The organism is Micromonospora sp. CA-244673 (assembly GCF_050948395.1).
In the GTDB taxonomy this organism is placed as follows: Bacteria; Actinomycetota; Actinomycetes; order Mycobacteriales; family Micromonosporaceae; genus Micromonospora.
The window spans coordinates 2148855-3055737 of record NZ_CP192019.1 but is presented as its reverse complement, the minus strand read 5'-3'; the positions used below and the strand labels follow the sequence as shown (position 1 = coordinate 3055737).

The window sequence follows — 906883 nt, the reverse complement described above, 5'->3', positions numbered from 1 at the left end:
CACCGGGCCGCTCCAGCTCATCCGCCAGGCCGTCGAGGCCGCGGTCCCCGGCCGCGGCGCCGAGGGCGCGGCCTTCGAGGAGGGCTGGGCTCGTGTCGGCGCACGCCTGGCCGCGATCCCGGCAGCCCTGAACGGGTACGCCCGCAGCCTCCTACTCGCCGCGGAGCGCGGCAATGTGCCGGCGCGGCGCCAAGTCGAGCTCGTCGCGCAGCGCTGCCGAAACTGGATCGACGACGATGTCGCCCTGGTGGATCGCTACGGCGAAGGATGTCAGCGGGCGTCGTTGCAGGCCGCAGCGGCGGGCTCGCGAGAGGCGTACCAGAAACTGGCCCGGATGCTGACCACCGACCTGGCACCGCGGGCCGTTGACGAGGAAGCGTTCGGCCAGCAGCGGTACGCGCTCTGGGTCCGTACCTTCCTCGCGGCCCAGCCTGACCTGCGCGAGCTGTACGACTGGGGCTGGGACGAGTTCCGCGCGACAGAGGCAGAGCTGATCGCGGAAGCGAAGGCCCTGGGCGGGACCGTGCCAGAGGTGCTTTCCTGGCTCGACAGCCCCGACGCACCCGGCACCCTGAGCAGCAGGGAGGCGTTCGCCGCGTGGCTGCAAGAGCTGTTGGAGGTCACCACCGAGCGGCTGGACGGCGCGCACTTCGACATCCCCGCCCCGCTGCGGCGCATCGAGTCCCGCGTGACCACGTCGTCCGGCATCGCCTACACCGGGCCGTCGCGGGACCTGACGCGACCGGGCCGGGTCTGGTGGTCGCTCCCCGAGGACGCAGCAAGCTTCCCCACCTGGTACGCCCACAGCACCGCCTACCACGAGGGGGTTCCCGGCCACCACCTCCACCTCGGCGCCGAGGCCTGCCGGGGAGGCCTCGGGCAGCGGCTGAACCTGCTCGGCGGCCTCTCCGGCAGCCAGGAGGGCTGGGCACTGTACGCCGAGCGGTTCATGGACGAGCTCGGGCTCTATGAACAGCCGGGTGCTCGACTGGGGTACCTGTTCATGCGGCTCCTGCGGGCGGCACGAGTGGTGCTCGACATCGGCCTGCACCTGCGACTGCCGATGCCGTCTGGTGACAGAGCACCGTGGACGCCGGATGCCGCGCTGCAACTGCTGCGGGACCGCTGTCACCAGGGGCCCTACGCGTCCGCCGAGCTCGCGCGTTACCTGGGCCGGCCAGGGCAGGCGCTGGCCTACAAGGTGGGTGAGCGCGTGTGGCTGACCGGCCGCTCGGCCTTTCCCGGCGACCGGCGCGCATTTCATCGCCGGGCGCTGGAGCTGGGCTCGCTGGGCTTGGATCAGTTGACGGCCGCCCTTGCGGGTGATGGGGCACCACTCGTGCATGGCGGGGACACAGGCCAGGGACCGCGCTCGTAGCCGCACCTCACTGACGTCCGACCAGTCTCAACTAGGGCCAGACTGGCAGCGCGTACCGTCCATCGCCCGGCGGCTCCGCCTCCGTCAGACGCGAGGGCTCGGATCTTCGTCCGGTGACGGGGCTCGGGTGGGTGGTGCCGGAGACAGATCCGGGCGGGCGCCGGTGATCGCAGCCGCCTGTTCGTGTGCCCGGTCCAGAATCGCCTCCGCCTCCCGCCGGGCGGCAATCACGATTCCCTCGGCCTCGAGCCGCGCCTCGGCGCGGTGGTCGTCGGCCTGCTGCTCGGCGAGCTTGAGAATCTGTTCCACCCGGGTGCCGAGGCCGCTGAGGGTTGGCCGCTGCCGGTCCCGCCGTCGTCGTTCCCGAAGGACCGCCGATCCTGTGGTCGTCCCGTCGTCTGTCAACCCAGCGTCGTCGTGGTCGACCACGTCGTCCGCAACGAGATCGGGTTCCGTCGTACCGACCAGGGAGAGCGCGATGCCGAGCGCGGCGATCGCGATGCCGGGCCAGACGGCGGCCGGCCCAAGGGACGAACCGACCAGGGCGCCAACACCCAGACCGAAAAGGGCGGCCGCAGTCCTGGCCGGCTTGCGCATCGGTCCTCCTCACGTGATGCGGGCATGGGGCTTCCGGTTCCAGCATGAAGACCAAGTCAACCCAGCTCGATTGCCGACGGAACGTCCCGAGGCAAAAGGAACGGCTGGATCAGGAGAGCTTGGTAGTCGGACGCCAGTTCGTTCATCGCTTGGCGGGGTGGCGGCCTTGTCGCCCGTGGTTTGCCGGCCGGGTCTAACCAGTTCTGACCCACGTCAGCATTTCCCGCCAGTCGCCAGGAGACGGCGTGTGAGCGGCGTTGTCGCCGATGCGGACCTCGGCGTCGGGCATCCGCGCGGCGATCAGTGGCGCGTCGGCGACAGCTCTGCCGGGATCGCGTCGACCAGCCCAGATGAGGACCCGGCAGGGCACGTCCCGAAGGTGGAATCCCCACGGACGGATGTCTGTGGCCAGCCAGTCGTTGACGAGGCCTGCGACACCTTGCCGGGCGCCTTCGAGGTTGGACTCCTCATCTGGCTGCATCCAGGTGTCCTGGCCAGCCGCCAGCAGCTCCCGGTGCTGTCTGAGGGGGTCTTCGGCGTACCAGGCGGCAGCGCGAGTCACGTAGGGGCGGCCGAGTCCCGGGATGGTGCACACCGCCCACGCCTGGAGGCGCTGCCAGCCGCGTACCGTCCGCAGCTCCCGGTATGGTCCGGTGAACCCGGCGGTGACGACGCCGGTGAGGCGTTGCGGGAACCGGGCACCACAGGCCACAGCGTACGGCGCGCCACCGGAGAAACCGGCCACTCCGAAGCGCTCGATTCCCAGCGATCCCATCAGCGCACCGACGGCATCGGCGACGCCGAGCAGGGTTGGCCGGCGCGCGGGTGTCGACCGACCGTATCCGGGCCGGTCCACGGTGATCAGGCGAACACCCACCAAGGCCGCGTCCTCCGGTCGGCTGAGCCGAGAACCCGGCGTGCCGTGCAGGTACACAACTGGCACACCGGCCGGATCGCCGTACTCCGCCCAACCCAGAACCCGATTGTCGGGTAGTGCGAGATCCATGTCGCTCCTTCGCTTCCCAGAGGAAACCGTGGTCACTTCCACCAGCCCTCGGCGGAGTGTCACGCATCGTGTGACGCCGACCCGTTAGGGATCAAGCGGAGTACGACAGCCTGGCATGCCGGCAGGACTCGAAGTCGACGCACGACAGGAAGTGTGGACACGGCGGGAAGTCTCCTCGCCGTAACCTGTTCGACGGCGCCGCCGTGCCGGGGGGCGACGTCCAGGCGGTGAAGGTTGTTGGCCCTCGGCTTCCGTCCCGACGGGCACGCGCTGCGTCGGCGCTGCCTTGAAGGAGTTTCCGGGATGATTGTCGTACCAAGGCGCAGCCGTTCGTCGTACGAGTGTGCCGCGGCCGGCCGGGCCACCGGACACGAGGCGTCGGGTGAGGCCCTCGTCCGGGGACTGAGAGGAGACGACCATGACGGAGTACCTGATCACCTTCAACGATGAGTGGGTGCCCGACCACACCGCGGAGGAAGTGCGCGAGAAGGGCCGGGCCGCCCGGGCCGTGATTGAGGAGATGCAGGCTGACGGTGTCCTGATCTTCAGCAACGGCGGGCTCGACCGGTCCACTGTGGTGTGCAGTGTCGAGGCGGTTGACGGCAGGCCGGTCTTCACCGACGGCCCGTACGTCGAGTCCAAGGAGCACCTCGGCGGCTTCGCCGTCGTGGACGTGCCCGACGACGCGGCGGCGCGATATTGGGCCGGCAGGCTCGCGACGGTGCTCGACTGGCCGCAGGAGGTGCACCGGTTCCGCGGTGCCGGGGAGGCCCGGCGTAACGCGCAGCAGAAGCGTCCGGCTCAAGGCACTGCTCGGGCCTGACGGCCCTCCCAGCGCGCGCCTTCGCCCCCGCCCTGAAGGGCGGAGCACTGGCCCGCATTCCGGTAGCGGTCGAAGCCGCCGTTGGCGAGCAGTGCGCGGAGTGTCAGGACGGCTTCGGCACCGGGGCTCCGCCCGGCTGTCGACGCGTTCGTCCGACAAATTCGCTACCCGGCGGCCGGAGCGCGGTGATACACAACCGAGGTGCAAAACATTTTGGAGTTCCCCGAGGTCCTGCGGCTGATCGAAGACCGCTCGGCCGCGTTCCGCGCCGCGATCGCGTCCGCCCCCGACCTCGACGTCCAAGTCCCGACCTGCCCGGACTGGACGCTGCGCGAACTGGCGCAGCACCTCGGCGATGGCCGCCGCCGCCAGGCCGCCATCATCGCGGCGGGCCCGGGCGCTGAGCCCCCGGCGAGGACGGACCCGAAGGGCGCCCCGACCGCGCCCCGCGACCGCGAAGCCCTGGACGCCTGGCTCGCCGAGTCGACCGAGCTCATGCTCGACGCGATGCGCGAGGCCGGCCCGGACCGCGGCTGCTGGACCTGGTGGGGCCGCTCGCAGGCCCCGGAGACCAGCGGAGCCGTGGCCCGGCACCAGATCCAGGAGATCGCCGTCCACACCTACGACGCCCAGCTCACCCAGGGGGCCGCACATCCGCTGCCGACGGATGTCGCGGTCGAGGGCGTCGATGAGTTCCTGACGACCGTCGCGGCGACGACCGTCCCCTGGCCGTTCAAGCCGGCGACCATCGACCTGCACACGACCGAGGGTCGCTCCTGGCGCCTGACCCTCAACGCCGACGGCGTCCGCTGCGACGACCTCGCCGCCGACGCGGAGCCGGGCGACATGGCGATGCGAGGCGCAGCGAGCGAACTGGTCCTCTACTTCTACGAGCGCGTCCCGCTCGACGGCCTGGAGAACACCGGCGACACCGAGCCGATGGAACAGCTCGCGGACTGGGACCCGAACGCGTAAAACGCGCACGTCCCTGCCTGCCACCGACCCACACGCCGTGGAGCGGGGCAGGGCCAGGGCGACAAGGTGGAGCGCCCTGCTGGACGTACGATCTTGTCGCCCTGGCCCTGATCTGCTCGGCTTCGCCGTGGTCAGTGGCTGGCGTGCGTGATGGCATCCCCCGAACGCCCCCGCCGGTCACGCCCCTGCTACGGACAGGGTGTGCCCGGGCAGACGTCAACGACCTTGCCGGTGAGTAGGAACACCGCCTTCTGCCTTTGGGCCCCGGCCTGAGCGCGCGGGAACTCGTGCGGATCCTCCCCGTACTCCGGTCCGGCCGGTGCGAGGTTCGTCGGCGGTGGCGCGTACGCCGTGCCGCTGTTCCAGATCACGATCGCCGATCCCCGGTACGGGTATCTGCGGATCGGGGCGATGCCCCAGTACGGCCGCACGTCCGCCGACCAGCCGTCGGCGAGCGCCGGGGTGTGGATGCGGGCGCCGATCGTGCGCGCCTGCACCTCGGCCGCGGCGGGCGAGACCTGGTGGTCGCCGAAGGCCACGTGCATCAGCACCTGGTGCGCCGGGGTGCGCGGCAACGGGCGGTCGGTCATGTGCTGGGCGTACCCGTTGGCCTCGGAGCGGTCCCACAGCATCTGCAGCAGTGCGAGGATCAGCTGATGGTCGACCTTGTCCGGGTAGGAGCCGTCCATGATCTGCTGGAACGGGGCGAAGTCGACGCTGCGTTGCAGCAGCGTCGAGTAGTTCATCGCCGGCACGCCGAGCACCGACCGGGTCCAGTCCTGGGCGATGGCGGTGAGCGCGCCGCCGTTGATGCCGCCCTGGCTGTTGCCGTCGTAGTGCAGCCCGCCGGCCACGTCGATCAGCGGCCGCGCGGCGGCGTCCCGGAACGCCGGGTGGGCGGCGAGTCCGCCCGGGTGGATCATGGCTCGGCCCAGGAAGAGGAAGTTCAGGAAGCTCTGCTGTAACCGGTCCACCACGGCGGGGAAGGCGCTGAGGTCGGTGAAGGCGCCGGCCACGTAGGGGACGTCGGCCGCGGCCATGCCGATCCAACTGGTCGCGCAGAAGGTGAAGTCGTACGTGTTCGACATCGTCTTGACGTTGCCGGCGTTGATCTCGGTGGGCCGGCCGAGCAGGCCGTGGCCGTAGAGCGACAGGTGCGCCGGTTTCGCGGCTGAGGCGCTGCGCGGGATGTTGCAGACGAAGTCCGCCGTCACCGTGCTGCCGGACGGCGTGGGCAGGGCGTTCGCTTCCGGTGGCGTACCGTCGCCGCCGGCCGGTCCGTAGTGCAGCCGCGAGCCGGGCCCGCCGTCGCCGGTCAGATAGGACGGCACGCCGATGGTGCCGGTCACCTGCCGGGCGATCAACGGATCCTGCTCCGGCGAGTAGTCGGTCACCTGGGTGACGGTGAACGACGGTGCGGCCCGGCGGAGCGCGGCGAACGCGGTGTCGCGGATCGCGAGCATCCGCCCGGTCAGCCCGTGCCGGCTGGCCACCGTGAAGTCCCAGGCCAGGTAGAGGCTGTGCCGCTTGACGCCGGCCCGGCCCAGGTCGGCGAGGATCCGTTTCATCTGCGCGGCGCGTGCGTCCCGGTGGCCGAGGCCGGCGCCGGTCACGTACGCGCGGAACGCCTTCGGCGCCGGGACCGTCGCCCCGGTGCCGTCGCGCATGCCGCGCAGGCCCACCACGTACCGGGTGCTCTCGGTCAGCGCGACCGCGGGCCGGATGATCAGCAGTTGCCGGTCGGGCTGGCCGGCGGCGTGCGCGTCCAGCTCGGCCCAGTACGGGGTGCGCTCGCCGGTCCGGGTGTTGAGCAGCACGATCGGCGCGTCCGGTGCCAGCGAGCGGCCGATGTCGGTGACCGGCGCGATGCCGGTCGCCGCGGCGTCGAGGCCGGGCACGCGCACCAGGATCGGCGAGCCGGGGCTGAACCCGTCCTGCCGGTTCCACTCCGTCGGGTCCATCGGCGTCCCCGCCACATTGGCGGGCATCGCCGAGGCCGCGAACCGCACCCGCTTGCCGGTGGGGCTGGTCCGGTCCGGCACCGTGAAGTAGTCGTTCGGGAACGGCAGCAGGCAGGCCGTCGGGTCGATGGGGTCGCACGTCCGGTCGCCGGCCGGCGCCGGAGCAGCGGGCGGCGTCGCGGCGGCGGCGGAGCCGAGCAGCACGGTGCCCGCGGTCACCAGCACGGAGACGGCGAGGCGGAGGCGTCCGGGTGTGGTCACGCGTGTCTCCTTCGACACTGGACGGTGGCCTGACGGTGAATGGTGGGGTTCTTCCTACGCTCGTGAACAGCTGTCGGCAAGGGCCCGGTGACCGGGCACCGCCCGCTCCGGCAGGTCGGTGCCCGGCGCCTTCCGCCGTCCGCCGCCCGAGGAGGGGCGGCGGATGAGCGTTCGCGGTCCAGCGCTCGGTTTTTCTGGGCGGACGCGAGGCATCCCTTTCCCATCCGTCCACATCGGGTGGACGGTCCGGGAAGGCGGTTGCGTGCGCTCAGGCGCGCTCGGCGGCGTACGTCGCGATGATCGCGCCGGTGCTGGTCACCTGGCTGTCGGCCAGCCGCAGCGGACGGTGTGCGCCGTCCGTGCGGAACAGGCGCTTCCCGCCGCCTACGAGCACCGGGTCGATCATCAGCCGGAGTTCGTCCAGCAGGTCCCGGGCCAGCAGCGACTGGACGAGCCCGGGGCTACCGATGACGTGCAGGTCCCGCCCCTCCCGCTGCTTCAGAGCGCGCACGGCCGTGCCGAGGTCGCCGCGCAGCAGCGTCGACCCGGGCCAGTCGAGCGGCCCGGGGAGGGTGGTGGAGGCGACGTACTTCGGCAGCGTGTTGAAGGGCTCGGCGAGCACCTGCTGATCCCGCGGCGCGTTCGGCCAGTGGGCGGCGAAGATCTCGTACGTGCCACGCCCCAGCAGGTAGCCGCCCGCGCCGCGCACGTTCTCGATCACCCAGTTCATCGACAGTTCGTCGAAGTAGCGGGCGTGCCATCCACCGTGCCCGAACCCACCGCTCGCGTCCTCGTCGGGATAGCTGGGTGACTGCACCACCCCGTCCAGCGTCATCCACACGTTCGCGATCACCTTCCGCATGCCGGCCTCCCACCGATCGGTGCCCGCCGTCCCGCGCCCGTGGGGCCGGACGGCTCTGTCAACCCCTGGGACGGAGCCGAGGGCTCCTCTTCGACATGACGGGCCTCCCCTGCGTTCTCGACCCGCCGCCGCGTCGTTGGTGCAGCGGGTGACGGGCCGCGACGGGCCGGCCCCGCGGGCCACGAAGAGTGGAGTGGGCGAGCTGGTCGTGATCGAGAACGTGACGCCGGACAGGGGCCTGCGGGCGTCGGGCGAGGAGGCGTGCTGCCGTTCGGCCGCCGCGATGGTGTCCGGTCTCACCGCGGCCTGGCCCGGCGGGTGCCGCCAACCGGCCGGTACGCTTGATCCAGTACAGACCGTACCCATATGTCCGCCAGCGGAGGGGTGACCATGTCCGATCACATCGACCTCGCTCGCCTGCGGGAGGTGCTCGACGGGCCGTGGGCCGCCGTCCGCAACGCGCACCGGGACCACCTCGACGCGCGCTTCCTCCCGGTCTACGGCGAGACCGGCGACCAGGCCCGCGCGCGGATCACCCGGCTGCTCACCGAACTGCCCACCGAGCTGGGGATCGCCTCGGCCTTCCCGACCGAGTACGGCGGCAGGTGCGACGTGGGGGGCTCGATCGTCGCCACCGAGATGCTGGCGCAGGTCGACCTGTCGCTCATGGTCAAGGCGGGCGTGCAGTGGGGCCTGTTCGGCGGCGCCGTCAGCGCCCTCGGCACGAAACGGCACCACGACGCGTACCTGCGGGACATCATCTCCGGCAAGGTCTTCGGTTGCTTCGCCATGACCGAGACCGGTCACGGCTCCGACGTCCAGCAACTGCGCACCACCTGCACGTACGACCTGCACACGGAGACGTTCGACCTGCACACTCCGCACGAGGCCGCCCGCAAGGACTACATCGGCAACGCGGCACGCGACGGGCGGATGGCGGTGGTCTTCGCACAGCTGGTCACCAACGGGCGGCGGCACGGCGTCCACGCGTGGCTGGTCCCGATCCGCGACGCGCAGGGCAACCCCCTGCCCGGTGTGACCGTCGGCGACGCGGGGGCCAAGGCCGGCCTGCTCGGCGTGGACAACGGGCGGCTCAGCTTCGACCACGTGACGGTGCCGCGGGACATGCTGCTGGACCGGTACGGTCAGGTCGCGCAGGACGGGACGTACACCAGCCCGATCGAGAACGACTCCCGCCGCTTCTTCACCATGCTCGGCACCCTGGTGCGCGGCCGGGTGAGCGTGGGCGGCGCCGCGTCGGCGGCCACCAAATCGGCGCTGACCATCGCCGTGCGCTACGGCGACATCCGCCGGCAGTTCGGCACGCCCGACGCGGATCGGGAGGTGCTGCTCAACGACTACCTGGCCCACCAGCGCAAGCTGCTGCCCGCCCTGGCCACCACGTACGCGTTGCACTTCGCCCAGACCGCGCTGGTCGCCGCGCTGCACGAGGTCCAGGGCGGCGACGGCCCGGTCGACGAGCACCGGCAGCGGGAGCTGGAATCCCGGGCCGCCGGCCTCAAGGCTGCGCAGACCTGGCACGCCACCCGCACCATCCAGATGTGCCGCGAGGCGTGCGGCGGCGCCGGCTACCTGTCCGAGAACCGGCTACCCAGCCTCAAGGCCGACACCGACGTCTTCACCACGTTCGAGGGCGACAACACGGTGCTGCTGCAACTGCTGGCCAAGGGCCTGCTCACCGGCCACCGCGACGAGTTCGGTTCGCTGGACGGCTGGGGGCGCGCCTCCTTCGTCGCCGAACAGGTCCGCGAGATGGTGCTCGAACGCACCGCCGCCCGGTCGCTCATCGAGCGGCTGATCAGCGCCGTGCCCGGCCACGACGAGGAGGTCGCCGTCACCGACCGCGGCTGGCAGCTCAAGGTCTTCGAGGACCGCGAGCGGCACCTTCTCGACGGCGTGGTCCGCCGCCTCCGCAACGGCGCGGCCACGAAGAAGGACCACCCCTTCGACATCTTCAACGACGTCCAGGACCACGTCCTCGCCGTCGCGGCCGCGCACGTCGACCGGATCACCCTGGAGGCGTTCGTCGCCGGCATCGAGGACACCGCCGACCCAGCGGTCCGGGCGCTGCTCTCCCGGGTCTGCGACCTGTACGCGCTCAGCGTCATCGAGGCCAACAAGGGCTGGCTCCTGGAGCACGGCCGGCTCACGCCGGCCCGCTCGAAGGCGGTCACCGGGGTCGTGAACGGCCTGCTCAAGGAGCTGCGCCCGCACATGCGGACGCTGGTGGACGGCTTCGGCATCCCGGACGCGTGGCTGCACTGCGCCATCCTGCGCGAGGAACCCCTCCGGCAGGAGACGATGGCCGCCCACGACGCCGCCGGTGATCCGCAGACCGTCGCGGCGTAGCGGGTTACCGCCGGGAAACGGAAACGGATCTCGCCATGACGGACGACGACTGGCGTGCCAGTTCCGGGTGCCGGCGCCGGGCGTCGTCCGCGGCCGGGTCACGCGGGTCGTCGTCATAGAAATGATCACGAGACACGCGCGGATTGCCGGTTGCTGAGACAAGCTCTCAGCTGATTGTCACCGACTCCCCCACCGGGATGCGCGCGTACTCGGTGCCGCCCTTGAAGTCCAACCAGCCGTCGAAGTACTCCTGGCCGAGCTCGTTGAGCGTGGCGTCGTGGATCGGGAACGCCCGCTTCGGCCGCACCGCCCGCACGAAGTCCAACGCCTCGCAGAGCTTGAGCCAGGGTGCGGCAGCCGGCACGAGCAGCGTCGCCACCGGCGACGGCGGGACGAACAGCGAGTCGCCCGGGTGGTAGACCGTGCCGTCGACGACGAAACCGACGTTGGCGCAGCCGGGCAGACCGTCGTAGATCTCTGCGTGTGCCCCGCCCACGACGTCGACGGCGAACCCGGCCGCCGTGAACCGCTGCCCCGCATCGACGGCGACCGCTGCACCGGTCAGCTCGGGGGCCGATTCGATCGCTGCCGACGGCAGGTACACCCGGAACGCGGAATTGCGCTGACTCGCCGCCACGAGCTTGGCGATGTCGAGGTGGTCGGGGTGCTCGTGCGTCACCAGCACCTCGTCGACCCCGTCGAGCGCTTCGGCCTCCGAGAACGTCCCCGGGTCGATCACCAGCACCCGGTCGTCCGCCTCCAGGCGCACACAGGCGTGGCCAAATTTGATCAAGTGCATGCGCCCACTATGGCAGGGACGGTCGAAGGCGGGGCCTGCCCTCCCCCTCGTCGGCATGAGCACGTACAGGGCGGCAGATGCACGCTCCATTCCTTACCGGCTATGGAGTCCAGCGGGCGCGCAGGACCCCATCGGCATCGGGAAGGACGGCCGTCATGAAGGGCCGGCGTTGCTCGTCGTACACGGGTAAAGCTGTTGCGGCAGCCGCATCTGCTAGTCGCGCGCGTACTGCAGGCTGGTCGGACTCCTCGATAAGACGGCTGGTGATCCGGCCTGCATGGTCCTGCCAGGCCACTTCGACAAGTCCTTCGCCGGGCAGCGAGTCCAGCACACCCGGGACGTCGGCGCTCAGGTCGGGCCAGACGAGCAGTCGCGCGCGAGGTGCCAACCTGTCACGGACCGTGTCGACGGTGCTCGAGGTCAGCCGGTGCCATCGCGAGTCGTTGTGTACGTAGCCCTCCTCGAGCAGCGCGCCGCCGAGCTCGTCAACCAACCCTGCCAGGTCGGCCCAGAAGGCCGCGTCGGCGGAGCGGACGTCGATGTGGTCGTCGTCCAACCCGAAGACGTACGGCGAGTCGGAGATCGGCTCCGCGAACAGACCATGCTTGTGGGCGAAGGTGACCGCCCTGGGGCAGGCAGCGCTGCTGCCGACATAGACGTACTGGTCCCAGCCGACGTGAACGAAGAAGTCGTCCCCCGCTTCCAGCCGGCACCATTCGCCGTCGCCACGAAGCATCAACCGCACCAACTTCACGGCCTGATCCAGCTGAACAGCGGCGCCGTCGTAGTAGCCGTCCATGTCGACGCCGAACAACTCGACGAGCCCACCGAAACGTTCGCGGGAGTCCGATCCGATGCCCATGACGATGGGGACCGACGGCTCCCGGATCTGCAGGACGTCCACGCCGGTGTCCTCGGCGAAGGACGCCACCGTGTCCAGATAGGCTGCCTCGACCGGACCGTAGTCGCTGTCGGTGTCTTCGCGACCAACGTACCGGCCCCGCTCATCTCGATCAGCCGGGTTGTACTTCGTCACCCGCCAGACGCGAAGCGTCCGAGCCTCGCTCCCCATCGTCACCTCACGATCATGGCAAACCGCTGACGCGGACCGACGGCCCGACGCGCGTGGTTCCCGGGACCGAGTGGTTCGAGCGCACACCTCTCGGCAGATCCGGTCGTGGCGTCGCACCCTCCGGACCCGCGGCAGATCCGCGCACCGAACCGAGGCAATCCGGGTGCTGTGCCCGGCCGGCTTCGATGGCAGCTCTCACCCGGATTCGAGATGACCCGCACGTTGCTGGGCGAACGCCGGACGACCGGCAATCCAGATCGTTACGTACGTGGCGATCCTGCTGCGATCATTCGAGACGTACAGCTCGTGCTCACGGGTCTTGGCGTCGCGCAGTTCGATCTCGAACCGTCCGTGTCGATGCTGCTGATGACGACGTACCACTCCTGGCCGTTGCCAGTCGGCTCGATCGTCAGGAACGTGTTGTCGCGGCTGTCAAGGTCGCCCATCGCCTCGAAGATCGCATCTTCCGAGGGCCCGTCGATGACCACACCGGACTCCGGCTCCAGGCGAACGGCACACCCGTCAGTGCCCGTCACAGCCTCTCCCGCCGAAGTTCCTCGCGTCGGGCGCAGCATACCGGCGTGCGGCCCTCCCCGCGCATGCTCATCGGCACGAGTGCGCGCAGTGCGCTCAGCAGGCACGCCGGTCAGGTGCCGGCCATCGTTGGCGGAGCGAACAAGTGCGGCGCCGGATCGGCGGCGCGGATCGCGACGACGACCTGTGTCAGTTGCTGGTAGTCGCCGCCGGACGCCCTCATGAGGGCGTCCGCATCAGCGTGGTTGCCGAGGTAACACTCGGCGATGGCCGACAGGAGAAACGCGACGTTGCACAGGTCCGGCGGGTCGATACCCGGCCGAACGTCGAGAAGCAGCGACCGAGCCTGCTCCGGCCGCTGGTTGAGCAGGTGAGCAAGGCTCATGGCGACACGAGCCGACAACATGTGCGGCTGCACGTGGAAGGCCAGCTCGGCCAGCTCCGAGATCTCCACGACCTCTCGGTGTTCCACCGGTGAGCCGTTCACCACTGCGCCGTACAGGTACCACAACCCGAACTGAACGGTGAGCACCTGCCCGATCGCAGCGGCGGCCATGGGGTCGGTGCGGTCGGCGCGAGCCAGCGCCGCGAGCCGCTTGGCGTCGGCAACGAAATCCGCCGCCGACAGCGTGTGCCCCGTGCTCCAGCGCTCTTGGAAGGCGGCGAGCGCCAGTCGCGGGTCGTTGTCGTCGGGGACAGGATCTCCGAGACGATGGTCGCCGACCTCCTCTCGGATGATCGTGCGCACCGTCCGGCTTATCTCCGCCTGGTAGTGGCCCGCCCGTAGCGCGGCGCGGGTGGCCGTCGGCGCCAGAAGCCAGCGGAGCAGGTTGCGGCCGTCACTGCGGGGCGACGTCCCGGGGATGAGATTGACCACCCCGAGCAGCGCCCCGACAAGCGCTGCGCCGAGCAGTACGACGCGGGTGAACGCTGTGTTCGTCAACGCCGCCGCGGCGCCGAGCACCGCCGCGGTGCACAGGTTCACCATCGGGCCACCGAGGTAGAACAACACCATCCGCAGCGGCAACGCAGCCGCCGCCGGCGCCGGCCGGACCCACACTTCGCTCCGCCAGCCGGTGAAGGGCGCGATACGGACCGCGGTGACCGGCAGACCCAGCAGCTTCGCCACGGCGAGGTGCCCGCACTCGTGCAGGACGATGTGCACCCACAACGACACGCAGGTGAGGCCAACGGCGGCGATCGCACCCGTCACGGACTCGGTGACGATCAGCGCGAACGCCATCGCCTCCAACACCAGGAGCACGCACGCGACGACCAGCCGTCGGCGGGAGGAGATCACCGGCAGATGGTACGGCGGGACAACTGAGGCCGAGGTCCCTGCCGTACACACGCCGCACACCGCGACGCCGATCCGCGTTCGCGATGCCCGCCCGGCTTCGCCATCCTCTTCGGCCGCCGGCCGTGCCCGCCAGCTGCAACCGTCCGGCTCTGCCGATCAGTTCACACAGAGGCAGAAGGGGTGACCTGCCGGGTCGAGGAAGACCCGGAAGGAGCTACCGGGTTGGTGCGGGTGTTTGGTTGCGCCGAGATCGAGCACTGCCGCCTCGGCGACGTCGAGGTCGTCAACGATCACATCGAGGTGCATCTGCTGGGGAAGCTCCTGGGTTGGCCACTCCGGCAGCCTGTACCCATCCACCTGCTGGAAGGAGATGCACTGACCGTACTCCGCGCGGACCTCAGCCCAGTCGGACGAGACGTCAACCTTCCAATCCAACATTGCGCCGTAGAACCTTGCGAGTGCACCAGGATCGGGACAGTCGATGACGATGCTGGGAAAGCGAGCGATGGCCATGCCGGCAATGGTACGAGCGGTCACGGACGATCCACCTCCGGCGCCGCGACGTGCGGCCTTGTCTCCCGCCGCACGTCCGCCCATGGCCGGACATCGATCCTGCGCAAAGTCTCAAAGTAGCCGCGAGGCGCTCGTGACCGAAGATGCCATCGACGCTGATCGCCGGTGTCCGGACGAGCACAGTGCATCCGATCTCGGGGCGATGTCTATTGCCTACGATCGACCGGATGGAGCGAGTCGACCGCTAGCCGATGTTTATCTTGAAGGTTGACGCCTCTCCGTCCTTGGTGGTCAGCGTGACTACTCCGAAGGTGATGATCGGAATCGAGACGGTTCCTGTGCCTCGGTAGAAGCCTGTTGCCCGAGTGATTCTCACGGCGAGGGCGGCAAGGGTGGCGGCCATGTGGTCATCGGCGTCGACCTTCGGCTGGGTGAGACCGTGTTGGCCATGCGCCTCGGCCCAATCGCGAATGGCGCGCGAGTCTCGGCTCACGTCGGGAAGGATGGATTCGTTGGCCCACGCCCAGAGCCAGGAGGCCGCCGAAGGGTTATAGCTGCCGATAATCTGGCCCGGAGCCGTAGCGGTTTTGTCCGGGAAAGTCCACGTGATGATGCCGGTGCGCTGGTCGAGACCCCAACGGTCCGCCGTGCCCAGCCCCCAGGACATGTGCGCCTGAGCGAGTTGGCCGATCATGTCCTCACCCTGCAGTAGCAGCGTTCTCAGGTCTACGTGTCCAGGCTCCGACGAGCTGCTGTCCGAACCACCGTTACGCCTGAGGAATCCCATGGGTGCGCAGTCTTCCACAGGACCCGTGCGTTGCTTCCGACATCCGAATCTGCCGTCGACCGTGCGTCACGTGGACGACTACGCCGTTGTGGCTCCGGCAACGGCGTAGTGCTGCTGGTTTGCTGCGGTGCTCCGGACGACCTGGATACCGGCGGTCGTGGTGGTCACGATTGCCACGGATGCGGCGACCAGCAGCATGGTGGTCTCGGCCAGGACGGTGCGCATGTACTCGCCCCCGTTTGCGGTGGCGGACAGGTACTGCACGGCTGCGATCAGGTTGAGGGGTACGGCGACGATCGCGCTCATCCGCCACCACGCCACTGGCGCTGTGGGTGCGACCGGTGGTTCGGTGCGCCGGGCCCGGATGACCCAGTTGGCGACGCCGGCCCAGGCGGTAAGCAGCGTGAGAAGCAGCAGACAGAACATCGCTGCGGACAGCTCGCGAAGCGGCACGATGCTGTCGAGCATGTCCACCGTGCCGGACCCGTCGTGGGTCACTACGCCGATCCGGTGCTCGTACGCCGCGAGGGCGACGATGGTGTGGAAGATGTCAACGACCGTGAGGGCGACAAGGGCGGTCACCGCGGTGCGGGCACCGGACATCTGACGACGATAGCTGAAGGTGAAACATCGCTTGACCGCTGATCCTTGGTTCACGGGTCGCCTCGTAGATTCCACGCTCGGGTGCACGGATCTGCCGCTGACCGCGCTGCGTCGCTTGACCATGGGCCGAGCGTGAGGGAAGACGGTTAGCTTGCCTCGCGGTCGGGGGACGCCGACACTTGCCGCGTGACGACGGTGTACGCAATCGACGGGAGGCGGGTGCAGACGCTGGAGGACTTCTGGCGAGTGATCGGCGAAGCCGTGAATGGTCCGGGCGGGTACTTCGGCCGGAACCTCGACGCGCTCCACGACTGTCTGCACGGAGGGATGGGCGCCCCCGAGGACGATGACTACGTCTTCGAGTGGCGTCACCACGAGGCTTCCAGGCGCAATCTTGGATACACCGAGACGGCAAGACAGCTGAAATTCCGGCTCGATCGCTGCCACCCGTCGAATCGGCCCTTGGTCAAAGCTGATCTCAGGGCCGCGAGGGCTGGAACAGGTCCGACCGTCTTCGACTGGCTTACTGGCATCCTCGACGAGCACGGCAAACTTCGTCTGGCATAGCGCTAATGCGGCTCAGGATCGGGGTAGGGGTCCTCGACCTGTCTGTTGACCATCTCCTCCTAGCCGACGATGCGCTGGGTCTGTTGACCCGTCGAGAACATCCGCATCTGCCGCTGACCGCGCGCCGGTCAGCGTCCGCTCGTGCCGGTGTGCGTGCACGGGTGCCGCCAGAGCGTGCACGGGTGCCGCCCGATCATGCTCGTAGTTGGAACCGATAGGCCAGGGGCGGCGATACCTCCGGCACCGCCCACGGGCAGCCATCCTTGCCGGATGGTTGCCCCTTCGACTGGCGCTCGGTCCCCGGCTGAGCGGGTGGTCAGGCAGCGTGGCGGGCGCGCCGGCGAGCTCGGATGAAGGCTGCATCCCGCGCACGTCGCCCACCAGGGCCACGGAACGGACCTCGCGTTCCTGCCTCCACAGCGCCCACTCGGCGGCGGCCCGCACCGGCAGCAGATGCAGCGGCGAGCCCGCAGGCGCTGCGGCGGCGACCGACCCTGATCCCGGTCGGTCAGGCGACGCGACCCCAGGCTGCCGGACGTCGACGACGCCTGAGCCCGGCTTCAATGGGCGAGCGAGGTGACGAGACCTGCCGCGAGAGCGGCCCGCTCCAGCATCCCGGAGACCGTGGCGTGCTCGTCGCGGGCGTGCGCGCCCGACCCGACGGCACCCACGCCGTCGAGCACCGGCAACCCCAGGGCCGCGGCGAAGTTCCCGTCGCTGGCGCCGCCGACGGCAATCTCCCCCAGCTCGAAGCCGAGCTGCCGAGCCAGCACACGGGCCTGGGCGAACAGGTCGGCGATGGCCGGGGTCCGGGCCATGACGGGCCGGTTCCACCCGCCATCGACACGGGCCTGGACCAGCGGGTTGCTTGGCCGCCACCCGCGCAGTTGCCGCTCGATCCGCTCCGCTTCGGCCTCGGAGGAGACCCGTACGTCGACGCCGGCGTGCGCCGAGCCGGCGGTGACGTTGCGGCGAGTGCCGCCGTCGACGACACCGACGTTGACGCTCGTGCCGGCCGGCAGATCGGTCAGCGCGGTGGCGTGCAGGACGAATTCGGCCAGCGCGGTGACGGCGCTGGCGCCCGCGGTGGGGTCGAGCCCGGCGTGGGCCTCGACGCCGGTGAGGGTGAGGTCGAACAGCCCGACGCCCTTGCGGGCGGTCTTGACCGCGCCGTCCGCGCTGGCCTCGAACACGAGGACGGCGGCCGCGCCGTGGCAGGCTTCTTCGATCACCGGGCGGGAGGCGGGGCTGCCGAGTTCCTCGTCGCCGTTGAGGATGAGGCGCACCGGCGGACGGGGCAGGCCCAGGGCGTCAAGGGCGCGCAGCGCCCACACCGCCTGCACGAGGCCGGCCTTCATGTCGAAGACCCCCGGCCCGCGGATGATGTCGCCGGTGACATCGAACGGGATGTCCTTGATGGTGCCCAGCGGCCAGACGGTGTCGTAGTGGGCCAGCACGGCGACCGGTGCGGAACCCTGCGAGGTGCCCGGGTAGTCGAGCACGAGGGTGTCGCCGTGGTCGCCGCCCGGCGCGGTGCGCGCCGCGGCCGAGAGGCCGAGACGCTGCTCCACCCAGGCGCGAACCCAGTCGCGGCCGCGGGCGAGGGCGGCGAGGTCGTCGCTGGGCGTTTCCAGCCGGACGTACGCGGCCAGGTCCGCCAGCATGTCGTCGCGGTGTGCGCGCAGGAAGCTGTCGACCGGACCCAGGTCGAGGTGGCTGGCCACGCTCATCGCGCGGCCTCCGGCTCCACCATCCGGTCCAGCACGGTCAGCCGGTCCTCGCTCATGGTCGACGGATCGGCCTCGACCTCGGCGAGCTGACCGAGCATGGCGCGCAACACCGGCACGTCGATGTGGTGACGCTCGGCCGCTTCCAGCACCGGCGCGTACTGGGTGGGCACCTCGGTGGCGCGATGTCGCACGGCGATGTCCCGCCAGATGCCGCTGCGGGTCTTCGTCTGGGTGCCCAGCCACGCGACGAGAGCGTCGGTGGCCGCGTCGGCGTCCGCCGGGCTCGCGTCGGCGGTGTAGGCGGTCGGCCGGAACGCGTCGAAGGGCTCCAGCGTGAGGCTTTCCGCGGCGGCGACCGCGAAGACCTCCCGGGCGAGGGTGTGCGCGGCGGGACGGTGCCGGTCGAGCAGTTGCGCCATGGCGTCGTCGGCCAGGGCCGTCGCGGTGAGCATCGCGCCGAAGCCCAGCTTGGACCACAGGAAGCCGGCCACGTTGTCGCTGGCCACGGCGGGGCCCCAGGCCTGCAGGTCCTGGACCAGGGTGCGTACCCGGTCGGTGACCGCGCCGGTCAGCTCACCGATCGCCATGGCGCCGGCCCCACCGTCGGCGATGACCCCGGGGGCGGTGACGTCGGCGAACAGGTCGACGAAGGCCGCGATGGTGCGCTCGGCGCCGACGTGGCGGGCGATGACGTCCTCGTTGAGCCCGTTCTGCAGGCTGACCACGTACCCGTCGTCGGCGAGGTGCTTGGCGAGCCAGGCGGCGGCCCCGTCGGTGGCGTGGGCCTTGACGGCCAGCAGCACCCGGTCGAGCGGGGCGGTGACCTGGTCGGGCGTCAGGGCCGCGGCCACCCGCTGCGCCTCCCGGGTGCCGGCGCGCTCCAGGACGATCCCGTCCTCGGTGATGGCGGCGACGTGTGCCGGGTCGGCGTCCACCACGGTGACCTGATGTCCGGCCCGGGCGAGGTGCCAGGCCACGGTGCCGCCGATCGCCCCGGCGCCGACGATGGTGTAGCTGCGGACAGTCACAGGGTTGCTCCTTGCGTGGGGTGCGGATCGGGTGCCTGCACGTCGCTGAGGCCGGGCCAGTGCGGCGGCAGGGTGGTGGTGCCGGCGGACGCGCCGCCGTCGACCCGGAGAACGGTGCCGGTGACCCATTCGGCGGCCGGCGACACGAGCCACGCGACCGCGGCGGCGATGTCGTCCGGGCGTCCGCGCCGGCCGAGCGGGTTCACCGACACGGCGGCGGCGTACTCCTCGGTCACCGGGTTGGCCGCGCTGTCTACGGTGACGAACCCCGGGCTGACGGCGTTGACCCGGATGCCGGCGGCGCCCAGCTCGACGGCGGCTGCCCTGGTCAGCATCTCCAGGGCAGCCTTGGAGGTGCTGTAGTGGGCGGCACCGGGGCGGGCCCGCAGCGCCGCGCCGGAGCTGATGTTCACCACGCTGCCGGGCCGTCCGGTCGCGACGGCCAGCTCGGCGAAGGCGCGGGTGGTGAGCATCGGCGCGCGGACGTTGACGGCCTGGACGCGGTCCCACACCGCGGCGTCGAGGTCGAGGAAGCTGCGGGCGGGATAGATGCCGGCCGCGTTGACGACGGCGTCCAGCGGTCCCCCGCGCTCCCAGGCCTTGATGACGACGCGGGTCGGTGCTGCGGGATCGGCGAGGTCGGCGACGTGGGCGTCGGTGTCGGTGCCCAGGGCGTCCAACGTGGCGCGCAGTTCGGGTTCGCGGAGGTCGACACCGGTGACAGCCCAGCCGTCATTGGCGAACTGGGCCGCGATCGCGGCGCCGATTCCACTGGCGGCTCCGGTGACCAGCACGTGCCTGCTCATTCGATCTCCTTGCCCTTGGTCTCCGGCATGGTGGCGTAGACGACGATGCCGATGACGGCGGCCGCGGCGGCGTAGATCCACACCTTGTCGCGGTGGCCGTGGGTGGCCAGCCAGGTGGTGACGTAGGGGGCGGTGCCGCCGAAGATCGCCACGGCGAGGGCGTAGGGCAGGCCGATGCCGGTGGTGCGGACGTCGGCGGGGAACTGCTCGGCCATCACCACGGCGCAGTTGGCGGAGTAGCCGACCAGGAAGAAGACGCCGGCGAGTTCGACGAGGAACAGCGACCAGAAGCCGCCGCCGATGATCTGGAACGCCGGCCAGGCCAGCACGAGGAAGCCGATGGCGAACGCGAGCAGGGTGGGCTTGCGACCGAAGCGGTCCGACAGTTTGCCGCCGAAGGGCAGCAACACCAGGAAGATCGCGATGGCCAGGGTGTTGGCGAGGAACGCGGTGGTCAGCGGGATGCCCTCGGCGGTGTGGGCGTAGCCGGGCATGTAGCTGACCCACATGTAGTAGAGCAGGGTGCCTGCGATGGTGATCCCCACGACGCGCAGCGCGGCGCGGGGGTGCTTGACCAGCATGTCCTTCACCGGCCGCGGCTTGGGCTGCCCGGCCCGCCGCTGGGCGAGCTCGGTAAAGGCGTCGGTCTCCTCGACCGAGACTCGCAGCCACAGCCCGACCAGGCCGAGCAGGCCGCCGATGCCGAACGCGACCCGCCAGCCCCAGGTGGCCAGGGCGTCGTCGCTGAGGGTACGGGTCAGCAGCGTGCCCAGCAGCGAGGCGATCAGCGCGCCGGCGCCGACGGACACCTGCTGCCAGGAGCCGACGAATCCCCGGCGGCCGGGCGACGCGGACTCGATGAGGAAGGCGGAGGACGTGCCGAACTCGCCGCCTGCGGAGAAGCCCTGCACCAGACGGGCGAGCACCAGGACGATCGGGGCGAGGATGCCGATGGCCGAGTACGGCGGGCAGATCGCGATGACCAGCGCGGCGCCGGCCATCATCGCGATGGTCAGCGTCATGCCGGCCTTGCGGCCGTGCCGGTCGGCGTAGCTGCCGAGCAGGGCGCCACCGATCGGACGCATGAGGAACCCGACGGCGAACACGGCCAGCGTGGCCAGCAGGGCGGCGCCCGCATCCCCCTTCGGGAAGAACTGCGCGGAGAAGATGGGCGCGAACGAGGCGTACAGCGCCCAGTCGACCCACTCGACCGTGTTGCCGATCGAACCGGCGATCACGGCACGGCGCTGCTTGTCGGTGAGGGGCACGGCGGGCGCACGGGTGGGTGCGGTCGCGGTGGTCGCGGTCACGGCGAACCTCCGGGGTGGTGGTCAGGGTGAAAGGGGGTGAGGGCGGCCCGCGCTACTCGGCGCGCCTCGGCGGCTCGGACAGCTCCGACCGCACGTGCTCGACGATCTGGGCGTGGGTGGCGAACCAGACGTCGTCGAAGGAGGCCATGTGGTCGAGCAGCTCGGTGAGCACGACCATCCGGGCGCGGTGGCCGATGATGTGCGGGTGCATGGTGAGCTGGAACAGGCCGCCGTCTGCACGGGCCGCGTCGAACTCGTCGCGCCACAGCTGCAGCACGTCGCGCGGCGGCGTGTAGGGCCGCAGGGAGCCGTAACGCTCCATCATGAAGTACGGGGCGTCGTCGCGGATCCACTCCACCGGCAGCTCGACGATGCCGGTGGGCCGGCCGTCGGCGAGCAGCTCATAGCAGTCGTCGTCGGCCATGAGCGACGAGTCGTAGATCAAGCCGAGCTCGGCGATGATCCCCAGGGTGGCGTCGGAGAAGTCCCAGGACGGGGTGCGTACCCCGACGGGGCGCACGCCGGTGAGCTTCTCCAGGGTGTCCAGGGCCCGCGCGGCGAGGTCACGTTCGTCCTGCGGCGGGAGCAGCATGTTGCGCTCGTGGATCCACCCGTGGGCGGCGATCTCGTGCCCGGCCTCGACGTAGCCGCGCGCCTCGTCGGGATGCAGCAGCGCGGACACCGCCGGCATGAAGAAGGTGGCCGGCACCGAGTGCCGCGCCAGCGCGGCGAGGATCCGGGGCGCGCCGACGCGGGAGCCGTACTCGCCCTGGGCGAGCTTGCCGGGGCGGGTCTCCCCCTCGCGCAGTGGGATGGTCTCGTGGTCGGAGTCGAAGGAGATCGCGACCGCGACCTTGGCGCCGCCCGGCCACGGCGGCGCCAGCCGGCGCCCTGCCCGGACCCGGTCGACGTGGCCGCGCCAGGTGGCCTCGTCCCACTGCCACGGCTCGGTGGCACTCATTGGCTGCTCCTCTCGGTGACGGACTCGGCGGACAGGTGCGACACGGTGGGCAGCCAGGCGCGCTTGAGCGTGTCGAGTTGCAATGTCGTGTCCGCGCGGCGGACGCCCGGCAGGGCGCCGACCACGTCGGTGGTGAATCGGTAGAGATCCGCGAAGTGGCGCAGCGACACCTGGGCGCACAGGTTGAAGCGCCCGGCGGTGGCGGACAGGTACTTGGTGCCGGGGTCCTCGGCGAGCCGGCGGCCCGCGGCGTCCAGCTGGGCCGGCTCGACGTCGAGCCAGAGCATGAACTCGACCGCGAAGCCCAGCAGCGTCGGCTCCACCAGGGTGCGGAAACGCAGGCAGCCGCGGGCGACCATCGAGTCGATGCGCCGGGCGACGGTGGACTCGCTGGAGTTGACCTGCGCCGCGATCTCCCGCACCGGCATCCGCCCGTCCTCGCCGAGGGTGGCGAGGATGGCCAGTTCCAGGTCGTCCAGGCGATCCGGTGGGCGCTCCCAGACCTGGTCCTCGAACGGGCGCACCGGCGTGGGGCGCATCAGGGCGGCCGCCTCCTCGTCGAGCAGGCCGGTGTCCCAGTCGTGGGCGGAGGTGAACGTCCGCATCACCGTCAACGTCTCGGTGTCGGTGACCAGGTCGGCGCCGGGCAGGTCATGGACGAGCACCTGGGCCAGATCCCGGTGCGTCCGCACGACGAACTCGGCGACCACGTCGACGCTGCCGGAGACCATGGCCACGAAGCGGGCCTCGGGCCGGGCGGCCAGCCGGGTCACCACCTCCCCCGCGGTGCCGGGCCGGCAGGAGACCCGGACCAGCACCGGAACCCCCAAGCCGCACCGCAGGACGTCGACGACGCCAATGACGCGGGCGGCGCCCCGGTTGCGCAGCGCGGTGAAACGCCGCTGCACCGTCGACTCGCTGGCTCCGACGACGCGGGCGATCAGGCCCCAGGGCGCGCGGCCGTCGAGCTGCAGCGCCGCCAGCAGGCGACGGTCCAGCGCGTCGAGGGTGGGCGTGTCATCCATGCGACCCATCCTGCGTGACGAAAAGCCGCACCGCAAGGGTCAGCCATGGGGATTTCCGGCACGGATAGGCCCGCTGCTGCTGCTTATCGGCACAGATGCGCCTCGGGTCGCTGCTCGTGACGGGAGGGCGTCACCACACTTCCGACAGCCCGTATGACCGATTTCAGGGCAAGAGACGCGCCAGCACGCCGCCCGCAAGCCCACACTCGAGCCGCACCGCGCCAGCCCGGGATGCGCGTGTCGCTGTACGCGGTCTGGTGGCCGCTGTGGCCCTCGGGTGCGGTGTCCGGGTCGGCTGTTCGCATCGCTGGCGACTGAGCCGCGCGGGTTCGTGTCGCAGGATCGACACGAACTGATCCCCAACCTGGGCTGCGCGTTCTCGGCGTCATCCCGATCGGCTGACGATCACCCTACCTGCGCGCTCGGGTAGGCCCCGGGCGGTCAACCGGGTTGACGCCAGCCGGGTGGCGTCGACAATCGGACACCCGGAACTGGGTCATGCCCTGGTCCCCGTCGTCATCGAACCGCGGGCCGATGCCCACGCGACTCAGGGGCAAGCAGGTCTGCTGCGCGGCAGCGATCCCCCACCGAGGGCGATGTCCCTCCCCGCCGGCGATCGTCCGAACTCGGCCACGCTGGTCGCCTTGGCGTAGCTTCCTGGCTGACGACGTGGATGGAGACCGGTGGACAGACTGATCGAACCGCTCGCCTGGTTGGCGGGAGTTTTCGCCTTCTTCCGGCTAAATCAGTGGATGGTCAACCGCAAGGGCCTGGACCACAGGCCGTACTTCGCGCCCAGCTTGTGGGGTCCGCTCGGCACCCTGATCATCGTGCTGGCGAAGCCGCGGGGCTGGAAGCACCTGTAATACCACGTCAGCCCGGCCGGCCGATGCGGGCCGGAGGTCGCCAGCAGGCCGGGGCCGGGACGGCGCTGCCCGCTTGCCGCCTTCGGCATCCGGATCCGGATCCGAGATGAGTGGGTAGCTGCTGTGGAACCTCGACGCCGATTCACAGCTGCGTTAACGCCTGTCGCGGCTCGCCGCTCTGTATCTGAAGGTGCCCTAGCTGCCGTGGTAAGCCGCATCAGTCGTGGCGGTCGACGGGGGGGTCATCCGAGCCACCGGTCGAACCAGGCGCGGGTGCGGCGGAGCACGTCCAGCTGGTGGTTGCGTTCGCGGATCGAGTGGTTCTCCCGGGGATAGACGACGTACTTGTGCTCGACTCCGAACCTGCGTAGCGCGCGGTGGAAGAACTCCGCCTGTGATACCGGCACGTTGGTGTCGTTCTCGCCGTGCAGGATCAGCATCGGCGTGCGGACCTTGGAGGCGTACGAGATCGGGCTGAGCCGGTCGTGGCGGTGTGGACCTGTTCCTTCCCAGCCGCTGCTGCCGGCGAGGGCGGACTCGAACGGCCCCCCTTCTCCGGTTGCGGCGAGCATTCCCCAGTCGGTGATTCCGGCGCCCATCACGGCGGCCTTGAACCGGTCGGTCTGCCCGACCGCCCATGCGGCCATGAACCCGCCGTGGCTCCAGCCGCCGATGCCCAGCCGGTCCGGGTCTGCGATGCCGTCTGCGATGAGCAGGTCGATGCCGGCGCAGATGTCGGTCCACTCGACCAGGCCGACCGCACCGGCGACGCGCACCGCGAATTCGTGGCCGTGCCCTTGGCCGCCGCGCGGGTTCGGCAGAAACACGGCGTAACCCGCGTTCGCCAGCCACTGGCCTGACGGGTGCCAGCCAAGCTGGAGCCGGTCGGCGTGCCGTTCGTACGGGCCGCCGTGAACAAGTGTCACCAGCGGAAACGGGCCGTCCTTGTGGGACCGGCCGGCGGGCAGGATCAGCAGGCCGTCCAGGGACAGCCTGTCGGATGCCTCGTACGACAAGCGTTCCTGGACACCCCACCGAATGTCGCGCAGTTCGGGCCTGAGATCGGTCAGCCTCGTCAGCGGCCCGCAAGTGGGGCCGGCGTGGACGTTCCCAGGCTCGTAGGAGGTGCTCACCACCGCCGCGACGGCGTCACCGTGCCGGCTCGTGGTCAACGACGTCGCGAGGCCGTCGACCCGGGACACCTCGACGAGGTTGGGCCCGGCCGGATCGAGCCGGTGGATCGCGGTATCGAGCCCCTCGGCGACCAGCACCAGCGGCGGACCGGTGTCGACCTGGACCAGGTTGCTCGGGCAGACGGTCATGCCGGCGGTCAGGTTACGGTGCTCGCCCACCGGCCCACTCACCGGCACGGCGACATCGAGAACCGCTTGTCCGCCCACCAGAGCGGGCGGAGTCTTCGCGACATACGCCAAGTGCCAGCCGTCGTCGGCGGACCACCAGACGAGCGAGGACGCGTCCGCCGCGGCCGGGCCGAGGTCCCGCGTCACGCCGCTGTCCGGATCGAGCAGGTGCAGACCGGGCTCCACAAGGCCCGGGTCCACGTCGGGGGTCGACCACGTCAGGACCGCCAGCATTCCATCGTCGGACCGCTGGACCACCTCGACGACATGGCGATCGCCGCACGCACCCGGTGTCCGAACCTCCCGGCTACGTACGTCGAGCAGCCGCAGCCGGTCCGGGCATACGCGTTCACCCCACACCCGAGCGTCGTCGCGCTCCCTGTCCCGACGGTCGTGCTCAGCGGACGGTTCATCGGCTGCGATCACCACGACCAGGTCCGGATCCGCTAGTGGGAGGTGATCTGACACCCCACCGGCCCAGCACGTGACCGCCTGCACAACACCGTCGACCAGCCCCACCCGGTGCAGTTGCGCCGTGCCACGCTCGGCCCGGTCGGAGAGAAAATAGACCAGCAGCGAATCCCTGGCCCACCGCGGCGCTGAATCGTACGCCTCACCCGAAGTCAATCGTCGCGGAGACCGGGTCCCGTCGACGGCGGCGACCCAGAGTTCGCTGACCGGGTGCTCACCAGCCCGCCCGACCGGGGCGACCACGTAGGCGACCCACTTGCCGTCCGGCGACAGCGCCAATGCCTGCGGAACGCGACCGTCAACCACCAACTGGGCGGTGAGCTGTGCACGGGCCACGGAGGCACACTATCGATCAACCACCACGGCGGCCAACCGCTGCCGCAACGCCTCCGCAGCATGGCGGCGGCGCCCTCGCAGGCCGTCCCAATCTCGACACAACGCTAGGAGGAAACGATCTCGCTGCTTGATCGGATGCGCACGTCTGCCGCAGATAGTGAAAGCTGTGACGTGCCCGTGCCCGTGCCCGTGCGCGGTGCTGAGGTGAGGTTGAATGGCCCCCGTGCCAAGCATGAGTCGGTCCCGGTACGCCGGCGTTCTCGCACATCACGACGACAAAGTCGTTCTCGTGTACGAGGAGTACCCACGGTGGGGCGGCCCCTACTGGAACATCCCGAGCGGGCGGATCGAGGACCACGAGACGCCGTTTGAGGGCGCCTGCCGAGAGTTGGCCGAGGAGACAGGTCTGGTCGTCGCAACCGCGGACCTCGTTCTTCATGGCACGACGGCGGTGACTGGAGCAGTCACCGTCAGCCGGGTGTGGAACTTCACCGTCGATGTGGTGGATCCGACCCTGCACGTCCGCGACCCAGATGGTCTGATTCAGCAGGCCCGCTGGTTCCCCGTCGAAGAAGCGAGCCGCTTGCTTCATGAGTTGCCCTACCGGCCGCTGTCGGAGCCGTCAGTTGCGGTCCTCACCCGTCAGGCTCAGCCGGGCGCCCATTGGGCGTATTCCGATCCGGAAGCGGAGCCGGTTGTCACCTACCCCAACGGGTGAAGGACATTTGCCACGTCCCTGTCCTGCTGATGACCAAGATGCCCCGAGACCTTCCTGGACCGCGGCGACGAGCCCCGCGCACGGACTACAGCGTGTTCGCCTCCCGAACCGTTCTCGATCTCTGTCGTTTACCGGATCTGCCGCACTGCGCGCGCTCATGCCGATGACAGTGCGCTTTCCAGTGTTGGCAGAGGATTGGCCGTCAAGCGTGGGTATGGGGCATCGGAAACTGCCGGATGTGTGTCCAGTGCCCAGTCGCTCCCGCCCAAACCAGGTTGGTTGCTCCGTAGCTCGGCGGTTACGGTGCACGCGTGACAATGGTTGACGCGGATTGGTGGTCGATACTCCGGGCGCTGGACGAGCCGGTTGCGCCACCCGAGAGCATTGGGCGGGAGTCGATCCTGCGGGCCATGGTGGCGGGGTCCATGCCGGAGCCGATGCTTGCGGCGTTGAACGACCGGGTGGCGCGACGTGAAGGTGATGGCCTGGAGGTGCCACGCGACTTCGACCACGCTGCGACCCAAGGCCGGTTCGAGCGTCTCGCAGAGCGGTTGAGCGAGGCCTATGGTTGCCCGTGCGACTCGGGGCTGGCCCAGGACTCCGCCTGTTTTGGCAGCGTCTGGATTCCCGCCGAGGCCAGCCGCAGTCACACGAAGCGCACACGCATCCCGCTGTCCTTGGTCGTGAGTGTTAGCAAGTTTGGCGGCGTCGCCACGTACGCGGCGTCCAGTCCGAGCGATCAGAAGCCTTACCTGCACCCCGACGACCGGCAACGGATCGAAGAGGCACTCGCCGGACTCGGTTATCTCATAGTGCCTAAGCACATCCTCGCCACGCCATACGACGGGCCTAACGGCTGGGTCTTCGGCCCGGCGGCCGATGCGACTTGGTTTACTCGATTCTTTGACTACCTGTGAATACGTAGAATCCGGGCCACCCATCGGGACAACTGGGCGCATTCATCTGCCGCGATCCGCGCGGTACGCGTGTCACCACAGCTGGATCGAGCCGGCGCCCGGTCGTGCCGATGAGCGGATACGGACTAGACGATCGTCCAGTGTCGCTCATCGACCGTCTTAGGTACTGTCACTTATTGCTAGGCGATCCATCTGGCGACTTTGCCGCGCCTAGGGAGCCGCTAGGAATAATACGATCGGAGACCGTGACCCCTTCACGCCACGTATTTGTAGTCCATCGAAGGTTTGAGGTTGGCAACTAATGGTTTCCACTGATTTTTATGCAACGGCGGCTCAGGTAATTCCCGTACTCATACTGACTTGGGTTCTTCAGCCACGAATACTTGAGCAGCACATCGAAACATTAATCTTGCTCTCACGGGTGGAGCGTTACCGCACAGACAGTGCTTGGGTCAAGGCTGCGAACATGGGCCGACGGTTGATAGAGGCAACGCTAGCATTGGCTGTCCTGGCAGAGTTGGCTAGCTTCATCGCACTCGCCTCTGGGGGTGCTCCGTGGCCAATTGCCGTACTTGTCTTAATAGGCATCGTGACGATAGGAGCCTCGGTCGCTTCGGGACTCTTCCTCATAATGAACGGGAAGTTCCACAATCTGCTCTGCCGACTCGGAGATGATTGTCCTCGCGAAGAGAGTCGCCAGATCATAGAAAATTATCGCAAGAAATGGGGCAACCAGACTCGGAGTGAGTCGCGAGAACCACCTGTCGCATAGGACGCCGAGACTGCAACTAGTAAGCCGCAACCGCCTGGCCATACTGATGTGGTCACCGCACTCACATATGGCAATCCTCGCGCTACGCAGGCTAGTTCAGAGCTGGCCCGGTTGCCGTCCGGACGTGCCGATGACAATGCAGCGCTGAGTCCAAACAAGGCTTCTGTAGCTACCCGGCTGACGGCTTCCTCCGAGTTCGGAGGGTGGTGTATGTATCTACAATGGGTCCCGGCTCGGCGCAGAGCAGTCATGATCTGACTAGTTCATTATGGAGTATCCCATTCATCCGCGGAGTCCGGAACGCCGTGTTTGTCGGCTTGGGCATCGTTGGAGCGGCAATACTCGCACTCGCCCTTGCGGCTTCGGTTGGTCGGGGCGCACGAGTCCTTTTCGGCCTGCAAGTTGGCGCAATAACAGCTGCTGTAGTGTTCTTTGGTAGCCTTCTCGCGACGGCGGTGATCGCCGTCAGACGCCTCCCTTCAGCCTCCGAACTCGGCGCACACACCGCAAGCGCGAAAGACATCAAGGATCCATTGCTTATCCGCGTAGATGCATTAACGCAGCAGTTGGCTGACGCTGCCGATTTGTTCGCCAAGCTTCAGGCCGAGATGGACGTTCGGGCAGCAGCAATTGAAGCACTGAGGGTCGAAGCTGCTCACTATGAGCAGTTGGCGGCGTTAAATCGCGAACAGGCGGCCGCCGTACAAAGGCCTCGTCGAAGCTACCATCTCGCGAGAAAGTGCCGAAACCGGACGCCGAAACTGGCGCCAGCAATGGGGGTTTTGGCTCGGCGCTGCCGCCATTTCCGTTCCATTGGGAGTTGCCGTAAACATGATCTACTCGCAGATCTTCCAGAAGTAATTCCAACGCGTGCGATGCCATCGATTTGTACTCGCCCACATCCACACTCATCTGCCGCGATCCGCGAGTGGCGGAGCGTGACGGCGGCCGCCACCGCTCGGCATCCTGATCTAGCCGATGTGAGTGCGCGTCATGAGCGGAAATTGCGTACACGGAAGGAATGCTCTCCGTCTGGATGTATGGGCACCCCCGGCGAAGCGGGTCGATAGAAGTAGCGCCGGGCGGAGTTAGCGTTGGTGACGCGGTTGAGCCATTGGAGAGTCGCCCCCGCATTTCGGCGACCAGATCATCCCGCTGGCCCTACTCCCGCGTCGCTGGCCTCCTACCTTGACTACCGGCAGCGCACCTGGCCAACCACGATCAACCCCACCTGTCCGTCCACACCCAACGGCTGAGCAGGACTTTCAACCCAACGATTGACACATCCGGGAACGGCGACTAGCGTCAGTTTCAACCGAGAGGTTGAAACACTGTTCGAAGTGAGGTGCCGATGGCGGCGGACGAGCTGTCCCGGATCTTCGCGGCACTCGCGGATCCGACCAGACGCGACATGGTGACCCGGCTGGCGGCCGGCGACGCGACTGTGAACCAGCTCGCCGAGCCATACCAGATGTCGCTGCAGGCGGTCTACAAGCACCTGAACGTGCTGGAGGACGCCGGGGTGGTGAGCCGGCCGCCGGGGCCCCAGCCTCGGCCGGTGCGGCTGGAAGCGGAGGTCTTCGACCTGATGGACAAGTGGATCGAGCGCTACCGGCGCCAGGCGGAGGAGCGTTACCGCCGCCTGGACGGGGTCCTCGCGCAAGTGAACAAGACCGAGATTGGCAACGACGAGCAGAAGGGAAGCGTGGCATGAGCACCATCGCCGAAACCAAGATCGAGGCCGACCCGAACGTGCCGATCATTCGCATGACCCGCGAGTTCGCGGGCACGCCGGAGCAACTATTCCGGGCGCACACCGATCCCAAGCTGTTCGCGCAGTGGATCGGCCCGAGCTCCCTGGAGACGCGCATCGAGGAGTGGGACGCGCGCTCCGGCGGCAGCTGGCGGTTCGTGTCGACGCGGGACGGGGAGGAACACGCGTTCCGCGGCTGTTTCCACGAGGTCCGGCCGGACCGCATCGTGCAGACGTTCACCTACGAGGGCGACCCCGACGGTGTGGCCCTGGAGACGCTGTGGTTCGAGGACCTCGGCAACGGCCGCACCCGGTTGCGCACGCAGTCCCTTGTAGACAGTTTCGAGGGCCGGGACGCGTGGCTCAAGAGCGGCATGGAGATTGGAGTCAACGAGGGCTACGCGAAGCTCGAGGAGATGCTCGCCGATGGTACTGTCTGACCGGCCCGCCGAGCGGCACCGGGAGATCGGCCGGGTGTTCACGGACCGCGTCCGGGGCACCCGGTCATGGGACGTGTCCTCGCCGGTCGCCGAGTGGACCGCCCGGGACGTGGTGCGCCACCTGACGGAGTGGTTCCCCTCGTTCCTCGCCTCCGGCAGCGGCATCCAGCTGCCGGCCGGCCCGAGCGTCGACGACGACCCGGTCGGCGCGTGGCAGACGCAGTGCGACGCCGTGCAGGCGCTGCTCGACGACCCGGCGACCGCCGACCTGGTCCTGAGCAACCGGCACATCGGCGAGGTGCCGCTGGGCCGCGCGATCGACCAGTTCTACACCGCCGACGTGTTCATGCACACCTGGGACCTCGCCCGGGCCACTGGCCAGGACGACCGGCTCGACTCCGACTTCTGCGCCGAACTGCTGGCCGGGATGGAGCCGATCGAGCAGGTCATGCGGTCGTCCGGGCAATACGGCGCCCGGGTGCCGGTGAAGGACGACGCCGACGCGCAGACCAAGATGCTCGGCTTCATCGGCCGGGACCCGAACTGGACGCCGCGTTGACCCCCGGCCCGCGACCACGTGCTTCAAGGAAGTCGCCATCATTCCCAAAGACCGCCTACCAGGAGCGGCTCGCGTGCCGACCAGCAACCTGAGCAGGACCCCAACGACATCCGGATCTGCCGCGATCCGCGCGTCACGTAACGTGAGCATGGACGGCACGCCAGCAGGCACCCGGATCTGCCGAAACGCGGATGCCCGGCGAAGAGCCTCGCGTGGGCTCGCGAAGGATCAGGATCCCGACGGAAGCCAGTCGTAGCCGTGCCCAGGTACGGCGAACCATGCCGGCGCGGCGTCGTCGAAAGCGGTGTCGATGCGTAGCCGGTCGACCGCATCGAGGTCCGGCAACGCTTTAGGGCTGTACCAGCCTACGGCCAGGGATTCCTCGTCATTGACGCGCGCGTCACCCCCGACCGGCCTGCAGCGAAACCACACCGTGAGGTAATGACAGATGTCGCCATGGGGATAGGTGACCTCGCGAAGCGCCACCCCGGCGAGGCGCTCAACAGTGATGTGGACGCCCGTCTCTTCGTACACTTCGCGTACTGCCGCATCTGCCGGCTGTTCGCCAGGGTCGATCGCTCCCGCCGGCAGGGACCACCTTCCAGTATCGACACGCCGACCCAACAACACGCGTCCGCTGTCGTCAACGACGACGGCACAGGCGCTCGGCAGCATGAGCAGATCCTTGCCCACAAGCTTTCGAAGGCCAGCCACGTACTGCGAGAGCGCCATTCGCAAGATGGTAGCCGCAGGGTCGGGGCGTCGTGAGCGACTCAGCGCCGCCTTCTGCATGATCCCGTGCACTGATAAGTAGCCGCAGGTCGGGCGTTACAGGGTGTGACAGCCTTGCGGTGGCCGCTCGACGTGCGGTCGCGCCGACGATCGGGGTCGTGGTGGCGTTTGCCAGAGGAGGCTGTCCCGGGTGTTACTGCAGGAGCGCGGTAGGCACGGTGAGGTCCTCGGAGGCGTAGAGGTTCGTGACGGCGTCGGGATCGTCGGTGGCGCAAACTGCGGCGATTGTGTCGATGAGTTCGTCGTATTCGGGGCCGGTGTCGCCCTTGTAGGAGGCCGCCATGCGTCCCCACTCGTCCCACGGCAGCATCTCGACCTTGTTCAGTGCGGCGAGATCCCTGATTGCGTTTCCCCGGATCTCGGCCGGCCCCCAGTTCTCGGTGCCGTACACGCCGAAGGTCGCCGCATCGATGTGCCCCTGTCGGAAGGCCGCCCACGCCTCTCCGCCGGTGAGGAACTCGTCGGTGGCGAGGTCTTCGGGTTTCGCAACGAGGGAGCCGCCCAGGATTTCGGAGTCGATCCGCACCCAGCGGCCGTCTTGGCGGTACTCGGTGATCCAGTGGTCCACGCCCTGGCCAGGTTGGAAATACGTGGCGAAACCGCAGCGGGCGCGGGCCGCGATCCCGCGGTAGCGCAGCAAGGCACAGCTGAGCACGGCGAAGTGCCGGCACGTGCCGATCACCCGCCGGGCAGGGTCGCGGGCCACGGTCAGCGGGGCCGCGTCGAGGGTTAGCAGGGCGCCGATCAGACCGTTGACGGGACGGAGTTGGTTCTCGGCGAACCGCTCGTCGGGCAGGCTCAGGCCCTTCGCGTCAGTCGGCTGGACGACGAGATCGTGAACAAGGCGGCAGATCTCCACGGCCTCGCGCGGGAGATCGGTCAGCGCGGGCTCGTGGAGCGTGTCGATCCTCGTCAGTGGACCTGCCACCGCGAAATCGATCGTCCCTGTCATGCCGGGCATCGTAGGCGCCGCCACCCAGATCTGCTGTCCCCCTGACCAACGCGACCGCCTCGCGTGCATCTGCCGGGGACTCGGCGCCATGCCTGGCAAACGAGGGACTGGTTCCAGGACCATCACAAGAGCTGTTCAGGGTTACCGGACCAGCCCGGACGACATCCGCATCTGCCGCTGACGGGACACCACCCTGCGTGACGAGGTGCGGTGGGTTGAACGGTCGGTCATGGCCGATGAGCGGATGCCACACAGTTACAGGTGCCCCGTGTCGTTAAAGCTGACCAAGGTCGGTGGCCGGTCGGAATCCCACTGCACGATGGTGATCGCGCAGTTGGCCTGGTTCAGGCCGATCCACCGCCACTCCGGGGCGTCTAGCATGTGGCGGACGAACCACCCGATGACGAAGTTGTGCGTGATCAGCAGTTCGTGCCGGTCGGTGTCGCCGGCGAGACCGAAGTGTGTGACGGCAGCTTGCAGAGCCGTAGCGTCTTCGTCGCGTTCGTCGTCGGGTACGCCGTCGAGCCAGGCATGCCACCGGTCCGGGTATCGGCCGCGTTGCGCGGCGGAGGGCACCGGGGTTCGGTCTGCTACAAAGTCGCAGTCGTGTCGCGGCACCTGTGGGAGATGGCCGGCGATGATGTCGGCGGTCTGGGCTGCCCGGGCCAACGGGCTGTGGTGGATGGCCGAGAAAGGCACTGTACGCAGCCGCCGGCCCAGCCGGTCCGCCTGCTCGCGACCGAGTTGCGAAAGGCCTCCGTCCGAAGCTGCTGGATCCTGTTCGCCGTGGCGGATGAGGTACAGCTGTGTACGAGCCATCGTGGGCCACCCTCCGGGTCCTTGTGCGACGAAGGGCACGATAGATCACGGAGGCACGGACGATGGGCCCGAGAACACGGCAAGGTGCACTCTTCTGCCGCGATCCGCGCGCCACGCAGTGTCACCACAACAGATCAAGCCAGCGCCCGGTCACAGCCGAAATGAGTGTGTCGAGGTCGACGGATGTCCTTCTTACTCAGCGCGTGTGCCTCACCATCGCACGACGGTCAAGACCGACAGGTCCTCGTCGGCGCCGATCAGCGCGGCGGCGTTCGTCGCCGCGCATAGCCCGGCGCCGCCGATCTCCCGCACGGTCCGGTATTCGGCGACGGTCGACAGCGTCTGCTGGTCGAGGAGCACGAGACCGGTGCGCGTGCCGAGCACGATGCGTCCGTCGGAGTCCCGACCGAGGATCTGCACTGTTCCCGCCGGCGCCGATTCCTCCCGACGCACCCTCAGGTCAATGGCGCCGCACACGACGACCCGACGCGGTAGGACGTTCCAGCCGAGATCGACTGCCACGTCGTCAGCGGCCGGTGGCGCGGTGCTCAGCACGGAGGTGCCCTCGTCGGGCAACTCCCGGACGTCGTAGACCCGCTCGATGTCGCGGCGCTCACCGACTAGGGCGATCACGGCGTCGTCGGCGAGTACGGCGTCGGTGCCGTACGGCACGGCGTGCCGGGCGGTCACCTTGAAGGCCGCTGGGTCGAAGTCGCAGGCCTCAGCGTGGTGCAGGCCGAGGATGCGGACTTGGCCGTTGGGCAACCCATAACCAATGCCACCCCCGGCCGCCCGGAAGCGCTTGACGAATCTGCCGTCGAGCGCGTTTACCAGCGCCATGGAGCGTGTCCGCCGGTGTCCGACACCTAGCAGGTCGGAGCCCAGGTCGACCAGGCTGGTTTGCCACTTGCCTAGGCTCTTGCGGACGACGTCGGTGACCGTCGGGCGAGGTTCGAATTGCAGGCGTCCCAGGCCGTAGGCGCCGAGCACCCACGGTCGGGGATCGTCGGCCACCACCGACGGGAACAGTGCGGCGCGCAGCGGACCGGGCATGCCGGTACCGCGCAGGATCCGGCCGGTCGGCAGGTCTACGGTGCACCACGGGGTGCGGGCGCCGCCGGGCAGCGTAAACAACACCGAGGTGGTACCTGGAAGGCCGATGATCGCGGTGCCGTATCCCCAACCGCCCGGACCGACCTGGACCGGCAACGGCACGCGCATGACTTCGAACTCCAACCCGCTGCCCCCGCTCCCCGGTCGCCCGTACCACCAGGCCGAACCTTAACTGTCACTGGTAGGCGCGCCCAGCCCCCTGGGCCAGGACCCGCACTACCCCCACGGAGTAGCGGATCTTGGGGCTGTATCCCCAAATACCTGCAGCGGCATCCGCATCTGCCGCTGGTCGCGCGGTCATGCCGAGAACAGTGCGCTACCTTCCGGCGGTGAGGTGGCGGTCTTCAGCCGCTGTCCTCCACAGTGATGCGGAAAGACTGGCCTGCCTGCATCGGCGCCGGTGCGGTGCCGGTGCCTGACCGTACGTTTCAGGGCGACCCCGGCGGCGGTGTCGAGGCGGCCGGTGTCGAGGCCTCTCGTGAGGGCCTGATCTGCGGCGCCCACGGGCGCAGGGCGATCTCGGTGGCCTTCTGCAATGACTCGCGGAGCGCAGCCGGGTTGGCTCGGCGCTCCGGGTCCTCCATCAGCGTTGTCAGGGCGCCGGTAGCCGCGCCGAGGAAGGCGCCGACCAGGGCGGCGGCGCTCACCTCGTCCAAGCGGTCGGGGTAGGCCGCGGCCAGGTGCCGGGCAATCTCGCGCTGGCTCTCCCACTGCAGCTGTAGGGCACGGCCGCGGACCGCGGGCACCTCCATGGTCAACCGGATCCTCAGTGCGGCGAGCGGGCCGGTCATGTCCTCGCTGTCGTCGTTCGCCTCACGGAGCGCGCGCAGCAGGACTTCGGCCGGCTCCTCGTCCGGCGACCGGCGGGCGATCGTGTCGACCGCGACGCGCACCCGGCGGTCGGTCTCAGGGAAGAGCAAATCCTCTTTGCTCGGGAAGTAGGCTCCCCTCTGTGTCAAGACACCGCCGGGAGGAGAGTTCTATCCTGGGTGTCGGCGGGTCCGGGAAGTGACTTCTCCGAAGAGCCGGCTTGGGGATGCGAGTTGGTCACGCTGGAGTCAGTTGTCGTTCCCCGGTGTCCTCCCGGGCCCGCCGCCACGGCAGCCGCGTCGTTGATCATGCACCGGTAGACGATGTCGGACAGGCGTCGTTTCAGGGCTCGCATCGCTTCCATTGATGTCTTGCCGCCGGCTTTCTTGCGGTCGAAGTAGGCGCGTCCTTCGGTGGGGTTGCGTAGCTGGACGGTGGCCATGATGTGCAGCACCCGGTTGATCTGGCGGTTGCCGGCGCGGGAGAGCCGGTGTCGTACCTGGTCGCCGGAGGATGCGTCGATGGGGGCGGTGCCGTTCCAGGAGGCGAAGTGGGCCCGGTTGGGGAACCGGGTGATGTCGCCGACCTCGACCAGCAGCCGGGCGGCGCCGGACGGTCCGATGCCGTGCAGGTCCATCAACGTGGTGCCGGTGGAGGCGACCAGCTCCTTCAGTTCCTTGTCGGCTTCCTTGGAGCGTCGGTAGACCCGTTCGAGGTCACTGATCAGCTCCGCGGCGACCCGCCGGCGAGCCTTGCCGACCGCGTCGCGGGGCCGGACCGTGGCCAGCAGCGCCTTGGCCTGGGCGGCGGACAGACTCTTCTTCGCCCCGCCCGGAATCAGGTCCAGCAGCAGTTGGTGCAGCTGGGACACCATCCGGGTGTGGTCCTCGCCGAGGGAGCGGCGCCGGTCGACCAGAATCCGCAGCAGGGCGAGCTGTTCGTCGTTGACGACCGGGCGCAGCCCGGCCATGCGGGTGCCGACCAGCGCGATGGAGTGGGCGTCGGTGGCATCAGTCTTGCGGCCCTGCCCGGTGGCAAACACCCGCGCCCTGGCGGACAGCTTCGGCGGGACGTCGACGACCTGCTCGCCCTCGGCCAGTAGCCGGTTGGCGATGTGCCGGCCGATGCCCTGGCAGCCCTCGATCGCCCAGACCCGGTGCGGCCACTGCTTGGCGTACTTCCTCATCGCCGCGTAACCGTCGCAGTCGGTGTCGAACCGGCCGCCGCCGACGACGGCCTCGTCGCCGGCCATGACCTCGATCGTGGCAGAGCGCTTGTGCGGGTCCATCCCGATGACCACACGATCTGACGTGCCACTCAACGCGTCCTCCGATGCTCGATCCACCTGGGTTGTCGAGCCGGGAGGGCAACGCTACTTCGAGCCGAGCAAACCCCTCTTGAGCCTCTCCCCGCCCTGGGGCGACGCCCGGGCCGCGCAGGCCAAATGAGAGCCACACGACCAACGTGGGCAGCCGAAATGAGAGCGACAGCCCGGGCGCCTCGACCGAAGCCTGGCCGGGCCACGGTCGCAGGTCAATGAAACAAGTAGCCGATGTGCGGATGGCGGGCAGACGCCAGAGCGGCCTCCTCGCAGCCGGAGTCGAGGGCCAACCCTGAAGCAGCGGCGTATCGGTTCCATGCGCCATCGGCATCGACCGCGAAGTCAACTGGCCGTTCGGCCGCCTACCAGCAACAGTGACTTGCCGACCGTAGTGCGCGCGGCTAGTGCGCGGTGGGCGTCAGCGGCCCGTTCCAGTGGATAGGTAGCGCCGATCGCCGGGCGCAGGCGTCCCTCCGCGGCCCGTTCCAGTGCCAGGCCCAACAGTTCGCGCACGGTCTCCTGGTCCGGTGGGCCGTCCAGGAGCGGAGCGAGCACCCGTATGCCACGACGCGCGGCCAACTCGGGGTCCGGGGCGGCGAAGCCATCGGCGGTGCCGTACGTGACGAACCGGCCGCCGTTGGCCACCGCGTCCAAGGCAGCCGTGCCGAGTGGGCCACCCGCCCCGTCGTAGACCAGCGCGGCACCGCCACCGGTTGCTTTACGCACCCGGCTGATCCAGTCCGACTGCGTGTAGTCGATGGCAACCTCCGCGCCCAGCTGGCCGGCCAGTGCCAGTTTGACGTCGCTCGACGCGGCGGCCACCACCCGCGCTCCGGCGTCGACGGCTAGCTGCACAAGCAGTGATCCGGCTCCGCCGGCAGCCGCTGAAACCAGCACCCATTCCCCCTTCTCCGGCCTGCCCAGCCGGTCCAGGCTGAGCGCGGTCACACCGTCATGCACCAGCGCCGCGGCCGCCTCGATGGCTAGGCCGTCAGGCACCGGCATGATCTCCTCGACGTTCGCGACGACCCGTTCGGCGTAACCGGCGCTGGTCCGTACGACCACCCGTCGACCGGTCCATGTCGGGTCCACCCCGTCGCCGGTCTCCACCACCGCGCCCGCTCCGCCACCACCCGGCACGTACGGCAACGTCCGCGGGAACAAGTCCTGCCCCCAACCGCCGCGAAGCAGGGTGTCGAGGAAAATGACGTCCGCTGCGGCCATGCCGACGACAACCTGACCGGGTCCGGGCACCGGGTCAGGCAGTCCCACGGGCGACAGCACATCCGGATCGCCGAACGCAGCCACTTGGATTGCGCGCATGTGTAGTACCCCTTAGGTGAGACAGCATCCTGACCAGTGTTCAAGCTGAACCTTGGATGAGGTCAAGATCGCGCTCAGGTCATGAACAGGTGCACACATTTGCCGCGGAGAGTGCAGTACTCGATCACCGGGAGTGCCAGCTGGTGAGTCGCCATGCCTCGCCGGTGGTGTCTGGCTCCGGTTCGCCTGAGACGACCAGGGTGATCCCGGTGTCTGTCGTCAGGCTCAGTGAACCGTCGTCGTACACCCGCGCAGTGTCGATGGTTCTGCCGTTAAGAGCTATGGCGGCGGTCAGCCACGCGATGTCGTCGTCGGCTGTGCCCCTGGCGGAAGTGGCCACCTCGATAGTCCAAGAAGCGTCGATGTAGAGCCGTGCTTCCTGAGCGGGTGTTGGTCGGTTGTCGCAGAGTCCCAGGAACGGCCATGCCTGGCGGAATCCGATCTCCACCACGAAGGAGCCGACGACCTGTTCCACATCCATGGACATATGGTGCCTGCAGCGGGTGACCCGCGCGCTCATCTGCCGCTGAGCTGTGCGCGGAACTGCCGAATTGCGGACGTTGCTTTGGGCGGCATGGCCAGGTTGTTCGGTTCCGTCGTTGACCGTGTACCGCTGCCGGGTGGCCTGGTGTGGGGTCACCCGGCAGCGGCGGCTACGCCGTTAGCCGTGCGTGGTGCAGGATTGCGGCCAGCTCGACCGGTCGGTTGAGCATCGGCCAATGCCAGGTCGGCAGTTCCTCGTAGCGCCACGCGTCGCCGGCCATGTGGCGGTACAGCGGCATTGTCGCGGCCATCCCCTGCGCCTGCGCGGCGGTGAAACTCGACAGCACGCCGAGTCTGGGCAGTTTCTCCCATGCCCCGGTCAGCCGGACCGGGGCGGTGGCGGTCGCCCACGGCTGGTCGACCGACCGCTCGCGCAGCAGCGTGACGATCGAGTCATCCACGTCGGGCACGCCGGTGGCCAAGTCGGCCCAGGGCGGCGGCGGCAGCCGCCACCCGTCACCGTGGGCGGCCACCAATGCCGCGTTGCGCTCGCGCTCGGCCGGCGGGGTGAACTCGACCTGGGCCACCCCATCGGGCAGCGGGCCGGTGTCGACATAGACCAATTGGGCGACGCGGTCGGTGACGCGGTCGGCGGCCGCGGTGACGACGCTACCGGCGTAGCTGTGCCCGACGAGGACCACGTCGCGAAGGTCCTCGTAGCGCAGGAGGTTGACCACGTCGGTGACGTGGACGTCGAAGTCGGTCTCGGGACGGGCCAGGTGGGCGCGCTCCCCGAGGCCGGTCAGGCTGATCGGGTACACGTCGTGGCCGTGCCGGCGTAGTTCAGCGGCCGTCGAATGCCAGGCCCAGGCGCCGAGCCAGAACCCGGGGACCAGTACGAATGTCGTCATGCCCGGCACGCTACGGTCAATACCGGACAGTTTCCGCCCGGATTAGGAGGACTTCTTTGGCCAGGCCGACAGCGCGAGTACTGGCCCTGCTGGAGATCCTCCAGTCGGGCGGCGCATTCAGCGTCGCCGACCTGGCCCGCCGGCTCGGCGTCGACGAGCGCACCGTCCGCCGCTACGCGTCCCACCTCCTCGACCTGGGCATCCCGGTCGAGGCGCGCCGTGGCCGCTATGGCGGGTACCGGCTCGCGCCCGGATACAAGTTGCCGCCGCTCATGCTCACCGATGAGGAGGCGGTCGCCATTGCCCTCGGCCTTGACGCCGGGTTCCGCGCGGGACTGGTCACATCCGATCACGCGGCCGCCGAGAGCGCCACCGCGAAGCTGCGCCGGGTACTGCCAGCCGCCCTTGCCCGGCGCATCGACGCCCTACTGGTCACCATGGACGTCACCGGGCCGGTCCGGCAGCCCGCCCCGCCCGGCACCGAGGTGCTGCTGGTGCTCGCCGAGGCGGCCCGCCACCGACACCCGGTACAGCTGACCTACACCAACTGGCATGGCCGCTCCAGCGAGGAACGCGGCCTGGACCCGTACGGGCTGGTCTTCCACAACGGCCGCTGGTACGTCACCGGTCGCGACCACACCAGCGGAGCCGTTCGAACATTCCGACTCGACCGCATCAGCGCTATCCGCGCCATCGACGGGGCGTTCGAGGTGCCGGCCGGGTTCGACCCCACCGGACACGTCCTCGCCGGACTGGCCTCGGTGCCCTACGCCCACGACCTCTCGGTCCTGCTGCACACCAGCCTCGCCCAGGCACGGCGGCGGATCCCTCCCTCGCTCGGCACACTCACCGAGGTCGCCAACGGAGTGCGGCTGACCACCCGAGCCGAACACCTCGACGGCGCCGCCCAGATGCTGGCCGGGCTCGGCTGGCCCTTCACCATCGAACGGCCCGCCGAACTCAGAGCCGAGGTGCGCGCCCTGGCCGCCCGCCTACTCACCCACGCAGACGCAGGCGAGTAGGCCGCCACCAGCGCCACCGTCGAAGTTGGTAGGTCGGCCAGCATGAAACATCCGCTCTTGCCGCCACCCGTGCGCGTCCCCTCCATGGCCTGTCTGTGCCGGCTGGAGGCCGTTAGGCTACACATATGGTCCGGGACGAACTGCTGCGGCTGCGGGCGAGGGCGGAGGCTGAGGCGGCGACGCTGGCCCAGGATCTGGAGGCGCTGTTCCTGGCATCGCGGGATTCGAATGCCGACGACGAGCACGACCCGGAGGGCGCGACCATCGGCTTCGAACGCGCCCAGTTGACCGCGCTGCTGGCCGGGGCGCGGAAGCGGATCGCCGACGTTGACGACGCGCTGCGTCGGGTGGACGCGGCGACCTACGGCGTCTGCGAACGATGCGGGCAGCCGATCGGCGATGAACGGCTCGCCGCGCGGCCGTTCGCCCGCCTCTGCATGGCATGCGCATAGGGCATCAAGGAGAGTGAACACCGGGGGCGCCCACTAATTCCAGCGAAGCGTTTACGCGGGCCACGACCAGATGCGCTCAACTGCCGCTGAGCATGCGCGCCGGCTTAGGCCGGGTCCGTCACTGATCATGTACGGGCACCGGTAGGTCCGGCGCCTTCGAGTGCACGACCGGGCCGAGATCAGTGCGTCGGTGTAGTCGCTCAACTCATGGAGTCGGCACGTGTCGCGCGGCCCGGATGTGGACGAGCGAGATATCCAGACGTCTGCGTGGGTGACATCGAGTTCAATAGCGCCGTGATCACGATGCAAGCGGTCGTCGAAGTCCCCGCGCTGGACAACGACCCGGCGCCGCCATGGCCGGCGGCCCAGACCGGACCTTGGTCATGGCTGCCCCTCAACGCCGACTGCACCGATGAAGAGCTCGGGCTGTTCCTGGCCGCTCTGGCTGCTCGGATCGAGGTGCTGCCTCCTCGCGGCCGCCATGAGGTCGTGGACACCCTGCTGGCCGAGGAACTACTAATCATCGCTGGTGGCCTGCAGGTGAGTGACCCCAGCACCGGAAGGGTCGTGGTGCCGGGCTGTTGCGCCGGATTGGAGGACTGGCGGGACTGGGCGCAGGCTCTTGCTGGCGGCTCGCCATGGCTTGGCCACGACCCGGGCCCTGAGATCGGGGCGGTTGGTGAGGACCTGCGGGTGTGGCAGGACGGCGGCCCGGACCGTCATCGCGGCCGCTGGGCCGGGCTTCATGTCGACCTCCCGCGTCATGCGCTGCCGCAGCTGCTGATGGGCGTGCAGCGTGACCTCGTCGGCTTGTTGGACGCCTTGGCCGGATGGGCTGAGCGGGCCGACCTGGGCCGGCAAGGGACCGCCTTGGTGAGGGCGATCGATCACAGCTTCACGATCACTGCACCATGGGACTTCCCGGAGGGTTAGCGGACCGTCCACGGGCCGGGTTTGGCAGGCGCGTTGGACGCGACGGCTTTCACGGGTGGCTTCTCGATCGATTTGTGCGGAACCCGACGAGGGAGCCGGGCTGTGGTAACCCGGCTCCCGTGCTGATCAGTTCGGGCGAAGCGAGGTGAAGAACTGCCTGAGTTCGCCGGCGAGCAGGTCTGGTTCCTCGAGCGGCATGAAATGACCGCCCCTACCTGGTTTGCTCCAGTGCCGGATGTCGGTGCAGGCGCGCTCGGTGATCTCGCGCGGGAAGTTGGCCATCGACGGTTCGGTGCTCACCGTGAACGCGGCCGGCACTCTGATGTCGGGTCGTGGACTGTTGTGGTTGAAGTCGAAGTACTGCCGGAACGAGGAGCCGATCGTGCCGCTCGCCCAGTACAGGGTGATGATCGTGAGCAGGGTGTCCCGGTCGAACCGGCTTTCCAGGTCCCCGTGGTTGTCACTCCAGTCTCGATACTTGTCCACGAGCCAGGCGGCCAGGCCGACCGGCGAGTCGACCAGCGCCGCGGCGATGGTGTCCGGCCGGGTGCCCATGATGGCGCTGTAGCCGCCATCGGTCTGGTCGTACGCCGCCTCGGCGTCGAGAAACGCCTGCTCGGCTGGCGACAACGGGGGGGGAGTCGAAGCTGGCCGGGAACGGTGGATGGATCATGTGAATGCCGACCACCTGCTCGGGATACAGGGCGCCCAGCCAACCGGTGACCACGCCGCCGACATCCCCACCGAAGGCACCGTAATGCTGGTAGCCAAGGACTTCGGTCATCAACAGGTGCAGCGTCTGCGCCATTGAAGCGCGGGTGAGCGGGCCCTTCGGCAGCTGCGAGTACAGGAAGCCTGGCAGCGAGGGAACCACCACGTCGAACGCGTCGGCGGGGTCGTCCCCGTGGCGAGCGGGACTGACAACTGCCCACTCTCCTGTGATCAAACATAGGAATTTGTGAGTGTTAGTATCGTTCTGTGAAGCTTGCCGAATGGGCGCGCCGTAACGGCGTGCACCCGCAGACCGCGTACCGCTGGTTCCGCGAGGGGACCATGCCGGTGCCCGCTCGGCGTCTTCCGTCCGGCACGATCATGGTGGAGGTGACCGACGACCCCGGCAGGGTCAGGTCGTCGTCTACGCCCGGGTGTCGTCGGCCGACCACCGAGCCGACCTGGACCGGCAGGTCGCCCGGGTGACCGCCTGGGTCACCGGGCGGGACATGGCCGTCGCGCGGGTGGTGACCGAGGTCGGGTCCGCGTTGAACGGGCGGCGCAAGAAGTTCCTCGGGCTGCTGCGCGACCCGGCCGTGTCGACGATCGTGGTCGAGCACCGGGATCGGTTCGCGCGGTTCGGTGCCGAGTATGTTGAGGCGGCGCTGGCCGCGCAGGGGCGCCGGCTGATGGTGGTCGATCCAGCCAAGGTGGACGACGACCTCGTGCGGGACGTCACGGAGATCCTCACTAGTCTCTGCGCCCGACTGTACGGCCGCCGCGCAGCGGCGAACCGGGCCAGCCGCGCCGTGGCCGCCGCCACCGGCAAGGACGAGTCGTGAAGCGGTACGAGCCGCCGGCCGGCTGGACCGTGCAGGCGTACCGGTTCGCCCTCGACCCGAGTGACGCCCAGGTTCTCGGTCTGCGCCGCAACACCGGCGCGGCTCGGTTCGCGTACAACCACATGCTGCGGCGGGTCAGCGCGGTGAAGGCGCAGCGCGCTGCCGAGGCCAGCTACGCAGTAGCCGAGGCGGACCTGACGCCATGGCAGGGCTGGTCCCTGCCGGAGCTGCGGCGCACCTGGAACGAGATCAAGCAGTGGGTGGCGCCGTGGTGGGCGCAGTGTTCCAAGGAGGCGTTCAACACCGGCCTGGCGAACCTGTCCGCAGCACTGGGCAACTGGCACGCGTCACGCACCGGCACCCGCAAGGGCCGCCGGATGGGCTGGCCCCGCGCCAAGAAGAAAAACGGCCGTAGGTCGGCCCGGTTCACCACCGGCGCGATCCGGGTCGACCCCAGCTACCGGCATGTGATGCTGCCCCGGCTGGGTCGCATCCGCACCCACGAGTCGACGCGCAAGCTGGCCCGCCGGGTACGGGCGGGCACCGCGACGATCCTGTCCGCCACGGTCACCGAGACCGCCGGCAGGTGGTTCTGCTCGTTCCAGGTCGCCGTTCAGCGCACGGTCGGACGGCGGCCGGCGCACGCGCCGAAAGCGGGCCGGGTCGTCGGCGTGGACGCCGGGGTCAAGCACCTGGCGGTGCTGTCCACCGGCGAGATGGTGCCGAACCCGGCGCCGTTCAAGGCCGCGTTGAGGAAACTCGGCAAGGCCCAACGCCGAGCCGCCCGGCGGATCGGCCCCTACGACCCGCAGGCCAGGCGCAAACGGACTGCGTCGAACCGGTGGCAGCGGGCACAGGACGCGGTGGCTCGACTACACGCCACAGTCTCGGCCGTCCGCGCCGACTCGTGGCACCAACTCACCACCCGCCTGGCGCAGCAGTTCACCACCGTCGTGGTCGAGGACCTCCACGTGGCCGGGATGCTCCGCAACCGCAAGCTGGCCCGGTCCCTGACCGACGCCGCCCCCGCGACGCTGCGCCGGCACCTCGGCTACAAGACCGCCTGGTACGGCAGCACGCTGTACGTCGCCGACCGGTGGTACCCCAGCTCCAAGACGTGCTCCGCCTGCAAGACGGTGAAACCCAAGCTGTCACTGGCCGAGCGCATGTTCCACTGCACCGCCTGCGGACTGTCCCTGGACCGGGACGTCAACGCGGCACGTAATCTCGCCGCGCTCGTGCGGCACGTCGACCTGGAGTTGCCGGGCGACGCAAAAACAGGACGTGGAGCCTACGTAAGACCCGTAAGACCTGCATCCGCAGGCAGGGCGGCGGGCCGTGAAGCGTCAAGACCGGCACATCCGGTCAACGTCGCCCGGCAACGGACGACTACCAATCATGAGTCACGTTTGCTCATTAGGTAACGGTTGGTCAGACGGTCGACCAGGGGCAGCATTTCCACGAAACTGCTGGGCCAGCCGTGACTCAGGACCAGCGGCAGCGGTGCGGGCGCGCCGGCCGGACGAACCGCGGGCACGCGAACGAAGTGCATGCGCTGGCCGCCGATCTGGGCCTGGTAATGCGGCAGCGCGTTGAGTTCGGCCTCGCGAGCTCGCCAGTCGAACCCGTCGACCCAGTAGGACACCAGATCGTGCAGGTAGTCGGGGTCCGCGCCGGCCTGCCACGGCTGATCGCCGCTGCGGTCCGTGAAGCGGGTACGGGCCAGCCGAGCCCGCAGGTCGTCGAGTACCTCGTCGGGTACGGCGATACGGAACGGGGAGTAGGTCATTGTTCCTCCGGTTAGGAGGGCGCTCCCCGACGCGAAGTCAGCGGACAGGGATGGCCGGGTGGAGCGCCCAGACGTGACATTGGGTGTTCACCGGGCTCACCTCCCCTCATCGCTGACAGAGATCACTCTACACATCCTCTTCTGCCGCTGACTGGTCGCTGCAGTGTGACGGACCTGCCCTGGCACTCGACGTGCGGTGGGCGCGCCCGTGATCATGGCGTCGACGCGCGATCGGCGACGCTTCGGCCGAGCTGATCCGCCGACCCCACTCGGGCAAGGATTTTCGCGGCGATCTCGGCGGGGGTGCGGTCGTTCGTGATCGTGAAGTCCTCAACGGCGGTCCTGGTCGGTGAGGGTAAGGGCCGGTCCAGCGCCCTCAGGTGCCGTTCGAGCTTCGGTCCCGTGTCCCGTTGGCGCAGCCGGTCGCGAACGGTGTCGCTGTCGGCGATCAACCTGACCACGGTGAGCTCACAGCCGGCGAGACTCTCCGTATACCGTTGCCGCTGGGTCACGCTCTCGACGGCGGCTGCAACAACGACGAACCGTGCCCCGGCGGCCCTGAAGTTCGCCCACACCGAGGCCAGGTTGACGTACTTGAGCTCGTCATACACTCGTCCGCCCGCCGGGCCCACGGACGGGGGCGGTCCGAACTGCGCCAACAGGTCGATGTCAACGACGGCCGTGACGTGGCCGGCTCCGGTCAGCGCCCGTCCGACCTCGTCCGCCACGGTTGACTTCCCCACCCCGGCGACGCCGGTGAGCAGCAGCGCTCGACAACCAGACCTCTGAACGGCTCCCGCGCCCGGGACAGCAGAGGCTGATGGCGTCACATCCGGCTTCAATACAAACCAGTAGCTGACGGTGGGACCTTGCGCGGCCAGACCACCGCCCAGCGACTCGTACAGCGCCCGGGCGGGGCCGTTGGCCTGGCCGGTCGTCACGAACATCCTGCTGGCACCGGCCTGCGCGCCGGCCGACATGAACGCGCGGAGCAGTGCCTTACCGATCCCCCGCCGGCGGTGCTCCTGCGCCACCTCCAGTCGATGGAGGTAGAGCATCGAGGAGGTGTCCGGTCGGATCAAGTGGTAGCCCCAGCACCATCCGAGGATCTCGTCACCGTCGGAGGCCACGAAGGCCAGAGCACCTGGACTGCTGAGAAACGCCTGGGCACCGCCCGACACCGCCCCGAACCTGCCCATGGCGCGATCGAGGAGCCGAACATCGGCTGCCGCCAGACGACTGATCACACCTCATTCTGACCCTCGGCCCGTCACTATCTCGACACACGGGAGCGCACGGATCTGCCGCCGACCGGGGAGCCGTTGCTCCGACGCGGCGCCGCGCTGGACCTCGACGGCCAACGCCCACTGGGAGAGTTGGCCGACATCATTGAGCGGTTGCTCGGTCGGGCGTCCCGGCCGCCCGGCGGCGGGCGAGCCAGCCGGCCAGGGCCAGCAGCACCAGCGCCTCCGCGACCAGGATCACGATCGCCCACCCGCCGCCGGTCCAGCGGGCCAGCGTGACGTACCAGTAGCGCACGAGCAGCGTGAGCAGCGTGACCGCGAACACCAGCGAGGCCAGCCCGTAGAGGGCGTACGCCGCCCGGTCGCGGGGCCGGTAGCCGCGTACCGCCGCAGGGCCCCGGCGGAGCAGCCGGCCCCAGAAGCGGTAGCTGTCGGTGCGCAGGTCGGCGAGGTTCAAGGCGTGGCTGAGCATGTAGTAGCCGTCGAGCCGCAGGAAGGGCACCAGGTTCAGCGCGGCGGTCGCGGTGCCGAACAGCAGCATGGTGCCGGCCAGGTCGTGCAGCGCCCCGGGTGCGCCCCAGATAAAGAGCGCGGCGAACGGCACGAGGGCCAGCATGCTGACGAACACCCCGGCGAACGCGGTGGCCACCCGCCGGCGCGCGGTGAACAGCACGATGTCGTCGACCTTGCAGTACGGGGCCAGCATCGGGAAGCGCCACATCACGCCGATCTCGGTGCCCCGCCCGCCGAAGTGCCGGCAGGTGAGGCCGTGCGCACACTCGTGCAGGAAGACGATCAGCCAGGTGATCACCACCGACGCCAGGATCGCGGCCAGGGGCCGGTCGCCCCGGGCGACGACGTCGAGCAGCTCGGGCAGGCGCAGGGCCACGTACCCGGCCACGGCCAGCACCACGAGCAGCGCCGGCAGGACGAACCACCAGGTGAACAGCGGGGCCAGTCGGGGCAGCAGCCGGTCGAAGAACCGGTCCGGGTCGTACAGCGGCCACCGGGCCGACAGCGGGCCTCGCTTCGTGCGCGCCGCGCCCTCGGCGGCGGTCTCGGTGAGCCGGGCGAGGGCCGCCGGGTCGGTCGCGCCGTCGAGCAGTTGCCGCTGGTGCAGCATGCCGAAGAGCTGCTGCCAGTTGTCCGGCCCGAGCCGCTTGCCGAAGGTGGTCGCGTAGTCGGTGGCCAGGTCGTCCAGCGTCCGGGTGCCGTCCATCCGGGACAGCAGGAAGTGCTCACGCGGGCCGATCCGGTAGAACCAGCCGGTCTCCGGGTCCTTGACGTGGTGGACCAGCTTCTCCCCCCGCCACTGGCCGGGGCCGAGCACCACCTCGGCCCGCAGCCGGGGCCTCGTCCAGGTGGCGTCCGTCGTGGTCATCGTGGGCCGGCCGGGGCGAGGTCGTCGAGCAGGGCGGTGCGCAGCACGTACGACAGGTAGATCTCGTCGAGGATGCTCACGCCGAGCCGGTTGTTGGTCATGTGCACATACGAGCTGAGCAGGATGGGCAGGGCGGCGTCCAGGTCGCGTACCTCGGTGGGCTCGGCGCCGCCGCGCTGAAACACGAGCTCGCCCCGCTCGGTCGCGGCCACGACCCGGTCGCGCAGTTCCCGGCAGTGCGCCGACCAGCGGCCCTCGACGCCGCCGGGCCGGACGTCGGCGCGCTCCCGCGCACCGTTGCGGATCTGCGCGAGCCGGTCGCGCAACGCCGCGTCCATCCGCCGGTAGCTGTTGTCGAAGCTGGCGTGGTAGTCGTCGCTCGGCTCGGAGTAGGAGACCTCCCAGAACCGGCGGTACTCGTCGAGGAACTCGGCGATCCGCCGGTCGTCGGTGAGGAAGACCGCGCACATCATCATGGTGAGCTGGGCGGACAGCCCGAGCAGCACCGGCCGGACGTGCACGTTGGTGGTGGCCAGCAGGTCCAGCACCACGTCGCTGGAGTGCTCGAAGTGCCACTCGGCCAGCTCCATCCCGGCGGGTCCGCCGTAGCGGCCGTACTCCCGCTCGTAGGGGATGTGGTGCCAGCTGTTGTTGGCCCGCATCGGCATGACGCCGTCGGGGCCGTACTCCTCGTCCCAGCGCTCGCGGCCGTACTCGGCGAGGAACATCTGCTTGTACAGGTCGCCCAGGCCGTCGCTGTCCACCTCGTAGAGCGCGGGGCGGCGGCGCAGGAACGCCGCGATGGCCTCGTCCACCCGCGCCCGGACGACCGCCGGGTCGGCGCCGGGCGCGGGCAGCACCCGCAGCCGCACGTGCGGCCCCTCCATCCAGTACTTGATGAAGAAGTAGCGGCTGATCAGCCCCTCGGCCCGCAGCTCGTCCACCAGCGGCCGGACCCCCTCGACCAGCATGGGGTTGGCGTTGCTGGCGTAGAAGACGTGGACGCTGAGCCAGTCGTGCTCCACCGGGGAGGGGAAGGGTGTCATCGGTCATCCACCTTTCCGGCGCGGACGCCGTTGAGTTCCACCGTCAGTTCGGTCACGTGGGTGCCGCCGGGGCCGCGCAGCACCTGCTCGTCGCGGTCCGGCAGCATCTCGGTGAGCACCAGCCGGCTGCCCGCGCCCCGCCCGGTCGCCTCCAGCAGTTGCAAGCAGAAGTGGCTGTCGAAGTCGACGTACAGCGGCTTGTGGTCGGGCCGGCCGCCCGGCTGCGCGGCGGGCTGGGCGTCGTCGGCGGCCGGGGTGAGCCGGCTGCCCTCGGGGGTGGCGAAGACCCGGCGGGGCAGGTTGTTGTCGCGGCGCCAGCGCTGCCAGCGCAGGAACCAGTCGGCGTCGCTCTGCTCCGGGGTGCGCGGCGGCGGCAGGTGGTCCGGGTGCAGCTTCCACATCCGCCGTTGCAGCACAAGGTCGCCGTGCACGATGCGCGGGTATCCGGCGATGCCGTGTCCGGGCAGCGGCACGGTGGTGCCGGCCCACAGGTCGGGCTGGGCCATGCCCAGGTAGGCGAAGGTGAGCAGCACCTGCTGCACCTCGGGCAGCGCCATGGGCAGCAGGAACCCCAGGTAGACGGGGATGACCTCGGCGTCGAGCCGGCGGGAGCGCAGCAGCAGCCGGTCGGTCACCGGGTCGTGTTCGACGCTGAGGTCGTCCATGTGGATCTGCTCGGCGGCCGGCCGGAAGCTGACCTCACCGGGACAGACCAGCTCGTACGGGGTGACCGCGGGGTGCAGGTTGAGGTTGGTGGCGTCGTACCCGCCCTTGAGCTCGGCGAGCACGGCGCCCGGCGGTGCCAGCCTGGCCAGCTCGGCGCGGAGCGTGCCGGCGAGGTCCTGGTCGGCGAAGAGGTGGGCGAAGCGGGAGAACAGCAGCGTCATGCCGGAGTAGATCCGGTTGACCACCACCCGGTGCCGCTCGCCCTGGTCGGCGATCTGGAGGAAGAACGACCGGGGGTCGAGCGTGCCGAGGGTCTCCGGCACCATGGCGGCCACCTCGGTCATGAACTCGTCGTCCAGGCGCAGTTCCTCGGCGCCGGCCGGCAACCGGTCGTACGCCTCGTTCATCCGCCGGGCGACCTCGACGCGGGCGTCGTCCAGCGCGGTGATCTCCTCCTGCTTGAACCAGTTCTCCTGCCGCACGTAGGTGTTGTCGGCGTCGAACGCCCGGCGGCGCATCATCCGCCCGCTGTAGTGCTCGAAGAAGTCCTGCTGGAACTCGTGGGCGAAGGTGAGCAGGTCGTCGCAGCGCCCGCCGGCGCCGTAGCGGGCCCGGAAGAAGCCCTTGGTGGCCAGCCGGCGCGGCAGGTTGATGTCGAACACCGGCATGATCCGGGCCAGCGCCCGCAGACCGGGTAGGACGTCCCGCTCCCAGCGGACCCGGTCCGCGGTGACCGGCCGCCCGGTGCGCAGCGTCGCGTCCTCGTAGAGCAGGGTCCGCGGGGCCGGGACGTCGGCGCGGCCGAGGTCCTCGTGGGCCGCGACGAGCTCGCGCCGGATGTCGGCGAGCACCCGGCGGCGGCCGGCCACGTCGTGCTCCGGGTAGCCGGTGGCGAGGCGGTTCGCGCTCGCCACCCGCTCGGCGAGCCGGTCGGCCCAGTCGCGGCCGATGCCGCCCAGCGCCCGCCGGTAGCCCTCGACCGGGTCGTCGGCGTGGATGTCCAGGTGCAGGTTCGGCACCACGAGCAGGCCCACCCGCAGCAGGTGGTGCAGGTACTGGGCGATCTCCGCGGCGGGCCGGTCGTCGGTGGCCAGCTCGTCGACCAGGTCGGCGAGGCGCCGGACCCGGCCGCCGTCGAGCGCGGCCAGGATGTCGTGCAGCACCCGGCCGGTGGGCAGCACGAACAGCGACTCGTGGATCGACTCCAGGGTGATGGCGGCCTCGCCGTCCTCGGAGCTGGTGCGGCGGCGGCGCAGGTAGCGCAGCCGGCCGCGCTCGATGCGCCAGCCGGTGGTGAGGGCGACCGGCAGGTCCGCGCGCAGCGTCTCGTCGGCGAGGACGACGGCCGACAGCCGGCCCAGCGCGGCCAGGTTGAGTCGGGCGGCGCCCCGCTTGGCGTCGCCGGTCCGGTCGGTCACCGGCGCCACGTCGAGCAGCGGGCCGTCGCTCGGGGCGAAGGTGCCGACGTTGACGGTGGTGAGGCGGCTGAACGGGCTGGTCTTGCAGGCGGTGCGGAACGCGTATTCGAGCAGGGACCGTTCCACCCGCCGGGCCCGCTTGCCGAGGCGGCCGGGCGTGGCCAGGTAGGTGGGCAGGTACTGGTCGAGCGACGGCGAGGCGAGCAGGATGCCGCCGCGCAGGTCCGGGTCGTCGGCCAGCTCGCGCAGCACGTCCCGGCGCTGCGCCAGCTCCGCGGTCAGCACGGCCGCGCCCTCGGCCAGCTCCCGGCGGTACGCCGCGAACGTGTCCAGCCAGCCGGCCAGCATGCGGTGCGTCTCGGCGCCCAGTTCGGCGGCGGGCCAGGCCGCGGGGTCGGCGGGGTCGGGGCGGCGCAGGTTCCACACGTCCCGGCGGAGCCGGATGAGCCGACGCCGCAGCCGGTCGTCGGCGAGGTTGCGGGCGACCGCCTCCTGGAGCGCGTCGGCCAGCGGCGGGCCGGTCGCCCGGAGCCGGTCCTCCAGGTCGAGGGTGCGGCGGGCCCAGGCGGCGGTGCGGTCGAAGGCGAGCCGGTCGGCGACCTCCAGCGGCAGGCCGGCGGTGCGCAGCATGAACACCTCCGGCATCCGCCAGGACACCTCGGTGGCCGCTGGTGCGGGCAGGGACACCGTCACGGGTCTCTCCTTCGTCGACGTGGTGGGGGTCAGAGCCGGTGGACGAGATCGGCGGTGCCGTCCGGGTGCCGCCCGAGCAGCAGGAACAGCACGGTCCGCTCGTCGGTGCCGGACAGGCCGAGGGCCTCGTCCATGGCGACGTTGTCGAAGCCCAGCACCGCGCCGCAGCCGACCCGCTGGGCGGTGGCCGCGCAGTATCCGCGCTGGGCGACGGCGCCGATCTCGGCGTTGAGCAGCCGGTAGCCGCGCGGGCCGACGGCGTCGAGCACCGCGTCCAGCCGGCCGGAGATGGCCAGCACGGCGCCGACCTGACCCATCGTGTAGTTGGTGAGGAAGTACTGCTGTTGCAGGAAGGCGGACATGCCGCCGTCGGGTTCGGCCGCGGCGGGCAGCAGGGCGTGCCGCCGGGGGCAGTAGCCGTAGGTGCCGGCGGCGAGGCCGTCGACGTGGTTGGCGAACACCCATATGCGGGTCAGCGCCGGCGTGTCCGGGGGCAGCCCGGCGTCGGCCGGGTGGTGCCGCCCGGCGGCGGCGAAGGCGAGGGTGGTGCCCAGTTCGGCGGCGGTCAGGTCGGGCGGCCGGCGGAACCGGCCGAAGCTGCTGGACCGGGTGGCCAGGACCGTCGACAGGGGACTGTCCAGGCGTTCGAGCAGCGGCGCGGGCAGGGCCACGGGGTCGCCGGGCAGGTCCCGGGGCGCGGCCGCGGCCAGGGCCTGCGGCGCGGGGACGGGCGGGGCCGCCGCCGCCCGGTGCACGGCGGTGACCGCGGGGAACTCCCGCAGCCGGCGGGACCGTTCGAACGCCGGGTACCGCACCTGGACGTCCGGGCTCGGCCCGACCGGTCCGGCCGGGTCGGCGCCGGCCCAGGTCAGGGGTACGACGGCGAAGGCGCTCTCCCGGTCGCCGTCGAGGCCGAGCAGCCGGTCCACCGGCGCCGGGTCGAAGCCGAGCAGCCGGGGCAGGGGTACGCCGAGGGCGCGCGCGAGCAGGTCCCAGGAGCCCAGCAGGGCGCCGAGGTCCTGGGTGACCACGTGGTAGCAGAAGCTGTTGTACTTGAAGGAGTTCTTCCAGAACCGGATGGTCGCCACCAGGAAGCTGTCCGCGTCGCCCGCCTGCGGGCCGGCGGCGGCGCGGATCCGGTCGGCGACGTCACCGAGCAGCAGCCGTTCCAGCACGTGCGGGCCGGTGCCGTAGTGGTAGACCCCCGGCAGCAGCGGTGCGGAGCCGCCGGCCACCAGGTAGAGCTCCACCGGGTACATGCCGCCGCCGGAGGCGGTGCCGCGCCCCCAGACGGCGTGCTCGAAGTGCGCCCGCTTGGCCAGGTCCTGGTTCCAGTTCACGGTGAGCCGCCGGTCGAGCACCCCGTACGACAGGCGCAGCAGCGCCGCCAGGGCGGGCAGCGACCAGCCCCCGGGTGGCGGCAGGCCCTCCCCGGTGAACAGGTCGCGCAGGGTGGGCAGGGTCGGCAGGTCGACGGGCAGCGGCACCCGGGGCGCGTCGGGGTAGCTGGTGTGCCGGGACGGCTGGTCGACCCAGTCCACCTCGTAGTTGAGCGGCTCCATCGGGACCCGCGCCCGGCGGAACACCGCCTCGGCGTACTCCCGGACGACCTGGAGGGCCTCCTGCTGCATACCGGTGCTCCTAGGGGAAGGGGTGCGGGTGGGGGTTGCGGCCGGTGGCGCCGAGCCGGTCGGGTCCGTGCGTGCCGCGGGCCAGGTGCCGCTTCAGCCGGTCGCTCCACAGCACCCGCTGGCGCTGCCAGCCGAAGTCGATGGGGACCAGGGCGGGCGCCACCACCGCCATGGTGTGGACGCCGGCGACCTCCTGCTCGGGGCAGGTCTGGTCGACCGCGACCACGTCCCCGCCGAGCCCGGCGATCAGCCCGCACAGGTACTCCATGTCGGCGCGCAGGTCGTCGGAGGTGGGCCGGGTCGCCAGCCAGTCCCCGTACAGCTCGTCCATCGAGCGCAGCGGCGGGTCGTCGAAGAGGAAGGCGGCGTGGCGGGTCATCTCCGGCAGCCCGTACAGCAGGGCGTGGTGGCTCAGCTCGGTGACCAGCGTGTAGTCGCGGATCATCGCGCGCAGCTCCGGCTCGCTGGCGGCGACCCGCTCGTCGAAGCCGGGCACGTAGGACGCGGTCTCGCAGACGGCCGCGCGGACCGCGTCGTCGGGGTCGAGGCTGGCGCCGGCGGCGAAGCAGAGCTGGCCGAGCCCGTCGCCGCGCTTGACCGCGACCGCGGTGACCACCGGCACGGGCAGGTCCGCCCGGGTGTCGAACAGGCGGATGTCGTAGCCGAGCAGGTCGACCCGGTCGAGCATGAAGTGCACCCGCTCGTCGCGGCAGGTCGCCGGGTCGATCTCGGCGAGCCGGGCCGAGCCGTACCAGGCGAGCAGGAACGCGTCCCGCTCGACCAGCTCGAGCATGCCGTGCAGCAGCGCCTCCTCGGGGCAGCTGCCGCTGGCGCAGCCGTTGGAGCACTCCTGGACGAACTTGCGGTGGTCGGTGCGCCGGTCCAGGTAGTAGACGAGCTGCTCGGGCACCAGCCGCGGCACCCGGTCCCGCAACGACCAGCCCCACACCCAGGGCATCGGCCGGTCCGGCGCGTACGGCTCGTAGTAGAGGCCGTGGCCCTGGTAGAACGCCGGGTGATAGCCCAGCCCGGCGGGGTCCAGGGCGTCCGGGGCCAGGTTGGCGTAGCTGTCGAAGACGCTGGTCCGCCGCGTCCGGGGGAACTGGCCGGCGTACCGTTCCAGCCCTTCCAGCAGGGCGTACGTCTCGCTGCCGCCGTAGCTGTTGGCGTGCCCGCTCCACCACATCTCGTGCAGGTCGTAGCGGCTGCGGATGCGGAAGTAGCCGGTCACCGGTGCCGTGGCGGTGGCGTTGTACGCCCGCAGCGCCCCGCCGCCGAGCGCGCCGGCCACCGGGTTCGCCAGGGCCGCGACCGGCAGGTCCAGCTCGCCGGCCGAGCGCAGCCGGTACGCCGACGGGTCCGGCTTGGGCCGGCTGGTGAGCGGGAGGACGGCGGCCGCGGCGGTGTCCGGCGCGGCGGTGGCGCAGGCCGGGCACTCGGAGTCGGCCAGCACCGGCACGGCCGTGGTCTCCAGGGTGTCCATCCGCAGCTGCCACAGCTGTCCGACGCCGGGCTTCCCGGTGCGCGGCCGGGCGGCGTCGAGCAGGAGCTGCCACAGCGCGTCGACCGCGAACGGCGTCAGGTGGGGCAGGGCGGCGACCGTGCCGACCCGGGCCTGGTGCTCCAGGGCGTGCCGCTCGTCGCGTACCCGGATGGCCTGCCACCGGCGCTGCGTGCAGATCGGGCAGGGGCCCGGCCGGCTGCCCGGCGCCGTGCCGGTGTCGGTCCACCGTGGCCCGACCAGCGCGGTCGCGCCGTGCAACCAGATCGGCACCACCGTGCCGGTCATGCCGTCCCCGCCGTCGGCGTAGGCGTCGGTGAGGCCGAGGGCGGCGATGCGGACGGTGACGCCGTCGAGCGGCGTGTCGGGGCCGGCCGGCTGCCGCGCGCGATCCTGGAATCGCTCGTGGAACGCCTCGCCGAGCTGTTTGAGGCTGCTGTCCCACCCGGTGGAGGTGGTCCGGACATCGACGATCATGCGGTTCACCTGTCTGCGGTCGCGGGCTGCGGGAAACCGGTGCCCCGCCGGCGTGGCTCGCCGGCGGGGCGGTACGGCGGTGGGTTCAGATCACCCGCCGCCGCATCCGGTGCTGGTGCTGCTGCTGCAGCAGCTCGACGTGCTGCAACTGCAGCAGCTGGAGCAGGAGCAGCTGGAGCTCGACCAGTCCATGACCATCGCGTCGATGGCGTCGACGTCCTCGATCTCGAACGTCTCCGTCTCCAGCGCGCGCAGTTCCTCAGTCAGTTCCGGCATTTCCGTACACCTCCCCTCTGGCGGTCAGGGCGCGCGGCGCCGGCGGTCGTCCGGAGCGACCGGCGGTTCCGTCGCTCAGCTGGTGCTGCTGCAACTCGACGAGGTGCAGCTGCAACAACTGGACGTGCTGCAACTGGAGCAGCTCGATGTGCTCGTGCTGCTGCTGCAGATGTCCATGAGCTCGGCGGACAGATCAGCGATGTCCTCGATCTCGAACGTCTCGGTCTGCAGGTCGCGCAGCTCGCTGCGGACCGAGTCGGGCAGTACGCCGGATGTCGGGGGTTGTGTGGGCACAGGCCTCTCCTTGAGCCGCGTTCGAGCCGGTCGTCGGTGGTCCGCCCGCACCACCACGGTGGCTGCGGAGGCACGCAGGGGCTACTCGCCGGCGTCGGCCGGCGGCGGATGGTGCGTCATCGATGCGGCGTCCCACCGGGGATCGGATTCGTCAGCGTCGGGGGCAACCCCGTTGGACCGGTCAGCCGCAGCTGGAGGTGCTGGTGCTAGTGCTGCAGCAGCTCGACGTGCTGCAGCTGCAGCAGCTCGAGCAGGAGCAGCTGGAGCTGGTGGCGGCGAGCGCCTCGCCGCCGTCCTCGACCTCCTCGATCTCGAAGGTCTCGGTCTCCAGCTCGCGGAGCTCGTCGTTCAGGGTGATCGGCATGTTGTCACCTCCCTTCCGTGGTGCGTGCCTCGCCGAAACCACTGACGTGGTGGTTCAGTCGGCCGCCGGGGCGTGCCGGCGCAGCAGGACGACGCCGCTGCGGAAGGCCCCGGTGGCCCGGACGTCCCGGGTCGTCGTCTCGACCAGCAGGGCGCTCATCCCCCGCTGCGCCAGCGCGGCCAGCACGGCCGCCCGGTCGGTCGGCGTGGCCGCCGCCGCGGCCGGGGTGGCGCCGACGGTGAGCACGGCCGGGTCGAAGTCCCGCAGCACCGGGTCGCCGAGGTCGGCGACGGCGCTCTCGAAGTGCCGCACCTGCACCCGCCCGACCGCGTCGCGCACGGCCGCCAGCCGGGTGGCGACCGGGTCGTACCCGCCGGCGAGCGCCCAGTCCCGGTCGCCACCGTCGGGCGGCTCGGCGACGGCGAGCACGGCGTGCGCCGGCTCGGCCCCGGTCAGGGTGTAGACCGACAGCCGCCGGCCAAAGCGGTGGGCGGCCTTGACCACGAACGCGGTGTCCTCGTCGCCGACCAGGTCCTCCTCGCTGACCGGGCGCACCTCGGCCCGCCCGCGCAGCGCCTCGATCAGCGCCCGGTAGGCCAGCGCGTCGGCCAACCCCCGGTCGACGACCTCGTCGAGGGAGCCACCGGCGGCGGCGCCGGCCACCGTCGGCTCGGCCCAGCCCTCGGCGTTGAACCCGAAGGTCGGCAACGCCAGCGCGGCCGGCACCCGGACCGACCCGGAGCCGCCCAGGACGGTGGCCGTCAGCCAGCGGGTGCGCCGCCGCTCGTCCGCCGGCGCCCCGGTCGGCGTGAGCTCCGACCAGAGGACCGGCTCCTCGCCCCGCTCGCGCAGCTCGGCGGCCGACGCGGTGACCGCCGCGGCCAGGTCCGCGTGGCCGGCGGCGTGGTCCCGGACCGCCACGCGATACGCGGCGAGCCGGGCGCCCATGACGGTGTGCACGTCGAAGGCCGTCACCTCACGCGGCCCGCGCCGGCCGGGCAGCCGCAGCCGGGCCGTCTTCAACGGCGCCTGCTCCAACGGGTCGTCGACGAACCGGCTGAACACCCCGACGTTCGGCGTCACCAGCGCCTCGGCCCGCTGGTAAATCTCCTCCTCCGCGCCGGCGGACGGCCCCGGGTCGGTCACCTCGACGTCCCGGCAGACCGGGCACGCCGGGTGCGGCAGCACCCGCTCCCGGGTGGACTCCAGGGTGGCCGTGTCGAGCAGCAGCACCCCGCCGCCGGTGTCCGGCGCGAACGCGCCGGTAAGCGCGCGGAACAGCTCGAAGGCGGCGGCGTTGCCGAGCATCCGGGCGGTCACCTCGGGCAGGGCCGCCACGACGTCGCCGCCGACGGCGAGCTGACGCCAGAACTCCGCCGCGGTCGCCGGGTCCGCGGCGGCCGCCAGCCGCAGCTGGGCGCAGTGCCAGCACGGCGTCTGTCCGGCGAGGACGGTCGGGCCCACCACGGCGCGCTCGTCGTCCCAACGCACCGGCACGAGCAGCGGCCCGTCCCGGTGGCAGTCGCGGGCCAGCGCGGCCAGGCGGGCCAGGCCGTCGGGGCCGGTGCAGCAGACGACCGCGTCCACGGCGCGCAGGTCCGGCGCCCCGTCGTGGCACCGCACCTCGGCCGGCAGGCCGTCGGCGCGCAGGTCCGCCAGCTCGGGCCGCAGGGCCTCGGCGTACCACTCGGGGTCGTCGTCGGTGTGCAGGTCGAGGCGGACGCAGCCGTTGCGCAGCAGTCCGGTCGCGGCGGCCAGCAGCGCCTCTCCCCCGCCGCAGAGCGCCACCCGGGCGGAGTGGAAGCGCCGGAACCGGCCGGTGGGGTCGTCCGCGAAGTGGTCGATGAACTCGATCTGGGCGGCGAAGCGGCGGGCCAGCGGCTCGGGAAGGGCGCTGCGCTCCCCGGCGTCCTTGGCGAAGCCGCGGTCGAGCAGGGCGCGGACCAGGGTGAGCACGGTCTGCCGCTGGCCCGGGTCGAGGGCGGCGGTGAGCTGGGCGAGGGTGTGCTCCCCGGTCAGGTACGGGCTGAGCGACGTCAGCCAGCGGAACGCCGACCTGCCCTTGATCAGGAACGCGCTGTCCGGCCCGCGCAGATACGCGCCGGCCGGGGCGTCCAGGAACACGACGTCGTGCCGCAACTTGGGGCGCATTTCCAGGCTGGTTGCACCGTCCGGCGGCTGGCTCATGCGACCCCCCATGACAACGACCACGGTCACTTCTAAAGCGTCTTCATGCTGCCCAAGGTCATGTCTTTCGTCAACAGATTGTTTCGCGGGAGGCAGTGACGTGAGCAGATTTCGGTGGATTGAGCTGCGGCTAAGACAAAAACCTCCGGCGGCCCGGAAGGCGGCCCTACCGGAGCCGATCGATCTTCGGTACTCTGTGCGCGTCGTCACTCCGCCGCAGGTCAGAGGCCCGAAATGCCCGCTGCAGGGCGCCGTCTCCGTGGCCTGGAGCGGGGCGGCGCGAGCGCGGACCGACCAGCTTTCCGGCGCGTCGGACCCGCCTTAACCAGCGCTAAAGTCCAGCCAAGGAAATAAAAACCCCGCAGTGCAGTCGGAAATGGGAAGGAATCCGGGATGAACGCGAAGCAAAACCCGACCGACAGCCCGGCGGCACGGCATCGCACGATTGCGGTGGCACGTTGAGGAATGACCGTTTTGCCATTGAAATTCATCAAGTGACCAAACGTTATCCCGGCGGGATCACCGCCGTGGACGGCCTTGACCTGCGGGTGCACGAGGGCGAGGTGCTCGGCTTCCTCGGGCCCAACGGCGCGGGCAAGACCACCACCATGCGCATGCTGGTCGGGCTGGTCCGGCCGACCAGCGGCCGGATCGAGGTGCTGGGCCGGCCGCCGGGCACCCCCGAGCAGCTCGCCCGGGTGGGCGCCCTGATCGAGTCGCCCGCCTTCTATCCCCACCTGTCGGGCCGCGACAACCTGCGCCTCGCCGCCCGGTACGCGGGCGTGCCCGAGCGGGCCACCGACCGGGTGCTGACCGAGGTGGGCCTGACCGACCGGGCCGGCTCGCCGTTCCGCACGTACTCGCTCGGCATGAAGCAGCGGCTCGGCGTGGCCGCCGCCCTGCTCAAGGAGCCGACCCTGCTGATCCTGGACGAGCCCACCAACGGCCTCGACCCGGCCGGGGTGACCGACATCCGCGAACTGCTCCGCACGCTCGGCCGGCACGGCCGCACCGTGCTGCTGTCCAGTCACGTCCTCGGCGAGGTGGAGCAGATCTGCGACCGGATCGTCGTCATCGACTCCGGGCGGCTGGTCGCCGACGGCACGCCGGACGAGCTGCGCGGGTCGCTCGGCCAGGCGGTGCTGGTGATCGACGCCGACCCGGCGGACCGGGCGGCGGAGTGCCTGCGCGGGCACGACGGGGTCCGGTCGGTGGAGCTGGTCGACGGGCTGCTGCGGGTCACCACCGACCCGGCCCTGGCCGCGGCGCTGAACCGCCGGCTGGTCGAGGCCGGGATCGACGTGCGGGAGCTGCGCCCCGTGCGGCACTCGCTGGAGGAGGCGTTCCTGAGCTTGACCGCGCCCGCGCGGCCGCAGACGGCGGGGTCCGAACGGCAGGACCGGGGACAGGAAGTGGCGACCACGACAGGGGGCGTCCGATGATGACGGCGGTGCGGGCGGCCTGGTTCGCCGACCGGAAACGGCCGGCGGTGTGGACCGTGACGGCGACCTGGCTCGCCCTGGCGCTCGGCTTCGGCATCGGGGTGCCCTACCTCGTGCACCTGGCGCTGGCCGGCGACCCGAAGGAGGCGAAGTCGGCCGAGTCCCTGCTGGCCGCCGTCCTACCCGGCCAGCTGGTGCCCACCGGGATCGGGCTGTTCCCGCTGTTCGGAGGCGCCATCCTGGTGATCCTCGGCGCGCTCGTGGTCGGCAACGAGTACCGCTGGGGGACGTGGAACCTCATCTTCACCCAGCGGCCACGACGGGTGCAGGTGATGGCCGGACAGGCCGTCGTCCTGTGCGGCCTGACCCTGCTGATCGCCGTGCTCACCTTCGGCGTGCTGGCCCTGACCACCGGCGCGCTGGCCGCCGTGGAGGGACGGATCGCCGACTGGCCGTCGGCCGGGCGGCTCCTGGCGGCGGTGGCCGGCGCCTGGCTGATCTGCACCGCACACGCCGCCGTCGGCTGGTTCCTCGCGATCGCGTTCCGCAGCGCCACCACAGCCATCGCGGTCGGTCTGATCTGGACGCTGGTCCTCGAGAACGCGGTCAGCGCGCTCGCCCTCGCACTGAGCCCGCTGGAGGTGGTCCAGAAGGTGCTGCTGGCACCGAGCTCCGGCGCCCTGGCCGGCGCCCTGGGGGCGCGGTCCCAGTTCGACGGGGGCACGCCCGGGGTGCTGGAATCCTCCAGCGCGCTGGTGCCGACCCTCGTCCTGCTGGGCTACGTTCTGGTCATGTTCGGAACGGGCAGCTGGCTGGCCGCGCGGCGCGACGTCGGCTGACGCAGCGGAGGAGATGTCGACATGGACTTCCTGCTCGCCTTCGCGGTGACCGGCCTGGCGGCCTCCGGGGGCTGGATCGCCTGGGCCGCCGTCCGGGGCTGGTCGCGCGCCCGCGACCGGCGCCACGAGCTGCGGCTGGCCCGCGCCCGTGCCGGCGCGGACATCCGGCGCGCCGAACTGGCCGCGCAGGTCCGCGAGATCGAACTCGCCAACGAGACCTACGAGGACTTCGTCCGCCGCCACCCGGAACGCGAGTCTTGATCGCTGCCGACTCTGCTGGTTGGCTGGCCGCCATGACTGATCTCGGGCCCGTCGCCTGGCCGCCCGAGCCGATCCGGACCGAAAGGCTCGTGCTCCGTGAGTCAGGGGCCCGGGACCGTGCGGCGTTCATCGAGCTGCTGTCGTCGTCGGAGGTGCACACCTACCTCGGCGGCCCCCGCCCGCGTGACGAGCTTGAGCGCGAGCTGGCCGAGGTGCCCGCGCGGTGGCCCGGGAGTTTCGTCGTTGATCTCGACGGAGCGATGATCGGCCAGATCCTGCTCAGGAGAGCAACCGAGCATCGTCGCCCGGTCGCCGTGGGGAAGGCCGATCTCGGCTACCTGTTCCTGCCGCAGGCGTGGGGATCCGGGTACGCCGCCGAGGCGTGCACCGCGGCACTCGACTGGTTCGACGGTGTCCTTCCCGGCGAGCCGGTGGTGCTCACCACCCAGACCGCCAACGCCGGCTCGATGCGCCTCGCGGCGAAGCTGGGGTTCACCGAGGTGGAGCGGTTCCACGCCTGGGACGCCGAGCAGTGGCTCGGCCTGCGGTCCCCGGTCACGCCGCCCGCGTGAGGTCGTTCTCGGCAGCACGGCCTCACCCCTGTTCCACGCCTTCGCCTCGGCGGAGCAGACGTCGCGCGCCAACTCGAGTGCCCACAAGGCCGCGCGTTTGCCCAGCTACGCCTCGGGCAATCGCGCCGGGGAGCACTGGGCGTGCAGGACGACAGCCAGGGGGCGTACGGGGGCATGCGGGGCAGCGTCGCGGTGAAGCCGGAGGTGACCGGCGGCGAGTCGGTGGGGCTGGCCGACGTGGTGTGGGACAACGCGCTCCGGAAACCGGACACGGTGCAGTTTCTGCGCCCGAACCCGGACGTCCGGTCGTGGCCCGCGCGCCAGTCCGGCGCCGGCGACGCGGGCGCGGTGACCTGCGGACAGTTCCGCGACGACGTGCTGGCGTTGGCGCGAGGACTCATCGCCGCCGGGGTCGCCCCAGGGGATCGGGTGGCGTTGATGAGCCGCACCCGCTACGAGTGGACCCTGGTCGACTATGCGGTGTGGACGGTCGGCGCGGTGACCGTTCCGGTGTACGACACCTCGAGTGCCGATCAGCTGGCCTGGATCCTGGCCGACTCCGGCGCGGTGGCGTGCGTGGTCGAGACGCCCGAGCACGCGGCGATGCTGACCGGTGTGCGGGACACCCTGCCGAAGCTCGGACAGGTGTGGCAGATCGACGCCGGCGACCTGACACGGGCAGCGAGCCGGGGCCAGAACCTCGACGACGAGCAGGTGGAGGCCCGCCGTCGCGCGGTGTCGGGCCGGGACGTGGCGACGATCGTGTACACCAGCGGGACGACGGGCCGTCCGAAGGGCTGCGTGCTGACGCACCGCAACATCCACCTCGACGTCGGCAACGCCGTCGCGGCGCTGCCGGAGCTGTTCCATGAGAGGGCGTCGACGGTGCTCTTCCTGCCGTTGGCGCACGCGTTCGCCCGGATGATCCAGGTGGGGATGGTGCAGACCCGGGCCACGATGGTGCACAGCGCCGACATGAGCGGCGTGATGGATCAGCTACGCCGATACCGGCCCACGTTCGTCCTCGCGGTGCCACGGGTGTTCGAGAGGATGCACAACCGGGCGCGGCAGAAGGCCATCGAGAGCCACCAGGGTCGCCTCTTCGCCGTCGCGGACCGGGTGGCGGTGCGGTACAGCCAGGCCCTCGACCGCCCGTCCGGCCCTTCTCCGGCGCTCCGGCTGGCGCGGCGGGTCTTCGACCTGCTGGTGTACCGGAAGCTGCGGGCCGCGCTCGGCGGACGGTGCCGCGTCGCGATCGTCGGCGGCGCCCCCCTCGGTGAGCGGCTCGGCCATTTCTTCCGCGGCGCCGGTCTGACGGCGCTGGAGGGGTACGGGTTGACCGAGACCTCCCCGGCGCTGGCGGCGAACCGACCGTCGGCGATGCGGATCGGCACGGTCGGCCGGCCGCTACCGGGCGTGGAGTTGGCGATCGCCGACGACGGGGAGGTCCTCGTCCGCGGCGACGTGGTGTTCCACAGCTACTGGAACAACCCGTCCGCCACCAGCGCGGCGTTCACCGCCGACGGCTGGTTCCGCACCGGCGACCTCGGCAGCCTCGACGACGACGGCTATCTGCGGATCACGGGACGCACCAAGGAGATCCTCGTGACCGCGGCCGGCAAGCACCTCGTCCCCGCACCGATGGAGGATCGGGTACGCGCGGACCCGCTGGTCAGCAACTGCATGCTCGTCGGCGACGCCAAGCCGTACGCCGCCGCGCTGATCACCATCGACCCGCAGGCATGGCAGCGGTGGCGGACCGCTCACGGCCACCCGCGCGCATCGGTGGCGGAACTACGCGACGACCCCGCCCTGCGCGGCGAGATCCAGGCTGTGGTCGACCAGGCGAACAGCTCGGTCTCCAAGGCGGAGGCCATCAAGACCTTCCGCATCCTGCCCGACGACTTCACCGAGGCCAACGGTGAGCTCACCCCCACCTTGAAGATCAAGCGCGAGGTGGTGGCGCGGCGCCGCGCCGCCGACATCGACGCTCTCTACGCCGGCCATTAGGCCGCGTCTCGAAGCGGGCCGCACCTGAGAACGACACCCCCGACGTGACGCCGCAGCGGACGGCCGAGGTCGGCTACCGCTACCTGCGCAAGCTGCGGTACTGAGAATCCGCCTGCAGGAGTGCTGACGGGCACCAGGGCCGACGGCCGGACATGCCGGCCCTGGTGCCCGTGACACCCGTCGTCAGTCGCGCGCCCAGCGGCCGACGACGGCCGCCGCCCCGCAGCCCCGGCGTACGGGCTCGGCCGCGGCGATCAGCCGGCCGTCCGGCAGGAACTCGATTCCGGTTGCCGCGCCGATCTCCGCGGTGGCCGAGAAGGCGTGGCCCGGCGGGAGGCCGGTGGCGTACCCGGTGATGAAGGCCGGCTCCGCCTGGGTGCTGGCGCCGTTGCGCTGCGACGCCCGCGGCGCGGCGAGGGCCTGCGGCAGCGTCATGCCCCGGTCGATCCGGTTGACCAGCATCTGCAGGACGGTGGTGATGATCGTGGCGCCGCCGGGCGAGCCGACGGCCAGGAACGGCCGGCCGTCGGCCAGCACGATGGTGGGTGCCATGGAGCTGCGCGGGCGCTTGCCCGGCCCCGGGAGGTTCGGGTCGGTCGCGGCGCCCTGGGTCGGCGCGAAGTTGAAGTCGGTCAGCTCGTTGTTGAGCAGGAATCCCCGGCCGGGCACGACCATGCCGTTGCCGCCGGTCGCCTCGATGGTCAGCGTGTACTCCACGACGTTGCCCCACCGGTCGGCCACCGTCAGGTTCGTGGTGCCCGTGCGGTCGTCGCGGACGTCGGCGGCGGCCGCCGCCGAGCAGCCGCCGTAGGCGCCGTCGGGTACGCCGGGCGCGACCGGCTTGGGCAGCGCCGCCGACGGGTCGATCAGGCAGGCCCGCTCCTTGGCGTACGCGTCGCTGAGCAGCTCGCGGAGCACGTTCCGCTGGGTACGGTCGCCGACGTACCGGTTGCGGTCGGCGAACGACATCGCGCTGGCCTCCAGGTAGTGGTGCATCGCCTGGGTCGCGGTCATGGACCGCAGGTCGAACTGCTCGAGAATGTTGAGCGCTTCCCCCACGGCGGTGCCGCCGCTGGACGGGGTGGACATGCCGTACACCTCGAGGCCGCGGTAATCCGACCGGGTCGGCTCGGGGAAGCGGGTGCGGTACGCGGCGAGGTCGGCGGCGGTCATGCCGGCGGGGCGGATGGGGTACGGCCACGAGCCGACCGGCTGCGCCGCCACCGGCGGGTGCTGCACGGTCGCGACCACGTCGCGACCGACCTCGCCGCGATAGAGGATGTCGGTGCCCCGCTTGGCGATCAGCCGGTACGTCTCGGCGAGGTCCGGGTTGCGGAAGGTGCTGCCGACCGCCGGCGGCTGCCCGCCGGGCAGGTACAGGGCGCTGGTCGAGCTGAACTGGCCGAACGCCGCCTGGTTCCCGGCGATCTGACCGGCGAAGGTCTCGTCGACGGGGAAGCCGTCCTCGGCGACCCGCGCGGCGGGCGTGAGCACCTGCGCGAGCGACCGGGTGCCCCAGCGGTCCAGCGCGTCCTGCCAGGTGAGCAGGGTGCCCGGGACGCCGACCGACAGCCCGCTGATCCGGGCCTCGTCGAACCGGTACGGCGCTCCGGTGGCCGGGTCGATGAAGGTGGTCTCGCTCATGGAGGCCGGTCCGGCCTCCCGGCCATCGATGGTGTGCACCCGGCGGCTCTTCGCGTCGTAGTAGACGAAGAAGCCGCCGCCGCCGATGCCGGCCGAGAACGGTTCGGTGACGCCGAGCGTCGCGGCGGCGGCGACCGCCGCGTCGACCGCGTTGCCGCCGCGCCGCAGCACCTGCAGGCCGACGGCGGTGGCGGTGGCGTCCACGGTGGAGACCGCTCCGCCGTAGCCGACGGCCACCGGCTCCTTCGGCGGCCCGGACGGCTTCGCGTGGGCGGGCATGGCGGTCCCGGCCATGAGCGTGGCCAGGGCGATGGTCGCGGTGACGAGGGCCCGAGGTCTCATCCGGCCTCCCAGATCGACATGAGTGGACCTCCTGCCTACTCCACCAGCTTGGGGCGGGCAACCCGAGGGTTGACGGATGGCCGGCCTGCTACGTACGGTTCTTTAAACCATCAGGTTGAAAGGGTGGGCGGATGACCACGGATGCGCTGTCCCGGGCCTTCGCCGCCCTCGCGGATCCGACCCGGCGCGACATGGTGGCCCGGCTCTCCGAGAGCGACGCGACGGTGAGCCAGCTGGCCGAGCCGTACCGGATGACGCTGCAGGCGGTCTACAAACACCTGCGGGTCCTCGAGGACGCCGGCCTGGTCAGCCGACCGGCCGGGCCGCAGCCCCGGCCGGCGCGCCTGGAGGCCCAGGCCCTCGACCTGATGGACACCTGGATCGAGCGCCACCGGCGCCGCGTCGAGCAGCGCTATCGCCGCCTCGACGCCCTGCTGACCGAGATGAAAGGAGACGAGCATGGACCGGATCACGGAGACAGTGATCGAAGCCGATCCGACGCTGCCGGTCATCCGGATGAGTCGTGACTTCGCGGCAACACCCGAGCAACTGTTCCGCGCCCACACCGATCCCGAGTTGTTCGCCCGCTGGGTGGGTCCCGACACCATGACCACCCGCATCGAGCACTGGGACGCGTCCACCGGCGGCAGCTGGCGGTACGCCTCGGTGCGCGACGGCACGGAGTACCGGTTCCGCGGCTGCTTCCACGACGTACGGCCGGACCGCATCGTGCAGACCTTCACGTTCGAGGGCGAGCCCGACGGAGTCGCGCTGGAGACGTTGTGGTTCGAGGACCTGGGCGACGGCCGTACGCGGCTGCGGACCCAGTCCCTGGTCGACAGCTTCGAAGGCCGCGACGCGTGGCTGCGCAGCGGCATGGAGGTCGGCGTCAACGAGGGCTACGCGAAGCTGGAAAGGATGATCGTCGATGGCGCTGTCTGACCACCCGGCCGAGCGGCACCGCCAGGTCGCCGGGCTGTTCACCGACCGGGTCCGCGGCACCCGGTCGTGGGACGCGCCGGCCCCGGTCGCCGGCTGGACCGCCCGCGACGTCGTGCGTCACCTGACCGAATGGTTCCCCGGTTTTCTCACCTCCGGCTCCGGCATCGAGTTGCCCAAGGGCCCGTCCGTGGACGAGGACCCGGTCGCCGCCTGGCAGACCCACGGCGATGCCGTGCAGGCGGTGCTCGACGACCCGGAGACGGCACACCGCCACCTCACCAACCCCCACATCGGCAGCCTGCCGCTGGCGGCCGCGATCGACCGGTTCTACACCACCGACGTCTTCATGCACACCTGGGATCTCTCCCGGGCCACCGGCCAGGACGACGCCCTGGACCCCGAGTTCTGCGCCGAACTCCTCGGCGGGATGGAGCAGATGGAGGAGATCATCCGCTCCTCCGGCCAGTACGGCCCGCGAGTGGCGGTCCCCGAGGACGCGGACGCCCAGACCAGGATGCTGGGCTTCATCGGCCGCGACCCGTTCTGGTCGGCGCCCTGAGCCCCGTCGTCAGGACCGCCGCACCGCCGACCGATCCCGCGACCAGTGCGTGAAGTCGGTGGCGACGATGCTCTCGTCATGCACGCCAGACGCGTCGTCCGACGCCAGCCAGACCACGGGCGGGCCCATCACGGCGAGATCCACGAACGCATGTCCCTCGGGCACAGCGTCGAGAGGCAGCATCCCGGTGACAGTCGCGCCCCCCGGGCAGCAGGAGGTTGACGGTGACGCCAGTGTCCCGGCGGCCATGATCCGCGACAGAGCCTCACTCGCGGCGCGCGACGGCCCGTAGGGCACGAGCCCGGCTCGGTGCAGGTTCGACGAGCTCACGGCGATGTTGACGATGCGGCCGCCGCCGGCCGCCAGCATCCGCGGCGTAACCTCCCGCGCCACGAGGAATTGACATCCTCTCCGCCCTGAAGGACGGAGATTCCCTCCACGCTGCGCGTGGAACACGCGGCGTCCGGGTGGGTTCCCGCTTCCCTGCGCGCTGCCGGCACGAGTGCTGGTCTTACGTGCGCTCCACGGGCGTTGAGGTCCGCCTGTCCAGCGGCCCGAATGTTCCTGGCGGCGTTGATGTCCCGGTCGTGGGCTGCTCCGCACGGGCAGTCCCACGATCGGACGTTGAGCGCCATCTTCTCGTTGATCCGGCCACACGCCGAGCACATGCGGGTGGACGGGAAGAACCGGTCCACCCGGGCGAAGGTGCGCCCGTACCGGGCGGCCTTGTACTCCAACATGTCCGTGAACGACGCCCAACCGGCGTCGTGCACCGATCTGGCGAGCCGGGTCCGGCCGAGACCGACGACGCACAGATCCTCGACGTACACCGCTTGGTTCTCACGGATGATCTGCGTCGAGAGCTTGTGCTGCCAGTCGCGCCGGGTGTCGGCCACCCGGGCGTGCGCCCGCGCGACCTTGACCACGGCCGTCTTACGCCTGTTCGAGCCCTTCTGCTTGCGCGAGAGGTCCTGCTGCAACCGCTTGAGCTTGCGGGCGGCGCGGCGCAGGAACTTCGGCGCGGCCACCTTTGTGCCGTCCGACAGCACCGCGAAATGTGTCAGGCCCAAGTCGATGCCAACCTCGGAATCGACCGGCGGCAACGTCTCGTCCGCGCCGAGGGTGACGACGAACGAGGCGAAGTACCGCCCGGCAGCGTCCCGGATGATCGCCACGGACGAAGGGTCCGACGGCAGTGTCCGGGACCAACGGACCGCGAGGTCGCCGATCTTCGGCAGTCGCAGCCGGCCGTTGTCGCAGACCTTGAACCGGCTGTTCTTGGTGAACCGGATGGCCTGCCGGTTGTCCTTGCGGGACCGGAACCGGGGTGGGGCCACCTTGCGGCCCTTGCGCTTGCCCGTGACCGAGGCGAAGAAGTTGCGGTACGCGGTGTTCAGGTCCGCCAGGGCTTGTTGCAGCACGACCGCCGACACCTCACCCAGCCAAGCGCGGGCCTCGGTCTTCTTCGCCTCCGTGATGACCCGTCTGGACAACTCGCCGTCGGAGACGTACGGCAGTCCGGCCTCGCGGGCCTCCTGCCGTACGCGCAGCCCGTCGTTGAACACCACCCGCGCACACCCGAACGCGCGAGCTAGCTCGATCTGCTGGCCCGGCGTTGGATAGACGCGGAACTGGTAGCGGAGCTGCACGAAAAGCATTGTGCCATCTCGGTTTATGGCAGAACTAAAGCATCCACACTGGTAAACAATGTGTTCTTGCCATGCATGTTCACTTGGTCTTCGTGACGAAGTTCCGGCGCAAGGTGTTCGGCGACCGGCACCTGTCCCGGGTGGAACAGATCGTGCGAGACGTGTGCCGCGACTTCGAGGCCGAGCTGGTCGAGTTCAAAGGGCGAGAGCAACCACGTGCACCCTGCTAGTCAACTACCCACCCATAGTGGCCGCGGCCCGGCTGGTCAACAGCCTCAAGGGCGTATCGTCGCGCCGCCTGCGGCAGGTTCCCGACCTCGCACGCCACTACTACCAGGCCAACAAACTCTGGTCGGGCTCGTACTTCGCGGGCTCTGTCGCAGGGGCACCGTTAAGCGAAGCATTACATAGAGCAGCAAAAACGTCCGGCTCAAGGCACTGCTCGGGCCTGACGGCCCAGCCAGCGCGGGCCCTCACCCCCCGCCCTGAAGGGCGGAGCACTGACCCGCATTCCGGTGGCCGGTCAGTTGGCCTCCACCACGGCCCGGAAACCCTCGACCGGCACCTCCCAGAAGCCCCGTGGGTCGGTCATGAAGCGGGGGTTGACGCGGCGCATGCCGATCCCGGCGTTGTTCACCAGCATGTCGATGCCGCCCAGCCGTGACCACGCCTCGTCGACCGCCCTGGTCACCGACGACTCATCCCGTACGTCTAACTCGACGCCGAACGCCGGTCACCAGCACCCGCACACCGAGCCACCCGGGCCGGTGAGGGGACGCTCGCCGCTCTGCTCAGGGAGGGAAGCACTCATGGCGGGGACGCTATGGGTTGGAGCGCGCTCGAAGTCAAGGCGATGTGGGAGCTACCGGGCGAGGACGTCCACGGCGAGTTCCCGCACCACCGACTCGTCCACCTCGACGCCGAGCCCCGGCCCCGTCGGCACCTGAGCGACGCCGCCCTTCACCTCGACCGTCGCCCCGGTGGCGTAGGAGGAGGTGAGGAACTGCCGGCCGTTGAGGTCGACGGGCGTGTCGATGCCGTACGCGGCGAACAGGTGCAGCGAGGCAGCGAGGCCCAGGTCGGAGTCGGTGAGCCCGGAGCCCATGAGCCGCACCCCGGCGTCCTCGGCGAGGGCGCAGAGCCGCCGCGACAGGGTCAGCCCGCCGCTGCGCTGCACCTTGGCGATCGCCACATCGACGGCGTCGAGCTTCACGAACGTCGCCAGGTCACTGGGGTGGCGCAGGCTCTCGTCGAGCGCGACGGGAATCGGTGAGGACTGCCGCAGCCGGCGCTGCCCGGCCACGTCGTTCGCCGGCAGCGGCTGCTCGAACGCGGTGACGTCGTACTCGGCGAGCCGGCGGGCCATCCGCAGTGCGCCGTCGACGGTGTAGCCCTGGTTGGCGTCCACCCAGAGCGCGGCGTCGGGCGCGGCCTCGCGGACGGCCCGCACCACGGCGGCGTCCTCGGCTTCGCTGTGCAGGCCGACCTTCACCTTGAACGCCCGGTAGCCGAGGTCACCGCCCTCCGCGACCGCGGCGGCGACCTCGGCGGCGGTCTGCCCGGAGACGATCCAGCCGAGCTGGATCGTCTCCCGGCGGCGCTGCCCCCACAGCACCCCCACCGGTACGCCGAGAGCGCGGCCGAGCAGGTCGTGCAGGGCGATGTCGACGGCGCTCTTGGCCAGGGGCGAGCCGATGGTGAAGCCGCGGTTGATGGCGCGGTCGAAGGCGGTGGTCACGCCGTCGAGGTCCCAGGCCGGGCGGCCGAGGATGGCCGGGGCGAGGTAGCGGTCGATGGTGGTGACGATGGATTCGGTGGTCTCGTACGTCCAGGCCGGGATCGGGGTGGCCTCGCCCCAGCCGCTGACGCCACCGGCGGTGACCTTGACGAGCACCCGGATGCTGGGCGTGCCGGCGACGGCGACCGAGCCGCCGGAGACGCCGAACGAGCGGATGGTGGGCAGCGCGACGGCGTACGTCTGGACCGCGTCGATGGTCAGGCCAGCGAGCGGGTTCACGAGCCCACCTTGGCGGTGCTGCCGCGCAGGACCACTTCGCCGCCCATCCGCAGGAGCCGGCGCCGTCGCCCGTTGTTCTCGGTGAGCGCCAACTCCATCGCCTTTTCTCCGAGGCGTTGCAGGGGCAGCGCCACCGTGCTCAGCGCCGGGGTGAGGTCGCGGACGATCGGGATGTCGTCGAAGCCGGCGACGGAGATGTCGCCCGGGACGGACAGGCCGTGGTCGCGCAGCGCGGCGCAGGCGCCGATGGCCATCACGTCGGTCAGGGCGAACACGCAGGTGGCCGTCGAGCCTCGGGCGAGCAGCTCGGACATGGCGCCGTATCCGCCGTCTCGGGTGAAGGGGCCCTCGACGATGTCGGTCGGGGCCAGCGCCACGCCGGCCTTGGCCAGCTCGTCGCGGAATCCGCCGAGCCGGTCGGCGACGGTGGTGAGCGCCCGCGGTCCGGAGAGCACGGCGAAGCGGCGGTGGCCGAGGTCGAGCAGGGCGCGGGCCATGGCGGCGGCGCCGGCCCGGTTCTCCGGCAGCACGCTGTCGACCTTCAGGCTGCGGTGCCGGCTGACCACGGCGACCCGGCCGCCACCGTCCAGGTAGGGCTTCAGCTCGGCCTCCAGGGCCCGCTCCCAGCGGGCGTCCTCGAAGCCGGAGCCGATCAGCAGGATGGCCGGGGCGCGCTCGGCGCGCAGCATCGACACGTACGCGATTTCCCGCTCCGGGTCGCGGAAGGTGCTGGCCAGCATGACCAGCAGGTCGTTGTCGCCGGCGACCCGCATGACGCCGCCGGCGATGGCGGCGAAGTAGGGGTCGGTGACGTCGTGGCAGATGACGCCGACGGTGCGGTGGGAGGCGCCGGCGAGGGCGCGGGCGTGCGCGTTGGGGGTGTACGCCAGCTTCTCCGCGGCGGCGAGGACCCGGTCGCGCAGTTGCGGGGTGACGCGCATGCCGTTGAGCGCCCGGGAGGCCGTGGCCAGCGAGACGTCGGCAGCTCTGGCCACGTCTTCCAAGGTCACGTGCGCCCGTGGCTGCATCGAGTTCTCCCTGCGGAAGTTCTTGACCGGATTATTTCGGCGTGGTTACCGTAGCACCCTGAAAGCGCTTACTGAAAGCGCATTCAGGGCCGGTTCCCCGTCCTCACGGGGTCGTCCGGCCCTGCCGACGGCACGCGCCTACCCAGCGGCTGGAGACCCGGAAACCGCCGGCCAGCCAGGGAGAACGGAGGGTCATGGCCGCGCAGAGCACCATCGAGCAACCGGAGCGCACCGCTCCCGCCGGCGCCACCGCGTCGGCCGCCCGCCGCCCGGCCAGGGCGGGCGGCGGCCTGCTCCGGTTCGCCCGCAACACCTGGCGCCCCGCCGCGGTTTTGGTGGCCATCCTCGTCATCTGGTGGGTGGTCACGGCCGCCGACCTGGTGAAGCCCTACCTGGTTCCCTCACCCGGCACGACGCTCGACGTCGTCTCCGCCCAGCCGGGCTACTTCGCCCACCACACCTGGATCACCACCTACGAGACGGTGCTGGGCTTCGCCATCGCCATCGTGGTCGGCGTGCTCTCCGCCGTGGTGATGGTCTACTCCCCCACCGTCGAGAAGAGCCTCTACCCGCTGCTGCTGTTCGCCCAGGTCATCCCGAAGATCGCGATCGCGCCGCTGTTCATCGTGTGGCTCGGCTTCGGGCTCTCGCCCAAGGTCGTCGTCGCGGTCCTCATGGCCTTCTTCCCCATCGTCATCTCCACGGTCACCGGCATGAAGTCGATCGACCCGGAGATGCTGCAACTGTCGGCGACCATGGGCGCGGGCCAGGCCCAGACGTTCCGCAAGATCCGGTTCCCCGCCGCCCTGCCGCACCTGTTCGCCGGCCTGAAGGTCGCCGCCACCATGGCCGTCACGGGCGCCGTCGTCGGCGAGTTCGTCGGCGCCAACGAGGGCCTCGGCTACGTGATCCTGCAGGCCAACGGCAACCTCGACACCCCGACCCTCTTCGCCGGGCTGATCATCATGTCGCTGCTCGGCGTGGTCCTCTTCGTCGTCGTGGAACTGCTGGAGTACCTCGTTCTGCCCTGGCACGCCAGCCGCCGCACCGACGCCGCCACCACCCTGTGAACAGGAGAACCCTCGGATGAAGTTGCGTACTCTCGCCGCCGCGCTCGTGCCGGCACTCCTTCTGGCCACCACCGCCTGCGGCTCTTCCTCCGACGAGCAGGAGAAGAACGCCCAGGGCCTCGACAAGGTCACCCTGACCCTCAACTGGTACCCCTACGGTGAGCACGCGCCGTTCTACTACGGCAAGAAGAAGGAGATCTTCGCCAAGCACGGCATCGACCTGACCATCCAGGCCGGGCAGGGCTCGCAGAAGACCGTGCAGGCCACCGCCGCCGGGCAGACCGACTTCGGCTGGGCCGACACGCCGGCGCTGCTGTCGGCCGTCGGCCAGGGGATGGACGTCAAGAGCGTCGGCGTCTTCCTGCAGACCACCCCGTCGTCGGTGCAGTTCTTCAGCGACAAGAACATCGCCTCCCCCGCCGACCTCAAGGGCAAGACCATCGCCTCCACTGCCGGCGACGCGCTGAGCAAGACCTTCCCGGCGTTCCTCAAGGCCAACGGCCTGGCCGCCGGCGACGTGACCCTGCAGAACACCGACCCGGCCGGCAAGATGGCCGCCGTCATGTCGGGCAAGACCGACGCGCTGCTCGGCTTCGCCACCGACCAGGGCCCGACCATGCAGGAGAAGGCCGGCAAGCAGGTCTCCTACCTGAAGTTCGCCGAGCACGGCCTGAGCTTCTACAGCAACGGCCTGATCGCCTCCAGCGACACCATCAAGAACAAGCAGGACCTGGTCAAGCGCATGGTCGCGGCCAGCAGCGAGGCGTGGTCCGCCGCCGAGAAGGACGCGGCCGGCGCGGTCGCGGCCATGTCCGGCGCCTCCCAGCAGCTGCCGTCGGAGAAGGTGCTGACCGACCAGTTCAACGCCACGGTGCAGCTCCTGCACACCGACGCCACCAAGGGCCAGGCCCCGGGCATCAACGACGAGGCCGACTGGCAGAAGACCATCACCGTCTTCGCCGACGCCGGTGTGATCACCAAGGCGGAGGCGCCGTCGGCCTACTGGGACGCGAGCTTCGCTCCGAAGGGTTGACATCCTCCCGGCCCGGGCCGGGATCCCAGCGGTCACCCGCCAGATTTCCTGCTTCATTGCCGACTGCCCCGAAGGGAGGACTCCCGTGAGGTCTTACGCCAGCTCCACAGGCGGTTTACCTGTCCACCAGCCCGGCGGCCAGGATGTTGCGAGCTGCATTTACGTCCCGGTCGTGCGTCGCAGCACAGCCGGTACAGGTCCAAGACCGCACCGACAGCGGCATGGCCGAGTTGATGCGACCGCAGGCCGAGCAGGTCTTGGACGACGGATGCCACCGGTCGATGGCGATCAAGCTTCTCCCGTACCAGGCGGCTTTGTACTCCAACATACGTCGCAGTTCGGACCAGGCCGCGTCGGAAATCGCGCGAGCGAGGTGGTGATTGCGGAGCATGTGGCGCACGCTGAGGTCCTCGATCACGACCGTTTGGTTCTCGCGGACGAGTCGAGTGGTCAGCTTGTGCAGGTGGTCCCGCCGGCGGTCGGTGAGCCGTGCGTGAATAGCGGCCACCTTCAGCCGGGCCTTCGCCCGGTTGTTGGAGGCCCTGTCCTTGCGGGCCAGTTCCCGCTGCGCCTTGGCGAGCTTGCGCCGGTCGGCGCGCTCATGACGGGGGTTGGTGACTTTCTCCCCGGTGGACAAGGTCACCAAACTGGTGAGGCCAACATCCACACCGACCCTCGCATCAACCGCGGGCAGCGGCTTTACGGTCGGGTCTTCGATCAGCAAGGACACGAACCAGCGACCGGCGGCGTCGCAGGACACCGTGACGGTGGATGGCTCCGCGCCCTCAGGCAGCGTCCGGCACCACACAATATTCAGCGGCTGGTCCATCTTCGCGAGGGTGAGCTGTCCGTCCCGCCAACGGAACGCCGACCGGGTGTACTCGGCCGACGCCCGAGACCTGCGCTTGGACTTGAACCTCGGGTACCGGGCGCGCTTGTCCCAGAACGCCACGAACGCGGCTTGCAGGTGCCGAAGCGCCTGCTGCAACGGCACCGAACTGACCTCGTTGAGAAACGCCAGGTCTTCGCTGCGCTTCCATTCGGTCAGCCACGCGGACGTCTGAACGTAGGTGCTGGCCCGACCTTCATCCGCCCACACACGGGTGCGTGCATCCAGCGCCCGGTTGTAAACCAGGCGGACGCACCCGAAAGTGCGGATCAACTGTTCCGCCTGCCCAGGAGTCGGATAGAAGCGGTACTTGAACGCCCGCTTCACCACCCCACCCACGCCTCACAACCTACATCAGGTCCATACAGGACGATCATTGGAGGGAGGGAGCGGCGTCTCCTCTCGGCCCAAAACGGCCGAGTTGCCCCGCCGCAGCCCGCATGAACCCGATGACGGTGGACAACACCACCAACCAGCGCTCCGCGGACGCCACGGCGACCGGCGCCACGGTCGAGATCGATGAGGTCGCGGTCCGGTTCCGCACCAAGAAGAAGGACGTCACGGCGCTGCGCGACGTCTCGCTGCGGATCGAGCCGGGCGAGTTCGTGGCCATCGTCGGCGCCTCCGGCTGCGGCAAGTCCACGCTGCTCAAGCTGGTGTCCGGCCTGCTGCGGCCCTCGTCCGGCCAGGTCCGCCTGCACGGCGAGGACGTGCGGGGGCCGCGGCGCGACATCGGGTACGTCTTCCAGCGCGCCGCCCTGCTGGAGTGGCGCACGGCCCGGCGCAACATCCTGCTCCAGGCCGAGATGCGGGGCATGCCCAAGGCGCAGGCCCGCCAGCGCGTCGACGAGCTGATCGCCATGACCGGGCTGACCGGCTTTGAGGACGCGTACCCGAACGAGCTCTCCGGTGGCATGCAGCAGCGCGTGGCCCTGTGCCGCGCGCTGCTGCACCGCCCCCCGGTCCTGCTCATGGACGAGCCGTTCGGGGCGCTCGACGCCCTCACCCGCGAGCAGATGAACGTCGAACTGCGGCGGATCTGGCGGGAGACCGGCACCACCGTCCTGCTGGTCACCCACTCCATCGCCGAGGCGGTCTACCTGGCCAACCGGGTGATCGTCATGACCCCTCGACCCGGCACCGTCGCCGAGGTCATCGATGTCGACCTGCCCGTCGAGCGGGACTACGGCCAGACGATGTCGGCACCGGAGTTCGCCCGCGCCACGGGACGCATCCGGGACCTGCTCGGTGCGACGACGACCGCCGAATAACCACTGGAAGGACACACACGTGGAGCGCACGTCAATCGGGATCATCCTCAACGGGGTGACCGGCCGGATGGGGTACCGGCAGCACCTGGTCCGGTCCCTGCTCGCCATCCGCGAGCAGGGCGGCCTGCCCGCCCGCGACGGCAGCCGCATCTGGCCCGAGCTGACCCTGGTCGGCCGCAACGAGGCCAAGCTCGCCGAGATCGCCGCCCGGCACGGGCTGACGTCGTACACGACCGACCTGGACGCCGCGCTCGCCGACGACTCCCACCAGATCTACTTCGACGCGCAGGTCACCGCGCAGCGGGAGAAGGCCATCCGGGCGGCCATCGAGGCCGGCAAGCACATCTACACCGAGAAGCCGCTCGCCGAGGGGCTGACCGGCTCGCTGGAGCTGGCCCGGCTCGCCGTGGCGAAGGGCGTCAAGAACGGTGTCGTGCAGGACAAGCTGTTCCTGCCCGGCCTGCGCAAGCTCAAGCGGCTGGTCGACAGCGGCTTCTTCGGCCGGATCCTGTCCGTGCGCGGCGAGTTCGGCTACTGGGTGTTCGAGGGTGACTGGCAGGACGCGCAGCGGCCGAGCTGGAACTACCGCGCCGAGGACGGCGGCGGCATCACCGTGGACATGTTTCCGCACTGGCACTACGTCCTGGAGCAGATCTTCGCCCCGGTCACCGCGGTGACCGCGCACATCGCCACGCACATCCCCGAGCGGGTGGACGAGACCGGCCAGACCTACCGGGCCACCGCCGACGACGCCGCGTACGGCATCTTCGAACTGGCCGGCGGCATCACCGCGCAGATCAACTCCTCCTGGGCGGTCCGGGTCTACCGCGACGAGCTGGTGGAGTTCCAGGTCGACGGCACGCACGGCAGCGCCGTGGCCGGGCTGCGCGAGTGCCGCATCCAGCACCGCGGCGCCACCCCCATGCCGGTGTGGAACCCGGACCTGCCGGTCACCGAGCCCTTCCGCGCCCAGTGGCAGACCGTCCCCGACAACGAGGACTTCGACAACGGGTTCAAGGTGCAGTGGGAGGCGTTCCTGCGGCACGTCGTCGACGGCGAGCCGTTCCCGTGGGACTTCCTGGCCGGCGCCCGCGGCGTCCAGCTCGCCGAGGCCGGGCTGCTGTCGGCGCGGGAGGGGCGGCGGGTCGAGATCGAGGAGATCGGGCTGTGACCGCCCGGATCACCCTGCCCCGCCCCGACGGCGGCGCCGAGGAGCTGACCCTGCGCGAGCCGGCCGGCTGGCGGCGTCCGGCCACCCCGCCGGCCAGCCGGATCGCGTACGCGGCGGCGCACGTGGTCGCCGACCCGCACGCCGACAACGCCCCCGGCCGGCCCGCCCGGCTGGACTGGGACGCCACCCTGGCCGTCCGGCGCAACCTCTGGTCCTGGGGGCTCGGTGTCGCCGAGGCCATGGACACCGCCCAGCGCGGCATGGGGCTGGACTGGGCGGCCACCCGGGAGCTGATCCGGCGCAGCGCCGCCGAGGCCGCCGCCTGCGGCGGGCGCATCGTGGCCGGCGCGGCCACGGACCAGCTCACCGGCCTGCCCGACACCCTGGACGAGGTCGTCGGCGCGTACGTCGAGCAGGTCGCCTTCGTGCAGGAGTGCGGCGCGATTCCCGTGGTGATGGCCAGCCGGCAGCTCGCCGCGCTGGCCACCGGGCCCGACGACTACCTGAGCGTCTACGAGCAGGTGCTGCGGGAGACGTCCACGCCGGTGGTGCTGCACTGGCTCGGCGACATGTTCGACCCGGCCCTCGCGGGCTACTGGGGCTCGACCGACCTCGACGAGGCGACCAAGACGTTCGTGGCGCTGGTGCAGGCGCACGCCGACCGGATCGACGGCGTGAAGGTGTCGCTGCTCGACGCCGAGCGGGAGGTGCGGCTGCGCGAGCTGCTGCCGCCCACCGTCAAGGTCTACACCGGCGACGACTACCACTACCCGGAGCTGATCGCCGGTGACGGCCGGCGGTCCAGCCACGCGCTGCTCGGCGCGTTCGCGGCCATCGCACCGGCCGCGTCGGCGGCGCTGCAACGCCTCGACGCCGGTGACACGGCGGGCTTCCGGGAGATCCTGGACCCCACCGTGCCGCTGTCCCGGCACGTCTTCGCCCCGCCGACGCAGTACTACAAGACCGGCATCGCCTTCCTGTCCTGGATCAACGGCTTCCAGCCGGGCTTCACCATGGTGGGCGGCCTGCACAGCGGCCGCAGCGTGCCGCACCTCGTGCAGGTGTTCCGGCTGGCCGACGCCGCCGGGCTGCTGCTCGACCCGGACCTGGCCGTCGCCCGGATGCGCCGCTACCTGTCCGTGGCCGGAGTCAGCGCGTGAGCGCGAGGAGCGAGCCGGTCCTGCGAGCCCCGCAGTCGCGAACGAAGGGAAGCACCGTGAGCGCGAGGAGCGAGCCGGCCCTGCGAGCCCCGCAGTCGCGAACGAAGGGAGGCACCGCATGAACGCCGTCGACCCTCGGCTGGCGAAGTTGTCGCTGAACCAGCGCACCACGGAGTCCTGGTCGGTGCGGGAGGCCGTCGAGGGCTGCGTCCGCGCCGGCATCCCGGCGATCGGGCTCTGGCGGGAGCCGGTGGCCGAGATCGGGGTGGCCACCGCCGCGAAGCTGGTCGCCGACGCGGGACTGCGGGTGTCGTCGCTGTGCCGGGGCGGCTTCCTCACCGCCGGTGGCGACGCCGGCCGGGCCGCGCTGGAGGACAACCGGCGCGCCATCGACGAGGCCGCCGGGCTGGGCACGGACTGCCTGGTCATGGTCGTCGGCGGCCTGCCGCCCGGCTCCCGCGACCTGATCGGCGCCCGGCAGCGGGTGGCCGACGCCCTCGCCGAGCTGGCCCCGTACGCGGGCGAGCGGGGCGTGCGGCTGGCCCTGGAGCCGCTGCACCCGATGTACTGCGCGGACCGCGCGGTGCTGTCCACCCTGGGACAGGCGATCGACCTGGCCGAACCGTTCCCGGTCGCGCAGGTGGGGGTCGTCGTGGACACCTTCCACATCTGGTGGGACCCGGAGGTCTGGCGGCAGATCGCGCGGGCCGGCGACCGCGTCGCCAGCTTCCAGGTCTGCGACTTCCTCACCCCGCTCCCCGCCGACGTGCTGCTCGGCCGGGGCATGATGGGCGACGGGCACATCGACTTCCCGCCGTTCCGGCGGGCCGTCGAGGAGGCCGGCTACACCGGCGACACCGAGGTGGAGATCTTCAACGCCGAGGTGTGGGCGACCGACCCCGACCAGGTCCTCGCCACCATGAAGGACCGCTACCTCCAGCTCGTACTCGCCGACTGATGCGGGTCGTCGTCGCGCCCGACTCGTTCAAGGGCTCGGTCGCCGCCGACGACGCGGCCCGGGCCCTGGCCCGCGGCTGGCTGGCCCACCGGCCCAACGACGACGTACGACTGCTCCCCCTCGCGGACGGCGGCGAAGGCACGGTCGACGCCTTCGCCGCGGCGCTGCCGGACGCCGAGCGCCGGACGACGGTCGCGCCGGGGCCGGACGGCCGGCCGGTCGACGCGGCCTGGCTCCTGCTACCGGACCGGACCGCCGTGCTGGAGCTGGCCCAGTCCAGCGGTCTGCCGCTGATGGCCACCCCGGATCCGCTCGGCGCGCACACGTACGGGCTGGGCGTGGTGGCGCGGGCCGCCCTCGACGCCGGGGCCACCCGCCTCGTCATCGGACTCGGCGGGTCCGCCTCCACCGACGGCGGCACCGGCGCGCTGCGCGCCCTCGGCCTGCGGCTGCACGACGACCAGGGCCGGGAACTGCCACTCGGCGGTGCCGCGCTGGCGGGGCTTGCCCGCCTCGACACCACCGATCTGGTGCCCGCGCCGCCCGGTGCCGTGCAACTGCTGGTCGACGTGACCGCGCCGTTGACCGGCGCGGCCGGGGCCGCCGCCGTCTACGGTCCGCAGAAGGGCGCCGGCCCGGCCGAGATAGCGCTGCTGGACGGGGCGCTGCGCCGGTTCGCGGACCTGGCCGGTGGTGACCCGGACCAGCCGGGTGCCGGCGCGGCGGGCGGCACCGCGTACGGTCTGGCTGCTTTGTGGGGCGCCACGATCACGCGGGGTGCGTCGACCATCGCTGCACTGGTCGGGCTGGCGGACGCGCTGGCCGGCGCGGATGTGGTGCTGACCGGCGAGGGGCGGTTCGACGAGACCTCGCTGGCCGGCAAGGTGGTCGGCTCGCTGCTCAAGGCGGCCGACTCCGCCGGCACACCGGTCGGCGTGGTCGCCGGCCAGATCGGCGGACCCGTCCCGGGCTCGGTGTCCGCGGCGGTGTCCCTGGTGGAGCTCGCCGGGTCGGTCGAGGCGGCTCTGGGCGAGCCGGCGAGGTGGCTGGCCGAGGCCGGCGAGCTGCTGTCCCGGCGGCTGACCGGCGGCCAGGGCGACGGCTCCGGTAGGACCGCGGCCGGATCCCGCGAGCCGTCGTAGCCTCGTGGCGGGTCGTGCCGCTCGTGCTCGGTACCACCGCCGCGCCGGGCCCTCCCACCGGGGCCGTTCCCAACAGCACGATTCCGGTATAACGAGCATGCTGTTGCCTCGCCGACATCGCCCTCTCGGAGTGCCCATGACGACGCAGTTGCGTGACCGCCTCGACGAACTACGCCAAGCTGGCCAGGTCGGCGGTCTGCATGCTGTCGTGGCGGTTCGCGGTGGCCAGACCTTGCTGGAGTACTACGGGGCCGGCGAGGATTTCGCGTGGGGCGACTCGCTGGGCTTCGTCGAGTTCGGGCCCGAGACGCTGCACGACATCCGGTCCGTCACCAAGAGCGTGACCGTGCTGTTGTACGGCATCGCGCTCGGCGAAGGGCTGGTCCCGCCGCCGGCGGAGCCGCTCCTGCGGCTGTTCCCGCAGTACCCGGACCTGGCGGTCGACCCCCAGCGTGCCCGGCTCACCGTCGAGCACGCGCTGACGATGTCATTGGGCGTGGAATGGCGCGAAGATCTCCCGTACAACAGCCCGGCCAACGCCGAGATCGCGATGGAGCTGGCGCCGGACCGGTACCGGTACATCCTGGAGCGGCCGATCCTCGACCCGCCGGGCAGCCGATGGACCTACTGCGGCGGTGCCACGGCTCTGCTCGGCCGACTGATCGCCGACGGCACCGGGCAGTCGCTGCCGCAATACGCGCAGGCCGTGCTGTTCGCGCCGCTGGGCCTCGACCGCTTCGAGTGGATGACCGGCGCGGACGCAGTGGCCTCCGCCGCGTCCGGGCTGCGACTCGCGCCCCGCGACCTGGCCAGGCTCGGCGAGCTGGTGCTGGCCGACGGAACCTGGAACGGTCATCCGATCATCCCCGCCGACTGGATCCGTACGATGCTCCAGCCACGCCTGCAGACCACCTGGGGCGCGCAGTACGGCTACCAGTGGTACATCGAATCCATCGAGGGCCACCGGCTGGTGGCCGGCATGGGCAACGGCGGCCAGCGCCTGTTCGTCCTGCCCGACCTGGACCTCACCGTGGCCATCACCGCCGGCAACTACGACGACCCCGACCAGTGGCGGCCTCCGCTCACGGTGCTGGAACGGGCCATCCTTCCGGCACTGTCCTGACGGCACCGCGTCCGCCGGTCGGCCATCGGCAGGGCACTCGGCTGGGCCGGGCGTCGCCGACACGGTGGAAGATGGATGCGTGATCGGCGACCGGTGGGGCGTGACTGACAGCGAGACACTGCGTTCCTATCCGTGCGACGACTTCGTGGTCGCGCCCGCGCTACAGGCGTGGCGGGGGGTGCAGGTGGGAGCGCCCGCCGCAGCGGTGTGGCCGTGGCTGGCCCAGGTGCGGCTGGCGCCGTACTCCTATGACTGGATCGACAACCTCGGCCACCGCTCACCTCGACAGCTGGTGGACCTACCCGAGCCTCGAGTCGGAGAGGCCTTCACCTCTGCTGGCGGACGGAAGTTGGGCCGGATCGTCTCGGTCGACCCCGGCAAACAGCTGACGAGCACCATCATGGGTGCCTTCATGTCCTACGTCCTTGTGCCTCAGGAGCACGACACGACGCGATTGCTGCTCAAGGTCGTCATGCAGACGACCCGCTGGGCCGCCCTCGGGCTGTCCGTCGGCGACCTGGTCATGGCTCGACGGCAACTGCTGAACCTGAAGCAACTCGCCGAACGCCACCAGGGGAAGGCCACGGAATAAGCTCAGCCGCTCCCTCGTCGGCACGTCCGGTCGGCATCCAGGGCAGCTCGCCCACGTCTGCGTAGCACGCGGAGCGCGGCAGTCCTTGATCACCGCCGGCACATGCTCGCCGTTCGCCTTCGCCGGCCGTCGGTTCGCGAGCGGGTGGCCGGACGGCTGTCCCCTCGTTGCGTCGACGGCCTCGTGGCCATCCTGCTGGCCGCCAGCGCCACCACCGCGATCGTCACCGCGGCCAGGAACTGAAGGAGCACGCGTGGCGCCGATTGCGTTTGATGCCGGCAGGATGACGACCTACGGTGCTGCGAATGAGACTGCGTCACGTGACGATCGACTGCACGGACCCGTACGAGTTGGGCACGTTCTGGAGCCGGTTGACCGGCTGGCCGATTTCCGGGATTGATCAGCCCGGCGACGACGAGGTGCTCGTCGAAGCGCCGGAGCCGGTGCCGGGTCTGCTGTTCGTCCGGGTCCCGGAGCCGCGCTCGGCGAAGAACCGGGTCCACTTCGACTGGAAGCCCGACGGGCGGTCCCGCGACGAGGAGGTCGAGCGGGCTGTCAGCCTCGGCGCCACGATCCACGAGGACCATCGCGGTCCCGAGGACCGCGGCTGGGTGACCCTGCGTGACCCCGAGGGCAACGAGTTCTGCATCGAACGGCATTGAACTGAGCGGCGGCACCACCAAGAGTGGCCGCGGCGGGGGCGCGTCGAGAACCGGTCAGGCGTAATGGAAGTCAGCTGGCGCAACTGCTGTGGTGCCGCAGCGGGGTGGAGTTCCGGTGCACTCCACCCAATGGTCCGTCCCGGCCATGACCCGATAGCCGTGCGGGCTGACGAAGCCGGTCGTCCGGAAGGGTTGGCCGTGGTTGGTCACCTCCACGGTCTGCGGCTCGCCGCCCACGACGAGGTCGAGACCGATGACCCACTCCACCGTGCCCTTGGTGGTGGCGGTCAGCTCGAAGACCTCCGTCTCCCCCTTCTCGAGGGTGAACCCGAAGAGCGGCAGCCGGCCGTCCACCTTGGTGGCGTATTCCGCTGACGGTTCCGCTGCGTCCAGATCCATGGCGACCTGCCGCGGCGTGACGGTGCCCTGCCCGCCGCCGCAGGTCAGTGAGGTGCCGCCCGGGTCGGGGTTCGCCGAGCGCCGGATGATGCGCGCGCGCATCCCGTCGATGAGCACGCCCTTGTCGGATGCGCCCTGCACGACCAGCCGCACCCTGGTGGCCTCCTGATCCACCCCGCCGTTGCCGTGCGCCCAGTCCACGATCGAGGGGCAGTCGAGCGGAGGGCGTGTGGCGGGACGCGCGTCCGTGGGCATGACGAACGAGAACACGTCGTTACCCCAGGCCGGCACGGTGGCGGGGTTGCTCACCAGGTTGATGGCGATGGGCCGCTCGTCCTGCGGGTCGAGCATCTTCGGCACATAGATGCCCGCCGCGGCACCGATGACAGCCAGGACGGTGCCGCCGACCACGAACCACCAGCCCTTGCTGATGGATCGCAGCAGCCGCCGCCGCAGGCTCAGTTCCTGCCGCGCGGCAGGATCTTCACGGGGACGCCGTCGGGTATCGACCAGACCTGCCCGCCCTCGCCTCCGTCGAGCAGCAGCCATTTTCCGTCCTCCGTAAAGTGCGGCTCGACACCGAAGTACCGCAGTGGATAGTCCCCGTTGAGCGGCGGCAGCTCGGGCAGTGTCCAGACCCGCTGCTCGCGCCGGCCGGCCACCTCCCACAGCGACAGCTTGTTGTCCGGGATCACCAGGGCCACCAGGCTTCCGGCACGGTTCACCGCGCCCGTGTCGGCTCCGCAGCCGCACGGCACCCAGGTGAGCTTCTGGCTCTCCACCGCCCAGTGCAGGAACCCGTCGCTGCCGGCGGCCACCACCTGCTTCCCGTGATCGAAGACGGCGAACGATCCCGAGTACCAGGACTTGCCCGGATCGTTGGACACTTCGATCTGCGGCGGCACCGGTGAGGCGGTCCATTTCCCCGTCGCCACATCGATAACCACAAGGCGCCCGTTGCGGACCTTCTGATAGTCCTCCCGGCCGACCAGGTAGGCGCTGTCCGCTGAGAAGCGAATGCTCTCCACGGACGGGGTGAACAGCGCCTTCGGCTGCTTCGTCGTCAGGTCATAGGTGATCACCGTATCGGGATGCGCCACGGCGAGATAATGTCCGTCCGGTGAGAAGTCGGCGCCGAGGATGCGCTCCGCGGCGGTGCCGAAACGGCCGAACTCCTTGCCGTCCCGGGTGACCACCATCCATTCGTCGACGTGCCTGGCCTCGAATCGTCCATCCTGGCTGACGTAATGATCGAGCTGACGCCACGACAGGTCGAAGGCCTCGGCCGGCATCGTGATCGACGTCGGTGACGCCTGGGTGGTGACGATCGGGTCGGAGCCGTCGGAGGTCGCCTGTTTTGGAGTCGACTGGCATGCCGCCAGACAGGCCAGCATTGCGACGCCCGCAACCAGTCTCACCGGCGCTCTCCCCCGAAATCGCCACACACCTTCGCCGTACCTTATAGAACCTTGTCAAGGTCGGGATCGTCAGTCGGTCCGGGTGCGGAGACTCCGGGCCAGGATGGGGATCATCACCGCGGCGGGGACGAGGTGTAGCCCGAGGAGGGCGACGGTGGTGGCGGTGTCAGCCCCGGAAAGGAGGGGCGGGACCAACGAGATCGCGGTCAGCGACACCGCCGTCCACACGAATCGCCGGGCGGGGCGAGCGCTCCAACGGAGAAGTGCGACGGCGATGACGATGCCCACGACCGAGAAGAAGCCGGTCACCACGGCGAACCCGGGCAACGGGATCGCCTCGCCACCGTCGGGGATCTCGAAGTCGACGCCGGCGGCCTGGGCGAGCGCGGCGGCGAGGGTGGTGGCCACCATCGCCGCGAGCGTGGCGATGAGGCCGGTGACGGCGAGCCCGCGGAATCGATGGGTGGTGCTGGTCCGGGCCGATGCCGGGTCTGCGACGACCCTGGGTTGCATCCAGCTGTTCATGTCGTTCCTCCATTGATCGGGAGTGGGGGTGAGGATGCGCACCGTCGCCGTGCGACGGCCGGGGTTGCGCAGGGCGCGCACGCCGGTGCCGCGCAGCCAGAACCCGGCGTCGCGTCCGAGGACCGGCCCGGGCTCGCCGTCGCGCAGCTCCAACTGCACCCGCCCGCCGGTGACGACGCCGAACGCGTCGGACCACTGGGCCGCGACCACCGCGACACGCGCGCCACCGCGCAGCGTGAGCGTCCGCACCAGGGCTACTCCGTGCCGTCCGCCGGCAGGCGCTCCGGCAGCCCGAGCCGCGGGAACTGGTCGTCGTGGAAGATGGTGATCTCGGTGATCGCCCCGCCGGTGACGCGCAGGACGTCGATCGTCAGCGGCAGGTACGCGTTCTCCCCCTCACGCCAGTGGTAGAAGGCGACCGCGGGCTGCCGGTTCACGGAGGTGAGGACGCCGCGCAGGCCCGTCATGCGGTCGAAGCCGTCCTCGAGCCAGCTGTTCACCACGCTGTCGCGCCCGACGTGGAGGCCCGGCGTGGGCGGCATCGCGCAGCGGACGTCGTCGCGCAGCATCGTGGCGAGCCGGTCGACGTCCGTGGCCACGCTGGCGTCGGTGAAGCGGCGCACCAGCTCGCGCGTGCCGGCGTCATCCTCGCTCCCGGTCCAGTCCTGCCGCTCGGCGGGCAGGTGCTCCCGCATGCCGGCGCGGGCCCGCTGCAGCGCGCTGTTCACGGAGTTGACGGAGTCCCCGAGGAGCTCCGCGACGTCCCTCGCCGGCCAGCCGAGCACGTCCCGCAGGATCAGCACGGCCCGCGGGCGCGGCGCGAGGTGCTGGACCGCGACCAGGTACGCCAGCTCGATCGTCTCCCGCGCGACGGCGACCGTCTCCGGCTCGTCCGCGTCGCCCGCGGGCAGCTCGTCGAGCAGCCGGTCCGGGTAGGGCTGCAGCCACCGCACCTCACCGCCGGTCGCGGGATCCGGGCGGCGCTTGGCGAGCAGGTCCAGGCAGGCGTTGGTGGCGATCCGGTACAGCCAGGCCCGGAACGTCGACCGCCCCTCGAAGGTTTCCCGCCGCCGCCAGGCACGCAGGAACGTCTCCTGCACGGCGTCCTCGGCGTCCTCGAACGACCCGAGCATCCGGTAGCAGTGCACGTGCAACTCCCGCCGGTGCCGCTCCGCCAGCCCCGAGAACGCCGGCTCGTCGACCTCGCCCAGACCGCTCACGCCCAGCTCCTCCAGCCGCGTGTCCGTACTCATCACGTCATCCTTCCGTCTCGTCGTGTCCCGCCGTAGGTGTGACGGCCGCGGGCGCGACAACTCATCACGGCGGCCGGTCGGCAGGGCTCATCCAGTGACGGATCAGGTGGCGGAGCACGACGCACGGTACGGCGAGGAGGGGGACGCGGGCGCGGCACGATGTCGAGCGGAGGGACGGGCCTGGTCCTGGCACCGAGGCCCGGTTCACCTGGGGGGATGCGCTCCCGGCCGCCCGCCGAACGCCCAGTTGTGCACCTCGATGTCGGCGTACCGGTCCGGTGTCAGGACGGCGCGCGCCCCGTCCGGGTCCGAGGCCTCGACCAGCGCCGCCGTGCCCAACCACGTGGCGCCGTCGTCGGAGAGCAGCGGCCCGTAGGCGATGAGGTCGTGCCGGTCGTGCGGCGCGGCGGGATCGGCGGGCTGACCCGCGCCGAGGCCGAGCACCAGGTAGCGGTGGCCGCCGGTCCGGCCTCCGGGGAAGTCCCACATGGTGCGCCCCAGCAGGTTGCGCCACCGGCGTAGGAGCACGTCCCGGTAGGCGCCCGCCTGGTAGTTGGGCTCGTCGAAGGCGAAGGCCCGGGCGGCGGCGGGACCGGGCAGATCGAGGATGTGCACGCTGCCGGTGGGCGTGTCACCGTCGGCGGCGAAGGTCGGGCCGCGGGCGATCATCTCCGTCGCGTACCGGTCCATGTAGGCCCAGTGTTCCTCCAGCAACTCCCTGCGCAATGCCGTGGAGCCGGGCCGGTCACGGTGGTAGCAGAAGAAGTCCATGCCCCACATCCTGGACGGGGGGCCGCATGCTGCCCGCCCGCAGATCGTCCGGCCGTCAGGCCGGGGAGCCGTCACGGTGACCCGACGGGCATGGTCGATGGTGTCGAAGGATCGGTGCCCGCAGCGGTGTCCCTGGTGCAGCGCGCCGGGTCGGTCGAGGCGGCCCTGAGCGACCCGGCGAGGTAGGTACTCGCGCGGCAGCGATTCGCAGCGCGGCGGGCTGCCTCAGTCCAGGGAGCTACGCTGGCGCAGGGGCGCGAGCTGCACCGTCCAGGTCCGGGCTGTCCCGACGACCGCAATTGCCCGACAGAGGAGGTCGCAGCCCAGCTGCGGACTACCTTCTGCGAAGCCGCGGTTGATGAAGCTGATCGCTCTCGGGTGGTCACCCGCTTCAAGAGCCTTCTCCAGCCCGGCGGCCAGCACCGCGGCGAGCGCCGCGTGAAAACTGTCTGCCCCTTTTTCGCGGAGGGTCTTGGTGGGCTCGCGCAATGGTGACGAGGAGACCATGGGCGGGGATAACACGAAAGTCATGTCCTTCTCCTGTGGTGGCGGTGCTGCTCGGCCAGGCCAGCCGGATCGGCGCTCACGTGCCGCAGCCGTTCCGCGACGGCCTGTCGTACGGGCTGGGCGGGACTGGCTGAGTGCTGCCGCAAGGTAGCGGCCGACGACCGGCGTTGTCCGTCAGCACTGAAATGTCCGTGGCGATCGGATGATCTGCCAACGCTCGGCCCTCAAACCTCGACGTTGTCCTGGGGACACTGCCGAGACCTGGGCAGCACGCCCCGGTAGGCGCCGGCCCGCCAACGATGTTGACGAACTGATCCACTGCCCACTCTACGCGCACGAAGCGCAGCGGTGCCGCTGCCAGCTCAGGGAGCTGACTCCAGCGATGAGTGTGGCTCCCTCTTGGCGAGAACCGACGCGACCTCTGGCATCCCTACTCGACTGGCCCCTTACGACAGGGCAACAACAGTGCTACTCGTCCGGCTCATCGGCGGCGACCGCGAAGTTGCGCCTCGCGGTGCCGTGCTGTGACGCGGCCGCGGGCGTGGGTGGCACCGATCGACGGATTCTGTGTTACGGTTGCCCGGTTGCAGTTTTGATTTCCGTAGACGTTTCGGCGCCTGATGGGTTAACCAAAACCCATCCAGGTGCCTTTTTCGTTTCATGTCGTTTCCGGCGCGGCTGATCAACGCGGCAGCGCGAGTCCGCACAATGCGGTCTTCAACAGCCTGCGAAGGAGCAGACATGGCTACAGGTACCGTGAAGTGGTTCAACGGCGACAAGGGCTTCGGGTTCATCAGCCAGGACGGCGGAGGCGCCGACGTTTTCGCCCACTTCTCGGCGATCTCCGCGAGCGGCTTCCGCAGCCTCGAGGAGAACCAGCGGGTGGAGTTCGACATCACCCAGGGCCCGAAGGGCCCGCAGGCGTCGGATATCCGCCCGCTCTGACCCACGCTTTGCCGAACGGCGGCCCGACTGGTTCAGCGGGCCGTCGTTCGGCATTTCATCCACCATCTTGTTCAGGTTCGTTTTGCGATGTCCCGTGGCCTGCGGCCCGTGCCTTCTCTGCGACGCGCCGTTCGAGGAGGAAGGCACAGCATGACCGTGATCACCACGTCACCGCGCACACCAGACGCCCACCCGGCGACGGTTCCCGGCGGGTTCAGCCGCGACCGGCACCCGGTTGCCGACGCTCCGCGTTTCCGCGGCCCGGCCCCTGCTCCGGCCTGCGGTTCCATCGCACAGTTTCTTTCACCGTCCACCGCGGAAGAAGAGAAGCCCGCGCCTCGTGCGTCCGACTGCGGTGAGGTGGCGATGCATCGATTGCGCCATCCGTTCACCGTCGCAGCCAGCACGATGCCCCACCGAACGACAGCAAAGACGACCGCTCCGGTCGTGTGAGCTCAGACAGCTACGGCCGCTTCCGGCACGAGACCGGTGGGGCCAGCGGTTCACGCAGGCCGGCTGGCACGCGTCCTGCCTGCCGTGGCTGCATGAACGGAAGGTTGCGCTGATCGGCGCTGACACCCCCAGGACGTTCAGCCGTCGGGGTACGCCGGAGGGGACGGCGGCACCGGCCGCCGTCCCCTCCGCTCCTCGAATCAGGCCGGGGAGCCCGTCACGGTGAACTGACGGGTACGGCCGATGTTGTCGAACGAGCCGAAGCCGACCCGACCCGAGCTGAAGGTCGTGTCCTTCGCGGTCAGCAGCGGGTCCTTGTGCCCGTCGACGTAGACGGCGATCTCACCGGTGGCGGGCAGGTGCACGACCCGCACCTTGTGCCAGTCGGCGTCGGTGATCGCCGGGTTGGCGCCCCGCGAGCGACCGTTCCACTGGTGGTCGATCCGCTCCCGGTCGGCGTTGTTGACCTTGAAGATGCCGTTGTGCGGGTAGATCGTGTTGTCGGTGGACAGGTGCGCGTAGTAGTACTGCGTGTCCGACTGCCAGCCGAAGACGATGATCACGTCCCGGTTGGTGACCTCCACCGGCTCGTCGAGGCGCACCCGGGCGTCGATCTGGACCGAGGACCAGGCCGGACCCTTGTCGAGGATGGCGTACTCGAACGGGCGGCGCGGGCCGGGGCGGCTCACGCCGGCCTCGGCGAGGATCACCTGGTCGCCCTCGAACCGCCACTTCGACGGGGTCACCGGCGTCCAGTTCTGCGCGCCCGCGGTGTGGACGACCTTGGTGTGGCCCACCTTGCCCTCCGCCACGGTCTTCGTGTCGACGACCTTCCAGATCTTCCCGTTGGCCTTGGCCACAATGTAGAGCTCACCGGCGGCGTCGGTGCCGAAGCGCAGGTCGACCCGGTTCGGGTCGCCGGGCGCGCCCGGGCTGGACAGGTCCTGCATGCGTACCAGGTCCCCGGCGGTGGTGTACAGCGCGAGCCGGTGGATCGGGGCGAGCCCGGCGCCGCGGCGCATCTCGTTCGCCTCGGTGTAGAGCACCCGGCCGTCGACCAGGTCGCCGAAGACGTACTTGCCCTTCAGGGCGGGCACGTCCTTTCCGCGGTAGACGAAGCCGCCGGCCACGGCGACGCCGACGTCGGAGGTGCAGTTCCAGTTCGCCGCCGGGTCGTGGTCGTACGCGGCGACCGGGTAGGTGTAGCCGTACTTCGCGTCGTCGGAGGGCAGCGGGTAGAGCTTGTCGCACGGGTTCGTCGCGGTCTTGTCGAAGACCCAGTTGCCCTCGCGCTCGCTCCAGCCGAAGTTGTCGCCGGCCCGGACCTCGTAGATGGACTCGATGGCGTGCTCGCCGATGTGGCCCAGGTACATCCGGCCGGTCGCCCGGTCCCAGCTGAACCGGTGCGGGTCGCGGAAGCCGACCGCGTAGATCTCACCGAGCGCGCCGTCGCGCCCGACGAACGGGTTGTCGGCCGGGATCCCGTACCGGCCGTTGGGCGCGTTGGTGCCGCGCGGGTCGATGCGCAGCAGCTTGCCGTGCGGCATGCCCATGTTCTGCGGGTCGCCGTTGCGGTAGCCCTGGCCGCCGTCGCCGACGGCGAGGTAGAGCATCCCGTAGTCGGGGTCGCGCGGCTTCGCGGTCGGGTTGAAGTTGATCTCCTGGACGCCGTGGATCTGGCCGCCGAAGCCGATCCGCAGCACCTCGCGGTGGGTGCCGGCGAAGGTCTCCGCGGCCGGGTCGCTGGCCGTCCACTCGGTGATCACAGCCTGGTAGATGGTGTTCGGCTGGGCGTAGTCGGGCGTCCGGGTGGCCAGCGACGCCTGCTCGGTGTGGATCGTGTAGAAGCGGCCGTTGCGCCCGAACTCGGGGTGGAAGGCGACGTACCCGAAGCCCTGGCCGAGGCCACGGCCGGAGAAGAACTGCGGCGCGAAGGTCGCCGCCACGTCCAGGTAGACGTGCGGCGTGCCGTTCTCCACGAGGTAGAGGTTGCCGTTGAGGTCCGGCACGGCCCGGCGGCCGGAGCCGTCGGGCAGCTCGCTGATCGTGTTGATCCGGGCCTTGCGCACCAGCCGCGCGTCGACCGGCGCCGGGTTCGGAGTGGACTGGGGGAAGCTGGCGTACTCCTGGAGCACCAGCCCCAGCCGCGACTGGATCTGCGACTCGGGGATCGGGTCGTAGACGGCGCCGTCGGCCCGGGCGGGTGCGGCGACCAGGGTGGACAGGACGAGGGTGGCGGCAGTGACCCCGGCGGTGAGGGCGGCTCTGCGGAGCCTGCCGGTGCTGCCAGCGCGAGTGAACACGCGGTTCTCCTTCTCGGTGGGACGATCCGAGGGACGGTCAGCGGGCCATGTAGCGGTACTGCTTGGCGATGTCGCTCGCCGGGATCACGCTGTCGAGGAACATGAGGCCGTCCATGCGGCAGTCGCACGGGTTGCGTTCCAGGTTGTTCTGAGGGAAGCTCCCGCCGATCTTGATGCCGCGCGCGTCGGTGGCGCTGGTGACGTGCGGGCCGGGCCCGTTGAGCTGCCACGGGTCGCCGGCGGTCGTGTAGAAGCCGTCGACCGGCTCGCCGTTGCGGTAGAGCGCCATGGTGCCGCTGGTGAAGTCGTAGGTGGCCGCGAGGTGCACCCACTCCCCCTTCGGCAGCAGGGTCCGCCAGTCCTCGTTGGCGGCGAAGGTCTGCGAGGCGCCGCCGTCGACGCGGCGGCCGAGGGCGACCAGGTGCAGCTCGCCGCCCACGTCGATGAGTTCCAGCAGGGCGCGCACGCCGTGCCCGTCGGAGTCGCCGGTCAGCACGCCGGCCAGGCCGATGGCGTTGTACCGGTCGGTCGGGTTGGCGGTGACGGAGTTCAACGCCGGGCCATCCATGTCCCGCTTGAACCAGCCCATCACCGTGGTCCCCTCGGCGCCGCTGAACGCGCGCAGCGTGCGGACGCCGCTGGAGGACCAGATGCCGGCCTTCCAGTCGTCGTTGCCGGCGGCCTGCGGGTTGACCTGCCGGGTCTGCAGCGCGTCGCCGCTGCCCTTGTACGCCCGGTCGGGCACCCGCATGGCCGCACCGCCGTTGACCAGCTCGATCTCGGTGCCGGACCGGCCCAGGTCGCGCTCGAGCGCGGGGTCGCCGACCACCGGGTGGTCGAAGTCGTAGAAGGCGACCAGGTGCGACCAGAGGGCGGGGTGGACGTCGTGCGGTCCGGGCCGGTCGGCCTGGGCCGGGCTCGCCGCCGCGGTCAGCGCCAGCGCCAGCAGGGCGGTGGCCGCGACGGCGGCGCGTCGGTGTCTTCTCATGGGGAGGTGCTCCCTTCGTCGGTGCGATGTGGCGGTGACGAAAGCGCTTACGTACCGGGCGTGGATCGGTGCCCGGATGTGGAGTCGGGGTGTCGGGACAGGACGGTCCGCCGTGAGGCCGGCCGAACGGCCGAGGCGGCGCCGCGCTTACGAAAGCGCTTACGTAAGCGCTTTCGTACCCTATGCTGTGCCCTACGCCACACGCAAGAGCGCGGTGCGGATCAATGTCTGCCAGGAGTTACCCATGCCCCGACCCGGACCACGGTTGCGTCTCGTCGACGTGGCGGAGCGCGCCGGCGTCTCGCTGGCGACCGCCTCCCGCGCCCTCGCCGGGCGCGAGGGCGTCAGCGAGGAGGTCGCCCGGCACGTCCGCCAGGTCTCCCGGGAACTCGGGTACGTCGCCAACCCGTACGCCCGCACCCTCGCCGGCGGCGCCAGCACCACCGTCGGCCTGATCGTCCACCAGATCGACGACCCGTACTTCTCCGAGATCGCCAGCGGCGTGCTCCAGGTCGCCGCCGAGGAGGGCCTCCTGGTCCAGATCGCCCACTCCGGACGCGACCCGGAGAACGAGCTGCGCCAACTGCGGCACCTCATCAACCAGCAGGTCGGAATCATCCTCATCGCCGGCTCCGGCTACGACGACCCGCGCGTGGAGGCCGAGGCCCGCGCGGAACTCGCCGGCTTCCAGCGGGCCGGCGGACGCGTCGCCGTCATCGGGCGACACGCCCTGGGCGTCGACGCGGTGGTGCCGGACAACGAGGCCGGAGGCCGCGACATCGGCGCCCACCTGCTGGCCCTGGGCCACCGGCGGATCGCCGTGGCCGCCGGCACCCCGGGTCTGACCACCGTGGCCGACCGGCTCGCCGGGGTGACCGCCGCGCTCGCCGCGCACGGGCACTCCCCCGACGACCTCGCCGTCGTCCACTCCGACTTCACCCGCGACGGCGGCCGGGTGGCCGCCGAGCGGATCCTGCACTACCACCCGGACAGTACGGCGATCATCGCGCTCAACGACGCGATGGCGATCGGCGTGCTGTCCGTGCTGCGGTCGCGGCGCATCCCGGTGCCCGAGCGCGTGTCGGTGGTCGGCTTCGACGACGTGTCCGTCGCCGCCGACCTGGCACCCAGCCTCACCACGGTCCGGCTGCCGATGACCGAGATGGGGCGGATGGCGCTGACCCTCGCGCTGAAGCCCAGGTCGACCCGGCCGCGACGACGGTCCACCGGTCACACGCTGATCGTCCGCGACTCCACCGGCCCGGCGCCCGCGCCCGGCGCCTGACCGGGCCGGTGCTGCGACACTTGGTGTCTCGGACGGCAGCAGCAAAGGAGCGCCAGCCATGCCGGCAACCACCGTCGTGAACCTCAAGGGTCACCGCGACGACCCGGCGTACGCCGACGTCGTCTACGTCGGGCGGGCCATGTCCCGCGGCGGCTGGCGGCTCCCGCAGTCCCCGCTGTCCAGCCCGTACCGGCCCGGCCCCGACGGCACCCGAGACGAGGTGATCGAGAAGTACCGGGCGTACCTGCTCGGCCGGCCCGACCTGCTCGCGCTGCTGCCCGACCTGCGCGGGCGCCGGCTCGGCTGCTGGTGCGTGCCGGAGCGCTGCCACGCCGAGGTGATCGCCGAGCTCGCCGACGCGCCGCCGGAGTCGAGGTCCGGACCATGATCCCGAGCCTCATCCTCCTCGGCCTGCTGCTCGGGCGCTGGTGGTGGCTGCCGCTTGCGGTCGCCGCCGCCGGTTGGCCCGCCCTGCTGGTCGCCACCGGGGCGATGGGCATCGGGCCGGGGCTGATCGCCGCGTCCGGGCTGGCGCTGCTGAACACCGGCGTGGGCGTGGCCGTCCACCAGGGCGTTCTCCACCTCGTCCGGCGGCTGCGCCCGGCGACGGACGGCCCGGCACGCGGTCGGTGAACGGCCGCCGACGGTGGTCGGCGACCGTTCGGTCAACCGAGCTTCTTGCGCAGGGTCTCGAAGGCCAGGTCCGGCCGCAGGGGCAGGCCGAACCGCTCGTCGCCGTACGGGAACCGGCTCAGCTCGCCGGTGCGGACATAGCCGCGCCGCTCGTACCAGGCGATCAGGTCCTCCCGCTGCGTGATCACGGTCATCCGCAGCTCGCCGCTGTGCCACTGCTCCCGCGCGTGCCGCTCGGCCTCGGCCAGCAGGTCCCGGCCCAGCCCGCCGCCCTGCCGCCCCGGTGCCACCGCGAACATGCCGAAGTAGACGTGATCGTCGCGGCGCTCCAACTGGCAGCAGGCGACGATCTCCGTGCCGTCCTCGACCACCAGGACCGTCCCGCCCGGGCTCGACACGGCCTCGGCCACCATGTCCGGGTCGGTGCGCTGCCCCGCGAGCAGATCGGCCTCGGTGGTCCAGCCGGCCCGGCTGCGCTCCCCGCGGTACGCCGACTCGACCAGATCGACGAGGGCGGCCACATCGGCGGGACGGGCGGTGCGGACGGTGCGCGGGCTGGTCATCGGCGGTCTCCACGGTCACGACGGGTCACCGGGCCAGGGTACGCAGCCCGGCCGACGAGCGACGATCGGCGGGGCGGCCGGGGCCCCGTGCGGCGTGGTTGACTGCCGGCATGGAGCTGCGCGTCGGTGAGCTCGACCTGCCCGCGACCCTGGACGTCCCGGCCGGGCCGCCGCGCGGCGGCCTGGTGGTGCTGCACGGCTCGCACGCCGACCGGCGGTCGTACTTCCTGTACGAGCACCTGGCCCGGCTGCTCCCACCGGCCGGGATCGCGGTGCTGCGCTACGACCGACGGCCCCGGGTCAACGGGCACGACGTGCCGCTGACGGCGCAGGCCGACGACGCGGAGGCGGCCCTCGACGTGCTGCGCCGACAGGTCGGGGACGTGCCCGTCGGGCTGTGGGGATTCAGCCAGGGCGCGTGGGCGGCGACGCTGACCGCCACCCGGCGCCCGGTGGACTTCCTCGTCCTGCTCGGGTGCAGCGGGGTCAGCCCCGCCGCGCAGATGCGGTACGGCACCGCCGAGCAGTTGCGCCGGCACGGGTACGGCCCGGCCGACCTCGCCGAGCTGGACCGGCTGCGCGGCGTCGCGGAGGGCTTCCTGCGCGGGGACGTGCCCCGGGCGGCCGCCCAGGCGGAGCTGGACGCGGCCGTGCGGCGGCCCTGGTTCCCGCTGGTGTACCTGCCCCGCGAGCTGCCCGACGCTCCGGGCAGCTGGGTCGACATGGACTTCGACCCGGAGCCGGTCCTCGCGAAGCTGTCCGGCCCGGTGCTGCTCTGCTACGGCGAGACCGACGCCTGGACGCCGGTCGAGCAGAGCGTGGCCGTGTGGCGGCGCGCCGCGCGCGACGCGGAGCTGACCGTGGCCCGGCTGGCCGGCTGCGACCACGCTCCCACCCTGGACGGACGCGAGGACCTGGCCGGCGTCAGCCCGGAGTACGAGCGGGTCCTGCTGGACTGGCTCGGGCGCCGGCTGCCGGGGCGCCGGGCCGTACGGTGACGGCCCGGCACCCGCCGGGTCAGCCGTGCTTCTGCTGGCAGGGCACGCAGAAGCGGGCGTGCGGCAGCGCCTCCAGGCGCTCCACCGGGATCGGCGCGGCGCACCGCTCGCAGCGGCCGTAGCCGCCGTCGGCCATCCGGCGCAGCGCGTCGCCGATCTGCCCGAGGCTCTGCCGGGTGGCCACGATCATCGCGGCGCGGGTGTGCGCCTCGCCGGGGTCGCCGGTGTCCGCCGTGAGCTCGGTCAACCGGGCCGTCTGCGCCGCGAAGTCGTCGGTCAGCGTGGCCCGCAACCGGGTGAGTCGGTCGTCGTGCAGGTCGGTGCCCATCTGGATCCCCTTCCAGGAAAAAGAAAAAGGGCCGAAGCCGGATGGCTTCGCCCTGGTGGCCGTACGCGGATCAACGGGATCCGGGTGGGCCACGGTCGGTGGGGACCGGGCTCGGCAGGCCGTGGATGGGCGCGACGGAACGGCTGCCCGCCGGACGGGCGGGCACGGCCTCGGGACGCCGGCCGCGGGCAGCAGCGAACGCCGCCGTGGTGACGGCGGTCGTGGACAGCAGCCCGGCCGGGTACATCCGCCCACCATAGGCCAGCCCACGCGGTTCGCCAACGACTTTGCCCAACCGCCGCTCCCCCGGCACGCACGTTCCCGGAGGCAGCCGTTCGGCCGGTCCCGGCCGCCGATCATGACCGGTCGCCGGGCCGGGTGGACGAACGGGATGTCCGGCCACCGACAGGCCCGTTCCCGGGGACCCGCGACCTGCGGTATTCGAGAAGTGACCCTCCGCCCCAACACCCCGGACAGAGCGGAGCGCCGACGTGTGGATCACCACGGGAACAACGCCGGAGGCCGTACCCCCGCACCGGGCCGGCTGGCGGCTGCGGCTGCTCGGCGGCTTCGCGCTCGACCGCGACGGCGAGCCCGTCGCCCTGCCGGCGACCGCGCAGCGGCTGGTGGCCTTCCTGGCCGTGCGCGGCGCCTCGGACCGGGCCCGCACCGCCTGGTCGATGTGGGCGAGCAAGCCCGAGGAACGGGCCTCGGCCGACCTGCGCACGGCGCTGTGGCGCCTGCGCAAGGCCGCACCCGGCCTGCTCGCCGACTCCACCGGCGCGCTCGCGCTGGCCGCCGGGGTGACGGTGGACACCCGCTGTCTCGCGGGCCGCGGCCCGGTCGACCCGGCGTTCCTGCGCCGGCACGCCGCCGACGGCTGCCCCGACCTGCTCCCCGGCTGGTACGACGACTGGGTGCTCATGCACCGGGAGCTGCTGCGGCACCGGGCCCTGCGGGCACTCGAGGACGCCGCCGGGGCCGCGATCCGCGCCGGTGACCCGGCCGCCGGGCTGGGCTGGGCGCTGGAGGCGGTCGCCGCGGACGCGTTGCGGGAGAGCGGCCACCGGCTGGTGCTCACCGCGATGCTCGCCGACGGGAACGTCAGCGACGCGCTGCGCCACGCCGACCTGGTGGTCCGGCTGCTCGCCGAGCAGCTCGGAGTCCGGCCCTCGCCTCAGCTCATGGCGTTGATCGAGGAGGCGCGCTCGCGGTCGGCGGTGGCCGCCGGCCGGGCGCGCGGGTAGGCGTCGAGCAGTTCGCCCAGCCGCGGATCGGGTTCCATGTCCAGCTCCCGGGCCAGCAGCCGGCGGTAGGTGTCCAGGCCGCGGCGGCCCTCCACCCAGTTCCCCTCGGCCAGGTGCGCCTCCAGCAGCACCCGCTGGGCGCTCTCCCGCAGCGGCTCCGCCCCGGCGGCGGTCAGCGCCACCTCGACGGCCTCGGCGCAGCGGCCCGTCGTGACCAGGTGCCGGCTCATCGCCTCCATCCCGTGCAGCACCCGCTGGCGGACCCGCTCCCGTTCGGTGAGCACCCAGTCGTCGTACCAGCCGGGGAGCAGGTCGAACAGGACCCCGCCGGTCGGCAGCGCGGACAGGTCGGCGCCGGCCGGGCGGCCCGCGATCAACCGGCCGGCCCAGGCCGTGACGAGGTCGATGTCGACCAGCACGCCGGGCCGGAACGCGAGGTGGTGCCGGTCCACCCCGATCAGCCCGACGTGCGCCTGGTTGAGCCGCCACAACGCCGAGCGCAGGTTGCCGGCCGCGCGCGCGTCCGTAGCGTCCGGCCACAGGGTGGCGGCGGCATGACCACGGTCGAGGCGGCGGCGGTGCAGGGCGACGTAGACCAGCAGCCGCTTGCTGCCCTCGGGCACGTCGTACCAGCGGGAACCGTGGCTGACCCGGACGTCGCCGAGCAGCCGCAGCACCGGACCGGACCCGGCCGGCTGGTCGGCCACGAGGGCGTCGACGAAGTCGGCGGTCATCCGGGACCTCCCCTGCGGCGCGGGCCTGGCTCCGGCAGGGTAGAACGCACTGCGTCACCCCGGCGTCACATCGCGGTGGCCCTCACGGGGTGACGTCCCGGCCGACCAGGATGTCCAGCCGGGCCGGCTCGGCGGTGTCGTTGGTGAAGGTCAGGCTCGCCGGGTCCGCGCCGAGCAGCCGGGCCGCCCCGGTGCCGAGGAAGGCGTGCGCGCCGTCGAGCGCGATCGCCGTGCCGTCGATCTCGTACGACAGGTCGGCGCTGGGCGTGGCCGGCACGATCAGCACCATGCCCACCCGCTCGGTGCCGGCGGGCACCAGGTCCACCTGCTGGCTCTCCCCGGCCGCGATCTCGACCGAGACCTTGTCGTACGCCTCGACGTCGACGACGCCGGTCGCCGCGATCTGCGGGCCGTGGGCCACGCGGACCTGGAGGCTCCAGTTGATCTTCTCGGTCATGTGCCTTCCCCTGGGTCGGGCGGTGGGCGTCACCGCGCTCGGTGACCGGCGAGGATCTCCACCAGTCGGCTGCGCACCACCTCGACGACCGCGTCCGGCGAGGTCACCGCCCGGCTCTCCGGCCGGCCCCCGGCCAGGTCGACGCAGCTCGTCACCAGGGCGCGGAAGCCCAGCTCGTCCGGCCGGTCCTCGAACCACACCCGGACGACCACCACCCCACCGCGGTCGGGGTCAGGGGTTGTCACGGGAGCGCCTCCGGAGCGGGAGTCTGGTGCGCGGGCCCGCCCAGCCTGCGGCCCGCCCGTCACCGGCCCGTTGCCCGCCGCGTCACCGGGCTACCTGGCGGCCGTGCCGGGTACCTCGCCGCCAGAGACGTTGTGCCGGTTTGCCGCCGCCCGCAGCGCTGCCATCAAGGAGCGCCCTGGGTAGTCGATGAGCGTGGGGTAGCGCCGCCGGTGATAACAGGCCCAGTAGCTGGCAACCCGCTGTCCGGTGAGCGCCACGAACCCCGGGTTCTCGGCGACGAACCGCCCGTAGACGGCGTCCGTCGGGCTGTGCGGGACGACCAGTTCCGGCCCGAGGACTCTCCGAATGACCAGCAGGATCTCGTCCACGTATTCGCCCACCAACTGCACCACGAACGGGGCCACCCACGGTTGGATCAATCCGACCACCCGCTCCAGCCGCCGCTGCCTCACCCGGCCGTCGTGGTGCCGGGTGTACAGGCAATCCAGCAGCGCACGCTGGGCGGCGGACAGCGCCGCCTCCGCGCCAGCGGGCGGCTCGTCAGCGTAGATCCGATATGGAATCACGACGGGCTCAGCATCGACCAGCACACGGAACGGTGAGGCCGGAGCGTGCGGCGCCGGCGGTAGGACCGCCAGTGCCTGCCGCACGTCATCGCTCATCCGACGTGGGAAGGCAGCGGCCAAGGCTGCGGCCTCACCCGAATCCGAGCTGTCGAACGGCACGGCCGATCGTAGCCCCGGCGGCAGCCGCCGCAGCCATGACGAGACGCCGCTCAGGGGCGGTCGTGCAGGAACCAGGCGTCGCTGTGGGCCACCGCCATGGCCAGCTGCCACTGCTCGTGCGGGAGGCTGCCGCCGAGGGCGAGGAGCTGACCGGCCAGCTCCCAGGCCGGCGGGCCCGGCTGCGGTTGACGGGACACGACGAACTGCAGCGTGGTGCTGAACGCGGCCACCAGCTCGGCGCCCCAGCGCCGGTGCCACTGCCACATCGCCGCTGCCCACGCCTCCGGTCCACCGGGGCGTGCCGCGCCGAAGTAGCCGATCCAGGCCGGCGCGAGCCACGGGGACGTCGTCGGCAGCAGCACCAGTTGCACCGCCCGCATGGGGTGCCAGGTGCGGGTGCCGACCAGGGGCTCGTACCACCGGCGGGCATGGTCGGCGAGGACCGGGTCGGCCAGCAGCGTGTCGTAGAGCCACCGGTCCAGCTCCGGCTCGCTCGTCGGCGCGGGCGGCGGCCCGGCGGCCGAGGACAGCCCTTCGGCGCCCAGGAACGCGCTCACGTAGCTCTCGATCCGCCACGGCTCCATCGGATGGTCGTCCGGGTGCCGCCGGAACACCGCCCACGGGTCGACCTCCCGCGCCGCGTGCGCCAGTTCGTTGATCTCGGCGGGCGTGGGCTCGTGGTGCAGGTCGCCGGGAAGCGTGAAGACCGGCCACCGGCCCGTGGTGGGCGTGACCGCCCGGGCCGCGCGCCACGCCTCGAGCAGGCGGCCCGGGTCCACTTCGTCGACGATGACGGTGCCGCCGATTCCTTCCTCGACGGGATGGTCCTCGAGAACCGTGCCGTGGAACGCCGCCGCTATCGTCCTGACGTCCTCTACCGGCGCTGTCATCACGCGGACCGTACCGGCAGCCACCGACACCGGGTCGACACGGCCGGGTGACGGCGCGGTGACGGGCGGGCGGCACAGTCGCGCCAGCGGCGTACGGCACGCCCGTGGAGTCGAGGAGTCGTCATGGCGGCAACGCTCAGCCATCCCGGGGTCTACATCCAGGAGATACCCGGCGGCAGTCGCACCATCACCGGCGTCGCCACGGCCGTGGCCGCGTTCGTCGGGCGGGCGCTGCGCGGGCCGGTCGACGTGCCGGTGGCCATCTCCTCGTACGCGGAGTTCGAACGCACCTTCGGTGGGCTGTGGCGGGACAGCGGCCTCGGCTACGCGGTGCGCGACTTCTACCTCAACGGCGGCAACCAGGCCGTGATCGTCCGGCTGGCCCGCGACGCCACCAGCGCGCAACTCGACCTCAACGGGGCGCTCACCCTCGACGCGCTCGGGCCGGGCGGCTGGGGCAACGCGTTGCACGCCGAGGTGACCCACGCGACCGGCGAGGAGGCCGCCACCGTCGCCGACCAGCAGGGGGTGGACGCCGACGAGCTGTTCCACCTGACCGTGCGGGAGGGCCCGGCGGAGAACCCGGTGCTGGTCGAGACGTACCCGAACGTGACCCTGGTGGACGGACCGCGCCGGCTGGACACCGTGCTGGCCGCCTCCCGGCTGGTCCGGGTCGGCGCCTCGCCGGCGCTGCCCGGCACCGGCCGTCCCGACGCGGGCGGCTACGACGTGGACACCGCCGACGCGGCCGCCACCGGCACCGACGGCACCCACCTGACCGCCGCCGAGTACACCGACGGCGGCGCGCTGGAGGGCACCAAGCAGGGCATCTACGCGCTGCGCGACGCCGATCTGTTCACCCTGCTCTGCCTGCCGCCGTCCGTGCCCGACCAGGCCCTCGACGACACCGTGTGGGCCGACGCGCTGGACTTCTGCGTACGCCAGCGGGCCTTCCTGCTGGTCGACCCGCCGCCCACCGAGACCGCCGACACCGTGCGGGCCTGGGTCGGCGCGCGCGGGCTGACCGCCAACGGCCGCAACGGCGCGCTCTACTTCCCCCGGGTGCGCCGGCCCGACCCGCTGCGCGACGGCGCGGTGCGCGAGTTCGCGCCGTGCGGCGCGGTCGCCGGGGTGATGGCCCGCACCGACGCGGCGCGCGGGGTGTGGAAGGCGCCCGCCGGGGTGGAGGCGGCCCTCGCCGGGGTGACCGGGCCGGCGCTCGCGCTCACCGACGGCGAGAACGGCAACCTCAACCCGTACGCGGTGAACTGCCTGCGCACCTTCCGGGCCACCGGAACCCTGGTCTGGGGCGCGCGGACCCTGCGCGGCGCGGACGTGCTCGCCGACGAGTACCGGTACGTGCCGGTGCGGCGGCTGGCGCTGTTCCTGGAGGAGACGCTGGTGCGGTCCACCCAGTGGGTGGTGTTCGAGCCCAACGACGAGCCGCTGTGGGCGCAGGTCCGCGCCTCCATCGGCGGGTTCCTCCAGGACCTGTTCCGGCAGGGCGCCTTCCAGGGCCGCACACCGCGGGAGGCGTACTTCGTCAAGTGCGACAGCGAGACCACCACGCAGTACGACATCGACCGGGGGGTGCTGAACATCCTCGTCGGCTTCGCGGCCGTGAAGCCGGCCGAGTTCGTGGTGATCGGCATCCAGCAGCGGACCGCGGCCGCGGCGACCTAGGAGGGGCGGGCATGGCCGAGTTCACGGTCAACGCGCAGCGCTTCGACCCGTACAAGAACTTCAAGTTCCGGGCGAAGTGGGACGGGCGATACGTCGCCGGGATCAGCAAGATCGGCACGCTGAAGCGGAGCACCGAGGTGGTCACCCACCGCCACGGCGGCGACCCCAGCAGCAGCCGCAAGTCGCCGGGGCGCACCGAGTACGACGCGATCATGCTGGAGCGCGGCGTCACCCACGACCCGGACTTCGAGCAGTGGGCCAACAAGGTGTGGAACTACGGCTCCGGGCTGGGCGCCGAGACCTCCCTGGCGGACTTCCGCAAGGACATCATCATCGAGATGTACAACGAGGCCGGGCAGCTGGTCATCGCGTACAAGGTCTACCGGTGCTGGGTGTCCGAATGGGTGGCGCTGCCCGAACTGGACGCCAACGCCAACGCCGTGGCCATCCAGAGCATCAAGCTGGAGAACGAGGGCTGGGAACGCGACTACACGGTGGCCGAGCCCGCCGAACCGTCCTTCGTCGAACCCTGACCGCGATGACCACGCTGGACGACCCCGGCCGGCTCCTGGCGGTCTGGGAGGCCGCCGCGACCGCCCCGCCGGCCGCCCGCGGCCCGGTGCTGCTGCACGCCGCCGGGCTCCTCCCCGACCTCGACGCCGCCCTGGACCTGCCGGTCGGCACGGTGGCCGCGCTCGCCGCCCGGCTGAGCGTCGACAGCTTCGGCGACCCGGTCGACGCCGTGCTCACCTGCGGCTGCGGCGAGGTCCTCGACGTGGCGCTGCCCCTCGACCCGGTCGCCGGGCTCCCGGCCGGCGACGCCGGCGCCGTGGTCGGCGGCACGCTGCGGGTCCGCGCGCCCACCGCCCGGGACCTGCTGGCCGCCGGGCGGTCCGACGACCCGCTCGGCACGCTGCTGGCCCGCTGCGTCCGCGACGCCGACGGCCGGCCCGTCGCACCCGGTGCCCTGACCGCCGAGCAGCGCCGGACCGTCGACGCCGCCGCCGAGGAACTGGCCGGCGCCGCGGCCGTGGTGCTGCGGACCCGCTGCCCCGGTTGCGGGGACACCGTGGTCGCCGCGCTGGACGTGGCCGAGCTGCTGTGGGAGCGGGTGGCCGGCCGCGCCCCGGCGGTGCTGGCCGAGGTGGCCACCCTCGCCGCCGCGTACGGCTGGGCCGAGACCGACATCCTCGCCCTGCCGGCCGGGCGGCGGCGCGCGTACCTGGCCCTCGCGGCGGGGCGGGCGGCGTGAGCGGCGCCGAGGGGTTCTTCGCCCGGATGGCGCAGCGGGCCACCGGCCGGGAACCGCTGGTGCGGCTCCGCGCCCCGCAGCCCTTCGAGGTCCCGATGCCCGACCCGCCGGCCGACGCGCCGGTCGAGGCGCCCGCGTCGTGGTCAGGGTCGACCGCGCGGACGCCGGCGCCGTCCCGCGGGATCTCGGACCGGCCGACCGCGCCACTCGGCCCCGCTGCCCTGCGCACGACACCGGTACCGGCGGTGCCGGCCGGCCCGGACCGGTTCCCGACCGACCGGAAGCCGCCCGTCACGCCACCCGAGGCCGCCCCGGCCGCCGCGGACCGGGCCGCCGCGCGGGCAGCGCCCGCCGGCCCGGCTGGCCCCGAGCCGGATGCCGCCTCCCCGACCACCACCGCTCCCCCGGCGGTCACCCGAGCACGCGACGCCGAGCCGCCACCCGACCCCGGCCGGCCGGCCGCCGCCGTCCCGCCCGCGCCGCCGGCCCCGCCGCCCGCCGCCCGCCGGCCCGCACCCACTCCGGTACGCGCCGCCGCGCCGGACCTGGCCCGGCTGCTCCGCGAACGCCTCGGCCCGGCGCTGATCGCCCGTCGCGCCGTGGAACCCGGGGAGCGTCTCGTCTTCGTCGACCGGCCGGTCCGGGCCGGCGCGCCGCCCCGGCCCGGCACCGCCGAGGTGCGCACCGGCCCGATCCGTCCCGCACCCGGCTCGCCCGGGACGGCCGAGGACGCCCCGCCGGCCGGCGACGTGCACCTGCACATCGACCGGGTGGTGGTCACCAGGGCGCCCGCACCGCCACCACCCGCGCCGCCCACTCCGCCGCCGTCCACGGTGGACCACACCGCGTACCTCGCCCGCCGCCGGGAGGGCCGATGAGCAACGGCCTGGCCATCGCCGCGGTCACCTCGACCCTGCGGTACGTGCTCGAACGCGCCCTCGACGCCACCCACCCGGGGCCCGTCGGCGGCGCCACCGTCACCACCCTGCGCCCCAACCAGCTGTCCGACACCACGCTGGTCTCCACGCCCGGCATCAACATCTACCTGTACGACGTGCGACCCAACCACGCCTGGAACCTCACCGACCTGCCCACCCGCAGCCGCGACGGCGGCTTCACCCGCCGGCCGGTCGCCGCGCTGGACCTGTACTACCTGCTCACCTGCTACGGGGAGGCCGAGTCCCTCGACGCCCAGCGGCTGCTCGGGCGGGCCGTGCTCGCCCTCGCGGTCACCCCGACGCTCACCCGGGACCTGGTCACCGCCGCCATCGACCTGTACGCCGACGACGTGCCGACCGCGTTCCTCGCCGAATCCGACCTGGCCGACCAGGTGGAGCGGGTCAAGGTCGCCCCGTACACGCTGTCGGTGGAGGAGATGTCCAAGCTGTGGGCCACCTTCGCCACCCCGCACCAGCTCTCCCAGACGTACGTGGCGACGGCCGCGCTGGTCGAGGCCGACGTCATCCCGCGCCGGGCCCTGCCGGTGCGGCAGCGCACGGTCACCGTGCTGGCCGGTGGTCCCGCCGTGCTGACCGCCCTGATCACCGACCCGCCCGGCGGGACCGCCGCCACCGGCGACCGGATCGAGCTGCGCGGCGCCGGGCTGCGCGGCCGGCCCGGGCAGACCACCCGGGTCCACGTCGGACCGGCCATCCTCACCCCCGAGGCGGGCGGCACCGACACCACCCTGGCCGTCACCCTCGACGGCACCGTGCCGGCCGGGCTGCACGGCGTACGGATCGCGCACGTCACGGCGGCCGGCGGCGGCGCGCCCGCCCGGGTCACCGCCGGCTCCAACGCGCTGCCGCTGCTGGTGCGCCCCACCGCGTCGGTGGTGGACGGTCCGCCCGACATCGTGCTCGGCGTCGACCCGCCGCTGGTGGCCCGGCAGCGCGCCACGGTCCTGCTCACCCGGCTCACCCCCGGCCCGGCCGGCGAAGCGGACGCGCTGGCCATCCGGCTCGCCCCGCTCGGCCCGGACGCCGCCCCGCAGGACCGGCTCGCCCTCGCCGCCGGGGACGTGCCCACCGGCGACTGGCTGGTCCGGGTGCAGGTCGACGGCGTCGACAGCCTGCCCGACCTGGTCGGAGAGGTTTACGGCGCGCCCGCCCTGACCGTGCCGTGACCGCCGCCGACCGCCGGGCCCGCCCGGCCGACCCGCCCGCGGTGCCGTGGGACGAGGCGAACCGGCTGGTGCTGGTCGCCGAGCTGGATGTGCTGCGGGTGCGGCTGGTCGCGTACCCGGGGGAACCCGACCGGGCGGAACTCGCCGCGGCCGAGGGGCGGCTGGCGGCCGGCCGCGCGCTGCTCGACCGGCCCGCGGCGCTCGACGCGCTCGCCGCCGCGCTGCGCCTCACCGGCTTCGAACGGGCCGTGCTGCTGCTGGCCACCGGACCGGAGCTGGCCGGCGAGGTGGCCGACGAACTCGCCGCCGCGCACGGGCAGCCCCGCCCCACCTTCGGCCTCGCCCTGGCCGCGCTGCCCGGCGCGCACTGGAACGCGCTCACCCCCGACGGGCCGCTGCGCCGCTGGGGCCTCGTGCGCCTGCTCGACCCGGACACCCCCACCGGCAGCCCCCTGGTCACCGAGGAACGGGTGCTGCACCACCTCATGGGCGTCCGCTACCTGGAACCCGACCTCGCCGCCGTGGCCCGGCCCGTACCACCACCCGCCGCGCTGCCGCCCGCCTTCGCCGCCGTCGCCGCGGCCATCCGCACCGTCTGGGAGCACGGCCGCCCCGCCGTGCTCCAGGGACCGCAGCCGGCCAACCTGCCGGTGGTCGCGGCCGCCGCCGCCGACGCCGCCGGCCGCGAGCTGCGGCTGGTCGCCGTGGCCGACCTGCCCTCCGCGGTACGCGACCGCGACCGGCTGCTGCGCCTGATCGGGCGCGAGAGCCTGCTCGCGCCGGCGGCCTGGGCGTTCGACGCCGACGGGGCCCGCCCCGAGGACGCCCGCGCCCTGATCCGCGCCCTGGGCACCCTGCCCGCCCCGGTCGCCGTGCTCGGCGCCGTCGACACCGTGCTGGCCGACGGCGTGCTGGTCGGCGTACCCCGGTTGCCCATCGCGGAACGGGCGGCGGCGCTGGACGCCGCGCTCGACCGGCACCTGGCCGACCGGGCGGCGGGCGAGGCGGCCGCGGTGGCCGGGGTGTTCGACCTGGCCCTGCCCGACCTGGAACTGGCCGCCGGGGACGCCGCCGCCGGCACGCCGCTGTGGCAGGCGTGCCGGGCCCGCTCCCGCAGCCGCTACGGCGGGCAGGCCCGGGTGGTCCGGCCCCGCGCCGGCTGGGCCGACCTGGTGCTGCCCGACACCCACGTGGCGCAGCTGCGCTCGCTGGTCGCCGCCGTGCACCACCGCACCCGGGTGCTGCACGACTGGGGCTTCGCCGAGCGGAGCAGCCGCGGCCTGGGCACCGCCGCGCTGTTCGCCGGCCCCAGCGGCACCGGCAAGACCCTCGCCGCCGAGGTGATCGCCCAGGAGCTGGGCCTGGACCTGGTGGTGGTCGACCTCAGCCAGGTGGTCAGCAAGTTCATCGGCGAGACGGAGAAGAACCTCAGCCGGGTCTTCGACGCCGCCGAGGACGGCGCGGCCGTGCTGCTCTTCGACGAGGCGGACACCCTGTTCGGCAAGCGCACCGAGGTGCGCGACAGCCACGACCGGTACGCGAACCTCGAGGTCGGCTACATGCTCCAGCGGATGGAGTCGTTCACCGGGCTGGCCATCCTCACCACCAACGCCCGGTCCGTGCTTGATCAGGCGTTCCTGCGCCGGCTGCGGCTCGTGGTGACGTTCCCCTACCCGGACCGGGCCGCCCGGGAGACCCTGTGGCGGCGGGCGTTCCCGGCGGGCGTGCCGGCCGACGTCGACCCGCAACGGCTGGCCGCCGTGGACCTGCCCGGGGGCGGGATCGCGGCGGCGGCGCTGACCGCCGCCTACCTGGGGGCGGACGGGGAGCGGATCACCGGGGAGCAGGTGGCCACCGCGACCCGGTGGGAGCTGGCCAAGAACGGGCGCTCCCTGGGCGGCCGCTGACTCCTGGTCCGGAGCCTTCGGGTCAGGTGCGGCCCACCTTGTCTATCGTTCGCGGCTGCGGGCCCAGCCGAGCACGACGGCCGAGTAGCCGTGTGCGGCGTCCTGGGCCACCTGCCGCACCTCGATCGATCCGTTCAGAGGCCCGAATGCGCGCCGGAGCGACGCCCGGAGGTCGTGTTCGTCGACGTTGGCACTGGGAAAGGTCTTTCCGGCCACGGTGTAGCCGCGGCAGCGGCGCAGGGCTGCGGTGACGAACAGGCCTCCCGGTCGGACCAGACCGGTGATGTGGTGCATGAACAGGGCCCAGGTGGCGCGGTCGTCGGTGGCGGAGTCGGCGCAGTAGGCACTGATCACCGTCGCGTAACGCCGGTCCACGGGGCGCGGATGCCGGGCGTCCACCCGGATCAGTCGGGTGATCTTCTCCCGGACGAGGTTCTCGCGAGCGGTCACGTCCTCGTCGGTCGGGCAGCTGAGTCCCTCGCACCGCAGGGTGTAGCGGACGAAGGGTCGCCAGTCGTGGGCATCGGGATCCCGGTCGATCCACCGCTGGATCTCGGCCAGGTTCGCCGGCAGGTAGTCGCCAAGATGGATCTCAGAGGCGATCCGAGCGGCCGCGAACACGTGATGCAGGGTGGGCCCGACCCCGAAGAACAGGACGGCCCGACCTGGTTCCGCCCGGCGCATCGCGGTGACGAGGAACGCGATGGTGGCGATCTCGTCCGGTTCGACCGCGCGGTAGTAGCCGGAGAGGTACTCCGCCGGAACCCACTCCTTGTCGAACGACGCGTATTTGCGGCGGGCCAGGAAGGCCCTGCTGGCGCGGGCCAGCCCGAATTCGTACAGCGCGGCACCGACGTTCGCGCCGCTGAGGAAGACGAGTGCCTCGTTCGAGGTGATCGAGTTGCTGACGATGGCGGCGCCGAAAGCACCCGCGTAGTACGGCAGCTCCTTGGCGACCTCCGTGCCGGCGTAACCGATGGCCGCCGCCAGACGCGGTACGCGGGCATTGCCGGTGGTGCGCCGGGCTACCTCGTAGGCGGCTTTGGACAGCACGTTCGTGCTGGTCCCCGTCGCCGCCAGCAGCGTCCAGTTCGCGCGCAGATTGGCGCGCAGGCCATACCCCCAGATGGCGTAGCTCGCGGCGAGGAGTACCAGCGCCGACTCTCGATCGAGGCCGTCGAGCACCCCGGAGGCGACCAGGCCGACCCCCGCCGTCGCCGCGATCGAGTCCAACGCATAGGCCGACGCCGCGGTGGCAGCGATGCTGACGGCCCAGTTCCTGAGCCCCCGGCGGCCCGTCACGGTGGCCCTGGGGATCCGAATCGCGTTCCGGGCGGCGGTCCCGTTCATGCCGGCGCCCCCGCCCGGGCAGGTCGACGGCCCGGGTTCCAGGCCTCTGCGGTGAACACCGCGACCACCAGCGCGCAGACCGGTTGCCCGGTGCAGCGAACACCCGCTACCTCGACTCCACGAGACGGGAAGCTGACGCCACGATTGCGGGACAGTGCGTCGAGGGAGGAACCGATCAGTCCGCGCAGGCTCAGTTCGTCGTCAGCCTCGTGTTCCACCAGCAGCCCATGGCCACGCGCGTCCTGCACCCAGCCGATGCCGGCCCACACCTGCGCCCCCGGCACCGTGGTGCGGGCTTCCGCCAGCACACAGTAGAGCCGGTCCCCCCACCTGCCGGGCGCGGAGCTGAGCCGGTCGACCTGGTGCACGGAACTGGCGGGCGGCAGTACCGAGCTCAGGCGAATCAGGTTTCGATCGGCGATGCCCGCCGCCACCAGCGCGGCGTCGAAGGCTGCCAGACAGGTCGGACCGCGGCCGACGGCGCCGGTCACCAGGATGATCATCGTGTGCTCCGATCGGGATTCAAGATCAGGATCCACTCGTCCGGCTCGCGGGCGCCGGTTCCGACCGGAGTCGTTCGGCCTCGACCAGCACGCGGCGCAGCAGTTTGCCCGACGGCGCCCTCGGCACCGACGCGGTGAACTCGACGGCGCGGAGCCGCTTGTAGGGAGCGACCCGCTCGGCCACATAGGTGAGCAGTTCCTCGGCCGTTGCCTGCCCCTTCAGGACCACGTGCGCGACCGGCACCTCGCCGGCGTCCGGGTCGGGTCGGGGCACCACGGCGACGTCGGCGACCGCGGGATGAGTGAGAAGCAGGTACTCCAGCTCGGCCGGGGCGACCTGGTAACCCTGATACTTGATGAGCTCCTTCAACCGGTCGACCACGTACAGGTGGCCATCCTCGTCGAAGTAGCAGAGATCGCCCGTGTGCAGCCAACCGTCAGCGTCGATGGTGGCGGCAGTCGCCGCCGGGCGGCCGCGATAACCCCGCATGAGCTGCGGGCCGCGAACCCACAACTCGCCGGCGCGGCCGGCAGGCAGGTCGGCGCCCCGGTCCGGGTCGACGATGCGCGCCTCGGTGTTGGGCACCAGCCTGCCGACCGATCCGCGCCGCACATCGTCCAGCGGCCCGACGGCGATGAGAGCGGAGGCCTCCGTCATGCCGAAGCCCTGGCTGGTCACGCAACCCAGCCGCTCGGCGCAGCGCTGCTCGACGTCGGCGCCCAGCGGCGCCGCACCCACGCCGAGGCTCCGCAACGACGACAGGTCGTACCTGTCGACCAGCGGATCGTTGGCCAGCGCCAGCGCCAGCGGAGGGGACACGATGGTGACCGTCCCCCGGTGATCCTGAATCGCCCGCAGGAAGGCCTCGACGTCGGGGCGAGCCACGGTGACGACGGTGGCACCCACCGCCAGGCTGCACGGCAGGATGATGTTGAGCCCGATGACGTGGAAGAACGGTGCGGCGGCGACGACCACGTCGTCCTCCCGGAACCCCAGCACGGCCTGGCTCTGGCGGACGTTCGTGACCAGGCTGGCGTGGGTGAGTTCCACCGCCTTGGGGAGGCCGCTGGTGCCGCTCGAACAGGGCAGGGCGGCCAGTGCGCCGTCGCAGTCGGTCGCCACCGTCGTCGGCGGATGCCGATGGTCGATCAGTTCGCGGAACGGGGTCGCGCCCGCTGCCTGCCCGAAGACGAACACCTCCTCGACGCCGGCCTGCTCGGCGGCGGCCAGCGCTCGGTCGAGGAACGGCGGCACCGTGACCAGCAGTCGCGCCCTGGCGTCGACGAGCTGGTGGGTCAACTCCTGGACGGTGAGCATCGGGTTGGCCCCGGTGACGACCCCGCCGGCCGCCATCGTTCCGTAGACGGCCAAGGCGTACTCGGGCAGATTGGGACTGTAGAGGGCCAGCACGTCCCCCGGCGCGAAGCCGCGGGCGGCCAGGCCGGCCGCGACCCGCTGCGCCCCCGCAGCGAGGTCGCGGTAGCTGATCGTACGGCCGCTCGCGGCGTCGATCAGGGCTGGTTTGTCACCGAGCCGGGCGGCCTGCCGCAGGGCGAGCGCGTGCACGGTGGTGCCGCCGACCTCCACCTGCGGAAGGTCACTGCGGAACGTGTGGACGACGGGCATGATGACTCCCTCTGCCGCCGGACGCCGACACCGGCGCGAGCGGGCTGTCGCTGGTGGACCGGGGTCTGACTCCGGTGACCGGACCGTAACGAGCCATCGTTTGCCGGCCGTTTGCCCATCGTTTTCGCGGCGTGGATCGCGGTAGGGTTTTTTCCCGAGGGCGGCGGTGGCGATGACGAAGCAGGAGCTGCACGTTCGCGTACTCGGCGGGGCCGAGCTGACGATCGACGGACGTCCACTGGTGGGGTTGGCCTCCGCCAAGGCGGCCGCGCTGCTGTTCTATCTGGCGGTGACCGGCACCGGACACTCGCGCTCGACGCTGGCGGGGATGCTCTGGAGTGACCTCCCCGAGTCGGCGGCCCGGGCCAATCTCAGGCTCGTGCTGATGAAGCTGCGCCGTGTGGTCCCCGAGCACGTCGTGGTGACCCGGCAGACGGTGGCGTTGACCGGTGGACCGCAGGTCTGGGTCGACGCCGCGGAGGTGACCCGGATGGTCGCCTCCGACCAGCACGACGACGACGAGCTGCTGGCGGCCGTCCGGCTCTGCCGCGGCGACCTCCTCGAAGGCTTCGAGGTCGCCGGTGCCCCGGTGTTCGATGAATGGCTGGCCGGGCGGCGAGCCGCTGTCCGCGCCGACATGCTCGCGCTCCTGGACCGTGCCGTGCGACGAGCCAGGGAGCGCAGGGACGTGACGGGCGGGACCGAGGTGGCCCGCCGCCTGCTCGAGTTGGAGCGGCTGCACGAGGAGGCGCACCGCGCGTTGATGTGGTTCCTTGCCGTCGGCGGTCAGCCCAGCGCCGCTCTCGCCCAGTACGAGACCTGCCGCTACCTGCTCAGGGAGGAGTTGGGTATCGAGCCGTCGGCGGCAACCGTCGCTCTGCGCGACGAGATCGTCCGGGCCGGCGGGTTCCGCGAGCTGGGCGTCCCCCCGGCGGCGGCCGGGCGACCCGACCGGGGTGCGACACCCGGGGTCGCCCGGCCCGACCCGCCCCGCCCGCTCACCACGCTGATCGGCCGCGACGGTGAGCTGACCCGCCTGCACGAGCTGCTCGACGACCCCACCTGTCGGCTCGTGACCCTGCTCGGGCCCGGCGGCATCGGCAAGACGCGGCTGGCGGTGGAGGTCGCTGCCACTCGGCACACCCGTCACGGCGACGGGACGGTGTTCGTGTCGTTCGTGGGAACGAACCCGGCCCGTCTCGACGAGGCCGCGGATCTGGTCGTCGCCAACCTCGCCCGCGCGCTGGAGGTGCCGTTGGCGGTGCCCCGCGACCCTCTGGACCTGCTCGCCGAGCACCTGGCCGGCCGCGAAGTGTTGCTGGTGCTCGACAACCTGGAGCACCTCCGGGACGGGGCGGGTGTCATTGCCGAGCTGCTGCGCAGGGCGACGGGCCTGCAGGTGCTGGTGACCTCCAGGCGACCACTGGGACTCGGTGTGGAGTGGCTTGTCGAGGTCCCCGGCCTGCCCTACCCGCCGCTCGCCTGCGACGCGGACGCCGCCGACTACGAGGCGGTGCAGCTCTTCGAAGCGCGGGCCCGGCTGTTGCGTCCGGACTTCCGAGCCGGCGACGACGCGGAGGGCATCGGCCGCGTGTGCCGCCTGGTGGCCGGCGTGCCGCTGGCCATCGAGCTGGCCGCCCGCTGGACGCGGTCCGTCGGCCCCGCCGCCATCGCCGACCGGCTCACCGACGGGCTCGAACTGCTCGAGACCACCTCACCGGACGTCGACGACCGGCACCGCAGCCTCCGCTCGGTGTTCAACTGGTCATGTCAGCTTCTCACCGGGGACGAACTCGACACTCTTCGCCGGCTCTCGGTGCTGCGCGGCGGCTTCGATCTGGAAGCCGCCGCCGCTGTCGCGAACGCCGACCTTCCGTTGCTGGCGGGCCTGGTCGACCAGTCGTTGGTCGCGGTCGGCGCGGACGGCCGCTACGAGATGCACGAGCTACTACGGCAGTATTCCGCCGAGCTCCTGGCCAGGGACCCCGCTGAGGAGTCGCGGACGCGGCGGCGCCATGCCGAGCACTACGCCTCGCTGCTGCCCACACCTGCGGACGCTCTCACCGGTGACGGCGCCAGGCTGGCCGCCGAGGCGGAGAATCTGCGGGCGGCCATCGACTGGCTCGTCCGTCATGCTGATCCGTCCACGCTGGACGGTCACCTCCAGCGCGTCTGGTCGCTGTACCGGCGAACCGGCTGGTTTCGGGAGGCGCGGGCGTACTTCGAGGCGGCACTGGACCGTCCGGAGATCACGCCCCTGCAGCGGGCCCGATGGCACCGCCTGCTCGGCGAAGCACATCAGCAGCTCGGTGAGGCGACCGCGGCGCGGCACCATCTGGAGCGCGCACTACAGGTGCTCGGCAGCAGGGTGCCGGCGGCGACGGCGGGATGGCTCGGGGTACTCGGGCTGCAGCTCGGCCTGCGCGCGCTGCGCGGCCCCCTGCCGGGCGGCACCGTCACACGTAACGCGGACCGGCGGGACGCCGCCCGGGAGCGTGCTGCCACGTGCTTCACCATCGCCGAGGTCTACTGGGTGCTCGAGAAGCAGCTTCCGGTGCTTCCCACCTCGATCTGGGCGTTGAACGACGCCGAACGTGCCGGGGACGTCGACCTCACCGTCCGGGCGCAGGCCGGCGTCGGGATGATGCTCGGCACTCTCGGGTTGCACCGGACCGCGCGTCGCCACCTCAGTGCCGCGAGCGCCGCCGTCGAGCGGACCAGCGACCCGCTCACCGCCTGCTGGGTCGGCATCGTGGGCGGGCTCCACTGGACCGGGGTCGGCAACTGGGCGGCAGTCGACGCCAACGCCGCCCGGGTGCTGAAACTCCGACGCCGGACACCCATGCACCGGTGGGCCGACGAGGCGGTGCTCATCAGCGGGATCGCCCGCTATCTGACCTCGCGCTACGAGGAGGCGGCCGCAGCGGCCGCCGAGAGCATGGCATCCGGTCGCGACCGCCGCGACCCGATCGTGCACCTGTGGGGTCTGCTCCTTCTGATCGAGACGGCTCTTCGGGCCGAACCGGATGCGCCGGCGTTGGCCAACTGGTGCGAGGAGGCCGAACGGCTCCTGCCGAAGGTGGCCACGATCGACGCCGCGCGCTTCCACGCGGCCACGGCCAGGCGGCATCTCGCCGCCGGCAGGTGGACGGACGCCCATCAGGCGATCGGCACCGCCGATCGCCTGATGGGTCCACGCCCGTCCTTCGAGCAGTACGCCCTCGAGGCCCACGCCGGTGTCCCCGAGGTCTACCTGACGCTCCTGGAGCTGGCCGGCCGCGGTGAGACCTCGGGAGAGCTGAGTTCGGGCACCCTGCGCGCGGCCGCGGCCGCCGCCCTGCGCCGGCTGCGTCGCTACGCCCGCACGGTTCCCATGGCCCGCCCGAGGGCGCTCATCTGCGCGGGGTGGTACAGCTGGCTCGATGGCCGCGCCGGGGCCGCCAGGCAGGCGTGGGTCCGAGCCGTCGGCGAGGCAGCGAGGCTTCAGATGCCCTACGAGCTGGCACGCTCGCACTACGAGCTCGGTCGTCACCTCGCTCCGGGTCAGCGGTCACCTCTTTCCCTGAGCGGTTCCGAGCATCTGGAGGAGGCGATGGCCGGTTTCCGCGGCGCCGGCTGCAGCGGGGATCTTCACCGCGTCCAGGTGCTCCTGAGCTGACCATGTCGGCAAGGACGGGAACCGAAGGTCAGGGGTTCCCGTCCCCCCGGCTCCGCTCCATGACGTGATCCTGCTGCTGCCCCGCGCTTTCGCGTGTCGTGGTGGCGAGGGGGACGGTCCGGTTGTCGGCCGTTCGCGGAGCCGGGCCGCCGGTGCGGGAGATGCCCGTGAGTCCGGCGGCGTCGGCCACCCGCTCGGCGATGTTCGTCAAACGGGTCAGGTCGAGCTGGTCGAGCTGGTCGAACAGCACCCGGCGGACCGTCTCGACGTGCCCCGGCGCGGCGGTGGTGATCGCCGTGCGGCCGAGGTCGGTGAGTTGGACCATCGTGCCCCGCCGGTCGGTCGTGCTGCCGGACCGCGCGATGAGGCCGCGCTGTTCCATGCGCCGGAGCTGGTGGGCGATGCGGCTGCGGTCCCAGCCGATGAGCGCGGCCAGGTCCCGCACTCGCAGTGCTTCGCCGCTCTGGGAGAGCGGGACCAGCACGTCGTAGTCGGCGGGCGACAGCCCGGCCTCGGCGAGCTGACCGTCGATCGCCACGTCGAGCGCCCGCCGCATGCGCAGGAAGGCCAACCACAGACGTTCTTCCTCGGGGTTCAGCCACCGGGGTTGGGTCATGCGTCACAGTCTACGACGGGTTGCTGACACATCAGCATCTTGCGGATAGGTTGCTGATACGTCAGCGACTTTCGAGGAAACGAAGCATGCCTACCTTGCAGATCATCATTGCCAGCACCCGGCCGGGCCGGCTCGGCCTGCCGGTCGCCGAGTGGAATCAGGCCGCCGCGGTCAAGCACGGCGGCTTCGATCAGGTGGAGCTCGTCGACCTCGCCGAGTGGAACCTGCCGTTCATGAACGAGCCGAACCACCCGCGCCTGCGCCGCTACGAACACCAGCACACCCGCGACTGGAGCGCCACGATCGACCGCGCCGACGCGTTCCTGATCGTCATGCCGGAGTACAACTACGGCTACACGGCCCCGCTCAAGAACGCGATCGACTACCTCGCGCATGAGTGGGCCTACAAGCCGGTCGGCCTGGTCAGCTACGGAGGCGTCAGCGCCGGCACCCGTGCCGCGCAGATGATCAAGCAGGTGCTGACCACGCTGAAGATGACGCCGATCCCCGAGGCCGTACACATCCCGTTCGTCGCCACGTTCATCGACGACGACGGCGCGCTGCGACCCAACGACACCATGGACGCCAGCGCCGAGGCGATGCTCGACGAACTGGTGCACTGGACCTCCGCCCTTACCCCGCTGCGGGAACGAGCACGGCAGCGCACCGCCGGATGATCTTCCTGGCGTAACGGACGGTCCACACTCATCAGTCCCGGACGTCGGTCCTCCGCCGCATCGCGGCGGAGGACCGACGTCCGGCACGATCGAAACGGCGTCGCCGCGCTGGCAGACTTGCCGACATGGTCGACTGGTACACGCAGACCGACGTGGGTAGCGACGTCATCCGGATCTCGGAACCGCACGCCAACGAACTGGTGTCGGCCAACTTCTGGTGGTTGCGCGGCGACGATCGGGACATCGTGATCGACGCCGGGCTCGGTGTCGTCGCCCTGCGGGAAGCGATTCCGGGCCTGTTCGAGCGCGATCCGATGGTCGTGCTCACCCACGCGCACCTGGATCACGTCGGTGGGGCGCCTGAGTTCGACGACCGGGCCGCCCACCCCGCCGAGGCGGGGGTGCTGGCCGCGGGTGTACCGGCGAGCCTGTACGGCGCGGAGCTCTTCGACAGGCTGGGGATCGACGCAGCGGGAGAACCTGTCCCGGAGCTCATGATCGACGTCCTGCCCGGTCCCGGCTACGACCCGGCCACCTATCGCGTCGAACCCATGGCCCTGAGCCGCAGGCTCGACGACGGCGACCGCATCGACCTGGGCGGGCGGGTACTGACTGTGCTGCACCTTCCCGGCCACACACCGGGAAGCATCGCCCTGTTCGAGGAGCGCACCGGGACCCTGTATTCCGGCGACGTCGTCTACGAGGGTGCCTTGATCGACAACCTGCCGAACTCCGACGTGGCCGCGTACCGGCGAAGCATGGAGTTCCTCGCCGACCTCGACGTGTCCGTCGTCCATCCCGGCCACGGGCACAGCTTCGACAGGACACGCCTTCGCCAGTTGGCCGAGACCTACCTGCGCGGGAGAGCTTAGGTGGAGTCGGTTTCGACGGTCCGCCCGGCGTGGTCGAGGGAGCCGTCGGCCAGGTCGGGTCGGTACTGATTTCGGCCGGCCGTCCGCCGGGTGCTCAGTGTTCCCGGTCGAGCGTCACGTGCCCGGGGCCGGGAGCGCGTGGGCCGGGGTTGCCGCCGGTGCTGTAGTCGCGGCCGCCGTTCCATCTCTCCTCCGGTCTCAGATGGCCGTCCCCGGTGGAGACTTCAGCATCGACGCCGCCTCGGGGAGGTACCCGCCGCGCCCCGCGCGCAGTGCCGCGGCGGCCATGCGGACCAGGTCGATGTTGACGCCGGCCGCGCCGCTCGGGTCGTGCACCTTCAGCTTCACGTCCAGGCTCACCGCCGTGCCGCCCCAGCCCTGCGCCTCGACGTTGAGGTGCGCGATCTTCTGCGACCCCAGGTGCGGAAGGTACCCGAGCGGAGCCATCTCGACCCGGTCCGATCCCACCGCGTTCGCCTTGGACCGCTGCTTGGTGTTCGGGTTCTCGACCAGGTTACGGAAGTCCTCGGTGCCGCCCAGGTTGACCTGGTAGGAGCTGACCAGGGTGAGGCCGCGCTCCTGCAGCAGGCGCAGCAGGGCGTGATGCACCACGGAGGTGCCGAACTGGCTGGCCAGGTCATCGCCGAGCAGCGGCAGGCCGGCCGCCTCGAAACGGTCGACCCAGGAGGGGTCCCGGGCCACGCCGTCGGACGTGGTGTTGACGAACGCCACGCCCGCCCGCAGCGCCGCCTCGGCGTAGGCGCGGACGGTCTCCGGCCGGCCGCTCGGCGCGGAGTAGAGCAGCACCTCGGCGCCCTTCAGCGCCTGTGCCACCCGCGCGATCTCCGTCGCGTCCACGAGACCGCGCTGCACCGTCACGCCCGACGGCGGCAGTTCCGCGTCCAGGCGCGGGAAGTTGTTGGGCGGCTGGAAGATCGCCTCGTGCAGGTCCGTGCCCACCTTGGCGTCGGAGAGGGCGAACGCCGCGACGACATCGACGTCCCCGACGCCCAACCCCGCCACCTCGGCGCGATGGATGCCCACCAGGCTGCCGGTGCGGCGGTAGAAGTGGAGCCCCTGCACCAGCGCCGAGGTGTTGTTGCCGACGCCGACGACGGCGACCTTCGCGCTTTCGATCATGGCAGGAGGCTACCCGGAAGATCCGCTCGTCATGATCCGGTGGCCGCCGGGTCAGAAGTCCACGATCTTCAGCAGGACGATCGCGTCCGGGTCGTTGCTGAGGATCCGCCGCGCGTGCGCCAGGGCCCGGTCGCCGGGCGCCCGGTCGTACTCGATGTGGATCCGCCGGCCGTTCAAGGTCGCCTGCACGTCGGGGCGATTCGTGCCGAGCCGGAAGCTGTCGGTGACGTCGACCTGGGTCTGGTTGATCCGGAAGTCGCTGGCGCCGGCCGCCTCCAGCAACTCGATGTCGTGCCGTACGTCGATGTTCTGCACACTGCTGCGCCCCACCCCACGGCTGGTGAACTGGCCGGACGCGTCGCGGATCGGGATCGCCGCGGGCGCGGCGCGGGTCGGCACCGGCCCGCTGGTGGGCAGCGCGGCCTCGAAGTCGGCCCGGGTCATCGGGGTGGCGTCGCCGAGGATCGCATCCGGCACCCCGACCTCCCGGGCGACGGCCTGGCTCTCCGCCGCGGCGAGTTCCGGACGCGGCCGGCCCGGGCCCTGGTGGCCGGGTCCGAAGTGCTCGCCCGCCTCCGCCAGGTCGGCCTCGGCCTGGGCAGCCAGGCCGGTGCGGCCACCGGCCCGCTCGGCCATCTCCTGCCGCACCCGGGCGGCCAGCTGCGCGAAGCCCTCCGGATCGGCCGCCGCCGCCCGTTCCAGTTCCTCCCGGCTCAGCCGCTGCCCGAGCCCCTCGGCCTCGGCCATCAGCCGGTCGATCTCGGCCGCGTGCGGGCTGCGCGCCCCGGGCAGGCGCGGCGGGCCGCCGGTGGTGTAGCGGCCCAGCGAGGTACGGCTGGCGATCATCTCCACCTCGTAGACCCCGGGGCCGACCGGGGTGGCGGCGAACGTCTCGATCCAGCGGTACCGGCGCTTGAGCACCATGAGCGAGGCCAGCAGCACCGGCACCGGGCTGTCGAGCGCGTCGTTGGTGGCCTCGATGGCCCGGGCCTCGGCCACCGCCTCCGGGTACTGGGCCGCCTTGGCCGCGTCGTCGGCCAGGGTCGGTGCGCCCGCTTCGTCGGTGGCGCGGATTGCTCCCTCGCCCAGCTCGTCGGCCTCCCGGGTGGCCGCTCCCTCGGCGCCCTCCCGGCCGGCCCGCGCCGTACCGGCCTCGGTGGCCTCCCGGGCGGCGCCGGCCTCGACCGCTTCCCGGCCGGTGCGGGACGCGCCGGTCGTCGCGCCCTCCCGGGCCACGCCCGCCTCGACCGCCTCCCGGGCTGTGCGCGACGCGCCGGCCTCGGCGCCCTGGGCGGCCCGGCTGGCGGCGAGGGCCGCCTCGTCGCCCAGGCCGAGCATCCGCCCGGCCAGCCCCTCGACCCGTTCGAGGAGGCCGGCGGCGAAGCGGAACCGGCTGACGAAGCCGCGCGCGGCCCTGATGCCGCGCATGAGCGGTCCGCGCAGCGGGCGCAGCGCCCGGCCCAGCACGCCGAGCAGCTCGCCGCCGAGGTCCAGGAAGCGCAGCAGGTAGACCAGCAGGGTGCGCAGTCCCGGCTCGACGGCCTTGAGGGCGGCGTAGTTGCCCGCGCTGAAGTAGATGATGGCGGCCTGGAGCAGCAGGAACCCGGCCACGAAGCCGATCTTCCGGCCCAGCTCGAAGTCCGGCAGCATGATGAATTCGAGCAGCGCGTCGGCGGCCCGCGCGCCGAGCGACTGGGCGCCGGCGACCATGGCCGCCCAGGCGTCGCCGAGGAGCTGGGCCAGCCCGCCCACGGAGGCGCCCTCGCTCTGCACCTCGCCCCGCATGTCGGTTTCGAGGGTGGCGGGGTCGATGTCGACCTCCACCGCGCCGGCCGCCGCCTCGGCGAGGGCGCCGGCCGGCAGCGCCGCGACGATCTGCGCGTCGGTCGGCGCCCCGGGCACCACCGCCAGCTCGACGGCGCCACCGCCCGCCCCGCCGCCGGCCGCTGCCGGACCGGCGGCGGCCACGCCCGGGGCGGCGGCGGTGGCCGTCGGACCGGTGGTCGTTGCGGTGGGGCCGGGACCGGCCGCCGCGACGGGCGCCGACACCGCCGCAGAGGTCGCCGCCGTGCCGGCGCCGGTCGCCGTGGTGGCCGGCGCGGACTCCGACGGCCCGGCGGTGACCACACCGCCGGTGACAGGCGCGGACGCTGACGGCCCGGCGGTGATCACACCGCCGGTGACGGGAGCGGGGCCCGCCGGGGCGGGCGCCGCCGCCGGCGAGGCCGCGGTGAGGGGCGGCCCGCCACCGCCGATCGGGCCGGCGGGGGCCGGCGGGCCACGGACCAGCGGCAGACCCGGGGCGTACGACTGGACGACCCGGGCCACCGCGCGGGCGGCGGCCACCAGGAGCTGGGCCAGCATGAACAGCAGCCGGAACGGGTCGATGATGCCGTCAACCACGCCCTGCACGATGCCCCACGCCATGCCGGCCACGAAGGACAGTCCCCCGCCGGCGGCCAGGTTGGCGATCTTGTTGCTGGCGTCGATGCGCTGCTGGTCGCCGATCCCCTCGCCGTAGCGCAGCTGGGTGAGGAAGCCGACCACGCCCTCGCGCAGCAGCGCGCCGAGCGGACCGAGGCCGGTGAGCAGGGTGGGCAGCGCGCCGATCGCCACGATGAGCAGGTCGAGCACGAAGTTGATCACCGGTGGCTTGAGGTCGTCCGGGCAGAGCAGCCAGATCACCGCGCCGATGACGACCGGCAGCATGAGCGGGTTGGCCACCACCACGGCCAGCCGGACCAGGAAGTCCATGATGGGCTGGAAGATGGCGACCAGCGCGTCGAAGACGGCGTGCAGGGCCTCGGTGAGCCCGCTGAACCCGCCGCGCGCCCAGGCGGCCATCCGGGTGAACTGGTTGGCCACCCCGGTGAGCAGGGCGGACACCGCCATGAGGCAGGTGCTGGCGCCGAACGCGCCGAGCACGCCACCCATCGCGGTGCCGACCTGCCCAGCCACGTCGGCGAGCCAGGCCGCCGCGGCGGCGAGGGTGTCCGCCGCCCCGGTGACCGCGCCGATCACGGTGGGCAGGATGCGCTCCTGGAGCACCTGCCGGGCGGCGACGAGGATCTCGCGGGTGTTCCAGTTCTCCCAGAGCCAGGTCAGGCCGTCCCACAGCGGCGGGAGGACCTGCGTCAGCACCACCACGGGGCCGAGCGGGGACAGCAGGACGAGGATGCCGCCGACCACCATGAGCGGGGTACGGATCGGTTCGATGGTGGCCCGCAGGGTCTCCCAGGCGGAGTTCGCGAGGTTGCCGAGCCAGCTGCGGGCGCCCTCGGTGCTGTCCCAGGCCAGGCCGAACTGGGTGCTGAGCCAGTCCCAGGCGTACGACGCGCCGGCCCGGATCGGTGCCGTGAGGTCCCAGAGCCAGCCGCCCAGCCGGGTGAACGACTCCCAGACCGCGCCGCCGGCCGCGCCGAGCAGGTCCAGCGCCGGGACGGCGAGGTGGTCCCAGAGGCCGGTGAAGACCTCGTTGACGGTGTCCGCGACGGTCCGCAGGTTGCGGATGATCGGGCCGTCCCACTCCTGGAGGGCGGCCACGACCGGGCGCAGCAGGGCGCCGACGGTCGAGCGGGCGGCACCTCCGAGGCGGGCCTGGACGTCCCGGACGCCCTGGGCGAGCCCCGTGAAGGTGGACTCGATCGCGGACATCGGGTCGAAATCGGCGAGGCCGGCCAGCAGCCGGCCGAGCAGCGCGTTGACGCCGGAGCAGAGCAGCTCACGCAGCCGGACCAGCGCGCCGCCGCGGAGGAACTCCAGCAGGCCGGGCGCGAGCCGGTCGACGACCGCGGAGGCCGCCTCCAGGGCGGTCCCGGCGATCTCCCCGCACACGTCGAGGGCGGTGTCGAGCGCGCCACGGCCCAGGGCGGCGGCGTCGCTCGCGGTGTCGGAGACGAACCGGCCCACGGCGGTGTCGGCGAGCGCGAAGCACTGCACGCCGAGCGGCGCGGACCGGGCCGGGGCGGCCGGCGGGCCGCGACCGGGGTGCTCGGTGGCCGCGCCCGCCGGGGCGGGCGCGGGGCGGGCCTGCTGGCGGACGTGGGCCAGCTCGTGGGCGAGGACGAGCTCCCGGCCGGGTGCGCCGCCCGGCCCGGCCCCGGCCCCGAGAACCACGTGGTTGCCGTACGTGAAGGCGTGCGCCCGCCGCTCCTTGGCGGCCAGCTTCGCGGCGAGGCCGTCGTGCAGGCGTACCCCGGTCAGGTCCATGCCGAGCGCCGGCTCGTAGCGGGCGCGCTCGGCGCCGTTCAGCGGCCGGCCGCCGCCCAGCCGGGGGTCCGGCACGGTGGCGAGCCGGGCGACCGGCCGGGCCGACCGGGCCGGGGCGACCGGCGGCGCTGGCCGCGCGGCGGCGGCGTGGGTGGGCCGGGCGGCGACGAGGCGGGCGGCGGTGGCGTGCGCGTCGTGTTCGGCGGCCGGGTCGGGCGGGGCGTGCACCGGGATGCGGGCCACGCTGTGGGTGCTGCGGGCCGGCGGGCTCGACCGCCGCTCCGGCCGTTCCGCCTCCGGGCGGGCGCGCCCCGGCTCATCCCGGTCGGCCGACCGGGACGGCTGGGCCGCCTCCGTCACCACCACCTCACACGCCCACGTTCCGTTGCAGGAGATTGCGCTCATGCAGTCCTGCCTTTCGGCGGGACGGTCCCGGTCTTACCAACTCAGTAGTGCCGGGTTGACGTTTCTCAGCCACCTGCCCGCTAAGGCGGGTCTTACAGTCGGCTCCACGTCCTGCCACCGGGCCACTCCCGGCGGTGTCGACCTCACCCGCGAGCGCAGCGAGGTTACGTGCGGCGTTGCGGTCCCGATCCAATTCCAGGCCGCAGCATGTGCAGTTGTAGGTGCGCTCGGACAGGGACAGTTTGGCTTTCACCGTGCCGCAGGCCGAGCATCTCTTCGAGGACGGATACCAACGGTCGGCCACAAGGAGCCGGCCGCCGTTCCAGGCTGTCTTGTATTCCAGTTGTCGGCGCAGCTCACCGAACCCCGCGTCGGCAATGTGCCGCGCGAGCCGCCGGTTGCGCAGCATACCGGCCACGTTGAGGTCCTCGACGACTACAGTGCCGTACTCGGAGGCGATGCGGGTGGTGAGCTTGTGCAGGCCGTCGCGGCGCAAGTTCGCCACGCGGGCGTTCGCCCGCATCAGCTGCAACCGTGTGCTTTCCCACCGGTTCGAAGGCCGTTGTCCGGAGCGCCGGTCAGGGCCGACGCGGCGAGACATCCGCCGCGCAAGCCTGCGCAGGCGCCGCGTCGCGTGGTCGAGGTGGCGGGGATTCGGCTCCACACCGCCAGTGGATAGCACCGCAAGGCACCGCACTCCCAGGTCCACGCCGACTACTGCCTGCGGGCGGGCCGGGGTTCGTTCGACACGATCGACCTCGACGCAGAACGCGACATGCCAGCGCCCGCCACACTTGCGCACGGTCGCGGACAGGATCCGCGCCGAGCCAACTTCAAGCCGCCGGGCTAGCTTGCGGGTCGATTCGTGGGTCTTCAGTCGTCCCAACCGCGGCAAAATCACGTGCTTGCGGTCTGGCTCCACGCGGATCGCACCTGTTGTGAATCGCACGCTCGGCGTAGTGCGGCGACGGGACTTGAATCGCGGAAATCCGACGGGCCGTCCCGGGCGCCTGCCGGTCCGCGAGTCGGACCAGTTCTTCAAACCTCGCGCCAGCGCGTCCAGACCTGTGTTGAATGCCTCCTTGGAAACCTGCGGCCACCAAGGCGCGACGTCCGCTTTCGCCGCGTTCCATGCCTTCCGCAGGGCCGGCAGGGTCCATCCGATCGCAGATGTCAGCTCGACGTCAGGTATCCCATAGCTGCGCTCGGCAGCTCGCTGGTTCATCACAGCTTTAACGCGCGTAAGCGCCCAGTCGTGCGCGACCCGCGCTGCGCCTGCAGACGCCAGCAGCATCCGCTCCTGCGACGGCGTGACATCCAGCGCAAATCGGTACGCCTGGACCGTCCTCACGCCACTTACTCCCGCCGTTACACGTCTCTGCGCCGCCGGTGCCGCCTCGGCGTAGTCGACGTCGAGGCGAACAGACCTGTCGTGGGGTTCGACCAGGCTTGATGTTATCCCCCCGGCAGCCATCAGTTCTCGTCCCGCCACAATCCGGTGCCGTCGACCAGCGCCGGGCCGGTGGTGCAGACATTGTCGCGCGCCACCCACAGCGCGGGCGAGCCCGACGAGCCGGGAACCACCCGGATGCCGAGCACCGTGCCGTCGAAGGTGTTCGCCGCGACGACCGCGTGCGGGCCGAGCCGGCCGGCGCAGAGCAGCCCCTGTGCCGGGTACCCGGGCTTGCCGTCGTTCAGGTCGACCACGTTGGACGACACGTCGAGGCGGTGGCAGTCCCCGACGTACACGCCCTGCTGGAGGAAGGCGGTGGCGGCCCGCGCCGGTGGCGCGATGGTGTTGCCGGTGATCCACGCCCGGCGTACCGTCTCGCGCTCTTCGTCGGGGTCGCCCAGGGCGACACTGATGCCGGTGAGCGCGCCGGTGACGGTGTTGTCGCGGATCCGCACGTCGGCGGCGGTGGTCCCGGCCACGGTGATGCCGGCGGTGGCCGTGGCCACGGTGGCGAACTCCTCGGCGACCCGGCGCAGCCAGGCGGCAAACCGGGTTCGCTCGTCGAAGAACCGGGAGTCCGGGTTGTGCCGGACCAGGTCGTCGCGGACCACGTCCTGGAGTTCCTCGACGGTCTTGACCTCCTGGTCGCCGAGGTACGCGGTCCAGCCCTTCGGGTCGTCGATCTCGGAGCCGAACCGCAGGTTGCGGGTCTCCACCTGCGACGACCAGCCGCGCCGTAGGCCGAGCCCGTCCTCCCCGGCGAGCAGCGGGTGCACGGCCCGCCGGGCGATCCGCCGGGCGAGCCGGGGGTCGCCCAGCCAGTCGAGGAACCGCTTCTCCGGGTCGGCGCCCGGGTCGGCGGTGGCCAGCACGTCGCAGCCGGTCACGTCGGTGCGCCGGCTGTCCAGCACCAGCACGCCGGTCTGCGCGTGCCCGGCCTCGACCCGGCAGTCGCGGACCACGGCGCGCTCCACCGGCCGTCCGCCCTCGGTGTCGTCGCCCCGGACGGTGATGCCGCTCGCCACGGCGGCCGGGGCGTCGCCCATCTCGGCGAGGACCCGTTCGACGAGGACCAGGCCGGTGCGCTGGATGTCGAGGGCGCCGTTGCGCTGGTCGCTCTCGGCCGGCACGGCCGACACGGACAGGTCGCGGACCTGCACCTCGCCGCAGTCGGTGAAGCGCAGCGCCGACTCGGCGGCGGAGACGATCCGGGTGGCGGAGCCGACCCCGGTGACCAGCACGCAGGACACCCCGGACAGCACGGCCGGCTCGTCCAGCGTCCACTCCCCCGCGGTCAGGCAGAGCGCCAGCGCCGTGACCCCGGACAGGTCGGCGAACAGCCGCACCAGGTCGGTCTCGGGGCGGACCACCAGGCAGACGGTGCCGCCCTCGTCGCGGCGGCCGGTGACCCGGACCTCGGCGTCGACCGGGGCGTCGGCGTCGTCGAGCCGGACCGCGGTGAGCACCCGGGTGGTCGGGTCGCTGCTGGGCAGCAGCCAGCGCACGTCGATCTGGCCGCGGGCGTCGGTCTCCACGATCACCTGGGCCGGGTCGGCGGCGGTGGGTACGCCGGTGGCCAGGTGCCCGTCGACGGCGGTGAACCGGACCCGGGCGCGGTGCACCGGCCGGCCGCCGTTGCGGACCACCACCCGCACGGGCTCGGGCAGCGGCTGGCCGGGCGGGGCCTGCTGTCCGTCGCCGCCGAGCAGGTCGAGGGTGACCAGGTCGGTCAACGGCGGGGTGAGGCGGCGGCAGTCCTCGTCGAGCGCCCAGCGGCCGGCGCCGCCGACGGTGCTGCGGCGGAGGATGCCGAGCACGGCGACGTGGTGCGCCGGGCCCAGCGGCGGGCGGGCGAGGGCGTTGCCGAGGTCGTCGGTGGGCCAGTCGATGGTGCCGGAGAGGGCGCTGACGCCGTAGACGAGGCGGACCGTGCGGGCGGGGATCAGCCAGTGGTCGCCGACCCGGAAGTCACCGGCGCCGAAGCGGACCTCGATGCCGGCGTCGTCCAGTTCGTCGGGGCTGGCGTTGGCGACCTGGGCCGGGCCGTCCCAGCGGCGGACGATCGGGGTGCGGCCGAGGGCGGCGAGGTTGGCCGGAGCGGCGGTGGCCCACGTCACCGGCAGCGCCGTCCCGTCCGGGGCTCCGGCCGTGGCCAGGTGGCCGGGCCGGCCGTGCAGCTCCCGGTCGGGGCTGGTCACCTCGACCAGGTCACCCTCCCGGAAGGACAGCTCTTCGTCCCGGCCGACCCGGTCCAGGGTCAGCTCGGCGTCCATCCCGGCCGCCGCGGCGGCCGCGGAGGGTGGGCCGATGGCGGTCAGCCGGGCCACCACGCTGCCGTTCTCACGCGAGAAGACGTAGCGGGCGGTGCCGTCGCCGGCCACGTCGTACACCTGGACCCGGTAGAGCTGGTTCTCCAGCCGCCGGTAGCCGCCGGAGCCGCTGAGGCGGCACGGGTCGGCGGTGGGGTCCACCTCGCGCAGCGCGGCCGTCATGGTCGGGGCGGTCCGGTCGCCCCACACCGGGTCGACCACGTCGGCGCAGGCCGTGCCGGCGGCCACCTTGACCAGCCGGACCTGCCAGACCGTCCGGGCCCGGGTGGTGGTGTCCGGGCCGCCGAGGGCGGCCTCCCGCAGCCGGGGCGCCTGGTCGGCGGTGACGTGCTGGTCGGCGACGTCGAGCAGGACGGCGTACCGGCCGTCGGCGGTGGGCTCGGGCAGGCCGGGCAGGTCGCCGACCTTGGGCAGGTAGGGCTGGTCGGCGAGCTTGTGCCCGGCCCCGCCGCCGGCCGGCGCGGCGGCGTCGACCAGCACCCCGTCGACGTAGTAGCGGCCGGCGGTGATCCGCAGGTCGGCCCAGGCGGTCGCGGTGGGGCTGGCGCCGGCGGTGTCCACCACGGCGAAGCCGGCCCCGTCGAGCGGCCCGCCGGCCGCGCCCACGATGTCGCGGGTCCGCTCCTCGTCGTGCCAGGCCGTGATCGTCGTCTGCTCGTTCCACTCGGCGTCGAGCAGCATCCGGCCCTGCTGCAACAGCACCTGGCGGTAGCCGTCGCGCGGATCGAACGTCCAGCGGGTGAAGTCTCCGTGCACGTCAACTCCCGAAGATCCCGAGCTCGATGCCGACCGGCCGGTACGGGTCGAGCTGCCGTTGCGCCGCCCGGAGCCGCAACGGTCGCCTGAGGTGGTGGTGCACGCCCGGCTCGGCCCGGTCCTCGCCGCCCTCCCGGATGGGCAGCGGGCAGGACCCGGCGAGGGCCGGGTACGCGGGCGAGGCCGGGTCGGTGGCCGCGTACACCGGGAGCGGGCCGGGTTCGCCGTCGGCCGGCACGCAGCGGTAGCGCCGCGGGGTGCGCGAGCCGGGGGCGACGTAGCTGAACCGCAGGCAGCCGACCTGCCGGTGGGCCACCTCCACCGGCCCGTCGAGCACGCAGCTGCTCGCGTCGAGGCTGCGGACGCGGACCGCGCCGCGGACGGTGCTGCCCTCCAGGCAGGCGTGCACGCCCTCGCCCGCGAGGGCGATGCCGCCGCCGGCGGTGGCGTCCAGCACGCAGGTGTCCACGGTGGCCATCGGCACGGTGGCGGCGAGCGTGACCGCGCCGGCCACCACCCGGCTGAGCCGCAGCTGCAGCCGGCTGTTGGGCCGGCCGGCGGCCGAGTCGACCCGGACCGCGCCGGTGACGGTGGCGTGCGCGACGGTGAGGTGCCCGAGCTGGCCGGGTGCGACGACCAGGTCGCCCTCGACGAGCAGCCCGTCGACGATGACGCTGCTGCCCGGCTCGCCGGTGATCCGCAGGCTGCCGCGCAGGTGCGGGCGCAGCCCGTCGGGGGCGTAGCGGCCGGGGACGGGGGCGAGCACCTCGCCGTCGGGGAGCCGGCGGGTCGGCCAGCCGGCCGCCACCAGCACGAGGCGGGTGCCGGCGGGCACGGTAACCGCCACGTCCCCGGGGTAGCTGGCGCTGTCGGCGACCGAGACCACGTAGGTGCCGCCGCGGGTGGTGCTGCCGGGGGCCGCCCAGGACGCCTCGGCCGCGGCCAGGCCGGCGGCGAGGGTGGGCACGCTGCCGGCGGGGGCGGGCGCGCCGGAGCACACCTGGGTCTGGCCGGCGGCGGGCGGGGCGTCCGGCCCGTCGGCGGTGACCGGGGCGCCGGGGTCGGTGGCGAGCAGCGCCTCGTGGGCGGCCGTGCGGTCGTAGGTGCCGGCGCCGACGTCGGCGAGACCGCCGTAGGCGTAGCGGACGAAGACCGCGTCGGGGGCGGCCGCCGCGTGGACCCGCAGCCGGCCGGCCACCGGGTCGACCATCACCTGCGGCGCCGCGCCGGGGGCCAGGTCCTCCAGGTGGCAGACCCGGATCCGGTCGGGGGTCAGGTCGGGCTGGTCGACGCCGCCGACCCGCAGCCGTACGCCGAGCGGCAGCGCGGTCGCCGCCAGGGCGCCGGCGCGGGCCTGCCCGAGCAGGTCGAGCAGCCGGCGCGGGCGCAGCGGCACGGGCAGGTCCACTTCGGTGGCGAGCCGCTCGACGGCCTCCTCGCGGCGGGGCGGGGCGTACAGGGGCACGGCCCGGCCGAGCGGGTCGAACGTCCAGTGGTCACCGGCGGCGCGGGCGGCGGACCAGCCGCCGTTCGGGCCGGCCGGCGGGTCGGCCTCGGGTGCGCCCACCTCGTACGCCTGGGTCGGGAACAGGTGCACGGCCACGTGGTCGATGCCGTAGCGGCCGCGGCGGGTGGGGATGCGGCGTACCTCGGCGGTGTGGGTGAGCGGGTCGAGGGCGCCGCGCGGCCCGGGTGGGCTGACCACGGCGGCGGCCTCGATCCGGGCGGCGCCGCGCAGCGAGACGGTGGCCGGCCGGTCGGGGCGGACGTGGTTGACGTGCGTGGCGCCCACCAGCAGCGGGTGGTGCTCGACGGCGCGGGCCGGCCAGCCGGTGACGTCCCGGGCGACCTGTTCCAGCACGGCCACCGTGCCCTTGCGTCGGCGGTAGGCGACGGTGTTGGCGACCAGGGCCCGCCGGCTCACCGTGACCCCGAGGTCGGGCGGCAGTTCGGCGAGGCCGACCAGGTCGGCGAGGTACGGCACCAGCCACTCGGCGCAGGTCTCGACGAAGAACCCGTCGTGCAGCCGGTCGAGGTCGGCCTCCAGCAGGCCCAGTTCGCCGGCCACCGCGGCGAGCAGCGCGGTGAGCGGGCCGGTGCCGCCGTCGGCCTGGGCGTCGCGGGCCAGCAGGTGCACGGGCACCAGGTCGAGCAGGCGGTGCAGGGCGGGTTCGGTCATGACATCACCCCGATCGTCACCTCGGTGAGGGTGAGCACCTGGGCGGGGCGCAGGGTGCCGGCGAACCGGCCGGGCAGCGCGGCCAGCAGGTCGACGGCGGCGCCGCCGGGCGGCGCGGCGAGCCGGGGCAGGGTGCAGGCGCGTACCCCGGGCACCGTGCGGACGGTGACCAGGGCCCGGGAGGCCACCACGCCGGTGGCGAAGCCCAGCGCCGGCGGCGTGTACGCGGCCGCGAGGGCGGCCCGCACGGCGGCCTCGACGTCGGCGCGCGGGTACGCCGGGTCGTGCGCGAGGTCGACGTGCAGTCCGAACGGGACGGTCTCCCCGGCGAGCACGGCGAGCCGGGTGCCAGGGTCCCGGGCGGCCACCAGGGCGGCGCGCAGCGCGGCGAGCAGTTCCGGCCCGGCCGGGGAGGCCCCGCCTCCGGCCGCCGCGCCCAGCGCGGAGACGACCACCACCTGCTCCCGGCCGTCCCAGACGTCGTCGGCGCGGGCCAGGGTGACCCCGGCGAAGCCGGCCGCGAAGTCCTCGTGGTCGGCCACCGAGACCGCCCGGTCCAGGGTGCGGATCCGCAGCGGGGCGTGCGCCCGCGCCGCGTCGAGCTGCTCCGGGTCGGCCCAGTCCCGGGCCGGGGCGGGGTTGCCGGCGGCCCGCACCCCGTACGGGCGGCGGGGCAGGATGCTGAGCTGGCCGGCCCGGACCGCCCCGGCGCCGCCGACCCCGACCCGGTAGGTGGCCACCACGTTCTCCACGCCGCCGGGCAGCCGGGCGCCGTGCCGGCCGTCGCCGGTGGTGACCGTGGCCAGGCCCTCGTCGTCGAGCCGCTCGGTGTGCACCCGGTCGCGCGGACCGGCGGTGTCCAGCGCGGGCACCGGGTCCCAGCGCACGCCGTCGACCCGGACCTCCAGGGTGCTGCGGGCGCCGGCGGGGCTGTCGTCGCGGACGTGGGTGAGCGGGCCGCGCCGGGTGCGCATCCGCTGGAAGGCGAGGGTGGGGTCGCCGCTGCCGAGCGGCTGGACGACGGTCTCGCCGTGGCTGGCCGGCGCGACGTTGCCGCGCACCCGCAGGCCGCGCGGATCGTAGTGAAGGGTGAGGTCGCGGTCCAGGTCGACGGTCATGCTCCGGCCGTCGGCGGCGACCGCGCAGGCCAGCACCACCGCGGTCTCGGCCAGCGGCGGCGCGGTGGCCGCCGCGACGAGCAGGTCGGCGGGCGGGCCGCCGGGCGGGAACCCGGTGACCACCACCCGGCGGCCGGCGGGCAGCGGCGGGTCGGTGGCGACAAGGGTGAGCCGCCGGCCGCCGACCGGCGCCACGAGGGGCCGCTCGGCCGCCGGCAGCGGTCGGGACTCGCCGCGCACCAGGGTGTCCCGGCGGCCGAAGGTGTCCAGGTTCTCGGTGATGTCGACGCGCAGTTGCGTGGTCCGGCCGCTGATCCCGAACCGGGAGTCGCCGGCCGGGTCGGCCGCCTCGACGGCGTACAGCTCGCGGTAGTCGGGGCGTTCGAGCAGCAGCCAGGAGCCGGGCACGATCCGGGGGTGGTCGCCGTCGATCTCGACCACGTCGGTGGGGACCGGGGGGCCGGGCGGGAACGGGTTGTCGATGTCGTCCCACTCGCCGTTGGTGATGCCGGGCGGCGGGGGGTCGTTCCCGGCGAGCAGGCCGGCCATCGGGGCGTTCCAGCCGAACAGGTTGGTCCGGGTGGCGAAGGCGTGCACCTGCACGTCCTCCTCGGCGGTGAGCGGCGTCGACCGCCGCCAGCCGATCCGCTCGGCGAGGGCAAGCCGGGTCCAGCCGGCCAGACCCGGCGGTCCTTCCTCGACGGCGGTGACGACGCGGAAGTCCCAGCGCTCGTCGTCGCGCCGCCGGTCGCCGGCGCCCCGGCTGTGCGCGGGGGTCCGCCCGTAGCGGCGGCGTTCCGCGCCGACCACGAGCACGCCGTCGCCGGCCCGTACGCCGAGGGCGGTGCCGCGCAGCCAGATCTCGTCGGTGGCGAAGTCGATCTCCTGCGGCCCGGCCGTGGCGCCGGGGATCGCGTTCCACGCCGCGTACGCGCGCAGGTCGGCGCCGGTCTCGAAGGTCTGCGGCAGCTCGCCCTGCCCGGGCACCGACTGCACCGGGGTGCCGGCGGGCACGTCCACCTGCGACGGTGCGCCCGGCGCGTCCTCCACGTCGAAGGCGATGTCGACGGCGGCGGCGACGCCGGGGCGCGGCTGGTAGCCGATCATGCCGGCGAGGTGCCGCACCGAGCTCAGCTCGGTGGCCGTGCGCAGGTACGCCTCCTGCGCGATCCGCTCGGTGTAGAAGGAGACCACGTCGGTCATCACGGCCGCGGCGTCGAGCAGCGCCAGCAGCGGGTCGTCGGCGTCCTGCCCGGCCACCGCCCGCACGCCGGCCGGCAGGCCCGGGTCGGCGAGCGCGGCCCGCATCCGCGCGAGGGCGTGGCTGTGCGGGGAGACCCGCCAGGTCAGGGCGGGCTGGCCGGGCGGGTTGGTCACCTCGGGCGCCGGCGGGCGCAGCGGGTCGCACCCGCACCCGCCGCCGCAGCCGCAGCCGCAGCTCACGCGCCACCGCGCAGGTGGAAGGCGACCCGGCCGTACTCCGGGTTGCTCGGGTCGCTGTCGGCGCGCAGCACCTCGCGGGCGGCGGCGTCGATCCGGCCGCGGGCCACCTCCCCGGCGGGTGGCCGGCCGAGCCGGCGGAACCGCAGGCCGGTGGCGTCGTCGTCGGCCACCTCGACGAAGCCGACGCCGGGCACGGCCATCACGGCGGCGACCAGGTCGGAGACGTACAGGGACTGGCCGAAGGTGAGCCGGTCGGGGTGGAAGAAGCCGAGCCGGCCGTCGGGCAGCACCCGGACGGACAGTTCGGCGCGCAGCCGGCGTTCCACGTCGGCGGCGAGGTGGCCGTCGGCGACGCAGATGCCCAGGACGATCTCCAGCGGGACGTGCGCGGGCGGCGCCAGCTCCACGTCGGTGCCGGCCAGCCGGCGTACGTCCAGCAGGGCGGCCACCTCGGCGGCGAGCCCGGGATCCCCGGCCCGGCGGGCCACCGGGTCGAGGGTGACCTCCTGGGCGTACCAGGAACCGGTCCAGCGGCGGCGGGCCACCGCGCGCTGCACGCCCGGGTTCTCCTCGGCTGCGGCGGCGTGGTCGGCGCTGGTGACCGCGCGCAGCTGGGTGCGGAAGGCGTACGGGGCCAGCTCCTTCACCTCGTCGACCGGCTCGGGGTCGACGCCGCCGGTGGCCGGCAGCGGGTTGCTGACGCTCACCCCGGCCGGCACCGACCACGCGGCCGTGGGCAGCGGCAGGGTGAGCACGTCCGCGCCCACGTTGCCGGCGGTGCCGCCGCCGACCCGGGGCCAGGCGGTGAGCGTGGCGCCGGGCGCCGGGCGCCGGCCGTTGATCCCGTCGCCGGTGCGCAGCCGCAGCACGCCGCTGGTTTCGGGCTCGGCCACCACGTGCGGGTCCAGCTGGCCGCTGGCCAGCAGGTCGGGCACCGGCGTCCAGGTGCGGCTGCCGTCGTCGAGCAGCACGGCGGGCAGCGCGCGGCGCGGGTCGGGCCGCAGCGCCGCGGCGGCGCTGCGCCCGTCCACGACCGCGTCCGTCCAGGCCACCGGGTGCCGCCCGGTGGGCAGCCGGGGCCGGTACGGGCCGTCGGCGGGGGCCTGCGGCGGGAGCAGCCCGCGCGGGGGCAGCGCGGCGGCGTGCTCGGCGAGCGCGACGTTGGCGAGCCCGGCGGCGGCCGGGGCGGCGGTGCCGTCGGCGGCCCGGCGGGCCACGGGCAGCGGCACCGCCAGGGCGTCCTCGGCGGCCCAGTGCAGCTCGCGGACGACCGTGCCGGCGGGGGCGAGCGGGTCGGCGCGGGTGACCGGGTCGCGGTCGAGCCGGACGGCCTGCCGGCGCGCCTCGTCGCCCACCACGGCGCCGGTCTCGTCGACCGGCGCGAGGACGAGCACGTCACCGGCGCGCAGCTGCGGGTCGGCGCCGGCCGGGTGGCGCAGCCAGCCGCTGGTCGCGCCGGCCGGCAGGCAGGCGTCCGGGTCGCCCCAGGCGTGCAGGTCGAGCTGGTTGCGGGCCGGGCGCAGCGTCACCGCGGCGACGGTCTCGAAGACGGTGGCGCCGGCGTCCACCGCGATCTCCACCCCGGCGTCGGGCGGCAGCGCGTCCTCGGCCCCGGCGACCGGGGTACGCGCCGGCAGGGTCAGCGGCGCGGCCGTGCGGAACGCCAGCCAGGTCCGGGCGGCGCAGCCGTCGTGCATCCGGTAGTCGAGCAGCCGGGCGTGCCGGCGCACCGAGGGGCGCAGCCGCGCGGTGGCCAGGTGCGCCTCGGCGGCGATCGCGTCCTGCCGGTAGGTGAGCCGGTCCCCCACGTACGCGAACAGCTCGGCGAGGGTGACCAGCGGGTCGGCCGCGTTGCGGTCGGTCCAGCCGGGCAGCAGCACGGCGAGCCGGTCGAGCAGCCGGGTGCGCAGGCCGGCGTAGTCGCGGGCCAGGTAGTCCAGGGCGGGCGTGGTGGCGGGCACCGGCGGGCAGCCGTCGTCGGGCCGGCAGTCCAGCTCGTCGGGGCAGTCGACGGCGAAGGCGAACGGGCAGGTGGACAGCGGCTCGTCGAAGCCGGCCGGGAAGCCGTCGCCGCCCGGGCCGGTGAGGGCGAGCAGGTAGCTGGACCAGTCCCCGCTGGAGGAGGTGCGCACCACCAGCACCCGGCCCCGCGCGGGCGCCGGCACCGCCCCGGTCACCAGGGTCCGGTCGGCCGCGGTCACCCCCGGCGGGGGTCCGGCCGCCACGATGTTCGCCGGGTACGCCCAGAGCACCCGCACCGGGTTGACCCGCGGGTCGACCCGCACCCCGCCGAGGACGCGGACCCGGCCGGCGTCGAGGTCGGCGGGGACCGGGCCGCGCATGAGGTGCACGAGGAGCGTGCGCTGGCGGGGTGCGCCGGGCACGTGCCCCGTGGTGCCGGGCCGGTTCGACAGCACCTCGACGTGGTCGATCCCGTCGAGGGCGCTCTCCCCCTCGACGAGCGCCCGGCGGGCCTCCCGGTCGAGCAGCGGCGCGGTCACGGGGCGCCGCCCACGACGGTGAGGGTGCGCCGCTCGCCGACGGCCGCCCCGGCGACCAGCGGCACGTAGCTGACGGTGACCCGCAACTGGGCGTCGACCGCCTCGACCCGTACGTCGTCGATCTGCACGAGGTCGCCGAGCCAGCGTTGCAGGGCGCCGTGCACCAGCGCCCGGGTGGCGTGCGCCATCTCGTCGCCGGCCGGGGCGAAGACCAGCCGGTCGACGCCGCTGCCGAAGTCGGGCCGGTTGACCCGTTCGCCGGGGCGGGTGAACAGCACCGCCTCGACCAGGCCGCGCAGGTAGTCCTCGTCGCCGACCAGGGCGGTGCGGCCCCGGCCGCCGACGCGCAGCGGGAAGCCGACGTGCCGGCCGGGGATCACGTGGCCACCGCCCGGAACTGGCTGGCGGTGACCGCCAGGGGCACCCCGGTCGGCGCGCAGGTGGCCAGGCCGGAGGCCAGCACGAGGGGCTGGCCCATCGAGCGGACACGGACGCTGCCGAGACTCCACACGCTGGTCACGCAGGGGCCGCCGGAGACCGGCGGGAACGGGCACGCCGCCACCGTCCACGGCGCGGCGAGCAGCACGGTGGCCTGCCCGCCGACGCGTACCCGGGGGTTGGGCACGGTGGGCATGGCCTGGCCGCCGTGCGCGCAGATCACCACGGCGCCCTGGTGGACGAGGGGTGCGGGCATCACATCACCTCCAGCGCGCCGTCGTTGACCGAGACCCGCACGCCGTCGAGGACGACCTTGGTGGCGCCGGTGGACAGTTCGATCCCGCCCGGGCCGAGCACCACCTTGAGCGGGATCAGGACGGCCGGCGGCCCGACCTCGATGGTCAGCCCGCCCACCATGGGCAGGTCGCTGACCGTGACGCTGACCGAGTCGGACTGGAACACCCGCTGCTGCGGCAGCCCGGGCGCGGGCGACTCGCCGACCTGCCAGTAGCAGCCGAGCAGGACCGGATAGTCGGGGTTGCCGCCTTCGAACGCCACCCAGGCGGCGGCGCCCACCGGCGGCAGGTTGAAACCGCCGACGCCGTTGCCGGCGTAGGGCACGCACGGTTCGGCCCAGGCCAGCCGGCCGTCGCCGAGCACCTTCGGGACGGAGACCTGCACCCGCCCGCGCAGCATCGGGTCCAGGTTCTGCTCCACCTTTCCCCGGTAGACGCCGAAGAACTGCCGGGTCATCGCGGCTCCTCCCGGGTGGTCACAGTGGGCTCCGGGGCAGCGCGGGGGTGACCGAGCCGTGGCCGTCCCGGGAGAGGGTGAAGCCGACCCGGTAGCCGCCGTGGGCGAGGTCGTGCTCCACCTGGCGGACGTACCAGAGGCCGTCGTGGCTCCAGCCGGCGCCGCGCATGCCGACCAGGCCGCGGGGGCGCAGCACCGCCCCGTACCGGGCGCCGTCGGCGGTGCCCTCGGCGACCAGCGCGTCGGCGCCGCGGTCCACCTCGCTCTGCGCGCGGGCGAAGGCGGAGACCGCGTCGCTGCTGCCCTCGCGCAGCCGCCGCCGCCGCACGTCCCCGGCGTTCGCGAGGGCGAACGGCACGGCGGCCAGCGGCGGCCGGGTGCTGACCACCGCGGCGACCGGCAGGGTGACGCCGGTCCGCCGGTCGTGCACCGCCCCGGTGACGGTGGCCGGCCGGGTCGCCTCGGTGCGGAAGGAGACCTCCCGCACGTTGCTGTCCGAGCCCAGGTCGACGGCGAGCGCGGGCTGCGGCAGGCCGAGCCGGACCGGCGGTCCCCAGTAGAACGAGCTGATCCCGGGCACCGGGCCGGGGTCGACGTAGGTGACGTAGCCGTGCCGCTCGGCCAGTTCAGCCAGGTGTTCCAGGTCGGTGCCGTGCTGGGTGGGGATGCGGTCGATGGGCAGCGGCGGGTCGGTGACCGGGGCGGGCAGCGCCTTCGGCAGGATGCCGCGCGCCGCGTACGGGGCGAGGATCTTCAGCACGGTCAGGTAGTCGTCGAGGGCGGGATGCTCGACGTCGCGGTCCTCGCGGTCGAGCAGGTTGCCGACGTCCTCCCCGGTGACCGTGAAGGTGGCCCGCCCGGCGCCGGTGCCCGGGTCGAGCCGGGTCTCGGTGACGATCCCGTCGAAGAGCACCACCGGCACCACGCCGAAGGTGAGCACCAGCACCACCCGGGCGAACGGGACCAGCGGCCCGGTGGGCCCGAACGGGCTGTCCACGGCGGCGAGCGGCCCGGCCCGGCCGGCGTCGAAGACCAGCGAGAAGGCGCTGCGCTCGGCGTCGCTCTCGGTGACCCGGGTGGAGCGCCACCGCTGGGCCAGGTCCACCGAAAGCGGCAGCGGCACGGTCCGTCCCGCCAGGACGGTGAGCCGCAGCCCGGACCCGAGCAGCACGTCACACCCCCGGCAGCGGGATGACGATCAGCTCGCCCTCGGCGTCCGGGCCGGTCAGCGCCTCCGGGTCGAGCGCCCCGTTGGCGTCGGCGATCCGCCACCACGCGGTGGCGTCGCCGAGGTACCGGTGGCTGACCAGGTCGAGCCGGTCGGAGGCGGTCACCCGGTGGGTGGCGGCGGCCCGCACGTCGCGCAGCTCCGGCAGCGGCCGCCGCCGCAGGTAGCGCACCTCGCGGAGGCCGCCGGCGCCGTCGGGCACGGTCGTTCCGGCGACGGGTACGGAGTCGTAGCGCCCGGTCATCTCACGCTCCGGCCAGGTCGGTGACGGCGTCGACGGCACCGGAGACCGCGCCCACCACGGCGAGGACCTCCTTGGCGACCAGGTGCGCGAGGTAGAGCCCGTAGCCGACGTCGGTCAGCGACAGGTCGTCGTAGGTGAGCACCTGGGCGGAGACGTCCACGGTGGCCCGGATCGGGCTGAGCGCCGGGTTGAACGCCTGCTCGGTGACGCCGAGCTGGGTGATCCGCACCGGCACCACCCGGGCCGGCCCCCAGACCAGCACCGCCATGGGCAGCTCCACCGGCAGGATCTCGATGGTCCCGGCGGCCAGCAGCACCGAGTTGGCGATCACCCGGACGCTGCCCGGGTGCAGGAGCATCTCCAGCACCGACAGCTGGGGCAGGACGCCCACGGTGGCGGCGACCGGATCGCCGGTCTCCAACTGGTCGGCGGCGTCGACGTCGACCGTCATGGTGATCGTCTCGGTGGGCGCGCCCCAGGCCCGGTGCGCGTCGGCGGCACGCTGCCCGGACTCCCCGCCGGAGCGGGGCGCGATGGTGCGCTGCACCTGGTCCGGGTTGTACTGGAACACCACCACCCGGGACAGCGGCCCCAGCGGGTCCACCGCGATGATGGCGCCGCGGAGGGTACGCGGGCTGCCCGGGAAGCTGCTCACGCCGCCGAGGGTCCCGCGCGGCCGTCGCCCCGCCGTCACGCCCGCGTCACGCCGCAGCCACCCGCCGAGGGTTGTTCGGGAAGCATCCGGACCTCGGGTGTGTCGGCAGAGCCTGAGGGTATGCGGGTGCCGCTTGGTCGCGCGGGAGGGGAATGAGCGATGACGGAAGAGGCGGCAGGCCAGCCAGGACGGGCCCGGGCCACGGCCAGTCCCACTGATCGCCTGGCGGCGGACGTGGCCGACGTGGTCCGCGAGGAGGTGCGGGAGGTTCGCCAACAACTCGCCGATGCCGCCCTGCCCGCAGGAGTCGGCCTCGCGCTGTTGGCTACGGCCGGAGGCTGTCTGGTGCTGGGCGTCGGGGCGGCGTCGACGACTGCGCTGCGCATGCTGGAGTCGTTCCTGCCTCGGCGGCTGGCCGCGTCCGGGCTGACCGCCGGCTACCTCGTCGCTGCCGCAGTCCTCGGCCGGATGGGCCTGGAGCAGCTGCGAGCGGCGGGTGGCAGCTCGGCGCGACTGGCGGACGAGGTGCGTAACGCCGTCTCGGCCACTGCGGGGCGGGTGATGCCCGCCGGTTCCGCCGCCGCCCGGGACGCACTCGGACGGTGATCCACGTCCGCGGGCCGGAGGGCATCATCGTCGCCCGGGCCGAGCAGCTCAGCTAAGGACACCGGGCCCCCAACGCCCACCAACCATGCCCTGAGCAGGCATCGGCGACACGGTGGTCGACCTCGGCTGCGAAACGTGACACGCTGTTCCCCGCCGTCAGGCCGGTGCCGCGTCCCGGCGGCGGCGTCGCCGTCATCCTGACGGTTCTCGGACTACAGGCGATTGAGTTGTTCCGCTACGTTCGGGGCATGACGGACGCGGGGTGGCTTCCCCAGGTCAGCTCCTCTGCATCGCTGTTGATTTCGATCGCCGCTCTGGCGTTCACCGGCCTCTCCTACAAGGACCGCCGGAGACAGGACCGCCGGGACCTGTTTCTCAAGCTGCACGAGCGTCTGGTGGAAGCGGACCTGCAGCGAGGGCGGCGGCTTCTCTTCACTCGCGCCCAGACGGTGGAGTCGGTCCTCCGACTGCGCGACGAGGAGCCGGACAACTTCGACCTCATCAACCGCGCGATCGCGATGTTGGACGTGGCAGGGCTGTACGTCGCCAGGAAGTACGTCGACAAGCAGGACTTCCTGGCCGAGTGGGGTGGCGTCTACGGCCGAGCCTGGCTCTCGGCTGACGCATTCCTCACGGTACGGCTCGGTGATCTTCGCGGCGGCCGACAGGGATGGCCGTACTTTCGGGATCTCGGGATTGAGGCGGCCGCCGCCCTCGGCCCTGAACCGGAGCCCACCCCTGCGAGCGGTTCTCCGGTTGCCGACACCGATGGCGCGGCTTGACGCCGGTTTCGACCGCCCGGTCGACCAGCCCGGATCGAACCTCTCGGGTCGCGCCGGGGTCAGTGGTCGGCGGGGGTCGGGCCGGAGTCGGCCACCCAGGTCGGATGGGCCGCGACGAACGCGGCAACCGTGTCGTCGCGGACCGCGTGCAGCAGTTGCACCCTGGTCGGGCTGAGGATCTCGGCGCTACCGACGCCTGGCACGCTACGGCTGACGCCGAGCTGGCTGATCCGCACCGGCACCACCCGGGCCGGCACCGGTGATTTCGCGGACCTCCGCGACGGCAGCCCGGTCCTGGTCGAGGTGGACGGCGGGAAGGTGCCCGCCGGCCAGCTGACCGACGGGCGGGCGCTGATGGACGGCACTTGCCGGTCGGAAGATCCGGCCGCTGTTGCATTTCGCGCTCCATCCCCGATGCATAGATGAACTGCTGTCCGTCGGGAGGAGAACCTCATGCCGTTCACCCGCTTACTAGCCGCCACCGCGGTCGTCACCGCGCTGGTGGCGGCCACCGCGGCACCCGCCCAGGCGGCCGTCAACGATCCGTTGTACGACAGGCAGTGGGGTCTGCGGCAGATCCATGCCGAGCAGGCCTGGGCGACCAGCACGGGGGCGGGGGTGGTCATCGCGGTGGTGGACACCGGCGTCGACCTCGGCCATCCGGATCTGGTGGCCAAGCTCGTCCCCGGCGCGACCTTCGTCGACTGCGGCACGACCTCCTGCGGCAACGGCGACTGGCGCGGCCCCAACGGCCTGCCCGATGCCGGCGACGAGCACGGCACCCACGTGGCCGGCATCGCCGCCGCGGCCACCGGCAACGGTGTGGGTGTCGCCGGCGTCGCCCGCGACGCGAAGATCATGCCGATCAAGGTGCTGGAGGCGGGCAGCGGCAGCTTCGCCGACATCGCCGCGGGCATCCGCTACGCGGCCGACCGCGGTGCCAAGGTGGTCAACCTCAGCCTCGGCGCACAGCCCGGCACCCAGGCCCTCACCCTCACCGGCCTGGAGTCCGAGGTGACCGCGGCGATCGCATACGCGCAGGCGAAGGGCGTCGCCGTCATCGCGGCCGCCGGCAACGAGACGGCGCCGCTGTGCGACACCCCGGCCTGGGAGGCCGGCGCCCTCTGCGTCACCGCGACCGACCGGAACGAGGTCAAGGCGTGGTACTCGAACCTGGGGGTGAAGGCCGATCTGAAGGCGGTCGCCGCGCCCGGCGGGGCCGGTCTGGTCAACTGCGACGACGACGTCTGGTCCAGCGTCCCGGTAGGCGCCGGTTCGGCCACCTGCGGGCAGGGTGACTACGACGCCTTCGCCGGCACATCGATGGCCACGCCGTACGTGTCCGGGGTGGCGGCGCTTCTCGTCGCCCAGGGGCGCGGCGTGGCCAACGTGTACTCGGTGCTGATGTCGACCGCCCGGACCCCTGTCGTCGGGCTGCGCGGCGTCTACACGCCGCTGTACGGCTGGGGCGTCGTCGACGCCCAGGCCGCCGTGGCCGCGCCGCGCACCTGAGGCCGGCCCCTCACGGCGTGCGAGCCCCGGCCCGGGCACCTGTCCGTGCCGGGGTAAGGCCTCATGGCATCCCTGGTCCACTGGCTCCGCGAGCTCATCGGACGGTCAGCGGACACGGATGATCGAGGCGGGCTCGCGCACCATGAATACGTCCACCGGATCCTCGGTCTCCATCGTGAAACCGTGCCGCTCGTACAGCCGCCGGGCCGGACTGCCCTGCAGCACGTTCAGCCGGACCAGGCTGCCATCGCGGTCGCACTGCTCCAGCAGCCCGCGCAGCACAGCCGCACCGATGCCGCCACCCTGCAGGTGCGGGGCCAGGTAGAAGTGCTCCAGCCAGTGAGCGTCCCCAGCCGGCCGCAGTGACACGCAGCCACCGAACACGCCGCCCACCTCGATCACCCACGTGTGCTCCGGCGCGAACCCGTCGCGCAGTCGCTGCCGCACCCGCTGCTCGTCGTACCGCCCGAGCCGCTCCAGATCCGCCCGCAGCACCACGGCCCGCAACTCGGCCACCGCCTCGACGTCCGCCACCGAAGCCGGACGGATCTCCCAGTCCGCCATGATCGCCAGAGTACCGGCCAGGCTTCCCGCTCCCGCCGGGGTCAGTGGTCGGCGGGGGTCGGGCCGGAGTCGGCCACCCAGGTCGGGTGGGCCGCGACGAACGCGGCAACCGTGTCGTCGCGGACCGCGTGCAGCAGTTGCACGCTGGTCGGGCTGAGGATCTCGGCGCTGCCGACGCCCGGCACGGTACGGCTGTTGAAGGTGCCGCCGTTGGTCTTGAGCGTGGTGATCGCGTCGGGCCGGACGCCGTGCATGGCGAACGCCCAGTCGGCGAGCGGGATGCCGCCGTCGTCCACGGTCATGGTCCGGCCGACCGCCGACAGCAGCCCGGGCAGTTTCGTCGGCGAGTCCAGGCCCTGGCTGACCACCTGCGCGAGCACCGCCTTGACGAACTGCTGCTGGTGGCGCTGCCGGCCGTAGTCGAAGTCGTGGTTGGCCAGCAGGTCCCGCTGCCGGACGAAGTCCAGCGCCTGCGCCGGGTCGAGGCAGTGCTGGCCCTTGGTGTAGACGTTCGGGGTGACGCCGGGGATGCGGTGGTTGACCGTGCCGTCCGGGTTGATCGCGTACGGCGCGGCGGGTTTGCCGGCGGCGTCGTGCCCGACGTGGATCGAGGTGGTGGTCTCGTCGACGTACATGCAGACCTGGCCGAGCACCTGGACGATCTTCTTGAAGCCCTGGAAGTCGATGATCCCGCCGGCGTCGGGGGTGATGCCGGTCAGGTCGCGGACGGTCAGCGCCAGCAGTTCGAAGCCGTGCGAGAGCGCCGCGGAGCCGGTCAGCCCCCGGCTGCCGAACGCGAAGGCGGCGTTGATCTTGTTCTGCCCGCCGCGGAACGGTGTGGCCCCGTTGTCGTACGCGGGGATGGTGACCAGCGAGTCCCGGGGCAGCGAGACCAGGTACGCCTGGGTGTGGTCGGCCGGGATGTGCAGCAGGATGATCGAGTCCGCCCGGGTGAGCTGGCTCGGGTCCTGATGCGGGCGGGTGTCGACCCCGACGAGCAGGATGTTCTTCGCCCCGGTGATCGTCCGGTGCTGCTCGCTCGGCGCGGCCGCGGCGCCGAGGAGGTTCTGCCGGGTGACCTCACCCGTCGCCGCGTGCAGCAGCCAGGCGCTGCCGCCCAGCGCCACCCCGCTGAGCGTCATGAGGGTGGTGCCGACCGCCACGCACCACCGGGCCCACCGCGGCCAGGGCCGCCGCGCGGGTCGGCGCGGCGGGACCGGACCGGCCGGTCCGGCGGCAATGGGGTACGACACCGTGTGATCTCCCAGGTCAGAGGGGCGGCGGGCCGGTCAAGGTTAGCCGGGCCTGGCCGGCCGGACAGGTCGCGCGGCTGTGAAGTGGCTGGGAACGGGCACCGGCCGGGCTGTCGGGGTGGTGGGTCAGAATGGCCGCATGGCACAGCGGATGAGCGACGAACAGTGGCGGGCCTTCGTCACCGCCGGCACCCGGACGGGGAAGCTGGCCACCGTGCGGGCCGACGGCTCTCCGCACGTGGCCCCGATCTGGTTCGTGCTCGACGGCGACGACCTCGTCTTCAACACCGGCGGCGGCAGCGTGAAGGGGCGCAACCTGGCCCGTGACCCGCGCGCGGCGCTGACCGTCGACGAGGAGCACCCGCCCTACGCCTTCGTCACCGTGCGGGGCCCGGTGACGATCAGCGAGGACCCGGCTGAGTCACTTCCCTGGTCCACCCGGATCGCCGCCCGCTACATGGGCGCCGACCGCGCCGAGGAGTACGGCCGGCGCAACGCCGTGCCCGGCGAGCTGCTGGTCCGGCTGCGGGCCGAGCACGTGACCGGCTTCACCGGCATTGCCGACTGACCCGCCCGCACCCGTCCGGTCAGCCCTCGACACGTTTGATGATGGTGGCGTCGGCGTGCCGCCGGCCTCGCTCATGGTCTGCTCGCGCGTGCTTGAAGGCGCCCAGCAGGGCGGTGACGAGGCCAGCCACCAGCAGGATCCTTGTCACGTTGAACACCACCGTGTCGCCCATGGAGTGGGGCGGGAAGATGTCCTTGACGAGCCAGCCGACGCCCATCCCGAGCCCGAGGCAGGCGTGCATCGCGGCCCGCAGGCGTGGGAAGGGCTGCGGGCGGCCGACGATCCGGGGCACCACCGTGCCGCCACGGCTCCTGGCGAGCAGCACGGCGGCGACGGCCAGGTTGGCCGCGGCGACCACGACGGCCAGGACCAGGTCCACGGATCCCATGGGGCCACAAGCTATCGCACGGATGCCCGCGGCCGGGAGCTGAACTCGCGTTGCGACGCCCACCCTCGCGGTGAGCAGGAACGGCGCCTGCCGCATCCGGTCTACTTCGCCTGAGGCCAGCCGTTGGCCGCGGTGAAGAGGTCCTCGGTGAGTTCGTCCCACGGCCGGAGTCGGGGCATCTTCTGCCCGAGGGCCTCCGCGAGGAAGCGGAAGTCCTCCTCCAGCACGTCGATCGTCTTCACGTAGGTGTGCGCGTCCAGCGACTTCAGGGTGAACAGCGTCGCGTCCGCGACCTGTTGCACGGTGAAGAGGCCCTCGGACCCGTGCGGGATGAGGGTCCGCATGAGGTCGGTCTTCGCCTGGTGGACGTAGCGGATCACGTGCGAGGACGGGTCGACGCGGATCATCTCGGCGGCGACGGCGGCGTTCTTGGGCACCAGGAACGCCTGGAAGGCCAGGGATTCCGGCACGGCCTCGGTCCACTCGCGGAGCCGCCGGATGAGGCGCTGCTCGATGATGTGGTCCAGCTCGAAGAGGTACCCGAAGCCGGACACCTTGCGGACCTGGTTCTGCATCTTGTTGTACTGGTTGATGCCCATTCTGGCCACGTTGTCGTAGTGGCGGGTCGACGATCTGCTGGCCGCCGCGACGCCTGACCGCTCACCCGGCCAGCCAGGCGCGCAGCTCGGCGCCGTGCTCGTCCAGCCCCGGTGGCGGCAGGTCGTAGCGGGGCGGGGTGGCCGACAGCCCGATCGGGTGGCGCACCCCCGGCACGCCGCCGACCGTTACCACCGGGTCGAGGCCGAGCCCGTCGGCCAGGGCCAGCCCGTCGGCGACCGGGTTGATCGGGCTGCACGGCACGCCCGCCGCGCGCAGCTCGCGGAACCACTCGGCGCTGGTCCGCCGGGCCAGGGCGGCCACCAGCAACGATCGCAGCGCCTCGCGGTGCGCGGTGCGGTCCTGGTTGCGCCGGAACCGCGGGTCGTCGGGCAGCCCGGGCAGGCCGAGCACCTGGCACAGCGTGCGGAACTGCCCGTCGTTGCCGGCGATCACCACCAGCTCACCGTCGGCCGTGGGCAGCGGCTCGTAGGGCACGATGCTCGGGTGGGCGTTGCCCATCCGATGCGGCACCACTCCCCCGGCAATGTGCGCGCTGGTGTGGTTGACCAGCCCGGACAGGGCCGAGGAGAGCAGGTCGACCTCCACATGCTGCCCGACACCGGTGGCCGCCCGGTGGTGCAGCGCGGCCAGGATCCCGACCGCCGCGTGCAGCCCGGCGATCACGTCGAAGACCGCCACCCCGGCCTTGTACGGCGGGCCGTCCGCCGCCCCGGTCAGGCTCATCAGCCCGGAGGCCGCCTGCACCATGAGGTCGTAGCCGGGCAGGTCCGCGCCGCCGGCCGCGCCGAACCCGCTGATCGAGGCGTACACGAGGCGCGGGTTGGCGGCGGTGACGGTGTCGTGGTCGAGGCCGAAGCGGCGCAGCGCGCCGGGCCGGAAGTTCTGGATCATGACGTCGGCCCGGGCGGCGAGGCGGCGGGCCAGCACCGCGTCGTCGGGGTCGGCGAGGTCGAGCACCAGCGAACGCTTGTTGCGGTTGACCGCGAGGTAGTAGGTCGAGACCCCGTCGCGGACCGGCGGCTGCCAGGTCCGGGTGTCGTCGCCGCCCGGCGCCTCCACCTTGACCACGTCGGCGCCCAGGTCGGCGAGGAGCATGGTCGCGTACGGCCCGGCCAGGATGCGGGAGAAGTCGGCGACAAGGACCCCGTGCAGCGGCCCCGACGAGCCCTCCCCCATGGCCGCTCCCTCCCGGTCGGGGCACACGCCACGGCGGCCCGGAGCGCCCACCATGGCACAGCCGCCCGCCGCCCGGCGTACCCGGTCACGCCCTTCGTCGGCGCGGGCCCACCGGGCCAGGCCGCACGCCCCGCATCCCGCGGACCGGCGTCGGGAACCAGGCGGGCGGTGCGGACGACTACCTGTACATGGCGTGTGAGCAGTGGCGGGAGATCCTGTCGGCGCAGCTGGACGGGGAGGCGACCCGGTCGGAGAGCGCGGCGGCCGAGGCGCACCTGGCGGGCTGCGCCGGCTGCCGGGGCTGGTTCGAGGCGGCCGTCGCGGTGACCCGGCGGGCCCGTACCCAGCTGGCCCCGCCGGTGCCCGATCTGGTCGACGCGGTGCTCGCCGCGGCGCCGCCGGCCCGGCCCGCGTGGCCGGAGCGCGCGGCGCTCGGGCTGCGCGGGGTGCTCGGGCTGCTCGGCGCGGTGCAGCTCGTGCTCGGCCTGGCCCAGGTGGGCCGGGAGGCCGTGATCGACCACGCGCACACCACCGGCCAGCACCTCTGGCACGAGTCGGCCGCCTGGAACGTGGCCGTGGGCGCCGGCTTCCTCTACGTGGCGCTGCGGCGGTCCGCCCCGGCGGGGCTGCTGCCGATGCTCAGCGCGTTCGTCGCCACCCTGGTGCTGCTGTCGGTGAACGACCTGATCACCGGGCAGGTGGCGGTGCAGCGGCTGGTCAGCCACGGCTTCCTGCTGGTCGGTTGGGTGGTGATGGTGCTGCTCGCCCGGCCCAGGTGGCGCCCGGGCGGCACGCCGCCCCGGCAGGGCCGGTCGGCCGGGTCGCGCTGGGCGCTGCGCACCGAGGAGCCGTCCGAGCCCGCCCCGCTGCGGCTGCTGCCCGGCGGGCCGTACGCCGCGCAGGCCCGCGACCGCCGGGCCGCCTGACCGGCCGGGCGCGGTCAGACCACCCGGCTGGGCCGGGCGTCGCCCTGCCAGGCGGCGACGAGGTCCTCGCGGGCCCGGGCGACCCGGGACCGGATGGTGCCGACCGGGCACCCGCACACCTCGGCCGCCTCGGCGTAGGAGAGGCCGAGCACCTGGGTGGCGACGAACGCCTCCCGCCGCTCCGGGGCCAACCCGGCGATGAGCCCGCGCAGGGTCACCGTCTCGTCCCCGCCCGGGGTGACCGCCCCGGCCGCCTCGGCGGCGGCCTGCCAGTCCGGCAGCGCGGCCACCCGGGGGCGTGCCGTCGCGGCCCGGACGTGGTCCACGGCGACCCGGCGGGCGATGGTGAACACCCAGGTGCGGGCCGTGGACCGGCCGGCGAAACCGGGCAGGCCGCGCAGCGCGCGCAGGAACGTCTCCTGGGTCAGGTCGTCGGCCTCGGCGGGGCCGGCCAGGTGCGCGAGGAACCGCCACACCGGGCCCTGGAGGGCCCGGACGAACGCGGCGGCGGCCTGCTGGTCGCCCCGGCCGGCCCGCTGCGCCCACCGGGTCACCTGCTCGTCGTCGGCCTCGGGGCTCATCCGCGACCGGCCCGCCGGTCCACCACCGTCACGATCGACGGTACGGGCGCGAGCCCCGCTCGGTTCATCCCGACGTCCTCCTCGTCACCCCGCCGCCGACCGGAGGGCCGCACGTTGGTCGGCCGGCGGGGCCGGAAAGTTCCCGGGCCCGGTCAGGAGTCGACGGTCACCTCGACCGGCCCGACCCGCAGGACGCCGTCGGTGAGCGGGGCGCAGCGGACGCCGCCCCGGCCGCGCAGCGCCTTCCAGGTGCCCGGCGCGACGGTGACGTCCAGCCAGGCGCAGGGCGGCGCGGCCCGGTGGACCCGCAGGCGGACCGGCCCGTCCCCGGAGTCCAGGGTGAGCACCAGGCCGACCAGCTCGTCCACGGCGATGCCGTGGGTCAGCACGTTGCGCCGGACCTGGGTGAGGTCGGCGCCGGGAGGCAGCGACTCCTGCGCGATCAAGGTCACGCTCGCCTCCCGGTGCGCCGGCCGGCCGAAGTAGCGGTCGCCGACGATGCCCAGGCCGGCCCGGATCCGGACCTCCTCGACCAGTTCGCCCGGCGGCGCCGGGGCCGGGCCGTCGGCCGGCCGGCCCACGTAGCGGTGCACCGCCGAGGCCAGCAACTGGACGATCTGCGCCATGTGCGGATTGTCGCACGGACGTACCGGTGCCAAAGCGGACGATAGCCGCCCTCACGTGTCCACCCTCCGTGGAGGACGTTGTACCGGGCGTGACGACGAAACGGTCCACCCCGGCCGGGCGTCACCCCGAGCTGGGACGGCAGATCGCATGGACGCGGCGCGAGAACGAGCGCCGGCGGCGTGCGTACGAGGCGGCGGCCCGGACGTGGCGCCGGCGCACCGAGCACCTGGAACGGCTCGTGATCGAGGCGACCGGGTTCCACGGGTGCACTCTCCCCGGCACCGACCTGCCGGTCGAGCTCGACGACGGTGAGGTGGTCTACCGCATCGTGCCGGTCGTGGAGCTGGTCGAGGCGGAGGCCCGGCACCTGCCCGGGCTCCCCGCGCCGGATCCGGCGCTGACCGCCGAGCTGCTCGACCCGGCCGACGGCGCGCTCCCGGCCGGGCTGCGGGTGGTCGACACCGGCGCCGCCGTGGTGACCGACCGGCGGGTCGCGTTCACCGGGCCGGCCGGCCGGCGCGAGTGGGCCCACGGTGACCTGCTCGGCCTCGGGCACCACCCCGACCTGCCGGTCACCCTGCTGCACCCCGGTGACGGCCGGCGCCCGGCCGGGCTGCGGGTGCCGGCCACCGGCGCGGCGAACTTCCGCTTCTACCTCACGCTCGCGTACGCCGCCGCCACGGGGGGCCGCGACGCGGTCGTCACGCAGCTCGACGGGCTGCTGGCCGCGCACCGCGCCGCCCGGCCGCGACCGCCGCGACCGCTCGGCGTCGCGGACGCCCCGGCGGAACGGCGGCGTCCGGAGCGCCTGGTCGCGGCCGGCGCCGTGGCGGTCGCGGTGCTCCTCGGGATGGCGGCCGCCGGCACCTGGCCGGCCACGGCCGGTCCGGTGCGCCCGGCGGGGGCGGCCACGGACGGTCCCGCCGCGGGACCCGACGACGACCTCGCACCGGACCCGGTCCTGCGCACACCCGGCCAGCCCGACGACGCCGCGACCCGGCCGCCGGCCGGCCAGCCCACCCGGTTCCCCCGGCCGGCCGACGGCGCCCGGCGCCCGGCTCTCGCCGGAACCCCGGCCCGGGTCGGCACGGCGCCGATCGTGCTGCCGGCGCCCTCGCGCGCCACGACGCCCCCGGCGACCGCGCCGGCGCCCCCTCCCCCGGCGGCGAGCCCGACCGGGAGCCCACCCCCGGCGGTGGCGCCGACCGCGAGCCCCACGGCGACGCCAACCGGCTCGCCGTCCCCGAGCAACCCCACGATGGCGGGCGTCTGCCTGGACCCGCTCCGGCTCCCGGTGCTCGACCCGCTGCTGTGCCGCCGGACCTGAACGGGGGCGGCACCGGCCGTCAGGGGGTCTGCGGGGTGAGCAGGTAGTCCTCGGCCTCCGGGCTCCACCGCAGCGCCACCGCGCCGCTCGTGGCGGCCGCCTTGCAGAACTGGAGGAAGCTGCGGTAGCCGAGCTTCTTCTCGCTGAAGTCCGGCCGCGCCCGGCGGACCTGGTCCTTCAGCCCGGACAGCGCCACCGCGCCGCCCTCGCCGGCCAGGTCCACCACCACCGACCGCAGCAGCGCGAAGGCCACCTCCCGGTCGCCCCGCTCGGGCAGCGACACCTCCGGGTCGCCCTTGGCGGGCCCCGCGGCGAGCTCGATGACGTTGTGCCCGGCCAGGTGGCGCAGCAGCTCCCCGAAGGTACGGAAGCCGTAGTCGGACTCGCTGAACGTCGGGTCCTTGCGCAGCAGGGTGCGCTTCAGCCCGGAGGCGGTCACCTCGCCGCTGGAGCTGCCCTGCATGCCGGCCACGGTCTGCGCCACCAGCACGGCGAGCGTGTCGACGTCCCGCGCGGGCTCCTCCCCGGCCGGCGGCGCCTCGGCCGGCGGCTCCGCCGGCAGCTCGGCCGGCGGCGGCGCCTCGGGCTCGGCCGGGCGGGCCCCCCGACCCCGACGGCCGGCCGCCGGCGGCACGTCAACCCCTTCTAGGCGGTCGTAGAAGAGGAACTCGTCGCAGGCGGGCGGCAGCAGCGCCGAGGTGGAATTCTCCACGCCGACCCCGATCACCCGCTTGTTGAGCTCGCGGAGCTTGTGCACCAGCGGCGTGAAGTCGCTGTCCCCCGTGCAGATCACGAACGTGGAAATGTACCCCCGCTCGAAGGCCAGCTCGACGGCGTCGACGGCCATCTTGATGTCGGCCGCGTTCTTCCGCGACGCGCCCATCCGCTGCGGTATCTCGATGAGCTCGACGTGCGACCGGGTGAGCATCCGCCGGTCCTCGTCGAAGTACGACCAGTCCGCGTAGGCCCGGCGCACCACCACCCGGCCGCGCTCGGCGAGAGCGTCGGCGATCGGGCGGAAATCGAACGCCCGGCCACCGTGATGGTCGCGCACACCCAGCGCCAGGTTCTCGTAGTCGAGGAACAGCGCGATCCGGTCTTCCTGATCCACGCCGGCCAGCCTAGCGGGGTTCCGGCTCCGGCCCGCTCACCGTGGCCGCTCGTCCCGGTAGACGGTGTCGCGGCGGGCCGCGTACTGGATCGCGTAGCTGCCGATCAGGAGCAGCAGGGCCAGCACGACCTCGACGCCGGCGACGGCGCCGTTGGCGACGGTGAGCCCGAGCAGCAGCAGGATCAACCCGACCACCGCGAGCAGGCCGGCCAGGAGCAGGCGCTTCCGCCGCACCGTCGACCGGCCCTGACCGCCAGCACCCACCGCTGCCACCTCCTTCCGTCAGCCTAGGGGCTGCACCGTCCCGTCCTCCCGGGTTCGTCGAAGGCGCGCCGACGGACCGCTCCGGGCGCAGTCGGGACGGACGCCACGTCACGCCCGGCCCTCGATAGGAGACGACGGCGGGCCGGAGCGGGTGTCGACGAGGCCCCGACGCAGGACGCCGATGCCCACGCCGACGAGCCAGACCGCCGCGAGCAGCCGGAACGCCGGCTCCGGCCGGACGAGCGGCGGCAACAGGACGGAGAGGGCGGAGGCCGCCACCAACGGTCCCACGAACCGCCCATAGGCGAACACCCACCGTGGCCGCCGGTGGGAACGCCGCGCGACCGCCGAGGCCGCAGTGATCAGCAGGCCGGAGCCGAGCAGGTGCGCCGCACCGCCGAGCACCAGCGCGGCCCTGCCGAGACCGGCGACGGTCGTGTCGCCGGCCTGCGCCACGACCAGCAGCAGGGCGAGCCCGCACAGCACGGAGGCGAGCAGTGAGCCCGCGGTGATCGCGGTCGCCCAACCCATCACCGCACCGGCACGGGTGCCCTCCGCGCGCAGGGCCGTGCGCAGCCGCCACCCGAACCGGTACAGGGCGACCGCCGCCAGGACTTGCAACGCCGACTGCACGAGCACGGCGGCGCCGCTGTCGGCATAGAAGTCACGCAACTGCGCGACCGACGCGTCGGGCAGGTAGAGGCTATCCCCCACCTTCAGCGCGTTTCCGGCGGCGATGCTGGCGACGAAGGCGACCACGAAAACGATGCCCCACCAGCCCCAACGCCGGCCAGGGGCAGCCACCGCCCGCGGCCCGCGCACCGGCGCCGCGCCGGGCGACGCTGCCATGCCGTTCCCGAGATCCGCGGACGCTCCAGCGCCGGCCTTCCTGATCCGATTCGCTGCCATTCGCTGCCCCCTTGTGGTCGGACGCCGCCAGCGAGCCGGGACGCGCGTCGATCGACCAGTCATGTTTTCAGGGAGCGGGCGGCGTGCCATCCGACGTGGGACGACGGCCGAGATACGGCAGGGCGGGTACGCCCGTACGCTCCACGACGTACGCGGCAACTGGCGGCTCGGGCCTAGCGACCGCCCGGCGGGTGGCCCGTGCCCTGCGCGCGGGGGCGCCGGTGGTCGGTCAGCCGGAGTCCGACGCCGCGCACCGCGACGACGGTGACACCGGTGCCCAGCTGGTCGAGCTTGCGACGCAGTCGCTTGACCAGGGACTGCACGTCCGCCTTGTGTTGCAGCCCCTCGTCGTGCCAGACGGCGCGGTGCAGCTCGGCGTAGCTCCAGACCCGGACCGGCTCGGTGGTCAGGCAGGCCAGCAGGTCACGTTCGAGGCGGGTGAGGACGATCTCCCGGTCGCCCCACCGGGCGGTGGAGCGGGCGGCGTCGATCACCAGCGTGTCGTCCGGCGCCGAGGGCGCCGGGGTGGCCGGTGGCGGGAGGTCGAGGTCCGCCGGCGACCCCGCGGGCGCGAGCAGCTTGCGCAGTTCGTCGAGGTCGGCCACCAGGAGCAGGGGCGCGACGCCGTCGAGGAGTTCGGTGAGGCGGATCCGTTCGGCCGGTGCCGACGTCACCCCGATCACCAGCGGGAACGGATGCTCCACCGGGTCGAGGCCACCGGTCGCCCCGCTCGTTTCCTTCTCGGACACCGTCACCCCCGCCCGGAGCAACCAGCGGCAGAAATCGCCGCTCTCGAGAATCGCCATGACAGTCAATGTCAACCGGGCCGACCAACGGGGGCCTGTTGGTGACATGTTGCTCACGTAGAGTGCTTGATCGCGCTTTCCTGTCGATCATAGTGTCCACTCAGGCAGCCGGCGTAGACCCGCACGGCGCCTAGGGGGCTTGGGGGGCTCGTTCATACCGGTGCGATCCGACGGGAGAGGGGACTCCTGCGCCTTCCGCCATGGCTCGAACATCCGCGGGTCGTTCTGGAGGAGGCAGCACCGATGCTGAGACATCCACACAGGAGGGGCCTGGCCGGTCGGCTGGTGAGCGCGGGCGCGGCCCTGGTCCTCGCCGCGACCACCATGGCCGCCACCGGCACAGGCGCACAGGCTGCGCAGACCGGAACGGGCACCGGCGCATCCGCCGGCGACAAGATCCGCCCCGAGCTCACCCGGCAGCTTCAGGGCAAGACCGAGGGCGACTTCTGGATCCACTTCGGCGCCAAGGCCGACCTGGGCAAGGCCGGTGCCGTCAAGGACTGGGCCAAGCGAGGCACCGCGGTCGCGGACGCGCTGAAGAAGACCGCCGCCGACAGCCAGGCGAAGATCCGCGCCGAGCTCGACCGCTCGGGCGCGAAGTACCAGGCCTTCTGGGCGACCAACGCCATCAAGGTCACCGACGGTTCGCTCACCATGGCACAGAACTTCGCCGCCCACGCCGAGGTGGACGGCCTCTACGCCCCGGTCGAGTACAAGCTCCCCGAGATCACCAAGGGCACCGACGAGAAGTCGGTGAACGCCCTGGAGTGGGGCATCGCGAACATCAACGCCGACGACGTCTGGTCCCAGTACGGGGTCAAGGGCGCCGGCATCACCGTGGCCAGCATCGACAGCGGCGTCCAGTTCGACCACCCGGCGCTGGTCAACTCGTACCGCGGCAACAACGGTGACGGCACCTTCGACCACAACTACAACTGGTTCGACGCCGCCGGCACCTGCGCCACCGCGCCGTGCGACGAGGACGGCCACGGCACGCACACGATGGGCACCATGGCCGGCTCCGACGGCGCCAACCAGATCGGCGTCGCCCCCGAGGTCAAGTGGATCGCCGCCAACGGGTGCTGCCCGACCGACGCCGCCCTGGTCTCCTCCGGGCAGTGGATGCTGGAGCCCACCGACCTCAACGGGCAGAACCCGGACGCCAGCAAGCGGCCGAACATCATCAACAACTCGTGGGGCACCACGCTGCCCTCCACCGAGCCGTTCATGGAGGACGTGACCAACGCCTGGACGGCCTCGGGCATCTTCGGCACCTGGTCCAACGGCAACAACGGCCCGGCCTGCCAGACCAGCGGCTCCCCGGGCAGCCTGGCCAGCAACTACTCGGCCGGCGCCTACGACATCAACAACAACATCGCCAGCTTCTCCTCCCGCGGGGCCGGGCAGAACGGCGAGATCAAGCCGAACCTGTCGGCGCCCGGCGTCAACGTCCGGTCCAGCGTCCCGGACAACTCCTACGCCAGCTACAGCGGCACCTCGATGGCCGCACCGCACCTCGCCGGGACGATCGCGCTGCTCTGGTCGGCGGCGCCCACCCTGGTCGGTGACGTCACGGCGACCCGCGCGCTGCTGAACGACACGGCGGTGGACAAGGCCGACACCCAGTGCGGCGGCACCACCGACGACAACAACGTCTACGGTGAGGGCCGGCTCGACGCGCTCGCCCTGCTCAACGCCGCCCCCATCGGTGACAACGGCACCCTGGCGGGCAAGGTGACCGACTCGGCCACCGGCGCCCCGATCGCCGGCGCCACCATCGCCCTGACCGGTGCGGCCACCCGCTCGCTGACCACCGCCGCCGACGGGACGTACTCGTCGCTGCTGCTGGCCGGCGACTACCAGGTCACCGTCTCGGCGTTCGGCTACCAGACCAGGACGCTCTCGGCGACGGTGACCACGAACGCGACCACGACGCTCAACGTCGCGCTGACCGCGGTGCCGAGCGTGACCGTCAGCGGTCAGGTCACCGACGGCTCCGGACACGGCTGGCCGCTCTACGCGAAGGTGAGCGTCGAGGGTCTCCCCGTCTCCGACTACACCACTCCCGCCAACGGCCGCTACAGCCTGAAGCTGCCGGCCGGGGCGACCTACCGGCTCAAGGTCGAGTCGCAGTACCCGGGCTACCCGGCCGTGACCAAGGAGGTCGTGGTCGGCTCGGGCAACACCACCAGCAACATCGCCGTACCGGCCGACCCGAACGCGTGCACCACGGCGCCGGGCTACACCAACAGCTCCGACGGCGAGTACGAGACCTTCGACGGCACCAGCGTGCCCGACGGCTGGTCCGTCGTGGACAACGCCGGCACCGGCCAGGTCTGGAAGTTCACCGACAGCGGTGACCGGGGCAACCTCACCGGTGGCTCCGGCGGGTTCGCCATCATCGACAGCGACGACTACGGCAGCGGTGGCCGGCAGGACACCTCGCTGGTCAGCCCCGTCGTCAACCTGACCGACGTCGCCGCACCGGTGATCCGGTTCAACCAGGACTTCAACTGGCTGAGCTCCGACCGGGCGGACGTCGACCTCAGCCTCGACGGCGGCACCACCTGGAGCAACGTGCTCCGGCAGGCGGCCGACGTGCGCGGGCCGAGGGTCACCGAGGTGCCCATCCCGCAGGCGGCGGGCCAGGCGCAGGTCCGGGTCCGGTTCCACTACTACGACGCCTCCTGGGAATGGTGGTGGCAGGTCGACAACGTGCTGATCGGCAGCAAGATCGTCTGCAAGCCGGTCGACGGCGGCCTGGTGCTCGGCCACGTCCGGGACAAGAACGACAACGGCTACGTCAACGGCGCCACCGTCACGAGTGACGACCGCCCGGCGGAGAAGGCCACCACGGTGGCGACCCCGGACGACACCGAACTCGCCGACGGCTTCTACTGGATGTTCTCGTCGCTGACCGGCCAGCACCCGTTCACCGCCAAGGCCGGCAACTACGTCAGCCAGACCAAGCAGGTCGACGTCGAGGCCGACTGGGCGACGGCCGCGAACTTCCAGCTCACCGCGGGCCGGCTGTCCGTGCAGCCGACGTCGGTGACCGGCACGGTCCGGATGCCCACCGGCAAGGTCAACAAGACCTTCACGGTGACCAACACCGGCGGGGCCCCGGTCACCGCCGAGTTCAGCGAGCGCGACGGCGGGTTCGTGCTGCAGCGGGCCGACGGGTCCCAGCTGTCCGAGCAGAAGCTGCTCGGCTCGACCGGCGCGCCGGTGCAGCGGCTCAGCACCCCGACGTCGCTCGCCGCCCGCCCGTCCGGCAAGTCGGCCACCGCGGCCGCCGCGCCGGCCGGTCCCCAGGCGGCACCCTGGACAGGCATCGCCAACTACCCGGCCAACGTGATGGACAACCGGGTGGTGAACCTCGACGGCAAGATCTACTCGATCGCCGGCGGTGACGGCACGACGTCCAGCGCCAAGAACTACGTGTACGACCCGATCGCCCAGACCTGGACGGCGATCGCCGACCTCCCCGCCGCCCGCAACGCCATGACGGTCGGGGTCGTCGACGGCAAGATCATCGCCACCGGCGGCTGGGGCGCCGCCGGACCGGACGCCACCACCTGGTCGTACGACCCGGCGGCCAACACCTGGACCCGGAAGGCCGACAACCCGGCGCCGCGAGCCGCCGCCGGTCAGGCCGTCGCGGACGGCAAGCTGTACGCCGTCGGCGGCTGCACCACGGCCAGCTGCCTGCCGATGTCCAACTCGGTGGTCCGCTACGACCCGGGCACCGACGCCTGGGAGACCCTGCCCAACTACCCGAAGTCGGTGGCGTTCGCGTCCTGCGGCGGGATCGGGGGCACCGTCTACTGCACGGGCGGCAACGACGGTTCCGTCGCCCAGAAGTCCAGCTACGCGTTCGACCCGGGCGCCAACGCCTGGACCGCCGTCGCGGACGCTCCGGCCGACAACTGGGCCAGCTCGTTCGCCGTCGCGAACGGCAAGCTCCTGGTCGTCGGTGGCTCGCAGGGCGGCGCCATCACCAACGCCGGCTTCGCGTACGACCCGGCCACCGACTCGTGGGCGAACCTGCCCAACGCCAACACGCCCCGCTACCGCGGTGGCGCGGCGTGCGGCTTCTACAAGGTGGGCGGCTCCTCGGGCAGCTTCAACGCCACGAAGGACAGCGAGGTGCTGCCCGGCCTCGAGGAGTGCGCCGAGGGACCGGCGGACGTGAGCTGGCTGACCATCGACAAGTCGAAGGTCACCCTGGCGCCGGGTGAGAAGGTCACGGTCACCGTCGGCATGACGGCCAACGTGGACCAGCCCGGCACCTACTCGGCGTCGGTCGCGATCAAGGAGAACACGCCGTACACCGTGCCGCCGGTGGCGGTCACGATGATCGCGCAGCCGCCGACCAGCTGGGGCAAGCTGATGGGTACGGTCTCCGGCCGTAGCTGCCAGGGCGCCATCGCGCCGCTTCCCGGCACAGTCGTCCAGGTCGACTCGTGGGCGATGTCCTGGACGTTCGCCACCGACGCCGACGGCAAGTACGCCTACTGGATGGACCGGCGCAACAACCCGCTCAGCATCATCGTCGCCAAGGACGGCTGGAAGCCCCAGACCCGTCAGACGAGGATCAACAACACGACGCCCACCGTGGAGGACTTCACCCTGTCCCCCATCCGCTGCTGACCACTGACCGCCGACCGTGAGGTCCGGCCCGCCCGGTGTCCCCACCGGGCGGGCCGGACCGCGTTCACGGCGTCGAGCAGGGGTCTCGGGCGGCTTCAGCGCCCGCAGGCGTGGGTCAGGAGGAGGCGAGGCGGAAGCCGATGCCGCGCACGGCGTGGATCGTCAGCACCGCGCCCACCCGACCGAGCTTGCGCCGCACCCGGCGCACCACCGAGTGCATGTCGGAGCCGCGCCCCAGGTGGTCGTTGCCCCACACCGCCCGGTGCAACTGCGCGTAGGTCCAGACCTGGCCCGGTGTGCGGGCGAGGCAGATCAGGAGGTCGTGCTCCAGCGGCGTCAAGCCGACCTCACGCTCCCGCCACCGCAGGACGCGCCGGTCCGAGTCGACGTCCAGATCGGACGCCAGCGGACCGGCCGGCGACGGCTCGCCGGCGACCCGGTCATCGGCGACCGGATCGTCGGCGACCGGGGCACGGGCCGGGTCCGGGTCACGGGCGGGGGCCGGGCGCACCACCCCGGGCGCGCGCAGCAGATCGAGGAACCGTCGCGCCTGGTGCGCGCTGGAGACGATCAGGAACGTCTCGGTGCCGCCGAGCAGCTGGGTCAGCTGTCGGCGTTCCGCGGCCGAGGCCGCGATACCGATGACCAAGGACGGCACCCCCGCCATCATCCGCCCTTCCGTTCCACCCTTTTCCTGAGGCCTTTCCGCGACGTCCGGCAATTGCCCGTGCGGGCAACGGCAATCGGCCGCCGGGCGCGGGTGGATTCGGACGCGCGACGGTCGGCAGGCGCGGAAAGTGTGCTGGAGCAGCGTTTTTGTGAGGCGTTACGGACTGCTGACCGGCATCATATAGCCGCCTACCGATGATTGGTATAGCAGTTAACGTCAATGTAACGGCGCGAGCGTCAGCGGCGTGCCGCACGCGTTTCACGCCCGCTGGTACCGCGCGAGGACCGCCGCGCCCGCCTGCTCCGCCGACAGGCACCGCAGGTGTTCGGGCGGGCCTCCCGCCGGGAAGAGCCGCCGACCGTCGCGGAGGACCGTCGGGAAGGTCAGGAGGCGGTACTCGTCGACGAGGTCCTCGGCCACCAGCCGGTGCACCACGCTCAGGCTGCCCGTGACGATGATGTCGCGCCGCTCCTGCTTGACCGCGTCGACCAGGTCGCCGTCGACGATCTCGGAGTTCGCCCAGACCGAGACGTCGGTGAGCGTACGGGTGGCGACAAGCTTGGGCACGGCGTTCATCCGGGCGGCGAACGGGTCGTCGCGCCCCGGCCAGAGCCCGGCGAACAGTTCCCAGGTGGTGCGCCCGAGCAGCAGCACCCCCTCGTCGAGCAGGGCACCGAGGCGGAACTTGTCCCCGGCGACGGTTTCCGGGCCGTGCCGGAAGGCCCAGCCGCCCGTGGGTGTGCCCCCGGACCCGTCCGGGTCCGACACGATCCCGTCCAGGGTCATGAACTGGATGACGACGACGCTCACGATGGTGTCCCTTCGGTAGGTGCTCACCGGTACGTACCGGCGGCGCCGCGCGCACTCATCGCACCCGGTGGAACTCGTCGGGAGAAATCCGCGGGGGCAGGTCGAACGCCTCGAAGACGCGCGGGTCGGCGAACACCACGTTGTGCGTGACGCGCCCACCGGCGACCGTGAGCACCTGCACCGTGTGCAGCCGGTGCGCTCCTCCGGGCTGCGGCGCGTACGCGGCGAGAGCCGGTTGCCCGTTGGCGCGCAGTCGTCGCACCCGCCAGCCGGTGCCCCGGGTCCGGAACACGCGATCCATGAACAGGCCGTAGTCGCGGCTGCCCCGGTACCAGAGCGGCACCGGCGGCATCTCCAGGATCGCCTCGTCGGCGAGCAGCCGCACGAGCCCGGGAACGTCGGCCGCCTCGAACGCCCGCACGTACCGGTCGACCACGGCCCGCACCCGCGGATCGTCCGGCTCGGCGACCTCGCCGACGTCGCCCACGTCCGGCGGCGCCGCCCGGGCGCGCTGCAGCGCGCTGTTCACCGCGGCGACGGTGGTGCCCAGCTGCGCGGCGACCTCGGCGGCGGTGAACCCCAGCACCTCGCGGAGCAGGAGCACGGCCCGCTGCCGGACGGGCAGCACCTGCACGGCCGCGACCAGCGCGAGCCGCATCTCCAGCCGCGTCTCCAGCTCGACCCGGGCGTCGGGAAACGGCTCCAGCCACGGCACGTCCAGCGAGGGTGTCAGCGGCGCTTCCGGATCGACGCTCGGCGCACCCAGCCCGGACGGCAACGGCCTCCGCGCACGCCCCTCCAGCGCGGTCAGGCACGCGTTCGTGGCGATCCGGTACAGCCAGGTTCGCTGCGAGGCGCGCGCGGGGTCGTACCGGTCCCGGGCCCGCCAGGCGCGCAACATCGTCTCCTGCACGACATCCTCGGCCTCGTGGAACGAGCCCAGCATCCGGTAGCAGTACGCCAGCAACTCACCCCGGTGCAGCTCGAAGTCCACGCGTCCATCCTGGCGGTCCCGCCGTCAGCCGGGTGTCGGTGGGGTCTCGCGCTCCGGGTCGAGGGTGAGGTTGAGCAGATCCAGCCCGGTGACGGGCTGGAAGCCGACCACGGTGTAGAGCGTGCGGGCGGCGACGTTGTCGACCTCGGTCTGTAGTGACACGCGCTGCGCGCCGGCGGCCCGGGCTTCGTCGATGACGTGCTGGAGCAGGGCGTTCGCGACGCCGCTACGGCGCTGGCGCGGCGCTACGTAGAGGTCCCGGATCGCCCACGCGGTGCCCAGCATCAGGGACGCCGGCATGATCGCCGTCGTGATGAAACCGCAGACGCGATCGGCGCGGATGGCGGCGGCGACCGCGAGCCGGCGCCGGGCGATCTGGTCGTGCAGCCACGCGCGGGTGCGCTGCGGGGACGGCGGCTGGCCGTAGTGCGCCCGGTAGTCGTCGAAGAGGGCGCCCACCCGCGCGAAGGCCTCGTAGGTGAGAGTTACCGGCACGACCGTCGTCAGCATGCCGCCCAGTCTCGTCCGCCCTACGCCGGTACGTCCTGCCACAGTTCGTTGAAGGCGATGCTGTCGAAGAAGGCGGTCCCCTCGACCACCTTGCCGTCGCGCATCCGCAGGAACCAGGCGACCGTGTCGGTGTACGTCGTGCCGATCGTGGTGGTGCCCGCGCCGTTCCACGCGACGATCACCGTGTCGGTGGTCGGGTCCTCGTGGATGCCCCGGATGAGCACCGGGCGGAAGGGGTCGTCCTTCGTGAAGCGCGCACCGAAGGGCGTCAGCGCCTCCTCGACGAACTGGCGGGCGGGCTGGTACACCCCGCCCGCCACCGACCGGCCGGTGATCTCCCACCGCAGGTCCTCGGCGAAGATGTCGGTGATGTTGCCGGTGCCGGCGGACCAGGCGGCGAAGGCGTCCGCGACGATCTCCCGGTTGGCGGTCATCGGCGGCTCCCCTTCTCCCCGTGGCGGCGCCCGGACGCGCGCCCGCTCCGCCCATCCTCCGCCGACACATCGGCGGCCGGAGGCGGATTCGGCGCACCGTCCCTCCCGGGCGGCGCGGGCGTGCCCCCCGCTACCCCCACGCGCCACCTACCCTGAACGCGTGGACCGGTGTGACGAGTGCCAGTTCGTCTATTCCGCGCTCGACAGCGGCGAGCTGCCGCGGCGGCTGCGCGACCTGGCCGGGCGCTATCCGGCCGCCCTGCACGCGGCGCCGGACGTGCGCCGGCGGCCCGCCCCGGAGGTGTGGTCGCCGCTGGAGTACGCCTGCCACGTCCGGGACGTGTTCCGCGTGCAGGGTGAACGGCTCGCGCTGGCGCTGCGCGTGGCGGAGCCCGAGTTCGCGCCGATGGGCCGCGACGAGCTGGTGGTCACCGAGCGCTACAACGCCCAGGACCCGGAGGTGGTCCTCGCCGGCCTGGCCACGGCCGCCGACGGCTTCGCGGCCGGTTTCGCGGCGCTCGGCGAGGCCGACCTGGCCCGCACCGGCGTCTACCCGTGGCCGCGGCGCGAGATGCGGACCCTGCTCTGGCTCGGCCGGCACACAGTTCACGAGGCCGAGCACCACCTGCTCGACATCCGCCGCGCCACCGGTGCCCGGACGGCCGGCGGGGCCTGACGCCCGTTGGCGTCAGGCCCCGCGACGGCGAGCCGGACCGGGATCCGGGCCGGACGGGGCGCTGCCCCGGCGGCCCGGCCGGCGGGTCAGTGGATCGGCACCGGCGTCCGCTGCTCCTCGCCCGTCCCGCCGTCGAGCAGGTGCGACGGCTCGCGCCGGCGCGGCAGGAGCGCGGCCGGGATGAAGGTGAGCAGCACCAGCCCGAAGGCGACCCAGAAGGTGGTCGCGAAGGAGCCGGCCGCGAAGTCGAGCCCGCGCTCGATCAGCGACGGAGGCACCGGGAACTGCTGGAGCAGCTCCGGGCGCAGCTGCGAAGTGATGGCCAGGCTGGCCTCGGTGACCGGCTTCCCGCTCGGGTCGGTCGCGCCGGGGATCACCTCGGAGCCGTTGAGCCGGCTCGTGAGGATCACCGACATCACCGCGGCGCCGACCGAGCCGCCGATCTGCTGGAGGATGTTCACCAGCGTCGAGCCGCGGGCCACCTCGGCGGCGTGCAGCGTCTTCAGCGCCGAGGTCATGATCGGCATCATGGTGCCGCCCATGCCGAGACCCATCACGAACAGCGAGCCGCACAGCAGCCAGTAGGACGTGTGCGGGTCGACCTGGGTGAAGGTGAAGAACCCGGCGGCGATGAGCACCAGCGCGAACGGCACCGTCCGGCCGACCGGCACCTTGTCGGCCAGCATGCCGGCGATCGGCATGGTCAGCATCGCGCCGAGGCCCTGCGGCGCCATGAGCAGGCCGGCGGTGAGCGTCGACTCGCCACGAATCTGCAGGAAGTAGCTCGGGAAGAGCAGGCCCGCGCCCATGAACGCGATGATGAAGACGAACAGGGTCACCGTGGCGATGCTCAGGTTGCGGTTGCGGAACAGCCGCAGGTCGAGCAGCGGGTGCCGGGGCCGGAACGAGTAGAACACGAAGGCCACCACGAGCACGGCGCCGACCAGCATGGGCAGCCAGACGCTGTTGTCGCGGATGGTGCCGGCCTCCGGCAGGGAGGAGACGCCGTAGAGGAAGAGCGCCAGGCCGGGCGAGAGCATCAGCATGCCGAGGAAGTCGAACGACTCCGACGGCTCCGGGTTGTCCTTCGGCAGCGCGAACTGGGCGTAGATCAGCGCGACGACGCCGATCGGCAGGTTGATGAGGAAGATCCAGTGCCAGCTGGCGGTGTCGATCAGCCAGCCGCCGAGGATCGGGCCACCGATCGGGCCGAGCAGCATCGGGATGCCGAGGACGGCCATGAGCCGGCCGATCCGGTGCGGGCCGGCCGCGCGGGTCATGATCGTCATGCCGAGCGGCATGAGCATGCCGCCGCCGAGGCCCTGGACCACGCGCCAGGCGATGAGCTCACCGATCGAGTCGGCGGTGGCGCACAGCCCGGAGCCGATGGTGAACAGCGCCAGCGCCACCATGTAGAGGCGCTTGGTGCCGAACCGGTCGGCGGCCCAGCCGCTGAGCGGGATCACCGTGGCCAGCGCGAGCGTGTAGCCGGTCATCGTCCACGCCACCCGGGCGTACGAGGCGTCGAACTCATTCTGGAACGTCGGCAGCGCCACGCTGACGACCGTCACGTCGAGGATCGACATGATCGCACCGAGCACGACGACGCCGGCCACCTTGAGGACCGCGGCGTCGAGCTTGTTCGATGTCGCGACAGGTTGCTGGGTCACAAACAGTCTCCTGGTTCAGGTCCGGTCGGGGGCGCTGGCGGCGCCGCGCGCCGGTGAGGGCGCGGGGTGACGTGCGGTGGGGCGGCGTCCGGCAGGAAGCGTAGCCACGGGCTGCGACATCGCGCGGCCGGTTTACCGGGATCGGCGGCGCGCGGGCCGCGCTCAGGCCGTGGCGCGGTGGTCGCGGGGATTGACGCCCCGGACGCGTCTGAAGGCGGCGCTGAGCGCGAAAGGGCTGGTGTAGCCGACTCTGCGGGCGACCGCGGCGAGAGTCAGTTCGGTGTCGCGGAGCAGGTCGGCGGCGAGCGCGAGGCGCCAGTTGGTGACGAAGGTCATGGGTGGCTCGCCGACCAGTTCGGTGAACCGGCGGGCGAACGCGGCCCGGGAGGCGCCGGTGGCGGCGGCGAGCCCGGCCACCGTCCAGGCCCGGGCCGGGTCGTGCTGGACCAGCCGGACCGCGTGGCCGACCACCGGGTCGGTGTAGGCCCGGTACCAGCCGGGCGGCTGTGCGCCGGGTCGGGCCAGCCAGGTGCGCAGCACCCCGATGACGAGCAGGTCGAGCAGCCGGTCCAGCACCGCCTCCTGCCCGGGACCGTCCCGGTCCAGCTCCTCGGCGAGCAGCGCGACGACCGGCAGGTCACCGTCGGCGGCGGTCAGCACGACCAGCGACGGCAGGGCCGCGAGCAGGCCGGCGCCGACCGCGCCGCTGCTGGCGTACGTGCCGGTGAGCAGGGCGGTCGCGCCGTCCGGCCGGGTGCCCCAGGTACGCAGGCCCAGCGCCATGGTCTCGGCCAGCTCCTGCCCGCCGAGGGTGGTGCAGCGCTGCCCGGGATGGATCACCACCTGCGGCGCGGTGTCCGGGTGGTCGGCCACCGTGTAGGGGTCGGGCCCGCGCAGCACGGCCACGTCGCCGGGGCGCAGCAGGGCCGGCGCGCCGCCGTCGGGCACCACCCAGGCGCTGCCCCGGACCACCGTGGTGACGCTCAGCGGAGCGGCGTCGCGGACCCGGATCGACCAGGGCGGGTCCATCACGGTACGGAGCAGGAACGCCTCCCGGGCGCGCAGCCCGCGGAGCACCTCGGCGAGCACGTCCACCCGGTGAGCGTAGACGCTCGCGTATGTTCCGGGGCGTTTCGGCCATGGAGCGTCCACCGGCCGCGGTGTCCAATGGTCCTCATGATCACATCGAACATCCGGGCCGGCGTGCTGCTGCTGGCCACCGTGACCACGGGGTTGACGGCGGGGCTCTTCGCGGCCTTCGCGTACGCGGTGATGCCGGGCCTGGCCCGGGTCGACGACCGGGCGTTCGTCGCCGGCCTGCGCGCGATCAACCAGGCCATCCTCAACGGCTGGTTCGCGCTCTGCTTCGGTGGCGCGCTGGTCTGCACCCTCGCGGCGGTCCTGCTGCACCTGCCCGCGGGGCTGCGCGGGCCGCTGCCCTGGCTGATCGCCGGTCTGGTGCTCTACGTGCTGGTGCTCGCGGTGACCGCCGCGGTGAACGTGCCGCTCAACGACCGGCTGGAGGCGGGGGCCGCCCGGCTGGCCGATCCGGCGGAGCTGCGCGCGACGTTCGAGAGCGCCTGGGTGCGCTGGAACGTGGTCCGGGCGGTGCTGAACACCGCCGCCTTCGGCTGCCTCGGCGTGGCGCTGCTGGTGGCCCGGTCGGTTCCCGCCTGACCGGCGTCCGGGTCACCGGGTGCGCAGCTTCGCCAGCAGCGCGACCTCGGCCGTGCGGGATCGTTCGATGCGGCCGGCGAGGTCGCGTACCCGGGCGCTGGTGCCGGCCTGGACCTGGGCGCGCGCCAGCTCGGCGGCGGTCCGCTGGTGTGCGGCGAGCACGTCGAGCAGCACCCGGTCGGCCTCGCCGGGCGGGGCGGCCCGCAGCCGGGCCAACCCGGCGGCGGCGTCGCTGTGTCCGGAGTGGTCGTGCCGCTCGGCGGCCGCCGCCGCGGACGGGCCGGCCTCGCGCAGCCAGCCGCGCATGGTGGCCAGCTCGTCGGTCTCGGTGGCCCGGACGGCGGCGATCAGCGTGCGGATCTCGGGGTCGGTGGTGCGGTCGAGCCCGAGGCCGACGATCTCCAGGGTCTGCTCGGTGTGCGCCACCATCATGGCCAGGAAGAGCGCGTCGATGCCGCTGGTGGCGGTCTCGGCGGCCGGCCCGGGGCGGGTGGCGGCGTTCGGCACGGGCTGGCCGGTGCAGCCGGCCGCGGCCAGCAGCACGGCCAGCAGCGCGGCGGCGAGCGGCCGGCGCAGGCCGGTCCTGCGGTCGCGGGCACACCGGGTGGGTGCGGCGCACGCGGGGCGTGGCCGCACCCGTCCGCTCAGAGCTGGAGCCACAGCGCCGGCACGTTCGACGGTTCCCAACCGGGGATCGCGGTGTGCGCCTGACGGCAGCGGTAGGTCCGGCCGTTGTAGGTGACCGTGTCCCCCACCTGGTAGGCGCGCCCGGCGGTCCAGGTGCCGCCCGGGGCCGGCGAGCTGGTGGGGGTGGGGGTGGGCCGCGGGGTCGTCGGGGCCGGGGTGGGCGTGGGCGACGGCGTGGGGTTGCCGCCGCCCCCGCCGATCTGGAGGTCGACGCAGGAGTAGAAGGCGTTCGCGGTGTCGGCGATGTTCCAGACGGCGAGGAGCTTCTGCCGGCCGGAGAAGCCACCCAGGTTGACGGTGTGCGACACGGTGGCGTCGGGCTGGCGGCCACCGCCGTCGACGACCGCGACCCGGGTGTTGCCGATCCAGTACTCCCAGTTGGACGTGGCGTGCCGGGCCGTGTTGACCCAGGTGAACGTCACCGTGCTGCCGACCGAGGTGGCCGGCCAGCCGCGGCTGTCGTCGTTGAGCACGGCGAACTGGGCGATGCCGGCGTGGCAGCTCTTGAGGCCCTTGGGGCCCTCGACGCTCTGCGGCTCGTACTTGATCTGGCCGCAGTCAGGCACCCGGTTCTGGGCGCAGAGCGCCTGGCGGCTGGGGGGCGACGAGACGTAGCCGTGGGCCTGGGCGGGGGCGGCGACCGCCAGGGTGGCGGTGACGGCACCCGTGGTGAGCAGCGGCAGGGTGATTCTTCGGCGCATGGCGGCAACTCCTTCGGGGCGGTGGGAGGAGATGTCAATGAACATAAATTAAACCTTGTTAACAGTAAAGACTCCTGTCTATAAATTAAGTCGCGTATCGAAGGGGCTCCTTGAGCGCTCCCGCGTCGACGTGGGATTCTGGTGCGTCGATGGCTCAGCGCGGGGCCGATCCGTCGCTCCCAGGGCACCCGGACACCGGGAGGGGCGACGCAGGACAGACGATCGCCCGACCCTCGAAGGACCCCGCATGAGCAGAACCACCTCCACCCCGCGCCGGGTCACGGCGTACGCGGCGAGCCTGCTGCTCGCCCTCGCCGCGCCGGCCGCCGTCGGACCGCCCGCCGCCGGCGCGGCGGCCGACCCGGTGACGGTCACCGTGAACGCCCGCGCCGGGCTGGCCACCGTGCCGGACACCGCGCTCGGCCTCAACCACGCCATCTGGGACGCGCAACTCGGCAGCACCGAGACGTCGGACCTGCTCCGGGCGGCCGGCGTGAAGATGCTGCGCTACCCGGGTGGCTCGTACGCCGACATCTACCACTGGCGGACCCACACCGGGCCGGGCGGGTACGTCGCCCCGAACACCGACTTCGACACCTTCATGGCCGCGACCCGGCGGGTCGGGGCCGAACCGATGATCATCGCCAACTACGGCACCGGCACACCGGCCGAGGCCGCCGAGTGGGTGCGGTACGCCAACGTCACCAAGGGCTACGGCGCGAGGTGGTGGACGGTCGGCAACGAGAACTACGGCAACGGTCACTACGGCTCGGCCTGGGAGGCCGACGACCACCCGGACAAGAGCGCCACCCAGTACGCCCGGCTGGTCGTCGAGTACGCCGACGCCATGAAGGCGGTCGACCCGGGCATCAAGGTCGGCGCGGTGCTCACCATGCCGGGGAACTGGCCGGACGGGCTGACCGCCGGCGCCGACCCCGGCCCCTGGAACCAGACCGTGCTCTCCCTCGCCGGCCCGAAGATCGATTTCGTCGACGTGCACTGGTACCCGGGCGGCACCGCCGCCGAGTCCCTCGCCCGGACCAGCCATCTCCCCGACGCCGCCTGGCTGCTGCGCCAGCAGATCGCCCGCTACGCCGGCCCGGACGCCGGCCGGATCGGCATCAGCTTCACCGAGCTGAACGTCGGCGCCGGCCAGAACACCCAGCCGGGCGCGCTGTTCCTGGCCGACGCCTACAGCGGGCTGCTGGAGCAGGGCGTCTTCACCGTGCAGTGGTGGAACACGCACAACGGGATCGGCACGGTCTCGCAGGTCGCCGGGCAGACCGACTACGGCGACTTCGGGCTGCTCTCCAGCGGCGGGTGCACCGCGGACGGGTCGGTCTGCGAGCCGCCGTTCAACACGCCGTTCGCGCCGTACCACGGGCTGTCCATGATGAACCTCTTCGCCCGGGCGGGCGACCAGCTCGTCCGCGCCGGCAGCGACGAGCCGCTGGTCGCCGCGCACGCGGCCCGCCGGCCCGACGGCAGCCTGGCGGTCCTGCTGTTGAACAAGGACCCGGACACCGCGCACCCGGTGGTCATCGACTACGCCGGCTTCACCCCGGCCGACGAGGCGCCGACGGTGCACAGCCTGACCAACGGCGCGGGCGGGGTGGCCACCGGCCGGTCCGGCGACGCGACCAGCCGGACGCTGCCGCCGTACTCGCTGACCACGCTCGTGCTGCGCCCGGCCGGTGTGGCCGGCGGCCGCCCCGGGGCGCCGGGCCGGCCCACCGCCGGGGCGGTCACGGACCGGACGGCGACCGTCTCCTGGCCGGCGGCCGCGCCCGGCGCCGCGCCGATCGCCAAGTACGAGGTGTACCGGCAGCACGGGGCGGTCAGCGAGCAGCTCGGCGAGACGGCCCGCACCTCCCTCACGGTCGGCAACCTCGAACCCGGCACCCGGTACACGGTCAACGTGCTCGCCCGGGACACCGCGGGCCGGGTCTCCTGGTCCTCCCCGCCGCTCACCTTCGCCACCGGCAGTCCGGCGGCCAGCGCCTGCGCCGTGCGCTTCCACCCGGACACCGACTGGGGCAACGGCTACGTGGCGACCGTCGACGTCGTGAACACCGGCCCGAGCGCGATCGACGGCTGGACGCTCACCTGGACCTGGCCCACCGCCTGGCAGCAGGTGAGCAGCGGCTGGAGCGCCAACTGGTCGCAGGTGGGCACGGAGGTCAGGGTGACCAGCACCGCCGACAACCGCCGGCTCGCCGCCGGCGGCGGCAGCACCAGCGCCGGTTTCGTCGGCGCGTACAGCGGGCCGAACGTGCCGCCCGGTGCGTTCCGGCTCAACGGGACCGTGTGCACCACCACCGGGTGAGCCGGGGGCGGGTCACCCCCGGCGGGGTGGCCTGAGCCGGCCGTCGGCCGCCGACGGGGTCCGCGAGCCCCGTCGGCGGCCCGCGTCGCCGGGGCGGCGTGGGGCGGGGACCACGTGGGGGCGCAGGCGCGCGGCCGGCACCGGGCCCGGCGGCCGGGGCGGCGCGTCCGGGCGGGGCAGCGCCGCCAGGATCAGCCCGAGGAGCGTCACGGCGACCACCCCGTCGAGCCAGTAGTGGTTGCCGGTGCCGACCACCACCAGCAGGGTGAGCACGGGGTGGGCCAGCCAGAGCCACCGCCACCGCCCGGCGGTGACCGCGACCAGCGCGACGGCGACGGCCAGGGCCCAGCCGACGTGCAGCGAGGGCATGGCCGCGTACTGGTTGCTCAGCGTGTCGGTCTCGGGTGGGCCGTAGACGGCGGGGCCGTAGCGGCTGCCGGTGTCGACCAGGCCGGTGAGCGCGGTCATCCGGGGCGGGGCGAGCGGAACGAGGAGGTGCAGGGCCAGCGCCGCCGCGGTGAGCGCCGCGAGGGCCCGCCGAATCCACCGGTAGTGCACGGGATGACGCAGGTAGAGCCACACCAGGCAGAGCACGGTGGCCGGGAAGTGCACGTACGCGTAGTAGCAGTTGGCCAGCCGCACCGGCAGCTCGTGGACCAGCAACGGGGCCTGCACGGCGGCCTCGTCGGGCAGGTGGAGCAGCCGCTCCAGCCACCAGATCCGCTCCCCGTTGGCCCGCGCGGTGCCGGACCGCCCGGCCACCGCCATCCGGCCCGCCTTGTACGCGAGGAAGAGCACGGCGACGAGAGCCAGCTCGCGGACCGCCCGGCGCACCGCACCGGCCCGCCGCGCATCGACGGTCACCGGCGGTGGCGCGGGCTGCATGGTGTCCACGGCGCCTCGATTCGGTCACGGCCGGCGGCACGCCGGCCCGGGTGGGCACGGACCAGGGCCGCCGCCGGATCGGCGACGGCCCTGGGACGACGGGGCGTCAGCGGCGGGCGCGTTCGCCCGGCCCCGCAACGTCCACGGCCACCTCGTCGAAGGCGGGCGCCCCGTCGACCGCGTCGGCCGCGACGGCGACCGAGCGGGCGGTGTCGGGCAGGTCCAGGCTGGACCGCAGGGTGACCGGCTTGAGAAGCAGCGCGGCCAGGATCCCGACGACCGCGATGGCGGCCGAGATCAGGAAGATGTGCCCGGTCGCGTCACCATACGCGGCCCGCACAATGTGCTGCACCGGCGCGGGCAGCGCGGCGAGGTTGAGCGTGCTGCTGCCGCCGCCGCCCGAGGTGGGGATCCCGGCCGCGGCCAGGTCGTGGGTGATCCGGTCGGTGACCTGGCGGGCCAGGACCGCGCCGAGCACCGACACGCCGATGGTGCCGCCGAGCGAGCGGAAGAACGCCACGCTCGAACTGGCCGCGCCGATGTCCTTGAGCGCCACCGTGTTCTGCACCGCCAGCACGAGGTTCTGCATGGTCATGCCGACGCCCACGCCGACGATGAACATGGCCGCGCCGACCAGGACCAGCGAGGTCTCGTGGTCGATGGTGCCGAGCAGGGCGAAGCCGACGACCAGGATGATCGACCCGGCGACGATGTACGGCTTGATCTTCCCGGAGGACGTGATCAGCCGGCCGGCGACGATCGAGGAGAGCAGCACGCCGGCCATCATCGGGATGGTGAGCAGGCCGGCCTCGGTCGGGCTGTAGCCGCGGCCGATCTGGAAGTACTGGCCGAGGAAGACCGCGCCGCCGAACATCGCCATGCCGACCGCGAGGCTGCCGAGGATCGCCAGCGCCGTGGTGCGCTCCCGGACGATCTCCAGCGGCACGACCGGCTCGGCGGCCCGGGACTCCACGAGGACGGCGAGGGCGAGCAGCAGCACCGAGCCGCCGACCATCGCGCCGGTCTGCCAGGACAGCCAGGCGAACGAGTCGTCGACGAACGAGATCCAGATCAGCAGCAGGCTGACGCCGGCGGCGATCAGCGTCGCGCCCAGGTAGTCGATCTTTACGTTGTCCCGCCGCGCGGTGGGCAGGTGCAGGGTGGCCTGGAGCAGGAGCAGCGCGACGGCCGCGACGGGCACGCCGACGAAGAAGCACCAGCGCCAGCCGAGCCAGGAGGTGTCCACGATGAGGCCGCCGAGCAGCGGGCCGCCGACCGTGGCGAGGGCCATCACGCCGCCCAGGTAGCCGTTGTAGCGACCGCGCTCCCGGGGCGGGATCATCGCCGCGATGGCCACCTGGACCAGGGCCTGGAGACCGCCGACGCCGATGCCCTGGAAGGCGCGGGCGGCGATGAGCTGGCCGGCGGAGTGCGCGAAGCCGGCCGCGACCGAGCCCGCCAGGAAGACCACGATGGCGACCTGGATGAGCAGCTTCTTGTTGAACAGGTCGGCGAGCTTGCCCCAGATCGGGGTGGTCGCCGTGGCGGTGAGCAGGGTGGCGGTGACCACCCAGGTGTACTGGGTCTGCGAGCCGTTGAGGGCTCCGATGATCTTCGGCAGGGCGGTCGAGACGACCGTGCTGCTCAGCATGGCCACGAAGAGCACCAGCAACAGGCCGCTGAGGGCTTCCAGCGTCTTCCGCCGGCTCATGGGCGCGGCGTCCGCCGTCGCGGTGGGTGCGCTCATCGCGCGTCCTCCAGGTTGTCGTGTCGGGTGAGGGCGACCTCGAGGTCGCGGGTGAGGCGGCCGAGCGCGGCGGACAGGGCCGCCACGTCGCCGGGGGTCCAGTCGGCGAGCGCCCGGGAGAGCACGCCGCCGTACCAGTCGTAGGCCTCGGTCATGGCCGCGCGGCCGGCCGGGGTGAGCGTCAGGTGGCTGGCCCGCCGGTCCTGCGGGTCGGTGCGCCGGTCGACCAGGCCGTCGGCGACCAGGGCGGCGACCGCCCGGCTGACCGTCGACGGGTCGAGCCGGCTCCGCTCCGCCAGGTCCCGGGCGTGGCAGCCGGTGGCGCCGTCCCGGTCGATGTGCCGGAGCAGGCCCACGAGGCCGGGCGGCACGGCCGGCCGGTCGTCGGCGCGCCGCTGCTTGAGCACCCGCACCCCGGTCAGCAGGTCCTGCAACCGGGCGACGAGCTCACGGCTGGTCGCGTCCACTCTTCCCCTCCCCTGCCTTGGTTGCCTCAAGCAATCATTCGCGAATCTTGCGCATCAGGCAAGTTTGCTCATTGAGAAACGGATCACGTACGCTGGGGAGCCATGGAGGAGTCCACCGGGCTGCGCGAGCGGAAGAAGGCGGCCACCCGCCTCGCCCTGCACGAGGCGGCCCTGCGTCTCGCCGCCGAGCAGGGGCCGGACCGGGTCACCGTCGAGGCGATCGCCGACGCCGCCAACGTGTCCCGGCGCACCTTCTCGAACTACTTCTCCAGCAAGGAGGAGGCCCTCTTCTACGGCGACACCGTGCGGCTGCGCCGGCTGCTCGACCTGATCGCCGAGCAACCCGCCGACCTGACGCCGTGGGCGGCGCTGAGCGGTGCCGCCCTGCGCCAGGCCGACGAGATGTACGACGAGCCCGCCGAGTCCTGGCTCAACCGGCGCCGCCGGCTGCACGGCAACCCGGGCCTGCTGGCGCACCAGGTGGCCGCGTACACGGCGATCGAGCGGGAACTCGTCGGGGAGATCGCCCGCCGGCTCACCGGCCCCGACGTGCCGCTGCGCGCCCGGATCCTGGCCGCGACCCTCCTGGCCACGCTGCGGGTCGCCGTCCAGCAGTGGATCGAGCAACCGGACCACCCGCTGACCGACACCCTGCGGGCCGCGCTCGCCCACGCCGCCCCGGCGGCCGGCTGACTGTCGCACCGTGGGGCTAGCGTGCTCGGCGTGGTGACCGTCGACGACGTCCGCGCCCTGGCCCGCACGCTGCCCCGCACCAGCGAGCACCTGATCCACGACCGGGTCAAGTTCCGGGTCGGCGCGATCGTCTACGTCGCGTTCAGCCGCGACGAGCGGACCATGGGCTTCGGCTACCCGAAGGAGCAGCGCGACGGGCTGATCGCCGCCGAGCCGGCGCTGTTCTTCCTGCCTCGCCCCTCCGACCTGCGGTTCAACTGGGTCTGCTGCCACCTGGAACGGCTCGACCACGCCCAGATGACCGAGCTGGTGTGCGAGGCGTGGCGGATGGTGGTGCCGAAGTTCCTGGCCCGCCAGCGGCTGGGCGGGTGAGCCACCGGCGGGGCTTCGGTGAGAGCGATACCACGCCGTACGGTCCCGGCATGAGCGGCACCACGACATCCACGGCGGCCGTGCGGCCGTACCGGCCCGCCGACCACGACGCGGTCTACGACATCTGCGTCCGCACCGCCGACGCCGGCGGCGACGCCCGCGGGAGGTACGCCTCCGACGACCTCATGCCCGACCTCTTCGCCGGCCCCTACGTGCACCTCGAGCCGGATCTGGCGTTCGTGCTGGCCGACGCCGGCCGGGTGGTCGGCTACGTGGTCGGCACCGCCGACACCCCCGCCTTCGTCCAGGCCTACCGGCGCGTCTGGATCCCCCGGCTGGCCCACCGCTACCCCGAGCCGTCCGGCACCCCGCGCACGCCGGACGAGGAGATGATCGCCCTGCACCACCGCCCCGAGCGGATGCTCCTGCCGGAGCTGGCCGACTATCCGGCCCACCTGCACATCGACCTGCTCCCCGGCCACCAGGGGCGCGGCCACGGCCGGCGGCTGCTGGAGACGTTCCTGGCCGCCGCCGCCCGGGCCGGCGCGCCCGCGCTGCACGTCGGCATGGTCACCGCCAACGTCCCCGCCCGCGGCTTCTACGACCGGCTGGGCTTCCATGTGATCCCGGTGCCGGACGCGGGCCCGCTCACCTACCTGGGACGGCCCACCACCTGAGCGGCGACGACAGTCCGGGCGGGGCGCAAGGGCGATCGATTCCGCCCCGCCGGCCGGTCCGGCGCTGACAGACTCGTGCGGTGGGCGGCGACCGGTGGCGCAAGGGGCTGGGTCCCGCCATGCCGATCGCCCCGGCCGCCCGGGTGGACAAGTTCGAGATCTTCTTCGACCTCGTCTTCGTGGTGTCGTTCTTCCTCATCACCCGGGCCACCGCGGCGAACGTGACCGGGCGCGAACTGCTGCACGCCATGCTGGTCCTCGCCGTGCTCTGGTGGTGCTGGGTGGTGCACAGCGTGGTGGCCAGCCGGCTCCGGCTGGGTGAGGGTTTCGTCCCCGCGCTCATGGTGATCGGCATGATCGCGCTGTTCACCTTCGCGCTGGCCCTGCCGCAGACCTTCGGCGACCTCCAGCAGGGCACCGCCGGGCCGATGCTGGTCACCGTCAGCTACGTGGTGATCCGCGCCGTGCACCTGTCGCTCTACGTGTCCGCGACCCGGGGCGACCCGGCGGGCCGGCGCAAGCTGTGGCAGTTCGTCCCCGAGGTGCTGATCACCACCTGCCTGCTGCTGGTCGCGGCGCTGCTCCCGCCGAGGGTCGCGGACCCGGAACTCGGGTTGTGGCTGCGCGACGGGCTCTGGATCGGCGTGGTGGTCGTGCAGTACGCCAGCGGCCTGCTCTCCGGCACGAAGGGCTGGCAGATCACCTCCGCCGAGCACTGGACCGAGCGCTACGACCTGATCCTGATCATCGCGCTGGGCGAGTCGGTGATCTCGGTCGGCGTCGGCGGCAACCTGCTCGGCAAGCCGGTCACCTGGCCGGCCATCCCTGCGGCGATCTTCGGCATCCTGTTCACGGCGGCACTCTGGTGGGTGCACTTCGACATGATCGGCCCGGCCGCCCGGATCGCGCTGCACGCCGCCGAGGGCCGGCCGCGCGTGGCGATGGCAAGGGACGCGTACGCCTACCTCTACCTGCCCATGATCGCCGGGGTGATCCTGTTCGCGATCGGCGCGGAGGAGCTGGTGCGGACGATCACCGACCCGGTCGGCGGGGTGGCCGAGCGGGGCCACGGACCGGCCGTGCCGCTGCTCTTCGCCGGGGTGATGATCTATCTCGTCGCCGACATGGCGTTCCAGTGGCGCACCCTGGGGACCCTGTCGTGGAGCCGGCTGGGCACTCTCGCGGCGCTCGCCGTCGGGCTCCCGGTCGCCCGGCACCTGCCCGCGCTCGCCGCGCTCGGGCTGCTCACCGCGATCTGCGTCGCGCTCGTCGCGGTCGAGCTGGCGATGATGGCGGATGCCCGCACCGCGCTGCGCCGGGCGGTCTACGAGGAGAAGGCCAGCCACGAGGCGGGCGAGGCGGCGTTCCGTGCCCGCTGGCACGACGGCGACCCGGACCGGTCCACGGAGTAGCCGGTCGCCCGTTCCCCATGCTGGGACGGGCTGGCCTTAGAGTCTCCGCGTGATCGAGATCGCCACCGAGGTCGACCTGTCCCACCCGCCGGCACGAATCTGGCGGGCGCTGACGGAACGGGCGCTGCTCGCCAAGTGGTTCGCCGGCAGCGAGTCGCTGGGCGACCGGACGCTGCTGCGGACCGGAGGGCTGCCCGGCTACGACGCCGACACCGAGGTGGAGGTGGTCGAGCTGCGCGCGCCGGAGCGGCTGGTGCTGCGCTGCCGCGAGGGCGACCGGAGCACCCGGCTGGCGTGCGACCTGGTCCCCATCGGCCACGGTTCGCGGCTGTCCGTGCGGGAGGTGCTGGAGGAGGGCGACTGGGACGCCGACCGGCGCGCGGAGCAGCACCAGCGGGCGGTGACCGGACGGCTCCCGGCGATCCTCGACTGGGTCGCGTTCCAGGAGATCGACCTGCGCCGGGCCGAGGGCGGGCTGACCGCCGAGCTGCCGGTGGTCCGGCCCGGTGAGGCGCGCAGGCGGGCCGGTCGCCGGCGGGCGCTGCTCGTGGCCGCGGTGCTGGCGGTGCTCGGCGTGGCCGCCGGGGTGACCGTGTGGGCCACCCGACCCGCGCCCACGGCGCCGGCCGCCCAGCCGGCGTCGACACCGTCGGCGTCGCTGACCGCGCCCACGGCGAGCAGCGCGCCGCCCCGGGCCACCCCGTCCCGGCCCACGCCGTCGGCCACCCGCCGCAGCGCCTCGCCGAGCCCGACCCCGTCCGCCTCCCCCACCCGTACGCCCAGCCTCAGCCCGACGCCGGCCGCGCCGCTGGCGGCCAGCTACGAGACCGTCTCCGACCGGGTCTTCGGCTACCGCGGCCAGGTGGTGCTGAGCAATCCCGGTCCGGCTTCGAGGTCCGGCTGGACGGTGACCGTGACGCTCGGCGACGACGCGACGGTCAGCGGCGTCAACGGGGCCGAGGCGAAGCAGGACGGCACCGTGGTCACCTTCACCGGGGCGGCGGTGCCGCCGGGCGGCTCGGCCACCATCCGGTTCGACGTGCGGGATCCGAACCTGGCGGCCACGGAACCGGAGGGCTGCACGGTGAACGGCACGGCCTGCGCCGGGCTGTGAGCGAGCAGCCCGGCGCCGCCGGGAGGACGGGGCCTCCCGGCGGCGCCGCTGACCCGAGGATCAGTTCCGGTTGATGGTGAACGTGCTGGTCGTGTTCCGGATGTCCTGGTAGTTGTCGGTGAGCCGGAGGTTGGTGAAGGTGGCGGAGCCGACCGCCGGGCCCTGCCCGGCCTCGGGCATCTCGTTGACCCAGATGCCGAAGCCCGACTTGGCGTCGAACGCGTCACCGCTGCGCTTCGCCCCGGAGATCGACACGTTGGTCAGGACCGTGTCGGTGACCGGGTTCTCCGGTTGGCTGCCGTTGTACTTGGTCTGGAACATGATCCCGGAGTACGTCGGGTCGACGATGTCCACGTCGGAGATCCGGATGCCGCGGAACTCCTTGGAGGCGGAGAAGAGCCACAGGGCCGGGAAGGTCTGCTGACCCCAGAAGTGCCCACCCGCCCGGATCAGCGAGACGTTCTGGAACTGGGTGGGCGGACTGGCCCCGAAACCGACGAACGGGTAGCCGAAGTCCAGCGAGCTGACGGTGATTCCCGAGTACGTCAGCATGTCGGCGATGTACAGGTTGCGGAAGACGTTGTCGTAGCCGCCGTACACCGCCACCCCGGCCGCCCGCCACGTCAGGGTGGCGGTCAGGTTCTCGAACACGTTGCCGTGGTTGCCGCCCGAGGCGCCCTGGTCGGTCGCGGAGAACAGCGCGAAGGCGTCGTCGCCGTTGGAGCGGCCCTCCGAATTGGTGACCAGGTTGTTCGTGCTGCCGTTGGTCATGTTCACCGCGTCGGCGAAGGTGTCCCGGAAGCGGCTGTCCCGGATGGTCAGGCCGCTCACGCTCACCCCCCAGTACGCGCAGACGGTGTGCTCGACCCAGACGCTGTCCAGCGTCATGTTGTCGACGTCCTTCAGCTCGCCCCACACCTTGCCCGGGCCGTCGATCCGGTTGGTGTAGTTGCCGAAGAAGGCCAGATGGGCGAAGGTCGAGCCGCTCGCCGACGACTCCACCCGGAAACCGGCGTCGGTGTTCTGCTGGTTGGTGGGCGTCTGGAAGCGGGTGTACCACATGCCCGCGCCCAACACCTTGACCGGCTTGCCGTACACCTGGAACTTCTGGGCGGTGTCATAGGTGCCCGGCGGCAGGTAGACGCCGACCAGGTTTCCGGTCGGGTCCATCCGGACGGCGTCCAGCGCGTTCTGCACGTCGGCGTGGCTGAAGCCGTTGGGCACCGCGTACCGGGCCGGGTCCGGGTTGGCCCGGGGCGACACCAGCTCCGTGTTGACGAAGTCGATCGCGTACGTGGTGCTGTTGGCCGGGTCCTTCTGGAGCCGGATGGTGGCGCCGGCCGGGACCGTCGAGTTCAACATCACGTTGGCCTCGTCGTACAGGTGGCGGGGCGCGCCGGCGCTTGGGGAATCGCTGGGGCCGGCCTCGGCTCCGTAGAGCCAGATGTGCTTCGAGGTGAGGTTGATCGGCTTGTGCAGCACCCCGTTGACGTAGATGTTCAACGTCGAGTCGATCCCGCCGCCGCCCGGGGCGTCCGGGATGGAGAAGCGGGTCACCAGGGTGTTGGTGGGCGCCCGGGTGGTCCACTCGACGTACGCGCCGGTGGTGTTCAAGGTGACCGCCCGGCGGCCGGACGCCTCGCCGGCCAGGTCGCCGATGGTCCGGTTCGGCCCGAGCACCTGCGCCCCGCCGCCGACCCGGCCGTCCTCGGCCTCGTACATGTCGTACGGGACGTTCGCGCCCCGCCCGACGAAGAGGGGCCGCTCGCTGGTGTTGTTCTGCTGCTTGACCGGCAGCTCGTTGGCGTCGGCGGCGAGCACGACCCGCACGGTGTACCGCCCGTTCGCCGCCGTCCAGCTGCCCAGGTTGACCGCCGGGCTGGTCGCCCCGGCCGCCAGGGCGCCGCTGTACGAGCCGGTCAGGGTGCGCACCACCGCGCCGGTGTCGCTGAGCACGGTGAGCGTGATGCCGTGCGCCCCGCCGGCCGAGGCGATCGTGCCCTGGTTGCGGATCGACACGGTGAAGCCGACCGTGGCCCCGGCACTCGGCGTGCCGGGTGACCAGGCCACCGACCCGGCGACCAGGTCGGAGCTGGGCACCGCGCTGACCGTCAGCGAGGCCGTCCGGCTGTTGTTCGACTCGTTCTGCTCGATGACCGTGTTCGCCTCGTCGGCCGTGGCGGTCACCTCGTAGGTGCCGGCGTTGCGGGCGCCGATGTTCACCGACACGGTCGCGGACGCCCCGGCCGCGAGCGCGCCGACGGCCGCGGTGCCGACCTTCGTCGTACCCAGGGAGAAGGTGACCGCGGACGCGGCGGCCGGCGCCGTGCCGGCGTTGCGGACGGTGGCGGAGAGGGTGACCGGGTCGGTCTCCACCGGCGCGGACGGCGCCGCGGACAGGGCCGTGACGGTGAGGTCCGGGTTCGGCGCCGGGGTGCCGATCACCTGGAACTCGGCGACCTGCCCGTTGGACGAGCCCGAGTTGGCGGTGAACTGCAGCCGCACGTCCGCGGCGGTGGCGCTGACCGGGATGGTCACCGTGTTGCTGCTGGTCGGGTTGAACGAGTACGTCGCCGAGCCGACCACGGAGGTGAACCCGGAGGCGGACTGCTCCCGGCCGAGCACCTGGAAGGTCTGCGTGCGGGGTCCCCACACCGGGTCGGGGTTGAGCTTGACGACGACCGCGCTGATGCTCGCGTTGGCGCCCAGCGCGACGGTCAGCGTGCTCGGGTACGCCCCCGGCGCCCCCTCCCAGTAGGTCGTCACGTCGCCGTCGTTGGCGTTGACCGCGTTGAACACGTGCACCACCGACGAGGCGGTGATCGGCTTGCCGGCGGCCAGGTTGGTGCCGCCCGGGGTGCTGCCGGTGCGGGTGACCGTGTTGGAGGTCGCCGAGACGTTCCCGGCCGCGTCCCGGGCCCGGACAAAGTACGAGACGGTCGCGGTGTCCGGCTGGGTGTCGGTGTACGTCAGGGTCGTGCCGTTGACGCTGCCGCGCAGCGCGTTGTTGGCGTAGACGTCGTAGCCGGTGACACCGACGTTGTCGGTCGACGCCGTCCAGGCCAGCCGGATCTGACCGGCCGCCGGCTGGGTGTACGCCAGGTTGCCCGGCGCGGTCGGCGCCGTGGTGTCCCCGGTGTTGCCGGTGCGGGTGACGGTGTTGCTGGGCGCCGACTGGTTGCCGGCCGCGTCGCGCGCCCGGACGGTGTAGGAGACGGTCGCGCCGGCCGGCTGGGTGTCGGTGTACGTGAGGGTCGACCCGCCGACGCTGGTGCGCAGCGTGCCGTTGGCGTACACGTCGTAGCCGGTGACACCGACGTTGTCGGTCGACGCCGTCCAGGTGAGCCGGACCTGGTCGGCGGCGGGCTCGGTGAGGGCCAGGTTGCCGGGGGCGCTCGGCGGCTGGGTGTCGCCGGTGGCCGGACCGTAGACCTCCAGCTCGGCGAGCTGGCCGGCGGGCCAGCCGGTGTTGGCGGTGAACAGCAACCGTACGTACCGCGTGGTGGCCGTGCCGAAGGTGACGGTGACCGTGTTGCCGCTGCCGGGGTTGAACGCGTACCCGGCGGAGCCGGCGAGGGTGCCGAAGGTGGACCCGTCGGTGCTGCTCTGCACGGTGAGCGTCTGGGTACGCGCCGGCCAGCCGGTGGGGAGCTTCAGCACCACCTTGTTGACCGCCACGGCGGCGCCGAGGTCGACCCGGATCCACTGCGGGAACGCGTTGTTGGCGCTCTCCCAGTAGGTGGCCGGGTTGCCGTCGTTGGCGTTGCCCGCACCGTAGACGTCGGAGTGGCCGCTCTCCGCCATGGTCCGGCCCAGGGCCAGGTTCGTGGAGGAGTTCGCGGCCCCGTACACCTCCAGCTCGGCGAGCTGCGCGGCGGCCCAGCCGGTGTTGGCGGTGACGGTGATCCGGACGTGGCGGGTGCTGGTGGCCGGGAAGCTCAGCGCGACCGTGTTGCCGTTGGCCGGGCTGAACGTGCGCCCGGCCGAGGCGACCAGGGTGGTGAAGGTGCTGCCGTCGGTGCTGCCCTGCACCGACAGGGTCTCGGTGCGGGACTCCCAGCCGGTGGGGAGCTTCAGCACGACCTGGTCGACCGACTGGGCGGAACCGAGGTCGACCTGGGCCCACTGGGGGAACGTGCCGCCGGCGCTCTCCCAGTAGCTGCCGGCGTTGCCGTCGGTGAGGTTGCCGGCCGCGTACGGGCCGTTGGCGCTGCTGGCCGTGGCGGTGCGGCCGAGCGCGAGGTTGGGGCCGCCGGCCGCGGCGGCCGGAGACGGGGGCGGGGCCGCGACGGCCAGCGCGACCGCGGCGAGCACCGCGACCAGCCGGGTACGGAATCTGGACATGGTGGAGGGACACCTTCTTCCGGGGACGTGGAGAGGTGGGTGTGGTGGGGGGGTGGACGGGGTCCCCGCCGCGCCGCGGGGACCCCGGGGCGGTCAGGTGGCGTACACCTCGAACTCGCCGAGCTGGCCCGCGGGCCAGCCGGTGTTGCCGGTGAAGGTCAGCCGCAGGTGCCGGCGCCCGGCGGACGGGAAGGTGATGGTGGCGGTGTTGCCGGTGGCCGGGTTGAACGTGTAGCCGGCCGACGCCTTCACGGTGGTCCAGGTCGACCCGTCGGTGGAGCCGAGCACCGACAGCGTCTGGGTGCGGGTCTGCCAGGCCGACGAGGGCGGCAGCTTCAGCACCACCCGGGACACCGGGTACGTGGCGCCGAGGTCCACGGTGAGCGACTGCGGGAACGAGTTGTTGGCGCTCTCCCAGTACGTCCCGGCGTTGCCGTCGACCGTGTTCGCCGCGCCGTACACGTCGGCGTGGCTGGTCTCGGTGACCGGCCGCCCGGCGGCCAGGTTGCCGGTGGGCGGCGGCGGGGTGGTGGTCGGGGGCGGCGTGGTGGTCGGCGGCGGGGTGGTGCCGGTGCTTCCGTACACCTCGAACTCGGCGGCCTGGCCGGCCGGCCAGCCGGTGTTGCCGGTGACGCTCAGCCGCAGGTGCCGCCGCTCCCCCGCCGCCAGCGGGATGGACACCGTGTTGCTGGTGGCGGGGTCGAAGGTGTAGCCGGCCGACGCCTTCAGCGTGGTCCAGGTCGACCCGTCGGTGGAGCCGAGGACCGACAGGGTCTGGGTCCGCCGCTCCCAGCCGGGCGGCAGCTTGACCACGACCCGGTCGACGGTGCGCGCCGCGCCGAGGTCCACGGTCAGCGTCTGCGGGAACGCGTTGTTGGCGCTCTCCCAGTACGTCCCGGCGTTGCCGTCCACGGCGTTCGCCGCCGCGTACGTCTGGGTGCTGCTGGACGCGGTGGCCGGCCGGCCGAGCGCCAGGTTGCCGCCCGACGGCGGCGGGGTGGTCGGGGTCGGGCTCGGCGTCGGGGTGGGGCTCGGCGTCGGGGTGGGCGGGGTGGACGGGCCGTTGCCCCACTGCGGCTCGGGCCACGGCCCGCAGTACGGGTTCGCCGAGTACCAGCCGGAGTTGCCGGCGCCCTGGGTGATCTGGAAGCCGCTGCCGACGCAGTTGTACATGGGGTTGGCCTGGGCGATGCCGGTGGCCCGCACGTTCGTGAAGCTGACCTGGCTGGGCGCCTGCACCTGGAGCGCGAAGGTCCCCGCGCCGTCGATGCGCACGTTGTTCAGGTTGATCCCGCTGGTCTGCCCCTCGATCCAGTGCAGCGCCGCGTAGGAGCTGTCCAGGATGTCGGTGTCGGTGACGTTGATGGTGGCGCCCTGGATCGGCTCGTTGAGCGCCGAGAACCAGAGCGCGCCGACACCGAAGCGCCAGTTGTAGTCGGAGTTGCCGTTGCGGATGAGGGTGTTGCGGGCGACGGTCACGGTGCCGGCGACAGCGGTCGGGCCGTTCACGCCGGGATAGCGGTTGGCCACGTGGATGCCGCCGCCGTTGGTGACCGAGTCGGCGGTCACGTTGTCGGTGATCCGGATGTCCCGGCCGCCGTAGGTGACCAGGTTGTTGGCCAGGATCGTCACGCCGACGGTGTTGAAGGTGAAGGCGTTGTTGACGTTCGGGACGCTCTGCGCCCACATGGCCAGGCCGTCGTCGCCGGTGTTGCGGACGAAGGTGTTCGTCACCGTGGAGTTCGTGACACCCCAGTGGAAGTTCACCCCGTCGGCCGTCTGGTCGAGGATCCGGCTGTTGCGGATGGTGAAGTTGTCCATGGGGCCGTCCATCCAGGCGCCGACCTTGGTGTGCTGCAACCAGAGGTTGTCCACCACCGAGTTCGACATGGCCCCGCCCAGGGCGTTGACCTGGTCCTCGTCGACCCGCTCGCGGATGTCGCCGATGATGGCGAAGTCCCGCAGGGTGACGTTGCGGCTGGGCCCGCCGGCCTCGTGCGACCGGATCTCGCCGCCGTAGCCACCGCCGGGCACGTACTTGCCGTAGATGCCGGCGGCCCGCTTGCGGTCGGTGGGGTGCCGGCCGCCGAGCACCGAGTACCAGGGCCCGGCGCCGCGCAGGGTAACCCCGTCGACCACCACGTGGTCCCAGAGCGTGAAGGTGCCGGCGGGGATCCAGACGGTCCTCCCCTGCGCCCGGCCGGCGTCGACCGCGGCCTGGAACTTCGCCGTCGAGTCGGTGGCGCCGGTGGGGTCGGCGCCGAAGTCGGTGACCACGTCCAGCGCGCCGGTGGGCTTGGCGATCTGCCCGCCGACCAGCTCGAAGTCGGCCAGGTCGATGGTGAAGGTGGGCGACTGGGCGGTCGAGGAGACCTGGAGGCGGATCTTCGTGCCGGCCGGGTACGTGGTGCCGAACAGGGTGCGGGTCTCGTCGTAGAAGTGGTGCGGGTTGGTGTCGCCCGGGTTGTTGTTGAACGGGTAGCCGCCGTAGTACCAGCCGTACCGGGAGGTGACCGGGACGGACCTGACCAGGGCGCCGCCGGCGCGCAGGTCGATGCTCGCGTCCCGGCCGGTGCCGGCGGCGTTGTCCGGCAGGCTGTACCGGAAGGTGACCGCGTTGGCCGGCGCCGTGAGGGTGAACTCGACGTACTCGCCGACGGCGTCAAGGGTGACCGCCTCCCGGCCGGACGCCTCCGACGGGAGGGTGCCGTAGCGGCGGTCGGGGCCGATCCGGGTGCCGGTGTGGGCGGCGTTCTCGGCCTCCTGCTCGACGAAGGGAACGGTCGCGCCGCGACCGGCGATGTCGAACGGGGACAGCCCGGCGGCGCGGGCCGGGGTGGCGGTGGTGGTGAGCGCCACGACGGTGACGGAGGTGGCGGCCAGCGCGGCGCCGGCGAGGACGGCGAGCCCCGCGCGGAGCCGGCTGCGGCGGGGGTGGTGCGGGGTGGTGTGATCGGCCATGAGGGGTGCGCTCCCTTTCGTCGGATGGCCAGGTCCCCCGTGCGGTGCGGTGGTTCCTCCCCTCCCTCCTGTTCGGGTGGCGCGGCGGACGGCGCCGGCGGAGGGGCCGCCGGCGCCGGGGACGGGTCAGCCGGTGCGCAGCCAGACCGCGGTGTCCGGCGGCAGCCGGTCGTCGTCGAGCGGACCGCTGGCCAGCAGCAGCCGCTCGTGCCCGGGCAGGGGCACGGCGGCAGCGGAGAGGTTGACCAGGCAGGTGAAGCCGGGCTCCCGGGCGAAGGCGAGCACCCGGTCGGGGGCGGGCAGCCAGGTGAGCGCGCCGTCGCCGAGCGCCGCCTCGGACCGGCGGATCGCGAGGGCCGCCCGGTAGAGCTCCAGCATCGAGTGCGGGTCGCCGGTCTGGGCGCGGACCGTGCGGTCCTTCCAGTCCGCCGGCTGCGGCAGCCAGGGCCCGGCCGCCGCGCCGTCGGGGCTGAACCCGAACGGCGGGGCGTCACCGGCCCAGGGCAGCGGCACCCGGCAGCCGTCCCGGCCGGGGTCGACCCGGCCGGACCGTTCCCACATGGGGTCCTGGCGCAGCTCGTACGGGATGTCCTCGACCTCCCAGAGCCCCAGCTCCTCCCCCTGGTAGACGTACGCGGCGCCGGGCAGCGCCAGGGAGAGCAGCGCGGCGGCGCGGGCGCGGCGGGTGCCCAGTTCCAGGTCGGTGGGGATGCCCTCGCGCTTGGCGGCGAAGCTGAACCGGGTGTCCGCCCGGCCGTAGCGGGTGACGTGCCGGGTGACGTCGTGGTTGGAGAGCACCCAGGTGGCCGGCGCGCCGACCGGCGCGTGCGCGTGCAGCGTCCCGTCGATGCTCTCGCGCAGTGCCGAGGCGTCCCAGGCGCAGCCGAGGAAGTCGAAGTTGAAGGCGGCGTGCAGCTCGTCCGGACGCAGGTAGTTGGCGAACCGCTGCCGGTCCGGCAGCCACACCTCGCCGATCAGCGCCCGGTCGCCGGGGTAGGAGTCGGCGACCCGGCGCCAGCCCCGGTAGATCTCGTGCACCCCGTCCTGGTCGCGGAAGGGGTGCGGCCGGTCGGGCCGGGTCTCGGGCAGCGTGCCGTCCTTCACCAGCAGCCCGGCCGAGTCGATCCGGATGCCGTCCACCCCGCGGTCGAACCAGAACCGCAGGACGTCCTCGAACTCGGCGCGCACCCGCGGGTGGTCCCAGTTGAAGTCCGGCTGCTCGGGGGCGAACAGGTGCAGGTACCAGTCGCCGGGGGTGCCGTCCGGGTTGACGGTCCGGGTCCAGGTGGGGCCGCCGAACTCGCCGACCCAGTCGGTGGGCCGCTCGTCACCGTTCGGGCCGCGACCCGGGCGGAACCAGAACAGCTCCCGCTCGGGCGCGTCCGGCCCGCCGGCGAGGGCCGCCTGGAACCAGGGGTGCGCGTCGGAGCAGTGGTTCGGCACGATGTCGACGATGCTCCGGATGCCCAGCGCGTGTGCCTCGCTGACCAGCGCCTCCGCCTCGGCGAGGGTGCCGAAGACCGGGTCGATGTCGCGGTAGTCGGCCACGTCGTAGCCGGCGTCGGCCATCGGGGAGGGGTACCAGGGGCTGAACCAGATCGCGTCGATGCCGAGCTCGGACAGGTAGCGGAGCCGCGACCGGATGCCGGCGATGTCGCCGACGCCGTCGCCGCCACCGTCGGCGAAGCTCCGCGGGTACACCTGGTAGATCACCGCTCCACGCCACCACGGACCGCTGTCTGCTGTGGACACGAGCACCTGCTTTCTGCGTCGGTACGTCGGCGGGTTCGCCGGACCTGGATGTGTCGGGCGAACGGTCGTCGGTCGCCGCGGGGAGTTTCGCCGGTGGTGTCCGGCGTGGTCAGCCCTTGAGGCTGCCGGTGGTCAGGCCGGACATGATGTTGCGCTGGAAGATCAGGAAGATCACGACGGTCGGGATGGCGGCGATGACCGAGGCGGCGATCACCACGTTCATGGGGGTGCCACCGGAGAAGGCGTAGATGCCGACGCTGACCGTCCGGGTCTCAGGCGACGGCATGACCAGCTTCGGCCAGAGGAAGTCCTTCCAGACCGCCGTCACCGCGAAGATCGAGACCACGCCGAGGATGGGCCGCGACATCGGCAGGATGATCGACCAGAGCGTGCGCAGCGGGGTCGCCCCGTCCACGAAGGCCGCCGCCATGAGGTCCTCGGGGATCGAGTCGAAGAACCGTTTCAGCAGGAAGATGTTGAACGCGTTGGCGACCAGCGGCAGCCAGATGGCGAACGGCGAGTCGAGCAGGTTGACGTGCAGGACCGGCAGGTCGATCACGGTCACGTACTGCGGCACGATGAGGACCATGGCCGGGATCATGAGCGTCGCCAGCATGAGGCCGAGGATCGCGTTGCCGAAGATCGGCCGGAGCTTCGACAGCGAGTACGCCGCCGCCGTGTCCAGGACGAGTTGGAACAGCACCGCGCCGGTCGCGTAGTAGAACGTGTTGAACAGCAGCTTGGCGAGGTCCAGGTTGCGCCACGCGTCGACGTAGTTCTGGGGCTGCGGGTCCTTGGGAAACAGCGACGGCGGCGTCTGCGCGATCTCCTGGCCGGACTTGAGCGCGCCGGTGACCATCCAGTAGAGCGGCCCGATGAAGACGAGCGTGAACCCCACGACGACCACGACGAGCAGCGTCCAGTAGATGATCCGGCCACGCCCCCGTTCGAGCTGGGCCTGGGAGATGAGGGTCCGGGTCCCGGAGTCCTGTGCCATTCCTCGTCCGTCCTAGTCCTGTCTCGCGGTCAGCCGCACGTACACGGCGGAGAAGCCGGCCAGCACGACGAGCATGATCACGCCGAGCGCCGCGGCGCCGTTGAGGTCGTTCTGGAAGAACCCGTGCTGGTAGATGAGGTACGCCACCGACGTCGCCGAGTCCCCGGTGCCCGCGCCGTTGGCGAGGATCAGCGGCTCGATGAAGAGCTGCATGGTGGCGACGATCTGCATCATCGCCAGGAGCGCGAGGATCAGCCGGGTCTGCGGGATGGTGACGTGCCGGATCCGCCGCCAGATGCCGGCGCCGTCGAGTTCGGCCGCCTCGTAGAGTTCGCCGGGGATGTTCTGCAACGCCGCCAGGTAGATGAGCACCGCGCTGCCCATGTTCATCCAGGTCGACGCGAGCACCATGGCCGGCATGGTCATCCCGGGTGACTGCATCCACTCCGAGGTCGGCAGGTGCAGCGCCGCGAGGACCGCGTTGAACAGGCCCGCCTCGCTGGGGTCGTAGGCGTAGAACTTGAAGAGGAACAGCGCCGAGGCGGGCGGCAGCATCACCGGCAGGTAGACCAGGATCCGCAGGTACCCCTTGGCGTGGCGGAACTCGTTGAGCAGGATCGCCACGAAGAACGGCACCGCGTACCCGAGGACCAGCGCGAGGAACGTGAAGTAGAACGTGTTCTTCCAGGCGGTCCAGAAGCTGGGGTCCGCGATGATGCGGGTGTAGTTGTCCCAGCCCACCCAGGTGGTCTCGCCCCGGCGGGTGCGCTGGAAGCTCATCACGATGCCGCGGACCATCGGGTACCAGGAGAAGACGGCGAAGCAGACGAGCGCCCCGATCAGGAACGTGTGCCCGGTGAGGTTGTCCCGGACCTTGCGGCCGAGGCTCGTCGCGCGGCGGCTCGACGGGTACGGCCGCTCGGGGCGGCCCGGTTGCCTGGTGGTACCCGGGACGGTGGTGATCGCCAAGGCTTCTCCTGCGGAAGTCGGTGGCCGGACGGGACGGGGCGGGGCGTGGGGGCCGGTGCGCCGGCCCCCACACCCGTGGGCTCAGCTGGCGGTGGCCAGCAGCTGGTTGACCTTGTCCTCGGCCGTCTTGAGCAGCGCGTCGATGTTCGCGTTCGGGTTCGTCAGGACCCCGGACATCGCGGCGTCGAGCACCGCGTAGATCGCCTGCGCGTTGCGGGGTTCACCCTTGATCGGGACCGGGTTCGCCTCGAAGATCGCGAAGTTCGCCGTGTCGACGTTGGCGTTCGCCTTACGCAGCTCCAGCTCCTTCTTCTGGGCGTCGCTGCCGTTGGCGAACAGCAGCGGCTGGGGCAGACCGACCGGGTAGTTCTGCGGCTTGGCCCGGACGTAGTCGAACTGGCCCTTACCCGGGGTCAACTTCTGGTAGGCGATCCACTTCAGACCGGCCTTGACCTGCTCGGGGGTCAGGCCCTTCTTGAAGAAGTAGCCCTCGCCGCCACCGAGCGTCGCCTTCGCCGCGCCGTCCTGGCCGGGCAGCGGGCCCATGGCCCAGTCCTGGAACTTGCCCTGGAACTGGCTGACGATCGCCTGGGTGGCGTCCGGGGCGCCGATGAACATGCCGACCTTGCCCGCGCCGGCGTTGGTCAGCAGGTCACCCCACTGGAGCAGCTGGCGGCTGCCCATGCTGTTGTCGCCGTACCGCATGTCCTTGAGGTTCTGCAGGACCTGCTTGCCCATCGCGTTGTTGAAGTCGGCCTTCTTGCCGTCCTCGCTCAGCACCTGGCCGCCCTGCGAGTAGAGCAGGGAGGTGAAGTGCCAGCCGCCGGTGTTGCCGGCGCTGTACTCGGAGTAGCCGGCGATGCCGTTGCCCAGCGCGGAGATCTTCTTGGCCGCCTCCCGGACCTCCGCCCACGTCTTGGGCGGGTTGTTCACGTCGAGGCCGGCCCGCTGGAACAGGACCTTGTTGTAGACCAGGCCCATCGAGTAGTTCTTCACCGGGACGGCGTAGAGCTTGCCGCCGTCGGTGAAGACCCCCTTGAGCGCCGGGTCGACGCTGTCCCAGGTCGGGATGCTGTCCTTGTTGGCGTACTCCGTGATGTCCATGGCCTGACCGGAGTCGAGCACCTGCTGGAGATCGGTCATGTACCCGTAGAACACGTCGGTCACCGTGCCGCCGGCGAGGCGGGCCGTGAAGTCCGGCGGGTTGTTGCACTGCTCGCCGACGCTGACGCTCTTGATGACGATGTTCGGGTTCTGCTTCTGGAACTCGACCACGTCGTCGTTCCAGTTCTTCAGCAGCTCTTTCTGGGCGCCGACCGGCTGGCAGTCGACGGTGATGGTGACCTTGCCGCTGGCGTCCTTCGCCGCGTCGTCGCTCTTCGTGGAGCAAGCCGTCAGGCTGAGCCCCAGGCCGGCCACGAGCGCTATCGCCGCAGCCTTCCGGTACTGCGGTACGGACATCTGTCCATCCCTTCGGGGAACGGGGTATCCATGGCCTTCGCTTGATTTGCCGTGATCGCCACCGCCCGGCGTCGAGGCCGGGTGTGAGTGGAGTCACTGTAGCGAGGCCGACTAGTTGCGGCAAGGTTTCGATCGTGATGTGAAAGGACACGACTTTGTGACGACAGATGTCGACAGCTTCCCGCGTGCCGCCTCAGTTCCGGCTCTCGTCCGCTTCGGTCCCAGCTCAGTGGGCCACGACGGGAACGGCCGCCGACCGCGGTGCAGCGGTCGACGGCCGGAAGGTCGCCGGGAGGTCAGGCAGCCGGTCGAGGGCCGGGCGCCCGCCCGGCGCCCGGCGCGGTGGTCAGCGGCCGGGGACGGGCGCGGTGGAGCCCCGCACCACGAGTTCGGGCTCGAACAGCAGCTCGTCGCGCAGCACGCCGGCCCCCTCGATCTGGGTGACCAGCAGGTCCACCGCGGCCTGCCCCATGGTCTCGATCGGCTGCCGGACGGTGGTCAACGGCGGGTCGGTGCAGGTCATGAAGGCGGAGTCGTCGAAGCCCACCACGGACACGTCGGCGGGCACCGCACGGCCCAGCCGCCGCGCGGCGCGGATGGTGCCCAGGGCCAGCACGTCACTGGCGCAGATGACACCGGTGACGCCACGCTCGATCAGCTTCGTCGCCGCGACCCGTGCCCCCTCCATCGAGAAGCTGGAGCGCTCCACGTACGCGGTGTCGTCCGCCCAGCCCGCGGCCTGGATCATCGCGGCCAGCTTCCGCCGGGACGGGACGTGCCCCTCCGGACCGAGCACCATGCCGATGCGTTCGTGCCCGAGCGAGCGCAGGTGCCCGTACGCCTGCTCGACCGCCACCGCGTCGTCGGTGGAGACCCGGGGGAAGCCCAGCTCGTCGACACCCGCGTTGACCAGCACCACGGGCAGGCCCCGGTCGGTCAGCCGGCGGTAGTGCTCGTGCGTGGCGTCGGCCAGGGCGTACGACCCGCCCGCGAAGATCACGCCGGAGACCTGATGGTCGAGGAGCATCTCCACGTAGTCCGACTCGGACACCCCGCCGATCGTGCGGGCACAGAGAGCCGGGGTGAAGCCGCGCTGGGCGAGGGAGCCGGTCACCACCTCGGCGAGCGCCGGGAAGATCGGGTTCTGCAGCTCGGGCAGGACCAGACCGACCAGCCGGGCCCGCTCGCCGCGCAGCTTGGTCGGACGCTCGTAGCCGAGCACGTCCAGCGCGGTCAGCACCGCGGTCCGGGTCGCCTCGGACACGCCCCCGCGCCCGTTGAGCACGCGGCTCACGGTGGCCTCGCTGACGCCCGCCTTGCGGGCCACCTCCGTCAAGCGTTTCGTCACGGCCGCAATCGTACGTCGTGTTCTTGCAAGAAATGAACAAGGGCTGGCGGGTCGTTGCCTGGTCCGGGTCGCCGGGCACCCACCACGCCGGGTCGCCGGGGCCGTTCTCAGCCTCGAAAGATCCTAACAAACAGACGCTTGAATATTGACAAACCCCAGGAATAACATGAGGCACCTTTCCGGCGGGCGCGTCCAAGCCGCGCCGACGCCACCACCGTCTCCCCCGTCCCCCGGCGAAAGTGGGTAGTCCGATGCAGCGGAGCGTGGAAGGCGCGGCGGGCCGTCGCCCGGCCGTGCCGATCGCCAGGATCCTCGGGGCGGCGGCCGTCGCCGTCGCGCTGGCCGTACCGTCCGGGAGCGCCGCCCTGGCCGCCGGCCACGCCGGCCCGACCCCCGTGGTCACCCGGGCCGGGCTCGACCCGGCGCTCGTCACCGGCCGGGGCGCCACCGTGGACTTCGTCGAGCAGGAGGCCGAGCACGGCCGGACCAACGGCACGGTCATCGGCCCGGACCGCGCCGCCTACACCCTCGCGGGCGAGGCCTCCGGGCGGCGGGCGGTCCGCCTCTCCCCCGGCCAGTACGTCGAGTTCACCCTCCCGAGGGCCACGAACGCGCTCACCGTCCGGTACAGCATCCCCGACGCGCCCGGCGGCGGCGGGATCACCGCGCCGCTGCGCGTCGCCGTCGGGCACGGACCGGCCCGCACCATGACGCTCACCTCGCAGTACGCCTGGCTCTACAACCAGTACCCGTTCACCAACGACCCCGACGCCGACCTGCTCCACCCGGACTGGTGGATCACCGAGTGCTCCTGCGTGCCGGCGGCCACCACACCCGCGCCCACCATCACCAAGCCGTTCCGGCCGCACCACTTCTACGGCGAGCAGCGCCTGCTGCTGGGCCGCACCCACCGCGCCGGCGAGGTGGTCCGGCTGACCGCGCCGACGGGCACGGCCGCGGCGTGGACGGTGATCGACCTGCTCGACGCGCACCTCGTCGCCCCGCCCCGGGTGCTGCCCCGCGCGGTGAACGTGCTGGCCTTCGGCGCCGACCCGACCGGCCGCCGCGAGTCCGCCGACGCCTTCGACCGGGCGATCGCGTACGCCCGCCGCGTGGACCGCACGCTCTACCTCCCGCCGGGCACGTACCAGGTGAACCGGCACATCACCGTCGACGACGTGACGATCGCGGGCGCCGGCAGCTGGTACACCGTCGTCAAGGGCCGCGAGGTCGCCCTGGACACCCCCGCCCCCGACGGCTCGGTGCACACCGGCGTCGGCTTCTACGGCCGCGACGCCGCCGACGGCGGCAGCAGCGACGTCCACCTCTCCGGCTTCGCCATCGAGGGCGACGTGCGGGAGCGCATCGACACCGACCAGGTCAACGCCATCGGCGGGGCACTCAACCACTCCAGCGTCGACGGCCTCTACCTGCACCACACCAAGGTCGGCCTGTGGTTCGACGGGCCCATGACCGACCTGCGGGTCACCAACACGGTCATCGCCGATCAGATCGCCGACGGGCTGAACTTCCACACCGGCGTGACCCACTCCTCCATCTCGCACAGCTTCATCCGCAACACCGGCGACGACGCCCTGGCCATGTGGTCGGAGCGGACCGGCAACGCGCACAACACCTTCGACCACAACACCGTGCAGTCCCCGGTCCTGGCCAACGGCATCGCCCTCTACGGCGGCAGCGACCTCACCGTCTCGCACAACCTGATCGCCGACCCGGTCCGCGAGGGCAGCGCCATCCACGTCGGCTCCCGGTTCGGCGCCGAGCCGTTCGCCGGCCGGCTCGGGATCACCGGCAACACCACCGTCCGGGCCGGCACGTACGACCTGAACTGGAACCTCGGCCTCGGCGCCATCTGGTTCTACGCGCTGGACCGCAGCATCGACGCCGACATCCAGGTGACCGGCGACCGCTACCTCGACAACACCTACAACGCCATCATGCTGGTCAGCGACTGGCCGGTGAAGGACGCCGTAGCGATCGACAACGTCCACTTCCGGGACATCAGGGTCGACGGCGCCGGCACCTCGGTGGTGAGCGCCCGCACCGCGGGCTCGGCCTCCTTCGCCAACGTGGACGCGCGCAACGTCGGGGCGGTCGGGGTGAACAACTGCGGATCGTTCCACTTCACGCCGGCCGGTTCGGAGTTCGCGCTCACCGACCTCGGCGGCAACGACGGCGGCTGGCTCGCCCCCTGGCTCCTGCCCAACACCATCACCTGCGACGACCGCCCACCGGTGGTGCCGCCGCCACCCCCGGCACCGTGGTGAACTGAACCACCTCCGGAGCGGCCCGGCCGGCGACCTGCCCGCCGGGCCGCCCCCGGCAAACGCTACTTCGGGTCGGTCCCCGCGCAGCACCTGTTGGAGGGTCCTGACGTGGTGATTCAGGGCAACCGGGTGCTGCACCTGCGCTACCGGGTGCGCCGTTGACCGATCTGAGCGGGACGCGAAGAAGCCCACTGCGAACGGTGCCACAAGATCGCCGGCCGGCCTGGGGACGGCGCAGGTCGGCGGACGTGTCCACGGCGGTGTGACATATTGCCCACACCCAGGGGCCAGCGAATGCGACAGCGGATACCTACAGTCGGGCCATGAGCACCGACGAAGGCGTGCGGGTCTGGCTCCGCCGGCATGGAGCTGAGCAGATCCCGCATCCCGGGGGCAACCTGTACGCCCACCTGTGTCGAGTCAGCGAACGGCTCGCCGTGCTCGGCTGCGGCAGTGACGTGCAGGCCGCGGGCCTCACCCACGCCGTCTACGGCACCGACGGGTTCGACCTCACCCTGCTCGATCGGGCCGATCGCGCCGTGCTGCGGGATCTCGTCGGCGCCGACGCCGAGGAGCTCGTCTATCTGTATGGCGCCTGCGACCGTGGACGCAGCTGGCGGGAGCTGGCACAGACCGGCCAGGTGTTCGACCGCTTCGTACGTCAGGTGAGAACGCCGGACGCGGCTCAACTTCGGTCACTTGTGGACCTGAGCATCGTCAACGAACTGGACGTCATCGAGCACGATCCCGCGGTGGCGGACCGGCACGGCACCTACTTCCGGGAACTGTTCGCCTCGTGGGCCCCGTTGGCCTCGGAGCAGGTCGTCCGCGATGCGCGGCGGGTCCTGCGGCCGTGACACCCGAACCGTCGCCGGGACCGGGTTCGACCGCACGCACCCTTGGGCGCGCACGCGTGCGAGCCGTCTACCCGGGCAGCTTTGATCCCTTCACTCCCGGGCATCTGGATGTGGTGAACCGGGCACGCGACCTCTTCGACGAGGTGGTCGTGCTCGTCGCGGTCAACAGCAGCAAGCAACCGGGCACCGACGAGGAGCAGCGAGCGGCCGCTGTCCGGGCCACTCTGCCGGTCGACTGGACCTCCGTCACCGTTGCGGCCTGGAGCGGGTTGACCTCCACCTACTGCCGTCGCCACGGCATAGGAGTGATCGTCCGCGGCGTGCGTAACACCACCGACCTTCGGACCGAGTACCAGCTCGCCGCGATGAACCAGTCGCTGGGTGTCCCCACCGTGTTCCTGCCCGCGCAGCCCGAGCTGGCCGCGGTGTCCTCGACCGCGGTGCGCACGCTGGGCGGCGGGGTCACCGGCCCACGAACGCCCATGGCATAGGCGGGAGACATCGCGAATACTGACGATGCTCGGCGGGTCGCGGATGGCGGGAGGGGCCCCAATGTGGCAATTGACGTTCGGTGCCCGGAGAGCGGGTCGTCGCCCGAGAGGACGGACACGTCGTCGAGCCGCCGGCTGGCGTCTGGGCCTGGTCCTGCCGCTCGTCGCCACCGCGGTGCTCGCCTGCGACTCGACCGGCGGCGAGCGGGTGACAGCTGAAGTGGTTGACGGCACGCTCGTCCTGCGGTTCGACCGCGCCTGCCCGATCAGCTATCTGCGCCTCACCATGCCACCACGGGAGGGCGAGACCGACACCCGCACGGTGTGGGAGATCGTCGCGGAGGGGGATGCTCCCGTGGTGGAGTCGGTGACCGCCGGTGTGCCCCCCGACGGCTTCCGGGAAAACGTTGACGACACCGCCAACGGCTTCCCGGCTCCCGTCTCCCTGGTCGTCAAGCACGGCCTGATGTTCTCGGCCAGGATCGACACCGCCGAGCTGGCGGACGGTCGCCACGACTATGCGCTGACCCAGCTGATGAACGAGATGGTTCCGCACGAATCCCGCTGTTGAGGCGAGGGTCAGCTGGTCAGCCAGCGGTGGATGCAGGTGAGGAGGTCCTCCGCGTCGACCGGCTTGGTCACGTAGTCGCTGGCGCCGGAGGAGATGCTCTTCTCCCGGTCCCCGCGCATCGCCTTCGCGGTCACCGCGATGATCGGCAGGTCCGCGTAGCGGGGCATGGCCCGGATCGCGGCGGTGGCCGCGTACCCGTCCATCTCGGGCATCATCACGTCCATCAGCACCAGGTCGATGTCGTCGTGCCGCATCAGCGTCTCGACGCCCTTGCGGCCGTTCTCCGCGTAGACCACATCCATGCCGTGCAGTTCGAGGATGTTGGTCAGGGCGAAGACGTTCCGGGCGTCGTCGTCCACCACGAGCACCTTGCGGCCGGACAGCTCCCGGACCACCGGATCACCGACCGGGCTGCGGTCGGTGACCGGCGCCGTGAACGACGGCACCCGTTCCGGGGCGTCCGCCGTCAGGTGCAGCACGATCCGCTCCCGCAGCTCGTCGAGGCTGCCGAGGATCTCCAGCGGGCGGTCCGCGGCCATCCCCTGGAGCAGGGTCTCCTGCCCGGCGGCGAGCGGCTGCCCGTGGTACGCGAGCACCGGCAGGCCGCGCAGGTCGGGGTGTTCGTGCAGCGCCTTGAGCAGCGCGGTGCCGTGCTCGTCGGCCGGGTCGAGCTGCACCACGAGCAGGTGGTGGCGGTGCCGGGCGAGCGTGCCGACCGCCGCCTCGACGTCCACCGCCGTCGACACCTCGACCGGGCCGCCGGTCTCCGCGGCCACCCCGCGGACCAGCAGGGTGAGCAGGCCCTTCTCGTGCGGTTCGAGCACCAGCACCCGCCGCTGCTGCTGCGCCACCCAGCGCTGGGCCTCCGACTCGACCGGAGCCGCCGTCGCCGCGGCCGGGACGCCGAGGCCGGTGTCGGGCAGCGGCGCGGCGACCGTGGCGGGCAGGTAGAGGGTGAAGGTGCTGCCCTGGCCGAGGACGCTCTCCGCGGTGATCTGCCCGCCGAGCAACCGGGCGATCTCCCGGCTGATCGACAGGCCCAGGCCGGTGCCGCCGTAGCGCCGGCTGGTGGTCCCGTCGGCCTGCTGGAACGCGTCGAAGATGGCGGTCAGGTGCTGCTCGGCGATGCCGATGCCGGTGTCGACGACGCGGAACGCGATGACGGTCTCCGCCGGCGGCATCCCGGCCGGCAGCTCGTCCGGGCGGGCCCGCTCGATGCGCAGCTGCACCCGGCCCTTCTCGGTGAACTTGACCGCGTTGGAGACCAGGTTGCGCAGCACCTGCCGCAGCCGCTGCTCGTCGGTGTGCAGCCGGGCCGGCACGTCCGGGCCGGTGACCAGGTCCAGCTCCAGGCCGCGCGGCGTGGTGAGCGGGCGGAACGTGGCGTCGACGTAGTCGCGCAGCGTGGACAGCTCGAACGTCTCCGGGTTGATGTCCATCTTGCCGGCCTCGACCTTGGACAGGTCGAGGATGTCGTTGATGAGCTGGAGCAGGTCGGCGCCGGCCGAGTGGATGACGGTGGCGTACTCGACCTGCTTCGGGGTCAGGTTGCGGTTGGGGTTCTGGGCCAGCAGCTGGGCCAGGATGAGCAGCGAGTTCAGCGGCGTACGCAGCTCGTGGCTCATGTTGGCGAGGAACTCCGACTTGTACTTGGAGGCAAGGGCGAGCTGCTGGGCTCGGGCCTCCAGCTCCTGGCGGGCCTGCTCGATCTCGGAGTTCTTCGTCTCGATGTCGTGGTTCTGCCGGGCTAGCAGGGCGGCCTTCTCCTCCAGCTCGGCGTTGGAGCTCTGGAGTTCCTCGGAACGGGCCTGCAGCTCCTCGGAGCGGGCCCGCAGCTCGGCCGCCAGCCGCTGCGACTCGGTCAGCAGCACGTCGGTGCGGGCGTTGGCGACGATGGTGTTGACGTTGACGCCGATGGTCTCGGTGAGCTGCTCGAGGAAGTCGCGCTGGATCTCGGTGAACCGGCCCATGCTGGCCAGCTCGATGACGCCGAGGACCTGGTCCTCGAACAGGATCGGCAGCACCACCAGGTGCAGCGGCACGGCCGCGCCGAGGCTGGACGAGACGGTGACGTAGTCGGCCGGCACGGCGTCCACCACGATGGCCCGCTTGCTCAGCGCCGCCTGCCCGACCAGCGAGTCGCCGAGGGCGTACCGGCGGCGGGTGGCGTCGTGGCCGTAGCCACCGACCACCCGCAGGCCACGGCCGTCGGTGGTCTCGTCGACCAGCAGGAACGTGCCGAGCTGCGCGGAGACCAGCGGGGCCAGCTCGTTCATCACCAGCCCGGCGACCACCTCCAGGTCCCGGTGGCCCTGCATGAGGCCGGAGATGCGGGCCAGGTTGGTCTTGAGCCAGTCCTGTTCCTGGTTGGTCCGGGTGGTCTCGCGCAGCGACTCCACCATGGAGTTGATGTTGTCCTTGAGCTCGGCGACCTCGCCGGAGGCGTCGACCGTGATCGAGCGGGTCAGGTCGCCGGTGGCGACCGCGCTGGTCACCTCGGCGATGGCGCGCACCTGCCGGGTCAGGTTCCCGGCCAGCTCGTTGACGTTCTCGGTGAGCCGCTTCCAGGTGCCGGAGACGCCCTCGACCTCGGCCTGACCGCCGAGGCGGCCCTCGCTGCCGACTTCCCGGGCCACCCGGGTCACCTCGGCCGCGAAGCTGGAGAGCTGGTCGACCATCGTGTTGATGGTGGTCTTGAGTTCCAGGATCTCGCCGCGGGCGTCCACGTCGATCTTCTTGGTGAGGTCGCCCTGCGCCACCGCGGTGGTCACCTGGGCGATGTTGCGCACCTGGCCGGTGAGGTTGTTCGCCATCGAGTTGACGTTGTCGGTCAGGTCCTTCCAGGTGCCCGCCACGTTCGGCACCCGGGCCTGGCCGCCCAGCTGCCCCTCGGTGCCGACCTCGCGGGCCACCCGGGTCACCTCGTCGGCGAACGCGCTGAGCGTGCCGACCATCGTGTTGATGGTCTGGGCGAGCACGGCGACCTCGCCCTTGGCCTCGACGGTGATCTGCCGGCTCAGGTCGCCCTGGGCCACCGCGGTGGCGACCAGCGCGATGGAGCGCACCTGGTTGGTCAGGTTGTTCGCCATCTCGTTGACGTTGTCGGTCAGGTCCTTCCAGGTGCCTGCCACGTTGGAGACGCGGGCCTGACCGCCGAGCCGACCCTCGGTGCCGACCTCGCGGGCCACCCGGGTGACCTCGTCGGCGAAGGCGGAGAGCTGGTCGACCATCGTGTTGATGGTCTCCTTCAGGGCGAGGATCTCGCCCCGGGCGTCGACGCGGATCTTCTGCGTCAGGTCACCCTTGGCGACCGCCGTGGTGACCTCGGCGATGCTGCGGACCTGGGCGGTGAGGTTGTCCGCCATGACGTTCACCGACTCGGTGAGGTCCTTCCAGGTGCCGGAGACGCCCTTGACGTCGGCCTGGCCGCCGAGGCGGCCCTCGGTGCCGACCTCCCGGGCCACCCGGGTCACCTCGTCGGCGAACGAGGAGAGCTGCTCCACCATCGTGTTGATGGTGTTCTTCAGCTCCAGGATCTCGCCGTGCGCGGTGACGGTGATCTTCTGCGAGAGGTCGCCCCGGGCCACCGCCGTGGCCACCTGGGCGATGCTGCGCACCTGGTCGGTCAGGTTGACCGCCATCGAGTTCACCGAGTCGGTGAGGTCGCGCCAGGTGCCGGCGACGCCGCTGACCTGGGCCTGCCCGCCGAGCCGGCCGTCGGTGCCGACCTCCCGGGCCACCCGGGTCACCTCGTCGGCGAACGAGGAGAGCTGGTCCACCATCGTGTTGATGGTGCTCTTGAGCTCCAGGATCTCGCCCCGGGCGTCGACGGTGATCTTCTGGGACAGGTCGCCCCGGGCCACGGCCGTGGTGACCTGGGCGATGTTGCGCACCTGGCTGGTCAGGTTGCCGGCCATGAAGTTCACCGAGTCCGTCAGGTCGCGCCAGGTGCCGGCGACGCCGGGCACCTCGGCCTGGCCGCCGAGGCGGCCCTCGCTGCCGACCTCCCGGGCCACCCGGGTCACCTCGTCGGCGAACGAGGAGAGCTGGTCCACCATCGTGTTGATGGTGACCTTCAGCTCCAGGATCTCGCCGCGCACGTCGACGGTGATCTTCTGCGAGAGGTCGCCCCGGGCCACCGCCGTGGCCACCTCGGCGATGTCGCGCACCTGGTCGGTCAGGTTGCCGGCCATCGCGTTGACCGAATCGGTCAGGTCCTTCCACGTGCCGGAGACGCCCGGCACGTCGGCCTGGCCGCCGAGCTGCCCCTCGGTGCCGACCTCCCGGGCCACCCGGGTCACCTCGGAGGTGAACAGGGAGAGCTGGTCGACCATCCCGTTGAAGACGGTGGCGATCTCGCCGAGCAGCCCGTCGGCGTCCTCCGGCAGCCGCGTGCCGAAGTCGCCGTCCCGGACCGCGGTGAGGCCGGCCAACAGCTGCCGGAGGCCCGGATCGGCCACCGGGGCACCGGCCGCCGGGGTCGTTTCGCGTCGCCGCGGGATCGTCTGGTCGACCACCACTACCGCCTCTGGGACAGCCGGGTGCCCCCCGGCAACGATTGCAACGGCGCAAGTATGCACAGACCCGCCCCGGCCCGCTGGACGGGCGAGGCGGGGTGGAGAGGAAGACGCACCGCCACCGAGGGGAGTCGGCGGCGGTGCGCGGGTCCGGGCGAGGCGGCAGCGCTCGCGTGAACCGGGTGTGAACGAGCCCGGGCGGCGGGCCGCCCGGACGGATCAGGCCTCGGTGAGCTGGCCGCGCAGCTTGGTCAGCGCGCGGGCGAGCAGCCGGGACACGTGCATCTGGGACACGCCGACCCGGGCGGCGATCTCGCTCTGGGTCAGGTTGCCGTAGAAGCGCAGGGTGAGGATCTTCTGCTCGCGCTCGTCGAGGGTGGCGAGCGCCGGGCCGAGGGAGGCGCGCAGCTCGGCCAGCTCGTACTCGTTGTCCTCGGTGCCGAGGGTGTCGCCCAGCTCGGTGGCGCTGTCGCCGTCACCGATCGGGGTGGAGAGCGAGACGGCGTTGTAGGCGCGGGCGCCTTCCAGGCCCTCGAGCACCTCTTCCTCGGTGACGTCGAGGTGGCTGGCGATGTCGGCGACCGTCGGGGCCCGGTTGAGGGTCTGGGTCAGCGTGCTGTTGGCCTCGGAGATGCGCAGCCGCAGCTCCTGGAGGCGGCGCGGGACCCTGATGTTCCAGGTGCGGTCGCGGAAGTGCCGCTTGATCTCACCGAGGATGGTCGGGATGGCGAAGCCGGCGAAGTCCACGCCCCGGGAGGCGTCGAACCGGTCCACCGCCTTGATCAGACCGAGGGCCGCCGTCTGGGCCAGGTCGCCGGCCGGCTCGCCCCGGCCGCTGTAGCGGGCGGCGAGGTGGTTGGCCAGCGGCAGCCACGCCTCGATGACCTGGTTGCGCAGCGCCGGCCGCCCCGGGTGGCCCTCGGGCAGCTCGGCCAGGGCCGCGATCAGCTCGCTGGCCCGGGTCTCCTCGCCGGTCACCGCCGTGCGGTGCACCTCGGCGGTCGTCGTCGGCGCGATGGTCATCGTGGTCATGCTGCCCTTCCTGTCCTGAGGAGAACGGGTGCCTCCCGAGCACCGGTCGTGCCAGTCACCCTAGACCAAAGTCTGCCGCCTAATCAACCGAACGGACGATGGCGATTTCGCCCGAGAACGGACAAAAGCGCCGTGGCCCGCGCCACTTTGGTCGTCAGCGGCGCACCAGCGGCCGGTAGTCGGCGGCGGTGAGCGGCAGCGAGGACACGTTGCCGTCGGCCCGGGGCACCTCCAGCGGCTGCCCGTCGCGGCGGAACGCCACGCTGTCCACGTCCGGGCGCTGAGTCAGCGTGCAGACGATCTGCCCGAAGGCGAGGACCTCGTCGTTGCGGCCGGTCTCCTCACCGGCCTGCCGCACGTCGACGGTGGCCACGGTGCCGGCCAGGGTGGCCCCGGCCACCGCGACCGTGCCCGGCAGGGCGGTGGCGAGGCCGCGGTTCCGCTCGGCGCCGTCCGGCCCGGCCAGCAGGTGCTGCAGGTGCGCGTCCACACCGGGCAGGCCGTCGACCCGGCGGGTGACCGCCGCCAGCCCGTCGCCCCGGACGAAGCAGAGCGGCTCGTCCACCCGCCCGTCCGGCTCGGCCGTCGCCGTGCCCACGGGGGTCGGGAAGCTGCCCGGGGGCCGCCGCACCGGGCGGGGCTCGTCGTCGACCGGCACCCCGCAGCCGCCGAGCAGCGCGGCGGCGAACAGCGCCGGGAGCAGCCGCCGGGTCATTCGCCCGCCCCCGGCAGCTCGACCCGGAACCGGGCGCCCCGCTCCCGGTCCACCACGCCGGCCTGCCCGCCGTGTGCGGCTGCGTGCTGGGCCACCAGGGCGAGACCGAGGCCCGTGCCGTCGGTGCCGGCCCGGGCGTGCGCCGCCCGACCCCGGACGAAGCGGTCGAAGATGACCTCCCGGTCGGCCGCCGGCACGCCCGGCCCCTCGTCGTCGACCTCCAGGACGCCGATCCCGTCGTGCATGCCGAGGCGTACGGCGACCGGGCCACCGCCGTAGCGCACGGCGTTGTCGAGCAGGTTCAGCAGGATCTGCTCCACCCGGCGCCGGTCGACCCGCCACTGCGCCGGGGTGCCGGCGGTCACCTCGACGAGGCTCTCCGGCAGCTCCCGCTCCCGGCAGGCGGCCCGGGCCAGCTCGGCGACGTCGACCGTGTCGCGGTGCGCGGGCTGCTCGGTGCGGGCCAGCTGGATCAGGTCGTCCACCAGGCGCTGGAACCGGGCCACCTCGTCGGCGACCAGTCCCGCCGCCGTCGCGGTACGCGCGTCCTGGTGCTCCTGGCGGCGGGTCAGCACGCTCGCGGCCGCGGCCAGGGTCTGCAACGGCGAGCGCAGCTCGTGGCTGACGTCGGCGGCGAACCGGCGGTCCCGGTCGATCCGCCGCACCAACTGGTCGACCATGTGGTTGAACGAGGTGGAGAGCCGGGTGAGGTCCGGGTCGGTGGTGGGGTCGAGCCGGGTGGCGAAGTCCCCGGCGGCGACCCGCTCGGCGGCGTCGGCGACCGCGGTGAGCGGCCGGACGCTGTGCCGGGTGGCGTACCAGCCGAGGGCCGCGCCGGCCCCGGCCACCATGATGGCCACCGCGGTCAGCGCCAGCCCGACCACCTGGAAGGTCCCCTCGACCTCGCGCAACGAGGTCAGCTCGTAGTAGCCCAGCTCGCCGGCGAGCGGGACGCCGACCAGCAGCGTCGGCTGCCCGTCGAGGCGGACCCGCTGCACGGCCGGCTGGCCGGCGGCGACCATCCGTTGCAGCTCCACCGGGACCGAGCCGGCACCGACGTCGGCGGTGCGGGCGTACCAGCCGTCGCGCAGGTGCAGCAGCGGGCGGCGGCTGCTGCCGGTGTCCAGCGAGCGCAGCACCGCCACCACGTCGGGGGTCCCGGTGTCCAGCCCCGACCGGACCACCGCGGCGTCGTAGTAGGCGGCCCGGACGGCGGTGCGCTCCCGCTCGTCGAGCAGCGAGCGGCGGGTCAGGTCGTACGAGAAGAGGGCCATCACCGCGGCGAGCAGCAACGCGCCGACGGCGAAGGCGGCGGTGACCCGGGCGCGCAGTCCGAGGCGGGTCATCGCTGGAGCTTGTAGCCGAGGCCGCGGAGGGTGACCAGGTGCCGGGGGTTGGCCGGGTCCGGCTCGATCTTCTGCCGCAGCCGGCCCACGTGCACGTCGACGAGGCGCTCGTCGCCGGTCTCGTACCCCCAGACGCGGCGCAGCAGCTGCTGCCGGGACAGCACCCGGCCGGCGTGCTCGGCCAGCTCGCAGAGCAGCCGGAACTCGGTCCGCGTCACCGGGACGGGACGACCCGCGCGGCGGACCTCGCCGGCCTCGGGGCTGATCTCCAGGTCGCCGAAGACCTGGGCGGGGACGGCGTCCGCCACGACCCGGCCGCGCCGGCGCAGGGCCCGCAGCCGGGCGGACAGCTCCTTGATCGCCACGGGCTTGACCACGTAGTCGTCGGCGCCGGCCTCCAGCGCGGCGACGATGTCGTGGGTGTCGTCGCGGGCGCTGACCACCACGATCGGGACGTCGTCGTCGCGGCGCAGCCGGCGGATGCACTCGAACCCGTCGAGGCCGGGGAGCATGAGGTCGACCAGCACGTTGTCCGCCGGGTCCTCCCGCTGCCGGCGCAGCCCCTCCTCCGCGGTCGCCGCCCCGGACGCGGAATAGCCCTCCTCCTCCAGGGCGAGCAGGAGTGCGAGCCGGATGCGGTCGTCGTCCTCGATCACCAGTACGGCCGTCATATGCGCATCATGACCGCCCGCGCACGGGTCACCCAAATGCGTCAGCCGTTCCCGGCTTTTGTCATGGAAATGACATACAACCGCGCGACGCCCTCCACGATCCCTGCGGAGGGTGGAGCGGACCGGACATGCGGGGCCGCGAGGGAGGAACCGTGAACGGCAGCACGCTGGTCGGGGCGCTCGTCGTCGGGCTGGCGATCGGGGCGGTGGGCCGCCTGGTCGTGCCGGGCCGCACGGCCGCGCCGGTCTGGCTGACCCTCGCGCTCGGGGTCGCCGCCGCGCTGCTCGGCGCGATCGTCGCGGGCCTGGTGGACAGCGGTCCCGGCGGACCCGCGGTGTGGCCGCTGGTCGTGCAGTCCGGCTTCGCCGCCGTCGCGGTCGTCCTCGCGGTCATCGCCGCCGGCCGCCCGGCGACCGGCAAGGAACCGCCGTCCCGGTCGGGCGCGCGGCGGAAGGAGGGATCGTGACGGTCGTACCCTCGGAGCACCTGATGCTGCTCATCTGCGACGGCTGCGGTGACAGCGTCACGGGCACCGGCTGCATCCTGCCGGACGCCGAGGTGGTCTGGACGCTGGTGTTCGAGAACGGCTGGGTCGGCTCACCCTTCGCCTCCGGGCCGCACCACTGCCCGCGGTGCGGCGCGCGGGCCACCGTCGAGGCCGGCGGCCTCGGCGTCGACGACCTGGACGAGGTCGGCGGCGCCCCCGCCGTCCCCGAGACCGACTCCGCCGACCGGATACGCCGGGCGCTGGCGCAGGCCGCCACGGTCGGCGACCGGGTGCTGGTCGACCTCACCGAGGTCGAGGTGATCGACTCGGCCGGGCTGGGGCTGCTGGTCCGGGCCCGGCAGGAGGCCCGGCGGGACGGGCGGCGGCTGTGCCTGGTGGCGCCGTCCCGGTTCGTGCGCACCGTGCTGCACACCATGCGGCTGGACGGGGTCTTCGCGGTCTTCGACAGCCGCGCCCGGGCGCTGGGCGGTCCGGTCGTGGCGGCGGCGCCCCGCCGGCCCGAGGCGCCGGTGGAGAGCCGCGAACGAGTCGAAGGAGCCCGCAGCTCGTGATGTCCTGGCCGTACCCCGACTTCCCGTTCGCCAACGACGGGCCCGCGCCCGACGACGCGGACGTGCGGCTCGCCGCGCTGGTGGCACAGCGGTTGAGCATCGACTGGACCACCCGGCGACAGCAGATCACCGTGACGGCACAGAACCGGGTGGTGATCCTGGCCGGGATGGTGGCCGACCCGGAGACCCGCCGGGTGGCCGGCGAGCTGGCCTGGGACGTGTCCGGCGTGTTCGACGTCTGCAACGCCCTCCGGCTGCGCTCGGGGCAGCGCTGGGGTCGCTGAGGAAGGCTGCACGGATCGGCGTCCGCCTCTCCCCTCGGCGCCTACCTAGATGCGGGTCAGTGCTACTCCCCTGGGGCCGGGGGGCCGCCGTCGGTCAGTCCTCCAGCAGGCCGGAGCGGCGCCAGAGCAGCCGGCCCGGCCCGGCGATCAGGCCCAGCTCGGTGAGGTGCTCGGCGATGCGCTGGGCGGACCAGCGCAGGGTGGCCCGCCAGTGCGGGTTGGCCCGGGCCGCGGCCACCCCGACGGCCGGCGCGATGCCGACGGCCGCGTAGGCCCGCGGATTGACCAGGCGGCGGGTGATCGAGTACGCGGCCCGCCCGATCACCAGCCGCGCGTAGCCCAGCGCGACGGGGCCGGCGGCCTCGACCTGGCGGGCCAGCTCGTCGCGGGCGAACCGCACGTGCCGGGCCTCCTCGACCACGTGGATCCGGGACACCATGCGGATCAGCGGCTGAATCGTCTCGTCGGCCATGGCCTCCCGTTGGAAGGCGTCGAGGATCTCCTCGGCGATGAGGATGGCCGCGTACATCTGCGGGCCGGTGGCGGTGGCCTTGAGCCAGCGCCCGAGCAGGTGGTCGACCGGATCGGCCCGGTAGACCGGGCAGCCGATGGCCTCGATGAGCCGACCGAACATGATGGAGTGCCGGCACTCGTCGGCGACCTCGGTGAGCGCGTACTGGGCGTGCCGGGTGGTCGGGTCGGCGTCGTAGTAGTGCCGGATGAGCATCTGCATGAGGATCGTCTCGAACCAGAGCCCGGCGCTGGCCGCGCTGGCCACCTCGTGCTTGGTCAGCTCGATCCGCTGCTCCTCGCTCATCCCCTCCCACAGCGCCGTGCCGTAGAGGCTGCTGCGCCGCGGCGGCATCCAGTACGCCCCGGGGGTGTGCGGCGCCGACCAGTCGATGTCGACGACGGGGTCGTAGCTCGTGCGCACCGAGGCGGCGAGCAGGCGGGTGGCCACCGCCTCGCGCGGGAATCCGGCCGACGTCCCCTCCATGGCCCCTCCTGGTTGACGTAACTTCAAGTAACTGTTACGAGTGGTAGCATGCGACGCACCTCCACCGATGTCAATGGCTCGGACGCACCGCCGGAGCCGGCCACACCTCCGCGCACCGGCCGGCGCGACCGCTGGGCCGACCACCGCGAGCAGCGACGGCAGGAGCTGATCGGGGCCGCCGTGCAGGCGCTGCTGCGGCACGGGCCGACCGTCGACATGGACCAGGTGGCCGCCACGGCCGGGGTCAGCAAGCCGGTGCTCTACCGCTACTTCGCCGACAAGGCCCAGCTCTGGCTGGCCGTCAGCGAGGTGGTGGCGGCCCGGGTCGTCGACGCCGTGGCACCCGCCGTCGAGCAGGTCCGCGAGGAGCGCGCACTGGTCGAGGCGACCATCGACGCCTACCTGAGCATCATCGAGTCCGAGCCGACGCTCTACCGGTTCCTGCTGCACGAGGCCGGGCATCCCGGCATCCAGCAGGTGGTGGCCGGCACGAGCCGGCAGGTGGCCACCGGCCTGGCCCGGGTCATCGGCGACCGGCTGCGCGCGCTCGGGCTCGACGCCGGCCCCGCCGAACCCTGGGCGTACGGGCTGGTCGGGTTCGTGCAGGCGGTCGGCGACTGGTGGGCCACGCACGGCCAGCCGATCCGCCGGGCCGCACTCACCGACTACCTGACCACCCTGCTCTGGAGCGGCATCGAAGGGGTCCGGCGCGGCGCCGACCTGCCCCACGAGCTCACCCGCGCCCACGAGCGGATCGACCGGTGAGCTGGCAGGGCCCGGCCGAGATCGCCGGCACCGCGGTCCGCCTGCACGCCAGCGGGCGCTGGGAGCCGGTCGACGGGCGCTACCACTGGGCTGGGCGGATCGAGCCGGAGCCCCGCGTGCTGCGACTGCTCCGCTCGGGCCGGCGCGACGTCGAGGTGCGGGTAGGCGAGCGGGTCGCCCGGGGCCGGCTCGCCGAGGCGGACCCGTGGGGTGGGGTGCGGATCACCGGCGTGGGCGAGCCACCGTGGCCACCCGGCGCCGACGAGGACTGACCGCCGCCCGGCGCGGACGGGACTGACCGCCCCGTGCCGGACGGGACTGACCGCCGCCCGGCACGGCCGGGGGCTGACCGCCGGTCGGCGTACCGTGGGTCGGATGACGCCGACCGCCACCGTGCTGCTGGTGTTCGGGCGCGGTGTGGTCGCGGGCGACGACGGCTACCGGCTCAGCGCGGAGAGCACCGCCCGGGCCCGGGCCGCCATCGGGTACGTCCACGAGCACGCTGCGGACTTCCGGCGGGCCGCCGGGGCGCGGTTGGTGTTCACCGGCGGCTGGCCGCACGGTCCCGCCGGGGCGCCCGGCCCCCCGGCCGGGTACCGGGAGGGCGAGCTGATGCTGGCCCTCGCCCGCGCCGCCGGCCTCGACCGGCACGCCCGCCTGCACGCCGAGACCCGGTCCCGGACCACCCTGCAGAACCTGGCGCACACCGTCCAGGACGGACTGCTCGCCGGTGAGGTCTTCACCCCGGCGCGGCCGCTCGGGCTGGTCTCCCACCCGTGGCACCTGCCCCGGATCCGGTTCCTCGCTGGCAAGGTGCTCGGGCTGTCCGGCGCGGCGCTGCTGGACGTGCCCGTGACCGGGCCCGACCCGGTGCCCGCCGGCGGCGAGCGGGTGGCCCGGGCCGCCAGCCGGGTGTGTTACCTCGGCCTGCGTACCCCGGAGGCGCTGCTGCGGCGGGAACGCGACCTGGCCCGCTCGGCGCAGCGTGTCGCGGACCTGTTCCGCCGCTGACCGGGTGGGATTCACCTTCCGGCGCCACGGGTAAGGACGGTCGTCGATCGGCCCCGACGGCGGGGCCGGCGGGCGACGGGTCCACCCGGGAGGTTCCGTGATCGTGCTGGTGCCGGTGTACCGACCCGGGGACCGCCTGCCACGGCTCGTCGACGACCTGGTCGTCGCGCTGCCCGTGGCGCACGTGGTGGTCGTCGACGACGGCAGCGGCCCGACCGCGGCCGGGGTGCTCACGGCGGCCCGCGACCGGGGTGCCACCGTGCTGCGGCGCCGGGTCAACCGGGGCAAGGGCATCGTGCTGAAGACCGGCTTCCGGTACGTCGCCGCACACCACCCCGGTCGCGACGTGGTGTGCGTGGACGCCGACGGGCAGCACCTGATCCCCGACGTCGTCCGCGTCGCCGACCGGATGCGCGAGACCGGCGCGCCGACGCTGGGCGTCCGCCGGTTCGACGGCGAGGTGCCGCTGCGCAGCCGGTTCGGCAACGTGACGACCCGGGCGGCGTTCCGCCTCGCCACCGGCGTCCCGGTGCGGGACACCCAGACCGGGCTGCGGGCGTACCCGGCCGGGCTGCTCGGCTGGCTGCGGGCCGTCCCAGGCGAGCGGTTCGAGTACGAGATGAACGTGCTGCTCCACGCGGCCCGGGCCGGACTGCCGATCGCGCAGGTCCCCATCGCCACCCGCTACCACGCCGGCAACGCCTCGTCGCACTTCTCCTCGCTGACCGACTCGGCCCGGATCTACGGGCCGCTGGCGCGCTTCGGCGCCGCCCGGCTGCTCGCGCCGGGCCGTCGCGCCGGCGACGCGGCCCCGACCGGGGTCACGTCGTCGCGTCCCAGACCTGCGACTCGAACTCCCTGAGCCGTTGCCCCATCTCCTCCGGCCAGGCCGTCCGGAAGGGATGATGGTCGGCCGGGATCACCCGGACCATCTCCTCGACCATCTCCCGCGGGTCGCGCTGGTGCTCCAGGTAGTCGGCGAAGTCGGGCCGGTCCAGCAGGGCGGTCGACGGATCCCACCACTGGGACATCGCCTCCACCCCGGTGTCGTTGTAGCCGGTCCGGTAGGGGCCGGGGTTGACCACGGCGACCCGGACGCCGCGCGGTTCGAGCTCGCCCTTCATGGCCCAGGCCAGCGCCTCGATGGCGTGCTTGGTGGCGGCGTAGACGCCGACGAACGGCCGGGTCCGGATGCCGACCGCGGAGGACACCCAGACGACCTTGCCGGCGCCGCGCTGGAGCATCGGCGGCACGAGGTCCTGCACGAGGTGCAGGTGCGCGAAGACGTTCACCTCGAAGGACCGGCGGACGCGGTCCATCGGGATCTCCACCACCGCCCCCGCCTCCTGGACTCCGGCGTTGAGCACCAGGATGTCCACCCGGTGCCGCCGGGCGGCGGCGCGGTCGGCCGCGTCCGTCACGTCCAGCTTGATCACGTCGAGGGTCACGCCGGTGCGCTCGGCCTCGGCGCGCAGGTCGCGTACCTGCGGCCAGATCTCGGCGCCGGCGACGACGTGGTGGCCGGCCCGGGCCAGGCCGAGCGCGGCGCCTCGGCCGAGGCCGCTGCCGGCCCCGGTGATGAGGATGTCGGCCACGCCGGTCAGCCCTGCCGGGCCTTCTGCCGGGGATCGGCCTTGTTGAGCACGAACACCTTGCCGCGGCGGCGTACCACGATCGAGTTGGCCTTGCGCTTGAGCGCGCGCAGGGAGCTTCGGACCTTCATCCCGTTCCTCCGTTCCCGCTGGTTCCCCGTTCGGGGTCGCGTACCCGCCGGGGCCCCCGTCATGCGCGGGGGCGGCGGGTCTCCCCACCGCCCCCGGCACGGTCACGGGTAGCTGACCACGTTCACGGGAACGGTGTTCGTGCCCTGCGCGGTGCCGCCGGTGTCGTTGATGACGTGGGTGATCGAGCCGTTGCCGCCGAGCGAGACGGTGAGCAGGCTGTGGAACCGTACGCCCGCCCTGGCCGGCGCCTCGAAGCCGTGGTACGCCGCGATGGTCGGGTCGACGTTGAAGTAGCAGTAGCTGCCCATCCCCCAGCCCTCGAACGAGGTGACCGCGTCGGCCACCTTGAACGCGGCGTAGCCGACCCGGGAGCCGTTCATCCAGGCCGACGCGCTCGGCGGGTCGTACGGCAACTCGTTCTGGAAGAAGATGACGCGCCCGTTGTTGCCGTTCCAGATCACCTCGTGCTTCTGGTAGTGCTCGACGAACAGGCCGAGCCCGGTGACGTTGTTCCCGTTGACGATCAGGCCGGTGTCGGCGGTGTTCACGGTCCAACCGATGCCGGTGCCGTGGTCGCCGCGCCACGCCCAGATGTGGTCGATCAGCGCGTCGTTCTGGTTGACCACCAGGCTGGTGGTGGCCTTGCCCGCGCCGGCGCCGCCGATCCGGAAGAACACGTCCTGGATCGAGGTCGGGTTGGCGGCGTGGCTCGCGGTCGAGCCGGCCGCGCCGATCTGGAGCAGCACCGGCGAGTTGACCGGGCCGGCGTCGAAGAGCAGCCCGGCCAGCCGGACCCCGTCGACGTCGGCCACGCTCATGGGAGTCACCCCGTTCTGCGGGATCAGCGTCGGGTAGCCGACGCCGAGCACCACGGTGCCGGGGCGGTTGACCGTGATGGTCTGGTTGACCGGGTAGACACCGGGGGTGAAGAGCAGGTTCAGGCCCTGCGCCAGCGCCGCGTTGATGGTGGCGGCCGAGTCGCCCGGCTTGGCGACGTAGAACTGGCTCAGCGGCACCGAGGTGCCGGGGGTGGCGCCGCCCAGCCAGGACGCGCCGCTGGCGTTGGTCCGGGTGGACGGGACGAACACCTGGTAGTTGCCGCCGCCGTCGAGGTACAGGTATGGGATGTCGCGGCTGACCGGGGTCTGCGCCAGGGTGGTGTACGCCGGGTTGGGGAAGCTGGTGGCCGGCGCACCGGCCACGCCGGAGTTGGTCATGTTCCACACGGCGTTGAGGTAGCCGCCGACGTTGCTGTCCCGGGTATACCACTGCTGCTGCGAGTACGGCTGGACCACGCCGGTGACCCGGCTGTCCGCGATGTAGCCGCCGCTGGCCCAGCCGTAGCCGTTCGGGGCCAGGTTGAGGTCACCCTGGATGTCCATGCGGCGGAACGGCGCGGCCTGCGAGACGGCCCACCGGGTGAACCCGGCCGACGGGAACACCTGCATGTTCGACGCCGACCGCCAGAAGTTCTGGGTGGCGTTGCCGTTGAACCAGCCGGCGTCGACGGTGACGTCGCCGTGGATCCGGACGTCGCCGGGGTTCCGGCCGAGCCCCATGATCGAGGTGTAGAAGCCGATCTGCGCGTTGATGCCGGAGTAGTCGCCCGGCTTGAACATGAGCGCGTACCGCTGGGTGCCGAACTGGTTGGACTCCTGGGTGCGGAAGACCGCGTCGAGCTGGCTCTGGATGCTCGCGCTGGACATCGACGGGTCGAAGGTGATGACGTTCGGGCCGAGCGAGCCGCCGCCCGGGATGGTGCCGCCGCCGGTCGTGTTCACGGTGAGCTCCCAGAGCGAGTATCCCCAGCCGGTGGCCCGGGCGGTGCCGTACATCCGCACGTATCGGCCGGAGCCGCTGACAGTGAGGGTGTCGGTCCCTCCGTCCCCGGTGGTGGTGGCGTACACGGTGGTCCAGGCGGCGCCGTCGGTGGAGGTCTGGATCTGGTACGCCCGCCCGTAGGCGGCCTCCCAGTTCAGAACGACCCGGCACAGGGTCCGGACGCTGCCGAGGTCGACCTGGAGCCACTGGGGATCGCTGGCGGCGCTGGCCCAGCGGGTGGTGGCGCTGCCGTCGACCGCCGCCGTGGCGAGGGTGCCGGCGTTCTCGGTGGACGAGGCGGTGGCGGGCCGGCCCTGCGCCGCGTTGGTCGCGGTGTCGCAGCCGGCGCCGCCGCCGGTGATGCCGTAGACCTGGAACTCCCACAGCGAGTAGCCGTAGGCGGTGGCCCGGGCCGTGCCGGTCATCCGCACGTAGCGGCCGGTGCCGCTGACCGTGAGGTCGTCGGTGCCGCCGTCGCCGGCCGCCGTGCTGAACACGGTGGTCCAGGCGGCGCCGTCGGTCGAGGTCTGGATCTGGTACGCCCGCGCGTACGCGGCCTCCCAGGCCAGGGTGACCCGGGAGACGGTGGCGGTGGCGCCCAGGTCGACCTGGATCCACTGGGGATCGCCGAAGGCGCTGGACCACCGGGTGCCGGTGTTGCCGTCGGTGGCGTTGCCGGCCGGGGTGCCGGCGTTCTCCACCGAGGAGGCGGTGGTGGGCCGCCCCTGGGAGAGCAGCGGGTCGGCCGCCCGGACCGGGGACGGCGGTGCCACCAGTGCCACGGTGGCGAGCAGCGCGGCGAGCACGGCGAGCGGCCGGCGCAGCGGTGGACGGGATGGACGGTGGTGCGGCGGGACGGGTGACATGGGCGTCTCCGTGGCGGGGGTGGTGGGGGCGGAACGACGGACGGGCAGCAACGTGTCGCGGCCGTCGTTCCGCTGGACCCTTCCTCCGGACAGGGATACATGTCAATTCTTCGACGCCGTGTCCGAGACTTTTTTCGCGCCTTGTGAAAAGTCCGGAACTAAGCCCGGGGCGGCCGCCGGGAACGCCCTCCCGGCGGCCGCCGCGCGGAGCTCAGGCGAGCGTGCAGGGGGTGCCGTTGAGGGCGAAGGAGGTGGGCCTGCCCGTGTTGCCCGTGTGGGTGGCCTGGAAGCCGATGCTCACCGAGCCGTTCGGGGCGATGGCGCCGTTGTAGGAGACGTTGCGGGCGGTCACCGCCCCGCTGGCCGGCGCGTACGTGGCGTTCCAGCCGTTGGTGATGCTCTGCCCGGCGGGCAGGGTGAAGGCGAGGCCCCAGCCGTTGACCGCCGTGGCGGCCGTGTTGGTGATCGTCACGGACGCGGTCAGCCCGGTGTTCCACGCGTTCACCGCGTACGCGACCCGGCATCCGCCCGAGGGCGGCGGCGTGCTCGGCGGCGGCGTCGTGGGCGGGGGGCTCGTCGGCGGCGGGCTGGTGGGCGGCGGGCTCGTCGGCGTCGTGGTGTCCAGGCCGAAGAAGCGCACGGCCTGGGCCGCGTCGACCGGCAGGTTGTGCGAGACGCCCTGCATGCTGATCGCCTCGACCGTCGCGGTGCCGCCGGTGCCGCCGTAGCGGGTGCGGGTGTAGCCGGCCTGCGGGCTGTCCGTGTACGCCGGCGTCTGGCCCAGCCCGTTCACGTCGGTCCACTGCTTGATCTCTTCGGTGAAGTTCGGGTAGCGCAGCGTCTCGTCGTTGGTCCCGTGCCAGAGCTGCATCCGGGGCCGCCGCCCGCTGTATCCCGGGTACGCGTTGCGCACCAGGTCACCCCACTGCTGCGGGGTCTTCACGACCTGGCCGTTGGCGCACTCGCTGTTCCACTCGGAGCCGTTGGTGGTGGCGAAGCAGCCGAAGGGCACCCCGGCGAAGGCCGCGCCGGCGCTGAACACGTCCGGGTAGAGCCCGAGCAGCACGTTGGTCATCATCGCGCCGGAGGAGACGCCGGTGGCGAAGATGTGGTTCGGGTCGACGGGGTACCGCTGCCGCACGTGGTCGACCATCGACTTGATGCCGACCGGGTCGCTGCCGCCGTCGCGGCGCAGCGCCTGCGGGGAGGAGACGTCGAAGCACTGGCTGCTCCGGGTCACCGACGGGTAGACGACGAGGTAGCCGTACCGGTCGGCCAGCGCCGCGAACTGGGTGCCGGAGTACATGGCCGGCCCGGTGCCGGTGCAGTAGTGGTTGACCACGAGCAGGCCCGGCCGGGCGGCGACGGTGTCCGGGACGTACAGGTACATCCGCAGGTTGCTCGGGTTGGCGCCGAAGTTCGTCACCTCGGTCAGCGCGGCCGCCGCGGCGGGGCCGGGGGCGGTCACCGCCGCCAGGGCGGCCAGCCCGGCGGCGACCACGGCGGCGCCGAGCAGTCGGAGCCTTCTCCTTCTGGGCAGCATGGCATCTCCTCAGGTGGTGGGGACGCCGCGCAGGGCGGGGTGCGCCCGCGGCGTGCTCGCCGGCGAGGCGCCTTCGACGGCGGCCCGGACCCTCGGAGACGAGATAGACGACCGCGAATCAACGCGGTCCGAGTCGGAGTCTAGGCCCCGGCCACGGGGCCGACAACAAGTTCCGGAAACGCTCGGGCCGCCGGCCCGGATCCGGTCAGGCGGGGAACAGCTCGGCGAGGAAGCGGTCGAGCAGGGCCACCTGCCGGTGGGCCGGAAAGGCCGCCGGGTCGAAGAGCGCCTGGACGACCAGGCCGTGCGCGAAGGCCGCGCAGGTGGCCACCAGGTCGTCGGGGTCGAGCCCCGGCCCGGGCAGCGCGGCATCCACATGGGACCGCAGCCGCGCCCGCCACCGGTCGTAGCGGCGGCGCTGGTCGGCGGCGAACTCCTCGTCGGCCAGCGCGCCGTCCCAGTAGCTGACCCAGACCCGGCTCATCACGGTCGCCTCGTCGGTCAGCGGCAGCACGTCGAGCAGGGCGGCCCGCAGCGCGGACCGGCCCTCCCCCGCCGCGGCGTGGCGGTCGCGCGCGTCGGTGTGCCGCTCCGCCACGTCGACGGCGTGCCGCACCAGGGCCCGCTTGTTCGGGAAGTAGTGGGTCAGCAGCCCGGTGGAGACACCCATCTCGGCGGCGACGGCCCGCAGCGTCAGCCCGCCGAAACCGCGGGCGGCCAGCACCCGCCAGACCGCCGCCGAGACGTCGGCGCGGCGGGCGTCGTGGTCACCTCGGGCCGGCATGGGGCTAGAGTACATAACAAACGTTCGGTACGCACCTTGGAGCGACATGTTCTCCCTTCCCCTCACCGACCGGGCCACCCTGGAGCCGCTCGCCCCGTGGCAGGCGGCGGAGTTCGCCGAGTTCGTCGCGCGCACCCGCCCCCACCTCGCGCCCTGGCTGCCCTGGGCGCACACGATCACCGACGCCGACACCGCCCGCGCCTTCCTCCAGCGCTACGCCGACGCCCAGGCCCGCGACGCCGGCTCCATCCACGGCATCCGGCTGGACGGGAAGCTGGTCGGTGGCACCCTGTTCCGCACCTTCGACGCCGCGGCCGGGGTCTGCGAGATCGGGGTCTGGCTCGCGCCGGAGGCCGAGGGGCACGGGCTGGTGACCCGGGCCGCCCAGCGGATGATCGACTGGGCGCTCGGCGAGCGTGGCCTGGCCCGGGTGGAATGGCGGACGGTGCCGCACAACGCCCGCAGCCGGGCGGTGGCGCGGCGGCTGGGCATGACCCGGGAGGGCGTGCTGCGCGCCGCGTTCCCGTTCCTCGGCGAGCGGCTCGACATCGAGGTCTGGTCGCTGCTGGCGACCGAATGGGGTGCCGCCGCGCCGGCGGGCGGCGCCTAGACGGTGATGACGACCTTCGCCCGCGCGTGCTCGCCTTCGAGGTACCGGATGGCCTCGGGCACCTCGTGCAGCGCATAGGTCCGGTCGATGACCGGGGTGAGGCGGCCGGCCTCGGCGTGGGCGCGGAGCGCGTCGAGGTGCTGCCGGCCGGGCGCGGCCGCCAGCGTGGCGATGCGCTGCCGGACGAAGGGAGCCAGCAGCCGCCCGCGCGCGATGAGCCAGACCGGCCCGACGAGGCTGCCGCCGCGGTACACGCCGCCGCCGGAGAGCACCAGCGTCCCGGTCGGGGTCAGCACCCGCCGGAGCGCGCTGAGTGAGCGGTTGCCGACCAGGTCCAGCACGACGTCGTGGCGGCGGGCGTCGCGGGCGAAGTCCTCGCGGGTGTAGTCGACGACGTGGTCGGCGCCGAGCGAGCGGACCAGGTCCACGTTGCGGGTGCTGCACACCCCGGTCACGGTCGCGCCGAGCGCCTTGGCCAACTGGACCGCCAGGGTGCCGACGCCGCCGGAGGCGCCGTTGATGAGAACGCGGTGGCCGGGCTCCACCTGCCCGACGTCGCGCAGTCCCAGGAGGGCGGTGACGCCGGCCAGCGGCAGGGCGGCCGCCTGCTGCGCCGTCAGGTTCGCCGGCGTCGCCGCGACGAGGGTCTCGGGCACGCACACGTACTCGGCGAAGGCGCCGTTGGCCTCGCCGAGGTCACCGAAGACCGCGTCGCCCGGGCGCACCTGCCGAACGCCGGCGCCGACGGCCTCGACCCGGCCGGCGAAGTCCCGGCCACGGACCCGCGCCCGGGGCGCCGACCGGCCCATCGTCAACCGCGCCAGCCGCGGATCGCCGCGCATGGCGTGCCAGTCGTACGCGTTGAGCGCGGCGGCCTCCACCCGTACGAGCACCTCGTCGGCGGCGGGCACCGGCGTGTCCAGCTCCGCGAGCGTGAGCGTCTCCGGCGGGCCGTATCGGTCCTGGACGATCGCCTTCATGTTGCCCTCCTCGGGTGTACGGCGTACACCTCACGGTAGGTGTACGCCGTACACTCGTCAAGGGCGTTATGGTTCAACCGCCGCCGGAAGACGAGGAACGAGATGGCTGAGCAGGCTGAGACGCTGCGCCGGACCCCGTTGAGCAGGGACCGGATCCTGCACGCCGCCGTCGCGCTCGCCGACCTGGCCGGAATCGAGTCCCTCAGCATGCGCAACCTCGCCCAGGATCTGGGCGTCGTGCCGATGGCCCTCTACAAGCACGTGGCCAACAAGGACGAACTGCTCGACGGCATGATCGACGTGGTCGTCGGCGAGATCGACCCGCCGGTGCGCGACGCCGGCTGGAAGCACACCGTGCGCCGGCGCATCCTCTCGGCGCGGGAGATGCTTCGGCGCCACCCCTGGGCGCCGCTCGCGATCGAGTCGCGGAACATGGCGACGCCGGCCCTCCTGGCCTACCTCGACTCGATGGTCGGGGCGTTGCGGGCCGGCGGGTTCTCCACCGACCTCGCGCACCACGTGATGCACGCGATGGGCAGCCGGATCCTGGGCTTCAGCCAGGAGCTGTTCGACGCCTCCCGGCGCGCCGGCCGGTCCGGCGCGACCGACCCGGAGCCACCGGCGGCCTTCCCGCCGGAGGTCGCGGCCCGGTTCCCGCACCTCGCGGAGATCGCCGTGGCGGCGTCCCACGACGACGCGTCGGTCGTGGGGCAGGGCTGTGACGACCAGTTCGAGTTCGAGTTCGCACTGGACCTGCTGCTGGACGGCATCGAACGGCTGCACCAGGAGGGCTGGACGTCGTCCCGCCCTCCCGGTGAACGGCAGGACGGCTAGGCAGCCTCGGCGGCGGTGCGGCGGCGCACCTCGGCGAGCATCCCGTCCACCGAGCCGGCCGGGTCGGTGACCGGGAACTGCACCGCCCGCACCACCGCCTCCGGATCGAGCAGCAGGGTGAGCCGCTTCAACCGGGTCACGCCACCGGCCCGGAAGGTCGGCAGCAGCAGGCCGGCGGCGAGCCGACCGTCCTCGTCGGACAGCAGCGGGAACGGCAGCCGGGCGTGCGCGGCGAAGGCGGCGAGCTCGTCCGGGCGCTGGGTGCTCACCCCCCGCACCTCGGCCCCGGCCGCGCGGAACAGCGGGTGCCGGTCGGCGTACGTCCGTGACTCCAGGGTGCAGCCGGCGGCGCCGGGGATCTCGCCCCAGCCCGGCGGGAGGGCCGGTGTGCCCGGCGCGAACGCCCCCGGGAAGAGGTAGAGCACGGTCCACCGGCCGGGCGCCGCCGGCGGCTCCGCGCCACCGTCGTGCCGGGGCAGGCTCATCGGGGGTACGCGGCGGCCCACCAGCCGGTGCGCCCGGCGTGCCTCGGCCGAGTCCTCGCCGGCCGTGGCGGTCAGCGCGCCGTCACCCATCACGTGCCGGGTGCCCCAGTCCTGGAGGGCGACCAGCACCGGCAGCAGGGCCTCCCCCTTTGCGGTGAGCAGGTAGTCGTGGCGCGGCGGGTGCGCCGAGTAGGGGTCGCGGCGCAGCACGCCGTGCGCGACCAGCCCGCCGAGCCGCTCGGTGAGGGCCCGCCGGCTGACGCCCAGCTCGCGCTGCAGGCCGTCGAACCGGGTGACGCCGCCGGCGATCTCGCGCACGATCAGCACGGTCCACCAGTCGCCCAGCACACCGAGCGCCTGCGCGATGCCGCAGTCGGCGTCGCCGAGGTCCGCCCGTCTCACATCCCACCTCCCGCTCGGCCCGCACCCCCGACTATAGTCCGTTTCAGATTGGAACTCACTGGCTCGGATCGGGGGTTGACGGCATGTCCGTCGAGCAGGGGGCCGGAGTGTTCTGGCGCTGGTGGACCGCCGGCACCACCAGTTCGGTGGGGTCGGCGGTCGGTGCGGTCGCGTTGCCGCTCACCGCGCTGACCGTGCTGGACGCGTCCGCGTTCGAGATGGGCCTGGTGGCGGCCGCGAGCTATGTCGCCTGGCTGGTGATCGGCCTGCCGGCCGGCGTCATCGTCCAACGGCTGCCGCTGCGCGGGGCGCAGGTCGGCGCCGACCTGGCCCGGGCCGCCGCGGTGGCCTCCGTGCCGCTCGCCTGGTGGTGGGGCCGGCTCACCGTGGCCCAGCTGGTGATCGTGGCGCTGGTGGTCAGCTTCGCCAACGTGCTGTTCGACGTCGCCAACGCCACCTTCCTGCCGGCCATCGTCGGCCGCGACCAGCTGCACGCCCGCAACAGCCTCACCTCGGCCACCCACGCCGCCACCCAGCTCAGCGGCCCCTCCCTGGGCGGCCTCGCGGTGCAGGCCCTCGGCGCGGTGCCGGCCGTGCTTGTCGACACGGTCAGCTACCTGGTCTCCGCGGCGCTGCTCGGGTCGCTGCCCGCCCGCCGGGTCGACGCGCCGGACCGCTGGCCCCCGGTCCGCGCCATGATCGGCGAGGGCTGGCGGTACGTCACCCGCCACCCGGTGATGGGCCCGACCATGTGGACCGCCACCGCGGTCAACTTCGTCTGCGGGGCGCAGCTCGCCGTCTACCCGCTCTACCTGGTCCGGGAGCTGCACGCCCCGGCCGCCCTGGTCGGTGTGCTGCTCGCGGTGGAGGGGGTCGGCTCGCTGGTCGGCGCGACCCTGACTCCCTGGATCACCCGGCGGTGGGGCACCGCCCGGTCGCTGCTGGTCGCCTGCGTGGTGGCCGTCGGCGGCGCGTTCCTGGTGCCGCTGGGCACCGGCTGGCCGGCGTACCTCGCCTTCGCCGCCGGCAACGTGATCTTCGCCGGTGGCGTGGTGGTGCTCAGCGTGACCACCCGCACCTACCGGCAGACCGCCAGCCCACCCGACCTGCTCTCCCGGGTGATGGCCACGGTCCGCTTCGTCTCCTGGGGCGCCATCCCGGTGGGCGGGCTGCTCGCCGGTGCGCTCGCCGGGGTCGCCGGAGGCCGGGTCACCCTGTTCTGCTTCGCCGCGGCCACCGCGCTGGCTCCCCTCGCGCTGCTGCTGTCCCCCGTGCGCCGCCTGCGCGACCTGACCGACCTGCGGATCGAGGAGCCGGCCGACCGGGAGAGCGTCGCGGCCCGCTGAGCCCGGCCAGCTAGCCGGCCTCCGCCGCGCCCCAGTCCCACAGCGCCCGGAGAACCGGCAGCAGGGCCCGGCCACGTTCGGTGAGCGTGTAGGTCACCCGGGGCGGCCAGGACGGGGTTCGGTGGCGGGCGAGCACACCGGCCGCGGTCAGCTGGACCAGGCGATCGGTCAGCACCTTGTCCGACAGGGTCGGCAGCGCGTGTGCGAGGTCGCTGAACGAGTGCGGACCCCGGGCGACCGCGCCGATCACCAGGGCGGTCCACCGGCCGCGCAGCGCGGCCAGGGTGACCTCCACCGGACAGGACGGATCGGGGCGGGCGTCCCTGCCGGCGCAGAGCCGGCGCAGGTCCACCCCGTCGTGGCCAACCGTTTGGTGAGTCACGAGACCGCCTCCTAGCGTTCGGCACGGCCGTTCGTCGCCAGCTCAGGGGGAACCATGCGCATCCACCATCTCAACTGCGGCTCCATGCGGGAGGTCGCCCCGCCGTCTGATCCGGACGGCGTGCTCCGGCCGTTGCCCGCAGTCTGCCACTGCCTGCTCGTCGAGACCGACTCCGCCGGCTTGGTGCTCGTCGAGACCGGTTTCGGCACGCTCGACGTCCAGGACCCGCAGGGGCGGCTCGGCCCCGACTTCCTCGCCTGGGCGCAGCCCGTCCTCGACCCGGAGGAGACCGCCGTCCGCCAGCTTCAGCGGCTCGGGTACGGCCCGGCCGACGTACGCCACGTCGTGGTGACCCACCTGCACCGGGACCACACCGGCGGGCTGGCCGACTTCCCGCACGCGCGGGTGCACCTGCACGAGGCCGAGCACCGCGCCGCCACGGTCGTCGGCCACGACCGCTACCTGCCGGCGCACTGGGCGCACGACCCGAGCTGGGTCACCTACTCCAGCGACGACGGGGAGCGCTGGCTGGGATTCGACGGAGTCCAGCAGCTCGACGGCCTACCGCCGGAAATCCTGCTGGTGCCGCTGGCCGGGCACACCCCGGGACACGTCGCCGTGGCGGTGCGACGCCCCACCGACGGCGGCTCGGCGTGGCTGGTCCACGCCGGCGACGCCTACTTCTACCAGGGGGAGGTCCAGCCGGGGCTGCCGCCAACCCCGTCGATGTTCGACGTCCTGCAGGCGTCCGTCGAGACGGACCGCCCGCTGCGGCTGCGCAACGTGGGACGGCTCCGGACCCTCCTCGCCGAGCAGCCGGATCAGGTCGACGTCGTCTCCGCGCACGACCCATGGGAGTTCGCGCGGCACCGGCAGGAGGCTCCGGCGAACCGGGCCTGACGGCCGGCCGGACCGTCGGCGCTCAGTCCGGCAGGACGGCGTCGGCGACCCGGCGCGCCCGCGCCGGGCGGGTGAGCACGTCGACGTTGTCGAGATACTGGTCCACCGCGCCGACCGGCGGGCGGGCGCGCAGCACCGGGTCCGCGATCGCGGCGCGCAGCGCGGCGGTGAACCGCTCGGCGTGCAGGACCAGGAACGGCCGGTCGTGGAACGGCCGGGCGGCCGGGTCGACCGGCGCGGCCAGCCCGGTGTCGTTGGTCCACGCCGCCACCGTCTCCAGCGCCTGGACCAGCCCGGCCTGCCGCCGGGGCCACCCGCCCGGCCCGAGGGCGACGGTCAGCGCGTCCACCACGGGCGCCGCGGCCGGCAGCGCCGCGAAGACCGTGCCGAGCCATTTCGCGTACGGGGGCCAGCGGCGGTGCAGCAGCAGGCCGAGGCGCATCAGGTCGCGGGCGAGCCCGGCGATCACCACCCGGCTGCCCAGTTCGTCACCGACCTCGGCGCAGCGGCCGGCCAGGTGCTCGGCCTGCCCGACCCGCTGCCACCCGGCCGCCAGCACGTGCCGCCAGACGTCGTCCGGATACCACGCCAGGCGGGCCCGGACGCCGGTGAGCGCCCCGCCCAGCCCGTCGCGGAACACCGCCCCACCGGTCAGCTCGGCGAGCCGCTGGGTGGGCACGGCCAGCCAGTCCGCCACCGTCATGCCGGCCCGCGGGTCCCCGCCCAGCCGGTCCCGCAGCCACGCCCCCAGCTCGTCGACGCTCACCCCGAGCCGCTCGCCGTCGGCGCGGGCCACGCCGAGCCGGACCGTGGGGCCGCCGGTGAACCGGGTCGGCCAGCCGAGGAACTCGGCCGGCAGCCCCGCGTCGAGAACCGCCCGCACCGGCGCCACCTCGGCCGCGTCGGCGACGAAGAGCTGGGTGCGCGGCCCCCAGTCGTGGTCGGTCGACCGGGGCGTGTCCAGGCCGAGCAGCTCCGAGCCGCCGTCGAGCAGCCCGGCCGCGTAGCGCAGGCCGGGCAGCCGGCGGGCCAGCAGCGGGGCGACCACCTCGTCGTGGAACCGGTGCGCCAGGGTCAGCCCGGGTACGAACGTCACCCCGCCAGTCTGCGCACCCGGCGCCGGCCGCGCCGCCCGGTTTCGCCCTCGGGCCCGGCCAGCGGCGGTGGTGGCGGTCCCGCCGCCCGGTTTCGACCTCAGGCCCGGTCGGTGGAGGCGATGGGTCCCGCCGCCCCGGTTTCGACCTCGGCCCGGTCAGCGGAGGTGGTGGCGGTCCGCCCAGGCGGAGATGGCGGCGGCGATCTCGGCGGGGCGGTCCTCCGGCGCGTGGTGCCCGGCCGGCCCGCAGGCGACCGTCTCCAGGGCCGCCATGTTCCGCGCACACCAGTCGGCCAGCTCCGGGGTGATCAGCAGGGTCGGTGAACCCTCGAAGGTCAGCAGCAGCTTGGGCACGTCGTCGCTGGCGGCCAGCCACCGGTCGTAGGCCTCGATCCGGGCGACCAGCTCGGCCGGCTCGCCACCGAGCGGCATCTGGCGCGCCCAGGCCAGCAGCGGCCGCCGGCTCTCCCGGGTCGGGTAGGGCGCCAGGTAGGTCTTCAGGTCCTCCTCGCCGACCGGCCGGAGCACCCCGCCGGTGAAGGCCTGCCGGACCAGCAGGTCCTCATCGAGCACGAGCTGCTCGCCGACGCCCGGTGTGCGGATCGCCTCGGAGCGGGCCCGGGCCTGCGGCGAAAGGTCGCCCCACGCCATCGGCTTGACCATGGTCTCCAGGAACGCCACGCCGCGGACCCGATCGGGGTGCCGGGCCGCCCAGTCGAAGGCGAGCGCGCCGCCCCAGTCGTGCCCGACCAGGACCACCCGGTCCAGGTCGAGCGCGTCGAACCAGGCGTCGAGGTAGCGGGCGTGGTCGGCGAAGAGGTACGGCGAGTCGGGCTTGCCGGAGCGGCCCATGCCGATGAGGTCGGGCGCGAGCAGCCGGCCCGCCCCGAGCCGGGGCAGCACCCCGCGCCAGGTGTGCGACGAGCCGGGGTTGCCGTGCAGGAGGACGAACACCGGCCCGGTGCCGGTCTCCTCGTGGTGGATGGTCGAGTCGAGCACCTGCGTCTCGGGCATGTCCGGCACTCCTTCGTCAGTCGGGTGGGTCGAGCGGGGTGTCCAGCAGCGCGGTCAGGTCCCGGACGAACCCCGCCGTCCGCGGGTCGTCCCGACCGCCGAGGGGGGCGAGCAGCTGGCCGAGCAGCGCCTGGACGGTGTCGATGGCGGGGCGGACCACCTCACGACCCCGGTCGGTCAGGGTGAGCCGGACCGCGCGGCTGTCGGCCGCGTCGCGCTCGCGCCCGACCAGCCCGTCGGCCTCCAGGGCCCGGGCCAGCTTCGACACGTAGAGCGGCTCCAGGCCGGTGTGGTCGGCCAGCTCGCGCTGGCTCGGGTGCAGGCCGGCGCGACGCATCCCGTGCAGCGAGGAGAGCAGCACGTACTGCGCGTGGGTGAGGCCGAGCGGGGCGAGGGCCCGGTCGACCGCCACCCGCCAGCGCATCGCCAGCCGCCAGACCAGATGGCCGGGGCTGGGACCGATCGGGGTTCCCTCCATGGCCGAAACAGTACATGTACATGATGTACATGGCTAGTATTTTCCGGTCGCGTCCCCCACCTCGTCGGTGGGCTGTGCCAGGCTGTCGGCGTGGCACACCGACCCCCGATCCTGCTGATCGACTCCCCGAGCCTCTACTTCCGCGCCTACTTCGGCATCCCCGAGTCGGCGGCGAAGACGGACGACGGCCAGCCGGTCAACGCCGTCCGCGGCTTCCTCGACATGCTGGCCCAGCTGGTCCGCACCCGGCGGCCCGACCGGATGGTCTGCGCGCTCGACCACGACTGGCGGCCGGCGTGGCGGGTGGAGCTGCTGCCGTCGTACAAGGCGCACCGGGTGGCGCCGCAGGGCGGCGAGGTGGTGCCGGACACGCTCTCCCCGCAGGTGCCGATGATCCTGGAGGTCCTCGACGCGCTCGGCATCACCGCGGTCGGCGCCACCGGCTACGAGGCCGACGACGTGCTCGGCACCCTCTCGGTCACCCAGCCCGGCCCGGCCGAGGTGGTCTCCGGCGACCGTGACCTGTTCCAGCTCGTCGACGACGAGCGCCAGGTGCGGCTGCTCTACGTCGGGCGCGGCGTGGCCAAGCTCGACGACTGCGACGACGCCGCGGTGCGCGCCCGCTACGGCGTCCCCGCCGACCGCTACGCCGACTTCGCGGCGCTGCGCGGCGACCCGAGCGACGGCCTGCCCGGCGTGCCCGGGGTGGGCGAGAAGACCGCGGCCCGCCTGATCGAGCGCTACGACGGCCTGCCCGGCATCCTCGCCGCGCTGGACGACCCGGGCTCCGGCTTCGCCCCCGGGCTGCGCACCAAACTCAACGCGGCCCGGGACTACCTGGCCGTCGCGCCGAAGGTGGTCCGGGTCGCCCTCGACGTACCGCTGCCGGACCTGGCCAGCGCGTTGCCGGCGGCGCCGGCGGACCCGGACCGGCTGCTGGAGCTGGCGCAGCGGTGGAACCTCGCCGGCTCGTGCCGGCGCCTCGTGGACGCGCTCGCCATGCCCCGGTCCTGACGGCCCGGCCGGGCCGCGTCGGCCCGGCCGGATCAGGCGGCGGCGTGGTAGGCCAGCACACCCCGGTTGACCGCGGCGATCGCCTGCCGGGCGGTGGAGCGCAGCTCGGTGGAGGCGCCGCCGGAGTCGGCGAGCTGGCCGAGCAGGTCGACCACCTGCCGGGCCCAGCGGACGAAGTCGCCGGCCGGCATCTCGCCGTCGATCTGGTGCCCGCTGGCGAGCACCTTGGCGAGGGCCTCGCCGCGCGCCCAGCGGTAGATCGGCCAGGCGAAGCCGAGGTCCGGCTCGCGGGTGACGGCCAGTTCGCGGGAGGCCTCGTCCGCCTCGATGTCCCCCCACAGCTTCAGCGTCTCGTCGACCGCGTCGACGACCGCGCCGCGCGGCAGCGAGGCCCGCTCGTCGACGTCGCGGCGGGCCTCGAAGACCACCACCGAGACGGCGGCGGCCAGCTCGGCCGGGGAGAGCCCGTCCCACACCTTGCGGCGCAGGCACTCGGCGACCAGCAGGTCGGCCTCGGTCCAGATCCGGCCCAGCATCCGGCCCGCGTCGGTGACCTCGCCGTCGGCGGACAGGTAGCCACGCGAGGTCAGCAGCGCGACGATCCGGTCGAAGGTGCGGGCCAGCGAGCCGGTCCGCCCGGCCACCCGCTGGCGCAGCTCCTCGGTGTCACGCTCCAGGCGGCGTCGCCGCTCGGCCCAGCGGGCGTGCTCCTCCCGGTCGGGGCAGGCGTGGCAGGGGTGCCGGCGCAGCTCGGTGCGGAGCTGGCTCAGGCGGTGGTCCTCGCCGACCGCCTGCCGGGAGCGCCCGCCCCGCCGGCCGCCGTGCCGGTCCAGCCCCGTGCCGCTGACCTCGGCGGCCAGGTCGCGGCGGGCCGCCGGCGAGCGGTGGTTGAAGTGCTTGGGCACCCGGATCCGGGCGAGCACCTCCGCCGGGGTGGTGAAGTCGCCGGGGGTGACCCGCCCGGCCCACCGGTCCTGCGTGAGCACCAGCGGGCGGGGCTCGCCGAAGCCGCCGGTGGCCGGGTCGAGCACCACGGCCAGGCCGGCCCGCCGGCCCGAGGGCACCCGGATCACGTCGCCCACCCGCAGCCGCTCCAGCGAGGCGACGGCCGCCGCCTTGCGCTGGGTCTGGCCCTGCCGGGCGATGGCGCGCTCCCGGTCGGCGATGGCCACCCGCAGGGCGAAATATTCGTCGAAGTCGCCCTGGTGGCAGGACGCGTCGGCGCCGTACGCCTCGATGGTCTCGGTGTTGCGCTGCACCTGCCGGGCCAGGCCGACCACCGACCGGTCGGCCTGGAACTGCGCGAAGGAGGACTCCAGCAGGGCCCGGGCCGGCTCCGCGCCGACGGTGCCGACCAGGTTGACCGCCATGTTGTAGGAGGGCCGGAAGCTGGACCGCAGCGGGTAGGTGCGGGTGGAGGCGAGGCCGGCGACGTGCCGGGGGTCGGTCTCCGGCGACCAGACCACCACGGCGTGGCCCTCGACGTCGATGCCACGCCGGCCGGCCCGCCCGGTGAGCTGCGTGTATTCGCCCGGGGTGAGGTCGACGTGCGCCTCGCCGTTGAACTTGACCAGGCGCTCCAGCACCACGCAGCGGGCCGGCATGTTGATGCCCAGGGCGAGGGTCTCGGTGGCGAAGACCGCCTTGACCAGGCCGCGGACGAACAGCTCCTCGACGACCTCCTTGAACGCGGGCAGCATGCCGGCGTGGTGCGCGGCGAGCCCGCGCTCCAGCCCGTCGAGCCACTCCCAGTAGCCCAGCACGGTCAGGTCCTCGCCGGGGATGGCGGTGATCCGCGACTCGACCACCTGGCGGATCTCGGTGCGCTCCTCGGGCGAGGTGAGCCGCAGCCCGGCGGCGAGACACTGCTGGACGGCCGCCTGGCAGCCGGCCCGGCTGAAGATGAACAGGATCGCCGGGAGCAGGTTCTCCCGGTCCAGCCGCTCGACGATGTCGGGGCGCATCGGGCCGCGCCAGCGGGGTCCGCGCCGGCCCGCGCCGGGGCCGGCGCTGCGCCCCTCCCCCAGCTCCAGCCGGCGCACGGTGTCGCGGGTGTAGCGCAGCAGCTCGGGGTGGACGTCGTGCTTGCGGGCCGCGTCCGCGTCGTGGAACAGGTCGAACATCCGCTTGCCGACCAGCATGTGCTGCCAGAGCGGCACCGGGCGGTGCTCGCTGACCACCACGGCGGTCTCCCCGCGCACGGTGACCAGCCAGTCGGCGAACTCCTCGGCGTTGGAGACGGTTGCGGAGAGCGAGACGAGGGTGACCGAGGCGGGCAGGTGGATGATCACCTCTTCCCAGACGCCGCCGCGGAACCGGTCGGCGAGGTAGTGCACCTCGTCCATCACCACGTAGGCCAGGCCCTCCAGGGTGGCCGAGCCCGCGTAGAGCATGTTGCGCAGCACCTCGGTGGTCATCACCACCACGGGCGCGTCGCCGTTGATCGCGTTGTCGCCGGTGAGCAGGCCGACCTGCTCGGCGCCGTAGCGGTCGACCAGGTCGTGGTACTTCTGGTTGGACAGCGCCTTGATCGGCGTGGTGTAGAAGCACTTGCGCCGGGTGGTCGGCCCGCCGCCGCCATCGGCCGCCGCCGGCTTCCCGGGGGCGCCGCGCAGCGCCAGGTGTACGGCGAACTCGCCCACCACGGTCTTGCCGGCGCCGGTGGGCGCGCAGACCAGCACGCCGCTGCCCCGTTCCAGGGCCTCGCACGCCTCCCGCTGGAAGTCGTCCAGGTCGAACCCCAGATCGAGCGCGAACTCGTCCAGGGCCGGAAAGGCGGAGGCCTGCGCGGCCCGGCGGCGCGCCGCGACGTACCGCTCGGCGGGACTCGACATGTCCCCAAGATTAGTTGGTGCCGACGACGGCCACCGGCCAAGGCCGTCCGGCAGTGGGGTCGGAGCGGGTCGGTAGGGTGCACGACGTGCCGGATCATGCCGAACCGCCCCGAGTCTCGAGCGGCGCCGACGACGCCGTCCGCCCGAGCCCGTCCCGTCGCCCCGTGGAGGCGGTGCTCTTCGACTTCCACGGCACCCTCGCGCAGGTGGAGGAGCCCCGCGAGTGGGTGCTCGCCGCCGCGGCGGCCTGCGGGGTCGAGCTGGACCGGATGCGGGCCACCGCGCTGGCCGACCGGCTGCTCACCGCCGGCCGGGCGGGCGGGCCACTGCCGGCCCGGGTGCCGCCCCGGCTGGCCGAGCTGTGGGCCGACCGCGATCTCTACCCGCACGCCCACCGGGGCGCCTACACCGGGCTGGCCGAGACGGTCGACGCCGGCATCGACGGGTTCGCCGACGCGCTCTACGAGCGGCTGCTGGTGCCCGAGGGCTGGGTGCCGTACCCGGACACCGAGCCGGTGCTGGCCGCACTCCGGGAGGCCGGCGTCAAGGTGGCGCTGGTCAGCAACATCGGCTTCGACCTCCGGCCGCTGTTCGCCGCCTGGAAGCTGGACGGGCTGGTCGACGCCTGGGCCCTGTCGTACGAGGTGGGGCGCTGCAAGCCGGACCCGGGGATCTTCCTGCGAGCCTGCGGGATGCTCGGCGTCGACCCGGAGCGCGCCCTCATGGTGGGCGACAGCCCGGCCGACGCGGGGGCCGTGGCGGCGGGCTGCGAGGTGCTGGTGCTGCCCGGCGCCGACCCGGGCCGGCCGAACGGGCTGGGCGCCGTGCTCGACCTCGCGCTCCGGCACTGACCGCGCGCCCGCCCGCACCGGATGCCGCACCCCGGCCGTCCGGCGGTTGCCCCACGTTCGGCGGCCGGAGGTTGCCGCACATTCGACGGCCGGCGGTTGCCGCACGATCGGCGGGCGGCGGTTGTCGCACGTCGGACGGCCGGCGGCCCGGCGGCACCGGGGCCGGCCAGCGGCGCTAGCGTAACGGGCGTGACGCCCGACCGCTCCTTTCGTGCCCGGGTCACCGGACGGCTCTCCGGCGGCCGGCTCGGCGCCGTCGGACTGGTGCTCGGCGGGGCGCTGTCGGTGCAGTTCGGGTCGGCCGTGGCCGCGCTGCTGTTTCCGCGTACCGGAGTGGCCGGGGCCGTCACCCTGCGGCTGACCGTCGGCGCGCTGCTGATGCTGGCCGTGTGCCGGCCCAGGCTGAGCGGGCACGGCCGGGGCGGCTGGGCGGCCGTGATCGCCTTCGGGCTGGCCCTGGCCGGCATGAACTCGATCTTCTACCAGGCGATCGAGCGGATCCCGCTCGGGCCGGCCGTGACCCTGGAGGTGCTCGGCCCGCTGGCGCTGTCCGTGGTCACCGCCCGGCGGCTGGCCGCCTGGTGCTGGGCCGGGCTCGCGCTGGCCGGGGTGGCCCTGCTCGGGCAGGGCGGGTTCGACCGGCTGGACCGGGTCGGCGCCGCGCTGGCGCTGGTCGCGGGCGCGCTCTGGGCGGCGTACATCGTCTGCTCGGCCCGCGTCGGCGGACGGTTCCCCGGGGCCGACGGGCTGGCGCTGGCGCTCGCGGTGGCCGCGCTCGTGACCCTGCCCGTCGGGCTGGTGGGGTCGGGCGGCCGCCTCTGGCACCCGGCGGTGCTCGGGCTCGGCACCGGGCTGGCCCTGCTCGCCTCGGTGCTCCCGTACACCCTGGAGCTGCTGGCGCTGCGGCGGCTGCCCACGGCGACGTTCGCCGTTCTGATGAGTTTCGGGCCGGCCATCGCCGCGCTCGCCGGGTGGCTGGTGCTCGACCAGGGGCTGCACCCCGTGGAGGTGCTCGCCATCGGCCTGGTGATCGCCGCGAGCATCGGCGCGGTACGCGCCGGCGCCCCGGCCGCCGCGGCGCCGCCCGCCGATCCGGACGCCGAGGGCGGCACGCTGGTCAGCGCAGCAGCCGCACCGCCGCCGGCACCGCGCTGACCCGCACCGGCAGGTCGAACGCCCGCTCGCCGTCGACGTACGTGGTGATGCCCTCGGCGTCCAGCTCCACCGTCCGGGCCCGGTAGCTGCGGACCAGCGGGTGCGTGACGTGGGTGCCCTGGTAGATCCGGGGTTTGACCCGCATGAGGGTGCGCCGGTCGAAGCGACCGCCGACCACCACGTCCAGCAGGCCGTCGTGCGGGTCGGCGTCGGGGCAGATCCGCATGCCGCCGCCGTAGCTGGCCGCGTTGCCGACCGCCACCAGCACCGCGTCCGTCTCGTGCTCCACGCCGTCGAGGCGCAGCCGGTAGCGGCGCGGCCGCAGCCGGGCCAGCTCGACCAGGATGGCCAGGTCGTAGCGGCGGGGGCCGCGCGGCCAGCGCATCCGGTTCGCCCGCTCGTTGACGATCGCGTCGAAGCCGGCGGCCAGCACGGCGCCGTACCAGCGGTCGCCGCCGCCGGGAGTGGTCAGCCGGGCCAGGTCCACCGGGCGGGTGCGGCCGGCGCGCAGCGCGTCGGCGATCACCCCGACGGCGGCGAGGGGGTCCGCCGGGAAGCCGGTGTCCACGGCGAAGTCGTTGCCGGTGCCGGCGGGCACCGGTCCGAACGGGACCGCCGTGCCGGCGACCGCCTGCAACGCCCGGTGCACCGTGCCGTCCCCGCCGACGGCGACCAGCGCCCCGGCGCCGTCCGCGACCGCCGCGTGGCACGCCGCCTCCGCCTCCTCCGGGGTACCCGCCCGCAGCAGCTCGACCGGCCGGCCGGCGCCGCCCAGCCGCTCCAGCACCTGGGGCAGCAGGCCACGGTGCCGTCCCCGGCCGGCGGTCGGGTTGGCGAGCACGGCCACCGGGCCGGGCGGGACAAGATCGTGCGCGGTCACGGCGAGCACCGTACGGCACGAACCACGCCGCTCACCAGGGGCGACACCCCTGTCCGCGATCGACGGGACAGCACGGCGAGCGACCGCCCGGCATACTTCCCGTGATGCGCACCCGCACGCTGCTCGCCGTCGCCGCTCCAATCGCGCTCGCCCCGCTCCTGTTGGCCGCCGGGCTCTGGTGGGCGCAGCGCCCGGTCGAACCGGCCTGGCACGACAACGCGCTCGCCGACGCCACCGATACCGCCGACCGGATCCAGGCGCGCTTCGCACGCGATCACCTCTACAAGGCGGCGGACTACGCGCACACCGCCGGTCAGGAGCCCGGGGTGGCCGTGCTCCAGGTCCACGGCGAGACGCACTGGCAGACCGGGGTCACCCTGGTGCTGCGGGTCACCGGGCACGGGCAGGGGGTCAACGGCAACGGCACGGTCGTCGAGGGGGACGCACAAGTCTGCTTCCGGTTTCGGCTGGGCCCCGAGCGGGACAGCCGCGACGACGGCATCGACTGCCCGGCGGGCGACCCGTTGCCGATCCGCCCGGACCCGACCTTGAGCGGCGTGGACGAGCGACTGAAGCAGGCCCTCGCGGTCGCCGGCCCGGACGAGGCGGCCGTCCGCGTCGCGGTGGAGGGCCTCGGGCTGGACCCCGCCGTGCGGCGGGAGGTCACCGCCGCCCGCGGCATGGTCGGGGTGGCCCTGCGCGCCGCCCAGTACGACTGCCTGCTGGCGCGCGTCGGCCCGAAGGGCGCCCAGACGTGGCGGCCGTCCCACACCCAGCTCGCCCCCGGGGAGCTGCCGTGCACGGCTGGCACAGCGCTGAGCAGCCAGTTCGGCCGCTACCCGCATTAACGGTCAGAAGCTGATGCGCACCTTCAGCGCGGTCCGCTCGTCCATGGCTCGGTAGCCGTCCGGCACCCCGTCGAGGGTCACCGACCGGTCGAAGACCGGGGACGGGTCGATGGTGCCGTCCAGCACATCGGCCAGCAGCTCCGGGATGTACGCGCGGGCCGGCGCGACCCCGCCCGCGAGGGTCACGTTGCGGTCGAACATCTGCTGGATGTCCACCCCGGCGCTGCCGCCGTGCGGCACACCGACGTAGCCCACGGCGCCGCCGTCCCGGGCGATCGAGATAGCGGTCCGCATCGACTCCTCGGTGCCGACCGCCTCCAGCACGGCGTGCGCCCCCTGCCCCTTGGTCAGCTCCCGGACCGCGGCGATCGCCGCCTCGCCCCGCTCGGCCACCACGTCGGTGGCCCCGAAGGAGCGGGCGATGTCGGTGCGCGCCATGTGCCGGCCCAGCGCGATGATCTGCTCGGCGCCGAGCCGCTTCGCGGCGAGCACCCCGCAGAGCCCGACCGCGCCGTCACCGACCACGGCGACGGTGGCCCCGGGGCGGACCCGGGCGGCGCGCGCCGCGTGGTGCCCGGTGGCCAGCACGTCGGAGAGCGCCAGCAGTGCGGTGAGCAGCCGCTGGTCCCCGGCCGCCTCGGCGGGCAGCTTCACGAGGGTGCCGTCGGCGTACGGCACCCGCACGGCCTCGCCCTGGCCGCCGTCGGAGCCGACGGAACCCCAGAAGCCGCCGTGCGGGCAGGAGGTGTGCAGGCCCTCGCGGCAGAAGTCGCAGGTGCCGTCGGACCAGACGAACGGCGCCACCACCAGGTCGCCGACCCGCACCGAGCCGACCTCGGCGCCGACGGCCTCGACCACGCCGAGGAACTCGTGCCCGATGCGCTGCCCCGGCTGCCGCTGGGCCACCCCCCGGTACGCCCACAGGTCACTGCCGCAGATGCAGGCCAGCACGGTGCGGACGACGGCGTCGGTGGGGGTGCGGACGGCGGCGTCCGGCACCTCCTCGACCCGGATGTCGTTCGGGCCGTGGATCACGGTGGCGCGCATGGGCGGGGTCCTCCCGGATGGGCAGGGCGGGCGCCGGGCCGGTGGTGCGGCCGGCGGCGGGGCGGCGGCCCCGGGCGAACCCTAGACCGCCCGGGACGCGCCCCGAACCCGTTCCACCGGCCGCGTGGCGGGGCTCACCGGTCAGCGCACCACGAGCCGGCTGCTCACCGGTGCGGCGCCGTCGCCCTTGACCTTCAGCGTCCAGTTGCCGGCGCCGCCGAGGGTCACGATTGCCTCCGCCGTGCCGTTCGGTTCCGCCTTGACCCGGGCGGCCCGCTTGCCGTCCGGGCCGAGCACGTCCAGCGTCCGGGCGGCGGTGGTCTTGTTGGTCACCCGGAACTGGATCTTCTCGCCGGGCTCGGCGATCAGCCCCTCCGCGCCGGTGATCCCGGCCGCCGTCAGCTCGACGGCGACCGCACGGTCGTACGCCGTCTCGGCCGCGGCGCTGGCCACGGCGCCGTCGTCGGAGACGGTGATCCGGGTCCGCACACCGTCGCCCTGCCGGCCGGGCTTGCAGGCGACCTCGTACAGGCCGGTGGCAAGGGTGGCGGGCAGGTCCCCGGTCTTCCCCGGCGCGACGTCCCCGGCCTCGGCGACCACCTTGGTGAACCCGTCCCCCTCACGGCCGTACAGGTAGACGCCGGTGGCCTGCTGCCCCCGGTTGGTCACCGTGAAGGTGACCGCGCCCGGGTTGAAGAGCGTGGTGGCGACCTCGCAACTGGTGTCGGTGGCGGTCACCGGGACCTCGACACCCTTGGGGGCGGGGTCGTCGTCACCGCAGGCGGTGAGGGCGGCGGTGGCGCAGATCGCGGCCACGACGGCGGCGGTACGGCTCTTCATCGGCTCTCCGGGGCGGAGGTCAGCGCGCTGACCAGGACGGACGCCGACAACCACCCCCGGAACACCGCCCGGGGGGACTTCGGCGGAGTCAGGAGAGTCTAAGCGGGCTGGCCGTCCTGGCAAGGGGACAGGTTGGCGCGACCTCCGGACCCGCCGAGGCGGGTCAGTGGCCGACGTGGGCCAGCCCGCTGCCGATCACGTCCCGCCGCCCCCACCGGCCCGGCACGTCGAGCAGTTCCACCCGGCCGAACCGGGCCGGCACCCGCGGCGCCATGAGCAGGTGCTCGCCGGCCGCCTCCAACCCGAGCAGGGCGCGCAGCAGCAGGAACGGGCTCGCCGTCGCCATCGCCTGAGGGTTGTTCGCGGTCGGGTAGCGCACCGGATACTCGGTCAGCTCGCGCGGATAGCCGGCGAACGCCTCGGGCAGCCGGCCCTGGAAATACCGGGACACGTCCACCATGGCCTCGACGATCCGCCCCGCCTCCTCGGCGAAGCCGTACCGGCGCAGCCCCCAGGTGACCAGCGCGTTGTCGAACGGCCACACCGCACCGACGTGGAAGCCGAGCGGGTTGTACCGTTCCTGCCCGGTGGCCAGGCTGCGGATGCCCCAGCCGGAGAAGAGCCGGGGCCCGACCAGGTGGGCGGCCACCTGCGCGGCCCGCTCCGGCGGAACGATCCCGCTCCACAGCAGATGGCCCATGTTGGACGCGAGGGCGTCGACCTGCTCGCCGTCGCCGTCCAGGGCCAGCGCGTAGTAGCCCCGGTCGGCGATCCAGAAGTCCCGGTCGAAGCGTTCCCGCAGCGCCGCGGCCTCCCGCTCCAACCGGTCGGCGTACGCCGGGTCGCCCCAGAACTCCCGGGCCATCCGCGCGCCCCGCAGCTTCGCGTCGTACGCGTACCCCTGGAGTTCGCAGGTGGCCAGCGGCGGGCCGGGCAGCCGTCCGTCGGCGTAGCAGATCGCCTCCGGCGAGTCCTTCCAGCCCTGGTTCGCCACCCCCGAGCGCTCGTTGCGCCGCAGGTACCGGACGTAGCCGTCGCCCAGCAGGTCGCCGTACTCGTCGATCCAGCGCAGGGCCGCCCGGGCCTCGTCCTCGAACTCCCGCACCAGGTCGACGTCGCCGCTCCACCGCTCGTACTCGTCGAGCAGGATCACGTAGAGCGGGGTGGCGTCGGCGCTGCCGTAGTACGGGGACTCCGGGCGCTCCTCGAAGGCCACCATCTCCCCGTAGCGGAACTCGCGGAGGATCTTGCCGGGCTCCTCGTCGCGGAAGTCGTCGAGCACCGCGCCCTGGTCGATGCCGAGCATCCGCACCGTCGCCGACGCCAGCTCCGGAGCGACCGGCAGCGCCATGAAGCTCGTCAGGATGCTGTCCCGGCCGGTGATGGTGGCCGCCCACGGCAGGCCCGCGGCGGGCATCACCTGGTTGGGCAGCGTCAGCGGCGAGTAGCGCAGCGCCGCCAGGTCCACGAGGCTGCGCTGGTAGGCCTCGGTCAGCGCCTCCCAGTCGCAGCTGAGCTGCGGCGTCCGGGACAGCCACCCGGTCAGGTCGTGCTGCCGTTCCTCGGCGCCGGCCCGGGGCCGCCGCTCCAACCGGTCCCGGACGTCCACCCCGTCCGGACGCAGCACCAACCCTCGCACCCGCAGGGTCGTCGTCCAGGCCTGCTTGGGCGCCAGCCGCACCGCCCAGGTGAAACCCCGCTCGTCCACCCGCACCGGTTCGCTGCTGGTCACCACCGTCTCCCGCTGGAACCTCTCCCGCTGGTAGCCGAGGCACAGTCCGCGCTCCTCGATCCGCTGGTAGAGCCGCCCCGGCGGCGTCCGCTCGGTCGCGACGCCCAGGATCGGCGCGAAATCGCTGCCCACGTCGAGCCGGACGGTGAACTCCACCGGCTCGTGGTGGTGGTTGAACACCGTCAGCCGCTCCTCGAAGGCGCCGCCGGTGATCGCGCGCTCCCGGATGAGCGACGACTTGGCGTCCACGTAGTGCGTCGGGGCGCCCGGGACCAGGAAGAACCGCAGCTGGAGATGGTCCCGCTCGGCCACCGAGAGCGCATTCAACCGCTCCCCGTTCAACGTGAGGCGCCAGAGCGACAGGAACCTGGTGTCGAAGTCAAAGAAGCCGACCGGATTGGCCACGGTCGCCTCGATGTCGCCGTTGTCCTCGCTGAGCACGAAGACGTTGCCGTCCAGCACGCGGACCAGGTTCGGGTTCATCCGGGCTCCCCACGCCCGCCGGCGCGGACCCGAGGATGCCGTGCCCCGACCGGCGCCGGGAAGAGCCGCTCCAGCAGCACCACGAACCGGAAGTGCCCCTCGGCGGTGATGTCGTTGCGCAGCCAGGCGGTGAGCGGCTTCGCCTCCCCCCGGCACATCCGGAGGAAGAAGTCCCGGCGGGTCCTGATCACCGTGTCGGCGTGCCGCGCCCGGCGGTCCACCGCGATCCGGCCCTGGTTGATGGTCAGGTGCCAGACGTCGAGCCCGTCGGCCCCCTCCAGCTCGAACCGGATCGTGCCCGCGGTGCGGCGCAGCAGCCGTTCGGGTGCCTGCCGGGCGAGCTGCGCGAAGAACTCCTCGATCGGATCGGACACCGCACCGCCTCCCGGGAGAGGGCCGTCGCGCCGCCGCCACCGATGCTCCGGCCGGCCGCGACGACGGACGCGTCCGCACCGCCTCGGGCGCCGCCCCAGACTATCGCCGGGCGCCGGCACGGACCCGGGGATCGGGGGAACTGCGGCGGCCGGCAGGATGGCGGGATGCGCCTGGTCTCCCTGCTCCCCTCGGCCACCGAGATCGTCTACGCGCTCGGGCTCGGCGACGACCTGACCGGGGTCACCTTCGAGTGCGAGGTGCCGGCCGCGTACCGGGCCGGCACCACGGTCGTGGTGGGCGGCCGGGACACCCGGGGCATGAGCCCCGGCGAGATCGACGCCTACGTCAAGGGCCAGCTCGCCGCCGGCGCGGACCTCTACACCCTGCACGCCGGCGCGCTGGCCGGGCTGGACCCGGACCTGATCCTCACCCAGGACCTGTGCCGGGTCTGCGCACTGCCCTCGGGCCGGGTGGCGGACGCCGTCGCCCACCTCGGCTGCCGGGCGGAGGTGCTGTCGCTCGACCCGTACACCCTGGCGGACGTGCTGGGCACGATCCTGGCCGTGGGCGCGGCGGCCCGGGTGCCCGACCGCGCGGAGGCCCTGGTGGACGCGCTGCGGGCGCGGCTCGCGGCGGTCCGCACGGCGGTCGCCGGCCGGCCCCGGCGGCGGGTCGCCGTGGTGGAGTGGGTGGACCCGCCGTTCGGCGCCGGGCACTGGATCCCCGACCTGGTCGAGGCCGCCGGTGGCGAGCCGGTGGCCACCCACCCCGGAGCCCGGTCCACGCCGACCACCTGGGCCGCGCTGCGGGCCGCCCGGCCCGAGGTGGTGCTGGTCGCGCCGTGCGGCTTCCACCTGGACGATGCCGCCGCGCAGGCCACCGCGGTGGCCCCGCACTTTCCCGGCGCGGAGGTCTGGGCGCTGGACGCGGACGGGCTGATCGTGCGGGCCGGCCCGCGCCTGGTCGACGGCGCCGAGGCGATCGCGGCGATCCTGCACCCCGGCGCGGTCCCCGCCCCGCCGGAGGGCGCGGCCCGCCGGGTCGCCTGACCGGGACGGCTGCGCCTCCCCCCTCACCGCGCTGGCGGCCTTCCGCGGCCCCGGCCACCACCCTCGATGCGGTGGTGTCGATCAGGCGCCGGCCGGCTGGCCGTCGCGGCCGAGCGGGGCGAGCCGGTGCCAGCGGGGCAGCTCGGTCACCACCGTGGCCGCCACCAGCAGGGTCACCGCGACCGCGACCGGCCGCGGCCATGCCGCCCAGGCCCCGAGCGCCGCGGCGACCAGCTGCAGCAGCACCAGCGCGACGGTGACCAGCCCGGGCACCGGCACGATCGTGTGCCGCTTGTCGCCGGGGGTGGCGAACACGGTGGGCAGGCCGATCAGCAGCACCACCGAGGCGACCGCCAGCACCACGGAATGCCGGGCGAGGGCCCACGGGGCGGCGACCCAGGCGACCAGCTCGGTCAGGAAGCGCAACGCGGAGGGCAGGTCGGCACGCCCGGGGCGGTCGTTGTCGGTCACGGCCGCCAGTATGCCGAGCCACCGAGCCGGACAGCGCCCCGGGAAACCCTCTTGCCGCCCTCCGCCCGGCCCGGCAGGGTGGCGACGTGGACCTGCACACCGCCCTGGCCGACGCGGCGGGCCTGGCCGCCGGCACGGTGGTGCTGGTCGAGGGCGACAGTGACCGCCGCGCCATCGAGGCGGTGGCCCGCCGGCAGGGCCACACCCTGGCCGGGGTGGCCGTGGTCCCGATGGGCGGCGTCACCAACCTCCGGCACTTCCTCGACCTGTTCGCCGGCCGCCGGATCACCGGCCTCTACGACGCCGGCGAGGAGGAATACGTCCGGCGCGTCCTGTCGACCCCCGGCGCCGACCTGTCCCCCGCCGGCATCGCCCGGCTCGGCTTCCACGCCTGCCGCGCCGATCTGGAGGACGAACTGATCCGGGCGCTCGGGACGGCCCGGGTCGAGCAGCTCGTCGAGGCCGCCGGGGACCTGCGGTCACTGCGGCGCTTCCAGCAGCAGCCCGCCCAGCAGGGGCGGCCATTGGCCGGCCAGCTCCACCGGTTCATCGGCACCCGGTCCGGCCGCAAGAGCCAGTACGCGACGCTGCTCGCCGACGCCCTCGACCCGGCCCGCACGCCCGCGCCGCTGGACCGGCTGCTGACCCTGCTCTGACCGCCGTACGCGCGCGAACGCCGCCCCCAGCTGCGGGGACGGCGTTCACGTCGGTGCTCGAGCGGAACCGGTCAGGTCATGTCGTCGTAGCGGCGCTCGATCGGCGCCGGGGCGGCGATCGGCTCAGGCGCCCCGACCGGGGCGGTCGCCTCCACCCCGCCGGCGGCCCCGACCGGCTCGACGGACAGGTCCAGCGGCGACACCTCGTCGTCGGCGACGCCCGAGTAGAGGTCCCGGCCGCGCCCCCGCCGCTTGTCGTTGACGAAGGCCACCCCGACCGCGACGAAGTAGAGCAGCGAGAGCGCGGTGGCGAGCAGCGTCATGCCGAACGGGCCCGGGTCCGGCGTGGCGATCGCGGCGAACGCGAAGGACACGAAGATCACCACGCGCCACCAGCTCAGCAGCCGGCGGGCGCTGGCCACGCCCGTGAAGTTGAGCATGAGCAAGATCAACGGGAACTCGAACGCCACCCCGAACAGCAGGATCATGTTCGTGATGAACCCGATGTACGCGCTGACCTCGAACTGGTTGGACAGCCCGCCCACGCCGGATTCCATCAGGAAGCTGAGGCCCTTGTCGACCACGAAGTAGGCCAGCACCGCGCCGGCGGCGAACAGCGGCGCGGCGATCGCCACGAAGACGTAGGCCCACTTGCGCTCGTGGCGATGCAGGCCCGGAGCGATGAACGCCCAGAGCTGGTAGAGCCAGACCGGCCCACCGATGATCAGGCCGAGCCAGAGCGCGAGTTTCAGCTTCAGCACGAACCCGGTCGTCGGCGCCAACGCCAGCAGGTCCTGGCACTGGCCCAGCGCGTCCGTCGTGTCCGGCAGGCGGCAGTATGGCCGCTTCAGCAGCAGGAAGACCGGGTCTGCCAGCCAGAAGCCGACGATCAGGCCGCCGACTACGGCCAGCGACGCGCGGAACAACCGCGAACGCAGCTCACGGACGTGCTCGATGAGCGTCATCGAGCCGTCGGCGGCCCGCTCGAACGTGCTCGGGCCGCGCTTCTTCAACCCGAAGGCCACGGTGGTGGGGCCCTCTCGGATCAGTTCTCGCGGACGCGCTGCACCGGGTCGACCGGCGGGGCGACCGGCTGCTGCTGCGGCTGCGCGAACTGCTGCTGCTGCGGCGGGAGCGGCTGGTAGCCGGTCTGCGCGTCGGCCTTCTCGGCCAGGTCACGGTCGTCGTCGTGCAGGCTCTTGGTCTCGGCCTTGATGATCCGCAGCGAACGGCCCAGCGAACGGGCCGCGTCGGGGAGCCGCTTCGCGCCGAAGAGCAGGATCAGCACGACCACGAGTACGGCGATGTGCCACGGCTTGAGGGCACCCATGGAAAGCTCCAGTCGCTCTGTGTCGGTGAGGGTGGTCGGAGCCCATCGTACCTGCGTCGAAGGCGGTTGCCACCCTGCCGGGCCCCCGGTTGCGGGCTCGGTCGGTGAAGTCTCGGACAACCCGGAGTGTCCCGTCAACCACCCACGGGGGCGCAATTGTGCGCGGATCCGGCCGCGAACGCGCAGCTATCGAACAGCGGACCGACCGGCGTCGATCACTTCCCGCGCCTGGCCTTGATCAACATCATGTGCTCCTGCGCGACGCCCACCCGCTCCTGGAGGGATTCGGCCCGCGCCTGGAGTTCCTCGGCGGCGGAGCGCAGCGACTCCGCCTCGGCCTGGCGCCGCTGCAGGGCCAGCGCCGTGCGGCGCAGCCGGGGCAGGCGCGCCAGCACCGGCCGGACCGCGAGGGCCAGCACGATCAGCGCGAACAGCACGACCCCGAGCACGATCCACGTCACCACGGCGGTCAGCTTACGCCGGTGGCGCCGGCCACCGCCGGGTCGGCGCGGTCGACCGGGGTGGCGTACGCGTCGAGCGCGGCGGCCGCCTGGGCCCGCACCTGCTCGGCCAGCTCGGTCGGCGCGACCACCGTCACGTCGGACCCGAGCCCGAGCACGAACCGGCGGGCCCAGCCCAGGTCGGTGACCCGCAGCGACACCAGCCACTGCTCGCCGTCGGCCTCGACCCGCTCGCACGGGTAGTACTCGGTGATCCACCGCTCACCCCGGCCGACGCGCAGGGTGATCAGCGGCAGGTCCGGCGAGGGGCGGAACACCCCGTCGCTGAGGTCGTGCGGGCGGGCCTGCGGCGGGACCACCGCCTGCTCGGCCAGCTCGTTGACCGCGTCGATCCGGTCGGCGCGGAACAGCCGGACCGCCTCCGCCCGGCGGCACCACGCCTCCACGTAGGCCCGGCCGCCGACCATCAGCATCCGCAGCGGGTCGATGGTGCGCTCGGTGGTCTCGTCCCGGGCGGCGGTGTAGTAGGTGATCCGCAGCGCCCGGCCGCGCTCGACGGCGGCGCGCAGCTCGCGGACCCGGGCCGTGTCGCCGGGCAGCCGCACCTCGACCGGCGCGCCGGCCAGGTCACCGGCCGCGCTCTCGATCTTGGCGAGGGCCCGCTCGACCGCCTCCCGGTTGGCGACCCCCGGCGTCTCGGCGAGCATCCGCAGGGCCACCACCAGGGCCAGGGCCTCGTCCGGGGTGAGCCGCAGCGGGCGGTCGATGCCGGCGTCGTAGGTGATGGTCACCCGGTCGCCGTCGAACGCCATGTCGATCAGGTCACCGGGGCCGTAACCGGGCAGCCCGCACACCCAGAGCAGCTCCAGGTCCTCGCGGAGCTGCTTCTCGGTCACCCCGAGGTCGTGCGCCGCCTCGGCGATCTCGATGCCGGGGCGGGCCAGCAGGTAGGGCACCAGGTTGAGCAGCCGGGCCAACCGGTCCGCCGAGGTGCGGCCGCCGCGGGCCGCCGGGCGGGTCACCGGGCACCCCCGGTCACGGCCAGGTCCTCGTGTCGGGTCGCGATCTCCTTCAGCCGCTGGATGACCGCCTCGCGGACCTCCGGCGGCTCCAGCACCCGCACGTCCGGGCCGTAGCCGACGATCTGGCCGGCCAGGAAGTCGGCGTCGGCGTAGGGCAGGACGAGGCGGTCGCCCTCCGGCCCGGCGTGGGTCTCCACCGCCCAGCGGCGCAGCCCCGCCGCGCGGCCCGCGGCGACCAGCACCGTGGCCCGGCCGGGGCGCTCCACCGGCCCGGACCAGCGGGCCACGTGGCTGATCAGGTCCACCCCAACGGGCGGCTCGTAGGCCGCGGGCTGCCCGGTCACCCGGACCGTGCCCACCACCCGCGAGAGCCGGAAGCAGCGCGTCGCCGCCCGGTCCAGGTCGTGGCCGACCACGTACCAGCGGCCGCGCCAGCAGACCACGCCCCACGGCTGGACCCGGCGGCGGGTCGGTGCGTCCCGGTCGGGCACCCGGTAGTCGAAGTTGACCTCGCGCCGGTCACGCGCGGCGGCGGTCAGCGGGGCGAACGCCGGGTCGACCGTGACCATCGGCTCCAGGCCCAGCGTGGCCTGCGGGTCCACGTCGATGCCGGCGGCACGCAGCTTCGCCAGCCCGGACGAGGCGGCGGCCGCCAGGCCGGCGTGCTGCCACAGCCGGGCCGCGATGCCCACCGCGGCGGCCTCGTCCGGTTCGAGGGGGATGTCCGGCAGGGCGTATTCCCGGGGCGCGATCCGGTAGCCCGGCTCGGCGTCGAAGACGCTGGCCGTGCCGGTCTCCAGCGGCACCCCGAGTTCCCGCAACTCGGCCTTGTCCCGCTCGAACTTGCGCTGGAACGCCTCGTGGTCCTTGGCGTCGTCCGGATCGTGCTCGTAGCCGGGCACGGTCGCGGCGATCTGCGCGGCGGTCAGGAACCGTCGCGTGGACAGCAGGCAGATCACCAGGTTGACCAGGCGTTCGGTACGGGTCCGCGACACGTGGGAAACGCTAGCAGCCCGCACGTCCGCAGCGCGCACCCGCGCGGGCGCGGCGCGCGGGAGTCCGGCCGCGGAGGCGATCCGCACCACACCGGCCGGGCCCGCGCCGCTCGCCGGGCGGCGGGCCGACGGCGGCCATAGGGTGAGCCCATGGCGGAGGCGCAGATCAAGAACGAGAGCGTCGGCACGGTCGTGGTGGCCGGCGCCGCGAACCTCGCCATCGCGATCGCCAAGCTGATCGCGGGCCTGATCTCCGGCTCCGCGGCCATGCTCTCCGAGGCCGCCCACTCGGTCGCCGACACCACCACCGAGGTCCTGCTCTACATGGCGTTGCGCCGCGGGGCGCGGCCCGCCGACACCCGGCACCCCTTCGGGTACGGCAAGGAAAGCTACGTCTGGGCGTTCCTCGCCGCGCTGTTCACGTTCGTGGTCGGCGCCGGCTTCGCCATCACCCACGGCGTCACCACCATCCTCGTGCACGAGCACACCGGCGACTTCCTGGCCTCGTACATCGTCCTGGCCGTCTCCTTCGCCATCGAGTCGGTCTCGCTGGCGCGGGCCGTGCGGCAGGTCCGCAGGGAATCGCGGCGCTGGCGGGCCAGCCCGCACCGCTACCTGCGGCTGACCGCCGACACCACGGTCAAGGCGGTCTTCCTGGAGGACAGCGCCGCCCTGATCGGCCTGCTGCTCGCGGCCGCCGGGCTCACGCTGTCGCACCTCACCGGCGACGAGCTCTACGACGGTGCCGCCTCGATCCTCATCGGCGTGCTGCTGCTGGTGGTCGCCGGCATCCTGGCGCGCAGCAACATCTCGCTGCTGGTCGGCCGGGCGGTGTCCGACCGGGTGCACCGCCAGATCGAGCACGAGCTGGCCGGGCTGCCGGCGGTGGACCGGATCGACACCCTGATGACCATGTTCCTCGGCCCGGAGGACATCCTGGTCGCCGCCAAGGTCGACTTCCAGGACGAGGCCACGGGCGCCGACATCGAGGCCGCCGCCGACGAGGCCGAGCGGCGGCTCACCGACAAGTTCCCCGAGATCGGGTACGTCTTCCTCGACCCGACCCGGTCGAGGCGCGGCAGCGGCGGGCACCGGGCCCGGACCACCCAGGACGAGGACGAGCGGGCGGTGGACCAGGACCCGGGCGGAGTGCCCTGACCCGGCGCGCCTCCCACCCGGCCGCACCCCGGCCCGGCGCCGGCCGATAGCGTGCCCGGCATGGTGCGATGGCGGTCCGGCACGGTCACGGCGGTACGGCGACGGTGGGCCGGCGCCGCCGAACTCGACGTCGACCTGCCCGACGGCGGCCGGATGCGCGCCCTGGCCTACCCGGCGCTGGTCGGTGACCCGGAGCCCGGCGACCGGGTGCTGCTCAACGCCGGCGCCCTGCTGATGGGCCTCGGCACCGGCGGGTACGCCCTCGTCGTCGCCCTGCCCGACCGGCTCCCCGCCGACCCGCCGCAGGCCGCCGACACCCGCGAGGCGGGGCACCTGGTCAAGGCCCGCTACACCCCGCTGCAGCCGATCCTGCTCGGCGTCGACGAGGAGGCCTCCCCGCACCACGCGCGGCTGGCCGCCGCGGAGTCCGTCGACGGGATGCCGGTGGTCACCGCCGACCTGCACTCCGCGCTGCCGGCGATCCTGGCCGGCGTCCACGCCGACGCCCCGGACGCCCGGGTGGCCTACCTGCTCACCGACGGCGGCGCGCTGCCCGCCTGGTTCTCCCGCACCCTCGCCGGGCTCGCCGACCACCTCGCCGGCACGGTCAGCGTGGGCCAGGCGTTCGGCGCTGACCTGGAGGCGAGCACCCTGCACAGCGGCCTGCTCGCCGCGCGCCACGTGCTCGGCGCCGACGTCGCGATCGTCGCCCAGGGCCCCGGCAACCTCGGCACCGGCACCCGCTGGGGCTTCTCCGGGGTGGCCGTCGGCGAGGCGGTCAACGCGGTCGCCACGCTGGGCGGGCGGCCGGTCGGCTCGCTGCGGATCTCCGCCGCCGACCCCCGCCCCCGGCACCGCGGCGTCTCCCACCACAGCCTCACCGCGTACGGCCGGGTGGCCCTGGCCCCCGCGGAGCTGGTGGTGCCGGACGGCCTGGACCCGGCTCTCGCGGCCGAGGTGACCGCCGCGCTGGCCCCGCTCGCGGCGCGGCACCGGATCGTCACCGTGCCCACCGACGGCCTGGACGCGGCGCTGCGGGCCAGCCCGGTCGGCCTGTCGACGATGGGGCGCGGGCTCGACGGCGACCACGCCTACTTCCTTGCCGCGGCCGCTGCCGGCCGGCACGCCGCCCGCCTGCTCGGCTGAGGCCGGTCAGCGCGCCGCGTAGCCGTGCGCGACGATGTGCTCCGCGGCCCGGGTGTAGCCCGCCGGATCGGCCGGTGCCACCGTGCCCAGGCCGTCGACGTAGCGGTTGAACATGCAGAAGGCGGCGGCGATCAGCACCGTGTCGTGGATCTCCAGGTCGGTGGCGCCGTCGGCGCGGGCGGCCTCGACCAGCTCGGTGGTGACCTCCCGGCCGCTGCGCTGCACCGCGCCGGCGATCCGGAGCAGGGCCCGTAGCTTCGCCTCGACCGGCGCTCCGTCCAGGTCCTCGCGGACCTGCCGCACCAGCGACATCCCCGCCGGCAGCTGGGCGGCCGCGAACGCGGAGTGCGACTCGCAGCAGAACGTACAGGCGTTCAGATCCGACACGTAGGCGGCGATGAGTTCCCGCTCCCCCGGGGTCAGCGTGGGATGCGGGGCGTGCAGCAGCGTGTCGGCGAGGTCCTGCAGCGGCGTGCCGGTCTCCGGCCGGTAGCGGGTCAGCCCGTTGATGCCGGGGTAAGCCTGCTCGTCCAGACCGAGGTCGATGTGTGCGATGCCGGCACGCTCCCTCGTCGTCGGCCGGGAGGACGCGGCGACACCCGCCGGTTTCCCCGTGGGCCATAGACGAGCATGGGGCGCCGCGACGCGTCAAGGCCCCGGCTCGGCGACCCGGACGTCGCGCGCCGGCTGGTCGCCCGGCACCGCCCGCCGAGACAGCAGCAACGCTCCGGACGGTAAGGCGCCTCAGCCGGCCAGGAAGATCAACGCCAGCCAGGCGACCACGATCAGCACCAGCGCCGCCGCCAGCACCCAGGTCGGCACGGCGAACTCGCCGCGGCGGTTGCGCTCGATCTCGGCGCGGATCTTCTCCCGGCGCCGCTCGACCCAGTTGAGCTTCTCGGTGCCGCCGTCGCGGCTGGCGGACGTGTCGCGGCCCGGGCGGCCGGCAGGTTCGGAAGTGTTCATCGCGACGCCAGCGTACCCGTGGGCGCGGCGGCCGGCGCCCCGGCACCGGCCGCCCACCCTCGGGTCACATGCTCGCGATGAGCCGCTCCACCCGCTCGTCGTAGGCCCGGAACGGGTCCTTGCACAGCACCGTGCGCTGCGCCTGGTCGTTCAGCTTCAGGTGCACCCAGTCCACGGTGAAGTCCCGCCGCTTCTCCTGGGCGTGCCGGATGAACTCGCCGCGCAGCCGCGCCCGGGTGGTCTGCGGCGGGGTCTCCTTCGCCTCGAAGATCTCCGGGTCGGTGGCCACCCGGTCCACCTCGCCGCGCCGCTCCAGCAGCCCGTAGAGGCCCCGGCCGCGGCGCAGGTCGTGGTAGGCCAGGTCCATCTGCGCCACCCGCGGGTGCGACAGCGGCAGGTCGTGCTTGCGCTGGTAGCGCTCGATCAGCCGCAGCTTCGTCACCCAGTCGATCTCCCGGGACACCGGGTCCAGGTCACCGGTCTCCACCGCCCGCAGCACCCGCGCCCACAGGTCCACCACCCGCTTCGCGGTCTGGTCGCCGCCGCGGCGCTCCACGAACTCGGTCGCCTTCGCCAGGTATTCCTGCTGGATGTCCAGCGCCGAGACCTCCTTGCCGGAGGCCAGCCGCACCTTGCGCCGGCCGGTGATGTCGTGGGACACCTCCCGGATCGCCCGGATCGGGTTCTCCAGCGTGAGGTCCCGCATCACCACGCCGGCCTCGATCATCCGCAGCACGATGTCGGCGGTGCCGACCTTCAGCAGCGTGGTGACCTCGTTCATGTTCGAGTCGCCGACGATGACGTGCAGCCGCCGGTAGCGCTCGGCGTCGGCGTGCGGCTCGTCCCGGGTGTTGATGATGGGCCGGCTGCGGGTGGTTGCCGAGGAGACGCCCTCCCAGATGTGCTCGGCCCGCTGCGACAGGCAGTAGACCGCGCCGCGCGGCGTCTGGAGCACCTTGCCCGCGCCGCAGATCAACTGCCGGGTGACCAGGAACGGGATCAGCACGTCGGCCAGCCGGCCGAACTCGCCGTGCCGGGACACCAGGTAGTTCTCGTGGCAGCCGTACGAGTTGCCGGCCGAGTCGGTGTTGTTCTTGAACAGGTAGATCTCACCCGCGATGCCCTCGTCGTGCAGCCGCTTCTCCGCGTCGACGAGCAGCCCCTCCAGGATCCGCTCCCCCGCCCGGTCGTGGGCCACCAGGTCGGTGACCGAGTCGCACTCCGGCGTCGCGTACTCCGGGTGCGAGCCCACGTCCAGGTAGAGGCGGGCTCCGTTGCGCAGGAAGACGTTGCTCGACCGGCCCCACGACACCACCCGCCGGAACAGGTACCGCGCGACCTCGTCGGGGGACAGTCGGCGTTGCCCGCGATAGGTGCAGGTGACGCCGTACTCGGTTTCGAGGCCGAAGATTCGCCGCTCCATGATGTGACATTAGCCGCCCGGGGCCCCAGATGGGCAGCGCTCAACCCAGCGGTCTCCTCCGCGCCGGGCCGGGCATTCCCCGCGTACGCACATCCCACCGCCGGGTACGGTCCCAGCCGTGAGACTCCTCGTCACCGGCGGCGCCGGCTTCATCGGCTCGGCGTACGTCCGGCGGCTGCTCACGGGCGCCGAGCCGGACCTCACGGCCGACGCCGTCACCGTGCTCGACGCCTACACCTACGCCGCCACCGAGGGCGCCCTCGACGCCGTCCGCGACGACCCGAGGCTGCGGGTCGTCCGCGGCGACATCCGCGACCCCGCCCTGGTCGACGCCACCGTCGCCGGCCACGACGCCGTCGTGCACTTCGCCGCCGAGTCGCACGTGGACCGCTCCATCGCCGCCGCCGCCGACTTCGTGACCACCAACGTGGTCGGCACCCAGACCCTGCTCGACGCGGCCCTGCGCCACGGGGTGCGCCGCTTCGTCCAGGTCTCCACCGACGAGGTGTACGGCTCCATCGCCACCGGCGCGTGGACCGAACAGGCCCCGCTGGACCCCAGCTCCCCGTACTCGGCCAGCAAGGCCGCCGGCGACCTGCTCGCGCTGGCCTACCACCGCACCCACGGCCTCGACGTCGTGGTCACCCGCGGCGCCAACACCTACGGGCCCTACCAGTACCCCGAGAAGATCGTCCCGCTGTTCGTCACCAACCTGCTCGACGGGCACGACGTGCCCCTCTACGGCGACGGCGGCAACGTCCGGGACTGGCTGCACGTCGACGACCACTGCCACGGCGTCGCGCTCGCGCAGGCGCGCGGCCGGGCCGGCGGCGTCTACCACCTGGGCGGCGGCGCCGAACTCACCAACCGGGAGCTCACCGGCCGGCTGCTCGCCGCCTGCGGCGCCGGCTGGGAGCGGGTCCGGCCGGTCGCCGACCGCAAGGGCCACGACCGCCGGTACGCCCTGGACTGCGCCACCACCCGGCGCGAGCTGGGCTGGACGCCCACCGTCGACCTCGACCGCGGGCTCGCCGCGACCGTCGACTGGTACCGGGACAACCGGGCCTGGTGGACGCCGCTCAAGCCGCACCGCTGACGGGCCCCTCACGCGCCGGCCGCCGGGCGCCGCGCTCGTGGCGGCCCCGGCGCCCGGGCACGGGTCACTCGCCGGGCTGCTCCTCCTGCGGCTGACCCTCCAGGTCCGCCGAGCCCGCCGACGTGGTCGGCTTCTTCGCCTCCTCGGTCGGCACCGTCGGGGTCTTCGCCCGGCCGGGCGCCGGCGCGGCGTCCGCGCCCGCGTCACCGTCCAGCAGCGCGGTCAACGCCGCCCCGGTGATCCGCCGGAACGTCCGCCCCACCCGGCGCCGGTCCAGGACCGCCACCTCCAGCTGGTTCGCCGCGATCGTGCGGGCCGCACCGCCCTCGCCGCCGACGCTGCTCAGCGCCTTCACCGCCGCCCGGACCGCCTCCGACAGCGACATCTCCGGGCGGTGCTCGTCCTTCAGCACCCCGGTGATCGCCTCGGCCTGGCCACCCATCGCCATGCGGCCCGGCTCGTCGTTGACCGACCCGTCGTACGTCAGCCGGTAGAGCGAGTCGTCGTCCGACGTGGCGCCCACCTCGGCGACGCAGATCTCCACCTCGAACGGCTTCGACTGCTCCGTGAAGATCGCGCCCAGCGTCTGCGCGAACGCGTTCGCCAGGCCCAGCCCGGTGACGTCCCGCCGGTCGTAGCTCAGGCCGTTCAAATCGGCCATCCGCACCCCGGCCCGGCGCAGGTTCTCGAACTCGTTGTACCGGCCCACCGCGGCGAAGCCGATCCGGTCGTAGATCTCACTGACCTTGTGCAGGGTGCTGGACAGGTTCTCCGCGACGAAGAGCACCCCGCCCTCATAGCTCAGGACCACCGCGCTGCGGCCCCGGGCGATGCCCTTGCGGGCCAGCTCGGAACGGTCGCGCATGATCTGCTCGGGCGAGGCGTAGAACTGCATGGCCACGGCGGCGGTTCTCCTTCGGGCGCTGTGCTGCGGGACTGCTGACTCAGGTCGGTGGGGAGCGGGGTCAGCCGCCCGGGTTCTCCATCCGGGCGGACACCACGCCCTCCGCGATCGCCGCCGTCTCGGCGTCGGTGAGCCGGTGCGTGCCCTCGGCGGTCGCGGTCATCACCACCGGGTAGATCCGGCGGGTCAGGTCCGGGCCACCGGTCGCGGTGTCGTCGTCGGCGGCGTCGTAGAGCGCCTCCACGGCCAGCCGCGTCGCGTCGTCGATCGACAGGCCCGCCCGGAACCGCTTCTTCAGCGCGGACTTGGCGAACAGCGAGCCGGAGCCGATCGCGTCGTAGCCGGTCTCCTCGTAGGGGCCGCCGGTCACGTCGAAGCTGAAGATCCGCCCGGCGCGCTGCGGGTCGGCCGCGGCCAGGTCGAAGCCGGCGAAGAGCGGGATCACGGCGAGGCCCTGCATGGCCGCGCCCAGGTTGCCCCGGATCATCGAGGCCAGCCGGTTGGCCTTGCCGTCGAGCGAGAGCATCGCGCCCTCGATCTTCTCGTAGTGCTCCAGCTCCACCTGGAACAGTCGCATCAGCTCGATGCCGATGCCCGCGGTGCCCGCGATGCCGACCAGCGAGTAAGCGTCGGCCGGGTGGACCTTCTCGATGTCCCGCTGGGCGATCAGGTTGCCCATCGTGGCGCGCCGGTCGCCGGCCATCACCACGCCACCGCTGGCCGAGATGGCCACGATGGTCGTCGCGTGCGGCGCCATGTCGGCGGCCATGCCGGGCGGCAGCGGCCGACGGCCGGGCAGCATCTCGGGGGCCACCTTGCTCAGGAACGCTGTGAAGGAAGACGTCCCCGCGTTGGTGAACGCATCTGGTAGACGCCCGGATGGATCGAAGCCCGCTGCCACGTGGTTCCTCTCAGGTAATTGATCGCCCTGGCCAGCCTCGGAGCATTGTCGCAGAACTGGCCAAGACCACCGTTGCAGGTCAGCTTCTCAACCCTGAAGGGTCGAGCTTGCGGCTGTGGATTTCGTGCTGGCTGCACGGGTCACGCCGCGTTCGGCAGGCTGGCGGCTGCCCAGTCCGCGACACCGCGAGCAGCGATGTTGCGGGCTGCGTTCACGTCGGCGTGCTCAGCGAAACCGCACGACGTGCACCGGAAGGTGGATTGGTTGGGGCGGTTGGCCTTCGCGATATGCCCGCAGGAGGAGCAGGCCTGCGAGGTGTACGCCGGATCAACGTGGACGACCCCAATCCCGGCCCGCGCCGCCTTGTAGGCGATCAAACGGTCGAGCTGGTTGAACGCCCACGAGTGCAGTGTGACCCGCTGGGGCCGTCGGAGCCGTACCCGGTCGCGGATGCCCGTAAGGTCTTCCAGGGCGATCCCGCAGCCGGTGCGTTCGGCCTCGGTCACGATCTGCTTGGCGATGCAGTGGTTGGTGTCGGCCGCGAACCGTGCCTCCTTCCGTCGGCGAGCCTTCAACAACCGCTTGGCCGACTTGGTACCTGTACGCTGAAGCTTGGTTCGCAGCCGCTGGTTGCGGTGCCTGACCCGGCTCAACTTCTTACCGCAGTGCCGAGTTCCGTCGTTGACGGTGGCGATGTTCGCGATACCCAGGTCCACGCCCAGAAACCCGTCAGGCTCCTTGACTTCGACATCAGCAATGTCGCAGGTGGCGTACAGAAACCACTTGCCGTCACGGTGCACAAGGTCCGACTCGCCCCGTCGGTGGGCCACGAGGGTCATGTATTGCTGCGGGGAGCACTCGAACCGCACTCGCATCAACCGGCCATTTACTGACCAGATCGACACGGTGCGCTCGGCAAGCTGCCACGACAGGCAGCGGTCGTCGAACGGCTGCGCAGCGTCCCGCCGAAACTGGATCGGCTTCGACTCGGCTCTGACGCGACGCTTCGACCCGGGCTTGCCAAGGTTGCCGGCCCGGATGTTGGCCCTCAAGGTGGCGTATGCGCCAGCGACCTTACGAGAAACCTGGATCGCGGGCTGAGCCGACAGACCGAGCGCCTTCAACCGGCCATAAGTGAGTCGCTGGAGCTCCCGCTTCGCGAAAATCCGCCGCTGGAACGCCTCAACCGAGGCGAGGTTCGCGCCGTCGTTACACAACTCCAGCGTCGAGGAAAGCGCCGCCTCCTGGACGGCGTCCGGGTACAGCCGAACCTGGACGACGATCTTCACGTCGACACCTTACCTCGCTGCCCGTCGGCCAACTATGGTCACAGCCGCGCGTCGCCGGGTCGTGCGGCGCAGCGTCCCTCGACGTAATCCAGGACTAGATCGAGACCAGAAACGTCAAGGCTCGTTCGTCGCCGCGGCGCTACAGGCGGGCATAATCAACTCATTACCAAGCCGGATATTCGGCCTATTCGCCCCCTTTCTGTACGTACCCCCTCACGAACTCTTCTGCGTTCTCCTCCAGGACGGAGTCGATCTCGTCGAGCAGGTCGTCGACGTCCTCGGTGATCTCGGCGTGCCGCTCGGCAACCTCGGGGTTGGCCTGCGCGGTGACCTCCTCGACCTCCTCGTGCGACTTGCCGGACTGGGTCTGGCCGCCTTCTTGGGTCGCCATGGTGTGCCTCCTCCACGATCGCCTGCGATCAACTTACCTCGCGCGGACGACGAAAAGCCCGTCGCGCGCCGGGTCCGGCACTCGACGGGCCTTCCGGCATCCGGCTCAGCCGCCGGTGAGCATCTCCAGCAGGTCCTTGGCGCTCTCACAGCGGTCGAACAGCGCCCCGACGTGGGTGCGGGTGCCCCGCTCCGGCTCCATCATCGGCACCCGGACGAGCGACTCCCGGCCGACGTCGAAGATGACCGAGTCCCAGCTCGCGGCGACCACCTCGGAGGCGTACTGGGCGAGGCAGCGGCCACGGAAGTAGGCCCGGGTGTCCTCCGGCGGCTCGGTCATCGCCGAGCGGGTCTGCTCGTCGGTGAGCAGGGTCTTCATCGAGCCCCGCTGCACCAGCCGGTGGTAGAGGCCCTTCTCCGGCCGCACGTCCGAGTACTGGAGGTCGACCAGCTGGAGCTTGTGCGAGCCCCAGCCGAGCTTCTCCCGCTCCCGGTAGCCCTCCAGCAGCCGCAGCTTGGCCACCCAGTCCAGCTCGTCGGCGCATTCGAAGGCGTCCCGGCCGAGCCGGTCCAGCACGCTCTCCCAGCGGTCGAGGACATCGATGGTCTGCGCGTCCGCGTCCGCGCCGTAGCGGTCGTCCACGAAGGACCGCACCCGCTCCAGGTACGCCCACTGCACGTCCAGCGCGGTCAGCTTGCGGCCGTCGCGCAGCCGCATGCGGTGCTTGAGCGACGGGTCGTGGCTGACCGCGCGCAGCTCGCTGACCGGGTCGGCGATGCCCAGGTCGGGGCCGAGCGCCTTCTCCTCGATCATGGTGAGGATCAGCGCCGTGGTGCCGACCTTCAGGTAGGTGGAGATCTCCGAGAGGTTGGCGTCACCGATGATGACGTGCAGCCGGCGGTACTTGTCGGCGTCGGCGTGCGGCTCGTCCCGGGTATTGATGATGGGCCGCTTGAGCGTGGTCTCCAGCCCCACCTCGACCTCAAAGAAGTCGGCGCGCTGGGAGATCTGGAAGCCGCTCTGGCCCCCGTCCTGGCCGATGCCGACCCGGCCGGCGCCGCAGACGATCTGCCGGGTGACGAAGAACGGCGTCAGGTACGCCACGATGTCGGCGAACGGGGTCTGCCGCCGCATCAGGTAGTTCTCGTGGGAGCCGTAGCTGGCGCCCTTGTTGTCGGTGTTGTTCTTGTAGAGGTGGATCGGGTGGGTGCCCGGGATGGTGGCGGCCCGCTTGGACGCCTCGGCCATCACCCGCTCGCCGGCCTTGTCCCAGCGCACCACGTCGAGGGGGTTGGTCACCTCGGGCGTGGAGTATTCCGGGTGCGCGTGGTCGACGTAGAGGCGGGCGCCGTTGGTGAGTATCACGTTGGCCAGCCCGAGATCCTCGTCGGCGAGCGCCTCGGCCGGGTCGTAGGCCGCCCCGGAGTAGGTGAAGCCGCGGGCATCGCGCAGTGGCGACTCCTCCTCGTAGTCCCAGCGGGCCCGGCCGCCCCGGTTGAGTTCCGGCCGCGCCCCGTAGGCGTTGACCACCTGGGAGGAGGTGACCATCGGGTTGGCTCCGGCCTGGCCGGGCACGGAGATGCCGTACTCGACCTCGGTGCCCATGATCCGTCTAACGCTCATCGACCTGCCCGCTCCGCTCGCCCGTCCCGGTCCCCCCGTCACGTCGAGAGTAGTCGCCGCTTCGACGGTAGGTGGCGCGCCGGGCCCCGGCGAACGTCGTTGCCTCGTGAGCCGGCTGGCCGGGGCTGGCGCCGCCGCCCCGGCCACGTCCGCCGGAACGGGTCAGAAGTACCGGTACACCTCGGCCGCCGCGTCCTCGGTCTCCGACGCCGGCGGGACGCTGATGGCGAGCGGCTCACCGAAGCTGTGCAGCTTCAGCTCGTTCCCGAGCGCCCCGGCCGCGGTGTCGAACGTGTACGTGAGCATCGTGAGCCGCCCCTCGGCGTCGAGGGTGACCTCGAACGGCACGGACTTCTGCCTGATCACCTTGAAGGCGTTGCGGAGGGTGGCGCGCTGACTTTCGCTCGTCGCCGCGGCGACGGCCTTCTCCGAATCGGCGACGCCCGTGTAGCGGCCGTCGCCGGTCCGCTCGGCGGAGACGACCCCGCCGAGGATGCCGGCCTGTGCCCGGATCTCAAGTCCCTGGGCCAGTTGTCCTTCCGGCCGGAGGCGGTCCCGGTCGAGCTTCACCCAGGGTTTGCCGTCCGACTCGTCCTGCTGGACGTAGACGGCGTCCTGGGTGACGGCCATGGTGATCGGCTCGGGAGTCTTCATGTGCAGCGTCATCCGGCCGGTGGCCGGCTCGACGGCCGACCGCATCGTGACGGTCTGGCCGGCCGCGCTGATGGTGACGTCCAGCGTGACCGTCCGCTCCAGGCTCCGGTCGAAGGCCTGCCGGATCGCGGCAACCGGGTCGGCCACGACGGTGGTGGCGGTGGAGGCGGGTGCCGAGGCGGCCGGCGCGGGGTGGGCGTCGCCGGCGGTGCCGCAGGCGGTCAGCAGGGCGGTGAGGCCGACGGCCAGGGCCGGGACGAGTGATCTTCGCACGCGAGGGACCTTAGCGGGTGCACCCCGCCTTCGTGGCCCACGAAAACGACGGCCGGGGCGGCACCCGTGTGGCGCCGCCCCGGCCGGTCGATCTCAGAGGTACTGGCCGGTGTTGCTGGCGGTCTCGATGGACCGGCCGGCCTCGGCGCCCTTGCCGCCGGAGACGAGCGTGCGGATGTAGACGATCCGCTCGCCCTTCTTGCCGGAGATGCGCGCCCAGTCGTCGGGGTTGGTGGTGTTGGGCAGGTCCTCGTTCTCGCGGAACTCGTCGACGCAGGCGTCGAGGAGGTGCTGGAGCCGGAGACCCTTGCGCCCGGAGGTGAGGAACTCCTTGATGGCCATCTTCTTGCCCCGGTCGACGATGTTCTGGATCATCGCGCCGGAGTTGAAGTCCTTGAAGTAGAGGACTTCCTTGTCGCCGTTGGCGTAGGTGACCTCGAGGAAGCGGTTCTCCTCGGTCTCCGAGTACATCCGCAGTACGACCGCGTCGATCATCGCCGCCACGGTGGCCTGCGGGTCGCCGCCGTGTTCGGCCAGGTCGTCGGGGTGCAGCGGCAGGCCGGAGAGGATGTACTTGGAGAAGATGTCCTTGGCCGCCTCGGCGTCCGGCCGCTCGATCTTGATCTTCACGTCGAGCCGGCCGGGGCGCAGGATCGCCGGGTCGATCATGTCTTCCCGGTTGGAGGCGCCGATGACGATGACGTTCTCCAGGCCCTCCACGCCGTCGATCTCGCTGAGCAGCTGCGGAACGATGGTGTTCTCCACGTCCGAGGAGACACCGGAGCCGCGGGTGCGGAAGACGGAGTCCATCTCGTCGAAGAACACGATCACCGGCGTGCCCTCACCGGCCTTCTCCCGCGCCCGCTGGAAGATCAGCCGGATGTGCCGCTCGGTCTCGCCGACGTACTTGTTGAGCAGCTCGGGGCCCTTGATGTTGAGGAAGAAGCTGGTGTGCCTCTCCTTGCCCTCCCGCTCGGCGATCTTCTTGGCCAGTGAGTTGGCCACCGCCTTGGCGATCAGCGTCTTGCCGCAGCCGGGCGGCCCGTAGAGCAGGATGCCCTTCGGCGGCCGGAGCTGGTGCTCGCGGAACAGGTCGGCGTGCAGGAAGGGCAGCTCGACCGCGTCGCGGATCTGCTCGATCTGCGAGTGGAGGCCACCGATGTCGGTGTAGCCGACGTCGGGCACCTCCTCCAGGACGAGCTCCTCGACCTCGCTCTTCGGGATCCGCTCGTACGCGTACGCCGAGCGGGGCTCGATCATGAGCGAGTCACCGGCCCGGATCGGCGAACCGATCAGGGTCTCGGCGAGGTGCACGATCCGCTCCTCGTCGGAGTGCGAGACCACCAGCGCCCGGTCGCCCGGCGCGCCGTCGGGACCCGCGAGGATCTCCTTGAGCATCACGACCTCGCCGACCCGCTCGTAGCCGAACGCGTCGACGATGTTGAGCGCGTCGTTGAGCAGGACCTCCTGGCCCCGGCGCAGCTCGTCGACCTCGAGCGAGGGCGAGACGGCCACCCGGAGCTTGCGCCCGCCGGTGAAGACGTCCACCGTGCCGTCGTCGTGCTTGGCCAGGAAGACGCCGTAGCCGCTCGGCGGCTGGGCGAGGCGGTCGATCTCCTCCTTGAGCGTCACGATCTGCGCGCGAGCCTCCTTGAGGGTGCTCACGAGCCGCTCGTTGTTCTCGGTCAGCCGCGCCAACTGCGCCTGGGTGGCCGCCAGCCGCTCCTCGAGCTGCCGGACGTGTCGGGGGCTTTCGGTCAACTTGCGCCGCACCAGGGCGAGTTCCTCTTGAAGGAACGCAACCTGCGTGGAGAGATCGTGGGCCTCCTTCTCCCACCGTGCGGCGCGCGAGTCCGCGTCGTCGCTGCGTGCCACGTCCCACCTCCCCGGGGGGCTTGAACGTTCTGACCTAACACTAGCCGCTATGAGCCCGATTCGGTCCTCCGCAACGCGCTCGTCACCGAAGCTTGATCGCCAAGGGCTGGTCGTCGGGCGGGTACGGGCGTTCGGGTACCGTCGGAGCGTGGGACGGGAGAACATGGGGGGTGCTTCGTGACCGACGTCGCGACGGACCAGCTGCAGGTCTGGGTCGATCAGGACCTGTGCACGGGTGACGGGCTGTGCGTGCAGTACGCGCCGGAGGTGTTCGAGTTCGACGTCGACGGCCTGGCGTACGTCAAGGGGCCGGACGGCGAGCTGCGCCAGGCCCCGGGCGCCCGGGTGGACGTGCCCGAGCACCTGCGCCTCGAGGTGATCGACTCGGCGAAGGAGTGCCCGGGCGAGTGCATCCACGTGGTGCGCGCCGGCGACGGCACGGAGGTGGCCGGCCCGGAGGCCGACGACTGAGCTGACGGATCACACCGCGGGCCGGGGACGACGTCCCCGGCCCGCGGTGTCTCTCAGAGCATCGGGCGGCCGACGACCGAGGCGACCAGCCGGGCGAACTCCTCCAGCCGGGCGATCTGCCCGGCGCCGCCGTCGTCGAGGGTCTTGCCGAAGCGCAGCGCGTCGTGCCGGGGCGCGCCGGTCACCTCGTCGCTGGGCGGCGCCTCGTCCAGCGAGCTGAGCAGCAGGTAGACGTCGATGCTGTCGACCCGGACCTCGCCGGTGTCGGCGCGGGTGAGCCGCCGGCGGCAGCCGACCTCGGTGACCGTGGAGACCGGCACCACCCGAAGCGAAGAGGTCATCGAGCCGGGCGGCCCCTCCCCCGGCGGGACGTCCTCCCCGTGCCAGAGCACCAGCCGGCTGCCGTCGCAGACGACGACCTCCTGCCACACCCCGTTGACCTCGTTGACGAAGCGTTCCAGGGTGAAGCCGAGCACGGAGGCGCCGCGCAGCACCCCGCCGAGGGCGTCCAGGGCGATGTCGGGGTCGCGCAGGTAGGCCCGGGCGGCCGACTCCAGGTCGGTGTAGGGCGACCAGTCGGGGAAGACGGCGGGCAGGTCGCCGTTGCCGTAGCCCGGGTTGCTCATGCCACCGCCTCCCGGCCCGTACGCCGCCGCCGGTCCGGACCGCCGGGGCGGGCGCGGCGCCCGCCGCGTGCCCCGATCCGCTCGCTCATGCCACCGTCTCCACCCGCTCGGTGTCGTCCCCGCCGGCACCCATGATCCGCCCGCTCAAACCCGTCCGCGCCGCGGGGTCACGCCCGGTCCGGCTCCTCGCCCTCGGCGGCCGCCCGCCGGGCCGCCTCGGCGGCGCGCAGCGCGTCGCGGCGCTGGGCGTACGCCTCGGCGCCCTTGCTGGGCTTGCGCCGCCGCGGCGGGGCGGTGACCCCGGGGGCGAGCTTGCGCGCGGAGACCAGGAAGGCGGTGTGCGCGATCATGCGGTGGTCGGGCCGGACCGCCAGCCCCTCGGCGTGCCAGTCCCGGACCAGGGACTCCCAGGCGCGCGGCTCGGTCCAGCCGCCCCGCTCGCGCAGCGCCTCGACCAGCTCGGACAGCTGCGGGGTGGTGGCCACGTAGCCGATCAGCACGCCGCCGGGAACGAGGGCCCGCTCGACCATGTCGAGCATCTCCCACGGGGTGAGCATGTCCAGGATGATCCGGTCGAACCCGGTCTCGGTGCAGTCGGCGACGTCGCCGACGTGCAGCCGCCACGCGGGGTGCGGGCCGTTGAAGAACGCCTCGACGTTGCGCCGGGCGATCTGGGCGAAGTCGTCGCGCACCTCGAACGAGTGCAGCTCCCCGTCGGTGCCGACGGCCCGCAGCAGCGAGCAGGAGAGCGCGCCGGAGCCGGCGCCGGCCTCCAGGACCTTCGCGCCGGGGAAGATGTCGCCCATGGCGACGATCTGCGCCGAGTCCTTCGGGTAGATCACCTGGGCGCCGCGGGGCATGGAGAGCACGTAGTCGGACAGGAGCGGCCGCAGGGCCAGGAACGCGGTGCCGCCGCCGGCGGTGGTGACCACGCTGCCGTCGGGGAGGCCGATCAGCGTGTCGTGGCTGAGGATCCCCCGGTGGGTGTGGAACTCCTTGCCGGGCTCCAGCGTCACGGTGTGCATCCGGCCCTTCGGGTCGGTCAGCTGGACCCGGTCGCCGGGGCGGAACGGCCCCCGGTGGACGGGGGGCAGCGCCGGGACGGTGGAGGTATCTGCGGTCACGTGTTCGTCTTCCGTTTGGGTTCGAGGAGCTGGGCGAGATCCGCGATGTGCAGGACGCCGACCACATCTTCGCCTGCCGTCACGACGTACTGTGCGCCCGGGTGGGTGCGCACGGTCTCCAGCACCCGCTCGCCGTCGGCCTCGACCGGCAGCGCGGGCACGCGGCCCAGGTCACGGGCCACCGCGTCCACCGCGAGCCACGGGCGCCGTTCCGCGGGTACGGCGGCGACGCGGGCCGGGTCGACCAGCGCGACCGGGCGGCCGGCGGAGTCGACCACGGCGAGCGCGGCGTCGGGCGTGGCCCCCTCGGCGCGGCGGCGCTGCGCCTCGGCGAGCGGGGTGCCGGTGGGCACCGGCAGCAGCGGGCGGGCCAGCCGGGCCAGGTCGACCAGCGGCAGGCGGCGGCCGATCCGGGCCATCCGGATGGACTGGCCGGCGCCCCGCCAGAGGGTGAAGGCGACCAGCAGCATCAGTGGCAGGGCGAGCGGGGCGAGCGCCCGGCGCAGGGTGAGCAGCACGACCAGGGCCACGGTGGCGACCGCGACGGCCCGGCCGATCCAGCCGGCCACCTCGGTGCCCCGGTGCCGGTCCCGGGTGATCGCCCAGACCGCGGCGCGCAGCGCCCGGCCGCCGTCCAGGGGCAGCCCGGGCAGGCTGTTGAAGACGGCGACCACGACGTTGCTGACCGCGAGCTGGAAGGCGAGCTGGTGGGCGAGGGTCCCGGCGGGCAGGGCCAGGGTGGCGGCGACGGCGCCGGCGCCGAGCACCGCCGAGACGGCCGGCCCGGCGAGGGAGACCAGCAGGTCGACCTTGGGGCTGGGCGCGTCCCGGTCCATCTCGGTGTAGCCGCCGAGCAGCTCCAGGGTGATCCCCCGCACACCGATGCCGTAGTGCCGGGCGGTCAGCGCGTGCCCCAGCTCGTGCAGCAGCACCGAGCCGAGCAGGGAGACCACGAAGCCGAGGCCGACCAGGTAGCCGCCGAGGTGGCCGAGGTCGAGCTGGCGGCGGGCCAGCGCCGCGTAGAGCACCGTGACGACCACGGTGAGCAGCAGCATCGAGGCGTCGGCGCGCAGCGGCACCCCGAAGACCCGGCCGAGGGTCAGACCGGGCCGGCGTGACGGTCTGGTCCGCTGCTCCACCGGCCCGATGCTACGTGAGCCGGTTCTGCGAGCCCCGCAGTCGCGAACGGAGGACGGCACGGCGGGGCCGATCATGCACCGGTGCGGCGACGGCCGCCCTGTCACACCGGTGCCCTAACCTTCCGGGCATGACGGCGGAACCGGTGATCGACACCCAGCACGGCCCGAGAGCAGAGGCCCCGGCCACCGTCCGGGCGTCGCTGTCGCCGTCGCGGGCGGCCGACTTCAAGACCTGCCCCCTGCTCTACCGCTTCCGCAGCATCGACCGGCTGCCCGAGCGGCCCACCGTGGAGCAGGTCCGGGGCACGCTGGTGCACGCCGTGCTGGAGCGGCTGTTCGACCTGCCGGCGGGGGCCCGCACCCCGGAGTCGGCCGGCGACCTGGTGGCCCCGCAGTGGGACCGGCTGGTCACCGAGCAGCCGGAGCTGGCGACGCTGTTCGCCGAGGGCGACACGGCCGCGGTGGAGGGGTTCCTCCGCTCGGCGGCGGCGCTGCTGGAGGGCTACTTCGCGGTGGAGGACCCGCGCCGGCTGGAGCCGGCCGAGCGGGAGGCGTTGATCTCCGCGGTGGTCGACGACGAGCTGCTCATCCGGGGCTACCTCGACCGGCTCGACGTGGCGCCCGACGGCGCGCTGCGGGTGGTCGACTACAAGACCGGCGGCGCCCCGCGCGAGGCGTTCGAGGCGCGGGCGCTGTTCCAGCTGAAGTTCTACGCCCTGGTGCTCTGGCGGACCCGGGGGGTGGTGCCGCGGGTGCTGCGGCTGCTCTACCTCAAGGACGCCGAGGTGTGCGACTACTCCCCCGACGCCGAGGAGCTGCTGCGCTTCGAGCGCACGGTGGTGGCGCTGTGGCAGGCGATCGAGCAGGCGACCGCCCGGCAGGATTTCCGTCCCCGGCCGAGCCGGCTCTGCGACTGGTGCAGCCACCAGGCGCTGTGCCCGAGCTTCGGCGGCACGCCGCCGCCGTTCCCGGTGGCCGGGGCGGCCGACCCGCTGACCGACGCCCGCTCCCGGCCGGCCGCCCCCGGCGCGGACGAATGACCCTCCTCCTCGGGGAGGAGACCGGATTCGGCATCGGCGACGAGGGCCGGCGCCGGGCGGCGGCTAGCGTCGGAGCATGACGAACCGGCTGCGCGCGTGGGCGCGGGAGCGGCCGCTGGCCGTGGACGCCGCCACGGCCCTCGCGCTGGCGCTGGTGGACGCGGCGTTCCTGCTGCTGACCCCGCGGGAGCTACGGCCGGAGCAGCTCTGGGCGGCGCTGGGCTGGAGCGTGCTGTGCGCCGCCCCGGTGGCGATCCGCCGCCTCGCGCCGTGGCCGGCGGTCGGCGCGGCGGTGGCCACCCTCGCCGTGCCGGTGCTGTTCCACCTCGCGCCCACCACCCAGGGGCTGGCGTTCATCGTTCTCACCTACACCATGGCGGCGCACCGGCCGCTGCGCTCGGCCGCCCTGGCGGCGCTGCTGCTCTGGGTGCCGGTGGTCCTGGCGAACGTGGTCGCGCCGCTGGACGGGGTGCTCGACATGGGCCCCGGCGTGCTGGTGCTCGACAACCTGCTCACCGCGTCGGTGGCGTTCGCGGTGGGCCGGGCGGTGCAGGCCCGCCGGCAGTCCACCCGGATGCTGCGGGAGCGGGCCCGGATCGCCGAGACCACCCAGCGGTCGTTGACCGAGCAGGCCGTCGCCGACGAGCGGCGCCGGATCGCCCGGGAGCTGCACGACGTGGTGGCCCACCACGTCAGCGTGATGGGTGTGCTGGCCACCGGGGCGCGCCGGGTGCTGCGCCGGGACCCGGACGCGGCGGACGAGGCGATGGCCACGGTCGAGGAGACCGGCCGGGCCACCCTGCGGGAGCTGCGCCGGCTGCTCGACGTGCTGCGCACCGACGCCGAGCCGGCCGCCGAGCTGACGCCGCAGCCGGGGCTGACCGGCATCGAGGCCCTGGTCGAGCAGGTCCGCGAGGCCGGGTTGCCGGTGACGCTGCGGGTCGACGGCACGCCCGGGCCGATGGAGGACGGGGTGGCGTTGACCGTCTACCGGATCGTGCAGGAGGCGCTGACCAACGCCCTCAAGCACGCCGGGCGGGCCACCGCGCTGGTCCGGCTGACCGTCACCCCCGGCTTCCTGGCGGTGGAGGTCACCGACACCGGGCGCGGCCCGACGCCGGTGGCCGACCGGATCGGGCACGGTCTGGTCGGGATGCGGGAGCGGGTCGCCCTCTACGGTGGGGTCCTGCGCACCGGCCCGCGGCCGGGCGGCGGCTTCCGGGTGTACGCGCGGATTCCGCTGGAGCCGGCCGGGGCGGTCCCGGCGTGACAGGCACCCAGCCGAACGAGGGAGACCGATGACCGACAGCACCGCGGGCCGACCGGTGCGGATCCTGCTCGCCGACGACCAGCCGCTGCTGCGTACCGGCTTCCGGATGGTGCTGGGCACCGAGGACGACCTGGACATCGTGGCCGAGGCCGGCGACGGGGTGGAGGCGGTGGAGCTGTCCCGGCGGTTGCTGCCGGACGTGGTGCTCATGGACATCCGGATGCCGCGGATGGACGGGGTGGCGGCCACCCGGGCGATCGTGGACGCCCGCCTGCCCGTGCGGGTGCTCATTCTCACCACCTTCGACCTGGACGAGTACGTGGTCGGCGCGCTGCGCGCCGGGGCCAGCGGCTTCCTGGCCAAGGACGTGCCGGCCGAGGACCTGGTGACCGCGATCCGGACGGTGGCGGCCGGGGAGGCGGTGGTGGCCCCGCGGATCCTGCGCCGGCTGCTGGACCGCTTCGCCGACGTGCTGCCCGATCCGGCGGCCACCCCGCCGAAGGCGTTGAACGCGCTGACCGAGCGGGAGCGCGAGGTGCTCGTGCAGGTGGCGCGCGGGTTGTCCAACGCCGAGATCGCCCGGGAGCTGTCGGTGAGCGAGACCACCGTGAAGACCCACGTCGGTCACTTGCTGACCAAGCTGGGGCTGCGCGACCGGGTGCAGGCGGTGGTGCTGGCGTACGAGACCGGGCTGGTCCGGCCCGGCGGGTGAGGTGGCACCGGTCACCTACCGTGACCATCGGCGGCGCGGCGGGGTTGACCATGACGCGACGTGAGGTCCTAGCGTCGGCGGCGCCGTCCAGTCAGGGATCACCCTGAGTGGGCCTCGGGGGTGACCCCAACGGAAATTCCGGCGAGGGTTCCGCCCGGGGGTGGACGGATCCGCGCCTGGCGGCGCCGAGGATGGGACTTGCCGCATCGGCCAGCGGGGGCGATGCGGATCAGCATGCTGACGGAAGAGGTAGATGACGTGACCGCGACGGTAGGGCAGCAGGCGCAGGCCGCGGCCCGGGCCAGCGACGTGTGGAAGGTGTACGGCAGCGGCGAGGCGCAGGTCATCGCGCTGCGGGGGGTGAGCGCCGAGTTCGAGCGGGGCCGGTTCACCGCGATCATGGGCCCGTCCGGCTCGGGCAAGTCGACGCTGATGCACTGCCTGGCGGGCCTGGACTCGGTGACCCGGGGCACCGTCATGATCGGTGACACCACGGTGACCGGGCTGGGCGACGCCGGCCTGACGAAGCTGCGCCGCGACAAGGTGGGCTTCATCTTCCAGCAGTTCAACCTGCTGCCCACGCTCACCGCTCAGGAGAACATCCTGCTGCCGCTGTCGATCGCCGGCCGCAAGCCCGACCCGGCCTGGTACGACACGGTGATCGACACGGTCGGCCTGCGGGAGCGGCTCGGGCACCGCCCGGCGCAGCTGTCCGGCGGCCAGCAGCAGCGGGTGGCGTGTGCCCGGGCCCTGGTCGCCCGCCCCGAGGTGATCTTCGCCGACGAGCCGACCGGCAACCTGGACTCCCGCTCCGGCGCCGAGGTGCTCAACTTCCTGCGCAACTCGGTCCGCGAGCACGGCCAGACCATCGTCATGGTCACCCACGACCCGACCGCCGCCGCGTACGCCGACCGGGTGGTCTTCCTCGCCGACGGCGAGATCGTCTCCGAGCTGATCGAGCCGACCGCCGACACGGTGCTGGACACCATGAAGAAACTCGACGCGCCGGCCGAGGTGGGCAACTGATGTTCCGGGCCACTCTCAAGAGCCTGCTGGCGCGCAAGCTGCGCCTGCTGTTGTCCGGCCTGGCGGTGGTGCTCGGCGTCATGTTCGTCTCCGGCGCGTTCGTGCTCACCGACACCCTCGGCCGTTCCTTCGACGCGGTCTTCTCCGACGCGTTCTCCGACGTCGACGTCAACGTGGCCGCGAAGCCGAAGGTCGCCCTGTCCGAGGTCGAGGGCGAGCAGGTGGCCGCCCCGGTGCCCGCGTCGGTCGTCGAGCGGGTCAGGGCGGTGCCGGGCGTGGCCGACGTGCGCGGCGTGGTCAACGCCGACGGGGCCCGGCTGATCGGCAGCAACGGCAAGGTGGTCACCTCGTTCGGCCCGCCGCAGCTCGGCGAGAACTGGCTCGGCGAGAGCGACCTGGTGAAGCTGCGGGAGGGGCGCGCGCCGCAGGCCGACGACGAGATCGTGGTCAACGTCGCGCTCGCCGACGCGGCCAAGGTCAAGGTCGGCGACCGCGTCGGCGTACTGACCCTGGCGCCGAAGAAGGAGTTCACGCTGGTCGGCGTCTTCGGCTACAGCGGTGGCCGGGACTCGGTCGGCGGGGTCAACGAGGTGGCGTTCACCACCCCGGTCGCCCAGCAGCTGATGCTCGGCAAGCCGGACGTGTTCTCCAACGTGACCGCGCAGGCCGCCGGCGGCACGACGCCCGAGGCGCTGCGCGACGACGTGGCCCGTTCGCTGGGCGGAGACTACGAGGTGCGGACCGGCAAGCAGCTCGCGGACGACGCGGCCGCCAGCCTGAAGGAGGGCCTGTCCTTCTTCAACAAGATCCTCCTCGGCTTCGCCGCGGTGGCGCTGCTGGTCGGCACGTTCCTGATCCTCAACACCTTCTCGATCATCGTGGCCCAGCGCACCCGCGAGCTGGCGCTCATGCGGGCCATCGGCGCGAGCGGCCGGCAGGTCATCGGTTCGGTGGTGCTGGAGGCCGTCGCGGTCGGTCTCATCGCCTCGGTGCTCGGGCTCGCCGCCGGCATCGGGGTCGGCGCGCTGCTGGCGTACCTGTTCGGCAAGCTCGCCGGCGGGCTCACCCTGGCGGGTCTGGGCGTGCCGCCCGCGGCGGTCATCGGCGCCTTCGCGGTGGGCACGCTGATCACGGTGGTGGCGGCCCTGCTGCCCGCCCTGCGGGCCTCGCGCATCCCGCCGATCGCCGCCATGCAGGACGTCGCCACGCCGGACCGGCCGCTGACCAAGGTGACCGTCGGCGGGTCCGTGGTCACCGCGATCGGCGCCGGCCTGCTCTTCCTCGGGCTCGGCGGCCACGCCGGCGACAACACCCTGGCCACCATCCTCGGCGGCGTGCTGTTCGCGTTCATCGGCGTGGCGCTGCTGACCCCGCTGATCAGCCGGCCGGTCGTCGCCCTGCTGGGCGCGATCTTCGCCTGGTCGGTGCCGGGCAAGCTGGGTCGGCTGAACTCCGGGCGCAACCCTCGCCGTACGGCGATCACGGCCGCCGCGCTGATGGTCGGCATCGCGCTGGTGACCGGGGTGACGGTGATCCTCGACTCGGCCAAGGGCAGCATCAGCGCCCTGGCGGAGGACACCATCAAGGCGGAGCTGGTGATCTCCGGCGCCCAGTCCGGCCCCCGGCCGGCGAGCTTCGACCCGGCGGTGCTGGAGAAGGCCGCCGCCATTCCCGGGGTGCGGCTGGTCGACGGCGAGTACGGCGACATGGCCACGCTGAACGGTGAGCGGACCTGGGTGGCCGTGTCCAGCGACGTGACCGCCCTGGAGCGGATCTTCGGGGCGAAGGCGAACGCCGGTGACATCAGCCGGCTGAACCCGGACCAGATGCTGCTCAGCTCGGACACCGCGAAGTCCCGCAACCTGTCGGTCGGCTCGACGGTGAACGTGCAGCTGTCCCGGGGCGACGCGCGCACCTACACGGTCAGCGGCATCTACGAGAGCTCGCAGCTGACCAACCCGGTGGTGCTGCCGCCGCAGGCGGCCGCCGACTTCGCCATCCCGCAGCCCATCCAGGGCTTCGTGCAGCTCGCCCCGGGCACCTCGGTGGCCGCGGTGCAGCCGCAGATCGAGCGGCTGCTCGCGGACAGCCCCGAGGTCGCGGTGGCGGACCGGGCCGCGTTCATCAAGCAGCAGACCAGCCAGCTGGACACCCCGCTGCGGATGATCCAGATCCTGCTGGCGCTGGCCATCGTGATCGCGGTGCTGGGCATCATCAACACCCTCGCCCTGTCGGTGCTGGAGCGCACCCGGGAGCTGGGGCTGCTGCGGGCCATCGGCCTGCGCCGGGCGCAGACTATGCGGATGATCACCGTCGAGGCCGTGGTGATCTCGATCTTCGGCGCGCTGCTCGGCGTCGTGGTCGGCACCGGTCTGGGCGCGGCCGTGGTGCGGGCGCTCAAGGACGAGGGCATCACCGACCTGGTCCTGCCCTGGGGCCAGATGGTGACCTTCCTGGTCCTGGCGGCGATCATCGGCGTGGTGGCCGCCGTGCTGCCCGCGATCCGCGCCGCGCGGATCAACGTGCTGGGCGCCATCGCCCACGACTGATCCGCCGCAACATCGGAAAGGGGCCCCGCCGGCGGCGGGGCCCCTTTTCGCGGGCCGGTCAGGCGGGGCGTTCGCCGAGCAGGGCTGAGAGCAACTCCAGGTCCGCCGCGGTCAGGCTCTCCAGCTGGTGTACGCCGTCGGCCGGCGGCAGCGGCACCTCGGCCGGTACGGCCAGCACGGCGGCCCCGGCCGCGAGGGCGCTGGCGACTCCGGTCGGCGAGTCCTCGATCGCCACGCACCGCTCGATCGGCACACCGAGCAGCCGCGCCGCGGTCAGGTACGGCTCCGGGTGCGGTTTGGCCGCCTCGACCTCGTCGCCGCAGACCACCGCGTCGAAGCTGTCCCGGCCGAGGGTGTCGAGGGCGACCTCGACCAGAGGCCGGGTGCTGGAGGTGACCAGGGCGGTGGGGATGCCCGCGGCCCGGACGGCGCGCAGCAGCGCGAGGGCCCCGGGCCGCCAGCGCAGCCCGTCGCGGAACAGCTCCAGGATGCGGGCGTTGATCCAGTCGGCGCTGGCCTGCGGGTCCCGCTCCGGCTGGCCCAGGTCGTCGTGCACGATCCGCATGGACACGGCCATGCTGGTGCCGATGATCGCCTTGCGCGCGTCCTCGGACAGGGTGCCCCCGTAGACCGCCGCGAGCTCCTGCAACGCGACGTCCCAGAGCTTTTCGCTGTCGACCAGGGTGCCGTCCATGTCGAAGAGCACGGCGGCGGGATGGGTGCTGCTCAGCGGGGGCCTCCCTCGGGTGCGGGTACCCGCCGATCCTCTCAGCCGCGCCCCGCCGGCCGGCCACCGTCCCCGCAGAGGGTGACCTGCGGCATCAGCCGAGGCCGCAGGCGTCCAGCGAGTTCTCGTAGCCGCGGAAGAACGATTCGCTGCGCTGCTCGGCGGTGCCGTGCGAACCCTCGGCGAACCAGGGCTGGTCGGGGTCGTCGCCGACCGCCAGCAGCCCCTCCCGGAACTCGTCCAGGTCGCCGTCGGCGAGGGTCAGCGTCCCCGAGCGCACGTTGTCGCCGATGTACGCCCCGGCCATGCAGTCGGCCTGCAGCTCCTGCTGGATGGTGAAGTTGTAGCGGATGCCGAGGCGGACCTGGACGCCGTGGGCGTACTCGTGGCCGAGCAGGTAGAACAGGAAGGCGTCGCCGACCTGGCGGAACGCCCCCACCGACCAGTTCACGTCGTAGGCGATGAAGTCGCCGGCCGAGCAGTAGACGGCGTTGTTGCGGGGCAGTCCCTCGCCGCCGCACGACACCTCGCCGGACCTGGTGTACGGCACGACCCGCCGGATCGGCTGGAACTGCTTGCCGGAGGCCCGGAACTGGTCCGTCCAGTAGCGCTGGGCGATGCCGACCGCGTCGGAGAAGTCCTGCTTGAACTCGGCCACGCTGGTGGTGCCGTCGGCCCGGGTCGCGTCCGCTCCCGGTGAGGCCGGTTGGCCGCTCTGCCGCGGGCGGGGCTGCTCCGGCTCACCCTGGTCGAGTCCGCCGCCCATGCAGCCGGCCGCCACGACCACGGCGACCAGCAGCCCGGCGAGCGGTCCCGGCCGCCGGCGTCCCGCGTACTCCCCCACCGTTGCCTCCCGGCTGATTCGCTGTGTCAGCGCAGTACCCCGACCGTGCGCCGTTGATGCCCACCGGGGATCACGTGTGCGCGCCGGCCTTCGTTCACCGGTCGGCGGGGCCGGGATGCGCTGACCGCGCCGGACGGCGTCAGCCGGTGAAGCCGTGCCCGCCGTTGTTCCAGCCGTCGTGCTGCGCGTGCGCCTGCTCGGCCGCCCGCCGGTGCTGCTCCCCCCGGGCCGCCCGGACCGCCGCGGGATCCTCGTCGGTGGCACGCCGCCGCCGGTCCCGCCAGGAGACGAACCCCACCACCACGGCCACGAGGGCGGCCATCACCGCCAGCGTCACCAGCACCGTCGTCATGTCGCCACTGTAGGACCGCCGCGCACCCCGCTCACCGCTACGCTGCGGCGATGATCGACACGGACTTCGACGCGCACGAACGGTCCCGGTGGGCGGGCCGCGCCGGGGCGTACGCGCGCAGCTTCGGCCGGCTCTGCGCGTACCCGGCGGAGGCGCTGCTGGACGCCGCGGCGGTGCGGGCCGGGCGGCGGGTGCTCGATGTGGGCACCGGGCCGGGCACCGTCGCGGCGGCGGCGCTGGACCGCGGCGCCGAGGTGGTGGCGGTCGACGCGGAGCCCAGCATGCTCGACGCGGCCCGGCGCGGCGCCCCCGGCGCCGAGGTCCACGCCGCGGCGCTGCCGCGCCTGCCGTTCCCGCCCGGCGGCTTCGACGCGGCGGTGGCGAACTTCGTGCTCAACCACGTCGGTGATCCGGCCGCCGGCGTGGCCGAGCTGCGCCGGGTGGTCCGCCCCGGCGGCCGCGTCGCGGTGACCGTCTGGCCGTCGCCGCCCCCACCGCTGCAACGGCTCTGGGGTGCGGCCCTCACCGCGGCCGGTGTCGCGACACCACCCGACCTGCCCCGGCTCGCGTCCGCACAGGACTTCCCCCGCACCGAGGCGGGCCTCGCCGGGCTGCTGGCCGCGGCCGGGCTGGCCGACGCCCGGTGCGTGACACTGACCTGGGCGCACCGCACCGACCCGGAGGACTGGTGGGCCGGCCCGGCGGCCGGCATCAGCACCATCGGCCTCGTGCTGGAACGGCAGCCGACGGCCGCGCGCCAGCGGGTCCGCCGGGAGTACGACCGGCTCGCCGCCCCCTACCGGCAGGCCGACGGCAGCCTGGCGCTGCCCACCGCCGCGCTGCTCGCCTCCGGCCGGGTCGACTGATCCACCCCTAGGCTGGTGTCCGGGGCGGCTTCGCGGCTCCGACGTCCCGGGTGAGCGGCGCCGCGGGGCGCCGGCCGAGAGGAGACACCGTGAAGTACCTGATCATGCTCTACGGCAGCCAGCGGGACTACGACGTCATGGCCGGGCGGCCCGGCGACCAGCCGCCGATGAGCCCGGAGCAGCTCGCCGCCATGCACGCCCACATGGAGGCGGTCCACAAGGAGCTGACCGAGACCGGCGAACTGGTCGACGCGCAGGGGCTGTCCGCGCCCGTGCACGCCCGCCGGGTCCGGCTGCGCGGCGGCGCGCCCGTGGTCACCGACGGCCCGTACGCCGAGACGCAGGAGGTGCTCGCCGGCTACACGGTGATCGACTGCGCCAGCTTCGACCGGGCCACCGAGATCGCCGCCCGGTTCGTCAACCCGGACGCCGAGGGCGAGTACGTCGACGTGCGGCCGGTCGTGGACGGCATCGAGGAACTCCAGGGCTGACCGGTGCCCACCGCGCGCGTCGAGGACCTGCTGCGCGCCCTGGCGCCGCAGGTCCTCGGCGCGCTCGCCCGCCGCTACGGGCACTTCGACACCGCCGAGGACGCCACCCAGGAGGCACTGCTCACCGCGGCCACCCGCTGGCCCGCCGACGGGCTGCCGGACGACCCGAAGGCGTGGCTGATCACCGTGGCGTCCCGCCGGCTGACCGACCTGCTGCGCGCCGAGCAGGCCCGGCGCCGCCGGGAGGACGGCGTGGCCCGGGAGGCACCCGCGGACCGCTGGCTGGCGCCGCCCGCCGACAGCGCGCCGGACGACTCCGACGACAGCCTGGTCCTGCTGTTCCTGTGCTGCCACCCGTCGCTGCCGCCGGCCGGGCAGATCGCGCTGACCCTGCGCGCGGTCGGCGGGTTGACCACCGCCGAGGTCGCCCGGGCGTTCCTGGTGCCCGAGGCGACCATGACGCGGCGGATCACCCGGGCCAAGCAGCGCATCCGCGACAGCGGGTTGCCGTTCGCCCCGCCGGCCGGCCCGGAGCGGGCCGCCCGGCTCGACGCCGTGCTGCACGTCCTCTACCTGATCTTCAACGAGGGGTACGCGAGCACCGGCGGGGAGCGGCTGCACCGGCCCGACGTGTGCGCCGAGGCGATCCGGCTGGCCCGGCTGCTGCACCGGCTCACCGACGACGCGGAGGTGGCCGGGCTGCTGGCCTTGATGCTGCTCACCGACGCGCGCACGCCGGCGCGTACCGGCCCGGACGGGACGCTGGTGCCGATGGCCGAGCAGGACCGGCGGCGCTGGCGGGCCGACCGGATCGCCGAGGGGACCGCCCTGGTCACCGCCACGCTGCCCCGCGGCGCGGTCGGGCCGTACCAGCTCCAGGCGGCGATCGCCGCGCTGCACGACGAGGCGCCCAGCGTCGAGGCGACGGACTGGCCGCAGATCGTCACGCTCTACGAGATGCTGCTGACCCTGCACGACAACCCGGTGGTCCGGCTGAACCACGCCGTGGCGGTGGCCATGGCGCGCGGGCCGCGGGCCGGCCTGGCGCTGCTCGACGCGCTGGGGACGGACCGCCGGGTCGCCGAGGACCACCGCCGCCACGCGGCCCGGGCGCACCTGCTGGAGCTGGCCGGGGAGCCGGACGCGGCCCGGGCGGCGTACCTGGCGGCGGCTCGCCGGTCGATGAACCTGGCCCAGCAGCGCTACCTGCACGCGCGCGCGGCCCGCCTGAAATCTGACGACTGATCCGGGCCGGATCACACGGAAATCATCGAGGCTCGTGCTCCTCGGCGGCGCCCCGGTGCTCGTCATGGAGCCGGGCCGTGCCCGGCTGCCCCCACGGGAGCGGCCGGCGAGTTTAGAGTCGTCGATCGTGACCAATGCGACGCGACACCTGGGACTGGGGCACGGTAGCGCGTTCGGCGAGCGCGGGGTGGCCAAGCGGTTGGGCACCCTGGGCCGCCACACCCCACTGGCCGGCCGGCGGCTGCTGGAGATCGGCTGCGGAGACGGCACCTACACGATGCGGCTGGTCGACGCCTTCGCGCAGATCGAGGCGATCGACATTCAACAGGATCGGCTGGAGCTGTTCCGGGAACGGCTGGCCGCCGACCCGGCGGCGGCCCAGAAGATCAACGTGCGGGAGCTGTCCGCCACCGAGCTGGACTATCCGGACAAGAGCTTCGACCTGGTTACCGCCATCGAGGTGGTGGAACACATCGACGATCTGGATGCCGCTCTCCGGCAGGTGCACCGGGTGCTCGCCCCCGGGGGCCGGTTCGCGCTGACCACGCCCAACCGGTGGTTCCCCTTCGAGACGCACGGTTTCCTCATCCGCGGGAAGCGTTACCGGCCGGCGCGGGGTCCGTTCCTGCCGTGGATCGTGCCGCTGCACCGGCGGCTGGCCGACGCCCGCGCCTTCACCGCCCGTGGCCTGTCCGCACAGCTACGCCGGGCCGGGCTGGAGCCGGTGGCGTTGGACTACATCATGCCGCCGTTCGACCGGTCAGGCTTCGGGCGTCGCATCCGGCCGGTGACCGACGGGATCGAGCGGTCGCCATTGAAGTTCTTCGGCATGGCCCTGGCGGTGGTCGCCCGCCGACCGGACTGACGGCCCCGCGGCCGGACGAGGGGAGCCCGGCGGGCACGGCCACCTCGGCCGACTCGCCTGCTTGCCCGGCCGGACCGACGTCGAGCACCAGTGATCGACGACGCCCGGATTCCGGCGCCCGCGCGGGGGCGCCTGGGGTGAGGCGGGACCTCAGTCCAGGCCGCGCATGATGTGCGGTTCGCCGTCGTCGTCACCGAAGCAGCGGTGCAGGGTCTGCGCCCGGGCCCACAGGTCCAGGCTGCTCGGCGGCCCGACCGGCGGTGGACCCGCCGGTGCGCTCAGCACGGGGGCCGGGTCCGGCGGAACCTTCGAAGCGATGTCGTCGGTCATCTCCGCCCCTTTCGTCGTACCCCCATGCTCGTCCTCGGACGTCACAGCCGCATCTCCCGGGCCGCGCCGCCGTGGACGGCGGCCGCGGCACGCGCTGCGGGTCGGGGGCGCTTACCCGCCCGGGCCGGGCCGGGCCGGTAACCGTACTCCGGTCACCGTAGCGGGCCGGGCCGTGCCGCACAGCGGTTTCTCCCGCCGGGCGGTCAGCCGCGGGCGTCGAGAAGCCGGTCCAGGTTGGCCGCGGTGCTGATGAGGGAGAGGTGGCTGAACGCCTGCGGGAAGTTGCCGGCCTGCTCCCCGGTCGGGGCGATCTCCTCCGAATAGAGGCCGACCTGGCTGCTGTAGGTGAGCATCTTCTCGAAGGTCAACTGCGCGTCGTCGAGCCGGCCGGACTCCGCGAGGGCCTGGACGTACCAGAAGGTGCACATGGTGAAGGTGCTCTCGCCGCCGGCGAGGCCGTCGACGCTGGCGCCCGGGTCGTACCGGTAGACCAGGCTGTCGGAGACCAGCTCGCCGTCGATGGCCCGCAGCGTCGCCTGCCACATCGGGTCGGTCGGCGCCACGAAGCCGAGCGAGGGCATGGCGAGCAGCGACGCGTCGAGCAGGTCCGTGCCGTAGTGCTGCACGAAGGCCCGGCGTCCCGGATGGAAGCCGCGCGTCATGATCTGCTCGTAGATCCGGTCCCGTGACTGTGTCCACCTGGCGACGTCGGCGGGTCGGCCCTGCCGGTGGGCCAGCCGGATCGCCCGGTCGAGCGCCACCCAGGACATCAGTCGCCCGTAGGTGAAGTCCTGCCGGCCGGAGCGCGTCTCCCAGATTCCGTCCTCGGGCTGATCCCAGTGCGCGCAGAGCCAGTCCATCATCCGGGTCAGGTTCTGCCAGCCCTCGCGGGAGTCCTTCAGGCCGTGGTCGTTGGCGAGGTGGAGGGAGTTGAGCATCTCGCCGTAGATGTCGAGTTGCAGCTGGTTCGCCGCGCCGTTGCCGATGCGCACCGGCGCGGACCCCCGGTAGCCCTCGAAGTGGTCGAGCACCTCCTCGGTGAGGTCCGGTGAGCCGTCGACGCGGTACATGATCTGCAACGGCACGCCGTCCGCCTGGGCAGCCCGGATCCGGTCGTCGACCCAGTGCTGGTACTGCCAGGCCTCGTCGGTGAAGCCGAGGCTGAGCAGGGCGTGCACCGAGAAGGCCGCGTCCCGGATCCAGGTGTAGCGGTAGTCCCAGTTGCGTTGGCCGCCCACCCGTTCGGGCAGCCCGGCGGTGGGTGCGGCGATCAGCGCGCCGGTCGGCGCGTACGTCATGAGCTTGAGCGTCATGGCGGACCGCTCGACCATCTCCCGCCACCGCCCGGTGTAACAGGAGCGGCCGAGCCAGCGCCGCCAGAAGTCCCGCGTCCGTTCGAGCAGCTCGCGGGCCTCCTCCGCCCGGTAAACCCGCGGTGGTCCCAGGGATCCCGTCTCGAGGATGACCCCGCCGGCCTCGCCCTCGTGCAGGGTGGCGACCAGGTGGATGCCCTCCTCGGTCCGTTCGAACTCGTGCTCGTCGGAGAGGCGCTCGGCGTACCGGATGGGGTTCAGGGTGAGGGACTGCCCGGCACTGCGGAAGACCGTGCCGGCCGGGTGCACCTCCAGCTCGTGCCCGTCGCGCCCGTAGTTGAACCGGGGGCGGCACTCGAACCGGAACCGCATGCTGCCGCGGACCATCCGCAGCATCCGGACCAGGCGGTGGTGACCGGTGGCCCGGTCGCCCGCGATCGGCATGAAGTCGACCAGCTCGCCCACCCCGTTTTCGCTGAGGAAGCGGGTGATGAGGATCGGGGTCCCCGGCAGGTAGAGCTGTTTGCTCGTGTAGTCGACACCGTCCGGTGAGACCTGGAAGTGGCCGCCGCGACGCCGGTCGAGCAGGGCGCCGAAGATGCTCGGCGAGTCGAACCGGGGTGCGCAGAACCAGTCCACCGTGCCGTCCTTCGTGATCAGCGCCGCCGTCTGCAGGTCGCCGACCAGGCCGTGGTCCTCCACCGCGGGGTACGAGTCCACCGGACCTCCCACCTCGTCTCGCCGTCGTCCGGCGTCTACCCCGGACCCGTCGGCACATACCTGACGGGCCGCCGGTACGCCCGGTTCCGTGCCCGAAGCGACGTGCGTCCGGTTCCGGTCATCCACTGTTCACGGAATCTGATCTGGACCGTTACTTCCATCTCTGTCTATATGGGTGCCACATGCCAATCCCATCCGGATGGAGTCCCATGACCCGCACGCTGCGCGCCACGGCCATCAGCCTCGCCGCGATCGTGGCCGCCACCCTCGGCCTCACCCAGCCAGCCTCCGCCGCCGGCTACTCCGCAACCTTGACCAGCGCCGTCGCCGGCCTCCCGGTCGCCACCGAGGTCCGCACCGGCTACAACCGCGACCTCTTCCCACACTGGATCGACGCCGACGGCGACGGCTGCAACACCCGCAACGAGGTCCTCCAGGCCGAGGCCACCACCAAACCCACGACCAGCGGCACCTGCACCCTCTCCGGCGGCCGCTGGTACTCCTACTACGACAACGCCTACTGGACGCTCACCGGCGACCTCGACATCGACCACATGGTCCCGCTCGCCGAGGCGTGGGACTCCGGCGCCCGCAACTGGACCACCAGCCGCCGCCAGGCGTACGCCAACGACCTGGGCGACTCCCGGGCGCTGGCCGCGGTCACCGACAACGTCAACCAGGCCAAGGGCGACCAGGACCCGGCCACCTGGCTGCCGTCGTACGCCTCCGCGCGCTGCCGCTACATCGGCGAGTGGGTCGCCGTGAAGCTCCGGTGGCGCCTCAGCGTGGACAGCGCCGAGAAGAGCGCCCTGACCAGCTGGGCGAACAACTGCCCCACCACCACCATCTCCGTCACCTACGCGTACTGACGCTCCTCGTTCCGGATCGTGGAGAGTTGACGTTCGCATCGAACGGCAACTCTCCAACATCCCCGCGTGTGGCGGGCTTCAATGGGAGCATGCGGGCCATGAAGGACGGCCGGGAGTGGCGGATCGGCACCGCCGCCGAGGTGGACTGGATCAGCGGGCACACCACGGCCGGCCTCTCGATCACCACCGCCATCCCGCCGGTCTTCGACGCCTACGCCACCACCTGGCGCAGCGACGACATCCCCGCCGCCGCCTACGAACGCGCCCTCGTCGACGACCTCATCGCGCACACCCCGGAGCAGCCGTGGTGGCTGGGCTACCTCGACACCGGCGCGCACGACATCGTCTTCCCCCGCGCCCGACGGTGTCGCTCTACTGGGACTGGCGGTACGTGCTCATCGAGGCCGGACCGGAGCAGGCCCTCACCTGGCGATCCGGCCACATGCGCGGCGACGGCTCACTGCCCGACCTGTTCTTCCCGGCCGACCGGTCCTGGCTGGTCTCCGCGCTCTGGGACGACGCGTGGACCTGCGTCGGCGGGCCGGAACGGCTGATCGACGCCCTTCAGCACGATCCGCTGGCCAACGGGCGCCGGGTCACACCCGACCAGGACGCGCTGCCACCCGGCCTCACCCGCGAGTGACCCCCGGCCTCATGGACCCGCACTCATCGGCGTCGCCGACGTGGGCACCCGCACGACGGTGTCGCCTGGCGCCGCCTCCGCTCGACGGGTCACGTGATGGCCGGTTCGCTGGCCACCGACCGTGCGACCTCCGGTCGGAGCCCGTCGACCTGACGGCCGACCGCTAACCTCCGAGGCTCTTCGTCATGAGGTGCTCGCGGCGCACACCGTCGGGCATGAGGTCGCCGAGCTCACCCGTGTCACGGAAACCGTTCCGCTGGTAGAGGGTCCAGGCGTTCTTGTTGCCTTCTACTACGGCCAGCCGTAGCGTCCGCGCGCCCACCTGCCGGGCCCACTGCTCGACCGCCCGCACGAGGTGGTCGCCCACGCCCTGGCCACGTCCCATGGGTGCCACGTACATCGAGATCAGCTCGACGATCCCGTCGTGCTCGGTCGGCACCCCGCTGGCCATCCCGACGGCCTGCCCGTCGAGCATCGCCAGGATGTTGTACGAGCCGGGGATGGCCAGCCGACTGCGCCAACGTTCCTCGCGGTCGCCGTCGCCCTGCCAGTCCACCAGCTGGGAACCGAAGGCGTACCCGGCCTCCGCGAGCGCAGCGAGCCGCAGTTCCCGCCACAGCTTCCAATCGCCCTCGCCAAGCACGCGTGTATCGATCATGCGGAGAGGGTTCCGCAAGCGTGGCGAGCAGGCAACCCGGTATCCGGTGACGCGGTGTGACGGCCAGGCGCTTGGGAACGGCGAACTGTCACCTGTCATCCGACACTGATCCGTAACGCATCAACTGGAGCCCGACAGCTCAGCACCGATGACGTCGGGTCTCAGGACTCGCGCGACAGATCAGCTCGGGACATGGGTGACACGTCCGGCCAGATGACGTCTCGCGGGCGGGACCGACAGACGTGCGGGTTCGTGATAGACCGCCATGGTGAGGATGACGTGATGAACCACGGCCTCGGACGGAGCTGAGGATGCCTGACCCCCGCGCCTTCTGGCTCGATGAGCACTTCGACCGTGAGCACGGCGCAGACGGGCGCGGTCGCTTCGAGGCCGAGGTGCTGAGGCGCATCGATGAGTTTGCCGACACGTGGGGCGACATCGCGCCCGTTACCTTCGCTGCCACAGCGTGGCGACTGGCAATCGAGCTGTCACCTGGCTACGTCCGTTGGCATAGACGGATCATCTCCGCGACCTGTACGCCGAGCCGGTGGGACGGGAGTATGACCTGCGCCGTGTCGGTGATCTCGCGGTGGCCCGCGGAACTCACCTGGACCAAGCAGTGGCAGCGTGACCGTGGTTGGCGCGACTGGCCGCAGTTGTTTGGCCAGTACACGACACCCTCGGACCAGGACCTGACGCGCAGCCCACATCTACGCGCGACGCTGCAGGTGGAAGCCCCGGTCCCCCTCGATGATCTACCTCCGGCTCCCGACGGTCCGGACAGTTCCGTAGCGCCCGCAGCGCGTAGAGCGGTAGTCGTGCTCGTTCGGGAACTCAACGAACTCCTGGGCCCGATGATCGGCCAACTGGAAGCCGGTGTACCAGCGGACTCCTGAGCGTCAGGCAGGTCCGGATACCGATCTCTCACGCAGGTCCCGAGACCGGACAGCTCAGCACCGATGATGTCGGGTCTCAGAACCTGCGTGACAGGGCGCTACGCTGCGCAGGATCATGCGTGGTGCGCTCATCGACTCTTCGACGGTGGCTGTCCTCTTGACGAAAGGGTGACGTGGGCACATTCGGAACCGGGCCGTTCAGCAGTGACGGCGCCCTGGACTTCCTTGAAGAACTCGCTGAACGGCCGCCAGAGCAACGCCTCGACGCGCTCCGGAACATGTTCACCTACGTCCTGGCCAACCGGGGTCTGCTCTGGCGAGAGTTTTTCCCTGACGAGGTCGTCGCGGCGGCAGCACTCGTGTCCGCCGCGCTTCCAGGCGGCGAGCACCTACAACACCGCCTGGCGGAACTGTCGGACGAGACAGACATGGCGCTGCTTCCCGCGTCAGCATCAGACCTCGCCCCGCCCGCACTGGGTGCGTTGCTCTTTGTCGCCGGCCCCGACGGGTCATGGCATCACGGGTGGAGCACCGAAGCGGACAGACTCGACGCGCAGAGGACCATCGACGACCTCGTGGCCATCCTTCGGGGGGTGATCCGGCCGGAGGTGTCCCCCACGTCCCGAGACTGATCTGTCACGCAGGCTTGGGACGACACCGGCCGCCCCGACCCTGGCGCACCCAGGTCAGCGGTGCTGTTGCCGTCTGAGGATCGCCGATCTGAGGAAGGGCGCCCGCGCGTAACCAAGGGCACGTATCAGTGCGGAGGCGCCCGCCGCGTCGGCTGTGAAAATCGCTGTCCGGTTGTCGGAGCACAGTGATAGACAGCCGGGGTGCACGAGATCCTCACGTTCTCTGATCATCTGCGGCTGATCGACGAACGATCGACCGCCTTCCGCACCGCGGTCGCTGCGGCGCCCGGTCTCGACGTGCCGGTGCCGACCCATCCCGAGCGGACGCTGTTCGACCTCGTGCAACACGTCGGCATGGGCCGCCGCAAGTCGGCCGCCATCGTCGCCGCTGGGCCGGCCGACGCTCCCCCGGAGAAGTCCGCTTGGGAGGACGGCACGGGTGCGCCTCGGGAACGCGAGGCTCTCCTGGCCTGGTGGACCGAGTCCGTCGAGCGACTGACGAGCGCGCTGCGCGAGGCCGGCCCGGACCGCGGTTGTTGGACGTGGTGGGGTGACTCGCAGTCACCGCAAACCTCTGGTGCATGGGCTCGGCGCCAGGTTCCCGAGATCGCGGTGCACACCCACGATGTCCAGCTCGCCGTAGGGCGCCCGGAGCCGCTACCGGACGAGGTCGCCCTCGACGGTTTCGACGACTGCCAGTTCACCCTCTGCTCGACGGATGTCGCCTGGCCGCACGAACCCGCCGTCGTCGACTACTACGCCACCGAGGGCCGCTCCTGGCGCCTTCGGCTGTCCCGCGACGGCGCATGGGCCGCCCGCCTCGGCGCGCCGGCTGCCAGCGAGGACCCGGGCCCGGACACGGCCGACGCCTCCGCCCGGGGCACGGCCAGTGACCTGGTCCTGTTCTTTTACGGCCGCATACCGCCGGATTCTCCGAAGCTGGAGCTGGACGGCGACCGTCGCATCTTCGACCAGCTCATCGCCTGGGACCCGTCCGTCTGACAATCGACGACACGCCACCTTGTGCACCCGGAGGCCGAGGCCGCAGCAACCTCACAGGGATCCGGTTCGGGTGGCTTCGCTCGTGAACAACGTGGACGTACTCCTCCTGCACGGCGGCCTGGAGACGGCATGATCATGCGGATCAGCGCCGTTCCCGGTGCTGCACCGCAGGTCAGCGTGGACCGGTGATCACTTGGCGTTGAAGTAGCTCGCCTCCGGGTGGTGCACCACGATCGCGTCGGTGGCCTGCTCCGGCATGAGTTGGAACTCCTCCGAGAGCTGGACGTTGATCCGCTCCGCGCCGAGCAGCTCCACGAGCTTCGCCCGGTCCTCCAGGTCCGGGCAGGCCGGGTAGCCGAACGCGTAGCGGCAGCCCCGGTAGTCGGTGCGCAGCAGGCCGGCCACGTCCGCCGGGTCCTCGTCGGCGACCGTGCGCCCGCCCGGCAGGACCAGCTCGGCGCGGATCCGCCGGTGCCAGTACTCGGCCAGCGCCTCGGTGAGCTGCACCGACAGGCCGTGCACCTCCAGGTAGTCGCGGTACTCGTTGCCGGCGAACATCTTCGCCGTGTACTCGCTGATCGGCTGCCCGACGGTGACCAACTGCAACGCCACCACGTCCAGCTGCTCGCCCTTGGGGCGGAAGAAGTCGGCCAGGCAGAGCCGGCGCTCCTGCCGCTGCCGCGGGAACGAGAACCGGGCCCGCTCGGAATGCCCGTTCTCGTCCAGCACCACCAGGTCGTTGCCCTCGGAGTAGGCCGGGAAGTAGCCGTAGACCACGGCCGCCTCGAGGACCTGGTCGGCGATGAGCCGGTCCAGCCAGTAGCGCAGCCGCGGCCGCCCCTCGGTCTCCACCAGCTCCTCGTACGACGGGCCCTTGCCGCCCCGGGCCCCGCGCAGCCCCCACTGGCCCAGGAAGGTGGCCCGCTCGTCGAGCAGCGCCGCGTAGTCGGCCAGCGGCACACCCTTGACCACCCGCGTGCCGAAGAACGGCGGGGTGGGCACCTCCACGTCCGCGGCCACGTCGGAGCGGACCGACGCGTCGTCCAGCTCCGGCAGCGCCTCGCGGACCAAGGCCCGCTGCCGCTCCCGGCGCTCCCGGCGGGCCGCCAGGGCGGCCTCCCGCTCCGGGTCGATCACCGGCGCGCCGCCCCGCTTCGCCGTCATCACCCGGTCCATGAGGGACAGCCCCTCGAACGCGTCCCGGGCGTAGTGCACCTGCCCGGGGAACGCCGAGCGAAGGTCGTCCTCCACGTACGCGCGGGTGAGCGCCGCGCCGCCGAGCAGCACCGGCCAGCGCTCGGCGACGCCGCGCGCGGCCATCTCCGCCAGGTTCTCCTTCATGATGACCGTGCTCTTGACCAGCAGGCCGGACATGCCGATGGCGTCGGCCCGGTGCTCCTCGGCGGCGTCGAGGATCGCGTTGATCGGCTGCTTGATGCCGATGTTGACGACGTCGTAGCCGTTGTTGGACAGGATGATGTCGACCAGGTTCTTGCCGATGTCGTGCACGTCGCCCTTGACGGTGGCGAGGACGATCCGCCCCTTGCCGTCGTCGTCGGTCTTCTCCATGTGCGGCTCCAGGTAGGCCACCGCGGTCTTCATCACCTCGGCGGACTGGAGCACGAACGGCAGTTGCATCTGGCCGGAGCCGAACAGCTCACCGACGACCTTCATGCCGTCCAGCAGCAGGTCGTTGATGATGGACAGTGGCGTGCGCCCCTCGGCCATGGCCGTGTCCAGGTCGGCCTCCAGGCCGTTGCGCTCCCCGTCGATGATCCGCCGCTTGAGCCGCTCGTCCAGCGGCAGCGCGGCCAGCTCCTCGGCCCGGGTGGCCCGCGCGGAGGCGGCGTCGACGCCCTCGAAGACCTCGATGAACCGCTGCACCGGGTCGTAGCCCTCGCGGCGCCGGTCGTAGACCAGGTCGAGCGCGATCTCGCGCTGCTCGTCGGGGATCTTCGACATCGGCAGGATCTTGCTGGCGTGCACGATGGCCGAGGTGAGGCCGGCCTGCGCGCACTCGTGCAGGAACACCGAGTTGAGCACCTGCCGGGCCGCCGGGTTCAGGCCGAAGGAGACGTTCGAGATGCCCAGGGTGAAGTTGACCCCCGGGTAGCGGGCGGCGATCTCCCGGATCGCCTCGATCGTCTCGATGCCGTCGCGGCGGGTCTCCTCCTGCCCGGTGGCGATCGGGAAGGTCAGCGCGTCGATGAGGATGTCCTCCCGGCGCAGCCCCCACCGGCCGGTCAGGTCGTCGATGAGCCGGCACGCGACGCGTACCTTCCAGTCCCGGGTGCGGGCCTGGCCCTCCTCGTCGATGAGCAGCGCCACCACGGCGGCGCCGTGCTCCCGGACCACCGGCATCACCCGGGCGTAGCGGGACTCCGGGCCGTCGCCGTCCTCGAAGTTGACCGAGTTGACCACGCAGCGGCCGCCGAGCATCTCCAGCCCCGCCTCGACCACCGCCGGCTCCGTCGAGTCCAGCATGATCGGCAGCGTCGAGGCGGTGGCGAACCGGCCGGCCAGCTCGCGCATGTCCTGTGTGCCGTCCCGGCCCACGTAGTCGACGCAGAGGTCCAGCAGGTGCGAGCCGTCCCGGGCCTGGCCGCGGGCGATCTCGACGCAGGCCTGCCAGTCGGCCGCGAGCATCGCCTCGCGGAACGCCTTGGAGCCGTTGGCGTTGCTCCGCTCCCCCACCATCAGGATGCTGGCGTCCTGGGCGAACGGCACGTGGTGGTAGATCGACGAGATGCCCGCCTCGGGGCGCGGCTCGCGGGTCACCGGCCGCCGGCCGCGCAGCCGCTCGACCAGCACCCGGATGTGCTCCGGTGTGGTGCCGCAGCAGCCGCCGACCAGGGCCACGCCGTAGTCGGTGACGAACTGGTCGAGGGCGTCGGCCAGCTCAACCGGGCTCAGCGGGAAGTAGGCCCCGTCGGCGGTCAGCACCGGCAGGCCGGCGTTCGGCATCACCGAGACCGGGATGCGGGAGTGCTGGGACAGGTAGCGCAGGTGCTCGCCCATCTCGGCCGGGCCGGTCGAGCAGTTGAGGCCGATCAGGTCGACGCCGAGCGGCTCGATCGCGGTCAGCGCGGCGCCGATCTCGCTGCCCAGCAGCATGGTGCCGGTGGTCTCCACGGCCACCTGGCAGATGATCGGGACGTCCCGCCCCAGCTCGACGCGGGCCCGCTTCGCGCCGACCACCGCGGCCTTGACCTGGAGCAGGTCCTGGCAGGTCTCGATGATCAGCGCGTCCGCCCCGCCGGCGATCAGGCCGGCGGCGTTCTCCTGGTACGCGTCCCGCAGGGTCGCGTACGCCGCGTGCCCGAGGGTGGGCAGCTTCGTGCCGGGCCCCATCGAGCCGAGCACGAACCTCGGCTGCTCCGGCGTCGAGTGCGCGTCGGCGGCCTCCCGGGCGAGCCGCGCGCCCGCCTCGGACAGCTCGCGGATCCGCTCGGCGATGCCGTACTCGGCGAGGTTGGGCAGGTTGGCGCCGAAGGTGTTGGTCTCCACGCAGTCCGCGCCGGCGGCCAGATAGGCCTCGTGCACGCCGCGGACCACGTCCGGCCTGGTGACGTTGAGGATCTCGTTGCAGCCCTCAAGGCCGTCGAAGTCGTCCAGGGTCAGGTCGGCCGCCTGCAGCATCGTCCCCATCGCCCCGTCGGCGATCAGGATCCGGTCCGCCAGCACATCGAGCAACGAAGTCCGCACAGGGCCAGGTTAGTGCGGCGCGGCCTGGACGGGTCACCGCAACCTGGGCTTCCCACATACTGTCAGCGGAATCACCGCGTACCTTTCATCCGGTTCGCCCGAGTGGTCGGCCCGGCCGACCGGCGCGGCCGACGGGCCCTGCCCGGCGGCGGCACGTAGGCTGACGGACGTGAAGGACATCAGCGACGCGACCGTACGACGGCTTCAGGTCGCGACGCGGCGTCAGACGCGCCGAGCTGAAGCGCGATACCCGGGTGCCGCTCGCGACGAGCAGGGTGAGGTGACGGCGTGACCGAGTTCGACGGACTGCCGGTGCTGCGGTCCCCGGTCGCCATCGCGGCCTTCGAGGGGTGGAACGACGCCGCCGACGCCTCGACCGCCGCCGTGGAGCACCTGGAGCAGGTCTGGCAGGCCCGCCAGGTGACCGAGCTGGACCCGGAGGACTTCTACGACTTCCAGGTGAGCCGGCCGACGATCACGATGGCCGACGGGGAGACCCGCCGGGTCGAGTGGCCGACCACCCGCTTCATGGTGGCCAGCCCCGAGGGCACCGAGCGGGACGTGGTGCTGATCCGGGGCATCGAGCCGAGCATGCGCTGGCGCACCTTCTGCGAGCAGGTGCTGGAGATCTGCCACAGCCTGGAGGTCGAGCGGGTGGTGCTGCTCGGCGCGCTGCTGGCCGACGTGCCCTACACCCGGCCGCTGCCGATCAGCGGCAGCGCCTCGGACGCCGACGCCGCGAAGCGCTACCAGCTCACCCCCACCCGCTACGACGGGCCGACCGGCATCGTCGGGGTCCTGCACGACGCCTGCACCCGGGCCGAGGTGGACGCCGTGTCGTTCTGGGTGCACGTGCCGCACTACGCCAACAACCCGCCCTGCCCGAAGGCCACCCTGGCGCTGCTGCACCGGGTCGAGGAGGTGCTCGACCTGCCGGTGCCGATGGCCGACCTGGCCGAGGAGGCCGCCGAGTGGGAGCAGCGGGTGCGCAGCGCCGCCGAACAGGACGCCGAGCTGGGCGAGTACGTCCGTGAGCTGGAGGAGCGGGTCGGCGACGCCGGCATCACCCCGCTGACCGGGGACGAGATCGCCCAGGAGTTCGAGAAGTACCTGCGCCGCCGGGGCGGCTCCGCCGGCCCCACCGCCGGCTCCTGGTAGCCGCTCTTCCCCGAAGGCCGGGTCCTCGCGGGCCCGGCCTTCCGCGTGTCCGGGGTGGCGAGGTCACCCCCTCTAGGGCATCCTAGGAACCTAGCTGTCGTGAGGAGGCGGGCATGCAGATCAACCCCGGCGCGGCCGAGTTCCCGCACCGGCAGATCGCCGCGCAGCTCAAGGCCCAGATCCGCCGCGGCGATTGGGGGCCCGGCGAGCGGCTGCCGTCCATCCCGGCCATCGCCGAGATGTTCGGCGTCGCGAAGCAGACCGTGCAGCGCGCCGTCGACCAGCTGCGGGTCGAGGGCATCCTGATCACCAAGCCCGGCTCCGGTACGTACGTCCGGGGCACCCGGCGCCGCCTCAACCGGCTCTCCCGGGGCCGGTACGGCGGCTTCCGCGGCTACCACACCGACCTGGCCGCCCGGTACCGGCAGCAGCTCGTCTCGGTGGGCCGCGCCGCCGCCCCGCCCGAGGTGGCCGACGCGTTCGGGGTGGCCGACGGCACGGAACTGCTCTGCCGGCGGCACCTGGTCCGCACCGACGACTCACCCGTCGAGGTGGGCGCCTCCTGGTTCCTGCCCGCCGACACCGCCGGCACCTCCCTGGAGCGGGCCGAGGCGTTCGGCCGCCCGCTCTACCAGGAGGCCGAGGAGGCCACCGGCCGCCGGTACGTCACCGCGACGGACACGATCAGCGCCCGCCAGCCCAGCCGGGAGGAGGCGGAGATCCTCCAGATCCGCCCGGACACCCCGGTGCTGCACCTGCTGCACGTCGCCTACGACGCCCAGCGCAAGCCCATCGAGGTCGCCCACGCCACCTGGCCGGGCCCGATGACCACGCTCACCGAGGAGTACCGGATTCCCGCCCCGCAGGCGGAGCCCGACCCGGACCCCGGCCTCGTCCTCGGCTGACCGCGGACGATCTTCTCGCCGTCGGGCTTGACCCTGCCCCAGGGGCAGGGTTCGACGATCGTCGGCATGAACGACAACAACAGCGCCCTGCACACCGTCGGGGCCCAGATCCGTGAGCAGATTGCCGCCTACTGCGAGTCCCAGCACGTCCCCGGGTTCGTCGCCGGCGTCCACCACGCCGGCGAGCAGATCGTCGTCGCCCACGGCACCGCGAACATCGCCACCGGCGCGCCGATGCGCGAGGACACCGGATTTCTCTTCGGCTCGGTCACCAAGGTGCTCACCACCACGCTGGTCCTGCAGCAGGTCGACCGGGGACTGCTGGACCTCGACGCGCCGGTGGCGCACTACCTCCCCGAATTCGCCCTGACCGCACCGGGCGCGGCGGAGAAGATCCTCGTCCGTCACCTGGTCTCGCACACCAACGGCATCGACGCCGACCTGTTCTTCCCGGACGCGCGGGGCCGCGACGCCCTGAAGACCTACGTCGACGGCCTTGCCGGGAGCTGCGGCGCCCTGTTCGAGGCCGGTGAGCGCCTCAGCTACTCCAACGGCGGCATGATCGTCGCGGGCCGGCTGCTGGAGGTGGTGACCGGCCTGTCCTTCCCCGACCTGCTCGCGCGCGACGTCTACGGGCCAGTCGGCATGACGGACTCCGGCACTTCGGCCGAACGGGCCATCCTCCGCAGCACGGCCGTCGGCCACTTCCCCGACCCGGAGACCATGGCGGCCCGGCCCACCGGCATGTTCATGCTGCCCGACACCTGGGGGCCGGCCGGGGGCACGCCGATCGGCACCGTCGCCGACCTGCTCGCCTTCGGGCGCACCCACCTGGCCGGCGGCGTCTCCCCCGCCGGCACGCGGGTGCTGTCGACCGCGTCGACCGCGCTGATGCAGCAGGTCGCGTACGACATGGCGACCCCGAACGTCCCGCCGATGGGCCTGGGCTGGGTGCGGTACCCGTTCGGCGACACCACCGTGCTCGCCATGTCCGGTGCGTCGCCCGGCGGCGTCTCCATCCTCTGCGTCGTCCCCGAGCACGACCTGGTCTTCACCGCCTTCGGCAACACCCCGGGCGCGATCCTCCTGCACGACCAGCTCCTCCAGCGGCTCCTGCGGGAGCTTCTCGGCGTCGAGATCCCCGCTCTGGTCACCGCACCGACGCCAGACGTGGACCTCACCCCGTACGAGGGCACCTACCGCTCTAACCAGCTCCGCATCGACGCCAGCGTCGTCGACGGCCAGCTCGAGGAGCGGATGGCCTACGAGCCGGCGGACGATTCGCAGGAGCGGATCTTCACCGCGTTCGCCGGCGGCGCGACCTCCGCCCCGCCGCAGCGCTACGTGCCGGTCGGGCCGGGTCTCTTCGCGCCGGTCGGGTACCCGTGGGAGACGTTCGACGGGTACCTGCGACTCCTGCTCGTCTCGTACCACGACGTGATCGACGGCCGGGCGCGCTTCCGCAACGGCGGCGGCCGACTGACCCGGCGGGCCTGACCGCCCCGTCCCGACCCGACCCTCGGTGGAAGGATCTCCGCCATGATCACGATTGGCCAGCTAGCGGAGTACGCCGGGGTGACCGTCAAGGCCGTCCGCCACTACCACCAGCGTGGTCTGCTCGCCGAGCCGGAGCGCGACTCGTCCGGCTACCGGCGGTACACCGCGGAGGACGCGATCGCCCTCGTCAAGATCAGAACCTTGGCCGAGGCCGGGGTGCCGCTGGCCCGCGTCGGAGACCTGCTCGACGCCGACCCGGACGCCCTCACGGCGGCCATCGCCGAAATCGATCACGGCCTCCGGGAGCGCATCGCGCAGCTGCAACGGACCCTGGACCAGCTCGCCCAGCTGCGCGGCGGCGACCGGCTCTTCGTCTCCCCGGAGGCCGCCGCCCTCCTCGACGATCTGCGCGAACTCGGCGTCAGCGAACGCCAGATCCGGCTGGAGCGCGACGGCTGGATCCTCATGCGGACCGCCTCGCCCGAGGATGCCTCCCGGTGGACCGCCGAGAAGCGCGAGCTGCTGACCGACCCGGATTTCCGCGCCCTCTACCTCGACCACGACGCCGCCTACGACTGGTCGCCGGACGACCCCCGCCTACCCGCCCTCGCGGAGCGCACCCGGACCTGGTTCGGCGACCGGCACCACCGATCGGAGACGCGCCCCGTCCACAACCCGACCATCGCCCGGCTGGCGGCCCAGTCCCAGCCCGAAGCCTCGTCCCCGGCGTGGGACCGCCTGGCCCGGCTCATGGGCGCCTGAGCGGCCGGGTCGGCCGTGGCCGGCCCTCGCTCGGCCGGCCGCCGGGCTGCGCTGCCGCCAGCCCGACGGTTCGGGACGGAGCCCCCGTCAGAGACGGATGCCCAGGAGCGCGTCCACGGTGTCCGCGAAGAGCTTCGGGGCCTCGGCGTCGTCGGCCACCCCGGCGAGCGCCTGCTCCACCCAGGCGTCCACCAGCGTCAGGGCGCCCGGCGTGTCGAGGTCGTCGGCGAGGCGGGCGCGTACCCCGGCCAGGAGCTCGTCGCCCGACGGACCGGCCGGCGCGGCGGCGGCCCGGCGCCAGCGGGCCAGCCGCTCCTGCGCCTCGGCGAGCAGCTCGTCGGTCCACGAGCGGTCGCTGCGGTAGTGCCCGCTGAGCAGGGCCAGCCGGACCGCCATCGGGTCGACCCGGTCGGCGCGGAGCCGGGAGACGAAGACCAGGTTGCCCCGGGACTTCGACATCTTCTCGCCGTCCAGGCCGATCATGCCGGCGTGCACGTAGTGGTCGGCGAACGGCGCCTGACCGGTCAGCCGCTCGGCGTGCGCCGCCGAACACTCGTGGTGCGGGAAGAGCAGGTCGTTGCCGCCGCCCTGGACGGCGATCCGGTCGCCGAGCAGGTTCAGCGCGATCACCGCGCACTCGATGTGCCAGCCCGGGCGGCCGGCGCCCAGCTCACCGCCCGGCCAGGAGGGCTCGCCCTCGCGGGCGCCGCGCCACAGCAGCGGGTCGAGCGGGTCCCGCTTGCCGGCCCGGTCCGGGTCACCGCCGCGCTCCGGGAAGATCTCCAGCATCTGCTCCCGCGACAGGTTGGACTCGTAGCCGAACGCGGGGGCCGCGGCGACGTCGAAGTAGACGTCGCCGGTGCCGTCGTCGAGCCGGTAGGCCGCGCCGTCCTTGAGCAGCACGAGCACCTTCTCGGCGATGTCCGGGATCGACTCGACCGCGCCCACGTAGTGCTCCGGCGGGATGATCCGCAGCGCCTCCATGTCCTCGCGGAACAGGGCGGTCTCCCGCATGGCCAGGACCTTCCAGTCCTCGCCGTCGCGCTCGGCCCGCTCCAGCAGCGGGTCGTCGATGTCGGTGACGTTCTGCACGTACCGCACGGTCAGGCCCGCGTCCCGCCACATCCGCTGCACCAGGTCAAACGTGATCATGGTGGCGGCGTGGCCGAGGTGGGTCGCGTCGTACGGGGTGATGCCGCAGACGTACATGCTGGCCGCGCCGTCGGGCTGACTGGGGTGGAGACCTTGCCGCGCCGAGTCGTACAACCTCAGTGGTGTGCCCTTGCCCGGCAGCCGTGGCACCTCGTGTCCCGCCCAAGACTCCATGATTGCCAGCCTAACGAGCCGTCAGGCGCTCGGGTGGCGCGCCTCGGGTGATCAACGCGACAACGGCTCACATGGGCGGCCACGGCATGGCCGGCCACTCCTCCGGCGGCAGCGGGAACCGCCCGGTCTCCCGCAGCCGGTCCACCCGGGCCGCCACCTCGGCGACCTCGCTGATGGTGAGGTGCTCGGCAAGCTCGTCGCCGAGCACCCCGGTGAGCTGCCCGGCCAGCCCGTCGAGCATCTCCACCGCGTCCGGCGGGAGCTGCCGGCCGGCCCAGCCCCAGAGCACGGTGCGCAGCTTCTCCTCGACGTGGAAGCAGACCCCGTGGTCGACCCCGTAGACGCGGTCGTCGGGGCCGACGAGCACGTGGCCGCCCTTGCGGTCGGCGTTGTTGATCACGGCGTCGAGGACCGCCAGGCGGGCCAGCCGGGGATCGTCGGCGTGCGCCAGCGCGTACGCGGCGCCGTCGTCGTCGCGCGCCGCGGCGACCGGGAACCAGCGCGGCGGCACCGTCTCGGCCGGCACGAACCCGACCAGCGGCTCGGCGTCCTCCGGCTCGTCGATCCAGAGCTGGCACGAGCCGGGACCGAACGGCCCGTCCCGCAGCACGGTCGGCGGCACCAGATCCCAACCGGTGGCCTGCGAGACCAGGTAGGCCGAGACCTCCCGGCCAGCGAGCGTCCCGTCCGGGAAGTCCCAGAGCGGGCGCTCACCGCGGACCGGCTTGTAGACGCAGCGCGCGGTCACCCCGTCGAGGGTGATGACGCCGCGCAGGGTGGTGTTGGAGGCATCGACCAGCCGCCCCTCCAGGGTGAGCTCACCGTCGCTGAGCAGTCGCAGCGACGCGGCGCCCTCCTGTCGGGGCTGAAGTTCGGACGAGGTCACCGGTGGTAGCCGTTGTGCCGGGGGCAGAGGTGACCGGCCGGGTCGAGCGGCTGGCCGCAGAGCGGGCAGGGCGGACGGCCGGCGTTGACCACCCGCCGGGCCCGCTCGATGAACGCGCGGGTCGCCTCGGGGGTCAGCCGGACCCGGAGCCGGTCGAGGTCGTCGTCCGGTTCGTCCGGGTCCTCGTCGGTGTCGTCGTCAGCGTCGCCCAGCTCGACCTCGGCCTCCGCCTCGCCGGCGGCGATCGCCTCGATCACCACGGTGGCGGAGTCCACGTCGAAGGCCAGGCCCAGGGTGCCGACCCGGAACTCCTCGTCGACCGGGGTGTCGAGCGGGTCGTTGTCGCCCGTCGTCACCGGGGCCGCCTCCGGAAGCTCGACGCCGAACCGGCGCTGCGCCTCGGAGAGCAACTCCTCCAGCTTCTCGGCGAGCAGGGACACCTGGACCTTTTCCAGCGCGACGCTGACCAGCCGGCCTCCGCCGCGCGCCTGGAGGAAGAACGTGCGCTCCCCCGGCGGGCCGACGGTTCCGGCGACGAACCGCTCCGGCGGCTCGAAGGCGTGCACCTGGTGGGTCATACCCACGACCCTATCCGGCGTGTGGAACCGTCGCGCAGCGCACCGACGCCGAATCCGCCCAGGGCGAAACGCCAGGGCCGCCGCCCGCCGTTCCCGGGCGTGGCGGTGCGGCTCACCGGGTCGCCCCCGCGCCGCCACCCACCGCCGCGTCCGAGTCGGTCGCCCGGGTCGCCCGCCGGCGCCGCTTGCGCGGCGGCGGGACCAGCCCGGCGAGGTCGCCGCCCGTGTCGTTGAGCCGGACCAGGAAGGGCCGCAGCGGCGTGTAGCGGATCGCGGTCACCGACGCCGGGTCCGCCACGATCCGCTGGAACAGATCCAGGTGTACGCCCAACGCGTCGGCCACGATCGCCTTGATCACATCGCCGTGGCTGCACGCCAGCCAGACCGCCTCGGGCCCGTGCTCGGCGCTGATCCGAGCGTCCCAGGAGCGCACCGCGGCGACCGCCCTCGCCGACATCGCCGCCATCGACTCCCCCTCCGGGAACACGGCGGCGCTCGGGTGCTGCTGCACCACCGGCCAGAGCGGCTCCTTCGCCAGCTTCTTCAACGGCTGCCCCTCCCAGGCGCCGTAGCCGCACTCGATCAGCCCCTCCTCGACCACCGGCTCCGCCCCGGGCAGGGCCAGCTCCAGGGTCTGCCGGCAGCGGATCAGCGGGCTGGTCACCACCGCCGCGAGGGGCAGCCCCTTGAGCCGGTCGCCCACCGCCGCGGCCTGGGCGCGCCCGGTCTCGTCCAGCTCGACCGGTTGCCGGCCGGCCAGGCCACCGTCGGCGTTCGCGGTGGTCCGGCCGTGTCGCAGAAGCAGAAGGGTCGCCACGCAGACCACCCTAGGCGCTGCCACCCCCTTGATCGACTGCACCACGGGATGTGGCGGTATCGGGGCGGGTCTGTGACCGCGAACACGTCGCCACCCGGAACAGCGGACCCGGTCGGGCCGTTGTGCAGAGCGTCGGTGTGCCCAGTGTCCCCGGGCCTCACCTAAATTGCCTTCGCGGAATACCGTTCGGCTGGAGCCGCGTCGCGCCACTCGCCGAGAGGCGACCTGCACACCGACACCTACAGCGCCGCCCGTCCCTCCGGGGCCGGGCGGCGCTGTCGTTTCCACCCTCTCCCCCGGCGCATCCTCACCGCACGGTTCGGGGTTCGGGGTTCGGCGTCCGGCTCCGGCGTTCGGGGCTCGGGGTTCGAGGTTCGGCGTCCGGCGTTCGGCGTTCGGCGTCCGGCTCCGGCGTGCGGCGTTCGGCGTCCGGCGTCCGGCGTTCGGGGTTCGGCGTCCGGCGTTCGGGGTTCGGCGTCCGGCGTTCGGGGTTCGGCGTTCGGGGTTCGGCGTTCGGGCTTCGGGGTCTGGGGTTCGGCGGTTCGGCGTTCGGCGAGAGGCACCGGCGAGGAGATGCGCGACGGGTACCGCGCCGATCCATCCACGTCATCAAGTTCGTAGCCGCCGACACAGGCAGCGTCAGCCTGGGGTGGATGTCCGGTTCGCACGCGGCCTCGGTCGCTGAGTGGAACCTCATGTATGTCTCTGGTGCCGGGATACCTCCATACCGTTCCACCGACCGTCCGTGTCTGGGTGCGGTGTCCGTTTCGCGGGGTGACCGGCGGCATCGCGGCGGCGGAATGGCGGGCGGGTGGGGGTCGTTGTATCCGGGTGAACGACCGAGGACCGCGCCCCGCCCGACGGGGTGACCGGCCCGCGTGACAGCCCGCCGAGGCGGGACTGCTCGGCCGGGAATGATGGTGGGCTGCCGGTCGTTGTACATGGTCCCGGCGCGACGAAGAGGCTTCGCCCCGCGCGCCGGATGATCCCCCTAAGACTTTCCTTGAGCGCCTGACGGTGCTTGCGCACACCACCCCTTGCCGACCCCCGTCGGTCCGGGTGTGCGCCAACCCCCGAATGGAGCTACCCCCATGAACACGATGCTGCGTAAGAGTGTGCTGGGTATTGCTGGTCTGGCCTTCACCGGTGGGATCTTCGCCGGTCCGGTCGCCGCCCACGCCGACGCCCGTCCGGTCGAGGGCAAGCCGGCCGCCGTGGCGGTGAGCGTGCAGGGCGCCCAGTCGCACATCGAGCTGAACGGTGAGCAGCTGGCCAACGCCAAGGCGATCATCGCGGCGACGAAGAAGGCCGGCCTGCCGGAGCGGGCGGCGGTGATCTCGATCGCCACGAGCCTGCAGGAGTCGAAGCTGGAGAACCTGGGGCACCTCGGCGACGCCAACGATCACGACTCGCTGGGCCTGTTCCAGCAGCGCCCGTCCAGTGGTTGGGGCACGCCGGAGCAGATCACCGACCCCGAGTACTCGACCCTGGCCTTCCTCAAGGGCCTCAAGCAGGTCGACGGCTGGGACAAGATGCCCCTGACCGGCGCCGCGCAGACCGTGCAGGTCTCGGCCTACCCGGACGCGTACGCCCAGTGGGAGCAGCAGGCCACCGACATCGTCGCGCACAACTGGAACAGCTGACAGCCGAACGAACGCTGGCCGGCACCCCCAACAACGGGGTGCCGGCCAGCGGCGTATCCGGATCAGGTCAGGTGGCGTCGATCGTGCCGGTGAGGAGCAGGCAGATGACCAGGGAGCCGAGCGCCACCCGGTAGAGGACGAACAGGTAGAGGGTGTGGTGCGCGACGTAGCGCAGGAGCCAGGCGATGGCCGCGTACCCGATGGCGAAGGCGATCACGGTGGCGACGACCATCTGCGCCACGCTCGGCGCGGCGGTGCCCGGTGCGGACGGCTCGAAGACGTCCGGGATGCTGAACACGCCGGAGATCACCACGGCCGGGATGGCGAGCAGGAACGAGTAGCGGGCCGCCGTCTCGCGGGTGAGGTTGAGCAGCAGGCCGGCGGTGAGCGTGCCGCCCGAGCGGGAGACGCCGGGGACCAGCGCGGCGGCCTGGGCGAAGCCCATGATGACGCCGTCACGCATCCGGAAGTTCTCCAGCGTGCGGGTCTGCCGCCCCCAGTACTCGGCCAGGGCGAGCACGATGGCGCCGAGGATCAGCGTGGTGGAGACCAGTCGCAGGTCCCGGCCGGCGGTGCGGATCTGGTCCTTGAACAGCAGCCCGAAGATGCCGATCGGGATCGTGCCGATGATGACGTACCAGCCCATGCGGTAGTCGAGGCTGGAGCGCACCGAGCGGTCGAACAGGCCGAGGCACCAGGTGCGGACGATCCGCCAGATGTCCTTGAAGAAGTAGATGAGCACCGCCGCCTCGGTGCCCAGCTGGGTCACCGCGGTGAACGACGCTCCGGCGTCCCGGTCGAAGAAGATCGCCGAGGTGATCCGCAGGTGCCCGGAGGACGAGACCGGCAGGAATTCCGTGAGCCCCTGGACGATGCCCAGGACGATGGCCTCGACCCAGGTCACTCGCCGACTCCGGAGAGGTCCAGCGCCTCGGCGACGGTCCGCAGGGTCTGCACGCCGCTGTCCCGGTCCGCCACGAAGAGGGTGACCGAGAGGGTGGTCACGCCGGCGGCGGCGTACTCCCGCATCCGCTCGGCGATGCGCTCCTTCGGGCCGAGCAGCGAGGTGCGGTCGATGAACTCCATGGGCACCGCGGCGGCCGCGTCGCGCTGCCGCTTGGCCAGGTAGAGGTCCTGCACCTCGCGGGCGGCGTCGCCGTAGCCCATCCGGGTGGCGAGCTGGTTGTAGAAGTTCTGCTGCCGGCTGCCCATGCCGCCGACGTAGAGGGCCGCGTACCAGCGGACCAGCTCGGCGCAGGTGGCGATGTCGTCGCCGACCACCACCGGCACGGACGGGACGACGTCGAAGCCGGCCAGCTCCTTGCCGGCCTTGGCCCGGCCGGCCCGCACCGAGGCGAGCTGCTCCTCGGCGAACTCGGGGGCGTAGAAGACGGCGAGCCAGCCGTCGGCGATCTCGCCGGCCAGCTCCAGGTTCTTCGGGCCGACAGCGGCCAGGTAGATCGGGATGTGCTCGCGCGGCGGGTGGAAGCCCAGCCGCAGCGCCTTGCCCGGGCCGTCAGGCAGCGGCAGGGTGTAGTGCTCGCCGTCGTACGCGACCTCCTTGCGGGCCACGGCCAGCTTCACGATGTCGACGTACTCCCGGGTGCGGGCCAGGGGCTTGGCGAAGCGGACGCCGTGCCAGCCCTCGGAGACCTGCGGGCCGGAGACGCCGAGGCCGAGCCGGAACCGGCCGCCGGAGAGCGCGTCGATGGTCGCCGCGGTCATCGCGGTCATCGCGGGGGTCCGCGCGGGGATCTGCATCACCGCGGCGCCCACGTCGATCCGCTCGGTCTGCCCGGCCATCCAGGCCAGCATGCTCGGCGAGTCGGAGCCGTAGGCCTCCGCGGCCCACACCACCGAGTAGCCGAGCCGATCCGCCTCCTGGGCCAGCGCCAGGTGGTCGGCCGGCGTGCTCCACGCCGTCTGGTATCCGAGGCTGAGCCCGAGTCGCACTGGTCCTCCCACCATCCGCACCACAGGTCGCATCAGGTTACGCAATGGAGGTGGTGGCGCGGGCCACGGGCTCACCTCGAACACGTCACATCCGCCGGAGGTCGCGCCGGAAGTTGACTGCGGCGAGGATATCCGTGACGCCGGCTTCGAAATAAGGTTCACCCATGCAACAGCGACCGCTCGGCCGAAGCGGGCTGGCGGTTTCGCGGCTCGCGCTCGGCACCATGACCTGGGGACGGGACACCGATGCCGATGACGCGGCCGCCCAGCTGAAGAGCTACCTCGACGCGGGCGGCAACCTCGTGGACACCGCCGACGTGTACGCCGACGGCGACGCCGAGTCGGTGATCGGCTCCCTGCTGGGCAGCCTGGTGCCCCGCGACGACCTGCTCATCGCCACGAAGGCGGGGCTGCGGCCGGGCAGCGGCCGGCGCCGGGACGGATCCCGGGGGCACCTGCTGCGCACCCTGGAGGCCTCGCTGCGCCGGCTCGGCACCGACCACGTCGACCTCTGGCAGGTGCACGGGTACGACCCGGACACCCCGCTGGAGGAGACGCTCTCCGCGCTCGACCACGCGGTGTCCAGCGGCAAGGCCCGGTACGTCGGGGTGTCGAACTTCTCCGGCTGGCAGACCGCCCGTGCCGCCGCCTGGCAGGCCGCCTGGCCGGGGCGGGCCCCGGTGGTGGCCGCCCAGGTGGAGTATTCGCTGCTGGAGCGGGGTGTGGAGCGCGAGGTGCTGCCCGCCTGCGAGGCCATGGGGCTGGGCGTGCTGCCCTGGTCGCCGCTGGGTCGCGGGGTGCTCACCGGCAAGTACCGCAACGGCCGCCCGGCGGACTCGCGGGCCGTGTCGCCGCACTTCGAGCGCTTCGTCGCCACCTACCTGGAGCCGCGCTGCTCCAGCATCGTGGAGGCGGTCGCCATCGCGGCCGGCGGCCTGGGCGTGTCGCCGCTGGAGGTGGCGCTGGCCTGGGTCCGGGACCGGCCGGGCGTGACCGCGCCGATCCTCGGCGCCCGCACCGTGGGGCAGCTCCTCGGGGCGCTGCAGGTGGAGCGGATGACCCTGCCGGAGGAGATCGTCACCGCGCTGGACGACGTCTCGGCGGTGCCGGTGGGCTACCCGGAACGGGACGGCTGAGCCCGTCCGGCCGAGCCCGCCCGGGCGAAGAGGGCGACGCGGGTCACCCTCAGGGGGTGGCGGCGCGCTGCAGGTCTGGGCAGCATAGAGGCCATGGACTACGAATACGCGCCGCTGCGGTTGCCCTCGAACGTCGATCGGTTGACCGCCGCGGCGCAGCTGGCGATCCAGGCGGAGTTCTCCGGCTGGGAACTGGCCCGGGTGCGGCTGTACCGGGACGGCACGCGGCAGGTCATGCTGCGCCGCCGCCGGGTCAACCAGCCGCAGCCGGGCCTCTCCTACTGACGGCCGCCGGGCGGGAGCGTCCCCGGGGCCCGCACACGGTGGGCCCCGAGGCGTCACTGCCTAGTGGGCGTGGTCGTGCTCCTCGTCGAGCTCCAGGAACGGGTGCTCGTCGAGCCGGCCGACCAGCCGGTCGTCGGCGGCCGGCTGGAACGGGCCGACCGGGTCGTCGTCGTCGAAGGACTCCAGGTCGACCGGGGTGCCGACCTCACTGACCATGACCACACCGTCGAGCGGCTCCAGCTCGGGCACGTCGAGGGCGGAGAGCGAGCCGTCGCCGCTCTGCAGCAGCTCCAGCACGGCCTCGCCGACCCCCTCGACCGCGGCCGGCTCGTCCTCCTCCGGGGTGCCCTCGCGGCGGGCCGCCTCGGCCGCCCGGATCAGCGCGGAGATGCTGGGCACCCGGTAGTCCCGCCGCTGGCGCACCGAGATCACCCGCGGGTGCGGGTCGGTCGCCTCGACGCCCTCGGCCCCGCCGAAGCGCTCGTCGGCCTCGTCCGGGTCGATCGACTCGACGTCCCACGGCGTCACCTCGCCGAACGCGTCGAGCAGCTGCTCGTCGTAGGCGAACGAGGCGTTGTTCAATGTGACGTACGCCTGCCAGACGGCGTCGTCGTCGATCCGGCCCTGGGCGGCGCGGACGGCGGCCAGGTGGGCGCGGGCCGCGTCGATCACCCGCTCGAGGGCGGCGTCCAGCTCACCGTGCTGGTCGGTCATGTGAGGCAGTCCCTTCGCGATGGGGGAGGTCCGGCGCCGGCGGCGGCGCGACGGGCACGGTCAGCAGCTGCGGAGAAAGCGGTCGAGAACCCGCACGCCGAACTGTAGTCCGTCCAGCGGAACGCGCTCGTCGATGCCATGGAACAGGCCGGAGAAATTGAGGTCGGCGGGCAGCCGCAGCGGCGCGAAGCCGAAGCACCGGATGCCGAGCTGGGAGAACGCCTTGGCGTCGGTGCCGCCGGAGAGCATGTACGGCACCGGCCGGGCGCCCGGGTCCTCGGCGAGCAGCGCGGCCGACATCGCCTCGACCAGGTCGCCGTCGAAGGTGGTTTCCAGGGCCGGCTGGCGCTGGATGTACTCGATGGCGATGTCCGGACCGACCAGCTCCCGCAGCTGCCGCTCCAGCAGCTCGCTCTGCCCGGGCAGGCTGCGGCAGTCGATGGTGGCGGTGGCCCGCCCCGGGATGACGTTGTCCTTGTAGCCGGCGGCCAGCCGGGTCGGGTTGGCGGTGTTGCGGATGGTCGCGCCGATGATGTTGGCGATCGGGCCGAGCTTGGCGATCGCGGTCTCCGGGTCGTCCGGGTCGATGTCGATGCCGAGGATGTCGGAGACCTCGGCGAGGAAGGCCCGTACGGTGTCGGTCATCACCACCGGGAAGCGGTGCCCGCCGATCCGGGCGACCGCCTCGGCGAGGGCGGTCACGGCGTTGTCGTCGTGCACCATCGAGCCGTGGCCGGGGCGGCCCTTGGCGTGCAGGCGCAGCCAGTCGATGCCCTTCTCGGCGGTCTCGATGAGGTAGAGCCGCCGGGACTCGTCCACCGAGTAGGAGAAGCCGCCGACCTCGCCGATCGCCTCCGTGCAGCCGTCGAAGAGGTGGCGGTGCCGTTGGGCGAGGAAGTGCGCGCCGTAGTCGCTGCCGGCCTCCTCGTCGGCGGTGAAGGCGAGCACGATGTCGCGGGACGGGCGGATCCCGGCCCGCTGCCAGCCGCGGACCACGGCCAGCACCATCGCGTCGAAGTCCTTCATGTCGATGGCGCCGCGGCCCCACAGGTAGCCGTCGCGGATCTCGCCGGAGAACGGGTGTACCGACCACTCGTCCGGGTCGGCGGGCACCACGTCGAGGTGGCCGTGCACGAGCAGCGCGTCCCGGCCCGGGTCGGTGCCGGGGATCCGGGCGACCAGGTTGGCGCGGCCCGGCGCGGACTCGATCAGTTCCGCGTCGACGCCGACCTCGGCGAGCTTCTCGGCGACGTACTCCGCGGCCTGGCGCTCCCCGACGCTGGTGTCGTTGTCCCCGGTGTTGGTGGTGTCGATGCGCAGCAGGTCGCGGCAGAGGTCCACGACCTCGTCGGTGGGGTCCGGTCGGGCGGAGGCGGGGTCGCTCGTCATCGCTTCTTCATACCAGCAGGGCCGGCCGGGCGGTCGCCCCCGGTCGGGGCGCGGTTTCGCGGATCGCGCGGGCGGGTACCGCCGGACCACCACACCCGTCGATCGGCTGGCCGGTGCTCGTGGCGCGGCGTCCGGCGCGCCGGGCCCGGACGGCCGTGGCCGCCAAGCTCAAGGAGGGCACCATGACCGTCCCCCTGCCGCCGTTGCCGCCCACCGCAGACGACGCGTACCGCCCGGGCGGGCGGAGCCTGGCCGACCTCGTGGACCGGGAGCACCGGGCGCTGCTCGGGCTGGCCGCGCAGGTCACCGACGCGGGCCTGGACCCGGCACGCCGCCGCGAGGTGCTGGACGTGCTGACGGCCGCGGTGTCCCGGCACCTGTCCGCCGAGGAGCAGTACCTCTTCCCGGCCGCCCGGGCCGCCGTGCCGGAGAGCAGCGACCTGGTGGACCGGGAGATCGAGGCGGACGCCGCCCTGCTGACCGCGCTGAAGGGACTGTCCGGGCCGGACGACCCGGCGGTGGCCGACGTCGCCGAGCGGGTACGCCGGCACGTCAGCCGGGTCGCCGCGCTGGTGACGCCGCTGCGCGAGGTGGCCAGCGACGCCGAGTTGATCCGGCTGGGCAACCGCTGGGAGATCGCCGAGGAGGCCGCGCCGACGCGGCCGCATCCGGGCACCCCGGCCACCCCGCCCTGGAACAAGATCGTCGAGCCGGCGGTGGGTGTGCTGGACAAGGTGCGCGACGTGGTCACCGGGCGGCGGACCCGCCTCGCGGACCTGGAGCGTCCCCGCGACCTCTGACCCCTGGCTCATACAGGTATACCGATGCCCGAAGACCCTTCCGCCCGGCCGTAGGGTGGTCCTACCGTCACCGTATGAATCTGGAGCTGCGACACCTGCGGGTGGTGTGCGCGATCGCGGAGACGGGGAGCGTCACCAAGGCGGCCTCCACGCTCGGCCTGGCCCAGCCGGCGCTGACCGCCCAGCTCCAGCGCATCGAACGGGCTCTGGGCGGGCCGCTGTTCGAGCGGGACCGCCGGGGCGCCCGGCCCACCGCGCTGGGCGAGCTGGTGCTGGACCGGGCCCGGGTGCTGCTGCCGGCCATGAAGGGCCTGCAGGACGAGGCGGCCCGCCTGGCCGGGGCGGGCGACCCGCTGAGCCGCTACCGGTTCGGCGGGGTGAACAGCCCCATCCTCGGCCGGCTGGTGCACCGGCTCGCCGCCGAGCGCCCCGACCTGCAGATCACCACGTACGCGTCGTGGTCGGTGGACGAGCTGGCCCAGCTGGTGGCCGGCGGGCGGCTCGACTTCGCGCTCACCGGGGTGTGCGGCGACGCCACCCCGTCGGCGGAGTCCGGGTTGAGCTGGCGGGCGGTGGCCGTCGACCCGGTCTTCGTGCTGCTGCCGCAGACCCACCCGATGGCCGCACGCGAGGAGGTGCGCCTCGTGGACCTGCGCCGCGAGCAGTGGGTGGCCGCGCCCGGGGACGGCTGCTTCGGCGACTGCTTCGCCGCGGCCTGCGCCCGCGCCGGCTTCACACCCCGCAAGGTCTACGAGGCGGACGTGCGGGCCTGCCTCGACCTGGTCGACGCGGGCGAGGCGGTGGCGCTGTGCCAGGCCACCTTCCGCCCGGTGGCCGGCCTGGTGACCCGCCGGCTCGCCGGGGCGCCGCTGCGCTGGCGGCTGCTGCTCGGCTGGCACCCGGACGCCCCGGCGGCGCGGGTCGCCGAGTCGGTGCTGGAGACGGCGGTGGCGGCGTACACCGACGCGCTGGCCAACCACCCGGACTACCTGGCGTGGCTGCTGGCCCACCCGGACTTCGGCGCGCAGCCGACCGCCCCGGGGGTGCGAACCGCCTGAGCGCGGGTATCTGGGCGGCATGACTGATCTGTACCCGGCCGCCGACGAGCGGGAGCTGCTGCGCCAGGCGGCCGCCACGCACACCGCCGCCTCCGCCGACCTGGAGGCGTTCCTGCGCCGGTTGCCGGAGGTGCCCGAGCCGGCCGACATCACCGAGTTCGCCAACCTGCTCAGCCGCGAGGAGCGGGCCCGCGGCGAACGGCAGGACGCGGCCGACGCGGCCGGCCTGCAACTGCCCAGCATGGAATCGGAATAGGGCGACGGCGGCGGCACCCGGGACCGGTGCCCGGGTGCCGCCGCGTCGCCGCGTCAGCGTTCGATGAGGACGTCGTGGCCGAGGTCGAGCAGGGAGTGCCGCCACTCGTCGTCGGCGTTGCCCCGGCTCGGCTTCTCCGCGCTGAGCGCCCGGATCCGCTCGATGGCGTCCCGCATCACCTCGATGTCCTCCGGGGTCAGGTCCACCTTGCGCTTGGTGAGCACCTGGAGGATCCGCCGCCCCGGTTCGGGCAGGTCGAGGTCGGGATTCGGGCCGAACGCCTCCTCCCCCGAGCCGCGGGTGAGCAGCCACTGCCGCAGCTGCTCGGAGGGGACGTTCACCTCGGCGTGGAAGTCGTCCCAGATCACCTCGACCTCCGGATCGAGTCGCGCCTCGCGTACCATCACGCCTCCTCTCCCGACGGCGACCCGGACGGCGTCGGGTCGCCCTCACCCTCTTCGGTCTGCTGCTTCAGGCCCTCCGGCGGCACCTTGACCCGGGCCGGGTTGGCGGTCGGCGGCGCCACGATGGGTTCGCTGCGTTCGGTGTCCTCCCGGGTCTCCTGGGGTTCGGTCACGTCCGCCCTCCGATCCGTCGGGTGTGGGGCGTCTTCCCTCATCGCGGATGGGACGTCGATGCGGTCGTGTAGCCGCGGTCGGAGGCGGCCACGTCGAAGGCGAGCTGGCCATCCCGGGCGTCGACGGTGATCTGCTGGCCGGGCGAGATCTGGTTCTCCAGCAGCATCCGGGAGAGCCGGTTGTCGACCTCGCGCTGGATGACCCGGCGCAGCGGCCGGGCGCCGAACTCGGGCTGGTAGCCGTGCTCGGCCAGCCAGTCCACGCCGGCCGTGGTGAACTCGACCCGGATGTCCTGGGCGTGCAGCCGGCGGCGGGTCTCCTCCAGCATCAGCCCGGTGATCTGGCGCAGCTGCTCGGCCTCCAGCCGCTGGAAGATGATCACCTCGTCGATCCGGTTGATGAACTCGGGCCGGAAGTTCTCCTGGAGGCGGCGCATCAGCCGCTCGCGCAGGTCGTTGGCCTCCTGCTCGCCGGGCTCGCCGGCGCCGAAGCCGACCGTGCGCTGGGTGCCGGTGATCAGCTCGGAGCCGAGGTTGCTCGTCATGATCAGTACGGTGTTCTTGAAGTTGACCGTGCGCCCCTGGCTGTCGGTGAGCCGGCCGTCGTCGAGCACCTGGAGCAGGATGTTGAACACGTCCGGGTGGGCCTTCTCGATCTCGTCGAGCAGCACCACCGCGTACGGGCGGCGACGCACCGCCTCGGTGAGCTGGCCGGCCTCCTCGTAGCCGACGTACCCGGGGGGCGCGCCGACCAGCCGGCTGACCGTGTGCCGCTCCTGGAACTCGCTCATGTCCACCCGGACCATCCGGTCGGCCTCGCCGAACAACGCCTCGGCGAGGGCCCGGCCCAGCTCGGTCTTGCCGACACCGGTGGGGCCGAGGAAGAGGAAGCTGCCCATCGGCCGGTCCGGGTCGGCCAGGCCGGTACGCGAGCGGCGCACCGCCTCGGCCACCGCGCTGACCGCCTCGTCCTGGCCGATCACCTTCTCGTGCAGGTGCCCCTCCAGGCGCAGCAGCCGGTCCCGTTCCTCCTCGGTGAGCTGGTTGACCGGGATGCCGGTGGCCCGGGAGACCACCTCGGCGATCTCCTTCGGCCCGACCTCGGGCACGTGGTTGGGGCCCTCGTCGCCGCGGGCGCGGCGGACCTGGTCCTCCAGTTCGGCGATCCGGTCGCGCAGGGTGGACGCCCGTTCGTACTGTTCGTCGGAGACGGCCTGCTCCTTGTCCCGGCGTACGTCGTCGAGCTGCTGCTCCAGCTCGCGCACGTCGGCGGCCGGGGTGCGGGTGCGCAGCCGCACCCGGGCGCCGGCCTGGTCGATGAGGTCGATCGCCTTGTCCGGCAGGTATCGGTCGGTGACGTACCGGTCGGAAAGTTCGGCGGCGGCGACCAGCGCCTCGTCGGTGAAGCGGACCTGGTGGTGGGCCTCGTACCGGTCGCGCAGCCCGCGCAGGATGGCGACGGTGTCCTCGACGCTGGGCTCGGGAACCAGCACGGGCTGGAACCGGCGGGCCAGGGCCGCGTCCTTCTCGATGCTCTTGCGGTACTCGTCCAGCGTCGTCGCGCCGATCACCCGCAGCTCGCCGCGGGCCAGGGCCGGCTTGAGCATGTTGGACGCGTCCATGCCGCCCTCGCTGCCGGCGCCGCCCGCGCCCACCAGGGTGTGGATCTCGTCCAGGAAGATGATCAGCTCCTCGCGGTGGGCCCGGATCTCGTCGATCACCTTCTTGAGCCGTTCCTCGAAGTCGCCCCGGTAGCGGGTGCCGGCCACGAGGCTGGCCAGGTCGAGCTGGATGACCCGCTTGCCGATCAGCGTCTGCGGGACGTCCCCGTCGCAGATCCGCTCGGCCAGCCCCTCCACGATGGCGGTCTTGCCGACGCCGGCCTCGCCGATCAGCACGGGGTTGTTCTTGGTACGCCGGGACAGGATCTCCACGGCCTGCTCGATCTCGTCGGCCCGGCCGATCACCGGGTCGATCTGGTCCATCCGGGCCAGGTCGGTGAGGTCCTGGCCGTACTGGTCGAGGGTGGGGGTGCCACGGTCCGGCTTCGGGCCGGTCATCGGGCCGCGCTCGGCGCTGGCCGCCTGGAGCGACTCGGGCTGGATCCGCCCGGCGGCGAGCATCCGGCCGGCCGGCGACTCCGGGTTGAGCGGCAGGGCCATGAGGATGTGCTCGGGGCCGATGTAGTTGGCGCCCATGGCCCGGGACAGCTGGTGGGCGTCGAGCAGCGCCCGCTTCGCGGCCGGGGTGAGCGACAGGTTCGGCGGGACCTCGCCCCGGGGCGCCCCGTCACCGCGCCCGCCCAGCGCGTTGACCAGCGCGTCCGGGTCGGCGCCGGCCCGGCGCACCAGGTCGCGCAGCGGCTCGCGCTGCAACGCCGCCCACAACAGGTGGTCGGTGTCCAGGTCGTTGCTGTGCTTCTGGGCCGCGCGGCGCGCGGCGTCGGCCAGCATCTCCCGCGCGTCGGCGGTCATGAGCCGGGTGATGTCGACCCGGTGCGCCGGCCGGCGTCCTCCCTCGCCCCGCCCGAAGTACCGGGCCAGGAACTCGTCCCACGGGTCGTTGCCGAAGTCACCAGGTCCCATAATCTCTGTCCTCCGCAGTCGGTCGGCACGGCCGCCGGGGCGCGACATGGCGCGGCACGGTCGGCGGTGGCTACCCGGCGGTCGGCGCGACAAACGCGGGCGGGTGGCACGCTGGGGGCATGGAGACCCGGCCCCTGCTGATCGTCGACGGCGCGAACGTGGTGGGCTCGCGGCCGGACGGCTGGTGGCGGGACCGGGCCGGGGCGGCCGCCCGGCTGCGCGACGCGCTGGTGCCGGTCGCCGAGGCGGGCGTGCCGCCGGAGCTGCCGCCGCCGGTGGAGGTGGTGCTGGTGGTGGAGGGCGCGGCCCGGGACGTTCCGGCGGTGCCCGGGGTCGCCGTGGTCTCCGCGCCCGGCTCCGGCGACGACACCATCGTCGCGCTGGTCGCGGCCGCCCCGGAGCGCCGCCGGGCGGTGGTCACCGCCGACCGGGAGCTTCGGGCCCGGGTGGCCGCGCTCGGGGCCGAGGTGTACGGCCCGCGCCGGGTGCCCCGCTGACCGTTTTCCGGGACGCCGGCCCGTCCCGCCCACGGGACCCGAGGGTCCGCCGGCGGGACCCGACAGCGCCGCCACACAGCGCCTTTCCGCACGTCAGAGCGACAATCGGACAGCCGGGCAGGAACGCCGCGAGGGTGGATGTTCTCCCGCCCATCGGGATGGGTTGTAATGGAGATCTCCCCCGCCCCCAGGAGGTCCCCCGTGGCGAGCGTCGCCGAGCTGAAGGCAGCCATCGATGTCGCTCTCCAACAGATAGGAGACGGGCAGACAGCGGTGCAGGCGGCCGGGGAGAAACTGGCCGAGGCGCAGCAGACCCTCGCCGGCGCGCTGGAGGGCAGCGGCCACGAGACCGTCGAGGCGGCCCAGGCCTCGCTGACCCAGGCCAGCCAGGAGCTGGAGGAGTGTCTCGCCGCCACGCTGGTGGCGGTCGAGCAGGCGCAGCTCTACGTCGCCACCCTCTGAGGACCGGCCGTGTCCATCATCGAGGACATCGGCGCGCAGGTCCGCGCCGCCGCCGAGGAACTGCCCCTGGCCCAGCTCGCCGCCGCGCTGGAGAAGTTCGGCCAGGCCACCGAGCGGCTGCGCTGGGTACGCCAGGAGTCGGCCAACCCGATGGGGGTGCCGGAGCTCTCCGCCGCCACCGAGCACGCCGAGACCGCCGGGTACGCGCTGCGGGTGGCGCAGGAGCAGCTGTCGGCGTACCTGGCCGCGATCGGGCTGGCCGCCGACGGGGCGCCCGCACCGAAGGCCGCGGACCGCCGGCCGCGGCACGACGCGGCCCGCGGGGAGGTCGCATCCCCCGCCCCTGACGCCGCCCCGGAGCCCGACGAGCAGCCGGCCGTACGGCGCTGGTGGGCGGTGCGGGTCGCGGAGCTGACCGGCGGCCGGGAGGGCGCCCCGGACGACCCGGACGAGCGGGTCGGGGACTCCCGCGAGCTGCTGCGCCGGGTGGTGACCGGCATCCGCGCCGGCGACCGGGACCGGCTGCACCGGGAGCTGCGCCGGGCGCACGCCGACGTCGGGCTGGGGCTGGCCGCGATCGCCCCGCCGATGCTGCGCGGCCTGGCCGGCGAGCTGCTCGGCCACCCGCCGCGCGCCGACGACCTGGGCCGGCTGCGCCGGGAGCTGGACGGGCGGGTCCGCGACCTGCTGCCCGGCCTGCCCCCGCCGGTGCTGGACACCCTGCTCACCCGGGTCTGCCGGATGCCCCCGCCGCGCCGCGCCGACGACCGGGAGCAGCCGCACGCGGCCGACCCGGCCGTCACCGCCGGGGTGGTCACCGGGGTGCTGCTCGACCGGCTCGGCCGCGACCTGCCCAAGGACACCGACGACCGGGAGCCGTCCCGTGGCTGACGTCCGCGCGCAACTGGTGACGCGGGTCCGGGGGCTGCTCTCCGAGGCCCTGGGCACCACCCGGAACCGGCTCGCCGACGCCGACGCCGACCTGGCCGCCGGCCGGGATCGGCTGGCCCGGGTGCGGCGGGCCGCCGCGGCCGTGCCGGAGCGGGTGGGCGCGGCGCGCGACCAGCGACTCGCCGAGATCGACGCCCGGCACGCCGCCCGGATCGCCGAGCTGGCCCGCCGGGCCGCCGCCGCGGCCGGGCGGGAGGCCCCGGGCGCGGCGTCCGCGCCGTGGGACGACTGGCGGGCCACCCCCGCCGGCCGGGCCGAGCCACCCGGCGCGGTCCGGGTCGGCACGGTACGCATCCCCGGCGCCGAGCCGGTGCCGGCGCTGGTTCCGCTGCTCGACGCCGGGCACGTGCACCTCGCCGGCAGCGACCGGGAGGGCGTCGCCGCGGTCGTGCCCGCGCTGCTGCTGCGGTCGGTGGGCCGGGCCGACCCCGGGGCGGTCCGGCTCTTCGGGTACGACCCGGAGCACCTCGGCGGCGGGCTGGCCGGGTTCGCCCCGCTCGGCACCGCCGGGCTGCTCACCTTCGTCGGCCCCGGCGGCCTCGGCCGGCTGCTCGACGACCTGGTGGAGCAGATCCGCCGGATCAACGAGACCGTGCTGGCCGGCGAGTACGCGTCGCTGCGCGAGCTGGCCGCCGCGACCGGCCGGCGCCCCGAGCCGTGGCGGGTGGCGGTGCTGCTCGGCGGCGACGAGCTGTCCCGGCACGAGCGCGGCCAGCTGGACCGGGTGGTGCGTACCGGTGCGGCCTGCGGCGTGCACCTGGTGGTCCGCGGGATCGACCTGCCCGACGGGCCGACCGTCACCCGGGTGGTGGTCGACCCGGACGACGCCCGGATCGGCGGCCTGCCGGTGGCGCTCGACGCCCCGCCGCCGGCCGGGCTGGTCACCGAGACCTGCCGCGACGTGGCCTCCCGGGTCAACGCCGGGCCACCGCCGGCGCCCTTCACCGACCTGCTCCCCCCGGCCGACGAATACTGGCGGGAGGACTCGGCGCACGGGCTGACCGCGCCGATCGGCGAGGGCCCGCACGGGCGGCCCGTGCTGCTCACCCTCGGCGACTACCCGCCGCACGCCCTGATCGGCGGCCCGTCCGGCACCGGCAAGACCAACCTGATCTTCGCGTGGATCGGCGCGCTCGCCGCCCGCTACTCCCCCGCCGAGCTGGAGTTCTACCTGCTCGACTTCAAGGAGGGGGTGTCCTTCGCCCGGTTCGCCCAGGGCCGGCGGGACCCGAGCTGGCTGCCGCACATGCGGCTGGTCGGGATCAACGTCAACACCGACCGGGAGTTCGGGCTGGCGCTGCTGCGGTTCCTCGCCGAGGAACTGCGCCGCCGGGCCGACGCGGCGAAGAAGCACGAGGTCACCAAGCTGGCCGAGCTGCGCGCGGTCGACCCGACCGGGCACTGGCCGCGGATCGTGGCGGTGGTCGACGAGTTCCAGGCGCTGCTCGCCGGCCGGGACGTGGTCGCCCGGGAGGCCGCCGACCTGCTGGAGGACCTGGCCCGGCGGGGCCGGTCGCAGGGCATCCACCTGGTGCTCGCCTCGCAGGACGTGCGCGGCATCGAGGCGCTGTGGGGGCGGCCCGCCCTCGTCGCGCAGTTCACCCTGCGCATCGCCCTGCCCAAGGCGCTGCGGATCCTGGCCGAACGCAACGACGCGGCGCAGTCGCTACCCCGGCACCACGCCGTGGTCAACGCCGAGTCCGGCCTGGCCGAGGGGAACGAGGTGGCCCGCATCCCGTCGGCCGGCGACTGGGAGACGTGGAGCCAGCTCCAGCACCGGCTGTGGCGGATGCGCCCGCAGGACGCCGCCCCGGCCCGCCTTTTCGACGGCGACGCGATCCCGCGGCTGGCCGAGGCGCCCGACTTCCGGGCGCTCACCGCCCCCGAGCAGGGGGTGCCGCGCAGCCCCGTGGCGCTGCTCGGCGAGATCATCGACGTGCAGGCCCGCTCGGCGGCGCTGCGGCTGCCCCGCGCACCCGGCCGGAACCTGGCCGTGCTCGGCACCCGGGTCGACGAGGCCTGCGCGGTGCTGGACGCCGCCGCCCGCTCCCTCGCGCGGCAGTACCGGCCCGGCACCGCCCGGTTCTCCATCGCCTGCCTCGACCCGGACGCCGACCCGGCCGCCCGCGCCCTCTACGAGGACCTGGCCGACGACGCCTCCTGGTACGACGAGGAGACGGTGCCGGAACTGATGGCGGAGGTCGGCGACGCGCTCGGCGCCCCGGGCACCCCGCAGACCCCGCACTTCCTGCTGCTGTACGCGGTCGACGCGGCAGCCGGGCAGCTCGCCGGGAAGGCCGGCCGGCGGACCGGTCTGGAACAGCTGCGCCGGATCCTGCACGACGGGCCGGAACGGCGTACCCACGTGCTGGCCTGGTGGCGCGGCGTGGCCCGGATGCGGGTCGACCTGGGCGGGCCGGCGGCGCGCACCGACCAGATCGGCGCCTGGGTGGCGCTCGACGTGCAGGGCGCCGAGCTGGGCTCCTCGCTCTACCCGGGCACCGGCGGGCCGGACTGGTATCCCCGCCCGTGGCGGGGCCTCTACTTCGACCGGGCGGTGCACCGCACCGGACAGGTGATCATCCCTTATGGTCCCTCCCGATGAACGAACCGGTTGCCAGTGAGACGTACGCCGCCCAGGTCCGCCGGCTCGCCGAGCTGACCGCCCGGGTGGCCGCCCAGCGCGCCGAGGCGCACGGCTGGTACGCGCAGCAGGTCGCCGCCGCCGACCGCGCCGTGGCCGACGCCGCCGAGCAGGTGCGGCGGGCCGAGGCGGAGGTGGCCGAGGCGCGGCGCATGGTGGAGCGGGTGGACACCGAGGCCACCCACCTGTGGGGGCAGCTCCGGGAGCGGATCGGCGCCGGCGGCCGGCGGCTCGGCGACCCGCCCGGTCCGGCCCGCGACGCCACCGGCGACCCGGTGCCGCTGCTGCGCGGGGTACGCGAGCTGCTGGACCGCACCCGGCAGCCGGGCGAGCTGCCGGGCTCGGCCAACCCGCTGCTGGTCGGCTGCGGCGTCGGCGGGGCGCTGGTGGCGTACGCCCTGGGCGAGGGCGCGCGGGCGCTGGGCGCCGGCTCCGGCGGGGACCTTGCCGTCGGCCTGCCCGTGCTGGCCCTGGTGGTGACGCTGCTCGGGCCGCTGGTCGGGTTGGCGCCGGCCCGGCTGCTCGCCGACCGCCGTCACGCCGTGCTGACCCCCCGCCCGATCATGCTGGTCGCCGCCACCGGCCTGGCCACGACCGCCCTCCTACTGACCCTGACCGCAACCCGCTGACCGACCCCCGCCCGGCCCGGCCGGCCCGGTGATCATGAAGTTGTTGCCGCGACACGCCGTCGTGGCGGGCAACAACTTCATGATCGACCGGCCAGGACGGCGGTCGGCGACGCGCTCGGGCGAGGCGGCGAGGGGGCGAGAGGTGCCGGGGGGTCAGGCGGGGGTCAGGACGGCTTCCTTGAGGAGGCGGCGGGTCAGGACCAGGCGGTCGGCGTCGTCGTCCAGGCCGGGCAGGTCGCCGACCCGGGTCACCTCGCCGGCGAGCAGCGCGCGCAGGGCCGGCTCGCAGGTGCCGGGCAGGGTGATGGTGCGGTCGACGAGGCGCAGCGCCACCTTCTCGTCCCCCGTCGGGGTGAGCTGCCAGCGCAGCCCGGCCCGCGGCGCGACCCGGCTGTCCGCGTCGAGCGTGGCCAGGGCGGCGGCCTGGGCGAGGGGCCGGATGGGCGCCGGGCGGGCGGCCGGCCAGGCCCGGGCGCGCAGCCGCGCGGCCACCGCGGCCGGATCGGCCCGCAGGAGCCAGTCGCGCAGCGCCTCGACCGTCTCGGTCAGCTCCGGCTCGATGGCGTCCGGGTCGGCCACGTCGATGCCGAACGGCAGCCCGGCGCGCAGCCGGGCGTCCTCGGCGGACAGCGCCAGCAGCTCCTCGACCAGGGCGTACCGGGTCAGCGCCCGGATGCCGACGGTCAGGTGCAGGGAGCTGGCCTCCTGCGCCTGGGCGCTGTGCAGCCAGCCGCGCGGCAGGTAGAGCGCGTCGCCGGGTTCGAGCACCACGTCCAGCGCGGGCCGGCCCTCGGCGACGGCGGAGACCTCGTCGGCCCGGCCGCCCCAGGGCTGCTTCTCCAGCGGGTCGGGCAGCACCGGCGGGTGGATCCGCCAGTGCTTGCGTCCGTCCACCTGGAGCACGAAGACGTCGTGGGTGTCGTAGTGGGTGGCGAAGCCCTGGTTGCCGGCCGGAGTCAGGTAGGCGTTGACCTGCAACGGCTGGGCCAGCGCGGCGCCCAGGTCGCGGGCGAAGTCGACAAGCGCCGGCCAGGTCCGGTGCAGGCCCTGGAGGACCAGGGTGGCGCCGTCGGCGTACAGGGCGAGGATCTTCTCGTCGAGGACCTGGTCGCCGATCTCGGCGCCCGCGCCGCCGCCGCCGGTGAACCGCGCCGCCGGCACGAGCTGGCCGTCCTTGGCGACCCGCAGGAACGGGGTACGCAGGCCGCGCCGGCTGAGCAGCTCGTCGACGTCGGCGGGGCTGAGCAGGTCGGTGAAGCCGGCCGGGTTGGGCAGCTCGGCCGCCCGGGACAGCAGCGGGCTGCGCCCCCAGTGGTCGGCGGCGAACTTGGCCGGCTCGACCGCCACGCAGCGCGCGAGGGCGTCGGCCGCGGAAGACGGAACCGCCGGGCGGCCGTGGCCGCCCGGCGGGTCGAGGTGCGTCACGGTCATCCGTCAGGCGCTGCCGTCGGCGCCGCCGTCGCGCTGACCGGGGGTCGCGCCGCCGTCGGCCGGGCCCTCGGCGCTGCCGTCCGCCCCGCCGTCATGCTGACCGGGGGTCGCGCCACCGTCGGCCGGGCCCTCCGCGCCCGCGTCGGCACCCTGGTCCCGGCCGCGCTCGGCGCCACGGTCCGCGCCGCCGTCGGCGCCGCCGTCCTGCTGGCCCGGGGTCGCGCCACCGTCGGCCGGGCCCTCGGCACCGCCACCGCCGGTGGTCTGCATGTCGTCGTCGTTGAGTGCCATGGGTGCTCCCTCGGTGTGCCGCCCCGTCGTCGGGGTCCGTGTGCAGCGGGTGGTACCCCACGCCCGATCTTCTCTAACCACACCGTAGACGCCCGGACGCGGCCGCACGGACGGTTCGCCGCGCCCCGGCGCGGGTCACCCGATGCGGCAGGTCACGCCCTTCACAGTGCACGTCGCCGGCGACGACGGGCGCCGCGGGGGCCGGTGTCCGCGGGTTGCCGGGCGGCGGGCGGACGCGTCCGGTGCCAGGATGGCGGAGAGGGAGCACCGGGAAGGGGTGGGCGTGGGACAGCCGGAGCCGTTGACGCCGCTGGCCGAGGACTGGCAGCGGGCACTCGCCGTGGTGGCCCACCCGGACGACCTGGAGTTCGGCGCGGCCGCCGCGGTGGCCCGCTGGACCGGGCAGGGCAAGCAGGTCGTCTACTGCCTGCTCACCAGCGGCGAGGCGGGCATCGACGGCATGCCGCCGGAGCGCAGCCGGGTGCTGCGGGAGGAGGAGCAGCGGGCCTCCGCCGCCGTGGTCGGGGTGGACACCGTGGAGTTCCTCGGCCTCCCCGACGGTCTGCTGGAGTACGGCGTGGCGCTGCGCCGCGCGATCGCCGCCGTGGTGCGCCGGCACCGCCCGGACGTCGTGCTCACCAACAACTTCCGGGAGACCTGGGACGGGGCGTACGCGCTCAACCAGGCCGACCACATCGCCTGCGGCCGGGCCACGCTGGACGCCGTCCGGGACGCCGGCAACCGCTGGATCTTTCCGGAGCAGCTCACCGACGGGGTGGGGCCGTGGTCCCGGGTCCGCGAGGTGTGGGCGGCCGGCTCCCCGCAGGCCCGGCACGGGGTGGACGTGACGGCCAGCTTCGACCGGGGGGTGGCGTCGCTGCGCGCGCACGGGGCGTACCTGAGCGGGCTCGGCGACGGCGGTTTCGACGCCGAGGAGTTCCTCGAGGGGCTGGCCCGGCCGGCCGGCACCCGGCTGGGCGTCCGGTACGGGGCCGCCTTCGAGGTGTTCCGGATCGACCTCGCCTAGGCGGCCGCGATGATCCTGGTGGGCACGTCGGGCTGGCAGTACCGGGACTGGCGGGAGCGCTTCTATCCGGCGAAGCTGCCGCAGCGGCTCTGGCTGGAGCACTTCGCCGCGCGGTTCGCCACGGTCGAGGTCAACAACGCCTTCTACCGGCTGCCCGAGCGGGACACCTTCGTGGCCTGGCGGGACCGCACGCCGGGCGACTTCTGCGTGGCGGTGAAGATGAGCCGCTACCTCACCCACATCAAGCGGCTGCGGGAGCCGGCCGAGCCGGTGGCCCGCTTCCTGGACCGGGCGACCGGGCTGGGCGACCGGCTGGGGCCGGTGCTGGTGCAGCTCCCGCCCACCATGCGGGCCGACCCGGCGGCCCTGGACGCGACGCTGCGGCTGTTTCCCGCCGAGGTGCGGGTGGCCGTGGAGCCCCGCCATCCGTCCTGGTGGACCGACGACACCCAGCGGGTCCTGGAGCGCCACCGGGCGGCGCTGGTCTGGGCGGACCGGCTGAGCCGCCCGGTCACCCCGCTGTGGCGCACCACCGACTTCGGCTACCTGCGGCTGCACGAGGGCCGGGCCCGGCCCTGGCCCCGCTACGGTCGCGCCGCGCTGGCGACCTGGGTGCGCCGGCTCGCCACCGCCTTCCCGGCCGGCGAGCCGGCGTACGTCTACTTCAACAACGACCCGGGCGGGGCGGCCATCGTCGACGCGGTGGCCTTCGCCGGGCTGGCCCGGCGGGCCGGGCTGCCGGTCACCCGGACGCCGCCGGCCCGCCCCGCCGGTGCGGCGGAGCGGGCCGGGGACGGAGCCGGTCAGGGAATCATCTGACCCAGGTCCTTCGGCATGGTGGACTTCACGTCCTCCCACTCGCCCTGCGTCACGTGCCGGCGCAGGGTGTCCAGCACCACCTGCACCACCCGCTGCGGGCCGCCCTCCACGTCGTACGGGAAGCCCTGGCGGACCTCGTAGAGGAAGTCGTCGCGGTTCAGCTTGATCGGCACGTTCTCCGGCTGCCAGCCGTCGAAGTAGATGCCGCGCACCAGCACCGGCAACTGCTGGGCGAACTCGGCGCTCTCCTGCACCGGCATCCGGTCCCGCAACAGGTGCAGCACCGTACGCAACGCCGCGTAGGACTGGTTGCGCTGCGCCTTCGGCCAGCCGTACGCCGACTCGATCTCCTTGAGGATCACGTTCGTCTTGTCCAGCGAGGACTCGAACGCGGAAATCAGCTGCTCAGCCATCTGCCCACCCCCGTGCTTCGCTTTCCCAACGTCGGTCGTCGGTGCGTCGCGGCGGCCCGCTGGGCCCCCGCCAGAGCCGGGTCGGGGTGAACCGCCCGGGCCGCCCGCCCCGCCGGGGCGCGTCGGGATTCCCGACCACGTGCAGCACCCCGCCACGGCGTCGATCCGCTACGACCCGCACCGTCATGACCCCACCTCCTCCTCGGCCGCGCGGTCGCGCCGGTCGACGGACCGCGCACACCGTCCATGCTGCTGGGGCATCGGGTGAGGCGGCCTCACCCGGGCCGGGTGAACTGCTCAGTCGGCGTCGAGCAGACCCGCCAGGGTGGTGGCGTTGCGCTGGGCGTAGTCGCGGTAGCAGTTGTTCATGAGCACGTGGGTGCGCTCGGCGTCGCCGGCCAGCTCGCGCAGTTTCGGCGCCCAGTCGCGCAGCTCCCGCGTGGAGTAGTCGTAGCCGAACTTCTCGTGGATGTCCTTGCTGGTCCACTTGTCGCTGTGCCCGTGGAAGCGCACCACCGCGAGGTCCGCGGTGGCGGCCAGCACCGGGGGTACGGACGACTTGTGTCCCTGCGGCATGTCCACGCAGACGAACGGCAGCTCGTGTTCCCGGAGGAAGCCCAGCGTCTCGTCGGCGTTGTCGCCGTCGAACCAGGAGGCGTGCCGGAACTCGAAGACCGGGCGCAGCGGCGCGCAACGCCGGGCCACCTCGAGCAGGTACTGCTTGTTGTCCCGCCGGATGGTGAACCAGGGCGGGAACTGGAACAGGATCGCTCCCAGCTTGCCGGCCTCGACCAGCGGGTCCAGGGCGGACAGGAACCGGGTCCAGACCTCCTCGTACGCCTGCGGCGGCAGGTCGTCCGGGTAGAGGTTCTTCTTCTCCGTCTCCGGGCGCAGGTCCTTGTAGAGCGCGGAGACCCGGGTCGGGTGCCCGGTGAGCAGGCTGAACGCCTTGATGTTGAAGGTGAAGCCGGGCGGGGTGCGGTCCACCCACAGCTGCGCGGTCCGTTCGGCCGGCGGCGAGTAGTAGGTGGCGTCGACCTCGACCAGCGGGAACTGCCGGGCGTAATAGGACAGCCGCTTCTCCGGGGTGTCGGCGCTCGCCGGGTACCAGCCGGAGTCGAGCAGGGTCCGGTCGGTCCAGGAGGCGGTGCCCACCTTGATGTCACCCATCTGGCGAGTCCACCGCTACTTGGACCGACCGGCAACCCGGGCGGCGCTCAGGCCGCCCGCCGCTCCCGGGTCTGCTTGCAGGACACGCAGGAGGTGGCGGACGGGAAAATCTCCAGGCGCTCCACCGGAATCGGCGCGGAGCAGCCCTCGCAGAAGCCGTAGGTGCCCTCGTCGAGGCGGGTGAGGGCGTGCTCGAACTGGGCGCGCCGGTCGAGGATGGTGCGCAGCAGGGACTGCGCGGTGTCCCGCTCGGCGGTCTTGGTGCCGCTGTCGGCCTGGTCGTCGCCGGCGGTGTCGCCGACCTCGACCAGCCGGAGGACCTGGCTCTGCAGCACGGCCTGGTCGTACTCCGCGGTCAGCTCGTCGTACCGCGACGTGAGGGACTGCCGGATCTGGTCGACCTCCGCCTGGGAGCGGCCCGTGGCTGTCGTGTCGTGGACGAGCATCGCTGCCTGCCTTTCCTGGGGCCTCATAACATTCCGGGGCGCGAGCGCCCCGGAACGTGGTCCGATGGATGCACGGGCGAGATCACCCCTGCCCTGTGAGCCGGGCGATTACCCACCCGGTCCGCGGATCAAACCGGGGATTTCCGCGTTCTTCGTCGCCGTTCGTGCCCGGCTGCGCCGCCCGGACCGTCCCCGTCCCGGCCGCCCCGGACGCGGTCGTCCGGATGCGGGCGGGCCGGTGCGGGTCAGCCGGCCTCGACGAGGGCGGGGTGGCGCGGGTCGTCGGCGCGGACCACCACGTCGGCGAAGGAGGCCGGGTCGACCTCGTCGGCGTATCGGGCGAAGGCCGGCAGGGTCCAGCGCAGCTCGGGGTCGGTCCGCCGCTCCAGCGCCGCCGGGGAGAGCACCAGGTGGACGGCGACGTCGAACGGCAGGCCGCCGCCGAGCAGCAGCGCGCCGCTGACCAGGACCACCCCGCCGGGAGGCAGTTCGAGGTACGCGGCGCGGCTGGCCCGGTCGGCGGTCGCGTCCCAGAGCGACGGGAGCAGCCGGCCGGACCCGTCCGGGCCGGCGGGGTCGAGCACCTCCCGGCGCAGGCCGGCCTCGTCGACCCAGCCCTCGTAGTACGCGTCCGGGTTGGTCCGGCCGTGCTCCAGGCGGATCGAGGCGGGCCGGAGGAAGTCGGCGGACCGGACGTGCAGCACCGGGCGGCCGGCGGCGCGCAGCGGGTCGACCAGGGCGGCGGCGAGGGCGTCCGGCTCGGCTGCCGGCGGCCCGTCGACGGCCACCCGCAGCCGGCCGGGTACGGCGGCGCCGGCGAGCCGGTCGGCCAGTTCGGCGACGAGCAGCTCGGGCGTGATGGGGCGGACGCGCATCCGACCATCCTGCCCGGCGGGACGGGTCACGATCCGATCGGCCGGGCGGGGCTCCGTCCCGCGGCGCGGGTCGCGGTGCGATCGGCCGGGCGGTCGGGGCTCCGTCCGGAGGGCGATCGGCACGTGGCGGCCGGGCCTGGGCGGGGTCAGCCGGTGCGGTCGATGGTGACCCGGGCGTCGTCGGCGAGCCGGTAGCCGACGCCGTAGACGGTGGTGACCAGCGGGACGTCCACCCCGACCTTGCCGCGCAGGCGGCGCACGTGCACGTCGACGGTGCGGACGCCGGCGTGCTCGTAGCCCCAGACGGCGTTGAGAAGTTGCAGGCGGGTGAACACCCGGCGGGGGTGGGCGACGAGGTGCAGCAGCAGGTCGAACTCCAGCCGGGTCAGCGGCAGCGGCTCGCCGTCGCGGAGCACGGACCGGGACGCGGCCAGGATGTGCAGGGTCGGGATGGTCGGTGCGAGCGGGCGCCCCGGGGACCGGCCGGCCGGCACCGGGTCGGGGCGGCGCTCCGCCGGGGCGGCGCCGGTGCTGATCACGGCGTCGCCGCGTTCGAGCAGCTCACGGGCTGCGTCGAGCAGCCGGCGGGCGGCCGGGGTGAGCGACTCCTCGCAGGCCAGCGGGATGTTCAACGTGACCGTGAGCACGGGTGCCGAGGTGTTGGCGGGGCGGCGCTGGCCGCCGGGGGGACGACCCGGAACCGCGGGTTGGGACGTATGCCATCCGGCGCGCGACGAGGCGGGGCTGACCGACATGGTCCTCCTTGGCTGGTCCGGGTATCTCCCCACGGCCCGGGACGCCGCTTCATCGATGCTTCCCGGCGCCTGTGCGAGGGTCAAGGGGCGGCTGCGTTGCATGAATGTGACAATTGACGAACACATCGGAGCCGCATGCTCGCTCTGCGTACGAGCCCGTTGATTACAGCAGAGCGACGAGTTGACCCGGTACGGGGGGTCCCCGCCCGGTTCACAATGGGCGGTGCACCCGCGAACGTGAACGCGGCGTACCCGTGAACCGGGTACGCCGCGCACCGGCCGGCGGCGCCTCAGCGCTCGCGGTCCACCACGATCCGGGCCTCGTCGGCCAGCCGGTAGCCGATGCCGTACACGGTGGTCACCAGGGGCGTGTCGACGCCGAGCTTGGCCCGCAGCCGGCGCACGTGGACGTCGACGGTGCGGGCCACCGCGTGCTCGTAGCCCCAGACGTTGGCGAGAAGTTGCCGCCGGGTGAACACCCGCCGGGGATGTTCGGCGAGGAAGAGCAGCAGGTCGTACTCGATCCGGGTGAGGGTCACCTCGGCGCCGTCGTGGCGGACCCGGCGGGTGCCGGTCAGGACGCGGACCGTGCCGGGTTCCTCGGCTCCGGCGGGCGGCGCGGGCGGCTCCGGCGGCGCGCCGGCGCGGCGCAGGTCGAGCACGGCGCGGGCGGCCTGGTGCTCCTCGGGCGGGAGCAGGCCCTCGCCGGAGGCGGCGAGCTCGTCCAGCAGGTCCACCAGCCGCGCCAGGCCGGGCGTCAGCGCACCGGCACCCAGGTCGAGGGTGATGGTCAGGGTCGGGGCGGTACGCGGCCGGTGCGGCGCGGCGCGGTCGGGGCGGCCCGGTCGGGCCGGACGGGAGGAGATGGCGACGACGGACATGGGAGCCTCCTGTGCGGGCGGTCGCCCCGCCCCACCGGGGGTGCGGCGGGGCGGTCAGCGGGGCGCCCGGCCGGCGGTCACCGGGGGCGCGGCGGGCGAGGGTCGGGGCAGCGGGGTGGGGCCGAGGGTGGGCAGGCCGGCGATGCGCCAGGCGGCGAAGCCGCCCGCCACGTCGGTGGCCCGGTGCAGGCCGAGGTCCTGGAGGGCCGCGGCGGCCAGCGAGGAGGTGTAGCCCTCCTGGCAGAGGACGATCACCGGCACGTCGTAGTCGACGGCCTGCGGCAGCCGGGCCGCGCAGCGCGGGTCGAAGCGCCACTCCAGGACGTTGCGCTCGACGGCGAGGGCGCCCGGCACGGTGCCGTGCGCGGCGCGCTGGCCGGCGGGCCGGATGTCCACGAGCAGGGCCCCGCCCCGGACCGCCAGGTGGGCCTGCTCGGGGTCGAGCCGGCGCAGCCGGGCGCGGGCGGCGGCGAGCATCTCGTCGATGCTCCGGGAGCCGGGCGGTGGGACCGGACAGCTCTCGGTGCGGGTGGGGGTCTGCGCCATCGTGGCGTCCTTTCCAGCGGTGACGGTCGGGGGTCGGAGTGCGGGCCGGCTCACCAGGCGACCCCGGCCTCGGCCACCTCGGCGACCAGGAGCCGGCCGGTGTCGAGGCGGTAGCGGGTCATCCGGCGCAGCGCGGGCCGGTAGACGTGCACGCTGACCGCCGGCTGGTCGCTGCGGTTGCCGACGACGTGGACGTGCCGGGGCCCGAAGCGGCGGCCGGAGCCGGCGGCGAGCTGGTGCGGGCGCAACCGGCCGCCGACGACGGTCTCCTCGGTGAGGGTGCCGGCGACGACCACGAAGGCGCCCGAGGAGCCGCCGTGGTCGTGCAGGTCGGTGCCCTGCCCGGGCAGCCAGCTCAGCGCCCACACCTCGTGCTCGGCGTCGGCGGCGAGCCGCGCGTACCACCGCTCGGCGCGGTCGAAGCACAGCGGCACGGGCCAGCCGGTCGGGTCGGCCCAGCGGGCGGCGACGGCGAGCAGGTCGGACGGGGCGGCGCTGGTCATCGGCGGGGCGTCCTCACGGTGCGGTGGCGGCGTGCTCCCTCAGCATAGTCTTCAAACCCTATGGGTTTAGTAGGTAATACCGCATGCTGGGACGCTGCGAACCGCGTGGCGGCAGGTCAGCGGAGGACGGGCGGGTCCACCCGGTAGCCGGGGACCGACGGCCAGCGCACGGTGAGCACCACCGACTCCCGCTCGGCGTACCAGGAGTGGTCCACGCCCCGGCCCCAGACCACGTAGTCGCCGGGCTCGCGCAGCACCACGGTGCGGTCCGCCAGCTCGATCCGGAAGGCACCGCTGATCAACACCAGCAGGGCGGTACGCCGCTCGCCGGTGGCCCACCGCGAGCGGGTCTCCCCCGCCGGGTGCACGCCCCACTTCACCTCGACCTCGGTGCTGTGCCGGACGTCGCCGGGCGGCTTGAAGTGCCCCAGGAGCCAGCCCGCGTCGGTCGCCCCGTCCACCGCCGCGTTGCCGACGTACACCCGATCGTCCATCCGCGCCTCCCGTGCCGGCTCGGCAAGCTACCAGGCGGGGCCGGCGAGGCGACCACTAACCTGGACGGATGCCCGACGAACTCGACGCCGAGACGCTCGCCTTCGCCCACCGGATGTTCGACCTGGCCCGCGCCGGGACGACCGACGAGCTGGCGGCGAACGTGGACGCGGGGCTGCCGGTCAACCTGACCAACGCCAAGGGCGACACGCTGCTCATCCTGGCCGCGTACCACGCCCACCCGGAGACCGTGGGCGCGTTGCTCTCGCGCGGCGCCGACCCGGCCCGGACGAACGACCGGGGGCAGACCGCGCTCGCCGCGGCGGTGTTCCGCAAGAACGCCGAGGCGGTCCGGGCGCTGCTCGACGCCGGCGCCGACCCCGAGCACGGCGATCCGTCGGCGGTCGAGACCGCCCGCTTCTTCGATCTTCCCGAGATGCTCGCCCTCCTCGGCCGGAGCTGACCGGCCCGGGCGGGCTGCCGACGCGCCCGGCGGCGGGGCGGTATACAGGTGCGGTGGAGGATCCCGTACCCGAGCAGATGCGCGCGGCGGCCGGCGCGCTCCTGACGGCGCTCGACGAGCCGGCCGCGCAGCGGGCCCGGCACGACTTCGACGACGAGCCGGCGCGCCGGTGGCTGGAGTACCGGCCTCGGCCCCGCCCCGGTGTCAGCCTCGCCGACCTGAGCGGCGCCGCCCGCAAGGCCGCCCACCGGCTGCTCGCCACCGCGCTCAGCCCGGCCGCCTACGCCCAGGCCATGGCCGTGGTGGCGCTGGAGGAGGTCCTCGATCGGGCGGAGGGCTGGCAGCGCGGCCGGCACAGCGGCGACTACTGGGTGGCGGTCTTCGGCGACCCGGCGCGCGACGACCGGTGGGCGTGGCGGTTCGAGGGACACCACCTGTCGGTCAGCATGACCGTGGTCGACGACCAGGTCTCCCCCGCCCCGATCTTCCTCGGCGCCAACCCGGCCACCGTCCGGCACGGCGGCCGGCCGGTCTCCCGGCCGCTCGGGCCGGAGGAGGATTTGGCCCGGGAGCTGCTCGACGCGCTCGGGACGGCCGGCCGGGCCGCCGCGATCGTCACCGACGAGGCGCCGGCCGACATCATCAGCGCCACCCGGCCCACGGCGCCGGGGCGGCTCGACCCGCTCGGCGTGCCCCGCGGCCGGCTCGCCCCGTCCGGCCGGGCGCTGCTCGACCGGCTCGTCGCGCTCTACCTGGATCGGCTCCCGCCCGAGCTGGCGACCCGGGAGGCGCGCCGGCTCACCGGGGGCGAGCTGCACTTCGCCTGGGCCGGCCCGGTCGGAGCGGGTCAGCGGCACTACTACCGGATCCAGGGCGACGACCTGCTGATCGAGTACGACAACACCACCGAGGACGGCAACCACGCGCACACCGTGCTGCGCCGCCCGGCCAGCGACTTCGGCGCCGACGTGCTGGCCGCCCACCACGCCTCCGCGCACTGACGGGGGCGGGTCAGGGCAGGCGGGCCTCGATGAGGAAGCGCCGGGCGTGCGCCACGAACGGACCCTCGGCGCGGATGCGCTCGTCCAGGCGGCGCAGCTCGGCGCGGTAACGGTCCACGGTGAAGCCGGGCACCGTCCAGACCACCTTGCGCAGGAACCACACCACCGCGCCGATGTCATGGAAGACGGTCCGCAACGTGGCCGTGCGCAGGTCCACCACGGTCAGTCCGGCGGCCTCGGCCGCAGCGACCGCCTGCTCGGGGTGGCGGTGCTCCGGCGGCGGCAGCGGCCCGAGGATCGCCTCGCTCAGCTCGCGGACCGTGCCGGCGCCGATCTGCTGGGACAGGTAGCTGCCGCCGGGGCGCAGCACCCGGGCGACCTCGTCCCACCAGGTGTCCACCGGGTGGCGGCTGACCACGAGGTCGAACGCGGCGTCGCGGAACGGCAGCGGCGGCCGGCCGGCCACCTGCACCACGGCGCCCCCGACCCGGCGCAGGGTGCGCCGGGCGACCGGCACGTTCGGCGGCCACGCCTCGGTGGCGACCAGCAGCGGCGGCGGGACCGGGACCTCGGCCAGCACCTCTCCCCCGCCGGTGTCGATGTCCAGTGCGGCACGCACGGTGGCCATCCGGGCGCCGACCAGGCGGGCGTACCCCCAGGGCGGGCGTTCCTCGGTGGCCCGCCCGGCGAGCCAGGCGAAGTCCCACCCCTCGACCGGCGCCGCCGCGCCCTCGGCGATCAGCTCGTCGGCGTACCGTTCGGTGTCCATCGGTCGAGCCTGGCGGCCGGGGGCGGCCGGCGGCAAGGCGTTTTCAGGCCTTCGGACGGATGATCTCCACGGTGGCGCCGGGGATGTCCCGCAGCGCCTCGAAGCCGGTCGGCTCCGCGGCCCGGCCGCGGTCGAACTGGCGCATCAGCCGGGCGCCCAGCCGCACCCCCACCGAGCCCACGGCCAGCGCGAGCAGCTCGGTGGCCACCTCGACGCCGTTCGCGCCGCGCTGCGGCGCCTGGGCCCGGATCAGGCAGGTGAGCAGGAACAGCGCCGCCATCGCGGCGTTGACCAGGTTGAACGTGATCGCGGTCCGCCGGGTCCGGTCGGCCCGCACGTCCCAGAGGTCGACCATCCCGGCGACCGTCGTGAGCGCGGCGGCGATCAGGGCGGCGACCGCCGTCCAGTAGCCCACCTCGCCGAGGAAGGCCGGGCCGCCGGCGACGTCGGCGAGGTCGAAGACCGCGGCGCTGACGAAGAGCCCGAACGGGAACGTCACCAGCATCGGTTGGATCGGGTGCCCCTGCACCCGCAGCCGGCTCTCCATCGGTTCCTCCCCAGGTCGGTGCAGCTCACCAGTCCAGGGTGCTACCCGAGGCCCACCGGGGCGAAACGAATGTCGCTCAGTTGTCCCGGGGCCGGGAGACGGTGAGCAGGAGCCGCTCGGCCACCTCGCGCAGCGGTATGTCCAACGAGGAAGCGGCGCTGCGGAGCACGTCGAGGGCCTCCGGGGCGGGGCAGCCGCGCTGCGTCATGATGACGCCGACGGCCTGCCCGACGACCCCGTCGGCCAGCGACGCGGTGTCGAGCTGGCCGGCGAGTGCGGCCTGCCGCTCCCGGTCCCGGGTGGCGGCCAGCAGCAGCCCGGCGTGCTCGGCGAGGAGCATGGCGGTGAGCTGGTGCCGCGGGGAGAGCGCACCGGCCGACTCGGCGTAGAGGTTGATCGCGCCGATCACCTGCTCGTCCACGTCCACCGGCGCGGCGATGACCCCGTGCACGCCCAGCCCGCGGGCCCGCTGCGCCCAGGCCGGCCAGCGCGACTCCCCGGCCAGGTCGCCAGCGGTGATCATCTCGCGCCGCCGGATGGCGGTCAGGGCCGGCGTGTCCGGGCCGTGCCGCAGGTCGTCCAGCTCGGCCCGCTCCGGGTCGGAGGCGGCCACCCCGGCGGGCTCACCGGCGCGCAGCGCGGTGAAGCCGCAGCAGTCCACCCCGGGTACGGCGTCCCGGGCGATCCGGACCAGCCGGTCCAGCGCCTCGTCGAAGTCGGTGACCGAGATCAGGCCGGCGGTCAGCTCCCGCAGCAGCGCGGCGGCCTCCAGCACTCCGAGGGTGTCGGTCATGGGGTCCCGCGTGTCGAGGTTCACCGGGCCACGGCCTCCGTCACCTCCGCGTCCGTCCACGCGGTGTACCCGTCCGGCGCCGTTGCCTGTCCCATGATCGCTCTCTCCCTGACTCGAAGCCCCGGCCTACTACCCTCCCAAACCGGGATCGAAACCGCGCAAAGGGGTCCCTTCCGGCGCGGTACGCGCCGGAAGGGACCCCTTGCGGACGATCAGCGGGAGCCGGAGATGAGCCGCCGGCCCACCGAGGCGATCAGCCGGTCCAGCTCCGAGCCGAACGGGTTGTCGTGCACCAGGTACGTCCAGGTGGCGGTCGGCCGCACCAGCTTGGCGGCGTCCGGCTCCCAGCCGTCGGAGAACTCGGTCTCCTCGAAGGTGGCGATGGTCCGCGTCTCGATCTCGGGGATCAGCGCGTTGAACGCCGGCACGGCGCTGCGGTGGAACTCGTCCAGCGGGTCGAGCCGGCCGAGCGCCCGCAGGTGCACGCCCTCGCGGACCTCGGAGAGCTCGGCCAGGTGCTCGGCCCAGAGCCGGTCCAGGTGGTAGAGGGCGATCTTGCGGGCCACCTCGGCGAGCAGGTCCTCGTCCATCTCGCCGGCCTTCTCCGGCACCCGCTCCAGCAGCATGAGCGCCGCGATGTCGCTGGTCAGCAGCCGCTCCCGGCGCTCGGCCAGCGCCTTGCGCTGCTGCTCGATCACCTGGCTGTACCGCCAGGTGTTGCGGTGGATCTCGTGGTTGACGCCCTCGGCGACCCGCTGGGCGTGCTCCACGGCGTAGTCGACCTGCGGGTCGGTGACCAGGCCGTCGGCGTTCATCCGGGGCGACGCCGGGACGGTGTCGCCGGCGTGCCGCACGACCAGGTCGTCCTCCAGGCTGACGAAGAAGACCGAACCACCCGGGTCGCCCTGGCGGCCGGCCCGGCCACGCAGCTGGTCGTCGACGCGGCGGCTGTCGTGCCGGCCACTGCCGATCACGTAGAGGCCGCCCAGCTCGGCGACCCGCTCCTGGTCGGCCTGGTCGCTGCCGCCCAGCCGGATGTCCACGCCCCGGCCGGCCATCTGCGTGGAGACGGTCACCGCGCCGTACGCGCCGGCCTCGGCGATGATCCCCGCCTCCTCGTCGTCGTTCTTGGCGTTGAGGACCACGCAGGAGACCCCGGCGGCGTGCAGGCCGGCGGCGAGTCCCTCGGACTCCTTCACGTCGAGGGTGCCGACCAGCACCGGACGGCCGGCCTCGTGGCAGCGCCGGATCTCGTCGATCAGCGCCTCCTCCTTCTCGGCCCGGGTGGCGTAGATCCGGTCCGTCTCGTCCTCCCGGACGCACGGGGTGTTCGGCGGGATCACCGCCACCTCGAGGCCGAAGAACTCGCGGAGCTGGTCGCCGACGAGGACCGCGGTCGCGGTCATCCCGCAGACCGTCGGGTAGAGCGCGATGTAGGCCTGCACGGTGATCGTGCCGAGCACCTCGCCCTCGGCCGTGGCGTCCAGGCCCTCCTTGGCCTCGACCGCCGCCTGGAGCCCGTCCGGCCAGCGGCGGCGCTGGGCCACCCGGCCGCGCATCTCGTCGATCAGCTCGACCGACTTGTCGCGGACGATGTAGTCCACGTCGCGGTGCAGCAGGGCGTGCGCGTGCAGCGCCACGTTGACCGCGGAGAGCTGCCCGACGTGCTCCTCGTCGTAGAGGTCGATGCCGCCCAGCTTGGCCTCGACCGTGGCCAGGCCGACCGAGGTGAAGGCGACGCTGCGGCCGTCCTCGGCGATCGTGTAGTGCCGGTCCTTGCGCAGGCCGCGAACCAGCGCGGCGGCGGCGTGCACCGGGTCCTGCTCGCCGGGGACCGCGCCGGCGAGGACCATCGGCACCCGGGCCTCGTCGATGAGGATGGAGTCGGCCTCGTCGACGATCGCGGTCTTCAGGGCCGGCTGGACCCGCTCGGACAGGTCGGTGACGAGCTGGTCGCGGAGGAAGTCGAAGCCGGCCTCGCTGACCGCGATGTAGGTGACGTCGCAGGCGTAGGCGGCGCGCCGCTCCTCGGGGGTGGACGCCTCGTTGACCCAGCCGACGGTGAGCCCGAGCAGGGCGTAGACCGGGCCCATCCACTCGGCGTCGCGGCGGGCCAGGTAGTCGTTGACGGTGAGCACGTGCACCGGGCCGTTGCCCATCCGGACGTGCCCGTAGGCCGCGATGGCCGCGGTCAGCGTCTTGCCCTCACCGGTGGCCATCTCGGCGACCTTGCCGGAGAGCAGCGCCATGGCGCCGAGCAGCTGGACGTCGTACGGCCGCTGGTCGAGGCCCCGGCGGGCCGCCTCGCGGCCGACCGCGCAGAGCTCCTCGTAGCCGGTGGCCTGCCCGGCCGCCTCGGTCAGCTCCGCGTCGGAGAGCTTCTCCAGCTCCGCCTCGCGGGCCTCGATCGCCGGCAGCAGCTTCTCCAGCGGGGCCAGGTCGACGGTCGTTCCCGGGCGCTGGAGGAACCGCCGGAACCTGGTCTTCAGACGTTGCGACACACCCATGAGCGGCAACGGTACGCGAACGGGAGCCGATTGTGACACCCGTGCGGGGCGGCCGCCGGGCCGTGTCCGAGTTTGGGACTGTTTCCCCAGGTCAGGGCATTTTCCGCGCTCAGCCGACGAGGAGCTGGTGGGTGGCCAGCTCGCGGTAGAGCGGGCTGGTCGAGGTCAGCTCGTCGTGGGTGCCGACGGCGACCACCCGGCCGGCGTCCAGCACCACGATCTGGTCGGCGTCCACCACGGTGGAGAGGCGGTGCGCCACGATCAGCAGGGTGCGGCGCACGGCGACGGCGTCGATGGCCCGGCGCAGCGCGGCCTCGTTGCGGGCGTCGAGGTTGCTGGTCGGCTCGTCGAGCAGCAGCACCGGCGGCCCGGCCAGCAGCGCCCGGGCGATCGCCAGCCGCTGCCGCTCCCCGCCGGAGAGCAGCACGCCGCCCTCGCCGACCTGCACGTCCAGCCCGGCGGCGGTCCGCTCGGCCAGGTGCCCGAGGTTGACCTCGTCGAGCACGGCGCGCAGCCGGTCGTCGGTGGCGTCCGGCGCGGTGATCAGCAGGTTGTCCCGGAGCGTGCCGGCGAGCACCGGGGCCTCCTGCTCCACGTAGCCCAGCCGGGCCCGCAGCGCGTCCCGCGGGAGGTCGCGCACGTCCACCCCGTCCAGCCGCAGCGCGCCCCCGGTCACCTCGTAGAAGCGCTCGACCAGGGCGAGCAGCGTGGACTTGCCGGCGCCCGACGGGCCGACCAGGGCGGTGCGGGTCCCGGCGGGGACGGTGAAGCTCACCTCGTGCAGCACCGGCGGGCCGCCCGGGTAGCCGAAGTCGACCCGGTCGAACTCCAGCGCCGCCGGCCCGGACGCGACGGGCCGGGCGCTGACCGGCGCCGGCCGCTCGTCGGCGCCCTCCCCCGGCACGGCGAGGATCTCCTCGATCCGGGCCAGCGCGCCGAGCCCGGTCTGCAACTGGGTGTACGCGTGCACCGCCTGCCCCAACGGCAGCACCAGGAAGAACAGGAACATCACGAAGGCCACCAGGTCACCCACGCCGATCGCGCCGGACGCCACCCGGGCCCCGCCCACGGCCAGCACCAGCAGGAAGGCGCCCTGGACGGTGACCGTGCTGGCCGGGCCCACCACCGCCTGGGCCCGGGCCACCCGCAGCCCGGCCGCGTACGCCTCGGTCGCGCTCGACACCACCGTCGCCGTCTCCCGCCGCTCGGCGCGGCTGGCCCGGATGGTCCGGGCCGCGGAGATGGCCCGCTCGACGGCGGAGGTCATCTCGCCGACCCGTTCCTGGGCCTGGCGGGCCAGCCCGCGCACCCGCCGGGCGACCGTGAGGGCGAAGCCGACGCCGACCGCGACGGCGGCCAGGGTCACCCCGAACAGCAGCGGGTCCAGCAGCAGCATGGCGGTGCCGGCGCCGAGCACCATGACCGCCCCGGTGACGGTCTCGAAGAGGCCGGAGGTGACCACCGCCCGCAGCAGCGTGGTGTCCGCGCCGACCCGGGAGAGCAGGTCGCCGGTGCGGCGCCGGTCGTACTCGGCGATCGGCAGCCGCAGCACGTGCCCGGCGAGCCGCCGCCGGGTGCCCAGCACGAGCCCCTCGGCGGTGCGCTGGAGCAGGAAGTCGCGGAGCCCGCCCAGCAGCGCGCCGACCACCACGAGGGCCACCAGGACGGCGACCAGCCCGGTGGCCGGGCGGCCGGCGGTGATCCGGTCGAGCACACCCCGGGTGAGCAGGGGCTGGGCCAGCGCCGCCCCCGCGCCGGTGAACGACAGCACGCCCACCGCGACGAGAGTGCCGCGGTGGGCGCGCAGGTACGGCAGCAGGGCGGCGAGCCCCGGCGGGCGGGCGGCGTCGGTGGTCATGGCAGCACCGTAACCGGGCCCGCCCAGGCTCAGCCGGTGAGCACCACCTGCAGCTCCGAGCGGCGCCGCTCGGCCAGGTCGGTGAGCAGCACGGGCGCCTCGTCCAGCGGCACCACGGCGGAGACGAGGTGCTTACGGACCAGGTCACCGTGCTGGCGCAGCAGCTCGACGGTCTCCGCGGAGAGCCGCTCCCGGTCCCAGGTGGGGGCCAGCCCACGCGGCACCCGGCCGATCTGGGCGCAGCGCAGCGACAGCCCGTTGTGGTGGAACTCCTCGCCGAACCGGACCGCGTCCGCGCCGCCCTGGTAGAACGCCAGGTCGATCACCGTGCCCTGGGGCCGCAGCAGTCGCAGCGCGAGCTGGAGCGCCCAGTCCTGCCCCCGGCACTGGAAGACCACGTCCGCGCCCCGGTCGCCGGCAGCGTGGTTCCACCGGGTCTTGAGCACCACGGCCGGATCGTCCGCCGCCGGGTCGAGGGTCTCCAGGCCGAGTGCCTCGGCCGCCTCCCGCCGGGCCGGGGTGGGGTCCAGGACCACCACGGAGGCGGCGCCGTGCCGCCGGGCGAACAGCGCGGTGAGCAAACCGACCACTCCGCCGCCGACCACCGCCACCCGCCGCCCGCGTACCCCGTCGCCGAGCGAGCGGACGTCGGTGCCGCACAGGTCGGCGGCGGCGTGCAGCAGACCGTTGGCGCAGATCGGGCCCATGTGCGCGACGTAGACACCGAGCAGCGGGTCGAGGTCGTCGGGCAGCGGCACGAACCGCTCGGCGACCGGGTCGGCGACGTGGCCGCTGCGGTGGCCGTACGTCATGGCGGCGACCGTGCCCACGGCGACGGCCGGGGTGCGGCTCTCCACCACCCGGCCGACCTGCATGTAGCCGAGCCGGGTGACCGGGTACGGCGTGCCGGCGCCGCCGGGCTGGAACAGCCCGAGGTCGGCGTTCCAGGTGACGTGGAGATAGGGGTTGGTGCCCTTGACGTAGCTCAGCTCGGTGCCCGCCGAGACCCCGCTGAACAGGGTCTCCACCCGGAAGGTGCCCTCGCGCAGCTCGGCCGCGTCCTGCTCGACCAGCTCGACCCGGCCCGGAGCGCTGACCACCACCACCCGGTCACGCATCGACGGCCACCCCCGTCGGCCCGGCCGGCGCCGCGTCGGCGACCGCGGCGGTGAGCCGCGCGGCCGGCCCGGTGGGCAGCGCCACCGCCCGCCCGGTACGCGCCGACTCGGCCACCGCCAGGGCCAGCCGCTGGGTGCGCAGCGCCTCGGCGTACGGGACCCGGACGTCGTCGCCGATCCCCCGGACCGCGTCGACGAAGGCCCGGTCGACGGCCACCCGGGCGCCGTCCGGGTCGGCGGGCAGGTGCCGTTCGCCCTCGGCGTCGCAGACGGTCAGGCCGTCCTCGGCCAGCGACAGGGCCAGCCCGTCGGCGAGGATCTCCAGGCCGGCCCGGTGCTTCCAGCCGAGCACGCAGGCGGCGGCCAGAGTGCCGACGGCACCGGAGGCGAAGCGCAGGGTGGCCGCCGTGACGGAGTCGATGTCCGCGCCCTCCACCGGCGGTGGGGTGCCGTCGCCGTACGCGGTCACCTCGGTCGCCTCCCCGACCAGCAGCCGGACCAGGTCCAGGACGTGCGCGGCCTGCTCGACGACCGGCCCGCCGGAGCGGTCCCGGCGCGCCCACCAGGCGACCGGCGGCACCTTGTCCAGCCAGGCGCCGTTGACCATCCGTACCGGACGGTCGGCGAGCAGCTGCCGGGCCTCCTCCACCACGTGCAGGTAGCGCCAGTGGTGGCCGACCCCGGTGAGCAGGCCGCGCCGCTCGACCAGCGTGGCGACCCGCTCCGCGGTCTCCAGGTCGAGCGCCACCGGCTTCTCCACGAACATCGGCACCCCGGCGTCGATCACCGCCTCCTCGACGGGACCGTGCGCGAACGGTGGCACGCAGACGTACACCGCGTCCGGGCCGGCGGCGAGCAGGTCGTCCACGTCGCGGAAGGCCCGGGCGCCGTGCGCGCCGGCGAGCGCCTCCGCCGCCTCCGGGGCGACGTCGGTCACCCCGAGCAGTTCCACGTCCTCGAAGCCGGTCAGCACACGAGCGTGGCGCTGCGCCACCCCGCCGGCCCCGACCAGTCCCACCCGGCACGCGCGCATACTCCCGACCCTTCCACGACGACAGACTGCCGAGAGCACTCCCCGGGCGGCCGCCTCCCCAAACGCGGACGGACGCGCAATCAGACGTTCACCGCGCGGGAACCGGCCCGTACCGGACTGGTGATCAGGTGTTCGGCATGATCCGGTTAGCACGGGCCGCGGACTGGGCAATCCAGGAGCCCGTGGTTCCACCACGATCTGGGAGAGTGCCTGTGCGGGATACAGAGTCGACCGTCTCACCTGTGGTGGAGGCCTGGGCCACGTACCGCACCACGTCCGCCGACGACTGGCCGGCGCGTCGCCTGCTGCGGGCCAAGGGCCCGAGCCGGGTGAGCGTGGTGCTGCCGGCCCACAACGAGGAGGCGACCGTCGGGGCGATCGTCTCGACGATCCGGCAGCACCTGATGGACCGGGTGCCGCTGGTGGACGAGCTGATCGTGGTGGACTCGCGGTCCACCGACCGGACCGCGCAGGTGGCCCGGGCGGCCGGCGCCGAGGTGGTCAGCCAGGACGCCATGACGCGCGGGCTGCCCCGGCTCACCGGCAAGGGCGACGCGCTGTGGGCCGGGCTGGCGGCGGCGGAGGGTGACGTCGTCGCGTTCGTCGACGCCGACCTGCGGGAGTTCCGGCCGCACTTCGTCACCGGCCTGGTCGGGCCGCTGCTCACCGACCCGTCGGTGGACTTCGTGAAGGGCTTCTACCACCGGCCCCTGGTCGGGACCACGGGCGTGGAGGCCGACGGCGGGGGCCGGGTGACCGAGCTGATGGCCCGGCCGCTGCTGAACCTGTTCTGGCCGGAGCTGGCCGGCTTCGTCCAGCCGCTGGCCGGGGAGTACGCGGGCCGCCGCGAGGTGCTGGCGCAGCTGCCGTTCGTCTCCGGCTACGGCGTCGAGACGGCCATGCTCATCGATCTGCTGGAGCTGGTCGGGCTGGACGCGCTGGCCCAGGTGGACCTGGGCGAGCGCAAGCACCGGCACCAGGACACCGCCGCGCTGGGCCGGATGTCGGCGCAGATCCTGCTGACCGTCTGGTCCCGGTTGCAGCGGCGCGGCTGGGCGGTGCCCGGGCTGGAGCCGACCGCCCTGTTGACCCAGTTCCGGCGGGGCGGCTCGGAGGCGCTGCCCAACCTGGACCGCGAGATCGTGGTCAGCGACGTCTCGATCGAGGAACGGCCGCCACTGGCGCAGCTGCAACACCGGGTGCCGCGCCGGCGTGTGGCGGCGTGAACCGGTGAGCGCCGCACGAGGAAGGGACCGCGCACGATGACCCTCACCGTCCTGATGAACGCGGGTCCCTGGCTGTCCGTGCCGCCACCCGGCTACGGCGGGATCGAGAACGTGGTCGCCACGCTGGTGCCGGAGCTGCGCCGGCTCGGCGTGCGGGTGGTGCTCGCCTCGGTGGAGAGCAGCACGCTGCCGGTCGACGAGCGGATCTCGGTCTTCCCGGACGGGCAGTTCCAGAACCTGCAGCGGCCGTACAACCAGGTCTGCGGGGTGGCCCAGGCGCACCTGCACGGCGTGGTGCGCGCGTTGCGCGCCCGCGACGACATCGACCTGGTGCACGATCACGTGGAGGCGGCCGGGTTGGCCACTCTGGCCGCGATGGGCCCGGACGCCCCGCCGGCGCTGCACACCCTGCACTGGGACCTGGCCAAGCACCCGGAGCTGTACGGCAACCTCGACGGCGGCCAGCGGGTGCGGGTCAACGGCGTCTCCGCCGCACAACTGGCCCGCGCGCCGCGGGCCCTCCAGGAGCACTCGGTCGGTCACGTGCACCTGTCCACCCCGCTGGCCGTGGGCGCGGACCGCCGGCCGGCGGTGGCCAAGGGTGAGCACGTGGTCATCCTGGGCCGGATCAACCCGGGCAAGGGGCAGGACCTGGGCGCCCGGCTGGCCCGGCAGGTCGGCTTCCCGTTGGTGCTGGCGGGGCCGGTGGGGCCGTACCACCGGCCCGAGGACCTGGCCGCGGCGGGCGACGAGGCCCGGCAGAACCCGGATGTGCGGTTCTTCTACGACCAGGTCGCCCCGCACGTCGACGGCGACCTGGTGCGCTGGGTTGGCACGGTCGCCGGGCAGGAGCGCGACGACCTGGTGGCGGGGGCGCGGGCCTCGCTGTTCCCGCTGCGCTGGGAGGAGCCCGGCGGCACCGCGGTGGTCGAGTCGCTCGCGCTCGGCACGCCGGTGGTGGCCACCACCCGCGGGTGCCTGCCGGAGCTGATCGAGCACGGCCGCACCGGGCTGCTCACCGCCGACGAGGAGGAGCTGGGCGAGCTGGTGCTGGCCGCCGGGCTGCTCGACGAGGACGAGTGCCGGCGGGAGGCGGCCGTCCGGTTCACCCCGGAGCGGATGGCCCAGCGGTACGTGGAGCTGTACGAGGGGGTCCGCCGGCTCGCCGCCCGGTCGTTGCAGCCGGCCTGACCCGAAGGGTTCGCGCCGGTTGCGCGTTTGCCCCCGGTGTGCCCGGGAAAGCCGCCCGGTCCCTTGTCTGGCGAGGAGGCCGGCATGACGAACTCGATGGCCCACTCCCGTGGGCGACGCAACCCGGCCGACGGCCGCGCGCCGGTACGCCGGGCCGCGGCGACGGTCGGCGTGCTCTTCCTGGTGATCGGCGTGCTGGGCTTCATCCCCGGCATCACCACCCACTACAGCGACCTCAAGTTCGCCGGGCACGACTCGGACGCCAAGCTGCTCGGCCTGTTCCAGACCTCGGTGCTGCACAACATCGTGCACCTGCTGTTCGGGATCGCCGGCCTGCTGCTGGCCCGGTCGGTCTCCGGCGCGCGGGCGTTCCTGGTCGGCGGCGGCGCGATCTATCTCGTGCTCTGGCTCTACGGCCTGGTGGTCGACCACAACAGCGGCGCGAACTTCATCCCGCTCAACGGCGCGGACAACTGGCTGCACTTCCTGCTCGGGGTCGGCATGATCGCCCTCGGGCTGCTCACCACCCGGGGCGCAAAGCGGCGCTGACCAGGCTCACCCGGAGCCGGATGTCCGGTTTCACCCGCCCCGGGCGCGGGTATTTCCAGATCCCCGACGAGATGGAAACGAGGGCCTGGATGTCGACCCGGATCAGGTGCGAGGTCCGCGACGAGACGCCGGTCACCGTCGTACGGCTGGCGGGCGCGCTCGACCTGGGCACGATGCGCTCGGTGCACACGGTGCTGGACCGGTGCCTCGCCGCGCAGCCGGACGCCCTCGTGGTCGACCTGGAGAAGCTGGACGTCACGGACCCGCTCGCCCTGTCCGTCTTCGCGGCCGCCGCCCGCCGGGCCGCGGACTGGCCGGCCGTGCCCATGGTGCTGTCCGCCCCTCCGCCGGAGGCGGCGGCCTGGCTCACCGAGACCACCGCCTGCCGGGTGGTCCCGGTCCGCGGCGACTGCGCGGAGGCGGCGGCGCTGGCCGGGACGGTCGCGGCCCCGCGGCTGCGCGCCCGGCTGGAGCCGGTGGCGGGGGCCTGCCGGCGGGCCCGCGAGCTGGTCACCGACGCGTGCGGCCGGTGGAACATCCCGGAACTGGCCGGCCCCGCCTCCCTGGTCCTCAGTGAGCTGGTCGGCAACGTCGTCCGGCACGCCGGCACCCCGATGCAGGTGACGCTGACCCTGCGCCGGCCGTACCTGCGGGTGGCCGTGATGGACGGCAGCCCGGCCGACCCGCGGGCGGCGACCGACCGCGACCCGCGGGCCGAGGGCGGGCGCGGGCTGATGCTGGTCCGCGAGCTGACCCAGCGCTGGGGCAGCACCCCGGCGGGCGCGGGCAAGGTGGTCTGGGCCATGCTGCCGGCGAACTGACCGAATTCTCCGCTCTCGCCTGGTTTGATGGGCAGAGGGTCGGGTACGCGTGCCCGTCCTGTCTGTCGTCACACGGGGTGAGAAGCCATGCCTAAGCGGGTAGTCACGGAGCCACGAGACCGGGGGCCTGCGATCCTCGCGCCGGCCCGGTTCGGCGGCTTTCCCGGCCCGGTCCGGGGGGCGGTCAAGGGCGACTCGCTGTGGCGGCTGCTGCGCACCACCGACGCGAAGCTCATCGGCCTGCTGTACCTGGGCACAGCCTTCGCGTGGTTCATCATCGGCGGGTTCATGGCGATGCTCATGCGGGCGGAGCTGGGCCAGCCCGGCATGCAGTTCCTGTCCCCGGAGCAGTACAACCAGCTGTTCACCATGCACGGCACGATCATGTTGCTGCTGTTCGCGACGCCCATGGTGTTCGGGTTCGGCAACTACATCGTGCCGTTGCAGATCGGCGCGCCGGACGTGGCCTTTCCCCGACTCAACGCCTTCGCGTACTGGCTCTACTTCTTCGGAGGCCTCATCGTCCTCGGCGGGTTCGTCACCCCGCAGGGCGCGGCGGACTTCGGCTGGACCGCGTACACGCCGTTGAGCGAGTCGCAGCACAGCCCGGGAGTCGGCGGGAACATGTGGGTGGTGGGCCTGGCCGTCTCCGGGCTGGGCACCATCCTCGGCGCGGTCAACCTGATCACCACGATCATCACCCTGCGCGCCCCCGGCATGACGCTGTTCCGGATGCCGATCTTCACTTGGAACCTGCTGCTCACCAGCGTCCTGGTGATCCTGGTCTTCCCGCTGCTGGCCGCCGCGCTGTTCGCACTCGGCGCCGACCGGATCCTGCACTCGCACGTCTTCGACCCGACCACCGGCGGGCCGATGCTCTGGCAGCACCTGTTCTGGTTCTTCGGCCATCCCGAGGTCTACATCGTGGCGCTGCCGTTCTTCGGCATCATCACCGAGATCATCCCGGTCTTCTCCCGCAAGCCGATCTTCGGCTACACCGGTCTGGTGCTCGCCACCATCGCGATCACCGTGCTGTCGATGACCGTCTGGGCGCACCACATGTTCGCCACCGGCCAGGTGCTGCTGCCGTTCTTCAGCATCCTCAGCTACCTCATCGCGGTGCCGACCGGCGTGAAGTTCTTCAACTGGATCGGCACCATGTGGAAGGGGCAGATCACCTTCGAGACGCCGATGCTGTTCGCCATCGGGTTCCTGGTCACGTTCCTGTTCGGTGGACTCACCGGGGTGCTGCTGGCCAGCCCGCCGGCCGACTTCCACCTGCACGACACCTACTTCGTGGTGGCCCACTTCCACTACGTGCTCTTCGGCACCATCGTCTTCGCCGCGTTCGGCGGGCTCTACTTCTGGTTCCCCAAGATGACCGGGCGGCTGCTCGACGAGCGCCTGGGCAAGATGCACTTCTGGACCATGTTCATCGGGTTCCACGCCACCTTCCTGGTCCAGCACTGGCTGGGCGCCGAGGGCATGCCCCGCCGGTACGCCGACTACCTGCCCGGCGACGGCTTCACCACGCTCAACGTGATCTCCACCCTCGGGTCCTTCCTGCTCGGCGCGTCCACCCTCTTCGTCATCTACAACATCTGGAAGTCCTGGCGTTACGGCGCCATGGTGACCGTGGACGACCCGTGGGGCTTCGGCAACTCCCTCGAGTGGGCCACCACCTGCCCGCCGCCCCTGCGCAACTTCGACCGGATGCCGCGGATCCGCTCCGAGCGGCCCGCCTTCGACGCCAAGTACGGCCCACTCGTCTCCGACCTGGGCCGCGACCTGCCGCAGCGCACCACCAAGCCGCCGCAGCACTTCACGGAGGAGTTGCGCCACGTGCCGTACACCCCGGAGTCGCCGGCCGCCGAGGGCGCGCACGGCGCCCGCGAGGCCGTCGAGTACCAGCCCGCGCCGCAGTCCGGCGCGCGGCCGGTCGAGGTGCCGGAGCCGGAGGAGGTGCGCCGGCCCAGCTTCGACGAGACGATCGAGCCGGACGAGACCCAGCTGGGTCCACAGCGCAGCAAGCCGTCGAACCCCCGCTGGGAACACCCCCGCGGGCACGGCGAGAGCACCGAGGACTGACCGGACCGCACCGCGGAGGGGCCGGCGCCGTCGGGCGCCGGCCCCTTTCGCTCGGGTACGCGCGCGCCGCCCGCCCCGGTCCCGTCGGGTACGGCACCGCGCCGGCCCCGGTGGACGGAGCCGGCGCGGTCCGGACGGATCAGTCGGCGGCGGGCAGGCCGGCCGCGGCGAGCGAACGGCGCACCGCGGGCTGCACCCGGGTCAGCCGCAGCGGCACCCCGGTGCGCGCAGCGGCGTCCCGGCCGGCCATCAGCGCGGCGATCCCGCCCGCGTCGAAGCCGCCCGCGCCCACCAGGTCGACCACCACCTCGCGGGGCTGCCCGGTGACCGCCTCCAGCATGGCCTTGCGGAGCCGGTCCGCGCCGTCGCGGTCCACCTCTCCCCCGACCTCGACGACCACCCGGTCGCCGTTCTGCTTCACCGAGATCCTCGCCCTGGCCGGCTCGGACTCGGCCGCGCCGTTCTGCCACGGTGGCGGGGCGTCGGCGAGCATCGCCTGGCGCAGCCAGGTCAGGGCCCGGGAGAGCAGCCGGGACACGTGCATCTGCGAGATGCCGAACCGGGCCGCGATCTCCGCCTGGGTCTGGTTGCCGTAGAAGCGCATGGCGAGGATCCGCCGCTCGCGCCACGGCAGCCGGTGCAGCAGGCCGCTGACCGTGACCCGGTCGTCGACCGACTCCAGGGCGTTGTCCGACTCGCCGACCAGGTCGCCGAACTCGGCGGAGCTCTCCCCGCCGACCGGCGCGTTCAGCGAGGCCGGGCTGTAGCCGGCGGCCGACTCCAACGCGGCGAGGATCTCCTCCTCGGGCGTCTCCAGCCGTTCGGCCAGCTCCGCGACCGTCGGCGCCCGGGACAGCTCGCTGGTCAGCGCCGCCGTCGCCTGCCCGACCTCCAGGATCAGGTCGCGCAGCCGGCGCGGCACGTGCACACCCCAGGTGCGGTCCCGGAAGTGCCGTTTGATCTCGCCGACGATGGTGATGGCCGCGTACGCGGTGAACGAGCCGCGCTCTGGGTCGTACCGGTCGACGGCGTTGACCAGGCCGAGGCGGGCCACCTGCTCCAGGTCCTCCAGCGGTTCCCCGCGGCCCCGGTAGCGGCGGGCCAGCCGCCCGGCGAAGGGCAGCGCGAAGCGCACCAGGTCGTCCCGTGCCTCCTGCCGCCGCTCGGGTGGCAGGCCGGCGATCCGTGCCGCGTACGCCAGCGCCGCCGCGTCGAGGTCCTCCAGGCCCCGCTCGGTCGGTGGTGGTGTGGGTGTGGTGGTCTGTCCGAACATCCGCGCCTCCCTCAGGAAGGTCCCCCGCCCGGATCGGAACCGGTCGTGCGCGTGGTCGAGCCACACACCGGGCCGGAAGTTGGGTTACGTGACGGCACGCCGGAAGCGGCGGCCGCCCGCCGCACGGCGTCGTGGGCCGTTCCGCGGCGAGCGGTGTTCCCGCTCCGTAGGTACTCAATCACGGTCCGCAGGATCGCGAGGATGTTTCGCCAGGTTGGTCGGCGACCCGCCGACGGCCGGCCTCAGGAGACCAGCAACCCCTGGTGGGCGCCCGCGTCGCGCAGCGCGGCGAGGGCCTCGGCCATCCGCAGCGGCGGCGGCACGGGCAGGTCGTAGGCCTGGTTGCGCAACACCTCCGTGGCACGGCGGGTGGGCACCGCGGTGACCGGGTAGCCGCGCGCGGAGCTCCGGTCCAGGGCGCGCCGGCGGCGCCCGAACCCGGCCACCGCGAGCCACTGGGGCAGCCCCGCGAGGGCCGGCGAGCGGATCCCGGGCGGCTCCGGCAGCACGTCCACCGAGCTGAACGGCTCGCTGCCGGCGAGCCACCACTCGGCCCCCTGCACCCGGCGGCGGGTCGCGTTCTCGCACCAGTAGGGCACCAGGCCCGCCCGGAGCACCTGCCACGGGTCGAGCAGCCGGCCGCACTCGACCACCAGGCGGTCGCCGGTCTTGCCGGCCCGGCGCAGCCAGCGCCGGTACAGGTCCGCGGTGGCCGCGCTCAGCGCGTCCGGCTGAGGGACGACAACCCGGTGCAGCGGGTGTCCCTGGCGGCCGCCCCACTCCCGGGCGTCGTGCTCGAAACCGGACTCCACGCCGTTCTCGGCGAACGCCGCCGGGGAGGTGACGTCCGGCGGTGCCCAGCGCGCCCCGTCGCCGCCCGCCGAACGGAGCACCTGGCGCAGCGCGTGCGCGTCCGGGTGGAAGTCGACCGGGTCGAGGCCGCTGGCCGGGCAGCCGACCTGGAAGCTGTGCCCGCTCCCCTCGTCCCGCACCGGCCACGTGCGCGCGTCGTGCAGCAGCAGCACCGGCGCCCCGGGCTCCAGCCCTTCGGCCAGGAACCGGGCGTACGCCACGGGCAGCGCCCGCCAGCGCACCGCGAGAGCCACCGTGGCGCCCGCCGACGCGCCCCGGCTGGCCGGGCAGTGCACCTGCCGGACGTGCACGCGGGCGTTGCCGGCGAGCAGCCGGCCGGCCAGCGCGGCGCCGTGGTCGAGCGCGGCGTCCGGGCGGTCCACCGCGCCCCGCGTCCAGTGCGCGGCCACCTCGAACCCGGCGGGCAGCCAGGGCACCCCGAGCGCCACCGCGAGGTGCGCCGCGGCGCCGTGCGGCGAGCCGAACACCGCACCGGGCCAGCGGCGGGCCGGGTACTGGTCGACGAACCAGCCGGCCACCCGCTCGGCGTCCACGTCGGCGACCTGTGCGGGGCTGAGCGCGGCCCGACCGGCGGCCCGCGCCGCGGCGGCCCGGCGCACCGGCTCCGGGGCCCCGGTGAAGCGCGACAGCGGCCCCGGGTGACCGAGGTCGCCGCAGTCGTCACCGCGCAGCGCCCGGGCCGTCACGGCGACCAGGAGCCGGGCGGCGCTGCCCGCCGCCACGACCCGGTCGCCGGTCAGCCCGGCGCCGGCCGTCGTCGGCCCCACCGGCACCTTCCGCCCCGGCCCCACCTTGCCTCGTTCGCTCACCACGCGGCCCGGCTTCCCGTCCCTCTGGGGTCTAAACGGGGCATCCCCCCACGGGTCGGACCAATCAGCGGGCGGGCGGCGGCACCGCGCGCAGCACGCACCGGAGCAGTTCCGCCGTGCCCCGCCGTCGCGGGCGGAACGGGGGCGAAAGCAGCGCGGCCCGGCGGCACGACAGCGGTCGGCACCGCCCCCGACCGAGGGCGGTGCCGACCTGACGCGTGGCCCGGTCCCGCTACACCAGGTCCTCCGCCTCCACGGCCGTCCCGGTCTCCAGCACCCGCTCCCGCACCCGCCGGGCGGCGTCCCCGTCGGCGAACAGGCCGCGCAGGTCGGCCAGGGCCGGCTCGGGCGGGTCCAGCGCGACCGACGGGTCGACCACGGCCTCCAGCACGCTGGGCCGGTCCGCGGCGAGCACCTCGTCCCAGGCGGGACCAACCAGGTCCGGCCGGTCCACCCGCACCCCGTGCAGGCCGAGCAGCCGGGCCCAGCCGGCGTACGGCACGTCGGGCCGCCGGGCGGCGAACGCCCCGGGCGGGCGTCCGTCACCCATCCCGGACTGGTCGCGGTTGTTCAGCACCAGCACCACCAGCCGGGGATCCCGCCACTCCTGCCAGTGGTGCGCCACGGTGATCAGCTCGGCCAGCCCGTTGAGCTGCATGGCGCCGTCGCCGAGCAGCGCGAGCACCGGCTCGTCGGGGCGGGCCAGCTTGGCGGCGACCGCGTACGGCAGGGCGCAGCCCATCGAGCCGAGCGTCCCGCAGAGCTGCGCCCGAACGCCCGGGGGCAGTTGCAGATGCCGGGCGTACCAGTAGATGACCGAACCGACGTCCACCGCGACGGAGCCGTCGCGCGGCAGCCGGGCGGAGAGCTCGTGCAGCACGAGCTGCGGGTTCACCGGCTCGGCCGGCGCGGCGGCCCGCTCGGCGGCGGCGTCCCGCCACCGGTCGACCGAGCTCTCCACGATGCCCCGCCACTGCGCGTTGGGCCGGTCCGGCAGCCGCGCCAGCAGCGCGCGCAGGGTCTCGGCGGCGTCGCCCACCAGCGGCACGTCCACCGGGTAGCGGGTGCCGACGCGCCGGCCGTCGATGTCGATCTGGATGGTGCGCACCTGGCCCGGCATCGGGAACCAGTCGGTCCACGGGTCGTTGGTGCCGACCATGAGCAGGGTGTCGCAGCCCCCCATGAGCTGCGCCGCGGCGGTCGTGCCGACCTCGCCGAGCACCCCGGTGTGGAAGGGCAGCCGCTCGTCGAGCACCGGCTTGCCCAGCAGCGAGGTGGCCACGCCCGCGCCGAGCCGGTCGGCGAGGGCGACCACCTCGTCGGCCGCCCCGTGCGCGCCCTGCCCGATCAGGATCGCCACCCGCTGCCCGGCGCCGAGCAACGCGGCGGCCGCGTCCAGGTCGGCGTCGTGCGGCAGCACCCGGGCCAGCGGCTCGCCCGGCGTCGCCGACATCACGCCGGCGGCCTGCGGCAGCAGGTCGGGCACGGCGGCGAGCTGCAACGCGTGCGGCAGCACCACGCAGGTCGGGCTGCGGGTGGCCGCCGCGGTGCGGAACGCCTGGTCCAGCAGGACCGGTACCTGGTCCGGGGTGCGGCCGTAGCGGACGAACTGGTTGCAGACGTCGCCGAAGAGGCGGCTCAGCCCGATCTCCTCGTGCGCCCCGCCGAGCGGCCCCGTGACGTCCTCGCCGACGATCGCCACCACCGGCTTGCTGTCCAGCTTGGCGTCGTAGAGGCCGTTGAGCAGGTGGACCGCGGCCGGCCCCTGGGTGGCCAGGCACACCCCGATCTCGCCGGTGAACTTGGCGTGCCCGGTGGCCATGAACGCGGCGGTCTCCTCGTGGCGCGCCGGGATGAACTCCGGGTCCCCGCCCGCCGCGTCGAGCGCGCCGACCAGGGGGGCGATCGCCGCCCCCGGGTAGCCGAACGCCCGAGGCACCCGCCAGGCCCGCAGCCGTTCGACGACCAGGTCCGCCACCGTACGGTCAGCCATTGCCCCGCCCGGGCGTGCTGACGTCGACGTAGCGCAGCACGGCGCCGACCCCGTCGGTGAGTTCCGGCGCCTCCTCCGGCGCGAGCACGGTGAGCTCGGCGTCGGTGCCGATGAGGGCGCGCAGCAGCGCGGCGTCGGCCCGTACCTTCTGCGGGTCGGCCACGGACATGTCCCGCAGCTGTGCCGGGTCCGTGGCGATCTCGGTGGGTTCCGGCCCCACCCACAGCTCGCCGTCGGCGGACGCGTCGTCGACGATCAGCATGGTGTCGACCTGGTCGCGTTGCAGGGCGGAGACCACGGCGTCGAGGCCGGCGCCGACGTCCTCCTGCACGCCGAAGCGGTCCAGCGCGGTGGCGATCCGCTGGTCGGCGACCTCGGCGATGGTCTGCACGGTGATGTCGTCCATCAGGGTGTCGTCGGCGCCGATCCTCTCGCGCGAGCCGGCGTCGGTGCGGACCAGCACGTCCTGCCAGCGCTCGGGCAGCTGGGCGGCGATCATCCCGGTGGCCCGGATGTCCCCGGCCACCACCACCACGTCCGCGCCGACCCGGTCGGCCAGCTCGGCGGTGGCCGCCGCGGCGTCACCGGCGTTGTGGTGCCAGGCCTCCATGGCGGCCCGCTGGTAGCGGGACTGCGACCAGCCGCCCGGCTGCACCCGGCGCAGCTGCCGGCTCTCCCGCCCCTTCACCGTGGCGCGCCGCGGCACCCCGCCGGCGCTGACCGCGACCGCGTCGGCCCCGGTCCGGTCGGCGAGCACCCGCACCCAGGCGATCTGCTCGCCGCGCTGGGCGACCAGGGGCATGGTGTGCGGCAGCGCGGACCAGGTGGCCAGGTCGCGCAGCGGCGGTGCGGAGAGGTATTCGGTGAGCACCACCCGCCCCCGGGTGGCGAAGACGGCGATGCCGTAGTCGCCGGGCATCGGTTGGTGCCGGCGGACCACCTCCTCAACCGCCTCGACGGTCGACTGGTCGGCGCCCTGTCCGATCAGCTCCCCCTTGAGCGCGCGCCAGCGCAGGTCGACCTGCGGACGTGCGTCGTGGGTGTCCCGGGAGGCGTCCAGGTACACCGAGCACCACGGCCCGGGACGGTCGTAGAGCGGGCGCAGGAAGGACAGCTGCATGCTCGACCCCTTTCCAGCTCGGCCGCACGCATACCCGCGCGACCCCGGATGTCACCTTCCGGGGCCGGCCGTGACCGGTGTTCATTCACGTCGTTCAACCCGGGGAATCGATACCATCAGTGAACGCGACGGGACTCTCGGTGGTGAACATGGACACGGAGCTGCACATCCGCCACGCCGTCCATCCGACGGAACGGATCGTCACCGGCCGGTTGGCCCGCCTCCAGGAGGGCTACGCCCGCGAGGTGCGGGTGGGTCAGCCGGTGCTGGTCGGGGTGCTGACCGCGGCGGGCGTGGTGGGGCTGCTGCTGCGGGTGGTCCGGGCGCTGCTCAGCAGCGGCGGCGGGGGCGCGCGGCGCAGCTTCAAGGAGCTGAAGAAGGGGCCCGAGTTCCTGGTCACGCCGGTCCGCGTACGCGACGCCACCGACCGGCTCGTGGAGGTCGAGCTGCACGGCCACCTGCCGCAGAGCGCCCTGCACCCCGGCGACCACCTGCAACTGACCCTGCGCCCGCAGCGCGACCCCGACCTGCCGCCCCGGATCGAGCGCATCGTCAACCTGACCACCGGTCAGCTGCTGACCCCGCGCACCGCCACGGTCTGGTCGCACCTGGGGCCGGCGCTGCTGCTGCAGGCGGCGCTCGGCGTGCTGCTGGTCGCCGGCGTCGCCGCCTGCTCGGCGCTCGGCTGAGGTTTCCGCTGCCGCCCGCCGGGGCACCGGCTCGCCATGTTCCCCGGATTCACCCTGGAGCACATCGACGTCGGCCCGGTGCGCCTGCGGGTCCGGCACGGCGGCTCCGGGCCGCCGGTGGTGCTGCTGCACGGGCACCCGCGCACCCACGCCACCTGGCACCGGGTGGCGCCGCTGCTCGCCGACCGGCACACCGTGATCTGCCCGGACCTGCGGGGGTACGGCGACTCGTCGAAACCGCCAAGCGACCCGGCGCACACCGCCTACTCGAAGCGGGCGATGGCCGGCGACGTCGTGGCGCTGCTCGACGCGCTCGGTCATTCCCGCGCGGCGGTCGTCGGTCACGACCGGGGCTGCTACGTGGCCATGCGGACCGCGCTGGACCACCCGGACCGGGTGACCCGGCTCGGCGTGCTCGACGGCGTGCCGATCGGCGAGGCCCTGGCGCGCTGCGACGCCCGGTTCGCGGCCCGCTGGTGGCACTGGTTCTTCCTGGGCCAGCTCGCGAAGCCGGCCGAGCGCGTGATCAACGCCGACCCGGACGCCTGGTACGGCGGCTCGCCGGAGGCGATGGGCGCGGAGGCGTACGCCGACTACCGCCGGGCCATCCACGACCCGGCCACGGTGCACGCCATGTGCGAGGACTACCGGGCGGGACTCGGCCCGGACCGGGCAGCGGACGACGCGGACCGGGCCGCCGGCAGGCGGATCGGCTGCCCCGTGCTCTTCGCCTGGTCGGAGCGGGACGACATGGTCGACCTGTACGGCGACCCGGCGGCGATCTGGCGGGACTGGGCCGACGACGTGCGGGCGGCGTCGATCCCCTCCGGCCACCACATGGCCGAGGAGGCGCCGGTGGAGCTGGCCGCCCTGCTCGGCGACTTCCTGGCCGGGTGATCCCGGCGGTCAGCCGACCGGCGTGAGGGGGCGCTCGGTGGCGGCCGGCGTGGCGAGGAGGCCGCGGCGGCGGGCCCAGCGCTCGAAGAGCACCGTGGCGAACGGCGGCACGGCGCAGGCCAGCGCGACGGCGGTGTGCCACAGCGACCAGCGCCGCTGCCGGGCCACCACCAGCACGAGCAGCCCGTACGCCACGAAGAGCGCGCCGTGGACCGGGCCGAACACGTGCACGCCGATCTCGTTGCGCGGCGGCCCGTACTTGACGGCCATGCCGGCCAGCAGGGCGGCCCACGAACAGGCCTCGGCGATCGCCGCCGCCACGAACAGCCTGATGGTCATCTCGCGCATCCGGCCATGCTAGCCAGCCGGGCCGGCCGGATCGGCCACGACACTGTGCGACGCGACAGGGATCACCGGCGGGACAGCTGGGTAGTAATGGGTCCCCCGGCTCTTTCCCCGCGCCGCGGTGGCGTGCGAGGTTAGGGGGACCAACGGTGACAGGGTGGTGACCATGGGCGAGGACGTCGGCGTGCGCACCTTCAGCCGCGAGGACCGGGCCCGCTACCGCGACAAGGTGCGGCGTTGCCTGGACGTGTTCGCCGAGATGCTGCGGGAGTCCCGCTTCGACGTGGAGCGGCCGATGACCGGGCTGGAGATCGAGCTGAACCTGGTCGACGAGGACTCCCAGCCGGCCATGCGCAACGCCGACGTGCTGGAGGCGATCGCCGATCCCAGCTTCCAGACCGAGCTGGGCCAGTTCAACGTGGAGATCAACGTCGCGCCGCGCCGGTTGACCGGCACCGGCACGGCCCAGTTCGAGGAGCACGTCCGGGCCAGCCTCAACGCCGCCGAGGAGAAGGCCCGCGCGGTCGGCGCGCACATGGTGATGATCGGCATCCTGCCGACCCTGCGCCCGGAGCACCTGACCGCCGAGACCCTGTCGGCCAACCCGCGCTACGCCCTGCTCAACGAGCAGATCTTCGCCGCCCGGGGCGAGGACCTGCGTATCTCGATCAGCGGGGTCGAGCGGCTGGCCACCACGGCGGACACCATCACCCCCGAGGCCGCCTGCACCAGCACCCAGTTCCACCTCCAGGTCAGCCCGGACCAGTTCGCCGACCACTGGAACGCCGCCCAGGCGATCGCCGGCGTCCAGGTCGCGCTCGGCGCGAACTCGCCGCTGCTGTTCGGCCGGGAGCTGTGGCGGGAGACCCGGGTGCCGCTGTTCCAGCAGGCCACCGACACCCGCGCCGAGGAGATCAAGGCCCAGGGGGTACGCCCCCGCGTGTGGTTCGGGGAACGCTGGATCACCAGCGTGTTCGACCTCTTCGAGGAGAACGTGCGTTACTTCCCCGCGCTGCTGCCAGTCTGCGACCCGGAGGACCCGGCGGAGACCCTGGCCGCCGGGGGCGTGCCGAAACTCGCCGAGCTGCGGCTGCACAACGGCACGATCTACCGGTGGAACCGCCCCGTCTACGACGTGCTGAAGGGCCGCCCGCACCTGCGGGTCGAGAACCGGGTGCTGCCCGCCGGGCCGACCGTGCTGGACACCGTCGCCAACGGCGCCTTCTACTTCGGCCTGGTCCGCGCCCTCGCCGAGTCCGACCGGCCGCTCTGGTCGCAGATGTCGTTCAGCGCGGCCGAGGAGAACTTCACCAACTGCGCCCGGCACGGCATCGACGCCCAGGTGTTCTGGCCGGGGCTGGGCTACCTGCCGGTGACCGAGCTGGTGCTGCGCCGGCTGCTGCCGCTGGCCCACCACGGGCTGGACCGGTGGGGCCTCGACCCGGTCGAGCGGGACCGGCTGCTCGGCATCGTCGAGCAGCGCTGCCTGACCGGCCGCAACGGCGCGACCTGGCAGGTGGAGACGCTGCACCGGCTGGAGTCAGCCGACCACCTGGACCGGCCGGAGGCGCTGCGCGAGGTGGTCCGCCACTACGTCGACCTCATGCACACCAACCGCCCGGTCCACGAGTGGCCGATCCCCTGACCGTTCCGGCTCAGAACGGGGACGGGTCGTCCCGCAGCCGGCTGTAGAGCCAGCCGTCGCGCCAGGCGCCGGCGCGGAACTCGCAGGCCCGGATCACCCCTTCGAGCTGGAAGCCGGCCTTCTCCAGCGACCGCTGCTCGGCGACGTTCTCGGGGTGGGTGCCGGCCTGGATCCGCTGCGCCGGCGTGTGCGCGAACAGATAGTCGCAGAGCAGTGCCTGCGCGCGCCAACCGATACCCCGCCCGCGCCACTCGGGCAGGAGCGCGACACCGATCTCCCAGTACGGCGCGCGTCCGCTGTAGATACCCGACTGGTAGCTCACGAGGCCGGCCGCGGTCTCCTCGGGCTCGACCTGGACGATGAGCCGGCCGTCCCGCTCGCCCAGGTAGCCGTCCTCGGCGTACCGGCGGGCGGGCGCGCCCGCGTCCCGAAAGCCGGCCCAGTCGAGCCCGATCAGGCCCGGCTCGGTGAGGAACCGGCGGAGCATCGCCAGGTCCGGCTCGGCCACCGGACGCAGCCGGACCGTGCCGCCGCCCGCCTCGTGCGCGATGCCGGCGAGCCTCGGCTCGGCCTCGTCCATGTGCGGAACGCTAGCGGCCGTCGTCTCGCGTCGCTGCCCCGTGGCGCACGCCGGGCAGCGCACGGTCGCCGGACCGTCTGGCCGCCTGCCCGGACCGGTGAGCGGTCAGAGCGCCACGATCGCGGCGGACTCCGGCGGCAGCTCGATGCCGTCGCGCATCACGGTGACCCCCTCGGAGGTGGCGAGCAGCACCCGGCGCACCACGCCGGGCAGGTTGATGCGCTGCGGCTTGCCGGCCAGGTTCGCCACCACGAGGCAGCCGCCCCGGCGCATCAGCAGGAACTGGTCGCCGTGGCGGACGTCGACGTGGCCGAGCCGGGGGTCGGACAGGTCGGGACGCTGCTTGCGCAGGGCGATGAGCCGCCGGTAGAAGTCGTACATCTCCCGGTGCTCGGGCTTGTCCAGCTCGGCCCAGTCGAGCCGGGACCGGACGAAGGTCTGCGGGTCCTGCGGGTCGGGCACGTCCCCCGGCGGCCAGCCGTGCGCCGCGAACTCCCGCCGGCGCCCGGTCGCGACCGCGGTGGCCAGCTCGGGCTCGGGGTGGCTGGTGAAGAACTGCCACGGCGTGCTGGCCGCCCACTCCTCCCCCATGAACAGCATCGGAGTGAAGGGCGCGGTCATCAGCAGGGTGGCGCCGACGCGCAGCAGCCCGGCGGAGAGCGTCTGGGAGATCCGGTCCCCGGTGGCCCGGTTGCCGATCTGGTCGTGGTTCTGCAGGTACGCCACGAACCGGTGCCCCGGCGTGCGCTGCCGGTCGACGGGCCGGCCGTGGCTGCGGTTGCGGAAGCTGGACCAGGTGCCGGCGTGGAAGAACGCGCCGGTCAGCACGTCGGTGAGGCATTCGAGGGAGCCGAAGTCGCCGTAGTAGCCCTGCCGTTCCCCGGTGAGCAGGGTGTGCAGCGCGTGGTGGGCGTCGTCGTTCCACTGGGCGTGCAGCCCGTAGCCGCCGGCCTCCCGCGGAGTGATCAGCTTCGGGTCGTTGAGGTCGCTCTCGGCGATCAGCGACAGCGGCCGGGCCAGGTGGGTGGAGAGGGCCTCCACCTCGGCGGCCACCTCCTCCAGGAAGGGGGTGGCCCGGGAGTCCGGCATGGCGTGCACGGCGTCGAGCCGCAGCCCGTCGACGTGGTAGTCGCGCAGCCACATGAGCACGCTGTCGACGATGTAGCGGCGCACCCCGTCGGAGTGCGGCCCGTCCAGGTTGACGGTGCGGCCCCAGGTATTGCTCTGCTCGGTGAGGTACGGCGCGAAACGCGGCGCGTAGGCCCCGGAGGGCCCGAAATGGTTGTAGACGACGTCGAGGATCACCCCCAGCCCCTTGGCGTGCGCCGCGTCGACGAAGCGCTTGAGCCCGTCGGGCCCGCCGTACGGCTCGTGGGGCGCGTACCAGCAGACCCCGTCATAGCCCCAGTTGTGCTCGCCGTTGAAGGCGTTGACCGGGAGCAGCTCGACCAGGTCGACACCGAGGTCGACCAGGTGGTCGAGGCGGCCGATCGCCGCGTCGAAGGTGCCCTCCGGGGTGAACGTGCCGATGTGCAGCTCGTAGAGGACGCTGCCGGGCAGCTGCCGCCCGGTCCAGCCCTGGTCGGTCCAGCCGAACGCGGCGTGGTCGTAGCGCCGGCTCGGCCCGTGCACCCCCTGCGGCTGCCAGGCCGACCGGGGGTCGGGCAGCGCCTGGTCGTCGTCGTCCAGCAGGAACGCGTAGTCGGTGCCGGGCCCGGCGCCGGGCACCTCGGCCCGCCACCAGCCGTCCGGGCCGGGGCGCATGTCGTGGTCGGCGACGCCGGGCAGGCGCAGCCGCACCCGGGCGGCTTCGGGCGCCCACACCGTGAACTCGGTCATGCGGCAGCCTCCACGGAGACGGAGTCGGTGGGAGCGAGGAGGGCGACGGGGTAGGTGCTCAGCAGATCGTGCATCAGCAGCTCAGACCCACTGTAGACCCGACCGGTGAACACGTCGGTAACACTGTTGCCGGAAATCGCGAGGGTCGTGTCGCGCCAGCCGCCGTCGCGGACCAGCCGCAGCGGCAGACGGGTGGCCACCGCGATCGCCCCGCCCCGGTCGAAGGCGACCGCGTGCGCGCCGGCCGGCCCGTGCGCCGGCACCGGCCGGTAGCCGGTGAACAGCTCCGGACGGTCCCGGCGCAGCCGCAGGGTCCGGGAGACCACGAGCAGCTTGGCCGCGCCGTCGGCGGCCACCGCCGGCTGCCAGCCGGCGTCGAGTCGGGCCAGCAGGTCCCGGCGTACGGCGAAGTCGACCGGGCGGCGGTTGTCGGGGTCGACCAGGGAGTTCTCCCACAGCTCGGTGCCCTGGTAGGTGTCCGGCACCCCGGGCATGGCGAGCTGGACCAGCTTCTGCCCGAGCGAGTTGGACCAGCCGGGCGGGGTGATCTCGCCGGCGAACGCGGTGAGCTGGGCGTGCAGCTCCGGGTCGTCGTACAGCCGGTCGACCAGGGCGTGCAGCTCGTGCTCGAACGCGGGGTCGGGGTCGGCCCAGCTGGTCGACACGGACGCCTCCCGGGCGGCCTTCTCGGCGTACCTGTGCAGCCGCTCGCGCTCGATGGGCCAGGCCCCGACGGCGGTCTGCCACAGCAGGTGGGCGAACGCGGGATCGGCCAGCGGGGCGCGGGACATCCAGTCGGCGACCCGCTCGGCCCAGCGGCCGGGCAGCTCGGACAGGACGGCGAGCCGGGCCCGGACGTCCTCGCCGCGCTTGGTGTCGTGGGTGGAGAGCGTGGTCATGCTCGCCGGCCAGCGCACCTGCCGGGCGGTGGCGAAGCGGTGGAACTCGGCCGGCGGCACGCCGAAGTGGGCGGGGCTGCCGCCCACCTCGTTGAGGGCGACGAACCGGCTCCACCGGTAGTAGGCGGTGTCCTCCACCCCCTTGGCCATCACCGCGCCGGAGAGCTGCGGGAAGCGGGCGGCCAGCTCGTGCCCGGGGTCGCGGAGCCGGGCGGTGACCTCGTCCAGCACGGCGGTCAGGTCGGGGCGGCGGCGGCCGGCCTCGGCGCGGGCGGCGGCGAGGTGCCGGGCGCCCTCCGGCGGGTAGCCGCGGTAGACCGGGAAGCAGGCCGCCAGCTCGGCGAGGGCCGCCCGGACCTGCTCGGCGGGCAGCTCGGGGACGAGGGCGGCCAGCCGGCTCAGCTCGGCGGCGAGCAGCCGGGTGGCGGCCGCCAGCTTGGTGTCGTGGGTGAGGTCCTGCCACGAGGTGTGCCGGCCGGTGAGCCGGCCGTCCAGCGCCGTGAAGTCCGCCTCGGCGTCCGGGTCCACGAAGAGCCCGCCCGCCGCGGCCAGGGCGTCGTAGCCGGTGGTGCCGTCGACCGGCCAGTCCGGCAGATCCTCGCCGTACTCCAGGATCTTCTCCACGACCAGCCACGCGCCGGGCGCGGCGGCGCGCAGCCGGGCCAGGTAGCCGGCGGGGTCGCGCAGCCCGTCCGGGTGGTCGACCCGGATGCCGTCGAGGTCACCGGCGGCGGCCCAGCGCAGGATCTCGGTGTGGGTGGCGCGGAAGACCTCCGGGTCCTCCACCCGCAGCCCGGCCAGGTCGGACACGGCGAAGAACCGGCGGTACGTCAGCTCGCTGTCGCCGCGCCGCCAGTCGACCAGCTCGTAGTGCTGCCGGTCGTGCACCTCGCGGGGCGTCCCGTCCCCGGTGCCGTCGGCGATCGGGAAGCGGTGCTCGTGGTAGCGCAGCTCCCCGTCGACCACCTTGAGGTCGTCCAGGGCGGCGGGGGTGTCGGCGAGCACCGGCAGGAGCAGCCGGCCCCGGTCCCAGTCGATGTCGAACCAGTCCGCGTACGCCGAGGCGCGACCCCGGCGCAGCACGTCCCACCAGGCCGGGTTGGCCGCCGGTCGGGCCACCCCGGCGTGGTTGGGCACGATGTCCACGACCAGGCCGAGCCCGGCCGCGCGCAGCGCCCGGACGAGGCGCTGCCGGCCGCCCTCACCGCCGAGCTCCGGGTTGACCGCGCGGTGGTCGACCACGTCGTAGCCGTGCTGCGAGCCGGGGGTGGCGGTGAGCAGGGGCGCGCTGTAGAGGTGGGTGACGCCGAGGTCGGCCAGGTAGCCGGCGAGGCCGGCGGTGGCGTCGAGGTCGAAGCCGGGGCGGACCTGGACGCGGTAGGTCGACCCCACCCGCGCCGTCGTCGCCGTCGTCTCGTCGGGGTGGGGGGTGTCGGGCATGGTCAGGCCGTCCTCTCCAGGACCAGCAGCGAGCGGTCGGGGACGCAGACACTCCCGCCCGCCTCGACCGCCAGTGTCTTCTCCGGATCCGGGTCCGCGGTGCTGATGACCAGCTCCCACCGCTGCCCGAACTCGGCCGGTGGCAGGGTGAAGTCCAGCGGCGCGTCGTGCGCGTTGAACAGCAGCAGGAACGAGTCGTCCCGGTGGCGCTGGCCGTACTGGCCGCGTTCCGGGATGCCGTCGCCGTTGACGAACAGGGCCACCGAGCGGCCGAAGTCGTTGCCCCAGTCCTCGCCGGTCATCTCCCGGCCGTCGGGCGTGTACCAGGCCAGGTCGGGCAGGGCGGTGCCGGCGGCCCGGCCGCCGACCGGCAGGCCGGTGAAGAACCGCCGCCGCTGGAACACCCGGTGCCGCTTGCGGAACTCGGTGAGCCGCTGGACGAACGCCACCAGGTCCTCGTCGGCCCGCGTCCAGTCGACCCACGCCAGCTCGCTGTCCTGGCAGTAGGCGTTGTTGTTGCCGTGCTGGGTGCGGCCCAGCTCGTCGCCGTGGCCCAGCATCGGCACGCCCTGGGAGAGGATGAGGGTGGCCAGGAAGTTGCGCCGCTGCCGGGCGCGCAGGGCGAGCACCGCGCGGTCGTCGGTGTCCCCCTCGACGCCGCAGTTCCAGGATCGGTTGTGGCTCTCCCCGTCGCGGTTCTCCTCGCCGTTGGCCTCGTTGTGCTTGTCGTTGTAGGAGACCAGGTCGTTGAGCGTGAACCCGTCGTGGCAGGTGACGAAGTTGATGCTGTGGAACGGGCGGCGCCCGTCGTCCTGGTAGAGGTCGGCGGAGCCGGAGATCCGGGAGGCGAACTCGGCCAGGGTGTGCGGCTCGCCGCGCCAGAAGTCCCGCACGGTGTCCCGGTACTTGCCGTTCCACTCGGTCCACTGCGGCGGGAAGTTGCCGACCTGGTAGCCGCCCGGGCCGACGTCCCACGGCTCGGCGATCAGCTTGACCCGGCCGACCACCGGGTCCTGCTGCACCACCTCGAAGAAGGTGGAGAGGCGGTCCACCTCGTAGAACTCCCGGGCGAGGGTGGCCGCCAGGTCGAAGCGGAAGCCGTCGACGTGCATCTCGGTGACCCAGTAGCGCAGCGAATCCATGATCAGCTGCAGCGAGTGGGGGCTGCGCACGTTGAGGCTGTTGCCCGTGCCCGTGTAGTCGACGAAGTAGCGACGATCTTCCTCGGAGAGCCGGTAGTAGCTCGGGGTGTCGATGCCCTTGAAGCTCAGCGACGGCCCGAGGTGGTTGCCCTCGGCGGTGTGGTTGTAGACCACGTCGAGGATGACCTCGATGCCGGCCGCGTGCAGCGCCTTGACCATGCCGCGGAACTCCTGCACCTGCTGGCCGAGCCGGCCCAGCGCCGAGTAGCCGTGGTGCGGGGCGAAGAAGCCGATGGTGTTGTAGCCCCAGTAGTTGCGCAGCCCCAGGTCGGCCAGGCGGTGGTCGTGCACGAACTCGTGCACCGGCATGAGCTCGACGGCGGTCACCCCGAGCCGCTGGAAGTAGTCGATCATCACGGGCGAGCCGATCGCCGCGTACGTGCCGCGCAGCTCCTCCGGGATGTCGGGGTGGCGCATGGTCAGGCCGCGCACGTGCGCCTCGTAGATCACCGAGTGGTGGTACGGGGTGCGCGGCGGCCGGTCGTTGCCCCAGTCGAAGTACGGGTTCACCACCACCGACTTCGGCATGAACGGCGCCGAGTCGGTGTCGTTCCGCCGGTCCGGGTCGCCGCCCACCTCGTAGTCGTAGACGGCCGGGTCCCAGCTGACCTCCCCGTCGACCGCCTTCGCGTACGGGTCGAGGAGCAGCTTGTGCGGGTTGCAGCGCAGCCCGTTGGCCGGGTCCCACGGCCCGTGCACCCGGTAGCCGTAGCGCTGGCCGGGCTCGATGCCGGGCAGGTAGGCGTGCCAGACGTAGGCGTCGACCTCGCGCAGCTCGACGCGCCGCTCGGCGCCGGTGTCCCACTCGTCGAACAGGCAGAGCTCGATCTTCTCCGCCACCTCGGAGAAGATCGCGAAGTTGGTTCCCATCCCGTCGTAGGTGGCACCGAGGGGATAGCTCTCGCCCGGCCAGACCTGCATGTCGCTCCTTCGGCCATGATCATGAGCGCACCGGACGGGCGGGCCGCCGGTGCGCACGCCGCTAATGCCCCGCCACACGCTCCGCCAATCCACCCGTTCGGACGGTAACCGAATTCCACCCACCTGAGGCGGGCCGGACCGTCAGGTGTTGTCCGTCACGATCGCCCTTTTCCAGATGCGGGTTCGCGCCGGATGGCTTTTCCTGGGTGGCGGACGCGCGTGCCCGCGCGGGTCCATCCCCGGCCGTTCGGCCACCCCACCACGCTCCCCACGCCGCCAGTGACGTCGGCGCGTACCAGCATGCATGGACGGAGATCGATGTGACCACCCTGCGGGTCGGCGCGCAGCCCGCCACCGCGACGGACCGGACCCACCGGCCCACCCTCACCTCCCGCCCCACCATCCCGCCGCAGCCCGGCGTGCCGCCCCGGACGCGGCGCATCCTCATGCTGTCGTGGGAGTACCCGCCGGTGCTCGTCGGTGGCCTCGGCCGCCACGTGCACGCGCTCTCCGTCGCCCTGGCCGCCGCCGGCCACGAGGTCACCGTCGTCACCCGGCACGCCGACGGCGCGCCGCTGGAGGAGTACGCCGACGGCGTGCGGATCGTCCGCGCCGCCGAGGACCCGGTCACCTTCCCCCTCGCGACCGGCTCGCTGCTGGCCTGGACCATGGCGTTCAACCACACCCTCACCCGGGCCGCCCTGCGCGCCACCGAGTCCGGCGCGTACGACGTCATCCACGCCCACGACTGGCTGGTCGCGCACACCGCCATGACCCTGCGCGAGCACCTGGACGTACCGCTGGTCAGCACCATCCACGCCACCGAGGCCGGCCGGCACCAGGGCTGGCTGCCCGAGGAGATGAACCGCACCATCCACGGCGTCGAACACTGGCTGGCCACCGAGTCGGGCCGGGTGATCGTCTGCTCCGGCTACATGCGCGACGAGGTGGGCGCGCTGTTCGGGGTGGACCCCGCCCGGGTCGACGTGGTGCCCAACGGGGTGGAACCGCACCGCTGGCGGGTGCCCGGCTCGGCCGTCGCCGCGGCCCGGGCCCGGTTCGCCGGGGACGGCCCGCTGGTCACCTTCGCCGGCCGGCTGGTCTACGAGAAGGGCGTGCAGCACCTGCTCGCCGGGCTGCCCCGGCTGCGCGACCGGCACCCCGGGCTGCGCGCGGTGATCGTCGGCGACGGCCCGTACCGGGCGACCCTGGAAGCCGAGGTGCACCGGCTCGGGCTGGGCGGCACGGTCAGCATGCCCGGCTTCCTCGGCGGCACCGACCTGCCCGCCGTGATGGCCGCCTCGGACTGCTTCGCGGTGCCCAGCATCTACGAGCCGTTCGGCATGGTGGCCCTGGAGGGCGCGGCGGCCGGCGCGCCCCTCGCGGTGTCCCGCACCGGCGGGCTGGCCGAGATCGTCGAGCCGGGCGTCACCGGACTGACCTTCGCGCCGCAGGACCCCGACGGGCTCGCCGAGGCGGTCCACGCGCTGCTCTCCGACCGGGACCGGGCCCGGCTGCTGGCCCGGCGCGCCCGCGCCATGGTCCACGACCAGTACGGCTGGTCCGCCATCGCGTCGCGCACGGCCGCCGCGTACGCGTCCGCCATCGCAGGCGATCCCGCGTTCACGGCCGCCCGGGCGGAGCAGCGGATGGCCGCCGGCCGGACCCTGCCCGCCCTGCCCGAGGGCAACCTGCTCGCGGCCGCCGGCCTGCGCTGACCCGAGCCACGACGGCCGCCGCCCCTCCCGTGGGGCGGCGGCCGCAGGCGTACCAGATCACCAGCCGCCGGGACTTCCCCGAGCCCGTTGCCATGCTCCAGATGGGCAACGTCTGGCTCGCCGAGGACGTCGAGAAGTGGATCGCTGAAAAGCGACCCGACATGGACTGAGCCCCGCCCTGCCGGACATGACAGGTCCCCTGAGGCTGCGGCGTCGGCCCTAGGATCGCGAGCATGCGGGAGGTGGGGCTGACGGTGCGGCCGGCGAGCCTGGCGGATGTTGCCTCACTGGTGGGGTTGCGCCTGGCCAACGCCGAGGCGCACCTCGCTCTCGACCCTGACGTCTACCGCCTTCCGCAGCCTGAGGCGGTGGTGCGCCACTTCACGGCCGTGCTGGCCGACGAGGCGGGGCGGGGCGGTGTTCTCGTCGCCGAGGCTCATGACGGCCGGGTGGTCGGAATGATCGAGGTGTTGTCGCAACCCGATCCGCCGGAGCATCAGATCCTGCGTCCCGAACCTTCGGCGCAGGTGCACACGGTGGTGCTGCCCGATGCGAGGGGGCTCGGGGTGGGAGCAGCGTTGCTGGAGGCGGCCGAACGGTGGGCAACCGACCGAGGCATCACCTACCTGTCGGCCGGCATCCACCACCGCAACGTCGGTGCGGTGCGCTTCTACCGTCGGCACGGCTACACCGACGCCGGCTTCTCCCTAGGCAGGCATCTGGGCGTCCGGTGACCAGTGGTACGCCCGGCTGCGCGCCGGCCACGGAGGATCAGCGGGACCGCCGGCCCAACAACAGCGCGGCGTCCCGGAGGAAACGGTCCTCCGCCGCGGCAGCGGCTGGTGACACGTCCCGCAGGGTCGGGAAGTTGTGGATCAGTCCGGGCTCACGTCGGTGCGTCACCGGCACGCCAGCGGCCCGCAGGCGCACGGCGTAGGCCTCACCCTCGTCGCGCAGCGGATCGTGCTCGGCGGTCACGACGACGGCCGGCGGCAGGCCTCGCAGGTCCGCGACGAGCGGATTGGCCAACGGCGAGTCGCGGGTGTCGGGATCGGGCAGCCACATCGCGACCCATCGACGAAGGGTGTCGGCATCGAGCAGCCAGCCGCGCCCCTTGTCCTCGACGCTCGGACACCGGAGCGTGGGATCGGCGTTCGGGCAGACCAGCAGCTGCGCCAGCAGGGAAACCTCGTCGCGCAGCCGCAGCGCCGCCAGGATCGCGATGAGGCCGCCCGCCGAGTCCCCGGCCACCGCAACCGGTGTCCCGTCCCCGGCGACCCGCCTGACCACCCCCACCGCGTCGTCGACCGCCGCGGGCCAGGGATGTTCCGGCGCGCGTCGATAGTCGAGCGCGACCACCGACGCGGCCGTCGCCACGGCGAGCCGCCGCACCTGCGCGTCATGCGTGTCGAGATCTCCCAGGACGAACCCGCCGCCGTGGAGGTAGACGACCACCGGGCCGGCGCCCGGCTCGTAGACCCGTACCGGGACACCCGCCATCGTCGTGTCGGCGGTCGGGACGTCCGGTCCCGGCGTACGCGCCGCGGCCCGGGTGCGGGACGCCTGACGTAACGTCGCCATGTCCGGTTCGCCGACGGTCGGCTGGGCCCGCGCGGTTCGCAGAAATGCGGCCAGGTGGTCGTCAGCGATGAACTCCTCCGGCACCGGACTCATGCTAGTGGGCCGGCTGGCTCCGGCTGACCGGAAGACCCGCGCCGACGGCCCCGCGCCGAGGATGCCGCCGTGGAATGATTCCGCGATGGCCAGCTACGACATAGCGCTCGTCCTGCTCGTCGACCCCTCCGGCGCCGTTCTCCTGCAGCACCGCGACGAGCACGCGCCCGTCTCGCCGAACCAGTGGGGCCTGCCCGGCGGCCACATCGAGCCCGGCGAGACGCCGGAGGAGGCCGCCCGCCGGGAACTGCTGGAGGAGACCGGCCTGACCGCGGGCGAGCTGCATCCCCTCTGGACCGGCCCGCGCCCCTATGAGGAGGGCTTCCCGCACACGGTGACGGTCCACGTCTTCCACGGCACGACCGAGGCGCGTCAGGAGGACGTGGTGCTCGGCGAGGGCCGCGCCATGGTCTTCGTCCCCCGCGACGAGGTGCTCGACCGGGAGCTGGCGGTCACCACCGCGTTCGTCCTCCCGCTCCATCTCCGGGCGGCGGACAACTCCTGAGGCGGGCTCGCGGCGTGTCTCGCGAGGACCCGCGCGATCTTGGCGACCGGGCGTTCGTGGCGAACGGCAACTCGCCAAGATCGCAGGTCGCGGACCGCGATTGACGGCTTCGCGGAATCCGCCCGACGGCTCGACCTGCATGATCTTCCGGTCGTGATCTTCCGTTCGGGCTGGTCGCGGCCGGCTCGGATCGGACAGACTCGCGTGAACCTGTGACAACGAGGTTCGAGGAGACGCGGTGCGGGTGCTTCTGGTGGAGGACGACCTGAGAGTCGCGTCCGCGCTCGCCGCCGCGCTGCGCCGCCGGGGCAACTCGGTCATCACGGCCACGACCGCGTCGGAGGCGGTCGAGGCCGGGCCGGTGGACCTCATGCTGCTCGACCTCAACCTGCCCGACCGGGACGGGCTGGCACCGTGCCGGGAGATCCGCCGGCACAACGAGGACATCGCGATCATCGCGGTGACCGCCCGCGGCGACGAGCGGGATCGGGTGGCGGGGCTGCGGGCCGGCGCCGACGACTACGTGGTGAAGCCGTTCTCGATGGCCGAGCTGCAGGCCCGGATCGAGGCGGTGATGCGCCGCGCGGCGCGCACCGCCCGGATCGAGGCGGCGCTGGAGGTCGGCGACCTGCGGCTGGACCTCAACGCCCGGCGGGTCTGGCTCGGCGACCGGGAGGTCGTCCTGACCCGCAAGGAGTTCGCGCTGCTGATGGCGCTGGCCCGGCAGGCCGGGACGGTGGTGCCCCGGGAACGGCTGCTCATGGACGTCTGGCAGACCACCTGGGGCGCCGGGCACACCCTCGACGTCCACGTCGCGGCCCTGCGGGGCAAGCTCGACGACGCCGGCCTCGTGGAGACCGTGCGCGGGGTGGGCTACCGGCTCCGGCCGGCCTGAGCCGCGGATCCTCAGATCCACCTCAAGAAATCGCTGACCGTCGACCAGGGACGGGTCGGCTCGCGTTGGCTGTGCGGACCGAGTCATCCCACCTGTTCTGGAGCATCCATGAGAGACAGACGGACGACGGCCATCCTCTCCGCCCTGCTCGCCGCCAGCCTGGCGGCTTTCGCGGGACCCCTTCCCGCACAGGCCGACCCGGCCGAGCCGAACCAGGTCCAGGGCCTGACGGTCGTGCAGGGCGACGGCTACGCCACCCTCGCCTGGACGCCGGTCGAGGGCGCCACCGACTACCAGATCGAGCGCACCCCGGTCGCCGCCGACGACACGGCGGCCGGACCGGCGGTCATCACCGGCGTCTGGCGGCCGAACCGCCAGATCAACAACTCCTCGCCCACCTTCGCCGACGCCGGGTTCAACCCGGGCACCCGGTTCCAGTGGCGGGTCCGCGCCCGCGTCGGCACCACGGCCGAGCCGTACTCGGCGCCGGTGGCCGGCACCACCCGGGCCCCCTGGGGCGACCCCGCCGTGCCGGGCCAGAACCTCCGGACCCAGTGGGAGACCACCCTCGCGGCCCAGTACACCAGCGACGTCAACGAGTACGCGTACACCGCGGCGGTCGACGAGGCGAGCGACCGGGTCCGGGTGACCGAGATCGGCCGGACCGCGCTCGGCCGCCCGATCAACATGTTCGTCATCGGCTACCCCACCCCGCCGGCCACCCCGGCGGCGGTGGCCGCGACCTCGCCGCTGATGGTCAACTGCAACGTGCACGGCAACGAGCCCGGTGACCGGGAAGCCTGCCTGATCATGGCGCGCCAGCTGGCCTTCAGCGACGACCCGCGGACGCTCGACCTGCTGTCGCACACCACCGTCCTGATCGTGCCCACCATCAACGGGGACGGCCGGGCGGCCAACACCCGGGGCAACTCCACCGGCCAGGACCTCAACCGGGACTACTCGCTGATCCGCCAGCCGGAGACCTTCGCGCTGATGCGGATGCTGCGCGACTACCGGCCGGTGGCCGGCTACGACGGGCACGAGTTCGGCAACTCCAGCGCCGGCGACCTGCCGATGCTGCCGCCGCGGCACCAGAACGTCGCCCAGCCGATCTTCGACGAGTCGCAGCACATGATCGAGGGTCACATGTACACCCAGGGCGCGAAGGACGGCTGGTGGCCCTGCCCGTACGGCTGCAACGGCGGCGGGAACGTGGGGCTGAGCGAGGAGACCATCCTGCGCAACACCCTGGGGCTCAAGAACGTGGTGAACTCCCTGCTGGAGCTGCGCAGCTCCGGCGGCACGACCCGGCCGGACGAGGGCAACACGGCGAACAACCGGCGGCGCAAGACGTTCTCGGCGCTGTGGACGTTCCAGCAGTTCCTCGACTACCACCGGGCGAACCTCAAGGAGATCACCTCGGCGCGGGCCGACGGGATCACCTTCCAGGTGTCGAACACCGGCCGGATCGTCTTCCGCGGCTCCCGGCCGATCGCGGCGTACCCGTCGCCGCACCCGGGTGAGGCCCCGCCGCCCCTGGACGCCCCGCGCGCCGACCAGATCCTCACCGACGTGCCGTGCGCCTACCGGCTCACCGAGGAGCAGTACCACGGCGAGCGCACCGACGGCCCGGCCGGCCAGCGGACCACCGTCGCGCAGCGGCTCGCCGCGCACGGCTGGAAGGTGGTCAAGGTCGCCGACGGGTACGTGGTGCCCCTCGCCCAGCCCGAGCGGGGTCTGATCCCGCTGCTGCTCGACGGGCAGGCGGTGGAGAAGCTGGTCGACGCCGAGCGGGTGTACCCGACGGTGACCGGCCCGCGGAGCGGTCCGCTGGTGGTTTCCGGCTTCACCTGCCTGCGGGACGCCACGGTGACCGGTCCGGTCCGGGTGCGGGCCGGCGGCACACTGGTCGCCACCGGCTCGTCGATCACCGGCCCGGTGGACGCCGCCGGCGCCGCCGGCGTGTTCCTGACCGACACGAAGGTCACCGGCCCGGTCCGGATCGCGCAGGGCACCGGGCCCGTGGTGGTCGTCGACACCACGGTCGAGGGTCCGGTCGACGTGTCCGGCAACCGGGGCGACGCGCCGCTGCTGGCCGCCAACACGGTCACCGGCCCGCTGCGCTGTGACGGCAACAGCGCGGCCCCGGTCGACCTGGAGCTGGGCAACTCGGCGACGGGCCCGAAGTCGGGCCAGTGCGCGACCCTCTGACCCGCTGACCGTCGTACCGGCAGGTCCGGCCTCCCGGGCCTGCCGGTACGACCCGACCCGAGCGGAGAACGCCGTGGAACGGCCCGTCATCCCCCCGCGATCCCGATCCCTCCCCCGGCTCCGGTGGCCGGCCCGCCGGCGGACCGCTGCGCTCGCCGCGGTCGCGCTGTCCCTGGCGCTCACCGGCACGGGCTGCTCCGGCGCCGGCACCCCTTCGCCGGCCGCGGCCGGCGGCGCCGCTCCGAAGGCGGCACCCGTCGTGAGCGGCCCGCTGTGCGACCTGCTGCCGTCCGGCAGCGAGCCCGGCAATCCGGCGGCGCTGGCCGGTCAGCCGGCCGAGGCGGCTCTGCAGTGGCTGCCCGTCCTCACCACGTTCGAGGCAGCGGTGCGGGCGTCCGGCATGTCCGCCGACCTGCACGGCGGCTCGGGGGTGACCATCCTGGCCCCGAGCGACGACGCGTTCGCGGCCAAGTTCTCCGAGGACAACCTGGACCAACTCCTCGTGGCCGACCGGGACAAGCTCCGCGGTCTGCTCCGCGAACACCTCGTCGCCGGGTCGCTGTCGCTGTCCGACCTGGTGAGTGCCGGCACGGTCACCACGCTCGCCGGCACCACCCTGACCGTCACCGGGGGTGGGGGTAACGCCCGCCTGGCCGACCAGGCCGACACCGTGTGCGCCGACTACCAGGTCGCCGGTGCGCGGATCCACATCATCAACCACGTGCTCGGCAGCCTGCCCACCACCGGTGGCGAGGGCGGGCACCGCGCCCACTGACCGCACGAACCGAGTCTTGCCCCAGGAAACCGCAGGTCGATACGTTTCGATCCAGCTCGCTTGATCTCCCGCCGAGTGAAACGAGGCATTCACCATGCGCCTGTCGAAGCGCCCGCTCAGGGCGGTCCACCCGAGAAGAACGGCCGGTGTCGCCGCGCTGCTGCTGCTCGCCGGTCTGACGCCGTTGCTCGGAGGCGCGCCGGCCGGCGCCGCCCCCACGCCCCCCAGTTGCAGCAACGACCCTGCCGCGCGGCTGTCCACCGTGCCCAGCCCCGAGTCCGCGCTGGGCTTCCCGCTCGGCACGGGCCAGGAGCGGGTCGTCACCAACGACGAGGTCCGTGGCTACCTGAAGGCCGTCGACACGGCCTCCGACCGCGTGGTCACCGGCGTCCTGGCGACGAGCGTGCTCGGCCAGCCGCTGCCGTACGCCATCGTCTCCAACGAGCGGCACGTCCGGCCGGGCGCGCTGCGGCAGATCGCCGACGACATCCGCGACCTGCGGGACCCGCGCCGGACGAAGCCGAGGAAGGCCGCCGAGACCGCGGCCGACCGCCCGGCCATCGTCTGGGTGGCCGGGAACGTGCACGGCGGGGAGAAGAGCGGCACGGACGCCGCGCTCAAGACCCTGTACGAGCTGGCGTCGGGGCTGTCCTGCGCGGTCGCCGAACGGAACGACAACCTGGTCACCGTCATCGTGCCGACTCAGAACCCGGACGGTCGCGACGCCAACCGGCGGCAGAACGAGTACGGCTTCGACATGAACCGGGACTGGTTCGCCCGCACCCAGCAGGAGACCGACGGCAAGATCGAGCTCCTGCGGCAGTACCCGCCGCAGGTCTTCGTCGACGCGCACGAGATGGGCGGCCGGCAGTACTTCTTCCCGCCCAACGCCGACCCGATCCACCACGAGATCGCCGGCGAGAACGTCGACTGGATCAACCGGATCGGCGAGGCCAACAAGGCCGGCTTCGGCTTCAACGGCGCCTGCGGCGGCGCCGTCACCACCGAGTGCTACTTCAACTACGCGACGTACGACCTGTTCTTCATGGGCTACGGCGACACCGTCCCGGCGGCCGGCTTCGGCGCCGCCGGCATGACCTTCGAGAAGGGCAGCGCGTCGGCGGTGGCCGACCGGGTCCAGCAGCAGTTCCACACCCAGTGGTCCACCCTCGGGTGGGCCGCCGCGAACAAGCACGAGGTGCTGACCGGCTACTACAAGATCTGGACGGACGCGCTCGCCGAGGGCCGGGCCGGGGCGCTGGAGCCGAACGAGGTGGTCCAGCCGACCAACAGCGTCCAGTTCCCGGTGCCGGACATCACGATCCGCTCGTACTTCCTGCTCCCCGACCGGCAGCTCGGCGACGTGCGCCAACTGGTCGAGCGGCTGCGCCGGATGGACGTCGAGGTCTACGAGGTGACCAAGCCGACGAAGGTGCCCACCGCCCGGGTCTTCGGCGGACGCACCGCGACCGACGTCACCGTGCCGGTCGGCGCGTACTGGATCCCGATGGACCAGCCGCAGAAGCACTGGATCCAGGCGATCATGGGCGAGGACCCGTACGTGCCGTTCCCCTACTTCTACGACGTGTCGTCCTGGAGCAACCCGCTGCTCATGGGCGTGGACACCATCTACACCGGCGACGACGTCCGGCCGCACGCCAAACTGGTCCGGGAGATCACCGGTGGCAGGGCCTCGGCGGCCGGGGCGAAGGGGTCGTACGCGTACCCGCTGGACTCGGCGGCGGCGGCCGAACTCACCTTCCGGCTGCTCGGCCGGGGCGTGCCGCTCGTCCGTGACCTCGACACCAGCGTGGTGGGCTTCCCCGCCAAGAGCCTGACCCAGGAGGTCGACCGGCTGGCCCGGTCGCTCGGGGTGACCCTGAGCCCGAGCGGCGCGCCGGCCGCCGGGAGCCCGGTGGACCTGCCCGATGTCGGGCTGTTCCAGGGCACCGGCATCTCCACCACCTCCGGCTCGCACGGCGAGGCCCGGTATGTGCTCGGCAAGCGGTGGGGGCTCGACCTCACGCCGGTGACCACCGCCGACATCAACGACAACACCCCGGCGTTCACCGAGCGGACCGTGCTGCTCGTGCCGGACGGCAGCAGCTCGACCGGCGGGCTCACCGCCGCCGGGCAGGCCAACCTGCGGAACTGGATCGCGCAGGGCCACACCTACCTCGGCCTGCGCAACGAGGGCACCCGGATGGCCCGGGCCGCCGGCCTCACGTCGACCACCGAGAAGGCGAAGCCGGCGGACTACCGGATGATCGGCTCGCACCTGCGGGTCGACGTCGACCGCAGCAGCCCGGTCGCGCTGGGCCGGCCGGCGGAGGACTTCGAGTTCAACAACAGCGACTCGATTCTGAACCCGAGCAGCACCGGCACCAACGTCCTCAGCTACCCGTTCGACGACACCTTCTGGGCGAACGGCTACACCACGCGCAGCGAGGTGTTGAAGGGCACGGTCGCCCTGGTGGACGAGCCCACCGGCGCCGGCCGGGCCGTACTGTTCGCGTTCAACCCGCTCTTCCGGGCGTACAACGAGAACGGGCTGCACCTGGTGGCCAACGCCCTGCTCTACCCGTCGGGTGCGGCGGCGGACCGCGGCGCCGCGCGGCGGACGCCCGGTGTCGACCCCGCCCGGGCGGCCGCGGCGGCCCAGCCGGTGGCGGACGACCTGGGCGGCGGGTGGCGCCCGATCACGGTCGAGGTGGCGGCCGGTGACCGGGGTCGCGCCGAAGCGGTCACCGCCCGGTACACCGACACGGCCCGGGTCTCCGTGGTGGACGGGTCGGCCTACCTGGTGATCCCGAATCCGGCCGGCCTGCAGGCCGACGAGCACCCGTTCCTGCGTGACCTGGTGGGCGCCCTCCGGGAGGCGCAGATCCCGCTGCGTTCCCTGGTGGGCTGACGCACCGTCGCGCAAACACGAAGGCCGCCGACCCGCACGGGTCGGCGGCCTTCGCCGTCAGGACCGGGCTCAGCGCTGCGCGGCGGGGACGTAGTCCCGCTCGGCGTAGCCGGTGTAGATCTGCCGCGGGCGGCCGATCTTGGTCTCCGGGTCGTTGATCATCTCGCGCCACTGGGCGATCCAGCCGGGGAGCCGGCCCAGGGCGAACAGCACCGTGAACATCTTCGTCGGGAAGCCCATGGCCTTGTAGATCAGGCCGGTGTAGAAGTCCACGTTCGGGTAGAGCCGGCGCGAGACGAAGAAGTCGTCGGCGAGGGCGATCTCCTCCAGCTGCATGGCGAGGTCCAGCAGCGGGTCCGGCTTGGCCATCCGGCCGAGCACGTCCTGCGCGGCCTTCTTCACGATGGCGGCGCGCGGGTCGTAGTTCTTGTAGACCCGGTGGCCGAAGCCCATCAGCTTCACGCCGTCCTGCTTGTCCTTGACCTTCTGCACGAAGGTACGGACGTCGCCGCCGTCGGCCTGGATCTTCTGGAGCATCTCCAGCACGGCCTGGTTGGCGCCGCCGTGCAGCGGGCCGAACAGCGCGTTCACGCCGGCCGAGACCGAGGCGAACAGGTTGGCGTTGCTGGAGCCGACCAGCCGGACGGTCGAGGTGGAGCAGTTCTGCTCGTGGTCGGCGTGCAGGATGAACAGCATGTCCAGCACGCGGGCCATCACCGGGTCGACCTCGTACGGCTCGGCCGGCACGCCGAAGGTCATCCGCAGGAAGTTCTCGACGTAGCCCAGCGAGTTGTCCGGGTAGAGCAGCGGCTGGCCGATCGACTTCTTGTAGGCGTACGAGGCGATGGTGGGGACCTTCGCCATCAGCCGCACCGTGGACATCTCGACGTGGTCGGAGTCGAACGGGTCCAGGCTGTCCTGGTAGAAGGTCGAGATCGCGCTCACGGCCGAGGAGAGCACGGCCATCGGGTGCGCGTCGCGGGGGAAGCCGTCGAAGAAGCGGCGCATCTCCTCGTGCAGCAGCGAGTGCCGGCGGACCCGCTCGCTGAACTCGGTGAGCTGGGTCTGGGTCGGCAGCTCACCGTAGATCAGCAGGTAGGAGACCTCCAGGAAGGAGGACTTCTCGGCCAGCTGCTCGATCGGGTAGCCGCGGTACCGCAGGATGCCCGCGTCACCGTCGATGTAGGTGATCGCGGACGAGCAGGACGCCGTGTTCACGAAACCGGGGTCGTACGTCGTCATCCCGGTTTCCTTCAGCAGCTTGCCCACCCCGATTCCGGCGGGCCCCTCGACCGCGGACTGCACCGGCATCGACAGCTGCCCACCGGGGTGGTCGAGCTTGACTTCCGTCATCTGTTCCTCGCTTCGCCGGCAAGATCTTCGTTGAGTTGCCTTCGCTTTTACCGTAATCACGGTGGGGAGGACACCGCTCGTCATGGTTCGGTGGTGAGGTATGCGTCACCCGATTCCCGACTTGCCGACTCGGAAACCCGGTGGAAGCGCGACCACCCCGAGCTGGGAAGGCTACCCGGCGATCCTGCGGATGATCACGAGAGGGTGAGCCTGCTCAGCGCCCCGTCGGCGCCCACCCGGTAGAGATCGAGGCGGTTGGCCCCGGCGGCGAAGAGCCGGTCGTCGGGGAGAAGGGCGGCGAACCGCCGGCCGGCGTGATCCGGCGGGACCACCGGGACGACCGCGCCCACGGTGCCGTTCACCGCCACGGCGAGCCGCGTCCCGTCCGGCACCGAGGCGGGCACGGACCCCCAGACCAGCGCGGGCAGCTCGCCGCGCGCCGGGTCGACGTCGCGGAACGCGGCGAGGTTGCCCACCGTCGCCGTACCCCCGGGTGGTTTCTCGCCGACCCGGGTGCCCACCAGCGGGTCGGGGGCGGGTGGCGCGGGCGGGGACGGGACCCCGCCGGGGAACGTGAGCGGCTGGCCGGGCGTGTCGTAGAAGCGCTTGTCGGAGGTGTCGCGCGGGGCCTGGCTCGCCGGCCGGCCCTCCATCCGCCAGGGGATCCGCATGTGGGTCTCGTCGGCGATCGTCGGCAGCAGGTCGACGTGCTGCCAGTTCCGGTCGTCGACCCGACCGGTCCGCTGGCCGGGTTCCTTCAGGAACATCGGCACCCAGGCGACCTGGTCGGGCGCGTGGGTGATGGCGTCCAGCCCCCGGCCCTGCCAGTCCTTGCGGAAGCTCACCCCGTGGTCGGCGGTGACCACCACGAGCGCCTTGTCGTAGAGGCCGGTGGCGCGCAGGGTGCGCAGCGTCTCGCCGATCAGCCGGTCGGTGTAGCCGAGCTGGGCGAGGTGCCGGGCCCGGGCCAGGTCCACCCACCCGGTCCCGTCGCTGGGCAGGTCCTCGGGGGCCGCGTAGTGCGCCCCGGACGGCAGGTAGACCCAGGGCGAGTGCGGCATGAGCAGGTGCAGGAAGTGCAGCGTGGGCCGGTCGGCGGGGCGCAGGCCGGCGAGGAAGGTGGTGAACCGGGCCGGCTGGTTGTCGTCGAGGGTGTCCCAGCGGAACTTCGGGTCGTTCGGCACCGGCTCGGCAGCGTCCAGCCCCGCCTCGGCGCGGGTCTGCTCCCGGTAGGAGTCCTCCGGGTCGATCCGGCTGTCCACCGGGGCGGTGACCTGGCCCAGCAGCTTCCCGCTCTCCCGCACCAGCACCCCGAGCCCCTGCTGCGGGCTGACCGGCTGCTCGCAGCGGCTGGGCGGGCAGAGCCGGGTGATGCTCTCCTCGGCCTTGATGTCGTACAGGCCGCCGAGGGCGGTGAACAGGTTGTCCGGGTACCGCGAGTAGTGCGGGGCGATCGGCTCGGCCGGGTAGCGCCCGCGGAGCATGGCCGGCAGCGCGTAGGGGGTCCAGCCGCTGACGCCGGTGGCGTTGCGGTACCAGGTCGAGCCGGCGGCCAGCTCGGCGAAGTGCGGATAGCGCGCGGCATCGATCCTGCGGTCCGGACCGAGCAGGGAGACCAGCGGCAGCTCGTCCAGGACGATCATGACCACCGGCGGGTGGGCGCCCGCGCCGGCCACCCCGGCGGCGCCGCCGTGCCCCCGGGGCAGCACCACCGCCGAGGCCGGCGAGACGAAGACGAACAGGCCGACGAAGACCAGCGGCCCGACCGCGGCCACCCGCAGCACCCGGGCCAGGGCCCGCCACCGCCGGTGGGCGGCCGCTCCGGCGGCGCCGGCCACCACCGCCGCCACCAGCAGGGGTACGCCCCGCAGGGGCGTGACGTGCCGGCCGACCTGCACCGCGAGCGCGGCCAGCAGCAGCCCCACGACCAGCGTGTGCACGGCCGCCCGGGCGGGCCGTCCGGCGACCAGGCCGACCGCGCCGAGCAGGGCGAACGGCACGGTCGGCGCGATCGCGATCAGCGCCACCAGGAGCAGCACGTCGGCCCGGGAGGCGCGGTGGAACAGGAAGAAGTCCGGGCTGCGGCCGAGCACGTCCAGCAACGGCTGGGTGACCACCAGCCCGACCAGCGCCGCCACCTCCAGCAGCCGGCCCGCCTCGCCGCGCCAGCGCCGCCGGCCCCAGGTCCGGGGCCGGTCCGGGGCCGGCGGCGGGGTCCGTGGCGGCGCGAGCGTGTCCTCAGCCACCCACCACCACCTGATAGAGGGTGCGGGTGCCCGACGGCAGCTCGGCGCGGCCGACGACCCGCCCGCGCGCCGCGAGCAGCGGCTCGAACACCTCCCGCCGGTAGTCGGGGAAGAGCCCGTCCGGCTTGTTGGCCAGCAGGCGGCGGGCCATCGGGTCCTCCGGGTGCACGAACTCGACCACCAGGCTGCCGCCGGTCACGGTCAGCGCGACGAGCTGGTCCAGCACCTCGGGCAGCGGCACGTTCCGGCCGATCGCCAGGTGGTGCACCACGGCCAGGGCGAGCACCACGTCGGCCCGGGCCCGGTCGGCGAAGGCGGCCCGCTCGACGCCCCGCCAGCCACCGCCGGGCGACGGGTCGGCCAGGTCCATCACCAGCGGCAGGATCCGCCCCTCCCCCTCGTCGCGCAGCGCGCGGTAGAGGGCGTCCACCACCGCCGGATCCTGCTCGACGGCGACCACGTGGTCGGCGTGCCGGGCGGCGATCCGGGCGTAGCTGCCGTCGTTGGCGCCCAGGTCGAGCACCCGGCCCGGCCCGGTGGCGGCCACCGCCCGGTCGACGAACTGCTCCTTGGCCTGCCGGTCGGGCACCGAGTACGCGCACGTGCGCTGGTAGTCCGACCAGTGGGTGTCCCCCGGCCGGTGGTCCAGCCTGCGGACCAGCTTCGTCAGCCCGCGTACGGTGGCCAGGGCCAGCTCGCGCGAGTAGCCGGCCGACCGGAGCTGCGCGCGTACCGTGCTGGTGCTGGCCCCGGCGTTGCGGTCCTGCATCGCGCCGTGCAGGTGCACGTGGGTGAGCACCCCGGCCCGCCAGCGCCGGGCCCCGCCGAAGAGCCGGCGCATCTGGTCCGGCTCGACGCCGTCGATCCGGGCCCGCAGGAAGGGCTGGAAGTCCAGCCCGAGGTGGGCCTGGAGCAGCAGCGGGTAGAGCAGCGTCTGACAGAACTGCCGGTAGCCGGCCCAGGGCTCGCCGTCGCGGGCCGCCTCGAACGAGCCGACGTCGATGAAGACCGGCCGGGCGCCCCGCCACTGCACGTTGTAGGCGGAGCCGTCCTTCGTGGTGAAGCCGGCGGCCAGCGCGGCGCCCAGCACCTCCAGGTGCAGCAGGGCGGCGTCGCGGAGCATCCCGTACGACCACTCGTAGGGGTGCGAGACGAACGGGATCCGCTCGTGGCGCAGCACCGCGGCCCAGGGCACGTCGACCGGGGTCGGGAACAGCTCCTCCGTGGCGCAGACCTGCCGGTTGGCGAGCAGGTCGCGGAAGAAGTCGCTGGCGGCCAGGGCGCGCCAGTCGCGCGCGGACCGCTCGTCCAGCCCGCGCAGCACCTCGCCGGCGCGGTGGAAGACCCGGTTGCCGGGGTCGCGGAAGGAGCCGGGCTCGGCGCGCAGGCCGGTGTCGGAGAGCCCCACGCCCGTCAGCCCTGGTCGGTGGGCTGCCGGCGGAACCGGGCCACCAGCCGTCTCCAGTAGAGCTTGGCGGCCACCGCCACGCCGGCCACCCCGCCGACCACCGCCTGCACGATAAGGCTGCCGGATCCCGCGTCCAGGTAGGCCAGGTGCGTCACGGCTGCTTCCTTCCCCTCGCCAGTCATCGGAGTCCGGCCCGATATGAGAGCTTTACTGCTCTAAGCCGGACTTGCCCCACCGTACGCCCCTGGTCCTGATTGTGCCGGCCACACCGGCGACTCGTCCCCCGTCCGATCCGTTCAAGACGGCCAGGCCGGCCGGCCTCTACCGTGGCCGCATGACACCGCAGTTCGATCTCATCGGGATGGTCGTCACCGACATGGGACGCACCCTGGACTTCTACCGCCGGCTCGGGCTGCCGATCCCGCCCGGCGCCGAACGCGAGCCCCACGTGGAGGTGACCCTCGACAACGGCGTCCGGCTGGCCTGGGACACCGTCGAGACGATCCTCAGCTTCGACCCCGACCACGCCCCGGCGACCGGCGGCCCCCGCGCCAGCCTGGCCTTCCGCTGCGCCGACCCGGCCGAGGTGGACCGCTGGTACGCCGAGCTGACCGGCGCCGGCCACCACGGCCACCTGCCACCGTGGGACGCCTTCTGGGGCCAGCGCTACGCGGTCCTGCTCGACCCGGAAGGCAACGGCGTCGACCTGTTCGCCCCGCTCAAGTCCGACTGAGCCACCACCGCCGGGCGCTCGCCTCCGCACCGATCCGCCGATCTTGGACAGTTACCGTTCGAGCGGAACGGCAACTGTCCAAGATCTCGAAGGCCCCCCGCCGCGGGCCTCAGGCGCCGGCGGGCGGCAGCAGGTGGGTCGGTGGGACGCCGGCCAGTTCCTTCACCTCGCGGGTGAGGTGGGCCTGATCCGCGTACCCGGCCAGGGCGGCGACCTCGGCCAGCGGGGTCCCGCCGCCCGCCAGGTCGAGGGCGCGGCGCATCCGCAGGATACGGGCGAGGGTCTTCGGGCCGTACCCGAAGAGGAGCTGGCTGCGCCGGTGCAGGGCCCGCGCGCCCAGGCCGACCTCGGCGGCGGTCGCGGCGACGGTGGCGCCGGCCGCCAGTCGGGCGGCGACCCGCGCCCCGATCGGGTCCGGGCCACCGGCGGCCCGCAACCGGCCCCGCGCGACGTCCTCCAGCACGGCGGCGACGGACGGTCCCGACCATCCGGCGAGCGCCGGAGCGGGTGGGCTGCCACCGGCGGACGCGGCGGCCGGTGGACGTCCGGGAGTTCGGTGCCGGGCACGACCGGCGCCGAAGTGTGGGGCGTCGGCCGCCTCGATGCGGTCGGCCAGGTCGGCGGCGGCCCGTCCCCACAGGTCGGCGAGGGGCACCCGCTGGTCCCGCAACTCGTCGGCGGGCAACCCGAACACGGCGGGTCCGGTGCCCGGTGGCAGCCGCAGCCCGACCCACCGCTCCCCCGGCACGCCCACCGACAGGTGCGCGGTGCGGTCCGGCCCGGCGACCAGCAGGCCGGACCGGCTGGACCAGAGCAGGTCCAGGCACCCGTCCGGCAGCACCCGCACGGGTGCGTCGCCGCGCGAGACGCTCGCCCACCGCACGGCACCCGGGATCCCCGGTGCCGGCCCCTCCCGGTACATGCCCCCACCCTGCCACGCGGCGGCGCGGTTCCCGCTCCGGATCTTGGCGAGTTGCCGTTCCTGCCGGACGGAAACTCGCCAAGATCCCTGCCGTCAGGGGCGGTGGTGCAGGGCGAGGCGGAGCAGGGTGAAACGGAGCGCGGTCGCCGCCAGGTTGGCGGCGACCAGGACGGTCAGCTCCACGGCCCGCGGCGGCGCGCCCGCCGTGGCGTGCAGCACCGCCAGGGAACCGCTGGTCAGGGCCAGGCCGAGGGCGAAGGCGAGCAGGCCCTGGAGGTGGTGCCGGCCGGCGTGCCGGCGGCCGGTGACGCCGAAGGTGAGCCGCCGGTTGGCCGCCGTGTTGGCCACCGCCGTGACCAGCAGCGCCAGCAGATTCGCCGGTTGCGCCCCGAGCGGGCCGCGGGCCAGCACGAACAGCACCAGGTACGCGAGCGTGCTGGCCACCCCGACCATCGCGAAGCGGGCGAGCTGCCGGGGCAGCCCGACGGGCACCTGGGCCGGCGGCGCGTGCAGCGGCGCCCGGCCGAGCTGCGCGCGCAGGTCGGCCAAGGGCAGCGCCCCGGTGACCAGGCCCCGGCCCAGCCGCCAGATGCCGCGCAGGTCGGCCAGGGCGGTGGCCACGATGTCCACCCGGCTGTCCGGGTCGTCCACCCAGTCCACCGGGACCTCGTGGATCCGCAGGCCGGCCCGCTGGGCCAGCACCAGCAGCTCGGTGTCGAAGAACCAGCCGGTGTCCCGCACCAGCGGCAGCAGCCCGGCCGCCACGTCCGCGCGGATCGCCTTGAACCCGCACTGCGCGTCGGAGAAGCGGACCGCGAGGGTGCCGCGCAGCAGCAGGTTGTAGCCGCGCGAGATCACCTCCCGCTTGGCGCCCCGGACCACCCGGCTGGTCCGGGCCAGCCGGGTGCCGATGGCCAGGTCCGAGTGCCCGGAGAGGAGCGGGGCGACCAGCGGCAGCAGCGCCGCCAGATCGGTGGAGAGGTCCACGTCCATGTACGCCAGCACCGGCGCCGGGGAGGCCGACCAGGCGGCCCGGAGCGCCCGGCCCCGCCCCTTGGCGTCCAGGTGCAGCACCCCCACCTCGGGCAGCTCGGCGGCGAGCGCGTCGGCCACCGCGAGCGTGCCGTCGACGCTCGCGTTGTCGGCCACGGTGATCCGGAACGGGTACGGGAAGTGCGCGGTGAGGTGCGCGTGCAGCCTCCGGACGCAGGGGCCGAGGTCGGCCTCCTCGTTGTGCACGGGCACCACCACGTCGAGCACCGCCGTGTGCTCCGTGGGCCGGGCCTGCACGGCGGCCCGGGGTTCGCGGGTGTCGGTCATCGCTCAGCCCTGCTCTCCGCTGCTCAGGTCGTACACGGTCACGCCGTCGACGGTTCGCGCCGTGAAGGTCTCGGCCACCCACGCGGCGATCTCCGCGGACGCGTTGCTGCCGCCGTTGGCCCGGAACCCGCCGCCGCCGACGAAGTAGTGGATCCGCCCGTCGGTGACGTACCGCTGGAACTGGGCGAGGGTCGGGGACGGGTCGCTGCCGTTGAAGCCGCCGATCGGCATCACCGGCTCGCGGGTGGCGAGCTGGTAGCCGGAGGCGTTGTTCGAGCCGACCGTCGCGGCGACCCACGTGTAGTCGTCCGCGTCGGCCTCCAGCAGCGCCTTCAGTTCGGCGCTCGGCTCGCGGGCGTCGAGCAGCCCGCCCATCCCGCCGCCGCGCTGCGACCGCCCGTCACCGGGGAGCTGCCCGCTCGTCCCGTCCTGCCCCGTGCCGGTCTGGCCGGAGCCGGTCTGGCCGCCGGGAAGGCCGGGGAGCTGGCCGGTGCCGCCCGGGAAGGCCGGGAACTGGCCGGTGCCGCCCGGCGCGGCGCCACCGTTCGGCCCGGTGCCGCCCGGCGCGGCGCCGCCGTTCTGCCCGCCTGGCGTGGCACCACCGTTCTGCCCACCCGGGAGGCCGGGGAACTCGCCGCCGGGGAACTGCATGCCGCCCGGCATCCGGCCGCCGCCCGGGAAGCCGCCGCGGCCGCCGGGGCCGAAGCCGCCCTGCACGAACGGGCCGGCACTGGGGATCGAGCCGGTGTGCGGGGTCGCCGCCGTCTGGAGCGAGTAGGCCACCGGGCCGGCGAGCGCGGCCGCCGCACCGAGCGCGAGCAGCACCGGGGCCATCCGCCGGGGCAGCCGGTCGGCGACGACCAGCAGCGCGGCGGCGGCCAGGCCGGCCACGAGCACGGCGGTGCGCAGCCACGGGTACCAGTCGGCGCTGCGGCCGAGCAGTTGCCAGGACCACCAGGCGGTGACCGCGAGCGTGCCGGCCAGGATCACGGTCGCGGCGAACCCACGCCGCCGATCCGGAGCCAACGGCCCACCCGCCGATGCCGGGGCACTCGACGTGCCGCCGACGCCGGTCGCGGGCACCGGCGACGGAGCCGCGACCGGGTGCCCCGGCGTGCCGGCCGGGGCTGCCTCCGGCGCGCCGGGCACGGTCGGCGCGGGGGCGGTCGGCGGCACCGCGCCGTCCGGTGCGGCAGGGTGCGGCGGGACGACGGCGGCCGGCGGGAGGGGGCTGGTGGAGGCTGCCGGGGCGTACCCGGGGGTGGGTGCGGTGGGGACGGCCGGTGTCGTCCGGGCCCGCCAGAGCAGGGTCGCTCCGATGCCGACCAGCGCGCCGACCGCCGGCGCCAGGGCCACCGTGTAGTACGCGTGGAAGATCCCGGACATGAAGCTGAAGATCAGCCCGGTGACCAGCAGCCAGCCGCCCCACAGCAGCAGCCCGGCCCGGGTCCGGTCGGTACGCGCCGCCCGCCCGGCCAGCCACAGCCCGGCGGCGAGCAGGATCAGCGCGGCCGGCAGCAGCCAGGAGATCTGGCCGCCGACCTCGGTGCCGAACATCCGCAGCAGGCCGGACTGCCCGGAGAACGGGCCCCCGCCGCCCGGCCGGCCGGCGCCGCCGACGCTGCCCTCCTCGTCCCCGGTGATCCGGCCGAGGCCGTTGTAGCCGAGGGTCAGCTCCAGGATGCTGTTGTGCTGCGAGCCGCCGATGTACGGGCGGGCGCTCGCCGGGACCAGCTCCACGACGGCCACCCACCAGCCGGCGGCGACCACCACGGCCAGCCCGGAGAGCAGCAGCTGGCGCACCCGCCGCCAGAAGCCGGTCGGCGCGGCCAGCAGGTAGACGCCGGCGAACACCGGGATCACCAGGAACGCCTGGAGCATCTTGGTGAGGAAGCCGAGGCCGACCAGCGCGCCGGTCAGCGTGATCCACCGGGTGCTCGCCGTCTCGACCGCGCGCACCGTGGCGTAGGCGGCGGCGACCAGCAGGAACACCAGCAGGGCGTCGGGGTTGTTGAACCGGAACATCAGCGTGGCCACCGGGGTGACCGCGAGCACCGCGCCGGCCAGCAGGCCGGCGACCGGCCCGTACCAGCGGCGTACGGCGGCGTGCAGGACGCCGACGGAGGCGACGCCGAGCAGGGCCTGCGGCACCAGGATCGACCAGCTGCTCAGCCCGAAGAGGCGGACCGAGAGGGCCATCAGCCAGAGCGAGGCGGGGGTCTTGTCGACGGTGATCGAGTTGGCCGCGTCCGAGGAGCCGTAGAAGAAGGCCGTCCAGCTCTCCGAGCCGGCCTGCACGGCCGCCGAGTAGAACGCGTTGCCCCACCCCGAGGCACCGAGGCCCCAGAGGTAGAGCACCGCGGTGGCCAGGAGCAGGCCGAGCAGGGCCGGTCGCGTCCAGCGCGGGTCGCGACGGGGCGGCCCGGCCGGCGGCTGCGCCGGGGTCCGGACCGGTTCCGGGGCGGGCGCGGGGGCCGGGTCGGTCGCGGGCGACCCGGCCGAGGGCGCGGTCAGCAGGCTCTCTGTTCTGTCCATGCCGGCAAGCCTCGGGCGACCCGCTGACCCGCCACCGTGAGCGGCCTATGCGTCGGCTGTGGATCCGGGCAGCCGCACCGTGAAGGCGGTCCGGCCGGGCCGGCTCGCCACCGCGACCTCGCCGTGGTGGGCCTCGACCACGGCGGCCACGATGGCCAGGCCGAGGCCGGTGCTGCCGTGCGCCCGGGAGCGGGAGCTGTCGCCGCGGGCGAACCGCTCGAAGACCTCCGGTTGCAGCTCCTCGGGAATGCCGGGGCCGTCGTCGGTGACGCTCAGCTCGACGCCGCCGGGCACCGGCGTGAGCCGGGTGGTCACCGTGGTGCCGGGCGGGGTGTGCACGCGGGCGTTGGCGAGCAGGTTGGCCAGCACCTGGTGCAGCCGGTGGGCGTCGCCGGTGACGCTCACCGGCTCGTCGGGCAGGTCGAGCTGCCAGCGGTGCTCGGGGCCGGCCACGTGCGCGTCGCTGACCGCGTTGACCACCATGACGGTGAGGTCGACCGGCTCGGCCGCGAGCGGGCGGCCGGAGTCGAGACGGGCGAGCAGCAGCAGGTCGTCGACGAGGCTGGTCATCCGGGTGCCTTCCGACTCGACCCGGCGCAGGGCGTGTGCCACGTCCGGCGGCACCTCGTCCCGGCCGCGCCGGGCCACCTCGGCGTAGCCGCGGATGGCGGCCAGGGGGGTGCGCAGCTCGTGGCTGGCGTCGGCGACGAACTGGCGTACCCGCGTCTCGCTGGCCTGCCGGGCGGCGAGCGCCGCGGCGACGTGGCCGAGCATCCGGTTGAGGGCGCCGCCCACCTGCCCGACCTCGGTACGCGGGTCGGTGTCGGCCGCCGGGACCCGCACCGACAGGGCCACCTCGCCCCGGTCCAGCGGCAGCTCGGTGACCCGGGCGGCGGTGGCGGCGACCCGGTTCAGCGGGCGCAGCGCGGCCCGGACGATCAGCGCGCCGAGGCCACCGGCGACGACCAGCCCGGCGGTGACCAGCCCAGCCTGGGCGACCAGCACCCACATGACCGTTTCCTCCACCCCGGACAGCGGGACGGCGAACACGAGGACGTCGCCGTCGGCCGCCTGATGGGCGACGGCCCGGTAGTCGCCGTGGCCTCCGATGTCCACGGTGCGGGGCCGCCCGTCGGTGGGTTGCCCGACCACGTCCGAGACCTGCTCGGCCGGCAACGACTCGACCAGGCGCGCGCCGGTCCGGATCTTTCCGCAGACCACCTGACCGTCCCGGACCCGCACGGCGACCGAGTCCACCGGGAAGCCCGGCGGTGGCTGCAGCGCCTCGCACTCCCCGGCGTCGCCGGGTCGCCCGGGCGTCGGCTGGTCCCGGAAGATGTCGGGCACGTTCTCGCGCCGGCGGTCACCGGCGGTGATCTGGTCGTCGACCTGGCCGATGAGGAAGTGCCGCAGGGCGATCGTGGTCAGGCCGCCGATGCCGATGCTGACCAGGGCGAGCAGCCCCACCACGGAGAGCACCAGCCGGCGGCGCAGCGACCACCCGGCCAGCCGTTGCCGCAGCCGCCCGCCCCGGTCACTCCGCGGGCTTGAGGACATAGCCCGCCCCGCGCAGGGTGTGGATCATGGGCTCCCGGCCGGCGTCGATCTTCTTGCGCAGGTACGAGATGTACAGCTCGACCACGTTGGCCTGGCCGCCGAAGTCGTAGTTCCAGACCCGGTCGAGGATCTGCGCCTTGCTCAGCACCCGGCGCGGGTTGCGCATGAGGTAGCGCAGCAGCTCGAACTCGGTGGCGGTGAGGTTGATGAGGTCGCCGCCGCGGCGTACCTCGTGGCTGTCCTCGTCGAGGCTGAGGTCGCCGACGGTCAGCACGGCCTCCTCGCGGGCGGCGACCGCGAACCCGGAGCGGCGCAGCAGGGCGCGCAGCCGGGCGATCACCTCTTCGAGACTGAACGGCTTGGTGACGTAGTCGTCGCCGCCGACGGTGAGCCCGGCGATGCGCTCCTCGACCGCGTCCCGCGCGGTCAGGAAGAGCACCGGCACGGTGGGCGCCTGCTCGCGCAGCCGGCGCAGCACCTGGAAGCCGTCCAGGTCCGGGAGCATCACGTCGAGCACCACGGCGTCGGGCTTGACCTGCCGGGCCGCGCTGATCGCCGCCATCCCGTTGCCGGCGGTGGTGACCTGCCAGCCCTCGTAGCGCAGCGCCATCGAGAGCAGGTCGGTGAGCGTCGGCTCGTCGTCCACCACCAGCACCCGCACCGGTTCGCCGTCCGGTCGGCGCAGTTCGATCCGGCCCTGTGCGGCCTGCCCGTTCATGACCATGCTCCCATCGTGGGCGCACCCGCTGTACCGGGCCTGTCCCGATCCTGTGTACCAGCTGTGCGGGCCGATCGGCGGGATCCGCGCGGATCGGAATGGCTGGCCGGGCGGTGCGTCCGGGCCTGGCGCGGACGCGCCGGCGACCCTTCCCCAGCACGCTACCCGGTGGTAACTTGCCGGCATGTCCATCGATGGTGCCGCGGCCGGACGGCTCGCCGGCAAGGTGGTGCTGGTGACCGGAGCGGCCCGGGGCATCGGCGAGCACACCGCCCGGCTCGCCGCCGCCCGGGGCGCGCGGCTGGCCCTGGTCGGGCTGGAACCCGACCGCCTCGCGGCGCTCGCCACCGAGCTGGGTCCCGGCCACGTCTGGTTCCGCGCCGACGTCACCGACCAGGCCGAGCTGGCCGCCGCTGTCGACGGCACGGTCACGGAGCTGGGCGGCATCGACGCGGTGGTGGCGAACGCCGGGGTCGCCAACCGGGGCACCATCGCCGTCGGCGACGTCGAGGCGCTGGTCCGCACGGTCGAGGTGAACCTGATCGGCGTGATGCGCACCGCGGCGGCGACCGTGCCGGCACTCACCGCCCGCCGGGGCTACCTGCTGATCGTCTCCTCCGCCGCCGCGTTCGCGGCGCTGCCCGGCATGGCCGCCTACTGCGCCTCCAAGGCCGGCGTCGAGCACTTCGGCACGGCCATCCGGTTGGAGCTGGCGCACCGGGGGGTGGCCGTGGGCACGGCGCATCCGTCCTGGGTGGACACCGACCTGGTCCGCGAGGCGCGGGCCGACCTGCCGGCGTTCGAGACGGCGCTCGCGAAGCTGCCCTGGCCGATGCGACGGACCACCACCGTGCAGGAGTGCGCGGAGGCGTTCGTCCGGGCGATCGAGCGCAGGCGGCGCCGTGTCTACGTGCCACGCGCCGTCGGCGGCGTGCAGGCGGTCCGGTCGCTGCTGGTCAGCCCGCTCGCCGACCGGCTGGTCGGGCGGACCGCGAAGGAGACCGTCCCGCTGATCGAGGAGCAGACCCGGGCGCTGGGGCGGGGCTTCGGGCCGAGCACACCGTACGGGGAGACACGGCGATGACCGCCGCCGTGGAGGTCGTCTTCGAGCGGCGCGGGGCCGGCACGCCGCTGGTGCTGCTGCACGGCATCGGTCACCACTGGGCGGCCTGGTCGCCGGTGCTGGACCGGCTCGCCGAGGCGCACGACGTGATCGCCGTCGACCTGCCCGGGTTCGGCCGCTCGCCGGTGCCCGCCGCCGGCCTGCCCGCCGACATGCCCGGCCTGGTGGCCGGGATCGTCGAGCTGTTCGCCGCGCTGGGGCTGGACCGCCCGCACGTGGCCGGCAACAGTCTCGGTGGCGCCATCGCCCTGGAACTCGCCGCCGCCGGAGCGGTCTCCTCCGCCACCGCCCTCTCCCCCGCCGGCTTCTGCACCCCGCGCGAACTGCGCTGGGCGCTCACCGTGCTCACCCTGCACCGCAACGCCGCCCGGCTGCCCGAGCCGGTGCTGCGGTCGCTGTTCGCCAACCCGGCGCTGCGCACCCTCGCGCTGGGCATGATCCTGGCCCGGCCGAACCGGATGGCGCTGGCCGAGGCGCTGGCCGACGCGCGGGCGCTGCGCGAGGCGCGGGCGTTCCGCGCGGTGGCCCGCGCCGGCCGCGGGTACGCGTTCGCCGGCGCGCCGACCGTGCCGGTGACGGTCGCCTGGGGCACCCGGGACCGGATCCTGCCCTACCGGCAGGCCGCGCTGGCGCGGACCAGACTGCCGGCGGCCCGGCACCTGGACCTGGCCGGCTGCGGGCACGTGCCGATGCACGACGACCCGGAGCTGGTCACCTCGGTCATCCTGCACACCACCGGCGCACGGGCGGCCTGACCGGGCTCACTCGGTGGCGCCGAACGGGTCGGTGCGCACGTACCGCATCGTCCAGTCGCCGCCGCCGTGGTGGTGGTCGCGCTCGTAGAGATGGTCGGCCTCGCCGCCGGGCGGCCGGTCCGGGTGGCGCAGGATCCACCGTGGCGGTGGCGCCCCGTCCGGGCCGGCGGGCAGGTCCCGGACCAGGTCGTCGGCGGGTCCGCCGACGAACCGCACGCGCACCATAGCCACCGGTCACCCTCCGCATCGCCGTCGACACACAGTCCCTGCTCGCGAAGCTACCCCGCGCCGGGCCCGCCCGCTGGCGGTAATCCCCGGCGGTTTGCCCTGCTCCGGGCCCGGGTAGCGAAGCGGAGGGGACCGAACAAGGGCGAGGAGTGGTCGATGAGGACGCTGGGCGGGCGGTACGAGCTCGAACGGCGGGTCGGCATCGGCGGGATGTCCGAGGTGTGGCGGGCGCACGACCTCGTGCTCGACCGGACCGTCGCCGTGAAGCTGATCTCGCCCGGGCTGGACGGGGAGGCCACCTCGGTGGACCGGATCCGGCGGGAGGCCCGCTCGGCCGCGCGGCTCGTGCACCCGAACGTGGCCAGCGTCCACGACTTCGGCACCGCCGCCCTGCCGGACGGCCGCGCGGTGCCGTACATCGTGATGGAGCTGGCCGAGGGCGAAACGCTCGCCGCCCACCTGCGCCGCGGCCGGCTCGACTGGCGGATCGCGGTGCGGGTCTGCGCCGAGGTGAGCGCTGCGCTGGCCGCGGCGCACACGCACGGCATCGTGCACCGCGACGTGAAGCCGGCGAACGTGATCCTCACCCCGGCGGGCGTGAAGGTGCTCGACTTCGGGATCGCCAGCCCGGCCGGCGCACCCGACCACACCCCGGACGGGATCGTCGTCGGCACGCCGGCGTACCTGGCGCCGGAACAGCTCGACCGGCAGCCGGCCACCCCGGCCGCGGACATGTACGCCCTGGGCGTGCTCCTCTACTACTGCCTGACCGGCCGGCTCCCGTACGCGGCCGACACCACCACCCAGCTGCTCGGCTCGGGCCGGCGCCGGCCGCCGGAGCCGCTGCCCGACATCGACGGGTTGCCGGCCGAGGCAGCCGACCTGTGCCGCCGCTGCCTCGCCGAGGATCCGGCCGCCCGGCCGACCAGCCTGATGGCCGCGTTGCTGCTCGCCGAGGTGGTGGACGCCCGGGTCTACGTGCCGATGGTCGCGTGGGCGCCCCGCCAGCGCAGCGCCGCGGTGTCGGCGTGGACCGACCAGGCGGCCGCCGAGGCGACCGAGGCGTTCGCCGTCGACGCGCAGCCGACCGGCCGGCCCGGCTGACGCCCGGCCTGCTCAGGCACGGTTTCGCCGGGCGGGGGCCGGGTAGCCGGGCGGGTGAGTGACGGGAGGAACGCGATGCCGGATCCGAGTTCCTGGCTGGCCGAGACGGCCACGGCGACCGCCGCGGGCGGTCACGTACGCACCGACGACGGCGGTCTCTCCTCCGCCCTGGCGTCCCCGCTGGCGCCGCACTGCACCGGCCTCACGCCGGAACAGCTCCTGGCCGCCGCGTTCGCCTCCTGCCTGCACCACGCGGCGGTGGAGGCGGCCGGTGAGATCACCGACGAGGCGCACACCGTCGAGGTGACCGCGGAGGCGAAGCTGGGCCGCGACGACGACGGCCGGTACCGGGCCGACGTGCACGCCGAGATCTCCTCGGCCGGTCTCACCCGCGAGCAGCTGGCCGACCTGGTCGCGCACGCCGACCGGCTCTGGCCGTTCTCCAGCGGCGACAACAGCCGGCACCGACTGACCGTCACGCCGGCGGAGAACGGCCGGCACTGACCATTTCACCAGCGGAAACCGGCGGTCACCGCGCGGTGGTCGCTGTCCGGGGTGTGCAGCACCCCGGCCGCGGTGGGGGTGATCCCCCGGTAGAGGACGTGGTCCGGGCGGGTCACCGGGAGCCCCGCCGGCCAGGTGAAGCCGAAGCCCTGCCCGGCCTCGGCCTGGGCGTCGCCCAGCAGGCGGGTGAGCGGCCCGAAGACCCGGTCGGTGGTGGCGGTGTTCAGGTCGCCGAGCACCACGAGCCGCGGCGCGCCGTCGGCCCGGACGGTCGCGGCGAGCGCGGCGAGGGTCTCGTCCCGGGTGGCGGTGTGCCCGGCCCGGGCCGAGCCGAGGTGGACCACGTACACCGCCAGGTCGCCCTGCGGGGTGGCGACCACGGCCCGCAGGGCCCGCTCCCAGCCGAGGCCGGTGTCGACGCCGTGCGCCTCGCGGATCGGCCAGCGGCTCCACAGCGCGACGGTGGAGACCGCGGCCCGGTGCGGGTAACGCGCGCCGAGCGCGGCGGCGACCCGTTCGCCGTCGTCGACCTCCTGGAGCCCGATGAGGTCCGGGGCGGCGTCGGCGAGGGCGCCGACCGTGGCGGCCGGGTCGGGATTGCCGGAGCGCAGGTTCTGGCTGGCGACCCGGAGCGAGGGCGTGCCCGCGCCGGCGGCCGGCGGCAGCCAGGCGCCGCCGTAGAGCGCCGCCCAGACCAGCGCCGGCAGCAGCACCACGAGCAGAGCCCGGCGGGACCGGCGCAGCAGCGCCGCGAGGGCGAGCAGGGGTACGCCGAGCCCGAGCAGCGGGGTCACGCTGTCCACCAGGCTGCCCAGGCCGTGCACGTTGGGCACCGCCCGGTGGCCGACGATGAGCAGGGCGAGCAGGACGGCGCACAGGCTGACGACCAGCCCTCGCCGGCCCTGGCGGCCGGCGGGCTCGCCGGCGGCCCGCTCATCGACCATCTGCTCCGTCACCGTCCGCATCGTATCGAGCGGCGGGACCTCCGGTGCCGGCGATCCGGACACGTCCGCCCACCGGCGGCGTGGGCCCTCCGGCCGAGTGATGTACCCCCAGGTGGCGGGCGCATCCCTCGCCCGAACGGACGAGGGGAGGGGAAACCGCCGAGAAGAGGATCATGCGCGAATCTTGCCCCGGACTTTCCGACATGAACGGAAAATGCGAAACGCGAGGATGATCGAATTCGTGGTGCACCGAGCGTAATGTGCGGGCGGATCATGGCAAATTGTGGCGCATGCCACCAACCACCCCGATGGCAAGCGCCGAGAAGCTTTCTAGCCTCGGCGAGTGCATCCCGATCATCCCGATACGCAGCAGCCGACCGAGACGCGACCCGTTCGCCGTACGATCGACCCGGCATCAGCCGAACGGAGGATCGGGCGGCACCGGGCCCCGGAGCCCGCCCGCCGCGGGCCGGGCCGCTCCACCCCCGCCCGGGTCGCCGTCGCCACCGGCGTGACCTGCTGCCTCGGCCTGGTCGGCGTCGTCGGCGTGCGAGAGACCGGGCAGCCGCACGCCCCGGTCCGCGAGGCCCTCGCCGACCGGGCGGCCACCGAGCAGCGGGCCTCGCGGGACTTCGAGCGGGCCGCTCCGCCGGTCGCCGTGCCGGTCACCCCGATCCCGGCCGCCACCCCGAGCCCGACGCCCACGAAGAAGAAGACGCCGAAGAAGCCCGTCCGGCCCAAGCACCCCCGGCCCGTCGCCGGGCTCGACCAGCGGCAGATGGACAACGCCAAGGCGATCGTCGACGCCGGCCAGGCCATGAAGATGCCCCGCCGGGCGCTCGTGGTGGCCGTCGCCACCGCCATGCAGGAGAGCAACCTCTACAACCTGGCCAGCGACGTGCTCCCCGAGTCGTTCGACTACCCGCACCAGGGCAGCGGCTCCGACCACGACTCGATCGGCCTGTTCCAGCAGCGACCCAGCAGCGGCTGGGGCACCGTCGCCGAGATCATGCGCCCGGCGTACGCGGCCCGCGCCTTCTTCACCGCGCTGAAGGAGGTGCCCGGCTGGACGGAGCTCAGCCTCACCTCGGCCGCCCAGGCGGTGCAGGTCTCCGCCTTCCCCGACGCGTACGCCCAGCACGAGAAGCGGGCCACCACGGTGGTGGCGGCGCTGGTCTGAGCGACGCTCAGGCCGCGCTGCGCTCGGCGGCGCCGCCGGTGGGCACCCCCGCCGCCGCGGTCGGCGTGTCCGGCGGCACCGTGTCACCCCGTGCCCCGGCGAGGATCTCGTCGACGCGGGCCTCCCGCCGGCGCCGGGCCAGCAGCGCCGCCTCGAAGTCCCGGCGCGCGCGGACCGCCTCGGCGTACGCCTGCTCGCGCACCTGGCGGGCCTCCTCCCGGGCGGCCTCCAGCTCGCTGCGGGCCTCGGTCAACAGCCTGGCCGCCTCCCGCTCGGCGGCCGTTCCGACGGCCTCGTCGCCGTCCACGGCGGCGGTGCGGCGGCGCAGGAAGTCGCAGAGGTGGGTGGCGTCCTCCCGGACCTGGTCCCACTCCCGGCCCGCGCCGGCGGCGCTCTCCGCGCGAGCCGCGAGCCGGACCAACCGGATGCCCAGCTCGTCCAGGCAGGAATCCACCTGCCGCTGGTCGTAACCGATGTCGACCACGGAGAACCTCATCTGTGTCGCCCCCCAGGCAGCTGGTGTCACTTCCCCACCTGACGATCCTGGGCGGCCGACGGCCACGGCCGCGGCGGTTCCCGCAAATTGTTCAGCATCCGGACGCCCGGACGAAAGGGCTCAGGGGTGCTTGGGGAGCACGACCACCCGGCCGAAGAACTCGTCGATGCGGCGCACCACGTCGTTGAAGTCGTCCAGGTCGATGGGCTTCGTCACGTACGCGTTGGCCTGGAGGGTGTAGCTGCCGAGGATGTCGGTGTCGGCGTTGGAGGTGGTGAGAACGACGATCGGGATGGTCCGCAGCTCCTCGTCCCGCTTGACCTCACCGAGCACCTGGCGCCCGTCCATGCGCGGCATGTTCAGGTCGAGCAGGATGACGTCGGGGCGCCGGGCCTCGGTGTGCCGGCCCTGGCGGCGGAGGAACTCCATCGCCTCCTGGCCGTCGTTGACCACGTCGATGACCTTCTCGACGTCCGAGTCCTCAAGGGCCTCCTCGATCATCAGGACGTCACCCGGGTCGTCGTCCACCACCAGGATACGAACGGGGCTCGGGGTGCCATGGCCCATGGGACTACCTGCTTCGTCTCGGGAGGTGGAAGGCCGACGGCGAGGTCGACGGCCGGCGGGGAAATCTATCCGATCAGGAGGCGGCCGGGGTGGCCGGGTCGGCCGCCTCCGCCTCGTGGCTCAGCACCTCGGCCAGCCCGGTCACCTGGAGCACCCGGGCCACCCGGCCGGTCGCCCCGGTGATCCGCAACCAGCCGCCCTTGGCGGCGGCGAGGTTGTCGCCGCGGACGAACGCGGCGATGCCGGTGGAGTCGCAAAAGGTCAGCTCGCTGAGGTCCAGCAGCAGCTCACGGTGCCCCTCGGCGGCCAGCCGGTCGATGGCGGCGTTGAGCTCCGGCGCGGTGGCCAGGTCGAGCTCGCCCGCGAGCCGGAGGTAGGCCGGACCGCCGTCCCGCTGGCCGTACGTGACGGTGAACGTCACCGTGGCCCCTCTCGCTCCCACCGCAGGCCCACCCTTGCAGTGCAGCAAGTATACGCAGGTCTCCCCGGCGCGCCCGCACCCTGACCGGTCAGCGCCCCGGCGCGGCGGACAGCCCGCCGACCAGCGCGCGGGCCCGGTCGAGGAACCGGGCCGCCCGGGGGAAGTCCCGCAGCCGCTGTCCATAGTGGTCGAGGGTCAGCCCGACCGCGGCGGCCGGGACCCGGCGGCTGACCAGGATCGCCACCAACCACTCGACGAACTCGGTGAAGAGGGTCTCGTCGTCGACGTAGAGGGCGGCGGCGAGGAAGTCGACGATGTAGCCGAGATCGCTGACGGTCGAGTCCAGCTGCGCCGGCGTGTAGTCGCGCACCCCGGGCACCCGCTCCCGCAGGTCGGCCAGGGCGCTGTCGATCAGCTCACCGCGCCGCTTGGCCAGGCTCGTGTACTCGTCGTCGGCGAGGTGGTCGAGCCGGGCCGGCGGGACCGCGCGCAGCGCCCGCTCGTCGGCGACCAGGTCCGCCGCGGTCGGCGCGTCCGGCGCCCACGGCACGCCCAGCACCCGGGCCCAGCGGCCGTCGCCGCCGAAGCCGCGGCCGCCGACCACCACCGGCACGTCCGAGCGGCGGCACGCCTCGATCATCCGGTGCGCGTGCGGCAGCCGCATCGGCAGCGCGCAGGCCAGGGCCACCGCGTCCGCGTCGTAGCGGTGCAGGTAGGACACCAGGTGCGCGGCCGGCACGCTGGCGCCGAGGAAGGTGATCTGCCAGCCGCGCAGCCGCAGCACCTCGGCCACCAGCCGGGCGGGCAGGGCGTGCCACTCCCCGTCCATGCAGGCGACCACGATCCGGCCGCGGGTCGGGCGGGGATTCGCGTACGCGGCGACGGCCGCCACCACCCGCTCGCTGATGTGGGTGGCGGCGTGCTCCTGGGCCACGCTCCACTCGTCGCGCGCCCACCGCTCCCCCACCTCGGCCTGCGCCGGGGCGACCAGCTCCAGCAGCACCCGCTCGGCCGGCACACCGGACTCCAGCAGCCCGAGGGCCACCTCGACGGCGGCGTGCTCGTCGGCCTCAGCCAGGCACTCCAGATAGCCGGGGAAGGCGTGGGCCGGGTCGGCCCCGGTGGTCGTCGCGGTCACGCGTCGGTCTCCCTCGTCCGGTCGGCGCCGGTCGGGCCGGGCACCACGTGCAGGTGGCGGCCGGGGCGGACGGGGCCGGTCGCCCGCAACGCGAGCACCGCGATGTCGTCGTGGTCGCCGTGGCCGAGCCAGTCGCAGGTCACCTGCTCGACCCGCTCGGCCAGCGCCGGCGCCGGCATCCGGTGGCAGCCGACCACCGCGTGCAGGAGCCGCTCGGGGCCGAACTGCTCGTCGCCCCGCCGGCCGCCGCGCGCCTCGGTCACCCCGTCGCTGTAGAGCAGGCAGGTCTCGCCCGGGGCCAGATGCACGGTCACCTCGCCGATGCGGGGATCCGGCACCACACCGATCAGCATCCCGCTCAGTGGCACCGGCTCGACCTCGCCGGAGGCCCGCAGCACCAGCGGTGGGAGGTGGCCGCCGCCGGCCATGGTCAGGGTGAGGCCGCCGTCGCGGTGCGGGCGCACCACACCCAGCACCATGGTGGCGAACCGGCCCTGCCCGTGCGCCTGGGTGGTCTCCAGCAACGCGTCGTTGAGCAGTTTGAGCAGCCGGCCCGGCTGCGACTCGACCCGGTGCAGCGCGTGCAGGCACTGGCGGAGCTGGCCGGTGAACACGGCCGCCTCGACGCCCTTGCCCGAGACGTCGCCGAGGAAGAAGACCGAGCCGCCGTCGACGAGCCGGTGCGAGCCGTAGAAGTCGCCGCCGATCCGCAGCCCGGCCTGGGCCGGCCGGTAGGCGGTGCCCCACTGCACGCCCGGGGCCGCCGCGGGCTCGACGGGCAGGAGGCTGGCCTGGAGGGTGTCGGCGACCTCGGCCTGGTCGCGGTAGAGCAGCGCGGTGGTGAGCGCGGCGCCGGCCCGGGCCGCGAACGCGCGGACCAGGTCGAGGTCGGCGTCGTCGTACCAGCGGTTGGCCCGGCGGGCGACCAGGAGCACGCCGACCGGGGCCTCCCGGCCGGGCAACGGCACCACCCGCGCGGTGGCGCCGGCCGCGTCGAGACCGGACAGCCAGCCCGCCTCGACGGCCTGCTCCACCAGCCAGTCCAGGGCGTGCGGCTCGGCGCCGCCGAGCCCCTCCTCGATCGCCGACGGCAGCGCCGCGGCCGCGAGCACGCCGCTGTCCACGGCGGGCGCCTCGTCGTCCGCGCGCACCGCCCGCCACCAGCGGGCCCGGCCGGAGCGCGGGGTCAGCACCAGGACGGCGACGTCGGCCACCGTCGGCACGGCCAGCCGGACCACCGCGGCGGCGGCACGGTCGGGATGCAGGGGGTTGCCGAGCTTCTCGCCGACCACGGCGAGGAACGCCGAGCGGGCCCGCTCGGCGAGCAGCGCGTCGGCCCGGCTGACGCTCTCGGTGACGTCCTCGACATACCAGCAGCGGCGGCCGGCGGAGAGCACGACCCGCCGCAGGCGCAGCCGCCGGCCGTGATGGGTGAACTCGCCCGGGTCGTCGCCGCGCAGGGCGGGCACGCCGGCCGCGGCGAGCACCTCGCCGGGCACCACCTCGGGGACCAGCCGCTCGGCGACCGGGCTGAGGTGCCGCACCACACCGTCGGCGTCGCAGACGATCAGACCCTCGCGGAAGTGCTCCACCACCGCCGACCAGTCGGGGGCGGCCGGGCCGCGGTCCGGGGCCAGGGACGGCAGGGCCGGTGCGGCGGGCGACCACGCCCGAGCCCGTCTGGCGCCCGGCGTGGAGATCCGTCCGTCGCCCGGGTCAGCGCCCCTGACGTCGGCAGCAGTCACCAGCTGAGCCCCACTCCTGTCGATACCCGCGGTCCACGCGACACGGCGCGTGAGGTCACATCTCTTCGCCCACCCTACGCCGGTGTACCGGTACCGCCACCCCACCGCTCATGCCCCGGCCTGCGGACGCGTCGCCGGGCGGGGCGGTTCCGGGGTTGTTACGATCCGGACGACCCGGCCCGAACGGCAGCCGCGAAAGGCGTGATGGTGGCACCCCGACGGAGAACGCCCGACGCGACACCGCTACGCCTCTCCGTGGACCGCTCCGACCCCGACGCGCCGGTCATCAGGGTCGGCGGTGACCTCGCCTTCACCACGGCCGCCCCGCTGCGCACCGAGGTCGACCGGCTGCTGGCCGAGGCCCCCCGGACGCTCGTGCTGGACTTCCGCGACCTGCTCTTCATCGACAGCACCGGCCTGTCGGTGATCGTGCACGCCTGGCGGGACGGCCAGCAGGGCGGGACGGCCGTCCAACTGCGGGAGACGCCCCGCTTCCTGGCGACGATCCTCGACATGACCGGGGTCACCGGCCTGCTGTCCCGGCCGCAGCCCGACCGCGCGTCCGAGCGGCCCACGGCGGGCTCGTCCGCCCGTGCCTGAGCACCCTGTGGTTTCCGGGACCGGTCCGGGCTGGAAACATGACCACATGCGCCCGCAGCTGCTGACCATCCAGGTGGACCGGCTCGACCCCGGACGTGCCCGGCTGCGGCTGACCGGCGAGCTGGACTTCGACACCGCGCCGGAGCTCGTCTCCGTCGCGGCCGAGCTGCGCCGCGACGGCTGCCGGGAGCTGCTCCTCGACTTCGCCGGGGTGGGGCTCTGCGACTCCTCCGGCCTCAGCGCCCTGGTGCTCATCCACCGGGCCGGGGACGGTCCCGTACACCTGGACGCCGTGACGCCACAGGTGCGGCAGCTGCTGGACCGCACGGGGCTGGCCGAGCTGCTGGCCGTCCCGCCGGTCGGGGAGACCGCGACCACCCGCGACGTCGGCTGACCGCCCCCGGACGGGGGATGGCCCCCGACCCTGGGACCAGGGGCCGGGGGCCGGGGAGGATGGCTCAGGCGGCGGGAATGGCCTGCAGGCGCGGGCCGGATTCGCGCAGCTCCCCCACCGTGGGCGACGCCGCGTCCTCCGGCGTGCCCGAATCGGGCGTCTGGAACAGGTAACGGACGAACTCCCCACCCGCCTCGTTGTCGTCAGCTCCCGGCCACTGCCCCACACAGTCGACGCCGACGACCTCGCGCCCGCTGCCGTCGCCCTCCTCCAACAGCGCCCAGAGGGTCACCGGGTAGCTGCGGGTGCCCTCCGGGTCGACCTGCCACCTCGCGTACCAGCCGGGCCGGGCGGGGACGATCTCCACGATCCGTTTCATGACGACCTGCCCTTCCGCTTGCGTCGGAAGTTCTTCCGGTCCACCACGATCGTGCGGCCCCCCGGGGTGACCGGTCCTCACCCGCAGCGAGTGAAGCCGGCCGGTCCGCCGGCAGCCGTTTCCTTCCCGCCAGCGCCGGGAAGGCGACCGGCGCAAGCGCAACCGACCAGGAACGAGGTGCGACGATGCGCAAGCAGATGGAGGGCGACAACCAGCGCCGCCGGGCCCTGGCCCGGGACGCCCGGGAACGCGGTCGGCGGCCCAGCCAGACCGGCGCCAGCCTGAGCGCGTCCAAGCAGATCACCTCGCTGGACCAGCGCGAACGGTCCGGCCCGCCGCCGGCCGGCCGGCACAAGCCGGACACCACGCGCGGCGGTCCCGCGCCGCCGCCCGCGGCCGTGGCGGAGCGCCCGCGCCCGCTGCCCGACGAGCGGCCGGCCCGGGTGACCACGATGGGCTACCAGGATCTCGTTGACGACGTGAGCCGGCGGGCCGGGGTGGACTTCTCCACCGCCAAGGTGGCGGCCGAGGCGACCGTGCTCGCGCTGGCGTGGGCGCTCGACGAGGCCGAGCGGGAACGGCTGCTCGAGGCCGTGCCGGTGAAGCTGCACGACGTGGTGCCGGTGGACGGCATCGCGCGGCGGCAGGACCTGCCCGGCTTCCTGGCCGAGGTGGGCCGGCGCAGCCGCCTCACCCCGGAGCAGGCCCGCTACCAGGCGCAAGCCACCCTCGCCGCGCTGGCCGACGCGGACGGCGACCTCGTCGAGTCGCTGCGCGTACCGGACGGGTTGCGGGACCTGCTCGCACCGCCGGCGGCCGGCGGCGGCCTGGTGGGCCCGACGTCCGCCACCGCCCCGCTGGACGAGCAGGAACTGCGCGACGCGCTCGGCCGGCTGCCGTACTGGTCCAGCGACCGGCAGTCGCTGGTACGCACCATCGAGCTGCCGAACGGCAACCTGGACCGGGTGCTCGACCGGCTCGACCTGCTCCGGGGGGAGACCGGGCGCGGCCCGCAGATCGGCCGGCCCGACCCGGACAGTGCTGTGCTCACGGTGCGCAGCCAGCAGGTCGACGGGGTGACGGCGTCGGACGTGGACCTGGCCGGACGCATCGATGACGCCATCGACGAGGCCGGTGCCGGGATGGCCGCCGGCTGAGCCGCGGGCGGTCCGGGCCGGCGGGCACTACGCCCGCCGGCCCGGCGTTGCGCCGGGTACCGTTGCCCGCCGTGGAGAGCGACGCCGAGGCCCTGGAGATCGTCGTGGACCCGGCCCGGCCCACCGGCCGGACGCTGCTCGCCGCCGGGGTCGAGCAGTCCTACGTCGACCTGGCGGACCCGCGCCACCTGCACTTCGAGTACGTGCGGCGGATGGCCGCCGTGCTCGACCTGGCCGCGCCGCCGAGCCGGCCGCTGACCGTCCTGCACCTGGGCGGCGGGGCGCTCACCCTGCCCCGCTGGCTGTCCGCCACCCGGCCCGGCTCACCCCAGCGGGTGATCGAGCGGGACCCGGCGGTGGTCGACCTGGTCCGCCGCGAGCTGCCCCCGGTGCCGCCCGAGGTGGTCGTCGAGATCGGCGACGCCCGGGACGCGGTCACCACCGCCCCGGCCGGGGCGTACGACGTGGTGCTCGCCGACGTCTACCGGGGCGCCCGGATGCCCCGGCACGTGGCCAGCGTGGAGTTCGCCGCCGAGGTGGCCCGGGTGCTCCGCCCGGACGGCGTCTTCCTGGTCAACGTCACCGACCTGCCGCCGCTGGTGCACACCCGGGCCCAGGTGGCCACGCTGCGGGCGGTCTTCGCCGACGTCTGCCTGGTCGCCGACCGGCGGATGCTGCGCGGCCGGCGGTACGGCAACCTGGTCCTCGCCGCGGCCACCCGCCCCGACCGGCTGCCGGTACGCCGGCTCGTCGCCCGGGCCGCCGGTGATCCGGTGCCCGGCGGCGTGCTGCACGGGGCGACCCTGGACGCCTTCGTCGCCGGCACCCGGCCGGCCACCGACGCCACCCTCGCCGAGCGCTGACCGGCGGGTTTCCACCGGTGCCGGGCGGGTAGCCGCGCCGGATGAGCAGAGCCGACGACCGGTCCACCGCCCGCCGGGCGCTGATCGTGATCGGTCTGGTGCTCGCCACGCTGCTCGGGCTGGCGCTGGTCTGGGCCACCCGGCGGGTGCTGGTCTGGGGCCTCGTCGCGGCGTTCTTCGCGGTGGCCCTGAACCCCCTGGTCAACCGGGTGGAACGGCGGCTGGTCCGGCGCCGGGCACTGGCCACCCTGCTGGTCTTCCTGGCCACCTTCGTGCTGCTGGCCGCGCTGGGCGCGATGATCGTGCTGCCCCTGGCCGACGAGCTGGGCCGGTTCGCCGACCGGGCGCCGGAGCTGCTCCGCCAGGCCCGCGCCGGGCGGGGACCGCTCGGCGAGGTGCTCAACCGGTTCCACCTGCTCCGGTACGCCGACACCCACGCGGACCAGATCGAGCGCTACGGCTCCCGGCTCGGGCAGCCCGCGGTCGGGGTGCTCCGGGGCGTGCTCGAGATCGTCGCGGCGGTGCTCACCGTGGTGGTGCTGGCCTACCTGATGGTGCTGGAGGCGCCGAAGATCATCGCCGGCACGCTCCAGCTCATCGGCGACGGTGCGGCGGAGCGGCTGCGGCGCATCGGCCGGGACTCCTCCCGGATCATCACCGGCTACCTGAGCGGCAACCTGCTGATCAGCGTCATCTGCGGCGGCCTGACCTTCGTGGTGCTCTTCCTCGTCGGGGTGCCGTTCGCCGGGGTGATCGCCCTGGTGGTCGCGCTGGCCGACCTGGTGCCGCTGGTCGGGGCCACCATCGGGGCCATCGTCGCGGCCGGGGCCGGGTTCCTGCACTCCCCCACCGCCGGCGTGGTGGTGCTGGTCTTCTTCGTGGTCTACCAGCAGGTCGAGAACCACCTGCTGCAACCGGTCATCATGGCCCGCGCGGTCCGGCTCAACCCGTTGACCGTCCTGGTGAGCGTGCTGCTCGCCGCCGAGCTGGCCGGCCTGGTGGGCGCCCTGCTGGCCATCCCGGTGGCCGGGATCGTGCAGGTCCTGCTGCGCGAGTTCGCCCGCGCCGGGCGGCAGGCCCTGGCCGTCCCGGCGGTCGCCGGCCCGGAAGGGCGTCCGGCCGGCGGCCACACTCCCGGAGACGGGAAGGCGCCACCGGCCGGCGGTTGATCCGCGCGGACCCGCTCAGCGGCGGTGCACCACCTCGGGCGACTCGCTCTCCAGCGGCACCGCGTTCGCCGGGACCAGGCCGAGCTGCACGGCCGGCCGGGGCAGGGCGGCGTCGAGCAGCCAGTCCGCGCCGACCCGGGCCCGGTTGCTCGGCATGGCATAGAGGTGGTAGCCGCGGGTGACCGCCTTGGCCGGCAGGCCGGCGAGCGGCACGTGCAGCGGGTTGGCCGCCGCTTCCTTGCCGCCCAGGTCGACCACCCAGCCCAGGTCACGGTGCTTGTACGACTTCCGGGTGCCCTGCCCGTAGGAGGCGGCGATGTTGCGTGCGGCGAGCTTGCCCTGCCGCTGCGCGTGCTGGGCGGTCATCGCGCACACCTGCCCGGGGCGGGTCGGATCGGGCACGGCCGCCGCGTCGCCGCAGGCGAACACCTCCGGGTAGCCGGGGACGTTGAGGTACTCGTCGGTCACGAGGCGCCCCTTCTCGGTGCGCAGCCCCAGCTCGGCCACGAACGGGTCCGGACGCACTCCGACGCACCAGACCAGGCTGCACGTCGGGACGTACTCGCCGTCGGTGAGCAGCACGCCGTCCGGGGTGGCCTCGGAGACCGAGGTGCCCATCCGCACGTCGACGCCGCGCCGGCGCAGCACCCGGTCGGCGGTGACGGAGAGGCGCTGGTCCAGCTCGGGCAGGACGCGCGGGGCCACGTCCAGCAGCATCCAGCGGGGGCGCACCTTGAGGTGGGGCCGCTGGGCCATCATCCGGTCGGTGAAGAGCTGCCCGTGCGCGGCCACCTCGGTGCCGGTGTAGCCCGCGCCGACCACCACGAACGTGGTCCGGGACCGCTGCTCGACCGGGTCCTCGGCCAGCTCGGCCAGCTCGAGCTGGCGGATGACGTGGTCGTGCAGGTAGAGCGCCTCGGGCAGGCCGCGGAAGCCGTGCGCGTACTCGGTCACGCCGGGGATCGGCAGCAGCTTGTTGACGCTGCCGACGGAGAGCACCAGCCGGTCGTACGCGAGCTGGCCGTGGTCGCCCTCGGCGGAGCGGTAGCCGACCCAGCGGTTCTGCAGGTCGACCCGGTCCGCCTCGCCGATGACCACGCGGACGCCGTCGAGGGTGCCGGCCAGCGGCACGGAGATCCGGGTGGGCTCGACCACCCCGGCGGCGACCTCGGGCAGCAGCGGCAGGTAGAGGAAATAGTCGGTCGTGTTCAGCAGGACGATCTCGGCCCGCTTGCCGGCCATCCGGCTCAACGCCTTCGCCGCGTGGTATCCGGCGAACCCGGCCCCCACGATCACCACACGAGGTTTCGTCATGCCTGCTGCCGTTCCCGTCGAGGACCCCGACAAACGTGGCCGTCAGTCCGCGGAAAGCCGCACGTACCCCTTGCGGCCCACCGCCTCGAGGTCCCAGGACTGCCCGAAGGCCCGCAGCCGGTCGACGGCGATCCGGCCGATCTCCGGCGGGATGTCGGGGTCGAGGACCACCCGGCCGTCGACCGGGTTGAGGTTGAGCATCGCCCGGGCCAGGGCCAGCGGAGTGGCGCTCGCCCAGGCCTGCGGGCTGCACGCGGTCGGGTACGGCACGGCGAAGAGCAGCCGCTCGCGCGGGTAGCCGCTGAGCGCCTCGGGGAGCCGGTAGCCGAACTGCTCCGCCACCTCGATCAGCGCCAGGCTGATCCGGTTGGCCTCGGCCCGGTACCCGTACCGGGTCAGCCCGAGGACGGCGAGCGAGTTGTCGTGCGGCCACACCGTGCCGTGGTGGTAGCCGAGCGAGTTGAACAGCGCGTCCTCGCGCGACAGGGTGCGGATTCCCCAGCCGGAGAAGGAGTCCTCCGCCATCAGCTGCCGCACCACCCGGTCCGCCCGCTCCGGTGGCACGATGCCGCTCCAGAGCAGGTGGCCCATGTTCGACGTCTTCGAGTCGATCCGGTTCTTGTCGCCGTCCAGGCCGACGGCGTAGAAACCACCCCGCTCCTCGATCCAGAAATCGCGGTTGAACTGGTCGTAGAGCCGAGCGGCGTCCGCGCGCAGCCGGCGGGCCAGGGCCGGGTCGTTCAGGGGGCCGTCGGCGAGCTCGGCGAGCCGCAGCTTCGCGTCGTATCCGTAGCCCTGGATGTCGGAGGTGGCGATCGGCAGCACCGGGATCCGGCCGTCGTGGAAGACGACCCCGTTCGGCGAGTCCCGCCAGCACTGGTTCCCCAGGCCCTCCGGCGAGCGGGTGGCGTACTCGACGTAGCCGTCGCCGTCCCGGTCCCCGTAGTGGTCCATCCAGTCAAGGGCCGCCATCGCGTTGTCCCGCAGGCTCCGCACGAGGTCGTCGTCCCGGGTCCACCGCCAGTACTCGGACAGGAGGATCAGCCAGAGCTGGGTGGCGTCGGCCGTGCCGTAGTACGGGCCGTACGGCTTCAGCCCGGTCCGGGTCAGCTCCCCGCTGCGGACCTCGTGCAGGATCTTGCCCGGCTCCTCGTCGGTGAAGGCGTCACAGCGGTCGCCCTGCAACCGGGCCAGGGCGAGTAGCGTGCCGCGCGCCAGGCTCGGACCGGCGACCAGTGTGTGGTATGCGGTGAGCAGGGTGTCCCGGCCGAAGACGCTGAGGAACCAGGGCAGTCCGGCGCCGGGCAGCATGATGCGCTGCCCCTTGACCTCCAGCTCCAGCCGGAGCGAGGCGATGTCCTGCCCGGTCCGGTGCATGGTCCGTTCCAGCGCCTGACTGTCGCTGTGCAGCCGGGCCCGCTCGGCCATCCAGTGGCGGAACGGGTCGGGTAACCGCCCGTGGATCACGTCGGCGATGTCGCCCCGGACCGACTCGACCACCCCCAGGCCCGGCGGCAGCGGCACGTCCAGGTCGACGAACCACTCCTCCCGTTGGTGCAGCTCCAGCTCCCACACCAGCTCGTCGCCCTCGACCCGGTCCGCGGGCCGCGAGGAGCAGACCCGGGTCTCGGCGGAGAAGCCGTCGGCCGCGTACGTGAAGCAGAGCTGGTCGGGCGTGTGCCGGCGGGTGATGTGCGCGGAGCGGTCCCGGACCCCGGACTTGACCTCGAAGAGGTCGGCGAAGTCGGCGGCCGTCGCCAGCCGCAGCTCGATGCGGACCGGTTCGGGCTGGTAGGACACCAGTTCCACCCGCTCGTGGAAACCGTCGCCGATGTAGCGCAGCCGCCGGAAGCCGAGGCCGTTTGCCGGGAGGCCGGGCAGCTCCGGACTGGCGAGCGCGAACTGGGCCGAGTAGGGCTGAAGGATCTGCGAGCGGAGCACGAGCAGGCGCTGCCCGTTCACCGTGAGCACCCACCCGCTGAGCAGCCGCGTGTCCAGATGGACCAGACCGCCGATGCTGCCGGGCGGCACGTCGCCGGACGGCTCCGAGTACATGAAGGTGGGGCCGTTCAGGACGGCGATGGATTCGGCGCCCAGCTCGGGCGGGATGGATCGCTGGTCCCCGCTCTCATGGGCGGGGGCCAGCACGCCCGGCGTCGGATCGGCCGGAGTCGGACGCACGACAGCCATGCGCCGACGGTAGGAGGAGTGCGGGCGAGGGTGGCATCACCCGTTCCGGATGAAATCGCCACGCTGATCCATGCCTGACTATATGGACAGGCTTCCCATCCGGGGCGAGGATGCCCAGATGGGAACCCACGAGACCGCCGGGGGTCGGCCCACGAGGTCCACCCGGCGCACCTTCCTCACCGCCTCCGCCGCCGCTACCGCCGCCACCGTCGCCGCTCCGCTGACCGCCACGCCGGCCGCCGCCGGCGGCACCGACGCGCCGCCCGGCCCGGGGCGCCCCGCCCGGCCGCAGCCTCCGGGCCGGGAGCTGACCGCGCTGCTGCGCGAGATCGACCGGGACCGGATCGAGGCCACCGTCCGCCGGCTCGCCGCGTTCGGCACCCGGCACACGCTCTCGGACCAGGACGATCCGGTACGCGGCATCGGCGCGGCCCGGGACTGGATCCACGCCCAGCTCACCGAATTCGCCGCCGCCTCCGGGGGCCGGATGACCGTCGCACTCCAGTCGTACGTGCAGCAGCCCGCCTCCCGGATCCCGACTCCCACCACCATCACCAACGTGGTGGCCACCCTGCGCGGCGACACCGCTCCGGACCGGGTCTACGTGATCACCGGCCACTACGACTCCCGTGCCACCGATGTCATGGACGCGGTCAGCGACGCTCCGGGCGCCGACGACGACGCCTCCGGCGTGGCCGTCGTGATGGAACTGGCCCGGGTGCTGGCCTCCCGGCGCGCCGAGGCCACCATCGTCCTCGCCGCGGTGGCCGGCGAGGAGCAGGGGCTGTACGGCTCGGCGTACCTGGCCGGGCAGCTCAAGGCGGCCGGCGTCGACGTGCAGGCCATGTTCAGCAACGACATCGTGGGCAGCAGCACCGCCGACGACGGCACCCGCGAGCCGCGGGTCGTCCGGCTCTTCGCCGAGGGCGTGCCGACCGCCGAGACCCCGGCCGAGGCGAGCGTGCGGCAGTCCGTCGGAGGGGAGAACGACTCCCCGTCCCGGCAGCTCGCCCGGTTCGTGTCCGACGTGGCGGACAACGGCGCGACCGGGATGCGGGTCCGGGTGATCTACCGGCGGGACCGCTACCTGCGCGGCAGCGACCACATCTCGTTCCTGCGCGAGGGTTGGCCGGCCGGCCGGTTCACCGAGCCGAACGAGGACTTCGCCCACCAGCACCAGGACGTCCGGGTGGTCGACGGCGTCCAGTACGGCGACCTGCCGGAGTTCTGCGACTTCGACTACATCACCCGGGTGGCCCGGGTGAACGGCGCGACGCTCTGGTCCCTGGCACAGGCGCCGGGCACCCCGAAGGGGGTCACCGTCGTCACCACGAACCTGACCAACGACACCACCCTGCGCTGGCAGCGCGGCACCGAACCGGACCTCGCCGGCTACGAGGTGGTGTGGCGGGAGACCACCGCCGCCGAGTGGCAGAAGGTGCTGCCGGTGGGCGACGTCACCGAGGTGACGATCGACCTGTCGAAGGACAACGTGTTCTTCGGCGTCCGGGCGGTGGACCGGGCCGGGCATCGCAGCCCGGTGGCGTTCCCTAAGCCGGGCAGCTGACCCACCCTGAGGCATCAACAAGGCCGGTGGGCGGCCGCCGTTCGGCGGCCGCCCACCGCGCCGTCAGTCCCGCCCGGGCTCCGGTGCGGTGATCGCCCAGCGCTCGTGGTCCCGCCAGGCGCCGTCGACGAACAGGTAGTCCGGCGAGAAGCCCTCCTGCCGGAACCCGAGCCGGCGGGCCAGCTTCTTCGACGGCTCGTTGCCCGGCTGGATGTTCGCCTCCAGGCGGTGCAGCCCCAACGCGGTGAACGCGTGCGCGATCACCAGCCGGACCCCGGCCGAGGCGTGCCCGGTGCCGGCGTACGGCCGGAAGGCGGCGTAGCCGAGGTAACCGCCGCGCAGCGCGCCCATGACGATGCCGCTGATGTTCGCGTACCCGGCGATCTCGCCGGTGGCCCGGTCGCAGAACAGGTACCCGGCGCTGCCCCGCCCCCGGATCTTGCGCAGGTAGGCGGCGTACCGCTCGGCGTCGTCGGGCGCGGTGAGCCACGGATGGTGCAGGTCGTGGCTGCGCCGGGCTGCGGCCACGAACTCCGCCTCGTCGGCGGGGCGGGGACGGCGGATCGCGACGCGGCCGTCGCTGCGGAGGTACCTCACGGCCAGCCACTCTCGGTCACCCGCCCGCCCGCTGTCCAATCGGGGTCGCGCCACCCGCCGGCCTGCCCTAGCGTGGCACCCGAGGACGGGAGGTCGATCATGAGGACTGCTCCACTCGGCACGGTGCTGGTTTCCGCTTCGCCAGTGGGCGACCCGGTGTCCTGACCTGACCGGCGCGGCCTCCGCGCCCGCCCGGCGCTGTCGCCGGGCCCGACACCGCCACCCGCACCGCGAAGCGATCCGGTGATCCGCCCCGCGCGGGTCCCGACATCCCGGCGTGCCCGCACGCCACCACATCGCTTCCGAGGGAGTTCCTCGTGTTTCCGGACGACCCGTCCGGGTGCCGCGTCGCACCCGGACCGCGTACCCCTGCCCGGTGGCCGGCATGACGGCCACCCTTCCCGCCGGCCGGCTCGGCCCCGACTTCCGCCGGCTCTGGACCGCCTCCGCCGTCTCCAACCTCGGTGACGGTGTCACCCTGGTGGCCGCGCCGCTGCTGGTCGCCTCGCTCACCCCGGACCCGGCGGCGGTGGCCGCCGCGGCGCTCGCCCCGCAACTGCCGTGGCTGCTGCTCGCCCTGGTCAGCGGGGCGCTCGTGGACCGGCTCGACCGCCGCCGGCTGATCGTCGCGGTCAACCTGGGCCGGGCCCTGGTGCTGGCCGCGCTGGCTGGGGCCGTGCTCGCCGGGGTGGCCACCGTGCCCCTGGTCTGCCTCGCCTTCTTCCTCACCGGCATCGGCGAGACCCTCGCCGACACGGCGGCCGGGGCCCTCCTGCCCTCGGTGGTGCCCGCCGACCGCCTGGAGCAGGCCAACAGCCGGCTCTCCGCCACCTTCGTGATCGGCAACCAGTTCGTGGCAAAGCCGTTCGGGGCGTACCTCTTCGTGTGCGCGGCCGCGCTGCCGTTCGGGTTCGACGCGGCCACCTTCGGGCTGGCCGCGCTGCTGCTGGCCCTGCTGCGCTGGCGACCCGTCCCGTCCGCGACTCCGCCGGCGCCCGCGGCTCCGCGCCGGTCGCTGCGGGTCGACGTGGTGGAGGGCGTACGCGCCCTCTGGGCCGTGCCGGTGCTGCGCACCCTGGCCGGTTGCATCGCCGTCATGAACGTCGCCTTCTGCGCCGCGTTCGCGGCCTTCGTGCTCTACGCCCGCCAGCGGCTCGGCCTCGCCGAGGTCGGGTACGGCCTGCTGCTGACCGCCTCGGCGCTCGGCGGGCTGGCCGGCAGCGCGCTGGCCACCCGGCTTCGGTCCCGATTCGGCACGCCCGCGCTGCTGCGAGCCGGGCTGCTGATCGAGATCGGGCTTCAGCTCGTGCTGGCCGGCACCCGAAATCCGGTGGTCGCGGGCTCGGCGCTGGCCGTGTGGGGCGGGCACGCCATGGTCTGGGGCGTGCTCGTGGTGTCGCTGCGGCAGCGCCTCGTGCCGGACCGGCTGCGCGGCCGGGTGTCCAGCGTCTACGCCCTGGCCGACCTGGGCGGGGCGGCGCTGGGCACCGCCGCCGGTGGCGTCCTGGCCCGGGCGACCGGGAGCCTCCTGGCGCCGTTCTGGCTGGCCGCGGCGGCGCTCGCGGTGCTCACCGCGCTGTCCTGGCGCCGGCTGGGCGACACCGGCCGCTGATCCGCCCGCGCCGGTGGGGAGGCCGGTCCGGTTCTCCCCACCGGCGTCCCCCAACCGCCTCCTGTAGGTCACCTTGCCGTCACGTCGGCGTAGCCCCGCCGACCGATGCCTCCGCCAGCGTGGTGTCGCGCCGGAGAGGCCGGCCGACCAGCGGAGGACCAGCAGTGGCACACGACGAGGCGACACCGCCGCGCCGCGGCCGGATCGTCATGCTCGTCGACAACAAGGTCGAGGGCGACTCCCGGGTGCAGAAGGTCGCCCGGTCCGCCGCCGAGGCCGGGTGGGACGTGACCCTGCTCGGCCGCTCCCCCGACGGCGCCGAGCGGAGCTGGCGGCTGGGCGCCGCCGAGGTGCGGCTGCTGCCGATGCCGGAGCCGCTGCACCGCCGCCGGCACGAGTTCCGCCGCTCGCTGCGCTGGCCGCTGGCGTACCGGTCGGACGGCATCGCCGAGCACCGCGCCCAGTGGGTCCGGGCCTGGCGGGCGGACCTGGCCGTCCGCGCCGCCCTGGTGACGCGACGCGCGGCCGACGGCGAGCTGGCCGGCGCCCGGCTGGGACGGGCCCGGCGCGCGCTGCGCCGGCGGGAGGTCGCCGCCCGGCTGCTCGACCGCTGGGTGTGGCTGCGCACGAAGATGATGAACAGGGTCCGGTACGGCCGCCGCTTCCGCAGCCCGTGGGACCGGGCGTACACGCTGTTCTGGCAGCTCGTCCAGGGCGACCGGGCGTGGCGGCGGCTGGAGCCGGGGCTCTGGGACTACGAGCTGGCCTACGGCCCCGAGGTGGACCGGCTGCGCCCGGACCTGATCCACGCGCACGACTTCCGGATGCTCGGCGTCGGCGCCCGCGCCAAGATCCGCGCCGCGGGCCAGGGCCGCCGGGTCGCGCTGGTCTGGGACGCCCACGAATTCCTGCCCGGGATCAAGCCGTGGCGGGACCATGCCCGCTGGCTGCCCGCCCACCGGGCGCACGAGCGGGAGTACGCCCCGTACGCCGACACGGTGCTCACCGTCTCGGCGGACCTGGCCGAGCTGCTGCGCCGCGAGCACCGGCTCGCCGAGGCGCCGGGGGTGCTGCTCAACGCCCCCGCCGACGACCACCGCCCGGCCGACGACGCGCCGCCGCCGGACCTGCGGGCCGAGTGCGGGATCGCCCCCGACGTGCCGCTGCTGGTCTACAGCGGCGCGGCGGCCCCGCAGCGCGGGCTGGACACCCTGGTCGAGGCCCTGCCCCGGCTGCCCGGCGCGCACCTCGCGCTGGTGGTCAACCCGGCGCTGCGCTACGTCGAGCGGCTCGCCGAGCGGGCCGCCCGGCTCGGTGTCGCCGACCGGCTGCACGTGCTGCCGTACGTGCCGCACTGGCAGGTGGTGCCGTTCCTGTCCGGCGCGGACGTCGGGGTGATCCCGATCCACCGCTGGCCGAACCACGAGATCGCCCTGATCACCAAGTTCTTCGAGTACGCGCACGCCCGGCTGCCGGTGGTGGTCAGCGACGTGCGGACCATGGCGGCTGCGGTGCGGGAGACCGGCCAGGGCGAGGTGTTCCGGGCCGGCGACGTCGACGACCTCGTCCGCGCGGTGACCGCCGTGCTGGCCGACCCCGCCCGGCACCGCGCCGCGTACGACCGGCCGGGCCTGCTCGCCGCCTGGACGTGGTCGGCCCAGGCCGAGGTGCTGGAGGCGGCGTACCGCCGGCTGCTGCCCGAGGTTCCATCCCCGCCCGACGCGGACACGCCCGAATCGTCGACTCCCCGAGGAGCGCTCCGGTGCCCACCCCAGACGTGAGCGTCGTCATCCCGGTCTACAACACCCGGCCCTACCTGCGGTCCTGCCTGGACTCGCTGCTGCGCCAGACGATCGGCCGGGACCGGCTGGAGATCGTGGCGGTGGACGACGGCTCGACCGACGGCAGCGGCCGGCTGCTGGACCGGCTCGCCGCCCGCCACCCCGGCACCGTGAAGGTGCTGCACCAGGCCAACTCCGGCGGCCCGGCTACGCCCTGCAACCGGGGCCTGGAGGTGGCCACCGGCCGGTACGTCTTCTTCCTCGGCTCGGACGACCACCTCGGCCCGGAGGCCCTCGAACGGCTGGTCGCCGCCGCGGACCGGTACGGCTCGGACGTCGTACTCGGCAAGGTGGTCGGGGTCAACGGGCGGCACGTCTTCTCCGACGTCTTCGCCGCCGGCAACGCGGTCGACGTGAGCCTGTTCGACTCCGCGCTGCCCTGGTCGCTGGCGAACACCAAGCTGTTCCGGCGGGACCTCGTGGACCGGCTCGGGCTGCGCTTCCCCGAGGACATGCCGGTGCTCAGCGACCAGCCGTTCACCCTGGCCGCCTGCTATCACGCCCGGCGGATCTCGGTGCTCGCCGACTACGACTACTACCACGCGGTGCGCCGCCTGGACGCCCGCAACATCACCTACCACAGCCGGGTCGACCAGCGCCTGGTCAGTGTGGAGCGGCTGTTCGCGTTCGTGGCCGGGCTGATCCCGGCCGGCCCCCGGCGGGACGCGGTGCTGCGCCGGCACGTCGGGCTGGAGCTGGCCAACCTGGTCGGCGACGACTTCCGCCGCCTGGACCGCGCGGCGCAGGAGCGGGTGCACGCGGTGGTCCGCCGCCTCATGGAGCGGTACGTCACGGACGGGCTCCGCAGCCGGCTCGACATCGAGGCCCGCCTGCGGCTGGGCGCGGTGACCGCCGGAGGCGTCGACGAGCTGCTGGCGATCATCGACCAGGACGCCGAGCGGGGTGTCCCGGCCACGGTGGTCGCGGACGGCCGCTGGCACGCCGGCTACCCGGGCGCGCCGGCCGCCTGGACCGACGTCACCGAGGTACGCGCCGACTGGCTGGCCCGGCTGGACACCGTGACGGTGAGCTGGGCGGACGCACACACCCTCGCGGTGACCACGCGCAGCCCGTACCCCCGTTTCGCCGCGGAGGCGGGGCCGGTGCGGCTGGTGGCCGGCCCGGTCGCCGGCACCACCCTGTTGGACGCCACCGACCCGACCGGCCGGACCGTGCGGACCGACTTCCCGGTCGACCGGCTCCTCGCCGGCAGCGCCGCCAGCGGCCAGCGCCACCCGGTGCGGGCGGAGGTCGACGGTGGCCACGGCCGGGGCAGCGCCCCGGTCCGCGCGCCCCGGCTCGCCGCCGGCCGCCCCCGGCTGCTGCGCCAGGGCGCCCGCCTGTACGGGGTGGCCGCGACCGTCGACCCGCGCAACGGCCAGCTCGTGCTGTCGGTGGTTCCGGTGACGGCCGGGCAGCTGGTCAGCCGGCTGCGCCGGCGGTGGCGGCGGAGCGCGCCGGCCGTCGCCCGCCCGGTGCCCGCCCCGGCGCCGGCCCGGCCGGCGGGCGCGCCGGCGCCCCTCAACCCGACGAACCACGCCGAACCCAGCCCCGTGCAGGTGGGCCAGCTCACCGTCACGTCCTGACGTTCGGGGCGCCCCGCCGGGTCAGAGCGGGCGGGGGTGGGGTTGGTCGAGGGGCATGGGGATCTGGAGGTAGGTGGTGCCACGCAGGTCGAGCCAGGCCTGGTCGGGGGCGCGGACCAGGCGCACCATCACCTCGGTGCAGGCCGGGCAGCGTCCGATCAGGCCGGGCGCGTGCGAGTAGACGTGCAGCCCCGCCATCGGGCCGGTCATGCCGCAGTGGTCGCAGCGCCCGATGGCGGAACTCAGGTCGACCGCGAAGACTTCGCGCAGCGGTCCGTCGAGCATGTTGCCGTCCACGTAGGACATGTCGGTCATGCGCTCTCCTCGGGTGGTCAGCCGGTCGGGCCGAACCGCTCGGTCTTCACCCGCCGGGTCGGGTGGCCCAACCCCACCAGCAGGTCCGCCACGGTCTCCACGAAACCGGTGGGGCCGCAGACATAGCAGAGCGGCTCCAGGTCGGGCGGCCAGCCGTGGGTGTTCACGTCGGCCACGCCGATCCGGTGCGGCTCGCCCCGCCAGCCCTCCGGCGCCGCGCGGGTGTAGACGTACGCGACGTCGAGGCCCTGGTCGTCACGCGTGCGGCGGCGCAGTTCGTCGGCGTAGAAGACGTCGTCGGGGGTGCGTACCGAGTAGATGAGGCGAAACGGCGCCCGGCTGCCGGCGGCCCGCCGGGCCCGGACCATCGCCATGAGCGGCACCACCCCGGAGCCGCCGCCCACCAGCAGCACCGGCGCGGTCTCGTCGGAGCGCCAGACGAACCAGCCGCCGATCGGCCCGCGCACCTCCACCGGGTCGCCCTCGGCGTAGGTGTCGGTGAGGTACGGCGACACCTCCCCGTCGGGCACCCGCTGCACGGTGACCACGATCCGCTCCCCCTCGGCCGGCCCGGCCAGGGAGTAGGAGCGGGCCGCCTGGTAGCCGTCGGCGGCGGTGAGCCGGATGTCGACGTGCTGCCCCGGCACGTGCCCCGGCCAGCCGGGGACGTCCAGCACGAGGGTCTGCGCGCTCGGCGTCTCGACCCGCCGCTCCACGAGCCGGGCGACCCGCCAGGTCAGCGCGGCGGCCACCTCAGTCGCCCTGGTAGCGCTGCTCGCGCCACGGGTCGCCGTAGTCGTGGTAGCCGGCGGTCTCCCAGAAGCCGGGCTGGTCGTCGGTGAGCAGCCGGACACCACGGACCCACTTGGCCGACTTCCAGAAGTAGAGGTGCGGCACGAGAAGCCGGGCCGGGCCGCCGTGCTCGGCCGGGAGCGGGCCGCCGTCGTAGGTGTGCGCCACCCAGGCCCGGCCGCCGCGCAGGTCGTCCAGCGGCAGGTTGGTGGTGTAGCCGCCGTAGGAGTGGACCAGGGCGTACCGGGCGGCCGTGTCGACGCCGTCGAGAAGGGTGTCCAGCGAGACCCCCTGCCAGTCGGTGCCCAGCTTGGACCAGTGGGTGACGCAGTGGATGTCCACGTGCGGCGTCTCCTGCGGCAGGCCCATCAGCTCGTCCCAGGACCAGCGGTACTCGGCGCCGTTCTCGGCGGTGAGCACGAATTCCCAGGTGTCCAGCGGCACCCGGGGCGTCGGCCCGGCGGAGAGCACCGGGAAGTCCTCGGTGAGGTACTGCCCCGGTGGCAGGGCCGGTTCGGCCGTACGGGGCCGGCCCTGAAAGCCCGGCGACACGATTCCCACGCGTCAGTCGTACCACCTGGGGTGGGGTCGGGGCGACGGGTTCGGCCGGGAGCCGCCGCGCCGGGTGACCGGCGCGGCGGCCGGGTCACCGCCGCTCGGCGACGACCGACCGCTCCCCGGGCGTGCGGTCGCGGGTCGCGCGCAGGCTGGTCAGGGTGACGATCACCAGGACGCCGATGATGACGCCCAGCGAAGCGAGGGTGGGGATCTGCGGCACGCCCGGCCAGATGCCGTGCGCCCAGTGCAGGCCCAGCTTGAGGCCGATGAAGGCGAGGATGGCGGCCAGGCCGTAGCTGAGGTGCACGAGGCGGCTCAGGGCGGCGTGCAGGACGAAGTAGAGCGCCCGCAGGCCGAGCAGGGCGAACGCGTTGGTGGCGAAGACCAGGTAGGGGTCCTCGGTGATGCCGTAGACGGCCGGCACCGAGTCGACGGCGAAGACCACGTCGGTGGCGAGCACCGCGACCACCACGAGGGCGAACGGGGTGAGCGCCCGCCGGCCGTGCTGCCGGATGGTCATCTTCGGACCGTGGTACTCGTCGACCACCGGCATGACCTTGCGCAGCAGCCGGACCGACCGCATCTTGTCGATGTCGACCTCCTGCTCGTGCCCGGTGAGGGCGTCGCGCAGCAGCTTGACCGCGGTGGCGATCAGGATGAGGGCGAAGAGCAGGAAGGCGAAGTCGAGAGTCTGCAGGGCGGCGGCGCCCAGGGCGATGAAGATCGCGCGCAACACCAGCGCGCCGGCGATGCCGTAGAGCAGCACCCGCTGGGCCAGCACGGCGGGCACCGCGAACGCGGCCAGCAGCAGCATGAAGACGAAGAGGTTGTCGACCGAGAGCGACTTCTCCACCAGGTAACCGGTGAGATATTGCACGCCCTGCTCGGACCCGTAGCGGCCCCACACCCAGCCGCCGAAGGCCAATGGCAGGGCGATGTAGAAGGCCGACCAGCCCAGCGCCTCCTTGAGGGAGACCTCGTGCGGCCGCCGGGTGACCAGGAAGTCGAGCACCAGCAGCGCCAGCACGCCCGCGATGGTCACCGCCCACAGGGTGGGGGTCCCCACCGACGACAGCTCGGCAGCGGACAGGTACGACAACTCGGTCATGGAGCCTCCTCGAACACGGTGCCATGTCCGAGGTCTCCTTCACCCACCCATGGTGGGCAACCACCCGAGGCGCGCCCGGGGCCCGCCGTACTGACCGGAATGGTTCGTGGGAAGTACTCCCCTCGAGGCTCCAAGGTTAGGGCAACCTCAACCCGCACGCCAAGTTTCGACGCGGATGATTGCCCTGGTCAACCGCTGTGCGGGGCGGTGGGGCGTGGTGCCCGGGCCACCCGGGCCCTATGGTGACGCGATGAACAACGGGCCGCTGACCGGCGTACGGGTGATCGAGCTGGCCGGCATCGGGCCCGGGCCGTTCGCCGCCATGATGCTCGCCGACCTCGGCGCGGACGTGGTGCGGGTGGACCGGATCGGCGGCGGCGGCTTCGGCGACATCCCGGGCGACCTGCTGAACCGCAACCGCCGCTCGCTCGCCGTCGACCTCAAGACGCCCGAGGGACGCGAGCTGGTGCTGGCCCTGGTCGCCGGGGCGGACGCGCTGGTCGAGGGCTTCCGGCCCGGCGTCACCGAGCGGCTCGGCCTCGGCCCGGACGACTGCCACGCCATCAACCCCAAACTGGTGTACGGGCGGATGACCGGCTGGGGGCAGGACGGCCCGCTCGCCCACACGGCCGGCCACGACATCGACTACCTGGCGCTGACCGGCGCGCTGCACGGCGTCGGCCGGGCCGGCGAACGCCCTGTGCCGCCCATGAACCTGCTCGGCGACTTCGGCGGCGGCGGGATGATGCTGGCCCTCGGCGTCGTGGCGGCGCTGTACGCGGTCCGCGCCGGCGCCCCCGGCCAGGTGGTCGACGCCGCGATCGTGGACGGCGTGTCGGTGCTGGCCACCCAGATCCACGCGCTGCGCCGCGTCGGCATGTGGCAGGACCCGCGCGGGGTGAACCTGCTCGACGGCGGCGCACCCTTCTACGACACGTACGAGTGCGCCGACGGGCGGCACCTCGCCGTGGGCGCCCTGGAGCCGCGGTTCCACGACGAGCTGGTCCGGCTCACCGGCTTCCCGCTCGACGGCGACGAGGCCCCCGACCGGCACGACCCGGCGAACTGGCCGGCGCTGCGGTCGGCCTGGGCCCGGCTGTTCCGCACCCGCACCCGGGACGAGTGGGCCGCCCTGCTGGCCGGCTCGGACGCCTGCGCGGCGCCCGTGCTCGACTGGGCCGAGGCCCCGGAGCACCCGCACCTGGCCGCCCGGGAGGTCTTCGTCGCGCCCGACGGGGTCCCCCAGCCGGCCCCCGCGCCGCGCTTCTCGGCCACCCCCACCTCCGTACGCCGGCCGCCGCCCCGACCCGGTGAGCACACCGACGAGCTGCTGGCCGAGGCCGGTCTCGACGCGGAACGGATCGCCGCCCTGCGCGCCGCCGGCACGGTCGCCTGACCGCTCACCCGGCGCCGCACCCGGCCCGGCTCGGCGTCAGCGGCGGGCCGCGGCGGGCGCCAGGGCCGGCTCCACCATGTCCCGGAAGTCGCGCGGCAACTGGACCACCACGTCCTGGAACTCCCCACCGGTGATCGCCTCGCGCAGGGTGCAGAACACGGCGCGCACCCCGTCGCGGGCGGTGTTCTCGTCGACGCCGGCGCGCACGGACACCCGGGTGACGAACTCGGCCGCCCCGAAGCGGTCGGCCGCCTCGGCCCGGGGGTCCGGCTTGAGCAGCCCCTGGAGGGGCTTCGGCAGCTGCGCGGCGAGATCCAGCACCTCGCCGCCGGTCAACCGGTCGGTGAGCGTCGCCAGCGTGGCCCGCGTCAGCTCCGCCGCCCGCTCCTGGGACCCTCCGGTACGCCGCGCCACCCGGCCGACGAAGGTGAGGTAGTGCATGGGTGGTACTCCCTTCGGTGCTCAGCACCGCGCGGCTACCCGTCCCGGCGGCGCGGAAACCGCGGCGGATTTCCACCGGTCCCGGGCGTGACCCGCGGTCCGGCGGGTAACCGCCGCCGGTCGTGACCGCAACTACAGGCGCGAGGAGCCCCACCCATGGCGAGTTACACCGACGTCCTCGAGTATCTGTCCGCGCTGGACTACCCGGCCGGCAAGGACGACGTCATCCAGGAGGCCGAACGGGAGGGCGCGCCGCCGGAGGTGTTGAAGGCGCTGCGGGCGCTGCCGCCGGTGGACTACGCCAACGGCACCGAGGTGGCCCGCTCGGCGGGCATCGACGCCGCCCCCGAGGTGGGTCGCTCGCAGCGCGCGGCGCAGGCCCGGGACCGCCACCCGCGGGTCTCGCAGCACCTGCGCGGCATCTGACCCCGCTCGGTGCCGCGTTGGACGGCCGGCCGGGTCCACGGGCACGTGCCGGCGGCGCTCCAGCTCGTGGTGATGGCGCTGGTCGGCGGCGTCGCCGCCGGCGCCACCGTTGTCATGCTCAGGCCGGCCCTCGCCCCGCTGGTGGGGTGGGACGCGGCCGCGCTGAGCTGGCTGGCTCTGCAGTGGGGACGGCTGTCCCGGCTGGACGCCGAGCGGACCGCACGGTTGGCGAAGCTGGAGGACCCCAACCGGGCCACCCGCGACGCCCTGCTGCTGGCCGCCTGCCTGGCCAGCCTGCTCGCGGTCGGCATGGTGCTGACCACCACGCACAGCCTCCAGCCCGGACTGCTCCGGGACCTCTACGGTGCTCTCGGCGTGCTGAGCATCGTGGTCGCCTGGTTCGTGGTGCACACCGTCTACACCACGCGGTACGCCCGGCTGTACTACAGCGGTGAGCCGGGCGGGATCAACTTCCACCAGGAGGAGCCGCCCTGCTTCTCCGACTTCGCGTACGTGGGCTTCACGGTCGGCGCGACCTTCCAGGTCTCCGACACCGACCTGTGCAGCTCAGAGATGCGCCGCACGGCGCTGCGGCACGTGCTGCTGTCGTATCTGTTCGGTGCGGTCATCATCGCCGCCACGGTGAACCTGCTCGCCAGCCTCGCGCAGTGAGCCTTGCCCAGTGCGTCTGGGAACCCCGGCGACAGGCGGGCGCCCCGGGCCACGAACCGCGACCTGGGGCGCCACGCAGCACCTGTCCCCGCCGGTCCGCGCCCGAACCGGGTCGCGACCGACAGGCGGTGGATGTTCGCCCGAACCGGGCGGGCATCGCTGCCACGATCATCATACGACGGGGCATCAGCCGAACGGGTGAGTATCGCGAAATTGTGGCCCGTGGCACGTCCCGGTCACCTGGTCACCTCGGCGTACCGCTTCTCCAGGTCCACCCGGGCCAGCGCCCCGACCAGCCAGGCCAGCCGCTCCGACTCGCCGCTCCCGGCCAGCCCGGCCAGGTCGTCGGCGGAGCGGCCCAGCCCCAGCCGGCGGGCCGCCGCGAGCGCCCGCCGGTCGGCCACCGGCGCCACCTCACGCCACACCGCCTGCACCTCGCGCAGGAACAGGTCCACGACCTCGTCGTCCACTCCGGGCAGCCCGGTCAGCAACCGCCGCTCCCGGCCCGGATCCTGGTGCGCCTCGGTGCGCAGCCGGCGCAGGTCGCCCCGGTACGCGTCCACCACGTTCTGCGCCAGGTCCCCGAGCGTGGCGGCGAGCGCGTCCACGTCGCCACGCTGCCCCGCGGCGCGCAGCACGCGGACCCGGTCGGCGTGCAACGAGCGGGCCAGCCGGGCGGCGCTGTCCCAGCCGGCGTCCCGCAACCCCGTCGCCGCGTCGATCGCCTTGTGGAAGTCGCCCCGCCGACTGAGCAGAACGGACAGGTAGAGCACCTGGAACAGCTGGGACGGGTTGTTCGTGACCCGGAACCCGTAGCGTTCGGCGAACCCCCGCCCGTCCCCGGCGAGCCGGCGGACCAGCCGCTTCTTGTCCTCAACACTGGAAATCGCACTGGTGGTGGGCATGCCCGCCGTCTACCCGGGGCGGGCCGGGGCATTCAGCCGAGCGTGCCGCCGCGCCGGTCCCGCGCCTTGAGCCGGGTGGTGGGCAGCGCCGGGGCGGGCAGCGGAGGCGCCGCGTCGTCGGCGACCGTGCCGAACCGCCGGCCCGCCATCCAGTCCTCGCGGGCGGCCGCCACCTCCTCGTGCGACCGGCCGACGAAGTTCCACCACATCACCAGCGGCTCCTCGAACGGCGTGCCGCCGAGCAGCAGCAGCCGGCTGCCCGGGGCGGCCCGCAGGGTCAGCGCGTCCCGGCCGGCGCCCAGGTAGAGCAACGCACCGGGGGCGAAGGCCACCCCGTCCACCTCGGCGGAGCCGGACATGGCGAGCAGCCCGTACTCGAAGTCGCGGCGCAGCGGCAGCGTGGCCGGCGCCGGGCCGCGGACCTCGAGCTGCGCGCCGACCAGCGGGGTGTGCACCACGGCCGGGGAGCGCTCCCCGCCCACCTCGCCGACGAGCAGCGTGACGTCCAGGTCGCCGTCCGCCCACCGGGGCAGGTCGGCGTGGTGCGCGAAGTCGGCCGCGCCGGCCCGGGCCGGGTCCGGCAACGCCACCCAGAGCTGCACGCCGTGCATCACCGGCGGGTGCACCAGGGGCGAACGTTCGGAGTGGGCGATGCCGTGGCCCGAGGTCATCACGTTGAGCTGGCCGGGGCGGATCGGCTGGACGTTGCCCAGGCTGTCCCGGTGCAGGATCTCCCCGTCGAGCAGCCAGGTCACCGTCTGCAGCCCGGTGTGCGGGTGCGGCGGCACCTCCATGCCCGGGCGCTCGGCCACGTCGTCCGGTCCGAAATGGTCGACGAAACACCAGGCCCCGACCAGCCGCCGCTGCCGCTGCGGCAGCAGCCGGCGCACCGTGGTGTAGCGCCCCAACGGCACGTCGTGCCCGGGCAGCAGCACGCTGCCCGGGTCCGTGGAGCCCACGCCAGGTGGGAGGGTCTGCGCCGGCAGGGATTCGGTACGGTCCACCGCCCGACTGTACGCTCAGCCGCCCGCGACGCTCACGGTGTTCGCCCTGCTCCGTGGGCCGCGACACGGACTGTCTTCATCTCGCTCAGCCGGCCGAGACGCTGACCGCGTTCGCGGCGCTCACCGGCCGACACGCTCACCGTGTTCACCGCGCTCAACCGGCCGAGACGCTGACCGCGTTCGCGCCGGCCACCAGGTCGAGGTCGAGCCGGTCGCGGGCTCCGTCCCAGCCGGGTGAGCTGATCACCTGGCCGGCGGCCACCCCGGTGCGGCGATCGTCGTACACGGCCACCGAACCCGCGCCCGCCGCGACCCGCACCCGGGCCGGCGACCCGCCGGGAACGATCACCGTCAGCTCGCTCATTCCGCCGCTCACCCGTACGGTCAGCGCCCCGCGTAACGGCGGCAGCCGCAGGCCGGTCCGGGACGCCCCGCCGACCAGCTCGACCCCCGCCAGCCGGGCCCCGCCCAGGTCGAGCCGCTGCTCGCTGACCCCGCTGGCCAGGCGCAGCCGCCAGGTGACCCGGGAGTTGAGCACCACCTCGACGGCGGCCGGCCCCGACCGGCCGTTGTCCTGGACGCGCAGCCGGACCCGGTCCCCGGCCAGCTCGGGCCGCGGGGTCACGCCCGCGCCCTCGGGCGCGCCGACCCGGTACAGGTCGTCGCCGAGGTCCGCGGCCCGCAGGGCGAAGCTGGCGAGCGGGTCGACCAGCTCGAAGTCGGCCTGCCGCCGGTCGCCCCGCGGGGCGGTGAGCGTCTCCTCGGCGGCGGCGGTCACACCGCCCGGCTGGTGGCCGTCGCCCAGCGTGGGCCGGTGGCCGTCGGGCGTCACCTGCCGGCCCCCGGTCGGCGTGGATCCGTGGCCCTCGGCCGGTGGCTGGTCGCCCTCGGCCGGCGTCGGCCGGTCGCCCCCGGTCAGCGGGGGCGCCTCGCCGGAGAAGGCGACCCCGAGCCGGGCCGGATGGGACAGCGTCACGACCACGGCCGCCACGCCGAGTGCCACCACCAGCACGGCGGCGGCGGCCAGCAGGCGCGCAGCTCCGGACCATCCCGACCCGGTCGGCTCAGAGTCGGTCATGGTTGTCCCCTCTCACCGGTCCCCATCGGCTGATACGTCTCCGTTCCGGGTTCAGTTCATTCCTGGAGACGCCGCTGGCCGGCACCCCGCTCGGGGGTGCCGGCCAGCGTTCGTTCGGCTGTCAGCTGTTCCAGTTGTGGGTGACGATGTCGGTGGCCTGCTGCTCCCACTGCGCGTAGGCGTCCGGGTAGGCCGAGACCTGCACGGTCTGCGCGGCGTCGGTCAGGGGCATCTTGTCCCAGCCGTCGACCTGCTTCAGGCCCTTCAGGAACGCCAGCGTCGAGTACTCCGGGTTGGTGATCTGCTCCGGCGTGCCCCAGCCACTGGTGGGGCGCTGCTGGAACAGGCCCAGCGAGTCGTGGTCGTTGGCGTCGCCGAGGTGCCCCAGGTTCTCCAGCTTCGACTCCTGCAGGCTCGTGGCGATCGAGATCACCGCCGCCCGCTCCGGCAGGCCCGCCTTCTTCGTCGCCGCGATGATCGCCTTGGCGTTGGCCGTCTGCTCACCGTTCAGCTCGATCTTGGACTGGGCGCCCTGCACGCTCACCGCGACCGGCGTGGTGCCCTGCACGGGGGCAGCGTCGGCGTGGGCGGCGACCGGGCCGGCGAAGATGCCACCGGTGAAGGCCAGACCAGCAATACCCAGCACGCTCTTACGCAGCATCGTGTTCATGGGGGTAGCTCCATTCGGGGGTTGGCGCACGCGGCCGATGGGGGTCGGCAAGGGGTGGTGTGCGCAAGCACCGTCAGGCGCTCAAAGGGGAAAGTCTTGGGGGATCATCCAGCGCGCGGGGCGGGGCCTCTTCGTCGCGCCGGGACCATGTACAACGACCGCCGGGCCACCGTCATTCCCGGCCGAGCAGTCCCGCCTCGGCGGGCTGTCACGCGGGCCGGTCACCCCGTCGGGCGGGGCGTGGTCCTCGGTCGTTCACATGGATACAACGACCCCGGCCCGCCGGCCATTCCGCCGCCGGGATGCCGCCAGTCACCGCACGAAACGGACACCCCGCGCAGTCCGGGACGGTCGGTGGAACGCCATGGAGGTATCCCGGCACCGGAGACATACATGAGGTTCCACTCAGCGACCGAGGCCGCGTGTGAACCGGACATTCCACCCACGCGGCACTCCGAGCCGGCCGATTGTGGCCGAGCACGCCGATCCAGGCGGCGGCGCCTCCCCCGCCTCCTCGGTGAGCTTGAGGAGGCGACAGGTCAGCTCGGCGTCCCCGGTGCCGTTGGCCGCGTCCAGCCAGGCGCGGGCATCCCCTGCCGTCTTCCAGATCAACTCGTCCACCCACGCGGTGAACCGGACGGCGGTGACGATCCGTACCCCGGGGCGGTGGTGGCGACGAGGCCGGCACCGGGACCGGAAGGGACGTGTCCGTGATGCCGGAGACCGTCGAGACGGTGTTCGCGAACGTGGTCAAGCGGAACCCGGGTGAGCCCGAGTTCCACCAGGCCGTACGGGAGGTGCTGGAGAGCATTGGGCCGGCCCTGGCCCGCCACCCCGAGTACGCGCACGCGTGCGTCATCGAGCGGATCTGCGAGCCGGAGCGGCAGGTCATCTTCCGGGTGCCGTGGGAGGACGACCACGGCCGGGTCCGGGTGAACCGCGGTTTCCGGGTGGAGTTCAACAGCGCGCTGGGCCCGTTCAAGGGTGGTCTGCGCTTCCACCCGTCGGTCTACCTGGGGATCGTGAAGTTCCTCGGTTTCGAGCAGATCTTCAAGAACGCGCTGACCGGCCTGCCGATCGGCGGCGGCAAGGGCGGGGCGGACTTCGACCCGAAGGGCCGCTCGGACCGCGAGGTGATGCGGTTCTGCCAGAGTTTCATGACCGAGCTGTACCGGCACATCGGCGCGCAGACCGACGTGCCGGCCGGGGACATCGGGGTGGGTGGCCGGGAGATCGGCTACCTGTTCGGCCAGTACAAGCGGATCACCAACCGGTACGAGTCGGGTGTGCTCACCGGCAAGGGCCTGTCGTACGGGGGTGCGCAGGTGCGGCGGGAGGCGACCGGCTACGGGGCGGTCTTCTTCGCCGAGGAGATGTTGAAGCAGACCGGGGACAGCCTGGACGGCAAGCGGGTGGTGGTCTCCGGCTCCGGCAACGTGGCCATCTACGCGATCGAGAAGGTGCACCAGCTCGGCGGCACGGTGGTGGCGTGCTCCGATTCGGACGGCTACGTGCTGGACGAGAAGGGCATCGACCTGGCCCTGCTGCGCGAGTTGAAGGAGGAGCACCGGGCCCGGCTCGACGACTACGTCCGGCACGTGCCGCACGCGGTGGCGGTCTCCGGTCGTACCGTCTGGGAGGTGCCGTGCGATCTGGCGCTGCCGTGCGCGACGCAGAACGAGATCGGCGGCGCGGAGGCCGCGGCGCTCGTGGCCGGCGGCTGTGTCGCGGTGGTCGAGGGGGCGAACATGCCCACCACGCCGGAGGCCGTGCGGATTCTCAGCCGGGCCGGGGTGCGGTTCGCCCCGGGCAAGGCCGCGAACGCCGGCGGGGTGGCGGTGAGCGCGCTGGAGATGCAGCAGAACGCCAGCCGCGACTCGTGGACGTTCGCCCAGTCGGAGCAGCGGCTGCGGGAGACGATGCGGGACATCCACGCCCGCTGCTGGACCACCGCCGAGGAGTACGGGCTGCCGGGCGACTACGTGGCCGGGGCGAACATCAACGGGTTCCGGCGGGTGGCGGAGGCGATGCTGGCACACGGGTTGGTGTGAGCGGCCACTGTGGTCGGACCGGCCGAACTTGGCTGACCGTTCGGTCAGTCAACGATTGACAGGTTTCGAAGCCCGTCCTAGGTTCAGGGCGCTACCGGCCGGTAGGCATCCGTCCCGCCTGGCCGCCCCCGTCCCGGGGCGGCACCCGTCCCCGGGGGAGCACCGATGCTGACCTCACCCACCCGCCTCCTGCGCCGGCTGCTCGCCGCCGGCGCGGCCCTCACCCTCGCGGTCGGCCTCGCCGGCGCCGCGCCCGCCTCCGCCGCCGACCGTCAGGACGACGGCACCCAGCCACTGCCCGGCTACACCATCAGCAACCCGCCGCTCGCGCCGCTGGTGATCGACGGCGCCACCACCACCGTCCGGCAGGGCGTGCACGCGCACGCCGGCTTCATCATCGAGACGCCCGCGAAGTGGAACGGCGACCTGGTGATGTGGGCGCACGGCTACCGCGGCCAGGGCACCGTGCTCGCCCCCGAGCCGCCGGGCTACGACCTGCGGCAGCGGGTGCTGTCGCAGGGGTACGCCTGGGCGTCGTCCTCGTACGACCGCAACGGCTACGACATCCGCTCCGGCGTGCTCGGCACCCGGGATCTGGCCGACCACTTCGCCCGCACGGTGAAGCGGCCGAAGCGGGTGCTCATCGCCGGCGTCTCGATGGGCGGGCACATCATCGGCCGGTCGCTGGAGCAGTACCCGGGCTACTACGACGGTGCGCTGCCGATGTGCGGGGTGCTCGGCGACCAGGAGCTGTTCGACTTCTTCCTCGACTACAACCTGGTCGCGCAGGCCCTCGCCGGGGTGCGCGCGTACCCGACGCCCGACGACTACCTGACCGACGCGGTGCCGCGGATCCAGGTGGCGCTCGGGCTGGCCGACCTGAAGCCGGGCGGCCCGGACACCACGAACGACCTCGGCAAGCAACTGCGGGCCGTCACCGTCGAGCGGTCCGGCGGCCCGCGGCCCGGCGCCGACGCCGCCTTCGCGGTCTGGAAGGACTTCCTGTTCAGCATCACCGTCACCGACGGCGGCGACTCCCCCGCCCAGCGGCCCGGCCAGCTCGCCACGAACCTGCTCACCCGGTACGCCCCGAACAGCCCCGTGAACGTCAACGCGAGCGTGCAGCGGGTCGCCCCGGAGAACCTGCGGCAGCGGCTGTCCCCGACCCTGACCGAGGTGCCGCGGATCAGCGGCCGGCCCACCGTGCCGGTGCTCAGCCTGCACGACCTGGGCGACCTGTTCGTGCCGTTCGGCATGGAGCAGGCCTACGCCCGGGACGTCGCGTGGCACGGCCGCAGCCGGCTGGTGGTGCAGCGGGCGATCCGGGCCGCGCAGCACTGCGAGTTCAGCCCGGCCGAGGCCGGCGCCGCGTGGGACGACCTGGTTTCCTGGGTACGCACCGGCAAGCGCCCGGCCGGCGACGCGGTCACCGACCGGAAGGCGGTGGCGGCACCGGACTTCGGCTGCCGGTTCAGCGACCCGGCCGCCTGGGCTGCCGGCTCGGGGACGCGTCGCCTGTACGCGCCCTGCTGACCTGATCCGGATACGCCGCTGGCCGGCACCCCGGTTTCGGGGTGCCGGCCAGCGGTCGGTTGTTCGGGTCAGCTGTTCCAGTTGTGGGCGACGATGTCGGCGGCCTGCTGCTCCCACTGCGCGTACGCGTCCGGGTAGGCCGACACCTGCACGGTCTGGGCGGCCTCGGTCAGCGGCATGTCCTGCCAGCCGTCGACCTGCTTCAGACCCTTCTCGAAGGCCAGGGTCGAGTACTCGGGGTCGGTGATCTGCTCCGGCGTACCCCAACCACTGGACGGGCGCTGCTGGAACAGGCCCAGCGAGTCGTGGTCATTCTTGTCGCCGAGGTGGCCCAGGTTCTCCAGCTTCGACTCCTGCAGGCTCGTGGCGATCGAGATCACCGCGGCCCGCTCCGGCAGGCCGGCCTTCTTCGTGGCGGCGATGATCGCCTTGGCGTTGGCCAGCTGCTCGTCGTTGAGGTCGATCTTGGACTGGGCGCCCTGCACACCGTGCGGGATCAGCTTGTCACCCTGCACCGCCACGGCGGCCGGCTTGCCCTCGACCGGACGGGCGTCGGCGTGGGCGGCGACCGGACCGGCGAAGATCCCACCGGTGAAGGCCAGACCAGCAATACCCAGCACACTCTTACGCAGCATCGTGTTCATGGGGGTAGCTCCATTCGGGGGTTGGCGCACACCCGGGCCGACGGGGTCGGCAAGGGGTGGTGTGCGCAAGCACCGTCAGGCGCTCAAGAAAGTCTTAGGGGATCATCCAGCGGACGGGGCGAAGCCTCTTCGTCGCGCCGGGACCATGTACAACGACCGGCGGCCCACCATCATTCCCGGCCGAGCAGCCCCGCCTCGGCGGGCTGTCACGCGGGGGCGGGCTGTCACGCGGGCCAGTCACCCCGTCGGGCGGGGCGTGGTCCTCGGTCGTTCACCCGGATACAACGACCCCCACCCGCCCGCCATTCCGCCGCCGCGATGCCGCCGGTCACCCCGCGAAACGGACACCCCGCCCAGACGCGGACGGTCGGTGGAACGGTATGGAGGTATCCCGGCCCCGGAGACATCAATAGCCTTCCACTCGACCCGCCGGGGCAGGGCAGGAACCGGACATCTCGCGACAACCAACCGGGATCTTGGAGGGTTCCCGCTCGGTCCGAGCGGCAGCTCACCCAGGATCCGGGTGAATGAAGCAGAGGCGAGGTCAGTGGTCTTCGGATTCCTCCGGGTTCCACCAGCCGCCCCGGTAGAGGGTGCCGCGGGGAGGATCGGCCGGGGCGGGGCGCGGGCGGCGGGCCCGGCGTACCCGGCTGAACACGAACCACCCGACCGCGCCCACGCAGACCACGATGACCACGTTCTGCACCGTCCCGACGTACGCCTCCACGACGTGCCAGTTCTCGCCGAGCAGGTAGCCGGCCAGCACGAACACGCTGTTCCAGATGAGGCTGCCCAGCGAGGTGAAGAGCAGGAAGACCGGCACGGGCATCCGTTCCACGCCGGCCGGGATGGAGACGAGACTGCGGAAGATCGGAATCATCCGGCCGAGGAACACGGCCTTGACGCCGTGCCGGAGGAACCACGCCTCGGTGCGGTCGACATCCTCCAGTTTGACCAGTGGCAGCCGGCCGACGAGGGCCCGCATCCGGTCCCGGCCGAGGGCCGCGCCGATCTGGTACAGGGCCAGCGCGCCCAGCACCGACCCGAGGGTCGTCCACGCGATCGCCCCGAGCAGGCTCATCCGCCCCTGGCTGGCCGTGAACCCGGCCAGCGGCAGGATCACCTCGCTGGGGATGGGCGGGAAGAGGTTCTCCAGGGCCACCGCGAGGCCGGCCCCGGGGCCGCCGAGCCGTTCGACGAGGCCGGTGACCCAGCCGACGGGTCCTTCGCCGGCCGGCTCCGCGGCGCGCGGGGCCGCCACCCGGGGGCCGACGAGGAGTTGCGCGTTTCCGATCATCCGACAACGTTACGAGGTGACCTGACCGGCGACCACGAAAACCGGAGCCCACTACCCGCGAGCCGGCTCATGGTTCGGCGTCTGGTCGTGGCCGGCGCCACCGACCCGATCGGTGTGCCACCCGGCCCCGCTCGGGCCGCTCGCCTTCGGCCCGGCGTTCCAGCGGGCAGCGTCAAGGACAGGACGTGCGCCGGGGACGCGTCCCGACGACCCTCCACTGCGTACGGGACGGCCGGCTGGGCATCGCCTACCTGGTCGCGATGCTGTCGGGGGCGTCGTTCTTCCGGGATCCGCCGGCCGTCGGCCCGGTGACCTACGGTGGCTCCGAGACGGGGAGGCGATGACGGGTGGGAACCGAGGCGACGGGTGGGGACCGAGGCGACGGGTGGCGGCCGGTGATCGGTCGCGTGGTGGGCCTTCGGCGTTACCCGGTGAAGTCGTTGCTGGGTGAGGATCTCGACGCGGTGGCCGTGGACGCGGCCGGGCTGGCCGGGGACCGGCGGCTCGCCCTGCTGCACCGGGAGACCGGGAAGGTGGCGAGCGCCAAGAACCCGTACCGGTGGCGGGCGCTGACCACCTGGCGGGCCACCGGCGGCGACGGCGCGGTGCGGATCGCGCTGCCGGACGGCCGGAGCGTGGCGGCCGGCGACGACGGGGTGAACGACGTGCTCTCCGCGCTGCTCGGCACGCCGGTGACGCTGGTCGGCACCCCACCGCCGGACGCGGTGCTCGAACGGTCCCGACCGGAGGAGGTGCTCGCCGCGGGGGTGGCCGTGCCGGTGCCGGTGGACGAGGGACGGCTCGGGGGCGCGGCGCCGCCGGGCGGCTTCGTCGACTTCGCCCCGGTGCACCTGCTGACCACCGCGACGCTGCGGCGGATCGGGGCGGAGCTGCCGTCCGGCGCGGTGGACCCGGTGCGCTACCGGCCGAACCTGGTGGTGGACACCGCCGGCGCCGGGTTCGAGGAGAACGACTGGCCGGGTCGGGAGCTGCGGATCGGCGCCGAGCTGGTGCTGCGGGTGCTGGCCCCTACGCCCCGCTGCGCGGTGCCGACGCTGGCGCACGGCACGCTCCCCCGCGACCCGGAGGCGCTGCGCGTCCCGGCCAGATTGAACCGGGTGGTGCCGCTGGACGGGCTGGCGCCGCAGCCGTGCGTCGGCGCGTACGCGCAGGTGGTGCATCCCGGGCAGGTCCGGGCGGGTGACCCGGTGCAGCTGGCCTGAGGGGCCGGCTCAGCCCTCGCCCCGGCCGCCCCCGCGCAGCCCCGCGTAGCTGTCGAGAAGGTCCTGGAGGGCGGCGGCCGTGCCGTCGTCGAGCTTGCCGTCCTCGGCCAGGTCGTCGATGCGCTCGCGCAGGTCGTCGACCCGCTTCGCCCGGTCCTTGGGCTTGCCGCGATCCAGCTCGGCGGCCTTCTCGCGCAGGTCGTTCGCGGTCTTCGGCTCGATCCGGCCGTCGCCCACGGCCTGGTCGACCACGTCGGCGAACTGCGCGGCGAGCTGGCGCAGGGTGACCGGCGCGGGCCGGGTGTCGGGCGGGCCGGAGGTGGCCGGACCGGACGGCGTCGACGGGCTCGGCTCCTCGGCCGGCGCCGTGTCGGTCGAGGGACCGGTCGACGGGCCGGCGACCGGCCCGGTGCCGGTCGGTGTGTCGGAGTTGTGGTCGAGCAGCAGCGTGCCGACCAGGGCGAGCAGCAGCACCACCCCGGCGGCGACCAGCGCTCCGACGAGGCGGTTCGATCGGGCGGCCGGGCGCGCGGGCGGCGGCGGGACCGGGCGGGGGGCCCGCTCGATCAGCGTCGGCGGGTGTTCCGGCCGGGACACGGTGGGCAGGATCGCGGTCGGCGGGTCGGCCGGCTGGCCGGCGCCGAGGCGGGTGGCGAGCTGGGCGGCGGTGGGGCGCCGCGCCGGGTCCACGGCCAGGCAGGCCAGGGTGAGCTCGGCGACGTCGGCGGGCAGCCCGGGGATGCGCAGCGGCGGCACCGGGGGCCGGTGGGCCCGCACGTCGAGCACGTCGTCCCAGGTCTGCACGGGCAGTGGGGCGCGCCCGGTGAGGGTGCGGTAGAGCAGGGCGCCGAGGGCGTACACGTCGCTGGCCGGGTTCGCGGGGCCGGGGGTCATCCGTTCCGGCGCGAAGTACGCCGGGGTGCCCATGAGCAGCTCGCCGGTCTGCCCGGCGAGGGGGTGCCGCGGCCCGGCCAGGGTGGCGATGCCGAAGTCGAGCACCTTCGCCCCGGTCTCGGTGAGCATCACGTTGCCGGGCTTGATGTCCCGGTGCACCACGCCGATCCGGTGTGCGGCGGCGAGGGCGGCGGCGATCTGCCCGGCCAGCCGGACGGCCTCCGGCCAGGCGAGCGGCCCGGCGGTCAGCCGGTCGGCGAGGGTCTGCCCCTCGACCAGCTCCATCACCAGGTAGGGCACCACCGAGGCGTCGGGGAGGGTGGCCTCGCCGTAGTCGTACACCTGGGTCACGTGCGGGTGCGTGAGCCGCGCCGCGGCGCGGGCCTCGCGCTGGATGGTGGCGCGCAGCTGCGGGTCGGCGGCGAGCTGGGTGGCGAGGGCCTTGACCGCGACGGGGCGGTGCAGCACCTCGTCGTCGGCGCGCCACACCTCGGACATCCCGCCGAGCCCGATGCGCTGGCGCAGGACGTACCGATCGTGCAGGCGCAGCGAGGGCGTGAACGGCGACATGGTGGTCCAGTGTGCCTGGCCGGCGGGGCAGCACCCAACCCGGTGCCCGGTTCCGCGCCGATCGGGCGGTTCCGGGCCGATCCGGGTGGCGCCGGCCACCGGCCGGGAGTCAGGACTGGCAGGTGGGGCGCGCGGCGGGGCGGGGCTCCATCCGGTCGGCGAGGCGGCGCAGGGCCGCCGCGGTGGCCAGCCGGGTGGGCGCCAGCCGGGGCGCGCGGGGCCGGTCGGGACGGATCGGGGCGTCGGGGCGGGCGGAGTTCACGTGCCGCGTCACGGCGTCGACGGCGAGGACGAATCCGGTGGAGTGTTCCATGGTCAACTCCTGGGGACGGGACCGGTGGAGGTCCGGACGACGAGATCGGTGGGGAGCAGGAGGTGGCCGCCGGCCGGGTCGGCCGGCGGCTCCAGCAGCAGCGCGGCGGCGAGCCGGCCCTTCTCCTCGGCCGGCTGCCGGACGGTGGTCAGGCCCGCGTCGGCGGCCTCGGCGACGTCGTCGAAGCCGGTGACCGAGAGGCCCGAATGCGGGCCGGCCGCGTCGAGCACTCCGAGCGCCAGCACGTCGGAGCAGGCCAGTACGGCCGTGGGCGGGTCGTCGCCGGCCAGCACCGGTGCGATGGCCGCGGCGGCGGCGGCCCGGCTGTTGCCGGTGGCGTTGACCACGGTGATCTGCGGCCAGGGGACGCCGACGGCGGCGAACGCGTCGGCGAAGCCGGTGAGCCGGCCGTGGGTCGTGGGGCGGGGGGCGTCGCCGGGATCGGCCAGCCGCAGCGGCCCGGGCGGCGCGTCGGGCAGCACGGTGTCGCCGAGCAGGACCACCCGCCGGTGTCCGAGGCCGGCGACGTGGGCGGCGACGGACCGGGCCGCGGCCCGCTCGTCGATGCCGACGAAGCGGTCGGCGGGGCCGGCCGCCGCGGGTGCGGTGGTGACGAGGGGCAGCCCGCGGTCCCGGATCGCCCCGAGCACGTGCTCCTCGTCGCCGACGCAGTAGACGCAGAAACCGTCGACGGCGGCGTTGTCCACGGCGGCCCGGGCCCGGTCGCGCTCGGCGGGCAGGGGCACCAGCAGCAGGCTGGTGCCGTGCTGCTGGGCCACCTCGCCGACGCCGGCGAGGAAGCGCACCGCGAACGGGTCGGTGAACGCGTAGGACAGCTCGGAGGTGAACAGGACGCCGATCGCGCCGACGAAGCCGCGGCGCAGCGAGCGGGCGGTCGGGTCGGGGCCGGGGTAGCCGAGGCGGCGCGCGGCGTCGAGGATCTTCGCCCGCAGCGCGGCGGAGAGCTGGTCGGGCCGGCTGTAGGCGTTGGAGACGGTGCTGCGGGAGACGCCCACCGCGTTCGCGACGTCCTGCAGGGTCGGCTTCACCGGTCTGCCCTTCTGAATCGATTCAGTACTGTATCGATTCAGAACCTACTCCGCCCCTCGGCGGGCGTCAACCGGAAACCGTCCCGTCAGGCCGGGTAGAGCTCGTCCCGGATGCGGACCAGCAGCTCGGGGGTGCGCTCGGGCGGTGCGGCCTCGCCGCAGAGCCGCTCCATCGCCGTCGCGTAGTGGTCGAGGTCGTCGCGCTTGTCGAGATAGACCGCGCTGGTCAACTGCTCGATGTAGACGATGTCCGACAGGTCCTCGTCACCGAAGCGCAGGATGCTGAAGGCGCCTCCGGCGGCGGCGTGCCCACCGGCGGCGAACGGGACGATCTGGAGCCGGACGTGCGGCGCGGCCGTCGCCTCGATGAGCGCGTCGACCTGCTCGCGCATGACCGCCGGACCACCGACGGGCCGCCGCAGCACCGCCTCGTCGAGCACCGCCCAGAGCTGCGGCGGATCGCTGCGGCGCAGCAGCTCCTGGCGCTCCATCCGCAGGCGCACGCGGCGGTCGACCTCCGCCGGCGGGGCGCCGTGGTGGCCGAGCAGGACCACCGCCCGGGCGTACGCGGGGGTCTGGAGCAGCCCCGGGACGAACTGCACCTCGTACGTGCGGATCAGCGCGGCGGCGGCCTCCAGCCCCAGGTAGGACTGGAACCAGCCGGGCAGCACGTCACCGTAGCGCTGCCACCAGCCGGGGCTGTTCGCGTCGCGGGCGAGCCGGAGCAGCGCCGCCCGCTCGTCGGGCGCGGCGACGCCGTAGAGGGTGAGCAGGTCGGCGACGTCGCGCTCCTTGAAGCCGACCCGGCCCAGCTCCATCCGGCTGATCTTGGATTCGGAGGCGCGGATCTCCCAGCCGGCGCTCTCCCGGCTCACCCCGGCGCCCTCCCGGAGCCGGCGCAGCTGCGCACCGAGCAGCATGCGCAGCACGGTCGGACCGCTGGTCGGGGCTCCCTCGACGGGCACCGTCGTCACCTGGCCGTCCTCTGCCGACTGTCCTGACCGGACACCCAGCCCGGCGAGGAGTAAGCATGCCATGGACCGACAGTGAGGTGAACTCCTCCGGACGGAGGATGCGGTCCCGTCAGCGGGACGGCGGGCGGGCGATCAGGTGGTCGAAGTCGCCGTCGCGAGCGCCGAGCACGAAAGCGGCGATCTCGTCGACCGTGTAGATGAGCGCCGGACCCTCGGGGTGCCGGGAGTTGCGCACCGCGATGCCGCCGCCGTCGGGCAGCTCGGCCAGCTCGACGCAGTTGCCGCTCGGGTTGCTGCGCCGGCTCTTCTGCCACCGCACCGGCGGCAACTCGCTGGTGGGTACGCCGTTCGAGGGGGGTCGCATGGGGGCGTCCTTCGCGGGAAGAGCCAGCCGGTGCCGCGGGGAGGAGCGGTGGGTGGCGACGGGGGCCGTCTACTGAGGACGGAGATGCACGTGCATCTGCTATTGCATCTGCAATGGACAGCGAGCATGATATCGCACGTGCGGTGTACCCGGACGTTCACGTTCGGTTACCCGGATCCCGGTTGCGAGCAGACAGAACAGGTCCGGCCCGGCACCGTCCGGCGAGGCCGGGTCGCCGTGAGGGAGGGCGCGTGCCGGATCCGATGACCGTCGCCTCCGGCATCTCCGCAGCTGGCGCCCTGGTCTCCGCCTGGCAACTGCGCCGCCGGGCGCTGCGCGCCGAGGCCGAGATCGAGCTGCTCCACGCCGAGCTGGAGGCCGAGCGGCACGCGGCCAGCCACGACCCGCTCACCGGGCTGCCCAACCGGCGGGCCTTCTTCCGGCTGGCCGCCACCCTGCTCACCGACGCCGCCGGCAAGCCGCTGGTGGCGATCGTGCTCGACCTCGACGACTTCAAGCAGGTCAACGACCGATACGGGCACGCCGCGGGTGACCAGGTGCTGGTCAGCGTGGCGCAGCGGCTGGCCGCGTTCGCCGGGGACAACCTGGTCGCCCGGCTCGGCGGCGACGAGTTCGCCGGCCTGCTGGTCAGCCCGACGGTGGACCGGCGCTGGATCGAGCACGCCACCCGCCGGCTCTGCGAGGCGCTCGCCGCGCCCATCCCGCTGGGCGCCCGCAGCGTGCGGGTGACCGCCTCGGTGGGGCTCGCCCCGGTGCACGGCCCCGCCCAGCTCACCGACGCGCTGTGCCGGGCCGACGCGGCCATGTACCAGGCCAAGACGGTCGGCGCCGCCCGCGCGGCCCGCCAGCTCGTCGGCGAGTACTGAACCGGCCGGCGGTCAGCCCGGCCGGGACTCCCCGGCGGCCCGGGCCACGAGCGGGCGCTCCGCCCGCCTGTCAGCGCCAGCCGTAGCCGGCCCGCAGCGCCTGACCCACCCGGTCGAACCGCCGCCGGTCCAGCACCGCGCCCTCGCGGCGGATGCTGTCCTCGCGCATGGTGAGCACCCGGTCCAGGCGCACCCAGCTGGGCCGCTGGTCCCGGTCCCACTCCCCCGGGCCCAGTGCCAGCCAGTGCCGCTGGCCGTTCCGGTCGCTCTGGCTGGACAGCATCAGCCCGAACAGGGTGCGGCTCTGCCGGCCCACCACCAGCACCGGGCGGTCCTTGCCCTGCCGGGGGTCGTCCTCGTAGGGCACCCAGGTCCACACGATCTCCCCCGGGTCGGCCTGGCCGTCCAGCTCCGGCGCGTACGCCAGCTCGCGCCGCTGCAACGCGCTGACCTGGCGGCGCCGGGCGACCTGGGCCGGGATCGGCCGGGCGGTAGGGGTGGGCGCGGCCGCGCCCCCGGTGATCCGGCCGAGCCGCGACGCCACGTTCCTCAACAGACTTGCCACGGCGGGCAGCCTATCTCCCGGCCCGGAAGGGGCGCGCGGCGGCGGAGGTGGCCCGGGTGGTCGCCGCGGGTTCCGACTGAAGCGCCGATCGCCGCCGGCCGGCCCGGGGTGGTTGACTCGGGCCTGGTCGGAAGCGGAGGTGGTCGAGATGACCTTCGAGGTACGCACGCGCAGCCTGCCGGGCCGGCCCGCGGCGATCGGCGCGGCGGGCCCGTTCACGCTGGTGGTGGACCGCCCGGCGGACGGCGGCGGGGACGGGCTGGGCTTCAACGGCGGGCAGCTGCTCTACCTGGCGGTCGCCGGCTGCGTCTCGAACGACCTGTTCCGCGAGGCGCGGGCGGCCGGAATCACGCTGCACCGGGTCGAGGTGACCGTGCACGGCGACTTCACCGGTGACCCGGCGGTCTCCACCGAGGTCGGCTACGACGTGCGGGTCGAGGGCGACGCGACCGACGAGCGGCTGCGCGACCTCGTGGCCCGGGTCGACGCCATCGCGGAGGTCCCCAACTCGCTGCGCCGGGGCACTCCGGTCCGGCTGCGGCACACCGAGGTGGCCAGCGGCACCGGCTGACCGGGGTCCGAACGGGGCGGCGAGCCCGCCGTGCCGGGCGCGGATCACGGCGACGATCACGGCCCGATAGCCTGGGCGGGCGCCGGGCCGGGTGCCGCCGCCCCGGCGGAAGGGAGTGCCGTGCATCCGGATCTGCCCCGCGACCTGCCGTTGTTCGAGCGGCAGGCGGTCCGGCTCGTGGTGCTGGACACCACCGACCGGCTGCTGCTGTTCCACACCCGCGACCCGGACCATCCCGTGCTGGGCACCTGGTGGGAGCTGCCCGGTGGCGGCCTCGACGCCGGAGAGACCTACCTGGAGGCGGCCGTACGGGAGTTGCGCGAGGAGACCGGCATCGTGGTCGCGCCGGCCCAGGTGGGCGCGCCGACCTGGCGGCGGCGGGCCAGTTTCCGGCACCGGCAGCGGCGGCACCTCCAGGACGAGGTGGTGGTGCCGGTGCGGCTGCCCGGGCCGGGACCGGACGTGGACGAGGCGGACCGGCTGGACTACGAGGTGGAGGACTACTTCGGGTTCCGTTGGTGGCCGGTGGCCGAGGTGGTCGCCGACCGGCCGCGCTGCTACCCGGGGCGGCTGCCGGAGCTGCTGCCGGCGTTCCTGGCCGGCGAGGAGATCGACGAGCCGTTCGAGCTGTGGTCCTGACCGGCGTGCCGGCCGCGCCGCCGACCGGCACAGTGGAGCGGTGAATCCTCTCCACGCACCCCTGGCCCACTACGCCGAGCGGCTGCACCGCGCCGCCGGCGCCGCCCACCACGTCGCCTCGCCGCTGGGCGCCTGGCTGCTGCTCGCGCTGACCGGTCCGGCGGCCACCGGCGAGGCCCGCGCGATCCTCACCGAGGCGCTCGGCACCGACGCGGACGACGCCGCCGCGGCGGCCCGCGCGCTGCTCGCCGAGCCGCACCCGCTGGTCGCCGCGGCCACCGCGCTGTGGGAGCGGACCCCCTTCGAGCAGTTGGCCGGCTGGCGGGCCGGCCTGCCGGAGCGCACCGAGCGGGGCCCGCTGCCCGACCAGCCGGCGCTGGACGCCTGGGCCCGGGAGCGCACCGGCGGCCTGATCGAGCAGTTTCCGGTCGCCGTCACGCCGGACACCCTGCTGATCCTGGCCAGCGCGCTGGCCACCCGGGTGTCCTGGGCCGACCCGTTCCGGGTGGCGCCCTCCGGTGAGCTGGGGGCCGGCAGCGCCTGGGCCGGCCGGCTGCGGCGGGTGCTGCGCACGCCACCGTGGGGGCACCGCTGCTGGGTGGCGGCCACCGACCGGGCCGGCGACGTGGCGGTGCACGCCGCGCCGGCCCGGCCGGCGGACGGCGGGGCCGGGCTGCTGGTGGTGTCGGTGGCCGCCGCGCCGGACGTGCCGGCGGCGGACGTGCTGGCCGCCGCGCAGGACCTCGCCGCGACGGCCGCCACCGTCCCGGGCGGGGCCGAACCGGGCCGCCGGTCGCTGTTCGACCTGTCGCTGGGCGAGACGCCGCTGTGGACGCTGCGGGAGGAGCCGACCCGGACGTTCGCCCGGGACGGCCGGGAGGAGCGGGCCGAGGCGGTGCTGCCCTGCTGGTCGGCGGAGAGCCGGCACGACCTGGCCCCGGCCGGGTTCGGGTTCGACGGGGCGGCGCGGGCCCTGGGCGCGCTGCTCGGGCTGGCGGAGCCGCCGTTCGAGGCGGTGCAGTCGGCGGTGGCCCGGTTCGGGCGGTACGGCTTCGAGGCCGCCGCGGTGACCGCGTTCGCCGTTCCGACCGGGCTGCCGCCCGAGGGCGTCGCGCGGGTCGCGGAGCTGCGGTTCGGGCACCCGTACGCGGTGGTGGCGGTGGCCACCGACGACGCGGGCGGGCCGTGGCACGGGCTGCCGGTCTACTCGGGGTGGGTGGCCGAGCCGGCGGAACTGCCCGAGGACGAGGCGGCGGACCCGCCGGCGCGGTGGTGAGCGTGGGGGCCTCCGGTTGCCGCCGGAGGCCCCCACCGGCCTAGGCGGCCACCTTCTCCCGCTCGGCGGCCCGGGCGGCCAGCCGCCGCTCCCGCTCCTGCGCGCCGATCAGGTCGTCGGGCAGCGAGTCCTCGACCTCCAGGTCGAAGCGGCGCAGCAGGCGGATCGCGAAGCCGCCCAGGGTGATGAGGATCAGGACCACCCCGAAGCAGACGTACGCGAAACCGATGCCGCGGCCCGGTCCGGTGCCGAGCACCGCGCCCACCGACCCGGCGAGGGCCCCGCCCGGGGCGAGCATCGGCTCGAACAGGGCGGTGGCGCCCGGCGCGAGCAGCGCGAACCCGATGGGCAGGGTGGACCAGGCGATGGTCTGGTTGAGGCTGAACACCCGGCCGTGGAAGCGCTGCGGCACCTTGACCTGGACGATGGTCGCGTAGATGGACTGCGCGGTGGTCATCGCCATGGCCAGCCAACACATGCCCACGCAGATCATCGCGAGCGAGGCGTCCAGGCCGATCAGCACGCAACCGATCGCGGTGCCCAGGTTGCCGATCAACACGCCGATCATCCGGCGGCGGCGCGGCCCGCCCCAGAGCGACATGAGCACCCCGCCGGCCACCGCGCCGACCGCCTCGGCGAGTGCCACCTGGGCCACCTGGGTCGGGCTGCCGAAGGAGAGCACCAGCGGGGTGGTGAGCACCAGCGCGGGAGCGAGGAAGATGTTGCCGAGCGCGAAGTAGCCGAGCATCAGCCGGAAGCCGCGGTGCTGCCAGGAGTAGCGCATCCCGTTGGCGATGGCGACCAGCAGCCGTTCCCGGGGCCGCCAGCCGAGCAGGTCGGGGAAGCGCACCAGGGCCAGGGCGAGTACGGCGATCACGTAGCTGGCCACGTCGATGAGCAGGATGCCCTTCAGGTCGATCGCGGCGAGCAGGCCGGCGGCGAAGACCGGCATGAGCAGGGTGGCCGTGCCGGTGGAGAGCTGGGTGATGCCCATGGCGTGGCCCAGGTAGCGCTTGGGCACGAGCTGTGGCACCGCCGACTGGAACGCGATCCGCTGGAACGACCCGGCGACCGAGCTGAGCGCGACCAGCAGGTAGATGTGCCAGAGCACCAGGTTGTCGGTCCACAGCAGGGTGGCCAGGACCAGCTGGATCGACCCGGCGACGGAGCTGGCCAGCATCATGATCCGGCGCCGGCTGACCCGGTCGACGATGGCGCCGGCCACCGGGAGCATGAGCACGCCGCAGATCAGCGCGAGCGCCCAGAGCAGGCCCAGGTCGGCCACCGACCCGGTCCGGTTGAACAGCCAGATCGGCAGGGCGAACGCGGTCAGCGCCGAGCCGGTGCTCGACACCAGCTGCCCGATCGTGATCGACAGGAAGCGGGCCATGCTCGGCTTGACCGTCGTGCTCGCCGGCCGCTCCTCGGCGCCGACGCGGAGCCGGTCGAGGACCGCCCAGCCCGCGTCCTCGCCCCGCGCCTGCGGGCCGAGGTCGGCGACGTCCCCGGCGACCACGGCCGGGTGCACCCGGGTGACGATCTCGGCAAGTTCCTCGGCCCGGTACTTCAGGAAGAAGTGCCCGGCCTGGTCGAGGACGACCAGCCCGAGGGTGTCGCTGAGGAACTGCCACTCGGCGTACCGCTCGCGGTGGTAGTCGGTGACCGGGTCCTCGGAGCCGACCACCGAGATGATCGGGGCGCGCAGCTTCGTGGCCCGCTGGTCGAGCAGCCGGGTGAAGTACTCCTCCGAGGCACGGGAGTCGGCCCGCATGTTGCTGATGATCCGGTCGGCCTGCTCCGGGTCCAGCTCGTCGGTGTCCACGCCCATCGACTTGAGCCAGCTGGCGTAGTGCTTGTTGCTGCGCAGCTGTTCGAGCCGGTTGCGGGCCGCCGCGAAGAGGCCCTTCGGGCGGGCGAACGGGAACATGGCCCCGATGTAGACGGCGTCGAGGTCCCGCCCGGCCGCCTCGACCTTGCGGGCCACCTCGGCGACGATGGCGCTGCCCACGCCGCAGTGGCCGTAGAGGGCCAGCGGCCCCTCGACCCGTTCCAGGATCTCGTCGGCCACCCGGGTGGTCAGCTCGTCGAAGGGCAGCGCGTCCTCGCTGAGGCCCACGTCGTGGCCGGGGATGGCCAGGGACCACAGCGCGTGCCCGGCCGGGAGCGCGTCGGCGAGGGGCTGGTAGACGATGGCGCTGCCGCCGCCGTACGGGACGCAGACGTAGGTGAGCACCCGCTGGGCGGCGGGGATCGGCTTGGTCAGCTCGTAGAGCAGCCGCCGGGGGCCGGCCTCGGCGGCGTCACCGCAGATGAACGCGGCCAGTTCGCGGATGGTCCGCTGCTGGAACAGGTCCATGACGCCGACCGCTCGGCCGCCCAGCTCCGCCTTGCGGATCTTCGCGACCACCTGGGTGGCGAGCATGGAGTGCCCGCCCAGGTCGAAGAAGTCGTCGTCGATGCCGAGCGTGTCGACGCCGAGCACCTCGGACCAGATGGCGGCGAGCGCCCGCTCGGTGTCGTCGCGGGGCTCGACCAGCGCCACGGACGCCTCGCGGGTGACCACCGGCGCGGGCAGCGCCTTGCGGTCGAGCTTGCCGTTCGGGGTGAGCGGCAGCGCGTCGAGGGTGACGAACGCGGCCGGCACCATGTATTCCGGCAGGGTCTCCTTGAGCGCCGCCTTCAGCGCCGCGTGCTCGGCCGGCCCGACCAGGTACGCGGTGAGCCGCTTGTCGCCGGGGCTGTCCTCGCGCACGATCACCGCGGCCTCGGTCACCCCGGGCTGCTCGCGCAGCGCGCTCTCGATCTCGCCCAGCTCGATGCGCAGGCCGCGCAGCTTGACCTGGTGGTCGATCCGGCCGAGGAACTCGATGACCCCGGTCCCGTCCGGCCCCGCGACCCAGCGGGCCAGGTCGCCGGTGCGGTAGAGCCGGGCGCCCGGCTCGCCGGAGAAGGGGTCGGGGACGAACTTCTCGGCGGTCAGCGCCGGCCGGCGGTGGTAGCCGCGGGCCAGGCCGACGCCGCCGATGTGCAGTTCCCCGGCGACCCCGACCGGGCACTGCGCGCCGGCCGGGTCGAGCACGTGCAGCCGAAGGTTGCCGATCGGCGCGCCGATCGGCACGCTCGCCGCCCCGGCCAGCCGGGCCGGGTCGCAGTGCCAGGCCGTGACGTCGATGGCCGCCTCGGTCGGGCCGTACAGGTTGTGCAGGCCGCACCAGGGCAGCCGGGCCGTGAAGTCGAGCGCGGAGGCCAGCGGCAGCTCCTCGCCGGAGCAGATCACCCGGCGCAACGCGGTGGCCGCCTCGACGCCCTCCTCGGCGAGGAACACGGTCAGCATGGACGGTACGAAGTGGGCGGTGGTGATGCGCTCGGCGACCAGCAGGTCGCGCAGGTAGCCGGCGTCCTTGTGGCCGCCGGGCTTGGCGAGCACGAGCCGGGCGCCGGTGCGCAGCGGCCAGAAGAACTCCCAGACCGACACGTCGAAGCTGGCCGGGGTCTTCTGGAGCACCGCGTCGTCGCCGCCGAGACCGTAGGTCTTCTGCATCCAGTCGAGCCGGTTGACGATGCCCCGGTGGGTGTTCGGCACCCCCTTGGGCCGGCCGGTCGAGCCGGAGGTGTAGATGACGTACGCGAGGTGCTGCGGACCGGCGGTGGGCACCGGGTCGGTGGCCGGCTGGTCGGCCCAGACCGTGGCGTCGTCCAGGGCGAGCACCGTGGCGGCGGTGGCCGGCAGGACGTCGCGCAGGTGCTCCTGGACCAGCACCACCGGCGCGTCCGCGTCGGTGACCATGAAGGCGAGCCGGTCGGCCGGGTACTCCGGGTCCAGCGGCAGGTAGGCGCCGCCGGCCTTGAGCACCCCGAGCAGGCCGGCGACCAGCTCGACGGAGCGTTCCGCGCAGACCCCGACCAGGGTCTCCGGGCCGACGCCGGCGGCGCGCAGCCGGTGCGCGATCCGGTTGGCCGCCGCGTTCAGCTCCGCGTAGGTGAGGCTGCGTCCCTCAAGGGTGACGGCGACCGCGTCCGGGGTGGCCGCGGCGCGCTCCTCGATCGGGCCGTGCAGGGTCTCGTCGCGCGGGAAGTCCGCGGCCGTGTCGTTCCACCCGGCCAGCAGCGCCCGCTCGTCGGCGGGGAGCAGCTCCAGCCGGGAGACCGGGGTGTCCGGCGCGGCCACGATCGCGGCCAGCAGCGTGGTCCACCGCCGGGCCATCCGCTCGACGGTGTCCCGGGTGAACAGGTCGGTGTTGAAGACCAGCTTGCCCCAGAGCCCGTCGACGGTCTCCACCGCGTGCAGCTCGAAGTCGAACCGGGTGGCCCGCAGCTCCATGGGGGTCCACTCGAAGGTGACCTCGTCGCTGCGGGACACCCCGCGGAACCGGCCCATCTCGTAGTTCTGCAGCACGAACATGGTCTGGAACACCGGGGAGCGGCTGACGTCCCGGGGCAGCCCCAGCTCGTGGACCACCTTGGCGAACGGCACCTCGGCGTGCTCGAAGCCGTCGAGCACGGTGCGCCGGGTACGCGCCAGCAGCTCCGCGAAGGTGGGGTCGCCGGCCAGTTCGGCGCGCAGCGGCAGCATGTTGATGAACATGCCGACGACGTTCTCCAGCTCCGGCGCGGAGCGGCCGGCCACCGAGGCGCCGACGGCGAAGTCGTCCTGACCGGCGTGCCGGGCCAGCAGCACCTGGTACGCGGCGAGCAGCGTCATGAACAGCGTGCCGCCGGTGGCCCGGGTGAGCGCGTTGAGCGCCTCGGTGGCCGCCGGGTCGAGCTGGAACTCGACGAAGTCGCCCCGGTAGGTCTGGGTGGCCGGGCGGGGCCGGTCCAGCGGCAGTTCGAGCGGCGTGATCCCGGCCAGCCGATCCTTCCAGTAGTCGACGTGCGCGCGGGCCTGCGGGCCGTCCAGCTCCCCGGCCTCCCAGACGGCGAAGTCGCCGTACTGGATAGGCAGGGCGGGCGGCTCGCCGCCCCGGTAGAGGGTGATCAGGTCGCGCAGCAGCACGTCCACCGACCAGCCGTCGCCCACGATGTGGTGCTGGCCGAGGAAGAGGATGTGGTCGTCGCAGGCGGCCAGCCGGATCAGCAGGGCCCGCAGCAGCGGCCCGCCGGCCAGGTCGAACGGCTCGGCGGCGGCCGCGTCCACCAGCGCCTGCGCGCTCGCCTCGTCCGGTGCGTCCACGATGGTCAGCGGCACCTCGACGGACTCCTCCACCACCACGGTGGGGCGGCCGTCGGCGTCGGCCGGGAAGCGGGTGCGCTGCGACTCGTGCCGGGCGGCGAGCGCGGCCAGGGCCGCGCGCAGCGCCTCGACGTCGAGCGGGCCGCGCACCCGCAGCGGCACCGCGATGTGGTACGCCGCCTCGCCCGGGGCGAGCTGGTCCATGAACCAGACCCGCTCCTGGGCGTACGACAGCGGCACCTCGGTGCCGGGGGGCCGGGGGGTGATCCGGGCCGCGGGGGCGGCCTGGCGGGCGCGCAGTCGCTTGGCGATCAGCGCCTGCCGGGCCGCCTCGCGGGCCGGATCCTTCAGGTCGGTCATCAGCTGCTTTCCTCTTCCGCCGCGAGCAGCGCGGCGACCTCGCTGTCGGAGAGCCCGTCGAGTTCGGCGGCGATCCGCTGCTCGATCTGGGCGGCCAGGTCCGCCACCACGGGGCTGCCGAACAGCGCCCGCATGGGCAGGTCGACGTCCACCTCGGCACGGATCCGGGCCATCGCCCGCATGCCGCGCAGCGAGTTGCCGCCGAGGGTGAAGAAGTCGTCCAGGGCGCCGACCTTCTCCACCTGGAGGATCTCGGCGTACACCTCGGCGACCAGGGCCTCGGCCTCGGTGCGCGGCGCCACATAGGCGTCCTGCGCCGGCGCGGCGGCGGCCGGCGCGGGCAGCGCGGCCCGGTCCAGCTTGCCGTTCGGCGTCAGCGGCAGCGCGTCGAGCCGGACCAGGGCCGCCGGCACCAGGTGCGCGGGCAGCTCGCGGGCCAGCTCGGCGCGGACCGAGTCCTCGTGCGCGGGGCCGAGCAGGTAGCCGACAAGGGTCGGCTCACCGGTGTCGGTGCGCACCGCCGCGGCGGCCGCCCGGACGTCCGGGTGGGCCAGCAGGGCGGCCTCGACCTCGCCCAGCTCGATGCGCATGCCGCGCACCTTGACCTGGTCGTCCCGGCGGCCCAGGTAGTCCAGGGTGCCGTCGGGACGCCAGCGGGCCAGGTCGCCGGTGGCGTACATCCGGGCGCCGGGCGGGCCGTAGGGGCACGGCAGGAAGCGCTCGGCGGTGAGGCCGGGGCGGCGGTGGTACCCGCGGGCCAGCTGGGCGCCGGTCACGTACAACTCGCCGACCACGCCCGGGGGCACCGGCTGGAGGGCGGCGTCGAGCAGCAGCGCCCGGGTGTTCCAGGTGGGCGTGCCGATCGGCACCGGGCCCGGCGGGACCGGCTCTCCCGGGGCGGTCCGGGCGGCCACGCAGCCCACGGTGGCCTCGGTCGGGCCGTACTCGTTGACGACCGCCACGTCGGGGTGGGCGGCCCGCCAGCCGGCGAGCTGCTCGCCGGTGAGCGCCTCGCCGCCGATCACCAGGTCGGTGGTGGGCGACAGCTCGCCGTCGAGCAGCGGCAGGTGGCTCGGGGTGACCTTGAGGAAGGCCGGCCGGCCGCCGGCCCGGGCGGCCGGCTCGTCGATGGCCGCGAGCCGGACCGTGCCACCGGCGGTGAGCGTGCCGAGCAGGCCGGTGACGGTGAGGTCGAAGGAGACCGGCGAGTGCAGCAGCGCGGTGCCGGCCAGCCCCGGGTAGGTGTCCCGCGCCCAGGCCAGGTAGGCGCTCACCGCCCGGTGCTCCACCACCACACCCTTGGGCCGGCCCGTGGAGCCGGAGGTGTAGAGCACGTACGCCGGGTGCTCGGGGCGCAGCGGGGCCCGCCGGTCGGCGTCGGTCAGGTCGCCGTCGGGCTGGTCCGCGCCGAGCTCCCCGTCGAGCACCAGCGCCCCGCCGGGCACCAGGGCGGCCGTGTCCGGGGTGGCCACCACGAGGGCCGGCGCGGCGTCCTCCAGCAGGTAGGCGATCCGACCGGCCGGGTACGCGGTGTCCACCGGCACGTACGCGGCGCCGGACTTCAGCACGGCGAGCATCGCCACCACCAGCTCGCAGGAGCGGGGCAGGGCGAGCGCGACCCGGTCCTCCGGGCCAGCGCCGCGGGCCACCAGCAGCCGGGCCAGCCGGTTCGCGGCGGTGTTCAGCTCGGCGTACGTCAGCGGCACGCCGTCGCAGACCAGCGCCGTGGCGTCCGGGGTGGCCGCGGCCCGCCGCTGCACCTCGTCGACCACGGTGGCCGGCGGCACCTCGCGGGCCGTGTCGTTCCAGGCGCCCAGAACCAGGTCGCGCTCGGCGTCGGTGAGCAGCGGCAGCGCGGCGACGGTCCGCTCCGGGTCGGCCACCGCGGCGGTGAGCAGCCCGACGTACCGGCGCACCACCGTCTCGGCGGTGGCCCGGTCGAACAGCGCCGTCCGGTAGACCAGGCGGCACTCCCCGGCCGTGATGTCGAAGGCCAGGTCGTCCTTCGTGGTGCCCAGCTCCACCGGGTCGAGACCGGAGTCCGGGATGTAGTTCAGCGCCGTCTGGAAGATCGGCTGCACCGACGGGTCGCGCTGCGGGTCGACCGCCTCGACGATCTTCTGGAACGGGGTCTGCCCGTGCTCCATGGCGTCGACCAGGCCGTCGCGGACCCGGCCGAGCAGCGCGGCGAAGGACGGGTCGCCGGAGACGTCGCAGCGCAGCGCCACCGGGTTGACGAACATGCCGATCAGCGGGGCCAGCTCGGGGGTGTCCCGGCCCGCGGTGGAGACGCCGACCACCACGTCGGTGTCGCCGGAGATCCGCGACAGCAGCGCCGCGAAACCGGCCAGGAGCACCATGTACGGCGTGGCCGCCGCCCCGGCCGCCAGCCGGCCGACCCGGTCGAGCAGCCCGTCGGGCAGGTCGAAGCGCACCTCGTCGCCGGCGAAGCCGAGCTGGGCCGGGCGGGGCCGGTCCAGCGGCAGGTTGGTCACCGGCGGCGCGCCGGCCAGGTGGCCGGTCCAGAAGGCGAGCTGCCGGTCCAGTTCCGCCCCGGTGAGCTGATCCCGCTGCCAGACCGCGAAGTCGGCGTACTGGATGGGCAGCTCGGGCACGGCGGGCTCGGCGCCGCTCTGCGCGGCCGCGCCGAACGCGGCGAGTTCGTGGTGGAACAGGACCGCCGAATGGCTGTCGAAGACGGCGTGGTGCGCCACGAAGACCAGCGCCCAGTCGCCGTCGAGACGGACCAGCCGGGCCCGCCACAGCGGCGGCGCGTCCAGCGGGATCGGGGTACGGGCCAGCTCGGCGCGGATCGCCTCGAACGCGGCCAGCCGCGCCGACTCCGGCAGGTGGCTCAGGTCGGCGGTGGGCAGCGGGACCGGCTCGTGCGCCCGAACCACCTGCACGAGCGCGCCGTCGTCCTCCCGCAGGTGGGTGCGGAGCGCCTCGTGCCGGGCGACCACCCGGTTGACCACGTCGCTGGCCGCGGCGGCGTCGAGGCCGGCCGGGAAGCGCCACGGGACGGACACGTTGAACACCGGCGAGCCGGCGTCGAGCTGGTTGGCCATCCACACGCGCTCCTGCGCGAAGGAGGCCGGGAAGGTCCACTCCCGCGTCATGAGTGGGCCTCGCGGACGGAGCGGGGACGCATGTCGGTCCAGACCGTGTCGACGTGGGCCAGGCACTCCTCGCGGGTGCCGGCGAAGCCGGTGTCGTGCCAGCCCGCGGGGAGGTCCCGGTCGGCCGACCAGATCGAGTACTGCTCCTCGTCGTTGCGGACGACCAGGAATCGGGGTTCGGCCATGTCAGTTCGCTCCAGGGGTGTGGGGGGTGTGCGGCTCGGCCATCGCCACAGCGATCTTGCGAGGGCCGGTGAACGGCTCCCGGCCGTGCGCGGCCGTCATGTTGTCCACCACCAGCACGTCGTCGCGCTGGTAGTCGAAGCGGACGGTGGCCGCCCGGTAGGCGGCGCGGAGGTGGTCCATGACGTCGGCGGGGATCTCGCCGCCGTCGCCGTAGTAGGTGTTCGACGGCAGCCCGTCGGCGCCGAACATGGCCAGCAGCCCCTCCTGGTAGTCCTTCGGGAGGGTGCTCACGTGGAAGAACGTGGCGTGGTTGAACCAGCGCGGGGTGTCCGAGCCGGGCCGGTGGTGCACCACGTCCCGCACCGCCCGGGTGCGCAGGCCGTCCTTGCCGACCCACTCCACGGTGATGCCGTTGGCCGCCGCGTACGCCTCGACCTCGGACCGGTTCTCGGTGTTGAACACCTCCTGCCAGCGGGTGCCGAAGTCGCCGTGGAAGTTGCGCACCAGCATCCAGCGCCGCCGGACGAACTCCTCGCGCACGGCCGGGTCGATCAGGTCGTGGACCCGGCGGATGTCGGCGAGCGGGGTGGCGCCCCGGGTCTCCGGCGCGGTGATGCAGTAGAAGAACAGGGTCAGCGGCCAGCGCGCCTGGTACGAGTTCTCGTTGTGCAGGAAGATCTCCTCGTCCGGCGGGTAGTCGGTCGAGGTGTAGACCCGGCCCTTGATCGAGTGCCGGGGCGAGGAACGCTCCGTGTAGGTCAGCGGCTCGCCGGACAGGGCGCGGACCACCCCGTCGAAGCCGTCCACTCCGCCGACGTCGAAGCCGCGGAACAGCAGCCCGCCGTGCTCGACGAGGGTGGCCCGCAGCTCGGCGCGGCGGGCCGCGATCAGGTCGGTCAGGGCGCGGCCGTCGTTCTCGACGACCACCGGCAGCGTGGCGATCGTGTCGCTCATGATGCGGTGTCTCCTTGTCGGTCGTGGTCAGGCGCGGGGCAGCCGCGGGATGGCCGGGATCGCCGCCGGCGCGGCCGGTTCGTCGGCGGGCTGGCTGGCCCGCAGCTCCTCGATCCGGGCGGCCAGCCCGGCGACCGTGGGGGTCTCGAAGAGGCTGCGCATGGGCAGCCGGACCCCGGTGGCCTTGCGCATCGCGGCGATCAGCTGCACCGCGACCAGCGAGTTGCCGCCGAGGGCGAAGAAGTCGTCGTCCACGCCGACGTCGGTCACGCCGAGGCCGTCCCGCCAGACCTGGGCGATGGTCTTCTCCAGCTCGGTCGAGGGGGCGGCCGAGCCACCGCCCGTGCCGGCGGCCGCGGTGGCCGGGATGTCGGTCTCCGCCTCCAGGCTGTCCGTGGTCACCCGGGCCGAGCGGCGCCGGATGTCGGCGACGGTGCGGGTGGTGATGACCACCTGCGCGCCCAGGCCGGCGGTGAGGCTGCGGCGGAACGCCTCGGCCCCGTCGACCGGCCGGATGTCCTCGGTGACCGGTGCCGGCGCGGCGTCGGCGGCGGCCGGGGCGTCGGCGAGGCCGCCGGTCACCGCGCCCTGGTCCACCTTGCGCAGCACGAAGTCGCTGATCGCGACCAGTTCCCGGCCCTCGGTGTCGCGCAGCGACAGGTCCGCCGCCACCACCTCCTCGGTGGCGCTGGGCCGGTGCCGCAGGTGGCTGTGGAAGGCCGCCGGCAGCGCCCCGCGCACCACGATCCGGCCGTACGACAGCGGCAGGTAGGTGCCCGAGCCCTGGCCGCGCCCGAAGGCGGTGGCCACGTCCAGCAGCGCCGGGTGCAGGCCCCAGGAGGGCAGGTCGCCCAGCGCGGCGGCGGGCGCCTCGACCCGGGCCAGCTCCTCCCCCTCGGCCAGGTGGTGCTCGGCGAGCGCGGCCCAGCGGGGGCCGAAGGTGAGCATGCTGGTGCGGCCCCGGCCGAAGGAGGCGTCGTCGTCGACCCGGCGGCCGGCGACGGCGGGCGTGCCGGCCGGCGGGGCGGGCTCGGTGGTCCAGCCGGCCGCTCCGCGCACGTGGGTGCGGAGCTGGCCGGCCGCCAGGCTGGCCACGGTGAAGTCGACCCCGTCCTCGGCCGGCGTCAGCTCCACCCGGTACTGGGCGACCGTGCCGTCCGGCACCGAGAACGGCTCCAGGAAGACCACGTCCCGCAGTTCCACGGCGGCGTCGGGCGCCGGGGCGGGCAGCGCGGCGGTCACCGCGGCCCGCACCGACTCCAGGTGGGCGGTGCCCGGCACCACCGGCACCCCGCCGATCCGGTGCTCGTCGAGCAGCCAGTGGGTGCCGGCGGAGACCAGGCCGTGCAGGACCGTGCCGTCCGGACCGGTCACCCGGGTGGTGAGCACCGGGTGGTCCACCGGGGCGGTGACGGTGTCCCGCCCGGCGGCCCGGAAGGCGGCCGGCGCGTTCGTCTCCACGGCCATGCCGACCTCGGCCCAGCCGCCCCAGTTCTGCGAGACCACCGGGGCGCGGAAGCCGGCGCCGGCGCGCGCCCAGGCGTCCAGGAAGCTGTTCGCCGCGCAGTAGTCGACCTGGCCGAAACCGCCGATCACCGCGGTGATCGAGGAGCAGAGCGCCACGAAGTCCAGCGGCAGGTCACCGAAGACCTGGGCCAGGGCGAGGGTGCCGGCGAGCTTCGGGGCGAGCACCCGCTCCGCCTCCACCCGGTCCTTGATCTCGGCCATGCCGCCACCGGGCAGGCCGGCGGCGTGCACGATGCCGTCCAGCCCGCCGAACCGTGTCTCGGCGGCGTCGCGTACGCGGCGCAGGTCGTCGGGGTCGGTGACGTCGGCGGCGAGCACCAGCACCTCGGCCCCGGCCGCCTCCATCCGGCGGATCGCCGCGATGGCCCGGCCGACCCGGTCGGCGCCGCCGTGCACGGCCAGGTGCTCGTCCCACCGGTCCCGCTCGGGCAGGCCGGAGCGGGCCAGCAGCACCAGCTTGGCCCGGGCGCGGCGGGCGAAGTCCTCGGCCAGGGTGACGCCGATGCCGCCGAGACCGCCGGTGATCAGGTAGCGGCCGGCCTCGCGCAGCACGCCCGGCTCGGCCTCGGCGTCCACGGTGACCTGCTCGTAGCCGGCCACCCAGCGCCGGTCGCGGCGCAGCGCCACCTCCGGGTGCTCCGGATCGGCCGGGGCGCGCAGCTCGGCCACGAGCGCGGCGACCCCGCGCGCGGCGGTGTCCGCGTCGACCAGCCGGACGGTGAGCCCGGGCAGCTCGACGGGGAGCACCCGGGCCAGGCCCGCCAGGGTGGCGTGCTCCGGCCGGACCAGGTCGTCGCCGCGCACGTCGCCGATGCCGGCGGTGACCAGGTCGAGGCGGATCCCCTCCTCGTCGGCGGTCAGCCCGGCGCCGGCGAGCGCCTGCACCAGGTGCAGCGCGCTGAAGAAGCCCCGGTCCTGGGCGGCCCAGGCGGCGGCGATGTCGGTGCCGGCCGGCTCGCCGTCGAGGGCGTAGGCGTGCACGATCCGGCGGGGCAGGTCGGCGCCGAGCGCGGCGACCAGCGCCTCGTGGTCCTCGCGGACGCCGGGGCGCAGCCGGAAGCCGCTGGTGGTGGCCGCGAAGGCGTCGCCGGCGCGTACCTCGACGGGGTCGTCGCCGGCGGCGCGCAGCGCGGCGACGAGCGCCTCCCCGCGCGGGCCGTCGGCCAGCACGAGGCACCGGCCCAGCGGGACGACGGTCCGCGCCGGGGCGGCCTGCCGCCACACCGGCACCGCGAACCACTCCGGCAGCGGCCGGGGCCCGGTCTCGACCGGGGCGGCCGCCAGCTGCACCGGGTCCGGGTCGACCCAGTAGCGGCGCCGCTCGAACGGGTAGGTGGGCAGCGGCACCCGCCGGGCGTCGGGGTCGGCGGCCAGGGTCACCGGCACCCCGGCGCACCAGAGCGCGCCCGCGCTGCCGAGCAGTGTGGCCAGGTCGCCGGTGGGCTCGCCCGGCCCGGGGAGGCTGCCCAGCGGGGTCAGCTTCCGCTGCGCCTCGGAGGCCTTGGCGACCTGCATCCGGGCCAGGTTGGCGAGCTGCCGGCCCGGGCCGCACTCGACCAGCGCCCACGTGCCCTCGGCCAGCAGGGTGGCCACGCAGGCGCCGAAGCGGACCGGCCGGCGCAGGTGCGCCGCCCAGTACGCGGGGTCGGTGGCCTGCGCCTCGGTGATCCAGGTGCCGGTCACGTTGGACAGGAACGGCACGGCCGGCGGGCGCAGCGGCACGCTCGCCATGAGCGCGGTGAACTCGTCGAGGATCGGGTCCATCATCGGCGAGTGGAAGGCGTGCGAGGTGCGCAGCAGCTTGGACTTGTTCTTTCCGCCCAGGCTCGCGGCGAACTCCTCGACCAGCGCGGTCTCCCCGGCCACCACGCAGGTGCCCGGGCCGTTGACGGTGGCCACGGACAGGCCCTCGGGCAGCCGGTCGGCGACCGCCGACTCGTCCAGCGTCACGGCGAGCATCGAGCCGGCCGGCAGCGAGTGCATGAGCCGGCCCCGGGCCGCCACCACCCGCAGCGCGTCGGGGAGGGTGAGCACGCCGGCCACGGTGGCGGCGACGTACTCGCCGATGGAGTGGCCGAGCATCGCGGCCGGGGCGACCCCGGCCCGCTGCCAGGCGGTGGCCAGGGCGTACTCGACGGTGAACAGGGCGGGCTGGGTGTAGCGGGTCTGGGTGAGCTTGTCCCCCGCCTCCGGGTCGCGGCCGAGGATCAGGTCCCGGATGTCCAGGCCCAGCTCGGGGCGGAGCAGCTCGGCGCACTCGTCCACGGTGGCCGCGAAGGCCGGGTCCTCGGCGTACAGCTCGGCGCCCATGCCGGCGTACTGGGATCCCTGGCCGCTGAACAGGTAGGCGACCCGCGGGGCGGGGCCGTCGAGGGCGCCGCGGTGCCCCTTGCGCTTGTCGCGCAGGGCGGCCGCCGCGGACGGCAGGTCGGTGGCGACCACGGCGGCGCGGTGCGGGTACTGCTGGCGGCCGACCCGCAGGGTGTGCGCGACGTCGGCGAGCAGTTCGGGGCCACCGGCGGTGCCGCTCTCCAGGTGGTCGGCGAGGCGCTTCACCGCGGTGTCCAGGGCGGTCGGGGTCTTCGCCGAGACCTGGAGCAGGTGCGCGGGGCGGACCCGCCGCTCGGTCCGGTACGCGGCCGGCGCCTCCTCCAGCACCACGTGGGCGTTGGTGCCGCCGATGCCGAACGAGCTGACGCCGGCACGCCGGGGCCCGCCGTCGGTGTCCCACTTGGTCAGCGTGTTCGCCACGTAGAACGGGGTGTCGGCGAAGTCGATGCCCGGATTCGGGGTCTCGTAGTTGATGGTCGGCGGGATGAGGCCGTGTTCCATGGCCAGCACCGTCTTGATCACGCTGACGATGCCGGAGGGCTGGCTGAGGTGGCCGATGTTGGACTTCACCGAGCCGATGCCGCACCAGCCCCGGTCGTCGGTGTCCTTGGTGTACACCGCGGAGAGGGCGGCGATCTCGATCGGGTCGCCGAGCGCCGTGCCGGTGCCGTGCGCCTCGACGTAGCTGATGGTGCGCGGGTCGATGCCGGCCAGGCCGACCGCCTGGGCGACCGCCTCCATCTGGCCGTCGATGCTGGGCGCGGTGAAGCCCACCTTGCCGGCGCCGTCGTTGTTGATCGCGTTGCCGAGCACCACGGCACGGATGGTGTCGCCGTCGGCGATCGCGTCGGAGAGGCGCTTGAGCAGGGTGACACCCACCCCGCTGCCCCAGACCGTGCCGTTGGCTGCGGCGTCGAACGGGCGGCAGCGGCCGTCCGGGGAGGTGAAGCCGTCCATGCCGAGGTAGCCGATGTGCGGCAGCTCGATGTTGACCCCGCCGGCCAGCGCCATGTCGCACTCGCCGTTGCGCAGCGCCTCGCAGGCCAGGTGGAAGGCCACCAGCGAGGTGGAGCAGGCGGTGTGCACGGTGAGGCTGGGCCCGCGCAGGTCGAGCCGGTAGGAGACGTTGGTGGCCACGTAGTTCGGCGAGTTGCCGGTGGCGAGCGAGACCGCGCCGTGCGGACTGCCGCCGACCCGCTTGTTGCGCAGCACGTTGCGGTGCAGGTAGGTGTTGCCGCCGGTGCCGGCGTAGACGCCGACCGCGCCGTCGTAGCGGGCCGGGTCGTAGCCGCCGTCCTGGAGCGCCGTGTAGCAGGTCTCCAGGAAGAGGCGGTGCTGCGGGTCGGTGATCTCGGCCTCGCGGGCGGTCATCCCGAACAGGCCGGCGTCGAACTCGTCGTAGCCGTCGACCAGCGGGGCGCGGTTCACCCAGCCGGGGTCGTCGACCTCCTCGGGGGTGGCGCCGCGGGCGATCTGCTCGTCGCGGGTCAGCTCGGTCACCGACTCGACGCCGTCGACCAGGTTGCGCCAGAACTCGTCGACGTCGCCCGCGCCGGGTAGGCGGGCGGCGAGCCCGACGATCGCGATCGGTTCGATGCCGTCGTCGGTGGTGGGAATGTCGTTCTGCATCGGGGTTGTCCTTAGCTCACGCGGTGCGTCGGGGAGGGGTACGGCGTCACGGCTGGTTCGGTCGTCGGGGTGGGGTGCGGCGGGCGCGGCCACGCCGGGCGGCGGCCCGCAGCGCGGCCCGGGCGAGTTCCGGCCGGTCGGCGGCGCCGTCGAGGCTGGCGGCGAGGGCCCGCACGGTCGGGTGGCGGAACAGGTCGAGCATGGTGAGGGATCGGCCGGTGGCCTCGGTGAGCCGGGCGTGCACCGCGGCGAGGGCCATCGAGTGGCCGCCGATGTCGAAGAAGTTGTCGGCGACGCCGACCCCGTCCCGGCCGAGCACGTCCCGCCAGATGCCGGCGATCAGCTCCTCGGTGGCGGTGAGGGCGTCCGGCCCGGCAGGCAGCGGGGCCCGCGCCGGCTCGGCGGCGGCCACGGTCATGGCGCCGAGCGCCGCCACCCGTACCGCCGCGCGGGGCAGGCCGGTCGCGACCTGGTCGGCGGGCGCGTCCGGGTCGGCCGCGAGGGCGCCGACCAGGTCGGCCAGATCGGCCAGGAGCGCCTCGATCCGCTCGGCCTCGAACAGGTCCGGGTTGTGCACCACCTCGACGCCGGCCCGGCCGTCGCGCTCCACCACGTAGACGGTGATGTCGAACGGTGAGCCGGGCTTCGGCACGGGCACCGGCTCGACCGTCAGGCCGGTCAGCGCGAGCCGGGGCGCGACGAAGTTGAGCACGTTGAACAGCACCTGCACGAGCGGGGCGCGGGAGGTGTCCCGGCCCACGCCGAGCGCCTCGACGATCCGCTCCAGCGGGGCGCCGGGATGCTCGGTGACCGCGTGCAGCTCGGCGGCGCACCGGTCGACCAGCCCGGCGAAGCTCGACCCGCCGGTGCGGACCCGCACCGGCACGGTGTCGATGAAGAAGCCGATGACGTCGTCGAAGGCGGCCAGCCGCCGGTCGGCGACGATCGCGCCGAGCACGTGGTCGTCGCCGCCGGTGAGCCGGCGCAGCAGCTCACCGAAGCCGGCCAGCAGCACCGCCGCCACCGTGGTGCCGCGCCGGGAGGCCAGGTCGCGCACCGCCCGGTCGGCCGCCTCGGTGAGCCGCACCCCCGCCTCGACCCCGGCGTAGGTCTGCACCGCCGGGCGGGGCCGGTCGCGGGGCAGGTCCAGCACGGTCGGGGCGCCGGCCAGGTGGTCGGTCCACCAGGCCAGGTCGGCCGCGCCCCGGCGGCGGTCCCGCTCCGCCCGCCAGACCGCGTAGTCGGCGTACGTGGCGGGCAGGGGCGGCCGGGCCGGCGGCTCACCGGCGACCGCCCGGGCGTACGCGCCGGCCAGCTCGTCGTAGAGCAGCGCCTCGGACCAGCCGTCGAAGACCGCGTGGTGCACGGTCACGGCGAGCACGTGGGTGTCGGCGGCGAGCCGGTAGACGGTCACCTGCCAGGGCGGCCCGGTGGCCAGGTCGAACGAGTGCCCGGCGCCGGCCGCGAGCATGGTGGCCAGCTCCGCCTCGGCGTCGGCGGCCCCGGTCAGGTCGACCACCGGCACGGCCACGTCGGTCGGCTCCTCGCGCACCGCGTAGGGCACCCCGCCGGTCTGCGGGATCCGCCAGCGCAGCACGTCGTGCCGCTCGGCCACGGCGCGCAGCGCGGCGCCGAGCGCGGCGGTGTCGAGCGGCCCGCGCAGCCGGTGCGCGACCGCGATGTTGTACGGCGCGCTCGACGGGGCGAGCTGGTCCATGAACCAGAGCCGCCGCTGCGGCGGGGAGAGGGTGGGCGGGTTGCCGGTGGTCAGGCCGTCGCCGTCGGCCGGCGCGGCGGCCCGCACCCGGTCGACCAGCGCGGCGAAGGTGCGGTCGGTGAACAGCACCCGGGTGTCGACCCGCCGGCCCAGCTCGGCGCGGAGCGCGGCGACCAGCCGCATGGCGGCGATCGAGTTGCCGCCGGCCGCGAGGAAGTCGCTGTCCGGGCCCGGGTTCGCACCGAGCAGCCGGATCCAGAGCCGCCGGACCGCCGCCTCCACGGGATCCCCGCCGTCGGCCTCGTCCGCCACGTCCGGGGCGGCCGCGGCGAGGGCGCGCAGCGCGGGCCGGTCCAGCTTGCCGCTGGTCGGGCTGACCGGCAGCGCGGCCAGCCGCACCGTCCGGGCCGGCAGCATCGCGGCGGTCAGCCGCGGCCCGGCGTACGCCCGCAGCGCCTCGTCGCCGGGCGCGCCGGCCGGGGTGAGGAAGGCGACCAGCTCGGTGCCGGCCGGGCCGGGCACGGCCTCCACGGCCACCCCGTCGACGCCCGGGTGCCCGGCCAGCACGGCCTCGACCTCACCCAGCTCGATCCGCTGGCCGCGCACCTTGACCTGCCGGTCGGCCCGGCCCAGGTAGACGATCCGGCCGTCCGCCGCCTGCCGGACCAGGTCGCCGGTGCGGTAGAGCCGCTCCCCTGGCCGGTCGCCGAACGGGTCGGGAACGAACCGCTCGGCGGTCAGCCCGGGCCGGTTGAGGTAGCCGTCGGCCAGGCCGGGCCCGCCGATCAGCAGTTCGCCGGTCTCCCCCGGCGGCACCGGGCGCAGGTCGGCGTCCACCACGTACGCCCGGTGGTTGGGCAGGGGCCGGCCGATCGGCACCGGGTCGGTGTCGGCGGCGGTGAGGTCACCGCTGACCGCCAGCACGGTGGTCTCGGTGGGGCCGTAGCCGTTGAGGAACCGCCGGCCGGGGGCCCAGCGGGCGACCAGCTCGGCGGGGACCGCCTCGCCGCCGCAGAGCAGCACCCGCCAGGACGGCAGCTCCGCCGGGTCGAGCAGGGCGAGGACGGTCGGGGTGATGAAGCCCCAGGTCACCTCGTGCGCGGCGACGAACCGGGCGAGCCGGACCGGGTCGGCCCGGTCGTCGGCGCCGAGCAGCTGCACCGCGCCGCCGAGCAGCAGCGGCACGAACAGGTCCATGGTGGCCGCGTCGAAGCCGAGCGAGGCGATGCCGAGGCTGCGCACCGAGGCGTCGGCGCCGGTCAGCGCGGCGACCCCGGTGACGAACTCGACGGCGTTGCGGTGGGTGGTGAGCACCCCCTTGGGCCGGCCGGTGGAGCCGGAGGTGAACAGCACGTACGCCGGGTCGCCGGGACGCGCCGGGCAGGGGGCGAGGGGGGCCGGGCCGGGCAGCCCGACCGCCTCGACGCCGGGCTCGTCGCCGAACTCGGCTGCCGCGGCGTCGCCGGCGACCACCCGGATCCCGGCGTCCCGGGCGATCTCGCGCAGCCGCTCGCGGGGGCCGCCCGGCTCCAGCGGCACGTACGCGGCGCCGGCCAGCAGCACACCGAGCACGGTCACCACCAGGTCGGGGGTACGCGCGCCGCACACACCGACCCGGTCGCCGGCAACGATCCCGCGCTCGCGCAGGGCGGCGGCCAGCCCGGCGGCCCGGTCGACGAGCTGCCGGTAGGTCAGCCGGGTGTCCCACTGGCGTACCGCCACCGCGTCGGGGGTGCGGGCGGCCTGCGCGGCGATCAGGTCGGCCAGGGTGGCGTCCGGCCAGGGCAGGTCCGCCCCGTACGCGGCGCTGACGGTCAGGATGTCGGTCACCCGTGGTCTCCCCGGTGCTCGGCTGGGTCGGTGATCTGGAGGCGGAGTTCGTTGACGTAGCCGCGGCCCTGCGCGTCGGTGATCCACGACCGGGCCGGGTCGGGCAGCAGCTCGGTGACGACCACGGCCACGTCGGGGCCGGTGCGGGCGGCCGCGTCGACCATGGCGCACAGCGAGTGGGCGTGCAGCGGGCCGGTCAGGTCGACGTAGCAGGGCTTCACCTCGGTGCCGACCTTGACGAAGACCCGCTCGGGCAGGCCGAGTCGCTGCCGCAGCCGCCGGACCGCGAGGTAGCGCTCGGCCTCGCCGGCCGCTCCGGCCAGGCCGGACTCCCCGACGGTGGTGCGCCAGGTGCGCCGGGCCACGACCAGCCGGTCGATGGTGATGCGGGGCATGTGCGGGGCCGGGTCGAGCAGCTTGAAGCTGTCCAGCAGCAGCGCGGAGAACAGGTTGCCGAACACCTCGGTGAGCGGCCAGCGCCGCCCGTCGGGGAAGACCGCGTCGAAGGTGGCGCCGGCGCGCTCGATCCGCACGTCGGTGGCCGGGACGAGGCGGTCCAGGTCGGCGCCCCGGGCGGTGTCGATGCCGATCTGCCGATCCTGCGGGCCGGTCAGCTCGTAGGTGGTCCGGGTGGTCAGGCGCGGGTAGTTGGCCGGGTAGACGACCCGCAGCCGGACCGGCCCGAGGTCGGCGTCGAAGCCGGCGCGCAGCATCGCGGGGTCCGGGTGGAACGGGGTGAGCACGGCGCTGTCGAAGGTGGTCAGACCCGGGTGCAGCTCGCCGAGGACGAGCAGGAACTCGCCCCGGTTGAGCGCGTCGAGGTCGGCGGTGGCGATCTGCACGTCGGGGCTGTGGATCCGGGCGGACGGCCAGCCGGGGCCGTCGGCGGCGAACAGTTCGGCGGCCCGGGCGGCCAGGTCGGCGCTGCGCAGGGTCAGCTCGGCCTGGCCGGGCGGCAGGTCGGCCAGGCCGAACAGCTCCCGCCAGCGGGCGGTCAACCCGGCGGCGGCGCGCTGGAGCGGGCCGTCGGGGGCGAGCAGCAGCCCCTGGGCCGGCGCCCACACGTCGGCGAGCCGGACCGGGCCGTCCTCGACCAGCTCGGCGTGGAGGTCGGCGACGACCGCCGTGCAGGCCGCGCCCACCTCGGCGGTCAGCCAGCGGGCCGCGGTCAGCACCACGGCGAGCGGGTCGGCCAGCGCCTCCCGCACCGCCGCGCCCACCCGGACCTCCAGGTCCCGGTCGGTCTCCTCGTAGACCAGGGTGCGGCCGACGTACATCTGGCCGGCGTGCCGGGTCGCGGCGGCCCCGGTGACCGCGGTGAACTCGCTGTTCAGCGCGGCCAGCGCGGCGCCCAGCCGAGCCGGGTCGCCGGCCGCGGCGGCCAACGCGTCGCGGGCCGCGCGGAGCCGGTCGAGGCCGGCCTCGGCCGCCGCCCGGACGGCCGGGTCGCCGATGGCGGCGATCCGCCCGGCCAGCACCCGTTCCGCGGCCGGGCTGGTCGGCAGGGCGGCGTCCCAGGCAAGCAGCCCGCGCTCGACCAGCCGGTCGAGCAGCAGGTAGCCGTCGGCGCCGGCCCGCAGGTCACCGGCCGCCCGGAACCGCTCGACCAGCTCGGCCGCCGGGGTCCGGCCGTCGGCGGCGGCGAGCAGCCGGGCCTCCACCGGGGACAGCTCGTTCGGCGGGTGCAGCGGCCGGTGCACGCGGTTGCCGGCCACGGTCAGGTGGGGCGGCCGGGTCGGTGGCCACCAGCGGCGCACGGCCAGGTCGGCGCCGAGCCGGTCGGCGTACGCGGCCAGCGCCCACGCCTCGAAGTGGACCCGGCGGCGGCGGACCAGGCCCGCGCCGGGGGTGACCCGGGAGGTGCTCGTCTCCGGTTCGAGGGTGCCCCAGCAGACCGGCCCGAAGAACCCGATGGTCTCGGCCTTGCCGCAGTAGCGCTGCCAGTAGCGCAGCAGCGTCATCTCGCGCTTGCGCCGCCGGCTGTTGCGGGTCCCCGGGTCGGTGCGCAGCAGCCCGTCGAGGGCGACGAGCATGTCGGGGTTCTGCCAGGTGACCGCCTCGCGCAGCAGCGGGTCGGCGGCCAGGTCGAGGGCCGCCGCGGAACCCTCGGCGGCCGCGGCGTCCAGCGCCTTGTCGAGGACCTCCCGCGTGCCCTCGCCGGTGAGCAGGGCATCGGCCGCGGCGGCGGCCTCCGGAGCCGCGAACCGGTCCAGCCCGGCGGCCGGGAAGCCGGCCGTCCGCACCACCGTGTCCCGCCAGACCGACCAGCCGGTCTCCCCCAGTGGCAGCAGGTGGCTCATCGGTTCTCCGTCCCCTGGGCGTCCACGATGTGCAGGCGCAGCTCGCTGAAGTAGCGGCGCCCGGCGCCGTCGGGCACCCAGGCCTGGTCGGTGGTCGGGAGCATCTCGCTGACGGTGAGCGAGACGTCGTCGCCGCCGTCGACCCGGGCGGCCCGGACCATGGCGCAGAACATGTTGGCGAAGGCCGGGCTGGACAGGTCCACGAAGCACGGCTTGGTCTCGGTGCCGAGCTTGACGTAGACCTGCTCGGGCAGGCCGAGCCGGCGCCGCCAGCCCCGCACGGCCAGGAAGCGCTGCCGCTCGCCGGTGGCCGACGCCAGGCCGCTCTCCCCCACCGTGGTCCGCCAGGTCTGCCGGGCCACCACCAGCCGGTCCAGCGTGATCCGGGGCGTGTACGGCGCGGCGGCGACCAGCTTGAAGCCGTCCACCGCGTGCGCGCTGAGCAGTTCGGCGAAGACCTCGGTGAGCGGCCACCGCTGCCCGTCCGAGGCGGTGGCCACGAGCCGCCCGTCGACCTCGCCGACGGTGAGGTCCACGGTGGGCAGCACCCGGGCCGGTTCCGCGCCCGGCGCGTCCTGGAAGGCCAGGTGCCGGTCGGTGGGCCCGGTCAGCGACTCGGAGGTGCGGCTGGTCCGGCGCGGCCACTCGGTGGGGAAGAGCAGCCGGACCCGCCGCTCGCCCATGTCCTCGGCCAGCGCGGCGCGCAGCCGCTCCACCTCCGGGTGGGACGGGGTGAAGACCGCGCAGTCGAACGAGGACCAGGCGGCGTGCAGCTCGCCGAGCACCACCGTGAAGTCTCCCCGGGCCAGCGCCGCCGCGTCGGTGGCGCAGATCTGCAGGTCGGGGCTGTGCATCACGGCGTTGGACCAGGTCGGCCGGGCGCCCGGGAAGACCGCGTCGACCCGGTCGGCCAGGTCGGCCACGCGCAGCCGCACGTCGGTGGTGCCGGGCGGCAGCACGTCCAGCCCGAACAGCCCGGCCCAGCGGGCGGCGAAGTCGGCGGCGACCCCGTCGACCGGGCGCTCTCCCCCGCCCCAGAACAGGCCCTGGGCCAGGAACCACAGGTCCGCCAGCGCGACCGGACCGCCGCCGGCCTCGGCGCGCAGCTCCTCGTAGAGCCCGCGGAACACCTCGTCGTACGCGTCGGCCAGGGCGTTCGCCATCCACCGGGCGGCGCGCAGCAGCACGTCCAGCGGGGCGGCCAGCTCGGCGAGCAGCGGCGCGCCGAACACCACGTCCAGGTCGCGGGCGGTGTCCTCGTAGCAGATGGTCCGGCCGGCGTACATCTGGCCGGCCCGGCGGACGGCCGGGACGCCGGTCAGCTCGGTGAAGGTGGCGTCGAGGGTGTCCAGCGCGGCGCGCAGCCGCACCGGCTCGCCGGCCGCCCCGGCCACCGCGTCGCGGGCGGCGCGGAGCCGGTCGAACCCGGACCGCGCGGCGCTCCGGGCGGCCTCGTCGCCGATCGCCGTGATCCGGTCGGCCAGCACCCGCTCGGCGTCCGGGCTGACCGGCAGCGCGGCGTCCCAGCTGATCAGCTCCCGCTCCACCAGCCGGTCGAGCAGGGCGTACCCGTCCTCGGGGCGGCGCAGGCCGATGGCCGGGTCGGCCACCAGGTCGGCGGCGCGGCGCTGCCCGTCGGCGGCGGCGAGCAGGGCCGCCTCCACCGGGGTCAGCGCCAGCGGCGGCCGGCCGGGGCGCAGCACGGTCCGGTCCCGGACCGCGAGGTGCGGGCGCAGCACCGGCGGCCACCACCGGCGGACGGCCAGGTCGGCGCCGATCCGCTCGGCGTACGCGGCCAGCGCCCAGGATTCGAACCACACCCAGCGCCGGCGGGTCAGCCCGGCGCCGGGGCGGATCCGGGCGGTCTCCGGCTGGTCGGGGTCGACGGTCACCCAGCAGCTCGGGCCGAAGAAGCCGACCGTCTCGTTCTTGCCGCCGTAGCGCTGCCAGTACTTCAGGAGCGCCCGCTCCCGGTCCCGGCGCCGCACGTTGCGGGCCGCGTCGGCGCCGCCGCGGGCCAGCCCGTCCAATGCGACAAGGGCGCCCCGGTTCTGCCAGGTGATCGCCTCGCGCAGCAGCGGGTCGGCGGCCAGCGCGCTGGCCCGCTCGGCGCCGGCGCGGACCGCCTCGTCGAACTCCTTGTCGTACCGGTCCTCGCCGGCGCCGGTGGCCAGCAGGTCGTCGGCCGCCGCGGCGGCCCGGGGCGCGGCGAACAGGTCCAGGCCGTCGGCCGGGAAGCCGGTGGTGCGCAGGATGGCGTCGCGCCACACCGACCAGGCCGTGTCGCCGAGCGGCACCCGGTGCGCACCGCGGGCGGTCCCGCGGCCGGCGGTGCGCACCGGGTGCGTACCCGCGGCCGGCTCGCCGGTGCGGGTGGTCTCGGCGCCGAGCGCCGCGGCCAGGTCGGCGCGGATCAGCGCGAGCAGCTCGGGGAGCCGGTCGTGCAGGAAGAAGTGACCGCCGGCCAACTCGTGCAGGGTGAAGCCGGCGGCGGTGTGCTCGGCCCAGGCGGCGTGCTGCGCGCGGGTGACGGCCCGGTCGTCCCGGCCGTTGAACGCGACGATCGGCACCGGCAGCGGCTCGCCGGGCACGTACCGGTAGCCGTCCACCCGGCCGAAGTCGGCCCGCAGCAGTGGCAGCAGCAGCTCCACCAGCTCCGGATGGTCGAAGAACTCGGCGGGGAGACCGCCGCCGTCGGCGAGCCGGCGCAGCAGCTCGTCGTCGTCGGCGCGGGACAGCCCGTCGAAGGGGCCGGGCGCGGTGACGTGCGGGGCGCGGGCGCCGCCGACGTAGAGCCGCAGCGGCAGCGGGCCGCCGGTCCGGCGCAGCTCCCGGACCACCTCGAAGCCGAGCCGGCCGCCCATCGAGTGGCCGTAGACGGCGTACGGGCGGTCGGCCCGGGCCGCGACGGCCTCGGCCACCTCGGCGACGTCGAAGCGCGGATCCTCGTTGATCCGGTTCTCGCGGCCGGGCAGCTGCACCGGCAGCACCTCGACGTCCGGGCCGATCCCCTCCTGCCAGCGCCGGAACGCGCTCGCGCCGGCACCGGCGTAGGGCAGGCAGAACAAACGCACCGGCGCCTGGGGTCGGCTTCCGGCGGAGACGAACCAGTTCACCGCGGACCTTTCTGGACGGGGTCGATCCAGTACCGCCGGCGCTGGAACGGATAGGTGGGCAGGCCGGTGCGCCGGACCGTGCCCTCGGGGTGCAGGGCGTCCCAGTCGACGTCCCGCCCGGCGACCCAGTCGGCCGCCAGTTCGCGCAGCGGGCCACCGTCGCCGGCGATCCGGGCGTCGGTGTCCAGCAGCGCGTCGAGTCCGGCCAGCGCGCCGGGCAGGTCGGCGGCGACCACCGCGGCCCGGTGGGCGAAGGCCCGCCGGCCGAGCGCCAGGGTGGCGGCCACCTCGGGCAACGCCGGGGCGTCGCCGCCGAGGTGGGCCCGGAGCCGGGCGAGCGCGGCCCGCAGCGCCGCCGGGGTACGCGCCGACACCGGCAGCAGCCACGGCCCCTCGCCGGGCGGGTCGGCGGGGTCGGCCGGCGGCGGCTGCTCCACCACGACGTGCGCGTTGGTGCCGCCCAGGCCGAAGGCGCTCACCCCGGCCACCCGGCGTGGGCCCTCGGGCCAGTCCCGCGCCTTGGTGGGCACGTAGAACGGGCCGGCGGCCAGGTCGATCTCCGGATGTGGGCGGGTGAAGTGCAGGTTCGGCGGGATCACCCCGTGCCGCACGGCGAGCACCGCCTTGATCAGCCCGGCGATACCGGCGGCCGCGTCGAGGTGGCCGATGTTGGTCTTCACCGAGCCGAGGGCGCAGCTCTCGGCGGGCGCGGCGCCCGCGTACACCTCGTGCAGCGCGGCGACCTCGATGGCGTCGCCGAGCGGCGTGCCGCTGCCGTGCCCCTCGATGAGGCCGACCTCGCCGGGCGCGACCTCGGCGGTGGCCAGCGCGTTGGCCACGGCGGCGGCCTGCCCGGCCGGGCCGGGCACGGCGAAGCCGGCGCGGTCCGCCCCGTCGTTGGTGACCGCCCAGCCCGGCAGGACGGCGTAGATCCGGTCGCCGTCGGCCTGCGCGTCGGCGAGCCGGCGCAGCGCGACCACCCCGGCGCCGGAGCCGAATCCCGAGCCGTTGGCGCCCTCGTCGAAGGCGCGGCACCGGCCGTCCGGTGCGGCCAGCCCGCCCGGGACGTGCCGGTGCCGGGGCCAGGTGACCGTCACCCCGCCGGCCAGCGCGAGGTCGCACTGGTAGTCGGCGAGGCTCTGCGCGGCCAGGCAGACCGCGACCAGCGAGCTGGAGCAGGCGCTCTGCACGGCCAGGGCGGGCCCGGTGAGCCCGAGCCGGTAGGCGACCTGGCCGGGCAGGTGGTCGGTGAACTGCCGGCCGATCAGCCGGGCCTCCCAGTCGTCCGGGTCGACGTCGCCGACCACGGCCGGGTTGTCCATGAGGTGGAACAGGAAGTACCGGTTGGCGGAGGTGGCCGAGTAGACCCCGACCAGGCCGGGGAAGCGCTCCGGGTCGTGCCCGGCGTCCTCCAGGGCCTCCCAGGCGGTCTCCAGGAACAGCCGGTGCTGCGGGTCGGTCCGGGCCGCCTCGTCGGCGGCAAAGGAGAAGAACTCGGCGTCGAAGTCGGCGACCCCGTCGAGCCGGCCGGTGGCCCGCACGTGCCGGGGGTCGGCGCGCAGCCCCGGTCCGACGCCGAGGGCGGCCAGCTCCTCGTCGGTGTGCTCGTGGATCGCGTCGACGCCGGTGCACAGGTTCCACCAGAAGGTCGCCACGTCGGGCGCGCCGGGGAAGCGGCCGGCGAGGCCGACCACGGCGATCTCGTCGCCGGTGTACTCGCGGGCCGCGGCGGCCGGCGCGGCGGGCGCCGGCAGCACCGGGGCGCGGACCCCCTCGGGCGGGGCGTCGAGCAGCGCGGCCTGGGCGGCCACCGTGGGGTGGTCGAAGAGGCGCAGCAGGGGCACGCGCACGCCGAACTGATCGGCGAGCCGCTGCTGCACCTGGCCCAGCAGCAGGGACTGCCCGCCGACGTCGAAGAAGCTGTCGGTGCGGCCGATTCCGGGACGGCCCAGCACGGCGCACCAGATGTCGTGCACGGCCCGCTCGGTGTCGGTGGCCGGCGCCTCACCCGCCGGCAGCTCGGCCGCCGGGTCGGGCAGCGCCCGCTCGTCGACCTTGCCGGTGACGGTGAGCGGGAACTCGTCGAGCACCACGACCGCGCGGGGCAGCGCGTAGCCGGGCAGCGCGGCGGCGAGCGCGGCGCGCAGCGCGGCCGGGTCGGGGCGGTCGCCGGCCGGACGGGCGTACGCGAGCAGCTCGCCGTCGCGGGCGATGGCCCGCACCCCGGCCACGCCGGGCTGGGCGGCCAGCACGGCCTCGATCTCGGTCAGCTCGACCCGGTGCCCGCGCACCTTGACCTGACGGTCGAGCCGGCCGAGGCAGACCAGCTCGCCGCCGGGCAGCCGCCGGCCCAGGTCGCCGGTGCGGTACGACCGCAGCCCGTCGGCGTCCACGCTGAACCGGTCGCTGTCCTGGTTGAGGTAGCCGGGGGCGAGGTGGTGGCTGCGGACCACCAGCTCACCGGTGTCCGGGGCGAGGTCGACCCGGTAGCCGGGGAACGCGGTGCCGATCGGCAGCGGGCCGGTGGCGGCCGGGTCCACGCCGGACAGCGGCAGCACGTGCCGGGCCACGAAGGTCATCTCGGTGGCGCCGTAGCCGTTGACCAGCACGCAGTCGGCGGCGAACCGGTCCCGCCCGCGTGCGGCGTCGGCGTACGTGGCCTGCTCGCCGCCGAGCAGCACCACCCGGACCGCGTCGAGGCGCCGGTCGCCGAGGGTGTCGAGCAGGTAGCGGTAGACGGTGGGCGTGCAGTGCAGCACGGTGGCCCGGTGCCGGTCGAGCTGCGCGACGGCGTGGGCGAGCCCCTGCCGGCGCAGGTCGACCGGGACCACCGCGGCGCCGCTGAGCAGCGCCGGGTAGAGGTCGGGGATGGCGGCGTCGAAGCTGAACGAGGCGAGCAGGCTGAGCCGGTCGGCCGGGCCGATCGCCAGCGCGGCGATCTGGTTGTCGACGACGTGCGCCAGGTTGCGGTGGGTCTGCCCGACGGCCTTGGGCACCCCGGTGGAGCCCGAGGTGAACAGCACGTACGCCAGCGCGTCCGGGTCCACCGGGACGGGCCGCAGCGGGGCCGGCGGCACCTGGTCCAGCGGCACCACGGTCCGCCCGCCGGCGAGGTCCCGGGCCAGCTCGCGGTGCTCGGCGGCGCAGGCGAGGGCGGTGACCCCGGCGGCGGCGAGCATGTGGCGCAGCCGGTCGACCGGGAAGCCCGGGTCCAGCGGCACGTACGCGCATCCCGCGGCGAGAGCGCCGAGCAGCGCCGCGACGGTCGGAGCGCCGTGCGCGGTGAGCAGGGCGACGCGGTCACCGGCTCGGACGCCGGCGGCGACGAGCGCAGCCGCGTGTCCCCCGGCCATCGCGGCCAACTCGGCGTAGGCGACCTCGTGGGTCTCACCGAGCAGGGCCGGACGATCACCGTGACGCGCCGCGATCTCGCCGAAACGATTGATGATCATCGGCTGTGCCATGTCAGCGGGCTGTTTGTTCCCCGTGGACGGCAGGCGCGCAGCGTTCGGTGAATGTGATCATGATCCCCCCCAGGACTTCACACTGGGAGCAGAATAAAGCTCAATCTCTCGATGGCGAGCGCATCGATGCAGGTCGAGCCAAAGGGACGACGGCGCGTGGAAGCTCGGATGGAGGAATTCATCCGATCATCCCTCTAGCGCGTAGACCATTTACGGCGTAAGCGTCTACTCGCGAGTTATTTTACGGTGAAAATACTTCCCGACCGTGGATTTTCCACATTGGCGGCCTCGTCGCCGCAGCTCAACCCGTGTCTCGGGGAGCGTCCCTACACATCGTACGGTGGTCGGGGGATCGGGTCGACCATCGCGTCGAATCCCTTGGGGAGCTGCGCCACGAGATCCTGGAACTCGCCGACCGTGACCGTCTCGCGCAGGGTGGCGAGCACCGCGCGGGCGCCCACCTCGGCGACCGCCGGGTCCACCCCGGCCCGCTCCGCGACCCGGTACAGGAAGGCGACCGCCCCGCCGGTCGTGCCGCCCTCGCCCGGCGCGACGAGATAGCTGCCGACCTCGTCCGGCAACTGCGCGGCCAGGTCCGCCGACTCGGTGGCGGTGATCCGCTCGGCGAGGGTCTGCAGCACCGCCCGCGAGATCGTGGCGGCCTGGCCGGTGGGCAGCTCGGCGCGGCGGGACACCGCCTCGACGAATCGGGGAAACCGCACAGCCGCACTCCTGTCGTCGCCGGCCGCCGCCGGGTATCCGACAGCCCCGGTCCGAGACGGCCCGGAGCGTCGCGCCCGCGGTTACCCGCGCCCGGCGACGGCAAACGACTCGTGACACCCGGCGGGCACCGCCTCGTCCGCCGGCGCCGGCTCGGGGACCGGGAAGTCCCGGGTACGCCACACCGGCGAGCAGCGCGTGACGAGCGCCGCCGCGGCCATTCCCGCCGCGGCCAGCCCGAGGTACGCCGGTGCGCCCAGCAGCCCGGTCAGCGCGCCGCCCAGCGCCGCGCCGAGCGGCATGGCCCCCCAGATGACGAACCGGCTCGTGGCGGTCATCCGGGACAGCAGCGCGGGCGGGGTGGCGGCCTGCCGGAGGCTGACCGCGTTGACGTTGTAGAGCCCGCTGGCGAAGGCGCTCACGGCCAGCCCGAGGGCGATGCCGACCGGGTGCGGCCAGAGCACCAGCGCCGCACCGGCCTGGAGCACCGCCGCACCGGTGACCGCCCGGCCGACGCCGAGGCGGGCCCGGGCCCGGCCGGCCACCGCCGCGCCGAGCAGGTAGCCGACGTTGGCGGCGGCGATCAGCAGGCCGACGGTGGCGGCGGGCAGCCGCAGCTCGCGTACCGCGTGGACCAGCAGCATGGCGAGGAAGCCGGCGTGCCAGAGGTTGGTGAGGCCGGAGCAGAGGGTAAGCGCCCGCACCACCGGGTCGCGGAACACGAACCGGAACCCCCCGGCGGCGTCCCGCCACAGCCCGCCGGCACCGGGCGCGGCGGTGCGGGTCAGGCGGGGCGTACCGGCCAGGAAGAGCGCCGAGGTGACGAAGCTGGCCACGTCGACCAGCAGGGCCAGCGGCGCGCCGAGGACGCCGACCAGCACGCCGGCCAGGCCCGGGCCGGCGGTCTGCCCGACCGCCCGGGTCGCCTCCAGTCGGGCGTTCGCATCGGCCAGGCGGGCGGCGGGCACCACCGCCGGGACGGCGGCGAAGTACGCCACGTCGAACAGCACGGTGGCGCAGCCGGCCAGCAGCGCCACCGCGACGAGCTGGGCCAGGGTCAGCAGCCCGGCCGCCCAGGCGAGCGGGACGCTGGCCAGCAGCACGGCCCGGGCCAGGTCGGCGCCGACCAGCACGGCACGGCGGGGCAGCCGGTCCACCAGGGCTCCGGCCGGCACGCCCAGCAGCAGGTACGGCAGGGTGGTGGCGGCGGTCAGCGCGGAGACCCCGGTGGTCCCCGCGCCGAGCCCGGTCAGCGCGGCCAGGGGCAGCGCCACGGTGGTCACGTGGGTGCCGAGGGTGCTGACCGCGTCGGAGAGCCAGAGCCGGCGGAAGGTGGCGTGCCGCCAGAGGGCGGCAGAGGTGACGGTCATGCGGGCAGCCTCCGGCGCGTACCCGGGGAACCGGCCGGCGCGGATTGTCACGGTGACAATCCGGCGGCGGGCGAGACGTGCGGCGGCTAGATTGTCACGGTGACAATCTGGGAGCCGGCGGGGCTGGCGGGCGACGGTGCCCGCTACCTGGCGCTCGCCGACGCGATCGGCGCCGACATCGCGGCCGGCCGGCTCGGCCCCGGCGACCGGTTGCCGCCACAGCGGGACCTGGCCCGGCGGCTCGGCGTCACGGTCGCCACCGTCGGCCGGGCCTACCAGGTGGCGGCCCGGCGCGGCCTGCTCACCGGGGAGGTGGGCCGGGGAACCTTCGTCGCCCCGGCGCCCGCCCCGCCGCCGGCCGGCGCGGCGCCCGTGCTGGACGTGGCCGCCGTGCACCCGCCCGGCCACGGGCCGGTGCACCGGGCCGTCGCGCCGATCCTGCACCGGCTCGCCGCCGACCCGCACGCGGTAGGCGCGGAGGACGCCGACGCGGTCCGGCACCGGATCGCCGGCGCCCGCTGGATGGCGCACGCCGGCTGGCGGCCCGAACCGGACCAGGTCGAGGTGACCGCCGGTGGGCAGCACGGGCTGGCCGCCGCGCTCGCCGCGTTCGCCCCGCCCCGGCAGGTGCTGGTCACCACCGAGCTGACCAACCCCGGCCTGCTCGCCGCCGCCCGGCTGCTCCGGGTCGAGCTGGCCACCGTGCCCAGCGACGCGGCCGGCCCCCGGCCCGACGCCCTCGACCGGCTCTGCGCCCGCCGGCGGGTCGCCGCGTTGCACCTGCACCCGACGCTGCACAACCCCACCGGGCTCACCGTGCCCGCCGACCGCCGCCGGGAACTCGCCGCCGTCGCGACCGCCCGCGACCTCGTGGTCATCGAGGAGGACCCGTTCGGCGCGCTGCTGCCCGACCGGCCGCCCCCGGTGGCCGCGTGGCACGCCCGGACCGTTCACCTGAGCGGGCTCACCAAGACCCTCGCCCCGGGGCTGCGGATCGGCTACCGGCACGCTCCGGCGTCCCTCGCCGAGCCGCTGCGCGCCGCGGCCCGCGCCCTCGCCTGGGCGCCCGCTCCCCTGGTCGCCGAGGTCGCCACCCAGCTCGTGCTCGGCGGGCACGCGCACCAGCTCGCCGCCGCCCGCGCCGCCGAGCTGGCCACCCGGGCCGCGCTCGCCCGGGAGCTGCTCGGCGAGCGGGTCGCAACGCCGGGACCCGCCCCGTTCGCCTGGGTACGCCTGGACGGCGACGCCGAGGCGGTCACCGCGCTCGCCCACCGGCGCGGTGTGGCGGTCGCCGGCACCGACGAGTTCGCCGCCCGGCGGGGCGCGCCGGCTGGGCTGCGGGTCAGCCTCAGCGCCGACGACCGGACGGTCCACACCGCCCTGCGCGCCCTGGCCCGGCTCCTGCCCACCTGAGCCGAGGTCAGCCCAGCGCGCCGAGGGACCGGACGTGGTCGTGCGCGGTGAAGACGCCGAGCGGGACGGCGGACTCCGACATCACCGCCACGGCCAACTCCTCGGCGATCTCCCGGACGCCGGCGGCTCCCGGAATCGACGGCCGTCGGGTTTGCCACCGTTCCGCGACGGGGCACCTCCGCCGGTGACGCCCCGGGTCGCCGGGCGCCGACGTGGGACGGAGTGGCCGGATGGGATGGCTGGGGAAGCTTCTGGGCGGGCCGGACTCGGCGCGGCAGGACGTCGCGGAGCTGGTGACCACCTACCACCTCTTCCGCACCACGACGGAGACGGCCGGGCTGGACGACCGGGAGACCGTCCGGCGGTGGCTGCGGGAACTCGATCCGGATCTCCAGCAGCAGGTGCACATCCGCCGGCCGTGGGGGGTCATCGCCGCGGTGAGCGACCGCCGCGACCCGGTCGGTGTCGTCATGCGGGAGCCGGACGGCCGGGCCTGGGGCGCCTACGTGCCGGGCGCGGACCGCCGGGAACACCTGACGCCCGAGCAGGTCGAGGCCGTGATGCTCGCCGCGCTGACCTCGGCCGCGCGACCCGACGGGCCGGACTGGCGACCGATCGGGTGATCCGCCCGCCCGCCGCGGCGGGAACCGGGCCGGGGCCGCGGCTCGGTAGGCTCGCGGCATGGCCCGCACCACCCATCCCGGCGCCTGCCCGCTGGACTGCCCCGACACCTGCGTCTGGCAGCTCACGGTAGAGGACGGCCGGGCCGTCGCGCTGCGCGGCGACCGCGACCACCCGTTCACCCGGGGCGCGCTCTGCGGCAAGGTCAACCGCTACCTCGACGCGGTCAACGGCCCCGACCGGCTGACCACGCCCTACGTGCGCACCGGCCCGAAGGGCGCCGGGCGGGTCGCCTACCGGCCGGCGAGCTGGGTCGAGGCGGTCGACCGGGTGGCCGCCGGGCTGCGCGCCAGCATCGAGCGCGACGGCCCGGAGTCGGTGCTGCCCTACTACTTCGCCGGCACCATGGGCCATGTGCAGGGCTGGACCATGGGCCAGCGGCTCTTCGCCCACCTGGGTGCGTCGCGGCTGGACACCACCATCTGCACCGGGGCGGCCCGGGCGGCGCTGCGCTCGATCTACGGCGACTCGATCGGCTTCGAGCCGGAGTCGATCGTGGCGGCGAAGCTCATCGTGCTCTGGGGCGCCAACCCGCTCGCCACCAACCTGCACCTGTGGCCGTTCGTGCAGCAGGCCCGGGAGCGCGGCGCGTACCTGGTCACCATCGACCCGCTGCGCACCGACACGGCGGCCCGCAGCGACGAGCACGTCGCCCCGCTGCCCGGCACCGACGCGGCCCTCGCCCTCGGGCTGATGCGGCACGTGCGCGACGCCGGCGCGGCCGACGAGGAGTGGCTGGCCGCGCACACCGTCGGCTGGCCCGAGCTGGCCGCCCGGCTCGACGAGTGGCCGGTGGAGCGGGCCGCCGCCGAGTGCGGCCTGCCCGTCGAGGCGGTCCGCCGGCTCGGCGACCGGATCGCCACCACCCGACCCACCGCCGTCCGGGTCGGGCTCGGCCTGCAACGGCACCACGGCGCCGGCCAGGCGATCCGGGCGATCTGCGCGCTGCCCCTGGTCACCGGCGACTTCCGCTACCCGGGCGGCGGCGCCCTGGTGTCGACCAGCGGGCACCACCCGATCGAGGAGGGCCCGGTGGTCCGGCCGCCCGGCATGCCGGCCCCGCCGGCCCGGTCGGTGAACATGAGCCGGCTGGCGACCGTGCTCACCGGGGAGGCCGACCCGCCGGTGACCTCCCTGGTGGTGTTCAACTCGAACCCGGCCGCCACCGCCCCGGACCAGAACCGGCTCCTCGCCGGCCTGCGCCGCGCCGACCTGTTCACCGTGGTGCTGGAGCAGCGCTGGACCGACACCTGCGACTACGCCGACGTGGTGCTGCCGGCGACCATGCAGCCCGAGCACCTCGACCTGCACTCCTCCTACGGCCACCACTACACGACGTTGAACCTGCCGGTCACCCGGGCGCCCGGGGAGGCCCTGCCCAACACCGAGATCTTCCGCCGGATCGCCGCCGCGCTCGGCGTCGACCACCCCCGGTTCTCCGACAGCGACGAGGACCTGGCCCGGCAGCTGCTGGCCGGCACGCCGGTCAGCTTCGAGGAGCTGCGCGAGCGGACGTACGCCCGGACCACCGGGGTGCCGGTGGGCGCCGCCCCGTTCGCCGCCGGCGGTTTCCGCACCCCGGACGGGCGGGCCCGGCTGCACGACCCGACGCTGGCCCGGCTCGGGGTGGACCCGCTGCCCGGGCACACCCCGCCGGTGGAGGCGGCCGACCCTGAGCTGGCCCGCCGGTTCCCGCTGGTGCTGATCGCCCCGGCGGGCCGGTTCCTCATGAACTCCACCTTCGCCTCGCTGCCCTGGCACACCCGGCGCACCGGCCCGCCGCGGGTGCACCTGCACCCCGACGACGCGGCGGCGCGCGGCCTCGCCGACGGCGACGCGGTGCGGGTGCGCAACGACCGCGGCGCGTTCCTCGCGGCGGTCGCGGTGGACGAGGCGACCCGGCCGGGCCTGGCGTTCACGTACAAGGCCTACTGGGCGCGGCTGAGCCCGGGCCGGGCCACCGTCAACGCGGTCACCGCCGTACGCGACACCGACCTGGGCGAGGCGCCGACGTTCCACGACTGCCGGGTCGAGGTCGAGCCGGTGCCGGCCGAGCTGCTGGTCCCGGAGCCGCCCGCCGACGCGGCGGCCGTGCCGGCGCCGGCCGCACCCGCCGAGGCGGCGACGGTTCCGGCCGGCTGAGCCGGGACTTCCGGCCCGCCGGCAGGGTCCCTGCGCCCCTGCTACCGACCATCGCCTGACCCGCCCCGGCGGGGTCACCCGCGTCGCCGCCCCCGGCTCAGCCCTCGGCGAGGGCGTCCAGCACCAGCGCGGCGGTCCAGCTGAACGCCGGTGAGCCGAGCCCGGCCCCGGTGTCCGGGTGGAAGTACTCGTGGCAGCCGGCCGCGTCGACCAGCCCCAGCAGGGACTCGCGCAGCCCGGCGGCCAGGTCGGCGCGGTGGTGGGTGCGCAACCCCCGCCACAGCAGCCAGCCGGTGTTCACCCAGCTCGGGCCGCGCCAGTAGCGCAGCGGTTCGAAGTCCGGCGCGGTGCGGTCGTGGGTGGGCAGCGGCCGGTCCATGCGGGCGGCCAGGCCGAACCGGGGCGAGCACGCCTCGGCGAGCACCGCCCGCACCTGGTGGTCCGGCAGGTCGGGCAGGATCAGCGGCATGAGCCCGAGCACCGTACGGGCCGGGACGAGCCGGTCGGCCCGGACGTCGCGCGGGCGGAAGGTGCCGGTCACCGGGTCGTAGAGCCGGTCGACCAGGGCCTGCGTGATCCGCGCCGCGCGGTCCCGGTGCGGCCCGGGGTCGGCGCCGACCACGGTGGCGATCCGGGCGAGGGCCTGCTCGGAGACTCCCAGCGCCGCGTTGACCAGCGGGCACTCCACGAGGAACGCGTGCCGGCCGAGCAGCCCCTCGTCCCGGTAGCGGCCTGCCCGGTAGGCGTCCACGAGCGCGACGTAGCGCGCGTAGTCCAGGTCGGTGGGGCGGTGCGCCGCGTCGGCGTGCGCGGTGTCGTGCCGGCGGTACGCCCGCATCACCGTCTCGTCGGCGGGCACCGCGGCCAGCGGGGCGTCCCAGGCGGGGCTGTTGTCCAGGCCGGACTCCCACGGGTGCACGACGGCGGCCAGCCCGCCCCCGCCGACGTCCCGCCGCCCGGTCAGGTAGCGCTGCTGGGCGACCAGGCGCGGGTAGAGCCAGCGCAGCGCGGCCACGGACGCCTCGGAGGGGGCACGGCGGTGCGCCAGCCACGCGGCCGGGGCGTGCACCGGCGGCTGGACGATCCCCGAGGTGGCCGCCGCCGGTGCGCCGTCGGCCCGGGCCGAGTCCCAGAACGCCGGCCCCGGGAAGTACGCGCCGACCCGCAGCGCCGGGTTGAACACGATGTGCGGCACCCGCCCGTCGGCCCACTGCGCGGCGAACAGGGTGCGCAGCTCCCGCCAGGCCCGGTCGGGGCGGACGTGCGCCAGCCCGACCGCGATGAACGCCGAGTCCCAGCTCCACTGGTGCGGATAGAGGGTGCGGGACGGGACGGTGTGGTCGTGCTCCCAGTTGGCGTCCAACGTGGCCAGCGCCAGCCGGCGCAACCGGGCGGCCCGCTCGGCGTCGGCGCGGCCGGGGCCGCCGGCCCGCACCGGGGCCGCGCCGCCGGGGGCGCTCATGCCGCCGCCCGCCGCGGCCGGGCCTGGGCGAGGACGGTGGCGGCCTGGCGCAGGGCGGCGACGGGCTCGCCGCGCAGCCGGCACTCCAGCGCCAGCCAGCCGGGGTAGCCGATCTCCTCCAGGGTGGCCAGCAGTCCCGGCCAGTCCAGGTGCCCGGCCCCCGGCTGGTGCCGGTTGGAGTCGCTGACCTGCACGTGTCCCAGGTACGGCGCGGCCGCGCGCAGCGCCGCGCAGGCGTCGTCCTCCTCGATGTTCATGTGGTAGGTGTCGGCGACCACCCGGACCGAGGGCAGCCCGACGGCGCGGCACAGGGCCACCGCCTCATCGAGCCGGTTGACCATGTGGTCCTCGTACCGGTTGAGGGGTTCCAGGAAGAGGGTGACCCCCTCGGCGCGGGCGTGTTCGCCCAGCTCGCCCAGGGCGTCGACGAGCACCTGCCGGTCACCCTCGGGTGGGCGGGGCGGCTCGAACGGGGGCAGCCGGCGGGAGAACATCCCCCAGGCGGCCGGGGTCATGGCGCCGATGCCGCCGAGCTCGGCGATCACGGAGAGCTGGGAGCGCAGGTTGCGGACCGCGTCCCGGGAGCGCTCGGGGTCGAAGTCGCCGATGAAGTGGTCCATCTCGACGCAGACGGTCGGCATGACCACGCCCTCGGTGCGGGCGCGGCGCAGCTCCGGCAGCCGCCGGGCGAGGGCCAGGTCGCCGCGGCCGCGCAGCTCGATGCCCTGGTAGCCGAGGGAGACGGCGAGGGCGTACTTGTCGGACAGGCCGGCGCCGGGGAGCAACTGTTCCTGGCAGGCGAGGGGGATGGTCATGGGAACCTCAGCACGACTTGGAGGGCGTCACCGTCACCGCGGTCGAGCAACGCGAGCGCGTCGGCCACCGCGCCCGCGTTGACGACGTGGCTCACGAGCGGCAGCGGGTCGACGCTGCCCTCGGCCACCAGGTCCATGAAGGTGTGGGCGATCCGGCTCCCGGTCCACCGGCCGGCCGTGCCGGGCGCCGGCGCGGGCCCGGAGACCTGGGCCGCCACCAGCTGGATCCGGTTGTGGTGGAACTCCTCGCCGAGTCCCAGCCCGTGGGCGTACCCCTGGTAGAAGCCGGCGGCCACGACGCGGCCGGCGTGGGCGGTGGCGCGGATCGCCTCGTGCAGTGCCGGGTACGACCCGGACAGCTCCAGGCAGACGTCCGCGCCGCGGCCGCCGGTGGCGGCGTGCAGCGTGGCGGCGGCGGAGTCGACGGCGGCGTCGACGACCCGGCGGGCGCCGAGCCGGGTGGCGTGCGCGAGCCGGTCCGGCACCCGGTCGACGGCCACCACCCGGGCTCCGGAGAGGACGGCGAGCCGGGTGCCGAGCAGCCCGATGACGCCCTGCCCGAAGACACCGACCCAGTCGCCGAGGTGCAGGTCGCCGGCGAGCACGGCGGTCAGCGCGATGGCGCCGGGGCGGGCGAAGACGGCGACCAGGGGGTCGAGCCCGGGGGCGAGCGGGGTGACCGCGCCGGCGGCCAGCACGGCCTCCGCGCGGTGCCCCCAGATGCCCCAGACGACCTGGCCGGGCCGGCGGTCGGCGACGTCGGGCGCGACCTCGACGATCTCGCCGACCTCCTCGTAGCCGAAGCCCACCACCGGGTACGCGGGCGCGGCCTGCCGGGGCACGAACATCCGGGTGGCGTCGTCCCAGTCCTTGCTGAGACGGGGGTTGCTGCCCCGGTAGAGGGTCAGCTCGGTGCCGGCGGAGATGCCGGAGTAGCAGGTGCGGACGCGGACCTGGCCGGGGCCGAGCGGGTCCGGGGGGCAGGGCTCCAGGCTCACGCGCCGGGGCCCGGCCAGAGAGACAACCCAGTTGCCCATGGCGTCGCTCCGAGGGAAGTGCCGGGCCCAATTCTAAACCGAAATATTGGTAATTGTCTTGTAAACGATCAATCGAAGGCGTTAGATCCCTGTTGTACCCTTCGAGAGGAGTGCCACCGATGCCATCACCCTCGATGCGGATGCTCGCCACCACCCTGATCATGGCACTTGCCGGGACAACCCTGCTGGCCTGCGGTGACGACGAGCCGAAATCCGACAGTTCCCAGATAACCGTGTGGAGCCTGGAAGACGTGGCGGACCGGGTGAACGCCACCAAGGCGATCATCGCGGACTACACCGCCAAGACCGGCGTCAAGGTCAACCTGGTCACCGTCAACGAGGACCAGTTCCCCTCCCTCATCGCCTCCAGCGCCGCCGCCGGCGACCTGCCCGACGTGGTCGGCTCGGTCTCCCTGGCCGGAGTGCGCACCCTGGCCGGCAACGACCTGCTGGAGCCCGACGCCAACAAGCGGGTCGTCGAGAAGCTCGGCCGGGACACCTTCTCCCCGCGCGCCCTCGAATTGACCAGCGACGACGGCCGGCAGCTCGCCGTGCCGAGCGACGGGTGGGGCCAGCTGCTGGTCTACCGCAAGGACCTGTTCGCCGCGGCCGGCCTGCCCGCCCCCGACACGTACGAGAAGATCGCCGCCGCGGCGGCGAAGCTGAACACCGGCGGCGTCGCCGGCATCACGGCGGCGACGGCCCCCGGCGACGTCTTCACCCAGCAGACCTTCGAACATCTCGCGCTGGCCAACAACTGCCAGCTCACCGACGACGCCGGCAAGGTCACGCTGGACTCCCCCGAGTGCGTCGAGGCGTTCCGCTTCTACGGCGACCTGATGCGGAACAACTCGGTCAAGGGCGCGCAGGACGTGGACACCACCCGGGCCACCTACTTCGCCGGCAAGGCGGCCATGCTGATCTGGTCGCCGTTCATCCTCGACGAGCTGGCCGGGCTGCGGAACGACGCCCGGCCCACCTGCCCGCAGTGCCAGTCCGACCCGGCGTGGCTGGCGAAGAACAGCGGCTTCGTCACCGCCATCAAGGGCCCGAACGGCGCCGAGCCGGCCCAGTACGGCGAGATCAGCTCGTGGGCGGTGCTCGACGGCGCGAGCGACCCCGCGTCGTCCTTCGTGGAGTACATGCTCTCCGACGGCTACCCGCGCTGGTTCGGCATGTCGCCCGAGGGGCGCGTCCCGGTGCGCACCGGGACCGCGGAGGACAGGCAGAAGTTCCTCACCGCCTGGAACACCAGCCAGGCCGGCGTGGACCGCAAGCAGCCGCTGTCGGCGGTCTACGGCTCCGACGTGCTCGCCACGGTGCGCAAGAGCCCGGACACCTTCCAGCGCTGGGGGCTGACCCAGGGCCAGGGGAAGCTGGTCGGGGCGATCCTCGGTGAGCTGCCGGTGCCCAAGGCGCTCGCCGACGTGGTCGGCGGGAAGTCCGACGCCCGGGCCGCCGCCGAGCGGGCGAAGAAGGACGTCGACGCGATCGCCAAGGGCGTGAATTGACCACGACCGCGCCGGAGGCCGGCCGCTCCCCCACCGGGGAGCGGCCCCGCCGGCCCGGCCGACGCCCGCTCACCCTGCGCCGCCGCGAGTCCCGCGCCGGGCTCGCGCTGGTCACCCCCACCCTGCTCGTCGTGGTCGCGGTGATCGGCATTCCCATCGTCTGGACCGTGGTGCTGGCCTTCCAACGGGTACGCCTCGCGACCCTGCGCCGGACCGGCCTCTTCGGCGAGCTGACCCTGGACAACGTCGACCGGGTGCTGCACACCCCCGGCTTCGCCGACACGCTGTGGACCACCGTCGTCTACAGCGCCGGCGGGACGGCCGGCTCGATCCTGGTCGGCCTCGTGGCGGCGCTCGTGGTCCGCCGCCCGTTCCGGGGCCGCACGATCGTCCGCGCGTCCATGCTGCTGCCGTACGTGGCGCCGGTGGTCGCCATGACGTTCGTCTGGCAGGTGATGCTCGACCCGCAGCTCGGCGTCGTCAACGACTGGGGCCGGCGGTTCCTCGGCTGGGACGAGCCCGTGCCGTTCCTGTCCCAGGAGTCCACCGCGCTGTGGACGGTCATCGCGTTCGAGGCGTGGCGCTACTTCCCGTTCGCCTTCCTGTTCCTGCTGGCCCGGCTCCAGGCCGTGCCGGCCGAGCTGGAGGAGGCCGCCCGGGTCGACGGGGCCACGCCGACCCAGCGCTTCCGGCACATCCTGCTGCCCCAGCTCATGCCGGTGATCGCGTTGATCGGGGTGCTCCGGTTCATCATGACCTTCAACAAGTTCGACGACGTCTACCTGCTCACCGGCGGCTCGGCCGGCACCGAGGTGGTCAGCGTCCGGGTCTACCAGTTCCTCACCGCGCGCACCGACATCGGCGCGGCGGCGGCGCAGGCGGTCGTGCTGGCCGTCGTGCTCATCGTCTTCGTGGCGATCTACCTGCGCTTCTTCGGCGGCCGGCGGGAGGAGGCGTGATGGACCGGGACCGGATCGAGACGGTGAGCCTGCGCTGGCTGCGCCGGCTGGTGATCGCCGGCTTCCTGCTGGTCACCCTGCTGCCGTTCTGGTACATGCTGGTGCTCTCCGTACGCCCCATCGAGCGGCTGCTGCTCGATCCCGGCTCGCTGCTCGTGCCGGTCGGCGAACTGACCCTGGCCACGTACGCCGAGGTGCTCAAGTCCGTCGAGGACGGCGGGCAGGGCTTCCTCGCCTTCATCCGCAACAGCGGCATCGTGGCGCTGGCCGCCACCGCGCTCACCCTGGTGATCGCCATCCCCGGCGCGTACGCCGTGTCCCGGCTGCGGTTCTTCGGCCGGCGGCAGGTCAGCGCGCTGTTCCTGGCGGTCTACCTGTTCCCGTCGATCGTCATCGCGATCCCGCTGTTCGTGGTCTTCACCCGGGCCGGGCTGCGCGGGTCGCTTGTCGGGCTGGTGCTGGTCTACATCTCGCAGACCCTGCCGGTCTCGGTCTACATGCTGAAGAACTACTTCGAGACCATCCCGGTCAGCCTGGAGGAGTCCGCGGCGATCGACGGCGCCGGCCGCCTCGGCATCATCCGCCGGGTCAGCCTGCCCCTCGCCGCGCCGTCGGTGATGGCGGTCGCCCTCTACGACTTCATGATCGCCTGGAACGAGTTCCTCTTCGCGCTGCTCTTCCTGGTCGACCGGCCCAACCGGTGGACGGTCTCACTGGGGCTGTCACTGCTCGCCGACGGCGTCGAGGTGCCGAAGACGGTGCTGATGGCCGGCTCGGTGATCCTCACCCTGCCGATCGTGATCCTCTTCTTCGCCGGCGAGCGGCTGCTCACCGAGGGCCTCACCAGCGGCGCGGAGAAGGGCTGATTGACCTTGGCGGGCGGCTCCACCAGGATGGCCCGGTGCGGGCGACCCGGGAACGGACGGTCAGCGGGCGGGCGGCGCGGCTGATCACCGAGGTGCTCGCGCCGGGCGTCCTGGTGACCGCCCTGCCGCTGGTGGCGGCCGCCCGGGTCAGCCGCTCCCCGCAGCAGTTCCTGCTCTGGGGCGGCACGGCGCTGCTGTTCTGCGCGGTGCTCCCGGTCGGCGTGATCGTCCACGGCGTACGCCGCGGCCGGCTCACCGACCGGCACGTCGGCGACCATACCCAGCGGGCCCGGCCCCTGCTGACCGGCCTGGCCTCGGTGGCGGTCGGCACGGCCCTGCTGGCCGCGCTTCGCGCGCCCGCCGAACTGTTCGCCGTGATCGTGGTGATCTTCGTGGTCGGCGCGGCCTGCACTCTGGTCAACCACTGGTGGAAGCTGAGCATCCACGCCGCGGTCGCGGCCGCCACCACGGCCGTCCTGGTGCTGCTGTTCGGCCCGGCCCTGCACGCCGGCTGGCTGCTGGTGGCCGCGGTCGGCTGGTCCCGGGTGGTGCTGCGGGACCACACCTGGCCGCAGGTGGTGGCCGGCGCCGTCACCGGCGCCCCGCTCGCCACCGGCGCCTTCCTCGCCCTGAGCTGAGGTTCTGCGGCCCGGCCAAACAAGATCAGCTACCGTGGCGGCATGGGCAAGCCGACCCGCTGGGTGACCGAGACCAAGCCGGGACACTCGCAGTGGTACATCGACCGGTTCCGGCAACTGGCCGCCGAGGGGGCTGACCTGGCCGGCGAGGCCCGGCTGCTGGACGCGCTCGTCCCGCCGGGCGCGCGGATCCTGGACGCCGGCTGCGGCACCGGCCGGGTGGCCGCCGCGCTGGCCGCCCGGGGTCACACGGCGCTGGGCGTCGACGCCGACCCGGTGCTGATCGACGCCGCCCGCACCGATTACCCCGGCCCGCGCTTCCTGGTCGCCGACCTGGCCGAGCTGGACCTGGCCGCGCAGGACGAGCCCGAGCCGTTCGACGCGGCCGTGGTGGCCGGCAACGTGATGGCGTTCGTCGCCCCCGGCACCGAGCGCGCCGTGCTGACCCGGATCGCCGCGCACGTCCGGCCGGACGGCCTCGTGGTGGTCGGTTTCGGCACCGACCGCGGCTACCCGCTCACCGAACTGGACGCCGACGCGGTCGCCGCCGGGCTTCGCCTCGAACACCGCTTCGCCACCTGGGACCTGCGTCCCTGGCACGACGACGCGGCGTTCGCGGTGACCGTGTTCCGCAGGCCGGCCGCCTGAGCCCACCCCGCGCCCGTCCGCGCGGTGGCTCTGCGGGGTGCCGGGCCCGGGCAGGCGCGGGCGGCGACCCGCGCGAAGCGGACGCGCCGCCGGTTCAGGCCGGGGCGGCGACCGTGCGGGCGGCGGCCGGGTCGAGCGGGCTGCCGGCCGGCACCAGGCTGACCAGGCCCGCCGGCAGCCGGACCGGACGCACCCCGGCGTAGCCGAGCATGCCGGGCACGTCGGCGCCCGCCAGCACGTAGCGCCGGCCGAGGTCGGTGACCACACAGACCGCGCCGCCGGTGGCGCCGGGGGCGGCGGCCGACTCGACGAGCGCTCCCCGCCCCGGCTCGACCAGCACCTGGTCGGCCAGCCCGCCCCGGCCGGCCGGCGTCCGCGCGGCGGCGGGGAGGTCCGGCGGGGTGGCGCCGAGCCGGACCTCGCGTACGCCGCTGTCGTCGCCGGCGCGGGCGCAGAGCGCGCCGCCCTCCACCGCGGCGAGCGCGGGCGGGACCGCGGGCGGGGCGGTCGGCCCGGTCGGCACCAGGTCGGGAAGCTTCGGCAGGGCGGCGAACCGGCCCAGGGTGATCGGTTCCGGGGCGCCCTGGCCGGTGCGGGCGAGCAGCAGGGCCGCCTGCAACTCGGTGATGCCGGCGAGGCCGGTCCGCCCGGCCACCGCGTACTGCCGGCCGCCGCCGGAGTTGCGGACCAGATAGACGTCGCCGACGGTGGCGCCGGTGACCCGCTCGGACGGGGCGCCCAGGTCGCGCAGCGGGGGCGGCGCCAGGTCGACCCCGGCCGGCACCGTGTTGAGCAGCGCCGGGGCCACCGGCGCCGCCCGTTCCCGGGTGGCGGCCAGCGCGGCGAGCACCCGGTCGGTGTCGCGGAGGAGGTAGCGCCGCTCGTGCCAGAGCAGGTGCAGGCTGCCGTCCGGGTGGCGCAGCAGCAGGCCCTGGTCGCCGAGGGGCCGGCCGCCGGTGGCGTCCCGCCCGATCAGCAGCGCCGAACGGACCTCCGTGCGGCCCGCCTCGACGGCGGTGACCGAGCAGACCGTCCACGCCCCGCCGGTGAGCCGCCCCGGCGCGGGCAGCGAGTCGGGGGCGTCGGCGATGCCGAGGGGCAGGCCGCGCGGCACGCCCTCGATGGAGCGGCGGGAGACCAGCACGGTCTTCGGCCGGTCCGCCCCGATGACCAGCAGCGCCGAGGCGTAGTTGAGGACCGGGTGCAGCTTCTCCTCCCGGTAGACGAACCGCGCGCCGGACTCCTTCTCCACGATCACCGCGCCCGGGTCGCGCCAGGCGCTGCCACCACCGGCGAACAGGCCGTAGAGGGCGACCCCGCCGAGCGCGATCACCGCGACGAGCACGCTGGCCAGGCCGGCCCCGGCCAGCCGGCGGAACGGCGACTGCGCGGGGTCGGTCTCCCGCATCACCAGCGCGGCGACCGCCCGCTGGACGGTGAACTGGTAGGAGTGGAGCTGGTCCTGCCGGGACGGCATCGGATCCCTTCCGCCTGGTTCGTCGGCGCACAGGATAGACGCTCCGTTGATCCCCTGTGGACCCTCCGTGGCGCCGTGGCCGGCCGGACGTGGGTCTCGTACATCCGCGCCGCGACGCGCAGACCGGATGCGGCGGTGAGTCCCGCCACAGCCCAGGCCGTAGGTGGAATCGGGAATCGGGCGGGAATTGGCTGGGTACGCGGGCCGTTGACGATACCCGTGGGGGTATCCAGTGGCAGACCGGTACCCCCTGGGGTATGTTGGAGGCAGGAGGTAGTGGCGTGAAGCTTCAACCCGAGATGACCAGCGAGGCGCTCACCCGGCTCAAGCGAGCCCGGGGCCAGCTCAACGCCGTCATCGAGATGATGGAGAACGGCGAGGACTGCCGGGCCGCCCTGACCCAGCTCGCGGCCGTGTCCAAGGCCATCGACCGGGCCGGCTTCAAGATCATTGCGTCCGGCATGCGGCACTGCGGCACCGCCCGGGAGCGGGGCGAGGAGCCGGAGATGACCGAGGAGGAGCTGGAGAAGCTCTTCCTCGCCCTGGCCTGACCGAGGAATTCACCGTCCTCGCCGCGTGATCGCGGCGAGGACGGGTATCACTACGCCCGCGACCCGGGCCGAAGTCTGACTTCCACATACCCCCGGGGGTATGTGGAACAGAAAGGAGAACGGCACATGTCAGTCGAGGTCTCCGTCATCGCGACGTCCTCGCTCGGCGACCGCAGCTACCTGGCCTCCGACGGTCAGGTGGCGATCGTGGTCGACCCCCAGCGCGACATCGACCGGATCCTGTACCTCGCGGGAGCCAAGGGGGTGCGGATCACCCATGTGGTGGAAACGCACATCCACAACGACTACGTCTCCGGCGGCCTGGAACTCGCCCGGATCACCGGCGCCCGGTACCTGGTGGCCGCCGCCGACGAGGTCACCTTCGACCGGATGCCGGTCACCGACGGCGACACGATGCCCGTCTCCGACAAGCTGCGGCTCCGCGTGGTCGCCACCCCCGGCCACACGTTCCACCACCTGTCGTACGTCCTCGACGAGCCCACCGACGGTGGCTGGCAGCCGGCGGGCGTCTTCACCGGCGGCTCGCTGCTGTTCGGCACCACCGGACGCACCGACCTGCTCGGCCAGGAGCACGCCCACGAGCTGGCCCACCGCCAGCACGCCTCGGCGCGGCGGCTGGCCGACCTGCTGCCCGACGGCGCCCAGGTGTGGCCGACGCACGGCTTCGGCAGCTTCTGCTCGGCCAGCCAGGCCGACGCCCCCGACTCGACAATCGGACGCGAGAAGCAGGCCAACGCGGTGCTGCGCCTGGCCGCCGACGAGTTCGTCGGCAAGACCCTCGCCGGCCTGGACGCCTACCCGGCGTACTACGCCCACATGGGCGTGGCGAACAGCGCCGGGCCGGCACCGGTCGACCTCACCCCGGTCGCCAGGGCCGACGCGGCCCAGCTCCGCGACCGGATCTCTGCCGGGGAGTGGGTGGTGGACCTGCGGCACCGCAAGGCGTACGCGGCCTCGCACCTGGCCGGCACGGTCAGCCTCGCGCTGGACGGCCCGATGTCGACCTGGCTCGGCTGGCTGATCGACTGGGGCACGCCGATCACGCTGCTCGCGGAGACCGCGGAGCAGGTCGCCGACGCCCAGCGCGAGCTGGTCCGGATCGGCATCGACCGGCCGGCAGCGCAGGCCACCGGCGGGGCCGAGCAGTGGGCGGCCACGCCCGACCAGCTCCGCGAGCTGCGGATGGCCGACTTCGGAGCACTGGCCGCGGCCCGCGCGGGGAACACCCCGGCCGGGCTGCCCGCCCCGGCCGTCGTGCTCGACGTGCGGATGACCAACGAGTGGCGCGCCGGCCATGTCGAGGGCGCCGTGCACGTCCCGCTTCCCGACCTGCCCAAGCGGCTCGCCGACGTGCCGGCCGGCGCGGTCTGGGTGCACTGCGGCTCCGGCTACCGGGCCACCGCCGCGGCGTCGCTGCTGGCCAACGCCGGCCGCGAGGTCGTCGTCATCGACGACAGGTTCGATCGGGCCGAGGCGGCGGGCGTCGCCATGGCCGACAACGCCTGACCCCTTTCCGAGTCCCGGCCGGCGCCACCGGCGCCGGCCGGCGTCCCACCCTGCCGCCAGCTACGGCGATTCGTCCCAGAACGAGGAGAAATGAGCGCTTCCGAGACCACGCACCCGGCCAGCCTGGACGCCACCACCCTGCGGGAACTGATCGACTCCGGGCGCTCCCCCCGGCTGCTCGACGTGCGCACCCCGGCCGAGTTCGAGACCGTCCACATTCCCGGCGCCTACAACGTCCCGCTGGACCTTCTCAAGGAGCACCGCGAGGAACTGCGTAACCACCTGGACGAGGACGTGGTGCTGATCTGCCGCTCGGGCGCCCGCGCCACGCAGGCCGAGCAGGCACTGGCCGGGGTCGGGCTGCCGAACCTGAAGATCCTCAACGGCGGCATGCTCGCCTGGCAGGCGGCGAACGCGCCGACCCAGCAGGGCGCGCCCCGCTGGGACCTGGAGCGGCAGGTCCGCCTGGTCGCCGGTGCCATCGTGCTGGCCAGCGTCGTCGGCTCGGTGTTCGTACCGGGCCTGAAGTGGGTCGCCGCGTTCATCGGCGCCGGCCTCACCTTCGCCGCGGTCACCAACACCTGTGCCATGGGGATGATGCTGAGCAGGCTGCCGTACAACCGGGGCGCCAGCTGCGACCTCGACACCGTCGTCGGCCACCTGCGCGAGAGCAACGGGGCGCGGGCATGACCGGTTCCCTGCTGCTCACCGTCGGCCTGGCCGTGCTGATCGGGGTGAGCCTCGGGCTGCTCGGCGGCGGCGGGTCGATCCTCGCCGTCCCGCTGCTGGTGTACGTCGCCGGCCTGCCGGCCAAGGAGGCGATCGCCACCTCCCTGCTCGTCGTCGGCGCCACCAGCGCCGTCGGCGTCCTGCCGCACGCCCGCGCCGGACGGGTCCGCTGGCGTACCGGGCTGATCTTCGGCTTCGCCGGAATGACCGGCGCGTACGCCGGCGGCCGGCTGGCGGAGTTCGTCCCGGCCGGATTCCTGCTCACCGGCTTCGGCGTGATGATGCTGGCCACCGCGATCGCGATGATCAGGGGCCGGCGCGCCGCCGAGGGCCGGCCGGTGCCGCACGAGCTGCCGGTGTTCCGGGTGATCCTCGACGGGATCGTCGTCGGTCTGGTGACCGGCCTGGTCGGCGCGGGCGGCGGCTTCCTCGTGGTGCCCGCCCTGGCCCTGCTCGGCGGCCTGCCGATGCCGGTCGCCGTCGGCACCTCCCTGGTCGTCATCGCGATGAAGTCCTTCGCCGGCCTGGCCGGTTACCTCTCCAGCGTGAGCATCAACTGGGGCCTCGCCCTCGCGGTCACCGCCGCCGCCGTCCTCGGCAGCGTCCTCGGCGGTCGCCTCGCCGGGAGGATCCCCGCGGACCTCCTGCGCAAGTCGTTCGGCTGGTTCGTGGTGGTGATGGGCGCCTTCGTCCTCGCCCAGCAGTTGCCCCCGTTCGCCGGACTCGCCGTGGGAGCGCTTGCCGCAGCCGGTACGGTCACCATGGCGGTGTGGGGCCGCCGGAGGAGGAGACACAGTGGACAGCAGCGCCTGGGATGCCCGGTACACGAGCACGCCGGGTCTGGTGTGGAGCGCTGAGCCGAACCGCTTCGTGGTCGAGTCGGTCACCGGGCTGATCCCCGGCGCCGCGCTGGACCTGGCCGCCGGTGAGGGACGCAACGCGGTCTGGCTGGCCGAGCAGGGCTGGCGGGTCACCGCGGTGGACTTCTCGCCGGTGGCCGTCGGCCGGGGGCGTGAGCTGGCCGCCGGGCACGGTGTCGAGGTCGAGTGGCGGGTCGCCGACGTCACCGCGTACCGGCCGGTGCCGGGCAGCTACGACCTGGTGCTCATCAGCTACCTGCACCTGCCCGCCGACGACCTCGCCCGGGTGCTGGCCGCGGCCAAGCAGGCGCTGCGCCCCGGGGGGAGCCTCGTGGTGGTCGGCCACGACCTGGCGAACCTGACCGGCGGCACCGGTGGGCCGCAGGACCCGGCCGTGCTGCTGACGCCGGAGGCGGTGGTCGACGGCCTCGCCGGGCTGCACATCCGGCGCGCCGAGACGGCCCGCCGCCCGGTGCCCACCACCGACGGCGGCACGGTCGACGCCCTCGACACGGTCGTCGTGGCGAGCCGTCCCGACTGACGGCGCCGTCAGGGCCGCAGGATCAGCCGGATCGGGTTGCCCTCCTTCTCGTGCACCCGGCGCACCGCCTCCGGCGCGTCCGCCAGCGGCAGCACGTCGCTGACCGACGCGGACAGGTCGAGCCGGCCCAGCCCGGTGAGGGTCACCAACTGCCCGACGTGCTCCGCCTCCGAGCCGTAGTGGCCGAGCACCGCCTGGCGGTTGTAGGTGAACCGGCTGTCCGACGGGATGCTGATGGGCTGGTTGGCGATGCCGGCGAGCACCAGCCGGCCGTGCCGGCCGAGCACGGTCATGGCCTGCTCGCGGACCGCGTTGACGCCGGCGAAGTCGAACGCCACGTCGAGCCCCCGGGTGCCGACCAGTTCGAGCACGGCGTCCTTGAAGCCGTCGTCCGCCGGGTCGATGGCCAGGTCCGCGCCGAGGGCGAGCGCCCGGTCCCGCGCCGCCGGCAGCGGGTCCACGGCGATCACCGGGGCCGCGCCGACCAGCTGCAGCAACTGCACCGCGTGCGCGCCGAGGCCACCGACGCCCCACACGGCGACCGCCTCGGCGGGCCGGACCCGGGCCGTCTCGGTCACCGCGGCCCACGGCGTGGAGACCGCGTCGGGAATGATGCAGGCCTGCTCGAACGGGAGCAGATCCGGGACGGGGACCAGGGTGTCCTCGCGGGCCAGGGCATATTCGGCCCAGCCGCCGTCGTAGTCGACGCCGCGGGTGAGCACGAGGCCGAACCGGTCCCGCTCCCCCGCCTGGAGCAGCACCCGCTGGCCCGGCTCCCAGCCCCGCACCCCGTCACCGAGCGCGTCGACCGTCCCGGCCACCTCGTGGCCGAGGATCACCACGTCCCCGTCCAGGTGGAGCGGGGTCAGGGTGCCGTCGATGAGGTGCACGTCCGACAGGCACACGCCGGCCGCGGCCACCCGGATCCGCACCTGCCCGCGCCCCGGCTCGGGCACCGGCACCGACTCCATCCGCAGCGCCCGATCGGCCACGTGCAGCCGTCCGGCCAGCATGTCCGCCACGCTCGCTCCCCTCTCCGGCGTCCTCGACCCCGCCGGCCGCGCCGGGCGGGAGTCGTCGGCGGCGTACCCGTCGCCGGCCCGCCGATGCGGCGGGGCGCGGAAAAACGGCCGCGCCGCCCATATCCCCGGGCGGCCGGACGACCGGCCGGTAGCATCCGGTCACGGACCGGCGGAGAGGACACGGGTGGGCGCGCGTTTCGAGGAACTGGCCTGGCGGGAGACGCCGATCGGCGAGATCAGTCTGCGCCGGCGCCGCGACCCGTCGCTCGACGTCGACGTGTACGAGGTGAAGCTCGACGACGAGTTCCTGATGTCCAGCCTCTTCCCGGTCGCGGAGATCGAACTCGCCCGGCTCGGGCTGGCCCCGCTGACCGGCGGCGCCCTGGACGTGGTGGTGGGCGGGCTCGGCCTCGGCTACACGGCGCGCACCGCGCTGGAGGATGCCCGGGTGCACTCACTGGTGGTGGTCGAGGCGATCGAGGACGTGATCGACTGGCACCGCCGGGACCTGCTGCCGTTCGCCGCCGGACTGGCCGCCGACTCGCGGACCCGGTTCGTGCGGGCGGACTTCTTCGCGGCGGTGGCGAGCGGCGTCGGGTTCGATCCGGAGGCGCCGGGGCGCCGGTTCCACGCGGTGCTGCTCGACGTGGACCACTCCCCGCGCCAGGTGCTGCACCCCAGCCACGCCGACTTCTACACGGTCGACGGGCTGCGCCGGCTGGCCGCGCTGCTGCACCCGGACGGGGTTTTCGCGCTCTGGTCGAACGACCCGCCCGATTCGGAGTTCCAGCGGACGCTGACCGAGGTGTTCCCGACCTCGGTGGCGCACGTCGTCCGCTTCCCGAACCCGTTGCAGGGCCGGGAGGCCGCGAACACGGTGTACGTGGCCCGGCGATGAACCGGCCCCGGGCGGGCATGGCGGGCGCCGGAGCGGGAAAGCGGGCGGCCCACCGCACTCCCGGGAGGATGACATGCGGGCGTTGCTCTGGATCGTCGGCGTCGTGGCCGCCGTGCTCATCCTGCTCGGGCTGTTCCTGGAGGCGGTGCGCTGGCTGCTCGTCATCGGCCTGATCGCGCTGGTCGTGCTCATCGTGCTGGCCTTCGTGCGGGGCCGCCGGGTCGTGCAGAGGGGCGCCCCACGCCGCTGACCCGCCGCCGCCGTGTGACGAACTCAGCAAGTTACTCCGCCGTAAGTTACCGGGCGGTTAAGTTAGGCTGAGGGCCGTCATCCGGCAGCGAGGAGAGACGGCGATGGACGCGACCGCGCAGCGGCCCTGGACCCGCAGCTACGCCCCGGGCGTACCGGCCGAGATCGCGGAGCCGACCGGCACGCTGGTGGACCTGCTCACCGACGCCGCCCGCCGGTTCGGGCCCCGGGTCGCCCTCGACTTCTACGGCGCCACCACCACCTACGCCGAGCTGGCCGACCAGGTGGCCCGGGCGGCCGAGGCGCTGCGCCGGCTCGGCGTCGGCCCCGGCGACCGGGTAGCGCTGGTGCTGCCGAACTGCCCGCAGCACGTGGTCGCCTTCTACGCGGTGCTGCGCCTCGGCGCCGTGGTCGTCGAGCACAACCCGCTCTACACCGCCGACGAGCTGGCCCACCAGCTCACCGACCACGGCGCCCGGGTCGCCGTGGTGTGGGACAAGGTGGCGCCGCTGGTCGCCGGGCGGGGCGCGGTCGAGACCGTGCTGGCCGTCGACCTGCCCAGGGCGCTGCCCCGGCTCAAGCGGTGGGCGCTGCGGCTGCCGCTGCCCAAGGTCCGCGCCGCCCGGGCCGCGATGACCGCCCCGGCGCCCGACGCGCTCTCCTGGCCGGCGCTGGTCGCCGACGCCGCCCCGCTGGCCGCCGACCACCCCGCGCCCCGAGCCACCGACACCGCGCTGCTCCAGTACACCGGCGGCACCACCGGGGTCCCGAAGGGCGCCGTGCTGACCCACCGCAACCTGCGGGCCAACGCCGCGCAGGGCCGGGCCTGGGTGCCCGGCCTGCGCGACGGCGCCGAGACGGTGTACGCGGTGCTGCCGCTGTTCCACGCGTACGGCCTGACCCTCTGCCTCACCTTCGCGGTGAGCATCGGCGCCACCCTGGTGCTGTTCCCCCGCTTCGACCTCGACCAGGTGCTCGACGCGGCGCGCCGCCGCCCGCCGACCTTCCTGCCCGCCGTCCCACCGGTCTACGCGCGGCTCGCCACCGCGGCCCGGGAACGCGGCGTCGACCTCACCTCCGTCCGGTACGCGATCTCCGGCGCCATGGCGCTCCCGCCGGCCACCGTGGACCTCTGGGAGTCGGTGACCGGCGGCCTGCTGGTCGAGGGCTACGGGATGACCGAGACCTCGCCCATCACGCTGGGCAACCCGGTGGCGCCGACCCGCCGGCCGGGCACGGTGGGGGTGCCGTTCCCCTCCACCGAGGTCCGCCTCGTCGACCCGGAGGACCCGACCCGGGACCGCGCCCCCGGGGAGGCCGGCGAGCTGCTGGTCCGCGGCCCCCAGGTGTTCGCCGGCTACTGGAACCGCCCCGACGAGACGGCCCGGGTGCTGCTGCCCGGCGGCTGGCTGCGCACCGGTGACGTGGTCACCATGGACGCCGACGGCTTCGTCACCGTGGTCGACCGGATCAAGGAACTGATCATCACGGGCGGGTTCAACGTCTACCCGTCCGAGGTGGAGGAGGCGCTGCTGCGGATCCCCGGCGTCCGCGAGGCCGCCGCGGTCGGCCTCCCCACCGGGGACGGCGAGGAGGTGGTGGCCGCCGTGGTGCTGGACCCGGGGGTGGGCGCCGGCCCGGACTCGGTCCGCTCGGCCTGCCGCCAGCATCTCGCCGGCTACAAGGTGCCGCGCCGGGTCGTCGTGGTCGAGGAGCTGCCGCGCTCGCAGATCGGCAAGGTCCTGCGCCGCGAGGTCCGCGACCGCCTGCTCGCCGGGGGCTGAGGGCGGGGCCGGCACCGGTCAGGGCAGCTGGCCCGGCCGGTCGACGATCGCGACCCGGAGCTGCGCGACGGCCGATTCGGCCGACTCTCTGCCGTCGCGCACCACGGACCTGCGGGTGCCCAGGTAGACATGGGTGTTCCGGTCGAAGATGAGGTCGTTGTTGCCACCGATCACGCCGGGCATGCGGATCGCCACCCCGCGCCGGCCGGCGGCGTCCACCACGTCGCCCGAGATGACGACGGCTCCCGGCTCCCGGGCCAGCAGTTCGAACAGCGCCGCCAGCGCCCGGGGCGGCACGTAGCCGTCGAGCACGGACCGCGCCGTGGTGTACGGCATGCTCTCGCTCCCGTGCACCGCCTTCTCGTCGGCGCCCGCCGGGAGATGCAGGTCGACCGGGTGTTCCCGGAGGTATCGGAGCAGCCGGTCCGGGTCGGTGGGCAGGTCGCCGTGGTACGCGGGCGACGGCAGCTCGTCCAGCTCCTTGCGGGGATCCGCGGGATCGATCGGGCGGAGCACCCGCAGCTCGCCCCAGCCGTTCGGTTCGGCCTCCGGCCGGTACCGCGCCTGCGGGTGCGCGACTCCCCCGGCCGACTGCCACATCTGCACCCGCGTGGTGACGTACGGGCCGCTGTCCGGCCTCTCCCGCCTCGTCGCCAGAGCTTCCGTGAACACGTACTGGTCGGGTCGGGCGGTGAGCTCGGGCTGCTGCCGAGCGGCGTCGGCCGCCAGTCGGAGGATCTCCGACGCGTTGGCCGTGGGCGGCGGCTGGTCGCCCAGTCCCATCGTCTGGGCCGCCAGGACTCCGGCGGTCAGCGCGACCGCCAGCCCGAGCGCTCCGGCGAGGCGCCACCCGCGCGGGAACCGGGTGCGGTGCCCGACCGGACGGGCCGCCGGAACGGTCTCGGACCGCCGGACGACGTGGGCCTTCAGATCCGTGAGGAGCTGCTCCTCGAAGCCGTGCGGTGACTGCTCGGTCCTGGTCATGGCGTCGTCTCCGTTCGATCAGGCGAGGGTGGTGGCCGGGCGGGCGAGCACGGCGCGGACGATGCGACGGGCGCGGTGCAGGCGGACCCGGGCGGCGACCGGGGACATCCCGAGCGCGGTCGCCGCCTCGGCCACGGTGAGACCGTCCACGGCGACGCTCTCGACCAGCGCCCGGGTGTGCTCGGGCAGCCCGCTCAGCGCCCGGCACGTGCGGCGCGCCGCCGACTCGGCGTCGATCCGTTCCTCGATGCGGGCGATGTCGTCGGCGTCCAGGTCCCGTCGTCCGGCCAGCCGGCCGGTCACCCGCAGCCGGCGGGCCGCCCGGCGCCGCTCGTCGGCGATGACGTTGCGGGCCACCCCGAACAGCCAGCCGATCTGGCTGCCCCGGTCCGGCCGGTAGCCGGCCGCCGATTCGATCACCGCCAGGAACACGTCGGCGGTCAGGTCGGCGGCGAGGTGCGGGTCGTCGACCCGCCGGGCCACGAACCGGCCCACCGCCTCCACGTGCCGCCGGTAGAAGATCTCGAAGGCCACCGGATCGGCTCCGATGCCGGAGATGTCACCCTCCACTGAGCCAGGATCATCCACGGGCCGTCCTCTCTCGTAGCCGTTACACCCCTTCTTCGTACGGGCGGGCGGTGGTGTTACCGGAACGAGAGGTGGCGCTTCCCGGGCCGGCGGCACCAATCGTCCTCGCCACCTCGCTCAGGTCGTCGTCCAGCTGGTGATCGCGCCCGGGCAGCCGGTGCAGCCGCGCCTGCGGGACGGCGCGGGCGTACAGGTCGGCGTGCGACGGTGGGGCGGTCTCGTCCTGGAGGCCGTGGAACACGTGCACGGGCACGCCGTGCGGCAGCCTCGCACCGAGGTCGTGCGGCAGCTCGAACTCGTCGCCGGGCCAGCCGCCCGCGCCGACGAACGGAGCGGCGATCAGCACGATCGCGCCGATCTGCCGCTCCGGTGGCCGCTCGGCGAGCGCGGCGACGAGGATCGTCGCGCCCACCGAATGGCCGGCGACCACCGCGCCGTCGTCCAGGGCCGCCAGCTCACGCCGGATGGCCGCACCCCACCAGGCGTAGCTCGGGTCGTCCTCGTCGGGCATGCGCGGGTAGCGGACCTCGTAGGTGTCCCCGAGCTCCCGCCTCAGGCTGTCGACCAGCTTGTCGTCCCATTCGTCGTGCGCGCCCGCGCCGCCGCCCTGGATGAACAGGATCTGCCGGGTACCTGCCATGACGATCCACCTTCGGGTGCTCGGGTCGGACGGCGACGCGTGGGCCGGCGTTGCGGGATCGTCACGCCGGTTCGACGGGGAGCCACAGTTCGCAGGTCGCGGTGCTGAAGTCGTCGGCGTGGTGGAGGACCGCGACGATCGAGGGGCCGGGCCGGAGACGCCACGGGTTGGAGGGGAACCAGTCGGTCGCGGTGGCGGCCCAGGTCTCCTGCAGGACCTGCGGGTGCGGTCCGGCGGTGCGGAAGACCGCCCACCTGCCGGCGGGCACCTCGATGGCGTCGAGGTCGTCCGGGGCCGGCGTGTCCCCGGAGACAGCGACCCCGTGCAGGTAGGTCAGTTCGCTGCCCTCGGCGCCGTCCGGGTCGAGGTCGTCGCAGACCTGCAGCAGGCCCGGCGGCTCGGCGTCCCCGAGGCTCTTCAGCCGGAGGTGCTCCTCCCGCGGCAGTGCCGTGATGTGCCGCTGGATGTGCGGGTTGATGCCGTGGTGGATCAGCGGGACCCGAACGGCGTGCCCGACGAGCCGGAACGCGGGGCGGTCAAGGATGCGGGTGTGCATGGGTCTGCTCCCTTCGACGCTCAGGCGGAACCTGAGCTGCGGTTGTGTGCGAAGGGGGCCTCCGTCGCGGCGGACCTCACCGGGGCCGGCGCCGTGGACCGCCCGGAACGCGCGGCCGAACGCCTCCGTCGAGCCGTATCCGTGCCGGACGGCGATGCTCAGCAGGTCGTCCCGGCCGCGAACGACGTCGGCGGCGGCGACGGTCATGCGGCGCCGGCGCACGTACTCCGACAGCGGCATGCCGGCCAGCGACGAGAACATCCGGCGCAGGTGGTATTCGGTCGTGCCGAGCGTCCTGGCCAGTCCGACGACGTCGAAATCCTCGGTCAGGTGCTCTTCGACAGCGTCGACGAGCCGGTTGAGTGCCGAGATCACGAGGCCTCCCTTCGACGTCAAGACTGGCCCGAGGAACCCCGGCCGCGCCCGACCGCTGTGGCCCGATCCGATCATGCCGCTGCCGGCGGAGCCCGTCAGCCGAGACCGCGGTGCGCGGCCCACAGCTCACCGGCGCGGCCGGCAGCCCGGTCGACCAGAGCCACCAGCTCGGGCCGCTCCGGCACGGGGAACGAGACATAGGTGCCGCGGCCACCGGCGGTCGGGCGGCCGTAGGCCTTCGCCGCGAGGCGCCCGTCCGGCAGGAGCCGGACGTTGAGCGTGGTCAGCGTGAACTCCTCGCCGCGCCGGGTGTCGGTCCAGCGGAGCCCTTCGGGGATCGTGACGTTGATGGCCAGGGCGCTGAACTCGAGAGGGACATCGCTGCTCATGGACGCATGCTCCCACGCGACCCGACGCGCACGACGACGGCGGCGGTGAATCACCACCGTTCCACGAGGTGTTCGCGGCCCTGCGGCGGGTCGTACGGTTCGGGCCAGTAGTCGACGATCCGGCTGATCAGCCCGTGCTCGGACACTTCCAGCCAGACACACGCGTCCTGCTGCTCGTCGCCCACCCGGACGTCGAGCCAGAGGGCGGCCGACCCGCCGTCGGCGACGAGCCGGCGCACCCGCAGGTGCCAGTCACCGGGATATTCGATGTTGAACCGGAGGAACGCCTCCCTGCCGCGGATGCGCTCCCGGGTCTGTGGCATCTCGTAGACCACGTCGTCGGTGAGCAGGCCGGCCAACGCGGGCCAGTCGCGGCGTTCGAGACGATCGACGTAGTCCTGACCGGTCTGCCGGGTCACGGCGGTGTCGTTCACAGCGCGGACCCTACGGTCCGGCACCGACATCCTCGGCCGGCCGCTAATTTTGCCGAAACAGCAAGAAAGTTTGTCAGCGCCCGGAGCGTTCAGGATGCTGGTGGGCATCGCGGCGAACGCCGCCCAGCACCGGAAGGAAACGCCGCATGAGTGGACACGGGCACGGCCACCAGCTCAGCGAGGAGGAGGCGGCCGCCATCTTCGAGCCGCCGGCCTGGGACGAGCGGTACTCCGGCGCGGAGAAGATCTGGAGCGGCAACCCCAACGCGCAGCTCGTCGCCGAGGTGACCGGGCTGACGCCGGGCACCGCGCTCGACGTCGGCTGCGGCGAGGGCGGCGACGTGATCTGGCTGGCTCGGCAGGGGTGGAGGGTCACCGGCGCGGACTTCTCCGCCAACGGCCTGGCCCGCGCCGCCCGGCACGCCGAGCAGGCCGGGGTCGCCGACCGCACCGACTGGTGGCAGGTCGACGCTCGGACCTTCGCGGCCGACGGCCGGTCCTACGACCTGGTCACCAGCCACTTCCTGCACCCGCCGGACGGCGGGATGGTGGAGGTGACCGGCCGGCTGGCCGGCGCCGTCGCACCCGGCGGGCACCTGCTGGTCGTCGGGCACGCCCCGCACGAGGTGTTCACCCACCTGACCGCGAGCCAGCGCCGGGCCATGTTCCTGGCCGAGGAGCTGCTGCCCGGGCTGCCGGACGACTTCGAGGCGCTCGTGGTCGAGCAGCGGCCGCGGACGGTCACCCGCGACGGCGTGACGGTCGACATCGACGACTCCACGCTGCTCGCCCGCCGCGCCTCCTAGGCTCACCGCCGCCGGTCAGAACAAGGCCTCCAGAGTGTCCAGGATGGTATATCCAGGCTGCTCCAGCAGGTCAATCTGTGGTGGCCGCCGTAATGCTGGGCTCGGGACGGATTCCGCCTCGGACTCGGTCCACTCGGCCTGCCTGCAGCAGCTCGCCCGGATGCGAGTTGCTCCGCCCGGTGGTGGTAGACAACCTGCCTCGCTCGCAGAATGACGAGATCCTTCGCAGCGAGGTTCGCGATCGGGTGCTCGGCGAGGGGGGACTAACACTTACGGCGCCTGCCGCCTGGAATACGTCTCCCACCCATAGAGCCGGCGATAGCGTTAAGTTGCTCACGAGCCCATTTGGTGGTCTCGTGACCGTTTCCGAGGACATCCCGAATTCCTCGGAACCCCTGCTCTGCCAGCCGGCGTGCATTGAGGTTTTGATGAAGCGCAGCAAGGGTCATCGCAAGATTCACTGCCGTCACCAGGGTGTCTGGATGGTTATCCCCCAGCACCCGCCGCCGGCGCTCCAGCACATACTCCTCCATGGTCCGCGCTTGCTTATACTCCCCGAGATTGTATAGAGTACTGGCTAGGCCACCCAAAGAGCTTAAGGTGTCGGGATGATCCTCACCCAACACCTGCCGCCTCCGTTCTAGCGCCTCCTCTCCCAAGCGCTGCGCCTGCTCAAACTCACCAAGGCTGTATAACGTGGACGCAAGGCCGTTCATGGTGCTTAGCGTGTCGGGGTGGTCCTCCCCTAGCGTCTGCCGACGCCGCTTCAGCACTTCCTCTTCCATGAGTCGCGCCTGCTCAAAATCACCAAGACCGTGGTGCCCGGCCGCCAGACCCATAACCGCGTTCAACGTGTCCGGGTGGTCCTCGCCCAGCGTCTGCCGACGCCGCTTCAGCACTTCCTCTTCTGTATGTCGCGCCTGCTCATGACGACCAAGCCGCCGCAGGGTGGTAGCCACGCCACTGGCAGCGGTCAGCGTGTCCGGGTGATCATCGCCCAGCATTCGCCTCCGCCGCTCCAGGACATCCTCCCCCATACGCAACGCCTGCTCATATTTACCCATCTTTCCTAAACCACTGGCCAGGTTGGAGACGGATATGAGCGTGTCGGGGTGGTTGTCGCCGAGCACTCGCCGCCGCCGCTCTACTACGTCTTTGTCTAGATGCAACGCCCCTTGGGGGTCTCCCTGCACATCTAGGACAACGGCGAGGTCGCTCATTGAGCGGAGGGTATCCGGGTGATCCTCCCCAAGCGCGACCCGCTGACGGGACAGGGTGTCCTCGATCAGCGGCCGCAGCTCGCGGAGCTTGCCCAGGTCATGGTAGGCCCAGACCAGCTCGGTGGCAGCCCTCAGGGTGTGGGGGTGATCTGGCCCTAACCTCTTGCGCCACTGCTGGTAAAGATGCTCGGCAAGCCGTTGGGCAGGGCGGGCATTGCCGCGGACAATCAAAAATATGATTGCTCGACAGGCCAGGTCGCGAAGACTTGAGTTGTTGGAGTGAGCGGGATCGGTCGCGAGCAGGTGCGGCAGTAGACGAGCCCAACCTGGCCAAGCGGCGGCGTCACGTGGATCACCCGGCTCGGCCATGCTGAGAACTGCTTCGATCCGAGTCTGTAGCTGCACGACCGCATTCGGCGCTAACTGATCCCGTAGGATGGCCTGCACCAATCGGTGTACGGCAATCCCCTGGGGAGACACCTTAGCTAAGCCGAAGTCGCCGACCCGGGCCACGCTTCGCGCCCGCGCCAACGGTTTGCTAATCACGGCCGCCAGCGAAACCAGGCCCCATGAGTCATCCGCAGCTGGTGTTTCGAACTGCACGATCGCCGTCAGCAGCTCGACAGGAACCGGTTCCGGAGCCAAGAACGCACACAGCCTCAGGATTGCCAGGGCAGCCGGGTCAACATCAGCAAGCCGATCGCTGCTAAGCGCGATCGTGGCAGCAAGAGGGCTGGGGTAGCTAATAGGTCGTCCTTCACCCAGCACCTCACGTGCCTGACTGGACAACGCCTGTCGGTACTCCTCGACCGACATTCCGGTTTCGGCTAGGAAGCTGGCGGCCTGCACAAGCGCTAGCGGTAGATCACCCAGCGCTTCTGCTAACTCTTCCGCTTGGTCCACATCAAGCATTGGATAGTGAGAAGAAAGCAGGAGTATAGATTCCGCCCTGGCGAGAACGTCGATCTCAACGGGCGCGGCCAACTGTGTCCAGCGTTGGTGGCGGGAGGTAATGATGACATGCCCGGCTCCCCCAGGTAGCCACTGACCAATATCATCTGCCGACTCGGCGTTATCGAAGATCAGCAACCATCCGTTACGGCTGCGCAGATAGCTCTTTACTGCATGCGCCGCCGCCGCACTTGACGCTTCTGGAGCGACAACCCGAAGGGCGGAACCAAGCTTCGAAAACTGTTCACCGATAAGCCCTGTCTGCTCCGCTGGTATCCACCAGACCACGTCATATTCCGCCGCGTAGCGGTAGGCGAATTCAGTAGCGAGCTGCGTCTTGCCGATTCCACCCATTCCATGGAGCGCCTGTACCACCGCAGCGCCACCTGAGCCCAACTGCTCACGGAGCCGGGCTAGTTCGCTCTCCCTGCCGGCGAAGCCAGGATTGCGGGGACCGACGTTCCACACTGCAGGCAACGCGCCAGCAACCTTCTCAGCTGCCGCTGTTAATAGCGTGTCCTCTCTGGAGGGCAGTCCCTGAGATGCTGGCGCTTGTAGGAACACGTTCAGCTGGTTGCCCGTGCCCTGCGCCCCTGTGCTTCCCTGACCCGCCGTCCATACTCCCTGTGCCACGCTGGATGTTGGCACCACTGTCGGAGCACTGCGGACAAGACCGTTGGACTCAGCACCGCCTGTCGTCACGCCCCACCGCCACGGCTGCCAAACACATTGGTCTGGTGACCATGGCCCTGCACGATCTGCTGGCTGTAATCAAGGGCTATAGCATGCTGCACGACATCGCCCGCCGAACTAGTCCCTGTGGCCCCGACCACCTGCTCCACTAGTGCACGCAGTTCCTCAGCTGCCTCTGGGTGGTCACTCAACAAGTCCTCAAGCCGGGCAGTCCAAGCCGCTTGCTGTTCCAGCCTCACCCGCGCTGCGTCCGGGCCAGCGGCTTCTAGTGCGGCGCGAGTTCGCTCCAAGCGCTCCTCCAGAGCGACGATGCGACCTTGATCACCTCGCCCAAAAATTCGGGCGAAGCCTCGTCTGGCCAGATGCCAGCCGTCGGTAGCCACGGCGCCAACCAACGCCGTGCCACCCGCAGCTGCCAATCCACCCAGCGCCTCTGCCAGCATGGACACCCCCAAAATGACGAATCGAAAACTTCCGTTCAGGCATATCTCGTCTAGGGTAAGGAGGGAATCGGACAGCAGGGCCTTTCAGAGGCTGGTCGGGTATCCGACACACCACGCCAACAGTTCCGTGCCATCCCAGCCGTCCTTCGGAGCCCAAAGGACGAGCCACGGTAGCTAGTGCGAGGCCCACTCAGGTGAGCTGCGGAGGCCGCTGTCCATCATTCGCAAGCGGTCAGAACCAGGTCTCCCGGGTGTCCAGGGTGGTGCGGTCCAGGCTCTCCAGCAGGTCGAACTGCGGCCCGGTCCGGGGCAGCTCGTGGCGGAAGAAGTACCGGGCGGCCTGCCGCTTGCCGGCCAGGAAGTCGGCGTCCGGGCCGTCCGGGCTGCCCAGGGCCTCGACGGCGAGCAGCTGCTCCAGCCACATCCAGGCGATCACCACGTGCCCGACCGCCTCCAGGTAGAGCGAGGCGTTGGCCAGCGTGACCTCGGGATCGCCGGCGCCGTGCAGCCGCCGGGTGACCACGGCGATCCGGTCGACCGCCGCGCCCAGCCGGCCGGCCAGTTCGGCCGCCTCGCCGTCGGCCTTCCAGGCCCGGGTCACCGTGGCCCGGATGGTCTCCAGCAGCAGCTCCAGGCCGGCGCCGTCGCGCATGGTGACCTTGCGGCCCAGCAGGTCCAGCGCCTGGATGCCGTGGGTGCCCTCGTGGATCGGGTTGAGCCGGTTGTCCCGCCAGTGCTGCTCGACGTCGTAGTCGCGGGTGTAGCCGTAGCCGCCGTGCACCTGGATGGCCAGGTCGTTGGCGGCGAGGCACCACTGCGACGGCCAGCTCTTGGCGATCGGGGTGAGCAGGTCCAGCAGGAGGTGCGCCCGGCTGCGGTCGGCCTCCGCCGGGGCGGTCTTCTCCTCGTCGAGGAGCCGTCCGCAATAGAGGATGAGGGCGAGCGCGCCCTCCACGTAGCTCTTCTGCGCCAGCAGCATCCGGCGGACGTCGGCGTGCGCCACGATCGGCACCTGCGGCGCGGTGGGGTCCTTGTCGGCGGCCGGCCGGCCCTGCGGGCGCTGGCGGGCGTACGCCACGGACTTGAGGTGGGCGGTGTAGCCGAGCGCGGTGGCGCCGGCGCCCACCCCGATGCGCGCCTCGTTCATCATGTGGAACATCTGCGCCAACCCCTGGTGCGGCTCCCCCACCAGGTAGCCGACCGCCCCGGGCCGCCCGTACGGGCGGTGCACACCCTCGCCGAAGTTGAGCAGCGTGTTGGTGGTGCCCCGGTAGCCGAGCTTGTGGTTGAGGCCGACCAGCACCACGTCGTTGCGGGGGCCGAGCGCGCCGTCGGCGTCGAGGAGCACCTTCGGCACGATGAACAGCGAGATGCCCTTCACCCCGGGCGGCCCGCCGGGGATCCGGGCCAGCACCAGGTGGACGATGTTCTCGGCCAGGTCGTGCTCCCCGCCGGAAATCCACATCTTGGTGCCGATCAGCCGGTACGCCCCGTCGTCCTGCGGCTCGGCCCGCGTGGTGATGTCGGCGAGCGAGCTGCCGGCCTGCGGTTCGGACAGGCACATGGTGCCGAAGAACCGCCCCTGCACCATCGGCCGGACCCAGGTGTCGATCTGCTCGGCGCTGCCGTGGGCGAGCAGCAGGTTGGCGTTGCCGAGGGTGAGGAACGGGTAGGCGGCGGTGGCCACGTTGGCGGCCTGGAACCAGGCGGAGCAGGCGGCGGCCACGGCGTGCGGCAGCTGCATGCCGCCCACCGACTCGTCCATGGTGGCGGCCAGCAGGCCGGTGCGGGCGTAGGCGTCCAGGGCGGCCTTGACCTGGGGGATGGTGCGGACCCGCTGCCCGTCGAAGGTCGGTTCGCTGGCGTCGGCGGCCCGGTTGTGCGGCGCGAACTGCTCGGCGGCGAGCTGCGCGGCCAGGTCCAGCACGGCGTCGAAGGTCTCCCGCGAGTGCTCGGCGTAGCGGGGCCGTTCGGTCAGCCGGCCGACGTCGAGCCAGTCGTGGAGCAGGAACGCCAGATCGCGACGGGACAGCAGGGTGGACGACGACACGGGACTCCCTCCGTGGGCCGTCGTCAGCCGCGGCGCAGCCCGGCGACGGCCTCTCGGAGGTCATCCTGACTGATCGGGGCGGGCGGCGCACCCTCCGTCGCCTCCCGGAGCGCCTTGGCGAGTTGCACCCGGCGCAGCACCTCCCGCAGGTCGGCCCCCGTGAGCCCGGGGGTGGCCGCGGCCAGCGCCGCCGGGTCGACGTCGGCGCCGAACATCCGGAAGCCGGGCCGCTCGTGCCGGTCGATCAGCTCCCGGATCATCTTGGCGAGGATCTCCGCGCGGCCGGTCTCGTCCGGCGCCGGAATGGCGATCTTGAGGTCGAAGCGGCCGGAGCGGGTCAGCGAGGCGTCGACCCGCTGCGGGAAGTTGGTGGTGGCCACCACGATGACGTCCGGGTTCTCCTCGAACAGGGTGTTCATCTCCTGCTTGAAGATGCCGGCCACCGCGTTCACCGCCTGGCTGGCGGCGTCGCCGCCGGCGCCCGCGTAGCTGATGATGCTGTCGAACTCGTCGAAGAGCATGACGGTGGGCCGCCGGTAGCGGCGCGCCTCCCGGAAGATCCGCTTGATGTTGCGCTCGGAGCCGCCGAGGAACTTGTCGAGGATCTCCGGGGTGCGGATCTCCACGAAGTCCGCGTCGATCTCGTTGGCCAGGGCGCGGGCCAGCATGGTCTTGCCGGTGCCCGGCGGCCCGTACAGCAGGATGCCCTGCGGCCGCCGCGCGCCCCAGCGGGCCATCGCCTGCGGGTGCCGGAACGAGACGGCGACCTCGCGGAACCGGGCGACCACCTCGGCCAGGCCACCGACCTGGTCGAGGGTCACCGCCGCGCTGCGCGGCGCCGCCGCGGCCACGCGGTGGCCCACGGGGTACGACCGGCCGCGCAGCAGCGTCGGCTCCGGGGTGTCGCCGGCCAGCTCCCGGACGGCCTGGAGCACCACGCCGACCATGAGGGTCAGGTGCGCGGGCGTGACCTCGGCGCTGGGCACCTCGGCGCGTACCCGCACCGCCGGCCCGTCGTGGCTGACCTCGGGGCGCAGGCCGGCCTCGTCGGCGGCGCGCAGCACCGCCCGGCCGGCCGGGTCGCGCGACGGCTCGGCGAGGGCGGCCCCGGTGGGCCGCAGCCCGAGGCGGCGGCCGGCCTCGGCGGCGACCCGGCCGACGGCGGCGGCCGGACCGTCGCCGCCCCGCGCGGCGAGCCGCTGGGCCACCAGCAGCCCGATCGGCCCGGCCAGGCCGAGGGCGAGCAGGCCGGCGCCGGGCAGCGCGGCGTCCGCCCGCAGGTACGCCTCGAAGCGGTGCACCGGCCGCCCGTCCCGCCTGTCGGCGCGCACGGTGCAGCGCACCTCCCGCACCGGCGCGGGGAAGTCGCCTCCGGCCAGCAGCTCCACCGGCCCGTCCTGCGCCGCGGCGAGCAGGCCCGCGGCGTCGGTGACGGTCACCCGGGCGCCGAGCAGCGTCACCGTCTCGGCGTCCGGCCGGACCTCGTACCCCATGCGATCACATCCCTCGCCGCGGCGGTCTCCGCTGCCGAGTCTGGCACCGTGGCACCGCCCCGGCCACCGGCGCGGTCAGCCCGCCTCGGCGAGCAGGCCGTCGACCAGGTCCCGGGGCAGCCCGTGGGTGTCGTGCAGCCAGTGGTAGTCGCGCTCGGTCAGCGGACCGCGCGCGCGTACCCGGTCGACCAGCGGCCGGCCCCGGTCCAGCAGGCCACGGAACCGCCGCTCCTCGTCCAGCAGCAGCTCCCGCAGCGGCCCGACCTCCGCGTCCTGCCGGAACCGGCGCAGCGTGTCGCGGTACGCGTCGAGCGGCAGCTCGGTCAGGCCCCGCGCCGGGTCGTCGCGCCACAGCACGGTGAGCGCCCGCCGGACCAGCCGGCGCAGCACGTAGCCGCGGCCGGTGTTGCCGGGGCGTACCCCGTCGCCGAGCACGACCACCGCGGAGCGCAGGTGGTCGGCGACGACCCGCAGGTCCGCGCCGCGCAGGTCCCACCGGTCGCGGACCGCGCCCACCCACGGGGTCAGGCCCGCGCCGTCGAAGACCGACGGGCCGCCGCGCAGCACCATTTCCAGGCGTTCCAGGCCCATCCCGGTGTCGATGCTGGCCATCGGCAACGCCGTCAGCCGGCCGTCGGGGTGGCGGTGGTGGCGCATCTGGACGTGGTTCCACACCTCCATCCAGCGCTCGTCCGTGCCCGGGGTGCCGGAGGGTGGGCCCTCCCCGGTCCACACGAAGATCTCCGAGTCGGGCCCGCACGGGCCGGTGGGGCCGTTGGACCACCAGTTCTCCGCGCCGTTGGACTCGACCGGCACGCCCAGCCCGGTCCAGGTCGCGAGCGCGGTCTCGTCCGGGCCGACCTGCTCGTCGCCGCCGAAGACGGTGGCGTGCAGCCGCCCCGGGTCGATACCGAAGCCCTCGGTGAGCAGTTCGTGGCCCCAGCGCAGGCTGGTCGCGATGTCGTAGTCGCCGAGCGACCAGGAGCCGAGCATCTCGAAGACGGTCAGGTGGGTGCGGTCACCGACCTCGTCCAGGTCGGTGGTGCGCAGGCAGCGCTGCACGTTGACCAGCCGCCGGCCGCCGGGGTGCGGGCGCCCCAGCAGGTACGGCGTGAGCGGGTGCATGCCGGAGGTGGTGAAGAGCACCGGGTCGCCGGGCGACGGGACGAGCGAGCTTTCCGGCGCGTCCCGGTGGCCGCGGCGGTGGTAGTGGTCGACGAAGGTGCGGACGATCTCATCGGGTGTCATAACACGGGCCTTCCGGTGGGGACGACCGGACGGTCCGCCGCGCGGGCGGTGGCGTGACACGACGACGCCGGCGGACCGTTTCCGGTCGCCGGCGGGGATGGGGCAGGTCAGGCGGCGGCGGCCGGCGAGCGGGAAGCTCGCGCGGCCGCGGCGGTGGTGCTGCGCCTGAGGTCCATGCCCATGACGGTAGCCGATCGGGGATGGCGCCGCCCACCGGAATATCTCTCCGGTGGGCGGCGACCGGTCAGGCCGTGCCGGAGGAGACCAGCGAGGCGGAGGCCACCGGCTGGCGCCGGTCGGCGCGCCGGTTGGGCAGCGACAGCCGGATCACCTTCCACCAGGCGGAGGCGACCTGCTTCGGCAGCGGGCCGGTCGTGTACTTCAGCCCGTACCGGTCGAACAGCGCCCGGACCTGCGGGGCGATCTCCTGGTAGCGGTTGCTCGGCAGGTCGGGGAAGAGGTGGTGCTCGATCTGGTACGACAGGTTGCCGGTCATGATGTGCAGCAGGCGGCTGCCGCTGATGTTGGCCGAGCCGAGCATCTGCCGCAGGTACCACTCGCCGCGGGTCTCGCCCTCGATGGAGGTCTTCTCGAAGGTCTCCACGCCGTTCGGGAAGTGCCCGCACATGATCACCGAGTGGCTCCACAGGTTGCGGATCAGGTTCGCGGTGAACGTGGCGGCGAGCGTGGACAGGAACGACGGGCCGGACAGCAGCGGGTGCAGCACGTAGTCCTTGAGCACCTGGCGGCGGATCTTGCGGCCGACCGCCCGGGCGCGCGCCCGGAACGCCGGGTCCTTGTGCCGGCCCTTCTTGAGGTTCTCGCCCAGCTCCAGGTCGTACGCGGCGATGCCGTACTCGAAGAAGCAGGCGTTGACGAAGTTGTAGAACGGCTGGCCCAGGTACGCCGGGTGCCACGGCTGGTCCTCGTCGACCCGCATGATGCCGTAGCCGAGGTCGTTGTCCTTGCCGAGCACGTTGGTGTAGCGGTGGTGCAGCTCGTTGTGCGAGTGCTTCCACTGCTCGGGCGGGGAGACGTGGTCCCAGTCCCAGGTGGTGGAGTGGATCTTCGGGTCGCGCATCCAGTCCCACTGCCCGTGCAGGACGTTGTGCCCGATCTCCATGTTGTCCAGGATCTTGGCCACCGCGAGGCCGGCCGTGCCGACGATCCAGGCCGGCGGGAACAGCGAGAACAGCAGCACCGCGCGGCTGCTCAGCTCCAGCGTTCGCTGGGTCTTGATCACCTTGCGGATGTAGCGGGCGTCCCGCTCACCCCGGTCGGCGATCACCCGGTCCCGGATCGCGTCCAGCTCCTTGCCGATGATCTCGATGTCCTCGGCGCTGAGGTGGGCGATCGGGTTGTCCGCCTTCTTCTGGATCACGGTCACGTCGGAGGGCCTCCTGTCAGAGTTCGATGTCGCAGGTACCGGCGGCCGCCGACACGCAGGTCTGCACGAGCACGCCGTCCCCGGGGACTGCGGTGGTGACGTCGCCGTTGCGCAGGTCGCGTACCGCGCCCTCGCGCAGCGGGACGACGCAGCCGAAGCAGATGCCCATCCGGCAGCCGGACGGCATCAGCACCCCGGCCCGCTCGCCGGCGTCGAGGATCGGGGTGGCCCCGTCGGCCTCGACGGTCACCCCGGCCTCGGTGAACGTCACGGTGCCGCCCTCCCCCGGCGAGATCACGGTGGGCCGGAACCGCTCGGTGTGCAGCCGGTCGGCGAGCCCGTGGGAGTCCCAGTACCCCTCGACGGCGTCGAGCATGCCGATCGGCCCGCAGGCCCAGGTCTGCCGGTCGAGGTGGTCGGGCACCAGGTCGGCCAGCTCGTCGACGCCGAGCAGGCCGTCGCTGTCGGTGTGCCGCTCGACCAGCCGCAGCGCGCCGGCCTCGGCGAGGGCCCGCAGCTCGGGGCCGAAGATGACGTCGTCCCGGGTGGGCGCCGAGTGCACCAGCACCACGTCCGCCCGGTCGTGCAGGCCGGCGCGGAGCATCCCCATGACCGGGGTGATCCCGCTGCCGGCGGTGAGGAAGAGGACCCGTCCGGGCGTCGCCTCGGGCACGACGAAGTCGCCCTGCGCCTGGTCGAGCTGCACGATCGTGCCGGGCCGGACCCGGCGGACCAGGTGATTGCTGACCTTGCCGTCCGGGATCGCCTTCACGGTGACGGCGATCAGGCCGTCCGCGGCGCCCGGCGTCGAGGTGACCGAGTACGCGCGCCACTGGCGCACCCCGTCGACGTCCACGCCGAGGCGCACGTACTGTCCGGGCAGGTGCCCCTGCCAGCTGCGGCCCGGCTGGATGACCACGGTCGCGGCGTCCCGGGTCTCCGGACGGACCTCGACGATCCGGCCGCGCAGCGGGGCGCCGGCCCGCAGCGGCGCGACGAGGTCGAGGTAGTCACCCGGCAGCAGCGGGGTGGTGACCGCGCCGGCCAGCCGCAGCAGTCTGTCCCGGAAGGTCACCTTCTGGGGGCGGCGGGGGGCAGTTGTGGTCATATCACCAGGGTGACTGCGTGATCGCATAACATCTTGACCGGCAAAGGTGAAAGAGCCGCAGGTTTTTGTTCGGGGAGAACAACATGTCGGACGACTACGCGAGCTATCGCGCGGCCCATCTCGAACTCGACGAAAGGGTGTCCGCCCGGCTCCGTGACCGGCTCCCCGTCGTCGCGGAGCGTACGGTCAGCGCGATCACCGCCGAGGTCCCCGACTACTCCGGCGCGCTCACCGGCACCATGCGGGCGAAGATCGAGAACGCGGTACGCATCGCGCTGGGCACCTTCCTCCAACTCATCGACGGGGCACAGCTGGCCGACCCGAGCACCCCGCTGGCACCGGCCCTGGAGGCCGCGTACGCCCTGGGCAGCGGCGAGGCGCGCTCGGGGCGCAGCATGGACGCGCTGCTGGCCGCGTACCGGGTGGGGGCGCGGGTGGCCTGGCGGGAGGTCTCCGCCACCACGGTCCGCAGCGGGCTGTCCGCCGAGACGGTGGCGGAGTTCGCCGAGCTGATGTTCGCGTACATCGACGAGCTGTCCGCGGCCAGCGTGGCCGGGCACGCCGACGAACGGGCCAGCGCCGGCCGGGCCCGCCGCCGCAACATGGAGCGGCTCACGCGGCAACTGCTCGCCGGGGAGCCCGAGGACATCCTGCGGCGCAGCGCCGAACGGGCCGACTGGCCGCCGCCGCAGACCCTCACCGTCGTCCTCCTGCCGCGCCGCAACCTGCGCGCGGTGCTCGCCCTGCTCGGCCCGCACACCCTGGAGAGCGGCGAGGACCTGCCCGGCATGGACCCCGCCGAGGAACTGGCCGTCCTCCTGGTGCCGGACACCCACGGCGCCCGGCGGCGCCAGCTCACCCGCCTGCTGCACGGGCACCGGGCGGTGCTCGGGCCGGCCCGGCCGTGGCACCGGGTCGCCGCCTCCTACCAGCGGGCCACCCGGGCGCTCGCCCTCGGCCTCGGCGAACCGGACGCCGGGCCGGTCGATACCGAGCACCACCTGGCGGAGCTGCTGCTCAGCATGGACCCGGAGATCCTGGCCGACCTCCGCGCCCAGGCGCTCGCGCCCCTCGCCGACCTGCCGCCGGCCACCGCGCACCGGCTCGCCGAGACGCTGCGCTCCTGGCTGCTGCACCAGGGTCGCCGCGACGACGTGGCGGCCGACCTGTTCGTGCACCCGCAGACCGTCCGCTACCGGATGGGCAAGCTCCGCGAGCTGTACGGGGACCGGCTGCACGAACCGGCCACGGTGCTCGCCCTCACCATCGCCCTGGCCGTCCCACCCACCCCACCGGAGGCGGAATGAACAGCCCGGGCACGGTCGGCGCCACCGTTCCGCGCCGGTCCGGCCGGGCCGGTGTCGGCGGGTGCCCGCGACGGCACGCCGCGGTTCCGCCCGGGTGCCGGCACCGTCCTCGGGGACGGGCTCCGACGGCCGACGGGGCCTACTCCTCGGGGACGCCCGGACCGACCTCGCCGCGCCTCAGGTGCTCGGCGTTGCGGTCGGCTTCGCTGTCCGCGTTCGCGGCTCCCGCGCCCGCGTCCGTGGTGCGGCGCCCCTCGGCGTCCTGGTACACGGCGCCGGTCTCGAGCGCGTCCCCGTGCTGCCGGCTCTGCTCAGGTGTGGTCATCGCCACCGACTACCCGGCGACCGCCCCGGATATGCGCCGGCCTCCGGCAGAGGCTACGGCTCGACCCGGCCGGCGCCGTGGATCCTCGCCAGTTCGGCGGCCAACTCGGCGTCGGTGAGCGCGCCCCGCTCGTGCTGCCGGGTCAGCGCGTGGATGTCGCGCCGCCGGTCGGCGCTGGGGACACCGCTGGCCGGGCCGATGCCGGTCGAGGGCCCGGCCTGGCGGACGCCCCCCGCGGCGGGCCGGCCGGCGGGCGGCGTGGACTGACCGGGGAGCGACGGGGGCCAGCCGGCCGGCGACCCGGGCCGCCCCTCCGGGGGCGCCTGCCCGCGGCGCTGCGCGTCGTGGTGGTGTGCCTGCAGGATCGCCAGGATCTCGTCGTAGTGTTCCGGCCAGGTGGCCAACCGGCCCAGTTCGGGCCGGAACGTGAACGGCCGGAACAGGTCGCCGCGCTGCAGCGGAGTCTGTACCGAGGGCCCGTCGGTCCGGTCGATGACGATCGCGACGCGACCCATGTCCAGGCCGGCGATGCTGGCCGTGCCGTTGCGGATCCGCGCCACCGACGCCCAGGGCACCGTTGTCGTACGCAGCAGGGACCGGGACCGCAGACCGCGGGCGCTGACGTAGACGCCGAGCATCGCCTGCCGCGCCGTCACGGTCACGGCGACGATCAGCCACAGCACGGCGAGGACCGCCAACGGGGCCGGCACCGACCCGCGCACGTGCCCGGCGACGAGGAACGTGCCGACTGCGACCGCCGCGACGAGCCCCAGCAGGGCGAAGCCGGTGGCGATGTCCAGCGAGTACGGGCGGCGCCATCTGCTCATGCTGCCATGGTGGGGGGAGGTGTCCAACCGGGACCGTGCGTCAGGCGGGGACGTAGACGAGGTCCATGGTGTCGGTGCGCCCGGACCAACGGAGGTCGAGGTGCCAGCAGCCGGCCTGCGGCAGGTCGATGATCGACGGGCCGGGGCCGCCGGCGACCTCCCGGGTCGCCCGCGTGGTGGTGCCGTCCAGGGTCGCCGTGATGACGAGGGTGGTCGGCGCGCTGGGATCGGGCGACGGCGTGGCCGCCGGCCGGGCCACCCAGAGGATCTTGTTGTTGGGCCCCTCCGTCCGGCCGACGCTCAGCGGCTGGCCGAACAGCACGGCCACGATGTCGCCCTTCGCGCCGAACACGTGCGCGATGCGGGTGCCCCCGCTGAACCCGGCATCGGCCCAGTCGGGCAGCTCGCCCGACTCGACCCGTGCCGCGCAGCCGGTCGTCGCGCCGGCCGCCGGCGTGGCCGGCGTGCCCGACCGGCCCGCGGTGGTGCAGCCCGCCAGCAGGACCACCGCCCCCAGCAGGAGCCTTCCGCATGAACGCATTCCGCACCTCCGGACCTGCCCGGCGCCGTGGGCGGCACCCCTGTCCTGACGACACCGGTCGGGCGGCACAGGTTCCGACCCACGCGCGCGCGACCGGTGCCGCGGCCCGGTACACCTAGTCCAGGGACTCGGCGATCCCGATCGCCTCGTCCCGGGTGAGGTCGCCCTCCAGCCGGTAGCTGACACCGGCGTCCTCCCAGATCAGCGTGGCCGCGGCGAGCCGGGCGGTCGCCACCCGCACGGTGCCCGTGCGGTCGACGTAGGACAGCTCGTGCGGGCCGCCGATCCACACGGCGAAGTCGCCGTGGACCTGGACCCATTCCACGCCCGGCCCACTGACCTGCTTCTGGAAGACCGGCTCGAGGTGCCCGTCGAAGGCGTCGAGGCGCAGCGCACCACCGCGGTAGAGCAGCGTCACCACCCGGTACGCGCCGGTGCCGTCCGGGTCGGCGACCAGCACCTGCTCGGGATCGCCCAGCTCGGCCGGTACGCGGATCGGGAAGCGAAGGTGCCGCTGCGCCTCGTGGAAGGCGGCGGGCCGCTGGGCCGGCAACGGCGACGGCACGCCGGTGGGCGGCATCGGCGCCGACGTGGTGTCGATGACGATCCCGGAGAAGCGCAGCAGTCCCGCCACGGCGTCGGCGATGGCGGCCCGCCCCGGCGGCAGCAGGGCGACCAGCAGCGCGGCCAGCACCGCGGCGAGCCAGTAGCGCCAGCGGCGCCGACGGTGTGCCGGCGCGGCCAGCCGGGACCGCACCCGGGCGGTCACGTCGGGGACCTCGGGTGTGTCCAGCCAGGTGGCGAGGGCCCGCAGCTCGCGCTCGAGGTCATCCACGGCGCACCTCCTCGCGGTCGAGCAGGCTGCGCAGCTTCGCCAGGGCCCGGTAGGTCCGTGACTTCACCGTGCCCTTGGGCCAGCCGAGCGTCGTCACGGTCTCCTCCTCGGTCAGGTCGAGAAGGAACCGGCACACGATCACCTCGCGGTCCTTGACCGGGAGCTGGCGCAGCGCCGCCACCAGCGCGGCCCGGCGCTCCGCGGCGAGGACCCCGCCGACCGCCGCGTCCTCGCCGACCTCGGCCCCGGGGTTCGCGGCCGTGGCCCGCAGGACCAGCCCGTCCCGCCGGCTGCGGGACCGGTGCAGGTTGCGGGTCTCGTTGGCGACGATCGCGAGCAGCCACGACCGGAAGGACGACTCGCCGCGGTAGCGGGACAGGTTGCGGAACCCCTTCACGAACGCCTCCTGGATGACGTCCTCCGCGTCCGATCCGGCGCCGAGCAGCACCGCCGTCCGGTACGCGGACGCGGTGTGCCGGGCGACCAGGAGTTCGTACCCCTCCAGGTCACCGGCGCGAGCGCGGCGGACAAGCTCGTCGTCGTCCAGTGGAGACCTCCCGTTCGATCACCCTCATGACACCGGCCGGGCGGCGCAGGTTCCACCTTCGCGGCGCGGAACTTCGACGGCTTCGAGGGTGTCACCCGAGCATGACCGTCACCATCTCGCGCCGCGGCATCCTGACCCTGCTCGCCGGCGCCGGCGCCGCCGCACTGGCCGGCTGCGAACCGGCCCGGGGCCCGGCCTCCGCCCCGGGCGTCGCCATTCCCGATCCGCTGCTCGTCCGCGTCGACGGAGGGGAGGCTCTCCTGCGCGGGACCGACCGGCGGACGTTCCCCCGCGCCGTCGGCAGCGCGGACGGCGGATGGATCTTCGCGACGGCCCCCGACGGCCCCGACACCGCCTGCTGGCGGATCGACACCACGACCGGCCACGCCTCGCCGAAGACGGTGCTGCCCGGGCGCTGGGCACCCCAGGCGGTCTCCGGCGACGGGACGGGGGTGGCCCTCACCACGACCGGCGCCACGGCGAGCGGCGGTCGCCCACCGGGGCGGAACGCGACGCCGGTGCTGGTCGCCGACGTCAACGGGGTACGCCACCGGCTCGACCTGCGGGGCAACTTCGTCCCGGAGGCGTTCACCGCGGAGCACACCGGGCTGTTCGTCCTCGAATGGCTCCCCGCGACCGCGCCGGACCGCTACCGGGTGCGGGTCGTCGACCTCGCCACCGGCGAGCCGGGACCGCTGTCCACCCGCGACAAGACACCGGTTCCGCCCGGCGCCGAGGAGGAGATGCGCGGCGACGGGCGCCAGGCGGTGCTCGCCCCGGACCGCACGGTCCTCTACACGCTCTACACCCACCAGCCCGGCCACCAGCACACCCGGGACCTGGTCAGCGGTCGGCCCGGCAACGCACACGCGTTCGTCCACACCCTCAACCTGGCGGCCCGGTGGGCGTACTGCATCGACCTGCCGCACCCGTTCGGCGAGGCGGCCGCGGCCGGCCACGCCATGGCGATCAGCCCCGACGGCGGGCGGCTCCTCGTCACCGACGTCTCGTCGGGCACCGTCGCCGACATCTCCACCGAGGAACTGACGGTACGCCGCACGGTCCCGCAGGACCGCGGCACGGGCGCCGCGCACGCCGCCGCCGGCGACGACCGCCTCTTCCTCGCCGCCGGCACGACGGTCCGCGCCCTGGATCTCACCCGCCTGACCGGCACGGCGGACTGGCAGGTACGCGAGCCGGTCACCGGCCTCGTGCTCAGCCGTGACGGCAGCCGCCTCCACGTGGGCCAGCGGGACGCGGTGAGCTGGCACGATGCCGCCACCGGCCGGGAACTCGGTCGCGTCCCGGTCCCCGGTCTGGTCGGCCTGCACGGCCTGGCCGGGTCCGCCTGACCCGCCGCTGCCCGGCCGCCTTCCTGCCCCTGCCGCCCGCCCGCCTCGGATGGGACCGAACACGGTCCACCTGCCCGGGCGGCCCGGGTCCTCCGGCCCTGCCCGCCGCCGCCCAGGCCGGGCAGGCTCGGAGGGGAACCGGCGACGAGGAGGCGTACCCATGAGCCAGCCAGCGACCTGGGCGGAGCAGACCCCGACCGTGCGGATGCTGGAGACGGCGGCCCGGCAGGCCCTGCACGCCCCGTCGGTGTTCAACACCCAGCCCCGGCGCTGGCGGGTCACCGCGGACACCCTCGACCTGCGCGCCGACACCGACCGGCAGCTCGCCGCCGCCGACCCGGACGGCCGGCTGCTCACCCTCAGCTGCGGGGCGGCCCTGCACCACGCCCGGATGTCCCTCGCCGCCGCCGGCTGGACGGTCACCGTCGAGCGGCAGCCCGACCCGACCGACCCGGCGCTGCTGGCCCGGCTGCGCGCCACCGGCCCCACCCACCTCGACGTCGCCGCCGCCCGCCTGGTCGAGGCCATCCCGCGCCGCCGCACCGACCGCCGCGCCTACGGCGACCGCCCGGTTCCCGAGCCGGTGCTGAACCGGCTGCGCGCCGCCGTGGAGGCCGAGGACGGCCACCTGCACGTCGTCCGGCCCGACCAGATGCCGATGCTGGCCGTCTCCACCGGCCGCGCCGCCGACGTCGAGCTGGCCGACCCCGCGTACCGGGAGGAACTGCGCCGGTGGACCGACCGGCCCGCGGGCAGCGGCGACGGGGTGCCAACGGCGACCGCCGTCCGCCCCGCGCCCCGGCGGGTGCCGTTGCGCGACTACGCGCCGGGCGGGGCCGCCGGGCTGAGCGCCGGCGCGGGCTTCGACCGTGGCGCGGCGTACCTGATCCTCTTCGGCGAGCGCGACGATCCGGCGGCCTGGCTGCGCGGCGGCGAGGCGCTGTCCGCGCTGCTGCTCACGGCAACGGCCGAGGGCCTGGCCAGCGCCCCGCTCAGCGACGCCATCGAGGTCGCCTGGCCGCGCCGGATGATGCGCGACCTGCTCGCCGGGATCGGCGACCCCTACCTGGTGGTCCGGGTCGGCTGGGGACCCGACGACGACCTGCCGCCCGCACCCCGCCGGGCCCCCGCCGACGTCATCGAGGTGACCGGCTGAACGCCGACCCTGGCCCGGTGCCGCCGTGCGGCACGGCCTACGGTGCCGGTGGGCCGCCCAGCCCGCGGAAGACCTCGCCGCAGACGTCGACGCAGTGCGCCAGCACCACGTCGGCGGTGAGCACCCCGGTCGTGGTGAACAGGAAGACCTCGCGGTCGACGCGCTCGACCGACGCGGTCCACGGCGCGGCCGTCAGCGTCCGCTCGACGGCGTCGCTGCCGGGTGAGGACAGGTCGAAGACGGTCAGCATCCCGTCGTCGAAGCTGAGGGTCCACTCCCGGCCGTCCTTCGTGGAGACGGCCAGATAGCCCGGCAGGTCCTCCAGTGCGGGGTCCTGCGGCAGGCGCCCGGTCGCCCCGGCCACCGCGGGCTGCTCGGCCAGGGCGTCGCCGTCGAAGACGTCCCAGCCGTCGATGCGCTGCGGCTCGACACCGTCGACCGCGTAGGCAGGGCGGGAGCGGCGCAACCAACTCATGACTCTCACTATCGGGCACGGGGGGCCCGGTGTCGCCACCGGGCCCCCACACGGGAAGGGATCAGGGCCAGAAGGAGCCGTTCGACGGGTAGATCTTGAACGGGATCCGGTTGCGCCGCAGGCAGTCGAGGAGATCCTGCGGGATGTCCAGCGACCCGTTGGCGTGCGGCAGGAAGTGCCACATCGCCTCGGCCACCTGTTGCGTGTCGAGCAGATGCCGGTCCTGGTCACACTGCTTGAGGTAGTGGCCCGGGTACGGCTTGCCGGTCTTCACCTCGTGCAGCTTGCGCGGCGGGCCGGTCTCCAGGAAGTCCGGCTCGCGGGCCGACCCCGGCCGCGGCACGTTCGGCGTCGCGATCCGCCCGGCCTGGTTGCGCAGACCCGGCACCCCCGCCATCACCACGTCGGCGAAGTAGTCCTCGCCGGCGTCCGCGCCGCGCAGCCACGGCGTCGGCGTGGGCGGAGGCGTCACCGCGTCGGTCAACGCGTCCGCCAGCCGCCCCAGGCTGTTGTCGGCCCGGCGGGCCAGCCGCAGGATGACTTCGTCCGCGAACCCGGCGTCGGTGAACCGGCCGTAGTTGCCGAGCATGATGGCACGGATGGTCAGCGTCTTGACGCTGTCGGAGATCTTGTCGTACTTGGCGACGAAGTGGATCACCTTGTCGAGCCGGTGCAGGTACCGCGCCACGAACTTCGCGGCCTTGCCGGGGATCGCCACCGCGTCACCGACGTACGGGACCAGGCCCATGATGCTCAGGCCGGCGCCGACCCAGTCCTGGTTGATCACCGCGGCGACGGTGTCCCGCAGATCCGCCAGGCCGCCGAGCACCCAGCCGACCACCGGGATCAGGCTCAGGCCGCCGGAACACAGGTAGCCCGACAGCCAGGCCATCGAATCCCTGGGCGCGAAGTCACCGGCGATCAGACCGAGCACGAAGTCGGTCACGTACGTCCACTTGCTGACCTGCTCGTCCGGGATCAGCGGGTCCAGGCCCTGGTCCTCGGCGTGCCCGAGCTCGTAGGCGTCGGACATCCCGTCACCGTCGGTGTCCACCGCCAGGGGGTTCGTCAGGTGCTCGCTGGTCTCCGCGCCGTCGCCCAGGCCGTCGCCGTCGGTGTCCGGGTTGGCCGGATCCGTCTCGCTGTCGTCGACCTCGGTGCTGTCCGGGATGCCGTCGCCGTCGGTGTCGGTGTCGGTGGGCGTGGTCGTGAGTGGCGGCGGGTCGCCGGGCAGTGGCGGGGCGCGGGGCTGGTCGGCGACCAGCGGATTGCTGCCCTTGGTCACCTCGGCGCCGTCACTGGCCCCGTCGCCGTCGGTGTCCGGATTGGTGGGTGAGGTGCCGAGATCCTGCTCCTGGAGGTTGGTGAGGCCGTCACCGTCGATGTCCTCCGCGCCGTCGGCGACCGAGTCCTGGTCGGTGTCGACCGCGTTGGGTCGGGTCCAGCCGGCCAGTTCGGTGATCTCGAACTTGTCGGTCAGCCCGTCGCCGTCGGAGTCGACCAGCAGGGGGCTGGAGCCGAACCGCAGCTCCACCACGTCGATCACGCCGTCGTCGTCGTGGTCACCCGTGTAGGTGATGCCGAGCCGCGTGAGCACGTTGAAGCCCTTGGACCAGGCGCTCGCGGCCTGGATGGTCGCCGGCTCCGGGTTGGCCTTGGCCAGCATGTCGTCGGCCTTGGCCAGGTTGGCCTTGGCCGCGTCCAGGTCCGCGAACGCACCGGTCAGCTCCGCCGGGGCGGGCGCGGGAGGCGGGGTGGCCCGGAACGGGCCGATCGTCGCCTCGGCGTCCTGGATCGCCGCGTCAGCCAGCAGCCGCACGCCGGTGAGGGTCTCCACCAGCGCGGCGATGTGGGCCTGCTCGGCCTCGCCGTTGGGCGGGCTGGCCCCGGTCATGCGGCCTTTGAGGAAGGCTTCGAGGTGCTTCAGGTTGTCGAACGTGACCTCGCCGTCGGCGACGCTCGTCAACCGGGCGCCGTCGAAGTACCGGCTGCCGACGTCGGCCAGCACCGGGTCGATCCGGCTCGCGCCCAACCCGTCACCGACGTACGGGCGCAACGCCTGGGTCGCCTCGCTGACGTAGACCTTCGCGTCGCGGGTGTACGCGGCGGTGGGGATCTTGGCGACCTCCACCTCCCAGAGGCGGCTCCCCGCCGCCGACGCCGGGGCGGCGACGAGCGCCGTCTGCGCGGCGACCAGTGCCGCCACCACGGCGGCAAGTCTCGATCGCAATCGTCTTCTGTGCCTCACCAATACCTCCGTCTGTGCGAAACGGTCGGATGTATCGGTGAGAATATTTACAACTTTGATTGCATGGAGCCCCGCCGGAATTAGCCTTCTGTGAGCGGATACCTGTGGATATTTTGGTCCCAACTGGACAGGACCGGCACGGCGCTCGCGGCGGCAGCGTGACCGGTCTGGTCGGGGCCGCCGGCGGCCTGGGCGGCTTCGTGCCCCCGCTGACCATGGGCTGGGTGTACGGCCTCCAGGGCTCGTACGCGATCGGCCTGATGCTGCTCTCCGACATGGCCCTGGCCGCCGCGGTCTACACCGCCGTGAAGATGCGGAACCTCGCCCACCCGGACAGCTAGGCCGTCCAGCAGTCCGCGGCTCTTCCTTCTTCCCGCGTCCCTTCCTACTGTGATGATCAATCGCCGCTCGACGATCGTGGGAGTCACATGAGCATCCGCGTGTACCGCAACGCCGCCGTTTACACGGGAGACGGCGGCAACCCGCTGGCCGAGGCCATGGCCGTGGAGGGCGATCGCCTGCTGGCCGTGGGCCGGGAGGCGCAGGTGCGCGAGGCGGCGGGCCGTGGCGCGGAGCTGATCGACCTGGACGGCGCCGCGGTGCTTCCCGGGCTCTACGACGCCCACATCCACACCGCCCAGTACGCGCAGAGCCTGGGCGCCGTGGACCTGCGCGCGGCGCGTCGCCTCGACGAGGCCCTCGCCATGGTGGCCGCGCACGCGGCGCGGCTGCCACCGGGTGCCTGGCTGTTCGGCGGCCGGTGGAACAGCAACACCTGGGATCCGCCGGCGCAGCCGGACCGGTACGCGCTGGACTCGGTCTGCCCCGAGCTGCCGGTCGCGTTGCCCAGCGTGGACGGCCACACCGTGTGGGCCAACTCGGCAGCGCTGCGGCTGGCCGGCATCGACGCGAGCACTCCCGACCCGGTGGGCGGCGAGATCGTCAGGGACGCTCACGGGGAGCCGACCGGCATCCTCCGCGAGACGGCCTCACACCCGCTGCGTGACCTCATGGTCTCCCCCGATCTGCGCGACCTGCTGCGGGCCGGGCAGGAGGAGCTGCTCGCGCTCGGCCTGACCAGCGTGCACGACATCGACGGCGAGGACTGCCGGGCCGCCTATCTCGCTCTGCGCGACGCCGGCGAGCTCAAGCTGCGCGTGCACAAGGCGATCCCCATGACGCACCTGGAGGCGGCCATCGCCGAGGGCCGCCGGACCGGGCAGGGCGACGACTGGTTGCGTACCGGGCCCGTGAAGATCTTCAGTGACGGGGCCCTCGGGTCGCACACCTGCCACATGAGCAGGTCCTTCGCCGGCGAGCAGGGCAACGTGGGCATCGCGGTCACCCCGTACGAGGATCTGGTCACGCTGTTCGCGAGGGCGGCGGGCGCCGGCATCGCGGTGGCCACGCACGCCATCGGCGACCGCGCCAACCACCTGGTCATCGACGCCTACGAGGCGCTCGGCCGCACACCGGGGCTGCGGCACCGCATCGAGCACGCGCAGCACCTTCAACCCACCGACCTGGCCCGGATGGCCACCCTGGGCATCGTGGCCTCGATGCAGCCGGTGCACTGCACCAGCGACATCGATCTTGTCGATTCCCTGCTGGCCGGCCACGATCTGGCCTCCTACGCCTGGCGCGGGATGCTCGACGCCGGCGTCGTGCTGGCGTTCGGCTCCGACGCCCCCGTCGAGAGTCCCGACCCCTTCGCCGCGCTGTACGCCGCGGTCACCCGTGCCCGTCCCGACGGTGCCCCCGCCGGCGGCTGGCAGCCTGAGCAGCGGCTGAGCATGGCCGAGGCCGTGAGCGCCCACACCCTGGGCGCTGCCCGCGCCGCCGGCGAGGACGACCGCAAGGGTGTCCTCACGCCGGGCAGGCTGGCCGACTTCATCGCGGTCGACACCGACCCCTACCGGGACTCGCCGGACGCGGTGCTGCGTACCAAGGTCATGACGACCGTCGTGGGCGGCGAGATCCGCTGGCAACGGACCGGAAGCCGCTGAAGCAGCGGCCCTGACCGGCGTTTCCGCCGGTCAGGGCTGTTGCTCGGAACCCGCCGGCGGCTACGGCAGCGACCGGGTCACCGCGGCGGGGCGGCGACGCTGTCGCGGGAGACGAGCCTCGGTGCGATGGTCCGCCGCAACTCACCGACCACGCCGGACTCGATCTGAGCCAGCAGCAGATCCAGACTGGCCCGGGCCACCGCGACGAAGTCCGGCCGCACCGTCGTCAACGGCGGAATGAAAAACGCCGCCTCCGGCACATCATCGAAACCCACCACACTGATCTCCGCCGGCACCCGACGACCATGCTCATGCAACGCCCGCAACACACCCAACGCCAAATGATCATTCGCGGTGAACACCGCCGTCACCTCAGGCATCCGCGCCAACACCTGCCCACACCGGTAACCCGACGCCGCCGACCAGTCCCCCGCCACCAACGGCGGCACCTCAGCACCCGCCACCCGCAGCGCCTCCCGCCACCCCTCGATACGCCCCGCACTGTCAAACCAGTCCGCCGGCCCCGACACATGCCACACCGTGCGGTGACCCGCCTCCAGCAGATGCCGCGTCGCCGCCCGCGCCCCCGCCACCTGATCCACCGTCACCAACGGCACCGGCCGACGCGGATCACCATCCACCGTCACCAGCGGCACGTCCTTCGGCAGATGCTCCAGCGCCTCACCGGCGGACTCGACCGGAGCGATCACGACAATGCCCGCCACCCGATGCGCGAGATGCCGCTCCACCGCCGCGGAAATCGACACCCGGTCCAGATCCCGCACACTACCCACCGTGACCGCGAAACCCACCTCCGCCGCGGTCTGCTCCAACGCCGCCAACAACGACGCCGGCCCATACAACGTCGTGTTCTGCGCCACCACACCAATCACCTGCGACCGACCCGTCACCAACGCCCGAGCCGCCCGATTCGGCCGATAACCCAACTCCACAATCGCCGCCTGCACCCGCAGACGCGTCTGCTCCCGCACATTCGGATGCCCGTTCAACACCCGCGACACCGTCTGATGCGACACCCCCGCAAGCCGAGCCACATCCGTCATCGCGGGACCACGCACGGCACACACCCTCCCCGCCAAGCCCCGACCGCGTTCCGGCGACCGACGCCGGAGCGGCCGGACGCACCATCCGCAGCCCTGCATTCACCCTGGTCGCGCAGCCGGGGCAGCCCGGCACCGGGCCAGCGCCAGTGTACGACCGGGCCCCGTCCCGCCCGCCGAGGCACGGCGGCGACCGCGGGACCGGGCGGGCTCGGCCGTGCGCCGAGCCCGCCCGCTCCAGTTCCAGCCGTTCCCGCGCGAACGCTCATCGGATCCGGCACACACGCCGTTGCCGTGAGCGTCAGGACCACGCGGGCCGGACCTGCGTCGCGCCCCTAGCGCTGCAGCGTCAGCACACCCGGCCGGTACGGCAGGAGGCCGTAGTCGCCGCCCGAGTTCGGGGCCCGCCCCTGGTAGAGCAGTTGGAGGTTGCAGGGATCGATGGTCATGGTCTGGTCGGGGTTGCTGCGCACCAGGTCGCCGTGGCTGATGTCGTTGGTCCAGGTGGCCCCGCTGTTGGCCTTGCCGGCGAAGGGACTGCTCTCGCTCGCGGCCTGCGGCGTCCACGAACCGCCCAGGCTGCTGGCCGTGAACGACCGGAAGTAGCGGCCCTGCGAGCCGATCGCCTCGACCAGCATGAGGTACTGGTTCTGGCCCTGGACCTTGTAGACCTGGACCCCTTCGAAGAGGTTGTTGGTCGAATCACTCATGATCGTGGTGTAGTTCGAGCCGAAGTTGCCCGGAAAGTTCCCGATGGGCATGCTGGCCCGGTAGATCTTGCCGTTGTCCCCGGCGAAGAACAGGTACATGTTCTGGCTGTCACCGATGAGAGTCTGGTCGATCGGTCCCGTGCCGGAGCCCGAGATGCTTCCGGTGAAGAGCGTCTGCTGCGACGACCACCCGTTCACATTGGTGGGATCGCTCGACGTCCGGTACGAGAAGGCCGTCCCGCCCCACTGGTAGGCGAGCACCCAGATGTTCTTCGGGGCGAAGTAGAACAGCGTCGGCGCGACAGCCGAGAAGGGCATGGCGTTCTGGCTGGCCGAGGCCATGTCGGACCAGTTCGTGAACGGGCTGAAGTTCATCGAGCCCCACGACGACCCGGTGTCGTGCGTCGTGGCATAGACGAGGTGCCGGCCGTTGTGCACGACGTTCGTGAAGTCCTTGAGCGAGACCCATCCCGACCTCGGGTTCGCCAGCGAGCCCGTCGACGACCAGCGGTACGTCGACGGAAGGGTGCACGAGCCGTTCGGCGGCGGCGTGGTGGGGTTGCTCCCGCCGTCGACCCGGACGAGCTGCCACTGCTGGTTGGGGCCGTTCCAGTCGTCGTACTGCACGATGCTCCCGCCGTCGGCGGTCGAGGCGCCCTGCACCTCCACCACCCTGTTGCTGTTCCGGTTGATCAGCCGGACGTAGCCGCTGTCGGAATCGGCCAACCGGAACTGCTGGTTGGCCTGATTGCCGTCGGCCCACTGCACGATGTTGGCGCCGTTGGCGGTCGACCAGTTGTAGACGTCCAGCACCTTGCCGGAGAGCCGCGACCGCAACCGGTAGTAGCCACCGCCCGAGTCCACGAACTGCCACTGCTGCTGGTTGCCGTTGTTCCGCGACCACTGCACGATCCGCGCGCCGTCGTTCGTGGCCAGGTTGTACACGTCCAGGGCCTTGCCACTGTTGCGGTTGATCAACACGTACCAGGCGCTCGTGTCGACCGTCGCCGCGGCGGCGGGCGTCGACACCGCCACCGCGGCGGCGCCACCGACCACCACCGCGGCCACGGCAGCGGCGACGACCCGCGGCAGCCACCTGCGCCGCGACGGCGGCGCGATCGATGGAGACCTACCAAAGGCAGACATGATCCTCCTTCATTGACCAATGAGCCGAACGGTCCACCCGAGAATGGGCACACCGCGATGCATGGCCGGACCTTCGCGCCCGGAGGTGTTAGCGCTAACAGCGTGGGCGCATGCCCTGGCCAACGCCTGATCAAAGGTCCCGACGAACTGCGCTTGCCCGGTAAGCCACAGGCATCGTCGTCCTTGCCCATCGACTGTGAGCGATAACATCGCGTTCGTCAAGTGCGGCGGCTGGCGGCTTCGGGGTCGCCGACCGTGCCGTTACGGGAGAGCTGCGGGCTCCCCGACTCCCGGGCCCGCCGGCGTCACGCCTGCGACCATAGGCTGGATGAATCGGGCCGGTGGTCGACGCCGGCCCCGCCTGGGAGACCGCGATGACCGAGAGCGCCCGCCGACCGGCCCCGGCCGGGACCCGCGGCGATGACGGGTGGCTGGCCGAGGTCGCCCGCGAGGCCAGCGCCGATGCCGGCGGCGTGCCGGTGGAGTTGCTCGGCGACTATCTGCGGCTGTTGACGGACGCGGCGGTGACCGGCCGCCGGCCCCGCCGCGGCGAACTCGACGCGGTGGGGGCGCTCGGCCGACGCGCCGCCGAGCAGGGCGTGTCGGCGGGCCGGGCCGTCCGCCTCTACCTGTCCGCGGCGCGGCGGCTCTGGCGGCAACTGCCGCACCTGGCCCGTTCCACCGACAGCGAGACGGTGCGCGCGGCGGCGGACGCCGTGCTCCACGTGGTCGACACCGCCGTGGCCACGCTCGCCGAGGGCTACGCGGCGGCCCGCCGGGAACTGGTTCGCCGGGAGGAGACGCTGCGCCGGGAACTCGTCGACGACCTGCTGCGTGGCGACTCCGACCTCGGGGGGCTGGTGGAGCGGGCCGAGCCGTTCGGGCTGGATCTGGCCCGGGTGCACCGGGTGGCGCTCGCCTCACCGGCTCATCGGCTGCCCGACACCGAGGCGGCGATCAGCGCGCTGGAGCGGGTCATCTTCGACCGCCTGGGTGACCGCGACGTGCTGGTGGCCACGAAGGAGGGACTGCTCGTGGTGATCGCCCCGGCGGACGTGGTGACCCCCGACCGAGGCGGGGGCGACGGCGGGTCGGTGGCGGATCTGGGGCGGATGATGCACGGCGAGCTGGACCGCCTGGTGCGGGGCCGGCCGTGGCAGGTGGCCGTGGGCCGCCCGCACCCGGGCGTGTACGGCATCGCCCGCTCCTATGAGGAGGCCCGGGAGGCGCTGACCACGGCGCGGCGGCTGCACGCCGACACCTCGGTGATCGACGCCCACGACCTGCTCATCTACCGCGTCCTGCTGCGGGACCAGGCGGCGATGGTGGACCTCGTGCAGGCGGTGCTCACACCGCTGAGCCGGGCCCGGGGCGGCGCCGAGCCGCTGCTGGACACCCTGAACGAGTACTTCGCGTGCAGCGAGGTCGCCACGGAGGCAGCCCGCCGCCTGCACGTGTCCGTGCGCACCGTCACCTACCGGCTGGACAGGATCCGGGCGCTGAGCGGCTACGACCCCGCCGATCCCCGGGACAGGTTCACCCTGCACGCCGCCGTGCTCGGCGCGCGGGCACTGGACTGGCCCCGGCGGCCGCTGCCGGCGTAGCGGGTCAGGCCGGGGCGGCGACCACTTCCGGAAAGCCGAGCAGGGCGGCCAACGCGCTGGCCTCGGTGCGGGTCAGGGTGAGGCTGACCATGCGGTCGGGGTCGTCGGGATCGTCGTGGACGACGTCCCGGCGGTCGCCCACCTGGTACTCGACGATGCCGATCCGGCGGCCCTGACTGGTCGTGAAGACGTGTCGTACCCCGATGCCGGGCAACGTCGTGCGTTCGATGTTCACAGGGGATGCTCCTTGCGGGACGGCTGCCCAGGGCCGGCCGGGAGCGGGTCGGCGCTACGGCAACGCGGTGGACGGTCGAGCGGCTCTCCCGACGGCCGGCGGCGCCCGATCGGCCGACCAGGCCGGCACGCAGCCCGCGATGGCGCGGTTCAGCCGGACCACGATGCACATGCCGAGCGCGCAGCCGGCACGAACCGCCGCGACGACAACCGCCAGCACGGCCAGCATCGACAGCGCGAGGGACCGCTCGACGCCGACGGGCTGCTGGTGGTTACGCATACGGCCCACCATAGCCTCCGCCGAGCATCGCCCCGGGGCCCGGCGCGGGCAGGTCACCCGGGAGCCGGCCCGGATCGCGGACCACCACCAGCCGTGACGGCAGCCGGACGCCAAGCGACGGTGTTCTCCGGCGGTCGGCAATCAAGCGGGCTTTTATTGGCCGGTCACGCGCAATGCCAACCCCCCGCTTCCGGGCGACTCTGGAGGTCCGACGCGGTAGCCGAGTAGCAAGGAGGCGGTGATGACGACCCGCACGCCGGTGGCCAGCCCGCCCGTGTTCGCCGGTTGCCCGCCGCTGTCCCGGCGTGGACCGGCCCGGATCCCAGGCCCGGCCGCCGGAGGCGCCGCATCCGGCCACATCCCGCCGCCACCGGCGCACCGCCGACGGCCCTGAGCCGCGGCAGGCCGACGCCGCCGAGCCCGGCAGCCTGACGGGTCGACGCAACGGCCCGGCCACCCCACCCACCGCACCCCGACCGTCCACCGGACGGCGATGTGTCCCACCGTAGAAGAGGTCGGTATGCCCGGCAACGTCACTTCCGTACACCCTTCGGCACGCACCGGGATGCTGTTCGGCCGGTCCCACACCACCCGCCCGGCGGTGGCCGTCGGCCCCGAGCCGATCGCCGTGGACCTCGGCAGCGCCCAGCTGCGGATCTGGCTGGGACCCGGCGGGATACTGAGCGTCCCGGTCGGCCAGAGCCTGCGGACACCGGTCGTGCGGCGCGGACGGGTCGTCGACGGCCCCGCCTGTGCCACCGAGCTGCGACGGCTACTGCGCGAGCACCGCACCCCGGTGCCGGTGGGAGCGCTCGTCGTGGCCTGCCGTCCGGTGCTCGCCACTCCGGCCGACCAGGAAGCGACACGCCGCGTGCTCAACGCCGTCCTGGCGCCGTCCCGGCTGCTCTTCGTCGACAGCGTCCGCGCGGGCGCCATCGGCGCCGGCGCCGCCGCCGGCACCCTGCTGCTCGCCGACATCGGCGCCCAACTCACCGAGGTGGCTCTGCTGGAGCACGGTCGGGTGGTCGCCGCCCGGCGCGCCGAGGTCGGCACCCGCGACCTGAACCACGCGGTGACGGCCACCATGCTCGCCGACACCGCCACCAGGCTGGTCCGCGAGCTGCGGCAGGAGCCGGCGATGCGGCCGCTGGTCCGCGACTCCCTGGCCCGGGGCGTGATTCTCGTCGGGGACGGAGCCACCCGACCCGACCTGACCGCCCGGCTGGTCGCCACGCTGGGCGCGACCGTGCACCGCGCCGCGTCACCGCGTACCGCCGCGCTGACCGGCGCCGGAATGGCGGCCGTCGCGGCGACCCGACACCCCGCCAGCGAGTGAATCCCACCTTCTCCCGGAAAGGACCACCGACCATGACGCACACCCTCGACGACCGCACCGAGACGCTGCGCGAGGTGCTGGAACGCCAGTTCGCGGAGCACACCGACCAGCTCATGGAACTCACGGTGCACTCACGGCAGCACGACCACGGGGGCCACGACCCCCACACCCTGCGCCGGCTCATCGAGGCGGCCCAGCAGGGCGTCGCCGACACCGCCCGGGCGCTGAGGCGGATGTCCGAAGGCAGCTACGGCCTCTGCGAGGGCTGCGGTCGGGACATCCCGACGGCCCGGCTGGAGATCCTGCCCTCGGCCCGCTACTGCGTACCGTGCCAGCAACGTAGCTGACCGGCGCTGTCCGGCCACGTCCGCGACACCGCGTTGCGCCGTTCCGTGATGATCTCTTCCATGGTCGGTGCGGCAGGAGCCCGGCCGGGATTGACTCTCTCCCAGGGGCAGGGTCGAGGGTGTCGGGAGGCGTCGGTGACGAAGTTGATGCCGATCGGAGTGTTCGCGCGGGCGACCCGGCTGTCCGTTCGCGCGCTGCGCAACTACGACCGGCTGGGTCTGCTCGTCCCGGCGCGGGTCGACCCGGATACCGGCTACCGCCGGTACAGCGTCGACCAGTTCCCCCGGGCGGGGCTGGTCCGGCGGCTGCGAGAGCTGGAGGTGCCGTTGCCCGAGATCGCCGAGATCCTGGCGGCCGACACCCCGGAGCAGGCACGCGCCGTCATCGAGCGACACCGGGACCGCGTGGCCGCGCGGGCGGCCCGGCTGGACGAGATCGCCGGGCGGCTGGACGCCGTGCTGGCCGAGCCGGGGCGCGTGCCGGGCTGGCTGCACGTGTACGAACGGTGGCGGCCCGCCCAGCCCACCGCCGGTGTGCTGGTGCGTACCCCGTCGGGCGGGCTGGCCGATGCGCTGGCGTCCGGGTTCGCGCGGCTGTTCGCCGGCCTCGCCGCGCAGGGGATCGCGCCGGCGGGGCCGGCCGGCACCCGCTACCTCGGCGACGACCTCGACGCGGCGGAGTGGGAGGTGGAGCTGTTCGTGCCGGTGGAGCGTCCGCCGAGGCCGACCGCGACGATCGCGGCCGGGGAACTCGCGGGCTGCCTGCTCGCCGCGACCGTCCACGAGGGCGGCTACGACGACGTCGAGACGGCCTACCGGTCGCTGGGGCGTTGGATCGCCGAGCAGGACCGGGTGCTGGCGGGTCCGGCCGAGGAGCGCTACCTCGTCCCGCCCGCGCCCGGCGTGCCCACGGCGGCGCTCCGCACGGAGATCGCCTGGCCGGTCCGGCCCCCGGCCGGCCCACCCCGACCAGGAGACCAGGACACGAAATGATCATCGAGAACGTGGCGTTCCCCGCCGGTCAGCACTGCGAGACCACCACGCTCGGCGCCCTGCTGCACCACCGGGGCCTCGACCTCTCCGAGCCCATGCTGTTCGGCCTCGGCGAAGGCCTCGGCTTCGTCTACTGGGACGCCAGGAACCTGGACTTTCCCTTCCTCGGCGGCCGCACCAAGCCGGCCACGATCACCCGGACGGTGGCCGACCGGCTGGGCCTGGCGCTGCACGTCCAGGAGACCGCCTCGCCGCGTAAGGCCTGGCAGACCGTCGCCGCCGCCCTCACCGCCGGACGACCGGTCGGCCTGCAGCTGGACTCCTACCACCTGGACTACTTCACCACGAAGGTCCACTTCGGGGGCCACTTCGCCGCGCTGTACGGCTACGACGACACCCACGCCCATCTCATCGACACCGCCCAGCAGGGCGGCACCGTGACGACCACGCTGGCGAGCCTGGAACGGGCCCGCAACGAACGCGGACCGATGACCGCCCGCAACCTCTCCTACTCCATCGGGAGCCTTACCGGCCGGCCGGAGCTGGGCGACGCCATCCGGACGGCGATCCGCAACAACGCGCACGCCTTCCTCAACCCGCCCATCGCCAACCTCGGCCACCGCGGCGTCGCCAAGGCGGCCCGCCAGGTGACCCGGTGGCTCGACCGCTCGACCGACCCGTCCCGCGACCTCCCGCTGGCCGCGGCACTGATGGAACGCGGCGGAACCGGCGGCGCCCTGTTCCGCACCATGTACCGCGACTTCCTCGCCGAATGCGCCACGATCGTCGACGACGACGACCTCCACCTCGGTCACCAGATGTACGCCGAGATCGCCCCGCTGTGGACCAGCGTCTCCGACCACGTCACGGCCGCCGGAGAAACCGGCGACCCGGAGCACCTGGCCCGCGCCTCGGCGACCCTCGCCGACCTCGCCGACAGGGAACGCCGGGCCATGCAGATCCTGGCCGGCATCCACCACCGATGACAGCGGTGAAGCGCGCCACCACCGCGCAGCCCGGGTGGGCAGTCGCGCACCCACCCGGGCGGACCGTTCAGCCCAGCACCCGACCCGGGTTCGCGCGCAGCGCGGCGACCAGCGGCGCCGGCGCGGTGCGCGGGGATCCCGCCGGGTACGGCGGGCGGGGGTCGTACTCGATGCCGAGCTGGATCGCCTGGGCGACGGCGTCCCCGGCGATCCGTCCGGCCAGCGTCAGGGCCATGTCGACGCCGGCCGACACCCCGGCGGCCGTGACGTACTTGCCGTCCACCACCACCCGCTCCTCGGCTGGCACCGCCCCGAACGCGGGCAGCTGATCCAGGGCCAGCCAGTGCGAGGTGGCCTGGCGGCCGTCCAGCAGCCCGGCCGCGGCCAGCAGCAGCGAGCCGGTGCAGACCGAGGTGGTCCAGGTGGTGGTGGCGTCGACGGCGTGCAGCCAGTCGAGCAGCCGGGCGTCGGCCATCCGGGCGATCTGCCCGGGCCCGCCGGGGACCACCAGCACGTCCGGGCGGGTCACCTCGTCCAGGGTGGCGGTGGCCGTGAGGGCAAGGGTGCCCACGTCGGTGGTCACCGGGCCGGGCCGGTCGGCGACGAAGACGGTACGGGCGCCGGGGAGCCGGCCGAACACCTCGTAGGGGCCGACGGCGTCGAGAGCGGTGAACCGGTCGAAGAGGAGGACGGCGATCTGCATGGCATGTTCCTTCCAGGGTGTGGGTCGGTCAGCGGGCGTCGACGGTGAACGGCACGGTGATCACGTGGCCGTCGGCGAGGCGGAACTGGCCCCAGAGCCGGTAGCGGCCCGGGCGGGGGAAGTCGACGTGCAGGTCCAGGTCCGGTCCGTAGGTCTGACCCGGCAGGGCGAAGACCGGTCGGCCGTCGGCGTCGGAGGTCTCGGCATGCTCGTGGGCGAAGCTGTCGCCCGCCTCCGACATGACGACCACGTGCCCCGCGGCAGCCAGGTACGGCCGCAGCCCGGTCAGCGCCTGGCCGGTGGCCGCGTCGGCGAAGCGGTAGGTGAAGCGGCTGCCGCCGACCTTGGCGGTCCCATCCAGGGTCACCCGCACGCCGTCGACGACCTGCTGCCGCCCAGACGTCACCGGCCGCTGGTGGATGACCTCCGCGGGGTCGCCGACCACCAGGTCGTGGCGCTGCAGCACGTCGGTCAGCTCGCCCTTGCGCCGGAACTCGGTGTGCACGAGGTACCGGCCGGGGGTGGGGAAGGTGACCGTCACGTCGAACTCGCCGGGCCGGCCCACCGGCTGCGGGTGGACGTGGGCGAAGCTGGCCAGGTCGTCGCGCACGGCGATCAGGTGCATCCACGCGTCGTGACTGCGCCCCACGTCCCGGACCGGCCGGCCGCTCTCCGCGTCGGTGATCCGGACCCGGATCGTGGCGGGCCGGCCGGGCAGGACGTCGGCGGGCAGCCGGACATCGACCCGGACCCCGGCGTCCTCGGCGTCCACGGGCTCGGTCTCGGCGGTCATCATGGTGCTCATCGCCGGTCGCATCGGCATGCCGGTGTTCTGCGTCCAGGCCAGCACCCCGTTCATGCCTCGGGCGGCCGCGTCGGTGCGGCTGAGCGCGGTGAAGCCGGCGCCCACGGCGAGCGCGAGCAGGGCGACTCCGGTGAGGTACGCCCACTCGCCGAGCCGGGCACCCAGGCGGGGCCGCAGCGCGGCGGCCGTCTCCGGGCGGCGGAAGCGGCGCAGCCGTAGCGCGTTGGTGACCACGCTGACCGAGCTCATGGCCATCGCCGCGGCGGCGAGCGACGGGTCGAGCAGGATGCCCCAGGTCGGGTACAGCACACCGGCGGCCACGGGGATCAGCAGGGCGTTGTAGCCGAACGCCCAGCCCAGGCCCTGCTTGATCGTGGTGACCGTACGCCGGGACAGCGAGATCGCCGAGACGATGCCGCGCAGGTCGCCGCCGACCAGGGTGATGTCGGAAGCTGCTATCGCCACGTCCGTGCCGGTGCCGATGGCGATCCCCAGGTCCGCGCGGGCCAGGGCCGGCGCGTCGTTGATGCCGTCGCCGACCATCGCGACCACCGCGCCACGCTCCTGCAGGGCGGCCACCCGGGCGGCCTTCCCCTCGGGCCGGACGTCGGCGATCACGTGGGCGATGCCGACCTCGCGGGCGACCACCTCGGCGGTGACGGGGTTGTCGCCGGTGAGCATCCACACCTCCAGGCCCAGCGCGCGCAGCTGGGCCACCGCGTCGGCGGACTCCGGCCGCAGGGTGTCGGCGACCCCGAGGACGCCGGCGAGCCGGCCGTCGAGCGCAAGGTACACAGGGGTGCCGCCGGCGGCGGCGACGCCGGAGACCCGGTTGGACAGGGCGGTCACGTCGATGTCGTGGCGCCGCATCAGGGCGGCGTTGCCGACGAGCAGGGCGAGGCCCTCGACCCGCGCCTCGACGCCGTGCCCGGGCACCGCCTCGAAGGACTCCGCCGCCGGAACGGCGAGGTCGCGGGCGCGGGCGTGCCGGACGATCGCCTCGCCGAGCGGGTGCTCCGAGCCGGTCTCGGCCGCCGCGGCGTAGGCCAGCAGCTGGTCGGCGTCGACGCCGTCGACGGTGTGCACCGCGGTGACGTCGGGACGGCCGCGGGTCAGCGTGCCGGTCTTGTCCAGCACCACGGTGGTGATCCGCCGGGCCTGCTCCAGCGCGTCGCCGCCGGAGATGAGGATGCCCAGCTCGGCGGCCTTGCCGGTGCCGACCATGATCGCGGTCGGGGTGGCCAGGCCCAGCGCGCACGGGCAGGCGATGATGAGCACCGCGATGGCGGTGCCGATGCCGAAGGTCAGCCGCCCGTCGGCCGGCCCGGCGAGCGCCCAGACGGCGAAGGTGAGCAGGGCCAGCCCGAGCACGGCCGGCACGAACCAGGCGGAGACGCTGTCCACCAGCCGCTGCATCGGCGCCTTGCCGCCCTGGGCCTCGCGGACCAGGCGCACGATCTGGGCGAGGGTGGTGTCCTGGCCCACCGCGGTGGCCCGGAGCACCACAGCGCCGGTCCGGTTGACGGTCGAGCCGATGAGCACGTCCCCGACCGTCTTCGACACGGGCATGCTCTCGCCGGTCAGCATGCTTTCGTCCACCGTGGAGGCGCCCTCGGTGACCGTGCCGTCCACCGGCACCTTCTCGCCGGGCCGCACCCGTACCAGGTCGCCCACGACGACCTGGTCCACCGGCACCTCGACCTCGACGCCGTCGCGCAGCACCCGCGCGCTCCGCGGGCGCAGTCCGAGCAGCGCCCCGATCGCCGCGCCGGTCTGCCGCCGCGCCCGCGCCTCCATCCAGCGCCCGGTCAGCACCAGCGCGATGACCACCACAGAAATCTCGAAGTAGACGTGCAGCGGCAGGCCGAGCCGTTCGGCGGCCGCCGGCCAGAGCGTGACGAAGGCGCTGTAGGCGTACGCGACCGTGGTGCCCAGGGCCACCAGGGTGTGCATGTTGACGCCGCCGTGCCGGGCCGCCGCCCAGGCCGCCCGGTAGAAGGGCCGGCCCGCCCCGAACTGCACCACGGTCGCGACGACCAGCAGCGCCGGCATCAGCCAGTCCATCGCGTCGACGGACAGCGGCAGGTACATCAGCACCATCATGGACAGCCCGGTGGCCAGGGTGAGCTGCCAGGTCCGCCTGAGCCGGGTGACCTCCCGCTCCTCGGCGCGGGCCCGCTCGGCGTCCTCGTCGGCCGCCGGCGCGGACGCGCCGCCCGGCTCACGCGGCTCGCCGGCCGGCACGGTGGCCGTGTAGCCGGCTCGCTCCACCGCCGCGGCCAGTGCCGGCGGGGCCACCCGGGCCGGGTCGTAGACCACGCTCGCCGTCTCGGTCGCCAGGTTGACCTGGGCCCGCTCGACGCCCTCGACCCGGCTTAGCGCCCGCTCCACCCGCCGGACGCAGGACGCACAGGTCATCCCGCCGATGTCCAGCGTGCCGGAGACGACCGTCGGTGTCGTCATCGCACTGCTCCTCTCGTACCGGGCGTCGCAGGCGCCCTCGCTGGTCCGGCGGCCCTCGCCGGCCGGTGACGCCACGCTCCCGGCCGCCGCTGTCCGCCCGCTGTCCGCGACCCGTCGGCCCCTCCCGGCGTACGCGACAGGGCGCGGACAGCGCTCCCCGGCACGGTTCGAACCGCCGGGCCGCCACGAGGGCGGCCCGCCGGACGAAGGAGTGAACCGTGAACCAGCTCGTGCTCTCCGTGCCGAACATCAGCTGCGGCCGCTGCGTCGACGCCATCCGGGAGGAGGTGGGTCTCGTCGCCGGCGTCCGCGCCGTGGCGGTGGACCTCGCGACCCGTACGGTCCGGGTCGACGGCGACGCCGACCGGGCCGCGGTGGTGGCCGCCATCGGCGAAGCCGGCCACCAGGTCGCGTGACCGGTACGAGGGGAGACGGACCGATGGACCTGGACACCGTGATCGTCGGGGGCGGCCAGGCCGGCCTGGCGCTCGGCCACCACCTGCGCCGCGCCGGCGTGCCCTTCGCGATCCTCGACGCGCACGCCCGGGTCGGCGACGCCTGGCGGCACCGGTGGGACTCGCTGACGCTGTTCACCCCGCGCCGGTTCTCCGCCCTGCCGGGCCTGCCCTTCCCGGGCGACCCGGACGGGCATCCCGGCAAGGACGAGGTCGCCGACTACCTGACCCGGTACGCGGCACACTTCACCCTGCCGGTCCGGCTCGGCTGCCGGGTCACGTCGGTCCGTCCCGGCGCGGCCGGCGGCTTCACGGTCGACACCTCGACCGGCACCCTGCACGCCCGGCGCGTGGTGGTCGCCGCCGGGGCGTTCCACACGCCCCGGATCCCCGACGTGGCCCGGAAGCTCGCGCCGCGGGTCGCGCAGCTGCACAGCAGCCGGTACCGCCGGCCCGACCAGCTGCCCGGGCACGACGTCGTGGTGGTCGGCGGCGGCAACACCGGGGTGCAGATCGCCGCCGAACTCGCCGACGACGGCCGCCGGGTGGCGCTCGCCGCGCCGACCCTCGGCCCGGTGCTGCCGCAGCGCTGGCTGGGCCGGGACATCTTCTGGTGGTTCTCCCGGCTGGGCACCATGCGGCTGAGCTCGCGCAGCCGGCTGGGCCGCCGGATCGCCGCCCAGAACCCGATCATCGGCACCGACGTGGCCGGGCTGCTGCGGCGGGTGGACCGGGTCGGCCGGGTGGTGGACGCCGAGGGGGACGACGTCCGGTTCTCCGGCGGCGGGCGGCGGCGGGTGGACGCGGTGATCTGGGCGACCGGCTTCCGCCCGCACTATCCCTGGCTGGAGGTGCCGGTGCTGGACCCGTCCGGCGCACCCGTCCAGCGTGACGGCGTGACGGACTGGCCGGGGCTGTACTTCCTCGGCCTGCCCTGGCAACGCGCCCGGGGCTCGGCGGTGCTCGGCTGGGTCGGCCGGGACGCCGAGGTGCTGGCGGCCCGGCTGGCCGAGGACCGGCCGGCGCCGGCCCGACCGGCGGTCCCGGCCTGATCGGTGCAGGTCACCGCCGCTCGGATGATCGTTCCGACGACGGTCGGGACGTACCATGGGGCCCGCCCGGGCGGCCGCCCGGCGACCGGAGCGGGCCCGAGCGTCCGCCGCGGACGGGAGTGCGATGAGCCGGGACAGCGAGCCCACGGTGAGCTTCGGGGTGCTCGGCACCGTCGAGCTCCAGGTGGCCGGCCGTCCCGCCACGCCACTCGCCCCGGCGGCCCGCGCGCTGCTGGCCCGGCTGCTCCTCGCCGCGGGCCGGGTGGTCTCGGCGGACGCGCTGACCGACGCGCTCTGGGGCGAGCAACCCCCGGCCGATGCCACGAACGCGCTGCAGCTGCGGGTGTCCAAGCTGCGCCGCGCCCTGGTGGCCGCCGGGGCGGGCGGCGACCTGCTGGTCACCCGCGCCCCCGGCTACCGGCTCACGGTCGCCGCGGACGCGGTGGACGCGTACCGCTTCGAACGGCTGCTGGAAACGGCGCGCAGCGCCACCACCGGCGACGGGCCGGCCGTGGCGCTGTCCCGCTTCGACGAGGCGCTGCGGCTCTGGCGGGGGCCGGCCCTGGCCGACGTCGGAGACGCCGAGTGGGCCCTCGCGGAGGCGGCCCGCCTGGAGGAGCTGAGGCTGGGGGCGGTGGAGGACCGCCTGGAGCTGCTGCTGGCCGCCGGCCGGCAGGCCGAGGCGGTCGCCGACCTGGAACGCCTGGTCGCCACCCACCCGCTGCGGGAGCGCCTGCACCGGCTGCTCATGCTGGCGCTCTACCGGGGCGGGCGGCAGGCGGACGCCATCACCGCGTACCACGCGCTGCGGCACCGCCTCGTCGACGAGCTGGGCATCGACCCGGCACCTGAACTCCAGGCGCTCGCCGAGGCGATCCTGCGCCAGCAGGTGCCCGCCCCGGCGTCGGCCGCGCCGCCCGTGGCCGAGCCGGCCCGGACGGTGTCGGCGCCGGTCCCCGCCCCCCGGGCGCCGCAACGCGACGACCTGCCCCGCCGGCTCACCTCGATCATCGGCCGTCAGGACGACGTGCACCGCGTCCTCGACCGGCTGCGCGAGGCGCGGGTGGTGACGCTGACCGGCCCGGGCGGCGTCGGCAAGACCACCCTCGCCATGGAGGCGGCGCGCCACGTCGACGACGCCCTCGCCGACCGGGTGCACCTGGTCCGGCTGGCCGCCCTGCCGAGCGGAACGGATCTGCCCGAGGCGGTCGCCGGTCAGCTCGGCGTGCCCGCCGGCGGGCCGGGACCGGCCGCGACCGCCGCGCTGGTGGCCTGGCTCGGCGGCGACTGCACCCTGCTCGTGGTCGACAACTGCGAGCACGTCATCGACGAGGCCGCGGAACTGGTCGAACAGCTCGTCGCGGCCTGCCCGGCGCTGACCGTGCTGACCACCAGCCGGGAGGCGCTGGCCGTACCCGGCGAGACCCAGCTCGCGGTGGCGCCGCTCGGCGTACCCGACGGGCCGGCTGATCCCGCGCGACTGGGCGACAGCCCGGCGGTGGCCCTGTTCCTCGATCGCGCGCGGGCGGTGCGCCCCAGGTTCGTCCTCGACGGGACGACGGCGCCGGTGGTCGCGGACATCTGCCGGCAGCTCGACGGCATGCCGCTGGCCATCGAGCTGGCCGCCGCGCGGGTGAAGGCGCTGCCGCCGGCCGAGATCGCGGCCCGGCTGCACGACCGGTTCGCGCTGCTCACGGCGGGCGCGCGGACCAGCGAGGCCCGGCACCGCACGCTGCGGGCCACCCTCGACTGGAGCCACGACCTGCTCTCCGATGCCGAGCGGCGACTGCTGCGCCGGCTGGCGGTGTTCCGGGGCGGCTGGGACCTGGCCGCCGCCGAGCAGGTCTGCGCGTTCGACGGCCTGGCCGCTGACGAGGTCCTCGACCTGCTCTTCCGCCTGGTCGACCGGTCCCTCGTGGTGCCGGACCCGGCGACCGGGCGGTTCCGGCTGCTGGTCACCATCCGGGAGTACGCCGCAGCCCGGCTCGCCGAGGCGGGCGAGACGGAGACGGCCCGCGACCGGCACCTCACCCACTTCATCGAGCTGGCCGAGCGGTACGGACCGCACGCGCGCTCCGACGCCGACGCCTGGGCGCGGCTGACCGAGGAGCATGACAACTTCCGCGCCGCGATCGACTGCTGCCTGGACCGGCGCGACGGGGTCGACGCCGGCCTGCGGCTGGCGGACGCCCTCTTCCTGTTCTGGAACTACGGCCCCCGGTACGAGGGGGTGCGCGCCCTGACCGCGCTGCTCGCCGCCGGCGTCCCCGCGCCCGCCGCGCGGGCCTCCGCACTGCAGCGGATCGGCCTGCTCGGCGTCTACTACCCCACCGCGGAGACCCGGGCCGCGGCCCGGGACAGCCTGGTGGCGTTCGAGCGCCTGGGCGACCCGGTCAACACCGCCACCTCGCGGCTGGTCGTCGCGTGGGAGGGCCAGTACGACGGCGACCCGGACCGGTACCGGGCGATGGTCGCCCAGGCGGTCCGCGAGCGGGGCGACACCGACGACCCCTGGTGGCACGGGACAGTCCACTACGTCGAAGCGCTGCTCGATCTGCGGACCGGCGCCTTCGAGCGGTCCGCCGAGCAGTGGGCCCGCAGCCTCGAGTGGACGCGGAAGGCGGGCGACCTGCTGCTGCCCGCCGGGATCCTGGCGCACCTCGGCATCGCGCTGCGCGAGGCCGGCCGGCCGGACGAGGCGATCGCCACGCTGGAGGAAGCGGCGGCCGAGGCGCGGCGCAACCCCTCCCCCCACGCGACGGCGTTCACCCTCGTGCAGCTCGCGCACACCCGCCTGGACGGGGGCGAGGTCGACGGGGTGACGGCGATGCTCGCCGAGGCGGACGACACCGCCCGCCGCAGCGGCAACCCACGCTGCCAGGCCTGGGCCGCCTGGGGCCGGGCCCGGATCCGGCACGCGGAAGGCGACGTGGTCGGCGCGGCGGACGAGTGCCGCCGCGCCCTGGATCTGCTCCAGGAGCGGGAGTTCCCGTGGGCGCGGCGCCGGCTCTGGTTGCTGGCGGCCGAGGCGGCGACGGCCGCGGGGCGACCGCAGGAGGCTGACGCGGCCCGGCGAGCGGCCGCGGCCCTGACGGCGGGCCGCTAACCGGAGCAGTCCGGGCCGTCCGGGCACACCGCCAGGCCGGCCCGGCGCAGCGCGGCCGGATCCACCTCCCCGCCCACCCGCAGCCTGCCGGCGTCCACGTCGAACTCCAGCGACACCACCCCGGGCAGGTCGCTCACCCGCCCGCTGACCGCGCGGACGCACCGCCGGCACATGCCGGGCGGCACGGTCACCGTCAGGACCCGCGTCGCGCCCGCGGCGGGCACCGTCCGGTCGTTCCGTTCCACCATGCCGCCAACCTGGCCGGGGCCGCTGGCGGCCGGCTGTCCATCCGCTGTCCGCGCCCACCGGATTGACAGCCAGCGTCCGGACAGCACGACGGGCGACTCTCCTCATGTCACCGATCCGCACCTGACCGAGGAGTCGCCATGAACCACCTGCTCACCGCCGAGCTGTTCCTGCTGGAGCGCGCCGAACTGGTCCGTCAACTGCGCCGGGACCGGCACGCCGCCACCGTTCGCGCGACCCGCACCCTGCTGCACCGTCGAACCGCCCGCTGAACCCCCGCCCCGGACGCACGAGCCAGGAGATCTTCAATGACCACGAGCATCGCCCCCGCACCCGCCACCACCGCCGCCGTGCAGGCCCGGGACGTCGTCCGCACGTACGGCCGCGGCGACGCCGCCGTCCGCGCCCTGGACGGCGCCACCGTGTCCATCCCGGCCGGCCGGTTCACCGCGATCATGGGCCCGTCCGGCTCCGGCAAGTCGACGCTCATGCACGCGCTGGCCGGACTCGACACCGTCGACGCCGGGCAGATCCTGCTCGGCGGGACGGACCTCGGCCGGCTGACCGAGCGGCAGCGCACGCTGCTGCGCCGCGACCGGATCGGCTTCGTTTTCCAGGCCTTCAACCTGGTGCCGACCCTGACCTCGCGGGAGAACATCGTCCTGCCGCTCACCCTGGCCGGCCGCCGGCCCGACCCCGAGCGCCTGGCCCACCTGGTGGCCACCCTCGGCCTGACCGACCGGTTACGGCACCGGCCCGGGGAACTCTCCGGTGGCCAGCAGCAGCGGGTCGCGGTGGCCCGCGCGCTGGTGACCCGCCCGGAGATCGTCTTCGCCGACGAGCCGACCGGGAACCTCGACTCGCAGGCAGCCGAGGCGCTGCTCGGCTTCCTGCGACAGGCCGTCGACGAGCTCGGGCAGACGATCGTGATGGTCACCCACGACCCGCACGCCGCCGCGTACGCCGACCGGGTGGTGTTCCTCGCCGACGGCCGGATCGACGGCGAACTCGACACGCCGACCGTGCCGGCCGTCCTGTCCCACATGGCGCGCCTGGCCGCGCCCGCGGCCATCGGAGGGAACTGACATGTGGCGCCTGACCTTACGTACCACCCTGGCCCGCCGGGCCCGGCTGGCGCTGACCCTGCTCGCGGTCGTCCTCGGCGTCACCTTCGCCACCGGCGGCCTGATCCTCACCGACACCTCCGGCCGGCTGCTCGACGACCAGTTCCGCACGGCGACCGCCGGCGTCGACCTGACCGTGCGCGACGCGGTCGCCTTCGACTCCGCCATGGGCGTGGAGGTCGCCCGGGACCCGCTGCCGGCCGGCCTGCCGCAGCGGATCGCTGCGGTGGACGGCGTGGCCGCCGCCCGGCCGCAGGTGCGGGGCCAGGGCCTGCTGGAGGTGGACGGCACGGCCGTCGTGCCGAGCGGCCCGTCCGTGCTGGCCTCCTGGGCGCCGCCACCGGTCGGCGCGTTCACCGTGCGCAGCGGCCGGCCGCCGGCCGCCGACGACGAGGTGGTGATCGACGAGGACACGGCCCACGCTCAGCGCATCGACCTCGGCGACACGGTCACGGTCCGGGCGACCGGCACGGCCCGCCTGCGGGTGGTCGGCCTGGCCGGGTTCGGCGCCCGCGGCGGCCTGCCCAACAGCACGATCGCCCTGGTCACCCTCCCGTCGGCGCAGCGCCTGCTCCGGCTCGGCTCGGACATCTCCGAGGTGGCGGTGGTCGCCGTGCCCGGCGTCGCCCCGGACGACCTGCGGGACCGGATCGCGGCCGCCGTCGGCGGCGGCTACGAGGTCGCCCCGAGCCGGGACATCGCGGCCGCCGGGGCGGCGGCCGCCCGGGACCAGCTCAGCTGGCTGCAACTGGTGCTGCTCGCCCTGGCGGCGGCGGCCCTGCTGGTCGGCGCGTTCCTGATCACCAACACGTTCTCCATCGTCATCACCCAGCGGACCCGGGAGCTCGCCCTGCTGCGGGCCGCCGGAGCGACCGGTGGGCAGGTGCTGCGCTCCGTCCTCGGCGAGGCCCTGCTGGTCGGGCTCGCCGCCTCGACCGTCGGGCTCGGGCTCGGCGTCGCCGCCGCCACCGGCATCCGGAACCTGGCCGGGGCGTTCGGCGTACCGCTGCCGGAGGGCGCGCTGGTGCTGACCGCCCGTACCGTCCTGGTGGCCTTCGCCGTGGGCGTCCTCGTCACGGTCGGCTCGGCGGTCGGGCCGGCGCGGCGCGCGGCCGCGGTGGCGCCGGTCGCGGCGCTGCGGGAGGCGGCCGCCGCCCGCACCGGACGGCTCCGGGTGATCACGGGTGCGCTGGCCGCCGCAGCCGGTCTGGCCGCGACCGCGGCGGTGCTCGCCGCCGGCGCGCCCGTCCCGCTGCTCGGCGTCGGCGCGCTGGGCGCCGTCGGCGGGCTCGCGCTGCTCGGCCCGGCCATCACCCCGATCCTGGTACGCCTCGTCGGCCGGCCCCTGGCCGTCGGGGTGACCGGCCGGCTGGCCAACGAGTCGGCGGCCCGCACACCGCGACGCACCGCGGCGACCGCCCTGGCGCTGGCGCTCGGCCTCGCGCTGATCAGCTTCATGGCCGTCCTCGGCACGTCGGTCAAGAGCTCGGTCCGGGCGTCCTATGCCGAGGTGATCACCGCCGACCACGTCGTGGAGAGCGCCCGCAACGAGATGCTCGGTGGCCTCTCCCCCGCCGTGTACGACCGGGTGAGCCGGCTGCCCGAGGTGGCGGTCGCGTCCCGGCTGCGCTACGGGCACTGGCGCGACGGGGACGCCACCCAGGCTCTCACCGCCGTGGACCCGGCGACGCTGCCCCGGGTGACGTCCCTGCACTTCACCACCGGCAACCTGGCGGCACTGACCGGCGGGGGCATCGTGCTGGCCGAGCACGTGGCCCGGGACCGGGGCCTGGCCGTCGGGGACGAGCTGCCCATGACCTTCTCCCGGACCGGCACCCGCAGCCTTCCGGTGGTTGGCCTGCTCCGGGACGGGGACGCTAGGGCACTCTCCACCGACTACCTCATCTCGCTGGACACCTTCGCCCGGCTCTACAGCGAGGAGATGGACGCGAGCGTGCTCATCCGCACCGCCGACGGGACGGGCCGGGCCGCCGCCGAGCGGGCGATCACAGCGGCCCTGGCCGACACCCCGACCGCGCAGGTGCGCGACCAGGCCGCCGCGGTGGCTGGCCGGACCCAGATGATCGACCAGGTGCTCGGCCTGGTGACGGTCCTGCTGATGCTGGCCGTGCTGATCGCCCTGCTCGGCATCACCAACACCCTCGCCCTGTCGATCACCGAGCGCACCGCGGAGATCGGGCTGCTCCGCGCGGTGGGGATGACCCGCCGGCAGCTGGGCTGGATGATCCGCGGCGAGGCGGTGCTCGTCGCCGCGCTGGCCAGCGTGCTGGGGATCGTGCTGGGCGTCGGTTTCGGCGCCGCCACGGTCCGCGCGCTGGGGCGGGACGCTCCGACCGTGCTGGCGGTGCCGGCCGGCCGGCTGCTGCTCGTGCTGGCCGTCGCCCTCGCCGCCGGCCTGCTCGCCGGGCTGCTGCCCGCCCGGCGCGCCGCCAGGCTGGACGTCCTCGCCGCGATCGACACCCCGTGATCCCTCCCGGGCGGCACCGGCCGCGTCCGGTGCCGCCCGGCCGCCACCTCGAAAAGGAGAGCACCATGAACGACACCATCAGCATCCGCCGGGCCGGCCCGGACGACGCGCCCGTCGTGGACACCCTGGTCCGGGAGATCGCCGCCCACGAGGGCGACAGCGCGCACGTCACGGTGACCGCCGAGCGGTGGCACGAACTGCTCAGGAGGGACGACGTCACGGTCCTGCTGGCCGAGCGGGCCGGCGAACCCCTGGGCTACGTGTCCGCGCAGCGCCGGCTGCACCTGTGGACCGGCGGGGACATCCTCGCACTGGACGACCTGTACGTCCGCGCGCAGGCCCGAGACGGCGGGGTGGGGCGAGAACTGATGACGGCGCTCGCCCGATGCGCCGCCGTCGACCGGCTCGCCATCCGGTGGGAGGTGAAGCCCGAAAACGTGGCGGCGCAGCGGTTCTACGGCCGGCTCGGCGCGCGGCTGTTCACCAAGGTGATCGTCGGCTGGCGTCCGGAGGATTATCTCCCGCTGCTCTAGCTGTGCGGGGCCTTGGCCGGGTGGCTCCTCGAAGGTGAGGTCTCCTCCGCCGGGCGGAATGAACCGTCGAGGTCAGCTTCTCGTGGGCCTCCTACGGCATGCGGGTGGGCAGGCGGAGCTCCTCAAGGTCCAGTTCGCGTTCGAGGACGCGCAGCCCTTCGTCCGGCAGCCGGCCGGCGTCCCGCCACCGCAACAGCTCCTCGCGCTGGACATCGATCGCGGCCCGGCGGATGCGCAACGCCGCTTCGTACTCGGGTGAGACCGGCATCCCGGACAGGTCCGCCGCCTGGAGCAGGTCGAGGCGGCCCCGGTAGCGGGTCAACCGGCTCTGCAGTTGCGCGCGCATCGTCTCGACGGCGTCGATGTGCTCCGGTTCCTCGACGACGATCTCCGAGAGCCGGGCCAGGGCGGCCTCGACGGATGCCGACCGTGCCTCGTTCCGGATCCGGACCTGATCCGCCTCGTCGGCACGCAGACCCAACGCGCTCACCAGCGGCGCGAAGGTGAGCCCCTGACCGACCAGCGTCACGAGTACGACGATGAACGCGCAGAACAACAGCAGATCCCGGTCCGGGAACGGTGCCCCGCTGTCGGTCGCGAGCGGCAGGGTGAAGATCGCGGCGAGGGTGATGACCCCGCGGGTGCCGGACCAGCTGAGCGCCACGACCTCGCGGCCGGTCAGCCGCCGGGCGTTGCGCGCTTCGGAGGCGGCGCTGCGGGTGGAGCCGGCGGTGTCGTCGTCGTCCTCGGAGGCGCCGCCGAGGCGGGTGTGCATCCAGCGAGGGAGCGACTGGTTCAGGACCAGCCACAGCGGGCGCAGGAGCAGGACCACGCCGGACGAGACCGCCACGGCGATGACGATCGTGGAGGTGTCGTACTGCCGCAGCCCCTTCACGACCTCGGGCAACTGCTGCCCGATCAGGAGGAAGACGAACCCCTCGAGAAGGAAGTCGACCAGCCGCCACACCGCGCTGGTCTGGAGCCGGCTGGCGCCGGAGGCGAGCCGGGGCGTGTGGTGCCCGACGATCAGCCCGGCGACCACCACCGCGAGGACCCCCGAGACGTGCAACTCCTCGCCGAGCAGGAACGCCACGAAGGGGGTGGCGAGCGAGATCGCGTTGGACAGCAACGGATCCCTGGTCAGCGGCCGGGCCAGACGCACACCCCAGGCGACCGCGGCGCCCACCACGAGTCCGCCGGCCGCCGCGAGAACGAACTGTGCGGCGGCCGCGGGGAAGGAGAAGGTGCCGCTGACGGCCGCGGTCACCGCCACGCTGAGGATCGTCAACGCGGTGGCGTCGTTGAGCAGCCCCTCACCCTGGATGATGGTGACCAGCTTCGGCGGAAGATTCACCCGCCGGCCCACCGCGAGCGCCGCCACCGGGTCGGGAGGCGCGACGGCCGCGCCGACCGCGACACCCGCGGCCAGGGTCGCCCCGGCGACGAACAGGTGGAACCCCAGCCCGATGGCCAACGCGGTCACGAGCACCAGGACCACGGACAGGCTGACCACGATGCGCATGTTCCTGCGGATCGCCAGCAGTGACGAATCGAGCGCCGCGCTGTAGAGCAACGGTGGCAGGACGATGGTCAGCACGATGTGCGGGTCCAGCGTGATGTTCGGTCCCGGTAGCAGCGCGTAGAGGATGCCGATCAGCGTCAGGAGCGCCGCCGAGGGCAGACCGGTCCGCGAGGCCAGCCACCGCGCGAAGATGATGACCGCGACGGCCGCCAGGACGAACACCAACAGGCTCTCGGGACTCACGTACTCATTTCCTCCTCACGTCCACCACGTCCGGCCGCCGCCCGGCGGGTGCGGTTCAGGCTGATCAACTCGTCGAGCGACTCCCGCGTGAGGGTCAGATCGGCGATGTGGCTGCTCAGCTTGTCGCGTTCCTCGGTGAGGCGGGCGAACGCGGCGTCGCTGTTGGCGTCGCTCGGCGCCTGCCGGCAGGGAAGCACCTCGAGGATCGTCTGGCTGGACAGGCCCGCCGCGTACAGCCGCTGGATGTAGCGCACGAGGTCGACGTCGTCCTCGGTGTAGTAGCGATGCCCGCCGGTGCTGCGCTTGCTGATCAACAGGCCCTGCTCCTCGTAGTAACGCAGCGACCGCACGCTCACCCCGGCCCGCGCCGCCAGGTCGCCGATCCGCATGACTCCCCCGTGTCGTCCGCCACCCGGGCTTGAAACTCACATCGTGTGAGGTTTTTAGCGTACAGATCCCGACGAGCAGGAGTGGCGATCCCCCGCATGACGCCCGCCCCCGCCACCCGGTGCGCAGGGCGACGGCGGTGCGGGTGCGGGCGGCCCAGCCGGCCGGCAGGAACGCGCCAGCGGCGACGGTCTCCCCGCGCCCGCGACCACCCGCCGCCCCGTCGAGCGGTCAGGCAGCGCTGCGGGAGCGGGCCAGGGCGAGCCAGCCGAGGACCGCGGCGATCAGGCCGATCGCCAGGGCCAGGAAGCCACCGACGATCCCGTAGCCGGTGCCGGGACCGCCCTTGGCGGCGGCCACCACCAGCCCGCCGACAACCATGCCGGTCGGCCCGGCCACCAGGGCCACGACGGCCCCTCGCCTGCCGTTGCCGCTGCCGATCCGCCCGGCGGAGCGGGCCAGCGCCAGCCCACCGACGACCACGCCGGCCAGCGCCACCAGTACGGCCACGCTGCCCACGAGTCGCCCGGTGGTCAGGGTGGAGGGATCGGCCGCGGCCGACGGGGCCGAGACGTGCGCGGCCGCCGGTGTGGCAAGCCCGAACCCCCCGACCAGGGCGGCTGCGGTGGCGGTGAACAGGTGACGGGTGGACATGAGGTGCTCCTTCTCCTTCGACGATCGGACGTGTCTGATCCTGTCCGCCGCCCCGCCACCTGTCGTCCTGCCGGCGCGGGCACTTCACGCTGCCGCGTGCGACGCATCCGGCTGCCACGGATGTCGCAGAACACGGCCGGGTACCGCGTCCGCGGTAGCCGGCCGATCGTCCGCGCGCAGGAGTCGCCCGGGGTGGACATCCCGCTAGGGTGCGCGCATGGGTAAGGGACGGATCGGTGTCAGCGACTGGGTGGTCGCCGTCGGCGTGGCGGCGATCCTGCTGGTCACCGGGCTGTCCGGGCAGCACTCCACCACCGGCCCCGACCTGCTCGGGTACGCGCTGCTGACGGCCGGCGGCCTGGCGCTGGCCGCGCGCCGCCGCGCCCCGGTTCCCGTGCTGGCCGTCACCGGGCTGTGCGCGGTGGGGCACCAGGCGGCCGGCTTCGACGTGCCGGCCGTCGCGTACCTGTTCGCGGTGTACGCCGCCGTGCGGGCCGGACACCGCACCGTCACGGTGGCGGCGAGCGTGCTCATGCTGGCCGCTCTCCCCGTCGCGGCGATGGTTTCCGGTCTGCACGACACGGGCGAGGCGTTCGCGCAGGCCCGAGGCGCCCTCGAGCTGGCCTGGCTGATCGCCGCCGGCGCGGCGGGTGAAGCGCTGCGACAGGCCGAGCGCCGGGCGGACGAGGCCGAGCGCACCCGCGAGGAGACCGCGCGGCGCCGCGCCGACGAGGAGCGGCTGCACATCGCACGGGAGCTGCACGATTCGCTCACCCACCAGATCTCCGTCATCAAGGTGCAGGCAGAGGTCGCCGTCCACCTGGCCCAGAAGCGGGGCGAACAGGTGCCGGAGTCCCTGCTGGCGATCCGGGAGGCCGGCCGTGAGGCGGCCCGGGAGTTGCGCGCGACCCTGGAGGCGCTGCGCGACGACGACCGGAGCCGGCCGCATGGCCTCGACCAGGTTCCGGACCTGGTGCAACGGGCCCGGACGGCCGGCCTGGACGCGAAGCTGTCGATCGAGGGACGCCGGAACGACGTGCCGGCCGCGGTGGACCGGACCGCCTACCGGATCATCCAGGAGTCGCTGACCAACGTCGCCCGTCACGCCGCCGCCACCAACGCCTGGGTCCGGATCGACTACCGCCCCGACGCCCTGCTCATCCGGATCGACGACGACGGCGGGACCACGCCGGACAGCGCTCCGGTGCCCGGCGTCGGGCTGCTCGGGATGCGCGAACGGGTCACCGCCCTCGGCGGTCACCTGATCGCGGCGCCGCGCCGCGAGGGCGGCTTCACCGTCCAGGCCGAACTTCCCGTGGACCAGCTCTCATGATCCGTGTCCTGCTGGTCGACGACCAGCCGCTCCTTCGCAGCGGATTCCGCGCGCTCCTCGACATCGAGGACGACATCGAGGTGGTCGCCGAGGGCGCCGACGGCGGCGAGGCCGTGGCGCTGGCCCGGGAGCACCTGCCCGACATCGCGCTCATCGACATTCAGATGCCGGTCGTCGACGGCATCGAGGCGACCCGCCGCATCGCCGCGGATCCGGCCCTGGCCGGGGTACACGTCGTCATCCTGACCAACTACGGACTGGACGAGTACGTCTTCAACGCGCTGCGCGCCGGCGCGGCCGGGTTCCTCGTCAAGGACATCCAGCCGGAGGACTTCCTGCACGCCGTACGCGTCGCCGCCCGCGGCGACGCCCTGCTGGCACCATCGATCACCCGCAAGCTGATCAACCGGTACGTCACCCAGCCCCTCCACACCGGCGCCGACGCGAGGCTGGACGAGTTGACCAACCGCGAACGCGAGGCCGTCGCCCTTGTCGCGCAGGGACTGTCCAACGACGAGGTCGCCGATCGCATGGTGATCAGTCCGATGACCGCGAAGACCCACATCAACCGGGCCATGGCCAAGCTCCACGCCCGCGACCGCGCCCAACTCGTGGTCCTCGCCTACGAGTCGGGCCTGGTGTCCCCGCGCACCGCCTGACACCCGGTCGGGGCGGGACGGCGGTTGCCGGCCGCCCTCCCGGAGACCCCGGCGCCCACCGGATACTCGCGAGCGCGACCCCGCGGACGCCGCGCTAGCTTTGCGCAGTGCGTGGGTATCGGATCGGCGTTCTCGGACGGACCGAGCTGAGCGTCGACGGGGTGGCCGTTTCCCTGGCCCCGCTGGAGCGGGCGTTCGTGGCGAGCATGGCGGCCCACAGTGGACGCATCGTCTCCGTCGACCGCCTGATCGACGGCCTCTGGCCGGAGCACCCGCCCGCCGGGGCGCGTAACCGGGTGCAGGCGATCGTCGCCTCGATCCGGCGCGCGACGACGCCGGAGCTGATCCTCACCCTCTCCCCCGGCTACCAGTTGAACGCCGCGGTCGTCGTGGACGCGGCGGAGTTCGCCGACGATGTGCGGGCCGCCACCGCCGCCACCGCCGCCCGCTGCGCCGTGGAGCTGCTCGACCGGGCCCTGGCGCGCTGGCGCGACGAGGCCTTCGTCGACGTCAGCACGAGCCTGGTCGACGCCGAGCGCGACCGGCTTCGCGAGCTGCGCGAGCACGCGGTCGAGCTGCGCGTCGACGCGCTGCTGTCGCTCGGCCTGCACCAGGACCTGGTGCCGGAGCTGACCACGCTGGTGCGGGATCGGCCCCTGCGGGAGCGGCTGCGCGGCCAGCTCATGACGGCGCTGCACCGCAGCGGCCGGCAGGCGGAGGCACTCGCCGTGTACCGGGACGGGGCCCGGGTGCTCGCGGAGGAGCACGGCATCGACCCGGGGCCGGAGCTGCAACAGCTGCACCGGGAGATCCTGGGCAGCGAGCGGGAGGCGTCCCGGCGGGCCTGGGTGCGGCCCAACCAGCTTCCCGGCGCCACCGGCGACTTCGTCGGGCGCGACAAGGAGCTCGGACTGCTGCTGTCGCTGCTGGGGCGCACCCCGCCGGCCGCCGGGGCGGCGCAGGTCGTCGTGGTGACCGGGCTCGCGGGAACGGGCAAGACCACGCTGGCGCTGCGTGCGGCGCACGAGAGCCGGCACCGCTTCCCCGCCGGATGCCTGTACGCGGACCTGCGCGGCAACACCGCCGACCCGGCGCGGCCCGGCGCGGTGCTCGGCGCCTTCCTGCGCGCCCTGGGAGTGGCCGGCACGGCCATCCCGGTGGCGGCCGAGGAACGCGCGGCGCTGTATCGATCCGTGCTCGCCGACGATCCCATGCTGGTGATGCTCGACAGCGCCGCCGATGCCGCGCAGGTGCGCCCGCTGCTGCCACCCGGTGGCAGCACCGCGCTCGTCACCAGCACGGCGGCGTTGCCCGGACTCCCCGGCACCGAGGTCGTCGCGCTCGACGTCCTGCCCCTCGACGACGGCCTGGAGCTGCTGGCCGGGCTCGCCGGCGCCGAACGGATCAACCGGGAGGCCGGGGCCGCCGCCGCCGTCGTGGAGCTGTGCGGGCGCCTGCCGCTGGCGTTGCGCATCGCCGGCGTGCGGCTGGCCGAACGGGAGGCCATGACCGTGGCACGGCTGCGCGAGCGGCTGCGCGACGAGCGGCGCCGCCTCGACGAGCTGTCGCTCGACGGGCTCGACGTGCGCAGCACCTTCACCGTCGGGTTCGAGCGGCTGTCCCCGCCCGCCGCGCGGCTGCTCGCGGTGCTCAGCCGTACGACGCTGCGCAGCTTCGGGATGTGGGACGACACCACCGAGCCGCTGCTGGAACAGCTGTGCCGGGCCCACCTGCTGACCGCCGAGCCCGGCGGGCGGGTGCGGATGCACGACCTGGTCCGGCTGCACGCCCGGGAGCGCACCGCCGTCACCGACCAGCAGGTGATCGACTGGTACGCACGGCTGCACGCGTACGCCGAACGTGCCGACGCGGCGCTGCCCTGCAGGATCCTGCCGGGAGCGGATGCGGAATCCGTGCTCGACGCCTGGGACGCCGTCGACTGGTTCGAGGCGGAACGGGAGAACCTGGTCGCGGCGGTGCGGGACCTGCTGGAGCTGGACGCGGTCGACCTGGCCGGGCGGCTGGCCTGCACGATGGGCAACTTCGCGACGATGCGCAGCCAGCACCTGCCCGAGTACGTCGACTGCCTGCGCGGCGTGCTCGACCGCCACGCCGACCTGCCGGTGCCGACCCGGACGGCGCTGCGGCTCCACCTGGGCACCGCCTACCGCATGCTGGACCGGCACGCCGAGGCCGTGCCGCTGCTGCGCGCCGCGCACCGCGACAGCCGGGGACCGCTGGTGGCGTACCGGCTCGTCGCGCTGCAGGGCTACTCGCTGTGCTGCCGTCAGCTCGGCCGGTTGCGGGAGGCGGACGCCGCGCTGCTGCTCATGGTGCGGTTGTCGGCCGCGCACTGGCCGGTCGGCCCGGTCGGCGGACACGTGCTGCTGGCTCTCGGCATGCAGTACGGGCAGTACCAGCACACCTCCCCGTTCGCCCACGCCGCCTGCGCCGCGGCCCGGCAGCTCTTCGCCGACGGCGGCGACCTGTGGGGCGAGGCGCTCGCGCTGGAGAGCCTCGGGCTGCTGCACCGGCACGCCGAGCGGTGGCCGCAGGCCCTGGAGCACCTGCGGCGGGCGGTGGCCGCCGCGCGGCGGCTCGGTGACCGGATGAGCGTGACCACCGCCGAGCAGGCGCTGGCCGCGACGCACCTCGCCGCCGGCGACCGCGACTCGGCGCGACGGCTGCTGACCCGTACGGCACCGGCGTTCCGCGGGATGCGCCACGGGTGGGGCGAGGCGATCTCCCGCCGGCTGCTCGGGAAGGTGCACCTCGAAGAGGGGGACGCGGGCCGGGCGGTGGCCGAGCTGGAGGGCTCGGTGGCGATGCTGCGGGGCATCGGGCAGCCGTTCCCGCTGGCGAACTCGCTGAGCCTGCTGGCCCGGGCGCAGGCCGCGCTGGGGCGGCACGACCGGGCCGTCGCGCTGGGCGAGGAGGCGCTGCGCATCTTCGAGCACTTCGACGCCGCGTACGCCGGTGACCTGCGCGAATCGCTGGCGTGCTGGCGGCGCGCAGCGGGTGCGCAGTAGAAGCGCAGGGCGGGCGCAGCGGCGACCGGCACAGTGACGGGCAACCACCCCTCACAAGGAGGTCTGCCCATGACCAGGATCATCAACCGGGTCGGCGACGCCATGCTCGGCAAGGTGCTCGGCCGCGAGGAGGCCGGCGCCTGCGTGCCGGAGAACGGCAAGGCGTGCGCGTGCGTCGCGTCCGACGGCTACTGCTCGGGCGGCGTCTACTTCCGCCGTTACCGGCAGGGCTACTACAACTGCAACGGCGCCTGCGTGACCTCCACGTCCCGGTCGCTCTGCTACGTCAAGAAGGCCGGCGTCTGCTGACCTGATCTCCCCTGGGGGCCGCGCCGGCCGGCGCGGCCCCCGCCTGACTCGCCGAGGAGTTCCCATGCCGGGTTTCGCCTACGCCGCTCTCGCTGTCGTCGGCGCCGTCGCCGTGCTCAACCTCGTCCTGACCCTGGCGCTGGCCCGCCGGCTACGCGAGGCGCAGGCCGGCCACGCCCACGACGGCGAGCCCGTCCCCGAGGTGCTGCCCGCCCCGGGCCTGCGGGTCAGCGGCTTCGCGCACGCCGATCTGACCGCCGGCCGGCGCACGGTGGTCATGCTGACCCCGACCTGCCCGCCGTGCCAGACCCTCCTGGACGACCTCACCGCCGACGCCGACCGCTACCGCGACGACACCCTCGTCCTCATGATCGGCACGCCGGAGGAGACCGCCGCGATCGCGCCCCGCCTGACCACCTTCGAGACGGCGACGATCTCCGAACAGCTCGCCGAGCGCGAGTTCCAGGTCAAGGGCTTCCCCGCCGTGCTGTCGATCGTCGACGGCGTCGTCGCGGACGCCGGCCACCAGCTTCCGGTCCTGGCCTGATCGTGGCCACGCTGCGAGCCGCCCTGCGGCTGGGTTGCGCCGACCCGAAGGCGCTCACCGCCGTGGTCGCCCTCGTCCTCGTCGGCGCGGCGCCGCCGCTGGGCGTCGCGTGGTTCACGAAGCTGCTGTTCGACGAGGTCGGGCGGGGCCGCTCGGCCAGCCCGTCGACCGCGACCTGGTACGCCGTGGCGATCGCCGCCCTGGGCGCCCTGGCGGCGATCGCCAACCGCCTGTCCGGCTACTTCACCACGGCGTTGCAGCACGCGATCACGATCGCCGCCGAGGTGCGGCTGTACCGGAAGCTGAACGGCTTCCTCGGCCTTCGCCCCTTCGAGCAGCCGGCGCTGCGCGATCGGCTGGCCCTGGCCCAGCAGGCCGCCGACCAGACGCCGTACGTGGTCGTCATGTTCGCGGTCAACGTGGCCCAGAACGTCGTGACGGTGGGTGGCTTCGCCGCGATCCTGACGTCCCTCTGGCCGCCGGCCGGCCTGCTCCTGCTCGCCGTGGCCGCGCCCGAGTTCCTCATTCAACTGCGGCTGTCCCGCCGGGCCGCGCGGGCCGTGGAGGACAGCGCCGGCCTGTTCCGGGCCCGGTTCCTGTTCCAGACCGTGCTGACCGACCTGCGCGCCGCCCGGGAGGTGCGCCTCTACCATCTCGGCCGGTTCTTCCACGACCGGCTCACGGGCGCCGTGCGGGCCGCCGCCCGGATCGAGCTGGCCGCCGCGCGGCACGCCACGGCGGTGCAGACCTGCTGGGCGCTGGCCGGCGTCGCCGCGACACTCGCCGCGACGGTGGTCGCGGTGAACGCCGCGGTCCGCGGCCGCCTCAGCCTCGGTGACCTCACCCTCCTGCTGGCCGCGCTCGCCGCGGCACACAGCGGCCTGGCCGGCATCGCCGGTCAGCTCGGCGAGGCGGGCACCGCGATGCGGCTGTTCCGGCACTACGTCGCCGTTCTCGACACTCCCGCCGACCTGGTCGACGGGACCCGGCCGGCCCCGCCGCTGCGCGCCGCGATCCGGTTCGAGGACGTGTGGTTCCGCTACGACGAGGACGGTCCCTGGATCCTCCGGGGCGTCGACCTCACCATCGACGCCGGCGAGGCCGTCGGGCTCGTCGGTCTCAACGGGGCCGGCAAGAGCACCCTCGTCAAGCTGCTCTGCCGGTTCTACGACCCCGACCGCGGCCGGATCACCTGGGACGGCGTGGACCTGCGCGACCTACGGGTCGAGACGGTGCGCCGGCGGATGGGGGCGGTGTTCCAGGACTTCATGTGCTACGACCTCACCGCCGCGGAGAATGTCGGCATCGGCCGGCTGCCGCACACGCCCGAGCAGGTCGAGGCCGCCGCCGCCCGCGCCGAGATCCACGACCGCCTCCGCGACCTCCCCCACGGGTACGCCACGCTGCTCAGCCGCACCTTCGCCGACCAGGACGGCGAGCCCGGGGTGACGCTCTCCGGCGGGCAGTGGCAGCGGGTCGCGCTCGCCCGGTCCCTGATGCGCGCCGACGCCGACCTGCTGATCCTGGACGAGCCCAGCTCCGGGCTCGACGCCGACGCCGAGACCCGCGTGCACGCCTCGCTGGCCCGCATCCGCCACGGCCGTACCGGGCTCCTGATCTCCCACCGGCTCAGCACCCTGCGCGACGCGCGGCGCATCATCGTGCTGGACGCCGGGCGCGTCATCGAGTCGGGGGCGCACGACGAGCTGATGGCGGCCGACGGCGAGTACGCGCGCCTGTTCCGCCTCCAGGCCGGTGGCTACCAGTTGGCGGCGACGTGACCGGCTGGCTGCGCCGCCGCTGGCGCGTGGTGGTCGTACGCGGACACAGCATGGCGCCGACGCTGCACGACGGCGATCTGCTCGTCGTCCGGGTCGGGCGGACACCGGCCGCCGGTGACCTCGTCGTCTTCCGGGCCCGCGACGTCGTCCCGGAGGCGGAGCTGACGTGGATGGTCAAGCGGGTGCACCGGATCGAGCCCGACGGCGCCGTGACGGTACGCGGGGACAACGCCCGCAGCCAGGACTCGCGGCATTTCGGAGCGGTGCCACGCCGGGCGATCCTCGGCGTGGCCAGAGGGAGGCGATGACCCCGTGTACGTCGAGATCGGGTGCCGGGTGCTGCTCGGCACGGTGCTGTTGGCGGCGGCGGTCGGCAAGGTCTCCGGCCGGGCCGCCTACCGCGAGTTCACGCGCTCGGTGCGCGACATGGGCTACCGGCCCCCCGGCCCGCTCGCCGCGGCCGTGGTCGCCGCCGAGTTCACCGCCGTCGTGCTGCTGGCGGTGTTCCCGCCGGCCGGCTTCCTCTGCGCGGGCGCCCTCCTGCTCGCCTTCACGGTGGCCGTCGCCACGAACCTGCGGCGGGGCGGCGCCACCTGCCGGTGTTTCGGCCGCACCGCCGCGCCGCTGGGCCGGCACCACGTGTGGCGCAACGTGGTCCTCGTCGGCTGCGCCGTCGCCGGCGCGCTCGCACCGGCCGGACCCGTACGGCCGGGCGAGGCGGTCCTGGTCGTCGTCGGCGCGCTGCTCGCCGGCGTGCTGGTCGTCATGCTGGACGAGCTGCGCTACCTGTTCGGCGCGACCAGCGGCACGTGACCTTCGGGTCGGGCGCCACCGGACCGCTCCGGTGATCGGCCCGCGCGGGGCGGGCCGCCGTCACCGGCCGAGCCGCGCGGCCATCCGGCGGCGCAACGGCGGCACCGCGCCGGTGATGCGCATCGTCGTGCCGCTCATCGAGTTCGGCGAGCACGGCTTCGCGGGCGCCCGCACCAGCGCGATCGCCGCTCGCGCCGGGGTCAACCAGCAGCTGATCTCCTACTACTTCGCCGGCAAGGAAGGCCTCTACCAGGCCCTGCAGGAGCGATGGCGGTCCACGAGCGGCGCCGCTCAACCCGACCTGCCGATGGCCGACGTGGTCGCGGGTTTCCTCCGGCTCGGCGCGACCCAGCGGTCCTGGGCGCGGCTGCTCATCTGGGAAGGACTCGCCGACACGGGAGCGGCCGCCGACACCGAAGGCGAGGCGCAGGCCCACAGGTACTTCACGGCGATGGTCGAGGACGTGCGCCGCCGGCAGCGGACCGGCGAGCTGTCCGCCGACCTCGACCCCGCGTACGTGGTGCTGACGTTCTTCGCGGCGGCGCTGGCGCCGACCGTGCTGCCGCAGGTCGTCCGCCGGCTGACCGGCCTGGCGGCCGACTCGCCCGAGTTCCTCGACGCGTACGCCGCACAACTGGGCACCATGCTCGGCCACCTCACCGTGCCCACTCCCCCGTCGGACTGATCAGGGGCTCAGGGCCGCCTCGCCGTGAGGCCGGTGCAGCGCCTCGCCGCGGCGATCCTGTCCTCGATGCGCTCGCGGGCCGCGCCGGACACGAGGACGGGCTGCCCGGTGCCGGACACCGTCGCCGGCAGGAACTCGGTGCGGGTCACCGTCCGCCCGCGCACGGTCAGCCGCAGGACGCCGGAGTCGGTGCTGTGCGACTCGCTGTACCAGAGGAAGTTGCCGAGCCCGTAGTGCACGTAGGTCTCGCCCAGCCAACCGTCGGCGAGCAGGGTGTGCGCGTGGGTGCCGACCACGATGTCCGCCCCGGAGGCGGCCAGCCGCCGGGCGAACGCCGTCATCTCCCCGGTCGGGCAGGGGTTGCCCTCGACGCCCCAGTGCATGAAGACGATCACCAGGTCGGCCCGGTCGCGGGCTGCTCGCACGGCGGCGTCGGCCCGGGACCTGTCGAAGGCCATCGCGATGCCCGGGCGGCTCTGCGTCGCTTTCCACTGCGCGGCCAGGTCGTGCACCTGCGACATGCCCAGCACCGCGACCCGCACGCCCTGCACGGTGCTCAGCCAGGGCGCGTACGCCGCGCCGGCGTCGCGGCCCGCCCCGAACACCGGGAAGGCGGCGTCCGCCGCCGCGTCCAGCGTGTCCGACAGCCCGACCTGGCCGTAGTCGAGGGTGTGGTTGTTGGCGAGCGACACGGCGTCGACCCCGGCCGCGCGAAGCGCCGTGAAGGCGGTCTCCGGCGATCGGAACCGATAGCGCTTGGGCTGCGGGGTGCCGCGGTCCGTCACCGCCGTCTCAAGATTCACCACGGTGAGGTCGGCGTCGCGCAGTACCGAGGCGGTGCGGCCGAATGCCGTCCGCGGGTCGTCGAGCAGACGCAGCGTGCGGCCCGTGAAGTGCACGTCGCCCGCGAAGGCCAGCCGCAGCTCGACCGGCGGGGCAACGCCCGGCCCGCCGGTGCTCGGCGACGCCCCGGCGTCCGACCCGGTCGCGGCCGGCGGCTGCCATTCGGCCGCCGGGCGATCCGCGGTGGTGCACCCGGCCACCGCTGTCCCGATCGCCAGCGCCGCCAGCGCCATACGCACCGTGGTGCTGATCACCGGCACAGGATAGTGAGGCCGACCGGAGTCATGGGGTCGAGCGGGTCATCAGCCGCCCCATGAGGGTCTTCGCCCACGGGTGGTACCGGGTGTTCTGGAACGCCGCGACGATCCACCGGTCCCCGTCGCGGCGCAGGACCGTCGTGTTCGTCGACACGCGCTTCGCCGACGGGACGGTCCGGCCCCTCTGCCAGCGCATGATGATGCCCGCGCGCTGCACCACGATCGCCGTCGCGGGGTCGGTGAAGCGGATCGTGCGCTCGACGACGGCGAGCCGGGAGCCGCGCATGATGCCGTCGAACAGGGGCCGGTGGCCCGCGGCGATCTCGTCCCGGCCGGTCATCACGGTGCCGTCGAACGCCACATAGGTGGCTTCCGGCGCGTGCAGCGTGGCGTACGCGTCGGCGTCGCCGGCCTGCCAGCAGGCCTCGAGCCCGGTCAGGGTGTCGAGGACGCCGGCGTGTGCGGTGGTGGTCATCGCGGTCCCCCTGATTTACTTAGCTGGAACGTAGTAATTACTACGCCGAATCTAAGTATTGGTGGGCGGAGTGTCAACCGAGGGCGCGCACGTCGAACGGAACCTGGGCCGCGACCTCAGCGGTGCGGTCGTGCTGTTCCACCAGGCCGTCGCGGCGCGCCTGGGGCTGTCGGCCGGCGACCTGAAGACGCTTGAGCTGATCGCCACCGACGGGCCGTTCAGCGCGAGCGAGCTGGCCCGGCGCACCGGGCTGACCGCCGCGGGAATCACCAGCGTCGTAGCGCGGCTCGCGGCCGGCGGCTACGTCGTGCGGGAGACCGACCCCGGCGACCGCCGGCGGGCGATCATCCGCGCCGCCGACGCCGAGCACCCGGAGCTTGCCGACGCGTTCGCCGGGCTCGGCCGGGCGCTCGGCGGCGTCATCGCCGACTACGACCCGGCCGAACAGGCGGCGATCGTCAGCTACCTGCGCCGCACGATCGACATCCTGCGCGAGCAGACGATCCGGCTCGGACCAGGATCCGATCGGCCCACCTGTCGCGCCGGGGAATGACGAGCCGTCGCATGCGCCCCGCCGTGGCAGGGCGCCGCCGGGCCTCCCTCGGTCAGGCCGAGGCGGAGAAGGCGGCGATCAGCCCGAACATCCCGCAGCAGAGCAGTCCGCCGACGCCCAGGATGACGAGCAGGATGCTGTAGTTCGACCACAGGCCGAACCGGGTCACGTCGGTGCCGTAGCCGTCGTGCACCCGGTTGCGCCAGCCCCCGAAGCGGAACGAGAGGTGGTGCACCGCCCCCGGCTGCGCGGCGAGCGTGGTCGTGATGACGGGGATGCCCATGAAGTCGGTGTACCGGACGTCGTGCGGACCGGCCGGGACCGCCACGTGCCAGGTGCCCTCGCCGGGAATGGCCACCACCCGACGGTCGATCTTGAACCGGCTGGTCACCGGAGCCGGCACGAGGTACGGCCCCCGGTTCACGGAGACGACGAGCACCGCGCACCCCGGCGGCGGCGCGATCGGGTGGGGGTACGCGATCAGCGGCGTCGCAGCGCCGGGCATCGACGGGTGCGGCAGAGGGGGGACGTAGGACACGGCCAGATTCTGGCACGGCGGCGCACGCCCGCAGCCGCCACGCCCAGCGGCACGGACAGCATCGCCGTGCGTGCCGTCACCCCGGAATCGCCGCCTCCGCCCACCACGGTCAGCACGACGTTGCCACCGCCCGCATGCGCGCCTTCGCCGAGGCGGCCCACACCCTCGCCGCAGAAGGTCACTAGGCGAGCGGCGCGCCGACAGCGGGACGTGTCCCGACCCGGGCAGGGCTCGACGTGGCGTTCCTCAGGGGAGCTGCGCGAGCTGGACGCGTACCGCGCCGGCGTCGGGATGATCGAGCTGTTCCAGGATCGCCAGCGCGTCCCGCCATGCCGCGCGGGCGCCCACCCGGTCACCGGCGGCGTGGCGGGCGCTCCCGAGATGGGTCAGGACGATGCTCTCGTCGTACCTGATGCTCAGCTCCCGGGTCAGGGCGAGCGCGCTGCGGAAGCACTCGGTCGCCCGCACGTGGTCGCCGAGGTCGAGATGGACGTGACCGAGGCTGTCCCAGGCCTGGGCGGCGCGGCGCCGGTCGCCGGTCCGCTCGTGCAGGTCGAGGGCCCGCCGGCAGTAGCCGAGCGCCTGCCGGTGCTCCCCGAGGTGGGTCAGGTACCAACCGATCGCGTTGAGCCCGTCGGCCTGCCCGGCCACGTGCCCGAGGGCCTGGTAGAGCGCGAGCGCCTGACGCGCCTGCGGCAACGCCTCGGCGTAGCGGCCCTGCCGGTCGAGCACCCAGGCCAGGTTGAGCCGGGTGTGCGCCTGGCCGGTGCGGTCGCCGGTCTGTTCGAACCGCGCCAGGGCGCGCTCGAAGTGCCGGCGGGCGTCCTCGTTGTCCCCCAGCTTCGCCCTGGCCCGCGCCAGGCCCCAGTGCGCGTGGGCCAGACCGCGGCGGTCGTCGAGGCGTCGGGCGGCCGTCATCGCCAGGTCCTGCACCGCGGCCAGGTCGTGCCAGTAGGCGTGGACGTCGAGGAAGTCCAGCAGCGTCCACGCCAACTGCCAGGCGCGGCGGTCGGCGCCGGTGTGGACCGCCTGCCCGACGGCGGCCAGGAGCACCGCCTTCTCCGCCCTGAACCAGGCGAGCGCCTCCTCGTAACAGGCGAGGACCACCGGGGCCGCGCCGGGCTCGGGCGCCGAGTCGGTGATCGGATCCCGATGCGGGTCCAGCAGGCGGGCGGCGCCGTCGGCGGTGTGCAGGTAATGGTCGAGCATCCGGCGCCGGGCACGCCGCTGCGCACCGGGGTCGTCGTGGTCGTGGGCCAGCTCTGCGGCGTACCGGGCGAGGAGGTCGTGGCAGGCGTAGCGCCCGGGGGCCGACTCGCCCAGCAGGTGCGCGCGGGTCAACTCCGCCAGGAGTGGCCGCACGGACGTGGTCGACCGGCCGGCGAGGCTCGCCGCGGCCGGCGCGGTGAGGTCCGGGCCGGAGTGCAGGCTCAGCAGCCGGAGCAGCCGGGCGGCCTCGCCCGTGAGGGTCCGGTAGGACCAGGAGAAGACGGCTCGGATGTCGGTGGCGACGTCCCCGCCGTCGAACGGATCCAGCGCGGCGGCCGGGACGTCCGCGGCGTGCCGCAGCTCGGCGGTCAACGTGGCGAGCGGAAAGTCGGGCCGGGTGACGGCGCGCGCGGCGACGATGGCCAGCGCGAGCGGCAGCCGCGCGCACCGGGTGATGAGCTCGTCGACCCCGCCCGGATCGGTGGCCAGCCGGTCCGCGCCGAGACGTCCGGCCAGCAGCTCCCGGGACTCCCGCGTCGACAGCAGATCCAGCGTCACGGGGTGCCCGCCCTCGCTCACCACCAACGGGGTCAGCTGGTCGCGGCTGGTGACCAGGACGAGGCAGCCGGGTGCGGCGGGCAGCAGCGGCCGGACCTGCGCGACGTCGCGGGCGTTGTCGAGGACGACGAGCACCCGCCTGCCGGCCAGCAAGCTGCGGTACAGCCCGGCCTGCGCGGCCGGCTCGACGGGAATCCGCTGCGCCGGCACCCCGAACGCGTCGAGGAAGCCACGGATCGCCGTGGCCGGATCCACCGGGCAGCCGTGGCCGGCGAAGCCACGGAGGTCGACGTACAGCTGGCCGTCGGGGAACTCGCCGGCCATCCGGTGTGCCCAGTGCACGGCCAAGGCGGTCTTGCCTACACCGGCAGTGCCGGACACGACCGCGATGGGCGGGGTACCGGGCTGGCCGGCACGTGACGCCCGCGCGGAGCGCAGCAGGGCGTCGAGCCTCGCCAGCTCCGGACGGCGGCCGGCGAAACCCCGCACGGCCACGGGCAGCTGGGCGGGTGGCGGTGCCGGATGGGAGACCGCGCCGGCCATCCGGGTCGGTCCGCACACCGCCGCCGGCGGCGCCAGGTCGGCGTCCTGCCGGAGGATGGCGGCGTGCAGCTGACGCAGTGCCGGGCCCGGATCGACTCCGAGCTCCGTGGCCAGGGCGGTGCGCAGCCGCTGGTAGGCCGCCAGCGCGTCGACCTGGCGGCCGTCGCGGTACAGCGCGAGCATCAGCCGGTGGTGGATCTGCTCGTGGTACGGATGCTCCGCGGCCAGGCGCGCCAGCTCCGGTACGAGCGACGCGTGCTCACCCAACGCCAGCCGCGCGTCGGTCAACGCCTCCCGGGCCGACAGCTCCAGTCCGGCCAACCGCTCGGCCTGCTCGTCCAACCAGCGCAGCCCGGCCAGGTCCGCCAGCGGCCGTCCCCGCCAGAGGGCCAGCGCGGCGCGCAGGGCAACGGCGCGCTCGGCGGGATCCCCCGGTTGCCTGCTCTCACCGATCAACCGCTGCGCGAGGTGCAGGTCGGTGGCCTCCTCTGCCAGGTCGAGGACGTAGCCGTGCGGACGTACCGTGATGGCCGCCCTTCCGCCGAGCACCCCCCGCAGGTACGAGATGTGACGTTGCAGGGAGTTCTTCGCGGTGGCCGGAGGCGTCCCGTCCCAGACGATCTCGATGAGCAGGTCGGGGTGCACGGCGTCACCGGCATGCAGGGCGAGTGCCGCGAGCAGGGCCTTGCGCCGTAAGCCGGGCACCGGTCGAGCGCGATCCCCCTCGGTGACGTCGACCGGCCCGAGAAGTCGGACCTGAATGGTCGCCACCTCCACTCCTCAGCGGTCAACCAATCGAATGCTAGCGATCGCCGGGCCGCCCGGGTCAGCGCGCGTCAGGTTCACGTCAGCGCCGGATGCGACCGTGCGACGGCGCGACGGTCAGCACGCCGCGGCGCGGTCGAGCGACCGTGCCCCCGCGCGCAGGACAAGCCCGATCAGAGGAAGTGAGGGACCATGAAGCTCAGGCACGCCATCCGCAGGACGTTGACCGTCCTCACCGCGGCCACGGTGGTCGCCGCCGGAGCGGTCGCCGGAACCGCGGCCCCGGCGCTCGCCGTGACCGCGAAGCTGGAGATCTTCCTGCAGTGCCAGACCAACGACGGCCGGTACTGGGACTACACGGTCCAGGTGAGCGGCGCCACCTCGCGCTGGTACTACGACAAGTACTCGGTCGAGGTCCGGATCTGGGGCGACGACGAGTGGAGCGACGACCTGCTCGGCGGCCCGTACCGGACGCTCTACGACAACAGCTCGGGCGGCGGGCCGGGCTACTACACCTTTGCCGTGTGCATGAACAGCTCGACGCTGAACGAGGACGTCGGTCTCGACGACATCTACGCCGGCGTGCGGGTCTACAACGCCAGCAATGTGAACACCGAGACGGTGGAGTCGAACCGCTGGTACGGCTACTTCTGACGAGCAGGCTCCTCGCCGCCGGCGGCCACCAGGTCCCCGACGGCGGGCATCGAGGAAGCCGACGCCCGGACCAGTGTTCCCGCTGGTCCGGGCCTTTCCTGTCGGCCGTCAGCCGGCCGAGGACCATCTCAGCCGCCGCGCGGGCAGAGGGACTCACGCCTCGCCGTGCACCATCCACTGCTTTCCGTCGATCAGCTCCCGGGCGGCGTCCAGATGACCGGCGTGGCATGCGGTTTCGGTGATCACATGCAGGATGATGTCGCGGGTGGTGTGCAGCCGGAAGCTGCCGAGCCTGTTCGCGGGCCACCAGGCCGGCGGGGTGTCCATCGGAGTTTCACGAATGACCGTGTCGGCCGCGTCGATGCAGGTGCGGTACCGGTCCAGGATGTCCTCCGGCGATACGGACCGGTCGACGTTCCACACGTTCTCGGTGTGCGGCAGGGATGCGATCACCGAAGTCTGGCCGGCGATGACGGCGTTGAACCAGAACCGCTCGACGTCGAGGGCGAGATGGTTGACCAGACCGAGGCAGCTCCATCCGGACGGCAGCACGGGACGGCGCAGGTCCGTGTCGCTCAAGCCCTCCAGAGCGCCGGTGATGTGACGGCGCTGCCCGTCCAGACAGGACCGCAACGTGGCGGTCAGTTCCGCCTCGGCGGCGATGGCGAGCGGGAAGTCCTTGAGCGCGAACGTCGGGTCTTTCATCGGGCTCTCCTTGCGTCACCCTGGTCGCTGACACCCAGGTGACGACTGGGCGGGGCCGATCCGGACCGACACGTGGAGGAAAATGTGGGAGGCGGATCGCGGCGAACCCCCGCGGCCGCTTCGGATCCGCGGCCTCGGCGGTGTCCTCCGGAACGGTCTGCCAGCGGCACGTGCGGAGTGCTTGACGGCAGCCGTGACAGCAGCCCACAGGAACGGCCACGCCCAAGGCGCACGAACGGAGTGGAGCCACTACCCAAGGCAGTGGCTCCACTCCGTTGTCGCGCGGAACTGCGGTTCACAGGCGTCACACGATGGAGATCGACCGCACCTGGGTGTTGCCCTTGGTGTCGACGTACACCTTGTAGTCGCCGACGGTGTAGGTGCCGGCAGCGTTGTTGTCGATGGTGAACGTGGCCGTCACCGGAGACGCGCTGCCGTCGACACGGGTCTGCTGCACCGTGATGGTCAACTCGTTCGTGTTGCCCTTCAGCTTCTTCACCATCGCCGACGGCTTCGCGTCGACGACCGCGTTGGCGACGGTCACGTAGACCGCGTCGGGCGAGGAGAACTCGGCGTTCTTCTGACCGTCACCGAACACGAAGAAGCCCCGCTGTTCGACGGTCCCGCGCCCGGGGAACGGATCCGGGTTCGAGGCCAGGTACGTCGGGTTGAGCTTGTACAGGTCCGTCTTGGAATCCGCGAGCCTGGCCTGCACCCCGGTGTACGGCGCGTCGGTGATCGCGAGGTTGACCGACAGGTAGATGGCGTCGGGGTTGTTGGCCGACATGCGCGAGGAGAAGTACTTGTCCGTGCTCTGCCCCGCAGGAACGGCCAGCGGCACGACCTTGTCGCCGACGAGGATGTTGAACTGGAAGTCGCCGTAGCCCCCCGCGACGAACTTCGCCCACGCCGCGTCCGACATGTGGTCGGGGCGCTCCACCTTGAACTCCAGACGCATCGGCGCCACGTACGTGCTGGTCTGGTACTCGGGGTCGGTCAGGGGCAGGTAGACACCTCCCGGGGCGTGCCCCAGCTCGAAAGCCGACGCCGTCGGGGTCGAATTGCCGCGCCCGTTCCACATCGGGATGTTGAACGAGGTGGCGCCGAGCAGGGCCTGGTTGCCCAACTGGCTCGTGCCGACCGCGGCCGACGCGTCCTTGTAGGTGCCGATCGTGACGTCGAGCAGGTCGAGGTCCGCCCGGTCGGCGTTCAGCCCCGGCATGTCCGCCCACATGAACTTGGCACCGGCGGGCCCGGAGTACCGGGCCATCTCCAGCATGCCATCGGCCATGATCTTGGTCATCTGCACCGCCGAGTCGACCTTCATCCGCTCGTTGGCCGTGTGCCACCAGCGCTCGTTACCCGGGATGACGGCGCCGAAGGCGGTCATCTTGTTGCGGAAGCTGCTGGCCAGGGTGCCACCGGTCGTGCCCTGCGGATAGACCACGTCCCGGAGGGAGTACGGGTCCGCGAACTCCCCCGGGTTGCGGTCGATCGAGGCTTGGTAGCTCCCGAACTGGAGAGCCGTCAGCGGATTGTCGTGCGTGACGTACAACCCGGCGCCGACGGGCGAGCCGAGGGTGCCGATGGTGAACCCCTTCGCCTGGAAGGCGGCCGTGACCGCCGCCGTCGCCTGGCCGGAGTCAGCCGCGGTGACGTGCATGCTGCGCACATACATCGGCATGCTGAGGCTGCCGGAGGCGTCCGTGTAGAAGCTCGTCGGGGTCTCCGAATTGATGCCGCCCATGAGGGCGAACGTCAGGTTCGGCGTGCCGTTGCTCGGGTTGCGCAACAGGTTCGCCGGGATGTCCATGTACTTGCCGATATAGGCCTCGCCTTCGACACCGTCGCGGAAGAACAGGTCGGCGATGCCGTCGGCGGCCTTCTTCAACTGCAGGTCGGCGGCCGTGCTTCCCAATTCGCCGAGCCCCTTGGAGAGGAGGAACATTCCCCACACGACGGCATTCTTGCCGTACTGCGGGGTCGGCATCTCCATCGCCACATCGGTGTTGATCTCCAGCGTGAGCGAGTCGCCGGTGATCGTGGTCCGCACCTTGGGCGTGGTGCGGGGAGCAGCCGGGAGCCAACCCTTCGTGGTCGCGGCAGCGGTGATCGCCGACACGAACCGGTCGCGCTCGGTCGAGCTGGCCCCCGCCACGTCGAGGGTGAAGGTGGCCCGCGAGGCGATCTGCGTGGTGCTGCCGTAGGCGATGTCCTTGAGCGTCGGGTCGCCTTCGCGCAGGGTGACGCCGGCCGTGGCAGCCGTCAGCCGGAAGGCCTTGGTGCTGTCCGCGGACAAGCTCATCGACACCGACGGGGTCACCGATCCGGAGTTGCCGACGATGACCGGGAACCGCGAGTCGGAGGTGTAGGCCGCGATCGGGATCTCTTCCCGGTTGAGGTTCTTGTAGGCCCAGTTGTCGTAGAAGCTCGGGTTCGAGTTGTACGGGATGGACTGGAAGGTGGCCGTGTTCGTCGTCGAGGGCGTGCCAGGGCCGCCGTCCTCGTAGATCCCCATGACGATGCGGATGCGTCGGTCGAGGGGCAACCCCGCCTCGAGCAGCGCCTTGGCCGCGAGCAGCGTCGCCAGCGTCGGACCGCTGTCGTCCTGGATGCCCGCCCCGTAGACCCAGCCGTCCTGGACATAGGGCGAGTGGTACGCACCCGGAGTGCCGAGGTTGCCGTCGGCGTCCCGCCAGCGCGCCAGCTGGGCCGGCGAAACGGAAGCCGTCGGCGAGTCGAGGTGGCTCAACGCCATGACCATCTCCGGGGCGTCCGGATCACCGATCTCCGCGTAGACGTACTTGTCGGGTTGGCGCTGGACGACCACCGGGAAACCCAGGTCGGTGGCCAGCTTGACCACCCAGGCGAGCTTGGCGACCTTGCGGTCGTACTCGTTCTGGTTGGCTGCGGTGTTGCTGACCGGGAAGGGGTACGCCGTCGCGGCCGTGCCGCCTCGGGAGATGGAGTCGTAGCTCGACCCGTCCAGCATCGCCCCGACCAGAGTGAGCGGGTCGTAGGTGCCGTCCCCCGCCCGCGCGCTGTTGACGCGCCCCGCCAACGCCTCGACTTCCGCGTGGATCGCGTCGCGCTCGGCGTCGGTCACCGACAGGTCGTAGGTGACGCTCGGCTGGAAGCGCTCCTCGCCGAGGCTGGCCGCGGACGCGTGGGGCATGGGCGCAACGGTCGCCGCGAGGGACCCGGCGAGCAGGACGGAGAAGATGGTCGTCCGTCTGTTTCTCATAGAAGCTCCAGAACAGGGGGGATGACGCTGTGGCGACAGCACACGCCAGCCGTGCCGCCAGTGGCCGACGGAGCGGGATTTCTTGAGGATGATCTGAGAATCGGCCGGTGCCGTCAGCCTGCTGCCAGACGCCGGCAGCCCGGTGGGGCACCGTCGGTGCACGACACAGGCTTGTCGCGTGGCCTTATCCAACGACCGCCAAGAAATCCGAGTAGAACAGGCCCAGGCCGACCGCCACGCAGACGCCGGCCACGATCCAGAACCGCACCACGATGTTGACCTCGCTCCAGCCGGCCAACTCGAAGTGGTGGTGCAACGGCACCATCCGGAAGACACGCCTGCCGGTGGTCCGGAACGAGACGATCTGGATCACCCAGGTCGTCGTGATGATGACGAAGAGCCCGCCGATCATGATCGACAGCAGCGTGGTGCGGGTTACCACCGCGAGGCCGCCGATCAGGCCGCCGAGCCCGAGCGAGCCCACGTCACCCATGAAGATCCGCGCCGGGGACGTGTTCCACCACAGGAAGCCCACGCAGGCGGCAGCCGCCGCCGCCGCGATCATGGCGATCTCCAGGGGGTCCCGGACCTGGTAGCAGTACTCGTTCACGCGGGCGTACGCGTCGTCGGCGCACCAGTGCCGGTACTGCCAGAAGCCGATCAGCGCGTACGCGCCGAGCACCAGGATCGACGCGCCGGTGGCCAGGCCGTCGAGGCCGTCGGTGAGGTTCACGCCGTTCGACATCGCCATGATCACGAAGACGAAGACCATGACCGCGCCGACCTTGCCGACGTCCAGCCAGCTGATGTCGCGGATGAGCGAGATGTGCTCGCTGGCCACGGTCTGGCCGTTGGTGCTCGGCACGTAGAGCGCGGCGATGCCGAACCCGCCGCCGACGATCGCCTGGCCGAGCAGCTTGCCTTTGGCGGACAGTCCGTCGGAGTTGCGCCGGCGCACCTTGAGGAAGTCGTCGAAGAAGCCGACCGCGCCGCAGAAGACGAACAGCCCGAGCAGCACCAGGGCCGTCATGGTCGGCCCCTCCTGCGCGATCTGCCGGTCGGGCAGGGTGGTCAGCGCGAGGTGCCCGGCGACGTAGGCGAGGACGGTCGCCACGATGAAGACGACCCCGCCCATCGTGGGCGTGCCCTTCTTGCCCTGGTTGCTGGCGAGCCCGATCGATCGGATCGGCTGGCCGGCCTTGAGCGCGGTGAAGACGCGAACCGCCACCGGCGTGCCGAACAGGGAGATGATGAACGCGACCGCGGCCGCGACGATGACCGCCCTCACGGGCGAACCTCCACGAGATCCGGATTTCTCCCGGCGTCCCCGCCGAGCGTCCAGATCAGCGCCTGACGTGTCGACCTGAGCTGGCCGTGCGGATGGTCCTTGCCGAAATCATCGATCACGAGACACGAGCTTGCCATCCGACGGCGAGCGGAGCAGCCCCGGACCTCACCGGGCCATGGATCGGGACCCGGCGACACGAATCCGACGACGATCTTGTAGTGCCAGGCCCGAGGTTCACCTTGTGTTCGAAGCGGCGGAGACAGCCCCAACGACGCGATCCCTTGTCGGCCGTGGTGCGCGATGCCACAGGAGCGGTACACGGCCGAGCGTCAGGAAGCCTTATCCATCCCGTCGAGCTGTACGGCAACCGTCGGTGCTGTTACGCGGCTCTTCGGTACCTGCCGGGTGCGGTGCCGTATTGGCGTTTGAACGCGTTGGCGAAGGCGAACTCCGACGTGTAGCCGATCCGGTGTGCGACGGCGCTCAGCGGCGCGTCGGAGTCCTGGAGTAGCCGGGCTGCCGTGGTCATCCGCCACCAGGTCAGATAGCTGAGCGGCGGCTGGCCGACGAGGGTGGCGAAGCGCCGGGCGAATGGCGCCCGGGACAGCCCCGCCTCCGCGGCCAGAGTCGCGACCGTCCAGGGCCGCGCCGGGTCGCGGTGCATGGCCCGCAGCGCGGCCGTGATGGCCGGGTCATTGAGTGCCGCCGCCCAACCGGTGGTGGCCCCACGCGCGGGCTGCTCGTCGAACCAGGTACGCAGGATGTACAGCAGGAGCGTGTCGAGGAGGGCAGGCACGATGGCGTCGGTGCCGAGGCGAGGTCGTTCCAATTCGGCGGCGAGCAAGTCCACGGTGGCGCACAGCTCGGGGTGGCGCCCGAGGTGCGCCGGGAGGTGGATGAGTTCGGGCAGGTCGTTCAGGAGCGGATGGGCGCGGGCCGGATCCAGCTCGTACGCGCCGCAGAGCGTCACGGTGGTAGGGCCGTAGGTGCCGAGGGGCTCGCCGACGGTGGCGGTTGCGTAGCGCTGAAGGAACTGCGGGTCGTTCGGTTCGCAGGCGGGTGCCGTCACGGGGGTCGATGGGTTGTCGGCCAGCGCGTGCCCCTGCCCGCGCGGCAGGAACACCACGTCCCCGACGGTCAGCGACACGGGGTCGCTGTCCGGCGAAACGAGCCAGCACGGACCCTGCAGGATCACCTGAAAACCGGCGCATCCGGGCACGGAGGCGAATCGCTGCGCCCACGGAGCGTGCCACACCACCCGCGCTGAACGTGGCTGACCGGTCCGCATGACAGCGATCACGTCGCTGAGCACGTCCATCCCGCCACAGTACCTACGTGAAGACGATCGAGTATCAACCGAGGACCAGCACACATGGTTCGTCTTCAGCTCGTTCCATACGTTCGATGGCATGAAAGCCGCACGAATACACGAGTACGGTGACGCGTCCGTCATCCGCTATGAAGACGTCCCACGCCCGGCGCCTGGCCCGGGTGAGGTGCTGACCCGGGTCGCCGCTTCCTCGTTCAATCCATCCGAGATGGCACTACGTTCCGGGCTGCTGCGTTCCATCCTCCCGCTGAACCTGCCGTACACGCTTGGCTGGGATGTGGCGGGCACCGTGGTCGAGATCGGCAGCGACATGCACACGCTCGCCGTCGGCGACCGGGTCGTCGGCCGGCTCGACGGCGGCGGCGCCGCCGAGTACGTAGCCGCCCCAGCCGACACCCTTGTCCCGGCACCCGTCGCCATCCCGCTCGCCAACGCCGCCGCCATCCCTGTCGCCGGCCTCACCGCATGGCAGGCGGTGTTCGAACATGCCCGCATCACGCCCGGGCAGCGGGTGCTGGTCAACGGCGCGGGTGGCGGCGTGGGCGGATTCGCCGTCCAGCTCGCCAAGCACGCCGGAGCGCAGGTCATCGCCACGGCAAGCCCGCGCAGCGCAGCCGCGGTCCGTCAACTCGGCGCCGACCAGATAGTCGACTACAGCGCCTCACCCGTGAACGATGCGGTGGAAAGACCGGTCGACACCGTCCTCAATCTCGCCGCGATCAACCCCTCGGAGGCCGCGGCCCTGATACCGCTGGTCCGGCCCGGCGGTGTCATCGTCTCCATCGCCACCCCGATCGAGCCGCCCACCGACGCCTCAGTGAGCGCGATGCACATGGTCGCCCGCAACGACGTGAACCACCTCGCCGCACTGGTGAAACTCGTCGACGCAGGCACAGTCCGCCTGGATATCGACTCGTCCCGCCCGCTCGCCGACCTGGCCGCGGTGCACCGCGACGCCGAGGCCGGCCACACCCGGGGCAAGACCATCCTCATTCCGTGAAGGAGTCCCTGATGACCGCCACCTCCGCTTCCCCGATGATCAAAGGGCTTGGACCCGCTCGCCTGGACTCCCCCGCGAGCAGCGGCACAGTTCGTGTCCCTGCTGTCCGACGGCGGCATGAGCATCGAGCAGATTGCCGACCTCTGCGGGCACTCCGGCATGACCGTCACCGAGAGCGTCTACCGGCACCAACTCCGGCCGGTGCTTCTGAGCGGCGCGGTCGCCACGGATCGGATCTTCGGCGCTGAGATGTAGTCACCCAGCTACGACAAGAGGGCACATCCATTGACTGGATGTGCCCTCTGAGCTGCGTCGGGATGGCCGGATTCTCGTCCAAGGCCACGCGGGAAGCCCTGCGGAAGCTCGGCGAAAGCCTCGATCAACACTGAAGCTCACAGCCACGGAGCGTCACGGAGTCCACGTAGGTTCCCGAAGCTCGATCGCCGGCTACCGGAAAGTCATGCTCGGCGCGGTACGGCTCCGTCCTGCCAGCGGTAAAGGTCGCGCAGCAGGCAAATCTCGGCGCCGTGATGGATCAGCTCTCTGTTGACGTGCAGGACGATGCCCTCCATGGGAAACCGCTCGGGACCCACCGTGGGCGGATTCTCCAAGTCAGCGTCCGAGAGCTCGCGGACCCCCGCGTTCCATCTCCCATACATCTCATCGAGCTGTTTTAGCGCCTCGTCAGCCGTCCCCGCGTAGGCGAATGTCTGGGAGTCGACGTCTTGGCCGCCGAAGTGCCATCCGACCCGATAGCCGAGGCAGGAGACGATGATGTGCGCCAGCCGCCAGGCAATCGTGGTCACCGGCGCCGGCACCGGGGCAGGGGACGCAAAGTCCATCGCCCATTCCCCCGAACTTGCCGACATCGGTGCGGCCGACGTGCCACGTGGACGGACGCTCCAGCAGCCGCGCACCGGCTCCCAGAAGTACTCCTCATCGGCAAGACCGTGCAGCCGCGGCCGCAGATTCTTGTGCCAGTGCCGGTCCAGCTGGTCCGCGAGTCGCTCGCTTCTCGCCATCTCCGCACACTACATCAGCGGAGACCTAGCATGATCAAGACCGTAGACTCCCGCCCGAGATCAGATGGGCATCCCGAGCGAGCGCCACGCCAGAGCCTCCGACCTGCATGTTCGAAGGCGGCGAAGACTCAATGAGTCGCTGCAGTACTTCGCTGCTGTACAGGATCAGAAAAGGCCATCCGGAAGATTCCGAATGGCCTCTGACCTGCGTCGGGACGGCCGGATTCGAACCGACGACCCCTTGACCCCCAGTCAAGTGCGCTACCAAACTGCGCCACGTCCCGATGCCCCCGCGTGACGTTCCCCGCGGCAGCCGGTACAGCTTAGCGCAAGATCCTCCCACCCGCGCACAGGCCCCACCGGGTGCCGGCCGCCACTCCCCCTAGAGCGTCCTAGGAAAGAAGCCGCCGGGGAGGGAACCCCGGCGGCTTCTCGAAGGGCGGGTGGGTCAGCCGTGGGCCTTGCCGCGGCCGCCCGGGCCGAGCTTCTTGCGGGGGCGGACCGAGATGTCGATCGGGCTGCCCTCGAAGCCGAACTCCTCGCGGAGCTTGCGCTCCACGAACCGCTGGTAGCCGGCGTCGAGCGGTCCGGTGGTGAAGAGCACGAAGCGCGGCGGGGCCACGCCGGCCTGGGTGGCGAAGAGGATGCGCGGGGCCCGACCGCCGCGCACCGGGTGCGGGGTGGCCTGGACCAGCGCGGTGAGCCACTGGTTGAGCTGGGCGGTCGGGATGCGGGTCTCCCAGCTGGCCAGGGCCTTGCGCAGCGCCGGGGCGAGCTTGTCGACCGCCCGGCCGGTCTTCGCCGACAGGTTCAGCCGGATCGCCCAGGGGATGCGGCGCAGCTCCCGGTCGATCTCCTTGTCGAGGTAGTAGCGACGGTCGCCGTCGACCAGGTCCCACTTGTTGAACGCGATGACCAGGGCCCGACCGGCCTCCACCACCATGGTGAGGATGCGCTGGTCCTGCTCGCTGATGACCTCGCTGGAGTCGAGCAGCACCACGGCCACCTCGGCCGCCTCGATCGCGGAGGCGGTGCGCAGGCTGGCGTAGTACTCGGTGCCGCTGGCCTTGCCGACCCGCTTGCGCAGGCCGGCCGTGTCGACCAGCTGCCAGGTCTCCCCACCGATCTCCACGAGGCTGTCCACCGGGTCCACGGTGGTGCCGGCGACCGCGTCGACCACCGCGCGCTCCTCGCCGGAGAAGCGGTTGAGCAGGCTGGACTTGCCGACGTTGGGACGGCCGACCAGGGCGACGCGGCGCGGGCCGCGCGGGCGGTTCTCCACGATCTTCGGCGCCTCGGGCAGCGCCGCCATGATGGCGTCGAGCAGGTCGCCGGAGCCGCGGCCGTGCAGCGCGGAGACCGGGAACGGCTCACCGAGGCCGAGCGACCAGAGCGCGGTCGACTCCATCTCGATGGCGGTGTTGTCGGCCTTGTTGGCGACCAGGATCACCGGCTTGGCGCTGCGCCGCAGCATCTTCACGGCGGCCTCGTCCACGTCGGTCGAGCCGACCATGGCGTCGACCACGAAGAGCACCACGTCGGCGGTGACGACGGCCGTCTCGGCCTGGGCGGCGATGGCCGCGGCCCGGTCCTTGGCGTCGGGCTCCCAACCGCCGGTGTCCACCACGGTGAACGCCCGGCCGTTCCACTGCGCGTCGTACGGCACCCGGTCCCGGGTCACGCCGGGGATGTCCTCGACGACCGCCTGGCGGCGGCCGATGATCCGGTTGACCAGCGTCGACTTGCCCACGTTGGGGCGGCCGACGACGGCCACCACCGGCTGTGGGCCGGTCGGCTCACCGGGTTCGAGCTCCGGCTCGCGCAGCTCGACCCAGCCGCCGAAATCGTCGCTCATGCCACACCCCGCTCGGTGAGCAGCGCGCGCAGCCGGGCGACGACCTCGTCGATGCCCAGCTCGGTGGTGTCCAGCACCACCGCGTCGGCGGCCTGCTGGAGCGGGTTGACCTTGCGGGTCGAGTCCAGCTTGTCCCGGCGGGCCAGGTCGGCGGCGGTCGCCGCGACGTCGATGGCGTCCTCGGCGCTGCGCCGCTGGGCGCGGGCCGCCTCGGAGGCGGTCAGGTAGACCTTCAGGTCGGCGTCGGGCGCCACCACCGAGCCGATGTCGCGGCCCTCGACCACGATCCGGCCGGCGTCGGCGATCACCTGCCGCTGCCGGGCGACCAGCAGCTCGCGGACGGCGCCCACGGCGGCCACGGCGGAGACCGCCCCGGTCACCTCGGGACCGCGGATCTCCTTCGCCACGTCGACGCCGTCGGCGGTCACGCCGTACCCCTCGGGGTCGGTGCCGATGCGCAGGTCGACCTCGCCGGCGACCTTGGCCACCGACTCGGTGTCGGTCAGGTCGACGCCGGAGCGCAGCACCGCCCAGGTGAGCGCCCGGTACATGGCGCCGGTGTCGAGGTAGCGGGCGCCGAGGCTGACCGCGAGCCGCCGCGACACGGTGGACTTACCCGAACCGGACGGCCCGTCCACAGCGACCACGCAGCGCCCGGCCCGTACGTTTTGCTCCACCGTTGTCCTCCTCAGCCCGTACCTCGCGGGTCGCCGGCTTGTCCGGCGCCGTTGAGCGGTTGTGTTTCTTCGTCAATCATCCCGCGCCGCGCGGGTCGGCCACGCGCCGTGCCGCCGAAGGCGACCGCGGGCCGCGTCGAAGCCTACCGGGAGCCGTACCCCGATCGACGGGGTCAGTCACCCACGGCCTTGAACAGGGCGGCGACCTCCGCGTTGGTCAGTCGGCGCAGCCGCCCGGTGCGCAGGTCGCCGAGCTTGATCGGACCGATCGAGGTACGGATCAGCCGGGACACCGGGTGTCCCACCTCGGCCATCAGGCGCCGGACGATGTGCTTGCGCCCCTCGTGCAGGGTCAGCTCCACCTGGGCGGTTTTGCCCAGGGTGCCCACCACCTTGAAGGAGTCGGCCTTCACCGGCCCGTCCTCCAGCTCGACGCCGGCCGTCAGCCGCTTGCCCAGGTTGCGCGGGATCGGCCCGGCCACCTCGGCGAGGTAGGTCTTGAGCACCTCGTACGACGGGTGCATGAGCTTGTGGGCGAGGGTGCCGTCGTTGGTGAGCAGGAGTAGGCCCTCGCTGTCGGCGTCGAGCCGCCCGACGTGGTAGACCCGCTGCTCCAGCCGCGCGCCGATGAAGTCGGCGAGCTCGGTGCGGCCCTTCTCGTCGGCCATGGTCGTGACCACCCCGCGCGGCTTGTTCATCGCCACGTAGACCAGGCGGACGTCGGCCTGGAGCCGCTCGCCGTCGACGTGGATGACGTCGCGCGCCGGGTCCGCCTTGTCGCCGAGCTGGGCCACCCGGCCGTTGACGGTGACCCGGCGCCGGAAGATCAGGTCCTCGCAGGCGCGCCGCGAACCCACCCCCGCGGCGGCGAGCACCTTCTGCAGGCGCTCGGCGCCCTCGTAAACGGGGGCATCGGGCTTCGGGGCACGGTCATCGCGTCGCATCGGCAAGCTCTTCTACGTCGTCGGGGAGGAAAGGGGCCAGGGGCGGCAGGTCGTCCACCGAGTTCAGCCCCAGCTTCTCCAGGAACATCGTGGTGGTCCGGTAGAGGAACGCACCGCTGTCCGCTTCGGTGCCGCACTCCTCGACCAGACCCCGGGAGACCAGGGTACGGATCACGCCGTCGCAGTTGACGCCCCGGATGGCGGAGATCCGCGACCGGGTCACCGGCTGCTTGTAGGCGATCACCGCGAGGGTCTCCAGCGCGGCCTGGGTCAGCCGGACCGTCTGGCCCTCCAGTACGAACCGCTCGACGTACGTCGCGTATTCCGGCCGGGTGTAGAGACGCCAGCCACCCGCGGCCCGGCGCAGCTCGAAGCCGTGCCCGGCGGCCATGTAGCCGGCCGCGATCTCGTCGAGCATCGGGCCGATCCGCTCCGGGGACTGCTCCAGCACCTGGGCCAGGGTCAGCTCGCTGACCGGCTGGTCCACCACCAGCAGGATGGCCTCCAGCGCGCCGCGCAGCTCGGCGTCGTCCAGCACCGGCGCGGGCTCCGGCTCCGGCGCCGGCCGCCGCCGTCCCCGCCTCCCGGGTACGCCGCCCTCCCCCGCAGGCTCGCCGGGTCCGGCGTCGGGGTGGGTGAGCCGGTCGGGGCCGATCGCCTCGTCGGCGTCCGGGGCCGACTCGCCCGCGCCCGACGCCACCTCCGGCTCCGCCGCGCTCTCCCCCACCCGATCTTGGACAGTCTCCGTTCGAGCCGAACGGTAGGTGTCCAAGATCTCCGCCGTGGCGCCGGCGGGCGGCGGCACGGGCGTCCGGGGCGCGGGTACGGGCTCCGGCCCGGCGGACGGCTCCGGCCCGGCGGACGGCTCCGACCCGGCGGACGCCTCCGGCTCGGCGGACTGCGCCGGCTCTGCGGGCGCCGAAGTAGCTGGCTCAGCCGGTGTCGCGCGCGGCTCGGGCTCGGCGGGCGTCTCGCTGGTGGCGGGCTTCGGCGGGGTCGGCCGCTCCCACGGGGGGACCCAGGCGGCTGCCTGGTCGGCCAGCGAGTCGCGGCGTTCCTCGTCGTTCATCGGGTCACTCCTGTGTCGGCGCGGCGTCGTCCGCCGCCGCGGACCGGGTCGGCGCAGCGTCGTCCGCCGCCGCGGACCGGGTCGGCGCGCCGTCGTCCGCCGCCGCGGACTGAGTCGGCGCGGCGTCGTCCGCCGGGGCGGAGGGGGTGTCCGCCGGCGGGGTGGCCGGCTCCGGGGAGCCGGCGTACTCGTCGATGGTCAGCTCGGTGTCGCCGTCGGCGGCGCCGGTCCAGCGCACGGTCAGCTCCTCCAGCGCCTGCTCCTGAACAAAGGCGACGAGGCCCTGCCGGTAGAGCTCCAGCAGCGCCAGGAAGCGCGCCACCACCTCCAGGGTGATCTCGCAGTCGGCGCAGAGCAGCGAGAAGCTGGCGGTGCCGGCGCGGCGCAGCCGCTCGGAGATGATCTCGGCGTGTTCCCGGACGCTGACCCGGACCATGTGCACGTGCGCGATGGACACCTCGGGAACCGGCTTCGGGGACATGGCCCGGAGCGCGAGCTTGAGCAGCCGTTCCGGGCCGATGCCCAGCACCAGGTCGGGCAGCGCCTCGGCGTATCGGGGTTCGAGGGTGACCGCCCTCGGGTAGCGGCGCCCGCCGACCGACTCCAGCTCGGCGATGTGCGCCGCCGCCTCCTTGTACGCCTTGTACTGCAGCAGCCGGGCGAACAGCAGGTCCCGGGCCTCGAGCAGGGCGAGGTCCTCCTCGTCCTCCACCTCGGCGGCGGGCAGCAGCCGGGCCGCCTTCAGGTCCAGCAGCGTGGCGGCGACCAGCAGGAACTCGCTGGTCTCGTCGAGGTCCCACTGGTCGCCCATGGCCCGCAGGTACGCAATGAACTCGTCGGTCACCTTGTGCAGGGCCACCTCGGTGACGTCCAGCTTGTGCTTGCTGATGAGCTGGAGCAGCAGGTCGAACGGGCCGGTGAAGTTGTCCAGCCGGACGGTGAAACCGGTGGTCTCCTCGACGGTGGCCGGGTCGGCGGGCACCACGCCGTCGACCTCGGCGGCCAGCTCGGCGGCGGCCACCGGGTCGGCGGCGCCGTGCGGCGGGTCGAGGGGCGGTGCGGTCACCGGCAAACCGTAGTCCACGACGGGGTCACCCGGCGTGCGGCCTACCGCTCCGCCTGGGCGGCGATCACCTCGCGGGCGAGCTGCCGGTAGTTGCGCGCGCCCGAGGAGGCCGGGTCGAGGGTGGTGATCGGCGCACCGGCCACCGTCGACTCGGGGAACTTGACGGTCTTGGTGATCACCGTCTGGTAGACCTTGTCGCCGAACGCCTCCACCACCCGCTGGAGCACCTGCCGGCAGTGGGTCGTGCGGCTGTCGTACATGGTGGCGAGGATGCCCTCGAGCTCCAGGTCGAAGTTGAGCCGCTCGCGCACCTTGTCGATGGTGTCCAGCAGCAGCGCGACACCGCGCAGGCTGAAGAACTCGCACTCCAGCGGGATGAGCACGCCGTGCGCCACGGTCAGCGCGTTGATCGCCAGCAGGCCCAGCGAGGGCTGGCAGTCGATCAGGATGAAGTCGTACTCCTTGCGGACCGTGCGGAGCACCCGAGCCAGGGCCATCTCCCGGGCGACCTCGTTGACCAGCTGGATCTCGGCGGCGGAGAGGTCGATGTTGGCGGGCAGCAGGTGCAGCCCGGCCACGTCGGTCTTGATCAGCACGTCCTCGGCGGTGACGTCGTCCTGCATGAGCAGGTTGTAGACCGACAGGTCGAGGTTGTGCGGGTTGACGCCGAGGCCGACGGAGAGGGCGCCCTGCGGGTCGAAGTCGACGAGCAGCACCTTGCGGCCGTATTCGGCGAGGGCGGCGCCCAGGTTGATGGTGGTCGTGGTCTTGCCGACGCCACCCTTCTGGTTGGCCATCGCGATGATCCGCGCCGGGCCGTGCCGGTCGGTCGGCATCGGCTCGGGGATCGGCTTGCGCATGGTGTAGGCGGCCGGGTCGGCGGGGCCGAGGTCGGCGCCGAGCGTCGCCTGCTGCTCGCGGAGCTCCGACGTCCAGGTCTCGGCGCGGTCACCGTTTCCTGCCATGTCCTCGTTGCCCCCTCCCGACGACCACCCGGCGTCGGAGCCGTCCGACGTCCCTCGCGGCGCCGCTGCGCACCCCCGGTCCGTCACCCCTGGAGGCCCGCGCCGAAGCCGACTGTACGCCACGTGCCAGCAGCGCGTTCGGTAGCGGGTCGGCGTGTCGGGCAGCGGTCAGCCGGGACGCTGGTTCGTTCGACTGCGGGGCTCGCAACCCCGGCTCACTCCTCGCGCTCAGCCGTGGGCGCGCGGGTGGGCGGTGGCGTAGACCTCGCGCAGCCGTTCCACGGTGACCAACGTGTACACCTGCGTGGTGGTCACCGAGGCGTGGCCGAGCAGTTCCTGCACCACCCGCACGTCGGCGCCGCCGTCGAGCAGGTGGGTGGCGTAGGAGTGGCGCAGGGTGTGCGGGGAGACCGCCTCGGGCCCGTCGACCGGCAGGCCGGCCCGTTCGGCCGCGGCGCGCAGCACGGTCCAGGCGCCCTGCCGGGTGAGCGGTCCACCGCGGGCGTTGACGAACACGGCCGCGGTGCCCCGCCCGGCGGCCAGCAGCGCCGGGCGGCCCCGCACCAGCCAGGCGCGCAGCGCCTCGGCCGCGTACCCGCCGACCGGCACGAGCCGGGTCTTCCCGCCCTTGCCGTGCAGCAGCACGGTTCCGGCGTCCAGGTCGAGGTCGTCCACGGCGGCGCCGATCGCCTCCGAGATGCGCGCGCCGGTGCCGTACAGGAATTCCAGCAGCGCCCGGTCGCGCAACGCGCGGGGCGCGGCCTCGCCGGTCGCGGTGACCGGGCCGGCGGTCTCCAGCAGCCGCACGACGGCGTCGACCGGCAGCGCCCGGGGCAGCCGGCGCGGCGGGGCGGGCGGGCGGACGTCACGGCCGGGGTCGGCGCCGCTCATCCCCTCCCGCAGCGCGAAGCGGTGCAGGCCGCGCACGGCGCTGGCCGCGCGGGCGGCGGAGGAGACGGCGAGCGGCGGGTGGTCGGCGTCGCCGGCGCGAAGCCGGCCCAGGTGCGCCTCGATGTCGGCGGCGCCGACGGCGGCCAGGTCGGTCACGCCGGCGGCGGCCAGGGTGGACAGGTAGCGGTCCAGGTCCCGGCGGTACGAGGCGAGGGTGTTCGCGGACAGTCCCCGCTCGACGGTGAGATGGTCCAGGTAGCCCCGGACGGCACGGCGCAGGGCCGGCGCGGGCTCGACGCCCGCACCGGCCCCGTCCGTCGTCGCGGTCAGGCCGCCGTCCCTCAGCCGAGCACCTCGGCCAGCGGCAGCACGTCCATGCCGTGGGCCTCGGCGACCGGGCCGTAGACGACCTGGCCGGCGTGGGTGTTCAGGCCGAGGGCGAGCGCCGGGTCGTTGCGCAGCGCACCGCGCCAGCCCTGGTTGGCCAGTTCGAGGGCGTACGGCAGGGTGACGTTGGTCAGCGCGTAGGTGCTGGTGTTCGGCACCGCGCCCGGCATGTTCGCCACGCAGTAGAAGATCGAGTCGTGCACCTTGTAGACCGGGTCGGCGTGCGTGGTGGGACGCGAGTCCTCGAAGCAGCCGCCCTGGTCGATGGCGATGTCGACGAGCACGCTGCCGGGCTTCATCCGGGAGACCAGCTCGTTGGAGATGAGCTTCGGGGCCTTCGCGCCGGGCACCAGCACCGCGCCGATCACCAGGTCGGCGTCGACCACGGCCCGCTCGATCTCGTACGCGTTGGAGGCGACGGTCTGCAGGTGGCCCCGGTAGATGGCGTCGGCCTGGCGCAGCCGGGCGACGTTCTTGTCCAGCAGCAGCACCTCGGACTGCAGGCCCAGCGCGATGGCGGCGGCGTTCAGGCCGGAGACGCCGGCGCCGATGACCACGGTCTTGGCCGCGTACACGCCGGAGACGCCACCGGGCAGCACGCCCCGGCCGCCACCGGTGCGCATCATGTAGAAGGCGCCCACCTGCGGGGCGAGCCGGCCGGCCACCTCGGACATCGGGGCGAGCAGCGGCAGCGAGCGGTCGGGCAGCTCGACGGTCTCGTAGGCGATGCCGGTGACCTTCCGGTCCACCAGCGCGTCGGTGCACTCCTTGGAGGCGGCCAGGTGCAGGTAGGTGAAGAGCACCTGCCCCTCGCGCATCCGGTGGTACTCCTCGGCGATCGGCTCCTTGACCTTGAGCACCAGCTCGGCGGTGTCCCAGACCTCGTCGGCGGTGGCCAGGATCTTGGCGCCGGCGGCGGCGAACTCGTCGTCGGTGATGCTGGAGCCGACGCCCGCGCCGGACTCGACGAAGACCTCGTGGCCGTGGCGGGTGAACTCGTTGACGCCCGCGGGCGTGATCGCCACGCGGTACTCGTGGTTCTTGACCTCGCGTGGGATTCCGACCTTCACGATGCAGACACCTTCCTCGGGGACGCTCACCCCCGACTGCGCGGCGCCGCGGCGGCCCCTTTGCCGTCGCGGTCCACCGGTCCCGCCCGGCGGCAGTCTAGGCGCGTGGGAACCCCACGGAGGCCAACACAGTGACATCCGGTGCCCGGTCGTGCTGACGGTGTGTCAGGCATCGACCGGGCTGAGCGGTGGAGACCGCCTCAGCCGTCAGGACAATGTTCGGTAAATATCCTTCCACCGTCCGGGCGCCGGTGCGGACAGGAGCGCTGTCGATCACTAGGGTGTCCGCTCATGACCACTCCTCCTTACCAGCAGTACCCGCAGGGCGTCTCGGACAAGAGCAAGATCGTCGCGGGCATCCTGCAGATCCTCCTCGGCGGCTTCGGTGCCGGCCGGTTCTACATGGGCGACACCAAGACGGCCGTCATCCAGCTCGTGGTGACGCTCGTGACCTGTGGCTTCGGTGCGATCTGGGGCCTCATCGACGGCATCCTGATCCTGGTCAACGGTGGCGTCGACGGGCAGGGACGCCCGCTGCGCGACTGAACGACGGCACGAACGGCAGGGGCCGCGCGGTGTTCGCACCGCGCGGCCCCTTCGTCGTCCGACCCGGCCTAGCGGGGCAGCGGCGCCTCCGGGCGGCGCAGCTCGGTGAAGCCGGTCTCCCGGGCGCGGGCGGCGGCGAGCAGCCCGGCCACGCAGGAGGCGTTGGTGATCTCGCCGGCCAGGACCATCCGGACCGCCTCGTCGAGGTCGACGCGGACGACCTGGAGGTCGGCCTCCTCGTCGCGCCGGTCGTGGCGCTGCTCGGCGGGCACCTCGGCGAGGTCGCGGGCCAGGAAGACGCGGACCACCTCGTTGCTGAACCCGGGCGAGCTGTGCAGGTCGACCAGGAGGTCGATGCTGCCGGCGGTCAGGTCGGCCTCCTCGGCCAGCTCCCGGGCCGCCGCGGTGGCCAGGTCCTCGCCCCGGACGTCCATCAGCCCGGCGGGCAGCTCCCACAGGTGCCGGCCCACCGGGTGCCGGTACTGGCGGATCAGCACCACCTGGCCGGCGTCGTCGAGGGCCACCACGGCCACCGCGCCGACGTGCGTCACGTAGTCGCGGGTGGCGCTGCCCCCGCCGGGCATGGTGACGTCGTCGCTGACCACCGAGAAGATCCGGCCGGACCAGATCTCCCGGTGCCCGGTCACCTCGTACCGGTGCTCCACCGCGCTCACGCCACCGCCTCGCTCGCTCCGCTCGCTCACGAGGCGGACGCCGCCTTCGCCGCCGCGGCGCCGCCGTTGCGGCCCGCCTTCTTCGCGGCCGCCTCCGCCGGGGCCTCCAGGTCGACCGGAAGCTGGTCGGCCTCGGAGTACGCCACGGCGGCCTTCACGAACGCCGCGAACAGCGGGTGCGGCCGGGTCGGCCGGCTCTTCAGCTCGGGGTGCGCCTGGGTGGCCACGAAGAACGGGTGCAGGTCCCGGTCCAGCTCGACGAACTCGACCAGCCGGCCGTCCGGCGAGGTGCCGGAGATGGTCAGGCCCGCCTTGGTGAGCTGGTCGCGGTAGGCGTTGTTGACCTCGTACCGGTGCCGGTGCCGCTCGCTGACCTCGGTGCTGCCGTACGCCTCGGCGACCAGCGAGCCCTCGGCCAGCTTCGCCGGGTACGCGCCTAGCCGCATGGTGCCGCCCAGGTCGCCCTTGCCGGCGACGATGTCCTCCTGGTCGGCCATGGTGGCGATGACCGGGTGGGTGGCCTCCTCGTCGAACTCCAGCGAGTTCGCCCCGTCGAGGTTGGCCAGGTGACGGGCCACCTCGATGGTCATGCACTGCAGGCCGAGGCAGAGGCCGAGCAGCGGGATGCCGTTCTCCCGGGCGTACCGGGCGGTGCCGATCTTGCCCTCGATGCCGCGGACGCCGAAGCCGCCGGGGATGACGATGCCGTCGACGCCGGCCAGGGCCGCCGCCGCGCCGGCCGGGGTCACGCAGTCGTCGCTGGGCACCCAGCGCAGCTGCACCCGGGCCCGGTGGCCGAAGCCGGCCGCCCGGATCGCCTCGCTCACCGACAGGTACGCGTCGGGCAGGTCGACGTACTTGCCGACCAGCGCCACGGTCACCGTGTGGCGCGGCTGGTGCACCCGGTCGAGCAGGTCGTCCCAGCGGGTCCAGTCCACGTCGCGGAAGGAGAGGCCGAGCCGGCGCACCACGTACGCGTCGAGGCCCTCCCGGTGCAGCACCTTGGGGATGTCGTAGATGCTCGGCGCGTCCGGCGCGGCGGTGACCGCCTCCCGGTCGACGTCGCAGTAGAGCGAGAGCTTCTCCTTGACCTTGTCCGGGATCTCCCGGTCGCAGCGCAGCACCAGGGCGTCCGGCTGGATGCCGATGCTGCGCAGCTGCGCCACCGAGTGCTGGGTCGGCTTGGTCTTCAGCTCACCCGACGGGGCCAGGTAGGGCACCAGCGACACGTGCAGGTAGAAGCAGTTGTCCCGGCCGAGGTCGTGCCGGACCTGGCGGATCGCCTCCAGGAACGGCAGCGACTCGATGTCGCCGACGGTGCCGCCGACCTCGGTGATCACCACGTCGGGGACCTGGCCGCCGGCGTCCGGGTCGGCCATGCCGAGGATCCGCGCCTTGATCTCGTTGGTGATGTGCGGGATGACCTGGACGGTGTCGCCCAGGTATTCGCCGCGCCGCTCCTTGGCGATCACCGCCGAGTAGATCTGCCCGGTGGTGACGTTCGCCTTGCCGGACAGGTCCCGGTCGAGGAACCGCTCGTAGTGGCCGACGTCGAGGTCGGTCTCGGCGCCGTCCTCGGTGACGAAGACCTCGCCGTGCTGGAACGGGTTCATCGTCCCGGGGTCGACGTTGAGGTACGGGTCGAGCTTCTGCATCACGACGCGCAGCCCGCGCGCGGTGAGCAGGTTGCCGAGGCTGGAGGCGGTGAGGCCCTTACCCAGCGAGGAGGCGACGCCCCCGGTGACGAAAATGTGCCTGGTCGTCCGTGCTGAAGGGGCCAAGGCCTGCTCCCGTGTCGTCCGTAGCGGTCGTGCGAACCGCCGTGCCGATCAGCCAAGTGATCACGCGATCCACGGGATTCCACGGTAACACCTCCTCGGCCCCGCAGCGGCGTCGCACCCGCCGTCGGCGCACGTGAAGCCCGGTTCGCCTCAGCCGGCGGGCACCTCGGTCGATGCCGGGCCGGGCTGGGCGGGCACCCGGGGCGTCCGGTCGGCGGCGGCGTCCGGCGCCCCCGTACCCCGGTCTGGGCCCCCCGGAGCGCCCTCGGGGGCCTCAGGGTCGGGCTCGGGCCGGGCGGCGCCGCCCGCGCCCGGTACTGCGGCCGCGCGCCCGCCGCTCGGACGGTCCCCGCCCGGGCCGCCGGGCGGGGCCGACCCGCCCTCGTCGCCCGGACGGCCGCTGCCGGGCTGGGTGCGGTCGGTGGAGTGGTCGAGTACCCGCAGGGCCGCCAGGGCCGCCATCGGCACCACCAGGGCCCCCGCCGCCCCGGCCACGTCCAGCGCCGAGCCGCTCAGCACGCCGCCCAGGCCGGCGGCCACCCCGGTGCCGGCCATCGCCGCCCGGATCGCCGGATAGATGCCGAACAGCCGCATGAGGCCGCCCCAGGGCTGGAGCAGGGCGAACCAGACCAGCGCCGCGCCGGCCAGGGCCAGGACGGTCAGCGGGCTGTTCACCAGGGTCTGGAAGTTGGCGGTGCTGGACCGGTGCACGGTCAGCCCGCCGGTGCCGTCGCCGAGCGCGGCGAGGAAGCGCCCCAGGCTCCCCCGCTCGGCCTCCGGGCGGCCCACGTCGACCACGGCGAAGCCGATGGTGACCGCCAGCCCGGCCATGGTGGCCCAGGCCAGCCGGCTCACGGTCAGCCAGCCGCCGGTGCAGATGGCGGCGGCGACGCTCACCCCGGCGGTGAGCGCGATCGCGCCGATCGAGTCGGCCCCCAGGTAGGGGCTGCCCACGATGACGACGGCCGCCCCGCCGACCGCGACCATCACCATCGGCCGCCAGGCCCGGCGGACCCGCTGCGCCAGCCAGCCGCCGCAGAGCAGCGAGCCGGCGATGAACACGCCCAGCCCGACCGTGCCCAGGCCGGCGTACCGGCCGCCCTCCAGCGCCGAGTAGCCGATCACGCCGTTGAGCTGCAACCGGGAGCCGGTGAGCACGTCCACCCCGACCACCAGGGTGGCCAGGGCGGCCACCGCGCCGAGCGGACCGAGGGTGCGCTCGTGGCCGGGGGTGAACCGGACCGCGGCGGTGCCGCCGACGGTCAGCAGGGCGGTGACGGAGGCGAACCACCAGCCGGCGTGCGACCCGCGCCACCAGGGCACGGCGTCGGCGAGCAGGGCGGCCGGCACGGCGAGCGCGGCGGCGATCAGCAGCAGTTCCACCGCCGCCACCACCCGCCGGGACACCGGCTCGGGCCCGTGCGGGCCGGCGTGCCGGCGGGCCCGGCGCAGCAGCGGCAGCACCGCCACGGCGAGGGCCACCTGGGCGGCGGCGAGCAGGGTGAAGAACCAGCCGGCGACCCGGCGCTGGGCGGCGGCCTCGCGGTCCGCGTCGGCGGGCGCGTCGATCGCGGCGCGCAGGTCGTCGGGGCGGTCGCCGACGGACAGGGCGGGGCGGCCGACGAAGAGCCGCTCCGGCATCGGGCGGCCCAGTGCCGCCAGCGCCGTGGGCGCCAGGTCGACCAGTTGCAGGTAGCCCTCGCGGGCGGTGCTCGGCGAGGTCAGCCAGCCCCGGCCCCAGCCCGGACCGTCGGCCACCGCGACGTGCAGCCGGGACGGGGTGTCGGTGTCCGAGACCCCGGCCACCAGGACCAGCGAGTGGGGCGGCCGGGCGGCGAGCACCCGGGCGAGCTGGGCGTCCACCTGGCGGGCCTGCGCGGCCCGGTTGGTCGGATCCGCGCCGTCGACGGTGCCCAGGTCGACGATGCTCAGCACACAGGAGCCGAGCAGCTTCGCCGGGTCGGCGGGGAGCACCGGCGCATACCGGTCGACCCGGCCGAACGGGCGGGCGGCGGCCACCGCGGCGCCCGGGCCGACCGCCACCGAGCAGCGCACCGACTCGGACAGCGCGCCCGGGGTGGTCCCCCAGGAGAGCCGGTCCTGGTTGTACGCGACGACGCTCTCCTGGTCAGGCAGGTTCGCGCCGATCCCGTCGGGCTGCTCGACGGTCACCCCGGTGGCCGGGCAGCCCCCGCCCGGCCGGCTGCCGTTCCAGGCGGCGAAGTTGCCGGCGCCCAGGGTGAGCCAGCCGTCGACCGGGCAGGTGGGCCGGTGCGCGGAACGTACCGACAGGGAGCCGATCGAGCCCTGCTCGGCCATCCGCCACAGGGTGGGGGTGGTCTGCGGGTCGACGTCCTCCCAGCGCAGCCCGGCCGCCCCGGCCAGCACCACGAAGTCGGCGCTGCGCTCCGGCGCGCCGTCGTCCGGGCGCGCGGCCAGCGCGGTGATGCCGAGCGCCACCACGACAAGGGTCAGCAGCACCGGGGTCAGTTTGCGCAGCATCACCGGTTCCCCGTCGAGTGCTCGGGCGTCAGCTCCGCGTAGAGGTCGACGAGGGCGCCCGTGGTGTCCGCCTCGGTCGGCCAGGTCGCGGCCCGGGCGGCGCCCCGGCGGCCCAGGTCGGCGCGACGGGCCTCGTCGTCCAGCAGGTCGCGCACCGCCGCGTCGACGGCGTCCACGTCCCCGGCGGGGACCAGCACCGCCGCGTCGCCGACCAGCTCCGGCAGGCCGCCGACGGCGGTCGCCACCAGCGGCACGCCGGCACCCAGCGCCTCCTGGGCGAAGAGCTGGCGGGCCTCCCAGTCGCTGGTCACCACGGCCAGGTCGGCGGCGGCGAGCAGGTCGGCCACGTCGGTGCGGTGCCCGAGCAGGGTCACCGGCGCCCGGGCGGCCGAGATCCGCGCGGCGAGCGGGAGGTACGCGGGCCCGCTGCCGGCGATCACCACCAGCGGCGCGGGCTGCCGGGTACGCCACCGGGCGGCCGCGTCGATCAGGATGTCGTACCGCTTCTGCGGGTGCAGCCGGCCCACCGAGAGGATCAGCGGCCGGTCGGCGCCGACCCCGAACTCGGCGCGGACGGCGGCCCGGCGGCGGCGCGGCGCGGGCAGTGCCGGCGCGGCGACCGGGGCGAGGCGGGCGTCGCCCGCGCCGAGCGCGGCGGCCCGGTCGACCAGGTCGGCGGAGGCGCCCAGGGCGACCCGGACGTTCCGGGCGACGATCCGCTCGGCCAGCCGGGACAGCCCGCCGCGCAGCCCGCCGGCCAGCACGGCGTTGTGCCACGTGACCACGAGCGGGGCGGCCGGGCGGGCGAGCACGGCGACCAGGCCGGCGCGCAGCCCGTGCGCGTGCACCACGTCGATTGGCGGGTCGGCCAGGGCCCGGCGCAGCGCGGCGACGGCACGCGCGTCGGCCGGGGTGGGGCTGGCGGGGATCTCCACCGGCGTGAACCGGGCGCCCACCCCGGTGAAGTCGAACTGGTCCTGGGTGGCGGCCGGGCCGCAGACCAGCACGGACGCGCCGGCTTCGGTCAGGCCCCGGGCGATCGAGCGGACGTGCTGCCCGACGCCACCGGTGCTGGAGGCGAGCACCAGGGCCACGGAGCCGGGCCACCGCGGCGCCGACGAGGCGTCCGTCATGAGGAAACGGTCTCCTTTCCGTCGCCCCGCTCGCCGGGACGCTGGTCCTCCCGCGGGCCGTCACCCCCGCCGGGCGGGCGTCGCCGGCCGAGCCGGCGGGTCACGGCCGCGAGCAGCGGCCGGACGTCGCGGGCGTCGATCAACCAGGCGACGGCGAGGAACAGCGCGGCGACCACGACCCCGGACAGCATGCCCTGCACGAGGGCCTCCGGTGTCGTCGGGGTCCCGCCGGCGAGTCCGGCGAGTCCCCGGGCGGTGGCCGCGCCGCCGAGCCCCGCGACCGCGGCGGCGAGCAGGCCGGCGGCCCCGGCCCGCCCGACGCCGGCCAGCGCGGCCGGGCCGGCGGAGCGGAGCACGGCGACGATCAGCAGCCCGCCGAGGAGCAGCATGCCGGCGGAGGTGGCCAGGGTCACGGCGAGCACCCGGTCGGCCAGGGGCAGCAGGTGCGCGAGCAGCACGGCCAGCGCCGGCACGGTGAGCCAGCCGAGCGCGGTGGCGACGGTGGCCGCCCGGGTCTCCCCCCGCGCGTAGAGGGCCCGGGTGAGCACCGCGAACAGGCCGTAGCCGAGCAGACCGGGGGCGAAGCCGGCGATGCCCGCCGCAGCCGTGCCCGCGTCGGCGGGGTCGAAGAAGAAGTGCCCGACCGGGCCGGCCACGCCGACCAGCGCGGCGGCCCCCAGGAGGCTGAACAGCACCACCCCGCGTACCGCCGGGGCGAGGGTGTCCCGGTAGGCGCGCTCGTCGCCGGCCGCCCGGGCCGCCACCAGCGTCGGGTACGCGGCCACCGCGAGCGGCACGGCCAGCACCGCCCAGGGCAGGAAGTAGATCGTCTGGGCCAGGTTGTAGACGCCGACGTCGGCGGTCCGGCCGTAGGTGACCTGGTTGAGCGCGACGACCAGGGCGATCTGCTGGGCGGCGACGGTGACCACCCCGGCCACGGCCAGCCCGCCGACCCGGGCCCGGGCGTCGGCGGGGAACCGGAAGCCGAGCCGCGGCCGCAGCCCGAGCCGGCGCAGCGGGACCAGCAGGGACAGCGACAGCACCACCACGCCGAGCGTGGTGCCGCCGGAGAGCAGCAGCTCACCCCCCGGCCCGACCTCGGCGACGCGGGCCAGCCGCCCCTCCGCGACGGTGAAGCCGAGATAGACCACGATGACGGTGACGCTGGACAGCAGCGGGGCGATCACCGGCCAGGCGAACCGCCGGTGCGCCTGGAGGACCCCGGTGAGCACGATGCCGACGCCGTAGAGCGGCAACTGGGGGGCGAAGACCCGCAGCATCCGCGCCCCGGCCTCCTGCTGGGCGCCGTCCAGGCCGTGGCCGAGCAGCCCCAGCAGCGGGTCGGCGAGCAGCGCCACCAGCACCGCGAGGGGCACCAGCAGGCTGAGCGTCCAGGTGAGCAGGGCACCGGTGGTGGCGGCCACCGCCCGCCGGTCCCCCGCCTCGACCGCGCCGGCCAGCAGCGGTACGACAAGGCTGGCCAGCGCGCCACCGGCGACGATCTCGAAGATGAAGTTCGGGACGTAGTTCGCCACCAGGTAGGCGCCACCGAGGTCGGTGGGGGCGAGCGTCCAGGTGAAGACCGCGGTGCGGCCGAAGCCGGCCAGCCGGCTGACGACGGTGAGGACGGCGATGAGGGCGGCCGCTCCGGCCACGCGGCCGGCGCCGGCGAGGGGTGCCGGTTTCGTCACGTCAGTCGGCGAGCCGGCCCAGCTCGTCGAGATGCCGCAGCCCCGGGGTCCGCTGGATCACCTGGGTGAAGCTCACCTTCTCGCTGGCGGCGGTGAGGGCGGCGAGCACGGCCAGCACCCCGGCCCGGCCCAGTGGCCCGGTCCGCGCGGCCAGGCTCACCCCGAGCACCGCGCCGAGCGCGTTGGCGCCGCTGTCGCCGAGCATGACCCGCTCGTCGAGGTCCTCCTGGACCAGCCCGGCGGCCGCCCCGACCGCGCCCGCCGCGATGCCCCCGAACGGGCCGCCGGCGATGGGTGCGCCGAGCAGCATGCCGGCCTTGAGCGCCCGGCCGGGGCGCAGGTCGAGCAGATTGACCAGGTTGGCGGTGCCGGCCACCACGCCGGCGCCGAGCAGCACGTCGAGCCCGCGGCGGAGGCCGCCGGCCGCCTGCCGGCGAGGGTGCGCGGCGACCCGCGGGTCGGCGGCGAGCAGCGCCGCGGCGCCGAGCCCGGCCGCGCCCACGCCGGCGATCTTCACCAGCCCGGCGGTGACCCGCCCCTCGCGCAGCGCGGCCAGGTGCCCCGCGAAGCCCTTGGCGGCCTTCTGGTCGGGGCGCGCGCCGACGACGTCGTCGTAGAGGCCCACGGAGCCCGCGCCCACCCCGGCGAGCAGGGCGGCCGCGCCGGCCGGGGCGCTGCCGGCACCGAGCGCGCCCGCGGTGGCCGCGCCGACCGCGAGGGCGGGACCGGCGGCCAGGGTCACGGTGCGGCCCCGGAAGTTGGTGCGCTCCAGCACCGGCGCGCTCGGCGAGCTGCGCACCTCCCGCAGCACGTAGCGGGCGGCCAGCGCCCCCGCGCCGACGGCCAGCAGCCGACCCAGTCTCACGCGACCCCTCCGTTCCGGATGTTCAGCGCGACGCGGCACGGACCGGTCACTGGGGCAGTTTAGGCAGCAGGCCGGCGGCGTTGTCGCCGACGCCGTACTGGCCGGCCTTCTTCTCGGTCAGCTGCTGCACGAGGGCGAGGCTGGTGACCAGCTGCCCCTGGACAGTGTTGGCGTTGTCGACGGTCGAGATGGTCTGGGACAGCACCGGGTCGCCCCGGACCGCGGAGACCACGTTGTCGCCGGTCGAGCCCATGCCGCCGACCACGATCGCGCCGGTCCGGTCGAACTGCTCGGCGATCTTCACCACCGACGCGTCCTTCTCCGCCGAGAACTTGTCGACGTAGGGCTGGCCGCTGACCACCACGACCGCCTCGGCGGCGCCGCCGATCTTGTCCTGTGGGGTGAGGTAGCCGGAGTTGGTGTACTGCTGCACGACCGACCGGCGGTCCGCGTCGCTGACCGCCGGGCTGCCCTGCGGCCGGTCGAGCAGCACGCTGGCCAGCAGGGCGCTGGAGGTCTCCACGCCGTGCCCGTTGCCGGGCAAACCGGAGGTGGGCACGCTGTTGGGGCGGGCCGCCGTGACGGCGAGCTCCAGCAGGTTGTTGTTGCTGTCCGGGTTGATGAACTTGTCCTGGACGTCGATCCGGGCGGTGACGTTGGCCCCGGCGAGCTGCAGCATCTTGACCACGCCCTCGGTGTGGTCCCGGCCGCTGGGCAGGCTGAGCACCAGCACCCGCCGGCCGTTCAGCTTGCCCGGGAGGATCACCTGCGCCATCTCGGCGGCGAAGTCCTCCTCCATGTCCAGTTCCTTCTGGAGGCTGTTGACCGACTGGCGCATCAGCGAGTTGTCCTTGCTGAGCCCGTTGACCCGCTCCTTGAGCGAGTCGGCCACCGGGCCGTTGAGGGCGGCCGTGCCGACCACCAGGCCGATGGCCAGGGCCAGGAAGACCGCGGTCAGGGACACCACGTGGTAGCGGAAATTGATCACGCTTGCAGCCTCTTGATCGTCGGGGAGCTAGAAGATCTGGCCGAGCTGGAACACGAAATTGTCCCACCACTCCGACACCACGCCCAAATACGCCTTCCCGACTGTGGAGACCGCCACCGCGGAGGCCATCGCGGCCACCGCCGAGAGGATGAGCAGCAGCAGCGAGGAACCGGAGATGCTCTGCCGGTAGAGCCGGCTCACGCCCTTGGCGTCGACCAGCTTGCCGCCCACCTTCAGACGGGTCAGGAAGGTCGAGGCCATGCCACCCCGGCCCTTGTCGAGGAACTCCACCAGGGTGGCGTGGGTGCCGACGGCCACCAGCAGCGAGGCGCCCTTCTCGTCGGCCAGCAGCATGGCCAGGTCCTCGCTGGTGGCCGCGGCCGGGAAGGTGATCGCCGGCACGCCGAGGCCCTCGACCCGGGGCAGGCCGGGCGCCCGGCCGTCCGGGTAGGCGTGCACGATCACCTCGGCGCCGCAGCGCAGCACGTCGTCGGTGACCGAGTCCATGTCGCCGATGATCATGTCGGGGGTGTAGCCGGCCTCGACCAGCGCGTCGGCGCCGCCGTCCACGCCGATCAGCACCGGCTTGAACTCCCGGATGTAGGGGCGCAGCACGTCCAGGTCGGCCTTGTAGTCGTAGCCGCGGACCACGATGAGGCAGTGCCGGCCCTGGATCTGGGTCTGGATCTCCGGCACGCCGACGCCGTCGAGCAGCAGGTCGCGCTCCTGCTTGAGGTAGTCCATGGTGTTGGCGGCGAACGCCTCCAACTGCACCGACAGCCCCTCGCGGGCGTCGGCCATCGACTTCGCCACGGTCTCGGCGTCCTGCAGGGCGCCGTGCGCGACCGGCTCCTCGCCGACGAAGACCGTGTTGCCCTCGATGCGCACCACGTCGCCCTCGCGGATCTGCTCGAAGACGCTCTCACCGAGGTCGTCCAGCAGCGGGATGCCCGCCGCGATCAGCACCTCGGGGCCGAGGTTCGGGTAGCGCCCCGACACCGACGGCTTGGCGTTGAGCACGGCCGCGACACCGACGGCCACCAGCGAGTCGGCCGCCACCCGGTCCAGGTCGACGTGGTCGATGACCGCGACGTCGCCCGGCCGGAGCCGCCCGACCAGCCGCTTCGTCCGGCGGTCGAGGCGCGCGGTACCGAGGACTGAGCCCGGTTCCGCGTTCCGGGTCCGGCGCAACGTGGGTAGACGCATCGTGACCATCCTGGCATGTGAGGCATGTTTTGCTGTCGCGACATGCCTGAGCAGGGCCGCCTACCCAGGGAAGCACACCGGAGCGCACGCCGGTGTGCTTGCGCTCACAATCTCGGGATCACGGGCGCCTTTCCTTGGCCGCCACGGCCAGGAGCTCCTCCGCATGCGCGATACCCAGATCCGAGTCCGGCAAACCGGCGAGCATCCGGGCGAGCTCGCGGGCCCGCTCAGTGTCCTCCACCACCCGGACGCCGCTCGTGGTGACCGCTCCCCCGGTGTCCTTCGCCACCACGAGGTGCCGGTCGGCGAACGCCGCGACCTGCGGCAGGTGGGTGACCACGAGCACCTGGTGGCTGCGGGCCAGCCGGGCCAGCCGGCGGCCGATCTCCACCGCGGCCTGCCCGCCGACGCCCGCGTCGACCTCGTCGAAGACCAGCGTGGGCGGGCCGCCCGAGCCGGCGAAGACCACCTCGATGGCGAGCATCACCCGGGACAGCTCGCCACCGGAGGCGCCCCGCTGCAACGGCAGCGCCGGCGCGCCCGGGTGGGCGAGCAGCCGCAGCTCCACCTCGTCGGCGCCGTCCGGCCCGACGCCGGCCTCGACCCCGTTGACCGGCAGGCTCGGCTCGGCCCGCCCGGCCGGCCGGGCCAGCACGGCCACCTCGATCCGGGCGTGCGGCATGGCCAGCCCGGCCAGCTCGACGGTGACCTGCTCGGCGAAGCGGACCGCCGCCTCCTGCCGCGAGGTGGAGACCCGGCCGGCCAGGTCGGCCACCTCACCGGCGAGCCGGGCCGCCTCCCGATCCAGCTCGTCCAGCAGGTCGTCGGAGGTGTCCAGGTCGGACAGCCGGGTGCGGGCCCGCTCGGCCCAGGCGATCACCCCGTCGACGTCGTCCGCGTATTTCCGGGTGAGGCCGCGCAGCGCGGCCCGGCGCTCGTAGACGGTCTGCAGGCGCGCCGGGTCGGCGTCGAGCGCGGCCAGGTAGGTCGACAGCTCGGCGGAGACGTCGGTGACCAGCGTGGCCGCCTCCTCCAGCCGGGCGGCCAGCTCCCCCAGGGCCGGGTCGGTGCCGGCCTGCGCCTCGAGGGTGCGCCGGGCGGTGCCGAGCAGCGCGGTGGCGTCGGGGGTGTCGTCGGCCGCCTCGACGCCGCCCGCCACGCACTGCTGGGCCACCTGGGCCGCGGTGCGCAGCCCCTCGGCGTGCTCCAGGCGCTGCGCCTCCGCCTTCAGCTCGTCGTCCTCGCCCGGCTGCGGGTCGACCCGCGTGATCTCATCGAGGCCGAGCCGGAGCAGATCGGCCTCCTGGTTGCGCTCGCGCGCGTTGCGCCGCCGGTCGGCCAGGTCGTCGACCACCGCCCGCCACCGGGTGTGCGCCTCGCGCAGCGCGTCGAGCAGCTTCTCGTGCTCCGGGCCGGCGAACCGGTCGAGCGCGGCCCGCTGCTCGGCCGGGCGCAGCAGGCGGAGCTGGTCGGACTGGCCGTGCACGGCCACCACCTGCTCGCCGACCTCGCCCAGCATCGACACCGGCATGCCGCGGCCGCCCAGGTGCGCGCGGGACCGGCCCTCGACGGTCACCGTGCGGCTCAGCAGCAGCGAGCCGTCCTCGTCGGGTTCGCCGCCCGCGTCGGTGATCCGGGCGTGCACCGTCCCGGCCACCCGGCCGTCCAGCCGCAGCCGGCCCTCCACCACGGCGCGGCCCGGTTGGGCCCGGACCCGGCCGGCGTCGGCCCGGCCGCCGAAGAGCAGGCCGAGGCCGGTCACCACCATGGTCTTGCCCGCACCGGTCTCGCCGGTGATGACGTTCATCCCGCCGGTCAGCGGCAGCGTGGTGTCCTCGATGACGCCCAGTCCGGTGATGCGCAGCTCTTCCAGCACAGCACCCGACAGTAGACGCGTCCTCCGACACTTGACCAGCCGGCGCGGTGCCCGTGGCGGGGTCGTACAGTTCTGCCCCGTGCTGGACGTGATCGGCCTGACCCCGGACGAGGAACGGCTCTACCGCTGCCTCGTGCAGCTCACGACCGCGCGGGCCGGCGAGCTGGCCGAGCGGCTCGGCCGCCCGCACGCGGACATCCTGGCCCAGCTCGACGCCCTGCGCGGCAAGGGACTGGTGCTGCCGGCCGGGCCGGAGCCCGACGCGCCGCTGCGGCCGCTGGCGCCCGACGTCCCGCTCGGCGAGGCGCTGCTGCGCCGCCAGGAGGCCCTGGAGTCGGCCCGCGCGGCGGTCACCCAGCTCACCGAGGAGTACCGGGCCGGAATGCGCCGGCACGACGCCGAGCATCTGGTCGAGGTCGTCACCGGCGCCCGGGCGCTCCGCGAGCGCCTGCGCGACCTGCAGAACGGCGCCCGGTCCGAGGTGCTCTGGTTCTGCCGGGCGAACCCGCTCGCGATGGCCGGCCAGGAGAACGTCGAGGAGTTCGACGCGCTGGCCCGCGGGGTCCGCTACCGGGCCATCTACGAACGCGGGATGCTCCTCGAACCGGGCGCGCTGGCGGACGTCGAGCAGGGCGTACGCGCCGGTGAGCAGGCCCGCGTCCTCGACCGGCTGCCCGTCCGGCTGGCCATCGTGGACGGCCGGACGGCGGTCTGCCCGCTCGTGCCGGAGCGGGACAGCGGCGAACCGAGCGCCGCGGTGATCGGCCGCAGCCAGCTGCTGGACGCGCTGCTCGCGCTGTTCGAGAGCCACTGGCTGATGGCGACGCCGTTGGGCCCGGCCGCCCCGCCGATCGCCCGGGACGGCGACGGCTACCGGCCGGACCCCGACGAGGCGCGGCTGCTCTCGCTCTTCGTGGCCGGGGTGCCGGACAAGTCGATCGCCTCGCAGCTCGGCGTGAGCCGGCGTACGGTGCAGCGCCGGCTGGCCGACCTCATGGAGCTCGCCGGCGTGGACACCCGGCCGGGGCTGGCCTTCCAGGTCGCCCGGCGGGGCTGGATCTGAGCCGGGCGGGGCGGCACCCTCAGAACCGACGAGACGCCGCCCCGCCTCAGCCGGGCGGGGCGGCACCCTCAGAACCGACGAGGCGCCGCCCCGCCTGGCCGGGCGGGGCGGCACCCTGAGAACCGACGAGGCGCCGCCCCGCCTTGCCGGGCGGGGCGGCACCCCCGGGGCCGCCCCGCCCGACGATTCAGCGCAGCCCGTACGCGTCGAGCACGGTCTGCTCGACGGTGTTCCCGGCGCGGTCCCGGGCGTGGGTGCGCAGCGACACCGTGCCGTGCCCGGCCGGCACCGCGGCGGTGAACCGGGTGCCGGAGCCGTGCACCGGCACCGCCCGCCAGCTCCGCCCGCCGTCGAACGACACGTCGACGGTGACCCGACCGCCGGTCGGCGCCGGCAGCCCCGCCGGCTGGCGCAGGGTCAGCTCCAGCCGGTGCGGCCGGCCGGCCACCTCGCCGCGCAGGTCGGCCGGAACCCGGTAGTCGACCTGGAGCAGCGGCAGTGGCCGGGCGGCGGAACCGGCCGGGCGGGCCGAGGTGAACTCCCAGGCCGTCTCGGTGCGGGTGGACCGCTGCCACTCGTCCGAGGACCGCCCGGTGGTGACGTCCAGCCGGTAGCGGGCGGCGTCCGCGGTGGTGGGCACGGGCGCCCAGCCGCCGGTGAGGTCGGCGATCTGCTGCCCGTCCCGGCTCAGCCGGCGCTCGACGGTGTCCTGCTCCTCGCCGTACCCGGCCGGGCTGTAGTGGCCGTCCGCGTCGACGAACTCGGCGACCCGCAGGTCCAGGGTGTCGCCGGTGCGCGTGGGCACCGGCGCTCCGCCGCTCGCCGGCACGGCCGGCCGCACCACCGGGGCGTGCCAGGTCGCGGTGACCCGGTCGTCGGCGGCGTACCGCCGGGGCTGCTCGGCGAGCCCGCCGAGCAGCGGCCCCCAGGACCAGGTGAGCCGGTGCAGCACCCGCTGCTGCCACCAGGAGTCCCCGGCGCTGACGAACTCCTGCCGGGTGGTGCCGGTACGCACCATCCGCTGGTCGTCGTTCCAGGAGTACTCCTGCCAGGGGCGCCAGCCGAACCGCTGCTCGGTGGCCCAGTCGGACCCGCCGGTGTCGGCGTAGCGGGCGGTCACCTCGGCGGTGTTGTCCGCCGTCACCCGGTGCACGATCCGCTCCGGGACCCGCCCCTTCGACACCTGCCACACGTCGTACAGGTAGGGGCTGTCCACGGTCAGCGTCACGTCGAGGGTCACCCGGCCGCGCTTCGCCGCGGCGATCATCCGCTGTCCGTCGTCGTTCGCGACCACCAGCGACGGGATCGGCAACCGGTCCCCGTCCGGACGCCAGACCGTCCACGCGCTCCGGTCCGCCGGACGGACGATGAGCACCATGGCGGCGCCGGCCGCCGTGGCGTCGGCGATCTGGTCCTCCTCGGCGCGGTCGTAGCTGCCGGCCACCAGCGCGGCCGCACCTCGGGCGCCGGCCCGGGCCAGCTCGGCGGCGGTGCCGTCGCCCGCCCAGACCAGCGGGAGCTTCCGCCGGCCCGCCGGAGCCGGCGACTGGCCCAGCAGGTTGATGTCCAGCGGACCGGCAACCTTACCGACCTGGGCGTCCACCATGGGCGCCACCAGCTGCCAGCGGGAGGCGAACTCGAACTCGCCCCGGCTCACCGGCCGCGTCGGGGTGACGTTGACCTGCTGGGTCGTGCTGAAGTTCATGACGCCGTGGTCGACCTGCCGGCCGTTGCCGAAGATCCGGTGCTCGTAGAAGCTGATCGCCGCCCGCTGCTCGGTCGGCTTCGGCGTCTCGATCCGCACCGGCGTGCCCTTGCGCGGGTCGAGGACCACCGTCAGGTCCCGGTCGACCATGAGCTCGGGGTCGGTGACCAGGGTGATCTGCTCGTCCAGCGGGGCGCCGTGCTCGATCAGGCCTTCCAGCAGGTACGGACCCTCCTCGACCTGCACCTGCCACCCGGTGGGGGGAAGCCAGAGCAGCTGGTCCGAGTCAGAGTGCTCACCGAAGAGGGTGACCACCGGCGAGAGGCCGGGCTGCCCGGCCATGTCCAGGGCGCGCAGGGTGACGGTGTGGATCGGGCCGCTGAGGGTGAGCCCGACGGCCGTGCGTACGGCGACACCGTCCGCGCCGGTGGCCACCAGCCACCCGCCATGCACTCCCCGCTCCAGCTTCGCCGGGTCGGCGTGCAGCGGGACGTTCACGCTTCCGCCGGCCGGCACGGTCACCTCGGTGGCGTCGAGCGAGATCCCGTCCGGCTCGGCGGCGCCGCTGTCGAGGTTGCGCAGCTCCAGGGCCAGCCGCAGGGTCTGCGGGGACGCGGTGCCGTTGGTGTACGTCACGGTCCGCTCCGCCGCCGCGCCGCCGGTGTTCACCCGGCCGAAGTCGGCGGTGGCCGAGCCGTACACCCGCTGGCTCAGCGCGCGGGCCACATCGACCCGGCCGCCGCCCTGCTCGTAGACGGTCAGCGCGGGGTTCGCCTTCGCGGTGCTGGCCAGCGCGTCCTTGAGCTTCCCGGCGGTCCAGTCCGGGTGTTCCTGGGCGAGGATCGCGGCCGCTCCGGCCACGTGCGGGGTCGCCATCGACGTCCCGGACGCCCGCGTGTACGCCTCGTCCACCGGCGTACCCATGGTGGTGCCGGAGGCGCGGGCGGCGGCGATGCCGACACCCGGCGCGGTGATCTCCGGCTTGAGGCCGTTGTCGCCCAACCGCGGGCCGCGGCTGGAGAAGTCGGCCAGGTTGTCGTCGCGGTCCACCGCGCCGACGGTGAGCGCGGCCGCGGCCGCGCCGGGCGACCCGACGGTGCCCGCCGCCCCCTCGTTGCCGGCGGCGATCACGAAGAGCGCGCCGGTCTCGGCGGTGAGGTCGTTGACCGCCTGGCTCATCGGGTCGGTGCCGTCGGTGGCCGGGCCGCCGAGGCTCATGCTGACCACCTTCGCGCCGGAGTGGGCGGCCCACTCCATGCCCGCGATGATCCCCGAGTCGTAGCCGCTGCCACCGTCGTCGAGCACCTTGCCGATCAGCAGCCGCGCTCCCGGCGCGACGCCCTTGCGCAGGCCGTCGGAGGCCGCGCCGCTGCCGGCGATGGTGGACGCCACGTGGGTGCCGTGGCCGTGACCGTCCCGGGCGCTGCCGCTGCCGGTGAAGTCCTGCGCCTCGGCGATCCGACCGGCCAGGTCGGGGTGGGTGGCGTCGACGCCGGTGTCGAGCACCGCGACCCGGACACCGGTGCCGTCCCGGCCGGCCGCCCACGCGGCCGGGGCGCCGATCTGCGGCACGCTGTGCTCCAGCGCCGGGTGCACCCGCCCGTCGAGCCAGATCCGGGCGATGCCACCACCGAGGCGGGGCGCGGCGCCTGCGCTCCGGACCGCCGGCGCGCCGCCCAGCGTGGTCCACAGCCCACCGAGGTCGGCCTTGTCGACCCGCAGCGCGGCGCCGTTGATGCTCGGCAGCGCACGGGTCGCGGTGGCGCCGGCCAGCGCCTGCACGCGGCCGGCGGCCGGCTGCTGGTAGCGGACGATCAGCGGCAGCGTGCCCTGCGCGGCGTCGCCGTAGCCCTCGGCGGCCAACTCCTCCACGTCGAACAGGTCCGGGTCGAGCGCCCCGGCGGTGAGGTACGGGACGACGTCGCTGGGCAGCACGCGCAGCCCGCCGTCGACCTCCAGGGTGTGGAAGGTGACCCGCTCCCGGCCGGGACCGGGGTGGACCGTGGCGGCGACCCGGCCGGGCGCGGCCCGGACGAGGTCGACCCGGTCGCCGGTGATGAGGGTGATGCGGGCGGGTGCGGCGCCCGGGGCGGCCGTGGCCGGGCTCGGGCCGGTGGGCCGGGCGGCCGGATCGGCGGACGCCGGTGCGGCGAGCCCGACCACCAGCGCCCCGACCGCGCCGGCGGCGAGCCAGCGTGGGGACCGGTGCATGCGATGCGCTCCTCTGCTCGGGGGCCGGCCTCGGGGGGGATTGAGGCCGGCCCACCGGAGTCTGCGACGGAGATCATCTGCCGGTCACTAGGTACGCCGCGCCGCACCGGCGACATGTCGCCAGGTGGACACGAGGTTGCCGCGACGGGACGAGCGGATGGTCACCGCCCCGGTGCCCGCGGTGGTCGGATCGCCGGAGCGGCGTTGTCGGATCGCCGGAGCGGCGATGGTCGGGGTGCCGGAACGAGTGCGTAGCCGCCCGGTTCGTGAGCCGCCGTTTCCTCCGACGGCGGCTCGCCGATCCGGCCGACCCGACCGGGGTCGAAACCCGGCCGGGCGCGGCTCGCCGTCCGCCCGCCGCGGCCGGCCGCGACTCCTCCGGCACCCCGACCGTCGTGGACCCGACCACCCCCTGGCCAGGGCCACGACCGTCGGACCGCGCGGTCCGGGCGGACACGGGCCTCACCGCCCCGCCCGGACTCCACCTCGACGCAGCCCGGACGCCCCGATCGCCGTCCCGTGCGACGGCGTCACCGGCCCCGACGGGCGCCCGCCGCGGGGGCGGAGACATCCGCCCCGGCCCGGTGCCGGCGACGTACGCCGGAACCCGGCGCGGCGTGCGTCGGGGGAGGCTCCTACCGTAACCCGCCCGCGGCCGGCACCGGGTACGCCGAACGGGCGACGCGGCGTTCGCTGAGTCGCCGGTCAGCGACGGCTGCCGCGCCAGCCCTGCACGGGCAGGTCGAACTTGGCCACCAGCCGGTCGGTGAACGGCCGTGCCCGGAGCCGGACGATGCGCACCGGCAGCGCGCCCCGGCGCACGGTGACCCGGGCGCCCGGGGGCAGGTCGTAGACCCGCCGGCCGTCGCAGCAGAGCACCGCGAGGGTGGTGAACGGGTCCACGGTGATCGCGAAGGTGGACGTCGGCGCGGTGACGAGGGGGCGGCTGAACAGCGCGTGCGCGCTGATCGGCACCAGCAGCAGCGCCTCCACCTCGGGCCAGACCACCGGCCCCCCGCCGGAGAACGCGTACGCCGTGGAGCCGGTGGGGGTCGCGCAGACCACGCCGTCGCAGCCGTAACGGGACAGCGGCCGGCCGTCCACGTCGACGAGCAGCTCCAGCATCTGGGCCCGCTCGCCCTTCTCCACGCTGATCTCGTTGAGCGCCCACGACTCGACGGTCGGGCCGCCCTCGAACTCGGCGGTGACGTCGAGGGTGAGCCGTTCGTCCACGGTGTAGTTGCGCCCGACCACGTCGCGCACCGCGCTGTCCAGGTCGTCCATCTCCGCCTCGGCCAGGAAACCGACCTTGCCGAGGTTGATGCCGAGCAGGGGCGCCTTCGCCGGGCGGGCCAGCTCGGCGGCGCGCAGGAACGTGCCGTCCCCGCCGAGCGCGAAGACGATCTCGGCGCCCTCGGCCGCCTCCGGGCCGGTCACCGGCACCACGCCGGGCAGGTCCAGGTCGTCGGCCTCCTCGGCGACCACCCGCACCTCGAAGCCGGCCGCGATGAGGTCGGCGGCCACCGCGCGCGCGTGCTCCGTGCTGCGCCGACGGCCCGTGTGCGTCACCAGCAGAGCGGTCCGGCTCACCCGGACACCTCCTCAGTCGTGGCCTGCGGCCCGGCGGCCGGAAATCCCTGCGGGCCGGCCGCCACCACCGCGCGCACCCGATCGGGGTCCGCGGCCGGCGCGTCCCGGCGTAACCATACGAAGAACTCGACGTTGCCGCTCGGCCCGGGCAGCGGGCTGGCGGCCACGCCGGCCAGGCCCAGCCCGAGCTGCGCGGCCGCGGCAGCCACGTCGAGCACGGCCTCGGCGCGCAGCTCCGGGTCACGGACCACGCCGCCCGCGCCGACCCGGTCCCGGCCCACCTCGAACTGCGGCTTGACCATCAGCGCCAGGTCGCCGTCGGGCCACGTGCAACCGGCCAGCGCGGGCAGCACCAGCCGCAGCGAGATGAACGACAGGTCGGCCACCGTCAGGTCGACCGGGCCGCCGATGGCCTCCGGCGTGAGGGTACGCACGTTGGTGCGCTCGAAGACGCGCACCCGCTCGTCGTTGCGCAGGGACCAGGCGAGCTGCCCGTAGCCGACGTCGACCGCCACCACCTCGGCGGCGTCGGCGCGCAGCAGCACGTCGGTGAAGCCGCCGGTGGAGGCGCCCGCGTCCAGGCAGCGCCGGCCGACCACGGTCAGCCCGCCGGAAGTGAACGCGGCGAGCGCGCCGGCCAGCTTGTGACCGCCGCGGGAGACGTACTCGTCGGCGGGGTCCTCGCCCGTGACCAGCAGCGGGTCGGCGGGGTCGACCATCGCGGCGGCCTTGCGGGCCGGCACCCCGCGCAGCTGGACGCGACCGGCCTCCACCAGCGCGGCGGCCTGCTCACGGGAGCGGGCCAGGCCGCGGCGGACGAGTTCGGCATCCAGCCGGGTGCGACGTGCCATCGGTGGTTGTTCTCCGCCTCTTTTCAGGCCTGGTCGATGCTGGCCAGGGTCTCGCGCAGCGTCTCGTACGCCGCCTCGTACTGGGCGATCTGGTCCGCCGGGGAGAGCGCCTCGGCGTTGATCATGGCGTGCACGGCGGCGTCCACCGCCGGGTGCCGTGCCTCGCCGACCTCCTCGACCGGCGCCGGCCGCGCGCCGGGGGGCGGGGCGGGCCGGGGACCGGCCGGCGGCGGTCCGGGACGCGGGCCGGGCCGGAAGGGCCCGGTCACGACGCGGCACCGCCGGTCGGCTTGCGGCCGGCGGACTTCTTCGCCGGGCGCACCGGGGCGGCCGGCGACTCCTCGGCCGGGGTCTTCGCGACGGTGGCCGCCGGCTTCTTCGCGATGGCCTTCTTCGCCACGGCCTTCTTCGCGACGGCCTTGGTGCGCGCGGGCACGGGGGGCGCCGAGACGGGCGCCTCGGCGGCCGGCGCGGCCGGGGCCGGTCGCTCGGCGCCCGGCTCGCCCTCGGCCGGCCCCGTGGCGGTCGGCTCCCCGGAGGGCGTCACCTCACCGGCGCCCGCCGTCTCGGCGGCCAGCGGCGGGGAGGCCGGCGTGCGCAGGGCGTCGCTCTCCGGCCCGGCGGCGGGCTTCGCACCCGCCTCCGCCGCGGGGGTCTTCGCCTCGCGCAGCTGCCGCTCCAGGTCGTGCACCCGGCGGGTCAGCTCGGCGACCTCGTCGGCGGTGGCCAGCCCGACCGCGCCCAGCGCGCGGTCGACCTCGAAGCGGACCAGCTTGGTCAACGCCTCCCGGTTCGCCATCCCGGTCGAGACCAGCTCCTCGGCGAGCGACTGGAGCTGGGCGGCGGTCGCGCCGCCCTGGCCGACCACGCGCTTCACGGCGTCCTGGGCCTTCTTCCGGGGCGCCTCCGTCAGGCCCATGGCCAGCTCGAGGTAGGCGCGCCACGCGTCCTGCATGCCAGAGTCCTTCCGCGGGGCGGGGTGTGCAGGTGTCACGCTACCGGGCGCCCCGGACGCCCCATTGCGGTACGGTGCCGGGAACGGCGTGGCGAGTGGTGAGGAGACGATGTGGCCAGCGTGGACGAGTGCCGGCAGGCGTTGCAGGACCTGGCCGCCCGGCTGGACCGGCACGCCGACGTGCAGGGGCGGATCGACCTCGACCGCACGCTCGCCTGCCGGATCACCGACCTGGACACCGCGTTCCACGGGCGAATCGAAGGCGGCCGGCTCGTCGACCTCACCGACGGCGACGACCCGAAGGCGAAGATCGCGCTGAGCGCCACCAGCGACGACCTGGTCGCCCTGGTGCACGGTCAGCTCGACGTCATGAAGGCCGTGGGCGCCCGGCGGGTGTCGATCAAGGCGAACCCGTTCGACCTGATGAAGCTCCGCAAGCTGCTCTGACCCGGGCCGGTCAGCCCGCGAGGCCGAGCGCCGCCAGGGCCTCCTCCGCCGCCGCGGACGCCGGCCGCACCCGCGGGCCGGCCGCCGCCGGCCAGGCCGCCGCGCAGAGCGCCGCGAGGGCGTCCAGCGGGCGTCCCGCCCCGTCGAGGGCCAGCCCCCCGTCGGCGGCGGTCGCCGACCAGCCGCCGGCGTCCGCCGTGCCCGGCACCCGCACCACGGCCGCCGGGTCGAAGAGCCCCGCCAGGTCGAAGGAGACGTACGCGGGCCGGCGCGGCTCGGGCGCGGCCAGCAGCTCGGCCACGTCGCTGACCCCGGTGAGCACCAGCAGGCTGTCCAGCCCGGCCCGGCGGGCGCCCTCGATGTCGGTGTCCAGCCGGTCGCCGACCACCAGCGTCCGGCCCGAACCGGCCCGGCGGGCGGCCGTGGCGAACAGCGCCGGCTCCGGCTTGCCCACCACCACGTCGGGATCCCGTCCCAGCGCCGTGCGCAGCACCGCCACCAGCGAGCCGTTGCCCGGCAGCGGGCCGCGCGGGCTGGGCAGGGTGCGGTCGGTGTTCGTGGCGTACCAGGGCGCTCCCGCCCGGACCGCCAGCGACGCCTCGGCCAGGTCGGACCAGCCGACCTGAGGACCGTACCCCTGGGCCACGGCGGCCGGCTCCTCGTCCACCGTCGAGACCGGGCGCAGGCCCACGGCGCGCAGCTCCGCGCGGAGCGCCTCCGCCCCGACCACCAGCACCGGCGCGCCGGCGGGCAGCCGGTCGCGCAGCAGCTCGGCGGTGGCGGCCGCGGAGGTCAGCACCTCCTCCGGCCCGGCCGGCACACCCATGCCGGTGAGCAGGTCGGCCACCTCGCTGGAGCGGCGCGAGGCGTTGTTCGTCGCGTAGGCGACCGCCCGGCCCTCGCCGTGCAGCCGGCCGACCGCCTCGACCGCGCCGGGGATCGGCCGGTCGATCAGGTAGATCACCCCGTCCAGGTCGAAGACGACCAGGGCGTACCCGTCGACCAGCCGGCCGCCCGTTCCGGCCCGGTCGCGTTCCCCGCGACCCGGACCGGAACCCGCGTCCCCGGCGCTTCCGGTCACCGGCGCTCCGACTCCGAAGCCTCGTCGCCCGGGGCGTCCGGGCCGGCCGCGTCCACGGCGGCGGCGCGCGTGTCGGCGGCGAGCGAGCGCGCCTCCGCGTCGGTCAGCTCGTCGTCGCCCAGGTCCGCCGCGTCCCGGTCCCGGTATCCGGCAGCCTCGCCGGCCGGTACCGCGTCAGCGGCGCCCCCGGCGATGGAGTCCGCCGTGTCGGCGTCGGCGCGCAGCCGGGCGTCACCGTCGAGGTCGTCGTCCTCGTCGAGGTCGTCGCCCTCGTCGTCGTCCCGGTCCGCGTCGCCGTCGAGGTCGTCGCCCTCGTCGTCGTCCCGGTCCGCGTCGCCGTCGAGGTCGTCGTCCTCGTCGTCGAGGTCGTCGTCCTGGTCAGCGTCCTCGTCGTCGTCGAGGTCGTCCTCGTCGTCGTCGAGGTCGTCCTCGTCATCGTCGAGGTCGTCGTCCTCGTCATCGAGGTCGGCGGAGTCGCCGGTGAGGTCGGCGTCGGGACGGGACGGCACGGCGCCCGGGGCACCCGGGCCGGCGGCGAACTCCTCGTCCTCTTCCTCGTCGTCGCCCTCGATGACGACGCCGTCCAGCTCCAGCAGCCGCTCGGCGGCGTCAGTCTCGCCCTCGGCGTCCACGTCGGCAGCCCGGGAGAACCACTCCCGCGCCTCCTCGCGCCGGCCCACCGCCAGCAGCGCGTCCGCATACGCGTAGCGCAGCCGGGCCGCCCACGACTCGGTCGAGTCGGCGGTCAGCTCGGGGACCTGGAGCATGGCCACCGCCGCGTCCTTCTGCCCGAGGTCACCCCGGGCCCCACTGGCCACGATCAGCAGCTCGATGGCGACGGCCTGGTCGAGCTTGTCCCGGTCCGCGCCGCGGAACAGGTCGATGGCCCGCTCCGGGCGACCCAGCGCCCGCTCGCAGTCCGCCAGCACCGCCAGGTGGCTCTGCAGACCGGTCATCCGGTGGTAGGTGCGCAGCTCGGCGACGGCCGTCTGCCACTCCCCCGCGTGGTACGCGGCCAGCCCGACCGCCTCCCGCACCGCGGCGATCCGCGAGGCGAGCCGGCGCGCGGCCATGGCGTGCGCCAGTGCCTCGGCCGGGTCGTCGTCGATCAGCAGCCCGGTCGCGACCAGGTGCCGGGCGACGGTCTCCGCCACCGGCTTGGCGAGGGAGAGCAGCTCCGCGCGGACGGTCGAGTCGAGGTCGCTGGCGACCACCTCGTCCGGCAGCGCCGGCGCCTCACCCGTACGCCCCTCGGCGCGCTCGTCCTGCCGCTCCCGGTACGCGCCGTCCTGCCGGCGGTCGTCCCGGTCGTAGCCCCGGCGCTCGCCGTCCCGCTCGGTACGCTCACGCCCGCCACGGCCCTCGCGGTCGTCACGGCGGAATCCGCCGGGCCGCTCGTCGCGGCGGAAGCCCTCGCGGCGGTCGCCGCCGAAGCCACCCTCGCGGCGCTCGCCACCACGGGGCCCGCCTACGCGGTCGTCGCGGCGGAAGCCGCCGGGCCGCTCGCCGCCGGCATAGCCCTCGCGACGATCGCCGCCACGGAAGCCCTCACGGCGCTCGCCGCCGAAGCCACCTTCACGACGCTCGCCACCGCGGAAGCCGCCCTCACGGCGGTCGCCGCCGAAGCCACCTTCGCGACGCTCGCCGCCGCGGAAGCCGCCCTCACGACGCTCACCGCCACGGAAGCCGCCCTCACGACGATCGCCACCGCGGAAGCCGCCCTCGCGACGCTCGCCGCCACCTTCGCGACGCTCGCCGCCGCGGAAGCCGCCCTCACGGCGATCGCCACCGCGGAAGCCACCCTCACGGTCGCCCCCACGGAAGCCACCCTCGCGACGCTCGCCGCCACCTTCGCGACGCTCGCCCCCGCGGAAGCCACCTTCGCGGCGCTCACCGCCGAAGCCACCTTCGCGGCGGTCCCCGCCACGGAAGCCACCCTCACGACGATCGCCGCCGCGGAAGCCACCCTCGCGGTCGCCCCCACGGAAGCCGCCCTCGCGGCGGTCGCCGCCGCGGAAGCCCTCACGGCGCTCGCCGCCGGAACCACCTTCGCGGCGGTCACCGCCGCGGAAGCCACCCTCACGACGATCGCCACCGAAGCCACCTTCGCGACGCTCGCCCCCGCGGAAGCCCTCACGACGCTCGCCGCCGAAGCCACCTTCGCGGCGGTCACCGCCGCGGAAGCCACCCTCACGACGCTCACCACCGCGGAAGCCACCCTCACGGCGGTCGCCACCGCGGAAGCCCTCACGACGCTCGCCGCCGGAACCACCTTCGCGACGCTCGCCGCCGCGGAAGCCACCCTCGCGGTCGCCGCCACGGAAGCCACCCTCACGGCGCTCGCCGCCACGGAAGCCACCCTCGCGACGCTCACCGCCGGCGAAGCCACCTTCGCGGCGGTCACCGCCACGGAAACCACCCTCACGACGCTCACCGCCGCGGAAGCCGCCCTCACGGTCGCCCCCACGGAAGCCACCCTCACGCCGGTCCCCGCCACGGAAACCGCCCTCGCGGTCGCCCCCACGGAAGCCGCCCTCGCGACGCTCACCACCGCGGAAGCCGCCCTCGCGACGCTCGCCGCCGGCGAAGCCGCCACGGCGCTCACCACCACGGAAGCCACCCTCGCGGCGCTCACCGCCGGCGTTGCCGTCCCGGCGCTCACCACCGCGGAAACCGCCCTCGCGGTCGCCGCCGCGGAAGCCGCCCTCGCGACGCTCGCCCCCGCGGGAGCCACCATCACGGTCGTCACGGCGGAAGCCGCCCTCGCGGCGGTCGCCGCCACGGAAGCCGCCCCGCGGGCCGCCCGAGCGGTCGTCGCGGTCGCCACGGTACGAGGGACGGTCATCGCGGCGGGCGTCGCCGCGCCCCTGCCCGCGCTCGGCACGGTCCTCGTAACGACGGGGGCGATCCTCGCCCTGCGGTCCTGAACTCACGGGTACATCCTTCCTCATTGCGTCCTCCAAGGACGCTAACGCAGTCGAGGGCCGACCCTGCTGGGGCGGCCCTCGACTGGAAGATTGTCCGGCGGTGTCCTACTCTCCCACACCCTCCCGAGTGCAGTACCATCGGCGCTGGAGGGCTTAGCTTCCGGGTTCGGAATGTGACCGGGCGTTTCCCCTCCGCCATGACCGCCGTAACTCTATGAACATGTCAAAACAACCAACAGGTTGTTCGCTCGTTCAGAGTTGCACAGTGGACGCGTAGCAGCTTGGTAGTCAAGTCCTCGGCCTATTAGTACCGGTCAACTGAACCCGTTACCGGGCTTACATTTCCGGCCTATCAACCCAGTCGTCTAGCTGGGGGCCTTACCCCACAAAGTGGGTGGGATACCTCATCTTGAAGCGAGCTTCCCGCTTAGATGCTTTCAGCGGTTATCCCTTCCGAACGTAGCTAACCAGCCGTGCCCCTGGCGGGACAACTGGCACACCAGAGGTTCGTCCGTCCCGGTCCTCTCGTACTAGGGACAGCCCTTCTCAAGTATCCTACGCGCACGGCGGATAGGGACCGAACTGTCTCACGACGTTCTAAACCCAGCTCGCGTACCGCTTTAATGGGCGAACAGCCCAACCCTTGGGACCTGCTACAGCCCCAGGATGCGACGAGCCGACATCGAGGTGCCAAACCATCCCGTCGATATGGACTCTTGGGGAAGATCAGCCTGTTATCCCCGGGGTACCTTTTATCCGTTGAGCGACACCGCTTCCACATGCCAGTGCCGGATCACTAGTCCCGACTTTCGTCCCTGCTCGACCTGTCAGTCTCACAGTCAAGCTCCCTTGTGCACTTGCACTCAACACCTGATTGCCAACCAGGCTGAGGGAACCTTTGGGCGCCTCCGTTACCCTTTAGGAGGCAACCGCCCCAGTTAAACTACCCACCAGACACTGTCCCTGAACCGGATAACGGTCCGAAGTTAGATACCCAAATCAACCAGAGTGGTATTTCAAGATTGCCTCCACCCATACTGGCGTATGGACTTCACCGGCTCCCACCTATCCTACACAAGCTAACTCAAGTACCAATGTCAAGCTATAGTAAAGGTCCCGGGGTCTTTCCGTCCTGCCGCGCGTAACGAGCATCTTTACTCGTAGTGCAATTTCGCCGGGCCTGTGGTTGAGACAGTGGGGAAGTCGTTACGCCATTCGTGCAGGTCGGAACTTACCCGACAAGGAATTTCGCTACCTTAGGATGGTTATAGTTACCACCGCCGTTTACTGGCGCTTAAGTTCTCCGCTTCGCCCCGAAGAGCTAACAGGTCCCCTTAACGTTCCAGCACCGGGCAGGCGTCAGTCCATATACATCGAATTACTTCTTCGCATGGACCTGTGTTTTTAGTAAACAGTCGCTTCCCCCTGCTCTCTGCGGCCATACAACGCTCCACCCGCGCGGGGCTTCACGTCTCCGGCCCCCCTTCTCCCTAAGTTACGGGGGCAATTTGCCGAGTTCCTTAACCACAGTTCGCCCGATCGCCTCGGTATTCTCTACCTGACCACCTGTGTCGGTTTGGGGTACGGGCCGCTAAGAACTCGCTAGAGGCTTTTCTCGGCAGCATAGGATCACTGACTTCACCTGAATCGGCTCGGCATCACGTCTCAGCCTTCATGCGCCGCGGATTTGCCTACGGCACGGCCTACACGCTTACCCCGGCACAACCACCGGCCGGGCTCAGCTACCTTCCTGCGTCACCCCATCGCTTGACTACTACCCGCCAGGTTCCCACGCTCGCCTCGTTCGGTCCGAAGACCTCCCAAGGTTCGGGTGGTTAGCACAACGAGGTTCGTCAGGGTCGCTCTTTCGCGGGTACGGGAATATCAACCCGTTGTCCATCGACTACGCCTCTCGGCCTCGCCTTAGGTCCCGACTCACCCAGGGCGGATTAGCCTGGCCCTGGAACCCTTGGTCATCCGGCGGAAGGGTTTCTCACCCTTCTTTCGCTACTCATGCCTGCATTCTCACTCGTGCCGCGTCCACAACTAGGTCACCCCGTTGCTTCACTCGCGGCACGACGCTCCCCTACCCATCCACACACCTGCACAAGGAATCAAGTCCAAGCGAGGTTAAAATGTGAATGCCACAGCTTCGGCGGTGTGCTTGAGCCCCGCTACATTGTCGGCGCGGAACCACTTGACCAGTGAGCTATTACGCACTCTTTAAAGGGTGGCTGCTTCTAAGCCAACCTCCTGGTTGTCTATGCGACCCCACATCCTTTTCCACTTAGCACACGCTTAGGGGCCTTAGCTGGTGATCTGGGCTGTTTCCCTCTCGACTACGAAGCTTATCCCCCGCAGTCTCACTGCCGCGCTCTCACTTACCGGCATTCGGAGTTTGGCTGATTTCGGTAAGCTTGTGGGCCCCCTAGACCATCCAGTGCTCTACCTCCGGCAAGAAACACGCGACGCTGCACCTAAATGCATTTCGGGGAGAACCAGCTATCACGGAGTTTGATTGGCCTTTCACCCCTAACCACAGGTCATCCCCCAACTTTTCAACGTTGGTGGGTTCGGCCCTCCACGCGGTCTTACCCGCGCTTCAGCCTGCCCATGGCTAGATCACTCCGCTTCGGGTCTAGAGCATGCGACTGAATACGCCCTATTCAGACTCGCTTTCGCTACGGCTCCCCCACACGGGTTAACCTCGCCACATGCCACTAACTCGCAGGCTCATTCTTCAAAAGGCACGCCGTCACCCCGCAAGGCTCCGACGGATTGTAGGCGAACGGTTTCAGGTACTATTTCACTCCCCTCCCGGGGTACTTTTCACCATTCCCTCACGGTACTCGTCCGCTATCGGTCACCAGGAAGTATTTAGGCTTACCAGGTGGTCCTGGCAGATTCACGGCAGATTTCAGGGGTCCGCCGCTACTCGGGAACACCCACAGAAGGTCAGCAACTTTCACCTACCGGACTATCACCGTCTACGGTCAGCCTTTCCAGACTGTTCGACTAGCCACTGACTTTGTAACTTCTCGAGCGTGTGTCAGCACACTCAGCAGGGTCCCACAACCCCGACCACGCAACCCCTGACAGGTATCACACGCAGCCGGTTTAGCCTCAATCCGCTTTCGCTCGCCACTACTCACGGAATCACTTGTTGTTTTCTCTTCCTACGGGTACTGAGATGTTTCACTTCCCCGCGTTCCCTCCACACACCCTATGTGTTCAGGTGTGGGTGACACCACATGACTGGTGCCGGGTTTCCCCATTCGGACACCCTGGGATCACAGCTTGGTTGACAGCTCCCCCAGGCCTATCGCGGCCTCCCACGTCCTTCATCGGCTCCTGGTGCCAAGGCATCCACCGTTCGCCCTTGACAACTTGACCACAAAGATGCTCGCGTCCACTGTGCAATTCTCAACAAACGACCAACCCACAACCCGCAGCATGACACCAACCCGAGACAACCTCGGCGGTATGCCACACCAGGTCGTGCCTGGCGCCGGCGGAACAATCCGTTCCGCTCACGGCTCTGAAAGACAACCAATGGTTGTTCCTTCAGGACCCAACAGGGTGCTCTCCATCCTCCCCAGCCGCACCAGGACTTCGTTCCACACCACCCACGAAGGATGGCCGTACTAGAAGGAACCCGGCCGTTGCCAGGGAAAGGACTCGCCAGTGTCTCCGCCATTGAGCACCCCACCACCACATTCGGGCAGTGCGGGCTCCATACCGTCTTTCGACGGATGGTGCTCCTTAGAAAGGAGGTGATCCAGCCGCACCTTCCGGTACGGCTACCTTGTTACGACTTCGTCCCAATCGCCAGCCCCACCTTCGACGGCTCCCTCCACAAGGGTTGGGCCACCGGCTTCGGGTGTTGCCGACTTTCGTGACGTGACGGGCGGTGTGTACAAGGCCCGGGAACGTATTCACCGCAGCGTTGCTGATCTGCGATTACTAGCGACTCCGACTTCACGGGGTCGAGTTGCAGACCCCGATCCGAACTGAGACCGGCTTTTTGGGATTCGCTCCACCTCGCGGTATCGCAGCCCATTGTACCGGCCATTGTAGCATGCGTGAAGCCCTGGACATAAGGGGCATGATGACTTGACGTCATCCCCACCTTCCTCCGAGTTGACCCCGGCAGTCTTCGATGAGTCCCCGCCATAACGCGCTGGCAACATCGAACGAGGGTTGCGCTCGTTGCGGGACTTAACCCAACATCTCACGACACGAGCTGACGACAGCCATGCACCACCTGTGACCGCCCCCGAAGGACCTGCCATCTCTGACAGTTTTGCGGCCATGTCAAACCCAGGTAAGGTTCTTCGCGTTGCATCGAATTAATCCGCATGCTCCGCCGCTTGTGCGGGCCCCCGTCAATTCCTTTGAGTTTTAGCCTTGCGGCCGTACTCCCCAGGCGGGGCGCTTAATGCGTTAGCTGCGGCACAGGGAACCGGAGAGGCCCCCCACACCTAGCGCCCAACGTTTACAGCGTGGACTACCAGGGTATCTAATCCTGTTCGCTCCCCACGCTTTCGCTCCTCAGCGTCAGTATCGGCCCAGAGACCCGCCTTCGCCACCGGTGTTCCTCCTGATATCTGCGCATTTCACCGCTACACCAGGAATTCCAGTCTCCCCTACCGAACTCTAGCCTGCCCGTATCGACTGCAGGCCCGCAGTTGAGCTGCGGGTTTTCACAGTCGACGCGACAAGCCGCCTACGAGCTCTTTACGCCCAATAAATCCGGACAACGCTCGCGCCCTACGTCTTACCGCGGCTGCTGGCACGTAGTTGGCCGGCGCTTCTTCTGCAGGTACCGTCACTTACGCTTCGTCCCTGCTGAAAGAGGTTTACAACCCGAAGGCCGTCATCCCTCACGCGGCGTCGCTGCATCAGGCTTCCGCCCATTGTGCAATATTCCCCACTGCTGCCTCCCGTAGGAGTCTGGGCCGTGTCTCAGTCCCAGTGTGGCCGGTCGCCCTCTCAGGCCGGCTACCCGTCGTCGCCTTGGTAGGCCATCACCCCACCAACAAGCTGATAGGCCGCGAGCCCATCCCAGGCCGAAAAACTTTCCACCAAACCTCATGCGAGGAAAGGTCATATTCGGTATTAGCCCCGGTTTCCCGGGGTTATCCCAAAGCCTAGGGCAGGTTGCTCACGTGTTACTCACCCGTTCGCCGCTCGAGTACCCCGAAGGGCCTTTCCGCTCGACTTGCATGTGTTAAGCACGCCGCCAGCGTTCGTCCTGAGCCAGGATCAAACTCTCCAACAAAAATCTTTGTTGAACAATCATCCTGACAACAAAAGTGTTGCCAAAGGAATCCCAACCAGCAAACCCTCCCAAAGAAGAGCTGCCAGTCCGGGGTATAAATCAATTTGGCACTGGCTTATCAAGCACCCTGTTGAGTTCTCAAAGAACAACCACACACCATCCGGAAACCCCACACCGTGGAGCCCCCGTCCGGGGCATTTCCGTGCACCACACCCGCCGCTCTCGCGCCGGGCACTTTTACTACGTTACCCGGTGGTTTCTGCCGTGTCAAACCGGTGTTTCGCGGTTTGTCATGCTTCCACCCTTTTGCCGGGCACCACTATTCGACCGGCTCGCGCCGGGCGCCTCGTGGGTTTCGGCAGGACGGCCGCCGCGGTTTCCCGCTCGCTCGTCCGTGTCCCTGCCGGCCGATAACCTTACCCGGTCGGTTCCGCCTCGCCAAATCCGCCTCCCGGCGAATCCGGGGCACCGCCCGTATTCGGTCCTGCGCTCCGGCCTTCCAGGTGCTTCGACCTGTTTCGTCCGTTCCGCGCTGGCAGAGAGAAAGTTACGCGCCCGGCGGATTGATCGTCAAATCCACCGGGCGCGTCCCGCGTCACACCGTCGACGTGGGGCTATCTGCCCAGCTCGACGCCGGCGAAGTTGCGCTTGCCCCGGCGCAGCACCAGGTAGCGGCCGTGCAGCAGGTCCGCCGGCGACACCGTCGCGTCCACCTCGGCGATGCGCACGTTGTTGACGTACGCGCCGCCCTCGGCGATGACCCGCCGGGCCTCCTTCATGCTCGGCACGAGGCCCGACTCCTTGAGCAGGCCCGCGACGTCGGGCAGCTCGTCGAGGTGCACGAGACCGGCCTCGGTGAGCGCGGCGCGCAGGGTCTCCGGGGCCAGGTCGTCGAGCGAGCCGCGACCGAAGAGCGCCTGGCTGGCGGCGACCGCCTGCGCCATCTCCCGCTCGCCGTGCACCAGCGCGGTCAGCTCCTCGGCGAGGGCCCGCTGGGCGAGCCGCGCCTGCGGGCGTTCCGCCGTGGCCTTCTCCAGCTCCTCCAGCTCCTCCCGGGAGCGGAAGCTGAAGTACCGCAGGTAGCGGGTGACGTCCCGGTCGTCGGCGTTGACCCAGAACTGGTAGAAGGCGTACGGGCTGGTCATCTCCGGGTCGAGCCACACCGCGCCGGTCTCGCTCTTGCCGAACTTGGTGCCGTCCGACTTGGTGACCAGCGGGGTGGTGAAGGCCTCCACCGGCCCGGCGCCACGACGCCGGATGTAGTCCACGCCGGCGGTGATGTTGCCCCACTGGTCCGAGCCGCCGTACTGGAGCTGGCACCCGTGCCGGCGGTGCAGCTCGAAGAAGTCGTTCGCCTGGAGCAGCTGGTAGCTGAACTCGGTGTAGCTGATGCCCGTCTCCAGCCGGGCCTTGACCACCTCGCGGGCCAGCATCTTGTTCACCGGGAAGTGCTTGCCCACGTCCCGGAGGAACTCCACCACCGACATCTCGGCGGTCCAGTCCAGGTTGTTGACCAGCCGGGCCGCGTTCTCCCCCTCGTACGTCACGAAGGGCGCGAGCTGGTCGCGGATGCGCTGGACCCAGCCGGCGATGACCTCGGGCGGGTTCAGCGTCCGCTCGGCGCTCTCCTTCGGGTCGCCGATCTGGCCGGTGGCGCCACCGACCAGCAGCAGCGGCCGGTGCCCGGCGAGCTGGAGCCGGCGGGCCATGACGACCTGCATGAGGTTGCCGACGTGCAGGCTGGGCGCCGTCGGATCGAAGCCCACATAGAAGGTGGTGCTCCCGCCGTCGAGCAGCTCGCGCAGCTCGTCGAGGCCGGTCGAGTCCTGGATCAGACCCCGCCACCGCAGGTCTTCGGTCAGGGAGTCCCGCCCCTGCGGGAGGTTGCTGTCCGTCACGGTCACCGATTCTCCCCCATCCCCGGCTCCGGCCCGTACCGGGTTTGCCGACGGGGGGCGACTAGGCTGGCGGCTCCACCGACAGGAGGGGGCCGCCGTGGAGATGCCGGACGTGACCGGGGGCTTCGTCGCCCTGCTGGGCCTGAAGTTCGACGAGGTGAGCGGGGACCGGGTGGTCATCCGCTGGCAGGTCCGTCCGGAGCTGCACCAGCCGTACGGGATCCAGCACGGCGGGGTCTACTGCTCGGTCGTGGAGACGGCGGCCAGCATCGGCGGCGCCCTGTGGCTCGGTGACAAGGGCAAGGTGGTCGGGGTCTCCAACCAGACCGACTTCCTGCGTGCCGTCCGGGACGGCGAGCTGACCGCTGTCGGGACCCCGATCCATCGCGGCCGCAGCCAGCAGCTCTGGCTGGTGGAGATCACCGAGGAGGGTGGCCGGTTGGTCTCGCGCGGCCAGGTACGGCTGCAGAACCTCACCTCCGCCTGATCCCCAGCTGTTCGATTCGCCCCGGAAAGGGCACCTGACGCCGATATCGTCGCGTCGATGAGCCCGGCCACCACCGACCCGACGTGAGGAAACTCTTCGCCGCCACGCTCGGCGTGCTGTCGGCCGTCGGCGGCTTCGTCGACATCGGCGATCTGGTGGCGGCGAGCCAGGCGGGCGCCCGCTTCGGAATGGCCCACGCCTGGGTGCTGCTCGTCGGGGTGGTGGGCATCTGCGCGTACGCGGAGATGGCCGGCCGGATCGCGGCGGTGAGCGGCCGGGCGGTCTTCGACCTGGTCCGGGAGCGCCTGGGACCGCGGGTGGCGCTGCTCAACCTGGTCGCCTCCTGGCTGGTCACGGTGATCACCCTGGCCGCGGAGCTGGGCGGGGTGGCGCTGGCGTTGCAGCTCGCCACGGGATGGAGCCACCTGCTCTGGGTGCCGGTGGCCGCGGTGGCGGTCTGGCTGGTGCTCTGGCGGATGCGCTTCGAGCTGATGGAACGGGTCTTCGGCCTCGCCGGGCTGGCGCTGCTGGTCTTCGCGGTGGCACTGTTCGCGTTGCCCACCGACTGGGCGGAGCTGGGGCGCGGGGCAGTGACCGTCGGCTCCTCCGGTGCGGGCTGGTCGGTGTACTGGTTCGTGGCGGTGGCGCTGTTCGCGTCAACGGTCAGCCCGTACGAGGTGTTCTTCTTCTCCTCCGGCGGGGTCGAGGAGCGATGGAGCGCCGCCGACCTGGCGCACGCCCGCTCGAACGTGCTGATCGGCTTCCCGGTGGGTGGCTTCCTGGCGCTGTCGCTGATCGCCGTGGCGACGGTGGCGTACCACCCGTCGGGGGCGTCGCCGGACACCCTCGAGGCGGTGGCCCGGCCGGTGGTGACCGCGTTGAGCGGGGTCGGGCTGGCCGCCGCCGTGCTGGCGTTCTTCGCGGTGACCTTCGGCGCGGCGCTGGAGACCGGCCTGTCCGCCGCGTACGCGGCGTCGCAGTATTTCGGCTGGCAGTGGGGTAAGCGGGTCAGCCCGCGGGAGGCCGCCCGGTTCCACAGTGTGCTGCTGGTCGGGCTGCTGCTCGGGGTGCTGCTGCTCATGACCAGCGTGGACCCCATCCGGCTGACCGAGTACATGCTGGTGCTCAGCGCGGTGGTGCTGCCGCTGACCTACCTGCCGATCCTGGTGGTGGCGAACGACCGCATCTACCTGGGTGACCGGGTCAACGGGTGGTGGACGAACCTGCTCGGGGCGCTGTTCCTGTTGCTCATCGTCGCCGCCTCGGTGGCGGCGATCCCGCTGGCGATCATCACGAGGATGGGGCGATGAGGATCCAGCTCGCCAAGCAGTTGCTCGACCGGCAGATCGTCGACGTCGACGGCCGGCTGGTCGGCCGGGTCGACGACATCGCGTTCGCCGTCGACGAGGAGGGCTACCCGTACGTCGACTGCCTGCTCACCGGGCAGGCGGCGCTCGGCGACCGCATCGGGGGCCGGATCGGGCGGCTGCTCGTCGCCGTCGCCGACCGGTTCACCGACGACCCGCCGGTGCCGCCGCTGCGCGTGGCGCTCACCCAGGTCGACCGGGTCGACAGCGTGGTCCGGCTGCGCTGCCCGGCGGCCGACCTGCCGCCCTCGCCGGTGGAGACCTGGCTGCGCCGGCACCTGATCGACCGGATCCCGGGAGCGCACCGTGCGAGCGGGTGAGCTGCTCGGCCGGACCGCGTACGACCTGCGCGGGCGGCGGTTGGGCCGGGTGGTCGACGTGGTGGTGCGGGGCGGGTGGCCACCGGACCGGCTGCGGATCACCGACGTGATCGTCGCCGGCCACTGGTGGACCCGCGTCACGAGCCGGCTGATCGGGCCGGAGCGGCACCCGTCGGGGCCGTGGCTGCTGCGCGCCGTCACCCGGGTGCTGGCCCGCAGCACCCACCAGGTGCCCGTCGACTCGGTGCAGGTGCGCCCGCCGGTGGCGGGCTTCCCGTTCGGCCCGCCGGCCCGGCGCGGCTGAGGGTCAGCCGCGGGCCTCGTCGAGCACCGGCGTGCCGTCGGCGTCGGCGTGCTCGGCGTCCTCGCCGCGGTCGCGGCGGGCGTGCCGGCGGACCCGGACCTCGGTGATGGCGTGGTGGTCGACGTCGCCGACGGCCAGGTCCCAGCCGTCGACCCGGACCCGCTCCCCCGCCACGGTGGGGATGTGCCCGAGGCAGATGAGCACGAGCCCCGCGATGGTGGTGTAGTCGCCGGGCGGCCGGTTGGGCAGCTCGACGCCGAGGTCGGTGAGGTCGTGCACCGGGAAGGTGCCGGGCAGCACGAGCGTGCCGTCCTCCTCGGTGCGGATCGAGCCGAGGTCCCGGTCGGTCTCGTCGTAGATCTCGCCGACGATCTCCTCGAGGATGTCCTCCAGGGTGACGATGCCGTCCACGGCGCCGCGCTCGTCGACCACCAGCGCGATGTGCTGGCGTTCCGCCTTGAACTGGCGCAGCGCGTCGACCACGGGCAGCGAGTCGGGCAGCAGCATGGGCGGCCGGGCGATCTCGTCCACCGGGCGGTCGTCGGGGACGCCGACCAGGTCGCGCAGGTGGATCACGCCGACCGCCTCGTCCAGGCCGCCGTGCCGGACCACCGGCGCCCGCGAGTGGCCGGTCGCGGCGAGGACCAGCCGGGCGGCCTCCGCGGTCGTCCCGCTGTCCAGGGTGAAGACCTGCAACCGGGGTACGAGCACCGCCCGCAGCTGCCGGTCGGCGATCTCCACGGCCCCGGCGATGATGGTCCGCTGCTCCTTGGTGAAGCCGTGGTTGCCGGCCACGATGTCGCGCAGCTCGTCCGGCCCGATCTCGTCCGGCTCGTGCTTCGGGTTCAGCCCGAACAGGCGGACCACCAGGTCGCTGGTGGCGCCGAGGGCCCAGACCGCCGGCCGGGTGACGCTGGCCAGCACGTCGAGCGGGCGGGCCACGACGAGCGCCCACCGCTCGGCGGACTGCATGGCGATCCGCTTCGGGGCGAGCTCGCCGAAGACCAGCGTCACGAAGGTGAGCACCAGGGTGACCGCCACGATGGCGACCGTCTCGGCGGCGTCGCCGAACACCCCGAGCAGCGGGACGAGGGGCTTCGCGAGGGACACCGCCGCGGCGGCGGAGGCCAGGAAGCCGGCCAGGGTGATCCCGATCTGGATGGTGGCCAGGAACCGGTTGGGGTCCTTGGCCAGGCGGGCCAGGGTGCGGCCGGCCCGGCTGCCACGCTCCAGCCGCTGGAGCTGGCTGTCGCGCAGCGAGACCAGGGCCATCTCGCTGCCGGCGAAGGCCGCGTTGACGATCACCAGAACTCCGACCAGGGCCAGTTGGCTCCAGTAGCTCTGCACGCGCGGTTCTCTCCCTCGGCCGACCCGGGCCGGCCGCAGTGGCCGTCCCGTCGCCGACCGTGGCCCGGGCGGCGTGGCCCCTCTGTTGCCCCGCGGGCGGGCCGCGCAATCCTCCGGCGGCGGGTCAGGCGGGAGCGGGCAGGTCCAGGACGTACGCGTCGCCCTCGGGGCGGAAGCCGAGCCGGTGGTAGTAGGGGGCGACCATGCCGGGCGGACTGACCACCCGGCGGAAGCCGCGGTCGGTGAACAGCCGGCTGCGCCGGTAGACGAACTCGCCGGGGGTGAAGTCGCGGAACGGCGGGGTCACGTAGTCGAGGTCGATCTGGGCCACCCCGCCGGCCTCGGCGTGCGAGACCACCACGCCGACCACCTCGTCGGCGCGGACCACCAGGAACGCGGAGCGGTCGGCGGCGGCCGGGTCCCAGTGGAAGTCGGGGTTGAACCGGGCGATGTCGGCGGCGTGCACCCGCAGGGTGTGGGCCAGGAAGGCGTCGCCGGTGCCCACCTCGACCACCTCGTAGGTCTGCGCGTCGTGGCGGGTGGCCAGCATCGTCCGCAGGTACCAGACGTTGATCACGGCGAGCACCACGTTGAGCCCGACCATGGGCCACACGTGCACGGCGGCGTTGTAGCCGATCAGGATGAGGCAGCCGAGCAGGTTGAGCGCGCGCAGCCGCAGAATGCGGGTCTGCAGCAGCGACCAGACCAGCAGCGCGGAGCCGGCCCAGCCGACGAGTTCCAGCCAGTTCACCCAGGGGAGACTAGTGGCCGCCCTGGTCAGCCGCCTCGGCGGGCAGCTCCAGCACGTACTCCTCGACCTCGGCGCCGCGGCCGGCGGCGTATCCCGAGTCCTCGCCGACCACCACGAAGCCGCACTTGCGCAGCACCGCCAGGGAGGCGGCGTTGTCCTTGGCGGCGCGGGCGTGCACCGGCCGCTGCGGCACCTCGCGCAGCAGCGCGGCGAGCGCGGCGGTGGCGTGGCCCCGACCCCAGTAGGCGGAGTCGATCCAGTAGCTGACCTCGGTGCGCTCCCCCACCGGGAAGGCGGCCACGCGCCCGACCACCGTGCCGTCGACGATCACGGTGCGGTTGACGATGCGCGGGTCGGCCCGGATGCGCGCCCAGTGGGCGTCGAAGGCGGCCCGGTCGGCCGGGTCCTTCGGGCCGAAGGCGGCCATCCAGTTGGCCTGCGCGTCCTGCTCGTGGGCGAAGAACGCGGGCAGGTCCTCGTCGCGCACCGGCCGCAGCCGCACCTCACTGGTCATCGCCGGAGGATACGTGGGCGCACCGACAGGTTCGGACCTCCGGCCCGGTCGGTGTCCCGTCCGGCCCTGCCGCGCTGGCGGGCCGCCCGGCTACCAAGGAATGGGACGCCAGGCACGCCGGCCGCCGCGCTGGTGCCGGTCACCCGCGCGGGCCGGCCGGTCGGGGTGTTCGTCGTGTCCGGCGGGCGGGTCCGCTACCGCCGGCTGGCCGACCCGGACCGGCTCGTCGCGGCCGCCACCGGGGCCTTCGCCGTGGCCGCGCTCGCCGCCGCCGTGGGGGTGGTGGCGTCGGCCCGCCGCCGGCCGCCGGCCATCCGCACGGTCACCATGGGCCCGGGCGGCTGGGTCAGCCTGCGCGGCGCCCCGCTGCCGCCGCTGCGGCCGGACCGGCGACCCTGGTGGGCCCGTGCGCTGCGGGCCCGCCGCCTGGTCGTCGACCGCTGACCCGCCCCGGGTACGGCCGCCGCCTCCGTCGGGCCGGCGGCCGTACCCGCTCCGGGGTCACCCCGTGCGGTGGACCTGCCGTGCGGGCCGGGCCGTCGGGTCACACGGCGGGTGGACCGGCGTCCCGACCGGCACCGGGCCGACCGGGTGGGAGCGCAGGATCGTCGGGTGAACAGGATGCTTCAGCGCCCGCGTGGCCGCGCACGTCCGATGCGTACCCTCCGGGCCCGCGTCGTCGGCCCGACCGCGGCCGGCCCGCGTGCCCTCGGCCCGACGGCGGCCGCGCCGCTGGCGCTCGCCGTGGCGGCGATCGGCGCGGTGGCGATCGGCCGGCTCATGATCGCCCGCCTGGCCATCCGCCGGGCGGTGATCCGTGAGCTGCGGATCGGCCGGTTGGAGGTGGACGACCTGGTCGTCCACCGGCACGCGGCAGGTCAGCCGGTCGGCGGCAGCGCCGTCGGGTAGCCGTACAGCTCCAGCAGCCGCACCCGGGACGCGTGCAGCCGGTCCACCACGACGCTCATGAAGCGGGTCGTGAGCTGCCGGCCGAGGGCGCCGTCGGACTCCATCAGCCGGCGTACGCCCGCGGCGTCGAACTCGACCGCCGTGCACCGCTGCGCGGCGACCGCGCCGAACTGCCAACGGTAGGGCGGGAACAGCCACGACCAGCCGAGCACCCCGCCCGCACCGATCGTCTCGATCCCCACGTCACCACGGCGGGGCACCGGGAAGTCCAGCGCCACCTGGCCGCCACGGACCAGCCAGAACCGCTCGGCGGGCTGCCCGGCGCGGAACAGCCGGTGCCCGGGGTGCCAGACCACCGGGCGGGCGTAGCCGGTCAGCGGGGGCAGCCAAGCGTCGGGCAGCCCGGCGAGGAAGGGGTGTGCGCGGAGCATCTCCAGCGGGGTCATCGGTCACTCGCCTCCCACGGGGTCCTGGATCGTCCCGGCACCAGCTCACACCCGTTCGGCCCGACGTGGCAGGGTCGTTGGTCCCGAATCGACCGGGTGCAACGCCTCTGCCCGCGAAGCGCCGACCGGAGAACCCTGGAGGTGGACGAAGGAGGACGTGATGACCGACAGATCCGGCGCCCCCGTCGTGGTGGGCGTGGACGGTTCCCCCACCGCTTTGGACGCGGTCCGGGTGGCCGCCCGGATGGCCGCCACCCGGCACCGGCCCCTGCGGGTGGTACACGCGTTCCAGTGGCCGCTGCTCGGCACCCCACTCGGCCCCGTGGCGGCCGCCCTGCCGCACGAGGAGCTGCGGCAGGAGACGGAGAAGCTGGTCGCCGAGGCGCTCGACGAGGCCCGCAAGGTCGACGCCGAGCTGCCGGTGACCGGCGCGGTACGCGACGGCGCCGCCGTCCCGGTGCTGCTGGAGGAGAGCCGGGACGCCGCGCTGCTGGTGCTCGGCCACCGCGGGCTCGGCGGTTTCGCCGAGTTGCTGGTCGGCTCGGCGGCGGTGGGGCTCTCCGCCCGGGCGGACTGCCCGGTGCTGGTGGTGCGGGGCGAGCCGCGCGCCGACGGCCCCGTCGTGGTAGGCGTGGACGGCTCGGCGCTGTCCACCGAGGCCATCGGCTTCGCGTTCGCCGAGGCGGCGCGGCGCGGCGCCGACCTGGTGGCGGTGCACGCCTGGCTCTACCCGACCCCGGTCGGCCCCGGCGACATCGTGCCGCTGGCGTACGACCCCGAGGAACTGCGCGCGGAGGAGGAGCGGGTGCTCGCCGAGGCGGTCGCCGGCTGGGCCGAGCGCCACCCCGAGGTGCAGGTACGCCGGAAGCTGGTCGCGGCCGCCCCGGCGGCGGCACTGGTGGCCGAGTCCACCGACGCGCAGCTGGTCGTGGTCGGCGCGCACGGCCGGGGCAGCCTGGGAGGGCTGCTGCTCGGCTCGGTCAGCCACGCCGTGCTGCACCACGCCCGCAGCCCGCTGGCCATCGTCCGGCACCGCCGGAGCCCCGCCGCGGGCTGACCGTCCCCCGTCCGCGCCGGCCCCTTCCCCCCTCGGCCGGCGCGGACGGCCGCGTTCGCGCTCGGTCGGCGGGGTCGTCGTCGACAATGGGCGGAGCCGACCGGAGGGATGCCGATGAACCGACCTGTCGTGGTGGGTGTCGACGGATCGTCGACCAGCCTCACCGCCGCCGAACACGCCGCCCGGGCCGCCGTGGCGCGGTCCCGACCGCTGCACGTGGTGCACGGCTACCTGCATCCGCTCGGCTACGGGGTGCCGCTCAACCCGTACGACCTCGGGGTGCCGGCGCCCACCGAGGAGTCGCAGAAGATGTTGGAGCAGGTGGCCGCCGAGCTGGTCGACCGGCATCCGGGTCTGCGGGTGGAGGTGCGCCAGGTGGCCGGCGGCCCCGGCGTCACCCTGATCGAGGAGTCCCGCCGGGCCGAACTCGTGGTGGTGGGCAGCCGGGGCGTGGGCGGCTTCGCCGGGCTGCTGCTCGGCTCGGTGAGCAACCAGGTGGCGCAGCACGGGCACTGCCCGGTGCTGGTGGTCCGCCCGGCGGAGCAGCCCATCCCGGTGCGGGGCCCGGTGCTCGTCGGGGTGGACGGGTCCGAGTCGGCCGGGTACGCCGTGCGGCTCGCCGCCGACGAGGCGGTCCGCCGGGACGCCGACCTGGTGCTGGTGCACGTCCGCACCCCGGAGCGGGGCGCCGTGGCGCCGGACGCCGCGGCCGAGGCCACCGCCGCCGCGCAGGCCGAGTCGGCGGAGCTGCTGGCCGGGGCGGCCGCCCGGATCCGCTCGGACCATCCGGTGCTGAGCGTGGTCGAGCGGCCCCTGCGGGGCGAGTCCCCCGAGCAGGCGCTGATCGAGGCGAGCGGCGAGGCCGCGCTGGTGGTGGTCGGCTCCCGGGGCCGGGGTGGCTTCGCCGGGCTGCTGCTCGGCTCGGTCAGCCAGGCGCTGGTGCAGCACGCCCACTGCCCGGTGCTGGTGGCCCACCCGTACGAGCCGGCCGGCGACTGAGGTCGCCGGCCGGGCTCAGGCCGGGTCGCGACCGGCGAGCAGGTCCTCGAAGCTGGTGGTGAGCGCGAACGGGTCGGCCGGCCCGGTCGCCGCCGGCCGGCGGTCCACCTGGTCGGCCAGCTCGATGCCGGCCCGCCGGATCCGGGCCCGCAGCGCGCTGTCGCCGCCGTCGCCGGCCCAGTCCTCCGGCGCGGCGAAGACCGCCGTGGGCACCACGACCGCCCTCAGGTAGGCGAACATCGGCCGGACCGCGTGCTCCAGGGCGAGCGAGTGCCGGGCCGTGCCGCCGGTGGCTCCGATGAGCACCGGCCGGCCGGCCAGGGCCTCCTTCTCGACCACGTCGAAGAACGACTTGAACAGGCCGCTGTACGAGGCGTTGAAGATCGGGGTGACCGCGATCAGCCCGTCCGCGCCCGCGACGGCGTCCAGCGCGGTCCGCAGGGCGGCCGGCGGGAAGCCGGTCAGCACGTGGTTGACCACGTCGTGGGCGTACTCGCGCAGGTCCAGCGTGCGGATCTCCACCTCGGCGCCGCGCCGGACCAGCTCGTCGCGGGCGGCCGCGGCGAGCTGGTCGGCGAGGAGCCGGGTCGACGAGGGCTGGCTGAGGCCGGCCGAGACCACGGTCAGCGTGCGGCGGGTCATCGGTCCTCCTCGGGCGCCTTGCCGGTCACGTCGTCGACGGCGTGGACCGTGCTGTCCTTGGCGCCGCCCGCCGCGGCCAGCAGCGAAGCGTGCGTCGGCGCCTCGGGCACGTGCGCCGGGCGCAGCGAGTCGAACTCCTTGCGCAGCACCGGGACGACCTCCTCGCCCAGGAGGTCGAGCTGCTCCAGGACGGTCTTGAGCGGCAGCCCGGCATGGTCCATGAGGAAGAGCTGGCGCTGGTAGTCGCCGACGTACTCGCGGAAGCCCAGCGTGCGGTCGATGACCTGCTGCGGGCTGCCCACGGTCAGCGGTGTCTCGCGGGTGAACTCCTCCAGCGACGGCCCGTGCCCGTAGACCGGGGCGTTGTCGAAGTACGGCCGGAACTCGCGGACCGCGTCCTGCGAGTTCTTGCGCATGAAGACCTGCCCGCCGAGGCCGACGATGGCCTGGTCGGCGGAGCCGTGGCCGTAGTGCGCGAAGCGCTGCCGGTAGAGGGCGACCATCCGCTGGGTGTGCTCCTTGGGCCAGAAGATGTGGTTGGCGAAGAAGCCGTCGCCGTAGTACGCGGCCTGCTCGGCGATCTCCGGGCTGCGGATCGAGCCGTGCCAGACGAACGGCGGCACGTCGTCGAGCGGGCGCGGGGTCGAGGTGAACGACTGCAGCGGGGTGCGGAAGCGGCCCTTCCAGTCGACCACGTCCTCCCGCCACAGCCGGTGCAGCAGGTCGTAGTTCTCGATGGCGAGCGGGATGCCGTTGCGGATGTCCTGCCCGAACCACGGGTAGACGGGGCCGGTGTTGCCGCGGCCCATCATGAGGTCCACCCGGCCGTCGGCCAGGTGCTGGAGCATGGCGTAGTCCTCGGCGATCTTCACCGGGTCGTTGGTGGTGATCAGCGTGGTCGAGGTAGACAGCAGGAGCCGCTCGGTGCGGGCCGCGATGTGGCCGAGCATGGTGGTGGGCGACGACGGCACGAACGGCGGGTTGTGGTGCTCGCCCGTGGCGAACACGTCCAGCCCGACCTCCTCGGCCTTGAGCGCGATGGCCACCATGGCCTTGATCCGCTCATGCTCGGAGGGCAGCCGACCGTTGGTCGGATCGACCGTGACGTCGCCGACGGTGAAGACTCCGAACTGCATGACCAGCTCCTCGCGTGGGGTCCGGACCCTCCGGCCCGGAATCGCTCCGCACAACATAGTTGACGAAGCAACTATTCCACGCGGCACCCGCTCCGGGGTGGCCCACCTCACGGCCGGCGGCCGCCACGGGGAGCGGGGTCAGCCGCCCGCCACCGAGGGGAGGATCTGGACTTCGGCGTTCTCGGGCACCGGGGTGTCCAGGGCGCCGGTGTGGCGGCAGTCCTCGCCGTCGACGTAGACGTTGACGTAGCGGCGAAGGTCGCCCCGCTCGTCGCGGATGCGGCGAGCCAGCCGGGGCCAGGTGGCGGCCACCTCGTCGAGAACCGCCCGCAGGGTGCCGCCGGCGGCCACGGTCAGCCGGCTCTCCCCGCCCGCCTCGGACCGGAGCGGGCCGGGCAGCAGCACGGTGACCACTCAGACCTCCGCGGCCCGGACGCAGAGCACGTCCGGCAGGTGCGCGGCCACCAGCGACCAGGAGTCGCCCTCGTCGGCGCTGGCGTAGACCTCGCCGGAGCGGGTGCCGAAGTAGACGCCGGCCGGGTCGTGGTCGTCGGCGCTCATGGCGTCGCGCAGCACCGAGGGATAGAAGGGTCCGTCGGGCAGGCCGGCGGTGAGCGGCTCCCAGCTCCCGCCCGCGTCGGCCGAGCGGTAGACCCGGCAGCGCCGGTCGGTGGGGAACCGCTCGCCGTCGGCGGTCAGCGGGAAGGCGTAGACGGTGCCGGGGCGGGACGGGTGGGCGACGATCGGGAAGCCAAAGTCGCTGGGCAGGCCCGCGGCGATCGAGGTCCAGGTGCGCCCGTCGTCGTCGGAGCGGTAGACCCCGTGGTGGTTCTGCGCGTAGAGCCGCTCGGGGTCGCCGGCGTCCCGGGCGATCTTGTGGACGCACTGACCGAACTCGGGCCACTCGTCGGGCAGGAAGTAGGCCCGGATCCCGGTGTTGCCCGGCGCCCAGCTCGCTCCCGCGTCCTCGGTGCGGTAGACCCCGCCGGTGGACATGGCCACCGCCATCCGGCCCGGGTCGCCCGGGTGCGGGAGCACGCTGTGGACGGCCTGGCCGCCGAAGCCGGCGCCCCACTGCTCACGGTGGGGATGGTCCCAGAGCGCCCGGACCAGGCTGAAGCTGCGCCCGCCGTCCTCGGAGCGGAAGAGCGCGGACGGTTCGGCGCCCGCCCAGACCACGTCGGGCTGGTCCGGGCCGGCGGGGGTGAGCTGCCAGACCCGCCCCAGGCTGGCCCCGGTGTCGGCCGGGAACGCCACCGGCGCCTGCCCCGGCTCGTGCCAGGACTTGCCCAGGTCGTCGCTGGTGGCCACGCTGGGGCCGAAGTGCGAGCTGGTCATGCCGGCGAGCAGTCGGGGACGGCCGGGGCGCTTGTCGACGGCCACCGCGTAGACCCCGGTCATCGGGAAGTGCGGGCCGCTCACCGCCCAGTCGCGCCGGTCGGTGCTGGTGGCCAGGAAGAGTCCCTTGCCGGTGCCGATCGCGAGCAGCGTCGTCATGCCGGTCCTCCCTCATCGATGGGTGCCGTGATTATCGCCACACCCACCGACAGGATTCACTCCCGGCGCGCCGCGCGCCGGTCAGCGCCGGGCGCGGGGCACGTGCCGGCGGTACGCGCTCACCGTCTCCTCGCCCGTGATCCAGAAGCGCCAGGGCACGTCGTGGGCGCCCGTGACGCCGACCCGGGGGCCGGCCGTGACCGCCGCCTCGGGCACCGGCGCGAGCGGGGGCCGCAGCCGCACCAGCCCGTCGCCGAGCAGGTCGGCGCCGTAGACGGACCGGTCGATGCCGAGCGCCGCGCAGAGCCGGGCCGGACCGCGCGCGAGATCCACGTCCTTGCGTACGGCCGGGCGGCGCTCCCGCGCGGCGTCGAGGCCGTCGACCACCTCGCCGGCGCGCAGCAGCACCGCCGAGGCCTCGCCGTCGGGCCCGGTCACCACGTTCACGCACCAGTGCATGCCGTAGGTGAAGTAGACGTAGGCGTGCCCGGCCGGGCCGAACATCACGGCGTTGCGCGGGGTGCGGCCCCGGTGGGCGTGGGAGGCCGGGTCGCCGGCGGTGCCCGCGTACGCCTCGACCTCGGTGATCCGGACGGTGACCCCGTGCCCGGTGAGCCGGCAGCCGAGCAACCCCCGGGCGGCGGGAACCACCGGGCCGGCGAGCAGGTCGGAGAGGACGGAGAGGTCGGACGCGGTCACCGGGAAACCCTAGCCGGATCCGAGAGGTGAGCACGAATTGCTTTCAACGGGCTGTTGACAAAATGTCGTTCAAGGGTGTGGAATCGACGACATGGTCACGATGGACAACGACCCGTTCACCGCTCCGGATGCTGCCCAGGCCCGGGCCCACCGCAACTACGCGGCGCTGCTGCGGATCGCGGAGCGGCACGCCGGCACGGACGCCCGCCGCCGGCGCTACGCGCACCCCGACGTCCCCGACGCCTACGAGGCGGCGACGCTGGTGATGGCGCTTGCGGGCGGGGCGGAGCTGGCGGAGGGCGAGGAGCCGGTCGACCAGGCCGACCTGACTGCCGCGCTGACCCTGATCCCGCACGTGCGCGCCGAGGTCGACGCCTTGGAGGCGGGCCTGCTGCAGGTGGCCCGCGGCCGGGGCCTGACCTGGCAGGCGATCGCCTTCGGGCTGGGGTTGGGCAGCGCGCAGGCGGCCCGGCAGCGCTACGAGCGGCTCACCGTGCGCACCGGCACCGGCGACTGATCCTGATCCACCAGGGGGCGGCGCGGTGGCGGGGCCCGGCGACTGTCGCAGCCGCGGGCGAGACTGTGCCGGTGGACGGCACGGGAGGGGTGCGATGAAGCGCGAGGAGATGCGGTCCTACTGCCTGGCCAAGCCGGGCGCCTGGCTGGACCAGCCGTGGGAGGGCGACGAGGTGGTCAAGGTCGGCAGCCGGATCTTCGCCTTCCTCGGCGCGCCCGAGGGTGAGGCCCGGGTGGGGCTCAAGTGCGGGCCGTCCCGGGAGGTGGCCGACGAGTGGCTGCACCGGTTCCCCGACGACGCCCGCTCCTCCCCCTACATCGGCCGCTCCGGCTGGAACACGCTGCGGCTCGACGGCGCCATCCCGGACGAGGAGCTGATCGAGGCGGTCGACGGGTCGTACGACGCGGTGGTGGCGAAGCTGCCCAGGCGCGAGCGGCCGACGGCCTGACCCCGCGCGGCGGCCGGACCACCGCGCGGGGTGTCGTGCTCAGCGGGGCACGACCCGCTCGGCGGCCCACTCCCGCCAGCCGGCCAGCCTGTCGGCGGCCGTGGCGAGCTGGTCGGCCACCGGCCCGGGACCGGTCGAGCCGGGCGTGATCCGGGCGGCCAGGGCGGAGCGCACCGACAGCACGTCGCGCACCGAGGGGTCGAGGTGCTCGCTGACCGCGGCCAGGTCGTCGTCGGACACCTCGTCCAGGGCACAGTCGCGGGCCACACAGAGCGCCACCAGCCGGCCGGTGATCTCGTGCGCCTCCCGGAACGGCACGTTCCGCCGGACCAGCCAGTCCGCGACCTCGGTGGCGAGGGAGAAGCCCGCCGGCGCGGCGGGCACCAGCCGGTCGACGCGGACCGTCATCGTCGAGATCATCCCGGCGAGGGCGGGCAGCAGCAGCTCCAGGGTGTCGACCGCGTCGAAGGCCGGCTCCTTGTCCTCCTGCATGTCGCGGTCGTAGGTCATCGGCAGGCCCTTGAGCATGGTGAGCACGCTCATGAGGCCGCCGACCAGCCGGCCGGACTTGCCCCGGGCCAGCTCGGCGATATCCGCGTTCTTCTTCTGCGGCATGATCGACGAACCGGTGGCGAACGCGTCGTCCAGCTCGACCCAGCCGAACTCCTGCGACGTCCAGAGCACCACCTCCTCGCCGAGGCGGGACAGGTGCACGCCGGTCATCGCGGTGACGAAGAGGAACTCGGCCACGAAGTCCCGGTCGGCCACCGCGTCCATCGAGTTGGCGAAGGACGTGCGGAACCCCAGCTCCTTGGCGACGGCCACCGGGTCCAGCGGCAGGCCGGAGCCGGCGAGCGCGCCGGCGCCGAGTGGGCTGACGGCGCACCGGTGGTCCCAGTCCCGCAGCCGTTCCAGGTCCCGCAGCAGCGGCTGCACGTGGGCGAGCAGCCAGTGCCCGAAGGTGACCGGCTGGGCGTGCTGGAGGTGGGTCATGCCGGGCGCGGCCGTGTCCACGTGCCGCTCCGCCTGCTCCACCAGGGCCTCGGCCAGCTCGACCAGCCGGGCGGCCACGCCGCGCGCGTGGTCGCGCAGGTAGAGCCGCAGGTCGGTGGCGACCTGGTCGTTGCGGGAGCGGCCGGCGCGCAGCTTGCCGCCGAGGCTGCCGAGCCGCTCCAGCAGGCCGCGCTCCAGTGCGGTGTGCACGTCCTCGTCGTCGATCGTGGGTCGGAACGTCCCGGCGGCGCAGGCGGCCTCCAGGTCGTCCAGCGCGGCCAGGATCCTCCCCAGCTCCTCGGGGTCGAGCAGGCCCGCGCCGGCCAGGACCCGGGCGTGCGCCCGGGAGCCGGCGATGTCGTACGGGGCGAGGCGCCAGTCGAACTGGACGCTCACCGACAGCCGCGCGAGCGCCTCGGCGGGGCCGCCGGCGAACCGGCCTCCCCAGAGGCTCGTCCGGTTGGCGGGGGCGCTGTTCTCGGTCAGGCTCTTGTCGTCCACCCCACCCATTGTGGCAGCGCTCACCTTTCGCTCCCGACTGCGGGGCTCACTCGCTTCGCCCCTTCACCCCTCGCGTTCGCACTCACGATCAGCGTCCGCCCAGCCGGGCGTCCCGCGCGGCGGCCATCCTGCTGGGCAGGCCCCAGAGCTGCACGAAGCCCTTGGCGAGGGACTGGTCGAAGGTGTCGCCGGTGTCGTACGTGGCCATGCCGAAGTCGTACAGGCTGGCCTCGGAGCGCCGGCCCGTGACGGTGGCCCGGCCGCCGTGCAGGGTGAGCCGCCCCTCGCCGGAGACGTGCTGCTGGGCGTCGTCGATGAACGCGTCGAGCGACTTCTTGAGCGGCGAGAACCAGAGGCCGTCGTAGACCAGCTCGCCCCAGCGCTGGTCGACGCCGCGCTTGAACCGGGCCAGGTCCCGCTCGACGGTGACCGCCTCCAGCTCCTGGTGGGCGGCGATCAGCGCGATCGCGCCGGGGGCCTCGTAGACCTCGCGGCTCTTGATGCCGACCAGGCGGTCCTCGACCATGTCGAGCCGGCCGACGCCCTGCGCGCCGGCGCGCCGGTTCAGCTCCAGGATCGCCTGGTACGGGGTGACGGTCTCGCCGTCGACGGCGACCGGCACGCCGGCGTCGAAGGTGATGACCACCTCGTCGGCGTCGCGCTCCTGCGCCGGGTCGGCGGTGTAGGAGTAGAGGTCCTCGATGGGGCCGTTCCAGATGTCCTCCAGGAAGCCGGTCTCCACCGCGCGTCCCCACAGGTTCTGGTCGATGGAGTACGGCGACTTCGCCGACACGTCGATCGGCAGGCCCTTCTCCTCGGCGAAGGCGATGGCCTTGTCCCGCGTCCAGGCGAAGTCGCGGGCCGGGGCGATGATCTTCAGCTCGGGGGCGAGGGCGTTCAGGCCGACCTCGAAGCGGACCTGGTCGTTGCCCTTGCCGGTGCAGCCGTGCGACACGATGGTGCCGCCGTGCTTCTGCGCCGCGGCCACCAGGTGCTTGACGATCAGCGGCCGGGACAGCGCGGAGACCAGCGGGTAGCGGTCCATGTAGAGGGCGTTGGCCCGGATCGCCGGCAGGCAGTACTCGGCGGCGAACTCGTCGCGCGCGTCGACCACCTCGGACTCGACGGCGCCGCAGTCCAGCGCGCGCTGACGGATGGCGTTCAGGTCCTCGCCGCCCTGGCCGACGTCGACCGCCACGGCGATCACCTCGGCGCCGGTCTGCTCGGCCAGGTAGGGAATGGCGACGGAGGTGTCGAGACCCCCGGAGTACGCCAGGACGACCCGCTCGGTCATGGTGTGGTGCTCCCTTCAACGTTCTCTTCGCGGCGGGCCCACGCGGCGAGCTTGTCGCCCAACGCGGCGCCGCCGTCGGCCTCGCGGGCCACGACGAGGATGGTGTCGTCGCCGGCGATGGTGCCGACGATCTCGGACAGGCCCGCTCGGTCCAACGCGCTGGCCAGGTACTGGGCTGCGCCCGGCGGGGTGCGCAGCACGGCGATGTTGCCGCTGGAGTCGACGCCGTTGAGCAGCTCGCGCAGCAGCCGGACGAGGCGGGCCGGTGCGGCCTCGGCCTCCCGCAGCGGCCGGTGGCCGTCCTCCGGAATCAGGTAGACGCCGCGCCCGTCGCCGCCGCGCGCGGTGACCGCCCCCAGCTCCTTGAGGTCACGGGAGAGGGTCGCCTGGGTGACCTGGATGCCGTCACCGGCGAGCAGGTCGGCCAGCTCGGTCTGCGAGTGGATGGCCTTGTCGCGGATGAGCTCAACGATGCGGCCGTGCCGCGCGGCACGGGTCAGCGGTGCGGTCATGATGCCTCCAGGAGAAACGTCAGCAGCGCCTTCTGGGCGTGCAGGCGATTCTCCGCCTGGTCGAACACGGCGCTGTGCGGCCCGTCGAGCACCTCGTCGGTGATCTCCTCGCCCCGGTGTGCGGGCAGGCAGTGCAGCACGATGACCCCGGCCGCGGCGTGGCCGAGGAGCGCCCCGTTGACCTGGTACGGCAGGAACGGGGTGATCCGGTCCTGGCCGTCGGACTCCTGGCCCATCGAGGTCCAGGTGTCGGTGGCGACCACGTCGGCGGCGCGGACCGCCTCGACCGGGTCGGTGAGCACCCGGACCGAGCCGCCGGTGCCGGCGGCGATCTTCTCGGCCCGGGCCACGATCTCGGGATCCGTCTGGTAGCCGGCCGGACCGGCGATCCGCACGTGCATCCCGGCGGTCGCCCCGGCCAGCAGGTAGGAGTGCGCCATGTTGTTGGCCGCGTCCCCGACGTACGCCAGGGTGCGCCCGGCGGTGGCGCCGAAGCGTTCCCGGACGGTGAGCAGGTCGGCGAGGAGCTGGCAGGGGTGGTAGGTGTCGGTGAGGGCGTTGACCACCGGCACGGTGGCGTGGCTGGCGACCTCGGCGATCCGGTCGTCGCCGTGGGTGCGCAGCACGATGGCGGCGACGTAGCGGGACAGCACCCGGCCGGCGTCGGCGAGGGTCTCGCCCCGGCCGAAGTGGGTGACCTGGGTGTCCACCACGAGCGGATGCCCGCCCAGCTCGGCGATGCCCGCGTCGAAGGAGATCCGGGTGCGCAGGCTCTGCTTGTCGAAGAGCACCGCCACCGACCTCGGGCCGGCCAGGGGCTTGTGGGCGAACCGGTCGGCCTTCATCCGGGCGGCCAGGTCGAGCACGGCGGCCTGCTCGACGGGCGAGAGGTCGTCATCCTTCAGGAAGTGCCGGGTCATGCGGGGACCTCCGTGGCGATAGGCGCGGGCGCGGCGGCGTCGAGGGCGGCCGGCAGCGCGGCGAGGAAGGCGTCGACCTGGCCGGCGTCGAGGATCAGCGGCGGCGCGAGCCGGACCACGCCCGGCTGCACCGGGTTGACCAGGAAGCCCGCCTCGCGCAGCGCGCCGGCCACCGCGCCGGAGACCGGCGCGTCGAGCACGATGCCGAGCAGCAGACCGGCGCCGCGGACCTCGGTGACGAGCGGGTGGCCGAGCGCCTCGACGCCGCGGCGCAGCCGCTCCCCGACCCGCTTCACGTGGTCGAGCAGCCCCTCGTTGGCAATGGTGGCGACCACGGCGAGCGCGGCGGCGCAGCTGACCGGGTTTCCCCCGAACGTGGTGCCGTGCGAGCCGGGCGTGAGCAGGTCGGCGGCCCGCCCGAAGGCCAGGCAGGCGCCGAGCGGCAGCCCGCCGCCGAGCCCCTTGGCCAGGGTCACGACGTCCGGCTCGACGCCGTCGGCCTGGTGGGCGAACCAGTGCCCGGTGCGGCCGACGCCGGTCTGCACCTCGTCGAGCACCAGCAGCGCGCCGTGCGCGGCGGTGATCCGGCGGGCCTCGGCCAGGTAGCCGGGCGGCGGGACGACGACGCCGTTCTCGCCCTGGATCGGCTCGACGATCACCATGGCGGTGGCGTCGGTGACCGCCTCGGCCAGGGCGGCGGCGTCGCCGTACGGCACGTGGGTGACCTCGCCGGGCAGCGGGCGGAACGGGTCGGTCTTGGCCGGCTGGCCGGTGAGCGCCAGGGCGCCCATGGTGCGGCCGTGGAAGCCGCCGTGCGTGGCCACCACGTGGGTGCGCCCGGTGAGCCGGGAGAGCTTGAACGCGGCCTCGTTGGCCTCGGCGCCCGAGTTGGCGAGGAACACCCGGCCGGGGCGGCCGGCCAGCGCCAGCAGCAGCTCGGCCAGGGCCACCGGGGGCTCGGCGACGAACAGGTTCGACACGTGCCCGAGGGTGGCGACCTGCCGGGACACGGCGGCCACCACGGCCGGGTGGGCGTGGCCGAGGGCGTTGACCGCGATGCCGCCGAGCAGGTCGACGTACTCCCGGCCGGCCTCGTCGACCACGACGGCGCCGGAGCCGGAGACGAGCGCCAGCGGCGGGGTGCCGTAGCTGTCCATCATGGCGGCGCGCCAGCGTTCGACGAGCGTGCTCATGAGTCGATCACCATCGTTCCGAACCCTTCCGAGGTGAAGACCTCGAGCAGCGTGGAGTGGGCGACCCGGCCGTCGACGACGTGCGCGGCGGGCACTCCCCCGCGCACGGCCCGCAGGCAGGCCTCCATCTTCGGGACCATCCCGGACTCCAGGGAGGGCAGCAGCTTCGCCAGGTCGTCGGTGGTGATCTCGCTGACCAGGCTGGTCGTGTCGGGCCAGTCGGCGTATAGGCCGGGGACGTCGGTGAGGACGACCAGCTTGCGCGCGTCGAGGGCGACGGCCAGCGCGGCGGCGGCCGTGTCGGCGTTGAGGTTGTGCAGCACCCCGTCGGCGTCCGGCGCGACCGTGGAGATGACCGGGATCCGGCCGGCCGCGATGAGGTCGGCCACCGCGGAGACGTCCACCGACTCCACGTCGCCGACCTGCCCGACGTCGACCGGCTCCCCGTCCACGTACGCCGGGCGGCGCACCGCGGTGAACAGGCCGGCGTCCTCGCCGGAGAGGCCGACCGCGAACGGACCGTGCGCGTTGATCAGGCCGACCAGCTCACGGCCGACCTGCCCCACGAGGACCATCCGGACGACGTCCATGGCCTCGGGGGTGGTGACCCGCAGGCCGCCCTTGAACTCGCTGGCGATGCCGAGCCGGCCGAGCATGGCGGAGATCTGCGGACCGCCGCCGTGCACGACGACCGGCTTGAGGCCGGCGTACCGGAGGAAGACCATGTCCGCGGCGAACGCCCGCTGCAGGTCGGGGTCGACCATGGCGTTGCCGCCGTACTTGACCACGACGGTGGCGCCGGAGAAGCGGGCCAGCCAGGGCAGGGCCTCGATCAGCGTCTCGGCCTTGGCCTGGGCCCGGGTGAGGTCGGCGGTGAGGCTCATGAGGAGTACGCCGAGTTCTCGTGCACGTAGGCGTGCGACAGGTCGTTGGTCCAGATCGTCGCCTCCGCGTCGCCCGCGTGCAGGTCGATCCGGATGGTGACGTCGCGGCTGGTGAGGTCGACCTTGGCCCGGTCCTCGGCGGCGGCGCCGCCCCGGCACACCCAGATCCCGTTGACCGCGACGTCCACGCCGTCCGGCTCGAACGCGGCGGCGGTGGTGCCGACGGCCGCGAGGATCCGTCCCCAGTTCGGGTCGTTGCCGAACAGCGCGGTCTTGACCAGGTTGTTCCGGGCCACCGAGCGGCCCACCTCGACCGCGTCGTCCTCGTCGGCGGCGCCGGCCACCTCGATGGCGATCTGCTTGGTGGCGCCCTCGGCGTCGGCGATCAGCTGCTGGGCCAGGTCGTGGCAGGCGGCGGTCACCGCGGCGGTCAGCTCGGCGGCGGTGGGCTCGAGGCCGGAGGCGCCGCTGGCCAGCAGCAGCACCGTGTCGTTGGTGGACATGCAGCCGTCGGAGTCGACCCGGTCGAAGGTGACCCGGGTGGCGGCCCGCAGCGCGGCGTCCAGGGTCTCCGGCCCGGCCACCGCGTCGGTGGTGAGCACGCAGAGCATGGTGGCCATGGCCGGGGCGAGCATGCCGGCGCCCTTGGCCATGCCGCCGACCGTCCAGCCGCTCCCCCGGGCCACGGTGGTCTTGGGCCGGGTGTCGGTGGTCATGATCGCCTCGGCGGCCGGGTGGCCGCCGTCGCGGGACAGGCCACGCACCGCGCCGCGGACGCCCGGGAGGAGCTTCTCCATGGGCAGGCGCTCGCCGATCAGGCCGGTGGAGCAGACCGCCACCTCGCCGGCGCCGACCATGAGCCGGGGGCTGCTGGCGGTGAGCGCGGCGGCGGTGTGCTCGGCGGTGGCGTGGGTGTCCTGGAAGCCGGCCGGGCCGGTGCAGGCGTTGGCGCCGCCGGAGTTGAGCACCACGGCGCGGACCACGCCGCCGCGGACGACCTGCTGGGTCCAGAGCACCGGGGCGGCCTTGACCCGGTTGGCGGTGAAGACGCCGGCGACACCGGCGTCGGGGCCGTCGTTGACGACGAGGGCGACGTCGCCGGCGCCGCTGGCCTTGAGGCCGGCGGCCACGCCGGCGGCGCGGAAGCCCCGGGGGGTGGTGACGGTCACTGGGCCGTCCTCTCGTTCACGACTGCGGGGCTCCGCTTCGCTGCACTCCTCGCGCTCACGGCGCTACTCCAAAGGCAGGAAGGCCGGTGGTCTCGGGGAGGCCGAACATCAGGTTGGCGTTCTGCACGGCCTGGCCGGCCGCGCCCTTGCCCAGGTTGTCGATGGCGCTGACCACGATCACCCGCCCGGAGTCGGCGTCGACGGTGGCCTGCAGGTGGCAGGAGTTCGAGCCGGCCGTGGCGGCGGTGTGCGGCCACGTCCCCTCGGGCAGCAGGTGCACGAAGGGCGCGTCCGCGTACGCCGCCGCGAGCACCTCGCGCGGGTCGGCGTCGGCGGCGGGAAGGGCGGTGACGGTGGCCAGGATGCCCCTCGGCATGGGGGCCAGGACCGGGGTGAAGGAGAGGCTGGCCGCCCCGGTGGCCTGCTTGATCTCCGGCACGTGCTGGTGGGCGCCGACCTTGTAGGGCGACAGGTCGCCCATCACCTCGCTGCCCAGCAGGTGCGGCTTGGCGGCCCGGCCGGCGCCGGAGGTGCCGGAGGCGGCCACCACCACCACGTCGGTGGGGTGGACGGCGCCGGCGCCGATCAGCGGGGCGAGCGCCAGGGTGGTCGCGACCGCGTAGCAGCCGGTGCTGGCCACCCGGGTCGCGGCCGCGATGGCGGCGCGCTGGCCGGGCAGCTCGGGCAGGCCGTAGGTCCAGGCGCCGGCGTGGTCGCCGCCGTAGTAGCGGGCCCAGGCGCCGGCGTCGCGCAGCCGGTGGTCCGCACCGAGGTCGACCACCTTGACGGCGGCGGGCAGGGCCGCCGCGAGGGCCGCCGACTGGCCGTGCGGCAGGGCCAGGAAGACCAGGTCCGCGTCGGCCAGGGTGGTCGGGTCGGTCGTCCCGAAGATCAGGTCCAGCCCGGACAGCTGCGGGTGCACGGCGGCGACGGGCCGGCCGGCCGAGGCGTGGGCGGTGGCGGCGACCAGCTCGAACTCGGGGTGCCCGGCGAGCAGCCGGAGCAGCTCGCCGCCGGCGTAGCCGCTCGCCCCGGCGACCGCGACCCGGATGCCCATACTCACCTCCGTATGACTATGCAGGTGACGGTATCAGCGATGATCGGCAGCCGCAAGTTCATGCAGTGGACTGCATGAACTTCGAGTCGGGTGCGGGACCGCGGGCGCGGCGCGCCCCCTCTCAGCGCTCGGGCGGCAGGCCGGAGGGCGGCGCCGTCTCCCTCGGAAACATCCGCCAGCTGATCGCGTTCGAGGCCGCCACGCCGGCCACCGCCAGGGTCGCGACCGTGGCCACCAGCAGGGGCGGCAGCACGACGGTCGCCGGAGCCAGGACCGCCAGCACCGCTATCCCGATCGGCCGCGACCAGGAGATGCGGCTGAACGCGGCGTAGTCGAGCATCGCCCGGCCGACCAGGAACAGCGCCGGGCCGCCGAAGATCACAACGACCCAGGACAGCTGGGTTCCGCCGGCCGGGTGCGAGATGATCAGCTTGTCCCCCACACCGGTCACCGCGACGCCGATCACCATGATCAGATGCGCGTAGGACGCGAGGTCACCGACGTAGGCCGGGGACCGGGACCGGGCGATGGCAAGGGGAAGCAGCTCCCCCGCCCGGTAGTAGTAGATCTGCCAGAGCAGCACGGTGAGCACGAACGACACCACCAGCGCGGCGGTCCGCTCCCGTTCGAAGCCGTACGGGCTGAACTGGATGCCCGACGTGAGGATGTTCTCGCCGAAGGCGATGATCAGCACCTGGCGGTAGCGGTCGGTCAGATGCTCCTCGGCGATCGGCTGGCCCCGCAACCCGGCGCGGCCCAGCCGCGGTGTCGGGAAGTCGAGCAGCCCGCCGGCGTAGTCGATGAGGACCGCGAGGCTCCACAGGACGAGCCGCGTCGGGCGGTCGGTGAAGATCCCGGCGAGCCAGGGCACCGCGGAGAGGCACGCCCAGAAGACGATCCGGACACTGACCAGGCGCTGGTACCCGTCCCCGCCGAACAGCACCAGCCAGAGATGGCGGAGCACCTCCACGGCGACGTACACCGTGGCGAAGACGACGGCCCGGTCCCGGAAGGCCGCCGGCAGCGCGGCCGCCAGCAGCAGGGCGCCGAACATGGTCACGACGACCATGACCTGCACCATCGGGCGGGTCGGGTCGTACCGGTTGGTCGTCCAGGCCATCCGGTACCACAGCCACCACAGCGCCATGGTGAGCACCAGCGCCGAGTAGAAGCCCTGCCAGTCCAGCTGCCCGTACAGGCGGTCGGTGAGCCGGTTGAAGGCGAAGACGAGCACCACGTCGAAGAGCAGTTCGACGAAACCGGCCCGCCGTGGGGGCTCACGACTCCCCGGCAGCTCCCACGCCCCGCCCCGCACGGCCATCCGAATCTGCCCTACTTCAGCCCCGTTTGGGCCAGTATTCCAGGCCACGGCGGAGGAGGTGTGAGGACGGCTCACGGGTGGCGCGTGAACGCGCACGGCACCCTTGCATTGACAGGTGCCCATGCGTGGCCGATTCTGAGAGAGCGCTCTCCCGGGTCGTCCCGCCCGCGTCCGCGCCACCCCACCACGCCCACCACCCCGCGCCCGCCGCAGGCCGCGGCGGGTGGAAGGAGCCTCCCGTGCCCACCCCCAGGACCCTGCTGCGCGCCCTGCTCGCGCTCGCGCTGGCCACCAGCGGCGCGGTGGCGGCCGCCTCGCTGGCCCGCGCCACCGGCCCCGCGCTGCTCCCGCTGACCGTCACCAACGCCACCGGACGCACCGACGCCACCTGGCTGTACGTGCTCGGCACCGACCTGGCCACCGGCCGGCTCGGCTACGTCACCGCCGGCGGCGCCTTCACCCCCTGGCCGGCCGGCGGCCTGCCGCCCACCCCCGCACCCGACGTCGCGGTGCCCGGCCCGGCCAACGGGGCGAGCACCGTGCTGCGGCTGCCCCGCAACCTCTCCGGCCGGGTCTACTTCTCCTTCGGCGCCAAGCTCAAGCTCTTCCTCACCCCGGACGGCCTGGTCCAGCCCGCACCCTGGGCGGGCGGCGACCCCAACCGGGACCTGCTGTTCGACTGGTCCGAGTTCACCTACAACGACGCCGGGCTCTGGCTCAACAGCTCCCAGGTGGACATGTTCGCCGTGCCGCACGCGGTGAGCGTCACGGGCGCCACCGGGACCACCCGGCGGACCGGGCAACCGGTCGACGACGGGCGCAACAAGGTGATCGCCGCGATCCGCGCCCAGTCGGGCTGGAGCGGCGCCGTGCAGACCCGCTCCGACGGCACGGTGCTGCGGGTGCTCGCCCCCGGCAAGGCCGCCGACGCCGGGCTGTTCAGCCGCACCTACCTCGACCCCTACATCGCCTCCGCCTGGCAGGCGTACGCGACCAGGACCCTCACCGTGGCGCCCTTCACCGACCAGCCGGGTGTTCGCTACCTTGGGCGCACCAGCGGGGACGTGATGACGTTCACCGACGGCGGCGGCCGGCAGGTGGCCACGTTCCGCCGGCCGTCCAGCGCGGACGTCTGGGGCTGCGACGGCGCGCTGGCCGCACCGAACGACCAGGTCGTCGGCCCGATCGCCCGGACCCTCTGCGCCGCCCTGCACCGCTCCACGCTGGGCACCCTCGACCTGCAGCCCTCCGGCGGCCCGGCCGACTTCTACCGGGGCACGCTGACCAACCACTACTCCCGGATCGTGCACGCCAACATGGCCGACGGGAAGGCGTACGGGTTCGCCTTCGACGACGTGCTGAACCAGGAGTCGCTGGTGCACGACGGCGACCCCCGGGCCGCCGGCATCACGCTCAGCCCGTTCGGCCCCGGCGGCGGCCCGAGCCCCTCGCCCAGCCCGTCGAACACGGCCACCCCGGGCCCGTTCAGCGCCACCCGCTACCTGCGGGCCGGCGGCGGGCTCGACCCGTCCACCGGCGCGCCCGGCACGGTGAGCCTGGCCGCGGCCGGGGGCAACCACGACGGCACGCCCACCAACGCGCAGGTCTTCACGGCCCGGGGTCTCACCGGCCGGTGGACGGGCGGGGCCACCGCCTTCGACCTCTCCGTCGACGCCGGCACGGCGGTGGGCGACGGGGTCCAGGTGCGGATCTCGTACGACCGGACCGGCGACGGCGGCTGGGACCGGGTGGAGACGTACGCCTACTTCGCCACCGACCCGGTGCCCGGCTGGGAGCACTACCGGCAGACCCAGGGGCTGCGCTCGGCCACCGGCACCCTCGGCGACCTGGCGGGCGGCACCGTGCGGGTCGAGGTGTGGAACGCCATCGGCGGCACCCCGACGACGCTGGGCGTCGGCGACTCCTCCCGGCTGACGCTGCCGTACACCGGCTGAGCCCACCGCCGGGCGCCCCGCGGCCGGCCACCGCCCCCGGACAACCTGTTCTCATCGCCGGAGCCGTCACTGTCCGAACAAATCTCATGACAGTCGGCTTTCATCGATTAACATTGTTGTTTCACGGGAGTGCGGGGTCGGGCCGGCCGGCCCGCGGGGGCGCACGGAGGACGCATGGGCCTGACGCTGCAGATCCTCGGTCCGGTGCGGGTCTGCCGCGACGGGCGGTGGCTGCGGCTGCCCGCGGGCCGCCCGACCGCCCTGCTGGTGGTCCTGCTGCTGCAGTCCGGCACGCCCGTGCCGGTCGAACGGCTCCGCGAGGAACTGTGGGGCGCCCGGCCACCCGCGTCGGCGGTGGCGAACCTGCGCAGCCACGCCAGCCAGCTGCGCCGGCTGCTCGCCGTGCCGGGCGAGCCGCCCCGGCTCCGGGCGGAGGGCGGCGGCTACCTGCTGCGCACCGGCCCGGGCGAGCTGGACGCCGCCGAGTTCGAGCGGCTCACCGCCGACGGGCTGGCCGCCCAGGCCCGAGGGGCGGCGGCCCACGCGGTGGACCGGCTGGGCCGCGCCCTCGCGCTCTGGCCGTCCGACACGCCAACGCCGGCGTACGGGCCGAGCACCGCCGCCGCGTTCGACCGGCTGCGCGAGCGCCGGGCCGTGGCCCGGGAGGCGTACGCGGCCTGCCGGCTGGAGCTGGGCGACCCCGGCTCCGCCGAACTGCGGAGCCTGCTCGGCGAGCACCTGGTCGAGAACCCGCTGCGGGAGACCGGCTGGGCGCTGCTGATGAGCGCCGAGCAGCGGGCCGGTGACCGCGCCGCGGCGCTGGGCACGTACCGCCGGGCCTGCCGGGCGCTCGCCGGCGAGCTGGGCGTGGCGCCCGGGCCGGAGCTGACCGCGCGGTACCGCGCCGTCGTGCACTCCGGACCCGGGTCACGCCCGGACACCGGCCGCCCTGCCGCCGTGGACCGCGTCCCGGCGGTCCCACACGAACTGCCGTACGCCACCGGGCCGTTCGTCGGGCGGCACGCCGAACTGGCCCAGCTCGGCGCCGCGCTGGCCCGGGCCCGGGACCGCCCGGTGCTGCTGTCGGTGCACGGCACGGCCGGAGCCGGCAAGTCCGCCCTGGCCCTGCGCGCCGCGACCGCCGCGCTGGACGCCTTCCCCGACGGGCAGCTCCACCTCGACCTCGGCGGGTCGGCGGCCGGTGAACCGCTGCCGCCGCGCCAGGTGGCCGACCGGGTGCTGCGGGCGCTGGGCCCGACGTCCGACCCGGAGCCGACCACGGTGGCCGAGGCGCAGGCCCGGGTCCGCTCCGCGCTGTTCGGCCGCCGGGTGCTGCTGGTGCTCGACAACGCCGCCGGCCCGGCACAGGTGGACGGCCTGCTGCCGGCACGCGGCGGCTGCGCCCTGCTGGTGACCGGCCGCGCCAGGCTGCCCGACGGGCCCGGCCCGGCGCTGCGGCTCGACCCGCTGCCGCCGTGTGACGGACTCGCGCTGCTGCGCGCGCTGGTCGGCGACCGCCGGGTGGACGGCGAACCGGCCGCGGCCGCCGCCGTGGTGGCGCTCTGCGAGGGTCTGCCGCGGACGCTGCGAGCCGCCGCGCGGCGGCTCGGCGAGGGCGGGACCCTCGCGCGGTTGGCCCGGCTGCTGCGCGCCGACCGCTGCCGACCCGCCGGCACCGCGCACCGGCACGCCAGCTGAGCCCTCGGCCCCGGCGCGACCCCGCACCGACCCGGCGGCGCCGTCACGCCGCCGGGCTCGCCGCCACGGCGTCCGGGGCGGCGTCGGGTGCCGGGGTCTCCTGGCGGTAGCCGCGGGCCTGGAGGGCGAAGAGCCGGGCGTACCCGCGGCCGGCGGCGAGCAGCGTGTCGTGGTCGCCCCGCTCGGCAACCTGGCCGTCGGCGAGCACCACGATGACGTCGGCGTCCCGGACCGCGTTGAGCCGGTGCGAGACGAGCAGGCTGGTCCGGCCCCGGCGCAGCGTACGCAGCCGGGTGTGCAGGTCGTGCTCGGCCTCGGCGTCCAGCCCCGAACTGGGCTCGTCGAGGACGAGCAGGTCGCGGTCGGCCCGCAGGAAGCCCCGGGCCAGCGCCACCCGCTGCCACTGCCCGCCGGAGAGCACCACCCCGGCACGCGGGTCGTCCCGGTCCGGCCCGCCGAAGAAGATCCGGGTGAGCAGGGTGTCGTACCCGTGCGGCAGCGCGGCCAGCACGCCGTCCACGCCGGACTGCCGCGCGGCCGCCCGCAGCCGCTCGGGGTCGTCGCGGGCACTGAGGTCGCCGACGGCGATGTTCTCCGCGGCCGTGAGGTCGTACGGCATGAAGTCCTGGAACACGGCGCCCAGCCGCTCCCGCAGGGCCGCCGGGTCGAACTCGCGCAGGTCGACGCCGTCCCAGAGGATGGCGCCGCGCTCCGGGTCGTAGAACCGGCAGAGCAGCTTCACCAGCGTGCTCTTTCCGGCGCCGTTGAGCCCGACCAGCGCGGTGGTCGCGCCGGCCGGCAGGAGCAGGTCGACCCCGCGCAGCACCCAGGGGTGCTCCGGGGAGTAGCGGAACCAGACGTCGCGCAGCTCGATGCCGTGCCGCAACGGCGGTACGGGACGCGGCACGGCGGGGACCGGCAGGTCCGGCTCGGCGCGGACCACCTCGTCGTAGTGGTCGAACAGGAGCAGCGCCTGGTGCACGGAGCCGACCTGGCCGACGAGGGCGCCGAGCGCGCCCTGCACGCCGGGCACGGCCGCCAGGAACAGGGCCACGTCGCCGACGCCCACCCGGCCGGTGGCGGCGCGGGTGACCACCCAGACCACACCCACGCCCGCCACCACCGCGCCGAGCAGCGCGAGCAGGGCCTGGGCGCGGGTCTCGCGGGCGTCCAGCCGGCGCTCGACCCGGTGCATGCCGTGCAGCTCGTCCAGCATCCGCTCGCCGAAGAACCGGCCCAGGCCGAACAGCCGTACCTCCTTGGCCGCCGGCACCCCGGTGATGAGCTGGGCGAAGAACAGGTCGCGGCGCTGGAAGTGCTCCAGCCGCAGCACCATGGCCGCGCGGGCCCGGTTGAGCCGGAGCTGCATCCACAGGGTGGGCAGGGCGGCCAGCAGCACCAGCAGGCCGGTCAGCGGGCTCAGCGCGAGCAGTACGCCCAGGAAACCGCCGATCGCCACCACGCTCTGCGCCGCCCCGAGCAGGCTCCCGGTGAGCTGGGTCGGCCCGAGATGCCCGGTCTGCTGTGCCGCCTGGAGCCGGTCCTGGTAGGCCGGGTCCTCCAGGCGTACGAGGCCGACCAGGCGGGACACGGCGTCGAACAGGCGGCGGCGCACCAGCCGGGACACCGCGCGGATCCGTTCGGCCTCGACGTACCGGCGCAGGTGCGGCAGGACCACGCCGGCCGCGGCCGCCCCGGCCAGGCCGGCCCCGAGCAGCGCCAGCGGCAGGTCCCGGCCGGCGGCGCCGGTCAGCCGGTCCAGGACGAGCTTGGTCAGCCCGGCCACGACCACCGGCGCGGCGCCGGCCAGCAGCGCGAGCAGCAGGTCGACGAGGGTGCCGGCGGGGGCCGCCCGCCAGGTGAGCCCGAGGGCCGCCCGGGCGTGCCGGGCGGCCCGGCGGGGCGTCAGCCGTGGCTCGCTCACGGCGCCACCGGCAGGTCCAACCGGGCGATGCCGAAGGCGGTGGACGCCACGATGCCGCGCTCGTCGAGCAGGCCGAACGCCGGGAATCCCTTGATCGCGAACGCCGTGGGCAGCGGCCCGCTGCCCGGCTCGACGAAGACCGTGGCGAGCCCGGTGAACAGGTCGGCGTACGTCTGGGTCTCCGGGCCCTTGCCGACCACGACCACCCAGACGTGCGCGGCGCCGCCGGGCATCTCGGCGGCCCGCTCGCGCAGCAGCGGCAGCTGCTCCTCGCAGTGGTCGCAGCCCGGCGAGATGAACGCCACGAGGGTCATCGGCGGGAGGTCGGCCCGGGTCCGCACGCGACCGTCCACGGTGGTGGACACGAAGTCACCGGGGATCGAGCCGACCTCCAGCATCACCTCCGGCGGGGCGGACTGCCGCTCGCTCAGCAGGTCGGTGTGCTCCCTCAGCCGCCGGATCACGCCGAGCAGCAGCACGAGGTTGAGCAGGCCGAGGGCGGCGACCAGGACGACGGCGACGGTCAACAGGGGCATGGGGTCTCCTTGGGGTGGTCAGGAGCGGCCGGCCGGGCGGGCCGCCCGGGGCGGGCGCGGTGCGAAGAGGGCGACCAGGTCGTCGAGGCGGACCACGAGCGCGGCGAGCGGCACGGCCAGCCCGGCGGCGAGCAGCAGGCCCGCCGGGCCCGGCGGCGGTCCGCCGACCGCACCGCCCAGCAGGCCGAGCAGCGCCGCGGCGGTGAGCGCCAGGTTGCGCGCCACGTGGCGGGCGCCGATCGGGGCGTCGCCCGCGCCGAAGCAGCGGCAGGCCGGGCGGGCGCCGCGGCGCAGCGCGCCGACGATCGCGGCCGTGAGCACGCCCAGCAGGCCGGCGGCGAGCAGCAGGCCGGCGGGCACCGTGCCGGGCGGGGCGAGCAGCACCACCACGGCCGCCTCGGCGGCGACCGCCAGCCGGGCGACGGGACCCGCCCACCGGGCCGGCACACCGAACTGGGCGACCGAGCCGACGAACCCGGCGAAGCCCGCCCGGGTCCGCAGCTTGCCGACGACCGCGGTGAGGAACACCAGGGCCAGCAGCAGCCGCGCGGTCAGCTCTACCGCTCGCATCCGTACCACCTCCTCGGCGCGGGGAGGCCCACGCTAGGAGCGCCGGATACATCCGGCATACATCGGGCGCGGTGAGCGACGGCGGTCGCTGTAGGCCCGGTGTACCGGGCGGCCGTAGCGTCCCCGCATCGATCGGTGTCGAAAGGAGGTGAACGAATGTTCCGTCGACTCGAGAGCCTGGGTGAGCGGATGCTCGGCGTGTTCGTCCCGAAGGTGACGGCCGCCGCCGGCTGTCCGCCGGACCCCTGGTGCGCCGTGTGCGGCACCTGCTACCTCAAGCGGTGCAGCTACACCGGGGCGTGCAAGGCCAACTGCGGCTCGTGCGGCTACTACTGCACGGCCGGGGCCAGCACGATGACCACCCTCTGCTGATCGGGTGTGCCGCGCGGCCGGTCCAGGTCGCGCGGCATTCCCTCGTCAGCCGTGCAGGCGGGGCCGGATCACCACGCCGAGCACGTCCGGCCCGGGGATGTAGCCGCACTCGCGGGAGTCGTAACTGAACGGCGGGTTGTCGCCGAGCACGACGAGCCGCCCCGCCGGCACGGTGCTCTCCGGGCGCTGCCGCAGCAGCGGCACCCGCCGCACCGGCACCGGATCGCCCGGCACCGCGTGCGCCCGCTTGATGAGCAGCCCCGGCCCCTCGTCGGGCCGGCCGGGCCGCCCGGCGGTCATCGCCGCGGGCGCACGGACCACCACCACGTCGCCGGCCCGGACCCGGTCCAGCGGGACCCGCCGGGCCAGCACCCGGTCACCGGCGCGCAGCGTGGGTTCCATGCTGCGCCCCACCACCGAGACCAGCAGCAGGTGCCGCCGGGCCCAGCGCAGGCCGGCGACGGCCGACGCGAGCGCGCCGGCCGCCACCAGGCCGAGGACCACCCACACGTCAGGCGCCGCGCAGGGTGGCGCCGAAGCGGCGGGCCGCCTCGGCCACCGCCGCGTCCCGGGCGGCCACCGCCTCCTCGCCCGCGAGGGTCCGGTCCGGGGCCCGGAACGTCAGCTTGTACGCCAGCGACCGGCGCCCCGCGCCGAGCTGCTCGGACGCGTAGACGTCGAAGAGCCGGACGTCCTCCAGCAGCGGGCCGGCCCCCTCGGCGAGGGCCCGCTCCACCTCGGCGGCCGGGACCGACTCGTCCACCACGAGCGCCACGTCGATGAGGGCGGGCGGGAAGGTGGAGACGGCCGGGCCGGACACCACCGGCGCTTCGGGCAGCGCGTCCAGGTTCAGCTCCATGGCGCTGGTGCGCCGGGGCAGTTCCAGCGTGGCCACCACGGTCGGGTGCAGCTCACCGGCATAGCCGACCACCGTGCCGTCGACCAGCAGCTCGGCGCAGCGGCCGGGGTGCCAGGGGGCGCGCTCGGCGGCCCGGACGGTGACCCGGTCGGTCGGGATGCCGGCGGCGGCCAGCACCGTCCGGCCCGCCTCGACGGCGTCCGCCCAGCCGGCCGCTCGGCCCGCGCCCCACCAGCCGGTCGGCTCCATCTCCCCGGTGAGCGCCACGGCGACGTGCCGCGGCTGGTCCGGCACCACCGCGTCGGCGCGGGCGAACTCCTCGTCGGTCGGGCGCCGGTCCACGCCCATGGCCGGCGGGGCGCCCGCGCCGGGACGCGGGTGGAACACCACGCCGATCTCGTAGATCGCCACGTCCCGCTGGCCCCGGCCGACGTTGCGCTTGAGGATGCCGAGCAGCGGGCCGAGCAGCGTGGTGCGCAGCAGCGGCTCCTCCTCGGACAGCGGGTTGGCCACCCGCACGGCGGGGCGGCGCGGGTCGTCGGCCGGCAGGCCGAGCTGGTCGGCCAGCTCCGCGGCGACGAACGGGTGCGCCAGGACCTCGACGTACCCGCGCTCGGCGAGCGACCGGGCGACCGCCCGGCGGCGCTGCTGCGGCGCCGTGAGGCCACGGCCGGGGGGCGCGGTGGGCAGCACCGACGGCACCCGGTCGTAGCCGTCGAGGCGGACGACCTCCTCGACCAGGTCGGCCGGGTCGGTGAGGTCGGGCCGCCAGCTCGGCGGGGTCACGCTCAGCACGGCACCGCCGCCCGCGGCGGCGACACCGGTCTCGCCCGGGTCGTCGCCGAGCCGGTCGTCGCCCCGGGTGACCGCGCAGCCGACCTGCTCCAGCAGCTCCACCACCCGCTCCGGCGGGTACGCCACGCCGACCCGCCGCGACGGCAGGTCCACCGGCAGCGCCACCGGCGTACGCGGCCGGACGTGGTCGAGGTCGAGGATCTCGGCGCCCACGGTGCCGCCGGCGTGCTCGGTGAGCAGCCGGACCGCTTTCTCCAGCGCGACCAGCGGCAGCGCCGGGTCGACGCCCCGCTCCCAGCGCTTGGCCGCCTCGCTGAACAGCTTGTGCCGCCGGGCGGTGCGGCCCACCATGGCCGGGTCCCAGTGCGCCGCCTCGAAGAGCACGTCGGTGGTGGAGGCGACGACCTCGCTGGTCTCGCCGCCCATCACGGCGGCCAGCGAGACCGGCCCGGTGTCGTCGCAGATGACCATGTCCTCGGCGACCAGCGTGCGGGTGACACCGTCCAGCGTGGTCAGCTTCTCCCCCGGCTCGGCGCGGCGGACCACCAGCGGGCCGCTGATCCGGTCGGCGTCGAAGGCGTGCATCGGCTGGCCGAGTTCGAGCATCAGGTAGTTGGTGATGTCGACCGGCAGGGAGATGCTGCGGACGCCGGCCACGGTCAGCCGCCGGGACATCCAGCCCGGGGTCTGCGCGGTCGGGTCGACACCGCGGACCATGCGGGCGGCGAACCGGTCGCAGCCCACGGTGTCGCGCACCTCGACGGGGTACGCCGGCTCGGCGGTCGCGCCCGGGGCCGGCAGGGCGGCCGGGTCGCGGAACGGCACACCGAGGGCGTGCGACAGCTCCCGGGCGAGGCCCCGGACGCTGAGCGCGTACCCGCGGTCCGGGGTGATCTCCAGCTCGACCACGACGTCGTCGAGGCCGACCACCGGGCGGGCGTCGTCGCCGGGCTTGGCCGGGGTGTCCTCGGGCAGCACGATGATGCCCGAGTGGTCGTCGCCCAGGCCCAGCTCCTTGGCCGAGCAGATCATGCCGTTCGAGTTGCGCCCGTAGGTCTTGCGCGCGCCGATGTGGAAGTCGCCGGGCAGCACGCCGCCGGGGAGGATGACCACGACGCGGTCGCCCTGGGCGAAGTTGCGCGCCCCGCAGACGATCTCCTGCGGCTCGCCGGTGCCGTTCGCGGCGCCGACGTCCACCCGGCAGAACCGGATCGGCTTCTTGAAGCCGGTCAGCTCCTCGATCTCCAGCACCTCACCGACGACCAGCGGCCCGGTGACGGTCTCCCGCAGGTCCACCACGGAGTCGACCTCGATGCCGAGGTCGACCAGCGCCTGCTCCAGGTCGCCCGTGGGCAGGTCGGCCGGGAGGTCGACGTGCTCCCGCAGCCAACTGACAGAAACTCGCATGACTGTTAAACCACCGTCTCCGTAACTCGTGCCCGCACCGTCAGACCCCGAACGCGCGGGTGAACCGCACGTCGCCCTCGGCCATGTCCCGCATGTCGCTGACCCCGTGCCGGAACATCACGGTCCGGTCGATGCCCATGCCGAAGGCGAATCCGGAGTAGACCTCCGGGTCGATGCCGCAGGCGCGCAGCACCCGCGGGTTCACCATGCCGCAGCCGCCCCACTCGACCCACTGCGGGCCGTCCCGGTGCTCCGGGAACCAGACGTCGAACTCGGCCGACGGCTCGGTGAACGGGAAGTAGTGCGGCCGGAACCGGGTCTTCGCGCCCTCGCCGAACATGGCCCGGGCGAAGTGGTCCAGCGTGCCGCGCAGGTGCGCCATGGTGATTCCCTTGTCGACCACCAGGCCCTCGACCTGGTGGAAGACCGGCGCGTGGGTGGCGTCCAGCTCGTCGGTGCGGTAGACCCGGCCGGGCACCACCACGTAGATCGGCGGCTTGCGGGTCAGCATGGTGCGCGCCTGCACCGGCGACGTGTGGGTGCGCAGCACCAGCCCCGAGCTGTCCGCACCGGCCGGGGGCGCGATGTGGAAGGTGTCCATGAGGCCGCGCGCCGGGTGGTCGGCGGGGATGTTCAGGGCGTCGAAGTTGGTCCACTCCAGCTCGACCTCGGGGCCCTCGGCCACCTCGTAGCCCATCCCGACGAACAGGTCGCTGATCTGCTCCATGAGGGTGCTCAACGGGTGGCGGGCGCCGCGCGGCCGCCGGTCGTACGGCAGGGTCACGTCGACCCGCTCCTCGACCAGCACCCGCTCGGCCTGCTCGCGCTCCAGGATCTCCTGGCGGGCCGCGTACGCGGTCTCGATGGCGCGGCGGGCCTCGTTGACCCGCTTGCCGGCGTCGGACTTGGCGGCCGGCGGCAGCGCGCCGATCTCCCGGCGCGCGAGGGACACCGGGGACCGGTCCCCGAGGTGCGCGGGGCGCAGCGCGGTCAGCGCGTCCGGGTCGGCGGCGGCGGCGAACGCCTTCTCGGCGTCGGCCACGGCCGCGGCCAGGGCGTCCGGGTCGAGCAGGGCGACCTGCTTCGGGTCGTACGGATCGTTGCGGTAGCTCATGGCGTACGGGCACTCCCTCACGGCGGCGCCGGCCCTCACGGGCGGCTAGGCGAGTCTACGGACGCGCGGCTTCGCCGCAGCCCGCCGGTGGGAGATCGCGCAGGAGGAAGGGTCAGGCCCGCCGCCCGCCGACACCGGCGGGCTGGCTAAACGAACGCCGAGGCGCGTTCATCATCCGGCTGACTCCCCTGCTGTGTGGCCGCGCGGACCCGCGGGTCGGCGCAGTGCTCTGGCTGAAGCGTACAGGCAGACGGCCGCGGCCGCAGCCAGGTTCAGGCTCTCGGCGCGCCCGTGCAGCGGCACCCGGACCCGGGCGTCGGCCGCGGCGGTCAGCTCCTCGGGCAGCCCGTGCGCCTCGGAACCGAAGAGCCAGGCGGTCGGGGCGGCCAGCCGGCCGGCGTCGGCGAGGTCGTCGAGGTCGCTGTCGCCGTACCCGGTCGTGGCGAGGACGGTGAGCCCGGCGGCCCGCAGCGCCGCGACCACGGCGACCGGGTCGGTGGCGCGGACCACGTCGACGTGGAACAGGCTGCCGGCGGAGGCCCGCACGCACTTGCCGTTGTAGGGGTCGACGGCGTCCCCGGCGAAGATCACCGCGCCGGCGCCGGCCGCGTCGGCGGTGCGCAGGACGGTCCCCGCGTTGCCGGGGTCGCGGATCTCGGCGAGCACCGCGACCAGGCGCGGTCCGCGCGCCAGGGCGTCGTCCAGGGGTACGTCGAGGTGCCGGCAGACGGCGACCAGGCCCTGCGGCGCGACGGTCTCGGCGAGCGCGGCGAGCGCCTCGTCGGTGACCTCGGAGACGGGCACGTCGGCCCGGGCCGCGAGCGCGGCGAGATCGGCGTACCGGTCCAGGGCGGCCGGGGTGCCGAACAGCTCGACCACGGTGCCGGCGCGGGCGAGCGCCTCGCGGACGGCCTGCGGCCCCTCGGCCAGGAACCGGCCGGTGGCCTCCCGGTCCCGCCGGCGCTGGAGCCGGCGGGCGGCGACCACCCGCGGGGTACGCGGGGTGAACGGGCCGGGAACAGCGTCGAGGCGCCTCCCGTGCGGTGCTGACGGCATGGGAGACGCCTCGATCTGCTGGTGCGGGTGGATCAGGCGGCCTGGGCCGCGGCGCCACCGGTGCCCTCGGCCGCCACGGCGGCGCGGGCCAGCTCGACGATCGCGGCGAACGCCGCGGCGTCGTTGACGGCCAGGTCGGCCAGGATCTTGCGGTCGACCTCGATGCCGGCCAGGCGCAGGCCCTGGATGAGCCGGTTGTAGGTCAGGCCGTTGGCCCGGGCGCCGGCGTTGATCCGCTGGATCCAGAGCTGCCGGAAGTCGCCCTTGCGGTCACGACGGTCCCGGTAGGAGTACTGCATCGAGTGCAGCACCTGCTCCTTGGCCTTGCGGTAGAGCCGGGAGCGCTGACCGCGGTAGCCGCTCGCGGTCTCCAGCAGGGTACGACGCTTCTTCTGGGCGTTCACAGCCCGCTTGACGCGTGCCATCTCAACTCCTTCTTCGGTTCAGGTGGCGCGCGTCAGCGGCCGAGCAGCTTCTTGATGCGCTTGGTGTCGGCCTTGGCCAGCTCGACCGTGCCGGTCAGCCGGCGGGTCTGGGTGGAGGGCTTCTTCTCCAGCTTGTGGCGGAGGCCGGCCTGCTGGGCGACGATCTTGCCCGTGCCGGTGACCTTGACCCGCTTGCCCGTACCCGTGTGGCTCTTCATCTTCGGCATGTGGAACGTCTCTCCCTGTTACTGGCCGCTGGTGTCAGCGGTCGGGCCGGTCTCGCCGGCTGCTGCGGTCTCGCCGGCCGCCGGGGTCTCGCCACCTGCCGGGGCTTCCGACTCCTCCGCGGCCCGGTCCCGGGGCCCACCGCGGGACGCCGTGGCGGCGACCGCGGAGGCCTTCACGGCCCGGTGCGGAGCGAGAACCATGATCATGTTTCGGCCGTCCTGCTTCGGCGCGGCCTCGACGTATCCCAGGTCCGTGATCTCGGACTCGAGCCGGCGCAGGAGCCGGTAACCCAGCTCCGGGCGGCTCTGCTCGCGACCGCGGAACATGATCGTCACCTTGACCTTGTCGCCCGCCTTGAGGAACCGCACCACGTGACCCTTCTTGGTCTCGTAGTCGTGCGGGTCGATCTTCGGCCGGAGCTTCATCTCCTTGATGACGGTCTGCTGCTGGTTACGCCGCGCTTCGCGCGCCTTGAGTGCGCTCTCGTACTTGAACTTGCCGAAGTCCATGAGCTTGCACACCGGCGGGCGCGCCATCGGCGCAACCTCGACCAGGTCCAGGTCGACGTCCGCGGCCAGCTGCAGGGCGCGCTCCAGCGGGACGATGCCCACCTGCTCACCCTCAGGGCCGACCAGTCGGACCTCACGTGCCCGGATCTGCTCGTTCACGCGTGGTTCGACGCTGATGGGGCCTCCTCGAGTCGAGTCTTCCGTGGTGCCGACTCCGCGGGCTCCCGGACGGGAGCCGACCCGGAAAGCAGAAGGCCCCGGCGTATGCCAGGGCCCACTCGACCGGTCGGCACGATCACAGGATCGCGCATCCGGAACCGGGACGTGCCCGGAACCGGGAGACCGGGACCCGGCCACCTACGGGGGCGACTCGGGTGGGAGCAGGCGCTCCGCTTCAGGACCGCCCACAGGGCGGTCTGGTCGACTCCGCAACACTACACCCTCGGACCAGCCCGCCCCAAACCGGGGCGCGGCGGTCAGCGCGGGACGGCCGAGTCGCCGGCCAGGGCGGCCAGGTGGGCCTGGTGCAGGCGGCGCAGGGCGCGGACCGCCTCGACGGCGCGCTCCTTGTCGGCGGCCTGGAGGGCGACCATCGGCAGCAGGTCGTCGTCGTGCAGCTCCAGGCTGGCCCACGGGGCGCCCCGGTCGAACCGGACCCCGCGGATCACCTCCCAGGGCAGGTCGTACGAGCCGATCACGTTGCGGACCCGGACACCCCGGGCGTCGGCCACCACCCGGGGGCGGGTGAAGAGCAGGAAGCCGAGGGCCCCGAAGACGCCAAGCCCCACCATGGCGAGCTGGTCGCCCCGCTGGAAGCTGCCGTAGCCGTCGCCGGTCGCGCCGGTCAGGGAGGTCGCCACCAGGCTGAACACCACGAGCAGCGTGACGGCCGACGCCCAGCAGACCACCCGGACCCGCCGCGGCCGCACGGTCACCACTGAATCGTTCACGAAACCAGTCTGCCATCCGCCTCGGGCGTACGTTCCGCCGCCACACGGACCGGGCGGCGCCGCCGCACGCCGGCCACGACCACCGCCGCGCCGGTGAGCACCGCCCCGGCCAGGACCGGCAGCCGCACCCCGGCGCCGCCGGGCACCACGACGTCCAGCACGAGGGCCCCACCGAGCTGACCGGCCACCAGCGCCAGGCCGGTGCGCAGCACCCCGGCGGCGCGCACGCCGACCAGCAGGGCGAGCACGATGCCGACGCCGAAGAGGCCGCCGACGTAGAGCCACCACTGGGTGGGCCAGTTCGGACGGGTGGCCAGCGCCCCGGCCAGCGCGGCCACCGCGGCGATCACCGAGGTGCTGACCGCGAAGTTCACGGCCAGCCCGGCGGCCGGACCGATCGCCGCGGCGACCCGCCCGTTGAGCGCGGACTGCAGCGCCACCGCCAGGCCGCCGGCCACCGAGAGCAGCACCAGACCGACCGCCAGGTCGCCGACCGGCCGGCCGAGCTGGGCCATGGTCACCGCGGCGATCCCGAGCAGCGCCCCGACGACCCGGGGCAGCGTGAGCGCCAGCCGGCCCGTCGCGGCGAGGCCGACCCGGTCGACGGCGAGCCCGCCGAGGCTGCCGCCCGCCACCTGGGCGATCGTGAAGACCGCCACCCCGAGCGCCGGCACGACGAACGGGCCGATCACCACGATGGCGGCGCCGCCCAGCCCGCCCAGGTAGGCCCACCAGGGCAGGCCGGAATGGCGCAGCCCGGCCAGCCCGGCCCGCATGGACGGGACGGCGACCAGCCCGAGCAGCACGATCAGGCAACCGCCGAGGTTGTTGACCATGGCGCCGACGAGAGGGTCGCCCGCCCGCTCCCCCAGCTCGGCGTTGACCACGCCCTGCGCGGCCGAGGCCACCCCGCCCAGGACGACCACGGCCAGGGCGGCCGGAACCGGCAGCGGCCTCACAGGCGGCAGGCGTGGATGTTGGTGACCAGGATGGCCCGTGCGCCCAGCTCGTAGAGCTCGTCCATGATCCGGTGCACGTCGTCGCGCAGCACCATGGCCTGCACGGCCACCCAACCCTCCCGGTGCAGCGGGGAGACGGTCGGCGACTCGATGCCCGGGGTGAGCGAGCTGGCCCGGTCCAGCAGGCCGGCCGGCACGTCGTAGGCGAGCATCACGTAGCGGCGGGCGACCAGCACGCCGTGCAGCCGGCGCAGGAGCTGCTCCTGCTGGGCGGAGCCGGCGGCGCCGGCCCGGCGGACCACCACCGCCGAGGACCGCAGCAGCGGCTCGCCGAAGACCACCAGGCCGGCCTGGCGCAGGGTGGCGCCCGTCTCCACCACGTCCGCGACCACGTCGGCCACGCCGAGCCGGATGGCGTTCTCCACCGCGCCGTCCAGCCGGATCACCTCCGCCTTGACGCCCAGCTCGGCCAGGTGCCGCTCGACCAGACCCGGGTACGCGGTGGCGATCCGGTGCCCGCCGAGCTGCTGGACCGAGTCCACGTCGTCGGGGCGGGCCGCGAACCGGAAGGTGGCCCGGCCGAAGTTGAGGTCGACGACCTCCTCGGCCGGCGCGCCGGAGTCGACCAGCAGGTCCCGGCCGGTGATGCCGACGTCCAGGTCGCCCGAGCCGACGTAGGTGGCGATGTCCTTGGGACGCAGGTAGAAGAACTCGATGTCGTTGGGCTCGTCCCGGCAGACCAGGTCCTTCGGGTCGGTGCGCTGGCGGTAGCCCGCCTCGCGCAGCATCCCGGCGGCCGACTCGGCCAGGGCGCCCTTGTTGGGTACGGCGACACGCAGCATGGGAGTGCTCCTTCGATCGATCAGGTGATCAGCGGACGGGGCACTCACAGATGTCGGTAGACGTCCTTCAGCTCGAGGCCGGTGGCCAGCATCAGCACCTGGGCCTGGTAGAGCAGCTGGGAGATCTCCTCCGCGGCCCGCTCCGGGCCCTCGTGCTCGGCCGCCATCCACGACTCGGCCGCCTCCTCGACGACCTTCTTGCCGATGAAGTGCACGCCCTTCTCCAGGGCGGCGACCGTGCCCGAGCCCGGGGCGCCGGCGGCGGCCTTGGCCTGCAGCTCGGCGAACAACTCCTCGAACGTCTTCACGGAAGGCGATTCTTCCAGCCGCCCCTGGTGACGCCTCCCCCCGGGTCCGGCGCGGCGGGACGCCGACCACATGGTGGACGGCTCGCTCGAAGCAAGTCTTTCGAAACACGCCTTTCGAAGGTTATCCTTCGACGCATGGCCGAACAGCGCCCCCGCGAGATCACCGACGTCGACACCCTGCGGGCCTTCGCCCATCCGCTGCGGCTGCGCATTCTCGACGCGGTCGGCGTGCACGGCCCGCTGACCGCCACCGAGGTGGCCGAGCGGGTCGGCGAGAGCCCCGCCAACTGCTCCTGGCACCTGCGCCAGCTCGCCCGGTACGGGTTCGTGACCGAGGCCGGCGGCGGCACCGGGCGGCAACGGCCGTGGCGGCTGGTCACCGACGGCCATCGCTGGGGCAACGGCGAGGAGGGCCCCGAGCTGGCACGCGCCGGCGACGCGGCCGCCCGGGTCCTGCTCGACCTGGAGTACCGCAAGCTCTGGGACTGGATGGCGGCCCGCCGGCAGCAGTCCCCCGAATGGCGGGACGCCGGCTACTTCACCCAGTTCGTCAGCTGGTACACCGCCGACGAACTCCAGGAACTCCAGGAGGAGCTGCGCGGGCTGTTCGCCCGTCACCTGGACCGGCTCGGCGACCCGGCGGCCCGCCCGCCCGGCTCCCGGCCGGTACGGCTGATGGCCTGGGGCGTGCCCGAGGTCGACGGCCCCACCGTCGCCGAAGGGAACGGGGACCGATGAGACGACTGCTGCGCCGCCCGGAGTTCCGGCTGTTCTTCGTCGCACTGGCCGTCCGCATGATCGCCGAGTCGATCCTGCTGCTGGCCCTCGCGATCTGGGTCAAGGAGCTGACCGGCTCCGACGGGCTGGCCGGCGCCACCTTCCTGGCGCTGACCGCGCCGATGGTGCTCGCCCCGCTGGCCGGCTGGGTGGTCGACCGGGCGCCGCGCCGTCGGCTGTTCGTGGCCCTCAACGCGGGCACCGCCGTCCTGCTGCTGCCGCTGCTGGCCGTCCATGACGCCAGCCGGCTGTGGATCGTCTACGCGGTCGCCGCCGGCTACGGGCTCTCGTACATCGCGCTGGGCGCCACGGTCACCGCGCTCGTGCAGGAACTGGTCCCCGCGGAGCTGCTGCCCGACGCCAACGGCGTGTCCCAGACCGTCAAGCAGGGGCTGCGGCTGGTCGGGCCGCTGCTCGGCGCCGGCCTGTTCGTGCTGCTCGGCGGCCCGGCGATGGCGGCCACCTGCGCGCTCGGGTTCCTGGTGGCCGGCGCCGTGGGGCTGGCGGTGCGCCCGGCGCCGGGGGCGGGTGGGATCGGGGCCACCGGAACGGCCCCGCCGCGGGCGGCGGAGGTGCGGGCCCCCGGAGACGGGCGCGGGGAGCTGGTCGCCGGCGTGCGGCACCTGGTGGGCGAGCCGGCGCTGCGCCGGGCGCTGCTGGCGGTCGTGGTCGCCACTATCGGCCTCGGCTTCGGGGAGACGCTGTGGTTCGCGTACGTCGACCGGGGGCTCGGGCGGGAGCCGGCCTTCCTGGGGGTGCTGGTCTCCCTGCAGGGCATCGGTGGCCTGATCGGCGGGCTGGGCTCGGCGGCGCTGGTGCGCCGGCTCGGCGAGTTGGGCGCCATGGCGCTCGGCGTGGCCACCGTCGCCGTGGGCTTCGTGGCCCCGGTCTGGCCGGTGCTCGGGCTCGCCGTCGCCGCCGCGGTGCTGATCGGCCTCGGCCTGCCGGTCGCCCTCGTGGGCACCATGACGCTGGTGCAACGGAACACCCCACCGGGTCTGGTCGGCCGCGTCTCGGCCGCGCTGGACGCGCTGGCCAGCGGACCGCAGGCCGTGGCGATCGGGGCGGGCGCCCTGGTGGTCGGCCTGGTCGACTACCGGCTGCTGTACGGGGCGATCGGGGGGCTGCTGCTGGCTGCCGGGGCGTACCTGCTCACCGGCCGCCGCCTCACCACCCCACACACCGGAGGACGCTACGAACCTGATGACGCAGACGATTCAGCCGGGCCGGCGACGCTCCCGGTGCGGCTCGGGTGACCGCAGCCGTGGACGCCCTCCGGTCGTGACGGGCGGCGGGACGGTGAATCACCCACGTCATCAAGCTCGTAGCGTCCCGCGAGTCACACGGCAGGCCTCCGACCGGGGATCGTCGCGGCGCCCGCCGCCCCGGACGGTCCGCCGCACGGGTGCCGGCCGGGTCAGGCGAAGCCGACCCGGTGGCCGCTCGCGGCGTCCAGGCCGCGGATGGCCAGCGCGGCGTCCAGCGCCGCCACGGTGGCGGCCCAGCCCTTGTCCTCCGCCGAGCCGGGCAGCCCGGCCCGGTCCCGGGCCTGCTCGACGGTGTCCACGGTGAGCACCCCGTGGGCCACCGGCTTCCCCTCGTCCAGCGCCACCCGGGTCAGCCCCTCGGTGACCGACTGGCAGACGTAGTCGAAGTGCGCGGTGGAGCCCCGCACCACCACGCCGAGGGCGACCACCACGTCGTACCGGCGGGCCATCGCCTGGGCCACCACGGGCAGCTCGACCGAGCCGGCCACCCGGGCCACCACGGACCGCGCGCCGCACGCCTCGGCGGCGGCCACCGCCCGGTCGACCATGTGGTCGGTGAGGTCGCCGTGCCAGCGCGCGGCCACGATGCCGACGGTCAGCCCGCCGGCGTCCACCGCGGTCACGCCCGGTTCGCCGAAACCCGCCATGTCTACGCTCCGATCTCGTCGCCGGCGACCGGGCGGCCCATCGGCGCCTCGGTCACCTCGTCCAGCCCCTCCAGGAGGTGGCCCATCCGGTCCCGCTTGGTCCGCAGGTAACGCAGGTTCTCCGGGTTGGACCGCACGGGCAGGCCCTCCCGGCCGCTCACCGTGAGGCCGTACCCCTCCAGGCCGGCGCGCTTGGCCGGGTTGTTGGTCAGCAGCCGCATGGAGCGGACGCCGAGGTCGTAGAGGATCTGCGCGCCCGTCCCGTAGTCCCGGGCGTCGGCCGGCAGCCCCAGGTCGAGGTTCGCGTCCACGGTGTCCCGGCCCTGGTCCTGGAGCTGGTACGCCTGGAGCTTGTGCAGCAGGCCGATGCCCCGCCCCTCGTGCCCGCGCACGTAGAGCACCACGCCCCGCCCCTCCTGGGCCACCCGGGCCAGCGCGGCCTGCAGCTGGGGCCCGCAGTCGCAGCGCAGCGACCCGAAGACGTCCCCGGTGAGGCACTCGGAGTGCACCCGCACGAGCACGTCCCGCCCGTCGCCCAGGTCGCCCATGACCAGCGCCACGTGCTCGGCGGTGTCGTGCTCGGCGCGGTAGCCGAGCGCCCGGTACACCCCGTACGGCGTGGGCATCCGCGCCTCGGCCACCTGCTCGACCTGCTTCTCGGTGCGCCGCCGGTAGGCGATCAGGTCGGCGATGGTGACCAGGGTCAGCCCGTGCTCGGCACAGAACTTCTCCAGGTCGGGCAGGCGCATCATGGTGCCGTCGTCGTTGACCAGCTCGCAGAGCACCCCGGCGGGGCGCAGCCCGGCCAGCCGGGTCAGGTCCACGGCCGCCTCGGTGTGCCCGGGCCGGCGCAGCACCCCGCCCTGGCGGGCGCGCAGCGGCACCACGTGCCCGGGGCGGGCCAGGTCGGTCGGGTCGGTCGACGCGGCGGCGAGCAGCCGGATGGTGTGCGACCGGTCGGCGGCCGAGATCCCGGTGCTGATCCCCTCCCGCGCGTCCACGGTCACCGTGTACGCGGTGCCCCGCCGGTCCTGGTTGGTGTGGTGCATGGGCGGCAGGTCCAGCCGGTCGCACTCGCTCTCGGTGAGCGGCACGCAGATGTAGCCGGAGGTGTAGCGGACCATGAACGCGACCAGCTCCGGGGTGGCCAGCTCGGCCGCGAAGATCAGGTCGCCCTCGTTCTCCCGGTCCTCGTCGTCGACCACCACGACGGGCCGGCCGGCGGCGATGTCCGCCACCGCCTGCTCGATGCTGCCGAAGGTGCTGCTCATGCCACGGCCTCCGAGTACGTCGGCGGGATCGGGGTGCGGGCGGGCGGCGTCGCCCGGGAGGTGCGCCACCAGGCGTACAGGCCGGCGAGGCAGAACCCGCCGTAGACCAGGTACATGGCGGCCGACGGGTAGAAGCCGCCCTGGAGCAGCAGCGGCACGCCGACCGCGTCGACGGCGATCCAGATCAGCCAGAACTCCACCCAGCCGCGGGCCATGCCGTAGGTGGCGAGCAGGCTGCCGACCAGGATCCAGGCGTCCGGCAGCGGCCCCCACGAGCCGAGCGCGGCGAGCACCGGGTACGCGGCCGCGGTCCCGACCGCGGCGGCGGCGAGCAGGCCGAGCCGCTCCCGCCAGGTCGCCCAGCGCGGGACGACCGCCGGCTGCTCCCCGCCGTCCGAGCGGCGGTTGCGCGACCAGCGCCACCAGCCGTAGACGCTGACCGCGAAGAAGAAGACCTGCCGGCCGGCCTGGCCGTAGAGGTCGTGCGCCTGGGGGGTGGCGAACACCCCGCCGAGGAACACGGTGAACAGCAGCGCGTTGCCGATCATGCCGACCGGCCAGGCCCAGACCACCCGGCGGAGCCCGAACAGCGCGGAGGCGAGGCCGAAGACGTTGCCGACGATCTCCCGGACCAGCACCGGCGAGCCGGCCACGTGCACCTGGGCGTCGAGCAGCCAGCCGAGCGGGCCCGTCACCGGGCACCCCCGGCGGCGCGGTCGCCGAGCAGCCGCTCGACGTACTTGGCCAGCACGTCCACCTCGAGGTTGACCGGGTCGCCGGGACCCTTGGCGCCGAGGGTGGTGAGCTTGAGGGTGGTCGGGATCAGCCCGACCGAGAACCAGTCGTCGCCGACCGCCGCGACGGTCAGCGAGATGCCGTCGACGGTGATCGAGCCCTTCTCCACCACGTAGCGGGCCAGCCCGGCGGGCAGCCGGAAGCGCACCGTCTCCCACTGCGCGGCCGGCTCCCGGGACAGCAGCTCGCCGACCCCGTCGACGTGCCCCTGCACCAGGTGGCCGCCGAGGCGGCTGTTCAGCGCGGCGGCCCGCTCCAGGTTGACCGGGTCGCCGGGGCGCAGCGCCCCGAGCGCGGTGCGGCGCAGCGTCTCCCCCATCACGTCGGCGGTGAAGATCCCGCCGTCGACGTCGACCACGGTGAGACAGACCCCGTTGACCGCGATGGAGTCGCCGTGCCGGGCGTCCGAGGTGACCAGCGGGCCGCGGACCGCGACCAGCGCCGAGTCACCCCCGGTGTCGGTGGTCCGGACGATCTCGCCCAGTTCCTCGACGATGCCGGTGAACATGTCAGGCCTCCCTCTTCCGGGGCAGCGCGGTGATCCGCAGGTCGGGACCGACCTGCGTAACGTCGGTGAGCTCCAGGTCGATGGCGTCGGCGATGGTGGTCACGCCGGCGTCCAGCAGCGCGGTCGGCCCGGCGCCGAGCAGCTTCGGCGCGACGTACCCGACGATCCTGTCGACCAGGCCGGCGGCGAGGAACGCGCCGGCCAGGGTGGGGCCGCCCTCCAGCAGCGCGGCCCGCACGCCGCGGTGGTGCAGCTCCGCGAGCAGCGCCGCGAGGTCGACCCGGCCGTCCGGGCCGGCACCGACCTCCGCGGCGGTGGCCACCCAGGTCCGGGCGGCGCCGTCGCGGACCCGGGCCTGCGTCGGGGTACGCCCCGAGCTGTCCACCACCACCCGCAGCGGCTGGCGGATGGCCAGGGTGCCGTCGCGCAGGTTGCGGGCGGTGAGCCGGGGGTCGTCGGCCAGCACGGTGCCCACCCCGGCGATCACCGCGTCGACGGTGCCGCGCAGGGCGTGCACGTCGATCCGGGCCGCCTCCGAGGTGATCCACATGCTGGTGCCGTCCGCCGCGGCGGAGCGCCCGTCGAGGGTGGCCGCGTACTTCCAGATGAGGTACGGCCAGCCCCGGCGCATCGAGGTCAGCCAGGCGATGTTGCCGGCCTCGGCCTCGTCGCCGCGTACCCCCAGGTCGACCTGGACGCCCGCGGCGCGCAGGGTGGCCGCGCCGCCCGAGGCGACCGGGTTGGGGTCCGGGACGGCGACCACCACGCGCGCGACGCCGGCCGCGATGAGGGCGTGGCTGCACGGGCCGGTGCGGCCGGTGTGGTCGCAGGGTTCCAGGGTGACCACGGCGGTGCCGCCGCGGGCGCGCCGGCCGGCCTGGGCCAGCGCGACGATCTCGGCGTGCGGACCGCCCGCGTAGGCGTGGAAGCCCTCGCCGACGACCTCGCCGTCGGCGTCCAGCAGGACGCAGCCGACCACGGGGTTGGGGCTGGTGGCGCCGAGGCCGCGGGCGGCCAGCGCGATCGCACGACGCATCGCCTCGTCCTCGGAGACGCTCGCCATCGCCAGCCCTGCCCTCTCGCTCGCCGGTCGCGCGCGGGCGGGTCAGGGAACAGAGCGGCACGGGTGCCGCGGACACGCGGCGGCGGAGAGCCGGGGACGGCACAGCCGACCCCGGGGAAGCCCACGCGGCGGCTGAGGGTGCTCAGCGCCCAGCAGGGCTCTCCCCGTCCCGCGCGCTGTCTCCCATCCGGACTGTCTGGGGGCGGACGAGCCGCACCCCAACCGTCGGCCCCGGATTCTCACCAGGTCCACCGTCCGGCCGAAGCCGTCCGGGTCGCGGGCTTACCACGGTCGGACCGTGGATCACCGCCGGTTCGGAATTTCACCGAGCCCCGCCAGCGCGTGGTGGGTACACCGGAAGTCTTACACGTCCCGAGGCGGGTCGCGCCACAGAGGCGAGCTACTTCACAGCCCGGGCCGGATCGTCACGTCACGCCCCGTCGGCGGTCGACCGCGACGTATGACCCGGGTTGGCTCTTGGCGACCGTCTTCATCTCGGAGGCCACGGCGATCGCCTCCAGGGGGTCGGTGAAGCGTTTGCCGGAGTCGGAGAGGGAGACGCCGATGGAGAGGGTGACCAGCGCGGCCCGGCGGATGTTGCCCCGGCGGTCCTTCAGCTCGACGAAGCCGCGCTCCCGGTCGGTCGGGTCGTACAGGGCGTCGGCGGCCTTCTCGAAGTCGACCACGGCCCGGCTGGTCAGCGGCCGGACCTGGGACGGGGTGCACACGATGACGAAGTCGTCGCCGCCGACGTGGCCCAGGAAGGCCGGCGGCAAGCCGATCGAGACCACCGCCCGGTGCAGGCTGCGGGCCAGCGCGGAGATGAACTCGTCGCCCCGGACGAAGCCGTAGCGGTCGTTGACGCTCTTGAAGCGGTCGATGTCGATGTAGCCGACGGCGTAGTCGACGCCGCTGCGGACCCGGTCGCTGATCTCCCGCCGGATCCGGCTGTTGCCGGGCAGCCCGGTCAGCGGGGAGACCTCCCGGAACTCCTTGTTGCGGCGCAGCGTGGAACTCACCCGCGCGACCAGCTCGGCGGTGTCGAAGGGCTTGACCAGGTAGTCGTCCGCGCCCGCGCTGAGGCCGTTGACCTTGTCGGAGGTCATCCCCTTGGCGGTCAGCATGATCACCGGCAGGGCCGAGGTCATCGGGTCGGCGCGCAGCCGGCGGGTCAGCTCCAGCCCGTCGATCCGCGGCATCATGAGGTCGACCACGGCCAGGTCCGGCCGGTGCCGCTCGATGACCTCCAGGGCCTCCTGGCCGTCGCCGGCGTGCAGCACCTCGAAGCCGTGCAACCGCAGGTTGAACTCGACGAAGCGGGCGATGTCCTCGTCGTCGTCGACGACCAGGATCACGTCGGGTCGGTCGCCGGCGGGATCCACCTCAGGCCCCGGTCGTCGCGCGTTCCGCCAGGCCGCGCAGCCGGCGGACCGCCTCGGCCGGGTCGTCGGCCCCGTAGACCGCGGTGCCGGCGACGAAGGCGTCGGCGCCCGCCGCGGCGGCCTGTTCGATGGTGTCCGCGGCGATCCCGCCGTCCACCTCGATGCGGAGCTCCAGGTGGCCGCTCGCGACGTGCCGCCGGGCGGCGTGCACCTTGTCGAGCAGCTGGGGGATGAACCGCTGGCCGCCGAAACCGGCCTTGATCGTCATGATCAGCAGCGTGTCGAAGCTGGGCAGCAGGTCCAGGTACGGCTCGATCGGCGTGTCCCGGTCGATCGCCAGCCCCGCCTTCGCACCGGCCGAGCGCAGGTCCTTGGCCAGCGCCACCGGGTCGTCGCACGCCTCGGCGTGGAACGTCACGTTGTACGCCCCGGCGTCGGCGTAACCGGGCGCCCAGCGGCGCGGATCCTCGATCATGAGGTGCACGTCGAAGGGAAGCTGGGTGGCCGCCCGCAGGCTCTGCACCACCGGCAGCCCGATGGTCAGGTTGGGCACGAAGTGGTTGTCCATGACGTCCACGTGCAACCAGTCGGCGGCATGCTCGATGGCGCGGACCTCGTCGGCGAGGCGGGCGAAGTCGGCGGCCAGGATGCTGGGCGCGACGATCAGCGGCGGTACGGTCACCGGGCCAGTGTACGAAGGCGGTCACCCGGCGTCCGCAGCGCGGCACCGCCGGGAGCCCACCGTGACCCGGACGTGACCCGCGGTGCAGAATCAGCCGGTCCGGTGCGGAAAGTCGACACGAAAAGCCATCCGCGACTGGCCGATCGATCGAAACAGGGCGAAACTCCTACAGGGACTGTCACGTATGCTGCACGCCCGGTCGCGGGGCACGCCGCACGGGCCGCGGCGACCGGCTGTCATCTCCCGGGAAGGGCGGACGATGCGACGGTGGCTCCTGGCGCTGGCGCTGGCCGGCACGGCGACGGTGGCCCTGACCGGCTGTGTCCCACCGCACCGGGCCGACGGGGACCTCACCGACGACTGGGCCGCGCTGCCGGCGCCGCGCCTGTTCGTCCCCGCCACCGACGCCTGCCTGTCCCGGCTCACCGCCGTGGTGCAGGCCGCCACCTACGAGACGGTCGACTGTGCGGGCAGCCACCTGGCCGAGACGGTGCACGTCGGCACCTTCACCGGTCCGGCGGCGCAGGGCGCGCGGCCGGAGCCGGGCTCCCCCGGGCTGCGCACCGCCCGCGCCGAGTGTGACCAGCGGGCCCGGGAGGTGATCGGCGGGGACTGGCACTCCGCCCGGCTCACCCTGAGCATCGCGCTGCCCCCGGTCACCGCCTGGATGGGCGGGGCCCGCTGGTTCCGCTGCGACCTGGCGGAGACCGACAGCATCGACAACACCCGGCCGATAAACCGGGTGGGCAGCCTGCGCGGCGCCATGGTGGGCGACAGCCCGCTGGTGCACCGCTGTTTCGACCCGAAGCTGATCGGCGACAACCTGAACTACATGGCCCCGGTCCTCTGCACCGAGCCGCACCGCGCCGAGTTCGTCGGCGTCTTCGAGGAAGGCGACATGAGCTGGGCGGACTTCACCCGCGCCGCCCCGCAGGTGCACCGCCGCTGCATGGCGCTGATCGCCGCCTTCGCCGCGGTGCCGAACAACGCCGACCTGCCGTACCGGGCCGGTTCGATCTTCTACCCGCCGTCGCAGCGGGAGTGGGAGGAGGGCGACCGGGGGGTGCGCTGTTTCCTGTGGAGCGACGACCGGAAGCTGACCCGGTCGGTGCGCGGGGCCGGCCCGGAGGGACTACCCGTCAGCTGAGCCCCGGTGTCGTATGCTGCACCGCCGAGGCGTACCCGGTGCTCCGCGCCGGTCGGGCGACCACGGACGACGGGGAGGTCGGTCGGGATGCGGCGATGGTGGGCGGCGGTCGCCGCCGGTGTCACGGCGGTGTTGGCGCTCGGCGGCTGCGGCGCGCCGGCCGGGGTCGACCGCGACCTGGCCGACGACTGGCCCGCCTTCGGCGCCCCGGCGGCGTTCGTGCCCCAGGCCGGCGCCTGCCACTCCACGATCCAGGACGTCGGCTACCTGAGCGGCTGGAACCCGGTCGACTGCGCCGCCACCCACCGCGCCGAGACGCTGTACGTGGGCACCCTGACCGGCCCGGACGCCGGGCGCGGCACTCCCCCGAAGGCCGGGTCGACCGGCGCCCGGACGGCGCACGCCGAATGCGCGAAGCAGGTCAACAAGGCGGTCGGCGCCGAGTGGCGCTCGGGGCGGCTGCGGCTGTCCGTGGTCTTCCCGTCGGCCGCGGCCTGGACCGGCGGGGCCCACTGGTTCCGTTGCGACGCCTCCGAGGTGGCCAGCCTCGACGACGGCAGCGTCGTCGCGCGCCGCGGCAGCCTGCGCAACGCCCTGAAGGCGGGCTCGCCGCTGGCGCTGGGCTGCTTCAACCCGAAGCTCAGCAAGGACGACGTGGAGGAGATGCGGCCGGTCGCCTGCACCGCCAAGCACCACGCCGAGTTCGTCGGGGTCTACCGGTTCCCGGATCTCAGCTACGCCGAGTTCCAGCGGACCACGCTGCGGGCGCACAAGGGCTGCCGCGCGCTGATCGCCCGGTACGTCAAGGTGCCGAACAACGGCGACCTGGTCTACCGGGCCGGCACGATCATCTACCACCCCTACGAGGAGGAGTGGCAGGACGGCGACCGTGGCGTGCAGTGCTTCCTCTGGGTCTCCGACCGGACGCTGACCCGCTCGCTCAAGGGCGGCGGCAGCAAGGCGCTGCCGGTCACCTGAGCGGGAGCGGGGCGGGCTCTCCGGCCCACCCCGCCCGGTGCGCTCAGCCGACCTGGAGCGTCACGTCGTCGATGACGAAGCTGGTCTGGAGCGAGGCGTCCTCCACCCCGGTCCACTTCAGCGTGACGGTCTGCCCGGCGTACGCCGCCAGGTTGAAGCTGCGCTGCGCGTAGCCGCTCGCCTTGTTCAGGTTCGAGTACGTCGCCAGCGTGGTCGTGCCGACCTGCACGGTCAGCTTGTCGTACGCGGTGCTCGTGGTGGTCTCCGCGGTGTCGATGTGCAGCCAGAACGACAGCGTGTAGCTGGCGCACCCGGCCGGGATGGTCACCGACTGCGACAGCGTGTCCGTGTGGGTGCTGCCGTAGCCGTCCAGCCACGCCTTGTAGGAGCCCGTCCGGGCCGCCTGGCTCGACGAGTTCGTGATGACCCCCGAGCTGGCCGTCCACGGCGTGCTGCCCGACTCGAAGCTGCTGTTGCCGATGAGCTGGCCGCCGGCGCAGCCGCCCGTGCCGGTCACCGTGAGGGTGTAGCCGGCGGTGCGGGTGACCGAGCCGGTGCCGGTGACCGTGATGGTGAAGGTGCCGGTGGTGGCGGTCGCTGAGGCGCTGACGGTCATGGTGGCCGAGCCGCCCGAGGTGACCGAGGACGGGCTGAAGCTCACCGTCACCCCGCTCGGCGCGCCCGTGGCCGACAGGCTCACCGTCTGGGCGCTGCCGCTGGTGGTGGCGGTGCTGACGGTCGCGGTGGTGGAGCCGCCCCGGGCGACGCTGCCGGAGGTGGGGCTCACCGCGACGGAGAAGTCGTTGGTCGGGGTGCCGCCGCCGACCGCGAGCTGCCAGATCGCGTACGCCACACCGTCGGCGCTGCGGTTGAGCACCGTCGCGCTGACGTTGGCGGTGGTGTCGCAGGAGCGGTGGTAGCAGGAGTCGTACGCGGAGTTGGCCGTGCCGCCCCACTTGGCGGCCTGGGCGCTGGTCTTGCGGGCGCTGGCGCCGGCCGCGTAACCGGAGGTCGGGATGCCGGCCTGCTGGAAGGGGTAGTCGTCGGAGCGGCCCTGGCCCTCGACGTTCTCCTCCGGCTGGAGGTTCAGCGAGTCCCAGTAGGCCTTCAGCGGCGCGGCCGTGGTGGAGGTGACCCGGTTGATGAAGTAGCCGCCGTTGGTCGAGCCGACCATGTCGAAGTTGTAGTAGCCCTTGATGTAGCCCTTCTGGGTGGCGCTGAGCGAGTTGACGTAGAACTCCGAGCCGTTGAGGCCCTGCTCCTCGTCGGTCCACCACGCGAACCGCACCCGCTTGGTCATGCTCGGGTTCTGGCTCGCCAGGACCAGCGCGTTCTCCAGCAGGGTGGCCGAGCCGGAGCCGTTGTCGTTGATGCCCGGGCCGGCGGAGACGCTGTCGAGGTGCGCCCCGAACATGACCACCTGGTCGGCCGGGCCCTGCGGCCACTCGGCGATCAGGTTGTTCGACCGGTAGGTGCAGGTCGTGCAGACCTGCTCGGAGACGGTGTAGCCGGCGGCCTGGAGCTTGCCCTTCACGTAGGCGACCGAGGCGGTGTGGCCGGCCGAGCCGGCCCGCCGGTTGCCGCCGTTGCTCGTGGCGATGGAGTTGAACTGGGTGAGGTGGGCCTGGACGTTGGTCACCGAGATGTCCGGCGCGGCGGCGGCGAGCGCGGGGGCGGCGCTCACCGGCGCGGGCTCGGCGGAGGCGGCCGTGGCGGTCAGGGTCGCCGTCACGGCGGCGAAGAGGGCGAGCGCGAGGCCCGCGGTCGGCGTTCTGCGTCTCATGGAGACTCCTCGTGGGGGTCGGCGGGACGTGCTGGCGGGGGTGGCGCGGCCTGTGGACCCCGGTGGGAGCCCCACGGACCGGTGATCGGACAGTGACACGTGTCGATGTAAGAGTCAACGGGACTGTCACATGACACAAAGCGGGACCGGCGTCGCCGGTCCCGCTTTTCCGTTCACCTGTGGACATTCGACCCGTGGGCCGGGTCCGCGCTCAGCCCTTGCGCAGCACCGCCAGGAACATCGCGTCCGTGCCGTGCCGCTGCGGCCACAGCTGGACCGTGGGGCCGTCCCCCAGCCCGGGCATGCCGGCCGGCAGCAGCGGGCGGGCGTCGACGAAGTCGACCGGGAAGCCGCACCGGCGGGATGCCTCGGTCACCGACACGTGCGTCTCCACGGTGTGCGGCGAGCACGTCACGTACGCGACCAGGCCGCCCGGCCGGGCCGCGCGCAGCGCGGCGGTCAGCAGCTCCCGCTGCAACCGGGTCAGCGGCGGCAGGTCCGACGGCTGGCGGCGCCAGCGGGACTCCGGCCGGCGGCGCAGCGAGCCGAGGCCGGTGCAGGGTGCGTCCACCAGCACCCGGTCGAAGTGCCCCTCCGGCAGCTTCGGATCGGCCCCGACCGTGCGCCCGTCGGTGTTCACCACGGTGACCGGCAGGCCCCGGGTGGCCTGGCTGACCAGCCGGGCCCGGTGCTCGGCGACCTCGACCGCGGTGAGCCGGGCGCCGCGCTCCGCGGCCAGGGCGCCGAGCAGGCCCGCCTTGCCGCCGGGGCCGGCGCACAGGTCGAGCCAGCGGCCGTCCGGGCCGTCCAGCGGCGCCACCGCGAGGGCGTTCGCCACCAGCTGGGAACCCTCGTCCTGGACGTGCGCGCGCCCCTCGCTCACCGCCGCCAGGTCACCCGGCGCACCGCCGGCGAGGTAGACGGCGTACGGCGAGAAGGCGCCGGGCGCCCCGCCGACCTCGTCGGCCAGCGCCACCGGGTCGGCCAGCCCCGGCCTGGCGCACAGGTGCACCGGCGGGCGCTCGTTGTCCTCGATGAGCAGGCGGGCGGTCTCGCGCAGATCACCGCCGAGCGCCTCGGCGAAGGCCCGGACGATCCACTGCGGATGGCTGTACGCCAGCGCGAGGTGGCCGATCGGGTCGGTCTCCTCGGACGGGGCGAGCTTCGCCACCCAGCCGTCGACGTCGCGGCTCGCCACCTCGCGGAGCACCGCGTTGGCGAAGCCGGTGGCCCCGGCCGCGACGGTCCGCACCAGGTCCACGGTGGACGACACGGCCGCGTGCGCCGGCACCCGGGTGTGCAGCAACTGGTAGGTCCCGAGCCGCAGCGCGTCCCGCACCGGCGGGTCGATCCGCTGCACGTCCCGGCCGGCCGCGTCGGTGATGATCGCGTCCAGGGTGCCGGTGTGGCGGAGCGTGCCGTAGGTCAGCTCGGTGGCGAAGGCGGCGTCCCGGCCGGTCAGCCCCTCGTCGCGGAGCATCGCCGGCAGCACCAGGTTCGCGTACGCGTCGTCCCGGTGCACCGCCGCGATCGCCTGGAACGCGACGTGCCGGGGCAGGTCGACGGCCGGCCGGACCGGACGCCGGACGCCGCCGCGCCGGTCGGCGCCGAAACGCCCCTCGCGCGGCGGCCCGTCGCCCCGGCGCGCGGGGCGGTCGCCGCGGTCGCCGCGGTCGCCGCGGTCGCCGCGGTCGCCGCGGTCGCCGCGGTCGCCGCGGTCGCGGGACCGTTCGCCGCCGGTGAACCGCCCGGCGTCGCCGGAGCGGCCGCCACGCGGACCGTCGGAGAACCGGCCGGGCTCGGCCGGCCCGGTCACGCGAGCACCTCGCCGGCGGCGACCCGGACGCCGCGCGCCCAGTCGCCGGCCGACATGGCCTTCTTGCCGGCCGCGCGCACCTCGCCGAGCCGCACCGGGACGGTGCCGGTGCCGGCCAGCACCCGCGACTTCTCGACCAGCAGCTCGCCGGGCTTCAGCTCCGGGCCGTCCGCCACCGCGGTGACCGGGCCGAGCTTGACCCGGTCGCCCCGGAAGGTGGTCCACGGGCCGGGGGCCGGGGTGCAGGCGCGGATCCGGCGGTCCACCGCGAAGGCCGGGTCGGCCCAGCGGACCCGGGCGTCCTCGACGGTCAGCTTCGGCGCGAGGGAGACCCCGTCGGCCGGCTGCGGCTCGGCCCGGGCGGTGCCGGCCGCCAGCGCGTCGAGCACCGCGACCAGCAGCCCGGCGCCGGAGTGGGCGAGCCGCTCCAGCAGGTCGCCGGAGGTGTCGGCGGGCCGCACCTCGTCGGTGACGGTGCCGTAGACCGGGCCGGTGTCCAGCCCTTCCTCCAGCTGGAAGACGCTGGCCCCGGTCAGCTCGTCGCCGTGCAGCACGGCGTGCTGCACGGGCGCCGCACCGCGCCAGGCGGGCAGCAGCGAGAAGTGCAGGTTGATCCAGCCGAGCCGGGGGATCTCCAGCGCCGCCGGCGGCACCAGCGCGCCGTAGGCGACCACCGGCACGCAGTCCGGGGCCAGCTCGCGGAGCCGGTCGAGGAACTCGGGCTCGCGCGGTCGCGCCGGGGTGAGCACCTCGACGCCGTGCGCGTCGGCCCAGGCGCCGACCGGGGAGCGGTGCAGGCCCCTCCCCCGGCCGGCCGGCGCGTCGGGGCGGGTGACCACGGCGAGCAGGTCGTGACCGGAGGCGGCGATCGCGTCCAGCGCGGGGACGGCGACGGCCGGCGTGCCGGCGAAGACCAGGCGCATCCGGGTCACCGCCCCAGGCCGAAGGGGTTGCCGGCGGCGTGCGGGCTGAGCTTCACGGTCGGCGGGGCGCCCTCGTCGTACCACTCGGCCTGGCGGATCGCCTTCATGGCCTCCTTGCGGCCGGCCGGGTCGAGCCGGTCGACGAAGAGCACCCCGTCGAGGTGGTCGGTCTCGTGCTGCACGCAGCGGGCCATCAGGCCGGTGCCGACGATCTGCAGCGGGTCCCCGTAGCCGTTGAAGCCCTTGGCGATGACGTTCTGCCGTCGCTTCGTGTCGAAGTAGAGCCCCGGGATGGACAGGCAGCCCTCCGGGCCGTCCTGTTCCTCGGAGTCGGGGAACTCCAGCACCGGGTTGACCAGGTGCCCGAGGACGTCGTCGACGTCGAAGGTGAACACCCGCAGGCCCACCCCGAGCTGCGGCGCGGCCAGGCCGGCGCCGCTCTGCTCGCGCATCGTGTCGGTCAGGTCGGCGATCAGCTTGCGCAGCTCGGCGTCGAAGTCGACGACCGGGTCGGCCGGCGTGCGCAGCACCGGGTCGCCGAACAGACGGATGGGCTGGACGGTCACGCGGAGTGGCTCCTTGTCTGGGACGGGTGGTGCCGTACCAGTCTACGGAGTCGATCCGGTCGCCCCGGCCGGCGTACCGCGATCGGTGACCGGCGACGCCTCGTCACCCACGGTGACCGGCAGCGTCGCGTATCCGCGCAGGGTGAGCCGGACCCGCCGCTCGCCCGGCCCGGCCAGGGCGAGGCCGGGCAGCCGGCGCAGCAGCAGCGGGAACGCCACCTGCGCCTCCAGCCGGGCCAGGCCCGCGCCGAGGCAGTAGTGCGGGCCGGCGCCGAAGGAGAGCGGGTGCACCTGCGGCCGCCACGGGTCGAACCGCTCCGGCTCCGGGTAGCGGCCCGGGTCCCGGTTCGCGGCGCCGAGCATCACGATGAGCCAGCTCCCGGCCGGCAGGTCCACGCCGCCGTGCCGGGTCGGTGCGGTGCTCATCCGGGAGGTGAGCTGCACCGGTGAGTCGTAGCGCAGCAGCTCCTCGACGTAGCCGGGCGCGAACTCGGGATGCTCCCGCAGCGCCGCCGCGTGGCGCGGGTGGTCGAGGAGCACCACGAGGCCGTTGCCGAGCAGGTTGGTGGTGGTCTCGAAGCCGGCCACCAGCAGCACGATCAGGTTGGCCAGCAGCTCGTCGCCGGAGAGCCGATCGCCGTCGGCCCTCATTCGGTCCGTAGCGCCGCCTCGCGGCGCGGAGGCCGAATTATGGCCGTCGGCGTCGTGGGCCTGCACGAGCGCGGTGGTCAGGTCGTCCGCCGGGGCGCGCCGGCGGGCCGCGACCAGCTCGGTGAAGTAGTCGCGCAACTCACCCGCGCCGCGGTCGGCCACGGCCAGCTCCTCGGGGGTGATCTCCGGCTCCAGCACCCCGGTCAGGTCGGTGGCCCAGCGCCGGAACAGCGGCCGGTCGGCCGCCGGCACGCCGAGCAGCGCGCAGATCACCCCCACCGGCAGCGGGTACGCGAACTCGGCCATGAAGTCGACCGGCGCGCCCTCCCGGCCGCGGGCCAGCATCCCGTCGACCAGCCGGTCGGCCTGCGCCTCGACCACGTCCCGCATGGCGGCGATCCGGCGCGGGGTGAAGGCGCCGGCCGCCAGGCGGCGCATCCGGCTGTGGTCCGGCGGGTTGGTGCGCAGCATCGACCGGGAGATCGACAGGACCGCCGGACTCTCCCGCCAGCCCGGCAGGAACTGGTCGCGCAGGTCGTCGTCCATCACCCCGAACCGGGCGTCGCGGAGGATCGCGTCGGCCTCGGCGTAGCCGGTCACCACGTAGAAGACCGGGCCGGCCTGGACCACCGGGCCGTGCGCGCGCAACCGTTCGTACGTCGGGTACGGGTCGACCCGTCCCGAGGGCGACATGAGCAGCGCGAGGGCGTCAGCAGGATCCACGATCGGCCTCCCCAGCCATCGGAGACCTTCATCATGCTCCGGTCCGCCGGATCGGGCGATCCCGCCGCCGCGCCCGTGAGCCCGGTCAGGCGCCGGCGCCCGGCTCCCCGGCCAGCACCGCGCCCCCGCCCAGCAGGGCGTGCTCGGGCAGCGGCAGGGCGAGGCCGTGCGCGGCCTCCCAGTCGTGGATCAGGCTGGGCCGGGCCTGGGCGGCGAAGAAGTCGACCGCGCTCAGCCCGCCGACCACCGGCTCGTCGACCTCGGCGACCAGCCGGGCGGGGACCAGCGGGAAGCCGCTCTGGAGGGCGGCGCTGAGCCGGCGGTGGCCGTCGACCACGAAGAAGTACTCGCCGGTGTAGCCGATGGTCAGCGGCTCCAGGGCCTCGTCGCCGGACCCGGCCACCTCGCCGACGAACTCCGAGTCCCACAGCCCACGGAGGGTGGCGATGTCCTCGGTCGGGTAGACCCGGGCCGGGTCGAGCAGCAGCAGCGGCTGGCCGTCGCGCAGCACGTCCGCGCCGAGCCGCCCCTCGTAGACGTCGACGACGTGCTGGATCACCTGCTCCGGGTTGGCCCGGGTGGTGTCGCAGACCAGGTCGTAGTTGCGCAGGCGGGCCTTGTCGACGCCGTAGCGCACGATGAACCGGCTGCGCTCGCTCTCGCTGCGCTCGCGGAGCTTGGCCTTCGCCTCCTCCATCGAGGTGTAGCTCTCCGCCGGGCCGGACGGGCGGGCCAGCACCCGGCGGGCCGCCTCGGTCGGCTCGGTGATCATGTGCACCTTGAGCGCGTCGGTGAAGAAGTGCCAGGCCAGCCGGGAGTCCATCACCAGGCTCTCGCCCGAGGCGGCGATGTCCCGCTGGAGCTGGTCGACGTAGCCGTCGACGGCCTGGTCCAGCTCGGCGTGCAGGTTGAGCTGCAGGGCGGTCATCTGCCGCTCCTGGGCCATCTGGCGGTAGAGGTCGCCGACGCTGACCCGGCGCAGGCCCAGCCGCTTGGCGATCTCGACGGAAACGGTGCTCTTGCCGCTGCCGAGGTCACCGTTGAAGACGATCGACTGACGAACGGTCACGACTGGTCCACCCCTGATCACCGGCTGATTGACATCATCGAATCCGCGTCGGCTCGACGCACTCCCGCTTTGCCGCGCCGCGCCCGGGAGCCGTCGTGCGCCTGGGCATGACGGGCGATGCTATCACGCGTCTTCCACCCATTTGCCGGACGCGGTGTGTGGCAAACCCCAGCTCACGACCGTACGCAACGGCCCGCGTGCGGCACGTCACGGGCGGCGGGCGGGCTCAGAACAGGCTGAGCGGGTCGATCTGGAGCCGGACCGGATCCGCCGCCTTGCGGGCGCTGCGCTGCCCGGCAGCCGCGTGCAGCGCCCCGGCCAGGGCGGCGGCCCGGGCCCGGGGCACCCGGACCAGCATCCGCTCCCGCCCCTCGTCGGCCGGCACCGGGCCGAGCACCTCGGCGCCGTCCGGCAGCCGGGTACCGGCCAGCAGGTCGGCCACCGCGTCGGCCACGCCGGTGACGCTGGCCATCCGCACCGCCGGCGGGAAGCCCAGCTCGCGGCGCTCGGCCAGCTCCCGGGTGGCGAACCACGCGGAGTCCCAGCGCAGCAGCGCCTGCACCGGCGCGAGGGCCCCGTCGGCGACCACCACCACCCGGCCGCCGGCCGGCCCGGGCCGGGCCAGCGCGGCGGCGGCCAGCCAGCGCCGCAGCGCCTCCTCCCCGGCTCGCAGGTCGGCCCGGGTGAGCAGGGCCCACGAGTCGAGCAGCAGCACCGCCCCGTAGCCGCCCTCGGCAACCGGTTCCGCCCCGGGGGTGGCGATCACCAGGCCCGCGCCGGCCGGCACGGTCGCGAGCACCTCCTCCCGCCCCGAGGTGCGTACCGGCACCCCCGGAAACGCGCGGCCCAGCTCCTCGGCGGTCCGCCGGGCGCCGGTGACGGACGCGCGCAGCCGCCGCCCGCCGCACTCCGGGCAGGCGTACGCGGCGGCGACCCGCCCGCACCAGCGGCAGGCGGGCACGCCCTCGGCCGACGGCAGGCCCAGCGGGCCGGCGCAGTGCGGGCAGCGGGCCGGGGCCCGGCAGTCGGCGCAGGCCACCGAGGGCAGGTACCCGCGGCGGGGCACCTGCACGAGCACCGGCAGGTCGGCGCGGAGCGCGTCCCGGGCGGTGGTCCAGGCCAGGCTGGGCAGCCGGGCGGACGCGGCACCGGGGTCCCGGGCCAGGTGCGGGTCGTCCCCGGTCGGCGCGATCGCCGGCATGCGGGCCCGTACCGTCGCCCGGTCGGCGACCACCTCGCGGGCCCAGCCGGTCTCCACCAGCAGCTGGGCCTCGGCGGTCCGGGCGTAGCCGCCGACGAGGGCGGCGGTCCCGCCGAGCTGGGCGCGGGTGAGCAGCACGTCGCGGGCGTGCGGGTAGGGCGCCCGGGGCTCGGCGTGCAGGTCGTCCCCGTCGTCCCACACGGCGACCAGGCCGAGCCGCTCGACCGGGGCGAACATCGCGGCCCGGGTGCCGATCACCACGGGCACGTCGCCGCGGCGGACGGCGAGGAAGGCCCGGTAGCGGCGGGCCGGCCCGGCCGCCGCGGAGAGGCAGGCGTGCCGGCCTGGCCCGAGGACGGCGGTCAGAGCGGCGTCCAGGCGGTCCAGGTCCCGGGCGTCGGCCACCACGACCACGGCGCCCCGGCCGCCGGCCACGGTGGCCGCCACGGCGTCGGCGTACCGGTCGGCCCAGTCCTCGCCGGGCAGCGCGGACCAGACGGCCCGGGGCGCCCGGCCGGCGGTGAGGGCGCGCAGGAGGGCCGGCCCGGCCGGGTAGTCCCGCCAGCCGCGCGGGTCGACCGGCCCGGCGGCATCCGGACCGGCGGCGTCCGGGCCGGCGTCTGCGGGCGCGGTCGCCGGGGTGGCGGCATCGGGCCCGGCGTCCGGGGGCGCGGTCGCCGGGGTGGCGGCATCGGGGCCGGCGTCTGCGGGCGCGGTCGCCGCGGTGGCGGCGTCCGGGCCGGCGTCCGCGGGCGCGGTCGCCGCGGTGGCGGCATCGGGGCCGGGGCCGGGGCCCGGGTCGACGGCGGCCGGCGGGGCGTCGGCGGCGGCCGTGTCGGTCGCCGTGACGTCCTTCTCGACCCGGGCGTGCCGGGGCGGGACGGCGAGCCGGAGCACGTCGGCGAGGCTGCCGGCGTAGCGGTCGGCGACCGCGCGGGCCAGCGCGGCCACCTCCGGCGCCAGCACCGGCACCGGGGAGACGACCTTCTCCAGGTACGCCAGCTTCGGGTGCGCGGACTCCGCGACCCGCTCCAGCAGCCAGCCGTCGACGAGCTGGCCGGCGAAGCGGACCTTCACCCGCACCCCGGGCCGGGCGTCGGCGTCCAGGGTGTCGGGAACCAGGTAGTCGAAGGGGCGGTCGAGGTGCGGCAGGGGCACGTCCACGCAGACGCGAGCGACCGGCGACCCCTCGGCGGGTCGCCGGTCGCCTCGCCTGGTGCCGGTCAGGCTCCCGCGGCCGACTTGAGGTCGGCGGCCCGGTCGGTGCTCTCCCAGGTGAGGTCCGGCAGCTCGCGGCCGAAGTGGCCGTAGGCGGCGGTCTGCTGGTAGATCGGGCGGAGCAGGTTGAGGTCCCGGATGATCGCGGCCGGGCGAAGGTCGAAGACCTCGGCGACGGCCTTCTCGATCGAGGCGACCGGCACGGTCTCGGTGCCGAAGGTCTCGATGAAGAGGCTCACCGGGTGGGCCTTGCCGATGGCGTACGCGACCTGCGCCTCGCAGCGCTCGGCCAGGCCGGCGGCGACCACGTTCTTGGCGACCCAGCGCATCGCGTACGCGGCGGAGCGGTCCACCTTGGACGGGTCCTTGCCGGAGAACGCGCCGCCACCGTGCCGGGCGTAGCCGCCGTAGGTGTCGACGATGATCTTCCGGCCGGTGAGGCCGGCGTCGCCCATCGGGCCGCCGATCTCGAAGCGCCCGGTCGGGTTGACCAGCAGCCGGTAGCCCTCGGTGTCCAGGCCGAGGCCCTCCAGCTCCGGGGTGATGACGTGGTCGCGGACGTCCGGCGTGAGCAGCGATTCGAGCGAGATGTCGGCCGCGTGCTGGCTGGAGACCACGACGGTGTTGAGCCGGACGGGGCGCAGCCCGTCGTACTCGATGGTCACCTGGGTCTTGCCGTCGGGCCGCAGGTAGGGGATCGTGCCGTCCTTGCGTACCTGGGCGAGCCGGCGGGCCAGCCGGTGGGCGAGCGCGATCGGCAGCGGCATCAGCTCGGGGGTCTCGGAGCAGGCGAAGCCGAACATCATGCCCTGGTCGCCGGCGCCCTGCGCGTCCAGCGCGCTCTCCGACGAGCCGGTACGCAGCTCGAACGCGTTGTCGACGCCCTGCGCGATGTCCGGCGACTGGGCGCCGATGGAGACGCTCACGCCGCAGGAGGCGCCGTCGAAGCCCTTCTTCGACGAGTCGTAGCCGATCGACAGGATGGTGTCCCGCACGATGGTCGGGATGTCGGCGTACGCCTTCGTGGTCACCTCGCCGGCGACGTGCACCTGGCCGGTGGTGATCAGGGTTTCGACCGCCACGCGGCTGTGGGGGTCCTGGGCGAGCAGTGCGTCGAGAATGCCGTCACTGATCTGGTCGGCGATCTTGTCCGGGTGGCCTTCCGTGACCGATTCGGACGTGAAGAGACGTGTCACGGCACTCCTAAGCATGTGAAGACTTTTAAAGGTCGCTCGGCGGCAGTTTAGTCACCGTGCTCCCAGGGTGACCCGGGGAACCGGAGAGTGACCAACCGTCAGGACCGCTCCGGCAGGCGGGCGACCACGAGGTCCCAGACGGCGTCGGCCAGGTCCTCCTTGGGCTGCTCGGGCATCCGGTGCACCGACCCGTCCGCCCCGATCACCGTGGCGGCGTTGGTCTCGGCCCCGAAGACCTTGTCCACGCCGACCTCGTTGATCACGATGAGGTCGGCGCGCTTGCGGGCGAGTTTGGCCCGGCCGTTGGCCTCGGCGTCGCCGGTCTCCGCGGCGAAGACCACCAGCACCTGCTCCGGCCGCCGGCGCCGGCCCAGCTCGGCCGCGATGTCCGGGTTGGTGACCAGCTCGATCGTGGGCGCGCTGCCGTCGTCCGACTTCTTGATCTTACCGGGCGCGTACGTCGCCGGGCGGAAATCGGCGGGCGCGGCGGCCATCACCACGGCGTCCGCGTCGGCGGCCGCCTCCAGGGTGGCCTTGCGCAACTCCTCGGTGCTGCCCACCCGGACCAGGTCCGCACCGGCCGGGTCGGCGAGGGCGACGTTTGCCGAGACCAGGGTGACCCGGGCGCCCCGGGCCACGGCGGCGCGGGCGAACGCGTAGCCCTGCTTGCCGGAGGAGCGGTTGCCGAGGAAGCGGACCGGGTCGAGCGGCTCCCGGGTGCCGCCGGCGGTGACCACCACGTGACGGCCGGCCAGGTCGGCGGGGGCGGCGCCGCCGCGGGCCAGGGCCCGGCGGGCGACCGCGAAGATCTCGGCCGGGTCGGGCAGCCGGCCCTTGCCGGTGTCCTTGCCGGTGAGCCGGCCGACGGCGGGCTCGATCACCAGGACGCCGCGGGACCGCAGGGTGGCCACGTTGGCGACGGTGGCCGGGTGCTCCCACATCTCGGTGTGCATGGCCGGCGCCAGCACCACCGGGCAGCGCGCGGTCAGCAGGGTGTTGGTGAGCAGGTCGTCGGCGAGGCCGTGGGCGGCCTTGGCGAGCAGGTCGGCGGTGGTGGGCGCCACCACGACCAGGTCGGCGTGCTGCCCGAGGCGGACGTGCGGCACCTCGTGCACGTCGGACCAGACGTCGTCGGCGACCGGCTGGCCGGAGAGCGCGGCCCAGGTCGGCGCCCCGACGAAACGGAGCGCCGACGCGGTCGGCACGACCCGGACCCGGTGACCCGACTCGGTGAAGAGCCGGAGCAGCTCACACGCCTTGTAGGCGGCGATGCCGCCACCGACCCCGAGGACGATCTCGGCGGCCATCGGCGCGGGCGGGGCTTACGGCTGGTCGGTCGGCTCGGCGGTGAGCAGACCCGCGTTGATTTCGCGCATGGCGATGGAGAGCGGCTTCTCCTGGGGGGTGGTCTCCACCAGCGGGCCGACGTACTCCAGCAGGCCCTCACCGAGCTGGCTGTAGTAGGCGTTGACCTGGCGCGCGCGCTTGGCGGCGAAGATGACCAGCGCGTACTTCGAGGTGGTCTTCTCGAGGAGCTCGTCGATCGGCGGGTTGGTGATGCCTTCGGGGTTGGCGATGGATCCCACGAATTAACCTCTGCGTCGTTGTGCACCGCCCGGGGGCGGTGGCCTCTCAACCGCTCGGGCGCGGTCGGGCCGGAGCCAGGAAGGAAGAACCGAGCAAGCCTACCAGCTCGTCGGCCGCGCGCTCGGTCCGGTCGTGCACGACGGCGTGTGCGAAGGCGGCCGCGACGGCCGGGTCCGGCCGGTACGTGGGCGGGGTGAGCAGCACCAGCCGCGCGTCCGGCGCCATGGCCCGGACGGCGAGCGCGCCCGGCAGGTCCAGCGGGAGCAGCACCGGCCGCCCCTCGGCGAGCCGGGATCGCACGCCCGCGCGCGGCACCCCGCGCCGGTACGGCCCGATCCGGCTCCACTCGAGCAGCTCGTCGGCCGCGACCATGCGGTCGAAGTCGCCCGCGTCGACGAAGAGCCGGTCGACGCCGTCCACCTCGCCGGGGCAGGCCGGCCGGGTGGTCACGGCCACCGGCACCCACACGGACGGAAAGCGCGCCCGGACCAGCTCGACGACACTCTCCCGGCCGGCTCCCGAAGGTCCGGCCAGGACAGTGAGCCGAGCCGCCGGGCGCGCCTCGTCATCCGTGCTCACCGCTTGTTTCTACACGGTGGGTCGTTCAGTTGGCGGCGAACTCTCCAAGCAGCGCCTTGCGCTGCTGCTCGCCCAGGCCACGCAGTCGGCGGCTGTCAGCGATCTTGAGCTTCTCCATGATCTGGGTGGCTCGGATCTTGCCGATGCCCGGCATCGCCTGGAGCACGGCCGAAACCTTCAGCTTGCCCACGACGTCGTCGGACTCGGCCCGCTCGAGGACGGTGGCGAGGGTGGTCTTGCCCTGCTTGAGCTGTTCCTTCAGCTCAGCACGGGCCTTGCGGATCTCCGCGGCCTTCTCCAGCGCGGCAGCGCGCTGCTCGGGGGTCAGTGACGGGAGCGGCACCAGTTCTCCTCAGGTCCCTAGTACGGCGGGCGGGGTGCACCGCCGCAGCTGTGAAACGTGGTGTCGCTGGCAACCAAAGGGGTCAGTGGTTCCCAGCGCGGGGAAAACTAGCGGTCAACGGCGTTTTCGGCAACGTGGGCGCGCGAAGATCAACGGAAAGTGACCGAGCCGTCAGTCAGTCACGCGTGGCCAGGGCGGCCCGACACTCGGCCAGCACGCGGTCGGTGGCGGCCAGCAGGGCGGTCTGGTCCGGCCCCGCGCCCAGCACCTCCCGGGAGTACGACGGCAGCACCGAGGGCAGGGCCGAGCCGAAGACGGTACGCAGGTCGGCGGCCGTCGCGCCCTGCGCGCCGAGCCCCGGGGCGAGCAGCGGACCGTTCACCGCGGTGAGGTCATGACCGGTGTCACCGATCGTGGCGCCGACCACCAGCCCGAAGCTGCCGAGCGGCTCGGCACCCCGGTTGAGCTGGGAAATCTCGTCGATGACGGTCTGCGCCACGGTGCGCCCGTCGGCCCCGACGGCACGCTGCACGGCGGCTCCCTCGGGGTTCGAGGTGAGCGCCAGGACGAAGACGCCGCCGCCGTGCGCGGCCGCCAGCTCGAACATCGGCGCGAGCGAACCTACCCCGAGGTAGGGACTCGCGGTGACCGCGTCGACATACAGCGGGCTGGATGGATCGAGGTAGGCCGACGCGTACGCGCTGACCGTCGAGCCGATGTCGCCGCGCTTGACGTCGAGGAGAACGAGCGAGCCCGAATTTCGCAACTGTCGGATAGTTGACTCAAGAATTCCGACACCCCGGGACCCGAAGCGCTCGAAGAACGCCGACTGGGGCTTGACCACGGCCACCCGGTCGCCGATGGCCTCCACCACCGTCCGGCAGAACCGGTCGAGACCCTCGACGTCGTCGGACAGTCCCCAGCGGGCGAGCAGCCCGGGGTGCGGGTCGATCCCCACGCAGAGCGGTCCCCGCTCGGCCACGGCCCGGTGCAGGCGGGCGCCGAAGGTCTCCATCGCGTCTCTCCCTCTCCTGGCGCGGCGTCGGGCCGCGTCGTGTCCGGCGACGGCGTCCCGCCGCCGGTCGTCCCGTCCGCCGGGCTCAGCCGGCCTTGACGGCCGCGGCCACGCCGGCCGCGATCCGCGCCACGTCCGCGTCGTCGCAGACGTACGGCGGCATGGTGTAGACGAGGTCCCGGAACGGGCGCAGCCAGACCCCCTGCGCCACCGCGGCGGCGGTCGCCCGGGGCAGGTCCACCTCGTGGTCGAGCTGCACGACGCCGATCGCGCCGAGCACCCGCACGTCGGTCACCCCGGGGGCGTCACGCAGCGGCGCCAGGCCGGCCCGCAGCCCCTCGGCGATGCCCGCCACCCGGCCGGCCCAGTCCCCGGCCCGCAGCAGGTCCAGGGAGGCGTTGGCGACCGCGCAGGCGAGCGGGTTGCCCATGAAGGTGGGGCCGTGCGCCAGCACCCCGTCGGCCGAGATGGCGCGGGCCACCTCGGGGGTGCAGAGCGCCGCGGCCAGGGTGAGGTACCCGCCGGTGAGCGCCTTGCCGACGCAGAGCACGTCCGGGGCGACCCCGGCGTGCTCGGCGGCGAACATGGTGCCGGTCCGGCCGAAGCCGGTGGCGATCTCGTCGAAGACCAGCAGGATCCCGTGCGCCCGGGTCACCTCGCGCAGCACCCGCAGGTAGTGCGGGTTGTGGAAGCGCATCCCGCCGGCGCCCTGCACCACCGGCTCCACGATGACCGCGGCCAGCTCGCCGGCGTGCCGCTCGACGGCGTCCACGAGCGCCGCCTCGTACGCCGGGTCGGGCGGGGTGTCGAAGCCGGCCGGTGGCACCGGCGCGAACACCTGCCGGGGCAGCACGTCGCCCCAGAGGTGGTGCATGCCCCCCTCCGGGTCGCAGACGCTCATGGGGTGGAACGTGTCGCCGTGGTAGCCGCCCCGCCAGGTGCCCAGCCTGCGACGCTCCGGCCGCCCCAGGGCCCGCTGGTACTGCAGGCACATCTTCACCGCCACCTCGACGCTGACCGAGCCGGAGTCGGCCAGGAAGACGTGCTCCAGGCCGTCCGGGGCCAGCTCCACCAGGGTCCGCGCCAGGCGTACGGCGGGCTCGTGGGTGAGGCCGCCGAACATGACGTGACTCATCCGGCCCAGCTGGTCGGTGACCGCGGCGTCCAGCACCGGGTGCCGGTAGCCGTGGATCGCCGCCCACCAGGACGACATCCCGTCGACCAGCTCCCGGCCGTCGGCCAGCCGCAGCCGTACGCCCTCGGCACTGTCCACCACGTACGGTGGGCTGGCCGGCGGCAGGGCCGCGTACGGGTGCCAGACGTGCCGGCGGTCGGCGGCGAGGATCTCCTCGGGCGTCACGGTTCTCCTTCGTGGTGTCAGCGCCGGGCGGCCGCCCGGGCCACCGACCGGACCAGGGCCGGGCCCCGGTAGATGAAACCGGTGTAGAGCTGGACGAGGCTCGCCCCGGCGTCGAACATCCGGATCGCGTCGTCCGGGTCGAGGATCCCGCCCACGCCGATGACCGGCAGCCGGCCGCCGGTCTCGCGGTGCACGAAGGCGACCACCTCGCGGGCGCGGGCGGTCAACGGTCGGCCGGAGAGGCCGCCGGTCTCCGCGCCCCGCTCCCGGTCGGCCGGGGCGAGCCCGTCGCGGCCCAGGGTGGTGTTGGTGGCGATCACCCCGGCCGCGCCGCGGTCGAGGCAGACCTCCAGCAGCTCGGCGACGGCCGGCTCGGTGAGGTCGGGGGCGATCTTCACGAGCACCGGCTTGTCCCCCACCAGGGCCGCGAGCAGCGCGTCCAGGTGGGACCGGTCCTGGAGGGACCGCAGCCCCGGGGTGTTCGGTGAGGACACGTTGACCGCGAAGTAGTCCCCGTGCGCCTTCAGCGCCCGGTAGGAGGCCAGGTAGTCCTCGACGGCGTCGTCCAGCGGGGTCACCTTGGACTTGCCGAGCGAGATGCCCAGCGGCACGCCGAGCGGGCGTGGCAGCGCCGCCAGCCGGGCCGCGAGGGCGTCGGCGCCGGCGTTGTTGAAGCCCATCCGGTTGACCACGGCCTCGCTGTCGCGCAGCCGGAAGAGCCGGGGCCGGGGGTTGCCCGGCTGGGCGTGCGCGGTGACGGTGCCGACCTCGACGAAGCCGAAGCCCAACGCCGGCCAGGCGGGCAGCGCCACCCCGTTCTTGTCCATCCCGGCCGCCAGCCCGACCGGATTGGGGAACTCCACCCCGAACACGGTCCGCGGCGCCCCCCGGAAGTACCGCGCCCGCAATGCCCCGAGCACAGCCGCCCGCCGAGCCACGGAGGAAAGCCGCGCCAAGGTCCACTCATGCGCCGCCTCGGCGTCCCCACCCCCGATCCGGAACAACCGAGGCCGCACAACCTTCTCGAAGATCACGCCCGCCTCCCCGGCCCGACCGCGTTGATCATGAAGTTATCGCCCCGACACGCCGACGCGCCGGACAACAACTTCATGATCGACGGCAGCGGGGCTGTCACTCGCCGGCCCGGAGGGCGGCGTGGAGCTCCTGGAGGGGGCGGACCCGCATGTCGCCTCGGATCCTCGCCTCGATGCCCATTACCGCCGCTGCCGCGCCGGGCACCGTCGTGACGCAGGGGATGTCCGCCGTCACGGCGGCGCTGCGGATCTCGTAGCCGTCGGAGCGGGCGCTCGCGCCGGAGCCCTGCGGGGTGTTCACCACCAGGGCCACGTCGCCGCCGAGGATCAGCGAGACGGCGTCCTCACCCTCGCCCGACTCGTAGTGCTTGCGGATCTGCTCGCAGGCGATGCCGTGCCGGCGCAGCACCTCGGCCGTGCCGGTGGTGGCCACGATCTCGAAGCCCAGGTCGGCCAGGCGCTTGATCGGGAAGATCATGCCGCGCTTGTCCCGGTTGGCCACCGAGACGAAGATCTTCCCCGCGGTCGGCAGCGACCCGTACGCGGCGGACTGCGACTTGGCGAAGGCGTGCCCGAAGTTGGTGTCGATGCCCATCACCTCGCCGGTGGACTTCATCTCCGGGCCGAGCAGCACGTCGATGCCCTTGCCGGACGGCGTGCGGAACCGCTTGAACGGCAGCACCGCCTCCTTGACCGCGATCGGGGCGTCGGCGGGCATGGTGCCGCCGTCCCCGGTGGGCGGCAGCATCCCCTCGGCGCGCAGCTCGGCGATGGTGGCGCCGAGCGCGATCCGGGCCGCCGCCTTGGCCAGCGGCACCGCCGTGGCCTTGGAGACGAACGGGACCGTCCGGGAGGCGCGCGGGTTGGCCTCCAGCACGTAGAGCGTGTCGCCCTGGAGCGCGTACTGGACGTTGAGCAGGCCCTTCACCCCGACGCCGCGGGCGATCTCCTCGGTGTAGCGGCGCACCTGGGCCAGGTGCGAGCCGGCCAGGGTGATCGGCGGCAGCGCGCACGAGGAGTCGCCGGAGTGGATGCCGGCCTCCTCGATGTGCTCCATCACGCCGCCCAGGTAGACCGCGCCGTCGGCGTCGACCAGGGCGTCCACGTCGATCTCGATGGCGTCGTCGAGGAAGCGGTCCACCAGCACCGGGTGGTCCGGCGAGATGTCGGTGGCCCGGCCGATGTAGTCGCGCAGGGTGGCGTCGTCGTAGACGATCTCCATGCCCCGGCCGCCGAGCACGTACGAGGGCCGCACCAGCACCGGGTACCCGATCTCGTCGGCGATCGCCTTGGCCTCGTCGTACGAGGTGGCCATGCCGTGCGCCGGGGCGCGCAGCCCGGCCCGGGACAGCACCGCGCCGAACGCGCCGCGCTCCTCGGCCAGGTGGATCGACTCCGGGGAGGTGCCGACGATCGGCACGCCGGCGGCCTTGAGCCGCTTGGCCAGGCCGAGCGGCGTCTGCCCGCCGAGCTGCACGATCACCCCGACCACGCCCGGACCGCCGGCCGCCTTGCCGGAGGAGTCCTCGGCGTGCCAGACCTCCAGCACGTCCTCGAAGGTGAGCGGCTCGAAGTAGAGCCGGTCGGCGGTGTCGTAGTCGGTGGAGACGGTCTCCGGGTTGCAGTTGACCATCACCGTCTCGTAGCCGACCTCCCGCAACGCCTGCACGGCGTGCACGCAGGAGTAGTCGAACTCGATGCCCTGCCCGATCCGGTTCGGCCCGGAGCCCAGGATGAGCACCTTCGGCCGGTCCGAGGGCCCGACCTCGGTCTCCTGGTCGTACGTCGAGTAGTGGTACGGGGTGGTCGCCTCGAACTCGGCCGCGCAGGTGTCCACCGTCTTGTAGACCGGCCGGATGCCGAGCCGGTGGCGCAGGGTGCGGACGCCGTCCTCGGCCGCCAGCTCGGGGCGCAGCGCGGCGAGCTGCCGGTCGGAGAGGCCGGCCCGCTTGGCCCGGCGCAGCAGCTGGGCGTCGAGCACCGGGGCGTCGACGATCTCGGTCCGCAGCTCCACGAGCGCGGCGATCTGGTCCAGGAACCAGGGGTCGATGCCGCCGGACGCCTCGGTCACCTCGGCGATCGACGCGCCCAGCCGCAGCGCCCGCTCGACCGTGTAGATCCGGCCGTCGTGCGGCATCCGCAGCGCGGCGAGGGTGTTCTCCCGGGTGGCCCCCGCCGGGTCCGGGGTGGTCCAGAAACCCGACGACTTGGTTTCCATCGAGCGCATCGCCTTGTTCAGCGCCTCGGTGAAGTTGCGCCCGAGGCTCATGGCCTCGCCGACCGACTTCATGGTGGTGGTCAGCTCCGGGTCCGCGCCGGGGAACTTCTCGAACGCGAACCGCGGGATCTTCACCACCACGTAGTCCAGGGTCGGCTCGAACGCCGCCGGGGTCTTCAGGGTGATGTCGTTGGGGATCTCGTCGAGGGTGTAGCCGATGGCCAGCTTGGCGGCGATCTTGGCGATCGGGAAGCCGGTGGCCTTCGACGCGAGCGCCGAGGAGCGGGACACCCGCGGGTTCATCTCGATCACGACGATGCGGCCGTCGGCCGGGTTCACCGCGAACTGGATGTTGCAGCCGCCGGTGTCGACGCCGACCTCGCGGAGCACCGCGATGCCCAGGTCACGCAGGCGCTGGTACTCCCGGTCGGTCAGCGTCATGGCCGGGGCCACGGTGACGCTGTCGCCGGTGTGCACGCCCATCGGGTCGACGTTCTCGATCGAGCAGACGACCACCACGTTGTCGTGGCGGTCGCGCATGAGTTCGAGCTCGTACTCCTTCCACCCGAGCACGCTCTCCTCGATGAGCACCTCGTGCACCGGGCTGGCGGCCAGGCCGGCCCCGGCGATCCGGGTCAGGTCCTCGTCGGTGTGCGCCATGCCGGAGCCCAGGCCGCCCATGGTGAACGACGGCCGGATCACCACCGGCAGGCCCAGCTCGCCGACGGTGTCGCGGACCTCGTCCATCGAGTGGCAGACCCGGGAGCGGGGCACCAGCGACGACGGGTCGTCCAGCCCGAGGCGTACGCCGGCCTTGGCCACGATGTCCTTGAACAGCTGGCGGTCCTCGCCCCGGTTGATGGCGTCGATGTTGGCGCCGATCAGCTCGACGCCGTACTTCTCCAGGACGCCGGCCTCGTGCAGGGCGACCGCGGTGTTCAGCGCGGTCTGCCCACCCAGGGTGGGCAGCAGCGCGTCGGGGCGCTCCTTGGCGATGACCAGCTCGACGAACTCCGGGGTGATCGGCTCGACGTAGGTGGCGTCGGCGAACTCGGGGTCGGTCATGATCGTCGCCGGGTTGGAGTTGACCAGGCTGACCCGGATCCCCTCGCTGCGCAGCACCCGGCAGGCCTGCGTGCCGGAGTAGTCGAACTCGCAGGCCTGGCCGATGACGATCGGCCCGGAGCCGATGACCAGGACGTGCTTGAGGTCGGTCCGCTTAGGCATCCGTGCGCCCCTCACTCTGCTTCCGGTCGGGGCCGCGGCCCTCGATCAGCTCGGCGAAACGGTCGAAGAGGTAGTCCGCGTCGTGCGGGCCGGCCGCCGCCTCGGGGTGGTACTGGACGGTGAAGGCGGGCACGTCCTTGGCCCGCAGCCCCTCGACCACGTTGTCATTGAGGCAGACATGGGAGACCTGGACGCCGCCGAACTCGGTGTCGATCACCTGGTCGGGGACGACCAAGCCGGGCCTTCGGCCCGGCTCCTGCACGGCGCTGAGCTCCTGTTCGCGGCCCGGCCAAGCGACCGCGAAGCCGTGGTTGTGGCTGGTCACCTCGACCTTGCCGGTGGCCCGGTCGAGCACCGGCTGGTTGATGCCGCGGTGGCCGTAGCCGAGCTTGTAGGTGCCGAAGCCGAGCGCCCGGCCCAGGATCTGGCTGCCGAAGCAGATGCCGAACAGCGGGATCCGCCGGCCCAGCACCTCCCGCGCCAGGGCGACCGGCCCGTCGGCGGTGGCCGGGTCGCCCGGCCCGGGCGAGAAGAAGACCGCGTCCGCGCCGGTGGCCAGCAGGTCCTCGATGCGGGAGCCGGCGGGCAGCACGTGGGTGGTCACACCGCGGGCGGCCAGCCGGCGCGGCACGTTGCGCTTGATGCCCAGGTCGAGCGCCGCGACGGTGAACCGGTGCTCGCCGACCGCCTCGACGACGTACGGCTTCTCGGTGGTCACCTCCGCGGAAAGGTCCGCGCCGACCATCTGCGGCGCGCGGCGGACCCGGTCGAGGAGGGCGACCGGGTCGTCGTCGATGCTGGAGATGCCGACCCGCATGGCGCCGCGCTCGCGCAGGTGCCGGGTGAGGGCCCGGGTGTCCACGCCGCTGATGCCGACCACGCCCTCGGCGGCGAGCCGGTCCTCCAACCCGCCCGTGGCCCGCCAGTTGGAGCCGATCCGCGCCGGGTCGCGCACCACGTAGCCGGCCACCCAGATCCGGCCGGACTCGTCGTCCTCGCCGTTGACGCCGGTGTTGCCGATGTGCGGCGCGGTCTGCACCACCACCTGGCGGTGGTAGGAGGGGTCGGTGAGGGTCTCCTGGTAGCCGGTCATGCCGGTGTTGAAGACCGCCTCACCGAAGGTCTCCCCGACGCTGCCGTACGCCTCGCCGTGGAACGTGCGCCCGTCCTCCAGGACGAGGATCGCGCTTCTGCGCTTCGCCATTACTTGACAGCCTTTCCGTCCAGGACCGTCGGCTCGCCGCGCAGGAAGGTCGCCACGATGCGACCCGGCAGCGTCATGCGGGCGTACGGGGTGTTGCGACTGCGGCTGGCCAGCTCCGCCGGCTCGACGACGCGGCGGGCGGCCGGGTCGACCAGGGTCAGGTTGGCCGGCACGCCGGGGGCCGGGTCGAGGCCGTGGGAGTCCAGCCCGGCGATCCGGGCCGGGGCGCGGGACATCCGCTCGGCGATGAGGTCCCACTGCGGCCCGAGCACGTCCAGCGCGATGGAGAGCGCCGTCTCCAGACCGAGCATGCCCGGCCGGGCGTACGCCCACTCGCACTCCTTGTCCTCCACGGCGTGCGGCGCGTGGTCGGTGGCGACGATGTCGATCACGCCCTCGGCCAGGGCTGCCCGCAGCGCGGCGACGTCGGCGGCGGTGCGCAGCGGCGGGTTGACCTTGTAGACCGGGTCGTAGGTGGCGGCCTTCTCGTCGGTGAGCAGGAGGTGGTGCGGGGTCACCTCGGCGGTGACCTTCACTCCCCGGGCCTTGGCGTGCCGCAGCACCTCGACGCTGCCCGCCGTGGAGACGTGGCAGATGTGCAGGCGGCTGCCGACGTGCTCGGCCAGCAGCACGTCGCGGGCGATGATCGCCTCCTCGGCGACCGCCGGCCAGCCGGTCAGCCCGAGCCGGGTGGAGACCTCGCCCTCGTGCATCTGGGCGCCCTCGGTGAGCCGGGGCTCCTCGGCGTGCTGGGCGATCACCCCGTCGAACGCCTTGACGTACTCCAACGCCCGGCGCATCAACTTCGGGTCGGCGACGCAGTGCCCGTCGTCGGAGAAGATCCGCACCCGGGCCGCCGAGTCGGCCATCGCGCCCAGCTCGGCGAGCCGCTCGCCGGCCAGGCCGACGGTGACCGCGCCGATCGGCTGCACGTCGACCAGCCCGGCCTCCCGGCCGAGCCGCCAGACCTGCTCGACCACGCCGGCCGTGTCGGCCACCGGCGAGGTGTTCGCCATGGCGCAGACCGCCGTGTAGCCGCCGAGCGCCGCCGCCCGGGAGCCGGACTCCACGGTCTCGGCGTCCTCCCGGCCCGGCTCGCGCAGGTGGGTGTGCAGGTCGACCAGGCCGGGCAGGGCCACCAGGCCGGTGGCGTCGAGCACCGTGGCGTCGGGCGCGGCCAGGCCGGCCCCGGTCTCCACCACGACGCCGTCGCGGATCAGCAGGTCGGTCGGCGCGGCGCCGACCACACTCACGTTCCTGACCAGGTACGCGGTCACCGGTTGTTCCCTCCGAGCAGCAGGTAGAGGACGGCCATCCGCACGGAGACCCCGTTGGCGACCTGTTCGACGATGGTGGAGCGGGGCGAGTCGGCCACCTCGGGCGTGATCTCCATCCCCCGGTTCATCGGGCCGGGGTGCATGACGATCGCGTGCTCCGGCAGCCGGCGCATCCGCGGCCCGTCCAGCCCGTAGCGGCGGGCGTACTCGCGGGCGGAGGGGAAGTAGGAGTCGTTCATCCGCTCCCGCTGCACCCGCAGCATCATCACCACGTCCACACCGGGAAGAACGGTGTCGAGGTCGTAGGAGACGTCGGTGCCGGGGGCCAGTGCGGGAGAGATGTCGACCGGAATGAGGGTCGGCGGGCCGACCAGGGTGACCTTCGCGCCCAGGGTGGAGAGCAGCAGGACGTTGGAGCGGGCCACCCGGGAGTGCAGCACGTCGCCGACGATCGCCACGTGCAGGCCGTCCAGGCGACCCAGCCGGGACCGCATCGTGTAGGCGTCGAGCAGCGCCTGGGTGGGGTGCTCGTGGGTGCCGTCGCCGGCGTTGACCACCGAGCCGTCCACCCAGTTGGCCAGGCGGTGCGGGGCGCCGGAGGCGGGGTGCCGGACGACCACCGCGTCGGCGCCCATGGCCTGGAGGGTGAGCGCCGTGTCCTTCAGGCTCTCGCCCTTGGTCACGCTGGAGCCCTTGGCGGAAAAGTTGATCACGTCGGCGCTGAGCCGCTTGGCGGCCGCCTCGAACGAGATCCGGGTCCGGGTGGAGTCCTCGTAGAAGAGGTTGACCACGGTCCGGCCGCGCAGCGCCGGCAGCTTCTTGACCTCCCGGCCGGCGACCGTGGCCATCTCGGCCGCGGTGTCCAGGATCCGGGTGGCGGTGGCCGCGTCCAGGTCGGCCCCGGAGAGCAGGTGACGGATCATGCGGCGCCTCCGTGCAGCCGGACCTCGTCCGCGCCGTCCGTCTCGGCCAGGGTGACCTTGACGCTCTCGGCGAGCGCGGTGGGGATGTTCTTGCCGACGTAGTCGGCGCGGATCGGCAACTGGCGGTGCCCCCGGTCGACCAGGACGGCGAGCTGCACCGAGGCCGGGCGGCCGACGTCGCTGAGCGCGTCCAGGGCGGCCCGCACGGTGCGGCCGGAGAAGAGCACGTCGTCGACGAGGACCACCCGCCGGCCGTCGATCCCGCCCGGGGGCAGGTCGGTGGGGCCGACCGCGCGGGTGGCGTGCCGGCGCAGGTCGTCGCGGTAGAGCGTGATGTCGAGCACCCCGACCGGGACGGTCACGTCCTCGAAGGTGCTGATCCGGGCGGCGAGGCGCCTCGCGAGCGGGACCCCGCGGGTGGGGATGCCGAGCAGCACGGTGTCGGCGGCGCCCTGGGTCTTCTCGAGGATCTGGTGGGCGATGCGGTCGACCACCCGCGACACGTCGGCGGCGGCGAGGATGACCTTCACCGAGGGTTGTCGCGGCGGCGACGGGTGGGCAGCCGGTGGGTAGGCCACGGCGGACCTCCTTCCCCGCCTCACGGGACGGGTCGTTAAAGGACGTCTGGTTGACTCCGGCGGGCCGCGGAGGGCCCGGACCGGGGCTTCACGCCACGTTACCAGCGGTCACCGGGCCGGCCGCCGCCGGGACTGACCAGCCGGTCAGCGTGGAGAAATGTGGACAACCCGTACGCCGGGCCTACCGGGGTCGTCACGAACACTTGACCGCGTGTCGCAATCCCCGTACCGTCACGCTCCGTAGCGATAGCTGGGAGAACCCCGAGCAGCACTGGGAGTGTCCGAATGCCCTCTGAATACGCCAAGTCGCTGGGCGCCCGCCTGCGCTCCATCCGCCAGCAGCAGGGCCTGTCCCTGCAGGGTGTGGAGGAGAAGTCGAACGGGCGGTGGAAGGCCGTGGTGGTCGGCTCGTACGAGCGTGGCGACCGCGCCGTCACCGTGTCCCGCCTGGCGGAGCTGGCCGACTTCTACCGAGTTCCCGTCTCGGAGCTGCTGCCCGACGGCAGCGGGGTGCGCCACGAGCCCACCAGCAAGATCGTTCTGGACCTGGAGCGGCTCTACGACGAGGCCTCCGAGGACCTGGCCTACGTCGCCCGGTACGCCCGCGCCATCCAGCAGCAGCGCGGCGACTACAACGGCCGGGTGCTCTCCATCCGCGCCGACGACCTGCGCGCCCTCGCGATCGTCTACGACGCCTCGCCGTCGGGCCTGATCGAGCGGCTCACCGAGCACGGTGTGCTGGTCGCCGACCCGCGGGCGTTCTTCGCCTCCTGACGCGCCCGACACGAAGGGCCCGCGCCGTTCGGCGCGGGCCCTTTCGTTGTCGGCGGCTCCGAGTCGCGGCGCGGCGTCGAGCTGGCGTTGCCGCAGCGTCAGCGGGTGGCGTACTCGGCGATCCGGCCGAGGATGCCGTTGAGGAAGCGCGGCGAGTCGTCAGTCGACATCTGCCGGGCCAGCTCGACGGCCTCGCTGATCGCCACCGCGTCGTCGATCTCGTCGACGTAGAGCAGCTCGTAGACCGCGATCCGGGCCAGGTTGCGGTCGACCGCCGGCATCCGGTCCAGCGTCCAGCCCTCGGCGTAGCTCGCGATCACCTCGTCGATCCGGTCGAGGTGCGCGGCGACCCCCTCGACCAGGCCGACCGCGTAGCCGACGTGCTCGGGGCGGGGCTTCTCGATCCGCTCCAGGTAGCCGGCGAGGACCTCGACGGGCGGCCGGTCCCGCAGGTCGGCCTCGAAGAGCACGTCCAGCGCCCGCTTGCGCGCCTTGCGGCGCGCCGGCATCTGCTGCTTGGCACCCTCCGCCATCAGGCTCGGCCGAGGTAACGGCCGTCGCGGGTGTCGACCTTGATCTTCTCGCCGGTGGTGATGAAGAGCGGCACCTGGACGGTGGCGCCGGTCTCGACGGTGGCCGGCTTGTTGCCGCCGGTCGACCGGTCGCCCTGCAGGCCCGGCTCGGTGTAGGTGATCTCGAGCACCACCGAGGTCGGCAGCTCGATGTAGAGCGGCAGGCCCTCGTGGGTGGCGACGGTGGCCTCGGCCTCGGGGAGGAGGTAGTTGGCCGCCTCGCCGACGGTGCCGCCGGGAACGGTGATCTGGTCGAACGTCTCCAGGTCCATGAAGACGTAGTCCTCGCCGTCGGCGTAGAGGTACTGCATGGTGCGCTTGTCGACGGTGGCGGTCTCGACCTTGGTGCCCGCGTTGAAGGTCTTGTCGACCACCTTGCCGGACAGCACGTTCTTCAGCGTGGTACGCACGAACGCACCGCCCTTACCGGGCTTGACGTGCTGGAACTCGACGACGGCCCACAGCTCCCCGTCGAGGTTGAGTACCAGGCCGTTCTTGAGGTCGTTGGTGGAGGCCATTTCCTGCCTTGATCTTCAATTGGCGGACAGACCTACGAAGTCTACTAGCTGTGTCGAACCGGGTCGCCGGGCTGCTCGCCGGCCGGGCCCCGCCGAGCCCGGCGCACCGGCCCGGACGTGCGGAACGTCACGCAGCGGGACCGCTCGTCAGGCGCCGTCGGCGAGGCGCCCGGCCAGGTGGTGCAGGGCCAGCCGGTAGCCGTCCACGCCCAGCCCGCAGATCACCCCGGTGGCCACCGCGGAGACCACCGAGTGGTGCCGGAACTCCTCGCGGGCGTGGATGTTGGAGATGTGCACCTCGACCAGCGGGCCGCGCAGCAGGGCGCAGGCGTCCCGGACCGCTATCGAGTAGTGCGACCAGGCGGCCGGGTTGAGCACCACCGCCGCGCCCTCGTCGGCCGCCGCGTGCAGCCAGCCCAGTAGCTCGTGCTCGGCGTCGGTCTGCCGGACCACCACGTCCAGCCCCAGCTCGCGACCGGTCTCCTCGCAGAGGGTCACCAGGTCGGCGTAGCTGGTGACCCCGTAGACGTCGACCTGGCGGGTGCCGAGCCGGCCCAGGTTCGGCCCGTTGAGCACGTGGACCCTCATCCGGTGATCTCCTCGTACGCCCGCGCCAGCAGCTCGTCCGACGGCGCCTCCAGGATCGCCGGGCGGGCCAGGCCGTCCAGCACCACGAAGCGCAGCCGGCTGCCCCGGGCCTTCTTGTCCACCCGCATGGCGGCCAGCAGCTCCGGCCAGGCGTCGGCCCGGTAGCCGGTGGGCAGGCCGAGCGCCGCCACCACGGCCCGGTGCCGCTCCGCGGTGGCCGCGTCCAGCCGCCCGGCGAGCCGCGCCAGCGTGGCCGCGTAGACCAGGCCCACGGCGACGGCGTGCCCGTGCCGCCAGCGGTAGCCCTCCACCTTCTCGATCGCGTGGGCCAGCGTGTGCCCGTAGTTGAGCACCTCACGCACCCCGGACTCGCGCAGGTCACCGGAGACCACGTCCGCCTTGACCCGCACCGCCCGCTCGATCAGCTCGCGGGTCACCGGCCCGGTCGGGTCCAGCGCGGCGGCCGGGTCCCGCTCCACCAGGTCGAGGATCACCGGGTCGGCGATGAAACCGCACTTGACCACCTCGGCCATGCCGGCGGCCAGGTCGGCCGGCGGCAGGCTGTCCAGCGTCGCCAGGTCGCAGATGACCCCGGCCGGCGGGTGGAAGGCGCCGACGAGGTTCTTGCCGGCCGCCGTGTTGATCCCGGTCTTGCCACCGACGGCGGCGTCGACCATGCCGAGCAGGGAGGTCGCCACCGGCACCCAGCGCACCCCGCGCAGCCAGCTGGCCGCGACGAATCCGGCCAGGTCGGTGACCGCCCCGCCGCCGACCCCGACCACCGCGTCGGTGCGGGTGAAGCCCGCCTCGCCGAGCCGGTCCCAGCAGGCCGCGGCCACCTCGACGTGCTTGCCCGCCTCGGCGTCGGGCACCTCGATGAGCAGCGGGGTCACCCCGGCCGCGCGCACCCGTTCGGCCAGCTCCTCGGCCAGCCCCTTGAGCGGGGGCGCGTGCAGGAAGGCCACCCGCTCGGCGTCGGGCAGCAGCCGGGGCGGCGGGTCGAGCAGGTCGCGTCCCACCAGCACGTCGTACGGCCGCTCGCCGCCGACCGGGATCCGGGTCACCTCGTCCATCGCGGGCAGTCTAGTCGAGCGGGCGGCGCCGGGGCGGCGACTGTCCACTCCGTGGCCGATCCGCCGTCACCGACGTTTGACCGGGCAGGAGCGGGCAGTAACGGTGGGGACGAACCCCCGACGGCGGAGGTGCAGGCATGACCCGACCAACCATCGACGGCGCGGACATCCGCGTGCCGGCGACGATCCTCGGCGTGGGCCTCGGCGGCTTCGTCGACGGCATCCTGCTCCACCAGGTGCTCCAGTGGCACCACCTGCTGAGCAGCACCGACACCGACCGGATCGGGATCAGGTACTACCCCGTGGACACGGTCGCCGGGCTGAGGATGAACACGCTCTGGGACGGGCTGTTCCACACGGTCACCTGGGTGGCGGTGCTGACCGGCCTGGCCCTGCTGTACGCCCGGGTCACCCGGTCCCGGGGCCGGCTGTGGCGCTCCCCCGCGCTGTGGGGCTGGGCGCTGGTCGGCTGGGGCCTGTTCAACCTGGTCGAAGGGCTCGTCGACCACCAGATCCTCGGCATCCACCACGTGCACGGCGGTCCGCACCAGCTCTGGTGGGACCTCGGCTTCCTGGCGCTCGGCGCGGTCTTCGTCGCGGTCGGCTGGGCCGTGCAGCGAAGGGCCTCCGCCGTCGACCTCTGCGCCCCGGAGCGGCGGTGAGCCTCGCCCACGCCGGGCACGCCGCCGGCGGCATCCCGGCCGCCGCGCTCGTACCCCCGGTGCTGTTCTGGGCCTACCTGGCGGCGGCGCTGCGGCAGCGGGACCCGGGCCGGCCCGGATGGGACCACCGGCGGACGGCGAGCTTCGGCCTCGGCGCCGCGCTGCTCGCCGCCGGGCTGCTGCTGCCCGCCGCCGACCTGCCCGGGCACATGGCCCAGCACCTGCTGCTCGGCATGCTGGCGCCGCTGGCCCTGGTGCTCGGCGCACCCGGCACCCTGGCCCTGCGGACGCTGGACCGGCGGGTCGGCCGCGCGGCGCTGCGGGTGCTGCGCCGCCCGGCCCTCCAGGCGCTCGCCCACCCGGTGACCGGGCTGCTGCTCACGGCGGGCGGGCTCTGGCTGCTGTACCTGACCCCGCTCCACCGGGCCACCCTGACCCATCCGGCGCTGCACGGGCTGGTGCTGCTGCACTTCGTGCTCAGCGGATATTTGTTCACCTGGTCGATCGCCGGGCCGGATCCCGGCCCGCACCGGCCCCGGGTCCCGGTCCGGCTGGTCGTGCTCGGGGTGGGCGTGGCGGCGCACGCCGTGCTCGCCCAGCTCCTCTACGCCGGCGTGCTCGTGGACGTGGCGGCGACCGGGGACGAGCTGCGGGCCGGCGCGACGGTCATGTACTACGGCGGCGACCTGGCCGAGATCCTGCTGGCCCTCGCCCTGCTCGTCACCTGGCGGCCGGAGCGGGCGCCCCGGCCCGCGGCGGTCAGGGCTTGAGCAGGGCCGCGATCTCGCCGGCGATCTCCTCCGGGACACGCCCGTCGGTCAACACGGTCGCGGTGGCCACCTCGGCGTAGAGCGGGCGGCGCTGCTCCATGAGGTGCTTGAGGGTGGCGCGCGGGTTCAGCGCCAGCAGCGGCCGGCCGGACCCCAGGCCGACCCGCTTCACCGCGTCGGGCAGCTCCACCGACAGGTGCACCACGGTGTGCCCGATCAGCGCGGCGCGGTTCTCCTCGGCGAGGACCGCGCCGCCGCCGAGGGCGAGCACGCCCGCGTGCGAGGCCAGCCCCGCCGCCACCGCGGCCCGTTCGAGGGTACGAAAGTGATCCTCGCCCTCGTCCACGAAGATCTCCGGGATCGGCTTGCCGGCGAGCTGCTCGATGTCGGCGTCGGTGTCCCGGAACTCGACGCCGAGCGCACCGGCGAGCGCCCGCCCCACCGTGGTCTTGCCGGAGCCGGGCGCCCCGACCAGCACGCAGACCGGCCGGGTGCTCATTTGATCACCAGCGCGTCGAGGTAGCCGGACAGGTTGCGGCGCATCTCGGCGACCGAGTCGCCGCCGAACTTCTCCACCGCCGCCTCGGCCAGCACCAGCGCCACCATGGCCTCGGCCACCACGGCCGCGGCCGGCACGGCGCACACGTCCGAGCGCTGGTTGATCGCGGTGGCGGGCTCGCCGGTGAGCACGTCGACGGTGGACAGCGCCCGGTTCAGCGAGGAGATCGGCTTCATGGCCGCCTTCACCCGCAGCGGCTCGCCGGTGGTGATGCCACCCTCCAGGCCGCCGGCCCGGTCGGTCACCCGGCGCACGCCGGTGGCGGTGGGCAGGATCTCGTCGTGCGCCTCGGAGCCGCGCGAGCGCGCCTGCGACCAGCCGTCGCCGATCTCCACGCCCTTGATGGCCTGGATCGACATCAGCGCGGTGGCCAGCCGGGCGTCGAGCTTGCGGTCCCACTGGACGTGGCTGCCCAGGCCCGGCGGCACCCCGTACGCCAGCACCTCGACCACGCCGCCGAGCGTGTCGGCGGCCTTCTTGGCGGCGTCGACCTCGGCGACCATCCGGGCGCTGGCCTCCGGGTCGAGGCAGCGCAGCGGATCGGCGTCGATCCGGGCGGCGTCGGACGGGGCGGGCCGCAGGCCGGGCTTGACCCCGACCGGGCCGAGCTCCACCACGTGAGAGACGATCTCGACGCCGAGGGCCTGCTTGATCAGGGCCTTGGCGACGGCGCCCACGGCGACCCGCGCGGCGGTCTCCCGGGCGCTGGCCCGCTCCAGGATCGGCCGGGCGTCGGTGTGGCCGTACTTCTGCATGCCCGCCAGGTCGGCGTGACCGGGGCGGGGGCGGGTGAGCGGGGCGTTGCGGGCCTGACCGGCCAGCTCCTCCGCGTCGACCGGGTCGGCGGCCATCACGGTGCGCCACTTCGGCCACTCCGAGTTGCCCACCCGGACGGCCACCGGGCTGCCGATGGTCACGCCGTGCCGGAGCCCGCCGATGATCTCGATCTCGTCCTGCTCGAAGGACATCCGGGCGCCCCGGCCGTAGCCGAGCCGGCGCCGGGCCAGCTCGCCGGAGATCTCCGCGGTGGTCACCTCGATGCCGGCGGGCACCCCCTCCAGCAGCGCGACGAGGGCGGGTCCGTGCGATTCACCTGCAGTCAGCCAGCGCAACACAGCGGTCAGTCTGTCACGCCCGGTGTGCGACACCTCGCACTGCCCGCCGCGTCCCGCCCTGCGGACGCGGCCGTCCGGGCGGCGGGCGCGTGGCGCGGCTCCGGGGCCCCGGGCGGCCCCCGGGTCAGGCCGGGGCGCGGGCCTCGGCCAGCGCGGCGCGCATCGCCTCCCGAGGCGCGGACACGCCGGTGAAGTGCTCGAACTGGCCGACCGCCTGGGCCAGCAGCAGGTCCAGCCCGGAGACCACCCGGCAGCCGGCGGCGACCGCCGCCGCGGCGAGCGGGGTGGGCCACGGGTCGTAGACCACGTCGAAGAAGACCGTCCCGGGCCGCCAGTCGAAGTTGTCCGCGAGCGGGTCGGCCACGCCCTTCGGCACCGTGGAGACCACGAGGTCGGCCCGAGCGTGCGCCGGGGCGCCGTCCCACGGCGCGCCGACCAGCGGGACGCCGACCGCCTCGGCCGTCGAGCCCAGCTCCCGTACCGCCTCCGGCCGGCGGGCCACCACGGTCACCTCGGCCGCGCCGATCCGGGCCGCCGCCGCGACGGCCGCCCGGGCGGTGCCGCCCGCGCCGAGCACGGTGACGGTGGCACCCGAGGCGCACCCGGCGGCGGTGAGCACGTCGACCATGCCGGCGACGTCGGTGTTGTCGGCGTACCAGGTGCCGTCGGGCCGGCGTACCAGCGTGTTGGCGGCGCCGACCGCGGCGGCGACCGGCGACGCCTCGTCGGCCAGCGCGAGCGCGGCCTCCTTGCCCGGCATGGTCACCGACAGGCCGGCCCACTCGGGGCCCAGGCCCGCGACCAGGCCGGGCAGCTCGTCGGCCGCGCACTCGATCCGGGTGTACGACCACCCGGTCAACCCGGCCGCCGAGTACCCGGCGTTGTGGATCACCGGGGAGAGCGAGTGGGCGATCGGCCGGCCGACGACGGCGGCCTTCATCAGGTGCAGTTCTCCCCGGTGAGCACCTTGTTGTCGCACATCTTCTTCTGCAGCTGACGGAAGTCGGCGTCGTTCGAGCCGTAGCCCATGGTGCCCTTCTGGTCGATCGTCATGAAGAAGATCCAGTCGCCGGGCGGCGGCTCCAGGGCGCCCTTGAGCGCGGCCTCACCCGGGTTGCTGATCGGGGTGATCGGCAGGCCGGCCACGTTGTGCGTGTTGTACGGGTTCTTCAGGTCGTTGATCTCGCTCTGCAGCAGGTCGTCGGAGTCCTTCGGGTCCTTGCCCTGCAGGCGGAAGTAGTAGTTGATGCCGCTGTCGATGCCGAGGCACTTGCAGCCGATCTTGCCGGCGTAGACCCGGTTGTAGATGACCCGGGAGACCTTCGGCAGGTCCACCGCGTTGACCGATTCGGCCTCGGCGATCGAGGCGGTGATCAGCGCCTCGTACGGGGAGATCTTCCGTTCCTTCTGCGCCCGGTCGACGAAGTCGAGCTGCCCGGCCACGGTCATGAACTGGTCCACCATCATCGACAGGATCTGCTCGGCGGTGGCCTTCGGCGGGATCTCGTAGGTGGACGGGTAGAGGAAGCCCTCGATGCTCTTCGGGCCCTTCTTGCCGTCCTCCCGGTTGAACCAGAAGGCGGGCACGCCCAGCTTGACCGGATCCTTCGCGGCGGTCTGGAAGTCCTTGACCGGGATCTTCGTCTGCTTCGAGAGGATCTGGTAGATGTTCAGGCTGATGGTGCCCTCGGGGATGGTCACCCCGTTGACCACCCGGCTCTTCGGGTCGAGCATCAGCGTGATCACGTCCGCGGCCTTCATCTGCTTGCGGACCTTGTAGCGGCCGACCTGGATGTTCTTGCTGCGCGAGTTCGCGTCGGCGGCCTCGATGAACGCCTTGGTGCTCTTCACCACACCGGCTTCGTAGAGGGTGATGCCCATGTCGGTGAGGGTGTCGCCGGCCTTCACCTCGACCAGCGTCTCGCCCGTGCCCGGGCCGTCGTAGTCCGGGGTGACGAAGTGGTTGCGGATCCGGTCGAAGCCCACGTACGCGCCGCCGCCGATGCCGCCCAGCAGCACGATCGCCATGAGCAGGGCGAAGATGGTCTTGCCCCGGCCGCCACCCGACCCGCCGTTGCGCTTGCGCACGGCGCTGCGCCGGTGCCGGCCCTTCTCCCCCCTCTCCGCCTCGTCGAACCCCAGATCAAGATCGTCGATCATTGCGTCCGCCTCCGCTGCGCGTCCAGCCAGCTCTGCAGAATCTCCACCGCGGCGGCCTGGTCGACCACCGCCCGTTGGCGCTTTCCCCGGACGCCCCGTTCGGCCAGCCTACGACTCGCGACCACGGTCGACATCCTCTCGTCCGTCAGCGTCACCGGAATCGGCCCCATTACATCGGCCAACCGGTCAGCGTACGTTGAGACGTTCGCCGCCGCGGGGCCGTGCTTTCCGGCGAGGTTGACCGGCAGACCCACCACGATCTCCACCGCCTCGTGCTCGGCGGCCAGCCGGACCAGCTCGGCGATGTCGGTGGGCACCGCGTCCGGCCCGGTCGTCAGGTCGCGGGCCAGGGTGACCAGCGGGGTGGCCAGGATGCCGTGCGGATCGGAGCGGGCCACCCCGACCCGGACCTGGCCGACGTCGACGCCGAGCCGGACACCACGGGACAGTTCAGCCATCTACCGGACACCTTTCCCCCGGTACGGGCCAGGGCGGACCGAGCGGTCCGCCCTGGCTTCCATCGGTGCGCACATCAGGCGTCGGCGATCGCCTTCTCCACGGTGGCCAGCAGGTTCGGCGCCTCCGCGGCGGGCAGGCCGCCGCCCTGCGCGAGGTCGTCGCTGCCGCCGCCCCGGCCGGAGAAGGCCGCCTTCACCAGGTCCTTCGCGGTCAGGCCACGGCCCCGGGCGGCCTGGTTCACGGCCACCACCAGCGACGCCTTGCCGCCCGACCGGGCGGCCACCGCGACCACGGCCGGGCGGGCCGGGTCGATCCGGCCCCGGATCTCCTGGGCCAGGGTCCGCACGTCGTTGCCGGCCGCGCCCTCGGGCGCCTCGGTGCCGACGTACGCGACGCCGCGGACGTCCTTCGCCTGCGCCGCCAGGGCCGCGGCCCCGCCGAGCACCAGCTGGGCGCGGAGCTTCTCCAGCTCCTTCTCCGCATCGCGGAGCTGCGTGACGGTCTGCTCCACCCGGTCGGCGACCTGCTCGCCCGGCACCCGGAACAGCTCGGCGAGGCGGGAGACCAGCAGGTGCTCGCGGGCCAGGAAGCCGAAGGCGTCCATGCCGACCAGCGCCTCGATCCGGCGCACGCCGGAACCCACCGACGCCTCAGAGAGGATCTTGACGAGGCCGAGCTGCGCCGAGCGGGCCACGTGCGTGCCGCCGCACAGCTCGCGGGCGTAGTCGCCGACCTCGACGACCCGGACCCGCTCGCCGTACTTCTCGCCGAACAGGGCCATGGCGCCGATCCGGCGCGCCTCCTCCTGCGTGGTGACGAAGGCGTGCACCTCCAGGTCGGCCAGCAGCACCTCGTTGACCTGCTGCTCCACGTCGTGCAGCACGCTCGGCGCCACCCCGGTCGGGGTGTTGAAGTCGAACCGGAGCCGGCCCGGCGCGTTCAGCGAACCCGCCTGCGTGGCCGACTCCCCGAGGAAGTTGCGCATGGTCTGGTGCACCAGGTGCGTGGCCGTGTGCGAACGGGAGATGGCCCGCCGCCGGGACACGTCGATCTCGGCGTAGCCGGTCTCGCCGGCGCGCACCTCGCCACGGAGCACCTTGGCCCGGTGCACGATCAACCCCGGCACCGGCTGCTGCACGTCGAAGACCTCGAGCTGGCCGCCACCCACCGTGATCAGGCCCTGGTCGGGCTGCTGGCCGCCGCCCTCGGCGTAGAACGGGGTGGTGTCGAGCACCAGCTCGATCGTGTCGCCCTCGACCGCCGCGGCCACCTCGGCGCCGCCGGCCAGCAGCGCCCGCACCCGGGACTCCCGGGTCAGCTCCGTGTAACCGGTGAACTCCACCGCGCCGCCGCCGTCGAGCACCGACCGGTACGCCGACACGTCGGTGTGCCCGGTCTTGCGCGCCTGGGCGTCGGCCTTGGCCCGGCTGCGCTGGTCGGCCATCAGCCGGCGGAAGCCCTCGGCGTCGACCTGCAGGCCCTGCTCGGCAGCGATCTCCAGGGTCAGGTCGATCGGGAAGCCGTACGTGTCGTGCAGCTGGAACGCCTTGTCGCCGGAGATCGACGCCTGCCCGGCCGACTTGGTCTCCGCGATCGCGGTGTCCAGGATCGTGGTGCCCGCCCGCAGCGTGGCGAGGAAGGCGTCCTCCTCGGCGTACGCGTACTGCGAGATCCGGCCGAAGTCCTCGGCCAGCTCCGGGTAGGACGGGGCCATGCAGTCCCGGGCCACCGGCAGCAGCTCGGGCAGCGCCCGGTCCTGGTAGCCGAGCAGGCGGACCGCGCGGATGGCCCGGCGCATGATCCGGCGCAGCACATAGCCACGGCCCTCGTTCGACGGGGTCACCCCGTCGCCGATCAGCATGAGCGCGGTGCGCACGTGGTCGGCGATCACCCGCAGGCGCACGTCGTCCGGGTGCGACTCGCTGGCCACGTGACCCGAGTGCGCGCCGTAGCGCTTGCCGGTCAGCTCGGCGGCCCGGGCCAGGATCGGCCGGACCTCGTCGATCTCGTAGAGGTTGTCGACGCCCTGCAGGATGGAGGCCATCCGCTCCAGGCCCATGCCGGTGTCGATGTTCTTCGCCGGCAGCTCACCGAGGATCGGGTAGTCCTCCTTGCCGGTGCCCGGCCCCCGCTCGAACTGCATGAAGACGAGGTTCCAGAACTCCATGTAGCGGTCCTCGTCGACCGCCGGCCCGCCCTCGCGGCCGTACTCCGGGCCACGGTCGTAGAACAGCTCGGAGCAGGGGCCGCACGGGCCGGGGATGCCCATCGACCAGAAGTTGTCCGCCTTGCCCCGGCGCACGATCCGCTCGGCCGGCACGCCGACCGACCGCCAGATCTGGTACGCCTCGTCGTCGTCCAGGTAGACCGTCGGCCAGATCCGCTCCGGGTCCAGCCCGAAGCCGCCCGCCTCGACCGGCTTGGTGACCAGGTCCCAGGCCAGCGGGATGGCGCCGTCCTTGAAGTAGTCGCCGAAGGAGAAGTTGCCGTTCATCTGGAAGAACGTGCCGTGCCGGCTGGTCTTGCCGACCTCGTCGATGTCCGGCGTCCGGATGCACTTCTGCACGCTGACCGCCCGCCGGTACGGCGGGGTCTGCTGGCCCAGGAAGTAGGGGACGAACTGCACCATGCCGGCGTTGACGAACAGCAGGTTCGGGTCGCTGATGGCGGGCAGCGGAGCGGACGGCACCACGGCGTGGCCGTTGGCCTCGAAGTGGGCGAGGTACCGCCGCTTGATCTCCGCCGTCTTCATCGCTGGTGCTCCTCCGGGAAAATCTCTCGGTCACCGATCCGCGGGTCCTCCCGCAGCTCGGCGAACTGGTCGTCGTACGCCTCGCCGCGGGCGAAGGCCTCGTGGATCTCCTGCTCGCGCTCGGCCATCCCGACCCGGACGTCGTCCACGAAGCTGCGGACCGACTCGACGAGACCGCCGGCCGACTCGGACAGCCCGCTGGCGATGCCCGCCGGCGTGTACGCCTGCGCGGTCCGGGTGGCCTTGCGGACCACCAGCACGCCCACGGCCAGGCCGATGCCCAGCCAGAACAAGCGCCTCATGCTCTCATCCTCCCGCTGTCAGCCGGCCGGGTCAGCGGTTGCCGCGCTTGGCGGCCCGGCGCTGCTGCTTGATGGTGTCGCGCACCTCGCGCTCGGTCTCGGCGTGCCGGCGCGCGGCGGCGGCCTTGCGCACGCCGTAGCCGAACGCCGCGACCTTGACCAGCGGGTTCGCGGCGGCGGCGGAGACCACGGCGGCCAGGTTCGCCACGTTGGCGGTGACGTTCTGCGCGTGGGTGGTCATGGTGTCCACCTTGGCCAGCTGGAGGTTGACACCGTCGAGGGAGGTCTGCACCTGCTCCAGGGCGGTGTTGACGTTCTTCACCGTGGTGTTCACGTCACCGAGCAGCGGCGCGGTGCGGTCGTTCAGGTCGGCGATCATGCGGGTCGTCGCGTCGACGGTGTGCCGCAGCCGCAGGATCGGCACCGCCAGCACGAGCACCAGCATCAGGAACGCGCCGGCCGCGATCAGCGCAGCGATCTCTCCACCACTCACGCGCATGTCCTCCTCAAGCAGTGTCCCGGGACCCGACGCCCCGGGACGCGCGACCGTACCTACCCGGTCCGCCGCGCGCCGACCCGTGACCGGTCAACGGGCGCGGGCGGGCCCGCCAGCCCCAGACCCTACCGTCCGTGATGGAAACCGGCTCACGACGGTGAGGGTGCCGACTCGCCGAGCGGGTCGTCGGTGAGGGTCGGGTACGGGTCCTCGCCGGTGAGTGACGGATCGGTGGTCGGCTGCGGTCCGGTCCGCTCGTCGTCGATCGCGTTGCGCACCTTCACCGACACCAACGAGCCGGTGCACTCACCCGCTGCGGGCGCGGGCGCCGTAGACGGCGGGGGCTCGCCCGCCACCGGTGGCGGCACGCAGGTGGGCTCGCGCACCCAGAGGTCGAGGGTGAGCTCGTCCCGGCGCCAGCAGGTGTAGCTCCCCTTGACCTTCTGCTCCGGGCAGCGGTCCACCTTCCACCGCTGCCAGCCGTCCCCGGACAGGGCCGCCTCGTAGGCCTGCGCGGTCTCCTTCCAGGGCTTCTGCGACTCGACGGTGCGTTCCCGCAGCCGGCAGTCCTGGAGGCACCACCGGCTACCGCTGACGTTGTCCACCGTCTTCGCCGCCGCCCAGGACGGCACGTTCAACGCGTCGAGGGTGTCGAAGACCGGGTCGTGGCTCAGCGTGCGCAGCCCGAAGTAGAGCGGCAACGCGCCGAGCAGCACGACGCTGACCAGGGCGAGGATGCCCATCCGCAGCCGCCGCCGCTCGCGCATCTGCCGGCGCAGTTCCGAGCGGGCGCCCCGCAGGCCGCCCGCCGCGTCGTCGGCGTCCGCCGGCCCGGCCTCGGCCCGGCGCAGCGCCGGTCCGGCGCCATCGCCCGGCCGCGCCGGCTCTGCCGGGGGTACGACGGCCGCGGCCCGCGCCACCGCCGGCTCCCCGGGGGGTACGACCGCCGCCGCCCGCGCCACCGCCGGTTCCCCGGGGGGTACGGCCGCCGCGGCCCGCGCCACCGCCGGCGCGCCGGGCCCCTGCGGCACGGCGCCCGGGCCATTCGTTCCGGGCCGGGTGGGCTCCGGCGGGTGCGGGTTCGCCCGGCCGGCCGGACGCGGCCGCCCGGGCCACCGGGGGGCCACCGGCCGCGGCGCGCGGGTCGCCGGTCGGGTCGCCGCCGTCCGGGCGGGCGGAGCCGCGGGCCGGACCACGCGCGTCGCCGCCGGCCGGACCCGCTCCGGGGCGTCCCGGCGGCACGGGGCGACGGCCGGCGTCGGGGCCGGTCCGCGCGGGGGCGCCCCCGGCGGGGAAGCCACCGGTCCGTGCGGGGTCGCCCGCGGCGAAGCCACCGGTGCGCGCCGGGTCACCGCCGACCGGGAAACCGCCGGTACGCGCCGGGTCACCGCCGACCGGGAAACCGCCGGTACGCGCCGGGTCACCGCCGACCGGGAAACCGCCGGTGCGGGCGGGGTCGTCGGTGGGCGGGCGTCCGCCGGGCCGGGCCGGGCCGCGCGCGGGACCGGGCTGGTCGGGCTTCAGCGGAGGCACCGCTGCGCCGACGCGGCCGGTCGCGCCACGGTCGGGGGCGGCCGGGCCGCCGCGCCGCGCGGCGGTCGGCTCGTCCGCCGGGGGGCCGCCCGGGCGGCGGACCGCCGGCATGGCGGGGTCGCTGTGCGAGGTGCGGCCGGCCTGGCGCAGCCAGTCGGCGGGCCGCTCGGGCCGCGACGGGCGAGCCTCGTCCGCGGCCTCGCGGGCCCCACGCCGTGCGGCCGGCGGAGCGCCGCCGGTGGCACCGGGTCCGCCCGGCGCGTCAGCGGCGGCGCGACGGCCGGTCGGAACGTCAGGGGCGGCGCGGCGGCCGGCCGGGGCCTCGGGCGCGGCGTGACCGCCCGCCGGGGCGTCCGGCGCCGCACGGCGACCGGCCGGCGCGTCGGGCGCGGCACGGTGGCCGGCGTCGGGCGCGGCACGGTGGCCGGCCGCGGGCGGGGCGTCGCCGGGGGCGCGGTGGCCGGGCGCCGTGGCCGCGCCGTCGGGAGCACCCCGACGGCCCGGCGGCGTTCCGGGGTCACCGGCGGCGGGCCGTCGACCCGACGGCATCGCCGCCTCGTCGGGAGCGATCCGGCGGCCACGCGGCACGGCGGCGATGTCGGGCGCGCCGGTCGGCGGCGCGACGTTCTCAGGAGCGCCCCGGCGACCGGGCGGGACCGCCGGCCCGTCGGGAGCCGCCCGGCGGCCGGGCGGGGACGCCGGGACGGCACCGGCTCGCCGGCCGGTCGGCGGCGGGACGTCGGCAGCGGGCCGGGTGCCGGGTGCGGCGCCGGCCTGGCCGCGGCGCGGGGTCGGGGTGGCGCCGTCCGGTCGACGGTCGGCGTCGGGACCGGCGGCCGGCACCGGCGGGGCGTTTCCGCTGCGCGGCACCGCCGGGTGGTCGGGTTCCCCGGCGCGCCGGCGGCCACCGGGCCGACCGCCGGCACCGTCCACCGTGGGCATGCCGGCGGTGGACGGCTCGGAGCGCTGCGGGGCGCGGCCACGGCCCGGCCCGGGGTAGCCCGCCTGCGGCCCGCCGCTCACCGGATCGGTGGGCCGGCCGACGCCGGGCGCGGCGGCGCGCGCCGAGGGCGCACCGCCGCGACCGGACTCCGAGGGCACACCGGCGCGGCCGGGCTCCAAGGGCACGCCGGCCCGGCCGGATTCCAAGGGCACACCGGCCCGGCCGGACTCCGAGGGCGCACCGGCGCGGCCTGGCGCCGCGGTGGCCCGACGGCCGGCACCGGAGACGGGCCGGACCGCGGGATCGGCAGGACCCGCGGCGGCCCGACGCCCGGCGGCGGGCGGGGCACCGTCGGGCACCGCCCGACGGGCACCGCCGGCGGCCGGCGGGACGCCGGGACCGGGGTCGGATACGCCGCGACGGCCCGGCGCGGGCACGCCGCCCTCCGGGGCCGGCCGGCGGCCGGCGCCCGAGACCGGGCGGACGCCCGGCTCGGCGCCGTCGGGCAGGGCCCGCCGGCCGCCGCCGGAGACGGGTCGCACCGCCGGGTCGACGCCACCCGGCCGGGGGCCGCCGGCCGGGCCGGCGGGCGCCTCGGCGCCGTGGCGACCGCGCGGGGTGGGCGGAACCGCGTTCCGGGCGCCGTCCGGGCCGGGCCAGCCGGGACCGGGATTCGGGCCACCGTAACCGCGTTCGGGGGCGGGACCGGCGCCCTGACCGGCGCGGCCGGGAACCGGGCCGGCGGGGGGCGCGACACGCGGGCCGGGCGGGCCGCTCACCCGGCCGGGAGCCGGCGGCTGCTGGCCGGCCGGGGCGTCGGGGTTGCGGCGGGGCGGGCGGGACGGCTCACCGGGGGCGCGGGTGGGCTCGGCGGGACGCCGGGTCGGTTCGGGTGCGCCGGGCCAGGGGCCGTCGACGGGGCGACGCGGTGCCGCCGGATCGGGGCCGCCGGGGCGGGCGGGTGGCGTGGCGGGGCCAGTCGGTCCGGCCTCGGGGGCACGGCGGGCCGGCGGGGTCTGCGGCCCGGGCCGGGCGGGCGCGGCCGGTGGCACCGCGCCCGGGCGGGCCGCCCCGGGCGGTTCCGGCGCGGGCGGACCGGGGCGGGGACCCGGAGCGGGTGGCGGCACGGCGCCGGGCGCTTCCCCGCCCGGGCCCAGGTCGTTGCGCTGCTGCTTGGCCGTCCGCAGGTCGTCGATCCAGCCGAACTCCTCGCCGGCGGTCGCCTCGGCCGGCTCCGCGTCGGCCTTGCCGCGCCCCCACCGGCGGCCCTTGGCACGCGGGTCCCGCCGCTCGTCGGGGCCGTCCGCCGGCTGCTCCGGACCACGCGCCATCACTGCTGACCCTCCCCCACGGCGTCGCTGCCGCCCTCGTTCGCGCCGTCGGCCCGCGCGGCGTCCGCCGGGCGGCCGCCGCTCACCGCCGCCTCGACCCGCGCCGGCGGCGCGGGCAGCCCGCGCACGATCCGGCGCAGCAACGGCAGCCGGGTGGCCACCGCCCGCTCCGCGCCGTGCCCGCTGGGTTGGTAGTAGTCGGTCCCGACGAGGTCGTCCGGAACGTACTGCTGGGTGACCACCCCACGGTGGTCGTCGTGCGGGTAGCGGTAGCCGGCACCGTGCCCGAGGCCCCGGGCGCCGGCGTAGTGGGAGTCGCGCAGCCCGCGCGGCACCGCCCCGCCGCGACCGGCGCGTACGTCGGCGATGGCCGCGCCGATGGCGGTGGTGGCCGAGTTGGACTTCGGGGCGGTGGCCAGGTGGATGACCGCCTGGGCCAGGTTGAGCTGGGCCTCGGGCAGGCCGACGTATTCGACGGCGTGCGCGGCGGCGGTCGCGACGGTCAGCGCCGTGGGATCGGCCATGCCGACGTCCTCGCTGGCGAAGATCACCATGCGTCGGGCGATGAACCGGGCGTCCTCGCCGGCGACCAGCATCCGGGCCAGCCAGTGCAGCGCGGCGTCCACGTCCGAGCCGCGCATGCTCTTGATGAACGCGCTGGTCACGTCGTAGTGGGCGTCGCCGTCGCGGTCGTAGCGGACGGCCGCCACGTCGACCGCCTGCTCGGCGACGGCGAGGTCGATCCGGTCGACGCCGCGCGCGGTCGCGGTGGCCGCCGCCGCCTCCAGCGCGGTGAGCGCCTTGCGCACGTCACCGCCGGCGAGGCGGACGAGGTGGTCCTCGGCGTCGGTCGCCAGGGTGAGCGCGCCGCCCAGCCCGCGCTCGTCGGCGACCGCGCGGTGCAGCAGGCCGCGTACGGCGTCGTCGTCCAGGGGCTGGAGGGTCAGCAGCACGCAGCGGGAGAGCAGCGGTGAGATGACCGAGAAGTACGGGTTCTCGGTGGTCGCCGCGAGCAGGGTGACCGTGCGGTCCTCGACGGCGGCGAGCAGCGAGTCCTGCTGGGTCTTGCTGAACCGGTGCACCTCGTCGATGAAGAGCACGGTCGGCGGGCCCCCGGCGCGGCGCTGCCGGCGGGCGGTCTCGATGACCGCGCGGACGTCCTTCACCCCGGCGGTCAGCGCCGACATGGCGACGAAGCGGCGGTCGGTGGCCCGGGCCACCAGGTGCGCGATGGTGGTCTTGCCGCTGCCGGGCGGCCCCCAGAGGATCACCGACATCGGTGCCGCGGCCTCGACGAGCTGGCGCAGCGGGGCGCCGGGCGCGAGCAGGTGGTCCTGACCGACCAGCTCGTCGATGCTGGCCGGCCGCATCCGGACGGGCAGCGGCGAATCCGCCGCGGCGGCGGTGAACCCGTCGACGCCGCCGGAACCCGCGGGGGCGCTGGGCGCTCCGGCGGGTTCGCCGAGGGTGAAGAGGGCGTCGGATTCCATCACGAGAACAGTACCGGGCCGGGCCGACGACGCTGGAATCGCGCCGCCGCCCGGCCCGGGATGGTCGTTTCCGGTCAGCCGCGACCCGGACGCCGGCCCCGGTACCAGCGGCCGCCGCCCCCGCCCCGGGTGCCGGAGCCGACCCCGGCCAGGTAGAGGGAGAGCAGCAGGAAGCCGATGAGCATGAGGGTGTGGGTGTTGAACAGGTCGGGCGCGCCGAGGTTCGTGTCCAGGAAGTCGATCAACAGGGCGAAGCCGAACACGATGGCCGCGAGAATGGCGAGCATGGTCGTTCCTCCGGTGGGGGGTCCCAGTAGGTCGGCCACGGATGTACCCGATCGGTCTGTTCGTCAATCTCCACCATGGAACGCCCCGTCGGCGGGCGGCGGTTTCGCGTCAGCGGTCGGTGGCGAGGATCGCGTACCGGACGGAGTCCCACCAGGAGTCCCGGACCAGCAGGTGGTCCCGGCTGATCCCCTCGCACCGCATGCCGGCCTTCTCCAGCACCCGCCGCGAGGCGGCGTGGTCCGGCCGGGTCGTCGCCTCCACCCGGTGCAACCCCACCGGCCCGAACGCCAGGTCGAGCAGCAGGCCGGCGATCTCCGTGCCGAGCCCCCGGCCCCAGTGGTCGGGGTGCACCACGTAGCCGATCTCGCCCCGCCGGTGCGCCACGCTCTCCACGGTGAGGGTGCCCAGCCCGAGCAGCGACGCCCGACCTGCCGACCCGGTGTCGTCGTGGGCCGGCTCGACGGCGGCCAGCCGGTACGCGGGCCGCGGCTCGCCGACCGCCGCCTCCCGCCAGGTGGACAGGGCGGCGTGAACGTCGTCCCGCGTGGGGGCCCGCTCGTCCAGCATCCGGTCGAACACCCGTGGCTCGGTCAGCAGCGCGTGCAGCGCCGGCACGTCGTCGTCGGCCCATTCCCGCAGCACGCAGCGCGGGCCGGACAGGCGCACCGGTCGTACGGAGTGGAGGGGGGTCATGAGTTCTCCTCTCGTAGGCTGGCCGCATGATCACTGCCGAGGAGGTCCTGTCGGGGCGGGACACCCTGCTCGCCGCCGCCGGCCACCACCCGTACGCCCGGCACGCCCTCTGGCGCGACCGGGAGGCGCGGGGCTGGCGCCGGGACGGCGCGGTGGGCTGGCTGCTCCCGCCGGAGCACGGGCCGGCCGGGGGCGCGCTCGGGGCGGCCGGGCCGGCGCTGGACGTCTTCGCGGGTCTGGTGGCGGGCGGGACGCTGCACGCGGGCCAGTGGCTGCACCTGCCCCGGACCGATCCGGCGGAGGTGGCCGGCCGGTTCGCCGTGGCCCGGCTCGACGAGTGGGACTTCCTCTGGACCACCGCCGCCCCGCCGGAGCAGCCGGAGGAGGGGCGCGTGGTCCGCCTCACCGAGGCCGACCACCCCGCGCTGGCCGCGCTGATCGAGGAGGCCTTTCCGAGCACGACGTCCCGCCCGGGCGACCCGCGCATCGTCGACTGGTACGGCATCCGGGACGGCGACCGGCTGGTGGCGTGCGGCGCCGACCGCAGCCGGGGCGACGTCGGTTTCCTGGCCGGGCTGACCGTGGCGCCCGGCCGCCGGGGCCGCGGGCTCGGCGCGGCGCTCACCGCCGGGATGACCCGCGCCCTGCTGGCCCGGTACGACCACGTGGCGCTCGGCGTCTACACCGCCAACGTCGGGGCGGTCCGGCTCTACCGCCGGCTCGGCTACACCGGCACCGAGCCCCGTACCTCGGTCCACCTGGGCTGACCCGCCGATCACGGCCACCTCCCACTGCGGCTTCCCCGTCAACCTGGCCCGGCCACCTCGCCGAGTCGGCGGCTCACCCACCGCCCCGGCCCCGCCAGCTCGCCGACCTGGCGAGGTCGGGCCGAAGCGGCGGGGCCGGGCACGGGGCGCTCAGTCCGACCGAGCGGGCGCGGAGACGGCGGCCGGGACCGGGTCGACCGGGCCGGCCGGGTCGAGCGCCGGGCCGGGATGGCCCGGGCCGGCGGCCGATTCACCCGGCCGCTGCTCGCCCGCGTCGGGTTCCGCCGCCGCGGTCCGGCGGCCGGCCCGCCAGGCGGGCAGGTAGAGCGGGGCGGCCACGGCGAGCACCACGCCGCCGACCAGCATGGCGACGGTGATGCTGGTGGCGTCGGCCACGGCCGTGAGCACCACGGCGCCGAGCGCGCCGGCCGGCTGGCCCATCATCGAATTCAGCGAGAGCACGCTGGTCCGGTACGGGCCGTCGACCTGCCGGTGCAGCAGCCCCATGTGCAGGGGGTTCGACGCGCCGTGCACGGTGTAGCAGGCCAGGTAGGCGATGAGCACGCCGACCGGGCCGGCGAGCAGGCCCATCCCGACCACGGTGACGCCCTGGAGCACCCGCATGAGCGCGGCGGCGGGCGCGGCGCCGAGGCGGCGCAGCAGCAGCGGGGTCAGCGCGGCGCCGGCCGCGTTGGCCAGCCAGGCCGCGGAGCTGGCCGGGCCGAGCAGTGCGGCGGCGCGGTCGGCGCCGCCGACCACCTCGGCGAGGCGCACCGGCAGCAGCGACTCGAAGGTGACCATGCCGAAGCCCCAGAACAGCTCGACGGCGACCAGCGCGAGCAGGACCCGGTTGCGGCGCAGCAGGCCGACGGCCTGGCCGACCATCCGGGGCGCCTCGGCCACCGAGGCGCGGACCGCGGCGGCGCCCTGGGCGTGCCGGTGCTCGACCAGCAGCACGGTGAGCGCGACCAGCGCGGCCACCTGGAGGGCGATGGCCACCAGCACGGGCAGGGTCAGCGCGCTGAGCGGCCCGACCGGGCCGAGCGCGACCAGGCCGCCGCCGAGCAGCGCGCCCGCGCCGATGGCGACGCCGATGACGGTGCCGGCCCAGCCCAGGCCGCGCTCGTACTCGGCCTTCGGGTCGGCGGCCAGGGTCGCGTCGACGTACCAGGACTCCAGCGGGCCGCTGTCGAGCGCCCGGTAGACGCCCTGCAACGCCCAGACCAGGAAGAACATCCAGAACGAGTCGGCCACCACGAAGAGCACCAGCGAGACCAGGCAGACCGCCCAGGCGACGACCAGCACCGGCTTGCGGCCGAGCGCGTCGGCCAGACCACCGGTGGGCAGCTCCAGCGCCAGCACGACGAGGCCCTGGGCGGTGGCCACCAGGCCGATCTGGGACAGCGACAGGCCGCGTTCCTGCATGAGCAGGACCATCACCGGGGTGAGCAGGCCGGTGGGCAGCCAGCGCAGGCCGTAGAGGGTGAGGTAGCGGAACCGGACCTGGCGTACGGACAGCGCGGTCACCGGAACTCCTTCGGCAGCGGGTAGGTGGCGAGGTAGATCTGGACCGGCTCGGCGCCGGGCTCGGCCGGGTCGGCCTCGGCGCGGTGGCGTTCGAGCAGCGCCCAGACCTCGGCGGTGATCGCCTCGAGCCGGGCGGCCGGGACGGTCATGAAGATGTCGCTCATGCCGAAGGCGTCCCGCCAGGCCGGCGCCCACTCGTGCTGGGTGGCGAACCACTGCTCCGCGTGATGCGCCAGGAGACGCACCTGGTCGCCCTGTATCCAGTCGATCGCGGCGCGGGCGTCGGGGTCGCCGTCGAAGTCGGTCGGCTCCCAGTTGGTGACGTCGTGCGCGGCCTGCCACCAGCGCTGCCGGCCGATGCCCCGGTCGGGGTCCTCCACGACCAGCCCCACCTCGGCGAGCTGGCGCAGGTGGTAGCTGGTGGCGCCGGTGTTGGTGCCGAGGATCTCGGCGAGCGCCGTGGCGGTGGACGGGCCCTTCACGCGCAGCGCGCCGAGCAGGCGCATCCGCAGCGGGTGGGCCAGCACCCGCACCTGTCGATGGTCCAGCCGCACCTCGCGCGGCTCGGGACGCGACCCCTCGTTCTCCATGCCGTGCACAATATCTGTGCACAGTTTCTATGCACAAGAGTTTTGCACAGAAGTTGTGCATGGGAAGGCTCAGGCCAGCACCGGGCTCAGGCCAGCACCTCGCTGATGCCACGCAACCGGGTACGCAGCAGGCCGGCCGCCCGCGAAGAGTCGAGGCGCACCTGGGCGGGGCGGTGCAGGCCGGCCTCGGCGATGGTCGCCGTCTTCAGGCCCGCCGGGTCGAGGCCCTCGTGCCGGGCCACCAGCAGCCCCATCTCGGCGCGGCTGGCCGCCTCCGGGCCGGCCACGTTGAGCGGGCCGGCCAGGTCGGTGGGCACCAGTTCGAGCACCGCCGCGGCCAGGTCGGTCACGTGCACGGGGCAGCGGGCCTCGTCGGTGAGGAGGACGGCCCGGCCGGCCAGAGCGTCCCGGCAGAGCTGGATCTGCTTGCTCCCCTCCCCCACGATCAACGAGGTCCGCACCAGCACCGCGCCCGGATCGAGCGCGCGCACCGCCGTCTCGGCGGCCGCCTTCGCCGCCCCGTACGGGTGCAGCGGCGTGGGCACGTCGTCGTCGGCGTACGGCGTCGGCCGGCCGGCGTGCAGCGCGTCGCTGGACAGGTGCACCAGCCGCGCCCCCACCTCGGCGGCGGCGCACGCGATGTGGGCCGCCCCGTCCGCGGTGACCCGCCAGTCGTCGTACCGGTAGGGGGTGGCCACGACGGCGTCGGGACGTACCCCGGTCAGCAGCGCGCGCACGGCGGCCCGGTCGGTGACGTCGAGCCGGCGCGGCGCGACGCCCGGCACCGCGACGGCGGCCGAGTGGTACGTGCCGGTCACCCGGTGCCCGGCGGCGACCGCCTGCCGGCACACCTCGGCGCCGAGGAAGCCGCTGGCCCCCACCACGAGCAGGTTCATCCCGTCCTCCAGCCGTCGAAAGCCCGCGTCATCATGACGCGGTGAACGGGCACCGCCCCAGCCGGCTCGGCGCCCCGGCTGGAGTTCCGATTTCGCCAGGTGTCACCGCGGCGGGGTGAGGGGTCACCGTCGAAGGCTGACGCAACGTCTCCGGCGGCTGGCTCGTTTGTGCGACGAGTGGTGGACGGAGGCGGATGATGGCGGCGGGACGCGGTGCCGACCTGCTGCGCCCGCCCACGAGTTCGGGCCGCGCCACGTTCCTGGAGCTCTTCTTCGACCTGGCCTTCGTCGTGGCCCTCACCCGGGTCACGCAACGATTCGTCGACCTGAGCGGTGACACCGGCTGGGCGCTCGTCGCAGGGCTCGGTCGTACCCTGCTGCTCTTCCTGGCGCTGTGGCTGATCTGGTCGCACACCACCTGGATCACCAGTCGCTACGAACCAGAGCGGTCGATCATCCAGGCCGTCGTGGTCGGCACCATGCTCGCCGGCCTGGTCATGGCCGTGACGTTGCCACGAGCCATGGAGGAGCGGGCGCTGCCGTTCGCGGCCGCATACCTGATGGTGATGTTGGTGCGGCCGCTGGTGATCGCCGCCGCGCTGCGTGGCCATCCGCGACGACTGGTGCCGTTCCGGCTCGCCGCCTGGGCTGCGGCGAGCGCGCCGCTCTGGCTGGTCGGCGCGCTGGGCCCGGAACCACTTCGCCTGCCGCTGTGGGCTGCCGCCCTCACCGTCGACTACCTCGCCTGGGTCCTGGGCTGGCCGCTGCCGCGGGTCGGGGCCTCAGCGGTGCGCCGCTGGCGGATCGCCGGGACGCATCTTGCCGATCGTCACCAGCAGATGTTCCTCGTCGCACTCGGTGAGACGATCCTGGTCATCGGCCTGGTTTTCAGCGGCACGGACTACTCCTCGGTGCGGGCAGCGGCCTTCGGGGTCGCGTTCGCCACCAGCGCGCTGATTTGGCGGATCTACTACCACCGCGCCGGTCTGCTGCTGACCGAGGCGCTGGGTCGGGCGGGTATGCCCGGCCGGCTGGGCACGGTGTCGGAACGGACGCATTTGCTGATCGTGCTCAGCGTGCTCGTCACCGCGGTCGGCTACGAGTTGGTGATCGATCACCCGTACGGGCCGTCGCGGCCCAGTTGGCTTCTGTTCGTGGTGGGCGGCCCAGTGCTCTTCCTCGTCGCCCGCACGCTGCTGGAGTACGAGATCTTCGGCCGGGTTTCCCTATCCCGGGTGAGCGGCTTGGTGGCCCTGCTGCTGCTCACGCCGGCGTTGGCCCGCTGGGCACCGATGGTCGGGCTGAGCGTGGTGGCCGGAGTGCTGGCCCTCGTCGCGCTGCTCGACGCGCTGCGAAGTCGGGGACGGCCGCTGGAGCCTTCCGCCTCGCCGATCGAACGGGAGGCATCCGGCGATCGCGACCCCGAGGCGTGACCCGCCGCCAGCCCGACCGGCCCCGCGCCGATGACGACCACGTCGTACCCGGGTTCTCCAGGTCAGTTCGCCTTCGCGGCGCGGCCGAGGCGGACGGCCGAGATGAGGAAGAAGATGGCGCCGGGGATGGCGTAGCCGATCGCGTTGGCCAGCGCCGGGTTGTCCGCGGCGGCGGCCGCGACGAACGAGCCGCCGGCGAGCACGGAGAGACCACCGCTGATGATCATCGGCCACTGGCCGCCCAGGCTGCGGCGGGTCACCCCCACGAGCAGCTGCACCAGCCCGGCCACGATCGCCCAGGCACCCCAGACCTGCAGCATCGCCGGGACACCGGAGGTGCCGGCGACGGCCAGGCCGATCGCGGCGAGCAGGCTGACCGCGATGTTCACGTGGAGCAGGGTGGGCGATCCGGTGGCGCGCGACGCGCGGGCGTCGATGACGGCGGCGGCCACGTCGAACAGCGGGTAGATCACGAAGAGCGTGACAGCGAGTGGGGTGAGGTCTCCGGCGATCGCAAACGTCACGCCGGCCCAGACGATGGCGAAGGCGAAGCGGACGAAGTACAGCCGCCGCAAGGCGGACGCCGTCGTCGAGATGCGGGGTGCGGCAACGGTGGTCATGGTGATCCTTTCGGTGGCGCCCGAGGGGGGCCGCGTCCAGCAGGGGCATGCGACCGGAGCGCCGCCAGGTAGAACGAACGTTCTGTCTTGTTGTCAAGGTAGCGGCCATGCGCCGCATCGTCAAGACCGAACGTTCTACCCACCCGCCCGGTCGGAAGTAGTGACCGAACGTTCTGTTCGTTATCGTGGGCCTCATGGCACGCAGCGAATCCGGCGTCCGGCCGTCCGAGGCGCGACAGCGGCTCCTCGCCACCGCGACCAGGGTTTTCTACGGCGAGGGAATCCACTCGGTGGGTGTCGACCGGATCATCGCCGAGGCGAAAGTGACCCGGGCGACGTTCTACCGGCACTTCCCGGGCAAGGAGGACCTCGTCCTCGCGTATCTGCAGGCGGCGGATCAAGCCATCCGTGACCAGGTGGACGCGGCCTCCGCCGCCGCCCTTCCGGCGCCCGACGCCCTCCGGGCCGTCGCGGAGTCGATCGCCGGGGACATCCAGTCCGCCGGCTTCCGCGGCTGCGCCTTCCTGAACGCCGTGGCGGAGTATCCCGACCCCGACCACCCCGTGCACCAGGCCGTCCTCGCGCACCGGCAGTGGTTCCTCGACACGATCAACACCCTGCTGGCGAGCATTGACGAGACCGGGGCCGAATCCGCCGCGCGGCATTTCGTCATGCTCCGCGACGGGGCCATGGCAGCCGGCTGCCTCTTCGACCCCGCGCTGATCTCCGAGACCTTCCGCCGCGGTGTCGAGGAACTCATCCGCACCCACGCCGCACGCCGGCCAGCCTGAGCCCAGCTCGACCCACCCACCCCTCGCACACGCCGATCATGAGGTAAGCGGCGCGACACGCCGGAGCGGCCACGGCCAACCTCATGATCGGCGGCGAGGAGCGGTGGGTCAGGTCGGGTCGGCCACCGGGGCGGCCGGGCCGGCGGTGCCGGCGTGCGGGCCGGTGGGCGCCTTCGGCTTGGCGTCGATGCCGGCCTCGGCGCGCTGCTGGCCGGTGATCGGCGTCGGCGCGCCGGTCAGCGGGTCGAAGCCGCCGCGGGTCTTCGGGAAGGCGATGACCTCGCGGATCGAGTCCGCGCCGGCCAGCAGCATGCAGACCCGGTCCCAGCCGAACGCGATGCCGCCGTGCGGCGGCGCGCCGTACTTGAACGCCTCCAGCAGGAAGCCGAACTTGTCCTGTGCCTCGTCGGCGGTGATGCCGAGCAGGTCGAACACCCGCTGCTGCACGTCGCCGCGGTGGATACGGATCGAGCCGCCGCCGATCTCGTTGCCGTTGCAGACGATGTCGTACGCGTAGGCCAGCGCCCGGTCCGGAGCCTCCTCGAACCGGTCCACCCAGTCGGCGTTCGGCGAGGTGAACGGGTGGTGCACGGCGGTCCAGCCGCCCTCGTCCGTCTTCTCGAACATGGGCGCGTCCACGACCCAGCAGAAGGCCCAGGCGCTCTCGTCGACCAGCTTGGCCCGCTTGGCGATCTCGATCCGGGCGGCGCCGAGCAGCTCCTGCGCCTCCCGGGCGTCGGTGCCGGCGGCGAAGAAGACGGCGTCGCCGGGCTTCGCGCCGACCGCGTCGGCCAGGCCGGCCAGGTGCGCCTCGGAGAGGTTCTTGGCCACCGGGCCGCGCGCCTCGCCGGTCTCCGCGTCGAGCACCACGTACGCGAGGCCCCGCGCGCCGCGCGCCTTGGCCCAGTCCTGCCAGCCGTCCAGCTCCTTGCGGGTCTGGCTCGCCCCGCCCGGCATGACCACGGCGCCGACGTAGCCGCCCGCGTCGATCGCGCCGGCGAACACCCGGAACTCGGTGCCGCGCAGGTAGTCGGTCAGCTCGGTCAGCTCGACGCCGTAGCGCAGGTCCGGCTTGTCCGAGCCGTACCGGGACATGGCGTCGTGCCAGGTGATCCGCGGGATCGGCCGGGGGATCTCGTAGCCGGCCAGGTCGGACCAGAGCTTCGCCACGATCGCCTCGCCGAGGTCGATCACGTCGTCCTCGGTGACGAAGGACATCTCGATGTCGAGCTGGGTGAACTCCGGCTGCCGGTCGGCGCGGAAGTCCTCGTCGCGGTAGCAGCGGGCGATCTGGTAGTAGCGCTCCATGCCGCCGACCATGAGCAGCTGCTTGAACAGCTGCGGCGACTGCGGCAGCGCGTACCAGCTGCCGGGCTGGAGGCGGACCGGGACCAGGAAGTCGCGGGCGCCCTCCGGGGTGGAGCGGGTCAGCGTCGGGGTCTCGATCTCCAGGAAGTCCCGCTCGTGCAGCACCGCGCGGGCCAGCTGGTTGGCCCGCGAGCGCAGCCGCATGGCCTTCGCCGGGCCACCGCGGCGCAGGTCGAGGTAGCGGTACTTGAGCCGGATGTCGTCGCCGGCCTCGATCTGGTCGTCGACGGGCAGCGGCAGCGGCGCGGCCTCGGAGAGCACCTCCAGCGCGGTCGCGGTCACCTCGACCTCGCCGGTGGGCAGGTCCGGGTTCTCGTTGCCCTCGGGGCGGCGGGTCACCTCGCCGGTCACCTTGACGCAGAACTCGTTGCGCAGCGCGTGCGCGTCCTCCTCGCGGAACACCACCTGCACGACGCCGGAGGCGTCGCGCAGGTCGACGAAGATGACACCGCCGTGGTCGCGCCGGCGGGCCACCCACCCGGCGAGCGTCACCGTCGAGCCGGCGTCCGCGGCGCGCAGGCTTCCGGCATTGTGGGTACGGATCACGGCTTGCGTCTCCTCATCTGGTCCACGTCTGCTTCCCGCATTCTGTCAGGACGGGCGGGCCGGCTCCCCGGCACCCGGCGGGACGGGCCGCCGCGAACCCCGGGCCGGGGCCGGTCGCGGCGGTTACCGTGGCCGGGTGCGTGCCGTACCGAGCTGGGCCGTGGCCACGGCGGCGGCGGCGCCGGTCCTGCTGGTGGCGGGTTGGACGGTGGCCGGGGCCCGGCAGCCGCCCGGCTACGACCCGGTCCGGGACACGATCAGCGAGCTCGCCGGCGAGGGCGCGACCGACTCGTGGCTGATGGCGGCCTGCCTGGTGCTGCTCGGCTGCTGCTACGTGGGCACGGCACTGGTCCTGCACGCGGCCGGGCTGCCCAGCCGGTTCCTGCTCGCGCTCGGGGGGACGGCCACCATCGCGCTGATCGCCTTCCCCCGGCCGCAGGTCGGCGGATCGCCGGCGCACGGGACGGTGGCGACCGTAGCGGTGCTGGCCCTGTCGCTCTGGCCGGCCGGGTCGGCGTTGCGGCTGCCCCGGGCCGTCCGCCGTGGCGTGGCCGCCACGCCAGCCGGCACGCCGCCGTGGGCGTTCCGCCCGCCGGTGGCGCTGGCCGCGACCGCGCTGCTGCTGGTCCTCTTCGGCTGGTTCGTCGTCGAGGTGACCGGCGGCTCGCGGACCGGGCTGGCCGAGCGGGTGGCCGCGCTGGCCGTCGCGCTCTGGCCGCTGGCCGCGGTCCTCTCCGCCCGCCGGGCCCACCGCAGCTGGTCGGCGCGGCGCCCCGACCCGCCGGTGGCGGAGGAGTCCCGGCGGCGCCCGGTCCGGTGATCCGCACGCGGACGGGCCGCCGGTCGCCCGGCGGCCCGTTCACGTGCGATCGGTCAGAAGACGCTGACGCCGTAGCGGCTCAGCACCTCGGTGACCGGCTGGAAGTAGGTGGTGCCGCCGGAGGAGCAGTTGCCGCTGCCACCGGAGGTGAGGCCCAGCGCGGTGCTGCCGGCGAAGAGCGAGCCGCCACTGTCGCCGCCCTCGGCGCAGACGGTGGTGCGGATCAGGCCGGAGACGCTGCCCTCGGCGTAGTTGACGGTGGCGTTCAAAGCGGTCACCGAGCCGCTGCGCACGCCGGTGGTGCTGCCGGAGCGCCGGACCGACTGGCCGACGTAGGCGTTGCCGGCCGTGGTGATGTCCTGGTAGGTGCCGTTGTAGAGGTACACGTTGCCGGTCGCGTTGGCCGAGTTGCTGTGCCGCACGATGCCGTAGTCGTTGCCCGGGAAGCTGGTGCCGGTACGGGTGCCCAGCACGCTGGTCTGGCCGGAGTTCGAGTACCAGGTCGAGCCCAGGTTGGTGCAGTGGCCGGCGGTCAGGAAGTAGTAGGTCGAGCCGCTGCGCACGTTGAAGCCCAGCGAGCAGCGGTAGCCACCGGTGTAGATGGCCTGGCCGCCGGAGATCCGGGTGCTGAGCACGCCGGCCTCGGCCTCGATCCGGACCGTGCCGCCGGTACGCGCGGCCGCGGCCTTGACCCGCTCCAGCTTGGCGCCGGTGACGGTGCTGTCGACGGAGACGACGACCTGGTTGGTGACGGCGTCGGTCCACCAGGCGGTGCCCGGGATCTTGGCGGACCTCTCCAGCTCCGCGGTGGCGGAACGGAGCTTGTCGGCGCCCCGGGTGACGAGCTTCGGCGTGGCGCCGGCGGCGCGGACCTGGCGGGCGGCCGCGGCGTCGGTCACCGCGACGACCATCTTGCCGCTGCTGTCGGCGTACGCGCCGGCGGCGCGGTCACCGAGCTTCGTGGCGAGGGCGGCGGCGGCGTCGGGCGAGGCGGGCGAGGCGGGGGCCGCCTGGGCGGGAGCGCCGAGCAGTGATCCGGTGACCAGGGTGCCGGCCACCGCGACGACCATGGCGCGGCGGAGCGTGGACCTCGTGGGTCGCATGTAACAACCTCCGGATGGGGGTGACGGGCACTGTCATGCGGACGTGCCCGGGGACAACCCGGCCGACCTGGGGAAACCGGCCGGGTCACCAAAGTATTCACATATTTAAGATCGTAAGCAAGACATGGCTTTGCCCGAATTCGCAGGGCTGTGCGATGTAACCGCGAAGCAACATCATCGACATCGGCTGTCAGAGCCGGCCGGTCCGCTCAGGCCCGGCGGCGGGCCCCCGGGCCGGGTCGCGGCAGCACGTCGCGCGGGTCGGTCAGCTCGTGGCCCGCAGCGCAGCGCAGCGCCACCCGCACCTCGGCGCCGCAGTCGCGGTGGGCCACGGCCAGCGGCGAGCCGTCCGGATCGGCCAGGTAGCGGTCGCCCCAGCCGAGCACCGCCACCAGCACCGGCCAGAGGTCGAGGCCCTTGTCGGTGAGCCGGTACTCGTGCCGCAGCCGGCTGCCCGGCTCCCGGTACGGCTCCCGGCGCAGCACCCCCTGCTCGACCAGCATGGCCAGCCGGTTGGTGAGCACCTGCCGGGGGATGCCGGTGCGCACCCGCATGTCGTCGAAGCGGCGCACGCCGTTGAAGACCTCTCGGAGCACGACCAGGGTCCACCGCTCGCCGAGGATCTCCATGGCGCGGGCGATCGTGCAGTTCTCCACCGACCAGTCCAGTGCCGCGGGTCTCATGCCGACCAGGCTAGGTCTGATTGACAGACTCAGCAACGCGCTGCGAGGCTGAGTCCATGACACAGACGCAGGAGCGCAGCCGCACCTTCACCTGGTCCGACCCGGTCGCCGGGGCCGCCCACATCGGTCGGCGCGGCGGCCTGGAGCTGCTCCGCGCGATGATCGCCGGGGAGCTGGCCGCGCCGCCGGTCATGCACCTCATCGACATGGCCCGCATGGAGGCCGACGAGGGCCGCGTCGCGGTCGAGCTGGTGCCGCAGGAGTTCCACTACAACCCGCTCGGCACCGTGCACGGCGGCGTCCTCTCCACGCTGCTGGACACCGCCGCCGCGTGCGCCGTGCACACCACCCTGCCGGCCGGCGTCGGCTACACCTCGCTGGACCTGAACGTGAAGTTCCTCCGCCCCGTCACCGTCGCGAGCGGCACCCTGCGCTGCGAGGGCACCGTGCTCCAGCGGGGCCGCCGCACCGCCCTGGCCGAGGCCCGGCTGACCGACGGGCGGGACCGGCTGATCGCCCACGCCACGTCGAGCTGCCTGCTCTTCCCCCTCGACCAGCCGGCCTGACCGGGGCCGGCGTGGAGCGCGAGAGCGGCTCCGGGCGCCGGCCGCCGTCCCGAGAGCCGGCGGCGGCCGCGCCCGAAGCCCGCGCTCAGCGCGCCGCGGCGAGGCGGGCGGCGCGGGCCGCGCGCTTCTCCTCGAACCGGGCCGCCTGGGTCTCCAGGCTCTCCAGCTGGGCGGCGATCTGGTCGCGGGCGGCCTCGCCGTCGGCGTCCAGGCCGGTCGCCTCGAACAGGTTCCACTGGCGCAGCACCGGCACCACGACCTCGTCCCGGTGCTGCCGCAGGTCGTAGATGCCGGCCAGGGCGATCGCCACCGACTTGCGGGCGAAGCCGTCGATGCCCACGCCCGGCATCTGGAAGTCGGCCAGCACGTCGGCCACGGCCCGCATGGCCTGGCTCGGTGCCAGCTCGATGGCGGCCCCGAGCAGGTTGCGGTAGAAGACCATGTGCAGGTTCTCGTCGGCGGCCACCCGGGACAGCAGCGCCTCGCAGGCCGGGTCGCCGGTCGCCCGGCCGGTGTTGCGGTGCGAGATCCGGGTGGCCAGCTCCTGGAACGAGACGTACGCCAGCGAGTGCAGCACCTCGTCGTCGTGGGTGTTCACGTAGCCCGCCGACATGTGCGTCATCCGGGCCCGCTCCAGGGCCACCGGGTCGACCGCCCGGGTCACCGTCAGGTAGTCGCGGATCGCCGTGCCGTGCCGCCCCTCCTCGGCGGTCCACCGGTGCACCCAGGTCCCCCACGCGCCGTCCCGCCCGAACAGCTGGGCGATCTCGTGGTGGTACGAGGGCAGGTTGTCCTCGGTGAGCAGGTTGACGATCAGCGCGGTCCGGGCCACCTCGGGGATGGCCGAGTCGCCCTCCGCCCACGGCTCGCCGCCGAGCGGGCCGTCGAAGGTCCGCCCCTCGCTCCACGGCACGTACTCGTGCGGGAACCACTCCTTGGCCAGCGACAGGTGCCGGTCGAGGTTCTTCTCGACCACGGGTTCGAGTTCGAGGAGCAGGGCGGTCTGGCTGAGCACGGTCACGGCGATCTCCCTACGGTGGCGTAACTTACGCCACCGTAGGTCCAATCGTCGTCAGGCGCCAGCGGTCGCGGGTCCGACCAGCGGTTTCAGGTCGGCCCGGGGCGGCGTCCACTCCCCCGCCGCGGCGGCCACCTGCTCGCCCGAGCGGATGTCCTTCACCTCGTCGCCCTCGGCGCCGGGGAACCAGACGTACGGGATCCCGCGCCGCTCGGCGTACCGGATCTGCTTGCCGAACTTGGCCGCGCTCGGCGACACCTCGGTCGGGATGCCCCGCGAGCGCAGCGCCTCGGCCACCCGGTTGCTGGCCGCCCGCTCCTCCTCGGCGGTCACCGCGACCAGCACGCAGGTCGGCACGTCCCGGGACACCGACAGCCCGCCCGCGCCGAAGAGCAGGCCGAGCAGCCGGGTCACCCCGATCGAGATGCCCACCCCCGGGAAGCGGGTGGCGCCGGAACTCGCCAGGTTGTCGTACCGGCCACCGGAGCAGACCGAGCCGAACCGCTCGTAGCCGATCATCTGCGTCTCGTAGACCGTGCCGGTGTAGTAGTCCAGGCCGCGGGCGATCCGCAGGTCGGCGACGCAGAGACCGGGCGAGTGCGCGGCGGCGGTCTCCACGACCCCGACCAGCTCCGCGATGCCCTCGTCCAGCAGCGGGTCGGTCACCCCGAGGGCGCGCACCGCGTCGGCGAACGAGGCGTCCGGCGCGGAGATCTCCGCGAGGGCCAGGACCGCCTTGGCCTGCGCCTCGCTCGCCCCGGCGGTCTCCGCCAGCAGCTCGGCCACCTTCGCGGGGCCGATCTTGTCGAGCTTGTCGACCGCCCGCAGCGCCGCCTCGGGGTCGGTCAGCCCGACGCCCCGGTAGAAGCCCTCGCAGATCTTGCGGTTGTTGACCTGGATCCGCACCGGCGGGATCGGCAGCGAGCGCAGCGCGTCGCCGATCACCAGCGGCATCTCGGCCTCGTAGTGGGCCGGCAGGGTGTCCCGGTCGACGATGTCGATGTCGGCCTGGAGGAACTCCCGGTAGCGCCCCTCCTGCGGGCGCTCGCCCCGCCACACCTTCTGGATCTGGTAGCGGCGGAACGGGAACTGGAGCTTGCCGGCGTTCTCCAGCACGTACCGGGCGAACGGCACGGTCAGGTCGAAGTGCAGGCCGAGCGCGTCGTCACCGGCGGGACCGTCGGTGTCGGCCTGCAGCCGGCGCAGCACGTAGACCTCCTTCGAGGTCTCCCCCTTGCGCAGCAGCTGGTCGAGGGGCTCGACCGAGCGGGTCTCCAGCGGCGCGAAGCCGTACAGCTCGAAGGTGGCGCGGATCCGGTCCAGCACGAACTGCTCGATCATCCGCTGGGCGGGCGTCCACTCCGGGAAACCGGAGATGGGCGTGGGCTTGCTCATCGCGTACTCCTTGCGTCCCACGCGGACCGCGTGGGGAGGTCGTGGGTGCGGCTACAGGCCGCGGGTGGGCGCGGCCGGGCGCGCGCCGCCGGTGCCCGACACCTCGACGAGGTACGGGTTGGTCGCGCGCTCGCGGCCGATGGTGGTCTGCGGGCCGTGGCCGGGCAGGACGACGGTGTCGTCGGCCAGCGGGAGGACCTTCTCCCGGAGGCTGGCCAGCATGCGGGGCATGCTGCCGCCCGGCAGGTCGGTGCGGCCGATCGAGCCGGCGAACAGCACGTCACCGGAGAGGCAGATCTGCTCGGCCTCCCAGGGCGAGCCGGCGCCGGGCATCCGGAACAGCACCGACCCGCCGGTATGGCCCGGAGCGTGGTCGACGGTGATCTCCAACCCGGCCAGCGACAACCTCGCGCCGTCGGTCAGCTCCGCCACGTCCTCCGGCTCGGCGTACGGCAGCCGGCCGCCGAAGAGCTGGGTGAGGTCCATCGAGAGCGCCTTGGCCGGGTCGGCCAGCAGCTCCCGGTCCTCCGGGTGGACGTACGCGGGGATGCCCCGCGCGCCGCAGACCGGGGCCACCGAGAAGGTGTGGTCGAGGTGGCCGTGGGTGAGCAGCACGGCGGCCGGGTGCAGGCGGTGCTCGGCGAGCACGGCGTCGAGCCGGTCGAGGACCCCGATGCCGGGGTCGACCACCACGCACTGCTCCCCCGGCGCGGTCGCCACCACATAGCAGTTGGTGCCGAAGGCGTCCGCGGGAAAGCCGGCCACGAGCACGTCCGCTCCCCTTCCGTCCGGTCGTCGTCCCTGTCAGCAGCCTAGTCGCACGGGCCACCGGCTTTCGCCGACCACCGGCCCCGGTGGCCCCGCCAGCAACAGTGACAACGCCCGATAAACCGAGGCCCGACCTCGTACACCACTTTCCCAGCCCGTACCCGTACACTCTGGCGGGCGTGTGGCGTGGCGCACCTCCGCGACAGCGGGCGGGCAGCGCCCGGCGCCGGCGAGGACCAGGGTAGAGGAAGGGGAGCACGGGTGGCTTCCAGCAGGGACCGGCAGCGCAAACTGGCGCGGGCCAAGCTCGACCGGCAGTTGGCCCGGCGGGCCGCGGCCGCGAAGCGCCGCCGGCAGATCCAGGCCGGCGTCGGCGCCGCCGTGGTGCTCGCGCTGATCGTGGTCGGCTCGGCCTGGGCGCTCGGCGCCTTCGACTCCGAGCCGAAGAAGCAGGCCGCCGAGGACACCTGCCTCTGGACGCCGCAGGACGCCACGGCCAACACCAACCTCAAGGACGTGGGCACCCCGGCCACCACCGGCCTGCCCACCTCCGGCACCCGGGCCATGACGGTCACGACCAACCAGGGCGGCCCGATCACCGCCGACCTGGACCTGGCCGCCGCCCCGTGCGGCGCCGCGAGCATCTCGTTCCTGGCCGGCAAGTCGTTCTACGACAACACCAAGTGCCACGAGATCACCGCCGAGGGGGCGCTGCGCTGTGGCGACCCGAGCGGCAGCGGCCTCGGCGGCCCGACCTACTCGTTCTACAACGAGAACGTCCCCACCACGCCGGAGGCCAGCCCGTCGGCCTCGCCGGCGCCGGCGCAGCCCCCGGCGTACCCGAAGGGCACGGTCGCCATGATCGGGAACCCGCCGGGCAGCAACGGGAGCCAGTTCCTGATCTTCTTCAAGGACTTCAGCCCGGCGACGCCGGCGTACACCGTCGTCGGCAAGGTCACCGGCGGCCTCGACGTGGTGGAGAAGATCGGTGCCCTGCCGACCGTGGACAATGGGAGTGGGGCCAAGGTCAAGCCGAAGACGGACGTGGTGATCCAGAGCCTCACCGTCGGCGAGCCGAACGCCGCGCCGGCCGCCACGAGCGCGCCGGCGGCGAGCCCCAGCGCCGGCTGACCCATCCTGAGCAGCGGCGAGCACCGCCGTACCCGAGAAGCATGTGAGGAGTGACCGTGACGTCCACGAGAGAGCGGCAGCGCGCGGCGGCGCGGGCCCGCCTCGAGCGGGAGATGGCCGAGCGCGCCGGCAAGGCCCGCAAGCGCCGGCAGACCCAGGCCATCGTCGGTGCCGCGGCCGTGCTGGTGCTCGTCGTGGCCGGCACCGTCTGGCTCGCCACCTCGCTCGGCGGTGACGACAAGAAGCAGAACGCCGCCGGTGGCGACGGGTTCTCCCAGTGCGCCTACACCGAGGTTCCCGCCGAGGGGCGCCCGAAGCAGATCAAGGACGTCGGGCTGCCCCCGGCCCAGCAGGCCAACAAGGGCGCCCAGACGATGACGATCGACACCAACCTGGGCCCGATCACCGCGAAGCTCGACCGCGGCCTGGTGCCCTGCACCGCCGGCAGCTTCACCCACCTGGCCAGCAAGGGCTTCTTCGACAACACCAAGTGCCACCGGCTCGTGACCGAGGGCATCAAGGTGCTCCAGTGCGGCGACCCGAGCGCGACCGGCAACGGCTGGCGCGAGACCGACGGCACCGGCGGCCCGAGCTACAACCTGGCCGAGGAGAACCTGCCGACCAACAAGCGGCCCCCGTACCCGGAGGGCGTCATCGCGATGGCCAACTCCGGCCAGCCGGGCAGCACGGGCAGCCAGTTCTTCATCGTCTACGGCGACTCGCAGCTCGACCCGAACTACACGGTGCTCGGCACCATCACCGGCGGCATGGACGTGGTGAAGCAGGTGGCCGCGGCCGGTGACGACGGCGCCTTCGCCCAGCAGGCCGGCGGCGGTCACCCGAAGAAGGAGATCGTCATCACCAAGATGAGCCTGAGCGACATCCAGGGCGGCTGACCCGCCCGCACGACGACGAAGCGCCCGCCGGCAGACCGCCGGCGGGCGCTTCTCCGTGTGCCCCTGTCGCTGTCAGGCGCCCGAGGTGACCCGGTAGGCGTCGAAGACGCCGTCGACCTTGCGGACCGCGGCCAGCAGGTGCCCGAGGTGCTTCGGGTCGGCCATCTCGAAGCTGAACCGGCTCACCGCCACCCGGTCCCGGGTGGTGGTGACCGTCGCGGAGAGGATGTTGACCCGCTCGTCGGAGAGCACCCGGGTCACGTCCGCGAGGAGCTTGTGCCGGTCGAGGGCCTCCACCTGGATGGCCACCAGGAACGTGGAGGCGGAGGTGAGCTTCCAGCTGACCTCGACCACCCGCTCGCTCTGCGCCCGCAGGTCCTCGGCGTTGGCGCAGTCGTCCCGGTGCACGCTCACCCCGCCGGAGCGGGTGACGAAGCCGAACACGGCGTCCGGCGGGACCGGGGTGCAGCAGCGGGCCAGCTTGATCCAGACGTCGCTGACCCCGCGGACCACCACGCCCGGGTCGGCGCTGCTCTGCCGGCTGCGCGGCGGCCGGGTGGCGACGGCGGTCTCGGCGATGTCCTCCGCCGCGCCCTCCTCGCCGCCGTACGCGGCCATCAGCTTCTGCACCACCGACTGCGCGGAGACCTGGCTGTCGCCGACCGCCGCGTAGAGCGAGGCCACGTCGGCCAGGTGCAGGTCCCGGGCGATCGCCATGAGCGCGTCCGAGGTGAGCATGCGCTGCAACGGCATGCCCTGCTTGCGCATCGCCTTGACGATCGAGTCCTTGCCGGCCTCGATCGCCTCCTCGCGCCGCTCCTTGTTGAAGTACTGGCGGATCTTGGTGCGGGCGCGCGGGCTCTTGACGAAACCGAGCCAGTCCTGCGTCGGGCCGGCCGTGTCGGACTTCGAGGTGAAGATCTCGATCACGTCGCCGTTGGACAGCGTCGACTCCAGCGGCACCAGCTTGCCGTTGACTCGGGCGCCGATGCACTTGTGCCCGACCTCGGTGTGCACGGCGTACGCGAAGTCCACCGGCGTCGACCCGGTCGGCAGCGGGATGACGTCACCCTTCGGGGTGAAGACGTAGACCTCCTGGCTGGACAGGTCGAACCGCAGCGCGTCGAGGAACTCGCTCGGGTCGGCCGCCTCCCGCTGCCAGTCCAGCAGCTGGCGCAGCCAGGTCATCTCGTCGATGTGCGCCGGCGGGCCGACCACCGGAACGCCCTTGTGCTCCTTGTACTTCCAGTGCGCGGCGATGCCGAACTCCGCGGTGCGGTGCATCGCGTAGGTGCGGATCTGCATCTCCACCGGCTTGCCGGTGGGCCCGATGACCGTCGTGTGCAACGACTGGTACATGTTGAACTTGGGCATGGCGATGTAGTCCTTGAACCGGCCCGGCACCGGCTGCCAGTTGGCGTGGATGACGCCCAGCGCCGCGTAGCAGTCGCGCACCGTGTCGACCAGGATCCGCACCCCGACCAGGTCGTAGATGTCGTTGAAGTCGCGCCCCCGCACGATCATCTTCTGGTAGATCGAGTAGAGGTGCTTCGGCCGGCCGGTGGTCTCCGCCTTGATCTTGGCGGCCTTGAGGTCGGTGGACACCTTCTGGGTCACCTGGCGCAGCAGCGCCTCGCGCTGCGGCTGGTGCTCCCCGATCAGCCGGTTGATCTCCTCGAACCGCTTCGGGAACAGGGTGCCGAAGGCCAGATCCTCCAGCTCCCACTTGATGGTGTTCATACCGAGGCGGTGGGCCAGCGGGGCGAGGATCTCCAGCGTCTCCTTGGCCTTCTGCTCCTGCTTGGGCCGGGGCAGGAAGGTCAGGGTGCGCATGTTGTGCAGCCGGTCGGCCAGCTTGATCACCAGGACCCGCGGGTCCTTCGCCATGGCCACGACCATCTTGCGGATCGTCTCCGCCTTGGCCGCGTCGCCCAGCTTGACCTTGTCGAGCTTGGTGACGCCGTCGACCAGCAGGGCCACCTCGCCGCCGAAGTCGGCGCGCATCTGGTCGAGGGTGTATTCGGTGTCCTCGATCGTGTCGTGCAGCAGCGCCGCGACCAGCGTGGTGGTGTCCATACCGAGGTTGCCCAGGATGGTCGCCACCGCGAGCGGGTGGGTGATGTAGGGGTCACCGGACTTGCGGTACTGACCCGAGTGCCAGCGCGCGGCCGTGTCGAAGGCGCGCTGGAGCAGCCGGGCGTCGGCCTTGGGGTGGTTCTCGCGGTGGGTGGCGATCAGCGGCTCCAGCACCTCGCTGACCTGCGAGGTCTGCCAGGGCGCGTTGAAGCGGGCCAGCCGGGCGCGCACCCTGCGGCCGGTCGGCGCGTTGGAAAGGGCGAAACCGCCGGCCGGCGTGGGGTCCGCCGCGCCGTCGGTCGGGAACGGCACCACGACCGCCCCGCCGTCCGCCTTCCCGTCGGGCCCGCCGCTGGCACCGGCGCCCGTCACCCGCGCCGGCGGGTTGCCGCTGCGCTCGGTCACCGAGCCGTCCGCGTCGCCTGTCGGGTGCACCGTGCCCTCCACCGGAGGGACGACATCGTGGGACACCGGCCTCCTCACCGCTCGCCGGGAAGCGCCGGCCGTCCGGCCGACGTCCTGTCCAACCGGCCGAGGGGCCGGAGTTGTTCCGCGCCGGGCATCGGAACCTCGCGGCCCCGGCAGCCCCGCGCCGCCGGACGGTCACCCGCCCGGTCAAGCAAAGGGCAATGCTACCCGTACGCAGGGTACGCCGCCGCTCCGCCGGACGGACCGCGCCGGGTCCGCCCGACGGGTCGGTGGGCTCAAACGGTCAGCAGGGCATGGACCGGACGCGGGGCGAGCCGCTCCCGGCCCTTGAGGAAGCCCAGCTCCATGAGCACCGTGAAGCCGACCACCGTGCCGCCGGCCCGCTCCACCAGATCCAGGGTGGCCTCGGCGGTGCCGCCGGTGGCGAGCACGTCGTCCAGGACGAGGACCCGGTGCCCGGCCGTGAAGGCGTCCTGGTGCACCTCCAGGGTCGCCTCGCCGTACTCGAGGGCGTAGGAGGCCGCGTGGGTGGCCCGGGGCAGCTTGCCGGCCTTGCGCACCGGCACCACGCCGACCCCGGTGGCGTACGCGACCGCCGCGGCGAGCACGAAGCCGCGCGCCTCGATGCCGACCACCGCGTCGAACGAGTCCCGCCCGTGGTACGCGATGATCCCGTCGATCACCTCGCGGAAGGCCGTGCCGTCGGCGAAGAGCGGCATCAGGTCCTTGAACATGACCCCGGGCTTCGGGAAGTCCGGCACGTCCAGCACGCGGCTGGCGACCAGGCGGGCGACCTCCGGGCCGCTGTCTCCTCGTACCCCGGTGGTGTGGGTCTCCGTCACGGTGTCCCATGTCCTCTCGAACGACGGCGGCGTCCGTCATGCCGCTTTCACAGCATGGCGGACGCCGCCGGGTCGATCCCTACCGGGTGTGCGGTCAGCGACGCTTCGCGCCACCGGGCCGGTTGCCTCCGCCACCGGCCGGGCGCCCGCCCCGGGCGCCGGTGGGGCGCTTGGCGGCCGGCCGGGCGCCGACCTTCGGGGCGGCGCCGGCCAGGGCGGCCGCCTCGGGGTCGATGGCCTCGTCGGCGCTGGCCGCCGCGGCCCGCGGCGCGCCCTTCGGGGTGACCTCGCCACGGGCGATGGCGCCCCGGCGGGCCAGCACCCGCTTGTTGTGCGCGCTGATCCGCGGGTCCTGGTTCTTGAGCAGCACCAGCAGCGGGGTGGCCAGCAGGATCGAGGTCAGGAAGGCCACCGCCATACCGACGAAGAGCACCAGACCCAGGTCCTTCAGGGTGCCCGCGCCCAGCAGGCCGGCACCGATGAAGAGCAGGCCGCCGACCGGGAGCAGCGCGACCACCGAGGTGTTCAGCGACCGCATGAGGCTCTGGTTCAACGCCAGGTTGGCGGCCTCGCCGTAGGTCTGGTTGTTGTTGGCGGTGATGCCGCGGGTGTTCTCCTGGACCTTGTCGAAGACCACCACCACGTCGTAGAGCGCGAAGCCCAGGATGGTGAGGAAGCCGATGATCGTCGACGGGGTGACCTCGAAGCCGACCAGCGAGTAGATGCCGGCGGTGAGCAGCAGGTTCGTGAAGAGCGACGCGATCGCGGCGGCCGCCATCCGCCACTCGAAGCGGAGGATCAGGTAGATCGCCACCACGGCCACGAAGATCACCAGGCCGAGCAGGGCGCGGGAGGTGACCTGGCTGCCCCACGCCTCGGAGACCTGGCTGCCGCTGATCTGGTCGGCCTGGATGCCGAACGACTGCGCCATCTCGGTCTTGGCCTGGTTGGCCTGCTCCGCCGTGAGCTGCCCGGTGCGCAACTCGTAGTACTCGCCGCTGGTGCTGCCGACCTTCTGCGCGGTGACGACCTCGGCACCGCCGCCCTTGGCGGCGAGCGCGGCATTGACCTTCGTCTCGGCCTGCTCCAGCGTGCCGACGCTGGCCGGCACCTGGAACGAGTTGCCGCCGGCGAACTCGATGCCGAGCTTGAAGCCGCTGATCGCGAAGCTCAGCACGGCGATCAGCACCAGCAGGCCGGCCACGCCGAACCAGAGCTTGCGCTTGCCGACGATGTTGAGATCGGCCTCGCCCCGGTAGAGCCGGGCGGCCAGACCACTCTTAGCCATCTCAGGCCTCCTTGACGCGCGGGTTGCGGCCGGTGCCCGCCTCGGCCGACCGGGCCGGGAGCGCCCGGCCCAGGCCGCTGACCCGCGGGGACAGGAACGCCCGGGTGCGGGCGAACATCGTCATGATCGGGTGACGGAAGAGGAACACGACGACCAGGTCGAGCACGGTCGCCAGGCCGAGCGCGAAGGCGAAGCCCTTCACCGCGCCGACCGAGACGATGTAGAGCACCACGGCTGACATCAGGGTGATGGCGTTGGCCGAGATGATCGTCCGCCGGGCCCGGACCCAGGCCCGCGGCACCGCGCTGCGGGGGCTGCGCCCCTCCCGGATCTCGTCCTTGAGCCGTTCGAAGTAGATGACGAACGAGTCCGCCGCCACACCGAGCGAGACGATCATGCCGGCGATGCCGGCGAGCGTGAGGGTGAACCCGATCGACCGGCCGAGCACCACGAGCGCGCCGAAGACCAGCAGCGCCGAGAGCACCAGGCTCAGGAAGATGACCGAGCCGAGCAGCCGGTAGTAGAAGAACGAGTAGATGATGACCAGCAGCATGCCGATGCCGGCCGCGAGCAGGCCCGCCTTGAGGTGGCTGTCGCCCAGGGTCGCGGTGACGTTCTGCTGCTCCTGCGGCTCGAAGGTCACCGGCAGGGCGCCGTAGCGGAGCTGGCTGGCCAGCGCGTTGGCGCTCTTGTTGTCGAAGCTGCCGGTGATCTGCGAGTCACCGGTCAGCACGCCCTGGATCTCCGGGGACGAGACGATCTCGTTGTCCAGCACCACGGCGACCCGGCACTTGCCGTCCGAGCCGAGCGCGGTCTGGTCGCAGGCCTGACCCTCGTTGGTGAACGCCTCGCGGGTCAGCGCGGTCCACTTCTCCTGGCCCTTGCCGGTGAAGTTCAGGCTGACCACCCAGGAGCTCGTCTGGTCGAGCTGGGCGGAGGCGTTCTTGACGTCGGTGCCCAGCACCTTGGCCTTGTCGAGCAGGTACTTGGCGCCGGACTCGCAGGCGACCGCCTGCTGGTTCTCGTCCTTGATCGACGCCGCCGGCCGGTCGTCGAGCTGGGCGCAGGTGATCATCGGGACGTTGAACTGCATCCCGACCGGCAGCACCGCGACTTCCTGCGGGGAGAGCGTGCCGAACGGCTTGAGCTTGTCGGCCAGCGACGGGTCGGCGGTCAGGTCGGCCGGCGCCTGGAGGCCGGACGCGGCGGCCCAGGCGGCCGCACCCACCTTCTGCTCGATGGCCTTGCGCTGCTGCTCGACGCTCTGCGGCACCGGCTCGGCGCTGGCGCTCGGGCTCGGCGCGGCGGCGCTCGGCGTCGCCGACGGGGTCGGCGCGGCGGCGCTGGCGCTCGGCGTCGGGGCCATGCCGCCCTGCCCGCCGGCGCTCGGCGACGAGGTCACCTTGGGCGAGGCGCTGCCGGAGGGCTTGGGGGTGGCGCTGCCCGACGGGGTCGGGGTGGCGCTGCCCGAGGGAGCCGGGGTGGCGCTGGCGGTCGGGGCCGGCGCGGCGGCGGCGCCGCTGCCGTCGGTGGCCTTGAGCACCTTGCGGAACCGCAGCTCGGCGGCCTCACCGACGTCCGTCAGGTCCCGGTTCTGGCCGGGCAGGGAGATGACGATGTTCCGGTTGCCCTCGGTGACCACCTCGGCCTCGGCCACGCCGAAGGCGTTGACCCGGTTCTCGATGATCTGCCGCGCCTCCTCCAGGTTGGCGGCGGTCGGGGGCTTGCCGTCCACGGTGTTGGTGGCCTCGAGCGTCAGCCGGGTGCCGCCGACGAGGTCCAGGCCGAGCCGGGGCTCCAGCCGGTCCTTCCAGCCACCGCTGGCGCCGCCCGAGAAGAACACCAAAAGATAGAGGACGACGAAGATGAACCCGAGTACGGCGAGCTGCCGTCCGGGGCGCATCTGTCCCTGAGGTGGTGCCACGGCTGTCCTGTCTCCCTGTACGGTCGCGCCGCTTCGGCAGCGGCGAGATTGTCGGGCCGGGGGTGTCCGCCCGACTGCTCCGGGGGTCGGCGCCGCCGGACGGCACGCCTCCCCGGCGCACGACGCGGCGGCGTCGCGCGGGGTTCCCCGCGTGCCGGCGTCGGACGCCGACCCAACTATCCACTTGTGTGAGTGAATCCGCTGCCCCGTCCGGGGCCGGTGTCACTCCTTGACCGACTCGGCTTCCTCGGAGATCGTCTCGGCCTCCGGAACCTCGACCCGCTTGACCACGCGGGCGATCGCCGGGCGGGCGTACCGGGTCTGCACGCCCGGGGCCACCTCGATGAGGACGGTCTCGTCCTCGACCCCGGTCACCGTGCCGTAGAGCCCGCCGATGGTGACCACCTCGTCGCCCACGCCGAGCGCGGACTGCATCTGCTCGGCCTCACGGCGACGCTTCTGCTGCGGGCGGATCATCATGAAGTACATGACGCCGAAGAGCAGAGCGATCATGAGGATCGGCGTCAGACCGCCGGCCCCTCCGCCACCTGCTGCAAGGTTCTGCACGGTTGTCGACCTTCCCATTGGCCTCTGCTCCCCCCGGTGGGGTGCCGGAGCGGAGGCGACTTCTCACGTCCTGTACAAACCGCGGCGAAGTCTAATCCCTGCACCTGAGAACACCGAATGCGGCACAGATCACGTTCGGATCACGGCTGATCGGTCTGCGCCGAGAACAGATCGGGCGCGGGAGGGGCATCCGTGCCAAATGTACCATTCGGCGGGGTACGCCCCAGATGGAGCCAGGCGGCCGCCGTGGCGACCCGGCCGCGCGGCGTCCGCGCCAGCAGCCCGGCCCGGACCAGGAAGGGCTCGCACACCTCCTCGACCGTGTCCGGCTGCTCCCCCACCGCCACGGCGAGGGTGGAGAGCCCCACGGGACCGCCCCGGAACGAGTCGACCAGGGCCGTGAGCACCGCCCGGTCCAGCCGGTCCAGGCCGAGCGCGTCGACGTCGTAGACGGTCAGGGCCGCCTGGGCGGTCTCCAGGTTGACCACCCCCTCGGCGCGGACCTCGGCGAAGTCGCGGACCCGGCGCAGCAGCCGGTTGGCGATCCGGGGCGTGCCCCGGGACCGGCCGGCGATCTCCGCCGCCCCGTCGGCGGTGATCGGCACGCCGAGGATCCGCGCGGACCGGTGCAGCAGCGTCTCCAGGTCGGCCGGGGAGTAGAAGTCGAGGTGCGCGACGAAGCCGAACCGGTCCCGCATCGGGCCGGTGAGCAGGCCGGACCGCGTGGTCGCCCCGACCAGGGTGAACGGCTCCACGTCGAGCGGGATGGCGGTCGCCCCCGGACCCTTGCCGACCACCACGTCGACCCGGAAGTCCTCCATGGCGCTGTAGAGCAGCTCCTCGGCCGGCTTGGCGATCCGGTGGATCTCGTCGATGAAGAGCACGTCACCCTCGGCGAGGCTGGTCAGGATGGCGGCCAGGTCGCCGGAGCGCTCGATCGCCGGCCCACTTGTCACCCGGATCCCCGAACCCAGCTCCGCGGCCACGATGTTGGCCAGGGTGGTCTTACCCAGGCCAGGCGGCCCCGACAGGAGGATGTGGTCGGGCGGGGAGCCGCGCCGCATGGCGCCCTGCAGCAGCAGGTCGAGCTGGTCGCGCACCCGGTGCTGGGCGATGAACTCCTCCAGCCGCCGAGGCCGGACGCTGGCCTCCGCGTCCCGCTCCGCGTCGCTGACGTACGCCGAGACGAGATTGTCGTTGCTCATCGCGTGCGGCCCAGGAGGCGGATGGCCTGCTTGAGCAGGACCGGCACGGGCGGGGTCTCCCCGTCGACGGTCTCCGCGACCGCGGCCACCGCCTGCTCGGCCTGGGCGGCGCTCCAGCCGAGCCCGACCAGCGCCTGGCGGACCTGCTCCGGCCAGGCGCCGGCGGTCACCCCGGCCGCGCCGTCGGCGCCCACCGGCACCGGGCCGATCCGGTCCCGCAGTTCGAGCACGAGCCGCTCGGCGCCCTTCTTGCCGATGCCGGGCACCCGGGTCAGCGCCGCGGTGTCGGCGTTGGCGATGGCCTTGCGGATCGCATCCGGAGTGTGGACGGCAAGCACCGCCTGGGCCAGCCGCGGCCCCACCCCGCTGGCGGTCTGGAGCAGCTCGAAGAGCTGCTTGGCGTCGTCGTCGGCGAAGCCGTAGAGGGTGAGCGAGTCCTCCCGGACCACCAGGCTGGTGGCCAGCCGGGCGGGCTGGCCGACCCGCAGCTCGGCGAGGGTGCCGGGGGCGCACTGCACGGCCAGGCCGATGCCGCCCACCTCCACCACGGCGTGGTCCGGACCCGTCGCGGTCACCGTGCCGCGCACGCTGGCGATCATGACACTCCTCCTCGTCGTGCCCGCTGCGCCGCGGCGGCCAGCTTGGACCGGGTGCCGCCGCGCCAGACGTGGCAGATGGCCAGGGCCAGGGCGTCGGCGGCGTCGGCCGGGCGCGGCGGCTCGGGCAGCCGCAGCAGCCGGGTGACCATGGCGGTCATCTGCGCCTTGTCGGCCTGGCCGGAACCGGTCACCGCCGCCTTCACCTCGCTGGGCGTGTAGGTCTGCACAGGCAGCCCGGCCCGCGCTCCGGCGAGCACGGCGATCCCGCTGGCCTGGGCCGTGCCCATCACGGTGCGGACGTTGTGCTGGCTGAAGACCCGCTCGACGGCCACGGCGTCGGGCCGGTGCTCGGCGACCAGATCGGTGAGCGAGCGGTCCAGGTGCAGCAGGCGCAACGGCAGGTCGTCCCCGGGATCGGTGTAGACCACGTAGTAGGCGACAAGGGTGCAGGGACGGCCCGGCACGCCCTCGACCACGCCGACCCCGCACCGGGTCAGCCCCGGGTCGACGCCCAGCACCCGCACGCCGCCTCCTCCCCGAGCCCCAGCAGTACGTGTGTTCGACACCCTACTGGTGCGCCCCGGGGCCCGGCCGGGCGGACACGCCGGGAGCCGGCGGACGCGATCCGCGCCACACACTGAAGCGGTCGAGTATGTGTCGCCGCCCCATGTGCCGCCGGCCACACAGCTCGTAACTTCTTGCGCCATGACGGCAGAACCCGTGGCGGTCCCCCACGTCGTGAACGTCGACCTCTCCGGTCGCGCCGCGCTGGTGACCGGTGGTGGCAGCGGCATCGGACGGGCCTGTGCCCTGCGCCTGGCGGCGGCCGGCGCGGCGGTGCTGGTGGTCGACCGCAACGTGGAGGCGGCCAAGGCCGTGGCCGCCGAGGCGGGCGGCCGGGCCGAGGGCATCGACCTGGCCGACGTCGAGGCGGTGGACCGGCTCGACGTCGACGTGGACATCGTCGTCAACAACGCCGGCCTGCAGCACGTCGCGCCGGTGCAGGAGTTCCCCGTCGAGCGCTTCGAGTACATCCAGCGGGTGATGGTGGAGGCGCCGTTCCTGCTGATCCGCCGGGCGCTGCCCCGGATGTACGCGAACGGGTGGGGCCGGATCGTCAACATCTCCTCGGTGCACGGGCTGCGCGCCTCGCCGTTCAAGGCGGCGTACGTCTCGGCGAAGCACGCCCTGGAGGGGCTGTCGAAGGTGGTGGCGCTGGAGGGCGCCCCGCACGGGGTGACCGCCAACTGCATCAACCCGGCGTACGTGCGGACCGCGCTGGTGGAGAGCCAGATCGCCGACCAGGCGGCCAGCCACGGCATCGGCGAGGACGAGGTCGTGGAGAAGATCATGCTGGCCCGGGCGGCGATCAAGCGGCTGATCGAGCCGGAGGAGGTGGCGGAGCTGGTGGCGTACCTGTGCTCGCCGCCCGCCGCGTTCATCACCGGCGCGTCGATCGCCCTCGACGGGGGCTGGACGGCCAACTAGTGGCCTCGCGCACAATGTCGGTCATGTCGTCGCCGGTCGAGTTCCTGGAGCTGCTGGCGCGGGAGGCCGCCGCGGTCGAGTTCGAGGGCCCGCTGGTCGCCGCCCGCGCCGCCGGCCTGCCCGCCGAGCGTCTCGCCGAGCTGGAGCAGGCGAAGCTGGTGGCGTTGCGGGTCCGCGCGCTGCTGGAGCGGCGGCGCCGCCGGGAGACCGAGCTCTCCGGCCTGTACGACACGGCCAGCGACCTGGCCGGGCTGCGCGACCTGGACGACGTGCTGCGGGCCATCGTGCACCGGGCGCGGATCCTGCTGGGCACCGACGTGGCCTACATGACGCTCAACGACGACGAGCGCGGCGACACGTACATGCGGGTCACCGACGGTTCGATCTCGGCCCGGTTCCAGCGGTTGCGGCTGGAGATGGGCGACGGCCTGGGCGGCCTGGTGGCGCAGACCGGCACCCCGTACGTCACCTCCAACTACCAGGAGGACGAGCGGTTCCGGCACACCGGGGAGATCGACGGCGGGGTGGGCGAGGAGGGCCTGGTGGCCATCCTGGGCGTCCCGCTGCGGCTGGGGTCGAGCGTGATCGGCGTGCTCTACGCGGCCAACCGTTCCGCCCGGCCGTTCGCCCGGGAGGAGGTGTCGCTGCTGGTCTCGCTGGCCGCGCACGCCGCGGTGGCGATCGACACGGCCCGGCTGCTGTTGGAGACCCGGTCGGCGCTGGAGGAGCTGTCGGCGGCGAACAGCACGATCCGGGCGCACAGCAGCTCGGTGGAGCGCGCCGCCGCCGCCCACGACCGGATGACCGCCCTCGTGGTGCGCGGCGGCGGGATGGAGGACGTGGCGGCCGCGGTCACCGAGGTGCTCGGCGGGGCGCTGCTGGCGCTGGACGCCGAGGGGCGGCGGCTGGCCCGGGTGGGTGAGATCGAGGAGCCGGACCGGGCGGACATCGTCGAGGCGGTGGCCGCGTCCCGCACCGAGGGGCGCAGCGTCCGCCGGGGTCCGCTCTGGTACGCCGCCGTGGTGGCCGGCGCGGAGAACCTGGGCGCGCTGGTGCTGCGCCCGGACGGCGAGCTCGTCGATGCCGACCAGCGGATCCTGGAGCGGGCCGCGCTGGTCACGGCGCTGCTGCTGCTGTTCCGCCGGACGGTGGCGGAGGCGGAGGGCCGGGTCCGGGGCGAGCTGTTGGACGACCTGATCGCCCGGCCGCTGCGGGACACCGACGCGCTGCGCAGCCGGGCCCGCCGGCTCGGTGTCGACCTGGACGCCCCGCACGTGCTGGTGGCGGTCGGCGACGACGCGTTCGCCGCCACCGGCTCGGCCCGGCAGCGGGTGCTCTCCTGGGCCACCACGTACGCCTCGACGCGGGGCGGCCTGGCCGCGGCGCGCGACGGGCGGGTGGTGCTCATGCTGCCCGGCCGGGACGCGGGCGGCGCGGCGCGGGCCGTGGCCCGGGACCTGTCCCGGGTGACCGGCCGTCCGGTGACGGCCGGGGCGAGCGGGCCGTCGGCCGGCCCGGCCTCGCTGGCCACCACGTTCGCCGAGGCGGAGCGGTGCCTGACCGCGCTGGGCGCGCTGGGCCGGGCCGGGCAGGGGGCGAGCACGGCCGAGCTGGGCTTCGTCGGGCTGCTGCTGGGCGCCGTCGGCGACCCGGGCGACCGGGACGTGGCCCGCTTCCTCACCGCCACGGTGGGGCCGGTGGTCGACTACGACGCCCGCCGGGGCACCGCGCTGGTGAAGACGCTGGAGGCGTACTTCGGGGTGGGTGGCAGCCTCGCCCGGGCGGCGGAGCTGCTGCACGTGCACGTCAACACGGTGACGCAGCGGCTGGAGCGGGTCGGTCAGCTGCTCGGCGCGGACTGGCAGAAGCCGGAGCGCGCCCTGGAGGTGCAGCTCGCCCTGCGCCTGCACCGCCTGCGTACGCCCATCACCGGCTGAGCGACGGCCCGCTTCCCTTGTCGGACCCGGCGGGCATGATCTCGTCCGTGCCGGAACTGGACCCCTTTCGACGGCTGGTCGCCTCAGCCGGCCGGGTGTGCCGCCTCGCCGACGACCCGGACGTCTTCGACGAGTACTACGACAGCAACGCACTGAGGGCGTTCCGCGAGGCTCTGGCGGACCTGGATGGGCTGCTGCGCGAGGTGGACCCCGTTCCACTGCCGGCCGCCGACCTGCCCCCGCCGACGCTCGCCGACCTCCTCGGCGTGCTGCTGCGCCTGCCCGGCGCGCAGGGGGTGGAGGAGGTGGCCGGTCGGCTGGACGACGAGCTGGTCGAGCAGGCGCTGGGCCATGCGCTGGCAATGCCCGACTCGGCTCGTCAGGCCGACCTGCTCGTCGCCGTCGCGCCTCGGTTGACGGAAACGCAGGCGGCGCGAGCGCTGACCGTGGTGCCCGCAATGGGCCGCGCCGGCGAGCAGGCGCGGACACTGACCGCGCTGCTCCCCCGGCTCCCCGAGGCGCGACGCCCCGCCGCGGCCCGGGTGGCGCTCGCCGCGGCACGGCGGCTGCCCGTCGCCCTCGGCCACACACTTGTCCAGCTCGCTCCCTGGCTGGACGCGGCCGCGCGGGGGGAGCTGTACGACCTGGTGGCCCCGGCGCCCGGCCAGCGACCGGGGCACGAGCTGTGCGCGCTGGCCGGCTGGTTCCGATCCGAGCAGCGCGGCGCCGCGCTGGAGCTGATCGTCGGGGTCGGGGACGAGAACCTTCGGGCCGTCCTGCTCGGCGCGATCGCGCCGCACCTGGATGAGGCGCAACTCGCGGTCGCCCTCCGTGCCGCGGCGGGGATCACCGAGCCCGGCTTCCGGGCCCGGGGGCTCGCCGGGACGGCCCGTTCGCTCCCCGCGTCGCGCCGCCGGGAGGTGGTGAGCGCCGCGCTGACCGCCGCGCGCGAGCCGGGCGGCGGAAGGCACTCCTACCTGGCGCTGTCCGACCTGGTCGAGATGATCGAGCCGGACCAGTTCGACAACGCGTTGGCGGCGGTGCTGTGCATACCGGACGAGCACACGCGCGCGCACGCGCTGGGATTGCTGGCGGTGCGGCTGACCGCCGCCCAACTGCCCGCCGCGCTGGCGGGTGCCGAGGCGATCGCGGATCCGAGGGCGCGGGCGATCGCCTCGACGGCGCTGGTGCGACACGTGACGGAGGAACTTCGCGAGAAGGCGGTGGCGATCGCGGCTCACGCGTTGGCCGCCCGGCCGGGCGCCGGTTGGTCGACACACCTGCAGGTCCTGCTTCCCCACCTCAGCGACCGGCAGCTCGACGAGCTGTGGGAGGCCGCGCTGCACGAGGAGCGGGATCATCCGCAGCACGGGCTGTCGACGTTGCTGCCCCGGGTGCACCCGACTCGCCGGGCCGCGGCCCTGGACACGGTCCTCGGGTACGAGCCGGCGCACCTCGCCGAGTCCCTGGCGGAGCTGGCGCCGTTCCTGGACCCGGCGCTACGACTCCGGGCCTATCGGGCGGCGCGGCGTCTCGTGGACCCGGCGACCCAGGCCCGGGCCATCGCCGCCGTGGCGCGGCACCTGCCGCCCGGCGAGGCGGCGGAAGCGGGACGGACGGCGTTGGCCGGCGCGTCACGGCTCCGTGATCCAGCAGCCCGAGCGGCGCTGCTCGCCGACCTGGCCGCACTGCTCGACGGCGAGGATCGGCGCACCGCACTGGCCTGGGCGGTGGCCGCGGCACGGGATGCCGAGCCGGCGGAAGCCTGGCCGGTCGCACGGACGCTGACCAGGCTCGTACCGCTGCTCAGGGAGGCGACCGCAGAGAGCACGCCTCGCACGGGTTGACCCTGGCGGTCAGCGGGCGCGGAGGCCTTCGAGGACGCTGTCCACGACCCGCTCGGGCAGGATCCGGTCGTCCAGCTCGGGGTGCCAGCGCAGCACCCGCTGGAGCAGCATCGGGCCGCTGAGCAGCGCCATGGCCAGCTCGACGTCGAGGTCGGCGCGGAGTTCGCCGCTGTCCACCCCGCGGCGCAGCACCTCACGCATGAGCTTCCGCCGGGGCGCGACGATGTTCTGGTAGAGCTGGAAGTGGTCGGGGCTGCGGTTCACCTCGGGCACCAGGCACGGCATGATCTTCGCGGCCCGCGGGTCGACGTTGTGACCGACCGCGCCGACGAGCAGCACCAGGTCGTCGCGGACGGAACGCCCGGCGGGCTGGGGTGGCACCCCCTTGAGCCGGCCCAGCGCGTCCATCAGCAACGCGTCCTTGCCGGACCAGCGGCGGTAGATGGTGGCCTTGCCCACCCCGGCGCGGGCGGCGATCGCCTCGATGGAGAGCGCCTCGAGCGTGCTGCCCTCGGCGAGCAGGTCGAGGGTGGCCTCCACGATCGCCTCGTCCGCGCGGACGCTCCGCGGTCGCCCGGGCGACCGCGGAGCATCAGCCATGGAAGTCATGTCAGACATTGTCGCCGAACCTATGCGGTTCCGGCCAACTCCGGCTCGGCGGCCGGCTGGGCTTCGGTCTCGATCACCGGGCGGCCCGGCATCCAGCGCAGCACGATGCCCATGCCGAGCAGCGCCACCAGCGCGGAGATCCCCGCCGCCCAGTGCATCGCCGAGACGAACGAGTCGTTCGCCGCGTCGATGAGCCGGGGCGCGCCGGCCCCGAGCCGGCCGGCGACCGCGTACGCCCCGGAGATCGACTCCTGGGCGGCGTCGCGGACCGGTGCGGGCAGGCCGGACAGGGTCGAGGCCACGTCGTTGCGGTAGACCGCGGAGAGCACCGAACCGAGGACCGCCACGCCGAGCGCGCCGGCCACCTGGCGGACCGTGTTGCTGACGGCCGAGCCCACGCCGGCCTTCTCCCGGGGCAGCGCCGACATGATCGACTCGGTCGCCGGCGGCATGATGTTGGCCATGCCGGCGCCCTGGACGAAGCCCAGCGCCGAGAAGATCCAGATCGGGGTGTCGGCGTCGATGAGCACGAACGCGCCGAGCGCGGCGGCGGTGAGCAGCAGCCCGACCCCGGCGACCGCCCGGCCCCCGTAGCGGCGGACCATGGCGGCGCTGCGCGGCGCGAAGATCAGCTGCGCGGCGGCGAAGGGCAGGAAGAGCAGGCCGCTCTCCAGCGGGCTGTAGCCGCGGACCAGCTGGAGGTAGAACGCGCCGAAGAACATCACGCCCATCGCGGCGAAGAAGACCAGGCCGACCAGCGCGACCGGGGCGGCGAACCGGGGCACCCGGAACAGCCGGACGTCCAGCGACGGGTGGTCGCTGCGCAGCTCGTGGGCGACGAACCAGCCGAGCACCGCGAGCCCGCCGAGGACCGCGAGCCACACCTGCGCCCGGTCGAACCCGTGCTCGCCGCCGTCGATGATGCCGTAGGTGAGGGCGACGAGGCCGACCACGGAGAGCAGCACGCCGAGCAGGTCGACCCGACCCGGCCGGGGGTCGCGGGACTCCGGGACGAGGGTGGCGACGAGCACCACGCCGAGCACCACCACCGGCACGTTGATCAGGAAGACCGAGCCCCACCAGTAGTGCTCGAGCAGGGCGCCGCCGAGCACCGGGCCGATGGCCACGGCCAGGCCGACCGCGCCGGCCCAGACGCCGATCGCCTTGGCCCGCTCCCGCGGGTCGAAGACGTTGGAGATGATCGACAGGGTCACCGGCATGATGGCCGCGCCGCCGACGCCCATGAGCGCGCGGGTGGCGATCAGCTGGCCCGGGTCGTGCGCGTACGCGGAGAGCAGCGAGGCCAGGCCGAACAGGGCCAGGCCGACCATGAGGAAGCGCTTGCGACCGAGGCGGTCCCCCAGGACGCCGAAGGTGAAGAGCAGCCCGGCGAAGACCAGGGTGTAGGAGTTGATCGCCCACTCCAGCTCGCCCTGGCTGGCCCCGAGGCCGTGCACCGGGTCGGCGAGGGTACGCAGGGCGACGTTGAGGATGGTGTTGTCGAGGACCACCACGAGGAGGCTGATCACCAGCACCCCCAGGATCGCCCACCTCCTCGGGTGTCCGGTGTTCTCGTGCGGTTCCACTCGGGTTCTCCCCCCGGCTCACCCGCGTCAAAATACGATACGGGACAGACTCGTAACGCAGTCGAGCGTAGGTGAGAGGGTTTCGATACGGAACCGGTTCGTATCGAATGTGCGCCAGGTCACGCCCCGGTGCGCCGCGCAGCATGGCACGGCGGCGCCACGGGCCACCGGCCCGCGCGCCGCCGTGAGAGCGGTCGGATCAGCCTGCCTCGCGGGCCTGCCGCACCGCGGCGCTCAGCCGCGGCTTCATCCACCGGGCGACGGGCCGCTCGATGAACCGGTGGATCAGCCACGCGGCGAGCAGCAGCCCCGCGAACAACGCGCCGAGCAGCAGCCACGGCGACAGGTGGGTCTGGGCGCGTTCGATGACGGCGAGCCCGACCGTCTGGTGGACGAGGTAGAGCGGATAGGTCAGCGCCCCCGCCGTGCCCACCCAGGACCAGCGCACCCAGCCGAAGTGGCCGAGGGCGACCGCCGCCATCACGACGACGAAGAACGTGACGATCACGGCGGACGGCAGGAAGCCGACCTCCCGGGCCCGGGCGAGGCCGGGCAGCCGGGTGAGCGCGACCAGCAGGGACAGCCCGACGATCGACCAGAGCAGCAGGTTCGGGCCGAAGCGGTGGATGAGATAGAGCGCGACGCCCGCGATGAAGTAGCTGGAGTGGTTGGCGGCGACCACCGCGGTGAGCCACGTGTTGCCGAACTTCGGCACGACGAGCGAGGCGACGGTCCAGAGGGCGCAGAACGTGACCACGCCGCGGTAGCTCAGGCCGCGGGCGACCAGCACGGCGAACAGCAGGTAGAAGACCATCTCGATGGTGAGCGTCCAGTAGGACAGGTCGAGGTGCGCGACGCCGAGGAAGTCCTGCATCATCGTCAGGTTGGCCAGGACGTCCCGGACCTCGGGCCGCTTTTTCAGCGGCACCAGCAGGAGCACGCCGGTCGCCAGCAGCACCGCGAACCAGTAGGCCGGGTAGAGCCGCACCACGCGCGAGACGAAGAAGTCACCGACCCGTCGGCCCCACGCGCTCATGCAGATCACGAAGCCACTGATGATGAAGAACAGCTGCACGCCGAGGAAGCCGTACCGGGAGACGGTGTGCAGCGGGCCGAACGCCGCCGCCGCGGAGGGGTCCTGCCAGGCGCCGAGCTTGTCCCCGACGAGGTGGTACGCGACCACCATGACCGCCGCGCCGAGGCGCAGCCCGTCGAGGACCAGCAGCCGTGGCCGCCGAGGGGCGGTCGCGCCCGCACCGGGCGTCGCGGCGGCCGGCTCGACCGGCGGGCCGGGACGAACCTGCTCGGGCACCGAAACCGTAGCGGCACGTTCGTCCGTCGCCTGCGTCATCGACGTCTCCTGGAGATCGGGGCGGTTGGGGGCGGCCGGCCCGACGGGCCGGGTCAAACCGGCACGCGCTCCGGCGCGGTCGGCGCCGGGCGGACAGCGCGCCGCTGGTACAGCAGCCATAGCCCGGCGAGCGCGAAGAGTACCAGCGCGGTGCCGGTGTAGGCGTCAAGCGCCAGTGCCTGCGCGGCGCCCTCCAGCCGACCCGACTTCCAGATCAGGCCGAGCGGGATGACCTCTCCGGTCCGGGTCGGACCCGGCCACATGAGGAACGGCAGCACCGCGGCCACCGCCACCACGCCGGCGATCACGCGCGCCACGCCGCCCGCACGCCGCACCAGGTCGACGAGCACCAGCACCATCGGGCCGATCCAGAGCCAGTAGTGCGACCAGCTCACCGGCGAGATGACCAGCATCGCCAGGCCCACCACGACCATCGCCATGGTCTCCTCGCCCTGGCGCTGCAGGGCGACGGCGAGGGCGAGGGCGGCCACCGTGACGACGACGACGGAGATCATCCACCAGACGTTGTTCGGCTCCTCGATCTTGAGCAGCCGGGCGATGGCTCCCTGCAGGGACTGGTTACCGCCGTAGCGCGGCCCCAGCGTCATGAGCACCCGGCTGGAGTCGAACGCCCGACCGGTGAGCCAGTAGTCGTACGAGCCACCCGGCTGGATGATCGCGCCCAGCACCGTGAGCCCGGCGAAGGTGGCCGCCGCCACGACGGCCGCCCGGATCCGGCGGGTCAGCAGCAGGTAGACCACGAACAGGCCGGGAAGCAGTTTGAGCGCGGTGGCCGCACCCACGCCGATGCCCTTGAAGCGACTGCGGTCCGGCCGGGAGAGGTCCGCCACGACCAGCAGCAGCACGAAGATGTTGATCTGACCGAGGTCGATGTTGCGCTGCAGCGGCTCGGTCCAGACCACCAGGGCGAGCGCCGCGGCGGCCACACCCAGCCGGCCCTGGACGCCGCGGTAGCCGAGCATTCCCGTGGTGAAGTACAGCGCGGCGAACATCACCACCAGCCCCAGGGCGCCCCAGACGTGCAGGGACGTGCGAGGGTCGAGCCAGGTCAGCGGCGTGATGAACGGCAGCGTGACCGGCGGGTAGGTGTAGGGCAGCCCCAGCGAGGTGTAGCCGAGCTGGTAGACCGGCTCGCCGTCCAGGAACGCGTGCGCGGCGCCGAGGTACATCTTGAAGTCGGTGGCCCGCAGCGGATGATCCCGGACGAAGCTGACGTATGCCGCGAGGGAGCCCGCCAGGGCCACGAGGCCCGGGAAGAGCAGCCAGGCCGGGAGGGTGGCCCGCGGTGGCGCCGGCCGCTCGGGCGGGGTCTCGGTGACGAGCCCGCGGATACGCTGGATGATCATAGTGGGTTGGATCCTAGCCCAGGCCGGGCGACGTGGGGTACCGCCGTCCGGCACCCCACGTCGCTGACAGTCGTCGATCGACCACCCGGTGTCACGGTCGGCCGGACCGGCTCCGTCGAGCCGCGGACCAGCGCCGGACAAGGTGGGCGCTAGTGCCCCAGACACCACGCCGGAACAGCAGCACGACCAGCACAAAGATCCCGCCGGTGACCAGGCCGATGGCTTCGAAGCCGGAGAACGACAGCCAGTCCTCCAGCCGGACCACCAGGGCCGCCCCGAGCACGCCGCCCCAGAGGGTGCCGATGCCCCCGAGCACCACCACGATGACCGCCTTGCCGGAGGTGGTCCAGTGCAGCACGTCCAGCGAGACGAACCGGTGGCCGACCGCGAAGAGCCCGCCGCCGAGCCCGGCCAGGAAGCCGGACAGGACGAACGCGGTCAGCTTGTAGCGGTGCACCGGGTAGCCGAGCGCGCGGGCCCGGGAAGGGTTGTCCCGGATGCCGACCAGCACCCGGCCGAACGGCGAGTGCACGATCCGCCAGGCGGCGAGCAGGCCGAGCAGCACGATCGGCAGGATCGCGTAGTAGAAGTAGTAGTCGTCGGAGAGGTCCGCGCCGAAGAACTCCCGGGGCACGCCCTGGAGGCCGTTCTCGCCCTGGGTGACCGACCGCCACTCGTTGGCCACGTAGTAGACCATCTGCGCGAACGCGAGGGTCACCATGGCGAAGTAGATGCCGGTGCGCTTGACCGCGAGATAGCCGATCGGCAGCGCGAGCAGCGCCGCGGCCAGAGCGCCGGCCAGCACGGCCGCCGGGAAGGGCAGGCCGGCGTGGATCGCGACCAGGCCCGTCACGTACGCCGAGGTGCCCCAGAACGCGGCGTGCCCGAAGGACATCAGCCCGGTGAAGCCGAGCAGCAGGTCCACCGAGACGGCGAACAGCGCCCAGCAGAGGATGTCCACGGCCACGGCCGGGTAGAGCCCGTTCGGCAGCCAAAGGGCCACGGCCAGGCCGGCGCCGAGCAGCGCGTACCGGACCCAGCCGGGCGCCCGGGCGACGGTGAGCAGCCCGGACGGCGGGGCGGGCCGGGCCGACTCCTCGGCGGGGGTGTCGACAGCGCTCGTCATGCCGGTGCCTCCTCACGGCCGAACAGGCCGGCCGGCCGCCAGAGCAGCACCGCGGCCATCACCACGAACACGACGGTCTGCGACACGATCGGGAAGTCCGACAGGTACGCCTCGCCCCAGGCCTGGATCAGGCCGATGCCGAAGCCGGCGGCGACCGAACCGAAGATCGAACCAAGCCCGCCGATCACCACCACGGCGAAGACCACGATGATCAGGTCGGCACCCATGAGCGGATTCACCGCCCGCATCGGGGCGGCGAGCACGCCGGCCAGCCCGGCCAGGGCGATGCCGAAGCCGAACACCGGGGTGACCCACTTCCCCACGTCGATGCCGAAGGCCCGGGTCAGCTCCGGGCGTTCGGTGGCGGCCCGGACCACCATGCCGACCCGGGTGCGACCGAGCACCCACCAGACCGCGGCGCAGAGCAGCACGGTGAAGCCGAGGATGAAGACCCGGTAGGTGGGGAATTCGAACAGTCCGAAGTCGACCGTCCCGCTCAGCTCGGTCGGGGTGGCGTACGGGCTGGACTGCACGCCGTACCGGGACTTCACCAGGTCCTGCAGGATCAGCGTGAGGCCGAAGGTGAGCAGGAAGTTGTAGAGCGGATCGAGCCGGGTCAGCCGGTGGATCACCGCCCGCTCCAGCACCATGCCGAGCAGGCCCAGCGCCAGCGGCATGATCACCAGCGCGGCCCAGAACGGCACACCCGCCTCGGCGAGCAGCACGTACGCCCCGAAGGCGCCGAGCATGTAGAAGGCGCCGTGGGCGAAGTTCACCACCCGGAGCATGCCGAAGATGACCGCGAGCCCGAGGGCGAGCAGGGCGTAGAACGCCCCGCCCACCAGCCCGTTGAACGTGTTCTGCAGGAAACCCGACATCAGCTCGTCACATCTTGCAGTCGGCGGACGGCGTACGGAACGCCTCGGCCGCCGGGATGGTCTTGAGGATCTTCACGTAGTCCCACGGCTCGCCCACCTCGGCCTGCGGCTTCACCTGGGCCAGGTAGGCGTCGTGGATGACCCGGTGGTCCTCGGCGCGGATCTTGCCGTTGCGCAGGAAGAGGTCGTTGACCTCCTTGCCCTCCAGGCCCTTGACCACGGTGTCCGCGTCGTCGGTGCCGGCGGCCTGCACGGCCTCCAGGTACTGCATGGCCGCGGAGTAGTTGGCCGCGTGGGCGAAGGACGGCCGGGTGCCCGTCTCCTTCTGGAACTTGTCGGCCCACTCCCGGTTCTGCTGGTCGAAGTTCCAGTACCAGGCGTCGGTGTAGGTGGTGCCGGCGAGCGCGGCCGGGGTGAGCGAGTGGATGTCGGTGATGAACATGAGGCCGACGGCCAGCCCGACGCCCTTGTCCCGCAGCTTGAACTCGTTGTACTGCTTCACCACGTTGACCAGCTCGGCGCCGGCCTGCATGGTGCCGAGCACCTGCGGCTTCGGGTTCAGCGTGGGGGCCTTGAGCAGGAACGAGGAGTAGTCGCCGCTGGTGTTCGGGAACGGCGCCCCGTCCTTGCCGACGACCTGCCCGCCGGCGGCGGTGATGGCGGCGGAGAAGCTCTTCTCCATGTCCTGCCCGAACGCGTAGTTCGGGTAGAGGATGTACCAGTTCTTGCCGACCTGCTCGGTGGTCACCGTGCCCGTGCCGTGGGCCAGCATGTAGGTGTCGTAGGCGTAGTGGAACGTGTACTTGTTGCAGCTCTTGCCGGTGAGGTCGGTGGTCGCCGCGCCGATGTTGAAGTAGAGCTTCTTCTTCTCCTTGGCCACGTCGGCGACCTTGAGGGCGGCCGAGGAGGTCGGCACGTCGAGGATCGCGTCGACGCCCTTGCGGTCGTACATCTCCTGGGCCTTGCTGTTGGCCACGTCCGGCTTGTTCTGGTGGTCGGCGGTCTCCACGCTGATGTTCTTGGTGACGGCCTTGTCGCCGTACTTGGCCTTGAAGTCGGCGATGGCCATCTCCACGGCCTTGACCGAGTTCTTCCCGGACAGCTCCGAGTAGGCCCCGGACTGGTCGTTGAGCACCCCCAGCACGATCTTGTCGCCGGTCAGCTTCGAGTCGCCGCCGGACGCCGGACCACCGCCGCCGCAGCCGGCGACCAGCACCATCGCCGCCGCCGACGCGGCGGCCACACCCACGCTTCTACGCATGTCCAAAATCCCTTCGTACCGCGCGGTCCACGCGGGTCAGCCGTCGTTTCAGATGCCGAGGTACGCCAGCAGCTCGCGTTCCCGCGAGCGCACCTCGGAGTTGTCCATCGCCTCCGCTATCCGCCCCTCGGCCAGCAGGTAGTGCCGGTCGGCGACGCCGGTGGCGAAGTGCAGGTTCTGCTCGACCAGCAGCACGGTCACGCCGTGCTTCTTGGCCTCGCGCAGCAGGTCGCCGACCTGCTGCACGAGCAGCGGGGACAGGCCCTCGGTGGGCTCGTCGCAGAGCAGCAGCCGGGCGCCCATGCGCAGCACCCGGGCGAGGGCGAGCATCTGCTGCTCGCCGCCGGAGAGCATGGTGGCCGCCGAGTCCCGGCGGGTGTACAGGGCGGGGAACGCCTCGTAGACCCGTTCGAGCGGCCACGGGTCGGGGCCGACCCGGGGCGGCAGCGTCAGGTTCTCGGTGACGGTCAGGGTGGCGTACGCGCCGCGGTCGTCGGGGACCCAGCCGAGCCCGAGCCGCGCCCGCTTGTACGCGGGCAGCTTCGTGACGTCCCGGTCGGCGAAGCTGATCGTGCCGCGCTGGCCGGGGTGCAGCCCCATGACGGAGCGCAGCAGCGTGGACTTGCCGGCGCCGTTGCGCCCGACCAGGGTGACCACCTCGCCGGCGGCCACCTCCAGGCTCACCTCCCGCAGCACCTGGGCCTCGCCGTACCAGGCGGAGAGGTTCTCAATGCGCAGCATCGGCGGCTCCCAGGTAGGCGGTGATGACCCGCTCGTCGGCGCGGACCTGCTCGTAGGGCCCCTCGACCAGGACCTTGCCGGCCTGCAGGACGGTGACCGTGTCGGCGAGCCGGCCCACCACGCTCATGTTGTGCTCGACCATGACCACGGTCCGGCCCGCGCGGACCCGGGCGATCAGGTCGACGGTGCGGTCCACGTCCTCCAGCCCCATCCCGGCGGTGGGCTCGTCGAGCAGCAGCACCTTCGGGTCGAGGGCGAGCGCGATGGCCAGCTCCAGGGCGCGCTTGCGCCCGTACGCGAGGGCCTCGGCCGGGGCCTCGGCCAGCTCGGCGAGACCGACCATGGCGAGCAGCTCGTCGGCCCGGTCCCGGTAGCGACGCATCAGCTTCGCCGAACGCCAGAACCGCCAGCCCAGCCCGCTGGGCGCCTGGAGGGCCAGCTCGACGTGCTCCCGCGCGCCGAGCTGGGGGAAGAGGCTGGTGATCTGGAAGGAGCGGGCCACGCCGAGCCGGGCGACCCGTTCCGGGGGCAGGCCGGTGACGTCCCGCCCGGCCAGCTCGATCCGCCCGGCACTGGGCGGCAGGAAGCCGGTGAGCAGGTTGAACAGAGTGGTCTTGCCGGCGCCGTTCGGCCCCACGAGGGCGTGCACGGTCTCCGGCGCCACGTCGAGGTCGACCCCGTCGACCGCCCGGAAGCCCCGGAAGTCCCGGGTCAGCCCACGGGCCGACAGGATCGCTTGGCCGGCCATCGCCTCACCCTCCGCAGGTCCACATCCGCGGCGGCCAGGTCGGTGACCGGGGTCACAGGGCCGTCGCGTGCAGGAAACCTACGGCGCGCCGGCGGAGTCGAGCCATGTCGATCCTCCACACATTCACCCCCGATGGGACGGGCCCGCTCCCCATAGGGGGCGGGCCCGTCCGCCGAGATCGCGACTGATCGGCGGGCGTCGACATGTGGTGGCGCCACCGTCACCGGGCGGCCGCGTACTCCGGCAGGTCGATCCCGTCGGCCTTGCTGAAGAAGAGCCGGGTGGCGAGCCCGCGCAGCGGGCGGGAGGTCATGGCCCGCATCGACGCGTCGCGCATCCGGATCGCGGCGCGGCTGGCCGGCAGGAAACCGGAGATGCCGCCGCCCGGGATCTCCTGGCTGCGCGTCACGTGCGGGCGCAGCAGCTCCTCGTAGCGGCGGTAGGCCACCGCGTGGTCGCCCCGCCCCGCCGCCAGCTCGCCGGCCAGCAGGTACGCGCCGACCAGCGCGAGGCTGGTGCCCTGCCCGGTGAGCGGGGACGGGCACCAGGCGGCGTCGCCGAGCAGCGCCACCCGCCCGGCGCTCCACGAGTCCATCCGCACCTGGCCGTACCGGTCGAAGTAGAAGTCGCCGGCGGCCGGGGCGGCGGCCAGCAGGTCGGCGGCGCGCCACCCGACGTCGGCGAAGCGCTCGGCGAGCAGCCGTTGCTGGGCGGCCGGGTCCCGCCGGTCCACGTCGAGTTCGCCGGAGCGGAAGCTGAAGAACGCGGCGGTCCGGCCGTCCCGGGTCGGGCGGGTGCCGACGACCCGGCCGCCCGGAGCGTTGTGCAGCAGGAACCACCCGGTCTCGTCCCGGTACGGGGTGGAGAAGTAGGCCAGGTACGCGCCGAGCGGCCGGACGTACGCCGACTCGGGGCCGAACGCGAGCGCCCGGGTGCGGGAGTGCGAGCCGTCCGCGCCGACCACCAGGTCGACGGTGCGCGGGGCGGAGCGGGCGAAGGTGAGCCGCACCCCGTCCCCGGTCTGGTCCAGCGTCTCGATCGAGTCGTCGAAGACGTACTCGACGTCGTCGCGGGTCGCCTCGTGGAGCAGCCGGGCCAGGTCGCCGCGCTCGATTTCGATGTCGGCGACGATGCCCTCCCCGCCGAAGGCGTGCACCGGCAGCCGGGCGCGCGTCTTCCCCCGCTCGTCGACGTACGCCATGCCCTGCTCCCGGACGGTCTCGGCCCGGATCCGGGCGGTCAGCCCCATCCGGTCGACCACCTCGCGGGCGGTCCCCCGCACGTCGACCGCCTGCCCGCCGGGACGCAGCCCGGGGGCCTGTTCCACCACGGTCACGGCGAAGCCGTGCCGGCGCAGCCAGAAGGCGAGGGCCGGGCCGGCCACGCCGGCGCCGGAGATGAGCACGGTTTTGTCGTTCATGGTGTTCTCCTGAGATCGCGCGTACACCGTCCATCAGGTGCGGGTAGGACGCTAGGGTCCGGGCGCCTCAGGCGCTTCCCGTGACCTAGTACGCTGCCCGTTCCGGGGCATCCCGCCGGGCGGGTGTACTAGTACGCTGCCGGCATGTCGCAGCACGGTCAGGGCCAGGAGCCGCCGTACCGGCGGATCGCGGCGGAGATCCGCCGCCGCATCGACCTGGGCGAGCTGCGGCCCGGCGACCGGGTGCCCTCGACCCGCCAGCTCACCCGCGAGCACGGGGTGGCCATCGCCACCGCGACCCGGGTGCTCGCCCTGCTCCGCGCCGAGGGGCTGGTGCTGACCCGGCCGGGCGCCGGCACCGTCGTCGCGGAGCCACGGCGGGAGTCGGGGCGGGCGGAGCCGGAGTTGAGCCGGGAGCGGGTGCTGCGCACGGCGGTCGCGCTGGCGGACGAGGGCGGCCTGGCCGCGGTGTCCATGCGCCAGATCGCCGCCGAGCTGGGCGTGGCCACCATGTCGCTCTACCGGCACGTGCGCGGCCGCGACGAGCTGATCCTGGCGATGGCCGACGCGGTGCTGGCCGACGCCCCGCTGCCGGCCACCGAGCCGGCGGGCTGGCGCGCCCGGCTGGATCTGCTCGCCCGGGCGCAGTGGGCCGTCTACCGGCGGCACCCCTGGGTGCCGCACGTCATCTCGATCGCCCGGCCGCAGCCGCTGCCGCACGGCATGGCGCACACCGACATGGCCCTGCGGGCCACCACCGGGCTGGGCCTGGACCGGCAGGTGCGCTGGCACGTGGCGATCACCCTGATGGCCTACGTGAAGGGCATCGCGACCAACCTGGAGATGGGCGCGCAGGCGGTGCAGGACACCGGCCTCACCCACGACCAGTGGGTCGACCGGCAGCAGGCCATGTTCCAGCAGGTGATGGCCGGTGGCGGGCTGGCCACCATGGACGCCCTGACCAGTGGCGGCGTCGAGCTGGACCTGGAGACGGTCTTCGACTTCGGCCTGCGCCGGCTGCTCGACGGCTTCGCCGCGCTGATCGGGGGCGACGGCGTCAGTCCGGGAAGGTGACCACCCAGCGGGCGCCCTCGCCCCGGGCCAGCCGGTCCAGCGCCGCGGGCGCCTCCTCCAGCCCGATGGCGCCGCTGACCAGCGGAGCCAGGTCCAGGGTGCCGCCGGCGAGCGCACCGGCCAGCTCCGGCACCTCCCGGTCCGGGTCGGAGGAGCCGTAGACCGAGGAGCGCAGGGTGCGGGCCGAGTGGAAGATGTCCAACGACGACAGGCTGAGCAGGTCGTCCTTGCCGCCCATGCCGACCACGGTAACCGCTCCCCCGCGCCGGGTCGACCGCCAGGCGGCCCGGATGGTGACGGACCGGCCGACGCACTCGAAGGCGTGGTCGACGCCCCTCCCCTCGGTGCGCGCCCGGACCTCCTTGGCGAGGGTGTCGTCGGAGCGGAGGAAGTCGGTGGCGCCCGCGGCGAGGGCGAGATCCCGCTTCGCCTCGGCCACGTCGACGGCGAGGATCGGGCCCGCGCCCGCCTGCCTGGCGGCGGTGAGCACGGCCAGGCCGACCCCGCCGAGGCCGATCACCGCGACCGACTCGCCGGGGGCGACCCGGGCGGTGTTGCGGACGGCGCCGGTGCCGGTGAGCACGGCGCAGCCGAGCAGCGCGGCCTGCTCCGGCGGCAGGCCGGCCGGGACCGCGATGGCGGCCCGCTCGGGCACCACCACCTCCTCGGCGAGCGCGCCGAGCCCCAGGGTGACGTGGAGCGGGCCGCCGTCGGCGGTCTCGCCCCGGGCCACCGAGGCCCCGGTGTTGGCGGTGCAGAGCCAGGGCTCGCCGTGCCGGCAGTGCCAGCAGGCGCGGCAGGCGGGGGCCCAGTTGAGCACCACGGGCGTGCCCACGGCCAGCCGGGTGCCGGGGCCGGCCTCGGCCACCACGCCGGTCGCCTCGTGCCCGAGCACCAGCGGGTACGCGGGCGCCACCGTGCCGTCCACCATGGCCAGGTCGGAGTGGCAGATGCCGGCGGCCCGGATGCGGACCCGCAGCTCGCCGGGGCCGGGGTCGGGCAGGCGTACCTCCTCGACGGCCGGGGTGGCGCCCCGGCCGCGGACCACGAGCGCCCTCACCGCTGGATCGCCTTCAGCTCGGTGAACTCCTCGATGCCGTAGCCACCCAGCTCGCGGCCGAGGCCGGACTGCTTGTAGCCGCCGAACGGGGCGAGCGGGTTGAACGCGCCGCCGTTGACGTCCACCTGGCCGGTGCGCAGCCGCCGGGCCACGCCGAGCGCCGCCTCCTCGTCGGCGGACCAGACCGCGCCGGCCAGCCCGTACCGGGAGTTGTTGGCGATGGCGACCGCCTCGTCGGTGTCGGCGAACGGGATGACCGCGAGCACCGGGCCGAAGACCTCCTCCTGGGCGAGCGCGCTGTCCGGGTCCACGTCGGCGAAGACGGTGGGCGCGACGAAGTGCCCGCGCGGCGGCAGCGGCGCGTCCGGGCCGCCGGCGACGAGCCGGGCGCCGTCGGCGAGGGCCCGGTCGACGTGCCCGCGTACCCGCTCGGCCTGGGCGGCGGAGACCAGCGGGCCGAGCCGGGTGGCCGGGTCGAACGGGTCGCCCAGCCGGTATCCGGCCACGGCCGCCGCCAGCAGGTCCAGCGCCTCGGCGTAGCGATCGCGGTGGACCAGCATGCGGGTCCAGGCGGTGCAGGTCTGGCCCGAGTTGAGCAGGGCGTTGCCGACACCGACCTTCACGGCGGTGGGCAGGTCGGCGTCGGCGAGGATCACGTTGGCGGACTTGCCGCCGAGTTCGAGGGCGACCCGGGCGATCCGGTCGGCGGCCAGGTGGGCGATCCGCCGGCCGGTGGCCGTGGAGCCGGTGAACGAGACCAGGTCGACGTCGGGGTGGGCGGCCAGGGCCTCGCCGACCACCGGCCCGGTGCCCGGCACCAGGTTGACCACCCCGGGTGGCAGCCCGGCCTCGGCGACCGCGTCGAACAGCAGGTACGCGGTGAGCGGGGTCAGCTCGCTGGGCTTGAGCACCACCGTGCAGCCGGCGGCGAGGGCCGGCGCCACCTTGGCGACCACCTGGTGCAGCGGATAGTTCCACGGGGTGATCGCGCCGACCACACCGACCGGCTCGCGGACCACGAGGGAGTTGCCGACGGTCCGCTCGGCCGGCGGTCGGCCGGCCAGGTCGACCATGCCGCGCAGCACGGTCAGCGGCAGGCCGGCCTGCACCCGGGTGGCGAGCTTGAGCGGCGTGCCCAGTTCGAGGGCGACGGTGCGGGCGATGTCGTCGGCGCGGGCGGCGAGCGCGGTGTGCAGCCGGTCGAGGTGGGCGGCCCGCTCGGCGGGGGCGGTGGCGGCCCACCCGGGGAACGCGGCCCGGGCGGCGGCCACGGCGCGGTCGACGTCGGCCGGGGTGCCGGCGGGGACCTGCCCGACGACGTCGCCGGTGGCCGGGTTCTCCACCGGGATGGTCCCGCCGTCCGCCGGGTCGACCCAGTCACCGGCGACGTGCAGATGGCGGCGGACCAGCAGGGCGGGGGGCGCGTCGGCGAGATCCATGGCGTCCCTTCGGGGGCGGGAAACTAGCAGTGGGAGTTTTGACGCTACCCCGGACCGGTTCCGGGTTCCAGGGGGGTCACGGTCCGGGCGTACTCGGCGGCGAGGCCGTGCAGCAACGCGTCGAGGCCGAGGATGAACGCGCCCTCGTCGACGCTGCGCTGGTGGCCGCGCAGCCGGTGCGCCTGGTTGAGGTGCGGGTGGGCCGCGTACAGCTCCGGGTCCTCGACGAAGCCGCGGGCGAACGAGCCGAGCGCCGAGCCGGCCACGAAGTAGCGCATCGCGGCCCCGATGTGGGTGGCCCGGGCCGGCGGCCAGCCCGCCCGGACCAGGCCGCCGTAGACGGCGTCGGCCATGGCCAGCGCGGCCGGCCGGCGACCCGGCCCCTGCGCCAGATAGGGGACGATGTTCGGGTGGACGGCCAGGGCCTGCCGGTAGGACCGGGCCCAGCGGCGTAACGCCTCGACCCAGTCGTACCGGTCGAAGACGGTGACGTCGACGGACGCCGTGACGCTGTCGGCCACCGCGTCGAGGATCTCGTCCTTGGTGGCGAAGTGGTTGTAGAGCGAGGGGCCCTGCACGTTGAGCGCGGCGGCCAGCCGGCGGGTGGAGAGCGCGCCGAGGCCGTCGGCGTCGATCAGCGCGAGCGCGGTCTCGACGATCCGGTCCCGGCTGAGCAGGGCCTGGCGGGGACGGGGCACCTCAGGCCGCCCACGCCGGGCCGTCGCCTCCGCCGCGCGCCCCTCGCCGGTCGAATCCCGCCACGCCGCCTCCCCCGTCGGAACACCTGCTCACGCACCCTAACCGGGGCAGGGCCGCGGAGCCTCACCGCGACGGCGGGAAGAGGGGTCTGGACGGATGAAAACTTACACCGCTAGTTTAAGAGCGACCGCCGCCGCCCGCGGCGGACCGTCGCCACGCCGACCGAGGGAGCATCGTGGACTTCGCACTGTCCGACGAGGAACGGGCCGTCCGGGACACCGTGCGCGCCTTCGTCACCCGCGACGTGCTGCCGCTGGAGCAGGAGGTGCTGCGCCGCGAGCGCGCCCACCAGCCCGGCCTGGACCGCTCCGAGCTGCGCGAGTTGCAGCTCAAGGCGAAGAAGTTCGGCTTCTGGGGCCTGGCCACCCCCGAGGAGTACGGCGGGATGGACCTGCCCGCGGTGCTCCAGTCGCTGATCTGGACCGAGCTGGGCCGCTCCTTCGTGCCGTTCCGCTTCGGCGGCGAGGCGGACAACATCCTGTTCCACGCCAGCGAGGAGCAGAAGCGGGAGTTCCTCCTCCCCACCATCGAGGGGGAACGGATCTCCTGCTTCGCGATCACCGAGCCGGGCGCCGGCTCGGACGCGGCGAACATCAAGCTGCGCGCCCGCCGGGACGGCGACGACTGGGTCCTCGACGGCGAGAAGACGTTCATCACCAACGGCAACGACGCCGACTTCGCCATCGTGGTGGCGGTGACCGACCCGGCGAAGGGCGCCCGCAACGGCGGCGCGACCGCGTTCCTGGTGGACCGGGCGATGGGCTGGCGGTCGGAGTTCATCCAGACCATGGGCGAGGGCGGGCCGGCGTCGCTGATCTTCGACGGCGTACGCGTGCCGCACCGCAACATCCTCGGCGAGGTCGGCCAGGGCTTCACGCTCGGCATGGAGTGGATCGGCAAGGGCCGCTACACCATCCCGTCGCACGCCATCGGCATCGCCGAGCGGGCCCTGCAGATGGCGATCGACCACGCCAACACCCGGGAGACCTTCGGCGCGAAGATCGGCACCAACCAGGCGATCCAGTGGATGATCGCCGACTCGGAGACCGAGCTGGAGGCGGCCCGGTGGCTGGTGCTCAGGTCGGCGTGGACGGTCGACCAGGGCCTTGACCCCCGGCACGCCTCGTCGATGGGCAAGCTCTACGGCGCCGGCATGGTCAACCGGGTGGTCGACCGGGTGCTCCAGATCCACGGCGGCATGGGCTACACCCGGGAGCTGCCGATCGAGCGCTGGTACCGCCAGGTCCGGCTGTACCGGATCTTCGAGGGCACCGACGAGATGCAGCGGCTCATCATCTCCCGGGACCTGCTGCGCGGCTACACGAAGATCGGCGGCCACCTGGCCTGAGCCGGCGGTGGCTCCCGCCCGGTCCCGGGGCGGGAGCCACCGCCACCTCGCCTCAGCCGGTCAGCGCCGTCAGGGCCAGGTCGACGTCCTCCTCGGTGGTGTAGAGGTGGAACGCGGCCCGGACCCGCCCGGCGCGGACCGCCGCCCGCACCCCGGCCCGGGCCAGTTTCTCCTGCGCGCCCGGCACCTCGACGGCGACGATCGCGCTGTCGCCGGGCGGGCGGCCCAGCCCGGCCAGGAACCGGTTGGCCAGCGCCACGTCGTGGGCGTGCACGGCGGGCAACCCGATCTCGGCGAGCAGTTCCAGGGCGGGGGCCGCGCCCACGTAGCTGAACCAGGCCGGCGAGATGTCGAAGCGCCGCGCGTCGTCGGCCAGCCGCAGCGGGGGGCCGTAGTAGGAGGAGTGCGGGTCGGCGCCCGCGTACCAGCCGGCGGCGTCGGGCCGCAGCCGCTCCCGCAGCGCCGGGGCCAGGTAGCCGAAGGCCGCGCCGCGCGGCGCCATCAACCACTTGTACGCGGCCACCGCCACCACGTCGGCCAGCCCCGCGTCGAACGGCAGCCACCCGGCGGCCTGGGTGGCGTCGACCGCGACGAGGGCGCCGTGCGCCCGGGCCGCCGCGACGATCGTCTCGTACGGGGCCACGGCGCCGTCGGCGGACTGCACGAGGCTGAACGCGACCAGGTCGGTGTCGCTGTCGATCGCGTCGACCAGGCCGGCGAGCGGCACGGTCCGGACCCGGACACCCCGCTCCTGCTGCACCAGCCACGGGAACAGGTTGGAGGTGAACTCCACCTCCGGGGCGACCACCGTGGCGCCGGCCGGCAGCGCGGCGGCCACCGGCGCGAGCAGTTGCGAGGCCGTGCTGCCGATGGTCACGTCCGTCGGGGCCACACCGACCAGCCGGGCGAACGCGGCGCGGGCCCGCTCGGCGGCGACACCCCAGCCCTCCCAGGAGATCCGGCCCACCCGCCAGTCGGCCAGGGCGTCCTGCAACGCCTGCCAGGCCGGCTCGGGCGGCAGCCCGTAACTGGCGGTGTTCAGCCAACCGGGCTCCGGCTGCCACAGCTTCTGCGCCTGCTCCACATCCATGCCACCGACGCTAACGATCACCGCCGGCCACCGGGACGGCCAATCCCCGCCTCGTGGTCCCCGCCGACACGCCGGTCCGGCCCGCCGCCATGCCGGCCCGACCTCGCCGACCATGCCGGGTCCGGGTCACTCTGGCCCGGGTCACGCCGGCCCGGGTCACGCCGGCCCGGGTCACGCCGGCCCGGGTCACGCCGGTCCAGGTCACGCCGGTCCAGGTCACGTCGGTCCGGGCCCGCCGCGCCCGCCGACCGGGCCCGCCCGACGGGGGGTCCGGCGGGCCGGGCTCGGCGGTCGGGTCAGGCCGGTGCGTCGGCCGGGGTGGCCGGTCGCGGCGCCGGGACCGGCTCGGGGGCGTCGTCAGCCGCCTCGTCGTCGAGCATGGTGGCCTCGTCGAACGGGCGCTGCCCGCTGAGCACGGCGCGGGCCTGCGCCCGGTCGAACTCGCCGGTCCAGGTGCCGACCAGCACGGTGGCCACCGCGTTGCCGGCGAAGTTGGTCAGCGCCCGGGCCTCGGACATGAACCGGTCGATGCCGACGATCAACCCGACGCCGTCGACCAGGTCCGGGCGGTGCGACTGGAGGCCGCCGGCCAGGGTGGCCAGGCCGGCGCCGGTCACGCCGGCCGCGCCCTTCGAGGCGATGATCATGAAGGCCAGCAGGCCGATCTGCTCGCCGATCGCCATGGGCTTGCCCAGCGCGTCGGCGATGAACAGCGCGGCCATCGTCAGGTAGATGGCGGTGCCGTCGAGGTTGAAGGAGTAGCCGGTCGGCACGGTGATGCCGACGACCGGCTTGCTGACGCCGAAGTGCTCCATCTTGGCGATCAGCCGGGGCAGCGCCGACTCCGACGACGAGGTGGACAGGATCAGCAGGAACTCCCGGCCCAGGTAACGCAGCAGGGAGAAGATCGAGACACCGGACACCAGCCGCAGCAGGGTGCCGAGCACCACGATCACGAAGATCAGGCAGGTGGCGTAGAAGCCGAGCATGATCTGGGCCAGGCTGGTCAGGGCGTCCACGCCGGTCGCGCCGACCACCGCGGCGATCGCGCCGAAGGCGCCGATCGGAGCCACCCACATGATCATCGCCAGCACCTTGAAGACGAGGCGCTGGATCACCTCCACGGCGCGCAGCACCGGCTCACCGCGCCGGCCCATGGCCTGGACGGCGAAGCCGACCAGCAGGGCCACGAGCAGGGTCTGGAGCACCGAGCCCTCGGTCAGCGCGGAGAACAGCGAGGTCGGGATGACGCCGAGCAGGAACTCGACGGTGTCGCCGCTCTCGCCGCCGGCGGCGGACTTGCCCGCGTCGGCCACCTCCGGGCCGAGGTTCAGGCCCGAGCCCGGATGCACGATGTTGCCGACCACGAGGCCGATGGCCAGCGCCACCGTCGACATGAGCAGGAAGTAGCCGAGCGCGAGCCCGCCGACCTTGCCGACCCGGGCCGCCTGCCGGACGGACCCGACGCCGAGGACGATCGTGCAGAAGATGACCGGGCTGATCATCATCTTGATCAGGTTCACGAAGCCGGTGCCCAGTGGCTTGAGCTCCTTGCCGACCTCGGGCGCGGCGAGGCCGACCGCGATGCCGGCGAGGACGGCCACGATGACCGCCAGGTAGAGGTACCGGGTCCGGTCCCGGCGGGCGGGCCGGGCGGCGTCGGGGGTGGATGTGGTGGTGGTGGTGTCCATGCCGACAATGTGACGCCCGTCTCAGCGCAGGGCACGGTTGCGTTCATTCTGTTCACCCCCGCGGCTCGCGGCCGAAACCGGACCGGGCGGGTGCGCCAGACTTGCGGGACGACCGGGGCGGGAGGAGGGGATCGGTGGCCCGACGGCAGTGGAGCATCGCGGGGCAGCTCTTCGCCCTCCAGGCGGTGGTGGTGACGCTGCTCGTGCTGGCCGGGGCGGCCGGCGCCGTCTGGCTGGCCCGCAGCGACTCCCAGCAGGCCGCGAAGGACGAGGTGCTGGCCGTGGCGCAGGCCGTCGCCGGCTCCCCCAACGTCCGCGCGGCCCTCACGACCGCCGACCCGCCGGCCACCCTCCAGCCGTACGCGGAGGCCACCCGGGTGGCCACCGGAACGGACTTCGTGGTGGTGATGGCCCCGGACCGGACCCGCTACTCGCACCCGAGCCCCGAGCTCATCGGGCAGCCGTTCATCGGCGACATCGGCCCGGCGCTCTCCGGCGAGCCGTTCACCGTCACCAACGTCGGCACGCTGGGCGAGTCGGTGCGCGCGGTCGTCCCCGTGTACGACGACCAGCACCGCATCATCGGGCTGGTCTCGGTGGGCATCACCACCCGGGCGATCAACCGGAAGCTGCTCGCCCAGGTGCCGGTGCTGCTCGGCGCCGCCGCACCCGCCCTGGCCCTGGCGGCCACCGGGTCCTGGCTGCTCAGCCGCCGGCTGCGCCGGCAGACGCACGGCCTCGGGCCGGGCGAGATGACCCGGATGTACGAGTACTACGACGCGGTCCTGCACTCCGTCCGCGAGGGGCTGCTGGTGCTGACCCGGGACCGCCGGGTGGCGCTGGTCAACGACGAGGGCCGCCGCCTGCTGGGGCTGGCCGACGACGCGGCCGTGACCGACCGGCCGGTCAGCGGGATCGACCTGCCGCCCGCGGTGGCCGAGCTGCTCGCCTCCGGCCGGGACGCGCACGACGAGCCGGTCCTGGCCGGCGACCGGGTGCTGGTGGCCAACCAGCGGACCACCCGCTTCGAGGGCGCCGTGCTCGGCACCGTGCTGACCCTGCGCGACCAGACCGAGCTGCGCAACCTCGCGAGCGAGCTGGACTCGGTCCGCGCCCTCACCGAGGCGCTGCAGGCGCAGACTCACGAGTCGGCGAACCGGCTGCACACCGTGCTCACCCTGGTGGAGCTGGGCCGCACCGACGAGGCGGTCCGCCTGGGCACCCGCGACCTGGCGCTCGCCCAGCAGCTCACCGACCGGGTGGTCGGTGCGGTGACCGAACCCGCGCTGGCCGCCCTGCTGCTCGGCAAGTCGGCGCAGGCCGGCGAGCGCGGCGTGGACCTCGTGGTCGAGCCGGACTGCCGGCTCGACGACAGCCCGCTGCCCAGCACCGACCTGCTCACCGTGGTCGGCAACCTGGTCGACAACGCCCTCGAGGCGGTCGCCGGCGCCCCGCCGCCGCGCCGGGTCCGGGTCTTCGTCGGCACGGTCGACGACGAGCTGGTGGTCCGGGTCGGCGACAGCGGCCCCGGGCTGGACCCGGACCGGGTGGCGGACGCGTTCCGGCGCGGCTGGTCCACCAAGAGCGCCGGCCGGGGCCTCGGCCTGGCGCTGGTCGGGCAGGTGGTCCGCCGGCACGGCGGCGCCGCGGAGGTGGCCCGCACCGACGACGGGGAGACCCTGTTCACCGTCCGGCTGCCGATCCCGCGGGTGGCCCGATGAGCGACGTCCGGGTGCTGGTGGTCGAGGACGAGCCGCTGCTGGCCGAGGCGCACAAGGCGTACACCGAACGGGTTCCGGGCTTCGTGGTGGTCGGCGTGGCGCACACCGCGCGGGACGCGATGGCGGCGCTGCGCCAGCGCGGCGGCACGGACGTGGACCTGGTCCTGCTCGACTTCCGCCTGCCCGACCTGCACGGCCTGGACGTGTGCCGGGCCCTGCGGGCGGCCGGCAGCAGCGTCGACGTGCTGGCGGTGACCTCGGCGCGGGACCTCGCCGTGGTCCGCACCGCGGTGTCCCTCGGGGTGACCCACTACCTGCTCAAGCCGTTCACCTTCGCCGCGTTCCGCGACAAGCTGGAGCGGTACGCCGAGTACCGGCGGCAGGCCCTCGCCGACGGCGAGGTGGGCGCCCAGCACGAGGTGGACCGGATGTTCGCCACCCTGCGCGGGGCGACCCGGCACACCCTGCCCAAGGGCCTGGACGAGCAGACCCTGCACACCGTGCTGGCCGCCCTGGGCGACGGCGGCCTGTCCGCCACCGAGGTCGGCCGGCGCACCGGGATCTCCCGGGTGACCGCCCGGCGCTACCTGGAGTACCTGGTCTCCGCCGATCGCGCGGTCCGCGCCCCCCGTTACGGGACGCCGGGCCGCCCCGAGGTGGAGTACCGGCCGACCTGACGACAGGGGTGGATCGGGCGGCCCTGGCGGTGCGGGACCGGCAGGAGTCGGCCTTCTACGGCAGCGACGCCTGGCGCGACGGCCCCCGCGACGCGATCCTGTCGCGCATCGAGAGCTACCACACCGTGGTGCTGGAGACCTCCGACGCCGCCGCCGACGTGCTGGGCGGCCACCGGCCCTGAGCTGGCCCGCCGCGGCGGGTCAGCTCACGTTGGCCGGGCCGAGGACGCTCTTCAGGTCGCCCATCAGCGCGGTCGTGGCCGCCACCCGGAACGGGCCCAGGCGCAGCGTGGTCGTCTTGCCGCCGTTGAGCAGCTTGACGTGCACCTCGGTGTCGCCCGGATGCAGCACCAGGGTCTCCTTGAGCTTCTCCACCAGCGGCGGCGTGCAGCGGTGCACCGGGATGGTGAGGGTGACCGGCTTGTTCGCCGGGTTGCTGCTGATGTCGGGCATCTGCATGTCCATCGCCATGATCCGCGGGGTGTCGTCGCGGCGGTCCACCCGGCCCTTCACCACGACGATGGCGTCCTCGGCGATGTACTGCCCGATCACCTCGTAGGTGTTCGGGAAGAACAGCGTCTCCACCCCGCCGGCCAGGTCCTCCAGGGTGGCCGACGCCCAGGCCCGGCCCTGCTTGGTGACCCGGCGCTGCACCCCGGAGAGGATGCCGGCCAGGGTGACCACCGCGCCGTCGGGCACGCTGCCCTCCTCGGAGAGCGCCGTGATGGTGGTGTCCGCCGCCGCGCCGAGCACGTGCTCCAGGCCGAAGAGCGGGTGGTCGGAGACGTACAGGCCGAGCATCTCGCGCTCGAAGGCGAGCTTGTCCCGCTTGTCCCACTCGCTCTCGCCGATGACCGGCATCACCGTGGTGCTGCCGCCGGTGTCCACGTCGCCGAAGCCGGCGCCGAACAGGTCGTACTGGCCGACGGCCTCCTTGCGCTTGACGTCGGCGTACGCGTCGATGGCGTCGGCGTGCACGGCGAGCAGGCCCTTGCGGCTGTGCCGCAGCGAGTCGAAGGCGCCCGCCTTGATCAGCGATTCGATGGTCTTCTTGTTGCAGGCCACCGCGTCCACCTTGGACAGGAAGTCGTAGAAGTCGGCGTAGTCGCCCTTCTCCTCGCGGCACCGCATGATCGCCGCCACCACGTTCGCGCCGACGTTGCGCACGGCGGCCAGGCCGAACCGGATGTCCTCGCCGACCGGGGTGAACGGCCCGGCCGAGGTGTTGACGTCCGGCGGGAGGACCTGGATGCGCATCCGGCGGCACTCGGAGAGGTAGAGCGCCATCTTGTCCTTGTCGTCGCCGACGGAGGTGAGCAGCGCCGCCATGTATTCCGCCGGGTAGTGCGCCTTGAGGTACGCGGTCCAGTACGACACCAGGCCGTAGGCGGCGGAGTGCGCCTTGTTGAACGCGTAGCCGGCGAACGGGACGAGGACGTCCCACACGGCCTGGATGGCCTCGTCGGAGTAGCCGCGCTCGCGGCAGCCGTCCCGGAACGGGACGAACTCCTTGTCGAGGATCTCCTTCTTCTTCTTGCCCATGGCGCGGCGGAGCAGGTCGGCCTGGCCGAGGGTGTAGCCGGCGAGGATCTGCGCGGCGCGCTGCACCTGCTCCTGGTAGACGATCAGGCCGTAGGTGGGTGCGAGGATCTCCCGCAGCGGCTCCTCCAGCTCCGGGTGGATCGGGGTGATCTCCTGGAGCCCGTTCTTGCGCAGCGCGTAGTTGGTGTGCGAGTCCACGCCCATGGGGCCGGGCCGGTAGAGCGCCAGCACGGCGGAGATGTCCTCGAAGTTGTCCGGCTTCATGAGCCGCAGCAGCGAGCGCATCGGCCCGCCGTCGAGCTGGAACACGCCGAGCGTGTCGCCGCGGGCCAGCAGGTCGTAGGCCGCCTTGTCGTCCAGCGGCAGGCCCAGCAGGTCCAGCTCCTTGCCGTGGTTGAGCTGGATGTTCTTGACCGCGTCGTCGATGATCGTGAGGTTGCGCAGGCCGAGGAAGTCCATCTTCAGCAGCCCGAGCGACTCGCAGGTCGGGTAGTCGAACTGCGTGATGATGACGCCGTCGGCGTCGCGCCGCATCAGCGGGATGTGCTCGATGATCGGCTCGGCGGACATGATGACGCCGGCGGCGTGCACGCCGGTCTGCCGGATCAGGCCCTCGATGCCCTTCGCCGTCTCGATGACCTTCTTGACGTCCGGGTCGGACTCGTAGAGGCCGCGGATCTCGCCCGCCTCCGCGTAGCGCGGGTGCTTCGGGTCGAAGATGCCGGACAGCGGGATGTCCTTGCCCATCACGGCCGGGGGCATCGCCTTGGTGATCCGGTCGCCCACCGCGTACGGGTAGCCGAGCACCCGCGCCGAGTCCTTGATCGCGGCCTTCGCCTTGATGGTGCCGAAGGTGGCGATCTGCGCGACCTTGTCCTCGCCCCACTTGTCGGTGACGTAGCGGATCACCTCACCGCGCCGGCGCTCGTCGAAGTCGATGTCGACGTCCGGCATCGAGATGCGCTCGGGGTTGAGGAACCGCTCGAAGATCAGGCCGTGCGGGATCGGGTCCAGGTCGGTGATGCCCAGGGCGTACGCGACCAGCGAGCCGGCGGCCGACCCCCGGCCCGGGCCGACGGCGATGCCCTGGCTCTTCGCCCACTGGATGAAGTCGGCGACCACGAGGAAGTAGGACGGGAAGCCCATCTGGATGATGACGCCCAGCTCGTACTCCGCCTGGACGACGTGGCCCTCGGGGATGCCGTTCGGGAAGCGGCGGGCCAGGCCCGCGAAGGTCTCCTTGCGGAACCAGGACTCCTCGGTCTCGCCCTCGGGGATCGGGAACCGCGGCATGAGGTTGTGGAACTCGAACATCCCGGCCGGGTCGACCTTCTCGGCCACCAGGAGAGTGTTGCGGCAGCCCTGCTGCCACAGCTCGGACGAGTCGACGCCGCGCATCTGCTCGGCGGACTTGACGAAGTAGCCGCCGCCCTCGAAGCGGAACCGGTTGGGGTCGGCGACGTTGCTGCCGGTCTGCACGCAGAGCAGGACGTCGTGCGCCTCGGCCTGCGCCTCGTGCGTGTAGTGCGAGTCGTTGGTGACCACCGGCGGGATGTCGAGCTTGCGGGCGATCTCGGTGAGCCCGTCCCGGACCCGGCGCTCGATGTCGAGGCCGTGGTCCATGATCTCCAGGAAGTAGTTGTCCTTGCCGAAGATGTCCTGGTAGGCGGCGGCGACCTTGAGCGCCTCGTCGAACTGGCCGAGCCGCAGCCTGGTCTGCACGGCGCCCGAGGGGCAGCCGGTGGTGGCCATGATGCCCTCGGCGTGCTCGGCGATCAGCTCCATGTCCATCCGGGGCCACTTGACGTAGTGGCCCTCCATGGAGGCACGGGAGTTGAGCTTGAACAGGTTGTGCAGGCCGTCCCGGTTCGCCGCCCACATCGTCATGTGGGTGATGGCGCCGTTGCCGGAGACGTCGTCGCTCTTCTGCTCCGGCCGGCCCCACTTGACCCGCTGCTTGTGGAAGCGCGACTCCGGCGCCACGTACGCCTCGACGCCGAGGATCGGCTTCACGCCGGCGGCCATGGCCTGCTTGTAGAAGTCGTTCGCGCCGTGCATGTTGCCGTGGTCGGTGATCGCCACCGCCGGCATCCCGAGCCGCGCGGCCTCGGCGAAGAGGTCCTTGAGCCGGGCCGCCCCGTCCAGCATCGAGTACTCGGTGTGTACGTGCAGATGCGCGAACGAATCGCCCATGCGTGGCGCCCCCCGGGGTGTGGATCAAGGCTGCGTCGGAGTCGACCGGACCCACCCTACCGAGGTGATCTGGCCGGCTCCACCGTCCGCGCCGAGGGTGGCCGGGGTCTCTCCGAACCGATGGTGCGGACGAACACGATGCTGTGCCGCTTGCGCATAGTGTGTGCCACACACTATCGTGTGTCGCATGGTCAGCGACGAGATCCTTCGGACCCATCTCCAGGAGCTACGACGCGGCACCGTCGTGGTGGCCAGCCTGGTCGCCCTGCGCCGGCCCGACTACGGCTACGCGCTGTTGCAACGCCTGGCCACCCACGGCTTTCCGGTCGACGCCAACACCCTCTATCCCCTGCTCCGGCGGCTGGAAGAGCAGGGGCTGCTCACCAGCGAGTGGAACACCGAGGAGAGCCGGCCGCGCAAGTTCTACCGCACCAGTGACGACGGCGAAGCGGTGCTGGGCCGCCTCCTCGACGACCTGACCGCGGTGCACACGTCCGTCACCCAGCTGATCGAAGGAGTGGGCCGATGAGCTCCCTGACCGACCGTTACCTCGCCGCCACCCTCCGGACGGTGCCGGCCGCCCGGCGCGCCGAGATCGAGACCGAGCTGCGCGGCTCGATCGAGGACATGATCGACGGCCGCCGCGCCGACGGCCGGAACGCCGCGACCGCGGAACGCGAGGTCCTCACCGAGCTGGGCAACCCGGCACAGCTGGCGGCCCGCTACGCCGACCGGCGGCTCCAGCTCATCGGCCCGACCTACTACCTGGCCTGGGAGCGGCTGATGAAGCTGCTGCTCAGCTTCGTCCCGGCCACCGTGGGGATCATCGTCGGCCTGCTGGACGCCACCGACGGGAAGAACCCCGGCGGCGCGGTCGGCGCGGGCGTTGCCACCGCCCTGGAGGTCGCGGTCCAGATCGCCTTCTGGGTCACGCTGGTCTTCGCGGTCCTCGAGCGGACCAACACGTCGCTGCACCTGCCGGCGTGGACCGTCGACCAGCTCCCCGAGGTCCAGACCAACCGACAGATCACCCTGGTCGACGTCGCCGCCGCGATCGGCTGGCTGGTGCTGGTCATCGCCTACCTGCCGATCCAGCACTTCCACTCGTTCGTGCCGAGCGGCGACGGCAACCTGCCGATCCTCGACCCGGCGCTGTGGAGCTTCTGGCTGCCGTTCCTGATCGCCGTGCTCGTCGCCACCATCGGCCTGGAGGTCGCCAAGTACCGGGCCGGGCGGTGGACGTGGCCGCTGGTCGCCGTGAACGCGGTGCTCGACCTGGCGTTCGCGGTGCCGGTCATCTGGCTGATGTCGACCGACCGGCTGCTCAACCCCGAGTTCGTCGACCGCTTCGCGTGGCTCGGGCGCGAGGAGAACCTGAACACCCTCGCCACGATCGTGGTGGCCGGCACCGCCCTGGTCGTGCTGTGGGACATCGTCGACAGCGCGATCAAGACGTACCGCAACCGGCACTGATCCCGCCGGCCCGTGCGGCCCGACACCCACGCGGGTGTCGGGCCGCACCGGTTCAGGCGTCGGCGGGTCGGGCCCGCCACTCCCGGGCGAGCAGGGCGTACACGGCCTCGTCGGTCCACTCGCCCTTGACGAACTCGTTCTCCCGCAGGTCCGCCTCGCGGCGCATGCCGAGGCGCTCCAGCACCCGGGCCGAGGCGGTGTTGCGGGCGTCGAGCCGGCCGACGATCCGGTGCAGCCCGAGGCCGTCGAAGCCGAGCCGCAGCATCTCCCGGGCCGCCTCGGTGACGTACCCCCGGCCGGTGTGGTCGGGGTGGGCGACGTAGCCGATCTCGCCCTGCCGATGCTCCCCGCTGGTCCAGCTGAGCAGCACGTCGCCGACGAACTCCCCGGTCTCCGGCAGGACGACGGCCAGGTTGAGCACGTCGCCCGGCGCGCGCAGCGCGGTGCGCCGCACCATCCGGTCCACCGCCGCCCGGGCGGCGGCGTCGTCGTAGGGCTCGTGGTAGAGGAACCGGGTCACCTCCGGACGGCCGCGGTAGTCGCGGACGACGGCCAGATCGTCGGGGGTGAAGGCGCGCAGCAGCAGGCGGTCGGTGCGCAGCGGCAGGTCGGGAACGAGCATGCCGGCAGGGTACGGGCGCGGCGGCCGGCCGGTCAGCCCGGTTTCCCGGCCGCCGGGTGCGGACCTGGGCATCGACGGCCGGCGGGATGAGAGTCTTGGTCAGGTGACCACCACGACGGCCGACACCTGGCGCCGGCCCACGCCCGCACCGGAGCACCTGCGCCTCGACCTCTACGGCGGGCTGGCCGTGACCGTGCTGGCCCTGCTGAGCCTCACCCTGACCCACAGCACCGGCGCGTTCCTGCTCGGTCCGCCGCCGTCCTGGCCCGAGCAGGTCTTCTGGACCGTCGCGGTGACGCTGCCGCTGATCTGGCGACGGCGGTTCCCGGCCACCACCACCCTCGTCGTGTCGGCCGCCTTCATCGCCGCCCAGGCCCGCTCCGCCCCGGAGACGCAGCTCTCCGCCTGGTCCCTGTTCGCCGCGCTGTACTCGCTCGGCGCCTGGGGGCCGGACCGCAGGCTGGCCCGCCGGTTGCGCATCGGGATCATCGCCATGATGTTCGCCTGGCTCGGCGTGTACTACGCCGTCAGCATCGGCAGCATCCCGCCGGACGCGTTCGCCCGCGCGGCCGGCCCGGTGCCGCCGGTGCTCGCGGCCATCGTGACCGGGGTGCTGGTCAACGGGCTCGTCTTCGGTTTCGCGTACTTCTTCGGGGAGACCGCGTGGCTGGCCGCCCGCCGCCAGCACGAGCTGGTGCAGCGGGCGGAGGAGCTGCGCCGCTCCCAGGCCGAGGCGCGCGGGCGGGCGGTGATCGGCGAACGGGTGCGGATCGCCCGCGAGCTGCACGACGTGGTCGCCCACCACGTGTCGGTGATGGGGGTGCAGGCGTCGGCGGCGCGGCGGGTCTTCGACAAGGACCAGGCCAAGGCCCGGACGGCGTTGACCGCGATCGAGGACACCGCCCGCACGGCGGTCGACGAGCTGCGCCGCATGCTCGGCGTGCTCCGCGCGGGTGACAACGCCCCCGATCCCGGCGGGCCGCCGGCCGGGATCGACCGGGTCGCCGCGGTCGTCGAGCGGGCCCGCGACGCCGGGCTGCGCGCCGCCCTCGGGGTGTACGGCGACCCGGTGCCGCTGCCGGAGTCGGTGTCCCAGGCGGCGTACCGCATCGTCCAGGAGGCCGTGACGAACGTGCTCAGACACGCCACCGGCGCGGGCGGGCTCGACGTGCGGATCCGCTACCTGGCCAGGGAGGTCGAGGTCGACGTGACCGACGACGGACGGTCCACCCACCCGGCGAACGCCGACGGGCTGGGCCTGGTCGGCATGCGCGAACGCGTCGCCACCCACGGCGGCGAGCTGGAGGTGGGCCCCCGGGCCGGCGGCGGCTGGCGCGTCCGCGCCCGCCTCCCGCTGGCGGTCGCCCTGGCGGAGGCGGCATGACCGGGCCCGACGCCGCCGGCCGGGACGGCGGGCCCGGCGTGGACCGGCCGATCCGGGTCCTGCTCGCCGACGACCAGCACCTGGTGCGTACCGGGTTCCGCGTCATCCTCGAGGTGGAGGACGACCTGGCGGTGGTCGGCGAGGCGGCCGACGGCGAGCGCGCGGTGAGCATGACCCGGGCGCTGCACCCGGACGTCGTGCTGATGGACGTGGAGATGCCCGGCATGAACGGGCTGGAGGCGACCCGGCAGATCACCGCGCCGGGCTCCCCCGGCACGCCGGCCGTCCTCATCCTCACCACGTTCGACCGGGACGACTACCTGTTCGCCGCCCTCCAGGCCGGCGCCAGCGGCTTCCTGCTGAAGAACGGCACCCCGGAGGCGCTCGTCGAGGCGATCCGGGTCCTGGCCCGGGGTGACGCGCTGCTCGCCCCGGAACTGACCCGGCGCGTGATCGCCACCTTCGCCCGGCCGGGCGGCACGTGGGCGGGTGGCGTCGCGGCGGGTGGCGTGGCGGCGGGTGGCGCGCCGCTCGACGAGCTCACCCCCCGGGAGCGGGAGGTCCTCGTCCTGCTCGCCCGGGGCGCGAGCAACGCCGAGATCGCCGCCCAGCTGCACCTCGGGGAGGCCACGGTGAAGACCCACGTGAGCCGGGTGCTCGCCAAACTGGGCCTGCGCGACCGGGTCCAGGCGGTGGTCTTCGCGTACGAGCAGGGGGTGGTGCGGCCCGGCGGGTGACCGGCTCCGTCGTCGGGGGGACGCCGGATCTCCACCCCGGGACGGACGGCAGCCCAAGATCGCGGCTCTAGCGTGGTCGCCGTGACCGATGTGCTCCGCCTCGACGGCGTCGACCGAAGTTTCGGCGACCGTCAGGTGCTCAGGAATGTGTCCTTCGACGTGGCGGCCGGCCGGATGACCGGCTTCGTGGGCGGCAACGGCGCCGGCAAGACCACCACCATGCGGATCATCCTCGGCGTCCTCGCCGCCGACGCCGGTCGGGTGACCTGGCAGGGCGCGCCGCTGACCGGGGAGGCCCGCCGGCGCTTCGGCTACATGCCGGAGGAACGTGGCCTCTACCCCAAGATGAGCGTCCGGGAACAGGTGACCTACCTGGGCCTGCTGCACGGGATGGCTCCCGCGGCGGCCCGGCGCGCCACGGACGCCCTGCTGGAGCGGGTCGGTCTCGCCGAGCGGGGCGACGACCTGCTGGAGACCCTCTCGCTGGGCAACCAGCAGCGCGCCCAGATCGCCGCCGCGCTGGTGCACGAGCCCGAGGTGCTGGTGCTGGACGAGCCGTTCTCCGGCCTCGACCCGCTGGCCGTCGACACCGTCGTCGGGGTGCTGCGCGAGCGGGCCGCCGCCGGTGTCCCGGTGCTCTTCTCCAGCCACCAGCTCGACGTGGTGGAGCGGCTCTGCGACGACCTGGTGATCATCTCGGACGGGGTGATCCGGGCCGCCGGTGATCGGGAGCAGCTGCGGCGGACGTACACCGCGCCCCGGTTCGAGCTGGTGGTGGAGACCGACGCCGGTTGGCTGCGCGACCAGCCCGGGGTGACCCTCGTCGACCTGGACGGCGCCCGCGCCGTGTTCGACCTCGCCACCGACGCCGACGAGCAACCCGTCCTGCGGGCGGCACTGGCCCGCGGCCCGGTCCGCGCGTTCCGCCCGGTCCGCCCCTCCCTCACCGAGATCTTCCGAGAGGTCGCCCAGTGAACACCCTGCAGGCCACCCGCCTGGTCGCGGCCCGCGAGATCCGGGTCAAGCTGCGCGACCGGACCTTCCTGATCAGCACCGTGTTCTTCCTGCTGCTCGCCGCGGCCGGGACCATCCTGCCGGCGGTGCTGGCCGGCGGCCCGTCGAGCGTGGCCGTGACCGCGCAGGCCGCCGAGCCGCTGCGGGCCGCCGGCCTCAAGGTGCGGGTCGTGCCCGACGACCGGGCCGCCGAGCAGGCCGTCCACGACGGTGACGTGGACGCCGCGGTCGTCGCCGGCCCGACCGTGCTCGCGATGGACGACGCGCCGGACGACGTGGTGGCCGCGCTGAGCACGCGACCCCAGGTCCGGCTGCTGAACCCGGACGCCGTGGACCCGGCGGTGGCCTTCCTGGTGCCGTTCGCGTTCGCGTTCATCTTCTTCGTGACGTCGCAGGGCTTCGGCGTGCAGATCGCGCAGAGCATCATCGAGGAGAAGCAGACGCGGATCGTCGAGATCCTGGTCGCCGCGGTGCCGGTACGGGCGCTGCTCGCCGGCAAGCTCGTCGCCGGCACCCTCCTCGCCCTCGGTCAGATCGCCCTGGTCGCGCTCGTCGCGGTGGCCGGCATGACGTTCGGCGACGACAGCGGGCTGCTCTCCCTGCTGGCACCGGCGATCGGCTGGTTCGTCCCGTTCTTCCTGCTGGGCTTCGTGCTGATCGCGGCCATGTGGGCGGCGGCCGGCGCGCTGGTCAACCGGCTCGAGGACATCGGTGGCGTGTCGATGCCGGTGCAGCTCACCGTCATGCTGCCGTTCTTCGCGGTGATCTTCCTGCACGACAACACGACCGCCATGCGGGTGCTGTCCTACCTGCCGTTCTCGGCGCCGACGGCCATGCCGCTGCGGCTGTTCACCGGGGACGCGGCCGCCTGGGAGCCGGTGGTGGCGCTCGTCCTGCTGCTGGCGGCGGCCGCCGGGTTCCTGCTCGCCGGGGCCCGCGTCTACGAGGGCGCGCTGCTGCGCACCAACGGCCGCACGTCGATCCGTACGGCCTGGCGGTCGCGGGAGACCGTGGCCTGAGCGCGGCAGCCGTGGAAAGGATCTCGCGCCGGGCGACACGATCGCCCGGCGCGAGACCACCCGTCGGGGCCGTCAGCCGACGGCGGCCATGACCTCGTCGGAGACGTCGAAGTTGGCGTAGACGTTCTGCACGTCGTCGCAGTCCTCGAGGACGTCGATCAGCTTGAAGATCTTGCGCGCGCCCTCCTCGTCCAGCGGCACGTTGACGCTGGGGATGAGGGAGGACTCGGCCGACTCGTACTCGATGCCGGCGTCCTGCAGGGCGGTGCGGACCGGGATGAGGTCGGTCGGCTCGGAGACCACCTCGAACGCCTCACCGAGGTCGTTGACCTCCTCGGCGCCCGCGTCGAGCACGGCCATCATGACGTCGTCCTCGGTGGTGCCCTCCTTCGGGACGATCACCACGCCCTTGCGGGAGAACATGTACGACACGGAGCCGGCGTCGGCGAGCGAGCCGCCGTTGCGGGTGAGCGCGGTGCGCACCTCGGTCGCCGCCCGGTTGCGGTTGTCCGTGAGGCACTCGATGAGCATCGCCACGCCGTTCGGGCCGTAGCCCTCGTACATGATGGTCTGCCAGTCGGCGCCGCCGGCCTCCAGGCCGGAGCCGCGCTTGACGGCGCGGTCGATGTTGTCGTTCGGCACCGAGCTCTTCTTCGCCTTCTGGATGGCGTCGTAGAGGGTCGGGTTGCCGGCGGGGTCCCCGCCGCCGGTGCGGGCCGCCACCTCGACGTTCTTGATCAGCTTGGCGAACATCTTGCCGCGCTTGGCGTCGATGACGGCCTTCTTGTGCTTGGTGGTCGCCCACTTTGAGTGGCCGGACATCTCATACCTCCGTCTGTTGACCCACGCCTGCGTCGACTGTCCGCGCCCGCGCCGAACCGGGACCGCCGGGCGGTCGGCTGGGGGGCGGCGGCGGGCGGTGAGCCCTGCCGAACCGCCGCAATCCTACCGAGGCGGCGTCCCCGCATGTCACACCCGCACCCGGGGCGGCGCCGCGTGCGGTCAGGCGGCGGCCCGGACGAGATCCACGAAGTAGCGGTGCAACCGCAGGTCGCCGGTGAGTTCCGGGTGGAAGGAGGTGGCCAGCAGGTGACCCTGCCGCACCGCGACGATCCGGTCGGCGGCCGGCCCGGACGACGACTCCGGCTCGGCGCGTCGGACGCCGCGCGGCGACCTGGAGTCGTCGTCGGTGACCCGGCCGAGCACCTCGACGCCCGCGCCGACCCGCTCGACCCAGGGGGCCCGGATGAAGACCGCGTGGAACGGCTCGCCCGCGACCCCGGTGATCTCCACGGGCGCCTCGAACGAGTCGACCTGCCGGCCGAACGCGTTGCGCCGGACGGTCATCTCGATGCCGGCGAAGCCGCGCTGGTCGGGTCGGCCGTCGAGCACCTCGGCGGCCAGCATGATCATGCCGGCGCAGGACCCGTAGACCGGCATGCCGCCGGCGATCCGCTTGTCGATCGGCTCGCGCATCTCGAAGATGTCGGCGAGCTTGCTCATGGTGGTCGACTCGCCGCCCGGAATCACCAGGCCGTCGACCGTGTCCAGCTCGGCCGGGCGGCGCACCGGACGGGCGTCCGCGCCGGCGCCGGCCAGGGCGGCGAGGTGCTCGCGCACGTCGCCCTGGAGGGCGAGCACACCGATTACGGGTGTGGTCACTCCCCGCTCCTCTCGCTCGGCGGACGGGGCCCGGCCGGGCCCCGTCCGGTCACCGTCACCAGCCGCGCTCGGCCAGGCGGTGGGGCTGCGGGATCTCGTCGACGTTGATGCCGACCATCGCCTCGCCCAGGCCGCGGGAGACCTTGGCCAGCACGTCCGGGTCGTCGTGGAAGGTGGTGGCCTTCACGATCGCGGCGGCGCGCTGGGCCGGGTTGCCCGACTTGAAGATGCCGGAGCCGACGAAGACGCCCTCGGCGCCGAGCTGCATCATCATGGCCGCGTCGGCCGGGGTGGCGATGCCGCCCGCGGTGAACAGCACGACCGGCAGCTTGCCGGTCTCGGCGATCTCCTTGACCAGCTCGTACGGCGCCTGGAGCTCCTTGGCGGCCACGAACAGCTCGTCGGCCGGCAGCGTCTGGAGCCGGCGGATCTCCTTGCGGATCTTCCGCATGTGGGTGGTGGCGTTGGAGACGTCGCCGGTGCCGGCCTCGCCCTTCGAGCGGATCATGGCGGCGCCCTCGGTGATCCGGCGCAGCGCCTCGCCCAGGTTGGTCGCGCCGCAGACGAAGGGGACGGTGAACGCCCACTTGTCGATGTGGTTCTCGTAGTCGGCCGGGGTCAGCACCTCGGACTCGTCGACGTAGTCGACGCCGAGGGACTGGAGAACCTGCGCCTCGACGAAGTGGCCGATCCGGGCCTTGGCCATCACGGGGATCGACACGGCGCTGATGATGCCGTCGATCATGTCCGGGTCGCTCATCCGGGAGACGCCGCCCTGGGCGCGGATGTCGGCGGGCACCCGCTCCAGCGCCATGACGGCGACGGCGCCGGCGTCCTCGGCGATCTTGGCCTGCTCGGGGGTGACCACGTCCATGATCACGCCACCCTTGAGCATCTCGGCCATCCCCCGCTTGACGCGGGCGGTGCCGACGACGGGGTTGGCGTCGGTGTTCGGGGAGGTGGATTCGGGCACGGGTCATCGCTCCTTGGACGTGCTCGGGGGTGGCTGAGGAAAGGCTACGACGGGGTCAACGCCGGTCCGACAGCCAATCAGACCCCCGGTGGCCTGCCCTGTGGTCGGCGTCACCGGGGTCGGGGCCCCCGCCCGCTCAGCCCGTGGTGACGTCCGCCCGCGGGGTGAGCGTGGGGTCGTCGACGTCGAAGTAGCGGGGCCAGTCCCGCCCACGTCCCATGCGGAGCAGGCGTACCAGCGGGCGGCCGCGGGCCGCCCGGGCGTCGCGGACCAGGTCGGTGTGCACCTGCCGGGCCAGGGCCAGCCGCCGGCTGGCCGCGATCACCGCCTCGCAGGCCGGGTCCGCCGGGTCCAGCTCCACCGTGCGCAGCTGCCGGGTGAGGTCGTTCTCCGCGGCCTCCCGCTCCTCCCCCACGGCGTCCAGGGCGATCCGGGCGGCCGAGTACAGCTCCACGCCGTAGCGCTGCTCGGCCAGCACGGCGGCGGCCGCCGCGCGCCGCAGCAGGTGCGCGTCGAGCGCCCGGGCCGCCGACTCCGCGCGGGCCTGCAGCCGCTCGACCCGGCCGGCGGTCCAGATCAGGTACGCCGAGACCAGCCCGAGCACCAGGGCCGCGCCCACCACCCACCACATGCCCGGCATCGTAGTGCTGCTCCTCATCCCGCCCGGCCGGCGCGGGCACCGGTCGACGCGCTCGTCACAGCGGCCCCACCGGCCACCGGGTTCAGCCCAGCCCCGCCCATTCCTGGTCCATGACCCGGCCGTCGGTGGCCTCGATCGCCGCTGCGTATACCTCCAGAACGCGCCGGGCAACCACGGGCCAGTCGAAATTCGCGACCACCTGGTCGCCGGCGGCGGTCAGCCCGGCCCGCTGCCCCGCGTCGTCGAGCAGGTCCACCAGGGCGGTACGCAGGGCCGCCGCGTCCCCGGTCGGGAAGAGCCGGCCGGCCCGCCCGCCGTCCAGCACCCGGCGGAACGCGTCCAGGTCGCTGGCCACCACCGTGGTGCCGGCGGCGAGCGCCTCGGTGAGGATCATCCCGAAGGACTCCCCGCCGGTGTTCGGTGCGACGTAGAGGTGCAGGCTGCGCAGCATGCGAGGTTTGTCGGCCTCGGAAACCATGCCGAGGAAGGTCACCCGGTCCCGCAGGTCGGCCGGGAACTGCCCGTAGAGGTCCTCGGCGTCGCCCGGCCCGGCGACCAGCAGGCGCAGGCCCGGGCGGTGCGGGGCGAGCGCCACGAAGGCGTCGCGCAGGATCGGGAAGCCCTTGCGCGGCTCGGTGAACCGGCCCAGGAAGCCGAGCGTGCCGCCGCTGCCCGGCGCGCACTCCCCCGGCCAGCCGGGCAACGGCTCGACGCCGGCGAACTTCGCCACCGCCACCCCGTTGGGGATCTCCACGGCGCCGCCGTCCATGTGCTCGACCTGGACCTTGCGGGCCAGCGCGCTCACCGCGATCCGGGCGGTGATCCGTTCGAGCAGGATCTGGAGCACCCCCTGGGCGGCGGACAGCACCCGCGACCGGGTCATGGCCGTGTGGAAGGTGGCCACCACCGGGCCCCGCGCGCAGAGCACGGCCAGCATCGACAGGCTGGGGGTCAGCGGCTCGTGCACGTGCAGCACGTCGAAGTCGCCCCGGGTGATCCAGCGCCGCACCCGGGCCGTGGAGACCGGGCCGAAGGCGATCCGGGCCACCGAGCCGTTGTACGGCAGCGGCACCGCCCGCCCGGCCGACACGACGTACGGCGGCAGCGCCCCGTCCTCGTCGGCCGGAGCCAGCACGCTCACCTCGTGGCCGAGCCCGAGCAGCGCCTCGGCCAGGTCCATGACGTGGTTCTGCACCCCGCCCGGGACGTCGAAGGAGTACGGGCACACGATGCCGATCCGCATTGCGCCCCGCTCCCTCAGATCGTCCCGGTGGTGGCCGGCGACTGCGACACGCTGCCGTCGGCGCGCTGGTCCAGCCACATCCGCTGCAACATGTGCCAGTCTTCCGGATGCCGGGCGATGCCCGCCGCCAGACCGTCGGCAATCCGCTGGGTCACGGCGCGCACCCGGGCGTCCAGCGGGGCGCTGCCCTCCTCGGGCAGCTCCAGCGGGCCCTCCAGGGCGGCACGGGGGCCGTCCGGCTCGTACCACAGCGAGGCCACGTAGAGCGGCGCGCCCGTGCGGATGGCCAGCAGGGCCGGGCCGGGCGGCATCCGGGTCCGGCCGCCGAAGAACTCCACGTCCACGCCGCGGGCGGAGAGGTCCCGGTCGGCGAGCAGCGGCACCACGGCGCCCGCCCGCAGCCGGTCCACCAGCACGTCGAACGCCGGCCGGTCGCCGCCGGAGGTGGGCAGGATCTCCATGCCGAGGCCCTGCCGGAAGGCGAGGAAGCGCTCGTAGAGGCCCTCCGGCTTGAGCCGCTCGGCGACCGTGGTGATGGGCCAGCCGGTGGCCGCCACCCAGGCGCCGGCGGCGTCCCAGTTGCCGGCGTGCGGCAGGGCGACCACGGCGCCCCGGCCGGCCGCCACGTCGGCGGCGAGCTTCTCCTGGCCGTCGAGGTGGAACCCGGCGAGGATCTCCCGCCGGCTCAGGCTCGGCAGGCGGAACGCGTCCAGCCAGTACCGGGCGTACGACCGCAGGCCGTCGCGGACCAGCCGGTCCAGCTCCGCCTCGGGCAGGTCGGGGCCGACCACCCGGCGCAGGTTGGCGCGCAGCCGGCGCGTACCCCGGCCGTTGCCGCGGTGGGCGCGGTCGGCGCCGACCCGGAAGGCGGCGGCCACCACGGGCCGGGGCAGCGCGCGGACCAGCCGCCAGCCGGCGACGTAGCCCGCCTCGGTGAGGTTCACTCCCGGCCGACCAGCTGCGCCTGCCGGTACACGTGGGCCATCCGCTGCCCGACCGTGAAGATCGAGACGGCGGCGAGCAGCCAGAGCGCGATCTCCAGGGCCGGCCGGACGCCGAGGCCGGTGAGCAGACCGCCCACCCCGACGATCAGCAGCCGCTCGGTGCGCTCGGCGATGCCCACGTTGCAGGTCATCCCGAGCCCCTCCGCGCGGGCCTTGACGTAGGAGACCAGGCCACCGGCGGCCAGGCAGAGCAGCGCGGCGGCCACCCCGGAGTGGTCGTGCTGGCTGGCCAGCCAGTAGGCGACCGCGCCGAAGACGGCGCTGTCGGCGATCCGGTCCATGCTCGAGTCGAGGAAGGCCCCGAACCGGGTGGAGCCGCCGCTCATCCGGGCCATCGTGCCGTCGAGCAGGTCGGTGAGCGCGAAGACCGTGACGATCAGCGCACCGGCGACCAGGTGACCGCGGGCGCCGAAGCCGAGCGCGCCGACGAGCACGCCGACGGTGCCGGTCACGGTGACCGCGTTGGGGGACACACCGGCGCGGAGCAGGCCGCGCGCGACCGGCTCTACGACGCGGGTCATGCCCGCGCGGGCCGTCACTTGGAAGATCTTCGCCATGGGGGTCCCACGATAACGGCCGGCAGCGGTCGGGGACACAGCCGGTCGTCCCGACCCGCCTGGCGCTCTTGTGTCGGCCCGGTTACAGGTGTGAGATCGAGCGTGGGAGGTGAGCGAGCTCACCGGATCACCCGTCCGCCTACCCGTCGTCCAGGAGATCACCGGAAGATATCGCCGCGGTGCCCGCCCGGGCCGCTTCCCCGTCGCGCGCGGCGGTCGCCACCACCACCGGTTGAGGGAGGTGCGCCGCGATGGCGCAGAAGAATCAGGAGAAGGGTGTCACCGGCGGCGCGCCGGTGGTGACCGAGCCCGGCAGGGTTCGCAACGTGGTGCTCGTCGGGCACTCCGGAGCGGGCAAGACGACTCTGGTCGAGGCGCTGCTCGCGGCCAGCGGCACGATCGGCCGGGCCGGCAACGTCACCGAGGGCACCACCGTCTGCGACCATGATCCCGCCGCCGTGCGCCAGCAGCGCTCGGTGAGCCTGGCCTGCGCCCCGCTGCTGCACCGCGACGTCAAGATCAACCTCCTGGACACCCCCGGGTACGGCGACTTCGTCGGCGAGCTGCGCGCCGGGCTGCGGGCCGCCGACGCGGCGCTGTTCGTGGTCTCCGCCGTCGACGGCATGGACGCCGCCACGGCCGCGCTCTGGGAGGAGTGCGCCGCGGTGGACATGCCCCGCGCCGTCGCGGTGACCCGGCTGGACCACCCGCGCGCCGACTTCGACGAGGCGGTGGCCCTCTGCCAGCGGGTTTTCGGCGACAACGTGCTCCCCCTCTACCTGCCGATGCTGGGCGACGACGGCGAGTCGGTCGCCGGCCTCATGGGGCTGATCACGCGGCGGGTGTTCGACTACTCCCAGGGCCTGCCGGCGGCGGTACGCGAGCCGGACCCGGAGCACCTGCCGGCCATCCTGGAGTCCCGCAACGAGCTGATCGAGGGGATCATCGCGGAGAGCGAGGACGAGACCCTCATGGACCGCTACCTCGGCGGCGAGGAGATCGGCACCGAGGTGCTCATCACCGACCTGGAGACGGCGGTCGCCCGCGGCCACTTCTACCCGGTGGTGCCGGTCTGCGCGGAGACCGGCGTCGGGCTGGACGCGCTGCTGGACGGGCTGGTGGCGGCGTTCCCGTCACCGCTGGAGCACGAGCTGCCCGCGGTCACCGGGGTGGACGGCTCGCCCCGGCCGCCGCTGGCCTGCGACCCCGACGGCCCGCTGGTCGCCGAGGTGGTCAAGACGACGGTGGACCGGCACGTCGGGCGGGTCTCGCTGGTCCGGGTCTTCTCCGGCACGCTCCGCCCCGACCAGGTGGTCCACGTGTCCGGTCACGGCATGGCCGAGCGCGGCCACCCCGACCACGACGCCGACGAGCGGGTCGGCCACATCTACAGCCCGCTCGGCGCGACGCTGCGGGAGGTGACCACCGCGGTGGCCGGTGACATCTGCGCGATCACCAAGTCGGGCAGCGCGGAGACCGGCGACACCATCTCCGCCAAGGAGGAGCCGCTGCTCGTCGCCCCGTGGGAGATGCCGGAGCCGCTGCTGCCGGTGGCCATCGTGGCGAAGAGCCGGGCCGACGAGGACGCCCTGGCCCGCAACCTGGCCCGGCTGGTCGCCGGCGACCCGACCCTGCGGCTGGACCGCAACGCCGAGACCCACCAGCTGGTGCTCTGGTGCATGGGCGAGGCGCACGCCGACGTGGTGCTCGACCGGCTGCGCGCCGGCGGGGTGGAGCTGGAGACCGAGCCGGTCCGGGTGGAGCTGCGCGAGACGTTCACGGCCGCCGCCAGGGGCCACGGCCGGCACGTCAAGCAGTCCGGCGGCCACGGCCAGTACGCGGTCTGCGACATCGAGGTCACGCCGCTGCCCCGGGGCGCCGGCTTCGAGTTCGTGGACAAGGTGGTCGGCGGCGCGGTGCCGCACAACTACATCCCGTCGGTGGAGAAGGGCGTCCGGGCGCAGATGGAACGCGGCCTGGTCGGCGGCTACCCGGTGGTGGACCTGCGGGTGACCCTCTTCGACGGCAAGGCGCACAGCGTCGACTCCTCCGACGCGGCGTTCCAGACCGCTGGCGCGCTCGCCCTGCGGGACGCCGCCGAGAAGGGGCAGCCCACGCTGCTGGAGCCGGTCGACGAGGTGACCGTCCGGGTGCCCGACTCGTCGGTGGGCGCGGTGATGGGCGACCTGTCCGGCCGGCGCGGCCGGGTGCTCGGCACCGAGCCCGATCCGGACGCCGAGGGGCGCACCCTGGTCCGGGCCGAGGTCCCCGCCACCGAGCTGCTGCGCTACGCGGTCGAGCTGCGCTCGATGACCGCCGGCACCGGCACCTTCCGCCGCGAGTTCGCCCGCTACGAGCCGATGCCCGCCCACCTCGCCGAGCAGGTCCGCAAGGAGGCCGGCAACCGCGCCTGACCCGGCGGGTCAGGGGCGGGCCGCGGGCACCGGCGGCATCGACCAGTGCGGGCGGTCGGCGTCGCGCAGGGCCGCCGCGCGCAGGGCGGCGAGCTGGCGCTCCACCTCGGCGAACTGGTCGGGGGCGAGCGGGCCGCGGTCCAGCGCGGCGGCGTTCTCCTCCACCTGGGCGACCGTGCGGGCGCCGGGAATCGGCACGGCCCGGCCGCTGCGCGCCCAGATCCAGCCGAGCGCGCCCTGGGCCAGGGTCCGGCCGTCCGCGGTCAGCGCGCCCCGGACGGCGGCGACCCGGCGCAGCCACTCCGGGGCGGGCCGGCCGCCGCGGAACCACTCCAGCCAGTTCGGCGCGGTCCCGCGCACGTCGTCGCGGGGCAGCGTGGACTCCGGGGTGTACTTGCCGGTGAGCAGCCCCATCCCGAGCGGCCCCCGGGCCAGGCTGGCCAGGTCGTGCTTCTCGCAGGCGGCCAGCATGGCCGGGGCGTCCCGGAGCACCGACAGGCCGTGCTGGACGGCGGCGGCGCCCCGCGCGACCTGGGCGAAGGCCGCCGCCCGGTCGGCCCGGTCGGTGCTCCAGCCGTACGCCCGGATCAGGCCGTCGGCCACCAGGTCCTCCAGGGTGCCGATCAGCGCCTCGGCCCGGGGCACCGGGAGGTCGGCGAGGTGCAGCTGGTAGAGGTCGATCCGGTCGGTGTCCAGCCGGCGCAGCGAGTCGACGACCGCCCGCCGCAGGTACTCCGGTGAGGCGTCCTCCCCGGTGGCCTGCCGGGCCCGCTCGTCGAACGTGTAGCCCCACTTCGTGGCGATCACCGCCTCGTCGCGCCGGCCGGCGAGGGCCCGGCCGAGGATCCGCTCGCCGTGCCCGGCGCCGTACGTGTCGGCGGTGTCGAAGAGCGTCACGCCGAGGTCGAGGGCGCGGCGGACCGCCCGGATCGACTCCGCGTCGTCCACGGCGCCCCAGCCCAGCGGCCGGGCGCCCTCGGCCCACGGGCCGCTGATCGCCCAGCAGCCCATGCCGAGGGCGCTGACCGCGATGCCGCTGCGGCCCAACGGCCGCGTGCTGACTGCCATCGCCGCATCCTGCCACCTTCCCCGGACCCGTGGGCCGCTTCCTCACCCCGGGTGCCGGGCCGGCCGGCGGACGGTCAGCGGGCGTACGCCAGCAGCACCGGGTCGGCCTGCCCGGACCAGGAGCCGGTCAGCCGGGCGGGCGCCGGGGCGTCGGCCGGAGCCGGCCGGCGGACCAGGGCCAGCTCCGCGCCACCGGCGCGGATCAGGGTCGGGTCGCCGTCGACCACCTCGTCGACCAGGTCGAAGGCCGACGGGTTCCCGGACCGGGTGCCGGCGAGGGTCATGCTCGCGGCGCGCACCTCGCGCCGGCCGTCGACCTCGAAGTACTCCTCCGCCTGGCCGGCGTCGGCGAGGACGGCGGCGGCCAGGGCCGGCGGGTAGACCGGATCGCCGCAGGCGTCGTACACCCAGCGCGGGCCGAGCACGGAGTGGTCGGTGGTGCCGAGCAGCCACCGCTCGGCGCCGGGCAGCGGCGCGGCCCGGTAGGTGAGCGGCACCTGGAGGACCGGCCCGTCGCCGGCCCGGACCAGCATGGTCTCGATGCCGACCTCGCCGGCCGGGTCGTCGAACCGGTAGGCCGCCACGCGGGTGACCTCCGCACCCGGGTCGCCGGTGAACCAGGGCCGGCCGGGCAGCCAGGCGGCGAGCAGGTCGAGCTTCGAGGGGCGCAGTTCGGCGCGGTGCAGCAGGGCCATGCCCAAGATCGTACTGCCGGGGTCGGACCGGGGCCGCCCCCGGCCGTCAGGCCGGCCAGGCCTTGGCGAACAGGTCCCGGGTGTCGGCGAGCAGTTGCGGCAGCACCTTGGTGCGCCCGATCAGCGGCATGAAGTTCGCGTCGCCGCCCCAGCGCGGCACCACGTGCTGGTGCAGGTGCGCGGCGATGCCCGCGCCGGCGACGCCGCCCTGGTTCATGCCCAGGTTGAACCCGTGCGCGCTGGAGACGTGCCGGACCACCCGCATGGCGTCCTTGGTGAACGCGGCCAGCTCGGCCGTCTCCGGCGCGTCCAGCTCGGTGTAGTCGGCCACGTGCCGGTAGGGGCAGACCAGCAGGTGCCCCGGGTTGTAGGGGTAGAGGTTGAGCACCGCGAAGACGTGCTCGCCCCGGGCCACCACCAGGCTCTCGTCCGGCGGCCGGCCGGGGGCGAGGCAGAACGGGCAGCCGGTCGGCTTCTCGTAGCCGCCCTCGGGCCGGTCCCCGCCGGAGATGTAGGTCATCCGGTGCGGCGTCCAGAGCCGCTCCAGCCCGTCCGCCAGACCGTTCCCGTCGCCGCTGCCGGCGCCGTCGAAGTGCCGTTCCGCCCCAGTCACACGCCGATCCTACGGTCACCGGGCCGTCTCCCATCCGCCCGGACCGGCCGGGTGGGGGACGGGTGGCTCAGGTGTTGGGCGTGCCCTCCGCCGACGGGCCGGAGTTGGTGCGGGACTCGGCGACGTCCCGCACGTGGGCCACCGCCTCCTCGATCGGCACGCCGTTGCGCTGCGACCCGTCGCGGTAGCGGAAGGAGACCGTGCCGGCGGCCACGTCGTCGTCACCGGCGATCACCATGAACGGGATCTTCTGCTGCTGGGCGTTGCGGATCTTCTTCTGCATCCGGTCGTCACCGGCGTCGACCTCGGCGCGAATGCCCTGCTTGCGCAGGGTGGTGACGAAGTCCTGGAGGTAGTCGGTGTGGTCCTCGCGGATCGGGATGCCGACCACCTGCACCGGGGCGAGCCACGCCGGGAACGCGCCCGCGTAGTGCTCGGTGAGCACCCCGATGAACCGCTCGATCGACCCGAACTTGGCGCAGTGGATCATCACGGGCTGCTGCCGCGTGCCGTCGGCCGCCTGGTACTCCAGCCCGAAGCCCTTCGGCTGGTTGAAGTCGTACTGGATGGTCGACAGCTGCCAGGTGCGGCCGATGGCGTCCTTGGCCTGGACGGAGATCTTCGGGCCGTAGAAGGCCGCGCCGCCCGGATCCGGCACCAGGTCCAGCCCGGTCTCCCGGGCGCACTGCTCCAGCACCGCGGTGGCCGTCGCCCAGTCCTCGTCGGACCCGACGAACTTGTCGAGCCGGGCCTCGTCGCGGGTCGACAGCTCCAGGTAGAAGTCGTCGATGCCGAAGTCCTTCAGCAGGCTCAGCACGAAGTTGAGCAGGTGCTTGATCTCGGCCGGGGCCTGCTCCCGGGTGCAGTAGGAGTGCGAGTCGTCCTGGGTCAGGCCGCGCACCCGGGTCAGCCCGTGGACCACGCCCGACTTCTCGTAGCGGTAGACGGACCCGAACTCGAACAGCCGCATGGGCAGCTCGCGGTAGGACCGCCCGCGCGACCGGTAGATCAGGTTGTGCATGGGGCAGTTCATGGCCTTGAGGTAGTAGTCCGCGCCCTCGAGCTCCATGGGCGGGTACATCCCGTCGGCGTAGTACGGCAGGTGGCCCGAGGTGTGGAAGAGGCCCTCCTTCGAGATGTGCGGGGTCCCGACGTACTGGAAGCCCTCCTCGATGTGGCGGGTGCGGACGTAGTCCTCCATCACCCGCTTGAGCACACCGCCCTTGGGGTGGAAGACCGCCAGGCCGGAACCGATCTCGTCGGGGAAGCTGAACAGGTCCAGGTCCGCGCCGAGCTTGCGGTGGTCGCGCCGGGCGGCCTCCTCCAGCAACCGCAGGTACGCCTTCAGCTCGTCCCGGGTCGGCCACGCCGTGCCGTAGACCCGCTGGAGCTGGGGGTTCTTCTCCGAGCCCCGCCAGTAGGCGGCGGCCGAGCGCATGAGCTTGAACGCGCCGATCAGCCGGGTGTTCGGCAGGTGCGGGCCGCGGCACAGGTCCGACCAGCAGACCTTGTCCTCGTTGGCGGCGAGGTTGTCGTAGATGGTCAGCTCGCCGCCGCCCACCTCCATCACCTCGGAGGAGTCCAGCCCCTCACCCTTGACCTCGATGAGCTCCATCTTGAACGGCTCGGCGGCCAGCTCGCCGCGCGCCTCGTCGAGGCTGCTGAAGCGGCGCCGGCGGAACCGCTGGCCGGACTTGACGATCTCCTGCATCCGCTTCTCGAGCTTCGCCAGGTCGTCCGGCTGGAAGGGCTTGGCCACCTGGAAGTCGTAGTAGAAGCCGTTCTCGATGGGCGGGCCGATGCCGAGCTTGGCCTCGGGGAACACGTCCTGCACGGCCTGGGCCAGCACGTGCGCGGTGGAGTGGCGCAGCACGTTCAGCCCGTCCGGGGTGTCGAGGGCGACCGGCTCGACAGCGATCTCCTCGGCCGGCTTCCAGTCGAGGTCGCGGAGCACGCCCTGCGGGTCGCGGACCACCACGATGGCCTTCGGGCCGCTCATCGGCAGCCCGGCCGCGGCCACCGCGTCGGCCGCCGTCGTCCCGGCGGCGACGACGACGGGGTCGGCCACGACGGGGGTACGGGGTGCGGACACGGTGACTCCTGTCGTCGAACGGGTTCGAAGGTGCCGGGTACCGGCTCCGTCGAACGGGTTCGAAGGGTGCCGGGTACCGGCTCCTGCGATGCTATCGGTCGCCCGGACCCGCGCCGTCGGCGACGCCGCGCTCCCCCGGCCGATCAGTTCCGTCCCGCGTTGAACCTTTCCGCCTTCCCGCCCGAACTACCGGGTGAGGCCGGAGCCGGTTGCCGGCCGTGTCGACACGGATGGGGACGACCATGACGATGACCCGTCGGGGCCGGTGGTGGGCGACCGCGCTGCTGGCCGCCACGGTCGGCGGCACGCTGGGCTGGCCCGGCGCCGCGAGCGCCGCCGAGGTGACCCTCACGACCTCACCCGCCCAGGTGCACCAGGGCGACGCCATCGAACTGGCCGTGGTCCTGCCCGAGGAGCGGGCCGGCAGCCGGACCAGCCGGATCGAGCTGCGGATGCCCGCGGACGCCCCGATCGGCGAGGTCTACCCGCTCTCCGTGCCCGACTGGGCGCCCACCATCACCACCCGCACCCTGGACCAGCCGGTCGCGGGCATCCACTCCTCCGAGCTGAACCAGGTGACCGACTCGGTGGCCTGGATCCGGATGCCCGGCGGCTCGGGCGGGCCGGCCCGGCTCTCGCTCGGCATGGGCCCGATGCCGGCCACCGACAAGCTCACCTTCACGGTGATCCAGACCTACGCCGACGGCACCGTGGTCCGCTGGGCCGACCCGCCCGGCGGCGCGCACCCCGCCCCGACGGTCACCCTGCTGCCCTCGCTGGCGGGCGCCGCCGCGCACGCCGGCCACGGCGAACCGGTCGCCGAGGCGCCGGCCGAGGCGGCCGCCCCGGCACGGGCCGACGACGGCGGGCCGAGCGCGGACCTGCTGCTGGGCGGCGGGCTGCTCGCCGGGCTGGCCGGCGGCGCGGCGATCGGCTGGCTGCTCAGCCGCCGGAAGCGCGACACCCTCATCCTCCCGCCCGACTCCCCCGCCCCGACCGACAACGACGCCCCCGAGGACGACCCCGCCGAATCCCACCCCACCACCACCGAAACCGCACCCCTGACCCCCACGGCCTCCCGCTGAGCGCGCCACGCCCGGCGATCTTGGCGACCTACGGTTCGGAACGAACGACAACTCGCCAAGATCCGAAGCCGACACGGCCGCGTGGAGCTCGGCCCGCGCGAACCGCACGGGCGCGCCGCTGGCGGCGGACGCGGCGAGCGGGCCCTGGCGACGACCGGCGGGGGTGCGTGAGGAGGTCAGGCGGGGGCGGCGAGCCAGGACGGGAGGGGTTCGCGGGCGGCGAGCCAGCCGTCCGGGACACCGCCCGGCGTGCCGACCCCGGTGTGGGCGGCCACCACGCCGCCGACGATCGCCGCCGTGGTGTCCACGTCCCCGCCCGCCCGCACGCAGGCGCGGATCGCCGCCGGATAGTCGTGCAGGTGGGTGGCGGCGACCCAGAGGGTGAAGGGGACGGTGTCCTGTGCGGTCACCCGGGAGCCGTTGCCCAGCGTCTCGGCGACCTCGCCGGCCGGGTGGCCGAGCAGCGCGGCGGCCCGGCGTACGCCCCGGTGCACGTCGCCGGCCGGGTCGAGGGCCCCGGCCACCACGGTGAGCAGCCGGGCCGGCTCGGGCCGGTCCCCGTCCAGCCGGGCCCGGGCGGCCAGCGAGGCGGCCACCGCCACGGCGACCGCCCCGGCGATCCCCTCGGGGTGGGCGTGGGTCACCTCGGCGGAGGCGCGGGCCTGGTCGGCGGCGCGCCGGGTGGAGTCCGCGTACCAGGCGCCGAGCGGGGCCACCCGCATGGCCGCGCCGTTGCCGCAGGAGCCCTGCCCGTCGAAGGCGGACGCGGCGGCCACCGGCCACGGCGTGCCGGCGCGGATCAGTTCGAGCAGTTCCACGGCGCCGGCGCCGTAGCGGCGGGCCGGGTCGTAGTGGGCCGCGAAGGCGAGCGCGAGGGCGTCCCGGTCCACCCGCCCGTGCGCGGCCAGCACGGTGAGCACCGAGCAGGCCATCTCGGTGTCGTCGCTCCACGGCCACGGGCCGGGCGGAAGCGCGTCGGCCCAGGCGGCGACCGCGCTGCCCGGCACGAAGAACCGCGCGCCGAGGGCGTCGCCGACGGACAGGCCGGCGAGCGCGTCGCGCGCGAGCGTGAGGCGGGTGTCGGGGAAGAGAGTGAACGTCATCGTCGTCCCAGCTTGCCCGGTTCGCGGGACTGCCGCAACGCGATCAACTTGCCACGCCGAGTACGGTGCTGACGTGGCAACCGTCCTCCTGGTCGAAGACGATCACGTCGTCCGCGGCGCGATGCTGCGGTCCCTCACCGACCGGGGACACGCGGTGCACGCCGTCGGCACGGCGCTGGACGCGCTGCGCCGGGTCGCCGCCGAGACTCCCGACCTGGTGGTGCTCGACCTCGGCCTGCCCGACCTGGACGGCTCCGACGCGCTGCGCATGCTGCGCGGCATCACCGACGTGCCGATCATCATCGCGACCGCCCGCGACGACGAGCAGTCGGTGGTCCGGCTGCTCCGGGCGGGCGCCGACGACTACATGGTCAAGCCCTTCACCGGCGCCCACCTGGACGCGCGGATCACCACCGTGCTGCGCCGGGCCGGCCGGGCCAGCCGGACCGTCCAGCCGGCCGTGCACACGGTCGGCGGCCTGCGGGTGGACGTGGGCGAGCGCAGCGCCGTGCTGGACGGCGAACCCCTGGCCCTGACCCGCAAGGAATTCGACCTGCTGGCGTATCTCGCCGCACGTCCCGGCCGGGTAGTGTCCCGGCGGGAACTCTTGGAGGAGGTATGGCGGCAGCCCTCGGTCGGCGAGGACCAGACCATCGACGTTCACCTCTACTGGCTCCGCCGCAAAATGGGCGAGTCCGCGGCGAAGCCGCGCTACCTGCGCACCGTGCGGGGGGTCGGCTTCCGGCTGGTGGCGCCGGACTGAGGCCGGCGCTGGCCTGGCTCACGGCCGGCATGTGCAGCCTCGTCGCGCTCGCCTTCCTCATCCCGCTCGGGATCACCCTGTCCGACCAGGCGCGGGAGGAGAAGCTGGCCGACGCGGCCCGGCGCAGCGCGCTGGTCACCGGGGCGCTCGCGGTCAGCACCGACCCGGAGATCGTCCGGCGGGCCGTGGCGGCCAGCGACGACGACGCGGCGCTGCGGCCCGTCGTACACGGGATCGGGGTCGACGAGAGCGCGGGCCGCGCCGACGCGGCGGCGCTGGACCGCGCGGCCGCCGAGCGGCGTTCGGTGGTCACCGACGTGCCCGGTGGCGTCCTCCGGCTGGACCCGGTGGTGCTCGGCGACCGGGTCGCCGTGGTGGAGGTCTTCGTTCCCGACGAGGTGCTCGACGCCGGCGGCGGTGGGCGGTGGCTGCTGCTGCTCGCCGTGGCGCTGGCGCTGGTCGGCGCGGCGGTGATCGTGGTCGACCGGGTGGCCGCCCGGGCCGTCGACGCGACCGGCGAGCTGGTGAAGGCGGCCCTCGCGGTCGGCGACGGCGAGCTGGGCGTGCGGGTCGAGCCGACCGGGCCGCGGGAGCTGGCCGAGGCCGGGCACGCGTTCAACCGGATGGCGGAGCGGCTGGTCGCGCTCCGCGCCGACGAGCGGGAACTCGTCGCCGACCTGTCGCACCGGCTGCGGACGCCGCTGACCGCGCTGCGGCTGGACGCCGAGGCGCTGGAGTCCGACGACACCAGCATCGGCACGTTCAGCGAGGCGGAGCTGGACCGCCGCCGCGGCATCCGGCGGATCCGGCAGGCCATCGTGACGCTGGAGGGCGAGGTCGACCAGCTGATCACGACCACCCGCAAGGCGGTCAGCCAGGAGACCGGGCCGGCGACCTGCGACGTCAGCGAGGTGGTCCGGGACCGGATGGTCTTCTGGTCGGCCCTGGCCGGCGACCAGAACCGGCCGCACCGGGTGGTCGGCGCGCAGCTGCGGATCCCGGTGCCGGTCCCCCGGGCCGAGCTGGCCGCGGCGCTGGACGCGGTGATCGGCAACGTCTTCCGCTACACCCCCCAGGGCACCGCGTTCGAGGTGGCGGTGAGCCGGCGGGACGGCTGGGTGGCGATCCGGATCGACGACGCCGGCCCGGGGATCGCCGACGCGGACCGGGCGCTGCGCCGGGGCGCCAGCGACCAGGGCTCCACCGGCCTGGGGCTGGACATCGCCAAGCGGGTCGCGTTGCAGGCCAACGGCTCGGTGAGCATCGACCGGGCCCGGCTGGGCGGGGCCAGCGTGGTGATGCTGCTGGCCGACCCGGAGGCGACGCCCCGGCAGGTCAACCGGTTCGGCCTGGTCGGCCGGATGGCGCGCGACGCCCGGGAGCCGCGGGCCGGCCGGCGCTGGCCGCGCCAGCGCTGAGCCGGTGGCTGTGGGCCGCCGCAAGTCTTCCTTAGGACTGGGTTAACGACGGCCCCGGCGCCCGGCCGGGCTGTCAGGATCAGTACCGAACCCATCAGTTCCGCCGGCCGGGGACGCCCCGTAACACCTCGGTCGGCGGAGCAGTGCGCGCGGCGGGAGTTCGGTCCCCCCACACCTCGCTCCCGCCGCGCGCCGCTTCTCCCGTCGAGCCGCACCCCGGGCGTGAGGTGACCGTGATGACGCCGACCGTCAGCCGCCTGCTCCGCTGGGCCGCCGTGATCGGCCTCGGCGTCGCCCTCACGCTCGCCGCCTGGCAGGACCCGGTCCTCGCGGACGGCCCCGGCCGTGCCGCCGACCGTCTGCCGGGCGCCACCGTCGCGATCGCCGCGGTGGTGGGGTTCGGGCTGGCCCTGGCCGGGCGGCGCCGGCCGCTGCGGGTGTCCCGGCGGCCGGTGCCGTCCCGCCCGCTCAGCGCGTCGCGGCCGCCACGTACGCGTCGATCTCGCCGCTGATCCGGGCCTGCTCCCCCGGCTCCAGGAACGCGGCCGTGACCGCGTCGCGGGCCAGCGCGGCCACCCCGGCCGGGTCGAGGCGCAGCAGCCGGGCGGCCACGGCGTACTCGTCGTTGAGCGTGGTGCCGAACATCGGCGGGTCGTCGGAGTTGACGCTGACCAGCACGCCCGCCTCGACGAGCTGCGGCAGCGGGTGCTCCTCGATGGTCGCCACCGCCCGGGTCCGCACGTTGGAGGTGGGGCACACCTCCAGCGGGATCCGCCGCTCGGCCAGGTGGGCGAGCAGCGCCGGGTCGAGGGCGGCGGAGATGCCGTGACCGATGCGCTCGGCGCCCAGCTCGCGCAGCGCGTCCCAGACGGTCTCCGGGCCGGTGGTCTCGCCGGCGTGCGGCACCGACCGCAGGCCGGCCGCGCGGGCCTGGTCGAAGTACGGCTTGAACTGCGGCCGCGGCACCCCGATCTCCGGGCCGCCCAGGCCGAAGCTGATCAGCCCGTCCGGCCGCTCGTCCAGGGCGATCCGCAGGGTCTGCTCGGCGGCCGGCAGGCCGGCCTCGCCGGGGATGTCGAAGCACCAGCGCAGCGCGATGCCGAAGTCGGCCTCGGCCCGCTTGCGGGCGTCCTCGATCGCCTCGCAGAAGGCCGGTGCGGGGATCCCCCGGTGCACGTGGGAGTACGGCGTGACGGTCAGCTCGGCGTACCGGACCTGCTGGCGGGCCAGTTCCCGGGCCACCTCGTGGGTGAGCAGCCAGACGTCGTCGGCGTCGCGGATGAGGTCCACCACGCTCAGGTAGACCTCGATGAAGTGGGCGAAGTCGCGGAACGCGAAGTAGTCGGCGAGCGCCTCCGGGTCGGCCGGGACGGGAGTGCGCCCCTCGTGCCGGGCGGCCAGCTCGGCCACGATCCGGGGCGAGGCGGAGCCGACGTGGTGCACGTGCAGCTCCACCTTGGGCAGTCCGGCGATGAAGGTGGGCAGGTCGGTCACAGGTTCTCCTCTGCGCGGGCGCCGGTGCGGGCCACCACGAAGATCCGGCGGAACGGGAAGTACACCTGACCCTGCCGCACCGGGTACGCCTCGGCGAGGCGTACCCCGAGCTCGGCGCGGAAGCCGGCCCAGCCGGCGGCGTCGAGCGCGGCGCGGACCGGGCGCAGCGCCGTGCCCTCCATCCAGGCCAGCACCGGATGGTCGGCGCCGGCGGCCGGGAGCAGGTGCACGTAGGTAGTCTCCCAGGCGTCCACGGCGCAGCCGGCACCGACCAGCAGCGCGGCGTAGTCGACCGGCTCCTCGACGGGCGCCTCGCGCAGCAGCGGGGCGAGGGTGTCCCGCCACCGGTCCCGCCCGGCCACCTCGCGCAGCGCCCGGTGCGACGGGGCGGCGAAGTTCCCCGGCACCTGGAACGCCAGCCAGGCGCCGGCCGGCAGCGCGGCGGCCCAGCGGGTGAGCAGCTCCCGGTGGCCGGGCACCCACTGGAGCACCGCGTTGCTGACGAGCACGTCCACGTCCGGCTCGGGCCGCCAGGTGCGGACGTCGCCGACGGCGAAGTCGACCGGGGTGTCCAGGGCGGCCGCCCGCGCGATCATCTCCGGGGAGGAGTCCAGGCCGGCGATCCGGCTCTCCGGCCAGCGCTCGGCGAGCGTGGCGGTGAGCGTGCCGGGCCCGCAGCCGAGGTCGACCACGGCCCGTGGGCGCGCGGCGGGGACCCGGGCCACCAGGTCGTGGAAGGGGCGGGAGCGCTCGTCGCCGTAGCGCAGGTAGGTGCTCGGATCCCACATGACTGCCTCCAAACCGTACGTACGTCTTGTTAGACCGTACGGCCCGGCGGGCGTACCGGCAAGCGGCTCACTAGGCTCGACAGGGTGGAACAGCGCAGCTTCGACCGGCTCGGCCGGCACGTCGGCATCATCGGACTCGGCGCCTGGCAGCTCGGCGCGGACTGGGGCGAGGTCAGCGAGAGCACGGCCCTCGACGTGCTCGGCGCCGCCGTCGACGCCGGGGTCACCTTCCTGGACACCGCCGACGTCTACGGCGACGGCCGCAGCGAGCAGCTGATCGGCCGGTTCCTGCGCGCGCACCCCGGGCACGGGCTGACCGTGGCCACCAAGATGGGCCGGCGCGTGCCGCAGGTGCCGGAGGCGTACACCCTGGACAACTTCCGGGCCTGGACCGACCGGTCCCGGGCGAACCTCGGCGTGGACACCCTCGACCTGGTGCAGCTGCACTGCCCGCCCACCGCGGTCTTCGCCGACGACCGGGTCTTCGACGCCCTGGACACCCTGGTCGCCGAGGAGCGGATCGCCGGATACGGCGTCAGCGTCGAGACCAGCGACCAGGCGCTCACGGCGATCGCCCGCCCCGGCGTGGCCAGCGTGCAGATCATCCTCAACGCCGTACGCCACAAGCCGCTGGAGCGGGTGCTGCCCGAGGCCGCGAAGGCCGGGGTCGGCATCATCGCCCGGGTGCCCCTCGCCAGCGGCCTGCTCTCCGGCCGGTACGACGAGCACACCACCTTCCCGGCGAACGACCACCGGAACTTCAACCGGCACGGCGAGTCCTTCGACGTCGGCGAGACCTTCTCCGGCGTCGACTACGACCTCGGCCTGTCGGCCGTGCGGCGGCTCGCGCCGCTGGTCGGCGAGGGCCGGACGATGGCCCAGTTCGCGCTCCGCTGGATCCTCGACCAGCCCGGCGTCACCGTGGTCATCCCGGGCGCCCGCAACGCGGAACAGGCCCGGCGCAACGCCGCCGCGGCCGGCCTGCCGTCGCTGACCGAAGTGGAGCTGGCCGCCGTCCGCGCCACCTACGACGAGCTGATCCGCCCACAGGTGCACGACCGGTGGTGACCCCGTACCGGCGGGCCGTCGGCGCGGTGTCGCCGCCGGCCGGCGCCCGCGGGCATGCTGGAGCCGGGCGCGCGTCGGCGGAGGGGGAGCGATGAGGGGCTGGTTCCGGCTCACCGTGGGGCTGCTGGCCGTGGTGCTCGGTGCCCTGTGGACCGTGACGGGCCTGGGCTACGTCGAGGGCAGCGCGCTGACCGACCAACGGATCTGGGCGGTCGCCGGCCCGGCGCTCGTCCTCATCGGACTCGTGGCGCTGTGGTTCGGCATGCGGGCCCGGCGCCGGCGCGGCTGAGTCGCGGCCGGTCCACAGTGCGGAAAAGCCCCGCCTCCCGGAAGGGACGCGGGGCTTCTGCGCACCGGCCGGCGCGGCCGGTGCTCCGACAGCTCAGATGGGGCGGACCTGCTCGGCCTGCGGACCCTTCTGACCCTGGGCGATCTCGAACTCCACCCGCTGGTTCTCCTCCAGCGTGCGGTAGCCGCTGGACTGGATGGCCGAGAAGTGGACGAACACGTCAGCACCCCCGCCGTCGACGGTGATGAAGCCGAAGCCCTTGTCAGCGTTGAACCACTTCACGGTTCCCTGCGCCATGTGTATCTCCTTCTAAAACTGGCGGCCGAGCACGCCGTGCGGCCGATTGGCCGTTTTCGAGCAGCGGTGCCTGAGGCGGCCCCCATCGAAGGAGACTTCTCTCAACCCACGCGTCTCTCAACAGCGTGAGACAGCAAACCACGTACGCAAAAACTTCGCACAGCCTACCCGACGAAAGTCTCCGACATGTGACCTGACGGTGGCGGCAGATCCACTGGCCGGGCCCGTCGGGCCAGGCGAAAGGCCCCTGTCCACCGAGGTGAAAGGGGCCTTTCGTGCGTATGGAATCAGTCGGGCCAGCGGCCGGTGAGCCGGCGTACGCCGACCGCCCCGCCACGGTCCACGGCGGCCCGGACGACCGCGAAGATGGCCCCCTGCAACGCCGCGGCGGCGAGGATCTCGCCCCAGCGGCGGTCCTCGTCGGTGGCGCTGGGCGCCTCGCCGTCGCCGGCCGTGATCTTCCAGACCTGCCGGAAGATGACCCCGGCGACGGTGCCGGCGGCCAGACCCATCAGCACCCCGACCGGCTTGTAGACAACCCTGCCGACGCCCTTGCTCACCTGCGCCTCCCACGAACGATCAACAGCACCACCGCGGTGGCCACGGCCCCGGCCGCCACGGCCGCCCACGGCACCGGGTTGCGCCCGACCGCCCCACCCTTCTCGTATGCCTGCGCCCGGACCAGCCGGGCCCTCTCCGCCGCCTGCCCGCGCACCCGGGCCACGGTCAGCGCCGCCTGCTCGCGCATCCGCACCTTCGCCTGCTCGGCGGAGTGCCGCACCAGGGCCTTGACGTCGGCCCTGGCGGCCAGCAGCTCCATCGTCTCACCCAGCTCCACCCGGGTCCGGCGGATCTCCTCCCGGAGCGCCGCCACGTCCCCGGTCCCGTTGCCGGTCATGCCCGCCTCCCGTCCTTCACCGCGGCGGTGACGGTGTCGACGTCCGCCCGGACGCTGCGGACCGTCGCCTCCGGCACCGGCGGGACGGCACGGCTGACCTGCTTCTTGCCGACGAGCGCCAGGATGCCGGCGAGCAGGAAGAGCGCCACCGCCACGATCAGCGCGGCGAGCCACGCCGGCATGACCAGATCCAGCAGCAGGATCACCGTGGCGACCAGCGCGCCGGCGCCGTAGAAGGCCATCACCCCGCCGCCGCCGAACAGACCGATCCCGATCCCGGCGTGCTTGCCCTTCTGGGTCAGTTCCGCCCGGGCCAGCGCCAGCTCGTCCCGCACCAGGCGGGTGACCTGTTCGGTGGCCCGCTGCACCAGCTCCGCGGTGGACGGCTCGTGCCCGGTCCGGGACGCGCTGCGACTCGCGACGTCAGCCATGCTGTCCTCCTTTCATCATCACCGCGCTGTATGCCCGGAGTCGCCGCCCGTCAATCCTGCGCGGAGCGGCCGGTCGACCCGGCCGCACACCATGTCCTCGTCCGGCCGCCGGGCGGCGGCCGGATCCGGGGCGTGCGCAGCAGGTCCCCCGGTACGCGCCGATCAAACGCACCCGGCCCGACCTGCCGCGTCCGCAGGCCGTCCGGCAGGTGCAACGGGCCGGACGGGCCGCAGGTCACGAGGGGCGGCCGACGCGCGGAGCCCCCGGCGCCGCGGGGGCGGCTGCCGGGGGCTCCGGAGGGGGTACGGGTCAGCGGCGGGCGTCGGCGTGTTCGTCGCGGCCGACGAACGCCTCGCTGCGGGCGTCGCCGTCGTCGCTGCCGCCGAAGACCCGCGCGTCGTCGGGCACCTCGGTGTCGGGCCGCCGGCGGGCCGGCCGCCGCGGCTGCGCCGCCTGCCAGGGCAGCGGGCCGCCGGTGTCGCCCACCTCGGCGCGCAACCGGGGCAGGGCCGTCGGGCGCTGGTCGCGCACCCAGGCGACCAGGTGCTCGCGGACCAGGCAGCGCAGGTCCCACAGGCTGCCGGCGTCGGCCGCGCTGACCAGGGCCCGGACCTTGACCAGGCCGCCGGTGGCGTCGGTCACCTGGAGCACGCAGACCCGGCCGTCCCAGAGCTCCGTGCCCTCGCACAGCCGCCGCAGCTCCTCCCGCATGGCCTGCACCGGAATGGCCCAGTCCAGGTCGAACTCGGCGGTGCCGAGCACGGCCGCCTCGGTCCGGGTCCAGTTCTGGAACGGGGTGCTCGTGAAGTAGGAGGTGGGCAGGATCAGCCGGCGGTCGTCCCAGACCTGCACGACCACGTAGCTGAGGGTCAGCTCCTCGACCCGGCCCCACTCCCCCTCGACCACCACGACGTCGTCGAGGCGTACGGCGTCACTGAAGGCGAGCTGGAGGCCGGCGAAGACGTTGCCCAGCAGGCTCTGCGCGGCCAGCGCGGCGACCACACCGACCACACCGGCGCTGGTCAGCACCCCGGCGCCGATGCCGCGGACGGCCGGGAAGGTCATCAGCATCACGCCGAGGGCGAGCACCACGATCACCGCGATGGTCAGCCGGCGCAGCAGCACCACCTGCGTACGCACCCGCCGGGCGTGCCGGTTGTTCGGCACGTCCACCCGGAACCGGGCCAGCGCCGTGTCCTCCGCCACCACCAGCAGCGAGGCCACCAGCCAGGCGGTGGCGGCGATCAGGGCGAGGACCAGGACGTGCAGGACGAGCTGCCGCCAGGGGCTGCCCACCGCGTACAGGGTGGTGAACCGGACGGCGAGCTGCACGGCGAGCACGGTCGCGGCCACCTGGAACGAGCGGTGCGAGTGCTCGGTGAGCTCGGTCATCAGCAGCGACCGCCGGCCGAGCCGGCGGGTGGCCCGGTGCACCACCTCGACCAGCAACAGCGCGACCGCCGCCGCGGCGAGCGCGGCGGCGGCGGTCACGAGGTAGGTCTGCACGTTCTCTACTCTCCCTCCGGCCGGGCGGAATCGGGCAAAGGCCCAATGGTGCCCGGACTATCGCGTATCGACCAGGATCACACCCGGCGGTAGCGCGACTGGAAGAAGCAGTAGACGCCGAAGGCGGCGATACCGAGCGCCATGAGCGTCAGCAGCACCGGCCCGTACGACTGGTCGCGGAGGGTACGCAGGGCGGCGTCCAGCCCACGGGCCTTCTCCGGGTCGTACTTCACGGCGGCCGTCACGATCAGCAGGCCGGCGATGGCGAAGACCGCGCCGCGGGCGGCGTACCCGGCCATGCCGAGGCGGCGGGTCAGGGTGCGCGTCTTCGGGCTCATCCCGCCGGTCTTCAGGTTGCGCTCGAACTTCTTCTTGAGCCCGTAGATCACCATGCCGATTCCGACGGCGGCGAGCACCAGGCCGGCCAGCCCGACCAGCCACCGGCCGCCCTCGGAGGCCATCAGCTTCTCGGTGAACTGCTGCTGCTGGTCGGCGGCGTTGCTGCTCGCGTCCTGGAAGACCTTGACGGCGGTCCAGCCGAGCCAGACGAAGACGATCACGCGGACGACGGAGGCGATCCGCTCGAAGAGCTTCTCCTTGCCGCGCCGGGAGCGGTGGCCGATGACCGCCTCGAACGCCTGCCAGATCGCCATGGCGAAGAGCCCGACGGCGATGGCCACCAGGAGGAACTTGCCGAGCGGCTGTTCCCCGAGGGTGCGCAGGGCACCGTTCTGGTTGCCCTCCTCCCCCGACTTGCCGAAGGCGATCTGCACGGCCAGCCAGGCGAAGAGGAGGTGCACGATCCCGTAGCCGATGAAACCGGCCCGGGTCAACAGTTCGAGCCACCTGCTGTTCGCGGCCTGGGCGGCGGTGGCTCCGGCGTTCCGGGTGAGAGACATGGCGCCTCAATCTCCCGGTGCGAAGATTTCCAAACGTCGGCCGCCGCCGCCCGGCGCGGCGATCAGCCGTTCGGGTCGCGGGCCACCCGGACGACGACCTGCTGGTTGGTGACGCTGTCGAGGGTGACCGAGAAGCCGCCGGCCTGGGCGGCCTGCTGGCCGACGGTGAGCGAGAGCTGCTCCCCGGCCACCTCGACGGTGACCTGGTCGCCCTCGGCACCGACCAGCTTCGCCTCGACGCCCAGGATGGAGGCGCTGGCCTCGACGCCACGCTCGAAGGTGACGGTGCAGGCGTCCAGACCGCAGTCGGTGGAGGCGTTGTCCGAACTGCAACCGGCCAGCAGCGCGGCGCCGAGCGCGAGGCCGGCGAGCAGGCCGGCGGCGCGGCGGGTGGGGGTCAGCACGGGGGAAACGCGTCGATTCGTCACCCGGCCAAGGGTACGAGACGGCGGCCACACCGCCACCCGCCGGTGATCGTCCCGCCGCGGGTTAGGGTCCCGGCATGCCCTTCGACATCGCCCGCACCCGGGCCGCCTACCCCGCCCTGACCGAGGGCTTCGCCCACTTCGACGGCGCCGGCGGCACCCAGACCGCCCGGCCGGTGATCGAGGCGGTCACCGCCGCCATGACCGCCGCCACCGGCAACCGGAGCACCGCCTTCGTACCGGGACGGCGGTCGCTGGACCTGGTGGCCGCGGCCCGTGCCGCGGTGGCCGACCTGCTCGGGGCGGAGCCCGGCGGCGTGGTGCTCGGCCCGAGCGCCACGGCGCTGACCTACACCCTGGCCCGGACGCTCGGGGCGGGCTGGCGGCCGGGCGACGAGGTCGTGGTCTCCCGGCTGGACCACGACGCCAACGTCCGGCCCTGGGTGCAGGCGGCCGAGGCCGCGGGGGCGACGGTTCGCTGGGCCGAGTTCGACCCGGCGACCGGGGAGCTGCCCGCCGGCCAGTACGCCGACCTGGTCACCGAGCGCACCCGGCTGGTGGCCGTGACCGCCGGCAGCAACGCGATCGGCACGGTGCCGGACGTGGCGGCGATCGCGAAGACCGCGCACGCGGCGGGCGCGCTGGTCTGCGTGGACGGGGTCCACGCGGTGCCGCACGGCCCCACCGACCTGGCCTCGCTCGGCGCGGACTTCCTGGTGACCAGCGCCTACAAGTGGTCCGGGCCGCACCTGGCCGCGATGGCCGCCGACCCGGCCCGCTGGGCGTCGCTGCGCCCGGCCAAGTTGCTCCCCTCCTCCGACGCGGTCCCGGACCGGTTCGAGTACGGCACGCCGAGCTTCCCGCTGCTGGCCGGGGTGGTCGCGGCGGTGGACCACCTGGCGGCCCTCGACCCGGCCGCGACCGGCGGCCGCCGGGACCGGCTCCGGGCCGGGCTGGCCGCCGCCCAGGCGCACGAGGAGGCCGTCTTCGAGCGGCTGCTCGCCGGGCTGGCCGCCCGCCCCTTCGTCACCGTCCACGGCTCGCCGGCCCGGCGTTGCCGGACGGTGTCGTTCCGGGTGTCCGGGTCGACCCCCGCGGAGACCGCGGCGGCACTGGGCGCGGCCGGCGTCTGCCTCTCCTCCGGCGACTACTACGCCTACGAGTACTTCCAGACCATGGGCCTGCGGGACAGCGGCGGCGCGGTCCGGGCCAGCGTCTACCACTACAACACCGTCGAGGAGGTGGACCGCTTGCTGGCCGAACTCGACCGGCTGGCCGCCGCCGGGGAGAGAATGGCCAGGTGAGCTTCCTGGTCGAGGAGAACCCCGCGAAACGCCGCTTCGAGATCCTCGTCGACGACGCGCTGGCCGGGTTCACCGCGTACGTGCCGCGCGGGGAGGTGCTGGTCTTCACGCACACCCAGGTGGACGAGCGCTACCAGAACATGGGGGTGGGCTCGGCGCTGATCCGGGGCACGCTCGACCAGATCCGCGAGCGCGGCGGCCGCCTCGTGACCCAGTGCGAGTTCATGGCCACGTTCATCCAGCGCCACCCCGAATACGCCGACCTGGTGGTCCCCGAGCCCTGACCGGCCGCCGGCCCGGCGGGGCCCGGCTCGGGTCAGCGCGTGCCGGCGAGCAGTTCGGCGGCGGCGAGGGCGGCGGCCCGGGTCGCGCCGTGGGTGGCCACGTGCACCACCCCGGTGACCAGCTCGGGCACCCCCAGCTCGACCACCACCGCGTCCGGGCGGGCGGCCAGGGCGCGGGACACGGCGTCCCGCATCCAGTCGTGCCGGTGCAGGTCCCGCACCACCAGCACCAGGGGGCGGCCGGCCGCGCCGGCGGCCGGGTCGGCGGGGACCTCCTCCCGGGCGTACCGGGCGGTCGTGGTGCCGGGCGCCAGGTCGGTCAGGGGCGCCGCGATCCCCCACGGCGTCTCCGCACCGATGGCGATGTTGCGCGGCGGGGCGAACTCCACCACGTGCGCCGGGCCGGCCAGCGGCAGCAGCCCGCCCGCGCCGGTGACCACGCGCAGGGCCCGGCGGGCGGCGGCCAGGCCGATCGCCGAGCCGGCGTCGCCGGGCCGGTGCCCGGACCGCCCGGTCCGGGCGGCGACCGTCCAGGCGGCGAGCTGCCCGACCCGCTTCGCCGCCTCGGCCAGCCGCTCCTCGGGCAGCTCACCGGCGACGACCGCGGCCACGATGGCGTCCCGCAGCTCGCGGGCGTCGGCCTCGGTGGCCCGCTCCCCGCCCACGCAGATCGCGTCCGCCCCGGCGGCGAGCGCGCGGACCGCCGCCCCGGCGAAGCCGTACCGGTCGGCCACGGCCCGCATCTCCACGGCGTCGGTGACCACCACGCCGCCGAAGCCCAGCTCCTCGCGGAGCAGGCGGCCCAGGATGCGCGGGCTGAGCGTGGCCGGCAGTTCCGGGTCCAGCGCCGGCACCAGCAGGTGCCCGGTCATGACCGCCTGCGCCCCGGCCGTGACGGCGGCCCGGAACGGGGCCAGCTCGACCGCGTCCAGCCGGGCCCGGTCGCCGCCGATGCGCGGCAGGTCGTGATGGGAGTCGACATGGGTGTCGCCGTGCCCGGGGAAGTGCTTGGCGCAGGCCGCGACGCCGCCGGCCTGCAGGCCGCGGACCCAGGCGGCGGTGTGCCGGGCCACGAGGGCCGGGTCGGCGCCGAAGGAGCGGACCCCGATCACCGGGTTCTCCGGGTTGGAGTTGACGTCGGCGTCCGGGGCGTAGTTGAGCGTGACGCCCACGCCGGCCAGCTCGGCGCCCAGGTCGCGGGCGACCTCCTCGGTGAGGTCCGGGTCGTCGACCGCGCCGAGGGCCAGGTTGCCCGGCCGGGAGCTGCCCCGGGCCGACTCGATCCGGGTGACGTCGCCGGCCTCCTCGTCGATGGCCACGATCACGTCGGGCCGCTCGGCGCGTAGGGTCGCGGTCAGGGCGGCGACCTGCTCGTGGTCGACGACGTTGCGGGCGAAGAGGACCACCGACCCGAGCCCCTCGGTGAGCCAGCGGCAGACCCACGGCGGCGGTGTGGTGCCGACGAACCCCGGTTGCAGGACGGCGGCCGCCAGGGCCGCCAGGTCTCCGGTCGCTCCCACGGTCCGCTCACTCATGCGCTGTCGTACCCCCGTCTTCCCCACGGCCCGCCGCCCGGCGGTGCTGTCATGGTCACACCGCCCTCCGAAATAGTCAACAATCCTTACTGTTAGCGGCTGGCACCGCCGGGTGGCCCGTGGGAGAGTGCGAGCATGCCTCCCGCCCTGCTCGCCGACGCCACCAGCGCCGCGGACATCCCCGGCGTACGCCTGCTCGGCCTGGTGGTCGGCGGCCTGTTCCTGCTGATCGCCATCCGGGCGATGTTCCGCCGCTGACCCGCCGCGTTCGGATCCCGTCTCCCCGGGGTAGGGCTGTCGTTGTCGGTGCGTGCGCCCGGCACGCGGACGCGGCGAGGGGGAGCGATGAAGATCGGCTACTTTCTGTCCAGCGAGGAGTACACCCCGGCGGAGCTGCTGGAACAGGCGCGCGGCGCCGAGCGGGCCGGCTTCGAGGCACTGTGGATCTCCGACCACTACCACCCCTGGGTCGACGCGCAGGGCCAGAGCCCCTTCGTCTGGTCGACCATCGGCGCCCTCAGCCAGGTCTGCCGGCTGCCGGTGACCACCGCGGTCACCTGCCCCACGGTCCGCATCCACCCGGCGGTGATCGCCCAGGCCGCGGCCACCAGCGCGGTGCTGCACGAGGGGCGGTTCGTGCTCGGGGTGGGCAGCGGCGAGGCGCTCAACGAGCACATCTTCGGCGACCCGTGGCCGCAGACCGACGTCCGGCTGGAGATGCTGGAGGAGGCGGTCGAGGTGATCCGCGAGCTGTGGACCGGCGACTTCGTCAACCACCACGGCAAGCACTACACGGTGGAGCACGCCCGGATCTACACCCGCCCCGACACTCCCCCGCCGATCTACGTCTCCGGCTTCGGCGCGAAGTCGATCGAGCTGGCCGCCCGGATCGGCGACGGCTACGTCAGCACCATGCCCGACGCCGACATGGTGCGCCGATTCCGTGACTCCGGCGGCGGCGAGAAGCCCTGCCAGGCCGGGTTCAAGGCCGCCTACGCCGACAGCGAGGACGAGGGCGCGCGGATCGCGTACGAGCGGTGGCCCAACGCCGGCGTGCCGGGCGAGCTGTCCCAGGTGCTCCCGTCACCGCGCCACTTCGAGCAGGCCGCGCAGCTCGTCAAGCCGGAGATGATGAAGGAGTCGTTCGTCTGCGGCCGGGACGCCGACGCCCACCTGGAGATGATCGACAAGTACGCCAAGGCCGGCTTCGACGAGATCTACGTGGCCAACACCGGCCCGCACTGGCAGGGCCTGTTCGACCTCTACCAGCGCGAGGTGCTGCCCCGGCTGCGCTGAGGCCGGCGCCGGGCCGGGGCCACCGGAATTGAGGTGCGGACCGCCGCCCCACTTCCGATCATGGTGGGCGTGCATTCCGCCCTGACGGTGACCCCGGCCGAACTGCCCACGCTGCTGCTGCACGTGGCGGTGGTCCGGCCCGTCTTCGTCTGGGGACCGCCCGGCATCGGCAAGAGCTCGCTGGTCCGGGCCTTCGCCGACTCGCTCGGCCTGCCCTGCGTGACCCTGGTCGGCACCCAGCTCGCCGCCGAGGACCTGATCGGTGTGCCGGAGCTGCGCGACGGGCGCAGCCGGTTCGCGCCTCCGGAGTCCATCGCCCGCGACGAGCCGTACTGCCTGTTCCTGGACGAGCTCAACTCCTCCAGCCCCGAGGTGCAGAAGGCGTTCTACTCGCTGATCCTCGACCGCCGGATCGGCTCGTACGAGCTGCCGGCCGGGTCGATCGTGATCGGCGCCGGCAACCGGGCCACCGACAACGCCCTCGCCCGGCCGATGGCGTCCGCGCTGGTGAACCGCCTGGTGCACGTGCACCTGCGGGCCTCGGCGACCGACTGGCTGGCCTGGGCGGCCGCCGCCGGGGTGCACCCGTGGGTGGTGGACTACCTGACCGAACGCCCCGACCAGCTCTGGGTGGCACCGCCCAAGACCGAGGAGGCCTTCTCGACCCCGCGCAGCTGGCACATGCTCTCCGACGCGCTGCACTCCTTCGGCGCCGACGTCGACGAGGCGACCGTGCGGCTGCTGGCCGGCGGCACGCTCAGCGGGCAGCACGCCGCCGGCTTCGCCGCGTACGTCAAGACGGTGCGGCACCGGTACGGCCTGGACGCCATCGTGCGGGGTGACGCCGGCTGGCCGCGGGGCCCGCACGACCGGGACCTGCTCTACTTCTTCGCCGAGGCGTTCCGGGCCCGGCTGGTCAAGGAGCTGCCCGCCTCCCGGGAGCACGCCTCTCCCGGCGTGCGCGACTTCGCGATCCGGGCCAAGGGGCTGCTGGTGGAGCTGGCCGAGATCTCCCTCGAATGCGCCCAGCTCGTCGTCGCCACCGACGACGACGGGATGCCGGTGCTGCCGGCCTGGTTCCTGGTCGAGGTGACCCGGGACCTGCCCCGCCTCGTCGCGGCCCGGGCCTGACCGTGGCGACCCGACGCCGGTCCGGCCGCCGGCCGGATCCGAACGAGGAGGCGTTCGACCAGGCCGCGAAGCGCGCCCACGACCACCCGATGTTCCGGCCGCTGCTCGCCGGCGGGTACCCGCGCGCCCGGCTGCGCCGGAGCGACGGCGAGGGGCCGGCGGACGGACGGGGCTGGGCGCGGGTGGCCGCCGACGGCGAGATCACGGTCGACCTGCGGCGGCGCGCGGACGCCGACGAGTGGTGGTGGGTGGTGGCCCACTGCCTGCTGCATCTCGGCTTCGGTCACCTGGAACCGGACCGCGCCGGCCACACCGACCAGGCGGCGGAGGTCGCGGCCTGCGTGGCGGTGAGCCGCTTCCAGCTCGACGCCAAGCTGGGCCGGCCGCCCCGCCTGCTGCCCACCCCGCTGCCCGGCGGGGCGGAGGAGCGGCTGGCCGCCGACTGGCGGCACCGCGGGGTCCCGCCGGAGTACCTGGACTGCGGCGTCGGCGGTCACGGCGGCGACGTGGTGCTCCCGGCCCGGCCCGCCGGGTCGGCCGCCCCGCAGCTGCCCGGCACCAGGTGGCAGACCTGGCCGGAGCGCTTCGCCGTGGGCCTGGCGGCGGCCGCCGCCGCGGCGGTGGAGGCGGCGGGAGCGCCCAGGCCGGGACCGGGCGGCGTGACCCGGGACAACGCCTGGGAGCGGGCCCGGCGCTGGTTCGTCTCGTCGTACCCGCTGCTCGGCGCGCTGGCCGCGGGGTTCCGGATCGTCGCCGACGTGGAACTGGCGCGCTCGTGGGACATCGCGGTCGCCGCCGTGGACGCGGACGCCGGGGAGATCTACGTCAACCCGCTGCGGGTGCTGCCGGAGGCGCAGTGCCGTTTCGTGCTGGCGCACGAGATGCTGCACGCGGCGCTGCGGCACGGCGAGCGGGTGGCACACCGCGACCCGTACCTGTGGAACGTCGCCACCGACTACGTCGTCAACGGCTGGCTCGTGGAGATGGCGGTCGGCGAGATGCCCGAGGGCCTGCTGCACGACCCGCAGCTGCGCGGCCTGTCGAGCGAGGCGGTGTACGACCGGCTCGCCACCGACCTGCGCCGCCACCGCAGGCTCGCCACCCTGCGCGGCGCGGGGCGGGGGGACATCCTGGGCCACGGGACGCCGGGGCCGGGCGAGGCCCGCCGCGGGATCGACCTGGACGAGTACTACCGGCGGGCGCTGACCGGCGGGCTCGCCTACCACGAGTCGTCCGGGCGGGGACTGCTCCCGGCCGGGCTGGTCGCCGAGATCCGCGTGCTCGACGAACCGCCGCCGCCGTGGGACGTGCAACTGGCCCGCTGGTTCGACGAGCGGTTCCCGGCGCGGGAGCGGCTGCGCTCGTACGCCCGGCCGTCGCGCCGCCAGGCCGCCACCCCCGGCATCCCGCGTCCCGGCTGGCACCGACCCGAGGTGGAGGAGCGCCGGCCGACCTTCGGTGTGCTGTTGGACACGTCGGGGTCGATGGGCACCCGGCTGATGGGGCGGGCGCTCGGCGCCGTCGCCGCGTACGCCCTCGCCCGGGACGTGCCCGCCGCCCGCGTGGTGTGCTGCGACGCGGTGGCGTACGACGCCGGCTACCTGCCGGTGGAGGAGATCGCCGGGCGGGTCCGGGTGCGGGGCGGCGGCGGCACCGTGCTCCAGCCGGGCGTACGCCTGCTGGAGAACGCCGACGACTTTCCGGCGGACGGTCCGATCCTGGTGATCACCGACGGGGAGTGCGACGTGCTGCGGATCCGCCGGGACCACGCCTTCCTGGTGTCGCGTGGCGCCCGGTTGCCCTTCACCCCGCGCGGCCCGGTGTTCCGGATGACCTGATGACCCGGTTTCGGCGGTGATCGGCAGGGGTACCTGCGGCCACTGATGAAACTGACCAGGCACTCGACGACCCTGCGCCGCGCGGCCAAGAGCCTCTTCGGCTGGACCGCCCTCCGGCCCAACCAGCTGGCCGCCATGCGGGCGGTCATGAAGCGCCGCGACGCCCTGGTGGTGCTGCCCACCGGCGCCGGCAAGTCGGCGATCTACCAGATCCCGGCCAGCCTGATCCCCGGTCCCACGGTGGTCATCTCCCCGCTGCTCGCCCTCCAGCAGGATCAGATCGCCGCGCTCAACGAGCGGCAGCGTCCCGAGCTGCGGGCGGTCCGGATCAGCTCCGACGAGAGCGCGGCCCAGCAGGCCGAGGCGATCGAGGAGATCCGGGCGGGCCGCGCCGAGTTCCTGTTCATCACCCCGGAGGCGCTGAGCAACCCCGAGCGGCTGGCCGAGGTCCGCGCGCTGACGCCGGCGCTGGTCGCGATCGACGAGGCGCACTGCATCTCCGCCTGGGGGCACGACTTCCGCCCGGACTACCTGGCGCTCGGCCACCTGATCGAGGGCATCGGCCGGCCGCCGGTGGTGGCGCTGACCGCCACCGCCTCCCCGCCGGTCCGCGACGACATCGTGGCCCGGCTGCGGCTGCGCGACCCCGAGGTGGTGGTGTCCGGGCTGGACCGGCCCAACCTCTTCCTGGAGGTGGCGCACTGCCCCACCGACGACTACCGCTGGCGGCGGCTGCTCGCGCTGCTCCGCGACGACGAGCGGCCCGGCATCATCTACGTGCCGACCCGGCGGGCGGCCGAGGAACTGGCCCAGCGGCTCACCGACGCCGGCTTCCCGGCGCAGTACTACCACGGGGGGATGCCGACCGGCGCCCGCAACGAGCTGCACGAGGCGTTCCTGGCCGACCAGGTGCCGATCATGGTGGCGACCTCGGCGTTCGGCATGGGCATCGACAAGCCGAACATCGCCTGGGTGGTGCACATGGCGCTGCCCGACTCGCCGGACAGCTACTTCCAGGAGATCGGCCGGGCCGGCCGGGACGGGGCGCCCGCCCGGGTGCTGCTGCTCTGGCGCGCCGAGGACGTCGGCCTCCAGCGCTACTTCAGCGGGGGCCTGCCCGACGAGAACGAGCTGGCGGAGCTGGCCGCCCTGCTGCGCAAGCAGGCCCGCACCAAGAAGGAGCTGCGCGAGGTGACCGGCCTGGGGCCGCGCAAGCTCGGCCAGTACCTCTCCCTGCTGGAGCAGGTGGGCGCCGCGGAACCCCGGGCCCGGCAGCGGATCGCCGCCCCCCGGTACGCCCCGGCGGCCGCCGAGTCGGGCCGGGCCGCGCTCGCCGAGGCGGAGCGGCAGCAGACCGTGACCCGGTCGCGGACCGACATGATGCGGGCCTTCGCGGAGACCACCGGCTGCCGGGGGCAGGCGCTGCTGGCGTACTTCGGCGAGCAGATGAGCGAGGTCTGCGGGCACTGCGACAACTGCCACGCCGGCACCAGCGTCCCCGCGGACGGCGCGGTGGGGCCGTTTCCCGTGCACAGCCAGGTGCGCCACCCGGAGTGGGGCGCCGGCCTGGTGCTCAGCTACGAGGAGGACCGGATGACGGTGCTCTTCGACGAGGTGGGCTACAAGACGCTGTCCGTCCGCGTGGTGTCCGAACAGGGCCTGCTGGAGCTGGACTAGCCTGACCCGGGCGCCGCGGTGGCGGCGCCCGTCGACAACGACGACCACGGCGAAAGGGGCTTGATCGTGATCGAGCAGCCGGCGTACACCGGGTTCGGTTTCTCCGACGAGGAGTGGGGGCTGCTGGTCGGTCTGCCGCAGTCGGTCCTCGCGGCGGCCGCCGCGGCCGAGTCCGACGGCACCCGGCGCACCATGGCCGAGAACGCCGCCGGGCTGGAGACGATCGCCGCGGGCCGCGAGTCGGCCAGCCCGCTGGTGGCCGCCGTCGCCGGCGAGATCGTCTCCCGGGTGGGCGACCCGGAGGCCGGTGAGGAACTGCCGGTCATCACCCCCGACGACCCCCAGGCGATGATCGAGGACGTGCTCGGCCGGGCCGGGCAGGCGTCCGTGCTGCTCTCCGCCAAGCTCGACGAGGGGCAGGCGGGCGCCTACCGGCACTGGCTCGTGGAGATCGCCGAGCAGGTGGTGGGCGCCGCGTCCACGGGCGGCATCCTGGGCCTCGGCGGCGACGTGGTGAGCGACTCGGAGCGGCGCTTCCGCGACCGGCTCGCGCACGTACTCAACGACTGATCGGACTCTTAACAGAAGATTCGACGTCCGTCAATGACGGAAATGTCACGCCCCACGAGCGCCAACTCCCGGCCTCGTGGGGCGTCCTGCTTCATGAAGGGGAACGAACCGCGGGGGTCGCGCATGGACACGGAACTGAACCGGCAGGTCTTCGACACGGCACAGGTGCCGGCCGCCGACCGCTTCGGCCTGTGGCTCGAGATGCTCGCCCACACGCCGGGGCTCATGCGGGTACGCACCGAGCACGCCGACAACTTCGTGGCCCGGGCGGAGTTCCTCGACCTCGGTCCGCTACAGCTCATCCGCCACCGCTACCCCTCGCTGGACGGGACCCGGAGCCGCAAGCTGATCCAGCGCTCCGACGCCGACTACTACGTGCTCGCGCTGACCCTCACCGGCAACAGCATGGCCGACCAGGACGGGCAGCGCGGCATCTGCCGCCCCGGCGACTTCACCTTCTACGACTGCGCCCGCCCGCAGGAGCTCAGCCACCACGGCGACGACGACGGGCGCCGGCCCGCCAGCTCGCTCGTGGCCTTCATCCCGTACGACGCGCTGCCCCTGGCCCACCGCCGGCTCACCCCGCTGTTCGCGGGCCGGATGTCCGGCACCGAGGGGGTCGGCGCGCTGCTGGCGGACTACCTCATCCGGCTCACCGGCCATCCCGAGCAGTACCACGCGGCGGACGCGGAGCGGCTGGCCGGCGTCGGCCTCGACCTGATCTCCACCATGCTGGGCCGGCACCTGGTCTCCGCGGACGCCGTGCCCACCGAGGTGCGGCGGCGGGCACTGCTCGCTCAGATCCGCTCGCACATCCACCAGCACCTCGGTGACGGCACGCTGAGCCCGCAGTCGATCGCCGACGCCCACCACATCTCGGTCCGGTCGCTGCACCGGCTCTTCGAGGCCGAGGAGACCACGGTGGCGGCGTGCATCCGGGACGAGCGCCTGGAGCGGTGCCGCCGGGACCTCGCCGACCCGGCGCTGGCCGACCGGCCGATCCAGCTCGTCGCCGGCCGGTGGGGCTTCCGGGACAAGGCCCACTTCAGCCGGGCGTTCCGGGCCGCGTACACGGAGACCCCGCAGGCGTACCGGGCCCGCCACCTGGAAGCGGCACGGATCGTCAACACGGCGGCGTCCGCAGTCAACTCCGGCCGGACATACTGAGTGCGGGCCGGCAGCCGGGCGACCGGCGCGGCCCACTGGTATCGGGGGGCCGTGGCGAGGCGCCCGCGGCGGTTCCGCCGCGGGCGGCCGCCCGGTGGCACCCCGGACGGCATCGGCCGTCGACGGCCACACCGGTTTCCGGCCCCGTCGTGCTTCCCCCCAGGACCGACGGCGGGGCCGGTCAGCCCGCCTCCTCCTCCAGCAGCACCAGGACGGCCTTCTCCGCGGCCTCACGCGGCATGGCCGGCTGCACCGGCGCCAGCACCCCGTCGTGGTAGAGGTCGACCACCCGCGGATCCACGTAGGAGGTCCGGGCCACCGTGGGGGTGTTGCCGAGCAGCTCGGCGACCGACCGCATGACCGCCGCCACGGCCCGCTTGCGGGCCGTGGCCGAACGCTGCGGGCCGACCGTGGCCAGCTCGGTGGCGGCCAGCACGGTGGCGTGCCAGGTACGGAAGTCCTTGGCGGTCATCTCCCCGCCGCTCGCCTCGCGCAGGTAGTCGTTGACCTCGTCGCTGCGCACGTCCCGCCAGCTCCGACCGTCCCAGTAGCCGAACAGGCGCTCCTCGGCCCGCCGCCGGCGGCGCAGGTTGGTCAGCACCCGGCACAGCTCCGGGTCCTCGATCCGGCGGACCTGCTCGATGCCGCCCTTCGCCGGGAACTCGAAGACCACGCAGCCGCCGCGCGAGCGGGCGTGCTCGGGGCGCAGGGTGGAGACGCCGAAGGTGGCGTCCTCGCCGGTGGCGTACTGGTCACTGCCGACCCGGAACGTGCCCATGTCGAGCAGCCGGGCGACGGTGGCCAGGATCCGCTCCCGCCGCAGGCCACGCAGCGCCAGGTCGTGCCCGACCCGGTCGCGCAGCACGGGCAGCCGGTGGGCCACCTCCAGCACGTGGTCGAACTTGGCCTCGTCCCGCTTCTCCCGCCACTTCGGGTGGTAGAGGTACTGCTTGCGCCCCGCCGCGTCGATCCCGGTGGCCTGGATGTGCCCGTTCGCGTGCGGCGAGATCCACACGTCCTGCCACGCCGGAGGAATCACCAGGTCGCCCAGCCGGGCCAGCTCGTCGGGGTCGCGCACCGGATCGCCCTTCGCGTCGACGAAGAGCCAGCCCTTGCCGCGCCGCCGGCGTCCGTACCCCGGCCTGCCCGGATCACTACGCCGCAATCGCACCGGAGACCCGCACCGCCCGTTCCGCCTCGTCCACGGCCGCCACCACCTCGTCGACCTCGATGGCCGCCAACGTCGGGTGGGTTCCTACCCCACCCGTACCCGCCCAATCCCGGTCGATCCCGTCACGCGGCGTGACCCCGAGCACCCGGTGCCGGAACCGGTCCGGCGGCGGGCCCCAGTGCGCCGGCGGCACCGGACCGAAGAGCACCACCGAGGCGGTGCCGTAGCCGGTGGCCAGGTGCGCCACGCCGGTGTCCCCGCTGACCACCAGCCGGGCGTCGGCCACCAGCGCGGCCAGCTCGGCCAGGCCGGTCCGGCCGGCGAGCACGGCGTCCGGGGGCAGCCCCGCGTCCCGGGCCACACGGACGGCCAGGTCCCGCTCGTCGGTCGAACCGGTGAGCACCACCCGGTGACCCCGGGCGGTGAGGATCCGCGCCAGCGCGGCGAAGCGGCCGGCCGGCCAGCGCTTCGCGGGGATCTTGCTGCCGGGGTGCAGCAGGGTGGCCCCGGCCGGGACGGCGGCGGCCGGCGGGCGGCGCAGCGCCAGGTCGCCGGGGTCGGCCGGGAGCCCGTACCAGTGCAGCAGCCGGCACCAGCGGCGCACCTCGTGCTCGTCGTCGTCCCAGAGCGGGCCGGCGAGGTGCCCGGCCTCGGCGTTGCGGTGGGCGAGCAGCCGGCCCGGCCGGGCGGCCGCGAGCATCCGGTGCGACCGGGGACCCCGCCCGTGCAGGTTGACCGCCACCTCCGGCGGCGGGCCGGGCCACGCCGGCCGGTCGACCAGCCCGGCGGTCGGCAGCACCCGGTCGACCACCCCGGTCAGCTCGGCCAGCGGCGCCAGCCAGGCCGGCGCGGCCAGCACCAGCTCCCGGCCCGGGAGGCCGGCCCGCAGGCCGCGCAGCGCCGGGACCGCGGTGGCCAGGTCGCCGACCCCGAGCGCCCGCAGCACGAGGATCACGGGTACGACGACTCCTGCTGCGCGCAGACCACCATCTCGCGTACCGCGCAGCCGGCCGGCTGGGAGAGGGCGAACATCACCGCGGCGGCGGTGTCGGCCGGCTCGTTGAGCGCCGCGTCCGGGCCGGGGCGGTACTGCGCGTCCCGCTCGTCGAAGAAGGCGGTGCGCATGCCGCCCGGGATGAGCAGCGTGACCCCGACCGCGCCGGCCAGCTCGGCGGCGAGCGCCCGGGTGAAGCCGACCACCCCGAACTTCGCCGCGCAGTACGCGGTCGCATCGCCGACCGCCTTCACCCCGAGCGTGGAGGCGACGGTGACGATGTTGCCCCGGGACGCCTCCAGGTAGGGCAGCCCGGCCCGGATCACGGCGGCCGTGGCGAGCAGGTCCACCGTGACGATGCGTTCCCAGGTCTCCGCCGGCACGTCGATGAGCTTCCCCGGCACGTCCATGCCGGCCGCGGTGACCACGGCGTCCAGCCCGCCGGAGCGTTCCGCGAGGTCCCGGGTGGCCGCCTCGGCGGCCCGGGTGTCGGCCAGGTCGCACTCGGCCCAGGGCACCCCGTCGGCGGGCCGTTGCCGGTCCAGCACCAGGGGGCGCCCGCCGGCCCGGGCCACCGCGGCGACCACCGCCGCGCCGAGCCCGCTCGACCCGCCGGTGACCAGAACGGTGGGGCCGGCCCCGGGTGGACTGCTCATCGTGCTCCCTCCGTGGACTGGACGACCGCCGGCTCCGCCGCGGCGGGCCAGCCCGCCAGGCCGCGCCCGGCCCGGGCCGCCGCGATCATGTCGGTGGTGGACCGGCCGTCCAGGTACGGCACGACCACCGTGTGCCCGCCCCAGCGGGCGAGGATCTCCGCCTCGGGGAGCGTCTCCGCGCCGCCGCCGCTGGCGTAGTCACCGCCCTTGACCCAGATGTCCGGGCGCAGCCAGGACAGCGCCGCGCGCGGCGTCGGCTCGTCGAAGATCAGCACGGCGTCGACGCAGCCCAGCGCGGCGAGCAGGCGGCCCCGGTCACCCTGCGGCACGACCGGCCGCTCCGGCCCCTTCAGCCCGGCCACGCTGGCGTCGGAGTTGAGGCAGACCACGAGGCAGTCGCCGAGCTGCCGGGCCGCCTGGAGGGTCGCCACGTGCCCGGCGTGCAGCAGGTCGAAGCAGCCGCCGGTGGCCACCACCGTGCCGCCGGCCGCGCGTACCCGGGACACCACCTCGCCGGCCGCGGCGGCGCCGATCCGGTCCCCGCCGCCGACGACCACGGCCGGGGCCGCGGCCCGTACCGGAGCGGGCAGCGCGGCGGCCACTCCCCCGCCGGCCACGTACGCGGACGCCTCGGCCACCGCCTCCTGCACCGCCTCGGAGACCAGCGCGCCCCCGGCCAGGGCCAGGGTGGCCGCCGCGGCGAACCGGTCCCCCGCGCCGCAGGTGTCCCCCTCGGCGGCCGGGGCCGGCACCACCAGCGGGGTGGAGCCGGCGTGGCAGAGCAGCGCGCCGTCCCCGCCCAGGGTCACCGCCACCGCGCCGGCCTGCCAGCGCCGGCGCAGCGCCTGTGCGCCCCGGGACGCGGTGACCAGCCGGGACGCCCCCGGCGGCGCCTTGGCCAGCTCGCGTGCCTCGGACTCGTTCGGGGTCGCCAGGCTCACCCCGGGCACCGCGGCCGGACCCCGCGGGTGCGGGTCCCAGACCACCGGCGCCCGCGTCGCGGCGAGCGCGGCACGCAGGGCGGGATGCCTGGCGACGCCCCGGCCGTAGTCGCTGACGAGCACGGCCGAGGCGGTGGCGAGCAGGCGCAGCACGGCCTCGCTCGGCTCGCCCGGATCGCCCGCCGGCCCGCCCCGGTCGTGGCGCAGCAGCACCCGGCCGCGGGCGTGCAGCCGGATCTTCTCCGGGGTGGCGCCGGCCAGCGGCAGCGCGTACAACTGCACGCCGGCGGCGGCGAGCAGGGTGCCCAGCCGCGCCCCGCCGGCGTCGTCGGCCACCGCGGTGACCAGCGCGACCTCGGCGCCCTGCGCGGCGGCGAAGACGGCGGCGAGGCCGGCGCCGCCGGGGCGGTCGACGTGCGTGGTCTCCTCGAGCACCGGCACCGGGGAGTCCGGACAGAGCCGGTTCACCACCCCCTCGACGTCCCGGTCCAGCAGCGTGTCACCGAGCACCACCACGGGTCCCGTCATGCTCGACCTCCTCATCGGGCCTGCACCTTCCCGTCCGGGCCGTCGCCGAGCACCACCTCGACGCCGGCGCGCACCGTGTCGGCCGGCGCCGTGTCCGCGGCGCGGGCGGCGAGCGCCGCCGGCAGCGCCCGGTCGACGTACTCGCAGAGCACGTGGGTGGCGACCAGGTGCAGCTCCTGCACGACCTGGCTGTCCGGCGAGTCGATGGCGAGGGTCTCGTGGCACGACCCGGCGAGCGGGTTGGGGGCGGGGCCGGTGAAGGCCCAGCAGCGCAGGCCGGTGTCGTGTGCGGCGCGGGCGGCGGTGAGGAGGTTGGTGCTGGTGCCGCTGGTGGACAGGAGCAGGAGGATGTCGTCGGGTCGGCCGTGGGCGCGGACCTGGCGGGCGAAGATCTCGTCGTAGCCGTAGTCGTTGCCGATGGCGGTGAGGGCGGAGGTTTCGGCGTGCAGGGCGATGGCGGACAGGGGTTCGCGGTCGTCGCGGAGTTTGCCGACGAGTTCGGCGGTGAGGTGCTGGGCCTCGGCGGCGCTGCCGCCGTTGCCGGCCACCAGCAGCCGCCCGCCGGTGGCCAGCCGGTGCGCCAGCTCCCCGCCCCAGCGGGCCAGCAGCTGCTCGGCGTCGCGCAACGGCAGCAGCGCGGCGGCCAGCCGGGTCAGGTGGTCCTCCAGGACCGTCCCCCCGGCGGCCGGCGTGGCCGCCATCAGGCGACCACCCGGGTGGGCCGACGCACGGTGGCCACCTCGGCGTACAGCGCGGCGAGCCGATCGGCCGTGGTGGACCAGGAGTAGCGGGTCCGGGCCCGTTCCAGGGCCGCGGTGGCGTAGGCGAACCGGCGGATCCGGTCGCCGAGCAGGCCGCGGATCGCCGCGCCGAGGGCCGCCGGGTCGCGGGCGGGCACCAGGTCACCGGTACGGCCGGGCACCACCGTGTCGATCAGCCCGCCGACGGCGGTGCCGATCACCGGTACGCCGCACGCCATCGCCTCCAGCGGGGTGAGCCCGAACGGCTCGTACCAGGGGGCGGCGACCAGCACGTCCGCCGACCGGTACCAGCGCCCCATCTCCTCCCGGGGCACCGCCCCGATCAGCTTCACCCGGCCGGCGATCCCCCGGGACGCGGCGAGCGCGCGCAGCCGCAGCGCGTACGGGTCGGTCTCCAGCAGCCCGGCCGGCGGGCCGCCGACCACCACGCACTCGGCGTCCGGCACCAGCGCGGTGGCCCGGATGACGTCCTGGAAGCCCTTGCGCTCGACCAGCCGCCCGACGGTGAGGATCCGGGGCCGGGCGCCGTCGGAGTCGGCGACCGGGCCGAGCGGCGCGAAGGTGGACAGGTTCACCCCGGACGGCACCACGGTCATCCGGGACCGGGGCACGCCCATCCGGACCAGCTCGGCGACCTCGTCCTGGCACTGGGCGACCACCCGGTCGACGGAGCGGCCCAGCCGGCGCTCGTGCGCGACCCGGCCCGGTGGGCTGGTGTCCTGCGCGCCCTGGTGCCGCCGCTTGACCGTGCCGAGCGCGTGGTACGTCTGCACCACCGGCACCCCGGTGCGCCGCGCGGCGGCCAGCCCGGCCAGCCCGCTCATCCAGAAGTGCGCGTGCACCACCTCGGGCTGCCAGTCGCCGGTGCGCCACCGCTCGGCCAGCCACTCCCCGAAGGCCGGCATGTACGGCAGCAGGTCGTCCTTCGCCACCGGCTCGGCCGGCCCGGCGGGCACGTGCACCACCTCGTACCCGTCGGGGGCGCGGACCGTCACCGGCAGGTCCACCGCGTCGAGCCGCGTGTACACGCGGACGTCGTGGCCGGCGGCCGCGAGCGCGGCGGAGAGCTCCGCGACATGCGTGTTCTGGCCGCCGGCGTCCTCCCCGCCGAGGACGGCGAGCGGGCTGGCGTGCTCCGAGATCATCGCGATGCGCATACTTCCTCCTCCAGCAGCCGGTCCCAGTCGGCGAGGAAACGCTCCAGGCCGTAGCGGTCGCGGGCGGCGGTCCGGGCCGCGGCGCTCGCCCGCCGGGCCGCCGCCGGGTCGTCCAGCAGGCCCCGGGCCGCGTCGACCAGCACGTCGACCCGGGTGGACAGGGCGCCGGCGGACGGCGGGACCGCCTCGACGGCCTCGGTGGTGGCCAGCGCGACCACCGGCATGCCCATGGTCATGGCCTCGACGAGGCTCAACCCGAGCGAGGTCCACCGGCACAGGTGCAGGTACGCCCGCCGCTTCGCCAGCTCGGCGTGCATGGCGTGCTGGGGCACGTCGTCGTGGCTGGTCAGCCGGTCCGGGGGCAGGCCCAGGTGCTCGGCGAGCCCGGCCACCTTCATGCCGTAGACGTCGAGCGGGGCGAGGTCGGCGAAACGGGCCAGCAGGTCGGTGCCGGTGACCCGCCAGCGGCGGACCGGCTCGTTGATGACCACGGCGAGACGGTCCAGCTCGCCGGTCCACTCGACCGCCGGGGCGACCACCCCGTGCTCGACCACGGCGGTGCGGGTGCCCCCGTTGTCCCAGAACAGCTCGTTGAAATGGGTCACGTGGGTGAGCAGCAGGTCGTCCCGGTCGGCCATCGGGTGCCGGCTGTTCGGCACGTCGCCCTTCGGGGTGTTGTGCTCGACGTAGATCGCCGGCACGTCCCGGCCGACCCGCCGGCCGAGCCACTCGCAGGCCAGGTCGAACTCCTCGGGCCGCTGGAGCAGCACGACGTCCACGTCGGCGCGGCGCAGCTCCGCCGGGGTCACCTCGACGGCGCTGTCCGGCCACGGGTAGGTCCGCGCCCGGCCCAGCCCGTACGCGCCCCGGTCCGGGGTGACCGGCACCAGGTAGCGGTGTTTGCCGTGCACGAACGACGTGGTCCAGGAGCCGTGCACGTGCCAGACCAGGATGTTCATCCGACCACCCCGCCGGGGACGGTGACCAGCGGCTCCGGCGCGTCGGCGGGCACCCCGAGCAGCCGCAGCGCCTCCAGCACCCGGCCCGGCTCGACGGCCGAGAGGCAGGGGTGGCCGGGGACCGGACAGCGCGTGGCCCGGGTGTCCCGGCAGGCCGCCCCGGCGTCGCCGAGCCGCACGGTGGGCACCCGGTAGGGACCCCACTGTCCGAACGGGACGGTCGGGGCGAAGAGGCTGACCACCGGCACGTCGAGCGCCGCCGCCAGGTGCGCCGGCCCGGTGTTGCCGACCACCAGCGCGCCGGCCCGGGCGATCACCGCGGCCAGTTCGCCGAGGCCGGTGCGCCCGCCCAGGTCGAGACCGCCTGCGGCGGCGACCTGGGCGGTCAGCTCCCGCTCGTCCGGCCCGCCGGTGACGACCACCCGGTAGCCGGCGGCGCTGAGCACCCGGACGATCCGGGTGGCCAGCTCGAAGGGGCAGGCCCGGGTCTCCACGGAGGAGCCCGGGTGCAGCACCACGTAGCCCGGCTCGCCGGCGGCCGGCGCGGGCGGCAGCCGGTCGGCGCGCAGCCGCAGCCCCGGCTCGTCGCCGGCGGGCAGCGCGAAGCCGGCCGCCGCGGCCAGCGACAGGGCCCGCTCCGGCTCGGGCACCCCGACGGGCACCCGGTGTCGCACGTCCAGCAGGGCGCCCGGGTAGTCGTCGCTGATCGCGCTGATCCGCGGCACCCCGGCCATGCGGAGCAGCAGCGCCAGCGGCAACGCCGACTGGTGGAAGGAGGTGAAGACGACCGCCTCCTCCGCGCGGACCGCGGCGAGCCGGTCGACCAGGGCGCGCATCCCGGCCGGGTCGACCGGCGGGGCCGGAGCGTCGATCCAGGACAGCGGCCACTCGATGATCTCGTCGACGCCGGGCAGCAGCTCCGCCGCGGCCCGGCCGCGTGGCCCGCAGAGCAGCACCACCCGTTCCGCCCCGGCCGCCACCGCGCGGATGCCGGGGCCGGTGACCAGCACGTCGCCGGCCGCGTCGCAGCGCGCCACCAGCACGGTGCCCCGCCGGGGCGCCGGCTCCGGCGCGGCCACCAGCCGCATCCGGCCCAGGATGGCGCCCACGGCGTCCGGCAGGTCGGCGGCGACGGTCGGCGCGGCCGCCACCTCGGCGGCCCGCGTGGCGGGGGTGGGCACCATGATGGCGGCGGCCCCGGCCGCCGCGGCGGCGGCCATGTCGGCGCCGATGTCGCCGACCAGGACACAGCGGGCCGGCGTGGTGCCGAGCGCCCGGGCGGCGGCGTGCACCAGCCCGGGGGCGGGTTTCCGGCAGGCGCAGCGGTCCGGCTCGCCGTGCGGGCAGATCTGCCAGCAGTCGAAGGGCCCGAGCAGTTCCTCCACCCGGGCGTTGACCCGGCGCAGGTCCTCGGCCGTGAAGCAGCCCCGGGCCAGGCCGGACTGGTTGCTGACCACCGCCAGGCGCAGCCCGGCCGCGCGCAGCCGGTCCAGCGCCTCCCGGGCGCCAGGCACCGGCCGGACCTTCTCCGGGTCGCCGTTGTAGGGCACGTCCTCGATCAGCGTGCCGTCCCGGTCCAGCAGCACCGCGTCGTACAGGCCGGACGGGAACCGGTCAGCACCCGGGCCAACCCGGGCTGACCTGCACTGATCCCGCTCGTGGTCCCGTCGCACGGGCGGCGGGTTCCCGACCCCCCGAGGAGTAAACATCAACTTCGGCGGAGCCGCCTCCGCCGGTGCCGTACGGCCGGTCCGCACCCGTCGCCGCCGCCGGCCCGGTCCGGCGTTACCCGCCGCCCCCGAGAAGCTAACCCGGCCGGTCGTTAGCGGAGGTCCAGGCGGGGGTATGGGGTTCCGGTGGCGATTGTGGAGAAAGTGATCGACGCGCCCCCGCAGCAGGTTTTCGACGTGCTCGCCGACGGGTGGACGTACAGCGACTGGGTGGTGGGCACGGTGCACGTCCGGGACGTGGACGACTCGTGGCCCCGGGTGGGCAGCCGGTTGCACCACAAGGCCGGCCCGTGGCCGTTGTCGCTCCAGGACACCTCCACGGTGCTGGAGTGCGACGCCCCGCACCGGTTCGTGGTGCGGGCCGGGCTGTGGCCGGCCGGCGAGGCGGTCGTGGTGTTCCAGCTGGAACCGCTGGCCGACGGCCGGACGCGGGTCACCATCGGCGAGGACTTCGCCGCCGGGCCGCTGCGCTGGGTCCGGAACAAGCTCAACGACCTGGTGCTGCACCAGCGGAACAAGGAGACGTTGAGCCGGCTCTCCGACATCGCCACCCGGCAGAAGGCGGACCGGTGACCCAGCGGGTGGTGATCACCGGGGCGAGCGCGGGCGTGGGGCGCGCGGTGGCCCGGGCGTACGCGGCGCGCGGCGCGCGGCTGGCCCTGCTGGCCCGGGGCGCGGCCGGGCTGGCCGCCGCCGAGCGGGACTGCCGCCGGCTGGGCGCCGCCGAGGTGCGCACCTACCGCGTGGACGTCGCCGACGCGGGCGCCGTGCAGCGGACCGCCGACGACGTGGTGCACCACTACGACGGGCTGGACGTCTGGATCAACGACGCGATGGTGTCGGTCTTCGCGCCCGCCTGGGAGATCACCGCGGCCGAGTTCCGCCGGGTCACCGAGGTCAACTACCTGGGCACCGTGCACGGCACGCTGGCCGCGCTGCGCCACATGCGCGCCCACGGCCGCGGGGCGATCGTGCAGGTCGGCTCGGCGCTGGCCTACCGGGGCATCCCCCTGCAGTCGGCGTACTGCGCGAGCAAGCACGCGGTGCAGGGCTTCAACGACTCGCTCCGGTCCGAACTGCTGCACGACTGCCCCGGGGTGAAGCTGTCGATGGTGCAGCTCCCGGCCGTCAACACCCCCCAGTTCTCCTGGGTACGCACCCGGCTGCCCCGGCATCCGCAGCCGGTGCCACCGATCTTCGCGCCCGAGGTGGCCGCGCGGGCGGTCGTCTGGGCCGCCGACCGCGGTCCCCGCGAGCTGAACGTGGGCGGCCCGACGTGGCGGGCCCGGCTGGGCAACGTCCTCTTCCCCGGGCTGCTGGACCGGAAGCTGGCCCGCGACGGCTACGACAGCCAGCAGACCGACACGCCGATCGACCCGGCGGCCTGGCGCGACAACCTGGACCGGCCGGGCGACGACGAGCGGGACCGGGGCGCCGCGGGCGTCTTCGCCGACTCGGCCCGCCGCCGCTCGGCGGCACTCTGGGTGAGCACGCACAAGCCCGCCGTATCCGTGCTGGCGCTCGGCGGGCTGCTCACGGCGGCCGGCGGGCTGGCTCGCCGGTTACGCTGACCGCCCACGCCGGCGAACCGTCCGGAATCCTCCGGGCGGGCGTCTGTGCGGACCGCGCGGAGGGTACTGGCTACCCTCTCAGGTGAACCTGTCGGCCGACCGAGGATGTCCGTGATGATCGAACCCGTGCAGTTGCCCTCCCCGTGGCGCGACGCACGCCTGACCGTCGTCGTTCCGACCTACAACGAGGCGGGCAACCTCCCGATGCTGGTCGAGCGCGTCCTCGCGCTGCCGCTGCCCGGGTTGAAGGTGCTCGTCGCGGACGACAACTCCCCGGACGGCACCGGGGAGATCGCCGACAAGTTGGCCATCGAGCACCCGGACCGGGTGCTCGTGGTGCACCGCCCGGGCAAGGAGGGCCTCGGCCGGGCGTACGTGGACGGCATCGGGCGGGCGCTCGACGACGGCGCCGAGTACGTGGCGCAGATGGACGCTGACCTGTCGCACCCGCCGGAGGCGCTGCCCGGCATGCTCGGCGCCCTGCTCTCCACCCAGGCCGGCGTGGTCATCGGCTCGCGCTACGTGCCCGGCGGCGAGCTGGACGAGAACTGGCCGCTCTACCGGCGCGCGCTCAGCGGCTGGGCCAACCTCTACGTGCACACCCTGCTGCGGGTGCGGATCCGCGACCTGACCGCCGGCTTCAAGATCTGGCGGGCCGACGCGCTGCGCGACATCGGCCTGGAGCGGGTGCAGTCCAACGGCTACAGCTTCCAGGTGGAGATGCACTACCTGGCGACCAAGCTGGGGCACACGATCCTTGAGGTGCCGATCCGCTTCGAGGAGCGGCGCGAGGGTGCCTCGAAGATGACCACCGCCACCAAGATCGAGAGCGCGCTCATGCCGTTCAAGCTGCGCACCCGGCACCGCAACCTGGACACCTGACCGGCGCTCGCCGTTCGCACGGACACTGGCCTCACGCTGCGTCATGATGGCGCAGCGTGAGGCTTTGTCGTCGGGGCGACCACGACCTCACACCGCCTTTGCTCTGCAGCCATGACCGCAGCACCCTCCCCACCTGCTCGGCGAGGAACCGCCCGGCCGCCGCGCCGGCCGCGGCCGGACACCCTGCGTGACCGCTGCGTATGCGGCTGCAGAGCAAAGGCGGTGTGGGAGGGGTGCCGGCCGGCGGGCGTCTGTCACCAACGGTGACCGGGGACGACGAATGTGCGCCTGCCAGGTGGCCGGTCACCGGTAGACGGTTCGGGCGCCACGGGCCGCGCCGACCGGGCTGCCGGTCAGCGGTAGCCGGCCCGGTCGCGCCAGGGCAAGGCAGGCGGAGTCGGCGGTAGCCGGCCCGGTCGCGCCAGGGCAACGCAGACGGGGTCAGCGGTAGACGCTGCGGTGCGCGGCGCCGATCACGCCCGCGTACAGGTCGCCGGTGAGCAGGCGGTCGCGGGCCAGGGCGGCGCGGGCGGCGTTCGCCCCGGGCGCGCCGTGCACCCCGCCGCCCGGATGCGCCGAGGCGCTGGCCAGGTAGAGCCGGTCCACCGGGGTGTCCGCGCGGCCCAAGCCGGGGATCGGCCGCAGGAAGAGCTGCTGGTACGCGGCCGCCGTGCCGCCGCCCAGCGCCCCGCCGACCAGGCTCGGTTCGGCCGCCTCCAGGTCGGCCGGGCCGGCCACGTGCCGCCCGACGACCAGCGAACGGAAGCCCGGGGCGGCCTCCTCCAGCACCTCCTCCATCCGCTCCACGTGCCCGATGACCTCCTCGGCCCGCCAGTGCCGGCGGAACGGCAGGTGCGTGTACGACCACAGCGACTCGGTGCCCGGCGGGGAGTGGCTCGGGTCGGCCACCGACATCTGCCCCACCAGCAGGAACGGGTCCCGCGGCACCTCGCCGCGGGCCAGCGCCCCCGCGTACGCGGTGAGCCCGTCCAGGTCGGCGCCCAGGTGCACGGTGCCCGCGCCGGCGATCGCCCGGTTCTTCCACGGCACCGGCGCCGAGAGCGCCCAGTCCACCTTGAGCGTGGAGCCGTCCCACCGGAAGTGCGCCAGGTCCTCGACCAGCCGGGGCGGCAACGCCGCCGGGCCGACCAGGTCCAGGTAGAGCGCCGGGGCGGGGACGTCGGCGAGCACGGCCCGCCGGGCCCGCCAGTCGGCGCCGCCGGCGGTGCGCACCCCCATGGCCCTGCCCCGGGCCGTGAGCACCCGGTCGACCCGGGCGCCGTACTCGATCCGGCCGCCCCGCTCGACCAGCCGGGCGACCAGCGCGTCGGTGATCCGCTGCGAGCCGCCGACCGGCACGGGCCAGCCGACCTGCTGGCCGAGCATGGCGAGCAGCCAGCCGTACACCCCGGAGCCGGCCTCCTCGGGCGACAGGTCGGTGTGCAGGGCGCAGCCGGCCAGCAGCGCGGGCCCGCCGTCGCCGGCGAAGAGTTCGTCGCCGAGCTTGCGCACCGGCACCACGAGCCGGCGGGCCAGCCGCAGCGCGCCGGCGACCTTCAGCCGGCGCAGCAGGGTCAGCCCGCCGCGTACCGGCGGGAACGGGCTGGTGATGGTGTCGAGCATCGGCTCGGCCACCTGGAGCCAGTCCGCGTACGCGTGCCGCCAGCGGTCGCCGTCGCCGGGGGCGAACGCCTCCAGCGAGGCCGCGGTGACGTCGAGGTCCCGGTTGACCACGGCCGCGCGGCCGTCCGGAAGCAGGTGGGCCAGCACGTCCGGCGAATGGGTCCAGGACAGCCCGTGCCGCTCCAGGCCCAGGCCACGCAGCACGGGCGAGGCGTAGCCGAGCGGGTAGAAGGAGCTGTAGAGGTCGCTGAGGTAGCCGGGGGCGGTCACCTCGGCGGAGCGCACCGCCCCGCCGGGGACCTGGGTGGCCTCCAGCACCAGCACGTCCCAGCCCGCGTCGGCCAGCAGGTTCGCGGCCACCAGCCCGTTGTGCCCGGCCCCGATGACGACGGCGTCCGCGGTCGAAATCATCCGATCCGCCTACCCGGCCGGTTACCGGGCGAAACGCGTTTGCCTCGCCGGGGTCGGGGCATCCACTGCCGCATGTACACGGTTGCGCAGCTCATAGGTGGAGTCTGGGGTGCCGGCGGTGCGGGGGGCGAGCTGGTCGTACACGATCCGGCCGACGGCTCCCCGGTGACCACCGTGCCGGTGGCGACGGCGGACGAGGTGGCCAAGGCGGTCGAGGCGGCCCGGGGCGCGGCGGCGGAGTGGGCGGCGACCGCCCCGGCGGAACGGGCCGCGGCGCTGCACCGTGCGGCGGACGCGGTCGAGGCCGTCGCCGACGAGCTGGCGCAGGCCACCACGGCGGAGATGGGCAAGCCGCTGGACGACGCGCGCGGTGGCGTGGCGGCAGGCATCGGCACGCTGCGACAGTACGCCGAACTCGGTCCGGTGCGGGGCGGCCGGACCCTGCACGGCGCTCCCTCCGCGCTGGACTTCATGGCCCCCGAGCCGCGCGGCGTGGTCGCCGCGATCACCCCCTGGAACGACCCGGTGGCGGTCTCCTGCGGCCTGCTCGGGGCGGCCCTGGTCACCGGCAACGTGGTGCTCCACAAGCCGAGTGAGCGCACCCCGGCGACCGGCTGGCTGCTGGCCCGGGCTCTGGACTCGGCGCTGCCGGCCGGGGTGCTGTCGCTGCTGACCGGTGGCGCCGAGGTGGGCGCGGCGCTGGCCGGTCAGGAGGTGGACGTCGTCGCCCACGTCGGTTCCACCGCGACCGGCCGGGCGATCGCCGCCGCCGGCGCCCGCACCGGCGCGAAGGTGCTGCTGGAGAACGGCGGCAGCGACCCCCTCGTGGTGGACGCGGATGTGGACCCGGTCTGGGCGGCCGAGCAGGCGGCGCTGGGCTGCTTCGCCAACGCCGGGCAGATCTGCGTCGCGGTGGAGCGGATCTACGTGCACCGGGACGTGGCCGAGGACTTCGTCGACGCGCTGGTGGAGCGGGCCGAGGCGCTCGTGGTGGGCCCCGGCCGGTCCCCGGGGACCCAGCTCGGGCCGCTGGTCGACCGGCGGCACCGGGACCACGTGCACGGGCAGGTCACCGCGGCGGTGGCCGAGGGGGCGCGGCTGCGCACCGGCGGCGGCGTGCCGGACGGGCCGGGCGCGTTCTACCCGGCGACGGTGGTCAGCGACTGCCGGCACGAGATGACGCTGGTCCGTGAGGAGACCTTCGGGCCGGTCGCCCCGGTGGTGGTGGTCGACTCGTTCAGCGAGGGGCTGCGCTGCGCGGCCGACTCCCCGTACGGGCTGGCCGCCACGGTGCTGACCGGCTCGATGAGCCACGCCCACCGGGCCTGGCGGGAGCTGCCGGTGGGCACCGTCAAGGTCAACGCGGTGTTCGGGGGCGCGCCGGGCGGCGCCGCGCAGCCGCGCCGCGGCAGCGGCCAGGGCTTCGGGTACGGCCCGGAGCTGCTCGACGAGTTCAGCACCGTGAAGGCGGTGCACATCGAGGCGCCGGGCGGCGGCCACTGGTGAGCGGCACGACGGGAGCCCGGGACCTGCGCGGTCCCGGGCTCCCGTGTCGTCGCCGGCCGGTCAGCGGCCGCCGCGGGCCTTGCGGGTGGCGTTGTTGTTCGCCTTCTCGATCGCCTTGACCAGCTCGGGCTTGCTCATCCGGGAGCGGCCCGGCACGTCGAGCTTCTTGGCGACCTCCATGAGGTGCTCCTTCTTCGCGTTGGCGTCCACCCCGCCGGCCGTGGGGGCCCGCCGGGCCGGGCCGCCGCCGGCCGCCTGCCGGTCGCTCGGGCCCTTGCGCCCCTTCGGCTCCCAGTGGTCGCCGACCTTCTCGAACTCGTGCTTGACCGCGGCGAAGGCGGTGCGGTGCGCCCGCTCCCCCTCGCCGTACGTCTCGACCGCCGAGTCGTGCGTCTTCTCCCAGGTCCGCTGCGCCTTGTCCGGGGAGCGCTTCAGCGTGCTGGGCAGTACCTCGCGCCCGGGCATCTCGTCCTCCTCCGTCTCCGTGGGATCCACTACGAATTCCCGCCCCGGCCCAGGGCAAACCGGCACCGGTTTGTCGGCTTCCCCCGCGGGGTACCGCCCGGGCCACCTGCCGGAGGTGCGCCGGCGGTGCGGAGGAGGCGGTCATGACGGCGACGGATGCGGCGGCCGGCGGCCGGCAGCGGGCCCGGATCCCCCGGCGGGTACGCCAGTTGAGCTGGGCCACCTGGCGCGGGGTGCTGGTCCGCGCCGGGCGCAGCTTCGTGAAGGACAACTGCGCCGACTGGGCCGCCGCGCTCACCTACTACGGGGTGCTGGCGCTCTTTCCCTCGACCATCGTGGTGGTCGCCCTGGTCGGGCTGGTCTCGGACGGGCCGCGCACCGTGGACACCGTGATCGACCTGGCCCGGGAGATCGGCGCCGGCTCGGTGGTGGGCAACGACGCCTTCGTCGCGGTGGTGCGCGGCGTGGTGGAGCAGCGGGGCCCGGCGAAGGTCCTGCTCAGCTTCGGTCTGCTCGGCGCGCTCTGGTCCGCGTCCGGCTTCATCGGCGCGTTCACCCGGGCCTCCAACGCTATCTACGGCGTCGAGGAGGGGCGGCCCTTCTACCGGCTGCGGCCGGTGCAGATCGGGCTCGCCGGGGTGTCGCTGGTGCTGCTCGCCGTGGTGGCCCTGGGGCTGATCGTCAGTGGCCCGATCACCGACTTCGTGGGCGACCGGCTGCACGCCGGCGGGCTGACCCGCCAGGTGTGGACGGTGGCGAAGTGGCCGCTGCTCGCGCTGGTGGCGATGACCCTGCTGTCCCTGCTGTTCTGGATCGCCCCGAACGTGCGGCAGCCCCGGTTCCGCTGGCTCACCCCGGGCGGCGCGCTGGCCCTGCTGGCCTGGGTGCTCGCCTCCTTCGGCTTCGGCCTCTACGTGGCCAACTTCGGCTCGTACGACGTGACCTACGGCAGCCTGGGCGCGGTCATCGCCTTCCTGGTCTGGCTCTACCTGTCCAACTGCGCGCTCATGCTCGGCGTCCAGGTCAACGCCGAACTCCAGCGGGGCCGAGTCATGCAGGCCGGCGTGGAGGATCCCAGCGAGCCGGTCCTGCCGCCCCGCGCTCCGGCCGATTCCTGACCGGCTTTCGCCCGGTTCCGTGGCTTATGACCGGCTCGACCGGCCAGCGTCGGTTTACCGGCGGCCCCCTCGGGCATGTCTGTCGGCATGGAGCGTGGCAGCAGCAAGCACTCACCGAGAGTCGACGAGCAGATGAGCAGCGAGGTGAGCGGCCTCGTCCAGGGGCCGGGCACCGGAGGCTCGCGGGTCGACGAGTTCCGCCAGCCGGAGCCTGCGGGCGAGGACCAGCCGGAGCCGAAGACGGTGACGGCCGGCGCGAGCCGCGGCGGCAACCCGCAGGGCATGAGCATGGACGACGTCGAGGAGCGCAGTCGGCTCGGCCGGTTCATCACCATGAGCGCCCTGCCCGGTGACCGCGACACCCTGGTGGCCAACGCGCGGGAGAACCAGGCGCCCGCCGACATCGTCGCCGCCCTGGAAGGACTTCCCGAGGGCACCAGTTACCAGACGGTTTCCGAGGTGTGGGCCGCGCTCGGGCACAAGAACGAGACGACGCGCTGGTGAGCGGACCGGCCCACGGTCCGCGAGCAACACCGGCGGGACAGGAGGAACACTGACATGAGTGGCGTTATGGAGCACGTGGACGTGGCCGTACCCGTCCGCACCGCGTACGACCAGTGGACGCAGTTCGAGGAGTTTCCGCACTTCATGGAGGGCGTGCAGGAGGTCCGGCAGCTCTCCGACACGATGACCCACTGGACGGTGGAGATCGCCGGCGTGAAGCGCGAGTTCGACGCCGAGATCACCGAGCAGCTGCCCGACGAGCGGGTGGCCTGGCGCTCCACCGGGGGCACCCAGCAGGCCGGTGTGGTGACCTTCCACCGCCTGGACGAGGCGAACACCCGGGTCACGTTGCAGATGGAGTTCGAGCCGCAGGGTGCGGTCGAGAAGGCCGGCGACAAGCTGGGCGTGGTCGACCGCCGGGCCAAGGGCGACCTGGCGCGGTTCAAGCAGTTCATCGAGCGGCGCGGTCAGGAGACCGGCGCCTGGCGCGGCTCCGTCGACCGGCCGACCCCCTGATCGTCCCCCGAAACACGGACCCCGATGGCCGCCGGTGCTCCGGCGGCCATCGCCGTGTCCGGGGCCGTTTGCGATCATCCGGCCCGGGTACCGCAGGGGAATGACCGACAACGACAGCCACGTGTGGCGCGACGAGGAACGCACTCCCCTGCGCGAGCTGGACCGCGCGCTCGCCGGGTCGTCCCTCGACGGGCAGGCGGACGACGTCACGGGCAACGACGCCGGCGAGGAGTCCGCGTTCGGCCACGGACCGGAGGCGGTGGACCGGGGCGCCGGCCCGGAGGCCGAGCGGCGGGAGATGACCGACGCGGACCGGGCGTACCGGCCGTCGACCACCGGCCGGACCGGCCCCGACAACATGTGAGCCCGTCCCCGGGCGGCCGGAGGGCCCGCCCGGGGTTCAGCCGGCCCGGCGGGCCTGCCGGGCGCCTGCGGCGTGCAGGGCGACGAGCGCCACCGCGAGCACCACGAGCGTCGGGCCGAGCGCGGCCACCGAGACCCGGGCCAGCAGCACCCCGACCGCGGCCGGCACCAGGGCGGCGCCCAGGCCGGCGGCGCCGATCTGCAGCCCGATGGTCCGGTCCGCGTGGTCGGGGCCCACCCGTTCCGCCGTGGTCAGGGTGAGCAGCGGGAACACCGGCGCCGCCGCGAAACCCACCACCAGCAGGCCGGCCACGGTCACCCAGCCCGGGGCGGGCAGCGCGATGAGCACCGCTCCCCCGGCCATGCCGAGCAGGCTCCCCTGCAGCACCCGGGCGCTGCCCAGCCGCTCCGCCACCACCCCCTGCACCACCCGCCCCACGAAGAGACTCCCCCAGTAGCCGGAGACGCAGAGCCCGGCCACCGCGGCGGACAACCGTCGCCCCTCGGTGAGCAGCAGGAACGCCCACAGGCCGGTGGACACCTCGATCGCCACGTAGACGGCGAAGGCGGCCCCGCCGAGCCACACGGCCGGCAGCCGCAGCGTCGCACCGATCGGGGTCCGCCGCGCCGGCCCGGCCCCGGCGGGCTCGCCGGGGACCACCTGCGGCGCGATCGGGTCCGGCGGCAGGGCCGCGCCGGCCGGCGGGCCGCCGCGCCAGAGCCGCACGGTGAACGCGAACGCGGCGGCCAGGACGAGCTGGGCGGCGGCCACCAGGGCGTACCCCCAGCGCCAGCTCAGGCCGGCGCCGAGCACGGCGGTCATGATCAGCGGCCCGATGGCCACGCCGAGCCCGAAGAACGCGTGCATCCAGTTCATGTGCCGGGGGCCGAAGGCGGCGGCCGCGTACGCGTTGAGCCCGGCGTCGATCGCCCCGGAGCCGAGCCCGAGCACCAGCGCGAAGCCGACCATCACGCCGAGCGCGGGGGTGGACGCGTACCCGGTCAGGGCGACGCCGGCCAGGAGGGTGCTGCCGGCGAGCAGCCAGCCGACGCCGAGCCGGGCCAGGGTGAACCCGGCGAGCACGCTGGAGGTCAGGTAGGCCACCGTGCCCGCCGTGAGCACGACCCCGACGGCCTCGGTCGGCACGCCCAGGTCGAGCCGGATGGAGGGCCAGCCGACCCCGATCAGGCCGTCGGGCAGCCCCAGGCTGACGAAGGCCAGGTAGGCCAGGAGCAGCAGGGCCGGGCGGGGCGGAGCGGGGGCGCGGGACACGAGACCCCATACTGCCCAGCCCGTGCCGGTTCCGGACGACCGGGGCCGGCCACCCTGGCGCCGAACTCAGCCGAAACGACAAAAAGTGCGATACGGACGGTCGGGAAAACGGACAGCCCATCCAGAATCGGCCGAACGGCTGACGGCGATGCCCCTGCCCCGCGTAAGACTTTCGGGATGCAACAGGGCTCCGGTTTCCTCTCCCAGCGTCAGCGCCGCCTGGCGTGGCTCGGCTTCCTGCTCGCCGCGATCCAGGCCCCCGTCGCCGCCAAGCTGGTCGACGACAGCTCCTGGCTGTTCAGCCTCGTGGTGGCGCTCATGGTGGCGACCGTGATCGTCGCCGACGACGGCGTCCGCCGCACGGCGCAGGCCCGCTCCTCCGACTGATCAGCCCTCGGCGGGGCGCGCCTCGTGCCCCGGCCGACCCGGGCTGCGGCGGCGTTCCTTCATCTCCGCCTCGTAGAGGTGCCGCCGGCCGCCGACCAGTTCGTCGCGGGCCCGCCGGTCCAGCTCCCGGAACAGCGCGTAGTAGCCGTCGTCGAAGTCCTCGACGATCTGGAAGGTCCAGCGTCCCGCGATCACGTTGCGGCCCAGCAGGTCCTCCTTCACCCGTGCGGCCAGCTCCGGGTGCCCGGCGGAGCGGAACAGCTCCACGGCGTCGTCGAGCATCAGGTCGGCGTGCCCGATCAGCTGGTGCAGCGAGTAGAGGTGCCCCCGGGCCCGCTCGACGCACTCCAGCGCCTCGCTGAGCTTGCCCAGGGCCTCGACCGTGGCGTCACTCACGCCGGCCGGCCGGCGGTGCGCCTGGTCCGGTCCGTCCACCTGCTGTCCCATTCCGTTCCTCCGCGGGGTCGCGTGCGCGGTCTGCGCGGTATCCCTTCTGCCCCGCGACGCGCCGCTCAATCCCGGCGGGCGAGGCCGCGCATCGCCCGGACGACCCGGGCATCGGCCGGTCGGCCGAGGCCGCCCCGCTCCCGGCAGGGCTAGCCTCGGTCACCATGCGTGTGCCGAACAACCGGGTGGCGACCCGTTCCGCGGCGGTGGCCGCCAGGTCCAGCCTCACCACGCTCACCGCCGCTGTCGGCACCACGGGCCTCGCCGCGGCCGCCGCCAACCCCGGCCTGCTCGCCGCGGTCGACCAGCACGCCGCCGCCGTCCGCGACAGCCTGGACGGCGACCGCCGCCCGCTGACCGTCGCGGCGCTCGCCGGCTACGCCGAGGGTGTGCGCGACGCGGCACGGGAGCACGGCTGGCAGCCGCCGGTCGAGCCGGTCGACTGGTCGGAGCCGGACTGGCTGCTGACCCGCCTGCTCGCGGTCTGCCTGCTGACCCGCGCGCTGGACCCCCGCGACCTGGCCTGAGACACGGCGGAGGGTGCCCGCGATTCGCCCCGCGGACACCCTCGTCGCCCCGTTGTGCTCAGCCGTTCGGCCGGCGGAACTGCTGCGTCTCGTCTCCGGCGTTGCCGGACCGGTACGTGCCCTGCGCCCCCGACATCGACGACTGCGGCATGGCCGGGCTGGGCTGGCCGCCCCGGTCGGCCATCTGCCGCTCGTAGTCGCTGCGGCCGGCGCCCTGCGCCTGGCGCTGCTGCTGGAACGCCCGGGACTCCTCGGCGGCCCGGTTGAGCCACCCCTCCCAGCGGTTCTGCATCGGCTTCACCAGACCACCGCCAACGCCGATGACCAGGATGCCGGCGATGGTGCCGAGGAACGCGATGAGCACCGGCGTGGTGACCGTGGTGGCGATGCCCACCTGGTTCAGCGCGGCGATCACGCCGAGCGCCAGGATGAAGACCGCCGTCAGGTCGGCCAGCACCCGGCCGTACGAGAGCCCACCGAGGGCGCCCGAGACCAGGTCCCGCACCGCGTTGGCGATGGCGGCGGCGATGACCACGATGACGATCGCCACGAAGGCCCGCGGCAGCCAGGACACCACACCCCGGATCAGGTCACTGATCGCGTTGGGTCCCCACACCCCGAAGGCGAACTGCAGGGTGAACAGCAGGACCGCGTAGTAGGCCAACTTGGCCAGGATGTCGCTGGCGTCGTACCTCGTGCGTTCGAGCGCGCGTTTGATGCCGCCACGTTCGACGGCTCGGTCGAATCCCACCCGTTCCAGTGCCGCGTCCACGATTTTGAGTACGGCTCGGGCGATGAGCCAGCCCACCACGAGGATCGCGATGAACGCGATGGCCCTCGGGATGAAGAGCAGCACCGACCTCCAGAAATCGGTCAGGGCGTCACCGATGTCGGCCTGCCCGACCGCGAGGGTTTTCGGCATGTTGTCCCTCCTGTCGCGTGAACTGCGCCGCCCGCATACCCGGTCGCGTCGGCAGCACGCCGAGCCGACCCGGGGCAATTTCCCGACATGACCGGGCGAACCACCCGTGACCTGCACCAACACCCGCGATCGGACCACTCGGCGGCCGACGCGCGCGCGTGATCGAAACCCGACCGCCAGGCTCCGGTTAGGCTGCGTTCATGCCAGGCACCGTCGGGCGGGTCCCCACGCCATCAGCCCCCACCCCGGGAGCGGGCGCCGGACCGGGCGCGACCGGATCCGGCGCGGCCACCGTCCTGGCCCACCCGTGGGCGGCCACGCCGCTCGGCCCGCCGGACGGCTGGGATCCGGCGGTCCGTGCCGTGGTCGACCTGGTCCTCGCCTCCCCGGTGCCGATGGCCCTGCTCTACGGCGAGGACCTGGTCCTGCTCTACAACGACGGGTACGCGGAGCTGATCGGCGACCGGCACCCGGCGGCGCTCGGCCGGCCGGCCGCGGAGGTGTTCGCCGACCTCTGGCACGACCCCGGCGCCGGCGAGGTGGTCAGCCGGGTCTACCGGCGGGGTGAGCCCTACCTGGAGCGGGAGGCGGTGCTGCCGGTCGACCGGCACCGTGCCGGTTCCGCCGAGCCGGCCGTGTTCACCCGGGGCTACTCCCCGGTCCGCGACTCCACGGGGCGGATCATCGGCGTGCTCACCGTGGCCGCCCAGACCACCCAGGTCACCCAGCAGTTGCAGAGCCTGAGCGACTTCGCGGCGGCGCTGTCCGGCACCCTCACCCTGGACGACGTCGCGCGGGTCACGCTGCGCTACTGCCTGCACTCCTTCGACGCCGACCGGGTCTCGTTCACGGTCGACGAGGGCTCCGCCTGGCGGATGGTCCGCCGGGTCCGGGGCGAACTGCTGGACGAGGCCGACGAGCGGCTGCCGCCGCTGTGGCGCCGGCTGCCCGCCGACTCCGCCCTGCCGATCGCGGTGACCGCACGCAGCGGGGTGTCGTCCTTCGTCGCCGACGGCCAGCCGCTGCGGGACACGGCGGCGGACCGGCACGACCAGAAGATCCGGGCGATGGCCTCGCTGCCGCTGCGCTCGACCGTCATCCGTGGCGCGCTGACCGTCGGCTACCAGGCCGCGCACCCCTGGTCACCCGCGGAACGGGCGCTGCTCGCCGCCTCGGCGGAGCTGGTCGGCCAGGCCGCCGAGCGGGCCCGCCGCTTCGAGACCCAGCACGGCACCGCCCAGCTGTTGCAGCGCAGCATGCTCCCGGAGCAGCTGCCCGACCTGCCCCGGCTGCGGATCGCCGCCCGCTACGACCCCGGCGTCGACGGCAACGCCGCCGGTGGCGACTTCTACGACGCGTTCGTGCTGCCCACCGGCGCGCTGGGCGTGGTCCTCGGCGACGTGGCCGGGCACGACGTACAGGCCGCCGCCCGGATGGGCCAGGTACGCGCTGCGCTGCGCGCGCTGGCCCTCTCCGACCCCCGGCCGGACGCGGTGCTCGGCGGCCTGGACCGGCTGGTCGCCAGCCTGGGCACCGAGGGCGGCACACATGAGCTCTTCGTGACCGTGGTGTTCGGGGTGATCGAGGCCGACCGGGGGCAGATCACCCTGGCCAGCGCGGGCCATCCCGCGCCCCTGATCCGGCGCTGCCCCACCGACGGCGAGCCGATCGCCGAGTACGTCGAGGTGCCGCCCGCGCCGCCGCTGGGGCTGGGCTGCCACCCGCGGACGGTGACCGTGCCGTTCCGCCCCGGCGACACCCTCCTGCTGTTCAGCGACGGGGTGGTGGAGCGGCGCTGGCAGGACCTGACCGCCGGCCTGACCGGGTTGGGCGCGGCGGTGACCGCCGCCAGCAGCGGCGACCCGCGGGCGCTCTGCGCGGTGGCGACCGCCGCGGTTCCGGGTGCCACCGAGGACGACGTGGCCGTGCTGGCCGTGGAACACGCGGTCAAGCCGAGCCGGTCGGCCGGCATGGAGGTGCCGGCCGAGCCCACCGCGCCGAGCCGGGTCCGGCACTGGATGACCGCCCAGCTCACCGACTGGCAGGTGCCCGAGGCGGTGGTCGGCGCGGCCGTGCTCTGCACCAGCGAACTGACCACCAACGCCCTGCTGCACGCCGGCACCGCCGCCCGGGTCGAGATCGACCTGAGCCCGGAGCGCCTGCTGGTCTCGGTGGCCGACTCCGGCACCCGGGGGCAGGTGACCCGGGCGCAGACCGACACGCTGAGCAGCCGGGGCCGCGGGCTGGGGCTGATCGAGGAGCTGAGCGACGCCTGGGGCACCGACCCCACGGTGCGCGGTTCGACGGTCTGGTTCGAGATCCTCATCCCGTCCGGGTGAGTCGCGCGTCGGGGCCGACCCGGACGGGTAGGAGGGTGCCATGCCTGACGACAACCGCTGCGGTGTCCTCTTCGACGTGGACGGCACCCTGGTCGACACCACGTACCTGCACACGGTGAGCTGGTGGGAGGCGCTCCGCCAGGGCGATCACCGGGTGCCCATGGCGCGGATCCACCGGGCCATCGGGATGGGTTCGGACAAGCTCCTCGACCACCTGCTCGGCGCCGAGCGGGACCGGGACGCGGACGGCAAGCTGCGCGACACCCACGACGCGCTGTACACCGAGTACTGGGAGCGGCTCGTGCCGCTGCCCCGGGCGGTGGACCTCCTGCGTGCCTGCGCGGCCCGCGGGCTGCGGGTGGTGCTGGCCACCTCGGCGGCCGAGCACGAGGTGGCCGCCCTGCGGGCCGCCCTCGACGCCGACGACGTGATCGACACGGTGACCTCCTCGGCGGACGCGGAGGAGAGCAAGCCGGCGCCGGACATCCTGGCGGCCGCGCTGGCCCAGTCGGGGCTGGCCGCCGAGCGGGTCGTGTTCGTCGGCGACTCGGTCTGGGACGTCGCCGCCGCCGGCAAACTGGACGTGCCCTGCATCGGTCTGACCTGCGGCGGCACCAGTCGCGGCGAGCTGGCGGGCTCGGGCGCGGTGGCCGTCTACGACGATCCGGCCGCCCTGCTGGACGGTCTCGCCGACAGCGCGATCGCCGCCCTCACCGATCCGACGAGGTCGGTTCGCGCCCCGCGCCGCGCCGGTGACACGGTGACCGGTCCCACCGGGGAGAAGACGGACACGGAGGCATAGCCGGCACCGCTTCGGGGCACTGGTGACCACCTGCCCGCACCGTGGGCGGCGGAAGGGTGGTGCCGTGGAACCGGTCGATGTCGCGTTCGCCCTGCTGGGCGTCGGTGCGCTGCTGGCAGGGATCCTGCCCCGGGTGCTGGAGCACCGGCCGTTGTCGATGCCGATCGCGTTTCTCGGCCTCGGCATGCTGGTGTTCGTGCTGCCCACCGGGCTGCCGACCCCGGACCCGCTGCGCTGGCCTGAGCTGACCACCCATCTCACCGAGGTCGGCGTGATCGTCGCGCTGATGGGCGCCGGCCTCAAGATCGACCGGCCGTTGAGTTGGGCGCGCTGGTCGTCGACCTGGCGGCTGCTGGCCGTGGCCATGCCGCTGTGCATCGCCGCGGTGGCGGTGCTCGGCTGGTGGTGGGCCGGCCTGGTGCCGGCCGCGGCGCTGCTGCTGGGCGCCGCGCTCGCCCCGACCGACCCGGTGCTCGCCTCCGACGTGCAGGTGGGCGAGCCGACCGACGTGGAGGACTCGGAGGACGAGGTGCGCTTCGCGCTCACCTCGGAGGCCGGGCTGAACGACGGGCTGGCCTTCCCCTTCGTGTACGCGGCCATCGCGATCGCCACCACCAGCCTCGCCCCGGCGGACTGGCTGGCCCACTGGCTCGCCGTCGACGTGCTCTACAAGCTCGCCGTCGGGGTGGGCGGCGGGCTGCTCGTCGGCTGGCTGCTCGGCAAGCTCTTCTTCCGGGCCCCGAGCAACCTGCGACTGGCCCGGCACGCCGAGGGCTTCCTGGCCCTCGCCGCGACCTTCCTGGCGTACGGGCTGGTCGAGGTGGTCGGCGGGTACGGCTTCCTGGCCGTCTTCGTGGCCGCCCGGGCGATCCGCGCGGCGGAACGCACCCACGAGTTTCATTCGGTGCTGCACGACTTCGCGGAGCAGGTCGAGCGGCTGCTCACCGTGCTGTTGCTGCTGCTGCTCGGCGGTGCGGTGATCGGGGGGCTGCTCGCCCCGCTGACGTGGCCGGCGGCCCTGGTCGGGCTGGCCCTCGTGTTCGTGATCCGGCCGCTGGCCGGCTGGCTGTCACTGCGGGGCGCGCCGGGCCGCCCGGCCGAGCACTGGGTGATCTCGCTGTTCGGCATCCGCGGCGTCGGCTCGTTCTTCTACCTGGCGTACGCCACCAGCAAGACGGAGTTTCCGCAGGCGGAGGTGGTCTGGGCGACGGTCGGCCTGGTCGTGGTGGTCTCGGTGGTGGTGCACGGGATCGCCGCCACCCCGGTCATGCAACTGCTCGACCGTGCCGGCGAGCGGACCCGGGACGCCTCAGAGCGGGGCCGGACGGACGAACCCGCCCTGGACGGCGTCCGGGGCTGACCGGGGCGCCGGCACCAGCCGGGCGGCCGGCAGCTCCAGGTGCACCCGCACGGTGGTCATCCCGTCGGCGACGTGCACGTCCACCAGGTCGCAGAGCCGGTGCACCAGCAGCAGGCCCCGGCCACGCACGCCGGTCGCGGGCGGCGGGATCCGGCCGGCCAGGGGATCGGTCAGCTCACCCGGGCCGCTCACCTCGCAGACGAGGTCGCCGGCGGCGGCCCAGCACCGGGCGGTGGCCGGCCCGGCGCCGTGGGTGAGCGCGTTGGAGGCCAGCTCGGTGACGGCGATCCGCAGGTCGTCGACGCGTTCCGCGGCGAGCCCGGCGGCCTCGGCGACGGCGGCCACCGCCGCGCGCAGCGACCCCAGGCGCTCCGGCCGGACGGGCTCGGCGAGCGCGTCACCGGGCGGCGGGGGCAGCGGGCGGGCCAGCCGGCGCAGCACCGACCGGGGCGGCCGGTAGCCGGCGCTGGGCCGGGCCACTCCCCCGCTGACCAGCCAGGGGTGGGTCCCGGCGACGTCGGCCAGCGCCCGGGCCGGCAGCCGGGACCGGTCGAACAGGCAGCGCACGGTGATCGACTGGTCGGCGAGGCCGAGGTTGATGATCGCTTCGTGCTCGACGCAGTGCCGGTACGCGGCCGCCCGCCGGCCGGGCCAGAGCGGCTCTCCGACGACGCGGACCCGGCGGCCCGGGAACCGGTGGACGAAACTGCGCAGCGTGGTGGCGATGATGGCTGCCGGGTTCCGCCCGATCACCGCCATGTCGGCCAGCTCGACACCGTCGAGCGGGTCGAGCAGCGGCCGGACCAGGGACAGCCGGTGGGTGGGCACGGCGACCAGCACGGGCTCGCCGGCGGCCCGTCCGGCCTCGACGAACCCGCCCACGGCGGCACGGTAGTCCCGGTCGTCGGCGTAGAACAGGGCGTCGTGGCGCAGCCCATCCTCCGGGAACGGCGACCGGTCGACGCCGGTCCTGCCGGTCCCCGGCCGACTGCCGGCGCCGCTCACTGCCCGTGCACCTCCCCGACGAAGGATACCCGTGGGTGACGAGCCGCCTGCGCGCAGTGGCACCGGTCAGCCACGGTCCGCCATGAGCCGGGCGGTCAGGGCACGGCCCAGGTCCCGGCCGGAGCGCCAGGCGCCCTGCACCCGCGGCCGCCCGAAGGCGTCGCCGGCCAGGCCGATCCCGTCGTCGTCCAGGTGGTAGCCGCCGTCGCCCCCGGCGGCCGGTTTCGCGTACGTCCAGCGGTGCACGTGGGTCAGCTCGGCCGGTTCGGGCAGGCCGAACAGGTCGCGGACGGCCTGCTCGATCGCCGGGCCGGCGGCGGTGGGCTGGAGCAGGTGCCCGGCGGCGAACCCGGGGGTGGTGTGCGCGACCAGCACCGGGGCGCCGTCGCCGCGCCGGTCGCCGTCGTCACAGACCGAACTCAGCACCGGATGCTCGTTGACGAACGCGCCCCGGAAGTCCGGCCAGCGGCGGGCCGGGAAGCGCAGCACCCCGGCCAGCGCGGAGGACCAGCGCTGGGCCGCGACCGCCCGGGTGGCCGCTTCCAGAGCGGGGTCGAGCAGCAGGGCGGCCTGCGGGCCCGGCATGGCGAGCACGACCGCCCCGGCGGCGCGGCCGTCCACGCGGGGGCCCGGCTCGACGGTCATGACCAGGCGGTTGTGCGCCACCGGCAGGTCACCGGCCAGGTGCTCCACGAGCGAGCGGAGCCCTCGTGGGGCCGCCCAGCGCATCGGGCCGGGCACGTCCTCGCGCCCCCGCGGCCCGTACGCGACGAGCGTGTCGGTCCACTCCCGGGCCAGGCCGGCGGCCCGCCACCCGTCGACCACCGCGGCGAAGTCGGGGTCGTCGACGGTGAAGTAGGCGGCGCCCAGGTCGGCGGGGCGGCCCTCGAAGCGCCTGGTGGCCATCCGCCCGCCGGTCACCCGGGCCCGTTCCCGGACCTCCACCGGGATGCCGGCCCGGGCCAGCTCGGTCGCGCAGGCCACCCCGGCGATGCCCGCGCCGACCACCACCACACCCGCCCGGTCCGCAGTCACGCCGATGATCGTAGGCGGCGGCCGGCATGAAGACCGCGCCACGGGGGTAGTGGTACACCTGTTCGAGGGAGAGGTGATCATCATGGCCGACCGCAGCAACGGCAGCAGGGACAACGTCAACCCGGACGCCGCCGTGAAGGACCCGGACGACTGGGTCACCGGCGACGAGCCGCCGACCGCGGCCCAGGAGTCGTACCTGCACACCCTGGCCCGGGAGGCGGGCGAGGAGGTGCCGGACGGGCTGACCAAGGCCGAGGCGTCCCGCCGCATCGACGAGCTCCAGGCGGAGACCGGTCGCGGCCGGTGACTCAGGGCGGGGGCAGGCGGTGCAGCTCGACCCGGTCGAGCCGCCCCGCCGCCACCCGCGCGGTCAGGTAGGTGGCGTGCGGCTGGGCCCGCCGGTCGGTGGGTGAGCCGGGGTTGAGCAGCCGCAGGCCGCCGGGGGCGACGGTGTCCCACGGGATGTGGGAGTGCCCGAACACCAGCAGGTCGCAGTCACCGAACGCGGCGGCGCAGCGCTCCTCCCGGCGGGTCTTCGGCCCGGTCTCGTGCACCACGGCGACCCGCAGCCCGTCCAGCTCGACGCGGGCCACCTCGGGCAGCCGGGCGCGCAGCGGCGGCCCGTCATTGTTGCCGTACACGCCGACCAGCCGGCGGGACCGGGCCTCCAGGGCGTCCAGCAGCGACACGTCCACCCAGTCGCCGGCGTGCAGCACCACGTCGGCGGCCTCGACCGCCGCCCAGAGCCGCTCGGGCAGGTCCCGCGCCCGCTTCGGCACGTGCGTGTCGGCCATGATGACCAGCTCCATCCCCCGATCCTGCCCGCCGCCGGGCCCGCTGTCGCGGTGGCGGCCCCCACCAGGACCGGGTCGGGCTCAGGCGCCCTGGTCCTCCATCTCGTGGGTCGGCCCGGCCGGCGCGCCGGTCCGGCCGCCGAGCCGCCCGGCGGCCGCCGTGATCCGGCCCGCGGCGTTGATCAGGCCGATGTGCGAGAAGGCCTGCGGGAAGTTGCCCAGCTGCTCGCCGGTGGTTTCGTCGATCTGCTCGGCATAGAGGCCGAGGTCGTTGACCCGCGCGGCGAGCTGCGCGAACAGCCGGCGGGCGCGGTCCAGCTCGCCGGCCTCGGCCAGGCCGGCGGCCAGCCAGAACGAGCAGATCAGGAAGCCCGCCGGGTCGCCGTCCCAGCGGCGCAGCAGGCCGTTGCGGGACAGCTGGCGCTCCATCAGGTCGATGGTGGCGCGCATCCGCGGGTCGGCGGCGGGCAGGAAGCCCACCAGCGGCATGATCAGCACCGAGGCGTCCAGCTCGTCGGAGTCGAAGGCGCCGGTGTACGCCCCGACCCGGTCGTTCCAGCCCCGGCGGAGCACCGCCGCGCGCACCTCGTCGCGGGCGGCCGCCCAGCGCGCCACGTCGGCGGGCTCGCCGATGCGGGTGCCGAACCGGACGGCCCGGTCCAGCGCGGTCCAGCACTGCACCTTGGACGACACGTAGTGCCGCTCCACGTCGCGCGCCTCCCACATCCCGGCGTCGGGCCGGCGCCACTCCCCCACCGCCTGGTCGGCGAGGTCGTGGAGCAGCTGCCGCACCTCGGCGGACATCGGGTCGAGGTAGTACCGCATCAGCCACGCCGCGTCGAGCACCTCGCCCAGCACGTCGGTCTGCCGCTGCCGCCAGGCCTCGTTGCCGATCACGACCGGCCCGCTGCCGGCGTATCCGGCGAGGTGGTCGAGGCCGTGCTCGGTGAGGTCCCGCTCACCCTCGACGCCGTACATGATCGGCACCGGCTCGTCGCCGATCCGGCCCATCGCCCGCGCCACCCAGCTGAACTGCCGGTCCGCCTCGTCGGGGCACGCGGCCAGCCAGAGCGCCTGGAGGGTGAGGCTGAAGTCGCGGAGCCAGACGAACCGGTAGTCGTAGTTGCGGTCGCCGCCCAGCTTCTCGGGTATCGAGGTGGTGGCCGCCGCGACCACCGCCCCGCTGGGCCCGTAGGTCATTCCCTGCACCACCATCGCGCTGCGGCGGACCAGATCGCGGTAGTCGCCGTGGTAATCGTGCAGGTCGGCCCAGGACCGCCAGCCGGCGACCGCGTCCGCGAGCACCTGGTCGGCGTCGGGCAGCGCCGGCGCGCCGGCCCGGTAGGTCGGGGCGTATCCGAGGGTGAAGTGGTGGGTGCTGCCGGGGCGGGCGGTGAACCGCCCGGACGCGGCGCCCACGCCGCAGGTCAACGGCACGTTGGCGCGCAGCTCCAGCCGGCAGGCGCCGGCCGTCGCCCCGATCACCCCGTCGGTCTCGGTGAGGTAGGCGTTGACCCGGCCGTACTCGAAGCGCGGCGCGTAGTCGACCTGCATCGGCACCTCGCCGCTGAGCCCCTCGACCACCCGGGCCAGCACCCGGGGTGACTTCAGCCCGATCCGGTGACCCCGCGCGCCCGGTTCCAGCGCCAGGGCGTCGGTGACGGCCGCCGTCCCGGTCGCGGTGGTGAAGACGGTACGCAGCACGAGCGTGTCGTCCAGATAGGACCGGGTGCTGGTGAACTCGCCCGCGGGCCGGATGCTCCAGTGCCCGGCCGCGTCGTCGAGGAGCCGGCCGAACACCGACGGTCCGTCGAAGCGGGGCGGGCACCACCAGTTGACCGCGCCGGCCCGGTCGACCAGGGCGGCGCTGTGCCCGTCGGCGAGGAAACCGTGCTCGCTGATCCGTCCGGTCCGCACGGGGATGGCTACCCGGCCCGGCGGTCGCCATGCGCCGCCATCGGTGCGGACGGGCGCGTTACCGCCCGACGGGGGTGGGAACGCGTCGGGTTGACGAAGGAGGAGCTCATGACCAGTCCCTCGAGTCCGACCGCGGCCTGGCGGCCCGGGATGCCGGGCAGCGACAACCTCCCGTCCGGTCCGGGCGGCCGCCCGTTGCCGCCCAGCGGGGACGGACACGGGCCGCAGGCCGGCCCGCCGACCGTCACGATCGGGTCGTACCCGGACTATCCGTCCGCCCAGCGGGTGGTGGACTATCTTGCCGACAACCGGTTCCCGGTGGAACGCAGCGCGATCGTGGGGACGAACCTCACCCTGGTCGAGACGGTGATGGGGCGGCTGACCACGGGCCGGGCCGCCCTGGTCGGCGCGGGCACGGGCGCGTGGTTCGGCCTGTTCATCGGGTTGCTCTTCGGCATCTTCACCGCGGGCAACTGGATCGCGGTGATCCTGGTGGGCCTGGTGATCGGCGCGATCTGGGGTGCCGTGTTCGGCGCGGTGGCCCACGCCATGACCGGGGGCCAGCGCGACTTCACCTCGGCCAGCTCGCTGCGGGCCAGCCAGTACGCGGTCACGGTGGACGCGGACGTGGCCGAACAGGCCCGGCAGCTGCTCGGCCGGATGCACCTGACCCCGACCGGCGCCACCGCCCGCTGAGCGGCCGGTCCCCGACGCCCCGGCGCGCCCGTCGCGCCGGGGCGTCACGCGGTCAGTGGTACGACCGCTCGCCGGCGCGGATCGGGACGTCGACCCGGTTCTCCGGCGGGGCCAGCGGGCAGGCCCACCGGTCGTCGTAGGCGCAGCTCGGGTTGTAGAGGTAGTTGGCGTCGAGGCGGACCCGGTTGCCGGGCAGCACGGTCAGGCCGCGCCCGAAGGTCCCCTTCACCGTGTCGGTGAGGTAGCGCCCGCCGCCGTACGCCTCGGCGCCGCAGGTGGCGTCGCGGACCGGGAGGAACAGCCCGCCCCCGTACGCCTCGATCCACCACAGGGTGAGTGGCCCCCAGGGCGTCTCGGCGACCGCCACCCGCCGGTACCGCACGACGCCGTCGGGACCGCCGGTGTCGATGCTCTCGGTGCCGGAGGCGGGGCGCAGGGGGGCCTCGACCACCGCCGACGGGTCGGGCGGAAACCAGCGCAGCCCCGTGAAGCCGGGCCGGTCGGCCGCCGGCAGGGGGCTGCTGGGGTGGTCGCGGAACAGCTCGTCCCGGGCCGCCCGGAAGGCGGCCAGGTCGAGGTCGGAGAGGTAGAGCCGTGCCACCCGCTCACGCCAGTCCTGCACGTCGAGATCATCCACTCTCCGACCCTAGCCCGATGCTTTGGTTCAGATTCGAAAATCACCGCTGTCCGTCAGCACTGTTGCCCGGCTCACCTCGCCGGTGGAGGGGTTGTTTAAATTTTAAGTAGTGCTACTCTCGTAGCCATGACGGACAGCCTGGACCCCGAGCGGTTGGCCTGCTGGCGCGCCTACATCGAGGCGAGCCAGCGGCTGTTCACCCAGCTCGAGGACGACCTGCGCGCCGACAGCGAGCTGAGCTTCGCCGACTACCACGTGCTGGTGCTGCTCTCCGAGGCGCCCGGGCAGCGGCTGCGGATGGGTGAGCTGGCCGGCCGGCTGGTGTTCTCGCCGAGCCGGCTGACGTACCAGATCTCCTCCATGCAGAAGCGCGGCCTGGTGGCCCGGGAGTCCTGCCCGGACGACCGGCGCGGCAGCGAGGCGGTGCTCACCGCCGCCGGGCTGCTGACGCTGCGCGAGGCCGCGCCGCACCACCGGCGCTCCGCGCGCACCCACCTGATCGACGACCTCGACGACGCCGAGGTCGCCTGCCTCACCCGGGTCTTCGAGCGACTCGGCCGGCGCCTCCGCGCCGACCGCGACGCGTCGTCCACCCCGGCCGACAAGTAAGGAGACCCCAGATGCCCGCGATCACCGTCGACGACGTCCTCGTCCTGCCCCGCCTGCCGGAGCTCGGCGAGTCCACCACCTACCGCCCGGTCCGCCGGCTGACGACCGCGCCGAGCGGCTACGAGGGCGAGGGCTTCCCGGTCCGCCGGGCCTTCGCCGGCGTCCCGATGACCGAGCTGGACCCGTTCATCCACCTCGACCAGATGGGCGAGGTCGACTACGCGCCGGGCGAGCCGAAAGGCACCCCGTGGCACCCCCACCGGGGCTTCGAGACCGTGACCTACATGATCGACGGGATCATGGATCACCAGGACTCGCAGGGCGGCGGCGGCACCATCACCGACGGCGACACCCAGTGGATGACGGCGGGTCGTGGCCTGCTCCACATCGAGGCGCCGCCGGAGCACCTGGTGATGAGCGGCGGTCTGTTCCACGGCCTCCAGCTCTGGGTCAACCTGCCCCGGGTGGCGAAGATGAACCCGCCGCGCTACCAGGACATCCGCGGCCGGGAGTCGGCGCTGCTGACCACGCCCGACGGCGGCGCGCTGATCCGGGTGATCGCCGGCGAGATCGCCGGGCACCAGGGTCCCGGCTCGACCCACACCCCGATCACCATCGCGCACGTGACGCTCCAGCCCGGGGCCGAGCTGAGCCTGCCCTGGCGGCCGGACTTCAACGCGCTGGTCTACGTGCTGGCCGGCCGGGGCACGGTGGGCACCGACCGGCGGCCGGTCCACCTCGGCCAGCTCGCCGTGCACGGGCCCGGCGACGCGCTGCGGGTCACCGCGGACGAGCGGCAGGACGCGAACACCCCGGCGCTGGAGCTCTACATCATGGGCGGCCAGCCGATCCGCGAGCCGGTGGCGCACTACGGCCCGTTCGTGATGAACACCCGCGCCGAGCTGATCCAGGCGGTCGAGGACTACCAGGCCGGCCGGCTCGGGGTGATCCCGGCCGAGCGGCTGCCGCACAGCGGCGGCGAGGGCGACCGCCCCTGACCCGCTCCGTCCGACGGGCGTCCCGGTTCGCCGGGGCGCCCGTCGCCGGTCTCAGGAGACGGCGAAGATGCCGGCCACCCCGAGGATCACCATCAACAGGACCGCCACCAGCGCACCCCGTTCCCCCTCCACCGCCTGCTCGCGGTATTCGGTCACGGTGTTCGGCGTCTCGGCGGGCATGCTGTGGCCTCCTCGGTTTCGCGATCCAGGGGTCCGGTGCACCCCCCGCGAGCACCCCGCCGACCGGGACGGTCGGCGTGCGGGGCCGTGCCGGGGGTCCTACCGTGAGGACGATGTCGACCTCGGGAGGCTGGAACGTGACGATGCGGGACTGGTTCCTCTCCGCACAGGAACGCGCCAACCCGGGGTCTGAGTTACCCGTCTGGACGAGCGGAAACCTCGTCGAGCCGTTGATTCACGGCGGCACGTACTTCGACCGGCTGGTCAGTGAGGTGGATCACCTCCGGGCCGGCGACCATCTCTTCTTCACGGACTGGCGCGGGGACCCGGACGAGCGGATGCGGCCGGACGGCCCGACCGTGGTGCAGTTGTTCGCCCGGGCCGCCCAGCGCGGGGTGGTGGTCAAGGGCCTCGTCTGGCGCTCCCACCTCGACGCGCTCTCCTACAGCGAGGAGGAGAACCGCGACCTCAGCGAGGTGATCCGCGCCGCCGGCGGGGAGGTGCTGCTCGACCAGCGCGTCCGCCGCGGCGGCTCGCACCACCAGAAGCTGGTGGTGCTGCGCCACCCCGGCGCCCCGGAGCGGGACGTCGCGTTCGCCGGCGGGATCGACCTCTGCCACAGCCGGCGGGACGACGCGGCGCACGGCGGCGACCCGCAGGCGGTCGCCATGTCCCCGCGGTACGGCCCGCACCCGCCCTGGCACGACGTCCAGCTCGCGCTGCGCGGCCCGGTGGTCGGCGCGCTGGACACCACCTTCCGGGAGCGGTGGACCGACCCGATGCCGCTGGACTCGGAGAACCCCATGGCCTACCTGCGGGACCGGCTGCGCGGCTCGGACCTGAGCCCGGGCCCGCTGCCCGACCAGCCCCCCGACCCGCCGCCGTGCGGGCCGCAGCACGTCCAGGTCCTGCGCACCTACCCGGCGGTGCGCCCGCGCTACTCGTTCGCCCCGGACGGCGAGCGCACGGTGGCCCGCGGCTACACCAAGGCGGTCCGGCGGGCCCGCCGGTTGATCTACCTGGAGGACCAGTACCTCTGGTCGACGGAGGTGGCCGACCTCTTCGCCCGGGCCCTGCGCGAGCAGCCGGACCTGCACCTGGTGGCCGTCGTACCCCGGCACCCGGACGTGGACGGCCGGTTGGCGCTGCCGCCGAACATGGTCGGCCGGTCGCAGGCCCTCGAACTCTGCCACCGGGCCGCCCCCGACCGGGTGCATGTCTTCGACGTCGAGAACCACGAGGGCACCCCGGTCTACGTGCACGCGAAGGTCTGCGTGGTGGACGACGTGTGGGCCAGCGTGGGCAGTGACAACTTCAACCGCCGCTCGTGGACCCACGACAGCGAGCTGTCCTGCGCCGTGCTGGACGACACCCGGGACGAGCGGGCCCCGACCGACCCGGCGGGCCTGGGCGACGGCGCCCGGGTGTTCGCCCGGGAGCTGCGGCTGCGACTGTGGCGGGAGCACCTGGACCGGGACCCGGACGGCGGGGCCGACCACGACCTGCTCGACCCGGCGGACGCGGTCGCGGCGATCACCTCAACGGCGGCCGAGCTGGAGCGGTGGCACGAGTCCGGGCGGGTCGGGCCCCGCCCGCCGGGGCGGCTGCGACCGCACCGGCCGGAGCGGTTGCCCTGGCGTACGCGGCTCTGGGCGCTGCCGGCGTACCGGCTGGTCTACGACCCGGACGGCAGGCCGCTGCGGGCGCGGCGCGCCGGCACCTGGTGAGCCGCCGCGACCGGCTCGCCGGTGGGCAGCGGCTCGTCCAGCGCGTCGGGCCGGGCCGGGTACGCGAACGACACCCGGGGCGAGTAGAAGCCCCAGCAGACCTGTAGCGGGTTGGCCGGCCGGAGCGCGTAGACCGGATGCTCCGGGGCGAGGAACTCCACCGACTCGACCTCGAACGGCGACACCGGCTCGGCCACGTACGGGTAGTCCGCGACGATCAGGTCGCCGTCGCGGGCGGTGAGGTAGCGGTGATGGCCGTTGTGCGCCTCGGTGCCGGTGTGCCCGACCTCGGCGGTCACCTGGATGAGCGGTCGCCCGTCGGCCCACGTCTCGGCGGTGAGCCGCCCGCCCCGCACGTCGACAAGGGTCTCCCCCGGCACGGCCGGAGCGCCCCGGGCCGAGGCGTACTGCCGGACCCGCGGGCTGGAGGCGAGGTAGTGGGTCCACCAACCGCCGGGCGTCTCGCCGTCGGGCGGATCCTCGTCCGCGAGCGAGACACCCAGGAAGGTCAGCGAGTACGCGCCGAACCCGGAGGTCTGGCTCTCGTCGTCCACCACGTACTGGCAGAGGAACACCTGGCGGTCGGGGCGCGGGCGGAGGCCGGCCGGTACGAGCGCCGCGACCGCGTCGGGGTCCGCCGGGACCCAGCTGAACAGCAGGGTCCGGGCGTTGACGACGAGTTGCGGAGCGGCGGGATCCAGCACGGTGCCTCCGTAGACGTGTACACCCTGGACGCTACGGGCGGTCCCGTCTGCGGGACAACGACGGAAAGGCGACAGTGTGAGCCGACTGTCGGGTTTCACGTTGACCGGTCGGCCCCGGACATCCGCCGTCCGGCCAGTCGGGGCCGGCCACCTCGCCCACCGCGCCGGTCGGCCATCCAAGGGTTTCTGCCCCGATTCAGGCGCTTCATGCCAGGGCGCGGCATAAGTACATCGTACTTTCGGCTAGATTTCCTCGGGCCGATCAGGTTAAGGTGGCTTCCGAACGGCCTAACTGAAGCTAAACCACAGCGTCACGTCTTTTTGTTTCGCGGACGAGGTGCAGGGAGGACCACCCATGACCGCGCACACGATCAGCGAGCCGGCGACGACAACGCCGTCCACCTCCGACAAGCTCGACCCGCGGGCGCTCACGGACAGCGCCGCCGACCTGCTCAACGCCATGGCGGCGCTCCCCGCCCACCACCCGTCGCGCGCCGCGCTGCGCGACCGGGCGATCGAGGCCTGGCTGCCTCTCGCCAACCACCTCGCCCACCGCTACAGCGGCCGGGGCGAGCCCACCGACGACCTGGCGCAGACCGCCGCCGTCGGCCTCATCAAGGCGATCGACAAGTTCGACCCGTCCCGCGGCGTCGACTTCGCCGGCTACGCCATCCCGACCATCATCGGCGAGCTGAAGCGCCACTTCCGCGACCGCACCTGGGACATCCGGGTGCCGCGCCGCCTCCAGGAGCTGCGGCTGGCCATCTCCGACGCCAACAGCACGCTGCTGCAGACCCTCGGCCGCTCCCCGACGGTCGCCGACATCGCCGGCCACCTCAACCTCACCGAGGAAGAGGTCCTGGAGGGCCTGGAGGGCGCCCGCGCCTACAACGCCGTGTCGCTGTCCACCCCGACCGGCGACGGTGACCGGGCCACCGAGCTGGGCGACATGCTCGGCGGCGAGGACGGCGAGTTCGAGCTGGCCGAGCTGCGGGTCGCCCTCGGGCCGGCGCTGGCCACGCTCGACGAGCGCGAGCAGAAGATCCTCACGCTGCGCTTCTACGGCAACCTGACCCAGTCGCAGATCGCCGAGCAGATCGGCGTCTCGCAGATGCACGTGTCCCGGCTGCTGGCCCGGGCGCTCACGAAGCTGCGCGGGCAGCTCGACGGAACGTACTAGGGGGTGGCGGCGGTGGCCGGGTCGGCGGGCCCGGCCACCGTTGACGACCACTCGGGCCCGGTCGGCGGTGCGCCGGCCGGGCCGTTCCGTGTTCAGCGCAGCACCAGCAGGTCCAGCGCGTCGACCACCGGGGCGTGCGGGGTCCGCCGCGCCGCCGCCCGCAGCCGGCGCAGCCCCCGGTCGTAGTCGGCGTCGTCGAGCAGCACCAGCGGGGTGTGCGCCGCGCGCCGCAGCCCGTCGGCCGCCGCCGGCTCGACCGCCACCACGTCCACCCCCCACCAGGCCCGGAAGGCGGCGGCCCACGCGCCGGTGCCCGCCCCCAGGTCGAGCACCCGGTCGCCGGGCCCGACGGGCAGGTGCCGGGCCACCGCGGCGCGCCAGCTCGCCAGGCCGCCGGACGGCACGTGCCGGGTCGCCGCGAAGGCGGCGGCCGAGGCTTCGTCGTACGCGATCATCGCCATGACCGTCACTCCACGCGAGGAAACGGTCACCGTCAATGTGAGAAGTGGAACAGGACCCCGCGCCGGCCGCCCGGCCGGGGGTGCGAGAGTGGGTCCGTGCTCTCCGACGTCTCCCTGGACCTGCCGGTCCGGCCGGTGCTGCCGACGCTGGTCGAGGCGCTGGACGCGGCCGGCGCGGCGGTCCTCGTGGCGCCCCCGGGCACCGGCAAGACCACCCTCGCGCCGCTCGCGGTGGCCGACCGGGTTCCCGGCCGGGTGGTCATCGCCCAGCCGCGCCGGGTGGCCGCCCGGGCCGCCGCGCACCGGATGGCCGCCGTGCTCGGCGAGAGGGTCGGTGAGCGGATCGGGTACGCGGTACGCGGCGAACGCCGCGTCGGTCCGCGGACCCGGGTCGAGGTGGTCACCACCGGCCTGCTGGTCCGCCGGCTGCACCACGACCCGGAGCTGCCCGGCGTCGGCGCCGTGCTGCTCGACGAGTGCCACGAGCGGCAGCTCGACGCCGACCTGGCGCTGGCGTTCACCGTGGATGCCCGCGGCACGCTGCGGCCGGACCTGTGGCTGCTGGCCATGTCGGCCACCCCGCGGGCGGACCGGTTCGCCGCGCTGCTCGGCGGGGACGCTCCCGCACCGGTGGTCCGGGCCGAGGCCGCCCTGCACCCGGTGGACCGGATCTGGACGCCCCCGCCCCGCCCGGTCGCCGCACCCGGCGCGGGACGGGTCGACCCGGCGCTGCTGGACCACGTGGCGGCCACGGTGCGCCGGGCCCTGCGCGAACGCGCCGGGGACGTGCTGGTCTTCCTGCCCGGCGCCGGCGAGATCGCCGCCGTCGCGGGCCGCCTGGCCGACCTGCGCGACGCGGTCGCCGTGCTGCCCCTGCACGGCCGGCTGCCCGGCGCCGCGCAGGACGCCGCGCTCACCCCGCTGGCCGGGCGACGCCGCGTGGTGCTGGCCACCGCGGTGGCGGAGAGCAGCCTCACCGTGCCCGGCGTCCGCGTCGTGGTGGACGCCGGGTTGAGCCGGGTGGCGCGCACCGACCTGGCCCGTGGGCTGGGCGCGCTGGTCACCGTGCCGGTGTCCCGGGCGGCGGCCACCCAGCGGGCCGGCCGGGCCGGGCGGGAGGCGCCGGGCGCGGTCTACCGGTGCTGGTCGGAGGCGACCCACGCCCGGCTCGCTCCGCAGCCCGAGCCGGAGATCGCCGCCGCCGACCTGACCGGGTTCGCGCTGGAGCTGGCCGCCTGGGGCACCCCGGACGGCGCCGGCCTGGCGCTGCCCGATCCCCCGCCCCCGGCCGCGCTGGCCGTCGCCCGGGACACGCTGACCACGCTCGGCGCGGTCGACTCCGACGGCCGGATCACCGCCCGCGGGCGTGCCATCGCGGCCGCCGGCGCGCATCCCCGGCTGGCCCGCGCGCTGCTCGACGGCGCGGAGCGGGTCGGCGCCGACCGGGCCGCCGAGGTGGTGGCGCTGCTCGCCGAGGAGCAACTCGGCGGCGCCGGTGACGACCTCACGGCGCTGTGGCGCCGGCTGCGCACGGGCGCCGACCCGGCCGCCACCGCCCGCTGGCGCGCCGAGGTACGCCGCCTGCGCACCGCCCTGCCCGGCGCCCCGCCCTCAGGCCGCCCCGGACCCGACCTACCCGACGACCGGACCCCAGGACGCCCCGGGCGCCCTGGGCGTTCCGGACCTGATCTCCGGTCCGGCGACGGGACGGCGGGACAGCCCGGGCGCCTGCCCGACGATCTGGCGGCGGGGCTGCTGGTGGGGCTGGCGTACCCGGAGCGGTTGGCGCGGGTGCGGCGGGCCGGCGGGTCCGCGTACCTGATGGCCGGCGGGACCGCCGCGGAGCTGGCGGCCGGGTCGGGGCTGGCGGGATCGGCGTGGCTGGCGATCGCCGTGGCCGACCGCTCCCCCGGCGCGCCGACCGCCCGGGTCCGGCTGGCCACCCCGGTCGACGAGGCGACCGCCCGGGAGGCCGGCGGGCCGCTGCTGCGTGCCGCCCGCGAGGTCGGCTGGTCCGGCGGGGACGTGGTGGCCCGGGAGGTGGTCCGGCTCGGCGCGATCGAGCTGGTCGACCGGCCCCTCGCCGCACCCGATCCGGCGCGGCTCGCCGAGGCGGTGCTCGCCGGGCTGCGCCAGGACGGCCTGACCCTGCTCACCTGGACGCCGGAGGCCACGGCGCTGCGCCGGCGGCTGGCCTTCTGCCGGCGGGCGCTCGGCGACGAATGGCCGGACGTCTCCGACGCCGCGCTGCTCGCCGCCGCGCCGACCTGGCTGGGCCCGGAGCTGACCCGCGCGCGCCGCCGGGCCGACCTGGCCCGGGTCGACGTGGCGGCGGCGCTGCGCCGGCTGCTGGACTGGCGGCAGGCGGCCCGGCTGGACGAGCTGGCGCCGGAGCGGCTCCCGGTGCCGAGCGGATCGCGGATCCGTCTGGACTACGCCGACCCGGCCGCGCCGGTGCTGGCCGTTAAGCTCCAGGAGACGTTCGGCTGGCCGGCCGCGCCGCGGATCGCCGACGGCCGGGTGCCGGTGCTGCTGCACCTGCTCTCCCCCGCCGGCCGGCCGGTGGCGGTCACCGCCGACCTGGCCTCGTTCTGGCGGACCGGCTACCCGCAGGTGCGGGCGGAGCTGCGCGGGCGCTATCCCCGCCACCCGTGGCCGGAGGACCCGACCACCGCCGAACCCACCCGCCGCGCCAGCCCGCGCCGGCGCTGACCCGGGCTACTCGTCGACCACGTCGGCGATCACCACGGTGACGTTGTCCGGGCCGCCGGCCCGCAGCGCCAGGTCGATCAGCTTGGCCGCGCACGCCTCCCGCTCCGGGTGGCCGCCGAGCACCTCCGCGAGGGTGTCGGGACGGACCACGTTGGAGAGGCCGTCGCTGCACAGCAGCCAGCGGTCGCCGGCCCAGGGCACCATCGTCGCGTAGGTCGGGGAGACCTCGTCGCCCTGCAACGCCTGGGTCACCACGGCCCGGCGGGGGTGGCTGCTCGCCTGCTCGGCGGTGATCACGCCCTGGTCGACCAGCATCTGCACGAAGGTGTCGTCCCGGGTGACCTGCTTCAGCACGCCCTCCCGGAACAGGTAGGCCCGCGAGTCGCCGACGTGCGCGAGGGCCAGGCAGCTGCCGGTGCGGGCGAACAGCAGCGCGGTGAGGGTGGTGCCCATGCCCTGGCGTTCCGGGTCCTCCTCGACCGCCCGCCGGATCCCCGTCGTGGCCAGCTCGATGCCGCCCTGGAGGGCGGCGACCAGCGCGTCCTCGGGGGTTTCCACGTCCAGCGGCGCGAACGCGTCCATCGCGATGCGGCTGGCCAGGTCACCGGCGGCCATGCCGCCCATGCCGTCGGCGACGGCGACCAGCCAGTTGCCGGCGTGCTGGGCGTCCTGGTTGCCACTGCGGATCAGCCCACGGTCGCTCGCCCCCACGGAACGAAGCTTCAGGGTCATGGGACGCAGCCTGCCAGTTGTAGGGCTCGGTTGTCTCTAGGAGATCAGGACCATGCTACGTGGCGCGGCGAATCTCACTGCCGCCGGCAACACCCCACCGCCACGAGAAGCGCCGCCCGAGATCCTGGTGCCGGGTGGCCCCTCAGGGGGCCGTTTCCTACCAAGATCTCGTCCGCCGTCCGGCCTTCGATACCGTCCCGGGATGGCGTACCTCTTCCTGCTCGGCGCGATCACCGCCGAGGTCATCGGCACCAGCCTGCTGAAGGCGACCGACGGCTTCACCCGGCTCTGGCCCACCGCCGGCCTGGCGGTCGCCTACCTCTCCGCGTTCGGGCTGCTCGCCGTGGCCGTCCGGGACATCCCGGTCGGCGTCGCGTACGCGGTCTGGTCCGGGCTCGGCACCGCGGCCATCATGGCGATCGGGGCGGCCTTCCTCGGCGAGCCGCTGAGCGTCGCCAAGGTGGTCGGCGCGGGCCTCGTGATCGCCGGGGTGGTGGTGCTCAACCTCGGCGGCGCCCACTGACGCCGACAGACGGCGCCGCGCGGCGGGTCAGGCGACCGGGCGGCGCATGGCGACGCGGTCGGCCGGGTCCAGCCCGAGTGCGGCCTCGGCGGCCAGCAGCCCGGCCAGCCCCGGAGTCACCTCCGCCCCGGTCAGCTCCCGGAACCCGCAACGGGCGTAGTACGGCCCGTTCCACGGGACGCTGCGGAACGTCGTCAGGGTCAGCGCGGGCAGTCCCGCCCCGGCGGCCCACCCGGCCACCTCGTCGAGCAGCCCCCGCCCGATCCCCCGCCGGGCGTACGCGGGCTCCACGCTGAGCTGCTGGACGTGCGCGCAGCCGTCGACCAGGTCGACCAGCGCGAAGCCGACCGGGCGGTCCGCGACGTCGACCGCCACCCGGACACGTCCGTCCCGCTGGGCGGCGACCAGCACGTCCAGCGGCAGCGGTGGCATGTCGGCGACGTCGGTCATGCCGATCTCCCGGAACGGGGCGCCGGAGGCCACCTCGATCCGCTGCACCTCGGTCAACTCGTCGGCCCGGGCCGTCCTGCTGCGCATCACGGCCCCGACCCTGGCAGAGCCGATCCGCGCGGGCGAGCGGATTACCGTCCGCCGGTGTGACGGGGGTCGCCCGGTTCGGGGCCGCCGGCCCGGCGGCGCCCTGCCTAGGGTCGGGATCATGACCGTCGACATGGATCTCGGCGCGGTGCGGGCCGCCGTCGCCCGGCAGGCCGCCCGGGTGACCGAGGGCATCGAGGACATGGAGCGCTACCTTGCCGCGCAGGTGGCCGACGAGTCGCACCGGGAGGTGACCGGGCCGCTGCTGCCGGGCACCGGGGCGAGCGGCGTCATCCGGCACCGCGGCGAGGTGCTCGCCACCTGGGGCGATCCGGCGGCGTCCGAGATGTTGTTCAGCGGCACCAAGGCGGTCGTCGCGACCGTCGCCGGGGTGGCCTTCGACCGGGGCCTGCTCGACCCGGACGCGCCGGTGCGGGACACCGTCGATCACCCGTTCCTCGCCGGGCTCGGGGTCGACGGGATCACCTGGGCGCACCTGCTCCAGCAGACCAGCGGCTGGACCGGCGAGCTGTGGGGCAAGCCGACCGGGGCGGACGCGCAGAGCCGCCGGGAGGGCTTCGAGCGGGAGGGTGCGCCGGGCGCCGGCTGGGCGTACAACGACGTGCGGGTGAACCTGCTCTGCCTGGCGCTGACCCTGCTGTTCCGCCGCCCGCTCGGCGAGGTGCTGCGCGAGGCCGTGCTCGAACCGGTCGGCGCCTCCGCGTCCTGGTCCTGGCACGGGTACGCGGACGCGGTGGTTGACGTCGACGGCGTCCCGGTGCCGGTGGTGAGCGGCGGGGCGCACTGGGGCGGCGGGCTGTGGATCTCCGCCGCCGACCTGGCCCTGCTCGGCGAGGTCTACCGGGCGGGCGGCACGTGGCAGGGCCGGCGGCTGCTCAGCGCCGAGTGGATCCGGCGGGCCTGGTCGCCGTGCCCGCTGAACCCGGACTACGGCTACCTCTGGTGGCGCAACGAGTCGGGGAAGGTGCAGCCCGGCGCACCGGCGACGGGACGCTGCGCCCGTGGCAACGGCGGCCGGCACCTGCTGTGGGTCGATCCCGACCGGGACCTGGTCATCGCCTCCCACTGGGGCGACCGGGTCGCCGAACTGATCACCGAGGTGTCCCGGGCGGTGCCGCCGGTCATGCGATGAGCCGCTGGTCGCGCATATCGCCGATCCCACCGCCCGGGGAGCTGCGCACGCTTGCCCTGGCCACGCTGGCCAACACCGTCGGCTCGGGGCTCTGGCTCACCGGCGGCGCGCTCTACCTGACCCGGGACGTCGGGCTCTCCCCCGCCTCGGTCGGCGCCGGACTCACCCTCGCCGGCCTGGTCGGGCTCACCGCCAGCGTGCCGCTGGGCGCGCTCGCCGACCGGCGGGATCCCCGTACGCTCCGCGCGCTCATCCAGTTGGGCCAAGCCCTCGCCGCTGCGGCGTACCTGCTGGTCGGCTCCTTCCCGGTGTTCCTCGCGGTGGCGGTCCTCGAGATGCTGCTCGCCTCCGGCAACCTGGCCGTCCGCGCGGCGCTGGTCGCCGCGGTCGCCGGACCCCGGGGTCGCGTCCACGCGTTCGCCACCCTGCGTGCCGTGGCGAACCTGGGCATCGCGGTGGGGGCCGGGCTGGCCGGGTTCGCGCTGGCGGCGGACAGCCACCTGGCGTACCAGGTGCTGGTGGCCGGCAACGCGCTCACCTACCTGCTGTCGGCGGCGCTGCTGCTGCGGCTGCCGGCCCACCCTCCGGCGGGCGGCGGACGCGGGCCCGGGGGTGGGCGCCGGAACGGCGTGCTCCGGCCCGGCACGGCACTGCGGGACGTGCGGTTCCTCGCCGTCAGCGGCGCGTCGGCCGTGCTGGCGCTGCACTGGACGCTGCTCGCGCTGGTGGTGCCGCTGTGGACGGTGACGCGGGCCGGGGCGCCGCCGCCGGTGGTGTCGGCGGTGCTCCTGACGAACACCGTGCTCACCGTGCTGCTCGCGGTGCGGCTCGGCCGCGGCGCCGACGACGCCACCCGCGCCGCGCGCTCGATGCGCCGCGCCGGGCTGGTGCTGGCCGCGGCGATGCTGCTGTACGCGGCCACCGCCGGCCTGCCGCCGGCCGCGTCGGTCACGCTGCTGCTGGCCGCGACCGTGGTCTACACGTTCGGCGATCTCTGGCACGGCACCGCCGGGGCGGGTCTGGCGTACGACCTGGCCCCGCCGGACGCGATCGGCGCGTACCAGGGCGTGGACGGCATGTTGGCCGGCCTGTCCCGCGCGGTCGGTCCGGCTCTTCTCACGCTGCTGGTGCTCGACGGCGGCGTGCCGGGCTGGCTCGCGGTCGGGGCGGTCTTCGCCGGCGTCGGCCTGGCCACGCCCGCGCTCACCCGGTGGGCGCTGGCGAACCGGCAGCCGGCCCGGCCGGCGACCGGTGATCGTCCCGCCGCGCCCGTGTAGGAGCATGACCGGCATGACGGACCAGCACACCATCGCCATCCGCCCCGGTGGTCCGGCCGACGCCGCCAGCGTGCTGCGGCTGCTCGACAGCGCCACCGCCTGGCTGGTGGAGCGCGGCCGGACCGGCCAGTGGGGCACCGAGCCCGCGTCGGCCGACCCGCGCCGGATCGCCCAGGCCGACGCGTGGGCGGGCGGCGGCGGGCTGTACCTGGCGATGCTCGGCGACGCCTCGGTGGGCGCCCTGGTCGTGGGGGCGGCCACCGCCTACGTGCCGACGGCCACCGAACCCGAGCTGTTCGTCAACCTGCTGGTCACCGACCGCGCGTACGCGGGCCACGGGATCGGGGCGCGGCTGCTCGCGTACGCGGCGGAGCTGGCCCGGGAGCGTGGCCTGGGGCTGCTCCGGGTGGACTGTTACGGCGGGGACGACCGGGCGCTCGTCCGGTTCTACGAGGGCTGCGGCTTCACCGCGACCGACCGGTTCACCGTCGAGCGCCCGGGCCGGCCGCCGTGGCCCGGTCAGGTGCTGGAACGCCGCCTCGGCTGAGCGGTCAGCCGATCTCCTCGTCGACGAAGCACCAGCGCCAGGTCTCGCCGGGCTGGACCGAGCGCATCACCGGGTGCCCGCTCGACTCGAAGTGCTTGCTGGCGTGCTGGTAGGGCGACGAGTCGCAGCAGCCCACGTGGCCGCAGGTCAGGCACCCCCGCAGGTGCACCCAGTCGTCGTTGCCGATGGCCACGCAGTCCGGGCACTCGGTCGTGGTCGCGAACTCGGCGTCGCCCGCCTCGGTCAGGTGTGCACAGCTCACTCGTCGGCCTCCTGTCGCAGCAACGACTCCTCCAGGTCCAGGTCGCGGTAGGCGCGGACCAGCACCTCCTCCGGGATCTTCCCGGAGTCGCGGGCGGCCCGGAAGACCTCCCGCTCCGCGTCGATCATCTCCTGCCGCAGTCGACCGTACGCCCGGGAGGGGGTCTCCCGCTCCTCGCCCCCGAGCCGTTCCCAGGCCACGTTGGTGCGGCTCTGCACCAGCCCGCGCAGCCGTTCCACCACGGCGTCCGGCGCCCCGGCGGCCAGTTCCTCCAGCCGTTCCCGGGCGGCCCGGCTGGCCTGCTGCTGCACGGCGGCGGCGGAGAGCGCGTCCTGCACCGGATCGTCCGGCGCCAGTTTCGCCGCGCGGGCCACGGCCGGCAGGGTGGCGCCCTGCGCTACGAGGGTCACCACGATCACCGCGAACGCCAGCCAGATGAACAGCTGCCGCGGGTACGCCCGGTCGTCGGCCAGCGTGAGCGGCAGGGCGAGGGCGGCGGCGAGGGTGACCACGCCGCGCATCCCGGCCCAGCCGATCACGAAGGGAACCCGCACCGACAGCGGCGTCTCCCGGCGGCGCGCCCGGGGCACCAGCCGGCCCAGGTAGGTGGCCGGGAGGAGCCAGACGAACCGGGTCAGCACGACGGCGGCCAGCACCGCGGCGGTGACCCCGACCAGCCGGCCGGCCGGCTCGTCCAGGTCCCGGAGCACGTCGGGCAGTTGCAGGCCGACCAGCAGGAAGACCAGCCCTTCGAGCAGGAACTGGATCAGCCGCCAGAACGCGCCCACCTGGAGCCGGGAGGCGGCGGACATCAGCAGCGGCTGCTTGTGCCCGATGCCCAGCCCGGTGACCACCACAGCCACCACGCCGGACGCGTGGATCTCCTCGGCGGCGAAGACCACCGCGAACGGCACGATCAGCGACAGGGCGTTGTCCAGCACCGGGTCGCTGATCCGCTTGTGCAGGGCGCCGAAGACCACCACGCCGAGCAGCCCGACGAGGACACCGCCGCCGGCCGACACCAGCACCTCGCGGGCGACCGCGCCGACCCCGACGTGACCGCCGGCCGCGGTGGCCGCGGCGACCGCGACCCGCAGCAGCACCAGCGCCGTGGCGTCGTTGACCAGGCTCTCCCCCTCCAGGATCGTCACGACCCGCCGGGGCAGGCCCACCCGCCGGGCCACCGCGGTGGCGGCCACCGCGTCGGGCGGCGCCACGACCGCGCCGAGGGCCAGGCAGATCGCGTACGGGACGTCGGGCAGGATCAGGTGGACGACGGTGCCCACCACGAACGCGGTGAAGAGCACCAGCCCGACGGCGAGCAGCAGGATCGGCCGGAGGTTGAGCCGGAACGCCGGCACCGACGTCTTCAGCGCGGCCACGTAGAGCAGCGGCGGCAGGATGCCGACCAGCACCAGTTCCGGGTCGAGGTGGACCTGCGGGAAGCCGGGCACGAAGGACAGGACGAGGCCGAGCACGACCAGCAGGATCGGTGCCAGCAGGCCGAGCCGGCGGGCCAGCGCCGCGCCGAAGGTCGCGATCGCGAGGATGACCACGACCTCGATCAGAGCTTCCATGGGGTACGAGCCTAGGCGGCCGGCGGCCCCGACGTGATCACGAGGCGGCGGTACGGAGTTTCGGCAGCACCTCGGTCCCGAACGTGTCGATGAAGGCCCGCTGCTCCTGCCCGACGTGGTGCAGGGCGATCTGGTCGAAGCCCAGCGCGACGTACTCCTCAAGCCAGCCGACGTGCCGGCCCAGGTCGGCGGAGACGTTGACCACCGAGGTGACCTTCTCCAGCGGCACGTCCTCGCTGACCACGTCGAAGTGGTCGGCCAGTTCCAGGTCCCAGCAGACCGGCGGGGCGAAGACGTTGCTGCGCCACTGGTCGTACGCGACGGCCTCGGCCTCGGCCTGGTCGGGCGCCCAGCTCACGTGCACCTGGAGGTGCAGCGGCCCGCGCCCGCCGGCGTCCCGGTAGGCATCGATCATGCGCCGCAGGTGCTCCACGGGCGCGTTGACGGTGATCAAACCGTCGGCCCACTCGGCGCACCAGCGGGCGGTCTCGACGCTGACCGCCGCCCCGATGAGCGCGGGCGGCTCCTCGGGACGGGTCCACAGCTTCGCCCGGTCCACGGTGACCAGGCCGTCGTGGCTGACCTCCTCGCCGGCGAGGAGCGCCCGGATCACGTCCACGCACTCGCGCAGCCGGGCGGCGCGCACGTCCTTGCGCGGCCAGCCGGTGCCGGTGATGTGCTCGTTGCTCGCCTCGCCCGTGCCGAGCGCGGCCCAGAAGCGGCCCGGGTACATGGCGGCCAGGGTGCCGATGGCCTGCGCGACGACGGCCGGGTGGTAGCGCTGGCCGGGCGCGTTGACCACGCCGAACGGCAGGTTGGTGGCCTGGAGCGCGGCGCCGAGCCAGGACCAGGCGAAGCCGGAGTGGCCCTGCCGGGCGCTCCACGGCGAGAAGTGGTCCGACGACATGGCGGCGTCGAAGCCGGCCCGTTCGGCGTGGATCACCGCCGCCAGCAGCCGGGACGGGTGGATCTGCTCGTGGGACGCGTGGAAGCCGAACACCGTCATGGGGGCATGTCCTACCCATGACGGCGTCCGGTCAATCGCGGCTACTCCGAGTGCGCCCCGGCTCCGGCGCCGGCCTCCCCCTCGCCGACCCAGACGGTCTTGGTGTTGCAGAACTCGCGCATGCCCACGGCGGAGAGCTCGCGCCCGTACCCGGAGTTCTTCACGCCGCCGAAGGGCAGCTCCGGATAGGACGTGGTCATGCCGTTGATGAAGACGTTGCCGGCGTCCAGGTCGACGGCGAAGCGCTCCTGCTCGGCGGGGTCGCCGGTCCAGGCGTTGGAGCCGAGGCCGAAGTTGGTGCCGTTGGCGACCTCGATGGCCTCCTCGTAGGAGCCGACCCGGTAGAGGCCGGCGACGGGCCCGAACACCTCCTCGGCCCACATCCGCATCTCCGGGCGCAGGTCGGTGACCACGGTCGGCGGGTAGTACCAGCCGTCGCCGGACGGCTTCTCGCCGCCGCACAGGACGGTGGCGCCGTTGTCGACCGCGTTCTGCACCTGGGCGTGGATCTCGTCCCGGCCGCCCTCGCTGGCGAGAGGGCCCACGTCGGTGTTCTCGTCCATCGGGTCACCGACCCGCAGCGCCGACATCCGGGCGGCGAACTTCTCGGCGAAAGCGTCGAAGACGTCGGTGTGCACGATGAACCGCTTGGCGGCGATGCAGGACTGGCCGTTGTTCTGGCAGCGGGCCGTGGTGGCCACCTCGGCCGCCTTGTCGAGGTCGGCCGAGGGCATCACCACGAACGGGTCGCTGCCGCCCAGCTCCAGCACGGTCTTCTTGAGTTCCCGGCCGGCGACCTGGGCGATCGAGCGGCCGGCCCGCTCGCTCCCGGTGAGCGTGGCGGCCCGGACCCGGTGGTCGCTGAGGATCCGGTCCACCGCGTCGGAGCCGACCAGCAGGGTGGTGAAGGCGCCCTCCGGGAAGCCGGCGCGCCGGAACAGCTCCTCCAGGTAGAGGGCGGTCTGCGGGACGTTGGAGGCGTGCTTGAGCAGCCCGGTGTTGCCGGCCATGAGGGCCGGCGCGGCGAACCGCATCACCTGCCAGAGCGGGAAGTTCCACGGCATCACGGCGAGCACCGGGCCGATCGGCTGGTGGCGGACGTACGCCCGCTTGGCCTTGACCGCGGCGGCGTCGGCGGGCTCGTCGGCGAGCATCTTCGCGGCGTTGGCGGCGTAGAAGCGGCAGGCCGTGGCGCACTTGGTCACCTCGGCCTTCGCCGAGGCGTACGTCTTGCCCATCTCGGTGGTCATCAGCCGGGCGGTCTCGTCCCGCTCGGCCTCCAGCAGGTCGGCCGCGGCGATCATCCACCGGCCACGCTCGGCGATCGTGGTCCCGTGCAGCTGCCGGAAGGCCAGGTCGGCGCGCTCGATCGCCGCGTCGATCTGCTCGTCCGACATGGGGTCGTAGGTCTTGAGCACCTGTCCGGTGGCGGGATTGGTGGTGGCGATGGGCATGTCGTACTCCTGTCACTCGAACAGCGAGTGCCGCACGCCCGGCTCCTCGCGGCGGCGCGCGGCGCGGCGGCGCTGGATGACGACGAGGTCGACCACGGCCACCACGGCGAGGATCGCGCAGACGACGCCCAGCCAGGTCACGCCGGCGGCGAACGCGAGCACGGCGAGGACGGTCATGACGACCAGGCCGAAGACCGCGAGGGTGAGCCGCAGGTTCAGCGCGCTGTACGCGTGGCCGACCGTGCCGCGGGCACGGCGGGGCTGTGATCGCGTCATTCCTACGGGCTACCCCGGCACGGCCCGGGCTAACCAGTTGCCGCCGCTCGTAACACCCTCATGTGAACGACGGTTGTCGATGCCGGAAAGGCGACAACGCCCCCGTCCGGACGGCCGGGGCGCATAGGGTCGACGCGCCGCTTCTGCCGCCGGACGGGGGACGGTATGCCTCGACGTTGGATCGCCGCGCTCGCCTGCCTCGCGGCGCTGGTCGCGCTCGCCTGCGACGGCTCCGGCTCGGTGTCGCCCCGGCCGTCCGGTTCCGCGCCCCCGGGCGCGCCGACGGTGCTGACCGCGCTCGGCGACTCGATCACCAGCGGCTTCGGCTCCTGCCTGGTCCTGGTGAGCTGCGAGCGCAACTCCTGGTCCAGCGGCGACGGCCTCCGGGTGCGCAGCCTCTACCGCCGGCTGCACGAGGACGACCCGACGCTGCGGGCGCACAACCGGGCGACGCCGGGCGCCCGCGCGGCCGGCCTCGCCGACCAGGCCCGGGCGGCGGTGCGCGACCGGGCCGACCTGGTCACCGTGCTGATCGGGGCGAACGACGCCTGCCGCGACGACGTCGACGACATGACGCCGACGGCAACCTTCCGCCGGCAGGTCGACGCGGCCCTGGCCGTGCTGCGCAGGGGCCGGCCGAAGGCCCGCGTGCTGGTGGTCAGCCTGCCCGACCTGCACCGGCTGTGGGAGCTCGGGCACACCGAGCCCCGGGCGGTGCGGGCCTGGTCGCGCGGCGTCTGCCCGGCGCTGCTGGCCGACGCCACGTCGACCGCGCCGGCCGCGGTGGCCCGCCGGGCCCGTTTCCGGGAGCGGATCGACGCGTACGACGCGCAGCTGCGCGCCGCCTGCCGCGCGTACGGGTCGCGGTGCCGGTGGGACGGCGGCGCGGTGCACCGGACCCGGTTCGGCCTGGACGAGGTGAACGCGCTGGACTGGTTCCATCCGAACGCCGCCGGCCAGGACCGGCTCGCCGACGTCGCCTGGGACGCCGCGGGCTGGGCCGGCTGAGCCCGGCCGGGCCGCCCGCCACGGGAGGGCGCGGGCCCCGGCGTCTGCCCGGGCCGGCGCGGGCCCCGGTGTTTGCCCGGGCCGGCACGGGCCCGGCGGTGGTCAGGGCCGGCGCGGGCCGGGGAGTTGGCGCGGGCCGCCCCGGTAGAGGGCGCGGGCCCGGTCGGCGAGGTCCCTGGTGGCCGACGAGTTCGCCCAGGTGCCGAGGATGATCGCGGCGCCGGGGATCACCTTGGCGAACATCCGCTTCGCGGCGCGCACCCCGGCCATCCGGGCCAGCCGGACGCCGAGCTGGAGCATCACCTTGCCCAGCGGGCGCTGCCCGCCCATGCCGAACAGCGCGCCGGCCCGCTCCCGACCGGCGGCCACCCCCAGGGCGAGCCGGGCGCTCTCGGCGACCTTGTGCACCCGCTGGAGCACGAGCAGGTCGGTGGCCCGGTCGGGGTGGACCGCGTCGACGCCGTACGCGGCAGCCACGTGCAGCACGAGCCGGGCCTGGGTCCACGCCAGCACGCCCACGTCGATCACCGCGCCGGGCAACCCGGCCGCGCCGGAGACCGCCCCGGAGAGCCGGGCGTGGTTGACGAACTTGCGTACCGCCTGGTCGGCCAGCTCGTCGGCGGGGACGTCCGGTCGCTGCGCCCGCTCCCGCTCGGCCCACTGCGCCGCCTCCGGCCCGAGCCGGCGCACCGCCTCCAGGGCCAGGTGCTCCGGCGCGTACTGCGGGTCGTCCCGCATCCGGTCCCAGAGCCGGGCCGGTGGCGCCTCGGGCGCCTCGACCGGCGGGGCCGGCTTCGGGGGAAGGGTGGGTTCGCCGTCGACGGGGGCGGAGTCGGTCACGAGGGGGCTCCCGGGGGTGGTTGCTGCGGGGGCGGAGCGGTCAGCGCCGGCGCGAGGACAGCCGGTTGGCGAGCTTCTTGAGCTTCGCCTGGTTCTCCGGCCTGGCCAGCTCCCGCCGGCCGCGGTCGACCAGCTGCTGACCGCGGGGCGATCGCAGGAAGGCGGTGAGTCGTTGCACCAGTGACATGTCGTCCTCCTGTCCGCGGTCCCCCCTCATGTGTACCCGGGACCGGCAAGTCCCTGATACCCGGATCGGCCCTGCGGCAACCCGGCCGTGGGTCAGCCCAGGATCTCCTTGACCACCGTGTTGGCACGCCACTCGTGCTGGGCGTACGCGTCGGGGAACGCGGACACCTGGACGGCCTGCGCGGCGACGGTCAGGGGCAGATCCTGCCAGCCGGGGATCTCCTCCAGGGCGGAGAGGAACGCCTTGGTGGCGTACTCCGGGTCCATCAGCTCCTCCACGCTGCCCCAGCCGCTGCTCGGGCGCTGCTGGAACAGCCCGACCGAGTCGTGGTCCCAGCCGATGGCCTGGTGCGGGTAGTTCTGCGACTCCGGCAGCACGGCGCTGGCGTAGTTGAGCAGCGTGCTCTCCTGCATGGCGGTGGCCACCGCGATGACCAGGCCGCGACGCGGCACGCCCATCTCCCGGCCGGCCTGCACGATCTTCTTTGCGTTGTTCATCTGGGTCTGGTCCAGGCCGGCGACCGGGACGATCCGGCGCGGCTTGGGCTTGGCCTTGGGCTTGGGCTTGGCGGTCGCGGAGGGGCTGGCCGAGGGGGCCGCGCTGGGGGTGGCCGGGGCGGTGCTCTCGCGGGTCAGGCCGCGGGAGGCGGCGTCGAGGGCCGCCCGCTGGGCGACCTCGGCCGAGGCGGCCGGGTTCGGGGTGTCGCCGGCCGGGCGGGCGCCGATCTGGCTGAAGCCGCCGACCATGCCGAGGCAGCAGACCGCGCCGGTGGCCACGGCCATCTTCGTCCGGCCGGGCCGGGCGGAAAGGGGGTTCATCAGGGCGCCGAAGCGGGTACGCAGGGAACCACGGGCAGTGGATGCCTCCGCGCAAGCGGTCGACTGATCGGTCGAGGGGGTATCGTCCGAACGGTCAGCCGAGCCGTCGAGGCCGTACTGGTCGTCGAGGGTGCCGTCGTCACGCATTCGACGAGGCTAGACAGGGCAAACCGGGATCACCCAGGCCCATCGGGTGGTCCTCGCCACAGTCTGCGCCCGGAAAACCGGACACCCGTCGCGGCCCCGGGTCGGCGGGTGACGGACCTCGCGACCCGGGAAAACCTCCGGTGTGGCCCGGGTCGCACCGCCCCGGGCAGGAACCTCGCAGCCTCCCCGCCGCCACGCAGTGATCGACTAACTCGTCCTTTCGGTGGACCCGCACCCGGACCGGGAGGAGGAGCCGATCCGGCGCCGTCGCCGAATTGTGATCATCAGTCGGCCCGTAACGGAATGGACCACGCGTGCCGGTACGTTGGCCGAACGGGGTGCCGTGTGCGCGCGGCCCACCCCGTACGCGTCGACAGGAAGGTCCGAACCGGTGCTCGACCCACACGAGCTCTACGAACTCAGCGACGATCTGCCCGATCTCGGCCAGCCGGTGCTGATCCAGGCCCTCACGGGCTTCGTCGACGCCGGCAGCGCCACCCGGCTCGCCCGGGAGCAGCTGCTCACCTCCCTGGAGGCGCGGCCCATCGCCCGGTTCGACGTCGACCAGCTCTTCGACTACCGCTCCCGCCGGCCGGTGATGACCTTCATCGAGGACCACTGGGCCGACTACGACGCCCCGGCGCTGGAGCTGCACCTGCTGCGCGACGACGACGAGACCCCGTTCCTGCTGCTCACCGGCCCCGAGCCGGACCTCCAGTGGGAGCGTTTCGTGGCCGCTGTCGCCGCGCTCTGCGCCCGGCTCGAGGTCCGGCTCACCGTCGGGCTCAACTCGATCCCGATGGCCGTCCCGCACACCCGGCCCAGCGGCGTCACCGCGCACGCCACCCGGCGCGAGCTGATCTCCGGGTACGAGCCCTGGCTCCAGAAGGTCCAGGTGCCGGCCGGCGTCGGCCACCTGCTGGAATACCGCCTCGGCGAGCGCGGTCGCGACGCCCTCGGCTTCGCCGCGCACGTGCCGCACTACGTCGCCCAGGCCGAGTACCCGGCCGCCGCCGAGGCGCTGCTCGCCGCGGTGTCCCGCAGCACCGGGCTGCTGCTGCCCCGCGACGGCCTGGGCGCCGCCGCCGAGGTGGTGCGGGTGGAGATCGACCGCCAGGTCGCCCAGACCGAGGAGGCGGCCACCCTGGTCCAGGCCCTGGAGGAGCAGTACGACGCGTTCGCCCGGGGCCGCGGCGAGAAGAGCCTGCTCGCCCCGGAGACCGGCCCGCTGCCCACCGCCGACGAGCTCGGCGCCGAACTGGAACGCTTCCTCGCCGAGCAGACGCGGCCCGGAGACACGCCGGAGCGCTGACGCGACACCCCGCCGGACTGACCGGGCGGGGTGACCGCTGATGGGGCAGGCTGGAGACATGCGCCTGGCGACCTGGAACGTCAACTCGGTGAAGGCCCGCCTCCCCCGCCTGCTCGACTGGCTGGCCACCACGAAGCCCGACGTCGTCTGCCTGCAGGAGACCAAGTGCCCCGACGGGGCCTTCCCGGTCGCCGAGGTGGGCGAGCTGGGCTACGAGGCGGCCAGCCACAGCGACGGCCGGTGGAACGGGGTGGCCATCCTCTCCCGCGTGGGCCTGGCCGACGTGGCGGTCGGCTTCCCCGGCGAGCCGGGCTTCCCCCTGCCGGAGGCCCGGGCCATCTCGGCGACCTGCGCCGGCCTGCGGGTCTGGTCGGTGTACGTGCCCAACGGCCGCTCCCCCGACGACCCGCACTACGCGTACAAGCTGGCCTGGTTCGCGGCGCTGCGCGACGCCCTGGAGTCGGAGGTGGCCGGCGGGCTGCCGCTCGCGGTCTGCGGAGACTTCAACGTCGCCCCGACCGACGCCGACATCTGGGACCCGAAGCTCTTCGTCACCTCCACCCACGTCACCCCGGCCGAGCGGGCCGCGCTGGCCGCACTGCGCGACCTCGGCCTCAGCGACGTGGTGCCGACGCCGATGAAGGGCCCGCACCCCTACACCTACTGGGACTACCGGGCCGGCATGTTCCACCAGAACAAGGGCATGCGGATCGACCTGGTCTACGCCACCGCGCCGTTCACCCGCGCGGTCACCTCGGCGTACGTGGACCGGGAGGCCCGCAAGGGCAAGGGCCCCTCCGACCACGCCCCGATCGTGGTCGACGCCGACCTGGTGCCGGCCGTCGAGACGTTCTGACCCGGCTCGTTAGGGTGGAGCCATGGCAGTCGTGAAGATCAACGCGATCGACGTCCCGCCCGGCGCCGGCGAGGAGCTGGAGAAGCGGTTCGCGGCCCGGGCCGGCGCGGTGGAGAACTCCCCCGGCTTCCTCGGCTTCGAACTGCTCCGCCCGGTCGGCGGGGAGAGCCGCTACTTCGTCTACACCCGCTGGGAGACGGAGGAGGCCTACCAGGCGTGGGCGCAGGGGCCGTCGCGGGCCGCGCACGCCGGCGGCGAGGGCGGCGAGCCGCGCAAGCCGGTCGCCACCGGAGCCACGCTGCTGGAGTTCGAGGTCGTGCAGCAGGTCCCCGCCAAGAGCTGACCACGCCTACTTCTGGAACATGGTCGACGCCACGTCGGCCATGAGCTTGAGGGCCCAGTCGAGCTGCGGGCACGTCTCCCGGTCGCGGCACTCCAGGCAGCCACCAGCCCGCCACGGCTGGTCGAGGGCCCGGGTCCAGTGCGTGTCGATGAACCGCATCAGTTCTCACTGTCTCCACTTCGCCGCGTTGTCGCCTTGTCCCGGTCAGGTGCGGGCTGGAAACATGATCTCCGCTGAAGTCCAGGAGAGCCGATTCATGCCGACCAGACCACCGCACTACCGACGTGTCGCCGACGACCTCGAAGCCAAGATCCGCGCCGGCGAATACGCCCCCGGGCAGCAACTGCCCTCCGTCTCGGAGATCGGCGAGATCTACAACGTCGCCCGGTCGACGGCCTACCGCGCCGTGAAGGAACTGCACGCGCGCGATCTCATCTACGGCCAGCAGGGCCAGGGCGTCTTCGTCGCGGAGGCGGAATAGCCGACGCTCCTGGCTTGAGTCGTTGCCGACGTCAGCTCGAAAGGCGCTCGCAGATGCACGCCCCGGTCGCCGCTCCCTGTCCAGCGCCTAGGAACTTGATGTCGTAGGTGGATCGCCCGGCGCCGCTGGAGGGCGGGCCGAGGTGAGTCACCCACGTCATCAAGTTCCTAGCCGCTCGTGAGCTGTGCCTGGCCCGCCTCGGACGCCGCCAATCGCGTCTCGACGCCGGGGCACGCGGGATCTTGGTGAGGCGCTGTTCGCGTCAGGGGTTGCGGGTGTCGAGGAGAGACGCGAAGGCGATCACGTTGTCCTGGTAGCCGGTGTGGCCGCCGACCCACTCGCCGCCGCAGGTGATCAGCCGCAGCTCGGCCGGCCCGGCGTCGCCGTAGACCCGGTCGGCGGGGAGGTCGGCCTTGTCGAAGTACTCGACCGTGTCGACCTTGAAGGACACCACGCTGCGGTCCGACCGGGTCACCTCGATCCGGTCCCCCGGCTTGAGCTCGTGCAGCCGGTAGAAGACCGCCGGCCCGCTCTTGGTGTCCACGTGCCCGACGATGATCGCCCGGCCCGGGTCGCCGGGCACCGCCCCGCGGTTGTACCAGCCGGTCTGGTGGTGCTCGGTCAGCGGCGGGACGTCGATCGAACCGTCGCGCGCCTGACCGACCGGGGTGACCGGGGCGCTGATCTTGATGGCCGGCACGGCGAGGCGCACCGGAAGGCTGGCCGGCTCCCGCGCCCGGGCCGGCTCGGTGGTCCGCCTGCTCGACCCGGTCGCCGCGTCGGCCCAGTCGAACGGCCCGGCGGTCCGGCCCAGCCCCGCGCCGGTGGCGAAGACCCCGACCAGCACCAGCAGCACGGCGAGCGGCGTCGACCACGGCCGGCGGCCGGCGGCCCGGGCCGCCCGGGGGGTGGGCTGGGGGGTGGGGTTCGCGGCCATGGCGGGGCTCAGCGCCGGGCGGCGCCACGGATGGTACGGGGCTGCCGGCGGGACGCGGCCACGCCGACCACCGCGCCGGCCACGGTCAGCGCCAGCCCGACCGGCACCAGCAGCCCACCGAGGCCACTGCCGGCGGTGCCGCCGAAGCCGGTCGCCGGCCCGCGGCTGGGCTGCACCCGCTTGACCACCTGGAGCATGGTCGACGCGGTCTGCCCGCCGGGGCACTCCAGCTTCACCCGGTAGTTGCCGGGGCGGGTGCGTTCCCGGACCATCGGCGAGGCGGTGAGCAGGCCGCGCTGCGGCTGCACCTGGATCCGGCCGAACGCGTCGGAGACCACGGTGGCCGGCACCGAGTTGTCCCGGCAGCTCGCCCGGATGCCCACCAGGAAGCCGGCCTCGACGGTGCTCGGCGTGACCTCCACGAAGATGAGGTCACCGGGCGACGGCTGCGGCCCCGGCTGGCCGGGCGCCGGCTCGGCAGCGGGCACCAGGGCGGCGGATCCCACCATGGCGGGTCCCAGCGGCGCCACGGAGGACACCGAGACGGCGGGTGGGCCGGCCTGGGCGGGCAGCGCGCCGACCAGCGGGGCGGTGCACGCGGCGGCCGCGACGAGCAGCGCCGCACGTCCCGTGACTGACACCATGCCCCCTCCCGGCGTCGGGTCGGGCGGCGGGCCACCCGTCCTGCCGTACGGGATGAATCCTCTCACCCCTGGCCGCCCATCACATCCGATCCACTGCGGCGGTCGCGTACGCTCGGGTCGCTGTGACCTCCACCGACTTCAGCGCCGCGCCGCCGGCCCACGCCGCCCGTATCCGCACCTTCCACCCGCGTCGCGGGCGGATGAGCGACCGGCAGCGCGACGCGCTCGCCCGGCTCTGGCCCGCGTACGGCCTGGAGATCGACGACCTGGACGGGCCGTGCGATCCGACGGCGCTGTTCGGACGGCGGGCGCCGCTGGTGCTGGAGATCGGTTCCGGCATGGGCGACGCCACCGCGGTGATGGCGGCCGCCGACCCGGACCGACACTATCTGGCGGTTGAGGTGCACACGCCCGGAATCGCCAACCTGCTCGACCTGGTGGAACGGCACGGCCTGGACAACGTGCGGGTGGCCAAGGGCGACGCGCTGGACCTGGTCCGGGCCATGCCGGAGGGCTGCCTGGACGCGGTGCACATCTTCTTCCCCGACCCGTGGCCCAAGGCCCGCCACCACAAGCGGCGGATCATCCAGCCGGCGCACGTGGCGCTGTTGCGGTCCCGGCTGGTCCCCGGCGGGACGCTGCACTGCGCGACCGACTGGGCCGAGTACGCCGACTCGATGCGGGAGACGCTGACCGCCGACCCGGAGCTGGTCGACGTGCACGGCGGCTGGGCGCCCCGCCCGGCGCACCGGCCGGTGACCAAGTTCGAGCGCCGGGCGCTGACCGCCGGGCGGGAGATCTTCGACCTGGTCCACCGGCGGCGCTGAACCCGGTTGGCGCGGGGGCCCATGATCCAGGCACGATGGGAGCCGCCATGACTCTCACCGCCGCGCTGCCGAAGAGCGCCGACCCCGACACCCTCTACGACGCGTTCGCCGGCTGGGCGTCCGAGCGCGGTCTCGACCTCTACCCCCACCAGGAGGAGGCGGTCATCGAGATCGTCTCCGGCGCGAACGTGATCATGAATACGCCGACCGGCTCGGGCAAGAGCCTGGTGGCGATCGCCGCGCACTTCGCCGCGCTGGCCGACGACCGGACCACCTTCTACACCGCGCCGATCAAGGCGCTGGTCTCGGAGAAGTTCTTCGCCCTCTGCGAGGTCTTCGGCGCGGAGAACGTCGGCATGCTCACCGGCGACGCCAGCGTCAACGCCGACGCCCCGATCATCTGCTGCACGGCGGAGATCCTGGCCAACCTGGCGCTGCGCGAGGGCGCCCGCGCCGACGTCGGCCAGGTGATCATGGACGAGTTCCACTTCTACGCCGAGCCGGACCGGGGCTGGGCGTGGCAGGTGCCGATCATCGAGCTGCCGCAGGCGCAGTTCGTCCTCATGTCGGCGACGCTCGGCGACACCACCCGCTTCGTGGACGACCTGACCCGGCGCACCGGGCGGCCGACCGCCGTTGTCCGCTCGGCCGAGCGGCCGGTCCCGCTCCTCTTCTCGTACGCGATGACGCCGCTGCACGAGACCCTGGAGGAGCTGCTGGCGACCAAGCAGGCCCCGGTCTACGTCGTGCACTTCACCCAGGCCGCCGCGCTGGAGCGCGCCCAGGCGCTGATGAGCGTGAACGTCTGCACCCGGGCCGAGAAGGACATGATCGCGAACGCGATCGGCAACTTCCGGTTCACCTCGGGCTTCGGAAAGACGCTGTCCCGGCTGGTCCGGCACGGCATCGGCGTGCACCACGCCGGCATGCTGCCCAAGTACCGCCGCCTCGTGGAGACCCTGGCCCAGGCCGGGCTGCTCAAGGTCATCTGCGGCACCGACACCCTCGGCGTCGGCATCAACGTGCCGATCCGCACCGTGCTCTTCACCGGCCTGTCGAAGTACGACGGCGTCCGGACCCGCCTGCTCAAGGCCCGCGAGTTCCACCAGATCGCCGGCCGGGCCGGGCGGGCCGGCTTCGACACCCTCGGCCGGGTCGTGGTGCAGGCCCCCGAGCACGTCATCGAGAACGAGAAGGCTCTCGCCAAGGCGGGCGACGACCCGAAGAAGCGCCGCAAGGTGGTGAAGAAGAAGCCGCCGGAGGGCTCCATCGGCTGGGGCGAGCCGACCTTCCAGCGCATGGTCGAGGCCGAGCCGGAGCCGCTGACCTCCAGCTTCCAGGTCAGCCACTCGATGCTGCTCAACGTCATCGGCCGGCCCGGTGACGCGTTCGCCTCGATGCGGCACCTGCTCACCGACAACCACGAGGACCCGGCCGCCCAGCGCCGGCACATCCGCCGGGCCATCGCCATCTACCGGGCGCTGCGGGCCGGCGGGGTGGTCGAGGAGCTGCCCGAGCCGGACGAGCAGGGCCGCCGGGTGCGGCTCACCGTCGACCTCCAGCTCGATTTCGCGCTCAACCAGCCGCTCTCCCCGCTCGCGCTGGCCGCCGTCGAGCTGCTTGACCGGGAGTCACCGTCGTACGCGCTCGACGTGCTCAGCGTGATCGAGTCGATCCTGGACAACCCGCGCCAGGTGCTCTCCGCGCAGCAGTTCAAGGCGCGCGGCGAGGCGGTCGCCGCCATGAAGGCCGAGGGCATCGAGTACGAGGCGCGCCTGGAACTCCTCGACGAGGTGACCTGGCCGAAGCCCCTCGCCGAGCTGCTGGAGTCGGCGTACGAGATGTACCGGCGGGGCCACCCCTGGGTCGCCGACCACGAGCTCTCCCCCAAGTCCGTGGTCCGCGACATGTACGAGCGGGCCATGACGTTCACCGAGTACGTCCAGTTCTACGGCCTGTCCCGCTCCGAGGGCCTGGTGCTGCGCTACCTCGCCGACGCGTACAAGACGCTGCGGCAGACCGTCCCCGAGGACGCCAAGACCGAGGAGCTGGTCGACCTCATCGAGTGGCTGGGCGAGCTGGTCCGCCAGGTCGACTCCAGCCTCATCGACGAGTGGGAGCGGCTGCGCAACCCGTCCGACGTCGCCGAGGTGGCCGCATCGCTGGACGACCGGCCGCCCGCGGTCACGCGCAACGCCCGCGCGTTCCGGGTGCTGGTGCGCAACGCGCTGTTCCGCCGGGTCGAGCTGGCCGCACTGCGCCGCTGGGACCTGCTCGGGGAGTTGGACGCCGAGCACGGTTGGCACGCCGACGCGTGGGCGGACGCGCTGGAGCCGTACTTCGAGGCGTACGACTCGATCGGGGTGGGACCGGACGCGCGCGGGCCGGCGCTACTGATGATCGAGCAGGGCCGGGAGCGGTGGACCGTACGCCAGATCCTGGACGACCCGGAGGGCGACCACGACTGGGGCATCAGCGCCGAGATCGACCTCGCCGCCTCCGACGAGGCGGGCGCCGCGGTCGTCCGGATCACGGACGTCGGACAGCTCTGACCCCCGCTGACGCCGCCGGGGTGAGCCGGGAGACCGGCCCACCCCGGCGGGGTCGGTGAATCAGTCGCGCGGGGTCTGGAAGGCCACGCGGCGACGGCGGAACATGACGAACAGCACGGCGCCGAGCGCGAGCACGGCGGCGCCGCCGCCGGCGAGCGCGGCGGCCGGGGCGCCGGTGACCGGCAGCCCGCCACCGGAGCCGCCGTTGCCGTCACCGGAGCCGCCCTCGGCGCCGGTGATGACGATGCGGGCCGTGTTGTTCTCCGGCTTCGACTCGGTGGAGGACGTCGCGCCGTCGACCACGACGGCGCCGTCCTTGCCCGGCGTCGACTTGATCTTCAGCTTGACGGTGGCCTTGATCCGGCCCCAGCCGGAGGCGACGCTCGGGAACTCGCTCTCGAAGTTGCAGCGTAGCTTCGCCGACTCCGGCAGCTGCCTGCCCGGGGTGCCGTCGGTGTAGCACCACTCGGCGGGCAGCAGCACCGTGCCGCTCGGCGCGGTGATGACGACCCCGGGGCCGCCGCCGTCGGACGGGCCGTTGTTGACGACCTCGTAGGCGAGGTCGACCGTCTGGCCGACGGCGCCCTTCACCGGCGGCACGGTGACGGCGACGTCGAGCGTGTTCTTCTTGGTCCAGAGCCGGACGTCGGCGTAGTTGTCCGACTCGTCGAGCTCACGCTCCACGACGGACTGCCGGGCGAGGCCCGCGCGCACCGCCTTGGCGTGCAGCTTCTCGGCTGCGGAGGCGAACGACGGGCCGGTGCCCTTGGCGGTCGCGACCTTCTTCGCCGCCTGCGCCTCCCCGGCCAGGGCCGTGCTGAAGGCGGCGTAGTTCTCGTCCGGACCGGGCAGGTTGCGGCCGAACGTGATGTTGAACAGCGACGTGCCGGTCTCGTCGTCGAACAGCAGCAGCCCCTCGCCGGGCTTCAGCGTCAGCGGCACCGTGCAGGTGACCTGGCTCGGCCCGTACACGTAGGGGGCGCCGATGTCCTTCGGGTAGTAGTCGACGTAGGTGCAGTCGCTGTACCGCTCGACGAAGGTGGCGCCGGTGGGCAGGTCGACCCGGACCGTGAAGTCCGTCGCCGGGCTGTCGCCCTCGTTCAGGACACCGCTGTAGAGCGGGACGCGGTCGCCCGCGCCGACCGGGTGCGCCTTGTCGTTCAGGTTGTCGGCGGCGGCCACCAGGTCGGGACCCGACGGGACCACGGTGACCGGGAAGCTGGTCGTGTTGTCGCCGGGGTTGGCGTCGTCCTCGGCGCCGGCGATGGTCACGCTGACCGAGCCCGCGTCGCCGGGCGTGGCGCCCGTGCGGCTCGCCAGTGACACCGGGTAGATGGTCGTGACCTGCCCGGCCTCAAGACGGCCGACCGTGCAGGTGACCTTGGCGTTGGCGAGCTTGCAGGTGTCGTCCCAGTCGGACACGGAGGCCGTGACCGCGTCGGAGAGCTTGCTGAGGTCGAGGGTGACGGTGACCGCGCTCGCGTCGGCCTCACCGTAGTTGTAGACGTACATGCCGATGGTGGTGCCGCTGTTGTCGATCTCCGCGACGGGTTCGCGGTCGAACGAGACGAAGAGGTCGGGCAGCGCGTCCGCGGCGTGCGCCGGGGCGGAGAGGCCGAACAACGCGGTCGTCGCCAGCACCGCCGCGCCGACGGCGAGGCGGGACCAACGGGCCGTGAGGGATGTCATGTGTGTGCTCCGAAAGAGAACGATGGAAGCCCGCACTCTAATTGATGATCAGCAACGGCGATGTCCCGTGCGAAGAGACCCCTCCAGACCCTGGGCGATGTCATATCCGTCGATTAGAATGTATGTACTAATCGAGCTGCTTGACCTGGGAGGATGCTCGTGACCGCGCCCACCTCCACCGCCCCTGTCACCCCCTACGCCACCCTCCTCGGTTTCACCCGCTACGTGGACCGCACCGGGCCCACCAAGGCCACCTTCGTGGGCGGCCTGCGCAAGCAGCGGGCGAGCCGGCACGGGTTCAACCCGCACGGCCAGTTCGTCAAGGCGCTCAAGGCCGATGTCGCCTTCCACACCGGCGGCACCCACCTGGCCCAGGTGGCAGACCTGGTCAAGCCGCGCTGGCGCCCGCTCTACGAGGCGCTGGTGCCCGGGGCGACCACCTGGCTGCACTCGCTCGGCGAGCCGGCCGGCGTCGACCTGGCCCAGACCCGCGACGCGCTGGCCATGCTGGGCGACCTGCCCGTGAAGATCAACCCGCAGTTCGGCGTGCGCTACGCCGACGGCCGCGCCGAGGCGATCCGGCTGCACTTCGACGAGGCCCCGCCGAGTGAGGAGACCGCCCTGGCCACGCTGCACCTGATGGCCCGGCACATGGACGCGGTCCTGCCGCACGCCGAGCCGGTGCTGGTCGACGTCCGGCGCGGCGAGTCCCACCGGATGCCGGCCGACGTCAAGCCGGAGCAGGTCGAGCAGTGGCTGGCGGGTGAGGCCGCCGCCTTCCGCGCCATCTGGTCCACCGCGGCCTGACCGGCCCACCACGACGAGCGGCCGCCCCTCCCCGGGCGGCCGCTCGTCCGCGTCTCCCCCGGATCGGCAGGCACCGGCCCGCCATCCTGTTTCCCCTCTTTCGGGAAGATAGAGGGCGTATGTGAGCGGTTGTCGGGAAGCTTGGTTCATGAGAGTGCCCCGCGCCGACGCCGGCTCTGGACGCCCGGCCGCCCGCCCCGCCGCGGGTCGGCCCGTCGACCCGACGCCCCCGGGTCCCTCCCGCAGGCGGCCGGAAGTCGCCATGTCCAGAGCCAACCGGACCAAGCTGACCGTCTTCGCCCTGCTCACGCTCGCCGCGGTGAGCGTCGGCACCCCCGCGCCGGCGGTCCTCACGCTCGCCGCCGTCACCGCGCTCATCCCGGTCGCCGACGCGCTGGATCGGGAACCCGCGCCGCGGCCGGCCCGCCGGCCGGCACCCGAGCGCGAACCCGCCTGATCCGTCCGCCCGCCAGGAGCACACCGTGGTCACGAACGACATCACCATCGCGTCACCGCTGCAGACCGCCCGTGCCCGGGGCCGGATGCGCGGTCGCCTCATCCTGCTCGGGCCGGCCTTCGTGGCCGCGGTCGCCTACGTCGACCCGGGCAACTTCGCCACCAACTCCACCGCCGGCGCGCGCTACGGCTACCTGCTGGTCTGGGTGGTCGTGGCGGCGAACCTGGCCGCCATGCTGGTGCAGACGCTCACCGCGAAGCTCGGCCTGGCGACCGGCCGCAGCCTGCCCGAGCTGTGCCGCGAGCACCTGCCGCGGCCGGTCAACCGGGTCATGTGGGTCCAGGCCGAACTGGTGGCGATGGCCACCGACCTGGCCGAGGTCATCGGCGGCGCGGTCGCCCTCTACCTGCTCTTCGGGGTCCCACTGCTGCCCGGCGGCCTCATCATCGGCGCGGCCGCGTTCGCCGTCCTCGCGTTGCGCGCGCGTGGCTTCCGGGCCTTCGAGATCGCCATCGCGGTCCTGCTCGGGGTGATCGTCCTGGCCTTCGCGGTGAACCTGCTCACCGCGCAGCCCGACGTGTCCGCCGCGGCCGGCGGGCTGCTGCCCCGGGCGCAGGGCACCGACAGCATGCTGCTGGCCGCCGGCATCCTCGGCGCGACGGTGATGCCGCACGTGATCTACGTGCACTCGGCGCTGACCCCGAACCGCATTCCCGCGGCCGACGAGGCCGAGCGGCGGATCGTGGCGAAGGGCCTGCGCACCGACGTGCTGCTCGCCCTGAGCGCCGCCGGCGCGGTGAACCTCGCCATGCTGCTCGTCGCGGCGGCCACCTTCCACGGCAGCGGGATCCCCGGCACCGACACCCTGGAGGGCGTCCACGCCGGCCTGGCCGGCAGCCTCGGCGCGGTGGCGGCGCTCGGCTTCGCGGTGGCGCTGCTGCTGTCCGGGCTGGCCTCGACCAGCGTCGGGACCTACGCCGGCGAGGTCATCATGCAGGGCTTCCTGCGCCGCCGCGTCCCCCTCGCCGTGCGCCGGCTGGTCACCCTGTTGCCCGCGCTGCTGGTGCTCGCCGTCGGCGTCGACCCCACCCGGGCCCTCGTGCTGTCGCAGGTGGTGCTGAGCTTCGGCATCCCGTTCGCGCTGATCCCGGTGGTGGCCTTCACCCGCCGCCGGGACCTGATGGGCACCCTCGTCAACCGCCCGGCCACGACCGCCGTCGCGTCGGTGATCACCGCCCTCGTGGTGGCGCTCAACCTGTTCCTGCTCTGGCAGCTGGTCGCCTGACCGGCCGGCCCGCGCGCGGCGCCGTCACCGGTGCCGCGCGCGGTGCAGCAGGTACGCGGTGACCAGGCCACCGGCCAGCACGGCCACCGCCCCCGCGGTCTGGCCGGTCTCCAGCGCCACCCGGAACGCGTCGCGGACCACGGCACGCTCGCCGTCGGTGGCGGCGGCGGCCAGCGCGGCCGGGAACGAACCGGCCCCGGCCAGCGCGGCGGGCAGCAGCGCGGCGAACCGCGCGTTCAGGACGGCGCCGAGCACGGCCACGCCCAGGCTGCCGCCCACCTCGGTCATGGTGCCGTCCACACCCGCCCCGGCGCCGGCCCGCTCCGGCGGCAGCGCGCTCAGCACCGCCTCGACGATCGCCGGGTTGGCCAGCGCGCAGCCGGCGCCCATCAACAGCAGGCCGCCGAGCAGCGCCGGGTAGGCGTCACCGGGGGTGTACGTGACGGCCAGCAGCCCGACGGCGAGCAGCGCCATCCCGACGGCGACCGCGGCCGGCCGCCCCATCCGGCGGATCAGCGCGGCGGCGATCCCGGTGAGGTTGAGCACCACGATGGAGAGCGCGAACGGCGCCATCCGCAGCCCCGCCTCCCAGGCCGGGTAGCCGCGGACGAACTGCAGGTGCTGGGTGAGCAGGAACAGCGCACCGGTCGCGCCGAAGGTGATCAGCACGACCCCGGAGACCGCGCCGGTGAACCGGGGGTCGCGGAACAGCCCCATGTCCAGCATCGGCTCGGCGACCCGGTGTTCCCAGGCCACGAAGAGGCCGAGCAGCACTGCGCCGGCGACGGCTGCGGCGAGCACCGCCGGGGCGGCCCAGCCCTGCTCCGGCCCGGCGGTGATCGCCCAGACCACGCCGGTGAGCCCGGCCGTGGAGAGCAGCACGCCGAGCACGTCGAGGCGACCGGTGACCGCCTTGCGGGATTCGGGCACCAGCAGCCGGACGGCCACCAGGCAGACCAGGACCACCGGCACGTTGACCAGGAAGATGGCCTGCCAGGGCAGGTGGGCGAGGATCGTCCCGCCGACCGGCGGCCCGACGGCGAAGCCCAGCGCGCTGGTCGCCGCCCAGACCCCGATGGCCCGCTGGCGCGCCGGCCCTTCGAAGACCTGCACGGCCACGGCGAGGGTGGCGGTGACCAGCAGCGCGCCGCCGACGCCCATCCCGGCCCGGGCCGCGATGAGCTGGCCGGTGGTGGTGGCCAGCCCGGCGGCCAGCGAGCCGGCCCCGAACAGCACGAGCCCGGCCAGCAGCATCCGCCGCCGGCCGTACCGGTCGGCCGCGCTGCCGGCGCTGATCAGCAGGCCGGACAGGACCAGGGCGTACGCGTTGATGATCCACTGGATGTCGCTGGTGCTGGCGCCCAGCTCGGTGGTGAGCACCGGCACGGCCACGGTGAGCACGGTGTTGTCCAGCACCACGGTGACCTGGGCGAGGCAGAGCACGGCCAGGATCCACCAGCGGTGGCGGAGGACCACCGGCCCGACCGGGACGGCCGGCGCCGCGAGGGCGCTCACGGGCGCGGGGCGTACGGGGCGAGGGGATTGGCCAGCGTCCCGACGAACTGGAGCGCCGCCGACGGGTCCGCCAGGTCGACCATCTGCTGGTTGTTGCGCAGCTGCAGCCGGTTCAGGCAGGACAGCGCGAACTCCGGGACGAACAGATCGTGCCGGTCGGCCAGGTGCGGCACGGACTCCGTGTAGGCCGTGACGCACTCGGCCACGGTCCGCCAGAAGGTCTCCTCGTCGAGGATGACCTCGGTGGCGAGGATCGCGTTGAGGTGGCGCAGGAACGAGTCGAACACGTCGGTGAAGACGCAGAGCACCTTCTCGTCCTCGGGCACGGCGGCGCGGATCCGGCTCACCGACTCGGGCAGGTCCGCCGCCGGGTCCATCACCACGATCTCCTCGGCGATGTCCTTGAAGATCACCCGCTCCACCACGTCGTCGCGGAGCACCAGGATGACGTTCTCGCCGTGCGGCATGAACGCCAGGTCGTACGCGTGGAGCGCGTGCAGCACCGGCACGAGGTAGGCGTCCAGGTAGCGGCGCAGCCAGTCCGCCGGGGCCAGCCCGGAGCCGGCGATCAGCGCACCGGCGAACGAGCGCCCGGCCCGGTCGACGTGCAGCAGCGACGCCATCGTGGCCAGCCGCCGGCCGGGCTCCAGCCCGGGCACCGGGCTCTCCCGCCACAGCGCGGCGAGCATCTTCCGGTACGGCGAGTACCGGTCGGTGGCCGCCTCGAACTGCCGGTGCCGGTAGCCGATCGCGGCCCGCTCCCGGATGATCGACAGTCCGGTACGCGCGAACACCGGGTCGGCGGCGATCAGGCCGGCCAGCCAGTCGTTGATGGCCGGGGTGTGCTCCATGTAGGCGGCGGACAGCCCACGCATGAAGCCCATGTTGAGCACCGACAGCGCGGTCTTCACGTAGTGCCGGTTCGGGTCGGTGACGTTGAAGAAGGTGCGCACCGACTGCTGGGCCAGGTGCTCGTCCGGCCCCTCGCCCAGCGGCACCAGATGGCGGCGGGCCACCTCGCCGGCGAACGTGACGGCCAGCTTGTTCCACCACTGCCAGGGGTGCACGGGCAGCAGCAGGTAGTCGGCCGGGTCGAGGCCGAGCCCGGTGAGGGTGCGCGCGAAGCCGGCCAGGGTCTCCTCGCCGAGTTCGGCCCGGACGTGGGTGTCGTAGTCCAGGTCGGCGGCGCAGGTGAAGGTGGTGTGGTCGCGGTGGGCGGCGAGCCAGAGCAGGCGGACTGGCTGGCCGGCCTCCGGGGCGTACCGGTGGTGGTCGTGCACGCCCCAGCCGATCCGGCCGCTGTTGGCCACGAAGCAAGGGTGGCCCTCGGTCATCGCCGTCTCGATCTGCTGGAAGTCGGCCCGGACCAGCTCGGCCGCCGCCAGCTCGGGCCGGGCGAGTTTGTAGGCGAGCCCGGCCAGGGTGGAGGTGATCTCCTCGAGGTAGACGGGCAGGACGGCGTCGGTGAGGCCGAGCGCGCCGCGCAGCTCCAGGCAGAGGTCGACCGCGTCGAGCGGGGCCTCCCGCCCGTCGACGTGCCGGGTCAGGCCGGCCGGGTCGATCCACCAGTGGTGCAGGCTCAGCTGCCGGGCGGCGAAGCGGTACTCGGCGGTGCCGTCGTCGCCGCGTACCCGGTAGTGGCCGGAACTCAGGGGTTCGGGGGTGATGAGCCGTTCGTGGGCGAACTCGGCCAGGGCCTTGCGGACCAGCTGGCGGTTGGCGGCGGCCCACAGCTCGGGGGTGAGGTGGTCGACGGCGGCGGAGGGGGTGGTCACGCGGGGTACCTCTCAACGGGTGGCGGCGAACTGCTCTCGGGTGCAGACGCTGAGCAGGGCGGTCTTCTCGGGCTTGGCGATCGGGCCGACGACGGTGAAGCCGACGGCCGCGTTCAACGCGTGCACGGCGGTGTTGCGCACGTCGGGCTCGACCACCACCCGCCGGGTGGCCGGGTCGGCGAAGAGCCAGTCCAGCACCGTGGTGATCACGGCGAGGGTGAAGCCGTGCACCGGCGCCTCGGCGGGCGCGCAGAGGAAGTGCATCCCGACGTCGCCCTCGACCGGGTCGTACAGACCGACCAGCTCGACCTCGGCGGGGTCGTAGCGCTCGGCGAGGAACGCGGGCCGCCCCTGCCAGCACCCGAGGTACGCGTCGTGGTGCGGGTTAGCGGCGATGCGCCGGTACTCCTCGGCCACCCGGGCGACGTCGGCGTCCTGCATCATCCAGAACACCGCCTTCGGGTGGGTGACCCAGCCGTGCAGCAGCGCGGCGTCGCCGTCCGGGTCGAGCGGGCGGAGGCTGAAGTCGCCGAGGCGCGGGTCGTGCCGGCGGTACGTGGCCACGGTCACGGGGCCACCTTCCGTTCGCGACTGCGGGGCTCGCAGAACGGGCTCACTCCTCGCGCTCACGAGGGCATCCCGGCCGGCGCGCCGAACTCCTGGAAGGCGATGCTCTTCTCGATCGGGTAGTGCTCGCGGCCGGTCAGCTCCCGGATGATCCAGGAGTTGCGGTAGGGGCCCATGCCCAGGTCGGGCGAGGTGACGCTGTGCGTGTGGGTGCCGGCGTTCTGGAGGAAGACGCCCCGTCCGGTGTGGTCGATGCTGTAGTTGCGGGCCACGTCGAAGCGGCCGTGGCCGTCCCAGCGGATCCGGTCGCGGATCGGGTCGAGGAAGGCGGGCACCCGGTACCGGTAGCCGGTGGCGAGCACCAGCCCCTCGGTCTCCAGGGTGAGGTCGCGGCCCTGCTCGACGTGGTGCAGCCCCAGCGTGTAGGTACCGCGCTCCGGGTCGTGGGCCGCGTCGGTCAGCTCGGTGTTGGTGAGCAGCCGGGTGGGCACCGGGCCGCCGACGCTCTTCACGTAGAGCAGGTCGAAGATCCCGTTGATCAGCTCGGCGTCGATGCCCTTGAACAGCCCCTTCTGCTCCGCCTCCAGGCGGTAGCGGGTCGGCTCGGGCAGGGCGTGGAAGTAGTCCACGTAGTCCGGGGAGGTCATCTCCAGGGTGAGCTTGGTGTATTCGAGCGGGAAGAAGCGCGGCGAGCGGGTGACCCAGTTGAGCTGGTAGCCGTGGGTGTCGATGTCGGCGAGGAGGTCGTGGTAGATCTCGGCGGCGCTCTGCCCGCTGCCGATCACGGTGATGCTCCGCTTGCCGCGCAGCGCCGCCCGGTGCTCCCGGTACCGCGAGTTGTGGATCACGTCGCCGCCCAGCCCCGCGCACGCCGGCGGCACGTGCGGCGGGGTGCCGGTGCCGAGCACCAGCCGGCGCGCCCGGTGGGTGACCTCGCGGCCGTCGACCCGGGCGCGCACCACGTACCGGTCGTCCGTCGGGTCGTACTCGACGGCGGTGACCTCGTGTCCGAACCGGACGCTGGGCAGCTTCGCGGCGGCCCACCGGCAGTACGCGTCGAACTCGCCGCGCAGCGGGAAGAAGTTCTCCCGGATGTAGAACGGGTAGAGCCGGCCGGTCTCCTTGAGGTAGCTGAGGAAGGAGTACGGCGAGGTCGGGTCGGCGAGCGTGACCAGGTCGGCGAGGAACGGGGTCTGCAGGTGGGCGCTCTCCAGCAGCATGCCGGGATGCCAGTCCACGTCGTCGCGGGCCTCCAGGAAGAGGCCGTCGAGGTCGGCGATCGGGGCGGTCAGGCAGGCCAGGCCGAGGTTGTACGGGCCCAGCCCGATGGCGATGAAGTCGTGGGTCGACATGGGGTTCTCCAGGGCGGGGCCGGTCAGCCGACCGGGCAGGACAGCTCGTCGGCGGTGCGGGTGCGGGCGTACCAGCCGGCGTGTTCGGCGATGAGGTCGAGCACCGCGGCGACGTCCTCCCCGGTGGTCTCCGGGTTGAGCAGGGTGAACTTGAGGTGGTGGGCGCCGTCGACCCGGGTGCCCGCGACGAGCGCGGCCCCGGAGGCGGCGAGCGCCTCGCGGGCGTACAGGTTGGCGTCGTCCACGAGGTCGGCGGCCAGGCCGGCGGGGCGCCAGCGGAACACCAGGGTGCTCAGCGCCGGCCGGGTCACCACCTCGAAGCGGGGGTCGGCGTCGAGCAGGCGCCAGGCCTCGCCGGCCCGGTCCACCACCTCGTCGAAGAGCGCGCCGACCGCGTCGGCCCCCATGATCCGCAGGGTGAGCCAGAGCTTGAGCGCGTCGAATCGGCGGGTGGTCTGGAGGCTCTTGTCGACCTGGTTGGGGATGCGCTGCTCGACGGCGCGCGCCGGGTTGAGGTAGTCGGCGTGCCAGGTGGCGTGCCGCAGCGTCCGGCCGTCGCGCACCAGCACGGCGCTGGAGCTGACCGGCTGGAAGAAGGACTTGTGGTAGTCGACGGTCACCGAGTCGGCCCGCTCGATGCCGTCGAGCAGGTGCCGGCGGGTCGGCGAGACCAGCAGCCCGCAGCCGTACGCGGCGTCGACGTGCAGCCACACGCCGGCCGCCGCGCAGATGTCGGCGACCTGCGCCAGCGGATCGATGCTGCCGAAGTCGGTGGTGCCGGCGGTGGCGACGACCGCCATGACCAGCAGCCCGTCCGCCCGGCAGCGGGCGATCTCCCGGGCCAGCGCCTCGGGGCGCATCCGCCGCTGGGCGTCGGTGTCGACGGTGCGCACCGCGTCCGGGCCGAGGCCGAGCAGCCGGGCCGCCTTCTGCACGCTGAAGTGGCCGGCGGCGGACGTGAGCACCCGCAGCCGGGACAGCGCCTCGGGTCCGGGCCGCAGGCCGGCGCGCACCCGGGCCTCCTCCCGGGCGAGCAGCAGCGCCTGGAGGTTGGAGTGCGTGCCGCCGCTGGTGAACACCCCGTCGGCGGTGGCACCGAGCCCGATCCGCTCGGCCGTCCAGTCGATCAGCCGGCGCTCGATGAGCGTGCCGCCGGCGCTCTGGTCCCAGGTGTCCAGCGAGGAGTTGACCGCGCTGAGCACGGCCTCGCCGAGCAGCGCCGGGATCACCACCGGGCAGTTGAGGTGGGCCAGGTAGCGGGGGTGGTGGAAGTAGACGGCGTCACGCAGGTAGACGTCGTGCAGTTCGTCGAGGGCCGCGCCGGTGTCGCCGAGCGGCCGGTCGAGGTCGACGGCCGCGACGCGCGGGGCGAGGTCGTCCGGGCCGATCCCGGTGAACGGCCGGTCGGCGGTCGCCACCCGGTGGGCCACCCGCTCGATCCCCTCGGCCAGCACGTTGCGGTAGCGGTCCAGCGAGCGGGCGGTGAACAGATGGTCCCGGGCGGCGGCCGGGCCGGCGCCGGCCGAGGGGGCCGGAACGGTTGCTCCGGGCAGGCTCATGGGCAGTCCTCAATGGTCGGAAGCGGACACGACGGCGACGGCGCGACGGGCACGGACGGTCCGAGGTTGATCGCGAGTTAGGTTACCCTAACCTAACTCGCGGGGGTCAAGAGGTCGGGTGCCGCCACGCCGGCACCGTTCGTGGCGGCCGGTCCGCCGGGGAAGCGTCGCTGGTGGGCCGCGCCGGCCACGACGGCGAGGCCGACCAGCACGACGCAGCCGACGGCGACCGCCGGGTAGCCGAACCGACCCGCCGCCGTGAGGCCGGCCGAGGCGGCCACGAAGGAGCAGACCAGCCCGAACGAGGAGAGCACCGTGAAGTCGGTGCCGCCGGTGTCCGGCCGGGAGTAGTCCATGTTGACCGTGTAGAGCACCACGTTGGCCACCGTGTACGCGGCCAGGAACAGGCAGAGCGCGACGACCGTCCCGGCCAGGGGCGCGCGGCCGCTGAGCAGCGGCAGCAACAGCAACGTGGATACGGTGAGGGAGGCGCCGGCCACCACGAGCACCCGGGTGCGGCCGTACCGGCCGACGCCGAGCCCGGCCAGCAGGCCGGCCGCGATCGCGGGCACGCTGGTCACCACTCCGGTGACCACGCCGATCCGCTGAAGCGTCCAGCCGGCGTCCACCAGGGCGGGGGTGACCAGCGCGTAGGCCGCTCCGGCCCCGACGTAGAGCAGCGGCACGACGCCGAAGGTCCACCACCGGCAGCCCGGCTGGGCGAACACGGACAGCAGCGCCCGGTAGGCGTGCGCCGTGGAGGGCAGCCGGTCGGTGCGGGGCGGCTCGCGGAACCGCCAGACCACCAGCAGGCCGACCGCGGTCAGCGCGGCCAGCAGCAGGATCGCCGGCCGCCAGCCGTACCGGTCGTAGACCACCACGCAGGCGCCGCCGCCGAGCAGGTTGCCCAGGTAGCTGGCGGCGACCTGGATGCCGTTGCCGGTGCCCCGGGAGCGGGCCGTGAGCAGCCGCACGGCCACGGCGTCCACGGCGATGTCCTGGGTCGCGGAGAGCAGCACGTACGCGAGGCAGACCGCGACGACCGGGCCGAGCCGGTCGGCGGGGCGGTCGAAGGGCAGCAGCGCGGCCAGCGCCAGCACCAGCCCGGCCTGGAGGACCAGCAGCCAGGAGCGGTAGTGGCCGCGGTGGCGCGAGCCGTACCGGTCGAGGATCGGGGCCCAGAGGAACTTGACCGGCCACACCAGACCCACGATCTGGAGCAGCGCGAGGGTCTCCAGGGAGGTGCCGCCGTCGCGCAGGATCGCGGTCAGCCCGACGGTGATGAAGCCCACCCCGAGGTACTGGGTGACGTAGAGCGTGGTGAGCGTGCCGAGGCGGCCGGTCACTGGGCGCTCCAGTAGCCGAGCGACGTCACCTGGTGCTTCGCCACGCCGAGGGTACGGCGCAGGTGCCGGGTGATGTCCCGGGTGCTGGCCGCCTCGGCGGCCAGCCAGTAGTGCGCGTCGTCGGCGGCCGGCAGCGCGTCCCGGACGGTCTTCACGAGGCCCTCGCCGTTTCCGCCGCGCGGGATCCAGGTGACCTCGTGGTGGTCCCGGGCGCGCGGCTCAAGCGCCCGCTCCCCCTCGTGGGCGTACTCCAGCCAGACCGTGGCGGGCACGTCGGCGGCGGCGTCGAGCAGGCTGTTCACCGCCGGCAGCGAGGCGGCGTCGCCGACCAGGTAGAGGTGGCGCGGGGCCGGCTCGGGCAGGGCGAAGGCGCTGCCCTGCACGGTGGCATCGATGGTGTCGCCGGCGGCCGCGGTCTCGGCCCAGCGGGCGGCGCACCCGTCGTGCAGGGCGAACTCCAGGTGGAACCGGCCGGTGGCCGGGTCGGGGTCGACAAGGGTGTACGCCCGCTGGTGCGGCTTGCCGTCGTTGTCGAACCAGAGCCGGATCCACATGGTGGGGTGCACGCCGCAGGCGTCCAGCAGGTCGCCGCCGTCCATCAGCAGCCGCCGGTACCGGTCGCCGACCGGCTCGGTGCCGAGCACGGTGAGCCGGAAGTTCCGCCCGCCCATGGCCCGCAGCACCAGCGCTTCCCAGTTCCGCTTCAAGGTGACCCCTCCAGTAAGGTCTGGCTTAGTTAGGGGAGGGTAACCTAAGTTGATGTTCATGATGTGGCCGGCCGGTGACGTGTCCGCGACGGCCGGCCGGTGAGCGGCATCCGGCGTGACGCCTGGGGTGTGCCGCTGCTGTGGGGGGACGACGTCGACGAGCTGGCCCGTCTCCAGGGCCGCGCCGCCGCGCTCGACCGCGCCTGGCAGATCGAGGTCGAGCGCTGGCGTGCCGAGGGGCGGCTGGCTGAACACCTCGGCCCCGCCGAGCTCGGCTGGGACCGGTTCGCCCGGCGGGCCCGCCTCGCCGACACCGCCGCCCGCTGCTTCCGGCGGCTCTCCCCCGCCACCCGCCGCTGGGTCACCGCGTACGTGGACGGGGTGAACGCCGGGCTCGCCGAGGGCGCGGCCGGCGCTCCCGAGTTCGCGGCGACCGGCTGCGCCCCCGGCCGGTGGCGTCCCTGGTCCCCGCTCGGCGTCTTCCTGGTCCAGCACATCCTCTTCGGCACCTTCCCCAACAAGCTCTGGCGGGCCCACGTGGAGGCCGCCCTCGGCCCGGCGGCGACGGGCCTGTTCGCGGTCGAGGGACCGGGCGGGTCGGGCAGCAACGCCTGGGTGGTGCCCGGCGACCCGACCGCCGGGCGGGGGCCGGTGCTGGCCGGCGACCCGCACCGGCTGCTGGAGCTGCCCGGGAGCTACCAGCAGGTCCGGCTGACCTGCCCCGAGTTCGACGTGCTCGGGTTCGCCTTCCCCGGCGTGCCGGGGCTGCCGCACTTCGGCCACGCCGGCGAGGTGGCCTGGGCGGTCACCAACGCGATGGCCGACTACCAGGACGTCTACCGCGAGCAGCTGCGCCGCGACGGCGGGCGGGTGCTGGTCCGGGACGCCGACGGCTGGCTGCCGGCCCGCCACCACGTCGAGCGCATCCGGGTCCGCGGCGCCGCCCCCGAGCCGGTCGAGGTGATCGAGACCCCGCGCGGCCCGGTGGTCGACCACGACCGGCACACCGGCGAGGCGCTCAGCCTGCGGATTCCCGCCCGGGTCGAGGCGGACCTCGGCTTCGACGCGCTGCTGCCGCTGCTGCGGTCGCGGACCGTGGACGACGTCACCGAGGCCCTGCGCGGCTGGGTCGAGCCGGTCAACAGCGTGCTGGTGGCCGACCGGCACGGCGGCGTGCGGCAACTCGTCGCCGGGCTGGTGCCGCTGCGCGACGACCGCTGCCGGTGGGTGCCGGTGCCCGGCTGGGAGCCGCGCTACCGGTGGTCCGGCCGGTACGCCGAGGCCAAGCCGGTCGAGGTGGCCGGGGTGGCGGTCTGCGCCAACGACCGCCGCGACGACGTGGCCGACCTCGGGATCGACTTCGCGCCCCCGCATCGCGCCGCCCGGATCCGGGACCTGCTCGCCGCCGACGTTGCGTCCGACGCCGTGCACATCGACACTCGGCTGGCGGCCGGCCCGCTGGGTGCGGTGCTCGACCGGCTCGACCCGGGGAGCCTCGACCCGGCCGCGCGGACGCTGCGGGAACGGCTGCGCGCCTGGGACCGCCGGATGGCCGCCGACAGCACCGACGCCGGCGCCTGGGCGGCCTGGCGGAACGCCCTGGTCCGCCGGCTGCACGACCATCCCCGGCTGCGACCGCTGCGCACGGCGGCCCGCTACGACGAGCTGTTCGCGCCGTGGACCGATCCCCTCGCCCGGCTCGGGCACGCCCTCGACGGGCTGGTCGCCGGGGCGGACCGGCTCGGCGTGGACGTCGGCGTGGTCGCCGCGGCGGCGCTGGCCGAGGTGGCGGCGGCCGGCCCGGCCCCGGCGTGGGGCGCGCGGCACCGCCTGCACCCCGTGCACCTCGGCGCGGCCCCCGAGGTCGACGCCGCGGTGGCGGCGATGCGCGACCGGGTGGCCCTCGGCGGCGACACCGACTGCGTGCTCGCCACCTCCAGCGTCCCCGGGGTCTCCGACGCCTGCTGGCGCGGCCCGGTGGCCCGCTACGTCTGGGACCTCACCGACCGCTCGCGCAGCCGCTGGGTGGTGCCGTTCGGCGCCTCCGGCCGGGCGGGCGACCCGCACTTCGACGACCAACTGCCGCGCTGGGCGGCCGGCGAGCTGATCCCGGTGCCCGGCGCGGACCGCACGCGAGAAGGAGACCCGTCATGACGTACCAGGAGAAGCTGCCCGGCCTCGGCGAGCTGCGGCTCGTCCCGGTCGACCCGGGGGCGGACGCGGCGCTGCTGCACGGCTGGGTGACCCAGCCGTGGGCCCGGTTCTGGGGCATGGGCGAGCACACCGAGGCGGAGGTGCGGGAGGTCTACGCGTTCCTCGACGGGCTGGCCACCCACCACGCGTACCTGATCACCCTGGACGGTGCGGCGGTCGGCCTGTTCCAGACCTACCAGCCCGAGGCCGACCCGGTCGGCGAGCGCTACCCGGTCCGCGCCGGCGACATCGGGATGCACCTGCTGCTCGCGCCCGGCCGGCAGCTCCCCGGCCTCACCTCGGCGGTCGGGCCGGCCCTGGCCCGCTTCCTCTTCACCGACCCGACGCGGCAGCGCATCGTTGTGGAGCCGGACGTGCGCAACGAGCGCGCGCTGCGCCGGCTGGAGCGGGAGGGCTTCACCTTCGACGCCGAGATCGACATGCCGGACAAGCGGGCGCAGCTCGCCTTCCTCACCCGGGACCGGTTCGAGGCCGACCACCCGCTCCCCGCCTGAGGACGACAGCGCCCGCCCGGCACGGGGCCGGGCGGGCGCGGACGGTCGGTGGCTCAGGCCGCCAGGTACTTCTCCAGGTCGTCCAGGATCTTGTTGGCGGCGCCGACGCCGATGCCGGTCATCCAGACCTCGTCGGAGACCACGTGCGCCTTGCCCGTCTTCACCGCGGACAGGCCCTGCCAGAGGCTGCCGGCCGTGACCTTCGCCTGCTCGGCGGCGGCCTTCTCGCCGTACGCGGTCACGAAGACGACGTCGCCGTCGACCTCGTTGACCCGCTCGGGGCTGACCAGGTCGAAGCGCTTGTCCTCCTTGCCCTCCAGCAGCTGCCGCGCCGGGCGGCCCAGGCCGGTGTCGCCGACCACGATGCCGGAGAACGAGTCCGGGCCGTAGACCCGGATGTTGCCCGGGATGAAGCGCACGATGGAGACCTTCCGCGACGAGGCGTCGCCGAGCTTCGCGCCGAAGTCCTTGGCCCGCTTCTCGTACGTGGCCAGCTGCTCCTTGGCCTGCTGCTCCTTACCGAGGGCCTTGCCGTCGAGGAGGAAGTTCTCCTTCCAGCTGATGCCCACCTTCTCCGTGAACACGGTCGGGGCGATGGCGGACAGCTCGTCGTAGAACTTCTCCTGGCGGAACTTGCTGCCGAGGATCAGGTCCGGCTTGAGCGCGTTGATCGCCTCCAGGTCGGGCTCGGTGAGCACCCCGACCTCCTTGATGCCGGCGAGCTTGTCCGCGCCGAAGTAGGTGGGCCAGCTCTTCGCCTCGCCGGCGGTGGCCGCGCCGACCGGGGTGACGCCCAGCGAGAGCGCGGTGTCGATCTTGTCGGTGTCGAGCACCACGACGCGCTTCGGCTCGGCGGGCACCTTGGTGGTGCCCATGGCGTGGGTGATCTCCCGGGTCTCCCCGGCGCTGGTGCCGGAGACGGGATCGCTCTCCCCGCAGGCGGTGAGGCCCACGCCGAGGGCGAGGGCCGCGGTGAGAGCGACGGCGAGACGACGCATCAAAAAGGTCCTTTCCTGACAGGTACGGGCCGGCGCGCGGTCACGCGTCGCCGACGGAGGCGCCGGCCGGGGCCGGCGTGGCGGCCGGAGCGGCCGAGGTGTGGGTGAGGGCGGGCACCACGAGCGGGGCGCCGGTGACCGGGCAGGGCACGACCACGCAGTCGAGCCCGAAGACGTCGCGGACCAGGTCGGCGGTGAGGATCTCGCGCGGCGGGCCGGCGGCGACCACCGCGCCGGCCCGCATGGCGACCAGGTGGTCGGCGTAGCGGGCGGCCTGGTTGAGGTCGTGCAGCACGGCGACCACGGTCCGGCCCCGCTCGACGCGCAGCCGGTGCAGCAGGTCCAGCACCTCCACCTGGTGGGCCAGGTCGAGGAAGGTGGTCGGCTCGTCCAGCAGCAGCGCCTCGGTGTCCTGGGCCAGCGTCATGGCGATCCAGACCCGCTGCCGCTGGCCGCCGGAGAGGGTGTCCACCGGCCGGTCGGCCAGCTCGGCCACGTCGGCCATGGCCATGGCCTCCTCGACGGCCCGGCCGTCCTCCGCGGACCACTGCCGCCACCAGCGCTGGTAGGGCTGGCGGCCCCGGCCGACCAGGTCGGCGACGGTGATCCCCTCGGGCACCAGCGGGCTCTGCGGCAGCACGCCGAGCCGCCGGGCCACCTCGCGGGTGGGCAGGTCGCGGATCGCCGTGCCGTCGAGCAGCACCGCGCCGCGGCGCGGGGTGAGCAGGCGAGCCATGGTGCGCAGCAGGGTGGACTTGCCGCAGGCGTTCGGCCCGACGATCACCGTGAACGCGTCGGCGGGCAGATCGAGGTCCAGCCCGTCGAGGACGGTCCGGGTCTCGTAGCCGGCGACCAGGTCGCGGGTGGACAGCATCGCGGTCACGACCGCCTCCCTCGGTTCCGCAGCAGCAGGAAGATCAGATAGGGGCCGCCGATCGCCGCGGTGAGCACGCCGGCCGGGAGCTGGGTGGGGGCGAACAGCCGGCGGCCGGCCAGGTCGGCGAGCACCAGCAGGAGCGCGCCGAGCAGGGCGGAGCAGAGCAGCGGCGGCCGCTCCGCTCGCACCAGCCGCCGGGCCACCTGCGGGGCGACCAGCGCCACGAAGTCCACCGCGCCGACCTGGGCGGTGACGGTGGCGGCGGCCAGCACACCGGTGGCGGCCAGGCCGACCCGGCGGGCCACCGGGCGCAGCCCGATCCCCCGGGCCGTGTCGTCGTCCAGCGCCGTGCTGCGCAGCGCCCAGCCGGCCCAGAGCAGGACGGGCAGCAGCGCGGCGAGCGTGCCGGCGATCCAGGCCGCCTCGGTCCAGCCCTTGCCGGCCAGGGTGCCGATCAGCCAGAGCTGGGCGCGCAGCCCGTCGATCGGGTCGGCGGAGAGCATGACCACCTCGGTCAGCGCCCGGAGCGCGAACGCCACCGCCACGCCGGCCAGCACGAAACGCTGCGCGGCCAGGCCGTGCCGCGCACCGAGGGCGAAGACCAGGACGGCCGCCACCAGGCCACCGACCAGCGCGGCCGGCGCCACCAGGACCGCCGCGGCGCCGCTGGTCAGGGCCACCGTGGCGGCCAGGCCGGCGCCCTGGGTCACCCCGATGACGTCGGGGCTGGCCAGCGGGTTGCGGGCCACGCTCTGGATCAGGGTGCCGGCCACCCCGAACGCCGCCCCGGCCAGCGCCGCGAGCACCGCGCGGGGCAGCCGCAGGTCGAGCACCACGAGGTCGTACGGGGTGCCGGCGCCGGAGAGCGCGCGCAGCACATCGGCCGGGGCGACGTACGGGGTGCCGAGCGAGAGGCTGAGCACCACGGCGGCGGCGAGCAGGAGGACGAGCGTGACCGCGACCAGCACCGGCCGGCGGCGCACCGGAACGGCCAGCGGACCGACCCGCAGCAGCGACCGCCCCGCCAGGGCGGTGTTCGGGGCGCCGATCTTCATCCGCGACCGTGGGGCACGCAGACCCGGCGCACTCCCCGCGCTCATGCCGTCACGACCTTGGCGCGGCGGACCAGGAAGGCGAGCAGCGGCGCGCCGACCAGCGCGGTGATGATGCCGGCCGGGACCTCGCCGGGCGGGGCGACCAGCCGGCCGACCACGTCCGCCCCGAGCACCAGGGCCGGCCCGAGCAGCGCGGCGACCAGCAGGGTCCACCGGTGGTCGGCGCCCACCAGGGCCCGGGCCAGGTGCGGCACGGCCAGCCCGACGAAGGCGATCGGCCCGGCGGCGGCCACCGCGGCGCCGGTGAGCAGCACCCCGCCGAACCCGGCCGCGAGGCGGACCAGGGCGATCCGGTGGCCGAGGCCGCGGGCGACGTCGTCGCCGAGGGCCAGCGCGTCCAGGCCGCGGGCGGCCAGCGCCGCGAGGACCGTGCCGGCGAGGACGAACGGGAGCACCTGACCGGCGACGCCGACGTCCCGCCCGGTGAGGCCGCCGACCACCCAGAACCGGTACTCCTCGAAGGTGCGGGCGTCGATGCTGAGCAGCGCGTACACGACGGCGCCGAGACCGGCGTCGAGCGCCGCGCCGACCAGCGCGAGGGTGACCGGGCTCGCGCCCTCGCGGGTGCGGTTGGCGACGGCGAAGACCAGCAGCCCGGCGAGCAGCGCGCCGGCGATGCCGAACCAGACGTACCCGGTGAGCGTACTCACGCCGAAGACGGCGATGGCCAGCACCACCCCGAAGGACGCGCCGGCGCTGACCCCGAGGATGCGCGGTTCGGCGAGCGGGTTGCGGGTGACGGCCTGGAAGAGCACCCCGGCCAGGGCGAGGGCGACCCCGACGACCAGCCCGAGGGCGGTGCGCGGCAGCCGCAGCTCGCGGACGACGGTGGTGGCGTCGCCGCCGTCCGGGGCGACCAGGGCGTGCCACACCTGGTCGACGGGGAGGTGGCGGCTGCCGAGCGCCAGGCTGGCCAGCAGCGCGGCGACGAGCAGGAGGGCCGCCGCCACGGTGACCGCGAGGCGGCGGGGGGTGCCGCGGCGGGTGGGGGCGTCGGCCCGGGCGGGCCGGACGGCGACGGTGGTCACAAGGGGTGCTCGCCTCTCGGATTAGGTACGCCTTACCTTAACCGAGCTGGTTAGGCACGCCTAACTCGCTTTCGTCGATGCTGCGGGTTGCGCCTCCACCGAGGGGAGGCGGCAGGGTGGGCGGCATGGACGGTGCGACCCACTACTCGATCGGCGACCTGGCCCGGCGGACCGGGTTGCCGGTGAAGACGATCCGCTTCTGGTCCGACCGCGGGATCCTGCCGCCGACCGGCCGTGGCCCGACCGGCCACCGCCGCTACGGGGAGGAGTCCCTGGCCCGCCTGGAGCTGGTCCGGACGCTGCGGGAGCTGGGCGTCGACCTGCCGACGGTGCGCCGGGTGGTGGAGCGGGAGGTCGGGCTGGCCGAGGTCGCCGCGGCGCACGCCGAGGCCCTGGCCACCCAGATCCGGGTGCTGCGGCTCCGCCGCGCGGTGCTGACCGTGGTCGCCCGACGCGGGTCCACCGCGGCCCAGGCGGATCTGCTGCACCGGCTGGCCGGGCTCGCCGAGGCGGAGCGGCGGCGGCTGGTCGACGAGTTCCTCGACGCCGCGTTCGCGGGCCTGACCGACCCGGGGTTCGCGGGAATCCGCCGCTCGCTCACCCCCGCACTGCCCGACGATCCCGCCGACGAGCAGGTCGAGGCGTGGGTGGAGCTGGCCGAGCTGACCCTGGACCCGGACTTCCGGTCGGGCCTGCGGCGGCTGGCGGAGCAGCACGCGGCCGACCGGGCCGGCGCGCCGGGTGTCCGCCGCGACGCGGTCGCCGTGGTCCGGGAGGAGGTCGCCCCGGCGCTGGCCGCCGGCATCGACCCGGCCGCACCGCCGGCCGACGAGGTCGTCGCGGCGGTGACGAGCCGGTACGCACTGCTGTGCGGCCGCCCGGACGACGCCGACCTGCGCCGACGGCTGCTGGACCGGTTGGAGGCCGCCGGCGACCCGCGCCGGGAGCGGTACCTGCGCCTGCTCTCGGTGGTCAACGGCTGGCCGCCGGTGGAGAGCCTGGCCCCGGTGCTCGACTGGTCGATCCGGGCGCTGCGGGCCCGGCAGCCCCTACCCTGAGGGCATGCGATTCGACCAGCACACCGTGGTGCTCCTGGTCCGGCCGGACGACGCGCCCGACCTGCCCCAGGACGCGCTCGACCGGCTCCAGGACGCGCACCTGGCCCACCAGGCCGGGCTGGTGGAGCAGGGCGCCGTGCTCGCGGCCGGCCCGTTCCTCGGTGGTGACGACGAGCGGATCCGCGGCTTCGTCGTGCTGTCGGTCGACCCGCAGATGGCCCGCGAGCTCTACGCCAACGACCCCGCCGTCCGCGCGGGGCGGTTGGAGGCGCAGGTGTTGAGCTGGATGGTGCCGGAGGGCAACGTCCGCTTCGAGCAGGTGCCGGTGCCCCGCTCGATGCTGGAGGCCGCCGCGGGCGACTGACCCTGGCGCCCTACTCCGCGCCCATCACCAGCCCCTCGATGGTGTGCTTCTGGCGGATGGGCTCAAGAGCGTCGACCACGGGACAGCGCAGGTGCTCCCGGACCAGCTCCGGCAGGCCCGCCCAGTAGTCCCGGGTGACGGCCAGGTCGTGGTGGGCGGCGTTGCCCGCGCCCGGCGCGTCGACGCCGAGCACCAGCACGGGCCGGGCCAGGTCGCTGACGTTCGGGGTGCCCCGGTGGATGGTGAGCGCGGAGCGCGCCGAGATGTCGCCGCGCTTCGGGTACTTGCGGACCGCGCGGGCCTCGTAGCGGGGGTACCGGTCCTTCGACGGGAACATCTCGTGGTCGAAGTCGCGGCCGTCGTCCCACTGGGTGCCCGGGGCGATCTCGAACGGCCCCATCTCCTCGACGGTGTCCACGGTGGTCAGGTTGAACGCCAGCGAGGTGAGCCGGCGCCGCAGCCGGGTCTCCTCGGGCATCGGGAAGTCCCGGTGCCAGGGCTGGGTCTTCGCGCCGGGGAACGGGATGTCGAACCCCAGCTCGACGATCTCGTAGTCGGGGCCGAGCACCGCCCGGCACACCGACACCACCCACGGGTGGGTGACCAGGTCGACGAAGCCGCGCAGCTGCTCCGGGTGGATCTCGACGTACCAGCGCTCGGGGCCGCGGCCGACCGCGCCGTCGGGCCGGGACCGGGCCTCCCGGAACGCGGCGTCGACGTCCTCGCCGACCCGCTCGACCCAGTCCACCCCGAAGGCTCCACGGCAGGCGGTGATGCCGTCGCGGTAGAGGTCACCGAGGGCCTCGACGGGGATCTCGTCCTCGATCAGCTGCGATGTCATCGGGCCTCCTCGTCGCGGGGACGACCCGAGTATTACAACGTTGTAGAAGCGCCGCAAGACCGGACGACGACGCTCGCGGGAGGGGGTTCAGTCCTCGGCGGCCTGGCGGCTGCCCGGCACCACCGGCATCGGCCACACCCCGGTGCGCGGCGGCCCGACCGGCACCTCCACCTGGTGGTCCGACCAGACGTACGTCTCGGGCAGCAGGTCGGTCACCGGGACCGCCCGCAGCGCGTCCGGCGGGCCGACGATCACCCGGATCGACGGGAAGTAGTCGAGGAGCACCTGCCGGCACCGGCCGCACGGCGGGATGACGCCCCGGCCCCGGTCCCCCACCGCGACGATGGTCTCCAGATCGCCCGCCCCCTGCGTGGCGGCGGCCCCGATGGCCACCACCTCGGCGCACGGGCCGCCGGTGAAGTGATAGACGTTCACGCCGCTGAAGACCCGGCCGTCCGTGGTCCGCGCCGCGGCGGCGACCGTGTGGTTGTCGCTGCGGCAGCGCAGCTTGGCGACGGCCATCGCGGCCTGCACCAGAGCCCGGTCGGTGTCGCGCATGATCATCCCGTCCCGTCGTCGACCTCGCCTCGGCGGAAACTCTAGCCCGGCCACCCACCCCCACCTGGGAGGGCACGCGGGCGGCCGCGGCCGCCGGTAACCCGGGGGCGCTCGGCCGGACGCCTGCCTATCCTTGGCGACGACATGCAGAATCCAGCCGCACCCGCCGTACCCGAGACCGTCCGCGACCTGCACCGCCGCCTCTCCGCCCTGATGTTCCGCGACCAGCGCCGGCTCCAGCGGCGGCTGGACGGGGTGCGGAAGCTGCGCGACCCGCAGCGGCGGGAGTCGGCGCTGACCGAGATCGCGGCCGACGTGGCCCGGGCCGAGGCGCGGCTGGCCGCCCGGCGGGCCGCCGTGCCGACCGTCACCTATCCCGCGCAACTGCCGGTCAGCGAGCGCAAGGACGACATCGCCGCCGCCATCCGCGACCACCAGGTGGTGATCGTGGCCGGCGAGACGGGCTCCGGCAAGACCACCCAGCTGCCCAAGATCTGCCTGGAGCTGGGCCGCGGCGTCACCGGGCTGATCGGCCACACCCAGCCCCGCCGGCTCGCCGCGCGGACCGTGGCGGACCGGATCGCCGAGGAGCTCGGCACCGAGCTGGGCGACGTGGTCGGCTACAAGGTGCGCTTCACCGACCAGGTCGGCGACAACAGCCTGGTCAAGCTGATGACCGACGGCATCCTGCTGGCCGAGTTGCAGACCGACCGGATGCTCCGCCAGTACGACACGTTGATCATCGACGAGGCGCACGAGCGCAGCCTCAACATCGACTTCATCCTCGGCTACCTCCGGCAGCTGCTGCCCCGCCGTCCCGACCTCAAGGTGGTCATCACCTCGGCGACCATCGAGACCGACCGGTTCGCGAAGCACTTCGCCGACGCCGAGGGCAACCCCGCGCCGGTCGTCGAGGTGTCCGGCCGGACCTATCCGGTGGAGGTGCGCTACCGCCCGCTGGTCGAGGTCGTCGAGACCGAGGAGGAGGACGACGGGGACGAGGAGAACGTCCGGGACCAGATCCAGGCCATCGGCGACGCGGTCGAGGAGCTGGCCGCCGAGGGACCCGGCGACATCCTGGTCTTCCTGAGCGGCGAGCGGGAGATCCGGGACACCGCCGACGCGCTCGGCAAGCTGGTGCAGAAGAAGCGCTCGCTGCTCGGCACCGAGATCCTCCCCCTCTACGCCCGGCTCTCGACGGCCGAGCAGCACCGGGTCTTCGCCCCGCACGCCGGGCGCCGGGTGGTGCTCGCCACGAACGTCGCGGAGACCTCGCTGACCGTCCCCGGCATCAAGTACGTGGTGGACCCGGGCACGGCCCGGATCTCCCGCTACTCCAGCCGGCTCAAGGTGCAGCGGCTGCCCATCGAGCCGGTGTCGCAGGCGAGCGCCAACCAGCGCAAGGGGCGCTGCGGGCGCACCTCGGACGGCATCTGCATCCGCCTCTACGACGAGCAGGACTTCGAGAACCGGCCCGAGTTCACCGACCCGGAGATCCTGCGCACCAACCTGGCCTCGGTCATCCTCCAGATGACCTCGATCGGGCTGGGCGACATCGCCGCGTTCCCGTTCATCGACCCGCCGGACCGGCGCAACGTCACCGACGGCGTGAACCTGCTGCACGAGCTGGGCGCCCTGGACCCGGCCGAGACCGACCCGGCGAAGCGGCTCACCCCGCTCGGCCGGCGGCTGGCCCAGCTCCCGGTCGACCCGCGGCTGGCCCGGATGGTCCTCGAAGGCGAGCGCAACGGCTGCGCCACCGAGGTGGTCGTGATCGCGGCCGCGCTCTCCATCCAGGACCCGCGCGAGCGGCCCGCCGACAAGCAGGCCCAGGCCGACCAGGCGCACGCCCGGTTCGCCGACCGGGAATCGGACTTCGTCGCGTACCTGAACCTGTGGCGCTACCTGCGCGAGCAGCAGCGGGCCCTGTCCTCCAGCGCCTTCCGGCGGATGTGCAAGGCGGAGTACCTGAACTACCTGCGGGTGCGCGAATGGCAGGACATCGTCAGCCAGCTGCGCCAGGTGCTGCGTACCTCGGACCAGGGCGAGGGCCGGCGCGGCGGCGCGGACCTGCCGGAGGAGATCGACACCCCGAAGGTGCACCAGTCCCTGCTGCCCGGCCTGCTCTCCCACCTCGGGCTCAAGGACGCGCAGAAGCACGAGTACCTGGGGGCGCGCGGGGCCAAGTTCGCGATCTTCCCGGGCTCGGCGCTGTTCAAGAAGCCGCCGCGCTGGGTGATGGCCGCCGAGCTGGTGGAGACCTCCCGGCTCTGGGGCCGGGTGGCCGGCCGGGTCGAGCCGGAGTGGGTCGAGCCGCTCGCCCAGCACCTGGTGAAGCGCAGCTACAGCGAGCCGCACTGGGAGAAGAAGCAGGCCGCCGTGATGGCCTACGAGAAGGTCACCCTCTACGGCATCCCGATCGTGACCTCCCGCAAGGTCAACTTCGGCCGGATCGACCCGGTGCTGAGCCGGGAACTGTTCCTCCGGCACGCCCTCGTCGAGGGCGACTGGCAGAACCACCACCAGTTCTGGCGGGACAACCAGCGGCTGCTGGCCGAGGTGGAGGAGCTGGAGAACCGGGCCCGACGGCGGGACATCCTGGTCGACGACGAGACGATCTACCACTTCTACGACCAGCGGATCCCCGCCGACGTGGTCTCCGGCCGGCACTTCGACACCTGGTGGAAGAAGACCCGCCGCGAGCAGCCGGACCTGCTCACCTTCACCCGCGAGCTGCTGGTCAACTCCGGTCGCGGCGGGGTGGACGGGACCGACTACCCGGACGAGTGGCGGGCCGACGGGGTCGCCCTGCCGCTGACCTACACCTTCGACCCGGGCACCCCCACCGACGGCGTGACCGTGGACATCCCGCTGCCGCTGCTCAACCAGGTGCCGGCGGAGAGCTTCGACTGGCAGGTGCCGGGCCTGCGCGAGGAGCTGGTCATCGCGCTGATCCGGTCCCTGCCCAAGGCGATCCGGCGCAACTTCGTCCCGGTGCCCGACTACGCGCGGGCGGCGCTCGCGCAGCTGCCAGCCGGCGAGGAGCCGCTGCTCGACGCGCTCACCCGGCAACTGCGGCGGATGACCGGGGTGACCGTGCCGCGGGACGCCTGGGACGTGGGCAAGCTGCCGCCGCACCTGCGGGTCACCTTCCGGGTGCTCGGCGAGGACGACAAGCCGGTCGCCGAGGGCAAGGACCTGCCGGCCCTGCAACGCGAGCTGCGCCAGGAGGTACGCCAGGTCGTCGCCGCCGCCGCGCCGGACGTGGCCCGCACCGGGCTGACCGGGTGGGACATCGGCACCCTGCCGCGCACCATCGAGCAGGTCCGCGCGGGATACGCGGTGACCGCGTACCCGGCCCTGGTCGACGAGGGCACCACCGTCGGGGTGAAGGTGTTCGACTCCCCCGCCGAGCAGGAGGCCGCGCACTGGGCGGGCACCCGGCGGCTGCTCCGGCTGACCGTGCCCTCCCCGGCGAAGTTCCTCCAGGGGCGGCTCAGCAACGAGGCCAAGCTGGCGCTGTCCCGCAACCCGCACGGCGGGGTGCCGGCCCTGATCGAGGACGCGGCCGGCGCGGCCATCGACAAGCTCATGGCGGACGCGGGCGGCCCGGCCTGGGACGCCGAGGGCTTCGCCGCGCTACGCGAGCGGGTCCGCGCCGACCTGGTCGACACGGTGGTCGACGTGATGGGCCGGGTGCGGCAGGTGCTGGCCGCCGCGTACGCCGTGGAGCAGCGACTGGGCGCCACCCGGAACCTGGCGGTGGTGGCCGCCCTGGCCGACATCCGCAACCAGCTCGGCGGCCTGGTCCACAAGGGCTTCGTCACCGAGGCCGGGTACGCCCGCCTGCCCGACCTGCTGCGCTACCTGACCGCGATCGAGCGGCGGCTGGACCGGCTGCCCGGCAACCCGCAGCGGGACAAGCAGCAGCAGGACCGGGTCGCCGTGGTCCAGAAGGAGTACGAGGACATGCTCGCCGCGCTGCCGCCCGCGAGACGGCAGTCGGCGGCGGTCCGGCAGATCCGTTGGATGATCGAGGAGCTGCGGGTGAACGTCTTCGCCCAGGCGCTCGGCACCCCGTACCCGGTCTCCGAGCAGCGCATCTACCGCGCCATGGACGACGCCGAGGGCCGCTAGAGCGGCTCCACGCCGGCGGGGAGCCGCTCGGCCGCGGTGGCGTCGTGCACGTACTCCAGGAGGATGCGACGCAGCTCGCGACCGGCGTGGGTGGGCACCACGTCGCGGCGGCGGGCCACCGCGATGGTCCGGCGGACGCCGGGCGGGACGAGCCGGGTGACCCGGATGCCCGGCCGGCGGGTGACCGCGATGCCGGGCACCAGGGCCGCGCCGAGCCCGGCCTCGACGAAGCTGAGCACGGCGTCCAGTTCCCCGCCGTCCACCGAGAGGGTCGGCTCGAAGCCGGCCTCCCGGCACGCCTGGATGGTGGCGTCCCGCAGGTCGTAGCCCTGGCGGAACATCACGAGGGGCTGGTCGCGCAGGTCGACGATGCGCACCTCGCCCCGCTCGGTGGCCGCCGGCAGCGGGTCGACCGAGGCGACCACCAGGCTCTCCCGCAGGATCGGGTCGGCGCGCAGCCCGGGGTCGGTGCCGGCCGACGGCATGATGATGAGCGCCAGGTCGAGGTCGCCGCGGAGCAGGTCACGCACCAGGTCCTGCGACCCGCCCTCCTCCACCCGCAGGTCGACGGTGGGGTGGGCGTCGCGGAACCGGCGCAGCACCGGTGGGGCCAGCGAGGTGGCCAGGCTGGGGGTGGCGCCGAGCCGGACGCGGCCCCGGCGCAGCCCGACCAGCTCCTGCACCTCGCGGGTGGCGGTGTCCACGTCGGCGAGGATCCGCTTGGCCAACGGCAGCAGCACCTCGCCGGCCGCGGTGAGGGTGATGTTGCCCCTTACCCGCTCGAAGAGCGGGGCCCCCAGGTCGGTCTCCAGGGCGTGAATTTGCTTACTGAGAGAAGGCTGGGTGATGCCCACCAGATCGGCAGCTTGGGTGAAATGTCGTACTTCTGCGACCGCGACGAAGTACCGGAGCTGATGGAGCTGCATCTGTATAGCTTATGGCTATCAAGACTGCGAAGTCGATGCATTGGACGCCTGATCGAACTGCTCCTAGCGTCGATCGCGTGGTAATCACGAAAACTCGGTCGCCCATCCGCTCCAATGTCGGCCTCAAGGCCGTCATGGCGGTGACGGGCATCATCCTGGTGCTGTTCCTGGTCGTGCACATGCTCGGCAACCTGAAGATCTTCACGGGCGAGACGTCGTTCGACCACTACGCGCACTGGCTGCGCGAGCTCGGGACGCCGCTGCTGCCGAAGACCTGGTACCTGTGGATCCAGCGCACCGTGCTCACCGTGGCCGTGCTGGCGCACATCGTCTCGGCCACCGTGCTGGCCCGGCGCGCCCGGGCGGCCCGCCCGGTCCAGTACGCGCACCGCCGGAAGATCCACGTCAACTACGCGGCCCGCACGATGCGCTGGGGTGGTGTGATCATCCTGCTCTTCGTGATCTACCACATCCTGGACCTGACCACCGGTCACCTGAACCCCCAGGGCGACGCCGCCAACCCGTACGGCAACGTGGTCCAGGACTTCGCGGCGGACCGCTGGTACGTCACGCTCTTCTACACCCTGGCGATCGTCACGCTCGGCTTCCACCTGCGGCACGGCGCCTTCAGCGCGTTCCGCAGCCTCGGCCAGCAGACCCCGAAGGGCGAGCGCCGGGCGCGCGCCGCGGCCCTCGTCTTCGCCGTCGCGCTCTGCGTCGGCTACCTCGTGGTCCCGTTCGCCGTACTCACCGGATTGGTGGCCTGACATGGATCTCTTCACCACCGGCGACCCGATCGCCGACACCAAGGCTCCCGACGGCCCCATCGAGACCCGCTGGGACCGCCACCGGTTCGAGATGAAGCTGGTCAACCCGGCCAACCGGCGGAAGCTGACCGTGATCGTGGTCGGCACCGGCCTGGCCGGCGGCTCCGCCGCGGCGACGCTGGCCGAGCAGGGCTACCACGTGCGGTCCTACTGCTACCAGGACAGCCCGCGCCGGGCCCACTCCATCGCCGCGCAGGGCGGCATCAACGCCGCCAAGAACTACCGCAACGACGGCGACTCGGTGCACCGGCTCTTCTACGACACCGTCAAGGGCGGCGACTTCCGCTCCCGCGAGTCGAACGTGCACCGGCTGGCCGAGGTCTCCGTCAACATCATCGACCAGTGCGTCGCCCAGGGCGTCCCGTTCGCCCGCGAGTACGGCGGCCTGCTCGACACCCGCTCCTTCGGCGGGGCGCAGGTGCAGCGCACCTTCTACGCCCGGGGCCAGACGGGCCAGCAGCTGCTGCTCGGCGCGTACCAGGCGCTGGAGCGGCAGATCGGCCTGGGCAACGTGGAGATGAACTCCCGGCACGAGATGCTCGAACTGGTCGTCGTCGACGGGCGGGCCCGCGGCATCGTGGTCCGCGACCTGGTCACCGGCGAGATCAGCACCGAGATGGCCGACGCCGTCGTGCTCGCCTCCGGCGGCTACGGCAACGTCTTCTACCTCTCCACCAACGCCAAGGGCTGCAACGTCACCGCCTCCTGGCGGGCGCACCGCAAGGGCGCGTACTTCGCCAACCCCTGCTACACGCAGATCCACCCGACCTGCATCCCGGTCTCCGGCGACCACCAGTCGAAGCTGACCCTGATGAGCGAGTCGCTGCGCAACGACGGCCGGGTGTGGGTGCCCAAGGCCAAGGGCGACGCCCGCAGCCCTAAGGACATCGGAGAGGACGAGCGGGACTACTACCTGGAGCGGATCTACCCCTCCTTCGGCAACCTGGTCCCCCGGGACATCGCCTCCCGCGCCGCCAAGAACGTGTGCGACGAGGGGCGCGGTGTCGGCCCGGGCGGGCTCGGCGTCTACCTCGACTTCGCCGACGCGATCAACCGGCTCGGCCGCAAGGCCATCGAGGCGAAGTACGGCAACCTCTTCGAGATGTACGAGCGGATCACCGGCGAGGACCCGTACGAGGTCCCGATGCGGATTTACCCCGCCGTGCACTACACGATGGGCGGCCTCTGGGTCGACTACGACCTCCAGTCGACCATTCCGGGCCTGTTCGTGATCGGCGAGGCCAACTTCTCCGACCACGGCGCGAACCGCCTCGGCGCCTCGGCGCTCATGCAGGGCCTGGCCGACGGCTACTTCGTGCTGCCGAACACCATCGCCAACTACCTGGCCTCCGGCCCGCTGGAGAAGGTCGACGCCAGCCACCCCGAGGCGGTGGCCGCGCGGACCGAGGTCGAGGAGCGGCTCCAGCGGCTGCTCGCGATCAACGGCGACCGCACGGTGGACTCGTTCCACCGGGAGCTGGGCCAGATCATGTGGGAGCACTGCGGCATGGAGCGCTCCGAGGCCGGGCTGCGCAAGGCGATCGACGAGATCCGCACCCTGCGCGACGAGTTCTGGCAGCGGGTCCGCGTCCCGGGCGACGGCGAGGGGCTCAACCAGTCGCTGGAGAAGGCCGGCCGGGTGGCCGACTTCTTCGAGCTGGCCGAGCTCATGTGCATCGACGCCCTGCACCGCGAGGAGTCCTGCGGCGGCCACTTCCGGGCCGAGCACCAGACCCCCGACGGTGAGGCGCAGCGCGACGACGACCGGTTCTCCTACGTGGCGGCCTGGGAGTACGCCGGCACCGGCCTGCCCGTGCTGCACAAGGAAGACCTGACCTTCGAATACGTCCACCCCACGCAGCGGAGCTACAAGTGAACCTGACCCTGCGCATCTGGCGCCAGAAGGGCCCCGAGGACAAGGGTCAGATGGTGACCTACCCGGTGCAGGACGTGTCCCCGGACATGTCCTTCCTGGAGATGCTCGACGTGCTCAACGAGCGGCTGATCCTCGACGGCGAGGAGCCGGTCGCGTTCGACCACGACTGCCGCGAGGGCATCTGCGGCATGTGCAGCCTCATGATCAACGGCGAGGCGCACGGGCCGCAGCGCGGCACCACCGCCTGCCAGCTGCACATGCGGCAGTTCTCCGACGGGGACACGATCGACATCGAGCCGTGGCGCGCCCGGGCCTTCCCGGTCGTCAAGGACCTCGTCGTCGACCGCAACGCCTTCGACCAGATCATCGCCGCCGGCGGGTACGTCACCGCGCCGACCGGCAGCGCCCCGGAGGCCCACTCCACGCCGGTGGCCAAGGCCGACGCGGACGCGGCCTTCTCCTCGGCCGCCTGCATCGGCTGCGGCGCCTGCGTGGCGGCCTGCCCGAACGGCTCCGGCATGCTGTTCACCGCCGCCAAGATCACCCAGCTCTCGCTGCTGCCGCAGGGCCAGCCCGAGCGGTACACCCGGGTGATCGGCATGGTGGACGCGCACGACGAGGCCGGCTTCGGCGGCTGCACCAACATCGGCGAGTGCGCGGCGGCCTGCCCGAAGGGCATCCCGCTGAACACCATCGGCCGGCTCAACCGGGACTACCTGAAGGCGACGTCCAAGCGCGCCGGCACCCCGGGCTCCTGAGCCCCGCCGTCCGACCTCCGCGACCGCCGCGCCCCGCACCCGGGGGCGCGGCGGTCGCCCTTTTCCGGGGTACGCGAGGCGCGCCGCGCCGGTTCAACCCCTCCCCGGCGGGTAGCAGTCCCATGGACGGCACCGAAGAGGGGACATTCAGGCATGAAGGCGCTGACCTGGCACGGCAAGCGTGACGTCCGCGTCGAGGACGTACCGGACCCCCGGATCGAGGAGCCGACCGACGCGGTCATCCGGGTCACCTCGACCGCCGTCTGCGGCTCCGACCTGCACCTGTACGAGGTGCTCGGGCCGTACCTGAAGCCCGGCGACGTGCTCGGGCACGAGCCGATGGGCATCGTCGAGGAGGTCGGCGCAGGGGTGACCCGGCTCAAGCCCGGCGACCGCGTGGTCGTCCCGTTCAACATCGCCTGCGGCTCCTGCTGGATGTGCGACCGCCAGCTCTACGCCCAGTGCGAGACCACGCAGGTGACCAGCGAGGGCAAGGGCGCGGCCCTGTTCGGCTACACCTCGCTCTACGGCTCCGTCCCCGGTGGTCAGGCCGAGTACCTGCGGGTGCCGCAGGCCCAGTTCGGCCCGATCAAGATCCCGGCGACCGGGCCCGACGAGCGCTGGCTCTACCTGTCCGACATCCTGCCCACCGCCTGGCAGGCCGTGAAGTACGCCGACACCCCGCCCGGCGGCACCCTGGCCGTGTTCGGCCTCGGCCCCGTCGGGCAGTTCTGCGCCCGGATCGGCCGGCACCTCGGCGCCGGCCGCGTGATCGGGCTGGACCTGGTGCCGGAGCGGCTGGAGATGGCCCGCCGGCACGGCATCGAGGTGCTCGACGTCAGCGAGCTGGACGACGTGCCCGGTGCGCTGATCGACCTGGTCGACGGGCGCGGCCCGGACGCGGTGATCGACGCGGTCGGCATGGAGGCGCACGGCGCGCCGCTGGGCAAGGTCGCCCAGGCCGCCGCCGGGCTGCTCCCTGACAAGCTGGCCCAGACCATGACCGACAAGGCCGGCGTGGACCGGCTCGTGGTGCTGCACGCCGCGCTCAAGGCGGTCCGGCGCGGCGGCACCGTGTCGATCTCCGGCGTGTACGGCGGCGAGCAGGACCCCATGCCGCTCATGGAGATGTTCGACCGGGGCGTCCAACTGCGCATGGGGCAGTGCCACGTGAAGCGCTGGATCGACGACATCATGCCGCTGCTCGCCGGCGACGACGACCCGCTCGGCGTCGAGGACCTGCGGACCCACCGGCTGCCGCTCGCGCGGGCGCCGCAGGCGTACGAGATGTTCCAGAAGAAGCAGGACGGCTGCGTGAAGGTCGTGCTCGAACCGTGAGCCGGACGGTGGTCGTCACCGGCGCGACCAGCGGCATCGGCCGGGCGGCGGCCCGGGAGTTCGCCGGCCGCGGGGACCGCCTGGTCCTCGCGGCCCGCTCCCCCGCCACCCTGGCGCGGGTACGCGACGAGTGCCGGGCGGCCGGCGCCGAGGTGCTCACCGTACCGACGGACGTCACCGCGCCCGGCGCGGTGGCCGCGCTGGCCGACGCGGCCGAGGCGGAGTTCGGCGGCATCGACGCCTGGGTGCACACCGCCGCAGTGATGGCCTACGGCCGCTTCCACGAGACGCCCGCAGAAGTGTTCGACCAGGTCGTCCGCACCGACCTGCTGGCCGCGGCCGAGGTGGCCCGGGTGGCGCTGCGCCGCTTCCAGGCCGCCTCGGCCGGCACGCTGGTCCTCACCGGCTCGGTGCTCGGGCACATCACGGCGCCCTACATGAGCGGCTACGTGGCGGCCAAGTGGGGCCTGCAGGGGCTGGCCCGGACGCTGCAGCAGGAGGCCCGGGAGACCCCCGGCGTGCGGATCTGCCTGGTCAACCCGGGCAGCGTGGACACGCCGGTCTACCAGCAGGCGGCCAACTACCTGGGCCGGGTCGGCCGCCCGCCGCCGCCGATCGCCACGCCGGAGCGGGTGGCCCGGGCCATGGTGGACTGTGTCGACCGGCCCCGCCGCGAGGTCTCGGTGGGGCGGCTCAACGTCGTCATGCGGTTCGGCTTCACGGTGCTGCCCGGCGTGTACGACGTGCTGGTGGGGCCGCTCATGCGGCTCGCCGGCCTGACCGACCGGCCGGTCGCGCCGCACCCGGGCATCGTGTTCGCGCCGTGCCCGGCCGGCGAGGCGGTGCGGGGCGGCTGGCTGCCCGACGTGTCGCGGGCGGTCCGGTCGGTGGGCGGGGTGACCGCGGCGGCCGGCTCGGCGCTGCTGCGCCGGCTGCGCTGAGCGGGCGCCGGCGGGCTGCGTCGTCGCCTACGCGGGGTGGCGGGCGGGTGGCTACGGTGTACAGCGGGACACGGCGGAGGGACGGACCATGCGGGAAGCGGACCGGGAACTGGACCGGGCGGTCGGCGGGCGGCTGTGGCGGATGACGGGACTGGCCGCGGTGGCCGGGCTGGCCTGGGCGGCGCGGGACGTGCCCGCCCAGCTCGGCGGCCGGCTCACCGGCGCCCGCGCCGAGCGCGCGGCCCGCTCGCCGCGCTTCCGCGACGGCACCTTCCACAACCCGTCGGGCACCCGCAGCACCATGGTCGCCGACCCGGGCCGCAACCTGGTCAAGGAACTGATCTTCGGCAAGCAGAAGCGGCGGCCGGACAGCGCCGTCCCGCTGCTGCGCCCGGCCGACCCGGCACCGGCCGACCCGGCCCGCGAGCTGAGCATCGTCTGGTACGGGCACGCCTCCACGCTGGTCGAGATCGAGGGGCACCGGGTGCTGCTCGACCCGGTGTGGAGCGACCGCTGCTCCCCCTCGGCGCTGGTCGGCCCGCGCCGCATCCACGAACCGCCGGTACGCCTCGACGAGCTACCCCGCCTCGACGCCATCCTCATCTCGCACGACCACTACGACCACCTCGACATGGCCACCGTGCGCGGGCTGCTCGAACACCAGTCCGCGCCGTTCCTGGTGCCGCTCGGCGTCGGCGCCCACCTGGACCGGTGGGGCGTGCCGAAGGACCGGATCATCGAGCTGGACTGGGCGGAGAGCCACCGCATCGGCGGGCTCACCCTCACCGCCACCGCCGCCCAGCACTTCTCCGGGCGCGGGCTGCGCCGCGACGGCACGCTCTGGAGCTCCTGGGTGGTGGCCGGCGCGCAGCGGAAGGTCTTCTACACCGGCGACTCCGGCTACTTCGACGGCTACGCCGAGATCGGCGCCGAGCACGGCCCGTTCGACGTCACGCTCATGCAGATCGGCGCGTACGACCGGGCCTGGCCGACCATCCACATGTTCCCTGAGGAGGCGGTCGCCGCCCACCTCGACCTGCGCGGCGGGCTGTTCGTCCCGGTGCACTGGGCCACCTTCAACCTGGCCCTGCACGACTGGTCCGAGCCGGTGGACCGACTCTGGGCCGAGGCGAAGGCCCGGGACGTCCGGCTGGCCGTGCCCCGGCCCGGCGAGCGTGTCGTGGTGGACGAGCCGCCGGCCGTCGACGGCTGGTGGCAGGGCGTCGCCTGAGCCACGCCGAAAAATCGGATAAGGCGTTCTTCTACGGCATATTTGACTACTCTGTCCGCTGACGAGTCAGCGGCCGGAGGACAAAGATGCAGGTCCGCCTCTCCCCAGGCGTCGAAGATCCCCACACACTCTCCCGTCCCCGGCCGCCCGGCGGCGCCTTCGGCGCGGCCGTGAAGCGGGCCGTCGACCTCACCGTGGCGCTGGTCGCGCTGCTGGTGGCGGCGCCGGTGCTGGCGGCGGTGGCGGTCGCGGTGCTGCTCACCATGGGCCGGCCGGTGCTGTTTCGGCAGGAGCGGATCGGGCGGCACGGCCGGGAGTTCACCATCCTCAAGTTCCGGTCGATGGCAGCCGGCGCCGACCGGTTCTCCACCGCCGACGACGCCGTGCGGCTGACCCCGCTGGGCCGCTGGCTGCGGGACACCAGCCTGGACGAGCTGCCCAGCCTCTGGAACATCGTCCGCGGCGACATGAGCCTGGTCGGGCCGCGTCCGCTGCCGACCAGCTACCGCTTCCGCTACACCCCGGAGCAGTTCCGCCGGCACGAGGTCCGGCCCGGACTGACCGGGCTCGCCCAGGTCAACGGGCGCAACGAACTCGGCTGGGACGAGAGGTTCGCCTACGACGTCCGGTACGTCGACCACCACGGCCTCCTGCTCGACCTGCGCATCCTGGCCCGCACCGCGGTGGCCGTCCTGCGCCGGAAGGGAATCAGCGCCCCCGGCAGCGTCACCGCGCACGAGTTCCGCGGTCTCACCGCGGAGCAGCCGGTTCCGGCGACCGCCGGGAGCGGGTCCCGGTGAGCCTCGACCTCGTCGTGGTCGGCTGCGGCGGGCACGGCCGGGAGATCGCCCAGCTCGTGGCGGCGGTCAACGACGGCGCCGCCCGGCCCCCTTGGCGGCTCGTGGGCTTCGTCGACGACAACCCGTCGGAGCGCAACCGCAAGCGGGCGGAGGCGGGCGGCACGCCGTACCTCGGAACCCTGGCCGCGCTCGGCCACCTGTCCCCGCAGACCCACGTGGTGCTCGGCCTGGGCGACCCCCGGGTCCGCCGAACGGTCGGCGCGCGGGTCGACGCGCTCGGCCGGCCCGCCGCCAGCCTGATCCACCCCGACGCCACGGTCGGGGCCGACCTGGTCGCGGCCGAGGGTCTCGTGGTGTTCGCCGGCGGCCGGATCACCACCAACGTCGTCGCCGGCCGGCACCTGCACGTGAACCAGAACGCGACCCTCGCGCACGACTGCGTGGTCGGCGACCACGTCTCGCTGCATCCGCTCGCCGCCGTCTCCGGCGACTGCCACCTGGACACCGCCGCGCTGATCGGCGCGGGCGCCGTGGTCCTGCCCGGGCTGCGCGTCGGAGCCGGCGCGACGGTCGGCGCGGGCGCCTGCGTGGTACGCGACGTGCCGCCCGCCACCGTCGTCAAGGGCGTGCCGGCCCGCTGACTCAGAGCACGAAGGCGTCCGTCCAGAGGGCGCCGGAGCGGCCGGAGAGCGCGTCCAGCATCGCCACCGCCTGCCCGTCCGTGAGCTGCGCGACGAAGTCGACGATCGCCCGACCGCGGGCCCGCCCGATCCGGTCCGGCGTACGCGGGTGCAGCTCCGCCTCGGCCAGCTCGACCAGGTCGTGCAGCCGGCGGGGCAGCCGGGACTCCTCCTCCGGGTCGAGCAGCCACTCCCACAACGCCTCCACCAGGGTGCCCAGCAGCCGCGCCTGCCCCCGCTGGTGCAGGGCCAGGTCCGGCCGGGCCAGCACGAACCGGTGGTGCACGAACTTGAGCACCTGCACCTCGTGCCACTGCGGCTTGGCCAGCAGCACGTACCCGGAGCGGACGCCCGGCTCCGGGGTCACCGTGATGGCGTCCACGAAGCGGGTGGACCAGCGGGCGGAAAACCGGGCCACGTACTGCTCGGCCTCGATCGAGCCGTCGAAGGGCAGCGCCAGCAGGCCCTCCACCAGCTCCTCGCGGACGTGCTCCACGGCTGCGGCGAACGCCTCGTCGTCGGCGATCCAGGCGTCCTTGCGGTGCAGCTGGCGGCGCAGCCGCTCGATGGCCGCACCGGGGCGCCGGCCGGCCGTGGCCAGCGCCGAGGAGGTGATCGCCCGGAAGTGCCCGCACTCGCGCTGCCAGGCGGACAGCTCGGCGGCCACCGCGCCCTGCTGGAGCACACCGACCCGGTAGAAGTCCTCCACGTCGTGGATGGCGTACGCGATGTCGTCGGCCGTGTCCATGATCGACGCCTCCGGCGTCTGCTGCCAGTCCGGGATCCGGCCGGCGAACGGCTCCCGGGCCTGCCGCAGGTCGTCCACCTCGGTCCGGTACGCGCCGAACTTCGCCGACCCGCTCTCCGGGTCGTCGGGCGGGCCGGCCGCGCCGCGCGGCGCCGGGTCCAGGTGCCGCGGGTGCGGGTCCGGGTGGTCCAGCCGGGTCCACGGGTACTTCAGCATCGCCGCCCGGACCGCCGCGGTCAGGTCCAGGCCGGTGGTCGCCGCGCCGCGGATCTCGGTGCTCGTGACGATCCGGTACGACTGGGCGTTGCCCTCGAAGCCGTCGGCCAGGCCCAGCCGCTGCCGGGCCAGCCGGTCCAGCACCCGCTCCCCCAGGTGCCCGAACGGCGGGTGCCCGAGGTCGTGGGCGAGAGCGGCGGCCTCCACCACGTCCGGGTCGCAGCCGCCCAGCTTCTCCAGCAGGTCCCGGTGGGCCGCGTCGGCGGTCAGCCGCTCGGCGACCGCCCGGGCCACCTGGGCCACCTTGAGGCTGTGGGTGAGCCGGTTGTGCACGAGCAGCCCCGACCCGCCCGGGCTGATCACCTGGGTCACCCCGTTCAACCGGGCGAAGAACGGCGACCCGACGATGCGGTCCCGGTCCGCCCGGAACGGGCTGGCCGCCAGGTCGCCGAGCGCCCGGGCACTTCCGCCGAAGAGCCGCCGGGCCCGCGGATCCGCAGCTTGTTCCATGATCGCCACGCTAGCGCAGGGTGCCCCAGGTCGCGATGCGCCTGCCGACCCCTGGTGCCCCTGTGGCGGATGGGCCCGGGCGGGTGCCGCGCGGCCGGCCGTGGCGGGACCGGCACAATGACTGCCGAACCCACCCGAGAAGGCGGATCAGATCGTGACCCAGTCTGTGCACCAGCGGATCGCCGAGGAACTCGGCGTCGCCGAACGCCAGGTGCGGGCGGCCGTCGAGCTGCTCGACGGCGGCGCCACCGTGCCGTTCATCGCCCGCTACCGCAAGGAGGCCACCGGCCTGCTCGACGACGCGCAACTGCGCACCCTGGAGGAGCGGCTGCGCTACCTGCGGGAGCTGGACGAGCGGCGCGCCGCCGTGCTGGAGTCCATCCGCGGGCAGGGCAAGCTCGACGAGGCCCTGGAAGCGCAGATCATGGCGGCCGACTCGAAGTCCCGGCTGGAGGACATCTACCTGCCCTACAAGCCGAAGCGGCGGACCAGGGCGCAGATCGCCCGGGAGGCCGGGCTGGGGCCCCTCGCCGACACGCTGCTGGCCGACCCGACGCGGGACCCCCGCGCCACGGCCGCCGACTTCGTCGACGCCGACAAGGGGGTGGCCGACGCCGCCGCCGCGCTCGACGGCGCGCGGGCCATCCTCATCGAGCGGTTCGCCGAGGACGCCGACCTCATCGGCACGCTGCGGGAGCAGATGTGGTCGCGGGGCCGGCTGGTCTCCCGGGTACGCGACGGGCAGGAGACGGCCGGCGCCAAGTTCGCCGACTACTTCGACTTCGCCGAGCCGTACCCGAAGCTGCCCTCGCACCGGATCCTCGCCATGTTCCGGGGCGAGAAGGAGGGCGTGCTCGACCTGACCATGGACCCGGAGAGCGACGGCGACTCCGACGCCGTGGTCACCGGCCCCACCCGCTACGAGGCGGCCATCGCCGGCCGGTTCGGGGTCAGCGACCAGGGGCGGCCCGCCGACAAGTGGCTCACCGACACGGTGCGCTGGGCCTGGCGTACCCGGATCCTCATCCACCTCGGCGCCGACCTGCGGCTGCGGCTCTGGCAGGCGGCCGAGGAGGAGGCCGTCCGGGTCTTCGCCACCAACCTGCGCGACCTGCTGCTGGCCGCGCCGGCCGGCGCCCGCCCCACCATGGGCCTCGACCCCGGCCTGCGGACCGGCGTGAAGGTGGCCGTGGTCGACGCCACCGGCAAGGTGGTCGCCACCGACACGATCTACCCGCACGAGCCGCGCCGGCAGTGGGACGCCTCCCTGCACACGCTGGCGACCCTGGCCGCCGCGCACGGCGTCGAGCTGATCGCCATCGGCAACGGCACCGCCAGCCGGGAGACCGACAAGCTCGCCGGTGACCTGATCAAGCAGCACCCGGAGCTGAAGCTGACCAAGGTGGTGGTCTCCGAGGCCGGGGCGTCGGTCTACTCCGCGTCCGCGTACGCCTCGCAGGAACTGCCCGGGCTCGACGTCTCGCTGCGCGGCGCGGTCTCCATCGCCCGCCGCCTCCAGGACCCCCTCGCCGAGCTGGTGAAGATCGACCCGCGTTCGATCGGCGTCGGGCAGTACCAGCACGACCTGTCCGAGGTGAAGCTGTCCCGCTCCCTCGACGCGGTCGTCGAGGACTGCGTCAACGGGGTGGGCGTCGACGTCAACACCGCCTCGGCCCCGCTGCTCACCCGGGTCTCCGGCATCGGCGCCGGGCTGGCCGAGAACATCGTGCTGCACCGGGACGCCAACGGGCCGTTCCGCACCCGCGCCGACCTGAAGAAGGTGCCCCGGCTCGGGCCGAAGGCGTTCGAGCAGTGCGCCGGCTTCCTGCGCATCCCCGGCGGCGCCGACCCGCTCGACTCGTCCAGCGTGCACCCCGAGGCGTACCCGGTGGTGCGCCGGATCCTCGCCCACACCGGGCAGGACCTGCGCGCGCTGATCGGGAAGTCGGCCATCCTGCGCGGCCTGCGGGCGACCGAGTTCGTGGACGACACCTTCGGCCTGCCCACCGTCACCGACATCCTGGCCGAGCTGGAGAAGCCCGGCCGCGACCCGCGCCCGGAGTTCCGGACGGCGACCTTCGTGGAGGGCGTCGAGAAGATCAGCGACCTCACGCCGGGGATGGTGCTGGAGGGCGTCGTCACCAACGTGGCCGCGTTCGGCGCGTTCGTCGACGTCGGCGTGCACCAGGACGGCCTGGTCCACGTCTCCGCCATGTCGCACACCTTCGTGAAGGACCCGCGCGACGTCGTGAAGTCCGGCGACGTGGTCCGGGTCCGGGTGCTCGACGTGGACGTGCCCCGCAAGCGGATCTCGCTGACCCTGCGGCTGGACGACGAAGCCCCGGCCGGGGGCGGGCGGCCGCAGGGTGGCGACGGGCGCCGCGAGCGCGGCCAGGGCTCTGGTCAGGGCGGCCCGGGTGCGGGTCAGCGCGGTGGCCGGGGTGGTCAGGGCGGCGGCGGTCAGCGTGGTGGTCAGGGCGGCGGTGGTCAGCGGGGTGCTGCCCAGGGCGGCGGTTCGCGGGACGCCGGTTCGCAGGGCGGCGGTGGCCAGCGCGGCGACCGGGGTGGCTCGCGCGGCGGGCAGCCGCAGCGACAGGGGCGCGGCGGCGGGGCCGCGGCGCCGGCCAACAGCGCCATGGCGGACGCGCTGCGGCGCGCCGGCCTGGCCTGACGCCGCGCGACGCTGTCGAGCTGCCGCACGAACGGCACGTCGCGCGACGCTGTCGAGCCGACGTCACGTCGCGCGACGCTGTCGAGCTGACGTCACGAACGACTCAGCCCGACAGCGGACCCCGCCTCGAACCGGTCCAGCGAGCGGCCGGCGCTCCTTCGAGATCTTGGACAGTTGTCGTTCGCCCCGAACGGCAACTGTCCAAGATCTGGTGCCCTTGGCCGCCCGACGATCATGGCCGACCGGCTCGCACGACCGCGTCGCTGCGCCGACGTCACCGGCGGCTCAGGTCGACAAGCGTGACCCGGGGACGGGCCCGTGGAAGCGTGGACGAGGTGGGGCGGGCGGGGCGCGTACCCTCGCGGGCGTGGGTGGGGACGACGGCCTGGAGTGGCGGGAGCGGCAGCGCCGCGCGGTGCGGGCGCACGCGGCGGCCGACGCCCGGCAGCGCACCGCCGAGCAGGCGGAGGCCGCGGAGCTGGTGGCGCGGTTCGCCGCCGAGGCGCTGCGGCGCGGGCTGCGCACCGACCGGTTGACGGCGGCCGGCTACGACGGGCGCGGTCGCTACCGCACCCGGATCACCGGCTGGTACGTGGATCGGGCGCACAGCCGCGCCGTCGACACCGAGGGCCGCTTCTACCTGCTCGCCGTGCCGCCGAGCCTGCGGTCGCGGCTGTTCGGGGCCGACCCGGAGCCCGCGCCGCCGCCGCTGGTGGTCGGGCGGGGCGGCCGGGACGGCGAGTCGGTGCCTCTGGCGACGCTGCTCAGCCTGCGTCTCGAGGCGGGCGACGACTGGCGCTGACCCGCGCCGGCCGGACGGCCCGCTGCCGCGGCGGCAGGCCGCGCGTGGACCGCCGCTCCACCCGTCGCCACCAGCAGAGCTGCACGACCAGGGTGAGCAGGCCGGCCAGCACGATGGCGGCGAGGTTGATCACGAGCTGGAGGGCCGAGCCCGCCGCCTCGTGCCAGACGCCGTAGGCCGCCGCGACCGCCACGTTCGCCGCCGCCGGCACGGTGGTCACCGAGATCAGCACGCCGACCAGCGAGCCGGACTTCTTCGAGGTCAGCGAGAGCATGCCGGCGATCCCAGCGAGCACGCCGACCACCCAGGAGAGCGCGTCCGGACGCCAGATGAAGTCGGTGAGCGGGCGGTCGGCCAGCAGCATGTCCCGGCTGACCAGCCCGGCGGCGGTGAGCGCCCAGGTGCTCAGGACGGTGACCAGCATGGCGGCGAGGAAGCCGACCACCAGGGCCTGCACCGAGCGGCCGATGACGTGCGGCTGCCGGCGCAGCAGCGCCACGCAGAGCGCGGCGAGCGGGCCGAACTCCGGGCCGACCACCATGGCGCCGACGATCAGGATGGGCTGGTCGAGCAGCACGCCGATGCCGGCGATCATGGTGGCCACGGTGATGAGGGCGAGGAAGGTGCCGGTGAGCACGGTCTGCTCGCCGGTCTTCGCGGCGATCTCGTCCCACACCACGGCGTCCTCGCCGTGCCCGGGGGCGTCCTCGGCGGCCTTGTCGGCCGCCGCGGACAGGGTCAGCTCCACGTCGTCGGCGGCGATCGCCCCGTGCGCCTCGACGCCCAGCTCCTGGAGCCGGCGCAGCACGCCGTCGGCGCTCTCCCGCACCACGTCACAGGTGACGTAGTCACCGGCCGGCTGGCGGGCGGCCCCGGCCAGCACGACGAGGTGGGTGACGCCGGGGTCGGCCGCCAGCAGGTCGACGACCGCGCGCGACTGGTCCGGGGGCGCGATCACCCTCAGGTGCAGCACCGGTCACCTCCCCTGGTTCCGGCGGCCCAGCGCCGCCGGCCGCCGAACTCTACTCGTCCCGCCGCCGCTCAGGAGGTGCCTGCGGTGCCCGACAGATCAGGTCGGGGCGGTGTGCGGCATTACCTAAATGCCTCCTTGTCCGTTTTACCGGCCGTGACCAGTCGCCGCGATCACCGTTACCGACGCCTCCAGCCGGAGGCCCGATGAGCAGCCGCATCTACCTGTCTCCGCCCGACGTCGGCCCCCTGGAAGAGTCGTACGTTCTCCAGGCGCTCCGCTCCGGTTGGGTCGCCCCCCTCGGTCCGGAGGTCGAGGCGTTCGAGCGGGAGATCGCCGAACGGGTCGGGACCGCGCACGCCCTGGCCGTCAATTCCGGCACGTCCGCCCTCCACCTGGCGCTCCTGTCCCTCGGGGCGGGGCCGGGCACCGTGGTGGTCGCGCCGACGATGACCTTCGTCGCCACCGCCAACGCCGCGGTCTACACCGGCGCCGAACCCGTCTTCGTCGACTGTGCGCAGGCGGACGGCAACATGGACGTGGCCGCGCTGGAGCAGATGCTGGACCGGCTGGGCCGGGCCGGCGAGAGAGTCGCCGCGGTGCTCGTCGCGGACATGTTCGGCAGCTGCGCCGGATACGACGAGCTGCTGCCGGTCTGCGCCGCCGCCGGGGTGCCGGTCGTGGAGGATGCGGCGCAGGCCCTGGGTGCGACGTACCACGGGCGTCCGGCCGCCTCGTTCGGTCGGCTCGGCGCCCTGTCGTTCAACGGCAACAAGATCATCACTACCTCCGGCGGCGGCATGCTCGTCTCCGACGACGCCGCGCTGATCGCCCGCTGCCGTCACCTTGCCACCCAGGCACGCGAACCCGTGGCCCACTACGAACACGCGGACGTCGGCTACAACTACCGGCTGAGCAACCTGCTCGCCGCGCTCGGGCGGGCCCAGCTACGCCGGCTGGACGGGATGATGCGCCGCCGTCGGCTGATCCGGGAGCGGTACGCCAAGCTCTTCTCCACCGTCCCGGGCGTACGCCTGCTGGCGGACGGCGACGAGGGGTCGAACTGCTGGCTGACCAGCATCGTGGTCGACCCGGACCGGTCGGGGTGGCGGGCGGGAGAGCTCGCCACACACCTCGGCGCGCAGGACATCGAGACCCGGCCGATGTGGAAGCCCATGCACCTGCAGCCGGTCTTCGCCGGTTGCCGGGCGGTGGTCACCGGCGTGGCGGAGGACCTTTTCGCCCAGGGCCTCACGCTGCCCAGCGGTTCCGTCCTGGACGACCGCCGCATGGCGCGGGTCGTCGGCGCCATCGAGGAGTTCCTGGACCGCCGATGACGATGCGCCTCCCGGTGAGCGGTCCGGAGCCCGGTTCCGCCCCGGCCGGCGCCTCCTGCCCCGACATCACGGGCGACCGCGCACGACCTGTCAGACGGACCACGAGGAGGTAGGCGTGCGACCACTGCGGATCGCCGTGCTGTTGAAGACCAACCAGGGCGGACTCTGGATCATCCCGCAGGTGGAGGAGCTCCGCCGCCGCGGGCACGAGGTGGTGGTGATCCTCCCGCCCGGCGCCGGCGGGCTGACGGAGGAACTGCGGCGGCGTGGCGTCGAGGTGCACGACTCGCCGTTCAACTTCCGCTTCCGGCCCGGGATCTCGACGGTACGCGGCCTGTGGCAGCTCCGGCGGCTCGTCCGCCGGCTTCGCCTCGACGTACTGAACTATCACCTGTACGCGTCCGCGCTCGCCGCGCGCTTCGCCACCGTCGGCCTGCCGTTGCGACGGGTGCACATGGTCGCCGGACCGCTGTACCTGGAGTCCCCGCTGATCCGGACGGCGGAACGCCTGCTGTGGCGGCTGGACACCGTCACCATCTGTGGCACGGGCTACACGTCCCGACTGTACGGCGCGCTCGGGTGCCCGGCCGACCGGCGGCCGGTGCAGACCTACGGGGCAAGGACCGCACACTTCGCCGGCGTGGGCGAATCGGCCAGCCGGGAGGAGACCCGCGCCAAGGCCCGTGCCGAACTCGGCATCGAGGAGGACGCGTTCGTCGTCATCATGGTGGCGTACGTCTATCCACCCCGGAAGATGGTCTTCCAGGGGCGTGGCATCAAGGGCCACGACGTGCTGCTGACGGCGTGGCAGGCGTTCCACGAGCTGCACCCGCGCTCCCGGCTGCTGCTCGTGGGCGCCGGATTCTCGCCGGCCGGTGAGGCCCACCGGCAGGAACTGGTGCGGCGCTTCCACCTCGACCGGGACGACAGCGTTTCCTGGCTGACCTCGGTGGCGGACGTCCGCGACTGCTATCGGGCGGCCGATGTCAGCGTCAGCCCGTCGCTCTCCGAGGGGCACGGCGCCGCCTGCGAGGCCAGCGCGTCGGGGGTGCCGTGCATCGTCAGCGACGCCGGTGGGTTGCCCGAGACGGTGGACGAGACGACCGGCTGGGTGGTGCCGCGGGGGGACGCGACGGCGCTGGGCGCCGCGTTGCGGAGCGCGTACCGCGAGTTCGTGGACGGTGAACTCCGGGCGCGCGGCGAACGGGCACAGCGGTTCGCCATCTGGCACTTCGACAACCGGACGACGGCGGTCGGGGTCGCCGACATCGTGGAGGCCGCGTGCCGGACCGCCGCGGGGAGGCCCTGATGCGGGTGGTGGTGACGTCGGAGTCCCGGTTCAGCCGCACGCCGGACGGGCGGGTGTGGGTGGAGGCCGGTCCGGCCAACCCGGTCTGGCGCCGCTACCTGGTGGCCTTCGACCAGGTGCGGATCGCCGCCCGGGTCCGCGACGTGCCGGAGGTGCCGGAAGCCGCAGCCCGGGTGGACGGCGACGGGGTCGAGGTCTGGCCGGTGCCGTACTACCTCGGCTTTCGCGGGTACCTGCGCCGCCGGTGGGCGGTCGCCCGGGCGGTGGCCGCTGCGGCGGGCCGGCGGGACGCGGTGATCCTCCGGGTTCCTTCCCCGATCGGGTCACTGCTGGCGGCCGCGCGGGACCGTGCTCGCCGGCCGTACGCCCTGGAGGTGATCGGCGACCCGTACGACGTTCTCGCTCCCGGCGTGGTGCGGCACCCGCTGCGGCCGCTGCTGCAGGTCGCGTCGACCCGTCGGCTCCGCCGGCAGTGCCGGGACGCCGCCGCGGTGGCGTACGAGACGGAGCGTCGCCTGCAGAGCCGGTACCCGGCCCTGCCGACGACACCCACAGCGGGCATCTCCAGCGTCGACCTGCCACCCCCGGCGTTCGTGCCGCACGCCCGTGCGGTCCGGCCGCCACTGCGGGAAGCGACCCTGGTCTCGGTCGGCTCGCTGGAACAGCTCTACAAGGGCATCGACACGCTCATCGAGGCGCTCGCGCTGATGCCTACCGCCGGGCTCCACGCGCGCCTGGTGCACGTCGGAGTGGGCGCCTACCGTCCCCACCTGGAACAGCTCGCCGCCCGACTGGGGGTCGGGGACCGGGTGACATTCGCCGGTCCCCTGCCCACCGTCGAGGCGGTCCGCCACCAGCTGGACGCGGGGGACCTCTTCGTGATGCCGTCGCGCACCGAGGGCCTGCCACGAGCGCTCATCGAGGCGATGGCTCGGGCGCTCCCGGCGGTCGGCTCCACCGCGGGTGGCATACCGGAGCTGCTCGCCCCGGAACACCTCGTCGCGCCCAACGATCCCGCCGCGCTGGCCGCCGCCGTCACGGGCGTCCTGACCGATCCCGAAGCGCTGGCCGCCGCCTCGGCCCGCAACCTCGCCCGGGCTCACGACTTCTCCGCCGAGACCCTCGACGCCCGCCGTGCGCAGTACTACCGGGCGGTCGCCGAAGTCACCGAACGGCGGCAGACGCGCCCCGGCGCGCCGTTGACTCTGACGCCCTCCCGCTGACCGGGGGCGTACAAGCGAAGGGGTGCCCGCGCCGGTCGGCGCGGGCACCCCTTCGGCGACTACCGGCCGGCGCCTGCCTGGCGCCCGGCGACCTCACGGAGGATCTCCAGGTAGCGGCCGAGCTGGTCCTCCCGGAACAGGCCCTCCAGCGCGTTGGCCGGGACAGCCGGGAGCCGGCCGGAACGCTCCTTCACGGCGAGCCATTCCCGCAGCTGGGCGGCGATGGCGGGTGGATCGTTGTGGGTGACCCCCGCGCCACGGTCCCGCAGCAGCTTCGCCGCCACGCCGCCCTCGTACCCGAGCAGGAGGACAGGGCGGCGCGCGTGCAGGTAGTCGAAGATCTTGCCGGTCATCGTGCCGACGTCCCTGGGGTCGTTCCACATCAGCAGGACGAGCGCGTCCGCGTCCGCCTGGATCCGCCAGGACTTCTCCGGGGACACCTGCCCGAGGACGGTGACGGAGTCGGCCACCCCGGCACGCTCGACTGCTGAGCGCACAACCCCGTTGTCGTCCCCGGCGAAGACCACGTGAACGCGGGCGGCGTCAGGGCCGAGCAAGGCGATCGCGTCGAGCAGCGGGCCGGGGTCGCGCCTCCCCGGGTAGACGTAGCCGGTATGGGCCAGTGTGAGTGTGGTCGCGGACAGGTCGTTGCCGGCCGGCCCGGACCCGGTGGGCCCCGCGGGTGCGGGCGCCGGCCTGCGGTCGATGCCGTTCATGACCACGTGCGTGTCGACCCCGAACGTCTGACGTAGCGTCTCCGCCAGGGGCTCGGAGACGGTCACGCAGGTCGCGACCGACCGGAGCACCCGGCGTTCCAGCCTTCTGTCGACCGCCAGTCGCGTCGCCGACCGTACCCAGTGGTCGTTGCCGACCGACCAGAGGTCACGGTAGTCGCCAACCCAGGGCACCCTGAGCCGGCGCGCGAGCGATGCCGCCGCCACGAATCCGGAGAAGGGCGGACCGGACACCAGGATCACGTCCGGCCGCCAGTCGCCGGCCGCGTGGTGGAAGCCCCGGACAGCCGGCCGGATCCAGTTGAACTGAGGGTCCGGCAGGAGCAGTTCCATGCCGGCCTTGACGAGCCCGCGCGTGATGCGGTCGCGGGCCCTGGCGGGCCCCGAGGGTGCTCGCGCCGGTCCGCCCGCAGGCGGCTCGGCGGCAGGCCGGTTGAGCTTGGGAAGCTTCGGCGCGGGCGCTGTCCGGATCACGCGCTCCTCGGGCACCGGGGTCGGCTCGCCGCCCTGTTCCGCACCGATGGCGGTCAGCACGCGGACGTCCCAGCCTTCGCGAAGGGCCAGAGCAGCGAGCGCCGCCGGCCGGCGCGCGCCGACCGTCTCGGCGGGCGGGAAATGGTAGGAGACAACCAGCAGCCGCAGTGGTCTCTCGGGATTCCGTTGACTGTCGGTCACGGTCGGCCCCCTGGCCGCCAGCGGCGAACGCCCTGCATTGACGCGCACTCCTCTCCTCGCCCGACATCCGGGTCAACGAGGGATGCCCGCTGGGGACATGGACGCCTACCTCGACGAGTCGGGGATCAGCGCCAGCTTGCGGCGGGCTCAACGACGGCTTCGTGGACTCAACTCAGGAACGGTCGCAGCGCCTCCGCGGCGGCCGTGCCGTCATGCCACCGGCGGACGAATCCCGGCCCCTGCGCGGCCAACCCCGCGTACCGTTCGCGGTCGTCGACGATGCCCGCCATGACGTCCGCGAAGGTGGCCGGCGGGGCATTCACGATCGGCGGCGGCTCCGGCATCACCGCAGTTGTTTCCTCACCCACATAGCCGACGACCAGCCGACCAGCCGCCATCGCTTCCACCGCCGCCACCCCGTAGCTGCCGGTGAGGATCTGGTCGACCACCACATCCGCCCGGGCGATCAACGCCGGCATCGCCTCGTTCGGCACCAACCCCGGGTTCAGATAGCGGATCCGCCCGCGTCGGGCGAGATCCAGCAGAACCGGCTCGATGATCTCCGTGCCCTTGATCGGTGGGGAGGTGCGACTCGGCCGGTGCAGCACCGTGGGCACGCGGTCCCGCAGCGCCGGCCCGTCTGCTGCCCACACCACCGGGTCGATCGACACCGGCAGCCACGTCGCCCATCCGGCGTCCAGCAGCAGGTCGGGGGTGGACACGAACAGCGGCGCCCCCAACTCCCGGGCGATCTGCCGGTTCTGGCGGGCCCGATCGGCGGTGGTCGCCACCCAGCCCTGCGGCGCGCTCGCGTAATAGGAGAACGGGTGCCTCCGGATGTGCGCCTCAGGGTCACGGAGGTCGGTGCCGTGGGAGATCAACGCCACGGCCAGGCCGTCGCGGCGTAGACGGTCATAGTCGGCGTCGATGTGGACCAGGCCGGGGCGCCCGTACACCGGCAGGAATGCGTCCACCGCCAGGTGTGTCACCCCCCGCAGGACCCGGTGACGCGTCCACGCCACCCGCCCCCACCCGGGCACCACCCGGTGGTGGGGCAGCCGCCGGTCGACGGGGAACCGAAACCCTCCCCGCTGGAACGGCAACCGGTCCGGAAAGGCGAACGCGACCGCCGGCACGCCGAACACCCGCTGCACCGCTCGCGCCCACTGGTGGGCCTGACCCGCATAGTTTGCCGGCCCCACCGCGAACCCCCGCACCGTGGCCGTCACCTGACTGCTGCGCACCCGCTGCCTCTCCAGTCTGTTCCCGCTCATCCCGACACCGCGGCCGGCTGCCTGGCGGCGGCCGGCGCCGCGGGGCGGGCCGGTGCCTGCCGGTACAGCCAGGCACCCGCCCACCCGAGCATCGCCACCGTCACCACCACGACACCGGCCGCGAACAGCAGCCCGGGGAGGTGGCCCTTCACCGCCAGCAGCAGCGGATAGCTCACCCCGGCGGCGGAGAGAAACAGCCAACGGCGGCGCAGCCACACCCGCAGCGGCACCCCGACCAGGCGCAGCGACCACCGCACGTAGTAGACGCTGATCGCCGTGCCGGCCGCCGCGTAGCAGGCCACCCCGACGGTGGGCCCCCCGCCGGCCACGCCGATCGCCAGCGCACCGACCCGCACCGCCGTCTCCACCCCCGACAGCAGCAGCAGCCGCCGCAGCTCGTTCTTCACCGTCATCAGGGTCGACAGCGGGCTGGACACGAACGACGCCGCCAGCCACGGCGCGAGGACCGCAGCCAGCACGCCGGCCTGACGCCACCGGTCGCCGAACGCCGCCGCGAACAGCTCCGGTCCGGCCACCGCCACCAACCCGAAGCACGGCACGGCCAGCATCGCCAGCCCCGAGGCGGTGCGGTCCACCGCGTCGCGCAGGTCACCGCCGTCCCGGTCGAGCTGGGCGAGCTTCGGGTAGAGGACAGCGCTGACCGCCTGTCCGACGAGAGCGGTGGGCAGAGTGAGAATGCGGGTGGCGAACGCGAACAGCCCGGACACGGTGACCCCGTAGCAGGCCGCGACGATCGGGGACACCGCGGCGACGCTGAGGGTGTTCAGCACGGCCGGCCCGGTCGACAGCAGGCAGAACTGCCGCCACCGGTGGGCCGTCGCCCACCAGCCCGCCCACCCGCCGCGCGGGATCCGGTCGAGCAGCTGAGCGGCGCACCACACTCGCCCGGCGAGATATCCGCCGGCCAAGCCGATCGCTCCCCACCCCAGCAGCCCTCCGGCGACCTGACCTGCGCCCTGCACCAGCGACGACGAGACGGTGGACCGGGCGACGACAGTGAACCGGTTCCGCCGGGACTGCACCATCCGGCCGACGGCGGCGGCGCCGGTCACCGCCACCGCCGGGGGGATCAGCCACGGCATCACGCCCACGCTGGTTGCGGGCAGGGACGCGTACACGGCGACACCGACCAGCCCGAGACCGGCCACTGCCGTCACGGCGGCGACGGCGGCCGACGCGACCTCGTCCGCCTCCCGGTCGTCGCCGGCCAACGGCACCGCCATCTCCAGCCGCAGCGTCGCCGCCGTCGCCACGATCATGGACGTCGCGAGGAGCACCGAGAATTCACCGAACTCCCGAGGCGTGTAGAACCGGGCCAGCAGTATCGACGCGGCGACGGCGACGACCTGTGACACGGCGGTGCCGGCCGCCAGGTGGGAGACGTGACGGTAGAACCCGAGGCCACGTATCCGCGATGGGACGCCGCGCACCGTCACCGCCGCGCGGCGGGCTGGGCGGCCTCGGCGGCGTGGCGCTGCAGCAGCCAGCCCAGGGCGGCGATCTGCCCGAGCATCAGCCACCACCACGGCCAGGTGAGCACGGAGCTGCTGGCGAGGCTGGTCGCCCCGGTGCCGATCACGCTGAGCAGGATCACCATCCGCAGGTCGAACGCCGCTCCGCGCGCCGCCGGGGGGACGCGGACGAACAGCGCGGTTCGGCAGGCGACGACGAACACCGCCAGCAGCGGCAGGAGCAGCGGTAGACCGAACTCGGCGGCCAGTTCCAGCAGGCTGTTGTGCGCGTCGACGAGCCCACCCACCTCCAGGATCCGCTCCTGCGAGGCGATCGACTCGAACGCGGCGGCGCCGCGACCGATCCCGTGGGATTCGATGAAGATCCGCCATGCGACGCGCGTCAGGTTGAGGCGCGCGTCGTCGGAGTAGACGGTATCGGGGTCGGCGGTGAACGGGGACTTGTAGTCGGCGATGAGCTGCTGCCCCGGCCCGGTCCCGGCGAACGCCCACAGGACGATCCCGGCGGCGATGGCGATGTGGATGGCGCTGATCGTGAACGGGCGGGCCCGCAGCAGGGCGGCGCGGACCAGCCAGAACACCACCAGCGGCAGGGCGATCAGGCTGCCGAGCAGCACGGTGCGGCTCTGCGTGGCGACGGCGAGGACGAACCACAGCATCAGCAGCGGGACGTGCACATAGCGGGCCGGTGAGCTGCGGGCGGCGATGGCGCTCCAGACCAGGTACGGCAGGCAGGCCAGCAGGTAGCCGGCGTAGTTGTTCGGGTTGTAGAAGGTGCTGGTGACGAGGTAGTCGCCGGTGAGACTCCACGGCCCCTCGATCAGATGTTGGCGGGTGGCGAGCTCCCAGATCGCGACCGCGGAGGTGATGCAGAAGCCGACTACCCAGCCGCGTCTCATCGCGTGCAGGTTGTCGGGGTGCCCGCCGCTGAGGCCGAGGAGGCACAGCGCCCCACCGATGGCGAGGGACATGAACCACACCTTCTGGCTCGCGGCGCCCTGGTCGGGGGCCCACAGGGTGGTGAGGGGAGCCCACACCACCCAGACGAGGGCGACGACGAGCAACGCGGCGGGGGTGGCTGCCTGGCGGGGGGACCACCGGGCCAGCAGAACCATCGCCGGCAGGAGCGCGAGGGCGACGAGAAGCCAGTAGAAGTTCGGGAACAGGCTCGGCGTGAGGCTTGGCGTGGCGGACATGCCGAGGGAGCCGAGCGCCGGAAGCAGGATGAGGAACGCGCGCCGGATGTGGTGGGCCGCGGGGCCGGCGGTGGACTCAGGGGCTGGTGGTGCCAGGACGGTGCTGGTTGTGGCGTGGTGCCGCCCGCCCGCCCTCGTCGAGGTGTGGGTCATGGCCTTGCTGGGCCGTCCTTTCCTGCCTGGGGACGCGCGAGGGTCAGACCGCTCGATCCGTGCGGTAGCGGGCGAGGTTGGCGGGGTCGAGGAACCACTCGACGGTCGCCTTCAGGCCGTCGTCGATGCCGGTCACCGGCTGCCAGCCGGTGTGCGCCCGGAGCAGGCCGGCGTCGCCGACCAGGCGTTCCACCTCGGACTCCGCCGGGCGGAGCCGGGAGTCCGTGACGACCACCTCCGGTTGGGCGCCGAACATGGCGGCAATCCGGCGCACCAGGTCGCCGATGGCGGTCTCCCGCCCCGTCGCCGCCTGGAACACCCGGCCCACGACCTCGGCGTCCGGCGCGGTGCCGACCGCCTGGAACGCCGCCACGGTGTCGGCCACGTAGAGCAGGTCGCGGGTGGTCCGCAGGGCGCCCAGCTCGACCATGCCATCGCCCTTGGCGAGCTGGCTGATGATGGTCGGGATGACGGCGCGGGTGGACTGCCGGGGTCCGTAGGTGTTGAACGGCCGGAGCGTGACCACCGGCAGGCCGAAGCTGAGGTGGTAGCTCTCGGCCAGCTTGTCCGCCCCGATCTTCGAGGCCGCGTACGGGGACTGGCCCCGCAGCCGGTGTGTCTCGGTCATCGGCACGGTGGTGGCTGTTCCGTACACCTCGCTGGTGGAGGTCACCACCACCCGGCCCACGCCTGCCACCCGCGCGCTCTCCAGCACGTTGAGCGTGCCGGTGATGTTCGTGTCGACGTAGGACTGCGGCGCCAGGTACGAGTACGGGATCCCGCCCAGTGCGGCGAGGTGGTAGACGACGGACGCGCCGTCGACCAGCCGTTGGACCATTCCCCGGTCCCGGATGTCCCCGGCGACCACCTCGACCCCCGCGAGCTGGTCCGGGCCGAACGTGTCCAGCCAGCCGTGCGAGCCGGCGCCGTTGTAGTGCACGAAGGCGCGTACCCGGTGGCCCGCGCTGACGAGCGCCTCGACCAGGTGCGACCCGATGAAGCCACCGGCTCCGGTCACCACCACCGGCTCGTCGGGCGTGTGTGCCGTCATGTTCTCTGCTCCTCCACTGTGCCGGTCCCGCCGTGTCCGGTCCCGCCCCGGGACCGCCCGGCCTGGATCAATAGGACGCCGCCGGATCCGGAGCGGCCGCGTGCCAGATCGCCCGGACCGACTCGTTCAGGTCGTGCCGGGGCGACCACCCCAGCACCGAGGTCACCCGCGCGAGGTCGGCGCGCATCCAACCCACCGCCGCTGATCGCGGTGGCGGCGAGCGGTCCTCGCGGAGCCGTACCGTCGCGCCCGCCTCGTCGACCAGCAGACGGACCGCGGATCGCACGGGCAGCGCCCGCCCGCTGCCGACGTTCAGGACGCGGGCCGCGGGAGCGCGCACCGCCACGGCCTGCCGGACGGCCGTGGCGACGTCGCGCACGTCGACGAAGTCACGGTGGGCGTCCAGCGGGCCCGTGCGCAGGTCGTCGCCGGGGGCGAGCCGGGTGAGCAGTGCCGCCGCCCGACCCAGCAGCGTCGTCGGGGGCATGCCGGGGCCGATGGGATTGAACACCCGCAGCACGATGGCGTCCACGAGTCCGGCCCGGGCCGCGAGGGCGATGAGCCGGGTCGCGGCCGCCTGGCTCACGCCGTAGTCGCTGACCGGCGCCGGCACCGTGTCCTCGCTGACCGAGGTGCCGAACGGCACCGGGCCGTACTCGGCGGCCGAGCCGAGGCGGACCAGCCGCGCACCGGGTGCGGCGACGGCTACGGCGTCCACCAGCTTCGCGGCGGCCAGCGTGTTCGACAGCACCAGTTCCTCGGCCGTGCCGGCCACCGCTCCGGCGCAGCACACGACCGCGTCGGGCCGTACGGCACCGAGCAGCTCCCGGAGCGTCTCCCGCGCCGAGCCGGCGAGGTCGCACTCGGCCCGCGAGAGGCACACGAGATCCGTGTCGGCTTCCAGCTCCCGGCGGACGTGGCCACCGATGAAGCCAGAGGCGCCGAACAGCAGTACCCGGGTCATACCGGCGCCGGCGTGCCGGCCGGCAGGAGCATGTCCCGGACGTCGGCGAAGGTTCGGTTCGCCTCGTCGTAGTCCTCCGGGCGGCCGATGTCGAGCCAGTAGCCGTCGAACTCGTAGCCGGCGGGCGGCTCACCCCGGCCCAGCAGGTCCAGGACGAGCTGGTCGAAACCGAAGGGCTGGCCCACCGGGTAGCGGGCAATCGTGCTCCGCGAGAGTCCGTAGACGCCCATGCTGACCCGGTAGTGGAGGACGGGTTTCTCGGAGAACGAGGTCACCTTGTCCCCCGCCAACTCCAGGACACCAAAGTCGATCTTCACGCTCCGCCGGTAGGTGGCGACCGTCAGCGGCGCACCGGAGCGCTCGTGGCTGGCCAGCACGTCCGCGTAGTCGAGGTCGGTGAGAACGTCACCGTTCATCACGAGGAAGTGCTCCGGCAGCCGTTCCCGGATGCCGAAGAGCGGGCCGATGGTGGACAGCGGCTGCTGTTCCTCGACGTAGTCCACGGCGAGGCCGAACCGGGAGCCGTCGCCGACGAAGGCCCGGATCAACGATCCCAGGTGGTTGATGGCCAGGGTGACGTGCGTGAACCGGCAGGCGGCGAGCTGGCGCAGGACGATCTCGAGGATCGCGTAGCTCTCCCCGATCGGCACCAGCGGCTTGGGCAGGGTCGAGGTGTACGGACGCAGCCGCACCCCCGCGCCACCCGCCATGATCACGACGTGCATCGGTTCTCCCGTCCGTCCCCCGCCATACCTCGCTGCCCAACGAACGGAACCTTCGCGAGGGTACGGAGTTGACATGTCAGGCCCCCGTCACCCGGAATCGAATCAACCTCGCATACACGCCGAATAGCCCGTTCAACGCGAAACCCCGACAAAACTCATTCCGTACCGGTAAGCAGGGAAGGACAGCAGGCCGCCCGGTGGGCGGCCCGGACGCGGGTGATCACCAGGGGAGAACAGATGCCGCGGGAGACAACAACTGCCGAGAACGCAGGCCGGGCCGGCAGACGGCGCAGGGCCGTCCAGCTCCTGGTCGCCGACACGGCGGCGTGGCTCGGCGGAAGCGTGGTGGCGGTGTGGGCCCGATACGAGTTCGACCTGACCCCGGCGCAACTCGCCCGCGCGGTCGCGGTCGGCGTCGCCGCCGCCGCGCTGCACCTGGGCGGCATGGCCGTCCGCCGGCGCTACGCGGGCCGCCACCCCCTCGGCAGCCTCGGTGAGATCCGTGGCCTGGCCGCGACCACCGCCGCGACGGCGGCCGTGCTGCTGCTCGCGCTCGCCCCGCTCCCCGAGCGCCCGGTTCCGGCCAGCACGCCGGTCGTCGGGGCGGCACTGGCCCTGCTGCTGATGTTCGGCACCCGCTCCGTCTACCGGCAGCAGCGGGACCGCGCGTTGCGCCCGCGGGCCGCCGACGCCCAGAAGGTGCTGCTCTTCGGCGCCGGTTCGGCGGGCGAGGGTCTGCTGCGCTCGATGGTCAGCGACCCGGCCAGCGACTACCTCCCGGTCGGCCTGCTGGACGACGACCCGGGCAAGCGGGACCTGCGGATCCACGGGGTGCGGGTGCTCGGCGGTCGGCACGACGTCGGGACCGCGGTGCGCCGGACCGGCGCGACCAGCCTCATCCTCTCGGTGGCCAACGCCGACGCCGATCTCGTCCGGCAGATCCGGGAGGCCACGCTGGCCACCGGCGCGGCGTTCAAGGTGGTTCCCCCGGTGCGCGAGCTGGTGAACCACCGGATCACTGTGAACGACGTGCGGGACCTGCAGATCAGCGACCTGCTCGGGCGGCGGCAGGTGGTCAACGACCTGACGCTGGACCACGAGGGGCTGCGGGGGCGCCGGATCCTCGTCACCGGCGCGGGCGGCTCGATCGGCTCGGAGCTCTGCCGGCAGATCATGCGCGCCGATCCGGGCGAGCTCATGATGCTGGACCGGGACGAGTCGGCGCTGCACGCGCTGCAGATGTCTCTCGCCGGCCGGGCGCTGCTCGACAGTCCCGAGCTGATCCTCGCCGACCTGCGCGACGACGAGGGGATCCGACGTATCTTCCAGGAGCGGCGGCCGGAGATCGTCTTCCACGCGGCGGCGCTCAAGCACCTCACGCTCCTCCAGCGGCACCCGGGCGAGGCGGTCAAGACGAACGTGTGGGGCACGCTGACCGTGCTCGACGCCTGCCGGGATGTGGCCCGGTTCGTGAACATCTCCACCGACAAGGCCGCGGACCCGATCAGCGTGCTCGGCTACTCGAAGCGGATCACCGAACGGTTGACCGCGCACGCCGGCGCGCACCACCCCGGCACGTTCCTCAGCGTGCGCTTCGGCAACGTGCTGAGCAGCCGCGGGTCGGTGGTGACGGCCTTCCAGCGGCAGATCGAGGCGGGCCTGCCGGTCACGGTGACCCACCCCGACGTGACCCGCTATCTGATGACGGTCCAGGAGGCGGTGCAGCTGGTCCTCCAGGCCGCCGCCATCGGCCGCGACGGTGAGGCGCTCGTGCTGGACATGGGCGAGCCGGTCCGGATCCAGGACCTCGCCCGGGAGATGATCGACCGGGCCGAGAATCCCACCCCGATCGTCTTCACCGGGCTGCGTCCGGGCGAGAAGCTGCACGAGGACCTGCTCGGCACCGGCGAGGTCGACGTCCGGCCGCTGCACCCGCTGATCTCCCACGTGCCGGTGCCGGTGCTGGACCCCATCGAGGTGGCCGCGCTCGACCCGTTCGACGACCCGCAGAAGGTCATCGCGCACCTCGCCCAGCTGTGCGACCGGGCGTTCGACCCGGCGGAGGACCGGCCGCTCGACGTCGAGCTGTCCCACTGACTCCGGCGCGCGCGGCCCGCCCCGACACCGGGGCGGGCCGCGCCGCGCGCGACGCGCCGTGGCCCACGGGTACGCCCGGTAGCAGGGTGAACACATCGAGCCATTGACATGCATGCCGCTCCCGGCCAGGCTCGCGCCTGATGTCCTTCCACCGAAGGAGGCGCGATGAGACCGACACGGCTGGCGATCGCAGGCGTGTTCACCCTGGTCGGCGCGATGGCGCTGACCGCCCCGGCCAGTGCGCGGCCACCGTCCGACCCGGGCGGCCGTGACGGGCTGGAGGTCTACGTCGGCACGGTCGACGCCGGACAGCTGGAGAAGCTGCGGGCGGTCGGTGTCGACCTGGACGAGGACCACCGGTCCGCCGATCCGGCCGGTGCCACCAGCATCGAGACCGTGCTCACCCGGCGGACGGCGGCCCGCCTGGCCAGCCAGGGCGTGCCGCTGACCGTCAAGAAGGTCCGCGGCAAGCCGGCCTCCCAGGCGCTGCGGGAGCAGGCCGCGGCCGGCTGGACGGCGTTCCGGTCGTACAGCGAGCCGGGCGGCATCCGGGACGAGCTGACCGCGACCGCGGCCCGGTACCCCGGGCTGGCGAAGGTGGAGACCGTCGGGCGCACGGTGCAGGGCCAGCCGATCCTCGCCGTGAAGGTCACCCGTGGCGCGCGCACGCTGCCGGACGGGAAGCGGCCGGCGGTGCTCTACGCGAGCACCCAGCACGCGCGCGAGTGGATCACACCGGAGATGACCCGCCGGCTGCTGCACCACGTGCTGGACAACTACGGCGCCGACGCGGAGATCACCGGCTGCTGAACACCACCGAGCTGTGGTTCCTGCCGGTGGCCAACCCGGACGGCTACGACCACACGTTCACCCCGGGCAACCGGCTGTGGCGCAAGAACCTGCGGGACAACGACGGCGACGGCCGGATCACCGGCGCGGACGGCGTCGACCTCAACCGCAACTTCGCCTACAAGTGGGGGTACGACGACGAGGGCTCGTCGCCGGAGCCGCCCAGCGACACCTACCGGGGCGCCGGCCCCAACTCGGAGCCGGAGACCAGGGCGCTGGACGGGTTGTTCCGCCGGGTCGGCTTCGAGTTCTTCGTCAACTACCACTCGGCCGCCCAGCTGCTGCTCTACGGCGTCGGCTGGCAGGTGAGCACCCCCACCCCGGACGACGTGATCTACGAGGCGATGGCCGGCGACGACGCCCACCCGGCGGTGCCCGGCTACGACCCGGACATCTCCGCCGAGCTGTACACGACCAACGGCGACACCGACGCGCACGCGCAGGTCCGCTACGGCGCGCTCGGCTTCACCCCGGAGATGTCGACCTGCCAGACGGCCGCCGCGTCCGACCCGGACGACCAGTGGCGCCCGGAGGACTGCGTCAGCGGTTTCGTCTTTCCCGACGACGAGAAGCTGATCTCGGCGGAGGTGGCGAAGAACCTGCCGTTCGCCCTGGCCGTGGCGAGGTCCGCGGCCGATCCGGACGACCCGGCCTCGGTGGTCGGCCGGAGCACCCCCGACTTCATGGTGGACGCGTTCGACACCTCGTACGGGCGGACCCAGCAGGTCGCCTCGATCACCCGGCGGGCCCTGAAGGACGTGCGGATGCACTTCACCGTCAACGGCGGCCGGCCGAAGACGACCAAGGTCCGCGAGTGGCGCGGCGGCGAGCGGTACGGCGACACGAACGACCGCTACTACGCCGAGCTGCGCGGCACGGTCACCGGCACGAGGCCCGGCGACCGGGTGGAGGTCTGGTTCACCGGGGTGAAGCCGCGCAAGGGCCCGGTCGCCAGCGCGCACTTCACCTACCGCGTGCACCCGGACGTCGGCGGTGACGTGCTGGTCCTCGCGATGGAGGACGTGACGGGGATCAGCCCGGCGCAGGACGCCACCACCGCGAGGTACGCGGCCGGTATCGCCTCGGCGGTGCAGAAGGCCGGGCACCGGGCCGACGTGTACGACTTCGACGCGATGGGCCGGAAGGCGCCGCACCCGCTGGGCGTGCTGTCGCACTACCGGGCGGTCATCTGGGAGACCGGGGACGACGTGATCCTCCGCTCCCCCGGGCAGGCCGCCGGCACCACGGCCGAGGCGGCGCTCACCACCGAGCTGGCCGTCCGGGACTACCTGAACGAGGGCGGCAAGGTCCTGGTCAGCGGGAAGTACGCGCTGTTCGCGCAGGGCTCCGACGGCGGGTACGTCTACCGGCCGGGCGCTCCGCCGGAGTGCGTGGACCCGGACGATGTGGCCTGCCTGCCGGTGCTCAACGACTTCCAGCAGTACTGGCTGGGGGCGTACAACTACCTCGGTGACGGGGGCACCGACCCGGCCGGCGACCCGTACCCGGTGCGCGGCGCGGCCGGGGCGTTCAGCGGTTTCGCGGGGAGCCTCAACGCGCCCGGGTCGGCCGGCAACCAGGACCACACGGCCTCGTTCCTCAGCACGTCGAGCTTCCTGCCGCCGGACCGGTTCCCGCAGTTCGCCAGCTCGGCGGCCGTGGACTGGGTCCGGCCGGGCGCGGCGCCGTACGACCCGCGCACCGGGGACTGGTACGTGTACAGCGGCCGGGCCGACGAGGCGTACAAGCGGCTGACCCGGACCGTCGACCTGACCGCGGCCACCACCGCGGAGCTGCGCTTCGCCACCTCGTACGACATCGAGGAGAACTGGGACTTCATGATCGTCGAGGCGCACGAGGTGGGCAGCGACGAGTGGACCACGCTGTCGGACGCCAACGGCCACACCCGCCAGGTCACCGGGGAGAGCTGCGCCTCGGGTTGGGTCGACGAGCTGCACCCGTTCCTCGCCCACTACCAGGGCGCGGACTGCTCCCCGGCGGGCACCACCGGCAGCTGGCACGCGGCCACCGGATCGTCCGGCGGGTGGCAGGAGTTCGCCGTGGACCTGTCCGGGTACGCCGGCCGGAAGGTCGAGATCGCCATCTCGTCCGTGTCGGACTGGGGCACCCAGGGCCTCGGTGTCTTCGTGGACGACGCCCGGGTGACCGTGAACGGGTCGGTGGTCTCGGAGACGTCGTTCGAGACGCCCGACCTGGGCGGCTGGACGGTGGCCGGTCCGCCGGCCGGCTCGGGACCCGCGGCGAACGACTGGACGCGGAGTGAGCAGGCGTTCGAGGAGGGCTCGGCGGTCGTCACGGCCGACAGCGTCTACCTCGGCTTCGGGTTGGAGGGGCTGGCCCCGGCGGCCCGGGACGACCTGGTCGCCCGGTCGCTGACCCACCTCACCGGCCGGCCGCGGCGCTGAGCCCGGGGGCGGGCACGCCGGCGCTGGTCACCGCGTCGGCGTGCCTGCCCGTACGCCCCGCCCACCGCCCCCGGATGTGGTGAGCTGTACGGGTGGCGGGGCTGGGTCTGGTGCTGCACCCCACCCGGGACGTCTCCGAGGTGGTCGGGATCATCGAGCGGTGGGCGTCGCGCCACCGCAAGACGCTGCTGGTCCGGGCCGAGGACGAGCACCGGGTGCCGTCCTGCGTCGAGCCGGTCCCCGCCGACGAGCTGGCCGTCCGCGCCGACGCCCTCATCAGCATCGGCGGTGACGGCACCATGCTGGGCGCGCTGCGCATGGCGGTGCGCGACCCGAAGCCGGTGCTCGGCGTGCACCTGGGGCGGCTCGGTTTCCTCGTGGAGGTCGAGCCCCCGGACCTGCCGGAGGCCCTGAGCCGGCTCGCGGCGAAGGACTTCACCGTCGAGTCGCACGCCTGCCTCGCCTGCGACGTGTGCGGCGACGACGTGGTGGCCTTCAACGACATCGCGCTGGTCCGCCAGCCCGGCTCCGGATTCGTCACCGCGACCCTGGCCGTCGACGGCCAGCGGTACGGCTACTACCGCTGCGACGCGCTGGTGGTCAGCACGCCGACCGGCTCGACCGCGTACAGCTACGCGGCGGGCGGCCCGCTGATCTCGCCGGCGGCGGACGCCGTGGTGGTGACCCCGTCGGCGCCCATGGCGGGCATCTCCCGGGCGGTGGTGCTCGCCCCGGAGGAGAGCATCCGCCTGGACCTCCGGGCGGACACGGCGGCGGTGGCCGTCGAGATGGACGGGCTGGTCATCAAGGAGGCGGCGACCGAGGGCGCGGTGCAGATCCGCTACCGCCGGAACGCGGGCCTGGTGGTCCGCTTCGACCCGCGGCGCTACCAGGAGCGCAACCAGTTGAAGCTGAGCCTGCTCGACCTGCCGTTCCTGCCCGACCAGCTCCGCGAGCTGCTGCCCGAGGAGCTGCGGCGGGAACGCGACCAGCGGGAGCTGGAACCGCCCTGCTGACCGGCCGGGTCAGGCCTTGCTGAGCACCTCGGAGACCAGCGCCCTCGCCTCCTCCTGGATCCGGGTGAGGTGTTCCGGGCCCTGGAACGACTCGGCGTAGATCTTGTAGACGTCCTCGGTGCCGGACGGCCGGGCCGCGAACCAGCCCGACGCCGTGCTCACCTTGAGCCCGCCGATCGGCGCGCCGTTGCCGGGCGCCGTGGTCAGGGTCGCGGTGATCGGCTCGCCGGCCAGCTCGGTCGCGGTCACCTGCTCGGGCGACAGCTTGGCCAGCACCGCCTTCTGCTCCCGGCTGGCCGGGGCGTCGATCCGGGCGTAGGAGGGGGCGCCGAAGCGGTCGGCCAGCTCGGCCCAGTGCTCGCTCGGCGTCTTCCCCGTGGTGGCGATGATCTCCGAGGCGAGCAGGCAGAGCAGGATGCCGTCCTTGTCGGTGGTCCAGGTGCTGCCGTCGCGGCGCAGGAAGGACGCGCCGGCGCTCTCCTCGCCGCCGAAGCCGACCGCCCCGTCGAGCAGGCCGGGCACGAACCACTTGAAGCCGACCGGCACCTCCAGCAGCGGCCGGCCCAGGTCGGCGGCGACCCGGTCGATCATCGAGGAGGAGACCAGGGTCTTGCCGACGGCCGCCGCCGGCCCCCACTGCTCCCGGGTGCGGAACAGGTGGCCGATGGCCACGGCCAGGTAGTGGTTGGGGTTCATGAGGCCGCCGTCGGGCGTGACGATGCCGTGCCGGTCGGCGTCGGCGTCGTTGCCCGTGGAGATCTGGAACCGGTCGCGGGCCGCGATGAGCGAGGCCATGGCGTTCGGCGAGGAGCAGTCCATCCGGATCTTGCCGTCGCCGTCGAGGGTCATGAACCGCCAGGTCGGGTCGACCGTCGGGTTGATCACCGTGAGGTCGAGCCGGTGCCGCTCGGCGATCTCGCCCCAGTACGCCACGCTCGCCCCGCCCATCGGGTCGGCGCCGATTCGCACCCCGGCGTCCCGGATCGCGGCGATGTCCAGCGCGGCGGGCAGGTCGTCGACGTAGCGGGCGAGGAAGTCGTACTCCCCGGTGGTGTCGGCGGCGCGCGCCCGCGCGTACGGGATGCGCTTCACCTCCTTGAGCCCGGCGGCGAGGATGGTGTTCGCGCGGTCCTGGATCCACTTCGTGACGTCGCTGTCGGCGGGCCCGCCGTGAGTGGGGTTGTACTTGAAGCCGCCGTCGTCCGGCGGGTTGTGCGACGGGGTGATCACGATGCCGTCGGCGAGCCCGGCGGTGCGGCCCCGGTTGTGGGTGAGGACCGCGTGCGACAGCGCCGGGGTGGGGGTGTAGCCGTCGCGGCTGTCCACCAGCACGGTGACGTCGTTGGCGGCGAGCACCTCCAGCGCGCTGGCCTCGGCCGGGGCGGAGAGCGCGTGGGTGTCGCGGGCCAGGAAGAGCGGGCCGTCCAGGCCCTGCTCCCGCCGGTAGTCGCAGAGCGCCTGGGTGACGGCGAGGATGTGGTCGGAGTTGAAGGCGTTGCGCAGGCTCGACCCGCGGTGCCCGGACGTGCCGAAGGAGACCTGCTGCGCCGGGTCGCCCGGATCCGGGTGGCCGGCGTAGTAGGCGGTGACCAGCCGGGGCACGTCGACCAGGTCGGCGGGCTCGGCGGGCTGGCCGGCACGGGGGTGTGCCACGGTGGGAACCTCCTGAGCTGGTGCGGGTAGATCAGGCCTCGACGCGCTGGCCCTTGCCGATGACGACGATGCCGTTGTCGGAGACGGTGTAGCGCTGGCGGTCCTTCTCCAGGTCGACGCCGATCTCGGCGCCCTCCGGAACGTAGACGTTCTTGTCCAGGATGGCCCGCCGGACCACCGCGTGCCGGCCGATCTCGACACCCTCCATGAGCACCGCGCCGTCGACGTGCGCCCAGGAGTGCACCTTCACCTTCGGCGACACGACCGAGTTCTCCACCAGCGAGCCCGAGACCACGGCGCCCGGCGAGACCATCGAGCCGACCGCCCGGCCGACCCGCTCGCCCCACTGGTGGACGAACTTCGCCGGCGGGTACGGCGGCTGCATGCTGTAGATCGGCCAGTCAAAGTTGTAGAGGTTGAACACCGGGTGCACGTTGATGAGGTCCATGTGCGCGTCGTAGAAGGAGTCGAGCGTCCCCACGTCGCGCCAGTAGCCGCGGTCCCGGTCGGTGCTGCCCGGCACCTCGTTGTCCTTGAAGTCGTAGACGTTGGCCTCGCCCCGCTCGACCAGCATCGGGATGATGCTGCCGCCCATGTCGTGCTTGCTGGTCTTGTCCTCGGCGTCGCGCTCGACGGCCTCGCAGAGCGCCTTCGTGCTGAAGACGTAGTTGCCCATCGAGGCGTAGATCTGGTCCGGCGCGTCGGGCAGGCCCACCGCGTCGGCGGGCTTCTCGCGGAACGCCCGGATCCGCCGGCCGTCCTCGCCGACCTCGATGACGCCGAACTGGTCGGCCATCGACAGGGGCTGCCGGATGCCGGCCACGGTGACCGCCGCGCCGGAGGCGATGTGGTCCTCGACCATCTGCCGGGGGTCCATCCGGTAGATGTGGTCGGCGCCGAAGACGATCACGTGGTCGGGCTGCTCGTCGTTGATGAGGTTGAAGCTCTGGTAGATGGCGTCGGCCGAACCGGCGAACCACCACGGGCCGCGGCGCTGCTGCGCCGGCACCGGGGTGACGTAGTTGCCGAGCATCGTCGACATCCGCCAGGTCTGGGTGATGTGACGGTCCAGCGAGTGGGACTTGTACTGGGTCAGCACGACGATCTTGAGATAGCCGGCGTTCGCCAGGTTGGAGAGGACGAAGTCGACCATGCGGTACATCCCGCCGAAGGGGACGGCGGGCTTCGCGCGGTCGGTGGTGAGGGGCATCAGGCGCTTGCCCTCCCCGCCGGCCAGGACGATCGCGAGCACCTTGGCAGCCATGCTCAGACGCTATCCATACCGCACCGAGTTCACCACTCGTACGGGCACGTTTCCGCACCCGGTGCGGGGCGGGAAAGCGCGCTAGGGTGCCGGTCATGAGCGATTCCGCACGGCTGCGCGTCGACCTGCTCACCCGGGAGTACCCGCCGGAGGTCTACGGTGGCGCCGGGGTGCACGTCGAGTACCTCGCGCGCGAGCTGCGCCGCCTCGCCGACGTGCGGGTGCACTGCTTCGGCGCGCCCCGCGACGAGCCGGGCGTCACCGCGTACGCCGAGCCGGCGGCGCTGGCCGGCGCGAACGCCGCGCTGCGCACCATGGGCGTCGACCTGGAGATG

829 protein-coding genes, 1 tRNA gene, 3 rRNA genes, 9 pseudogenes and 1 riboswitch (2 of these 843 only partly in view) are annotated in these 906883 nt (G+C 73.7%); of the genes and pseudogenes, 332 read left to right on the top strand and 510 right to left on the bottom strand.

Features of this window, described 5'->3' with window-relative positions; all coding sequences use genetic code 11:
• Positions 1-1378 carry the 3' portion of a DUF885 domain-containing protein gene (locus ACQP12_RS14285; RefSeq protein ID WP_433288200.1) on the top strand. 287 nt of this gene lie to the left of the window's left edge, so the window shows 1378 of its 1665 coding nt (coding positions 288-1665); its start codon lies off the left edge, out of view; it ends in the stop codon at positions 1376-1378.
• Positions 1379-1543: 165 nt separating this feature from the next.
• On the opposite strand, the pseudogene ACQP12_RS14280 reads toward ACQP12_RS14285, so the two are convergent.
• Positions 1544-1720 (bottom strand): annotated as a pseudogene (locus ACQP12_RS14280) (cell division protein DivIVA); the annotation flags it as partial.
• Positions 1721-2168: 448 nt separating this feature from the next.
• Positions 2169-2981: an alpha/beta fold hydrolase gene (locus ACQP12_RS14275; protein WP_433288198.1), complete on the bottom strand. Its 813-nt coding sequence runs from the start codon at positions 2979-2981 to the stop codon at positions 2169-2171.
• A gap of 418 nt (positions 2982-3399) precedes the next feature.
• Here ACQP12_RS14275 and ACQP12_RS14270 point away from each other — a divergent pair, with 418 nt between their 5' ends.
• Both ACQP12_RS14270 and ACQP12_RS14265 read left to right on the top strand, forming a co-directional pair.
• On the top strand, positions 3400-3804 hold the full coding sequence (locus tag ACQP12_RS14270) for a YciI family protein (RefSeq protein WP_433288196.1): 405 nt from the start codon (positions 3400-3402) through the stop codon (positions 3802-3804).
• 201 nt (positions 3805-4005) lie between these two features.
• A complete protein-coding gene (locus ACQP12_RS14265) occupies positions 4006-4779 on the top strand; it encodes a maleylpyruvate isomerase N-terminal domain-containing protein (protein ID WP_433288194.1) in 774 nt (257 codons plus the stop codon).
• Between the two features lie 188 nt (positions 4780-4967).
• Here ACQP12_RS14265 and ACQP12_RS14260 read toward each other — a convergent pair whose 3' ends face one another.
• Together ACQP12_RS14260 and ACQP12_RS14255 are read right to left on the bottom strand one after the other, a co-directional pair.
• Positions 4968-7001, bottom strand: coding sequence for a hypothetical protein (locus ACQP12_RS14260; protein WP_433288192.1), 2034 nt, complete (start codon positions 6999-7001; stop codon positions 4968-4970).
• Between the two features lie 268 nt (positions 7002-7269).
• Positions 7270-7863 (bottom strand): dihydrofolate reductase family protein, encoded by a 594-nt coding sequence (locus ACQP12_RS14255; RefSeq protein WP_433288190.1) that lies wholly within the window; start codon positions 7861-7863, stop codon positions 7270-7272.
• 390 nt (positions 7864-8253) lie between these two features.
• On the opposite strand from ACQP12_RS14255, the gene ACQP12_RS14250 reads away from it, so the two are divergent.
• A complete protein-coding gene (locus tag ACQP12_RS14250) occupies positions 8254-10233 on the top strand; it encodes an acyl-CoA dehydrogenase family protein (protein WP_433288188.1) in 1980 nt (659 codons plus the stop codon).
• A gap of 166 nt (positions 10234-10399) precedes the next feature.
• Here ACQP12_RS14250 and ACQP12_RS14245 read toward each other — a convergent pair whose 3' ends face one another.
• From ACQP12_RS14245 to ACQP12_RS14215, 7 genes are all read right to left on the bottom strand, one after another.
• Positions 10400-11032 (bottom strand): MBL fold metallo-hydrolase, encoded by a 633-nt coding sequence (locus ACQP12_RS14245; RefSeq protein WP_433288186.1) that lies wholly within the window; start codon positions 11030-11032, stop codon positions 10400-10402.
• Between the two features lie 100 nt (positions 11033-11132).
• The gene (locus ACQP12_RS14240; RefSeq protein ID WP_433288184.1) at positions 11133-12110 is read right to left on the bottom strand and encodes a hypothetical protein; all 978 of its coding nucleotides are present in this window, start codon (positions 12108-12110) and stop codon (positions 11133-11135) included.
• A gap of 254 nt (positions 12111-12364) precedes the next feature.
• The gene (locus ACQP12_RS14235; RefSeq protein ID WP_433288182.1) at positions 12365-12640 is read right to left on the bottom strand and encodes a hypothetical protein; all 276 of its coding nucleotides are present in this window, start codon (positions 12638-12640) and stop codon (positions 12365-12367) included.
• Between the two features lie 110 nt (positions 12641-12750).
• Positions 12751-13938, bottom strand: a complete 1188-nt coding sequence (locus ACQP12_RS14230; protein ID WP_433288180.1) for a hypothetical protein — start codon at positions 13936-13938, stop codon at positions 12751-12753.
• 156 nt (positions 13939-14094) lie between these two features.
• Complete coding sequence (locus tag ACQP12_RS14225) at positions 14095-14475, bottom strand: VOC family protein (RefSeq protein WP_433288178.1); 381 nt, start codon at positions 14473-14475, stop codon at positions 14095-14097.
• Between the two features lie 220 nt (positions 14476-14695).
• Entirely contained in the window at positions 14696-15145 is a 450-nt protein-coding gene (locus ACQP12_RS14220) for a DUF6882 domain-containing protein (protein WP_433288176.1), read from the bottom strand.
• 171 nt (positions 15146-15316) lie between these two features.
• On the bottom strand, positions 15317-15841 hold the full coding sequence (locus ACQP12_RS14215; RefSeq protein ID WP_433288174.1) for a hypothetical protein: 525 nt from the start codon (positions 15839-15841) through the stop codon (positions 15317-15319).
• Between the two features lie 186 nt (positions 15842-16027).
• On the opposite strand from ACQP12_RS14215, the gene ACQP12_RS14210 reads away from it, so the two are divergent.
• On the top strand, positions 16028-16408 hold the full coding sequence (locus ACQP12_RS14210; RefSeq protein WP_433288172.1) for a barstar family protein: 381 nt from the start codon (positions 16028-16030) through the stop codon (positions 16406-16408).
• A 560-nt stretch (positions 16409-16968) separates the two neighbouring features.
• On the opposite strand, the gene ACQP12_RS14205 is transcribed toward ACQP12_RS14210, so the two are convergent.
• From ACQP12_RS14205 to ACQP12_RS14180, 6 genes are read right to left on the bottom strand one after another with little or no spacing between them, the layout of a single operon-like run.
• The gene (locus ACQP12_RS14205) at positions 16969-18138 is read right to left on the bottom strand and encodes a M20 family metallopeptidase (RefSeq protein WP_433288170.1); all 1170 of its coding nucleotides are present in this window, start codon (positions 18136-18138) and stop codon (positions 16969-16971) included.
• Positions 18135-19166 (bottom strand): ketopantoate reductase family protein, encoded by a 1032-nt coding sequence (locus ACQP12_RS14200; protein ID WP_433288168.1) that lies wholly within the window; start codon positions 19164-19166, stop codon positions 18135-18137. Before ACQP12_RS14200 ends, ACQP12_RS14205 begins: the two co-directional genes overlap by 4 nt.
• Positions 19163-19972, bottom strand: coding sequence for an SDR family NAD(P)-dependent oxidoreductase (locus tag ACQP12_RS14195; RefSeq protein WP_433288166.1), 810 nt, complete (start codon positions 19970-19972; stop codon positions 19163-19165). Before ACQP12_RS14195 ends, ACQP12_RS14200 begins: the two co-directional genes overlap by 4 nt.
• Positions 19969-21282 carry an MFS transporter gene (locus tag ACQP12_RS14190; RefSeq protein WP_433288164.1) on the bottom strand — a complete coding sequence of 438 codons (1314 nt, stop codon included), beginning with the start codon at positions 21280-21282 and terminating at the stop codon, positions 19969-19971. Before ACQP12_RS14190 ends, ACQP12_RS14195 begins: the two co-directional genes overlap by 4 nt.
• 52 nt (positions 21283-21334) lie before the next feature.
• The gene (locus tag ACQP12_RS14185; RefSeq protein ID WP_433288162.1) at positions 21335-22243 is read right to left on the bottom strand and encodes a polysaccharide deacetylase family protein; all 909 of its coding nucleotides are present in this window, start codon (positions 22241-22243) and stop codon (positions 21335-21337) included.
• Positions 22240-23268, bottom strand: coding sequence for an Lrp/AsnC family transcriptional regulator (locus ACQP12_RS14180; RefSeq protein WP_433288160.1), 1029 nt, complete (start codon positions 23266-23268; stop codon positions 22240-22242). The genes ACQP12_RS14185 and ACQP12_RS14180 overlap by 4 nt, the downstream gene beginning before the upstream one ends.
• 683 nt (positions 23269-23951) lie before the next feature.
• On the opposite strand from ACQP12_RS14180, the gene ACQP12_RS14175 reads away from it, so the two are divergent.
• Positions 23952-24134, top strand: coding sequence for a hypothetical protein (locus tag ACQP12_RS14175; RefSeq protein ID WP_433288158.1), 183 nt, complete (start codon positions 23952-23954; stop codon positions 24132-24134).
• A 242-nt stretch (positions 24135-24376) separates the two neighbouring features.
• On the opposite strand, the gene ACQP12_RS14170 is transcribed toward ACQP12_RS14175, so the two are convergent.
• On the bottom strand, positions 24377-26302 hold the full coding sequence (locus ACQP12_RS14170; RefSeq protein WP_433288156.1) for a S9 family peptidase: 1926 nt from the start codon (positions 26300-26302) through the stop codon (positions 24377-24379).
• Between the two features lie 289 nt (positions 26303-26591).
• Here ACQP12_RS14170 and ACQP12_RS14165 point away from each other — a divergent pair, with 289 nt between their 5' ends.
• The 5 genes from ACQP12_RS14165 (at position 26592) to ACQP12_RS14145 (ending at position 31461) form a co-directional block, all read left to right on the top strand.
• Positions 26592-27020, top strand: coding sequence for an NUDIX hydrolase (locus ACQP12_RS14165; protein WP_433288154.1), 429 nt, complete (start codon positions 26592-26594; stop codon positions 27018-27020).
• 311 nt (positions 27021-27331) lie between these two features.
• A complete protein-coding gene (locus ACQP12_RS14160) occupies positions 27332-27937 on the top strand; it encodes a hypothetical protein (protein WP_433288152.1) in 606 nt (201 codons plus the stop codon).
• Positions 27938-30060: 2123 nt separating this feature from the next.
• On the top strand, positions 30061-30423 hold the full coding sequence (locus ACQP12_RS14155) for an ArsR/SmtB family transcription factor (protein ID WP_406070104.1): 363 nt from the start codon (positions 30061-30063) through the stop codon (positions 30421-30423).
• On the top strand, positions 30420-30902 hold the full coding sequence (locus ACQP12_RS14150; protein ID WP_433288150.1) for an SRPBCC family protein: 483 nt from the start codon (positions 30420-30422) through the stop codon (positions 30900-30902). Before ACQP12_RS14155 ends, ACQP12_RS14150 begins: the two co-directional genes overlap by 4 nt.
• Positions 30889-31461 carry a TIGR03086 family metal-binding protein gene (locus ACQP12_RS14145; protein WP_433288148.1) on the top strand — a complete coding sequence of 191 codons (573 nt, stop codon included), beginning with the start codon at positions 30889-30891 and terminating at the stop codon, positions 31459-31461. The genes ACQP12_RS14150 and ACQP12_RS14145 overlap by 14 nt, the downstream gene beginning before the upstream one ends.
• A gap of 228 nt (positions 31462-31689) precedes the next feature.
• Here ACQP12_RS14145 and ACQP12_RS14140 read toward each other — a convergent pair whose 3' ends face one another.
• From ACQP12_RS14140 to ACQP12_RS14100, 9 genes are all read right to left on the bottom strand, one after another.
• Entirely contained in the window at positions 31690-32193 is a 504-nt protein-coding gene (locus ACQP12_RS14140) for an NUDIX hydrolase (RefSeq protein WP_433288146.1), read from the bottom strand.
• 193 nt (positions 32194-32386) lie between these two features.
• Positions 32387-33205: a transglutaminase domain-containing protein gene (locus ACQP12_RS14135; protein ID WP_433288144.1), complete on the bottom strand. Its 819-nt coding sequence runs from the start codon at positions 33203-33205 to the stop codon at positions 32387-32389.
• Positions 33206-33460: 255 nt separating this feature from the next.
• Complete coding sequence (locus ACQP12_RS14130; protein WP_433288142.1) at positions 33461-34024, bottom strand: histidine phosphatase family protein; 564 nt, start codon at positions 34022-34024, stop codon at positions 33461-33463.
• Positions 34025-34234: 210 nt separating this feature from the next.
• Entirely contained in the window at positions 34235-35260 is a 1026-nt protein-coding gene (locus ACQP12_RS14125) for a hypothetical protein (protein WP_433288140.1), read from the bottom strand.
• A gap of 305 nt (positions 35261-35565) precedes the next feature.
• Positions 35566-36030: a hypothetical protein gene (locus tag ACQP12_RS14120; protein ID WP_433288138.1), complete on the bottom strand. Its 465-nt coding sequence runs from the start codon at positions 36028-36030 to the stop codon at positions 35566-35568.
• A gap of 62 nt (positions 36031-36092) precedes the next feature.
• On the bottom strand, positions 36093-37199 hold the full coding sequence (locus ACQP12_RS14115; protein ID WP_433281760.1) for an IS110 family transposase: 1107 nt from the start codon (positions 37197-37199) through the stop codon (positions 36093-36095).
• 411 nt (positions 37200-37610) lie between these two features.
• Positions 37611-38591 (bottom strand): zinc-binding dehydrogenase, encoded by a 981-nt coding sequence (locus tag ACQP12_RS14110; protein WP_433288136.1) that lies wholly within the window; start codon positions 38589-38591, stop codon positions 37611-37613.
• 124 nt (positions 38592-38715) lie between these two features.
• Positions 38716-39072 (bottom strand): DUF6188 family protein, encoded by a 357-nt coding sequence (locus ACQP12_RS14105; protein WP_433288134.1) that lies wholly within the window; start codon positions 39070-39072, stop codon positions 38716-38718.
• A 172-nt stretch (positions 39073-39244) separates the two neighbouring features.
• Entirely contained in the window at positions 39245-39985 is a 741-nt protein-coding gene (locus ACQP12_RS14100) for an alpha/beta fold hydrolase (protein ID WP_433288132.1), read from the bottom strand.
• Between the two features lie 56 nt (positions 39986-40041).
• On the opposite strand from ACQP12_RS14100, the gene ACQP12_RS14095 reads away from it, so the two are divergent.
• From ACQP12_RS14095 to ACQP12_RS14085, 3 genes are all read left to right on the top strand, one after another.
• Entirely contained in the window at positions 40042-41007 is a 966-nt protein-coding gene (locus ACQP12_RS14095; RefSeq protein ID WP_433288130.1) for a helix-turn-helix transcriptional regulator, read from the top strand.
• 125 nt (positions 41008-41132) lie between these two features.
• Positions 41133-41459 carry a TraR/DksA family transcriptional regulator gene (locus tag ACQP12_RS14090; protein ID WP_433288128.1) on the top strand — a complete coding sequence of 109 codons (327 nt, stop codon included), beginning with the start codon at positions 41133-41135 and terminating at the stop codon, positions 41457-41459.
• 267 nt (positions 41460-41726) lie between these two features.
• On the top strand, positions 41727-42392 hold the full coding sequence (locus tag ACQP12_RS14085) for a hypothetical protein (protein ID WP_433288126.1): 666 nt from the start codon (positions 41727-41729) through the stop codon (positions 42390-42392).
• A 126-nt stretch (positions 42393-42518) separates the two neighbouring features.
• Here ACQP12_RS14085 and ACQP12_RS14080 read toward each other — a convergent pair whose 3' ends face one another.
• Positions 42519-43022: a hypothetical protein gene (locus ACQP12_RS14080; RefSeq protein ID WP_433288125.1), complete on the bottom strand. Its 504-nt coding sequence runs from the start codon at positions 43020-43022 to the stop codon at positions 42519-42521.
• A gap of 34 nt (positions 43023-43056) precedes the next feature.
• On the opposite strand from ACQP12_RS14080, the gene ACQP12_RS14075 reads away from it, so the two are divergent.
• From ACQP12_RS14075 to tnpB (ACQP12_RS14065), 3 genes and pseudogenes are all read left to right on the top strand, one after another.
• Positions 43057-43203 (top strand): hypothetical protein, encoded by a 147-nt coding sequence (locus ACQP12_RS14075; RefSeq protein ID WP_433288123.1) that lies wholly within the window; start codon positions 43057-43059, stop codon positions 43201-43203.
• Positions 43204-43370: 167 nt separating this feature from the next.
• Positions 43371-43945: pseudogene (locus ACQP12_RS14070) on the top strand (IS607 family transposase).
• The gene (gene tnpB, locus ACQP12_RS14065; RefSeq protein WP_433288121.1) at positions 43942-45369 is read left to right on the top strand and encodes an IS607 family element RNA-guided endonuclease TnpB; all 1428 of its coding nucleotides are present in this window, start codon (positions 43942-43944) and stop codon (positions 45367-45369) included. Before ACQP12_RS14070 ends, tnpB (ACQP12_RS14065) begins: the two are co-directional and overlap by 4 nt.
• On the opposite strand, the gene ACQP12_RS14060 is transcribed toward tnpB (ACQP12_RS14065), so the two are convergent.
• From ACQP12_RS14060 to ACQP12_RS14015, 10 genes are all read right to left on the bottom strand, one after another.
• Positions 45342-45734 carry an epoxide hydrolase N-terminal domain-containing protein gene (locus ACQP12_RS14060; RefSeq protein ID WP_433288119.1) on the bottom strand — a complete coding sequence of 131 codons (393 nt, stop codon included), beginning with the start codon at positions 45732-45734 and terminating at the stop codon, positions 45342-45344. The two genes, tnpB (ACQP12_RS14065) and ACQP12_RS14060, sit on opposite strands and share 28 nt — an antisense overlap.
• A 212-nt stretch (positions 45735-45946) precedes the next feature.
• Positions 45947-46981, bottom strand: a complete 1035-nt coding sequence (locus ACQP12_RS14055; protein ID WP_433288117.1) for a GNAT family N-acetyltransferase — start codon at positions 46979-46981, stop codon at positions 45947-45949.
• Between the two features lie 139 nt (positions 46982-47120).
• Positions 47121-48359 carry a hypothetical protein gene (locus ACQP12_RS14050; RefSeq protein WP_433288115.1) on the bottom strand — a complete coding sequence of 413 codons (1239 nt, stop codon included), beginning with the start codon at positions 48357-48359 and terminating at the stop codon, positions 47121-47123.
• Complete coding sequence (locus ACQP12_RS14045; RefSeq protein ID WP_433288113.1) at positions 48356-49405, bottom strand: thiopeptide-type bacteriocin biosynthesis protein; 1050 nt, start codon at positions 49403-49405, stop codon at positions 48356-48358. The genes ACQP12_RS14050 and ACQP12_RS14045 overlap by 4 nt, the downstream gene beginning before the upstream one ends.
• Positions 49402-52182, bottom strand: a complete 2781-nt coding sequence (locus tag ACQP12_RS14040; protein ID WP_433288111.1) for a lantibiotic dehydratase — start codon at positions 52180-52182, stop codon at positions 49402-49404. The genes ACQP12_RS14045 and ACQP12_RS14040 overlap by 4 nt, the downstream gene beginning before the upstream one ends.
• Before the next feature lie 29 nt (positions 52183-52211).
• Positions 52212-53813, bottom strand: coding sequence for a SagB family peptide dehydrogenase (locus tag ACQP12_RS14035; RefSeq protein WP_433288109.1), 1602 nt, complete (start codon positions 53811-53813; stop codon positions 52212-52214).
• Positions 53814-53823: 10 nt separating this feature from the next.
• Entirely contained in the window at positions 53824-55791 is a 1968-nt protein-coding gene (locus tag ACQP12_RS14030; protein WP_433288107.1) for a TOMM precursor leader peptide-binding protein, read from the bottom strand.
• Positions 55792-55881: 90 nt separating this feature from the next.
• Positions 55882-56067, bottom strand: coding sequence for a thiazolylpeptide-type bacteriocin (locus ACQP12_RS14025; RefSeq protein WP_046564718.1), 186 nt, complete (start codon positions 56065-56067; stop codon positions 55882-55884).
• 475 nt (positions 56068-56542) lie between these two features.
• Complete coding sequence (locus tag ACQP12_RS14020) at positions 56543-56725, bottom strand: hypothetical protein (protein WP_046564715.1); 183 nt, start codon at positions 56723-56725, stop codon at positions 56543-56545.
• 54 nt (positions 56726-56779) lie between these two features.
• Positions 56780-58876 (bottom strand): TOMM precursor leader peptide-binding protein, encoded by a 2097-nt coding sequence (locus tag ACQP12_RS14015; RefSeq protein ID WP_433288104.1) that lies wholly within the window; start codon positions 58874-58876, stop codon positions 56780-56782.
• Between the two features lie 530 nt (positions 58877-59406).
• Between ACQP12_RS14015 and ACQP12_RS14010 the strand changes: the two genes are divergently transcribed.
• The 5 genes from ACQP12_RS14010 (at position 59407) to ACQP12_RS13990 (ending at position 64036) form a co-directional block, all read left to right on the top strand.
• Entirely contained in the window at positions 59407-60354 is a 948-nt protein-coding gene (locus tag ACQP12_RS14010) for an ATP-binding cassette domain-containing protein (protein ID WP_433288102.1), read from the top strand.
• Positions 60351-61193 carry a hypothetical protein gene (locus ACQP12_RS14005; protein WP_433288100.1) on the top strand — a complete coding sequence of 281 codons (843 nt, stop codon included), beginning with the start codon at positions 60351-60353 and terminating at the stop codon, positions 61191-61193. Before ACQP12_RS14010 ends, ACQP12_RS14005 begins: the two co-directional genes overlap by 4 nt.
• A 21-nt stretch (positions 61194-61214) precedes the next feature.
• Positions 61215-61454 carry a hypothetical protein gene (locus ACQP12_RS14000; RefSeq protein WP_357948804.1) on the top strand — a complete coding sequence of 80 codons (240 nt, stop codon included), beginning with the start codon at positions 61215-61217 and terminating at the stop codon, positions 61452-61454.
• Positions 61455-61543: 89 nt separating this feature from the next.
• Positions 61544-62026 (top strand): GNAT family N-acetyltransferase, encoded by a 483-nt coding sequence (locus ACQP12_RS13995; RefSeq protein ID WP_433288098.1) that lies wholly within the window; start codon positions 61544-61546, stop codon positions 62024-62026.
• Between the two features lie 174 nt (positions 62027-62200).
• Positions 62201-64036 (top strand): AMP-dependent synthetase/ligase, encoded by a 1836-nt coding sequence (locus ACQP12_RS13990; protein ID WP_433289265.1) that lies wholly within the window; start codon positions 62201-62203, stop codon positions 64034-64036.
• Positions 64037-64219: 183 nt separating this feature from the next.
• Here the strand turns inward: ACQP12_RS13990 and ggt are convergent, their stop codons facing one another.
• Positions 64220-66022, bottom strand: coding sequence for a gamma-glutamyltransferase (gene ggt, locus ACQP12_RS13985; protein WP_433288096.1), 1803 nt, complete (start codon positions 66020-66022; stop codon positions 64220-64222).
• A 131-nt stretch (positions 66023-66153) separates the two neighbouring features.
• Between ggt and ACQP12_RS13980 the strand changes: the two genes are divergently transcribed.
• Genes ACQP12_RS13980 through ACQP12_RS13970 form a run of 3 tightly spaced genes read left to right on the top strand, consistent with a single transcriptional unit; the run spans position 66154 to position 67523 of the window.
• On the top strand, positions 66154-66549 hold the full coding sequence (locus ACQP12_RS13980) for an ArsR/SmtB family transcription factor (RefSeq protein WP_433288094.1): 396 nt from the start codon (positions 66154-66156) through the stop codon (positions 66547-66549).
• Positions 66482-66964 carry an SRPBCC domain-containing protein gene (locus tag ACQP12_RS13975; RefSeq protein ID WP_433288092.1) on the top strand — a complete coding sequence of 161 codons (483 nt, stop codon included), beginning with the start codon at positions 66482-66484 and terminating at the stop codon, positions 66962-66964. The genes ACQP12_RS13980 and ACQP12_RS13975 overlap by 68 nt, the downstream gene beginning before the upstream one ends.
• Positions 66951-67523: a TIGR03086 family metal-binding protein gene (locus ACQP12_RS13970; RefSeq protein WP_433288090.1), complete on the top strand. Its 573-nt coding sequence runs from the start codon at positions 66951-66953 to the stop codon at positions 67521-67523. Before ACQP12_RS13975 ends, ACQP12_RS13970 begins: the two co-directional genes overlap by 14 nt.
• A 9-nt stretch (positions 67524-67532) precedes the next feature.
• Here the strand turns inward: ACQP12_RS13970 and ACQP12_RS13965 are convergent, their stop codons facing one another.
• Complete coding sequence (locus ACQP12_RS13965) at positions 67533-67892, bottom strand: hypothetical protein (protein WP_433288088.1); 360 nt, start codon at positions 67890-67892, stop codon at positions 67533-67535.
• Complete coding sequence (locus ACQP12_RS13960; RefSeq protein ID WP_433288086.1) at positions 67850-69181, bottom strand: RNA-guided endonuclease InsQ/TnpB family protein; 1332 nt, start codon at positions 69179-69181, stop codon at positions 67850-67852. Before ACQP12_RS13960 ends, ACQP12_RS13965 begins: the two co-directional genes overlap by 43 nt.
• Positions 69182-69243: 62 nt before the next feature.
• Between ACQP12_RS13960 and tnpA the strand changes: the two are divergent.
• A pseudogene (tnpA, locus tag ACQP12_RS13955) lies at positions 69244-69624 on the top strand (IS200/IS605 family transposase).
• Between the two features lie 71 nt (positions 69625-69695).
• Here tnpA and ACQP12_RS13950 read toward each other — a convergent pair.
• From ACQP12_RS13950 to ACQP12_RS13940, 3 genes are all read right to left on the bottom strand, one after another.
• On the bottom strand, positions 69696-69863 hold the full coding sequence (locus ACQP12_RS13950) for a hypothetical protein (RefSeq protein WP_433288084.1): 168 nt from the start codon (positions 69861-69863) through the stop codon (positions 69696-69698).
• 171 nt (positions 69864-70034) lie between these two features.
• Positions 70035-71189 carry a mandelate racemase/muconate lactonizing enzyme family protein gene (locus tag ACQP12_RS13945; protein WP_433288082.1) on the bottom strand — a complete coding sequence of 385 codons (1155 nt, stop codon included), beginning with the start codon at positions 71187-71189 and terminating at the stop codon, positions 70035-70037.
• Entirely contained in the window at positions 71186-72217 is a 1032-nt protein-coding gene (locus ACQP12_RS13940) for a LacI family DNA-binding transcriptional regulator (protein WP_433288080.1), read from the bottom strand. The genes ACQP12_RS13945 and ACQP12_RS13940 overlap by 4 nt, the downstream gene beginning before the upstream one ends.
• A gap of 194 nt (positions 72218-72411) precedes the next feature.
• On the opposite strand from ACQP12_RS13940, the gene ACQP12_RS13935 reads away from it, so the two are divergent.
• A complete protein-coding gene (locus tag ACQP12_RS13935) occupies positions 72412-73287 on the top strand; it encodes an ABC transporter permease (RefSeq protein WP_433288078.1) in 876 nt (291 codons plus the stop codon).
• A gap of 16 nt (positions 73288-73303) precedes the next feature.
• On the top strand, positions 73304-74320 hold the full coding sequence (locus tag ACQP12_RS13930; protein WP_357948832.1) for an ABC transporter substrate-binding protein: 1017 nt from the start codon (positions 73304-73306) through the stop codon (positions 74318-74320).
• Between the two features lie 115 nt (positions 74321-74435).
• Here the strand turns inward: ACQP12_RS13930 and ACQP12_RS13925 are convergent, their stop codons facing one another.
• Positions 74436-75548 carry an RNA-guided endonuclease InsQ/TnpB family protein gene (locus tag ACQP12_RS13925; RefSeq protein WP_433288076.1) on the bottom strand — a complete coding sequence of 371 codons (1113 nt, stop codon included), beginning with the start codon at positions 75546-75548 and terminating at the stop codon, positions 74436-74438.
• A gap of 110 nt (positions 75549-75658) precedes the next feature.
• On the opposite strand from ACQP12_RS13925, the gene ACQP12_RS13920 reads away from it, so the two are divergent.
• The 9 genes from ACQP12_RS13920 (at position 75659) to ACQP12_RS13880 (ending at position 83288) form a co-directional block, all read left to right on the top strand.
• On the top strand, positions 75659-76480 hold the full coding sequence (locus ACQP12_RS13920) for an ABC transporter ATP-binding protein (RefSeq protein ID WP_433289263.1): 822 nt from the start codon (positions 75659-75661) through the stop codon (positions 76478-76480).
• Between the two features lie 19 nt (positions 76481-76499).
• Positions 76500-77651: a Gfo/Idh/MocA family protein gene (locus ACQP12_RS13915; RefSeq protein ID WP_433288074.1), complete on the top strand. Its 1152-nt coding sequence runs from the start codon at positions 76500-76502 to the stop codon at positions 77649-77651.
• Positions 77648-78811, top strand: coding sequence for a dihydrodipicolinate synthase family protein (locus tag ACQP12_RS13910; RefSeq protein WP_433288072.1), 1164 nt, complete (start codon positions 77648-77650; stop codon positions 78809-78811). The genes ACQP12_RS13915 and ACQP12_RS13910 overlap by 4 nt, the downstream gene beginning before the upstream one ends.
• A gap of 118 nt (positions 78812-78929) precedes the next feature.
• On the top strand, positions 78930-79769 hold the full coding sequence (locus ACQP12_RS13905) for a sugar phosphate isomerase/epimerase family protein (RefSeq protein WP_433288070.1): 840 nt from the start codon (positions 78930-78932) through the stop codon (positions 79767-79769).
• Complete coding sequence (locus ACQP12_RS13900; RefSeq protein WP_433288068.1) at positions 79769-80911, top strand: glycerate kinase; 1143 nt, start codon at positions 79769-79771, stop codon at positions 80909-80911. The genes ACQP12_RS13905 and ACQP12_RS13900 overlap by 1 nt, the downstream gene beginning before the upstream one ends.
• A gap of 136 nt (positions 80912-81047) precedes the next feature.
• Positions 81048-82034 carry a serine hydrolase domain-containing protein gene (locus ACQP12_RS13895; RefSeq protein WP_433288066.1) on the top strand — a complete coding sequence of 329 codons (987 nt, stop codon included), beginning with the start codon at positions 81048-81050 and terminating at the stop codon, positions 82032-82034.
• 79 nt (positions 82035-82113) lie between these two features.
• Positions 82114-82626 carry a polyketide cyclase gene (locus ACQP12_RS13890; protein WP_433288064.1) on the top strand — a complete coding sequence of 171 codons (513 nt, stop codon included), beginning with the start codon at positions 82114-82116 and terminating at the stop codon, positions 82624-82626.
• A gap of 102 nt (positions 82627-82728) precedes the next feature.
• The gene (locus tag ACQP12_RS13885; RefSeq protein ID WP_433288062.1) at positions 82729-82869 is read left to right on the top strand and encodes a hypothetical protein; all 141 of its coding nucleotides are present in this window, start codon (positions 82729-82731) and stop codon (positions 82867-82869) included.
• A gap of 62 nt (positions 82870-82931) precedes the next feature.
• Positions 82932-83288: a VOC family protein gene (locus tag ACQP12_RS13880; RefSeq protein WP_433288060.1), complete on the top strand. Its 357-nt coding sequence runs from the start codon at positions 82932-82934 to the stop codon at positions 83286-83288.
• Between the two features lie 54 nt (positions 83289-83342).
• Here ACQP12_RS13880 and ACQP12_RS13875 read toward each other — a convergent pair whose 3' ends face one another.
• The 6 genes from ACQP12_RS13875 to ACQP12_RS13850 form a co-directional block, all read right to left on the bottom strand.
• Complete coding sequence (locus ACQP12_RS13875) at positions 83343-84098, bottom strand: hypothetical protein (protein ID WP_433288058.1); 756 nt, start codon at positions 84096-84098, stop codon at positions 83343-83345.
• A gap of 47 nt (positions 84099-84145) precedes the next feature.
• Positions 84146-85105 (bottom strand): WD40 repeat domain-containing protein, encoded by a 960-nt coding sequence (locus ACQP12_RS13870; RefSeq protein WP_433288056.1) that lies wholly within the window; start codon positions 85103-85105, stop codon positions 84146-84148.
• A 69-nt stretch (positions 85106-85174) separates the two neighbouring features.
• Positions 85175-85879 (bottom strand): DUF6069 family protein, encoded by a 705-nt coding sequence (locus tag ACQP12_RS13865; protein ID WP_433288054.1) that lies wholly within the window; start codon positions 85877-85879, stop codon positions 85175-85177.
• A 5-nt stretch (positions 85880-85884) separates the two neighbouring features.
• Entirely contained in the window at positions 85885-86886 is a 1002-nt protein-coding gene (locus ACQP12_RS13860) for an RNA polymerase subunit sigma-70 (RefSeq protein WP_433288052.1), read from the bottom strand.
• A 201-nt stretch (positions 86887-87087) separates the two neighbouring features.
• Positions 87088-87654 carry a YciI family protein gene (locus ACQP12_RS13855; protein WP_433288050.1) on the bottom strand — a complete coding sequence of 189 codons (567 nt, stop codon included), beginning with the start codon at positions 87652-87654 and terminating at the stop codon, positions 87088-87090.
• A gap of 225 nt (positions 87655-87879) precedes the next feature.
• Positions 87880-88185 (bottom strand): hypothetical protein, encoded by a 306-nt coding sequence (locus ACQP12_RS13850; protein WP_433288048.1) that lies wholly within the window; start codon positions 88183-88185, stop codon positions 87880-87882.
• A gap of 717 nt (positions 88186-88902) precedes the next feature.
• On the opposite strand from ACQP12_RS13850, the gene ACQP12_RS13845 reads away from it, so the two are divergent.
• On the top strand, positions 88903-89106 hold the full coding sequence (locus tag ACQP12_RS13845; protein ID WP_212836447.1) for a cold-shock protein: 204 nt from the start codon (positions 88903-88905) through the stop codon (positions 89104-89106).
• A gap of 150 nt (positions 89107-89256) precedes the next feature.
• Positions 89257-89559: a hypothetical protein gene (locus ACQP12_RS13840; RefSeq protein WP_433288046.1), complete on the top strand. Its 303-nt coding sequence runs from the start codon at positions 89257-89259 to the stop codon at positions 89557-89559.
• A 200-nt stretch (positions 89560-89759) separates the two neighbouring features.
• On the opposite strand, the gene ACQP12_RS13835 is transcribed toward ACQP12_RS13840, so the two are convergent.
• Together ACQP12_RS13835 and ACQP12_RS13830 are read right to left on the bottom strand one after the other, a co-directional pair.
• Positions 89760-91862: a PQQ-dependent sugar dehydrogenase gene (locus ACQP12_RS13835; RefSeq protein ID WP_433288044.1), complete on the bottom strand. Its 2103-nt coding sequence runs from the start codon at positions 91860-91862 to the stop codon at positions 89760-89762.
• A gap of 37 nt (positions 91863-91899) precedes the next feature.
• The gene (locus tag ACQP12_RS13830; RefSeq protein ID WP_433288042.1) at positions 91900-92850 is read right to left on the bottom strand and encodes a LamG-like jellyroll fold domain-containing protein; all 951 of its coding nucleotides are present in this window, start codon (positions 92848-92850) and stop codon (positions 91900-91902) included.
• Positions 92851-93094: 244 nt separating this feature from the next.
• On the opposite strand from ACQP12_RS13830, the gene ACQP12_RS13825 reads away from it, so the two are divergent.
• The 3 genes from ACQP12_RS13825 to ACQP12_RS13815 are packed head-to-tail and all read left to right on the top strand — an operon-like array spanning position 93095 to position 94768.
• Entirely contained in the window at positions 93095-94135 is a 1041-nt protein-coding gene (locus tag ACQP12_RS13825) for a LacI family DNA-binding transcriptional regulator (RefSeq protein WP_433288040.1), read from the top strand.
• A 58-nt stretch (positions 94136-94193) separates the two neighbouring features.
• Positions 94194-94523, top strand: a complete 330-nt coding sequence (locus ACQP12_RS13820) for a DUF4326 domain-containing protein (RefSeq protein WP_433288038.1) — start codon at positions 94194-94196, stop codon at positions 94521-94523.
• Positions 94520-94768 carry a hypothetical protein gene (locus ACQP12_RS13815; protein ID WP_433288036.1) on the top strand — a complete coding sequence of 83 codons (249 nt, stop codon included), beginning with the start codon at positions 94520-94522 and terminating at the stop codon, positions 94766-94768. Before ACQP12_RS13820 ends, ACQP12_RS13815 begins: the two co-directional genes overlap by 4 nt.
• A gap of 32 nt (positions 94769-94800) precedes the next feature.
• Here the strand turns inward: ACQP12_RS13815 and ACQP12_RS13810 are convergent, their stop codons facing one another.
• Positions 94801-95331 carry a GNAT family N-acetyltransferase gene (locus ACQP12_RS13810; RefSeq protein ID WP_433288034.1) on the bottom strand — a complete coding sequence of 177 codons (531 nt, stop codon included), beginning with the start codon at positions 95329-95331 and terminating at the stop codon, positions 94801-94803.
• Between the two features lie 110 nt (positions 95332-95441).
• Here ACQP12_RS13810 and ACQP12_RS13805 point away from each other — a divergent pair, with 110 nt between their 5' ends.
• Positions 95442-96329: an alpha/beta hydrolase family protein gene (locus tag ACQP12_RS13805; protein WP_433288032.1), complete on the top strand. Its 888-nt coding sequence runs from the start codon at positions 95442-95444 to the stop codon at positions 96327-96329.
• A gap of 19 nt (positions 96330-96348) precedes the next feature.
• Here ACQP12_RS13805 and ACQP12_RS13800 read toward each other — a convergent pair whose 3' ends face one another.
• Complete coding sequence (locus ACQP12_RS13800; protein ID WP_357948891.1) at positions 96349-96657, bottom strand: TraR/DksA family transcriptional regulator; 309 nt, start codon at positions 96655-96657, stop codon at positions 96349-96351.
• Between the two features lie 491 nt (positions 96658-97148).
• On the opposite strand from ACQP12_RS13800, the gene ACQP12_RS13795 reads away from it, so the two are divergent.
• Positions 97149-97904, top strand: a complete 756-nt coding sequence (locus ACQP12_RS13795) for an AfsR/SARP family transcriptional regulator (protein WP_433288030.1) — start codon at positions 97149-97151, stop codon at positions 97902-97904.
• Here the strand turns inward: ACQP12_RS13795 and ACQP12_RS13790 are convergent.
• The 5 genes from ACQP12_RS13790 to ACQP12_RS13770 form a co-directional block, all read right to left on the bottom strand.
• A complete protein-coding gene (locus ACQP12_RS13790) occupies positions 97835-98638 on the bottom strand; it encodes an AfsR/SARP family transcriptional regulator (protein WP_433288028.1) in 804 nt (267 codons plus the stop codon). The genes ACQP12_RS13795 and ACQP12_RS13790 overlap by 70 nt on opposite strands.
• Before the next feature lie 82 nt (positions 98639-98720).
• A complete protein-coding gene (locus ACQP12_RS13785) occupies positions 98721-99095 on the bottom strand; it encodes a hypothetical protein (protein WP_355058696.1) in 375 nt (124 codons plus the stop codon).
• Between the two features lie 29 nt (positions 99096-99124).
• The gene (locus ACQP12_RS13780) at positions 99125-99340 is read right to left on the bottom strand and encodes a hypothetical protein (RefSeq protein WP_433288025.1); all 216 of its coding nucleotides are present in this window, start codon (positions 99338-99340) and stop codon (positions 99125-99127) included.
• Positions 99341-99430: 90 nt separating this feature from the next.
• The gene (locus tag ACQP12_RS13775; RefSeq protein ID WP_433288023.1) at positions 99431-100003 is read right to left on the bottom strand and encodes a hypothetical protein; all 573 of its coding nucleotides are present in this window, start codon (positions 100001-100003) and stop codon (positions 99431-99433) included.
• Between the two features lie 113 nt (positions 100004-100116).
• Positions 100117-100956, bottom strand: a complete 840-nt coding sequence (locus tag ACQP12_RS13770; protein WP_433288021.1) for a DUF4253 domain-containing protein — start codon at positions 100954-100956, stop codon at positions 100117-100119.
• Positions 100957-101079: 123 nt separating this feature from the next.
• Here ACQP12_RS13770 and ACQP12_RS13765 point away from each other — a divergent pair, with 123 nt between their 5' ends.
• Genes ACQP12_RS13765 through ACQP12_RS13740 form a run of 6 tightly spaced genes read left to right on the top strand, consistent with a single transcriptional unit; the run spans position 101080 to position 107923 of the window.
• On the top strand, positions 101080-102639 hold the full coding sequence (locus tag ACQP12_RS13765; RefSeq protein WP_433288019.1) for a phage tail sheath family protein: 1560 nt from the start codon (positions 101080-101082) through the stop codon (positions 102637-102639).
• 11 nt (positions 102640-102650) lie between these two features.
• On the top strand, positions 102651-103172 hold the full coding sequence (locus tag ACQP12_RS13760) for a phage tail protein (RefSeq protein ID WP_262285740.1): 522 nt from the start codon (positions 102651-102653) through the stop codon (positions 103170-103172).
• A 5-nt stretch (positions 103173-103177) separates the two neighbouring features.
• The gene (locus tag ACQP12_RS13755) at positions 103178-103891 is read left to right on the top strand and encodes a hypothetical protein (RefSeq protein ID WP_433288017.1); all 714 of its coding nucleotides are present in this window, start codon (positions 103178-103180) and stop codon (positions 103889-103891) included.
• On the top strand, positions 103888-104769 hold the full coding sequence (locus ACQP12_RS13750) for a hypothetical protein (protein ID WP_433288015.1): 882 nt from the start codon (positions 103888-103890) through the stop codon (positions 104767-104769). The genes ACQP12_RS13755 and ACQP12_RS13750 overlap by 4 nt, the downstream gene beginning before the upstream one ends.
• On the top strand, positions 104766-106016 hold the full coding sequence (locus ACQP12_RS13745; protein ID WP_433288013.1) for a DUF4255 domain-containing protein: 1251 nt from the start codon (positions 104766-104768) through the stop codon (positions 106014-106016). Before ACQP12_RS13750 ends, ACQP12_RS13745 begins: the two co-directional genes overlap by 4 nt.
• Positions 106013-107923 carry an ATP-binding protein gene (locus ACQP12_RS13740; protein ID WP_433288011.1) on the top strand — a complete coding sequence of 637 codons (1911 nt, stop codon included), beginning with the start codon at positions 106013-106015 and terminating at the stop codon, positions 107921-107923. The genes ACQP12_RS13745 and ACQP12_RS13740 overlap by 4 nt, the downstream gene beginning before the upstream one ends.
• Before the next feature lie 42 nt (positions 107924-107965).
• On the opposite strand, the gene gntF is transcribed toward ACQP12_RS13740, so the two are convergent.
• The 3 genes from gntF to ACQP12_RS13725 are packed head-to-tail and all read right to left on the bottom strand — an operon-like array spanning position 107966 to position 111403.
• A complete protein-coding gene (gene gntF, locus ACQP12_RS13735) occupies positions 107966-109273 on the bottom strand; it encodes a guanitoxin biosynthesis pre-guanitoxin forming N-methyltransferase GntF (protein WP_433288009.1) in 1308 nt (435 codons plus the stop codon).
• Positions 109270-109776, bottom strand: coding sequence for a pyruvoyl-dependent arginine decarboxylase (locus tag ACQP12_RS13730; protein WP_433288007.1), 507 nt, complete (start codon positions 109774-109776; stop codon positions 109270-109272). Before ACQP12_RS13730 ends, gntF begins: the two co-directional genes overlap by 4 nt.
• Before the next feature lie 25 nt (positions 109777-109801).
• Complete coding sequence (locus ACQP12_RS13725) at positions 109802-111403, bottom strand: AMP-binding protein (protein WP_433288005.1); 1602 nt, start codon at positions 111401-111403, stop codon at positions 109802-109804.
• 172 nt (positions 111404-111575) lie between these two features.
• Between ACQP12_RS13725 and ACQP12_RS13720 the strand changes: the two genes are divergently transcribed.
• Positions 111576-115061 (top strand): ATP-binding protein, encoded by a 3486-nt coding sequence (locus ACQP12_RS13720; protein ID WP_433288003.1) that lies wholly within the window; start codon positions 111576-111578, stop codon positions 115059-115061.
• 28 nt (positions 115062-115089) lie between these two features.
• Here ACQP12_RS13720 and ACQP12_RS13715 read toward each other — a convergent pair whose 3' ends face one another.
• Complete coding sequence (locus tag ACQP12_RS13715; RefSeq protein ID WP_433288001.1) at positions 115090-115677, bottom strand: MarR family winged helix-turn-helix transcriptional regulator; 588 nt, start codon at positions 115675-115677, stop codon at positions 115090-115092.
• An 86-nt stretch (positions 115678-115763) separates the two neighbouring features.
• Here ACQP12_RS13715 and ACQP12_RS13710 point away from each other — a divergent pair, with 86 nt between their 5' ends.
• On the top strand, positions 115764-116354 hold the full coding sequence (locus tag ACQP12_RS13710; RefSeq protein WP_433287999.1) for an NADPH-dependent FMN reductase: 591 nt from the start codon (positions 115764-115766) through the stop codon (positions 116352-116354).
• A 125-nt stretch (positions 116355-116479) separates the two neighbouring features.
• Positions 116480-117226: an MBL fold metallo-hydrolase gene (locus tag ACQP12_RS13705; RefSeq protein WP_433287997.1), complete on the top strand. Its 747-nt coding sequence runs from the start codon at positions 116480-116482 to the stop codon at positions 117224-117226.
• A 198-nt stretch (positions 117227-117424) separates the two neighbouring features.
• On the opposite strand, the gene ACQP12_RS13700 is transcribed toward ACQP12_RS13705, so the two are convergent.
• From ACQP12_RS13700 to ACQP12_RS13640, 13 genes are all read right to left on the bottom strand, one after another.
• Positions 117425-118366 carry an inositol-3-phosphate synthase gene (locus ACQP12_RS13700; RefSeq protein WP_433287995.1) on the bottom strand — a complete coding sequence of 314 codons (942 nt, stop codon included), beginning with the start codon at positions 118364-118366 and terminating at the stop codon, positions 117425-117427.
• A 51-nt stretch (positions 118367-118417) separates the two neighbouring features.
• Positions 118418-122980: an eCIS core domain-containing protein gene (locus ACQP12_RS13695; RefSeq protein WP_433287993.1), complete on the bottom strand. Its 4563-nt coding sequence runs from the start codon at positions 122978-122980 to the stop codon at positions 118418-118420.
• Positions 122943-124331, bottom strand: a complete 1389-nt coding sequence (gene tnpB / locus ACQP12_RS13690; RefSeq protein ID WP_433287991.1) for an IS607 family element RNA-guided endonuclease TnpB — start codon at positions 124329-124331, stop codon at positions 122943-122945. Before tnpB (ACQP12_RS13690) ends, ACQP12_RS13695 begins: the two co-directional genes overlap by 38 nt.
• A 122-nt stretch (positions 124332-124453) precedes the next feature.
• Positions 124454-127519, bottom strand: a complete 3066-nt coding sequence (locus tag ACQP12_RS13685; RefSeq protein ID WP_433287989.1) for a DUF6519 domain-containing protein — start codon at positions 127517-127519, stop codon at positions 124454-124456.
• A 1-nt stretch (position 127520) separates the two neighbouring features.
• Positions 127521-129698, bottom strand: a complete 2178-nt coding sequence (locus ACQP12_RS13680; protein WP_433287987.1) for a hypothetical protein — start codon at positions 129696-129698, stop codon at positions 127521-127523.
• On the bottom strand, positions 129695-132259 hold the full coding sequence (locus ACQP12_RS13675) for a baseplate J/gp47 family protein (RefSeq protein WP_433287985.1): 2565 nt from the start codon (positions 132257-132259) through the stop codon (positions 129695-129697). The genes ACQP12_RS13680 and ACQP12_RS13675 overlap by 4 nt, the downstream gene beginning before the upstream one ends.
• Entirely contained in the window at positions 132256-134760 is a 2505-nt protein-coding gene (locus tag ACQP12_RS13670; protein WP_433287983.1) for a putative baseplate assembly protein, read from the bottom strand. Before ACQP12_RS13670 ends, ACQP12_RS13675 begins: the two co-directional genes overlap by 4 nt.
• Complete coding sequence (locus ACQP12_RS13665; protein WP_355058645.1) at positions 134757-135140, bottom strand: GPW/gp25 family protein; 384 nt, start codon at positions 135138-135140, stop codon at positions 134757-134759. Before ACQP12_RS13665 ends, ACQP12_RS13670 begins: the two co-directional genes overlap by 4 nt.
• Positions 135137-135454 carry a hypothetical protein gene (locus ACQP12_RS13660; RefSeq protein ID WP_357945317.1) on the bottom strand — a complete coding sequence of 106 codons (318 nt, stop codon included), beginning with the start codon at positions 135452-135454 and terminating at the stop codon, positions 135137-135139. The genes ACQP12_RS13665 and ACQP12_RS13660 overlap by 4 nt, the downstream gene beginning before the upstream one ends.
• The gene (locus tag ACQP12_RS13655; protein ID WP_357945314.1) at positions 135454-135951 is read right to left on the bottom strand and encodes a phage baseplate assembly protein V; all 498 of its coding nucleotides are present in this window, start codon (positions 135949-135951) and stop codon (positions 135454-135456) included. Before ACQP12_RS13655 ends, ACQP12_RS13660 begins: the two co-directional genes overlap by 1 nt.
• Before the next feature lie 19 nt (positions 135952-135970).
• The gene (locus ACQP12_RS13650; RefSeq protein WP_433287980.1) at positions 135971-137122 is read right to left on the bottom strand and encodes a hypothetical protein; all 1152 of its coding nucleotides are present in this window, start codon (positions 137120-137122) and stop codon (positions 135971-135973) included.
• Between the two features lies 1 nt (position 137123).
• Entirely contained in the window at positions 137124-137423 is a 300-nt protein-coding gene (locus tag ACQP12_RS13645; protein ID WP_357945308.1) for a LysM domain-containing protein, read from the bottom strand.
• Between the two features lies 1 nt (position 137424).
• Complete coding sequence (locus tag ACQP12_RS13640) at positions 137425-138078, bottom strand: hypothetical protein (protein ID WP_091261540.1); 654 nt, start codon at positions 138076-138078, stop codon at positions 137425-137427.
• Between the two features lie 159 nt (positions 138079-138237).
• On the opposite strand from ACQP12_RS13640, the gene ACQP12_RS13635 reads away from it, so the two are divergent.
• On the top strand, positions 138238-138684 hold the full coding sequence (locus tag ACQP12_RS13635) for a phage holin family protein (RefSeq protein ID WP_433287978.1): 447 nt from the start codon (positions 138238-138240) through the stop codon (positions 138682-138684).
• 248 nt (positions 138685-138932) lie between these two features.
• A complete protein-coding gene (locus ACQP12_RS13630; RefSeq protein ID WP_433287976.1) occupies positions 138933-139466 on the top strand; it encodes a hypothetical protein in 534 nt (177 codons plus the stop codon).
• Positions 139467-139525: 59 nt separating this feature from the next.
• Here ACQP12_RS13630 and ACQP12_RS13625 read toward each other — a convergent pair whose 3' ends face one another.
• A complete protein-coding gene (locus ACQP12_RS13625; RefSeq protein ID WP_433287974.1) occupies positions 139526-139831 on the bottom strand; it encodes a hypothetical protein in 306 nt (101 codons plus the stop codon).
• An 88-nt stretch (positions 139832-139919) separates the two neighbouring features.
• On the opposite strand from ACQP12_RS13625, the gene ACQP12_RS13620 reads away from it, so the two are divergent.
• On the top strand, positions 139920-140978 hold the full coding sequence (locus ACQP12_RS13620; protein ID WP_433287972.1) for a S8 family serine peptidase: 1059 nt from the start codon (positions 139920-139922) through the stop codon (positions 140976-140978).
• Between the two features lie 105 nt (positions 140979-141083).
• On the opposite strand, the gene ACQP12_RS13615 is transcribed toward ACQP12_RS13620, so the two are convergent.
• Together ACQP12_RS13615 and ACQP12_RS13610 are read right to left on the bottom strand one after the other, a co-directional pair.
• Positions 141084-141542 carry a GNAT family N-acetyltransferase gene (locus tag ACQP12_RS13615; protein WP_433287970.1) on the bottom strand — a complete coding sequence of 153 codons (459 nt, stop codon included), beginning with the start codon at positions 141540-141542 and terminating at the stop codon, positions 141084-141086.
• Positions 141543-141583: 41 nt separating this feature from the next.
• Positions 141584-142705: an LCP family protein gene (locus tag ACQP12_RS13610; RefSeq protein ID WP_433287968.1), complete on the bottom strand. Its 1122-nt coding sequence runs from the start codon at positions 142703-142705 to the stop codon at positions 141584-141586.
• 229 nt (positions 142706-142934) lie between these two features.
• On the opposite strand from ACQP12_RS13610, the gene ACQP12_RS13605 reads away from it, so the two are divergent.
• Positions 142935-143363: a PPOX class F420-dependent oxidoreductase gene (locus ACQP12_RS13605; RefSeq protein ID WP_433287966.1), complete on the top strand. Its 429-nt coding sequence runs from the start codon at positions 142935-142937 to the stop codon at positions 143361-143363.
• A gap of 19 nt (positions 143364-143382) precedes the next feature.
• Here the strand turns inward: ACQP12_RS13605 and ACQP12_RS13600 are convergent, their stop codons facing one another.
• The 3 genes from ACQP12_RS13600 to ACQP12_RS13590 form a co-directional block, all read right to left on the bottom strand.
• Positions 143383-143751 carry a hypothetical protein gene (locus tag ACQP12_RS13600; RefSeq protein ID WP_433287964.1) on the bottom strand — a complete coding sequence of 123 codons (369 nt, stop codon included), beginning with the start codon at positions 143749-143751 and terminating at the stop codon, positions 143383-143385.
• A gap of 101 nt (positions 143752-143852) precedes the next feature.
• On the bottom strand, positions 143853-144350 hold the full coding sequence (locus tag ACQP12_RS13595) for a hypothetical protein (protein ID WP_433287962.1): 498 nt from the start codon (positions 144348-144350) through the stop codon (positions 143853-143855).
• Positions 144351-144411: 61 nt separating this feature from the next.
• A complete protein-coding gene (locus ACQP12_RS13590) occupies positions 144412-145548 on the bottom strand; it encodes a CaiB/BaiF CoA transferase family protein (protein WP_433287960.1) in 1137 nt (378 codons plus the stop codon).
• A gap of 188 nt (positions 145549-145736) precedes the next feature.
• Between ACQP12_RS13590 and ACQP12_RS13585 the strand changes: the two genes are divergently transcribed.
• The gene (locus ACQP12_RS13585) at positions 145737-146474 is read left to right on the top strand and encodes a zf-HC2 domain-containing protein (RefSeq protein ID WP_433287959.1); all 738 of its coding nucleotides are present in this window, start codon (positions 145737-145739) and stop codon (positions 146472-146474) included.
• Positions 146475-146488: 14 nt separating this feature from the next.
• On the opposite strand, the gene ACQP12_RS13580 is transcribed toward ACQP12_RS13585, so the two are convergent.
• A complete protein-coding gene (locus ACQP12_RS13580; protein WP_433287957.1) occupies positions 146489-147055 on the bottom strand; it encodes a sigma-70 family RNA polymerase sigma factor in 567 nt (188 codons plus the stop codon).
• Between the two features lie 152 nt (positions 147056-147207).
• On the bottom strand, positions 147208-147681 hold the full coding sequence (locus tag ACQP12_RS13575) for a molybdenum cofactor biosysynthesis protein (RefSeq protein ID WP_433287955.1): 474 nt from the start codon (positions 147679-147681) through the stop codon (positions 147208-147210).
• Between the two features lie 89 nt (positions 147682-147770).
• Between ACQP12_RS13575 and ACQP12_RS13570 the strand changes: the two genes are divergently transcribed.
• Positions 147771-149009: a hypothetical protein gene (locus tag ACQP12_RS13570; RefSeq protein WP_433287953.1), complete on the top strand. Its 1239-nt coding sequence runs from the start codon at positions 147771-147773 to the stop codon at positions 149007-149009.
• A 19-nt stretch (positions 149010-149028) separates the two neighbouring features.
• On the opposite strand, the gene ACQP12_RS13565 is transcribed toward ACQP12_RS13570, so the two are convergent.
• From ACQP12_RS13565 to ACQP12_RS13550, 4 genes are all read right to left on the bottom strand, one after another.
• Complete coding sequence (locus tag ACQP12_RS13565) at positions 149029-150120, bottom strand: NYN domain-containing protein (protein ID WP_433287952.1); 1092 nt, start codon at positions 150118-150120, stop codon at positions 149029-149031.
• 36 nt (positions 150121-150156) lie between these two features.
• Positions 150157-150384, bottom strand: a complete 228-nt coding sequence (locus ACQP12_RS13560) for a hypothetical protein (RefSeq protein WP_433287950.1) — start codon at positions 150382-150384, stop codon at positions 150157-150159.
• A gap of 108 nt (positions 150385-150492) precedes the next feature.
• Positions 150493-151233: a hypothetical protein gene (locus ACQP12_RS13555; RefSeq protein WP_433287948.1), complete on the bottom strand. Its 741-nt coding sequence runs from the start codon at positions 151231-151233 to the stop codon at positions 150493-150495.
• Positions 151234-151466: 233 nt separating this feature from the next.
• Positions 151467-152099 carry a winged helix-turn-helix domain-containing protein gene (locus ACQP12_RS13550; protein WP_433287946.1) on the bottom strand — a complete coding sequence of 211 codons (633 nt, stop codon included), beginning with the start codon at positions 152097-152099 and terminating at the stop codon, positions 151467-151469.
• Between the two features lie 243 nt (positions 152100-152342).
• Between ACQP12_RS13550 and ACQP12_RS13545 the strand changes: the two genes are divergently transcribed.
• Complete coding sequence (locus ACQP12_RS13545; RefSeq protein ID WP_433287944.1) at positions 152343-156752, top strand: S8 family serine peptidase; 4410 nt, start codon at positions 152343-152345, stop codon at positions 156750-156752.
• Between the two features lie 115 nt (positions 156753-156867).
• Here the strand turns inward: ACQP12_RS13545 and ACQP12_RS13540 are convergent, their stop codons facing one another.
• From ACQP12_RS13540 to ACQP12_RS13520, 5 genes are all read right to left on the bottom strand, one after another.
• On the bottom strand, positions 156868-157410 hold the full coding sequence (locus ACQP12_RS13540; RefSeq protein WP_433287942.1) for a winged helix-turn-helix domain-containing protein: 543 nt from the start codon (positions 157408-157410) through the stop codon (positions 156868-156870).
• 270 nt (positions 157411-157680) lie between these two features.
• Positions 157681-158232, bottom strand: coding sequence for a dihydrofolate reductase family protein (locus tag ACQP12_RS13535; RefSeq protein WP_433287940.1), 552 nt, complete (start codon positions 158230-158232; stop codon positions 157681-157683).
• A gap of 55 nt (positions 158233-158287) precedes the next feature.
• Positions 158288-159226 carry a sigma-70 family RNA polymerase sigma factor gene (locus tag ACQP12_RS13530; RefSeq protein WP_433287938.1) on the bottom strand — a complete coding sequence of 313 codons (939 nt, stop codon included), beginning with the start codon at positions 159224-159226 and terminating at the stop codon, positions 158288-158290.
• Positions 159227-159250: 24 nt separating this feature from the next.
• Entirely contained in the window at positions 159251-159736 is a 486-nt protein-coding gene (locus tag ACQP12_RS13525) for a GNAT family N-acetyltransferase (protein WP_433287936.1), read from the bottom strand.
• Positions 159737-159756: 20 nt separating this feature from the next.
• A complete protein-coding gene (locus tag ACQP12_RS13520; protein ID WP_357945238.1) occupies positions 159757-160170 on the bottom strand; it encodes a nuclear transport factor 2 family protein in 414 nt (137 codons plus the stop codon).
• 160 nt (positions 160171-160330) lie between these two features.
• Here ACQP12_RS13520 and ACQP12_RS13515 point away from each other — a divergent pair, with 160 nt between their 5' ends.
• The gene (locus ACQP12_RS13515) at positions 160331-160846 is read left to right on the top strand and encodes a DinB family protein (protein WP_433287934.1); all 516 of its coding nucleotides are present in this window, start codon (positions 160331-160333) and stop codon (positions 160844-160846) included.
• A gap of 86 nt (positions 160847-160932) precedes the next feature.
• Here ACQP12_RS13515 and ACQP12_RS13510 read toward each other — a convergent pair whose 3' ends face one another.
• Together ACQP12_RS13510 and ACQP12_RS13505 are read right to left on the bottom strand one after the other, a co-directional pair.
• Positions 160933-162516 carry a DHA2 family efflux MFS transporter permease subunit gene (locus tag ACQP12_RS13510; protein WP_433287932.1) on the bottom strand — a complete coding sequence of 528 codons (1584 nt, stop codon included), beginning with the start codon at positions 162514-162516 and terminating at the stop codon, positions 160933-160935.
• Positions 162517-162678: 162 nt separating this feature from the next.
• Positions 162679-163611 (bottom strand): AraC family transcriptional regulator, encoded by a 933-nt coding sequence (locus ACQP12_RS13505; RefSeq protein WP_433287930.1) that lies wholly within the window; start codon positions 163609-163611, stop codon positions 162679-162681.
• Positions 163612-163692: 81 nt separating this feature from the next.
• Between ACQP12_RS13505 and ACQP12_RS13500 the strand changes: the two genes are divergently transcribed.
• Positions 163693-164193, top strand: a complete 501-nt coding sequence (locus ACQP12_RS13500; RefSeq protein ID WP_433287928.1) for a DUF1772 domain-containing protein — start codon at positions 163693-163695, stop codon at positions 164191-164193.
• A gap of 12 nt (positions 164194-164205) precedes the next feature.
• On the opposite strand, the gene ACQP12_RS13495 is transcribed toward ACQP12_RS13500, so the two are convergent.
• Both ACQP12_RS13495 and ACQP12_RS13490 read right to left on the bottom strand, forming a co-directional pair.
• Entirely contained in the window at positions 164206-164829 is a 624-nt protein-coding gene (locus ACQP12_RS13495) for a DUF305 domain-containing protein (protein WP_433287926.1), read from the bottom strand.
• A gap of 8 nt (positions 164830-164837) precedes the next feature.
• Positions 164838-165581: a lytic polysaccharide monooxygenase gene (locus tag ACQP12_RS13490; RefSeq protein WP_433287924.1), complete on the bottom strand. Its 744-nt coding sequence runs from the start codon at positions 165579-165581 to the stop codon at positions 164838-164840.
• 247 nt (positions 165582-165828) lie between these two features.
• Between ACQP12_RS13490 and ACQP12_RS13485 the strand changes: the two genes are divergently transcribed.
• Positions 165829-167907, top strand: coding sequence for a cellulose binding domain-containing protein (locus tag ACQP12_RS13485; protein WP_433287922.1), 2079 nt, complete (start codon positions 165829-165831; stop codon positions 167905-167907).
• Between the two features lie 12 nt (positions 167908-167919).
• Here ACQP12_RS13485 and ACQP12_RS13480 read toward each other — a convergent pair whose 3' ends face one another.
• The 3 genes from ACQP12_RS13480 to ACQP12_RS13470 form a co-directional block, all read right to left on the bottom strand.
• On the bottom strand, positions 167920-168792 hold the full coding sequence (locus tag ACQP12_RS13480; RefSeq protein ID WP_433289261.1) for a phosphatase PAP2 family protein: 873 nt from the start codon (positions 168790-168792) through the stop codon (positions 167920-167922).
• A gap of 106 nt (positions 168793-168898) precedes the next feature.
• Positions 168899-170539 carry an MDR family MFS transporter gene (locus tag ACQP12_RS13475; RefSeq protein WP_357945217.1) on the bottom strand — a complete coding sequence of 547 codons (1641 nt, stop codon included), beginning with the start codon at positions 170537-170539 and terminating at the stop codon, positions 168899-168901.
• Positions 170536-171006: a MarR family winged helix-turn-helix transcriptional regulator gene (locus tag ACQP12_RS13470; protein WP_433287919.1), complete on the bottom strand. Its 471-nt coding sequence runs from the start codon at positions 171004-171006 to the stop codon at positions 170536-170538. Before ACQP12_RS13470 ends, ACQP12_RS13475 begins: the two co-directional genes overlap by 4 nt.
• Before the next feature lie 102 nt (positions 171007-171108).
• Between ACQP12_RS13470 and ACQP12_RS13465 the strand changes: the two genes are divergently transcribed.
• The 5 genes from ACQP12_RS13465 (at position 171109) to ACQP12_RS13445 (ending at position 175274) form a co-directional block, all read left to right on the top strand.
• Positions 171109-171699: a TetR/AcrR family transcriptional regulator gene (locus tag ACQP12_RS13465; protein WP_433287917.1), complete on the top strand. Its 591-nt coding sequence runs from the start codon at positions 171109-171111 to the stop codon at positions 171697-171699.
• Positions 171700-171729: 30 nt separating this feature from the next.
• Entirely contained in the window at positions 171730-172071 is a 342-nt protein-coding gene (locus ACQP12_RS13460) for an MmcQ/YjbR family DNA-binding protein (protein WP_433287915.1), read from the top strand.
• A gap of 50 nt (positions 172072-172121) precedes the next feature.
• Positions 172122-172748 carry a GNAT family N-acetyltransferase gene (locus ACQP12_RS13455; protein WP_433287913.1) on the top strand — a complete coding sequence of 209 codons (627 nt, stop codon included), beginning with the start codon at positions 172122-172124 and terminating at the stop codon, positions 172746-172748.
• Between the two features lie 80 nt (positions 172749-172828).
• Positions 172829-174160 (top strand): low temperature requirement protein A, encoded by a 1332-nt coding sequence (locus tag ACQP12_RS13450; protein WP_433287911.1) that lies wholly within the window; start codon positions 172829-172831, stop codon positions 174158-174160.
• A gap of 49 nt (positions 174161-174209) precedes the next feature.
• A complete protein-coding gene (locus tag ACQP12_RS13445) occupies positions 174210-175274 on the top strand; it encodes an SRPBCC domain-containing protein (protein ID WP_433287909.1) in 1065 nt (354 codons plus the stop codon).
• Between the two features lie 60 nt (positions 175275-175334).
• On the opposite strand, the gene ACQP12_RS13440 is transcribed toward ACQP12_RS13445, so the two are convergent.
• From ACQP12_RS13440 to ACQP12_RS13410, 7 genes are all read right to left on the bottom strand, one after another.
• Positions 175335-179618: a discoidin domain-containing protein gene (locus ACQP12_RS13440; protein WP_433287907.1), complete on the bottom strand. Its 4284-nt coding sequence runs from the start codon at positions 179616-179618 to the stop codon at positions 175335-175337.
• 93 nt (positions 179619-179711) lie between these two features.
• Positions 179712-182579, bottom strand: a complete 2868-nt coding sequence (locus ACQP12_RS13435) for a discoidin domain-containing protein (protein WP_433287905.1) — start codon at positions 182577-182579, stop codon at positions 179712-179714.
• Positions 182580-182705: 126 nt separating this feature from the next.
• The gene (locus ACQP12_RS13430; RefSeq protein WP_433287903.1) at positions 182706-184331 is read right to left on the bottom strand and encodes a glycoside hydrolase family 13 protein; all 1626 of its coding nucleotides are present in this window, start codon (positions 184329-184331) and stop codon (positions 182706-182708) included.
• Positions 184332-184440: 109 nt separating this feature from the next.
• The gene (locus ACQP12_RS13425; RefSeq protein WP_433287901.1) at positions 184441-185328 is read right to left on the bottom strand and encodes a carbohydrate ABC transporter permease; all 888 of its coding nucleotides are present in this window, start codon (positions 185326-185328) and stop codon (positions 184441-184443) included.
• 12 nt (positions 185329-185340) lie between these two features.
• Positions 185341-186297, bottom strand: coding sequence for a carbohydrate ABC transporter permease (locus ACQP12_RS13420; protein ID WP_433287899.1), 957 nt, complete (start codon positions 186295-186297; stop codon positions 185341-185343).
• Between the two features lie 81 nt (positions 186298-186378).
• Positions 186379-187758: an ABC transporter substrate-binding protein gene (locus tag ACQP12_RS13415; RefSeq protein ID WP_433287897.1), complete on the bottom strand. Its 1380-nt coding sequence runs from the start codon at positions 187756-187758 to the stop codon at positions 186379-186381.
• 346 nt (positions 187759-188104) lie between these two features.
• Positions 188105-189106 carry a LacI family DNA-binding transcriptional regulator gene (locus ACQP12_RS13410; RefSeq protein WP_357945182.1) on the bottom strand — a complete coding sequence of 334 codons (1002 nt, stop codon included), beginning with the start codon at positions 189104-189106 and terminating at the stop codon, positions 188105-188107.
• Positions 189107-189357: 251 nt separating this feature from the next.
• Between ACQP12_RS13410 and ACQP12_RS13405 the strand changes: the two genes are divergently transcribed.
• The 4 genes from ACQP12_RS13405 (at position 189358) to ACQP12_RS13390 (ending at position 193313) form a co-directional block, all read left to right on the top strand.
• The gene (locus ACQP12_RS13405; RefSeq protein ID WP_433287894.1) at positions 189358-191394 is read left to right on the top strand and encodes a glycosyl hydrolase family 28-related protein; all 2037 of its coding nucleotides are present in this window, start codon (positions 189358-189360) and stop codon (positions 191392-191394) included.
• A gap of 323 nt (positions 191395-191717) precedes the next feature.
• The gene (locus ACQP12_RS13400; RefSeq protein WP_433287892.1) at positions 191718-192251 is read left to right on the top strand and encodes a DUF6817 domain-containing protein; all 534 of its coding nucleotides are present in this window, start codon (positions 191718-191720) and stop codon (positions 192249-192251) included.
• Positions 192252-192364: 113 nt separating this feature from the next.
• Entirely contained in the window at positions 192365-192742 is a 378-nt protein-coding gene (locus ACQP12_RS13395) for a pantetheine-phosphate adenylyltransferase (RefSeq protein WP_433287890.1), read from the top strand.
• Between the two features lie 61 nt (positions 192743-192803).
• Positions 192804-193313 carry a hypothetical protein gene (locus ACQP12_RS13390; RefSeq protein ID WP_433287888.1) on the top strand — a complete coding sequence of 170 codons (510 nt, stop codon included), beginning with the start codon at positions 192804-192806 and terminating at the stop codon, positions 193311-193313.
• A gap of 8 nt (positions 193314-193321) precedes the next feature.
• Here the strand turns inward: ACQP12_RS13390 and ACQP12_RS13385 are convergent, their stop codons facing one another.
• The 5 genes from ACQP12_RS13385 to ACQP12_RS13365 all read right to left on the bottom strand — a co-directional run bounded on the left by ACQP12_RS13385 (position 193322) and on the right by ACQP12_RS13365 (position 201594).
• Positions 193322-197773 carry a HAMP domain-containing protein gene (locus tag ACQP12_RS13385; protein ID WP_433287886.1) on the bottom strand — a complete coding sequence of 1484 codons (4452 nt, stop codon included), beginning with the start codon at positions 197771-197773 and terminating at the stop codon, positions 193322-193324.
• Between the two features lie 276 nt (positions 197774-198049).
• Positions 198050-198862 (bottom strand): SigB/SigF/SigG family RNA polymerase sigma factor, encoded by an 813-nt coding sequence (locus ACQP12_RS13380; RefSeq protein WP_357945168.1) that lies wholly within the window; start codon positions 198860-198862, stop codon positions 198050-198052.
• Positions 198863-199016: 154 nt separating this feature from the next.
• Entirely contained in the window at positions 199017-199577 is a 561-nt protein-coding gene (locus tag ACQP12_RS13375; RefSeq protein WP_433287884.1) for a GerMN domain-containing protein, read from the bottom strand.
• Positions 199574-200923, bottom strand: a complete 1350-nt coding sequence (locus ACQP12_RS13370) for a sensor histidine kinase (RefSeq protein ID WP_433287882.1) — start codon at positions 200921-200923, stop codon at positions 199574-199576. The genes ACQP12_RS13375 and ACQP12_RS13370 overlap by 4 nt, the downstream gene beginning before the upstream one ends.
• Positions 200920-201594 carry a response regulator transcription factor gene (locus tag ACQP12_RS13365; protein ID WP_357945161.1) on the bottom strand — a complete coding sequence of 225 codons (675 nt, stop codon included), beginning with the start codon at positions 201592-201594 and terminating at the stop codon, positions 200920-200922. Before ACQP12_RS13365 ends, ACQP12_RS13370 begins: the two co-directional genes overlap by 4 nt.
• A 152-nt stretch (positions 201595-201746) precedes the next feature.
• Here ACQP12_RS13365 and ACQP12_RS13360 point away from each other — a divergent pair, with 152 nt between their 5' ends.
• The 3 genes from ACQP12_RS13360 to ACQP12_RS13350 are packed head-to-tail and all read left to right on the top strand — an operon-like array spanning position 201747 to position 202938.
• Positions 201747-202061, top strand: coding sequence for a hypothetical protein (locus ACQP12_RS13360; RefSeq protein WP_433287880.1), 315 nt, complete (start codon positions 201747-201749; stop codon positions 202059-202061).
• Entirely contained in the window at positions 202058-202654 is a 597-nt protein-coding gene (locus tag ACQP12_RS13355) for an STAS domain-containing protein (protein WP_433287878.1), read from the top strand. The genes ACQP12_RS13360 and ACQP12_RS13355 overlap by 4 nt, the downstream gene beginning before the upstream one ends.
• A complete protein-coding gene (locus ACQP12_RS13350) occupies positions 202654-202938 on the top strand; it encodes a BON domain-containing protein (protein ID WP_433287876.1) in 285 nt (94 codons plus the stop codon). The genes ACQP12_RS13355 and ACQP12_RS13350 overlap by 1 nt, the downstream gene beginning before the upstream one ends.
• Before the next feature lie 94 nt (positions 202939-203032).
• On the opposite strand, the gene ACQP12_RS13345 is transcribed toward ACQP12_RS13350, so the two are convergent.
• On the bottom strand, positions 203033-203935 hold the full coding sequence (locus ACQP12_RS13345; protein ID WP_357945151.1) for an AurF N-oxygenase family protein: 903 nt from the start codon (positions 203933-203935) through the stop codon (positions 203033-203035).
• Positions 203936-203983: 48 nt separating this feature from the next.
• Between ACQP12_RS13345 and ACQP12_RS13340 the strand changes: the two genes are divergently transcribed.
• The 4 genes from ACQP12_RS13340 to ACQP12_RS13325 all read left to right on the top strand — a co-directional run bounded on the left by ACQP12_RS13340 (position 203984) and on the right by ACQP12_RS13325 (position 206573).
• Complete coding sequence (locus ACQP12_RS13340) at positions 203984-204700, top strand: TetR family transcriptional regulator (protein ID WP_433287873.1); 717 nt, start codon at positions 203984-203986, stop codon at positions 204698-204700.
• Positions 204697-204972, top strand: coding sequence for a DUF4873 domain-containing protein (locus ACQP12_RS13335; RefSeq protein ID WP_357945146.1), 276 nt, complete (start codon positions 204697-204699; stop codon positions 204970-204972). Before ACQP12_RS13340 ends, ACQP12_RS13335 begins: the two co-directional genes overlap by 4 nt.
• 103 nt (positions 204973-205075) lie before the next feature.
• Positions 205076-205711 carry a YdcF family protein gene (locus tag ACQP12_RS13330; RefSeq protein WP_433287871.1) on the top strand — a complete coding sequence of 212 codons (636 nt, stop codon included), beginning with the start codon at positions 205076-205078 and terminating at the stop codon, positions 205709-205711.
• Positions 205712-205808: 97 nt separating this feature from the next.
• Entirely contained in the window at positions 205809-206573 is a 765-nt protein-coding gene (locus ACQP12_RS13325) for a glycosyltransferase family 2 protein (RefSeq protein WP_433287869.1), read from the top strand.
• Here ACQP12_RS13325 and ACQP12_RS13320 read toward each other — a convergent pair.
• The 5 genes from ACQP12_RS13320 to ACQP12_RS13300 all read right to left on the bottom strand — a co-directional run bounded on the left by ACQP12_RS13320 (position 206533) and on the right by ACQP12_RS13300 (position 212449).
• Positions 206533-207306: an SDR family oxidoreductase gene (locus tag ACQP12_RS13320; protein WP_433287867.1), complete on the bottom strand. Its 774-nt coding sequence runs from the start codon at positions 207304-207306 to the stop codon at positions 206533-206535. The genes ACQP12_RS13325 and ACQP12_RS13320 overlap by 41 nt on opposite strands.
• A gap of 5 nt (positions 207307-207311) precedes the next feature.
• A complete protein-coding gene (locus ACQP12_RS13315; protein ID WP_091265774.1) occupies positions 207312-207434 on the bottom strand; it encodes a 50S ribosomal protein L36 in 123 nt (40 codons plus the stop codon).
• Positions 207435-207536: 102 nt separating this feature from the next.
• Positions 207537-210122: a discoidin domain-containing protein gene (locus ACQP12_RS13310; protein WP_433287865.1), complete on the bottom strand. Its 2586-nt coding sequence runs from the start codon at positions 210120-210122 to the stop codon at positions 207537-207539.
• 211 nt (positions 210123-210333) lie between these two features.
• On the bottom strand, positions 210334-211665 hold the full coding sequence (locus tag ACQP12_RS13305; protein WP_433287863.1) for an extracellular catalytic domain type 1 short-chain-length polyhydroxyalkanoate depolymerase: 1332 nt from the start codon (positions 211663-211665) through the stop codon (positions 210334-210336).
• Between the two features lie 205 nt (positions 211666-211870).
• Positions 211871-212449 (bottom strand): TetR/AcrR family transcriptional regulator, encoded by a 579-nt coding sequence (locus tag ACQP12_RS13300; RefSeq protein WP_433287861.1) that lies wholly within the window; start codon positions 212447-212449, stop codon positions 211871-211873.
• Between the two features lie 46 nt (positions 212450-212495).
• Between ACQP12_RS13300 and ACQP12_RS13295 the strand changes: the two genes are divergently transcribed.
• Positions 212496-213059: a GNAT family N-acetyltransferase gene (locus ACQP12_RS13295; RefSeq protein WP_433287859.1), complete on the top strand. Its 564-nt coding sequence runs from the start codon at positions 212496-212498 to the stop codon at positions 213057-213059.
• On the opposite strand, the gene ACQP12_RS13290 is transcribed toward ACQP12_RS13295, so the two are convergent.
• Entirely contained in the window at positions 213056-214039 is a 984-nt protein-coding gene (locus ACQP12_RS13290; protein ID WP_433287857.1) for an NAD(P)-dependent alcohol dehydrogenase, read from the bottom strand. The genes ACQP12_RS13295 and ACQP12_RS13290 overlap by 4 nt on opposite strands.
• Before the next feature lie 102 nt (positions 214040-214141).
• Between ACQP12_RS13290 and ACQP12_RS13285 the strand changes: the two genes are divergently transcribed.
• Positions 214142-214873, top strand: coding sequence for a TetR/AcrR family transcriptional regulator (locus tag ACQP12_RS13285; protein ID WP_433287855.1), 732 nt, complete (start codon positions 214142-214144; stop codon positions 214871-214873).
• Here ACQP12_RS13285 and ACQP12_RS13280 read toward each other — a convergent pair.
• On the bottom strand, positions 214870-215760 hold the full coding sequence (locus ACQP12_RS13280) for a winged helix-turn-helix transcriptional regulator (RefSeq protein ID WP_433287853.1): 891 nt from the start codon (positions 215758-215760) through the stop codon (positions 214870-214872). The genes ACQP12_RS13285 and ACQP12_RS13280 overlap by 4 nt on opposite strands.
• A gap of 83 nt (positions 215761-215843) precedes the next feature.
• Here ACQP12_RS13280 and ACQP12_RS13275 point away from each other — a divergent pair, with 83 nt between their 5' ends.
• On the top strand, positions 215844-217106 hold the full coding sequence (locus ACQP12_RS13275; protein WP_433287851.1) for an MFS transporter: 1263 nt from the start codon (positions 215844-215846) through the stop codon (positions 217104-217106).
• 10 nt (positions 217107-217116) lie between these two features.
• Here the strand turns inward: ACQP12_RS13275 and ACQP12_RS13270 are convergent, their stop codons facing one another.
• Positions 217117-217488 (bottom strand): winged helix-turn-helix transcriptional regulator, encoded by a 372-nt coding sequence (locus ACQP12_RS13270; RefSeq protein WP_433287849.1) that lies wholly within the window; start codon positions 217486-217488, stop codon positions 217117-217119.
• Positions 217489-217542: 54 nt separating this feature from the next.
• On the opposite strand from ACQP12_RS13270, the gene ACQP12_RS13265 reads away from it, so the two are divergent.
• Positions 217543-218388: an MBL fold metallo-hydrolase gene (locus tag ACQP12_RS13265; RefSeq protein ID WP_433287847.1), complete on the top strand. Its 846-nt coding sequence runs from the start codon at positions 217543-217545 to the stop codon at positions 218386-218388.
• A gap of 22 nt (positions 218389-218410) precedes the next feature.
• On the opposite strand, the gene ACQP12_RS13260 is transcribed toward ACQP12_RS13265, so the two are convergent.
• The 3 genes from ACQP12_RS13260 to ACQP12_RS13250 all read right to left on the bottom strand — a co-directional run bounded on the left by ACQP12_RS13260 (position 218411) and on the right by ACQP12_RS13250 (position 220976).
• A complete protein-coding gene (locus ACQP12_RS13260; protein WP_433287845.1) occupies positions 218411-219484 on the bottom strand; it encodes a DUF4037 domain-containing protein in 1074 nt (357 codons plus the stop codon).
• Positions 219485-219640: 156 nt separating this feature from the next.
• Entirely contained in the window at positions 219641-220498 is an 858-nt protein-coding gene (locus ACQP12_RS13255; RefSeq protein ID WP_433287843.1) for a haloalkane dehalogenase, read from the bottom strand.
• Positions 220499-220514: 16 nt separating this feature from the next.
• Complete coding sequence (locus tag ACQP12_RS13250; protein ID WP_433287841.1) at positions 220515-220976, bottom strand: MarR family winged helix-turn-helix transcriptional regulator; 462 nt, start codon at positions 220974-220976, stop codon at positions 220515-220517.
• Between the two features lie 90 nt (positions 220977-221066).
• Here ACQP12_RS13250 and ACQP12_RS13245 point away from each other — a divergent pair, with 90 nt between their 5' ends.
• Positions 221067-221990: a 5'-3' exonuclease gene (locus ACQP12_RS13245; RefSeq protein WP_433287839.1), complete on the top strand. Its 924-nt coding sequence runs from the start codon at positions 221067-221069 to the stop codon at positions 221988-221990.
• Between the two features lie 32 nt (positions 221991-222022).
• Here ACQP12_RS13245 and ACQP12_RS13240 read toward each other — a convergent pair whose 3' ends face one another.
• Complete coding sequence (locus ACQP12_RS13240) at positions 222023-224824, bottom strand: DEAD/DEAH box helicase (RefSeq protein WP_433287837.1); 2802 nt, start codon at positions 224822-224824, stop codon at positions 222023-222025.
• Positions 224825-224910: 86 nt separating this feature from the next.
• Here ACQP12_RS13240 and ACQP12_RS13235 point away from each other — a divergent pair, with 86 nt between their 5' ends.
• Positions 224911-225675 (top strand): HAD family hydrolase, encoded by a 765-nt coding sequence (locus tag ACQP12_RS13235; protein ID WP_433287835.1) that lies wholly within the window; start codon positions 224911-224913, stop codon positions 225673-225675.
• Between the two features lie 189 nt (positions 225676-225864).
• Positions 225865-226830 carry an EamA family transporter gene (locus ACQP12_RS13230; RefSeq protein ID WP_433287833.1) on the top strand — a complete coding sequence of 322 codons (966 nt, stop codon included), beginning with the start codon at positions 225865-225867 and terminating at the stop codon, positions 226828-226830.
• Here ACQP12_RS13230 and ACQP12_RS13225 read toward each other — a convergent pair.
• The gene (locus ACQP12_RS13225) at positions 226793-227719 is read right to left on the bottom strand and encodes a diacylglycerol kinase (protein ID WP_433287831.1); all 927 of its coding nucleotides are present in this window, start codon (positions 227717-227719) and stop codon (positions 226793-226795) included. The genes ACQP12_RS13230 and ACQP12_RS13225 overlap by 38 nt on opposite strands.
• 95 nt (positions 227720-227814) lie before the next feature.
• On the opposite strand from ACQP12_RS13225, the gene ACQP12_RS13220 reads away from it, so the two are divergent.
• Positions 227815-228558 carry a hypothetical protein gene (locus ACQP12_RS13220; protein WP_433287829.1) on the top strand — a complete coding sequence of 248 codons (744 nt, stop codon included), beginning with the start codon at positions 227815-227817 and terminating at the stop codon, positions 228556-228558.
• A gap of 3 nt (positions 228559-228561) precedes the next feature.
• On the opposite strand, the gene ACQP12_RS13215 is transcribed toward ACQP12_RS13220, so the two are convergent.
• The 4 genes from ACQP12_RS13215 to ACQP12_RS13200 form a co-directional block, all read right to left on the bottom strand.
• On the bottom strand, positions 228562-229605 hold the full coding sequence (locus tag ACQP12_RS13215) for a zinc-dependent alcohol dehydrogenase family protein (RefSeq protein ID WP_433287828.1): 1044 nt from the start codon (positions 229603-229605) through the stop codon (positions 228562-228564).
• Positions 229606-229746: 141 nt separating this feature from the next.
• Positions 229747-230445: a hypothetical protein gene (locus tag ACQP12_RS13210; protein WP_433287826.1), complete on the bottom strand. Its 699-nt coding sequence runs from the start codon at positions 230443-230445 to the stop codon at positions 229747-229749.
• 163 nt (positions 230446-230608) lie between these two features.
• A complete protein-coding gene (locus ACQP12_RS13205; RefSeq protein ID WP_433287824.1) occupies positions 230609-232660 on the bottom strand; it encodes an amylo-alpha-1,6-glucosidase in 2052 nt (683 codons plus the stop codon).
• Positions 232657-233034 (bottom strand): SCP2 sterol-binding domain-containing protein, encoded by a 378-nt coding sequence (locus tag ACQP12_RS13200; protein ID WP_433287822.1) that lies wholly within the window; start codon positions 233032-233034, stop codon positions 232657-232659. The genes ACQP12_RS13205 and ACQP12_RS13200 overlap by 4 nt, the downstream gene beginning before the upstream one ends.
• Before the next feature lie 165 nt (positions 233035-233199).
• Between ACQP12_RS13200 and ACQP12_RS13195 the strand changes: the two genes are divergently transcribed.
• Positions 233200-234084 carry an ABC transporter substrate-binding protein gene (locus tag ACQP12_RS13195; RefSeq protein ID WP_433287820.1) on the top strand — a complete coding sequence of 295 codons (885 nt, stop codon included), beginning with the start codon at positions 233200-233202 and terminating at the stop codon, positions 234082-234084.
• A gap of 81 nt (positions 234085-234165) precedes the next feature.
• On the opposite strand, the gene ACQP12_RS13190 is transcribed toward ACQP12_RS13195, so the two are convergent.
• Positions 234166-234555, bottom strand: coding sequence for a hypothetical protein (locus ACQP12_RS13190; protein WP_433287818.1), 390 nt, complete (start codon positions 234553-234555; stop codon positions 234166-234168).
• Between the two features lie 86 nt (positions 234556-234641).
• Here ACQP12_RS13190 and ACQP12_RS13185 point away from each other — a divergent pair, with 86 nt between their 5' ends.
• The gene (locus ACQP12_RS13185) at positions 234642-235211 is read left to right on the top strand and encodes a TOPRIM nucleotidyl transferase/hydrolase domain-containing protein (RefSeq protein WP_433287816.1); all 570 of its coding nucleotides are present in this window, start codon (positions 234642-234644) and stop codon (positions 235209-235211) included.
• Between the two features lie 71 nt (positions 235212-235282).
• On the opposite strand, the gene tatC is transcribed toward ACQP12_RS13185, so the two are convergent.
• From tatC to ACQP12_RS13160, 5 genes are all read right to left on the bottom strand, one after another.
• Positions 235283-236236 (bottom strand): twin-arginine translocase subunit TatC, encoded by a 954-nt coding sequence (gene tatC, locus ACQP12_RS13180; protein WP_433287814.1) that lies wholly within the window; start codon positions 236234-236236, stop codon positions 235283-235285.
• A 20-nt stretch (positions 236237-236256) separates the two neighbouring features.
• Positions 236257-236541 carry a Sec-independent protein translocase subunit TatA gene (tatA, locus tag ACQP12_RS13175; protein ID WP_357945069.1) on the bottom strand — a complete coding sequence of 95 codons (285 nt, stop codon included), beginning with the start codon at positions 236539-236541 and terminating at the stop codon, positions 236257-236259.
• 215 nt (positions 236542-236756) lie between these two features.
• Entirely contained in the window at positions 236757-237005 is a 249-nt protein-coding gene (locus tag ACQP12_RS13170; RefSeq protein ID WP_433287811.1) for a hypothetical protein, read from the bottom strand.
• 5 nt (positions 237006-237010) lie between these two features.
• On the bottom strand, positions 237011-238024 hold the full coding sequence (locus ACQP12_RS13165) for a helix-turn-helix transcriptional regulator (protein ID WP_433287809.1): 1014 nt from the start codon (positions 238022-238024) through the stop codon (positions 237011-237013).
• Positions 238021-239019 (bottom strand): helix-turn-helix transcriptional regulator, encoded by a 999-nt coding sequence (locus ACQP12_RS13160; protein WP_357945061.1) that lies wholly within the window; start codon positions 239017-239019, stop codon positions 238021-238023. Before ACQP12_RS13160 ends, ACQP12_RS13165 begins: the two co-directional genes overlap by 4 nt.
• Before the next feature lie 150 nt (positions 239020-239169).
• Here ACQP12_RS13160 and ACQP12_RS13155 point away from each other — a divergent pair, with 150 nt between their 5' ends.
• Together ACQP12_RS13155 and ACQP12_RS13150 are read left to right on the top strand one after the other, a co-directional pair.
• Positions 239170-240177, top strand: coding sequence for a cation diffusion facilitator family transporter (locus tag ACQP12_RS13155; RefSeq protein WP_433287807.1), 1008 nt, complete (start codon positions 239170-239172; stop codon positions 240175-240177).
• A gap of 60 nt (positions 240178-240237) precedes the next feature.
• On the top strand, positions 240238-241323 hold the full coding sequence (locus ACQP12_RS13150) for a DUF3866 family protein (RefSeq protein ID WP_433287805.1): 1086 nt from the start codon (positions 240238-240240) through the stop codon (positions 241321-241323).
• Between the two features lie 6 nt (positions 241324-241329).
• On the opposite strand, the gene ACQP12_RS13145 is transcribed toward ACQP12_RS13150, so the two are convergent.
• The 3 genes from ACQP12_RS13145 to pafA form a co-directional block, all read right to left on the bottom strand.
• On the bottom strand, positions 241330-241710 hold the full coding sequence (locus ACQP12_RS13145) for a carboxymuconolactone decarboxylase family protein (protein WP_433287803.1): 381 nt from the start codon (positions 241708-241710) through the stop codon (positions 241330-241332).
• A 357-nt stretch (positions 241711-242067) separates the two neighbouring features.
• Entirely contained in the window at positions 242068-242289 is a 222-nt protein-coding gene (locus ACQP12_RS13140) for a hypothetical protein (RefSeq protein ID WP_433287801.1), read from the bottom strand.
• Between the two features lie 64 nt (positions 242290-242353).
• Positions 242354-243712 carry a Pup--protein ligase gene (gene pafA / locus ACQP12_RS13135; protein ID WP_262286115.1) on the bottom strand — a complete coding sequence of 453 codons (1359 nt, stop codon included), beginning with the start codon at positions 243710-243712 and terminating at the stop codon, positions 242354-242356.
• A 118-nt stretch (positions 243713-243830) separates the two neighbouring features.
• Between pafA and rfbB the strand changes: the two genes are divergently transcribed.
• Positions 243831-244808, top strand: a complete 978-nt coding sequence (rfbB, locus tag ACQP12_RS13130; RefSeq protein ID WP_433287798.1) for a dTDP-glucose 4,6-dehydratase — start codon at positions 243831-243833, stop codon at positions 244806-244808.
• Positions 244809-244872: 64 nt separating this feature from the next.
• Here rfbB and prcA read toward each other — a convergent pair whose 3' ends face one another.
• The 7 genes from prcA to arc form a co-directional block, all read right to left on the bottom strand.
• The gene (gene prcA, locus ACQP12_RS13125; RefSeq protein WP_357945042.1) at positions 244873-245709 is read right to left on the bottom strand and encodes a proteasome subunit alpha; all 837 of its coding nucleotides are present in this window, start codon (positions 245707-245709) and stop codon (positions 244873-244875) included.
• A gap of 64 nt (positions 245710-245773) precedes the next feature.
• Entirely contained in the window at positions 245774-246613 is an 840-nt protein-coding gene (gene prcB, locus ACQP12_RS13120; protein WP_433287796.1) for a proteasome subunit beta, read from the bottom strand.
• A gap of 140 nt (positions 246614-246753) precedes the next feature.
• Positions 246754-247902 (bottom strand): RNA-guided endonuclease InsQ/TnpB family protein, encoded by a 1149-nt coding sequence (locus ACQP12_RS13115; protein ID WP_433287794.1) that lies wholly within the window; start codon positions 247900-247902, stop codon positions 246754-246756.
• Between the two features lie 184 nt (positions 247903-248086).
• The gene (locus ACQP12_RS13110) at positions 248087-248293 is read right to left on the bottom strand and encodes a ubiquitin-like protein Pup (protein ID WP_046562769.1); all 207 of its coding nucleotides are present in this window, start codon (positions 248291-248293) and stop codon (positions 248087-248089) included.
• A 105-nt stretch (positions 248294-248398) separates the two neighbouring features.
• Positions 248399-249916, bottom strand: a complete 1518-nt coding sequence (gene dop, locus ACQP12_RS13105) for a depupylase/deamidase Dop (RefSeq protein ID WP_357945036.1) — start codon at positions 249914-249916, stop codon at positions 248399-248401.
• A 162-nt stretch (positions 249917-250078) separates the two neighbouring features.
• Positions 250079-250843 (bottom strand): hypothetical protein, encoded by a 765-nt coding sequence (locus tag ACQP12_RS13100; protein WP_433287791.1) that lies wholly within the window; start codon positions 250841-250843, stop codon positions 250079-250081.
• Positions 250844-250936: 93 nt separating this feature from the next.
• A complete protein-coding gene (gene arc, locus ACQP12_RS13095; RefSeq protein ID WP_357945031.1) occupies positions 250937-252718 on the bottom strand; it encodes a proteasome ATPase in 1782 nt (593 codons plus the stop codon).
• A gap of 177 nt (positions 252719-252895) precedes the next feature.
• Here arc and ACQP12_RS13090 point away from each other — a divergent pair, with 177 nt between their 5' ends.
• Entirely contained in the window at positions 252896-253189 is a 294-nt protein-coding gene (locus tag ACQP12_RS13090; protein WP_262286122.1) for a ferredoxin, read from the top strand.
• A 53-nt stretch (positions 253190-253242) separates the two neighbouring features.
• Here ACQP12_RS13090 and ACQP12_RS13085 read toward each other — a convergent pair whose 3' ends face one another.
• The 3 genes from ACQP12_RS13085 to ACQP12_RS13075 all read right to left on the bottom strand — a co-directional run bounded on the left by ACQP12_RS13085 (position 253243) and on the right by ACQP12_RS13075 (position 255994).
• Positions 253243-253815 (bottom strand): hypothetical protein, encoded by a 573-nt coding sequence (locus tag ACQP12_RS13085; RefSeq protein ID WP_357945028.1) that lies wholly within the window; start codon positions 253813-253815, stop codon positions 253243-253245.
• A 167-nt stretch (positions 253816-253982) separates the two neighbouring features.
• Positions 253983-254939 carry a tRNA (adenine-N1)-methyltransferase gene (locus tag ACQP12_RS13080; RefSeq protein WP_433287788.1) on the bottom strand — a complete coding sequence of 319 codons (957 nt, stop codon included), beginning with the start codon at positions 254937-254939 and terminating at the stop codon, positions 253983-253985.
• Complete coding sequence (locus ACQP12_RS13075) at positions 254936-255994, bottom strand: M50 family metallopeptidase (protein ID WP_433289259.1); 1059 nt, start codon at positions 255992-255994, stop codon at positions 254936-254938. The genes ACQP12_RS13080 and ACQP12_RS13075 overlap by 4 nt, the downstream gene beginning before the upstream one ends.
• A 212-nt stretch (positions 255995-256206) precedes the next feature.
• On the opposite strand from ACQP12_RS13075, the gene ACQP12_RS13070 reads away from it, so the two are divergent.
• From ACQP12_RS13070 to ACQP12_RS13050, 5 genes are all read left to right on the top strand, one after another.
• A complete protein-coding gene (locus ACQP12_RS13070) occupies positions 256207-257118 on the top strand; it encodes a RecB family exonuclease (RefSeq protein WP_433287786.1) in 912 nt (303 codons plus the stop codon).
• A gap of 76 nt (positions 257119-257194) precedes the next feature.
• The gene (locus ACQP12_RS13065) at positions 257195-258388 is read left to right on the top strand and encodes a sensor histidine kinase (RefSeq protein WP_433287784.1); all 1194 of its coding nucleotides are present in this window, start codon (positions 257195-257197) and stop codon (positions 258386-258388) included.
• Between the two features lie 28 nt (positions 258389-258416).
• Positions 258417-259100, top strand: a complete 684-nt coding sequence (locus tag ACQP12_RS13060) for a response regulator (RefSeq protein ID WP_433287782.1) — start codon at positions 258417-258419, stop codon at positions 259098-259100.
• Positions 259101-259358: 258 nt separating this feature from the next.
• Positions 259359-260126 (top strand): ABC transporter ATP-binding protein, encoded by a 768-nt coding sequence (locus ACQP12_RS13055; RefSeq protein WP_151462883.1) that lies wholly within the window; start codon positions 259359-259361, stop codon positions 260124-260126.
• Positions 260126-262675 (top strand): ABC transporter permease, encoded by a 2550-nt coding sequence (locus ACQP12_RS13050; protein ID WP_433287780.1) that lies wholly within the window; start codon positions 260126-260128, stop codon positions 262673-262675. The genes ACQP12_RS13055 and ACQP12_RS13050 overlap by 1 nt, the downstream gene beginning before the upstream one ends.
• A gap of 58 nt (positions 262676-262733) precedes the next feature.
• Here the strand turns inward: ACQP12_RS13050 and ACQP12_RS13045 are convergent, their stop codons facing one another.
• The 3 genes from ACQP12_RS13045 to ACQP12_RS13035 form a co-directional block, all read right to left on the bottom strand.
• Positions 262734-263381 (bottom strand): HAD family hydrolase, encoded by a 648-nt coding sequence (locus ACQP12_RS13045; protein WP_357945011.1) that lies wholly within the window; start codon positions 263379-263381, stop codon positions 262734-262736.
• 115 nt (positions 263382-263496) lie between these two features.
• The gene (locus ACQP12_RS13040) at positions 263497-264246 is read right to left on the bottom strand and encodes a neutral zinc metallopeptidase (RefSeq protein ID WP_357945008.1); all 750 of its coding nucleotides are present in this window, start codon (positions 264244-264246) and stop codon (positions 263497-263499) included.
• Between the two features lie 139 nt (positions 264247-264385).
• Positions 264386-264598, bottom strand: a complete 213-nt coding sequence (locus ACQP12_RS13035; protein WP_433287777.1) for a hypothetical protein — start codon at positions 264596-264598, stop codon at positions 264386-264388.
• 50 nt (positions 264599-264648) lie between these two features.
• Here ACQP12_RS13035 and ACQP12_RS13030 point away from each other — a divergent pair, with 50 nt between their 5' ends.
• The 4 genes from ACQP12_RS13030 (at position 264649) to ACQP12_RS13015 (ending at position 268065) form a co-directional block, all read left to right on the top strand.
• The gene (locus ACQP12_RS13030; RefSeq protein ID WP_433287775.1) at positions 264649-265464 is read left to right on the top strand and encodes a class I SAM-dependent methyltransferase; all 816 of its coding nucleotides are present in this window, start codon (positions 264649-264651) and stop codon (positions 265462-265464) included.
• Positions 265465-265553: 89 nt separating this feature from the next.
• Positions 265554-265955, top strand: coding sequence for a YciI family protein (locus ACQP12_RS13025; protein WP_433287773.1), 402 nt, complete (start codon positions 265554-265556; stop codon positions 265953-265955).
• A gap of 3 nt (positions 265956-265958) precedes the next feature.
• Positions 265959-267200, top strand: coding sequence for an RNA polymerase sigma factor (locus ACQP12_RS13020; protein ID WP_433287771.1), 1242 nt, complete (start codon positions 265959-265961; stop codon positions 267198-267200).
• Positions 267201-267327: 127 nt separating this feature from the next.
• Entirely contained in the window at positions 267328-268065 is a 738-nt protein-coding gene (locus tag ACQP12_RS13015; RefSeq protein ID WP_433287769.1) for a methyltransferase domain-containing protein, read from the top strand.
• 150 nt (positions 268066-268215) lie between these two features.
• On the opposite strand, the gene ACQP12_RS13010 is transcribed toward ACQP12_RS13015, so the two are convergent.
• Together ACQP12_RS13010 and ACQP12_RS13005 are read right to left on the bottom strand one after the other, a co-directional pair.
• Complete coding sequence (locus tag ACQP12_RS13010) at positions 268216-268395, bottom strand: hypothetical protein (protein ID WP_091308832.1); 180 nt, start codon at positions 268393-268395, stop codon at positions 268216-268218.
• 203 nt (positions 268396-268598) lie between these two features.
• Entirely contained in the window at positions 268599-270428 is a 1830-nt protein-coding gene (locus ACQP12_RS13005) for a glycoside hydrolase family 15 protein (protein WP_433287767.1), read from the bottom strand.
• 209 nt (positions 270429-270637) lie between these two features.
• Between ACQP12_RS13005 and ACQP12_RS13000 the strand changes: the two genes are divergently transcribed.
• Both ACQP12_RS13000 and ACQP12_RS12995 read left to right on the top strand, forming a co-directional pair.
• Positions 270638-271297: an HNH endonuclease family protein gene (locus tag ACQP12_RS13000; protein ID WP_433287765.1), complete on the top strand. Its 660-nt coding sequence runs from the start codon at positions 270638-270640 to the stop codon at positions 271295-271297.
• A gap of 364 nt (positions 271298-271661) precedes the next feature.
• On the top strand, positions 271662-271940 hold the full coding sequence (locus ACQP12_RS12995) for a hypothetical protein (RefSeq protein WP_433287763.1): 279 nt from the start codon (positions 271662-271664) through the stop codon (positions 271938-271940).
• Positions 271941-272103: 163 nt separating this feature from the next.
• Here the strand turns inward: ACQP12_RS12995 and ACQP12_RS12990 are convergent, their stop codons facing one another.
• A complete protein-coding gene (locus ACQP12_RS12990) occupies positions 272104-272598 on the bottom strand; it encodes an N-acetyltransferase family protein (RefSeq protein WP_433287761.1) in 495 nt (164 codons plus the stop codon).
• 311 nt (positions 272599-272909) lie between these two features.
• Here ACQP12_RS12990 and ACQP12_RS12985 point away from each other — a divergent pair, with 311 nt between their 5' ends.
• The 3 genes from ACQP12_RS12985 to ACQP12_RS12975 all read left to right on the top strand — a co-directional run bounded on the left by ACQP12_RS12985 (position 272910) and on the right by ACQP12_RS12975 (position 275128).
• Complete coding sequence (locus tag ACQP12_RS12985) at positions 272910-273494, top strand: hypothetical protein (RefSeq protein ID WP_433287759.1); 585 nt, start codon at positions 272910-272912, stop codon at positions 273492-273494.
• A gap of 173 nt (positions 273495-273667) precedes the next feature.
• Positions 273668-274126, top strand: coding sequence for a DUF4259 domain-containing protein (locus tag ACQP12_RS12980; RefSeq protein ID WP_433287757.1), 459 nt, complete (start codon positions 273668-273670; stop codon positions 274124-274126).
• A gap of 201 nt (positions 274127-274327) precedes the next feature.
• Positions 274328-275128: a maleylpyruvate isomerase N-terminal domain-containing protein gene (locus tag ACQP12_RS12975; RefSeq protein WP_433287755.1), complete on the top strand. Its 801-nt coding sequence runs from the start codon at positions 274328-274330 to the stop codon at positions 275126-275128.
• Positions 275129-275317: 189 nt separating this feature from the next.
• Here ACQP12_RS12975 and metH read toward each other — a convergent pair whose 3' ends face one another.
• On the bottom strand, positions 275318-278833 hold the full coding sequence (gene metH, locus ACQP12_RS12970; RefSeq protein WP_433287753.1) for a methionine synthase: 3516 nt from the start codon (positions 278831-278833) through the stop codon (positions 275318-275320).
• A gap of 288 nt (positions 278834-279121) precedes the next feature.
• On the opposite strand from metH, the gene ACQP12_RS12965 reads away from it, so the two are divergent.
• From ACQP12_RS12965 to ACQP12_RS12950, 4 genes are all read left to right on the top strand, one after another.
• Complete coding sequence (locus ACQP12_RS12965; protein WP_030504102.1) at positions 279122-279991, top strand: PAC2 family protein; 870 nt, start codon at positions 279122-279124, stop codon at positions 279989-279991.
• 113 nt (positions 279992-280104) lie between these two features.
• The gene (locus ACQP12_RS12960) at positions 280105-280896 is read left to right on the top strand and encodes a GntR family transcriptional regulator (RefSeq protein WP_433287750.1); all 792 of its coding nucleotides are present in this window, start codon (positions 280105-280107) and stop codon (positions 280894-280896) included.
• 66 nt (positions 280897-280962) lie between these two features.
• Positions 280963-282393, top strand: a complete 1431-nt coding sequence (locus tag ACQP12_RS12955) for a serine hydrolase domain-containing protein (protein ID WP_433287748.1) — start codon at positions 280963-280965, stop codon at positions 282391-282393.
• Between the two features lie 42 nt (positions 282394-282435).
• Complete coding sequence (locus ACQP12_RS12950) at positions 282436-283155, top strand: MerR family transcriptional regulator (protein ID WP_433287746.1); 720 nt, start codon at positions 282436-282438, stop codon at positions 283153-283155.
• 87 nt (positions 283156-283242) lie between these two features.
• Here the strand turns inward: ACQP12_RS12950 and mshC are convergent, their stop codons facing one another.
• From mshC to ACQP12_RS12930, 4 genes are all read right to left on the bottom strand, one after another.
• Positions 283243-284481, bottom strand: a complete 1239-nt coding sequence (gene mshC / locus ACQP12_RS12945) for a cysteine--1-D-myo-inosityl 2-amino-2-deoxy-alpha-D-glucopyranoside ligase (protein ID WP_433287744.1) — start codon at positions 284479-284481, stop codon at positions 283243-283245.
• Positions 284482-284548: 67 nt separating this feature from the next.
• The gene (locus ACQP12_RS12940) at positions 284549-285367 is read right to left on the bottom strand and encodes an SCO1664 family protein (RefSeq protein WP_433287742.1); all 819 of its coding nucleotides are present in this window, start codon (positions 285365-285367) and stop codon (positions 284549-284551) included.
• Complete coding sequence (locus tag ACQP12_RS12935) at positions 285364-285945, bottom strand: DUF3090 domain-containing protein (protein WP_262286146.1); 582 nt, start codon at positions 285943-285945, stop codon at positions 285364-285366. Before ACQP12_RS12935 ends, ACQP12_RS12940 begins: the two co-directional genes overlap by 4 nt.
• 112 nt (positions 285946-286057) lie before the next feature.
• Complete coding sequence (locus ACQP12_RS12930) at positions 286058-286771, bottom strand: histidine phosphatase family protein (protein ID WP_433289257.1); 714 nt, start codon at positions 286769-286771, stop codon at positions 286058-286060.
• 1082 nt (positions 286772-287853) lie between these two features.
• Here ACQP12_RS12930 and ACQP12_RS12925 point away from each other — a divergent pair.
• Positions 287854-288405, top strand: a complete 552-nt coding sequence (locus ACQP12_RS12925) for a hypothetical protein (RefSeq protein WP_433287740.1) — start codon at positions 287854-287856, stop codon at positions 288403-288405.
• 67 nt (positions 288406-288472) lie between these two features.
• Here ACQP12_RS12925 and ACQP12_RS12920 read toward each other — a convergent pair whose 3' ends face one another.
• Both ACQP12_RS12920 and ACQP12_RS12915 read right to left on the bottom strand, forming a co-directional pair.
• Complete coding sequence (locus ACQP12_RS12920) at positions 288473-289309, bottom strand: undecaprenyl-diphosphate phosphatase (RefSeq protein ID WP_433287738.1); 837 nt, start codon at positions 289307-289309, stop codon at positions 288473-288475.
• Entirely contained in the window at positions 289306-290358 is a 1053-nt protein-coding gene (locus tag ACQP12_RS12915) for an LLM class F420-dependent oxidoreductase (protein ID WP_091265972.1), read from the bottom strand. Before ACQP12_RS12915 ends, ACQP12_RS12920 begins: the two co-directional genes overlap by 4 nt.
• 164 nt (positions 290359-290522) lie before the next feature.
• Between ACQP12_RS12915 and ACQP12_RS12910 the strand changes: the two genes are divergently transcribed.
• Both ACQP12_RS12910 and ACQP12_RS12905 read left to right on the top strand, forming a co-directional pair.
• Positions 290523-291494, top strand: coding sequence for an aldo/keto reductase (locus tag ACQP12_RS12910; RefSeq protein WP_313721510.1), 972 nt, complete (start codon positions 290523-290525; stop codon positions 291492-291494).
• A gap of 93 nt (positions 291495-291587) precedes the next feature.
• Complete coding sequence (locus tag ACQP12_RS12905) at positions 291588-291779, top strand: DUF5703 family protein (RefSeq protein WP_091265978.1); 192 nt, start codon at positions 291588-291590, stop codon at positions 291777-291779.
• Positions 291780-291839: 60 nt separating this feature from the next.
• Here the strand turns inward: ACQP12_RS12905 and ACQP12_RS12900 are convergent, their stop codons facing one another.
• Complete coding sequence (locus ACQP12_RS12900) at positions 291840-292493, bottom strand: hypothetical protein (protein WP_357944946.1); 654 nt, start codon at positions 292491-292493, stop codon at positions 291840-291842.
• Positions 292494-292553: 60 nt separating this feature from the next.
• The gene (locus tag ACQP12_RS12895) at positions 292554-293882 is read right to left on the bottom strand and encodes a M20/M25/M40 family metallo-hydrolase (RefSeq protein ID WP_357944944.1); all 1329 of its coding nucleotides are present in this window, start codon (positions 293880-293882) and stop codon (positions 292554-292556) included.
• A 182-nt stretch (positions 293883-294064) separates the two neighbouring features.
• On the opposite strand from ACQP12_RS12895, the gene ACQP12_RS12890 reads away from it, so the two are divergent.
• The 3 genes from ACQP12_RS12890 to ACQP12_RS12880 all read left to right on the top strand — a co-directional run bounded on the left by ACQP12_RS12890 (position 294065) and on the right by ACQP12_RS12880 (position 295996).
• Positions 294065-294682 carry a hemerythrin domain-containing protein gene (locus tag ACQP12_RS12890; RefSeq protein ID WP_433287734.1) on the top strand — a complete coding sequence of 206 codons (618 nt, stop codon included), beginning with the start codon at positions 294065-294067 and terminating at the stop codon, positions 294680-294682.
• Between the two features lie 74 nt (positions 294683-294756).
• Positions 294757-295740 (top strand): LysR family transcriptional regulator, encoded by a 984-nt coding sequence (locus ACQP12_RS12885; protein ID WP_357944939.1) that lies wholly within the window; start codon positions 294757-294759, stop codon positions 295738-295740.
• Between the two features lie 19 nt (positions 295741-295759).
• Positions 295760-295996, top strand: coding sequence for a hypothetical protein (locus tag ACQP12_RS12880; protein ID WP_357944937.1), 237 nt, complete (start codon positions 295760-295762; stop codon positions 295994-295996).
• Positions 295997-296049: 53 nt separating this feature from the next.
• Here ACQP12_RS12880 and ACQP12_RS12875 read toward each other — a convergent pair whose 3' ends face one another.
• Genes ACQP12_RS12875 through ACQP12_RS12865 form a run of 3 tightly spaced genes read right to left on the bottom strand, consistent with a single transcriptional unit; the run spans position 296050 to position 299158 of the window.
• Complete coding sequence (locus ACQP12_RS12875) at positions 296050-296400, bottom strand: DUF3140 domain-containing protein (RefSeq protein ID WP_151464370.1); 351 nt, start codon at positions 296398-296400, stop codon at positions 296050-296052.
• On the bottom strand, positions 296400-296573 hold the full coding sequence (locus ACQP12_RS12870) for a hypothetical protein (RefSeq protein ID WP_357944932.1): 174 nt from the start codon (positions 296571-296573) through the stop codon (positions 296400-296402). Before ACQP12_RS12870 ends, ACQP12_RS12875 begins: the two co-directional genes overlap by 1 nt.
• Positions 296574-296611: 38 nt before the next feature.
• Positions 296612-299158, bottom strand: coding sequence for an ATP-dependent Clp protease ATP-binding subunit (locus tag ACQP12_RS12865; protein ID WP_433287731.1), 2547 nt, complete (start codon positions 299156-299158; stop codon positions 296612-296614).
• Positions 299159-299277: 119 nt separating this feature from the next.
• On the opposite strand from ACQP12_RS12865, the gene ACQP12_RS12860 reads away from it, so the two are divergent.
• From ACQP12_RS12860 to ACQP12_RS12840, 5 genes are all read left to right on the top strand, one after another.
• Positions 299278-299655 (top strand): hypothetical protein, encoded by a 378-nt coding sequence (locus ACQP12_RS12860; protein WP_433287729.1) that lies wholly within the window; start codon positions 299278-299280, stop codon positions 299653-299655.
• Positions 299656-299856: 201 nt separating this feature from the next.
• Positions 299857-300117 carry a hypothetical protein gene (locus tag ACQP12_RS12855; RefSeq protein WP_030504016.1) on the top strand — a complete coding sequence of 87 codons (261 nt, stop codon included), beginning with the start codon at positions 299857-299859 and terminating at the stop codon, positions 300115-300117.
• 9 nt (positions 300118-300126) lie between these two features.
• Positions 300127-301008: a hypothetical protein gene (locus ACQP12_RS12850; RefSeq protein ID WP_433287727.1), complete on the top strand. Its 882-nt coding sequence runs from the start codon at positions 300127-300129 to the stop codon at positions 301006-301008.
• Positions 301001-303673 carry an FtsK/SpoIIIE domain-containing protein gene (locus ACQP12_RS12845; protein ID WP_433287725.1) on the top strand — a complete coding sequence of 891 codons (2673 nt, stop codon included), beginning with the start codon at positions 301001-301003 and terminating at the stop codon, positions 303671-303673. The genes ACQP12_RS12850 and ACQP12_RS12845 overlap by 8 nt, the downstream gene beginning before the upstream one ends.
• Positions 303670-304341 carry a hypothetical protein gene (locus tag ACQP12_RS12840; RefSeq protein ID WP_357944916.1) on the top strand — a complete coding sequence of 224 codons (672 nt, stop codon included), beginning with the start codon at positions 303670-303672 and terminating at the stop codon, positions 304339-304341. Before ACQP12_RS12845 ends, ACQP12_RS12840 begins: the two co-directional genes overlap by 4 nt.
• A gap of 153 nt (positions 304342-304494) precedes the next feature.
• Here the strand turns inward: ACQP12_RS12840 and ACQP12_RS12835 are convergent, their stop codons facing one another.
• Positions 304495-305766 carry a cupin domain-containing protein gene (locus ACQP12_RS12835; protein WP_433289255.1) on the bottom strand — a complete coding sequence of 424 codons (1272 nt, stop codon included), beginning with the start codon at positions 305764-305766 and terminating at the stop codon, positions 304495-304497.
• Between the two features lie 9 nt (positions 305767-305775).
• Positions 305776-306063 carry a hypothetical protein gene (locus ACQP12_RS12830; protein WP_091266016.1) on the bottom strand — a complete coding sequence of 96 codons (288 nt, stop codon included), beginning with the start codon at positions 306061-306063 and terminating at the stop codon, positions 305776-305778.
• Positions 306064-306346: 283 nt separating this feature from the next.
• Here ACQP12_RS12830 and ACQP12_RS12825 point away from each other — a divergent pair, with 283 nt between their 5' ends.
• Both ACQP12_RS12825 and ACQP12_RS12820 read left to right on the top strand, forming a co-directional pair.
• Positions 306347-307090, top strand: a complete 744-nt coding sequence (locus tag ACQP12_RS12825; RefSeq protein ID WP_357944913.1) for a PIG-L deacetylase family protein — start codon at positions 306347-306349, stop codon at positions 307088-307090.
• A gap of 9 nt (positions 307091-307099) precedes the next feature.
• A complete protein-coding gene (locus ACQP12_RS12820) occupies positions 307100-307909 on the top strand; it encodes a DUF72 domain-containing protein (RefSeq protein WP_433287722.1) in 810 nt (269 codons plus the stop codon).
• On the opposite strand, the gene ACQP12_RS12815 is transcribed toward ACQP12_RS12820, so the two are convergent.
• From ACQP12_RS12815 to ACQP12_RS12775, 9 genes are all read right to left on the bottom strand, one after another.
• Positions 307894-308322, bottom strand: a complete 429-nt coding sequence (locus ACQP12_RS12815) for a DUF2267 domain-containing protein (protein ID WP_357944909.1) — start codon at positions 308320-308322, stop codon at positions 307894-307896. The genes ACQP12_RS12820 and ACQP12_RS12815 overlap by 16 nt on opposite strands.
• A 297-nt stretch (positions 308323-308619) precedes the next feature.
• Complete coding sequence (locus tag ACQP12_RS12810) at positions 308620-309492, bottom strand: DUF72 domain-containing protein (protein WP_433287720.1); 873 nt, start codon at positions 309490-309492, stop codon at positions 308620-308622.
• 47 nt (positions 309493-309539) lie between these two features.
• A complete protein-coding gene (locus ACQP12_RS12805) occupies positions 309540-309938 on the bottom strand; it encodes a TraR/DksA family transcriptional regulator (protein ID WP_357944903.1) in 399 nt (132 codons plus the stop codon).
• Between the two features lie 245 nt (positions 309939-310183).
• Entirely contained in the window at positions 310184-310813 is a 630-nt protein-coding gene (locus ACQP12_RS12800) for a uridine kinase (RefSeq protein WP_433287718.1), read from the bottom strand.
• Between the two features lie 146 nt (positions 310814-310959).
• Positions 310960-311568, bottom strand: a complete 609-nt coding sequence (locus ACQP12_RS12795; RefSeq protein ID WP_357944897.1) for a winged helix-turn-helix domain-containing protein — start codon at positions 311566-311568, stop codon at positions 310960-310962.
• Between the two features lie 290 nt (positions 311569-311858).
• Positions 311859-312449, bottom strand: a complete 591-nt coding sequence (locus tag ACQP12_RS12790; RefSeq protein WP_433287715.1) for a winged helix-turn-helix domain-containing protein — start codon at positions 312447-312449, stop codon at positions 311859-311861.
• 54 nt (positions 312450-312503) lie between these two features.
• On the bottom strand, positions 312504-312995 hold the full coding sequence (locus ACQP12_RS12785) for a rhodanese-like domain-containing protein (RefSeq protein WP_357944894.1): 492 nt from the start codon (positions 312993-312995) through the stop codon (positions 312504-312506).
• Between the two features lie 50 nt (positions 312996-313045).
• On the bottom strand, positions 313046-313498 hold the full coding sequence (locus ACQP12_RS12780) for a cysteine dioxygenase (RefSeq protein ID WP_433287713.1): 453 nt from the start codon (positions 313496-313498) through the stop codon (positions 313046-313048).
• A gap of 116 nt (positions 313499-313614) precedes the next feature.
• A complete protein-coding gene (locus ACQP12_RS12775; RefSeq protein WP_357944888.1) occupies positions 313615-313992 on the bottom strand; it encodes a signal peptidase I in 378 nt (125 codons plus the stop codon).
• 68 nt (positions 313993-314060) lie between these two features.
• On the opposite strand from ACQP12_RS12775, the gene ACQP12_RS12770 reads away from it, so the two are divergent.
• Positions 314061-314453, top strand: a complete 393-nt coding sequence (locus tag ACQP12_RS12770; protein ID WP_433287711.1) for an ankyrin repeat domain-containing protein — start codon at positions 314061-314063, stop codon at positions 314451-314453.
• A 77-nt stretch (positions 314454-314530) separates the two neighbouring features.
• Positions 314531-315454 carry a DUF3500 domain-containing protein gene (locus ACQP12_RS12765; RefSeq protein ID WP_433289253.1) on the top strand — a complete coding sequence of 308 codons (924 nt, stop codon included), beginning with the start codon at positions 314531-314533 and terminating at the stop codon, positions 315452-315454.
• Between the two features lie 10 nt (positions 315455-315464).
• Here the strand turns inward: ACQP12_RS12765 and ACQP12_RS12760 are convergent, their stop codons facing one another.
• The 7 genes from ACQP12_RS12760 to ACQP12_RS12730 form a co-directional block, all read right to left on the bottom strand.
• Positions 315465-316223 carry a class I SAM-dependent methyltransferase gene (locus tag ACQP12_RS12760; protein WP_433287709.1) on the bottom strand — a complete coding sequence of 253 codons (759 nt, stop codon included), beginning with the start codon at positions 316221-316223 and terminating at the stop codon, positions 315465-315467.
• A gap of 43 nt (positions 316224-316266) precedes the next feature.
• Positions 316267-316770 (bottom strand): DUF2231 domain-containing protein, encoded by a 504-nt coding sequence (locus ACQP12_RS12755; protein WP_433287707.1) that lies wholly within the window; start codon positions 316768-316770, stop codon positions 316267-316269.
• Positions 316771-316846: 76 nt separating this feature from the next.
• Positions 316847-317563, bottom strand: a complete 717-nt coding sequence (locus tag ACQP12_RS12750) for a GAF and ANTAR domain-containing protein (protein WP_433287705.1) — start codon at positions 317561-317563, stop codon at positions 316847-316849.
• Positions 317564-317775: 212 nt separating this feature from the next.
• Positions 317776-320070, bottom strand: coding sequence for an accessory Sec system translocase SecA2 (gene secA2, locus ACQP12_RS12745; RefSeq protein ID WP_433287703.1), 2295 nt, complete (start codon positions 320068-320070; stop codon positions 317776-317778).
• 109 nt (positions 320071-320179) lie between these two features.
• Positions 320180-321928 carry an ABC transporter ATP-binding protein gene (locus ACQP12_RS12740; RefSeq protein ID WP_433287701.1) on the bottom strand — a complete coding sequence of 583 codons (1749 nt, stop codon included), beginning with the start codon at positions 321926-321928 and terminating at the stop codon, positions 320180-320182.
• A gap of 29 nt (positions 321929-321957) precedes the next feature.
• Positions 321958-323046, bottom strand: a complete 1089-nt coding sequence (locus tag ACQP12_RS12735) for a zinc-binding dehydrogenase (RefSeq protein ID WP_433287699.1) — start codon at positions 323044-323046, stop codon at positions 321958-321960.
• Positions 323039-324079, bottom strand: coding sequence for a Gfo/Idh/MocA family protein (locus ACQP12_RS12730; protein ID WP_433287697.1), 1041 nt, complete (start codon positions 324077-324079; stop codon positions 323039-323041). The genes ACQP12_RS12735 and ACQP12_RS12730 overlap by 8 nt, the downstream gene beginning before the upstream one ends.
• 245 nt (positions 324080-324324) lie before the next feature.
• On the opposite strand from ACQP12_RS12730, the gene ACQP12_RS12725 reads away from it, so the two are divergent.
• The 5 genes from ACQP12_RS12725 to ctaD all read left to right on the top strand — a co-directional run bounded on the left by ACQP12_RS12725 (position 324325) and on the right by ctaD (position 329954).
• Positions 324325-325305, top strand: a complete 981-nt coding sequence (locus ACQP12_RS12725; RefSeq protein WP_433289251.1) for a glucosyl-3-phosphoglycerate synthase — start codon at positions 324325-324327, stop codon at positions 325303-325305.
• A gap of 36 nt (positions 325306-325341) precedes the next feature.
• Entirely contained in the window at positions 325342-326496 is a 1155-nt protein-coding gene (locus tag ACQP12_RS12720) for a glycosyltransferase (protein WP_433287695.1), read from the top strand.
• An 84-nt stretch (positions 326497-326580) separates the two neighbouring features.
• The gene (locus tag ACQP12_RS12715; protein WP_357944860.1) at positions 326581-327045 is read left to right on the top strand and encodes a DUF4383 domain-containing protein; all 465 of its coding nucleotides are present in this window, start codon (positions 326581-326583) and stop codon (positions 327043-327045) included.
• Between the two features lie 89 nt (positions 327046-327134).
• A complete protein-coding gene (locus tag ACQP12_RS12710; RefSeq protein WP_433287692.1) occupies positions 327135-327866 on the top strand; it encodes an ATP-binding protein in 732 nt (243 codons plus the stop codon).
• A gap of 87 nt (positions 327867-327953) precedes the next feature.
• Positions 327954-329954, top strand: coding sequence for an aa3-type cytochrome oxidase subunit I (ctaD, locus tag ACQP12_RS12705; RefSeq protein ID WP_433287690.1), 2001 nt, complete (start codon positions 327954-327956; stop codon positions 329952-329954).
• A gap of 139 nt (positions 329955-330093) precedes the next feature.
• On the opposite strand, the gene ACQP12_RS12700 is transcribed toward ctaD, so the two are convergent.
• The 4 genes from ACQP12_RS12700 to ACQP12_RS12685 form a co-directional block, all read right to left on the bottom strand.
• Complete coding sequence (locus ACQP12_RS12700; protein WP_357944852.1) at positions 330094-331227, bottom strand: SigB/SigF/SigG family RNA polymerase sigma factor; 1134 nt, start codon at positions 331225-331227, stop codon at positions 330094-330096.
• A gap of 242 nt (positions 331228-331469) precedes the next feature.
• The gene (locus ACQP12_RS12695) at positions 331470-332867 is read right to left on the bottom strand and encodes a hypothetical protein (RefSeq protein ID WP_433289249.1); all 1398 of its coding nucleotides are present in this window, start codon (positions 332865-332867) and stop codon (positions 331470-331472) included.
• Positions 332868-333141: 274 nt separating this feature from the next.
• Positions 333142-334902 carry a thiamine pyrophosphate-binding protein gene (locus ACQP12_RS12690; RefSeq protein ID WP_433287688.1) on the bottom strand — a complete coding sequence of 587 codons (1761 nt, stop codon included), beginning with the start codon at positions 334900-334902 and terminating at the stop codon, positions 333142-333144.
• Positions 334895-336022 (bottom strand): Vms1/Ankzf1 family peptidyl-tRNA hydrolase, encoded by a 1128-nt coding sequence (locus tag ACQP12_RS12685; protein ID WP_433287686.1) that lies wholly within the window; start codon positions 336020-336022, stop codon positions 334895-334897. The genes ACQP12_RS12690 and ACQP12_RS12685 overlap by 8 nt, the downstream gene beginning before the upstream one ends.
• A gap of 149 nt (positions 336023-336171) precedes the next feature.
• Here ACQP12_RS12685 and ACQP12_RS12680 point away from each other — a divergent pair, with 149 nt between their 5' ends.
• Both ACQP12_RS12680 and ACQP12_RS12675 read left to right on the top strand, forming a co-directional pair.
• On the top strand, positions 336172-336711 hold the full coding sequence (locus ACQP12_RS12680) for a hypothetical protein (protein ID WP_433287684.1): 540 nt from the start codon (positions 336172-336174) through the stop codon (positions 336709-336711).
• A gap of 36 nt (positions 336712-336747) precedes the next feature.
• On the top strand, positions 336748-337608 hold the full coding sequence (locus ACQP12_RS12675; RefSeq protein WP_433287682.1) for an alpha/beta fold hydrolase: 861 nt from the start codon (positions 336748-336750) through the stop codon (positions 337606-337608).
• Between the two features lie 9 nt (positions 337609-337617).
• On the opposite strand, the gene ACQP12_RS12670 is transcribed toward ACQP12_RS12675, so the two are convergent.
• On the bottom strand, positions 337618-337956 hold the full coding sequence (locus ACQP12_RS12670) for a DUF3817 domain-containing protein (RefSeq protein ID WP_357944841.1): 339 nt from the start codon (positions 337954-337956) through the stop codon (positions 337618-337620).
• A gap of 163 nt (positions 337957-338119) precedes the next feature.
• On the opposite strand from ACQP12_RS12670, the gene ACQP12_RS12665 reads away from it, so the two are divergent.
• Positions 338120-339598 carry a glutamate--cysteine ligase gene (locus tag ACQP12_RS12665; RefSeq protein ID WP_433287679.1) on the top strand — a complete coding sequence of 493 codons (1479 nt, stop codon included), beginning with the start codon at positions 338120-338122 and terminating at the stop codon, positions 339596-339598.
• Positions 339599-339608: 10 nt separating this feature from the next.
• Here the strand turns inward: ACQP12_RS12665 and ACQP12_RS12660 are convergent, their stop codons facing one another.
• The 4 genes from ACQP12_RS12660 to glgX all read right to left on the bottom strand — a co-directional run bounded on the left by ACQP12_RS12660 (position 339609) and on the right by glgX (position 346479).
• Positions 339609-340178 carry a GNAT family N-acetyltransferase gene (locus tag ACQP12_RS12660; protein ID WP_433287677.1) on the bottom strand — a complete coding sequence of 190 codons (570 nt, stop codon included), beginning with the start codon at positions 340176-340178 and terminating at the stop codon, positions 339609-339611.
• 105 nt (positions 340179-340283) lie between these two features.
• The gene (gene treZ, locus ACQP12_RS12655; RefSeq protein ID WP_433287675.1) at positions 340284-342017 is read right to left on the bottom strand and encodes a malto-oligosyltrehalose trehalohydrolase; all 1734 of its coding nucleotides are present in this window, start codon (positions 342015-342017) and stop codon (positions 340284-340286) included.
• Positions 342014-344356, bottom strand: coding sequence for a malto-oligosyltrehalose synthase (gene treY / locus ACQP12_RS12650; protein WP_433287673.1), 2343 nt, complete (start codon positions 344354-344356; stop codon positions 342014-342016). Before treY ends, treZ begins: the two co-directional genes overlap by 4 nt.
• 2 nt (positions 344357-344358) lie before the next feature.
• Positions 344359-346479: a glycogen debranching protein GlgX gene (gene glgX / locus ACQP12_RS12645; protein WP_433287671.1), complete on the bottom strand. Its 2121-nt coding sequence runs from the start codon at positions 346477-346479 to the stop codon at positions 344359-344361.
• A gap of 320 nt (positions 346480-346799) precedes the next feature.
• On the opposite strand from glgX, the gene ACQP12_RS12640 reads away from it, so the two are divergent.
• The 3 genes from ACQP12_RS12640 (at position 346800) to ACQP12_RS12630 (ending at position 348931) form a co-directional block, all read left to right on the top strand.
• Positions 346800-348197, top strand: a complete 1398-nt coding sequence (locus ACQP12_RS12640; RefSeq protein WP_357944827.1) for a glycosyltransferase family 4 protein — start codon at positions 346800-346802, stop codon at positions 348195-348197.
• Between the two features lie 29 nt (positions 348198-348226).
• Complete coding sequence (locus ACQP12_RS12635; RefSeq protein ID WP_433287668.1) at positions 348227-348367, top strand: DNA-binding protein; 141 nt, start codon at positions 348227-348229, stop codon at positions 348365-348367.
• A 63-nt stretch (positions 348368-348430) separates the two neighbouring features.
• The gene (locus ACQP12_RS12630) at positions 348431-348931 is read left to right on the top strand and encodes an N-acetyltransferase family protein (RefSeq protein ID WP_433287666.1); all 501 of its coding nucleotides are present in this window, start codon (positions 348431-348433) and stop codon (positions 348929-348931) included.
• A gap of 37 nt (positions 348932-348968) precedes the next feature.
• On the opposite strand, the gene ACQP12_RS12625 is transcribed toward ACQP12_RS12630, so the two are convergent.
• The gene (locus ACQP12_RS12625; RefSeq protein WP_433287664.1) at positions 348969-349652 is read right to left on the bottom strand and encodes an alpha/beta hydrolase; all 684 of its coding nucleotides are present in this window, start codon (positions 349650-349652) and stop codon (positions 348969-348971) included.
• Positions 349653-349956: 304 nt separating this feature from the next.
• On the opposite strand from ACQP12_RS12625, the gene ACQP12_RS12620 reads away from it, so the two are divergent.
• The 5 genes from ACQP12_RS12620 to ACQP12_RS12600 all read left to right on the top strand — a co-directional run bounded on the left by ACQP12_RS12620 (position 349957) and on the right by ACQP12_RS12600 (position 357168).
• Complete coding sequence (locus tag ACQP12_RS12620) at positions 349957-350376, top strand: NUDIX hydrolase (protein ID WP_433287662.1); 420 nt, start codon at positions 349957-349959, stop codon at positions 350374-350376.
• Positions 350377-350614: 238 nt separating this feature from the next.
• On the top strand, positions 350615-351271 hold the full coding sequence (locus ACQP12_RS12615; protein ID WP_433287660.1) for a response regulator transcription factor: 657 nt from the start codon (positions 350615-350617) through the stop codon (positions 351269-351271).
• A 108-nt stretch (positions 351272-351379) separates the two neighbouring features.
• Entirely contained in the window at positions 351380-353482 is a 2103-nt protein-coding gene (locus ACQP12_RS12610; protein WP_433287658.1) for a M14 family zinc carboxypeptidase, read from the top strand.
• Positions 353483-353555: 73 nt separating this feature from the next.
• Entirely contained in the window at positions 353556-354257 is a 702-nt protein-coding gene (locus tag ACQP12_RS12605) for a fasciclin domain-containing protein (RefSeq protein WP_433287656.1), read from the top strand.
• Between the two features lie 94 nt (positions 354258-354351).
• Positions 354352-357168: a M14 family zinc carboxypeptidase gene (locus tag ACQP12_RS12600; RefSeq protein WP_433287654.1), complete on the top strand. Its 2817-nt coding sequence runs from the start codon at positions 354352-354354 to the stop codon at positions 357166-357168.
• A gap of 69 nt (positions 357169-357237) precedes the next feature.
• Here the strand turns inward: ACQP12_RS12600 and ACQP12_RS12595 are convergent, their stop codons facing one another.
• The 4 genes from ACQP12_RS12595 to ACQP12_RS12580 all read right to left on the bottom strand — a co-directional run bounded on the left by ACQP12_RS12595 (position 357238) and on the right by ACQP12_RS12580 (position 362330).
• The gene (locus tag ACQP12_RS12595; RefSeq protein WP_357944809.1) at positions 357238-358521 is read right to left on the bottom strand and encodes a citrate synthase; all 1284 of its coding nucleotides are present in this window, start codon (positions 358519-358521) and stop codon (positions 357238-357240) included.
• A gap of 194 nt (positions 358522-358715) precedes the next feature.
• The gene (locus ACQP12_RS12590; protein ID WP_433287651.1) at positions 358716-360767 is read right to left on the bottom strand and encodes a sulfatase-like hydrolase/transferase; all 2052 of its coding nucleotides are present in this window, start codon (positions 360765-360767) and stop codon (positions 358716-358718) included.
• Positions 360760-362175, bottom strand: a complete 1416-nt coding sequence (locus ACQP12_RS12585; RefSeq protein WP_433287649.1) for a class I SAM-dependent methyltransferase — start codon at positions 362173-362175, stop codon at positions 360760-360762. The genes ACQP12_RS12590 and ACQP12_RS12585 overlap by 8 nt, the downstream gene beginning before the upstream one ends.
• 5 nt (positions 362176-362180) lie before the next feature.
• A complete protein-coding gene (locus ACQP12_RS12580) occupies positions 362181-362330 on the bottom strand; it encodes a hypothetical protein (RefSeq protein ID WP_167364301.1) in 150 nt (49 codons plus the stop codon).
• 179 nt (positions 362331-362509) lie between these two features.
• Between ACQP12_RS12580 and ACQP12_RS12575 the strand changes: the two genes are divergently transcribed.
• Positions 362510-362908, top strand: coding sequence for a VOC family protein (locus tag ACQP12_RS12575; RefSeq protein ID WP_433287647.1), 399 nt, complete (start codon positions 362510-362512; stop codon positions 362906-362908).
• Positions 362909-363017: 109 nt separating this feature from the next.
• On the opposite strand, the gene ACQP12_RS12570 is transcribed toward ACQP12_RS12575, so the two are convergent.
• The 5 genes and pseudogenes from ACQP12_RS12570 to ACQP12_RS12550 form a co-directional block, all read right to left on the bottom strand.
• On the bottom strand, positions 363018-363830 hold the full coding sequence (locus ACQP12_RS12570; protein ID WP_433287645.1) for a helix-turn-helix domain-containing protein: 813 nt from the start codon (positions 363828-363830) through the stop codon (positions 363018-363020).
• A gap of 93 nt (positions 363831-363923) precedes the next feature.
• Positions 363924-365150, bottom strand: coding sequence for a glycosyltransferase (locus ACQP12_RS12565; protein WP_433287643.1), 1227 nt, complete (start codon positions 365148-365150; stop codon positions 363924-363926).
• Between the two features lie 852 nt (positions 365151-366002).
• Positions 366003-367685 (bottom strand): annotated as a pseudogene (locus tag ACQP12_RS12560) (ArnT family glycosyltransferase); the annotation flags it as partial.
• Between the two features lie 45 nt (positions 367686-367730).
• Positions 367731-369242: a sensor histidine kinase gene (locus ACQP12_RS12555; RefSeq protein ID WP_433287641.1), complete on the bottom strand. Its 1512-nt coding sequence runs from the start codon at positions 369240-369242 to the stop codon at positions 367731-367733.
• Positions 369220-369960 carry a response regulator transcription factor gene (locus ACQP12_RS12550; RefSeq protein ID WP_376787252.1) on the bottom strand — a complete coding sequence of 247 codons (741 nt, stop codon included), beginning with the start codon at positions 369958-369960 and terminating at the stop codon, positions 369220-369222. Before ACQP12_RS12550 ends, ACQP12_RS12555 begins: the two co-directional genes overlap by 23 nt.
• 184 nt (positions 369961-370144) lie before the next feature.
• Here ACQP12_RS12550 and ACQP12_RS12545 point away from each other — a divergent pair, with 184 nt between their 5' ends.
• Together ACQP12_RS12545 and ACQP12_RS12540 are read left to right on the top strand one after the other, a co-directional pair.
• Positions 370145-371044 (top strand): SDR family oxidoreductase, encoded by a 900-nt coding sequence (locus ACQP12_RS12545; RefSeq protein ID WP_357944785.1) that lies wholly within the window; start codon positions 370145-370147, stop codon positions 371042-371044.
• The gene (locus ACQP12_RS12540; protein WP_433287638.1) at positions 371041-371838 is read left to right on the top strand and encodes an alpha/beta fold hydrolase; all 798 of its coding nucleotides are present in this window, start codon (positions 371041-371043) and stop codon (positions 371836-371838) included. Before ACQP12_RS12545 ends, ACQP12_RS12540 begins: the two co-directional genes overlap by 4 nt.
• Before the next feature lie 6 nt (positions 371839-371844).
• On the opposite strand, the gene ACQP12_RS12535 is transcribed toward ACQP12_RS12540, so the two are convergent.
• Positions 371845-372063 carry a hypothetical protein gene (locus tag ACQP12_RS12535; RefSeq protein ID WP_357945347.1) on the bottom strand — a complete coding sequence of 73 codons (219 nt, stop codon included), beginning with the start codon at positions 372061-372063 and terminating at the stop codon, positions 371845-371847.
• Positions 372064-372222: 159 nt separating this feature from the next.
• On the opposite strand from ACQP12_RS12535, the gene ACQP12_RS12530 reads away from it, so the two are divergent.
• Positions 372223-373170, top strand: a complete 948-nt coding sequence (locus tag ACQP12_RS12530) for a serine/threonine-protein kinase (protein WP_433287636.1) — start codon at positions 372223-372225, stop codon at positions 373168-373170.
• A 75-nt stretch (positions 373171-373245) separates the two neighbouring features.
• Positions 373246-373674: an OsmC family protein gene (locus ACQP12_RS12525; RefSeq protein ID WP_151464846.1), complete on the top strand. Its 429-nt coding sequence runs from the start codon at positions 373246-373248 to the stop codon at positions 373672-373674.
• A gap of 5 nt (positions 373675-373679) precedes the next feature.
• On the opposite strand, the gene ACQP12_RS12520 is transcribed toward ACQP12_RS12525, so the two are convergent.
• The gene (locus ACQP12_RS12520; protein WP_433287634.1) at positions 373680-374630 is read right to left on the bottom strand and encodes an endonuclease/exonuclease/phosphatase family protein; all 951 of its coding nucleotides are present in this window, start codon (positions 374628-374630) and stop codon (positions 373680-373682) included.
• Positions 374631-374961: 331 nt separating this feature from the next.
• On the opposite strand from ACQP12_RS12520, the gene ACQP12_RS12515 reads away from it, so the two are divergent.
• Positions 374962-375798, top strand: coding sequence for a hypothetical protein (locus ACQP12_RS12515; protein WP_433287632.1), 837 nt, complete (start codon positions 374962-374964; stop codon positions 375796-375798).
• Positions 375799-375805: 7 nt separating this feature from the next.
• On the opposite strand, the gene ACQP12_RS12510 is transcribed toward ACQP12_RS12515, so the two are convergent.
• The 5 genes from ACQP12_RS12510 to ACQP12_RS12490 form a co-directional block, all read right to left on the bottom strand.
• The gene (locus ACQP12_RS12510; RefSeq protein ID WP_433287630.1) at positions 375806-376294 is read right to left on the bottom strand and encodes an ATPase; all 489 of its coding nucleotides are present in this window, start codon (positions 376292-376294) and stop codon (positions 375806-375808) included.
• A 120-nt stretch (positions 376295-376414) separates the two neighbouring features.
• Positions 376415-376861 carry a response regulator gene (locus ACQP12_RS12505; protein WP_357944769.1) on the bottom strand — a complete coding sequence of 149 codons (447 nt, stop codon included), beginning with the start codon at positions 376859-376861 and terminating at the stop codon, positions 376415-376417.
• A 73-nt stretch (positions 376862-376934) separates the two neighbouring features.
• A complete protein-coding gene (locus ACQP12_RS12500) occupies positions 376935-377282 on the bottom strand; it encodes an STAS domain-containing protein (RefSeq protein WP_433287628.1) in 348 nt (115 codons plus the stop codon).
• Between the two features lie 88 nt (positions 377283-377370).
• A complete protein-coding gene (locus ACQP12_RS12495; protein ID WP_433287626.1) occupies positions 377371-378420 on the bottom strand; it encodes a cobalamin B12-binding domain-containing protein in 1050 nt (349 codons plus the stop codon).
• Positions 378417-380165, bottom strand: a complete 1749-nt coding sequence (locus tag ACQP12_RS12490) for a PP2C family protein-serine/threonine phosphatase (protein WP_433287624.1) — start codon at positions 380163-380165, stop codon at positions 378417-378419. The genes ACQP12_RS12495 and ACQP12_RS12490 overlap by 4 nt, the downstream gene beginning before the upstream one ends.
• A gap of 255 nt (positions 380166-380420) precedes the next feature.
• On the opposite strand from ACQP12_RS12490, the gene ACQP12_RS12485 reads away from it, so the two are divergent.
• A complete protein-coding gene (locus ACQP12_RS12485) occupies positions 380421-380765 on the top strand; it encodes an STAS domain-containing protein (RefSeq protein ID WP_433287622.1) in 345 nt (114 codons plus the stop codon).
• A 46-nt stretch (positions 380766-380811) separates the two neighbouring features.
• On the top strand, positions 380812-381159 hold the full coding sequence (locus tag ACQP12_RS12480) for an STAS domain-containing protein (protein WP_433287620.1): 348 nt from the start codon (positions 380812-380814) through the stop codon (positions 381157-381159).
• A gap of 64 nt (positions 381160-381223) precedes the next feature.
• Here the strand turns inward: ACQP12_RS12480 and ACQP12_RS12475 are convergent, their stop codons facing one another.
• Entirely contained in the window at positions 381224-381538 is a 315-nt protein-coding gene (locus tag ACQP12_RS12475; RefSeq protein ID WP_433287618.1) for a hypothetical protein, read from the bottom strand.
• A gap of 185 nt (positions 381539-381723) precedes the next feature.
• Here ACQP12_RS12475 and ACQP12_RS12470 point away from each other — a divergent pair, with 185 nt between their 5' ends.
• The 3 genes from ACQP12_RS12470 to ACQP12_RS12460 all read left to right on the top strand — a co-directional run bounded on the left by ACQP12_RS12470 (position 381724) and on the right by ACQP12_RS12460 (position 384727).
• The gene (locus ACQP12_RS12470; RefSeq protein WP_433287616.1) at positions 381724-382695 is read left to right on the top strand and encodes a DUF2267 domain-containing protein; all 972 of its coding nucleotides are present in this window, start codon (positions 381724-381726) and stop codon (positions 382693-382695) included.
• A gap of 71 nt (positions 382696-382766) precedes the next feature.
• On the top strand, positions 382767-383558 hold the full coding sequence (locus ACQP12_RS12465) for a spermidine synthase (RefSeq protein ID WP_433287614.1): 792 nt from the start codon (positions 382767-382769) through the stop codon (positions 383556-383558).
• Between the two features lie 41 nt (positions 383559-383599).
• Positions 383600-384727, top strand: coding sequence for an AI-2E family transporter (locus ACQP12_RS12460; RefSeq protein WP_433287612.1), 1128 nt, complete (start codon positions 383600-383602; stop codon positions 384725-384727).
• 15 nt (positions 384728-384742) lie between these two features.
• Here ACQP12_RS12460 and ACQP12_RS12455 read toward each other — a convergent pair whose 3' ends face one another.
• Together ACQP12_RS12455 and ACQP12_RS12450 are read right to left on the bottom strand one after the other, a co-directional pair.
• A complete protein-coding gene (locus tag ACQP12_RS12455; RefSeq protein ID WP_357944744.1) occupies positions 384743-386041 on the bottom strand; it encodes an NAD(P)/FAD-dependent oxidoreductase in 1299 nt (432 codons plus the stop codon).
• A gap of 42 nt (positions 386042-386083) precedes the next feature.
• The gene (locus ACQP12_RS12450) at positions 386084-388231 is read right to left on the bottom strand and encodes an amylo-alpha-1,6-glucosidase (RefSeq protein WP_433287610.1); all 2148 of its coding nucleotides are present in this window, start codon (positions 388229-388231) and stop codon (positions 386084-386086) included.
• A 118-nt stretch (positions 388232-388349) separates the two neighbouring features.
• Between ACQP12_RS12450 and ACQP12_RS12445 the strand changes: the two genes are divergently transcribed.
• Positions 388350-389798, top strand: coding sequence for a M20/M25/M40 family metallo-hydrolase (locus ACQP12_RS12445; protein WP_433287608.1), 1449 nt, complete (start codon positions 388350-388352; stop codon positions 389796-389798).
• 63 nt (positions 389799-389861) lie between these two features.
• Here the strand turns inward: ACQP12_RS12445 and ACQP12_RS12440 are convergent, their stop codons facing one another.
• Positions 389862-390395: a GNAT family N-acetyltransferase gene (locus tag ACQP12_RS12440; RefSeq protein ID WP_433287606.1), complete on the bottom strand. Its 534-nt coding sequence runs from the start codon at positions 390393-390395 to the stop codon at positions 389862-389864.
• Between the two features lie 385 nt (positions 390396-390780).
• Here ACQP12_RS12440 and ACQP12_RS12435 point away from each other — a divergent pair, with 385 nt between their 5' ends.
• From ACQP12_RS12435 to ACQP12_RS12425, 3 genes are all read left to right on the top strand, one after another.
• Complete coding sequence (locus tag ACQP12_RS12435; protein WP_433289245.1) at positions 390781-392007, top strand: MFS transporter; 1227 nt, start codon at positions 390781-390783, stop codon at positions 392005-392007.
• A 209-nt stretch (positions 392008-392216) separates the two neighbouring features.
• The gene (locus ACQP12_RS12430) at positions 392217-393788 is read left to right on the top strand and encodes a glycosyltransferase family 4 protein (protein ID WP_433289243.1); all 1572 of its coding nucleotides are present in this window, start codon (positions 392217-392219) and stop codon (positions 393786-393788) included.
• Positions 393770-395434 carry a glycosyltransferase family 2 protein gene (locus ACQP12_RS12425; RefSeq protein ID WP_433287604.1) on the top strand — a complete coding sequence of 555 codons (1665 nt, stop codon included), beginning with the start codon at positions 393770-393772 and terminating at the stop codon, positions 395432-395434. The genes ACQP12_RS12430 and ACQP12_RS12425 overlap by 19 nt, the downstream gene beginning before the upstream one ends.
• Positions 395435-395455: 21 nt before the next feature.
• Here the strand turns inward: ACQP12_RS12425 and ACQP12_RS12420 are convergent, their stop codons facing one another.
• The 4 genes from ACQP12_RS12420 to ACQP12_RS12405 form a co-directional block, all read right to left on the bottom strand.
• Positions 395456-395749, bottom strand: a complete 294-nt coding sequence (locus tag ACQP12_RS12420; RefSeq protein WP_357944730.1) for a DUF6510 family protein — start codon at positions 395747-395749, stop codon at positions 395456-395458.
• 17 nt (positions 395750-395766) lie between these two features.
• Positions 395767-396501 (bottom strand): ferredoxin reductase, encoded by a 735-nt coding sequence (locus ACQP12_RS12415; protein WP_433287602.1) that lies wholly within the window; start codon positions 396499-396501, stop codon positions 395767-395769.
• A 1-nt stretch (position 396502) separates the two neighbouring features.
• Positions 396503-397093: a sulfite oxidase-like oxidoreductase gene (locus tag ACQP12_RS12410; protein WP_357945339.1), complete on the bottom strand. Its 591-nt coding sequence runs from the start codon at positions 397091-397093 to the stop codon at positions 396503-396505.
• Between the two features lie 94 nt (positions 397094-397187).
• On the bottom strand, positions 397188-398207 hold the full coding sequence (locus ACQP12_RS12405) for a TerC family protein (protein ID WP_433287600.1): 1020 nt from the start codon (positions 398205-398207) through the stop codon (positions 397188-397190).
• Between the two features lie 250 nt (positions 398208-398457).
• On the opposite strand from ACQP12_RS12405, the gene ACQP12_RS12400 reads away from it, so the two are divergent.
• A complete protein-coding gene (locus ACQP12_RS12400) occupies positions 398458-399603 on the top strand; it encodes a CaiB/BaiF CoA transferase family protein (protein WP_433287598.1) in 1146 nt (381 codons plus the stop codon).
• A 36-nt stretch (positions 399604-399639) separates the two neighbouring features.
• On the opposite strand, the gene ACQP12_RS12395 is transcribed toward ACQP12_RS12400, so the two are convergent.
• On the bottom strand, positions 399640-400044 hold the full coding sequence (locus ACQP12_RS12395) for a DUF2267 domain-containing protein (RefSeq protein ID WP_433287596.1): 405 nt from the start codon (positions 400042-400044) through the stop codon (positions 399640-399642).
• Between the two features lie 156 nt (positions 400045-400200).
• Between ACQP12_RS12395 and ACQP12_RS12390 the strand changes: the two genes are divergently transcribed.
• The gene (locus ACQP12_RS12390) at positions 400201-400470 is read left to right on the top strand and encodes a DUF2795 domain-containing protein (RefSeq protein ID WP_091266256.1); all 270 of its coding nucleotides are present in this window, start codon (positions 400201-400203) and stop codon (positions 400468-400470) included.
• Positions 400471-400479: 9 nt separating this feature from the next.
• A complete protein-coding gene (locus ACQP12_RS12385; protein ID WP_433287594.1) occupies positions 400480-401142 on the top strand; it encodes a DUF1345 domain-containing protein in 663 nt (220 codons plus the stop codon).
• Positions 401143-401378: 236 nt separating this feature from the next.
• Here the strand turns inward: ACQP12_RS12385 and ACQP12_RS12380 are convergent, their stop codons facing one another.
• From ACQP12_RS12380 to ACQP12_RS12360, 5 genes are all read right to left on the bottom strand, one after another.
• A complete protein-coding gene (locus ACQP12_RS12380; protein ID WP_433287592.1) occupies positions 401379-402047 on the bottom strand; it encodes a hypothetical protein in 669 nt (222 codons plus the stop codon).
• 32 nt (positions 402048-402079) lie between these two features.
• Positions 402080-403051 carry a pirin family protein gene (locus ACQP12_RS12375; protein WP_433287590.1) on the bottom strand — a complete coding sequence of 324 codons (972 nt, stop codon included), beginning with the start codon at positions 403049-403051 and terminating at the stop codon, positions 402080-402082.
• A gap of 154 nt (positions 403052-403205) precedes the next feature.
• Complete coding sequence (locus tag ACQP12_RS12370; protein WP_433287588.1) at positions 403206-404129, bottom strand: hypothetical protein; 924 nt, start codon at positions 404127-404129, stop codon at positions 403206-403208.
• 121 nt (positions 404130-404250) lie between these two features.
• A complete protein-coding gene (locus tag ACQP12_RS12365; protein WP_433287586.1) occupies positions 404251-404799 on the bottom strand; it encodes a hypothetical protein in 549 nt (182 codons plus the stop codon).
• A gap of 405 nt (positions 404800-405204) precedes the next feature.
• On the bottom strand, positions 405205-405420 hold the full coding sequence (locus ACQP12_RS12360; protein ID WP_433287584.1) for a hypothetical protein: 216 nt from the start codon (positions 405418-405420) through the stop codon (positions 405205-405207).
• Between the two features lie 92 nt (positions 405421-405512).
• Here ACQP12_RS12360 and gdhA point away from each other — a divergent pair, with 92 nt between their 5' ends.
• Together gdhA and ACQP12_RS12350 are read left to right on the top strand one after the other, a co-directional pair.
• Positions 405513-406850, top strand: coding sequence for an NADP-specific glutamate dehydrogenase (gene gdhA, locus ACQP12_RS12355; protein ID WP_357944703.1), 1338 nt, complete (start codon positions 405513-405515; stop codon positions 406848-406850).
• A gap of 165 nt (positions 406851-407015) precedes the next feature.
• Positions 407016-408383, top strand: coding sequence for an alpha/beta hydrolase family protein (locus tag ACQP12_RS12350; protein ID WP_433287582.1), 1368 nt, complete (start codon positions 407016-407018; stop codon positions 408381-408383).
• A gap of 68 nt (positions 408384-408451) precedes the next feature.
• Here the strand turns inward: ACQP12_RS12350 and ACQP12_RS12345 are convergent, their stop codons facing one another.
• Together ACQP12_RS12345 and ACQP12_RS12340 are read right to left on the bottom strand one after the other, a co-directional pair.
• Positions 408452-409027 carry a hypothetical protein gene (locus ACQP12_RS12345; protein ID WP_357950863.1) on the bottom strand — a complete coding sequence of 192 codons (576 nt, stop codon included), beginning with the start codon at positions 409025-409027 and terminating at the stop codon, positions 408452-408454.
• A 544-nt stretch (positions 409028-409571) separates the two neighbouring features.
• Positions 409572-410324: a DedA family protein gene (locus ACQP12_RS12340; RefSeq protein WP_433287580.1), complete on the bottom strand. Its 753-nt coding sequence runs from the start codon at positions 410322-410324 to the stop codon at positions 409572-409574.
• Positions 410325-410509: 185 nt separating this feature from the next.
• Here ACQP12_RS12340 and ACQP12_RS12335 point away from each other — a divergent pair, with 185 nt between their 5' ends.
• Complete coding sequence (locus ACQP12_RS12335) at positions 410510-410668, top strand: hypothetical protein (protein WP_433287578.1); 159 nt, start codon at positions 410510-410512, stop codon at positions 410666-410668.
• A gap of 87 nt (positions 410669-410755) precedes the next feature.
• Positions 410756-411547, top strand: a complete 792-nt coding sequence (locus tag ACQP12_RS12330) for an MOSC domain-containing protein (RefSeq protein ID WP_433287576.1) — start codon at positions 410756-410758, stop codon at positions 411545-411547.
• 9 nt (positions 411548-411556) lie between these two features.
• On the opposite strand, the gene ACQP12_RS12325 is transcribed toward ACQP12_RS12330, so the two are convergent.
• From ACQP12_RS12325 to ACQP12_RS12305, 5 genes are all read right to left on the bottom strand, one after another.
• Positions 411557-413011, bottom strand: coding sequence for a protein kinase domain-containing protein (locus ACQP12_RS12325; protein WP_433287574.1), 1455 nt, complete (start codon positions 413009-413011; stop codon positions 411557-411559).
• A 109-nt stretch (positions 413012-413120) separates the two neighbouring features.
• A complete protein-coding gene (locus tag ACQP12_RS12320; RefSeq protein ID WP_357944685.1) occupies positions 413121-413324 on the bottom strand; it encodes a hypothetical protein in 204 nt (67 codons plus the stop codon).
• Between the two features lie 2 nt (positions 413325-413326).
• On the bottom strand, positions 413327-414373 hold the full coding sequence (locus ACQP12_RS12315) for a LacI family DNA-binding transcriptional regulator (RefSeq protein WP_433287571.1): 1047 nt from the start codon (positions 414371-414373) through the stop codon (positions 413327-413329).
• An 86-nt stretch (positions 414374-414459) separates the two neighbouring features.
• Positions 414460-415347 (bottom strand): helix-turn-helix domain-containing protein, encoded by an 888-nt coding sequence (locus ACQP12_RS12310; protein ID WP_433287569.1) that lies wholly within the window; start codon positions 415345-415347, stop codon positions 414460-414462.
• A 109-nt stretch (positions 415348-415456) separates the two neighbouring features.
• Entirely contained in the window at positions 415457-415711 is a 255-nt protein-coding gene (locus ACQP12_RS12305) for a DUF397 domain-containing protein (RefSeq protein WP_433287567.1), read from the bottom strand.
• Positions 415712-415962: 251 nt separating this feature from the next.
• Between ACQP12_RS12305 and ACQP12_RS12300 the strand changes: the two genes are divergently transcribed.
• A complete protein-coding gene (locus ACQP12_RS12300) occupies positions 415963-416598 on the top strand; it encodes a GGDEF domain-containing protein (protein WP_357944675.1) in 636 nt (211 codons plus the stop codon).
• A gap of 70 nt (positions 416599-416668) precedes the next feature.
• On the opposite strand, the gene ACQP12_RS12295 is transcribed toward ACQP12_RS12300, so the two are convergent.
• Entirely contained in the window at positions 416669-417163 is a 495-nt protein-coding gene (locus ACQP12_RS12295) for a type II toxin-antitoxin system PemK/MazF family toxin (RefSeq protein ID WP_433287565.1), read from the bottom strand.
• Positions 417164-417311: 148 nt separating this feature from the next.
• On the opposite strand from ACQP12_RS12295, the gene ACQP12_RS12290 reads away from it, so the two are divergent.
• The 3 genes from ACQP12_RS12290 (at position 417312) to ACQP12_RS12280 (ending at position 419649) form a co-directional block, all read left to right on the top strand.
• The gene (locus tag ACQP12_RS12290) at positions 417312-417734 is read left to right on the top strand and encodes an OsmC family protein (protein WP_433287563.1); all 423 of its coding nucleotides are present in this window, start codon (positions 417312-417314) and stop codon (positions 417732-417734) included.
• 120 nt (positions 417735-417854) lie between these two features.
• On the top strand, positions 417855-418373 hold the full coding sequence (locus ACQP12_RS12285) for an NUDIX hydrolase (RefSeq protein ID WP_433287561.1): 519 nt from the start codon (positions 417855-417857) through the stop codon (positions 418371-418373).
• A 40-nt stretch (positions 418374-418413) separates the two neighbouring features.
• Positions 418414-419649, top strand: a complete 1236-nt coding sequence (locus ACQP12_RS12280) for a hypothetical protein (RefSeq protein ID WP_433287559.1) — start codon at positions 418414-418416, stop codon at positions 419647-419649.
• A gap of 40 nt (positions 419650-419689) precedes the next feature.
• Here ACQP12_RS12280 and ACQP12_RS12275 read toward each other — a convergent pair whose 3' ends face one another.
• The 11 genes from ACQP12_RS12275 to ACQP12_RS12225 all read right to left on the bottom strand — a co-directional run bounded on the left by ACQP12_RS12275 (position 419690) and on the right by ACQP12_RS12225 (position 449445).
• Positions 419690-425182 (bottom strand): amino acid adenylation domain-containing protein, encoded by a 5493-nt coding sequence (locus ACQP12_RS12275; RefSeq protein ID WP_433287557.1) that lies wholly within the window; start codon positions 425180-425182, stop codon positions 419690-419692.
• A complete protein-coding gene (locus ACQP12_RS12270) occupies positions 425182-428301 on the bottom strand; it encodes a non-ribosomal peptide synthetase (protein WP_433287555.1) in 3120 nt (1039 codons plus the stop codon). The genes ACQP12_RS12275 and ACQP12_RS12270 overlap by 1 nt, the downstream gene beginning before the upstream one ends.
• Entirely contained in the window at positions 428298-428486 is a 189-nt protein-coding gene (locus ACQP12_RS12265) for an MbtH family protein (protein ID WP_357944658.1), read from the bottom strand. The genes ACQP12_RS12270 and ACQP12_RS12265 overlap by 4 nt, the downstream gene beginning before the upstream one ends.
• Before the next feature lies 1 nt (position 428487).
• A complete protein-coding gene (locus ACQP12_RS12260) occupies positions 428488-429441 on the bottom strand; it encodes a TauD/TfdA family dioxygenase (protein WP_433287553.1) in 954 nt (317 codons plus the stop codon).
• Positions 429442-429468: 27 nt separating this feature from the next.
• Positions 429469-434928, bottom strand: coding sequence for an SDR family NAD(P)-dependent oxidoreductase (locus ACQP12_RS12255; RefSeq protein WP_433287551.1), 5460 nt, complete (start codon positions 434926-434928; stop codon positions 429469-429471).
• Between the two features lie 46 nt (positions 434929-434974).
• Entirely contained in the window at positions 434975-438475 is a 3501-nt protein-coding gene (locus ACQP12_RS12250) for an amino acid adenylation domain-containing protein (RefSeq protein ID WP_433287549.1), read from the bottom strand.
• On the bottom strand, positions 438472-440775 hold the full coding sequence (locus ACQP12_RS12245) for a lantibiotic dehydratase (RefSeq protein WP_433287547.1): 2304 nt from the start codon (positions 440773-440775) through the stop codon (positions 438472-438474). Before ACQP12_RS12245 ends, ACQP12_RS12250 begins: the two co-directional genes overlap by 4 nt.
• Complete coding sequence (locus ACQP12_RS12240; RefSeq protein WP_433287545.1) at positions 440772-443891, bottom strand: thioesterase domain-containing protein; 3120 nt, start codon at positions 443889-443891, stop codon at positions 440772-440774. The genes ACQP12_RS12245 and ACQP12_RS12240 overlap by 4 nt, the downstream gene beginning before the upstream one ends.
• Complete coding sequence (locus tag ACQP12_RS12235; RefSeq protein ID WP_433287543.1) at positions 443888-447355, bottom strand: AMP-binding protein; 3468 nt, start codon at positions 447353-447355, stop codon at positions 443888-443890. The genes ACQP12_RS12240 and ACQP12_RS12235 overlap by 4 nt, the downstream gene beginning before the upstream one ends.
• 326 nt (positions 447356-447681) lie before the next feature.
• Entirely contained in the window at positions 447682-448077 is a 396-nt protein-coding gene (locus ACQP12_RS12230) for a DUF2267 domain-containing protein (RefSeq protein ID WP_357944641.1), read from the bottom strand.
• A gap of 81 nt (positions 448078-448158) precedes the next feature.
• Complete coding sequence (locus ACQP12_RS12225) at positions 448159-449445, bottom strand: MFS transporter (RefSeq protein WP_433287541.1); 1287 nt, start codon at positions 449443-449445, stop codon at positions 448159-448161.
• Positions 449446-449544: 99 nt separating this feature from the next.
• Here ACQP12_RS12225 and ACQP12_RS12220 point away from each other — a divergent pair, with 99 nt between their 5' ends.
• From ACQP12_RS12220 to ACQP12_RS12210, 3 genes are all read left to right on the top strand, one after another.
• Entirely contained in the window at positions 449545-450858 is a 1314-nt protein-coding gene (locus ACQP12_RS12220) for a PLP-dependent aminotransferase family protein (protein ID WP_433287539.1), read from the top strand.
• A gap of 230 nt (positions 450859-451088) precedes the next feature.
• A complete protein-coding gene (locus ACQP12_RS12215; protein ID WP_433287537.1) occupies positions 451089-451481 on the top strand; it encodes a hypothetical protein in 393 nt (130 codons plus the stop codon).
• Positions 451482-451539: 58 nt separating this feature from the next.
• Positions 451540-453681, top strand: coding sequence for a molybdopterin-containing oxidoreductase family protein (locus tag ACQP12_RS12210; protein WP_433287535.1), 2142 nt, complete (start codon positions 451540-451542; stop codon positions 453679-453681).
• Positions 453682-453778: 97 nt separating this feature from the next.
• On the opposite strand, the gene ACQP12_RS12205 is transcribed toward ACQP12_RS12210, so the two are convergent.
• The 3 genes from ACQP12_RS12205 to ACQP12_RS12195 are packed head-to-tail and all read right to left on the bottom strand — an operon-like array spanning position 453779 to position 456995.
• Positions 453779-455143, bottom strand: a complete 1365-nt coding sequence (locus tag ACQP12_RS12205) for an MGH1-like glycoside hydrolase domain-containing protein (RefSeq protein ID WP_433287533.1) — start codon at positions 455141-455143, stop codon at positions 453779-453781.
• On the bottom strand, positions 455140-455958 hold the full coding sequence (locus ACQP12_RS12200; RefSeq protein ID WP_433287531.1) for a sugar phosphate isomerase/epimerase family protein: 819 nt from the start codon (positions 455956-455958) through the stop codon (positions 455140-455142). Before ACQP12_RS12200 ends, ACQP12_RS12205 begins: the two co-directional genes overlap by 4 nt.
• Complete coding sequence (locus tag ACQP12_RS12195; RefSeq protein WP_433287529.1) at positions 455955-456995, bottom strand: zinc-binding dehydrogenase; 1041 nt, start codon at positions 456993-456995, stop codon at positions 455955-455957. Before ACQP12_RS12195 ends, ACQP12_RS12200 begins: the two co-directional genes overlap by 4 nt.
• 119 nt (positions 456996-457114) lie before the next feature.
• Between ACQP12_RS12195 and ACQP12_RS12190 the strand changes: the two genes are divergently transcribed.
• From ACQP12_RS12190 to ACQP12_RS12170, 5 genes are read left to right on the top strand one after another with little or no spacing between them, the layout of a single operon-like run.
• On the top strand, positions 457115-458506 hold the full coding sequence (locus ACQP12_RS12190; RefSeq protein ID WP_433287527.1) for an ABC transporter substrate-binding protein: 1392 nt from the start codon (positions 457115-457117) through the stop codon (positions 458504-458506).
• Entirely contained in the window at positions 458503-459465 is a 963-nt protein-coding gene (locus ACQP12_RS12185; protein ID WP_433287525.1) for a carbohydrate ABC transporter permease, read from the top strand. The genes ACQP12_RS12190 and ACQP12_RS12185 overlap by 4 nt, the downstream gene beginning before the upstream one ends.
• Complete coding sequence (locus tag ACQP12_RS12180) at positions 459465-460331, top strand: carbohydrate ABC transporter permease (RefSeq protein WP_433287523.1); 867 nt, start codon at positions 459465-459467, stop codon at positions 460329-460331. The genes ACQP12_RS12185 and ACQP12_RS12180 overlap by 1 nt, the downstream gene beginning before the upstream one ends.
• Before the next feature lie 35 nt (positions 460332-460366).
• Positions 460367-460969: a phosphatase PAP2 family protein gene (locus ACQP12_RS12175; RefSeq protein ID WP_433287521.1), complete on the top strand. Its 603-nt coding sequence runs from the start codon at positions 460367-460369 to the stop codon at positions 460967-460969.
• A gap of 42 nt (positions 460970-461011) precedes the next feature.
• Positions 461012-461617 carry a class I SAM-dependent methyltransferase gene (locus ACQP12_RS12170; protein WP_433287519.1) on the top strand — a complete coding sequence of 202 codons (606 nt, stop codon included), beginning with the start codon at positions 461012-461014 and terminating at the stop codon, positions 461615-461617.
• 94 nt (positions 461618-461711) lie between these two features.
• Here the strand turns inward: ACQP12_RS12170 and eccB are convergent, their stop codons facing one another.
• The gene (gene eccB, locus ACQP12_RS12165; protein WP_433287517.1) at positions 461712-463094 is read right to left on the bottom strand and encodes a type VII secretion protein EccB; all 1383 of its coding nucleotides are present in this window, start codon (positions 463092-463094) and stop codon (positions 461712-461714) included.
• A 281-nt stretch (positions 463095-463375) separates the two neighbouring features.
• On the opposite strand from eccB, the gene ACQP12_RS12160 reads away from it, so the two are divergent.
• The 5 genes from ACQP12_RS12160 (at position 463376) to ACQP12_RS12140 (ending at position 467302) form a co-directional block, all read left to right on the top strand.
• A complete protein-coding gene (locus ACQP12_RS12160; protein ID WP_357949518.1) occupies positions 463376-463645 on the top strand; it encodes a metal-sensitive transcriptional regulator in 270 nt (89 codons plus the stop codon).
• Positions 463646-463771: 126 nt separating this feature from the next.
• A complete protein-coding gene (locus tag ACQP12_RS12155; RefSeq protein ID WP_433287515.1) occupies positions 463772-465172 on the top strand; it encodes a rhodanese-like domain-containing protein in 1401 nt (466 codons plus the stop codon).
• 90 nt (positions 465173-465262) lie between these two features.
• The gene (locus ACQP12_RS12150) at positions 465263-465862 is read left to right on the top strand and encodes a rhodanese-like domain-containing protein (RefSeq protein ID WP_433287513.1); all 600 of its coding nucleotides are present in this window, start codon (positions 465263-465265) and stop codon (positions 465860-465862) included.
• Complete coding sequence (locus tag ACQP12_RS12145; RefSeq protein ID WP_433287511.1) at positions 465859-466758, top strand: sulfite exporter TauE/SafE family protein; 900 nt, start codon at positions 465859-465861, stop codon at positions 466756-466758. The genes ACQP12_RS12150 and ACQP12_RS12145 overlap by 4 nt, the downstream gene beginning before the upstream one ends.
• The gene (locus tag ACQP12_RS12140) at positions 466697-467302 is read left to right on the top strand and encodes a methyltransferase domain-containing protein (protein ID WP_433287509.1); all 606 of its coding nucleotides are present in this window, start codon (positions 466697-466699) and stop codon (positions 467300-467302) included. Before ACQP12_RS12145 ends, ACQP12_RS12140 begins: the two co-directional genes overlap by 62 nt.
• A gap of 8 nt (positions 467303-467310) precedes the next feature.
• On the opposite strand, the gene ACQP12_RS12135 is transcribed toward ACQP12_RS12140, so the two are convergent.
• Positions 467311-468315 carry a zinc-binding dehydrogenase gene (locus tag ACQP12_RS12135; protein ID WP_433289241.1) on the bottom strand — a complete coding sequence of 335 codons (1005 nt, stop codon included), beginning with the start codon at positions 468313-468315 and terminating at the stop codon, positions 467311-467313.
• A gap of 193 nt (positions 468316-468508) precedes the next feature.
• Here ACQP12_RS12135 and ACQP12_RS12130 point away from each other — a divergent pair, with 193 nt between their 5' ends.
• The 3 genes from ACQP12_RS12130 to ACQP12_RS12120 all read left to right on the top strand — a co-directional run bounded on the left by ACQP12_RS12130 (position 468509) and on the right by ACQP12_RS12120 (position 471255).
• Positions 468509-469222 (top strand): spermidine synthase, encoded by a 714-nt coding sequence (locus tag ACQP12_RS12130; RefSeq protein WP_433287507.1) that lies wholly within the window; start codon positions 468509-468511, stop codon positions 469220-469222.
• Positions 469223-469295: 73 nt separating this feature from the next.
• Positions 469296-469472: a hypothetical protein gene (locus ACQP12_RS12125; protein WP_433287505.1), complete on the top strand. Its 177-nt coding sequence runs from the start codon at positions 469296-469298 to the stop codon at positions 469470-469472.
• Between the two features lie 103 nt (positions 469473-469575).
• Positions 469576-471255, top strand: coding sequence for a long-chain-fatty-acid--CoA ligase (locus tag ACQP12_RS12120; RefSeq protein WP_433287503.1), 1680 nt, complete (start codon positions 469576-469578; stop codon positions 471253-471255).
• An 18-nt stretch (positions 471256-471273) separates the two neighbouring features.
• On the opposite strand, the gene ACQP12_RS12115 is transcribed toward ACQP12_RS12120, so the two are convergent.
• The 6 genes from ACQP12_RS12115 to ACQP12_RS12090 all read right to left on the bottom strand — a co-directional run bounded on the left by ACQP12_RS12115 (position 471274) and on the right by ACQP12_RS12090 (position 475251).
• Positions 471274-472239: a CU044_5270 family protein gene (locus tag ACQP12_RS12115; RefSeq protein WP_433287501.1), complete on the bottom strand. Its 966-nt coding sequence runs from the start codon at positions 472237-472239 to the stop codon at positions 471274-471276.
• 18 nt (positions 472240-472257) lie between these two features.
• Positions 472258-472809: an RNA polymerase sigma factor gene (locus ACQP12_RS12110; protein WP_433287499.1), complete on the bottom strand. Its 552-nt coding sequence runs from the start codon at positions 472807-472809 to the stop codon at positions 472258-472260.
• 40 nt (positions 472810-472849) lie between these two features.
• On the bottom strand, positions 472850-473467 hold the full coding sequence (locus ACQP12_RS12105; RefSeq protein ID WP_433287497.1) for an alpha/beta hydrolase: 618 nt from the start codon (positions 473465-473467) through the stop codon (positions 472850-472852).
• A 61-nt stretch (positions 473468-473528) separates the two neighbouring features.
• Positions 473529-474398, bottom strand: a complete 870-nt coding sequence (locus ACQP12_RS12100; RefSeq protein ID WP_433287495.1) for an AraC family transcriptional regulator — start codon at positions 474396-474398, stop codon at positions 473529-473531.
• A 95-nt stretch (positions 474399-474493) separates the two neighbouring features.
• Positions 474494-474787: a hypothetical protein gene (locus tag ACQP12_RS12095; RefSeq protein WP_433287493.1), complete on the bottom strand. Its 294-nt coding sequence runs from the start codon at positions 474785-474787 to the stop codon at positions 474494-474496.
• Between the two features lie 50 nt (positions 474788-474837).
• Complete coding sequence (locus tag ACQP12_RS12090; RefSeq protein WP_357949484.1) at positions 474838-475251, bottom strand: nuclear transport factor 2 family protein; 414 nt, start codon at positions 475249-475251, stop codon at positions 474838-474840.
• Positions 475252-475367: 116 nt separating this feature from the next.
• On the opposite strand from ACQP12_RS12090, the gene ACQP12_RS12085 reads away from it, so the two are divergent.
• A complete protein-coding gene (locus ACQP12_RS12085; protein ID WP_433287491.1) occupies positions 475368-476027 on the top strand; it encodes a class I SAM-dependent methyltransferase in 660 nt (219 codons plus the stop codon).
• 263 nt (positions 476028-476290) lie between these two features.
• Here the strand turns inward: ACQP12_RS12085 and fxsT are convergent, their stop codons facing one another.
• From fxsT to ACQP12_RS12050, 7 genes are all read right to left on the bottom strand, one after another.
• Entirely contained in the window at positions 476291-478666 is a 2376-nt protein-coding gene (gene fxsT, locus ACQP12_RS12080; protein WP_433289239.1) for an FxSxx-COOH system tetratricopeptide repeat protein, read from the bottom strand.
• Positions 478667-478896: 230 nt separating this feature from the next.
• Positions 478897-479340 carry a hypothetical protein gene (locus ACQP12_RS12075; protein ID WP_433287489.1) on the bottom strand — a complete coding sequence of 148 codons (444 nt, stop codon included), beginning with the start codon at positions 479338-479340 and terminating at the stop codon, positions 478897-478899.
• Positions 479341-479566: 226 nt separating this feature from the next.
• The gene (locus ACQP12_RS12070; protein WP_433287487.1) at positions 479567-481384 is read right to left on the bottom strand and encodes an acyl-CoA dehydrogenase; all 1818 of its coding nucleotides are present in this window, start codon (positions 481382-481384) and stop codon (positions 479567-479569) included.
• A 23-nt stretch (positions 481385-481407) separates the two neighbouring features.
• Positions 481408-482877, bottom strand: a complete 1470-nt coding sequence (locus ACQP12_RS12065; RefSeq protein WP_433287485.1) for an ATP-binding protein — start codon at positions 482875-482877, stop codon at positions 481408-481410.
• A 75-nt stretch (positions 482878-482952) separates the two neighbouring features.
• Complete coding sequence (locus tag ACQP12_RS12060) at positions 482953-484125, bottom strand: alanine--tRNA ligase-related protein (RefSeq protein WP_433287483.1); 1173 nt, start codon at positions 484123-484125, stop codon at positions 482953-482955.
• Between the two features lie 244 nt (positions 484126-484369).
• A complete protein-coding gene (locus ACQP12_RS12055; protein WP_433287481.1) occupies positions 484370-485512 on the bottom strand; it encodes a fatty acid desaturase family protein in 1143 nt (380 codons plus the stop codon).
• 16 nt (positions 485513-485528) lie between these two features.
• Positions 485529-486620 carry a ferredoxin reductase gene (locus ACQP12_RS12050; protein ID WP_433287479.1) on the bottom strand — a complete coding sequence of 364 codons (1092 nt, stop codon included), beginning with the start codon at positions 486618-486620 and terminating at the stop codon, positions 485529-485531.
• An 83-nt stretch (positions 486621-486703) separates the two neighbouring features.
• Between ACQP12_RS12050 and ACQP12_RS12045 the strand changes: the two genes are divergently transcribed.
• The gene (locus ACQP12_RS12045) at positions 486704-487927 is read left to right on the top strand and encodes a PucR family transcriptional regulator (protein ID WP_433287477.1); all 1224 of its coding nucleotides are present in this window, start codon (positions 486704-486706) and stop codon (positions 487925-487927) included.
• A 139-nt stretch (positions 487928-488066) separates the two neighbouring features.
• On the opposite strand, the gene ACQP12_RS12040 is transcribed toward ACQP12_RS12045, so the two are convergent.
• The 5 genes from ACQP12_RS12040 to ACQP12_RS12020 all read right to left on the bottom strand — a co-directional run bounded on the left by ACQP12_RS12040 (position 488067) and on the right by ACQP12_RS12020 (position 490903).
• Entirely contained in the window at positions 488067-488252 is a 186-nt protein-coding gene (locus ACQP12_RS12040) for a ribonuclease (protein WP_433287475.1), read from the bottom strand.
• Between the two features lie 53 nt (positions 488253-488305).
• A complete protein-coding gene (locus ACQP12_RS12035; RefSeq protein WP_433287473.1) occupies positions 488306-489079 on the bottom strand; it encodes a PH domain-containing protein in 774 nt (257 codons plus the stop codon).
• 40 nt (positions 489080-489119) lie between these two features.
• Complete coding sequence (locus ACQP12_RS12030) at positions 489120-489620, bottom strand: hypothetical protein (RefSeq protein ID WP_433287471.1); 501 nt, start codon at positions 489618-489620, stop codon at positions 489120-489122.
• 115 nt (positions 489621-489735) lie between these two features.
• Positions 489736-490455, bottom strand: coding sequence for a DUF4367 domain-containing protein (locus ACQP12_RS12025; RefSeq protein WP_433287469.1), 720 nt, complete (start codon positions 490453-490455; stop codon positions 489736-489738).
• Positions 490448-490903, bottom strand: a complete 456-nt coding sequence (locus tag ACQP12_RS12020) for an RNA polymerase sigma factor (RefSeq protein WP_357949448.1) — start codon at positions 490901-490903, stop codon at positions 490448-490450. Before ACQP12_RS12020 ends, ACQP12_RS12025 begins: the two co-directional genes overlap by 8 nt.
• A 200-nt stretch (positions 490904-491103) precedes the next feature.
• Between ACQP12_RS12020 and ACQP12_RS12015 the strand changes: the two genes are divergently transcribed.
• Together ACQP12_RS12015 and ACQP12_RS12010 are read left to right on the top strand one after the other, a co-directional pair.
• Positions 491104-492354, top strand: coding sequence for a YncE family protein (locus tag ACQP12_RS12015; RefSeq protein ID WP_433287467.1), 1251 nt, complete (start codon positions 491104-491106; stop codon positions 492352-492354).
• A gap of 160 nt (positions 492355-492514) precedes the next feature.
• Positions 492515-493510 carry an Acg family FMN-binding oxidoreductase gene (locus ACQP12_RS12010; protein WP_433287465.1) on the top strand — a complete coding sequence of 332 codons (996 nt, stop codon included), beginning with the start codon at positions 492515-492517 and terminating at the stop codon, positions 493508-493510.
• Positions 493511-493547: 37 nt separating this feature from the next.
• Here ACQP12_RS12010 and ACQP12_RS12005 read toward each other — a convergent pair whose 3' ends face one another.
• Both ACQP12_RS12005 and ACQP12_RS12000 read right to left on the bottom strand, forming a co-directional pair.
• Entirely contained in the window at positions 493548-493985 is a 438-nt protein-coding gene (locus ACQP12_RS12005; RefSeq protein WP_433287464.1) for a hypothetical protein, read from the bottom strand.
• 61 nt (positions 493986-494046) lie between these two features.
• Positions 494047-496194 (bottom strand): hypothetical protein, encoded by a 2148-nt coding sequence (locus ACQP12_RS12000; protein WP_433287462.1) that lies wholly within the window; start codon positions 496192-496194, stop codon positions 494047-494049.
• Positions 496195-496385: 191 nt separating this feature from the next.
• Here ACQP12_RS12000 and ACQP12_RS11995 point away from each other — a divergent pair.
• Together ACQP12_RS11995 and ACQP12_RS11990 are read left to right on the top strand one after the other, a co-directional pair.
• Positions 496386-496574, top strand: a pseudogene (locus tag ACQP12_RS11995) (MFS transporter); the annotation flags it as partial.
• A gap of 87 nt (positions 496575-496661) precedes the next feature.
• On the top strand, positions 496662-498239 hold the full coding sequence (locus ACQP12_RS11990; RefSeq protein WP_433287460.1) for an amidohydrolase: 1578 nt from the start codon (positions 496662-496664) through the stop codon (positions 498237-498239).
• 77 nt (positions 498240-498316) lie between these two features.
• Here the strand turns inward: ACQP12_RS11990 and ACQP12_RS11985 are convergent, their stop codons facing one another.
• Entirely contained in the window at positions 498317-499303 is a 987-nt protein-coding gene (locus ACQP12_RS11985) for a LacI family DNA-binding transcriptional regulator (RefSeq protein ID WP_433289237.1), read from the bottom strand.
• A gap of 332 nt (positions 499304-499635) precedes the next feature.
• A complete protein-coding gene (locus ACQP12_RS11980; protein WP_433287458.1) occupies positions 499636-501156 on the bottom strand; it encodes a non-reducing end alpha-L-arabinofuranosidase family hydrolase in 1521 nt (506 codons plus the stop codon).
• Positions 501157-501530: 374 nt separating this feature from the next.
• Here ACQP12_RS11980 and ACQP12_RS11975 point away from each other — a divergent pair, with 374 nt between their 5' ends.
• On the top strand, positions 501531-502760 hold the full coding sequence (locus ACQP12_RS11975) for a PucR family transcriptional regulator (RefSeq protein ID WP_433287456.1): 1230 nt from the start codon (positions 501531-501533) through the stop codon (positions 502758-502760).
• 4 nt (positions 502761-502764) lie between these two features.
• Here the strand turns inward: ACQP12_RS11975 and ACQP12_RS11970 are convergent, their stop codons facing one another.
• Entirely contained in the window at positions 502765-502995 is a 231-nt protein-coding gene (locus ACQP12_RS11970; RefSeq protein ID WP_433287454.1) for a potassium transporter TrkA, read from the bottom strand.
• 54 nt (positions 502996-503049) lie between these two features.
• Positions 503050-503274, bottom strand: coding sequence for a hypothetical protein (locus ACQP12_RS11965; RefSeq protein ID WP_433287452.1), 225 nt, complete (start codon positions 503272-503274; stop codon positions 503050-503052).
• 520 nt (positions 503275-503794) lie between these two features.
• Between ACQP12_RS11965 and ACQP12_RS11960 the strand changes: the two genes are divergently transcribed.
• From ACQP12_RS11960 to ACQP12_RS11945, 4 genes are all read left to right on the top strand, one after another.
• Positions 503795-504610: a rod shape-determining protein gene (locus ACQP12_RS11960; RefSeq protein WP_433287450.1), complete on the top strand. Its 816-nt coding sequence runs from the start codon at positions 503795-503797 to the stop codon at positions 504608-504610.
• 32 nt (positions 504611-504642) lie between these two features.
• Positions 504643-504957 carry a TraR/DksA family transcriptional regulator gene (locus ACQP12_RS11955; RefSeq protein WP_357949420.1) on the top strand — a complete coding sequence of 105 codons (315 nt, stop codon included), beginning with the start codon at positions 504643-504645 and terminating at the stop codon, positions 504955-504957.
• A gap of 135 nt (positions 504958-505092) precedes the next feature.
• Positions 505093-505950 carry a MerR family transcriptional regulator gene (locus ACQP12_RS11950; protein ID WP_433287448.1) on the top strand — a complete coding sequence of 286 codons (858 nt, stop codon included), beginning with the start codon at positions 505093-505095 and terminating at the stop codon, positions 505948-505950.
• A complete protein-coding gene (locus ACQP12_RS11945; protein WP_433287446.1) occupies positions 505947-506936 on the top strand; it encodes a BtrH N-terminal domain-containing protein in 990 nt (329 codons plus the stop codon). The genes ACQP12_RS11950 and ACQP12_RS11945 overlap by 4 nt, the downstream gene beginning before the upstream one ends.
• 67 nt (positions 506937-507003) lie before the next feature.
• Here the strand turns inward: ACQP12_RS11945 and ACQP12_RS11940 are convergent, their stop codons facing one another.
• Entirely contained in the window at positions 507004-507639 is a 636-nt protein-coding gene (locus tag ACQP12_RS11940; RefSeq protein ID WP_433287444.1) for a DJ-1/PfpI family protein, read from the bottom strand.
• 28 nt (positions 507640-507667) lie between these two features.
• Positions 507668-510907 (bottom strand): heavy metal translocating P-type ATPase, encoded by a 3240-nt coding sequence (locus ACQP12_RS11935; RefSeq protein WP_433287442.1) that lies wholly within the window; start codon positions 510905-510907, stop codon positions 507668-507670.
• Between the two features lie 218 nt (positions 510908-511125).
• On the opposite strand from ACQP12_RS11935, the gene ACQP12_RS11930 reads away from it, so the two are divergent.
• From ACQP12_RS11930 to ACQP12_RS11920, 3 genes are all read left to right on the top strand, one after another.
• Complete coding sequence (locus ACQP12_RS11930) at positions 511126-511323, top strand: heavy-metal-associated domain-containing protein (protein WP_433287440.1); 198 nt, start codon at positions 511126-511128, stop codon at positions 511321-511323.
• A gap of 23 nt (positions 511324-511346) precedes the next feature.
• Positions 511347-512414 carry a flavin-containing monooxygenase gene (locus tag ACQP12_RS11925; RefSeq protein WP_433287438.1) on the top strand — a complete coding sequence of 356 codons (1068 nt, stop codon included), beginning with the start codon at positions 511347-511349 and terminating at the stop codon, positions 512412-512414.
• A 124-nt stretch (positions 512415-512538) separates the two neighbouring features.
• Positions 512539-515520 carry an AfsR/SARP family transcriptional regulator gene (locus tag ACQP12_RS11920; RefSeq protein ID WP_433287436.1) on the top strand — a complete coding sequence of 994 codons (2982 nt, stop codon included), beginning with the start codon at positions 512539-512541 and terminating at the stop codon, positions 515518-515520.
• Here the strand turns inward: ACQP12_RS11920 and ACQP12_RS11915 are convergent.
• Positions 515517-515768 carry a heavy-metal-associated domain-containing protein gene (locus ACQP12_RS11915; protein ID WP_433287434.1) on the bottom strand — a complete coding sequence of 84 codons (252 nt, stop codon included), beginning with the start codon at positions 515766-515768 and terminating at the stop codon, positions 515517-515519. The genes ACQP12_RS11920 and ACQP12_RS11915 overlap by 4 nt on opposite strands.
• 138 nt (positions 515769-515906) lie before the next feature.
• Here ACQP12_RS11915 and ACQP12_RS11910 point away from each other — a divergent pair, with 138 nt between their 5' ends.
• The 4 genes from ACQP12_RS11910 to ACQP12_RS11895 all read left to right on the top strand — a co-directional run bounded on the left by ACQP12_RS11910 (position 515907) and on the right by ACQP12_RS11895 (position 519911).
• Positions 515907-516038 (top strand): hypothetical protein, encoded by a 132-nt coding sequence (locus tag ACQP12_RS11910; protein ID WP_433287432.1) that lies wholly within the window; start codon positions 515907-515909, stop codon positions 516036-516038.
• Between the two features lie 36 nt (positions 516039-516074).
• Positions 516075-516851 (top strand): ABC transporter ATP-binding protein, encoded by a 777-nt coding sequence (locus ACQP12_RS11905; RefSeq protein ID WP_433287430.1) that lies wholly within the window; start codon positions 516075-516077, stop codon positions 516849-516851.
• A gap of 1 nt (position 516852) precedes the next feature.
• The gene (locus tag ACQP12_RS11900) at positions 516853-519378 is read left to right on the top strand and encodes an FtsX-like permease family protein (RefSeq protein WP_433287428.1); all 2526 of its coding nucleotides are present in this window, start codon (positions 516853-516855) and stop codon (positions 519376-519378) included.
• Between the two features lie 65 nt (positions 519379-519443).
• Entirely contained in the window at positions 519444-519911 is a 468-nt protein-coding gene (locus tag ACQP12_RS11895) for an N-acetyltransferase family protein (RefSeq protein ID WP_433287426.1), read from the top strand.
• 91 nt (positions 519912-520002) lie between these two features.
• Here the strand turns inward: ACQP12_RS11895 and ACQP12_RS11890 are convergent, their stop codons facing one another.
• From ACQP12_RS11890 to ACQP12_RS11880, 3 genes are all read right to left on the bottom strand, one after another.
• Complete coding sequence (locus ACQP12_RS11890) at positions 520003-521676, bottom strand: cation:proton antiporter (protein WP_433287424.1); 1674 nt, start codon at positions 521674-521676, stop codon at positions 520003-520005.
• Positions 521673-522065, bottom strand: coding sequence for a MerR family transcriptional regulator (locus ACQP12_RS11885; protein WP_357949408.1), 393 nt, complete (start codon positions 522063-522065; stop codon positions 521673-521675). The genes ACQP12_RS11890 and ACQP12_RS11885 overlap by 4 nt, the downstream gene beginning before the upstream one ends.
• A 229-nt stretch (positions 522066-522294) precedes the next feature.
• A complete protein-coding gene (locus tag ACQP12_RS11880) occupies positions 522295-522717 on the bottom strand; it encodes a DUF6223 family protein (protein ID WP_433287421.1) in 423 nt (140 codons plus the stop codon).
• 217 nt (positions 522718-522934) lie between these two features.
• Here ACQP12_RS11880 and ACQP12_RS11875 point away from each other — a divergent pair, with 217 nt between their 5' ends.
• From ACQP12_RS11875 to ACQP12_RS11835, 9 genes are all read left to right on the top strand, one after another.
• On the top strand, positions 522935-524050 hold the full coding sequence (locus ACQP12_RS11875; protein ID WP_433287419.1) for a sensor histidine kinase: 1116 nt from the start codon (positions 522935-522937) through the stop codon (positions 524048-524050).
• A complete protein-coding gene (locus ACQP12_RS11870) occupies positions 524047-524709 on the top strand; it encodes a response regulator transcription factor (protein WP_357949399.1) in 663 nt (220 codons plus the stop codon). The genes ACQP12_RS11875 and ACQP12_RS11870 overlap by 4 nt, the downstream gene beginning before the upstream one ends.
• 107 nt (positions 524710-524816) lie before the next feature.
• A complete protein-coding gene (locus tag ACQP12_RS11865) occupies positions 524817-527738 on the top strand; it encodes a BTAD domain-containing putative transcriptional regulator (protein ID WP_433287415.1) in 2922 nt (973 codons plus the stop codon).
• Between the two features lie 69 nt (positions 527739-527807).
• A complete protein-coding gene (locus tag ACQP12_RS11860; protein WP_357949394.1) occupies positions 527808-528047 on the top strand; it encodes a hypothetical protein in 240 nt (79 codons plus the stop codon).
• Between the two features lie 64 nt (positions 528048-528111).
• Positions 528112-528594, top strand: coding sequence for a hypothetical protein (locus ACQP12_RS11855; RefSeq protein ID WP_433287413.1), 483 nt, complete (start codon positions 528112-528114; stop codon positions 528592-528594).
• Positions 528595-528596: 2 nt separating this feature from the next.
• Positions 528597-530375: an ABC transporter ATP-binding protein gene (locus tag ACQP12_RS11850; protein ID WP_433287411.1), complete on the top strand. Its 1779-nt coding sequence runs from the start codon at positions 528597-528599 to the stop codon at positions 530373-530375.
• Positions 530372-530683, top strand: a complete 312-nt coding sequence (locus tag ACQP12_RS11845; RefSeq protein WP_357949386.1) for a S24/S26 family peptidase — start codon at positions 530372-530374, stop codon at positions 530681-530683. The genes ACQP12_RS11850 and ACQP12_RS11845 overlap by 4 nt, the downstream gene beginning before the upstream one ends.
• Positions 530684-530687: 4 nt before the next feature.
• On the top strand, positions 530688-531188 hold the full coding sequence (locus ACQP12_RS11840; protein ID WP_433287409.1) for a MauE/DoxX family redox-associated membrane protein: 501 nt from the start codon (positions 530688-530690) through the stop codon (positions 531186-531188).
• 115 nt (positions 531189-531303) lie between these two features.
• Positions 531304-531873, top strand: coding sequence for a TetR/AcrR family transcriptional regulator (locus tag ACQP12_RS11835; protein WP_433287407.1), 570 nt, complete (start codon positions 531304-531306; stop codon positions 531871-531873).
• Positions 531874-531881: 8 nt separating this feature from the next.
• Here the strand turns inward: ACQP12_RS11835 and ACQP12_RS11830 are convergent, their stop codons facing one another.
• Complete coding sequence (locus tag ACQP12_RS11830; protein ID WP_433287405.1) at positions 531882-532970, bottom strand: CapA family protein; 1089 nt, start codon at positions 532968-532970, stop codon at positions 531882-531884.
• A gap of 28 nt (positions 532971-532998) precedes the next feature.
• Positions 532999-533448 (bottom strand): SgcJ/EcaC family oxidoreductase, encoded by a 450-nt coding sequence (locus ACQP12_RS11825; RefSeq protein ID WP_433287403.1) that lies wholly within the window; start codon positions 533446-533448, stop codon positions 532999-533001.
• Between the two features lie 70 nt (positions 533449-533518).
• On the opposite strand from ACQP12_RS11825, the gene ACQP12_RS11820 reads away from it, so the two are divergent.
• Entirely contained in the window at positions 533519-534001 is a 483-nt protein-coding gene (locus ACQP12_RS11820; protein WP_433287401.1) for a MarR family winged helix-turn-helix transcriptional regulator, read from the top strand.
• 52 nt (positions 534002-534053) lie between these two features.
• Here the strand turns inward: ACQP12_RS11820 and ACQP12_RS11815 are convergent, their stop codons facing one another.
• Complete coding sequence (locus ACQP12_RS11815) at positions 534054-534539, bottom strand: hypothetical protein (protein ID WP_357949375.1); 486 nt, start codon at positions 534537-534539, stop codon at positions 534054-534056.
• A gap of 246 nt (positions 534540-534785) precedes the next feature.
• Positions 534786-537620, bottom strand: coding sequence for an AfsR/SARP family transcriptional regulator (locus ACQP12_RS11810; protein ID WP_433287399.1), 2835 nt, complete (start codon positions 537618-537620; stop codon positions 534786-534788).
• Positions 537621-537806: 186 nt separating this feature from the next.
• Between ACQP12_RS11810 and ACQP12_RS11805 the strand changes: the two genes are divergently transcribed.
• Positions 537807-538268, top strand: coding sequence for a hypothetical protein (locus ACQP12_RS11805; protein WP_433287397.1), 462 nt, complete (start codon positions 537807-537809; stop codon positions 538266-538268).
• A gap of 153 nt (positions 538269-538421) precedes the next feature.
• Here ACQP12_RS11805 and ACQP12_RS11800 read toward each other — a convergent pair whose 3' ends face one another.
• The 4 genes from ACQP12_RS11800 to ACQP12_RS11785 all read right to left on the bottom strand — a co-directional run bounded on the left by ACQP12_RS11800 (position 538422) and on the right by ACQP12_RS11785 (position 544823).
• Positions 538422-538973 (bottom strand): DinB family protein, encoded by a 552-nt coding sequence (locus tag ACQP12_RS11800; RefSeq protein WP_433287395.1) that lies wholly within the window; start codon positions 538971-538973, stop codon positions 538422-538424.
• A gap of 304 nt (positions 538974-539277) precedes the next feature.
• Entirely contained in the window at positions 539278-542379 is a 3102-nt protein-coding gene (locus ACQP12_RS11795; RefSeq protein ID WP_433287393.1) for a hypothetical protein, read from the bottom strand.
• A gap of 22 nt (positions 542380-542401) precedes the next feature.
• Positions 542402-543505, bottom strand: a complete 1104-nt coding sequence (mraY, locus tag ACQP12_RS11790; RefSeq protein ID WP_433287391.1) for a phospho-N-acetylmuramoyl-pentapeptide-transferase — start codon at positions 543503-543505, stop codon at positions 542402-542404.
• Positions 543506-543884: 379 nt separating this feature from the next.
• Positions 543885-544823, bottom strand: a complete 939-nt coding sequence (locus ACQP12_RS11785) for an AraC family transcriptional regulator (RefSeq protein ID WP_433287389.1) — start codon at positions 544821-544823, stop codon at positions 543885-543887.
• Between the two features lie 91 nt (positions 544824-544914).
• Between ACQP12_RS11785 and ACQP12_RS11780 the strand changes: the two genes are divergently transcribed.
• Both ACQP12_RS11780 and ACQP12_RS11775 read left to right on the top strand, forming a co-directional pair.
• Positions 544915-545835: an NADP-dependent oxidoreductase gene (locus ACQP12_RS11780; RefSeq protein ID WP_433287387.1), complete on the top strand. Its 921-nt coding sequence runs from the start codon at positions 544915-544917 to the stop codon at positions 545833-545835.
• A 45-nt stretch (positions 545836-545880) separates the two neighbouring features.
• Positions 545881-546090, top strand: a pseudogene (locus ACQP12_RS11775) (site-specific integrase); the annotation flags it as partial.
• Between the two features lie 203 nt (positions 546091-546293).
• Here the strand turns inward: ACQP12_RS11775 and ACQP12_RS11770 are convergent.
• The 10 genes from ACQP12_RS11770 to ald form a co-directional block, all read right to left on the bottom strand.
• Positions 546294-546857 carry a DinB family protein gene (locus tag ACQP12_RS11770; protein ID WP_433287385.1) on the bottom strand — a complete coding sequence of 188 codons (564 nt, stop codon included), beginning with the start codon at positions 546855-546857 and terminating at the stop codon, positions 546294-546296.
• A gap of 210 nt (positions 546858-547067) precedes the next feature.
• Positions 547068-547141 (bottom strand) — tRNA-Pro (locus ACQP12_RS11765).
• 164 nt (positions 547142-547305) lie between these two features.
• Complete coding sequence (der, locus tag ACQP12_RS11760; RefSeq protein ID WP_357949355.1) at positions 547306-548712, bottom strand: ribosome biogenesis GTPase Der; 1407 nt, start codon at positions 548710-548712, stop codon at positions 547306-547308.
• On the bottom strand, positions 548709-549389 hold the full coding sequence (cmk, locus tag ACQP12_RS11755; protein WP_433287383.1) for a (d)CMP kinase: 681 nt from the start codon (positions 549387-549389) through the stop codon (positions 548709-548711). The genes der and cmk overlap by 4 nt, the downstream gene beginning before the upstream one ends.
• Before the next feature lie 173 nt (positions 549390-549562).
• Entirely contained in the window at positions 549563-550333 is a 771-nt protein-coding gene (locus tag ACQP12_RS11750) for a pseudouridine synthase (RefSeq protein ID WP_357949349.1), read from the bottom strand.
• A complete protein-coding gene (scpB, locus tag ACQP12_RS11745; protein ID WP_433287381.1) occupies positions 550320-551402 on the bottom strand; it encodes an SMC-Scp complex subunit ScpB in 1083 nt (360 codons plus the stop codon). Before scpB ends, ACQP12_RS11750 begins: the two co-directional genes overlap by 14 nt.
• 4 nt (positions 551403-551406) lie before the next feature.
• A complete protein-coding gene (locus ACQP12_RS11740; RefSeq protein WP_433287379.1) occupies positions 551407-552468 on the bottom strand; it encodes a segregation/condensation protein A in 1062 nt (353 codons plus the stop codon).
• 41 nt (positions 552469-552509) lie between these two features.
• Positions 552510-553433 carry a ParA family protein gene (locus tag ACQP12_RS11735; protein ID WP_254341557.1) on the bottom strand — a complete coding sequence of 308 codons (924 nt, stop codon included), beginning with the start codon at positions 553431-553433 and terminating at the stop codon, positions 552510-552512.
• A 228-nt stretch (positions 553434-553661) separates the two neighbouring features.
• Positions 553662-554654: a site-specific tyrosine recombinase XerD gene (locus ACQP12_RS11730; protein WP_433289235.1), complete on the bottom strand. Its 993-nt coding sequence runs from the start codon at positions 554652-554654 to the stop codon at positions 553662-553664.
• An 11-nt stretch (positions 554655-554665) separates the two neighbouring features.
• Positions 554666-555781, bottom strand: a complete 1116-nt coding sequence (ald, locus tag ACQP12_RS11725; protein WP_357949342.1) for an alanine dehydrogenase — start codon at positions 555779-555781, stop codon at positions 554666-554668.
• A gap of 291 nt (positions 555782-556072) precedes the next feature.
• Here ald and ACQP12_RS11720 point away from each other — a divergent pair, with 291 nt between their 5' ends.
• The gene (locus ACQP12_RS11720; protein ID WP_433287376.1) at positions 556073-556327 is read left to right on the top strand and encodes a TM2 domain-containing protein; all 255 of its coding nucleotides are present in this window, start codon (positions 556073-556075) and stop codon (positions 556325-556327) included.
• Between the two features lie 68 nt (positions 556328-556395).
• On the opposite strand, the gene ACQP12_RS11715 is transcribed toward ACQP12_RS11720, so the two are convergent.
• The 9 genes from ACQP12_RS11715 to recN form a co-directional block, all read right to left on the bottom strand.
• Entirely contained in the window at positions 556396-557001 is a 606-nt protein-coding gene (locus tag ACQP12_RS11715) for an NUDIX domain-containing protein (protein ID WP_433287374.1), read from the bottom strand.
• Positions 557002-557027: 26 nt separating this feature from the next.
• Positions 557028-558782, bottom strand: a complete 1755-nt coding sequence (locus ACQP12_RS11710) for a CTP synthase (protein ID WP_433287372.1) — start codon at positions 558780-558782, stop codon at positions 557028-557030.
• Between the two features lie 150 nt (positions 558783-558932).
• Positions 558933-561284, bottom strand: a complete 2352-nt coding sequence (locus ACQP12_RS11705) for a hypothetical protein (RefSeq protein WP_433287370.1) — start codon at positions 561282-561284, stop codon at positions 558933-558935.
• A complete protein-coding gene (locus ACQP12_RS11700) occupies positions 561284-562417 on the bottom strand; it encodes a glycosyltransferase family 4 protein (RefSeq protein ID WP_433287368.1) in 1134 nt (377 codons plus the stop codon). The genes ACQP12_RS11705 and ACQP12_RS11700 overlap by 1 nt, the downstream gene beginning before the upstream one ends.
• Positions 562414-564108 carry a murein biosynthesis integral membrane protein MurJ gene (murJ, locus tag ACQP12_RS11695; RefSeq protein ID WP_433287366.1) on the bottom strand — a complete coding sequence of 565 codons (1695 nt, stop codon included), beginning with the start codon at positions 564106-564108 and terminating at the stop codon, positions 562414-562416. The genes ACQP12_RS11700 and murJ overlap by 4 nt, the downstream gene beginning before the upstream one ends.
• 1 nt (position 564109) lies before the next feature.
• Positions 564110-564973 (bottom strand): hypothetical protein, encoded by an 864-nt coding sequence (locus ACQP12_RS11690; protein WP_433287365.1) that lies wholly within the window; start codon positions 564971-564973, stop codon positions 564110-564112.
• A gap of 46 nt (positions 564974-565019) precedes the next feature.
• Positions 565020-565961, bottom strand: a complete 942-nt coding sequence (locus ACQP12_RS11685; protein WP_433287363.1) for a copper transporter — start codon at positions 565959-565961, stop codon at positions 565020-565022.
• Positions 565962-565988: 27 nt separating this feature from the next.
• Positions 565989-567167: a putative cytokinetic ring protein SteA gene (gene steA / locus ACQP12_RS11680; protein WP_433287361.1), complete on the bottom strand. Its 1179-nt coding sequence runs from the start codon at positions 567165-567167 to the stop codon at positions 565989-565991.
• Between the two features lie 118 nt (positions 567168-567285).
• A complete protein-coding gene (recN, locus tag ACQP12_RS11675) occupies positions 567286-569043 on the bottom strand; it encodes a DNA repair protein RecN (protein ID WP_433287359.1) in 1758 nt (585 codons plus the stop codon).
• 79 nt (positions 569044-569122) lie between these two features.
• Between recN and ACQP12_RS11670 the strand changes: the two genes are divergently transcribed.
• Positions 569123-570106, top strand: coding sequence for a helix-turn-helix domain-containing protein (locus tag ACQP12_RS11670; protein ID WP_357949315.1), 984 nt, complete (start codon positions 569123-569125; stop codon positions 570104-570106).
• 187 nt (positions 570107-570293) lie between these two features.
• On the opposite strand, the gene ACQP12_RS11665 is transcribed toward ACQP12_RS11670, so the two are convergent.
• The 5 genes from ACQP12_RS11665 to ACQP12_RS11645 form a co-directional block, all read right to left on the bottom strand.
• Positions 570294-574022: a S8 family serine peptidase gene (locus ACQP12_RS11665; protein WP_433287356.1), complete on the bottom strand. Its 3729-nt coding sequence runs from the start codon at positions 574020-574022 to the stop codon at positions 570294-570296.
• A 705-nt stretch (positions 574023-574727) separates the two neighbouring features.
• Positions 574728-575612 carry an NAD kinase gene (locus tag ACQP12_RS11660; protein WP_357949310.1) on the bottom strand — a complete coding sequence of 295 codons (885 nt, stop codon included), beginning with the start codon at positions 575610-575612 and terminating at the stop codon, positions 574728-574730.
• On the bottom strand, positions 575609-576463 hold the full coding sequence (locus tag ACQP12_RS11655; protein WP_433287354.1) for a TlyA family RNA methyltransferase: 855 nt from the start codon (positions 576461-576463) through the stop codon (positions 575609-575611). Before ACQP12_RS11655 ends, ACQP12_RS11660 begins: the two co-directional genes overlap by 4 nt.
• Before the next feature lie 23 nt (positions 576464-576486).
• Entirely contained in the window at positions 576487-576732 is a 246-nt protein-coding gene (locus tag ACQP12_RS11650) for a hypothetical protein (RefSeq protein WP_357949305.1), read from the bottom strand.
• Entirely contained in the window at positions 576729-577418 is a 690-nt protein-coding gene (locus ACQP12_RS11645; RefSeq protein ID WP_433287352.1) for a phasin family protein, read from the bottom strand. Before ACQP12_RS11645 ends, ACQP12_RS11650 begins: the two co-directional genes overlap by 4 nt.
• Before the next feature lie 111 nt (positions 577419-577529).
• Here ACQP12_RS11645 and ACQP12_RS11640 point away from each other — a divergent pair, with 111 nt between their 5' ends.
• Complete coding sequence (locus ACQP12_RS11640) at positions 577530-577865, top strand: SCP2 sterol-binding domain-containing protein (protein ID WP_433287350.1); 336 nt, start codon at positions 577530-577532, stop codon at positions 577863-577865.
• A 10-nt stretch (positions 577866-577875) separates the two neighbouring features.
• Here the strand turns inward: ACQP12_RS11640 and ACQP12_RS11635 are convergent, their stop codons facing one another.
• Both ACQP12_RS11635 and ACQP12_RS11630 read right to left on the bottom strand, forming a co-directional pair.
• Positions 577876-578871, bottom strand: a complete 996-nt coding sequence (locus tag ACQP12_RS11635; RefSeq protein WP_433289232.1) for an HAD-IIA family hydrolase — start codon at positions 578869-578871, stop codon at positions 577876-577878.
• Between the two features lie 556 nt (positions 578872-579427).
• A pseudogene (locus tag ACQP12_RS11630) lies at positions 579428-580019 on the bottom strand (hypothetical protein); the annotation flags it as partial.
• 57 nt (positions 580020-580076) lie between these two features.
• On the opposite strand from ACQP12_RS11630, the gene ACQP12_RS11625 reads away from it, so the two are divergent.
• Positions 580077-581873, top strand: coding sequence for a hypothetical protein (locus ACQP12_RS11625; RefSeq protein WP_433287347.1), 1797 nt, complete (start codon positions 580077-580079; stop codon positions 581871-581873).
• A gap of 92 nt (positions 581874-581965) precedes the next feature.
• On the opposite strand, the gene rrf is transcribed toward ACQP12_RS11625, so the two are convergent.
• The 4 genes from rrf to tyrS form a co-directional block, all read right to left on the bottom strand.
• Positions 581966-582082, bottom strand: a 5S ribosomal RNA gene (gene rrf, locus ACQP12_RS11620).
• 75 nt (positions 582083-582157) lie between these two features.
• Positions 582158-585266, bottom strand: a 23S ribosomal RNA gene (locus tag ACQP12_RS11615).
• 373 nt (positions 585267-585639) lie between these two features.
• Positions 585640-587154: ribosomal RNA gene (locus ACQP12_RS11610) — 16S ribosomal RNA — on the bottom strand.
• Together the 16S, 23S and 5S rRNA genes form the textbook arrangement of a ribosomal RNA operon.
• 614 nt (positions 587155-587768) lie before the next feature.
• Positions 587769-589052, bottom strand: coding sequence for a tyrosine--tRNA ligase (tyrS, locus tag ACQP12_RS11605; RefSeq protein ID WP_433289230.1), 1284 nt, complete (start codon positions 589050-589052; stop codon positions 587769-587771).
• Positions 589053-589155: 103 nt separating this feature from the next.
• On the opposite strand from tyrS, the gene ACQP12_RS11600 reads away from it, so the two are divergent.
• The 4 genes from ACQP12_RS11600 to ACQP12_RS11585 all read left to right on the top strand — a co-directional run bounded on the left by ACQP12_RS11600 (position 589156) and on the right by ACQP12_RS11585 (position 591530).
• Complete coding sequence (locus ACQP12_RS11600) at positions 589156-589539, top strand: PaaI family thioesterase (RefSeq protein ID WP_357946306.1); 384 nt, start codon at positions 589156-589158, stop codon at positions 589537-589539.
• Between the two features lie 83 nt (positions 589540-589622).
• Positions 589623-590849 carry an NRAMP family divalent metal transporter gene (locus ACQP12_RS11595; RefSeq protein WP_433287345.1) on the top strand — a complete coding sequence of 409 codons (1227 nt, stop codon included), beginning with the start codon at positions 589623-589625 and terminating at the stop codon, positions 590847-590849.
• Positions 590846-591226, top strand: a complete 381-nt coding sequence (locus tag ACQP12_RS11590; protein ID WP_433287343.1) for a hypothetical protein — start codon at positions 590846-590848, stop codon at positions 591224-591226. The genes ACQP12_RS11595 and ACQP12_RS11590 overlap by 4 nt, the downstream gene beginning before the upstream one ends.
• Positions 591213-591530 carry a PRC-barrel domain containing protein gene (locus ACQP12_RS11585; protein WP_433287341.1) on the top strand — a complete coding sequence of 106 codons (318 nt, stop codon included), beginning with the start codon at positions 591213-591215 and terminating at the stop codon, positions 591528-591530. The genes ACQP12_RS11590 and ACQP12_RS11585 overlap by 14 nt, the downstream gene beginning before the upstream one ends.
• Before the next feature lie 3 nt (positions 591531-591533).
• On the opposite strand, the gene ACQP12_RS11580 is transcribed toward ACQP12_RS11585, so the two are convergent.
• From ACQP12_RS11580 to ACQP12_RS11570, 3 genes are all read right to left on the bottom strand, one after another.
• The gene (locus tag ACQP12_RS11580) at positions 591534-592877 is read right to left on the bottom strand and encodes a hemolysin family protein (protein WP_357945866.1); all 1344 of its coding nucleotides are present in this window, start codon (positions 592875-592877) and stop codon (positions 591534-591536) included.
• Between the two features lie 124 nt (positions 592878-593001).
• On the bottom strand, positions 593002-593628 hold the full coding sequence (locus ACQP12_RS11575) for a hypothetical protein (protein WP_433287339.1): 627 nt from the start codon (positions 593626-593628) through the stop codon (positions 593002-593004).
• A 10-nt stretch (positions 593629-593638) separates the two neighbouring features.
• The gene (locus tag ACQP12_RS11570; RefSeq protein WP_433287337.1) at positions 593639-594142 is read right to left on the bottom strand and encodes a GNAT family N-acetyltransferase; all 504 of its coding nucleotides are present in this window, start codon (positions 594140-594142) and stop codon (positions 593639-593641) included.
• 51 nt (positions 594143-594193) lie between these two features.
• Here ACQP12_RS11570 and ACQP12_RS11565 point away from each other — a divergent pair, with 51 nt between their 5' ends.
• Positions 594194-594586: a hypothetical protein gene (locus ACQP12_RS11565; RefSeq protein ID WP_433287335.1), complete on the top strand. Its 393-nt coding sequence runs from the start codon at positions 594194-594196 to the stop codon at positions 594584-594586.
• 210 nt (positions 594587-594796) lie between these two features.
• Complete coding sequence (locus ACQP12_RS11560; RefSeq protein ID WP_433287333.1) at positions 594797-595051, top strand: hypothetical protein; 255 nt, start codon at positions 594797-594799, stop codon at positions 595049-595051.
• On the opposite strand, the gene ACQP12_RS11555 is transcribed toward ACQP12_RS11560, so the two are convergent.
• Positions 595021-595497 (bottom strand): cyclic nucleotide-binding domain-containing protein, encoded by a 477-nt coding sequence (locus ACQP12_RS11555; protein WP_433287331.1) that lies wholly within the window; start codon positions 595495-595497, stop codon positions 595021-595023. The genes ACQP12_RS11560 and ACQP12_RS11555 overlap by 31 nt on opposite strands.
• Before the next feature lie 160 nt (positions 595498-595657).
• Here ACQP12_RS11555 and ACQP12_RS11550 point away from each other — a divergent pair, with 160 nt between their 5' ends.
• Positions 595658-596554, top strand: a complete 897-nt coding sequence (locus tag ACQP12_RS11550; protein ID WP_433287329.1) for a universal stress protein — start codon at positions 595658-595660, stop codon at positions 596552-596554.
• Positions 596555-596662: 108 nt separating this feature from the next.
• Positions 596663-597553 (top strand): universal stress protein, encoded by an 891-nt coding sequence (locus ACQP12_RS11545; protein ID WP_433287327.1) that lies wholly within the window; start codon positions 596663-596665, stop codon positions 597551-597553.
• A 15-nt stretch (positions 597554-597568) separates the two neighbouring features.
• Here ACQP12_RS11545 and ACQP12_RS11540 read toward each other — a convergent pair whose 3' ends face one another.
• From ACQP12_RS11540 to ACQP12_RS11520, 5 genes are all read right to left on the bottom strand, one after another.
• Positions 597569-598195: an FMN reductase gene (locus ACQP12_RS11540; RefSeq protein WP_433287325.1), complete on the bottom strand. Its 627-nt coding sequence runs from the start codon at positions 598193-598195 to the stop codon at positions 597569-597571.
• Positions 598192-599331: an LLM class flavin-dependent oxidoreductase gene (locus tag ACQP12_RS11535; RefSeq protein WP_433287323.1), complete on the bottom strand. Its 1140-nt coding sequence runs from the start codon at positions 599329-599331 to the stop codon at positions 598192-598194. The genes ACQP12_RS11540 and ACQP12_RS11535 overlap by 4 nt, the downstream gene beginning before the upstream one ends.
• A 138-nt stretch (positions 599332-599469) precedes the next feature.
• Complete coding sequence (locus tag ACQP12_RS11530; protein WP_433287321.1) at positions 599470-599745, bottom strand: ubiquitin-like small modifier protein 1; 276 nt, start codon at positions 599743-599745, stop codon at positions 599470-599472.
• Positions 599746-600828, bottom strand: a complete 1083-nt coding sequence (locus tag ACQP12_RS11525) for a WD40/YVTN/BNR-like repeat-containing protein (protein WP_433287319.1) — start codon at positions 600826-600828, stop codon at positions 599746-599748. It abuts the gene before it with no gap.
• A gap of 81 nt (positions 600829-600909) precedes the next feature.
• On the bottom strand, positions 600910-601527 hold the full coding sequence (locus tag ACQP12_RS11520; protein ID WP_433287317.1) for a DNA-3-methyladenine glycosylase: 618 nt from the start codon (positions 601525-601527) through the stop codon (positions 600910-600912).
• A 91-nt stretch (positions 601528-601618) separates the two neighbouring features.
• Here ACQP12_RS11520 and ACQP12_RS11515 point away from each other — a divergent pair, with 91 nt between their 5' ends.
• Together ACQP12_RS11515 and ACQP12_RS11510 are read left to right on the top strand one after the other, a co-directional pair.
• Positions 601619-602044, top strand: coding sequence for a DNA-binding protein (locus ACQP12_RS11515; protein ID WP_357945902.1), 426 nt, complete (start codon positions 601619-601621; stop codon positions 602042-602044).
• A gap of 94 nt (positions 602045-602138) precedes the next feature.
• Positions 602139-602492 carry an MmcQ/YjbR family DNA-binding protein gene (locus ACQP12_RS11510; RefSeq protein ID WP_433287314.1) on the top strand — a complete coding sequence of 118 codons (354 nt, stop codon included), beginning with the start codon at positions 602139-602141 and terminating at the stop codon, positions 602490-602492.
• A 39-nt stretch (positions 602493-602531) separates the two neighbouring features.
• Here ACQP12_RS11510 and argH read toward each other — a convergent pair whose 3' ends face one another.
• The 9 genes from argH to ACQP12_RS11465 all read right to left on the bottom strand — a co-directional run bounded on the left by argH (position 602532) and on the right by ACQP12_RS11465 (position 612336).
• A complete protein-coding gene (gene argH, locus ACQP12_RS11505; RefSeq protein ID WP_433289228.1) occupies positions 602532-603995 on the bottom strand; it encodes an argininosuccinate lyase in 1464 nt (487 codons plus the stop codon).
• Positions 603996-604074: 79 nt separating this feature from the next.
• Positions 604075-605280, bottom strand: a complete 1206-nt coding sequence (locus ACQP12_RS11500) for an argininosuccinate synthase (RefSeq protein ID WP_433287312.1) — start codon at positions 605278-605280, stop codon at positions 604075-604077.
• On the bottom strand, positions 605277-605792 hold the full coding sequence (locus tag ACQP12_RS11495; protein WP_262287227.1) for an arginine repressor: 516 nt from the start codon (positions 605790-605792) through the stop codon (positions 605277-605279). The genes ACQP12_RS11500 and ACQP12_RS11495 overlap by 4 nt, the downstream gene beginning before the upstream one ends.
• Positions 605789-606712 (bottom strand): ornithine carbamoyltransferase, encoded by a 924-nt coding sequence (argF, locus tag ACQP12_RS11490; protein WP_433287310.1) that lies wholly within the window; start codon positions 606710-606712, stop codon positions 605789-605791. The genes ACQP12_RS11495 and argF overlap by 4 nt, the downstream gene beginning before the upstream one ends.
• The gene (locus tag ACQP12_RS11485; protein ID WP_433287308.1) at positions 606709-607905 is read right to left on the bottom strand and encodes an acetylornithine transaminase; all 1197 of its coding nucleotides are present in this window, start codon (positions 607903-607905) and stop codon (positions 606709-606711) included. The genes argF and ACQP12_RS11485 overlap by 4 nt, the downstream gene beginning before the upstream one ends.
• Entirely contained in the window at positions 607902-608789 is an 888-nt protein-coding gene (argB, locus tag ACQP12_RS11480) for an acetylglutamate kinase (protein ID WP_357945916.1), read from the bottom strand. The genes ACQP12_RS11485 and argB overlap by 4 nt, the downstream gene beginning before the upstream one ends.
• Complete coding sequence (gene argJ / locus ACQP12_RS11475) at positions 608786-609958, bottom strand: bifunctional glutamate N-acetyltransferase/amino-acid acetyltransferase ArgJ (RefSeq protein ID WP_433287306.1); 1173 nt, start codon at positions 609956-609958, stop codon at positions 608786-608788. The genes argB and argJ overlap by 4 nt, the downstream gene beginning before the upstream one ends.
• Before the next feature lie 55 nt (positions 609959-610013).
• Positions 610014-611015: an N-acetyl-gamma-glutamyl-phosphate reductase gene (argC, locus tag ACQP12_RS11470; protein ID WP_433287304.1), complete on the bottom strand. Its 1002-nt coding sequence runs from the start codon at positions 611013-611015 to the stop codon at positions 610014-610016.
• Between the two features lie 121 nt (positions 611016-611136).
• The gene (locus tag ACQP12_RS11465; protein WP_433287302.1) at positions 611137-612336 is read right to left on the bottom strand and encodes a low temperature requirement protein A; all 1200 of its coding nucleotides are present in this window, start codon (positions 612334-612336) and stop codon (positions 611137-611139) included.
• 239 nt (positions 612337-612575) lie between these two features.
• Between ACQP12_RS11465 and ACQP12_RS11460 the strand changes: the two genes are divergently transcribed.
• Positions 612576-614291, top strand: coding sequence for a beta-1,3-glucanase family protein (locus ACQP12_RS11460; RefSeq protein ID WP_433287300.1), 1716 nt, complete (start codon positions 612576-612578; stop codon positions 614289-614291).
• Positions 614292-614465: 174 nt separating this feature from the next.
• Complete coding sequence (locus tag ACQP12_RS11455; protein ID WP_433287298.1) at positions 614466-615989, top strand: BTAD domain-containing putative transcriptional regulator; 1524 nt, start codon at positions 614466-614468, stop codon at positions 615987-615989.
• Positions 615990-616032: 43 nt separating this feature from the next.
• Here ACQP12_RS11455 and ACQP12_RS11450 read toward each other — a convergent pair whose 3' ends face one another.
• Genes ACQP12_RS11450 through ACQP12_RS11440 form a run of 3 tightly spaced genes read right to left on the bottom strand, consistent with a single transcriptional unit; the run spans position 616033 to position 619019 of the window.
• The gene (locus ACQP12_RS11450) at positions 616033-617913 is read right to left on the bottom strand and encodes an ABC transporter ATP-binding protein (protein WP_433287296.1); all 1881 of its coding nucleotides are present in this window, start codon (positions 617911-617913) and stop codon (positions 616033-616035) included.
• On the bottom strand, positions 617910-618449 hold the full coding sequence (locus ACQP12_RS11445; RefSeq protein ID WP_433287294.1) for a TlpA family protein disulfide reductase: 540 nt from the start codon (positions 618447-618449) through the stop codon (positions 617910-617912). The genes ACQP12_RS11450 and ACQP12_RS11445 overlap by 4 nt, the downstream gene beginning before the upstream one ends.
• Positions 618450-618467: 18 nt before the next feature.
• Positions 618468-619019, bottom strand: coding sequence for a MauE/DoxX family redox-associated membrane protein (locus tag ACQP12_RS11440; RefSeq protein WP_433287292.1), 552 nt, complete (start codon positions 619017-619019; stop codon positions 618468-618470).
• A 156-nt stretch (positions 619020-619175) separates the two neighbouring features.
• Between ACQP12_RS11440 and ACQP12_RS11435 the strand changes: the two genes are divergently transcribed.
• Positions 619176-619391 (top strand): hypothetical protein, encoded by a 216-nt coding sequence (locus ACQP12_RS11435; RefSeq protein WP_433287290.1) that lies wholly within the window; start codon positions 619176-619178, stop codon positions 619389-619391.
• 45 nt (positions 619392-619436) lie between these two features.
• On the opposite strand, the gene ACQP12_RS11430 is transcribed toward ACQP12_RS11435, so the two are convergent.
• The 11 genes from ACQP12_RS11430 to ACQP12_RS11380 all read right to left on the bottom strand — a co-directional run bounded on the left by ACQP12_RS11430 (position 619437) and on the right by ACQP12_RS11380 (position 628843).
• Positions 619437-619901 carry a S26 family signal peptidase gene (locus ACQP12_RS11430; RefSeq protein WP_433287288.1) on the bottom strand — a complete coding sequence of 155 codons (465 nt, stop codon included), beginning with the start codon at positions 619899-619901 and terminating at the stop codon, positions 619437-619439.
• Position 619902: 1 nt separating this feature from the next.
• The gene (gene pheT / locus ACQP12_RS11425) at positions 619903-622452 is read right to left on the bottom strand and encodes a phenylalanine--tRNA ligase subunit beta (protein ID WP_433287286.1); all 2550 of its coding nucleotides are present in this window, start codon (positions 622450-622452) and stop codon (positions 619903-619905) included.
• Positions 622453-622492: 40 nt separating this feature from the next.
• Positions 622493-623566 (bottom strand): phenylalanine--tRNA ligase subunit alpha, encoded by a 1074-nt coding sequence (gene pheS / locus ACQP12_RS11420; RefSeq protein WP_396871305.1) that lies wholly within the window; start codon positions 623564-623566, stop codon positions 622493-622495.
• A gap of 171 nt (positions 623567-623737) precedes the next feature.
• Positions 623738-624622, bottom strand: coding sequence for a TrmH family RNA methyltransferase (locus ACQP12_RS11415; protein WP_433287283.1), 885 nt, complete (start codon positions 624620-624622; stop codon positions 623738-623740).
• Between the two features lie 32 nt (positions 624623-624654).
• Complete coding sequence (gene rplT / locus ACQP12_RS11410; RefSeq protein WP_091263835.1) at positions 624655-625047, bottom strand: 50S ribosomal protein L20; 393 nt, start codon at positions 625045-625047, stop codon at positions 624655-624657.
• A gap of 32 nt (positions 625048-625079) precedes the next feature.
• A complete protein-coding gene (gene rpmI / locus ACQP12_RS11405; RefSeq protein WP_151461610.1) occupies positions 625080-625274 on the bottom strand; it encodes a 50S ribosomal protein L35 in 195 nt (64 codons plus the stop codon).
• Positions 625275-625292: 18 nt separating this feature from the next.
• Entirely contained in the window at positions 625293-625943 is a 651-nt protein-coding gene (gene infC, locus ACQP12_RS11400; protein WP_357945940.1) for a translation initiation factor IF-3, read from the bottom strand.
• Between the two features lie 317 nt (positions 625944-626260).
• Positions 626261-626734 (bottom strand): PH domain-containing protein, encoded by a 474-nt coding sequence (locus ACQP12_RS11395; RefSeq protein WP_433287280.1) that lies wholly within the window; start codon positions 626732-626734, stop codon positions 626261-626263.
• Positions 626731-627693: a DMT family transporter gene (locus ACQP12_RS11390; protein WP_433287279.1), complete on the bottom strand. Its 963-nt coding sequence runs from the start codon at positions 627691-627693 to the stop codon at positions 626731-626733. The genes ACQP12_RS11395 and ACQP12_RS11390 overlap by 4 nt, the downstream gene beginning before the upstream one ends.
• A complete protein-coding gene (gene hisG, locus ACQP12_RS11385) occupies positions 627690-628535 on the bottom strand; it encodes an ATP phosphoribosyltransferase (protein ID WP_151461607.1) in 846 nt (281 codons plus the stop codon). Before hisG ends, ACQP12_RS11390 begins: the two co-directional genes overlap by 4 nt.
• A gap of 44 nt (positions 628536-628579) precedes the next feature.
• Positions 628580-628843 (bottom strand): phosphoribosyl-ATP diphosphatase, encoded by a 264-nt coding sequence (locus ACQP12_RS11380; RefSeq protein ID WP_091263821.1) that lies wholly within the window; start codon positions 628841-628843, stop codon positions 628580-628582.
• A gap of 135 nt (positions 628844-628978) precedes the next feature.
• Between ACQP12_RS11380 and ACQP12_RS11375 the strand changes: the two genes are divergently transcribed.
• Positions 628979-629581, top strand: coding sequence for a winged helix-turn-helix domain-containing protein (locus ACQP12_RS11375; RefSeq protein ID WP_433287276.1), 603 nt, complete (start codon positions 628979-628981; stop codon positions 629579-629581).
• A complete protein-coding gene (locus ACQP12_RS11370; RefSeq protein ID WP_433287274.1) occupies positions 629578-630876 on the top strand; it encodes an MFS transporter in 1299 nt (432 codons plus the stop codon). Before ACQP12_RS11375 ends, ACQP12_RS11370 begins: the two co-directional genes overlap by 4 nt.
• A 161-nt stretch (positions 630877-631037) precedes the next feature.
• Here the strand turns inward: ACQP12_RS11370 and ribH are convergent, their stop codons facing one another.
• From ribH to rpe, 7 genes and pseudogenes are all read right to left on the bottom strand, one after another.
• On the bottom strand, positions 631038-631535 hold the full coding sequence (gene ribH / locus ACQP12_RS11365; protein ID WP_433287272.1) for a 6,7-dimethyl-8-ribityllumazine synthase: 498 nt from the start codon (positions 631533-631535) through the stop codon (positions 631038-631040).
• A 2-nt stretch (positions 631536-631537) separates the two neighbouring features.
• The gene (locus ACQP12_RS11360; RefSeq protein WP_433289226.1) at positions 631538-632806 is read right to left on the bottom strand and encodes a bifunctional 3,4-dihydroxy-2-butanone-4-phosphate synthase/GTP cyclohydrolase II; all 1269 of its coding nucleotides are present in this window, start codon (positions 632804-632806) and stop codon (positions 631538-631540) included.
• Positions 632803-633501 carry a nicotinamide riboside transporter PnuC gene (pnuC, locus tag ACQP12_RS11355; protein ID WP_433289224.1) on the bottom strand — a complete coding sequence of 233 codons (699 nt, stop codon included), beginning with the start codon at positions 633499-633501 and terminating at the stop codon, positions 632803-632805. The genes ACQP12_RS11360 and pnuC overlap by 4 nt, the downstream gene beginning before the upstream one ends.
• Positions 633488-634109 (bottom strand): annotated as a pseudogene (locus ACQP12_RS11350) (riboflavin synthase); the annotation flags it as partial. The pseudogene ACQP12_RS11350 and the gene pnuC, both read right to left, overlap by 14 nt.
• A gap of 1 nt (position 634110) precedes the next feature.
• The gene (gene ribD / locus ACQP12_RS11345; RefSeq protein WP_433287270.1) at positions 634111-635172 is read right to left on the bottom strand and encodes a bifunctional diaminohydroxyphosphoribosylaminopyrimidine deaminase/5-amino-6-(5-phosphoribosylamino)uracil reductase RibD; all 1062 of its coding nucleotides are present in this window, start codon (positions 635170-635172) and stop codon (positions 634111-634113) included.
• Between the two features lie 171 nt (positions 635173-635343).
• Positions 635344-635516: riboswitch (FMN riboswitch) on the bottom strand.
• An 81-nt stretch (positions 635517-635597) separates the two neighbouring features.
• Entirely contained in the window at positions 635598-636554 is a 957-nt protein-coding gene (locus tag ACQP12_RS11340; protein WP_091263806.1) for a GGDEF domain-containing response regulator, read from the bottom strand.
• Between the two features lies 1 nt (position 636555).
• Positions 636556-637236 carry a ribulose-phosphate 3-epimerase gene (gene rpe, locus ACQP12_RS11335; RefSeq protein ID WP_433287268.1) on the bottom strand — a complete coding sequence of 227 codons (681 nt, stop codon included), beginning with the start codon at positions 637234-637236 and terminating at the stop codon, positions 636556-636558.
• Between the two features lie 259 nt (positions 637237-637495).
• Between rpe and ACQP12_RS11330 the strand changes: the two genes are divergently transcribed.
• A complete protein-coding gene (locus tag ACQP12_RS11330; RefSeq protein WP_357945975.1) occupies positions 637496-638383 on the top strand; it encodes a septum formation family protein in 888 nt (295 codons plus the stop codon).
• An 87-nt stretch (positions 638384-638470) separates the two neighbouring features.
• Positions 638471-639361 carry a septum formation family protein gene (locus tag ACQP12_RS11325; protein ID WP_357945978.1) on the top strand — a complete coding sequence of 297 codons (891 nt, stop codon included), beginning with the start codon at positions 638471-638473 and terminating at the stop codon, positions 639359-639361.
• A gap of 43 nt (positions 639362-639404) precedes the next feature.
• Here the strand turns inward: ACQP12_RS11325 and ACQP12_RS11320 are convergent, their stop codons facing one another.
• The 20 genes from ACQP12_RS11320 to pyrR all read right to left on the bottom strand — a co-directional run bounded on the left by ACQP12_RS11320 (position 639405) and on the right by pyrR (position 663852).
• On the bottom strand, positions 639405-641144 hold the full coding sequence (locus tag ACQP12_RS11320) for a M28 family peptidase (protein ID WP_433287265.1): 1740 nt from the start codon (positions 641142-641144) through the stop codon (positions 639405-639407).
• 211 nt (positions 641145-641355) lie between these two features.
• Positions 641356-642960 (bottom strand): RsmB/NOP family class I SAM-dependent RNA methyltransferase, encoded by a 1605-nt coding sequence (locus tag ACQP12_RS11315; RefSeq protein ID WP_433287263.1) that lies wholly within the window; start codon positions 642958-642960, stop codon positions 641356-641358.
• The gene (fmt, locus tag ACQP12_RS11310) at positions 642957-643883 is read right to left on the bottom strand and encodes a methionyl-tRNA formyltransferase (RefSeq protein ID WP_433289222.1); all 927 of its coding nucleotides are present in this window, start codon (positions 643881-643883) and stop codon (positions 642957-642959) included. The genes ACQP12_RS11315 and fmt overlap by 4 nt, the downstream gene beginning before the upstream one ends.
• A gap of 5 nt (positions 643884-643888) precedes the next feature.
• Entirely contained in the window at positions 643889-644449 is a 561-nt protein-coding gene (def, locus tag ACQP12_RS11305; protein ID WP_433287261.1) for a peptide deformylase, read from the bottom strand.
• Positions 644450-644491: 42 nt separating this feature from the next.
• On the bottom strand, positions 644492-645793 hold the full coding sequence (locus ACQP12_RS11300) for a cytochrome P450 (protein WP_433289220.1): 1302 nt from the start codon (positions 645791-645793) through the stop codon (positions 644492-644494).
• 115 nt (positions 645794-645908) lie between these two features.
• Positions 645909-646892, bottom strand: coding sequence for an AAA family ATPase (locus ACQP12_RS11295; RefSeq protein ID WP_433287259.1), 984 nt, complete (start codon positions 646890-646892; stop codon positions 645909-645911).
• 226 nt (positions 646893-647118) lie between these two features.
• Positions 647119-649257 carry a primosomal protein N' gene (locus ACQP12_RS11290; RefSeq protein ID WP_433287257.1) on the bottom strand — a complete coding sequence of 713 codons (2139 nt, stop codon included), beginning with the start codon at positions 649255-649257 and terminating at the stop codon, positions 647119-647121.
• Between the two features lie 59 nt (positions 649258-649316).
• Positions 649317-650522: a methionine adenosyltransferase gene (gene metK, locus ACQP12_RS11285; RefSeq protein ID WP_387115459.1), complete on the bottom strand. Its 1206-nt coding sequence runs from the start codon at positions 650520-650522 to the stop codon at positions 649317-649319.
• An 83-nt stretch (positions 650523-650605) separates the two neighbouring features.
• Entirely contained in the window at positions 650606-651814 is a 1209-nt protein-coding gene (coaBC, locus tag ACQP12_RS11280) for a bifunctional phosphopantothenoylcysteine decarboxylase/phosphopantothenate--cysteine ligase CoaBC (protein WP_433287255.1), read from the bottom strand.
• 15 nt (positions 651815-651829) lie between these two features.
• Positions 651830-652093 carry a DNA-directed RNA polymerase subunit omega gene (rpoZ, locus tag ACQP12_RS11275; protein ID WP_007075826.1) on the bottom strand — a complete coding sequence of 88 codons (264 nt, stop codon included), beginning with the start codon at positions 652091-652093 and terminating at the stop codon, positions 651830-651832.
• Positions 652094-652139: 46 nt separating this feature from the next.
• Entirely contained in the window at positions 652140-652673 is a 534-nt protein-coding gene (locus ACQP12_RS11270; RefSeq protein ID WP_433287253.1) for a guanylate kinase, read from the bottom strand.
• Positions 652674-652698: 25 nt separating this feature from the next.
• Positions 652699-653016, bottom strand: a complete 318-nt coding sequence (gene mihF / locus ACQP12_RS11265; protein ID WP_013285515.1) for an integration host factor, actinobacterial type — start codon at positions 653014-653016, stop codon at positions 652699-652701.
• A gap of 175 nt (positions 653017-653191) precedes the next feature.
• Complete coding sequence (gene pyrF, locus ACQP12_RS11260) at positions 653192-654031, bottom strand: orotidine-5'-phosphate decarboxylase (protein ID WP_433287250.1); 840 nt, start codon at positions 654029-654031, stop codon at positions 653192-653194.
• A gap of 85 nt (positions 654032-654116) precedes the next feature.
• The gene (locus tag ACQP12_RS11255) at positions 654117-655391 is read right to left on the bottom strand and encodes an adenosylmethionine--8-amino-7-oxononanoate transaminase (RefSeq protein WP_433287248.1); all 1275 of its coding nucleotides are present in this window, start codon (positions 655389-655391) and stop codon (positions 654117-654119) included.
• A 17-nt stretch (positions 655392-655408) separates the two neighbouring features.
• Positions 655409-656425, bottom strand: coding sequence for a quinone-dependent dihydroorotate dehydrogenase (locus ACQP12_RS11250; protein ID WP_433287246.1), 1017 nt, complete (start codon positions 656423-656425; stop codon positions 655409-655411).
• A 97-nt stretch (positions 656426-656522) separates the two neighbouring features.
• Complete coding sequence (gene carB / locus ACQP12_RS11245) at positions 656523-659870, bottom strand: carbamoyl-phosphate synthase large subunit (protein ID WP_433287244.1); 3348 nt, start codon at positions 659868-659870, stop codon at positions 656523-656525.
• Positions 659863-661074, bottom strand: a complete 1212-nt coding sequence (carA, locus tag ACQP12_RS11240; RefSeq protein WP_433287242.1) for a glutamine-hydrolyzing carbamoyl-phosphate synthase small subunit — start codon at positions 661072-661074, stop codon at positions 659863-659865. The genes carB and carA overlap by 8 nt, the downstream gene beginning before the upstream one ends.
• Complete coding sequence (locus ACQP12_RS11235) at positions 661074-662351, bottom strand: dihydroorotase (RefSeq protein WP_433287240.1); 1278 nt, start codon at positions 662349-662351, stop codon at positions 661074-661076. Before ACQP12_RS11235 ends, carA begins: the two co-directional genes overlap by 1 nt.
• Positions 662348-663274 carry an aspartate carbamoyltransferase catalytic subunit gene (locus ACQP12_RS11230; protein WP_357946017.1) on the bottom strand — a complete coding sequence of 309 codons (927 nt, stop codon included), beginning with the start codon at positions 663272-663274 and terminating at the stop codon, positions 662348-662350. The genes ACQP12_RS11235 and ACQP12_RS11230 overlap by 4 nt, the downstream gene beginning before the upstream one ends.
• The gene (gene pyrR, locus ACQP12_RS11225; protein WP_357946019.1) at positions 663271-663852 is read right to left on the bottom strand and encodes a bifunctional pyr operon transcriptional regulator/uracil phosphoribosyltransferase PyrR; all 582 of its coding nucleotides are present in this window, start codon (positions 663850-663852) and stop codon (positions 663271-663273) included. Before pyrR ends, ACQP12_RS11230 begins: the two co-directional genes overlap by 4 nt.
• A 285-nt stretch (positions 663853-664137) precedes the next feature.
• Between pyrR and bldD the strand changes: the two genes are divergently transcribed.
• Entirely contained in the window at positions 664138-664626 is a 489-nt protein-coding gene (gene bldD, locus ACQP12_RS11220) for a transcriptional regulator BldD (protein ID WP_013285505.1), read from the top strand.
• 98 nt (positions 664627-664724) lie between these two features.
• Here bldD and nusB read toward each other — a convergent pair whose 3' ends face one another.
• The 4 genes from nusB to aroB form a co-directional block, all read right to left on the bottom strand.
• Positions 664725-665135, bottom strand: a complete 411-nt coding sequence (nusB, locus tag ACQP12_RS11215; RefSeq protein ID WP_210406048.1) for a transcription antitermination factor NusB — start codon at positions 665133-665135, stop codon at positions 664725-664727.
• A gap of 23 nt (positions 665136-665158) precedes the next feature.
• The gene (efp, locus tag ACQP12_RS11210; RefSeq protein ID WP_151461581.1) at positions 665159-665716 is read right to left on the bottom strand and encodes an elongation factor P; all 558 of its coding nucleotides are present in this window, start codon (positions 665714-665716) and stop codon (positions 665159-665161) included.
• A 147-nt stretch (positions 665717-665863) separates the two neighbouring features.
• Positions 665864-666304: a type II 3-dehydroquinate dehydratase gene (aroQ, locus tag ACQP12_RS11205; RefSeq protein WP_357946021.1), complete on the bottom strand. Its 441-nt coding sequence runs from the start codon at positions 666302-666304 to the stop codon at positions 665864-665866.
• A complete protein-coding gene (gene aroB, locus ACQP12_RS11200) occupies positions 666301-667377 on the bottom strand; it encodes a 3-dehydroquinate synthase (protein ID WP_433287237.1) in 1077 nt (358 codons plus the stop codon). Before aroB ends, aroQ begins: the two co-directional genes overlap by 4 nt.
• A gap of 137 nt (positions 667378-667514) precedes the next feature.
• Between aroB and ACQP12_RS11195 the strand changes: the two genes are divergently transcribed.
• Positions 667515-668039 (top strand): DUF2243 domain-containing protein, encoded by a 525-nt coding sequence (locus tag ACQP12_RS11195; RefSeq protein WP_433287235.1) that lies wholly within the window; start codon positions 667515-667517, stop codon positions 668037-668039.
• Positions 668036-668809 carry a cytochrome c oxidase assembly protein gene (locus ACQP12_RS11190; RefSeq protein ID WP_433287233.1) on the top strand — a complete coding sequence of 258 codons (774 nt, stop codon included), beginning with the start codon at positions 668036-668038 and terminating at the stop codon, positions 668807-668809. The genes ACQP12_RS11195 and ACQP12_RS11190 overlap by 4 nt, the downstream gene beginning before the upstream one ends.
• Here the strand turns inward: ACQP12_RS11190 and ACQP12_RS11185 are convergent.
• From ACQP12_RS11185 to ACQP12_RS11130, 12 genes are all read right to left on the bottom strand, one after another.
• Positions 668799-669308, bottom strand: coding sequence for a shikimate kinase (locus ACQP12_RS11185; protein WP_433287231.1), 510 nt, complete (start codon positions 669306-669308; stop codon positions 668799-668801). The two genes, ACQP12_RS11190 and ACQP12_RS11185, sit on opposite strands and share 11 nt — an antisense overlap.
• The gene (gene aroC / locus ACQP12_RS11180; RefSeq protein WP_357946035.1) at positions 669305-670483 is read right to left on the bottom strand and encodes a chorismate synthase; all 1179 of its coding nucleotides are present in this window, start codon (positions 670481-670483) and stop codon (positions 669305-669307) included. Before aroC ends, ACQP12_RS11185 begins: the two co-directional genes overlap by 4 nt.
• Positions 670484-670607: 124 nt before the next feature.
• Positions 670608-671423, bottom strand: coding sequence for a shikimate dehydrogenase (locus ACQP12_RS11175; RefSeq protein WP_433287228.1), 816 nt, complete (start codon positions 671421-671423; stop codon positions 670608-670610).
• Entirely contained in the window at positions 671423-672643 is a 1221-nt protein-coding gene (gene mltG, locus ACQP12_RS11170; protein ID WP_433287226.1) for an endolytic transglycosylase MltG, read from the bottom strand. The genes ACQP12_RS11175 and mltG overlap by 1 nt, the downstream gene beginning before the upstream one ends.
• The gene (gene ruvX / locus ACQP12_RS11165; RefSeq protein ID WP_357946043.1) at positions 672640-673101 is read right to left on the bottom strand and encodes a Holliday junction resolvase RuvX; all 462 of its coding nucleotides are present in this window, start codon (positions 673099-673101) and stop codon (positions 672640-672642) included. The genes mltG and ruvX overlap by 4 nt, the downstream gene beginning before the upstream one ends.
• Before the next feature lie 74 nt (positions 673102-673175).
• On the bottom strand, positions 673176-675854 hold the full coding sequence (gene alaS / locus ACQP12_RS11160) for an alanine--tRNA ligase (protein WP_433287224.1): 2679 nt from the start codon (positions 675852-675854) through the stop codon (positions 673176-673178).
• Positions 675851-676156, bottom strand: a complete 306-nt coding sequence (locus ACQP12_RS11155) for a hypothetical protein (RefSeq protein ID WP_357946049.1) — start codon at positions 676154-676156, stop codon at positions 675851-675853. The genes alaS and ACQP12_RS11155 overlap by 4 nt, the downstream gene beginning before the upstream one ends.
• Positions 676157-676187: 31 nt before the next feature.
• Positions 676188-676649, bottom strand: coding sequence for a DUF948 domain-containing protein (locus ACQP12_RS11150; protein ID WP_357342426.1), 462 nt, complete (start codon positions 676647-676649; stop codon positions 676188-676190).
• 152 nt (positions 676650-676801) lie between these two features.
• Positions 676802-677419 carry a hypothetical protein gene (locus tag ACQP12_RS11145; RefSeq protein ID WP_357946316.1) on the bottom strand — a complete coding sequence of 206 codons (618 nt, stop codon included), beginning with the start codon at positions 677417-677419 and terminating at the stop codon, positions 676802-676804.
• Between the two features lie 3039 nt (positions 677420-680458).
• Positions 680459-681949 carry a replication-associated recombination protein A gene (locus ACQP12_RS11140; protein WP_433287221.1) on the bottom strand — a complete coding sequence of 497 codons (1491 nt, stop codon included), beginning with the start codon at positions 681947-681949 and terminating at the stop codon, positions 680459-680461.
• Positions 681950-682023: 74 nt separating this feature from the next.
• The gene (locus ACQP12_RS11135) at positions 682024-682236 is read right to left on the bottom strand and encodes a hypothetical protein (RefSeq protein ID WP_357946056.1); all 213 of its coding nucleotides are present in this window, start codon (positions 682234-682236) and stop codon (positions 682024-682026) included.
• A 109-nt stretch (positions 682237-682345) separates the two neighbouring features.
• Positions 682346-682930, bottom strand: coding sequence for a GNAT family N-acetyltransferase (locus ACQP12_RS11130; protein WP_433287219.1), 585 nt, complete (start codon positions 682928-682930; stop codon positions 682346-682348).
• A 26-nt stretch (positions 682931-682956) separates the two neighbouring features.
• Here ACQP12_RS11130 and ACQP12_RS11125 point away from each other — a divergent pair, with 26 nt between their 5' ends.
• Complete coding sequence (locus tag ACQP12_RS11125; RefSeq protein ID WP_433287217.1) at positions 682957-683697, top strand: GNAT family N-acetyltransferase; 741 nt, start codon at positions 682957-682959, stop codon at positions 683695-683697.
• A 150-nt stretch (positions 683698-683847) separates the two neighbouring features.
• On the opposite strand, the gene ACQP12_RS11120 is transcribed toward ACQP12_RS11125, so the two are convergent.
• From ACQP12_RS11120 to ACQP12_RS11110, 3 genes are all read right to left on the bottom strand, one after another.
• A complete protein-coding gene (locus ACQP12_RS11120; RefSeq protein WP_433287215.1) occupies positions 683848-685224 on the bottom strand; it encodes an MFS transporter in 1377 nt (458 codons plus the stop codon).
• On the bottom strand, positions 685221-685814 hold the full coding sequence (locus tag ACQP12_RS11115; RefSeq protein WP_433287213.1) for a helix-turn-helix domain-containing protein: 594 nt from the start codon (positions 685812-685814) through the stop codon (positions 685221-685223). Before ACQP12_RS11115 ends, ACQP12_RS11120 begins: the two co-directional genes overlap by 4 nt.
• 86 nt (positions 685815-685900) lie before the next feature.
• Positions 685901-686710, bottom strand: coding sequence for an SDR family oxidoreductase (locus ACQP12_RS11110; protein WP_433287211.1), 810 nt, complete (start codon positions 686708-686710; stop codon positions 685901-685903).
• 197 nt (positions 686711-686907) lie between these two features.
• On the opposite strand from ACQP12_RS11110, the gene ACQP12_RS11105 reads away from it, so the two are divergent.
• A complete protein-coding gene (locus tag ACQP12_RS11105; RefSeq protein ID WP_433287209.1) occupies positions 686908-688143 on the top strand; it encodes a low temperature requirement protein A in 1236 nt (411 codons plus the stop codon).
• 62 nt (positions 688144-688205) lie between these two features.
• Here ACQP12_RS11105 and ACQP12_RS11100 read toward each other — a convergent pair whose 3' ends face one another.
• A complete protein-coding gene (locus tag ACQP12_RS11100) occupies positions 688206-688763 on the bottom strand; it encodes a hypothetical protein (RefSeq protein ID WP_433287207.1) in 558 nt (185 codons plus the stop codon).
• A 194-nt stretch (positions 688764-688957) separates the two neighbouring features.
• Here ACQP12_RS11100 and ACQP12_RS11095 point away from each other — a divergent pair, with 194 nt between their 5' ends.
• Entirely contained in the window at positions 688958-689554 is a 597-nt protein-coding gene (locus ACQP12_RS11095) for a TetR/AcrR family transcriptional regulator (protein ID WP_433287205.1), read from the top strand.
• 108 nt (positions 689555-689662) lie between these two features.
• Here ACQP12_RS11095 and aspS read toward each other — a convergent pair whose 3' ends face one another.
• Entirely contained in the window at positions 689663-691468 is a 1806-nt protein-coding gene (gene aspS / locus ACQP12_RS11090) for an aspartate--tRNA ligase (protein WP_433287203.1), read from the bottom strand.
• A 136-nt stretch (positions 691469-691604) separates the two neighbouring features.
• On the opposite strand from aspS, the gene ACQP12_RS11085 reads away from it, so the two are divergent.
• Positions 691605-692288, top strand: coding sequence for a DUF998 domain-containing protein (locus ACQP12_RS11085; RefSeq protein WP_433287201.1), 684 nt, complete (start codon positions 691605-691607; stop codon positions 692286-692288).
• A gap of 53 nt (positions 692289-692341) precedes the next feature.
• Here the strand turns inward: ACQP12_RS11085 and ACQP12_RS11080 are convergent, their stop codons facing one another.
• Entirely contained in the window at positions 692342-693391 is a 1050-nt protein-coding gene (locus ACQP12_RS11080; RefSeq protein ID WP_357946082.1) for a S1 family peptidase, read from the bottom strand.
• Between the two features lie 209 nt (positions 693392-693600).
• Complete coding sequence (locus ACQP12_RS11075; RefSeq protein WP_433287199.1) at positions 693601-694074, bottom strand: winged helix-turn-helix transcriptional regulator; 474 nt, start codon at positions 694072-694074, stop codon at positions 693601-693603.
• A 56-nt stretch (positions 694075-694130) separates the two neighbouring features.
• Between ACQP12_RS11075 and ACQP12_RS11070 the strand changes: the two genes are divergently transcribed.
• Positions 694131-694640 (top strand): PaaI family thioesterase, encoded by a 510-nt coding sequence (locus ACQP12_RS11070; RefSeq protein ID WP_357946088.1) that lies wholly within the window; start codon positions 694131-694133, stop codon positions 694638-694640.
• A gap of 85 nt (positions 694641-694725) precedes the next feature.
• On the opposite strand, the gene ACQP12_RS11065 is transcribed toward ACQP12_RS11070, so the two are convergent.
• The 3 genes from ACQP12_RS11065 to ACQP12_RS11055 are packed head-to-tail and all read right to left on the bottom strand — an operon-like array spanning position 694726 to position 697824.
• On the bottom strand, positions 694726-695661 hold the full coding sequence (locus tag ACQP12_RS11065; RefSeq protein WP_433287197.1) for an acyl-ACP desaturase: 936 nt from the start codon (positions 695659-695661) through the stop codon (positions 694726-694728).
• 51 nt (positions 695662-695712) lie between these two features.
• Positions 695713-697053 carry a histidine--tRNA ligase gene (hisS, locus tag ACQP12_RS11060; protein ID WP_433287195.1) on the bottom strand — a complete coding sequence of 447 codons (1341 nt, stop codon included), beginning with the start codon at positions 697051-697053 and terminating at the stop codon, positions 695713-695715.
• Positions 697054-697104: 51 nt separating this feature from the next.
• Entirely contained in the window at positions 697105-697824 is a 720-nt protein-coding gene (locus ACQP12_RS11055) for an MBL fold metallo-hydrolase (RefSeq protein ID WP_433287193.1), read from the bottom strand.
• Between the two features lie 258 nt (positions 697825-698082).
• Here ACQP12_RS11055 and ACQP12_RS11050 point away from each other — a divergent pair, with 258 nt between their 5' ends.
• Complete coding sequence (locus ACQP12_RS11050) at positions 698083-698952, top strand: peptidylprolyl isomerase (protein WP_357946098.1); 870 nt, start codon at positions 698083-698085, stop codon at positions 698950-698952.
• Positions 698953-699008: 56 nt separating this feature from the next.
• Positions 699009-699848, top strand: a complete 840-nt coding sequence (locus tag ACQP12_RS11045) for a peptidylprolyl isomerase (protein ID WP_357946101.1) — start codon at positions 699009-699011, stop codon at positions 699846-699848.
• 72 nt (positions 699849-699920) lie between these two features.
• Here the strand turns inward: ACQP12_RS11045 and ACQP12_RS11040 are convergent, their stop codons facing one another.
• The 8 genes from ACQP12_RS11040 to ruvC form a co-directional block, all read right to left on the bottom strand.
• Positions 699921-702371, bottom strand: coding sequence for a RelA/SpoT family protein (locus tag ACQP12_RS11040; RefSeq protein WP_433289217.1), 2451 nt, complete (start codon positions 702369-702371; stop codon positions 699921-699923).
• A gap of 257 nt (positions 702372-702628) precedes the next feature.
• Entirely contained in the window at positions 702629-703195 is a 567-nt protein-coding gene (locus ACQP12_RS11035; protein ID WP_433287190.1) for an adenine phosphoribosyltransferase, read from the bottom strand.
• Between the two features lie 94 nt (positions 703196-703289).
• Entirely contained in the window at positions 703290-704483 is a 1194-nt protein-coding gene (gene secF / locus ACQP12_RS11030) for a protein translocase subunit SecF (protein WP_357946106.1), read from the bottom strand.
• A 1-nt stretch (position 704484) separates the two neighbouring features.
• Positions 704485-706407 (bottom strand): protein translocase subunit SecD, encoded by a 1923-nt coding sequence (gene secD, locus ACQP12_RS11025; RefSeq protein WP_433287188.1) that lies wholly within the window; start codon positions 706405-706407, stop codon positions 704485-704487.
• Positions 706408-706629: 222 nt separating this feature from the next.
• Entirely contained in the window at positions 706630-706920 is a 291-nt protein-coding gene (yajC, locus tag ACQP12_RS11020; RefSeq protein ID WP_374628039.1) for a preprotein translocase subunit YajC, read from the bottom strand.
• Positions 706921-707114: 194 nt separating this feature from the next.
• On the bottom strand, positions 707115-708179 hold the full coding sequence (ruvB, locus tag ACQP12_RS11015; RefSeq protein ID WP_433287186.1) for a Holliday junction branch migration DNA helicase RuvB: 1065 nt from the start codon (positions 708177-708179) through the stop codon (positions 707115-707117).
• On the bottom strand, positions 708176-708778 hold the full coding sequence (gene ruvA / locus ACQP12_RS11010; RefSeq protein WP_357946114.1) for a Holliday junction branch migration protein RuvA: 603 nt from the start codon (positions 708776-708778) through the stop codon (positions 708176-708178). The genes ruvB and ruvA overlap by 4 nt, the downstream gene beginning before the upstream one ends.
• Positions 708775-709302: a crossover junction endodeoxyribonuclease RuvC gene (gene ruvC / locus ACQP12_RS11005; RefSeq protein ID WP_433287183.1), complete on the bottom strand. Its 528-nt coding sequence runs from the start codon at positions 709300-709302 to the stop codon at positions 708775-708777. The genes ruvA and ruvC overlap by 4 nt, the downstream gene beginning before the upstream one ends.
• A 181-nt stretch (positions 709303-709483) precedes the next feature.
• Between ruvC and ACQP12_RS11000 the strand changes: the two genes are divergently transcribed.
• From ACQP12_RS11000 to ACQP12_RS10990, 3 genes are read left to right on the top strand one after another with little or no spacing between them, the layout of a single operon-like run.
• Positions 709484-710266, top strand: a complete 783-nt coding sequence (locus ACQP12_RS11000) for a 3-hydroxybutyrate dehydrogenase (protein WP_357946119.1) — start codon at positions 709484-709486, stop codon at positions 710264-710266.
• A 14-nt stretch (positions 710267-710280) separates the two neighbouring features.
• The gene (locus ACQP12_RS10995; protein WP_433287181.1) at positions 710281-712203 is read left to right on the top strand and encodes a helix-turn-helix domain-containing protein; all 1923 of its coding nucleotides are present in this window, start codon (positions 710281-710283) and stop codon (positions 712201-712203) included.
• 47 nt (positions 712204-712250) lie between these two features.
• Positions 712251-714050 (top strand): hypothetical protein, encoded by a 1800-nt coding sequence (locus tag ACQP12_RS10990; protein WP_433287179.1) that lies wholly within the window; start codon positions 712251-712253, stop codon positions 714048-714050.
• A gap of 9 nt (positions 714051-714059) precedes the next feature.
• Here ACQP12_RS10990 and ACQP12_RS10985 read toward each other — a convergent pair whose 3' ends face one another.
• From ACQP12_RS10985 to ACQP12_RS10940, 10 genes are all read right to left on the bottom strand, one after another.
• Entirely contained in the window at positions 714060-714668 is a 609-nt protein-coding gene (locus ACQP12_RS10985; protein WP_357946123.1) for a TetR/AcrR family transcriptional regulator, read from the bottom strand.
• Between the two features lie 11 nt (positions 714669-714679).
• Complete coding sequence (locus ACQP12_RS10980) at positions 714680-716245, bottom strand: MFS transporter (protein ID WP_357946126.1); 1566 nt, start codon at positions 716243-716245, stop codon at positions 714680-714682.
• A gap of 199 nt (positions 716246-716444) precedes the next feature.
• Positions 716445-717596 (bottom strand): acyltransferase family protein, encoded by a 1152-nt coding sequence (locus ACQP12_RS10975; RefSeq protein WP_433287177.1) that lies wholly within the window; start codon positions 717594-717596, stop codon positions 716445-716447.
• Positions 717597-717649: 53 nt separating this feature from the next.
• Positions 717650-718963 carry a glycosyltransferase 87 family protein gene (locus ACQP12_RS10970; protein WP_433287175.1) on the bottom strand — a complete coding sequence of 438 codons (1314 nt, stop codon included), beginning with the start codon at positions 718961-718963 and terminating at the stop codon, positions 717650-717652.
• A 91-nt stretch (positions 718964-719054) separates the two neighbouring features.
• Positions 719055-720089 carry a branched-chain amino acid ABC transporter permease gene (locus tag ACQP12_RS10965; protein WP_433287173.1) on the bottom strand — a complete coding sequence of 345 codons (1035 nt, stop codon included), beginning with the start codon at positions 720087-720089 and terminating at the stop codon, positions 719055-719057.
• Complete coding sequence (locus ACQP12_RS10960; protein WP_357946134.1) at positions 720086-720967, bottom strand: branched-chain amino acid ABC transporter permease; 882 nt, start codon at positions 720965-720967, stop codon at positions 720086-720088. The genes ACQP12_RS10965 and ACQP12_RS10960 overlap by 4 nt, the downstream gene beginning before the upstream one ends.
• Before the next feature lie 7 nt (positions 720968-720974).
• Positions 720975-722228: an ABC transporter substrate-binding protein gene (locus ACQP12_RS10955; RefSeq protein WP_433287170.1), complete on the bottom strand. Its 1254-nt coding sequence runs from the start codon at positions 722226-722228 to the stop codon at positions 720975-720977.
• Between the two features lie 48 nt (positions 722229-722276).
• Positions 722277-722969 carry an ABC transporter ATP-binding protein gene (locus ACQP12_RS10950; protein ID WP_357946138.1) on the bottom strand — a complete coding sequence of 231 codons (693 nt, stop codon included), beginning with the start codon at positions 722967-722969 and terminating at the stop codon, positions 722277-722279.
• On the bottom strand, positions 722956-723717 hold the full coding sequence (locus tag ACQP12_RS10945) for an ABC transporter ATP-binding protein (RefSeq protein WP_262283812.1): 762 nt from the start codon (positions 723715-723717) through the stop codon (positions 722956-722958). The genes ACQP12_RS10950 and ACQP12_RS10945 overlap by 14 nt, the downstream gene beginning before the upstream one ends.
• 220 nt (positions 723718-723937) lie before the next feature.
• Complete coding sequence (locus tag ACQP12_RS10940) at positions 723938-725137, bottom strand: FAD-dependent monooxygenase (protein WP_433287167.1); 1200 nt, start codon at positions 725135-725137, stop codon at positions 723938-723940.
• Positions 725138-725281: 144 nt separating this feature from the next.
• Here ACQP12_RS10940 and ACQP12_RS10935 point away from each other — a divergent pair, with 144 nt between their 5' ends.
• Positions 725282-726211: a GntR family transcriptional regulator gene (locus tag ACQP12_RS10935; RefSeq protein ID WP_433287165.1), complete on the top strand. Its 930-nt coding sequence runs from the start codon at positions 725282-725284 to the stop codon at positions 726209-726211.
• Here the strand turns inward: ACQP12_RS10935 and ACQP12_RS10930 are convergent.
• The 3 genes from ACQP12_RS10930 to ACQP12_RS10920 are packed head-to-tail and all read right to left on the bottom strand — an operon-like array spanning position 726195 to position 729408.
• Entirely contained in the window at positions 726195-727271 is a 1077-nt protein-coding gene (locus ACQP12_RS10930) for an alcohol dehydrogenase catalytic domain-containing protein (RefSeq protein WP_433287163.1), read from the bottom strand. The two genes, ACQP12_RS10935 and ACQP12_RS10930, sit on opposite strands and share 17 nt — an antisense overlap.
• Complete coding sequence (locus ACQP12_RS10925) at positions 727268-728710, bottom strand: aldehyde dehydrogenase family protein (protein ID WP_433287161.1); 1443 nt, start codon at positions 728708-728710, stop codon at positions 727268-727270. The genes ACQP12_RS10930 and ACQP12_RS10925 overlap by 4 nt, the downstream gene beginning before the upstream one ends.
• 44 nt (positions 728711-728754) lie before the next feature.
• A complete protein-coding gene (locus ACQP12_RS10920) occupies positions 728755-729408 on the bottom strand; it encodes a TetR/AcrR family transcriptional regulator (protein ID WP_357946151.1) in 654 nt (217 codons plus the stop codon).
• Between the two features lie 236 nt (positions 729409-729644).
• Here ACQP12_RS10920 and ACQP12_RS10915 point away from each other — a divergent pair, with 236 nt between their 5' ends.
• Complete coding sequence (locus ACQP12_RS10915; protein ID WP_433287159.1) at positions 729645-730817, top strand: acyl-CoA dehydrogenase family protein; 1173 nt, start codon at positions 729645-729647, stop codon at positions 730815-730817.
• A gap of 52 nt (positions 730818-730869) precedes the next feature.
• Here the strand turns inward: ACQP12_RS10915 and ACQP12_RS10910 are convergent, their stop codons facing one another.
• Complete coding sequence (locus ACQP12_RS10910) at positions 730870-731907, bottom strand: aminotransferase class V-fold PLP-dependent enzyme (RefSeq protein WP_433287157.1); 1038 nt, start codon at positions 731905-731907, stop codon at positions 730870-730872.
• 296 nt (positions 731908-732203) lie between these two features.
• Complete coding sequence (locus ACQP12_RS10905; protein ID WP_433287155.1) at positions 732204-733598, bottom strand: cation:dicarboxylate symporter family transporter; 1395 nt, start codon at positions 733596-733598, stop codon at positions 732204-732206.
• 134 nt (positions 733599-733732) lie between these two features.
• Between ACQP12_RS10905 and ACQP12_RS10900 the strand changes: the two genes are divergently transcribed.
• The 3 genes from ACQP12_RS10900 to ACQP12_RS10890 are packed head-to-tail and all read left to right on the top strand — an operon-like array spanning position 733733 to position 736178.
• Positions 733733-735319, top strand: a complete 1587-nt coding sequence (locus tag ACQP12_RS10900) for an ATP-binding protein (protein WP_433287153.1) — start codon at positions 733733-733735, stop codon at positions 735317-735319.
• Complete coding sequence (locus tag ACQP12_RS10895) at positions 735316-735996, top strand: response regulator (RefSeq protein ID WP_357946165.1); 681 nt, start codon at positions 735316-735318, stop codon at positions 735994-735996. The genes ACQP12_RS10900 and ACQP12_RS10895 overlap by 4 nt, the downstream gene beginning before the upstream one ends.
• Positions 735997-736004: 8 nt before the next feature.
• Positions 736005-736178, top strand: a complete 174-nt coding sequence (locus ACQP12_RS10890; RefSeq protein WP_433287151.1) for a hypothetical protein — start codon at positions 736005-736007, stop codon at positions 736176-736178.
• 19 nt (positions 736179-736197) lie between these two features.
• On the opposite strand, the gene dnaE is transcribed toward ACQP12_RS10890, so the two are convergent.
• Positions 736198-739731, bottom strand: coding sequence for a DNA polymerase III subunit alpha (dnaE, locus tag ACQP12_RS10885; protein ID WP_357946171.1), 3534 nt, complete (start codon positions 739729-739731; stop codon positions 736198-736200).
• 187 nt (positions 739732-739918) lie between these two features.
• On the opposite strand from dnaE, the gene ACQP12_RS10880 reads away from it, so the two are divergent.
• The gene (locus tag ACQP12_RS10880; RefSeq protein WP_357946174.1) at positions 739919-740260 is read left to right on the top strand and encodes a PadR family transcriptional regulator; all 342 of its coding nucleotides are present in this window, start codon (positions 739919-739921) and stop codon (positions 740258-740260) included.
• Entirely contained in the window at positions 740257-741204 is a 948-nt protein-coding gene (locus ACQP12_RS10875; RefSeq protein ID WP_433287148.1) for a permease prefix domain 1-containing protein, read from the top strand. The genes ACQP12_RS10880 and ACQP12_RS10875 overlap by 4 nt, the downstream gene beginning before the upstream one ends.
• Before the next feature lie 52 nt (positions 741205-741256).
• Here ACQP12_RS10875 and ACQP12_RS10870 read toward each other — a convergent pair whose 3' ends face one another.
• A complete protein-coding gene (locus tag ACQP12_RS10870) occupies positions 741257-741826 on the bottom strand; it encodes a GNAT family N-acetyltransferase (RefSeq protein WP_357946180.1) in 570 nt (189 codons plus the stop codon).
• Between the two features lie 103 nt (positions 741827-741929).
• Between ACQP12_RS10870 and ACQP12_RS10865 the strand changes: the two genes are divergently transcribed.
• The 4 genes from ACQP12_RS10865 to ACQP12_RS10850 all read left to right on the top strand — a co-directional run bounded on the left by ACQP12_RS10865 (position 741930) and on the right by ACQP12_RS10850 (position 745980).
• A complete protein-coding gene (locus tag ACQP12_RS10865) occupies positions 741930-743210 on the top strand; it encodes a sensor histidine kinase (protein ID WP_433287146.1) in 1281 nt (426 codons plus the stop codon).
• Positions 743207-743947, top strand: coding sequence for a response regulator (locus ACQP12_RS10860; RefSeq protein WP_433287144.1), 741 nt, complete (start codon positions 743207-743209; stop codon positions 743945-743947). The genes ACQP12_RS10865 and ACQP12_RS10860 overlap by 4 nt, the downstream gene beginning before the upstream one ends.
• Positions 743948-744028: 81 nt before the next feature.
• Complete coding sequence (locus ACQP12_RS10855; protein ID WP_433287142.1) at positions 744029-744922, top strand: ABC transporter ATP-binding protein; 894 nt, start codon at positions 744029-744031, stop codon at positions 744920-744922.
• Entirely contained in the window at positions 744919-745980 is a 1062-nt protein-coding gene (locus tag ACQP12_RS10850) for an ABC transporter permease (protein ID WP_433287140.1), read from the top strand. The genes ACQP12_RS10855 and ACQP12_RS10850 overlap by 4 nt, the downstream gene beginning before the upstream one ends.
• A 72-nt stretch (positions 745981-746052) precedes the next feature.
• Here ACQP12_RS10850 and ACQP12_RS10845 read toward each other — a convergent pair whose 3' ends face one another.
• The 7 genes from ACQP12_RS10845 to pgsA all read right to left on the bottom strand — a co-directional run bounded on the left by ACQP12_RS10845 (position 746053) and on the right by pgsA (position 752059).
• Positions 746053-746802, bottom strand: a complete 750-nt coding sequence (locus ACQP12_RS10845; RefSeq protein ID WP_151464323.1) for a YebC/PmpR family DNA-binding transcriptional regulator — start codon at positions 746800-746802, stop codon at positions 746053-746055.
• A 180-nt stretch (positions 746803-746982) separates the two neighbouring features.
• Positions 746983-747642 carry a pyridoxal 5'-phosphate synthase glutaminase subunit PdxT gene (gene pdxT / locus ACQP12_RS10840; protein WP_433287138.1) on the bottom strand — a complete coding sequence of 220 codons (660 nt, stop codon included), beginning with the start codon at positions 747640-747642 and terminating at the stop codon, positions 746983-746985.
• A 55-nt stretch (positions 747643-747697) separates the two neighbouring features.
• Complete coding sequence (gene pdxS, locus ACQP12_RS10835; RefSeq protein WP_357946199.1) at positions 747698-748615, bottom strand: pyridoxal 5'-phosphate synthase lyase subunit PdxS; 918 nt, start codon at positions 748613-748615, stop codon at positions 747698-747700.
• Positions 748616-748751: 136 nt separating this feature from the next.
• Positions 748752-749255, bottom strand: a complete 504-nt coding sequence (locus ACQP12_RS10830; protein WP_433287135.1) for a hypothetical protein — start codon at positions 749253-749255, stop codon at positions 748752-748754.
• 82 nt (positions 749256-749337) lie between these two features.
• Entirely contained in the window at positions 749338-750498 is a 1161-nt protein-coding gene (locus tag ACQP12_RS10825) for a glycosyltransferase family 4 protein (RefSeq protein WP_433287133.1), read from the bottom strand.
• A 14-nt stretch (positions 750499-750512) separates the two neighbouring features.
• A complete protein-coding gene (locus ACQP12_RS10820; protein WP_433287131.1) occupies positions 750513-751442 on the bottom strand; it encodes a phosphatidylinositol mannoside acyltransferase in 930 nt (309 codons plus the stop codon).
• Positions 751439-752059, bottom strand: coding sequence for a phosphatidylinositol phosphate synthase (gene pgsA / locus ACQP12_RS10815; RefSeq protein WP_357946211.1), 621 nt, complete (start codon positions 752057-752059; stop codon positions 751439-751441). The genes ACQP12_RS10820 and pgsA overlap by 4 nt, the downstream gene beginning before the upstream one ends.
• A gap of 251 nt (positions 752060-752310) precedes the next feature.
• On the opposite strand from pgsA, the gene ACQP12_RS10810 reads away from it, so the two are divergent.
• Positions 752311-754473, top strand: coding sequence for an elongation factor G-like protein EF-G2 (locus tag ACQP12_RS10810; protein WP_433287129.1), 2163 nt, complete (start codon positions 752311-752313; stop codon positions 754471-754473).
• A gap of 9 nt (positions 754474-754482) precedes the next feature.
• Here ACQP12_RS10810 and ACQP12_RS10805 read toward each other — a convergent pair whose 3' ends face one another.
• The 4 genes from ACQP12_RS10805 to thrS form a co-directional block, all read right to left on the bottom strand.
• Positions 754483-755541, bottom strand: coding sequence for an aldo/keto reductase (locus tag ACQP12_RS10805; RefSeq protein WP_433287127.1), 1059 nt, complete (start codon positions 755539-755541; stop codon positions 754483-754485).
• 74 nt (positions 755542-755615) lie between these two features.
• Positions 755616-756236 (bottom strand): CG0192-related protein, encoded by a 621-nt coding sequence (locus ACQP12_RS10800; RefSeq protein WP_433287125.1) that lies wholly within the window; start codon positions 756234-756236, stop codon positions 755616-755618.
• Positions 756237-756282: 46 nt separating this feature from the next.
• Positions 756283-756849 carry an HIT family protein gene (locus ACQP12_RS10795; protein ID WP_433287123.1) on the bottom strand — a complete coding sequence of 189 codons (567 nt, stop codon included), beginning with the start codon at positions 756847-756849 and terminating at the stop codon, positions 756283-756285.
• A gap of 67 nt (positions 756850-756916) precedes the next feature.
• Positions 756917-758941, bottom strand: a complete 2025-nt coding sequence (thrS, locus tag ACQP12_RS10790; protein WP_433287121.1) for a threonine--tRNA ligase — start codon at positions 758939-758941, stop codon at positions 756917-756919.
• Between the two features lie 242 nt (positions 758942-759183).
• On the opposite strand from thrS, the gene ACQP12_RS10785 reads away from it, so the two are divergent.
• Entirely contained in the window at positions 759184-760026 is an 843-nt protein-coding gene (locus ACQP12_RS10785; protein WP_433287119.1) for a DUF1775 domain-containing protein, read from the top strand.
• Between the two features lie 176 nt (positions 760027-760202).
• Here ACQP12_RS10785 and ACQP12_RS10780 read toward each other — a convergent pair whose 3' ends face one another.
• Positions 760203-761129, bottom strand: coding sequence for an ADP-ribosylglycohydrolase family protein (locus ACQP12_RS10780; protein WP_433287117.1), 927 nt, complete (start codon positions 761127-761129; stop codon positions 760203-760205).
• Positions 761130-761202: 73 nt separating this feature from the next.
• Between ACQP12_RS10780 and ACQP12_RS10775 the strand changes: the two genes are divergently transcribed.
• From ACQP12_RS10775 to ACQP12_RS10765, 3 genes are all read left to right on the top strand, one after another.
• Entirely contained in the window at positions 761203-761892 is a 690-nt protein-coding gene (locus ACQP12_RS10775) for a response regulator transcription factor (protein ID WP_089155714.1), read from the top strand.
• 29 nt (positions 761893-761921) lie between these two features.
• Positions 761922-763310, top strand: coding sequence for a HAMP domain-containing sensor histidine kinase (locus ACQP12_RS10770; protein ID WP_357946228.1), 1389 nt, complete (start codon positions 761922-761924; stop codon positions 763308-763310).
• 236 nt (positions 763311-763546) lie between these two features.
• Entirely contained in the window at positions 763547-763822 is a 276-nt protein-coding gene (locus ACQP12_RS10765; protein ID WP_433287114.1) for a hypothetical protein, read from the top strand.
• On the opposite strand, the gene ACQP12_RS10760 is transcribed toward ACQP12_RS10765, so the two are convergent.
• Both ACQP12_RS10760 and ACQP12_RS10755 read right to left on the bottom strand, forming a co-directional pair.
• A complete protein-coding gene (locus tag ACQP12_RS10760; protein ID WP_433287112.1) occupies positions 763779-764804 on the bottom strand; it encodes an adenosine deaminase in 1026 nt (341 codons plus the stop codon). The genes ACQP12_RS10765 and ACQP12_RS10760 overlap by 44 nt on opposite strands.
• Positions 764801-765592, bottom strand: coding sequence for a trans-aconitate 2-methyltransferase (locus ACQP12_RS10755; RefSeq protein WP_357946236.1), 792 nt, complete (start codon positions 765590-765592; stop codon positions 764801-764803). The genes ACQP12_RS10760 and ACQP12_RS10755 overlap by 4 nt, the downstream gene beginning before the upstream one ends.
• Before the next feature lie 84 nt (positions 765593-765676).
• Here ACQP12_RS10755 and ACQP12_RS10750 point away from each other — a divergent pair, with 84 nt between their 5' ends.
• Together ACQP12_RS10750 and ACQP12_RS10745 are read left to right on the top strand one after the other, a co-directional pair.
• Entirely contained in the window at positions 765677-766660 is a 984-nt protein-coding gene (locus ACQP12_RS10750; protein ID WP_433287110.1) for an aldo/keto reductase, read from the top strand.
• Positions 766661-766751: 91 nt separating this feature from the next.
• The gene (locus tag ACQP12_RS10745) at positions 766752-766949 is read left to right on the top strand and encodes a hypothetical protein (RefSeq protein ID WP_357946241.1); all 198 of its coding nucleotides are present in this window, start codon (positions 766752-766754) and stop codon (positions 766947-766949) included.
• Positions 766950-767042: 93 nt separating this feature from the next.
• Here the strand turns inward: ACQP12_RS10745 and ACQP12_RS10740 are convergent, their stop codons facing one another.
• From ACQP12_RS10740 to ACQP12_RS10710, 7 genes are all read right to left on the bottom strand, one after another.
• Complete coding sequence (locus tag ACQP12_RS10740) at positions 767043-767246, bottom strand: cold-shock protein (protein ID WP_091424054.1); 204 nt, start codon at positions 767244-767246, stop codon at positions 767043-767045.
• A gap of 287 nt (positions 767247-767533) precedes the next feature.
• Entirely contained in the window at positions 767534-767806 is a 273-nt protein-coding gene (locus ACQP12_RS10735) for a DUF4235 domain-containing protein (protein WP_357946244.1), read from the bottom strand.
• Positions 767803-768144 carry a DUF3618 domain-containing protein gene (locus ACQP12_RS10730; protein ID WP_357946248.1) on the bottom strand — a complete coding sequence of 114 codons (342 nt, stop codon included), beginning with the start codon at positions 768142-768144 and terminating at the stop codon, positions 767803-767805. Before ACQP12_RS10730 ends, ACQP12_RS10735 begins: the two co-directional genes overlap by 4 nt.
• A complete protein-coding gene (locus tag ACQP12_RS10725) occupies positions 768141-768575 on the bottom strand; it encodes a phage holin family protein (protein WP_357946250.1) in 435 nt (144 codons plus the stop codon). The genes ACQP12_RS10730 and ACQP12_RS10725 overlap by 4 nt, the downstream gene beginning before the upstream one ends.
• 310 nt (positions 768576-768885) lie before the next feature.
• Positions 768886-770082 carry a mechanosensitive ion channel family protein gene (locus ACQP12_RS10720; protein WP_357946254.1) on the bottom strand — a complete coding sequence of 399 codons (1197 nt, stop codon included), beginning with the start codon at positions 770080-770082 and terminating at the stop codon, positions 768886-768888.
• 77 nt (positions 770083-770159) lie between these two features.
• On the bottom strand, positions 770160-770981 hold the full coding sequence (locus ACQP12_RS10715; protein ID WP_433287106.1) for a DUF1206 domain-containing protein: 822 nt from the start codon (positions 770979-770981) through the stop codon (positions 770160-770162).
• Positions 770982-771043: 62 nt separating this feature from the next.
• Complete coding sequence (locus tag ACQP12_RS10710) at positions 771044-771409, bottom strand: hypothetical protein (RefSeq protein WP_357946260.1); 366 nt, start codon at positions 771407-771409, stop codon at positions 771044-771046.
• Positions 771410-771483: 74 nt separating this feature from the next.
• Here ACQP12_RS10710 and ACQP12_RS10705 point away from each other — a divergent pair, with 74 nt between their 5' ends.
• Both ACQP12_RS10705 and ACQP12_RS10700 read left to right on the top strand, forming a co-directional pair.
• Positions 771484-772710 carry a cysteine desulfurase-like protein gene (locus tag ACQP12_RS10705; protein ID WP_433287104.1) on the top strand — a complete coding sequence of 409 codons (1227 nt, stop codon included), beginning with the start codon at positions 771484-771486 and terminating at the stop codon, positions 772708-772710.
• Positions 772707-772994 carry a GNAT family N-acetyltransferase gene (locus ACQP12_RS10700; RefSeq protein WP_357946265.1) on the top strand — a complete coding sequence of 96 codons (288 nt, stop codon included), beginning with the start codon at positions 772707-772709 and terminating at the stop codon, positions 772992-772994. Before ACQP12_RS10705 ends, ACQP12_RS10700 begins: the two co-directional genes overlap by 4 nt.
• Before the next feature lie 32 nt (positions 772995-773026).
• Here the strand turns inward: ACQP12_RS10700 and ACQP12_RS10695 are convergent, their stop codons facing one another.
• Positions 773027-774529, bottom strand: a complete 1503-nt coding sequence (locus tag ACQP12_RS10695) for a glycoside hydrolase family 3 protein (RefSeq protein ID WP_433287102.1) — start codon at positions 774527-774529, stop codon at positions 773027-773029.
• Positions 774530-774664: 135 nt separating this feature from the next.
• Here ACQP12_RS10695 and ACQP12_RS10690 point away from each other — a divergent pair, with 135 nt between their 5' ends.
• From ACQP12_RS10690 to ACQP12_RS10660, 7 genes are all read left to right on the top strand, one after another.
• Positions 774665-774787 carry a hypothetical protein gene (locus ACQP12_RS10690; RefSeq protein ID WP_255474570.1) on the top strand — a complete coding sequence of 41 codons (123 nt, stop codon included), beginning with the start codon at positions 774665-774667 and terminating at the stop codon, positions 774785-774787.
• Between the two features lie 87 nt (positions 774788-774874).
• Positions 774875-775825, top strand: coding sequence for a TIGR03557 family F420-dependent LLM class oxidoreductase (locus tag ACQP12_RS10685; RefSeq protein ID WP_433287099.1), 951 nt, complete (start codon positions 774875-774877; stop codon positions 775823-775825).
• Positions 775826-775912: 87 nt separating this feature from the next.
• Positions 775913-776956, top strand: coding sequence for an ATP-binding protein (locus tag ACQP12_RS10680; protein WP_433289215.1), 1044 nt, complete (start codon positions 775913-775915; stop codon positions 776954-776956).
• Positions 776957-776958: 2 nt separating this feature from the next.
• Positions 776959-778794, top strand: a complete 1836-nt coding sequence (locus tag ACQP12_RS10675; RefSeq protein WP_433287097.1) for a vWA domain-containing protein — start codon at positions 776959-776961, stop codon at positions 778792-778794.
• A gap of 45 nt (positions 778795-778839) precedes the next feature.
• Entirely contained in the window at positions 778840-780471 is a 1632-nt protein-coding gene (locus ACQP12_RS10670) for a RecQ family ATP-dependent DNA helicase (RefSeq protein WP_433287095.1), read from the top strand.
• 66 nt (positions 780472-780537) lie between these two features.
• The gene (locus tag ACQP12_RS10665; RefSeq protein WP_357946276.1) at positions 780538-781041 is read left to right on the top strand and encodes a hypothetical protein; all 504 of its coding nucleotides are present in this window, start codon (positions 780538-780540) and stop codon (positions 781039-781041) included.
• A 123-nt stretch (positions 781042-781164) separates the two neighbouring features.
• Positions 781165-782208, top strand: a complete 1044-nt coding sequence (locus tag ACQP12_RS10660) for a helix-turn-helix domain-containing protein (protein ID WP_357946279.1) — start codon at positions 781165-781167, stop codon at positions 782206-782208.
• A 181-nt stretch (positions 782209-782389) separates the two neighbouring features.
• Here ACQP12_RS10660 and ACQP12_RS10655 read toward each other — a convergent pair whose 3' ends face one another.
• The 8 genes from ACQP12_RS10655 to ACQP12_RS10620 are packed head-to-tail and all read right to left on the bottom strand — an operon-like array spanning position 782390 to position 791084.
• Entirely contained in the window at positions 782390-783379 is a 990-nt protein-coding gene (locus ACQP12_RS10655; protein ID WP_357946282.1) for a DNA topoisomerase IB, read from the bottom strand.
• Positions 783363-784334, bottom strand: a complete 972-nt coding sequence (locus ACQP12_RS10650; RefSeq protein ID WP_433287092.1) for a glycosyltransferase family 9 protein — start codon at positions 784332-784334, stop codon at positions 783363-783365. Before ACQP12_RS10650 ends, ACQP12_RS10655 begins: the two co-directional genes overlap by 17 nt.
• Positions 784331-785029 (bottom strand): SDR family oxidoreductase, encoded by a 699-nt coding sequence (locus ACQP12_RS10645; RefSeq protein ID WP_433287090.1) that lies wholly within the window; start codon positions 785027-785029, stop codon positions 784331-784333. Before ACQP12_RS10645 ends, ACQP12_RS10650 begins: the two co-directional genes overlap by 4 nt.
• Complete coding sequence (locus tag ACQP12_RS10640; RefSeq protein ID WP_357946289.1) at positions 785026-786498, bottom strand: PfkB family carbohydrate kinase; 1473 nt, start codon at positions 786496-786498, stop codon at positions 785026-785028. The genes ACQP12_RS10645 and ACQP12_RS10640 overlap by 4 nt, the downstream gene beginning before the upstream one ends.
• 11 nt (positions 786499-786509) lie before the next feature.
• A complete protein-coding gene (locus ACQP12_RS10635) occupies positions 786510-787199 on the bottom strand; it encodes a D-sedoheptulose-7-phosphate isomerase (RefSeq protein ID WP_357946292.1) in 690 nt (229 codons plus the stop codon).
• Entirely contained in the window at positions 787199-788416 is a 1218-nt protein-coding gene (locus ACQP12_RS10630) for a glycosyltransferase (protein WP_433287087.1), read from the bottom strand. Before ACQP12_RS10630 ends, ACQP12_RS10635 begins: the two co-directional genes overlap by 1 nt.
• Entirely contained in the window at positions 788401-789375 is a 975-nt protein-coding gene (locus ACQP12_RS10625) for a glycosyltransferase (RefSeq protein WP_433287085.1), read from the bottom strand. Before ACQP12_RS10625 ends, ACQP12_RS10630 begins: the two co-directional genes overlap by 16 nt.
• On the bottom strand, positions 789372-791084 hold the full coding sequence (locus tag ACQP12_RS10620; protein WP_433287083.1) for an HAD-IIIA family hydrolase: 1713 nt from the start codon (positions 791082-791084) through the stop codon (positions 789372-789374). Before ACQP12_RS10620 ends, ACQP12_RS10625 begins: the two co-directional genes overlap by 4 nt.
• 156 nt (positions 791085-791240) lie before the next feature.
• Between ACQP12_RS10620 and ACQP12_RS10615 the strand changes: the two genes are divergently transcribed.
• The 3 genes from ACQP12_RS10615 to ACQP12_RS10605 all read left to right on the top strand — a co-directional run bounded on the left by ACQP12_RS10615 (position 791241) and on the right by ACQP12_RS10605 (position 793558).
• The gene (locus ACQP12_RS10615) at positions 791241-791678 is read left to right on the top strand and encodes an SRPBCC family protein (protein WP_433287081.1); all 438 of its coding nucleotides are present in this window, start codon (positions 791241-791243) and stop codon (positions 791676-791678) included.
• Positions 791675-792676 carry an SDR family oxidoreductase gene (locus ACQP12_RS10610; protein ID WP_433287079.1) on the top strand — a complete coding sequence of 334 codons (1002 nt, stop codon included), beginning with the start codon at positions 791675-791677 and terminating at the stop codon, positions 792674-792676. The genes ACQP12_RS10615 and ACQP12_RS10610 overlap by 4 nt, the downstream gene beginning before the upstream one ends.
• Positions 792677-792790: 114 nt before the next feature.
• Positions 792791-793558, top strand: coding sequence for a polyprenol monophosphomannose synthase (locus tag ACQP12_RS10605; protein ID WP_433287077.1), 768 nt, complete (start codon positions 792791-792793; stop codon positions 793556-793558).
• 441 nt (positions 793559-793999) lie between these two features.
• Here the strand turns inward: ACQP12_RS10605 and ACQP12_RS10600 are convergent, their stop codons facing one another.
• Positions 794000-795592, bottom strand: a complete 1593-nt coding sequence (locus ACQP12_RS10600; RefSeq protein WP_433287075.1) for a phytoene desaturase family protein — start codon at positions 795590-795592, stop codon at positions 794000-794002.
• Between the two features lie 72 nt (positions 795593-795664).
• Here ACQP12_RS10600 and ACQP12_RS10595 point away from each other — a divergent pair, with 72 nt between their 5' ends.
• Positions 795665-797098, top strand: a complete 1434-nt coding sequence (locus ACQP12_RS10595; RefSeq protein ID WP_433287073.1) for an aldehyde dehydrogenase family protein — start codon at positions 795665-795667, stop codon at positions 797096-797098.
• A 60-nt stretch (positions 797099-797158) separates the two neighbouring features.
• Here the strand turns inward: ACQP12_RS10595 and ACQP12_RS10590 are convergent, their stop codons facing one another.
• The gene (locus tag ACQP12_RS10590; protein WP_357948141.1) at positions 797159-797563 is read right to left on the bottom strand and encodes a ChaB family protein; all 405 of its coding nucleotides are present in this window, start codon (positions 797561-797563) and stop codon (positions 797159-797161) included.
• A gap of 143 nt (positions 797564-797706) precedes the next feature.
• On the opposite strand from ACQP12_RS10590, the gene ACQP12_RS10585 reads away from it, so the two are divergent.
• From ACQP12_RS10585 to ACQP12_RS10570, 4 genes are all read left to right on the top strand, one after another.
• A complete protein-coding gene (locus ACQP12_RS10585; RefSeq protein WP_433287071.1) occupies positions 797707-798681 on the top strand; it encodes a YihY/virulence factor BrkB family protein in 975 nt (324 codons plus the stop codon).
• 87 nt (positions 798682-798768) lie between these two features.
• Positions 798769-799185 carry a DUF2795 domain-containing protein gene (locus ACQP12_RS10580; RefSeq protein WP_357948137.1) on the top strand — a complete coding sequence of 139 codons (417 nt, stop codon included), beginning with the start codon at positions 798769-798771 and terminating at the stop codon, positions 799183-799185.
• Between the two features lie 54 nt (positions 799186-799239).
• Complete coding sequence (locus tag ACQP12_RS10575) at positions 799240-799701, top strand: SRPBCC family protein (protein WP_433287069.1); 462 nt, start codon at positions 799240-799242, stop codon at positions 799699-799701.
• Between the two features lie 100 nt (positions 799702-799801).
• The gene (locus tag ACQP12_RS10570) at positions 799802-800065 is read left to right on the top strand and encodes a hypothetical protein (protein ID WP_254331147.1); all 264 of its coding nucleotides are present in this window, start codon (positions 799802-799804) and stop codon (positions 800063-800065) included.
• Between the two features lie 36 nt (positions 800066-800101).
• On the opposite strand, the gene ACQP12_RS10565 is transcribed toward ACQP12_RS10570, so the two are convergent.
• Positions 800102-801337 (bottom strand): MFS transporter, encoded by a 1236-nt coding sequence (locus ACQP12_RS10565; protein ID WP_433287066.1) that lies wholly within the window; start codon positions 801335-801337, stop codon positions 800102-800104.
• A gap of 177 nt (positions 801338-801514) precedes the next feature.
• Here ACQP12_RS10565 and ACQP12_RS10560 point away from each other — a divergent pair, with 177 nt between their 5' ends.
• Positions 801515-801724 (top strand): hypothetical protein, encoded by a 210-nt coding sequence (locus tag ACQP12_RS10560; RefSeq protein WP_151462117.1) that lies wholly within the window; start codon positions 801515-801517, stop codon positions 801722-801724.
• Here ACQP12_RS10560 and ACQP12_RS10555 read toward each other — a convergent pair whose 3' ends face one another.
• Complete coding sequence (locus ACQP12_RS10555) at positions 801725-802171, bottom strand: hypothetical protein (RefSeq protein ID WP_433287064.1); 447 nt, start codon at positions 802169-802171, stop codon at positions 801725-801727. It abuts the gene before it with no gap.
• 164 nt (positions 802172-802335) lie between these two features.
• Here ACQP12_RS10555 and ACQP12_RS10550 point away from each other — a divergent pair, with 164 nt between their 5' ends.
• Positions 802336-802698, top strand: a complete 363-nt coding sequence (locus ACQP12_RS10550; protein ID WP_433287062.1) for a DUF6401 family natural product biosynthesis protein — start codon at positions 802336-802338, stop codon at positions 802696-802698.
• Between the two features lie 58 nt (positions 802699-802756).
• Here ACQP12_RS10550 and ACQP12_RS10545 read toward each other — a convergent pair whose 3' ends face one another.
• Positions 802757-803620, bottom strand: coding sequence for a mechanosensitive ion channel family protein (locus tag ACQP12_RS10545; protein WP_357948122.1), 864 nt, complete (start codon positions 803618-803620; stop codon positions 802757-802759).
• 200 nt (positions 803621-803820) lie between these two features.
• Between ACQP12_RS10545 and ACQP12_RS10540 the strand changes: the two genes are divergently transcribed.
• The 3 genes from ACQP12_RS10540 (at position 803821) to ACQP12_RS10530 (ending at position 808121) form a co-directional block, all read left to right on the top strand.
• A complete protein-coding gene (locus ACQP12_RS10540) occupies positions 803821-805959 on the top strand; it encodes an ATP-binding SpoIIE family protein phosphatase (protein WP_433287060.1) in 2139 nt (712 codons plus the stop codon).
• A 40-nt stretch (positions 805960-805999) separates the two neighbouring features.
• Entirely contained in the window at positions 806000-806761 is a 762-nt protein-coding gene (locus ACQP12_RS10535; RefSeq protein ID WP_433287058.1) for an HAD family hydrolase, read from the top strand.
• Between the two features lie 64 nt (positions 806762-806825).
• Entirely contained in the window at positions 806826-808121 is a 1296-nt protein-coding gene (locus tag ACQP12_RS10530) for a cation:proton antiporter domain-containing protein (RefSeq protein ID WP_357948112.1), read from the top strand.
• Here the strand turns inward: ACQP12_RS10530 and ACQP12_RS10525 are convergent.
• Together ACQP12_RS10525 and ACQP12_RS10520 are read right to left on the bottom strand one after the other, a co-directional pair.
• Positions 808071-809126: an anti-sigma factor RsbA family regulatory protein gene (locus tag ACQP12_RS10525; RefSeq protein WP_433287056.1), complete on the bottom strand. Its 1056-nt coding sequence runs from the start codon at positions 809124-809126 to the stop codon at positions 808071-808073. The two genes, ACQP12_RS10530 and ACQP12_RS10525, sit on opposite strands and share 51 nt — an antisense overlap.
• Before the next feature lie 66 nt (positions 809127-809192).
• Positions 809193-810140: an NAD(P)/FAD-dependent oxidoreductase gene (locus ACQP12_RS10520; protein WP_433289213.1), complete on the bottom strand. Its 948-nt coding sequence runs from the start codon at positions 810138-810140 to the stop codon at positions 809193-809195.
• Between the two features lie 103 nt (positions 810141-810243).
• On the opposite strand from ACQP12_RS10520, the gene ACQP12_RS10515 reads away from it, so the two are divergent.
• A complete protein-coding gene (locus ACQP12_RS10515) occupies positions 810244-810468 on the top strand; it encodes a DUF3072 domain-containing protein (protein ID WP_433287054.1) in 225 nt (74 codons plus the stop codon).
• Between the two features lies 1 nt (position 810469).
• Here the strand turns inward: ACQP12_RS10515 and ACQP12_RS10510 are convergent, their stop codons facing one another.
• Together ACQP12_RS10510 and ACQP12_RS10505 are read right to left on the bottom strand one after the other, a co-directional pair.
• Entirely contained in the window at positions 810470-810970 is a 501-nt protein-coding gene (locus ACQP12_RS10510) for a metallophosphoesterase family protein (protein WP_433287052.1), read from the bottom strand.
• A 66-nt stretch (positions 810971-811036) separates the two neighbouring features.
• The gene (locus tag ACQP12_RS10505; RefSeq protein WP_433287050.1) at positions 811037-812872 is read right to left on the bottom strand and encodes a glycoside hydrolase family 15 protein; all 1836 of its coding nucleotides are present in this window, start codon (positions 812870-812872) and stop codon (positions 811037-811039) included.
• Between the two features lie 108 nt (positions 812873-812980).
• Between ACQP12_RS10505 and ACQP12_RS10500 the strand changes: the two genes are divergently transcribed.
• On the top strand, positions 812981-813568 hold the full coding sequence (locus tag ACQP12_RS10500; RefSeq protein WP_433287048.1) for a general stress protein: 588 nt from the start codon (positions 812981-812983) through the stop codon (positions 813566-813568).
• Positions 813569-813620: 52 nt separating this feature from the next.
• Here the strand turns inward: ACQP12_RS10500 and ACQP12_RS10495 are convergent, their stop codons facing one another.
• Positions 813621-814205 carry a DUF1684 domain-containing protein gene (locus tag ACQP12_RS10495; RefSeq protein WP_433287046.1) on the bottom strand — a complete coding sequence of 195 codons (585 nt, stop codon included), beginning with the start codon at positions 814203-814205 and terminating at the stop codon, positions 813621-813623.
• Positions 814206-814331: 126 nt separating this feature from the next.
• On the opposite strand from ACQP12_RS10495, the gene ACQP12_RS10490 reads away from it, so the two are divergent.
• Positions 814332-814814 carry a MarR family winged helix-turn-helix transcriptional regulator gene (locus tag ACQP12_RS10490; RefSeq protein WP_357948090.1) on the top strand — a complete coding sequence of 161 codons (483 nt, stop codon included), beginning with the start codon at positions 814332-814334 and terminating at the stop codon, positions 814812-814814.
• 11 nt (positions 814815-814825) lie between these two features.
• Positions 814826-815812 carry a pirin family protein gene (locus ACQP12_RS10485; protein ID WP_433287044.1) on the top strand — a complete coding sequence of 329 codons (987 nt, stop codon included), beginning with the start codon at positions 814826-814828 and terminating at the stop codon, positions 815810-815812.
• Between the two features lie 51 nt (positions 815813-815863).
• Here ACQP12_RS10485 and ACQP12_RS10480 read toward each other — a convergent pair whose 3' ends face one another.
• Complete coding sequence (locus ACQP12_RS10480; protein WP_255474581.1) at positions 815864-815992, bottom strand: hypothetical protein; 129 nt, start codon at positions 815990-815992, stop codon at positions 815864-815866.
• A gap of 137 nt (positions 815993-816129) precedes the next feature.
• On the opposite strand from ACQP12_RS10480, the gene ACQP12_RS10475 reads away from it, so the two are divergent.
• Positions 816130-817719 (top strand): phospholipase D family protein, encoded by a 1590-nt coding sequence (locus ACQP12_RS10475; protein ID WP_433289211.1) that lies wholly within the window; start codon positions 816130-816132, stop codon positions 817717-817719.
• Here the strand turns inward: ACQP12_RS10475 and ACQP12_RS10470 are convergent.
• Positions 817668-818423 (bottom strand): hypothetical protein, encoded by a 756-nt coding sequence (locus tag ACQP12_RS10470; protein WP_357948083.1) that lies wholly within the window; start codon positions 818421-818423, stop codon positions 817668-817670. The genes ACQP12_RS10475 and ACQP12_RS10470 overlap by 52 nt on opposite strands.
• 355 nt (positions 818424-818778) lie before the next feature.
• On the opposite strand from ACQP12_RS10470, the gene ACQP12_RS10465 reads away from it, so the two are divergent.
• Positions 818779-819603 (top strand): SigB/SigF/SigG family RNA polymerase sigma factor, encoded by an 825-nt coding sequence (locus tag ACQP12_RS10465; RefSeq protein ID WP_357948081.1) that lies wholly within the window; start codon positions 818779-818781, stop codon positions 819601-819603.
• 92 nt (positions 819604-819695) lie between these two features.
• On the opposite strand, the gene ACQP12_RS10460 is transcribed toward ACQP12_RS10465, so the two are convergent.
• Entirely contained in the window at positions 819696-820064 is a 369-nt protein-coding gene (locus ACQP12_RS10460) for a methyltransferase domain-containing protein (protein WP_433287041.1), read from the bottom strand.
• Positions 820065-820160: 96 nt separating this feature from the next.
• Between ACQP12_RS10460 and ACQP12_RS10455 the strand changes: the two genes are divergently transcribed.
• Positions 820161-822776 carry an ATP-dependent RNA helicase gene (locus tag ACQP12_RS10455; protein WP_433287039.1) on the top strand — a complete coding sequence of 872 codons (2616 nt, stop codon included), beginning with the start codon at positions 820161-820163 and terminating at the stop codon, positions 822774-822776.
• A 6-nt stretch (positions 822777-822782) separates the two neighbouring features.
• Here the strand turns inward: ACQP12_RS10455 and ACQP12_RS10450 are convergent, their stop codons facing one another.
• Entirely contained in the window at positions 822783-823508 is a 726-nt protein-coding gene (locus ACQP12_RS10450; RefSeq protein ID WP_357948073.1) for a PP2C family protein-serine/threonine phosphatase, read from the bottom strand.
• 202 nt (positions 823509-823710) lie between these two features.
• Between ACQP12_RS10450 and ACQP12_RS10445 the strand changes: the two genes are divergently transcribed.
• Positions 823711-824031 (top strand): DMT family transporter, encoded by a 321-nt coding sequence (locus tag ACQP12_RS10445; RefSeq protein ID WP_357948070.1) that lies wholly within the window; start codon positions 823711-823713, stop codon positions 824029-824031.
• A gap of 27 nt (positions 824032-824058) precedes the next feature.
• Here ACQP12_RS10445 and ACQP12_RS10440 read toward each other — a convergent pair whose 3' ends face one another.
• Positions 824059-824568, bottom strand: coding sequence for a GNAT family N-acetyltransferase (locus ACQP12_RS10440; RefSeq protein ID WP_433289209.1), 510 nt, complete (start codon positions 824566-824568; stop codon positions 824059-824061).
• A 121-nt stretch (positions 824569-824689) separates the two neighbouring features.
• Here ACQP12_RS10440 and ACQP12_RS10435 point away from each other — a divergent pair, with 121 nt between their 5' ends.
• The 3 genes from ACQP12_RS10435 to ACQP12_RS10425 are packed head-to-tail and all read left to right on the top strand — an operon-like array spanning position 824690 to position 827545.
• Positions 824690-825721: a serine hydrolase domain-containing protein gene (locus tag ACQP12_RS10435; RefSeq protein WP_433287036.1), complete on the top strand. Its 1032-nt coding sequence runs from the start codon at positions 824690-824692 to the stop codon at positions 825719-825721.
• On the top strand, positions 825718-826998 hold the full coding sequence (locus tag ACQP12_RS10430; RefSeq protein WP_433287034.1) for an MFS transporter: 1281 nt from the start codon (positions 825718-825720) through the stop codon (positions 826996-826998). The genes ACQP12_RS10435 and ACQP12_RS10430 overlap by 4 nt, the downstream gene beginning before the upstream one ends.
• A gap of 13 nt (positions 826999-827011) precedes the next feature.
• Positions 827012-827545 (top strand): GNAT family N-acetyltransferase, encoded by a 534-nt coding sequence (locus tag ACQP12_RS10425; RefSeq protein WP_433287032.1) that lies wholly within the window; start codon positions 827012-827014, stop codon positions 827543-827545.
• Positions 827546-827549: 4 nt separating this feature from the next.
• Here ACQP12_RS10425 and ACQP12_RS10420 read toward each other — a convergent pair whose 3' ends face one another.
• From ACQP12_RS10420 to ACQP12_RS10400, 5 genes are read right to left on the bottom strand one after another with little or no spacing between them, the layout of a single operon-like run.
• Complete coding sequence (locus tag ACQP12_RS10420; protein WP_357948055.1) at positions 827550-827807, bottom strand: UBP-type zinc finger domain-containing protein; 258 nt, start codon at positions 827805-827807, stop codon at positions 827550-827552.
• Positions 827804-829384 carry a Na+/H+ antiporter gene (locus ACQP12_RS10415; protein WP_433287029.1) on the bottom strand — a complete coding sequence of 527 codons (1581 nt, stop codon included), beginning with the start codon at positions 829382-829384 and terminating at the stop codon, positions 827804-827806. The genes ACQP12_RS10420 and ACQP12_RS10415 overlap by 4 nt, the downstream gene beginning before the upstream one ends.
• 37 nt (positions 829385-829421) lie before the next feature.
• Positions 829422-830390, bottom strand: coding sequence for a TIGR03885 family FMN-dependent LLM class oxidoreductase (locus ACQP12_RS10410; RefSeq protein ID WP_433287027.1), 969 nt, complete (start codon positions 830388-830390; stop codon positions 829422-829424).
• 41 nt (positions 830391-830431) lie between these two features.
• Positions 830432-831844 (bottom strand): NADP-dependent succinic semialdehyde dehydrogenase, encoded by a 1413-nt coding sequence (locus ACQP12_RS10405; RefSeq protein ID WP_433287025.1) that lies wholly within the window; start codon positions 831842-831844, stop codon positions 830432-830434.
• Between the two features lie 12 nt (positions 831845-831856).
• Positions 831857-832120 carry a DUF6343 family protein gene (locus ACQP12_RS10400; RefSeq protein ID WP_433287023.1) on the bottom strand — a complete coding sequence of 88 codons (264 nt, stop codon included), beginning with the start codon at positions 832118-832120 and terminating at the stop codon, positions 831857-831859.
• Between the two features lie 165 nt (positions 832121-832285).
• Here ACQP12_RS10400 and ACQP12_RS10395 point away from each other — a divergent pair, with 165 nt between their 5' ends.
• On the top strand, positions 832286-833128 hold the full coding sequence (locus tag ACQP12_RS10395; RefSeq protein ID WP_433287021.1) for an SGNH/GDSL hydrolase family protein: 843 nt from the start codon (positions 832286-832288) through the stop codon (positions 833126-833128).
• A 102-nt stretch (positions 833129-833230) separates the two neighbouring features.
• Here the strand turns inward: ACQP12_RS10395 and ACQP12_RS10390 are convergent, their stop codons facing one another.
• From ACQP12_RS10390 to ACQP12_RS10380, 3 genes are all read right to left on the bottom strand, one after another.
• Positions 833231-833968 carry an EcsC family protein gene (locus ACQP12_RS10390; RefSeq protein WP_357948039.1) on the bottom strand — a complete coding sequence of 246 codons (738 nt, stop codon included), beginning with the start codon at positions 833966-833968 and terminating at the stop codon, positions 833231-833233.
• A 40-nt stretch (positions 833969-834008) separates the two neighbouring features.
• Complete coding sequence (locus ACQP12_RS10385; RefSeq protein WP_433287019.1) at positions 834009-834155, bottom strand: hypothetical protein; 147 nt, start codon at positions 834153-834155, stop codon at positions 834009-834011.
• A gap of 92 nt (positions 834156-834247) precedes the next feature.
• Positions 834248-835120 (bottom strand): peptidase M23, encoded by an 873-nt coding sequence (locus ACQP12_RS10380; protein ID WP_433287017.1) that lies wholly within the window; start codon positions 835118-835120, stop codon positions 834248-834250.
• A 391-nt stretch (positions 835121-835511) separates the two neighbouring features.
• On the opposite strand from ACQP12_RS10380, the gene ACQP12_RS10375 reads away from it, so the two are divergent.
• From ACQP12_RS10375 to ACQP12_RS10365, 3 genes are read left to right on the top strand one after another with little or no spacing between them, the layout of a single operon-like run.
• A complete protein-coding gene (locus ACQP12_RS10375; RefSeq protein WP_433287015.1) occupies positions 835512-836432 on the top strand; it encodes a proteasome assembly chaperone family protein in 921 nt (306 codons plus the stop codon).
• Between the two features lie 58 nt (positions 836433-836490).
• The gene (locus ACQP12_RS10370) at positions 836491-837288 is read left to right on the top strand and encodes an exodeoxyribonuclease III (RefSeq protein ID WP_433287013.1); all 798 of its coding nucleotides are present in this window, start codon (positions 836491-836493) and stop codon (positions 837286-837288) included.
• Between the two features lie 22 nt (positions 837289-837310).
• The gene (locus ACQP12_RS10365) at positions 837311-837631 is read left to right on the top strand and encodes an antibiotic biosynthesis monooxygenase family protein (protein WP_357948024.1); all 321 of its coding nucleotides are present in this window, start codon (positions 837311-837313) and stop codon (positions 837629-837631) included.
• A 6-nt stretch (positions 837632-837637) separates the two neighbouring features.
• Here the strand turns inward: ACQP12_RS10365 and ACQP12_RS10360 are convergent, their stop codons facing one another.
• Complete coding sequence (locus tag ACQP12_RS10360; RefSeq protein WP_433287011.1) at positions 837638-837790, bottom strand: hypothetical protein; 153 nt, start codon at positions 837788-837790, stop codon at positions 837638-837640.
• A 97-nt stretch (positions 837791-837887) separates the two neighbouring features.
• On the opposite strand from ACQP12_RS10360, the gene ACQP12_RS10355 reads away from it, so the two are divergent.
• The gene (locus tag ACQP12_RS10355; protein ID WP_433287009.1) at positions 837888-838112 is read left to right on the top strand and encodes a GntR family transcriptional regulator; all 225 of its coding nucleotides are present in this window, start codon (positions 837888-837890) and stop codon (positions 838110-838112) included.
• A gap of 262 nt (positions 838113-838374) precedes the next feature.
• Here the strand turns inward: ACQP12_RS10355 and ACQP12_RS10350 are convergent, their stop codons facing one another.
• Entirely contained in the window at positions 838375-839049 is a 675-nt protein-coding gene (locus tag ACQP12_RS10350; RefSeq protein ID WP_433287007.1) for a class F sortase, read from the bottom strand.
• Between the two features lie 8 nt (positions 839050-839057).
• Positions 839058-839693 carry a hypothetical protein gene (locus ACQP12_RS10345; RefSeq protein ID WP_433287005.1) on the bottom strand — a complete coding sequence of 212 codons (636 nt, stop codon included), beginning with the start codon at positions 839691-839693 and terminating at the stop codon, positions 839058-839060.
• Positions 839694-839815: 122 nt separating this feature from the next.
• On the opposite strand from ACQP12_RS10345, the gene trmB reads away from it, so the two are divergent.
• Positions 839816-840520 (top strand): tRNA (guanosine(46)-N7)-methyltransferase TrmB, encoded by a 705-nt coding sequence (trmB, locus tag ACQP12_RS10340; RefSeq protein WP_433287003.1) that lies wholly within the window; start codon positions 839816-839818, stop codon positions 840518-840520.
• 47 nt (positions 840521-840567) lie between these two features.
• Complete coding sequence (locus ACQP12_RS10335; RefSeq protein WP_433287001.1) at positions 840568-843072, top strand: DEAD/DEAH box helicase; 2505 nt, start codon at positions 840568-840570, stop codon at positions 843070-843072.
• Positions 843073-843132: 60 nt separating this feature from the next.
• Here ACQP12_RS10335 and ACQP12_RS10330 read toward each other — a convergent pair whose 3' ends face one another.
• The gene (locus tag ACQP12_RS10330; protein WP_433286999.1) at positions 843133-844761 is read right to left on the bottom strand and encodes a peptidase; all 1629 of its coding nucleotides are present in this window, start codon (positions 844759-844761) and stop codon (positions 843133-843135) included.
• Positions 844762-844920: 159 nt separating this feature from the next.
• Here ACQP12_RS10330 and ACQP12_RS10325 point away from each other — a divergent pair, with 159 nt between their 5' ends.
• From ACQP12_RS10325 to ACQP12_RS10315, 3 genes are all read left to right on the top strand, one after another.
• Positions 844921-845568, top strand: a complete 648-nt coding sequence (locus ACQP12_RS10325; protein ID WP_433286997.1) for a hypothetical protein — start codon at positions 844921-844923, stop codon at positions 845566-845568.
• Between the two features lie 262 nt (positions 845569-845830).
• Positions 845831-846025, top strand: a complete 195-nt coding sequence (locus ACQP12_RS10320) for a hypothetical protein (RefSeq protein ID WP_433286995.1) — start codon at positions 845831-845833, stop codon at positions 846023-846025.
• Positions 846026-846050: 25 nt separating this feature from the next.
• Positions 846051-847310, top strand: coding sequence for an Nramp family divalent metal transporter (locus ACQP12_RS10315; RefSeq protein ID WP_433286993.1), 1260 nt, complete (start codon positions 846051-846053; stop codon positions 847308-847310).
• 24 nt (positions 847311-847334) lie between these two features.
• Here ACQP12_RS10315 and ACQP12_RS10310 read toward each other — a convergent pair whose 3' ends face one another.
• From ACQP12_RS10310 to ACQP12_RS10280, 7 genes are all read right to left on the bottom strand, one after another.
• Positions 847335-848825, bottom strand: a complete 1491-nt coding sequence (locus tag ACQP12_RS10310; protein WP_433286991.1) for an MFS transporter — start codon at positions 848823-848825, stop codon at positions 847335-847337.
• A complete protein-coding gene (locus ACQP12_RS10305; RefSeq protein WP_433286989.1) occupies positions 848822-850600 on the bottom strand; it encodes an IucA/IucC family protein in 1779 nt (592 codons plus the stop codon). The genes ACQP12_RS10310 and ACQP12_RS10305 overlap by 4 nt, the downstream gene beginning before the upstream one ends.
• A gap of 12 nt (positions 850601-850612) precedes the next feature.
• Complete coding sequence (locus ACQP12_RS10300) at positions 850613-851170, bottom strand: GNAT family N-acetyltransferase (protein ID WP_433286987.1); 558 nt, start codon at positions 851168-851170, stop codon at positions 850613-850615.
• 56 nt (positions 851171-851226) lie between these two features.
• Complete coding sequence (locus ACQP12_RS10295) at positions 851227-852519, bottom strand: lysine N(6)-hydroxylase/L-ornithine N(5)-oxygenase family protein (protein ID WP_433286985.1); 1293 nt, start codon at positions 852517-852519, stop codon at positions 851227-851229.
• A gap of 23 nt (positions 852520-852542) precedes the next feature.
• On the bottom strand, positions 852543-854078 hold the full coding sequence (locus ACQP12_RS10290) for a pyridoxal phosphate-dependent decarboxylase family protein (RefSeq protein WP_433286983.1): 1536 nt from the start codon (positions 854076-854078) through the stop codon (positions 852543-852545).
• Positions 854079-854170: 92 nt separating this feature from the next.
• Positions 854171-855424 carry an MFS transporter gene (locus ACQP12_RS10285; protein ID WP_433286981.1) on the bottom strand — a complete coding sequence of 418 codons (1254 nt, stop codon included), beginning with the start codon at positions 855422-855424 and terminating at the stop codon, positions 854171-854173.
• On the bottom strand, positions 855421-856131 hold the full coding sequence (locus ACQP12_RS10280) for a siderophore-interacting protein (RefSeq protein ID WP_433286979.1): 711 nt from the start codon (positions 856129-856131) through the stop codon (positions 855421-855423). Before ACQP12_RS10280 ends, ACQP12_RS10285 begins: the two co-directional genes overlap by 4 nt.
• A gap of 99 nt (positions 856132-856230) precedes the next feature.
• Here ACQP12_RS10280 and ACQP12_RS10275 point away from each other — a divergent pair, with 99 nt between their 5' ends.
• Both ACQP12_RS10275 and ACQP12_RS10270 read left to right on the top strand, forming a co-directional pair.
• On the top strand, positions 856231-858285 hold the full coding sequence (locus tag ACQP12_RS10275) for a penicillin acylase family protein (protein WP_433286977.1): 2055 nt from the start codon (positions 856231-856233) through the stop codon (positions 858283-858285).
• Positions 858282-858839 carry a GNAT family N-acetyltransferase gene (locus tag ACQP12_RS10270; protein ID WP_433286975.1) on the top strand — a complete coding sequence of 186 codons (558 nt, stop codon included), beginning with the start codon at positions 858282-858284 and terminating at the stop codon, positions 858837-858839. Before ACQP12_RS10275 ends, ACQP12_RS10270 begins: the two co-directional genes overlap by 4 nt.
• 53 nt (positions 858840-858892) lie before the next feature.
• Here the strand turns inward: ACQP12_RS10270 and ACQP12_RS10265 are convergent, their stop codons facing one another.
• From ACQP12_RS10265 to ACQP12_RS10250, 4 genes are read right to left on the bottom strand one after another with little or no spacing between them, the layout of a single operon-like run.
• Positions 858893-859837, bottom strand: coding sequence for an ABC transporter substrate-binding protein (locus ACQP12_RS10265; protein WP_433286973.1), 945 nt, complete (start codon positions 859835-859837; stop codon positions 858893-858895).
• A 40-nt stretch (positions 859838-859877) separates the two neighbouring features.
• On the bottom strand, positions 859878-860720 hold the full coding sequence (locus ACQP12_RS10260) for an ABC transporter ATP-binding protein (protein WP_433286971.1): 843 nt from the start codon (positions 860718-860720) through the stop codon (positions 859878-859880).
• Entirely contained in the window at positions 860717-861814 is a 1098-nt protein-coding gene (locus tag ACQP12_RS10255) for a FecCD family ABC transporter permease (protein WP_433286968.1), read from the bottom strand. The genes ACQP12_RS10260 and ACQP12_RS10255 overlap by 4 nt, the downstream gene beginning before the upstream one ends.
• A complete protein-coding gene (locus ACQP12_RS10250) occupies positions 861811-862857 on the bottom strand; it encodes a FecCD family ABC transporter permease (RefSeq protein ID WP_433286966.1) in 1047 nt (348 codons plus the stop codon). The genes ACQP12_RS10255 and ACQP12_RS10250 overlap by 4 nt, the downstream gene beginning before the upstream one ends.
• Positions 862858-862982: 125 nt before the next feature.
• Between ACQP12_RS10250 and ACQP12_RS10245 the strand changes: the two genes are divergently transcribed.
• Both ACQP12_RS10245 and ACQP12_RS10240 read left to right on the top strand, forming a co-directional pair.
• On the top strand, positions 862983-863915 hold the full coding sequence (locus ACQP12_RS10245) for a MerR family transcriptional regulator (RefSeq protein ID WP_433286964.1): 933 nt from the start codon (positions 862983-862985) through the stop codon (positions 863913-863915).
• Positions 863916-863919: 4 nt separating this feature from the next.
• Positions 863920-864279: a YciI family protein gene (locus ACQP12_RS10240; RefSeq protein ID WP_357947958.1), complete on the top strand. Its 360-nt coding sequence runs from the start codon at positions 863920-863922 to the stop codon at positions 864277-864279.
• 10 nt (positions 864280-864289) lie between these two features.
• Here the strand turns inward: ACQP12_RS10240 and ACQP12_RS10235 are convergent, their stop codons facing one another.
• Complete coding sequence (locus ACQP12_RS10235; protein ID WP_433286962.1) at positions 864290-865120, bottom strand: phytanoyl-CoA dioxygenase family protein; 831 nt, start codon at positions 865118-865120, stop codon at positions 864290-864292.
• An 87-nt stretch (positions 865121-865207) separates the two neighbouring features.
• Positions 865208-865678, bottom strand: coding sequence for a cytidine deaminase family protein (locus ACQP12_RS10230; protein WP_244167727.1), 471 nt, complete (start codon positions 865676-865678; stop codon positions 865208-865210).
• 144 nt (positions 865679-865822) lie between these two features.
• Here ACQP12_RS10230 and hrpA point away from each other — a divergent pair, with 144 nt between their 5' ends.
• Entirely contained in the window at positions 865823-869815 is a 3993-nt protein-coding gene (gene hrpA, locus ACQP12_RS10225) for an ATP-dependent RNA helicase HrpA (protein WP_433286959.1), read from the top strand.
• On the opposite strand, the gene ACQP12_RS10220 is transcribed toward hrpA, so the two are convergent.
• Positions 869812-870747, bottom strand: coding sequence for a LysR family transcriptional regulator (locus ACQP12_RS10220; protein ID WP_433289207.1), 936 nt, complete (start codon positions 870745-870747; stop codon positions 869812-869814). The genes hrpA and ACQP12_RS10220 overlap by 4 nt on opposite strands.
• A 128-nt stretch (positions 870748-870875) precedes the next feature.
• Here ACQP12_RS10220 and ACQP12_RS10215 point away from each other — a divergent pair, with 128 nt between their 5' ends.
• From ACQP12_RS10215 to ACQP12_RS10180, 8 genes are all read left to right on the top strand, one after another.
• On the top strand, positions 870876-871508 hold the full coding sequence (locus tag ACQP12_RS10215) for a succinate dehydrogenase cytochrome b subunit (protein ID WP_433286957.1): 633 nt from the start codon (positions 870876-870878) through the stop codon (positions 871506-871508).
• Between the two features lies 1 nt (position 871509).
• Positions 871510-873444, top strand: a complete 1935-nt coding sequence (locus ACQP12_RS10210; RefSeq protein ID WP_433286955.1) for a fumarate reductase/succinate dehydrogenase flavoprotein subunit — start codon at positions 871510-871512, stop codon at positions 873442-873444.
• The gene (locus tag ACQP12_RS10205) at positions 873441-874202 is read left to right on the top strand and encodes a succinate dehydrogenase/fumarate reductase iron-sulfur subunit (protein ID WP_357947945.1); all 762 of its coding nucleotides are present in this window, start codon (positions 873441-873443) and stop codon (positions 874200-874202) included. Before ACQP12_RS10210 ends, ACQP12_RS10205 begins: the two co-directional genes overlap by 4 nt.
• A gap of 153 nt (positions 874203-874355) precedes the next feature.
• Positions 874356-875540 (top strand): zinc-dependent alcohol dehydrogenase, encoded by a 1185-nt coding sequence (locus tag ACQP12_RS10200; RefSeq protein ID WP_433286953.1) that lies wholly within the window; start codon positions 874356-874358, stop codon positions 875538-875540.
• A complete protein-coding gene (locus ACQP12_RS10195) occupies positions 875537-876481 on the top strand; it encodes an SDR family NAD(P)-dependent oxidoreductase (RefSeq protein ID WP_357947939.1) in 945 nt (314 codons plus the stop codon). The genes ACQP12_RS10200 and ACQP12_RS10195 overlap by 4 nt, the downstream gene beginning before the upstream one ends.
• A gap of 88 nt (positions 876482-876569) precedes the next feature.
• On the top strand, positions 876570-877712 hold the full coding sequence (locus tag ACQP12_RS10190) for an MBL fold metallo-hydrolase (RefSeq protein WP_357947937.1): 1143 nt from the start codon (positions 876570-876572) through the stop codon (positions 877710-877712).
• 86 nt (positions 877713-877798) lie between these two features.
• A complete protein-coding gene (locus tag ACQP12_RS10185) occupies positions 877799-878512 on the top strand; it encodes a sugar transferase (RefSeq protein ID WP_433286950.1) in 714 nt (237 codons plus the stop codon).
• Entirely contained in the window at positions 878509-879153 is a 645-nt protein-coding gene (locus tag ACQP12_RS10180) for a NeuD/PglB/VioB family sugar acetyltransferase (RefSeq protein ID WP_433286948.1), read from the top strand. Before ACQP12_RS10185 ends, ACQP12_RS10180 begins: the two co-directional genes overlap by 4 nt.
• A 1-nt stretch (position 879154) precedes the next feature.
• Here ACQP12_RS10180 and ACQP12_RS10175 read toward each other — a convergent pair whose 3' ends face one another.
• Positions 879155-880666, bottom strand: a complete 1512-nt coding sequence (locus ACQP12_RS10175; RefSeq protein WP_433286946.1) for a deoxyguanosinetriphosphate triphosphohydrolase family protein — start codon at positions 880664-880666, stop codon at positions 879155-879157.
• Positions 880667-880820: 154 nt separating this feature from the next.
• Here ACQP12_RS10175 and ACQP12_RS10170 point away from each other — a divergent pair, with 154 nt between their 5' ends.
• Together ACQP12_RS10170 and ACQP12_RS10165 are read left to right on the top strand one after the other, a co-directional pair.
• Positions 880821-883337: a Tex family protein gene (locus ACQP12_RS10170; RefSeq protein ID WP_433286944.1), complete on the top strand. Its 2517-nt coding sequence runs from the start codon at positions 880821-880823 to the stop codon at positions 883335-883337.
• Between the two features lie 367 nt (positions 883338-883704).
• Positions 883705-884139, top strand: a complete 435-nt coding sequence (locus tag ACQP12_RS10165; protein ID WP_433286942.1) for a hypothetical protein — start codon at positions 883705-883707, stop codon at positions 884137-884139.
• On the opposite strand, the gene ACQP12_RS10160 is transcribed toward ACQP12_RS10165, so the two are convergent.
• Positions 884102-885112, bottom strand: a complete 1011-nt coding sequence (locus ACQP12_RS10160) for a DUF389 domain-containing protein (RefSeq protein ID WP_433286940.1) — start codon at positions 885110-885112, stop codon at positions 884102-884104. The genes ACQP12_RS10165 and ACQP12_RS10160 overlap by 38 nt on opposite strands.
• A 203-nt stretch (positions 885113-885315) precedes the next feature.
• Here ACQP12_RS10160 and ACQP12_RS10155 point away from each other — a divergent pair, with 203 nt between their 5' ends.
• From ACQP12_RS10155 to ACQP12_RS10145, 3 genes are all read left to right on the top strand, one after another.
• The gene (locus ACQP12_RS10155) at positions 885316-886446 is read left to right on the top strand and encodes a DegT/DnrJ/EryC1/StrS family aminotransferase (RefSeq protein WP_433286938.1); all 1131 of its coding nucleotides are present in this window, start codon (positions 885316-885318) and stop codon (positions 886444-886446) included.
• A 115-nt stretch (positions 886447-886561) separates the two neighbouring features.
• A complete protein-coding gene (locus tag ACQP12_RS10150; RefSeq protein WP_433286936.1) occupies positions 886562-887755 on the top strand; it encodes a glycosyltransferase family 4 protein in 1194 nt (397 codons plus the stop codon).
• Entirely contained in the window at positions 887728-888978 is a 1251-nt protein-coding gene (locus ACQP12_RS10145; RefSeq protein ID WP_433286934.1) for a glycosyltransferase family 4 protein, read from the top strand. Before ACQP12_RS10150 ends, ACQP12_RS10145 begins: the two co-directional genes overlap by 28 nt.
• Positions 888979-889037: 59 nt before the next feature.
• Here ACQP12_RS10145 and ACQP12_RS10140 read toward each other — a convergent pair whose 3' ends face one another.
• The 7 genes from ACQP12_RS10140 to ACQP12_RS10110 form a co-directional block, all read right to left on the bottom strand.
• Complete coding sequence (locus tag ACQP12_RS10140; protein WP_433286932.1) at positions 889038-890387, bottom strand: glycosyltransferase; 1350 nt, start codon at positions 890385-890387, stop codon at positions 889038-889040.
• Positions 890388-890554: 167 nt separating this feature from the next.
• On the bottom strand, positions 890555-891661 hold the full coding sequence (locus tag ACQP12_RS10135) for a hypothetical protein (protein ID WP_433286930.1): 1107 nt from the start codon (positions 891659-891661) through the stop codon (positions 890555-890557).
• A complete protein-coding gene (locus ACQP12_RS10130; RefSeq protein ID WP_433286928.1) occupies positions 891658-893037 on the bottom strand; it encodes an oligosaccharide flippase family protein in 1380 nt (459 codons plus the stop codon). Before ACQP12_RS10130 ends, ACQP12_RS10135 begins: the two co-directional genes overlap by 4 nt.
• Before the next feature lie 77 nt (positions 893038-893114).
• Positions 893115-894503, bottom strand: a complete 1389-nt coding sequence (locus ACQP12_RS10125; protein ID WP_433286926.1) for an O-antigen ligase family protein — start codon at positions 894501-894503, stop codon at positions 893115-893117.
• Positions 894504-894546: 43 nt separating this feature from the next.
• Positions 894547-895554 (bottom strand): SDR family NAD(P)-dependent oxidoreductase, encoded by a 1008-nt coding sequence (locus ACQP12_RS10120; protein WP_433286924.1) that lies wholly within the window; start codon positions 895552-895554, stop codon positions 894547-894549.
• Between the two features lie 67 nt (positions 895555-895621).
• Positions 895622-896518, bottom strand: coding sequence for an NAD-dependent epimerase/dehydratase family protein (locus tag ACQP12_RS10115; protein ID WP_433286922.1), 897 nt, complete (start codon positions 896516-896518; stop codon positions 895622-895624).
• Entirely contained in the window at positions 896515-897243 is a 729-nt protein-coding gene (locus ACQP12_RS10110) for a sugar phosphate nucleotidyltransferase (RefSeq protein ID WP_357947892.1), read from the bottom strand. The genes ACQP12_RS10115 and ACQP12_RS10110 overlap by 4 nt, the downstream gene beginning before the upstream one ends.
• 237 nt (positions 897244-897480) lie before the next feature.
• On the opposite strand from ACQP12_RS10110, the gene ACQP12_RS10105 reads away from it, so the two are divergent.
• The 3 genes and pseudogenes from ACQP12_RS10105 to ACQP12_RS10095 all read left to right on the top strand — a co-directional run bounded on the left by ACQP12_RS10105 (position 897481) and on the right by ACQP12_RS10095 (position 903631).
• Positions 897481-899340 carry a polysaccharide biosynthesis protein gene (locus ACQP12_RS10105; protein ID WP_433286920.1) on the top strand — a complete coding sequence of 620 codons (1860 nt, stop codon included), beginning with the start codon at positions 897481-897483 and terminating at the stop codon, positions 899338-899340.
• A gap of 165 nt (positions 899341-899505) precedes the next feature.
• Positions 899506-902615 (top strand): annotated as a pseudogene (locus tag ACQP12_RS10100) (M14 family zinc carboxypeptidase).
• Between the two features lie 92 nt (positions 902616-902707).
• Positions 902708-903631: an NAD(+)/NADH kinase gene (locus tag ACQP12_RS10095; protein ID WP_433286918.1), complete on the top strand. Its 924-nt coding sequence runs from the start codon at positions 902708-902710 to the stop codon at positions 903629-903631.
• A gap of 9 nt (positions 903632-903640) precedes the next feature.
• Here ACQP12_RS10095 and pgm read toward each other — a convergent pair whose 3' ends face one another.
• Together pgm and glgC are read right to left on the bottom strand one after the other, a co-directional pair.
• On the bottom strand, positions 903641-905284 hold the full coding sequence (pgm, locus tag ACQP12_RS10090; RefSeq protein ID WP_433286916.1) for a phosphoglucomutase (alpha-D-glucose-1,6-bisphosphate-dependent): 1644 nt from the start codon (positions 905282-905284) through the stop codon (positions 903641-903643).
• A 31-nt stretch (positions 905285-905315) separates the two neighbouring features.
• A complete protein-coding gene (gene glgC, locus ACQP12_RS10085; RefSeq protein ID WP_433286914.1) occupies positions 905316-906548 on the bottom strand; it encodes a glucose-1-phosphate adenylyltransferase in 1233 nt (410 codons plus the stop codon).
• Between the two features lie 95 nt (positions 906549-906643).
• Here glgC and glgA point away from each other — a divergent pair, with 95 nt between their 5' ends.
• Positions 906644-906883 carry the start of a glycogen synthase gene (glgA, locus tag ACQP12_RS10080; protein ID WP_433286912.1) on the top strand. The gene runs 969 nt beyond the window's last position, so 240 of the gene's 1209 nt are visible here — the first part of the coding sequence; it begins with the start codon at positions 906644-906646; the stop codon falls past the right edge of the window.

What these genes read in the sequence shown, in the direction of transcription:
- ACQP12_RS14275 (WP_433288198.1), bottom strand. Translation starts at nt 2,981, where the DNA reads ATGGATCTCGCACTACCCGACAATCGGGTTCTGGGTTGGGCGGAGTAC.
- ACQP12_RS14270 (WP_433288196.1), top strand. Translation starts at nt 3,400, where the DNA reads ATGACGGAGTACCTGATCACCTTCAACGATGAGTGGGTGCCCGACCAC.
- ACQP12_RS14255 (WP_433288190.1), bottom strand. Translation starts at nt 7,863, where the DNA reads ATGCGGAAGGTGATCGCGAACGTGTGGATGACGCTGGACGGGGTGGTG.
- ACQP12_RS14250 (WP_433288188.1), top strand. Translation starts at nt 8,254, where the DNA reads ATGTCCGATCACATCGACCTCGCTCGCCTGCGGGAGGTGCTCGACGGG.
- ACQP12_RS14245 (WP_433288186.1), bottom strand. Translation starts at nt 11,032, where the DNA reads ATGCACTTGATCAAATTTGGCCACGCCTGTGTGCGCCTGGAGGCGGAC.
- ACQP12_RS14220 (WP_433288176.1), bottom strand. Translation starts at nt 15,145, where the DNA reads ATGATCGGCCAACTCGCTCAGGCGCACATGTCCTGGGGGCTGGGCACG.
- ACQP12_RS14215 (WP_433288174.1), bottom strand. Translation starts at nt 15,841, where the DNA reads ATGTCCGGTGCCCGCACCGCGGTGACCGCCCTTGTCGCCCTCACGGTC.
- ACQP12_RS14205 (WP_433288170.1), bottom strand. Translation starts at nt 18,138, where the DNA reads ATGAGCGTGGCCAGCCACCTCGACCTGGGTCCGGTCGACAGCTTCCTG.
- ACQP12_RS14195 (WP_433288166.1), bottom strand. Translation starts at nt 19,972, where the DNA reads ATGAGCAGGCACGTGCTGGTCACCGGAGCCGCCAGTGGAATCGGCGCC.
- ACQP12_RS14185 (WP_433288162.1), bottom strand. Translation starts at nt 22,243, where the DNA reads ATGAGTGCCACCGAGCCGTGGCAGTGGGACGAGGCCACCTGGCGCGGC.
- ACQP12_RS14180 (WP_433288160.1), bottom strand. Translation starts at nt 23,268, where the DNA reads ATGGATGACACGCCCACCCTCGACGCGCTGGACCGTCGCCTGCTGGCG.
- ACQP12_RS14155 (WP_406070104.1), top strand. Translation starts at nt 30,061, where the DNA reads ATGGCGGCGGACGAGCTGTCCCGGATCTTCGCGGCACTCGCGGATCCG.
- ACQP12_RS14150 (WP_433288150.1), top strand. Translation starts at nt 30,420, where the DNA reads ATGAGCACCATCGCCGAAACCAAGATCGAGGCCGACCCGAACGTGCCG.
- ACQP12_RS14145 (WP_433288148.1), top strand. Translation starts at nt 30,889, where the DNA reads ATGGTACTGTCTGACCGGCCCGCCGAGCGGCACCGGGAGATCGGCCGG.
- ACQP12_RS14140 (WP_433288146.1), bottom strand. Translation starts at nt 32,193, where the DNA reads ATGGCGCTCTCGCAGTACGTGGCTGGCCTTCGAAAGCTTGTGGGCAAG.
- ACQP12_RS14135 (WP_433288144.1), bottom strand. Translation starts at nt 33,205, where the DNA reads ATGACAGGGACGATCGATTTCGCGGTGGCAGGTCCACTGACGAGGATC.
- ACQP12_RS14130 (WP_433288142.1), bottom strand. Translation starts at nt 34,024, where the DNA reads ATGGCTCGTACACAGCTGTACCTCATCCGCCACGGCGAACAGGATCCA.
- ACQP12_RS14115 (WP_433281760.1), bottom strand. Translation starts at nt 37,199, where the DNA reads ATGGCCGGCGACGAGGCCGTCGTCGGCGGCGGCCGGTTCGACACCGAC.
- ACQP12_RS14110 (WP_433288136.1), bottom strand. Translation starts at nt 38,591, where the DNA reads ATGCGCGCAATCCAAGTGGCTGCGTTCGGCGATCCGGATGTGCTGTCG.
- ACQP12_RS14105 (WP_433288134.1), bottom strand. Translation starts at nt 39,072, where the DNA reads ATGGATGTGGAACAGGTCGTCGGCTCCTTCGTGGTGGAGATCGGATTC.
- ACQP12_RS14100 (WP_433288132.1), bottom strand. Translation starts at nt 39,985, where the DNA reads ATGACGACATTCGTACTGGTCCCCGGGTTCTGGCTCGGCGCCTGGGCC.
- ACQP12_RS14090 (WP_433288128.1), top strand. Translation starts at nt 41,133, where the DNA reads ATGGTCCGGGACGAACTGCTGCGGCTGCGGGCGAGGGCGGAGGCTGAG.
- ACQP12_RS14075 (WP_433288123.1), top strand. Translation starts at nt 43,057, where the DNA reads ATGGATCATGTGAATGCCGACCACCTGCTCGGGATACAGGGCGCCCAG.
- ACQP12_RS14060 (WP_433288119.1), bottom strand. Translation starts at nt 45,734, where the DNA reads ATGACCTACTCCCCGTTCCGTATCGCCGTACCCGACGAGGTACTCGAC.
- ACQP12_RS14050 (WP_433288115.1), bottom strand. Translation starts at nt 48,359, where the DNA reads ATGACCACGACGGACGCCACCTGGACGAGGCCCCGGCTGCGGGCCGAG.
- ACQP12_RS14045 (WP_433288113.1), bottom strand. Translation starts at nt 49,405, where the DNA reads ATGACACCCTTCCCCTCCCCGGTGGAGCACGACTGGCTCAGCGTCCAC.
- ACQP12_RS14035 (WP_433288109.1), bottom strand. Translation starts at nt 53,813, where the DNA reads ATGCAGCAGGAGGCCCTCCAGGTCGTCCGGGAGTACGCCGAGGCGGTG.
- ACQP12_RS14030 (WP_433288107.1), bottom strand. Translation starts at nt 55,791, where the DNA reads ATGATCGTCGATGTCCGGACCACCTCCACCGGGTGGGACAGCAGCCTC.
- ACQP12_RS14025 (WP_046564718.1), bottom strand. Translation starts at nt 56,067, where the DNA reads ATGCCGGAACTGACTGAGGAACTGCGCGCGCTGGAGACGGAGACGTTC.
- ACQP12_RS14020 (WP_046564715.1), bottom strand. Translation starts at nt 56,725, where the DNA reads ATGCCGATCACCCTGAACGACGAGCTCCGCGAGCTGGAGACCGAGACC.
- ACQP12_RS14015 (WP_433288104.1), bottom strand. Translation starts at nt 58,876, where the DNA reads ATGCGCCCCAAGTTGCGGCACGACGTCGTGTTCCTGGACGCCCCGGCC.
- ACQP12_RS14005 (WP_433288100.1), top strand. Translation starts at nt 60,351, where the DNA reads ATGATGACGGCGGTGCGGGCGGCCTGGTTCGCCGACCGGAAACGGCCG.
- ACQP12_RS14000 (WP_357948804.1), top strand. Translation starts at nt 61,215, where the DNA reads ATGGACTTCCTGCTCGCCTTCGCGGTGACCGGCCTGGCGGCCTCCGGG.
- ACQP12_RS13990 (WP_433289265.1), top strand. Translation starts at nt 62,201, where the DNA reads ATGCGGGGCAGCGTCGCGGTGAAGCCGGAGGTGACCGGCGGCGAGTCG.
- ggt (WP_433288096.1), bottom strand. Translation starts at nt 66,022, where the DNA reads ATGAGACCTCGGGCCCTCGTCACCGCGACCATCGCCCTGGCCACGCTC.
- ACQP12_RS13980 (WP_433288094.1), top strand. Translation starts at nt 66,154, where the DNA reads ATGACCACGGATGCGCTGTCCCGGGCCTTCGCCGCCCTCGCGGATCCG.
- ACQP12_RS13975 (WP_433288092.1), top strand. Translation starts at nt 66,482, where the DNA reads ATGGACCGGATCACGGAGACAGTGATCGAAGCCGATCCGACGCTGCCG.
- ACQP12_RS13970 (WP_433288090.1), top strand. Translation starts at nt 66,951, where the DNA reads ATGGCGCTGTCTGACCACCCGGCCGAGCGGCACCGCCAGGTCGCCGGG.
- ACQP12_RS13965 (WP_433288088.1), bottom strand. Translation starts at nt 67,892, where the DNA reads ATGCTGGCGGCCGGCGGCGGCCGCATCGTCAACATCGCCGTGAGCTCG.
- ACQP12_RS13960 (WP_433288086.1), bottom strand. Translation starts at nt 69,181, where the DNA reads ATGCTTTTCGTGCAGCTCCGCTACCAGTTCCGCGTCTATCCAACGCCG.
- ACQP12_RS13940 (WP_433288080.1), bottom strand. Translation starts at nt 72,217, where the DNA reads ATGCAGCCACGGGCGCACGTGACCTTGGAAGACGTGGCCAGAGCTGCC.
- ACQP12_RS13935 (WP_433288078.1), top strand. Translation starts at nt 72,412, where the DNA reads ATGGCCGCGCAGAGCACCATCGAGCAACCGGAGCGCACCGCTCCCGCC.
- ACQP12_RS13930 (WP_357948832.1), top strand. Translation starts at nt 73,304, where the DNA reads ATGAAGTTGCGTACTCTCGCCGCCGCGCTCGTGCCGGCACTCCTTCTG.
- ACQP12_RS13920 (WP_433289263.1), top strand. Translation starts at nt 75,659, where the DNA reads ATGACGGTGGACAACACCACCAACCAGCGCTCCGCGGACGCCACGGCG.
- ACQP12_RS13905 (WP_433288070.1), top strand. Translation starts at nt 78,930, where the DNA reads ATGAACGCCGTCGACCCTCGGCTGGCGAAGTTGTCGCTGAACCAGCGC.
- ACQP12_RS13900 (WP_433288068.1), top strand. Translation starts at nt 79,769, where the DNA reads ATGCGGGTCGTCGTCGCGCCCGACTCGTTCAAGGGCTCGGTCGCCGCC.
- ACQP12_RS13895 (WP_433288066.1), top strand. Translation starts at nt 81,048, where the DNA reads ATGACGACGCAGTTGCGTGACCGCCTCGACGAACTACGCCAAGCTGGC.
- ACQP12_RS13885 (WP_433288062.1), top strand. Translation starts at nt 82,729, where the DNA reads ATGCTCGCCGTTCGCCTTCGCCGGCCGTCGGTTCGCGAGCGGGTGGCC.
- ACQP12_RS13880 (WP_433288060.1), top strand. Translation starts at nt 82,932, where the DNA reads ATGAGACTGCGTCACGTGACGATCGACTGCACGGACCCGTACGAGTTG.
- ACQP12_RS13855 (WP_433288050.1), bottom strand. Translation starts at nt 87,654, where the DNA reads ATGGACTTCTTCTGCTACCACCGTGACCGGCCCGGCTCCACGGCATTG.
- ACQP12_RS13850 (WP_433288048.1), bottom strand. Translation starts at nt 88,185, where the DNA reads ATGACTTTCGTGTTATCCCCGCCCATGGTCTCCTCGTCACCATTGCGC.
- ACQP12_RS13845 (WP_212836447.1), top strand. Translation starts at nt 88,903, where the DNA reads ATGGCTACAGGTACCGTGAAGTGGTTCAACGGCGACAAGGGCTTCGGG.
- ACQP12_RS13840 (WP_433288046.1), top strand. Translation starts at nt 89,257, where the DNA reads ATGACCGTGATCACCACGTCACCGCGCACACCAGACGCCCACCCGGCG.
- ACQP12_RS13830 (WP_433288042.1), bottom strand. Translation starts at nt 92,850, where the DNA reads ATGAGAAGACACCGACGCGCCGCCGTCGCGGCCACCGCCCTGCTGGCG.
- ACQP12_RS13825 (WP_433288040.1), top strand. Translation starts at nt 93,095, where the DNA reads ATGCCCCGACCCGGACCACGGTTGCGTCTCGTCGACGTGGCGGAGCGC.
- ACQP12_RS13820 (WP_433288038.1), top strand. Translation starts at nt 94,194, where the DNA reads ATGCCGGCAACCACCGTCGTGAACCTCAAGGGTCACCGCGACGACCCG.
- ACQP12_RS13815 (WP_433288036.1), top strand. Translation starts at nt 94,520, where the DNA reads ATGATCCCGAGCCTCATCCTCCTCGGCCTGCTGCTCGGGCGCTGGTGG.
- ACQP12_RS13810 (WP_433288034.1), bottom strand. Translation starts at nt 95,331, where the DNA reads ATGACCAGCCCGCGCACCGTCCGCACCGCCCGTCCCGCCGATGTGGCC.
- ACQP12_RS13805 (WP_433288032.1), top strand. Translation starts at nt 95,442, where the DNA reads ATGGAGCTGCGCGTCGGTGAGCTCGACCTGCCCGCGACCCTGGACGTC.
- ACQP12_RS13800 (WP_357948891.1), bottom strand. Translation starts at nt 96,657, where the DNA reads ATGGGCACCGACCTGCACGACGACCGACTCACCCGGTTGCGGGCCACG.
- ACQP12_RS13790 (WP_433288028.1), bottom strand. Translation starts at nt 98,638, where the DNA reads ATGACCGCCGACTTCGTCGACGCCCTCGTGGCCGACCAGCCGGCCGGG.
- ACQP12_RS13785 (WP_355058696.1), bottom strand. Translation starts at nt 99,095, where the DNA reads ATGACCGAGAAGATCAACTGGAGCCTCCAGGTCCGCGTGGCCCACGGC.
- ACQP12_RS13775 (WP_433288023.1), bottom strand. Translation starts at nt 100,003, where the DNA reads ATGAGCGATGACGTGCGGCAGGCACTGGCGGTCCTACCGCCGGCGCCG.
- ACQP12_RS13770 (WP_433288021.1), bottom strand. Translation starts at nt 100,956, where the DNA reads ATGACAGCGCCGGTAGAGGACGTCAGGACGATAGCGGCGGCGTTCCAC.
- ACQP12_RS13765 (WP_433288019.1), top strand. Translation starts at nt 101,080, where the DNA reads ATGGCGGCAACGCTCAGCCATCCCGGGGTCTACATCCAGGAGATACCC.
- ACQP12_RS13760 (WP_262285740.1), top strand. Translation starts at nt 102,651, where the DNA reads ATGGCCGAGTTCACGGTCAACGCGCAGCGCTTCGACCCGTACAAGAAC.
- ACQP12_RS13755 (WP_433288017.1), top strand. Translation starts at nt 103,178, where the DNA reads ATGACCACGCTGGACGACCCCGGCCGGCTCCTGGCGGTCTGGGAGGCC.
- ACQP12_RS13745 (WP_433288013.1), top strand. Translation starts at nt 104,766, where the DNA reads ATGAGCAACGGCCTGGCCATCGCCGCGGTCACCTCGACCCTGCGGTAC.
- gntF (WP_433288009.1), bottom strand. Translation starts at nt 109,273, where the DNA reads ATGAACGGGACCGCCGCCCGGAACGCGATTCGGATCCCCAGGGCCACC.
- ACQP12_RS13730 (WP_433288007.1), bottom strand. Translation starts at nt 109,776, where the DNA reads ATGATCATCCTGGTGACCGGCGCCGTCGGCCGCGGTCCGACCTGTCTG.
- ACQP12_RS13725 (WP_433288005.1), bottom strand. Translation starts at nt 111,403, where the DNA reads ATGCCCGTCGTCCACACGTTCCGCAGTGACCTTCCGCAGGTGGAGGTC.
- ACQP12_RS13720 (WP_433288003.1), top strand. Translation starts at nt 111,576, where the DNA reads ATGACGAAGCAGGAGCTGCACGTTCGCGTACTCGGCGGGGCCGAGCTG.
- ACQP12_RS13715 (WP_433288001.1), bottom strand. Translation starts at nt 115,677, where the DNA reads ATGACCCAACCCCGGTGGCTGAACCCCGAGGAAGAACGTCTGTGGTTG.
- ACQP12_RS13710 (WP_433287999.1), top strand. Translation starts at nt 115,764, where the DNA reads ATGCCTACCTTGCAGATCATCATTGCCAGCACCCGGCCGGGCCGGCTC.
- ACQP12_RS13705 (WP_433287997.1), top strand. Translation starts at nt 116,480, where the DNA reads ATGGTCGACTGGTACACGCAGACCGACGTGGGTAGCGACGTCATCCGG.
- ACQP12_RS13700 (WP_433287995.1), bottom strand. Translation starts at nt 118,366, where the DNA reads ATGATCGAAAGCGCGAAGGTCGCCGTCGTCGGCGTCGGCAACAACACC.
- ACQP12_RS13695 (WP_433287993.1), bottom strand. Translation starts at nt 122,980, where the DNA reads ATGAGCGCAATCTCCTGCAACGGAACGTGGGCGTGTGAGGTGGTGGTG.
- ACQP12_RS13680 (WP_433287987.1), bottom strand. Translation starts at nt 129,698, where the DNA reads ATGACCGAACCCGCCCTGCACCGCCTGCTCGACCTGGTGCCCGTGCAC.
- ACQP12_RS13660 (WP_357945317.1), bottom strand. Translation starts at nt 135,454, where the DNA reads ATGCCCGCACCCCTCGTCCACCAGGGCGCCGTGGTGATCTGCGCGCAC.
- ACQP12_RS13655 (WP_357945314.1), bottom strand. Translation starts at nt 135,951, where the DNA reads ATGACCCGGCAGTTCTTCGGCGTCTACCGGGGAAAGGTGGAGCAGAAC.
- ACQP12_RS13645 (WP_357945308.1), bottom strand. Translation starts at nt 137,423, where the DNA reads ATGACCGGGCGCTACGACTCCGTACCCGTCGCCGGAACGACCGTGCCC.
- ACQP12_RS13635 (WP_433287978.1), top strand. Translation starts at nt 138,238, where the DNA reads ATGACGGAAGAGGCGGCAGGCCAGCCAGGACGGGCCCGGGCCACGGCC.
- ACQP12_RS13630 (WP_433287976.1), top strand. Translation starts at nt 138,933, where the DNA reads ATGACGGACGCGGGGTGGCTTCCCCAGGTCAGCTCCTCTGCATCGCTG.
- ACQP12_RS13620 (WP_433287972.1), top strand. Translation starts at nt 139,920, where the DNA reads ATGCCGTTCACCCGCTTACTAGCCGCCACCGCGGTCGTCACCGCGCTG.
- ACQP12_RS13615 (WP_433287970.1), bottom strand. Translation starts at nt 141,542, where the DNA reads ATGGCGGACTGGGAGATCCGTCCGGCTTCGGTGGCGGACGTCGAGGCG.
- ACQP12_RS13605 (WP_433287966.1), top strand. Translation starts at nt 142,935, where the DNA reads ATGGCACAGCGGATGAGCGACGAACAGTGGCGGGCCTTCGTCACCGCC.
- ACQP12_RS13600 (WP_433287964.1), bottom strand. Translation starts at nt 143,751, where the DNA reads ATGGGATCCGTGGACCTGGTCCTGGCCGTCGTGGTCGCCGCGGCCAAC.
- ACQP12_RS13595 (WP_433287962.1), bottom strand. Translation starts at nt 144,350, where the DNA reads ATGGGCATCAACCAGTACAACAAGATGCAGAACCAGGTCCGCAAGGTG.
- ACQP12_RS13590 (WP_433287960.1), bottom strand. Translation starts at nt 145,548, where the DNA reads ATGGGGGAGGGCTCGTCGGGGCCGCTGCACGGGGTCCTTGTCGCCGAC.
- ACQP12_RS13585 (WP_433287959.1), top strand. Translation starts at nt 145,737, where the DNA reads ATGGCGTGTGAGCAGTGGCGGGAGATCCTGTCGGCGCAGCTGGACGGG.
- ACQP12_RS13580 (WP_433287957.1), bottom strand. Translation starts at nt 147,055, where the DNA reads ATGAGCCCCGAGGCCGACGACGAGCAGGTGACCCGGTGGGCGCAGCGG.
- ACQP12_RS13575 (WP_433287955.1), bottom strand. Translation starts at nt 147,681, where the DNA reads ATGGCGCAGATCGTCCAGTTGCTGGCCTCGGCGGTGCACCGCTACGTG.
- ACQP12_RS13555 (WP_433287948.1), bottom strand. Translation starts at nt 151,233, where the DNA reads ATGGCAGCGTCGCCCGGCGCGGCGCCGGTGCGCGGGCCGCGGGCGGTG.
- ACQP12_RS13550 (WP_433287946.1), bottom strand. Translation starts at nt 152,099, where the DNA reads ATGGCGATTCTCGAGAGCGGCGATTTCTGCCGCTGGTTGCTCCGGGCG.
- ACQP12_RS13545 (WP_433287944.1), top strand. Translation starts at nt 152,343, where the DNA reads ATGCTGAGACATCCACACAGGAGGGGCCTGGCCGGTCGGCTGGTGAGC.
- ACQP12_RS13525 (WP_433287936.1), bottom strand. Translation starts at nt 159,736, where the DNA reads ATGCTGACGACGGTCGTGCCGGTAACTCTCACCTACGAGGCCTTCGCG.
- ACQP12_RS13520 (WP_357945238.1), bottom strand. Translation starts at nt 160,170, where the DNA reads ATGACCGCCAACCGGGAGATCGTCGCGGACGCCTTCGCCGCCTGGTCC.
- ACQP12_RS13500 (WP_433287928.1), top strand. Translation starts at nt 163,693, where the DNA reads ATGATCACATCGAACATCCGGGCCGGCGTGCTGCTGCTGGCCACCGTG.
- ACQP12_RS13490 (WP_433287924.1), bottom strand. Translation starts at nt 165,581, where the DNA reads ATGCGCCGAAGAATCACCCTGCCGCTGCTCACCACGGGTGCCGTCACC.
- ACQP12_RS13485 (WP_433287922.1), top strand. Translation starts at nt 165,829, where the DNA reads ATGAGCAGAACCACCTCCACCCCGCGCCGGGTCACGGCGTACGCGGCG.
- ACQP12_RS13480 (WP_433289261.1), bottom strand. Translation starts at nt 168,792, where the DNA reads ATGCAGCCCGCGCCACCGCCGGTGACCGTCGATGCGCGGCGGGCCGGT.
- ACQP12_RS13475 (WP_357945217.1), bottom strand. Translation starts at nt 170,539, where the DNA reads ATGAGCGCACCCACCGCGACGGCGGACGCCGCGCCCATGAGCCGGCGG.
- ACQP12_RS13465 (WP_433287917.1), top strand. Translation starts at nt 171,109, where the DNA reads ATGGAGGAGTCCACCGGGCTGCGCGAGCGGAAGAAGGCGGCCACCCGC.
- ACQP12_RS13455 (WP_433287913.1), top strand. Translation starts at nt 172,122, where the DNA reads ATGAGCGGCACCACGACATCCACGGCGGCCGTGCGGCCGTACCGGCCC.
- ACQP12_RS13440 (WP_433287907.1), bottom strand. Translation starts at nt 179,618, where the DNA reads ATGTCCAGATTCCGTACCCGGCTGGTCGCGGTGCTCGCCGCGGTCGCG.
- ACQP12_RS13435 (WP_433287905.1), bottom strand. Translation starts at nt 182,579, where the DNA reads ATGGCCGATCACACCACCCCGCACCACCCCCGCCGCAGCCGGCTCCGC.
- ACQP12_RS13425 (WP_433287901.1), bottom strand. Translation starts at nt 185,328, where the DNA reads ATGGCACAGGACTCCGGGACCCGGACCCTCATCTCCCAGGCCCAGCTC.
- ACQP12_RS13415 (WP_433287897.1), bottom strand. Translation starts at nt 187,758, where the DNA reads ATGTCCGTACCGCAGTACCGGAAGGCTGCGGCGATAGCGCTCGTGGCC.
- ACQP12_RS13405 (WP_433287894.1), top strand. Translation starts at nt 189,358, where the DNA reads ATGCAGCGGAGCGTGGAAGGCGCGGCGGGCCGTCGCCCGGCCGTGCCG.
- ACQP12_RS13400 (WP_433287892.1), top strand. Translation starts at nt 191,718, where the DNA reads ATGAGCACCGACGAAGGCGTGCGGGTCTGGCTCCGCCGGCATGGAGCT.
- ACQP12_RS13390 (WP_433287888.1), top strand. Translation starts at nt 192,804, where the DNA reads ATGTGGCAATTGACGTTCGGTGCCCGGAGAGCGGGTCGTCGCCCGAGA.
- ACQP12_RS13380 (WP_357945168.1), bottom strand. Translation starts at nt 198,862, where the DNA reads ATGACCACGATGACCATCGCGCCGACGACGACCGCCGAGGTGCACCGC.
- ACQP12_RS13375 (WP_433287884.1), bottom strand. Translation starts at nt 199,577, where the DNA reads ATGACCCGGCGGCTGCTCCCGGCGCTGTTCGCCGCCGCGCTGCTCGGC.
- ACQP12_RS13370 (WP_433287882.1), bottom strand. Translation starts at nt 200,923, where the DNA reads ATGACCCGCCTCGGACTGCGCGCCCGGGTCACCGCCGCCTTCGCCGTC.
- ACQP12_RS13365 (WP_357945161.1), bottom strand. Translation starts at nt 201,594, where the DNA reads ATGACGGCCGTACTGGTGATCGAGGACGACGACCGCATCCGGCTCGCA.
- ACQP12_RS13350 (WP_433287876.1), top strand. Translation starts at nt 202,654, where the DNA reads ATGTCCTGGCCGTACCCCGACTTCCCGTTCGCCAACGACGGGCCCGCG.
- ACQP12_RS13345 (WP_357945151.1), bottom strand. Translation starts at nt 203,935, where the DNA reads ATGGAGGGGACGTCGGCCGGATTCCCGCGCGAGGCGGTGGCCACCCGC.
- ACQP12_RS13340 (WP_433287873.1), top strand. Translation starts at nt 203,984, where the DNA reads ATGCGACGCACCTCCACCGATGTCAATGGCTCGGACGCACCGCCGGAG.
- ACQP12_RS13330 (WP_433287871.1), top strand. Translation starts at nt 205,076, where the DNA reads ATGACGCCGACCGCCACCGTGCTGCTGGTGTTCGGGCGCGGTGTGGTC.
- ACQP12_RS13315 (WP_091265774.1), bottom strand. Translation starts at nt 207,434, where the DNA reads ATGAAGGTCCGAAGCTCCCTGCGCGCGCTCAAGCGCAAGGCCAACTCG.
- ACQP12_RS13310 (WP_433287865.1), bottom strand. Translation starts at nt 210,122, where the DNA reads ATGTCACCCGTCCCGCCGCACCACCGTCCATCCCGTCCACCGCTGCGC.
- ACQP12_RS13305 (WP_433287863.1), bottom strand. Translation starts at nt 211,665, where the DNA reads ATGCTGCCCAGAAGGAGAAGGCTCCGACTGCTCGGCGCCGCCGTGGTC.
- ACQP12_RS13300 (WP_433287861.1), bottom strand. Translation starts at nt 212,449, where the DNA reads ATGCCGGCCCGAGGTGACCACGACGCCCGCCGCGCCGACGTCTCGGCG.
- ACQP12_RS13295 (WP_433287859.1), top strand. Translation starts at nt 212,496, where the DNA reads ATGTTCTCCCTTCCCCTCACCGACCGGGCCACCCTGGAGCCGCTCGCC.
- ACQP12_RS13290 (WP_433287857.1), bottom strand. Translation starts at nt 214,039, where the DNA reads ATGAAGGCGATCGTCCAGGACCGATACGGCCCGCCGGAGACGCTCACG.
- ACQP12_RS13285 (WP_433287855.1), top strand. Translation starts at nt 214,142, where the DNA reads ATGGCTGAGCAGGCTGAGACGCTGCGCCGGACCCCGTTGAGCAGGGAC.
- ACQP12_RS13275 (WP_433287851.1), top strand. Translation starts at nt 215,844, where the DNA reads ATGTCCGTCGAGCAGGGGGCCGGAGTGTTCTGGCGCTGGTGGACCGCC.
- ACQP12_RS13265 (WP_433287847.1), top strand. Translation starts at nt 217,543, where the DNA reads ATGCGCATCCACCATCTCAACTGCGGCTCCATGCGGGAGGTCGCCCCG.
- ACQP12_RS13255 (WP_433287843.1), bottom strand. Translation starts at nt 220,498, where the DNA reads ATGCCCGAGACGCAGGTGCTCGACTCGACCATCCACCACGAGGAGACC.
- ACQP12_RS13250 (WP_433287841.1), bottom strand. Translation starts at nt 220,976, where the DNA reads ATGGAGGGAACCCCGATCGGTCCCAGCCCCGGCCATCTGGTCTGGCGG.
- ACQP12_RS13240 (WP_433287837.1), bottom strand. Translation starts at nt 224,824, where the DNA reads ATGTCGAGTCCCGCCGAGCGGTACGTCGCGGCGCGCCGCCGGGCCGCG.
- ACQP12_RS13220 (WP_433287829.1), top strand. Translation starts at nt 227,815, where the DNA reads ATGCGCACCCGCACGCTGCTCGCCGTCGCCGCTCCAATCGCGCTCGCC.
- ACQP12_RS13215 (WP_433287828.1), bottom strand. Translation starts at nt 229,605, where the DNA reads ATGCGCGCCACCGTGATCCACGGCCCGAACGACATCCGGGTCGAGGAG.
- ACQP12_RS13210 (WP_433287826.1), bottom strand. Translation starts at nt 230,445, where the DNA reads ATGAAGAGCCGTACCGCCGCCGTCGTGGCCGCGATCTGCGCCACCGCC.
- ACQP12_RS13205 (WP_433287824.1), bottom strand. Translation starts at nt 232,660, where the DNA reads ATGAACCCGAACCTGGTCCGCGTGCTGGACGGCAACGTCTTCGTGCTC.
- ACQP12_RS13195 (WP_433287820.1), top strand. Translation starts at nt 233,200, where the DNA reads ATGCGCCTGGTCTCCCTGCTCCCCTCGGCCACCGAGATCGTCTACGCG.
- tatA (WP_357945069.1), bottom strand. Translation starts at nt 236,541, where the DNA reads ATGGGTGCCCTCAAGCCGTGGCACATCGCCGTACTCGTGGTCGTGCTG.
- ACQP12_RS13155 (WP_433287807.1), top strand. Translation starts at nt 239,170, where the DNA reads ATGGCGGAGGCGCAGATCAAGAACGAGAGCGTCGGCACGGTCGTGGTG.
- ACQP12_RS13150 (WP_433287805.1), top strand. Translation starts at nt 240,238, where the DNA reads ATGGTGCGATGGCGGTCCGGCACGGTCACGGCGGTACGGCGACGGTGG.
- ACQP12_RS13140 (WP_433287801.1), bottom strand. Translation starts at nt 242,289, where the DNA reads ATGAACACTTCCGAACCTGCCGGCCGCCCGGGCCGCGACACGTCCGCC.
- pafA (WP_262286115.1), bottom strand. Translation starts at nt 243,712, where the DNA reads ATGGAGCGGCGAATCTTCGGCCTCGAAACCGAGTACGGCGTCACCTGC.
- ACQP12_RS13110 (WP_046562769.1), bottom strand. Translation starts at nt 248,293, where the DNA reads ATGGCGACCCAAGAAGGCGGCCAGACCCAGTCCGGCAAGTCGCACGAG.
- dop (WP_357945036.1), bottom strand. Translation starts at nt 249,916, where the DNA reads ATGAGCGTTAGACGGATCATGGGCACCGAGGTCGAGTACGGCATCTCC.
- ACQP12_RS13085 (WP_357945028.1), bottom strand. Translation starts at nt 253,815, where the DNA reads ATGAGCAACCCGGGCTACGGCAACGGCGACCTGCCCGCCGTCTTCCCC.
- ACQP12_RS13075 (WP_433289259.1), bottom strand. Translation starts at nt 255,994, where the DNA reads ATGCTGCTGCTCACCGTGGTCGTCACGGTGCTCTACGCGGCGCTGGCC.
- ACQP12_RS13070 (WP_433287786.1), top strand. Translation starts at nt 256,207, where the DNA reads ATGACGGCGGAACCGGTGATCGACACCCAGCACGGCCCGAGAGCAGAG.
- ACQP12_RS13065 (WP_433287784.1), top strand. Translation starts at nt 257,195, where the DNA reads ATGACGAACCGGCTGCGCGCGTGGGCGCGGGAGCGGCCGCTGGCCGTG.
- ACQP12_RS13060 (WP_433287782.1), top strand. Translation starts at nt 258,417, where the DNA reads ATGACCGACAGCACCGCGGGCCGACCGGTGCGGATCCTGCTCGCCGAC.
- ACQP12_RS13050 (WP_433287780.1), top strand. Translation starts at nt 260,126, where the DNA reads ATGTTCCGGGCCACTCTCAAGAGCCTGCTGGCGCGCAAGCTGCGCCTG.
- ACQP12_RS13035 (WP_433287777.1), bottom strand. Translation starts at nt 264,598, where the DNA reads ATGACGACGGTGCTGGTGACGCTGGCGGTGATGGCCGCCCTCGTGGCC.
- ACQP12_RS13030 (WP_433287775.1), top strand. Translation starts at nt 264,649, where the DNA reads ATGATCGACACGGACTTCGACGCGCACGAACGGTCCCGGTGGGCGGGC.
- ACQP12_RS13010 (WP_091308832.1), bottom strand. Translation starts at nt 268,395, where the DNA reads ATGACCGACGACATCGCTTCGAAGGTTCCGCCGGACCCGGCCCCCGTG.
- ACQP12_RS13000 (WP_433287765.1), top strand. Translation starts at nt 270,638, where the DNA reads ATGACCCGCACGCTGCGCGCCACGGCCATCAGCCTCGCCGCGATCGTG.
- ACQP12_RS12990 (WP_433287761.1), bottom strand. Translation starts at nt 272,598, where the DNA reads ATGATCGATACACGCGTGCTTGGCGAGGGCGATTGGAAGCTGTGGCGG.
- ACQP12_RS12985 (WP_433287759.1), top strand. Translation starts at nt 272,910, where the DNA reads ATGCCTGACCCCCGCGCCTTCTGGCTCGATGAGCACTTCGACCGTGAG.
- ACQP12_RS12960 (WP_433287750.1), top strand. Translation starts at nt 280,105, where the DNA reads ATGCAGATCAACCCCGGCGCGGCCGAGTTCCCGCACCGGCAGATCGCC.
- ACQP12_RS12955 (WP_433287748.1), top strand. Translation starts at nt 280,963, where the DNA reads ATGAACGACAACAACAGCGCCCTGCACACCGTCGGGGCCCAGATCCGT.
- ACQP12_RS12950 (WP_433287746.1), top strand. Translation starts at nt 282,436, where the DNA reads ATGATCACGATTGGCCAGCTAGCGGAGTACGCCGGGGTGACCGTCAAG.
- mshC (WP_433287744.1), bottom strand. Translation starts at nt 284,481, where the DNA reads ATGGAGTCTTGGGCGGGACACGAGGTGCCACGGCTGCCGGGCAAGGGC.
- ACQP12_RS12935 (WP_262286146.1), bottom strand. Translation starts at nt 285,945, where the DNA reads ATGACCCACCAGGTGCACGCCTTCGAGCCGCCGGAGCGGTTCGTCGCC.
- ACQP12_RS12925 (WP_433287740.1), top strand. Translation starts at nt 287,854, where the DNA reads ATGAACACGATGCTGCGTAAGAGTGTGCTGGGTATTGCTGGTCTGGCC.
- ACQP12_RS12910 (WP_313721510.1), top strand. Translation starts at nt 290,523, where the DNA reads ATGCAACAGCGACCGCTCGGCCGAAGCGGGCTGGCGGTTTCGCGGCTC.
- ACQP12_RS12905 (WP_091265978.1), top strand. Translation starts at nt 291,588, where the DNA reads ATGGACTACGAATACGCGCCGCTGCGGTTGCCCTCGAACGTCGATCGG.
- ACQP12_RS12900 (WP_357944946.1), bottom strand. Translation starts at nt 292,493, where the DNA reads ATGACCGACCAGCACGGTGAGCTGGACGCCGCCCTCGAGCGGGTGATC.
- ACQP12_RS12895 (WP_357944944.1), bottom strand. Translation starts at nt 293,882, where the DNA reads ATGACGAGCGACCCCGCCTCCGCCCGACCGGACCCCACCGACGAGGTC.
- ACQP12_RS12890 (WP_433287734.1), top strand. Translation starts at nt 294,065, where the DNA reads ATGACCGTCCCCCTGCCGCCGTTGCCGCCCACCGCAGACGACGCGTAC.
- ACQP12_RS12885 (WP_357944939.1), top strand. Translation starts at nt 294,757, where the DNA reads ATGAATCTGGAGCTGCGACACCTGCGGGTGGTGTGCGCGATCGCGGAG.
- ACQP12_RS12880 (WP_357944937.1), top strand. Translation starts at nt 295,760, where the DNA reads ATGACTGATCTGTACCCGGCCGCCGACGAGCGGGAGCTGCTGCGCCAG.
- ACQP12_RS12875 (WP_151464370.1), bottom strand. Translation starts at nt 296,400, where the DNA reads ATGGTACGCGAGGCGCGACTCGATCCGGAGGTCGAGGTGATCTGGGAC.
- ACQP12_RS12865 (WP_433287731.1), bottom strand. Translation starts at nt 299,158, where the DNA reads ATGGGACCTGGTGACTTCGGCAACGACCCGTGGGACGAGTTCCTGGCC.
- ACQP12_RS12860 (WP_433287729.1), top strand. Translation starts at nt 299,278, where the DNA reads ATGGAGACCCGGCCCCTGCTGATCGTCGACGGCGCGAACGTGGTGGGC.
- ACQP12_RS12840 (WP_357944916.1), top strand. Translation starts at nt 303,670, where the DNA reads ATGAACGAACCGGTTGCCAGTGAGACGTACGCCGCCCAGGTCCGCCGG.
- ACQP12_RS12830 (WP_091266016.1), bottom strand. Translation starts at nt 306,063, where the DNA reads ATGGCACTCAACGACGACGACATGCAGACCACCGGCGGTGGCGGTGCC.
- ACQP12_RS12820 (WP_433287722.1), top strand. Translation starts at nt 307,100, where the DNA reads ATGATCCTGGTGGGCACGTCGGGCTGGCAGTACCGGGACTGGCGGGAG.
- ACQP12_RS12815 (WP_357944909.1), bottom strand. Translation starts at nt 308,322, where the DNA reads ATGGCTGAGCAGCTGATTTCCGCGTTCGAGTCCTCGCTGGACAAGACG.
- ACQP12_RS12810 (WP_433287720.1), bottom strand. Translation starts at nt 309,492, where the DNA reads ATGGGTGACATCAAGGTGGGCACCGCCTCCTGGACCGACCGGACCCTG.
- ACQP12_RS12805 (WP_357944903.1), bottom strand. Translation starts at nt 309,938, where the DNA reads ATGCTCGTCCACGACACGACAGCCACGGGCCGCTCCCAGGCGGAGGTC.
- ACQP12_RS12800 (WP_433287718.1), bottom strand. Translation starts at nt 310,813, where the DNA reads ATGCGCGTCCGCCCCATCACGCCCGAGCTGCTCGTCGCCGAACTGGCC.
- ACQP12_RS12795 (WP_357944897.1), bottom strand. Translation starts at nt 311,568, where the DNA reads ATGTCGGTCAGCCCCGCCTCGTCGCGCGCCGGATGGCATACGTCCCAA.
- ACQP12_RS12790 (WP_433287715.1), bottom strand. Translation starts at nt 312,449, where the DNA reads ATGTCCGTCGTCGCCATCTCCTCCCGTCCGGCCCGACCGGGCCGCCCC.
- ACQP12_RS12785 (WP_357944894.1), bottom strand. Translation starts at nt 312,995, where the DNA reads ATGGCGCAGACCCCCACCCGCACCGAGAGCTGTCCGGTCCCACCGCCC.
- ACQP12_RS12780 (WP_433287713.1), bottom strand. Translation starts at nt 313,498, where the DNA reads ATGACCAGCGCCGCCCCGTCCGACCTGCTCGCCGTCGCCGCCCGCTGG.
- ACQP12_RS12775 (WP_357944888.1), bottom strand. Translation starts at nt 313,992, where the DNA reads ATGGACGATCGGGTGTACGTCGGCAACGCGGCGGTGGACGGGGCGACC.
- ACQP12_RS12770 (WP_433287711.1), top strand. Translation starts at nt 314,061, where the DNA reads ATGCCCGACGAACTCGACGCCGAGACGCTCGCCTTCGCCCACCGGATG.
- ACQP12_RS12765 (WP_433289253.1), top strand. Translation starts at nt 314,531, where the DNA reads ATGCGCGCGGCGGCCGGCGCGCTCCTGACGGCGCTCGACGAGCCGGCC.
- ACQP12_RS12760 (WP_433287709.1), bottom strand. Translation starts at nt 316,223, where the DNA reads ATGGACACCGAACGGTACGCCGACGAGCTGATCGCCGAGGGCGCGGCG.
- ACQP12_RS12755 (WP_433287707.1), bottom strand. Translation starts at nt 316,770, where the DNA reads ATGGAGAGCCGGCTGCGGGTGCAGGGGCACCCGATCCAACCGATGCTG.
- ACQP12_RS12750 (WP_433287705.1), bottom strand. Translation starts at nt 317,563, where the DNA reads ATGACCGACACCCTCGGAGTGCTGGAGGCCGCCGCGCTGCTGCGGGAG.
- secA2 (WP_433287703.1), bottom strand. Translation starts at nt 320,070, where the DNA reads ATGGGTGTGTCGCAACGTCTGAAGACCAGGTTCCGGCGGTTCCTCCAG.
- ACQP12_RS12740 (WP_433287701.1), bottom strand. Translation starts at nt 321,928, where the DNA reads ATGACCACCGACGCCGCCCGCCCGCCGGGGCTCGCCGCCCTGCTGCCG.
- ACQP12_RS12735 (WP_433287699.1), bottom strand. Translation starts at nt 323,046, where the DNA reads ATGCGTGACCGGGTGGTGGTGGTCAGCGCTCCGGGCCGGGTCGAGCTG.
- ACQP12_RS12730 (WP_433287697.1), bottom strand. Translation starts at nt 324,079, where the DNA reads ATGCGCGCGTGCCGGGTGGGACTGGTCGGGGCCGGCGGGGTGGCGCAG.
- ACQP12_RS12720 (WP_433287695.1), top strand. Translation starts at nt 325,342, where the DNA reads ATGACCCTCACCGTCCTGATGAACGCGGGTCCCTGGCTGTCCGTGCCG.
- ACQP12_RS12715 (WP_357944860.1), top strand. Translation starts at nt 326,581, where the DNA reads ATGACGAACTCGATGGCCCACTCCCGTGGGCGACGCAACCCGGCCGAC.
- ACQP12_RS12710 (WP_433287692.1), top strand. Translation starts at nt 327,135, where the DNA reads ATGTCGACCCGGATCAGGTGCGAGGTCCGCGACGAGACGCCGGTCACC.
- ctaD (WP_433287690.1), top strand. Translation starts at nt 327,954, where the DNA reads ATGCCTAAGCGGGTAGTCACGGAGCCACGAGACCGGGGGCCTGCGATC.
- ACQP12_RS12700 (WP_357944852.1), bottom strand. Translation starts at nt 331,227, where the DNA reads ATGTTCGGACAGACCACCACACCCACACCACCACCGACCGAGCGGGGC.
- ACQP12_RS12690 (WP_433287688.1), bottom strand. Translation starts at nt 334,902, where the DNA reads ATGGCTGACCGTACGGTGGCGGACCTGGTCGTCGAACGGCTGCGGGCC.
- ACQP12_RS12685 (WP_433287686.1), bottom strand. Translation starts at nt 336,022, where the DNA reads ATGCAGCTGTCCTTCCTGCGCCCGCTCTACGACCGTCCCGGGCCGTGG.
- ACQP12_RS12680 (WP_433287684.1), top strand. Translation starts at nt 336,172, where the DNA reads ATGGACACGGAGCTGCACATCCGCCACGCCGTCCATCCGACGGAACGG.
- ACQP12_RS12675 (WP_433287682.1), top strand. Translation starts at nt 336,748, where the DNA reads ATGTTCCCCGGATTCACCCTGGAGCACATCGACGTCGGCCCGGTGCGC.
- ACQP12_RS12670 (WP_357944841.1), bottom strand. Translation starts at nt 337,956, where the DNA reads ATGCGCGAGATGACCATCAGGCTGTTCGTGGCGGCGGCGATCGCCGAG.
- ACQP12_RS12665 (WP_433287679.1), top strand. Translation starts at nt 338,120, where the DNA reads ATGGGCGAGGACGTCGGCGTGCGCACCTTCAGCCGCGAGGACCGGGCC.
- ACQP12_RS12660 (WP_433287677.1), bottom strand. Translation starts at nt 340,178, where the DNA reads ATGGACGAGGCCGAGCCGAGGCTCGCCGGCATCGCGCACGAGGCGGGC.
- treZ (WP_433287675.1), bottom strand. Translation starts at nt 342,017, where the DNA reads ATGACCGAGTTCACGGTGTGGGCGCCCGAAGCCGCCCGGGTGCGGCTG.
- treY (WP_433287673.1), bottom strand. Translation starts at nt 344,356, where the DNA reads ATGCCCGACACCCCCCACCCCGACGAGACGACGGCGACGACGGCGCGG.
- glgX (WP_433287671.1), bottom strand. Translation starts at nt 346,479, where the DNA reads ATGCAGGTCTGGCCGGGCGAGAGCTATCCCCTCGGTGCCACCTACGAC.
- ACQP12_RS12630 (WP_433287666.1), top strand. Translation starts at nt 348,431, where the DNA reads ATGCGGGAGGTGGGGCTGACGGTGCGGCCGGCGAGCCTGGCGGATGTT.
- ACQP12_RS12620 (WP_433287662.1), top strand. Translation starts at nt 349,957, where the DNA reads ATGGCCAGCTACGACATAGCGCTCGTCCTGCTCGTCGACCCCTCCGGC.
- ACQP12_RS12610 (WP_433287658.1), top strand. Translation starts at nt 351,380, where the DNA reads ATGAGAGACAGACGGACGACGGCCATCCTCTCCGCCCTGCTCGCCGCC.
- ACQP12_RS12600 (WP_433287654.1), top strand. Translation starts at nt 354,352, where the DNA reads ATGCGCCTGTCGAAGCGCCCGCTCAGGGCGGTCCACCCGAGAAGAACG.
- ACQP12_RS12595 (WP_357944809.1), bottom strand. Translation starts at nt 358,521, where the DNA reads ATGACGGAAGTCAAGCTCGACCACCCCGGTGGGCAGCTGTCGATGCCG.
- ACQP12_RS12575 (WP_433287647.1), top strand. Translation starts at nt 362,510, where the DNA reads ATGACACCGCAGTTCGATCTCATCGGGATGGTCGTCACCGACATGGGA.
- ACQP12_RS12570 (WP_433287645.1), bottom strand. Translation starts at nt 363,830, where the DNA reads ATGTACCGGGAGGGGCCGGCACCGGGGATCCCGGGTGCCGTGCGGTGG.
- ACQP12_RS12565 (WP_433287643.1), bottom strand. Translation starts at nt 365,150, where the DNA reads ATGACCGACACCCGCGAACCCCGGGCCGCCGTGCAGGCCCGGCCCACG.
- ACQP12_RS12555 (WP_433287641.1), bottom strand. Translation starts at nt 369,242, where the DNA reads ATGTCCTCAAGCCCGCGGAGTGACCGGGGCGGGCGGCTGCGGCAACGG.
- ACQP12_RS12550 (WP_376787252.1), bottom strand. Translation starts at nt 369,960, where the DNA reads ATGAACGGGCAGGCCGCACAGGGCCGGATCGAACTGCGCCGACCGGAC.
- ACQP12_RS12545 (WP_357944785.1), top strand. Translation starts at nt 370,145, where the DNA reads ATGTCCATCGATGGTGCCGCGGCCGGACGGCTCGCCGGCAAGGTGGTG.
- ACQP12_RS12540 (WP_433287638.1), top strand. Translation starts at nt 371,041, where the DNA reads ATGACCGCCGCCGTGGAGGTCGTCTTCGAGCGGCGCGGGGCCGGCACG.
- ACQP12_RS12535 (WP_357945347.1), bottom strand. Translation starts at nt 372,063, where the DNA reads ATGGTGCGCGTGCGGTTCGTCGGCGGACCCGCCGACGACCTGGTCCGG.
- ACQP12_RS12530 (WP_433287636.1), top strand. Translation starts at nt 372,223, where the DNA reads ATGAGGACGCTGGGCGGGCGGTACGAGCTCGAACGGCGGGTCGGCATC.
- ACQP12_RS12525 (WP_151464846.1), top strand. Translation starts at nt 373,246, where the DNA reads ATGCCGGATCCGAGTTCCTGGCTGGCCGAGACGGCCACGGCGACCGCC.
- ACQP12_RS12510 (WP_433287630.1), bottom strand. Translation starts at nt 376,294, where the DNA reads ATGAGGTTCTCCGTGGTCGACATCGGTTACGACCAGCGGCAGGTGGAT.
- ACQP12_RS12505 (WP_357944769.1), bottom strand. Translation starts at nt 376,861, where the DNA reads ATGGGCCATGGCACCCCGAGCCCCGTTCGTATCCTGGTGGTGGACGAC.
- ACQP12_RS12480 (WP_433287620.1), top strand. Translation starts at nt 380,812, where the DNA reads ATGCGCCCGCAGCTGCTGACCATCCAGGTGGACCGGCTCGACCCCGGA.
- ACQP12_RS12475 (WP_433287618.1), bottom strand. Translation starts at nt 381,538, where the DNA reads ATGAAACGGATCGTGGAGATCGTCCCCGCCCGGCCCGGCTGGTACGCG.
- ACQP12_RS12470 (WP_433287616.1), top strand. Translation starts at nt 381,724, where the DNA reads ATGCGCAAGCAGATGGAGGGCGACAACCAGCGCCGCCGGGCCCTGGCC.
- ACQP12_RS12460 (WP_433287612.1), top strand. Translation starts at nt 383,600, where the DNA reads ATGAGCAGAGCCGACGACCGGTCCACCGCCCGCCGGGCGCTGATCGTG.
- ACQP12_RS12455 (WP_357944744.1), bottom strand. Translation starts at nt 386,041, where the DNA reads ATGACGAAACCTCGTGTGGTGATCGTGGGGGCCGGGTTCGCCGGATAC.
- ACQP12_RS12450 (WP_433287610.1), bottom strand. Translation starts at nt 388,231, where the DNA reads ATGGCTGTCGTGCGTCCGACTCCGGCCGATCCGACGCCGGGCGTGCTG.
- ACQP12_RS12445 (WP_433287608.1), top strand. Translation starts at nt 388,350, where the DNA reads ATGGGAACCCACGAGACCGCCGGGGGTCGGCCCACGAGGTCCACCCGG.
- ACQP12_RS12435 (WP_433289245.1), top strand. Translation starts at nt 390,781, where the DNA reads ATGACGGCCACCCTTCCCGCCGGCCGGCTCGGCCCCGACTTCCGCCGG.
- ACQP12_RS12430 (WP_433289243.1), top strand. Translation starts at nt 392,217, where the DNA reads ATGCTCGTCGACAACAAGGTCGAGGGCGACTCCCGGGTGCAGAAGGTC.
- ACQP12_RS12420 (WP_357944730.1), bottom strand. Translation starts at nt 395,749, where the DNA reads ATGACCGACATGTCCTACGTGGACGGCAACATGCTCGACGGACCGCTG.
- ACQP12_RS12405 (WP_433287600.1), bottom strand. Translation starts at nt 398,207, where the DNA reads ATGACCGAGTTGTCGTACCTGTCCGCTGCCGAGCTGTCGTCGGTGGGG.
- ACQP12_RS12400 (WP_433287598.1), top strand. Translation starts at nt 398,458, where the DNA reads ATGAACAACGGGCCGCTGACCGGCGTACGGGTGATCGAGCTGGCCGGC.
- ACQP12_RS12395 (WP_433287596.1), bottom strand. Translation starts at nt 400,044, where the DNA reads ATGCACTACCTCACCTTCGTCGGCCGGGTGGCGCGGCGTACCGGAGGG.
- ACQP12_RS12390 (WP_091266256.1), top strand. Translation starts at nt 400,201, where the DNA reads ATGGCGAGTTACACCGACGTCCTCGAGTATCTGTCCGCGCTGGACTAC.
- ACQP12_RS12380 (WP_433287592.1), bottom strand. Translation starts at nt 402,047, where the DNA reads ATGCCCACCACCAGTGCGATTTCCAGTGTTGAGGACAAGAAGCGGCTG.
- ACQP12_RS12370 (WP_433287588.1), bottom strand. Translation starts at nt 404,129, where the DNA reads ATGACCGACTCTGAGCCGACCGGGTCGGGATGGTCCGGAGCTGCGCGC.
- ACQP12_RS12365 (WP_433287586.1), bottom strand. Translation starts at nt 404,799, where the DNA reads ATGAACACGATGCTGCGTAAGAGCGTGCTGGGTATTGCTGGTCTGGCC.
- gdhA (WP_357944703.1), top strand. Translation starts at nt 405,513, where the DNA reads ATGCCGGAGACCGTCGAGACGGTGTTCGCGAACGTGGTCAAGCGGAAC.
- ACQP12_RS12350 (WP_433287582.1), top strand. Translation starts at nt 407,016, where the DNA reads ATGCTGACCTCACCCACCCGCCTCCTGCGCCGGCTGCTCGCCGCCGGC.
- ACQP12_RS12345 (WP_357950863.1), bottom strand. Translation starts at nt 409,027, where the DNA reads ATGAACACGATGCTGCGTAAGAGTGTGCTGGGTATTGCTGGTCTGGCC.
- ACQP12_RS12340 (WP_433287580.1), bottom strand. Translation starts at nt 410,324, where the DNA reads ATGATCGGAAACGCGCAACTCCTCGTCGGCCCCCGGGTGGCGGCCCCG.
- ACQP12_RS12325 (WP_433287574.1), bottom strand. Translation starts at nt 413,011, where the DNA reads ATGTCGCCGTTCACGCCCTCGCTGCGCCTGCACGATCGGTACGTCCTG.
- ACQP12_RS12320 (WP_357944685.1), bottom strand. Translation starts at nt 413,324, where the DNA reads ATGGAACACTCCACCGGATTCGTCCTCGCCGTCGACGCCGTGACGCGG.
- ACQP12_RS12305 (WP_433287567.1), bottom strand. Translation starts at nt 415,711, where the DNA reads ATGCGACCCCCCTCGAACGGCGTACCCACCAGCGAGTTGCCGCCGGTG.
- ACQP12_RS12290 (WP_433287563.1), top strand. Translation starts at nt 417,312, where the DNA reads ATGACCTTCGAGGTACGCACGCGCAGCCTGCCGGGCCGGCCCGCGGCG.
- ACQP12_RS12275 (WP_433287557.1), bottom strand. Translation starts at nt 425,182, where the DNA reads ATGACCGACCTGAAGGATCCGGCCCGCGAGGCGGCCCGGCAGGCGCTG.
- ACQP12_RS12270 (WP_433287555.1), bottom strand. Translation starts at nt 428,301, where the DNA reads ATGACGCGGGAGTGGACCTTCCCGGCCTCCTTCGCGCAGGAGCGCGTG.
- ACQP12_RS12265 (WP_357944658.1), bottom strand. Translation starts at nt 428,486, where the DNA reads ATGGCCGAACCCCGATTCCTGGTCGTCCGCAACGACGAGGAGCAGTAC.
- ACQP12_RS12260 (WP_433287553.1), bottom strand. Translation starts at nt 429,441, where the DNA reads ATGAGCGACACGATCGCCACGCTGCCGGTGGTCGTCGAGAACGACGGC.
- ACQP12_RS12255 (WP_433287551.1), bottom strand. Translation starts at nt 434,928, where the DNA reads ATGCAGAACGACATTCCCACCACCGACGACGGCATCGAACCGATCGCG.
- ACQP12_RS12245 (WP_433287547.1), bottom strand. Translation starts at nt 440,775, where the DNA reads ATGAGCCACCTGCTGCCACTGGGGGAGACCGGCTGGTCGGTCTGGCGG.
- ACQP12_RS12235 (WP_433287543.1), bottom strand. Translation starts at nt 447,355, where the DNA reads ATGGCACAGCCGATGATCATCAATCGTTTCGGCGAGATCGCGGCGCGT.
- ACQP12_RS12225 (WP_433287541.1), bottom strand. Translation starts at nt 449,445, where the DNA reads ATGACCGTCACCTCTGCCGCCCTCTGGCGGCACGCCACCTTCCGCCGG.
- ACQP12_RS12215 (WP_433287537.1), top strand. Translation starts at nt 451,089, where the DNA reads ATGGGATGGCTGGGGAAGCTTCTGGGCGGGCCGGACTCGGCGCGGCAG.
- ACQP12_RS12210 (WP_433287535.1), top strand. Translation starts at nt 451,540, where the DNA reads ATGGCCCGCACCACCCATCCCGGCGCCTGCCCGCTGGACTGCCCCGAC.
- ACQP12_RS12205 (WP_433287533.1), bottom strand. Translation starts at nt 455,143, where the DNA reads ATGAGCGCCCCCGGCGGCGCGGCCCCGGTGCGGGCCGGCGGCCCCGGC.
- ACQP12_RS12200 (WP_433287531.1), bottom strand. Translation starts at nt 455,958, where the DNA reads ATGACCATCCCCCTCGCCTGCCAGGAACAGTTGCTCCCCGGCGCCGGC.
- ACQP12_RS12195 (WP_433287529.1), bottom strand. Translation starts at nt 456,995, where the DNA reads ATGGGCAACTGGGTTGTCTCTCTGGCCGGGCCCCGGCGCGTGAGCCTG.
- ACQP12_RS12190 (WP_433287527.1), top strand. Translation starts at nt 457,115, where the DNA reads ATGCCATCACCCTCGATGCGGATGCTCGCCACCACCCTGATCATGGCA.
- ACQP12_RS12180 (WP_433287523.1), top strand. Translation starts at nt 459,465, where the DNA reads ATGGACCGGGACCGGATCGAGACGGTGAGCCTGCGCTGGCTGCGCCGG.
- ACQP12_RS12170 (WP_433287519.1), top strand. Translation starts at nt 461,012, where the DNA reads ATGGGCAAGCCGACCCGCTGGGTGACCGAGACCAAGCCGGGACACTCG.
- eccB (WP_433287517.1), bottom strand. Translation starts at nt 463,094, where the DNA reads ATGCCGTCCCGGCAGGACCAGCTCCACTCCTACCAGTTCACCGTCCAG.
- ACQP12_RS12155 (WP_433287515.1), top strand. Translation starts at nt 463,772, where the DNA reads ATGTCAGTCGAGGTCTCCGTCATCGCGACGTCCTCGCTCGGCGACCGC.
- ACQP12_RS12150 (WP_433287513.1), top strand. Translation starts at nt 465,263, where the DNA reads ATGAGCGCTTCCGAGACCACGCACCCGGCCAGCCTGGACGCCACCACC.
- ACQP12_RS12145 (WP_433287511.1), top strand. Translation starts at nt 465,859, where the DNA reads ATGACCGGTTCCCTGCTGCTCACCGTCGGCCTGGCCGTGCTGATCGGG.
- ACQP12_RS12135 (WP_433289241.1), bottom strand. Translation starts at nt 468,315, where the DNA reads ATGCTGGCCGGACGGCTGCACGTGGCCGATCGGGCGCTGCGGATGGAG.
- ACQP12_RS12125 (WP_433287505.1), top strand. Translation starts at nt 469,296, where the DNA reads ATGCGGGCGTTGCTCTGGATCGTCGGCGTCGTGGCCGCCGTGCTCATC.
- ACQP12_RS12120 (WP_433287503.1), top strand. Translation starts at nt 469,576, where the DNA reads ATGGACGCGACCGCGCAGCGGCCCTGGACCCGCAGCTACGCCCCGGGC.
- ACQP12_RS12115 (WP_433287501.1), bottom strand. Translation starts at nt 472,239, where the DNA reads ATGACCAGGACCGAGCAGTCACCGCACGGCTTCGAGGAGCAGCTCCTC.
- ACQP12_RS12105 (WP_433287497.1), bottom strand. Translation starts at nt 473,467, where the DNA reads ATGGCAGGTACCCGGCAGATCCTGTTCATCCAGGGCGGCGGCGCGGGC.
- ACQP12_RS12095 (WP_433287493.1), bottom strand. Translation starts at nt 474,787, where the DNA reads ATGAGCAGCGATGTCCCTCTCGAGTTCAGCGCCCTGGCCATCAACGTC.
- ACQP12_RS12090 (WP_357949484.1), bottom strand. Translation starts at nt 475,251, where the DNA reads ATGTCGGTGCCGGACCGTAGGGTCCGCGCTGTGAACGACACCGCCGTG.
- ACQP12_RS12085 (WP_433287491.1), top strand. Translation starts at nt 475,368, where the DNA reads ATGAGTGGACACGGGCACGGCCACCAGCTCAGCGAGGAGGAGGCGGCC.
- ACQP12_RS12065 (WP_433287485.1), bottom strand. Translation starts at nt 482,877, where the DNA reads ATGGGGTACGAGGTCCGGCCGGACGCCGAGACGGTGACGCTGCTCGGC.
- ACQP12_RS12060 (WP_433287483.1), bottom strand. Translation starts at nt 484,125, where the DNA reads ATGACACCCGATGAGATCGTCCGCACCTTCGTCGACCACTACCACCGC.
- ACQP12_RS12050 (WP_433287479.1), bottom strand. Translation starts at nt 486,620, where the DNA reads ATGACCACAACTGCCCCCCGCCGCCCCCAGAAGGTGACCTTCCGGGAC.
- ACQP12_RS12045 (WP_433287477.1), top strand. Translation starts at nt 486,704, where the DNA reads ATGTCGGACGACTACGCGAGCTATCGCGCGGCCCATCTCGAACTCGAC.
- ACQP12_RS12040 (WP_433287475.1), bottom strand. Translation starts at nt 488,252, where the DNA reads ATGACCACACCTGAGCAGAGCCGGCAGCACGGGGACGCGCTCGAGACC.
- ACQP12_RS12035 (WP_433287473.1), bottom strand. Translation starts at nt 489,079, where the DNA reads ATGAGCAGATGGCGCCGCCCGTACTCGCTGGACATCGCCACCGGCTTC.
- ACQP12_RS12030 (WP_433287471.1), bottom strand. Translation starts at nt 489,620, where the DNA reads ATGCGTTCATGCGGAAGGCTCCTGCTGGGGGCGGTGGTCCTGCTGGCG.
- ACQP12_RS12015 (WP_433287467.1), top strand. Translation starts at nt 491,104, where the DNA reads ATGACCGTCACCATCTCGCGCCGCGGCATCCTGACCCTGCTCGCCGGC.
- ACQP12_RS12010 (WP_433287465.1), top strand. Translation starts at nt 492,515, where the DNA reads ATGAGCCAGCCAGCGACCTGGGCGGAGCAGACCCCGACCGTGCGGATG.
- ACQP12_RS12005 (WP_433287464.1), bottom strand. Translation starts at nt 493,985, where the DNA reads ATGAGTTGGTTGCGCCGCTCCCGCCCTGCCTACGCGGTCGACGGTGTC.
- ACQP12_RS11990 (WP_433287460.1), top strand. Translation starts at nt 496,662, where the DNA reads ATGAGCATCCGCGTGTACCGCAACGCCGCCGTTTACACGGGAGACGGC.
- ACQP12_RS11985 (WP_433289237.1), bottom strand. Translation starts at nt 499,303, where the DNA reads ATGACGGATGTGGCTCGGCTTGCGGGGGTGTCGCATCAGACGGTGTCG.
- ACQP12_RS11980 (WP_433287458.1), bottom strand. Translation starts at nt 501,156, where the DNA reads ATGTCTGCCTTTGGTAGGTCTCCATCGATCGCGCCGCCGTCGCGGCGC.
- ACQP12_RS11975 (WP_433287456.1), top strand. Translation starts at nt 501,531, where the DNA reads ATGACCGAGAGCGCCCGCCGACCGGCCCCGGCCGGGACCCGCGGCGAT.
- ACQP12_RS11965 (WP_433287452.1), bottom strand. Translation starts at nt 503,274, where the DNA reads ATGCGTAACCACCAGCAGCCCGTCGGCGTCGAGCGGTCCCTCGCGCTG.
- ACQP12_RS11960 (WP_433287450.1), top strand. Translation starts at nt 503,795, where the DNA reads ATGCCCGGCAACGTCACTTCCGTACACCCTTCGGCACGCACCGGGATG.
- ACQP12_RS11955 (WP_357949420.1), top strand. Translation starts at nt 504,643, where the DNA reads ATGACGCACACCCTCGACGACCGCACCGAGACGCTGCGCGAGGTGCTG.
- ACQP12_RS11945 (WP_433287446.1), top strand. Translation starts at nt 505,947, where the DNA reads ATGATCATCGAGAACGTGGCGTTCCCCGCCGGTCAGCACTGCGAGACC.
- ACQP12_RS11940 (WP_433287444.1), bottom strand. Translation starts at nt 507,639, where the DNA reads ATGCAGATCGCCGTCCTCCTCTTCGACCGGTTCACCGCTCTCGACGCC.
- ACQP12_RS11935 (WP_433287442.1), bottom strand. Translation starts at nt 510,907, where the DNA reads ATGACGACACCGACGGTCGTCTCCGGCACGCTGGACATCGGCGGGATG.
- ACQP12_RS11925 (WP_433287438.1), top strand. Translation starts at nt 511,347, where the DNA reads ATGGACCTGGACACCGTGATCGTCGGGGGCGGCCAGGCCGGCCTGGCG.
- ACQP12_RS11920 (WP_433287436.1), top strand. Translation starts at nt 512,539, where the DNA reads ATGAGCCGGGACAGCGAGCCCACGGTGAGCTTCGGGGTGCTCGGCACC.
- ACQP12_RS11915 (WP_433287434.1), bottom strand. Translation starts at nt 515,768, where the DNA reads ATGGTGGAACGGAACGACCGGACGGTGCCCGCCGCGGGCGCGACGCGG.
- ACQP12_RS11910 (WP_433287432.1), top strand. Translation starts at nt 515,907, where the DNA reads ATGAACCACCTGCTCACCGCCGAGCTGTTCCTGCTGGAGCGCGCCGAA.
- ACQP12_RS11905 (WP_433287430.1), top strand. Translation starts at nt 516,075, where the DNA reads ATGACCACGAGCATCGCCCCCGCACCCGCCACCACCGCCGCCGTGCAG.
- ACQP12_RS11900 (WP_433287428.1), top strand. Translation starts at nt 516,853, where the DNA reads ATGTGGCGCCTGACCTTACGTACCACCCTGGCCCGCCGGGCCCGGCTG.
- ACQP12_RS11895 (WP_433287426.1), top strand. Translation starts at nt 519,444, where the DNA reads ATGAACGACACCATCAGCATCCGCCGGGCCGGCCCGGACGACGCGCCC.
- ACQP12_RS11885 (WP_357949408.1), bottom strand. Translation starts at nt 522,065, where the DNA reads ATGCGGATCGGCGACCTGGCGGCGCGGGCCGGGGTGAGCGTGCGGTCG.
- ACQP12_RS11880 (WP_433287421.1), bottom strand. Translation starts at nt 522,717, where the DNA reads ATGTCCACCCGTCACCTGTTCACCGCCACCGCAGCCGCCCTGGTCGGG.
- ACQP12_RS11875 (WP_433287419.1), top strand. Translation starts at nt 522,935, where the DNA reads ATGGGTAAGGGACGGATCGGTGTCAGCGACTGGGTGGTCGCCGTCGGC.
- ACQP12_RS11870 (WP_357949399.1), top strand. Translation starts at nt 524,047, where the DNA reads ATGATCCGTGTCCTGCTGGTCGACGACCAGCCGCTCCTTCGCAGCGGA.
- ACQP12_RS11860 (WP_357949394.1), top strand. Translation starts at nt 527,808, where the DNA reads ATGACCAGGATCATCAACCGGGTCGGCGACGCCATGCTCGGCAAGGTG.
- ACQP12_RS11855 (WP_433287413.1), top strand. Translation starts at nt 528,112, where the DNA reads ATGCCGGGTTTCGCCTACGCCGCTCTCGCTGTCGTCGGCGCCGTCGCC.
- ACQP12_RS11835 (WP_433287407.1), top strand. Translation starts at nt 531,304, where the DNA reads ATGCGCATCGTCGTGCCGCTCATCGAGTTCGGCGAGCACGGCTTCGCG.
- ACQP12_RS11825 (WP_433287403.1), bottom strand. Translation starts at nt 533,448, where the DNA reads ATGACCACCACCGCACACGCCGGCGTCCTCGACACCCTGACCGGGCTC.
- ACQP12_RS11805 (WP_433287397.1), top strand. Translation starts at nt 537,807, where the DNA reads ATGAAGCTCAGGCACGCCATCCGCAGGACGTTGACCGTCCTCACCGCG.
- ACQP12_RS11800 (WP_433287395.1), bottom strand. Translation starts at nt 538,973, where the DNA reads ATGAAAGACCCGACGTTCGCGCTCAAGGACTTCCCGCTCGCCATCGCC.
- ACQP12_RS11785 (WP_433287389.1), bottom strand. Translation starts at nt 544,823, where the DNA reads ATGGACGTGCTCAGCGACGTGATCGCTGTCATGCGGACCGGTCAGCCA.
- ACQP12_RS11780 (WP_433287387.1), top strand. Translation starts at nt 544,915, where the DNA reads ATGAAAGCCGCACGAATACACGAGTACGGTGACGCGTCCGTCATCCGC.
- ACQP12_RS11770 (WP_433287385.1), bottom strand. Translation starts at nt 546,857, where the DNA reads ATGGCGAGAAGCGAGCGACTCGCGGACCAGCTGGACCGGCACTGGCAC.
- der (WP_357949355.1), bottom strand. Translation starts at nt 548,712, where the DNA reads ATGAGCGACGATTTCGGCGGCTGGGTCGAGCTGCGCGAGCCGGAGCTC.
- ACQP12_RS11750 (WP_357949349.1), bottom strand. Translation starts at nt 550,333, where the DNA reads ATGCGACGCGATGACCGTGCCCCGAAGCCCGATGCCCCCGTTTACGAG.
- scpB (WP_433287381.1), bottom strand. Translation starts at nt 551,402, where the DNA reads ATGAACGACGAGGAACGCCGCGACTCGCTGGCCGACCAGGCAGCCGCC.
- ACQP12_RS11735 (WP_254341557.1), bottom strand. Translation starts at nt 553,433, where the DNA reads ATGGCAGGAAACGGTGACCGCGCCGAGACCTGGACGTCGGAGCTCCGC.
- ACQP12_RS11720 (WP_433287376.1), top strand. Translation starts at nt 556,073, where the DNA reads ATGACCACTCCTCCTTACCAGCAGTACCCGCAGGGCGTCTCGGACAAG.
- ACQP12_RS11705 (WP_433287370.1), bottom strand. Translation starts at nt 561,284, where the DNA reads ATGCTGCGCAAACTGACCCCGGTGCTGCTGACCCTTGTCGTGGTGGCG.
- ACQP12_RS11700 (WP_433287368.1), bottom strand. Translation starts at nt 562,417, where the DNA reads ATGACGGACGCCTCGTCGGCGCCGCGGTGGCCCGGCTCCGTGGCCCTG.
- steA (WP_433287361.1), bottom strand. Translation starts at nt 567,167, where the DNA reads ATGCGTCTACCCACGTTGCGCCGGACCCGGAACGCGGAACCGGGCTCA.
- ACQP12_RS11665 (WP_433287356.1), bottom strand. Translation starts at nt 574,022, where the DNA reads ATGCACCGGTCCCCACGCTGGCTCGCCGCCGGCGCGGTCGGGGCGCTG.
- ACQP12_RS11655 (WP_433287354.1), bottom strand. Translation starts at nt 576,463, where the DNA reads ATGGCACGTCGCACCCGGCTGGATGCCGAACTCGTCCGCCGCGGCCTG.
- ACQP12_RS11645 (WP_433287352.1), bottom strand. Translation starts at nt 577,418, where the DNA reads ATGCAGGACGCGTGGCGCGCCTACCTCGAGCTGGCCATGGGCCTGACG.
- ACQP12_RS11600 (WP_357946306.1), top strand. Translation starts at nt 589,156, where the DNA reads ATGCCGGACGTGACCGGGGGCTTCGTCGCCCTGCTGGGCCTGAAGTTC.
- ACQP12_RS11590 (WP_433287343.1), top strand. Translation starts at nt 590,846, where the DNA reads ATGAGGATCCAGCTCGCCAAGCAGTTGCTCGACCGGCAGATCGTCGAC.
- ACQP12_RS11570 (WP_433287337.1), bottom strand. Translation starts at nt 594,142, where the DNA reads ATGACCAGTGAGGTGCGGCTGCGGCCGGTGCGCGACGAGGACCTGCCC.
- ACQP12_RS11560 (WP_433287333.1), top strand. Translation starts at nt 594,797, where the DNA reads ATGCGTACCCTCCGGGCCCGCGTCGTCGGCCCGACCGCGGCCGGCCCG.
- ACQP12_RS11555 (WP_433287331.1), bottom strand. Translation starts at nt 595,497, where the DNA reads ATGACCCCGCTGGAGATGCTCCGCGCACACCCCTTCCTCGCCGGGCTG.
- ACQP12_RS11550 (WP_433287329.1), top strand. Translation starts at nt 595,658, where the DNA reads ATGACCGACAGATCCGGCGCCCCCGTCGTGGTGGGCGTGGACGGTTCC.
- ACQP12_RS11545 (WP_433287327.1), top strand. Translation starts at nt 596,663, where the DNA reads ATGCCGATGAACCGACCTGTCGTGGTGGGTGTCGACGGATCGTCGACC.
- ACQP12_RS11540 (WP_433287325.1), bottom strand. Translation starts at nt 598,195, where the DNA reads ATGACCCGCCGCACGCTGACCGTGGTCTCGGCCGGCCTCAGCCAGCCC.
- ACQP12_RS11535 (WP_433287323.1), bottom strand. Translation starts at nt 599,331, where the DNA reads ATGCAGTTCGGAGTCTTCACCGTCGGCGACGTCACGGTCGATCCGACC.
- ACQP12_RS11525 (WP_433287319.1), bottom strand. Translation starts at nt 600,828, where the DNA reads ATGACGACGCTGCTCGCGATCGGCACCGGCAAGGGACTCTTCCTGGCC.
- ACQP12_RS11515 (WP_357945902.1), top strand. Translation starts at nt 601,619, where the DNA reads ATGGTCACGATGGACAACGACCCGTTCACCGCTCCGGATGCTGCCCAG.
- ACQP12_RS11510 (WP_433287314.1), top strand. Translation starts at nt 602,139, where the DNA reads ATGAAGCGCGAGGAGATGCGGTCCTACTGCCTGGCCAAGCCGGGCGCC.
- argH (WP_433289228.1), bottom strand. Translation starts at nt 603,995, where the DNA reads ATGGGTGGGGTGGACGACAAGAGCCTGACCGAGAACAGCGCCCCCGCC.
- ACQP12_RS11500 (WP_433287312.1), bottom strand. Translation starts at nt 605,280, where the DNA reads ATGACCGAGCGGGTCGTCCTGGCGTACTCCGGGGGTCTCGACACCTCC.
- ACQP12_RS11495 (WP_262287227.1), bottom strand. Translation starts at nt 605,792, where the DNA reads ATGACCGCACCGCTGACCCGTGCCGCGCGGCACGGCCGCATCGTTGAG.
- argF (WP_433287310.1), bottom strand. Translation starts at nt 606,712, where the DNA reads ATGACCCGGCACTTCCTGAAGGATGACGACCTCTCGCCCGTCGAGCAG.
- ACQP12_RS11485 (WP_433287308.1), bottom strand. Translation starts at nt 607,905, where the DNA reads ATGAGCACGCTCGTCGAACGCTGGCGCGCCGCCATGATGGACAGCTAC.
- argB (WP_357945916.1), bottom strand. Translation starts at nt 608,789, where the DNA reads ATGAGCCTCACCGCCGACCTCACCCGGGCCCAGGCCAAGGCCGAGACG.
- argC (WP_433287304.1), bottom strand. Translation starts at nt 611,015, where the DNA reads ATGGGCATCCGGGTCGCGGTCGCCGGGGCGAGCGGCTACGCCGGCGGC.
- ACQP12_RS11465 (WP_433287302.1), bottom strand. Translation starts at nt 612,336, where the DNA reads ATGGCCGTGCGGGGCGGGGCGTGGGAGCTGCCGGGGAGTCGTGAGCCC.
- ACQP12_RS11455 (WP_433287298.1), top strand. Translation starts at nt 614,466, where the DNA reads ATGGGCCTGACGCTGCAGATCCTCGGTCCGGTGCGGGTCTGCCGCGAC.
- ACQP12_RS11445 (WP_433287294.1), bottom strand. Translation starts at nt 618,449, where the DNA reads ATGCCCCTGTTGACCGTCGCCGTCGTCCTGGTCGCCGCCCTCGGCCTG.
- ACQP12_RS11440 (WP_433287292.1), bottom strand. Translation starts at nt 619,019, where the DNA reads ATGCGAGCGGTAGAGCTGACCGCGCGGCTGCTGCTGGCCCTGGTGTTC.
- ACQP12_RS11435 (WP_433287290.1), top strand. Translation starts at nt 619,176, where the DNA reads ATGTTCCGTCGACTCGAGAGCCTGGGTGAGCGGATGCTCGGCGTGTTC.
- pheT (WP_433287286.1), bottom strand. Translation starts at nt 622,452, where the DNA reads ATGCGAGTTTCTGTCAGTTGGCTGCGGGAGCACGTCGACCTCCCGGCC.
- pheS (WP_396871305.1), bottom strand. Translation starts at nt 623,566, where the DNA reads ATGAGCTACCGCAACGATCCGTACGACCCGAAGCAGGTCGCCCTGCTC.
- ACQP12_RS11415 (WP_433287283.1), bottom strand. Translation starts at nt 624,622, where the DNA reads ATGCCGTCAGCACCGCACGGGAGGCGCCTCGACGCTGTTCCCGGCCCG.
- rplT (WP_091263835.1), bottom strand. Translation starts at nt 625,047, where the DNA reads ATGGCACGCGTCAAGCGGGCTGTGAACGCCCAGAAGAAGCGTCGTACC.
- rpmI (WP_151461610.1), bottom strand. Translation starts at nt 625,274, where the DNA reads ATGCCGAAGATGAAGAGCCACACGGGTACGGGCAAGCGGGTCAAGGTC.
- hisG (WP_151461607.1), bottom strand. Translation starts at nt 628,535, where the DNA reads ATGCTGCGTGTCGCCGTACCCAACAAGGGCGCCCTGGCCGAGTCGGCC.
- ACQP12_RS11375 (WP_433287276.1), top strand. Translation starts at nt 628,979, where the DNA reads ATGGCCGAACAGCGCCCCCGCGAGATCACCGACGTCGACACCCTGCGG.
- ACQP12_RS11370 (WP_433287274.1), top strand. Translation starts at nt 629,578, where the DNA reads ATGAGACGACTGCTGCGCCGCCCGGAGTTCCGGCTGTTCTTCGTCGCA.
- ribH (WP_433287272.1), bottom strand. Translation starts at nt 631,535, where the DNA reads ATGGCGGGTTTCGGCGAACCGGGCGTGACCGCGGTGGACGCCGGCGGG.
- ACQP12_RS11360 (WP_433289226.1), bottom strand. Translation starts at nt 632,806, where the DNA reads ATGAGCAGCACCTTCGGCAGCATCGAGCAGGCGGTGGCGGACATCGCC.
- ribD (WP_433287270.1), bottom strand. Translation starts at nt 635,172, where the DNA reads ATGGCGAGCGTCTCCGAGGACGAGGCGATGCGTCGTGCGATCGCGCTG.
- ACQP12_RS11330 (WP_357945975.1), top strand. Translation starts at nt 637,496, where the DNA reads ATGCGACGGTGGCTCCTGGCGCTGGCGCTGGCCGGCACGGCGACGGTG.
- ACQP12_RS11325 (WP_357945978.1), top strand. Translation starts at nt 638,471, where the DNA reads ATGCGGCGATGGTGGGCGGCGGTCGCCGCCGGTGTCACGGCGGTGTTG.
- ACQP12_RS11320 (WP_433287265.1), bottom strand. Translation starts at nt 641,144, where the DNA reads ATGAGACGCAGAACGCCGACCGCGGGCCTCGCGCTCGCCCTCTTCGCC.
- fmt (WP_433289222.1), bottom strand. Translation starts at nt 643,883, where the DNA reads ATGCGCCTGGTCTTCGCCGGCACGCCGGCCGTCGCCGTCCCCGCGCTG.
- ACQP12_RS11300 (WP_433289220.1), bottom strand. Translation starts at nt 645,793, where the DNA reads ATGTCGCCCTCGGGACGGGTCGACCCGTACCCGACGTACGAACGGTTG.
- metK (WP_387115459.1), bottom strand. Translation starts at nt 650,522, where the DNA reads ATGCTTAGGAGTGCCGTGACACGTCTCTTCACGTCCGAATCGGTCACG.
- coaBC (WP_433287255.1), bottom strand. Translation starts at nt 651,814, where the DNA reads ATGGCCGCCGAGATCGTCCTCGGGGTCGGTGGCGGCATCGCCGCCTAC.
- pyrF (WP_433287250.1), bottom strand. Translation starts at nt 654,031, where the DNA reads ATGGAGACCTTCGGCGCCCGCCTGCACCGGGCCGTGGCCGAGCGGGGA.
- carB (WP_433287244.1), bottom strand. Translation starts at nt 659,870, where the DNA reads ATGCCTAAGCGGACCGACCTCAAGCACGTCCTGGTCATCGGCTCCGGG.
- carA (WP_433287242.1), bottom strand. Translation starts at nt 661,074, where the DNA reads ATGGCGAAGCGCAGAAGCGCGATCCTCGTCCTGGAGGACGGGCGCACG.
- ACQP12_RS11230 (WP_357946017.1), bottom strand. Translation starts at nt 663,274, where the DNA reads ATGATCCGTCACCTGCTCTCCGGGGCCGACCTGGACGCGGCCACCGCC.
- bldD (WP_013285505.1), top strand. Translation starts at nt 664,138, where the DNA reads ATGCCCTCTGAATACGCCAAGTCGCTGGGCGCCCGCCTGCGCTCCATC.
- nusB (WP_210406048.1), bottom strand. Translation starts at nt 665,135, where the DNA reads ATGCCGGCGCGCCGCAAGGCGCGCAAGCGGGCGCTGGACGTGCTCTTC.
- efp (WP_151461581.1), bottom strand. Translation starts at nt 665,716, where the DNA reads ATGGCCTCCACCAACGACCTCAAGAACGGCCTGGTACTCAACCTCGAC.
- aroQ (WP_357946021.1), bottom strand. Translation starts at nt 666,304, where the DNA reads ATGAGGGTCCACGTGCTCAACGGGCCGAACCTGGGCCGGCTCGGCACC.
- aroB (WP_433287237.1), bottom strand. Translation starts at nt 667,377, where the DNA reads ATGGACGAGGTGACCCGGATCCCGGTCGGCGGCGAGCGGCCGTACGAC.
- ACQP12_RS11195 (WP_433287235.1), top strand. Translation starts at nt 667,515, where the DNA reads ATGACCCGACCAACCATCGACGGCGCGGACATCCGCGTGCCGGCGACG.
- ACQP12_RS11185 (WP_433287231.1), bottom strand. Translation starts at nt 669,308, where the DNA reads ATGAGCACCCGGCCGGTCTGCGTGCTGGTCGGGGCGCCCGGCTCCGGC.
- ACQP12_RS11175 (WP_433287228.1), bottom strand. Translation starts at nt 671,423, where the DNA reads ATGAAGGCCGCCGTCGTCGGCCGGCCGATCGCCCACTCGCTCTCCCCG.
- mltG (WP_433287226.1), bottom strand. Translation starts at nt 672,643, where the DNA reads ATGATCGACGATCTTGATCTGGGGTTCGACGAGGCGGAGAGGGGGGAG.
- ruvX (WP_357946043.1), bottom strand. Translation starts at nt 673,101, where the DNA reads ATGGCTGAACTGTCCCGTGGTGTCCGGCTCGGCGTCGACGTCGGCCAG.
- alaS (WP_433287224.1), bottom strand. Translation starts at nt 675,854, where the DNA reads ATGAAGACGGCGGAGATCAAGCGGCGGTACCTCGCCCACTTCGAGGCC.
- ACQP12_RS11155 (WP_357946049.1), bottom strand. Translation starts at nt 676,156, where the DNA reads ATGAGGCGCTTGTTCTGGCTGGGCATCGGCCTGGCCGTGGGCGTGCTG.
- ACQP12_RS11145 (WP_357946316.1), bottom strand. Translation starts at nt 677,419, where the DNA reads ATGCGCGAGCGGCGGCGGCTGCGGATGGGCATCCTCGCCCTGGTCAGC.
- ACQP12_RS11140 (WP_433287221.1), bottom strand. Translation starts at nt 681,949, where the DNA reads ATGGAATCCGACGCCCTCTTCACCCTCGGCGAACCCGCCGGAGCGCCC.
- ACQP12_RS11135 (WP_357946056.1), bottom strand. Translation starts at nt 682,236, where the DNA reads ATGCTCGCCATTCTCGCGGCCATCGTGTTCGGCTTCGCCCTGTTGATC.
- ACQP12_RS11130 (WP_433287219.1), bottom strand. Translation starts at nt 682,930, where the DNA reads ATGACCCCCCTCCACTCCGTACGACCGGTGCGCCTGTCCGGCCCGCGC.
- ACQP12_RS11125 (WP_433287217.1), top strand. Translation starts at nt 682,957, where the DNA reads ATGATCACTGCCGAGGAGGTCCTGTCGGGGCGGGACACCCTGCTCGCC.
- ACQP12_RS11115 (WP_433287213.1), bottom strand. Translation starts at nt 685,814, where the DNA reads ATGGAGAACGAGGGGTCGCGTCCCGAGCCGCGCGAGGTGCGGCTGGAC.
- ACQP12_RS11110 (WP_433287211.1), bottom strand. Translation starts at nt 686,710, where the DNA reads ATGAACCTGCTCGTGGTGGGGGCCAGCGGCTTCCTCGGCGCCGAGGTG.
- ACQP12_RS11105 (WP_433287209.1), top strand. Translation starts at nt 686,908, where the DNA reads ATGGCGGCGGGACGCGGTGCCGACCTGCTGCGCCCGCCCACGAGTTCG.
- ACQP12_RS11100 (WP_433287207.1), bottom strand. Translation starts at nt 688,763, where the DNA reads ATGACCACCGTTGCCGCACCCCGCATCTCGACGACGGCGTCCGCCTTG.
- ACQP12_RS11095 (WP_433287205.1), top strand. Translation starts at nt 688,958, where the DNA reads ATGGCACGCAGCGAATCCGGCGTCCGGCCGTCCGAGGCGCGACAGCGG.
- ACQP12_RS11080 (WP_357946082.1), bottom strand. Translation starts at nt 693,391, where the DNA reads ATGCGACCCACGAGGTCCACGCTCCGCCGCGCCATGGTCGTCGCGGTG.
- ACQP12_RS11075 (WP_433287199.1), bottom strand. Translation starts at nt 694,074, where the DNA reads ATGAGACCCGCGGCACTGGACTGGTCGGTGGAGAACTGCACGATCGCC.
- ACQP12_RS11070 (WP_357946088.1), top strand. Translation starts at nt 694,131, where the DNA reads ATGACACAGACGCAGGAGCGCAGCCGCACCTTCACCTGGTCCGACCCG.
- hisS (WP_433287195.1), bottom strand. Translation starts at nt 697,053, where the DNA reads ATGAGCAAGCCCACGCCCATCTCCGGTTTCCCGGAGTGGACGCCCGCC.
- secF (WP_357946106.1), bottom strand. Translation starts at nt 704,483, where the DNA reads ATGGCTAAGAGTGGTCTGGCCGCCCGGCTCTACCGGGGCGAGGCCGAT.
- yajC (WP_374628039.1), bottom strand. Translation starts at nt 706,920, where the DNA reads ATGATCGCTCTGCTCTTCGGCGTCATGTACTTCATGATGATCCGCCCG.
- ruvB (WP_433287186.1), bottom strand. Translation starts at nt 708,179, where the DNA reads ATGAGCAACGACAATCTCGTCTCGGCGTACGTCAGCGACGCGGAGCGG.
- ruvA (WP_357946114.1), bottom strand. Translation starts at nt 708,778, where the DNA reads ATGATCGCCAGCGTGCGCGGCACGGTGACCGCGACGGGTCCGGACCAC.
- ACQP12_RS11000 (WP_357946119.1), top strand. Translation starts at nt 709,484, where the DNA reads ATGACGGCAGAACCCGTGGCGGTCCCCCACGTCGTGAACGTCGACCTC.
- ACQP12_RS10995 (WP_433287181.1), top strand. Translation starts at nt 710,281, where the DNA reads ATGTCGGTCATGTCGTCGCCGGTCGAGTTCCTGGAGCTGCTGGCGCGG.
- ACQP12_RS10985 (WP_357946123.1), bottom strand. Translation starts at nt 714,668, where the DNA reads ATGTCTGACATGACTTCCATGGCTGATGCTCCGCGGTCGCCCGGGCGA.
- ACQP12_RS10975 (WP_433287177.1), bottom strand. Translation starts at nt 717,596, where the DNA reads ATGACGCAGGCGACGGACGAACGTGCCGCTACGGTTTCGGTGCCCGAG.
- ACQP12_RS10970 (WP_433287175.1), bottom strand. Translation starts at nt 718,963, where the DNA reads ATGATCATCCAGCGTATCCGCGGGCTCGTCACCGAGACCCCGCCCGAG.
- ACQP12_RS10965 (WP_433287173.1), bottom strand. Translation starts at nt 720,089, where the DNA reads ATGACGAGCGCTGTCGACACCCCCGCCGAGGAGTCGGCCCGGCCCGCC.
- ACQP12_RS10960 (WP_357946134.1), bottom strand. Translation starts at nt 720,967, where the DNA reads ATGTCGGGTTTCCTGCAGAACACGTTCAACGGGCTGGTGGGCGGGGCG.
- ACQP12_RS10955 (WP_433287170.1), bottom strand. Translation starts at nt 722,228, where the DNA reads ATGCGTAGAAGCGTGGGTGTGGCCGCCGCGTCGGCGGCGGCGATGGTG.
- ACQP12_RS10950 (WP_357946138.1), bottom strand. Translation starts at nt 722,969, where the DNA reads ATGCTGCGCATTGAGAACCTCTCCGCCTGGTACGGCGAGGCCCAGGTG.
- ACQP12_RS10945 (WP_262283812.1), bottom strand. Translation starts at nt 723,717, where the DNA reads ATGGCCGGCCAAGCGATCCTGTCGGCCCGTGGGCTGACCCGGGACTTC.
- ACQP12_RS10940 (WP_433287167.1), bottom strand. Translation starts at nt 725,137, where the DNA reads ATGAACGACAAAACCGTGCTCATCTCCGGCGCCGGCGTGGCCGGCCCG.
- ACQP12_RS10935 (WP_433287165.1), top strand. Translation starts at nt 725,282, where the DNA reads ATGTCGCAGCACGGTCAGGGCCAGGAGCCGCCGTACCGGCGGATCGCG.
- ACQP12_RS10925 (WP_433287161.1), bottom strand. Translation starts at nt 728,710, where the DNA reads ATGGATCTCGCCGACGCGCCCCCCGCCCTGCTGGTCCGCCGCCATCTG.
- ACQP12_RS10910 (WP_433287157.1), bottom strand. Translation starts at nt 731,907, where the DNA reads ATGGATGTGGAGCAGGCGCAGAAGCTGTGGCAGCCGGAGCCCGGTTGG.
- ACQP12_RS10905 (WP_433287155.1), bottom strand. Translation starts at nt 733,598, where the DNA reads ATGGACACCACCACCACCACATCCACCCCCGACGCCGCCCGGCCCGCC.
- ACQP12_RS10895 (WP_357946165.1), top strand. Translation starts at nt 735,316, where the DNA reads ATGAGCGACGTCCGGGTGCTGGTGGTCGAGGACGAGCCGCTGCTGGCC.
- dnaE (WP_357946171.1), bottom strand. Translation starts at nt 739,731, where the DNA reads ATGGGCGATTCGTTCGCGCATCTGCACGTACACACCGAGTACTCGATG.
- ACQP12_RS10880 (WP_357946174.1), top strand. Translation starts at nt 739,919, where the DNA reads ATGGTCAGCGACGAGATCCTTCGGACCCATCTCCAGGAGCTACGACGC.
- ACQP12_RS10875 (WP_433287148.1), top strand. Translation starts at nt 740,257, where the DNA reads ATGAGCTCCCTGACCGACCGTTACCTCGCCGCCACCCTCCGGACGGTG.
- ACQP12_RS10870 (WP_357946180.1), bottom strand. Translation starts at nt 741,826, where the DNA reads ATGCTCGTTCCCGACCTGCCGCTGCGCACCGACCGCCTGCTGCTGCGC.
- ACQP12_RS10860 (WP_433287144.1), top strand. Translation starts at nt 743,207, where the DNA reads ATGACCGGGCCCGACGCCGCCGGCCGGGACGGCGGGCCCGGCGTGGAC.
- ACQP12_RS10845 (WP_151464323.1), bottom strand. Translation starts at nt 746,802, where the DNA reads ATGTCCGGCCACTCAAAGTGGGCGACCACCAAGCACAAGAAGGCCGTC.
- ACQP12_RS10830 (WP_433287135.1), bottom strand. Translation starts at nt 749,255, where the DNA reads ATGCCGGGCATGTGGTGGGTGGTGGGCGCGGCCCTGGTGCTCGGGCTG.
- ACQP12_RS10825 (WP_433287133.1), bottom strand. Translation starts at nt 750,498, where the DNA reads ATGCGGATCGGCATCGTGTGCCCGTACTCCTTCGACGTCCCGGGCGGG.
- pgsA (WP_357946211.1), bottom strand. Translation starts at nt 752,059, where the DNA reads ATGGCGAAGATCTTCCAAGTGACGGCCCGCGCGGGCATGACCCGCGTC.
- ACQP12_RS10810 (WP_433287129.1), top strand. Translation starts at nt 752,311, where the DNA reads ATGGCGCAGAAGAATCAGGAGAAGGGTGTCACCGGCGGCGCGCCGGTG.
- ACQP12_RS10805 (WP_433287127.1), bottom strand. Translation starts at nt 755,541, where the DNA reads ATGGCAGTCAGCACGCGGCCGTTGGGCCGCAGCGGCATCGCGGTCAGC.
- ACQP12_RS10800 (WP_433287125.1), bottom strand. Translation starts at nt 756,236, where the DNA reads ATGGCCCTGCTGCACCGCGCCGAACTGCGCCCCTCGAAGCTCGACCTG.
- ACQP12_RS10785 (WP_433287119.1), top strand. Translation starts at nt 759,184, where the DNA reads ATGACGATGACCCGTCGGGGCCGGTGGTGGGCGACCGCGCTGCTGGCC.
- ACQP12_RS10780 (WP_433287117.1), bottom strand. Translation starts at nt 761,129, where the DNA reads ATGACGTTCACTCTCTTCCCCGACACCCGCCTCACGCTCGCGCGCGAC.
- ACQP12_RS10770 (WP_357946228.1), top strand. Translation starts at nt 761,922, where the DNA reads ATGTGCAGCCTCGTCGCGCTCGCCTTCCTCATCCCGCTCGGGATCACC.
- ACQP12_RS10765 (WP_433287114.1), top strand. Translation starts at nt 763,547, where the DNA reads ATGACGCCGACCGTCAGCCGCCTGCTCCGCTGGGCCGCCGTGATCGGC.
- ACQP12_RS10755 (WP_357946236.1), bottom strand. Translation starts at nt 765,592, where the DNA reads ATGTGGGATCCGAGCACCTACCTGCGCTACGGCGACGAGCGCTCCCGC.
- ACQP12_RS10745 (WP_357946241.1), top strand. Translation starts at nt 766,752, where the DNA reads ATGAGGGGCTGGTTCCGGCTCACCGTGGGGCTGCTGGCCGTGGTGCTC.
- ACQP12_RS10740 (WP_091424054.1), bottom strand. Translation starts at nt 767,246, where the DNA reads ATGGCGCAGGGAACCGTGAAGTGGTTCAACGCTGACAAGGGCTTCGGC.
- ACQP12_RS10730 (WP_357946248.1), bottom strand. Translation starts at nt 768,144, where the DNA reads ATGACCGGCAACGGGACCGGGGACGTGGCGGCGCTCCGGGAGGAGATC.
- ACQP12_RS10725 (WP_357946250.1), bottom strand. Translation starts at nt 768,575, where the DNA reads ATGGCTGACGTCGCGAGTCGCAGCGCGTCCCGGACCGGGCACGAGCCG.
- ACQP12_RS10715 (WP_433287106.1), bottom strand. Translation starts at nt 770,981, where the DNA reads ATGTCTCTCACCCGGAACGCCGGAGCCACCGCCGCCCAGGCCGCGAAC.
- ACQP12_RS10705 (WP_433287104.1), top strand. Translation starts at nt 771,484, where the DNA reads ATGCCCTTCGACATCGCCCGCACCCGGGCCGCCTACCCCGCCCTGACC.
- ACQP12_RS10695 (WP_433287102.1), bottom strand. Translation starts at nt 774,529, where the DNA reads ATGAGTGAGCGGACCGTGGGAGCGACCGGAGACCTGGCGGCCCTGGCG.
- ACQP12_RS10690 (WP_255474570.1), top strand. Translation starts at nt 774,665, where the DNA reads ATGCCTCCCGCCCTGCTCGCCGACGCCACCAGCGCCGCGGACATCCCC.
- ACQP12_RS10685 (WP_433287099.1), top strand. Translation starts at nt 774,875, where the DNA reads ATGAAGATCGGCTACTTTCTGTCCAGCGAGGAGTACACCCCGGCGGAG.
- ACQP12_RS10670 (WP_433287095.1), top strand. Translation starts at nt 778,840, where the DNA reads ATGAAACTGACCAGGCACTCGACGACCCTGCGCCGCGCGGCCAAGAGC.
- ACQP12_RS10660 (WP_357946279.1), top strand. Translation starts at nt 781,165, where the DNA reads ATGGACACGGAACTGAACCGGCAGGTCTTCGACACGGCACAGGTGCCG.
- ACQP12_RS10645 (WP_433287090.1), bottom strand. Translation starts at nt 785,029, where the DNA reads ATGAGCAGTCCACCCGGGGCCGGCCCCACCGTTCTGGTCACCGGCGGG.
- ACQP12_RS10640 (WP_357946289.1), bottom strand. Translation starts at nt 786,498, where the DNA reads ATGACGGGACCCGTGGTGGTGCTCGGTGACACGCTGCTGGACCGGGAC.
- ACQP12_RS10635 (WP_357946292.1), bottom strand. Translation starts at nt 787,199, where the DNA reads ATGGCGGCCACGCCGGCCGCCGGGGGGACGGTCCTGGAGGACCACCTG.
- ACQP12_RS10630 (WP_433287087.1), bottom strand. Translation starts at nt 788,416, where the DNA reads ATGCGCATCGCGATGATCTCGGAGCACGCCAGCCCGCTCGCCGTCCTC.
- ACQP12_RS10625 (WP_433287085.1), bottom strand. Translation starts at nt 789,375, where the DNA reads ATGAACATCCTGGTCTGGCACGTGCACGGCTCCTGGACCACGTCGTTC.
- ACQP12_RS10620 (WP_433287083.1), bottom strand. Translation starts at nt 791,084, where the DNA reads ATGTTTACTCCTCGGGGGGTCGGGAACCCGCCGCCCGTGCGACGGGAC.
- ACQP12_RS10605 (WP_433287077.1), top strand. Translation starts at nt 792,791, where the DNA reads ATGATCGAACCCGTGCAGTTGCCCTCCCCGTGGCGCGACGCACGCCTG.
- ACQP12_RS10600 (WP_433287075.1), bottom strand. Translation starts at nt 795,592, where the DNA reads ATGATTTCGACCGCGGACGCCGTCGTCATCGGGGCCGGGCACAACGGG.
- ACQP12_RS10595 (WP_433287073.1), top strand. Translation starts at nt 795,665, where the DNA reads ATGTACACGGTTGCGCAGCTCATAGGTGGAGTCTGGGGTGCCGGCGGT.
- ACQP12_RS10590 (WP_357948141.1), bottom strand. Translation starts at nt 797,563, where the DNA reads ATGCCCGGGCGCGAGGTACTGCCCAGCACGCTGAAGCGCTCCCCGGAC.
- ACQP12_RS10585 (WP_433287071.1), top strand. Translation starts at nt 797,707, where the DNA reads ATGACGGCGACGGATGCGGCGGCCGGCGGCCGGCAGCGGGCCCGGATC.
- ACQP12_RS10580 (WP_357948137.1), top strand. Translation starts at nt 798,769, where the DNA reads ATGGAGCGTGGCAGCAGCAAGCACTCACCGAGAGTCGACGAGCAGATG.
- ACQP12_RS10575 (WP_433287069.1), top strand. Translation starts at nt 799,240, where the DNA reads ATGAGTGGCGTTATGGAGCACGTGGACGTGGCCGTACCCGTCCGCACC.
- ACQP12_RS10570 (WP_254331147.1), top strand. Translation starts at nt 799,802, where the DNA reads ATGACCGACAACGACAGCCACGTGTGGCGCGACGAGGAACGCACTCCC.
- ACQP12_RS10560 (WP_151462117.1), top strand. Translation starts at nt 801,515, where the DNA reads ATGCAACAGGGCTCCGGTTTCCTCTCCCAGCGTCAGCGCCGCCTGGCG.
- ACQP12_RS10555 (WP_433287064.1), bottom strand. Translation starts at nt 802,171, where the DNA reads ATGGGACAGCAGGTGGACGGACCGGACCAGGCGCACCGCCGGCCGGCC.
- ACQP12_RS10550 (WP_433287062.1), top strand. Translation starts at nt 802,336, where the DNA reads ATGCGTGTGCCGAACAACCGGGTGGCGACCCGTTCCGCGGCGGTGGCC.
- ACQP12_RS10545 (WP_357948122.1), bottom strand. Translation starts at nt 803,620, where the DNA reads ATGCCGAAAACCCTCGCGGTCGGGCAGGCCGACATCGGTGACGCCCTG.
- ACQP12_RS10540 (WP_433287060.1), top strand. Translation starts at nt 803,821, where the DNA reads ATGCCAGGCACCGTCGGGCGGGTCCCCACGCCATCAGCCCCCACCCCG.
- ACQP12_RS10535 (WP_433287058.1), top strand. Translation starts at nt 806,000, where the DNA reads ATGCCTGACGACAACCGCTGCGGTGTCCTCTTCGACGTGGACGGCACC.
- ACQP12_RS10515 (WP_433287054.1), top strand. Translation starts at nt 810,244, where the DNA reads ATGGCCGACCGCAGCAACGGCAGCAGGGACAACGTCAACCCGGACGCC.
- ACQP12_RS10510 (WP_433287052.1), bottom strand. Translation starts at nt 810,970, where the DNA reads ATGGAGCTGGTCATCATGGCCGACACGCACGTGCCGAAGCGGGCGCGG.
- ACQP12_RS10500 (WP_433287048.1), top strand. Translation starts at nt 812,981, where the DNA reads ATGACCAGTCCCTCGAGTCCGACCGCGGCCTGGCGGCCCGGGATGCCG.
- ACQP12_RS10490 (WP_357948090.1), top strand. Translation starts at nt 814,332, where the DNA reads ATGACGGACAGCCTGGACCCCGAGCGGTTGGCCTGCTGGCGCGCCTAC.
- ACQP12_RS10485 (WP_433287044.1), top strand. Translation starts at nt 814,826, where the DNA reads ATGCCCGCGATCACCGTCGACGACGTCCTCGTCCTGCCCCGCCTGCCG.
- ACQP12_RS10480 (WP_255474581.1), bottom strand. Translation starts at nt 815,992, where the DNA reads ATGCCCGCCGAGACGCCGAACACCGTGACCGAATACCGCGAGCAGGCG.
- ACQP12_RS10465 (WP_357948081.1), top strand. Translation starts at nt 818,779, where the DNA reads ATGACCGCGCACACGATCAGCGAGCCGGCGACGACAACGCCGTCCACC.
- ACQP12_RS10460 (WP_433287041.1), bottom strand. Translation starts at nt 820,064, where the DNA reads ATGGCGATGATCGCGTACGACGAAGCCTCGGCCGCCGCCTTCGCGGCG.
- ACQP12_RS10450 (WP_357948073.1), bottom strand. Translation starts at nt 823,508, where the DNA reads ATGACCCTGAAGCTTCGTTCCGTGGGGGCGAGCGACCGTGGGCTGATC.
- ACQP12_RS10445 (WP_357948070.1), top strand. Translation starts at nt 823,711, where the DNA reads ATGGCGTACCTCTTCCTGCTCGGCGCGATCACCGCCGAGGTCATCGGC.
- ACQP12_RS10440 (WP_433289209.1), bottom strand. Translation starts at nt 824,568, where the DNA reads ATGCGCAGCAGGACGGCCCGGGCCGACGAGTTGACCGAGGTGCAGCGG.
- ACQP12_RS10435 (WP_433287036.1), top strand. Translation starts at nt 824,690, where the DNA reads ATGACCGTCGACATGGATCTCGGCGCGGTGCGGGCCGCCGTCGCCCGG.
- ACQP12_RS10430 (WP_433287034.1), top strand. Translation starts at nt 825,718, where the DNA reads ATGAGCCGCTGGTCGCGCATATCGCCGATCCCACCGCCCGGGGAGCTG.
- ACQP12_RS10425 (WP_433287032.1), top strand. Translation starts at nt 827,012, where the DNA reads ATGACGGACCAGCACACCATCGCCATCCGCCCCGGTGGTCCGGCCGAC.
- ACQP12_RS10415 (WP_433287029.1), bottom strand. Translation starts at nt 829,384, where the DNA reads ATGGAAGCTCTGATCGAGGTCGTGGTCATCCTCGCGATCGCGACCTTC.
- ACQP12_RS10410 (WP_433287027.1), bottom strand. Translation starts at nt 830,390, where the DNA reads ATGACGGTGTTCGGCTTCCACGCGTCCCACGAGCAGATCCACCCGTCC.
- ACQP12_RS10405 (WP_433287025.1), bottom strand. Translation starts at nt 831,844, where the DNA reads ATGCCCATCGCCACCACCAATCCCGCCACCGGACAGGTGCTCAAGACC.
- ACQP12_RS10400 (WP_433287023.1), bottom strand. Translation starts at nt 832,120, where the DNA reads ATGACGCGATCACAGCCCCGCCGTGCCCGCGGCACGGTCGGCCACGCG.
- ACQP12_RS10395 (WP_433287021.1), top strand. Translation starts at nt 832,286, where the DNA reads ATGCCTCGACGTTGGATCGCCGCGCTCGCCTGCCTCGCGGCGCTGGTC.
- ACQP12_RS10385 (WP_433287019.1), bottom strand. Translation starts at nt 834,155, where the DNA reads ATGTCACTGGTGCAACGACTCACCGCCTTCCTGCGATCGCCCCGCGGT.
- ACQP12_RS10380 (WP_433287017.1), bottom strand. Translation starts at nt 835,120, where the DNA reads ATGCGTGACGACGGCACCCTCGACGACCAGTACGGCCTCGACGGCTCG.
- ACQP12_RS10370 (WP_433287013.1), top strand. Translation starts at nt 836,491, where the DNA reads ATGCGCCTGGCGACCTGGAACGTCAACTCGGTGAAGGCCCGCCTCCCC.
- ACQP12_RS10365 (WP_357948024.1), top strand. Translation starts at nt 837,311, where the DNA reads ATGGCAGTCGTGAAGATCAACGCGATCGACGTCCCGCCCGGCGCCGGC.
- ACQP12_RS10360 (WP_433287011.1), bottom strand. Translation starts at nt 837,790, where the DNA reads ATGCGGTTCATCGACACGCACTGGACCCGGGCCCTCGACCAGCCGTGG.
- ACQP12_RS10355 (WP_433287009.1), top strand. Translation starts at nt 837,888, where the DNA reads ATGCCGACCAGACCACCGCACTACCGACGTGTCGCCGACGACCTCGAA.
- ACQP12_RS10350 (WP_433287007.1), bottom strand. Translation starts at nt 839,049, where the DNA reads ATGGCCGCGAACCCCACCCCCCAGCCCACCCCCCGGGCGGCCCGGGCC.
- ACQP12_RS10345 (WP_433287005.1), bottom strand. Translation starts at nt 839,693, where the DNA reads ATGGTGTCAGTCACGGGACGTGCGGCGCTGCTCGTCGCGGCCGCCGCG.
- ACQP12_RS10335 (WP_433287001.1), top strand. Translation starts at nt 840,568, where the DNA reads ATGACTCTCACCGCCGCGCTGCCGAAGAGCGCCGACCCCGACACCCTC.
- ACQP12_RS10330 (WP_433286999.1), bottom strand. Translation starts at nt 844,761, where the DNA reads ATGACATCCCTCACGGCCCGTTGGTCCCGCCTCGCCGTCGGCGCGGCG.
- ACQP12_RS10320 (WP_433286995.1), top strand. Translation starts at nt 845,831, where the DNA reads ATGTCCAGAGCCAACCGGACCAAGCTGACCGTCTTCGCCCTGCTCACG.
- ACQP12_RS10295 (WP_433286985.1), bottom strand. Translation starts at nt 852,519, where the DNA reads ATGTCGACCCACGACTTCATCGCCATCGGGCTGGGCCCGTACAACCTC.
- ACQP12_RS10290 (WP_433286983.1), bottom strand. Translation starts at nt 854,078, where the DNA reads ATGAGCCTGCCCGGAGCAACCGTTCCGGCCCCCTCGGCCGGCGCCGGC.
- ACQP12_RS10270 (WP_433286975.1), top strand. Translation starts at nt 858,282, where the DNA reads ATGACGTACCAGGAGAAGCTGCCCGGCCTCGGCGAGCTGCGGCTCGTC.
- ACQP12_RS10265 (WP_433286973.1), bottom strand. Translation starts at nt 859,837, where the DNA reads ATGCGTCGTCTCGCCGTCGCTCTCACCGCGGCCCTCGCCCTCGGCGTG.
- ACQP12_RS10255 (WP_433286968.1), bottom strand. Translation starts at nt 861,814, where the DNA reads ATGAGCGCGGGGAGTGCGCCGGGTCTGCGTGCCCCACGGTCGCGGATG.
- ACQP12_RS10245 (WP_433286964.1), top strand. Translation starts at nt 862,983, where the DNA reads ATGGACGGTGCGACCCACTACTCGATCGGCGACCTGGCCCGGCGGACC.
- ACQP12_RS10240 (WP_357947958.1), top strand. Translation starts at nt 863,920, where the DNA reads ATGCGATTCGACCAGCACACCGTGGTGCTCCTGGTCCGGCCGGACGAC.
- ACQP12_RS10235 (WP_433286962.1), bottom strand. Translation starts at nt 865,120, where the DNA reads ATGACATCGCAGCTGATCGAGGACGAGATCCCCGTCGAGGCCCTCGGT.
- ACQP12_RS10230 (WP_244167727.1), bottom strand. Translation starts at nt 865,678, where the DNA reads ATGCGCGACACCGACCGGGCTCTGGTGCAGGCCGCGATGGCCGTCGCC.
- hrpA (WP_433286959.1), top strand. Translation starts at nt 865,823, where the DNA reads ATGCAGAATCCAGCCGCACCCGCCGTACCCGAGACCGTCCGCGACCTG.
- ACQP12_RS10215 (WP_433286957.1), top strand. Translation starts at nt 870,876, where the DNA reads ATGGCGGTGACGGGCATCATCCTGGTGCTGTTCCTGGTCGTGCACATG.
- ACQP12_RS10210 (WP_433286955.1), top strand. Translation starts at nt 871,510, where the DNA reads ATGGATCTCTTCACCACCGGCGACCCGATCGCCGACACCAAGGCTCCC.
- ACQP12_RS10200 (WP_433286953.1), top strand. Translation starts at nt 874,356, where the DNA reads ATGAAGGCGCTGACCTGGCACGGCAAGCGTGACGTCCGCGTCGAGGAC.
- ACQP12_RS10190 (WP_357947937.1), top strand. Translation starts at nt 876,570, where the DNA reads ATGCGGGAAGCGGACCGGGAACTGGACCGGGCGGTCGGCGGGCGGCTG.
- ACQP12_RS10185 (WP_433286950.1), top strand. Translation starts at nt 877,799, where the DNA reads ATGCAGGTCCGCCTCTCCCCAGGCGTCGAAGATCCCCACACACTCTCC.
- ACQP12_RS10175 (WP_433286946.1), bottom strand. Translation starts at nt 880,666, where the DNA reads ATGGAACAAGCTGCGGATCCGCGGGCCCGGCGGCTCTTCGGCGGAAGT.
- ACQP12_RS10155 (WP_433286938.1), top strand. Translation starts at nt 885,316, where the DNA reads ATGAGCAGCCGCATCTACCTGTCTCCGCCCGACGTCGGCCCCCTGGAA.
- ACQP12_RS10135 (WP_433286930.1), bottom strand. Translation starts at nt 891,661, where the DNA reads ATGAGCGGGAACAGACTGGAGAGGCAGCGGGTGCGCAGCAGTCAGGTG.
- ACQP12_RS10125 (WP_433286926.1), bottom strand. Translation starts at nt 894,503, where the DNA reads ATGACCCACACCTCGACGAGGGCGGGCGGGCGGCACCACGCCACAACC.
- ACQP12_RS10120 (WP_433286924.1), bottom strand. Translation starts at nt 895,554, where the DNA reads ATGACGGCACACACGCCCGACGAGCCGGTGGTGGTGACCGGAGCCGGT.
- ACQP12_RS10115 (WP_433286922.1), bottom strand. Translation starts at nt 896,518, where the DNA reads ATGACCCGGGTACTGCTGTTCGGCGCCTCTGGCTTCATCGGTGGCCAC.
- ACQP12_RS10110 (WP_357947892.1), bottom strand. Translation starts at nt 897,243, where the DNA reads ATGCACGTCGTGATCATGGCGGGTGGCGCGGGGGTGCGGCTGCGTCCG.
- ACQP12_RS10105 (WP_433286920.1), top strand. Translation starts at nt 897,481, where the DNA reads ATGCCGCGGGAGACAACAACTGCCGAGAACGCAGGCCGGGCCGGCAGA.
- glgC (WP_433286914.1), bottom strand. Translation starts at nt 906,548, where the DNA reads ATGGCTGCCAAGGTGCTCGCGATCGTCCTGGCCGGCGGGGAGGGCAAG.